This window comes from Streptosporangium sandarakinum (assembly GCF_050942225.1).
Lineage (GTDB): Bacteria > Actinomycetota > Actinomycetes > Streptosporangiales > Streptosporangiaceae > Streptosporangium > Streptosporangium nondiastaticum.
Genome location: NZ_CP192034.1, coordinates 5,201,434 through 6,124,179 on the forward strand (window position 1 = coordinate 5,201,434; position 922,746 = coordinate 6,124,179).

At 72.9% G+C, this 922,746-nt stretch carries 763 protein-coding genes, 11 tRNA genes, 1 other RNA gene, 10 pseudogenes and 2 riboswitches (2 of these 787 cut by a window edge); of the genes and pseudogenes, 364 read left to right on the top strand and 421 right to left on the bottom strand.

Features of this window, described 5'->3' with window-relative positions; genetic code table 11:
• The 13 genes from ACQP10_RS24330 to ACQP10_RS24390 form a co-directional block, all read right to left on the bottom strand.
• Positions 1-167: the beginning of a TrmH family RNA methyltransferase gene (locus tag ACQP10_RS24330; RefSeq protein ID WP_433539759.1), read on the bottom strand. It extends 664 nt beyond the left edge of the window; only the first 167 of its 831 coding nucleotides appear in the window; the start codon lies at positions 165-167; the stop codon falls past the left edge of the window.
• A gap of 117 nt (positions 168-284) precedes the next feature.
• Complete coding sequence (gene rplT / locus ACQP10_RS24335) at positions 285-668, bottom strand: 50S ribosomal protein L20 (protein WP_179827839.1); 384 nt, start codon at positions 666-668, stop codon at positions 285-287.
• A gap of 24 nt (positions 669-692) precedes the next feature.
• Complete coding sequence (gene rpmI, locus ACQP10_RS24340) at positions 693-887, bottom strand: 50S ribosomal protein L35 (RefSeq protein ID WP_179827838.1); 195 nt, start codon at positions 885-887, stop codon at positions 693-695.
• Positions 888-1,017: 130 nt separating this feature from the next.
• Positions 1,018-1,659: a translation initiation factor IF-3 gene (infC, locus tag ACQP10_RS24345; protein ID WP_428837529.1), complete on the bottom strand. Its 642-nt coding sequence runs from the start codon at positions 1,657-1,659 to the stop codon at positions 1,018-1,020.
• A 307-nt stretch (positions 1,660-1,966) separates the two neighbouring features.
• Positions 1,967-2,791, bottom strand: a complete 825-nt coding sequence (locus ACQP10_RS24350; protein WP_179827836.1) for a shikimate dehydrogenase — start codon at positions 2,789-2,791, stop codon at positions 1,967-1,969.
• A complete protein-coding gene (mltG, locus tag ACQP10_RS24355) occupies positions 2,788-3,933 on the bottom strand; it encodes an endolytic transglycosylase MltG (RefSeq protein ID WP_399499158.1) in 1,146 nt (381 codons plus the stop codon). Before mltG (ACQP10_RS24355) ends, ACQP10_RS24350 begins: the two co-directional genes overlap by 4 nt.
• Positions 3,934-4,096: 163 nt before the next feature.
• Positions 4,097-5,131 carry an endolytic transglycosylase MltG gene (gene mltG / locus ACQP10_RS24360; RefSeq protein WP_312873622.1) on the bottom strand — a complete coding sequence of 345 codons (1,035 nt, stop codon included), beginning with the start codon at positions 5,129-5,131 and terminating at the stop codon, positions 4,097-4,099.
• A complete protein-coding gene (ruvX, locus tag ACQP10_RS24365) occupies positions 5,128-5,625 on the bottom strand; it encodes a Holliday junction resolvase RuvX (protein WP_179827833.1) in 498 nt (165 codons plus the stop codon). The genes mltG (ACQP10_RS24360) and ruvX overlap by 4 nt, the downstream gene beginning before the upstream one ends.
• Before the next feature lie 51 nt (positions 5,626-5,676).
• Positions 5,677-8,349 carry an alanine--tRNA ligase gene (gene alaS / locus ACQP10_RS24370; RefSeq protein ID WP_346022598.1) on the bottom strand — a complete coding sequence of 891 codons (2,673 nt, stop codon included), beginning with the start codon at positions 8,347-8,349 and terminating at the stop codon, positions 5,677-5,679.
• 1 nt (position 8,350) lies between these two features.
• Positions 8,351-8,605 (bottom strand): hypothetical protein, encoded by a 255-nt coding sequence (locus ACQP10_RS24375; RefSeq protein ID WP_179827830.1) that lies wholly within the window; start codon positions 8,603-8,605, stop codon positions 8,351-8,353.
• Positions 8,602-8,997, bottom strand: coding sequence for a DUF948 domain-containing protein (locus ACQP10_RS24380; RefSeq protein ID WP_179827828.1), 396 nt, complete (start codon positions 8,995-8,997; stop codon positions 8,602-8,604). The genes ACQP10_RS24375 and ACQP10_RS24380 overlap by 4 nt, the downstream gene beginning before the upstream one ends.
• Positions 8,998-9,121: 124 nt before the next feature.
• Positions 9,122-10,432 (bottom strand): replication-associated recombination protein A, encoded by a 1,311-nt coding sequence (locus tag ACQP10_RS24385; protein WP_346022599.1) that lies wholly within the window; start codon positions 10,430-10,432, stop codon positions 9,122-9,124.
• A gap of 91 nt (positions 10,433-10,523) precedes the next feature.
• Entirely contained in the window at positions 10,524-11,021 is a 498-nt protein-coding gene (locus ACQP10_RS24390) for a DUF2231 domain-containing protein (RefSeq protein WP_389995982.1), read from the bottom strand.
• Positions 11,022-11,268: 247 nt separating this feature from the next.
• Here ACQP10_RS24390 and ACQP10_RS24395 point away from each other — a divergent pair, with 247 nt between their 5' ends.
• On the top strand, positions 11,269-12,138 hold the full coding sequence (locus ACQP10_RS24395; protein ID WP_433539760.1) for a peptidylprolyl isomerase: 870 nt from the start codon (positions 11,269-11,271) through the stop codon (positions 12,136-12,138).
• 379 nt (positions 12,139-12,517) lie between these two features.
• On the opposite strand, the gene aspS is transcribed toward ACQP10_RS24395, so the two are convergent.
• From aspS to ACQP10_RS24410, 3 genes are read right to left on the bottom strand one after another with little or no spacing between them, the layout of a single operon-like run.
• Entirely contained in the window at positions 12,518-14,254 is a 1,737-nt protein-coding gene (aspS, locus tag ACQP10_RS24400; protein WP_179827820.1) for an aspartate--tRNA ligase, read from the bottom strand.
• On the bottom strand, positions 14,251-15,516 hold the full coding sequence (gene hisS, locus ACQP10_RS24405; protein WP_346022602.1) for a histidine--tRNA ligase: 1,266 nt from the start codon (positions 15,514-15,516) through the stop codon (positions 14,251-14,253). The genes aspS and hisS overlap by 4 nt, the downstream gene beginning before the upstream one ends.
• 3 nt (positions 15,517-15,519) lie before the next feature.
• A complete protein-coding gene (locus ACQP10_RS24410) occupies positions 15,520-16,233 on the bottom strand; it encodes an MBL fold metallo-hydrolase (RefSeq protein WP_179827816.1) in 714 nt (237 codons plus the stop codon).
• Positions 16,234-16,381: 148 nt separating this feature from the next.
• Between ACQP10_RS24410 and ACQP10_RS24415 the strand changes: the two genes are divergently transcribed.
• A complete protein-coding gene (locus ACQP10_RS24415; RefSeq protein WP_346022603.1) occupies positions 16,382-17,239 on the top strand; it encodes a peptidylprolyl isomerase in 858 nt (285 codons plus the stop codon).
• A 38-nt stretch (positions 17,240-17,277) separates the two neighbouring features.
• Positions 17,278-18,528, top strand: a complete 1,251-nt coding sequence (locus ACQP10_RS24420) for a DUF349 domain-containing protein (protein WP_179827812.1) — start codon at positions 17,278-17,280, stop codon at positions 18,526-18,528.
• Positions 18,529-18,745: 217 nt separating this feature from the next.
• On the opposite strand, the gene ACQP10_RS24425 is transcribed toward ACQP10_RS24420, so the two are convergent.
• The 21 genes from ACQP10_RS24425 to pgsA form a co-directional block, all read right to left on the bottom strand.
• Entirely contained in the window at positions 18,746-20,944 is a 2,199-nt protein-coding gene (locus tag ACQP10_RS24425; protein WP_179827810.1) for a RelA/SpoT family protein, read from the bottom strand.
• Between the two features lie 238 nt (positions 20,945-21,182).
• Positions 21,183-21,701, bottom strand: coding sequence for an adenine phosphoribosyltransferase (locus ACQP10_RS24430; protein ID WP_346022604.1), 519 nt, complete (start codon positions 21,699-21,701; stop codon positions 21,183-21,185).
• 66 nt (positions 21,702-21,767) lie between these two features.
• Positions 21,768-22,820, bottom strand: coding sequence for a protein translocase subunit SecF (gene secF / locus ACQP10_RS24435; protein WP_346022605.1), 1,053 nt, complete (start codon positions 22,818-22,820; stop codon positions 21,768-21,770).
• A complete protein-coding gene (gene secD / locus ACQP10_RS24440; protein ID WP_346022606.1) occupies positions 22,820-24,685 on the bottom strand; it encodes a protein translocase subunit SecD in 1,866 nt (621 codons plus the stop codon). Before secD ends, secF begins: the two co-directional genes overlap by 1 nt.
• A gap of 45 nt (positions 24,686-24,730) precedes the next feature.
• Positions 24,731-25,105, bottom strand: a complete 375-nt coding sequence (gene yajC, locus ACQP10_RS24445) for a preprotein translocase subunit YajC (protein WP_346022607.1) — start codon at positions 25,103-25,105, stop codon at positions 24,731-24,733.
• 229 nt (positions 25,106-25,334) lie between these two features.
• The gene (gene ruvB / locus ACQP10_RS24450; RefSeq protein WP_346022608.1) at positions 25,335-26,399 is read right to left on the bottom strand and encodes a Holliday junction branch migration DNA helicase RuvB; all 1,065 of its coding nucleotides are present in this window, start codon (positions 26,397-26,399) and stop codon (positions 25,335-25,337) included.
• A gap of 14 nt (positions 26,400-26,413) precedes the next feature.
• Positions 26,414-27,034 carry a Holliday junction branch migration protein RuvA gene (ruvA, locus tag ACQP10_RS24455; RefSeq protein ID WP_433539761.1) on the bottom strand — a complete coding sequence of 207 codons (621 nt, stop codon included), beginning with the start codon at positions 27,032-27,034 and terminating at the stop codon, positions 26,414-26,416.
• Entirely contained in the window at positions 27,031-27,624 is a 594-nt protein-coding gene (ruvC, locus tag ACQP10_RS24460; protein ID WP_179828845.1) for a crossover junction endodeoxyribonuclease RuvC, read from the bottom strand. The genes ruvA and ruvC overlap by 4 nt, the downstream gene beginning before the upstream one ends.
• 158 nt (positions 27,625-27,782) lie before the next feature.
• Complete coding sequence (locus ACQP10_RS24465) at positions 27,783-28,940, bottom strand: GNAT family N-acetyltransferase (protein WP_433539762.1); 1,158 nt, start codon at positions 28,938-28,940, stop codon at positions 27,783-27,785.
• A 70-nt stretch (positions 28,941-29,010) separates the two neighbouring features.
• The gene (locus ACQP10_RS24470) at positions 29,011-30,390 is read right to left on the bottom strand and encodes a cation:proton antiporter (protein WP_346022611.1); all 1,380 of its coding nucleotides are present in this window, start codon (positions 30,388-30,390) and stop codon (positions 29,011-29,013) included.
• Between the two features lie 356 nt (positions 30,391-30,746).
• A complete protein-coding gene (locus ACQP10_RS24475; protein WP_179827797.1) occupies positions 30,747-31,499 on the bottom strand; it encodes a YebC/PmpR family DNA-binding transcriptional regulator in 753 nt (250 codons plus the stop codon).
• 3 nt (positions 31,500-31,502) lie between these two features.
• Positions 31,503-32,093, bottom strand: a complete 591-nt coding sequence (gene pdxT / locus ACQP10_RS24480) for a pyridoxal 5'-phosphate synthase glutaminase subunit PdxT (protein ID WP_179827796.1) — start codon at positions 32,091-32,093, stop codon at positions 31,503-31,505.
• A gap of 146 nt (positions 32,094-32,239) precedes the next feature.
• Positions 32,240-33,457: an MFS transporter gene (locus ACQP10_RS24485; protein ID WP_433539763.1), complete on the bottom strand. Its 1,218-nt coding sequence runs from the start codon at positions 33,455-33,457 to the stop codon at positions 32,240-32,242.
• A gap of 113 nt (positions 33,458-33,570) precedes the next feature.
• A complete protein-coding gene (locus tag ACQP10_RS24490) occupies positions 33,571-33,987 on the bottom strand; it encodes a MarR family winged helix-turn-helix transcriptional regulator (protein WP_346022612.1) in 417 nt (138 codons plus the stop codon).
• A 114-nt stretch (positions 33,988-34,101) separates the two neighbouring features.
• Positions 34,102-35,802 (bottom strand): alkaline phosphatase D family protein, encoded by a 1,701-nt coding sequence (locus ACQP10_RS24495; protein WP_346022613.1) that lies wholly within the window; start codon positions 35,800-35,802, stop codon positions 34,102-34,104.
• Positions 35,803-35,930: 128 nt separating this feature from the next.
• Positions 35,931-36,845 (bottom strand): pyridoxal 5'-phosphate synthase lyase subunit PdxS, encoded by a 915-nt coding sequence (gene pdxS / locus ACQP10_RS24500; protein WP_179827788.1) that lies wholly within the window; start codon positions 36,843-36,845, stop codon positions 35,931-35,933.
• A 172-nt stretch (positions 36,846-37,017) separates the two neighbouring features.
• On the bottom strand, positions 37,018-38,034 hold the full coding sequence (locus tag ACQP10_RS24505; protein WP_346022614.1) for a DUF3048 domain-containing protein: 1,017 nt from the start codon (positions 38,032-38,034) through the stop codon (positions 37,018-37,020).
• A 173-nt stretch (positions 38,035-38,207) separates the two neighbouring features.
• The gene (locus ACQP10_RS24510) at positions 38,208-38,747 is read right to left on the bottom strand and encodes a hypothetical protein (RefSeq protein WP_346022615.1); all 540 of its coding nucleotides are present in this window, start codon (positions 38,745-38,747) and stop codon (positions 38,208-38,210) included.
• Complete coding sequence (locus tag ACQP10_RS24515) at positions 38,744-39,871, bottom strand: glycosyltransferase family 4 protein (protein ID WP_346022616.1); 1,128 nt, start codon at positions 39,869-39,871, stop codon at positions 38,744-38,746. Before ACQP10_RS24515 ends, ACQP10_RS24510 begins: the two co-directional genes overlap by 4 nt.
• Before the next feature lie 103 nt (positions 39,872-39,974).
• Complete coding sequence (locus ACQP10_RS24520) at positions 39,975-40,889, bottom strand: phosphatidylinositol mannoside acyltransferase (RefSeq protein ID WP_389996027.1); 915 nt, start codon at positions 40,887-40,889, stop codon at positions 39,975-39,977.
• Between the two features lie 10 nt (positions 40,890-40,899).
• Complete coding sequence (pgsA, locus tag ACQP10_RS24525; protein WP_179827782.1) at positions 40,900-41,517, bottom strand: phosphatidylinositol phosphate synthase; 618 nt, start codon at positions 41,515-41,517, stop codon at positions 40,900-40,902.
• A 196-nt stretch (positions 41,518-41,713) separates the two neighbouring features.
• Between pgsA and ACQP10_RS24530 the strand changes: the two genes are divergently transcribed.
• The 4 genes from ACQP10_RS24530 to ACQP10_RS24545 all read left to right on the top strand — a co-directional run bounded on the left by ACQP10_RS24530 (position 41,714) and on the right by ACQP10_RS24545 (position 47,900).
• A complete protein-coding gene (locus ACQP10_RS24530) occupies positions 41,714-43,846 on the top strand; it encodes an elongation factor G-like protein EF-G2 (protein WP_346022618.1) in 2,133 nt (710 codons plus the stop codon).
• 203 nt (positions 43,847-44,049) lie between these two features.
• On the top strand, positions 44,050-45,681 hold the full coding sequence (locus ACQP10_RS24535) for a glycoside hydrolase family 10 protein (protein WP_433539764.1): 1,632 nt from the start codon (positions 44,050-44,052) through the stop codon (positions 45,679-45,681).
• A 96-nt stretch (positions 45,682-45,777) separates the two neighbouring features.
• Positions 45,778-46,323, top strand: a complete 546-nt coding sequence (locus ACQP10_RS24540; protein ID WP_433539765.1) for a hypothetical protein — start codon at positions 45,778-45,780, stop codon at positions 46,321-46,323.
• Positions 46,314-47,900, top strand: coding sequence for a hypothetical protein (locus tag ACQP10_RS24545; RefSeq protein ID WP_433539766.1), 1,587 nt, complete (start codon positions 46,314-46,316; stop codon positions 47,898-47,900). The genes ACQP10_RS24540 and ACQP10_RS24545 overlap by 10 nt, the downstream gene beginning before the upstream one ends.
• Here ACQP10_RS24545 and ACQP10_RS24550 read toward each other — a convergent pair.
• Together ACQP10_RS24550 and thrS are read right to left on the bottom strand one after the other, a co-directional pair.
• The gene (locus ACQP10_RS24550; protein ID WP_229811480.1) at positions 47,843-48,394 is read right to left on the bottom strand and encodes an HIT family protein; all 552 of its coding nucleotides are present in this window, start codon (positions 48,392-48,394) and stop codon (positions 47,843-47,845) included. The two genes, ACQP10_RS24545 and ACQP10_RS24550, sit on opposite strands and share 58 nt — an antisense overlap.
• Before the next feature lie 175 nt (positions 48,395-48,569).
• The gene (gene thrS / locus ACQP10_RS24555) at positions 48,570-50,543 is read right to left on the bottom strand and encodes a threonine--tRNA ligase (protein WP_433539767.1); all 1,974 of its coding nucleotides are present in this window, start codon (positions 50,541-50,543) and stop codon (positions 48,570-48,572) included.
• 261 nt (positions 50,544-50,804) lie between these two features.
• On the opposite strand from thrS, the gene dapD reads away from it, so the two are divergent.
• Both dapD and ACQP10_RS24565 read left to right on the top strand, forming a co-directional pair.
• Positions 50,805-51,782 carry a 2,3,4,5-tetrahydropyridine-2,6-dicarboxylate N-succinyltransferase gene (dapD, locus tag ACQP10_RS24560; protein WP_346022622.1) on the top strand — a complete coding sequence of 326 codons (978 nt, stop codon included), beginning with the start codon at positions 50,805-50,807 and terminating at the stop codon, positions 51,780-51,782.
• Positions 51,783-51,787: 5 nt separating this feature from the next.
• On the top strand, positions 51,788-52,381 hold the full coding sequence (locus tag ACQP10_RS24565) for a hypothetical protein (protein ID WP_433539768.1): 594 nt from the start codon (positions 51,788-51,790) through the stop codon (positions 52,379-52,381).
• A gap of 98 nt (positions 52,382-52,479) precedes the next feature.
• On the opposite strand, the gene ACQP10_RS24570 is transcribed toward ACQP10_RS24565, so the two are convergent.
• Both ACQP10_RS24570 and ACQP10_RS24575 read right to left on the bottom strand, forming a co-directional pair.
• On the bottom strand, positions 52,480-53,109 hold the full coding sequence (locus ACQP10_RS24570) for a response regulator (RefSeq protein WP_389996048.1): 630 nt from the start codon (positions 53,107-53,109) through the stop codon (positions 52,480-52,482).
• A 172-nt stretch (positions 53,110-53,281) separates the two neighbouring features.
• The gene (locus ACQP10_RS24575; protein WP_433539769.1) at positions 53,282-54,289 is read right to left on the bottom strand and encodes a histidine kinase; all 1,008 of its coding nucleotides are present in this window, start codon (positions 54,287-54,289) and stop codon (positions 53,282-53,284) included.
• Positions 54,290-54,793: 504 nt separating this feature from the next.
• Between ACQP10_RS24575 and ACQP10_RS24580 the strand changes: the two genes are divergently transcribed.
• Genes ACQP10_RS24580 through ACQP10_RS24590 form a run of 3 tightly spaced genes read left to right on the top strand, consistent with a single transcriptional unit; the run spans position 54,794 to position 58,123 of the window.
• On the top strand, positions 54,794-55,618 hold the full coding sequence (locus tag ACQP10_RS24580) for an ABC transporter ATP-binding protein (RefSeq protein ID WP_346022626.1): 825 nt from the start codon (positions 54,794-54,796) through the stop codon (positions 55,616-55,618).
• Positions 55,612-57,561: an ABC transporter permease gene (locus ACQP10_RS24585; RefSeq protein ID WP_433539770.1), complete on the top strand. Its 1,950-nt coding sequence runs from the start codon at positions 55,612-55,614 to the stop codon at positions 57,559-57,561. The genes ACQP10_RS24580 and ACQP10_RS24585 overlap by 7 nt, the downstream gene beginning before the upstream one ends.
• Positions 57,446-58,123, top strand: a complete 678-nt coding sequence (locus ACQP10_RS24590; protein WP_433539771.1) for an ABC transporter permease — start codon at positions 57,446-57,448, stop codon at positions 58,121-58,123. Before ACQP10_RS24585 ends, ACQP10_RS24590 begins: the two co-directional genes overlap by 116 nt.
• Before the next feature lie 130 nt (positions 58,124-58,253).
• Here ACQP10_RS24590 and ACQP10_RS24595 read toward each other — a convergent pair whose 3' ends face one another.
• The 3 genes from ACQP10_RS24595 to ACQP10_RS24605 form a co-directional block, all read right to left on the bottom strand.
• A complete protein-coding gene (locus ACQP10_RS24595) occupies positions 58,254-59,153 on the bottom strand; it encodes a TIGR03564 family F420-dependent LLM class oxidoreductase (protein ID WP_346022628.1) in 900 nt (299 codons plus the stop codon).
• 114 nt (positions 59,154-59,267) lie between these two features.
• Positions 59,268-59,909 carry a ThuA domain-containing protein gene (locus ACQP10_RS24600; RefSeq protein WP_218912690.1) on the bottom strand — a complete coding sequence of 214 codons (642 nt, stop codon included), beginning with the start codon at positions 59,907-59,909 and terminating at the stop codon, positions 59,268-59,270.
• Between the two features lie 32 nt (positions 59,910-59,941).
• Complete coding sequence (locus tag ACQP10_RS24605; RefSeq protein WP_346022629.1) at positions 59,942-61,186, bottom strand: serine hydrolase domain-containing protein; 1,245 nt, start codon at positions 61,184-61,186, stop codon at positions 59,942-59,944.
• A gap of 326 nt (positions 61,187-61,512) precedes the next feature.
• On the opposite strand from ACQP10_RS24605, the gene ACQP10_RS24610 reads away from it, so the two are divergent.
• The 3 genes from ACQP10_RS24610 (at position 61,513) to ACQP10_RS24620 (ending at position 66,791) form a co-directional block, all read left to right on the top strand.
• On the top strand, positions 61,513-62,823 hold the full coding sequence (locus ACQP10_RS24610; protein WP_433539772.1) for an AfsR/SARP family transcriptional regulator: 1,311 nt from the start codon (positions 61,513-61,515) through the stop codon (positions 62,821-62,823).
• Positions 62,824-64,671: 1,848 nt separating this feature from the next.
• Positions 64,672-66,222 carry an FAD-dependent oxidoreductase gene (locus ACQP10_RS24615; RefSeq protein WP_433539773.1) on the top strand — a complete coding sequence of 517 codons (1,551 nt, stop codon included), beginning with the start codon at positions 64,672-64,674 and terminating at the stop codon, positions 66,220-66,222.
• Between the two features lie 233 nt (positions 66,223-66,455).
• Positions 66,456-66,791, top strand: coding sequence for a hypothetical protein (locus tag ACQP10_RS24620; RefSeq protein WP_346022632.1), 336 nt, complete (start codon positions 66,456-66,458; stop codon positions 66,789-66,791).
• A 129-nt stretch (positions 66,792-66,920) separates the two neighbouring features.
• Here ACQP10_RS24620 and ACQP10_RS24625 read toward each other — a convergent pair whose 3' ends face one another.
• Positions 66,921-69,182, bottom strand: a complete 2,262-nt coding sequence (locus ACQP10_RS24625) for a catalase (RefSeq protein WP_346022633.1) — start codon at positions 69,180-69,182, stop codon at positions 66,921-66,923.
• A gap of 289 nt (positions 69,183-69,471) precedes the next feature.
• Here ACQP10_RS24625 and ACQP10_RS24630 point away from each other — a divergent pair, with 289 nt between their 5' ends.
• Entirely contained in the window at positions 69,472-70,434 is a 963-nt protein-coding gene (locus tag ACQP10_RS24630) for a helix-turn-helix domain-containing protein (RefSeq protein WP_346023223.1), read from the top strand.
• Positions 70,435-70,438: 4 nt separating this feature from the next.
• Here ACQP10_RS24630 and ACQP10_RS24635 read toward each other — a convergent pair whose 3' ends face one another.
• Both ACQP10_RS24635 and ACQP10_RS24640 read right to left on the bottom strand, forming a co-directional pair.
• On the bottom strand, positions 70,439-73,972 hold the full coding sequence (locus ACQP10_RS24635; RefSeq protein WP_433539774.1) for a S8 family peptidase: 3,534 nt from the start codon (positions 73,970-73,972) through the stop codon (positions 70,439-70,441).
• A gap of 374 nt (positions 73,973-74,346) precedes the next feature.
• A tRNA-Val gene (locus ACQP10_RS24640) sits at positions 74,347-74,418 on the bottom strand.
• Between the two features lie 459 nt (positions 74,419-74,877).
• Between ACQP10_RS24640 and ACQP10_RS24645 the strand changes: the two genes are divergently transcribed.
• Entirely contained in the window at positions 74,878-75,294 is a 417-nt protein-coding gene (locus tag ACQP10_RS24645) for an SsgA family sporulation/cell division regulator (RefSeq protein WP_179827758.1), read from the top strand.
• A gap of 155 nt (positions 75,295-75,449) precedes the next feature.
• On the top strand, positions 75,450-76,856 hold the full coding sequence (locus ACQP10_RS24650; protein ID WP_433539775.1) for an LVIVD repeat-containing protein: 1,407 nt from the start codon (positions 75,450-75,452) through the stop codon (positions 76,854-76,856).
• 140 nt (positions 76,857-76,996) lie between these two features.
• On the opposite strand, the gene ACQP10_RS24655 is transcribed toward ACQP10_RS24650, so the two are convergent.
• From ACQP10_RS24655 to ACQP10_RS24665, 3 genes are read right to left on the bottom strand one after another with little or no spacing between them, the layout of a single operon-like run.
• Positions 76,997-77,827: an aminotransferase class IV gene (locus ACQP10_RS24655; protein WP_346022636.1), complete on the bottom strand. Its 831-nt coding sequence runs from the start codon at positions 77,825-77,827 to the stop codon at positions 76,997-76,999.
• Positions 77,827-78,846 (bottom strand): chorismate-binding protein, encoded by a 1,020-nt coding sequence (locus ACQP10_RS24660; protein ID WP_346022637.1) that lies wholly within the window; start codon positions 78,844-78,846, stop codon positions 77,827-77,829. Before ACQP10_RS24660 ends, ACQP10_RS24655 begins: the two co-directional genes overlap by 1 nt.
• Before the next feature lie 4 nt (positions 78,847-78,850).
• Positions 78,851-79,756 carry a LysR family transcriptional regulator gene (locus tag ACQP10_RS24665; protein ID WP_433539776.1) on the bottom strand — a complete coding sequence of 302 codons (906 nt, stop codon included), beginning with the start codon at positions 79,754-79,756 and terminating at the stop codon, positions 78,851-78,853.
• Between the two features lie 73 nt (positions 79,757-79,829).
• Here ACQP10_RS24665 and ACQP10_RS24670 point away from each other — a divergent pair, with 73 nt between their 5' ends.
• Entirely contained in the window at positions 79,830-80,606 is a 777-nt protein-coding gene (locus ACQP10_RS24670) for an NAD(P)-dependent oxidoreductase (protein ID WP_433539777.1), read from the top strand.
• 167 nt (positions 80,607-80,773) lie between these two features.
• Positions 80,774-81,163, top strand: coding sequence for a RidA family protein (locus ACQP10_RS24675; protein WP_433539778.1), 390 nt, complete (start codon positions 80,774-80,776; stop codon positions 81,161-81,163).
• Between the two features lie 111 nt (positions 81,164-81,274).
• Here ACQP10_RS24675 and hutH read toward each other — a convergent pair whose 3' ends face one another.
• Positions 81,275-82,822: a histidine ammonia-lyase gene (hutH, locus tag ACQP10_RS24680; RefSeq protein WP_433539779.1), complete on the bottom strand. Its 1,548-nt coding sequence runs from the start codon at positions 82,820-82,822 to the stop codon at positions 81,275-81,277.
• 235 nt (positions 82,823-83,057) lie between these two features.
• On the opposite strand from hutH, the gene ACQP10_RS24685 reads away from it, so the two are divergent.
• The 3 genes from ACQP10_RS24685 to ACQP10_RS24695 all read left to right on the top strand — a co-directional run bounded on the left by ACQP10_RS24685 (position 83,058) and on the right by ACQP10_RS24695 (position 83,311).
• Positions 83,058-83,129: transfer RNA gene (locus ACQP10_RS24685), tRNA-Gly, on the top strand.
• Between the two features lie 26 nt (positions 83,130-83,155).
• Positions 83,156-83,226: transfer RNA gene (locus tag ACQP10_RS24690), tRNA-Cys, on the top strand.
• Between the two features lie 13 nt (positions 83,227-83,239).
• Positions 83,240-83,311 (top strand) — tRNA-Val (locus ACQP10_RS24695).
• 59 nt (positions 83,312-83,370) lie between these two features.
• Here the strand turns inward: ACQP10_RS24695 and ACQP10_RS24700 are convergent.
• Positions 83,371-84,009 carry a CGNR zinc finger domain-containing protein gene (locus ACQP10_RS24700; RefSeq protein WP_346022641.1) on the bottom strand — a complete coding sequence of 213 codons (639 nt, stop codon included), beginning with the start codon at positions 84,007-84,009 and terminating at the stop codon, positions 83,371-83,373.
• 23 nt (positions 84,010-84,032) lie between these two features.
• Between ACQP10_RS24700 and ACQP10_RS24705 the strand changes: the two genes are divergently transcribed.
• Entirely contained in the window at positions 84,033-85,328 is a 1,296-nt protein-coding gene (locus tag ACQP10_RS24705) for an MFS transporter (protein WP_346022642.1), read from the top strand.
• On the opposite strand, the gene ACQP10_RS24710 is transcribed toward ACQP10_RS24705, so the two are convergent.
• On the bottom strand, positions 85,248-85,841 hold the full coding sequence (locus tag ACQP10_RS24710; protein ID WP_433539780.1) for a TetR/AcrR family transcriptional regulator: 594 nt from the start codon (positions 85,839-85,841) through the stop codon (positions 85,248-85,250). The genes ACQP10_RS24705 and ACQP10_RS24710 overlap by 81 nt on opposite strands.
• 64 nt (positions 85,842-85,905) lie before the next feature.
• On the opposite strand from ACQP10_RS24710, the gene ureA reads away from it, so the two are divergent.
• The 5 genes and pseudogenes from ureA (at position 85,906) to ACQP10_RS24735 (ending at position 91,640) form a co-directional block, all read left to right on the top strand.
• Positions 85,906-86,670 (top strand): urease subunit gamma, encoded by a 765-nt coding sequence (ureA, locus tag ACQP10_RS24715; RefSeq protein WP_433539781.1) that lies wholly within the window; start codon positions 85,906-85,908, stop codon positions 86,668-86,670.
• Positions 86,667-88,316: an urease subunit alpha gene (locus ACQP10_RS24720; RefSeq protein ID WP_433539782.1), complete on the top strand. Its 1,650-nt coding sequence runs from the start codon at positions 86,667-86,669 to the stop codon at positions 88,314-88,316. The genes ureA and ACQP10_RS24720 overlap by 4 nt, the downstream gene beginning before the upstream one ends.
• A 174-nt stretch (positions 88,317-88,490) precedes the next feature.
• Positions 88,491-89,480, top strand: a complete 990-nt coding sequence (locus ACQP10_RS24725) for an agmatine deiminase family protein (protein ID WP_362750126.1) — start codon at positions 88,491-88,493, stop codon at positions 89,478-89,480.
• 1,166 nt (positions 89,481-90,646) lie between these two features.
• Positions 90,647-91,258: pseudogene (locus ACQP10_RS24730) on the top strand (tetratricopeptide repeat protein); the annotation flags it as partial.
• A 274-nt stretch (positions 91,259-91,532) separates the two neighbouring features.
• Entirely contained in the window at positions 91,533-91,640 is a 108-nt protein-coding gene (locus ACQP10_RS24735) for a tetratricopeptide repeat protein (RefSeq protein WP_433541940.1), read from the top strand.
• A gap of 94 nt (positions 91,641-91,734) precedes the next feature.
• On the opposite strand, the gene ACQP10_RS24740 is transcribed toward ACQP10_RS24735, so the two are convergent.
• The gene (locus ACQP10_RS24740) at positions 91,735-92,889 is read right to left on the bottom strand and encodes a phosphotransferase enzyme family protein (protein WP_346022647.1); all 1,155 of its coding nucleotides are present in this window, start codon (positions 92,887-92,889) and stop codon (positions 91,735-91,737) included.
• Positions 92,890-93,021: 132 nt separating this feature from the next.
• On the opposite strand from ACQP10_RS24740, the gene ACQP10_RS24745 reads away from it, so the two are divergent.
• From ACQP10_RS24745 to ACQP10_RS24755, 3 genes are all read left to right on the top strand, one after another.
• The gene (locus ACQP10_RS24745; protein ID WP_346022648.1) at positions 93,022-93,447 is read left to right on the top strand and encodes a GlcG/HbpS family heme-binding protein; all 426 of its coding nucleotides are present in this window, start codon (positions 93,022-93,024) and stop codon (positions 93,445-93,447) included.
• Positions 93,448-93,751: 304 nt separating this feature from the next.
• On the top strand, positions 93,752-94,795 hold the full coding sequence (locus ACQP10_RS24750; protein ID WP_433539783.1) for a glycohydrolase toxin TNT-related protein: 1,044 nt from the start codon (positions 93,752-93,754) through the stop codon (positions 94,793-94,795).
• Between the two features lie 317 nt (positions 94,796-95,112).
• Entirely contained in the window at positions 95,113-96,906 is a 1,794-nt protein-coding gene (locus tag ACQP10_RS24755) for a hypothetical protein (RefSeq protein WP_433539784.1), read from the top strand.
• Between the two features lie 39 nt (positions 96,907-96,945).
• On the opposite strand, the gene ACQP10_RS24760 is transcribed toward ACQP10_RS24755, so the two are convergent.
• A complete protein-coding gene (locus ACQP10_RS24760; protein ID WP_189248193.1) occupies positions 96,946-97,593 on the bottom strand; it encodes a response regulator in 648 nt (215 codons plus the stop codon).
• Entirely contained in the window at positions 97,584-98,831 is a 1,248-nt protein-coding gene (locus ACQP10_RS24765; protein ID WP_346022651.1) for a sensor histidine kinase, read from the bottom strand. Before ACQP10_RS24765 ends, ACQP10_RS24760 begins: the two co-directional genes overlap by 10 nt.
• Positions 98,832-99,028: 197 nt before the next feature.
• On the opposite strand from ACQP10_RS24765, the gene ACQP10_RS24770 reads away from it, so the two are divergent.
• From ACQP10_RS24770 to ACQP10_RS24780, 3 genes are all read left to right on the top strand, one after another.
• On the top strand, positions 99,029-100,402 hold the full coding sequence (locus ACQP10_RS24770; protein ID WP_346023225.1) for an acyltransferase family protein: 1,374 nt from the start codon (positions 99,029-99,031) through the stop codon (positions 100,400-100,402).
• A 98-nt stretch (positions 100,403-100,500) separates the two neighbouring features.
• Positions 100,501-102,996 (top strand): DEAD/DEAH box helicase, encoded by a 2,496-nt coding sequence (locus tag ACQP10_RS24775; RefSeq protein ID WP_346022652.1) that lies wholly within the window; start codon positions 100,501-100,503, stop codon positions 102,994-102,996.
• A 186-nt stretch (positions 102,997-103,182) separates the two neighbouring features.
• Complete coding sequence (locus tag ACQP10_RS24780; protein WP_346022653.1) at positions 103,183-103,698, top strand: DUF2087 domain-containing protein; 516 nt, start codon at positions 103,183-103,185, stop codon at positions 103,696-103,698.
• Here the strand turns inward: ACQP10_RS24780 and ACQP10_RS24785 are convergent.
• Positions 103,665-104,645, bottom strand: coding sequence for a helix-turn-helix transcriptional regulator (locus ACQP10_RS24785; protein ID WP_179827721.1), 981 nt, complete (start codon positions 104,643-104,645; stop codon positions 103,665-103,667). The genes ACQP10_RS24780 and ACQP10_RS24785 overlap by 34 nt on opposite strands.
• Before the next feature lie 62 nt (positions 104,646-104,707).
• Here ACQP10_RS24785 and ACQP10_RS24790 point away from each other — a divergent pair, with 62 nt between their 5' ends.
• Positions 104,708-106,963: an excinuclease ABC subunit UvrA gene (locus ACQP10_RS24790; protein ID WP_433539785.1), complete on the top strand. Its 2,256-nt coding sequence runs from the start codon at positions 104,708-104,710 to the stop codon at positions 106,961-106,963.
• A 48-nt stretch (positions 106,964-107,011) separates the two neighbouring features.
• Here the strand turns inward: ACQP10_RS24790 and ACQP10_RS24795 are convergent, their stop codons facing one another.
• From ACQP10_RS24795 to dusB, 3 genes are all read right to left on the bottom strand, one after another.
• Positions 107,012-107,989 carry a TAXI family TRAP transporter solute-binding subunit gene (locus ACQP10_RS24795; protein WP_433539786.1) on the bottom strand — a complete coding sequence of 326 codons (978 nt, stop codon included), beginning with the start codon at positions 107,987-107,989 and terminating at the stop codon, positions 107,012-107,014.
• Positions 107,986-109,923 (bottom strand): TRAP transporter permease, encoded by a 1,938-nt coding sequence (locus ACQP10_RS24800; RefSeq protein ID WP_433539787.1) that lies wholly within the window; start codon positions 109,921-109,923, stop codon positions 107,986-107,988. Before ACQP10_RS24800 ends, ACQP10_RS24795 begins: the two co-directional genes overlap by 4 nt.
• 323 nt (positions 109,924-110,246) lie before the next feature.
• Positions 110,247-111,368 (bottom strand): tRNA dihydrouridine synthase DusB, encoded by a 1,122-nt coding sequence (gene dusB / locus ACQP10_RS24805; RefSeq protein ID WP_179827717.1) that lies wholly within the window; start codon positions 111,366-111,368, stop codon positions 110,247-110,249.
• A 350-nt stretch (positions 111,369-111,718) separates the two neighbouring features.
• Between dusB and ACQP10_RS24810 the strand changes: the two genes are divergently transcribed.
• Both ACQP10_RS24810 and ACQP10_RS24815 read left to right on the top strand, forming a co-directional pair.
• Positions 111,719-111,790 (top strand) — tRNA-Gly (locus ACQP10_RS24810).
• 69 nt (positions 111,791-111,859) lie between these two features.
• Positions 111,860-111,934: transfer RNA gene (locus ACQP10_RS24815), tRNA-Val, on the top strand.
• Positions 111,935-112,066: 132 nt separating this feature from the next.
• On the opposite strand, the gene ACQP10_RS24820 is transcribed toward ACQP10_RS24815, so the two are convergent.
• The 3 genes from ACQP10_RS24820 to ACQP10_RS24830 form a co-directional block, all read right to left on the bottom strand.
• Positions 112,067-116,338 (bottom strand): caspase, EACC1-associated type, encoded by a 4,272-nt coding sequence (locus ACQP10_RS24820; protein WP_433539788.1) that lies wholly within the window; start codon positions 116,336-116,338, stop codon positions 112,067-112,069.
• Complete coding sequence (locus ACQP10_RS24825; RefSeq protein WP_433539789.1) at positions 116,328-116,702, bottom strand: effector-associated constant component EACC1; 375 nt, start codon at positions 116,700-116,702, stop codon at positions 116,328-116,330. Before ACQP10_RS24825 ends, ACQP10_RS24820 begins: the two co-directional genes overlap by 11 nt.
• Before the next feature lie 80 nt (positions 116,703-116,782).
• Entirely contained in the window at positions 116,783-117,622 is an 840-nt protein-coding gene (locus tag ACQP10_RS24830) for a TolB family protein (protein ID WP_433539790.1), read from the bottom strand.
• 1,371 nt (positions 117,623-118,993) lie between these two features.
• Here ACQP10_RS24830 and ACQP10_RS24835 point away from each other — a divergent pair.
• On the top strand, positions 118,994-119,740 hold the full coding sequence (locus ACQP10_RS24835; RefSeq protein WP_346022658.1) for a serine/threonine-protein kinase: 747 nt from the start codon (positions 118,994-118,996) through the stop codon (positions 119,738-119,740).
• Positions 119,741-119,762: 22 nt separating this feature from the next.
• On the opposite strand, the gene ACQP10_RS24840 is transcribed toward ACQP10_RS24835, so the two are convergent.
• The 3 genes from ACQP10_RS24840 to ACQP10_RS24850 form a co-directional block, all read right to left on the bottom strand.
• Positions 119,763-119,900, bottom strand: a complete 138-nt coding sequence (locus tag ACQP10_RS24840; protein WP_433539791.1) for a hypothetical protein — start codon at positions 119,898-119,900, stop codon at positions 119,763-119,765.
• Positions 119,901-120,076: 176 nt separating this feature from the next.
• Complete coding sequence (locus tag ACQP10_RS24845; RefSeq protein WP_433539792.1) at positions 120,077-121,162, bottom strand: ATP-binding protein; 1,086 nt, start codon at positions 121,160-121,162, stop codon at positions 120,077-120,079.
• Positions 121,159-121,812, bottom strand: a complete 654-nt coding sequence (locus tag ACQP10_RS24850) for a response regulator transcription factor (protein WP_346023226.1) — start codon at positions 121,810-121,812, stop codon at positions 121,159-121,161. Before ACQP10_RS24850 ends, ACQP10_RS24845 begins: the two co-directional genes overlap by 4 nt.
• Positions 121,813-121,923: 111 nt before the next feature.
• On the opposite strand from ACQP10_RS24850, the gene ACQP10_RS24855 reads away from it, so the two are divergent.
• Positions 121,924-122,283 (top strand): hypothetical protein, encoded by a 360-nt coding sequence (locus ACQP10_RS24855; RefSeq protein WP_389996138.1) that lies wholly within the window; start codon positions 121,924-121,926, stop codon positions 122,281-122,283.
• Between the two features lie 128 nt (positions 122,284-122,411).
• The gene (locus ACQP10_RS24860) at positions 122,412-122,996 is read left to right on the top strand and encodes a GNAT family N-acetyltransferase (protein WP_179827699.1); all 585 of its coding nucleotides are present in this window, start codon (positions 122,412-122,414) and stop codon (positions 122,994-122,996) included.
• A 173-nt stretch (positions 122,997-123,169) separates the two neighbouring features.
• Here the strand turns inward: ACQP10_RS24860 and ACQP10_RS24865 are convergent, their stop codons facing one another.
• The 3 genes from ACQP10_RS24865 to ACQP10_RS24875 all read right to left on the bottom strand — a co-directional run bounded on the left by ACQP10_RS24865 (position 123,170) and on the right by ACQP10_RS24875 (position 125,646).
• A complete protein-coding gene (locus tag ACQP10_RS24865) occupies positions 123,170-124,579 on the bottom strand; it encodes a WGR domain-containing protein (protein WP_346022669.1) in 1,410 nt (469 codons plus the stop codon).
• 138 nt (positions 124,580-124,717) lie between these two features.
• Positions 124,718-125,059, bottom strand: a complete 342-nt coding sequence (locus tag ACQP10_RS24870; RefSeq protein WP_433539793.1) for a VOC family protein — start codon at positions 125,057-125,059, stop codon at positions 124,718-124,720.
• 116 nt (positions 125,060-125,175) lie between these two features.
• A complete protein-coding gene (locus ACQP10_RS24875; RefSeq protein ID WP_433539794.1) occupies positions 125,176-125,646 on the bottom strand; it encodes a VOC family protein in 471 nt (156 codons plus the stop codon).
• A gap of 184 nt (positions 125,647-125,830) precedes the next feature.
• Here ACQP10_RS24875 and ACQP10_RS24880 point away from each other — a divergent pair, with 184 nt between their 5' ends.
• Positions 125,831-126,346, top strand: coding sequence for a DinB family protein (locus tag ACQP10_RS24880; RefSeq protein ID WP_433539795.1), 516 nt, complete (start codon positions 125,831-125,833; stop codon positions 126,344-126,346).
• Here ACQP10_RS24880 and ACQP10_RS24885 read toward each other — a convergent pair.
• The 6 genes from ACQP10_RS24885 to ACQP10_RS24910 all read right to left on the bottom strand — a co-directional run bounded on the left by ACQP10_RS24885 (position 126,340) and on the right by ACQP10_RS24910 (position 135,864).
• Positions 126,340-127,227, bottom strand: coding sequence for an isocitrate lyase/PEP mutase family protein (locus ACQP10_RS24885; protein WP_433539796.1), 888 nt, complete (start codon positions 127,225-127,227; stop codon positions 126,340-126,342). The two genes, ACQP10_RS24880 and ACQP10_RS24885, sit on opposite strands and share 7 nt — an antisense overlap.
• Before the next feature lie 241 nt (positions 127,228-127,468).
• Entirely contained in the window at positions 127,469-129,052 is a 1,584-nt protein-coding gene (locus ACQP10_RS24890) for a protein kinase domain-containing protein (protein ID WP_433539797.1), read from the bottom strand.
• A gap of 202 nt (positions 129,053-129,254) precedes the next feature.
• Complete coding sequence (locus tag ACQP10_RS24895; RefSeq protein ID WP_433539798.1) at positions 129,255-132,521, bottom strand: type I restriction endonuclease subunit R; 3,267 nt, start codon at positions 132,519-132,521, stop codon at positions 129,255-129,257.
• 229 nt (positions 132,522-132,750) lie between these two features.
• Positions 132,751-133,257 (bottom strand): hypothetical protein, encoded by a 507-nt coding sequence (locus ACQP10_RS24900; RefSeq protein ID WP_433539799.1) that lies wholly within the window; start codon positions 133,255-133,257, stop codon positions 132,751-132,753.
• Positions 133,258-135,282 carry an alpha/beta hydrolase gene (locus ACQP10_RS24905; RefSeq protein WP_433539800.1) on the bottom strand — a complete coding sequence of 675 codons (2,025 nt, stop codon included), beginning with the start codon at positions 135,280-135,282 and terminating at the stop codon, positions 133,258-133,260.
• A 210-nt stretch (positions 135,283-135,492) separates the two neighbouring features.
• On the bottom strand, positions 135,493-135,864 hold the full coding sequence (locus tag ACQP10_RS24910) for a hypothetical protein (protein WP_433539801.1): 372 nt from the start codon (positions 135,862-135,864) through the stop codon (positions 135,493-135,495).
• Positions 135,865-136,154: 290 nt separating this feature from the next.
• On the opposite strand from ACQP10_RS24910, the gene ACQP10_RS24915 reads away from it, so the two are divergent.
• Positions 136,155-136,643, top strand: coding sequence for an ATP-binding protein (locus tag ACQP10_RS24915; RefSeq protein WP_433539802.1), 489 nt, complete (start codon positions 136,155-136,157; stop codon positions 136,641-136,643).
• A 77-nt stretch (positions 136,644-136,720) separates the two neighbouring features.
• Here ACQP10_RS24915 and ACQP10_RS24920 read toward each other — a convergent pair whose 3' ends face one another.
• The 8 genes from ACQP10_RS24920 to ACQP10_RS24955 all read right to left on the bottom strand — a co-directional run bounded on the left by ACQP10_RS24920 (position 136,721) and on the right by ACQP10_RS24955 (position 146,978).
• Positions 136,721-137,554, bottom strand: coding sequence for a hypothetical protein (locus ACQP10_RS24920; protein WP_433539803.1), 834 nt, complete (start codon positions 137,552-137,554; stop codon positions 136,721-136,723).
• 109 nt (positions 137,555-137,663) lie between these two features.
• Positions 137,664-138,776: an AAA family ATPase gene (locus ACQP10_RS24925; protein WP_433539804.1), complete on the bottom strand. Its 1,113-nt coding sequence runs from the start codon at positions 138,774-138,776 to the stop codon at positions 137,664-137,666.
• On the bottom strand, positions 138,769-139,857 hold the full coding sequence (locus tag ACQP10_RS24930) for a DUF262 domain-containing protein (RefSeq protein ID WP_433539805.1): 1,089 nt from the start codon (positions 139,855-139,857) through the stop codon (positions 138,769-138,771). Before ACQP10_RS24930 ends, ACQP10_RS24925 begins: the two co-directional genes overlap by 8 nt.
• A 310-nt stretch (positions 139,858-140,167) precedes the next feature.
• Complete coding sequence (locus tag ACQP10_RS24935) at positions 140,168-140,485, bottom strand: DUF397 domain-containing protein (RefSeq protein ID WP_433539806.1); 318 nt, start codon at positions 140,483-140,485, stop codon at positions 140,168-140,170.
• The gene (locus ACQP10_RS24940) at positions 140,398-141,177 is read right to left on the bottom strand and encodes a helix-turn-helix domain-containing protein (protein ID WP_433539807.1); all 780 of its coding nucleotides are present in this window, start codon (positions 141,175-141,177) and stop codon (positions 140,398-140,400) included. The genes ACQP10_RS24935 and ACQP10_RS24940 overlap by 88 nt, the downstream gene beginning before the upstream one ends.
• A gap of 318 nt (positions 141,178-141,495) precedes the next feature.
• Positions 141,496-142,815, bottom strand: coding sequence for a restriction endonuclease subunit S (locus tag ACQP10_RS24945; protein ID WP_433539808.1), 1,320 nt, complete (start codon positions 142,813-142,815; stop codon positions 141,496-141,498).
• Positions 142,812-144,830 carry a type I restriction-modification system subunit M gene (locus tag ACQP10_RS24950; protein ID WP_433539809.1) on the bottom strand — a complete coding sequence of 673 codons (2,019 nt, stop codon included), beginning with the start codon at positions 144,828-144,830 and terminating at the stop codon, positions 142,812-142,814. Before ACQP10_RS24950 ends, ACQP10_RS24945 begins: the two co-directional genes overlap by 4 nt.
• Before the next feature lie 12 nt (positions 144,831-144,842).
• Positions 144,843-146,978, bottom strand: a complete 2,136-nt coding sequence (locus tag ACQP10_RS24955) for an N-6 DNA methylase (protein ID WP_433539810.1) — start codon at positions 146,976-146,978, stop codon at positions 144,843-144,845.
• A gap of 195 nt (positions 146,979-147,173) precedes the next feature.
• On the opposite strand from ACQP10_RS24955, the gene ACQP10_RS24960 reads away from it, so the two are divergent.
• From ACQP10_RS24960 to ACQP10_RS24985, 6 genes are all read left to right on the top strand, one after another.
• A complete protein-coding gene (locus ACQP10_RS24960) occupies positions 147,174-147,785 on the top strand; it encodes a hypothetical protein (RefSeq protein WP_433539811.1) in 612 nt (203 codons plus the stop codon).
• 270 nt (positions 147,786-148,055) lie between these two features.
• Complete coding sequence (locus tag ACQP10_RS24965; RefSeq protein WP_433539812.1) at positions 148,056-149,291, top strand: metallophosphoesterase family protein; 1,236 nt, start codon at positions 148,056-148,058, stop codon at positions 149,289-149,291.
• Positions 149,288-152,755, top strand: a complete 3,468-nt coding sequence (locus ACQP10_RS24970) for an AAA family ATPase (RefSeq protein WP_433539813.1) — start codon at positions 149,288-149,290, stop codon at positions 152,753-152,755. Before ACQP10_RS24965 ends, ACQP10_RS24970 begins: the two co-directional genes overlap by 4 nt.
• A 264-nt stretch (positions 152,756-153,019) precedes the next feature.
• Positions 153,020-153,787 (top strand): hypothetical protein, encoded by a 768-nt coding sequence (locus ACQP10_RS24975; RefSeq protein WP_433539814.1) that lies wholly within the window; start codon positions 153,020-153,022, stop codon positions 153,785-153,787.
• Positions 153,788-153,791: 4 nt separating this feature from the next.
• The gene (locus ACQP10_RS24980; protein ID WP_433539815.1) at positions 153,792-154,616 is read left to right on the top strand and encodes a hypothetical protein; all 825 of its coding nucleotides are present in this window, start codon (positions 153,792-153,794) and stop codon (positions 154,614-154,616) included.
• 3 nt (positions 154,617-154,619) lie between these two features.
• The gene (locus ACQP10_RS24985) at positions 154,620-156,746 is read left to right on the top strand and encodes a hypothetical protein (protein ID WP_433539816.1); all 2,127 of its coding nucleotides are present in this window, start codon (positions 154,620-154,622) and stop codon (positions 156,744-156,746) included.
• A gap of 193 nt (positions 156,747-156,939) precedes the next feature.
• Here ACQP10_RS24985 and ACQP10_RS24990 read toward each other — a convergent pair whose 3' ends face one another.
• Positions 156,940-157,323 (bottom strand): nuclear transport factor 2 family protein, encoded by a 384-nt coding sequence (locus ACQP10_RS24990; protein WP_433539817.1) that lies wholly within the window; start codon positions 157,321-157,323, stop codon positions 156,940-156,942.
• A 145-nt stretch (positions 157,324-157,468) separates the two neighbouring features.
• On the opposite strand from ACQP10_RS24990, the gene ACQP10_RS24995 reads away from it, so the two are divergent.
• Positions 157,469-158,080: a GNAT family N-acetyltransferase gene (locus ACQP10_RS24995; RefSeq protein ID WP_433539818.1), complete on the top strand. Its 612-nt coding sequence runs from the start codon at positions 157,469-157,471 to the stop codon at positions 158,078-158,080.
• A gap of 111 nt (positions 158,081-158,191) precedes the next feature.
• Here ACQP10_RS24995 and ACQP10_RS25000 read toward each other — a convergent pair whose 3' ends face one another.
• Together ACQP10_RS25000 and ACQP10_RS25005 are read right to left on the bottom strand one after the other, a co-directional pair.
• Complete coding sequence (locus ACQP10_RS25000) at positions 158,192-158,764, bottom strand: hypothetical protein (RefSeq protein ID WP_433539819.1); 573 nt, start codon at positions 158,762-158,764, stop codon at positions 158,192-158,194.
• Between the two features lie 191 nt (positions 158,765-158,955).
• On the bottom strand, positions 158,956-159,681 hold the full coding sequence (locus ACQP10_RS25005) for a LuxR C-terminal-related transcriptional regulator (RefSeq protein ID WP_433539820.1): 726 nt from the start codon (positions 159,679-159,681) through the stop codon (positions 158,956-158,958).
• Positions 159,682-159,976: 295 nt separating this feature from the next.
• Here ACQP10_RS25005 and ACQP10_RS25010 point away from each other — a divergent pair, with 295 nt between their 5' ends.
• From ACQP10_RS25010 to ACQP10_RS25035, 6 genes are all read left to right on the top strand, one after another.
• Entirely contained in the window at positions 159,977-161,575 is a 1,599-nt protein-coding gene (locus ACQP10_RS25010; protein ID WP_433539821.1) for an AAA family ATPase, read from the top strand.
• The gene (locus ACQP10_RS25015) at positions 161,572-162,900 is read left to right on the top strand and encodes a tetratricopeptide repeat protein (protein ID WP_433539822.1); all 1,329 of its coding nucleotides are present in this window, start codon (positions 161,572-161,574) and stop codon (positions 162,898-162,900) included. Before ACQP10_RS25010 ends, ACQP10_RS25015 begins: the two co-directional genes overlap by 4 nt.
• Positions 162,901-163,070: 170 nt before the next feature.
• On the top strand, positions 163,071-164,147 hold the full coding sequence (locus tag ACQP10_RS25020) for a DUF2332 domain-containing protein (protein ID WP_346022687.1): 1,077 nt from the start codon (positions 163,071-163,073) through the stop codon (positions 164,145-164,147).
• Between the two features lie 237 nt (positions 164,148-164,384).
• Positions 164,385-164,735, top strand: a complete 351-nt coding sequence (locus ACQP10_RS25025; protein ID WP_433539823.1) for a DUF2809 domain-containing protein — start codon at positions 164,385-164,387, stop codon at positions 164,733-164,735.
• A 237-nt stretch (positions 164,736-164,972) separates the two neighbouring features.
• A complete protein-coding gene (locus ACQP10_RS25030) occupies positions 164,973-165,155 on the top strand; it encodes a hypothetical protein (RefSeq protein ID WP_399499178.1) in 183 nt (60 codons plus the stop codon).
• Between the two features lie 236 nt (positions 165,156-165,391).
• Positions 165,392-166,201 carry an Fpg/Nei family DNA glycosylase gene (locus ACQP10_RS25035; protein WP_389996187.1) on the top strand — a complete coding sequence of 270 codons (810 nt, stop codon included), beginning with the start codon at positions 165,392-165,394 and terminating at the stop codon, positions 166,199-166,201.
• Between the two features lie 107 nt (positions 166,202-166,308).
• Here ACQP10_RS25035 and ACQP10_RS25040 read toward each other — a convergent pair whose 3' ends face one another.
• Positions 166,309-167,175, bottom strand: a complete 867-nt coding sequence (locus tag ACQP10_RS25040) for a 4-hydroxy-tetrahydrodipicolinate synthase family protein (protein WP_346022691.1) — start codon at positions 167,173-167,175, stop codon at positions 166,309-166,311.
• Between the two features lie 71 nt (positions 167,176-167,246).
• Here ACQP10_RS25040 and ACQP10_RS25045 point away from each other — a divergent pair, with 71 nt between their 5' ends.
• A complete protein-coding gene (locus tag ACQP10_RS25045) occupies positions 167,247-168,164 on the top strand; it encodes a LysR family transcriptional regulator (RefSeq protein WP_433539824.1) in 918 nt (305 codons plus the stop codon).
• Here ACQP10_RS25045 and ACQP10_RS25050 read toward each other — a convergent pair.
• Positions 168,130-169,863 (bottom strand): 2-isopropylmalate synthase, encoded by a 1,734-nt coding sequence (locus ACQP10_RS25050; protein ID WP_433539825.1) that lies wholly within the window; start codon positions 169,861-169,863, stop codon positions 168,130-168,132. The two genes, ACQP10_RS25045 and ACQP10_RS25050, sit on opposite strands and share 35 nt — an antisense overlap.
• Before the next feature lie 178 nt (positions 169,864-170,041).
• Between ACQP10_RS25050 and ACQP10_RS25055 the strand changes: the two genes are divergently transcribed.
• The gene (locus ACQP10_RS25055; protein WP_433539826.1) at positions 170,042-170,710 is read left to right on the top strand and encodes a FadR/GntR family transcriptional regulator; all 669 of its coding nucleotides are present in this window, start codon (positions 170,042-170,044) and stop codon (positions 170,708-170,710) included.
• Positions 170,711-170,845: 135 nt separating this feature from the next.
• On the opposite strand, the gene ACQP10_RS25060 is transcribed toward ACQP10_RS25055, so the two are convergent.
• The gene (locus tag ACQP10_RS25060) at positions 170,846-171,700 is read right to left on the bottom strand and encodes a tryptophan 2,3-dioxygenase (protein WP_346022694.1); all 855 of its coding nucleotides are present in this window, start codon (positions 171,698-171,700) and stop codon (positions 170,846-170,848) included.
• Positions 171,701-171,857: 157 nt separating this feature from the next.
• Here ACQP10_RS25060 and ACQP10_RS25065 point away from each other — a divergent pair, with 157 nt between their 5' ends.
• Positions 171,858-172,280 (top strand): Lrp/AsnC family transcriptional regulator, encoded by a 423-nt coding sequence (locus ACQP10_RS25065; RefSeq protein ID WP_346023228.1) that lies wholly within the window; start codon positions 171,858-171,860, stop codon positions 172,278-172,280.
• 109 nt (positions 172,281-172,389) lie between these two features.
• Here ACQP10_RS25065 and ACQP10_RS25070 read toward each other — a convergent pair whose 3' ends face one another.
• Together ACQP10_RS25070 and ACQP10_RS25075 are read right to left on the bottom strand one after the other, a co-directional pair.
• The gene (locus ACQP10_RS25070; RefSeq protein ID WP_433539827.1) at positions 172,390-173,220 is read right to left on the bottom strand and encodes a MerR family transcriptional regulator; all 831 of its coding nucleotides are present in this window, start codon (positions 173,218-173,220) and stop codon (positions 172,390-172,392) included.
• A gap of 46 nt (positions 173,221-173,266) precedes the next feature.
• On the bottom strand, positions 173,267-174,373 hold the full coding sequence (locus ACQP10_RS25075; RefSeq protein ID WP_346022696.1) for an alpha/beta hydrolase: 1,107 nt from the start codon (positions 174,371-174,373) through the stop codon (positions 173,267-173,269).
• A gap of 333 nt (positions 174,374-174,706) precedes the next feature.
• Between ACQP10_RS25075 and ACQP10_RS25080 the strand changes: the two genes are divergently transcribed.
• Together ACQP10_RS25080 and ACQP10_RS25085 are read left to right on the top strand one after the other, a co-directional pair.
• A complete protein-coding gene (locus tag ACQP10_RS25080) occupies positions 174,707-175,264 on the top strand; it encodes a GNAT family N-acetyltransferase (protein WP_346022697.1) in 558 nt (185 codons plus the stop codon).
• Positions 175,265-175,445: 181 nt separating this feature from the next.
• The gene (locus tag ACQP10_RS25085) at positions 175,446-176,264 is read left to right on the top strand and encodes a hypothetical protein (protein ID WP_346022698.1); all 819 of its coding nucleotides are present in this window, start codon (positions 175,446-175,448) and stop codon (positions 176,262-176,264) included.
• A 137-nt stretch (positions 176,265-176,401) separates the two neighbouring features.
• Here the strand turns inward: ACQP10_RS25085 and ACQP10_RS25090 are convergent, their stop codons facing one another.
• Positions 176,402-176,764, bottom strand: a complete 363-nt coding sequence (locus tag ACQP10_RS25090; RefSeq protein ID WP_179827629.1) for a hypothetical protein — start codon at positions 176,762-176,764, stop codon at positions 176,402-176,404.
• Between the two features lie 104 nt (positions 176,765-176,868).
• On the opposite strand from ACQP10_RS25090, the gene sigJ reads away from it, so the two are divergent.
• Complete coding sequence (gene sigJ, locus ACQP10_RS25095) at positions 176,869-177,795, top strand: RNA polymerase sigma factor SigJ (protein WP_433539828.1); 927 nt, start codon at positions 176,869-176,871, stop codon at positions 177,793-177,795.
• Between the two features lie 101 nt (positions 177,796-177,896).
• Positions 177,897-178,853: an IS481 family transposase gene (locus tag ACQP10_RS25100; protein WP_433539829.1), complete on the top strand. Its 957-nt coding sequence runs from the start codon at positions 177,897-177,899 to the stop codon at positions 178,851-178,853.
• 3 nt (positions 178,854-178,856) lie between these two features.
• Here the strand turns inward: ACQP10_RS25100 and pgeF are convergent, their stop codons facing one another.
• Positions 178,857-179,546: a peptidoglycan editing factor PgeF gene (gene pgeF / locus ACQP10_RS25105; protein WP_346023229.1), complete on the bottom strand. Its 690-nt coding sequence runs from the start codon at positions 179,544-179,546 to the stop codon at positions 178,857-178,859.
• A gap of 116 nt (positions 179,547-179,662) precedes the next feature.
• Here pgeF and ACQP10_RS25110 point away from each other — a divergent pair, with 116 nt between their 5' ends.
• Positions 179,663-180,028, top strand: coding sequence for a PH domain-containing protein (locus tag ACQP10_RS25110; protein WP_179827625.1), 366 nt, complete (start codon positions 179,663-179,665; stop codon positions 180,026-180,028).
• 36 nt (positions 180,029-180,064) lie between these two features.
• Here the strand turns inward: ACQP10_RS25110 and glgA are convergent, their stop codons facing one another.
• Positions 180,065-181,243 (bottom strand): glycogen synthase, encoded by a 1,179-nt coding sequence (glgA, locus tag ACQP10_RS25115; RefSeq protein ID WP_433539830.1) that lies wholly within the window; start codon positions 181,241-181,243, stop codon positions 180,065-180,067.
• Between the two features lie 49 nt (positions 181,244-181,292).
• Between glgA and glgC the strand changes: the two genes are divergently transcribed.
• On the top strand, positions 181,293-182,519 hold the full coding sequence (glgC, locus tag ACQP10_RS25120; RefSeq protein ID WP_346022701.1) for a glucose-1-phosphate adenylyltransferase: 1,227 nt from the start codon (positions 181,293-181,295) through the stop codon (positions 182,517-182,519).
• Between the two features lie 142 nt (positions 182,520-182,661).
• Here the strand turns inward: glgC and ACQP10_RS25125 are convergent, their stop codons facing one another.
• Entirely contained in the window at positions 182,662-183,336 is a 675-nt protein-coding gene (locus tag ACQP10_RS25125; RefSeq protein ID WP_433539831.1) for a hypothetical protein, read from the bottom strand.
• A 507-nt stretch (positions 183,337-183,843) separates the two neighbouring features.
• Here ACQP10_RS25125 and ACQP10_RS25130 point away from each other — a divergent pair.
• The 3 genes from ACQP10_RS25130 to ACQP10_RS25140 all read left to right on the top strand — a co-directional run bounded on the left by ACQP10_RS25130 (position 183,844) and on the right by ACQP10_RS25140 (position 186,662).
• Positions 183,844-184,536: a TetR/AcrR family transcriptional regulator gene (locus ACQP10_RS25130; protein ID WP_433539832.1), complete on the top strand. Its 693-nt coding sequence runs from the start codon at positions 183,844-183,846 to the stop codon at positions 184,534-184,536.
• Entirely contained in the window at positions 184,533-184,907 is a 375-nt protein-coding gene (locus ACQP10_RS25135) for a VOC family protein (RefSeq protein WP_355641811.1), read from the top strand. The genes ACQP10_RS25130 and ACQP10_RS25135 overlap by 4 nt, the downstream gene beginning before the upstream one ends.
• Before the next feature lie 183 nt (positions 184,908-185,090).
• Positions 185,091-186,662, top strand: coding sequence for a pentapeptide repeat-containing protein (locus ACQP10_RS25140; RefSeq protein ID WP_433539833.1), 1,572 nt, complete (start codon positions 185,091-185,093; stop codon positions 186,660-186,662).
• Between the two features lie 67 nt (positions 186,663-186,729).
• Here the strand turns inward: ACQP10_RS25140 and ACQP10_RS25145 are convergent, their stop codons facing one another.
• From ACQP10_RS25145 to ACQP10_RS25170, 6 genes are all read right to left on the bottom strand, one after another.
• A complete protein-coding gene (locus ACQP10_RS25145) occupies positions 186,730-187,755 on the bottom strand; it encodes a mechanosensitive ion channel family protein (RefSeq protein ID WP_346022706.1) in 1,026 nt (341 codons plus the stop codon).
• Positions 187,756-187,816: 61 nt separating this feature from the next.
• The gene (locus ACQP10_RS25150) at positions 187,817-188,812 is read right to left on the bottom strand and encodes a ribonucleotide-diphosphate reductase subunit beta (RefSeq protein ID WP_179827617.1); all 996 of its coding nucleotides are present in this window, start codon (positions 188,810-188,812) and stop codon (positions 187,817-187,819) included.
• A gap of 199 nt (positions 188,813-189,011) precedes the next feature.
• On the bottom strand, positions 189,012-191,216 hold the full coding sequence (locus ACQP10_RS25155; protein WP_312873611.1) for a ribonucleoside-diphosphate reductase subunit alpha: 2,205 nt from the start codon (positions 191,214-191,216) through the stop codon (positions 189,012-189,014).
• A gap of 198 nt (positions 191,217-191,414) precedes the next feature.
• Positions 191,415-191,614: riboswitch (cobalamin riboswitch) on the bottom strand.
• The gene (locus ACQP10_RS25160; protein ID WP_433539834.1) at positions 191,613-192,524 is read right to left on the bottom strand and encodes a Bug family tripartite tricarboxylate transporter substrate binding protein; all 912 of its coding nucleotides are present in this window, start codon (positions 192,522-192,524) and stop codon (positions 191,613-191,615) included. (Overlaps the previous riboswitch by 2 nt.)
• A gap of 247 nt (positions 192,525-192,771) precedes the next feature.
• Positions 192,772-194,592, bottom strand: coding sequence for a glutamine--fructose-6-phosphate transaminase (isomerizing) (glmS, locus tag ACQP10_RS25165; protein WP_179827615.1), 1,821 nt, complete (start codon positions 194,590-194,592; stop codon positions 192,772-192,774).
• Between the two features lie 11 nt (positions 194,593-194,603).
• Positions 194,604-194,879: a hypothetical protein gene (locus ACQP10_RS25170; RefSeq protein WP_179827613.1), complete on the bottom strand. Its 276-nt coding sequence runs from the start codon at positions 194,877-194,879 to the stop codon at positions 194,604-194,606.
• 151 nt (positions 194,880-195,030) lie between these two features.
• Here ACQP10_RS25170 and ACQP10_RS25175 point away from each other — a divergent pair, with 151 nt between their 5' ends.
• The 9 genes from ACQP10_RS25175 (at position 195,031) to pcp (ending at position 200,651) form a co-directional block, all read left to right on the top strand.
• On the top strand, positions 195,031-196,986 hold the full coding sequence (locus ACQP10_RS25175) for an N-acetylmuramoyl-L-alanine amidase (RefSeq protein WP_433539835.1): 1,956 nt from the start codon (positions 195,031-195,033) through the stop codon (positions 196,984-196,986).
• Between the two features lie 163 nt (positions 196,987-197,149).
• Positions 197,150-197,221, top strand: a tRNA-Gly gene (locus ACQP10_RS25180).
• Positions 197,222-197,245: 24 nt separating this feature from the next.
• Positions 197,246-197,316 (top strand) — tRNA-Cys (locus ACQP10_RS25185).
• A 74-nt stretch (positions 197,317-197,390) separates the two neighbouring features.
• A tRNA-Gly gene (locus ACQP10_RS25190) sits at positions 197,391-197,462 on the top strand.
• A 12-nt stretch (positions 197,463-197,474) separates the two neighbouring features.
• Positions 197,475-197,546 (top strand) — tRNA-Val (locus ACQP10_RS25195).
• 231 nt (positions 197,547-197,777) lie between these two features.
• Positions 197,778-198,650 carry a hypothetical protein gene (locus ACQP10_RS25200; protein ID WP_389996237.1) on the top strand — a complete coding sequence of 291 codons (873 nt, stop codon included), beginning with the start codon at positions 197,778-197,780 and terminating at the stop codon, positions 198,648-198,650.
• A 60-nt stretch (positions 198,651-198,710) separates the two neighbouring features.
• Positions 198,711-199,634, top strand: a complete 924-nt coding sequence (locus tag ACQP10_RS25205; RefSeq protein WP_312873610.1) for a hypothetical protein — start codon at positions 198,711-198,713, stop codon at positions 199,632-199,634.
• A gap of 22 nt (positions 199,635-199,656) precedes the next feature.
• The gene (locus tag ACQP10_RS25210; RefSeq protein ID WP_346022709.1) at positions 199,657-200,034 is read left to right on the top strand and encodes a thiol-disulfide oxidoreductase DCC family protein; all 378 of its coding nucleotides are present in this window, start codon (positions 199,657-199,659) and stop codon (positions 200,032-200,034) included.
• A complete protein-coding gene (gene pcp / locus ACQP10_RS25215) occupies positions 200,031-200,651 on the top strand; it encodes a pyroglutamyl-peptidase I (RefSeq protein ID WP_179827607.1) in 621 nt (206 codons plus the stop codon). The genes ACQP10_RS25210 and pcp overlap by 4 nt, the downstream gene beginning before the upstream one ends.
• A gap of 17 nt (positions 200,652-200,668) precedes the next feature.
• Here the strand turns inward: pcp and ACQP10_RS25220 are convergent, their stop codons facing one another.
• Positions 200,669-201,712 carry a hypothetical protein gene (locus ACQP10_RS25220; RefSeq protein ID WP_346022710.1) on the bottom strand — a complete coding sequence of 348 codons (1,044 nt, stop codon included), beginning with the start codon at positions 201,710-201,712 and terminating at the stop codon, positions 200,669-200,671.
• A gap of 193 nt (positions 201,713-201,905) precedes the next feature.
• The gene (locus ACQP10_RS25225) at positions 201,906-203,339 is read right to left on the bottom strand and encodes a glutamate--cysteine ligase (protein ID WP_433539836.1); all 1,434 of its coding nucleotides are present in this window, start codon (positions 203,337-203,339) and stop codon (positions 201,906-201,908) included.
• A gap of 279 nt (positions 203,340-203,618) precedes the next feature.
• On the opposite strand from ACQP10_RS25225, the gene ACQP10_RS25230 reads away from it, so the two are divergent.
• Positions 203,619-205,514 (top strand): S9 family peptidase, encoded by a 1,896-nt coding sequence (locus ACQP10_RS25230; protein ID WP_433539837.1) that lies wholly within the window; start codon positions 203,619-203,621, stop codon positions 205,512-205,514.
• Between the two features lie 205 nt (positions 205,515-205,719).
• On the opposite strand, the gene ACQP10_RS25235 is transcribed toward ACQP10_RS25230, so the two are convergent.
• Complete coding sequence (locus ACQP10_RS25235) at positions 205,720-206,298, bottom strand: TetR/AcrR family transcriptional regulator (RefSeq protein ID WP_389996250.1); 579 nt, start codon at positions 206,296-206,298, stop codon at positions 205,720-205,722.
• A 93-nt stretch (positions 206,299-206,391) separates the two neighbouring features.
• On the opposite strand from ACQP10_RS25235, the gene ACQP10_RS25240 reads away from it, so the two are divergent.
• Complete coding sequence (locus tag ACQP10_RS25240) at positions 206,392-207,780, top strand: MFS transporter (protein WP_389996253.1); 1,389 nt, start codon at positions 206,392-206,394, stop codon at positions 207,778-207,780.
• Between the two features lie 163 nt (positions 207,781-207,943).
• Here the strand turns inward: ACQP10_RS25240 and ACQP10_RS25245 are convergent, their stop codons facing one another.
• From ACQP10_RS25245 to ACQP10_RS25255, 3 genes are all read right to left on the bottom strand, one after another.
• Positions 207,944-208,882: an MBL fold metallo-hydrolase gene (locus tag ACQP10_RS25245; protein WP_346022715.1), complete on the bottom strand. Its 939-nt coding sequence runs from the start codon at positions 208,880-208,882 to the stop codon at positions 207,944-207,946.
• On the bottom strand, positions 208,879-210,096 hold the full coding sequence (locus ACQP10_RS25250; protein ID WP_389996256.1) for a Cmx/CmrA family chloramphenicol efflux MFS transporter: 1,218 nt from the start codon (positions 210,094-210,096) through the stop codon (positions 208,879-208,881). The genes ACQP10_RS25245 and ACQP10_RS25250 overlap by 4 nt, the downstream gene beginning before the upstream one ends.
• 608 nt (positions 210,097-210,704) lie before the next feature.
• Positions 210,705-213,872, bottom strand: a complete 3,168-nt coding sequence (locus tag ACQP10_RS25255; protein WP_433539838.1) for a chondroitinase family polysaccharide lyase — start codon at positions 213,870-213,872, stop codon at positions 210,705-210,707.
• A 317-nt stretch (positions 213,873-214,189) separates the two neighbouring features.
• On the opposite strand from ACQP10_RS25255, the gene ACQP10_RS25260 reads away from it, so the two are divergent.
• Both ACQP10_RS25260 and ACQP10_RS25265 read left to right on the top strand, forming a co-directional pair.
• A complete protein-coding gene (locus tag ACQP10_RS25260) occupies positions 214,190-215,284 on the top strand; it encodes a GntR family transcriptional regulator (RefSeq protein ID WP_399499192.1) in 1,095 nt (364 codons plus the stop codon).
• Entirely contained in the window at positions 215,277-216,311 is a 1,035-nt protein-coding gene (locus ACQP10_RS25265; protein WP_433539839.1) for a Gfo/Idh/MocA family protein, read from the top strand. The genes ACQP10_RS25260 and ACQP10_RS25265 overlap by 8 nt, the downstream gene beginning before the upstream one ends.
• Positions 216,312-216,591: 280 nt before the next feature.
• On the opposite strand, the gene ACQP10_RS25270 is transcribed toward ACQP10_RS25265, so the two are convergent.
• Positions 216,592-217,464: an arginase family protein gene (locus ACQP10_RS25270; RefSeq protein ID WP_433539840.1), complete on the bottom strand. Its 873-nt coding sequence runs from the start codon at positions 217,462-217,464 to the stop codon at positions 216,592-216,594.
• Between the two features lie 74 nt (positions 217,465-217,538).
• Between ACQP10_RS25270 and ACQP10_RS25275 the strand changes: the two genes are divergently transcribed.
• On the top strand, positions 217,539-218,069 hold the full coding sequence (locus tag ACQP10_RS25275) for a CGNR zinc finger domain-containing protein (RefSeq protein WP_433539841.1): 531 nt from the start codon (positions 217,539-217,541) through the stop codon (positions 218,067-218,069).
• Positions 218,070-218,072: 3 nt separating this feature from the next.
• On the opposite strand, the gene dmpG is transcribed toward ACQP10_RS25275, so the two are convergent.
• The 9 genes from dmpG to ACQP10_RS25320 form a co-directional block, all read right to left on the bottom strand.
• A complete protein-coding gene (gene dmpG / locus ACQP10_RS25280) occupies positions 218,073-219,083 on the bottom strand; it encodes a 4-hydroxy-2-oxovalerate aldolase (RefSeq protein WP_179827582.1) in 1,011 nt (336 codons plus the stop codon).
• Positions 219,080-219,988: an acetaldehyde dehydrogenase (acetylating) gene (locus ACQP10_RS25285; RefSeq protein ID WP_433539842.1), complete on the bottom strand. Its 909-nt coding sequence runs from the start codon at positions 219,986-219,988 to the stop codon at positions 219,080-219,082. Before ACQP10_RS25285 ends, dmpG begins: the two co-directional genes overlap by 4 nt.
• Complete coding sequence (locus ACQP10_RS25290; RefSeq protein ID WP_433539843.1) at positions 219,985-221,268, bottom strand: carboxylesterase family protein; 1,284 nt, start codon at positions 221,266-221,268, stop codon at positions 219,985-219,987. Before ACQP10_RS25290 ends, ACQP10_RS25285 begins: the two co-directional genes overlap by 4 nt.
• Positions 221,265-222,248: an amidohydrolase family protein gene (locus ACQP10_RS25295; RefSeq protein ID WP_179827579.1), complete on the bottom strand. Its 984-nt coding sequence runs from the start codon at positions 222,246-222,248 to the stop codon at positions 221,265-221,267. The genes ACQP10_RS25290 and ACQP10_RS25295 overlap by 4 nt, the downstream gene beginning before the upstream one ends.
• 94 nt (positions 222,249-222,342) lie before the next feature.
• On the bottom strand, positions 222,343-222,885 hold the full coding sequence (locus ACQP10_RS25300) for a 3-hydroxyanthranilate 3,4-dioxygenase (RefSeq protein WP_179827578.1): 543 nt from the start codon (positions 222,883-222,885) through the stop codon (positions 222,343-222,345).
• The gene (locus ACQP10_RS25305; protein WP_346022724.1) at positions 222,882-223,322 is read right to left on the bottom strand and encodes a RidA family protein; all 441 of its coding nucleotides are present in this window, start codon (positions 223,320-223,322) and stop codon (positions 222,882-222,884) included. Before ACQP10_RS25305 ends, ACQP10_RS25300 begins: the two co-directional genes overlap by 4 nt.
• Positions 223,323-223,357: 35 nt before the next feature.
• On the bottom strand, positions 223,358-224,095 hold the full coding sequence (locus tag ACQP10_RS25310; protein WP_179827577.1) for a 2-keto-4-pentenoate hydratase: 738 nt from the start codon (positions 224,093-224,095) through the stop codon (positions 223,358-223,360).
• Entirely contained in the window at positions 224,092-224,901 is an 810-nt protein-coding gene (locus ACQP10_RS25315; protein WP_312873608.1) for a 2-keto-4-pentenoate hydratase, read from the bottom strand. The genes ACQP10_RS25310 and ACQP10_RS25315 overlap by 4 nt, the downstream gene beginning before the upstream one ends.
• Before the next feature lie 26 nt (positions 224,902-224,927).
• Positions 224,928-226,361, bottom strand: a complete 1,434-nt coding sequence (locus tag ACQP10_RS25320) for a 2-hydroxymuconic semialdehyde dehydrogenase (protein WP_399499197.1) — start codon at positions 226,359-226,361, stop codon at positions 224,928-224,930.
• Between the two features lie 175 nt (positions 226,362-226,536).
• Between ACQP10_RS25320 and ACQP10_RS25325 the strand changes: the two genes are divergently transcribed.
• Both ACQP10_RS25325 and ACQP10_RS25330 read left to right on the top strand, forming a co-directional pair.
• Positions 226,537-227,868, top strand: coding sequence for an MFS transporter (locus ACQP10_RS25325; protein WP_433539844.1), 1,332 nt, complete (start codon positions 226,537-226,539; stop codon positions 227,866-227,868).
• A gap of 30 nt (positions 227,869-227,898) precedes the next feature.
• On the top strand, positions 227,899-228,864 hold the full coding sequence (locus ACQP10_RS25330) for a LysR substrate-binding domain-containing protein (protein WP_346022726.1): 966 nt from the start codon (positions 227,899-227,901) through the stop codon (positions 228,862-228,864).
• Here ACQP10_RS25330 and ACQP10_RS25335 read toward each other — a convergent pair.
• Positions 228,779-229,594 (bottom strand): ferritin-like domain-containing protein, encoded by an 816-nt coding sequence (locus tag ACQP10_RS25335; RefSeq protein WP_399499198.1) that lies wholly within the window; start codon positions 229,592-229,594, stop codon positions 228,779-228,781. The genes ACQP10_RS25330 and ACQP10_RS25335 overlap by 86 nt on opposite strands.
• 197 nt (positions 229,595-229,791) lie before the next feature.
• Between ACQP10_RS25335 and ACQP10_RS25340 the strand changes: the two genes are divergently transcribed.
• Positions 229,792-233,547: a S8 family serine peptidase gene (locus tag ACQP10_RS25340; protein WP_433539845.1), complete on the top strand. Its 3,756-nt coding sequence runs from the start codon at positions 229,792-229,794 to the stop codon at positions 233,545-233,547.
• Positions 233,548-233,612: 65 nt separating this feature from the next.
• Here ACQP10_RS25340 and ACQP10_RS25345 read toward each other — a convergent pair whose 3' ends face one another.
• Positions 233,613-234,569 (bottom strand): helix-turn-helix domain-containing protein, encoded by a 957-nt coding sequence (locus ACQP10_RS25345; protein ID WP_346022729.1) that lies wholly within the window; start codon positions 234,567-234,569, stop codon positions 233,613-233,615.
• Positions 234,570-234,923: 354 nt separating this feature from the next.
• Between ACQP10_RS25345 and ACQP10_RS25350 the strand changes: the two genes are divergently transcribed.
• Positions 234,924-235,472: a GNAT family N-acetyltransferase gene (locus ACQP10_RS25350; protein WP_346022730.1), complete on the top strand. Its 549-nt coding sequence runs from the start codon at positions 234,924-234,926 to the stop codon at positions 235,470-235,472.
• Positions 235,473-235,591: 119 nt separating this feature from the next.
• Positions 235,592-235,882 carry a YiaA/YiaB family inner membrane protein gene (locus ACQP10_RS25355; RefSeq protein ID WP_346022731.1) on the top strand — a complete coding sequence of 97 codons (291 nt, stop codon included), beginning with the start codon at positions 235,592-235,594 and terminating at the stop codon, positions 235,880-235,882.
• A gap of 144 nt (positions 235,883-236,026) precedes the next feature.
• Here ACQP10_RS25355 and ACQP10_RS25360 read toward each other — a convergent pair whose 3' ends face one another.
• Positions 236,027-236,677 carry a response regulator transcription factor gene (locus ACQP10_RS25360; RefSeq protein ID WP_346022732.1) on the bottom strand — a complete coding sequence of 217 codons (651 nt, stop codon included), beginning with the start codon at positions 236,675-236,677 and terminating at the stop codon, positions 236,027-236,029.
• 130 nt (positions 236,678-236,807) lie between these two features.
• Complete coding sequence (gene macS, locus ACQP10_RS25365; protein ID WP_346022733.1) at positions 236,808-237,935, bottom strand: MacS family sensor histidine kinase; 1,128 nt, start codon at positions 237,933-237,935, stop codon at positions 236,808-236,810.
• A 331-nt stretch (positions 237,936-238,266) separates the two neighbouring features.
• On the opposite strand from macS, the gene ACQP10_RS25370 reads away from it, so the two are divergent.
• Both ACQP10_RS25370 and helR read left to right on the top strand, forming a co-directional pair.
• Entirely contained in the window at positions 238,267-239,502 is a 1,236-nt protein-coding gene (locus ACQP10_RS25370; RefSeq protein WP_433539846.1) for a glycosyltransferase, read from the top strand.
• 90 nt (positions 239,503-239,592) lie between these two features.
• Positions 239,593-241,740 carry an RNA polymerase recycling motor ATPase HelR gene (helR, locus tag ACQP10_RS25375; protein WP_433539847.1) on the top strand — a complete coding sequence of 716 codons (2,148 nt, stop codon included), beginning with the start codon at positions 239,593-239,595 and terminating at the stop codon, positions 241,738-241,740.
• Between the two features lie 96 nt (positions 241,741-241,836).
• Here the strand turns inward: helR and ACQP10_RS25380 are convergent, their stop codons facing one another.
• Positions 241,837-242,496, bottom strand: a complete 660-nt coding sequence (locus ACQP10_RS25380; protein WP_179827542.1) for a DsbA family oxidoreductase — start codon at positions 242,494-242,496, stop codon at positions 241,837-241,839.
• 417 nt (positions 242,497-242,913) lie between these two features.
• On the opposite strand from ACQP10_RS25380, the gene cpt reads away from it, so the two are divergent.
• On the top strand, positions 242,914-243,444 hold the full coding sequence (gene cpt, locus ACQP10_RS25385) for a chloramphenicol phosphotransferase CPT (RefSeq protein ID WP_179828801.1): 531 nt from the start codon (positions 242,914-242,916) through the stop codon (positions 243,442-243,444).
• A gap of 183 nt (positions 243,445-243,627) precedes the next feature.
• On the opposite strand, the gene ACQP10_RS25390 is transcribed toward cpt, so the two are convergent.
• Positions 243,628-245,082, bottom strand: coding sequence for an OmpA family protein (locus ACQP10_RS25390; RefSeq protein WP_433539848.1), 1,455 nt, complete (start codon positions 245,080-245,082; stop codon positions 243,628-243,630).
• On the opposite strand from ACQP10_RS25390, the gene ACQP10_RS25395 reads away from it, so the two are divergent.
• Entirely contained in the window at positions 245,069-245,212 is a 144-nt protein-coding gene (locus ACQP10_RS25395; RefSeq protein WP_179827538.1) for a hypothetical protein, read from the top strand. The genes ACQP10_RS25390 and ACQP10_RS25395 overlap by 14 nt on opposite strands.
• A 157-nt stretch (positions 245,213-245,369) precedes the next feature.
• Here ACQP10_RS25395 and cutA (ACQP10_RS25400) read toward each other — a convergent pair whose 3' ends face one another.
• Together cutA (ACQP10_RS25400) and ACQP10_RS25405 are read right to left on the bottom strand one after the other, a co-directional pair.
• The gene (gene cutA, locus ACQP10_RS25400; RefSeq protein WP_312873606.1) at positions 245,370-245,711 is read right to left on the bottom strand and encodes a divalent-cation tolerance protein CutA; all 342 of its coding nucleotides are present in this window, start codon (positions 245,709-245,711) and stop codon (positions 245,370-245,372) included.
• 99 nt (positions 245,712-245,810) lie between these two features.
• A complete protein-coding gene (locus tag ACQP10_RS25405) occupies positions 245,811-246,305 on the bottom strand; it encodes a hemerythrin domain-containing protein (RefSeq protein ID WP_433539849.1) in 495 nt (164 codons plus the stop codon).
• A 537-nt stretch (positions 246,306-246,842) separates the two neighbouring features.
• On the opposite strand from ACQP10_RS25405, the gene ACQP10_RS25410 reads away from it, so the two are divergent.
• From ACQP10_RS25410 to ACQP10_RS25430, 5 genes are all read left to right on the top strand, one after another.
• Complete coding sequence (locus ACQP10_RS25410) at positions 246,843-247,193, top strand: trypco2 family protein (RefSeq protein ID WP_376770530.1); 351 nt, start codon at positions 246,843-246,845, stop codon at positions 247,191-247,193.
• A gap of 168 nt (positions 247,194-247,361) precedes the next feature.
• Entirely contained in the window at positions 247,362-247,670 is a 309-nt protein-coding gene (locus tag ACQP10_RS25415) for a hypothetical protein (RefSeq protein WP_179827534.1), read from the top strand.
• 25 nt (positions 247,671-247,695) lie between these two features.
• Positions 247,696-249,012, top strand: coding sequence for an HlyD family efflux transporter periplasmic adaptor subunit (locus ACQP10_RS25420; protein ID WP_179827533.1), 1,317 nt, complete (start codon positions 247,696-247,698; stop codon positions 249,010-249,012).
• Between the two features lie 64 nt (positions 249,013-249,076).
• Complete coding sequence (locus ACQP10_RS25425) at positions 249,077-250,735, top strand: hypothetical protein (RefSeq protein WP_433539850.1); 1,659 nt, start codon at positions 249,077-249,079, stop codon at positions 250,733-250,735.
• Positions 250,736-250,840: 105 nt separating this feature from the next.
• Positions 250,841-251,161, top strand: coding sequence for a hypothetical protein (locus ACQP10_RS25430; protein WP_346022740.1), 321 nt, complete (start codon positions 250,841-250,843; stop codon positions 251,159-251,161).
• Between the two features lie 843 nt (positions 251,162-252,004).
• Here ACQP10_RS25430 and ACQP10_RS25435 read toward each other — a convergent pair.
• From ACQP10_RS25435 to ACQP10_RS25445, 3 genes are all read right to left on the bottom strand, one after another.
• A complete protein-coding gene (locus tag ACQP10_RS25435; protein ID WP_433539851.1) occupies positions 252,005-252,733 on the bottom strand; it encodes a hypothetical protein in 729 nt (242 codons plus the stop codon).
• Positions 252,734-252,859: 126 nt separating this feature from the next.
• Entirely contained in the window at positions 252,860-254,191 is a 1,332-nt protein-coding gene (locus ACQP10_RS25440) for a helix-turn-helix transcriptional regulator (protein ID WP_433539852.1), read from the bottom strand.
• Between the two features lie 151 nt (positions 254,192-254,342).
• Entirely contained in the window at positions 254,343-255,665 is a 1,323-nt protein-coding gene (locus tag ACQP10_RS25445) for a sensor histidine kinase (protein WP_346022743.1), read from the bottom strand.
• Positions 255,666-256,143: 478 nt separating this feature from the next.
• Between ACQP10_RS25445 and ACQP10_RS25450 the strand changes: the two are divergent.
• Positions 256,144-256,248 (top strand): annotated as a pseudogene (locus ACQP10_RS25450) (IS5/IS1182 family transposase); the annotation flags it as partial.
• A 133-nt stretch (positions 256,249-256,381) separates the two neighbouring features.
• Here the strand turns inward: ACQP10_RS25450 and ACQP10_RS25455 are convergent.
• Together ACQP10_RS25455 and ACQP10_RS25460 are read right to left on the bottom strand one after the other, a co-directional pair.
• On the bottom strand, positions 256,382-257,215 hold the full coding sequence (locus ACQP10_RS25455; RefSeq protein WP_433539853.1) for a class I SAM-dependent methyltransferase: 834 nt from the start codon (positions 257,213-257,215) through the stop codon (positions 256,382-256,384).
• Between the two features lie 290 nt (positions 257,216-257,505).
• Entirely contained in the window at positions 257,506-257,976 is a 471-nt protein-coding gene (locus tag ACQP10_RS25460) for an NUDIX hydrolase (RefSeq protein WP_179827520.1), read from the bottom strand.
• Positions 257,977-258,677: 701 nt separating this feature from the next.
• Here ACQP10_RS25460 and ACQP10_RS25465 point away from each other — a divergent pair.
• Positions 258,678-260,456 (top strand): AIPR family protein, encoded by a 1,779-nt coding sequence (locus ACQP10_RS25465; RefSeq protein WP_433539854.1) that lies wholly within the window; start codon positions 258,678-258,680, stop codon positions 260,454-260,456.
• A 1,327-nt stretch (positions 260,457-261,783) separates the two neighbouring features.
• Here the strand turns inward: ACQP10_RS25465 and ACQP10_RS25470 are convergent.
• The 3 genes from ACQP10_RS25470 to ACQP10_RS25480 are packed head-to-tail and all read right to left on the bottom strand — an operon-like array spanning position 261,784 to position 262,435.
• Positions 261,784-261,978, bottom strand: coding sequence for a hypothetical protein (locus tag ACQP10_RS25470; protein WP_433539855.1), 195 nt, complete (start codon positions 261,976-261,978; stop codon positions 261,784-261,786).
• On the bottom strand, positions 261,948-262,244 hold the full coding sequence (locus tag ACQP10_RS25475) for a hypothetical protein (protein WP_433539856.1): 297 nt from the start codon (positions 262,242-262,244) through the stop codon (positions 261,948-261,950). Before ACQP10_RS25475 ends, ACQP10_RS25470 begins: the two co-directional genes overlap by 31 nt.
• Positions 262,241-262,435 carry a hypothetical protein gene (locus ACQP10_RS25480; protein WP_433539857.1) on the bottom strand — a complete coding sequence of 65 codons (195 nt, stop codon included), beginning with the start codon at positions 262,433-262,435 and terminating at the stop codon, positions 262,241-262,243. The genes ACQP10_RS25475 and ACQP10_RS25480 overlap by 4 nt, the downstream gene beginning before the upstream one ends.
• Positions 262,436-262,969: 534 nt before the next feature.
• Between ACQP10_RS25480 and ACQP10_RS25485 the strand changes: the two genes are divergently transcribed.
• Complete coding sequence (locus ACQP10_RS25485) at positions 262,970-264,028, top strand: helix-turn-helix domain-containing protein (protein ID WP_433539858.1); 1,059 nt, start codon at positions 262,970-262,972, stop codon at positions 264,026-264,028.
• 11 nt (positions 264,029-264,039) lie between these two features.
• Positions 264,040-264,624: an HD domain-containing protein gene (locus ACQP10_RS25490; RefSeq protein WP_433539859.1), complete on the top strand. Its 585-nt coding sequence runs from the start codon at positions 264,040-264,042 to the stop codon at positions 264,622-264,624.
• 106 nt (positions 264,625-264,730) lie between these two features.
• Here the strand turns inward: ACQP10_RS25490 and ACQP10_RS25495 are convergent, their stop codons facing one another.
• Positions 264,731-266,137 carry a replication initiator gene (locus tag ACQP10_RS25495; RefSeq protein WP_433539860.1) on the bottom strand — a complete coding sequence of 469 codons (1,407 nt, stop codon included), beginning with the start codon at positions 266,135-266,137 and terminating at the stop codon, positions 264,731-264,733.
• 787 nt (positions 266,138-266,924) lie between these two features.
• Here ACQP10_RS25495 and ACQP10_RS25500 point away from each other — a divergent pair.
• Complete coding sequence (locus tag ACQP10_RS25500) at positions 266,925-267,545, top strand: hypothetical protein (protein ID WP_433539861.1); 621 nt, start codon at positions 266,925-266,927, stop codon at positions 267,543-267,545.
• Between the two features lie 43 nt (positions 267,546-267,588).
• Here ACQP10_RS25500 and ACQP10_RS25505 read toward each other — a convergent pair whose 3' ends face one another.
• Entirely contained in the window at positions 267,589-269,109 is a 1,521-nt protein-coding gene (locus ACQP10_RS25505; protein ID WP_433539862.1) for a recombinase family protein, read from the bottom strand.
• Between the two features lie 56 nt (positions 269,110-269,165).
• On the opposite strand from ACQP10_RS25505, the pseudogene ACQP10_RS25510 reads away from it, so the two are divergent.
• Positions 269,166-269,567, top strand: a pseudogene (locus ACQP10_RS25510) (aldo/keto reductase); the annotation flags it as partial.
• A 60-nt stretch (positions 269,568-269,627) separates the two neighbouring features.
• On the opposite strand, the gene ACQP10_RS25515 reads toward ACQP10_RS25510, so the two are convergent.
• Together ACQP10_RS25515 and ACQP10_RS25520 are read right to left on the bottom strand one after the other, a co-directional pair.
• Positions 269,628-270,164: a hypothetical protein gene (locus tag ACQP10_RS25515; RefSeq protein ID WP_346022746.1), complete on the bottom strand. Its 537-nt coding sequence runs from the start codon at positions 270,162-270,164 to the stop codon at positions 269,628-269,630.
• A gap of 286 nt (positions 270,165-270,450) precedes the next feature.
• Positions 270,451-271,593: an ROK family protein gene (locus ACQP10_RS25520; RefSeq protein WP_346022747.1), complete on the bottom strand. Its 1,143-nt coding sequence runs from the start codon at positions 271,591-271,593 to the stop codon at positions 270,451-270,453.
• A 104-nt stretch (positions 271,594-271,697) separates the two neighbouring features.
• Between ACQP10_RS25520 and ACQP10_RS25525 the strand changes: the two genes are divergently transcribed.
• The 6 genes and pseudogenes from ACQP10_RS25525 (at position 271,698) to ACQP10_RS25550 (ending at position 276,584) form a co-directional block, all read left to right on the top strand.
• Entirely contained in the window at positions 271,698-272,426 is a 729-nt protein-coding gene (locus ACQP10_RS25525) for an amino acid ABC transporter ATP-binding protein (protein WP_179827506.1), read from the top strand.
• A 21-nt stretch (positions 272,427-272,447) separates the two neighbouring features.
• Positions 272,448-273,365, top strand: coding sequence for a glutamate ABC transporter substrate-binding protein (locus ACQP10_RS25530; protein ID WP_346022748.1), 918 nt, complete (start codon positions 272,448-272,450; stop codon positions 273,363-273,365).
• Positions 273,365-274,009, top strand: a complete 645-nt coding sequence (locus tag ACQP10_RS25535) for an amino acid ABC transporter permease (RefSeq protein ID WP_433539863.1) — start codon at positions 273,365-273,367, stop codon at positions 274,007-274,009. Before ACQP10_RS25530 ends, ACQP10_RS25535 begins: the two co-directional genes overlap by 1 nt.
• Positions 274,006-274,830 (top strand): amino acid ABC transporter permease, encoded by an 825-nt coding sequence (locus tag ACQP10_RS25540; protein WP_346022749.1) that lies wholly within the window; start codon positions 274,006-274,008, stop codon positions 274,828-274,830. The genes ACQP10_RS25535 and ACQP10_RS25540 overlap by 4 nt, the downstream gene beginning before the upstream one ends.
• Positions 274,831-274,849: 19 nt before the next feature.
• Positions 274,850-275,841, top strand: a pseudogene (locus tag ACQP10_RS25545) (asparaginase).
• Positions 275,838-276,584 (top strand): copper homeostasis protein CutC, encoded by a 747-nt coding sequence (locus ACQP10_RS25550; RefSeq protein ID WP_399499215.1) that lies wholly within the window; start codon positions 275,838-275,840, stop codon positions 276,582-276,584. The pseudogene ACQP10_RS25545 and the gene ACQP10_RS25550 overlap by 4 nt, the downstream one beginning before the upstream one ends.
• 71 nt (positions 276,585-276,655) lie before the next feature.
• Here ACQP10_RS25550 and ACQP10_RS25555 read toward each other — a convergent pair whose 3' ends face one another.
• On the bottom strand, positions 276,656-277,927 hold the full coding sequence (locus ACQP10_RS25555) for an erythromycin esterase family protein (protein WP_399499216.1): 1,272 nt from the start codon (positions 277,925-277,927) through the stop codon (positions 276,656-276,658).
• Positions 277,928-278,406: 479 nt separating this feature from the next.
• Between ACQP10_RS25555 and ACQP10_RS25560 the strand changes: the two genes are divergently transcribed.
• The gene (locus ACQP10_RS25560; protein ID WP_346022751.1) at positions 278,407-279,063 is read left to right on the top strand and encodes a carboxymuconolactone decarboxylase family protein; all 657 of its coding nucleotides are present in this window, start codon (positions 278,407-278,409) and stop codon (positions 279,061-279,063) included.
• A gap of 440 nt (positions 279,064-279,503) precedes the next feature.
• Here the strand turns inward: ACQP10_RS25560 and ACQP10_RS25565 are convergent, their stop codons facing one another.
• Complete coding sequence (locus ACQP10_RS25565; protein WP_433539864.1) at positions 279,504-279,899, bottom strand: nuclear transport factor 2 family protein; 396 nt, start codon at positions 279,897-279,899, stop codon at positions 279,504-279,506.
• A 342-nt stretch (positions 279,900-280,241) separates the two neighbouring features.
• On the opposite strand from ACQP10_RS25565, the gene ACQP10_RS25570 reads away from it, so the two are divergent.
• Positions 280,242-280,811 (top strand): carboxymuconolactone decarboxylase family protein, encoded by a 570-nt coding sequence (locus ACQP10_RS25570; protein ID WP_389996395.1) that lies wholly within the window; start codon positions 280,242-280,244, stop codon positions 280,809-280,811.
• A complete protein-coding gene (locus tag ACQP10_RS25575; RefSeq protein WP_433539865.1) occupies positions 280,808-282,355 on the top strand; it encodes an NAD(P)-binding domain-containing protein in 1,548 nt (515 codons plus the stop codon). The genes ACQP10_RS25570 and ACQP10_RS25575 overlap by 4 nt, the downstream gene beginning before the upstream one ends.
• A gap of 114 nt (positions 282,356-282,469) precedes the next feature.
• Here the strand turns inward: ACQP10_RS25575 and ACQP10_RS25580 are convergent, their stop codons facing one another.
• From ACQP10_RS25580 to ACQP10_RS25620, 9 genes are all read right to left on the bottom strand, one after another.
• A complete protein-coding gene (locus ACQP10_RS25580) occupies positions 282,470-283,606 on the bottom strand; it encodes a carboxylate-amine ligase (protein ID WP_433539866.1) in 1,137 nt (378 codons plus the stop codon).
• Positions 283,607-283,730: 124 nt separating this feature from the next.
• Positions 283,731-284,150: a DUF6176 family protein gene (locus ACQP10_RS25585; protein WP_399499218.1), complete on the bottom strand. Its 420-nt coding sequence runs from the start codon at positions 284,148-284,150 to the stop codon at positions 283,731-283,733.
• 102 nt (positions 284,151-284,252) lie between these two features.
• A complete protein-coding gene (locus ACQP10_RS25590) occupies positions 284,253-285,770 on the bottom strand; it encodes an alpha/beta hydrolase family protein (protein ID WP_433539867.1) in 1,518 nt (505 codons plus the stop codon).
• Positions 285,771-285,836: 66 nt separating this feature from the next.
• Complete coding sequence (locus ACQP10_RS25595) at positions 285,837-286,544, bottom strand: SRPBCC domain-containing protein (RefSeq protein WP_346022758.1); 708 nt, start codon at positions 286,542-286,544, stop codon at positions 285,837-285,839.
• A 52-nt stretch (positions 286,545-286,596) separates the two neighbouring features.
• Positions 286,597-287,886: an MFS transporter gene (locus ACQP10_RS25600; RefSeq protein WP_433539868.1), complete on the bottom strand. Its 1,290-nt coding sequence runs from the start codon at positions 287,884-287,886 to the stop codon at positions 286,597-286,599.
• On the bottom strand, positions 287,883-289,346 hold the full coding sequence (locus ACQP10_RS25605; protein ID WP_433539869.1) for a JmjC domain-containing protein: 1,464 nt from the start codon (positions 289,344-289,346) through the stop codon (positions 287,883-287,885). Before ACQP10_RS25605 ends, ACQP10_RS25600 begins: the two co-directional genes overlap by 4 nt.
• Positions 289,343-290,578: a hypothetical protein gene (locus ACQP10_RS25610; RefSeq protein ID WP_433539870.1), complete on the bottom strand. Its 1,236-nt coding sequence runs from the start codon at positions 290,576-290,578 to the stop codon at positions 289,343-289,345. Before ACQP10_RS25610 ends, ACQP10_RS25605 begins: the two co-directional genes overlap by 4 nt.
• 8 nt (positions 290,579-290,586) lie before the next feature.
• Positions 290,587-291,558 (bottom strand): YcaO-like family protein, encoded by a 972-nt coding sequence (locus ACQP10_RS25615; RefSeq protein WP_433539871.1) that lies wholly within the window; start codon positions 291,556-291,558, stop codon positions 290,587-290,589.
• Positions 291,555-291,719 carry a hypothetical protein gene (locus tag ACQP10_RS25620; RefSeq protein WP_433539872.1) on the bottom strand — a complete coding sequence of 55 codons (165 nt, stop codon included), beginning with the start codon at positions 291,717-291,719 and terminating at the stop codon, positions 291,555-291,557. The genes ACQP10_RS25615 and ACQP10_RS25620 overlap by 4 nt, the downstream gene beginning before the upstream one ends.
• 356 nt (positions 291,720-292,075) lie before the next feature.
• Between ACQP10_RS25620 and polX the strand changes: the two genes are divergently transcribed.
• The 3 genes from polX to ACQP10_RS25635 all read left to right on the top strand — a co-directional run bounded on the left by polX (position 292,076) and on the right by ACQP10_RS25635 (position 297,063).
• Positions 292,076-293,758, top strand: a complete 1,683-nt coding sequence (polX, locus tag ACQP10_RS25625; protein ID WP_433539873.1) for a DNA polymerase/3'-5' exonuclease PolX — start codon at positions 292,076-292,078, stop codon at positions 293,756-293,758.
• A 224-nt stretch (positions 293,759-293,982) separates the two neighbouring features.
• On the top strand, positions 293,983-295,122 hold the full coding sequence (locus ACQP10_RS25630) for a sulfite oxidase (RefSeq protein ID WP_433539874.1): 1,140 nt from the start codon (positions 293,983-293,985) through the stop codon (positions 295,120-295,122).
• A gap of 321 nt (positions 295,123-295,443) precedes the next feature.
• A complete protein-coding gene (locus ACQP10_RS25635; protein WP_433539875.1) occupies positions 295,444-297,063 on the top strand; it encodes a wax ester/triacylglycerol synthase family O-acyltransferase in 1,620 nt (539 codons plus the stop codon).
• 8 nt (positions 297,064-297,071) lie between these two features.
• Here ACQP10_RS25635 and ACQP10_RS25640 read toward each other — a convergent pair whose 3' ends face one another.
• Positions 297,072-297,704 carry a TetR/AcrR family transcriptional regulator gene (locus ACQP10_RS25640; protein WP_433539876.1) on the bottom strand — a complete coding sequence of 211 codons (633 nt, stop codon included), beginning with the start codon at positions 297,702-297,704 and terminating at the stop codon, positions 297,072-297,074.
• A 235-nt stretch (positions 297,705-297,939) separates the two neighbouring features.
• Here ACQP10_RS25640 and ACQP10_RS25645 point away from each other — a divergent pair, with 235 nt between their 5' ends.
• The gene (locus ACQP10_RS25645) at positions 297,940-298,863 is read left to right on the top strand and encodes an aldo/keto reductase (RefSeq protein WP_399499227.1); all 924 of its coding nucleotides are present in this window, start codon (positions 297,940-297,942) and stop codon (positions 298,861-298,863) included.
• Positions 298,864-298,946: 83 nt separating this feature from the next.
• On the opposite strand, the gene ACQP10_RS25650 is transcribed toward ACQP10_RS25645, so the two are convergent.
• The 9 genes from ACQP10_RS25650 to ACQP10_RS25690 all read right to left on the bottom strand — a co-directional run bounded on the left by ACQP10_RS25650 (position 298,947) and on the right by ACQP10_RS25690 (position 308,151).
• Complete coding sequence (locus tag ACQP10_RS25650) at positions 298,947-300,557, bottom strand: solute symporter family protein (RefSeq protein WP_433539877.1); 1,611 nt, start codon at positions 300,555-300,557, stop codon at positions 298,947-298,949.
• Complete coding sequence (locus ACQP10_RS25655; protein WP_346022769.1) at positions 300,554-300,901, bottom strand: DUF485 domain-containing protein; 348 nt, start codon at positions 300,899-300,901, stop codon at positions 300,554-300,556. Before ACQP10_RS25655 ends, ACQP10_RS25650 begins: the two co-directional genes overlap by 4 nt.
• 207 nt (positions 300,902-301,108) lie before the next feature.
• Positions 301,109-302,311, bottom strand: coding sequence for an MFS transporter (locus tag ACQP10_RS25660; protein ID WP_346023232.1), 1,203 nt, complete (start codon positions 302,309-302,311; stop codon positions 301,109-301,111).
• Positions 302,311-303,756 carry a YcaO-like family protein gene (locus tag ACQP10_RS25665; protein WP_433539878.1) on the bottom strand — a complete coding sequence of 482 codons (1,446 nt, stop codon included), beginning with the start codon at positions 303,754-303,756 and terminating at the stop codon, positions 302,311-302,313. The genes ACQP10_RS25660 and ACQP10_RS25665 overlap by 1 nt, the downstream gene beginning before the upstream one ends.
• A gap of 6 nt (positions 303,757-303,762) precedes the next feature.
• On the bottom strand, positions 303,763-303,915 hold the full coding sequence (locus ACQP10_RS25670) for a hypothetical protein (RefSeq protein WP_179827456.1): 153 nt from the start codon (positions 303,913-303,915) through the stop codon (positions 303,763-303,765).
• Between the two features lie 100 nt (positions 303,916-304,015).
• Positions 304,016-305,515: a cation acetate symporter gene (locus ACQP10_RS25675; protein WP_179827454.1), complete on the bottom strand. Its 1,500-nt coding sequence runs from the start codon at positions 305,513-305,515 to the stop codon at positions 304,016-304,018.
• A complete protein-coding gene (locus ACQP10_RS25680) occupies positions 305,512-306,078 on the bottom strand; it encodes a hypothetical protein (protein WP_399499230.1) in 567 nt (188 codons plus the stop codon). The genes ACQP10_RS25675 and ACQP10_RS25680 overlap by 4 nt, the downstream gene beginning before the upstream one ends.
• Positions 306,075-306,836, bottom strand: coding sequence for a LytR/AlgR family response regulator transcription factor (locus ACQP10_RS25685; RefSeq protein ID WP_179827452.1), 762 nt, complete (start codon positions 306,834-306,836; stop codon positions 306,075-306,077). The genes ACQP10_RS25680 and ACQP10_RS25685 overlap by 4 nt, the downstream gene beginning before the upstream one ends.
• 118 nt (positions 306,837-306,954) lie before the next feature.
• Positions 306,955-308,151 carry a sensor histidine kinase gene (locus ACQP10_RS25690; RefSeq protein WP_179827450.1) on the bottom strand — a complete coding sequence of 399 codons (1,197 nt, stop codon included), beginning with the start codon at positions 308,149-308,151 and terminating at the stop codon, positions 306,955-306,957.
• 172 nt (positions 308,152-308,323) lie between these two features.
• Here ACQP10_RS25690 and ACQP10_RS25695 point away from each other — a divergent pair, with 172 nt between their 5' ends.
• Positions 308,324-310,189 carry a family 43 glycosylhydrolase gene (locus ACQP10_RS25695; protein ID WP_433539879.1) on the top strand — a complete coding sequence of 622 codons (1,866 nt, stop codon included), beginning with the start codon at positions 308,324-308,326 and terminating at the stop codon, positions 310,187-310,189.
• 114 nt (positions 310,190-310,303) lie between these two features.
• Here the strand turns inward: ACQP10_RS25695 and ACQP10_RS25700 are convergent, their stop codons facing one another.
• The 6 genes from ACQP10_RS25700 to ACQP10_RS25725 all read right to left on the bottom strand — a co-directional run bounded on the left by ACQP10_RS25700 (position 310,304) and on the right by ACQP10_RS25725 (position 313,782).
• Positions 310,304-310,765, bottom strand: a complete 462-nt coding sequence (locus tag ACQP10_RS25700; protein ID WP_399499232.1) for an HIT family protein — start codon at positions 310,763-310,765, stop codon at positions 310,304-310,306.
• 35 nt (positions 310,766-310,800) lie between these two features.
• Positions 310,801-311,373, bottom strand: a complete 573-nt coding sequence (locus ACQP10_RS25705) for a hypothetical protein (protein WP_433539880.1) — start codon at positions 311,371-311,373, stop codon at positions 310,801-310,803.
• A gap of 340 nt (positions 311,374-311,713) precedes the next feature.
• Complete coding sequence (locus tag ACQP10_RS25710) at positions 311,714-312,115, bottom strand: DUF3618 domain-containing protein (RefSeq protein WP_433539881.1); 402 nt, start codon at positions 312,113-312,115, stop codon at positions 311,714-311,716.
• Entirely contained in the window at positions 312,112-312,432 is a 321-nt protein-coding gene (locus tag ACQP10_RS25715; RefSeq protein WP_433539882.1) for a hypothetical protein, read from the bottom strand. Before ACQP10_RS25715 ends, ACQP10_RS25710 begins: the two co-directional genes overlap by 4 nt.
• Positions 312,429-312,830 (bottom strand): phage holin family protein, encoded by a 402-nt coding sequence (locus ACQP10_RS25720; RefSeq protein WP_346022776.1) that lies wholly within the window; start codon positions 312,828-312,830, stop codon positions 312,429-312,431. The genes ACQP10_RS25715 and ACQP10_RS25720 overlap by 4 nt, the downstream gene beginning before the upstream one ends.
• A gap of 430 nt (positions 312,831-313,260) precedes the next feature.
• Positions 313,261-313,782, bottom strand: a complete 522-nt coding sequence (locus ACQP10_RS25725) for a winged helix-turn-helix transcriptional regulator (protein ID WP_346022777.1) — start codon at positions 313,780-313,782, stop codon at positions 313,261-313,263.
• A 120-nt stretch (positions 313,783-313,902) separates the two neighbouring features.
• Between ACQP10_RS25725 and ACQP10_RS25730 the strand changes: the two genes are divergently transcribed.
• Together ACQP10_RS25730 and ACQP10_RS25735 are read left to right on the top strand one after the other, a co-directional pair.
• Positions 313,903-315,030 carry an MFS transporter gene (locus tag ACQP10_RS25730; protein WP_433539883.1) on the top strand — a complete coding sequence of 376 codons (1,128 nt, stop codon included), beginning with the start codon at positions 313,903-313,905 and terminating at the stop codon, positions 315,028-315,030.
• A 106-nt stretch (positions 315,031-315,136) separates the two neighbouring features.
• Complete coding sequence (locus tag ACQP10_RS25735; RefSeq protein ID WP_433539884.1) at positions 315,137-315,313, top strand: hypothetical protein; 177 nt, start codon at positions 315,137-315,139, stop codon at positions 315,311-315,313.
• Here ACQP10_RS25735 and ACQP10_RS25740 read toward each other — a convergent pair whose 3' ends face one another.
• Positions 315,314-316,585: an RNA-guided endonuclease InsQ/TnpB family protein gene (locus ACQP10_RS25740; RefSeq protein WP_433541941.1), complete on the bottom strand. Its 1,272-nt coding sequence runs from the start codon at positions 316,583-316,585 to the stop codon at positions 315,314-315,316.
• A gap of 222 nt (positions 316,586-316,807) precedes the next feature.
• Positions 316,808-317,035 (bottom strand): hypothetical protein, encoded by a 228-nt coding sequence (locus tag ACQP10_RS25745; protein WP_386148427.1) that lies wholly within the window; start codon positions 317,033-317,035, stop codon positions 316,808-316,810.
• A gap of 694 nt (positions 317,036-317,729) precedes the next feature.
• Between ACQP10_RS25745 and mads6 the strand changes: the two genes are divergently transcribed.
• Positions 317,730-319,163: a methylation-associated defense system protein kinase MAD6 gene (mads6, locus tag ACQP10_RS25750; protein WP_346022781.1), complete on the top strand. Its 1,434-nt coding sequence runs from the start codon at positions 317,730-317,732 to the stop codon at positions 319,161-319,163.
• 60 nt (positions 319,164-319,223) lie between these two features.
• Here mads6 and ACQP10_RS25755 read toward each other — a convergent pair whose 3' ends face one another.
• The 4 genes from ACQP10_RS25755 to ctaD form a co-directional block, all read right to left on the bottom strand.
• Positions 319,224-319,379: a hypothetical protein gene (locus tag ACQP10_RS25755; protein WP_179827431.1), complete on the bottom strand. Its 156-nt coding sequence runs from the start codon at positions 319,377-319,379 to the stop codon at positions 319,224-319,226.
• 209 nt (positions 319,380-319,588) lie between these two features.
• Positions 319,589-320,527, bottom strand: coding sequence for a diacylglycerol/lipid kinase family protein (locus ACQP10_RS25760; RefSeq protein WP_179827429.1), 939 nt, complete (start codon positions 320,525-320,527; stop codon positions 319,589-319,591).
• 160 nt (positions 320,528-320,687) lie between these two features.
• Positions 320,688-323,459, bottom strand: a complete 2,772-nt coding sequence (locus tag ACQP10_RS25765) for an immune inhibitor A domain-containing protein (RefSeq protein WP_346022782.1) — start codon at positions 323,457-323,459, stop codon at positions 320,688-320,690.
• 441 nt (positions 323,460-323,900) lie between these two features.
• Positions 323,901-325,574, bottom strand: coding sequence for an aa3-type cytochrome oxidase subunit I (ctaD, locus tag ACQP10_RS25770; RefSeq protein ID WP_346022783.1), 1,674 nt, complete (start codon positions 325,572-325,574; stop codon positions 323,901-323,903).
• Between the two features lie 384 nt (positions 325,575-325,958).
• Here ctaD and ACQP10_RS25775 point away from each other — a divergent pair, with 384 nt between their 5' ends.
• From ACQP10_RS25775 to ACQP10_RS25820, 10 genes are all read left to right on the top strand, one after another.
• Positions 325,959-327,320, top strand: coding sequence for an FAD-binding oxidoreductase (locus ACQP10_RS25775; protein ID WP_392573006.1), 1,362 nt, complete (start codon positions 325,959-325,961; stop codon positions 327,318-327,320).
• A 205-nt stretch (positions 327,321-327,525) separates the two neighbouring features.
• Positions 327,526-328,950, top strand: a complete 1,425-nt coding sequence (locus ACQP10_RS25780; protein WP_433539885.1) for a serine/threonine-protein kinase — start codon at positions 327,526-327,528, stop codon at positions 328,948-328,950.
• A 55-nt stretch (positions 328,951-329,005) separates the two neighbouring features.
• Positions 329,006-329,473 carry a spore-associated protein A gene (locus tag ACQP10_RS25785; RefSeq protein WP_433539886.1) on the top strand — a complete coding sequence of 156 codons (468 nt, stop codon included), beginning with the start codon at positions 329,006-329,008 and terminating at the stop codon, positions 329,471-329,473.
• 312 nt (positions 329,474-329,785) lie between these two features.
• On the top strand, positions 329,786-331,318 hold the full coding sequence (locus ACQP10_RS25790; RefSeq protein ID WP_179828784.1) for an acyl-CoA carboxylase subunit beta: 1,533 nt from the start codon (positions 329,786-329,788) through the stop codon (positions 331,316-331,318).
• A gap of 22 nt (positions 331,319-331,340) precedes the next feature.
• Positions 331,341-333,359, top strand: coding sequence for an acetyl/propionyl/methylcrotonyl-CoA carboxylase subunit alpha (locus ACQP10_RS25795; RefSeq protein WP_433541942.1), 2,019 nt, complete (start codon positions 331,341-331,343; stop codon positions 333,357-333,359).
• Entirely contained in the window at positions 333,356-334,162 is an 807-nt protein-coding gene (locus tag ACQP10_RS25800; protein ID WP_433539887.1) for an enoyl-CoA hydratase family protein, read from the top strand. The genes ACQP10_RS25795 and ACQP10_RS25800 overlap by 4 nt, the downstream gene beginning before the upstream one ends.
• A gap of 77 nt (positions 334,163-334,239) precedes the next feature.
• Positions 334,240-336,012 carry an acyclic terpene utilization AtuA family protein gene (locus ACQP10_RS25805; protein WP_433539888.1) on the top strand — a complete coding sequence of 591 codons (1,773 nt, stop codon included), beginning with the start codon at positions 334,240-334,242 and terminating at the stop codon, positions 336,010-336,012.
• A 176-nt stretch (positions 336,013-336,188) separates the two neighbouring features.
• Positions 336,189-336,401 carry a hypothetical protein gene (locus ACQP10_RS25810; RefSeq protein ID WP_179827411.1) on the top strand — a complete coding sequence of 71 codons (213 nt, stop codon included), beginning with the start codon at positions 336,189-336,191 and terminating at the stop codon, positions 336,399-336,401.
• A gap of 144 nt (positions 336,402-336,545) precedes the next feature.
• Positions 336,546-337,397 carry a Scr1 family TA system antitoxin-like transcriptional regulator gene (locus ACQP10_RS25815; protein ID WP_179827409.1) on the top strand — a complete coding sequence of 284 codons (852 nt, stop codon included), beginning with the start codon at positions 336,546-336,548 and terminating at the stop codon, positions 337,395-337,397.
• Positions 337,398-337,466: 69 nt separating this feature from the next.
• On the top strand, positions 337,467-337,727 hold the full coding sequence (locus ACQP10_RS25820) for a hypothetical protein (protein ID WP_179827407.1): 261 nt from the start codon (positions 337,467-337,469) through the stop codon (positions 337,725-337,727).
• 133 nt (positions 337,728-337,860) lie between these two features.
• Here ACQP10_RS25820 and ACQP10_RS25825 read toward each other — a convergent pair whose 3' ends face one another.
• The 6 genes from ACQP10_RS25825 to ACQP10_RS25850 form a co-directional block, all read right to left on the bottom strand.
• Complete coding sequence (locus ACQP10_RS25825) at positions 337,861-338,553, bottom strand: TetR/AcrR family transcriptional regulator (protein ID WP_179827404.1); 693 nt, start codon at positions 338,551-338,553, stop codon at positions 337,861-337,863.
• A 111-nt stretch (positions 338,554-338,664) separates the two neighbouring features.
• On the bottom strand, positions 338,665-340,836 hold the full coding sequence (locus ACQP10_RS25830) for a glycosyltransferase family 39 protein (RefSeq protein ID WP_433539889.1): 2,172 nt from the start codon (positions 340,834-340,836) through the stop codon (positions 338,665-338,667).
• Positions 340,833-342,065, bottom strand: coding sequence for a glycosyltransferase (locus ACQP10_RS25835; protein ID WP_433539890.1), 1,233 nt, complete (start codon positions 342,063-342,065; stop codon positions 340,833-340,835). The genes ACQP10_RS25830 and ACQP10_RS25835 overlap by 4 nt, the downstream gene beginning before the upstream one ends.
• Before the next feature lie 253 nt (positions 342,066-342,318).
• A complete protein-coding gene (locus tag ACQP10_RS25840; RefSeq protein ID WP_433539891.1) occupies positions 342,319-343,728 on the bottom strand; it encodes an ATP-binding protein in 1,410 nt (469 codons plus the stop codon).
• Positions 343,725-344,474: a response regulator transcription factor gene (locus tag ACQP10_RS25845; RefSeq protein WP_433539892.1), complete on the bottom strand. Its 750-nt coding sequence runs from the start codon at positions 344,472-344,474 to the stop codon at positions 343,725-343,727. Before ACQP10_RS25845 ends, ACQP10_RS25840 begins: the two co-directional genes overlap by 4 nt.
• 184 nt (positions 344,475-344,658) lie before the next feature.
• Positions 344,659-346,176 carry a phytoene desaturase family protein gene (locus tag ACQP10_RS25850; protein WP_433539893.1) on the bottom strand — a complete coding sequence of 506 codons (1,518 nt, stop codon included), beginning with the start codon at positions 346,174-346,176 and terminating at the stop codon, positions 344,659-344,661.
• Positions 346,177-346,538: 362 nt separating this feature from the next.
• Here ACQP10_RS25850 and ACQP10_RS25855 point away from each other — a divergent pair, with 362 nt between their 5' ends.
• The 3 genes from ACQP10_RS25855 to ACQP10_RS25865 all read left to right on the top strand — a co-directional run bounded on the left by ACQP10_RS25855 (position 346,539) and on the right by ACQP10_RS25865 (position 350,254).
• A complete protein-coding gene (locus tag ACQP10_RS25855; RefSeq protein ID WP_355641420.1) occupies positions 346,539-347,477 on the top strand; it encodes a pseudouridine-5'-phosphate glycosidase in 939 nt (312 codons plus the stop codon).
• 7 nt (positions 347,478-347,484) lie between these two features.
• On the top strand, positions 347,485-348,435 hold the full coding sequence (locus tag ACQP10_RS25860) for a carbohydrate kinase family protein (protein WP_399499243.1): 951 nt from the start codon (positions 347,485-347,487) through the stop codon (positions 348,433-348,435).
• Positions 348,436-348,499: 64 nt separating this feature from the next.
• Positions 348,500-350,254, top strand: coding sequence for a hypothetical protein (locus ACQP10_RS25865; protein ID WP_433539894.1), 1,755 nt, complete (start codon positions 348,500-348,502; stop codon positions 350,252-350,254).
• Positions 350,255-350,517: 263 nt separating this feature from the next.
• Here the strand turns inward: ACQP10_RS25865 and ACQP10_RS25870 are convergent, their stop codons facing one another.
• A complete protein-coding gene (locus tag ACQP10_RS25870; RefSeq protein WP_346022797.1) occupies positions 350,518-350,946 on the bottom strand; it encodes a DoxX family protein in 429 nt (142 codons plus the stop codon).
• A 77-nt stretch (positions 350,947-351,023) separates the two neighbouring features.
• Between ACQP10_RS25870 and ACQP10_RS25875 the strand changes: the two genes are divergently transcribed.
• The gene (locus ACQP10_RS25875; RefSeq protein WP_433539895.1) at positions 351,024-351,566 is read left to right on the top strand and encodes a MarR family winged helix-turn-helix transcriptional regulator; all 543 of its coding nucleotides are present in this window, start codon (positions 351,024-351,026) and stop codon (positions 351,564-351,566) included.
• A 157-nt stretch (positions 351,567-351,723) separates the two neighbouring features.
• Here ACQP10_RS25875 and ACQP10_RS25880 read toward each other — a convergent pair whose 3' ends face one another.
• Entirely contained in the window at positions 351,724-353,103 is a 1,380-nt protein-coding gene (locus tag ACQP10_RS25880) for a glycoside hydrolase family 6 protein (protein WP_399499246.1), read from the bottom strand.
• 297 nt (positions 353,104-353,400) lie between these two features.
• Between ACQP10_RS25880 and ACQP10_RS25885 the strand changes: the two genes are divergently transcribed.
• Positions 353,401-354,540 (top strand): DUF5685 family protein, encoded by a 1,140-nt coding sequence (locus ACQP10_RS25885; RefSeq protein ID WP_433539896.1) that lies wholly within the window; start codon positions 353,401-353,403, stop codon positions 354,538-354,540.
• A gap of 111 nt (positions 354,541-354,651) precedes the next feature.
• On the opposite strand, the gene ACQP10_RS25890 is transcribed toward ACQP10_RS25885, so the two are convergent.
• The 4 genes from ACQP10_RS25890 to ACQP10_RS25905 form a co-directional block, all read right to left on the bottom strand.
• Positions 354,652-355,809 carry an acyl-CoA dehydrogenase family protein gene (locus ACQP10_RS25890; RefSeq protein ID WP_399499248.1) on the bottom strand — a complete coding sequence of 386 codons (1,158 nt, stop codon included), beginning with the start codon at positions 355,807-355,809 and terminating at the stop codon, positions 354,652-354,654.
• A 5-nt stretch (positions 355,810-355,814) separates the two neighbouring features.
• A complete protein-coding gene (locus tag ACQP10_RS25895) occupies positions 355,815-356,768 on the bottom strand; it encodes a hydroxymethylglutaryl-CoA lyase (RefSeq protein WP_179827362.1) in 954 nt (317 codons plus the stop codon).
• Positions 356,769-356,850: 82 nt separating this feature from the next.
• Positions 356,851-358,959: an acetyl/propionyl/methylcrotonyl-CoA carboxylase subunit alpha gene (locus ACQP10_RS25900; RefSeq protein WP_389996545.1), complete on the bottom strand. Its 2,109-nt coding sequence runs from the start codon at positions 358,957-358,959 to the stop codon at positions 356,851-356,853.
• Between the two features lie 7 nt (positions 358,960-358,966).
• Positions 358,967-360,535, bottom strand: a complete 1,569-nt coding sequence (locus ACQP10_RS25905; RefSeq protein ID WP_399499249.1) for a carboxyl transferase domain-containing protein — start codon at positions 360,533-360,535, stop codon at positions 358,967-358,969.
• A 101-nt stretch (positions 360,536-360,636) separates the two neighbouring features.
• On the opposite strand from ACQP10_RS25905, the gene ACQP10_RS25910 reads away from it, so the two are divergent.
• Positions 360,637-361,275 carry an SACE_7040 family transcriptional regulator gene (locus ACQP10_RS25910; protein WP_433539897.1) on the top strand — a complete coding sequence of 213 codons (639 nt, stop codon included), beginning with the start codon at positions 360,637-360,639 and terminating at the stop codon, positions 361,273-361,275.
• Positions 361,276-361,342: 67 nt separating this feature from the next.
• Here ACQP10_RS25910 and ACQP10_RS25915 read toward each other — a convergent pair whose 3' ends face one another.
• Positions 361,343-361,855 carry a hypothetical protein gene (locus ACQP10_RS25915; protein WP_346022803.1) on the bottom strand — a complete coding sequence of 171 codons (513 nt, stop codon included), beginning with the start codon at positions 361,853-361,855 and terminating at the stop codon, positions 361,343-361,345.
• A gap of 445 nt (positions 361,856-362,300) precedes the next feature.
• Positions 362,301-363,383 carry a hypothetical protein gene (locus ACQP10_RS25920; RefSeq protein WP_346022804.1) on the bottom strand — a complete coding sequence of 361 codons (1,083 nt, stop codon included), beginning with the start codon at positions 363,381-363,383 and terminating at the stop codon, positions 362,301-362,303.
• A gap of 197 nt (positions 363,384-363,580) precedes the next feature.
• Between ACQP10_RS25920 and ACQP10_RS25925 the strand changes: the two genes are divergently transcribed.
• A complete protein-coding gene (locus ACQP10_RS25925; RefSeq protein ID WP_433539898.1) occupies positions 363,581-365,800 on the top strand; it encodes a thiamine pyrophosphate-dependent enzyme in 2,220 nt (739 codons plus the stop codon).
• Positions 365,801-365,968: 168 nt separating this feature from the next.
• Entirely contained in the window at positions 365,969-366,592 is a 624-nt protein-coding gene (locus tag ACQP10_RS25930; protein ID WP_433539899.1) for a hypothetical protein, read from the top strand.
• Positions 366,593-366,643: 51 nt separating this feature from the next.
• Here the strand turns inward: ACQP10_RS25930 and ACQP10_RS25935 are convergent, their stop codons facing one another.
• Positions 366,644-367,786 carry a magnesium and cobalt transport protein CorA gene (locus tag ACQP10_RS25935; protein ID WP_386148431.1) on the bottom strand — a complete coding sequence of 381 codons (1,143 nt, stop codon included), beginning with the start codon at positions 367,784-367,786 and terminating at the stop codon, positions 366,644-366,646.
• Positions 367,787-368,010: 224 nt separating this feature from the next.
• Here ACQP10_RS25935 and ACQP10_RS25940 point away from each other — a divergent pair, with 224 nt between their 5' ends.
• The 8 genes and pseudogenes from ACQP10_RS25940 (at position 368,011) to ACQP10_RS25975 (ending at position 378,004) form a co-directional block, all read left to right on the top strand.
• Entirely contained in the window at positions 368,011-368,721 is a 711-nt protein-coding gene (locus ACQP10_RS25940) for a M50 family metallopeptidase (RefSeq protein ID WP_179827350.1), read from the top strand.
• Positions 368,722-369,096: 375 nt separating this feature from the next.
• The gene (gene lanKC, locus ACQP10_RS25945; protein WP_346022808.1) at positions 369,097-371,760 is read left to right on the top strand and encodes a class III lanthionine synthetase LanKC; all 2,664 of its coding nucleotides are present in this window, start codon (positions 369,097-369,099) and stop codon (positions 371,758-371,760) included.
• Positions 371,761-371,767: 7 nt separating this feature from the next.
• A complete protein-coding gene (locus ACQP10_RS25950; protein ID WP_179827346.1) occupies positions 371,768-371,899 on the top strand; it encodes a SapB/AmfS family lanthipeptide in 132 nt (43 codons plus the stop codon).
• Positions 371,900-371,933: 34 nt separating this feature from the next.
• Complete coding sequence (locus ACQP10_RS25955; protein ID WP_179827342.1) at positions 371,934-372,065, top strand: SapB/AmfS family lanthipeptide; 132 nt, start codon at positions 371,934-371,936, stop codon at positions 372,063-372,065.
• Between the two features lie 32 nt (positions 372,066-372,097).
• Complete coding sequence (locus ACQP10_RS25960; protein WP_179827333.1) at positions 372,098-372,229, top strand: SapB/AmfS family lanthipeptide; 132 nt, start codon at positions 372,098-372,100, stop codon at positions 372,227-372,229.
• Between the two features lie 119 nt (positions 372,230-372,348).
• Positions 372,349-373,890: an ABC transporter transmembrane domain-containing protein gene (locus tag ACQP10_RS25965; RefSeq protein ID WP_433539900.1), complete on the top strand. Its 1,542-nt coding sequence runs from the start codon at positions 372,349-372,351 to the stop codon at positions 373,888-373,890.
• 231 nt (positions 373,891-374,121) lie between these two features.
• Complete coding sequence (locus ACQP10_RS25970; protein ID WP_433539901.1) at positions 374,122-375,945, top strand: ATP-binding cassette domain-containing protein; 1,824 nt, start codon at positions 374,122-374,124, stop codon at positions 375,943-375,945.
• A pseudogene (locus tag ACQP10_RS25975) lies at positions 375,942-378,004 on the top strand (prolyl oligopeptidase family serine peptidase). The gene ACQP10_RS25970 and the pseudogene ACQP10_RS25975 overlap by 4 nt, the downstream one beginning before the upstream one ends.
• Here ACQP10_RS25975 and ACQP10_RS25980 read toward each other — a convergent pair.
• From ACQP10_RS25980 to ACQP10_RS26010, 7 genes are all read right to left on the bottom strand, one after another.
• Positions 377,992-378,675: a response regulator gene (locus tag ACQP10_RS25980; RefSeq protein WP_386148423.1), complete on the bottom strand. Its 684-nt coding sequence runs from the start codon at positions 378,673-378,675 to the stop codon at positions 377,992-377,994. The pseudogene ACQP10_RS25975 and the gene ACQP10_RS25980 overlap by 13 nt on opposite strands.
• Entirely contained in the window at positions 378,672-378,845 is a 174-nt protein-coding gene (locus tag ACQP10_RS25985) for a hypothetical protein (protein ID WP_346022812.1), read from the bottom strand. The genes ACQP10_RS25980 and ACQP10_RS25985 overlap by 4 nt, the downstream gene beginning before the upstream one ends.
• A 148-nt stretch (positions 378,846-378,993) precedes the next feature.
• Entirely contained in the window at positions 378,994-380,709 is a 1,716-nt protein-coding gene (locus ACQP10_RS25990; protein ID WP_433539902.1) for an ABC transporter ATP-binding protein, read from the bottom strand.
• Positions 380,706-382,541, bottom strand: coding sequence for an ABC transporter ATP-binding protein (locus tag ACQP10_RS25995; protein WP_433539903.1), 1,836 nt, complete (start codon positions 382,539-382,541; stop codon positions 380,706-380,708). The genes ACQP10_RS25990 and ACQP10_RS25995 overlap by 4 nt, the downstream gene beginning before the upstream one ends.
• Positions 382,538-383,521 carry an alpha/beta hydrolase gene (locus tag ACQP10_RS26000; RefSeq protein WP_399499258.1) on the bottom strand — a complete coding sequence of 328 codons (984 nt, stop codon included), beginning with the start codon at positions 383,519-383,521 and terminating at the stop codon, positions 382,538-382,540. Before ACQP10_RS26000 ends, ACQP10_RS25995 begins: the two co-directional genes overlap by 4 nt.
• A gap of 23 nt (positions 383,522-383,544) precedes the next feature.
• Entirely contained in the window at positions 383,545-384,033 is a 489-nt protein-coding gene (locus ACQP10_RS26005) for a cupin (protein ID WP_346022816.1), read from the bottom strand.
• Positions 384,030-385,487 carry an MFS transporter gene (locus tag ACQP10_RS26010; protein ID WP_346022817.1) on the bottom strand — a complete coding sequence of 486 codons (1,458 nt, stop codon included), beginning with the start codon at positions 385,485-385,487 and terminating at the stop codon, positions 384,030-384,032. The genes ACQP10_RS26005 and ACQP10_RS26010 overlap by 4 nt, the downstream gene beginning before the upstream one ends.
• A 293-nt stretch (positions 385,488-385,780) precedes the next feature.
• On the opposite strand from ACQP10_RS26010, the gene ACQP10_RS26015 reads away from it, so the two are divergent.
• From ACQP10_RS26015 to ACQP10_RS26040, 6 genes are all read left to right on the top strand, one after another.
• A complete protein-coding gene (locus ACQP10_RS26015) occupies positions 385,781-386,989 on the top strand; it encodes a sensor histidine kinase (RefSeq protein WP_433539904.1) in 1,209 nt (402 codons plus the stop codon).
• A gap of 199 nt (positions 386,990-387,188) precedes the next feature.
• A complete protein-coding gene (locus ACQP10_RS26020) occupies positions 387,189-388,016 on the top strand; it encodes an SDR family oxidoreductase (protein ID WP_346022819.1) in 828 nt (275 codons plus the stop codon).
• Between the two features lie 101 nt (positions 388,017-388,117).
• On the top strand, positions 388,118-389,455 hold the full coding sequence (locus ACQP10_RS26025; protein ID WP_346022820.1) for a hypothetical protein: 1,338 nt from the start codon (positions 388,118-388,120) through the stop codon (positions 389,453-389,455).
• The gene (locus ACQP10_RS26030) at positions 389,445-390,728 is read left to right on the top strand and encodes a helix-turn-helix domain-containing protein (RefSeq protein ID WP_346022821.1); all 1,284 of its coding nucleotides are present in this window, start codon (positions 389,445-389,447) and stop codon (positions 390,726-390,728) included. The genes ACQP10_RS26025 and ACQP10_RS26030 overlap by 11 nt, the downstream gene beginning before the upstream one ends.
• Positions 390,725-392,977, top strand: a complete 2,253-nt coding sequence (locus tag ACQP10_RS26035; protein ID WP_433539905.1) for a hypothetical protein — start codon at positions 390,725-390,727, stop codon at positions 392,975-392,977. The genes ACQP10_RS26030 and ACQP10_RS26035 overlap by 4 nt, the downstream gene beginning before the upstream one ends.
• Before the next feature lie 924 nt (positions 392,978-393,901).
• Entirely contained in the window at positions 393,902-395,251 is a 1,350-nt protein-coding gene (locus tag ACQP10_RS26040; RefSeq protein ID WP_179827318.1) for a threonine/serine ThrE exporter family protein, read from the top strand.
• Positions 395,252-395,371: 120 nt separating this feature from the next.
• Here ACQP10_RS26040 and ACQP10_RS26045 read toward each other — a convergent pair whose 3' ends face one another.
• A complete protein-coding gene (locus ACQP10_RS26045) occupies positions 395,372-396,001 on the bottom strand; it encodes a response regulator transcription factor (protein WP_346022823.1) in 630 nt (209 codons plus the stop codon).
• Positions 395,941-397,035 carry a sensor histidine kinase gene (locus ACQP10_RS26050; RefSeq protein ID WP_433541943.1) on the bottom strand — a complete coding sequence of 365 codons (1,095 nt, stop codon included), beginning with the start codon at positions 397,033-397,035 and terminating at the stop codon, positions 395,941-395,943. The genes ACQP10_RS26045 and ACQP10_RS26050 overlap by 61 nt, the downstream gene beginning before the upstream one ends.
• Positions 397,036-397,165: 130 nt before the next feature.
• On the opposite strand from ACQP10_RS26050, the gene ACQP10_RS26055 reads away from it, so the two are divergent.
• A complete protein-coding gene (locus tag ACQP10_RS26055; RefSeq protein ID WP_433539906.1) occupies positions 397,166-398,164 on the top strand; it encodes a hypothetical protein in 999 nt (332 codons plus the stop codon).
• A gap of 10 nt (positions 398,165-398,174) precedes the next feature.
• On the opposite strand, the gene ACQP10_RS26060 is transcribed toward ACQP10_RS26055, so the two are convergent.
• Both ACQP10_RS26060 and ACQP10_RS26065 read right to left on the bottom strand, forming a co-directional pair.
• Positions 398,175-402,251 (bottom strand): AAA family ATPase, encoded by a 4,077-nt coding sequence (locus tag ACQP10_RS26060; protein WP_433539907.1) that lies wholly within the window; start codon positions 402,249-402,251, stop codon positions 398,175-398,177.
• Positions 402,252-403,379 carry an exonuclease SbcCD subunit D gene (locus tag ACQP10_RS26065; protein ID WP_433539908.1) on the bottom strand — a complete coding sequence of 376 codons (1,128 nt, stop codon included), beginning with the start codon at positions 403,377-403,379 and terminating at the stop codon, positions 402,252-402,254.
• Positions 403,380-403,532: 153 nt separating this feature from the next.
• Here ACQP10_RS26065 and ACQP10_RS26070 point away from each other — a divergent pair, with 153 nt between their 5' ends.
• Positions 403,533-405,047 carry an alpha/beta hydrolase family protein gene (locus ACQP10_RS26070; RefSeq protein ID WP_346022827.1) on the top strand — a complete coding sequence of 505 codons (1,515 nt, stop codon included), beginning with the start codon at positions 403,533-403,535 and terminating at the stop codon, positions 405,045-405,047.
• 94 nt (positions 405,048-405,141) lie between these two features.
• Here ACQP10_RS26070 and ACQP10_RS26075 read toward each other — a convergent pair whose 3' ends face one another.
• The 9 genes from ACQP10_RS26075 to ACQP10_RS26115 form a co-directional block, all read right to left on the bottom strand.
• On the bottom strand, positions 405,142-406,224 hold the full coding sequence (locus ACQP10_RS26075) for an alpha/beta hydrolase (protein WP_346022828.1): 1,083 nt from the start codon (positions 406,222-406,224) through the stop codon (positions 405,142-405,144).
• A gap of 169 nt (positions 406,225-406,393) precedes the next feature.
• Entirely contained in the window at positions 406,394-407,407 is a 1,014-nt protein-coding gene (locus ACQP10_RS26080) for an enolase C-terminal domain-like protein (protein ID WP_346022829.1), read from the bottom strand.
• 107 nt (positions 407,408-407,514) lie between these two features.
• Positions 407,515-408,867: an MFS transporter gene (locus ACQP10_RS26085; RefSeq protein ID WP_346022830.1), complete on the bottom strand. Its 1,353-nt coding sequence runs from the start codon at positions 408,865-408,867 to the stop codon at positions 407,515-407,517.
• 132 nt (positions 408,868-408,999) lie between these two features.
• Positions 409,000-410,187 carry a VWA domain-containing protein gene (locus ACQP10_RS26090; RefSeq protein WP_346022831.1) on the bottom strand — a complete coding sequence of 396 codons (1,188 nt, stop codon included), beginning with the start codon at positions 410,185-410,187 and terminating at the stop codon, positions 409,000-409,002.
• A complete protein-coding gene (locus ACQP10_RS26095) occupies positions 410,184-412,484 on the bottom strand; it encodes a DUF5682 family protein (protein ID WP_433539909.1) in 2,301 nt (766 codons plus the stop codon). The genes ACQP10_RS26090 and ACQP10_RS26095 overlap by 4 nt, the downstream gene beginning before the upstream one ends.
• A 33-nt stretch (positions 412,485-412,517) precedes the next feature.
• Positions 412,518-413,585 (bottom strand): ATP-binding protein, encoded by a 1,068-nt coding sequence (locus ACQP10_RS26100; RefSeq protein ID WP_346022833.1) that lies wholly within the window; start codon positions 413,583-413,585, stop codon positions 412,518-412,520.
• Positions 413,582-415,021: a DUF5691 domain-containing protein gene (locus ACQP10_RS26105; RefSeq protein WP_433539910.1), complete on the bottom strand. Its 1,440-nt coding sequence runs from the start codon at positions 415,019-415,021 to the stop codon at positions 413,582-413,584. Before ACQP10_RS26105 ends, ACQP10_RS26100 begins: the two co-directional genes overlap by 4 nt.
• 82 nt (positions 415,022-415,103) lie before the next feature.
• A complete protein-coding gene (locus ACQP10_RS26110; protein ID WP_433539911.1) occupies positions 415,104-415,316 on the bottom strand; it encodes a hypothetical protein in 213 nt (70 codons plus the stop codon).
• Entirely contained in the window at positions 415,268-416,602 is a 1,335-nt protein-coding gene (locus tag ACQP10_RS26115; RefSeq protein ID WP_433539912.1) for an SWIM zinc finger family protein, read from the bottom strand. The genes ACQP10_RS26110 and ACQP10_RS26115 overlap by 49 nt, the downstream gene beginning before the upstream one ends.
• Positions 416,603-416,798: 196 nt before the next feature.
• On the opposite strand from ACQP10_RS26115, the gene ACQP10_RS26120 reads away from it, so the two are divergent.
• From ACQP10_RS26120 to ACQP10_RS26130, 3 genes are all read left to right on the top strand, one after another.
• Positions 416,799-417,230 carry a cupin domain-containing protein gene (locus ACQP10_RS26120; RefSeq protein ID WP_346022836.1) on the top strand — a complete coding sequence of 144 codons (432 nt, stop codon included), beginning with the start codon at positions 416,799-416,801 and terminating at the stop codon, positions 417,228-417,230.
• Between the two features lie 111 nt (positions 417,231-417,341).
• Positions 417,342-418,877 carry an aldehyde dehydrogenase family protein gene (locus ACQP10_RS26125; protein ID WP_346022837.1) on the top strand — a complete coding sequence of 512 codons (1,536 nt, stop codon included), beginning with the start codon at positions 417,342-417,344 and terminating at the stop codon, positions 418,875-418,877.
• Between the two features lie 313 nt (positions 418,878-419,190).
• Positions 419,191-420,000, top strand: a complete 810-nt coding sequence (locus tag ACQP10_RS26130; RefSeq protein WP_218912673.1) for a class I SAM-dependent methyltransferase — start codon at positions 419,191-419,193, stop codon at positions 419,998-420,000.
• A gap of 42 nt (positions 420,001-420,042) precedes the next feature.
• On the opposite strand, the gene ACQP10_RS26135 is transcribed toward ACQP10_RS26130, so the two are convergent.
• The gene (locus ACQP10_RS26135; protein WP_312873592.1) at positions 420,043-421,029 is read right to left on the bottom strand and encodes a M14 family metallopeptidase; all 987 of its coding nucleotides are present in this window, start codon (positions 421,027-421,029) and stop codon (positions 420,043-420,045) included.
• Positions 421,030-421,537: 508 nt separating this feature from the next.
• The gene (locus tag ACQP10_RS26140; RefSeq protein ID WP_346022840.1) at positions 421,538-421,945 is read right to left on the bottom strand and encodes an ATP-binding protein; all 408 of its coding nucleotides are present in this window, start codon (positions 421,943-421,945) and stop codon (positions 421,538-421,540) included.
• Positions 421,946-422,135: 190 nt separating this feature from the next.
• On the opposite strand from ACQP10_RS26140, the gene ACQP10_RS26145 reads away from it, so the two are divergent.
• From ACQP10_RS26145 to ACQP10_RS26155, 3 genes are all read left to right on the top strand, one after another.
• A complete protein-coding gene (locus tag ACQP10_RS26145) occupies positions 422,136-422,963 on the top strand; it encodes a helix-turn-helix domain-containing protein (protein WP_229810954.1) in 828 nt (275 codons plus the stop codon).
• Between the two features lie 24 nt (positions 422,964-422,987).
• Positions 422,988-423,215 carry a DUF397 domain-containing protein gene (locus tag ACQP10_RS26150; protein WP_179828771.1) on the top strand — a complete coding sequence of 76 codons (228 nt, stop codon included), beginning with the start codon at positions 422,988-422,990 and terminating at the stop codon, positions 423,213-423,215.
• Between the two features lie 304 nt (positions 423,216-423,519).
• Entirely contained in the window at positions 423,520-423,936 is a 417-nt protein-coding gene (locus ACQP10_RS26155; protein ID WP_346022841.1) for a carboxymuconolactone decarboxylase family protein, read from the top strand.
• A 154-nt stretch (positions 423,937-424,090) separates the two neighbouring features.
• Here ACQP10_RS26155 and ACQP10_RS26160 read toward each other — a convergent pair whose 3' ends face one another.
• Entirely contained in the window at positions 424,091-425,350 is a 1,260-nt protein-coding gene (locus ACQP10_RS26160; RefSeq protein ID WP_346022842.1) for a nucleotide sugar dehydrogenase, read from the bottom strand.
• Between the two features lie 708 nt (positions 425,351-426,058).
• Between ACQP10_RS26160 and ACQP10_RS26165 the strand changes: the two genes are divergently transcribed.
• From ACQP10_RS26165 to ACQP10_RS26190, 6 genes are all read left to right on the top strand, one after another.
• Positions 426,059-427,999 (top strand): DUF4082 domain-containing protein, encoded by a 1,941-nt coding sequence (locus ACQP10_RS26165; protein WP_433539913.1) that lies wholly within the window; start codon positions 426,059-426,061, stop codon positions 427,997-427,999.
• Positions 428,000-428,254: 255 nt separating this feature from the next.
• Positions 428,255-429,391 (top strand): dTDP-4-amino-4,6-dideoxygalactose transaminase, encoded by a 1,137-nt coding sequence (rffA, locus tag ACQP10_RS26170; RefSeq protein ID WP_433539914.1) that lies wholly within the window; start codon positions 428,255-428,257, stop codon positions 429,389-429,391.
• 43 nt (positions 429,392-429,434) lie between these two features.
• Positions 429,435-430,034 carry a GtrA family protein gene (locus ACQP10_RS26175; RefSeq protein ID WP_346022845.1) on the top strand — a complete coding sequence of 200 codons (600 nt, stop codon included), beginning with the start codon at positions 429,435-429,437 and terminating at the stop codon, positions 430,032-430,034.
• Positions 430,031-431,098, top strand: a complete 1,068-nt coding sequence (locus ACQP10_RS26180) for a glucose-1-phosphate thymidylyltransferase (RefSeq protein ID WP_179827282.1) — start codon at positions 430,031-430,033, stop codon at positions 431,096-431,098. The genes ACQP10_RS26175 and ACQP10_RS26180 overlap by 4 nt, the downstream gene beginning before the upstream one ends.
• Positions 431,095-432,069, top strand: a complete 975-nt coding sequence (gene rfbB / locus ACQP10_RS26185; protein WP_346022846.1) for a dTDP-glucose 4,6-dehydratase — start codon at positions 431,095-431,097, stop codon at positions 432,067-432,069. The genes ACQP10_RS26180 and rfbB overlap by 4 nt, the downstream gene beginning before the upstream one ends.
• A gap of 151 nt (positions 432,070-432,220) precedes the next feature.
• Entirely contained in the window at positions 432,221-432,952 is a 732-nt protein-coding gene (locus ACQP10_RS26190) for a class I SAM-dependent methyltransferase (RefSeq protein WP_399499280.1), read from the top strand.
• A gap of 72 nt (positions 432,953-433,024) precedes the next feature.
• On the opposite strand, the gene ACQP10_RS26195 is transcribed toward ACQP10_RS26190, so the two are convergent.
• From ACQP10_RS26195 to ACQP10_RS26205, 3 genes are read right to left on the bottom strand one after another with little or no spacing between them, the layout of a single operon-like run.
• A complete protein-coding gene (locus ACQP10_RS26195; protein WP_346022848.1) occupies positions 433,025-433,537 on the bottom strand; it encodes a GNAT family N-acetyltransferase in 513 nt (170 codons plus the stop codon).
• Between the two features lie 10 nt (positions 433,538-433,547).
• Positions 433,548-434,270 carry a WbqC family protein gene (locus ACQP10_RS26200; RefSeq protein ID WP_433539915.1) on the bottom strand — a complete coding sequence of 241 codons (723 nt, stop codon included), beginning with the start codon at positions 434,268-434,270 and terminating at the stop codon, positions 433,548-433,550.
• A 50-nt stretch (positions 434,271-434,320) separates the two neighbouring features.
• A complete protein-coding gene (locus ACQP10_RS26205) occupies positions 434,321-435,337 on the bottom strand; it encodes a glycosyltransferase family 2 protein (RefSeq protein ID WP_346022850.1) in 1,017 nt (338 codons plus the stop codon).
• A gap of 300 nt (positions 435,338-435,637) precedes the next feature.
• On the opposite strand from ACQP10_RS26205, the gene ACQP10_RS26210 reads away from it, so the two are divergent.
• Entirely contained in the window at positions 435,638-438,802 is a 3,165-nt protein-coding gene (locus tag ACQP10_RS26210; protein WP_399499282.1) for a DUF4082 domain-containing protein, read from the top strand.
• An 18-nt stretch (positions 438,803-438,820) separates the two neighbouring features.
• Positions 438,821-439,933 (top strand): glycosyltransferase family 4 protein, encoded by a 1,113-nt coding sequence (locus ACQP10_RS26215; protein ID WP_433539916.1) that lies wholly within the window; start codon positions 438,821-438,823, stop codon positions 439,931-439,933.
• Positions 439,934-439,946: 13 nt separating this feature from the next.
• Here ACQP10_RS26215 and ACQP10_RS26220 read toward each other — a convergent pair whose 3' ends face one another.
• The 5 genes from ACQP10_RS26220 to ACQP10_RS26240 form a co-directional block, all read right to left on the bottom strand.
• Complete coding sequence (locus ACQP10_RS26220; RefSeq protein WP_346022853.1) at positions 439,947-441,251, bottom strand: lipopolysaccharide biosynthesis protein; 1,305 nt, start codon at positions 441,249-441,251, stop codon at positions 439,947-439,949.
• Positions 441,252-441,294: 43 nt separating this feature from the next.
• Positions 441,295-442,434 carry a glycosyltransferase gene (locus tag ACQP10_RS26225; protein WP_433539917.1) on the bottom strand — a complete coding sequence of 380 codons (1,140 nt, stop codon included), beginning with the start codon at positions 442,432-442,434 and terminating at the stop codon, positions 441,295-441,297.
• 86 nt (positions 442,435-442,520) lie between these two features.
• Positions 442,521-443,774 carry a hypothetical protein gene (locus ACQP10_RS26230; RefSeq protein ID WP_346022855.1) on the bottom strand — a complete coding sequence of 418 codons (1,254 nt, stop codon included), beginning with the start codon at positions 443,772-443,774 and terminating at the stop codon, positions 442,521-442,523.
• Between the two features lie 149 nt (positions 443,775-443,923).
• Positions 443,924-445,054: a glycosyltransferase gene (locus tag ACQP10_RS26235; RefSeq protein WP_346022856.1), complete on the bottom strand. Its 1,131-nt coding sequence runs from the start codon at positions 445,052-445,054 to the stop codon at positions 443,924-443,926.
• A 148-nt stretch (positions 445,055-445,202) separates the two neighbouring features.
• Complete coding sequence (locus ACQP10_RS26240) at positions 445,203-447,380, bottom strand: hypothetical protein (protein WP_346022857.1); 2,178 nt, start codon at positions 447,378-447,380, stop codon at positions 445,203-445,205.
• 625 nt (positions 447,381-448,005) lie between these two features.
• Here ACQP10_RS26240 and ACQP10_RS26245 point away from each other — a divergent pair.
• The 5 genes from ACQP10_RS26245 to ACQP10_RS26265 all read left to right on the top strand — a co-directional run bounded on the left by ACQP10_RS26245 (position 448,006) and on the right by ACQP10_RS26265 (position 453,591).
• On the top strand, positions 448,006-449,160 hold the full coding sequence (locus ACQP10_RS26245) for a glycosyltransferase family 4 protein (protein WP_346022858.1): 1,155 nt from the start codon (positions 448,006-448,008) through the stop codon (positions 449,158-449,160).
• Complete coding sequence (locus ACQP10_RS26250; protein ID WP_346022859.1) at positions 449,157-450,104, top strand: NAD-dependent epimerase/dehydratase family protein; 948 nt, start codon at positions 449,157-449,159, stop codon at positions 450,102-450,104. The genes ACQP10_RS26245 and ACQP10_RS26250 overlap by 4 nt, the downstream gene beginning before the upstream one ends.
• 73 nt (positions 450,105-450,177) lie before the next feature.
• Positions 450,178-451,167, top strand: a complete 990-nt coding sequence (locus ACQP10_RS26255) for an NAD-dependent epimerase/dehydratase family protein (RefSeq protein WP_433539918.1) — start codon at positions 450,178-450,180, stop codon at positions 451,165-451,167.
• Positions 451,164-452,204 carry a glycosyltransferase family 4 protein gene (locus ACQP10_RS26260; RefSeq protein ID WP_346022861.1) on the top strand — a complete coding sequence of 347 codons (1,041 nt, stop codon included), beginning with the start codon at positions 451,164-451,166 and terminating at the stop codon, positions 452,202-452,204. Before ACQP10_RS26255 ends, ACQP10_RS26260 begins: the two co-directional genes overlap by 4 nt.
• A gap of 4 nt (positions 452,205-452,208) precedes the next feature.
• Positions 452,209-453,591, top strand: a complete 1,383-nt coding sequence (locus ACQP10_RS26265) for a polysaccharide biosynthesis tyrosine autokinase (RefSeq protein ID WP_433539919.1) — start codon at positions 452,209-452,211, stop codon at positions 453,589-453,591.
• On the opposite strand, the gene ACQP10_RS26270 is transcribed toward ACQP10_RS26265, so the two are convergent.
• From ACQP10_RS26270 to ACQP10_RS26280, 3 genes are read right to left on the bottom strand one after another with little or no spacing between them, the layout of a single operon-like run.
• Positions 453,569-454,150 (bottom strand): hypothetical protein, encoded by a 582-nt coding sequence (locus ACQP10_RS26270; protein WP_433541944.1) that lies wholly within the window; start codon positions 454,148-454,150, stop codon positions 453,569-453,571. The genes ACQP10_RS26265 and ACQP10_RS26270 overlap by 23 nt on opposite strands.
• 27 nt (positions 454,151-454,177) lie before the next feature.
• Positions 454,178-455,911, bottom strand: a complete 1,734-nt coding sequence (locus ACQP10_RS26275; RefSeq protein ID WP_399499289.1) for a DUF4012 domain-containing protein — start codon at positions 455,909-455,911, stop codon at positions 454,178-454,180.
• A gap of 22 nt (positions 455,912-455,933) precedes the next feature.
• Positions 455,934-456,497, bottom strand: coding sequence for a hypothetical protein (locus ACQP10_RS26280; RefSeq protein ID WP_399499290.1), 564 nt, complete (start codon positions 456,495-456,497; stop codon positions 455,934-455,936).
• Positions 456,498-456,758: 261 nt separating this feature from the next.
• Here ACQP10_RS26280 and ACQP10_RS26285 point away from each other — a divergent pair, with 261 nt between their 5' ends.
• Positions 456,759-457,511 carry an SDR family NAD(P)-dependent oxidoreductase gene (locus tag ACQP10_RS26285; protein ID WP_346022865.1) on the top strand — a complete coding sequence of 251 codons (753 nt, stop codon included), beginning with the start codon at positions 456,759-456,761 and terminating at the stop codon, positions 457,509-457,511.
• Between the two features lie 184 nt (positions 457,512-457,695).
• On the opposite strand, the gene ACQP10_RS26290 is transcribed toward ACQP10_RS26285, so the two are convergent.
• Positions 457,696-458,916, bottom strand: coding sequence for an ABC transporter ATP-binding protein (locus ACQP10_RS26290; protein WP_346022866.1), 1,221 nt, complete (start codon positions 458,914-458,916; stop codon positions 457,696-457,698).
• Between the two features lie 177 nt (positions 458,917-459,093).
• On the opposite strand from ACQP10_RS26290, the gene ACQP10_RS26295 reads away from it, so the two are divergent.
• On the top strand, positions 459,094-460,092 hold the full coding sequence (locus ACQP10_RS26295; RefSeq protein ID WP_399499291.1) for a LacI family DNA-binding transcriptional regulator: 999 nt from the start codon (positions 459,094-459,096) through the stop codon (positions 460,090-460,092).
• Here the strand turns inward: ACQP10_RS26295 and ACQP10_RS26300 are convergent.
• A complete protein-coding gene (locus ACQP10_RS26300; protein ID WP_399499292.1) occupies positions 460,064-460,549 on the bottom strand; it encodes a glutathione peroxidase in 486 nt (161 codons plus the stop codon). The two genes, ACQP10_RS26295 and ACQP10_RS26300, sit on opposite strands and share 29 nt — an antisense overlap.
• A gap of 230 nt (positions 460,550-460,779) precedes the next feature.
• On the opposite strand from ACQP10_RS26300, the gene ACQP10_RS26305 reads away from it, so the two are divergent.
• Positions 460,780-461,193 carry a transglycosylase SLT domain-containing protein gene (locus tag ACQP10_RS26305; RefSeq protein WP_386148420.1) on the top strand — a complete coding sequence of 138 codons (414 nt, stop codon included), beginning with the start codon at positions 460,780-460,782 and terminating at the stop codon, positions 461,191-461,193.
• Positions 461,194-461,515: 322 nt separating this feature from the next.
• Complete coding sequence (locus tag ACQP10_RS26310) at positions 461,516-462,010, top strand: lytic transglycosylase domain-containing protein (protein WP_346022869.1); 495 nt, start codon at positions 461,516-461,518, stop codon at positions 462,008-462,010.
• Positions 462,011-462,234: 224 nt separating this feature from the next.
• Here ACQP10_RS26310 and ACQP10_RS26315 read toward each other — a convergent pair whose 3' ends face one another.
• Positions 462,235-462,873: a TetR/AcrR family transcriptional regulator C-terminal domain-containing protein gene (locus ACQP10_RS26315; protein ID WP_389996718.1), complete on the bottom strand. Its 639-nt coding sequence runs from the start codon at positions 462,871-462,873 to the stop codon at positions 462,235-462,237.
• Positions 462,874-462,996: 123 nt separating this feature from the next.
• Between ACQP10_RS26315 and ACQP10_RS26320 the strand changes: the two genes are divergently transcribed.
• The 7 genes from ACQP10_RS26320 to cydC all read left to right on the top strand — a co-directional run bounded on the left by ACQP10_RS26320 (position 462,997) and on the right by cydC (position 471,012).
• Positions 462,997-464,109: a ferritin-like domain-containing protein gene (locus ACQP10_RS26320; RefSeq protein ID WP_179827220.1), complete on the top strand. Its 1,113-nt coding sequence runs from the start codon at positions 462,997-462,999 to the stop codon at positions 464,107-464,109.
• A 229-nt stretch (positions 464,110-464,338) separates the two neighbouring features.
• A complete protein-coding gene (locus ACQP10_RS26325) occupies positions 464,339-464,515 on the top strand; it encodes a hypothetical protein (protein ID WP_399499293.1) in 177 nt (58 codons plus the stop codon).
• Between the two features lie 159 nt (positions 464,516-464,674).
• A complete protein-coding gene (locus ACQP10_RS26330; RefSeq protein ID WP_433539920.1) occupies positions 464,675-465,694 on the top strand; it encodes an ABC transporter substrate-binding protein in 1,020 nt (339 codons plus the stop codon).
• Entirely contained in the window at positions 465,691-466,800 is a 1,110-nt protein-coding gene (locus ACQP10_RS26335; protein ID WP_399499294.1) for a FecCD family ABC transporter permease, read from the top strand. The genes ACQP10_RS26330 and ACQP10_RS26335 overlap by 4 nt, the downstream gene beginning before the upstream one ends.
• Positions 466,797-467,540 carry an ABC transporter ATP-binding protein gene (locus ACQP10_RS26340; protein ID WP_346022874.1) on the top strand — a complete coding sequence of 248 codons (744 nt, stop codon included), beginning with the start codon at positions 466,797-466,799 and terminating at the stop codon, positions 467,538-467,540. Before ACQP10_RS26335 ends, ACQP10_RS26340 begins: the two co-directional genes overlap by 4 nt.
• Positions 467,537-469,255, top strand: a complete 1,719-nt coding sequence (locus ACQP10_RS26345; RefSeq protein ID WP_433539921.1) for an ABC transporter ATP-binding protein — start codon at positions 467,537-467,539, stop codon at positions 469,253-469,255. The genes ACQP10_RS26340 and ACQP10_RS26345 overlap by 4 nt, the downstream gene beginning before the upstream one ends.
• Positions 469,252-471,012 (top strand): thiol reductant ABC exporter subunit CydC, encoded by a 1,761-nt coding sequence (gene cydC, locus ACQP10_RS26350; RefSeq protein WP_433539922.1) that lies wholly within the window; start codon positions 469,252-469,254, stop codon positions 471,010-471,012. The genes ACQP10_RS26345 and cydC overlap by 4 nt, the downstream gene beginning before the upstream one ends.
• Before the next feature lie 107 nt (positions 471,013-471,119).
• On the opposite strand, the gene ACQP10_RS26355 is transcribed toward cydC, so the two are convergent.
• From ACQP10_RS26355 to ACQP10_RS26365, 3 genes are all read right to left on the bottom strand, one after another.
• Entirely contained in the window at positions 471,120-471,443 is a 324-nt protein-coding gene (locus ACQP10_RS26355) for a DUF202 domain-containing protein (protein WP_389996737.1), read from the bottom strand.
• A gap of 47 nt (positions 471,444-471,490) precedes the next feature.
• Positions 471,491-471,832: a YidH family protein gene (locus ACQP10_RS26360; RefSeq protein WP_346022878.1), complete on the bottom strand. Its 342-nt coding sequence runs from the start codon at positions 471,830-471,832 to the stop codon at positions 471,491-471,493.
• 227 nt (positions 471,833-472,059) lie between these two features.
• Entirely contained in the window at positions 472,060-472,461 is a 402-nt protein-coding gene (locus ACQP10_RS26365) for a hypothetical protein (RefSeq protein WP_346022879.1), read from the bottom strand.
• 212 nt (positions 472,462-472,673) lie between these two features.
• On the opposite strand from ACQP10_RS26365, the gene ACQP10_RS26370 reads away from it, so the two are divergent.
• The gene (locus ACQP10_RS26370; RefSeq protein ID WP_179827206.1) at positions 472,674-472,931 is read left to right on the top strand and encodes a ubiquitin carboxyl-terminal hydrolase 14; all 258 of its coding nucleotides are present in this window, start codon (positions 472,674-472,676) and stop codon (positions 472,929-472,931) included.
• A gap of 109 nt (positions 472,932-473,040) precedes the next feature.
• Here the strand turns inward: ACQP10_RS26370 and ACQP10_RS26375 are convergent, their stop codons facing one another.
• The 3 genes from ACQP10_RS26375 to ACQP10_RS26385 all read right to left on the bottom strand — a co-directional run bounded on the left by ACQP10_RS26375 (position 473,041) and on the right by ACQP10_RS26385 (position 477,903).
• Complete coding sequence (locus ACQP10_RS26375) at positions 473,041-474,678, bottom strand: ABC-F family ATP-binding cassette domain-containing protein (RefSeq protein ID WP_179827205.1); 1,638 nt, start codon at positions 474,676-474,678, stop codon at positions 473,041-473,043.
• A 243-nt stretch (positions 474,679-474,921) separates the two neighbouring features.
• Positions 474,922-476,505, bottom strand: a complete 1,584-nt coding sequence (locus tag ACQP10_RS26380) for a Na+/H+ antiporter (RefSeq protein WP_389996754.1) — start codon at positions 476,503-476,505, stop codon at positions 474,922-474,924.
• Positions 476,506-476,547: 42 nt separating this feature from the next.
• Positions 476,548-477,903: a hypothetical protein gene (locus tag ACQP10_RS26385; protein WP_433539923.1), complete on the bottom strand. Its 1,356-nt coding sequence runs from the start codon at positions 477,901-477,903 to the stop codon at positions 476,548-476,550.
• Positions 477,904-478,167: 264 nt separating this feature from the next.
• Between ACQP10_RS26385 and ACQP10_RS26390 the strand changes: the two genes are divergently transcribed.
• Entirely contained in the window at positions 478,168-480,279 is a 2,112-nt protein-coding gene (locus tag ACQP10_RS26390) for an ATP-dependent DNA helicase (protein WP_433539924.1), read from the top strand.
• Between the two features lie 128 nt (positions 480,280-480,407).
• Here ACQP10_RS26390 and ACQP10_RS26395 read toward each other — a convergent pair whose 3' ends face one another.
• From ACQP10_RS26395 to ACQP10_RS26430, 8 genes are all read right to left on the bottom strand, one after another.
• Positions 480,408-481,166, bottom strand: a complete 759-nt coding sequence (locus tag ACQP10_RS26395) for an SGNH/GDSL hydrolase family protein (protein ID WP_346022884.1) — start codon at positions 481,164-481,166, stop codon at positions 480,408-480,410.
• Positions 481,166-481,597 carry a type II 3-dehydroquinate dehydratase gene (aroQ, locus tag ACQP10_RS26400; protein WP_179827199.1) on the bottom strand — a complete coding sequence of 144 codons (432 nt, stop codon included), beginning with the start codon at positions 481,595-481,597 and terminating at the stop codon, positions 481,166-481,168. Before aroQ ends, ACQP10_RS26395 begins: the two co-directional genes overlap by 1 nt.
• Positions 481,598-481,688: 91 nt before the next feature.
• Complete coding sequence (gene aroB / locus ACQP10_RS26405) at positions 481,689-482,765, bottom strand: 3-dehydroquinate synthase (protein WP_433539925.1); 1,077 nt, start codon at positions 482,763-482,765, stop codon at positions 481,689-481,691.
• Positions 482,762-483,265 (bottom strand): shikimate kinase, encoded by a 504-nt coding sequence (locus ACQP10_RS26410; protein WP_179827195.1) that lies wholly within the window; start codon positions 483,263-483,265, stop codon positions 482,762-482,764. The genes aroB and ACQP10_RS26410 overlap by 4 nt, the downstream gene beginning before the upstream one ends.
• Before the next feature lie 79 nt (positions 483,266-483,344).
• Positions 483,345-484,523: a chorismate synthase gene (aroC, locus tag ACQP10_RS26415; RefSeq protein WP_179827193.1), complete on the bottom strand. Its 1,179-nt coding sequence runs from the start codon at positions 484,521-484,523 to the stop codon at positions 483,345-483,347.
• 91 nt (positions 484,524-484,614) lie between these two features.
• Positions 484,615-485,310, bottom strand: coding sequence for a prepilin peptidase (locus tag ACQP10_RS26420; RefSeq protein WP_392570960.1), 696 nt, complete (start codon positions 485,308-485,310; stop codon positions 484,615-484,617).
• 129 nt (positions 485,311-485,439) lie between these two features.
• Positions 485,440-486,039 carry an SseB family protein gene (locus tag ACQP10_RS26425; protein ID WP_346022887.1) on the bottom strand — a complete coding sequence of 200 codons (600 nt, stop codon included), beginning with the start codon at positions 486,037-486,039 and terminating at the stop codon, positions 485,440-485,442.
• A 69-nt stretch (positions 486,040-486,108) separates the two neighbouring features.
• Positions 486,109-486,405 carry a hypothetical protein gene (locus tag ACQP10_RS26430; RefSeq protein WP_392570961.1) on the bottom strand — a complete coding sequence of 99 codons (297 nt, stop codon included), beginning with the start codon at positions 486,403-486,405 and terminating at the stop codon, positions 486,109-486,111.
• Positions 486,406-486,764: 359 nt separating this feature from the next.
• On the opposite strand from ACQP10_RS26430, the gene ACQP10_RS26435 reads away from it, so the two are divergent.
• On the top strand, positions 486,765-487,643 hold the full coding sequence (locus ACQP10_RS26435; protein ID WP_433539926.1) for a helix-turn-helix transcriptional regulator: 879 nt from the start codon (positions 486,765-486,767) through the stop codon (positions 487,641-487,643).
• Between the two features lie 48 nt (positions 487,644-487,691).
• On the opposite strand, the gene ACQP10_RS26440 is transcribed toward ACQP10_RS26435, so the two are convergent.
• Entirely contained in the window at positions 487,692-488,783 is a 1,092-nt protein-coding gene (locus ACQP10_RS26440) for a ring-opening amidohydrolase (RefSeq protein WP_433539927.1), read from the bottom strand.
• Positions 488,784-489,221: 438 nt separating this feature from the next.
• Here ACQP10_RS26440 and ACQP10_RS26445 point away from each other — a divergent pair, with 438 nt between their 5' ends.
• A complete protein-coding gene (locus ACQP10_RS26445) occupies positions 489,222-490,205 on the top strand; it encodes a glucosyl-3-phosphoglycerate synthase (protein ID WP_433539928.1) in 984 nt (327 codons plus the stop codon).
• A gap of 90 nt (positions 490,206-490,295) precedes the next feature.
• On the opposite strand, the gene ACQP10_RS26450 is transcribed toward ACQP10_RS26445, so the two are convergent.
• On the bottom strand, positions 490,296-490,856 hold the full coding sequence (locus ACQP10_RS26450; protein WP_346022892.1) for a TetR/AcrR family transcriptional regulator: 561 nt from the start codon (positions 490,854-490,856) through the stop codon (positions 490,296-490,298).
• A gap of 80 nt (positions 490,857-490,936) precedes the next feature.
• On the opposite strand from ACQP10_RS26450, the gene ACQP10_RS26455 reads away from it, so the two are divergent.
• A complete protein-coding gene (locus ACQP10_RS26455; RefSeq protein WP_346022893.1) occupies positions 490,937-492,517 on the top strand; it encodes an MDR family MFS transporter in 1,581 nt (526 codons plus the stop codon).
• A 123-nt stretch (positions 492,518-492,640) separates the two neighbouring features.
• Here the strand turns inward: ACQP10_RS26455 and ACQP10_RS26460 are convergent, their stop codons facing one another.
• Positions 492,641-493,177 carry a carboxymuconolactone decarboxylase family protein gene (locus tag ACQP10_RS26460; protein ID WP_346022894.1) on the bottom strand — a complete coding sequence of 179 codons (537 nt, stop codon included), beginning with the start codon at positions 493,175-493,177 and terminating at the stop codon, positions 492,641-492,643.
• Positions 493,177-493,731 (bottom strand): peroxiredoxin, encoded by a 555-nt coding sequence (locus tag ACQP10_RS26465; protein ID WP_179827174.1) that lies wholly within the window; start codon positions 493,729-493,731, stop codon positions 493,177-493,179. The genes ACQP10_RS26460 and ACQP10_RS26465 overlap by 1 nt, the downstream gene beginning before the upstream one ends.
• 154 nt (positions 493,732-493,885) lie before the next feature.
• On the opposite strand from ACQP10_RS26465, the gene ACQP10_RS26470 reads away from it, so the two are divergent.
• Entirely contained in the window at positions 493,886-494,773 is an 888-nt protein-coding gene (locus ACQP10_RS26470; protein ID WP_433541945.1) for a hydrogen peroxide-inducible genes activator, read from the top strand.
• Between the two features lie 49 nt (positions 494,774-494,822).
• Here ACQP10_RS26470 and ACQP10_RS26475 read toward each other — a convergent pair whose 3' ends face one another.
• Positions 494,823-496,007, bottom strand: a complete 1,185-nt coding sequence (locus ACQP10_RS26475; protein WP_399499302.1) for a pyridoxal phosphate-dependent aminotransferase — start codon at positions 496,005-496,007, stop codon at positions 494,823-494,825.
• A 72-nt stretch (positions 496,008-496,079) separates the two neighbouring features.
• Between ACQP10_RS26475 and ACQP10_RS26480 the strand changes: the two genes are divergently transcribed.
• A complete protein-coding gene (locus ACQP10_RS26480; protein WP_399499303.1) occupies positions 496,080-496,601 on the top strand; it encodes an AAA family ATPase in 522 nt (173 codons plus the stop codon).
• A gap of 126 nt (positions 496,602-496,727) precedes the next feature.
• Here ACQP10_RS26480 and ACQP10_RS26485 read toward each other — a convergent pair whose 3' ends face one another.
• Positions 496,728-498,104: a GH1 family beta-glucosidase gene (locus ACQP10_RS26485; RefSeq protein WP_433539929.1), complete on the bottom strand. Its 1,377-nt coding sequence runs from the start codon at positions 498,102-498,104 to the stop codon at positions 496,728-496,730.
• Positions 498,105-498,471: 367 nt separating this feature from the next.
• On the opposite strand from ACQP10_RS26485, the gene ACQP10_RS26490 reads away from it, so the two are divergent.
• The 5 genes from ACQP10_RS26490 (at position 498,472) to ACQP10_RS26510 (ending at position 502,473) form a co-directional block, all read left to right on the top strand.
• Positions 498,472-499,491: a LacI family DNA-binding transcriptional regulator gene (locus ACQP10_RS26490; RefSeq protein ID WP_433539930.1), complete on the top strand. Its 1,020-nt coding sequence runs from the start codon at positions 498,472-498,474 to the stop codon at positions 499,489-499,491.
• A gap of 192 nt (positions 499,492-499,683) precedes the next feature.
• Positions 499,684-500,688, top strand: a complete 1,005-nt coding sequence (locus ACQP10_RS26495; RefSeq protein ID WP_433539931.1) for a DUF418 domain-containing protein — start codon at positions 499,684-499,686, stop codon at positions 500,686-500,688.
• 70 nt (positions 500,689-500,758) lie between these two features.
• Positions 500,759-501,574: a carbon-nitrogen hydrolase family protein gene (locus ACQP10_RS26500; RefSeq protein ID WP_399499307.1), complete on the top strand. Its 816-nt coding sequence runs from the start codon at positions 500,759-500,761 to the stop codon at positions 501,572-501,574.
• A gap of 9 nt (positions 501,575-501,583) precedes the next feature.
• Positions 501,584-502,045, top strand: coding sequence for a hypothetical protein (locus ACQP10_RS26505; RefSeq protein WP_433539932.1), 462 nt, complete (start codon positions 501,584-501,586; stop codon positions 502,043-502,045).
• A complete protein-coding gene (locus ACQP10_RS26510) occupies positions 502,042-502,473 on the top strand; it encodes a hypothetical protein (RefSeq protein WP_189245257.1) in 432 nt (143 codons plus the stop codon). The genes ACQP10_RS26505 and ACQP10_RS26510 overlap by 4 nt, the downstream gene beginning before the upstream one ends.
• Positions 502,474-502,565: 92 nt before the next feature.
• Here ACQP10_RS26510 and ACQP10_RS26515 read toward each other — a convergent pair whose 3' ends face one another.
• Both ACQP10_RS26515 and ACQP10_RS26520 read right to left on the bottom strand, forming a co-directional pair.
• Positions 502,566-504,062: a carboxyl transferase domain-containing protein gene (locus tag ACQP10_RS26515; protein WP_399499309.1), complete on the bottom strand. Its 1,497-nt coding sequence runs from the start codon at positions 504,060-504,062 to the stop codon at positions 502,566-502,568.
• 33 nt (positions 504,063-504,095) lie between these two features.
• Complete coding sequence (locus ACQP10_RS26520; RefSeq protein ID WP_389996813.1) at positions 504,096-505,250, bottom strand: CaiB/BaiF CoA transferase family protein; 1,155 nt, start codon at positions 505,248-505,250, stop codon at positions 504,096-504,098.
• A gap of 204 nt (positions 505,251-505,454) precedes the next feature.
• On the opposite strand from ACQP10_RS26520, the gene ACQP10_RS26525 reads away from it, so the two are divergent.
• Positions 505,455-506,051 carry a uridine kinase family protein gene (locus ACQP10_RS26525; RefSeq protein ID WP_433539933.1) on the top strand — a complete coding sequence of 199 codons (597 nt, stop codon included), beginning with the start codon at positions 505,455-505,457 and terminating at the stop codon, positions 506,049-506,051.
• Positions 506,052-506,059: 8 nt separating this feature from the next.
• Here ACQP10_RS26525 and ACQP10_RS26530 read toward each other — a convergent pair whose 3' ends face one another.
• A complete protein-coding gene (locus ACQP10_RS26530; RefSeq protein ID WP_433539934.1) occupies positions 506,060-508,282 on the bottom strand; it encodes a hypothetical protein in 2,223 nt (740 codons plus the stop codon).
• A gap of 220 nt (positions 508,283-508,502) precedes the next feature.
• On the opposite strand from ACQP10_RS26530, the gene ACQP10_RS26535 reads away from it, so the two are divergent.
• The 3 genes from ACQP10_RS26535 to ACQP10_RS26545 all read left to right on the top strand — a co-directional run bounded on the left by ACQP10_RS26535 (position 508,503) and on the right by ACQP10_RS26545 (position 510,870).
• The gene (locus ACQP10_RS26535; RefSeq protein ID WP_346022907.1) at positions 508,503-508,895 is read left to right on the top strand and encodes a GntR family transcriptional regulator; all 393 of its coding nucleotides are present in this window, start codon (positions 508,503-508,505) and stop codon (positions 508,893-508,895) included.
• 37 nt (positions 508,896-508,932) lie between these two features.
• Positions 508,933-509,814, top strand: a complete 882-nt coding sequence (locus ACQP10_RS26540; RefSeq protein WP_346022908.1) for an ABC transporter ATP-binding protein — start codon at positions 508,933-508,935, stop codon at positions 509,812-509,814.
• A gap of 87 nt (positions 509,815-509,901) precedes the next feature.
• Positions 509,902-510,870 carry a hypothetical protein gene (locus tag ACQP10_RS26545; RefSeq protein ID WP_346022909.1) on the top strand — a complete coding sequence of 323 codons (969 nt, stop codon included), beginning with the start codon at positions 509,902-509,904 and terminating at the stop codon, positions 510,868-510,870.
• Between the two features lie 36 nt (positions 510,871-510,906).
• Here ACQP10_RS26545 and ACQP10_RS26550 read toward each other — a convergent pair whose 3' ends face one another.
• Positions 510,907-512,823 carry a hydantoinase B/oxoprolinase family protein gene (locus ACQP10_RS26550; protein ID WP_433539935.1) on the bottom strand — a complete coding sequence of 639 codons (1,917 nt, stop codon included), beginning with the start codon at positions 512,821-512,823 and terminating at the stop codon, positions 510,907-510,909.
• Positions 512,813-514,888 (bottom strand): hydantoinase/oxoprolinase family protein, encoded by a 2,076-nt coding sequence (locus ACQP10_RS26555; protein ID WP_433539936.1) that lies wholly within the window; start codon positions 514,886-514,888, stop codon positions 512,813-512,815. The genes ACQP10_RS26550 and ACQP10_RS26555 overlap by 11 nt, the downstream gene beginning before the upstream one ends.
• 273 nt (positions 514,889-515,161) lie before the next feature.
• On the opposite strand from ACQP10_RS26555, the gene ACQP10_RS26560 reads away from it, so the two are divergent.
• A complete protein-coding gene (locus tag ACQP10_RS26560; protein ID WP_399499314.1) occupies positions 515,162-515,971 on the top strand; it encodes a class I SAM-dependent methyltransferase in 810 nt (269 codons plus the stop codon).
• 202 nt (positions 515,972-516,173) lie between these two features.
• Here ACQP10_RS26560 and ACQP10_RS26565 read toward each other — a convergent pair whose 3' ends face one another.
• Positions 516,174-516,782, bottom strand: a complete 609-nt coding sequence (locus tag ACQP10_RS26565; protein ID WP_399499315.1) for a hypothetical protein — start codon at positions 516,780-516,782, stop codon at positions 516,174-516,176.
• 145 nt (positions 516,783-516,927) lie between these two features.
• Between ACQP10_RS26565 and ACQP10_RS26570 the strand changes: the two genes are divergently transcribed.
• A complete protein-coding gene (locus tag ACQP10_RS26570; protein WP_346022913.1) occupies positions 516,928-517,593 on the top strand; it encodes an AIM24 family protein in 666 nt (221 codons plus the stop codon).
• A 198-nt stretch (positions 517,594-517,791) separates the two neighbouring features.
• On the opposite strand, the gene ACQP10_RS26575 is transcribed toward ACQP10_RS26570, so the two are convergent.
• A complete protein-coding gene (locus ACQP10_RS26575; protein WP_179827142.1) occupies positions 517,792-518,280 on the bottom strand; it encodes a hypothetical protein in 489 nt (162 codons plus the stop codon).
• A 159-nt stretch (positions 518,281-518,439) separates the two neighbouring features.
• Here ACQP10_RS26575 and ACQP10_RS26580 point away from each other — a divergent pair, with 159 nt between their 5' ends.
• Positions 518,440-519,069, top strand: a complete 630-nt coding sequence (locus tag ACQP10_RS26580) for a thymidine kinase (RefSeq protein ID WP_312873585.1) — start codon at positions 518,440-518,442, stop codon at positions 519,067-519,069.
• 163 nt (positions 519,070-519,232) lie between these two features.
• Here the strand turns inward: ACQP10_RS26580 and ACQP10_RS26585 are convergent, their stop codons facing one another.
• The 10 genes from ACQP10_RS26585 to ACQP10_RS26630 form a co-directional block, all read right to left on the bottom strand.
• Positions 519,233-520,135 (bottom strand): hypothetical protein, encoded by a 903-nt coding sequence (locus tag ACQP10_RS26585; protein WP_346022914.1) that lies wholly within the window; start codon positions 520,133-520,135, stop codon positions 519,233-519,235.
• A gap of 26 nt (positions 520,136-520,161) precedes the next feature.
• Entirely contained in the window at positions 520,162-520,488 is a 327-nt protein-coding gene (gene mnhG, locus ACQP10_RS26590) for a monovalent cation/H(+) antiporter subunit G (RefSeq protein WP_346022915.1), read from the bottom strand.
• Positions 520,485-520,748, bottom strand: coding sequence for a monovalent cation/H+ antiporter complex subunit F (locus ACQP10_RS26595; protein ID WP_346022916.1), 264 nt, complete (start codon positions 520,746-520,748; stop codon positions 520,485-520,487). Before ACQP10_RS26595 ends, mnhG begins: the two co-directional genes overlap by 4 nt.
• Positions 520,745-521,293, bottom strand: coding sequence for a Na+/H+ antiporter subunit E (locus tag ACQP10_RS26600; protein WP_346022917.1), 549 nt, complete (start codon positions 521,291-521,293; stop codon positions 520,745-520,747). The genes ACQP10_RS26595 and ACQP10_RS26600 overlap by 4 nt, the downstream gene beginning before the upstream one ends.
• Entirely contained in the window at positions 521,290-523,050 is a 1,761-nt protein-coding gene (locus ACQP10_RS26605; protein WP_433539937.1) for a Na+/H+ antiporter subunit D, read from the bottom strand. The genes ACQP10_RS26600 and ACQP10_RS26605 overlap by 4 nt, the downstream gene beginning before the upstream one ends.
• A gap of 103 nt (positions 523,051-523,153) precedes the next feature.
• Positions 523,154-523,864, bottom strand: coding sequence for a Na(+)/H(+) antiporter subunit C (locus tag ACQP10_RS26610; RefSeq protein ID WP_433539938.1), 711 nt, complete (start codon positions 523,862-523,864; stop codon positions 523,154-523,156).
• A complete protein-coding gene (locus ACQP10_RS26615) occupies positions 523,861-526,653 on the bottom strand; it encodes a Na+/H+ antiporter subunit A (RefSeq protein WP_433539939.1) in 2,793 nt (930 codons plus the stop codon). The genes ACQP10_RS26610 and ACQP10_RS26615 overlap by 4 nt, the downstream gene beginning before the upstream one ends.
• A gap of 134 nt (positions 526,654-526,787) precedes the next feature.
• Entirely contained in the window at positions 526,788-527,525 is a 738-nt protein-coding gene (locus ACQP10_RS26620; protein ID WP_433539940.1) for an SRPBCC family protein, read from the bottom strand.
• 233 nt (positions 527,526-527,758) lie between these two features.
• A complete protein-coding gene (locus ACQP10_RS26625; protein ID WP_346022922.1) occupies positions 527,759-528,928 on the bottom strand; it encodes a zinc-dependent alcohol dehydrogenase in 1,170 nt (389 codons plus the stop codon).
• A gap of 9 nt (positions 528,929-528,937) precedes the next feature.
• Positions 528,938-530,212 (bottom strand): SRPBCC family protein, encoded by a 1,275-nt coding sequence (locus ACQP10_RS26630; RefSeq protein WP_433539941.1) that lies wholly within the window; start codon positions 530,210-530,212, stop codon positions 528,938-528,940.
• Between the two features lie 367 nt (positions 530,213-530,579).
• Here ACQP10_RS26630 and ACQP10_RS26635 point away from each other — a divergent pair, with 367 nt between their 5' ends.
• From ACQP10_RS26635 to ACQP10_RS26655, 5 genes and pseudogenes are all read left to right on the top strand, one after another.
• A complete protein-coding gene (locus ACQP10_RS26635) occupies positions 530,580-531,437 on the top strand; it encodes a polysaccharide deacetylase family protein (protein WP_389996865.1) in 858 nt (285 codons plus the stop codon).
• Positions 531,438-531,807: 370 nt separating this feature from the next.
• On the top strand, positions 531,808-533,244 hold the full coding sequence (locus tag ACQP10_RS26640) for a cytochrome ubiquinol oxidase subunit I (protein ID WP_346022925.1): 1,437 nt from the start codon (positions 531,808-531,810) through the stop codon (positions 533,242-533,244).
• A 13-nt stretch (positions 533,245-533,257) separates the two neighbouring features.
• Positions 533,258-533,776, top strand: a pseudogene (gene cydB / locus ACQP10_RS26645) (cytochrome d ubiquinol oxidase subunit II); the annotation flags it as partial.
• A 142-nt stretch (positions 533,777-533,918) separates the two neighbouring features.
• Positions 533,919-534,212, top strand: coding sequence for a cytochrome d ubiquinol oxidase subunit II (locus ACQP10_RS26650; protein ID WP_433541946.1), 294 nt, complete (start codon positions 533,919-533,921; stop codon positions 534,210-534,212).
• 253 nt (positions 534,213-534,465) lie between these two features.
• The gene (locus ACQP10_RS26655; RefSeq protein ID WP_433539942.1) at positions 534,466-535,845 is read left to right on the top strand and encodes an MFS transporter; all 1,380 of its coding nucleotides are present in this window, start codon (positions 534,466-534,468) and stop codon (positions 535,843-535,845) included.
• 127 nt (positions 535,846-535,972) lie between these two features.
• Here ACQP10_RS26655 and cutA (ACQP10_RS26660) read toward each other — a convergent pair whose 3' ends face one another.
• The 6 genes from cutA (ACQP10_RS26660) to ACQP10_RS26685 form a co-directional block, all read right to left on the bottom strand.
• The gene (gene cutA, locus ACQP10_RS26660; protein ID WP_433539943.1) at positions 535,973-538,360 is read right to left on the bottom strand and encodes an aerobic carbon-monoxide dehydrogenase large subunit; all 2,388 of its coding nucleotides are present in this window, start codon (positions 538,358-538,360) and stop codon (positions 535,973-535,975) included.
• Positions 538,357-538,845, bottom strand: coding sequence for a (2Fe-2S)-binding protein (locus tag ACQP10_RS26665; protein ID WP_433539944.1), 489 nt, complete (start codon positions 538,843-538,845; stop codon positions 538,357-538,359). Before ACQP10_RS26665 ends, cutA (ACQP10_RS26660) begins: the two co-directional genes overlap by 4 nt.
• Before the next feature lie 122 nt (positions 538,846-538,967).
• A complete protein-coding gene (locus ACQP10_RS26670) occupies positions 538,968-539,837 on the bottom strand; it encodes an FAD binding domain-containing protein (RefSeq protein ID WP_346022930.1) in 870 nt (289 codons plus the stop codon).
• A 196-nt stretch (positions 539,838-540,033) separates the two neighbouring features.
• A complete protein-coding gene (locus ACQP10_RS26675) occupies positions 540,034-541,419 on the bottom strand; it encodes a uracil-xanthine permease family protein (RefSeq protein WP_179827119.1) in 1,386 nt (461 codons plus the stop codon).
• A 205-nt stretch (positions 541,420-541,624) separates the two neighbouring features.
• Positions 541,625-541,843 carry an RNA-binding S4 domain-containing protein gene (locus tag ACQP10_RS26680; RefSeq protein ID WP_189245287.1) on the bottom strand — a complete coding sequence of 73 codons (219 nt, stop codon included), beginning with the start codon at positions 541,841-541,843 and terminating at the stop codon, positions 541,625-541,627.
• A 10-nt stretch (positions 541,844-541,853) separates the two neighbouring features.
• Positions 541,854-543,419 carry a PucR family transcriptional regulator gene (locus ACQP10_RS26685; RefSeq protein WP_179827115.1) on the bottom strand — a complete coding sequence of 522 codons (1,566 nt, stop codon included), beginning with the start codon at positions 543,417-543,419 and terminating at the stop codon, positions 541,854-541,856.
• A 137-nt stretch (positions 543,420-543,556) separates the two neighbouring features.
• Between ACQP10_RS26685 and ACQP10_RS26690 the strand changes: the two genes are divergently transcribed.
• From ACQP10_RS26690 to ACQP10_RS26725, 8 genes are all read left to right on the top strand, one after another.
• Positions 543,557-544,477 (top strand): DUF2877 domain-containing protein, encoded by a 921-nt coding sequence (locus ACQP10_RS26690; protein WP_433539945.1) that lies wholly within the window; start codon positions 543,557-543,559, stop codon positions 544,475-544,477.
• Positions 544,474-545,430, top strand: coding sequence for a hypothetical protein (locus ACQP10_RS26695; RefSeq protein ID WP_433539946.1), 957 nt, complete (start codon positions 544,474-544,476; stop codon positions 545,428-545,430). Before ACQP10_RS26690 ends, ACQP10_RS26695 begins: the two co-directional genes overlap by 4 nt.
• Positions 545,358-546,068, top strand: a complete 711-nt coding sequence (locus tag ACQP10_RS26700) for a hypothetical protein (RefSeq protein ID WP_433539947.1) — start codon at positions 545,358-545,360, stop codon at positions 546,066-546,068. The genes ACQP10_RS26695 and ACQP10_RS26700 overlap by 73 nt, the downstream gene beginning before the upstream one ends.
• 94 nt (positions 546,069-546,162) lie before the next feature.
• On the top strand, positions 546,163-547,566 hold the full coding sequence (locus ACQP10_RS26705) for a DUF1116 domain-containing protein (RefSeq protein WP_433541947.1): 1,404 nt from the start codon (positions 546,163-546,165) through the stop codon (positions 547,564-547,566).
• A gap of 223 nt (positions 547,567-547,789) precedes the next feature.
• A complete protein-coding gene (locus ACQP10_RS26710; protein WP_433539948.1) occupies positions 547,790-549,349 on the top strand; it encodes a serine/threonine-protein kinase in 1,560 nt (519 codons plus the stop codon).
• Between the two features lie 8 nt (positions 549,350-549,357).
• Positions 549,358-549,960 (top strand): hypothetical protein, encoded by a 603-nt coding sequence (locus ACQP10_RS26715; protein ID WP_433539949.1) that lies wholly within the window; start codon positions 549,358-549,360, stop codon positions 549,958-549,960.
• A gap of 195 nt (positions 549,961-550,155) precedes the next feature.
• Entirely contained in the window at positions 550,156-550,956 is an 801-nt protein-coding gene (locus ACQP10_RS26720) for a hypothetical protein (protein ID WP_433539950.1), read from the top strand.
• On the top strand, positions 550,875-551,441 hold the full coding sequence (locus ACQP10_RS26725) for an MFS transporter (RefSeq protein WP_433541948.1): 567 nt from the start codon (positions 550,875-550,877) through the stop codon (positions 551,439-551,441). Before ACQP10_RS26720 ends, ACQP10_RS26725 begins: the two co-directional genes overlap by 82 nt.
• 161 nt (positions 551,442-551,602) lie before the next feature.
• Here ACQP10_RS26725 and ACQP10_RS26730 read toward each other — a convergent pair whose 3' ends face one another.
• Both ACQP10_RS26730 and ACQP10_RS26735 read right to left on the bottom strand, forming a co-directional pair.
• Positions 551,603-553,051 carry a bifunctional 3'-5' exonuclease/DNA polymerase gene (locus ACQP10_RS26730; protein WP_433541949.1) on the bottom strand — a complete coding sequence of 483 codons (1,449 nt, stop codon included), beginning with the start codon at positions 553,049-553,051 and terminating at the stop codon, positions 551,603-551,605.
• Positions 553,052-553,343: 292 nt separating this feature from the next.
• Positions 553,344-554,852 carry a metallophosphoesterase family protein gene (locus ACQP10_RS26735; RefSeq protein WP_433539951.1) on the bottom strand — a complete coding sequence of 503 codons (1,509 nt, stop codon included), beginning with the start codon at positions 554,850-554,852 and terminating at the stop codon, positions 553,344-553,346.
• A 59-nt stretch (positions 554,853-554,911) separates the two neighbouring features.
• Between ACQP10_RS26735 and ACQP10_RS26740 the strand changes: the two genes are divergently transcribed.
• Positions 554,912-555,403, top strand: a complete 492-nt coding sequence (locus tag ACQP10_RS26740) for an MSMEG_6728 family protein (protein ID WP_346022937.1) — start codon at positions 554,912-554,914, stop codon at positions 555,401-555,403.
• Between the two features lie 86 nt (positions 555,404-555,489).
• On the opposite strand, the gene ACQP10_RS26745 is transcribed toward ACQP10_RS26740, so the two are convergent.
• Both ACQP10_RS26745 and ACQP10_RS26750 read right to left on the bottom strand, forming a co-directional pair.
• Positions 555,490-557,142, bottom strand: coding sequence for a serine/threonine-protein kinase (locus ACQP10_RS26745; RefSeq protein WP_399499322.1), 1,653 nt, complete (start codon positions 557,140-557,142; stop codon positions 555,490-555,492).
• 91 nt (positions 557,143-557,233) lie between these two features.
• Positions 557,234-558,805 (bottom strand): FAD-binding oxidoreductase, encoded by a 1,572-nt coding sequence (locus ACQP10_RS26750; RefSeq protein WP_399499532.1) that lies wholly within the window; start codon positions 558,803-558,805, stop codon positions 557,234-557,236.
• A gap of 49 nt (positions 558,806-558,854) precedes the next feature.
• Here ACQP10_RS26750 and ACQP10_RS26755 point away from each other — a divergent pair, with 49 nt between their 5' ends.
• The 4 genes from ACQP10_RS26755 (at position 558,855) to ACQP10_RS26770 (ending at position 562,753) form a co-directional block, all read left to right on the top strand.
• Complete coding sequence (locus tag ACQP10_RS26755) at positions 558,855-559,439, top strand: TetR/AcrR family transcriptional regulator (protein ID WP_346022939.1); 585 nt, start codon at positions 558,855-558,857, stop codon at positions 559,437-559,439.
• Complete coding sequence (locus ACQP10_RS26760; RefSeq protein WP_433539952.1) at positions 559,436-561,016, top strand: glycerol-3-phosphate dehydrogenase/oxidase; 1,581 nt, start codon at positions 559,436-559,438, stop codon at positions 561,014-561,016. Before ACQP10_RS26755 ends, ACQP10_RS26760 begins: the two co-directional genes overlap by 4 nt.
• Positions 561,017-561,382: 366 nt before the next feature.
• Positions 561,383-562,333 (top strand): sucrase ferredoxin, encoded by a 951-nt coding sequence (locus tag ACQP10_RS26765; RefSeq protein ID WP_346022941.1) that lies wholly within the window; start codon positions 561,383-561,385, stop codon positions 562,331-562,333.
• Between the two features lie 105 nt (positions 562,334-562,438).
• Positions 562,439-562,753, top strand: coding sequence for a WhiB family transcriptional regulator (locus tag ACQP10_RS26770; RefSeq protein ID WP_012893126.1), 315 nt, complete (start codon positions 562,439-562,441; stop codon positions 562,751-562,753).
• A gap of 378 nt (positions 562,754-563,131) precedes the next feature.
• Here ACQP10_RS26770 and rsgA read toward each other — a convergent pair whose 3' ends face one another.
• The 4 genes from rsgA to ACQP10_RS26790 form a co-directional block, all read right to left on the bottom strand.
• Positions 563,132-564,253: a ribosome small subunit-dependent GTPase A gene (rsgA, locus tag ACQP10_RS26775; RefSeq protein WP_389996915.1), complete on the bottom strand. Its 1,122-nt coding sequence runs from the start codon at positions 564,251-564,253 to the stop codon at positions 563,132-563,134.
• A 283-nt stretch (positions 564,254-564,536) separates the two neighbouring features.
• On the bottom strand, positions 564,537-565,793 hold the full coding sequence (gene glyA, locus ACQP10_RS26780) for a serine hydroxymethyltransferase (protein WP_346022944.1): 1,257 nt from the start codon (positions 565,791-565,793) through the stop codon (positions 564,537-564,539).
• A gap of 33 nt (positions 565,794-565,826) precedes the next feature.
• Positions 565,827-565,908: riboswitch (ZMP/ZTP riboswitch) on the bottom strand.
• A complete protein-coding gene (locus ACQP10_RS26785; protein WP_246424744.1) occupies positions 565,902-566,882 on the bottom strand; it encodes a YihY/virulence factor BrkB family protein in 981 nt (326 codons plus the stop codon). Its footprint overlaps the riboswitch before it by 7 nt.
• Positions 566,883-567,050: 168 nt before the next feature.
• On the bottom strand, positions 567,051-567,449 hold the full coding sequence (locus ACQP10_RS26790) for a YccF domain-containing protein (RefSeq protein WP_346022946.1): 399 nt from the start codon (positions 567,447-567,449) through the stop codon (positions 567,051-567,053).
• 118 nt (positions 567,450-567,567) lie between these two features.
• Between ACQP10_RS26790 and ACQP10_RS26795 the strand changes: the two genes are divergently transcribed.
• The 5 genes from ACQP10_RS26795 (at position 567,568) to ACQP10_RS26815 (ending at position 571,516) form a co-directional block, all read left to right on the top strand.
• Positions 567,568-567,702: a hypothetical protein gene (locus ACQP10_RS26795; RefSeq protein WP_281395607.1), complete on the top strand. Its 135-nt coding sequence runs from the start codon at positions 567,568-567,570 to the stop codon at positions 567,700-567,702.
• A gap of 333 nt (positions 567,703-568,035) precedes the next feature.
• Positions 568,036-569,718, top strand: a complete 1,683-nt coding sequence (locus ACQP10_RS26800; protein WP_179827086.1) for a nitrite/sulfite reductase — start codon at positions 568,036-568,038, stop codon at positions 569,716-569,718.
• A gap of 40 nt (positions 569,719-569,758) precedes the next feature.
• The gene (locus tag ACQP10_RS26805; RefSeq protein ID WP_179827084.1) at positions 569,759-569,902 is read left to right on the top strand and encodes an Insertion element protein; all 144 of its coding nucleotides are present in this window, start codon (positions 569,759-569,761) and stop codon (positions 569,900-569,902) included.
• Positions 569,903-570,023: 121 nt separating this feature from the next.
• Positions 570,024-570,758 (top strand): phosphoadenylyl-sulfate reductase, encoded by a 735-nt coding sequence (locus ACQP10_RS26810; RefSeq protein WP_218912666.1) that lies wholly within the window; start codon positions 570,024-570,026, stop codon positions 570,756-570,758.
• The gene (locus tag ACQP10_RS26815; RefSeq protein WP_346022947.1) at positions 570,740-571,516 is read left to right on the top strand and encodes a sirohydrochlorin chelatase; all 777 of its coding nucleotides are present in this window, start codon (positions 570,740-570,742) and stop codon (positions 571,514-571,516) included. Before ACQP10_RS26810 ends, ACQP10_RS26815 begins: the two co-directional genes overlap by 19 nt.
• A 78-nt stretch (positions 571,517-571,594) precedes the next feature.
• Here the strand turns inward: ACQP10_RS26815 and ACQP10_RS26820 are convergent, their stop codons facing one another.
• From ACQP10_RS26820 to ACQP10_RS26830, 3 genes are all read right to left on the bottom strand, one after another.
• Positions 571,595-572,425, bottom strand: a complete 831-nt coding sequence (locus tag ACQP10_RS26820) for a hypothetical protein (RefSeq protein ID WP_433539953.1) — start codon at positions 572,423-572,425, stop codon at positions 571,595-571,597.
• Positions 572,422-572,925 (bottom strand): SigE family RNA polymerase sigma factor, encoded by a 504-nt coding sequence (locus ACQP10_RS26825; protein WP_346022949.1) that lies wholly within the window; start codon positions 572,923-572,925, stop codon positions 572,422-572,424. Before ACQP10_RS26825 ends, ACQP10_RS26820 begins: the two co-directional genes overlap by 4 nt.
• Positions 572,926-573,045: 120 nt before the next feature.
• Positions 573,046-573,810, bottom strand: coding sequence for a DUF1707 SHOCT-like domain-containing protein (locus ACQP10_RS26830; protein ID WP_346022950.1), 765 nt, complete (start codon positions 573,808-573,810; stop codon positions 573,046-573,048).
• An 81-nt stretch (positions 573,811-573,891) separates the two neighbouring features.
• Here ACQP10_RS26830 and ACQP10_RS26835 point away from each other — a divergent pair, with 81 nt between their 5' ends.
• From ACQP10_RS26835 to msrB, 7 genes are all read left to right on the top strand, one after another.
• Positions 573,892-575,196, top strand: a complete 1,305-nt coding sequence (locus ACQP10_RS26835) for an ankyrin repeat domain-containing protein (protein WP_433539954.1) — start codon at positions 573,892-573,894, stop codon at positions 575,194-575,196.
• 103 nt (positions 575,197-575,299) lie between these two features.
• Entirely contained in the window at positions 575,300-576,970 is a 1,671-nt protein-coding gene (locus ACQP10_RS26840) for an isovaleryl-CoA dehydrogenase (RefSeq protein ID WP_346022952.1), read from the top strand.
• Between the two features lie 152 nt (positions 576,971-577,122).
• A complete protein-coding gene (locus ACQP10_RS26845) occupies positions 577,123-577,551 on the top strand; it encodes an OsmC family protein (protein WP_179827070.1) in 429 nt (142 codons plus the stop codon).
• 360 nt (positions 577,552-577,911) lie between these two features.
• Positions 577,912-580,026, top strand: a complete 2,115-nt coding sequence (gene glgX, locus ACQP10_RS26850; RefSeq protein ID WP_399499330.1) for a glycogen debranching protein GlgX — start codon at positions 577,912-577,914, stop codon at positions 580,024-580,026.
• Positions 580,027-580,139: 113 nt separating this feature from the next.
• Positions 580,140-580,877: a pyrimidine reductase family protein gene (locus ACQP10_RS26855; RefSeq protein WP_433539955.1), complete on the top strand. Its 738-nt coding sequence runs from the start codon at positions 580,140-580,142 to the stop codon at positions 580,875-580,877.
• 146 nt (positions 580,878-581,023) lie between these two features.
• Positions 581,024-581,386, top strand: coding sequence for a hypothetical protein (locus ACQP10_RS26860; protein WP_346022955.1), 363 nt, complete (start codon positions 581,024-581,026; stop codon positions 581,384-581,386).
• Between the two features lie 391 nt (positions 581,387-581,777).
• On the top strand, positions 581,778-582,182 hold the full coding sequence (gene msrB, locus ACQP10_RS26865) for a peptide-methionine (R)-S-oxide reductase MsrB (RefSeq protein ID WP_346022956.1): 405 nt from the start codon (positions 581,778-581,780) through the stop codon (positions 582,180-582,182).
• Positions 582,183-582,284: 102 nt separating this feature from the next.
• Here msrB and ACQP10_RS26870 read toward each other — a convergent pair whose 3' ends face one another.
• The 3 genes from ACQP10_RS26870 to hemG all read right to left on the bottom strand — a co-directional run bounded on the left by ACQP10_RS26870 (position 582,285) and on the right by hemG (position 585,307).
• A complete protein-coding gene (locus ACQP10_RS26870; RefSeq protein WP_346022957.1) occupies positions 582,285-582,893 on the bottom strand; it encodes a hypothetical protein in 609 nt (202 codons plus the stop codon).
• Positions 582,894-583,079: 186 nt separating this feature from the next.
• Positions 583,080-583,790 carry a hydrogen peroxide-dependent heme synthase gene (gene hemQ / locus ACQP10_RS26875; protein WP_312873582.1) on the bottom strand — a complete coding sequence of 237 codons (711 nt, stop codon included), beginning with the start codon at positions 583,788-583,790 and terminating at the stop codon, positions 583,080-583,082.
• 80 nt (positions 583,791-583,870) lie between these two features.
• Positions 583,871-585,307: a protoporphyrinogen oxidase gene (gene hemG, locus ACQP10_RS26880; RefSeq protein WP_389996941.1), complete on the bottom strand. Its 1,437-nt coding sequence runs from the start codon at positions 585,305-585,307 to the stop codon at positions 583,871-583,873.
• A 132-nt stretch (positions 585,308-585,439) separates the two neighbouring features.
• Here hemG and ACQP10_RS26885 point away from each other — a divergent pair, with 132 nt between their 5' ends.
• Complete coding sequence (locus tag ACQP10_RS26885) at positions 585,440-586,438, top strand: DUF4349 domain-containing protein (protein WP_433539956.1); 999 nt, start codon at positions 585,440-585,442, stop codon at positions 586,436-586,438.
• Positions 586,439-586,445: 7 nt separating this feature from the next.
• Here the strand turns inward: ACQP10_RS26885 and hemE are convergent, their stop codons facing one another.
• Both hemE and ACQP10_RS26895 read right to left on the bottom strand, forming a co-directional pair.
• A complete protein-coding gene (hemE, locus tag ACQP10_RS26890) occupies positions 586,446-587,483 on the bottom strand; it encodes a uroporphyrinogen decarboxylase (RefSeq protein WP_346022960.1) in 1,038 nt (345 codons plus the stop codon).
• Between the two features lie 440 nt (positions 587,484-587,923).
• On the bottom strand, positions 587,924-588,049 hold the full coding sequence (locus ACQP10_RS26895) for a hypothetical protein (RefSeq protein ID WP_346022961.1): 126 nt from the start codon (positions 588,047-588,049) through the stop codon (positions 587,924-587,926).
• Positions 588,050-588,223: 174 nt separating this feature from the next.
• Here ACQP10_RS26895 and ACQP10_RS26900 point away from each other — a divergent pair, with 174 nt between their 5' ends.
• The 5 genes from ACQP10_RS26900 (at position 588,224) to ACQP10_RS26920 (ending at position 593,486) form a co-directional block, all read left to right on the top strand.
• Positions 588,224-588,820: a DUF3000 domain-containing protein gene (locus ACQP10_RS26900; RefSeq protein WP_179827053.1), complete on the top strand. Its 597-nt coding sequence runs from the start codon at positions 588,224-588,226 to the stop codon at positions 588,818-588,820.
• A complete protein-coding gene (locus ACQP10_RS26905; protein WP_346022962.1) occupies positions 588,817-590,043 on the top strand; it encodes a ribonuclease D in 1,227 nt (408 codons plus the stop codon). The genes ACQP10_RS26900 and ACQP10_RS26905 overlap by 4 nt, the downstream gene beginning before the upstream one ends.
• A 275-nt stretch (positions 590,044-590,318) precedes the next feature.
• Positions 590,319-591,461 (top strand): Gfo/Idh/MocA family protein, encoded by a 1,143-nt coding sequence (locus tag ACQP10_RS26910; RefSeq protein WP_433539957.1) that lies wholly within the window; start codon positions 590,319-590,321, stop codon positions 591,459-591,461.
• Positions 591,461-592,591: a dihydrodipicolinate synthase family protein gene (locus tag ACQP10_RS26915; protein WP_433539958.1), complete on the top strand. Its 1,131-nt coding sequence runs from the start codon at positions 591,461-591,463 to the stop codon at positions 592,589-592,591. The genes ACQP10_RS26910 and ACQP10_RS26915 overlap by 1 nt, the downstream gene beginning before the upstream one ends.
• A gap of 61 nt (positions 592,592-592,652) precedes the next feature.
• The gene (locus tag ACQP10_RS26920; protein ID WP_433539959.1) at positions 592,653-593,486 is read left to right on the top strand and encodes a sugar phosphate isomerase/epimerase family protein; all 834 of its coding nucleotides are present in this window, start codon (positions 592,653-592,655) and stop codon (positions 593,484-593,486) included.
• A gap of 129 nt (positions 593,487-593,615) precedes the next feature.
• Here ACQP10_RS26920 and ACQP10_RS26925 read toward each other — a convergent pair whose 3' ends face one another.
• Positions 593,616-594,623 (bottom strand): LacI family DNA-binding transcriptional regulator, encoded by a 1,008-nt coding sequence (locus ACQP10_RS26925; RefSeq protein WP_346022966.1) that lies wholly within the window; start codon positions 594,621-594,623, stop codon positions 593,616-593,618.
• Positions 594,624-594,881: 258 nt separating this feature from the next.
• On the opposite strand from ACQP10_RS26925, the gene ACQP10_RS26930 reads away from it, so the two are divergent.
• The 3 genes from ACQP10_RS26930 to ACQP10_RS26940 all read left to right on the top strand — a co-directional run bounded on the left by ACQP10_RS26930 (position 594,882) and on the right by ACQP10_RS26940 (position 598,811).
• Positions 594,882-596,081, top strand: coding sequence for a thiolase family protein (locus ACQP10_RS26930; RefSeq protein ID WP_346022967.1), 1,200 nt, complete (start codon positions 594,882-594,884; stop codon positions 596,079-596,081).
• A complete protein-coding gene (locus ACQP10_RS26935; protein ID WP_346022968.1) occupies positions 596,078-598,150 on the top strand; it encodes a 3-hydroxyacyl-CoA dehydrogenase NAD-binding domain-containing protein in 2,073 nt (690 codons plus the stop codon). The genes ACQP10_RS26930 and ACQP10_RS26935 overlap by 4 nt, the downstream gene beginning before the upstream one ends.
• A 190-nt stretch (positions 598,151-598,340) precedes the next feature.
• Entirely contained in the window at positions 598,341-598,811 is a 471-nt protein-coding gene (locus ACQP10_RS26940) for an SSI family serine proteinase inhibitor (RefSeq protein ID WP_346022969.1), read from the top strand.
• A 46-nt stretch (positions 598,812-598,857) separates the two neighbouring features.
• Here ACQP10_RS26940 and ACQP10_RS26945 read toward each other — a convergent pair whose 3' ends face one another.
• Complete coding sequence (locus ACQP10_RS26945; RefSeq protein WP_346022970.1) at positions 598,858-600,339, bottom strand: amino acid permease; 1,482 nt, start codon at positions 600,337-600,339, stop codon at positions 598,858-598,860.
• A 230-nt stretch (positions 600,340-600,569) separates the two neighbouring features.
• A complete protein-coding gene (gene dxs / locus ACQP10_RS26950; RefSeq protein ID WP_433539960.1) occupies positions 600,570-602,552 on the bottom strand; it encodes a 1-deoxy-D-xylulose-5-phosphate synthase in 1,983 nt (660 codons plus the stop codon).
• Between the two features lie 142 nt (positions 602,553-602,694).
• Between dxs and ACQP10_RS26955 the strand changes: the two genes are divergently transcribed.
• From ACQP10_RS26955 to ACQP10_RS26965, 3 genes are all read left to right on the top strand, one after another.
• Positions 602,695-603,561, top strand: a complete 867-nt coding sequence (locus tag ACQP10_RS26955; RefSeq protein ID WP_433539961.1) for a neutral zinc metallopeptidase — start codon at positions 602,695-602,697, stop codon at positions 603,559-603,561.
• Between the two features lie 309 nt (positions 603,562-603,870).
• Positions 603,871-604,653, top strand: coding sequence for a neutral zinc metallopeptidase (locus ACQP10_RS26960; protein ID WP_346022973.1), 783 nt, complete (start codon positions 603,871-603,873; stop codon positions 604,651-604,653).
• A gap of 206 nt (positions 604,654-604,859) precedes the next feature.
• Entirely contained in the window at positions 604,860-605,348 is a 489-nt protein-coding gene (locus tag ACQP10_RS26965; protein ID WP_433539962.1) for a hypothetical protein, read from the top strand.
• Positions 605,349-605,528: 180 nt separating this feature from the next.
• Here ACQP10_RS26965 and ACQP10_RS26970 read toward each other — a convergent pair whose 3' ends face one another.
• The gene (locus ACQP10_RS26970) at positions 605,529-605,840 is read right to left on the bottom strand and encodes a hypothetical protein (RefSeq protein ID WP_433539963.1); all 312 of its coding nucleotides are present in this window, start codon (positions 605,838-605,840) and stop codon (positions 605,529-605,531) included.
• A 91-nt stretch (positions 605,841-605,931) separates the two neighbouring features.
• A complete protein-coding gene (locus ACQP10_RS26975; protein ID WP_433539964.1) occupies positions 605,932-606,648 on the bottom strand; it encodes an ATP-binding protein in 717 nt (238 codons plus the stop codon).
• Positions 606,649-606,887: 239 nt separating this feature from the next.
• Here ACQP10_RS26975 and ACQP10_RS26980 point away from each other — a divergent pair, with 239 nt between their 5' ends.
• The gene (locus ACQP10_RS26980; protein ID WP_433539965.1) at positions 606,888-608,351 is read left to right on the top strand and encodes a hypothetical protein; all 1,464 of its coding nucleotides are present in this window, start codon (positions 606,888-606,890) and stop codon (positions 608,349-608,351) included.
• Between the two features lie 6 nt (positions 608,352-608,357).
• Here ACQP10_RS26980 and ACQP10_RS26985 read toward each other — a convergent pair whose 3' ends face one another.
• The 10 genes from ACQP10_RS26985 to ACQP10_RS27030 form a co-directional block, all read right to left on the bottom strand.
• Positions 608,358-608,609 (bottom strand): hypothetical protein, encoded by a 252-nt coding sequence (locus ACQP10_RS26985; RefSeq protein ID WP_433539966.1) that lies wholly within the window; start codon positions 608,607-608,609, stop codon positions 608,358-608,360.
• Between the two features lie 289 nt (positions 608,610-608,898).
• The gene (locus ACQP10_RS26990) at positions 608,899-609,252 is read right to left on the bottom strand and encodes an Imm8 family immunity protein (RefSeq protein ID WP_433539967.1); all 354 of its coding nucleotides are present in this window, start codon (positions 609,250-609,252) and stop codon (positions 608,899-608,901) included.
• Positions 609,253-609,254: 2 nt separating this feature from the next.
• Positions 609,255-618,995, bottom strand: coding sequence for an RHS repeat-associated core domain-containing protein (locus tag ACQP10_RS26995; protein WP_433539968.1), 9,741 nt, complete (start codon positions 618,993-618,995; stop codon positions 609,255-609,257).
• 465 nt (positions 618,996-619,460) lie between these two features.
• Entirely contained in the window at positions 619,461-620,861 is a 1,401-nt protein-coding gene (locus ACQP10_RS27000) for an ROK family transcriptional regulator (protein WP_433539969.1), read from the bottom strand.
• A 35-nt stretch (positions 620,862-620,896) separates the two neighbouring features.
• Positions 620,897-622,144, bottom strand: a complete 1,248-nt coding sequence (locus ACQP10_RS27005; RefSeq protein ID WP_433539970.1) for a sugar ABC transporter permease — start codon at positions 622,142-622,144, stop codon at positions 620,897-620,899.
• On the bottom strand, positions 622,141-622,905 hold the full coding sequence (locus ACQP10_RS27010; RefSeq protein ID WP_399499345.1) for an ATP-binding cassette domain-containing protein: 765 nt from the start codon (positions 622,903-622,905) through the stop codon (positions 622,141-622,143). Before ACQP10_RS27010 ends, ACQP10_RS27005 begins: the two co-directional genes overlap by 4 nt.
• A 213-nt stretch (positions 622,906-623,118) precedes the next feature.
• Entirely contained in the window at positions 623,119-624,240 is a 1,122-nt protein-coding gene (locus ACQP10_RS27015; RefSeq protein WP_346022981.1) for a sugar ABC transporter substrate-binding protein, read from the bottom strand.
• Positions 624,241-624,431: 191 nt separating this feature from the next.
• Positions 624,432-625,157: a sulfite exporter TauE/SafE family protein gene (locus ACQP10_RS27020; RefSeq protein ID WP_346022982.1), complete on the bottom strand. Its 726-nt coding sequence runs from the start codon at positions 625,155-625,157 to the stop codon at positions 624,432-624,434.
• Between the two features lie 260 nt (positions 625,158-625,417).
• The gene (acnA, locus tag ACQP10_RS27025) at positions 625,418-628,213 is read right to left on the bottom strand and encodes an aconitate hydratase AcnA (protein ID WP_346022983.1); all 2,796 of its coding nucleotides are present in this window, start codon (positions 628,211-628,213) and stop codon (positions 625,418-625,420) included.
• A 530-nt stretch (positions 628,214-628,743) separates the two neighbouring features.
• Positions 628,744-629,472: a metal-dependent hydrolase gene (locus tag ACQP10_RS27030; RefSeq protein ID WP_179827012.1), complete on the bottom strand. Its 729-nt coding sequence runs from the start codon at positions 629,470-629,472 to the stop codon at positions 628,744-628,746.
• A gap of 662 nt (positions 629,473-630,134) precedes the next feature.
• Between ACQP10_RS27030 and ACQP10_RS27035 the strand changes: the two genes are divergently transcribed.
• Both ACQP10_RS27035 and ACQP10_RS27040 read left to right on the top strand, forming a co-directional pair.
• Positions 630,135-630,923 carry a PadR family transcriptional regulator gene (locus ACQP10_RS27035; protein ID WP_346022984.1) on the top strand — a complete coding sequence of 263 codons (789 nt, stop codon included), beginning with the start codon at positions 630,135-630,137 and terminating at the stop codon, positions 630,921-630,923.
• A gap of 7 nt (positions 630,924-630,930) precedes the next feature.
• On the top strand, positions 630,931-631,569 hold the full coding sequence (locus ACQP10_RS27040; RefSeq protein WP_346022985.1) for a DUF1707 SHOCT-like domain-containing protein: 639 nt from the start codon (positions 630,931-630,933) through the stop codon (positions 631,567-631,569).
• Between the two features lie 102 nt (positions 631,570-631,671).
• On the opposite strand, the gene mug is transcribed toward ACQP10_RS27040, so the two are convergent.
• From mug to ACQP10_RS27070, 6 genes are all read right to left on the bottom strand, one after another.
• Positions 631,672-632,271, bottom strand: a complete 600-nt coding sequence (gene mug, locus ACQP10_RS27045) for a G/U mismatch-specific DNA glycosylase (protein ID WP_428837531.1) — start codon at positions 632,269-632,271, stop codon at positions 631,672-631,674.
• Positions 632,272-632,314: 43 nt separating this feature from the next.
• The gene (locus ACQP10_RS27050; RefSeq protein WP_346022987.1) at positions 632,315-633,733 is read right to left on the bottom strand and encodes a sugar porter family MFS transporter; all 1,419 of its coding nucleotides are present in this window, start codon (positions 633,731-633,733) and stop codon (positions 632,315-632,317) included.
• 296 nt (positions 633,734-634,029) lie between these two features.
• The gene (locus ACQP10_RS27055) at positions 634,030-635,187 is read right to left on the bottom strand and encodes a VLRF1 family aeRF1-type release factor (RefSeq protein ID WP_346022988.1); all 1,158 of its coding nucleotides are present in this window, start codon (positions 635,185-635,187) and stop codon (positions 634,030-634,032) included.
• Between the two features lie 202 nt (positions 635,188-635,389).
• Positions 635,390-637,927: a polynucleotide kinase-phosphatase gene (locus ACQP10_RS27060; RefSeq protein ID WP_433539971.1), complete on the bottom strand. Its 2,538-nt coding sequence runs from the start codon at positions 637,925-637,927 to the stop codon at positions 635,390-635,392.
• A 5-nt stretch (positions 637,928-637,932) separates the two neighbouring features.
• Positions 637,933-639,420: a 3' terminal RNA ribose 2'-O-methyltransferase Hen1 gene (locus tag ACQP10_RS27065; RefSeq protein WP_399499351.1), complete on the bottom strand. Its 1,488-nt coding sequence runs from the start codon at positions 639,418-639,420 to the stop codon at positions 637,933-637,935.
• A gap of 175 nt (positions 639,421-639,595) precedes the next feature.
• Positions 639,596-640,519, bottom strand: coding sequence for an LLM class F420-dependent oxidoreductase (locus ACQP10_RS27070; RefSeq protein WP_346022991.1), 924 nt, complete (start codon positions 640,517-640,519; stop codon positions 639,596-639,598).
• A gap of 149 nt (positions 640,520-640,668) precedes the next feature.
• Between ACQP10_RS27070 and ACQP10_RS27075 the strand changes: the two genes are divergently transcribed.
• Positions 640,669-641,817, top strand: a complete 1,149-nt coding sequence (locus ACQP10_RS27075) for a hypothetical protein (RefSeq protein ID WP_433539972.1) — start codon at positions 640,669-640,671, stop codon at positions 641,815-641,817.
• 41 nt (positions 641,818-641,858) lie between these two features.
• Here the strand turns inward: ACQP10_RS27075 and ACQP10_RS27080 are convergent, their stop codons facing one another.
• From ACQP10_RS27080 to ACQP10_RS27090, 3 genes are all read right to left on the bottom strand, one after another.
• Positions 641,859-643,325, bottom strand: a complete 1,467-nt coding sequence (locus ACQP10_RS27080; RefSeq protein ID WP_399499353.1) for an ATP-binding protein — start codon at positions 643,323-643,325, stop codon at positions 641,859-641,861.
• A gap of 123 nt (positions 643,326-643,448) precedes the next feature.
• Entirely contained in the window at positions 643,449-644,702 is a 1,254-nt protein-coding gene (locus tag ACQP10_RS27085; protein ID WP_346022994.1) for a class I SAM-dependent RNA methyltransferase, read from the bottom strand.
• Positions 644,703-644,772: 70 nt separating this feature from the next.
• The gene (locus ACQP10_RS27090; RefSeq protein ID WP_346022995.1) at positions 644,773-646,833 is read right to left on the bottom strand and encodes an APC family permease; all 2,061 of its coding nucleotides are present in this window, start codon (positions 646,831-646,833) and stop codon (positions 644,773-644,775) included.
• 112 nt (positions 646,834-646,945) lie between these two features.
• On the opposite strand from ACQP10_RS27090, the gene ACQP10_RS27095 reads away from it, so the two are divergent.
• On the top strand, positions 646,946-647,611 hold the full coding sequence (locus ACQP10_RS27095) for a potassium channel family protein (RefSeq protein ID WP_346022996.1): 666 nt from the start codon (positions 646,946-646,948) through the stop codon (positions 647,609-647,611).
• Positions 647,611-648,279 carry a potassium channel family protein gene (locus ACQP10_RS27100; RefSeq protein ID WP_346022997.1) on the top strand — a complete coding sequence of 223 codons (669 nt, stop codon included), beginning with the start codon at positions 647,611-647,613 and terminating at the stop codon, positions 648,277-648,279. Before ACQP10_RS27095 ends, ACQP10_RS27100 begins: the two co-directional genes overlap by 1 nt.
• 192 nt (positions 648,280-648,471) lie before the next feature.
• Here the strand turns inward: ACQP10_RS27100 and ACQP10_RS27105 are convergent, their stop codons facing one another.
• From ACQP10_RS27105 to valS, 7 genes are all read right to left on the bottom strand, one after another.
• On the bottom strand, positions 648,472-649,179 hold the full coding sequence (locus ACQP10_RS27105) for a DUF3159 domain-containing protein (protein ID WP_346023240.1): 708 nt from the start codon (positions 649,177-649,179) through the stop codon (positions 648,472-648,474).
• 33 nt (positions 649,180-649,212) lie between these two features.
• Positions 649,213-649,605 carry an OB-fold nucleic acid binding domain-containing protein gene (locus tag ACQP10_RS27110; RefSeq protein WP_179826993.1) on the bottom strand — a complete coding sequence of 131 codons (393 nt, stop codon included), beginning with the start codon at positions 649,603-649,605 and terminating at the stop codon, positions 649,213-649,215.
• A gap of 48 nt (positions 649,606-649,653) precedes the next feature.
• The gene (locus ACQP10_RS27115) at positions 649,654-650,355 is read right to left on the bottom strand and encodes a DUF3710 domain-containing protein (protein WP_389997031.1); all 702 of its coding nucleotides are present in this window, start codon (positions 650,353-650,355) and stop codon (positions 649,654-649,656) included.
• Between the two features lie 51 nt (positions 650,356-650,406).
• Positions 650,407-650,850 carry a dUTP diphosphatase gene (gene dut / locus ACQP10_RS27120; protein ID WP_179826991.1) on the bottom strand — a complete coding sequence of 148 codons (444 nt, stop codon included), beginning with the start codon at positions 650,848-650,850 and terminating at the stop codon, positions 650,407-650,409.
• The gene (locus ACQP10_RS27125) at positions 650,847-651,401 is read right to left on the bottom strand and encodes a PaaI family thioesterase (RefSeq protein WP_179826990.1); all 555 of its coding nucleotides are present in this window, start codon (positions 651,399-651,401) and stop codon (positions 650,847-650,849) included. The genes dut and ACQP10_RS27125 overlap by 4 nt, the downstream gene beginning before the upstream one ends.
• Before the next feature lie 11 nt (positions 651,402-651,412).
• The gene (locus ACQP10_RS27130) at positions 651,413-652,702 is read right to left on the bottom strand and encodes an AI-2E family transporter (RefSeq protein WP_389997036.1); all 1,290 of its coding nucleotides are present in this window, start codon (positions 652,700-652,702) and stop codon (positions 651,413-651,415) included.
• A 290-nt stretch (positions 652,703-652,992) separates the two neighbouring features.
• Positions 652,993-655,560 (bottom strand): valine--tRNA ligase, encoded by a 2,568-nt coding sequence (gene valS, locus ACQP10_RS27135; RefSeq protein ID WP_346023000.1) that lies wholly within the window; start codon positions 655,558-655,560, stop codon positions 652,993-652,995.
• An 84-nt stretch (positions 655,561-655,644) separates the two neighbouring features.
• Between valS and ACQP10_RS27140 the strand changes: the two genes are divergently transcribed.
• Positions 655,645-655,947, top strand: a complete 303-nt coding sequence (locus tag ACQP10_RS27140) for a DUF4235 domain-containing protein (RefSeq protein WP_179826987.1) — start codon at positions 655,645-655,647, stop codon at positions 655,945-655,947.
• Between the two features lie 135 nt (positions 655,948-656,082).
• On the opposite strand, the gene ACQP10_RS27145 is transcribed toward ACQP10_RS27140, so the two are convergent.
• The 5 genes from ACQP10_RS27145 to ACQP10_RS27165 all read right to left on the bottom strand — a co-directional run bounded on the left by ACQP10_RS27145 (position 656,083) and on the right by ACQP10_RS27165 (position 661,042).
• Entirely contained in the window at positions 656,083-657,459 is a 1,377-nt protein-coding gene (locus tag ACQP10_RS27145) for an alpha,alpha-trehalose-phosphate synthase (UDP-forming) (protein ID WP_346023241.1), read from the bottom strand.
• A gap of 52 nt (positions 657,460-657,511) precedes the next feature.
• Entirely contained in the window at positions 657,512-658,318 is an 807-nt protein-coding gene (locus ACQP10_RS27150; RefSeq protein WP_179826984.1) for a hypothetical protein, read from the bottom strand.
• Between the two features lie 85 nt (positions 658,319-658,403).
• A complete protein-coding gene (locus ACQP10_RS27155; RefSeq protein ID WP_179826982.1) occupies positions 658,404-658,703 on the bottom strand; it encodes a DUF4193 domain-containing protein in 300 nt (99 codons plus the stop codon).
• A 267-nt stretch (positions 658,704-658,970) separates the two neighbouring features.
• Positions 658,971-660,308: a sensor histidine kinase gene (locus ACQP10_RS27160; protein ID WP_346023001.1), complete on the bottom strand. Its 1,338-nt coding sequence runs from the start codon at positions 660,306-660,308 to the stop codon at positions 658,971-658,973.
• A gap of 80 nt (positions 660,309-660,388) precedes the next feature.
• Positions 660,389-661,042, bottom strand: a complete 654-nt coding sequence (locus tag ACQP10_RS27165) for a response regulator transcription factor (protein ID WP_179826978.1) — start codon at positions 661,040-661,042, stop codon at positions 660,389-660,391.
• Positions 661,043-661,261: 219 nt separating this feature from the next.
• Between ACQP10_RS27165 and ACQP10_RS27170 the strand changes: the two genes are divergently transcribed.
• Positions 661,262-661,426 (top strand): hypothetical protein, encoded by a 165-nt coding sequence (locus tag ACQP10_RS27170; RefSeq protein ID WP_179826976.1) that lies wholly within the window; start codon positions 661,262-661,264, stop codon positions 661,424-661,426.
• A 128-nt stretch (positions 661,427-661,554) separates the two neighbouring features.
• Here ACQP10_RS27170 and ACQP10_RS27175 read toward each other — a convergent pair whose 3' ends face one another.
• Together ACQP10_RS27175 and ACQP10_RS27180 are read right to left on the bottom strand one after the other, a co-directional pair.
• Entirely contained in the window at positions 661,555-662,349 is a 795-nt protein-coding gene (locus ACQP10_RS27175; RefSeq protein WP_346023002.1) for an inositol monophosphatase family protein, read from the bottom strand.
• 71 nt (positions 662,350-662,420) lie between these two features.
• Complete coding sequence (locus ACQP10_RS27180; RefSeq protein WP_346023003.1) at positions 662,421-664,382, bottom strand: S9 family peptidase; 1,962 nt, start codon at positions 664,380-664,382, stop codon at positions 662,421-662,423.
• Between the two features lie 229 nt (positions 664,383-664,611).
• Here ACQP10_RS27180 and ACQP10_RS27185 point away from each other — a divergent pair, with 229 nt between their 5' ends.
• Positions 664,612-665,592, top strand: coding sequence for a ferrochelatase (locus ACQP10_RS27185; protein WP_433539973.1), 981 nt, complete (start codon positions 664,612-664,614; stop codon positions 665,590-665,592).
• A gap of 90 nt (positions 665,593-665,682) precedes the next feature.
• Here ACQP10_RS27185 and ACQP10_RS27190 read toward each other — a convergent pair whose 3' ends face one another.
• The gene (locus ACQP10_RS27190) at positions 665,683-667,005 is read right to left on the bottom strand and encodes a lytic transglycosylase domain-containing protein (RefSeq protein ID WP_433539974.1); all 1,323 of its coding nucleotides are present in this window, start codon (positions 667,003-667,005) and stop codon (positions 665,683-665,685) included.
• A gap of 146 nt (positions 667,006-667,151) precedes the next feature.
• Between ACQP10_RS27190 and ACQP10_RS27195 the strand changes: the two genes are divergently transcribed.
• Together ACQP10_RS27195 and ACQP10_RS27200 are read left to right on the top strand one after the other, a co-directional pair.
• Positions 667,152-668,318, top strand: coding sequence for an MFS transporter (locus tag ACQP10_RS27195; RefSeq protein WP_389997047.1), 1,167 nt, complete (start codon positions 667,152-667,154; stop codon positions 668,316-668,318).
• A gap of 86 nt (positions 668,319-668,404) precedes the next feature.
• On the top strand, positions 668,405-669,721 hold the full coding sequence (locus ACQP10_RS27200) for a D-arabinono-1,4-lactone oxidase (RefSeq protein WP_346023007.1): 1,317 nt from the start codon (positions 668,405-668,407) through the stop codon (positions 669,719-669,721).
• Between the two features lie 79 nt (positions 669,722-669,800).
• Here ACQP10_RS27200 and ACQP10_RS27205 read toward each other — a convergent pair whose 3' ends face one another.
• A complete protein-coding gene (locus ACQP10_RS27205; RefSeq protein WP_433539975.1) occupies positions 669,801-671,027 on the bottom strand; it encodes a hypothetical protein in 1,227 nt (408 codons plus the stop codon).
• Positions 671,028-671,601: 574 nt separating this feature from the next.
• Here ACQP10_RS27205 and sepH point away from each other — a divergent pair.
• Entirely contained in the window at positions 671,602-673,260 is a 1,659-nt protein-coding gene (gene sepH, locus ACQP10_RS27210; RefSeq protein ID WP_433539976.1) for a septation protein SepH, read from the top strand.
• A 67-nt stretch (positions 673,261-673,327) separates the two neighbouring features.
• On the opposite strand, the gene ACQP10_RS27215 is transcribed toward sepH, so the two are convergent.
• From ACQP10_RS27215 to ACQP10_RS27225, 3 genes are all read right to left on the bottom strand, one after another.
• Positions 673,328-674,362: a PH domain-containing protein gene (locus ACQP10_RS27215; RefSeq protein ID WP_433539977.1), complete on the bottom strand. Its 1,035-nt coding sequence runs from the start codon at positions 674,360-674,362 to the stop codon at positions 673,328-673,330.
• Entirely contained in the window at positions 674,263-674,910 is a 648-nt protein-coding gene (locus ACQP10_RS27220) for a PH domain-containing protein (RefSeq protein ID WP_433539978.1), read from the bottom strand. Before ACQP10_RS27220 ends, ACQP10_RS27215 begins: the two co-directional genes overlap by 100 nt.
• Before the next feature lie 254 nt (positions 674,911-675,164).
• A complete protein-coding gene (locus ACQP10_RS27225; RefSeq protein ID WP_312873578.1) occupies positions 675,165-675,734 on the bottom strand; it encodes a PH domain-containing protein in 570 nt (189 codons plus the stop codon).
• A 258-nt stretch (positions 675,735-675,992) separates the two neighbouring features.
• On the opposite strand from ACQP10_RS27225, the gene ACQP10_RS27230 reads away from it, so the two are divergent.
• The 4 genes from ACQP10_RS27230 (at position 675,993) to ACQP10_RS27245 (ending at position 681,484) form a co-directional block, all read left to right on the top strand.
• Positions 675,993-676,985, top strand: a complete 993-nt coding sequence (locus tag ACQP10_RS27230; RefSeq protein ID WP_346023011.1) for an ATP-binding cassette domain-containing protein — start codon at positions 675,993-675,995, stop codon at positions 676,983-676,985.
• Positions 676,982-677,791: an ABC transporter permease gene (locus ACQP10_RS27235; RefSeq protein ID WP_433539979.1), complete on the top strand. Its 810-nt coding sequence runs from the start codon at positions 676,982-676,984 to the stop codon at positions 677,789-677,791. Before ACQP10_RS27230 ends, ACQP10_RS27235 begins: the two co-directional genes overlap by 4 nt.
• A 146-nt stretch (positions 677,792-677,937) precedes the next feature.
• Positions 677,938-681,255 (top strand): DEAD/DEAH box helicase, encoded by a 3,318-nt coding sequence (locus ACQP10_RS27240; RefSeq protein ID WP_433539980.1) that lies wholly within the window; start codon positions 677,938-677,940, stop codon positions 681,253-681,255.
• A gap of 1 nt (position 681,256) precedes the next feature.
• Positions 681,257-681,484, top strand: a complete 228-nt coding sequence (locus ACQP10_RS27245) for a hypothetical protein (RefSeq protein WP_346023014.1) — start codon at positions 681,257-681,259, stop codon at positions 681,482-681,484.
• On the opposite strand, the gene ACQP10_RS27250 is transcribed toward ACQP10_RS27245, so the two are convergent.
• Positions 681,444-684,962, bottom strand: coding sequence for an AfsR/SARP family transcriptional regulator (locus ACQP10_RS27250; RefSeq protein ID WP_433539981.1), 3,519 nt, complete (start codon positions 684,960-684,962; stop codon positions 681,444-681,446). The genes ACQP10_RS27245 and ACQP10_RS27250 overlap by 41 nt on opposite strands.
• A 120-nt stretch (positions 684,963-685,082) precedes the next feature.
• On the opposite strand from ACQP10_RS27250, the gene ACQP10_RS27255 reads away from it, so the two are divergent.
• The 8 genes from ACQP10_RS27255 to ACQP10_RS27290 all read left to right on the top strand — a co-directional run bounded on the left by ACQP10_RS27255 (position 685,083) and on the right by ACQP10_RS27290 (position 695,527).
• Positions 685,083-685,649 (top strand): YbhB/YbcL family Raf kinase inhibitor-like protein, encoded by a 567-nt coding sequence (locus tag ACQP10_RS27255; RefSeq protein ID WP_346023016.1) that lies wholly within the window; start codon positions 685,083-685,085, stop codon positions 685,647-685,649.
• Positions 685,650-685,832: 183 nt separating this feature from the next.
• Positions 685,833-687,386 carry a hypothetical protein gene (locus tag ACQP10_RS27260; RefSeq protein WP_346023017.1) on the top strand — a complete coding sequence of 518 codons (1,554 nt, stop codon included), beginning with the start codon at positions 685,833-685,835 and terminating at the stop codon, positions 687,384-687,386.
• Positions 687,387-687,458: 72 nt separating this feature from the next.
• A complete protein-coding gene (locus ACQP10_RS27265) occupies positions 687,459-689,792 on the top strand; it encodes a SulP family inorganic anion transporter (protein WP_433539982.1) in 2,334 nt (777 codons plus the stop codon).
• Positions 689,793-689,981: 189 nt separating this feature from the next.
• The gene (locus tag ACQP10_RS27270) at positions 689,982-690,974 is read left to right on the top strand and encodes an NAD-dependent epimerase/dehydratase family protein (protein WP_433539983.1); all 993 of its coding nucleotides are present in this window, start codon (positions 689,982-689,984) and stop codon (positions 690,972-690,974) included.
• A gap of 55 nt (positions 690,975-691,029) precedes the next feature.
• On the top strand, positions 691,030-692,310 hold the full coding sequence (gene fxlM / locus ACQP10_RS27275; RefSeq protein WP_346023020.1) for a methyltransferase, FxLD system: 1,281 nt from the start codon (positions 691,030-691,032) through the stop codon (positions 692,308-692,310).
• A 270-nt stretch (positions 692,311-692,580) separates the two neighbouring features.
• Positions 692,581-693,162: a TetR/AcrR family transcriptional regulator gene (locus ACQP10_RS27280; RefSeq protein WP_346023021.1), complete on the top strand. Its 582-nt coding sequence runs from the start codon at positions 692,581-692,583 to the stop codon at positions 693,160-693,162.
• 351 nt (positions 693,163-693,513) lie between these two features.
• Complete coding sequence (locus ACQP10_RS27285) at positions 693,514-693,972, top strand: hypothetical protein (RefSeq protein ID WP_346023022.1); 459 nt, start codon at positions 693,514-693,516, stop codon at positions 693,970-693,972.
• 289 nt (positions 693,973-694,261) lie between these two features.
• Positions 694,262-695,527 (top strand): cytochrome P450 family protein, encoded by a 1,266-nt coding sequence (locus ACQP10_RS27290; protein WP_346023023.1) that lies wholly within the window; start codon positions 694,262-694,264, stop codon positions 695,525-695,527.
• Between the two features lie 67 nt (positions 695,528-695,594).
• On the opposite strand, the gene ACQP10_RS27295 is transcribed toward ACQP10_RS27290, so the two are convergent.
• The gene (locus ACQP10_RS27295; RefSeq protein ID WP_433539984.1) at positions 695,595-696,125 is read right to left on the bottom strand and encodes an RICIN domain-containing protein; all 531 of its coding nucleotides are present in this window, start codon (positions 696,123-696,125) and stop codon (positions 695,595-695,597) included.
• A 206-nt stretch (positions 696,126-696,331) separates the two neighbouring features.
• Between ACQP10_RS27295 and ACQP10_RS27300 the strand changes: the two genes are divergently transcribed.
• From ACQP10_RS27300 to ACQP10_RS27310, 3 genes are read left to right on the top strand one after another with little or no spacing between them, the layout of a single operon-like run.
• Positions 696,332-696,784 (top strand): ASCH domain-containing protein, encoded by a 453-nt coding sequence (locus tag ACQP10_RS27300; protein ID WP_346023025.1) that lies wholly within the window; start codon positions 696,332-696,334, stop codon positions 696,782-696,784.
• Complete coding sequence (locus tag ACQP10_RS27305; protein ID WP_346023026.1) at positions 696,784-697,464, top strand: nucleotidyltransferase domain-containing protein; 681 nt, start codon at positions 696,784-696,786, stop codon at positions 697,462-697,464. Before ACQP10_RS27300 ends, ACQP10_RS27305 begins: the two co-directional genes overlap by 1 nt.
• The gene (locus ACQP10_RS27310; RefSeq protein WP_399499366.1) at positions 697,461-698,261 is read left to right on the top strand and encodes a nucleotidyltransferase domain-containing protein; all 801 of its coding nucleotides are present in this window, start codon (positions 697,461-697,463) and stop codon (positions 698,259-698,261) included. The genes ACQP10_RS27305 and ACQP10_RS27310 overlap by 4 nt, the downstream gene beginning before the upstream one ends.
• Here ACQP10_RS27310 and ACQP10_RS27315 read toward each other — a convergent pair.
• Positions 698,232-698,606, bottom strand: a complete 375-nt coding sequence (locus ACQP10_RS27315) for a hypothetical protein (RefSeq protein WP_346023028.1) — start codon at positions 698,604-698,606, stop codon at positions 698,232-698,234. The genes ACQP10_RS27310 and ACQP10_RS27315 overlap by 30 nt on opposite strands.
• Before the next feature lie 266 nt (positions 698,607-698,872).
• Here ACQP10_RS27315 and ACQP10_RS27320 point away from each other — a divergent pair, with 266 nt between their 5' ends.
• Positions 698,873-699,523: an HAD family hydrolase gene (locus ACQP10_RS27320; protein WP_346023029.1), complete on the top strand. Its 651-nt coding sequence runs from the start codon at positions 698,873-698,875 to the stop codon at positions 699,521-699,523.
• Between the two features lie 245 nt (positions 699,524-699,768).
• On the top strand, positions 699,769-700,599 hold the full coding sequence (locus ACQP10_RS27325; protein ID WP_433539985.1) for an inositol monophosphatase family protein: 831 nt from the start codon (positions 699,769-699,771) through the stop codon (positions 700,597-700,599).
• A gap of 204 nt (positions 700,600-700,803) precedes the next feature.
• On the opposite strand, the gene ACQP10_RS27330 is transcribed toward ACQP10_RS27325, so the two are convergent.
• Complete coding sequence (locus ACQP10_RS27330) at positions 700,804-701,274, bottom strand: MarR family winged helix-turn-helix transcriptional regulator (protein WP_346023031.1); 471 nt, start codon at positions 701,272-701,274, stop codon at positions 700,804-700,806.
• Between the two features lie 75 nt (positions 701,275-701,349).
• On the opposite strand from ACQP10_RS27330, the gene ACQP10_RS27335 reads away from it, so the two are divergent.
• From ACQP10_RS27335 to ACQP10_RS27380, 10 genes and pseudogenes are all read left to right on the top strand, one after another.
• Positions 701,350-703,437, top strand: a complete 2,088-nt coding sequence (locus tag ACQP10_RS27335) for an MMPL family transporter (RefSeq protein ID WP_433539986.1) — start codon at positions 701,350-701,352, stop codon at positions 703,435-703,437.
• Positions 703,434-703,541: pseudogene (locus tag ACQP10_RS27340) on the top strand (alpha/beta hydrolase); the annotation flags it as partial. The gene ACQP10_RS27335 and the pseudogene ACQP10_RS27340, both read left to right, overlap by 4 nt.
• Positions 703,542-703,582: 41 nt before the next feature.
• Positions 703,583-703,999 (top strand): annotated as a pseudogene (locus ACQP10_RS27345) (RNA-guided endonuclease InsQ/TnpB family protein); the annotation flags it as partial.
• Between the two features lie 313 nt (positions 704,000-704,312).
• A complete protein-coding gene (locus ACQP10_RS27350) occupies positions 704,313-704,672 on the top strand; it encodes a DoxX family protein (protein ID WP_399499371.1) in 360 nt (119 codons plus the stop codon).
• A gap of 58 nt (positions 704,673-704,730) precedes the next feature.
• Positions 704,731-705,309 (top strand): TetR family transcriptional regulator, encoded by a 579-nt coding sequence (locus ACQP10_RS27355; protein WP_433539987.1) that lies wholly within the window; start codon positions 704,731-704,733, stop codon positions 705,307-705,309.
• Between the two features lie 187 nt (positions 705,310-705,496).
• Positions 705,497-705,829, top strand: a complete 333-nt coding sequence (locus ACQP10_RS27360) for a hypothetical protein (RefSeq protein WP_433539988.1) — start codon at positions 705,497-705,499, stop codon at positions 705,827-705,829.
• Between the two features lie 652 nt (positions 705,830-706,481).
• The gene (locus tag ACQP10_RS27365) at positions 706,482-707,309 is read left to right on the top strand and encodes a hypothetical protein (RefSeq protein ID WP_433539989.1); all 828 of its coding nucleotides are present in this window, start codon (positions 706,482-706,484) and stop codon (positions 707,307-707,309) included.
• Positions 707,306-707,686 (top strand): hypothetical protein, encoded by a 381-nt coding sequence (locus ACQP10_RS27370; protein WP_433539990.1) that lies wholly within the window; start codon positions 707,306-707,308, stop codon positions 707,684-707,686. The genes ACQP10_RS27365 and ACQP10_RS27370 overlap by 4 nt, the downstream gene beginning before the upstream one ends.
• 345 nt (positions 707,687-708,031) lie before the next feature.
• Positions 708,032-710,668, top strand: a complete 2,637-nt coding sequence (locus ACQP10_RS27375; protein WP_433539991.1) for a DUF6493 family protein — start codon at positions 708,032-708,034, stop codon at positions 710,666-710,668.
• A 2-nt stretch (positions 710,669-710,670) separates the two neighbouring features.
• Positions 710,671-711,597 (top strand): hypothetical protein, encoded by a 927-nt coding sequence (locus ACQP10_RS27380; RefSeq protein WP_433539992.1) that lies wholly within the window; start codon positions 710,671-710,673, stop codon positions 711,595-711,597.
• A gap of 44 nt (positions 711,598-711,641) precedes the next feature.
• Here ACQP10_RS27380 and ACQP10_RS27385 read toward each other — a convergent pair whose 3' ends face one another.
• A complete protein-coding gene (locus tag ACQP10_RS27385; RefSeq protein WP_433539993.1) occupies positions 711,642-712,163 on the bottom strand; it encodes a hypothetical protein in 522 nt (173 codons plus the stop codon).
• A 263-nt stretch (positions 712,164-712,426) separates the two neighbouring features.
• Here ACQP10_RS27385 and ACQP10_RS27390 point away from each other — a divergent pair, with 263 nt between their 5' ends.
• Positions 712,427-712,981, top strand: coding sequence for a LuxR C-terminal-related transcriptional regulator (locus ACQP10_RS27390; RefSeq protein ID WP_433541950.1), 555 nt, complete (start codon positions 712,427-712,429; stop codon positions 712,979-712,981).
• Between the two features lie 63 nt (positions 712,982-713,044).
• On the opposite strand, the gene ACQP10_RS27395 is transcribed toward ACQP10_RS27390, so the two are convergent.
• The gene (locus ACQP10_RS27395) at positions 713,045-713,518 is read right to left on the bottom strand and encodes a hypothetical protein (protein ID WP_389997151.1); all 474 of its coding nucleotides are present in this window, start codon (positions 713,516-713,518) and stop codon (positions 713,045-713,047) included.
• A gap of 325 nt (positions 713,519-713,843) precedes the next feature.
• Between ACQP10_RS27395 and ACQP10_RS27400 the strand changes: the two genes are divergently transcribed.
• Both ACQP10_RS27400 and ACQP10_RS27405 read left to right on the top strand, forming a co-directional pair.
• Entirely contained in the window at positions 713,844-714,320 is a 477-nt protein-coding gene (locus ACQP10_RS27400) for a lamin tail domain-containing protein (RefSeq protein ID WP_346023039.1), read from the top strand.
• A gap of 336 nt (positions 714,321-714,656) precedes the next feature.
• Positions 714,657-715,403: a phosphotransferase family protein gene (locus ACQP10_RS27405; protein WP_346023040.1), complete on the top strand. Its 747-nt coding sequence runs from the start codon at positions 714,657-714,659 to the stop codon at positions 715,401-715,403.
• Between the two features lie 117 nt (positions 715,404-715,520).
• On the opposite strand, the pseudogene ACQP10_RS27410 reads toward ACQP10_RS27405, so the two are convergent.
• The 5 genes and pseudogenes from ACQP10_RS27410 to ACQP10_RS27430 all read right to left on the bottom strand — a co-directional run.
• Positions 715,521-715,643 (bottom strand): annotated as a pseudogene (locus tag ACQP10_RS27410) (IS5/IS1182 family transposase); the annotation flags it as partial.
• 295 nt (positions 715,644-715,938) lie between these two features.
• Positions 715,939-716,334: RNase P RNA component class A (rnpB, locus tag ACQP10_RS27415), an RNA gene on the bottom strand.
• 250 nt (positions 716,335-716,584) lie between these two features.
• The gene (locus tag ACQP10_RS27420; protein ID WP_346023041.1) at positions 716,585-717,955 is read right to left on the bottom strand and encodes a bifunctional RNase H/acid phosphatase; all 1,371 of its coding nucleotides are present in this window, start codon (positions 717,953-717,955) and stop codon (positions 716,585-716,587) included.
• A complete protein-coding gene (locus ACQP10_RS27425; protein ID WP_346023042.1) occupies positions 717,952-718,692 on the bottom strand; it encodes a zinc ribbon domain-containing protein in 741 nt (246 codons plus the stop codon). Before ACQP10_RS27425 ends, ACQP10_RS27420 begins: the two co-directional genes overlap by 4 nt.
• Entirely contained in the window at positions 718,689-719,525 is an 837-nt protein-coding gene (locus ACQP10_RS27430; RefSeq protein ID WP_433539994.1) for a Nif3-like dinuclear metal center hexameric protein, read from the bottom strand. The genes ACQP10_RS27425 and ACQP10_RS27430 overlap by 4 nt, the downstream gene beginning before the upstream one ends.
• Positions 719,526-719,728: 203 nt before the next feature.
• On the opposite strand from ACQP10_RS27430, the gene ACQP10_RS27435 reads away from it, so the two are divergent.
• On the top strand, positions 719,729-721,168 hold the full coding sequence (locus ACQP10_RS27435; RefSeq protein ID WP_433539995.1) for a flavin-containing monooxygenase: 1,440 nt from the start codon (positions 719,729-719,731) through the stop codon (positions 721,166-721,168).
• 174 nt (positions 721,169-721,342) lie between these two features.
• Entirely contained in the window at positions 721,343-722,380 is a 1,038-nt protein-coding gene (locus tag ACQP10_RS27440) for a dipeptidase (RefSeq protein ID WP_346023044.1), read from the top strand.
• A 113-nt stretch (positions 722,381-722,493) separates the two neighbouring features.
• Here the strand turns inward: ACQP10_RS27440 and ACQP10_RS27445 are convergent, their stop codons facing one another.
• Positions 722,494-724,002, bottom strand: coding sequence for an AMP-binding protein (locus tag ACQP10_RS27445; RefSeq protein WP_433539996.1), 1,509 nt, complete (start codon positions 724,000-724,002; stop codon positions 722,494-722,496).
• A gap of 148 nt (positions 724,003-724,150) precedes the next feature.
• Between ACQP10_RS27445 and ACQP10_RS27450 the strand changes: the two genes are divergently transcribed.
• Positions 724,151-724,753, top strand: a complete 603-nt coding sequence (locus tag ACQP10_RS27450) for a TetR/AcrR family transcriptional regulator (protein WP_346023046.1) — start codon at positions 724,151-724,153, stop codon at positions 724,751-724,753.
• A gap of 172 nt (positions 724,754-724,925) precedes the next feature.
• Here the strand turns inward: ACQP10_RS27450 and ACQP10_RS27455 are convergent.
• Positions 724,926-725,777, bottom strand: a pseudogene (locus ACQP10_RS27455) (DMT family transporter); the annotation flags it as partial.
• Between the two features lie 201 nt (positions 725,778-725,978).
• Here ACQP10_RS27455 and ACQP10_RS27460 point away from each other — a divergent pair.
• Entirely contained in the window at positions 725,979-726,776 is a 798-nt protein-coding gene (locus tag ACQP10_RS27460; RefSeq protein ID WP_346023047.1) for an SDR family NAD(P)-dependent oxidoreductase, read from the top strand.
• A gap of 130 nt (positions 726,777-726,906) precedes the next feature.
• Here the strand turns inward: ACQP10_RS27460 and ACQP10_RS27465 are convergent, their stop codons facing one another.
• A complete protein-coding gene (locus ACQP10_RS27465; protein ID WP_433539997.1) occupies positions 726,907-728,544 on the bottom strand; it encodes a glycoside hydrolase family 43 protein in 1,638 nt (545 codons plus the stop codon).
• Positions 728,541-729,914, bottom strand: a complete 1,374-nt coding sequence (locus ACQP10_RS27470) for a glycoside hydrolase family 5 protein (protein WP_179826884.1) — start codon at positions 729,912-729,914, stop codon at positions 728,541-728,543. Before ACQP10_RS27470 ends, ACQP10_RS27465 begins: the two co-directional genes overlap by 4 nt.
• Positions 729,915-730,116: 202 nt before the next feature.
• On the opposite strand from ACQP10_RS27470, the gene ACQP10_RS27475 reads away from it, so the two are divergent.
• Positions 730,117-731,139, top strand: coding sequence for a LacI family DNA-binding transcriptional regulator (locus ACQP10_RS27475; protein ID WP_389997176.1), 1,023 nt, complete (start codon positions 730,117-730,119; stop codon positions 731,137-731,139).
• Positions 731,140-731,256: 117 nt separating this feature from the next.
• On the opposite strand, the gene ACQP10_RS27480 is transcribed toward ACQP10_RS27475, so the two are convergent.
• From ACQP10_RS27480 to ACQP10_RS27490, 3 genes are read right to left on the bottom strand one after another with little or no spacing between them, the layout of a single operon-like run.
• A complete protein-coding gene (locus ACQP10_RS27480) occupies positions 731,257-732,108 on the bottom strand; it encodes a carbohydrate ABC transporter permease (RefSeq protein ID WP_433539998.1) in 852 nt (283 codons plus the stop codon).
• Positions 732,105-733,115, bottom strand: a complete 1,011-nt coding sequence (locus tag ACQP10_RS27485; protein ID WP_346023051.1) for a carbohydrate ABC transporter permease — start codon at positions 733,113-733,115, stop codon at positions 732,105-732,107. Before ACQP10_RS27485 ends, ACQP10_RS27480 begins: the two co-directional genes overlap by 4 nt.
• Complete coding sequence (locus ACQP10_RS27490) at positions 733,116-734,396, bottom strand: extracellular solute-binding protein (protein WP_386148413.1); 1,281 nt, start codon at positions 734,394-734,396, stop codon at positions 733,116-733,118. It lies immediately after the preceding gene.
• A 536-nt stretch (positions 734,397-734,932) separates the two neighbouring features.
• On the opposite strand from ACQP10_RS27490, the gene ACQP10_RS27495 reads away from it, so the two are divergent.
• Complete coding sequence (locus tag ACQP10_RS27495) at positions 734,933-735,391, top strand: iron chaperone (protein WP_433539999.1); 459 nt, start codon at positions 734,933-734,935, stop codon at positions 735,389-735,391.
• Between the two features lie 134 nt (positions 735,392-735,525).
• Here ACQP10_RS27495 and ACQP10_RS27500 read toward each other — a convergent pair whose 3' ends face one another.
• Both ACQP10_RS27500 and ACQP10_RS27505 read right to left on the bottom strand, forming a co-directional pair.
• Positions 735,526-738,453 (bottom strand): ATP-binding protein, encoded by a 2,928-nt coding sequence (locus tag ACQP10_RS27500; protein ID WP_433540000.1) that lies wholly within the window; start codon positions 738,451-738,453, stop codon positions 735,526-735,528.
• A gap of 25 nt (positions 738,454-738,478) precedes the next feature.
• Positions 738,479-739,720, bottom strand: a complete 1,242-nt coding sequence (locus ACQP10_RS27505; protein ID WP_433540001.1) for an RNA-guided endonuclease InsQ/TnpB family protein — start codon at positions 739,718-739,720, stop codon at positions 738,479-738,481.
• 391 nt (positions 739,721-740,111) lie between these two features.
• Between ACQP10_RS27505 and ACQP10_RS27510 the strand changes: the two genes are divergently transcribed.
• Positions 740,112-740,663, top strand: a complete 552-nt coding sequence (locus ACQP10_RS27510; protein ID WP_433540002.1) for a pyridoxamine 5'-phosphate oxidase family protein — start codon at positions 740,112-740,114, stop codon at positions 740,661-740,663.
• A gap of 142 nt (positions 740,664-740,805) precedes the next feature.
• On the opposite strand, the gene ACQP10_RS27515 is transcribed toward ACQP10_RS27510, so the two are convergent.
• From ACQP10_RS27515 to ACQP10_RS27570, 12 genes are all read right to left on the bottom strand, one after another.
• A complete protein-coding gene (locus ACQP10_RS27515) occupies positions 740,806-742,077 on the bottom strand; it encodes an MFS transporter (RefSeq protein WP_346023057.1) in 1,272 nt (423 codons plus the stop codon).
• Between the two features lie 101 nt (positions 742,078-742,178).
• Positions 742,179-743,834, bottom strand: coding sequence for a right-handed parallel beta-helix repeat-containing protein (locus ACQP10_RS27520; protein WP_399499411.1), 1,656 nt, complete (start codon positions 743,832-743,834; stop codon positions 742,179-742,181).
• Between the two features lie 257 nt (positions 743,835-744,091).
• A complete protein-coding gene (locus ACQP10_RS27525) occupies positions 744,092-744,730 on the bottom strand; it encodes a phosphopantetheine-binding protein (protein WP_433540003.1) in 639 nt (212 codons plus the stop codon).
• Positions 744,642-747,398: an AMP-binding protein gene (locus ACQP10_RS27530; protein ID WP_433540004.1), complete on the bottom strand. Its 2,757-nt coding sequence runs from the start codon at positions 747,396-747,398 to the stop codon at positions 744,642-744,644. The genes ACQP10_RS27525 and ACQP10_RS27530 overlap by 89 nt, the downstream gene beginning before the upstream one ends.
• Positions 747,395-749,368 carry an amino acid adenylation domain-containing protein gene (locus ACQP10_RS27535; RefSeq protein ID WP_399499413.1) on the bottom strand — a complete coding sequence of 658 codons (1,974 nt, stop codon included), beginning with the start codon at positions 749,366-749,368 and terminating at the stop codon, positions 747,395-747,397. The genes ACQP10_RS27530 and ACQP10_RS27535 overlap by 4 nt, the downstream gene beginning before the upstream one ends.
• A 98-nt stretch (positions 749,369-749,466) precedes the next feature.
• Positions 749,467-750,945 (bottom strand): condensation domain-containing protein, encoded by a 1,479-nt coding sequence (locus ACQP10_RS27540; protein ID WP_399499414.1) that lies wholly within the window; start codon positions 750,943-750,945, stop codon positions 749,467-749,469.
• A complete protein-coding gene (locus tag ACQP10_RS27545; protein WP_433540005.1) occupies positions 750,942-752,501 on the bottom strand; it encodes a condensation domain-containing protein in 1,560 nt (519 codons plus the stop codon). Before ACQP10_RS27545 ends, ACQP10_RS27540 begins: the two co-directional genes overlap by 4 nt.
• On the bottom strand, positions 752,498-754,279 hold the full coding sequence (locus ACQP10_RS27550) for a condensation domain-containing protein (protein ID WP_433540006.1): 1,782 nt from the start codon (positions 754,277-754,279) through the stop codon (positions 752,498-752,500). Before ACQP10_RS27550 ends, ACQP10_RS27545 begins: the two co-directional genes overlap by 4 nt.
• On the bottom strand, positions 754,276-755,748 hold the full coding sequence (locus tag ACQP10_RS27555; protein WP_399499417.1) for a class I adenylate-forming enzyme family protein: 1,473 nt from the start codon (positions 755,746-755,748) through the stop codon (positions 754,276-754,278). Before ACQP10_RS27555 ends, ACQP10_RS27550 begins: the two co-directional genes overlap by 4 nt.
• A gap of 47 nt (positions 755,749-755,795) precedes the next feature.
• On the bottom strand, positions 755,796-756,098 hold the full coding sequence (locus tag ACQP10_RS27560) for an acyl carrier protein (RefSeq protein ID WP_346023065.1): 303 nt from the start codon (positions 756,096-756,098) through the stop codon (positions 755,796-755,798).
• Positions 756,095-756,274, bottom strand: coding sequence for an MbtH family protein (locus ACQP10_RS27565; protein WP_179826860.1), 180 nt, complete (start codon positions 756,272-756,274; stop codon positions 756,095-756,097). Before ACQP10_RS27565 ends, ACQP10_RS27560 begins: the two co-directional genes overlap by 4 nt.
• Positions 756,271-762,090 carry a non-ribosomal peptide synthetase/MFS transporter gene (locus ACQP10_RS27570; RefSeq protein ID WP_433540007.1) on the bottom strand — a complete coding sequence of 1,940 codons (5,820 nt, stop codon included), beginning with the start codon at positions 762,088-762,090 and terminating at the stop codon, positions 756,271-756,273. The genes ACQP10_RS27565 and ACQP10_RS27570 overlap by 4 nt, the downstream gene beginning before the upstream one ends.
• Positions 762,091-762,600: 510 nt before the next feature.
• On the opposite strand from ACQP10_RS27570, the gene ACQP10_RS27575 reads away from it, so the two are divergent.
• The 6 genes from ACQP10_RS27575 to ACQP10_RS27600 all read left to right on the top strand — a co-directional run bounded on the left by ACQP10_RS27575 (position 762,601) and on the right by ACQP10_RS27600 (position 770,740).
• Complete coding sequence (locus tag ACQP10_RS27575; protein ID WP_346023067.1) at positions 762,601-763,545, top strand: thiamine pyrophosphate-dependent dehydrogenase E1 component subunit alpha; 945 nt, start codon at positions 762,601-762,603, stop codon at positions 763,543-763,545.
• Positions 763,542-764,528: an alpha-ketoacid dehydrogenase subunit beta gene (locus ACQP10_RS27580; protein ID WP_346023068.1), complete on the top strand. Its 987-nt coding sequence runs from the start codon at positions 763,542-763,544 to the stop codon at positions 764,526-764,528. Before ACQP10_RS27575 ends, ACQP10_RS27580 begins: the two co-directional genes overlap by 4 nt.
• Positions 764,525-765,826, top strand: a complete 1,302-nt coding sequence (locus tag ACQP10_RS27585; RefSeq protein ID WP_433540008.1) for a 2-oxo acid dehydrogenase subunit E2 — start codon at positions 764,525-764,527, stop codon at positions 765,824-765,826. The genes ACQP10_RS27580 and ACQP10_RS27585 overlap by 4 nt, the downstream gene beginning before the upstream one ends.
• Before the next feature lie 219 nt (positions 765,827-766,045).
• A complete protein-coding gene (locus tag ACQP10_RS27590) occupies positions 766,046-768,613 on the top strand; it encodes a chitinase C-terminal domain-containing protein (RefSeq protein ID WP_433540009.1) in 2,568 nt (855 codons plus the stop codon).
• A 359-nt stretch (positions 768,614-768,972) separates the two neighbouring features.
• Positions 768,973-769,596, top strand: coding sequence for a copper resistance CopC family protein (locus ACQP10_RS27595; protein WP_346023071.1), 624 nt, complete (start codon positions 768,973-768,975; stop codon positions 769,594-769,596).
• A 190-nt stretch (positions 769,597-769,786) separates the two neighbouring features.
• Entirely contained in the window at positions 769,787-770,740 is a 954-nt protein-coding gene (locus ACQP10_RS27600; protein ID WP_433540010.1) for a copper resistance D family protein, read from the top strand.
• Here ACQP10_RS27600 and ACQP10_RS27605 read toward each other — a convergent pair.
• From ACQP10_RS27605 to ACQP10_RS27615, 3 genes are all read right to left on the bottom strand, one after another.
• Positions 770,698-771,855, bottom strand: coding sequence for a hypothetical protein (locus tag ACQP10_RS27605; protein WP_179826837.1), 1,158 nt, complete (start codon positions 771,853-771,855; stop codon positions 770,698-770,700). The two genes, ACQP10_RS27600 and ACQP10_RS27605, sit on opposite strands and share 43 nt — an antisense overlap.
• A 199-nt stretch (positions 771,856-772,054) precedes the next feature.
• Entirely contained in the window at positions 772,055-772,372 is a 318-nt protein-coding gene (locus ACQP10_RS27610) for a hypothetical protein (RefSeq protein WP_433540011.1), read from the bottom strand.
• Positions 772,373-772,603: 231 nt separating this feature from the next.
• The gene (locus tag ACQP10_RS27615) at positions 772,604-773,077 is read right to left on the bottom strand and encodes an RrF2 family transcriptional regulator (protein ID WP_346023074.1); all 474 of its coding nucleotides are present in this window, start codon (positions 773,075-773,077) and stop codon (positions 772,604-772,606) included.
• An 85-nt stretch (positions 773,078-773,162) separates the two neighbouring features.
• Here ACQP10_RS27615 and ACQP10_RS27620 point away from each other — a divergent pair, with 85 nt between their 5' ends.
• The 13 genes from ACQP10_RS27620 (at position 773,163) to ACQP10_RS27680 (ending at position 784,272) form a co-directional block, all read left to right on the top strand.
• The gene (locus tag ACQP10_RS27620; protein WP_399499422.1) at positions 773,163-773,915 is read left to right on the top strand and encodes an SDR family oxidoreductase; all 753 of its coding nucleotides are present in this window, start codon (positions 773,163-773,165) and stop codon (positions 773,913-773,915) included.
• A 133-nt stretch (positions 773,916-774,048) separates the two neighbouring features.
• A complete protein-coding gene (locus tag ACQP10_RS27625; protein ID WP_433540012.1) occupies positions 774,049-776,754 on the top strand; it encodes a CocE/NonD family hydrolase in 2,706 nt (901 codons plus the stop codon).
• 14 nt (positions 776,755-776,768) lie between these two features.
• Entirely contained in the window at positions 776,769-777,689 is a 921-nt protein-coding gene (locus ACQP10_RS27630; RefSeq protein ID WP_433540013.1) for an ABC transporter permease, read from the top strand.
• A gap of 350 nt (positions 777,690-778,039) precedes the next feature.
• Positions 778,040-778,747, top strand: a complete 708-nt coding sequence (locus ACQP10_RS27635; protein WP_355642452.1) for a hypothetical protein — start codon at positions 778,040-778,042, stop codon at positions 778,745-778,747.
• A 6-nt stretch (positions 778,748-778,753) separates the two neighbouring features.
• Entirely contained in the window at positions 778,754-779,899 is a 1,146-nt protein-coding gene (locus tag ACQP10_RS27640) for an SRPBCC family protein (protein ID WP_433540014.1), read from the top strand.
• Positions 779,900-780,053: 154 nt separating this feature from the next.
• Positions 780,054-780,470 carry a gas vesicle protein GvpJ gene (gene gvpJ / locus ACQP10_RS27645; protein ID WP_346023080.1) on the top strand — a complete coding sequence of 139 codons (417 nt, stop codon included), beginning with the start codon at positions 780,054-780,056 and terminating at the stop codon, positions 780,468-780,470.
• A 1-nt stretch (position 780,471) separates the two neighbouring features.
• Positions 780,472-781,446, top strand: coding sequence for a GvpL/GvpF family gas vesicle protein (locus tag ACQP10_RS27650; RefSeq protein ID WP_433540015.1), 975 nt, complete (start codon positions 780,472-780,474; stop codon positions 781,444-781,446).
• 4 nt (positions 781,447-781,450) lie between these two features.
• Positions 781,451-781,726, top strand: coding sequence for a gas vesicle protein GvpG (locus ACQP10_RS27655; protein ID WP_189245461.1), 276 nt, complete (start codon positions 781,451-781,453; stop codon positions 781,724-781,726).
• A gap of 5 nt (positions 781,727-781,731) precedes the next feature.
• Positions 781,732-782,178 carry a gas vesicle protein GvpO gene (gvpO, locus tag ACQP10_RS27660; RefSeq protein ID WP_346023082.1) on the top strand — a complete coding sequence of 149 codons (447 nt, stop codon included), beginning with the start codon at positions 781,732-781,734 and terminating at the stop codon, positions 782,176-782,178.
• Positions 782,179-782,191: 13 nt separating this feature from the next.
• Complete coding sequence (locus tag ACQP10_RS27665) at positions 782,192-782,683, top strand: gas vesicle protein (RefSeq protein ID WP_179826818.1); 492 nt, start codon at positions 782,192-782,194, stop codon at positions 782,681-782,683.
• Positions 782,684-782,709: 26 nt separating this feature from the next.
• The gene (locus tag ACQP10_RS27670) at positions 782,710-783,504 is read left to right on the top strand and encodes a GvpL/GvpF family gas vesicle protein (RefSeq protein WP_346023083.1); all 795 of its coding nucleotides are present in this window, start codon (positions 782,710-782,712) and stop codon (positions 783,502-783,504) included.
• The gene (locus ACQP10_RS27675) at positions 783,501-783,755 is read left to right on the top strand and encodes a gas vesicle protein (RefSeq protein ID WP_399499426.1); all 255 of its coding nucleotides are present in this window, start codon (positions 783,501-783,503) and stop codon (positions 783,753-783,755) included. Before ACQP10_RS27670 ends, ACQP10_RS27675 begins: the two co-directional genes overlap by 4 nt.
• A gap of 181 nt (positions 783,756-783,936) precedes the next feature.
• The gene (locus tag ACQP10_RS27680) at positions 783,937-784,272 is read left to right on the top strand and encodes a gas vesicle protein K (RefSeq protein WP_346023085.1); all 336 of its coding nucleotides are present in this window, start codon (positions 783,937-783,939) and stop codon (positions 784,270-784,272) included.
• 155 nt (positions 784,273-784,427) lie between these two features.
• On the opposite strand, the gene ACQP10_RS27685 is transcribed toward ACQP10_RS27680, so the two are convergent.
• The gene (locus tag ACQP10_RS27685) at positions 784,428-784,595 is read right to left on the bottom strand and encodes a hypothetical protein (protein WP_179826812.1); all 168 of its coding nucleotides are present in this window, start codon (positions 784,593-784,595) and stop codon (positions 784,428-784,430) included.
• Positions 784,596-784,789: 194 nt separating this feature from the next.
• Between ACQP10_RS27685 and ACQP10_RS27690 the strand changes: the two genes are divergently transcribed.
• Both ACQP10_RS27690 and ACQP10_RS27695 read left to right on the top strand, forming a co-directional pair.
• A complete protein-coding gene (locus ACQP10_RS27690) occupies positions 784,790-785,605 on the top strand; it encodes an alpha/beta fold hydrolase (protein WP_433540016.1) in 816 nt (271 codons plus the stop codon).
• A gap of 164 nt (positions 785,606-785,769) precedes the next feature.
• A complete protein-coding gene (locus ACQP10_RS27695; RefSeq protein WP_355642463.1) occupies positions 785,770-787,887 on the top strand; it encodes an ATP-binding protein in 2,118 nt (705 codons plus the stop codon).
• A gap of 97 nt (positions 787,888-787,984) precedes the next feature.
• Here ACQP10_RS27695 and ACQP10_RS27700 read toward each other — a convergent pair whose 3' ends face one another.
• Complete coding sequence (locus tag ACQP10_RS27700) at positions 787,985-788,974, bottom strand: 4-epi-cubebol synthase (RefSeq protein WP_179826808.1); 990 nt, start codon at positions 788,972-788,974, stop codon at positions 787,985-787,987.
• Between the two features lie 55 nt (positions 788,975-789,029).
• On the bottom strand, positions 789,030-789,434 hold the full coding sequence (locus ACQP10_RS27705; protein ID WP_179826806.1) for an ankyrin repeat domain-containing protein: 405 nt from the start codon (positions 789,432-789,434) through the stop codon (positions 789,030-789,032).
• A 102-nt stretch (positions 789,435-789,536) separates the two neighbouring features.
• Here ACQP10_RS27705 and ACQP10_RS27710 point away from each other — a divergent pair, with 102 nt between their 5' ends.
• A complete protein-coding gene (locus ACQP10_RS27710) occupies positions 789,537-790,445 on the top strand; it encodes a proteasome assembly chaperone family protein (RefSeq protein ID WP_179826804.1) in 909 nt (302 codons plus the stop codon).
• Positions 790,446-790,485: 40 nt separating this feature from the next.
• Positions 790,486-791,568, top strand: coding sequence for a Gfo/Idh/MocA family oxidoreductase (locus ACQP10_RS27715; RefSeq protein WP_386148429.1), 1,083 nt, complete (start codon positions 790,486-790,488; stop codon positions 791,566-791,568).
• Between the two features lie 125 nt (positions 791,569-791,693).
• Here the strand turns inward: ACQP10_RS27715 and ACQP10_RS27720 are convergent, their stop codons facing one another.
• On the bottom strand, positions 791,694-792,491 hold the full coding sequence (locus ACQP10_RS27720; RefSeq protein ID WP_179826801.1) for a tyrosine-protein phosphatase: 798 nt from the start codon (positions 792,489-792,491) through the stop codon (positions 791,694-791,696).
• A 119-nt stretch (positions 792,492-792,610) separates the two neighbouring features.
• On the opposite strand from ACQP10_RS27720, the gene ACQP10_RS27725 reads away from it, so the two are divergent.
• Positions 792,611-793,006 carry a hypothetical protein gene (locus tag ACQP10_RS27725; protein WP_179826799.1) on the top strand — a complete coding sequence of 132 codons (396 nt, stop codon included), beginning with the start codon at positions 792,611-792,613 and terminating at the stop codon, positions 793,004-793,006.
• 60 nt (positions 793,007-793,066) lie between these two features.
• Here the strand turns inward: ACQP10_RS27725 and ACQP10_RS27730 are convergent, their stop codons facing one another.
• Entirely contained in the window at positions 793,067-795,199 is a 2,133-nt protein-coding gene (locus ACQP10_RS27730; protein ID WP_433540017.1) for a M6 family metalloprotease domain-containing protein, read from the bottom strand.
• Between the two features lie 216 nt (positions 795,200-795,415).
• Positions 795,416-795,670 carry a hypothetical protein gene (locus ACQP10_RS27735; protein WP_179826797.1) on the bottom strand — a complete coding sequence of 85 codons (255 nt, stop codon included), beginning with the start codon at positions 795,668-795,670 and terminating at the stop codon, positions 795,416-795,418.
• 179 nt (positions 795,671-795,849) lie between these two features.
• Between ACQP10_RS27735 and ACQP10_RS27740 the strand changes: the two genes are divergently transcribed.
• The gene (locus ACQP10_RS27740; protein WP_433540018.1) at positions 795,850-796,389 is read left to right on the top strand and encodes a DUF4282 domain-containing protein; all 540 of its coding nucleotides are present in this window, start codon (positions 795,850-795,852) and stop codon (positions 796,387-796,389) included.
• Between the two features lie 101 nt (positions 796,390-796,490).
• Here ACQP10_RS27740 and ACQP10_RS27745 read toward each other — a convergent pair whose 3' ends face one another.
• A complete protein-coding gene (locus ACQP10_RS27745) occupies positions 796,491-798,278 on the bottom strand; it encodes a PP2C family protein-serine/threonine phosphatase (protein ID WP_346023090.1) in 1,788 nt (595 codons plus the stop codon).
• Positions 798,279-798,631: 353 nt separating this feature from the next.
• Here ACQP10_RS27745 and ACQP10_RS27750 point away from each other — a divergent pair, with 353 nt between their 5' ends.
• Positions 798,632-801,445: an ATP-binding protein gene (locus tag ACQP10_RS27750; RefSeq protein ID WP_433540019.1), complete on the top strand. Its 2,814-nt coding sequence runs from the start codon at positions 798,632-798,634 to the stop codon at positions 801,443-801,445.
• 148 nt (positions 801,446-801,593) lie between these two features.
• On the opposite strand, the gene ACQP10_RS27755 is transcribed toward ACQP10_RS27750, so the two are convergent.
• The gene (locus ACQP10_RS27755) at positions 801,594-805,004 is read right to left on the bottom strand and encodes a M28 family peptidase (protein ID WP_433540020.1); all 3,411 of its coding nucleotides are present in this window, start codon (positions 805,002-805,004) and stop codon (positions 801,594-801,596) included.
• A gap of 374 nt (positions 805,005-805,378) precedes the next feature.
• On the opposite strand from ACQP10_RS27755, the gene ACQP10_RS27760 reads away from it, so the two are divergent.
• A complete protein-coding gene (locus tag ACQP10_RS27760; RefSeq protein ID WP_433540021.1) occupies positions 805,379-806,917 on the top strand; it encodes a gamma-glutamyltransferase family protein in 1,539 nt (512 codons plus the stop codon).
• A gap of 29 nt (positions 806,918-806,946) precedes the next feature.
• Here ACQP10_RS27760 and ACQP10_RS27765 read toward each other — a convergent pair whose 3' ends face one another.
• Complete coding sequence (locus tag ACQP10_RS27765; protein WP_179826791.1) at positions 806,947-807,594, bottom strand: HAD family hydrolase; 648 nt, start codon at positions 807,592-807,594, stop codon at positions 806,947-806,949.
• 163 nt (positions 807,595-807,757) lie between these two features.
• On the opposite strand from ACQP10_RS27765, the gene ACQP10_RS27770 reads away from it, so the two are divergent.
• Complete coding sequence (locus ACQP10_RS27770; RefSeq protein ID WP_433540022.1) at positions 807,758-808,351, top strand: dihydrofolate reductase family protein; 594 nt, start codon at positions 807,758-807,760, stop codon at positions 808,349-808,351.
• A gap of 40 nt (positions 808,352-808,391) precedes the next feature.
• Positions 808,392-808,883: an NUDIX domain-containing protein gene (locus tag ACQP10_RS27775; RefSeq protein WP_179826790.1), complete on the top strand. Its 492-nt coding sequence runs from the start codon at positions 808,392-808,394 to the stop codon at positions 808,881-808,883.
• A 121-nt stretch (positions 808,884-809,004) separates the two neighbouring features.
• On the opposite strand, the gene hrpA is transcribed toward ACQP10_RS27775, so the two are convergent.
• The 3 genes from hrpA to ppgK form a co-directional block, all read right to left on the bottom strand.
• A complete protein-coding gene (hrpA, locus tag ACQP10_RS27780; protein ID WP_346023092.1) occupies positions 809,005-812,874 on the bottom strand; it encodes an ATP-dependent RNA helicase HrpA in 3,870 nt (1,289 codons plus the stop codon).
• Between the two features lie 161 nt (positions 812,875-813,035).
• Positions 813,036-815,339: a glycoside hydrolase family 6 protein gene (locus ACQP10_RS27785; RefSeq protein ID WP_346023093.1), complete on the bottom strand. Its 2,304-nt coding sequence runs from the start codon at positions 815,337-815,339 to the stop codon at positions 813,036-813,038.
• Positions 815,340-815,597: 258 nt separating this feature from the next.
• Positions 815,598-816,332, bottom strand: coding sequence for a polyphosphate--glucose phosphotransferase (gene ppgK, locus ACQP10_RS27790; protein WP_346023094.1), 735 nt, complete (start codon positions 816,330-816,332; stop codon positions 815,598-815,600).
• A gap of 221 nt (positions 816,333-816,553) precedes the next feature.
• Here ppgK and ACQP10_RS27795 point away from each other — a divergent pair, with 221 nt between their 5' ends.
• On the top strand, positions 816,554-817,084 hold the full coding sequence (locus ACQP10_RS27795) for a hypothetical protein (RefSeq protein ID WP_346023095.1): 531 nt from the start codon (positions 816,554-816,556) through the stop codon (positions 817,082-817,084).
• A 74-nt stretch (positions 817,085-817,158) separates the two neighbouring features.
• Here the strand turns inward: ACQP10_RS27795 and ACQP10_RS27800 are convergent, their stop codons facing one another.
• Positions 817,159-818,814, bottom strand: a complete 1,656-nt coding sequence (locus ACQP10_RS27800; protein WP_346023096.1) for an ABC-F family ATP-binding cassette domain-containing protein — start codon at positions 818,812-818,814, stop codon at positions 817,159-817,161.
• A gap of 230 nt (positions 818,815-819,044) precedes the next feature.
• Here ACQP10_RS27800 and ACQP10_RS27805 point away from each other — a divergent pair, with 230 nt between their 5' ends.
• On the top strand, positions 819,045-819,851 hold the full coding sequence (locus ACQP10_RS27805) for an SAM-dependent methyltransferase (RefSeq protein ID WP_179826776.1): 807 nt from the start codon (positions 819,045-819,047) through the stop codon (positions 819,849-819,851).
• A complete protein-coding gene (locus tag ACQP10_RS27810) occupies positions 819,851-820,747 on the top strand; it encodes a TIGR03619 family F420-dependent LLM class oxidoreductase (RefSeq protein WP_346023097.1) in 897 nt (298 codons plus the stop codon). The genes ACQP10_RS27805 and ACQP10_RS27810 overlap by 1 nt, the downstream gene beginning before the upstream one ends.
• Positions 820,748-820,776: 29 nt before the next feature.
• On the opposite strand, the gene ACQP10_RS27815 is transcribed toward ACQP10_RS27810, so the two are convergent.
• Positions 820,777-821,814, bottom strand: coding sequence for a family 2 encapsulin nanocompartment cargo protein polyprenyl transferase (locus ACQP10_RS27815; RefSeq protein WP_346023098.1), 1,038 nt, complete (start codon positions 821,812-821,814; stop codon positions 820,777-820,779).
• Between the two features lie 70 nt (positions 821,815-821,884).
• On the bottom strand, positions 821,885-823,270 hold the full coding sequence (locus ACQP10_RS27820) for a family 2B encapsulin nanocompartment shell protein (protein ID WP_346023099.1): 1,386 nt from the start codon (positions 823,268-823,270) through the stop codon (positions 821,885-821,887).
• 948 nt (positions 823,271-824,218) lie between these two features.
• On the opposite strand from ACQP10_RS27820, the gene ACQP10_RS27825 reads away from it, so the two are divergent.
• Both ACQP10_RS27825 and ACQP10_RS27830 read left to right on the top strand, forming a co-directional pair.
• The gene (locus tag ACQP10_RS27825) at positions 824,219-824,677 is read left to right on the top strand and encodes a hypothetical protein (protein WP_346023100.1); all 459 of its coding nucleotides are present in this window, start codon (positions 824,219-824,221) and stop codon (positions 824,675-824,677) included.
• Positions 824,678-824,828: 151 nt separating this feature from the next.
• Entirely contained in the window at positions 824,829-825,695 is an 867-nt protein-coding gene (locus tag ACQP10_RS27830; protein ID WP_179826772.1) for an NAD(+)/NADH kinase, read from the top strand.
• A 17-nt stretch (positions 825,696-825,712) separates the two neighbouring features.
• Here the strand turns inward: ACQP10_RS27830 and ACQP10_RS27835 are convergent, their stop codons facing one another.
• Both ACQP10_RS27835 and recQ read right to left on the bottom strand, forming a co-directional pair.
• Positions 825,713-827,008 carry a hypothetical protein gene (locus ACQP10_RS27835; RefSeq protein WP_433540023.1) on the bottom strand — a complete coding sequence of 432 codons (1,296 nt, stop codon included), beginning with the start codon at positions 827,006-827,008 and terminating at the stop codon, positions 825,713-825,715.
• A gap of 320 nt (positions 827,009-827,328) precedes the next feature.
• A complete protein-coding gene (gene recQ / locus ACQP10_RS27840) occupies positions 827,329-829,146 on the bottom strand; it encodes a DNA helicase RecQ (RefSeq protein ID WP_433540024.1) in 1,818 nt (605 codons plus the stop codon).
• Positions 829,147-829,659: 513 nt separating this feature from the next.
• Between recQ and ACQP10_RS27845 the strand changes: the two genes are divergently transcribed.
• Together ACQP10_RS27845 and ACQP10_RS27850 are read left to right on the top strand one after the other, a co-directional pair.
• Positions 829,660-830,574, top strand: a complete 915-nt coding sequence (locus ACQP10_RS27845; protein ID WP_346023103.1) for a hypothetical protein — start codon at positions 829,660-829,662, stop codon at positions 830,572-830,574.
• A gap of 144 nt (positions 830,575-830,718) precedes the next feature.
• Complete coding sequence (locus ACQP10_RS27850) at positions 830,719-831,183, top strand: VOC family protein (RefSeq protein ID WP_346023104.1); 465 nt, start codon at positions 830,719-830,721, stop codon at positions 831,181-831,183.
• A 115-nt stretch (positions 831,184-831,298) separates the two neighbouring features.
• On the opposite strand, the gene ACQP10_RS27855 is transcribed toward ACQP10_RS27850, so the two are convergent.
• The 3 genes from ACQP10_RS27855 to ACQP10_RS27865 form a co-directional block, all read right to left on the bottom strand.
• The gene (locus ACQP10_RS27855; RefSeq protein ID WP_399499442.1) at positions 831,299-832,399 is read right to left on the bottom strand and encodes a serine hydrolase domain-containing protein; all 1,101 of its coding nucleotides are present in this window, start codon (positions 832,397-832,399) and stop codon (positions 831,299-831,301) included.
• A 252-nt stretch (positions 832,400-832,651) separates the two neighbouring features.
• Positions 832,652-833,602 carry an RNA polymerase subunit sigma-70 gene (locus tag ACQP10_RS27860; RefSeq protein ID WP_346023106.1) on the bottom strand — a complete coding sequence of 317 codons (951 nt, stop codon included), beginning with the start codon at positions 833,600-833,602 and terminating at the stop codon, positions 832,652-832,654.
• Positions 833,603-833,877: 275 nt separating this feature from the next.
• Entirely contained in the window at positions 833,878-834,237 is a 360-nt protein-coding gene (locus ACQP10_RS27865) for a MerR family transcriptional regulator (RefSeq protein ID WP_399499443.1), read from the bottom strand.
• Positions 834,238-834,301: 64 nt separating this feature from the next.
• Here ACQP10_RS27865 and ACQP10_RS27870 point away from each other — a divergent pair, with 64 nt between their 5' ends.
• Positions 834,302-834,631, top strand: a complete 330-nt coding sequence (locus ACQP10_RS27870; RefSeq protein WP_346023108.1) for a putative quinol monooxygenase — start codon at positions 834,302-834,304, stop codon at positions 834,629-834,631.
• Positions 834,632-834,735: 104 nt separating this feature from the next.
• Positions 834,736-834,969 (top strand): Clp protease N-terminal domain-containing protein, encoded by a 234-nt coding sequence (locus ACQP10_RS27875; protein ID WP_399499444.1) that lies wholly within the window; start codon positions 834,736-834,738, stop codon positions 834,967-834,969.
• A gap of 218 nt (positions 834,970-835,187) precedes the next feature.
• Here the strand turns inward: ACQP10_RS27875 and ACQP10_RS27880 are convergent, their stop codons facing one another.
• Entirely contained in the window at positions 835,188-835,574 is a 387-nt protein-coding gene (locus ACQP10_RS27880; protein WP_346023109.1) for an MmcQ/YjbR family DNA-binding protein, read from the bottom strand.
• A 115-nt stretch (positions 835,575-835,689) separates the two neighbouring features.
• Here ACQP10_RS27880 and ACQP10_RS27885 point away from each other — a divergent pair, with 115 nt between their 5' ends.
• Together ACQP10_RS27885 and ACQP10_RS27890 are read left to right on the top strand one after the other, a co-directional pair.
• A complete protein-coding gene (locus ACQP10_RS27885) occupies positions 835,690-836,175 on the top strand; it encodes a hypothetical protein (RefSeq protein WP_399499445.1) in 486 nt (161 codons plus the stop codon).
• A 276-nt stretch (positions 836,176-836,451) separates the two neighbouring features.
• Entirely contained in the window at positions 836,452-836,598 is a 147-nt protein-coding gene (locus ACQP10_RS27890; RefSeq protein ID WP_189245498.1) for a hypothetical protein, read from the top strand.
• A 303-nt stretch (positions 836,599-836,901) separates the two neighbouring features.
• Here the strand turns inward: ACQP10_RS27890 and ACQP10_RS27895 are convergent, their stop codons facing one another.
• The 15 genes from ACQP10_RS27895 to ACQP10_RS27965 form a co-directional block, all read right to left on the bottom strand.
• Positions 836,902-837,153: a hypothetical protein gene (locus ACQP10_RS27895; protein WP_386148408.1), complete on the bottom strand. Its 252-nt coding sequence runs from the start codon at positions 837,151-837,153 to the stop codon at positions 836,902-836,904.
• 329 nt (positions 837,154-837,482) lie between these two features.
• Entirely contained in the window at positions 837,483-839,720 is a 2,238-nt protein-coding gene (locus ACQP10_RS27900) for a S8 family serine peptidase (protein WP_433540025.1), read from the bottom strand.
• Positions 839,617-840,321 carry a hypothetical protein gene (locus ACQP10_RS27905; protein WP_433540026.1) on the bottom strand — a complete coding sequence of 235 codons (705 nt, stop codon included), beginning with the start codon at positions 840,319-840,321 and terminating at the stop codon, positions 839,617-839,619. The genes ACQP10_RS27900 and ACQP10_RS27905 overlap by 104 nt, the downstream gene beginning before the upstream one ends.
• Entirely contained in the window at positions 840,318-840,734 is a 417-nt protein-coding gene (locus tag ACQP10_RS27910) for an RNA polymerase sigma factor (protein WP_433540027.1), read from the bottom strand. The genes ACQP10_RS27905 and ACQP10_RS27910 overlap by 4 nt, the downstream gene beginning before the upstream one ends.
• Positions 840,735-840,947: 213 nt before the next feature.
• Positions 840,948-842,204 carry an MFS transporter gene (locus ACQP10_RS27915; RefSeq protein WP_346023115.1) on the bottom strand — a complete coding sequence of 419 codons (1,257 nt, stop codon included), beginning with the start codon at positions 842,202-842,204 and terminating at the stop codon, positions 840,948-840,950.
• Positions 842,201-843,493 (bottom strand): ATP-grasp domain-containing protein, encoded by a 1,293-nt coding sequence (locus ACQP10_RS27920; protein ID WP_346023116.1) that lies wholly within the window; start codon positions 843,491-843,493, stop codon positions 842,201-842,203. The genes ACQP10_RS27915 and ACQP10_RS27920 overlap by 4 nt, the downstream gene beginning before the upstream one ends.
• Entirely contained in the window at positions 843,483-844,991 is a 1,509-nt protein-coding gene (locus tag ACQP10_RS27925; RefSeq protein WP_346023117.1) for an amino acid adenylation domain-containing protein, read from the bottom strand. The genes ACQP10_RS27920 and ACQP10_RS27925 overlap by 11 nt, the downstream gene beginning before the upstream one ends.
• Positions 844,988-845,176, bottom strand: a complete 189-nt coding sequence (locus tag ACQP10_RS27930; RefSeq protein ID WP_346023118.1) for an MbtH family protein — start codon at positions 845,174-845,176, stop codon at positions 844,988-844,990. The genes ACQP10_RS27925 and ACQP10_RS27930 overlap by 4 nt, the downstream gene beginning before the upstream one ends.
• Entirely contained in the window at positions 845,166-849,026 is a 3,861-nt protein-coding gene (locus ACQP10_RS27935; RefSeq protein WP_433540028.1) for a non-ribosomal peptide synthetase, read from the bottom strand. Before ACQP10_RS27935 ends, ACQP10_RS27930 begins: the two co-directional genes overlap by 11 nt.
• A 6-nt stretch (positions 849,027-849,032) precedes the next feature.
• Complete coding sequence (locus ACQP10_RS27940) at positions 849,033-849,317, bottom strand: phosphopantetheine-binding protein (RefSeq protein WP_399499453.1); 285 nt, start codon at positions 849,315-849,317, stop codon at positions 849,033-849,035.
• Positions 849,314-850,825 carry an NAD(P)/FAD-dependent oxidoreductase gene (locus ACQP10_RS27945; protein WP_433540029.1) on the bottom strand — a complete coding sequence of 504 codons (1,512 nt, stop codon included), beginning with the start codon at positions 850,823-850,825 and terminating at the stop codon, positions 849,314-849,316. Before ACQP10_RS27945 ends, ACQP10_RS27940 begins: the two co-directional genes overlap by 4 nt.
• A 432-nt stretch (positions 850,826-851,257) precedes the next feature.
• Positions 851,258-852,916: a DUF885 domain-containing protein gene (locus ACQP10_RS27950; protein WP_433540030.1), complete on the bottom strand. Its 1,659-nt coding sequence runs from the start codon at positions 852,914-852,916 to the stop codon at positions 851,258-851,260.
• Between the two features lie 96 nt (positions 852,917-853,012).
• Positions 853,013-853,606 carry a hypothetical protein gene (locus ACQP10_RS27955; RefSeq protein ID WP_433540031.1) on the bottom strand — a complete coding sequence of 198 codons (594 nt, stop codon included), beginning with the start codon at positions 853,604-853,606 and terminating at the stop codon, positions 853,013-853,015.
• On the bottom strand, positions 853,597-854,082 hold the full coding sequence (locus tag ACQP10_RS27960; RefSeq protein ID WP_433540032.1) for a hypothetical protein: 486 nt from the start codon (positions 854,080-854,082) through the stop codon (positions 853,597-853,599). Before ACQP10_RS27960 ends, ACQP10_RS27955 begins: the two co-directional genes overlap by 10 nt.
• A gap of 139 nt (positions 854,083-854,221) precedes the next feature.
• Entirely contained in the window at positions 854,222-855,943 is a 1,722-nt protein-coding gene (locus ACQP10_RS27965) for a tetratricopeptide repeat protein (protein WP_399499457.1), read from the bottom strand.
• A gap of 551 nt (positions 855,944-856,494) precedes the next feature.
• Between ACQP10_RS27965 and ACQP10_RS27970 the strand changes: the two genes are divergently transcribed.
• Positions 856,495-857,106: a DUF6461 domain-containing protein gene (locus tag ACQP10_RS27970; RefSeq protein WP_346023126.1), complete on the top strand. Its 612-nt coding sequence runs from the start codon at positions 856,495-856,497 to the stop codon at positions 857,104-857,106.
• A gap of 79 nt (positions 857,107-857,185) precedes the next feature.
• On the opposite strand, the gene ACQP10_RS27975 is transcribed toward ACQP10_RS27970, so the two are convergent.
• The 8 genes from ACQP10_RS27975 to ACQP10_RS28010 all read right to left on the bottom strand — a co-directional run bounded on the left by ACQP10_RS27975 (position 857,186) and on the right by ACQP10_RS28010 (position 863,232).
• Positions 857,186-858,838, bottom strand: a complete 1,653-nt coding sequence (locus ACQP10_RS27975) for a hypothetical protein (protein ID WP_433540033.1) — start codon at positions 858,836-858,838, stop codon at positions 857,186-857,188.
• A 688-nt stretch (positions 858,839-859,526) separates the two neighbouring features.
• Positions 859,527-859,769, bottom strand: coding sequence for a hypothetical protein (locus tag ACQP10_RS27980; RefSeq protein ID WP_346023128.1), 243 nt, complete (start codon positions 859,767-859,769; stop codon positions 859,527-859,529).
• 247 nt (positions 859,770-860,016) lie between these two features.
• Positions 860,017-860,091: transfer RNA gene (locus ACQP10_RS27985), tRNA-Val, on the bottom strand.
• A gap of 33 nt (positions 860,092-860,124) precedes the next feature.
• Positions 860,125-861,141 carry an ROK family protein gene (locus ACQP10_RS27990; RefSeq protein ID WP_346023129.1) on the bottom strand — a complete coding sequence of 339 codons (1,017 nt, stop codon included), beginning with the start codon at positions 861,139-861,141 and terminating at the stop codon, positions 860,125-860,127.
• 196 nt (positions 861,142-861,337) lie between these two features.
• On the bottom strand, positions 861,338-861,667 hold the full coding sequence (locus tag ACQP10_RS27995; protein WP_346023130.1) for a hypothetical protein: 330 nt from the start codon (positions 861,665-861,667) through the stop codon (positions 861,338-861,340).
• Between the two features lie 66 nt (positions 861,668-861,733).
• Complete coding sequence (locus ACQP10_RS28000) at positions 861,734-862,189, bottom strand: peroxiredoxin (RefSeq protein ID WP_179826731.1); 456 nt, start codon at positions 862,187-862,189, stop codon at positions 861,734-861,736.
• Between the two features lie 83 nt (positions 862,190-862,272).
• Positions 862,273-862,701, bottom strand: a complete 429-nt coding sequence (locus ACQP10_RS28005) for a DUF3052 domain-containing protein (protein WP_179826728.1) — start codon at positions 862,699-862,701, stop codon at positions 862,273-862,275.
• 123 nt (positions 862,702-862,824) lie between these two features.
• On the bottom strand, positions 862,825-863,232 hold the full coding sequence (locus ACQP10_RS28010; RefSeq protein WP_179826726.1) for a secondary thiamine-phosphate synthase enzyme YjbQ: 408 nt from the start codon (positions 863,230-863,232) through the stop codon (positions 862,825-862,827).
• A gap of 540 nt (positions 863,233-863,772) precedes the next feature.
• Here ACQP10_RS28010 and aceE point away from each other — a divergent pair.
• Positions 863,773-866,520: a pyruvate dehydrogenase (acetyl-transferring), homodimeric type gene (gene aceE / locus ACQP10_RS28015; RefSeq protein WP_346023131.1), complete on the top strand. Its 2,748-nt coding sequence runs from the start codon at positions 863,773-863,775 to the stop codon at positions 866,518-866,520.
• 89 nt (positions 866,521-866,609) lie between these two features.
• A complete protein-coding gene (locus ACQP10_RS28020) occupies positions 866,610-868,193 on the top strand; it encodes an alpha/beta hydrolase (protein ID WP_346023132.1) in 1,584 nt (527 codons plus the stop codon).
• A gap of 171 nt (positions 868,194-868,364) precedes the next feature.
• On the opposite strand, the gene ACQP10_RS28025 is transcribed toward ACQP10_RS28020, so the two are convergent.
• Positions 868,365-870,221 (bottom strand): serine/threonine-protein kinase, encoded by a 1,857-nt coding sequence (locus ACQP10_RS28025; protein WP_433540034.1) that lies wholly within the window; start codon positions 870,219-870,221, stop codon positions 868,365-868,367.
• 363 nt (positions 870,222-870,584) lie between these two features.
• Between ACQP10_RS28025 and ACQP10_RS28030 the strand changes: the two genes are divergently transcribed.
• Positions 870,585-871,106: a GNAT family N-acetyltransferase gene (locus ACQP10_RS28030; RefSeq protein ID WP_346023134.1), complete on the top strand. Its 522-nt coding sequence runs from the start codon at positions 870,585-870,587 to the stop codon at positions 871,104-871,106.
• 97 nt (positions 871,107-871,203) lie between these two features.
• Here ACQP10_RS28030 and ACQP10_RS28035 read toward each other — a convergent pair whose 3' ends face one another.
• Positions 871,204-872,004, bottom strand: a complete 801-nt coding sequence (locus ACQP10_RS28035) for a helix-turn-helix transcriptional regulator (protein WP_390002239.1) — start codon at positions 872,002-872,004, stop codon at positions 871,204-871,206.
• 143 nt (positions 872,005-872,147) lie between these two features.
• On the opposite strand from ACQP10_RS28035, the gene ACQP10_RS28040 reads away from it, so the two are divergent.
• The 9 genes from ACQP10_RS28040 to ACQP10_RS28080 all read left to right on the top strand — a co-directional run bounded on the left by ACQP10_RS28040 (position 872,148) and on the right by ACQP10_RS28080 (position 880,692).
• A complete protein-coding gene (locus tag ACQP10_RS28040) occupies positions 872,148-872,594 on the top strand; it encodes a hypothetical protein (RefSeq protein ID WP_346023136.1) in 447 nt (148 codons plus the stop codon).
• A 10-nt stretch (positions 872,595-872,604) separates the two neighbouring features.
• Positions 872,605-873,765 (top strand): glutathionylspermidine synthase family protein, encoded by a 1,161-nt coding sequence (locus tag ACQP10_RS28045; RefSeq protein ID WP_346023137.1) that lies wholly within the window; start codon positions 872,605-872,607, stop codon positions 873,763-873,765.
• Positions 873,766-873,832: 67 nt separating this feature from the next.
• Positions 873,833-874,318, top strand: coding sequence for a DUF350 domain-containing protein (locus ACQP10_RS28050; RefSeq protein ID WP_346023138.1), 486 nt, complete (start codon positions 873,833-873,835; stop codon positions 874,316-874,318).
• Between the two features lie 268 nt (positions 874,319-874,586).
• Entirely contained in the window at positions 874,587-875,696 is a 1,110-nt protein-coding gene (locus ACQP10_RS28055; RefSeq protein ID WP_179828713.1) for a PucR family transcriptional regulator, read from the top strand.
• Between the two features lie 117 nt (positions 875,697-875,813).
• Positions 875,814-876,707, top strand: a complete 894-nt coding sequence (locus tag ACQP10_RS28060) for an ACP S-malonyltransferase (RefSeq protein ID WP_346023139.1) — start codon at positions 875,814-875,816, stop codon at positions 876,705-876,707.
• Positions 876,708-877,664, top strand: a complete 957-nt coding sequence (locus tag ACQP10_RS28065; RefSeq protein WP_346023140.1) for a beta-ketoacyl-ACP synthase III — start codon at positions 876,708-876,710, stop codon at positions 877,662-877,664.
• A 67-nt stretch (positions 877,665-877,731) separates the two neighbouring features.
• Positions 877,732-877,974 (top strand): acyl carrier protein, encoded by a 243-nt coding sequence (locus tag ACQP10_RS28070; protein ID WP_179826710.1) that lies wholly within the window; start codon positions 877,732-877,734, stop codon positions 877,972-877,974.
• A gap of 50 nt (positions 877,975-878,024) precedes the next feature.
• A complete protein-coding gene (gene fabF, locus ACQP10_RS28075; RefSeq protein ID WP_346023141.1) occupies positions 878,025-879,257 on the top strand; it encodes a beta-ketoacyl-ACP synthase II in 1,233 nt (410 codons plus the stop codon).
• Between the two features lie 13 nt (positions 879,258-879,270).
• Positions 879,271-880,692 carry a carboxyl transferase domain-containing protein gene (locus ACQP10_RS28080; RefSeq protein WP_346023142.1) on the top strand — a complete coding sequence of 474 codons (1,422 nt, stop codon included), beginning with the start codon at positions 879,271-879,273 and terminating at the stop codon, positions 880,690-880,692.
• Between the two features lie 242 nt (positions 880,693-880,934).
• Here ACQP10_RS28080 and ACQP10_RS28085 read toward each other — a convergent pair whose 3' ends face one another.
• A complete protein-coding gene (locus ACQP10_RS28085; protein WP_179826707.1) occupies positions 880,935-881,429 on the bottom strand; it encodes a DUF3145 domain-containing protein in 495 nt (164 codons plus the stop codon).
• Between the two features lie 631 nt (positions 881,430-882,060).
• On the opposite strand from ACQP10_RS28085, the gene ACQP10_RS28090 reads away from it, so the two are divergent.
• From ACQP10_RS28090 to ACQP10_RS28110, 5 genes are all read left to right on the top strand, one after another.
• Positions 882,061-882,498: a S8/S53 family peptidase gene (locus ACQP10_RS28090; protein WP_433540035.1), complete on the top strand. Its 438-nt coding sequence runs from the start codon at positions 882,061-882,063 to the stop codon at positions 882,496-882,498.
• Positions 882,435-882,794: a S8 family serine peptidase gene (locus ACQP10_RS28095; RefSeq protein WP_433540036.1), complete on the top strand. Its 360-nt coding sequence runs from the start codon at positions 882,435-882,437 to the stop codon at positions 882,792-882,794. The genes ACQP10_RS28090 and ACQP10_RS28095 overlap by 64 nt, the downstream gene beginning before the upstream one ends.
• A 61-nt stretch (positions 882,795-882,855) precedes the next feature.
• Positions 882,856-883,425, top strand: coding sequence for an RNA polymerase sigma factor (locus ACQP10_RS28100; protein WP_346023144.1), 570 nt, complete (start codon positions 882,856-882,858; stop codon positions 883,423-883,425).
• Positions 883,422-883,886 carry a hypothetical protein gene (locus tag ACQP10_RS28105; protein ID WP_179826705.1) on the top strand — a complete coding sequence of 155 codons (465 nt, stop codon included), beginning with the start codon at positions 883,422-883,424 and terminating at the stop codon, positions 883,884-883,886. Before ACQP10_RS28100 ends, ACQP10_RS28105 begins: the two co-directional genes overlap by 4 nt.
• Complete coding sequence (locus ACQP10_RS28110) at positions 883,887-886,376, top strand: CHAT domain-containing protein (RefSeq protein WP_433540037.1); 2,490 nt, start codon at positions 883,887-883,889, stop codon at positions 886,374-886,376.
• Between the two features lie 136 nt (positions 886,377-886,512).
• Here ACQP10_RS28110 and ACQP10_RS28115 read toward each other — a convergent pair whose 3' ends face one another.
• The 3 genes from ACQP10_RS28115 to ACQP10_RS28125 all read right to left on the bottom strand — a co-directional run bounded on the left by ACQP10_RS28115 (position 886,513) and on the right by ACQP10_RS28125 (position 890,683).
• The gene (locus ACQP10_RS28115; RefSeq protein WP_346023146.1) at positions 886,513-887,325 is read right to left on the bottom strand and encodes a sulfurtransferase; all 813 of its coding nucleotides are present in this window, start codon (positions 887,323-887,325) and stop codon (positions 886,513-886,515) included.
• Positions 887,326-887,424: 99 nt separating this feature from the next.
• Complete coding sequence (locus ACQP10_RS28120) at positions 887,425-888,015, bottom strand: DUF5998 family protein (protein ID WP_179826700.1); 591 nt, start codon at positions 888,013-888,015, stop codon at positions 887,425-887,427.
• Positions 888,016-888,052: 37 nt separating this feature from the next.
• On the bottom strand, positions 888,053-890,683 hold the full coding sequence (locus ACQP10_RS28125) for a bifunctional GNAT family N-acetyltransferase/acetate--CoA ligase family protein (protein ID WP_346023147.1): 2,631 nt from the start codon (positions 890,681-890,683) through the stop codon (positions 888,053-888,055).
• A 175-nt stretch (positions 890,684-890,858) separates the two neighbouring features.
• Here ACQP10_RS28125 and ACQP10_RS28130 point away from each other — a divergent pair, with 175 nt between their 5' ends.
• Entirely contained in the window at positions 890,859-891,752 is an 894-nt protein-coding gene (locus ACQP10_RS28130; RefSeq protein ID WP_346023148.1) for a carbohydrate kinase family protein, read from the top strand.
• A 115-nt stretch (positions 891,753-891,867) separates the two neighbouring features.
• Here the strand turns inward: ACQP10_RS28130 and ACQP10_RS28135 are convergent, their stop codons facing one another.
• A complete protein-coding gene (locus tag ACQP10_RS28135; protein WP_346023244.1) occupies positions 891,868-893,937 on the bottom strand; it encodes a RecQ family ATP-dependent DNA helicase in 2,070 nt (689 codons plus the stop codon).
• Between the two features lie 123 nt (positions 893,938-894,060).
• Between ACQP10_RS28135 and ACQP10_RS28140 the strand changes: the two genes are divergently transcribed.
• Together ACQP10_RS28140 and ACQP10_RS28145 are read left to right on the top strand one after the other, a co-directional pair.
• Positions 894,061-894,666 (top strand): GNAT family N-acetyltransferase, encoded by a 606-nt coding sequence (locus ACQP10_RS28140; RefSeq protein WP_390002221.1) that lies wholly within the window; start codon positions 894,061-894,063, stop codon positions 894,664-894,666.
• A gap of 337 nt (positions 894,667-895,003) precedes the next feature.
• Positions 895,004-897,529, top strand: coding sequence for a DNA gyrase/topoisomerase IV subunit A (locus ACQP10_RS28145; protein ID WP_433540038.1), 2,526 nt, complete (start codon positions 895,004-895,006; stop codon positions 897,527-897,529).
• A gap of 219 nt (positions 897,530-897,748) precedes the next feature.
• On the opposite strand, the gene ACQP10_RS28150 is transcribed toward ACQP10_RS28145, so the two are convergent.
• Complete coding sequence (locus tag ACQP10_RS28150) at positions 897,749-898,120, bottom strand: VOC family protein (RefSeq protein WP_346023151.1); 372 nt, start codon at positions 898,118-898,120, stop codon at positions 897,749-897,751.
• 129 nt (positions 898,121-898,249) lie between these two features.
• Complete coding sequence (locus ACQP10_RS28155; protein WP_346023152.1) at positions 898,250-898,567, bottom strand: hypothetical protein; 318 nt, start codon at positions 898,565-898,567, stop codon at positions 898,250-898,252.
• A gap of 163 nt (positions 898,568-898,730) precedes the next feature.
• Between ACQP10_RS28155 and ACQP10_RS28160 the strand changes: the two genes are divergently transcribed.
• Positions 898,731-899,255 (top strand): beta-class carbonic anhydrase, encoded by a 525-nt coding sequence (locus ACQP10_RS28160; RefSeq protein ID WP_346023153.1) that lies wholly within the window; start codon positions 898,731-898,733, stop codon positions 899,253-899,255.
• Between the two features lie 234 nt (positions 899,256-899,489).
• Here ACQP10_RS28160 and ACQP10_RS28165 read toward each other — a convergent pair whose 3' ends face one another.
• Positions 899,490-901,562 (bottom strand): DNA gyrase/topoisomerase IV subunit B, encoded by a 2,073-nt coding sequence (locus ACQP10_RS28165; protein WP_179826687.1) that lies wholly within the window; start codon positions 901,560-901,562, stop codon positions 899,490-899,492.
• Between the two features lie 239 nt (positions 901,563-901,801).
• Between ACQP10_RS28165 and ACQP10_RS28170 the strand changes: the two genes are divergently transcribed.
• Positions 901,802-902,032, top strand: coding sequence for a DUF7455 domain-containing protein (locus tag ACQP10_RS28170; protein ID WP_179826685.1), 231 nt, complete (start codon positions 901,802-901,804; stop codon positions 902,030-902,032).
• A 249-nt stretch (positions 902,033-902,281) separates the two neighbouring features.
• Positions 902,282-903,034 carry a YaaA family protein gene (locus ACQP10_RS28175; protein ID WP_179826683.1) on the top strand — a complete coding sequence of 251 codons (753 nt, stop codon included), beginning with the start codon at positions 902,282-902,284 and terminating at the stop codon, positions 903,032-903,034.
• Positions 903,035-903,267: 233 nt separating this feature from the next.
• Here the strand turns inward: ACQP10_RS28175 and ACQP10_RS28180 are convergent, their stop codons facing one another.
• Entirely contained in the window at positions 903,268-904,902 is a 1,635-nt protein-coding gene (locus ACQP10_RS28180; RefSeq protein WP_346023155.1) for an RNA polymerase sigma factor, read from the bottom strand.
• 241 nt (positions 904,903-905,143) lie between these two features.
• The gene (locus ACQP10_RS28185; protein WP_346023156.1) at positions 905,144-907,237 is read right to left on the bottom strand and encodes a SpoIIE family protein phosphatase; all 2,094 of its coding nucleotides are present in this window, start codon (positions 907,235-907,237) and stop codon (positions 905,144-905,146) included.
• 579 nt (positions 907,238-907,816) lie between these two features.
• Between ACQP10_RS28185 and ACQP10_RS28190 the strand changes: the two genes are divergently transcribed.
• The 7 genes from ACQP10_RS28190 to ACQP10_RS28220 all read left to right on the top strand — a co-directional run bounded on the left by ACQP10_RS28190 (position 907,817) and on the right by ACQP10_RS28220 (position 914,016).
• On the top strand, positions 907,817-908,059 hold the full coding sequence (locus ACQP10_RS28190) for a hypothetical protein (RefSeq protein ID WP_179826678.1): 243 nt from the start codon (positions 907,817-907,819) through the stop codon (positions 908,057-908,059).
• A 185-nt stretch (positions 908,060-908,244) separates the two neighbouring features.
• Positions 908,245-909,771, top strand: coding sequence for a hypothetical protein (locus tag ACQP10_RS28195; RefSeq protein WP_179828708.1), 1,527 nt, complete (start codon positions 908,245-908,247; stop codon positions 909,769-909,771).
• Positions 909,768-910,544 carry a LamB/YcsF family protein gene (locus ACQP10_RS28200; RefSeq protein ID WP_179826676.1) on the top strand — a complete coding sequence of 259 codons (777 nt, stop codon included), beginning with the start codon at positions 909,768-909,770 and terminating at the stop codon, positions 910,542-910,544. The genes ACQP10_RS28195 and ACQP10_RS28200 overlap by 4 nt, the downstream gene beginning before the upstream one ends.
• Positions 910,545-910,623: 79 nt before the next feature.
• Entirely contained in the window at positions 910,624-911,277 is a 654-nt protein-coding gene (locus tag ACQP10_RS28205; protein ID WP_179826674.1) for a 5-oxoprolinase subunit B family protein, read from the top strand.
• Entirely contained in the window at positions 911,274-912,218 is a 945-nt protein-coding gene (locus ACQP10_RS28210) for a biotin-dependent carboxyltransferase family protein (protein WP_179826672.1), read from the top strand. The genes ACQP10_RS28205 and ACQP10_RS28210 overlap by 4 nt, the downstream gene beginning before the upstream one ends.
• Positions 912,219-912,235: 17 nt before the next feature.
• Positions 912,236-912,877, top strand: coding sequence for a nicotinamide riboside transporter PnuC (pnuC, locus tag ACQP10_RS28215; protein WP_179826670.1), 642 nt, complete (start codon positions 912,236-912,238; stop codon positions 912,875-912,877).
• The gene (locus tag ACQP10_RS28220) at positions 912,874-914,016 is read left to right on the top strand and encodes an AAA family ATPase (RefSeq protein WP_312873561.1); all 1,143 of its coding nucleotides are present in this window, start codon (positions 912,874-912,876) and stop codon (positions 914,014-914,016) included. The genes pnuC and ACQP10_RS28220 overlap by 4 nt, the downstream gene beginning before the upstream one ends.
• Positions 914,017-914,063: 47 nt before the next feature.
• Here ACQP10_RS28220 and ACQP10_RS28225 read toward each other — a convergent pair whose 3' ends face one another.
• The 6 genes from ACQP10_RS28225 to ACQP10_RS28250 form a co-directional block, all read right to left on the bottom strand.
• Complete coding sequence (locus ACQP10_RS28225; RefSeq protein WP_433540039.1) at positions 914,064-915,170, bottom strand: winged helix DNA-binding domain-containing protein; 1,107 nt, start codon at positions 915,168-915,170, stop codon at positions 914,064-914,066.
• A 145-nt stretch (positions 915,171-915,315) separates the two neighbouring features.
• A complete protein-coding gene (locus ACQP10_RS28230) occupies positions 915,316-917,025 on the bottom strand; it encodes an ABC transporter family substrate-binding protein (protein WP_179826666.1) in 1,710 nt (569 codons plus the stop codon).
• Between the two features lie 19 nt (positions 917,026-917,044).
• Entirely contained in the window at positions 917,045-919,258 is a 2,214-nt protein-coding gene (locus ACQP10_RS28235; protein WP_433540040.1) for a dipeptide ABC transporter ATP-binding protein, read from the bottom strand.
• Positions 919,255-920,166: an ABC transporter permease gene (locus ACQP10_RS28240; RefSeq protein ID WP_433540041.1), complete on the bottom strand. Its 912-nt coding sequence runs from the start codon at positions 920,164-920,166 to the stop codon at positions 919,255-919,257. Before ACQP10_RS28240 ends, ACQP10_RS28235 begins: the two co-directional genes overlap by 4 nt.
• A complete protein-coding gene (locus ACQP10_RS28245; RefSeq protein WP_346023160.1) occupies positions 920,163-921,155 on the bottom strand; it encodes an ABC transporter permease in 993 nt (330 codons plus the stop codon). The genes ACQP10_RS28240 and ACQP10_RS28245 overlap by 4 nt, the downstream gene beginning before the upstream one ends.
• Before the next feature lie 255 nt (positions 921,156-921,410).
• On the bottom strand, positions 921,411-922,746 hold the 3' portion of the coding sequence (locus tag ACQP10_RS28250; RefSeq protein WP_433540042.1) for an AAA family ATPase. Its footprint extends 368 nt past the window's final position; only the last 1,336 of its 1,704 coding nucleotides appear in the window; the start codon falls outside the window, past its right edge — the gene reads right to left on this strand; its stop codon occupies positions 921,411-921,413.

A 922,746-nucleotide genomic window follows, 5' to 3' on the forward strand; every position in this document is an offset into this window, starting at 1 on the left:
GTGGCGAACAGCTGCGTCACGACGCCGTCCAGCGCCAGGGCCTCGCGTACGGCCTGCGGCCCCTCGGCGATGAAGGACCGGTCACGGTCCCGGAAGGCGCGCTTGGTCAGCCGCCGCACGGCCTTGACCCGCGGCGACTTGATGTTGGTCAGCTCAGATCCCGCCATGTTCGAAGGTCCCGCCATGTTCGAATCCCCCAAGAATGCGAACGCGGCCCACAGCGTGATCGCTGTGGGCCGCACCCTCGCCGGCACCGGGCCGCGGCCCGGTGGCAGGCGTGTTGCTCAGCCGGCGACCGGCGCGTTCACGTCGGCCGGGAGCGCCTTCTTGGCGGCCTCGACCAGCGTCGCGAACGTGGCGGCGTCGTTGACCGCGAGGTCGGCGAGGATCTTGCGGTCGACCTCGATGGAGGCCAGGCGCAGACCCTGGATGAGCCGGTTGTAGGTGATGCCGTTCTGGCGGGCAGCGGCGTTGATGCGCTGGATCCAGAGACGGCGGAAGGCGCCCTTGCGGTCCTTGCGGTCGCGGTAGGCGTAGGTCATCGAGTGGAGCATCTGCTCCTTGGCCTTGCGGTACAGACGCGACCGCTGGCCCCGGTAGCCGCTCGCCCGCTCGAGAACGACCCTGCGCTTCTTCTTGGCGTTGATCGCCCGCTTCACGCGTGCCATGTCTATCTATCTCCCCGGGGGTCGTTACTTGGCGAGCAGCTTCTTGATCTTCTTGGCGTCGGCGTCGGACAGCACGACCTCGGGCTTGAGACGACGCGTCATGGTGGAGGGCTTCCACTCGTTGTAGTGCGCGCGGTTGGCACGGCGCCGCTTGATCTTGCCGGTGCCGGTGAGCCGGAACCTCTTCTTCGCACCGCTGTGCGTCTTCATCTTCGGCATCTCAGCCGTCTCTCCCTCGATCGTGCCGATGTCCCGGGCCGGTAACCCGAGTCAAGGGCATGCCTGACTGCGAGACCGGACCCGGTCTCGGCTTAATCCCGCGACTGCCCGGCGGTCCGGGCCGTGCGAGTCACTCCTGCGGGACGGCCGCGCCGTCTTCGACGGGCGCCGGAGCCTCTTCGGAGGTCTCGTCACGTCGCGCCTTGGCCGCCGCCTTCTCGGCCTTGGCCTCGGCCTTCTTCTTGTGCGGACCGATCACCATGATCATGTTTCGGCCGTCCTGCTTGGGCTGGGACTCCACGAAGCCGAGCTCCGAGACGTCCTCCGCCAGCCGCTGCAGGAGCCGGAAACCCAGCTCGGGCCGGGACTGCTCCCGCCCACGGAACATGATCGTGACCTTGACCTTGTCCCCGGCCTTGAGGAACCGCACCACGTGACCCTTCTTGGTCTCGTAGTCGTGCGGGTCGATCTTCGGACGGAGCTTGATCTCCTTGATGATCGTGTACGCCTGGTTGCGCCGCGCCTCGCGTGCCTTCATCGCGGACTCGTACTTGAACTTGCCGTAGTCCATGAGCTTGCACACGGGCGGGCGAGCCGTAGCCGCGACCTCCACGAGGTCGAGGTCGGACTCCTGAGCCAGCTTCAGAGCATCGCCGATGGAGACGATGCCGACCTGCTCGCCGTTCGGGCCGACGAGGCGGACCTCGGGGACACGAATACGGTCGTTGATGCGGGGCTCGGCGCTGATGGGGCCTCCTAGGTCGCGATCCACCGCCGGCTTGTCCGGCGACGTCTGCCACATACTCGATCGTGCCGGGAAGTCACCTTCCGCGGCCGAGGGCCCGGAACGCGAAATGCCCCGCACGTCGCGCATGCGGGGCCACATGAGCTCATCGACTTCGCCGCCGTGGGCTCTCCGGAGTCAACCGGTGTGATCCTTGACCTGCCGGCCTTTCGGCCGACCAGGTGGGAGGTGAACCTCCGCTTGCGCGTCCAGCAGGCATGCCGGACCGATCGAGTAGTCACTCTATCACAACACCGGGGACCGCCCGAACCTTCCCGGGAGCGGCCGGGGCCGGTCAGCCCGCGGCGGCCCGCCGGGCGATCTCGGCCTCGCCCGCCGCGCGCATCGCCTCCACCGGCACGTCGGACCGGCCGGTCATCAGCTCGACCTGCCGGACCGCCTGGTGCAGCAGCATGGGGAAGCCGCCGACCACCGTGCCGCCCCGGGCGGCCACGGCCGCGGCCAGGCGGGTGGGCCACGGGGCGTAGACGACGTCGAAGAGCGCGGGCACCCCGGCCACCAGGTCCGCCAGACCGTCGGCGGCGCCCGCGGGCAGCGTCGAGACCACCAGGTCCGCCTCCAGGGCCGTGCCGATCTTGTCGAAGGTCAGCACCTGCAGGGCCGTCTCCAGCCGCTCGGCGGTCTCGGCGGTCGGCCGGGCCCGCTCCGGGTCGCGCACCACCAGGGCCGCCTCGGCCAGGCCCAGCTCGCGCAGCGCGGCCAGCGCCGAGGCCGCCGTGGCCCCGCCGCCGAGGATCGTCGCCGACCGGGGCGGCGCCACCCCGGCCTCGGCGAGCGCCCGGACGATGCCGTGGACGTCGGTGTTGTGGCCGTGGCGGGCGCCGCCGGCGAAGACCACGGTGTTGGCCCCGCCCACCTGTACGGCGAGCTCGGAGACCGTGTCCAGCAGCGGCAGCACCGCGCGCTTGAGCGGCATGGTCAGCGACAGGCCGGCCCACTCGGGGCCGAGCCCGGCGACGAGGCCGGGCAGGGCGGCCTCGTCGCACTCGATCGCCTCGTAGCGCCACCCGTCCAGGCCCATCGCCGCGTAGGCCGCGCGGTGCAGGACCGGCGACAGCGAGTGGGCGATGGGCGACCCGAGGACGGCGGCCCTGGTCATCCGCCCGCCTTGTTCCGCTCGTACTCCGCCTTGAGCTTGAAGAAGTCGGTCTCGTTGGTGGCGAACTTGGTGATGCGGCGCTTGGGATCGACGGTGACGAAGAACTTCCAGTCGCCCTTGGCCGGGTTGAGCGCCGCCTGGATGGCGTCGTCGCCCGGATTGGAGATCGGCCCGGGCGGCAGGCCGGGATGCTTGTAGGTGTTGTAGGGCGAGGCGGTCTCCGTCTCGGCGTGGCTGGCCTCGATGCCGTACTTGTTGAGCGCGTACATGACCGTGCTGTCCATCCCGAGGTTCATCGGCGGGCTGGAGTGGAGCCGGTTGTAGATGACGCGGGACATCTTGGCCATGTCGTCGAGGTTGCCGGCCTCGGCCTGGACGATGCTGGCGATCGTCACGATCTGGTGCGGGGTGTAGCCCAGGGCCTTGGCCTCCCTGACCAGGTTCTCCTTCTCGGCGGTCTCCTTGAAGCGGTCGGCCATCGCGGTCAGGATGTCGGAGGCCGTCATCTTGGGGGTGACCTCGTAGGTCGCCGGGAAGATGTAGCCCTCCGGCTTGCCCTTGGCGTAGGAGGGCAGGTCCAGCGCCTTGACGTTCTTGGCGGCCTGCTGGAACTCCTTCAGCGGCTTGCCGGTCTGCTTGGCGAGTTCCTCCAGCACGGCCGTCAGGCGCAGGCCCTCCTTGATGATCACCCGCTCGTGCAGCCGCTTGGTCGGGTCGAGCAGCTTCACGGCCTCGGCGGCGGCCATCCGCTTGCGCATCCGGTACTCGCCGGGCTGCAGGGAGGAGCTCTTGCCGGCGTCGGTGATGGCGTCGGTGAACGCCTCGGAGCTCTTGACGACGTCCTTCTCCCGGAGGGTCTGGGCGATCTGGGAGGCGCTCTCGCCCTCCTTGATCTCCACGACGACCTCGCCGCTGCCCGGGCCCTTGTAGTCCTCGACGGTCATCGCGTCGCGCACCCACAGGTAGCCGTAGTAGCCGCCGGCGCCGAGACCGCCGACCAGGATGATGACCGCGAGCATCGGGGCGAGGAACCCGCCGCGGTTGCGGCGCCGCCGTCTGCGGCGCCCGCGGCCGGTCCGGCGGGGACGGCGCGAGGGATCGTCGTCGGCGCCGACCAGGAAGTCCATATCGAGATCGTTCATAGGTGCGCTGGCCAATCTCCCGGGTGGGACGGCCTGGCGTCAAGCGGGCATGCCAAACCGAGGGGGGACACGGGGTCGAGCGGCCCGGTGTCCCGGGATCCGCGCCTCGGCCGCGCAGTGGGCATCGCCGCTTGCGGCGGAACCGGGGGTGTTCCGCCGGACATCAATGCGTCCCGAGGTATCTGTTCAGCTCTTCCCGGTATCTCACAAACTCACTCTCTTTGTCAGTGAATTTCGTGATTCTACGCTTTGGATCGATCGTGACAAACCAGAACCAATCACCTTGATCCGGGCGCAGGGTGGCGATCATCGCCTTCTCCCCCGGATTCGCGATGGGTCCCGGAGGCAGGCCGGGATGAGCGTAGGTGTTGTAGGGCGACTTCACCTTCGTGTCCTTCTCCGTCACCCTGAGTGTCCGGCGGTTCTGCGCGTAGAGCACCGTGCTGTCGATCTGCAGCGGCACGCCCGCCTTGATCCGGTTGTAGATCACTCTAGCGATCTTCGGGTAGTCGGAGTCGCGCCCGCCCTCCGCCTGGACGAGGCTGGCCACCGTGACCGCCTCCAGCGGCGTCAGGCCGCGCTCGGCCGCGCGGTTCTCCAGCTCCAGCTTGGCCGCGGCGCTCTTGTACCGTTCCACCATGAGTCCGAGCACGTCGGCGGGGGTCATGTCCGGCTCGACCTCGTAGGTGGCCGGGAACATGAAGCCCTCGGGTCCCTTGGCGTAGGACGGCAGCTCCAGCTCCTCACGGTCCTGGGAGGCCCGGACGAAGGCGTCCCTGGGCATTCCGGTCTTGGCCGCCAGCCTGTCGAACAGCTCCGTCAGGCGCAACCCCTCGGGGATCGTGACCCTGCGCACCACCCGCGACCCCGGGGCGAGCAGCAGGTCGAGGGCCGAGGCGGCGGCCATGCCCTTGCGCAGGCGATAGTGGCCGGGCCGCAGGCTGCCGGTCTTGGCCCGCGCCTCGGCCGCCTTGACGAACGCCCCGGCGCTCGCGACGACCCCCGCGTCGGCCAGCGTCTCGGCGACCTCCCCGGCGCTCGCGCCCGAGGGGATCCGCACGACGACCGAGCCCGAGCCGGGCCCGGCGAAGTCGTCGGGCATCAGCCGCGGTCCGACCACCACGTAACTCCCGGCGGCCGCCGCGAGGACGACCGCGGCCGCCCCGCCCGCCAGCAGCCACGCGGGCCGGGGGATCACCGCGGTGTCCCGTCACCCGATCCCGCGACGGGCGGCCCGCCCGGCGGCGCCAGCGCGCTGCCCGGCGGCCTCCCGGTGGCGCGCTCGGCGTCCAGGGCGGCCTGCAGCAGCACGATGGCCGCCGCCTGGTCCACCACGCCGCGCTGGTTTCTGGCCTTCACCCCGCTGGCCCGCAGGCCCTGCTGGGCGGTGACCGTGGTCAGCCGCTCGTCGAACAGCCGTACCGGTACGGGCGCCAGCCGGTGGGCGATCCGGGCCGCGAAGTCGCGGGCGAGCACCGCCGCCTGCCCCTCCCGGCCCGACAGCGAGGTCGGCAGCCCGACCACGATCTCGACGACGTCGTACTCGGCCGCGATCTCCGCGAGCCGTTCCAGGTCTCCTCTGCCGCGCCGTACGGTCTCCACCGGCGTGGCCAGCAGACCCGAGGGGTCGCTGCGGGCCACGCCGATGCGGACCGAGCCGACGTCGACGCCCAGGCGAATGCCGTTTCTCATGTCGTCATCGTCCCCGCCTCCGGGCCTCGTCAGACCCTCGGGCGCCCGGCGTCAGGAGGACGCCTGCGCGATCGCCTGCTGCACGGCGCCGAGCGCGTCGCCGATCGCCTCGGGACGGGCCCCGCCGCCCTGCGCGACGTCGTCCTTGCCGCCACCGCCGCCGCCGAGCGCCTTGGCCGCGACGCCGACGAGCCGGCCGGCCTTCAGGCCCCGGGCGCGTCCGGCCTCGTTGACGGCCGCGACGACGACGGGCCGGTCACCGGGCACGCCGGCGACGACGACCACGGCGGCGCGGTCGGCGGGGAACCGGCCGCGTACGTCGAGCGCCAGCTTGCGCAGGTCGTCCGGGGAGGTGCCGTCGGGTGCCCGGTGCGTCACGACCGAGACCCCGTCCAGGTCGCGGGCGGCGGCGGCCAGCTCACCGGCCACCGCGAGCACCTGGGCCGAGCGGAGCCGCTCCAGCTCCTTCTCGGCGGTGCGCAGCCGGGTGACGATGCCCTCGATCCGCTCGGGAAGCTCCTCGCGACGGGCCTTGAGCTGCTCGGACAGCTGGGCCACCAGCACGCTCTCGCGGGCCAGGAACCGGAAGGCGTCCAGGCCGACCAGGGCCTCCACGCGGCGCACACCGGCGCCGATCGAGGACTCGCCCAGCACCTTGACCAGGCCGAGCTGGCCGGAGCTGGCGACGTGGGTGCCGCCGCACAGCTCCCGGGAGTAGTCGCCGACCTCGACGATGCGGACGGTCTCGCCGTACTTCTCGCCGAACAGGGCCAGCGCGCCCATCGCCCGGGCCTCGGCCTGGGAGGTATGGAAGGCGTTGACCGTGAGGTCGTTGATCAGGACGGCGTTGACCTCGTCCTCGACGTCGCGCAGCACGCTGGGCGGCACGGCGCCGGCGGCGGTGAAGTCGAAGCGGAAGCGGCCGGGCGAGTTCTCCGAGCCGGCCTGCGCCGCCGTCTCGCCCAGCGCGTTGCGGAAGCCGCGGTGCACCAGGTGGGTGGCGGTGTGGCTGCGGGAGATGGCGCGGCGCCGCTCGACGTCGATCTCGGCCTGGGCCTGGTCGCCCACCCGGATCTCCCCGCCGCGGACCTTGCCGCGGTGCACGATGACGCCCGCGACCGGGGACTGCACGTCCACGATCTCGACCTCGGCGCCGTCGGTGCGGATGACGCCCTGGTCGGCGAGCTGGCCGCCGCCCTCGGCGTAGAAGGGGGTACGGCTCAGCACGACCTCCACCGTGGTGCCGGCTCCGGCCGCGGGGACCGGGGCGCCGTCCACCAGCAGGCCGATGACCTGCGCCTCGGCCGTCACCTGGTCGTAGCCGAGGAAGTCGACCTTGCCGGTCTTCTCCAGGATCCGGCCGAACACCGAGATGTCGGCGTTTCCGGTCTTCTTGGCTGCGGCGTCGGCCTTGGCGCGGTCGCGCTGCTCCTTCATCAGCCGGCGGAAGCCCTCCTCGTCGACCTTGAGACCCTGCTCGGAGGCCATCTCCAGGGTCAGGTCGATCGGGAAGCCGTAGGTGTCGTGGAGCTGGAAGGCCTGGTCCCCGCCGAGGGTGCCCCGCCCCTTGCGCTTGGTCTCCTCCACCGCCGCGTCGAAGATCGCGGTGCCGGTGCGGAGGGTGCCCAGGAAGGACGCCTCCTCGGCGTCGATCACGGCGTGGATCTGCGGGGCGTCGGCCTTGAGCTCGGGGTACAGCTCGCCCATCACGGCGATGGTCACCGCGGTGAGCTCGTGCATGTAGCGCTCCTCGCCCGCGCCCAGCAGGCGCAGGTTGCGGACGGCGCGGCGCAGGATGCGCCGCAGCACGTAGCCGCGGCCCTCGTTGGAGGGCAGCACGCCGTCGGCCACCAGCATCACGCTGGTGCGGACGTGGTCGGCGACGACCCGCAGCGAGACGTCGGCGCGCTCGTCGCGGCCGTAGCGCGTCCTGGTGAGCTCGGCGGCCCGGTCGAGGATCTTGTAGGTGGTGTCGATCTCGTAGATGTTGTCGACGCCCTGCAGGATCGCCGCCATGCGCTCCAGGCCCATGCCGGTGTCGACGCTCCGGGCGGGCAGCTCACCGAGGATGTCGAAGTCGGTCTTGCTGCGGACCGCGCTGAGCTGGAACTGCATGAAGACGTTGTTCCAGACCTCGAGGTAGCGGTTCTCGTCGGCGACGGGGCCGCCGTCCCTGCCGTACTCGGGGCCGCGGTCGTAGTAGATCTCGGTGCAGGGGCCGCCCGGACCGGGCACGCCCATGTGCCAGTAGTTGTCCTCCAGGCCGCGGCGCTGGATGCGCTCGGCCGGGACGCCGACCTTCTCGTGCCAGATGCCGTAGGCCTCGTCGTCGTCCTGGTAGACGGTGACCCACAGGCGGTCGGCGGGGAAGCCGAAACCGCCCTCGGACTCGGGCTTGGTCAGCAGCTCCCAGGCGAGCGGGATCGCCTGCTCCTTGAAGTAGTCGCCGAAGGAGAAGTTGCCGAGCATCTGGAAGAACGTGGCGTGCCTGGTGGTCCTGCCGACCTCGTCGATGTCAGGGGTGCGCACGCACTTCTGGACGCTGGTGGCCCGCTTGAACGGGGGCTTCTGCTGCCCGAGGAAGTAGGGCTTGAAGGGCACCATGCCCGCGGGCACCAGCAGCAGCGTCGGGTCCTCGGCGATCAGGCTGGCCGAGGGCACGACGGTGTGCCCACGCTCCTCGAAGAAGCGCAGGAAGCGGCGCGCGATCTCTGCCGACTCCATTTCAGCGGCCGTCCTTTACGTCGTAGTGGTTGGTGTCGTCAACACTGTCCAGCCCGAACCGGGAGCGCAACTCGGTTTCCCGCCGGGCGGCGCCGTCCAGGGCGTCGCCCGCGAACTCCCGCGCCTGCTCCAGCATCCCGGCGGCGCCGTGGAGGGTGCGCCGGGCCACGTGGTTCGGATGCAATGCCTGCAGCTTACGCATTGTCCACACCGCGCAGAACGCGCCGAGGGACATGTAGAACAGCCGGCGGATCATGACCTGCGTCCCTCCAGCACCCGGGGGACGGACCGGCCGCGGGAGCGGCGGGCGCCCAGGGCCTGCCGGACGCCGTGGCCCAGTGCCGCCACCTTGATCAGCGGCCCGGTGACGAGGGTCTGCGTGACGTCGCTGACCTTGGCGACGTGCCCGCTGACCTGCTTGACGTCCTTGGCGATGGCCTCGACGGCGACGAGCTGGCGGTTGGCCTCGCTGACGGTGGCCGTCACGTCCTCCAGCAGCGGCACCACGCGGTCGCCCAGCTCGGAGACCATCTTGGACGTCTGGGTCAGCAGGCGTGCCAGCCTGACCAGGACCACGGCAAGAAAGCAGACCAGGATCGCCCAGAACATGGCGACTATCAGGCCCGCGACCTCTCCGGCGGTGAGCATTCGCCGATCTCCCTACTTCACCCGGCTGGAACGGCAAGACCCTATCGCGTCTCGCCGCCCCTTCCCGGCACACGTCCCGCGAACGACGAGGAGAGACCGGGGGAAACGGCCCGGGCGGTGGTGGTCAGCGGCCGCGCAGGAAGGCGCGGATCCGCGCCCAGCGGTCGGCGAAGCCGGCCTCGGCGCCGTGCCGGGTGGGCCGGTAGTAGCGGCGGTCGCGGATCTCGGCCGGGGCGTAGTCCTGGCGGACCAGGCCGTGCTCGAAGTCGTGGGGGTACTTGTAGCCCTCGCCGTGGCCGAGCTTGCCGGCCCCGGAGTAGTGGGAGTCGCGCAGGTGGGCCGGGACCTGGCCGATGTCGCCGCGCCGCACGTCCGCGGCGGCGGCGTCGACGGCGGTGATCACGGCGTTGGACTTGGGGGCCAGCGCGCAGTGGATCACCGCCTGGGCGAGGTTGAGCCGCCCCTCGGGCAGGCCGACGAACTCCACCGCCTGGGCCGCGGCCACCGCGACCTGCAGGCAGGTGGGATCGGCCATGCCGACGTCCTCGGAGGCGAAGATGACGATCCTGCGGGCGATGAACCGGGGGTCCTCGCCCGCCTCGACCATGCGGGCGAGGTAGTGCAGCGCCGCGTCGGCGTCGGAGCCCCGCATGCTCTTGATGAAGCCGCTGATCACGTCGTAGTGCTGGTCGCCCTGGCGGTCGTAGCGCACGGCCGCCTTGTCCACCGCGCGCTCGACCGTCTCGACGGTGATCTCGCCGTCGGCGATCAGCGCGGCGGCCTCCAGGTAGGTCAGGGAGCGGCGGGCGTCGCCGCCGGCCAGCCGTACGAGGTGGTCGGCGGCCTCCGGCGCCAGCGTCACCTTCCCGTCCAGGCCGCGCGGGTCGGTGACGGCGCGCTCCAGCACCTTCCTGACGTCGTCGTCGGACAGGGGTTCCAGCGTCAGCAGCAGCGAGCGTGACAGCAGCGGCGAGATGACGGAGAAGAACGGGTTCTCGGTGGTCGCGCCGATGAAGGTGACCCAGCGGTTCTCCACCGCGGGCAGCAGGGCGTCCTGCTGGGCCTTGTTGAAGCGGTGCACCTCGTCCACGAACAGGACCGTCTGCCGGCCGGACATGCCCAGCTCCCGCCGGGCCGACTCGATGGCCGCGCGGACCTCCTTGACGCCCGCCGACACCGCGGAGACCTCGACGAACCGGCGCTCGGTGGCGCCGGCGACGACGTAGGCGAGGGTGGTCTTGCCCGTGCCGGGCGGACCCCACAGGAACAGCGACATCGGGGCCTCGGACTCGACGAGCCGGCGCAGCGGCGTGCCGGGGCCCAGCAGGTGGCGCTGGCCGATCACCTCGTCCAGGCCGCGCGGGCGCATCCGCACCGCCAGGGGCTCGTGGCCCCGATGGGTTTCCTCCGCCACCGCGTCGAACAGGCTGTCCACGCCTCGACAGTACCGCCAGGGCGCGCGGGCGGCGGCCGGGGACCGCGGAGGCCGGGGCCGTCCGGGATCGCGGGACCGGGGCCGTCCGGGGTCAGCCTCCCCAGACGGCGACGGCACCGCTGTGGCCGGCCCGCACCGCGTAGTAGCCCGCCACGACGGCCACGACCGCGGTGAGCACCGCGGCGGACGTCGTCACCGCGCGGCCGCCGCCACCGCCCTCCCGGCCACCGCCCTCACCGCCGCCCCGGCCGCGGCGCACGAGGTGGAGCAGGACGAGAGAGAGCACGCCCAGCGCGAGGGCGGCGATCAGCAGGGGGTCGGCGAACTCCTCGTGCTCGGCGATGCGCCGGGCCAGCGTCCCGGTCGCCGAGGCGAAGTTCCGGTGCTCCAGCGACTCGCCGCTCTCCTTGGCGGCGAAGGCGGCGATCGGGGCGACCACCGCCAGCCCCGCCACCGCCCAGCCGAGCGCGGGGCGCGTGCGGGGCGCCAGTCCGTAGACGGCGGCCAGGACCGCGAGGGCCGGGACCGCGATCACGGCGGCGTGGACGATCAGGGGGTGGGCGGGGAGGCCGAGGATCTCGTCGAACATGTGGGCTCCGGTCATGGGGGGCGCCGCTCTCGCCGGCACCGGGCGCCGTTGCCGGCCGCCGGCGCCGGAGATCGGAATCTACCGCGTGGAAGCCGCACAACACAGCAGGACAAAGCACGTGAATGCCCACGTACCTCCTCCGTTGACCCTCGTCACTTACGTTCAGCACATCCGGGGGCCGGTACGCTTTCGGCCAGTCGAAAGTAATGAGACGGCAAACCCGACGGCTAACCTGGAGGACATAGCGGTGAGCGGCGAGGACCGCCAGAGCCAGCTGGCGCGAGAGCACAAGGAGCGGCAGGCTCAGCGTGCCGAGCAGGCGGGCAAGGCGAAGCGGAACACCTTCATCGGTGCCGGTGTCGCCGTGGCCGTCGTCGCCGTGGGCGCGGTCGCCGTCACGGCCTTCACGGGAGGAGACGACCCCAAGCCCGCGGCCGCATCCTCCCCGGCCCCCTCGACCGCGGCGCCCCAGGCGACCCCGACCATCCCGGCCGCCCCCGGCAAGGTGACCTGCTCCTACCGCAAGGACACCAGCGGCGCGCCCGCCAAGAAGGTCGGCATGCCGCCGAGCAAGCCCGACCTCAAGCTCAAGACCATGACGGTCACCACCAACCAGGGTGACATCGTGATCGACCTGATGACGCAGCAGGCCCCCTGCGCCGTGAACTCCCTGGCGTTCCTGGCCAAAAAGAACTTCTACGACGACACCAAGTGCCACCGCCTGGCCACCCCGGAGAACTCCGGCGTGTCCCTGCTGCAGTGCGGCGACCCGCAGGCCAAGGCCGACGGCAAGAACCCCACCGACGGCCAGGGCAGCTCGGGTTACGTCTTCAACGACGAGAACCTCGGCATGCCGTACGCCAAGGGCGTGGTCGCGCTGGCCCAGCCGGCGGACGCCTCGAACCAGAACGGCAGCCAGTTCTGGTTCTCGCTGGGTGAGGAGAGCGCCCAGCTGGACACCGCCTACACGCCGTTCGGCACGGTCTCCAAGGGCATGGACATCCTGGAGAAGATCTCCAAGGGCGGGTGGATCACCAACCCCGACGACATCACCGGTGACGGCGGCTCCACCGCGCCCAAGATCCCGGTGATCATCAAGGACGTGAAGGTCTCCTAGGGGACTCCCGGAAGGCCGGTGTTCCGGCGGCCCGCGCGGGCCGCCGGAACACCGGCCTTCCGCATGTCCGGGCTCGTCCGCGCCGAATCCTCCCGGCGGTCGTCCTCCCGCGTCCGGCCCACCCCGGGTACGGCCCTCCCCCGCGGCCGGCGGCGGGCCGTACCCGGCCACGAACGCGGCCACGGGGCCCCGTCCCGCCTCGCGGGCGGACGCGGGCGGATCGGACGGGAAGGGCCGCGGAGGCCGCCGGAGCCGCCCGTGAGGGCCCGGCCGGGCCCACGGAGCCGGATCCCGCGGGAGGAGCCCGTACGGCCCCGCACACGGGCCGGGCCCCGGACGGGAGGATCCGTCCGGGGCCCGGCCGCGCGCCGCGCGGGGTCTACGCCTCGCTCTTGGGCTTGGCGTCCACCCCGGCCTCCTTGCGCTGCTCACCCGTGATCGGGGTGGGCGCGCCGGTCAGCGGGTCGAACCCGGAGGCCGTCTTCGGGAAGGCGATGACGTCGCGGATGGAGTCTCCGCCCGCCAGCAGCATGCAGATGCGGTCCCAGCCGTAGGCGATGCCGCCGTGCGGCGGCGGGCCGTACTTGAACGCCTCCAGCAGGAAGCCGAACTTGCTCTCGGCCTCCTCCTTGGAGATGCCGAGCACGTCGAAGACGCGCTGCTGCATCTCGGCGCGGTGGATTCGGATGGAGCCGCCGCCGATCTCCATGCCGTTGCAGACCATGTCGTAGGCGTAGGCCAGCGCCTCGGCCGGGTGGTCCTGGAAGTTGTCGGCCCACTCGGGCTTGGGACCGGTGAACGGGTGGTGCACCGCGGTCCAGCCGCCCTCGCCGTCCTCCTCGAACATCGGGGCGTCGACGACCCACAGGAAGCTCCACCGCGACTCGTCGATCAGCCCGCAGCGGCGGCCGATCTCCAGCCGAGCCGCGCCGAGCAGGTCGCGGGCCGCGGCCGGCTTCCCGGCCGCGAAGAAGACGGCGTCGCCGGGGGCGGCGCCGACCTTCTCGGCCAGGCCGGCGCTCTCGCTCTCCGAGAGGTTCTTGGCGACCGGGCCGCCGAGCGTGCCGTCCTCGCCGACGAGGACGTAGGCGAGGCCCTTGGCGCCGCGCGACCGGGCCCACTCCTGCCAGGCGTCGAGCTCCCGGCGGGTCTGGGAGCCGCCGCCCGGCATGACCACGGCGCCGACGTACGGGGCCTGGAAGACCCGGAAGGAGGTGTCGGAGAAGTACTCCGTCATCTCGACGAGCTCCTGGCCGAAGCGCAGGTCCGGCTTGTCGGAGCCGTAGCGCGCCATGGCCTCGGCGTAGGTCATCCGGGGCAGCGGCGACGGCAGCTCGTAGCCGACGATCTCCTTCCAGACGCGGCCGATCAGCGCCTCGCCCAGCGCGATGACGTCGTCCTGGTCCACGAAGGACATCTCAACGTCGATCTGGGTGAACTCCGGCTGGCGGTCGGCGCGCAGGTCCTCGTCGCGGAAGCAGCGGGCGAGCTGGTAGTAGCGCTCCATGCCGGCGACCATGAGGAGCTGCTTGAACAGCTGCGGCGACTGCGGCAGGGCGTACCAGCTGCCCGGCTGCAGGCGGACCGGGACCAGGAAGTCGCGGGCGCCCTCGGGCGTGGAGCGGGTGAGCGTCGGGGTCTCGATGTAGTTGAACCCGTGCTCGTGCATCACCTCGTGGGCGAGGTAGGTGGCCCGGGAGCGGATCCGCAGGGCCTGCGCGACCTGCGGGCGGCGGATGTCGAGGTAGCGGTGCTTGAGCCGGGCCTCCTCCGAGACGCCCGCGGCGCCCTCGACCGGGAACGGCAGCGGCGCGGCCTCGCTGAGCACCTCGACCTGGGAGGCGACGACCTCGATCTCGCCGGTCGGCAGGTCGGGGTTCTCGTTGCCCTCGGGACGGACCCGCACCTCGCCGACGACCTTGACGCAGTACTCGGCGCGCAGGCCGTGCGCGTCGTCCTCCTCGCGGAAGACCACCTGGGAGGAGCCGGAGGCGTCGCGCAGGTCGATGAAGACCACGCCTCCGTGGTCGCGGCGGCGCGCCACCCACCCGGCCAGCGTCACCTGCTCGCCCGCGTGCTCCTTGCGCAGTGATCCCGCTTCGTGCGTGCGGATCATTTCCTCAGTCTCTCCTTCAGAGTCTCGACGATCTCAGCGAGCGGCACGGCGGTCTGGTCACCGCTGGCCAGATCCTTGACCTGGGCGGACTCGGCGGCGAGGTCACGCTCGCCGAGGATCACGGCGTAGCCCGCGCCCGACCGGTCGGCGCCCTTCATCGCGCCCTTGAGACCCTTGCCGCCGAACGACATGTCGGCGTCGAGGCCCGCGCGGCGCAGCTCGGTGATGAGCAGGAACATCCGGCGGCGCGCCTCCTCACCCAGCGGCACACCGTACACCTGCACGCGGGAGGCGGCCTCCTCGCGGTCGAGCAGCCCCTCGGCCTCCATGGCCAGGACGGTGCGGTCGACGCCCAGCGCCCAGCCGACGCCGGGCAGGACCGGGCCGCCGAGCATCTCGCTCAGGCCGTCGTAGCGGCCGCCGCCGCCCACCGCCGACTGCGAGCCCAGCCCGCCGTGGACGAACTCGAACGTGGTGCGCGTGTAGTAGTCGAGCCCGCGGACCAGCCTCGGGTCGTCGGTGTAGATCACGCCGGAGGCGGTCAGCAGCGCGCGGACCTCCTCGTGGTAGGTCTTGCACGCCTCGCACAGGTGGTCGACGACCAGGGGCGCGCCGGCGAGCTGCGCCTGCACCTCGGGCCGCTTGTCGTCGAGCACGCGCAGCGGGTTGATCTCGACGCGCTGCCGGGTGGCCTCGTCGAGGTCGAGCGCGCGCAGGAAGTCCTGCAGCGCCGCGCGGTAGGCGGGGCGGCACTCCCGGCAGCCGAGCGTGTTCAGCAGCAACCGCACGCCCGTCAGCCCCAGGCCGGCGTAGCCGTCGGCGGCCATCACGATCAGCTCCGCGTCGAGGGCCGGGTCCTCGGCGCCCAGCGCCTCCGCGCCGACCTGCCAGAAGTGGCGGTAACGGCCTTTCTGGGCCCGCTCGTAGCGGAACTGGCTGCCGGAGTACCAGAGCTTCACGGGCAGCTGGCCGTTGTGCAGACCGTGCTGGAGGACCGCCCGCACGACCGAGGCGGTGCCCTCCGGCCGCAGTGTGAGGGAGCGGCCGCCCTTGTCGGTGAAGGTGTACATCTCCTTGGAGACGATGTCGGTGGACTCGCCCACCCCGCGGACGAACAGCGCGGTGTCCTCGAAGACGGGGGTCTCGACGTAGCCGTAGCCGGCGCGGCGGACCGGAGCGGTCAGCGCCTCACGTACGGCGAGCGCCACCTCCGAACGGGGTGGAAGCCAGTCAAAGGTGCCCTTGGGCGCCTGCAGAGTCATCTCTTATAGTCCCCTGGTGGGTCCCGCTCCCGGCGCCGACTCCGCTCGCCCGGCGAGTTCGGCGAGGTACGGGTTGGTGGCGCGTTCGCGGCCGATCGTGGTCTGTGGTCCGTGGCCGGGCAGGACCACCGTCTCGTCCGGCAGCGGCAGGCACTTGGCCGCCAGGCTGCGCAGGATGGTCGGGTGGTCGCCGCCCGGGAGGTCGGTGCGGCCGATGGAGCCGGCGAACAGCAGGTCGCCCGAGAACATCACGTCCGGGATCTCCTCGGAGGCGGGCAGCCTGAAGGTCACCGACCCCCTGGTATGGCCGGGGGCGTGGTCGACGGTGATCTCCATGCCCGCCAGCTCCAGCACCTGGCCGTCGGCCAGCTCGCGGACGTCGTCGGGCTCGGTGAAGGTCATCCCGCCGAAGAACTGCTGCCTGGCCGCGAGCGGCAGCCCCTTGCCGGGGTCGGACAGCAGATCGCGGTCCTCGGGATGGATCCACGCGGGGACGTCGCGGGCGCCGCAGACGGGGGCGACCGACCACATGTGGTCGACGTGCCCGTGGGTGACCAGCACCGCGACCGGCCGCAGCCGGTGCTCGCGCAGCACGTCGTCGAGGTCGGCGACCGCGTTCTGCCCGGGGTCGACGACGACGCACTCCTCGCCGGCGGCGGGAGCGACGACGTAGCAGTTGGTCTGGAACGACCCGGCGGGAAAGCCGGCGATGAGCATCTGCCTCAGCCGATCTCGTCAAGAATACGGATGGGAATGTAACCGAAGGGTACCGGTGCGGGTCGCCGGGCTGCGAACCATCACCCTTTGGCCGATACGATTCGCCCACCTCAATAAGTAACACTCCGGCACTCGGGAGGGCGAAGCGGTGAGCGGCAAGGACCGCCAGAAGCAGCTGGCGCGCGAGCACTACGAGCGGCAGACGAAGCGGCGCGTCGAGCGTGAGGCCAGGGCGAAGCGCACCGCGGTCATCGGCACCACCGCCGGGGTCGTGCTGGTGGTGGGCGGTGTGGTCGCCGCGACCGCCCTGCTCGGCGGCGGTGACTCCGACGCCACCTCCACCGCGTCGGCGTCGGGGAGCCCCAGCCCGGCCGCGAGCGCGAGCGAGGGGCCCAAGCCCGCCGCGTTCGACCCGGCGACCGGCACCTGCGGCTACGTCCCCGACACCGAGGGGGCGGCGAAGAACGTCGGCATGCCACCGGCCAAGGTGGACACCTCGCCGGCGACGATGACGCTGAAGACGAACCGTGGCGACATCGTGATCAAGGTGTCGGCCGACAAGACCCCGTGCACGGTCAACTCCTTCGCCTTCCTGGCGAAGAAGAACTACTTCGACGGCTCCAAGTGCCACCGGCTGGGCTCCGACCAGTTCCCGGTGCTGCAGTGCGGCGACCCGCTCGCCAAGGCCGACGGCAAGAGCGAGACCGACGGCCAGGGCGGGCCGGGGTACCGTTTCGTCAACGAGAACCTCGACGGCGCCAAGTACACCCGCGGCGTCGTGGCCATGGCCAACAGCGGTCCCGACACCAACGGCAGCCAGTTCTTCATCGTGTACGGCGACACCCAGCTCCCCCCGAACTACACCCCGTTCGGTACGGTCACGAAGGGGATGGAGATCATCGACAAGGTGAACAAGGGAGGCGTCATCACGCCGGGACCCGACGGCACCGGGGCTCCGAAGGAAACCGTCGAAATCAAAAACGTGACAATGTCCGGCAAGAGCTGACGTAATACAACCAAGAGGCGGTTAGCCTCGAAAGGCTGATGAAAGTGCGGGAGGACACGGTGAGCACCGACCCGTGGGGCCGGGTAGACGACGACGGCACCGTCTACGTGCGTACGGCTGAGGGAGAACGGGCCGTCGGGTCCTGGCAGGCCGGAGAGCCGGAAGAGGCACTCGCCTACTTCCATCGCAAGTTCGACGAGCTGGCCGGGCAGGTCACGCTGCTGGAGCAGCGGGTCCGCGGCACCGACCTGCCGCCGGCCCAGGCGGAGGCGACGATCGTCAAGCTGCGTGAGGCGATCACCGGCGCGCACGCCGTCGGCGACCTCGACGCGCTGCTGGGCCGCCTGAACGCCCTCACGGAGACGGTCGCCCAGCGCCGCGAGGAGGTCAAGGCGGCGCGCGACGTGGCCCGGGCCGAGGCCAGGGCCGTCAAGGAGCGCATCGTCGGCGAGGCCGAGCGGATCGCCGAGGACACCACCCACTGGAAGAGCGGGGGCGAGCGGCTGCGCCAGCTCATCGAGGAGTGGAAGGCCGCCGAACGCATCGACCGCGTGACCGAGGCCGCGCTCTGGAAGCGGCTGTCGGCCGCCCGTACGGCCTTCGCCAAGCGGCGCAAGGCGTACTTCGCCGGGCTGGACGAGCAGCGGGAGAGCGTGCGCGCCACCAAGGAGCGCATCGTCGCCGAGGCGGAGGAGATGGCCTCCTCCACCGACTGGGGCGCCACGGCCGCCGCCTACCGCGAGCTGATGCGGCAGTGGAAGGCCGCGGGCCGGGCCTCCCGTGAGGTGGAGGACGAGCTGTGGGGCCGGTTCAAGGCCGCCCAGGACCAGTTCTTCCAGGCCCGCTCGGCGGTCTTCGCCGAGCGCGACGCCTCGCTCGCGGCCAACGCCGAGGTCAAGGAGCAGCTCCTGGCCGAGGCGGAGAAGATCCTGCCGGTCTCCGACGCCCGGTCCGCCAGGGCGGCCCTGCGGGGCGTCCTGGAGCGCTGGGAGGCCGCCGGCCCGGTCCCGCGGGAGCAGCGCGACCGCCTGGAGGGTGGCCTGCGCCGGATCGACGAGGCGGTCCGCAAGGCCGAGGAGGCGGAGTGGAAGCGCTCCAACCCCGAGGCCCGCGCCCGCGCCCAGAACACGGTCGACCAGCTCCACCGGTCGATCGAGCAGCTTGAGGCCCGCCTGGCCAAGGCCAGGGCGGCCGGCCGGGACAAGGACGTCAAGGACGCCGAGGAGTCGCTGGAAGCCCGCCGTTCCTGGCTGGAGGAGGCCGAGCGCACGCTCGCCGAGTTCTCCTGAGACGGGTCCTCCCGAGGACACACGGCCGGGCGTCCCCTCGCGGGCGCCCGGTTCGGCGTACGGCCCCACCCGCGTGACAGAGTCCCGTGACAGAGCCCCGTGAGAGCCCGAGGCGGGCTCGTCCCCACACCGGCGTCTCATGCCCGGGCGACGGTCCCGGTGCCGGAGTCTTCTCCGCAGGGCCCGGGGCGGGCACGGCCGGCCCCCGGGGCGGCGGTCAGGAGCCGGCGCCGCTCACCCGGTAGACGTCGTAGACACCCGGTATGTTGCGCACGGCCTTCAGGACGTGCCCGAGGTGCTTGGGGTCGGCCATCTCGAAGGTGAACTTGCTGATCGCCACCCGGTCGCGGGACGTCGTGACCGACGCCGACAGGATGTTCACGTGCTGGTCCGACAGGGTGCGGGTGACGTCCGACAGCAGCCGCGGCCGGTCGAGCGCCTCGACCTGGAGCGCCACCAGGAAGACCGAGTCGGTCCCCGACGCCCAGGACACCTCCACCAGCCGGTCCGGCTGGGTCTTCAGCTGCTCCCCGTTGGGGCAGTTGGTGCGGTGCACCGACACGCCGTGCCCGCGGGTCACGAAGCCGAGGATCTCGTCGCCGGGCACCGGGGTGCAGCAGCGCGACAGGCGCACCCACACGTCGGAGTCGCCCGCGACCACCACGCCGGCTCCGCCGCTGCCACCGCGGGGACGGCCCCGCAGCTTCGTCGGCACCGAGACCTCGGCGATGTCCTCCTCGGCGCCGTCCACTCCCCCGACGGAGTGCACCAGCTTCTGCACGACCGCCTGGGCGGCGATGTGGCCCTCGCCGACGGCCGCGTACAGGGCGGAGACGTCGGGGTAGCGCAGGTCCCTGGCGAGGGTCAGCAGCGACTCCCCCGACATCAGGCGCTGCAGCGGCAGCCCCTGCTTGCGCATGGCCCGGCCGATGGCCTCCTTGCCCGCCTCGATCGCGGTCTCGCGGCGCTCCTTGGAGAACCACTGCCGGATCTTGTTACGGGCCCGGCCCGACTTGACGAACTTCAGCCAGTCACGCGAGGGGCCGGCGTCCGGCGACTTGGAGGTGAAGATCTCCACCGTGTCGCCGTTGCCCAGCCGCGACTCCAGCGGCACCAGGCGGCCGTTGACCCGGGCGCCGATGCAGCGGTGACCGACCTCGGTGTGCACGGCGTAGGCGAAGTCCACCGGCGTCGCGCCCTCGGGCAGGGCGATCACCTGGCCCCGCGGGGTGAAGACGTACACCTCCGAGACCGACAGGTCGAACCTGAGCGACTCCAGGAACTCGCCGGGGTCGGCGGTCTCCTTCTGCCAGTCGAGGAGCTGACGCAGCCAGGCCATGTCGCTGGCGGGCTTCAGCTTCGTCCCCGGGGCGCCGGAGGCCGTCATGTCCTCCTTGTACTTCCAGTGCGCGGCCACGCCGTACTCGGCCCGGTGGTGCATGGAGTGGGTGCGGATCTGCAGCTCCACGGGCTTGCCCGCGGGGCCGATGACCGTGGTGTGCAGCGACTGGTACATGTTGAACTTGGGCATCGCGATGTAGTCCTTGAACCGGCCGGGCACCGGGTTCCATCGCGCGTGGATCGTTCCGAGGGCGGCGTAGCAGTCGCGGACCGTGTCGACCAGCACCCGGATGCCCACCAGGTCGTAGATGTCGTCGAAGGCGACGTCGCGCGCGATCATCTTCTGGTAGACCGAGTAGTAGTGCTTGGGCCGGCCCTTGACCACCGCGCGGATCTTGGCCTCGCGCAGGTCCTTGGAGACGCTCTCGATGACCTCCTGCAGGAACAGGTCGCGGCGCGGGGCCCGCTCCGACACCATGCGGGCGATCTCGTCGTAACGCTTGGGGTAGAGCATGGCGAACGCGAGGTCCTCCAGCTCCCACTTGATCGTGTTCATGCCCAGCCGGTGCGCCAGCGGGGCGAAGATCTCCAGGGTCTCGCGGGACTTCTGCTGCCGCTTGTGCTCGGGCAGGTAACGCATGGTGCGCATGTTGTGCAGCCGGTCGGCGAGCTTGATCACCAGGACCCTGATGTCGCGCGACATCGCCACGACCATCTTGCGGACGGTCTCGGCCTGTGCGGCGTCACCGAACTTGACCTTGTCGAGCTTGGTGACGCCGTCGACCAGCAGCGCGATGTTGTCGCCGAAGTCGGCCCGCAGCTCGTCCAGGCCGTAGGCGGTGTCCTCGACGGTGTCGTGCAGCAGCGCGGCGCACAGGGTCTCGTCGTCGGTGCCCAGCTCGGCCAGGATCGTCGCCACCGCCAGGGGGTGGGTGATGTAGGGGTCCCCGCTCTTGCGCTTCTGATCACGGTGGTGGTAGGCCGCCACGTCGTAGGCACGCTCGATGAGCCGCAGGTCCGCCTTCGGATGCGTCGCGCGGACCGTGCGGAACAACGGCTCCAGCACCGGATTCATGGCGCCACTCCATTGCCCCCCAAAGCGTGCGATCCTGCGCCGTACGGCAGGCTTCTCCTCGGTGACTCCGGACATGGGGGAACCGGCGCCGCCTGGCGGGGCGGCCTCCTCGGGCCCGCCTCCATCGGCGGTCACGTCGGGAACGACCACATCACGGGGCACTCAGACTCCTCACGTTCGAGTCCAGATCCTCCAGTGTATCCAGACATGTCAGGAACCCTGCCCCATCGGGGTGAGATCAGACGATCACCAGGGAACGAACTTCGACGTCGTCCAGTCGTTCCCGCCCGTTGAGGAAGGCCAGCTCCATGAGCACGGCGATGGCGACGACCTCGGCGCCCGCCCTGCGGACCAGCTCCACCGCCGCGCGCGCCGTGCCGCCGGTGGCGAGCACGTCGTCGACGATCAGGACCCGCTCTCCGGGGGCGAAGGCGTCCCTGTGCACCTCGATGACGGCGGAGCCGTACTCCAGATCGTAGGACTCCTCAAGCGTCTCGGCAGGCAGTTTGCCTTTCTTCCGTACCGGGACGAACCCCGCGGCGGCCTTGTGCGCCACCGGGGCGGCCAGGATGAACCCGCGGGCCTCGATACCGACGATCTTGTCCACCCGGTACGCGCCGGCCAGCTCGTCCACCACGGCGGCGAACGCCTTGGGGTCGGCGAGCAGGGGGGTGATGTCCTTGAAGACCACGCCCGGCTGCGGGTAGTCGGGCACGTCGCGGATCCGGTCGAGGATGAGGGTGCGCAGGTCGTTCATGTCACTTCCTTGACGAAAACGCCTCCGCCCCCGGGGGACGGGAGCGGAGGCGCCATCTTGGTGGGGTTACTTCTTCTTGCGCTTGTCGCCGTCGGCCACGGAGCCGGCCGGCGCGGAGCCGTTGGCCGCCGCCGCCGTGACCGGCTGCCTGGCGCCCTTTTCGGGGGCGGACCCGGCACGGCTCGCGACCCGGCGGGCGAGCGCCTGGTAGCGCGGCTCCCGCTCCTTCAGCGTCACCAGCATCGGCGTCGCCACGCACAGCGAGGAGTAGGTGCCGACGATCATACCGACGAACAGGGCCAGCGACAGGTCCTTCAGCGTGCCCGCGCCGAACAGCGTGGTGCCGATGAACAGGATCGCCGCGACCGGCAGGATCGCCACCAGCGTGGTGTTCAGCGACCGGATCAGCGTGTGGTTCAGCGCGTTGTTGGCCGCCTCGGTGTAGGTCATCTTGGAGGTCGTGCCGAGCTTGGCGGTGACCTCCTTGATCATGTCGAAGACGACGACCGCGTCGTACAGCGAGTATCCGAGGATGGTCAGGAAGCCCAGCAGGGTCGCCGGGGTGACCTCGAAGCCGGACCAGGCGTACACGCCGGCGGTGATGATCAGGTCGTGGAAGAGCGCCACGATGGCCGACAGCGCCATCTTCCACTCGAAGGCCACCGTCAGGTACAGGATGATCGCCAGCATGAAGACGATCAGGCCGATGATGGCCTTGTTGGCCACCTGGCCGCCCCACGAGCCGCCGATCACCTGGAGGGTGACCTGGTCCTGCGTGAGGCCGTAGTCCTGGGCGGCCTCCTTCTGGACCTTGGTGACCTCCTCGGGCGGCAGGCTCTCGGTGGTGACCCGCCAGCCGTTGTTGGTCTCCTGCACGATGACCTGGTGCGCCCCGGCCTCCTCGAAGGTGCCGCGCACCTGCTCGATGCTCGCCGAGGGGGCCTTGAAGGAGAAGACCGAGCCGCCCTTGAACTCCACGCCGAGGTTCAGGCCGTGGAGGAGCAGGCCGAGGATGGAGATCGCCAGCAGGAAGGCCGACAGGCCGTACCAGAGCTTTCTGCGGCCGACGAAGTCGACGTTGACCTCGCCGCGGTACAGCCGACGCGCGATGCCGGACATCAGGCCTCCTGCGGAAGGGTCGGGGCGGCGGAGCTCTGGCTCATGCGCTCGGCGTCGAGACCGGAGAGCTTGTGGCCCTTGGCGAAGAACTTCCTCCTGGCGAGGAGCGCGACGAACGGCTTGGTGAACATGAACACCACCACGATGTCGATGAGCGTGGTCAGGCCCATCGCGAACGCGAAGCCGGCCACACCGCCGACGGCCAGGAAGTACAGCACCACGGCGGCGATGAACATGACCGCGTCGGCGATCAGGATCGTGCGCCGGGCGCGGGTCCAGGCGACCTCGACGGCCGTCCGCAGCGAGCGGCGGCCCTCCTTCATCTCGTCACGGATGCGTTCGAAGTAGACGATGAACGAGTCCGCGGTGATGCCGATCGAGACGATGAGGCCGATGATGTGCGGCAGCGACAGGCGGAAGCCCGCGGTGGCGCCGAGGATGACCACCGACTCGTAGGTCAGGACCGTGGCGACCACGAGGCTCAGCACCGAGACGATGCCCAGGCCGCGGTAGTAGAGCAGCGAGTAGATCAGCACGAGCCCGAGGCCGATCGCGCCGGCGATCAGGCCGCCGCGCAGCTGGTCGGCGCCCAGGGTGGAGGAGACCTCCTCGATGGAGCTCTTCTGGAACTTCAGCGGCAGCGCGCCGTACTTGAGCTGGTTGGCCAGGTCGTCGGCGGTCACCTGCGTGAAGTTGCCGGAGATCTGGGCCCGGCCGCCGGTGATGGGCTCCTGGATGACCGGCGCGGAGATCACCACGCCGTCCAGCACCATGGCGACCTGGTTGCGCGGCGGCTGGGAGTTGAAGGCGGTGGTGGTGACCTTCGACCACTGCTGCGGGCCCTGGCCCTTGAAGGAGAGCTGGACGAGCCACTCGCCGGTGGTCTGGTCGACGCCGGAGGTGGCCTTGTCGATCGAGGTGCCGGTGACGGCGGCCTTGTCGAGGATGTACTTGGCCGAGCCGTCCTGGCTGCAGCCGACGTACTGCTGGTCCGGCGCGTCCTGGGCGCCCTGGCCCTTGTCCTTGGCGCAGTCGAGCGTCTTGAACCGCTCAAGGGCCTTGGGGTCGATGCCGGTGGTGTCGACGCCGGCCAGCGGGTCGTTCGCCGGAGCGGACGGGGTCGCGCTGGGGGTCGGGGTGGCGGACGGGGCCGCGGCGTTCCTGGCCGCCCGGCGCGCGCGCCGGTCCGCTGGGGCTTCCTCACCGTCCTTGGCCTCGGACTTGGGCTCACGTGCGGCCCGCCGGTCCGTCACGGTCTTCTTCGCCCCCGTCTCCGCCTCGGTGGAAGGGGCGGTCGACGGGTTCGGGGCGGTCAGCGCCGAGGACAGCGCCCGGCCGGTGGGCGAGGCGCTCGGGCTGGACTGGGCGGTGCTCCTCGGGGCCGGCGTCGTCGTGGCCTCGCCGCCGTCGGTGGCCTTGCCGTCCGACGGGGCGACGGACGGCGTCGGCGCCTGGGTGGGCATCTGCCCGGGGGGCGCGGGCGAGCCCTCCCCCACAGCCAGCACCTGGCGGAAACGCAGCTCCGCGGTGGTGCCGACCAGCTTTACGACTTCCTCCTGGCCGGCTCCGGGGACGGAGATGACGATGTTGTCACCGGACTTGGCGACCTCGGCGTCGGAGATGCCGCTGCCGTTCACCCGGTCACGGATGATGTTCACGGCCAGGTCGAGGCTCTCCTGGGAGGGAGCTCCGCCGTTGGGCGTGACGGGCGACAGCGTCACCGTGGTGCCGCCTGCGAGGTCGAGGCCATATTCGGGGGTGAACGCCTTGTTGAGGGCCATCACCCCGCCCATGGCGAGAATGAGCGCCAGGAGCGCCAGGAGCATGCGCCCCGGCTTGCTCTGGCCGCTGGTCGGTCGGGCCACTGGTCGTCAGTTCTTTCGGCTATAGGGGATGGTTGGCGAGCCTGCTCACTTCTGCTGCGAGTCCTGGCTGTCGCCCTTCGGCTGAACGGTCTCCACCTCATTGTCCTCCACGACACCCGCGGACTCGACGTCATCGGAGGCGGTGTCGTCGACCGGAGTCAGAACGCGGCCGATCGCGGCCTTGACCCAGCGGGTCTCGACGCCGGGGGCGAGCTCCAGGATCACGTCGTCGCCGTCGATGGCCGTGACGGTCGCGAACAGGCCGGTCGTCGTCATGATGCGGGCTCCCGGAGCCAGGGAGTTCTGCATCTGGGCCTGCTCCTGCTGCCGCTTGCGCTGCGGCCGGATGAGCAGGAAGTAGAACACCACGACCATCAGAACGATCATGATGAGGCTTGAGTAACCGCTGTTGCCGCCCATGGGGCCGCTCCTTACGCTTCAGAATTGACCGGCGTGGCGCCGGACGTCGTATACGGGCACGCCGCTCAGCACGTCAGCCTACACAGCCAGCCAAGCCACGGAGTTTAGGCGAGCTGTTAGGAGCGCGGCAACGAACCCACGAACGGACTCGGGGGGAAGTTCCCATTTCGATATCGTTGTCATCGATCTGTGATTGACCCCGCGGGTCTTCCCCTTTTGAAATCCAACGTCACGCGGGGCCGGAGTCATCCCCGAGATCGACGGGCACCTGGGCGCCGAAGGCGTCCGGCGGCGGGGTCAACCCCAGGTGGATCCACGCGGCGGCGGTCGCCACCCGGCCCCGGGGGGTGCGGGCCAGCAGCCCCTGGCGCACCAGGAACGGCTCGGCCACCACCTCCACCGTCTCGGGCTCCTCGCCGACCGCGACCGCGAGGGTGGACAGGCCGACCGGGCCGCCGCCGAACTTGCCCAGCAGCGCCGACAGGACCGCCCGGTCGAGCCGGTCGAGCCCCTCGGCGTCGACCTCGTAGAGGTTCAGCGCCGCCGCGGCGACGTCACGGGTGACGACGCCGTCGGACCGCACCTCGGCGAAGTCGCGGACCCGGCGCAGCAGGCGGTTGGCGATGCGGGGCGTGCCGCGCGAACGGCCGGCGATCTCGCGGGCGGCGTCGCCGGGCAGCTCCAGGCCGAGCAGCGTCGCCGAGCGGTGCAGCACCCGCTCCAGCTCGCCGGCGTCGTAGAAGTCCATGTGGGCGACGAACCCGAACCGGTCGCGCAGCGGCGCGGGCAGCAGGCCGGCCCTGGTGGTGGCGCCGACCAGGGTGAACGGGGCGACCTCCAGCGGGATCGCGGTGGCGCCGGGCCCCTTGCCCACCACGATGTCGACCCGGAAGTCCTCCATCGCGAGGTAGAGCATCTCCTCGGCGGGGCGGGCCATCCGGTGGATCTCGTCGATGAACAGCACCTCGCCCTCCGACAGCGTGGAGAGGATGGCCGCGAGGTCGCCGGCCCGCTCCAGCGCCGGTCCGGAGGTGATCCGGATGGGCGCCGACAGCTCGGTGGCGATGATCAGGGCGAGGGTGGTCTTGCCGAGGCCGGGGCCGCCGCTCATCAGCACGTGGTCGGGCGGCCGGTTGCGCCGCAGCGCGCTCTGCAGCACCAGCGACAGCTGCTCGCGCACCCGCGCCTGGCCGATGAACTCCTCCAGCCGCTTGGGCCGCAGCGCGGCCTCGACCAGCCGCTCGTCACCCTCGGCGTCGGCGTCGGCCGAGACCAGATCCCGCTCGAAGCTCACGGCGTCTCCCCCCCTCACCGCACGCTCAGCACGCGCAGCGCGGCCTTGAGCAGCGCCGCGACCTGGGGCGAGCGGCCCTGGGCCGTCTCGGCGTCGGCCTGGGGGGCGACGGCCGCGACGGCCTCGTCGGCGTCCTTGGCCGAGTATCCCAGGCCGACCAGGCCGGAGTGGACCTGCTCGCGCCAGACGGGGGCGGCCGAGCCGCCGTTGAGGGCGGCGCTGACGGCCTCCTCGGGGGTGCCGAGCTTGTCCTTGAGATCGACGATGATCCGCTGGGCGCCCTTGGGGCCCACCCCGGGGACCCGGGTCAGCGCCTTGACGTCGGCGGCGGCCACGGCCACCCGCAGCGCGTTGGGCGTGTGCACGGCGAGCATCGCCAGGGCGACCTTGGGGCCGACCCCGCTGGCGGTCTGGAGCAGCTCGAAGATCCTGCGCTCGTCGTCGTCGGCGAAGCCGTACAGCGTGAGGGACTCCTCGCGCACCACCAGCGAGGTGGCCAGCCGGGTCTCCTCCCCCACGCGCAGCGCCGCCAGCGTGCCGGGCGTGCAGTGCACCAGCACGCCGACGCCGCCGACCTCGACCACCGCTCCGTCGGGGGCGATCGCGGCCACCCGTCCTCGCACCGAGGCGATCACTTCGTCGTTCCTCTCGAGTATCCGGCGGGCCTGTTCCGCCCGCGGAAGTACGCGGCGGCCGTCACTCCGCCGCCGGCGCCGGTGGCCCGGGCGGCCGCCTCGGCCAGCCTGTTCTGGGCGCCGCCCCGCCAGATGTGGCAGATGGCCAGGGCGAGCGCGTCGGCGGCGTCGGCGGGCTTGGGCATGGCGTCGAGCCGCAGCAGCCTGGTCACCATGGTGCCGACCTGTCGTTTGTCGGCCGTGCCGCTGCCGGTGATCGCGGCCTTGACCTCCGACGGCGTGTGCAGCGCCACCGGCAGCCCCCGGCGGGAGGCGCACAGGATCGCCACCGCCGAGGCCTGGGCGGTGCCCATGACGGTGCGCAGGTTGTGCTGGGCGAAGACGCGCTCCACGGCCACCGCGTCGGGCCGGATCTCGTCGAGCCATTGCTCGATGCCGGCCTCGATCGCCACCAGCCGGGCCCCGATCTCGTCGTCGGCGGGGGTGCGCACCACCCCGACCTTGACCAGGCGGAGCGGCGCCCCGGGGCGCCCCTCGACCGCTCCGAGGCCGCACCGGGTCAGGCCCGGATCGACCCCCATCACCCGCAGTTCGGGCAACCGCACCGGCACGCCTTCCGCTCGCCGAACACCTGTTCGGTGCCCGACTCTACCGCCTGCGGGCACGGCGCGCACGGCCATCGCGCCGCCCGCGGGGCGGGCCCCGGAGCCTTCGCCGCCCCGGCCGTTCCGCCCGATGACCGGCGCGGTCAGAACGCGTCGGTCATGTACGGCCGGGCGTGGAAGGCGGCGTCGAGGGCGTCGTCGGCGTCCGCGGGTCCGGTGAGGATGCCCGCGCGGCGCAGGGTGGTGGTCGGCACGCCCGCGAACAGCGCGGAGAGGCCTCCGGCGGTGAGGGCGGGCGCCGACTTCGGGATGGCCCCGGCGGGCTGGGCCGTACCGGAGCCGCCGGAGACCGACAGGTGCCAGGGGCCGGAGGAGGCGGGCCGCTCGGGGTCGTCGACGTGGACCACGGCGTCGAGGGTGACGCCCGCCGGGAACCCGCGCCCGGCGACGGCCGCCGCCGGGTCCACCACGCGGAACATCCAGCGGGTCTGCGCGACCTCGTCGTTCACCCGTTCGCCGAGCAGCCAGAACACCGGGTCGTCGGGGGCGACGGCCGCGCGGACCTTCTTCGCGATGGAGGACGAGGAGCCGACCAGCGCCCACAGCGCCCGGGCCGTGGCCTCCGAGCCGGCGAGCAGATGGCTGACCGAGATGTCGTGGCCGTCCCAGCCGTAGGCCACGAAGCCGTCCTCGGCCAGGTAGACGAAGTCGCGGGTGCCCTCCAGCCACCGGCGCACGGCCGCCTCGCTCCGGCGGACCGGCCCGGAGGCGCGGGTGGCGGCGTGGACGCGGCCGATGACCTCGCCCAGCGCGCGGGCGTCGCCGGGGCCGGTACGGCGGAGCGGGACGTCGCCGGCGACGCGGATCGTGCGCAGCGCCTCGGTGGACAGCACGGCCCGGTGCAGGGCCCCGGCGTGCTCCCAGCCGAGCGAGCGGTAAAGGCGGGTGGTGGCGGGGTACAGCGCCGAGATCGGCAGCCCCAGGGCGGCGCAGCGGTCCAGGGCGGTCCGCATGATCTTCCGTCCGACGCCGCGGCCCCGGTCCTCGGGGGCGACGGTGACCGAGGCGATGCCGCCCATGGGCAGCGGCCTGCCGTGCCACCACTGGGTGAAGTCCTCGATGCGGGTCGTGGCGACGAGGCGGGCGCCGTCGAACGCCCCGAGGTATCTGCCGCCCTCGACGGCGGGCAGGGCGTTGCGCCGCCAGGTCTCCGCCTCGTCATCCGGGACGGGCCCGAAGGCGCGGACGCGGTTGTCCAGCGCCGCGTCGAGGTCACCGGCCGTCAGCTCACGTATTTCCACGGTCCCCCAACCTAGGGCGTACCCCCCGATGGGTGTGAACCGGCCCCGGACCGCCGCCCGCCGGGCGGGGTCAGGGGTGGCGGACCGGCTCGGCGTTCCCCGGGTCGCCGAGGCCTCCGCCGTCCCCGGCGGCTCCGTTCTCCCGGGTATCCCCGGCCTTCCCGGCATCCGGGGCGTCCCCGGTGTCCCCGTCGGCGGGGCGGTCCGCGTCGGCCCGGCCGCGCAGGCGGTCCAGGCGCGCCATCACCGGGGTCGCCGTGACGCCGTGCAGCACCAGGGAGGCCAGCACGGTGAAGGCCACCACCGCCCACAGCTCCTCCGCGGGTACGCCGAAGTCGGCCTGGCCGAGGGCGTAGGCGAGGTAGAACAGCGAGCCGATGCCCCGGATGCCGAAGAAGGCCAGCACGCCGCGCTCACGCGGTCCCGGCCGGCCGCCGAGCGTGGCGAGCCAACCGGTCAGCGGGCGGATCACCAGCAGCAGGAGCAGGCCGACCGCCGCCCCCCGCCAGGTGAGCGCGGCCAGGCCGCCGGTGATCACGAACCCGCCGAGCAGCAGGATCAGCCAGGCGGTGAACAGCCGCTCGATCTGCTCGATGAAACCGTGCAGGACGGCGTTGTAGCCGTGCGTGCGCTCGGCGGCCCTGATCGTGCACGCGGTCACGAACACCGCGATGAAGCCGTAGCCGTGCACCAGCTCGGTGAGGCCGTAGGCGAGGAAGGTCGCGGCCAGCGCCACGAAGCCGTCGCGGTGCTCGGCCAGCCGCAGGTCGGAGACCTGGGCGCGGAAGAACAGCCGGCCCAGCGCCTTGCCGGCCAGCAGGCCGGCCACGACGCCCGCCCCGCACCTGTAGAGCAGGTCCACCAGCGCCCAGTGCCCGGCCCATTCCAGGCCGCCGCCCGCCGACGCCAGCGCGATCGCGGCGAACACCAGGGGGAAGGCCAGGCCGTCGTTGAGCCCGGCCTCGGAGGTGAGGGTGAAGCGGACCTCGTCGTCGTCGGTCTCGGAGTCGACGGGCTGGCCGACCTGCACGTCGGAGGCGAGCACCGGGTCGGTCGGCGCGAGCACCGCGCCCAGCAGCAGCGCCGCGGCCCACGGCCAGCCCAGCAGGCCGTGGACGGCCAGGGTGACGGCGCCGACGGTCAGCGGGAGAGTCCAGCCCAGCAGCCGCCAGGTGGAGGTCCAGCGGCGCGGCTCGAAGGGCCGGTTGATCGCCAGCCCGGCGCCCATCAGCGAGATGAGGACGCAGATCTCGGTGGCGTGCTCCAGCAGCGCCCGGTGGGCCACCGGGTCGGGGTCGGGCAGGTCCAGGGGCAGGAGGTAGAGCAGCGCGCCGCCGATCAGGCAGGCCAGCGGCAGCGAGAAGGCACGCCGGTTGAGCAGGCGGGGCAGGATCGCCGCGAGCAGGGCGGCGACGCCGGCCACGGCGAAGATCAGATCAGGGTTCGGCATCGTACGGCGGCATATGCCCTCATTTATTTAGGCAAATCGCCGCTCATATTTTCCGGCGAACGTCACAAAAACCCCATGACTCCGTCTCTGGACGGCCGCCGGAAAGGTCTCCCGGGCGGGCGCCCGGAGGGTTCCGGGCAGGCGTCACCCGGGGTCGTCCCCGGGGCGCGGGCCGTACACAGGGTCCGTCCTCAGGGCGCGGGACCTCACCCGGGGTCGTCCCCGGGGCGCGGGGCCGGGCCGTACACGGGGTCCGTCTCCAGGGTGCGGGCCGTACACGGAAGGTCCCCGGGCAGCCGTACGCCCGCCTCCGCGGCACGGCGGGGCGGGCGTACGGCGAGACGGCGGGCGGCCGGTCAGGCCTCCAGCTTCTCCATGACCTCGTCGGAGACGTCGAAGTTGGCCCAGACGTTCTGCACGTCGTCGCTGTCCTCCAGGGCGTCGATCAGCCGGAAGACCTTGCGCGCGCCCTCCTCGTCGAGCGGGACGTTCATCGTCGGCAGGAAGCTCGACTCGGCCGAGTCGTAGTCGATCCCGGCGTCCTGCAGGGCCTTGCGGACCGGGACGAGGTCACCGGCCTCGGAGACGACCTCGAACTGGTCGCCCAGGTCGTTGACCTCCTCGGCGCCCGCGTCGAGGACCGCGACCAGCACGTCGTCCTCGGTGAGCGAGCCCTTGGGGACGAGCACGACACCCTTGCGGTTGAACATGTAGGACACCGAGCCGGGGTCGGCCAGGGAGCCGCCGTTGCGGGTCAGCGCCACGCGGACCTCGGAGGCGGCGCGGTTGCGGTTGTCGGTCAGACACTCGATCAGCACGGCGACACCACCGGGGGCGTAGCCCTCGTACATGATGGTCTGCCAGTCGGCGCCGCCTGCCTCCAGGCCGCCGCCGCGCTTGCGGGCGCGCTCGATGTTGTCCAGCGGGACCGAGCTCTTACGCGCCTTGGTGATGGCGTCGTACAGCGTCGGGTTGCCGTCCGGGTCGGGGCCGCCGGTCCGGGCCGCGACCTCGATGTTCTTGATGAGCTTGGCGAACAGCTTGCCGCGCTTGGAGTCGAGCGCGGCCTTCTTGTGCTTGGTCGTCGCCCATTTGGAGTGGCCGGACATCGACTAGAGCTCCCTCACCATCTCAACGAAGTATGAATGCACGTCGCAGCCCCCGGTGAGCTCCGGATGGAAGGACGTGGCCAGCAGAGGCCCCTGACGGACCGCGACGATCCTATCCCCAGCTTCGGCTCGGGCCAGCACGTCGACGTCGGAACCGACCGATTCCACCCAGGGGGCGCGGATGAAGATCGCCCGCAGCGGGCCCATGCCCGCGAAGTCGATGTCGGACTCGAAGGAGTCGACCTGGCGGCCGAAGGCGTTGCGCCGGACCACCATGTCGATGCCGCCGATGGTCTGCTGGCCCTCGACGCCGCCCTCGATCCGGTCGGCCAGCATGATCATGCCGGCGCAGGAGCCGTAGGCGGGCATGCCGTCCTTGATCCTCGCCCGGAGCGGCTCCAGCAGCTCGAAGGCGTCGGCGAGCTTCCACATCGTGGTGGACTCCCCTCCCGGGACGACCAGCGCGTCGACCGCCTCCAGCTCCTCGGGGCGCCGTACGGCCACGGCCTTGGCTCCCGCCTGCTCCAGGCAGCGCGCGTGCTCGCGGACGTCTCCCTGCAGGGCGAAGACACCGATCGTCGGGGCGATGGTCACCGGTGGTCCTTTCAAGGGGCTCGTGATGCGGTTCAAGCGTATGGCCACCCCGCGGACCGCCCCAAACCAGCCGGTCCCGCGGGGCGGGGACCGGCCGGGGTCAGGCGGCCGGGCGCGCGGCCCGCCGTACGGCCGGGCGGCCGGGGTCAGGCGGCCGACAGGTCGTGGGCGGCGTGGTCGGCGTCCACCCGCGCGAGGCTCGCCAGGTGGTGGCGCCTGCCGTACAGGAAGGCCACGCCGACCAGGCAGCAGACCGCGCCCAGGCAGTACGGCACGGGCGCGCCGATCTCCTCGCCCAGCTTGGTCACGACGTAGGGCGCGACGGCCCCGCCCATCCAGCGGACGAAGTTGTAGCCGGCCGAGGCGACGGGCCGGGGCGCGTCGGAGACCTCCATGGCGGCCTCGGTGAACACGGTGTTGTTCAGGCCGGCCGGGATGCCGCACAGCACGACGCAGACGACGACGCCGGGGCGCATGTCGACCGCGCTGAACAGGGCGATGCCCGCCTGCAGGACGGCCAGCGTCCCCAGGGACAGGTACAGCACCCGCACCGAGCCGATCCTGCGGCTCATGGCCGGGGCGGCGAAGACCGAGGCGAGCGCCACGAGGACGCCCCAGCCGAAGAACACCGCGCCGATGCCGTAGGCCGACATGCCGAGGATGAACGGGGTGAAGGCCAGGATGGTGAAGAAGGCGAAGTTGTAGAAGAACGCGGTGAAGGCGGTGGTGGACAGGCCGCCGTGGGCCAGGGCGCGCAGCGGGTCGCTGAGGCGGGTCTTCACCGCGGGCCGGGGTGTGCTCCTCAGCAGGACCGCGATGGAGACGAACCCGACGGTCATCAGGGTCGCGGTGCCGAAGAACGGGCCGCGCCAGTTCCAGTCGCCGAGGATGGCGCCGACCAGCGGGCCCATCGAGATGCCTAGGCCCAGGGCGGCCTCGTACAGGATGATGGCGGCCTCGGCGCCGCCGCTGGCCGCGCCGACGATGACCGCCAGGGCGGTGGCGACGAACAGGGCGTTGCCCAGGCCCCAGCCGGCGCGGAAGCCGATGAGCGCGCCGACGCTGTCCGAGGTGCCGGACAGGCCGGCGAAGACGACGACCAGGAACAGGCCGAGCAGCAGGGTGCGCTTACCTCCGATCCGGCTGGAGACCCAGCCGGTGACGAGCATCGCCACCGCGGTGACCAGGAAGTAGCTGGTGAACAGCAGGGAGACCTGGCTGGGTCCGGCGTTCAGGTTCTTGGCGATGGAGGGCAGGATCGGGTCGACCAGGCCGATGCCCATGAAGGCGACCACCGCGGCGAAGGCGGTGGCCCACACCGACATCGGCTGGCGGAGGATTCCGCCCGAACTCTGCGAGGACATGGGAGTGGCTCCTTGCGGGAAAAGCGGACCGGCCGGGGTGACGGCCGGTCGGGGATTCGGGATCGCTTTCAGGACGGCGGGGGGACGGCGGGACCGCGCTGGGCCCCGCGGTCTCACGCGTGGCCCAGCTTGGCCAGCGCGGGCAGGGCGGCGGCGACGGCGTCGCGTTCCTCCGGGGTGAGCAGGCCGAGCTGGGAGACGAGGTAGGAGACGCGGGCCCGGCGCACGGCCGCCAGGCGGGCGCGGCCCTCCTCGGTCAGCCCGACCGTGCGGACCCGGGCGTCGGAGGGGTCGGCGGAGCGGGTCACCAGGCCGGGTTCCTCCAGCCGGTTGATCTGCACCGTCATGGTGGGGAGCTGGACCCCGTGTTCCTCGGCCAGCTCCGTCATCCGGCGCGGGCCGCTCTCCAGCGACCCCAGCACGGCGTACTGCTGGCTGGTGATCGGCTGTCCCGCCGCCACGCGACGCAGGAGCAGCACCAGGTGGCGCAGCTCTTTGGAGAGGTTCTCCGCGAGTTCGTCCGTCGTCATGGTCAGCCAGTCTAACTTAGCCAGGCTAAGTATTATTCCGAAGGGAGGGCGGCACCCCGCCGGGACGCCGCCCTCCCCCGTTACCCCCACGCGGCCCCGCCGGGCCGCGGCCGGTCAGGGACGCCTGGTCTCGGCGTCCACGACCTCCTGGATCCGCTCGGCGTCCGACGGCTCGGCCCGCCTGGCCAGGGACGGGTCCAGCGGGCGCAGGTAGGTCTGCTGGACGCCCGGAACCCGGTCCTCCACGACGAAGGTCGCCCTGGTGTACGCCTCGGCCCCGGCCTCGGTCACCTTGGGCACCACCCTGAAGTCGGCGGTGAGCGCGCCCGGCTCGATCCGGGTGAGCACGTAGCCCCGCTGATTGTTGTAGAACTTCAGGTGCGGGTTGATCTTCAGGTACGGGTGGGTCGCGGGGTCGGAGTCCTTGCCGTCTCCGGTGGTGGAGATCGAGGTGGCGACCAGCTCGGAGCCGACCGTGCGGCCGGTGGGGTCGTCGTAGTCGAGCTTGAGGTCGCTGGCCCAGTGGGCGTGCACGTCGCCGGTGAGCACCACCGGATTGCGCACCCCGGCGTCCACCCAGCCCTGGGTGATCCGCCGGCGGGAGGCGACGTAGCCGTCCCAGGCGTCCTGGCTGGTGACCTTGAGCGGGCCGGCGTTGTTGTCGCGCTGGGCGAAGAAGACCTGCTGGCCGATGACGTCCCAGCGCGCCCGCGACCGGCGGAAGCCGTCGATCAGCCAGCGCTCCTGCTGCTCGCCGGTGATGGAGCGCGCCGGGTCGCTCGCCTCGGGGCAGGCGCTGTAGCCGTCGCCGCAGCCCTGGTCGTCACGGTACTGGCGGGTGTCGAGCATGTGGAAGGTGGCCAGCGCGCCCCAGCGGATCCGCCGGTAGAGCTGCATGTCGACGCCGCGCGGGACGGAGGTGCGGCGCAGCGGCATGTTCTCGTAGTAGGCGCGGAAGGCCGCCTCGCGCCGGGCGAGGAAGTTCGGCTGCGGGACCTCCGGCTTCTCCGGGATCTCGTCGGCCCAGTTGTTGTCCAGTTCGTGGTCGTCCCAGACCACCAGCCAGGGGGCGGCGGCGTGCGCGGCCTGCAGATCGGGATCGGTCTTGTACTGGGCGTGCCGCTGCCGGTAGTTCGCGAGCGTCTCGGTCTCGGGGCCCTCGTGGTCGCGGATGTTGCCGCCGGGGATGGTGTAGGTGTCGCGCGTGTACTCGTACTGGTAGTCGCCGAGGTGCAGGACCAGGTCGGGGTGGTCCTCGGCCAGGCGGCGGTAGGCGGTGAAGTAGCCGTGCTCGTACTGGGCGCAGGAGACGAAGGCCATGGCCAGCGGCGAGCCGAACGACAGCGGGTGCGGGGCGGTGCGGGCCCGGCCGATGGGCGACAGGTACGGGCCGACCCTGAAGCGGTACCAGTAGTCGCGGTCGGCGGACAGGCCGCCCACCTCCACGTGGACACTGTGGCCCCAGTCGGGCCGGGCCAGGGCCGTGCCGCGCCGCACCACCCGGCGGCCGCCCTCGTCGGCGTAGATCTGCCACTGGACCGGGAACGGCAGGGCGGGCATGCCTCCCATGCCGTCCTCGGCGAGCGGCCGCTGCGCCAGCCGGGTCCAGATCACGAAGCCCTCGGCGTCCGGGTCGCCCGAGGCCACGCCGAGCGTGAAGGGGTCGGTCCGCAGGCCCCGGGAGGCGAGGGAGGCGGCGCTCTCCGCGCCGGCGCCCTCCGCACCGGGGTCGGCGTGCGCCGCGCCGGGGACGGCGGCCACGGCTCCGGCCGCGATCCCGGTGACGAGGAAGGAGCGGCGGGTGAATTCGGACAAGGCGGTCCTCCGGGGGGTGTCGGGCACGAACGCCCGTCAGCCTCCCGGAGGATCATGACGGCAGGGTGAACGGCTCAGGAAAGCGAAAAGGCGGCATCCTTCACAGATGCCGCCTTTCCTGAAATTTCCTACCAGCCGCGCTCGGCGAGGCGGTGCGGGACCGGGATGTCGTCGACGTTGATGCCGACCATGGCCTCGCCCAGGCCGCGGGAGACCTTGGCGATGACGTCCGGGTCGTCGTAGAAGGTGGTGGCCTTGACGATCGCGGCGGCGCGCTGCGCCGGGTTGCCGGACTTGAAGATGCCCGAGCCGACGAACACGCCCTCGGCGCCGAGCTGCATCATCATCGCGGCGTCGGCCGGGGTGGCGATGCCGCCGGCGGTGAAGAGCACCACGGGCAGCTTGCCGGTCCTGGCGACCTCGGCGACCAGCTCGTAAGGCGCCTGCAGCTCCTTGGCCGCGACGTACAGCTCGTCCTCCGGCAGCGAGGTGAGGCGCTTGATCTCGGCGCGGATCGTGCGCATGTGGGTGACGGCGTTGGAGACGTCGCCGGTGCCGGCCTCGCCCTTGGAGCGGATCATCGCCGCGCCCTCGGTGATGCGGCGCAGCGCCTCGCCGAGGTTGGTGGCGCCGCAGACGAAGGGGACGGTGAAGCGCCACTTGTCGATGTGGTTGGCGTAGTCGGCGGGGGTCAGCACCTCGGACTCGTCGATGTAGTCGACGCCGAGCGACTGCAGGACCTGGGCCTCGACGAAGTGGCCGATGCGGGCCTTGGCCATGACGGGGATCGAGACGGCGGAGATGATGCCCTCGACCATGTCGGGGTCGCTCATCCGGGATACGCCGCCCTGGGCGCGGATGTCGGCGGGGACCCGTTCAAGGGCCATGACGGCGACCGCGCCGGCGTCCTCGGCGATCTTGGCCTGCTCGGGGGTGACGACGTCCATGATGACGCCACCCTTGAGCATCTCTGCCATGCCGCGCTTGACCCGGGCGGTTCCGGTGACGGCGGTCTCGGTGACTTCGGGCGTGCTGCTGGACACGGGGCTCTACCTCACGACGGCTGGTTGCGGATCACGGGCGTCCCTCGCCGGGACGGCCGCCACTTCTTCATGGTAGGCGTTGATCGGCGTATGCCCTCACACGCCGATCTGTCGCCTTCGGGGGATCTTCTTGGCCATCCTGTACGGCCGGCCGCCCCCGGAGGGAGCCCGCCTAGGGGATCACGGGCTTGGGCGCGGCCAGGACGACCCACACCTGTCCGGGGGCGAAGTTCATCGGCTCCCCGTTCTCGGTGGTGAAGACGGTGCCGTCCCGCTCCGACTCGCGCGACCACCTGGCCTTGAACGCCTGCCCGTCCCGGAGCACGACGGCCCTGCCCGTGCCGGTGGAGTGCACCAGAGGGGTATAACTCTGGTTGAGGTCGTGAAATTCCGAGCGCTCGGTCTTGGCGTACTGCACGACGATGGTCGGGGCGCCGAGCTGGCCGCCCTCGGCGGCCATGTCCTTCTTGCCGTCCTGCCAGACCAGCCACTTCTTGGCCGAGTCCGACCAGGTGAAGGTGAAGCGGGCCGCCGGGTACCGCACGCTGAACGACTTCCTCGGCGTCCCGTCCTCGGGGGCGTCGCCGAAGGTGAAGCCGATGTCCTTGGCCTTGCTCACCCCGGGCGCCTGGGCCAGGAGCTTCCTGGGCTCGGCGAACAGGTTGTAGGGCGCGTAGCGGCCGGGCTGGCGGAAGTAGGCGCCCGGAGCCCTGCTGTCGGAGACGTCGATGAGGGACGCCTGCTGGACCTTGGGGATCATCTTGGTCTGCACGCCCGAGTAGGCCAGGGCGGGCTTGCCGAACTGCGGCAGGATGTGCAGGTCGGAGATGCGGGCGCTGCGCACCGGGCCGATCTTGGGCGGGAGCTTCGAGGAGAAGATCGCCATGAGACGGGTCAGGCCCGCCTCGACCTGCTCGACGTAGACGATGTCAGCGCTTCTCAGGCCGAGCTGCGGCTTGCCTGCCGAGGTGTTCTCGATCTTCGCCGCGAGCACCGGTCTGCGCGCGGCGCCGGGCAGGCCGGTGAAGGGGTGGGTGGGCTCCGGGGACGGGGTCTCGGCGGGCGTCGTGGCCTCCGCCGCCGCCTGCGGCTGCTTGCCCGCCGCGGGCTCGTCGGAGGAACAGGCCGCGGCCTGGGCGAGGACGGCGGCCCCCGCCAGCGTGACGGCGATCTTCCGGGACACCCGCACGGCTCATCTCCTCCAAGTCGGGCCTGAAAACCAGCACGAGCTTACCGGTGTCCCAGTTGCCGGTTATCCCGCTTTCGTGAGTCTTATTCGGCATCGGGGCGTTCGGGAGCCGCCGGCGTATCCGGTGGGCGGTCCCCGGCGCACCGCCGGTGAGCGCGCGGAGGCGGCCCGGGTCACCCGGCGGCGAGGACCTTCGGGGGGTCGTCGTCGATCTCGAAGAAGCCGGGGTACTCGGTGTGCCCGGCCAGGCGGAGCGTGCGGGCCAGCCAGCGGCGCTGGGCGACCCGGGTCACGCCGACCGCGTTGTTGTAGAAGCGCCGGGAGTAGACCACCTTCGCCACCGCGGTGTCGAGCTCGGCCAGCAGCTCGCGACCGGCCGGGTCGGCGGACAGCCGGTCACGGAAGCGGTCCTGGTCGACCACCGCGCGCAGCGTGCGCGACAGGTCGCTCTCGGCGTGTTCCCGCTCCTCGGCGCCGGCCGTACGGGCCTCGTGGGCCGCGGCGGCCAGCACCAGGCTCGTCGCCGGGTCCAGCACGCGCGAGGCCGCGAGCTCCAGGCAGACGGCGGTCCGCCGTACCAGCGCGGCGTCCAGGGACTCGCGGGCCAGCTCCAGGCGGATGTGCAGCCGGTCCAGCCGGCCGGCCCGCCAGGAGACGTAGACGGCGACCAGCACGACGACCGCGCCGACCACGGCGATCAGCGTGGTGCTCACGACTCCTCGTCCTCCTCCACCCCGGCGGGGGTCGCCACGGTCTCGTAGACGCGCAGCACGTCGCGGGCGACCGTGGACCAGTCGTACTTGCGGACGGCCCGGCGTGCCTCCTCCGACAGGTCGGCCCGGCGGCCGGGGTCGTCGAGCAGGGCGGCGGCCTCTCGGGCGAGGGAGGCGGCGTCGCCGGTGGCGAACAGCGCGCCGGCCTCGCCGTCGCCGAGCACCTTGCGGAAGGCCGGGATGTCGCTGGCGAGGATCGCCGCCCCGGCCGACATCGCCTCGGTGAGCACGATGCCGAAGCTCTCCCCGCCGAGGTTGGGGGCGCAGAAGACGTCCACCGAGTGGTAGGCGCGGACCTTGTCCTCCTCGCTGACCATGCCGAGCAGGCCGATCCGGTCGTGGAAGCGGGCCGGGACCCGGCCGAGCACCTCGTCGGCGTCGCCGGGCCCGGCGATGAGCAGGCGCAGCCGCGGCCGCTCGGCGGCCAGCAGGGAGAACGCCTCCAGCAGCACCGGCAGGCCCTTGCGGGGCTCGTCCATCCGGCCGAGGAAGCCGATCACCTCGCCGTCGTCCCAGCCGGGCAGCGGCTCGGCGTGGCTGTAGCGGCCGACGGTCACCCCGTTGGGGATGAGCACCGCGTCGCCGCCGATGAACTCGACCAGGGTCTTGCGCGCCGCGTCGGACACCGCGATCCGCGCGGTGATCTTCTCCAGCACACTCGTGATCACCGGCGAGGCCACCGAGAAGGCCCGCGAACGACCGTAGGAGGCGTGGAAGGTGGCCACGATCGGTCCCCTGGCCACCCAGCAGGCCAGCAGGCCCACCGAGGGGATGAACGGCTCGTGCACGTGCAGCACGTCGAAGCGGCCCTCGCGCAGCCAGCGGCGCACCCGCCCCGCCGACAGGAACCCGAACGACAGCCGGGCGACCGAGCCGTTGAAGGGGACCGGGACCGCCCGGCCCACCGAGGTCACGTACGGCGGCAGCGCCGCGTCGTCGCCCGCCGGGGCGATCACCTGGACCTGGTGCCCGTCGTCCATGAGCGCCTCGGCGAGGTCGCGGATGTGCACCTGGACCCCGCCCGGCACGTCCCACATGTAGGGGCAGACGATGCCGATCCTCATCGTCCCACCGTCTCCCGCGTCCGCCGCGTCTCCCGGGTGCGGGCCGTGCCCGCCGTACCCGCCGTCTCCTCTGTCCGCCGCGCGCCCCGCGCGGAGCCCGCGGTCATCCGCGGGGCTCCAGGTCCTCGAGCCACAGCCGCTGCAGCATGTGCCAGTCCTCGGGGTGCTCGGCGATGCCCTTCTCGAAGGCGGTGGCGAGGTCCTGGGTGAGGGCCGCGACCTTCTCCTGGCGGGTGCCCTCGGCGGGCTTGGGGAGCTCGTCGCAGAACCGCACCGTCCAGTCGCGGCCCCGGAAGGACAGGATCGTCGGGATCAGCGGGACCCCGGTGTGCAGGGCGAGCATGGCGGGCCCGGCGGGCATGCGGGTGGCCGCGCCGAAGAACTTCACCTCCACCCCCCGCGCGGTCAGGTCGCGCTCGGCGGGCAGCGCGACCGGCCGGCCGGCCCGCAGCCGCTGCGCCAGTACGGCGAAGGCCTGGTTGTCCCCGCCGGTGAGCGGCAGCACCTCCATGCCCAGGCTCTCGCGGAAGGCGGTGTAGCGGTGGAACAGCGACTCGGGCCGCAGCCGCTCGGCGACGGTGGTGAACGGGTGGCCCTTCTGCACGAACCAGGCGCCGGCCTGGTCCCAGTTGCCCATGTGCGGCAGGGCGAACACCGCGCCCCGGCCGCCGCCGAGGATCTCGTAGACCCGTTCGGCGTTGTGGACGTGGGTGCGCGCCAGGATCTCCTCGGGGCGCATCGAGGGCAGCCGGAACACCTCGTGGAAGTAGCGGAAGTAGGAGCGCATGCCCGCGCGGCTCAGCTCACGGATCGCCGGGTCGTCCGGGGAGGTGCCCTTGACCCGTGCGAGGTTGGCCTCCAGCCGGAGCACCTGCTTGCCGCGGCGCTTCCACAGCCGGTCGGCGGCCGTCCTGAAGGCCCAGGCGGTCAGGGGCTCGGGCAGGCGGGGCACGACCGCCCAGCCGGCGCCGAAGCCGGCCGCCACGAGACGATCCTGAGGTGACGGCTTGTCGTTCATCGTTCTTTCCTCAGCGGAGGGGGCGTGGAGAGGTGGAGGCGGCCTGGCGGCGGACGTGGAGCAGGCGCTGGACGACGGTGAACGCGCTGGCGGCGGCGAGCAGCCACAGGCCCGCCGCCAGGATGTACGGCACGCCGAGGCCGCCGAGCCCGGCCGAGACCAGGACCATGACCAGGCGCTCGGGCCGTTCGGCGAGCCCGACGTCGCACGACAGGCCCAGGCCCTCGGCCCGGGCCTTGACGTAGGAGACGACGGCCCCGGCGACGAGGCAGAACAGGGCGACCCCGGCCAGCGTCCGCTGGCCGCTCACCACGAACCACATCACCAGCCCGGAGAAGATCCCGGCGTCGCCCACGCGGTCGAGGGTGGAGTCGAGGAAGGCCCCCCAGACGCTCCCCGGGCCCGTCATCCGGGCCATGACCCCGTCGAGAAGATCTGCCAGGACGAAAAACGTGATCACGAGCGAGCCGGGGAACAACTCTCCCCGGGGATAGAAGAAGAGTGCTGCGGCGACCGTGCCGAGCGTTCCGGCGGCAGTGACCATGTCGGGGCTGATCCCACGGCGGATGAGGGCTCTGCCCAGGGGGGTCAGCACGCGGGTCACGGCGGGGCGCAGAAGTTTCAGCATCGCGGTCCGATCGTAGGCCACACCGTCATGGAGCGCGCATCCAACGCTCCGCAAGCGGATCGGCGCGGAGCTCTTGTGATATTCGCCACATGGGTATTTGGTGAACACACCGCGTCCTTGCGGTGTACGGACGCGGCGGCGGATGGGGTGTGGCCGCGCCTGGCCGCGCCCCTTCGGCAACGACGCGGGAGGCGACGTGGCAGATAAGGCTGGAGGCGGAGCAGCGGGAGCCGCGGGCAGGGCACCCGAGGCCGACCGCCCCGACATGGTGCGCAATGTGGCGCTGGTCGGCCATTCCGGATCGGGCAAGACGACCCTGGTGGAGGCGCTGCTCACGGCGACCGGCACCGTACAGCGGGCCGGCCGGGTCGAGGACGGCACCACGGTCAGCGACTTCGACGAGGTCGAGGTCCGCCAGCAGCGCTCGGTGAACCTCTCCGTGGCGCCGCTGGTGCACAACGGCATCAAGATCAACCTGCTGGACACTCCCGGCTACGCCGACTTCGTCGGCGACCTGCGCGCCGGGCTGCGCGCCGCCGACGCGGCGCTGTTCGTGGTCTCGGCGGCGGAGAGCATGGACGGCCTGACCCGGATGATCTGGGACGAGTGCGCCGCGGTCGGCATGCCCAGGGCCGTGGTGATCACGAAGAACGACCATCAGCGGGCCGACTTCGAGGAGGTCCTGGCCACCTGCCAGGAGGCGTTCGGCGAGGGCGTGGCGCCGCTGTACCTGCCGGTGGTCACCAACGGCCGCCTGAACGGCCTGATCGGCCTGATCACCCAGAGGTTCTGCAACTACGCCACCGGCTCCCGGACCGAGAACGCCCCCGGCCCCGACTACCAGGAGCGGATCGAGCAGCACCGCGGCCCGCTGATCGAGGGGATCATCCAGGAGAGCGAGGACGAGTCCCTGATGGACCGCTACCTCTCCGGCGAGGAGATCGACCCCAAGGTCCTCATCGAGGACCTGGAGAAGGCGGTCGCGCGCGGCGGCTTCTACCCGGTGCTGGCCACCGGCGGCGGCGTGGGCGCCAAGGAGGTGCTCGACCTCATCGTGCAGGGCTTCCCCTCCCCGCTGGAGCACCCGCTGCCGGAGGTCACCTCGGTGGACGGCAGGCCGGTCCCCGGCGTCTCCTGCGACCCCGAGGGTCCGCTGGTGGCCGAGGTCGTCAAGACCACCAGCGACCCCTACGTGGGCCGGATCAGCCTGGTGCGGGTGTTCTCCGGGACGCTGCGGCCCGACATGGCCGTGCACGTCTCCGGGCACGGCCTGGGCGACCGGGGCCACGAGGACCACGACGTGGACGAGCGGATCGGCGCGCTGTCGTCGCCGCTGGGCAAGCAGCAGCGCACGGTGGGCAGGTGCGTGGCCGGCGACATCGTCGCGGTGGCCAAGCTGTCGCGGGCCGAGACCGGCGACACCCTCTCCGACAAGGAGCGGCCGCTGCTGATGCGGGCCTGGACGATGCCCGACCCGCTGCTGCCGGTGGCGATCCAGCCGAGGTCGAAGGCCGACGACGACAAGCTCGGCCAGGCGCTGCAGCGGCTGGTCGCCGAGGACCCGACGCTCCGGCTGGAGAACAACGCCGAGACCCGCCAGCTCGTGCTGTGGTGCATGGGCGAGGCCCACGCCGACGTGCTGCTGGACCGGCTGAGCCGGCGGCACGGCGTCGAGGTGGAGAAGGTGGACCTGCGGGTGCCGCTGCGGGAGACCTTCGGCGGCAGGTGCCAGGCGATGGGCCGCAACGTCAAGCAGACCGGCGGCCACGGGCAGTTCGCCATCTGCCACCTGGAGATCGAGCCGCTGCCCTCCGGCGGCGGGTTCGAGTTCGTCGACAAGATCGTCGGCGGTGTGGTGCCGCGCCAGTTCATCCCGTCGGTGGAGAAGGGCGTACGCACGCAGATGCAGCGCGGCGTGGTGGCCGGCTACCCCATGGTGGACGTGCGGGTGACGCTCTACGACGGCAAGGCGCACCCGGTCGACTCCTCCGACATGGCGTTCCAGATTGCCGGGGCGCTGGCGCTGAAGGAGGCGGCGGCCAAAGTGCCGACCCTGCTGCTGGAGCCGGTCGACGAGGTGTCGGTGCTGGTCGCCGACGACTACGTCGGCGCGGTGATGTCCGACCTGTCGTCGCGCCGGGGCCGGGTGCTGGGCACCGAGCCGGTCGGCGTCGGGCGCACGCTGGTCCGCGCCGAGATCCCCGAGCTGGAGATCACCCGTTACGCCATCGACCTGCGGTCGATGTCCCATGGCACCGGGACGTTCCAGCGGTCGTTCCTGCGTTACGAGCCGCTTCCGCCGCACCTGGTGGAGAAGGTCGCCGGCTGACCATGGACCGGAGACGGCCCGGAGACGGACCGGAGGCCGCCGGTCGGCCTCCGGTCCGGGAACGCCGGCCGCCGATCAGAGGGGAGGCGCCGGCCGTACGTCCACGCCTCCCCAAAGAATCGGGCAAGCGTCACACCGGCATCACGAAACGATTTCTTTTATCGGGCCAAAGCAGATCGTTCGCGGTGCCAGACTGAGGAACCATGCGAACCGGACGTCCTTTGCTCGCCGCAGTCGCCCTCGCCGTCGCCGCCAACGGCGCTGCCTACGCGTTCGGCCCCGACGCGCCGGCCGCCAAGCCCCCCGCGCTGAAGCGGGCCGCCGGCGGCGGGAAGACCACGTCCCGAACCGGCTCCGAGACCGGCTCCGAGACCGCCGGGAGCAGCGGCGCCGGAGGCTCCACGGCGGCCTGCACCCCCGACCCGGAGCACCCCAAGCGGGAGCTGCGCGGCGTGTGGATCGCCACGGTGGACAACCTCGACTGGCCGTCACGGGCCGGCCTGTCCGTGGCCCGGCAGCAGGCGGAGTACACCAGGATCCTCGACGAGGCCGTCAAGCGCCGGTTCAACGCGGTGTTCGTCCAGATCCGGCCCGCCTCCGACGCCCTCTACAGGTCCAGCCTGGAGCCCTGGTCGAAATACCTCACCGGCAAGGCCGGCAAGGACCCCGGCTGGGACCCGCTGACCTTCCTGACCGCCGAGGCCCACCGGCGAGGGCTGGAGTTCCACGCCTGGCTCAACCCCTACCGCGCCTCCTTCGAGGGCGGGGCGAACCGGCTGCCGGCGAACCATCCGGCCCGGCTGCACCCCGACTGGACCATCCCCTACGAGGGCCGCCTGTACTACGACCCGGGGCTCCCCCAGGTGCGCGACCACGTCACCGCCGTCGTCAAGGACGTGGTGTCGCGCTACGACGTGGACGGGGTCCACTTCGACGACTACTTCTACCCCTACCCCGGCGCGGGCGGGCGCTTCGGCGACCAGGCGTCCCACCGGAAGTACGGCAAGGGCCAGAACCTGGCCGAGTGGCGCCGCGCCAACGTCAACAAGCTGATCGCGCAGGTCGACAAGACCGTCCACGAGACGAAGAGCTACGTGAAGTTCGGCGTCAGCCCGTTCGGGATCTGGCGCAACAAGGCCCAGGACCGCACCGGGTCGGCCACCTCCGGCATGTCCGCCTACGACTCGATCTACGCCGACGCCCGCCACTGGATCCGCAAGGGCACGGTCGACTACGTCATCCCGCAGCTGTACTGGCCGCGCGGCTTCCAGGCCGCCGACTACAACGTGCTGGCGCCGTGGTGGGCGAACGAGGTCAAGGGCACCGGGGTGCATCTGTACATCGGCATGGCGCTCTACCAGGTCGGCACCGGCGGCGCCTGGCGGAGCCCCGGCGAGCTGGCCGCGCAGCTGGCCGTCAACCGCAGGTACGACCAGATCCGCGGCGAGGTGTACTTCAGCGCCAAGCAGCTTCTCGGCAACCCGCTGGGCGCGCTGAACCGGATCTCGAAGAGCTACTACGACCGCCCGGCGCTGCTCCCCCTGATGAAGGACCTCGGTGGCCGGGCCCCCGCCCAGCCCACCGGCCTGGGAGTCCAGGGAAGGTCGCTGAGCTGGAACTCCTCGGCCGGGGCCCGCACCTACGCCGTCTACCGGATCCCGTCCGGCAAGGTCGGCGAGTGCGCCACCGCCGACGCCCGCCACCTGGTCGCGGTCGTGCCGGCCGGCGGCGGTCCGCGCCAGGCGTTCACCGCGCCCGGCGGCGGCGCCTACCTCGTCACCGCCGTGGACCGCCTCGGCCACGAGAGCGACCCCGCCCGGGTCACCGCGCCCTGATCCAGAGGCCGCGACCCGCCGTCACGCCGGTGGGTGGACCGGCACCATGATCTTCCCCTACGGTTCCAGCGTTGCCCGCCGTATGGGAGGTCGTCGGTGAAGCGGACGCTCGTCGCGTTTGCGATGTTGGTGAGCGCGCTGTGGCCGGGAACGGCGCAGGCGGCCCAGCCCGCCGGGCGGGTGGCGCTGATCGGCGTCCCCGGCCTGCAGTGGAGCGACCTCGGGCCGGACGCCACCCCGAACCTGTGGCGGCTGGCCGGCCAGAGCGCGGTCGGCTCGCTGTCGGTCCGCACCGTCGGCAAGGTGACCTGCCCCTACGACGGGTGGCTGACCGTGTCGGCCGGGGTCCGGTCGTCGGTCGGCTACGGATGCGGGCTGCCGCCCACGCCCGAGCCCTCCGGCGCCGGCGCGGTCGTCCCCGGCTACGACTACCTGTTCCGGGTCGCCCGCCAGCGGAACTCCGGCGCGCTCGGCGAGGCCGTCCACGCCGCCGGCGCGTGCACGCTCGCCGTCGGGCCGGGCGCGGCGCTGGCCCTGGCCGACCGGCGGGGCGCGGTCGACGTCTACGCCCCCTCCCCGCGAACCTGCCGGACCTGCCCGCGGACGCCTTCACCCGATGCCCGGTGGCCGCCGTGGACGTGAACGACCTGATCCGCCCCTACCTGGCCGGCGGCCGGCTGTCCGGTGCCGAGGACGCGCTCGGCCCGGACCGGCGGGCGCGGGCGCTGCGGGACGCCGACGCCGCGGTCGGCGCGGTGCTGGCCGCGCTGCCGCCGGACACCCGGGTGCTGCTGGCCGGCCTGTCCGACCACGGGGACACCCCGCACCTGCGGGTGGCCATGATGCGCGGCGCGGACGTCGCGGGCCGCTTCCTCGGGGCGGCCTCCACCCACCGCGAGGACGTCACGATCCTCCCCGACGTCACCGCGACGGTCCTCACCGCGGCGGGCGTCCCCGTCCCGGACACGGTGATCGGCGTGCCCTGGCGGGCCGGCGGCCGTACCGGCGGGGTCGGGGCGGCGCGGGACGAGCTGGCCGGCGCCGACCGGGCCGGCCAGACGATCAGGAATCTGAGCGGGGTGTTCTTCACCTCCGTCGCCGTGCTGCAGGTGGCCTTCTACCTGGTGGCGTTCCTGCTGATGCGCCGCAGGCGCGGGACGGGGGCGATCCGGGTGGCCGCCCTGGCGCTGGCCGCGCTGCCGGTGTCGACGTACCTGGTCAACCTGCTGCCCTGGCGGCACGCCGGGGCGCCGGCGCTCGCGCTGACCGGCGGGATCGCCGCGATCGCGGCGGCGCTGGCCGCGGTGGCGCTGGCCGGTCCGTGGCGGCGCGACCCGCTCGGGCCGCTGGCCGTCGTCGCCGGGGTCACCGCCGCGGTGCTCGCCGGCGACCTGCTCACCGGCACCCCGCTGCAGCTGAACAGCGTGATGGGCTACACCGCGGTGGTCGGCGCCCGCTACTACGGCCTGGGCAACATCCCGTTCGCGCTCTTCGCCACCTCGGTGCTGCTGCTGGCCACCGCACTCGCCCACCGGCTCACCGCGCGCGACCGGCGGACGGCCGCGGTCGCCGCCGTGGCGGTCCCGGGCTGCGCGGCGATGATCCTGGGCGGCTGGCCGGGGGTGGGCAGCGACTTCGGCGGGGTGATCGCCTTCGTGCCGGGCATCGCGGTGGCCTCCCTGCTGCTGGCCGGCCGGAGGGTGTCGATCGTCAAGCTGGGCTCGTTCTGCGTGGCCGGCGGCGTCACCGTGATGGCCATCGCCTTCCTCGACCACCTGCGCCCGCCCGGGTCGCAGACGCACCTGGGGAGGTTCGTCGGCCAGGTGATCACCGGCGAGGCGCTGGAGGTGATCGCCCGCAAGCTCGGCGCGATGCTGAACACCCTGCTCAGCCCCAACCTGATGCCGATCGTGCTGGCCGCGGCGGCGTTCCTGGTCTACGGGCTGCTGCGGCCGGGGACGGCGAGCGCCGGGGTGCTGCCGGCGGCGTTCGCCCACTCCCCCGCGTTGAAGGCCGGACTGATCGGCACCCTCGTCAGCGGGGTGGTGGGCATGCTGGTCAACGACTCCGGCGCGGCCGTGCTGTCCATGGCGCTCGCCCTGGGGCTGCCGCTGGTGCTGTCGGCGGGCGTCCAGGCGCTGCGGGGCGGCGCGGCCCCCGCCTACGCGGAGGCGGGCCAGCAGCCCGCGAGGAGCTCGCGGGTGTCGCGCAGGAGCTGAGGCAGCACCCTGGTGTGGCCGACCACCGGCATGAAGTTGGTGTCGCCGCCCCAGCGGGGCACCACGTGCTGGTGCAGGTGCGCGGCGATGCCCGCGCCGGCCACCGCGCCGAGGTTCATGCCGACGTTGAAGCCCTGCGCGCCGCTGGCCTTGCGCAGCGCGGTCAGCGCTCGCTTGGTGAAGTCGGCGAGCTCGGCGGTCTCCCCGGCGTCGAGGTCGGCGTAGTCGGACACGTGCCGGTAGGGGCAGACCATCATGTGCCCGGAATTGTACGGGTAGAGGTTGAGCACCGCGAAGACCGACGTGCCGCGGGCGACGACCAGGCCGTCCTCGTCGCTCATCCGGGGGATGTCGCAGAACGGGCAGCCGTCGTCGGGCCCCGCGCCGGTCGGCTTGTTGGCGCCCTTGATGTAGGCCATCCGGTGCGGAGTCCACAGCCTCTCGAACGCGTCCGGCGTGCCTGCCCCGTGCTGCGCCTGCGGCTCTTCGCTCATGGCGTTCAGCATATTGCCCCGCGACCTTCGGGGGACCGGCGCCTCCCGGCCGCGGCGGGCCTCCGCCGCGGCGGGCGCGCGTCTCCCGGCCGCGCCGGCCGTGCCGTACGCCTGCCGGGACGCGCGCCGGCCGCGGCGGATGCCCGCCGCGGCCGGAAACGGGTCGGACGGGGCGTCAGACCTGGACGCGGCGCTCGATCGCGTCGACGATCTCGTCGATGGCCTGGTCGACCGGGACGCCGTTCTTCTGCTCGCCGTTGCGGAACCGGAAGGAGACCGCGCCGGCCGCGATGTCGTCGTCGCCGGCCAGCAGCATGAACGGCACCTTCGACTTCTGGGCGTTGCGGATCTTCTTCTGCATCCGGTCGTCGGAGGCGTCCACCTCGATGCGGACGCCCCGCTCGCGGGCCTTCTCGGCGACGTCCTGCAGGTAGGGCGCGTGGGCCTCGGCGATCGGGATGCCGACGACCTGCACCGGGGCGAGCCAGGCGGGGAAGGCGCCGGCGTAGTGCTCGACCAGCACGCCGAAGAACCGCTCGATCGAGCCGAACAGCGCCCGGTGGATCATGACGGGCCGCTTGCGGGTGCCGTCGGCCGCCTGGTACTCCAGTCCGAACCGCTCGGGCAGGTTGAAGTCGAGCTGGATGGTCGACATCTGCCAGGAGCGGCCGATCGCGTCACGCGCCTGCACGGAGATCTTGGGACCGTAGAAGGCGGCGCCGCCCGGGTCGAGGACCAGCTCCAGCTTCTCCGCCTCGGCGACCTCGCGCAGCGTCGCGGTCGCCTCCTCCCACACCTCGTCGGAGCCGACGAACTTCTCCGGGTCCTTGGTGGACAGCTCCAGGTAGAAGTCCTCCAGGCCGTAGTCGCGCAGCAGGTCGAGCACGAAGCGCAGCAGCGAGGTCAGCTCGTCGCGCATCTGCTCGCGGGTGCAGTAGATGTGCGCGTCGTCCTGCGTCATGCCGCGCACCCGGGTCAGGCCGTGGATGACGCCGGACTTCTCGTAGCGGTAGACGGTGCCGAACTCGAACAGCCGCAGCGGCAGCTCGCGGTAGGACCGCCCGCGCGCCCCGAAGATCAGGTTGTGCATCGGGCAGTTCATCGGCTTGAGGTAGTACTCCGCGCCCTCCAGCTCCATGGGCGGGAACATGCCGTCGCGGTACCAGTCGAGGTGGCCGGAGACCTCGTACAGGTGGCCCTTGGTGATGTGCGGGGTGTTGACGAAGGAGTAACCCGCCTCCTCGTGCCGCTTGCGGGAGTAGTCCTCCATGACGCGGCGGATCACGCCGCCCTTGGGGTGGAAGACCGGCAGGCCCGAGCCCAGCTCGTCGGGGAAGGAGAACAGGTCGAGCTCGGCGCCCAGCTTGCGGTGGTCGCGCTTCTCGGCCTCCTCCAGCAGGTGGAGGTACTCGTCCTGCTTCTCGCGCGACTCCCAGGCGGTGCCGTAGATCCGCTGGAGCTGCGGGTTCTTCTCGCTGCCCCGCCAGTAGGCGCCGCCGGAGCGCATGAGCTTGAACGCCGGGATGGACCGGGTGGTCGGCACGTGCGGGCCGCGGCACAGGTCCTTCCAGCACAGCTTCCCGGTCTTGGAGTCGTGGTTGTCGTAGATCGTCAGCTCGCCGGCGCCCACCTCGACGTTCGCGCCGTCCTCGGCGGAGGCGCCGCCCTTCAGGCCGATCAGCTCCAGCTTGTACGGCTCGGCGGCCAGCTCCTCGCGGGCCTCGTCGTCGGAGACGGGACGGCGGGAGAAGGTCTGCCCCTGCTTGACGATCTCGCGCATGCGCTTCTCGATGCGCTTGAGGTCGTCGGGGGTGAACGGGTCCTTGACGTCGAAGTCGTAGTAGAAGCCGTTCTCGACGGGCGGGCCGATGCCGAGCTTCGCCTCGGGGAAGATCTCCTGGACGGCCTGGGCCATGACGTGGGCGGTGGAGTGGCGCACGATCGCCCGGCCGTCGGGGCTGTCGACCGCCACCGGCTCGATCACGTCGCCGTCGGCGACGCGGGCGGCGAGGTCCTTCAGCTCGCCGCCGGCGCGGGCGGCGACCACCGAGCGGCCGTCGGCCTCGAGCACGTCGCCGTACGTCGTGCCCTCCGCCACCACGCGCTCGGCTCCGGCGAGGGTGACACGAAGTTCTGGCACGGCGGACACGGTTGCTCCCTGGGAGACGACGACATCGGTCTGTCCCACCGATGCTACCGGTGCCGGGCGGGCGATATCCCGGGCGTCTCGGCCTCGGGGACATCGCGACCGCGCCGTGACCGTGCCGCCGCCGTGTCCGTGCCGCCGCCGTGTCCGGCCTCGGCGCCGCGGTGGCGTCCGGTGGCGTCCCGATGACGTCCCGGTGGCGCACCGGCGCGCCAAGATCGGCCCGGGCACGTCGCGGCGGCGGGTTTGACTACCCTTGGGAGGGTGAACGCAGCAGCCCAGACCTCCGGCGCGTACGGCGCCGGCATCGCGACCATCACCGCGGGCGGGACCGTCCTCGACACCTGGTTCCCCGCCCCCGAGCTGGGAGAGCCGCCCATCTCCGGCACCGAGCGGCTGTCGGCGGAGGAGGCCGCCGAGGCGCTCGGCCCGGACGTCGCCGCGCTGCTCGGCCCGGACGAGGCCCGCGGCGTGGAGGTGGTCGCGGTGCGGACCGGCATCGCCAAGCTGTCGGAGGCCCCGGCCGACACCCACGACGTATACCTTCGCCTGCACCTGCTGTCGTCCCGCCTCGTCGCGCCGCACGGGCTGAACCTCGACGGCGTGTTCGGCCTGCTGGGCAACGTGGTGTGGACGAGCCAGGGCCCGTGCGCGGTGGAGGGCTTCGAGCGGACGCGGCTGCGGCTGCGCGCCCGCGGCCCGGTGACCGTGTACGGCGTCGACAAGTTCCCGCGGATGGTCGACTACGTCGTCCCGGCGGGGGTCCGGATCGCCGACGCCGACCGTGTCCGCCTCGGCGCGCACCTGGCGTCCGGCACGACCGTGATGCACGAGGGCTTCGTCAACTACAACGCCGGCACGCTCGGCGCCTCCATGGTCGAGGGCCGCATCTCGGCGGGCGTGGTCGTGGGCGACGGCTCCGACGTCGGCGGCGGCGCCTCGATCATGGGCACCCTCTCCGGCGGCGGCAAGGAGGTCATCTCCGTCGGGCGGCGCTGCCTGCTCGGCGCCAACGCCGGCATCGGCGTCTCCCTCGGCGACGACTGCGTCGTGGAGGCGGGCCTGTACGTCACCGCGGGGACCAAGGTCACCCTCCCGGACGGCCGGGTGGTCAAGGCCGCCGAGCTGTCGGGTGAGCCGGGACTGCTGTTCCGCCGCAACTCCACCTCCGGCGCCGTCGAGGTCGTCCCCCGGCGGGGCACCGGCATCGAGCTCAACAGCGCGCTGCACGCCAACGACTGACGGCGGTGACGCCGGACAGGGCCACCGCGGCGGCGCGGTGGATCACCGGGCTGTTCGCGCCCCAGGTGCTGGTCATCGCGCTCCCGCCGGTCGTCGGGTTGCTCGCCGGTGGCCCGCCCGCCGCCGCCTGGGGGCTGGTCGCCTCGGCGCTGTGCGGGGGCGTCCCGGCGGGGGTGATCTACGCGGGGGTCCGGTCGGGGCGGCTGGACTCCCACCACCTGGTCGATCGGGCCCGCCGTACGGGGCCGCTGCTGGTGGCGGTCGCCGCGGTGCTGGCGGCGCTGGTGCTGCTGGCGGGCCTGGGGGCGCCCCGGCTGCTGGTGGCCACGGTGACCGCGATGCTGGCCGCGCTGGCGGTGACGGTCCCGGTCACGCTGCGGTGGAAGATCTCCTTCCACGCGGCCGTGTCGGCGGGCACCGTGGTGGTGCTGGCCCACGTGCTGCCCGCCGTACCGACGCTCGTGACCGGCGCGGCGGTCACCGCGGTGGTCTGCTGGGCGCGGGTACGGCTGGCCCACCACACCCCGGCCCAGGTCGCCGCCGGGGTCCTGGCGGGGGTGGGCTCGGCCTGGCCGACGCTGAGCGCCTTCGGAGTCTGACGGGCCCGGTCCCGGTTCCGGTTCCGGTCCGGCGAAGCGGAACCGGACCGGGATCGGCCGTCCGCCGGTTCCGGCGCCGGGGGCGCCCCGGCCGCCCCTCAGCCCCGGAGGTAGGCGAGGACGGCGAGGACCCGGCGGTGGTCGTCCCCCGCCAGGGGGAGGTCGAGCTTGGCGAAGATGTTCGCGATGTGCTTGGCCACCGCCGCTTCGGTGACCACCAGGGACCGGGCGACGGCGGCGTTGGAGCGGCCCTCCGCGACCAGGGCCAGCACCTCGCGCTCGCGCGGGGTGAGCCGGCGCAGCGGGTCGCGGCGGTGCGCCAGCAGCTGCCTGACCACCTCGGGGTCGACGACGGTGCCGCCCGCGGCGACCCGCTCCACGGCGTCGGCGAACTCCCGTACGTGCCCGATCCGGTCCTTGAGCAGGTAGCCGATCCCGGAACCCATGATCTCGGCGACGTACGCCTGCTGGACGTACTGGCTGAGGATCAGCACCGGCAGGCCGGGCCGTACGGCGCGCAGGGCGAAGGCGGCGCGCAGGCCCTCGTCGGTGAAGCCGGGCGGCATCCGCACGTCGGTCACCACGATGTCGGGTTCGTGCTCGGCGACGGCGGCGGTGAGCGCCGGGGCGTCCCCGACGGCCGCGGCCACGGTGTGGCCGAACCGCTCCAGCAGCCCGGCCAGCCCCTCGCGGAGCAGGACCGAGTCCTCGGCCAGGACTACGCGCACGACGCCTCCTTCCCGGATCGGCGGGCCCGCGGGCGGGCGGCCGGCGGCACGGGGTCTCCGCTCGCGGCGGACCGGCGGGTCCGCGGATGGTCTTCCCGGCGGACGGTCAGGGGCACGGGATCTCCACCGGCGGCGGTTCGGCGGGTGCACGGGCGGTCTTCCCGGCGGACGGTCAGGGGCACGGGATCTCCACTCGCAGCAGGGTAGGGCCTCCGGCCGGGCTGGACAGCGACATCACGCCGCCGACCACGGCGAGCCGGTCGACCAGCCCCGCCAGCCCGGTGCCGGCGGCCGGGTCGGCCCCGCCGTCGCCGTCGTCGTGCACCTCCAGCACGAGTATCCCGCCGGACCGCGGGTCCTCGCTGACGAGGCGGCCCCGGACCAGGCAGCGGCTCGCCCCGCTGTGCCGGGCGACGTTGGTCAGCGCCTCGCCGATCGTGAAGTACGCGGTGATCTCGACCGCCGGTGGTGGCCGCCGGGGCAGCACGACGTCCGTCTCGACCGGGACGGGCGAGCGCCCGGCGAGGTCGAGCACCGCGTCGGGCAGGCCGAGGTCGGTGAGGACGCGCGGGTGGATGCCGCGGATCAGCTCGCGCAGCTCGGCCAGGGCCAGCAGGGCGTGCTCGTGCGCCTCGGCGACCCGGTCCGCGGCGGGCGATCCGGCCGGGAGGTCGAGCCGGGCCATGCCGAGTGCAAGCGTCAGCGCGACCAGCCGCTGCTGGGCGCCGTCGTGCAGGTCCCGCTCGATCCGGCGCCGCTCGGCCTCGAAGGCGTCGGCCAGGCGGGCCCGGGAGCGGGTGATCTCGGCCAGCTCGGCGCCGGGGTCGGACAGGAGCGTCCTGACCAGGGTGGCGCGGGCGCCGGCCCAGATGGTCACCGGGTAGGCGGCCAGCGGCAGCAGCGCGATCCCGCCCAGGGACACGAGCAGGTTGAGGGCGGGGCCGAGGGGGGAGCTGGGCTGGAGCGGCGCCGACAGCAGCAGGCCCGGTATCCAGACGCCGACGCCGACGAAGCCCAGGTCGATCCACCACAGCGCGGTGACCGCCAGCAGCGTGTGGCCGGCCTCGCGCCAGGTGGCCTGCTCCCCCAGCCGGGTGCGGAGCCAGGCGCGCGGGCCCGGGGCGGGGGCGCGGCATGCGGGTCGGCGATGGGCGCGGTCTCCACCAGCCGCAGCAGCCACCGCTCGTAGCGGCCGGCCAGCAGCGCGCCCGGCACGGCGGCGACCGCCACCACCGCCACCGCCGCCGCGGGCCCGGCGGCGACCGCGAGCCAGACCACCAGGGCGGGGACCGCACCGAACACCGTGCCCGACAGCAGGTACGCCAGGGACCGCCACGGCCAGGCCGTCCGCAGGAAGCCCAGGGGGTGGCCGGTGAGGGCCCGCAGCGCGGTCCGGGGCGCCCGCGGCCCGTCCCCCGGCAGAAGGAGGGGGACCTCAAGGGGGTCCGGGACGCGGCCGGGAACGCCGGACGTGCCAGAGGGACCGGGGACACCGGGCGTGCCGGGAACGCCGGACGCACCAGAGACACCGGGCGCGCCGGGAACGCCGGGGGGACGGCCGGAGGGGCGATGCACGGGGTCGACGCTACAGATTCCGGCGCGCGGTGACGGTAGTGCCAGGTGGAGTATCGCCTGTCCTGTCTCCACCAGTGCGCCGGCGGCTCCGCCGTCCTTGGGTTGAACCATGACGATCGAGATGACGACGGACGCGACGAAGGCGCCGGAACCCGCGGCCGAGGTGGTCCTGCTGCGGTCGGTGAGCAAGGTGTACGGCGCCGCCCCCCACGCGGTGACCGCGCTGGACGACATGACGATCGGCTTCCGGGCCGGGACGTTCACGGCGGTGATGGGCCCCTCGGGCTCGGGGAAGTCCACCCTGCTGCACTGCGCCGCCGGGCTGGACCGGCCCACCCGGGGGCAGGTGATCGTCGACGGGACCGACCTCGGCCCGCTGGACGAGACCGGGCTGACGTTGCTGCGCCGTGGGCGGGTGGGCTTCGTGTTCCAGTCGTTCAACCTGGTCCCGGCGCTCACCGCCGAGCAGAACGTGGCGCTGCCGCTGCGGCTGGCCGGGGTGCGGCCTCCGGGTGCGGAGATCCGCGCGGCGCTGGCCGAGGTGGGCCTGAGCGGGCGTGCCGGTCACCGGCCGGACGAGCTGTCCGGCGGTGAGCGGCAGCGCGTCGCCGTCGCCAGGGCGCTGGTCACCCGGCCCGCGGTGCTCTTCGCCGACGAGCCCACCGGGGCGCTCGACACCCGTACCTCGCGGGAGGTGCTGGCGCTGCTCCGCGACGTGGTGGACCGGCGGGGGCAGACCGTGGTCATGGTGACCCACGACCCCGTCGCCGCCGCGCACGCCGACCGGGTGGTCCTGATGGCCGACGGCCGGATCGCCGACGAGATGACCGTTCCGGATGACCGGGGAGACGTGGGCGGGGCCGGCCCGGCCGGGTTGCGCCTGCGGGCCGAGGCGATCGCCGTCCGCATGGCCGCCCTGGAGGGATCATGCTGAGTCTGGACATGGTCCGGGGCGGCCGGTCCGGTTTCGCCGGCGCGTTCGTCGCCCTCTTCCTGGGCGTGGCGCTGGTGTCGATGACGGCGCTGGTGTTCGCCTCGGCGGGGCCGCGCGTCCCCGCCCGGTACGCCGGAACGGCCGTGCTCGTGCGCGCTCCCGCGGCCGTCCAGGCCGACGGCTCATTCCTGGCGGACCGGCCCTGGCCGCCGGAGACGGTCCGCCTGCTGACGGACCGGCTGAAGGCCGTCCCCGGGGTGGTCGCGGCCGTCCCGGACCGCTCCTTCTACGCCCAGCCCGTCATCGGCGGCCGCCCCGATCCCGGCCGATTGGAGGGGCGTCCCTGGTCGAGCGCCGCTCTCGCGCCCCACCGGCTGGTGTCCGGGTCGCCACCCTCCGGGGATCGCGAGGTCGTGGTGGAGCACGCCCTCGGCCTGGCGCCGGGGTCGGCGGTCACGCTGCTGACCGCCGCCGGGCCCGTGCCGTACGCCGTCTCCGGCACCGCGGACGGGCCGGGCCTCTACCTCGGCGACGCCGCGGCGGCCCGGCTGTCCGGCGGGGTGCGGGTGATCGGGCTGCGCACGGCGCCGGGCGCGGACCTCGCCGCGGTCGAGGCGGCGGCCCGGACGGCCACCGGGAACCTCGGCGAGGTGCTCTCGGGCGGCGCGCGGACGGCGCTGGAGACGAAGGCCGACGCGCGGACCCGGTGGATCGGCACGCAGGTGCTGACGGCCATGGCGAGCCTGTCCGGGTTCGCGGTGGTCTTCGTGGTGGCGTCGACGTTCGCGTTCGGCGTCATGCGGCGGCGGCGCGACCTCGGTCTGCTGCGCGCCGTCGGGGCCACGCCCCGGCAGGTCCGCAGGATGGTGCGCGGCGAGGCCCTGGCGGTCGGCGTCGCGGCCGCCCTGGCGGGCGTGGCGGCAGGGATCGTCCTGGCGCCGGTGTTCGGCGACCTGCTGGTGACGGCCGGGTTCGAGCCATCGGGCTTCTCGGTGCGGATCACGGCGTGGCCGCCGGCCGCGGCGTTCGGCGGCGGGCTGGTCGTGGCCCTGCTGGGGACCTGGACGGCGGCGCGGCGCGCGGCCCGGACGTCGCCGCTGGAGGCGCTGCGCGAGGCCGGGGCCGACCGGCGGCCGATGACCCGCGCGCGCCTGCTCCTGGGCTCGGCGTTCACCGCCGCCGGGATCGCCGTCGCGGTCGCGGTGGCCGGCACCCGCCCGGAGGAGACCGTGACCCTCGCACTCCTCGCCGCGATGGCGCTGACCGTGGGGATCGCCCTGCTCGCGCCCGCCGTGCTGCCGCCGGTCGTGCGGGCGCTGCTGTGGCCGCCGTCCCGGGCCCGGGGGCCACCTGGACGCTGGTGCGGGAGGGCTCGCTGGCCGCGATCCGCCGCACCGCGTCGACGACCGCGCCGGTCCTGCTCACCGTGGGCTTCGCCGTACTGGTCACCGGCATGGTGCAGACGACGGCGGGCGCGTTCGCGCTGGGCCGCACCGCGGTCGTGCGGGCGGAGGCGGTGGTGGTGCCCGCCGACGGCGTCCCGGGCCTGTCGGACGCCGTGGTCGCCGCGGCCGGAGGCACGGCGGGCCGCGTCACCGGAGACACGGCGGACGGTGGCGCGGGGAGTACGGCGGGCGGCGTCCCGCTGCCCACCACGGTCCATCCCGACGGCATGCCGCCCCAGGCGGCCCTGGGGACCGCCGCGTGGGAGGCGGGCGGCTCCGGCGGTGCCCCGCGTGCCGGAACGGACTCCCCGGGCGAGGCGGGCCGGGCGCGGAAGGCGGGGATCTCCCGGAGGGCCGCGAGGGCTCCGGCGGCCCCGGGACCGTGGTCGTCGCCCGGTGGGTCGCGGCGGAGCGCGGCTGGCGGGCGGGCGACACGATCCGGCTGACCTTCGAGGACGGCCGCGCCGAGTCGCTGCGGGTGGCGGCCGTGGCCGGTGACGCGCCGGCGGCGTTCCTGCTGCCGCGCGACGTGGTGCGGGCTCACGATCCCTCGGCGCTGACCCCGGAGATCCTGCTCCCCGGGCCGGCCCCCGGCGCGGACCGCCTCGGGCCGCTCGGGGCCGGGGCGCTCGGCCCGGCCGCCTACGCGGCGAGCTCCCGGGACGAGGACGACCGCCTGGTGTGGCTCTTCACGCTGGTCCTGGTCGGCACGGCGGTCGGGTACACCGGCGTCGCGGTCGCCAACACACTGTTCATGGCCGCGTCCGGTCGCGTCCGCGAGTTCCGGGTGCTGCGCGCTTCGGGGGCCACGCCCCGGCAGGTGCTGGGCGTGGTGGCCGCCGAGTCGGCGCTCGTGACGGTGATGGGGAGCCTGCTGGGCGCGGCGGTCGCGCTGCCCGCGCTGCTCGGGATCCGTTCCGGGCTGAGCCGGCAGGTCGGCGCGTCCGTCCCACTGATCGTTCCCTGGCCGGCCGTGCTGGGTGTGGTGGGCGCCTGCCTGGTGCTGGCCGTGGTCGCCGGGGTGCTCTCCGTCCTGGGAGCCGCCCGGCGGGCCCGCTGATCCGCCCGCCGCCCGGCGGAGGGGCCGGGTGGCGGGGCGGGCTCTCAGGGACCGGGCGGGGCTCCCAAGGATCGGGCGGGCGCTCAGAGGCGGGCGCCGCTCAGAGACGCCGCTCAGGGACGGGCGCCGCTCAGAGGAGCGTCTTGAGGAAGCGGCGGGTGCGGTCGTCGTCCCGGACGTACTCGGCGGCGACGAAGTCGGTGACCCCGGCCTCGGCGAGCGCGGCGAGCTGCGCCGCGACCTCGTCCTCGTTTCCGACGATCGCCACGTCGGCCGGGCCCGCGGCCCCCTCGCGGTCGAGCATCGCCCGGTAGGAGGGCAGATCGCCGTAGCCGGCGAACACCTCCCCCGCGCGGGTCCTGGCGGCCTCGGCGTCGTCGGTGACGCAGACCGGCAGGGCGCACACGATCCTCGGCGCGGGCCGCCCGGCGGCCCGCGCCGCCTCGGTCACGGCGGGCGCCACGTGCCCGGCGACGGTCTTGGGGCCGGTCATCCACAGTACGGTGCCGTCGGCCTTCTCCCCCGCGAGCTTGAGCATGCGGGGCGCCAGCGCGGCGATGAGGACGGGCATGTCCCCCGCGCCCGGGGTGGACAGCTGCACGTGCGCCCTGAGCGTCTCGCCGTCGAAGTCCGCCCGCTCACCCCGGACCAGGGGAAGCAGGACCGACAGGTACTCGCGCATGTGGCGGGCGGGCCTGTCGAAGCCGTAGCCGTACATGTCCTCGATCACGATCCGGTGCGACAGTCCGATACCGAGGGCCAGACGCCCGTCCAGGGCGGCGTTGACGGTGAGCGCCTGCTGGGCGAGCGCCGCGGGGTGGCGGGGGTAGCTGGGCACGACCGCGGTGCCGAGCTCGATGCCGGGCACCGCGCCCCCGGCGACGGCCAGGGCGGTCAGCGCGTCGAGGCCGAAGATGTTGGAGATCCATGCCGAGGAGAAGCCGTCGTCGGCGCCGCGGGCGATCCGGTCTCTCAGCTTGCCCAGCGCGTCCGGCCCCTTGGGCTCGGTGATGAACAGTCCGACTCGCATCGTTACCGAACTCCGTTCTGGTGGGTCCGGCCAGTCTAGAACGATGTTCGTCCGCCGGTCCCGTCGCTCGATATCGTCACCGGCCGCGCGCCGGGATCGCCGGTCGGCCGCCTCCTATCCATCGGCCCGGGTCACCCATTCCAGCGCCCGGGCCAGGTGTTCGCGGAAGGCCGGCTCGGCGTACGACTCGATCGTGTGGCCGAGAGCGGTGTAGAAGGACCGGCCGCCGAGCCGCTCGTGGCACCAGGCGACGGGGTGGTCGGCGCCCATGGCTCCGCCCTCGTAGGTCGGCTCATCCACCCGCAACAGCACGCGCGCGTCGGGGCGGGAGCGGAAGTCGTACCACTCGTCGACGCGCGTCCAGGCGGCCGGCAGGTGGGCCGTGGCCGGGTGGTCCCGGTCGCAGACCGTTATCGTGGCGGGCTGCACCTCCGGGTGCCGGTCGAACCACGCGCCGACCAGGTCGCCGTAGAACGGCCACCCGTACTCGGTCGCCGCCGCGGAGTGCACGCCGAGGAAGCCGCCGCCGCCCCGCACGTACGCCTCGAGGGCGGCCCGGCCGGCGTCGGTGAGCACCTCGCCGTTGGTGTTCATGAACACGACCGCGGCGAAGCCAGCGAGACCGTCCGGGGTGAAGACGCCGGGGTCCTCGGTGGCCTCCGTCCCGGCGTTGAGCCGCCGGATCGCCTCCACCCCGGCGGGGATGGAGTCGTGCCGGAACCCGGTCGTGCGGGAGAAGACCAGAACCCGGCTCACGCGACGCCCTCCCTCTTCCCCCGGCCGCATCGTCAGAAGTACCTCGGTGCGAGGTCCGTCGTCGGCCACGTCTTCACGCCGGAGGCGGCCTTGCCCAGGATCGGGTCGATCGAGTCGAAGTCCGGGGTGCCCTCCTCCTCCCGGCGGTTGAAGATCGCGCAGTAGCTGACGCCGTTCTGGATCCTCGCCAGGAAGGCGAACGTGCCGGGCATGGAACCGTTGTGCCAGGTGTTGAGCCCGCCCTCGTTGTTGTTGCGGACGTACCAGCCGAAGCCGTACCACGAGCCGCCTGAGTTCACGCCCGTCTCGGGCTTGGCGAACACCCGGGAGATCGACGTCGAGTTCAGCACCGGCCCGGCGGCGTCGAAGGCGAACCCCCACTTGACCATGTCGACGGCCGAGGCGAGCCAGCCGCCGTTGGCGTCCTGGTTCGGCATGTTGAAGCCGCCGTAGGGGTACGGCACGACCGTGCCCGAGTCGTTGAGGACGGTCTTGTTGGTGTACTTCGAGGTGTAGGGCACCTCGATGGAGGCGGCCTCCGACGCGAGGCTGCCGCCCAGCATCGGCCGGGTGACCCCGAGGGGCGTCAGGAGCTTCTGCCTGACGTACGACTCGTAGCTCATGCCGGAGACCTTCTCGATGATCCGGCCGAGCAGCATGTACCCGTAGTTGCTGTAGACGTGCTTGGAGCCGGGGTCGAAGTCGAGCTTCCTGGCGGTCGTCCACTTCATGATGTCGGCGTGGTCGATCGGCAGCGGCACGTCGAGCGACGCGGAGATCGCGTGGTCCGCCCAGAGCGGGTCCGGCGACGCGCCACGGTCCCAGCCGCCGGTGTGCTGCAGCAGCCGCCAGACGGTGACCTTCGCCAGGCGCGGGTCGGCCGTGGTGGACAGTCCCAGCAGGGACGCCACCGACGCCCCGAGGTTCAGCTTGCCGTCCTGGGCCAGCCGGGCGATCGCGGCCCCCGTGATGTTCTTGCTCAGGCTGGCGACCCGGAAGAGGGAGGTGGGCTGCACCTTCCGCAGGGTCCCCGACCGTCCGTAGACGCCGTAGCCGCGGGCGAGGAGGATCTTCCCCTTGCGGGCGACCGCGAGCTGGGCGCACCCGATGTCGCGTTCCGCGATGTAAGTCTTCATCGCGCTGTCGAACCCGGCGAGCGCGCTCGGCACGACGCCCGTGGTGATGGTCGCGGCCTCGGCGGGCCGGGCGCCGAGCGCGAGCGCGGGCACGACCCCCGCGCCCGCCTGGAGAAGCCGTCGCCGGCTGATCGTCGTCACTTTGCCCCCCGTGTACGGAAAACTTCGAGGGTCTTTACTATCACGGCCCGGACCTGCGGTGATCTCCGCCGGCGTGTGGAACGTTCCGCGCGGACGGGGTCGTGGAAGGAGCCGGATCCCCCGCGGGGCACGGAATTCTCTCCGGAAGGCGGCACCGGGACCGCTGCGCCCGGCCGGAAACGGGAGCATCATTGCCGCATGGCCGAACCGGTGCCGTCAGGAGCCCGCTCTCCCGTCCCCCGCTCCGTCCCCTCCGTCTCCCGCGCCGCGCGGGGACCCGGACGGCCGGACCTCCGTACGGCCGGCGGATCACGGGAGGGCCGCCGGTGAGCCTGGCCGAGGACGTGCGGTTCGGGGTGCTCGGGCCCATCCGGGCCGAGGTGGGCGGCCGGCCGGCGCCGCTGGGCGGGTCCCGCCAGCGGGCCGTGCTGGCGCTGCTGCTGATCGCGCGGGGCAGGAGCGTCCCGGCGGAGCGGATCCTGTCCGAGGCGTGGGACGGCTCCCCGCCGCCCTCCGTCACGACGCTCCACGGATACGTCGCCGGCCTGCGCAGGACGCTGGAACCGGAGCGGGCTCCCGGCGCCCCGGCCCGGCTGCTGGTGCGCGAGGGGCCTGGATACGCCCTGCGCGCCGCCCCGGACGCGGTCGACGCCGAGCGCTTCACGGAGCTGGCCGCCCGCGGCCGGCACGCGCTGGAGGACGGCGACCCGGAAGAGGCCGCCGACCTCCTGGGACAGGCGCTCGCACTCTGGCGGGGCCCGGCCTACGCCGACTTCGACGGGGCGGCGTTCGCGACGCCGGACGCCACCCGGCTGGAGGAGCTGCGGGCCGCGGTGCGCGAGGACCGGCTCGCCGCCGTCATCGCGGCGGGGCGGCACGCCGCCGCCGTGGGCGAGCTGGAGACCCTGGTCGCCGAGCAGCCGCTGCGGGAGCGCGGCTGGGAGCTGCTGGCCCTCGCCCTGTACCGGTCGGGGCGGCAGGCCGACGCCCTCGCCGCGCTGCGCAGGGTGCGCAGGCGGCTGGCGGACGAGCTGGGCATCGACCCCGGCCCCGGCCTGCGCGACCTGGAGGCGGCGGTGCTCGCCCAGGACCCGCGGCTGGCCCCGGCGCCCGAACGGCGGAACCCGCGGCCGGTCCCCGCGCCCGAGCCGCCCGGCCGCGTCCCCTCCCCGGACCGCGGTCCCGGCGCCGCCGGGCAACCTGCCGTTCTCGCTGTCCAGCTTCGTCGGCCGCGGCGGCGACCTCGCGGCCGTCGCCGGCCTGCTGGGCGGGCACCGGCTCGTCACGCTCACCGGCCCGGGCGGTGTCGGCAAGACCCGGCTGGCCCTGGAGGTCGCCCGCGCCCGCGCCGACGCCGACGGGCCCTGGCTCGTGGAGCTGGGCGGGCTGCACGTGCCCGAGCCGCTGACCGCGACCGAGCTGCTGACCGCGACCGTCTCCGCCGCCCTGGGCCTGCCCACCGTCTCCTCCCCCGACCGGCTCGCCGCGACGCTCGTCGAGCGCGACACGCTGCTCGTCCTGGACAACTGCGAGCATCTGCTGTCCCCCGCCGCCGAGCTGGTCCACACCCTGCTGACCCGCTGCGGCGCCGTACGGATCCTGTGCACCGGCCGCGAGCCGCTGGGCATCACCGGTGAGGCGATCTACGAGGTGCCGCCCCTGCCCGCCGCCACGGAGGCCGTGGAGCTGTTCCTGCACCGCGCGACCGCCGCCCAGCCCGGCTGGACGCCCGAACCGGGCGACCGGGAGCGGATCGCCGCCCTGTGCGAGGGACTCGACGGCATCCCGCTGGCCGTCGAGCTCGCCGCCGCGCAGTGCCGGATGCTGTCCGTCGGCCAGATCGCCGACGCCCTGGAGGACCGCTTCACCCTGCTGGTGGGAGGCTCGGCCGACCGCCCGGACCGCCACCGGACGCTGCTGGACACGGTCGCCTGGAGCGACCAGCTGCTGGAGCCGGGCGAACGCCGGTTGTTCTACCGGCTCGGCGTGTTCGCCTCCGGCTTCGACCTCGACGCGGCCGCCGCCGTCGGGGAGGTCGCCCCCGTCCTGGGGCCGCTGTCGGCGCTGGTCCGCAAGTCGCTGGTCACCGCCGTGCCCGGAACGGCGCCGCGCCGTTACCGGATGCTGGAGACGCTGCGCCGGTACGCCATGGGCGCGCTCTCGCCCGCCGAGCTGGGCGACGCCGAGAAGCGCCACCGCGCCTGGGTCCTGGCCAGGGCCGAGAACGCCGAACGCCACCTCCGCGGTCCGCAGGGGGCGGAGCTGCTCGACGCGCTGAGCCGCGACCAGCCGGAGTTCCGGGCCGCGTTCACGTCGGCGCTGGCGGACGGCGAGGGCGAATACGTGCTGCGGCTGGGCAGCGCGCTCTTCTGGTTCTGGTTCCGCCGGGGCCATGTCACGGAGGGGCTGGCCTGGCTGACGGAGGGGTTCATCCGGGCCCCCCGGGCGGGCGCGGGCCTCCGGGCGCCGGCCCGGTTCGCCGAGGCGGCGCTGAACTACCTGGCCGGGTATCCGGGGGCGGGGCACCTGTCGGCGAGCATGGCCGTGGAGGAGGCCCGCGAGGCCGGTGACCCGGTGACGGAGGCGGGCGCCGCCTCCTACGCCGCCTACCTGGGCCTGCTGACCGGGGTTCCGCTCGACGCCGCGTCGTCGGCCCGCGCGGCCGTCGAGATGGCCCGGGGCACCGCCCAGGTCTGGCTGGAGGCCGAGACGCTCATGGTCCAGGGCATGGTGCTGCGGGTCCTGGGGGACCTGCCGGGCGCCGACGCGGCCTTCCGGGAGGCCATCGCCGCCGCCCGCGCCAGCGGCCACGACTGGGCTGCGGACGGAGCCGCCTGGTGCGACATGAAGACCGCCTGCGACCGCGGGGACGGCCTCCGGGCCCTGACCGTCGCGGGGGACGTGCTGGCCGCGATGGACCGCTACGGGGACATCTCCTTCTGGCTGGTGACCGTGCACAGTACGGCCCGCGCGCTGGCGCTGGCCGGGCGGGCCGAGCAGGCGGCCCTGCTGATGGGCGCGGTGCAGGCCATCGGAGCCCGGGCCGGTGTCTCCCCGGAGCTGATGGACCCGCTGGACGGGCCGCGTGAGGCCGCCGCGGTCCGCGAGGCGCTGCCGCCGGAGGAGTACGAACGTCACGCGGCCCGCGGCCGCGCGCTGTCCCGGCAGGAGGCGAGCGCCCTGCTCACCGCCCTGATCGCCGACCTGACCGGCCGCCGCCGCCCGTGACGGCGGCCGGCCGTACGGCTTCGTCCGTACGGTCCCGCGCGGGCGGCCGGGGACGTCCGTACGGCCGGGCCGGGTCCTCTCCGGGGCCGCGGTCGCCGACCGGGATCCTCTTCGAAGGCGTGACCGCGGGCCGGGGTCCTCCTATCGGAGCCGCCGGCGCTGGGAAACCGCTGGGAGGTCGCTGGGCGGCCGCTGGGTGATCGCCGGGGAAGCCGTCTCCCGGTGGCCTCCCAGCGGCCGTGCGCATCCTCGTTGTCATGAGCACGGCGCCGCCCGCGAGGCGGCCGGACGACGAGGGGTGGGACACCATGGAGGACACCGGTCACCGGCCGTCCGAGCGCGCCGGGGACAACGGACACGCCGGACGCGCGGAGCCTCCCGGACACGGCGCGCGCGGCGGGCGCTCTGAGCGCTCCGATTTCCCTGAGCTCTTCGGGCGCCCCGGACGCTCCGGCCACGCCGTCGTCGCCGGAGCGGGGATGGGCGGGCTGCTGGCGGCCCGGGTGCTGAGCGAGACGTTCGGCCGGGTCACGGTGGTCGACCGGGACGCGTTGCCCGGCGAGGGCGTCCCGCGGCGGGGCGTGCCCCAGGGCCATCACGCGCACGGGATGCTGTCCCGGGGCTGCGAGGTGCTGGAGGAGCTGTTCCCCGGGCTGACCGCGGACCTGGTCGCGGCGGGCGCCGTCGCCTGCGACCTCCAGGGCGACGTCCGCTGGTACAACGACGGCCGGCTGCTGCGTCCCGCGCCCTCGCGGCTGCGCGGGCTGTCGGTGAGCCGGCCGCGGCTCGAGCGGTCCCTGCGGTCCCGGGTCGAGGCCCTTGCGAACGTGACGATCCTCGACGGCTGCGAGGTGGTCGAGCCGATCACCGGCGCCGGCGGCGCGGTCACCGGGGTACGGCTGCTGCGCCCCGGCCACCGGCCGCAGGACATGCCGGCGGACCTCGTGGTGAACGCCACGGGCCGGGGCAACCGGGGCGCCGAGTGGCTGCGCCGGCTGGGGTACGGGCCGGTGCCGGAGGAGCGCGTCGACTCCCGGCTGGTGTACGTCTCGCGCGAGTACCGCCGCCGGCCGGGCGACTCCGACGCCGTCGCCCTCATCGTGGGGCACGGCGCGGCCGTCCCCAGGGGCGGGGTCGCGCTCAGCGCGGAGGGCGACCGCTGGCTGGTCACCCTGTACGGCATGGGTGACGACGTCCCGCTCGTCGACCCGGAGGGATACCACCGGTTCGCCGCCCGGCTCCCGGTCCCCGACCTGCACGACCTGCTGCGGCGGCTGGAACCGCTCGGGGCGCCGCGGCCGATGCGCGTCCCGGTGAGCGTCCGCCGCCGGTATGAGCGGCTGGACCGCTTCCCCGAGGGCTACGTGGTGTTCGGCGACGCCCTGTGCCAGTTCAACCCCACCTACGGGCAGGGCATGACCGTGGCGGCCTGCGAGGCCGTGGCGCTGCGCGAATGCCTGGCGGACGGCGGGCTCGACGGCCTGGCCCGCCGCTTCTTCCGGCACGCCGCGCGGATCATCGACGTGCCGTGGGACATGTCGGCCGGCGGCGACCTGCGGTTCCCGTCCGTCGAGGGGCGCCGCACCGCGCGCCTGCGGCTGCTGAACGGCTACCTCGCCCGCCTCCACGTGGCCGCCGAGGCGGACCCGGTGGTCGGGAACGCCTTCCTGAGCGTCGCCAACCTGCAGGAACCGCCGCGGCTGCTGCTGTCACCGGGCGTCCTGGCCCGGGTGCTCCGGCCGCGGCCCGGCGGCGTCCCGGCCGGGCACCGGCCCGCCGCCAGGGAGGAGATCCCGACCGGCCGCTGACGGCCCGGCGCGGCGAGATCCCGCCGACCGGCCCGGCCCGGCCCGGCGAATCCCGGCGGGCCGCCCACCACCGGCCCGCCCGGGCCGGGCGCCGCGCCTCCCCCGGTTCATCGGGGCGGGAGCGGCATCTCCCCGGCCCGTCAGGGCCGGGCACCGTACCTCGCCTCCCCGGAGAGGCGGTCCCGGAAGGGACCGGAAACCCCCAGTGAGACCTCACGCGAAAGGACACCACCATGATCAAGAACATCGTGACCGGAGCCGTGCTGGCGGCCGCCGTCGTGGCGGGCGGGACGGCCGTCGCGGCCCCGGCCTCCGCGCAGACGGGCTCCGCGGCCAACGCGGTCTGGGTCGAACCCGGCGCCACCAGGTCGTTCCTCGTCATGTGCCCCTCGTACGCGCCCACGATGCTGACCGGCACGATCAGCGTCACCGCCGGCACCGGGGTGTCGGTCACCACCAGCCTGGACACCGACTCCGACGCCTTCAGCCGCGACAGGCTCACGGTGACGGCCACCAACGGGAACGCCGTCCGCGCGTACGTCTCGGCCAAGGCGTCCTGCACGAGCTGACCCGCTCCACGGGGCCGCGGCCCGCCGCCGGACGCGTCTGGCGGCGGGCCGCGGCCCTGACGGGGCGTTCCCGGTGACGTCCGGCGGACGGCCGGGGGCCGTCACGCCCTCGTCGCCGGATGCGGGACGTCAGGAGACCGAGGCGGGGAACCGCTCCCAGACCCGGTGGGCGGCCATCAGCCCGCGCACGCCGTTGAGGACCTCCATGGCGGAGTCGCCGCGGACGACGCCCGGCGCGCCGGTGATCCCGGCGCGCTCCAGCACGGCCACGCCGGCGCCCCAGGCGCCGATCGCCTTGGCGTGCCGCCAGCACTCGTCGATCAGGAGCGTCACGCGCGGGTCCACCGCGGCGGAGCCGCCCGCGCCCGCCTTGGCGTCACGCGCGGGTACGGCGTCGGGCGCCGGCACCGGCGCGGCGGCCAGCAGCAGCGCGTCGAACTCGATCGACCGGGCGGTGGCGAAGGTCCGTTGCACGGGCATGTCCCCCACCATGCCGCCGTGCGGGGCGATCAGCAGCGGCACCATGCCGGCGGCGAACACGGCCGCGCGCAGCTCGCGCACGCCGTCGAGGTCGGCGTCGTCGTCGACGACGACGCCGACGATGCGGCCGTCGGCCGGCCACTCCCCGCCCACCTGCGAGAGCGCGGGGCTGGGCGCCGGGTCGGTGACCGGCAGCGTCGGCTTCGGCTCGGGCAGGCCCAGCCCGGTGGCGACCTCCCGGCAGAGAACCGGGTCGATGTTCGCCAGGCACTGGAGCTGGCGCTCCTTGATCGCCTGCTCGTAGCACTTGCCCAGCTCGAAGGTGTAGGCGCGGATGATGTGCTCCTTCTCCACCGGCGACATGCTCAGCCAGAACAGGCGGACCTGGCTGAAGTGGTCGTCGAAGGACACGGGGTTGGCGCGGACCTTGCGCGCCTGGGCGACCCGGACCGGTGTGTCGACGAACGCGTGCTCACCGTCGCCCGCGACGAACGGGTTGCCGCCGTCGAGGGAGTTCGGCCGGTACGGCGCGACCCCGGCGTGGACGGCGTGCTGGTGGAAGCCGTCCCGGAGCATGTCGTTGACCGGGCAGCGCGGCCGGTTGACCGGGATCTGCGCGAAGTTCGGGCCGCCCAGCCGGGTGATCTGCGTGTCGACGTAGGAGAACAGCCGCACCTGCAGCAGCGGGTCGTTGGTGACGTCGATGCCCGGCGGCAGGTGGCCGACGTGGAAGGCGACCTGCTCGACCTCGGCGAAGAAGTTCGTGGGCGTCCGGTTGAGCGTCATCCTCCCGATCGGCTGCACCGGCGCGAGCTCCTCCGGCACGATCTTGGTCGGGTCGAGCAGGTCGATGCCCTCGAAGGTCTCGTCCGGGGTGTCGGGGAACACCTGGATGCCGAGCTCCCACTCGGGGTACGCGCCCGCCTCGATCGCGTCGTAGAGGTCGCGGCGATGGAAGTCGGGATCCATGCCGCCGAGCATCTGCGCCTCCTCCCAGGTCAGGGAGTGCACGCCGAGCTTGGGCTTCCAGTGGAACTTGACCAGCACCGTCTCCCCGGCGTCGTTGACCAGCCGGAAGGTGTGGACGCCGAAGCCCTCCATCATCCGGAAGGAGCGCGGGATCCCGCGGTCGGACATGTTCCACATGGTGTGGTGCTGCGCCTCGGTGTGCAGGGAGACGAAGTCCCAGAACGTGTCGTGCGCGCTCTGCGCCTGCGGGATCTCCCGGTCCGGATGCGGCTTGCCGGCGTGGATGACGTCGGGGAACTTGATGCCGTCCTGGATGAAGAAGACCGGGATGTTGTTGGCGACGAGGTCGAAGGTGCCCTCGTCGGTGTAGAACTTCGTCGCGAAGCCGCGGGTGTCGCGGACGGTGTCGGCCGATCCGCGCGAGCCGAGGACGGTGGAGAACCGTACGAAGACGTCGGTCTTCCGCCCCTTCTTGAGGAAGCCGGCCCTGGTCACCGCCTCGGCGGTGCCGTAGGCCTCGAACACGCCGTGGGCGCCGGCGCCCCGGGCGTGGACGACGCGCTCGGGGATGCGCTCGTGGTCGAAGTGGGTGATCTTCTCGCGCAGGTGGTGGTCCTGCAGCAGGGTCGGGCCGCGCTCGCCGGCCTTCAGCGAGTGGTCGGTGTCGCGCAGCCTCGCCCCCTGCGCGGTGGTGAGGTAGGCGCCCTGCTGACCCTTCGACGTGGTGGGCGCGCCGGTCTCCGCTCCGGTCGGCGTGACGGTCGCGGGAGCGCCCTGCTCCCTCTTCGGCGGCAACGGGTCGCGCGGCGTCGTCGGCTCCTCGATGGTCGGCGGGGCGCTGCCCGGTGAGCCGGGGACATCCGGCGTCAGAGCGTCGGCCACCTTCTCGGCGGCGTTCTTCACGGCATCCTTGACCGCCTTGGCGGGCTTGCTGGCATCCATGTGGCGAATTCCTCCCCGAACCGATAAGACCAGGCCCCGAACCGATAAGACCAGGTCAGCGCGCCGTACCCGCGGGTAAGGGAGTGAAACGTCCGGGCGGGTCCGCGAGGCGCGTGTCCGCGCCGCCGGACGTCCGGATGAAAGCCGCTGGACGACCGGACGAAGGTCGAAACGTCCGGGTGAAGGTCGAAACGTCCGGGCAGGGCCGCCGCCGTCACCGGCCCGATCATCACCTGGCGGCTCCTCCCTACAATGGCCGGGTGAATCTGGATCGGGTCGTGTGCGGCGCATGCTGAGCGCGGCGGGGCTGGGCGCGGAGGAGGAAGCCGCCTACCGGCTGCTGGTCAGGACCACCGAGGTCGAGCCCGACGCCCTGGCCGAGGAACTGGGCGTGGCGGCCGAGGTCGCGCGGCGGGCGCTCGGCTCGCTGCTGGCCAAGGGGCTGGCGCGAACCGTGCCGGGAGATCCCGGCCGGTTCACGGCGGTCGCTCCCGACGTCGCGCTCGCGGCCCGGCTGCACCGGCGGCAGGCCGAGGTCGACCGGGCGCGGCAGGCCATGGAGCAGCTCACGGGAGAGTACCTCGCACACGCGCGGCGCCGCGAGGCGGCGCAGCTCATCGAGGTGATCACCAGCCGCACGGCGCTGCGCGAGCAGCTCCGGCTGCTGCAGGACGGCGCCCGGCACGAGGTGCTCAGCCTCTGCCGGGCCGGGCACGTGGCGATGACCTCGCAGGAGAACAGCGAGGAGCTCGCGGCGCTGCGGCGCGGCGTCGGCTACCGCGTCATCTACGAAGGGGCGTTGCTGGAGGAACCCGGCATGCTGGTCAACCTCGCCGAAGGCATCACGCTGGGGGAGCAGGCGCGCGCGTTGCCCGTCCTGCCGGTACGGATGATCATCGCGGACGGCGAGCTCGGGGTGCTCCCGCTCATCCAGCACACCGACGGCCTGACCCAGCTCACCGCCGCGCTGATCAGGCCCAGCAGCCTGCTCGACGCCCTCAAGGCGCTGTTCGAGAGCCTGTGGGAGCGGGCCACCCCGGTCAGCCTCACCAACCCGGGCAGCCCGCTCGACGCCGACCATCTCTACCTGCTGTCGCTCCTGGTCGCGGGCGTTCCGGACAAGTCGATCGCCACCCAGCTCAAGATCTCGCACCGTACGGTGCAGCGCAGGATCGCCTACCTGATGGAGCGGGCGGGTGCGCAGACCCGGATGCAACTGGCCTGGCACGCCGCCCGCGAGAACTGGCTCTGACCGATCAGTAGGCCCTGATCACCGTCTGCTTGACCGTGTTGCCGGCCGAGTCGGTGGCGGTGACCCGCAGCGACGGGTGCGGGCGCAGGACGATCGCGTTGTAGCGTCCGCCGCCGAGTGCGATCACCGGCTGCTCGCGCCACGTCGCGCCGTCGTCGTACGACAGCTCCAGCTTCAGGTCCTTCGCGCGCGCCCCGCTCACGCCCTCCTGATGCCGTACGGCGAAGCCCACCAGACCGGGGCGCTCCGGGCGCACGTCATAGTCGACCTGCAGCAGCGGCAGTACGCGGTCGCCCGGCTTGGAGCGGAACGTCCAGGCCGTCTCGGTCGCGGTCGCCGTGGTCCACTCGTCCGAGGTGCGCTTGGTGGACAGTTCCAGCCGGTAGGCGGCCTCCTGCGGCGCCGCGGGGAACGCGCCCCAGGCGGCGTCGCGCTCGGCCACCAGCGTGCCGTCGCGGAAGAGCCGGGCCGAGGCGGTGTCGTTGTCGACGCCCGCGCGGGAGACGTGCCCGGAGGAGTCCACGAACTCGGGGATCCGGATCTCCATCGTGTCGCCCTCCCGGGTGGAGGGCTTGAGCCAGGCGGGGATCGCCGGGCGGACGACCGGGGCGTGCCAGCTCTCGCTGATCCTCGCGCCGGGCCGGTAGGTGCGCGGCTGCTCGGTCATGCCGTCGAGCAGCCGGCCCATGTCGCTCCAGACGTACTGGTGGTTGACGAGGTGCTGCCAGAAGGAGCCGTTGGCGCTGACGTATTCGGTGCGCTGCAGCGGGGTCTTCACGATCCGCTGGGTCTCCATCTGCTGGCCCAGCGAGTACGACTGCCAGGGACGCCAGCCGAAGCGCTGCTCCTTGGCCCAGCCGAAGCCTCCGTTGTCGGCATATGTCGTGTCAACACGCGCGGTGTTGCTGTCGTTCACCTCATGCACGATCTTGTCCGGCACGCGGCCGTCGGAGACCTGCATGACGTCGTAGAGGTAGGGCGAGTTCATCAGCCCCGTGACCTCCAGCTTGGCGTTGCCCTTCTTCGTCCGCGCCAGCATCCGCTGACCGTCGTCGTTGGCGACCACCAGCGCCGGGATCGGCAGGTCGGCGCCGACCGGCTTCCAGTCACGCCCGAACGGGTCGTCGGGGGCCATCACCAGGATCACGGCGACTGCTCCCGCCTTGATCGCGGCCGCGGACGGGTCGCCCCAGTCGACGTCCTCGCTGCGGATGACCGCGGCCTTGCCCTTGGACCCGGCCGCCCCGTCGGCGAGCCGCCACATGTGCCGCCCCTCCACGCCCGGCGACCCGCCCAGGAACCCCATCGGGTACGGCTCCCCCGAGCCGGGCACGCGGGCGGTGAGCTTCGGCGCGACGAGCTGCCAGCGCGACGCGAACTCGAACGAGCCGTCACGCACCGGCTGGGTCGGTGAGACGTTGAGCCCCTCGATGACGTCGAAGTTCATGACGCCCTGGGAGATCTTGCGCGAGCCGAACGCGCGATAGGTGAAATAGGTGTAGATGCCCACCTGCTCGGCGGGTTCCCTGGTCCTGATGGTCACCGGGGTGGTCTTGCGGAAGTCGAGCACCACGTCCAGGTCGCGGTCGACCTTGAGCTCGGGGATGACGACCATGCCGTCACGCGGGTGCATCCGGCCCCAGCCGCCGCCCAGGTTGAGCGACTGCGTCATGTAGGTGCCCTCGGACACCTCCACGGTCAGCCCTTCCTGGGGCAGCCAGGTGAACAGGTCGTCCTGCTGCGACGCGCCGAACATCGACAGCGTGTCGGCGCCGGTCGGCTTGCCCGCGGCGTCGATGGCGGTGAAGCGGACCTTGTGCTGCGGTCCCTTCCAGGTCAGCGCCAGCGTGGTGTGCACCTGCTCCGCGCCCGCCGTGGCGGTGACCAGCCCGCCGTACCGGCCGAAGGAGAGCCCGGCCAGGTCCACCGTGACCTTGACGTCGGCGGTGCCGCCCGCCGGGACCGTCACGGTCCTGGCGCTGAGCTCGGCCTTGTCGAGGGTGGCGGCCAGCTCCAGCGTGACCGGGGCGGCCGTGCCGTTGGCGTAGGTGATGGTGCCCTCGGCCGTGGCCGCGCCCTCGTCCTGCTGGTGTTTGCCGAGGTCGACCACGCCGGTCGCGGTCACGCCCTGGCGCACCGCGCGGGCCACGTCCAGGCGGCCGGCGCCGGCGTCGTCGATCTGCTGGCCGGCGATGGGCTTGGCGGAGCCGACCAGCGCGTCCTTGATCTGCCTGGCCGTCCAGTCGGGGTGACGCTGCTTGACGATCGCGGCGGCCCCGGCCACGTGCGGCGTGGCCATCGAGGTGCCGGACGCGGCGGTGTATCGCTCGTCCACCGGCTCGCCCATGCTGGTGCCCGTCGCGCGGGCCGCGACGATGGCCACGCCGGGGGCGGTGAGGTCGGGCTTGGGCGCGTCGTCCAGGCGCGGGCCCCGGCTGGAGAACTCCGCGAGCACGTCCTTGCCGTCGACCGCGCCGACGGTCAGCGCCGAGGTCGCCGCGCCGGGAGTGCCGATGGAGTAGGCCGAGCCGTCGTTGCCCGCCGCGACCACGAACAGGGCGCCGGTGCGCTCGGTGAGGGTGTCGACGGCGACGCTGAGCGGGTCGGTGCCGTCCGTGGCGCCGCCGCCGAAGCTCATGTTGATCACCGATGCGCCTTCGGCGACGGCCCACTCCATGCCCTCGATGGCGCTGGACAGGGTGCCCGAGCCGTCGTCGCCGAGCACCTTGCCGACCATCAGCTCGGCGCCGGGGGCGACGCCCTTCCTGCCGTCGCCGCCCGCGATGGTGGCGGCCACGTGGGTGCCGTGCCCGTTGCCGTCCTGGACGCTCGGCTCGTCGGTGAACACCTTGGTCTTCTTGACGCGGCCGGCCAGGTCGGGATGGGTGGCGTCGACGCCGCTGTCCAGCACGGCGACCTTGACACCCTTGCCGTCGAACCCGGCCTGCCACGCCTCCGGCGCGCCCACCTGCGGCACGCTGTGGTCGAGCGTGGCCTTGACCTTGGCGTCCAGCCAGATCTGCGTCACGCCCTGCGACAGCGTGGCCCGCTGCTCGTCGAGCGACTTCTTCCACAGCTGACCGATCGTGCGCTTGTCGGCGGTGACGACCCGGCCGTTCACGCTCTCCAGTTCGGGCGCGGTCGCGCTCTTCGGCGCGGAGCCGTCGTAGAGGAACAGCAGCGGCAGCTTGTCCGTCTTCGCGTCGTCGTACCCCTGGGCGATCAGCCGGGTGACCGAGAACAGGCTCGGGTCCAGCCGCTTGGCCGCCAGGAAGGGGATGATGTCCTTGGGCAGGACCCGCAGCTCGCCGTTCTCCTCGGTGGTGTGGAACGCCATCCGCTCACGGCCCGGCCCCGGCTTCACCTCGACCGTGTGCCTGCCCTGTTCGGCCTGCCTGACGGTCACCACGTCCCCGGTGATCAGCGTGACCCGGTGGACGCTTCCGCCGGCGGGCTCGGCCGCGGCCGCGGGTAACGGGGGGCTCAGCAGGGCGGCGGTGGTGACTCCTGCCACCGTCACATGGGCGGACCAGTGCATGGGGGTGAAACCTCTCGTAGCAACAACTAGTGAGCACGAGAGTGGGTGATGGGATGCCTGGTGCGCCAGGTGTCGCACGTGCCGTTTGTCCGCCATGTCGCGATTGCGACACCGGGCGGATCCGCTCGCGCGTCAGCGAACCGTCGCCGGCCCTGACACCGGGCCGGTACGGCGACGCCCTCGGCACCGGCCGGAGGCCGTCCGCGTCCCCCGGCGGGGGCCAGGACGCCCGCGCCTCCGGCCGGTGCCGCCGAAGGGCGCCGAGGCGATGGATCGCATCTTCCCGAGGGGTGACGGCGGGACGTGGTCACCCAGCCGGTCACACAGAAAATCAAAGAGGCCGCTTCCCGTCTGGGAAGCGGCCTCTGAGCCGGTGGGCGATACTGGGATCGAACCAGTGACCTCTTCGGTGTGAACGAAGCGCTCTCCCGCTGAGCTAATCGCCCGCCCTGTCCGGCGCCTTGCGGTGCCGACGTGGAAAACCATACAGCACTCCCGGCGTTCTCGCGAAGCGAGCCCCGGGGGCGCCGGGCGACCGCGAAGGCGACACGATGACCGCCCAAAGATCGGAGGATGCGTCCACCGGGGGGCTACGGTGTCATAGCATCGTCCTAGTCCGAAGAAGCACTGAACCAGCCCAGGCTGACCCCCTATGCCCGAGACGCCCCGCCGGGGAGTCGACGGTGACCAAAACGATACGCAAAACCCTTGTAAATATGGCCCTGTTGGAGATGTTTAGCCAGGTAGAGGCCCAAATGTCGCGCTGTGATGTGTGTTACAGAAGGGCCTGGAGGCGGAATCTTTCCTACAGGTTTCTTTGTTCCGTGTCATAGCTCGGGACACAGTCCGCCAGAGCAGTGAAAGCCCCGCAGAGGGGACCTACGACGAAAAAGGTTTGGCTGACGATGAACAGCTCCACCGTCTCCGCCGAGCTTGGCCTTCGGCTTGTGGTCCCCGACCGTACCACCGTCCCCCTGCTCGCCGGTCTCAGCTACACGGCCGATGACCCGTACGCGATCAGAATGGCATTCCATGTGGGAAACGACGAACCGGTCGAGTGGATCTTCGCCCGCGAGTTGCTGACCGTGGGCATCGTGCGGCGCGTCGGCGACGGCGACGTCCAGGTGTGGCCCGCGCGCGCAGACGGCGAGCGCACCCTGCACATCAGCCTCACGTCCCCGTTCGGGCAGGCCCTGTTCGAGGTGCCGCTGGCTCCGCTGACGGAGTTCCTGCACCGCACCTACGAACTCGTGCCGGCCGGCCGGGAGGCCGACTTCATGGATCTCGACGCCGAGCTCAGCAACATGCTCTGGAGCTCCTGAACCTCTTCACCCGACGCCATCCGACGCCCGCCGCGACGACGGCGGGCGCGTCGAGCCCCGCGTACGGCATGTGACGCGCGGCTTCCGTTCGGATCTCCACGCACGGCATCCGGCTCCCATAATGGGGCAAAGGCCGCCGATCTGATGGAGATCCCGTGCGATCGACCGTGGTGCTGGGACTGACAGCCCTCCTGCTCGCGGCGGGATGCGCCGCCGGCCCCGAACCCGCGGAGCACGCGGAGTCAGCGGGTCCCGGGAGGTCGCCGGCCGCCTCGCCGGCGCGGACTTCGGGCGGCCCGGCGGCCGGGGACGTGGCGCACAGTCCCAACGTCGCCCACGTGGCCAACGTCCCGCCCGCGGCGCCGTTCGACGGCCCCGATTCCTGGGGCACCGACCTGGCCTTCCAGGGTGACTACGCGTTCGCCGGCAACTACGAAGGCTTCACCGTCTACGACATCGCGAACCCGGAAAGGCCCGCGGTGGTCAGCCGGGTGCTGTGCCCCGGCGCGCAGAACGACGTGTCGGTGCACGGGAACCTGCTGTTCCTGTCGATCGACTCCCCCCGCCGCGGACCGCGGTGCGACACCGACCCGGGCGCGACCCGGGTCGGCGAGGGGTGGGAGGGCATCCGGATCTTCGACATCACCGACAAGGCCCGTCCCGTCTTCGTCTCGGCGGTCCGCACCGAGTGCGGCTCCCACACCCACACCCTCGTGCCCGGGGACGACCCGGGGACCGTGTACCTCTACGTCTCCTCCCCCGGCCCCGAGCCGGACTCCCGGACCTGCCCGGCGCCGCACGACAGGTTCTCGGTGGTGGAGGTGCCGGTCGGGAGGCCGGCGGCGGCCAAGGTGGTCGCGCGGCCCCGGATCTCCGGCGTCGAAGACGTGGATCACCCCGCGGGCTGCCACGACATCACGGTCTACCCGGAGAAGGACCTGGCGGCGGCGGCCTGCTTCGGCGACGGGTTCCTGCTGGACATCTCCGACCGCGTCCGCCCGAAGGTGCTCCAGCGGGTGCGCGACGAGAAGAACTTCGCGCTGTGGCACTCGGCCACCTTCGACAACGCCGCCGGCAAGGTGGTCTTCGGCGACGAGCTGGGCGGCGGCGCCGTCGCCACCTGCGACGCCGGCACCCCGGCGACCCGCGGCGCCGCCGCCGTGTACGACGTCGTCGGCGGCCGGAGCCTCCGGCTCCGCTCCTACTTCAAGATCCCCCGCGAGCAGCGGCCCGGGGAGAACTGCGTCGTACACAACGGATCGCTGCTGCCGGTCCCCGGCCGGGACGTCATGGTCCAGTCGTGGTACCAGGGCGGGGTGTCGATCTGGGACTTCACCGACGCGGCGCGGCCGAGGGAGATCGGTTTCTTCGAGCGCGGCCCCCTCGGCGACGGCCGGGAGGGCGGCTCGTGGTCGGCCTATTACTACAACGGCCACATCTACTCCAGCGACATGACCCGGGGCCTGGACGTGCTCCGCGTCGACGACCCGCTGACCGACCCGGCAAGGAAGGTCAGGCTGGCGGAGCTGAACGCCCAGACCCAGGTGTCATACGCGGAGTGACCGCGACCGGTCCCGGGGCGCCGCCGTACGACCGGCGGCGTCTCCGGGACGGCGTCTTTGGGGCGGAGCCTCCGGCCCGCGGGCGCGTCACGGCCGGGCCGCCGGGAGCGGCCCGGCGGCGGAAGCGGCCCGGCGGCGGATCACGGGTCGAGGTCGGCGGCGCCCCGCTCGGCGAAGACCCGCATCGCCTTGGCGGTGATCGGGCCCGGCGCGACCGGGAGCACGGTCTGGTCGACCGCGCGGATGGGCTGGATGTCGCGGGTGGTGGAGGTCAGGAACGCCTCCTCGGCCTCGTAGAGGGCCGACAGCGGGACGTCCTCCTCGGTGCCGCCGCACCACTCCAGGGTGAGCGCCCGGGTGACCCCGGCCAGGCAGCCGGAGGCCAGGGTGGGGGTGATCAGCCGCCCGTCGCGCACGATGAAGACGTTACTCCCGGTGCCCTCGCAGAGGTTCCCGGCGAGGTTGGCGAAGATCGCCTCGCCGCCGCCCCGCGCCTTGGCGTAGGAGAGGGCCTTGGCGTTGTCGCCGTAGGAGGTGCTCTTCACCCCGGCGAGCGCGCCGCGCTCGTTGCGCGGCCAGGGCACGACGGTGACGTCGGCGGTGGCCGGGAAGGGCTTCTGCTCACCGACGATCACCACGGTGGTGCAGCCCTGGTCGCCGCGGTCGGAGCCGAGCGGCCCGGGGCCGCTGGTATAGGTGACGCGGATCCGGCCGAGCGGCCAGGCCGGGGCCTCGGCGAGGCACGCCCGCACGCCCTCGGCGATCGCGTCGGTGTCGGGCTCGGGCAGGTCCATGCGCCGCGCGGAGAGCCGGAGCCGGTCGAGGTGGCGGGTGAGCGCGAAGGAGACGCCGTTCACGCATTTGATCGTCTCGAACACGCCGTCGCCGACCATCAGGCCGTGGTCGAAGACCGACACCGTGGCGCCGTCCGCCGGAACGAGTTTCCCGTTGAGCCATATGGGGGTGTTCATCAGTTTCCTCCTGAACCTGCCGAACCGGATGTGGAGGCGAGCGCGACCAGCCGCGCGGCCTTCAGCTCGGTCTCGTGCCATTCGCGTCGTGGATCGCTGCCCCAGGTGATACCCGCGCCGGTGCCGAAGCGGATCTCACCGGAGGAGATCCAGAAAGTGCGGATGCCCACGGCCAGCGACGCCCGGTCCCGGTCGGCGTCGACCCAGCCCACGGCACCACAGTATGGCCCGCGCGGCTCGGGTTCGAGTTCATCGATGACACCGAGCGCGGTGGATTTCGGCGCGCCGGTCACCGAACCGGGCGGAAACGTCGCCGCCAGCAGCTCCGGCCAGCCGTACCCGGGGGCGAGCCGGGCCCGGACCGTGGAGACCAGGTGCACCAGGCCGGGGTGCTCCTCGACCTCGCACAGGGCCGGCACGGTGACCGAGCCGACCTCGGCGACCCGGCCCAGGTCGTTGCGGACCAGGTCGACGATCATCACGTTCTCGGCGCGGTCCTTCTCCAGCAGGTCGTCCGCGGTGGCCCCGGTCCCCTTGATCGGCCTGGACTCGACCACGTCGCCGTCCCGCGACAGGTAGAGCTCCGGGGAGGCCGACACCACGTCGCGGCCGGGCAGGCACACCGTGGCGGCGTACGGGGCGGGGTTGCCCTCGGCCAGCCGTACGGCCAGCGCCAGCGGGTCCGCGTCCCCGGGCAGCGGCGCGGTCAGCACCCGGCACAGGTTGGCCTGGTAGACGTCGCCGCGCTCGATGCGGGCGCGGATGCGGCGCACCCCCTCCTCGTAGGCGGCCTGGTCGAGGGAGCTGCGCCAGGCCGAGGGGTCTGGGCCGCGCCAGGGGCGGCGGGGCGCGGGCAGCGGCGCGCGGCGGACGTCGTCGAACCGCGCGCAGGTGACCTTGCCCTCGTAGTCGAGCACGACGGCCCACCAGCCCTCGCCGTCGAGCGCGGACACGTCGGTGGTGACGTCGCGGAGCCGGGTGGCCAGGAACCCTCCGGCGTGGGCGAACGAGTCGTGCATACGGCTATTGTCCCGCCGCCTCGGCGAGCAGGCGCACCAGTGCGCGGGCCGCGGGCAGGGGCGTGCGGGGCAGGGCGGTGGAGACCGTCCGGCGCGGGGCCGACCCGCCGAGGGAGCGCAGCACCAGGCCCGCCGGTACGGCGGGCGCGGCCAGGGCGGGCACCAGGGTGATGCCGAGCCCCGCCGCGACGTACCCGAACTTGCCGGTCCACTCGGCGATCCTGACCGTGGCGCGGGGGGCGAACCCGGCGCGGGCGCACGCCTGGGCGAGCATGGTCGTCCCGCCGGGCGACGGGGCCTCGATCCAGGTCTCCTCGCGCAGCTCGCGCAGGTCGACGACCTCTCCCCCGGCTCCCCCGGCTCCCTCGGCCAGCCGGTGCCCGCGGGGCAGCGCGACCAGCAGCTCCTCCTCCATCAGCTCGGCGAGCTCCACGTCCTCGTCGTACGGCAGGCCGGCCGGGTAGTCGCTGACCACCGCGACGTCCAGCTCGCCCTCGCGCATCCGGCGCAGCAGGCCGCCGCTGGGGCCCTCGACGGGGGTGAGGGCCACGTCGGGGAAGCGGTCGGCGAAGGCGCGCAGCGCGCCGGGGACCAGCGCGACGTTGGCGGTGGCGAACGCGCCGACGCGCAGCGTGCCCCGGTGCCCGCCGTGGATGCCGGCCAGCTCCTCCTCGGCGCGGGCCAGCCGGTTCAGCACCACCCGGGCGTGGTGGTGCAGCGCCTGCCCGGCCGGGGTCAGCCGTACCCCCCGGGCCAGGCGGTCGAACAGCGGGCCGCCCGCCCGCGCCTCCAGGGCGGCGATCCGCCGGGAGACCGCCGACTGGGTGTAGTTGAGCCGGGCCGCGGCCGCGGTGAACGAGCCGGTGGCCGCCACGGCGTCCAGCAGGCGCAGCGCATCGGTGTCGTACACATTCCTCCTACGCATGGATGACATGAAATGTAGTCGCTGGTGGAATGGCATGGGTCTCCGTACGGTGGCCCGCATGATTGCTTTCCTCGGTCTGGGGCGTATGGGCGCCCCGATGGCCGGCCGCCTCGTCGCGGCCGGATACAGGGTCACCGTGTGGAACCGCACCCCTCGCGCGCCGGAGGGCGCGACCGTCGCCGGCTCCCCCGCCGCGGCGGCGGCGGAGGCGGAACTGGTGATCACCATGCTCAGCGATCCCGAGGCGGTCCGGCGGGTGCTCACCGAGGCGCTCCCCGGCCTGCGCCCGGGGACGCTGGTGGTGGAGATGTCCACGATCGGGCCGGAGGCGGTGGCCGGGCTCCGCGAACTGCTCCCCGCGAAGGTGGGCCTGGTGGACGCGCCGGTGCTGGGCAGCGTGGAGCCCGCGCGGGACGGCACGCTGACCGTGCTGGCCGGTGGCGCGCCGGAGGACCTGGCGCGCTGCCGCGAGGTGCTGGAGGTGTTCGGCCGGGTCCGGGAGGCGGGCGGGCCGGGCGCCGGGGCCGCGCTCAAGGTGGCGGTGATGAGCGCCCTGGTCCCGGCCCAGGTGCTGCTGGCCGAGACCCTGGCCCGCGCGGAGGCCGGCGGCGTGGACGCCGGCGCGTTGCTGGACGTGCTGGGCGGCACCCCGCTGGGCGGACTCGTCGAGCGGGTGCGGCCGGCGGTCGAGAACGGCCCGCCCGGGACGCGCTACGCCCTCGGGCTGGCCGCCAAGGACCTGACGCTGGCCTCCCCGGGGCGGGGACGATCGCGGCGGCGGCCCGGGACAGGCTGCTGGAGGCGGCCGCGGCCGGGCTGGGCGGCGCGGACCTGACGGCGGTCTTCGGCCACCTGCGGGCGGCCGGCCGTACGGAGGACGGCGCGGCGGGCCGGGCGGATGCCGCCGGTCACGCGGAGAACCGTACGGCGGGCGGCGCGGACGCCGCCGGCCGTACGGAGGAGCGGGCCGGGACCGCCGGGGAGCCGGCGCGGAGCCGGGGCGTGGCCAAGGTGAACCCGGCGTCGGTCCCGGCCACCAACGGCCGCTACTCGCACGCGACGAAGGCGGCGGGGCTGCTGTTCGTCTCCGGGCAGGTGGCGCTGGACGGGGAGGGACGGGTGGTCGGCGAGGACGACATGACCCGCCAGTCGGAGCACGTGATGGAGCTGCTGGCGCGGATCCTCGCCGACCAGGGCTGCACGTTCGACGACGTCACCCACATCCGGACCCACCTGACCGACATGTCGCGGCTGCTGGAGTACGCGGCCGTCCGTGGCCGGTACATCACCGGCGAGCCCCCGGCCAGCACCACCGTGGAGGTGTCGCGGCTGTTCCAGCCGGGGCTGCTGATCGAGGTGGAGGTGATCGCCGCCCTGCCCGCGGGGCGGTGACCGGCCCGCGGGACCACACGGGGTACGGCGGTCCGGGCGGACGCCTCCGGCCGCGCGCGGAGGCGGCGGCCCGGGACGCCCGGCCGCCGGGCGGCTCCGGGGCGGCGGAGCTCAGGACAGGGGGCCGATGACCGCCTCGGCCGCCGCGACGACCGAGTTGTCGGCCACGAGCCGGACCGTCGACTCGATCTCCGGCGCGAGGAAGCGGTCGGGCCCGGGGCCGGAGACCGCCTGGCGCAGGCAGGCCACCACGGCGGCCGTGGCGGGGGCGGGCCGCAGGGGCGCCCGCAGGTCCAGCGCGCGGGCGGCGGTGAGGATCTCCACCGCCAGCACCCGGGTGAGGCCGTCCACCGACCGGCGCAGCTTGCGGGCGGCCGACCAGCCCATGGAGACGTGGTCCTCCTGCATCGCGGAGCTGGGGATGGAGTCCACGCTCGCGGGCACGGCCAGGCGCTTGAGCTCGGAGACGATCGCCGCCTGGGTGTACTGGGCGATCATGTGGCCGGAGTCCACGCCGGGGTCGTCGGCCAGGAAGGCCGGCAGGCCGTGGCTGCGGGCGACGTCCAGCATGCGGTCGGTGCGGCGCTCGGAGATGCTCGCCATGTCCGCGGCGGCGATGGCCAGGAAGTCCAGCACGTAGCCGACGGGGGCGCCGTGGAAGTTGCCGTTGGACTCCACCCGGCCGTCGGCCAGGACCGCCGGGTTGTCGATCGCCGAGGCCAGCTCCCGGGCGGCGACCGACGCGGCGTGCGCCAGGGTGTCGCGCGCGGCCCCGGCGACCTGCGGGGCGCAGCGCAGGGAGTAGGCGTCCTGGACGCGGGTGCAGGTGCCGTCCCGGTGGGAGTCCATGATCTGCGAGTCGGCCAGCAGCGCGCGGAGGTTGGCGGCGCTGGCCGCCTGGCCGGGGTGCGGGCGCAGGGCCTGCAGGTCGGCGGCGAAAACGCGGTCGGTGCCGAGCAGCGCCTCGATGCTCATGGCGGCGCCGATGTCGGCGACGCGGAACAGCCGGGTGAGGTCGTCCATGGCCAGGATCAGCATGCCGAGCATGCCGTCGGTGCCGTTGACCAGGGCGAGGCCCTCCTTGGCGGCCAGCTCCACCGGCTCGATGCCCGCCTGCTTCAGCGCCTCGGCGGCGTCCGTCAACTGCCCGGAGGCGTCGCGGACGACGCCCTCGCCCATGATCGTGAGCGCCACGTGGGAGAGCGGGGCCAGGTCGCCGGAGCAGCCGAGGCTGCCGTACTCGTGGACCACGGGGGTGATGCCGGCGTTGAGCAGGCCCTGGAGCGTCTTGGCGGTCTTCGGGCGCACGCCGGTGTGACCGGTGGCCAGGGTGCGCAGGCGCAGCAGCATCAGCGCCCGGGTGACCTCGGTCTCCACCTCGGGGCCCGACCCGGCGGCGTGCGAGCGGATCAGGGAGCGCTGGAGCCGGGCGCGCAGCGAGGGCTCGATGTGCCGGGTGGCGAGGGCGCCGAAGCCGGTGGAGACGCCGTAGGCCGGGACGGGGCTCTCGGCCAGCTCGTCCACCCGGGTACGGGCCGCGGCCACGGCCGCCACGGCGTCGTCGGTCAGGCGCACCGTCGCCCCGTGCCGGGCCACTTTGACGACGTCGTCGAAGCTCAGCGGCTCCGTCCCGACGTTCACGACCTCGTTGTCGCGCATGGTGTCACTCTCTCGCGGTGGATTGTAACTGGTGTATGTGATGTTAGACCCTTACAGGCGGTGTGGCCGCCCCGCCATCGTCGCCCGGTTCACCGCCTTTCACCACTCGCCGGAGTGCCTCATTCAGGGGGCCGGAAGGCCCTCTTCCCGGGCCCCGGCGCGTTCCGGTTTGGGGAGTCGGCCGCCATTCGCTAGAGTTCTACCCGTGAGACCGGGCGTCGCCCCGGAATCGCACGCGGAAGTGGCTCAGTGGTAGAGCATCACCTTGCCAAGGTGAGGGTCGCGGGTTCGAATCCCGTCTTCCGCTCGGAAGGGGGCCGCGCGCCCTCACTCGGTGGAGTGGCCGAGAGGCGAGGCAACGGCCTGCAAAGCCGTGTACACGGGTTCAAATCCCGTCTCCACCTCTGGCTTCGACGCGGACGATTAGCTCAGCGGGAGAGCGCTTCCCTGACACGGAAGAGGTCACTGGTTCAATCCCAGTATCGTCCACTCAAGAGATCCCGGGCCGACGGCCCGGGATCTTCTGTTTTCCGGGGATCTTCTGCTTTTCAGGGCCGCGGCCCGCGGACGTCCACCGGCTCCGGCGGCTCCCCCGGCGGGTGGGCCTCCGTCTCGCGCCGCTCGCCGGGACCGGCCGGCCGTACGGCGCGGCGGGTGCGGTGCCCGGCCACGCGGGCCCGGGTGGCGCAGCGGGGGGAGCAGAAGCGCCGGGGGCTGCCCGGGGAGGAGTCGGCGAAGGGGCGGTCACAGCCGGGCGCGGCGCAGATGCCCCCGGGGACCCGCCGGTGCTCGGCGAGCAGCATGGCCAGCGCCAGGGCGGAGGAGACCAGGAACCACTCGGCCCAGGGGGCGTCGTCCTCGCCGTCGGCGTGCAGGTGCCAGTCGGCGGTGCCGTGGTGGGTGGTCAGCCGGGGCGGCCGGGCGGATTCGGCGAGGATCCGGTTGAGCATCCCGGCGGCCTCGTCGAGGTCGCCGGCGGCGAAGACCTCGCGCAACCGGGCCGCCGCCCCCCGCATGGCGGCGACGTCGCCGTCGGTGAGGCCGAGGGCGAGATCGGTGTCGCCGCCCGGTCCCCGCTCGCCGTACGCGCGGAGCACCTCGCTCACGCTCTCGACGGTCGGGGCGCCCTGCAGCACCGCGACCAGCTCTGCGGCCCGGTCGGCCGTGTTCCTCGTGGATCTGAGCACACTCCTAATGTAACGTCTTATAGATGAAAAGCCGTTACAGACTCGCGGGTTACCTGGCGGGCACGGTCGCGGCCCGGACCGGCGACGACACGTCGGGGCCCGCGCTGCTGCTCCTGGGGCTCTCCGCGACCGGCTCGGTGACCGTCGCGTCGTCGCTGCTCGCCGGGCTGACGATCTCCTCGGCGGTGGGCGGCCCGGTCTTCGGCGCCCTGCTGGACCGCTCCCCGCGGCCGGGCCGCATGCTGGCGGGGGCGCTGGCGGCCTACGCCGCCGGGCTCCTGGTCATCCTGCTGGCCCTGGGACACGTCCCGACACCGGCGCTGGTCGGCGTCGCGGTGCTCGCCGGGGTGCTGGGGCCCGCGCTGACCGGCGGCTGGACGGCCCAGCTGCCGCTGGTCGCCGGGGAGGCGGATCTGCGGCGGGGCAGCGCGCTGGACGGCCTGACGTACAACGTGGCGAGCCTGGGCGGGCCCGCGCTGGCCGGGGCGCTGGCCACGGCCGCCGGGGCACCGGCGGCGGTCGCGGTGTCGATCGGGCTGGTGCTGCTGGCCGTACCGGCGGCCTGGACTCTCCCGGCCCGCCCCTCCGCGCGGAAGGATGCGAAGGGGGCCTCCGAGGCCGGGGACGCGCGGGAGCGGCCGGAGCGGAGCGCGGAGCGCGAGCCGCTGTGGCGCGATCTGACGGCGGGGCTGTCGGCGATCACCCGGCACCCCCGGCTGCGGCGGGCCACCCTCACCACGACGGTGTCCTTCGCCGGGGCGGGCGTGCTGACGGTCTGCGCGCCGCTGCTCGGCACCCGGCTCACCGGGGAGAGCGGCTACGGCACGCTGCTGCTGTCCGCGCTGGCCGCGAGTGCGCTGGTGGCCAACATGGTCCTGGCCCGCCGTCCGCCCGCCGTGCCGGACCGGGTCATCCTGCTGGGCACGCTGCCGATCGCCGCGGGCTCGGCGCTGGCCGCCGCGGCCGGCTCCCCGGCGACGGCGGTGGTCGCCGCGGTGCTGGCCGGTCTCGGCCAGGGGCCGCAGCTCATCGCGGTGCTCGCGGTACGGCACCGCGACGCGCCCGAGCGGCTGCGCGGGCAGGTCTTCACCACGGCGGCGAGCCTGAAGATCAGCGCCTTCGCGGTCGGCTCGGCGGTCGCCGGGCCGCTCGCCGAACACTCGGTGCCGGCGGCCCTGCTGACCGGTGCCGGTGTGCAGCTCCTGGCCGCCCTGGCATACCTGCTGTCGGGCCCGCGCTCAGGGCAGCAGTTCCCGGGAGATCGCCCGCATGGCCTGCTCGTGGGCCCACCCGGCGTCGCGGCCGGGCAGCCCGAGTAACACGTCGCCCGCGAGGCTGTCCATGATCCGGCAGATCCGCCCGGCGAAGTCCTCCGGGTCGTCCAGCGGGCGGAACGCCCCCTCCTCCGCTCCCCGGACCGCGAGGGCGGCCAGCTCGCGGACCCAGGTGCCGGCGAAGGAGGCGATCCTGGTCAGCGTCTCCTCGTCCCGGGGCGGCTGGGCGACGACCTGGGCCCACAGCCGCCAGCGGACGTCGCCCGCGCCGCCGGGGAGATACAGCTCCACCAGCCGCCGGACCGCCTCGCGCGGGTCGGCGACGGCCGCGAGCTCGGCCGTGCAGCGTTCGGCCAGCTCGTCCTCGCTGAGCAGGAGGGTCGAGACGAGCAGCCGGTCGCGCCTGCCGAAGTAGTACATGACGTGGCCGCTGCTCATGCCGGCCCGCTCGGCGATGTCGCGGACCCGCAGCCGCGCCGGCCCCACCTCGTCGATCGCCTGCAGTGCCGCCCGCAGCACGTGGGCTCGCACGTCGGGGCGCACCGGCTTCGCAGTCATGACTCATCACCGTACCTGTTTAGAATGCCGTTCTAAGTTTGAAATCCGTTCTAAAGGAGATCGCGTGCGGCTGACACCGACGGAACGCGACCGGCTCCTGCTGTTCGGCGCGGCGGAGCTGGCGCGGGCGAGGAGGGCCAGGGGCCTGCGGCTCAACGTGCCGGAGGCCACCGCGCTGGTCGCCGACACGGTCTGCGAGGCCGCCCGCGACGGCGCCCGGCTGGCCGAGGCCGTCGCGGCGGGCCGCGCCGTGCTGGGCCCGGACGACGTGCTGCCCGGGGTGGCCGACGTCGTCACCGAGGTGATGGTCGAGGCGGTCTTCGACGACGGCACCCGGCTGGCCGTGGTGACGGACCCGTTCGGCGGCGGCTCCCTCGGGGACGAGGCCCCCGGCGCGGTCGTCGAGGCGCCCCGGGAGCCCGTGGCGGAGGAGGACGCCGTCGAGGTCGAGGTGGTCAACACCGCGACCGTGCCGATCAGCGTCACCTCGCACTTCCACTTCTTCGAGGTCAACCCGCGGCTGCGGTTCGACCGGGCGGCGGCCTACGGGCGGCGCCTGGCCGTGCCCGCGGGCTCGACCGTGCGCTTCGACCCGGGCGAGGGCCGTACGGTCCGGCTGGTGCCCATCGGCGGCGCGCGGGTGGCGATCGGGTTCGCCGGGCTGGTGGACGGGCCGCTGGACGCGCCCGGCGCCTTTGAGCGGGCCATGGACAAGGCGCGGGCCTGCGGGTATCTCGACGGCGATGGGCCGGGCGCGGGCGGCGCCGTACGTCCGGGACCGGCGGGAGCGGCGGGATCTCCGGGAGCGGACGAGGAGGGCGGCAGATGAGCGTGTACGGCCCGCGCAGGGGTGACCGGGTCAGGCTGGGCGACTCCGGCCTGGTGGTGGAGGTCGAGCACGACGCCCACCGGCCCGGGGACGAGTTCATCGCCGGGTTCGCCAAGACGGCGCGCGACGGGCTGCACCTCAAGGCCGCCTCGGTACGCGACACCTGCGACCTGGTGATCAGCAACGTTCTGATCCTGGACCCGTTCCTCGGCGTGCGGACCGCCTCGATCGGCGTCCGGGAGGGGCGGATCCACGCGATCGGCCGGGCGGGCAACCCCGACACCCTCGACGGCGTGGACGTGGTGGTCGGCACCGGCACCGCGATCGTGTCCGGTGAGGGGCTGATCGCCACGGCCGGGGCGATCGACACCCACGTGCACCTGCTCAGCCCGCGCATCATGGAGGCGTCCCTGGCCTCCGGCGTCACCACGATCATCGGCCAGGAGTTCGGGCCGGTCTGGGGCGTCGGGGTGAACTCGCCCTGGGCGCTGCGTCACGCGTTCAACGCCTTCGACGCCTGGCCGGTGAACATCGGGTTCCTGGCGCGCGGCTCGTCCTCCGGCGCGGCCCCGCTGGTGGAGGCCCTCGCCGAGGGCGGCGCGAGCGGCTTCAAGGTGCACGAGGACATGGGGGCGCACACCCGGGCGCTGGACACCGCGCTGCGGGTCGCCGAGGAGTACGACGTGCAGGTGGCCCTGCACACCGACGGCCTGAACGAGTGCCTGTCGGTGGAGGACACCCTGGCCGTGCTCGACGGCCGCACGATCCACGCCTTCCACATCGAGGGCTGCGGCGGCGGCCACGTGCCGAACGTGCTGCGGCTGGCCGGCGTTCCCAACGTCATCGGCTCCTCCACCAACCCGACGCTGCCCTTCGGCCGCGACGCGGTCGCCGAGCACCACGGGATGATCGTCTCGGTGCACGGCCTGCGACCCGAGCTGCCCGGGGACGCCGCGCTGGCCAGGGACCGGATCCGGGCCGGCACGATGGGGGCCGAGGACGTGCTGCACGACCTCGGGGTCATCGGCATCACCTCCTCCGACGCCCAGGGCATGGGCCGGGCGGGTGAGACGGTGCGCCGGACGTTCGCCATGGCGGGGAAGATGAAGGCCGAGCTGGGCGCCCCGGAGCGGCACGACAACGAGCGGGTGCTGCGCTACCTCGCCAAGCTGACGATCAACCCGGCCATCGCGCACGGTCTGGCGCACGAGGTCGGCTCGCTGGAGCCGGGCAAGCTGGCCGACATCGTGCTGTGGCGGCCCGACCACTTCGGCGCCAAGCCGCAGCTCGTGCTGAAGGCCGGTTTCCCCGCCTACGGCGTCACCGGCGACCCGAACGCCTCCACCGACATCTGCGAGCCGCTGGTGCTGGGCCCGCAGTTCGGCGCGCACGGCGCGACCGCCGCCGACCTGTCGGTGGCGTTCGTCAGCCGGGCCGCCGTCGAGGCCGGCGACGACCGCATGACCACCCGCCGCCGCCGGGTCGCCGTGCGCGGCACCCGCGGCATCGGCCCCGCCGACCTGGTGCGCAACGCGCGTCTCGGCGAGGTGCGGGTGGACGCGGCCGGCCTGGTCACCCTCGACGGCGAGCCGGTGCGCTCGAAGCCCGCCGAGTCCGTCTCCCTGAGCCGCCTGTACTTCCTCTGACCGCCCTGTACCTCCCCCGACCGCCCCGTCTCCGGGCCGCCCCGTCCGGGATGGCCCGGACGCCTCATCCCACGACCCCCGGCCCCGGAGGCCGCCGGACGGCCCGCGGCCTCCGATGGCCTGCGGCCTCCGATGGCCCGTCCCCACCCCAGAAGGAGCCCCGCGTTGTTCTTCATGCCGCCGGAGTGGCACCCGCACGAGCGCACCTGGATGTCCTGGCCGGTGCCCGGCTACACCCTCGACGCCGGCGCCGAGGCCGCCCACCGCGCCTGGTCGGCCGTGGCCAACACGATCGTCCGCTACGAGCCCGTCACGATGGTGGTCGATCCCGGCGAGCGGGAGTCCGCCGCCCGGTGGCTTGCCCCGGAGGTCGAGGTGATGGAGCAGCCGCTGGACGACTGCTGGATGCGCGACAACGGCCCGACCTTCCTGGTGGACGGCGCCGGCGGCCTGGCCGGGGTGGACTGGACGTTCAACGGCTGGGGCTGGCACGCTCACGCCAAGGACGACCTGGTGGCGGCGGCCGTGCTGGAGCGCGCGGGCGCGACGCGGTTCCGCTCGGAGATGGTCAACGAGGGCGGCGGCATCCACGTCGACGGGGAGGGCACGGTCATCGTCACCGAGACCGTCCAGCTCGGCGAGAGGCGCAACCCCGGCTGGACCAGGGAGCGGGTCGAGGCCGAGCTGCGCGACCGGATCGGCGCGCGGAAGGTGATCTGGCTGCCGCGCGGCCTGACCGCCGACTACGGCCGGTACGGCACCAGCGGCCACGTGGACCTGCTGGCCTGCTTCGCCCGTCCCGGCCTGGTGCTCTGCCACGTCCAGCCCGACCCGGACCACCCCGACCACGAGGTGACCCGGGAGAACCTGCGGATCCTGCGGTCGGCGACCGACGCCCGGGGCCGGGCGCTGGAGGTCGTCGAGCTGCCCGCCCCGGAGACCCGCGAGGTGGACGGCGAGCTCGTCGACTACTCCTACATCAACCACTACCTGGCCAACGGCCTGGCGCTGCTGTGCTCGTTCGGCGACCCGCGCGACGCCGCGGCGGCGGAGGTGTTCGCCCGCCTCTTCCCCGGGCGCGCCATCGAGACCGTGGACGCCCGGCCCATCTTCGCCCTCGGCGGCGGGATCCACTGCATCACCCAGCAGCAGCCGCGGCCGTGAGCGGTGGAACCTTCCACGGGTCTTTTGTCCAGGGGGTGTCCTGATCCGGCCACCATAAGAAAAAGATCTTGTCAGTCTCGGTGATCAGTGCGAATACTTGCGGTTTGTTCTTGTCCTCGAGGAAGGCCCGCGCAATGAAGCCCATCATTGTTCACAAGCCCGGCACAGTGGCGCTGACGGGGGCCGCCAGCCCCAAGCACGTAGGCTGACGCCAGGAAAATCCGGAAAATGCGGAACCGGTGCTCAGCGATGGGTGCCGGTTCCTGGAGAACGCGCAGAGGAGAACGGTGAGCCGGGGACAGTCACCGCCGGGGAACGCGCCGCTCCCCCCATTGCTCCTTCCGCCCGTCGACGCCGACCGGCGCCTGCGCGGGCCGTACACCGCCGGGGGCGCGATCGTCGCCGCGCTGGTGCCCGCCGCCCGGCCGGAGCTGGTCGCCCGCTACGACATCGAGCTGCGGGCCATGGCGCCCGACATGGGCGGGCTGATCCCGGAGAGGCGCCGGTCGCTCGCCGCCCACCTGCCGCGGGCCGAGCGGATCCTGGTCCACGCGCCCCGGCGCACGCTGCGGCTGGCCAACGGGTTCGCCGAGTTCGTCCGTGAACACCTGGCGGAGACCGGGCCGCGCACGCTCGTCGTGGAGAACGTCCACCTGGCAGACCCCACCGATCGGGAACTGCTGGCGGTGCTGCGGCGGCGGATCGACCCCGGGCTGCTGGCCGTCATGACCGGCGAGCACGCCGGGCCCGCGGAGGCCGGCGAGGCCGGGGACCCCGCGGAGGCCGAGGAGACCCTCACCCCTGCCGAGCACGACGCCCGCGCCGACGAGCTGGAGCGGGAGGGGACCGTCGGCGCCCGGCTCGGCGCGATCCCCTACCACCGCGAGCGCGGCACCGACCCGCGCCGGGCGGTGGAGGCGCTGCGGTTCGCGGTCCAGTGGTGCCTGGACGCCGGCTGCCACGACGCGGTGGCCGAGCTGGGCGCCCGCGCGCTGGCGCTGGCCGACCCGGCCGCCGAGCCGGACGTCTGGTGGCGCTTCCTGCACAGCACCGCGACCGCGCTCGGCGCGCTGAACCGCGAGGAGGAGGCCGAGGCCCTGTTCGACCGGGCCAGGCGCGAGAGCGTCTCCCCCACCGTCCACGCGGCCGCCGCCTACTCCACCGCGATGCTGAAGGTCCGCCACCACGACCCGGCGCGCCGCGACCCGGAGGCCGCGCTGGCCTGGGTAAACCAGGCGATCGCCATCTCCACGCTGCTGCCCGACCCGCGCGAGCGGGCTTTCAAACTCGGCTTCGACCTCAACGGCCGGGCCCTGGTGGAGGTACGGCTCGGCCGCCCGGCCAGGGCCCTGGAGCTGGTCCAGGAGGCCGTCGAGCTGGCCGAGCGCGACCTCGGGCCGGACGGGCACCCGATCCACCGGCTGGTGCTGCTGGCCAACCGGGCCCAGCTCGCCGTTCTGCTGGGCCGCCCGGAGGAGGCGCTCAAGGACCTCGACGCGGTGATCGCGGCCGACCCCGGCTACCCCGACTACTACATCGACCGGGGCAACCTGCTGCACCGGCTGGGCCGGGCGGAGGAGGCGGTCGCCGACTACGAGACGGCGATGCGGGCCGGCCCGCCGTTCCCCGAGCCCTACTACAACCGTGCCGAGATCCGTTTCGCCGCCGGCGACCACCGCGGCGCCCTCGCCGACCTGAACCACGCGCTGGAGCTGGACCCGGGGTTCGTGGACGCGCTGGCCAACCGGGCCGGGCTGCTGGCCGCGCTCGGCGAGTACGGCGGGGCCCGTGCCGACGTCGAGGCCGGGCTCGCGATCGACGCGGGCAATCCGTACCTGCTGTGCGCGCTGGGGCAGATCGAGGCGGCCGGGGGCGGCCGGACCGCGCGCGGGCCGCGTTCGACGGCGCCCTGGAGCGGGCGCCGTCGCTGGCGGCGGCGTGGGCCGGACGGGGGCGCTGGCGTTCGAGATCGGCGACCCCGCGGGCGCGGTCGCCGACTTCACCCGCGCGCTGGAGTCGGGGGACGACCCCGCTCTGCTGTACAACCGGGCGATGGCGCTGCGCGCCGCGGGCCGTGCCGGGGAGGCGTCCGCCGACCTGCGGCGCGCCCTCGAACTGGCTCCGGACGACGAGGACATCCGCCGGGAGCTGGCGGGCTGACGGCCCGGCGGCCCGGCCCCTCGCGGCGGGGCGGACCGTGACCGGCCGCCGGAACCAGCAGTGGTCGGCGGCGGCCGGTGGCGGCCGGGCGCGGTCAGCCGGGCGCGCCGCCGAGGTAGCGCTCGGCCAGCTCGCAGGTCCCCCGGGTGTAGCCCGCGCCCAGCTCGGCGGCGATGTCCACCCCGGAGTGGGTGCCGATCCAGGCGACCAGCAGCAGGCGGCGGAACATGACGAAGGTCCAGATCTCCGCCTCGTCCCCGGCCGGCAGGCGCAGCACGCCCCGGTAGCCGCGCAGCCAGGAGGCGATCATCTCGGGGACCAGCGGGTCGTGCTCGATGAAGCTGAGCGCGGCGGCCAGGTCGTACAGGTACCAGCCGAAACCGCAGTCGTCGAAGTCGATGACGCTGGGCGGCCCGTCGCCGGTCACCAGCAGGTTGGCCAGGCGCAGGTCGGCGTGGATCAGGCCGTAGCGGTCCGGGCCCCGGCCGAACCGGCGCAGCCTGCGGCGCAGTTCCGCGTCGAGCCGCTCCAGCACGGCGCGCTCCTCGGCGTCCACGCCGGGACCGTCCTGCCAGCGGCCCCAGCGCGACTCGGCGCCCAGCGCGGCGGCGTGGTCCCAGTGGAAGCGGGTGAAGCCCGCCGGGCGCCGCCAGGCGCGCGCGTGCCGGTGCATCCGCGCGGTGACCGCGCCGAGCCGCTCGAACCCGGCCACCAGGCGGTCCCGCGGCGGCTCGGCGCCGGGCAGGAACTCGAACCGCACGCAGGCGCGGGGCGGCTCGCCGGGGACGGTCAGCACCCTGGAGCCGTCGAGGGCGGGAAGCACCCGGGGGGTGCGGACCCCCGCCTCCTCGCGGAGCGCCTCCAGCCAGGCCAGCTCGGAGCGGATCGCCGCGACGGAGTGGTAGCCGGAGCGGTGCACCCGCAGGATCGACCGGTCCCCGGTGTCCGGATCGTCCAGCCGGAAGGTGGCGTTCTCCGACACGTTGATCAGCGTGATCCCGGCGCGGGGCATCCCGTGGAGCCGCGCCGCCTCGCGGGCGGCCCGGTGCGCGGCGGCCAGCGCCCCGCCGCCGGCCGACAGGTCGTGGACCCGCGTCGGCCCGTCCGGGTACGGCGGGCCGTCGGCCGCCGGCGAGCCGGGGACCCGCGCCGATCCGCCTGGACGCGACGCGAGGAGACCGGCCGGGGCGTCCGGGACGGCCGGAACGGCCGGTGCGGCGTCCGGGTACGGCGGGCGGCCGTCGCGCATGGGTCCTCCCTGGCGGTGCGCGGGGACCGCGCGGCGAAGACTTCGAATCCCGTATGGGATCTTGCACCGTCGGGCGGTGGCGGATACAAACCGAATTGTCCCGCAAAAGGGTGCCATGGCCGAAGGAGCCCGGTGAACATCGAACTCGCGCTGCGGATGTGTGAGGCGTCGGTTCGGCAGGCCGGGCGCGAGGGCGCCCTCGTCTCGGTGGCCGTGGTGGACGCGGGTGGCCACCTGGTGGCCTTCCAGCGCATGGACGGGGCGGAGATCGCCGGGGTGACGCTGGCCCCGGGCAAGGCGTACACCGCGGTGGCGCACCGGATGACCACCGCCGACCTGGCCCGCCTGGTCCGGCCCGGCGGGGAGCTGTACGGCCTCCCCGGGGACAGGTACGTCTGCTTCGGCGGCGGCGTGCCGCTGCGCCACCCCGGCGAGGAGCGGCGGGTGGCCGGAGCGGTCGGCGTCAGCGGCGGCACCGTCGCCCAGGACGTGGCGTGCGCCGAGGCCGCCGCCGCGCTCTGGGACGGCGTCCAGCTATTCCGAAAAAGGGATATATAGCCATTAATAGCCTCCAGGGCTTTTTTCGGAAACTGATTAGCGATGCGGGCTGAAGCCCTTTTTGTCGCCCCACTTTTGTCATTCGATTAACTCTCGCGCACTGCCCCTGACGAATGGCCGGGTAAGCCCCGGATCGGCCGTCCGTCCGGAACGGACGGCGGCGGGCACCGAGGCCGCCGCCCCCGGACGGCCCGGCCCGGGAAAAGTCATGGGAGAACGGCCGTATTCCGCGCGCCTTCCCCGCTCATCCGCTGATGCGGCGCGAAGCCGCCATTCAGCCATGCGCAATTCCTCGGGAGGAATCGTGCGGTACTCACCACGACGCGCGCTGCTGGCAGCCGCCCTGAGCACCCTGGGCGCCTTCGCCACGGTGTCCGGCGGCGCCGCGGCGGCCCAGACAGGCACCCGCTCCGACGCGGCGCCCGCGCCCGGCGGGGCGTACTGCCCGCCCGCGACCGGCCGGCCGGCACCGGCGGCCGGGACGACCGGCCCGGCCACCGGCGTCCCGTGCGCGGACCCGGTCGCGGCGCCGCGTCCCAGGCCGGCCACGGGCGCCATGTCCCCGGCCGCGATCCCGGCCGTCCCGCCCGCCTCCCCGGCCGAGGCGGCCGCGCCGCGGACGGACCGGGCGCCCGTGACCGTGCCGGCGCCGCGGCCGGAGGCCGTCCGGACACCACCGGCCGGCGCCGCCGACACCGGCGCGAACGCCACCGGGACCGGCGCCGGGAACGCCATCGCCGCCGGCACGAAGCCCGGCCCGCAGCCGCGGCAGCTCTGCGGCCCGCCGTACATCGCCGACAAGCCGGAGCTGGGGCCGGTGTACCTGCCCAGGAGGGGACTGCTCGGCAGCATCCTGCGCGGCTACGTCCCGCTGGGCGGGCTGCCGCCGTGGAAGTTCCTCTTCCGCTACCAGGACGGGACGACCGGCCTGTACCGCTACCCGCCGTACTTCGGCTACGCCACCTCCGGCGGATTCCCCAACGGCAGGCCGCTGTTCACGACCGTGACGCTGCCCGCCGGCCGGAAGCTCGACCGCTTCGGCGGCGAGAGCGGCTCCTTCCTCGCGCCCTTCGGCGGTTCCTACGTCGGGCGCGCCCTGCCCCCGAGCAACCTCAACACCTTCCCGGCGGCGCCGGAGTACCCGTGCGGCTACCACGCCTACCGGGTGCTGAAGCCGTTCCGGGTGGACGCGGGCCCGGCGAGCCCGGCGTTCCAGATGCGGGGCGGGGGCGTCCAGTACCACCTGCTCAGCAAGTACATCCCCGAGGCGCCGCAGGAACCGGCGGAGCTGCCGGTGGGCTGGCTGGTCGACAACAAGTACCTGGAGCGGTTCCACGTGCCGATGTGACCCCGGGCCCGGAGTCCGACGAGGCGGCTCCACGGAAGCATGGAAGATCGACCGGGTGAAGGACCGGCGGGCGGCGGAACCGGGAGAACCGGGCGAGCCGGGCGGGCCGGGCGGGCCGGGACGACCGGGACGCGGCGTTCCCGGCCGCCGGGGTCCGGCCGTGCCGGCGACCATGGCGCGGGCGGGCTCCCGGCGATATATTGCTCGCGTTCCCGGTTCACGGACGCGCGCCGGTGAGCGACGGCGCCCAGGTCCCCGGCTCGCGAGAGCCGGTCCGCCCGGCCCCGCCGGAGCCGTCATGACCGCCGGAAGGCGGAATGACCAGAGACGACCCCCCTTCCCGGCGCGGCGCCCCCGGCCTCGCGGACATGGTGCTCGCCACGCCGATGCTCATCATGATCATCGCGTTCGGCGTCATCGGCTACCGGCTCTACGACCGGGCCAGCCAGGACCCGCCCATCGCCCCGGAGAAGGGCAAAGCCGGCAGGGTGCTCTTCTTCGCCTCGCGGGAGGGGGCGATCTCGGAGGCGACGCTCAACGTGTCCCCGCCCGCCTCAGGGCAGCCCGCCGCCCGCAAGCTGGACATCGAGCTGAAGATCCGCCAGGGCGACTCCCCTGAACGGGGGAGATGGGCGCTGTTCCTCGACGGGAACATCGCCCCGCGGGACGCCGGCGGCCGGCTGAGGGTGCCCGAGCTCAGGGTGACCTGCGACGATCTGGACGACGCCGTGGCCACCGTGTGTGACAAGTACTCCGGCGACCCGATAAAAGCCGACATCGGGATAGGAAAGGGCGGTGAGAAGGACGTCCCTGGCCGCTACGGCGACGGACTGGTGCTCTCCGGGGAGGTCCCCGACATCGGCGGGCAGAACTCGGGTCGCGGAACGCTGCTGATCAACATCCCCGTCGCCAGGGCTCCGGTGGAGAACACCGCCGCCCAGTACCTGATCCGCCCGCCCGTGCTCGGCCAAGAGTCCCTGCCGTACTTCAACCTGATGGCGCTCGACCGCGACGATGACCTGCCGGGGAAGACCGAGTGGCTCTTCGCCGAGGGCGCTCCCGGCGAGGAACCGTCGTACCAGGTCGTCGTCGCCCAGCGGCTCGGGGAACGGCTCACCGACGTGGCCTTCAACCCCCGCACCCCCTCGGACTGGACCTGGACGGGTCGGCAGACCCTGGACGTCGAGGCGCTGGCGGTCCGCCCGCACGTGCAGGCGGCGCAGCAGCGCGACCTGTTCTGGGCCGCGGTCTGGATCTCGCTGTCCTCGGCCTTCCTGGTGTGGTTCCTGGAGATCGTCACCACCGCGGGCCGCGCGGCGCTCGGCGCCCGGCGGCCGGGAGGCGAGGAGACCCCGCGCCCGGAAGACGGGGAGACCCGGCATCAGGCGGGCGGGGAGACCCGGCGCCGGGAAGACGGGAAGGACCGCGGACCCGAGGGCGGCGAGCCCGAGGGTGACGAGCCCGAGGGTGACGGGCCCGAGGGTGACGAGCCCGAGGGTGACGAGCCCGAGGGTGACGAGCCCGAGGGTGACGAGCCCGAGGGTGACGAGCCCCGGGACGAGCCCGACGACGACGTCCTCACGCCGCCCCGGACGCCCCGGAGTCATGGAAGCCCCGGGGCCAGGACCCTGGAGGCCGCCCGGCGGATGCTGGCGGACCACCTCGCGCTCAGGGCAGCGGGGCTGGCCGCGAGGCCCCTGGACGAGGTGCCCGACGGCGACTTCGGCCTGCTGTGGACCTGGTGGCGACTGGACCCGGCCGCCGCCCGCGGATGGCTCCGGGCACAGGTCGACGGGGGACGGTGGCCGCTCCCGGCGGTGATCGTCCGGTTGACCGTCACCGGAGGTCCGCCGGAGCGCCCGCGACCCGGCGGCGCGGGTGGTGCGAGCAGCGCGGACGGCGCAAGTGGCACGGACGGCGCGGGTGGTGCGGACGGCGCATCCCCCGACGGCTCCCTCGGTGCCGCCACCGATGCCGCCACCGGATTCCTCGGCGCCCGTTACCTCCTGACGGCGATCCGGGACGAGCTGACCGGCCGGTCCCCCGCAGGCGCCGGCACCCGTACCGCGCGGCGGGCCGTACGGCCGGAGCCCGGTCAGGAGCGCGGGTAGGTCGGAAGGTGCGAAACGGCCAGGGCCCGGCGACGCCGGTCAGGAGCGCAGGTAGGCCAGGACCGCCAGGACACGGCGGTGCTGGTCGCTGTCCTCGGCGTACAGCCCGAGCTTGGCGAAGATGTTGCGGATGTGCTTCTCCACCGCCCCCTCGCTGATCACGAGTTGCCGTCCGATGGCGGGGTTGGATCTCCCCTCCGCCATCAGGGACAGCACCTCGCGCTCGCGGGGGGTGAGGGAGGCCAGCGGGTCGTCGCGGCGGCGCCGTACCATCAGCTGGGACACGACCTGCGGGTCGAAGACCGTCCCGCCGGACGCCACCGCGCGCAGGCCGCCCATGAAGTCGTCCACGTCCACGACGCGGTCCTTGAGCAGGTATCCCACCGCTCCCCTGGCGTCGGCGAGGAGGTCGTCGGCGTAGGACACCTCGACGTACTGCGACAGGATCAGGACCGGCGCGCCCGGCACCCGGCGGCGCGCCTCGACCGCCGCCCGCAGCCCCTCGTCGGTGAAGCCGGGCGGCATCCGGACGTCCACCACCGAGACGTCCGGCCGGTGCTCGACGACGGCCCGCACGAGGGCGTCGCCGTCCCCCACGGCGGCGACGACCTCGCACCCGAACTCCTCCAGCAGCCGGATCAGGCCCTCTCTGATGAGGACCGCGTCATCGGCCACGACTACCCGCACGGAACCTCCGCCACGATCACCGTCGGCCCGCCCACCGGTGAGTCCACCGTCAGTTCCCCGTCCACCGCCTTCAGGCGGTCGGCGAGGCCGGACAGGCCGTGTCCCTTGGCGACGTGCGCGCCGCCGACCCCATCATCCCCGATCGTGAGCATCAGGACGCCACCGGTCCGCGCCAGCGTGACCGTGCACACGGTGGCGTGGCTGTGCTTGGCGGCGTTGGCCAGGGACTCGGCGACCACGAAGTAGACGGTGTTCTCGATCGCGGCGGCGAAGCGCCCGGCCACCTGGACGTCCAGCTCGACGGGGATCGTGCAGCGGCCGGCCAGCGCCGCCAGCGCCGGGGCGAGGCCCCGGTCGGTGAGGATCGGCGGCGCGATGCCGCGCGACAGGGCGCGCAGCTCGTCGAGGGTCTCGCGGGTGGAGGCGATGGCCTGGCCGAGCATCTCCTCGACCACCCGCGGGTCGCGCTTGAGCTGGCGCTGCGCCCGCGACAGGTCCATGGCCAGGGAGACCAGGCGCTGCTGCGGCCCGTCGTGGATGTCGCGTTCCAGCCGCCGCAGCGCGTTGGCCTCCGCCGACACCGCCGCGGCCCGTCCCTCCGCCAGGTCGTCGATGCGCTCGTGCAGTTCGGCGACGCTGACCAGCATCGCCCGGCCCAGCCCGGCCCTGACCAGCGCGCAGCCGCGCAGGACGATCGGCAGAGTGAGGGCGAACAGCACGCCGATGCCGGTGTTGAACGCGACCTCCACCCAGACGGCGTCGCCCAGCCCGAGCAGCTCGGGCAGCCCCTGGTTGCCCGGGATGGCGGCGAGGACCCACCCGTAGATCGGGTAGGTCAGGCCGATGATGGTTCCGGCCCACCAGGTCACCGCGAAGACGAAGGTCACGATCGCGATGGGGAAGGACACGATGCCGTAGAGCAGGTCCAGCCACGACTGGCCGTTGGTCAGCGGGTTGGCGATCCGGCGGAACCGGCCGGCGCCCTCCGGGGCGGGCCGGTAGCGGGGCCGGGCCAGCGGGCGGCCGAGCACCTCCGGCAGCATCCGCCGCTCGGTGTCGGCCAGCCCGCGCGCCGCCAGCAGCGTCGTCGCGAGGATCGGCACGCCGATCCACACCACCACGGTGCCCACCCCCGCGGCGAAGCCCGTGACCATGAGGCAGAAGAAGAAGACCGAAACGGGGAAGCCGGCGAGCAGGTAGCGGGTGTCGACGCCGACCCGGCGCAGGAGGGTTCTCATGCGGCCAACCGTATGGGCGCGAACTGCGTCGATCGACCCGGTGAACCGGTGTGCGGGGGTGGGGTCTGCCCTACCCCCGGTGCGGAGGCGGCCCGCACCCGAAGACTGCTGCGGGCGTCACTGCGCGGGGCGGGGGCCGCGCGGGAGGGTCGGGACATCCCCCTTCTCCGAGGAATCGAGGCCCTCCCTTGACCGCCGTGATCCCCCGCCCCGCAGGCCGTACGGCGCCGCGGACCACCCCGGTGCCGCTCCCGCGCCCGGTGGCCGGACCGCCCGGTCGTCCCGCGTCCGGCGCGGAGTCCGGCCGCGACCTGTTCATCGACGTGCTGCGCCTGCTCGGCATGGCGCTGGTGGTGCTGCAGCACTGGAGCATGCCGGTGCTGTCCTTCGCCGACGGCCGGATCGCCGCCGGCAACGCGCTGTCGGCCGGGAACATGTGGCTGGTCACCTGGGTCAGTCAGGTGATGCCGTTGATCTTCTTCGCCGGGGGCGCGGCCGGCGCGATCTCCTTCGGACGCGCGGCGCGGCGCGGCCTGCCGGCCCCCGCCTGGGTCGCCGCCCGGCTGCGCCGCCTGGTCCTGCCGGTGGTGCCGCTGGCCGCGGTCTGGCTGCCGCTGCCCCACCTGCTGCTCGCCGCCGGCCTGCCGGAGCAGCCGGTGCTGACGGCCGCGCGGCTGGCCGGGCAGCTGCTGTGGTTCCTGGCGGTGTACGTGGTCGTGGTGGCGCTGACCCCGCTGCTGGTCAGGCTGGACGCGGCGTACGGGCTCCGGGTGCCCGCGGCGCTGGCGGCGGGGGCCGTCGTGGTGGACCTCGTCCGCTTCACCGGCGGCCTGGAGGCCGTCGGGTTCCTCAACGTCGTGTTCGTCTGGCCGGCGATCCACCAGCTCGGCCTGCGGTACGCCGCCGGCCGCCCCCGCCGCCCCTGGCTGATCGCCCTGGCCGGGTACGGCGCGGCCGCGGTGCTGGTGGCCGCCGGCCCCTACCCGGGCAGCATGATCGGGATGCCGGGCGCGGCCGTCTCCAACATGGCGCCGCCCACCCTGGCGCTGCTGGCGGTGGGCGTAGGGCAGGTCGGGCTGGCCCTGGCCCTGCGGCCGTGCGTGATGGCGTTCGCCCGCTGCCCGGCGGTGTCCCGGGTGCTCGCCTGGACCGGCGCGCGGATGATGACCGTCTACCTGTGGCACATGAGCGCGTTGTGCGTCGTCACCGCGGTGGTCGTGGTGGGCCTGGGGATCTCCACCCCGGAGCCGGGCGGCCCGGCCTGGCTGTCGGGCTGGCCCCACTGGCTGCTGCTGCTCGTCCTGGCGCTGTGGCCGCTGCTGCGGGCCTTCGCCCGGTTCGAGGCGCCCCGGCCGGCCGCGCCGTACACCGGGGGGACGGCGCGGATCGCGGCGGCGGCCGGGCTGGCCGCCGCGGGTCTGCTCCTGTTCACCGCGTTCGGCTTCGTCCCGGGGCCGGCGCCGCTGATCGGCGCGGGACTGCTCCTCGCGGCCCTGCCGCTCGGCCGTACGGCCGCGCCCGCCCGCCGGAACGAGGTGCCCGTTCCCCGGAGTCCCACGGTCTCGCGGTGATCCGCGGAGCCCGTACGGCCGCGCCTCCGCTCGAAAAGTGACCCGATCCGCCGCCCCCGCTGGTCCGACCACCACCGGTTCTTCGGCAGTATTGAACCGTGAGCCTTGTAGATCGCCTGCCAGAAGAGATAGACGCCGACCCCGACACCATCTTCGACGCGTTCGTCGCGTGGAACTCCGAGCGGGGGCTCACCCTCTATCCCGCCCAGGAGGAGGCGCTGATCGAGGTCGTCTCCGGCAACAACCTGATCCTGGCCACGCCCACCGGATCGGGAAAGAGCCTGGTGGCGGCCGGTGCCCACTTCACCGCGCTCACCCGGGACGTGCGCACCTTCTATACCGCCCCGATCAAGGCGCTGGTGTCGGAGAAGTTCTTCGACCTGTGCGCGCTGTTCGGCACCGAGAACGTCGGCATGATGACCGGCGACGCCAGCGTCAACCCCGGCGCGCCGATCATCTGCTGCACCGCCGAGATCCTCGCCAACGTCGCGCTGCGCGACGGCGCCCAGGCCGACATCGGCCAGGTCGTGATGGACGAGTTCCACTTCTACGCCGAGCCCGATCGGGGCTGGGCCTGGCAGGTGCCGCTGCTGGAGCTGCCGCACGTGCAGTTCATCCTGATGTCGGCGACGCTGGGCGACGTCAGCATGTTCGAGGAGGACCTCACCCGGCGCACCGGCAGGTCCACCGCGGTGGTCAAGAACGCCGAGCGGCCGGTCCCGCTGGTCTACTCCTACCGCCTCACCCCCCTGCACGAGACGCTGGAGGAGATGCTCGCGACCGGCCAGGCCCCGGTCTACGTCGTCCACTTCACCCAGGCCTCGGCCATGGAGCGGGCTCAGGCGCTGATGAGCATCAACATGTGCAGCAAGGCCGAGAAGGAGGCCATCGCCGCGCTGATCGGCAACTTCCGCTTCACCACCCGCTTCGGCCGCGCCCTGTCCCGCCTGGTACGGCACGGCATCGGCGTCCACCACGCCGGGATGCTGCCGAAGTACCGCCGGCTGGTGGAGCGGCTCGCCCAGGCGGGCCTGCTGAAGGTCATCTGCGGCACCGACACCCTCGGCGTCGGCGTCAACGTGCCGATCAGGACCGTGCTGTTCACCGCGCTGAGCAAGTACGACGGCACCAAGGTGCGCCGGCTGCGCGCCCGGGAGTTCCACCAGATCGCCGGGCGGGCCGGCCGGGCGGGCTTCGACACGATCGGCTACGTCGTCTGCCAGGCCCCCGACCACGTCATCGAGAACGAGAAGGCGCTCGCCAAGATCGGTGACGACCCGAAGAAGCGGCGCGGCTACGCCCGCAAGAAGCCGCCGGAGGGCTTCGTCGGCTGGAGCGAGGAGACGTTCGAGAAGCTGCAGCAGGCCGAGCCTGAGCCGCTCGGCTCCCGCTTCAAGGTCACCAACGCGATGCTGCTCGCGGTGATCAACCGCCCCGGCGACTGCTTCGCGGCGATGAAGCACCTGCTCACCGACAACCACGAGGACCGCAAGTGGCAGCGGCGGCACATCAGCCAGGCCATCGCGATCTACCGGTCGCTGCTGGCCGGCGGCGTGGTCGAGCAGCTCGCCGAGCCCGACGAGCAGGGCCGCAGGGCGCGTCTGACCGTCGATCTGCAGGAGGACTTCGCGCTGAACCAGGCGCTGTCCACCTTCGCGCTGGCCGCCCTGGACCTGCTGGACACCGAGTCGCCGACCTACGCGCTGGAGGCGGTCTCGGTCATCGAGTCCATCCTCGACGACCCCCGTCAGATCCTGTCGGCGCAGCTCAACAAGGTCCGGGGTGAGGCCGTGGCGCAGATGAAGGCCGACGGCATCGAGTACGAGGAGCGGATGGAGCTGCTGGCCGAGGTCACCTATCCGATGCCGCTGGCCGACGAGCTGCTGGGCGCCTACGAGACCTACCGCCGGGGCCACCCCTGGGTCGGCGACTACACGGTCAGCCCGAAGAGCGTCGTGCGCGACATGTACGAGCGGGCGATGACCTTCGCCGAGTACGTCCAGTACTACGACCTGTCCCGCTCCGAGGGCACGGTCCTGCGCTACCTCGCCGACGCCTACCGCACGCTGTCGCGCACCATCCCCGAGCATCTCAAGACCGAGGACCTCGTCGACCTCATCGAGTGGCTCGGCGAGCTGGTCCGCCAGGTCGACTCCAGCCTGATCGACGAGTGGGAGAAGCTGGCCAACCCCGACCCGGAGCGGGAGGCCGAGGAGGAGATCGAGACCAGGCCGCGTCCGGTCACCGCCAACCCGCGCGCCTTCCGGGTGCTGGTCCGCAACGCGATGTTCCGCCTGATCGAGCTGATCGCCCTGGAGAAGGAGGAGGAGCTGGCCGAGCTGGCTCCCGACGTCGACTGGCCGGCCGCCCTCGACGCCTACTACGACGAGCACGAGGAGGTCGGCACCGGCCCCGACGCCCGCGGCCCGGCGCTGCTGCGCATCGAGGAGGAGAAGGAGCTCTGGCGGGTCCGCCAGGTCGTCGCCGACCCGGCGGGCGACGGCGACTGGGGCATCGACGCGCAGGTCGACCTCGCCGCCTCCGACGAGGAGGGCCGCGCCGTCATCCACGTCACCGGCCTGAACCGTCTCTGACCGTCTCTGACCGGCCCCGGCCGGCTCTCGGCCGGCTCCGGCGGCTTCCGGACGGCGGCGTGCTCCCGGTCCCCGGGGCGGGTCCGCCGTCGTCCCCCGCACGGTCCCCCACCCGTCCCCCGCGCGGTCCCGCCGGCCGTTCCGGCGCGGCCCGAGGCACCCGGCGGGGCCGACAGAATAGGGGACATGAACGACGAAGCGATCAGGCAGGTGCTGGGCCTGCTCTATCAGGAGGACACGCTGCGGACGCTGGCGGCGCTGACGCTGAACGGCGAACCCGAGGATTCGGGCCTCGGCAAGGAGGCGTTACGGCGGGCGCTGGACCGGCTGGAACGCGGCGGGCTGGCCGTACGGGACGACGACGGCGGGTGGACGGTGCGCAGGGAGCGGTTCCGCGAGCTGCTGCACACCACGGCCAGGCCCGCCGAGCCGTCCTCGCCCGAGGAGAAGGTGCTGCGGTCGTTCCTGGTGGACGGGCGGCTGCGGGCGATCCCCACCAAGCGCGACAAGCAGCTCATCGTGCTCGACTACATCGCCCAGGTCTTCGAGCCGGGGGTCCGCTACCCGGAGAAGGAGGTGGACGTCGCGCTGCGCGCCTTCCACGACGACTTCGCGGCGCTGCGCCGCTACCTGGTCGACGAGGGGATGCTGAGCAGGGAGAACAACGTCTACTGGCGCTCCGGCGGCTCGGTCGAACCCTGATCGGCGCGCAGCCGGCCGGCCAGCCGCCGCATCCGGTCGGCGAGCTCGGGCGGCTCGTGGACGGTGAAGTCCAGATCCAGCAGGCCGATGGTCAGGGCCAGCCACTCCAGCGAGTCGCCCCCGGTGCGCAGCAGGCAGGTGCGCTCGTCGACCGCCTCCAGCCGCACGTGATCGGAGGGCCATATCCGGTCGGCGGCGACCTCCAGGGGCGCGTGCAGGGTGACCACCGCCCGGTGGCGGCTGATCGGGGCGACGATGGAGCGCTCGATGTGGCCCTCGGGCGGCTCCCGCGGGGCGAAGCGGACGCCGACCGCCCGCGGGGCGGTCATCCGGTCCACCCGGAAGGTCCGCCAGTCCTCCCGCCCGGTGTCCCAGGCGACGAGGTACCAGCGCCGCCCGGCGGACACCAGCCGGTACGGCTCGGCCAGGCGGGCGCTCTCGGCGCCGTCGCGGTCCCGGTAGCCGAAGCGCAGGCGCTCGCGGTCGCGGGCGGCCTGCGCCAGGACCGCCAGCGTCTCGGCGTCGACGGCCGGCCAGGGGCGGGGCAGCGCGCCGGGCAGCGCCACGGTCTGGGTGTGCAGGGTGTTCACCCGGCGGCGCAGCCGGGAGGGCAGGACCTGCTCCAGCTTGGCCAGGGCGCGGGCCGAGGTCTCCTCGATCCCGGCCACCGTGCCGGCCGCCGCGGTCCGCAGGCCCACCGCGATGGCCACCGCCTCCTCGTCGTCGAGCAGCAGCGGCGGCATCGCGGTCCCGGCCTCCAGCCGGTACCCACCGGCCGGGCCGCTGACGGAGTGGACGGGATACCCCAGCTCCCGCAGCCGGTCCACGTCGCGGCGCAGCGTGCGCGGGCTGACCCCCAGCCGTTCGGCGAGCTCGGCCCCGGGCCACTCCCGGTGCGCCTGGAGCAGTGACAGCAGCCGGAGCGTCCGTCCCGTGGTGTCGCTCATGTCTCCACGATCCCACCGATCGCGGCCGGAACCTGACCGCGACTCCTCGTAGCGTCACCCGCATGAGTCACATCGAGATCACCGGCGCCCGGCAGAACAACCTGAGGAACGTCTCCCTGAAGATCCCGAAGCAGCGGATCACGGTCTTCACCGGCGTCTCGGGGTCGGGCAAGTCGTCTCTCGTGTTCGGCACGATCGCCGCGGAGTCGCAGCGGCAGCTCAACGAGACCTTCCCCCCGTTCGTCCGCAACCGCCTGCCGAAGTACGGCAGGCCGGACGCCGACCACATCGAGGGCCTGTCGGCCGCCGTCGTCATCGGCCAGCAGCGCATCGGCGGCAACTCCCGCTCCACCGTCGGGACGGTCACCGACATCCACACCCTGCTGCGCCTGCTGTACTCCCGCGTCGGCACGCCGCCCGCGGGCTACTCCAACGCGTTCTCCTTCAACGACCCGGCCGGGATGTGCCCGGAGTGCGAGGGCGTCGGCCGGAAGGTGGCGCTGGACCTGGACCGGGCGCTGGACCGGACGAGGTCCCTCAACGAGGGCGCGATCCTGCTGCCGGGCTTCGGGGTCGGCACGTGGTACTGGAAGACCTACGCCTCCTCCGGCCTGTTCGACAACGACAGACCGCTGACCGATTACACCCCCGAGGAGTGGGACCTGTTCCTGCACGGCGGCGGGACGACGGTCTCCTTCGAGACGCGGGGCGGCACGGTCCCGCAGAAGTTCGAGGGACTGGTCGTCAAGTTCGACCGCCTCTACGTCAACCGGGACGGCGAGCAGACGTCCCGGCGGGCGGAGGTGATGACGTTCACCTCCACCCGGCCGTGCCCGGCGTGCCGGGGCGCCCGGCTCAACCCGGCGGCGCTGGCCTGCCGGATCGACGGCCGCAACATCGCCGAACTGTCCGCGCTGGAGATCCGCCACCTCGTCGGGATCATCCAGGGGATCGACGGCCCGGTCGCGGCGGCGGTGGTCCCGCCCCTTCTGGACCGGCTGCGGCACATGGTCGGCATCGGCCTGGGCTACCTCACCCTGGACCGGCCCACCGCGACCCTCTCCGGCGGCGAGTCACAACGGATCAAGATGGTCAAGCATCTCGGCAGCAGCCTGACCGACATGACGTACGTCTTCGACGAGCCCACCATCGGGCTGCACCCGCGCGACGTGGCGAACATGAGCGCGCTGCTGCGCGCGCTGCGGGACAAGGGCAACACCGTCCTCGTCGTGGAGCACGACCGCGACGTCATCGAGATCGCCGACCACGTGGTGGACGTCGGCCCGCGCGCCGGGACGCACGGCGGCGAGATCGTCTACGAGGGCGGCGTCGCGGGCCTGCGCGAGGCGGACACCCTCACCGGACGGCACCTGCGCCGCGTCCGGCCGCTCAAGGAGGACTTCCGCGCGCCGTCCGGCGAGCTGACCGTCACCGGCGCGAACGTGAACAACCTGCGGGACGTCACGGTCTCCTTCCCCGCCGGGGTGCTCACCGTCGTCACCGGGGTCGCCGGGTCCGGCAAGAGCAGCCTGGTCAACGAGGCGTTCCTGGCCGCGCACCCGCGGGCGGTGGTCGTCGACCAGTCGGCGGTCGGCACGTCGATCCGCTCCACCCCGGCCACCTACACCGGCCTGATGACCGAGATCCGCAAGCTGTTCGCCGCCGCGAGCGGGGCGAGCCCGGCGCTGTTCAGCTTCAACTCCGAAGGCGCCTGCCCGGCGTGCCAGGGGCTCGGCGTGATCCACGTCGACCTGGCCTTCATGGACGGCGTCACGTCGGTGTGCGAGACCTGCCGCGGGCGGCGCTTCCAGGAGGAGGTGCTGCGGCACACCCTGCGCGGCAGGTCGATCTCGGACGTGCTGGAGATGACGGTGAGCGAGGCCGCGGAGTTCTTCACCGAGCCGAAGCCGCGGCGGGTGCTGCGCTCGATCGAGGAGGTGGGACTGGGCTACCTCAGGCTCGGCCAGCCGCTCAGCACCCTGTCCGGCGGCGAGTGCCAGCGGATCAAGCTCGCCGGGGAGCTCAGCCGGAGCGGTGGCGTCTACGTGATGGACGAGCCCACCACCGGCCTGCACATGGCGGACGTGGAGCGGTTGATCACGATCATCGACGGGCTGGTGGACGCGGGGAACACCGTCATCGTCATCGAGCACGACCTCGACGTGGTCAAGAGCGCCGACTGGGTCGTCGACCTCGGGCCCGGCGGCGGCGACCAGGGCGGCACCGTCGTGTTCGAGGGCACGCCCCGGTCGCTGCTGGAGGCGACCGGCTCCGTCACCGCCGAGGAGCTGCGCCGCGACCTGACCCGGCCGAGCTGACGCGCCGGCGCCGGGCCGGGCCGGGTGGACCGCCGTACCGCGGACCGGTCAGCCGTAGTACTTCTTCGCGCCGTCGTGCAGCGGCACGGGGCCGGTCTTCGGGGCGTTCTCCCGGGTGATGTCCCTGGCCGCCGGGTGGACCCTCTCCAGCTCGGCCTTGTGGTCGAACAGCAGCCCGGCCAGGTCGCCCGCGAGCTCGGCGTCCATCTTCTCGTTCACGACGAGGAGGTTCGGCACGACGATCGTGGGCACGTCGGCCGGGGTGGCGTAGACGTCCTTGGCGATGGTGCCCGCGGCGTAGACCGGGCCGTGCTCGGCCCGCATCGGCTCCAGCACGGAGTCCAGCGGGATGAAGGCGACCTCGTCCTTCATGCTGGTCAGCAGGTCGGTGACGCCGGGGGTGGGCAGCCCGCCGGACCAGACCAGGGCGTCGAGGGTGCCGTCCTTGATGCCCTGCACGCTCTCGGGCAGGCCCAGCGACTGGCGGGTGACGTCCGCCTCGGGGTCGAGGCCCGCCGCCTTGAGCATGCGCAGCGCGATGACCTCGGTGCCGGAGTTGGGCGATCCGGTGGAGACCCGCTTGCCCCTGAGGTCGGCGACGGACCTCACGCCGGAGTCGGTGGTGGCCACGACCTGCGTGTAGTTGTCGTACAGGCGGGCGATCGCGCGGATCGGCTGGGGGGAGGTGAACGCCCCCTTGCCCGCCACCGCGTCGGCCGCCGAGTCGGCGAGGCTGAAGGCGATGTCGGAGTCGCCCTTGACCACCCGCCGGATGTTCTCCACCGAGGCGCCGGTCGCCTCGGCCGTCGCCTGGTAGCCGGGGAGGTTCTTGCCGATCTGGTCGGCCAGGCCGCCGCCCAGGACGTAGTAGACGCCGGTGGTGTTGCCGGTGGCGATCGACAGCCGCCCGCCCCGGGCGGCGGTCCCGCCCGTCCCCCGCTCGGCCGACCGGTCGCCGCCGCAGCCGCCGAGCGTCAGCGCCAGCGCCCCGGCGGCCAGCGCGGCCGCCACGCGTTTGAAGGTCATGATCGTCTCTCCCGGGCTCGTGTGACGAGATGCAGTGCGATGGCGAGGACGAGGACGCCCGCCCCGGCCAGGGCCGGGAGGGGCGACAGGAACAGCAGCAGTACGGCGGCCACCCCGCACAGCGCCCGCTCGGCCGGCCCGGCGGGACCGGCCAGCCAGCCGCCGGTGGCGGCGGCCAGCGCGGCCACGGCGAGCGCCGAGACCGCCGCGGCGGCCAGGATCTCCCCGGCCCCTCCCTGGGCGAGCAGCGCCGAGCCGGCCGGGGTCAGCACGAACGCGAACGGGACCAGGAACGCCGGCAGGGTGTACTTCCAGGTGGCCAGCATGGTCCGGTGCGCGTTGCCGCCGGTGATCGCCGAGGCCGCGAAGGCCGACAGCGCCGTGGGCGGGCTGACCTCCGACAGCACCGCGTAGTAGAAGATGAACATGTACGCCTCGGCCGGGGTGACCCCGAGGCCGGTCAACGCGGGCCCGATGATCACCGCCGCGATGACGAACGACGCGGTCACCGGCACGGCCAGCCCCAGGATCAGCACCGCCAGCGCGCACAGCAGGGCGGTGAGGAGGAGCTGCCCGCCGGAGGCGCCGACGATCAGCGAGCCGGCCTTGAGGCCCAGGCCGGTCAGGGTGACGACGGCGACGATCAGCCCGGCCGCGGCGCAGGTGGCCGCGACCGGCAGCACCCCCGTGGTGCCGGCGGCCAGCGCGTCGGCCGCCCGGCGCGGGGTCAGCCGGTGGTCGCGGTCCAGGAAGGACAGCGCGAAGGCCAGCAGCGTGGCGTAGACGACCGCGCGGAACGGCGACTGGCCCAGCGCCATCAGCACCACGATCACGAACAGCGAGCTGAAGTGGTAGCCGAAGCGGCGCAGCAGCGGCCACAGGCGGGGCGCGTCCACCTCGACCGTCCGCGTGCCGTACCTGCGGGCGTCGATCTCGATGGCCAGGAAGATGCCCAGGTAGTACAGGAGCGTGGGGATCGTCGCGTAGACCAGCACCGTCAGGTAGCTCACCCGGAGGTACTCGGCGATGATGAACGCCGCCGCGCCCAGCGTGGGCGGCGACAGGATCGCGCCGATGCCCGCCGCGGCGAGCACTCCCCCGCCCTGCTCCGGCGGGTAGCCCGCCCGGCGCAGAATCGGCCAGGCGACGCTGCCCACGCTCACCGTCGTCGCGACGCCCGAGCCGCTGACCGTGCCGAGCAGGAACCCGGCGAGGGTGACCGTACGGCCCGGCGCCGAGCGGGAGCGGCGGAAGGCGGCCAGGGAGACGTCCACGAAGAACCTGCCCGCGCCGGAGTGGTCGAGGACCGCCCCGTAGATCGTGAACAGGATGATGTAGGTGGCCGCCACGTCCAGCGGCACGCCGTACACGCCGTCGGTGCCCATCACGGAGGCGACGATGATCCGGTCGATGTCGTAGCCGCGGTGCCCGACGACCCAGTCGATGGGCAGGTAGCCGCCGTAGTAGGCGTAGGCCAGGAAGACCAGGCAGACGGCCGGCAGGATCCAGCCGACGGTGCGCCGGCACGCCTCCAGCACCAGCAGCACGATGACCGCGCCCACCGCCACGTCGAGGGTCGTGGGGTCGGCGGCCCGCCGGATGAAGTCGCCGAACACGATCAGCGGGTACAGGCAGGCCGCGAGGGACAGCGCGGCGAGCGCCCAGTCGGCGACCCCCGGGCGGGCCCCGCCGCGCCGCCCCGGCCGGTAGCAGACGAAGGTCAGCGGCAGCACGACCGCGAGGAAGAGCATCCGGTACGGCAGGACCTGCCCGGGACGGAACACCTGGTACAGCGCGTAGAGCGACAGGCAGAGCGCGACGACCGTGACGGCCGCGGCCAGGCGGCCGGTCAGGCGCCGGGCCGGCCGCTCGGCGTCGAATTCGGCGATCAGGTCGTCCGCCGTACCGGTCCCCGTGGGCGTGGTCTCCGTCAAACGCCGTCTCCAGCCGTGAGCCGCCGGGTCACTGACAGTGGATACCCGGGAAGCCGACGGCGGCCAGTCAAGAGAAGATCACATTACGATCACTTCCTTCGCCCGCCCCGCACGGCGAACGGGCGCCCCGGACGGCGGCGGCCTTCGAACGGCGGCGGCCTCCGGACGGCGGCCTTCGAACGGCAACGGCCTCCGGACGATGGTGGCCTTCGAACGGCGGCGGCCTCCGGACGGCGGGCGGGGAGGAGCGGGGCCGTTCCGGGAAGGCAGGGACGGAGCAGGGCGGATCGGTGACGGCGGGCAACCCCGGAAAAGACGGGCGGTCAGCCGCCCGAGGTGTCGGTCTCGGCGTCGGCGCAGGGAACCGCCATCTCGTAGGGGTCGTCCAGCCAGCCGGCGGGCAGGTGGACCCGGTCGCGCGGGTTGGTCTTGCCGCGCGGGGTGTCGGCCCCGTCGGGCCAGGGCTGGGCGGCGTCGAGCTCGGCCAGCCCCTCGCGCAGCCCGGCGAGGGTGGAGGAGGTGGCCAGACCGCGGCGCAGGTCGGCGCCGACGACGAAGCCCTTGAGGTACCAGCCGACGTGCTTGCGGAAGTCGGCCACGGCGTGCTGCTCGTTGCCGAACGCCTCGGCCAGCAGGGTCGCGTGCCGGTCCATGGTCGCGGCCACCTCGCCCAGCGTGGGCCGGGCGCGGTCGTCCCGGCCCTCGCAGGCCGCCGCCAGGTCCGCGAACAGCCACGGGCGGCCCAGGCAGCCCCGGCCGACGACGACGCCGTCGCATCCGGTCTCGGCGATCATGCGCATCGCGTCGCCGGCGCTCCAGATGTCGCCGTTGCCGAGCACCGGGATCTCCGGCACCGCCTCCTTCAGCCGGGCGATGGCCGACCAGTCGGCGGTCCCGCCGTAGTGCTGGATCGCGGTGCGGCCGTGCAGCGCGATCGCCGAGACGCCCTCCTCCACGGCGATCCGCCCGGCGTCGAGGTAGGTCAGGTGATCGTCGTCGATGCCCTTGCGCATCTTCATGGTCACCGGGAGCGTCCCGGCGTTGCGCACCGCCTCGCGCAGGATGGCCCGCAGCAGGTTGCGCTTGTACGGCAGCGCCGAGCCTCCGCCCCGCCGGGTCACCTTGGGCACCGGGCAGCCGAAGTTGAGGTCGACGTGGTCGGCCAGATCCTCGTCGGCGATCATGCGGACGGCCCGGCCGACGGTCACCGGGTCGACCCCGTACAGCTGGATGCTCCGGGGCTTCTCCTGCGGGGCGAACCGGATCATCTTGAGCGTCTTGGCGTTGCGCTCCACCAGCGCCCGCGTGGTGATCATCTCGCAGACGAACAGCCCGCCGCCCTGCTCGCGGCAGAGCGTGCGGAACGGCGCGTTCGTGATCCCCGCCATGGGCGCGAGCACCACCGGCGGCCAGACCTCGAGCGCTCCCAGCTTCAACGACTCCACCTCGTGTTTCTACCGTACGGCGCGCGTCGGTACGAATCGGCTCCGGCTGGAACGGCTCCCGCGCGGGCCACTCCCCCACCGGCCGGTTCCCGATCGGATGGCTCCCGTGCGGACCGTTCCCCACCGATCCGTTCCCCACCGGACGGCTCCCCACCGGACGGCTCCTGGGCGAGCCGCTCCTCACCGGCCCGTTCCCGACCGGACGGCTCCCGGCGGAGCGGGAGCGGTGCCTGGCCCGGACGCCGGACCGGGTCGCCGGTCGCCCCCCGCGGGGTGACGGTTACGCAACCACTCGGAAAACCCGCTAGAGTTCTCTCGTCGCCGCGGGACGGAAAGCCCGGCGGAAACACGCGGAAGTGGCTCAGTGGTAGAGCATCACCTTGCCAAGGTGAGGGTCGCGGGTTCGAATCCCGTCTTCCGCTCGGAAGTCTCCCCCTCTCCGGGGTGAGGCGGCGGCTCCGGGAGACCGCCTGATGTTCCGATCCCGGCGCGGACGATTAGCTCAGCGGGAGAGCGCTTCCCTGACACGGAAGAGGTCACTGGTTCAATCCCAGTATCGTCCACCACGATATGAAGCAGGTCAGGGCATCGCCCTGACCTGCTTTGCGTTTTCCGCTCATGCCACCTCATGCTTCCCCCCGACCGGCCGGATCAGAGGCCGCCCGGGCGGGGCGGCGGACACCGGCCGCCTCGCCCGTTCAGGAACAGGGCGGAGAGTAGTCGAGTTCGGAGACATACTGATCCCACTCGGCCTCGGTGATCGGAGCCCCGGAGACCTCGCACACCCGGCGCGCGGCGCGCTCGGCGTCGAGTTGCAGGATCCTGGCGGTCCAGTCCTGCGATCCGGTCGCGAGTGACCGGCCGTCGGGGCTGAAGGCGACCGAGCCGACGAAGTTCCTGTGCTGTCTGAGCACCGCCGACGCATGGGGACTCCGCCGGTCCGCGACATCCCACAGGCGTGTCGTGGTGTCGGACGAACCGGTCGCCAGAGACTTTCCGTCCGGGCTGAAGGCGAGCGCCAGGACCCCGTTGAGATGCCCCTTCAGGGTGGCGACGGGTGCCGGTTTCGCGGGGACGCCGACGTCCCACAGGCGGACGGCGGCGTCTCCCGAGCCGGTTGCCAGAGTCCGCCCGTCGGGGCTGAAGGCCAGCGCGTTCACGCTGAACGTGTGTCCCTGCAGAACCGAGAGCATCCGAGGTCGGGCGAGGTCGCTCACATCCCACAGTTTGGCGGTGAAGTCCCCCGACGCCGTGGCCAGAAGGCGCCCGTCCGGGCTGAAGACGACATCGTTCACGAACTCCTCGTGGGCCGGGATGAGCGCCCCGAGCTTCGGCCTCGAGGGTGTGGAGACGTCCCAGAGCCTTACCCGATCACCGTAGGAGAGCGCGATGAACCGGCCGTCCGGGCTGAACGACACGGCGCTCACGTAGTCGTCACCTCTGTTGTGGAGGATGTTGAGCACCACCGGGTTCGCGGGGTCCGTCACATCCCACAGTCGCGATTCGCCGTGCTGCTCGGCCGTCACCAGGATGTGCCCGTCGGGGCTGAAGGCCGCCCCCTGCACAGAGGTGTCATGCCCTTTGAGGGTCGCCACCAGGCGGGGCCGTGGGATGTCCCTCACATCCCACAGTCCCACCGACGCGTCGTACGACGGAGTGGCGACGAGGCTCCCTCGGGGATCGAACGCAACATGGACGATGCCGCCGTGGTTCATCTGGCCCTCACCCGTGAGCGGGAAACGCCACAACCGGACCTTGGCGTCCGAGGACCCGCTGACCACGACGGTGCCACCGGGATCGAAGACCGCGTCACGGGGAATCGCGAAATGGCCGGTCGCGGCGGTGGCGACCGGGTGGGCGGGATCCTGGAGATCCCACATCCTCATCGTGTAGTCGCCCCCGGTCGTCACCAGCGAACGCCCGTCAATGCTGAGGGCGACGCTCTGTACCCCGTCGGTGTGCTCGCTGAGCACGGCGATCTCCTTGATACGTGCGAGGTCGCGGACATCCCACAACCGCACGCTCTTGTCCAGCGATCCGGTGGCGAGCCGCCTCCCTCCGGCACCGAATGAGACGTCGATGACTGCGTCGGTGTGTTTGCCGACCGTGGCGCGCAAGGCAGGCGCCCCCGGATCACTGATGTCCCACAACCGGGTCTTCCCGTCGTAGCCACCGACCGCGACCACATCATCCGCACCCATGGCGATCGCCTTGTCCGAGTAGGCCGGCAGCCGGGTTCTGGAGCGCTCCATGGGATTCTCCCGCCGATCGACCTCCCACAGCCACAGCTCGGAGCGTCTGACGTCCTTGGGCCGCACAAGGGCCGCGAGAGTGGTGCCGTCGGAGCCGAAGACGAGCCCGGTGACAAATCGGTTCCCCACGTCGACGAGGGCGACCTGACGTGGATGGACGCGGTCGGTCACGTCCCACAGACGGATGGTGGCATCGGTGGAACCGGTGGCCACCGTCCGCCCGTCCGGCGCGAAGGCCACACCCAGCACCCTGCCGCCCCCGGCGCTCCTCATGACGCCGAGCGCGGCCGGCCGGAAGGGGTCGGTCACGTCCCACAGCCGCGCCGTACCGTCCCAGGATCCCGTGGCCAGGGTACGGCCGTCCGGGCTGAACCGGACCCGCCAGACGGTCGCCGTGTGTCCGAGAAGCCGCACGCCCGGATTCCTGTGGGCGGCGGTCAGCAGCGCGCCTCGCGCCTCGGCCGTGTCGCCGAGCCGGAAAGCCAGCACGCTCAGCTGTGCTCCCAGGGATTCGTCCGCCACGCTGTTCGCCGCCTCGGCGATGCGCCCCGACAGTGCCGTGTCACGTTGCCGGGCCGTCTCCCGGCTCTGCAGGAATGCCGTGACTCCCGCCACCACGGAGATCAGGAGCAGCGTGACCAACGAGGCGATCACTCCTTTGACCACGTTACGTCGGCGGTTCTCCTGCCGGGCCCCGGCGTCCAGGAAGCTCTGAACTAGCGGCGCGCCCGGGTCCGCCCCGCCCGCGAGGGCGTCGCGGGCCGCGGCGAGCCGGGTGGCGGAGTAGAGATAGGCGGGGTCGCGGGACTGGCGTTCCCAGGCGCGGGCGTCCTCGTGGAGCTGCTGGCGGACCAGGATCCGGGTGCGGTCCTCGGTGATCCACCCTTGCAGCTTCGGCCACGCCTGAATGAGCGCCTCATGGGCGAGTTCCGCCGTCTGGCCGTCCACGTTGACCAGCCGCGCCCGGACGAGCCTCGCGAGGATGTCCCTCCCCTCTCCAGCCGCCAGTTCGGCCACCGGAACCCGCCGGCGGGTGTCAGCGATGTCACCGACCCGGACGAGTTCCACCAGGAGCTTTCTGGCGAACTCCCGGCCCTCCTCGTCCAGATCCTGGAGAGTCTCGTCGGCGCTCTGCGCCAGGGATCGTCTGATCCCGCCGGCCGTCCGGTAGCCGGCGAGCGTCAGCACCCCGTCCACCCGGTGGTGCCAGGTGGCCAGGAGCGCGTGCGACAGCAGCGGCAACGTGCCCGTTCCCAGATCTTCCAGCAGAAGATCGACCAGCCCCGCCTCGAAGGAGAGGCCGGCGAGTTCCGCCGGCCTCTCGATCGCCTCGCGCAGTTGCTCGGCGGTCATCGGGGTGACGAGCACGGGACGGGAGAGCGCCTCCTGCAGTTCGCCGAATCTGGTGGCCGGGCCGAAGAAGTCCGACCGCAGGCCCAGTACGACCAGGGCGGGAGAGTCGTACCCCCGGCAGAGCTCGGTGAGCACACGGATGAACAGGGCCATCTCGGTCTCGTCGATCGGCGCGGTGAAGACCTCCTCGAACTGGTCGACGACGATGACCGTCCGTGGCTCCGTCTCGGACGCGACCAGCTCGCGGAGGAGCCGGGGATCTCCTGTCAGCCGCTCGCGCAGGTCGCCGGTGGGGGCGGGGGCGAGGCTGCGGATCAGTTCGCCCAGCGGATCCGTGCCGGGGGCCATGATCATGCACGGCCGACCGTCGAGCCGCTGGAGCGCGGGGATGAGCCCCGCCCGGAGCAGTGAGGACTTGCCCGAGCCCGATGGACCGGTCACCACGAGGAGCCCGTCGGCGAGTGCGCGCCCGGTCAGCGTCTCGGTGAGCTCGTCCCTGCCGAAGAAGAGATCCGCGTCCTCGGGGCCGAACACCCCGAGACCACGGTAGGGGCTGACGGAGTCGTCCTGGGGCACCGGCGGGGGCGCCGCCAGGATCTTCGGGTGGTAGGCGGGGTTGGGGGCGAACGGTCCCTGATCCCCAAGGTCGGCGACCTCACGGTGAGGCCGGGGAAATCCTCTGGCGGCCATGGCCCGCGACAACGCCACGTATAGATGGTCGAGCGTGAACTGGGCGGGACCGGTGGGATCCCCCTCCCGTAACAGGCGGATGAGTTCACCGCTGAACGCGGTGTAGGTCTCTCCCACGGGAGCGAACGACACCGACTCGTCGCTGCTCGACGCCAGCAGGTAGCCCCCCGGCAGGCGTGTGTTGTCGAACGTACGGCCCGCCGCGCCCCCTCGGGGAGCGCCGGCCCGTCCCGAGAAGCAGCAGTCGAGGATGGTGACGACCCGTTCGGCGGGGCAGCGGGACAGCGCCTCCCTGACCGCCGAGTAGGAGAAGGTCTCCATGAAGGGCACGGCGTCGGTGGGATTCATCGTCGCCCGGGTGGTGAGATGCAACTCGTCGCCGCGCGCGTTCAGGACGCCGTGGCCGACGTAGCAGAACAGGAAGACGTCGGTCGCGTCCCTGGTCGCCTCGGCCAGCGCCGCGGCCAGTGCCATCGGGTCCAAGGGATCGGCGAGCACCGTGAGGCCGCCGGGGTCGAGGCCGGCCGGCCCGGTGAGACAGTCGGCGAGGCCGGCGAGGGTCGCCTCGACCGCGGGCACCGGGGAGAGCAGCGATCCGGTGTCGTAGCGGCCGGATCCGACGAGGAGAGCCCGCGCTCCCGGGGAGCGCAGCAGACCGGGCGACTCACTCGTCATCGGCGGCCTGTTCGTCCAGCGCGGCGGTCACCCGTCCGATGAGCTCGGAGAGTTCCTCGGAGCGCAACGTCCGCATTCCCCTGCCGGAGATCTCCACCTCCCTGTCGCCCCTTGTGAGCCGTACGGTGAACTCCCCCGAGCGGTGACGGAGCCAGGTGATCACGATGCCGACCACGCCACCGGCCGTTCCCCCCGTGCCGAGGAGGATCTGGACGGCCTCCACCACCGGCCCGAGTGTGCCCGGCGCGGGAGGCCCCTCGCCGAGCCGGACACGCCCGCGGAACCTCGCCTCCTCCGTGAGCCGTCGATAAAGATCACGGAGTTCCGCCGAAGATCCCTCCGTCACCGTCACCGTCAGGTCCATGGCCCCTCACATCTGCTCGCTTCGTTTCACGAAATGACGCGGGTCGGCGTCGACCGGGCGGCACCGCGGAGATCACGAATTTATTCCTTCGGCGTGTAGCTCAAATAAATCCTGTTCTGCTCCTTGGCCGTCTTGGACATGTCAGCTAGCACGCGGAGGACGGTCCCCCGGGAATCGATGACCACGACCTGATAGGCGGTCCCTTTCTTCGTCAGGACGATGAGGTTGTTCTCGTCCCACCATCCCTCCGTCCCTTCGACTTTGGCGGGAATGCGACCGAGGGGCCTGCCGGTTACGGCGTCCCACATACAGGCGGGCGCGTCGTCACCGTAGGGGCACCCGGTCAGGAGTTTCCGGCCCGAAGGAGAGAAGACGTCCTCGCCGCCGCCGAGAGGGCCGACGCCGCCGAGCGTGCGGAGAACCCGGCCGTCGGTGCGGTAGGTCCTCACCCCGGACCCATGGTCGGCTACGAGACTCCGGCCGTCGGGCGCCCACCTGAAGGAGGCGTCCCTGTCCACGCCGGGAGTCATGACGACCCGTGCCGTCCGCTGAATCGGGTAGGTGGTTCCGACGGTGGCGAAGCCGACGGTCGTCCCGTCGCGGTGGACGGTGAGCACCAGGACCTTCCCATCCCTCGACCAGTACGGCAGCTTGGCGTCGAGCGGGCGCCTGACGATCAGCACCGGGGTGGGTCCGGCGTAGAACAAGCCGATCAGGTTGACGGAGGTCCGCCCTTTGGACGGCTTGAGAACTCCGGCCGCGTACTTCCCCGCGTGGCTCGCGACCAGGTCCTTGTACGCCGTTTCCCTCCCGAAGCTGCCCCCGGCGAGGGTGCGAAGATATGTTTCCCCTTTTCCGTAGAGGGTGAAGGATGTCACCCACACCGGGTCATCGGCCCTTTCATGCAGGGTGGCCACCACTCCGGGGAGGCTGAAATGGTCCTGCGCCGCGCCGACGGGGGACGGATCCCCGCGTGCGGGCGGCGAGGCGCATGAAAAACCGAGGGCGAACAATACGCAGAGGGCTTTCACGCCACCCCCACCGATCATGACCGCATCGTAGGGCAGACGTCCGGAGCGGAATAGGCCCGAATTCCTTGTCCGGCGTCCCGCACCCTTTTGGAGACGCCGCGCCCGATGGCGTACCGTTGCGGGGCCCGCGTGACGGCACGCGCCCTCTCCCCCGCCGGATTCCGGGCGAGACTGAGCCGGGCTCCGTGCCCGGGGGGGGGGGGCACCCGCCGGCCGTCTGCCCACCCCTGGCCCGGACCGAGCCGGACGGCCAGCGCGCCGAACAGGCCGTGAGCAGGCCCCGGCGGGGGCACGAGCCGTATCATTCACAAGGTGCCCCCAGCCAGCGGTCCCCCCGTTCCCCATCACGGCGGCGCCGGCCGGCCCGCGCCCGGCGCCCCCGGTGGGCCGCCCGTACCCGGTAGGTTCGGCGGACGCGCGCCCGGTGGCCCCGCACCGCGGAGCACGCCGCTGAGCTTCGCCTGGGCGTTCGCTCCGCTGTACACCTGCGGGCTCGCCACCCCCTTCGTCATCGGCCACGCCGCCGCCCGGCTCCGCAGCCGGACGGCGGCCCTCGCCGCGGGCGCGTACGGCCTGCTACTGCTGGTCTACTTCGTCGCCGCGGGCCTCCCCGGCGGCGGAGGCGTCCGGTATGTCGCAGCCACGGTGATATGGGCCTTCGTAGGCTGGCTGGGCGGCACGGCGCACGCGCTGTTCCTGCGACCCGCCGTCTTCGCGCCCGGCGGCCGCCCGCCCACGGCGATCCGGCGACCCCCGCCGGGTCCCCGCCCCCCGGGTCCGGCACGCTTCGAGCCTCCGGGCCGTCCCGGGCACCCCGGACACCCCGACGACTCCGGACATCTCCACCGCCCAGGACACGCGGCGCGTAACCCCTCGCCTCCTGGCCAGGCGTATCCCCCGCCGCCGCCTCAGCCGCCGGCCTCCCGGGCGTCCGCCGTCCCGCATCCGGTGGTTCCCCCGCCCCCGGCGGCTTCCCCGGCTCCGTCCCCGCAGAGCGCGCCTCCGCCTTCGCAGAGCGCACCCTTGCAGAGCGCACCTCCGCCTTCACGAGGCGCTCCCCCGCGAAGCGTGCATCCGCCTTCGCGGAGGACGCCCTCGCCCTCGCGGAGCACGCCGGTTCCGCCGCCGTCGGGAGGCGCGCCCCCTCCCCCGCGGAACGTTCCGGCTCCGCCGCCTCCCCCCGGTACGCCCCCGCCCCCGCGGATCGCGCCCGGCGGTCCGGCGCCCGTCCCGTTCCCGCCGATCGGGCCGTACCTGCCGGTGCGGCAGCTCGGCTCGGGCGGGCAGGGCTCCGTCTACCTGGCGAAGGGCCCGAACGGCGAGTCCGTGGCGGTCAAGGTCCTGCACGGCAGGCTGGTCGGCGGCCCGGGTCAGCGCGAGCGTTTCCTCCGGGAGGCGGAGATGGCCCGGCGGGTGCGTCCCTTCGCGACCGCGCGGATCCTCGACGCCGGGGTCGTGGACGACCTGGTCTACATCGTCACCGAGTACGTGCCGGGGCCCTCTCTCGCCAAGCTGGTCTACGAGCAGGGTCCCCGGAACGGCGACAGCCTGACCCGGCTGGCGATCGGGACGATCGCGGCGCTCAAGGGGATCCACGCCGCGGGTATCGTGCACCGGGACTTCAAGCCGGCCAACGTCCTGCTCGGCCCGGACGGGCCCCGGGTGATCGACTTCGGCGTCGCCGGGGCGCTGGACCGGATGGCGATGGCCTCGGCGGACAACCTCAGGGGCACCCTGCCGTACATGTCGCCGGAGCAGATCTCCGGCGAGCGGGTCGGCCCGGCCTCCGACATCTTCAGCTGGGCCTCGACCATGCTCTACGGCGCCACCGGCCGGGACGCCTTCGAGGGCGGGTCGCTGCCGCAGGTCCACCGGATGCTCGTCGGCCACCATCCGGACCTGTCGGTGCTGCCCCCGGCCTTGCGCGGCGCGGTGGAGCGGTGCCTGGCGAAAGATCCCCGGCACCGGCCGACGGCCGCCGAGGTGATGATGGCGATCACCAGCTGAGCCGGGACGCCTCGGGGGCGGACTATTCCGCGTCGACTTCCTCGGCCCAGTAGGTGGTGGTCCATGCGGCGCCGCACCGGCAGCGTGACAGCCGGACCAGTTCACCGTCCTCGCTCATGGACAGCCCATGGTTGAGGCGGACGTGGACGTGTGTGCTCATGACGGATCGACTTCCGGTTGGTCATCGGACGCTCCGGCCGGACGCCGGGCGCGGGTTCCTCCGCGTCTGTCGGCGGGTGCGGGGTGGCGGCCGTGAGCCGGACGGGGGAGATTGCTCTCCCTGTCTACCCCATGTATCGGTATGAAGCCACATTTACCTGGGCGTTTCCCCTCTGGTCAGGGACCGAGGACGACGCTCACGTCGAGTCCTCCCGCCGGAAGGGGACGGATCTCCAGCGTGCCCCGGTGCGCCTCGACGATGGCGGCCACGATCGACAGGCCCAGCCCCAGGCCCTCACCACCGGCCTTCCGGCCGGCCTCCAGGCGCTGGAAGGGCTGCAGGAGCACGGGCAGCCGGTCGGCCGGGATCACCGGGCCGCTGTTGGAGACCCGGAGGGTGGGACGTCCGGACCGTACGGCGGTCTCCACCCTCACCCACCCACCGGGCACGTTGTGCCGCAGAGCGTTGTCCAGCAGATTGCCGACCAGGCGCTCGACCAGGGCGCGATCGCCGTGGCCGGGAGCCTGCCGCAGGACGGACTCGACGCGAGGCCCCTGATCGTCGCGGTGACCGATGGCCTGACCGGCGATCTCGGCCAGGTCGAAGGACCGCCGGTGCTGCAGGCCCTGCTGGCTGCGGGCCAGCGTGAGCAGGGCCTCGATGAGCCTCTCCTGGTTCCTGCCCGCGACCAGCACACGTTCCAGGACCTTCCGCAGGGACTCCGTGTCGGCCGCCGGGTCGGCTAGTGCCACCTCGGCCATGGCCCGCTGCAGTGTCAGCGGGGTGCGTAGTTCGTGGGAGGCGTTGGCGACGAACCGCCGCTGCGCGGTGAACGCGGCCTCCAACCGGTCCAGCAGCTCATCGAAGGTGTCGGCCAGCTCCTTGAGCTCGTCGTCCGGTCCGGACGCGGCCAGCCGCCGGTCGAGCCGGTCGGCCGTGATGCGCCGGACCGTGGCGGTCATCTCCCCCAGCGGCCGCAGCACACGGCCGGCCATGTGCCAGCCCAGCAGCATCGCCGCGAACGCCATGACCACCAGTGCGATCAGGGAGTTGACCAGCAGCCGGCGCAGGTGGCCGGTCTGCTCCAGCCCGGGCGCCCGTACGGACGGCACGGGCCCGCCGGGCGACGCGGGAGCGGCCGGCGGACCGGGAAAGGGGGAGAACTCCACCAGGACGTAGATGAGCGCGACCAGCAGCGCTCCCGCCACCAGGAACAGGCCGCTGTAGAGCAGGGTCAGGCGCAGCCGTACCGTCCACCTCATATCCGGTATCCGGCCTGCGGGACCGTCTCGATCAGCGGCGGGTCGCCGAGTTTACGGCGCAGCCTGCTGATCGTCACCTTCACGGTCTGCGTGAACGGGTCGGCGAACTCGTCCCAGCACCGCTCCAGCAGCTGCTCGGCGGAGACCACCGCGCCTCCGGCCGCCAGGAGCAGCTCCAGCACGGCGAACTCCTTGGGGCTCAATGGCAGCCGGCGCCCGTCACGGGTGGCGATCCGGGTGGCCGGATCCAGCCGCAGGCCACCACGGGCGAGCACCGGCGGGAGCACCGGGCCGGCCCGTCTGACCAGCGCCCTGATCCGGGCGACCAGCTCGGCGAAGGCGAACGGTTTGGGAAGGTAGTCGTCGGCGCCGATGCCCAGCCCGGTCACCCTGTCGTCGATCGTCCCGGCGGCGGTGAGCATCAGCACCCGCGCCGGGTGACCGGCGCCGACCAGCGACCTGCACACCTCGTCGCCGTGCAGGCCGGGCAGGTCCCGATCGAGGACGACCACGTCGTAGTGGTTGGCCGAGGCGCGGTCGAGCGCGGCGTGGCCGTCCAGTGCGACGTCGACGGCCATGCCCTCACGGCGCAGCCCCGTGGCCACCGTCAGGGCCAGTTCCTCGTGGTCTTCGACGATCAGCACCCTCATGATCTCCAGCATCCTCGTCACCCGGTTACAGCGGGGTGACCGTCGCCGTTGCGGTCCGGTAACCGGCCCTCGGCTTGTCTGGACGCACCGACGGAACCGAAAGGAGCGATCATGTTCGACTCGACGGTCAAAAGGAGGGTTCTCACCGCCGCGGTGCTCGCCGCGGCGGCGCTCGCGGTGATGCTCGCGGTGCTCGCGGCGGGAAGGGGCGGGGTGGCGGCCGCCTCGCCCGGGAACCCCGCCGGCGCCGGGAGGTTCACCGCGTGCATGCGCTCGCACGGGCTGCCCGGCTTCCCCGAGGTCTCGTTCTCCTCCGACGGGCTGGTCAACCTCGACATCAGGGGAGAACGCGTCGACGTCATGTCCCGGAAGTACGGGGCGGCGGTGAAGGCCTGCGAGCCGCTGCTGCCGGCGGGTTCCCGGCCGCCGGGCGCGCCCGCGGCGCCGCCCGCCCCGGCGCCTCCCTTCTGAGGTCCTGGGAGGAGGACCGGTCCGGCACGATGGTGGCACCGGGACGGCGGGCGTCATAACCGGTGTCCTCCAGGGTCATGATCCGTTAGCGTTCGTACCCGACGCCCGTCATGACCCCAGGAGGCCGGATGTTCGCCCTGCCGCTCACCGAGCACGCCGAGCTGCGGCCGCTCGATCCCTGGAGGGCCGAGGAGTTCCTCGCCCACCTGGACCGGGCGCGCGAGCACATCACGCCGTGGGTGTCGCCGCTGTTCGCGGCCTCCGACGTCGCCGGGGCCCGCGCCCTGCTGCAGCGCTACGCCGACAGATGGTCGCGGGACTCGGGCGGCATCTGGGGGATCTGGCTGGAGGGCACGCTCGTCGGCGGCGTGCTGTTCGTGTCGTTCGACCCCGCACTGGGCGTCTGCGAGGCGGGCTGCTGGCTGGAGCCCGCCGCCGAGGGGCGCGGGCTGGTCACCCGCGCCATCGAACAGATCATCGGCTGGGCCGTGAAGGAACGCGGCATCCAGCGCGTGGAGTGGCGGACCAACGCGCGCAACACCCGCAGCATCAACGCGGCGAAGCGGCTGGGCATGTCTCTCGACGGCACCCTGCGCCAGGCGTATCCGGGCGACGGCGGTCGCATCGACATCCAGGTCTGGTCGGTGCTGGCCGAGGAATGGCGGGCGCGCGAAGCACAGGTGACCGCGGAACGGGCCGGGTCGGCGAGCTGAGGACGGTTCCTCGACCCCGGAGCATCTCGCCTCCGGGGTCACGGCTCGCTTTCGTGGGGCGCGAGGCCGAGGTCCCGATGGGAACCTCGTCGCCGTCTCACCGGGCGTGATCCCGCCGCCCGGCCACACGCCCGCCCGTCCGGGCCGTGAGGATCCCGGCTCCGGACGAGGGCTCAGACCAGTCGCCTGATCTCGCCGTAGGCGCGGTAGAAGCCGCCCCGGCCGGAGGGGCGCACGTCCTCGACCAGGTAGCGGGCGCCCGCCTCGCGGACGGCCTTGGGGAACTGCACGTTCCACGACTCGTAACCGGGGCTGACCACGTGGACGCGCAGGCGCTCGCCCTCGCGCACGCACTCCACGACCACGCCGTCCCCGGGATGGGTGACCGTCTCCAGCACGACGGACGGCTCCACCGCCGCGAGCGAGGCGGCCGCCTTCACGTCGACGCGCTCGGGCACACTGCCCTCGCAGGCGGCGGCGATCGCCGCCTCGCTCGCGTCGATGCACGCCAGGGAGCCGTCGGTGGTGACGATGTACAGGCGTTCGTCGAAGAACTGCATGGAGAAGGCCGACCCGCAGCCGGTGCCGAGCTTCCACAGCCGCTCCCCCGACGCGGCGAAGCAGTACACCGACGAGTGGCTGTCCCCGGCGAAGACGTAGCGGCCCCCGGGCGAGGTCGCGCAGGAGTAGACGGGCCCGTCGCACCGGTAGACGGCCTCGACGCGGCCGTCGCTCTTGGCGAGCCGGTGGACGGTACGGCGGGCGGTGCCGGCGTAGACCGCGTCCCGCTCCTGCCAGCCGAACAGCACGTCCCGTACCTCCGGCGTCTGCCACACGAGGGTGCCGTCGGCGTCGTAGCGCGCCACGCCGTCCGAGTGGCCGTGGTAGACCGCGTCCTCGTCGCACCGGACCATCCATGCGGAGTCGCCCCGGCCCTTGCGCGCCCACTGGAGCTCGTCCTCGTAGTCGATCGTGGTGATCCGTCCGGCCCGGTCGGAGACGCCGAGGACGCCGTCGTGGATGTCGAGCCAGTAGATGTCGACGTCGGCGGCGATCTCGTAGGCCGCCCTCGGCACCTTGCCGCTCAGGTCGTACACCGTGCCGTCGTCGCAGCCCGCGTAGATCCAGAAGTCGTCGGCCACGATGCACTTGACGCCCTCCGGCAACCGGAAACGGCTGGTCACGGTGCCGGAGTGGGTGACGGTGTAGACGTCGCCACGCTGGTTTCCGACCCAGCAGCGCTCCTCGTCCACGAAGATGCCGAACGCGGCGGAACCACTGTCGAAGCGCCACAGGACCGGCGCCTGCCGGGCGGTGGAACGGGTGCTGACGATGGTCCTGCGGGTGACGGGCCTGCGCTGCCGCATCCCGCGTACGGCGGGCGCGTAGCCCTTGCGCACCTTCTCGCCGATCTTCTTGGCCGCCGCGGCCTGGGCCTTCTCCGCGGTCGGGAAGTCCGTGACCCTGGTCTGCCCCGCCTCGCCGATGCGCCCGTACGTGATCGTCACCTGCGTCCCGGACACGGCCGCCTCGTAGAACTTGTGCGCTCCGCCGCCGTCCTCGGACAGCTCAAGGTACGTCATAGCCGTTTTCTCCCGGTAAGCCCAGCTCGATCAACTGGTCGGGAGGCTAGAGCACCGCGACGACAGTTTCGCGGCCTCGGGCTCGCGGAAAGGACGCCTTCGATCTCCAGCGTTCCGCGATCAGGCCCGAGGGGGGCGTCATCCCGGAACGCCGCCGAAGCTGATCTCGTTGCCTTCCGCGTCCCGGTAGGTCACCTTGGTCACACCGCCGTCGTACGTCTCGCGCCTGGCGGGCTCGACGCCTCGCCGCGCGATCTCGGCGACCCGGTCGTCCAGGTCGTCGACGAACGACAGCACCAGGGCGTTCCCCGCCCGTTCCGGGTCCTGCACGATGTAGACGTACCGGTTCTCGGCCACCTCCCACACCGCCTCGACGTCGTTCGGCAGGAACGAGGGCTGCCGGCCGAAGAGTCGCTCGTACCACGGCAACGCCGCGGCGTAGTCGGTGACGGGGATGCCGACGAAGAGGTCCTGTGCCATGCCGCCCTCCGTACGCGACTGAGGTGCCGTCGGCACCGATTCTGACAGCGCCCGAAACCCCTCGGACGCCGTTATGCGGCTGCGGGGCAGGGAGCCCCGGGGGCCGATGCTCAACCTCACCCGCCGAGTTGCCGGCGGGCCTCCTCCTCCATCATCGCGTTGAAGCGCGCGTCGCGGTCGCCCTCCGCGCGCCGGGCCGTGTAGACGACGGTGTATCCGTCCGGGTCGGTGACGCGCAGGTCTCTGGTGTTCCACGGGGTGTCGGCGGGGCCGTCGACCGTACCGCCGCCGTGGGCGCGGGCCCGCTCGGCGAGCGCGTCGAGCTGCTCCAGCTCGGCCATCACCCCGATCGTCCATCCCTCCCCCGGATCGGCCTTGCCGGGGCGTACCAGGATGTCCTGGTACCGCCAGCGGCGCAGATGCGCCAGCGCGGGCTCACCGCCGGGTCCGGGCACGGTGAACAGCGATATGAAGTCCAGCCCGTTCACGTACCAGTCGACCGCGCGGTCGAGGTCGGCGACGGTCAGTGAGACGAAGGCGGGCATGCCGTAGATGTCGCGGCTGATCTCCGCGGGGATCGAGTCCATGCGGCACATCGTCGAGTCTCCAGCCGCTGGAAGGTCAAACAGCCGTCCGTCTCCCCCCTCGCCGCGCGCCCAGGCACCCTGAAGGCTCCGAACACGCGCCTCGTCCGGTACGGCGGGCGCGGGAACCGACCCCCGGCCAAAACGTGGTGCGTCGTCGTGGGAGACCGAAGTATGGTCGGCGACCATGACACTTCCTCGCGTTCGTCCTCCCTTCGTCGCCGATGAGCGGACCCAGCTCGTCGGCTGGCTCGACATGCAGCGCGCGCTCGTCCGGTGGAAATGCGAGGGGCTGCCGGAGGAGGACGCGTACCGGTCGGTGCTGCCCGCCTCGCCGCTGATGTCGGTGGCCGGGCTGGTCTCCCACATGCGCTGGACCGAGCACTGCTGGTTCGAGGTCCTCTTCCTGGGCCGCCCGTCCGACGGCAATCCGCAGTTCGACGAGGACGTGGAGGACGCCGACATGCGGGTCGAGGGTGTCCCGCTCGCCCGGCTGCTCGACGAGTTCGAACAGCAGTGCCGGATCTCCAACGAGATCATCGCCGCTCATTCGCTGGACGACGTGGGCAAGCACCCCGACTACCGGTCGGCCGGCGCGACCCTGCGCTGGATGCTGATCCACATGGTCGAGGAGACCGCCAGGCACGTGGGCCACCTCGACACCGTCAGGGAACTGCTCGACGGCACCAAGGGCTACTACTGAGCCCCCACTCCCTCTTTCGCAACGAGAAGCGGCCGGTCATCGGTCTCTCCTGGGTGATCCACGAGGGCGTTGACCTCCCCGTAGTCCATCGCCTCGGTGAAGGCCGTGTAAGTACCGGCGGTGAGCAGCTCTCGGACGCCGCGCCGGACGAGAGCGTGGGTGGCGAGTGCGATCGCCGGGCCAAGGCTGACGCGACCGACCCCGAGCTCAGCCAGTTCACCGATCGCTGGTGCTCCCGGACCGGCCATGATGTTGAGCGGCACCGGAACCTCCCGGACGAGAACCGACACCGTCTCCGGATCGGTGACCCCCGGCACGAAGATCCCGTCGGCACCCGCGCCGACGTAGGCCACCGCACGGTCCACGGTGTCCCGCAGGCGGGTGGCCGGATCACCGACGGCCAGCAGGTAGGTGTCGACGCGCGCGTTGAGGAACATCGGCACATGGGCGGCGTCAGCGGCCCGCCGGGCGGCGATGATCCGCTCACACTGTTCCTCGACCGGCCGCAGTCGCGGGACCGGGGCATGGCCGTCTTCGATATTGATTCCTACGGCACCCGCGGCGAGCACACCCCGAACGGTTTCGGCCACCCCGTCCGGGTCGCTCGCGTAGCCGCTTTCGATGTCGGCGGTGACGGGGACATCGACCGCGGAGACGATGCGGGCGACGAGGTCCAGGGCACGGTCGCGGCCGAGCCGGTTCCCGTCGGCGGCGCCAAGGCTCCAGGCGACGCCCGCGCTGGTGGTGGCGATCGCGTCAGCCCCGGCGTCCTCGATGAGGCACGCGCTGGCGACGTCCCAGGCGTTGGGCAGAACCAGCACCCGGCCGCCGGTGTGCAACTCGCGGAAACGCAGGGCCCTGTCACGGTGTGAGAACTTCATGCGGGACAGCCAACCAACTCGGCTCGGGTGCGGGCTGGCGGCTTTCGGACCTCATCAGAAGGACCGGCGCCGCGCGCTGCGTTCACCGCCCTCGGGCCGGAGGAGTCCTTCTCCGCCTCCGGGAGGCCGTCACGCGGCCGCGCAGCAAGTGCGGAGCGAGGGAGCGATCGATGCCGCCCCGGAAATCCATCTTCCAGCTCTCGCTTCGGCGCATATCAGGGTGGCTCGTGGGCCTCGATCCTTACGCCCACCCGCCTTCCACATCCGTCACCGGCCGGGCCGGCGAAACACGTTCGAGGGACCGCAGCAGGTCTCGGACGTCGCGGGTGTCGAGGTGGCCGACGCCGCTTTCGGCTTCCAGGTCGGCGAGCAGGGGCCGCAGGACCGCGCGCGCACGGTCGTAGTCGCCCAGCCGGGTGAGGAGCGTGCCGAGTTCCCTGCGCAGCTCCAGGATGAACTCGTCGCGATCTCCCAGCGCCGGCCGCGCGTCGCGGAGCAGGCCGTCCATCTGCGAGAGCGCGACCCGGTGCCGCCCGAGCGCCGCCGCGCAGAGCGCCCGGTTGAGGCGGCAGCCCAGCACCGCCGGGTGGACGGCTCCCAGCAGCTCCGACAGCCGGGGCAGCAGGTCGTCGTAGTCCTCGGCCGCCCGCCGGTAGTCCCTGACGGCGAAGCGCGAGCCGGCCAGCCGCATGCGCAGCGCGAAGACCACCGGGTCCTCCGGGAGGAGGACGCCTTCGGCCCCGGCGAGCGCGCCTTCGAGCAGCTCGACCGCCTGGCTGAACCGTCCTTCGAGGGCAAGCTCCTCGGCGCGCTCGTTCACCGCCCGCAGCTCCGCCTCAGAGAGCCTCCGCCCGGGTCCGGCGTCTCGCACCGGGACACTGGGGCCGGTCAGCGCGGTCTCGGCGACACGCTCGGCGACGACGGCGTACATCCGCAGCGGGTCGGGCGACAGCGGCGCGGCCGTCACGCCGGGCAGGGGCGGCGGGGCCGTCACGAACGGCAGCAGCCTCCCGTACACCTCCGCCGCGTCCGCGGGCCGGTCGGCGGCACTCTTGGCCAGCAGCTCCAGGACCAGCCGTTCGATTTCGGCGGGCACGTCTGAGCGGAGCGATCGCAAGGGAGCGGGCGCCTCGGTGTAGTGGCGGCCGACCTCGGCGGCTGTGTACGCCGACTCGAAGACCCGCGACCCGGTCAGCAGCTCGTGCAGCACGCAGCCCAGTGCGTACAGATCGCTTCGCGGGCTGGCCAGGCCCGTGACAGCCAGCTCGGGCGACATGTAGTGCGGTGTGCCGACGTTCTGCCCGTCCTGAGTGATCTGCGTGATGTCCGCCGAGCCCAGCATCGCGACGACGCCGAAGTCGAGGACCTTGACCGTGCCGTCGGCACACAGGATCAGGTTCGTCGGCTTGAGGTCCCGGTGGATGAGCGAACGGGCGTGCGCGACCGTCAGGACTGCACAGATCTGAGCGGCGATCGCCGCCGCCCAGGCGACCGGGAGCGGGTGGTGGCAGGCGATCAGGTCGTCGACGCGGAAACCCTCGACGAGCTCCATCACCAGGTAGAGGTCACCGTCATGGGTGCCGAGGTCATGGATGACCGGCACCCCGGGATGCCCGATCCGCGCAGTGACCCGGGCCTCACGACGGAATCGCCGCTCGGCCTCCTCACGCAGTTCCGGGGTGGGGAACCGCTCCGTGCGGATGAACTTGACCGCGACATGCCGGTCCAGCGACCGGTCGAAGCCCTTCCAGACCTCGCCATAACCGCCGCGGCCGAGGTAGTCGGCCAGCTCGTACCGGTCACCGACGACGTCTCCCCGGTTCACGCGGTCCCCTTCGGGAAGAGAGCCGTCTCCTGCGGGAAGAACCCGATCCCTTCTCGAAGAAAACCTCTCCCTTCCAGGAGAAGAGCCACCTCCTCCGGGAGGAATTCCGCCCCCTGAGGGAAGAGACCCGTCCCCTTTGGGAGGAAATCCGACTCCTCCGGGAAGAGAGTCGCCCCTTTCCGGGGAAGGCGCGCAGCGGCCGTCACAGTCCCTCGCTGTCGCGGATCATCCGGTAGACCTGCCGCCGCCCGATCTCGGTGATCCGCGACCGGAACAGCGAGTCGTCGTAGAAGCGCTGCATCAGACCGGTGTTGCCGGTGTGCCGGTCGATGACGACCTTCTCCAGGTGGTCGGCGAACACCTCGCCGAAGTTGGCCTCGTCGTTGACGAGGGCGGCCTGCCGGAGCGCGTCGGCGCCCGCCGCCTCGCGGAACTGCTGCTCCACCCAGACCTGATCCGCCTCCGACAGGCCCAGGCCGTACCTGTCGTTGAACGCGGCGATCAGGTCGCGCAACGAGGCCGTCTCCGGCTCGGGGGCCGCGCCTCCCCCGCCGTCCGGGCCGGGGATCGTCACCTCCTCCGCCTCGGGGAGGCTGATGTCGTGCTCACCGGTCAGGCTGATCCTCAGGTGGGTGAGGTCGATCTCGCCGATGTCCACCGCCGGGTCCTCCCGGCGCGGCAGCCGGTTCAGCAGGAAGCGGCCGAACAGGTACAGCCGCTCCAGGTCCGGGTCGACGTACGGCACGACCTGCGACAGGAAACCGTACAGGCGGACGTATCCGCGCAGGTCGCCACGGAACTCCTCGGCCGCGTCCCCGCCGTTCTCGGCGTCCTCGCGCTGCCGTTCGACGAAGCGCCGCACCGCGGGCCCGGTCAGCCGGTACAGCTCGGCGTGCGCCTTCTCCAGCTCCCGCCGGGTCGCCGAGGTCCGCTCGGCCCGCAGGTAGCCCTCGGCCAGGGCCTGCATCTCCGACTCCACCAGCAGAGCGTGCCCGAGCACGGCGGCCTCGCGGGTGTACAGCAGGTTGGGATCGATCCGCTCGGTGGCGCTGCCCTCGTAGTACGGCTGGAACGCCTCCTGGATCTCCTCGGCCTCGTTGGCGAAGTCGAGCACGAACACATCGCCCTGCGACTTGAGCCGGTGCGTGCGGTTCAACCGCGACAGCGTCTGCACCACCGCCACCCCGGCGAGCTTCTTGTCGACGTACATCGTGGTCAGCAGCGGCTGGTCGAACCCGGTCTGGTACTTGTCGGCGACGACCAGGATCCGGTACTCCGCCTTCTCGGACGCGCCCGGCGAGGGGTCGTCGGCTCGGCAGTAGCCGAACCGCTCCGGCAGCTCCCGCTCACTGAAGCCGTTGAGGCGCGCCTCGGTGTACTCCACCCCGTCGACCTTCAGCGTCTGGGAGAAGGCGATGAGTGTGCCGCAGTCGGGGTAGCCGTTCGCGGCGACGTGGTCGCGGATCGCCTGGCCGAGCCGTACGGCGTGCTCGCGCGAGCGAGTGACCACCATGGCCTTGGCCCGGCCGCCCATCCGCCCGGCGGTGTGCCTGCGGAAGTGCTCGACGATGATCTGCGCCCGCTGCTGCATGCTCGTCGGGTGCAGCTCGGCGAACCGGGTGAGCAGCGCCTGCCCCTTGCGCCGGTCGACCTCGCGGTCGCCGGGCTCGGTGCTGGCCAGCCGCCAGAACGTCGCGTAGGTGACGTAGTTCTTCAGCACGTCGAGGATGAAGCCCTCCTCGATCGCCTGCCGCATGGAGTAGGTGTGGAAGGCGCGCGGCTTGCCGTCCTCACCGGGCTCGCCGAAAAGGGTCAGCGTCTTGCCCTTCGGCGTCGCGGTGAACGCGAAGTACGACAGGTTGTCGTGCCTGCCCCGGGCGAGGGCGCTCGCGGTCAGCAGGTCGCCGTCCTCGTCGATGTCGTCGGTGCTCGCGGTGCCGACCGCGCCACCAGGCGCGGCGCCGGGCGTGTCACCGGACGCCGGACCGGGCGCCGTGCCGCCGCCGAGCTTGAGCAGCACCCGCTTGAGCGCCGCCGCCCCCTCGCCGGACTGTGACGAGTGCGCCTCGTCCACGATGACCGCGAACCGCCTGCCGCGCAGCCCTTCGATCTTCTGCAAGACGTGGGGGAACTTCTGCAGGGTGGTGATGACGACCTTGGCGGTCTCCCCCTGCAGCGCCTCGGCGAGCTGGTCGGAGTGCTGGTCGATTCGCCGGACGACGCCCGGCGTGTGCTCGAACTGGTAGATCGTCTCCTGGAGCTGGCGGTCCAGCACCACCCGGTCGGTGATCACGATGACCTTGTCGAAGACCGGCTGGTTCGGCTGGTACCCCTTGGCCAGGGCGGTCTCGTCGATCCCGGCGAGGGCGGCCGGGGTGTGCAGGCTGGACAACGCGTGCGCGAGCCAGGCGATCGTGTTGGACTTGCCCGACCCCGCCGAGTGCTGGACGAGGTAGTTATGGCCGGCGCCGTACCGCCTGGCGTGCCCGGTCAGGGTCTGTACGGCGTGCCACTGGTGGAACCGGGGGAAGATCAGCGGCAGCCGGTGGGCCTTGCCCGGGGACGGCTTGCGCCCCTTGCCCTTCCTGACGTCCTCGTCGTCGACGTGCAGGAATCGCCTGAGCAGGTCGAGCCAGGTGTCAGGGTGCCAGATCCGCTTCCAGAGGTAAGCGGTCCGGTAGGTGCTCCCGTCATCCGTGCCGTCCAGATCGTTCGGGGTGCCCGTGCCGTACGGATCACCCAGGTCGGCCGCGCCGAGGACGCCGGGGGCATCGGGGTTGCCCGCGCCACCCGGCTTGCCGGGGCCGGCCGTACCCATGTTGAACGGCAGGAAGCGCGTCCGCTCCCCCGCCAGCCGGGTGGTGACGAACACCAGGTCCGGGTCCACGGCGAAGTGGACGAGCGCCCGCCGGGCGAACAGCAACTCCCGGGGGTCGCGGTCCTCGCGGTACTGCCGCTTGGCGTCCTCGACGGTCTGACCGGTGAGCGGATTCTTCAGCTCGGCCGTGGCGACCGGGATCCCGTTGACGAACAGGGCAAGGTCGAGGGCGTCGGTCGTCTTCGCCGAGTAGCGGAACTGGCGGACCACGCTGAGGATGTTCTTGCCGTACGGTTCCAGTGCGTCGGCGGCGACGGTGTGCGCGGGCCGGAAGTAGGCCAGCCGGAACAGGACACCTCGGTCCTTGACGCCGTGCCGCAGCACCTCCAGCGCGCCCTCGTCGTCGATCGCCTTGGCCACCCGCTCGGCCAGCCGCCGCGCGGCTCCCGCCTCGTCCCCGGCATGCGCGGTGACCAGCCGCCGCCACTCCTTAGGCTGCGTCGCCCGTACGAAGTCGAGCAGCTCCTGCGTGTTCAGCCCGAGGGCGTGGTCGTAGAAGTCGTTCGAGCCCTTCAGCCAGCCCGCGTCGATCAGCGCCGACTCGATGGCGTCCTCGAAGACCTTCTCGTGGTGCACGGGGGGCACGGTCACCGGTCCTTTGGGTTCTGAGGTTCTCGGGGGTCTCGGGTTCCTCGGACGGGAAACTTCAGAGCCCACAATTGAAACAGAAGACGCGGGGCGATGGGGGATATCGGTGGAACGTTCCGAACATTCCTCCCCAAGCGGACCTGCGGGGTGCGGCCGCCCGGAGAGGGCGACCGGAAGATACCTCGAAGGGTTGAGGCTGTTCGGGGGATGGCGGGGGCGGGACGGCAGGGGGTCAGCCGGTGGAAGAGGGCTCGGGAGTGCCGTTGCGCCACACGCAAGGCGACGTAGCGCCTATGCCAAGGACGACTCCATTATCGCTGTCAGTGGCGTCAAGAGAGAGCAGAAATCCATCGGGCCTGGAACGCCCGGAAATGTTCAGACCGTTCGCTGAAGCGCCTTCAATATAGTGACCTTGCCGTTCCCAATAGTGCTTGACTTGCATGGCCGCTTCCGCCAATCGCTCTTGAGGGATACCTCGCAGGTAATAGGAACGACTCACCATCATGCGATTCCCCGAATCCCCTCCAGCAGAGTCGGGGCAGCCATTTGAGTTAAGACTGGGGCGATAGAGGTCGAGCTTGGGCTCAGGTTTGATCGCAGCAGCTGCCCCCTTGATGAGATGCTCAACACGGGCGAGCGCCTCGACTTCGGTTATCGTAGGCTTGTCCAAGACTTCCCCCTCGGAGCAGCCGGCGATGATACTGGCGGCAATAATAAGTATTGCAATGAAGCGTGGCATTTACTCTCCGCCCGGTGAAGGTGAAGGAAGCGGATGAGGTGACGGCCTACCAAGAGGCATGGCATTCAGTGGACGTGGCAACGGATCAGGGGCGGCAGGGGAAGGAAGCGGCGTTGCCGTCGGTGCATCAGACGATTTGGGGAACGGAATGAGAGCGTCATACTGACCATTGACAAGATGAGCGATGTTCTTGAGCGACGCGGTGTTGGCCGCCATGGAGTCATCATCCCAATATCGCGAGTGAGCCTTTGCGGTGACGGCCGGGTCTCCACTGTCGGGAACATAGAATCTATTGGCACCGAACTCGGGATCCCCAGGGTCAACCCCAAGGGGAGCTGTCTCCTTCGGGAAGAACTTCACCCCATCAGGCCCTTCCTGGATCAACAGCGTGGGAATGGAACCTATATAGCTCACCGGGTCATTCGGTGCTTCCCCTACCCACACCGAGTCGACTGCGAGGTATTTCGCTTTAGGTACACCCACACCTGGGCTCCCCACGAATATCAGCTGCTCCGCGAATGCTTTCGGACGCAACCGAGCCGCTGTACCGACCGTCGTCGATCCGTAGCTATGCCCCAGCACAGTAAGCCGCACGTCAGAACCCAGTTTACGCGTGGCATGAAGCCCATCGACGAAGCCGACCAGCAGCGGAGCTCCCTTTTCTGCCGCCCCTATGAAGGCGGGAGAGCCGTCCAGGGTCGCGGCAGTCCCCCACTGGGGAGCGTCATAGCCAAGCCAGGCGATGGAAGCGACCTTCTTGTTCGGCTTGAAGAAATCGGCTTGGTCCCAGGTGGAAGCGACACGCCTGGAGTCATCGCCTCCGAACCCTTCAAGCTTGGTGTCCGTTCCCGGGACATAGACGGCCACGTTATCCGCCTTGTCCGGATCTCCGAACGAAACGATGGCCTTGCCGAGCCCTCCTAACTCGAGCTGCAGCAAGAAGGCCGGAGCACGGCCGTTCTGTCCTCCCCGCGCCATCCCCTTCTCCACCGCGGCGAGCTGCCGCATCTTCAGCTCCTGCTCCCCGATCGACTCCTTCAGCCGCTCCGAGGAGTCGCGCAGTTGCTCCAGTCTCTGGCTGAGACCGTACTTCTGGTAGGAGTCGCGGATGCCCGCCATCTGGTCGTTGAGCTTCTTCATCTCCGCCCCCAGCGCGGCCGAGGAGGCGCGGAGACGCTGCAACTCCGGCGGGATCGCGGACTTCTGGGCGGCGAGATACGCCCGGTTGGCCTTGTCCCGGTCCACGGCGGGGAGCCCGTTCAGGCTGCCGACCAAGCCCGGGGAGACGTTCATCAACTGCCCCTGAGCCAGTGGACCGAGCTGCCGCCACCACACACTGAGCCGTCCGGCGAGCGTCTTGTCCTTGCCGGTCTTCTGCAGGTCCGCCAGCGCCTTCAGCGCCATGGCGTCCCCGCGGGCCGCGGCGGCGGTCAGCTTGTTCACCCCGTTGGCGTCCGGCGCGTGCCCGCCGAACAGGCCGAAGGCGGCCGTCGCCTGGGAGGCGGTGCCGATGTCGTGGGTCTGCTGGATCACCGCCAGCCGCTGCCGTAGGTCGCGAACCTGCTCCTCGGCCCAGACGCCGGCGTCACCGACCTGCCGCGTGGAGGGCGAGGTGACGCACAGCGCCGACAGTTCGGCGGTGAGCCGCTGCCCGGCCCCGATCAGCTCCGACCCGGCCCGCTGGAGGTCGGCCACCAGGCGGCCCATCGCGGCGACGTCCATCCCGGAGAAGGAGGACGGCCGGGCCGCCGCCATGCCGACCGACGTGGAGAACGAGGGAACCTGCGCCTGGCCGCCGAGCTGTCTGATCCGCCGCGCCATCTCCTCGGCCGCGTCCTGGAAGGCCGACTGCAGCGCCGTACGGCGGGCCGCGAGCGCCTGGGCGAACGCCGGCGCTCCCCCGCCGACCCAGGCGTTGGCCGCCATGTACTGCACGGACGAGTCCAATGCCGCCGCATGGCTCCGGCCGAGCTGGGTGATCCGCGACAACGCCGCTTCCAACTCCGCAGTCGCATTCGCCGCCACAATGCGTCAGAGTCTCACGCAAGGTCATCCAGGATCAAGGTCTGGCGTTGAAGTTTCCCGAAACAGACATTCCCGCTATACGGTCACTACAAAAGCGATTTAATGTCGGAGACGACGAGATTCCCGGCACTCAGCCAACCCCATCAGACAGGCCATGAAAAGGCGGCGGCCCGGCCCGTTGGTGACGGGCCGGGCCGATCCTGGCGTCTCCTACCGCTCGAACCAACCGGTTCTCTTGCTACGAAACAGGATGAAAAGGATGGTAAGAGCAAGCGCTACGCCCGCCACGACGATGTTGAACACTCCGAACAGCGTGAACGCGGTGCCGCCGTACTCCAGAGCCGCGAGCCCCTCGATCACGACGGCCGCCACCCGGGCCCCCCGTCGCCGCATGGCGATGAGGACCGACAACGGACCCGGCACCAGCAGGGGAACCAGGAACAGGTAGATGTACCAGGGCAGGACGTCGAGACTGGGCAGCCCCATCATCACGAGGAAGACGAACGCGATGAAGGTCATCACTGCCCCGAGGCCCGTCTGAAGCCACATGAGCATTATCAAGGCCGTTATCTCCACCGGCATGCGCTTCCTTCCCGGCGCACTCTCCGGCGGGGACAACGGTTCTACGGGAATGTGCGGATCGGGCACCGGACCTCCGGATGTCGAAGCGGACATGGAACGGCCTGCGGACGCCCTTCCACGGAAAAGGAGCCACAGAGGCAAGCCGCCGGAGGAAAGTATCAGCGGGAACCCGAACAGACAGCCGCCATGCCCTTCTTGCCGGATTTCAAGGACGGCGGCGTGAACCTCAACGCTCGCCGCTCGCAACCGTTCGGGTGCCCGCCACGACCGCGTCCGGGCACGCTGAACGCATGCATTCCGAGTTAAAGAAAGAGAGCGCGGAAGAGGCTCTCCAAGCGTGCGCGACGCTGAGCAGATACCACTACACGCCCAACCCGGACCTTTTCCTGCTCGGCGAGCGGTGGATCACCCGCGCGGAGCGGAGCGTGGCGTCCGTCCGCCGCTTCGTGCGCGACACGGCCGACGACTGGGACGCGGCCGGGGAGGCCCCGGAGATCGCCGAACTGCTCGTCTCGGAGCTGGCCACCAACGCCATGGCGTACGGCACAGCCGACGCCCCCGCCCGCAACGTCATCCGGGTCACGGTCGGCAAGCTGGGCGCGCTGCTGGTCGTGGACGTCTACGACTCCTGCGTCGAGATCCCCCGGATGCGCAGGCCGTCCGACCTGGAGACCTCCGGCCGCGGCCTGTCCATCGTCGAGGACCTCTCCCACAACTGGGGCTGGACCCTCAACCCGTACGGCAAGTCCGTCTGGTTCCAACTCCTCGCCTGGCCGTGAGCGTCCGTCCCCCTCGCCCCCGGCTTCAGGGCGCCGTCACGCGATCGTGGGGCTAACAGCACTGAGGGGGACGATGCTCAGCCCTTGAGCTTGGGGCCGATGTAGGCGATCACCGCGGTGCCATCTTCTCTGCGGATCCGGAAATGCAGTCGGCCCGCGCCCGGGGTCATCCGAGCGTGGAGGTCGAAGACCCTCGTCGTGCCGTCCAGGTCGACGAACCGGCAGAGGCGTTTCCGCGTCTCGGATTCGGGCGTGATCTTGGTGCGCCAGGCGGGTTCAGGATCTTTCCCGACGTCCCACCTGCTTACCGCGACCTCCAGCTCCAGCAGCAGATCCCTGACCGGGGTCAACCAGTGATGACGGAGTGTTCTGAGGTCATCCTCCACCCTGGCGAGGAAACTCAGGTGGGGGAAGAAGTCGGCACGGGACTTCCAGAGCTCTCCCGCGGTCCGGACGCCCGTGAGCCCGGTCGCGGCCACCCATTCCTCGTGAGCCGTGAGGTGCTCGGCGGTGGAGGCGTGCCTGACCGCCACCTCTTCGGTGCGGAGTTGGAGGTCTCCCTCATCAGTCTCCTCCAAGGCGGCCCTCATCGGACGAACCCACTCGCTGTCCCAGCGTTTCTCCAGCGGAAGGCTGACGGCCAAGGCGTCGAGGAGATGGGCTGTTCCGATGCCGTCCGCGCGGTCACCGTCGAGCTGATACTCGACGTGGCCGTCACCGTCGGGAAGCACCGAGGCGAAGGGGGCTCTGTTCTGCAGCGCTCGCAGGAAAAGCCGGAGATCCCGGTGACGCGGCTTCCCCATCCACTGCGACATCGAGTACTCGGTCGTGAGGTTCAGCGCGGTAAGGGGTACGGCGGAGACCAGCGAGACCTCCGGACGCCGATCCCGGCACTGCCGCAGCAGCTTCACGAAAGTGATCATGGCATCGTCGGCGTCACGTTCGTGTGCGGCAGAGGCACAAGAAAGCTCATTGAAGCATAACAGAATAGGCACGGGGGGATTTTCTCCTCAGAACTGGTCACCCTAGGAGCTGGTCGAGCGAGTTCTCCCATTCATCAAAGAATCCAGGCGGCCACTCCGATATCATCCCGTCCGACCCTATGACCGGATTGATGATATTCACTCCATCGTGCTCCCGCTGGAAATAGAGAAGTCTGACGGCCGCGCCGTCGAGCTTCCCGTGTTTCACGGCCAGCCTGAGACCGTTGAGGACATGGTCGCTGTGGCTTTCCACGATGAGCTGGGCACCGGCGGCCACTGCTGCGGCCGCGAGCGTCGCCATCACGGTCTGACCGCGAGGGTGCAGGTGGGCCTCAGGATTCTCCAGGAGGATCACGCTTCCCGGTGTGGCCGACAGGCAGGCCACCACGATCGGCAGGACGTAGGAGAGGCCGAAGCCGACGTTGGTGGGTCGATGGGAAAGCGCCGTGGGCAGACCGGCGACATCGATGCGGTAGCCGAGCCGGACCAGGTCCGTGCCCTCGATGGTGGCGGCCTGAAGATTGACACCCGGGCAGATCTCCCGCATCCAGGCGTCGGTCTGGTCGAGGAGCGACATGGAGAGCGCGTCGGGATGCTGAAGGCAGGAGGAGGTCAGACGATCGTCCTGCCTGTGGCGGAGGAAGTTGACCGTGTGTTCGCCTCGGCAACCGAGAAATCCGCGCCGCACTGCGATTTCGTGTGATCTGGGATAGGTGACGGAGGGAGCCAGCCGATCCGCCTTGAGATATTGGAAACCAGGTCTGAACAGGCTGAGAGAGTCGTCCGTCGCTTTTTCCCGAAGATGCAGGATGTCACTTTCCTGCCCGTACAGGGCGGTCCATGAGGACACGGTCCCCTTCTCGGTTACGGACAGGGTGATCTGCGGACCTTCTCCCCCGGTGTCCACATGGTTCTCGTGCAGAACGTCGCGCCCGGCGCCCAGCTCGACCAGCTCTCCGTTGAGCAGGAGCCCCGACCCCGATCCGCCGTCGAGCAGGCCGGCCGCGTGGGATTGGCGGAGTAGGGCCAGGGCTTGCAGGACCGTGCTCTTGCCGGCCGAGTTCAGCCCGGAGAGCAGGGTGAATCGACCCAGCGGAACACTGGCACGCGCGAACGCCTTGAAATTGACGACGTCGAGCCGCTCAATCATTGATCACCCTATCGAAGAGATCCCTCACCGCGTCGAACCGCAGACGCACCTTGCTGTGATCTCCCGTGCTCTGTGAGATCGCCCGTTCGAAATCGGGGTAATCGGTGAGCAGGTCGACGAGGCCGACCTGGACCAGGTCACGCCGGGACATCAGCAGAGCCAGATCTTCGTCGGTCCGCTTCGCGAGGTTCACCGCAACGGTTTCGAAGAGGGCTTTGTTGATCGGGAACCTCCGCTCGACGTCACGATAGCGCTTGCGGAAGGCGTGAGGGCCGAAAATATGGTGGGCAGCGTCCATGGCGCGAATGAATTGCAGCGCGATATGCCGGATGTCCTGTTCCGTCATCTTGTTGATGGTCCGCATGGACTCGCGAAGGAAATGGTCGAAATCGGTGTACGCGTAGGAGGCCAGAGAAGTCAGCCGGAACGCGATGAACCGCAGGACCATCTCCCGATCGGCCATGCGTTCCGGGTTGACGCTCCTGTCGGTCGCCCGGAGGAACGACTCCAATTCAGCGAGTTCCCCAAGAAGCTCGCGGGCGCGGCCCGGGATGAGAGCGTGCCTCAACTCCTGGCGGGACAGTGGCAGGCCACCCGTGTTGATCCTGGCGAAGATGTTGAACTTCACCGCCTCCGGGGTGCCACGGCGGATCAGGTGGACGACCAGTTCGGTCTCCCGCAACCGCAGCTGGAGGCGGCCGGGAAGGTCTTCGAAGGCGCACCCGTCGTAGTCCTGGAGATACTCCAGACCTTGGAGAAACAGCCGCTCCCTGCCGACGCCCGAGGGGTCGACGAATCGCCGTATCGCGGTGAGGCGCTGGATGCCGTCCACGATCGTCCACACATCGTCCTCGTCCTCGGAGGCGTAGAGCGTGGGGAGCGGGATCCTGAGCAGCAGAGACTCGATCAGGCGGCTCTGGTGTTTCTCATTCCAGATCCCGGCCTTGCGCTGGAAGTCGGGCGCCAGATCGATCATGCCCGTTTTAATGCGTGACAGGAGGAGATCCACGGTGGGGTTTCTGGTCACCACATCGATCAGCTCCGGATCGAACGGCTCATCGATCGCCTCGATGACCTCCAATTCGACACCCGTGCTCGCTCCTGCCGAGTCGTACTCGAACAGAACGTCGTCCTGTGCGGATCTCATCTAAGGGCTTCCCGAGGTTCGTGGTCCAACGCTCCGGTCGATGCGCGGATCCAGCGTAGCCACCCGATCTCGGGCAGACGATCTATCTCAGCCCATAGGCCGATCACCCGTTCGGGGAACTCCGCGATCCAGGAGGTTGACGAGCGTAGCGGTACGGAGATCCCGTTCGGCGGCGAAGCCGTGAGACTCACCGGCAGCCGAGGGGACACCTCGGCGGCCGGTGAGTCGGTAGGGGCAGAGCGGGTCAGTGGCGGTCGAACTCGCCGGCCTTGGCGCCGTTGAGGAAGGCGTCCCACTCGGCGGGGGTGAAGAACAGCTTAGGGCCGTCGGGGTCCTTGGAGTCGCGTACGGCGATCAGATCGGGGTGCCCGTCCTTGTGACCGGGGCCATCGCCGACCCTCGTCAACTCCGCCACTTCAACGCAGTCCCCGCCATTGCTACCGGAGAAGCTTGACTTGATCCACTTCGCATTACTCAGGTCCATTTTTCCTCTACCGCTCTCTTGATCAGATCGATGGACATACCAAGCGGAAGCGCCTCGGTCCTCATGACCTCGAAACATTCGGCCGCCGCTGCGACATCCACCGGATCGCTCGTGGTGATGCCTCGTATGGCGGTCTCCGCATACAGTACGTCGCTTCCTCCTGCCAGCTTCGCGATTACGAAGCCGCCCATCAAGCCCGAGTGCATTCCGTGAGGAACCACCTGGATGGAAAGGCGAGAAGAGATCATCGCGACCAAGTGCTCCAGCTGTTCCCTCATGACCCCGGGGTTTCCGATCGGGCGGTAGAGGACTCCTTCATCGATCACGCATCGGAAGCTCGGAGGCTTCGGGTCCTTACGGACGAGGACCGCTTGGCGGTTCAGGCGAGTCTCTACGTTCGTCTCATCTCCAAAGAGCATCACTCGTGCGTACGCCTCAGTCTGGAGGAGGCCAGGGATCACCAGAGGTTGGTAGGTCCGGAGGGTGATCGCTTCCTGTTCCTTCTCGCGCCAGAGGCCGAACCAGGAGGGGAAGGTCTGGCCTTTCCGCCAGTCGAGGAGGCGGTGCAAGGCGCCGCCCGTGTTGAGGACCTTGTCGCAGGTTTCGGCGAACTCCGGACTGGCGGGGAGTTGGCCGGTCTCCACGCCGCTTATCAACGACTCGCTGAAGTGGATCCTCTGAGCGAGCTGCCCCTGAGTGAGGCCCGCCTCCTTGCGGTAATGACGAAGCTCCCGGCCCCAGATCGCCTGAGGGGTATAGATGTTGGCCATTTCGCCCTCCTTGCCGGACTTCAAGGACAGCGCCGACAACCCAGCGCTCGCCGGTCGTAACCGATCAAACACCAAAGGTAACTGAGATTCGGCGTGCCGAACATATTCATTCCGAGAAAGGCGGAGCGTTCAGAGCGAACCATCAGGACATGCGGCAATTGCCGGACTTCAGCGCACACCAAACCCTGTATTTTTTCAGATCAGCAAGAGGCGAGGAACACAGGAAATTCGCTGGTCCTGGAGGGTTTCAGTCCCAGCCCATCAAGCGGCCCGACCCTAAGGACCACACGGACGCCTCTTAGATGCCGAAGAACGCGCCTAATCCATGACCCCTTGTGCCGTGGTGACATCGATCTGTCCCGTGACCGCCGCCGTGATCAACGCTTGCTGTCGCTCCCGCAGAAGACGAGACTGCTCATCCAGCACCCGCCGAGCACGGCCGATCGCCGACATCTGCATCTCGACTTGCCTGACAAGGTACCGCTGCTGCTCTATGGCCGGCAGAGGAACAGGGAACCCGAGAATCTTGCTGCTGTTGGTGGAAGCGAGATTGGTGGTCTTGACCCCCGTGCTCTCGAAGTAGCAGCGCCCGTGCAGCGTCTGAGTCATGAGCGCTAGATACTCGGCGTCCAGCTTTTCCGGATCAGGACGTAGAGCGAACACATGGTTCTGGTGCAGGCAATCCTCGATCTCACCGCGCCATACCGTTCCTCGGCCGAGTTTGTCGAGGTCACCGCCCTCGGTCATCAGTACATCACCAGCGCGTAGCATGCTTCGTTCAGCGACTTTACGGGGAACCGTTACTTCAGCGAGTGAGCCCAGATCGACATGTCCAGCCTGAACGTTGGCCACCCGGAGGTATGGACGTGTCACGACGTCGCCGTCCACGGCACGTGAACTGTCCATGGTGATGCCTGATTGAAGCCGACACAGGTACCCAAGACGCACTAGGGGTCGGTCTTGCATCTCCGGCAACCAGTTCCAGGGCCACGTGTCACCTGCTACCCCCGGAACAAGAATTTCGGTGATCAGAGAAGCGGCGCGCTCATCTAAAATGAGTCGCTGTTTTGCACGCATTGCTTGAAGGCGCAACGCTTGGTCGACTCGACTATCAAGGAAATCTGCAATGCGGCACTGCTCCTCAGTCGAGGGCAAAGGAACCCTCAGCTGCTCGATGTCCGGCATATAGATCGTCTTATGCGTTGACCCCGCCGCAACCCTGCGAAGGTCGGGCGCCATCGCTCTCAGAGCGTGCAGCAGGTAGCGAGGCTCGATCTTCGGGCCGCAGGTCCAGGTGGCGAAATCTTGGCTGGTCGCCATGTCCTGGCCCATGATCGCTGGGAAGCCGACCGACGCCGTGCGGGAGAGGATGACCGTCCCCGCCGGATGGAGAACCGCCGCCGAGTTGGCGAGGCCGAGACGGCTGATCTTCTCCTTGGTCTCCACGACAGTGTCGCGCGTTCCGTCCCGGAGCTGCCAGACGTCGGCCAGAGTGATCCAGGGGATGGTGCAGTCTTCCCAGTACTCCGGGTGCTGGCGACTTGGAGTGTGGCCCGTGCCCAGCTTGGCGACGTATCTGATCGGGACAGTAGGCCACTTCGACCGGGCGAGCCACGGGGCCAGGTCAGCACCGCTCATCGGGTCACCTCACCCAAGAGCTTCTGAATCTCGGCCTCCAGCGCCCGAAGTTCCGCGTCGATCTCCTCCAGCGGCCGCGGCGGCGTGTACACGTAGAAATGCCGGGTGAACGGGATCTCGAACCCCAGCTTCGTCTTCGTATGGTCCACCCACGCGTCCGGCACGTGCGGCAGCACCTCGCGGCGCAGGTACTCCTCGATCTCCGCCTCCCGTTCCGCCGGGGTGGAGTTCATCGACGTCAGCGGCACGTTCTCGTTGTCCCGCAGATCCGGGTCGGGCAGCGGGTTGTTCTTCCGGTCGGTCTGGAGCTGGCCCTCGGGGTCGCTGACCGCGACCTCGGCCCACACCGCCTTCTCCACCGGGGCGGGGAGCTTGCTCAGGCCGTGCTCGGCGAGGGCGGCGTCCAGTTTGCCGGCGAACTCCAGTTTGGTGCCGCACGCCGTACCGGACAGGGAGCGCAGGGCGGCGAGCAGGGCGTCGCGGTGGTCGAACCTGGCGACGGCCTTGGCCTCGGCGACCGCGTCGGCGGTCGCGTCGGTGACCTCGAAGCGCTGGCGGAGCGGGCGTTCGACGGTGACGCGCTGGTAGCCGAAGGCGTGGCGCGGGAAGATCTTCACCTTGGCGTGGTGCTCGTGGTCGGCGTCGGCCGCGACGGTGAGGGCGTCCTTGTAGATCGCGGTCAGCTCGTCGATCCGCTCGTCGGGGATCATCTTGCGCTTGTCGCCGAGGGACTTGCGCATCTTCGTCCAGCACTCCCGGGCGTCCAGCAGGATCACCTTGTCCTTCAGGGCGGGAGCCTTGCGGTTGGACAGGATCCAGAAGTAGGTGGAGATGCCGGTGTTGTAGAAGAGCTGGTCGGGCAGGGCGACGATGGCCTCCAGCCAGTCGTTCTCCAGGATCCAGCGGCGAATCTCCGACTCCCCCGAGCCGGCCGCGCCGGTGAACAGCGGGGAGCCGTTGAAGACGATCGCGATGCGGGAGCCGCCCTGATCGACCGGCTTCATGTGGGAGATCATGTGCTGGAGGAAGAGGAAGGATCCGTCGTTGATCCGGGGCGTCCCCGCGCCGAACCGGCCGGCCCAGCCGAGGTCTCGGGCCTCGTCCTCGACCTGTCTCTGAACCTTCTTCCACTCCACGCCGAACGGCGGGTTGGCCATGAGGTAGTCGAACCTCTTGTCGGCGTGGCCGCGGTGGGTGAAGGAGTTGCCGAGGATGATCTGTGAGGGGTCCTGGCCCTTGAGCATCATGTCGGAGCGGCAGATGGCCCACGACTCGGGGTTGAGCTCCTGGCCGTGGACCTTCACCGTGGCGTGGGTGTTGTAGCGGGTGATGTGCTCCTCGGCCGCCGACAGGATGCCGCCGGTGCCGCAGGCCGGGTCGTAGATCGTGCGGACGATGCCCGGCGTCATGATGTCCGCGTCGTCGGGGGCCATGAGGAGGTTGACCATCAGCTTGATGACCTCGCGGGGGGTGAAGTGCTCTCCCGCGGTCTCGTTGGAGATCTCGGAGAACCTCCGGATGAGCTCCTCGAAGATGTAGCCCATCTGATGGTTGTCGACGACGTCCGGGTGCAGGTCGATCTCGGCGAACTTCGCGGTCACGAGGTAGAGCAGCCCGGCCTCGTCGAGACGGGTGATCTGCTCGTCGAAGCGGTATCTGTCCAGCACCTCGGCGGCGCCGCCGGAGAACCCGCCGATGTAGGCGCGGAGGTTCCGCGCGACGTTCTCGGCGTCACCGGTGAACCTGCCGAAGTCGAGGGGGCTGCGGTTGTAGAAGCTCGCCCCGGCCACGTCGCGCAGCATCCGGTCCACGGCCTGCTCCGGCAGGCCCCGGTCCTTCAGCTCCCCGGCTCTGGCCAGGACCGCCTGCTTGGTGGGCGCGAGTACGCAGTCGATGCGGCGCAGCAGGGTGAAGGGCAGGATGACCTTGCCGTACTCCGACTGGCGGTAGTCGCCGCGCAGCAGGTCGGCGACCGACCAGATGAAGTCCGCGTACCTCTGGTGGTTACCGCTCACGGCTCTCCTTCTTCACGTCGTGCGGGGGGCGGACGGGTCGTCGCCGGCGGGCGGGCGGAGGCCGCCGTGGGTGAGGCCGTCGGCGGTCAGCCGGATCAGATTCTCTCCCACTTCGGCCGCCTCCCGCAGCGCCGCGGCGAAGGACGCCAGCCGCCGGAACGCCTCGCCGTACGCGCGCTGTTCCTCGATGGGCAGCAGCGGCACCTCGGCGCGGCGGACGTCCACGCGGATGCCGGTGCTGGACGCCGGGCCGTAGTGGCGGAGGTTGGCCGGGCCGCTCAGGAAGCCGGCCAGGAAGCCGGCGTCCAGCGCCTCGGGGTCGGGCCGCAGGAGGTGCAGGTGGGTGCCGAGTACGGCGCCGCCCCGGGTGAGGACCCGGGCGACGGGGACGCGGACGATCTGGGGCACCGCGACGTCGCCCGGCCGGGTCAGGATCTCCCGCCGCACCGCGTGCCCAGGGGTGCGGCCGGAGGGCGGCCGGTCGAGCACCACGTCCTCGGCGGTGAGGACGGCGGAGCCGTCGGCGACCTCGGTCTCCTCTCCGGGGCGGACGGGCGACTGCTGGTGGAGGGTGAGCATGCCGCGCCGCAGGAGTTCCGCCAGCGGCACGAGCGGCAGGTCGTGTGGTTCGGTGCGGGTGACGGGGGCCAGTTCGGCGACGGTGCGCAGCAGGTCGGCGAGACGGTCGCGGGTGCCGGTGACCCGTTCGGGCGGCAGGTTCGCGGCGGCGGTGGACAGGTGACGGGCGGGGGTCAGGTCGATCTCGTCGTCCAGCAGGTCGATGACCGGCACCGTACGGCTCACCCCGGGCTCATCCAACTCCTCCCCGGCGTCGAACCGCCGCCAGGCCGCGACGGCGGCCTCGGCGTAGTCCTCAGGTCGGCCTGAGGTGTCGGCCATCAGGACGTGGCCGGGGGTGCGGGGTTCGGCGGGCCTGCGCAGCACCCACAGGCTCAGGGCGACCGCGACGTTGGGGACGGCTCCGGCGGGCAGCCCGATGACGGCGCGCAGCGCGCCGCGGCGCAGCAGCTGGCCGCGGATGCGGCGGCCGGACCGGCGGTTGCCGACGGCCGGCGGCATCAGCAGTACGGCGACGCCGTCCGGGCGCAGGTGGGCCAGGGCGTGCTGGACCCAGGCGAGCTCGGACTCCATCCGGGGCGGCAGGCCGTACTCCCAGCGCGGGTCGGAGGCCAGCTCCTCATATCCCCAGGCGCGGTCGTTGAACGGCGGGTTGCACACCACCGCGTCGGCGGTCTCGCCGGGGAAGGCGTCGGCGCGCAGGGAGTCACCGGTACGGACGTCGGTGTCATTGCCGCGCAGGGCGAGCCGAACGGCGGTGAGCCTGGCGACGGCCGGGTCGGCCTCCTGGCCCATGACGCGGACGGCGGATGAGCGGTCCAGCGCCGCGAGGAGGTGGTCGCCGGCGCCGCAGACCGGATCGAGGACACTGCGGACCCGCCGGCCCGGCGACTCCAGGCCGGGGACGCCGCGGACCCGCGAACCGGCCGGCTCCGGCCCGGCGTCACCGGGGACCCGGGAACCGGTCGGCACCTCTGCGCCGAGACCGGCCAGTTCCAGGCTCAGCTCGGTGATCTCGCGCGGGGTGGGGTGGAGCCGCCGGGAGTGGGTCTCAAAGTAGCGTTCGCACAGGAACTCGAAGGCGCCGGGTGCGCCGCGCTCCGCGCCGAGTCGGGCGACTGCGCGGATCAGCGGCACCCGGTCCTGGGGCAGGGCGGCGGAGAAGGCCGGCATGACCTCGCGGACCCTTGCGGGGAGGCCGGTGGCGAGCGCGGCGTCGTCGCCGGCCGCGAGTTTCGCCCAGTCGCGGGCGCGGCGGTGCGTGTAGACGAGGAACGCGCCGAGGTCGGCGATCAGGTCGGCGAGGTCGTCGTCATCGGCGACGGCCCGCAGGTCCTGCCAGAGCCACTCGTCGGACGGTAGCTCCCGGTCATGGCCGGAGGAGCCGGGCGAGCCGGGTGAGAGGAGCCAGGCGCGGATCTCCGCCAGGGAGAAGGCCGGGCTGGTGGCCGTACCGCCGACGGGTTGCGGGAAGTCGGCGTGGCGGCGGCGCCAGTTGCTCACCGCCGCCCGGCCCACCCCGGCCAGCCGCGCGATGTCGGCAGCGGTCACCTGGACGTCTCGCCGCATGTGGCTGCCTCCCGGGGTCTCTTCGGACGTGAACCAGACACTAGCGCTGGGCGTCTTCTCCGGGCAATGTCGCGGAAGTTGTTTGTTGATTGTGTCAACACGTGCTCTACTAGGTGGCGTCGGTCACACCATACCTTCGGGTAAGGCTCTGTGAACGGCTGTATCCCGGTGTGCCCATCCCCCTTGAGGAGCCCCATGTTCAAGCGTGTTCTGGCCGCGCTCGTCCTGGCCGCCGCCACCCTCACCACCGGCGCCGTGAGCGCCGGCACCGCCCACGCCGACACCACCTACCGGGGCGAGGGCGACGAGGTCATCCGCGTCCGCCTCACCAAGACCCCTGGCCTGCTGCAGCTCCGGCACGACGGCGAGGCCAACTTCATCGTCTTCACCGTCACCCCGGCCGGGAAGAAGGAGGAGTTGCTGGTCAACGAGATCGGCCCCTACAGCGGCACGGTCCTGTACAACGCCCGCGCCGGCAAGGGAACGGCGGCGCTGGAGATCAAGGCCGACGGCGCGTGGAGCGCGGTGTTCAAGCCGCTGAGCAAGGCCCGCTGCTGGTGCGCGGGGACCGTCCGCGGCACCGGCGACCAGGTGCTCAAGCTCTCCCCCACCCGCGGCCTGCGGACCGTCCGCTCGTCCTTCACCGGCGATGGCAACTTCATCGTCCAGAGCTACACCCGCCCGGGCTCCTACGGCGACCTGCTGTTCAACCAGATCGACTCCTACAAGGGCAAGGCCCTGCTGCCGTCGGGCACCCGCCTGGTCACCGTCCACGCCGACGGCTCGTGGGTCCTCACCCGCAACTGACCCGCGGCCCCGGCGGTCAAAGCAAGCCCGGCCGCCGATAGCGAATCCGGCCGGTGGACGACCATGCCGCGCCGTCGTCATCCGGCGAGTCCGGCCACGGGCGCGCTCCCGTTCCGTCCCTGCTCACGTACCGGTGGAACGAACCAACGATTTCACCATTCGCACCACTTTCCTCCTTCCTGCACGTCATCATCGGTGGTCTGCGCATGTCTCTCCCGTGACGAGCGCCCCACCCTCCAGGGCGTGCGACTTCCCCAGAGAAGGACCAGAGTGAAACTTCTCCATGCCGCTGATCTGCACATCGACAGCCCGCTGCGCGGGTTGTCGGCCTACGAGGGCGCTCCGGCGGAAAAACTGCGGACCGCCTCCAGGCTCGCCCTGGAGAACCTGGTCGACCTGGCCGTGTCCGAGTCGGTGGACGCCGTGCTGCTGGCCGGCGACGTCTACGACGGCACCTGGCCCGACTACCAGACCGGCCTGTTCTTCGCCGGGCAGATGTCCCGCCTCGGCCGCGAGGGCATCCCGGTCTACATGGTCTACGGCAACCACGACGCGCAGAACCGGATGACCAAGCAGCTGCGACTGCCGTCCAACGTCCACCTGCTCGACACCAGCGGGCCGCAGACCATCCTCGACGAGGCGCGCGGCCTGGCCGTGCACGGTCAGGGCTTCGCCCGGTCCGACATCACCGACAACCTCTCCCTGGCCTATCCCGCCCCGCGAGCCGACCTGTTCAACGTGGGGCTGCTGCACACCGCGCTGACCGGGCGGGAGGGGCACGACCGCTACGCGCCCTGCTCGGTGAACGATCTCGCGGCCAAGGGCTACGACTACTGGGCGCTGGGTCACGTGCACCACCGCGAGGTGGTCTCGGAGGACCCGTGGATCGTCTTCCCCGGCAACATCCAGGGCAGGCACGCCCGGGAGACCGGTCCCAAGGGCTGCACGCTGGTCACCGTCGACGACCTGAAGGTCGTCTCCGCCGTGCACCACGACCTGGACGTCGCCCGCTGGGAACACCTGAGGATCGACGTCTCCGGGGCCGCCGACGTCGATTCGGCCGTCGACCTGGTGGTCCGCGGGCTCAGGGAGATCCCCGGTGACCGGCTGCACGCGGTCCGGGTCAGTGTCACCGGCCCCAGCCCCGCGCACCTGTCCCTGTGGCGGGAGCACCCCCGGTTCCTCAACGAGATACGGCTGGCCGCCACCGACCAGGGTGAGCTGTGGCTGGAGAAGGTGCGGATCGAGACCCGGCCGCCGGACGCCCCTGACGAAGGGGCCGCCGGACTCCTCCCCGACCTGCGGCGCACCGCCGACGCGCTGCGCGCCGACGGCGACGCGCTGCGGAAGCTGGTCGAGACGAGCCCGCTGTACCCGGCGCTGCCGGCGGAGGTCCTCGACCGGGACGGCATCCGCCTCGGCGATCCGCAGTGGCTGCTGCGGATCGCCGACGACGCCTTCGAACTGCTGGAGTCCATGGTCACGGAAGGGCGGAGCCACCGATGAGGATCGACCGGCTGGACCTGGTGGCGTTCGGCCCCTTCACCGGGATGTCCCTCGACCTGTCGGCTCCCGGCGTCCACCTGGTGACCGGGCCGAACGAGGCCGGCAAGTCGACCGCCCTGCACGCCCTCGACCAGCTCCTGTACGGCATCGCCATGCACTCGCCGTACGACTTCGTGCACCCGAAGGGGGCGCTGCGGCTCGGCGCGCTGATCAGGAGGAGTGACGGCGGCACCCTGGAGTTCATCAGGTCCAAAACTCGTAAGCCATTGCTCGGTCCGGACGGTTCGACGGTGAGCCAGGCGGAGCTGGACGCCGTCCTCGGTGGCGTCGACCGGACCACCTTCGGCTCGGTGTTCGCCCTGACCAGCGCGGAACTCCGCCGGGGAGGTAAGGAGCTGGCGCACGGCAGCGGGGACTTCCGGCAGGCGCTGACCGCCTCGCGCTCCGGACTCCGGCTCTCCGAGACCCTGAAGGCCATCGACGAGCGCATGGCGGAGCTGTACAAGCAGCGGGGCCAGCGTCCGGTGATCAACACGCGGATCACCGAGCTGCGCCGCGCCCGGGAGCGGCAGCGCGCGGCGCTTCTCCGGCCGGAGGAGTACGCCCGGCGGGAGCGTGAGGTCGCCGAGGCCGAGGAGTCTCTCACCCGGCTGGCCGGTGAACTGAAGGAGGCGAGGAAGGAGGAGTCTCGCCTGGAACGGCTGAGCCAGGCGCTCCCCGCCCTGGACCGGCGCCGCTTCCTGCTCTCCCAGGTCGAGGAGGTGCTGGCGGAGGGTGTTCTCGCGTCGCAGGAGGCCGCCGACCGGCTTCCCGGGCTGTTGGAGCAGCTGGGGAACGCGCGGAACACCCTGGACGACACCCGGCGACGCCTCACCGCGACGGTGGACGAGATGAGCCGGCTGGCCGTCGACGAGGACCTGCTGTCCGTCGCCGGCACGATCGAATCCCTCTTCCAGGACCACCGGGAAGCCCGGAACGCGGCCCGGCGGCTGGCGAAGTCGGCCGGAGCCGCCGCCGAGGCGCGGCACAAGGCGGAGGCACTGCTGCGCCAGGCGCACCCCGACGCCCGCCTTGAAGACGCCGCCCGGTACGACGTGCCCCGGTCGGCGCGGAAGCGGGTCCGGGAGCTGCACGACCGGCACACGGAACTGGAGACCGCGCTGGCGCGGGACCGGCGCGCGGCGGACAGGCTGCGGCGGAAGCTGGAGGAGGCGGAGAAGGAGCTCAGCGGTCTTCCGGCCGCCGAGGAGACCGGTCCGCTGCGCGCCGTACTCGCCGCCATCCCCAATGACCTGCTCAGCCGCATGGTGGCCGACGACGAGGATGAGCGGCGGCTCCGCGGCGCCGCCGAGCAGGGCCTGCACGACCTGAAGCTGGCGACGCTCCCCGTGGAGAAGGCGGGAAGCGTCACCGTGCCCTCCGAGGCGGAGATCGGCGCGCACGCCGAGGCGCTCGACGAGCTCAAGCAGGATCGGCGTGACCTGGCCAAGCGTACGAAGGAGCTGGCCAAGCGGCTCGACGGCGATCGCCTGGAGCTGGCGGGCCTGCTGAACGTCGACCCGCCGCCCACCGGGGACGACCTCGCCGCCGCCCGGTCGGACCGCGACGCCCTCTGGCGGGAGATCCGCGACGGGCGCCGGGAGCGGGTGGACGAGTTCGCGCCGGCCGTCGCCCGGGCCGACCACCTCGCCGACCGGCTGCGCCAGGAGGCGGACCGGGTAGCCAAGCGCTACCGGCTCGAACTCCAGATCGGCGAGGGAGAGCGCGGGCTCACCGAGTTCGTCCGGGAAGAGGCGGAGCTCGATCACCGCGCCGAGAGGCTGGCGGACGAATGGGCCCGCCTGTGGGAGGACTTCGCCGGTCCCCGGCCCGCCACCCCCAAGGCGGCCCCCGCCGTGCTCCGGGCCGCCGAACGGCTCCGGGAGGACGCCGGCAGGCTCGCGGCCGTGCGCGCCGGGCTCGCCTCCCGCCGGGAGCAGGCGTCCCAGCACATCGCGCGGCTTCGCGAGGTGCTGCGGGTCACGGGAGAGGCCTCCTCGCTCGGCGCCGACAACGCCCTCGCGGAGCTTCCTGAGCTGCGAGAGGTCGCCGAGACCAGCCTGAGCCGGCAGGAGGAGGAGGCGCGGGAACGCGCCGCCCTGGCCGACCGGGTCTCCACCGTCCGCGACGAGCTGACGGAAGCCGAGGCGCAGGTCACCCAGGGTGAACACGAGCTGGACGCCTGGCGGGCCGGCTGGGACAAGTTGCTGGCCCGCGCCGGGCTGGCCGCCGGGCTGGAGACCGCGGAGGCCATCGCCCACCTGGAACTGCTCGAACAGGTATCCGCCGAGGTCGACTCGGCCGTCAGAAGCGACAGGGAGGCGGAGCAGGACACCGCCGTGGTCGAGCGGTTCCGTGCCTCCCTGGAGAAAGTCGCCCGCGAGTGCGGCAGGCGGCTCCCCGACGACGAGACCGAGCGGTACGGGTTCGTGGCGGACCTGCATCGCGAGGCGCAGGAGAACCGTTCGGCCGCCGACCGGCGCGCCCACCTCCAGGCCGAGCACGCCGCGCTGGCGGCCGACGTCGATCACCATCTGCGCATCACCGCGGACCTGGACACGGAACTCGCGGCCCTCGTCGGGAGAGCGGGGGTGGACGGCACCGAAGCGCTGGGCGAGGCCGTACGGCGCCGCCGACGGCACACCGAGCTGGCCGCCACTCTCTCCGAGGTGACCGCGACGCTCCCCGTCACGGAGGACGGTATCCACGCCCTGGAGAAGGAGGCGTCGGCCACCGACCCCGACCGTCTCCACGCGAACCTGGAAGATCTCACGGACCGGATCGAGGATCTGGAGAGGCGGCGGACCGAGCAGTCGACGTTTCTCGGCGAGCGGAGGATCCGGCTCGCGCAGCTCGACGGGTCGGCCGAGGCGGCCCAGGCAGCGGCGAACGCCGAGACGGCCGCGGCGGCCCTGATCGAGGAGAGCGAGGAGTATCTCCGGCTACGGGTGGCCAAGGAGATCGTCACCTCGTGCATGGAGAAATACCGGCAGGAGCAACAGGACCCGATCCTGACCAGGGCGAGTGCGCTTTTCCGGCGGCTGACCCTGGACGGCTACACCGGGCTGGAGCTGGACGAGGACAGGGACTCCCCCGTCGTGCTGGCCCGGCGCGGCAACCAGCCTCTCAAGGTCGAGCAGCTCAGCGAGGGCACCCGGGACCAGCTCTACCTGGCGCTGCGGCTGGCGTCGCTGGAGCGGTACGCCGAGGAGGGGCACACCCTCCCCTTCGTCGTGGACGACATCTTCATGACCTTCGACGACCAGCGCACCCGCGCGACCCTGCGCGTACTGGAGGAGATGGCCGACCGCTTCCAGATGATCGTCTTCACCCATCACGACCACCTGGCGGAACTGGCGCGGGCGGAGCTTCCGGAGGGGCGGCTGCACCTCCACCCGCTGCGGCGGTTCACGCCGGTCGTGTAACCGGGTCCGTCCCCGTGCCCGCGGGCACGGGGACGGACCATACCCCTCGAAAAGGGATCGCTTTGATCGCGCATCGGCCGGCTGCGCAATGGGCTCCTATGGACACGGATCGGCTCGGTGCTTAGGATCACAGTTCTTTCCGAGCATCCTCGCAATATCCGCGAAAACTCCGCTCCTACGGAAGGGCGTTACGTGCCATATACGGCTGAAATTAGTCGCTCAAATCCCACATGTCTTATTTTCCTCGTTGACCAATCGGCCTCGATGAGCGACGCCATCGGAGGGGAGGAGTCGAAGAGCAAGGCATCGGTGGTCTCCGACGCCATCAACCGGCTGCTGACCGAGCTCTCGGTGAAGTGCGCCAAGGAGGAAGGCGTCCGGGACTACTTCCACGTCGCCGTCGTGGGATACGGGCACCGGAGTGTGGGCTCCGCGTTCGGCGGCGCTCTCGCCGGGCGCGACCTCGTGCCGCTCAGTCAGATCGCGGAGAACCCCGCCCGCATCGAGGAACGCTCCAAAAAGGTACCCGACGGAGCGGGGGGACTGGTCGAGAGCACCGTTCGCTTCCCCATCTGGATGGACCCGGTGAGCAACGGTGGCACCCCCATGCGGCAGGCCCTCGAATACACTCACGGGCTGGCGGACAAGTGGCTCTCCGAGCACCCCACCTGTTTCCCTCCGATCATGCTCAACCTCACCGACGGCGAGGCCAACGACGGCGATCCGACGATCCCGGCAACAGCCGTACGCTCCCTGGCCAGCGCCGACGGACCAGTGCTGCTTTTCAACCTGCACGTGTCCGACGCCGGTGGCTCCCCTGTGACATTCCCTGACAGCGACGCCGGCCTTCCGGACGACTACGCGCGCACGCTGTTCGGCATGTCCAGCCTTCTGCCCTCCCACATGCGCTCGTACGCTGCGCAGGAAGGCTTCAACGTCAGCGAGGGGACTCGCGGTTTCGTCTACAACGCCGACATCACCTCCGTCATCCAGTTCCTCGACATCGGCACCCGTGCCACTGATCTCCGATAATCCGATGAAGGCCAGCATCGCGTCCTTCTCCCTGCACAAGGAGGGTGGTACAGAGGACGAGTACGAGGACGCTTTCGAGACGTTCCCCGACGAGGCCGGCTCTGACGGCGTGCATGTGTCCGTGGTCAGGATGGCCGTGTCCGACGGCGCATCCGAAAGCGCGCTCGCGGGGCGCTGGGCGCGGTCGCTGACGAGATGGTTCGTACAGGCCCCCTCCGGGACCGCGCGTTCCGCCGACGAGTTCGCCGGTCAGGTGGTGAACGCCGTGAGGTCGTGGGAGGCGACACTTGGCGACTATGTCGCCAAGCGTGAAGCCGAGGGCAGACCGATTCAATGGTACGAACAGCCGAAGCTCGACCGAGGCGCCTATGCGACCCTCCTCACCGTGGACTTCTCCGTACCACCTTGTGAAGAGGCCGTTCCGGAGCCGGCGGAAGAGATCGTCTGGTACGCGGCGGCGATGGGGGACTCCGCTCTTTTCCATGTCCGTGACGGCAAGCTCGTCACCGCGTTCCCGATGACCCACTCCGGGGATTTCAATCTCACGCCCGACCTGGTCAACAGCCGGACCATGGACGCCGACCTCATCGCCGGCCGGGTACGTCTTCACAAGGGAACCCTGCGGCAAGGGGATGACGTGTACATGTGCACCGACGCGGTGGCCGCCTGGTTCCTCACCGAGGCGGAACGCGGCTGCCGCCCCTGGGAATTGCTGAGAGACCTCGGCACCCGGGACGGTCAGGATTTCGCCACCTTGGTCCGGGAGGAGCGGGCAAGCGGGCGCATGCGCAACGACGACGTCACTCTTCTCCACATGGACGTGTGGTGAGGGATGGCCGTCGTCAAACGCTTTCCCAGCGGGGGCGAGTACGTCGAGGCACTCCAGAATCCTCGGTTGTGCTTCAACGACCCCGAACTGAAGACGGCGACCCCACAGCTCGACACGCTCGGACGCCCCAGACCCATCTCCGGCAACTTCGCCAGCGTCTTCTCCCTGACCACGATGTCAGGTGATCGATATGCGATCAAATGCTTCACCCGGGAGGTACCAGATCAAGAGAAGCGCTACCTCGCGGTCAGCAACCACCTGAGGACGCTGCCGTACACCTGGAAGGTGGGGTTCGACTACCAGTCCCGGGGGATCATGGTGGCCGGGCGGTGGTACCCCGTTCTCAAGATGGAATGGGTCGAAGCTGTCGGCCTCATCCACTGGATCGAGAACCATTTCGGTGACCAGACCGCCATGCTCGGCCTGGCCGACCGGTTCGCAGAACTCGTCGCCGACATGGAGAAGGCGGGTGTCGCGCACGGAGACCTTCAACATGGCAACCTGCTCGTCACCGACAGCGGCGCCTTGAAGCTCGTTGACTACGACGGCATGTACGTCCCCTCACTCAGCGGACTGCCGGCCACGGAGAAGGGACACCGCCACTACCAATCCCCGCATCGGATGGGAACCGAGTTCGGCCCGGCACTGGATCGCTTCTCCGTCTGGCTGATCTACCTGTCTCTGGTGGCGATCGCCATGGATCCCTCGCTTTGGCGGAGCTTGCACGATCGGGACGGGGAGTACCTCCTGCTGGCGGAGGAGGACTTGACCGATGTGCAAGGCTCGGCCCGCATGTCGTCCCTGGTCGGACACGGAGCGGTTGACGTTCACCGTCTCGCCGTGCGCGTCAGCGATATGGCCGCCCGGCCACCGCTCCAGCTTCCCGCGCTTGCACCGCTGCGGCAGACCGGTGCCACGGTTGCCGCTCCCCCCGCCAGCGTCACGTCCACTCCGGTCGCCGGTGGTCTGCCCACCTGGATGAGCGGGCATATCTCCCCGCCTGCTCCCCCACCGGCCGTCACCATCGACCAGCATCGGAACGCTCTTCGTGGAACTCGGCTGATCTTCCTGGCGCTCTGGGTCATGCCCGGTGCCGTCTCCTGGTTCCTAGGCCCCCTTGAGGTGGTGGCGGGCCTGATCACAGTGCTCGGCCTGGTGGTCGGACTCCTCGCGGGCTACCTGGTTTACCGCGGCCTTCCCGAAAGCAAGGCCCGGCGCACCTTCGCGTCAAGGCATGAGCAGGCCGTGCAGAAGACCAAGGCAGCCCTCAAACTCTCCGCGAGACTCGAAAAGGAACGTGACAAGGTCCACACGGCGGATGCCAAACGCATCGCAGACCACGACAGGGAGCGGCAGGACCTCCAAAAACGGCACCGCCTGGATCTCGGCAACTTCGATCGTGCGACAGCACAGCAACTGGGGCCTCTCGACACACAGCTTCAGATTCTCGCCGCCAATCATGATCAAGAGATGCGTCAGGCTCTGGAACAGGTCCAGCGGCAGCGGATCAACGAGCGCCTTCGGCACATCACACTACGGGCAGGGGATGTCCCCGGCATCGGGGATGGCACCATCGCCAAGCTCCGTGCCCACGGAATCAGGACGCCGGCGGATTTCGTCGACATCGTGTCAGTCGCCGGCTACCAGTCTCCAGAGGTTCATTTCGTCCTGCCGAACGGGAATTCTGTTCACATCCACGGTGTCGGTGAGGCTCGCGCCTTCGCCCTCGAGGTCTGGCGCATACACCACTATGAGGCCGCTCTGAACCAGCCTGGCATCCCCACTACGCTTCCGCAGGGCATCCGTCAGCAGATCGAACTCCGTCATGCGGCTGAGAAACAACTCCTGCAGCAGCAACGATCCTCGCTCGAAAAGAACAGAAAGACGCAACGCGCAGATCTGCGACGCCATCAGGCCGAAGAGGACCGTCGACTGGCGGAGCGACACAGCCTCGCCGTACAGAAGCAGGCCGCCTCTCATTCCATCGCCTCCGTGAACCAGCAACTCGCCAACGCTCGTACCGAGTACCGCGCGGCAGTGCAAGCCGAGCAGGTCCTCACGCGAGAAGCCCTCATTTACCGGCAGGTTTCCTACCGGCGCTTTCTCCGAGCGGTCCTGACCGGCCACTGACGATCCGACAGGACGAGGCGATGAACAGTAGTCGCTCAGCCTTTTCCGGTGGATCGCCGGGCGATCTCTCAACGCGGATCCCTCAGCTGGAACACGATGACGCCAGTGGTCTCCGGCCTCCTTCCCTGCTCCTCGAAAAATAGGCTCCGGCCGCACCCAAACGCCCACATGGCGCCGCCGGACCACGCACGGTCTACCAGCGTTCCACCAGGTGCTCGCGGCCGGACGGCGGGTCGTACGGTTCCGGCCAGTAGTCGACGATCCGGCTGATCAGCCCCTGCTCGGAGGTCTCGAACCACACGCAGGCGTCCTGGTGCTCGGCTCCGACTCGTGCGTCGATCCACGCCGCGGCGTGCCGGCCGTCGGCGACGACGCGCCGCAGCTCCAGGTGCCAGTCACCGGGGTACTCCATGTTGAACCGGAGGAAGGCATCCTTTCCCCGGATCCGTTCCCGGGTCTGCGGCATCTCGTAGACCACGTCCTCGGCGAGCAGCGCGCCGAGGCCCTCCCAGTCGCGTCGCTCGGTGCGCTCGACGTAGGCGTGCACGGCCTGCCTGGTCCCGGAGCTCTCGTCCATTCGCCGGACCTTACAGTCGATCACCGACACACGGCCCCGCGCGCAGAGGCGGGCCTTCCGATCGGCGGAAGGCGCGCTCCGCTCGGAGCGGGCGTGGGGATACGCTCGCCTGCGGTGTCGAGAGCGACGGGAAAGGTGGTGTGCCGTGCGGGAGGCGCGCAGGGTCGGGCCCGGGGAGGCGGACGAGGCGGCCGGGGTGCTGGCGCGGGCCTTCGACGGGTACGCCTGGACGAGCTGGACGGTCGCCGCCGACCGGCACCGGGAGCGGCTGACCGGGTTGTTCCGGATGACGGTCGAGGAGGTCGGCCTGCCGTACGGGGAGGTGTGGGCCGCGGACGGCGACGACGGGCGGATGGCGGCCGTGGCGGTGTGGCTGCGACCCGACCGGTCGGTGCCCGGCGAGGTCTGGCAGGGGCTCGCCGCCCGGGAGGAGGAGCTGTCCGGAGACCGCCACGCGGCGATGATCGCGGCGGAGTCCGCCTGCGCGGTGCTGCGGACCGGTGATCCGTCGTTCGTGCTCGCCACCGTGGGCGTGCTGCCGGAGCGGCAGGGCGGCGGAACGGGTACGGCGGTGCTGCGCCCCGGTCTGGCCGAGGCCGACCGCGTCGGCCTGCCCGCCACGCTTGAGACCTCGGCCGAGAGCAACGTGCGCTTCTACCGGCGGCTGGGGTTCGAGGTGACGGGCGAGATCCGGGTGCCCGGCGGCGGCCCGCATGTCTGGGCCATGCGCCGCCCGCCCGTCCCGTCATCGCGATGAGGCGCGCACCCGCTTCGTCATCGTGATGAGATACGCGCCGTACCCCGCCCCGCGTGGTTCGGGCGGCAGTCTCCTCCTTCCTCGACGGCGTCGCCGGCGGGGATCACGGGATCACGATGAAGGGCTCAGGGCGTCGCCGGTCCGCCGGGCCGTTTCGGCCGTTTCGGCCGTCATGGCACGCCGGCCGAAGGTCACCGAGCCGCCGAGGAGCACCGCCCCGGACAGCACACCGCTGACGAACGGGACCCAGGCGACCGCGGCCGTCGCCGCCAGCACGAGACCGGCCACGCCGAGCAGGGTGAGGACGACGCCGGGTACGGCGATGCTCCGGTCCTTCCAGACGGGGGCGAGCGCGATGAAGTGCACCCCGACCACGAACGCCACCCAGGCCACGTTGGCCTGTTCGGGGTGTCCCAGGGCGGCCAGCACCCGGAGCCCGCCGAAGAGCAGGACCGCCTCGGCGGCGACGACGGCCAGGTAGGCGGGGCTGAACATGTTCCGCCGTGCCTCCTGCGGGGCGGGCCGCTCTCTCCGGGCGGTGCGGAACCACATGACCATGACGCTCACGGCCGCCACGCAGGCGACCACTCGCAGAAGGGTCGCGGTCACGGTGTCCAGCGGGTCCCCCGCGTTGACTACGACGAAAACCGCGCCGAAGACAGCGCCGATCAACAATCCGGTCATTCGTTGCATGAATCCAGTCAAGCGGCCCACCGGGTCCGCCCGCATGGGAGCTGGGGCGACAACGAGGTGGGGCCGTCACTACCTCCCCATATCGTGCGGGCATACGAGACCTGGCAACGTCGAGGTAGGCGCGCCCTGCCTCACCGCGCCACACGGACAGGTCGGTCTCCACCACGCCAGGCAGGCGAGCGCTACCTCACCGCGCCGCGCAGGTAGGCGAGCACCGCCAGCACCCGCCGGTTGTCGTCCTCGCCCGTGGGCAGCTCCAGCTTGGCGAACACACCGGCCACGTGCTTGCCGACGGCCGCCTCGGTGATCGACAGGGCGCGGGCGATGGCGCCGTTGGAACGTCCTTCGGCGATCAGGGCGAGCACCTCGCGCTCGCGCGGGGACAGCCGGTACACCGGCGCGGTGACCTCCCTGGCCCTGGCCCAGGTCTGCTCGAACAGGTCGATGAGGATGCTGATCAGGCTCTGCTGCCTGATCAGCAGGGCGCCCGGCGAGTGGGCGACGGGGGTGATCCGGACGAACGCCACCGAGCGGTCGAAGACGAGCAGTTGCTGGATCGGCTCGTCGATGACCCGATGCAGGTCACCGGCGGCGTGCAACTCCTTGAGCCGGGCCGCCTTGCGGGGATCGTCCAGCACGCTGGAGTGAACGATCGTGCGCATCGCCAGGCCGCCCTGCAGGGCGTCGAGCACGTCCCTCCGGCTCCGCTGCTCCTGGCGGCCCGTGTCCGGCGAGCCCACCGGGTGCATGGCGCGCAGCTCGCGGGCCGAACCGGCGGCCTGCAAGATCTGCTGCCGGACGAGTTCGCTGTCCTCCAGCCGCTCGACCTCGACGGGGAGGCCGCGCAGCTCCCCCACCACGTCCTCCAGTCGCCGGGCGAGCTGGGCCAACGACACGTTCTCGTCCACACGTCCCCCTCCGGCCGCGCCTCCTGCCTCCGGCGCGGTTCCGACGGCACATTCTGGCCGGTGCTCGCGCGCGTCGTCGAACGGAGGCGGGAACGGCCGCCGAGTCACGCGACCGTCGAGTCAGTGGTACGGGGGACGGCCGCCGAGTCACGCGACCGCCGGGTCAGTGGTACAGGGAACGCCCGCCGAGTCGCGTAACCGCCGGGTTGATGGTGAGATCGTGCCCGGTTCCGGAGATGGGCGAATTCCCGGGACCGGTACGAAGCTCACGTCCGGCTGTGAAAGGACCCGTCACGTGACCGACGAGACCGCACTGAACGCGCTGCGCGAGGCGGCCCGCCTCTCCCCGGAGAACCTCCCGCTGCGACGGCACCTGGCCGGCCTGCTGCTGGCGGCGGGGCGGCTCGCCGAAGCCGCGGGTGAGTACCGGGCGGCGCTCGCGCTCTCCCCCGGCGACGTCGATCTCACGATCGGCCTGGCGGAGACGTACGTCCGGCAGGGCGAGTACAACCTGGCCCTGAGAACGCTCGACCCGCTGGTGGACATGCCCGACCGCCCGATACGCGTGGACATGCTCATGGTCAGGGCGGCGCTTCCGGTCAACAGGCCGGGCGCCGTCTACTGGTATCGCCACGCCATCGGCCGCGACCCGTCGCAGGCCGATCCGGAGCTGGCCGCCCGCCTCGGCCTGGAGGACGCCCCGCCCGCCGCCCCGGCCTCTCCCCCGCCGACGGCGACCGCACCCACCCCGGCGGCCGGATGGCACCCCTCTCCTCCGCATGGCCAGTCGCCCCCGCCGCGGAGTCCGGCGCCGCCCGCTCCGACGCCTCCGGCTCCGGCTCCGCAGGTCCCGGCCGCGGGGCCGCCCTCCCTGATCCCCTCCTCACCCGCGCCCGCCCCGGGCCCCGCCGCGTACGCCCCCACCACCCCCGCCCTGATCCCCGCCTCGCCCGCGCCGCCGTACACGCCGCCGCAGCCCGCGTACGGCGCGCCGTACGGCTCGGCGGCGGAGCCGACCGCGGAGGTGGAGCGCTCGCGGGTGACCTTCGCCGACGTCGCCGGGATGGAGGGGGTCAAGGAGGCGCTGCGGATGAAGCTGCTGCTGCCCGCCCAGCAGCCGGAGCTGTTCGCGGCGTACGGCAAGCGGGCCGGCGGAGGGGTGCTGCTGTACGGGCCGCCCGGCGCGGGCAAGACGCATCTGGCGCGGGCCGCCGCCGGTGAGCTGGGCGCGGCGTTCGTCAACGTCGGGCTGGCCGACATCCTCGACATGTGGACCGGGTCGAGTGAGCGCAACCTGCGCGCGACGTTCGAGATGGCCCGCCGGAACCGCCCGTGCGTCCTTTTCTTCGACGAGGTGGACGCGCTCGCGGCCCGCCGCTCCGACATGCGCCAGGCCCACAGCAGGCAGATCGTCAACCAGTTCCTCGCCGAGCTCGACGGGGTGGACGAGCACGCCAACGAGGGGGTGCTGGTGCTGGCGGCGACCAACGCCCCCTGGTACATCGACGTGGCCTTCCGCCGTCCCGGCAGGTTCGACCAGATGGTGTTCGTGCCGCCGCCGGACACGGTCGCGCGGGCCGCGATGCTCTCGCTGATGTGCCGCGACAAGCCCCTGGGGAAGATGGACTTCGACAAGGTGGCCAAGGCCACCGAGGGGTTCGTCGGCGCCGACCTCAAGGGCCTGGTGGACCGCGCGGTCGAGGTCAAGTTGCAGGAGTCGATCCGGGCGGGCCGGCCGATCCCGCTGTCCACCCCGGACCTCATGGCCGCCGCGAGGACGATGCGGCCCACCGCCGTCCGGGAGTGGCTGGGCACCGCGCGCAACTACGTGCTGCACGCCAACGAGAGCGGCGTGTGGGACGAGCTGCTGCCCTGGCTGCGTGACCTGCGGTGAGCGCGACCGGTTTCCAGGGCTCCGGTTCCCAGGGCTCCGGTTTCCAGGGCTCCGGTGGCCCGGCGGTCTTCCGGGAGGACGATCCGGCCGCGGCCGTCGAGCGGGCGCGGACGCTGCTGGGGCTGGGCCGTACCGAGGCCGCCGAGCGGGAGCTGCGCGGGGTGCTGGCCCGCGACCCCGGGCACGTGGTCGCGCACTGCCTGCTCGCGCTGGCCCTGATCTCCCGGCGGGCGGTGGACGAGGCGGTCGCCGAGGCCGGTGAGGCGGTACGGCTGGCTCCCGACCACTGGTACCCGCACCACACGGCGGGCCAGGTCCTCTACTACGCGGACCGTTCGGAGGAGGCGCTGCGCGCCGCGCGGGCCGCGCTGGCGATCGACCACGGCCAGGCACAGGTCTGGGAGCTGCTGACGCGGGTGCACGCGGACCGCGAGGAGTGGGCGCTGGCGGCGGAGGCCGCCCGGCGCGGCCTGGCCCTCGACCCGCACGGCAGCCGGCTCACCGGTCTCCTCGCGGTGGCCCTCGGCGAGCTGGGCGACCGGGCGGGGGCGCTGGCCGCGGCCTCCGACGCGGTGCGGCTCGACCCGGAGTCGCCGTCCGCGCACCTGGTGTACGGCCGGGTCCACCTGGCCTTCGGCGGCGCCCGGGACGCGGCGCGGGCGTTCCGCGAGGTGCTCCGGCTCAGCCCCGGGGCGGACCAGGCGCGGGAGCTGCTCGTGGTGGCGCTCAAGCGGCGCAACCCGCTGTACCGGGCGGTGTCGCGGCTGCCGGGCACCCTGGGCGGCCGATGGATGCTCGCGCTGCCCCTGATCCCGCCGCTCATCGCCGTCTTCGTGCTGATCGCGGTGGCCCACTGGACGATGTGGGTGGCCGAGTCGCTGGTCACGCTGGGGCTGGCCCGCGGCTCGTACACCCGGCTGCTGTTCCGGCGCGGCGAGGTGCGGTCGGCGGCCCTGTGCTGCGCCGTGCTCCTGGCGGGCGCGGCGCTGCTGGGCACGGGCGTCGCCCTGTCGCAGCCGGCGACGGGTACGGCGGGCGCGGCGCTGCTGGCGCTGGTCACCCCGGTCCAGGAGGCGGCGCACACCGCCGCCCCGCGCGCCCGGAAGATCCTCACTGGGTGGGCCGGGCTGCTGGCGTCGACGGCCGCGGTGTCGCCGGCGCTGCCCGCGCTGTGGCCGGCGCTGCCCGCGCTGTGGCCGGCTCTTCAGCGGCCGGAGAACGTCCCGCTGCTGGCCATGTGGGCCGGGCTGGGAACGATCTGGGTGGCCGCGGCGGTCCGGCGGCTGCTCGGCCGGGTCCCCTCCCACGGCGCGGCCGGGCTCTGACCGCTCCTCTCCCGATGGAGGTCGTCGTGCACCGGCGTGCCGTCGGGCCGAGCCTGACCCACCCCCGCCCGATCGCGCGGATCGGCGGAGGTGCATGCTCGTCGGTATGCGGGCCGGCCGGGGTCCGGTCGGGTGATCGGGGGAGCCGGTGCCCGGTCAGGAGGGGTTCGATGTCCCGTGAGCGCGCCGCCGTCATGGTCGAGTACCAGGCCCGGGCCTGCCGGAGTCTCGGCTCACCGCTGTACGCGTTCCTGCTGGAGCGGGTGGCGCGCGACGTCCGCGAGGGGGGTCCCTGCGCCGCCGCGCTCGCCGGGTACGAGGACGCCCCCGGGCCCGACGCCGTCGCGCTGCGACTGCTGGGCGGCGTGCACGCCCTGGCCCTCACCGGCCGGGCCCCGGACCTGGCCGCCTGCTATCCCAGCACGGGCGGCTCGTTCGACCCGGACGACCCGGAACCCTGCTGGCGGGCCTTCCTCGACGCCGTCGTGAACGGGATGGAGTGGGTCCGCGACTGGATGACCCGCCCGCCGCAGACCAACGAGGTCGGCCGGTCCAACCTCCTGATCGCCGGGCTGCTGGAGGTCGCCGGGGCGGCCCCGCTGCCGATCCGGCTGTTCGAGCTGGGCTCCAGCGCCGGGCTGAACCTGCGCGCCGACCGCTTCCGCTACGTCGCCGGCGATTTCGCCTGGGGGCCCGCCGACTCCCCGGTCGTGCTGGACGACGCCTGGGACGGCGCCCCGCCCGTCTGGCTCCTGGACGCCGCGGCCGAGCGTCCGGAGCTGACCGTCATCGAGCGGCGTGGCTGCGACCTGACGCCCATCGACCCGCTCTCCCCCGGCGGCGCGCTGGCGCTGCGCGCCTACGTCTGGCCCGACCAGACCGCGCGCTTCGCGCGGCTGGAGGGCGCCCTGCGGGTGGCCGCCCGGGTTCCCGCCCAGGTCGAGGCCATCGGCGCCGCCGACTTCCTGGCCCGGGTACGGCCGGAGCCGGGCACGCTCACCGTGGTCTGGCACTCGATCATGCGCCAGTACGTCCCGGGCGAGGAGTGGGCCCGGGTCGAGCGGGAGCTGGACCGGCTGGCGAGGACGAGCACGCCGCGGGCGCCCTTCGCGCACATCTCCTTCGAACCGCGCCGTATCGGGGACCGGCACCGCTTCCTGCTCGCCGTACGGCTCTGCGAGACGGCCGAGACCGTCCTGGCGAAGGCCCGCCCGCACGGCCTGCCCGCCCGGCCCGTCACCGGCTGACGCCCGCCCGGCCCGTCATCGCGCCTGGCGCCCGCCCGGCCCGTCATCGCGCCTGGCGCCCGGCCGGCGCCGGGACGCCGGGTTCGCGTCCGGGGCCGGGACCGGGACCGGCCGATATGGTGTGGCCGTGCCCGCCGCCCCCCGCACCTCCCCGCGCACCCCTCCCCCGCCGGCCGCCCCCGCCGGTTCGAGGCGGTCCGCGCGCGACTGCCCGCCGTCCTCGCGGTCGCCGTCACGGTGGCCGCCGGGCTGGGGATCCGCGCGGTCACCGGCGGCTGGTTCGGCAAGTACGCCGGGGACGCCCTGTACACCGTGCTGGTGCACGCGCTCGTCGTCGCGGCGGTTCCGCGGGTCTCACCGTTCCGGGCGGCGGCCTGCGCGCTGGCGTTCAGCTGGGCGGTGGAGTTCGCCCAGCTCACCCCGGTCCCGGCGGCGCTGTCGGAGGCGAGCGTGCTCGCCCGGCTGGTGCTCGGCAGCACGTTCGGCGCGGCCGACCTGGTCGCCTACGCCGCCGGGGCGCTCCTCTCGGCGGCGGCGCACACGGCCGCGGTCGCCGTCCGCACGCGCCGCGGCCGGCGGGCCGGCTGACGGGCCCCGCCTGAGGAGTACGGCCGGCTTTGACCGGCAATCCTCCTGCAAGAGTCCGTTAAGCGGCCCGGTTCACGATGGGACACGGCTCCGGAAGCCACCCGCCGAACGATCGGGGGCTTCGGGGCCACCGCGAGGTGGGACGGCGAGGAGATCGCATTCACCTGGCGCGTTCTGATCCAACCGGCAGGACGCGGGCGCCGCGTGGCACCGCGGGTGATCTCGATGGGGGAAATCATGCGTTCACGGCGTCTCACGGCGGCGGTTCTCGGCGCGGCCATCCTCGGAATGTCGATCGGCTTCGTCTCCGGCACGTTCACGCCCGGCCCCGACCGCGCGGGCGTCCGCCTGTCCGGGTGGGCCGGCCCCACCGTCGCCGGCTCCGCACAGTCCACCGGTATCGGTCCCGGCCCGAGCTGAACCGGCCTCGCGCGAGCGGGCGCGCACGCGCCGGGACTCCCACCCGGGCCGGGACGGCGGGACGGGTCGGGACGGCGGGACGAGTGCGCCGGAAGGCGTGAGAGGACGTGGGAAGGCGCGAGAGGACGTGAAAACACGTGAGGCCGTGAAAGGGCATGGGAACACGCGGGAAGACGGCGTGCGGGGCGGCGGCCGGAGGTCGGCCACCGCCCCGCACGCCATATCCTGTGCGCATCATGCCTGAGGGACACACCATTCACCGCCTCGCGGCGCAGCACCGCGAACTGCTCGGCGGCCGGGTGATCCACGCCGAGAGCCCGCAGGGCCGGTTCGCCGCCGGAGCGGCCCGGATCGACGGGCGGGTGCTGCGCGAGACCGACGCGCACGGCAAGCACCTGCTGCTCGGCTTCGACGACGACACCTGGCTCCACGTGCACCTGGGCATCTACGGCAAGTACGCCTTCGGCCCGGTGCCCGCGCCCGCCCCTGTCGGCGCGGTGCGGCTGCGCCTGACCGGTCCCGGGCACTACGCCGACCTGCGCGGACCCAACACCTGCGAGCTGCTCGACCCGGGTGAGAAGAAGGCGCTGCACGACAGGCTCGGCCCCGACCCGCTGCGCGCGGACGCCGATCCCGGGCTCGCCTGGCGGCGGATCGGCCGCAGCCGCACCTCCATCGGCGTCCTGCTGATGGACCAGTCGGTGGTGGCGGGCGTGGGCAACATCTACCGCGCCGAGGCGCTGTTCCGCCAGGGGGTGGACCCGGCACGGCCCGGCCGCGACCTCACCCGCGAGCAGTGGGCCGCCATCTGGGACGACCTGGTGTTCCTGATGGCCGAGGGGGTGCGGGTGGGCCGGATCGACACGGTCCGCCCCGAGCACACCCCGGAGGCGATGGGCCGCCCGCCCCGGGTGGACGGCCACGGCGGCGAGGTCTACGTCTACCGGCGTTTCGGCATGCCGTGCCTCCTGTGCGGTACGGAGGTCCGCACCGGGGTCCTCTCCGGCCGCAACCTGTTCTGGTGCCCGTCCTGCCAGACCTCCTGACCCCCTGACCCCTCGACCGCCCTCCCCCGTCCGTCCGGGACGCGTGAGCCGGGCCCCGGCGGAAGCGGAGGGAGGGCAGGGCGGCCGGGGAACCGAAGGCCGCGCGGTCAGAGGAGCCGGAGGACGGCGTCGACCGACGCCTGGGAGGCCGGGATCAGCGGCAGCCGGACGGCCGCGGTCGGGATCCGGCCCTGGGCGTGCAGCACGCCCTTGAGGACCGTGGGGTTGGGTTCGGCGAACAGGCTCGCCGACATGACGGACAGCCGGTGCCCCAGGGCCCGGGCGTGCGTGACGTCGCCCGCGTGCCACGCCGCCGCCAGCTCGGCGAACCGGGCGGTGCGCAAATGGGCGGAGGCGAGGATGCCGCCGGAGGCGCCGAGCGCGAGCAGCGCGGAGAAGAACGGGTCGTCCCCGGCGAGCACCGCGAACCCCTCGGGCGGGTCGGCCAGCAGGGTGACGGTGTCCTGGTCCACACCGCCGACGGCGTGCTTGACCCCGGCCACCATGGGCAGTTCCCCCAGCCGTCGCAGGGTGGCGGCGCCGACGGACTGGCCGGTCCGGTAGGGGATGTTGTAGACGATCAGCGGTACCGGGGTCTCCTGCGCCAGCGCGGCGAAGTGGGCGAGCACCCCGGCCTCGGACGGCCGGACGAAGGACGGCACGGTGACCAGTGCGGCGTCGGCGCGGTCCTTGAGGGCGAGCAGGGCCGCGGCCGATCCGCGGGTGTCGCTCGACCCGGCTCCGACGACGAGCGTCGCGCCCCGCTCCCGGCACACCCGCCCGCAGATCTCGACGACCGCCTGCCGTTCGTCGGGGGCCAGTGTGGCCGCCTCGGCGGTGGTGCCGAGGGCGACCAGCCCGATCGCGCCCTCGTCGAGGGCGGCGTACGCCAGGTCTTCGAGCGCCGCGAGGGCGATCTCGCCATCCTCGGCGAACGGGGTGATGAGCGGGACGAGGACACCGTTCAGGTTCATGCCTCAAGCTTCCCGGCCGCCGACCGTGCAGGTCCAGTTCGCTTTTCTTCCGAGAACGTTAAGCTGAACTGATGCTGGATGTGCGACGCCTCCGCCTGCTGCGCGAGCTGGCCAACCGGGGCACGATCGCCGCGGTCGCCGAGGCCCTGGCCTTCACGCCCTCGGCCGTCTCCCAGCAGCTCGCCGTACTGGAGCGGGAGGCCGGGACGGCGCTGCTGGAACGGACCGGCCGCCGGGTGCGGCTGACCCCCGCCGGGGTCGCGCTGGTCGGTCACGCCGAGGCCGTGCTCGAACGGCTGGAGCAGGCGGCGGCCGAGCTGGCCGCGGCGCGGACCGACCTGACCGGCACCGTCCGGATCGGCGCCTTCCCCACCGCCACCCGCGCCATCCTGCCCGCGGCCCTGGCCGCGCTGAACCGCGACCATCCCGGGCTGGAGCCGATGGTGGACGAGATCGACCCCGCCGAGGTGGCGCCGCGGCTGCGGGCGGGCGACCTGGACGTGGCCCTGGTGCACGAGTACGACTTCGTCCCCGCCGCCCCCGACCTGGCCCTCGACTCCCGCCCGCTGCTGGAGGAGTCGATGTTCCTCGCCTCCCCCGACGAGGCCGGCCCCCCGGCGGAGCGGTGGAACGCGCACGGCGGCGCGGACGGTGATCCGCTGACGCGGTGGCGTGACGCCCCCTGGATCGCCTCCACCCCCGGCACCCTCTGTCACGCGATGACCGTGCGGGCCTGCCAGGCGGCCGGGTTCGCCCCGCGGATCCGGCACCACGTCGACGACTTCGCCACCGTCCTGGCGATGGTCGCGATCGGCCAGGGCGTCGCGCTGGTGCCGGAGCTGGGCGCCGCCGACCCGCCCGGCGGCGTCCGGCTCGTGGAGCTGCCGATGCGCCGCCGTACGCTGATCGCCTTCCGCCGCGGGTCGGGCGACCATCCGGCCATCGCCGCCTTCGTCACGGCGCTGCGCTCCGGCGGGCCGCGGCGTTGAGGACGGCGGTCAGGCTGGCCTCCAGGACCGACCCGCTACGGCCGGCCGACCACCCGCCCCGGTGCTCCAGGAAGGTGATCGCGTCACCGCCGTTCCCCGGTCCGAGTGACTGCTGTGTCAAGCTGAGGATCTCCACCGGGTGGCCCACCTCGGCCAGCACCCGCGTCAGCGCGTCGACCGGTCCGGCGTCGGGGTAGGCGCGCGTCACCGCCTCGTCGCCCACGGCGAGGGTGATGATGGTGGACTCCGGCGTGGACTCCCAGCTTTTCAGCGTCACCGGCGAGTCGCCCGGGGCGAGGTAGGTCCGGTCGAACAGCTCCCACAGCTCGGCCGCGGTGATCTCACCACCGGTCGTGTCGGTGTGCCGCTGCACGTGCCGCGAGAAATCGATCTGGAGCCGTCGCGGCAGCTCGATGCCGTACTCCGACTCCAGCAGGTACGCGACGCCGCCCTTGCCGGACTGGGAGTTCACCCGGATGACCGCGTCGTAGGCGCGGCCCAGGTCAGCGGGATCGATCGGCAGGTACGGCACGCGCCAGGCCAGCTCACGCTCCGGCGTCGCCGTGTCGGCCGCCCGTCGCCGGTGCTCGGCCAGACCCTTCCTGATCGCGTCCTGGTGTGTGCCGGAGAACGCGGTGTGGACCAGATCGCCTACGTAGGGGTGGCGCTCGTGCACCGGCATGCGCGTGCAGTACTCGACCACCCGGCGGATCTCGTCGATGTCCGAAAAGTCGATCATCGGGTCGATGCCCTGGGCGTGGAGGTTGAGGGCCAGCGTGGCGATGTCGACGTTGCCGGTGCGCTCGCCGTTGCCGAACACGCAGCCTTCCACGCGCTCGGCGCCCGCGAGGACGGCCAGCTCGGCGCAGGCGACACCGGTGCCTCGATCGTTGTGCGGGTGCACCGACAGGATGACCGAGTCGCGGCGAGCCAGGTTCTTGTGCATGTACTCGATCTGGTCGGCGTAGACGTTCGGCGTGGCCACCTCGACGGTCGCGGGCAGGTTGAGGATCACCGGCCGGGCCGGTGTGGCCCGCCACAGCTCGGTCATCGCGTCGCACACGTCCAGCGCGTAGCCGGGCTCGGTGAGGTTGAACACCTCGGGCGAGAACTCGAAGCGCACATTGGGCATGTCTCCGGCCAGTTCCAGCACGTCGCGGCCACCGGCCAGGATCAGCTCCCTGAGCTCCCGGCGTGAGGCGCCGAGTACCACCTTGCGCCAGGTGGGCGCGGTGGCCGCGTACATGTGGATCACCACGGGGTTGGCGATGCCGCGCACCGAGGCGACCGTCCGCTCGATCAGGTCGCGGCGGGCGGCCGTGAACACGACGACGGTCACGTCGGCGGGCGCCAGGCCGGTGTCGGCGATGAGGCGGACGAAGTCGAAGTCGGTCTGCGAGGCGGAGGGGTAGCCGACCTCGATCTCCTTGTAGCCCATGGCGACCAGGAGCTCGAAGAAACGCCGCTTGCGGGCGGGATCCATGGGCTCGGCCAGGGCCTGGTTGCCGTCACGCAGGTCGACGGGCACCCACAGCGGCGCCTTGGTCAGGCGGGCGGCCGGCCAGTCCCGCTCGGTGAGCGGGACCTCCACCCGGGAGTGCACGTCGAGGTAACGGTGTGAGGGCATCTGCGAGCGGCGCTGCCTGTTCCACGCGGGCGCGCCCGCCGGTATCTCGCCGCGCGGTGTGTCGATGAACATGTGGGGCTTCTCCTTGCCTGCCTCGTGAAGGGACGACCGGCGGGGACGAAAAGGCTCCACGGCGGGGAGCCGGTCGGATCAGACCCCGCCGTGGCAGCCGAGAAGAAGAAGCCCACGGAACGACATGGCGCTAGACTGTAACAACTCCCAACTCCTCAGACAAGCTGAGAGGTCCTCCATGCTCGACGTGCGGCGGAACCTTCTGTCAGGTCAGATCGCCGAGTTACTGCTCACTCGTGTCCGCGCCGGTGAATGGGCGCTCGGCCAGAAGCTGCCGGGAGAGACGGTGCTCGCCGCACAGCTCGGCGTCGGCCGCTCCACCGTGCGGGAGGCCATCCGCGAGCTGGCCGGCAAGGGGGTGCTGCAGCCCCGGCAGGGAGCCGGCGTCTTCGTCACCGCCCTCGACGTCCAGGAGGACTGGGACTCCGTGGTGCGCCGGGCGGCCATCACCTCGGTCATCGAGGCGCGCGTCGCCATCGAGTCCGAGGCCGCGGCCCTGGCGGCGGCCCGCCGCACCCCCGCCGACCTGCGGGCCGCGCGCCGCGCCCTGCGTGCGCGCGCGGAGCGCTACCACGACGTGGAGGAGCTGGTGGACGCCGACATGGCGTTCCACCGGCGGATCGTCCTCGCCTCGCACAACGAGATCCTGCTGGAGCTCTTCGACGGCTTCGTCCCGCGCCTGCGTCCAGCGATGATCGAAATGCTGCGGATCCGGCCGGTGAGGTCACCGGAGGACGATCACACGGCCCATCTGGCCGTGGTGGAGGCGGTCGCGGCGCGCGACCCCGCCGCCGCGTCCCGGCACAGCCGTACCCACCTGGAGTCCATGAAGACCATCCTGTCCTGACGGGTCCGGGGTCCGGGGCGCGCGACGAGCCTTCCGGGTGGCGTGCCGGGCGCCTCGCCGGAGGTCACCCCGGTGGCCCGGCCGGCCACCGGGGCGCACGGACCGTCCCGGCCCGCCGCGGCGGGCCGGGACGGCTCACATCAGGGTGCGGGCGGTCCAGAGCTCGGGGAAGACCTGGCGCTGCATGCTGCGCTCCAGCCAGGCCAGGCCGTTGGACCCGCCGGATCCCGGCTTGGCGCCCATCGAGCGGCGCACCGCCATCACGTGGCGGTAGCGCCAGTCGGAGAACCGTTCGGCCAGGTCGGTCAGGGCCTCGCCGAGCGGGGCGAGCGGCCCGCCGTACACCTCGACCCAGACGGCCTCGACCTCGGGGCCGGGCTCGTAGTCGGCGGCGTAGTCGCGCTCGATCGCCTTCCGCGGGACCGCGTAGCCACGCCGGGCGAGGAAGGCGAGCACCGAGTCGTACAGGCTCGGCTCGGAGAGGGCCTTGACCAGCTCCCGGTAGGTCTCGGGGTTGCGGCGGTGCGGGCGGGTCAGGGCCTCGGACTTGTTGCCGAGCAGGAACTCCACGTGCCGGTAGGCCGCCGACTGGAAGCCCGACGCCTCGCCGAGCGCGTCGCGGAACCGGTTGAACTGCGCCGGGGTGAGCCAGCTCAGCGACGCCCAGGCGGCGTTGAGCGCCTCGAAGTGCCGGACGGAACGCCTGATCGTCGCGGTCGCGGCGGCGTCGTCGTCCTCGTCGAGCTGACGCTGGGCGAGCTGCCACTCCGAACGCAGCAGGCCGAAGTACAGCTCCATCACCTGCGTGGTCACCAGGAACGCCAGTTCCTCGGGGGCGTCGGTGACGGTGCGCTGGAGCCGGTGCAGGACGGCCGTCCCGACGTAGTCGTCGTACGGCGTGGCGCTGTCGAAGGCGAGCGTGGGCAGGCCCCCGTTGGCGATGGACCGCAGTTCGCGGTCATGCTCGCTGAGCTGCCTGGTGCCGGTCATCTGGGTACTCCTCGAATGTGTCCGATCACCTCCATGGTGCTCTGGAGTCGCGTACTGCGAAATAATCAACCAAAGGCGATAGGCGTCTTCCACCTTCGGAACGGAAGGCATCGGACCGGTTCGGTTTGCGACATGACGGAGTGTGACCGTGGATGCCATGGATTGGGCACTGCTGGGCGAGTTGCAGCGGGACGCGAGGCTCTCCTACAGCGAGCTGGCCCGGCGGGTGCACATGTCCGCCCCGGCGGTGGCCGAGCGGGTGCGGCGGCTGGAGGAGACCGGGGTGATCGTCGGCTACCACGCGCGCGTGGACCCGGCGCTGGCCGGGCGCGGGGTGGCGGCGCTGATCAGGATGTCGTGCTACGGGCCGCGCTGCGTGCTGCGCGACGAGCAGGCGCTGGCCTGGCCGGAGATCCTGGAGGTGCACCGGGTGACGGGCGACACCTGCTGCCTGCTGCGGGTGGCCGCCTCGTCGATGACGGCGTTCGAGGAGCTGATCGACCGGCTCGCGCCGTACGGGCACCCGTCGAGCATGATGGTGCTCTCCAGCCCGGTCCCCTGGCGGCCCCTGACGCCGTGACGGTCCGGAACGACCGCGATCAGCGCGTCCCCGCCCCCCTGACGCCGTGACGGCCGGAACGACCGCGATCCCGCGCGTCTCCGCCCCCTGACGCCGTAGGTCCCCGCCCTCACGCCCTCGGTGGGAGAGCGGAGGGGTCCTGTGCCTGGCCGGAGTCGAGGAGGGCGAGGTAGTCGTCGAGCTCCCGGCCCGCGGCGAGCATCGCCCGGCTCCGGCGTCCGAGCCGGGTCCGCCATTCGCGCAGCAGGTCCGCCAGGTCCACCGTGCTCCCCGCGGCGCGCAGCTGCTCGATGAAGAACCCGATCCGGGCGAGCGGGTAGCCGCCCCGGCGGAGCTGGCGGGCCATCCGCGCGTCGCGGACCGCGCCGGGCGGGTAGACGCGGTAGCCGGTGGCGCGGTCGCGGTGCGGCTGGAGGATGCCGACCCTCTCCCACTTCCGCAGCGACGCCGGGTGCATCCCGAGCTGGTGGGCCAGCGCCCCGATGGTCAGCCCGCCGGACGGGCTTCCTGACGGGTCACCACCGGACGCGGGTTCCGTGGCCGGACGCCCGGACGCGGGTTCCATGGCCGGCCGCCCGGACGGGTTCCCGCCGGGTCCGGGCTCCGCGGTCAGGGCGCCGAGCGCGGCGGCGACCTCGCCGAGGGTGTCGCGCTCGCGCAGCAGCTCGGCGTGCGCCCGGTCGATGAGGCGGAACAGCGTCTCGTCGTCGCGGCGGTGCGCGGCGCGCATGATCTCCACGGCCGTCCGGTGCCCGTACCCGGGCCGCAGGGCGAGGAAGGCGCGCAGGGCCTGGGCGTGGACGGCGGAGTAGCGCCGGTACCCGGTGTCGCCGCGCTCGGCGGGCGGGAGGATCCCCTCGTCCTCGTAGTTGCGGACCGCCTGGGTGGACAGGCCGTGCTCCCGGGCGAGATCGACCGGCCGCAGCGCTCGTCGTGCCATGTTCCCCTCATCCCCGCTTCAGGGGTTCAAAGGTACGGGCCTTGCCTCAGGAGGAGCGGCCGGAAGGGAAGACGCGCCCGGTGATCGCGCCGGCGGTGGCCCGCCAGATGGGGGAGGCGGCGTCGATGACGTCGAAGTGGCCGCCGGACATCTCCAGGTACGTCACGTCGTCCCCGGCGTCCTGGGCGGCGCGGGCGTAGCGGCGGCCCAGGTCGAGGAGGTCGAGGTTGTCGCCCCCGCCCTGCACGACGAGCTGGGGGACGCCCAGGGGCAGCCGCTCCATCGGGCTGGAGTCGCGGTAGGTCCCGGGCGCCTCGTCGGCCGTCCCGCCGAGGGCGGCCTCCACCGCGCCGTCCCCCAGGTGCCTGCGCTCGCCCTCCACGAGATCCACGACGCCGGCCAGGGAGACGGCCAGGGTGACCCGGCGGTCGTCGGCGGCGGCGCGCAGGGCGAGCTGGCCGCCCGCCGAGTGGCCGATGAGCACGACCGGCCCCGGGGCGTCCCCGGCGGCCAGCGCGACGCCGCGTGCCACGTCCTCGGTGGTCGCGGCCCAGCCGTGCAGGTCGGGGCGGCGATACTCCAGGTTCCAGGCGGCGAAGCCGCGTCCGGCCAGGTCGACGCAGAGCGCGTCCATCAGGTCGGCGCCCCAGACGGAGCGCCAGTAGCCGCCGTGCAGCAGCACCGCCACGGGCGCCCGGCCGGTGTCGCCTCCCTCCGGGAGGCGCACCTCGGCCCACTGGTCGGAGTGCTCGCCGTAGGGGACGCGCCTGGCCGGCCACCGCATCCGGTGCACGGCGTGCCTGATCGCCCAGGTCAGCCCGCCGACCCCGCGCCCGTACAGGTAGGTCGCGCCGGGTCCCGAGGCGGGCGGGGGAAACCGGTCGCCCGGGGCGGCCGGTTTGGTGAGGTCCACCCAGACGGCCCGGGGGTGCCCGGCGAACAGCGCGCGCGCCTCGGGGTCGGAGCCGGGGACGGCGACCACCGGGCCGGGCGACTCCAGTGCATCGCGGAAGGCGGGCAGGTCGGCGGCCGGCGACACCCTGCCCTGGACGCCGAGGGCGGCGAACTCGCGGTCGGCCACCTCGGTGAGCAGCCGGAGATCGGCGACCAGGGCGGGACCGGTGACCACGAGCACCTCGGATGCGAAGATCATCCGCTTATTGTCCACTATCCCCTGAATGGTCGCGCTGAGATGCGTTCAAGGCGCCGGGCGGCGGCAGGAGCCCGGCGGAACAGGCCGGCGACAGGAGCCAGGTGGAAGCGGATACCCGCGGCAGGAGCCCAGTGGGAGTGGATGCCGGCGGTGCCCGCGTCCCGCCGACGCTCTCGGCGCCGGCCTGGCCCGCCCCGGCGATGGGGTGACAGCAAGGGGATAACAACCTTTTTTCACCATGAACCCGGGTCACGGCATATTTCGTGGTTTTTGGGATGATATCGGGGTGTCAGTCCCTAGCTTCTGGTACTGCTGAGGCATTAGCGTCTGCCCATGCGCCACGTTGAGATCTCCGGCAAGAGGCTCCGGCTGAGGGAAGTGACCGCCGCGGACGTGGACGCGATGCACGCCGTGTACGGCGACCCCACCGCCACCGAGCATCTGCCGTTCGACCCGCGCACCCGCGAGGAGGTCGAGGAGATCGTCGCCGAGGCGATGGACGCCGCCCGCGCCGAGCCCCGCCGCCTGTACGTGCTCGCCGTGACCGAGACCGACCGCGACGACGCCATCGGCGTGGCCCGCCTGCGCATCGACGCCGACCATCCGCACAGCGCGGAGCTCGGCCTCGGCCTGCGGCCCGACCATTGGGGCCGCGGCATCGGCACCGACCTGATCCGGCTGGTGCTCGCGTTCGGCTTCCGGGACCTGCGCCTGCACCGCGTCTGGGGCGCGCGCTCCCCCGCCAACACCGCGGCCCAGCTCGCGATGCTGGTGGCCGGAATGGTCGAGGAGGGCCGGATCAGGCACCACGTGCGAGCCCGGGGCACCTGGCGCGACTCCGTGATCCACTCGGCCCTGGAGGACGAGTGGGAGGGGTACCGCGACGTCTGACCCGGCCCGCGCGGGCCGGTGGGCGCGCGCCCGCCGGCCCACGGTCCGTGACCGCCCGATCCCGCTCCCGGGAGAGAGCCCGATCCGGGGACGTCCGTACGGCCCGCACGGGGCAGGTCGTGACGGAATTGCTGCCTTTTTCAGTTACAAAGGTGGGGAAATACCCCTAGAGTCCGCCCCTGTGAGTGAGAGTTCCAGCCTCCCCGTACGCGGGCGCGCCGTACGGCCCTCCGGCCGGCACCGCAGACCCGTGCCCTCCCAGCTCCCACCCGAGGCACCCGCGCTGGTGCTCGCCACGCTCGGCGACGCGTCAGGCGTCGCCGCCGAGCTGGCGTCCATGATCCGGGTGGACAACCCACAGATCGAAGTACGCCTCGCCGGTCTCGGCGAGGACGGCAAGGAGCTGACCTCCGAGCTGGAGGCGGCGGCCCGTGAGCGTCCCGCGGACGGCGAGGCCGCCATCGTGGTGCCCCTGCTGACCGGCCCGCACCCGGTCGCCGACGGCGTGATCGCCGCGGCGGTCGCGGCGAGCGGGGCGGCGGCGCGGGTCACCGAGTCGCTCGGGCCGCACCCGCTGCTCGCCGAGGCGCTGCACATCCGCCTGGCCGAGAAGAACCTGGCCCGCGCGGACCGGATGCGGCTGCTCAACATCGGAAGCCCCATCGACGCGGTCGTCCTCGCCACGGTCGGCGGCGCGTACGGGGCGGCCGAGGCCCAGCCGACGGCCGTCCTGCTGGCCTCGCGCCTGACCCTCCCCGTGCTGGTCGCCTCCCTGGACGGCGGCCCGGACGCCGCCGCCGCGGCCGAGCGGCTGCGCGGCGTCGGCGCCGAGCGCATCGCCCTCTCCCCCTGCCTCATCGGCCCCGAGGTCGACCCCGGCCTGGCAGGCGAGGCGGCGACGCTGATCGGCGCCGAGTCCGCCGACCTGCTCGGCGCGCACGACCTCATCGCCGACCTCGCCGCCCGCGCCTACGGAAGCGTCCTGGCCGAGGACGCCTGACGGTCGAGGACGGCCGACGGTCGAGAGCCGTCGGCGGCCGGCGGCTTCACGCGAGCGTCCCCTTCCGGTGCGGCCACACCGGAAGGGGACGCGCGGGACGGGCCCCGGCCGGTCCCGGTGCGCCTCCGTACCGGACCTCAGCGCCGCGCCAGCGCCAGCACGCTCAGCCCGAACATCAGGACGCCCAGGGGGAGATGGACCGCCGGTACGTGCGCGATGCCCAGCGCGACCTGGACGGAGGCGAGGACGAGGAAGCCGGACGCGTGCCAGATGGGCCGGGGCGAGCCGCCGCCCGGCTTCCACGCCAGCACCGCCGCGAGCACGTACAGCAGCGCCGCCCCGTACATCACGCGGGCCCCGACGCTGTGCAGCGTCTCTCCGTACGACGAGGTCAGCAGCAGTCCGGCGGAAACCGCCTGAAGGAAGATGGTCAGGGTCTGCAGAGCGATCGCGATCCGCAGGAACGAGAAACTGCGCTGTGCCGTCGCCTGGGTGGTCATGTCACGGTCCCCCTGTTCCGCCCCCGGGGGCAGTAGGTCGATAAGGTCTCACCAGCCCGACGACGCGGGCCCGCGAAAGGTAAGGCGAGAAGGCGATCGGAAGCATGGGGACAGCCGGGACGAGCATCGATGAGACAGCCGGTGAGCGGCGCCAACTGATCAATGTCGCCTACCGGTTGCTCGGTTCGCTGGCCGAGGCCGAGGACGCCGTACAGGAGGCCTACGCGCGCTGGTACGCGCTGCCACGAAGCCGGCAGGAGGAGATCGTGTCCCCCGGCGCCTGGCTGACGACGGTGACCGGCCGCATCTGCCTGGACGTGCTCGGCTCGGCGCGGGCCCGGCGTGAACGCTATGTCGGCGCGTGGCTGCCCGAGCCGCTGCCCGGCCGCGCCGGGTGGGACCACGGCCATGGCACCGACCCCGCCGACCAGATGGTCCTGGACGAATCGGTGACCATGGCCTTCCTCGTCGTCCTGGAGTCGATGACGCCCGCCGAGCGGGTGGCGTTCGTCCTGCACGACGTCTTCCGCTACCCCTTCGCCGAGATCGCCGGCGTCCTCGGCCGGACCCCCGCGGCCTGCAAGCAGCTGGCGGCCTCCGCCCGGCGGCGGGTGGGCGCCGCGCGCCCTCCGGTGACGGCGGCCCGGCAGGCCGACGTGGTGCGGCATGTCAAGGAGGCATGGGAGACGAAGGACATCGCGGCCCTCGTCGACCTCCTCGACCCGGCCGCCGTGATGACCGCCGACGGCGGCGGCATCATCAATGCCGCCCTGCGCCCGATCGAGGGCGCCGCGCCCATCGCCCGGTACATGGCCGCCATCACCGGCAGGGCTCCGGGGCTCGAACTCCTGGAGTGGCCGGTCAACGGCGTGCCGGGCCTGGTGGTCCGGCGGGCCGGCGCCGTCGCGGCCGTGGCCTCGTTCGATGTCGCCGACGGCCGCGTCACCCGGATCTGGGTGGTCCGCAATCCGGAGAAGCTGCGGCCGTGGGCGCGGGTCGGAGAGGCGCATGAGCAGCCGGACAGGGCCTAGGTGTATTGACCACAAGCGTTGTTAACGCTGATTGGGCTTGATCATGGCGAAGACCTCCGGTGTGGTGGAGCTGTCTAGGAACGCACCACACGGAGGTCTTCGTGTCCCACCGTAACGCCCGGCTGACCGTTCACGGCAGGCGTCTGCTCATCGAGCGTGTCCGTTCGGGCCGCCCCGTCGCCCATGTAGCCGCCGAGATGGGCATCTCCCGCACCACGGCACACAAGTGGGTGCGCCGGTGGAAGCAGGAAGGAGACGCCGGGCTGGCCGACCGTTCCAGCCGCCCTCACAAAACACCGCACCGGACCGCGGCGGACGTCGAGGCGCGTGTCTGCCGGCTGCGACAGGACCGCAAGCTGGGCCCGGCACGCATCGGCCCGATCCTGGGCCTGCCCTCATCCACGGTGCACCGCATCCTGACCCGGCACCGGCTGAACCGTCTTGCGTTCCTGGACCGGCCCACCGGAGAAGTGATCCGCCGCTACGAACGGGCCCGGCCCGGCGAGCTGGTCCACGTGGATGTGAAGAAACTCGGCCGCATCCCCGCCGGCGGCGGCCACAAGGTCCTCGGCCGCCAAGCCGGCCGGGCCAACCGCAGCAGCGTGGGGTTCGACTACATCCACTCCGCCGTCGACGACCACACCCGGCTGGCCTACAGCGAGATCCACAGCGACGAGAAGGCCGCCACCTGCGCCGCCTTCCTGCGCAGGGCCGCCGCCTTCTTCGCCGCCTGCGGGATCGACCGCGTCGAACGGGTCCTGACCGACAACGCCTGGCCCTACCGCAAGAGCTTCGCCTGGCGGCAGGCACTAGCCGACATCGGCGCGACAGGCAAGCTCACCCGCATCTACCGGCCACAGACCAACGGCAAGGTCGAACGCTTCAACCGCACCCTGCTCGACGAGTGGGCCTACATCCGCACCTACACCAGCAACGACGAACGGACCCAGGCCCTGGCAGACTTCATCCACACCTACAACCACCACCGCTGCCACACCGCACTCGGCGGACAGCCACCAATCACCCGCGTCAACAACCCTGCGGGTCAATACACCTAGGGCCTAGTCCCGTTCCAGCCAGACGTAGCCGGCGAAGCGGCCGGTCACGCCGTCGCGGCGGTGGGAGAACAGCTCGGGGCTCTCGATGGTGCAGCGCGTGTCGTGGGTGATCTCGCCGACACCGGCCCTGGCGAGCTGCGAGTTGATCGCGGCCCGCAGATCGAGGGCGGGGGTGTCGTGGCGGGTGATCGACCACGCCTCGGGGACGACGGCCGTGACCTCGGCGCGCATCTCCTCCGGCACCTCGTAGCAGCTCCCGCAGGCCATCGGGCCGATCAGGGCGGTCATCCGGCCCGGCTCCGCGCCGCGCGCCGCCATCTCCGCCACCAGCGCCGGGACCACTCCCGAGACGGTGCCGGCCCGCCCGGAGTGCGCCGCGCCCACCAGGCCCGCCGCGGGGTCGGCCAGCAGGACGGGCGCGCAGTCGGCGCACAGCGCCGCCAGGCCGAGGCCGGGGACGTCGGTGCAGACGCCGTCCAGCGGCGGCGGGTCGTCGCCGAACGGCTCGGTGACGTAGCGGACGTCGGCGCTGTGGACCTGCCGCATGAACACGACCCGCTCCAGCCCGAACTCCGCCGCGGTGCCGGCCCGGTTGGCCGCGACCGCCGCGGGGTCGTCCCCGCACGCGCCACCGAGGTTGCGGGTGTCGTACGGCGCAGCGCTCACGCCTCCGTGACGGTCCGTGATCCTCATCTGAACGTTCACGGCCCCGACCTTACCGACCCGGCGGAACCCCTCCCCAACCGTGTTCGTTGCACGGTCAGCGCGGATCCTCCGTTCCGCCGGTTCCCCCGAGAGGTTGCGAGCGCATGACGCAGATCGCGTACGACCGCAAGGAGCAGCTCCGTCAGATCGAGAGCGGCCTGATGCCCGGCGAGCAGATCATCGCCGTCTACGACGCCATCGGCACGGGCACCGGGTTCCTCGGCCTCACCGACAGGCGGGTGATCGTCCAGGACAAGTCGTTCGTGGGCAAGAAGATCGCCATCACGAGCATCCCCTACAGCAAGATCTCGGCCGTCAGCGTGGTGAGCAACAAGTCCCTCGCCGGCGGGTTCTTCTCCTCCGGCGCCATCGCCGTCCACGTGGGCACCCACACCTACGAGGTGGAGTTCCGCGGCGACGAGAAGGCCCACCACGCCCACAACGTCATCCTGAGTTTCATCAGCCGCTGACCCCGCCGTACGGCGGGGCCGGCCCGGTGGCCCCCGTCAGGAGGCGGTGACCGACCGGTACAGGTCCATCGTCCGCTCGGCGATCCTTGCCCAGGAGAAGTGCTCCACGGCCCGCGCCCGCCCGGCCGCGCCCAGCTCGGCGGCCAGCTTCGGGTCGTCCAGCAGCCGGTTGATCCGCTCGGCGAGGTCGGCGGCGAACCGCTCGGGGTCGTCGGGGGAGCCGTCGGCGGCTGACTGCTCGATCGGCACCAGCAGACCCGTCGACCCGTCGGCCACGACCTCGGGGATGCCGCCGGTGGCGGTGGCCACCACGGCGGTCTCGCAGGCCATGGCCTCCAGGTTCACGATGCCCATCGGCTCGTAGACCGAAGGGCAGACGAACACCGTGGCGTGGGTCAGGATCTGGATCACCTCGGGGCGCGGCAGCATCTCCGAGATCCACACCACGCCCTCGCGGTCCAGCCCCCGGACCAGGGCGGTCACCTCCTCGGCGATCTCCGGGGTGTCCGGCGCGCCCGCGCAGAGCACGAGCTGGGCGTCGCGCCGCAGGTCCCGTGCCGCGTGCAGCAGGTGGACCAGCCCCTTCTGCCGGGTGATCCGGCCCACGAACACCACGTACGGCCGGGCCGGGTCGATGCCGTGCTCAATCAGGAAGCCGGTGTCGGGATCGGGGGCGTACTGGGCGGTGTCGATCCCGTTGTGGATCACCGTGACCTTCTCCGGCGCCACCTCCGGGTAGGCGGCCAGCACGTCGCGGCGCATGCCCTCCGAGACCGCGACGACCGCGTCGGCGCTCGCCAGCGCGCCGCGCTCGGCCCAGGACGACAGGGTGTAGCCGCCGCCGAGCTGCTCGGCCTTCCACGGCCGCAGCGGCTCCAGGCTGTGGGTGGTCATCACGTGCGGGACGCCGTACAGCATCTTGGCGACGTGGCCGGCGAAGTTGGCGTACCAGGTGTGGCTGTGCACCAGGTCCGCGCCCTGGCACGCCGCCGCCATCTCCAGGTCGACGCCGAGGACCTGGAGGGCGGCGTTGGCCCCCTCCAGCCCGGCCGGCGCCCGGTACGCCGCCACCCCCTCCTCCGCCCGGGGCGCCCCGAAGCAGCGCACCCGGACCTCGGCCAGCCTCCGAAGCTCGCGGGCGAGGTACTCGACATGGACACCGGCTCCGCCGTACACCTCTGGGGGATACTCGCGGCTCAGCAGATCAACGCGCATATGATCAGCGTAGTGTTTCATCCCTGTTCATCGGGTTAGGGTCGGGTGTATGAGAGTCCTCGCGATCGTCCTCGCCGGCGGCGAAGGCAAGCGGCTGATGCCGCTCACGGCCGACCGGGCCAAGCCGGCCGTGCCGTTCGGGGGGATCTACCGGCTCGTCGACTTCGTGCTGTCGAACCTCGCCAACGGCCAGTACCTGAAGATCGTGGTGCTGACGCAGTACAAGAGCCACAGCCTCGACCGGCACGTCTCCCGCACCTGGCGGCTGTCGACGATGCTGGGCAACTACGTCACTCCGGTGCCCGCGCAGCAGCGGCTGGGCCCGCACTGGTTCTCCGGGTCGGCCGACGCGCTGTTCCAGAACCTGAACCTCATCTACGACGAGATGCCCGAGCACGTCATCGTGTTCGGCGCCGACCACATCTACCGGATGGACCCCCGGCAGATGGTGGAGCAGCACGTCGACTCCGGCGCCGACGTGACGGTGGCGGCCATCCGGCAGCCGCTGTCGCTCGCCGACCAGTTCGGGGTGATCGAGACCGACCCGGCCGGGCGGCGGATCGTGGCGTTCCGCGAGAAGCCCAAGGACGCGGTGGGCCTGCCCGACGCCCCCGACCAGGTGTACGCGTCGATGGGCAACTACGTCTTCAAGACCCAGGCGTTGCTCGACGCGCTCCGCGAGGACGCGCTCGACCCCACCAGCAAGCACGACCTCGGCGGGGACATCATCCCGATGCTGGTGAAGTCCGGCGGCGCCCAGGTGTACGACTTCGCCGACAACGTGGTGCCCGGCTCCACCGAGCGCGACCGGGGCTACTGGCGCGACGTCGGAACGCTCGACGCCTTCTACGAGGCCCACATGGACCTCATCTCACCGCACCCGGTCTTCAACCTGTACAACCAGCAGTGGCCGATCTACACCTGGCACGACCCGCTCCCGCCGGCCAAGTTCGTCCACAACGAGGGCGACCGGGTCGGCCGGGCGGTCGACTCCCTGGTGTCCGCCGGTGTGATCGTCTCCGGCGGGCTGGCGGACCACTCGATCCTCTCCCCCGGCGTGGTGCTGCACTCGCACTCGCGGGTGGAGGACTCGGTGCTGATGGACAACGTGAAGATCGGCCGGGGCGCCGTCGTCCGCAAGGCGATCATCGACAAGAACGTGGTCATCCCCGACGGGGCGCGGATCGGCTTCGACCTCGAGTACGACCGCAGCCGGTTCGCGGTCACCAGGAACGGGATCGTGGTCATCGGCAAGAACGAGATCATCGACCGCTGACGGGCTTCCCTGGAGGCAAGGCCGCGGCCGGTATACCGGCACCGGGCCGCTGACCGGCGCCTGGACGCCCGTCCGCGTCGGCCGACCGGTGCCTCGGACGCCGGGCCGCGCGCGGAGCGGCCCGGTGTCCCGGAGGGGTGGATCAGTTGACCGAGGGCTTCTCCGGGAGCCGGTCGAGGATCGCCTGGAACATCGTCGCGTTGAACGCGGCCATCTCGTCCATCCGCGTCTCCAGCTTGTCCATGCGGGAATCCAGCTTGTCCATCCGCGTCTCCAGCTTGTCCATGCGGGAATCCAGCTTGTCCATGCGGGAATCCAGCCCGTCCATGCGGGAATCCAGCTTGTCCATCCGCGTCTCCAGCTTGTCCATGCGGGAATCCAGCCCGTCCATGCGGGAATCCAGCCCGTCCATGCGCTCGTCGACGCCGGCGAACCTGGCGCGCATCTCATCGCGGAGTTGCTCGACCTTGACGTCCACCTCGGACACCTTGACGTCCAGTGCGAGGACCCTGGCGCCCAGGTTCGACACGCTTACGCCAAGGCCCGTGACCTTGGTGTCCAGCTCCGACACCTTCGTGTCGAGCTTCTCAGCTTCGATCCGCAGGTTCAGGACCTTTTCGTCCAGACGGGTCATGCCGAAGCCGAGGCCGATGACCCGGCGCTCCACCCCTTCTAGGCATTTGCCCATCACATCGAGCTTGGTGTAGACGGGGGTAAGCGCGTCGTAGGCCCGACCCGAGGCCGTTTTTCCACATTCGCTGCTGAGCAGCATGAATTCCTCCTCCAGTCGGCTCACTCGTGCCTTCAGCGTCGCCATGTGTTCTCTCCTCGGGGGTGTGGTGAACAGCGTAGGCGCGTCGCGCCGTCGAGGATCGGAGGCAGGGGACGAGTCCTCGCGGGGAACATCATGGGGCGTGATCGGCCGTCACGTGGCGTGTTCGGGAAACCGTTTCCGCAGGAAATCGGGGCGGGATGAGGAATCTCCCCCGGGGAGGGCGACATGCCGGGCCGGGGATGCGAAAAGTTCTCCGAAATGCCGACGTCGCGGAACATCCTCCGGACCGTCCGGCATCATCGCGCCCCCCGGATCGCCGAGCATCATGGGTCGCCCGCAGAAGCGCCCGACGTCACGGGCCCCGGATCGCCGAGCACCGTGGCGCGTCCGCTGAAGCGTCCGACGTCACGGGCCCTCCGGCCGCCGGGTGCCGCGGCGCGACGCCTCCCACACGGAGGACTCGTTCACGATTTCCCATTGACGGAGTGAATACTCACTCCGTACGGTGAAGACATGGAGACCACATCCCCCCGGCGTAGAGCGCCGGGAATGAGCCCCGAGCGGCGGCGGGAGATGATCGTGCTCGCCGCCCTCCCCCTGGTCGCCGAGTACGGCACCGCCGTCACCACCAGCCAGGTCGCCAGGGCCGCCGGGATCGGCGAGGCCACGATCTTCCGGGTGTTCGCCGACAAGGACGAGCTGCTGGACGCCTGCGTGGCCGAGGCCCTCCAGCCCGGCCACGTGCTGGAGCAGCTCGCCGCCGTCCCGCTCGACCAGCCGCTCGCCGCCCGCCTGACCGAGGCCGCCGAGGCCATGCGGGCCCACATGACGCGGATCGGCACGGTCCTCGGCGCCCTGCACGCCTCGGGCCACCGCTCGTCCCGCGACCGGCGCCCCTCCCCCGGGGACCGTACGGACGCGCCGACCGGCACCGCGGGCGAGGAACCCACCGGCGGGACGGCCGGCGAGGCGGCCGCCGGCCGGCCGGGCGGGTCGCATCCGCCGGGCGGCCGGGAGGCGTCCCTCCGGCGGACCCGCGAGGCGCTGGCCGAGCTGTTCGAGCCGGACCGCGAGGCGCTGCGCCTTCCCCCGGAACGGCTGGCCGCGCTGTTCATGGACCTGATGTCCGCCGGGAGCAGGCGATCGGCCGGCGACACCGCGCCGGACGTCGCCGAAGTCGTGGACGTGTTCGTGCACGGCGCGCTGGCCCGTCCCGGCTCCGCCGAGGAGGGCGCGAGGTGACCGTCACGCTGAACCACACCATCGTCCCCGCCCGTGACAACGGGCGCGCGGCCCGGTTCTTCGCAGACGTCATGGGCCTGGAGTGCCTGCCTCCGGCCGGGGCGCGCGGCCACTTCGCGCCCGTCCGGGTCAACGGCTCCCTCACCCTCGACTACATGACCGTCGAGGACCCCGAGGGGCACCACCTGGCCTTCGACGTGGACCCGGCCACGTTCGACGCGATCCTGGCCCGGCTCCGGGAGCGCGGCGTGCCGTACGGCAGCCACCCCGCCGACCGCGCCAACGGCCGCGTCGACCACCCGCTGTGCCCGCGCGGCCTGTTCTTCTCCGACGACTCCGGCAACCTCTACGAGGTCATGTCCCCCGAGTAGGCGCCGGGGACGAGGCCGATCCGGAGGGTGGCGACGGGGTCGCCGGTGGCCGATCGGAAACCACCGGATACCTGTACGTTGTAGATTCTTCCGGGACGTTCCCCGATCATGACGGCGAACCGTCCCGGAACCGGCGGGGCACCGGCCGCCGGGGAGGGGCGCGGACCCGCGAGGAGGGCCTCGATGAGACCGGTACGGTCGTTCCCCAGGCTGAGCCCGGCCGAGCGCCGGGTCTGGAACGCCTATCCCACGGGCGCCTGGGTGGACCTGCGCACCGGCGACCCGGAGGAGGACGACCCGGCGAGGGGCGCCGGGTGGGGGCCGGAGCGGACGGTCCGCGCGGAGGTCCTGGCGGCGCTGCTGCGCGGCGCGCGGCAGGCCGCGCAGGGCGGGACCGCCGGGCTGCGGCTGGCGGGCGCGCGGGTCACGGGTCCGCTCGACCTGTCGGACGCCACCCTCACCGGCAAGCTGCACCTGCTCAACTGCCACCTGGCCGGGGCCGTCTCCCTCAACGACGCCACCGCCGTCGGCGTCCGGTTTCGGGGGTGCGACCTGGAACGCGTCCGGGCCACCCGGTGCACGGTCAAGGGCCTGCTCGACTTCGACGGCTCGACCGTCCACGCCGGGATCCGGCTGGACAACGCCGAGGTGAACGGCCAGCTCAGGCTCTCCCGGATGCGTCTTTCCGCCCCCGGCGAGCGGCTCAAACCGGGTGCCAACTGGATGGTGGACACCCGCCGGACGATCTCCCCCGAGGAGGCGCGTGAACGCCGCCTCGACCAGGTCCGCCACGCGCTGTGGGCCGGCGGTCTCACCGTCACCGGCGCGACGTTCATGCGGGACACGCACGTCACCGGCGGCCTGCGGCTCATCGGGGCGAAGCTCCGGAGCGGCATCTACCTGCAGGGGTCGGTCGTCACCGCGACCGGGCCGCACGCGGTGACGGCCGACATGCTGGAATGCGGGTCGGCGGAGTTCAGCGCCGGGTTCACCGCGACCGGCACGATCCGGATGCGCGGCGCGCGCGTCGGCGGGACGCTCTCCTTCTCCGACGCGACGCTGAAGGCCCCCGGCCGGGTGCTGCACCTCAGCCACGCCCAGGTGGACGAGGTGATCCTGACCCCGGAGTCGATCGAGGGGGAGGTCAACCTGGGCTACTCGCGGATCGGCGTCCTGCTCGACCGGCCGGACGCCTACCCCGGCGGGGTCCACCTCAACGGGCTGGTCTACGAGGCGCTGCGCGGCCCGTGGAGTGTGGCCGAGCGGTTGTCGTGGGCGAGCCGGGACCCGGACGGCTACCGGCCCCAGCCGTACGAGCAGCTCGCGGCGTGGTACCGGCGGATCGGCCACGAGCCGGACGCGCGCCGGGTGCTGCTGGCCAAGCAGCGCGACCGGCGCGGCACGCTCCGGCCGGCCGGGCGGGCGTGGGGCGGGCTGCTCGACCTCGTCGTCGGGTACGGCTACCGCCCCTGGCTGGCGGCCCTGTGGGCGGTGGTGCTGCTGACCGCCGGGACGGTGGCCTTCGGCGCCGTACCGCCGGTGAAGATCGACCCGGAGGAGGTCCGGGTCTTCCAGCCGTTCACCTACACCCTCGACCTGCTGGTTCCGGTGAGCGTCTTCGAGCAGCGGGGCGCGTGGGATCCGGTGGGCTGGACCCGGTGGCTGGCCTGGACCCTGATCGTGTCGGGGTGGATCCTGGCCACCGCGCTGATCTCCGGGGCCGCGCGGGTGCTGCGGCCCGGCCCGGCCGCGTAGGGGCTCCGCCGTACGGCCCTGCCCCGGCGTTGCGGGCCCCCGCGCGGGGAACCCGCCGTACGGCCGGCTACGCGGCGCGGTCGTCCACCCGGAAGCGGGGCAGCGAGTCGGGGTACTTCTCCTGGATGAACCTGACCATGTGCTCGCGGATGTCGCACTTGAGGTCCCAGGCGCTGGGCGAGTCGGCGGCGCTCATCAGCGCGCGCAGTTCCACCAGGCCGTTGGGCAGGGTGTCGACGACCTGGAGGACCCAGTCCTTCTGGTCCCACAGCGGGTGCTCGCGCAGGGCGCGGTACAGCTCGGTGCGCAGCTCGTCCACCGGGACAGACCAGTCGACGCGGAGCATCACCGCGCCGATCACCCGGCTGCTGTGGCGGGTCCAGTTCTCGAAGGGGTTGGTGGTGAAGTAGGAGACCGGCAGCACCAGCCTGCGCTCGTCCCACAGGTGCAGCACCACGTAGGTGAGGCTGAGCTCCTCGATGCGGCCCCATTCGTCCTCGACCACCACGACGTCGTCGAGCCGGAGCGCGTCGCTGAAGGCGAGTTGCAGCCCGGCGAGCAGGTTGCCCAGGGTCGACTGGGCGGCGACACCGACGATCACGCCGGCGATTCCGGCGGAGGCCAGCAGTCCGGCGCCGAGCGCGCGCACCTGGGGAAAGGTGAAGAGCATCGCGCCCAGCGCCACCACAATGATCACCGCTGAGGCCACCCGGCGGACCAGGGTGATCTGGGTGCGGATGCGGCGGGCCCGCCGGTTGCGCTCGCCCTCGACGGTCACCAGCCGTTCCAGCACCACGTCGGTGACCGCGTAGGCGGCCTCGATGACCAGCCAGGAGACGACGCCGATCATGGCCAGGCCGAGCACCTGCTCGATGCCGTCGGCGAACGGTCCCTCGGCCATGTTCGGCTGGTAGACCGTCTTGACGGCCGCGACGACCGCCGTGGCCAGGGCCGGCCAGGCGCAGCGGCACACGAGCGGACCGGCGAGGACCCATTTCTCGCCGACCAGCCGCGACCGCAGTACCCGGCGCACCACCTCCACCGCGGCGGCGGCGGCGATCACCGTGATGAGCATGATGATCCATCTGGACAAGATCGGCTTTCCTCCCGTCGTCGGTCCCCTCACGGGGGTTGCCCACGGGCCCGCCGCGTATTCAGAAGGATTCGTCGAATGTGACGTTCCCCTCAACGGCTATCTGGTAGGCCGAAACGCGCCGCTCGAAGAAGTTGGCGAGTTCCTGGACGTCCTGCAGCTCCATGAAGGCGAAGGGGTTGGCGGTGCCGTACCTGACGGGCAACCCGAGCCGGACCAGGCGCTGGTCGGCCACGTACTCAAGGTACTGCCGCATCCGGTCCACCTCCATCCCGGGCAGCCCGTCGCCGCACAGGTCGGCGGCGAAGGCCAGCTCGGCGGCCACCGCCTCCTCCAGCATCCGGGTGACCTGCCCGCCCAGCTCGTCGTCGAACAGTTCGGGCTCCTCCGCCCGTACGGTGTCCACCACGGAGAAGGCGAACTCCATGTGCATGGACTCGTCGCGGAACACCCAGTTGGTCCCCGTGGCCAGGCCGCCCAGCAGGCCCCGGGAGCGGAACCAGTAGACGTAGGCGAAGGCGCCGTAGAAGAACAGTCCCTCGATGCACGCGGCGAAGCAGATCAGGTTGAGCAGGAACGCCCGCCGGTCCTCGCGGGTCTCCAGGCGGTCCAGCCCGCCGAGCGAGTCGATCCACCGGAAGCAGAACTCGGCCTTGTCCCGGATCGAGGGGATGTGCTCGACCGCGGCGAAGGCCCGGACCCGCTCGTCGTGGTCGGGCAGGTAGGTGTCCAGCAGGGTCAGGTAGAACTGGACGTGCACCGCCTCCTCGAACAGCTGCCTGCTGAGGTACAGCCGCGCCTCGGGGGCGTTGACGTGCCGGTAGAGGTTGAGGACGAGGTTGTTGGCCACGATCGAGTCGCCGGTGGCGAAGAAGGCGACGAGCCGGTTGATCAGGTGGCGTTCCTCGGCCGTCATCCTGGCGAGGTCGGGCAGGTCGGAGGAGAGGTCCACCTCCTCCACGGTCCAGGTGTTGCGGATCGCGGCGCGGTAGCGCTCGTAGAAGTCCGGGTAGCGCATGGGGCGCAGCGTGAGGTCCATTCCGGGGTCGAGCAGCATCGGCGGAGCCCTCCGTGGGGTTCGGGTGAAGCGGGACGAGAAGACGCGCGACGGACGCGCGGCGACCCGGACGCGGTGCCGGATCGTTGAAGCGGGACGAGAAGACGCGCGACGGACGCGCGGCGACCCGGGCGCGGTGCCGGATCGGGAGGCGGGACGCGGCGCGGGCGCCCGCGAGGGGACGCCCGCGCGGCGGGCGCTACTGGCAGGCCTCGCAGTACTCGGGGTTCTCCAGCGAGCAGGCGACGGCCTCCGGCTCGGGGACGGCCCTGGCCACGGTGGTCTGCGCGATCCGGGTGGCCGGGCGGGACCGCAGGTAGTAGGTCGTCTTCAGGCCGGACTTCCAGGCGTAGGCGTACATCGAGGAGAGCTTGCCGATGGTCGGCGTGGCCATGAAGAGGTTCAGCGACTGCGACTGGTCGATGTACGGCATGCGCGCGGCGGCCAGGTCGATCAGCGCCTTCTGCGGCAGCTCCCAGGCGGTGCGGTAGAGCGCCCTGAGGTCGTCGGGCACGCCGGGGACGTCCTGGACGGAGCCGTCGGCCCGCTTGATCGCGTCGCGGATCTGCGGGGTCCACAGGCCGCGCTCGGCGAGGTCGCGGACCAGGTAACGGTTGACCTGGAGGAACTCTCCCGAGAGGGTCTCGCGCTTGAAGACGTTGGAGACCTGGGGCTCGATGCACTCGTAGCAGCCGGCGATGGAGGCGATGGTCGCGGTGGGCGCGATCGCGATCATGAGCGAGTTGCGCAGGCCCGTCCCGGCGATCCTGGCCCGCAGCGCCGCCCACTCGGCCGACCGCCCGGCGCCGTAGTGGTCGGGGTGCAGCACGCCGCGGGCGGCGCGGGTCTCGTCGTAGGAGGGGTGGCGGCCCCGCTCGACGGCCAGGTCGGCGGAGGTGGCGTAGGCGGCGAGCGCGATCTCCTCGGAGATCCGGGTGGACAGCTCCAGCGCCTCCGGGGAGTCGAACGGCAGCCGCAGCGTGAAGAACACGTCGGCCAGGCCCATCAGGCCCAGCCCGATCGGCCGCCACCTGCGGTTGGCGGCCTCGGCCTCGGGGGTCGGGTAGAAGCCCAGGTCGATCGTGCGGTCCAGGAACCGTACGGCGGTGCGGACGGTGGCGCGCAGCCGCGCCCAGTCCATCCGCCCGCCGTCGAGGTGGGCGGCGAGGTTGATCGAGCCGAGGTTGCACACGGCCGTCTCGGCGTCGCTGGTGACCTCCAGGATCTCGGTGCAGAGGTTCGACAGGTGGATGACGTTCCCGGGGCGGGCCGTCTGGTTGGAGGTGCGGTTGGCGGCGTCCTTGAAGGTCATCCAGCCGTTGCCGGTCTGGGCGAGGGTGCGCATCATCCGGCCGTACAGGGCGCGGGCGGGGACCTGGCGGACGTAGCGGCCCTCGGCCTCGGCGGCGCGGTAGGCCGTGTCGAACGCCTCGCCGTACAGGTCGGTGAGGTGCGGGACCTCCCTGGGGTCGAACAGCGACCAGGTGCCGTCGGCCTCGACGCGGCGCATGAACTCGTCGGGGATCCAGTTGGCGAGGTTCAGGTTGTGCGTGCGGCGGGATTCCTCGCCGGTGTTGTCGCGCAGCTCCAGGAAGTCCTCGATGTCGGCGTGCCAGGTCTCCAGGTAGACGCAGGCCGCGCCCTTGCGGCGGCCGCCCTGGTTGACCGCGGCGACGCTCGCGTCCAGGGTGCGCAGCCACGGCACGACGCCGTTGGAGTGGCCGTTGGTGCCGCGGATCAGCGAGCCGCGCGAGCGGATCCGGGTCCAGGAGACGCCGATGCCCCCGGCGTACTTCGACAGCCGCGCGACCTGCCCGTACCGCTCGTAGATCGCCTCCAGCTCGTCGCGGGGCGAGTCGAGCAGGAAGCAGGAGGACAGCTGGGGCCGGCGCGCCCCGGAGTTGAACAGGGTGGGCGAGCTGGGCAGGTAGGCCAGGGTGGACATGAGCCGGTACAGCTCGGCGGCCTCCTCGACCGTCTCCGACAGGCCGCACGCCACCCGCAGGAAGAAGTGCTGCGGACGCTCCAGCACGCCGCGGGTCTCGGGGTGGCGCAGCAGGTAACGGTCGTAGACCGTGCGCAGGCCGAAGTACTCGAACCGGGCGTCGGCGGCGTCGTCGACGAGGGCGTCCAGTTCGGCGGCGTGCGCCGCCACGAAGGCGGCCAGGCCGTCCTGCAGCAGCCCGGCGGCGTGGGCGGCGGCGACGGACCCGGCGAAGGTCCGCACGCCGTGGGCGGCGGCCTCGTCGGCGATCAGCCCGGCCAGCAGGCCGGCGGCGACCTTGGAGTTCTCCGGATCGGTGACCACCCGGGCGGCGGCCTCCTCGATGGCCAGCCGGCGGCCGGCCAGATCCTCGCGTGCCTGCCCGGTCTCCTCGGCGGCGTCGGCCACGATCGGTGCCACGTGCTTCTCCCTGGCGTGCTCGGTGCTTCCCTGTACGGCTCCCGCCGGGTGAGGGCACGCGTCGGAGAACGGTCCGCGGACATGCCGGGCCGCCTCGTCCGCGGGCCCGCCCTCGAGGCCCTGGACATCTGTGCGGGGAGAGACGGCCGCGCCGCGCGCCCCGGGGCCGCCTCACGCGGCCCCCGGCACCCGGTCCGGTCCCCTCCCCCGTCGCCGGCAGGTCTTCGGACTCACGGGCGCCTGGCACATGCCTACTGGCCGTCGCTTCCCGGGCATTGCCCAGTGCTCGCCTGACGGCGGTCGTTCCCGTTCACCGCTGCGGGGCAGCCCCGGATTCCCACCGGGTTCCCTCTTGCCTCGCCTTCACGGGAAGGCGAGCCGGCAACGACGAGGATCCTACATGTAGTGGCGGCGGACGCAACTACCCCAACAAGTTGTGGCGAAGGCTTTCAGCAAACCGAGATCACGGAGCACGTCCCGGGCCCGGCCGGTCTCGCCGGTCAGCCACTGGCGGAAGTCGTCGCCGCTGAGGTAGACCCGGCTCCAGCCCCTGGCCTCGCACATGGCCCGCCAGCGCGGCGAGGCGTCGAGGGCGTCGCACAGGGCCACGGCCCGGTCCCGGTCGTCCGGGCCCATGTCCCGCGGGCCGAACACCCCGCACCAGTCGGTGTACTCCAGCCGGACGTCCATCTCCATCAGCGTCGGCGCGTCGATCCCGGGGAGCCGGTCCGCGGAGGAGACCACCAGGGGCCGCAGGCGGCCCGCGGCGATCTCGCGCGTGAAGGAGCGCGCCGAGCCCAGGATCGCGGCCACCCGGCCGTCACGGAGCGCCTCGACGGCGTCGGCGGTGCCGGGATACCCGGCGTACTGCAGCAGCCGGGCGTCCGCCCCGAGGCATTTGGCGATCATGCCGTAGAGCACGTGGTCGGAGCCGCCCTCCAGGCGCCCGCCCATCACCAGCCCGCCCGGGTCGCGGCGCAGCAGCGCGGCGAGGTCCTCGAAGGAGCGCAGGCGGGAGCCGGGCAGGACGACCAGGGCCGCCCAGTCACCGGCCAGCCGGGCCAGCGGGGTGGTGGAGTCGGCCACGGCGGCGGTGTCGGCGATCTCCGCCCCGGCCACCGCGGGCATCCCGGCGAGGAGCAGCCTCCCGGCGCGGGAGAACGGCTCGCGGGGGAACGGCCCGCGGGCGGACCGCTCCCGGGACGGCGGCCCGGCGAGCGCCGCCAGGGCGTCACCCGCCGGGCCGCCCGGGTGGTCCTCCACCGCGGTCGCCCGCGCCAGCCCCTCCTCGTCCACGACCGCGGCCATGCCGCGGGCGAGGGTCCCAGTCGTGCCCGCGGCCCGCGGGCACGATGAGGGTCAGCCCGCCGGTGAACGGCCGGTCGGGGCCGCCGCAGCCGCCGCAGCCGCCGAGGACGGCGAGCCCGACGGCGAACGAGAAGAACCGCCTCCGGTGCACGACGCGCCCTCCCCCCGAGACCCCCGATACCTCAGGTTACACCTATGTCACTTTCTGTGACATATGGTGGGGTTGCCGGGAGGAGGAACGACGGGGTCACTCCACGGTGACGCTCTTGGCGAGGTTGCGGGGCTTGTCGACGTCGCGGCCCAGCGCCACGGCGGCGTGGTAGGCCAGCAGCTGGAGCGGGATCGTCAGCAGGATCGGGTCCAGCTCGATCTCGTTCCTGGGCACCACCACGCAGTCGTCGGCCAGCTTCGGGTCGGCCGTACGGTGCCCGACCATGAGCACCCGGCCGCCGCGCGCCCGGATCTCGCCCAGCGTGGTGAGGTTCTTGTCCAGCAGCTCGTCGTCGGGGACGATCGCCACGGTCGGCGTCTCCGGGCCGATCAGCGCCAGCGGCCCGTGCTTGAGCTCGCTGGCCGGGTAGGCCTCGGCGTGCACGTAGGAGATCTCCTTGAGCTTCTGCGCGCCCTCGCGGGCCACCGGGTAGCCGCGGACCCGGCCCACGAACATCATGCTCGCCGCGTCGGCGTACTTGTCCGCCAGCTCCTTGATCTGCGGCTCCAGCGCGAGGATCTCCTCGATCTGGCGGGGCAGCCGGCGCAGGCCCTCGCAGATGCGGCGGCCGTCGGCCGGGGACAGGTCGCGCACCCGGCCCAGGTGCAGCGCGAGCAGCGCGAACGCCACGGCGGTCGAGGTGAACGCCTTGGTGCTGGCCACCGACACCTCGGGACCCGCGTGCAGGTACACGCCGCCGTCGCACTCGCGGGCGATCGCGCTGCCCACGGTGTTGACGATGCCGAGCACCCGCCCGCCCTTGCGCTTGAGCTCCTGGACGGCGGCGAGGGTGTCGTAGGTCTCCCCCGACTGGCTGATCGCCACGTACAGGGTGTCGGGCTCCACCACGGGGCTGCGGTAGCGGAACTCGCTGGCCGGCTCGGCGTCGGCCGGGATGCGCGCCAGCTCCTCGATGAGCTGGGCGCCGATCTGGCCGGAGTAGTAGGCGGACCCGCAGCCGATGATCTTCACGCGGCGGAACGACCGGCTCTCCCGCGCGTCCATGTTGAGGCCGCCCAGGTGGGCGATGTGGAAGCGGTCGTCGAGGCGGCCGCGCAGCGTGCGGGCCACCGTCTCGGGCTGCTCGGAGATCTCCTTGAGCAGGTAGTGCTCGTAGCCGCCGGTGTCGTAGTGGCCGGCCTCCCAGTCGACGGTCAGCGGCTCCTTGGCGGTCTCCCGCGCGTCGCCGCCGAACGTGGTGAAGCCGTCGGCCCGCAGCACCGCGAGCTCGCCGTCCTCCAGGTGGACCACCTGGCGGGTGTAGCGGACCAGGGCCGCGACGTCGGAGGCGGCGAACATCTCCTTCTCGCCGATGCCCAGCACGATCGGGCTGCCGTTGCGCGCCACGACCACCTCGCCGGGCCGCCGGGCGTCGATCACCGCGATGCCGTAGGTGCCGACGATCCGCTTGAGCGCGGTGCGGACCGCCTCCTCCAGTGAGTCGGACTCCTCGACGGTGCGGGCGATCAGGTGCGCCAGCACCTCGGTGTCGGTCTCGGAGACGAAGACCGCGCCGTCCGCCTCCAGTTTGGCGCGCAGCTCGTCGGCGTTCTCGATGACGCCGTTGTGCACGACCGCGACGCGCTCGTCGGTGGACAGGTGGGGGTGGGCGTTGGCGTCGCTGGGCGCGCCGTGGGTGGCCCAGCGGGTGTGCCCGATGCCCAGGGTCCCCTTGAAGCGCGCGGGCACGACGGCGGCCAGGTCGCCCACCCGGCCCTTGACCTTGCGCATCTTCAGGCCCTTGTTGGAGACCACCAGGCCGGCCGAGTCGTAGCCGCGGTGCTCCAGCCGCGCGAGACCCTCCAGCAGAATCGGTGCCGCGTCCTTAGGCCCCACGTAGGCCACGATCCCGCACATGTGTCCGCTCCTTACCCGTAGACGATCCGGCGCAGCTGGCGCAGGGTGAGTTGGGGTGCCGCGACGCGCCGGGCGGGCAGCTCGGCGGCGATCCGGGGGAAGATCTGGTCGTTGACCAGCCCCTTGGCCTTGAGCTCGGCGTGACGGCGCCGGACGAACTCCTCGACGGGCTCGGAGAAGTAGGCCAGCACGTCCGCCACGACCCGCGCCGCCTCGCCCGGGCCGAGGGAGCTCGTCCGGACCAGGTGGGTAATCAGCTCCTCATGGGACTGCCATGCCGCGGCCACAGGGCAGGACCATACGCATAATCAACGTCAATTACCAATTTTCCTGCCCGGTTTCGGGCAGAGATCCCGCCCTCAGCCGTACGGCGCCCGCACCCTGGGACGGTGAGTAGTCTCTCATAACCCTGGGTAGCCAACTGGCCGGAGGAACACCATGCGCCGTCTGACGGGCCCCGCCGTCCTTGCCGCCCTGACCCTGCTGGTCCCGCCGCCCCCGGCGGGAGCGTCGTCCCCGGCCGGCCGGCAGGCGGCCTTCGCCCGGGCCGCGCTGAGGTACGGCGTGCCGGAGAGCGTGCTGCTGGCGGTCTCCTACCTGGAATCCCGGTGGGACGCCCACGACGGCCTGCCCAGCGTGTCGGCGGGTTACGGCCCGATGCACCTGGTCGACCCCTCCGCGGGCGCCATGGCGGCCGCGGCCGCCACGCGACCGGCCGGGGACGCCGGGGACACGGCGCACCCGTCCGGAGACGCGGCCCGGGAGTCCGTCGGGGACGAGCGGGCCGCCGCGCCGCGGGCCGTACCGCCCGCCGACACCCTGCACCGGGCCGCGGAGTTGACCGGCCTCGCCCCCGCCGAGCTCCGCCGGGACCCCTCGGCCAACATCCTGGGCGGCGCCGCGCTGCTGGCCGACCACCAGCGGCGCGCCGGCGGGCGGCCCGGGGCGGACCCGGCGGGCTGGTACGGCGCGGTGGCCCGCTACTCCGGCGCCACGGACGCCGGGACCGCCGCGGCGTTCGCCGACGAGGTGTACGCGACGATCCGTTCCGGCGCCGCGCGGGTGACCGACGACGGCGAGCGGGTGGTCCTGCCCGCCGACCCCGCCGCGACGCCGGAACGGGGGCCCGGGGAGACCGGACTGCCCGCCGCCCCGGCGTCCACCGCCCCCGACTGCCCGCCCGCCCTGGCCTGCGAGTGGCTCCCGGCCGCCTACCGGCGGCTGAGGAAGGGCGGCCACGGCAACCACGACCGCTACCCGGGGACCCGCCCGATCGACTACATCGTCATCCACGACGGGGAGTCGCCCTACGACGTCATGACCCGGCTGGTCAAGGACCCCACCTACGTGAGCTGGCACTTCACCCTGCGCTCCAGCGACGGCCACATCGCCCAGCACCTGCGGGCCGACGACGTCGGCTGGCACGCGGGCAACTGGTACTTCAACTCCCGCTCCATCGGCCTGGAGCACGAGGGCTACCTCGCCAGGGGGGGCGCCTGGTACACCGAGGCGATGTACCGGGCCTCGGCCCGCCTGGTCCGCTACCTCGCCCGCAAGTACGACGTCCCCTTAGACCGGGCGCACATCCTCGGCCACGACAACGTGCCCGGCGCCACCCCGGCGACGGTGCAGGGCATGCACGAGGACCCCGGCCCCTACTGGGACTGGGACCACTACTTCACGCTGCTCGGCAGCCCGCTGACCGGTGTCCGCGGCCGGGAGGTCTCCCTCGTCTCGGCGGCGGCCGGGGCGCGCCCGGCGAACTCGGCGCGCTCCGTGATGATCAAGCCCGACTACGCCGCCAACACGTCCTTCTTCAGCGGCTGCGCCAAGTCGGGCCGGTGCCGCCGCGGGTCCGGAACGGTCTGGCTGCACGTCCGCCCCTCCCCCGCCTCGCCGCTGGTCCGCGACATCGGCAAGCACCCCACCGGCGCGTCCACCTACAGCGTGTACGACCACGCGGGACGGGCCTCCACCGGCCAGCGTTACGCCTTCGCCGGCCGCCGCGGCGACTGGACCGCGATCTGGTACCTCGGGCAGCGGGCCTGGTTCTACGACCCGGCGGGGGCCCGCAGGTCCGTGCCCGCCTCCGGCCCCCTGGTGACGCCCCGCCCCGGCCTCGCCTCCGTCAAGGTGTACGGCAGGGCCTACCCGGAGGCGTCGGCCTACCCGCCGGGCATACCGGTGCAGCAGCCGGCCCCCCTGCAGTACACCCTCCCGGCCGGGCAGTTCTACAGCCTCGGCCTGACCCGCCGCGCCTCCTACCTCCACACGGGCGGCTTCTCCCCGGCGTCCCACCGCGTCATCGCGGGCCGGACGCGCTACCACCAGATCCAGTTCGGCCACCGGGTCATGTTCGTCCGGGCGGAGGACGTCACGGTGGTGCCCGGCTGAGGACCGCGCGACAGGGCCCGGGGCGCCCCGGGTCCGGCCGGGAGCCACCCGGAAATCCGCGCTCCGCCCCCCGATCATCGCCTGGTTGTCCCCCGGTTGCGCGCAAGCACGCTCCGGAGGCGCTAGAGTTTTCTCGTGCCCCGGACGACAGGCCGGGGAGCACGCGGAAGTGGCTCAGTGGTAGAGCATCACCTTGCCAAGGTGAGGGTCGCGGGTTCGAATCCCGTCTTCCGCTCGACAGACCCTCAGGGGTCTGACTGGTGGAGTGGCCGAGAGGCGAGGCAACGGCCTGCAAAGCCGTGTACACGGGTTCAAATCCCGTCTCCACCTCGGCGCGCGGACGCCGGACCCGCGAGGATCCGGTAAAGTAGCGCATGTGTCCCGGCCCGCAAGCCGGGGAGCACGCGGAAGTGGCTCAGTGGTAGAGCATCACCTTGCCAAGGTGAGGGTCGCGGGTTCGAATCCCGTCTTCCGCTCTGGTTTTCCGAGGACGATTAGCTCAGCGGGAGAGCGCTTCCCTGACACGGAAGAGGTCACTGGTTCAATCCCAGTATCGTCCACCGACAGAGATCCCCGGGTCCCCGACCCGGGGATCTCTTCGTTCTCCCGGCCGTTCCCGCCGCCGATCACCCGCTTCGGACCTGCCGTTCCTGCCGTCCCGCCGCGGTTCTCCTTCCGGGTTCCCCGCGTTTCCGGTACGCGCCGGAGATCGGCAGGAGGCAGCATCGGTACATAACCCAGAATCCACTCATCGCTTATGCTCTTTTGACCATCGCGAAAGGGGCGAGCCTGTGCTGCGTGTGGTGGTCGATCCGGAGGTACCCGCGGACGTCGCCGACCTCATGCGGCGGAACGGCCCGCTGCTCTCCCGCTACCGGACCGGCTGGAACCCCGAGCCGAGCGGTCCGCGCGTCCCCGTCGCCGCCCTGATCCCCCTCGGGGCGCTGACGGTCCTGACGGTCCTCGTCACGCTGCTCACCGGCGCGACCGGGCTGTTCCTGGCCACCCTCTGCACCGTCTACCTGATGGTCCTCGCCTGCGTCCACCTCGCCAGGAAGCCCCTGCCGGCCGACTCGGTGGAGCGCGTGCTGTACCGGCACTCGCGGCTGTACCAGGGCCGATTCCTGGTCCTGGAGGACTTCGACGTCCCCTCGCGGGCCCTGCTCGGCCGGGTTCAGCAGGCGATCGACCGCATCATGGGCTCGCGGGTCAACGCCATGGGCATGCTCGACAGCGTGCGCAACTCGGTGATGCTGCCCGCCGAGGAATGGGAGATCGCCCGGCTGCTGACCAAACTGTCGGCCCTGCGGGCCAGGCACCGCCACCTGGCCCGCGGCGGCCGGACGCCGGAGGTGGCCGCCGCCATGGCGCCGCTGGAGCGGGCGCTGTCCGCCAGCGAGGCCGCCGTCGTCGCCCGCGTCGAGGCCCTGGAGCGCTACGCCCGCCACGTGGCGCGGGCCGACCGCGCGCTGGCGTCGCGGGGGCAGATCGAGGCCCTGCTCGCCCACCTGCCGGAGTACGAGCAGCTCGTCGCGGAGACGGGCGCCGCCCGCTTCTCCGCGCCGGAGATCGGCACCCTGAGCGAGGACGCCGCCCGGCTGCAGCAGGCGCTGCGCGACAGCGTCCGCTCCGCCCACGAGGCGTTCCGGTATCTCGAAGGCTGACCGGCGCCCCGGCGGCCGAGGCGGACGAGACGATCCCCACCGTGCGAAGGGAGTGAGCCCGTGCAGCGGGTGACGGTCGACCCGGAGGTGCCGGCGGAGGTGGCCGAGCTGTTCCGCCGGAACGCCCGGCTGCTGTCCCGGGTCAGGGCCGGCTGGCAGCCCGCCCCCGTACCGGCCCGCGAGGAACGCAAGGCCCGCGCGCCCAAGGTCCGCGTCGTCGTCCTGTCGGGCGTCCTGCTGGGCCTGCTCGCCATGAACATCGGGCGGCTCCCCTTCTTCCTGATCGGGATGCTCGCCTTCGTGGCGCTGATCGGCACGCTCGCCTCCCAGCAGTTCCCCGAGGGCGGCGAGGAGGATGACGACGCCGACGACCACGAGATCGCCCGGCACGCCCACTGGTACGAGGGCCGCTACCTCCTGCCCGAGGACTTCGACGACGCCGCCGGGCCGCTGCTGGAGCGGACCGGGCAGGCCGTCGACACCGTCATGCGCTCGCGGGTCAACGCCCTGGGCATGCTCGACGACGTGCGCAACTCGGTGATGCTGCCCGCCGAGGAGTGGCAGATCGCCCGGCTGCTGGCCAAGCTGTCGGCGCTGCGCGGCGAGCACCGCGACCTGCTGTACGGCGGCGGCACCCCGGAGGTGGCCGCCGCCATGGCGCCGCTGGAGCGGGCGCTGTCCGCCAGCGAGGCCGCCGTCGTCGCCCGCGTCGAGGCCCTGGAACGTTACGCCCGCCATGTGACCGAGGCCGAGCGGGCGCTGCGCGCCCACGAGCAGATCGAGCTGCTGCGGGAGCGCCTCCCCCGCTACGAGGAGCTCCTGGCCGAGACCGGCGCCGACTCGGCGGCCGTACCGGAGATCGACCGGCTGGCCGGGGACGCCGGGCGGCTGGAGCGGGCGCTGCGCGACAGCGTCCGCTCCGCGCACGAGGCGTTCCGCCACCTCGACGGGCCGCCCGGGGACGGGCCGCCCGTTCTCGGATGATTCGTCTGGGTATGGTCACCGCATGACGGAACAACCGGTGCTGGTCTACGACGGCGACTGCGGCTTCTGCACGTCCTGCGTCCGGTTCGCCGAGCGCCGGATCGGGCTCCGGGCCCGTGCCGTACCCCTGCAGACGGCCGACCTGGCCGCGCTCGGCGCCACCCGGGAGCGCGCCGAGCACGAGGTGCTGTGGGCCGAGGACGGCAGGCTGTACGGTGGGGCGCAGGCCGTCGCCAGGCTGCTGATCTCCGCGGGCCCGCCGTGGAGCGCCGCGGGGTCCCTGATGCGCCTCCCCCTGCTGCGGCAGGTGGCGGGGTGGGGCTACCGGCTCGTCTCCGCCAACCGCGGCCGCCTGCCCGGCGGCACCCCCGCCTGCTCCGTACCGGAGGTACACCGATGACCGTCCTGCTCACCGGTTTCGAGCCGTTCGACGGCGACACCGTCAACCCCTCGTGGGAGGCGGTCGGCCTCGTCCCCGGGGTGCGGGCCGTACAGGTGCCGTGCGTGTTCGGCGCGGCGGTGGAGCGGCTGCGGGAGGCCGTCGCCGAGCACGACCCCCGGGTGGTCGTCTGCGTCGGGCAGGCCGGCGGCCGGGCCGACGTGACGGTCGAGCGGGTGGCCGTCAACCTCGACGACGCCCGCATCCCCGACAACGCCGGGCGGCAGCCGATCGACGAGCCGGTGGTGCGCGGCGGGCCCGCCGCCTACTTCGCCACGTTGCCGGTGAAGGCGTGCGTGGCCGCGGCCCGGGCCGTCGGGGTGCCGGCGAGCGTGTCGCAGAGCGCCGGGACGTTCGTCTGCAACCACCTCTTCTACGGCCTGATGCACCTGATCGCCACCGAGCGGCCCGACATCCGCGGCGGGTTCGTGCACGTGCCGTTCGCCCCCGGGCAGGTCGCCGACCGGGCCGCGCCGTCCATGCCGCCGGCCCTGGTCGCCGAGGCGCTGACCGCGATCGTGACCGCCGCCTCGTCCATGGACGGCGACCTGCGCCTCGTCGGCGGCTCCCTGCACTGACGGCGCAGGCCCCGGAGTCAGAGCGGCACGCCGTACACCGCGCGGCGGCGCGCGAACTCGGTCACGCTCCACAGCGTCCCGCGCTCGCGGACGCAGGTGAGGTCCTCCGGGCCCACCGGGTAGGACCGCCTGGTGACCGTGTCGCCGGCCACGATCAGGACGCCGTTGCGCGTCGAGCCGGCCGCCTGGCTGAGATACCAGGTGCCGCCGTGGGAGAGCGCGCCCTGGATCCTGGGCTCGGGCAGCAGGTAGGCGTCCTGGGCCGCGGCGACGCCGCCCGCGTCGGCGCGCAGCCCGCCGCCGGGCGCGAGCGGCCAGCGGGCCACCCTGCCGGGCGTGCCGGGGGCGTCGACGTACTCGCCGCCGACCAGGGTGTGCACCGGGCCCGTCCGGTCGACGGAGGCGAAGGAGAACCGGGCGTCGCCCGTCGCGGTCCAGGCGCCGGTCTGCGGCATCACATAGCGGTAGCCGAAGGCGTTGTAGGTCGCGCCCTTCCTGCCGATGGTGGTCTTGGAGTCGCCGTTCACCTCGTAGATGTGCCGGGTGTCGAAGACGCGCAGGCCGCGGCCGGTGTCGGCGACGTACAGCAGGTCGCCGTACCAGGCGACGCCGCCGGCGTGGATGTCGATGGGGGCGATCCCGCCGTCTGGCCGGGCCGTCACGAGCAGGACGTGCCGGTAGCGCAGCGCCGCGGCGTCGAGGAAGGACAGCCGGACGCCGCGCTCGGGCTCGTTCGTCGGCTTGAAGTACCAGCTCACCACGAACACGTCACCGCCGGTCCCGGCGTCGGAGGAGCTGGTCAGGCCCTGCGGGTACCAGTCGGTGACGGCGTTGTCGGCGTCGTCGAAGCAGTACCAGTCCACCGGCCGGGGCCGCATGCCGGTGAACGCCCCGGCGCCGGACGCCCCCTTCCTGACGGCGACCCGGTTGGCCTTGGCCAGGACGGTGGCGAGGGGCACGCGGTCGAGCCGTTCGCCCAGCGCGCGGGCGCCGGACGGCAGGTCGCCGTCGTTCCGCCTCAGCTCGAACGGCTTCACGGCCGTGGTCTTCATCGCACTCATGGGGGGCGTTCCTCCTCCGGTCGCCGCCGGGCCCGGCGGGTCGAGACGTGGAGTTCACGAGTATGCCGAGATCCGGATCATTCGGAAGCCCCCCTGTCCCGAAGCCCCCTGCCCCGGGGCCCTGACGGCCGGATCCGCGCGCCGCGGGTGGTCGGCCGACGGCCGCGGAGACCGGGGACGGCGGCGGAAGGCGTCACAGCGGCCAGGTGTGCACCGGCTCCCCGGTCAGCGCCAGCTCCTGGTAGCGGGTCACCATGCGCGCCCGCGCCGCCGGGTCGGTGCCCAGCTCGGCAAGCTTCTCGCGCTGCCAGACCGCGCCGGTACGGCGTCGCCCGGCGCGTTCCCGGATGACGTCGAGCGCCCGCTCCGCCTCCCGCGTCTCGACGCCGGCCCGTGCCAGGCCATCCGCGGCCACGGGCAGCAGGTCCTCGACGAGCCGGTGCGCAGGGACCTCCCCGTTCCGGCCCGGCCAGGACATCGGGGCGTCCAGGCCGCTGATCGCGGCGTGGTAGAAGTTGCGGTAGGCGCAGGCGAAGGGCGACTCGTGCACCGGCTCGTCGGCCATCGCCAGGGTGAGGCCGAGCATGAAGGCGGCGTTGGCCACCATGTCGGCGGGGGTCGGCCCGGCGGGCAGCGCCCGCATCTCCACCCGCAGGTGGCCGCCGTCGGCCGGGTCGTAGACGGGCCGGTTCCACAGCCACACCATGCCCTGGTGCAGCCGGAGCTCGGCCAGCTCCGGGGCCCCGCCCGCGGTGTCCGGGGCGTCGGTGAGCACCGGCACCACCGGCTCGTACTCGCGGACGCACATCTCGAACAGCTCCTCGGCACCGCCGACCCACCCGGAGCCGAAGGCCACCCGCCGGTCCCTGCGGTCGAGCCGCTCGACGTCGCGGTCGTCGGCCGCCTCCTCGAACAGGGCGATCCTGGTCTCCTCCCACAGCCGCCTGCCCAGGAAGCCGGGCGAGTTGCCGCTGACCGCGAGGACCGGGCCGACGGCGAGCTGGGCGGCGTTGTAGACGCGGGCGAAGTCGGCCGGGGCCGTACGCAGGTGGACCTGCCAGGAGGTGTTGGCGCTCTCCAGGATGACGCCCTCGACCTCCAGTTCCAGCTCCTCGGCGCCGCTGATGCGCACCCGGAACGGCTCGGCGCGCAGCCGGCGCATGCCCCGGGTCATCGCCCGGTAGCGGGCCTCGTCGCTGAGCGCCTCGTGGGTGAAGTCGAACTCGCTGAGGGAGGGCAGGATCCCGATCGCCACGGACCGGCCGCCCTGCGCCGCCGCGGCCTTGTCCACCAGGTCCATGGTCTCGCGCAGCTCGGCGGCCATCGCGGTGAAGGGCCGCCCGGCGAGCGGCAGCGGGGTCAGGTTGACCTCCAGGTTGAACCTGCCCAGCTCCGACACCAGCCGGGCGTCGGCCGCGGCCTCGCGCACCTCACGGTTGCGGTGGAGCGGCCGCCCGTCGGGGGTGGTGAGGAACAGCTCCAGCTCGGCACCGATGGTCAGCGGGCCCTCGCCGAAGCCGGGCCGGGCCAACGTCTCACGCAGCGTGGCCACCTGTTCCGCCAGCCGCTCGCCGAAGCGGACGAACTCCGCCTCGGAGAATCGGTCCTTGTCGAGTTGCCGGCCCATCGCACCATCCGATCAGTTGGTCCTCGTGACCCCCTCCTACTCTCCCAGGTGAGGGCTTCTAATCAGCCGAGCGGGTGGGGGATGGATCACAATCCGCGACGGGGGCGGACGGCTCCCCGCGGCCCGGCGGCGTCCGCACCGATCACCCGCCGGTCACCCGGTGATCGCACCGGACGGGGACGGGGTCGCGCCGGGTTTCCCCGTCCGCTCCCCGACGACACCGACAAACCACCTCAACGTTCTCCAAATGCTGAGATCGCGGTGATAACGTCCCAGGTCATGCGTCTTGACGACCTCGCCCTGCTGCACGTCCCCGGCAGCATCGCCCTGCACGACGACCTCCTCCTGGTCGACGTCGCCCGCCCCGACCTGGAGGCGGACGCCTACCGCGGAAACCTGTGGCGGGTGCCGCAGGACGGTCCGCCCGTCCCCTTCACCCACGGCGACCTCGACACCGCCCCCCGCGTCTCCCCCGACGGCGCCTGGGTGGCCTTCCTGCGGGCGAAGGAGGGCGGCCGGCCGCAGCTGCACGTGATGCCCGCCCACGGCGGCGAGCCGCGTCCGATCACCGACCTGCCGCTCGGCGCCGGCGCACCGGTCTGGGCCCCCGACTCCCGCCGGATCGCGTTCGTCGCGCGGGCCCCGGAGGAGGGCCGCTACGGAACCGAAGAGGGCGTGGACGCCGCCGCCGAGGCGCCGCGCCGCATCACCGGCCTGAGCTACCGGCGCGACGGCGTGGGCTTCACCTTCGACCGGCGGTCGGCGCTGTTCGTGGTCAACGCCCTCGCCGACATCCCCCAGCCGGTGCGCCTGACCGACGGCCCCTACGACGTCGACACCCCCGCCTGGACCCCCGACGGCGAGCACCTGCTGGTCTCGGCCCCCCGCGACCTCGACGGCGACAGCCTGCACACCGACCTGTACGCGGTCCCCGCGGCGGGCGGCGCGCCGGTCCTCGTGGTGCGCGGCGAGGGGCGCGCGAGCCACCCCGTGGCGCTTCCCGGCGGGGAGGTGCTCTACCTCGGCACGGCCTTCTCCGGCATCCACTCCGTCGCCCGCAACACCGGCCTCTACCGCGCCCCGCTGCGGACCGGCGGCGAACCCGCGGCCGGGACGCGCATGACCGAGGAGGAGTCCGTCGACTGCGAGGCGCTGGAACCCGTACCGGTCGAGGACGGCGTCCTGGTGGCGGTGCGCACGCGCGGCGCCACCGAGCTGCTGCTCGTCCCGGCGACCGCCGAGGACATGCCGCTGGAGAAGCTCGGCCGGGTGCTCGGCGAGCGGGCGGCCGTCAGCGCCTTCACCGCGCACGGCGGGCGGATCGTCGCGGTGGTCTCCACGCCCGAGTGCCCCGGCGAGGTGGTCACCCCCGAGGGCAGGCTCGCCGATTTCTCCGGGCCGCTGGCCGGGGTCCGCCCGCTCCAGGAGATCACCGCGGTGGCGCCCGACGGCTACCCGGTCCACGGCTGGCTCGTCCTGCCCGAGGGCGAGGGGCCGCACCCGGTCCTGCTGAACGTGCACGGCGGCCCCTTCTACCACCACGGCTGGGGTTTCTTCGACGAGACCCAGGTCTACGCCGGCGCGGGGTACGCGGTGGTCCTGCCCAACCCGCGCGGCTCGGGCGGGTACGGCCAGGCCCACGGCCAGGCGGTCGTCGGCGCCTTCGGCACCGTGGACGTCGATGACGTCCTCGCCCTGCTGGACGCGGCGCTGGAGCGGCCGGAGTGCGACGCCGGGCGGGTGGGCGTGATGGGCGGCTCCTACGGCGGGTTCATGACGAGCTGGCTGGCCGCCCACCACGGGGAGCGGTTCAGGGCCGCCTGGAGCGAGCGGGCGGTCAACGCCTGGGACTCCTTCGCCGGCTCCTCCGACATCGGCTGGTTCTTCGCCGACGCCTACTGCGGCCCCGACCTCGAGGTCCAGCGCGCGATGAGCCCGCTCTACCACGCCGACAAGATCGACATCCCGTTCGCCGTGGTCCACTCCGAGGAGGACTGGCGCTGCCCCGTCGAGCAGGCGCAGCGGATGTACGTCGCCCTGCGCCGCAACGGCGTCCCGGCGGAGTTCCTGCTGTTCCCCGGTGAGGGCCACGAGCTCACCCGCAGCGGCCGCCCCCGGCACCGCCTGCAGCGGTTCGAGGCCGTCCTCGAATGGTGGTCGCGCCACCTGTCGTAGGCCGTTCCCGGCGGTTCGTCCCGGCGGTGCCGACGCGGGCCCGCCGGCCGTGGACGCGAGAACGTGTCCACGGCCGGCGGGCCCGCCGTGTCTCGTCACGGCGATGTCCGCCCGCGGTCTCGACCGGTTCGCCCCGCTACCGCCACTGGTCCGCCCCGCTGCCGCCGTCACCGCCGCCGCGACCGCGCGAGGGTGGCCGGCGTGTCTAGCCCGTGAGGACCGACAGGACGGATTTCGTGACCGTGTCCGCGGCCTCCTCCGAGGCGAGGCGGCCCGCGCGCACCTCCTCCGCGGCCCCGTGCAGGATGTACTGCACGACGCTGACCAGCCAGCCGACCGGCAGATCCGCGCGGAAGACGCCCTGGTCCCGGCCGCTGCTGATGAGTTCGGTCATCCGGCGGACGGGCTCGGCGTGAAGCTCGTGCACCCGCCCCGCGGGAAGGACCTCCGCGGCCGCGGTCAGCAGGGCCGCCGACTCCGCCACGACCTCCCAGCTCGACGCCAGCAGGCGGGTGACGGCCCCGCGGGCGTCTCCGGCCAGGTCCACGGCCGCGAGGGTCTCGTCGCCGGCTCGTATCGCGTCCCTCAGGGCGGCCTCGACCAGGTCGGCTCGCGTACGGAAGTGCCCGTACACCGTCATCCGCCCCACCCCCGCGGCACGCGCGATGTCGTCCGTGGTCGCGCTCGGGTCCGCGCTCAGCAGGGTGCGCGCCGCGGAAACGATTCGGGCGATGCTGCGCTCGGCGTCGGCTCGGCGCCTGGGGCGCGCGGATGGTGCGGTCATGCCTCCAGCTTAACCCGTATGCATACATACGAGTTACGGTCTACAGTGCAAGCTCGTACGCGGAAGTACGAGTTACATGTATGGAGGGCTCCAATGACCCGACCGACGGCGGCGGAGACGTCGCCCCAACCCGTCCACCCGGCGAGGTGGCGCATCCTCGGTTTTCTCGGCGTGGCACAGCTCATGCTGATCCTCGACGTCACGGTGGTGGCCATCGCGCTGCCCCACATGGAGACGGACCTGGGGCTCAGCCGCGAGGCGGTGGCCTGGACGGTCAGCGCCTACACCCTCACCTTCGGCGGGCTGATGCTGCTCGGAGGGCGGATCACCGACCTGCTCGGCGCCAAGCGCGTGATGCTCGCCGGCCTGCTGGTCTTCACCGCGGCGTCGCTGGTCACCGGCCTGGCCGGCTCCGCGGGCATGCTCGTGGGCGGTCGCGTCGCACAGGGCGTCGGAGCCGCGCTCCTCTCCCCCGCCGCCCTGTCCCTGGTGGTGTCCCTGTTCGACGGGGAGGAGCGGAACAGGGCCCTGGGCATCTGGTCGGCGCTCGGCGGCGGTGGCGCCGCGCTCGGCGTCCTCCTGGGCGGCCTGCTCACCGCCGGCCTCGGATGGCCCTGGGTCTTCCGCATCAACGTCCCCATCGGCCTGGTGATCGCCGCGGCACTGGCCGCCATGCTGCCGGCCCGGCACACCTCTCCCTCCCGGCCCCGGCTCGACGTCCTCGGCGCGATCCTCGTGACCGCCTCCTCCGCCTCCCTGATCTACGCCCTCATCGCGGCCGGCGAACGGGGGTGGCTGACCGCGCTCACCGGAGGGCTCGTCCTGGCGGCCGCGGTCGGCTACCTGCTGTTCACGATCTGGCAGCGGCGGGCACGCTCACCCCTGATGGACGTCCGGCTGCTGGCCCGGCGGCCCGTGACGACCGGCGCGTTCCTCATCATGATGGCCACCGCCCTGATGATCGCCGTGTTCTTCCTCGGCACCTTCTACTTCCAGCACGCCCTGGGGTACGGGGCGCTGCACACCGGGCTGCTGTTCCTCCCGGTCGCCGTGGCGACGATGATCGGCGCCAACCTGACCGGGCGCCTGATCGGCCGGTGGGGCGGACGCCTGCCGGCCGTCGTGGGACTGGCGCTCGCGGCCGCCGGCATGGCCGTCCCGGCGGTTTCCCTGGACACCGTCACCGTCGTCGCCGGTGTGGCCGTGGCCGCCGCCGGGACCGGCGCGATGTTCGTCGTCGCCTCGGCCACCGCGCTCGGCCAGGTGGCGCCTCACGAGGCGGGCGTCGCCTCGGGAATCGTCAGCACCTTCCACGAGTTCGGCGCCTCCATCGGCGCCGCCGTCATGTCCAGCGCCGCGGCCGCGAGCCTGGCCGGGACCACATTGAGCGGCTTCACGAGGGGGTTCACCGTGGCGGCGGCCGCCGCGGCGGTCGGCCTCGTCATCGCCGCGGTGCTCACCCCCGGCCGCCCGGGGCGGTAGGCCGAGGAGTCCGAGGGGTGCACGGCGCCGCCGGTCCCCGCCTTTCCCGCGCTCCGCGGCGCGGCGGGGTCCGGCACGGGAAGCGGGACGGCGGGCGCCGTGCCCGGCGGGCCCGCGGCGGTCCGCGTCCCGGGGCGTCCGACCGCCCCGGGACGCGGACCGGTCAGGCCAGGCAGGTCAGCGGCCTGCCGCCGTTGTAGGCGATCATGTCCGACAGCGCCGCGGCGAAGTCGATGGGCTCGCCCCGGGGCAGGCCGTCCAGCTCGGCGTAGGCCCGGTGCAGGTTGCCGACGATCCGCTCGGGGTCGAGCAGCCCGCCGTACTCGCCGAGGCCGGTCTCGCGCGCCGCCTCCAGCGGCGTCAGGCCCGCCGACCGGCCCAGCTCGGCGGTGGCCATCACGAACCGCAGGTAGCCCCGCACCCGGTCGATCACCTCCGGCCCGCACACGTCGCCGTGCCCCGGCACGATCGTCCGCGCGCCCAGTGTCTCCAGCTCGTCCAGCGCCTCGATGGACCCCGTCACCGACCCCATCATCACGAACGGCGTGCCCCCGTTGAACACCAGGTCCCCGGCGAACAGCAGCGACCGCTCGGGGATCCACACGATCGAGTCGTTGGTGGTGTGCGCGGGACGGCCGACGTGGCGGACCTCGCAGCGCAGCTCGTCGGAGTACAGGGTGACTCCGTCGGCGTAGGTCAGGAAGGGCGGGCTGACCTCCGACCGGCCCCAGTCGACCGCGGTCCAGGCCGTCGTCCGGTACGCGGGGACGCCCTCGGCGAGGATCGTCTCCCGGGTCCGCTCGTGCCCGACGATCGTCGCCTCGGGGAAGGCGAAGTTGCCGAAGGTGTGGTCGCCGTGGTGGTGGGTGTTGACCAGCGTCGTCACCGGCAGGCCGGTGACCGACCTGATCGCCTCGCGGTAGGCCAGGGTGCGCCGCTCGGTGGCGCAGGAGTCCACGCAGATCACCCCGTGCCGCCCGACGAGGAAACCGGTGTTGTTGATCCACCAGCTCCCGTCGGGCTGGACGTAGGCGTAGACGCCGTCGGAGACCTCCTCGACGCGGGCGGAGGGCAGCGGATGGTCGTGACGCGATGAGCTCATGACGGGGATTCTCCGCCCTGACGCGCCCGGAGATCATGAAGATCCCCGGAATCGTCCCGGGCGGGCGACCGGCGGCGCCGTACGGCCAGGGCCGCGCCGGCCGTGACGAACGCCAGCGCCACCAGCAGCGCGCTCACCCACAGCGGGGAGCGGTAGCCGAGCCCCGCGCCGATGGCGGCGCCACCAAGCACGGGGCCCACGGCCGCGCCCACGTTGAGGGCGGCGGTCGCGAACGAGCCGCCCAGGGAGGGCGCCTCGACGGCCTCGTAGAGCGCCCGGGTGATCAGTGTGGAGCCGACGGCGAAGGACAGCGCGCCCTGGACGAACACGAGCACGAACATCCAGGCCGGCGCGTCCGCGGTCGCCATGAGAAGCAGCCAGCCCACGGCCAGGGCCAGGCCGCCGGGCACCAGCAGCCGCATCGGCCGCTCGTCCGACACGCGGCCGCCGACGGTCACACCGGCGAACGACCCCAGGCCGAACAGCGCCAGGAAGACCGGGACCCATCCCGGGCCGAACCCGCCGACGTCGGTGACCAGCGGCGCCAGGTAGGTGAAGGCGCAGAAGGTCGCGCCGTTCACGAGCGCGCCCAGTGACAGGGTCACCAGCAGCCGGGGACGGCGCAGCGCCCGCAGCTCCCGCCGCGCGCCGGGCACGGCCGCGTCCGGCGATGCCGCCGGGACCGAGCGCAGGATCGCGAGGACGGCCGGCGCCGAGACGGCGGCCACCGCCCAGAACGCCGAGCGCCAGCCCCACACCTGGCCGAGCACGGCGCCGGCGGGCACGCCCGCGACGCACGCGAGGGTGACGCCGCCCAGCAGGACGGCGGTGGCCCGGCCCTTGGCGGCGGGCCCGGCCAGGCCGGACGCCGTCGCGAGGCCCACGGCCAGGAACCCGGCGTTGGCCAGCGCCGCGACGACCCGGGTCACCAGCAGGACGCCGAAGTCGGCGGTGACCGCTCCGGCGACGTGCACGAGCGTGAAGGCGACCAGGAAGACCAGCAGCGCCCGCCGTCTCGGCCACCGCAGGCTGAGGACGGCCATCAGCGGCGCGCCGACGATCATTCCTACGGCGAAGGCCGAGGTCAGCGTTCCGGCGGCCGGGACGGAGACCCCCAGGTCACCGGCGATCTCGGGGATGAGCCCGGACAGCATGAACTCGGACGTCCCCTGGGCGAAGACCGCCAGCCCGAGCATGTAGATGACGATTGGCATACGAGAACTCACAACCGTGTCGTGGTCGGAATGGTGCGAAGTGGCTCCGGAGCCCTTCGGGAGCCCCTCCGGAGCGGCTCCGGAAGGACTCCGAAGCGGCCTGAAGCGGCTTCGAATCGATGAGGGCACGGTGAGCCGCCGCGGCGGCCACGGCCGGGCGCCGCTCGGAGCGGCAGGACCGGCCGGGCGCGCGGGATCACCGCGTGGAAGGACCTGGAAGCACCCGGGCAGGAGGCGTCACCGCGCGTGACCGCGACGGCGGGCACGGCGATGCGGAACCCGGGAGGAGGAAGCCCGTACGACGGAGGTTCAGCGGCGGATACGGCGAAGGAGCGCGGCGTCTCGGACGCGACGGCGCTTCAGCACGGGATCACGGTCGGCCACCGAACAACCGGTGGCTAGCGTCTTGACGCCTCGGGGCTGGACATGGACCGCATCCTAGCCCCGCCGCGGACACCCCGTCCATCGCGCCGATCATCCACCGGGGGACCGCCACCGGTCCGGGCGGACGCGGGGTGCGGAGCCCGGCCCGCCGCGCCGCGGCCGGCCCGCTTCATGCCCGCGGCGCCGGAGAGTCCCCCGGGGACGCCGGATCAGCGGACACCCGGTCACGCCCGCCGCAGGCGCACCTGCACCGGCCGGCCGTCCACGGTCTCGAACCGCACCGCGGTCGCCTCGCCCCGCACCCGCGCCTCGCACGGCTGGTCGCCGTCGGCGCGCCAGCGTCCCCGCAGCGTCACCCGCATCAGGTGCGGGTGGCTCGGGCTGGTCAGCCACGGCCGCGACCAGGGGCTGTAGTGGCCGACGTAGCGGCCTTGCTCGTACTGGTCGGGGTCGATCCCGCCGTAGAGCCGCAGGTCGGGGTCGCACACCGCCAGCGCCAGCCCGTCGTCCCCGTCGGCCCTGACGAGCACCATGGAGGGCGTGTCCACCTCGCGCACGGGTCCCTCGGCGTCCTTCAGAGGCGCGAAGACCGCGTAGCCGGTGATCCCGGTGGCCCGGTCGCGCACCACGTGCGCGACCGTGTCGGCGCGCAGCACGGTGTACGGCGCGGCCGCCGGGTCGTCCATCGCGGCGGCGAAGGCGGCCATCCCCTCGGGGGTGGCGCCGACCACCATCGCGTACTCGTATCCGCCGTCGCGGGGTGAGACGCCGTGCCTGATCCAGGCGGTGGCGAAGTCGCCGGTGGTCGGCGCCTCGGTCGCGTTGTCGCGGGAGGTCTGGGCCGACCGGGTCAGGCCGATCCGCTGCCCGGGTGCCAGGTAGTAGCCGACGCCCTTGTCGTCCAGCAGCCAGCGCGGCGCGATGTCCGGCGCCGCCGTGTAGGGGAAGGCCGTGACGGGTTCGGCGGCGCCGACGTGGGTGGGGTCCGTACGGGCGGCCAGGTGGGTCTGGAAGAGCGTGGTCTCGGTCTCGTGCCGGGAGTCGTTGCCGATGCCGGTGCCGACGGCCACGATCCGGTCGTCGAACAGGAAGACCGACTTCAGCGCACGGTGCGAGCCCTCGTACTTGGGGTGCTCGCGGAGTTCCATGGCGAACATGCCGTTTCGGCCGTCGATGGTGTGCGCCCCGCCGAACCGCGAGTCGGTGAGCAGCATCTCCTCGATGGCCCCGGTCAGGTCGCCCTTCAGCTCGTCGAGCGGCAGGTGCACGGTCGTGGCGCCGGGCCGGCGGTTCCAGTCCCAGCCCTGCTGGACGTAGCCGCTGGCGGCGTTGCCGATCGGGTTGCCCCGGTGCAGCACCTGGATCTGCCCGTAGGTGTTGTACCGGCCGTACCAGTTGGCGCCCTCGTAGATCTCGGTGCTCCACAGGTACCGGTTGTGCCCGCGCACCGTGACCTGCCACTCGTCGCGCCGGTGGACGGCCAGGGCGGCGTAGTTGACGGCCCAGTTGCCGGTGGGGGCGGCCTCGGCGGTGACGCCGCGGGCCGCCAGCCGTTCGGCGACCTTCCGCTGCGCCGCGGTCGGCGCGGCGGGCAGCAGCCGCAGGAAGGCGGCGGCGAGTTCGGGGTCCACGTCGCCGCTCCCGCCGGGGGTGCCGGAGATCGCCATCCACTGGTACGGCACCGGTGACAGGGCGGTCAGCCCGCTGGGGTTGCGCCCGCTGATCGAGATGGGCCAGTGGTTCCTGTTCGCGTAGACGCGCATGGCCAGCAGCGCCCGCTTCAGCCAGGAGTGCGGTTCGTCGGCGAGGCGGAAGGCCCCGCCGCTGAGCACGTAGACCAGCGGGGCCAGCCCGGTGAAGCCGTCGCGGACGTAGTCGGGGAAGAAGCCGACGTGGTGGAAGACGGCCCCGTCCACCTTGAGGCCGTCCTGGATTCCCGCGGTGGGGAGCAGCGCCCAGTTCAGCCAGTCGAGCAGCGCCCGCAGCCAGGCGATCCGCTCGGCGTCGGTGTCGCGCAGCAGCGCGGCGGCGAGCATGCCGCGCAGGGTGGTGTTGAGGATGTCCATGACGCTGCAGTGGGCCTGCCGGTGCGTCCGGTCGCGGAAGACGCGGCCGAACCCGCACAGCCACGTCAGGTCCGCGCGGACCCCCTCGAACAGCCCGGCCTCCCGCAGGACGTCCCTCATCAGGTACACGGAGTCGTAGTAGCCCCGCACGTTGTAGCCCAGGTGGTGGATGGTGCCCTGGCAGCTCCCCCAGGTCCAGCCCTGGTCCCTCAGGTGGGCGGTCATCCGGACGTAGAGGGCGGCGAGCGCGGGCCGGTGCGCCGGTCCGGCCGAGGCGTGGGCCAGCGCCAGGCTCCGCATCAGGTCGGTGTAGGCGCCCAGCGCGACCGGGTCGGCGAACGCCTTCAGCTCGGCGGCGATCGCGGCGGGGTGGATCTGCGTCTGGTAGGAGAAGACCGGGCGGCCCGTCCCCGTGGAGGCCGCCCCGGGCACGCCGTACGCGGTGACCTGGGCGGTGAGCGCGGCGACCGAGGCGTCGTCCACCTTCACCGGCGTCAGGAGGTACTCGTCCCGGTAGCGGGCGGTGAGGGCGCGCAGGGAGGTGGTCTCCTCCGCCGACGGCGGGGAGGTGTCCATCCGGGCGTGGGAAAGCAGCCGGTCGAACAGGTGGAGCGCCTGCCAGTGCTGGGCGTCGTAGTCGTCGCCCTCGGCGGCGATGTCCGGCACCTGGGCGTCGCGGCAGGGGGCGTCGGGCCGCAGCGGCGCGTTCAGGATGAGCTGGTCGAGGTGGAGGACCCCGGTACGGCGGGGCGCGATGATCCGCAGGGTGTCCATGCCGGGGTGCGGCCGGCCGCGCATGTCGTAGTCGTAGCGGACCCAGGCCGTCCGCCAGCCGGTGAAGCCGAGCCGGAACTCGAACCAGGCGTCGGTCCGGTCGCCGCGGCCGAACTCGAAGCGGACCACGTCGTCCACCGGCGTCTCGTTGAAGATCCAGACGGAGAAGGTGTCCACGGTGCCCTGCCACGCCTGGTCGTCCAGCGGCCGGTAGGGGTCGGGGGCGAACCTCAGGGGAGCCCTGACGGTGATCACGGAGCGGTCGCCGTGCTCCCAGCGGAGCGAGTGGTGCCCGCAGATCGCGGCGCGGTCGCTGATCGTGAGGGCCGAGCCGGGCCCGGCGGTGAACTGCGGCGGGACGGCGGTCTCCAGCAGGAAGACCGGCGGGTCCATGGCCAGCGCGCGCCGTTCCAGGTCCCCGGGGTCCCCGGGCGCGGCGTCGCGGGCGGCCGTCCGGCCGGCGGCGGGCGCCGCGCCGGGGAGCGGGAGCACGGCTCCGGCCACGCCCGCCGCGCCGGCCCGGAGCGCGGTCCTGCGAGTGATCTCCACCACGGGTGCCTCCCTGGGATCGGACTGGCCGTATCCAACGGGAGGAAAAACATATGAATAAAGAACTAATCACCGATTTTTCCGGATCTGTCGTCTGCCGACGCTCGGCGACCCGGGATTTACCGGATTCCTCTTTGAATCATCCGTTGACGACGGGATGAATCCATGATCAGGATGCCGTCATCCCCTTCTCCTCAGACAAGGGGCCCGGATCCCGCAGGAGTGCCCGTTGAACCGCCCCCTCCCCCGCCGCCGGACGCCCGGCCCCCCGTTCCGAGGACCGTCCGGCCCCGGCGCCGTACCGGGCGGCGGGTGACGCCGTGCCCGACTCACGGGAGCTGAAGTTCCGCAAGCTCGCCACCGACCTGCGCACCGCGATCCGCTCGGGCGTCTGGGCGGGCGGCGCGAAGCTGCCCACCGAGCAGGAGCTCGCCAGGGCGCACCGGGTCAGCCTCACCACCGTCCGCCGCGCGGTGGACGAGCTCGTCGCCGAGGGGCTCGTGATCCGGCGGCAGGGGGCGGGCACCTTCGCGGTCCCGCGGACCATGACCGTCCACGGCGGGGCCGCGATGGTCGGCGTGGTCGTGCCGGACACCGCCCTGTACTACCCCAAGGTGCTGGAGGGCGTCGAGGAGGTGCTGACCGCCGCCGGGGCGCGGCTGCTGCTGACCTGCTCCCGCTACCGGCCCGAGGAGGAGGACGCCGCGCTGCGGCGCATGCTCGACTCCGGGGTGGACGGCCTGCTCGTCGTCCCCACCCTGCTGGGCAGCGCCGACCCCGTCGCGCTCGTCCGCCGCCTCGCCGCCCTGCCGGTGCCCACCGTGCTGATCGAGCGCGGCCTGGACGACGGCGACGACCCCAGCGAGCACGTCCGCACCGACCACGTGGCCGGGGCGTACGCGGCCGTGCGCCACCTGGCCTCGCTCGGCCACACCCGCCTCGCCCTGCTGTCCCGCTCGGGCAACCCCACCAGCGCCCCGGTCGGCAGGGGCTTCGCCGCCGCCGTCGCGGACCTGCGCCTGCGGGCCGCCGAGCCGTTCTCCATCCCGTACGGCGAGTGGGACTCCGAGGTCGCCGACGCGCAGGTGCGCCGGGTCGTGGCCGAGGGCGCCACGGCCGTCGTCTGCTTCGGAGACCGCGAGGCCATCATGGTGGTCTCCGCCGCCCGGCGGGCGGGCCTGGCCGTACCGGGCGACCTGGCCGTCGTCTCCTACGACGACGAGATCGCCGAGCTGGCGGAGGTGCCGCTCACCGCCGTCTCCCCGCCCAAGCGGCATCTCGGCCGCCAGGCGGCCGAGCTCCTGCTCCGCCGCCTGGGTGAGCCCGACCTGCCCCGCCATCAGATACGGCTGCGCCCCGGCGTCGTCGTGCGCCGGTCGTGCGGCGCCTACCCGAGGGAGGCCGCCGATGGCTGAGCTGCGTCTGGGACTGGTCGGCGCGGGCGCCGTCGGCGTGCTGCACGCCGAGGCGGCTCCGCGGGTGCCCGGCGTGCGGGTGGGCGCGGTGTGCGACGTGGACCCGGAGGCCGCGCGCCGGGTCGCCGCGCCCCACGGCGCGCCGGTGTACCCGGACCACCGCGCGCTGCTGTCCTCGGGAGAGGTGGACGCGGTGGTGGTCGCCACCCCGCACGCGCTGCACACCGCGATCGTGTGCGACGCCGCCGCCGCCGGACTGCACGTCCTGGTCGAGAAGCCCATGGCCACCTCGCTCGCCGACTGCGACCTGATGATCGCCGCCTGCGCCGCCGCCGGGGTACGGCTGGCCGTCGGGCACGTCCAGCGCTTCCTGCCCGACAAGGCCGCGGCGATGGCGGCCCTGGAGGCCGGAAGGATCGGTGAGCCGCTGATGATGTCCGACCGGCGCGGCTCCGACTACCGGCGCGGCTCGCGGCCCGGCTGGTTCCTCGACCCCGGGCTGTCCGGCGGAGGGGTGTTCATCAACATCGGCGCGCACAGCGTGGACCGGCTGGTGTGGCTGTCGGGCCGGCGGGTCGAACGGGTGGACGCCTCGACGACCAGCTCCCTGCCCACCGCCGGCCCGGCCGGCTCCTCCCCCGTGGAGACCGACGCGCTGGTCAGGCTGGCGCTGGCGGGCGGCCTGGCCGCGCAGGTCACGGTGACCTCCACCGGCCCGCCCGCCCCGCACGACGAGGTCGTCGTCGTCGGCGAGCGCGGCACGCTGTCGATCTCCCCCCACACCGGTACGGCGCTGCACCGGGACGGCGTGACGGCCTGGCTGCACCGGCCGGGCGGCGACGACGTCCCCGCGGCCTTCGCCGCCCAGCTCGCCGACTTCGCCGGGGCGGTGCGGACCGGCCGGGAACCGGCGGTGACCGGGTCGCACGGGCGGCATGTTCTGGAGGTCGTGCTGGCGGCCTACGCCTCGGCGGCCCGCCGTGCCCCGGTGCCGATCCCGGACGTATCACTCCGTGCTCCAATATGATCTTCGAACTCCGCGGGCCGCCCGGTGGGCACCTCGGGCGGTCCGGGCCGCGAGCGTGAGAGAGGCACGGAATGGTCGCTTCGAACGGCTACGGGTACCGGCACGGCACCATGGCACGCGCCGCCGTGGACCTGGACTCCATCGACGAGCAACTGAACGACATCCGGCGGATCCTGGAGACGGAGTGCGCCCTGCCCTCGGGCGCGTTCGGGTGGGGGGCCGAGATGGGCCGCAGGTCGTACGAGAAGTACCGCAACGCCTGGCACGACGAGGGGGGACATCACGTGAGCGCCGCCACCAGGATGTCCGCCAGAAGGGCGGCCTGGGCGCCGTCGGGGTCGAGGTCGGGGTCGAAGATCGTCACCTGGAGCCCGGCGGCCCCCGGCATGGCGAGCAGTCCGCGCAGGATCCCGACGAGCTCGTCCGGCGTCATCCCGCCCGGCGCCGGCGAGTCGACCGCCGGGAGGATCTCCGGGTCCAGCACGTCGGGATCGAGGTGGATCCAGAAGCCGTCGTGCCCCAGCGTCCCGCGCGCCGCCTCCAGCGCCCCCTCGGCGCCGCTCACGCAGGCCAGCCCGCTGCCTTCGATGTCGGCGAGGTCCTCGTCCTCCCGCACGCCGATCAGCAGCACGTCCTCGTCGCGCACGTACGGCTGCAGCCCGTCGATGTCCACCAGGTGCGGCTCGCCGCGCCCGGTCACCAGCGCGACGCTCTCCCCGCCGGCCGCCCCGACGTGCGGGGAGTTGCCCAGGTGCCGGAAGTCGGCGTGCGCGTCCAGGTAGGCCAGTCCGTACCGGCCGGTGCGGCGCAGCGCGAGGGCGGGCCCGAGCAGGATCGAGCAGTCCCCGCCCAGCACCACGGGGAAGCCGCCCGACTCCCTGATCGCGGCGATCCGGCCGGCCAGCCGCCGGGTGTACGCCGCGATGGCCTGTCCGTTGCGCACGCCGTCGCCCGGCTGCCAGGTGGCCACGTACCGGGGCGGCACCGCGGCTCCCGCGTCGTCCGCGCCGAGCCGCCGGAGCAGCCCGTGGTCGCGCAGCGCCCAGGGTGCCTTGTAAACGCCCGGCACCGTGTCCGGGGCGGGTGGCCGCAGCCCGAGGTTGGAGGGCGCGTCGAGGAGCGTGAGCCGCCTGTCAGTGGTTACCCGCTTCATACACCTGACGCTAGCAGTCGACTCCGGCGTTGTCATGGGTTAAATTGAGTTAAGTCGTTATCGGAGGCGCTCGGATGCGGGAATACGCGGAAACCGGCCTGGTGGCGCTGGACCTGGCCAACACCTGGGACGAATACCTCGACGTCCCCGAGCGCCTTCCGTCCGTGGAGGCGCTCGCCCTGTTCTGCCGGGCGCTGTCGATCCCCGCGCCCGCGCCCCCGACCCCCGCGGACCTCGCCGAGGCCCGCGAGACCCGCGCCCGGCTGCGCGAGATCCTCGCCACGGCGCCCGCCGGCCGCGCCGCCGCCCTCGCCGCCTGGGCCGACACCCTGCCCCTGCGCCCGGCGATCACCGTGGCCGACGGCCTGCCCCTGCTCCGCCCGGCGCCCGCGGAGGACCGCCTGTCCGTCCTGCTGGCCGCCCGCGCCATCGACGACCTGCTGTCCCTGGCGTCCTCGGGCGAGTGGGAACGCCTGCGCCTGTGCGCCGCCGCCCCCTGCCGCGACGCCTTCCTCGACCGGAGCCGCCCGGGGCGCCGCCTGTTCTGCTCCACCCGCTGCGCCAACCGCGCCCACGCCGCCGTCTCACGCGCCCGCCGCCGCTGACCCTCAGCCGTCCCGGGAGGTCCGCAGGTCGAGGGCGATGTCGACGATCATGTCCTCCTGCCCGCCGACCATCCCGCGGCGGCCCGCCTCGACGAGGATGCTCCGGGTGTCCAGCCCGTAGCGGGCCGCGGCGTCCTCCGCGTGGCGCAGGAAGCTGGAGTAGACCCCCGCGTAGCCCAGCGTGAGCGTCTCCCGGTCGACCTGGACGGGACGGCTCTGCAGCGGCCGGACCAGGTCGTCGGCGGCGTCCATCAGCGCGAAGAGGTCGCAGCCGTGGTCCCAGCCCATCAGGTCGGCCACCGCGACGAACGCCTCCAGCGGGCAGTTGCCCGCGCCGGCGCCCATCCCGGCGAGGGAGGCGTCCACGCGGGTCACGCCGTTCTCCACCGCGACCACCGAGTTGGCGACGCCGAGCCCCAGGTTGTGGTGCGCGTGCACGCCGATCTCGGTGCCGGGGTCGAGGACGTCGCGGTAGGCGCGGGCCCGCTCGCGTACGCCGTCCATGGTGAGACGGCCGCCGGAGTCGGTGACGTAGACGCAGTGCGCGCCGTAGGACTCCATCAGCTTCGCCTGCCGCGCCAGCTCGGCGGGCGGCGCCATGTGCGACATCATGAGGAACCCCGCGACGTCCATGCCGAGCTCGCGGGCGACGCCGATGTGCTGGGCGGCGATGTCGGCCTCCGTGCAGTGGGTCGCCACCCGCACCGACCGCACGCCCAGCGCGTGGGCGCGGCGCAGGTCGGCAACGGTGCCGATGCCGGGCAGCAGCAGCGTGGTCAGCACGGCGCGGGACATGGCCGAGGCGGCGGCCTCGATCCACTCCTCGTCGAGGCACGCCCCGGGGCCGTAGTTGACGCTGCCGCCGGCGAGCCCGTCGCCGTGCGCGATCTCGACCGCGGCGACGCCGGCCCGGTCGAGGGCCCCGGCGATCGCGGCGACCTGCTCGGCGGTGTAGCGGTGGCGGATGGCGTGCATGCCGTCCCGCAGGGTCACGTCCTGCACGTAGAGCTTCATCGGGCGGCCGTCCTCTCCGCGACGCGCAGCGCCGCCGACGTCATGATGTCCAGGTTGCCGGCGTACGCGGGCAGGTAGTGGGCGGCGCCCTCGACCTCCAGGAACACCGAGACGAGCACCCCCTCGCCCCCGAGGCCGGCGAGGGGGTCGCCGGCGCCGACGGCGCGGAACTGCACCTCCTGCTTGAGCCGGTAGCCGGGCACGTAGGCGGCGACCTCGGCGACCATCTCCTTCACCGACGCGGTGACCGCGGCCGGGTCGCACTCGGGGACCAGGCAGTACACGGTGTCGCGCATGATGACGGGCGGCTCGGCCGGGTTGAGCACGATGATGGCCTTGCCGCGCCGGGCGCCGCCGACGACCTCCAGGGCGCGCGACGTGGTCTCGGTGAACTCGTCGATGTTGGCGCGGGTCCCGGGGCCGGCCGACCGGGAGGCGATCGAGGCGACGATCTCGGCGTAGGCGACGGGGGCCACGCGCGACACCGCGGCGACGATCGGCACGGTGGCCTGCCCGCCGCAGGTGACCATGTTCACGTTGTCCTCGTCCAGGTGGCGGTCGAGGTTGACGGCCGGGACGACGTAGGGGCCGATCGCGGCGGGCGTCAGGTCGATCAGCCGCCTGCCGTACGGGCGCAGCGCCGCCTCGTTGCGCCGGTGCGCCCCGGCCGAGGTGGCGTCCAGCACCACCGAGACGTCGTCGAAGCAGGGCAGCCCGATCAGGCCCTCGACGCCCTCGTGCGTGGTCGCCACGCCCATGCGTCGGGCCCTGGCGAGGCCGTCGGAGGCGGGGTCGATCCCGGCCATCGCCGCGACCTCCAGCGTCTTCGACGTCCTGATCACCTTGATCATCAGGTCGGTGCCGATGTTGCCCGAGCCGATGATCGCGACCTTGGCTCTGCTCATTCCGTTTCCTCCTCGCCGCGGCAGAACCGGGCGAACTCCTTGGTCATCGAGTCGGCGAGTTCCTCCACCCCGGGCCCCTCGCCGGTCAGGGGGGTGCCGTGGTTGCCGAGGTAGAGGGGCACGTCCACGAGGTGGCAGGCGCCGAGCGCGACGCCGCCGTGGCTCATGGGCGAACGGTGGGCGCACACCAGCAGCCGGGCGGGGCCCCGGTGCGCCCGGACGAGTTCCTCCGCGGGCCGCTGGAAGATCTCCTGGTTCTCCGGGTCGTCGCCGCCGATCGCGGCGAACAGCCGCATCTCCTCGGTCGTGCTCGTCACCAGGAGCGGCACCGGGGCGGCGGCGCCCGACCGGATCGCCTCCATCGGGTGGACGGCCAGCAGGTCGCCGTCCACCACGGGCGCGACCGGCAGCAGCCCGCCCACCGGCGGAACGGCCCGTACGGCGGCGCCCTCGGCGGCCAGCAGGTCGTCCACGGCCGCGCCGACGGGGTCCGCGCCGAGCGCGCGGCCGGCCGCCGAGGTCCAGGCGGCGGCCTCGGCCGGGGTGGCGAAGCCGTACGGCACCGGGCTCATCGCCACGGCCCGGGTGAACAGGCCGGGAGCGCAGGTCATCAGGGCCAGGACGCTGGTGCCGCCCGCCGAGTGGCCGGCGAGGGTCACCCGGTCCGGGTCGCCGCCGAACGCGGAGATGTTGCCGCGCACCCACTCCAGTGCGGCGATCTGGTCGCGCAGGGCGAGGTTGGCCGGGACGGCGTCGTCGTACCGGAACCCGGCGTAGCCGAGCCGGTAGTTCACGGTCACCACGACGAGGCCGTGGTCGCGGGCGAGCGCGGCGCCGTCGTACATGCGCTGCGCGCCGGAGCCGAACACGAACGCGCCGCCGTGCAGGAGCACCAGCACCGGCCGCCGTCCCGCGCACGAGGAGGTCCAGACGTTCAGGTACAGGCAGTCCTCGCGGCCGGTGGACGGGTCGATCTCCAGGCCGGGCACCCAGGCCATCCGGCCGGGCCGCTGCGGCGCGGGCGGGCCGGGGGTGAGGGCGTCGGCGACGCCCCGCCACGGCCGGGCGGGGACGGGGGCGGCGAAGCGGCGGGCCGGGGCCGCGTACCGCACGCCCCTGAACGCGAGGACGCCTCCGGCGTCGAGGCCCCGCAGCGTCCCCAGGGGGGTGTGCGCGAGGGGCGCCGCGCCTCCCCCGGCGGGAGGCCCGCCGGGGACGCCGGGGACACCGGGGACACCGGGGACACCGAGCGTGCCGAGCCCGCCGCTCCGCCCGGTCATGAGTCCAGCCCCAGGAACCTCTTCGCGTTGCCGCCGAGGATCGCGGCCCGCTCCGCGTCGTCGAGGCCGGGGCACTCCCGGACGGTCGAGCCCGGCTCCTGCTCGCCCAGCGGGAAGGGGAAGTCGGTGCCGAGCATGACCCGGTCGGCGCCCATCACGTCGATGAGCAGGCGCAGCGCCCGCGGGTCGAACACCGCCGAGTCGACGTAGAAACGGTCGGTGTACGCCGAGGGCGGCCTGGGCGAGTCCTTCCGGACGATGTCGCGGTTGCGCCAGGCGTTGTCGGCGCGGCCGAGGAGGAAGGCGAAGCTGCCTCCGCCGTGGCAGAAGCAGAGCCGCAGCGACGAGGGCAGCCGCTCGAACGCGCCGGACAGCATCAGCGACAGGATGCCGAGCTGGGTCTCGGCGCCCATCCCGACCAGCCACGGCAGCATGTAGCGTCCCATGCGGTCCGCGGCGAGCATGTCCCACGGGTGCACGAGCACCGGCATGTCCTCGTCGGCGCAGTGGGCGAGGAACGCGACGATGTCGGGATCGTCGAGGTTGCGGGGGCCCACGTGGTTGCCGATGTGCACCCCGCGGTGCCCGGCGGCCTTGGCCTTGGTGACCGCCGTGCTCGCCAGCTCCAGGTCCTGCAGCGGGACCTGGCACAGCGGCAGCAGCCGGGCGGGGTCCTGGGCGCAGTAGGCGAGGATGCGGTCGTTGACCATCTCGCACCAGTCGGCGGCGCGGTCGGCGGCGGCGGCGTACCCGAACAGCAGCGGCGTCGAGGAGACCGCCTGCACCCGCACGCCGGAGCGGTCCATCGCCGCAAGGCGCGCCGCGGCGTCCCACAGCTCGGGGGTGACGGGGCGGTAGTCGTCCTCGCCGCTCATCATCATGCCGTCGCGCAGCCAGGGCTCGCCGGCGCCCGCGAGGACCCGGCTCTCCTCCCGGGAGATGCGCGGGAAGACGTGGGCGTGGACGTCGATGACCGTCATGCGGACGCTTCCCCCGATCCCGTGCCCACCGCGCCGGGCCTCGTGTCCGCCGGGAACGGTGCCGTGCCCGCGGGCGGGCGCCCGCTCCGCCCGGTCACCGGACCACCGGCCGCATGTGCTCGGGCCAGTCCCGGCCGGGGTGCGTCGTCCCGCAGTGCGGGCAGGTGCGGTCGCCGTCGTAGAACGCCTGGAAGACGGGGGGCAGGTCCTCGACGATCGACTCCAGCTGCAGCTCGGCGCGGTGGACGCGCCGGTGGCAGTTCACGCAGTACCACTCGAAGGCGTCCAGCTCGCCGCTGGGCCGGGCGTACTCCACGACCAGGCCGATCGAGCCGGGCACCGGGCGCTGCGGGGAGTGCCGCACGTGCGGCGGCAGCAGGAATACGTCGCCCTCGCGGATCTGCACGTCCACCGGGGGCCTGCCCTCCTCCTCCATCACGCGCAGCACCATGTCGCCCTTGAGCTGGTAGAAGAACTCCTCGATCGGGTCGTCGTGGAAGTCGGTGCGCTGGTTGGGCCCGCCCACGATGGTGACCATCAGGTCGGCGTCCTTCCAGATCTGCACGTTGCCGACGGGCGGCCGGAGCAGGTCCTGGTGCTCGTCGATCCACTTCTGGAGGTTGAAGGGCGGCATCATGGTGCGCTCCTTTGCGGGATGTGGGCGATGCAGGAGATCTCGATGAGCAGGTGCGGGTGCGGGAGCTGGTGGACCGCGACGGTGGTGCGGGCCGGGCCGTTCTCGTCGAAGTACTCCCCGTAGACCTCGTTGTAGCCGCCGAAGTCGTTCATGTTGACCAGGTAGGCCGTCACGCTGACCACGTCCCGCAGGTCCCCGCCCGCCGCGGCGAGCAGGTCGCGGATGTTGTCGATGACCGCCCTGGTCTGCAGGCGGATGTCCAGGTCGGTGGTGCCCATCGCGTCGGCCTTCGCCCCGGCGAAGGTGCCGTCGGGGCGGCGGGAGCTGGTGCCCGAGACGAACACGAGGTCACCGGCCCGCCTGACGTGCGGGAACCTGCCGCGCGGCGCGGCCTTGCCCGGGACCAGCAGCGCGTCGCCGGCCGTACTCTCGTTCACCGTATCCTCGTCCTTCTCGTCCGTTCTGTCGGGGCTCACCGGGTGGTCACCTCCACGTGGCCGAGGCCGGCGCCGCTGACCCGGACGTGGGCGCCGGCCGGGAGGGGCACGGCCGCGGTGGCCGCGCCGGCGAGGACGACCCAGCCCGGCTGCAGCTCGATCCCGGCGGCGTGGGCCAGCCGCGCGGCGGCGGTCAGCGACCGCACCGGGTCGCCGAGGATCGCCGCCGACGACCCGCTCGCCACGGGGCGGCCGTCCACCTCCAGCAGCAGGCCGATGTTGCCGACGTCGCGCGGGGAGTGCCAGGGACCGAGGCCGAAGCCGCAGGCCGAGGCGTTGTCCGCGATGACGTCCTCCAGGGTGAAGCTGAAGTTCTCGTAGCGGGAGTCGAGCACCTCGTAGCCCACGGCGACGGCGCCGACGGCGGCGGCCGCGTCGGCGGGGTTGCGCACCGGCCGGTCGAGCAGGAACGCGATCTCCGGTTCGACGCGCGGGTGGATCAGGCCGGAGGTGTCGAGGTGCGACTCGACGAGCATGGCGTCGGTGAGCAGGCCCCAGATGACGTCGTCCACGCCCATCTGGACCATCTTGGCGCGGCTGGTGAAGCCCATCTTGACCCCGATGAGGGTTTCGCCGCGCTCGCGGCGCCGTTCGATCACCGCCCGCTGCACCTCGTAGGCGGCGGGCACGTCCAGCGCGGCCCGGTCGGTGAGCCGGGGCACCGCCCGGCCGGTCAGCGCGGCCTCGTCCAGGATCTCCGCGAGCCGGTTCATGCCCTCTCCTCCGTCTCCTCGGGGGCGAACGCGGCCCGCACGTCGCCGAGCCCGTCGATGCGGGCCTCCAGCACGTCGCCCGGCGCGACCGGGACGACGGGCCCGAGTGCCCCGGTCAGCACGGTGTCCCCGGCGCGGAGCGGGCTGCCGAGCCGGGCCAGCGTGTCGGCCAGCCACACCGCCGCGTGCAGCGGGTGGCCCAGGCAGGCCGCGCCGACGCCGGTCGAGACCTGCTCGCCCCGCCGTTCGACGACCATCCCCGCCAGCCGCAGGTCGACGTCGCCGAGCGCCACCGGGCGGGTGCCGAGGACGTACACGCCCGCGGAGGCGTTGTCGGCGACGGTGTCGGCCAGGGTGATGTCCCAGTCGCGGACGCGGCTGCCGACCACCTCGATCGCGGGCAGCGCGAAGGCCGTCGCGCGGATCACGTCGGCGACCGTGTGCCGCTCGTGCGTCAGGTCACGCTCCAGGACGAGCGCGACCTCCGCCTCGGCGCGGGGCTGCAGGACGGCCCCGGCCGGGATCTCCTCGCCGTCGGGCACGGCCATGTCGGCGAACAGCACCCCGAAGTCCGGGGAGTCCACGCCGAGCTGGCGCTGCACCGCCCTGCTGGTCAGCCCGATCTTGCGGCCGACCGGGCGCCGGCCCTCGGCCAGCCACCGCTCGGTGAGCAGGCTCTGCACGGCGTAGGCGGACTCCACGTCGCCGACCAGGTCGCGCACCGGCTCGCACGGGCGGCCGGAGGCGTGGGCCTCCAGCAGCCGGGCCGCGGCGGCCCGCCGTGCCGTCTCCCGCTCCTCTGTCACGGACGAACTCACAGTCACGGACGACCTCATATCTTCACGCACACGTTGACGGGCTCGGAGAAGAAGTCGAGTGAGTACTCGCCTCCCTCGCGCCCGATGCCGGACGCCTTCACCCCGCCGAAGGGGGTGCGCAGGTCCCGCAGGTTCCAGCAGTTGACCCAGACGATGCCGGCCTCGACGCGCGGCGCCACCCGGTGGGCGCGCGACAGGTCGGTGGTCCACACCGTGGCGGCCAGGCCGTACGGGCTGTCGTTGGCCAGCCGGACCGCCTCGTCCTCGTCGTCGAACGGCGCGACGTGGCAGACGGGCCCGAAGATCTCCTCGCGGACCACGCGGGAGCTCTCCGGCAGGCCGGTCAGGACGGTCGGCTCGACGTGGAAGCCGCCGTCGCGCTCGTCGCCGAAGCGGGGCACGCCGCCGCCGGCGACGATCGTGGCGCCCTCCCCGGCGGCGAGGCGGTAGTAGGAGAGCACCTTGTCGCGGTGCTCCGCCGAGATCATGGGGCCGTAGCCGGTCAGCGCCCGCGTCCGCTCGCCCAGGGCGCGCACGAACTCCTCGAAGACGGGTCGCTGCACGTAGACGCGCTCGGTGCACAGGCAGATCTGGCCGGAGTGGGTGAAGGCGGAGCGTACGGTCCCCTCGACCGCCTCCGTCAGGTCGGCGTCGGCGAAGACCAGCGCCGGGTTCTTGCCGCCGAGTTCGAAGGAGACCGGCGTGACGTGGTCGGCGGCGGCGCGCATGATGGCGGCCCCGGTGGCCGACGCGCCGGTGAAGGCGATCGCGTCGATGCCGGCGTGCGAGGTGAGGTACTCCCCCGCCGCGCCCGCGCCGTGGCCGTGGACCAGGTTGAAGGCGCCGGGCGGGAGTCCCGCCGCGTCGATCACCTCGGCGAGCAGGGTGGCGGTGGACGGGGTCTCCTCCGACGGCTTGGCGACGACCGCGTTGCCGGCGGCGAGCGCGGGCGCGACCTTCCAGGTGAGCAGCAGCAGCGGCAGGTTCCACGGCGAGACGACGGCGACCACGCCGAGCGGGCGGCGGACCGTGTAGTTCAGTGCCTGACCGCTGCCGCTCCACCCCGGGACGCGGGTCTGGTAGGCCCGTTCCGGGCGGCCGTAGGCCAGGTCGGCGTAGGCGCGGAAGTTGCCGACCGCGCGCGGGATGTCCACCGTCGCGGCGAGTTCGCGCGGCTTTCCGGTGTCCGCGGTCTCGGCGTCGACGAACTCGTCGAACCGGGCCTCGATGCCGTCGGCGATCCGGCGCAGGAACGCACACCGCTCCTCGACGCTCGTCCGCCCCCAGTCGCCGTCGAGGGCCGACCGGGCGGCGTTCACCGCCGCGTCGACGGTCTCACGCGACGCTTCGGGGACGGCTCCCACCTGGCGTCCGTCGACGGGCGAGACGAGCGGGAAGGCCGCCCCCTCCGTCGAGAAGGCGCCGTTGACGTAGTGCGCGGGCTTCATGGCGGCCATTGTGCTGCCGGTCAGACATAACAGTCCAATACCTCTATCCGGCCTTGATATACCATCTCGGTCATATGACGAGACGCATATACCTGGCGCGCATACCGGTATTCGCCCCGGCATAGCACCTGGATGCATCCTCATCGGTACTCCCCGACCGGAAGGCACAGGTGTGATGGACACAGACCGCCGCCAGGCCGCACGCCGCGTCTCGTGGGCGGCCTTCATCGGCACGACCATCGAGTGGTACGACTTCTTCCTCTACGGCACGGCCGCCGCGCTCATCTTCAGCAAACAGTTCTTCCCGGCGATGGACCCGGTCGCCGGGTCCATCGCGGCGTTCGGCACCATGACCGTCGGGTTCCTCGCCCGGCCGCTCGGCGGCGTCATCTTCGGCCACTTCGGCGACCGGATCGGGCGGCGCAACACCCTCGTCGTCTCGTTGATGATCATGGGTCTGGGGACCACGCTGATCGGCCTGCTGCCGACGTACTCCAGCATCGGCATCTGGGCCGCCGTCCTGCTGGTGGTGATGCGCATCGCCCAGGGCGTCGGGCTCGGCGGCGAGCTGGGCGGGGCCGTGGTGCTGACCATGGAGCACGCCCCGAAGGGCCGCCGCGGCCTCTTCGGCGCCTTCCCCATGATGGGCACGCCCGCGGGCATGCTCTGCGCCAACCTCGTCTTCCTCGGCACCTCCTCGCTCCTCGGCGAGGAGAGCTTCACCGCCTGGGGCTGGCGGGTGCCGTTCCTGCTCAGCGTCGTGCTGGTGGGGATCGGCCTCTACCTGCGGCTGCGCATCGAGGAGAGCCCCGACTACGCGAACCTCGTCGAGCGCCGCAAGCCGGTGCGCCTGCCGGTCGCGATCGTGCTGCGCGACCACTGGCGCCAGGTGCTCCACACGATCGGCGTGATCGTCGGCAACAGCTCGGTGGCCTACATCTTCATGGTCTACATCCTCAACTACGGCGAGGCCGAGGTCGGACTGTCCCGCACCTTCCTGCTGACCTGCGTGATCGGCGGCGCCGCCGTGTGGCTGGCCACCGCGCCGCTGTGGGCGCACCTCGGCGACCGGCACGGCCTGCGAGCGCTCTTCAGCTGGGGCTCGGTGGTCCTGCTGGCCGGCACCGTGGCGTTCCTGCCGATCGTCAACACGGGGAACACCACCCTCATCGCGGTGTTCATGGTGGCGATGGGCGCCGTGCTGGCGGTGACCCACGCGCCCCAGGGCACGCTCACCGCCGGGTTCTTCCCGGTGGCCATCCGCTACTCCGGCACCTCCGTCGCCTACCAGCTCGCCTCGCTGCTGGGCGGTGGCATCACGCCGCTGATCGCCGCCTCGCTCTTCGCCGCCACGGGGACCTCGCTGTCCATCACCGGCTATCTGACCGCCGTGACCGTCATCAGCCTGGTCTCCGCCCTGGTGATCCCCCGCAACGACGCCGAGCGCCTGGACGGTCCCCTTCCGGCGGGCGACGACCGCCCCGCCGCGGCCGGTATAACGAAATGAGCCGGTTCCGCGGAAGCATATGATGTGGCGGTGATATCGCGCCCGCTGGACCTGCTGAGCGGCCGGCTCAAGCTCAGGCACCTGGTGCTCGTGACGACCATCGCCGAGCAGGGCAGCGTCCTGCGCGCCGCCGAGCGCCTCCACCTGGCGCAGCCCGCCGTGACGCGCGGACTGCGGGAGGTGGAGCACATCCTCGGGGTGGAGCTGTTCACCCGCGGGCCCCGCGGTGTCACCCCCACCCTCTTCGGCGAGGCGTTCATCGACCACGCGCGCGCCGTACAGGCCGAGCTACGCCGGGCGGGGGACCGGATCGCCGGTCTCGCCGACGGCGAGACCGGCACCGTCACCGTCGGCACCCTGCTGGCCGCCACCAACGTGCTGCTGCCGCGCTCCATCGCCTCTCTCAAGGCCGAGCGGCCGGGCGTCACCGTGGTCATCCGGGAGGGCACCTTCGACTCGCTCGTCCCCCGCCTGATCGACGGGGAGACCGACCTCATCCTCGGCCGGCTCAACCCCATCGACGACCGGCCGAGCCTGCAGCAGATCCCCCTGTACAACGAGCCCACCCTGCTGGTCGCCCGCGCCGGGCACCCCGCCGAGAGGGCGACCACCCTGCCGGAGCTGCTCGACTACCCCTGGATCCTCCCGCTGGAGCAGACCGCGCTGAAACACGAGCTGGAGCAGGTGTTCCACCGTCAGGGGCTGCCGCTGCCGCGCAACCGGGTCGAATGCACCTCCATGCCGACGATCCGCTCACTGCTCCTGCAGGCCGACATGATCGCCGCGCTTCCCGCGCTGGTCGTCAGGACCGACGACCGGCTCATGGAGCTGCCGGTGCCGCTGACGTCCGTACGGCGCTCGGTCGGCGTGACGCTCCCCGAGGCCCGCGCCCTCACCCCCGCGGCCAAGATCATGCTCGACCACCTGCGCCACCAGGCGGAGGCCCTCCGCCGTGAACTGCCCGCCGACCCCCCGGAGCTCCCGGCGGGGGCGTGAGAGTCCCGGCCTCCCCAGCCCCGAAGACCTCCCCGGTCACGGCCGCGAACAGGCCGGCGACGTCGGCGGCGAAGACCGCCCTCGGCACCCCGAGGCGGCGCAGGGCCGAGCCGTGGTCCCAGACGACGACGGCGCACGCGCCGAGCATCAGCGTCCACCAGGCCGGGCGCACGCCCGCCCGGACCACCGCGGGCAGCGGCCGGAACGACTCCCGCAGCCGGTCGCGGTGGAACGGCACGTGGCGGCGCTCGTCGGCCAGGATCCGCCCGGCCACCTCCGAGGCCAGCCGGTCCCCGCTCCCGTCCCGCACCGCCCGGTAGTAACGGAGGGCGATCACCTCCGCGACCATCAGCACCATCAGCTCCAGCCGGAGCCCCAGCACGCGGCGCAGCCGTACGAAGACGGCGTCGCTCCAGTGGCCGGCGATGGTCGGGGCACCCGCGGCGGCGAGCAACGCCGCCAGCATCCGCGCGTGGTTCCGCTCCTCGGCGACGAACAGGCGCACCGCCTCGGCGTACACCTCGTCGCCCGCCTCGGCCGCCTTGGCCATCAGGTTCGAGCCGTCGCCGTCCTCGCCGACCTGGAAGCGCTGCAGGCTGCGCAGCACCCGCCGGTCCAGGCGCGCGCCCCGGGCCCAGCCGGGGTCGCCGTCACACTCGCGGCGTACGGCCTCGGCCCGGAAATCCCGCAGCCACTCCTCGAACCCCGGCCTGTCTCCGGCATCTCGCATGCACCGCAATCTAGGCCGGACATGTGCAGAAACGACGCCCCTCAGGTGAAGAGTCCGACAAGGGCCCCTGCCGGAAAGTGGCGACGACCTGACATGTCAGCTGTCCGCCAGGCGCGGTCGTAGCGCCGCCGCCTCCCCCTTGTGAAGCTTTGTTCTGCCGGCGCCGACCCACCTGCCGGCAGAAGGAGAACCCCCCGATGCAAGTCAGACGTAGAACGGCACTCCTCAGCGTCCTTGTCGCGACCACGCTCGCCGCCGCCGGCACCGGCGGCGCGTACGGCGACTCACCGGCCCCCGTCCCGGGGGTCACCGGCATACCGGCGTCGTCGACCACCACCGCGCGGGTCACCCTCATCACCGGTGACCAGGTCACCGTGACCGGCCAGGCGGGCAAGCCCGTCTCGGTCAACGTGACCCCGTACAACCGCTCGGCCGCCGACATCCTCACCTTCACGGTCGGCACCGACGTGTACGTGATGCCGAGGGAGGCCGAGGCGCTCATCGGCTCCGGCCAGGTCGACAAACGGCTGTTCAACGTCACCCAGCTGATCGCCCAGGGCTACGACGACGCGCGCAGCGCGTCGATCCCGCTGATCGTGCGGTACTCGGAGCAGGCCGCCAAGAGGTCCGCCGCGCCGAGCGCACCCGACGGCGGCCGGATCACGCGGAACCTGCCCGGCGTCCGCGGAGCGGCCATCACCGCGGACAAGAAGCAGGGCGGCAGGTTCTGGGAGGCCGTCGACGACGACACCGCCGAGGCGGGCACTCCCAAGGCCCGGCTCACCGGCGGCATCCAGCACCTCTGGCTGGACGGCAAGGCGAAGCTGCTGCTCGACAAGAGCGTGCCGCAGATCGGCGCGCCCGGCGCCTGGGCCGCCGGGTACGACGGCACCGGGGTCAAGGTCGCGGTGCTGGACACCGGTGTGGACCCCGGCCACCCCGACCTCGCCGGCAAGATCGCCGAAAGCCGCAGCTTCGTCCCCGGTGAGGAGGTGAAGGACGACCACGGCCACGGTACCCACGTCGCCTCCACGATCGCCGGCTCCGGCGCGGCGTCCGGTGGCAAGTACAAGGGCGTGGCGCCCGGCGCCACGCTTCTCGTGGGCAAGGTGCTCACCGGCGACGGCGGCATGGAGTCGTGGATCCTGGAGGGGATGACCTGGGCCGCCCACTCGGGCGCGAAGGTCGTCTCGATGAGCCTCGGCGGCCAGGAAGGCGCCGACGGCACCGACCCGCTGGCGATGGCGGTCAACCAGCTGACCGCCGAGACCGGCGCGCTGTTCACCATCGCCGCGGGGAACAGCGGACCGAGGGCGACCACGGTGGGCTCGCCCGGCGTCGCCGACGCGGCCCTGACCGTCGGCGCGGTCGACTCCGCCGACGAGGTCACCTCCTTCTCCAGCCGCGGCCCCCGCGGGGGCGACGGCGCCCTCAAGCCGGAGATCACCGCCCCCGGCTTCCAGATCGTCGCGGCTCGCGCGACCGGAACCTCCATGGGCACGCCGGTGGGCGAGAGCTACACCGCCGCGAGCGGCACCTCCATGGCCACGCCGCACGTGGCCGGAGCCGCCGCGCTCCTCGCCCAGGCGCACCCGGACTGGACCGCCCCGCGGCTGAAGAGCCAGCTCGTCAGCACGGCGAAGACCACGGCCGGCACGCCGGTGCACTCCCAGGGCGCCGGTCGCGTCGACGTGGACCGCGCCGTCCGGCAGTCGGTCTCCGGACCGGGCACGGTCGACTTCCGCCTCGCGGACTGGGACTCCGACCGCCCGGCCACCAAGCAGATCGGCTACGTCAACGACGGCGACCAGCCGGTCACCCTCACGCTGTCGGCCAAGGGGGCGGGCGAGGACCTGCCGGCCAAGGCGCTGAGCCTCGGCGCCGAAACGGTGACCGTGCCGGCTCACGGCACCGCCTCGGTGGACGTCACCGTCAACACCGCCGCCGCGGCCGCGGGGGCGCACGGCGCGCACGTCACCGCCGCCTCGGCCGACGGTCAGACGGTCGTGACGACGGCGGTCGGCTTCGTCAGGGACGTGGAGCGCTTCAACGTCACCCTCAAGGTGCTCGACCGGGACGGCAAGCCGTCGACCGGCGTCGTGAACGTACGTGACTTCAACCTCGGAACGCTGCAGCTGCCGGACGAGTACGCCGTCGGGGAGGACGGCACCCTCGCGTTGCGGCTGCCTCGCGGCGAGCACGCCTTCCAGGCGGAGATCCTCCACTACAGCGCCGAGTGGAACCGCGTCTGGGAGTACACCTACGCCGTGGAGCCGGGCACCCTCATCGACTCCGACCGGACCATCGTCTTCGACGGCGGCAAGGCCGGCCCGGTCACCATCGACACCCCGAAGCCGAACCAGACGGACCGGATCCGGCTGGGCCTGACGGTCCGGGACTCGACCGACACGAACTCGTACGGCCTCGAGCAGTGGCTGAACGGCGAGACGAAGGTGTACTCCGTCCCGTCGCGGAACAACAGCCACTTCGAGTCGCGCGTCGCCTGGTCCCTCAGCGCGCCGGAGCTCCAGGCGCGGGCCATCGGCTCCGGTGGAGGGCAGATCGATGCGGCGTACATCCGGGGCTGGGTCGGCTCGGCCCGCATCGACGGCACGCGGGTACTGCCGGTGGTGAACGCCGGCACCGGCCTGCCCCAGGACTACGCCGGACGGACCGCGCGGGGTGGCCTGGCACTGGTGAAGCGCAGCGCCGCCCTCACTCCGCAGCAGCAGATCGGCAATGCCGCGGCGGCCGGCGCCGGCGCGATCATCATCTACAACGACAAGCCCGGCGACTGGGGTCTCGACTTCTGGGCCGCGCAGTCGGCGACCGCGATCCCGGCGATGACCCTCTCGGGCGCGCAGGGCGCCCGGCTGGCGGAGTCGGCGGCCCGTGGCGGGGCCAAGGTCCAGCTCAAGGGGACGGCGACGAGCCCGTACTCCTACGAGCTGCTCAAGTACCGGCGAGGCGGCCTCCCCGCGGACCAGCGGTACCGGGTGCGCGCCGACGAGCTCGCCACGGTCGAGTCGTCCTTCCACGCCTCGGCGCCCGGCACCGAGGGCGGGTACTTCCGGTTGCTGGCCTCGCCGATGCAGATCTCGGCGCCCAGCGTCTTCAACCGGGTCGTCATGCCGCGGTCCGTCACCGAGTTCGTCACGGCCGACGTGAGCACATGGGAGTCGATGCAGGTCGGCCCGGTTTGGCGGGCCGGTGAGGCCTCGCAGCTCACCACGCCGGTGGTGCTCAGGGCCGGCCAGCGGGTCTCCCGCGACTGGAACGGGGCGGTGGTCCGTACGGCGCTGCCGAGTGAGTTGGACCAGGCGGCCGTCCGGGTCGGCGACACCGGCGTGATCTTCGCGAGCGGGTTGCTCGACACGGCGCCCGGCCAGGGGATCACCCGTCGCGCCTTCTCCGACAAGGAGCTGGCCACGGTGTACCGGAACGGCGAGCTGCTCGGGTCCGCGCCTTCGGCGGCCGTCGCCTTCCCGATGACGCCGGAGCGCGCCGAGTACCGGGTGGTGACCGACGCGCAGCGGGACCAGCCGTGGTGGACCACCTCCACCAAGGTGAACACCGACTGGAGGTTCCGCTCCGAGAAGACCGGCGACTCGGCGCTGCTGCCGGTCCTGTCGATCGACTACGACCTCGACGTCGACCTGGCCAACAGCGTCCCGGCGAACTCCGCGACCCGGGTGGGGCTCGGCCTGCGGTACCCGAAGGGCAAGGACGGCCTGCGGATCACCGAGGCGAAGCTGTGGGCCTCCTACGACGACGGCGCCACCTGGCAGGAGATGAGGCTCGCCGCCAAGGGTGACGCCGCCTTCACCGGCACGATCAATAAGCCCGCGTCCGTGAAGGCGGGCGAGTTCGTCTCGCTGCGGGCGCAGGCCACCGACGCCGACGGCAACACCGTCCTGCAGACCGTGACCCGCGCGTACCGGCTGCGGCACTGACCCGACGGGCCGGGGCGCCTCCGTCCGCACGGCGGACGGGGCGCCCCGGCACCGTCCGGCTCACCTCACGAGGGGATCACGCCGGACCGGGCGGCGTACCAGGCGAGCTGCATGCGGCTGTCGGCTCCGGCCAGCTCCATCAGCCGGCGGATCCTGCGTTGCACGGTGCGTTCGCTGGTGCCGAGCCGGCTGGCCACCGTCTTGTCCGGCATGCCGGACAGCAGATACGTCAGCAGCGTCACGTCGACGTCGTCCCAGGCGGAGACCCCCTCGGTCACACTCGTCGCGGTGAGCCGCAACGGCGTCGCGACCTGCCAGACCCGCTCGAAGAGCGCCACCAGCAGGTGAACCAGGGCCTGACCCCGCACCAGGAGGAAGCCCGGCCGGACGCTCGTCTGGTCGGGCAGCATCGGCAGCAGCACCGACTCCCGGTCCACGATGATCATCTTGCTGGGCAGCTCGGTGGCGACCCTGATCTCGTACCCGCCCTTGAGGAACCTGGCTATCTCGACGGGCGCCCGCGGATCGTCGAGGGCGGCGCGCTCGTACACGTACCGGTAGGTGGCCAGCGCGTTGGTGGAGTCGTCGAGGTTGACGCCGAGCACGTACGGGGGCCGGAAGAAGGCCAGCACCTCCTGCCTGGCGCCGCGCTCCATGTTGTGCAGCCAGGTGGAGAGCTGTTCCGGCGTGGTGAGCGCCTCTATCTCACCCGCGGACGAGACGGCCCCTTTCCGGTAGACCTCCACCAGCTCCGTCAGCCTGCCCTGAACCCGTTGCAGCGCGGCCTGCCGCTGCGCGATCAGCGTGCCGAGCCCGACGTCGGGCGGCACGACCACGTGCGACTCGCCGTCGTCGCGGGTGGCCAGACCGAGCTCGACGAGCCGGGCCACGGCGGCCGTCACGGCCGCCACCGGCACCTCCAGCGCCTCGGCCAGGTCGGAGACGGTCATCCGGCGGCGACGCAGGAGCTCGACGTAGACGGCCTCCTCCTGCTCGCTGATCCCCAGCCCGTTCAGCATCATTAATCACTTTCTGGCCCAACTGCAACATATGTCCCGGAGTTACTATGCCTCGCGACCGGCCCCGGGAACCATCCAGGTGATCAAGCAGCCGACGGGAGTGCGGCCGGGATCCGGCGCCCCATCCCCGACGGCCCGTTCCATCACTCGCGTGCGGGTACGCGGTGACGACGACCACCGCCACCGGCCGGCCGTACGGCTTCCACCGGGAAGGGCCCCACGTTCCTTCCGACCGGCGGCAACGGCTCCGGCACCGTCCGCTGAGCGGCGGCCGACCACCACGACCCACCCGGAGGTCATCCCGGCGGTGGATCGCTCGTGTGATCCACCGCTGCCGACCGGTCCTAACCTTGGCCCATGCCTGAGATGCCGTCACGGGTTGAGCTGCACCCGCTCACCCTCTCCGACCAGGACGAATTCTGCTCCCTCGTGCGGGCCAGCGCCGAGCTGCACCTGCCGTGGATGCAGCTGCCCGCGACCACGGATGACTTCCAAGCCTGGATGCGTCGCTTCGACGACGGCACCAACCTCGGTTTTCTGATCCGCGTCCGGGAGACCGGCGCCGCCGCCGGCATGGTGAACATCAACTCGATCATCCGGGGCCGCTACCAGGGCGCCTCACTCGGCTATGCGGCCTTCGCCCCGTCAGCGGGGCGGGGATACATGACCGAGGGACTCACCGCCGTCCTGCGGCACGCGTTCGACGACCTACGGCTCCACCGGCTGGAAGCCGGCATTCAGCCGGCCAACGAAGCCTCCCTCGCCCTGGCCCGGCGACTGGGCTTCCGTTACGAGGGGCTGTCGGCCGCCTACCTCTACATCGACGGGGCCTGGCGCGACCATGAGCGCTGGGCGATCACCGCACCGGCTCCCTGGACACCCGATCCGTCCCTTCCCAAGAGGTGAGAGCGCCCAACACCTCTTGCGCAACACGCCCCGGTGGTCGTTCCTCTGGGTTCGGGTACTCAGGCGGGATGGGTAGCCGTACTCAGGCGCGCGACCGGCCGGTGCCGGACCCTGGTGGCATGACCAAGCCAATCCAGCCCGCCATGACCGCCGCCTACTTCGCGCAGTGCGTCATCTCCTTCGGTGTGGCGCTCGGCAGCACGACGCTCGGCATCTTCTACCTGCCGGTCGGCGCCTGGGTCCGCGCCTTCCTCGCGGTCTCCGTGCTCTACACGGTGACGTCGGCCTTCGTCCTGGCCAGGTGCGTGCGCGACCGGCAGGAATTCGACAGCATGTCGAGCCGCGTCGACCAGGCCCGCCTGGACAAGCTGCTCTCCGAGCACGACCCCTACAAGGTCGACGCCATCTGAGCCGTCCCGCCGACTCCGGACCATCCGCCGACTCTGAGCAGCCCCGCCGGCTCTGAACCGTCCCGCCCTGAGCAGCCCCGCCGGACACCCCCACGTCTCGCCGGGCCCCTGCACTTCGGCGCCCCACGTCTCGCCGAGCCCGCCCTACGTCTCGTCGAGTCCCCGCTCGATCGCGTAACGGACGAGATCGACCCGGTTGTGGAGCTGGAGCTTGTTGAGGGTGTTCTGCACGTGGTTCTGCACGGTGCGGTGGCTGATCACCAGCCGTTCGGCGATCTGCCGGTAGGACAGGCCCTTGGCGACGAGGCGCAGCACCTCGGTCTCCCGGTCGGTGAGGCGCGGCTCGTCGCCCGCGGACCTGCGCGTCGCCAGGCGGCGGTACTCGCCGAGCACCAGCCCGGCCAGGCCGGGGGTGAAGACCGGCTCGCCCTCGGCCGTGCGCCGGACGGCGTCGAGGAACTCCTCGCGGCTCGCCGACTTGACCAGGTAGCCGGAGGCACCGGCCTTGACCGCCTCCAGCACGTCCTCGTGCTCGCCGCTCGCCGACAGCACCAGCACGCGGGGCGGGTGGTCGGACGCGGCCAGCCCCCTGGCCACCTCCACCCCGGGCAGGTCGGGCAGGCGCAGGTCGAGGACGACCACGTCGGGGCGTACGGCGGCGGCGACGCGGAGCGCCTGGCGGCCCTCGCCCGTGGTCGCCACCACCTCGTACCGGGCGTCCTCCAGGTCACGGGCGACCGCGTCCCGCCACATCGGATGATCGTCCACCACCATTACCCGCGGAACGCCGGCCATGCCGTAACTGTAAACCGGTCCGCGGCGCCGGTGCGCGCGCCCGTCCGGGCGCCGGGCGGCATGGCAGGCCCGGCCGTCCCGCCCGGCGCGAGCGCATACCCGGAGCATGCGCGCCTGTCAGGGCGCGCGCCTACCCGGAGGCGGGAACGGGGGCGGGGACGACCATCTCGACCTCGGTTCCCTGGCCGGGCACGGACGTGATGCCGACGGTGCCGCCGATGCCGGTGATCCGGCCCCGGATGGACTGCGCGACGCCGAGCCGGCCCTCCGCCTCGGCCTCGGAGAGGCGGCCCGGAAGGATGCCGGGGCCCTCGTCGCGCACCGTGACGGTCACCGAGACGCCGTCGTCCTCGGCGAGGACCCAGGCCCGCGCGTCGTCGCCGCAGTGCCTCCGGACGTTGTCGAGCGCCGCGCCCACGGCCGCGACGACCTCGCGGGCCTGGCCGGCGGGAAGGAGCAGCGGGGTCGCGGGCGCCGACACGGTGACCGTCCTCGTGGTGTACCGGCGCAGACCCGCCCCCACGTCCACGAGGCCCGAACCGTCCCGCCCGGTCGTGTCCGGGCCGCCGCGGACCATCTCGCGCAGTGCCGCCTCCTGCTCCCCGGCCAGCCGTCCCAGCTCGGCCGCCTCCCCGCCGATCTCCAGCCCGCGGCGTTGCACCAGCGCCAGGACCTGGAGGACGGAGTCGTGGATGCCGCGGGCGAGCCGCTCGCGCTCCCGGCCCGCGGCCTCCATCTCGACGGCCCGTTGCAGCCGCTCCTCCGCCTGCCGAGTGAGCCGGGTCACATGACCGAGGACGGTCCCGGCGAGTACCAGCAGCACGGCTCCGTTGACGGGGACGGAGACGTCGGCCGCGCCCAGGCCGCGCAGCCACAGGTCGCCCAGCGCCAGCACGACCGCCGCGAGTGCGCCGGCCCGCCGCCCGCCGTACACGGCCCAGGCGAGTACGGGCCCGGCGACCCAGGTCGCCGTGATCGGCAGCACGCCCGCCGGTCCGGCGCCGGTCTCCTGCACGTACGGCGAGGCCAGCATGCAGCCGAGGGTGACGACGACGTCCGCCACCAGCAGGGGACGGCTCCTCGCGGTCGAGTACGCGACGGTGGTGACGGCGGTCCAGACGGCCATCAGGCCGATGACCGACCAGCCCGCGACGGGATGCCGGTAGCCTCCGGCGCTCGCCAGCACAAGCGCGGCGTAGCCCAGGGACGCGACGCGGTAGACCGCGATGGCGCGCCAGAACGATCCCTCGATCCCCATACGGCCCCATGAGAGGTGATAGGCGCTGTTCCCGATGATCTGCTCATGATGCCCCACCGCCGCGGACGAGGGGCCGTCCACCGGAATCGCCGGTCCGGGCCGGGGCGTCGCCGTACGCGGCCGGTTCACGAGCCATGGGGAGGTCGTCCGTCCAGCGCGGAGGATGAGGGGACGACGAGGGGAAAAGGGGAGAACCTGCTCCCCGCCACTCCTAACGTATAGCGCACCTGGGGGCTTGCCACAAGACCCGGGTCATGGCGCAGAATCGTCCGCCGAGGCCGGGGCCTGGCCGCCGGCCAAGGCCGGGAACTGCGAAAACGGGGGGCACGGAATGCGTGTGTTGCTGTCGACGTACGGGTCGCGCGGGGACGTCGAACCGCTGGTGGGACTCGCGGTGCGGTTGCGGGAGCTCGGCGCGGAGGTGCGGATGTGCGCGCCGCCGGACGAGGAGTTCGCGACGCTGCTGGACGGCGCCGGTGTGCCGCTGGTGCCGTTCGGCCCGTCGGTGCGCGCGCTGGTGACCAGGGAGAGGCCGTCGGCGGCGGACCCGTTCAGGCTCGCGCCCGAGCTGGTCGCCGCGCGGTTCGGCACGCTCGCCGCGGCGGCCGAGGGGTGTGACGCGCTGGTGGCGACCGGCCTGATGCCGTCCGGCGCGCGGTCGGTGGCCGAGAACCTGGGCATCCACTACGTGTACGCGTGCTTCCAGCCGATCGAGCTGCCGTCGCCGCATCTCCCCCCGCCGCCGCGGCCGGGCCGGCCGTTCCCGCCGGACGTGACCGACAACCGGGTGCTGTGGGAGCTGGACGCCCAGAAGGTGAACGCGCTGTACGGCGAGGCGGAGAACACCCATCGGGCGGCGATCGGCCTGCCCCCGCTGGACAACGTCCGCGACCACGCCCTCACCGACCGTCCGTGGCTGGCGGCGGACCCGGTCCTGTGCCCGTTGCCGGAGACGCCGGATCTCGACGTGGTGCAGACCGGGGCGTGGATCCTGCCCGACGAACGTCCGCTCCCGGAGGAGCTGGAGGCGTTCCTGGACGCCGGCGCGCCGCCGGTGTACGTGGGCTTCGGCAGCATGCCCATGCGCGGCGTCTCGGTGGACGTCACCCGGGTGGCCGTCGAGGCGGTCCGCGCGCGGGGCCGCCGCGTACTGGTCGGGCGCGGCTGGGCCGGCCTGGCCCTGATCGACGACCTGGACGACTGCTTCGCCGTCGGCGAGGTCAACCACCAGGCGTTGTTCGGACGGGTGGCCGCCGTCGTGCACCACGGCGGCGCGGGCACGACGACGACGGCCGCCCGGGCCGGCGCTCCCCAGGTGGTGGTGCCCCAGATGGCGGACCAGCCGTACTGGGCCGCCCGGGTGGCCGAGCTGGGCGTCGGCGCGGCGCACGACGGCCCGGTTCCGACCTTCGAGTCCCTGTCGGCCGCGCTCAGGACCGTTCTGGCCCCCGAGACCGGCGAGCGGGCGAGGGCCGTGGCCGCCCAGGTCCGCGCCGACGGGGCGGAGGTGGCCGCGAGGCTGCTGCTCGACGCGGCCGGCCGGGAAAGGCGGCCCGTGCCCGCGTGAACCACGCCCGGATCACCGGGCCGGAACCCAGTACCCGGACACCCCGCCGCGCGTGACGGCCGCATACGACCACCAGATCGGAGCAGATACATGAAACCGCTGGCCACCAGCGCGTTCGACCTTCCCGGCCACCTCTCCCCCAAGGCCGACCCGGCGCTGATCGACGCCGACGAGAAGCACTTCGCGGCCATCGCCGAAAGCCTGGAGCAGACGATCGCCGATCTTTCCGACCGTCTCGACGCCGCGCGCAGGTCGCCCGGCGGCGGGGGCCGGCAGGCGCTGGAACGGGACCTGGAGATCCACCGGCTGTCCGCCCGCCTGCGCATGCTGCGCCGCTTCGGGCTGGACCTGTGCCTCGGGCGCATGGTCGGCGCGGACGACCCCGAGCCCGTGTACGTCGGACGGCTCGGCCTCACCGACCACGCGGGCCGGCGGCTGCTGCTCGACTGGCGCTCCCCCGCGGCCGAGCCGTTCTTCGGAGCCACCCACGCCAACCCGATGGGCCTGGCGAGCCGCCGCAGGTACCGCTGGACCCGCGGCCGGGTCAGCGACTACTGGGAGGAGGTGTTCACCCCGGACGGGCTCGAAGGGCACGCCGCGCTCGACGACCAGTCCGCCTTCATCGCCAGCCTGGGCGGCAACCGGTCGGCCCGGATGCGGGACGTGCTCGGCACCATCCAGGCCGACCAGGACGCCATCATCCGCGCGGGATCGCGTGGCGCCCTCGTCGTCGACGGCGGACCGGGCACGGGCAAGACCGTCGTCGCGCTGCACCGCTCCGCCTACCTCCTCTACTCCGATCCCCGCCTCGGTCACGATCGGGGCGGCGTGCTGTTCGTCGGCCCGCACCAGCCGTACCTGGCCTACGTCGCCGACGTGCTGCCCAGCCTCGGAGAGGAGGGCGTGCAGACCTGCACGCTGCGGGACCTCGTCGCCGAGGGAGCGTCGGCGGCGGCCGAGACCGACCCGGAGGTGGCGCGCCTGAAGTCGTCCGCGGACCTGGTGAAGGCGATCGAGCCGGCCGTACGGTTCTACGAGAACCCGCCCGCCAAGGGGATGACGGTCACGACCCCCTGGGCCGACGTCCGGCTGAGCGCCGAGGACTGGGCCGAGGCGTTCGACGCGCCGGACCCCGGCACCCCGCACAACGAGGCGCGCGATGTGATCTGGGAGGAGCTGCTCACGATCCTGGTGGACAGGCACGACGACGACGTCTCGGCCGACCTCGTCCGCAGGGCGCTGACGCGGGACAGGGAGCTGCTCACGGTCTTCAACCGCGCGTGGCCGCTGATCGACGCGGCCGACCTCGTCGGGGACCTGTGGACGGTGCCCGCCTACCTGCGGCTGTGCGCCCCCTGGCTCAGCCCCGAGGACGTCCGCAGGTTGCAGCGCGGGGACGCCCAGGCGTGGACGGTGTCCGACCTGCCGCTCCTGGACGCGGCACGGCAGCGGCTCGGCGACCCGGAGACGTCACGGCGTAAGCGCCGGCGCGACGCCGCCGTCGCCGCCCAGCGGGAACGCATGGACCGGGTCGTCGACGACCTGATCGAGGCCGACGACTCCGAGATGCTGATGATGTCGATGCTGCGCGGGCAGGACCTGCAGGACGCCCTGGTCGACGAGGCCGCGCTGCCCGGAGCCGACCCGGACCTGCTCGCCGGCCCGTTCGCGCACATCGTCGTGGACGAGGCCCAGGAGCTCACCGACGCGGAGTGGCAGATGCTGCTGCTGCGCTGCCCGTCCCGGAGCTTCACCATCGTCGGGGACCGCGCCCAGGCCAGGCACGGGTTCACCGAGTCGTGGCGGGAACGGCTGGAACGGATCGGGCTCGACCGGATCAGCCTGGCGTCCCTGACCGTCAACTACCGGACGCCGGAGGAGGTCATGGCGGAGGCCGAGCCGGTCATCCGGGCCGCGCTCCCGGACGCCAATGTGCCGACCTCCATCCGCAGCGGCGGCGTCCCCGTCGCCCACGGACCCGCCTCGGAGCTGAACGCGATCCTCGACGCCTGGCTCGCCGAGCACGCCGACGGCATCGCCTGCGTCATCGGCGACCCCACGTTCCAGGCGACGTCCCGCGTCCGGTCGCTGACCCCGGAGCTGGCGAAGGGACTGGAGTTCGACCTGGTCGTCCTCGTCGATCCGGAGAGGTTCGGCGAGGGCATCGAGGGAGCGGTCGACCGCTATGTCGCGATGACCCGCGCGACCCAGCGCCTCGTCATCCTCACGAGCCCCTGACGTTCCGTTCCGGACGGCCGGCCGGTACGGAACGCGGGAAGACCCGCCGGCGGGTTCGCCGTCCGTCCGGGCGCGTTCAACGCGATGCGGCCCCTGTCAGGTGGGTCGGTCGGACCTGGCCGGGACGCCGTGTGAGCCGGTCGGACCGTGCTCCAGCAGCCGCTGCAGATCGGCGACGGGTTGGACCCCGGAGACCGGCGGGCGGCCGTCGATCACCAGGCTGGGCACGCCGGTGACGCCGTGCTCGACCGCGCGGCGCCGGTCGTCACGCATCTGTTCGGCGTAGTCGTCGCCGGCCAGGACGGCACGCACCTCGTCGCCGTCCAGCCCGGCCTCGATGCCCAGGCGCTGCAGGACCTGCGCGTCGGCCACGTTCAGCCCCTCGGTGTGGTAGCCGTGCAACAGCAGTTCCATCATCTGGTCGGCCCGGCCGCGGTCGGCGGCCAGCTTGACCAGCCGGTGCGCGTCGAAGGTGTTCACCGGGCGAGTCAGATGCAGGTTCAGCTCCAGGCCTTCCGCCGCGCCCAGCGACCGGATCCGGGCGATGCGGGCGGGCGCCTGCTCGCCCCACCAGCCGGCCATGGCCTCCGCCGCGGTCGGGCCGGGGATCCGGCCTTCGTCCGGGGCGAGTTCGTAGCCGCGCCAGATGATCTCGACGCGGTCGCGGTCGGCGTGCCGGGCCAATGCGGCCGTCAGCCGTCTTTTGCCGATGTAGCACCAGGGGCACAGCACATCGGCATATATCTCAAGCTTCATGAACGTCCTACCTAATGATCATGGCTGGTGGAGCGGGGTTCGCCTTACGCCGCGTGTCGAAGCCGTCGACGGTGTGGTCGAGGATCGAGCAAAAACCGGGATCCGTGTTCACGGACACATTCCTCAAGGTCGGATACGGGGGCAGGGCCCCGGCTGCCATCGTGCGACCTCGACCGCGGTTGAGGTCAAATTTTCCCCGGGCGGAGGCGCAGCCGGCCCCGCCCTGCTTCCGGAATGACGGCCGGGCGACGACCACCCTTGTCGCCCTCTGCCCCGGCGGTCTCCCGCGTGCCCGACCTCACGGGTCAGTACGACCGGTGCCCCGGCCGGGAAGGTTCGCCGGGTTGTGGCAGGGGGCGCCGGGCTCGCGGAAATCCGTTTCGAGCGTTGCCCCGGTGCCTCTACTGTGGCGCGGTGATGACTCAGGTGATCGTTGTCAACGGCGGCTCCAGCTCGGGAAAGTCCGGGATCATTCGGTGTCTGCAGGCGGTCCTGCCCGATCCGTGGCTGGCCGTCGGGACGGACACGCTGGTCGAGGCGATGCCGGCGTCCATGCAGGCGTCGGATGGCGGGATCGAGTTCGCTCCGGACGGAGAGGTGATCGTCGGCCCGGAGTTCCGGACGCTGGAAGCGGCCTGGATCGCGGGGGTCGCCGCGATGGCCCGTGCGGGCGCCCGGGTCATCGTCGACGAGGTCTTCCTCGGCGGGGCGTACTCACAGCAGCGATGGCGGAAAGCCCTGGGTGAGCTGCGGGTGCTGTGGGTCGGCGTCCGGTGTGACGCCGCGGTGGCCGCGGGCCGTGAGGTCGCACGAGGCGATCGGACCATCGGGATGGCCGCGTCCCAGGCGGAAGTGGTCCACCAGGGCGTGACCTACGACCTGGAGGTGGACACCACGCACGCGGAGGCGATGGAGTGCGCACGGACCATCGCCGCGCATGTCGAATGATCGACGGCCCGGCGGTGTGCTGCTGTGACCGCAGCACCGGGACGAGCCAGGCGGCGCCGGTAAGTCGACCGGGTCGTACGGATGCATGGCGACCAGGTGCTCTCCGACACGGGCCGCCCTCGTCGAGGAGCCGGGGCCCGGCGCCGCCGGCGGTGCACCGGCCTGCGGGGAGCCGCCGACCGGTCAGCGTTCGATGGGGATCCTCGGGTAGACGCCTCCGTTGGCCACCTCCATGGTGATGCTCGTACGGTCGTCAGGCGGGGCGGGATAGTAGACGTAGGCCCTGCTGGTCTCACCCGCGTCCAGGGCGGGCACGTAGTTCTCGACGAACTCCGTGTACATCTTGAGCGGGTGGTAGCGCGCCTTGGTGGCCGGATCGACGAGGATGAACGCGCCGAAATCAGAGCCGGCGGAGAACTGGTCGTCCCACCCGGAGAAGGGGATCGGGAACGGGACGAACAGACCGTCGTTGGCCTTGGTGATGTCGAAGGAGGCCACCACGTAGGCGCCGTCACGATAGAGCGGCAGCACGTCCACCTTGAGCTGGTCCACCTGGTTGTGGATCGACCAGGTGAAACCGGCCACCCGCGCTCCTGGATCGGCACGGAAGGGGGCCGGTGCCACGGTGGAGCCGCGTACCTGGTCGGCGGAGGGGCTCGTGGTGGTGGTCACGTCCGGGCCCTGCTGCTTGATGGAGTAGGAGATCTCCACGCGGCGGTTTCTGGCCCGCCCCGCGGGATTGTCGCTGCCGTCCTGCTTCTCGTTCCTGGCGATCGGCTCGCTCTCGCCCTTGCCTTCCGGTCTGTACTGGTAGCCGGTGCCGAGTCTGGCGGCCAGATACTCCTGCACCGCCTTGGCCCGCTTGACCGACAGCGTCTGGTTGTAACCGTCGTCGCCCTTGTCGTCGGTGTGACCGGTGATCGTGATGGGCGGTTTGGCGGGGTCGGCCCGTCGTCTGGTCTCCTCGACCACGTCATCGAGCACGGCTGCCGCCTTCGCGCTCAGACGCGCTTTGTCGAAGGCGAACAGCACGTCGGTGCGCAGGCCGATCGTCTCCTTGTCGCCCGCCTGCGTGGTGCTCCTCACCGGTGTCTCCACCAGTTCGTTCACGTCGGCGACGCCTGACCAGATCTCCCCGTTCGGCACGACGACAGGCCACTGGAACGTGTCGCCGGCCTTCGGCATGTCCGAGGAACCCCGCTCACGGGCGGTCGGCTCAGCGGCGCCGTCGGTGACCGGGATGCCGGTCATCGGGCCCATCGGCAGATCGGGCGCGATCGACATCGACTCGGCGGTGGCGGGAAGCGGCGGGAAGTAGACCTCGACCGGGTAGCGCACGCCCGGCACGAAGTCATCGGGATAGTCGGCACCGACCTGGTGGTTCCTGGTACCGAAGGCGTGGCCGTCGCTGTTGTTCTCGCGCAGGGTGAAGTACACCTTCCTGCCGACCGGGTCGAACAGCCTGAACCTGTCGAAGGAGGTCGTCAGATTGCCATAGCCGAAGTCGCCGGAGGTGTTGACGGTCGCCGTGGTCATGATCTCCATGCGTAGCACGGTCAGCTTGGCGTGCCGCTCGATGGCCTTCACCTCGATTCTGAACGGGTTGGCGCTGTAGAAACCGACCATGCCCTCGCTCACATGGCTTCCCGCTGCCGCGACCGGGGTGGAGGACGGCGCCGAAGGTGTGGCGCTGGAAGCGGCGGTGGAGGGCGGCGCCGAGGGGGTAGCGCTGGAAGCGGCGACCGGCGGGGTGCCGCGCACCGGCTGATCCTTCGGTCCGCATGCGCAGGCCAGGGTCGCCGTGACTACAAGAGCGGTCGCTTTCAACAGGCGCATGGCCATGAAGACCTCCCTACCTGACAGGTCAGCACTCCAGGTTATAGATCACCTGTGTGGCGCACCTGCAGATCGGCCGAATTCGCCCGTCAACTCGCTGGGCGGAAGGGTTGCTCCGCCGTCTCCGCTGCGATCCAGTTCAGGTAGTCCGGCAGTCCACCTTCGATGGGGACCGCGACGATCTCCGGTGTCTCGTAGGAATGCGTGTCCTTCACCAGGGAGACGAGTTCGTCCAGACGATGCTCGCCGGTCTTCAGCAGAACCAGGAACTCTTCGCTCTTCTCTACTTTTCCTTCCCACCGGTAGAGGGAACTGATCGGCCCGATGATCTGTGCGCACGCCGCGACGCGGTCGTTCACCGCGGCGGTGCAGATCCTCTCCGCCTCTTCACGCGTGCCGGCCGTCACATGCACCTCGAAGGAAGCACCCACGCGGCCAAGCTTACGCGCGCGACGCTTCCACGCTTGTCGAGCGGGTTCCGCCGTTCGACCCTCCGCCGCGGCGAACCGCTCGCGGAGCCGGTGACGATCTCAGGCGCGGGCCGGGGTCGGCTGACCGTCGGCGGTCTGCAGCAGCGTGCCGACCCGGGCCCGGACCGCCTCGATGGCCTCCCAGTCCTCGGTGCTCAGGCCGGCCAGCGCCGCCGGGAAGACCCCGTCCTGCTCCTTGAGGATGTGGGCGCGCAGCAGGTTCAGGGCGTCGAGCAGCCTGAGCGGCCAGCCGGGGTCGGCCGGCGTGCCGTCCACGGCCTCGCCGAGGACGGCTTCGATGCGCCGATGCTCCGTTTCCAGCGCGGCGATCTGCTCGGGAAACTCCTCCGCCATGGCGGGGAACAGGCCGTGCTCCTCGACCGCGGTGTGCGGGCCGAGCACCTCGGCGATCCTTCTGGCGATCACGGTCATGGCGTCGGTGTCGCCTGCGGTGTGCGCGCTGCGCACATCTCCGATCAGGTCGACCACCAGATCGTGCTCGCGGGTCAGTTCGCCGATCGTGGTCACGGCCTGGCAGCCGCAGTACTCGCACATGCGCTTGCGATCCTCTGCAGTCCTCGAATGTGTTCCGGGCGGGGATCCGAGGCGACACCCCGGACGCATCCCACATTGCCCGGCCGCCGGATCAGCCGGGCAGGGACCTTGGACCTCTTTTCACGGGTCCCGTGTCATCCATCACTCGGCGTTCCTCAGCCGGGCCGGACGGCCGCGGAAACGGTCTGGTGTGGAAGGAAGCCGACCACCCCGCCCGGGGCGGCAGCGAGGAGGTCGCCGGCCGCCTGCTGTCGAACATCGGATGACCGAGGAACGGCGACCAGGTTGACGTACACGCGAGGCCGGGCATGCGCCTCCATCTCCGGCCCGCTGCCGCTCCGCGGTGGGACGGTGGCACACGGGACGACCAGGAAAGGAATTGACCCCTATGTTCGATGGACAGGAAGGGTTATTTCATATTAGCTGGACTGGCGGGTTCCCCCTCGGTTGGAGTATGAGTGCGCATCTCATGTTGCGCTCACCGGCTCGTCATCCGGCGCTTCGGCGGCTAGCGGCTAAGGAAATCGGAGGACCGTAATGTCTGGATGGCCTGATGGGCGGATCCGCCTGGCAGAGTATTTAGCGGGATTACGCACCGAGCTGAGCAGCGTCGGCACTGAAGCCGACGGGGACGATCTCAAGTTTGACATGGATGCGGCCACACTCGAGGTCGATATTGTTTATTCGCTCGCGCGATCCGAGGAGCCGGAGTTTTGGGTGCTTGCGCCGGCGCAGCAGGAGGCGAAGGAAGAACCGGGATCCACCAACCGGGACAGGCAGCGCCTCACCGTGCGACTAACGCCGCGGCAGGACGCAGTGTGGGGTAGCGAAACGTCTGAACTCGTCTCGGCGACCTTGCCGTGCCCACCTTCGCCGAAAGGTCAATAAGATGGAACAGCAGCGAAACAGCCCGGATCCGACCGGGTTCCGCCGAAGAGCGGACCGTGGTCCTCTAAGCAGATATGCAGTGGGTCGACGGCATTCACCGGCATCCGTATGCTCCACCATCCCCCTCGATCCCGTCTTCGCCTGTCGGAGTGCTTTGCGATGGATGCGATGAAACTCGAAGAGCCCGGAGGCTTTTGGGATTCACCGGCCTACTCGGTCAAAGTGCGTGGACTCAGATACCTCTGGGGCTCAGCCGGGATCACCCAAAATCTAACATTCGAAAAGCCGTTAATCCTCCACGTCGCGAACGATCGCGCGGGAGAGCCGATCACGATCGGAACGCAGGTCGCGGCCGGAGCCAAGACGGTCCTGGGAACGCTTCAGCCAGGTGAATACCTGTCGCTTTCGGTGAACGACATTTCGGGTGTCTACGCCGACTGCGCCCTTGATTCAATCGTGCACTGTTTGGTTCACTGAGAATTCGCGCGAGAGGAACGTCTCAATGGGCATTGCAAACATTATTTCCATGATCGCGCGGCCGGTGCACGGGTCTTACCTATGCTTCGAAATCGGCGGCATTCTGAACACTTGCGACGTCTATTTGGGTGACACCGTTAAAGCTGTTCCGTACGACAGGCTTACCGACTTGGTGAAGGCTTCGGGAACGACCATCGGGGACCCTTCTCGCCTCGCAGGCGATACAAACGGCGTTCTAAGTATCGTTCAGCCGTTCTCGGTGGCATCGCTTCGGAACGAAGACAGGAAGGCTTCCCTGGATAGTGCCGTCAATTCTCGACAAAATATCTACTTCTCGAAGCATGCGAATGCCGACTCCGTGATTTCAACAATCAGGGGGTCTTACGACAAAGGGTCGCCGGCATCGAATCCCAATCTGCTCGATCGGTTAAGCGACCTCGCGAACCAACAACTGGTGGAACTGGACGAGGCTTATAGGACGGACGATCGAACAGGCGTTGTGAAATCGACGACCAGCAGCGCCGAGTCGGCAACCAAAGGTAGAGGCGGCTCGAACCGCGCCAGCAAATTTCACCAGGAAAGCGTGGGCGTAAGGGTCGGCCGTGGAACAAGGCTTCCCCACGTCCTCCCACTCCCGTGGGAGGGACACCCGGACCACATATGGAACGGATATAAGTCAACTCGCTTCACCGCGCCCAGCACGACCGACACCGCGGTGACAACGGGGGTCAACTACGAAGAATCAAATAACTACAGCAATACATCTGGAATGCAGTCAACGACACATGTCGACTACGAATACCGAACCCCTTACATAGAAGCGCACGCGCGCGCTCTCCGTGCGCAAATCAGCCTGACAAATCAGCAATTCGAAGCATATATGTTCTCGCAGAACATACCCTATTTGGAAAAAATCTTTGCAAACGAACTCGAATCGGTAGACAATGATGTCTACCAACTTCAAATCGCGCTGTTGCGGTCGTTTCTCATCTCGCCCATCGAGGGCGTTGTAACCGGTGTCTACAAGGGTCCGGGCGAGGCGGTGAACGCCGGTGAACCCGTGATCCGAGTCGAAGACAACAGCCTCGTCCATCTGTTGGCGAACCTTGTACACGTCGGTCCTATCCCGATTGGAGCGACCGCGACCTTGACAACGATGTTGGCGGGCGCTGGGAATCCGACAACATCCCTGGACGGGACCGTCGTTTCTGTGCGGGGACAGGACAGCGGCACGCGGTGGGAAGTCATCATTAGGGTTGATAACGTTGACGCTGGCGGACTGCACGTTCTTCCGCTTGGCTACGTGTTCGACCCGGAATACACGGACATTTCCATAGCGTAATGTGGTATGACCCGGGGTTTCCTGGCACCGCCCGTAGAGAAGCTTTCGACACGAGGAAGGTCTTATGCCTGGTGAGAGCGATGGCAGCGGGGGCGGCGGTGACGGTGGTACCGGAACAGGAGACCTTGGCGGGGGCGACATCGGCGCCATTCTCGCCTATCTGAACCATCAGAGTTTCGGTGCAGACGGAGACTATACCGGAAACGCAGGCTTCGGCGGCGATAACACCGGCCCCGTTGGCTCCAAGGTGCCAGAAAATGACCAGGATCTCTCGGCAACGCCGATCGATGCCCTGACGACGCCACCGTGGGAAACACGTGGAAGGCCGCAGATGCGGGGCGGCCAGAGCGACCGGTCCTGGGGAATCGAGCCGTACGGCGGCATGGGTGGACGGGTTCTTCTCGCTTTCGTCGGCGAAGAGGTCGACGCCTTTTCCGGCCTGCCCCTTGGCATAGACGATCTCGATCCCTTCACGGGTTTCCCAGCCTCTGATCCTTTCGTCGATGAATGGCCGGCTCGTGCGAGAAACGTGACGACGCCATTCGCGGCTCTTCGGCAGACCAACCTGCTGTCGTCCCCTGATCTGCTGGCCGACAACGATGTGGCGGCTTGCGATTCCAGCCGGACGTCATGCCTGCCGGAGGTGAAGAGCGATGCCAATCAATCCAGCCTTGCAACCTCGATCCAGGCCGACATGGACGAAAGCTATGTCGCGATCCAGGCCTTCATGGAGGGCAGGGCGAAGATCATCGGCGATACCGAAGTCGACATGCAGAAGGTGGCCTCGACCGCCGCGCAGGCGGCGCGCAGCGACGAATACAAGCTCGGATTCATCGTCAGCCAGCTGCGCGACCATCCGCTCGAAATTCGGCACTCCGCTGTTCTCACCGGCCTGGGGCACGTGGTCTGGGGCGGCGTCACGATGACGGCCTCGGGCTTCATCATCTACGGCTCCGGCGGCCTCGCCTTCCCGCTGATTGGCGCGACAGGATTCGCCGCGGGCGCTGGCGAGGCTTCCTCGGGTTTGGCACTGGCCATAAGTGGCGCGGACAGTACCGAAACGGTCCGTATGAGCGGTCAGATCGGCTATGTCCTTGCGCTGACATCGTCGCCCGCCTCGCTGGTATTCGGAACCACCGGACTCGTCCTGAGCGGCGGGGACGTCGACGTATCCCATCGGTTTGCCCTCGCCGGCGGCATCGCGGAAGGAATGACAGCCTTCCGCGGCGATCCTTCCAAGCTCTACTCGACCCTGCTGCCGGGTGTGGGAACGAAGGCCGAAAAAGCCGCCTCCACCCTTCTGGTCAAGGACGTGGCCGCGCTCGGATACACGGCGCGGGGCGAAAGCGTCGGCGTGGTCGCCTCGAAGCTGAACAGAGAGTTCACGAGCGGGGATCTCCTGGCGATCGAAGCCTTCCGAGAGCAAATGGCGAGCACGGGCCGACTCGATCTCGCAGGTAAGGCGGGTCATGCGGCGGCCGGAGCGGCGGAGCGCGGAGTGGATTTCTCCAAATACAGAGGCGCTTTCCAGCAGGAGCTGAAACTTCACGGCCCCTACACACCCATCAATAGCCTCCCACTCGATAAGGCCTGGAACCAGAGCCTCACCTACAGCATCAAGTACCAATTGGAGACCCGCGCCCTTGGAGAGCAGTTGGTTCCTCTTCGATCAGTCAAACATATCTGGATCAGCCCGACCGAGGCCGTCAGATACATACGGTAGCCGAGCACCGGCCGCAACAAACTAGAAGCGCCGCACTTCGACGATTCCGATCGATCCGAATGCTGGCATCGTCCAATGAGATGAGCAGGGAAAAAGGAGCATGCCGTGTCGCGATCGATTCGAATCATATACCGCAACCAGCAGGGTAGGTTACGAAAGAATTGGAACTGGGATGCAATTACAAAGCGGTCGGCAGTTATTATCACCGCGGCGGAGTGGTCCGCCGGACGGGATCCTTTCGATGAGACAGGCCGGCCAAATCTTGGCGCGGCGAACGTCTATGTGACCAATATTGGCCCTCATGATCCGGAAGGTGGTACCGGCGGCGTCGAGTTTTATCTGCACGTCGATTGGGACAGCCCTTTGCACGTACAGGTGACGATCACCGTTCTCGACCCGATCGAGGATTTTAGGGTTGCAGAATAGGCTGCTTCGGCCCGGCGTGAGCGGTTTCCTGCTCAAGGTCTCGCTGCCCGAGCAGTTCGTAGCGGCGGGCGACGGTCTGCTCGACCCCGCGGACACGCTGAGCAGGAAATATGGAACGCACTGACCGATGTCGACGTCGGCTCGTAGGTGGTGGTCGCGAGACGTCGCTTGGGCAGGGCATGCCGCATGCGTTGCTCCTTGAACGGTGAGACCGCGGCACCCATCGCCGCGGCCTGGCCGGCCCCGATTCCGAAAGTCCGAAATCGTCACGAATACGGCCTTTCAGTTGATTGGCGACGGCAACAGCTCGATCATTAATTGTTCAAGAGTCCACCAAAGCGGAAGCACGATCGGACCAACCTGCTGGTAGGCGACCAAGCGCAGGACGAGGAGCGGCCGACGAGGCACCCACCCTTCCCTACGGATCAGGTGCTCAGGCATCATAAGAGCCGTCCCATGGTTCGTAGAGGCCAAGTCTGTTCGGGTGGAGCTCGGCGTGTTGTCGGCCCTCGAAGGTCTCGATGACGAGGCCGAACACCACGTCGCCGAACTCATGGCGGAAGGGACGGATGACGATGCCGCCATAGCCGACAGTTCGACCCTGCCCCTGACCACATTCCTTGAATGGTCCGAACGCCCCGAGCCGATTACGGCTGGGGCGTTATCGGCTGCCGGCCCGCTCTCGGCCTCGCCATGGGTGACGATCAGGTCGCCCGTAGGCGTAGGCGCCCGCTGCCCAGGCGGCCCTCGTAGCCGCAACCGCCACGGCCGACGGTGTCGGCACCCGCAGGCATGACCGGGGCAGGGTCTGCGATCCGGCCCTCCCCACCGGTCCCTACCCCGTCAATGCCTTCCGAGTCCGGCGCGAAGCCCGAACCAGCCGATCGCGGCGATGAGCGCGACCTGGAGCAGGTACCCGGCGGCGACGACCACGGCGCCGAGCGACTCGGTCGGCAGCCCGACGAACACGACGACGTATGCGATGCCCGTGATCGACAGTCGGCGCGGCATCGTCTTCGAGATCAGCGTCCCGATGAGCGCGAACAGCACACCGAGCGCGATGGCGACCTGGGCGCCGATGATCGACGGCAGGAGTCGGTCGAGATGTGCGTTCAGGACGTCGAAGAGCCGCCGGCCCTCCGCCTCCGGCAGTAACGCGGGGTCGGCCGCGTACGCGAACGGCAGCGCCTCGGCGGTGATCGTGAGGGCGAAGAGGATCCCGCCGATCCCGGCCAGCAGGGCGCCGACCAGGTTGAGCACGCCGGCTCTGCCCCGGGCGAGCAGCACGATGAAACCCGCGCAGGCGACCCAGGAGACCGCATACCCGGGACCGCCGAGGTACAGGTTCATCGGCCAGTACGCGTCGCCCAGCGCGCGTACGTCGTCGTACCGGATCGTGCCGTCGAACGGCGGCTCCCAGAACGCGAACCCGGTCCGTCCGGCCAGCGAAACCAGCAGCAGGACGAAGAGCCCGACGAGGGCGACGCGCCGCTGGGCCGAGCGGGCGGGGACCGGCTCGGCGGCTGCGGCGGCCGGGGGGAACACGGTGCCGGGGGGTTCGGATGCGGTCACGGTCGTATGCCTCCTTCGATCGGTGTCAGCGCGGCCCGCGCTGTTCCCCACCGTCACCGCGGGGGCGTCACGCGGGCATCGGCCTCAGCACCTATCTTCGGGAAAGACCAGATCAGCCGACCTTGCTCAGCCTCTGTGGTCCCGGTTCGCGGCGGCGTGATCCAGCCAGATCCTCGTGGCCCGCACGCGACGATTCGTCTCGGCGTCGGGCGTGAGACCGAGCTTGACGAAGATCGCGCGAAGGTGGGCGTCGACCGTACGCTCGGACACCACGAGCTGGGCCGCGATCCCGGCGTTGCTCGCGCCCTCGGCGAGGACGGCGAGCACCTCGGCCTCGCGTGGGGTCAGGCCGGTGACCGGTACCCCTCCGGTCGGCGCCGCGAGGCCCTTGTCGTTCGGGGCCTGCGGGACCTGCGAAGCCTGCGGGACCTGCGGAGTCAGGATCCGGGTGAGCCGTCCGGTTCCGGTCCAGGCGCCGCCGCCGACGACGGCCGTCACGGCCGCGACGAGGAACGCGACCGAGGTCGCGCCGAGCCGGAGACCGGGGGCCGCGATGATGGTTCCGGTCCCGATCACGGCCAGGGCCGCGCCGGCGAGCCCGGTGCCGCGCACGACGATCGCCACCTGGCGACGCTCGACGCCGCCGCGCGCGGCGATCAGCGCGCAGGCGGTGCTGAACGCCGAGGCTCCGGCGAGAGCGACGAGGAACGCGACCGAGCCCAGCGACGGCTCGACGGCGCCGGGGTCGCGGGCGATGGCAAGCAGGAGGCAGAAGCAGACGGTGAGCGGTGCGGCGGTGGCCCCGGCCGCGGCGATCCCGATCCGCGCGCGGGCGGATCCCTCCGATCCGAGCGCGGCACGCCACAGCGTCACCGGGACGAGCAGGAGGGCCAGGACACCGAGCAGCGTGGCGAAGGCGCCGACCGGCTCGATCACCGTCCGCCAGGACTCCGGCGCGATGGTCGGCAGGCCGGTGAACGGTTCGCTCGCCGTCGTCAGCAGCGCGTTGGCGAGCGTGACCGTGCCGATCACCGTGGCCAGGACCGGGTGCGTCCAGGGCGCCCTCGCGCCGGTCCGGATGGCCGCGGACGCGGTGAGCTGCATGAGGGCGAGCGGCGGGATCCACGCCGAATTCCAGGCGGCGACCGCGAGTGCGGCGGTCGGGTGCCCGGCCGTGACCGCCCACACCGCCCAGGCCGCCAGGACGAGATAGGCGAGCAGGGCGGCGCAGAGCCAGGTCGCGAGCGTGCCGGCCCGCCGGTTGCCCACCCTGGCGAGCCGAGTGGCGGCAACGGCCGCGCCGGTCGCTCCCGCCGCCAGCGCGAGTACGCCGACCGGGTCGGTGACGAACTCGTCGTGGCCGGCCAGCCGGAACCCGAGCAGGGCGGCCACCGCGACGCCTCCGGCGACCCCGGCCAGGGCCCGGCCCGCGGACGGCAACCGGGCGATGGCGGTCATGCTGGTCTTACCCGCGGCCGGTCACGAGCCGAAGCGGCGTCATGCGCCATACTCTAACGTCCGGCGGATCGGGCGTCGCGGCCTCTCATCAGGTCTTGCCACCGGGACGCCAGGGTTGAGGTGACGGCGGCCGCCGGCCCGACGGGTGCCGTCACTGTGCTTCGTCACCGGACGGTTCGCGGTACAGGGGCAGGCGCAGTACGAACCGGGCACCTTTGCGGCTGTCCTGGATCGTCAGTGAACCGCCGTAGATCTCGGCGATCTCCCGGGCGATGGGCAAGCCCAGCCCGGTGCCCTGCGGATCCCTCTTCTTCGACTCCGCAAGCCTGGAGAAGCGCTCAAAGACCCGTTCCCGGGCATCCAAGGGGATCCCCGAACCATCGTCCAGCACCTCCAGCCTCGCCTGTCCGTCCTCCCTCGCCACGAGGACATCGATACGTGTGCCGGCGTGGCGCTCCGCGTTGTTCAGCAGGTTGTTCAGCACGCGACTCAGCCGGACGGGGTTGGCCTGGACGATCACACCCGATTCCAGCCTGGGCACGATGGCCACGCCCGGCATGCGACGGGCGATCTCCCGCCGGGCCAGTTCCGCGAGGTCGATCTGCTTCATGGGCATCGGTGCCCGTGAATCCAGCCGGGACAACTCCAGCAGGTCGTGCACGATGGCGCTGAGCCTCTGAAGATCGTTCAATGCCTCCCGCAGCATCGGCCGCCACTGGTAGTCCTCGGGCTCCTCCAGCGCGACCTCCAGCCGCGCCTGTATCCCGGCGATCGGGTTCCGCAGGTCGTGCGAAGCGTCAGAGACGAACCTGCGCTCCCGGGTGTTGGCCTCCTCCCGCTGCGCGAGCGTTTCGTTGACCGCCTCGGCCAACCGCTGAATGTGCCCTCCGGTCGGCGGAACCGGAACCCGCCGGCTCAGGTCGCCCTTCCCGATCTCCACCACCTCCTTCCGGATACGGTCGACCGGTTCCAACGCCAGCCCGATGGTCCGCCAGGTCCACCAGCCGATCAGCGTCAGCACCGCCGCCCACAGGCCCGCCAGGATCAGCGACAGAACCCATCCCGTGGTCAGCAGCGGCAGAGGAGAAGCCGCCAGGACCATCGCATCCTGCCCGTACACCGAATCCCTGATGCGTACCCCGTACACCCACATGCACCGAACGCCAGGGTTGGAGCACACCTTCCGGTTGATCAACGTGTTCCCGCCGGGAACCACCAGCGCCGGTCTGGCCTGGAGTTCCTCGCTCGCTGCCAGAACCCGTCCGTCCAGCCCCACGACCTGGATCATCGACGCCTCGTCTGTGCCGACAGGGATCGGATTCCGCCGCTCGCCCCGGTCGATGGCATGGACCGTCGCCTCGACCGTCCGCTCGGTCAGGTCCTCGTTCTGATCACTGAACCAGCCCCGGAGCACGACGCCGGCCCCGAAGAGCGCGAGCGCAAGGATCACCGCCGAGACCACGACCGTCAGCACGGTCGCGCGCCCCCGCACCGAGGAACGGATGTCCCGGCGGAAAGCACTGACCCAGGGCTCTCGATTCTTCACCGACCCCCCAGCCGAAGGCGACACTCTGATCATTGGGAACGGTTGCGCGGGTTCGGTGAAATGACCGCGCCTCTGTACTGTCTGGCAAGCCGCCGTGTACACGGCGGAAAAGTCGAGCGTTCCGCCGAATGCCGCCCGCCCCGTCCAGCGACCGGACCGCATCGACCGCCACGTTCAGCACCGGCGTACCGCTCTTGGACGGCACCAGCCGATCGGCTTCCACCGTCATTCGCCGTGACCGTGATCGCGTCGAAACTCCGCGGACTGCCGAAGGTCACCTATAGCTGGCCGCGAACACCCTGGTCCCCGTGCACCAGCCCCGAACCAAACTCGGACAAATACACCCTAACCCCCCGGAAAGTCGCAGGTGAAACCTGGTGTCCGCTCAACATCCCAGGCGATCGGCTCGCCGTGGCGGCGTCTCAACCCCGGCCGGCAGGCCACACTCGTGCTCGTCCGCCTGCGCAAAGGCGAGACACTCACCGAAGTCGCCACCGGCTTCGGCGTCGGTGGGGGGTGTCAATGCCGGGAGCCTTCCCGATCTCGGCGCCCGTTCAGATCATGGTCACGGCCTGTCTCGCGCTGTTCCTCATCGCAGGGTAGCGGTGGCGTGGCCGCGCGATCTCCGTTCGAGTGGTTCGCGGTCACCGGTGCCCCTGGACGCCCTCACCTTCCGGGGACGTGCCGCCGGGCCGGTACCGCCAGACGAATTCCAGCCACGGCGGGGCCACCCCCGTGAAGTGCGGCCAACTGCCCGGTTCCGCACCCGGGTCGTCGCTTCGGACCTCGGACAGGTGCGTCGGCATGAAGCCTTCCTGGATCAGGCCGTTGACGATCCGGCTCAGTGTCTGCGTGTACTCCCTGGGTTGGCGGATGCGGTCACCGGCCGGCTTCCCGCCGTAGACCCAGTCCTGGTCGGGATAGCTGGTCTCGGCCTCGTCGATGTAGGGCTGCCTCAGCGTGTAGCCCTCCCCGTTCCAGGAGTCGTGGGTGAGCCCGGCGAAGAACGGGTTGGCGCACATCAGGTAGTAGTGGCCGCCTTTTCCGACGACCCTCGCGACCTGGCGGAAAACGATCCGGCAGTCCGGGACGAAGGTCAGCGAGTACGGATGCCAGACCAGATCGAATGTGGAGTCGTAGAGGGCGGACAGGTCCCGCATGTCTCCCTGGATCGTGCGGATGCCGACGCCGTAGTGCTCAGCGGCCAAGCGGTCCCGCTCCAACTGCCCGGAGGAGATGTCGAGAACCGTCACGTCAGCTCCGAGCAGGGCGAAGGCCGCGGACTGCTGCCCGCCTCCTCCTGCCAGGCAGAGCACCTTTCGGCCCGCCAGGTCGCGGGGGATGCCCAGCCTGCCCAGGCCGAGATAAGCCTGAGCCTCCTCCGCGTCCAGGTCGAGCCTGGGACGGGTGAACAAAGCGTCCGCCTCCGCAAGGGCTTCCCAGCGTTCCTCGTTGTAGCGGTAGACCTCGTCCCTCACAGCGGACACGCTATCCATCGCCCGGCGGCCGAGGCGAACGATTTGATCGGGCCTTGTTCGTCCGCCGTCCCTCCTTCGTCCACCCCGCTATGAGCTGTCACTTCAGGACGAAAAAGACTGCCTCGACCGCGTTGGAGTTCAGCATGCCCATCCGCCACGTTGCGCCTGTGCCCAGAAGATCAGCCACCCTGACCCGCCTGCTCTGCTGTCCTCGCCACGCGACGGGGATGGCCCAGGCGGTCGCCGTCCTGCAAGCCGTCGAAGATGATCACCGCCCTGGACGAAAACGTTCAGTGCTGGATCAAACCACCGACCGGGACGGGGTCGACATGGCCGGTTGCCGGAAGGGCCTGTGCCAGGGCGAGGCCGACATCGACCAGTGATGACCGGCGAAGGCGCGTAACGTCGGAAATCGGGGTCCAGACCGACTCGACGGTCTCGCCGTTCGGCTCAGGCCGGAGTCGGCCACCGGTGATGCCGACCCGGTAGAAAATGCCGACGTTCTGGTGCTCGGGCAGGCCGGGCAAGCGGTCGGCCGCGGGGATCACTCTCGAATCCACACCCAGCAGGCGTTCGACCACTCCGTCACAACCGGTCTCCTCAGCGACCTCCCGGATGACCGCGTCGAATGGGTCCTCCCCGTGCTCGACCTTCCCACCCGGAAGCGTCCAGTGCCGCTCGCGTTTCGGACCTGCCCAATGGGCGAGCAGCACCCGTCCGTCCTCGATGCACACGGCGTACGCCGCCAGTCGGAAGCTCACCGCCGCACGCTATCCCAACGCCCGAGATCCGCGCATTCATTATTGATCTTGATTGACCGCTCGGCGGAGAACGGGGCAGGTGGCGCCCAGCGGTGGTCCTGCGGTGAACGACCTCGTCATGGTCACGTCCCGGACGGGATGGTGAGCGCCGGCTGAGGAGCGGACGGCCGACCGATGCCCCGGCGGTGGTGCGGTGGGTCCTCCTCCCTTCGACACCGCCGAGATCAATGGCTGGACGAAGTTCGCATCCATGCAGAATCACTACAACAAGCGATTCACTTCATGCGGGAAGTTCTCCCTGGCCGCCTGACCCCGCTCCCCCGCCGACCTCTACGGCGACGAAGCCCCCGTTGAGCTGCCGATTCGCTCCAGGGCACATCGCCTCACCCACTCGCCGAAGGTCTGACGGCCGTCATGCAAGAGCCGATCCGGCGAGGACTTTCACTACACGATCAAGCCGCCGCCCGATGGGCGCCGGCGGGCACGTAACCTCTCCGGCCCCGTCTCGGTATGACTGACCCATGGCATATCGAGCACAGCCCCAGTGATCCACAGAATCCTGGTCACAGGCATCACTGAAGTGGTGGAGACCACCTCGACCAGCGCACCAGGAGCGCAACCCCGAAGCGCGACGCGGTGGCATAGAAAACTAGGCCCCGCCTGTTTAGTCGAAGTCCGGGACAAGCACGTTTCGTAGCGATATGATCAGCTACAAATACGCACTCTCAATAAAATATCTCCGCATTGGAATTTTAATGAATCCACTGATCAAAGGTCTTTTTAAAAAGTTTCGAGAAACCGAAGAGCTTTCGTCACTGGAAGAGTCTGACGCTTTTGAATTATTTAGCGCTACATTAATTCTCCCTGACGAACTGATCTCACAGTCGGAGAAGACTGACTTCTTATTGGATGCAGGCAGTATAGGAATCGACATAATAGCGCTGGAAATCAATGGCCAACTAGCACGTGACACTGACGATGTTAGGGAGATATGCAGCCAGGCTTCGCAAATTGACGTTTCACTGTATCTCATTCAGGCAAAGCAGTCCACTTCCATATCGAGCGTCGATATTCTCGGCTTTGGCGACACAGCAAAGAAGTTCCTCAGCAATGAGGGCGGATTCTCGAATTACCCTCGCCTGGAAGAGCTTGCAAGCGCGTTTGCGCTTGTGTTTGAGGATTTCGCTACCAGTCTTCGGCATCCTCCCGCTGTATATCTAACATTTGTTACAACTGCTTCAAAGAGCTCCATAGAAGATCCCGTGGTACAGGATCGAGCCGCCTCCGTCCAAAGCCAGATAGCAAACCTTGGATTCCTCGGAAGAGTATTCGTTAACGTTTACGGGGCAGATGAACTTCATGAGGCTTGGTCAAAGAAGAATCATGCGAACGAGGTAGAGATCCAGTTCAAGAAGCAAGTTAATCTCCCCGAGATGCCTGGCGTAGACCAAGCCATACTGGGAGTTGTCTCGGTAGCCGAACTCCTAAAATTGGTGCAGGGCACGGATGGAACCTTAGACGAGCGTGTTTTCTATGATAACGTTCGAGGATTTAAGGGGGAGGACAACCCGGTCAATCGGCAGATTCTTAGCACTCTTTCCACCCACGAACGCGATCTGTTGCCGGTACTGAATAACGGCATCACGGTTGTTGCATCGTCATACTCGCCGAAGCCTGGTGATGCTGTGGCAATATCCGGGTTTCAGATAGTCAACGGGTGCCAAACTAGTCATTGCCTATACTTGTCCAGGGATATGCTGGAAGATCGAATTGCTTCAGTATATGTACCTATTCGCCTAGTTATTACTAGCGACGAAGATGTCGCTACGCGCATCATTAGAGCAACCAACTCTCAGACTGAAGTTCATGAAAACGACTTGGTGGCACTTACCAAGTTCCAAAAAAAGCTAGAAGATTTCTACACCCTCGATACACCAGAGGTAAATCTGACTTATGAACGTCGCAGTGGGCAGTTCTATAGTGCGGCGGTGACGAAGAGGCGAGTAGTAACGATCAGTGATCAAATGCGGGCAATATCAGCTGTATTCCTCGATAGCCCGCATGCAGCCGCTCGCTACCCTGCTCGCTTGTATGCTGAGGTAGGCAAATCCATCTTTCAAGAAGAGCATAAGCTCCTCCCGTACGTCGCAAGTGCCTATGCGGCATATCGCATAGAGAATGCCTTTAGGGCAGGGCTGGACCCCGTCTACAAGCCAGCTCGTTATCACATTCTCATGGCCTATAAGTATCAGGTACTCAATGGACCATCGGCTGCCCTGAACGCACGAAAATGTGAAACTCAAAGCGAAATGCTCATCAACGCCTTGAAGCAACCCGATCAAGTCGATTTGTTTCGCAGTGCCGCGGAAAGTGTCATGGCCGCTGCGGAAGGGAAATTTCCGACACGAGACCGGCTCAAGCGAGAGCGATTCACTCAGGAACTAATCGCACACCTCATGCAAAAGATCGAAAATTCCTAAGATTCACGACGAGCTCAAGACTAGTTAAGATAGAATGCGAGGGTCGATCCGGCGTGGCGAGCACGGAAGCCCTACGTTGCAATTAAATTAAATCCATGGCGATCCTGGATTTCTTGAGGTCGACTCGCCACATCGCTCTAACGAACGACAGGAAAGCCTCTTAGCGTTAATTACCCACGATCCAGGATAACTGCCATTGTCGCCGCTAAAGCAGATCCCGTCGCACCCAAGCAAGACAGTGTTGCCATTGCATCCTTAGGTGTGGCCCAGAGCCCTCGATTTAGCCGACGCCAACGATCCCTTCCCAGTCGACGAGCAAGATTCTGCCGCTTGTGTTCACGGACCTGATTGCAGCCAAACAGAAGGCCCTGAGCATTGTTCCTGCATGGGCCTTGACGGCCTGCGGCCCCACAAGTCCGGGGAACTCTAAAAAGGAAATAAATGATCGCGAGTATGGAGCCCGCAATTAAGAGAGGGGCCACCTTCCCCTTGTCGTCTACGATCCACCAAGCGGCAGCAAGAGCCGCAAGTAGAACATAGCCCCAATATTTTTCTATAAAACTCTTTTTCCTTCGCGCCACACCAATAACGTAGTGACCGCTCCTGCAGCCAGCTAGGGAGATTTCTTTCCCCTCCGAGCACGCAAACCTGTATTGACGGGTCATGCCGTTTTAGCTAGGCCGGAAAAGGTCCTGTAGCTATCGCCATATCGGTCAAGCAGAAAGCCTGAACTGTCCCGGGGCTACGCTCCTCGGAGCGGCTGGCTCTACGGCACGGATCTTTTGGTCACAGCACTATGGTAGCTATTCTACCGGCTCATAACCGGCCCCCCTTTGCAAGCAGGATGCCAGGGAGCCGAGTACGGCAGCGCTTCGCGCCGTGGCACGGCGGGGCGTGCCCGCTCCCGCCGCGCGGACATCGGGACCGGGCATGCGGCCTTGGGGGCCGGTCCCGGCCCGCGCCCGCCCGGCGGGAGCGGGCAGACCCCGCCGCCCGCCGTACCGAGCGCCCGCCGTATCGAACCGCACCCGCCGCCCCTGGTACGCGCTGCCGCCGCTGCGACCGCCGGCCCAACCGCTACGCGGCCCTTCGGGGTGCCTTCGGCATTGCGCCGGCCGTCTCCGCTCTGCACGTCCACCAGGCACACGATGTTCCCGAGGAAAGGGCAAGCCTGCCGCCCCGCTTCCGCTCCTCGGGCCTGGGAGGCCCTGCGGTACGGATCGGGTTGCCACCGAATGACAGGGCCACGTGATCACGGTCATTGCCGGTCGGGTGCGGCGGCACGACTACGGGGGAAGGCCGCACCGCTGCACCAGCTCTCAGGGGGTCAGCGGTAAGTGAGCTGCACCCAGACCGCACGGCCTATCTCCGGGTCGTAGTCGGTGCCCCATCCGCTGGACAGGAAGTCCACCCACGCCAGGCCCCGCCCGCCGAGACTGTCGTTGTCGGCGGGACGCATCGCGGGGACGTTGACGGGTGAGCCCTTGTCGATCACCTCGATGTGGACCAGGCCGTCCCCCAAGCCGATGCCGACCGTGATGATTTCGTCAGGGTGACCGGAGTCGCTGTGCAGATCGAGTTCGTGACGACCTCGCTCACCAGCAGCTCTACCGTCTCCAGAACCTCCGCCGAGGCCGTGATGTGCGCGCTCAGCACGTTCAGGACCCAGTGGCGCGCGTCCGACGCGGACTGCGGCACGCCATAGAAGTCGCGGTGGTCGAGGAACCGCAGCCCGTTCCAGCGCTGGAGCATCGCCTCGAACGCCTCATAGACGGCTTCCCGGCTCACCGCGCCGCCGCCTTGCGAATGGTCTGGGCCGCCTTGTGGTCAAGGGCGTCGATCCACTGGTTACGGCCCCGGCCCCACTGGTAGACCCAGTCATCACCGAGCCTGCGGGCGGTCACTCGAAGCGACCGCTTCACCCCCTGCGCTGTCAGATGCGGCTCCTCGGTCAGCGGAAGCTCAAGCCGCGTCGCCACCCCCAGCCCGCGCAGGTCCCATGCCAGCCGGACGAGATGGATGTAGCGGTCTTCCTACACCGTCCCCAAGACGGGCCGTCTTGTGAGGGGGACCGGTTGCGCCTGGTCAGCCAGTGTCGCCTCACCCGGCGGCAGGGCTTTAGAGTGCTCCATGGATCGCACCTCCAGAGTGCGGTCAAGGGCCTGCCGGGCGAGTGGTGTCGTTCCGGCAGGTCCGCCATTCCCGCCGCCAGCGAAGATGATCCGAAATGGGCGATACGCCCAGCTACCGGCAACATCTCTGATGATCTTGGGTCTGGGTGGAGATCCATTGTTCTCACCTGGATCAGCGGTCGCCCCAGACCCTCGCGGGATAGGCTGAATGGGCTTGTCCGTGCTGCTGCAACGCTAAGGACAGCTCGGACTCCGTAGAACTGACCGGAAGTACGAGTACGACGGCGGTGACCACGCGTGACGACTTCCCGTAGGACGGCAGCCCTGACCGCCAGTCGGGGTAACGGCGGACACGCTAAAGAAGGTCGCATCTCCGGCTATGTGCTCAAGGTCATCCGGGAATGTCTGGGGTTCACTCAGGAGCAGTTCGCCGAGCATCTGGCCATCGACACCACGACGCTTCAAGGGTGGGAATCCGGACGCCGCCCGCTGATGGCGATCTCTACCGGCGCATACCTGTCTTTACGGCATTCCCTGCTTCGATTCGGCGCACAACCCCGGCTGCTGGCGCAGTTGGACATGGCCCTTGAGGCGGATCGGTTCGTCGGCTACGTACTGAGCGCCAAGGCGGAACAACCCGCGGCCGTAGATCACCCACTCGCATCATGGGTGATCACACGCCCCTTCACCGACCTTGTCGCCTGGCCGTTCACCACCACGGCCCCTTCCGGCTTGGCCGGAGCCATCAGAACAACCGGACGTCGCGGGCCGGTCGCGACAGCGCCGGCCCTGTTGCCGGATGAGCGCGCGCATTTCTTCAAACACCTGAAGAGCGTGGCCGAAGGCGCTGACGTCGATCGCGTGGACGGCATGCTGTTGCGCCGCCAAGCCCACTATGTGGCCAGCTTCGACGACAGCGACGACACCGCAGACTGGCTTACGGCCATGCAACGCACCGAAGAACGCCGGATGAGCCGAGGCCATGAGTGGACCCCGTCATGGGCGGTCGTACGGTCCGGCGCCCACTCCTTGGCTCGGCTCGGTGACCGTGAGGGCCTACAACACTTCATCAGGACCAACCTGGCCGATGAAGTCTGCGAGATCGCCAACCTCAACTACTGGGCTTACTGGCTCGGCGAGATCAACGAGCCGCAGCTGAACGACACGTTCATGATCGAGCTGAAGCCGGATACCTGGCATGGGACCGAACTTCTACGACACCTGATCGGCAAGCTGTACTCCACCAACCCCTACGCCGACGTAGTCGCTCACACCCTGTGGGCACTGGTCATGCTGCGCCCTTCGACGCTGGATCCGCGCACCGCCGACGACCTCAAAGAGGCGACCACTCGCGTCTTGGAGGAGGCGACCGTATCGCCGCAGTCCCAGCGAGAACTTGAAGCGATCATCTACGCTCTGCGCATGATCCACCGAGGATGAAAGGAGACGGCATGGCAGAGGAACTGGCCAAGGTGACCGATCTGCTGTACGAGATCGGCCTACTCAAGAGGTACAAGCGCACGGGGTGGCTGATCGCAGGGGTACGGGATCCGGAGAGCATCGCCGACCACTCCTTCCGCACCGCGATCATCGCCAGCGTGATCACCGCGATGGAAGGCGGCAACCCGGAACGCGCGGCATTCATGAGCCTGTTCCACGACACCCAGGAGACCCGCGTCACCGACATCCCCTACATCGGCAAGCGCTACCTGAAGGCCGCGCCGAACGAGGAGGTCACCGCTGACCAGGTACACGGCACCCCTGAAACCGTCGCACAGATGATCAATGGCGCTGTCGGCGAGTACGAAGAGAAGACGAGCCTGGAGGCCGTCTGTGCCCGGGACGCCGACAAGCTGGAGTGTCTGATCCAGGCCGTTGAGTACCGCGAACAGGGACACCAGAACGTCCAACCGTGGATCGACAGCTCCCTTGCCGCTCTCAAGACAGCGTCCGCCAAGCGCCTCGCGGACGAAGCGCTCAGCACCGGCTCCCTGGAGTGGATGACCCGTCTCTTGAACGGAGACCAGGGCACCTGACAGGCGCGACGAGTGGCAGGCCCCGACGCCGCTTCCAGTCCCCGCCCTTACATGTGAACAGTCGATGCCGGTTCGACGTGATGTAGAGCCCCTGTCCATCGGTGTCTCAGTCAGGAACAGGAGCGCTCCGTTCACGGGCGATCCGGCGGGCGGTGGCGATGCGCTGCCGGGCGAGTTCGGCCCACAGGGCTTCCCCGTGTCGCAGGCCGTTTCCGGCGTAGCGCCACTGGGACAGGGTGACCGTCTCCTGCCCCTCCGGGGTCGGGAGACCGAGGATCGAGCGGGCTTGTTCGGCCCGGTAGTCGGCGCGTGCCTGCCGTAGGTCGCCCAGGGTGATGGAGTAGCGGCGGCTCTTGGTCGAAAAGTGGCCCCGGTAGCCGAGCATGTGCGCCCACTGCCGCAGGGGAAGGTCCCGGTACTCCGGCAGGCGGCCCAGCGCGAAGCAGGTGAGGATCATGCGCCGGGCGTGCTCGGTCACGGCCAGTCCGGCGATGTCCTCGGCCCGGCGGATCGGGCGGTCCACCGTCCCCGCGGACTCCGCCCCCTTGGTCGCGTACTTGGCGACGTAGGCCGCCACCCGCTGATCGGTGACCCCGTCCACATCGGCGGAGACGTACACCGGCCGGACGTCGAGCTGATCGCCCCACCGCAGCAGGACCGGGGCCGGGCCGTCCGACGCCGGGACGACGACCTGTCCAGCCGCCTCACGGATCGCCCGATCGAGGAGTGCGACGGTCGCCCAGTCCGGTGGCCGGTCAGCCGGCCCCTCGGGTCCGTCGAGACGGATCACGGCGTGGAAGTGGACCAGGCCGCGCGCCTGGTACTCGGCGACCTTGGCATACGACAGGCGCAGCGTACGGCGCAGCGCGGCCCGGCTCACGCCGAGCAGCCGAGCGAGAACGGACGGAAGCGCCTGGGTGAAGCGCCGCCACAGCTCCCCCGCGTGGGCGTTCCACAGCACCGCGCCCCGGTAGTCGTAGCAGCTCGGGCAGAGCGGTTGCCCGGCTTGCGGGTCGTCGCGCTCGTGACGCCTGCCGCACCCTTCCGGCTCCCCGTGCTCGCACACGGGACGGTTCCGCCGAGGGCGACACGGCAGGGTCACCCCGTTCCGCTCCCGATGGGCGTGGATCGCGCCGAAGGACGGAGCGGTGAAGGTGGCGAACACGCGGGGATGTCCGCTGACGTCCTCGGGAACGCCCTTGCCGCCCCGCAGGCCAGAGATGATCAGATGATAGGTGTCGTCCCGATAGGTCTCCGAGCAGGCCGCACACCGGGAGGCCCGCCGGTTGCCGCAGGCGGTGAGCAGGAAGCCCGTGGGTTCGTCGGCGGTCCGGTAGACGTCCAGAACCTCCCCTGTCCGGGCGTCCACGGTCAGCCGTTCGCCGTGGAGCCGGACGGGTTGGGCACACCCGCCCGTGGCGTAGGCCATGCGCTGCCACCGGGCGAAGTCGGGCATGGCCGCACGGTGCAGCGCGGCCAGCATGTCAGGGGCGAGGGAAGGCGCGTGGTTCACGCGGCGTCCCTCCCGCGCACCTCATCGGGCCGGGAACCGGCGTCCTGCGTCTCGGCGACGCTGACGCCGAACACGGTGGCGACACGTCGCCACTTCTCATCGGTCCAGCGGGGGGACCGTGCGGCTTGTCGTCTGCCCCACTCCCGGGCAGACAGGGGTTCAGGGTTCAGGTGGACTCCTCACCTCGTGGGTGGAGCCACCGCCGCGCCTGACGGGCAGGACGTCGCACACCGCCGCCGGGGCAGCCCGAAGACAGCCGTCGGCGCGTGGTGCGCAGCAGCGAGAGATCAAAAAAATGGAGTGCGGCGAGGAAGTGGATGGCGCGCTCTGTGTGGACACCTACCGCCGGGCCGGGGCCCTCCGACGATCATCGGTGATCATGAGATGTGTCGTGCCCGGATGAAAAATGCGCCTGAGGTGATTCGCCGAGATGTTCGCTGTGTCGTGTCGTGGGGAGGTCGGTGGCTTCTTACGCGATCAGTTCTACACCGGGGTAGACGAGTTCGACCATCTTCGAGTTCCTTCGTGAGCGTTGTGGGTGGACGTCCGTTGGCGTCCGTGGGTGTTCGTCAGCGTCCGTAGACGTCCGTCCGTCACCAGGTATTCGGCGGCAAAAGAAAGAGGGCTGTCGCCTTTCGGTAAGGCCGACAGCCCTTGGAAGAGGTCGAAGACGTCCGGGACGTCCTGAACCGCAAGGCACCGGCACACTGACCGGCCCCTGGTGGAGGCCGATCCGTTCCGCCGCCTACCCGTCCCCGGTGGCCGTCCAGGGCGCTACGGTGCCAAGGTGATCAACGAAGAGGGCGCCCGGCTGGGTGTGATGGCCGCCCGCCGCCTGGCGGAACTTGACTGCTGCGAGATCGCCCCCGGGCTGACGGACGCGGAATTCGACCGCATCGAGGGCCTGTACGGCTTCGAGTTCGCTGACGACCATCGGGCCTTTCTCGCCACCGGTCTGCCGGTGAGCCAGCCGTACGAAGAAGGCCAGACCTGGGAGAAACCCTGGCCGGACTGGCGCAACGGTGACCCTGACGAGCTTCGTGAACATCTCGATTGGCCCGTCAGAGAACTGCTGAGGGATGTTGGGAGTGGTCACTGGAATCAGAGCTGGGGAGAACGGCCCGGCGCAACTGAAGCAGCCGTGGCGGCGGCACGATCACAACTGTCCGAGGCCCCCAGGATGGTACCGATCTACGCGCATCGCTTCCTGCCTGCGGGACACGGCACCTCCGGGCACCCGGTCCTGTCGATGTGGGGCTCCGACATCATCTACTACGGGACCGATCTGCTCGACTACATCAACCAGGAGTTCGAGGACCCCCGACCCGAGCCGGAGGAATGGAATCCGCAGGCCACCGTGCCCTTCTGGCGCGACTATCTGCGACCGGTGCCCCAGAACCCGGCGTAGCCGCATGGACAGCCTGGACAGGAGCACCGCAGGCTGAAGGCCGTCAGTCCTCGCGCCAGATCGGCTCCAGGAGATCCGGGTTGAAGATCTTTTGGCCCCGGCCGATGGGATGGATGATCACGGTGTGCAGCGCCTCCCGGATGTAGGCGCGCTTGGTGGAGATGGGCAGCCCGCCGTCCCTCTCCGGCAGGTACCACCGCCGCCGGATCTCCGCCACGTCCGTGTTGGCTCGTGCCTGCCGCAGTTCGGCAGACGCGGCGAGGTTCGCACGCTCGGTACGGAGCCGGGCGATCTCCTTTTCCAGGCCGGGCGCGAGTTTGAAGAACAGGTCATTGCTGATCTTTCCGGTGTTCCACTGCCGGGTCAGTTCCTCAAGCCGCTCCTTGGCGCTCTCCAGCTTCGCTTCGCCGTCCCAGGTGGAACCTTCTGCCGACGCGGCGAAGGACCTCTCTTCGAGCTTGGCCAGCACCGCTTCGGAGACGTACTCGTCCACCAGGTCACCGCGCCGGGAGAGACCTCCGCAGCCGCCCTCCGCCTTGCTCCTACACGTGTAGTCGTGGTGCGTCGCGTTCTTCCGCACGTTGACGCGCATGGGCGTGTTGCAGAGGGTTCCGTCCGGACGTGGCCGGCCGCAGCGGACGATGGCCGACAGTAGGTAGGTGGGGTCCCGGTAGTCCGGTGGGTGCGCCTTGCCGATCTCCATGTCCCGGGTGACGAAGTGCCCCTTGCGCGCGTTGAAGACGGCCCGGATCGCGGCCCACTCCTCTTCGGTGATGATCGCGGCCCACTTGCCCCGGATCGGTTCCCCGCCCGCGTCTCGCACGAGTTCCCCGCCGAGTTCCCGCAGTCCGCAGATGCGGGGGTTCTTCAGGGCCGCCTTGAGCGTGGCCACGGCCCAGTCGTTGCCGAGCGAGGTCTTCACGCCGAGAGCCTGCCACCCTCGGATGATCGAATGGAGTGAACGACCGGCAAGGAAGTCCTTCGCGGCCTGCCGAAGGAGATCGGCCTCCCTCTCGTTGAGCGTCAGCCGGTCCTCGTTCCATCCGAAGGGACGCGGCCCTCCTGACGGCCTCCCCTCCTCCGCCCGGGAACGGTGCGAGCGGCGCATACGGCGCTGCATCTTGCGGACTTCCATCTTGGAGATCACGGCCCCAAAGAGCCCCATGCTCTCCACGTCCTCGCTGTAAAGATCCTTGCTGCCCCGCGCGTCGGCGAACACCCGCCCGTCCTGGAAGGTGATCGCCTCCACGAAGCGCTCGTAGTCACCGGGACGGCGTGCCAGCCGGTCCTCCGCGACGATCACCACGCCCTGAACAGGTGTGCCGTTCGGCAGTTTTCCGGCGCGCAGCGCGCGTAGCATCGCCTCGAAGTCATCGCGGACGACTCCCTCTTTGGCCGCCGACTTGTCGTTGTCGGTGAACTCGTGGACGACGGTCCAGCCGTACCGTTCGGCGGTCTGCCGGTTGACCCTGTGCTGGTCCTGCACGCCGTGTTCGTCGCGCCTCAGGTCGGCGGAGATACGGGCGTAGGAGACGACGGGGACGGGGGGATTCGACGGGCTCATGTGCACCTCCGGCCAATATCATGCCTGAGATGTAGAGCTAGAACCTTCTCTACAGGGAGGAAGAGCGCGAAATGGTGCCGTTCTGCCTCGACCAGGGTGTGGGGATGATCCCGTGGAGCCCGCTGGCCCGGGGTCTGCTCGCCCGCGCGGGCAGGCAGGAGGAGCGGGGCACCGCGCGCGCCGGGAGCGACGCGCGCATCGGCGCCCTCTACGGCGACGCGGAGAACGACTCCCAGATCCTCGACCGGGTCGCCGAGGTGGCCCGGGAGCGCGGTGTCGCCCCGGCGAGCGTGGCGTTGTCGTGGCTGCTGCGGCAGCCCGGCGTGGCCGCCCCGATCATCGGCGCGACCAGGGCCGGGCACGTGGACGACGCCGTGGCGGCGGTGGAGGTCGATCTGACGGACAAGGAGGTCGGCTTCCTGGCTGAGCCGTACCGTCCGCGCGCCGTCGCCCTCTGAAGGTGAGCGCCTCCCGCTGAACCTGAGCCGCCGTCCGGCCGCCCCGTGGGCTCCGCGGGTTCAGGCGGCGGCCTGCCGTTCCGCCAGGGCCTGGAAGGTCAGGAGCTGTTTGCGCATCATGAGCAGGTCCCCCCAGGCCAGGGCGCGGCGGCGTGCCTCGTTGAGCGTTCCCCGCTCGGCGCCGAGCAGGGCCTTGACCGTCAGGCGGGTCGCGCCGGAGTCGTCCGTACGGACGTCGTAGGTGAGGGCGAGGTCGCCGAAGAGCCGGCGGCCCGGCCCGGGGAGCATCCGCAGAGTCATGTCCCGGCCGGGGGTGAAGGAGACCAGCTCGAAGATGGTCATGACCCGCTGGCCGGCCGCCAGGTCCTCCGCGCCCGGGGTGAGGGCGCGGGGGCTTCTGCGGCCGAGGTTGTCCAGGAGGTCGTAGCTGTAGGGGGCGACGCGCATCTGGCAGAGCCAGCGGTAGACGACCTCCGGCGGGGCCTGGACCGAGACCGCGCGGAACCACGTGCCGCCGGGGGCCGGGATGCAGTCGTCGCAGGGGTAGGGGCGCGCGGTCTCCTCGGGGCGGACACCCCAGTGGGTGGGCAGGGCCATCAGCCGAAAACCTCCTTGGGCGACGGCGGAGCCGGGTTCCCCGGGTGTCCCGTTCCCCCGCGAAAGAGGCCATGTCCGCCGCGGGCAGCGTAACAACGGAAGATCGGCCGCGCTCACCGGGGTGGCTCATGTCACCGTCGCGGGCCCCGGCGGGGGCGTCGGGCCGCGACTCCGCGGGTCCGCGGGTCCGCACGAGGAACGGCACGCCGGGCACGCGGGGAACGCACACCGGACGCGCGGGAAACGGCGCACCGGACACGCACGCCGGACACGCGGGGAACGGTGGTCAGGCGAGGACGGCGTCCAGGAGCAGTGAGCCCGCGCCGAGCAGCGCGGCGTCGGGGCCGGTGCGGGTGACGGCGATCTCCAGGTCGCGGGTGGCCAGCGGCAGGCACCGTTCGTAGACGGCGGCGCGGACCGCCGAGATGAGCGGCTCGGCGCCGGACAGGCTGCCGCCGACCACGATGGCGTCGGGGTTGATGAAGTTGACCAGGACGGTCAGCACCTCGCCGATGAGGCGGCCGGCGTTCCTGACCAGGGCGGTGGCCTCGGGCACGGCGTCGGCGACGAGCGCCGCGACGTCGGCGGGCCGGTGCACGGCGAAGCCCCGGTCGGTGAGCGCGCCCATCAGCGCGGCGCCACTGGCGTAGGCCTCCAGGCAGTCGGGGTGGCCGCAGGAGCACACGGCCGAGGAGTCGGCGCGGACCCGGACGTGGCTGATGTCGCCGGCCGCCCCCCTGCCCCGGTGCAGGCGGCCCTCGACGATCAGGCCGCACCCTATGCCGCTGCCGGCCTTGAGCACCATGAGGTTGTCGCAGCCGGGCCAGGCGCGGGCCTCGCCGACGGCCATGAGGTTGGCGTCGTTCTCGACGAGGACGGGCAGGTCGTAGTGGGCGCCGAGGTGCTCGGCGACGGGGAAGGCGTTCCAGCCCGGCATGCGGGAGGGGGAGACCACCCGGCCGGTGGCCGGGTCGACGGGGCCGGGAACGCTGGTGCCGACGCCGCGCAGCGGGACCCCGGGCGGAGCGTGGGAGCGCAGCAGGTCGTCGAAGGCGGCGGCCATCCAGTCGAGGGTGGTCTCCGGGCCCAGGGCGATGTCGCAGGGGCGTTCCTCGACGACGAGCGGGACGCCGCTGAGGTCGAGCAGGGCCAGGCGGGCGTGGTGGGCGCCGAGGTCCGCGACGGCGAGCAGTCCCGCGGTGGGGCTGACGCGCAGCCGCCGGGGCCGCCGCCCGCCGCGCGAGGTGCCCGCGCCCTCCTCGACGAGGAGCGCGGCGTCGAGCAGTTCCTCGACGCGCAGGGAGACGCTGGAGGGCGCCAGCCCGGAGAGGCGGGCCAGTTCGGCGCGTGACTCGGCCTGGCCGGTGGCGACAAGACGCAGGAGGTCGCCCTGGGCGCCCCGCACGGGCAACCTCTCTTTGCCTGTCATGGCAGAAGGAATACCACGGCCCGACTTACTACGGCAATGTGTTGACTTCCGCCAGAATCATCCATTACGTTCCGGTTTGTCTTCGATTTCGAAGGAAGTTGGCGATGATCCAGGTCAAAGGGCTGAACAAATGGTTCGGCGATCACCATGTGCTGCACGACGTCGACCTTGAGGTGGCTCGGGGCGAGGTCGTCGTGGTGATCGGCCCCTCGGGGTCCGGTAAGTCCACGCTGTGCCGCTGCCTCAACCGGCTGGAGAGCGCGGGCTCGGGCGAGATCCTCATCGACGGGGTGCCCGCCCCGGTCGAGGGCCGCGAGCTGGCCCGGCTCCGGGCCGACGTGGGCATGGTCTTCCAGTCCTTCAACCTCTTCCAGCACAAGACCGTGCTGGAGAACGTGATGCTCGCGCCGATGAAGGTGCGCGGCGTCACGCGCGCCGAGGCCGAGCGGACCGGCCGGGAGCTGCTGGCGCGCGTCGGCATCGCCGAGCAGGCCGGCAAGCTGCCCGCGCAGCTGTCGGGCGGTCAGCAGCAGCGCGCGGCGATCGCCCGGGCGCTGGCTATGCGGCCCAAGGTGATGCTCTTCGACGAGCCCACCTCGGCGCTCGACCCGGAGATGGTCGGCGAGGTCCTGGACGTGATGGTCGGGCTCGCCGCCGACGGCATGACCATGGTCGTCGTCACCCACGAGATGGGCTTCGCCCGCCGGGCCGCCGACCGGGTGGTGTTCATGGACGGCGGCCGGATCGTCGAGACCGGCGAGCCGAACGCCTTCTTCGAAGCCCCCAAGACGGACCGGGCCAGGGACTTCCTGGCCAAGGTACTCACGCACTGATCGCAAAGGATGGTGGGCCCGATGGTCTCCCTGAAGCGGGTGGCCGCTGTCGCCGCCGTGTCGATGATCGGTCTGTCGGCCTGTTCGGGCACCGACTCGGCCGCCCCGGCGGTGCCGGGCGAGCCCAAGGCCGGTGATCTGCTCGCCGACGCGCCGGTCGCGGCGGCGGCCGACATCCTCCCCGGCTCCACGATGGAGAAGATCAAGAAGCGGGGTGAGCTGATCGTCGGCGGTTCGCTGGACGCTCCGCTGCTGTCGCAGCAGAACCCGGTGAGCGGCGAGGTCGAGGGCTTCGACGCCGACATGGGCAAGGCGCTGGCCAAGTACATCATCGGCGAGCCCAAGGTGAAGATCGTCAACTCGGCGTCGGAGACCCGGGAGGCGCTGCTGGCCAACGGCACCGTCGACGTGGTCTTCCAGACCTACACGATCACCCCGGAGCGGGCCGAGCAGGTGTCCTTCGCCGGGCCGTACTACTCCTCGGGCCTGAGCATCGCGGTGAAGAAGGACACGACCGGCATCACCAAGCCGGAGGACCTCAACGGCAAGACCGTCATCGCGGGCGCCAACACCCCGGCCATCCCCGCGATCAAGAAGGCCGCGCCGCAGGCGAAGATCGTGACGTTCGGCAGCGACCCCGAGTGCGTGCAGGCGCTCAAGCAGGACCGCGGCGTCGCCTACGTCCAGGACGAGACGCTGCTGGTGGCCGACGCGCAGAAGGACCCGTCCATCCAGGTCGTCGGCAAGCCGTTCACCAGCGACCCGTACGGCATCGGCCTCAAGCACGGCGACGACCAGTTCAAGAAGTTCGTCAACGACTGGCTGACCAAGACCCAGAGCTCCGGGCTGTGGCAGCGGATCTGGAAGAACTCCCTCGGCACGGTCGTGCAGGGTGAGGCCCCGGCGCCGCCGCAGATCGGCTCGGTGCCGGGCTCCTGATGTCGGCCGTCCTCGACCACCTGCCCGAGTTCTGGGAGGGGTTGCTGGTCACCCTCCAGCTCACCGCGGCGTCGTTCGCCGGCGCCGCGGCGGTCGGGCTCATGATCACCGCGATGCGGGTCAGCCCGGTCGGGGTGCTGCGCGCGATCGGCACGGCGTATGTGGAGACCTTCCAGAACCTGCCCCTGCTGGTCCTGCTGGTGCTGGCCGTCTTCGGGCTCCCGGAGATCGGGATCAAGGCCGGCCTGCTGACGACGGCCGTCGTGGTGATCGCCCTGTACGAGGCCGCCTACATCGCCGAGGCGCTGCGATCGGGGGTCAACGCGGTCTCCGCCGGGCAGGGTGAGGCGGCCCGCGCGCTGGGGCTGAGTTTCGGCCAGTCGCTGCGCCACGTGGTGTTGCCGCAGGCGCTGCGCACCGTGATCCAGCCGCTCGGCAACATCTTCATCGCGCTGACGATGAACACCTCGCTCGCCGCGGCGGTCGGCGTGGTGGACCTGACCGCCGCCGCCAACCGGGTGAACCTCGCGGAGGCCCAGCCCATCCCGATCTTCGTCGGGGCGGGTCTGGCCTACGCGCTGATCGCCGCCTGCGCCGGGTTCGTCACCGGACGGCTCGAACGGCGGCTGGGGATGGTCCGATGAGCAACCTGCTGTTCGACGAGCCCGGCCCCCGTGCCCGCCGCCGGATCCGGATCGCGACCGTGGCGGGGACCGTCGCGGTGCTCGCCCTGCTGGCGCTGGCCGTACGGCAGTTCGCGGCCAACGGGCAGCTCGACGCGGCGCGCTGGCAGCCGTACGCGACCTGGCCGATGTGGCGCTACCTGCTGTCGGGGCTGTGGTCCACGGCGCTGGCGGCGGTCGTCTCGGCCGCGCTGGCGATGGCCGCCGGGCTGGCGCTGGCGCTGGGCCGGCTGTCGCGGCGCCGCTGGGTCCGCCTGCCCGCCGCCGCGTACGTGGAGGCGGTACGGACGATCCCGGCGCTGTTGCTGGTCTACGTCGTGCTGTTCGCGCTGCCCCGCTACGGACTGGACCTGCCGCTGTTCTGGAAGCTCGTGGTGCCGCTGGCGGTGTCGAACGCGGCGGCGTTCGCCGAGATCTTCCGGGCCGGGATCCTGTCGGTCGAGCGCGGCCAGGGCGAGGCGGGCCTGGCGGTCGGGCTGACCCAGGGCCAGACCATGCGGATGATCGTGCTGCCGCAGGCGGCCCGGCGCGTGCTGCCGTCGATCGTCAGCCAGTCGGTCGGCCTGCTGAAGGACACCTCGCTCGGCTTCGTCGTCAGCTACGCCGAGCTGCTCTACAGCGGCAAGGTCCTGGCGACCTACAACGGCCTGCTGATCCAGACCTACATCGTCGTCGCGCTGATCTACCTGGTGGTCAACGCGTCGCTGTCCAAACTCGCCCGCGTCCTGGAGGCCCGCCGACCGGGCGTCCGCCCGCCCCGAAGGAGATTCGCCCGTGTGTGAAGCCGCCGCAGACCCGCCCCTGACCGGGTCCGCGTCCGCCGGGGGCCCGTCCCCGGTCGAGCGGTCCGGTTTCGTCGCGCTCGCCGAGGTGGTGCGCTCGGGGTTCGTCGAGAGCGTCCACTACGGCAGCGCCGTGGCCCTGGGGCCCGGCGGCGAGGTCGCCGTCTCCCTGGGCCGGCCGGACGTGCCGGTGCTGCCGCGCTCGTCGGCCAAGCCGTTCCAGGCGCTGGCCTGCCTGCTGTCGGGCGCCATGCTGCGCGGCCCGAGCCTGGCCATCGCCGCCGGCAGCCACACCGGTCAGGACGCGCACGTACGGCTGGTCGCCGAGATGCTCGGCGAGGCCGGGCTCGGGTTCGACGCCCTGGGCTGTCCCGCCGACTGGCCGGAGGACGAGGCCGCCCGGCACGCGATGGTCAGGGCCGGGCAGGGGCCCTCCCGTGAGCGGATGAACTGCTCGGGCAAGCACGCCGCGATGCTCATGGCGGCGGTGGCCTCCGGCTGGGACACCGCCTCCTACCTCGACGCGGGTCATCCGCTGCAGCGGCGGGTCCGCGAGGCGGTCGAGGAGCTGTCGGGCGAGGAGAGCGCCCACGTCGCCGTGGACGGGTGCGGCGCCCCGCTGTTCGGGCTGTCTCTGACCGGGCTGGCCCGGGCGGCGCGGGCCCTGGTGACCGCGCCGGAGGGGCGGCGCCGCGCGCGGTCGCCGACGCGATGCGCGAGCACTCCGAGTACGTCGGCGGCGCCGGGCACGTCAACACGACGCTGATGCAGGCGCTGCCGGGCGCGGTGGTCAAGGGCGGGGCCGAGGGCGTGCTGGTGGCGGCGCTCGGCAGCGGGCACGCGGCGGCGGTCAAGGTCATCGACGGCAGCCCGCGGGCCACCACGGCGATCGCGCTGGCCGCGCTGCGGGCCGCGGGCGCCGACGTGGCGCCGGCGGCCGGGTTCGAGAACGTTCCGGTGCTCGGCGGCGGCGTCCCCGTCGGCGAGATCCGTACTTTGGGGGAAAAATGAGTCTTAAGTATGAAATCTGCATTGACAGTACGGCGGGCGCGCTGGCGGCCGAGCAGGCCGGGGCGGACCGGGTGGAGCTGTGCTCGGCCCTGTTCGACGGCGGCCTGACCCCCACCCTCGGCACCGTCGAGGCGACCCTGGCCGCGGTCTCCTCGATCCGCGTCCATGTGATCATCCGCCCCCGGGGCGGCGACTTCATCTACGACGAGCACGAGATCGCCGCCATGGAGCGCGACGTGGCCACCGTCCGCGACGCGGGCGCGCAGGGCGTGGTGATCGGCGCGCTGACGCCGTCGGGCGAGGTGGACACCGAGGTCGCCAGGCGGCTCATCGGCGCGGCCGGGGACCTGTCGGTCACCTTCCACCGCGCCTTCGACATGACGGCCGACCCGTTCGCCGCCCTGGAGACGCTGGCCGGTCTGGGCGTGGACCGGGTGCTCACCTCCGGCCAGGACACCACGGCGCTGGAGGGCGCGCCGCTGATCGCCTCGCTGGTCGAGCGGGCCGGCGACCGCCTGGTCGTGATGCCGGGCGGCGGCATCACCCCGCGCAACGTCGGCCGCGTGGTCGAGGCGACGGGGGCGCGGGAGATCCACTTCGCTGCGCTGGTGGACGCGCCCAGCCCGGCGACGCACCGCAACCCCCACCCGTTCATGGGCGGCGAGCTGCGCCGGCCCGAGTACGCCCGCCAGGTCACCTCGCCGGGCCTGGTCTCGGAAGTGATCACCGCGGCCGGCGCCTGACGCCGCCGCGTCCCGCCGGAAGCGCCCGGTGAGCCCCGCGGGGCTCACCGGGCGCTTCCGGACGCCGGATGTCAGACGCCCGTGGGCATGGTCTCCAGCTCGCCCCGGCGTTCCCTCTCCATGTGCAGCGCCTGCAGGGCCGAGGTGCGGGTGATCCACAGCAGCGCGTCGTAGCGGTCGCCCATCATGCTGGGTACGTAGTTGCGCCGCTCCCGGATCGGGTCGTAGACCACCCCGACGGCGCGGTGGCCGTGCCAGGTGGTCAGCCAGTGCGCGTCCGGCTGGTCGGAGAAGATGAACAGGGCGCGGTGGTCGAGGTCGGTCGCCGTGTCGCAGAGCAGTCCCTCCAGGCTGTCGCGGGGCGGCGGGGGCAGCGTCATGATCTCCATGGGCGCCCCCCAGGAGGGGGCCGCGACCACCTCGCCGTAGGCGGTGGCGAAGCCGACCAGCACGACGTTCTCCCGGCCGTGGCGCTCCCGGGCGAGCCGGCCGAGGTTGATGATCCCGCCGTGCGCCATGTCGGTGGCCCTGGCGTCGCCGATGTGGGTGTTGTGGGCCCACACGACCGCCTTCGCGCCGTCGCCGTGGACGTCCAGCAGGCGGTCGAGGGTGTCGGCCATGTGGGTGTCGCGGATGTTCCACGACTCCGCGCCGCCGTTGATCATCGACCGGTAGTACTCCTCGGCGGTGGCCACCACCTCGGCGTTCTGCCGGGCGTTCAGGGACTCGGCGGGATCCGCGGCCTCGGTGTGGACGGCCCGCCGGGCCTCGCTCAGCAGGGCGATCACCTCGTCCTCGCACCCCTCGGGCACCAGTCGCGTGCCGTGGGCGTACGCGTGCGGGTCCTCGTTGTACGGCTCGAAGCAGCGGTAGGCCTCCACGGCGTGGTGCGTGTACTCGGGGTGGTGCTCGTGCAGGTAGAGCATGATGGCCCGCAGGGACTCCCACATGCTGTAGACGTCAAGGCCGTAGAAGCCCGCCCGCTCCCCGGCGGGCAGGGCCGCGTTGCGGGCCCGCAGCCAGCGGCAGAAGCGTGAGGTCTCGGCGTTGGCCCACATCCAGGTGGGCCAGCGGCGGTAGGCGTCCAGGACCATCTGCGGGTCCTCCGGCGCACCCCGGGCGAGGGTGACCGAGCGGTGGACGTCCCAGCAGTCCGGCCAGTCGCCCTCCACCGCCACGAAGGAGAAGCCGCGCTCCTCGATGAGGCGGCGGGTCAGCGCGGCCCGCCAGGCGTAGAACTCGTGCGTTCCGTGGGTGGCCTCGCCGAGCAGCACGCATCGGGCGTCGCCGATGCGGTCGAGAAGAGGGTCGAGGTCGGCCGCTTCCGCCAGCGGAAGGGCCATCCCCCGAACCTCATCCGTTTCGTCCATTTTCCAGATCCGTTTCGCTGGGGACCGCCCGGCCTCCGGACGATCCGGGTCTCGTCCTCCCCCTCCGCGCCGGAACGCGGCGGGCGGCGCGCACACCGCCCGGCGTGGTCCCCCTCGTGCGCCCGGGGTCGCGAAGATCGAAGGGCGCCTTCCCCTTCAACCGTTCCCCTTTTGCACGTTTCAACCCACTTTCTGGAGATTTGACGGATTCCAGAAGGATCGGCGAGCCGGTGGATCATCCGGTGCCGGTCGCGGGCGGGGCCGTACGGACTGTCAAGCGCCGTTCCGTGACAGGAAACGGCGGGGAACGAGCAGCTTGCTGCCCCGCGGAAGCCTGGAAAGGGGCCTTCCGGAAGCGCAGAGTTGTAAATGCGAGAACGCACCGGAAAACCGGAGACAGGGATGAGGGGATGACAGTCCAGACCACTTCCGCGGAAATCGTGGAAATTCCCATGAAGAAGACGGTGGCGTCCGCGAGAAAAGGCGCCGGAACCGTCGGCGATCCGTTACGGCTGATCCGGTTCACCCGGCCGGGAAAGAAGAGATCCCGCGCCTACATCACGCTCAACTCCGACGAGCCGGGGGTGCGGGGGCTGTTCCGGTTCCGCCCGGAGACGGCCCTGCCGCTGAACGCGCTGGTGGACGTGCTGCTGCGCGGGGAGAGCACCCTCACCCAGGGGGAGAGGGAGCTGATCGCGACGTACGTGTCGGCGCGCAACGAGTGCCGGTTCTGCTGCTACACCCACGCCGCCCTCGCGGCCGTCCGGCTGCCCGAGGGGATGCCGCTGGTGCAGGCGGTCTGCGCCGACCCGGAGTCGGCGCCCGTCTCGGCCAAGCTCAAGGCGCTGCTGCGCCTCGCCGGCGCGGTGCAGGAGGGCGGCAGGCACGTCACCGAGGAGCACGTCACGGCCGCCCGTGCCGAGGGCGCGACGGACCTGGAGATCCACGACACGGTGCTGATCGCCGCGGCGTTCTGCATGTTCAACCGCTACGTCGACGGGCTCGGCACCCACGCCCCCGACGACCCGGACGCCTACGCGGCACGGGCCCGGATGAAGGGGGGTTACGTGACGGTCCTGGCCGAGGCGCTGCGCCAGGCCCAGGCCTGACCGGGCACGGCGCGGCCGGTCCCCCACGGGCCGTACGGCCGGGCCGCCCGGAACCGCGGGAAAGAAGGAACGCCCCGGCGGAAGGAGGAGAAAAGGGGAGAGACGCGAAGGGGATGACGACTGGAGAAGAAAGGAGAGGCACGCCGACCGAAGAAGAGGAGGAGGACGAGCGGAAAAGAAAGGAACGGACGGAGAAAGAAAGGAGAGGAGATGCCGGAAGGAAAGGAGGACGCCGCGGAGGCTCCGAGGGAACGGAGAGGTCCACGCGGATCGGACGGTTCGAGGGGATGACGCCTTCCCCGTCGCCCCCGCCGTCCGCCCGCCCGCGAGACACCGGGAAGGAGACCGCACGGTGCGGGGGACGTCCGCCACACGTCCCCCGCGCCGCACGCCCCGGGGAGGACCCCCGGGCGAGAGAACCGGAAAGGAGAGGCGGCGCCTCAGGCGAGGAACTCGTCGACCGCGTAGGAGTCCTGCGGGAAACTCCAGCGTTCGGTGATCCTGCCGTCGGCGACGCGGAAGACGTGCACGCCGCGCTCGTCCAGGACCCTGCCCCCGCGCTCGCCGACGACGCGCAGGACCGCGGCCACCCGGTCGTCGTCGGCCAGGAACGTCTCCGGCTCGAACCGCAGCGCCCCCTGGGTGACCTCGCCGAGCCGCCGGAGGTAGTCGATCACCGCCTCCTTGCCGCGGTGGTCGCCGGCGAGCGCGCCCCGGCCGGGAACGTGGAAGACCACGTCGTCGGCGAGCAGGTTGTCACGGACTTGGTCGAGGTCGTTCTTGGCGAGAGCGTCGTAGGCGCTGCGCACGACGCCGGCGTTGGGGTGTTCGGACATGGCGCTCCTCTTTCGGCAGGGTCGAATTCCTCGAGGTGACGAGGATGAAAAGGGGGGCGCCGGTGACGGTACGTCACTCGGGCAAAAGCGGCAAGAGTCATCAGAAGCACCGCAGGACACCGGCGTCGCCCCGGAAAAGATCCACACCAAAAACCAGTTTTAATAACGACCGTAAATGGGTCCGGAAAAACGATGGGAAAGGTGGATAAGACGGGATGGGCCGTTGACATCGCGGCGGGCACGTGCCGATCATGAGGGCGTCCGCCGGACGGAGCGTTCCGCCGGCGGCGCGTGATGCGCCCCGCCCACGATGCCCCGACCATGCCGGCACGAGGAGTGTCCATGCCCCACATCGCCCTCCCCACCGACGATCCGGGGATCAGGGGCCTGTTCCGGTTCCGCCCGGAGACCGCGGCCCCGCTGAACGGGCTCGCCGAGATCCTGTTGCGCGGGGACAGCACCCTGTCGCGCGGGGAGCGCGAACTGATCGCGGCGTACGTGTCATCGCTCAACCGCTGCCGCTTCTGCCACTCCTCGCACGCGGCGTTCGCCGCCGCCCAGCTCCCCGAGGGGATGGAGCTGGTGAGGCAGACCTGCGAGAACCCGGCCACCGCGCCGGTCTCGCCGAAGCTGCGGGCGCTGCTGGACATCGCCGCGGCCGTGCAGCGCGGCGGGCAGGAGGTCTCCGCCGGGCATGTCACGGCCGCCCGTGCCGAGGGCGCGACGGACCTGGAGATCCACGACACGGTGCTGATCGCCGCGGCGTTCTGCATGTTCAACCGCTACGTCGACGGGCTCGGCACCCACGCCCCCGACGACCCGGCGGCGTACGCGGCGGTGGCCGAGCAGATCGTCACCCACGGTTACGGGAGCACCACCCCCGCCGCCGAGCACTCGGGCCCGCGGCCGTGACGGCGTCCGGCGGGCACTCCCACCGCTACCTGATCGTCGGCGCCGGACCCGGGGGTCTGCAGCTCAGCTACTTCCTGGAGCGCGCCGGCGCCGACTACCTCACGCTGGAGCGCGAGGACGCGCCGGGCGGCTTCTTCCGCCGCTACCCGCGCCACCGCAGGCTGATCTCGCTGAACAAGGTCCACACCGGCCAGGACGACCCGGAGATCGCCCTGCGCTGGGACTGGAACTCCCTGCTCAACGACTCCCCCGACCTGCTGTTCCCCCGCTACTCGCGCGAGTACTTCCCCGGCGCCGGCGACCTGGTGCGCTATCTCGGCGACTTCCAGCGCGAACACAAGCTCAACGTCGCCTTCGGCGTCTCCGTCGAGCGGATCGTCCGGGAGGAGGACGGGCGCTTCGCCGTACACGCCGGGGGCGAGGTGTTCCGGGCCGAGTGCCTGATCATGGCGACCGGCTGGGGCGGGCCGTACGTGCCGGACATCCCCGGGATCGAGCTGGCCGTCGGCTACGAGGAGATGCCGGTCCGCGGTGAGGACTTCGCCGACCAGCGGGTGCTGATCATCGGCAAGGGCAACTCGGCGTTCGAGACCGCGCAGTCGATGCTCGGCCACGCCGCCGTCATCCACCTGGCCAGCCCCAGCCCGGTACGGCTGGCCTGGACGAGCAAGCACCCGGGCCACGTGCGCGGCCAGTACGGCGCGCTGCTCGACAGCTACTGGTTCAAGACGCTGCACGGCGTGCTGGAGTGCGAGGTCGACCGGATCCGGCGCGTGGGCGACCGGTTCGAGGTGGAGATCACCTACACCCTCGCCGAGGGCGAGCGGGCGACGCTGGAGTACGACCGGGTGCTGCGCTGCACCGGGTTCACCATGGACACCTCGGTCTTCGACGACTCCTGCCGCCCGGACCTCACCCCGAACGGCCGCATGCCGGCGATCCGCCCCGACTTCCGGTCGGCCAACGTCGACGGCCTGTACTTCGCCGGGACCCTGATGCAGGCCCGCGACTTCAAGCGCGCCTCCTCGGCGTTCATCGACGGCTTCCGCTACAACCTGCGGACCCTGGCCGCCCTGCTGGCCGAGCGCTACGAGGGGGTGCCGCTGGAGGAGCGATGGCTGCCGGCCGACGCCGAGACGCTGGCCGGCGACATCCTGGACCGGGTCAACCACAGCTCGGCGCTGTGGACCCAGTTCGAGTACCTCTGCGACGTCTACGTGCTCGACGAGCGGACCGGGCGGGTCCGGCGCCACACCGACCTGCCGGAGGACTACGCGGTCGGCAGGTTCGGCGACGAGGGGCTGTGCCTCACGGTCACCCTGCGGTGGGGGCGGCAGGAGCAGCCCGACGTCTTCGCCATCCGGCGGCACCCGACGCCGGAGCGGGCGCACGAGAGCGCGTTCCTGCACCCGGTCGTGCGGGTGTGGCGGGACGGAGAGCAGGTCGCCGAGCGGCACCTGCTGGAGGACCTGCAGGCCACCTGGCGCGACCCGGTGCGGCACGTGGCGCCGCTGCGTGCCTTCCTCACCGAGCAGCTGCCCTGAGACCGGTGTCCGGCGCGCCCGGCCGTCCGGAGACCGCCGTCCGGCGCGTCCGGGGCCGCCGGTCCGGTCGGCGTCCCGCCTCCGGCCGGCCGGCCCGCGACGCTGTGGGGCCGGTCAGGCGGTGAAGTGCCCGACGAGGTGGTCCACCACGTCGGACGGCAGGCCGCGGCGGGCGTGGACGGCCCGCTGGCGGGCCGCCCCGGTGCCCTCCCGGGTCAGCCGGGCCAGCCGCTCGGTCACCATGTCCAGGTCACCGGTCAGCTCCAGCGCGGGCCGGATGTGGCGCAGCAGCGCGCCGACCCGGTCGGCGGCGGGGTGCCGCCCGCCGGTGAGCGGGTCGATGCCGTGGCCGTCCATGCCGTCGCGGGCCGCCTGCCAGTAGGCGGCGCGCAGCAGCGCCTCCGGCGGGCGCGGCCCGGGGTCCCCGTCGCCGACCCGCTCCAGCGCCGTCACCACCAGGCCCCTGACCACGGCGGCGAGCAGCGCCGACTCCCCGGCGGTGGCGGGCACGTCGGCCACCCGCACCTCCAGGGTGGGCAGCCGCGCCGAGGGCCGGACGTCCCAGAAGACCGTGCCGGGGTCCACCAGCACCCCGGCGTCCGTCAGGGTGGCGACGAGCCGGTCGAACTCCTCCGGTTCGGCGAAGTACGGCGGCGGCCCGGCGACCGGCCACTTGTTCCAGCACAGCACCCGCCAGGCGGCGTAGCCGGTGTCACGGCCGGCCCACAGCGGGGAGTTGGCCGTCATCGCGATCAGCACCGGCAGCCACGGCCGCAGGTGGTTGCCCGCCAGCACCGCCCGCGCCCGGTCGGGCAGGTGGACGTGGACGTGCCCGGCGCAGATGCTCTGCTCGTCGTGCAGCGCCCGGTAGGCGGCGATGCCGAGGTCGTAACGCGGGTCGTCGACGATCGGCGGCGGGACGACGTCGCCCAGCACGGGCGTTCCCGAGGCGACCACCGCCAGCCCCTCGCGGGCCGCCGCCGAGGCCATGGCCGCCCGCATCTCGCGCAACCGCTCCGCCAGATCGGCGGAGTCGGCGCAGGGCGGCGTCTTGGCCTCCACCTGGAACCGGATGATCTCGGTGCTCGCGCGCTCCCCCAGGACGGCGGTGGCGCGCTTGGCCACCTCCGCGGCCCGGGGCGTCACGGCCCGCGTGACCGGATCGACGACGAAGTACTCCTCCTCCACCCCCATCAGGGGACGGATCGGGTCGAAGGGCACGGGGGTCGGGGTCTGCGCGGTCGCCGTCATCTCTCGCTCCAGGCCGGGGGTGTGCGGGCGGCGGTGCCACGGTATCGGCCCGGTCCCGGACGCGGCGGCACAATCGGGCGGCACGTCCCCGGACCCGGCGGGTTCTGGGGTTCCCCGGGGGTTTTCAGGGGGTCCCGGGGGCCGCGCCGCCCGCCGGCGGCCGGGAGCCGGGCTGGGCGGCGGGCGGCTCCGCGGACGGGCCGGTGGACAGGTCGGCGGGCGGCTCCGCGGGCACGTCGAGGAGCACCTCGTATTCGGCCACCCCCATGAACGCCGCCGACAGCACCGCCCGGTGGTCCGCGTCGACGGGGTGGGCCGAGTCCCGGAAGGCGGCGATCGACCGCTCCGGGTCCTCCTCCTCCATGACGTAGACCATGAGCGGCCCGTCGGAGGTGGGGACCAGCAGGACGGTCTCGTGCCGCACGCCCTCGTCGACGAAGGTCGCCAGGAGTTCGCCCCTGCGAGGGCCGGACAGCTCGGTGAACCACGCGCGCAGCCGGTCCACCTGCTCCGGCCGCACCTTGCTGACGCTCACCCGCAGCATCGTCCATCACCTCTTCCGTCGTGTCCGGTTCATTCCGTCCCCGTCCCCTGCCCCCGTCCCCCGTCTCCCTGTCCTTCTCCGGCCGCCGGATGGCCGCGGCGCTCAGCCGAGCCCGTCCAGCCAGGCGAAGAACCGGGGGAAGACCTTCCTGGCCGCGTGGTCGGTGAGCATCCCGTGGCCCTCGCCCTCGATGCCGACCCATTCCGACCCGGCCGGCAGCTCGCCCAGGTGGGCGCGGACCGCGCCGGCGGGAATGCGCGGATCCTCCTCCCCGTGCGCGACGAAGTGCGGCACGGCGGCGGGCGCCGCGTCCGGCGCGAGGCGATCACCGGCCGTGCGCAGGAAGGCCCGCACCCCGTCGTGGCCGGAGTCACCGAGGTCGGTGAACCGCAGGAACCCGCCGAGCAGGAAGACCCCGCTCACCCGGGGGGACAGGTGCGCGACCCGGGCCGCGAGGTAACCCCCGTAGCTCATCCCGCCGGCCACGACCGGCCCGGTCGCGACCTGGCGCAGTACGGCTAGCACGTCGTCGGCGTCGTCCACTCCGTAGCGGCCGGGCGGCGGCGGGCGCAGCGCCGGGTCCAGCACGTTGCTCCCCCGCACGTTCGGCTGGACGACGCGCCAGCCGGCCAGCGCCAGCGACTCGGCGAAGGGCGACCAGGTCCCCAGGTTCACCCCGTTCGGGCCGCCGTGCAGCAGCAGCACCGTGCCGCGCGCCGTACCGGGTGGGTCACGCAGCAGGCACGGCAGCGGGCAGCACGGCCCCTGCAGCACGGTGTGGCGCGCGGGCGGGGGCGCCTGGCCGCGGGGCGGGTCGGGCCGCAGCCGCAGCCCTCCCGCGGCGAGCTCGGCGCTCTCCCCCGTCCACAGCCGCCGGGGCTGCCCGGCCGACGTCCAGCTCAGGCCGGCGATCCCGTCGCCGGCCAGCACGTCGCCCACCACGGCCGCGCCGGGCCCGGTCAGGCGGCGCCGCGCCCCGGTGCGGGTGTGCCAGGCATAGGCCGCCCGGCCCGGCCACGTCTCCGCGACCACGACGACCTCCTCCGGTGACAGCCACGGCCCGACGGAGGTCACCGGGCCGTCCCAGTGGGAGACGCCGCCGCCGTCCACGCACACCACGCGCCTGGCCGGTCCCCGGCGCAGCAGCACGGCGATCCTGTCGCGGCGCGGCGAGTCCGGCACGACCGCCTCGACCACGGCGCGCGGCGGCAGCAGCACCTCGCCGAGGACCGGGTGGACCACCTTCCCGCCGCGGCCCGCCGGGCCGGGAACCGGGGACGGCTCCCGGCCAGCGGCCGGAATCGGGACCGGGACCGGGAGCGGGACCGTCTCCTCGCCGAACCGTTCGGCGGCCAGGTCGAGTGACACGTCGGCCGTCAGCCGCTCCCCGTCCCACCGGGGGCGGCGATGCCACCGCGGCCCAGCGGTGAGCGGCGTCCACCGCCCGCCGGTGAGCAGCGCCAGATGGCGGCCGGACCAGGCGTCGGCGCTCACCACCGGCCCGGCCGGGGTGAGCGCGAACGCCGGGCCGTCGCCGTCGAGCTGGGACCGGCGGAACGGGTCCGGCAGCGACGCGGTGATCCGCTCCGTCCGCTCCGGCAGCGGGATGACGTCCGGCATCGTGCCTCCTGTCCATGGCCGTCGGGGGGCCGTCGGGGCCGTCGGGGCTGTCGGGAGCGCGCTCCGTCAGGACGGCGCGTACCGCTTGGCCCGCAGGACGGCGGGGACGACGCGTTCGCCGATCACCAGGTTCACCCGGTCGCCGGGCCGGTGGTTCTCGACCCACACGTCCAAGTCGTCGAGGCTGTCGAAGAGGAAGTCGTCGGCGGCGCGGATGACGTCGCCGGGGCGCACCCCGGCGACGTCGGCGGGCGCGCCGAGCGCCACGTCCTGCACCAGCATGCCCTCACCGGCGACGGCTCCGACGGGGATGACCCCCAGCTCGGTGCGGTGCATGGTGTGGTAGTTGTGCGGAGTCTCGTCGAGGTAGTCGCCGAGCAGGTCCAGGAAGTGGTCCCAGTGGTGCAGGAACCCGTCGCGCTCGAACCTGCCGTTGCCCTCCTCGGGGAAGCCGTCCTGCCGGAGCGTCAGACGTGTACGGCCGGCGTCGTCGTCGGCCAGCTCGAAGACCATGGTCACCTCGGCGTCGCAGGCGATCAGGCCGACGGTCAGCTCCAGCCGGCGGTACGTCTCCAGGGCGCCGATCCGCCCGATGTAGGCGGTCGGCCTGCGGGCGCCCGCGTCGTAGAGCCAGCAGAAGGCGGCGCCCGGCCGTTCGGGCATGACGCTGGCGACCACGCCGAGCCAGTGCTCGGCCGCGGCGGGGTCGAAGATGGCCCGCCAGACCTTCTCGCGGGAGTGGTTCAGGACGCGTTCGAAGCTGTTGCCCACCATTGACTGCTCCTTGTCGGTTGCGCGGCGGTTGCGTGGGTCGGTGCGGCGGTGCTCATCCCCGGCCGGCGGCCGGTTCTCCGACCAGCTCGGCGACACGGGATCGGGTGATCGTGGCGGCGGCGAACACGGCGAGCGCCAGCATGATCGCTCCCGCGACGACGAACGACGCGCGCAGGCCGGCGGCCGAGGCGAGGAGGCCCCCCAGCAGCGCGCCGAAGGGCATCCCCCCGTAGGTGACCAGCCGGTGGGCGCCGGTGACCCGGCCCAGGAGGTGGTCGGGCGTGCCGGACTGCCGCAGCGACATCTGGTTGACGTTCCAGATCGCGGCGGCGAGCCCGGCCAGGACCTCCGCGGCGCCCGCGGTCCACGCGTCCGGGGCGACCGCGGTGACCAGGCACGCGGCGCCCGCCGCGACCAGGGCGAGGCGGAGGCTGACCGCCGTGCCGAACCACGCGTTGAGCCGGCCGGCCTGCGCGGCGCCGAAGAGGCTGCCGAACGACCCCACGGCCAGCAGCAGGCTGAACCCGAAGGCTCCCAGGCCGAGCTCCTGCTGGGCGAACAGCACGAAGATCGCGGTCTGCGCCAGGCAGGCGACGTTGAACAGGCCCGCCACGGCGGTGATCGACCGCAGCACCGGTTGCCGCCACAGCCAGGAGCAGCCCTCGGCGACGGCCCGCCACAGCCCCGTCTCGCCGTAGACGTTGCGGGAGACGTGGTAGTCGCCGCGCATCCTGCGCAGCAGCGCGGCGCTCAGCAGGAACGACAGCGCGTCGCCGACGAACGGCAGCGCCCGGGAGAAGCCGAACAGCAGCCCGCCGAGGGGAGGCCCGGCGAACGACTCGACGGTGGTCCTGGTCCCCACCAGCCAGGAGTTGGCCCGCCGGATGCGGTCGGGGTCGCCGGAGACGACCTTGGGCAGCACGGCGGTGTTGCTGCTGTCGAAGACGGTGTCGGCGACCGCGATGAGGAAGCCGACGGCCATCAGCAGCCCGATGCTCGCGAAGCCCGCCGCGACGGCCACCGCCAGCACGCCGGTGAGGGCGGCCCGCACCAGGTCCGCCAGCCACATGGCGCGCTTGCGGTCCCACCTGTCGGCCATCGCCCCGGCCGGCAGGGCGAACAGCAGCCAGGGCAGCCTCCCGACGACCACCACGGAGGCGACCACCATCGGGTCGGTGGAGAGCGTGGCGGCCAGCAGCGGCAGCGCCGCCGAGGAGATGCCGTTGCCCAGCAGCGACACCGCCGAGGCGCCCCACAGCATGGGGAAGTCCGGCGCCAGGGACAGCGCGCCGGGCCGCCGGGGGGGTCGCGGCGTCCCGGTTCCGGGGATCGTGTCCGTCATCGTCGTCCCTCCTCAGGCCGCCGGTCGTACCGCTCTCCGGGTGCCCCGGCGGGCGGCCCGCCGGGTGGTCCGGGTGGCGCGACGGGACCGGTGTCGAACCGCAGCAGGCCGTGCCCGAGGAGCTCGGCCACCAGCCGCCGGCACTCCCCGGCGTCCGGGCCGCCCTCGGCGGCCGCCTCCCGGGCGAGGTCGCCCACCCGCCAGGGGCGGCGGCCGAGCAGGCGGCGCAGCAGCGGCTCGCAGCGGGCGTCGAAGTCGTAGCGCAGGCCGCCCGCCAGCAGGGTCCGCCGGCTCCCGTCCCCGCCGTGCGCCACCGGCCGGGGAGCGGCCAGGACGACGACGGCGTCCGGCGGGCAGCCGCCGGACAGGTCGGTCACCGCGTGCGGCAGCAGGTGGCGGGGACGAGCCGCGGCCCGCCCGTCCCGCTCGGCGACGTACCGGCCGAACCCCTCGGCGCCGAGCAGCTCGCCGATCCCGCCGAGCAGCCGGGACAGCCGGTCGGCGAGCTCGTCGTCCCACCCGCCGAGCGGCAGGTCGAGCCGGGCGTCGGGGTGGTTCAGCTGCCGGTCGACCGCCCAGCGCAGCAGGTCGCGGACCACCGGCCGCCGGATGCCGAACGTCAGGTGCACGGTGGTGCCGCCCACCGGCCGGACCGCGTGCCAGTGGCCCCGCGGCACGTACAGCGCCTGCCCCTCGGTCAGCTCGAACTGCCGCAGGGGCCGGGGCGGGCACTCGTTGAGGGGGCCGTCGCCCGGCAGCGGCGCGGGACGGCCGACGCCGTACAGCCGCCATTCCTTGCGCCCGTAGACCTGCAGGATGATGCCGTCGTGGTCGTCCCAGTGCGGGTCGAACGCCCCGATCTGCCCCCAGGAGGCGTAGAGGTTGACGAACACCTCGGCGCGCAGGTCGTGTTCGAGCCGCTCGGCCAGCTCCCGCACCGCGGGCACCGCCTCGTCCACCGACCCGAACACCAGCGTCGCGCCCTCGCGCAGCCGGGCGTGCAGCTTGGCGCTGGACACCCGCATCGCCGGTTCGCGGCCGACACCCCTGCCAGGGATCGTCTCCAGGTAGGAGGACGGCGGCAGCGAGGCGTTGCCCCGCGCCACCTGCATCCGCAGCGGCCACGCCCGGTGCCCGTCGAGCAGCCGGTCGAGCTCCGGCCAGGGCAGCAGGTGGTGGAACCGTCCCGGGTCGCCGGGATCGCCGGGGTCGAGGTGGCAGTCGCGTCCCCAGTGCCGGTCGAGGAACTCCGCGACGGGCAGGGCGGTGACGATCTCCTCCAGGGCGTGCCGGCCGCCCGGCTCGGGGTCGCCGGGGCGCAGGCCCTCCAGGTCGGGCAGGGCCTCCAGCGGCCGGACGGTGAGCAGCCCGCCGGTTCCGGGCCGCTCCGGGCCGCGGTCGGCGAGATGCTCACCGGTTCCGGTCTCCTCCGGGGCGGGGGGTCGGCGCGTGCCGGTCATCTTCCCTCCCCGGCCGGGCTCGGGCGGGCGGCCAGGCGGGCGGCCGGGTCGAGGTCGAGGCAGAGCAGGCGGTCCTCCTCGGCGTCGCCGGGGCGTCCCAGCCGTTCGGAGCAGTCGGCCGCGGCGGCGGCGGCCATCGCCCCGCGCAGCGTGCCCGACCCCGCGGCCCGCCGGAACGCCTCGCGGGCGCCCTCCCAGTCGCCGCGTCCGGCGAGGTAGGCGCCGACGGCGTACAGCGGTTCGGGATCGACCGGGTCCAGGGCGCGGAGCTGCGCCACGGCGTCGGCGGGGGCGCTCGCCTCGCCGGTGAGGGTGTCGAGCTTCAGGTGGGCCTCCAGGACCAGCCCCCGGTTCTCCGCCCGGTAGTGGGCCCGCACCGGGTCCGGCGCGCACCGTGCCATGTCCTCGTCGTGGCTCAGCGCCAGGCGCATGTGCTCGACCACCGGCTCGCGGTCGCCGCCGGACAGCTCGTGCAGCGCGGCGGCGCGGTGGTAGCGGCTCGTCACCAGGTGCGCCAGCCAGTCGGGTTCGGCGTCCAGGCCGTCGGCCGCCCGGCGCGCCGCGGCCAGCCACCGGGCCGCCTCCGCGCGGTCGCCGCCGCCGCGGGAGCGGGTGGAGACCAGTTGCAGGGCGGCGAGCGTGCGCAGTGCCGGCCGGGCGGCGTTCTCGGCCAGCCAGCCGAAGACCCGGCCCGGGACGGGCGAGGTGCGGTTGAGCTGGTAGGCGGCCCGGGACGCCTCGTAGGCCAGCTGCTGCGACAGCGGGTCGGCGGCGGCGGTGAGGGTGCCGACGAGGCTGACGACGTGGCGGTGGAAGCCGAGCTGGGTGAGCAGCGCGACCACCACGACCCTGCGGGCCGGCGGCAGCGCCGGCCAGCGCTCCAGCGCGGTCACCAGGGCCTGCCAGCGGGGGGTGCGCAGCCGCCCGGCCAGGCCGGCGGGCCGTTCGCACCGGTGCTCGACGGCCCTGGCCTGCGCCACGACCTGGTAGCGGGAGCTGGTCACCGACACGGTGGCGAACCAGTTGGGCGCCGCTTCCTCGGCCTCCCCGGTGAGCATCCGCGCCAGGTGTACGGCGTGCCGCGACCGCAGCGGGGCCGGGTCGGCGTCGCCCAGGTCGATCCACGCCCGCCAGCGCCGGGCGAGCTCGGCCGTGTCGAGCACCCGCGGCCCGGTGAAGCGGAGCTCCCCGAAGGAGACGGAGTCGTCGCGGTGGTAGGCGAACTTGGGCACGTGACCTCCTAGGCGAGCGGGCACGCCAGGCCGGCGGGCGGGGTGAGCGGTTGGAAGACCTCCGAGCCGTGGCACACCACGCGGTGCACCGCGTACGGCCCGACCGAGGGCAGCCGCACTTCGGCGGGCTGGCTGCCGAACAGGGCCTCGGCGGTCTCCAGCAGGCCGGCCGGGGTGACGGGGACGGTCCGGGGCTCGCCTGCGCCCACGGTCCGCCGCCGCACGAAGTCCAGGTGCCGCGGGCCGGCGGCGGCCGCGGCGAGCCCTCTGTCGCGGTCCCGGTCGCCCAGTCGCGCGGAGCCTCCGTCCCGGGCGCCCGGGTACGCGGAGCCTCCGTCCAGGGCGCCCGGCCGCGCGGGGTCCCCGTCCCGGTCATGGCCGCCCGGCCGCGTGGAGCCGCGCGGGGCGGAGAGGGCGAGACGGTTGCCCACCGCCTCGTAGACCGCGTGCCGTACGGCGGCGGCGGTGTCCCCCCGGGCGGCGGCGCCGCAGGTCAGCGCGGTGCCGTCGGAGCGGTGCAGGAAGGCCGTCACGACGTCGGGCGACAGCCCCGCCACGCGGAGCGTGCGGAGGGTGACGCCGCCGTCCCGCAGCGCGCCGGTCAGGCCCGGCGGCAGCACGGCGTCGTGCAGGTGGTCCAGCTCCTCGAACCGGATGTCCCCGGTCCGCCAGCCGCGCTCCAGCACGTGCCGCTCGATCACCTCCAGCAGCGCGGCCGTGCGCGCCCGCTCCGGGTCGGCGCCGGCGGCGGTGCCGGCCGACGTCTGCACGCACCAGCGGATCTCCGGCGGCGGAGGGTCCCAGCCGAGGAAGACGGCCTGGGCGGGCACCGCGACCTCCGTACCGTCGCGCATGCCGTGGCCGACCACCCAGGACGTCGGCGGGGAGCCGGCGGCGGCGTGCGCGGCCGGCTCGATCCGGGGCCGGTCGCCGGGGCAGGCCAGGACCGGCAGCGCGCCGGCGGCCGACAGGTGGCTCACGTGCTGGGCGTACTCCCCGCCGCGCGGCGGGCGGCCCGGCCGGGGTCGGCGTCGCAGGCGCCGCCGCTGACGCCGGCGTCGTCGGCCGTCCAGGCCACGTGCAGGATCCCGCCGACCAGCGGGCGCACGGTGGGCCGCGGCGCGGCGTCGCCCTGGTCCATGGTCTCCCTCTCCCTCAAGCCGGCACACCCGGGGGTCCGGGCGCGGGGGCGTCAACATGGCGACCCGCCCCGCAGCGCCCTCGGATCACGCGCCGCCCGGTCGCGGGGCGGCTACGCTCTCGTCGCGCGGCACGTCAGTACGACTTGTTGCCGAGCACGTCGAACTCCTGCGCCTCTTCGTCGACCTGACCGAGGTCCCAGCTGATCTCCATACCGTTCACCTCCTTTCTCATCTCTCACTCCTTGTCGATCGTGATTCACGGGGTCGGCCGGATGCACCTTCCGGTGTGCTGGAGCCCGCCAGGGCCGGGCGCGGACGACCGGGGAATGTCGGGGCGATCTTCTAAGCTGGGCCCATGGCACGAGCAAACGACGCCGTCGCGGCAGCCCTGGAGGAGTACGCCGAGCTGTTCGCGATGACCGGCGGCGACGCCTTCCGGGTGCGCAGCTACCAGAAGGCGGCCAAGGCGATCGCCGGTTTCCCCGAGGACATCGCGGCCACGGCCGTGCGCTCGGTGCCGGGGGTGGGCGAGGCGATCGCCAAGAAGGTCGAGGAGTTCCTCACCAGGGGCAGCTTCCGCCAGCTCGACGACCTGCGCGGGAAGGTCCCGGAGGGCGTCAGGCGGCTCACCCGTGTCCCCTCGCTGGGGCCGAAGAAGGCGGTCTTCCTCTTCCAGGAGCTGGGCATCGACTCCCCCGAGGCCCTCGCCGAGGCGATCGGGCAGGGGCGGCTGCGGGGCGTCAAGGGCTTCGGCCCCAAGACGGAGGCCAACCTGCTGCACGGCCTGGAGCAGCTGGAGCAGGCCGGCGCCCGGGTGGACATCGGCACCGCCATGGACCTCGCCGAGCAGATCATCGCCTCGCTCGACGCCGAGCGGATCGCCTACGCCGGGTCGCTGCGCCGGATGAAGGAGACCATCGGCGACATCGACATCCTGGCGGTCGGCCCGGAGAGCCTGATGGACGACTTCCGGGGCATGCCGTACGTCGCGGAGGTCATCGCCTCCGGCGAGAAGAAGACCTCGGTCCGCACGACGCAGGGTGTGCAGGTGGACCTGCGGCTGGTCCCGGCCGCCTCGTGGGGCGCGGCCATGCAGTACTTCACCGGCTCCAAGGAGCACAACGTGCACCTGCGGGAGCTGGTGGTGAAGCGGGGCTGGAAGCTGTCGGAGTACGGCCTGTTCGACGGCGACCGGGTGATCGCCGCCGAGCGCGAGGAGGACGTCTACGAGGCGCTCGGCATGCCGTGGATCCCGCCGACGCTGCGCGAGGACGGCGGGGAGATCGACGCGGCGCTCGCCGGGGAGCTGCCGGACCTGGTCACCGTCGCCGACCTGCGGGGCGACCTGCACACCCACACCGACCTGACCGACGGCATCGCCTCCCTCGAGGAGATGGTGGCGGCCGCCGCCGCGCGCGGATACTCCTACTACGCCGTCACCGACCACGCCCCGGACCTGGCGATGCAGCGGATGACCCTGGAGCGGGCGCTGGAGCAGCGCGAGCGGCTGCGCCGCCTGCAGGCGGACTATCCGGACATGCGGCTGCTGCACGGCACCGAGCTGAACATCGGCCCCGACGGGTCGGTGGACTGGCCGGAGGAGGTGCTGGCCGGCTTCGACGTGTGCGTGGCCAGCGTGCACTCCCACTTCACCCAGTCACGCGAGGAGATGACGCGGCGGTTCGTCGCGGCCTGCGAGAACCCGCAGGTCCACATCATCGGCCACCCCACCACCCGCCGGATCGGCCGGCGCCCGCCGGTGGACGCCGACTGGGACGAGGTGTTCCGCGCCGCCGCGCGCACCGGCACCGCGCTGGAGATCGACTCCGCCGCCGAACGCTCCGACCTGCCCTCCGACCTCGTACGGCGGGCGCGGCATCATGGGGTGAGGTTCTCCATCGACAGCGACGCCCACTCCGTGCCGGGGCTCGCGGGCCAGCGGTTCGGGGTCGGCGTGGCACAGCGGGGCTGGCTGACCGCCGACGACGTGATCAACACCTGGCCGCTGGAGCGGCTGCTGGACTTCCTGGGCCGCTGACGGCCGCCCGCCGAGGATGGCATGGCTCCCGGGACGACGCGGTTCCCGGGGATGGCACGGTTCCCGGAGGGCATGGTTCCCGGGGAGGACCCGGCCGCCGGGAGCCACGCCGGGAGTGACGCCGGGAGCGATACGGTGGCGGGAGGTGACACGCCCGTCACGCCCCCTGCACAATTACACGGTTATCTGGTAGGGAATAACTGTAACAGGGGAAGGGGAGCAGCATGCCGTACACGGCCGAGAGCGGGACGGGACAGCGCCACGGAACCCATGGGGACGGCGTACCCGGGATCGTCAAGCCGCTGCCGCCGGAACTGTTCGTCGCGCACGACACCAACGCCGAGACGCGCTGGGAGGCGATGGGCGGCGTCGGCTACCACGTGCCCGCCGAACGCTTCTTCGTGCGCAACCACACCTCCACCCCGATCATCGACGCCGCCACCTGGCGGCTGCGGCTGCACGGCTCCGGCCTGCGCGCGCCCCGCGACTTCGGCTACGCCGAGCTGCTGTCGCTGCCGGCGGTGACGCGGGACGTGATGATCGAGTGCGCGGGCAACGGCCGCAGCCTGTTCGCCTCCCAGCAGGGCCAGGAGGTCATCGGCACCCCCTGGCGGCTCGGCGCCGCCGGCGTGGCCCGCTGGCGCGGGGTGCCGCTGTCCACGGTGCTCCGGCTGGCCGGCGTCACCCCCGACGCGGTCGACGTCATGCCGCGCGGCCTCGATCCGCACTACTTCGAGGGAGGCGTCGACTTCGGCAGGGTGCGCAGGCCGATCCCGGTGGCCAAGGCGCTCGACGACGTGATCCTCGCCTACGAGATGAACGGCCGCCCGCTGCCGCCCGACCACGGCTACCCGGTGCGGCTGGTCGTGCCGTCCTGGATCGGCCTGGCGTCGATCAAGTGGGTGGGCGACATCGAGGTCTCCGCCTCACCCCTGAGCTCGCCGTGGACCACCGAGTTCTACCGGATGTTCGGCGCCGCCTACCCGCTGCGGGGCGGCGAGCCGCTGAGCACGCAGAACATCAGGAGCGCCTTCGAGCTGGCGTGGGGGGCCAGGCTCGCCGCCGGGCACCCGCACGTGCTGCGCGGCCGCTCGTGGTCGGGCGGCGGCCGGATCACCGGGGTGCGGGTGAGCCTGGACGGCGGCGCCACCTGGCGCCCGGCCCAGCTACACGGCTCGCACCTCGCCCCCGCCTGGGTCCGCTGGCACGTCACCTGGTGTCCCCGCGCCACGGGACCGTACGAGCTGATGGCCAGGGCTACCGACGAGACGGGGGCCGTCCAGCCGGACCGCACCCCGCACAACCGTTTCGGATACCTGTTCGACGCGGTCGTCCGCCATCCGGTGACCGTGGTGAACGCCTGAGCGATGAAAGTCCTGAGCCGTGAACGGCCGGACCGCGAACATCTGAGCGAGAAACGCCGGTGATTTCCGCTCCGCAGCGATCACATGGAATTCCCGTACGCAGTTCTTACTCCTTCAAAAGGTCACGGGACATTTCCCTTGGAGCGCGGAGGTATTAGCTGATCAGGCAAGACAAGCCGCCGGAATCCATGGTCGGTCCGCCGGATCCCATCCGGAAAGGACGCCTGGCGTCGCACAGGGGAAACGAGGGGGAAACGAACCGGGGCGATGATGGCCGCACCTGTTCTTTCACCAGCCGTTTTCCGCCGGGAGGGCCGACCGATGCGACAGCTTTCCGCGCTGGACGCGCAGTTCCTGCACGCCGAGTCGGCGACCACCGCGGCCCACCTCGCCGGGGTCGCGATCCTGGACGCCGCCCGCTCCCCCGGCGGCGCCGTGACCCGCGACGACGTCGTCAGGCTGCTGCGCGAGCGGCTGCACCTGGTCCCGGCGTTGCGGCTGCGGCTGGCCGAGGTGCCGTTCGGCCTCGACCGGCCGTACTGGACGGAGGCCGCCGGCCTCGACGTCGCCGACCACGTCCACGAGGTCGTGCTGCCGCTGCCCGGCGACGAGTCCCAGCTCGCCGACGAGATCACCCGCATCCACGAGCGCCGCCTCGACCGGTCGCGCCCGCTGTGGGAGATGCACCTCATCCAGGGGCTGAGCGGCGGCCGGGCCGCCCTGTACACCAAGGTCCACCACTGCGCGGTCGACGGGATGTCGGGCGTGGAGATCCTGGCCTGCCTGCTGGACCTCACGTCCGAGATCCGCCCGGTCCCCGCGCCCGAGCCCCCGGGCCCTCCGCCACCCGCCCCCGACCCGGGGGAGATGCTGGCCGTGGCCGTGGCCAGATCGGTCTCCCACCCCGCCAGGGCGCTGCGTTCCCTGGGCCGGCTGGCGGCCGACCTCGACGCGATCCCGCTGCTCGGGGCGCTGCCCGCGGCCCGGGCGGTGGCCGCCGCGGCCCGCTTGATCATCGGCGGCGAGGCCGAGCTGCCGGAGATGCCGCCCCTGGTCGCCCCGCCCACCCCGTTCAACGGCCCGATCAGCGCCCGGCGGCGCTTCTCCTACGGCGCGCTGCCCCTCTCCGAGGTCAAGCGGGTCGCCCGGACCTTCGGGCTCAGCGTCAACGACGTGGTCATGACGCTGTGCGCCTCGGCGCTGCGCTCCTGGCTGCGCGAGCGCGACGTGCTGCCCGCCGAACCGCTGGTCGCCGCGGTCCCGGTCGCGGTCCGTACGGCGGGCGCCCGCGGCGGAGCGGGGGCCGGGGTCGGCAACCGGCTCTCGGCCATGATCGCCCCGCTGGCGACCGACGTCGCCTGCCCCCTGGAGCGGCTGCGGGTCACCGGGGAGGCGATGCGCCGGGCCAAGCGGCGCTTCGCGGCCGCGCCCGCCACCTGGCTGGACGAGCTGTCGGCGGTGCTGCCCGCCCCGGTCACGGCCGTGGCGACCCCGGCGGTCTTCCGGCTGGCCTCGATCGTGCTGCCGCCGATCAACCTGATCGTCTCCAACGTGCCGGGGCCGCAGTTCCCGCTGTACCTGTGCGGTGCCCGGGTCCTGGGCTACTACCCGATGTCGGTGCTGACCGACATGACCGGCGGGGTCAACATCACCTGCTTCTCCTACGACGGCTCGCTCGGCTTCGGCGTGCTGGCCTGCCCGGACCGGGTGGCGGACGTCTGGCGGCTCATGGGCCACCTGCAGGAGGCGATGGACGAGCTGGTCGAGCTGGCCGGAACGGCGGACACCCACCCGGCCCCGCCCGCCGAGCCGGCTGCGGTGGCGGTCGCTGATCCGGTGACGGTCCCGGCTGCGCCGGCCCCGGACACGGTGGCGGTCCCGGACACGGCCACGGCCACGGCACCGATCCCGGTCACGGTGGCGGTGCCGACGTCGGCCTGAAGCGGGGTTCAGCCCAGGGCGTGGGCGATCAGCTCGGCGACCGCGTCGGGGTCGATGGCGTGCCCGGTGAGCTGGCAGAGGTTCTCCTGGTAGAGGAGCACCGCGGCGAAGGTGACGGCGGCGACCTCCAGCCGGGCGGCGTCGCCCCGCGGGGTCGGCAGCGCCAGCCCCAGGGCGAACCGGGCCCGCCGGATGATCTCTCCGTTCAGGCGGCCCAGCCGCTCGCGGACCGACCCGTGCGTGTCGGCCTCGCGGAACAGGATGCGGCGCATCGCCGGGGAGGCGCGCAGCGGCAGCCGCCGGGCCAGCTTCGACAGCGTCCCGGCCGCGTCACCGGGGACGGCCTCCACCTCGGGGGCCTCCTCCACGAGCGTGCGTTCGTCGACCAGCGTGACCAGCACGTCGATCTTCCTGGGGAAGTAGTGGAAGACCAGGCCCTTGGGCACGTCGGCGACCCGGGCGATCTCCGCCGTCGAGGTCGCCTCGTAGCCGCCCCCGGCGAACAGCGTCTCGGCGGCGTCGAGAATGCGGGTGCGCGCACCGGGATCGGCGCCGTCACGCTCACGCCCGGACCGCGCACCGGGATCGACGCCGCCACCCTCACGCCCGGACCCGCCCCGCCGCTGCCTGAAGCCGTTCACACGCCGACCATAACCGCGGGTCCGGCCGGATTTCCATGCCGCCGGAGGGAGATCACCGTACGGCGTGCCGCCCGGCTCCGCCGTACGCGGGAACGCACCGGCCGGCGCGCGGGGGCCGCGGTGCGGCGGGCGCCGCCGTACGGCCGGCCGCGCGGCACACCGGCCCGGGCCCGGCGGGGCCCCCGAGGCGCGGGGGCGGGAGGGAAATCGGGCGGGAGGCAAATACAGTTGCCACATGAGCTTTTCCGAACTCAACCTCTTCCCGCTCTGCCTGGGCGGCAACGTCTTCGGCTGGACCGCCGGCCGCGAGGACTCCTTCGCCGTTCTGGACGCCTACGCCGAGGCGGGCGGTAACTTCGTCGACACCGCCGACGTGTACTCCGCGTGGGTCCCCGGGCATTCCGGCGGGGAGTCGGAGACCATCATCGGCGAGTGGCTCGACGCCCGCGGCAACCGCGACCGGATCGTGCTGGCCACCAAGGTCGGCATGCTGGGCAGCCGTCCCGGCCTGTCGGCGAAGAACGTCCGCCTGGCCGTCGAGGACTCCCTGCGCAGGCTGCGGACCGATTACATCGACCTGTACTGGGCGCACATCGACGACGCCGACACCCCGCTGGAGGAGACGCTCGGCGTGTTCGGCGAGCTGGTCGGCGAGGGCAAGATCCGCAACATCGGCGCCTCCAACTACGGCCCCGAGCGGCTGGCCGAGGCCCTGGACGTCTCCGAGCGCGAGGGCCTGCCCCGCTACGGGGTGCTGCAGCAGCACTACAACCTGGTGGAGCGCGACTACGAAGGGGCGCTGCGCGACGTGGTGGCGGCCCGGGGGCTGACCAGCACGCCGTACCTCGGCCTGGCCCGCGGCTTCCTGACCGGCAAGTACCGGCCCGGGGTCGAGGTGGACAGCCCCCGCGCCGACGCCGCCGCCCGCTACCTGGAGGAGGAGCGGGGCCGCCGGGTGCTCGCCGCGCTGGACGAGGTGGCCGCCGCCCACGACGCCGTCCCGGCCACCGTCGCGCTCGCCTGGCTGGCCGCCCAGCCCACGGTGGCCGCGCCCATCGCCAGCGCCCGCAACGTCGAGCAGCTCAGGCCGCTGCTGGCCGTCGCCGAGCTGGAGCTGACCGACGACGACCTGAAGCTGCTGGACGAGGCGTCCCGCTGACGTGCGAAGGGTCCCGAGGCATCCTCTCCGGACGCCTCGGGACCCCGCCGGTGCCGCGGGGCCCGCCGGGCCCCGCGGCGCGGTCAGTGCTGGGCGGCCTTCTCCGCGCCGACGCCGGTGAGCGAACGGACCTCGATCTCGGCGTACTTGGTGGCGTTGTGCTCCTTGCTGAGCACGGTCCCGAGGTAGCCGAACAGGAAGCCCAGCGGGATCGAGACCAGGCCGGGATTGCTGAGCGGGAACCAGGAGAAGTCCGCGCCCGGGATCAGCGAGGTCTCCGCGCCCGACACGACCGGCGAGAAGATCACCAGCAGCAGCGCCGAGGCCAGGCCGCCGTAGATGGCCCAGACGGCGCCGGCGGTGTTGAACCGGCGCCAGAACAGGCTGTAGAGGATCGCCGGCAGGTTGCCCGAGGCGGCGACCGCGAAGGCCAGCGCCACCAGGAACGCCACGTTCTGCTTCTGGGCGAGGATGCCCAGGCCGATGGCGACGGCGCCGATGACGAAGGCGGCGATCCGGGCGACCGCGATCTCCTCCCGGTCGGTGGTCTGACCGCGCTTGAAGACGTGGGCGTACAGGTCGTGGGCGAAGCTGGAGGAGGAGGCCAGGGTCAGCCCGGCGACGACCGCCAGGATCGTGGCGAAGGCGACCGCGGCGATCACCGCCAGCAGGATCGTGCCGCCCACCTCGCCGAAGACGGCCCGGCCGATCGCCTCGGCGAGCATCGGCGCGGCGGTGTTCCCCGCCTTGTCCTGCGCGGCGATGGCCTTGCCGCCGACCAGCGCCGCCGCGCCGAAGCCCAGCACGAGGGTCAGCAGGTAGAACACGCCGATGATGCCGATGCCCCACAGCACCGACTTGCGGGCCTCCTTGGCGGTGGGGACGGTGTAGAAGCGGATCAGGATGTGCGGCAGGCCCGCGGTGCCCAGCACCAGCGCCAGGCCCAGGCTGATCAGGTCGAGCTTGCCGGCCAGGCCCTGCGCCTCGGTGCCGTACTTGCCGCCCGGGTTGAGGAAGGCCTCGCCCTTGCCGCTCTGCGCGGCGGCGTCGCCGAGCAGGCCGGAGAGGTTGAACCCGTACTTGCCGAGCACCAGCAGGGTGATCAGGGTCGCGCCGCCCATGAGCAGCACGGCCTTGACGATCTGCACCCAGGTGGTGCCCTTCATGCCGCCGACGACCACGTAGACGATCATCAGCAGGCCCACGGCGACGATGGTGAGCGCCTTGCCCGCCGGGGAGGTGACGCCCAGCAGCAGGCCGACCAGCGCGCCCGCGCCGACCATCTGGGCCAGCAGGTAGAAGATCGACACCACGATGGTGGAGACGCCCGCCGCGGTGCGCACCGGGCGCGGGCTCATCCGGAAGGCCAGCACGTCGGCCATGGTGAACTTGCCGGAGTTGCGCATCAGCTCGGCGACCAGCAGCAGCGCGACCAGCCAGGCGACCAGGAAGCCGATCGAGTACAGGAAGCCGTCGTAGCCCGACAGCGCGATGGTCCCGGCGATGCCCAGGAAGCTCGCGGCCGACATGTAGTCGCCGCCGATCGCCAGGCCGTTCTGCGCGCCGCTGAAGGACCGGCCGCCGGCGTAGAAGCCCGCGGCGTCCTTGGTGCTGCGGCTGGCCCGGAAGGTGATGCCCAGGGTGATCGCGACGAAGAGCAGGAACAGGATCGTGGACAGCGTCTGGTGGCTCATTCGATCCCGTCCTTCACGTCGGTCCTGCCCTCCGCCTCGTGGCGGATCTCGTCGGCCAGCGGGTCGAGCTTCCGGGCGGCGTGCCGGGAGTAGGCCCAGGCGATGAGGAACGTCGAGACGAACTGCAGCAGGCCGAAGATCAGTGCCACGTTGATGTTGCCGAAGACCTTCGTGCCCATGAAACCGCGAGCCCAGGCCGACAACACGACGTACAGCAGGTACCACACCAGGAACACCGCGGTCATCGGGAACACCCACGCGCGGAAGCGCCGCTTCAGCTCCTGGAACCGCTCGTCACTCTGGATCTGTTCATATAGGGATGAATCATGTTGTCTGGTGGTCACCGGACCTCCCACGCATGTGATCTGGGTCACCGACAACGTAGGAGGAGGGGTTCTCCGGCGAGGAGACCCGGCGGCGGACTCGTCGCCCAGCCGCCGCCGGACGGCGTTCAACCGGCCACGGCCCGCGGTGAACGGCCCGATCCCTGCGCCGAACGGTCCGCCGCGCCCCGCCCGGCCCGGCCATCGGCCCCGGACGGCGGGACCCGGTCAGGCGGCGGTCGGGTGCCCGGCCGGGGACCTCGTGGACCGGGCCCGCAGGGCGTGCGCCCCGGCCAGGCACACCGTCACCCCCACCACGCCCAGCAGGACGCGGTGGTCGAAGAGCGACACCAGCATCGCCCCCGCCGCCAGGGACGCCAACTGGACGACGCCGGCGACCGCGTCGAAGGCGGCCGAGACCCTCCCGACCAGGTGACCGGGGCTGCGCCGCTGCGTCAGCGTCGCCTCGGCCACCCCAGCCAGCGTCAGCCCGGCGCCCCCCGTCGCCATCGCGGCGAGCACGACCGCCCCGGCGGGCACCGCCCACAGCAGCACGGCCACGCCGTACAGGGCGATGCCGGCGCCGATCGCGAACAGCTCGCCGCAGCGGGCGATCACCGTCGCCGCGCCCAGACCGCCGATGATCGCGCCGATGCCCATGGCGGTGGAGGTGACCGCGGTGAACTCCGGCGGCCGGCCCAGGCCGTGCTCGATGACCGCGAAGATCAGCGACTCGGTGGCGCCCGCGACCGCGAACATCATGCAGAACGCCGTCACGGTACGGCGCAGCAGCGGATCACCGGCCAGGTGCCGGGCGCCGGCCAGGAACTCGTCCCGTGGCCGGCCCCGCGGCGCGGCCGGCGCCGGCGGCGGCGCGGGCAGCAGCGCGAAGGCCGCGGCAGCCACCATGAAGGTGGCCACGTCGAACAGCACCACCGCGCCGATGCCCCAGGTCGCGTAGACGGCCATGCCGAACAGCGGCCCGACCAGGCGCAATCCCTGCCGGGCGGTCTGCAACGCGCCGTTGGCCCCGGCGAGCGACTCCGCCGGCAGGATGGCCTTCAGCAGCCCGCCGAGCGCCCCGGACGTCGCGGCGTACGACAGCCCCATGGCGGCCGCGACCGGGTAGACCAGCCAGAAGGTGTCGCGCCCGGTCACCGCGGCGAGCGGGGTGATCGCCACGGCCGCCAGCAGGCAGGTCGCGACCAGGAACCTCCGGCGGTCCACCCGGTCGATCACATAGCCGATCAGCGGCGACAGGCACAGCGGAACGGTGAAGAAGAACAGGGTCAGCCCGGCGGCGCCGTCGGAGCCGGTGAGCTTCTTCGCCAGGACCGCCGGGATCAGCAGCAGCGACGCGTCCCCCAGCAGGCTGGTGACCATCGCGAGGTAGACGATCCGGAACCGCCGGTCGCGCAGGGCCGCGCGCATCACCGCTGACCGGCGAGCCGCCGCGCGGCCCGTCCCGTCGGCAGCACCGGAACGGCGCTGTGCACCATCGCGAACGTGTCCAGACCGGGAACGATCACGGTGAGCACCGGGCAACGGACCCGCCCGGGATTCCAGCGGAAGGCGTAGGCGGCGAACCCCGCGGCCTCCATCCGCCCGAGGACCGCGGCGACCCGGCCTGCCACGCTCCGCCGTCGTTCGAACCGCTCGTCCATACGCTCCCGCTCCATCAGCCGGTCATCCGTCGTCCGGTCCGCCCGGTCCCCCCTGCCCGCCCGCCGTTCCCCTCCGCCCGGCCAGGGGCCGGCCACCAGGCGCGGGCCCAGCGGCTCGGGATCGAGCCGCGCGCACCGCTCCAGCAGCGGCCAGCGCCGCAGGCTCTCCAGCCTGCGCGCCAGGGTCAGGTCCACCCCGAGCGACATGTTGAACGACGACTGGACCACCTCGCTCAGCGCGCGCTCCACCGCGTACTCCGGGTCGAGCGAGGCTCCCGAGCCGATCACCCCGGGGTACGGCCCGGCCCGGGAGGGGATCGCGCAGTAGGCGGGGATGCCAAGGTCGGAAGTCATGTCGATGACCAGCGGCGGCGCCCCGAGGCGCGTCCGCGCCTCGGCGTGCAGGCGGCGCAGGTCACCCGGCAGCCCGTCCGGGTCGATGACCCGGATCGGCGCGGCCTCGTCGAGGTACCAGTCCAGCAGGGCGTGGGACAGGGCGTCCCGCTCGACGACCTCCAGCAGCCCGTGCAGGACGGCCTCGGCCTCGGTCACCCCGGCGGCCGTGCCGCTGTCGTAGGCGTACCGCAGGTAGGACTCGTAACGCAGGTCGTCACCGGGGACGGGATGGCTGCGGCAGGACGGCGACCGGGCGAAGGCCGGATACCAGATCGCCCGGCGCCCCGGGGAAGGACGCTCCGGAGAAGAACCCCCCGGGGAGGAACCCCGCGCGGGAGACGACGCGGCCCCGGTCGGCCCGGGGCCGGCGACCGGTCCGGACGCCCGCGGAGACTCCCTCGAAGGCTCCCCCAGCGGCTCGGCCCGCAGGCAGGCCACGGCGACACCGGGATGGTCGCGGGCGAGGCGGTGGAGCATCTCCTCGCCGCGCAGCTCCGGCTGGGCCACCACGGCCTCCACCGGCAGCACCCGCACCCGGCCGGTGTCCCGGGCGAGCGCGGCCTGTCCCCGATCGTGTTCGAGGTGCTGCCATGCCTCGAACAACGCGCTCACCCTGCTCTGCTCGCCGGCCCCCTTGCCCAGGGACGCCGTCACGACCTTCCCCGACCGGTCACGGACGGTGCAGCGGTGGACGGGGAACTCCGGCGATCCGGCGGAGACGAACTCCGTCGCCAGGCCGGAGCCGGCGAACATCTCCTCGATGACGGACGACGCCTCCGTCAGACCGGTCTCACGCTCCCGCTGGGCGCGTGCCACCGGCCGTCAGCGGGCGCCGGTGAGCACGCCGGGCGCGAACCGCACGGAGAAGAACTCATCGAGAAGGAGCGTCTCGGCGGGGCTGAAGGAGAAGGATGCCTCAAGCTGGAAGCCGTCCTCCCCGGTGAGGCACCGGCCGTTGGAGTTGCTGTTGCCCATCGCACGCTCCCCACCTCGGAACGGACCCTTTTCCGATCATTCCTTCACACGTCATGATCCACGTCAAGGGCGGCCGGGACGCCGGCCACCCCTGTCCGGATCAGGGGGAACGGGGCCGCCAGTCGCCACGGTCCAGGTTGAGGGTCTCGGGGGTGTGCAGGCGCACCATCGTGCGCGCCACCCCCGGCGGGATGCGGCCCGGCGTCAGCAGCGAGACCACGATCATCACCCCGAAGGCCACCGGCACCGTCCACGCCGCGGGCTGCGCCAGCAACGCCCCGGCCAGCCCGGTGTGCGGGCCGCCGCCGATCGTCAGCAGCACCGCCCCGCCGGCCAGGCCGCCGCCCGCCAGCAACCCGGCCATCGCCCCGGCCGAGGTGAGCCGCCGCCACCAGATGCCCAGCACCAGCAGCGGGCAGAAGGAGGAGGCCGCCACCGCGAAGGCCAGTCCCACCACGTCGGCCACCGGCAGCGTGCGCGCCCACGTCGCCAGGCCCAGCGGCACCGCCACCGCCACCACCGCCGCCGCGCGGAACGAACGGACCCCGCCCCTGAGGATGTCCTGGCCGATCACCCCCGCCACCGACACCGTCAGCCCCGAGGAGGTCGACAGGAACGCCGCGAACGCCCCCGCCGTGACCAGCGCCCCCAGCAGGTCGCCCGCCACTCCCCCGATCACCCGGCCGGGCAGCGCCAGCACCACCGTGTCACCGCCCGCCAGCTCCGGGACGTAGACCCGGCCCAGCGCGCCGTAGACCGCCGGCAGCAGGTAGAACACCCCCAGCAGGGTCAGCACCACCAGCGTCGTACGGCGCGCCGCCCGCCCGTCGGGGTTGGTGTAGAACCGCACCAGCACGTGCGGCAGCCCCATCGTGCCCAGGAACGTCGCCAGGATCAGCGAGTACGTCGAGTACAGGCCGTACTCCTTGCCGCTGGCCAGCGGCAGCGCCCAGGTCGCCGCGTCACCCGCGCTCAGGCCCGGGGCGCCGTCCGCCCGCCAGGCCACCAGCAGGAACACCACCGGAACGGCCAGCGCGGTCAGCTTCAGCCAGTACTGGAACGCCTGCACGAAAGTGATCGACCGCATGCCGCCCGACACCACGTTGACCGCCACCACCACCGCCACCAGCGACCCGCCGATCCACTCCGGCGCGCCGGTGATGGCCCGCAGCACCAGGCCCGCGCTCTGGAACTGCGGCATCAGGTACAGCCACCCGATCAGCACCACCAGCACCCCGGCCAGCCGGCGCACCGCCATCGACTCCAGCCGCGCCTCGGCGAAGTCCGGCAGCGTGTAGGCCCCGGAACGGCGCAGCGGCGCTGAGACCAGCACCAGCAGCACCAGGTACCCGCCCGTCCACCCCACCGGCAGCCACAGCATGTCCGCGCCGTAGGTGAGGATCAGCCCGGCGACCCCCAGGAAGCTCGCCGCCGACAGGTACTCCCCGCCGATGGCCGAGGCGTTCCACAGCGGCGAGACCGTCCGGGAGGCGACGTAGAAGTCCGAGGTGGTCCGCGACAGCCGCACGCCGAACGTCCCGATCAGCACCGCCGCCAGCATCACCAGGACCACGGCGGTCACCCCGTACGCCGCGTTCACCGGCCACCCGCCCGGCCCGACCCGGGTTCCCCGACCGGGCCCGCGGCCGGACCCGCCCCCGCATCCGGATCACGCCCGCCCGGCCGGTCCACCAGCTCGGCGAAGTGCCGCTCGTTGCGTTCGGCCTGCCGTACGTACAGCCACGCCCCGGCCACGAACCCCGGGTAGACCAGCCCCGCCAGCAGCGCCCACGGCACCGGAACCCCGAGAAGATGCGCCGACCCCAGCTCCGGCACCAGCATGAACAGCAGCGGCAACCCGCCGGCCACGCACCCCAGGACCGTGCAGACGAACAAGGCCAGCCGGAACTGCGTCCGCACCAGCGACCTCATGTAGACCTCGCCCAGCCGCGTCTGCTCGTCGATCTCCCGCGTCGCCGGATACCGCGGGTGCCTGGCCGCGGTGGTCCGCGGGCTGGTCACCACCTCGCGCCGCGGCCGCGGCCGCTCCCCCTCCCGGCCCTCCCGGCCCACCGCCCGGGTGAACCGCTCGGCCATCCGCCGCCGCGGCTCCGGCTCCTCCTGCGGCTCGGCCTCCCTGCCCTCCCTGCCGTCCCTGCTCATTCGCCCCTGCCCCGGCGGGCCCGGCGCACCAGCAGGTCACGAAGCTCGCGGGTGTGCCGGCGGCTGACCGGGATCTCGCTGCCGCCGACCCGCACCACGCACCGGCCCGACTCGATGTGCAGCTCGTCGATGTGCTTGACCGCCACCAGATGACTGCGGTGCACCCGTACGAACCCCGCCGCCGACCAGCGCTCCTCCAGCGTGGCCAGCGAGATGCGCACCAGATGGCTGCCGGCGGCCGTGTGCAGCCGCGCGTAGTCGCCCTGCGCCTCCACGTAGCGCACCTCGGCGCTGGAGACGAACCGGGTGACGCCCCCCAGCTCCACCGGGATCGTCTCCGGCCCGGCCCGGCCCGCGCCGTCCCCGTCCGGCAGCTCCGCCGCCACGCACACCCGCCGGATCGCCTCCGCCAGCCGCTCCGGCCGGACCGGCTTCAGCAGGTAGTCCTCGGCCTTGATCTCGAAGGCGTCGACCGCGTGCTCCTCGTACGCCGTCACGAACACCACCCGCGGCGGGTTGGCGAACTGCGACAGCAGCCTGCCCAGCACCACCCCGTCCAGCCCCCGCATCCGGATGTCCAGGAACACCGCGTCCACCGGCCGCCCCTCGGCGATCGCCCGGTCCAGCACCCGCAACGCGGCCGCGCCGTCCCTGGCCAGGAAGACCTCGCCGATCCGCGGATCGTCCCGCAGCAGGTAGGCCAGATCCTCCAGGGCGGGAAGCTCGTCGTCCACCGCCAGCACACGCAGGCCGGTCACGGTCACCCCTCGACGTCGTTCACATGCGAATCCCTAGAGGGTGATGAACCAGACATCAAGTGTCAACAGTCTCCACCCGGCGGCGCCCTCCGAGGCGCCGTCCGCCGCGGGCCCGGCCTCAGTTGGCCGACACCCCCGGGTGATACTTGGGAACCCGCACGCTGACCTTGGTCCCGGCGCCCCTGCCGGTCTCCACGACCAGCCCGAACTCGTCACCGTAGACCTGACGCAGCCGCTCGTCCACGTTCGCCAGCCCCACCCCGCCGGCCCCGGAACGCTCGTCGGTGTCCCCCGCCAGGATGCGGCGCAGCCGCTCCGGGTCCATCCCGACCCCGTCGTCCTCCACGCTGATCCGGCACTCGGCGCCCGCGTCCTCCGCGATGATCGCGATGCACCCGGTCCCCGGCTTGCTCTCCAGGCCGTGCCGTACCGCGTTCTCCACCAGCGGCTGCAGGCACAGGAACGGCACCGCCACCGCCAGCACCTCCGGGGCGATCCGCAGGGTCACCTGGAGCTGGTCGCCGAACCGGGCCCGCTCCAGGGTGAGGTACCGGTCGATGGAGTGCAGCTCCTCGGCCAGCGTGGTGAACTCCCCGTGCCGCCGGAAGGAGTACCGGGTGAAGTCCGCGAAGTCCAGCAGCAGGTCCCGCGAGCGATCCGGATCGGACCGCACGAAGCTCGCGATGGTCGTCAGCGAGTTGTAGATGAAGTGCGGGGAGATCTGCGCCCGCAGCGCCCGCACCTCCGCCTCCATCAGCCGCGTCCTGGACCGGTCGAGCTCGGCCAGCTCCAGCTGGGAGTCCACCCAGCTCGCCACCTCGTGGGCCGCCCGGACCAGCCCCGCCGAGGCGTGCCCGCCGTAGGCCGCCAGCGACCCGACCACCCGGCCGTCGGTGGTGAGCGGCACCACCACGGCGAACCTGATCGGGCACTCGGGGATCTCGCACGAGATGACCTCCGGCCCCAGCACCCGGGTGCGGCCGCCCGCCAGGGTCCTGGCCGCGTGCCCGAACGCCTCCGGGGCGTGGTGGTCGCCCTCGCCGTCGTAGACCAGCAGCCGTTCCCCGTCGGTGATCGCCAGCGCCGGGGAGCCGAGCAGCTCGCGCAGGTGCCGGGACGCCTTCTGCGCCCCGGCCTCGGTCAGCCCGGCCCGCAGCGGCGGCGCGGCGAGCGAGGCGGTGTGCAGGGTCTCGAAGGTGGCCCGCTCGGCCGGGCTGCTGCCCAGCTCCCGCCGGCCGCGCAGCACCCGCCACAGCACCAGCGCCGGGACGCCGACCACGACCGCCACCACCAGCACCGCGACGAGGGGTTCCACCTGCCGGACCTTACCGCCGGGACCGTTGTACGGCCAGCGCTTCTTTACAACGTAGATCAATACCTTGCCAAGGACGGCCGGCGGGTGCCCGGCGGCTCTTTACATCGTTGAATACAACGTTGTAGAAACGGCTGGACACGATCATCGGGGGCGAGGAACCGAGGAGAGACCCGTGCGCACCAGAACCGTCCGCCGCGCCCTCGCGGTCGCGGCCGGAGCCGCCTGCCTCCTGGCGGCGTCCCCCGCCACCCCGGCGCAGAGCACCGCCCAGCCGCGGGGCGTCGCCCCGGCGCAGAGCGCCGCCCGGCAGCAGGGCGCCGTCCGGACGCCGGACGCCGCCCGGGACCGGGACGCCGCCGCCCCGGTCAGGACGCCGCGGGGCACGTACACCAACCCCGTCAGCCGGGACTTCGCCGACACCTTCGCCGACCCCTCGGTCATCCGGGGCGACGACGGCTGGTGGTACGCCTACGGCACCAGCGACCCGCTGCGGGAGGGCGAGGGCACCCGCCACCTGCTGCCCGTCTCCCGCTCCCGCGACCTGGTCCACTGGACCCACGTCGGTGACGCCTTCACCGAGGAGACCATGCCCTCCTGGGCCGACACCGCGGGCGGCGCGAGCCTGTGGGCGCCCGACATCCGCAAGGTGGGCCGCGAGTACCGGCTCTACTACGTGGTCACCCAGACCACCGTCACCGGCGAGCCGAACGACAACGCGATCGGCATGGCCACCGCGCCCACCCCGGCCGGCCCCTGGACCGACTCCGGCGCGCCGGTGGTCGGACCCCGCAGGGGCCCCGGCGGCGCGGGCGACTTCAAGTGGACCTTCGACCCGGCCCTGGCCGTCGACACCGACGGCGCCCAGTACCTCGTCTACGGCTCCTACTACGGCGGCGTCCTCGTCACCAGGCTCGACGCCACCGGCAGGCGCGCGGTGGGCGAGCCGACCATGATCGCCATCGACAACCGCTTCGAGGGCGGCTACCTGGTCCGCCGCGACGGCTACTGGTACCTGTTCGCCTCCTCCGCCGACTGCTGCGCGGGCCCGACGACCGGCTACAGCGTCTACGCCGGCCGCTCCCGCGACATCACCGGCCCCTACCTCGACCGCCAGGGCGTGCCGCTGAACACCTCCAGGGCCGGCGGCACGATCGTCATCGCCCCCAACGGCAACCGCTGGGTCGGCACCGGGCACAACGCCGTCCTGACCGACGACACGGGCCAGGACTGGCTGCTCTACCACGCCATCGACCGCTCCGACCCCTACCTCGACGAACCGTACGGCGTCAACGAGCGCCCCATGCTGATGGACCGGCTCGACTGGATCGACGGCTGGCCGACCGTGCGGGGCGGCCGCTGGGCCTCCGAGGACCCCCAGCCCGCGCCCGGCCGCCGGGACCCGCACCGCGGGCCCGCGCCGGACCCGGTCCCCGGCCCGGTGGACCGCGCCCGCAGCGACGACTTCGACGGTACGGCCCTGCGCCCCGGCTGGTCGTGGGTCCGCTCCCCGCAGGGCGAGCTCCGCGACGGGGCGCTGCGCTGGCCCACGCAGGCCGCCGAGCTCAACCGGGACGACAACACCGCCTCGGTGCTGCTGCGCGACGTGCCCGAGGGCGACTGGACGGCCGAGACCAAACTGACCATCGACCTGGGGACCGACACCGTCCGCAACTACCAGCAGGCCGGCCTGATCGCCTACGCCGGGGACGACCTCTACACCAAGCTCGTCCACGCCGCGATCTGGAACACCCGCCAGACCGAGTTCGGCAAGGAGACGCCCTACGCCGGCCGGATCGCCTACGGCGGCACGATCGTCGGCCCGCCCGCCGAGACCACCTGGCTGCGTCTCGTCCACCGGGTGGACCCGCGCGACGGCGAGCACGAGCTGCGCGCGGCCACCAGCCGCGACGGGCGCGAGTGGGTCCACGGCGGCGTGTGGACGCTGCCGGCCGGGGCCGACGTGCGCGTCGGGCTCATCTCGATGGGGGGCGCGGGGGCCACGGCGCAGTTCGACTACTTCCGTCTCTACCGCCGCTGACCGCCCGCGGCGGGCGGGATGGGCGGGATCGCCGCCCCGCCCGCCGCGGATCCGGCCTCCGGGCCGTGCGGCCTCGTCCCCCGCGGGTCCGTTCCCGGGACCGCCCGCCGGGCTTCAGGCGGACGGCCCCAGGGCCCGGCGGATGCGCTCGGCGTAGGACTCGGCCTCGTCGTCGCCGTCGTAGCGGACGCGGGGCCAGAAGAAGCCGCGCAGGCCGTCCCCGCGGTTGCGGGGGACGACGTGGACGTGCAGGTGCGGCACGCTCTGGCTGATCCGGTTGTTCATCGCCACGAACGTGCCGCCCGCCGCGAGGCCGCGCTCGACGGCGGCGGAGACGGCCCGGACCCGCTCGAAGAACGGGCCGACCAGCGGCGCCGGCAGCTCCGGGAGCGTCTCGACGTGGCGGGCGGGCACCACGAGGACGTGCCCCTTGAAGACCGGCCGCCGGTCCAGGAAGGCCGTGGCCACGCCGTCGGAGAGCACCACCGACGCCGGCCGCTCCCCCGCCGCGACGGCGCAGAACGCGCACGCCGCCTCCGCCGCGCCGGAAGCGGCCGTCCCGGAAGTCTCCGCCATCGCCCCAGCATAGAAGGCGGCCCGGGAGACCCCCGTCAGGAGACGACCTTCGTGGTGACCGTACGGCTGAAGCGGTAGTTGCAGAACTTCGCCCGCGCCTGGGCGCGGGTGTGCCGCCGCGCGTGGTCCTGCGCGTTGAGCCCGTCGAAGCTGTCGAAGCCGAGGGTCGCCCTGGCCTTCCCGTGGGCCTTGGCCGGGAGGCGGGCGGAGAGCACGATCCTGCCCTGGTTGGGGATCCCGCCGCGGGTCTCGCACCAGACGCCGTCGGCGTGCCGTCGGCAGGGGAAGGTCGCCAGCCGTTTGCCCGCGGTGTCGAACAGCACCGCCCGGGAGGGCCCGCGGGCTCCCTTGGGGAAGGAGCCGCCCACCCAGTAGGAGCCCCAGTAGGGGGCGAAGGACGGCGTCCAGGTCGTGGAGTAGTCCAGGACGTAGGTGACCTCCCGCCCGGGGGCGGCGCGGGAGGCGCCCCGGACGGTCAGGTCGAAGACGATGAGTGCCTCCCGTTCGCACTTCCTGGCGCTGAGGCAGCCGGCGTCGGCGGGCGACGCCGGGGACAGCGCGGTCGCGACGAGGGTGAGTCCCGCGACGAGTCCGAGAGCACGGCGCATGTGACCTCCTGGGGGTCCGGCCGGGAGGGCGGGGCCGTACGGTCCCGCCCTCCCGGCGGATATGCCTGCATCGGCACTGAGGACAACGGATGCGGCCCCGGAACGGTTCAGCCGGCCCCGGATCCCGGAGGCGACGGACGCGGGCCCGGGGCGGTCCGGCCGGCTTCCGGGTCCTCCGCGCGCCCCGCGACCCCGTGACGGCGGGCCGCGCCCCGGGTGTCCGGGCGGACGGAAGGGAGAGGGGGTCCGCCGTCCACCCGGAAGCGGCCAGACTACTCCCCGCCGATCAAGGCCGGTCGCGCCCGGGTCCCCGGCGGGACAGGGGGCGCGACCGGTCTCCTCACCACCTGCGCCGTCGCGCGACCATCCGCCGTACGGTCACCCTCCGGGTCCTGCCCCGGTTCTGGCGCAGCGACCGGAACGCGAGCAGGGCCAGGGCCGCCGCCGCCGCGGCGGCCGGCGTCCGGCCCGCGGTGTTCTTGAGCCGGACGGGCGCCCTCTCCTTCACGCGGCCGACCATCTCCGGCGCCGCGCCCCGCGCCCGGCTCACCATCCGGCCGGCGCCCTGCCTGACGCGGGCCTTGACGTCGGTCTTCTGCACCAGGGCCTCCACGGTGTCGCCCAGCTGACGGCGGGAGTTCTCGATGTCGCGGCGCACGGACTCCTTGGTGTCCTTGACCGTGCCCCTGCCGCCCCGCGCCGGGGCCCTGCCGCCGGTCATGGTCCCGCCGGGCGCGGTCATGCCGGCCGGTCCCGCGCCCGCCGTGCCCACGCCGCTCGCCGCCGTGCCGGTCCCGACCGCGCCGGACCGGCCGCCGGCGGCGTTCCCCCGGTGACGCCCTCCGTGGTGGCGGACGGCCCGGCGGCGCCGCCGGGCGCCGTCCCGGTGCGCTCGCCCGTCGGGGCGCCGGGAATCGGGAGGTACGGCGTTTTCGGCGGGATGTCCAGCGACTGCCTCTCGTCCGGCGGCACCGGCATGCCGACCGGTTCCCGGCGGGAGCCGGTGGTGCCGGCCTCCGGACGCTCCCGGCCGCCCCTGCCCGGATCGGTTTCGGTCATCGGTGCGCCCTCTCCCTCACCGTGTCGATGTCGTTCCTGACGCTCTCGATGGTGTGCCGCGGGGCCGGTGGACCGGCCGCGGACACCTGATGCTTGCCCAGCAGGCCGAAGATCGCGGCCATCACCAGCAGCACCACACCGATGATCAGCGCGGACAGCCAGCCCGGCAGGACCAGCGTGAGGGCCAGGATCGCCGCGGCGACCAGGGCTCCGCCCCCGTACAGCGCCATGACGCCCGCTCCACCGAACAACCCGGCACCGAGCCCGGCGTGTTTGCCCTTCTCCGCCAGTTCGAGCTTGGCCAGGCGTAACTCGTCCCGGACCAGGCGTGAGACGTCCTGTGAGAGCCGACGGACCAGCTCCGCCGTGGACAGGGTCTCCTTCTGAGTGTCGGTCATGGCATGCCTCTCCTCCCTGCAGGAGAAGCGCCTACCCCCTCCTGCCATGGCAAACATCCCCGGCGGCGGCCGGTCGCGAGCCGCCGCGCGGCCTCGCGCCCGGCGCTCGCGGCGGTCGCGCCGTCACCGCGGGGAGGAGCGCGCCTGCGCCGGTGACGGTTCGTGCGCCGCCGGGAAGGGAACGGCGGACCGCCCCTCCCCCACCCGTCCACGCGTCCCGTGGACCGGGACCACGCGGATTCGTGATCGATGTGACCGGCGTGAATACCGGTCGATTCTGGCCATACCCACCTGCCGTTCGACGGCAACCGGTTACCCGCCGTCATTCGGCGGAGCGGCCCGGGGCACGCCCGGCCCGGGGCGCGGCCGGTCCGGGCCCGCTCGACGGCCACGCCCGCCGGCGGCGGGAATGGCGAGGCGGCGGGGCCGGTCAGCCCGGCAGCGGGCCGAGCATCCGGTGGGGGCGGCGCAGGGCCACGCTGACCGGGTCGTCGCGGAAGGGGTCGGCGCCGGGGCCGGGCCGTACCTCGGTCTCCTCCAGAGGGGGACGCCCGCCGCACGAGGGGCAGAGCCCGTGGGGGTCGATGCGGGCGCCGCAGGTGACGTGGTGAAAGACCCGGCGGGGGCCGGCCTTCGAGAGGTTCCGCTCGCCCCACTGGGCGAGCAGGTACACCGGGCCCCACAGCTCGCGGCCCATCGCGGTCAGGACGTACTCGTCGCGCGGGGGTGACTGCGAGTAGCGGACCCGCTCCAGCACCCCGGCGTCCACCAGCGTCTGGAGCCGCTGCGACAGGACGGCCCGCGGGATGTCGAGGTGGGCGAGGAAGTCGCCGTAGCGGCGCACGCCGTACAGCGCGTCGCGGACCACCAGCAGCGTCCAGCGCTCCCCGACGAGCTCCAGGGCACGGGCGAGGGAGCAGTCCTGCCCTTCGTAGTTCTTGCCGAGCGCCATGACCCCATGCTAGTTCGCTCACCGAACCCACGCGCCGCGCGACCGATGCAGGTTCATTCACCGAACTGACGCGTGCTACGGTCTCCATCAGTTCATTGAATGAACCTTGGAGGCTTCCCCATGACGATCGCCGCGCCCGGGCGCGCCCCGGACACCGCCCCGGCCCCCGGCCCGACCCTCGCGCTCGCCTGCGCCGCGCCACTGCTGGCGCTGGTCAACTACACCGTCCCGGCGGCGACGCTGCCCCAGATGGTCCGGGACCTCGGCTCGGGTCCCACGGGGCCGGCCTGGCTGCTGAACGGCATCTCGCTGGGCCTGGCGGCGGCGCTGCTGGTCACCGGGGACGCGGCCGACGCCTACGGACGGCGGCGCGTCTACCTCGCCGGGCTGTGGACGCTGGCCGCCACCGCCGTGGCGGCGGCCCTGGCGACCGGGACCGGGATGTTCGTCGCCGCCCGGGTGGCGCAGGGAGCCGCCAGCGCGGCGGTGCTCACCGCCGGCCTGGGCGTCCTCGGGCACGCCTTCCCCGGCGGTCCCGGGCGCCTGCGCGCCACCGGCCGCTACGGGGCCATGATCGGCCTGGGCATCGCCGTCGGGCCGCTGCTCTCCGGCGTGCTGGCCACCGCGGTGAGCTGGCGGGCGGCCCACTGGGTGGTCGCCGCGGCCTCGGCGGCTCTGGCGCTGACGGCGGCCGGCCGGCTGCCGGAGTCGCGGGCCGCGACGCGCCGGCCGCCGGACGTGCCGGGTGCGCTCCTGCTGGCCTCGGGCCTCGCCGCGCTGGTCACCGCCGTCACCGAGGGACGCGCCGGCTGGGACCGGCCGGTCGTGGCCGTCGCCTTCGCCGCCGCGGCGCTGCTGCTGGGCTTCTTCGTCGCGGTCGAACGGCGCCGCCGGCTCCCCCTGCTCGACCTGGGGCTGTTCCGGCATCCCCTGTTCGTCGTCTCCACCGGCGGGGCGCTCGTCGTCGGGACGGTCGTGGTCGGGCTGATGAGCTTCCTGCCGGCGGCGCTGCAGCTCTCCCGGGGCCTGACCCCGCTGGGCGGCGCCGTGCTGCTGGCCGGCTGGTCGGGGGTCTCGTTCCTGACCGCCCTGCAGGCCCGCCGCCTGCCGCTGACCGGCGGCGGCGGCCTGGCGCTGGGGCTGCTGCTGTCGGCCGCGGGCACGCTCGCGATGCTGGGCGCCGCCGCCCACGCCCCTGGGCCCGGGTGGCGGCCGGGCTGGTCGTCGCCGGGACGGGCAGCGGCCTGATCAACGCGGCGCTCACCCGGCTGGCGATCGAGAGCGTGCCCGCCCACCGGGCCGGGATGGGGTCGGGGCGGGCAACACCGCCCGCTACGTCGGCTCGACGCTGGGCGTGGCGCTGGTGGCCGCGGTGGTCGGCGCGGCGGGCCCGCGGACGGGCACCGACATCGCCCTGCTGGCCTGCGCCCTGGTGGCGGCCGCGGCCGGCGCCGGGATCGCGGCCGCCGCGCGGCTCACCGGTCTCGGCGGAACACGACCACCAGCACCCGCAGCGCGAGGATCGCGCTGATCACCAGCAGGTTTTGACGTCCTCCCCGCCTTGAAGGGCGGGGATTCTCCCCTGCCAGGCCGCCGAGAACGCGGGCAGCTTGGAGTGGGTTCCTGCTTCGCCGGGTCGTGCCACCGCAAGCGGTGGTCCAACCGCCCCTCCACAGGCGTTTGGCCTGTCCGCCCGTCCGGCGGCCAGGATGTTGATCGCCGCGTTGACGTCCCGGTCGTGAGCCGCGCCACAGGCACAAGTCCATGACCGGACGTTCAACGGCATCTTGTCAGCAAGCGCTCCGCACGCCGAGCACAGCTTCGACGACGGGAACCAGCGGTCGATCTTCGCGAAGGTCCGCCCGTACCGGGCGGCCTTGTACTCCAGCATGGCCGTGAACTGCGACCAGCCCGCGTCATGGACGCTCTTGGCCAGCCTCGTGCGCGCCAGGCCCCTCACCGACAGGTTCTCCACGTAGATCGCTTGGTTGTCGCGGATCAACGCGGCAGAGAGCTTGTGGGCGAAGTCCCGGCGCGCGTCGGCCACCCGGGCGTGCGCCCGCGCGACCTTGACGACGGCCTTGGCGCGGTTGTTCGACCCCTTCACCGTGCGGCCAAGGGCCTGCTGGGCCTTGCGCAGGCGGCGCTCCGCCCGGCGCAGGAAGCGCGGGTTGTCCACCTTCGAGCCGTCCGAGGTGACCGCGAAGTGCGTCAGCCCCAGGTCGATGCCCACCTCGGCCACCGTTTCCGGTAGCGGCTCGTCGGTCGTCTCGACCACGAACGACGCGAAGTACCGGCCCGCCGCGTCCTTGACCACGGTCACCGACGACGGCTCCGACGGCAGGCTGCGTGACCAGCGCACCGGCACGTCCCCGATCCTCGGCAGGCGCAGCCTCCCGCCCGCCGTGATCGAGAACCGGGCGTTCTTGGTGAAGCGAACCGCCTGCCGGTTGTCCTTCTTCGACCGGAACCGGGGCGGCGCGACCTTCGGACCCTTCCGCTTCCCGGCGACCGAGGCGAAGAAGTTCCGGTAGGCGGTGTTCAGATCGGCGAGCGCCTGCTGAAGCAGGACGGCCGACACCTCACCCAGCCATGCCCGTTCGGGCGTCTTCTTCGCCTCGGTGATGACCCTCTTCGACAACTCCCCATCCGAGACGTACGGCAGGCCCGCCTCGCGGGCCGTCTGGCGTGCGCGCAGCCCGTCGTTGAACACCACGCGGGCGCACCCGAAGGCCCGCGCCAGCGCCTGGCGCTGGGCGGCGTCCGGGTAGAGCCGGTACCGGGAACGAAGCCGCACGGCCATCATCGTGCCACTCGACCATGACCGGGCGTAGGGGAATCCGGGCGATCCGTGAACACATCGGCGCCCGCGCCCACGCCGCCCACCACCCCGGCGAGCACACCATCGTCGAACGCGGATGGCCGGCCCTTCGCCGTCCCGGTGCCCTACGCCTGGTGGGCCGAACGGCAAGAGCGGGAAGGTCAGGACACGCTCGCGCCCTGGCGGGCACTCCCGCGCGGGCCTTCACCCCCCGGCCTGAAGACCGGAGCACTGACCCGCATTTCGGTAGCCGATGAGCTGGTGGAGACCGACGTCGGCGGTGACCGGCGGACCCGGGTCGGCGCCGAGCAGCAGCGCGTCGCTCACCCCGAGCGGGTCACCCCGGTCCAGCGCGCCGAGCACCCGCCGCCCCGACAGCGCCGGGTACGGCACGGGCACCCGTACCGGCTCCCCGGCGGAGGCGGCGGCCACCGCGGCCATGTTCGCCGTCTCGATGCGGAAGTCCAGCTCCTCCCGGACCGCCTCGGCGAACCCCTGGGGCAGGTCGCCGACGCTGAAGGCGCGGCCCCACCGGGTGCGCCGCTCCAGCGTCCGGGCCAGGCGGTAGCGGTGTGACGCCCTGGTCGTTCACGTCAACCGCACCGGAGAACGCCTTCATCAGCGGCCCGAGGACCAGGGCCACCAGTCCCCCGGCCAGGAGCGTGCGGACGACCCCGAACCGCAGGTCGAGCAGCCGCCGGGTGACCACGGCGAACCCGCCCACCAGCAGTAGGGCGGTGACCGCGAAGGCCGCCGCCGTCAGAACACCCATGACCGCCCGCCGTTCCGATCACCGTGAGAGCAACGGCCGACAGACTAGGTCATTCCGGGGCGAGGGTATGAAAGTGAAGCTCGACGCCGCTCTCCGCGGCTCTCCGCGTCAGCCCGCTCCCACCCCGGCGGCGGAACCGGCGGCGGACCGATGGCGGAACCGGCGGCGGACCGATGGCGGAACCGGCGGCCGGTCCTCTGGACACAGTCCTCGGTCCTCGGTCCTCGGACACGGGACACGGGACACGGGACACGGGACACGGGGCGTGTCGGGTCGCGTGGAAAGTCTGTTACGCCAGATCATGAGACCCTTGCTCTACTTGCCTAACGCGATGGGAAGGGCGGCACGCTAGAAATGGCACAGATCGTCGGCGGCGGACGCCCGGTCAACGACGCCGAGCGACGGGTGATCGCCCATCTGCGGGACAACGCCCCCGACGACTGGCTGCTACTGCACAACATCGAGGTGCCGCGCGACGGCGACGTCTTCGAGGTGGACCTGGTGGTCCTGACCGGCCACTCCCTGTGCGTGATCGACGTCAAGGGGACGCGCGGGCGGATCGAGGTCGCCGGCTCGCGGTGGTTCCCGGCGCGGCGGGAGGCGTTCGGCTCCCCCGTGACCAAGCTGCGCGGCACCGGGCGGGCGCTGAAGGGCCTGCTGGTCCGGCAGCGCCGGGAGCTGGAGCGGGTGTACGTCGACAGCCTCGTCGTGCTGACCGGGCCCGACGCCGAACTGGTCGACCCGGCCGGCCGTGACCTGCGGCACGTCACCGACCTCGACGGGCTGATCCCCACGCTGCGCGACGTCTCCCGGATCAGGCGGGGCTGCACCCCCGACGCCGTGCCGTACCGGACCGCGATCCTGGAGGCGCTGAACGGCTCCGTGCGGCGGTCCACCGCGCCGCCGCGGTTCGGCAACTGGGAGGTGGAGGAGGAGCTCGGCGGGGACGCCCGGGTCACCGAGTACCGCGCGTTCAACGCCACGGTCCCGGGCAGCGAGACGGTGCTGCTGCGGGTGTACCGGGCCGACCCGCTGGCCGAGGAGGAGCCGCGCGCGGCCGAGCGGCGGCTGATCACCAACGCCTACCAGGCCCTCACCAGGATCCCGCCTCACCCGTGCGTCGTCCGCGCGCGGGACTTCTTCGCCGTCGACGACGAGAGCCGGTTCGTGCTGGTCCTCGACGACGTGCACGGCCAGGCCCTGCAGCTGCGCCTGAGCGCGTCCCGGCGGGCGCTGCCCACCGCCGCCCGGCTCGACGTGCTGGAGGACACGCTGGCGGGCCTGGCCCACGTCCACGCCAACAACGTCATCCACCGGGCGCTCAGCCCCGCGTGGGTGCTGGTGACCGAGGAGGGCCGGGCGATGCTGACCGGGTTCGACTACGCCAAGCCCGGCCCCCGGCCGTACACGGTGGCCAGCGAACTGCCCAACGTCCTCGACACCCCCTACGTCGCCCCCGAGTGCCACGCCGGGCCCGAGCGGATGACGGCCGCCTCCGACGTGTACGCGGCGGGGGTCATCGGCTTCCACCTGCTCGCCGGGCGGCTGCCGTCGGGGAGCCCGGGCGCCGAGGCCCCGCTGGACGACGTCCCGCCACAGGTGACGGACCTGCTGCGGCGGATGCGCGACCACTCCCCGGACAAGCGGCCGGGCGCCGCCGAGGCCCTTGAGGACCTGCGGCGGGCACGGGCGGGGCTGCCGCCCGGGGAGCGGGCGACGGAACGCGACACCGTGCTGCTCGACCGGATCCGCGGCAGGTTCCGCCGCCTGTCCGGCCGCCGCACGTAACGGCGGCCGGGTTCCGCTCGGTGGACCGCCTCGCTACGGCGGCGACCCCCGAAACGGAACCTAACGCCGGGGCCCTGCGGCCCGGTTCCCCCGGATGCGGGCCATCAGCTCGCGTGCCCGCTGCTGGTTGCGCGGGTCCCGGGCCATCACCTTGACCCGCTCGACGGTCCTGCGGCCCTGCGGGCTGGCCAGGTATCGCCGGATACGGTCGATCATGGTCGCCATCGTGTCCTCCCATCGCTTTCCGAAGAGAGCTTCCCCGGCGATCCCCGTCCAATCCGGAGTGCCCGTCCCGGGAGCCCGGAACGGGGCGCGGAAGCGGCACGGAAAGGGTACGGAGAACGGCGCGGGGAACGGCGGAGCGGGCGGCTCGGCGCTCCCGGGCCGCCTGGAGCCGGGCCACCGGGCGGCCCGGGAGCGGACGCTCAGGAGTCGACGAACTCCTCGGGGACCATCACCCGCAGGCCGTTCGGGATGGTCCGGATGGTGATCGGCGTCATCAGGCGGACCTCGCCGTCGACGTCGGCGGCCATCGGCGGGTCGGTCTCCAGGAGCATCTCCCGGCCGACGACGAAGGGGCCGCCCGCGAGGCTGCGCCAGCGGCCGGTGGCGGCGCGGATCAGGGTCTCCACGACCAGCCGGAGGCGCTTGCCCGAGCCTAGCTGGTAGGCGACGAGCAGGCCGTTGTCGATGCTGATGTCCCTGGCCACCTGCCAGCCGCCGTGGAAGCGGCCGTTGGCGATGTTGAGCTGGTGGGTGAGCAGCTCGTGGCGGTGGCCGTCCACCGTGATGGCGGCGCGGAAGGGCCGGTGCCCGGGGAGGATCGTCAGGGCGGTCAGGGGGTAGGCCGGGCGCCCGAGGACGCGCTTGAGCCAGGGCCGCACCTTGCCGGCCACCTCGACGGAGACGCCGAAGCTGGCGAGGTTGGCGAACTCCCGGTCACCCGCGACGCCCAGGTCGATGTCGGCGACCTTGCCGGTGCGGAACACCCGGACCGCCCCGGGCAGGTCCAGCGGGAGGCCGAGGCTGCGGGCGAAGTTGTTGGTGGTGCCCAGCGGCAGCAGGCCGAGGGCGACGTCGCGGTGGGCGACGTGCTTGACCGCGGCGCTGAGCGTGCCGTCGCCGCCGCCGACGGCCAGCAGGTCGGGGCGCTCGTCCAGCGCCGCGTCCAGCGTGGCCCGCAGGGCGCGGGGGTCGTCGACGGTGAAGGTGCGGACCGGTTTGAAACCCTCCGCGTGCAGCGCGCGGACGACCTCGGGGAAGAGGCGGCGGCCGCGGCGCGAACGCGTGTTGACGACCAGGCAGACCCTGCCCTTCGTCCGGATGGCCTCGGTGTGCTCGGCCTTGCTTCGGAGCTCTGCCACGTGTCCCTCTCCGCCTCGGCGTTCCTGCCGCTCAAATGGTATGGCCCCGCCGTCGGTGACGGCGGGGCCATACACGGTTCTCCGGCCGGTGATCCGGGCCGTCCGGGTGGTCCGGACGGCCCGGGACCGGGCGGTCAGGCGGTCAGGCGGACCTTCCGGGTCACTTGGACGGCGGGGTCACCTGGATGATCGCCCCGAGGTTGCCGGGCAGCGGGGTGACCAGCTTGAGCTTCACACCCAGCGCCTTGCCCTCGTCGCCGGGGTTGCCGGAGCCGAGGACCTGGCCGTCGCCCAGGTCGGTGCCGTACAGGTCGGTGGCCGGGGTGCCGTCGGGGTTGACGACCCGGGTGCTGTAGCGCTGGTCGCCCTTGGACGGGACGACCACCGAGGCGTCGAAGTCGCGGTAGTAGAGGCCACCGTCACGGAACTCGAAGCCCGGGTACCAGGTCTTGGCGTCGGTGAACTCGCTCACCCCGTTCTGGGCCGGCAGCTTGCTGCAGTAGGTGCTGAACGGCTCGTTCGCACCCTCGATGCACTCGGTGAAGGGGTAGGTCTTACCGAAGGAGAACGCCGCGTTCGAGGTCTGCATACGGCCGGGCAGGTTCTTCAGCACGGTCGGGTCCTTCTGCGCCCCCTCGCCGTTCCGGCGGAGCGGATCGAAGTGGGAGTCGACCAGGAGGAGGCTGCCCTTGGAGCCGATGCTCGGCGCCAGGTCCAGGTTGTTGACGATGGAGTTGTTGGTGTAGGTCGAGTCGCGGTACCACACCAGCATGCCGGGCGCGTTGTACTTGACCTTCTCCACCTTCCACGCGCCGTCACGGGAGTAGTTGGTGGTGTAGGTGTACTGCAGGCCCTTGTCGAAGCCGTCGAAGTTGCGCCACTCCGCGAGGTAGAAGCGGGAGATCTCGCGGTAGCCGTCGTTGACGATCCAGCCCTGGCCGTGGGTGTTGGTGAAGGTGCCGCCGCTGGTGGTCCAGCCGTTGTTGCCGCCCTCGACGTCGTCGCTCCAGACGGTCTGGCCGCCGTTGGTGAGCGCGAAGTCGTCCACGTGCCAGCTGCGCGGGGTGAAGGCCGCGTCGGTGTTGTAGACCAGGCGCAGCTTGATGTTCTTGCCCGCGAACGGGGCCAGGTCGACGTAGTCGTGCCGCCAGCCGTCGGTGTTGCCGGTGAGGCCGTACTTGCGGTTGTTGAACTTGGCGAGGTTCTTGTTCGGGTCGGGGTAGTCGTCGCCGGTCGAGACCAGGGCGCCGCCCTCGGTGTAGACCTTCAGCTGGCTCCAGGTGGAGCCGCCGTCGGTGGACGCCTCGACGAAGCCGAAGTCCCAGTCCTGCTCGATCTCGTAGTTGTTCCAGAGCCAGAACTTCACGTCGGAGCCGGCCGGGACCTGGACGTCGCGGGCGAGCTTGACGTCGCCCCACTCCTGGTCGAGGTTGGACCACCACATCTTGGTGCCGCTGTGCGGCTCGATCATCTTCAGCGGCGCGCTGGGCACGTTCACCCGGACGCCGTCCTGGGTGAGCTTGGGCGTGCGCGACGCCTGGCCGATCGTCACGAGACGGGAGGAGTCACCGGCGTTGAAAACCTTGGGGTTGGCCCAGCCGAGGACCCACTTGTCCCAGATGCCCATGTGGGTGGGCATGGACTGGAAGATCGGGCCGCTGTGCGAGCCGCTGGACATCAGGTCCCAGAAGTCGACCGCGGAGGATCCCTGGCCGGTGGTGTCGTACAGGTCCGGCAGGCCCAGGTCGTGGCCGTACTCGTGGGCGAAGACGCCGACTCCGGAGTCCTCCGGCTGGACGATGTAGTTGGAGATCTTCACGTCCTTGCCGGGCACCTTGTAGCCGCCGGCCACCGCGCTGGAGTGCGCCCAGATCGCGTAGGGACCCTCGGCGCCGCCGTCGGAGGACTTGTCCTTGCCGGCGTGGACCAGCACCAGGTGGTCCACCACGCCGTCGGGCTCGGCGAAGTTGCCGTCACCGTCGGCGTCGGCGACGTCCTCGACGTCGTAGTCGGCCCAGGGGAAGTTCGGGTCGGCGGCGGCGAGGGAGTTGACCGCGTCGATGGCGAGCTGGCCCGGGCCGAGCGGGTTGCTCGGGTGACCGCTCATGTCCTGGGGCTCCTGGCCGCAGGCGCGGGCGCCGTAGTAGGCCTCCGAGTGCGGAACCTTGATCCACGGGCTCGCCTGACCGCTGACGGTGTAGGCGCCCTTGGACATCTCCTCGTACATGTTCTTCATGGTGTAGCCGGAGATGTCGATGCCCTTGCGACCGTCCCGGGGGTCGGTCAGGTCGGGGCGGACCCGCTCGGTGATGCCCTTGGAGCTGTAAAGCATCTTGTTGAAGTGCTCGGGGCTGAAGTCCGGCACCCAGAAGCTGTTGTTGTCCTTGTTCGCCAGCTTCGCCGGGTCGGGGATCTTGTTGTGCAGCGGGCCGTTGAGCAGGGTGCCCGGCGGCTCGGTCACGCACGTGTCGTCGGTCACGCTCTTGGGACGGCTGAAGCCCGAGAAGTCGTCGTTGGCCTTGTCGTCGAACTCCACCAGAAGGGTGAGGAGCTTGGCCTGCTTGACGACCTTCGACTTCTTGAACAGGAACTCGGCCGGGTTGAGCCCGGTCTTGATCGCCTGGGCCTCACGGGCGGCCAGCACCCGGGCCGCGGCGGGGTTGCCCTCGGAATACTTGCGGTTGACCTTCTTCGCCGCGGTGGCCTGACGCGCCTTGGCGCGCGAGCCGGGGACGGCCGGGTCGGCCACCTCCGGCTCTTCCCTGGGCGGCGCGTAGTTGATGTAGTAATCGGCCGCGGTCGGCTGGTACCGGGCGACCGAAGTGTCGGCCTGCGCCGACTGGCCGCCGACGGCCAGTCCCGCGGCGGCCAGGCCGACGACAGGCACCAGCGCGAGAACGCGCCTGCGGATGCCTCTGCCTCTGCTGGACAACGCATACCCTCCCTGCCCGGGTTCGCCGGGCGCGGACATCCCTGCGTGCCGTGTGCACGCGCCGACGGGGACGTTAGACGAGAAGGTAAAGCAGGAGTAAAGACGTCGGCTTTATGTTGCGAAACTGTAATTGAGAGCCTTTTGTCGCGTAAATACGTTATGTCGGTCCTTGATCTTTTATCGAAGGCTAATCGGCAGGTCGAAGACGGTGAACCGTACGGCGGGCGGACCGTACGGCGGGCGGGACACGGGGGACGGGCCGGGACCCCGGACACGGCGACGCCCCGGCACCGGAGTGCCGGGGCGTCAGGACGGCGTCAGCGCGACGTCAGGCCGGGAGGGGCGGAAGAGACGGAAGGGACGGGAGGGGCCGGGCGGTCCCGGGTCTCCCCGTCCGGGACGGCCGGGACCGGCCCGCCGGGCACCCGGCCGCGCGAGCGGTCAGATCTCCTCCTGCGGGGCGGTCGGATCGAGCTGGCGCGGCTGGGGCTTCACCCTGGGGTGGTGCAGGTCGAAGGCCGGCCGCTCGGACCGGATGCGCGGCAGCGAGGTGAAGTTGTGCCGCGGCGGCGGGCAGGAGGTCGCCCACTCCAGGGAGTTGCCGAACCCCCAGGGGTCGTCCATGGTGACCCGGTCCGCGTGGCGGTAGGACCACCAGACGTTGTAGAAGAACGGCAGCGTGGAGGCGCCGAGGATGAACGCCCCGATCGAGGAGATCATGTTCAGGCCGGTGAAGCCGTCGGTCGGGCTGTAGTCGGCGTAGCGGCGCGGGAAACCGGCCGCGCCCAGCCAGTGCTGGACCAGGAAGGTGGTGTGGAAGCCGATGAACAGCAGCCAGAAGTGGATCTTTCCGAGCTTCTCGTTCATCATCCGCCCGGTCAGCTTGGGCCACCAGAAGTAGAAGCCCGCGAACATCGCGAACACCACGGTGCCGAAGACGACGTAGTGGAAGTGCGCCACCACGAAGTAGGAGTCGGTCACGTGGAAGTCCAGCGGCGGCGAGCCCAGGATGACGCCGGTCAGGCCGCCGAACAGGAACGTGACCAGGAAGCCGACGGCGAACAGCATGGGTGTGGCGAAGACCAGGTGGCCGCGCCACATGGTGCCGGTCCAGTTGAAGAACTTCACGCCGGTCGGGACCGCGATGAGGAACGTCATGAACGAGAAGAACGGCAGCAGCACCTGGCCGGTCGGGAACATGTGGTGCGCCCACACGGTCATCGACAGCCCCGCGATGGCCATGGTCGCGCCGACCAGGCCGATGTAGCCGAAGATGGGCTTGCGGCTGAAGACCGGGAGGACCTCGGTGATGATGCCGAAGAACGGCAGCGCGATGATGTAGACCTCGGGGTGGCCGAAGAACCAGAACAGGTGCTGCCACAGGATCGGCCCGCCGGTGGCCGGGGCGTAGATCTGGGCGTCGAACTTCCGGTCGATCAGCAGGGCCAGCAGGGCGGCGGCGAGCACCGGGAAGGCCATCAGCACCATCATCGAGGTGAGCAGCGTGTTCCAGGTGAAGATGGGCATCCGGAACATGGTCATGCCGGGAGCGCGCATGCAGATGATCGTGGTGATGAAGTTGACCGAGCCGAGGATCGTGCCCAGGCCGCTGATGACCAGGCCGACGATCCACAGGTCGCCGCCGACACCGGGCGAGCTGACCGTGCTCGACAGCGGGGTGTAGGCGAACCAGCCGAAGCTGGCCGCGCCGCCCGGGGTGAGGAACCCCGAGACGGCGATGATCCCGCCGAAGGCGAACAGCCAGTAGCTCACCATGTTCAGCCGGGGGAAGGCCACGTCCGGCGCGCCGATCTGCAGCGGCATGATCGCGTTGGCGAAGCCGGCGAACAGCGGCGTGGCGAACAGCAGCAGCATCACCGCGCCGTGCATGGTGAACATCTGGTTGTACTGCTCCTGGGTGACGAACTGCATGCCGGGCTGGAGCAGCTCCGCGCGGATGACCATCGCCATGAGCCCGGCGAGCACGAAGAACACGAACGACGTGATCAGGTAGAGGTTCCCGATGATCTTGTGGTCGGTCGTGGTCAGCCACGACACGATCAGCGACCCCCTGGCGGTGGGCGCGAGCGCGGGCCGCTGCTGCACAGATGTCACAGCCGGCTCCTTCCGGTTGGCGACAGCCGGATACGGCGGAACTCCCCGTTCGTTCACCAGCCATCTGCCCGGTCCGGACAATCAGAACACACGGCACGAGGAGCTACATAGTCAACTAATCCTCTTAGTAAGGCAATCAATTCCGAAAATGGCATTTATAGGGATAATTCGCCCTTGTTTCTGGAATTCTCGCACCGGGCCGGACCGCATCCGCACCCGGGTCGCCCGCTCCCGCTCCCCGCCCTCTCCGCGCCCTCTCCGGGTCTCCCCCCGCCTCCGCGCCCGGCGCCTCTCCCCGTCCCCGCTCCCGCTCCGCGCCCCTCCCCCGCCGCCGCGTCCGGCACCCGGTCCGGGCGGCCCGGTCCGAGGGCTTAAAGTCCCCTTGTGACTGCTATCACCGAACTCACCGCCGCGCTCGCACCCGGAAAGATCCTGACCGACCCCGACGTGACCGACTCCTACGCCCGGGACCGGACCTTCCTGGAGCCGGGCAAGCCCCTGGCCGTCGTGCTCGCCGAGACCCGCGACGACGTGGTGGCCGTCATGCGCTGGGCGACCCGGCACCGGGTGCCGGTGGTGCCGAGGGGCGCCGGGACCGGCCTGGCGGGCGGGGCCACCTCGGTGGACGGCGGCGTGGTGCTGGCGCTGCACAAGATGACCGCGATCCGGGAGCTGTCCCCGGCCGACGAGATCGCCGTGGTGGAGCCCGGCGTCATCACCGCCGACCTGGACAGGGCGGCCCGCGAGCACGGGCTGATGTACGCGCCCGACCCCTCCTCCTACGAGATCTCCACGATCGGCGGCAACCTCGCCACCAACGCGGGCGGGCTGCGGTGCGTGAAGTACGGCGTGACCCGCGACTCGGCGCTGGGCCTGGAGGTCGTCCTGGCCGACGGGCGGGTCATCGACACCGGCAGGCGCACGGTCAAGGGCGTGACGGGCTACGACTTGACCGGCCTGTTCATCGGCTCAGAGGGGACGCTCGGGGTCATCACGGCGGCCACCGTACGGCTGCGCCGCGCCCCGGCCTCCTACCCGGCGACGATCGCCGCCGAGTTCACCTCCCTGCGGGACGCCGCCGCCGCGGTCTCGGCGATCATCGCGGCCGGGTGCCAGCCGTCGCTGCTGGAGATGCTCGACCGGACCACACTGGAGGCCGTCGAGGCCTGGCGGAGCATCGGACTGGAGCCCGCCACCAAGGCGATGCTGATCGGGCAGGCGGACTCCGCCGACGCCGACGCCGTCTCCGCGCGCATGGCGGAGCTGTGTGAGGCCAACGGGGCGTCCTTCGTGGCGGCCTCCTCCAGCCCCGAGGAGGCCCAGGAGCTGATCTGGGTCCGCCGGATGGCCTACCAGGCCAAGGAGAAGCTGGGGAAGTGCCTGGTGGAGGACGTGTGCGTGCCGCGCTCGGCGCTGCCGTTCATGATCGAGAAGATCGAGGCCATCGCGACGCGGCATGACGCCCTGATCGCCACGGTCGCCCACGCCGGTGACGGCAACCTGCACCCGGTCTTCATCTTCGACCACGCCCTGTCCGAGCCGCCGCCGAACGTGTGGGCCGCGGCCGACGAGGTCTTCCGGGAGGCGCTGGCCATGGGCGGCACGCTCACCGGCGAGCACGGTGTCGGGCTGCTGAAGCGGCGCTGGCTGGCGCTGGAGACCGGGCCGGTCACCGAGGAGCTGCACCACGGGATCAAGGGGCTCTTCGACCCGCTCGGCATCCTCAACCCCGGCAAGGCCATCTGAGCCGCGCTCCCGGCGGCCCTCCCGCTGGTCCGGGCGGGTCGCCGGGAGGGTCCCGGTACGGCGGAGCGCCCGTTCACCGAGGTCGCGGAATTTCCGGCGGTCCGCCCGAACCGGCGGTGTCCGGCGGAAAACATCCGCCCCGGCGCTCACGCTGGTAGCGTGCTGCCCCACATAAACCTGTTTTTCGTTTTTGTCGGGGGTCGTCGTGGTAGAGCCGCTCTCAGCGGGGGATCCCCCGCGGCTGGGCCAGTACGAGCTGACCGGCCGCCTGGGGGAGGGCGGTCAGGGGGTCGTCTTCCTCGGGCGCGGGCCGGCGGGCGAGCAGGTCGCCGTCAAGCTCCTGCACCACGGCCTGGCGTCCGACCCCGAGGCCCGGTCGCGGTTCCTGCGGGAGGTCTCGGTCGCCCAGCGGGTCGCCCGGTTCTGCACCGCCTCGGTGCTCCACGCCGACCTGGCGGGCAGCCAGCCGTACGTCGTCAGCGAGTACGTGCCGGGGCCGTCGCTGCGGCAGCTGGTCCTCACCGAGGGCCCGCGCCGGGGCGCCGCGCTCGACCGCCTCGCGATGAGCACGGCCACCGCGCTGTCGGCGATCCACCGGGCCGGGATCCTGCACCGGGACTTCAAGCCCGCCAACGTGCTGATGGGGCCGGAGGGCCCCGTCGTGATCGACTTCGGCATCGCCAGGGCGCTGGACTCCCCCGGCCTGACCTCCACCGGGACGGCCGTGGGCACGCCGTCCTACCTCGCCCCCGAGCAGCTCGGTGACGGCGAGGTGACGGCCGCGGCCGACGTGTTCGCCTGGGGCGTCACGATGGTCTTCGCCGCGACCGGCAAGCCCGCGTTCGGCGCGGACTCCATCCCGGTGGTGATGAACCGGATCCTCACCGCCGCACCCGACCTCGGCGCGCTGGAGGGGCAGCTGCGTTCCCTGGTGACCGCGTGCCTGTCCAAGGACCCGGCGGCCCGGCCCACCGCCGAGGAGCTGGTGGGCCACCTGATGGGCGCGACGATCCCCTCCCCCGCCCACCTGGGGGACCAGCCCTCGCGGGCACGGCCCGCATCGCCGCCTCCGGCCGGTCCCGCCTCCGCCCCGCCGCCTCCGGCCGGTCCCGCCTCCGCCCCGCCGCCTCCGACGGGTCCCGCCCCGGCCGCCGCCGGCCCCCGCACCCCGGTGCCGTTCCCGGCCCCCGTACTCCGGGGGCGGCCCCGGCCCGGTCACCCCCGGCGGCCCGCACCCCGGCGGCGCTCCCGCCCCGGCCGTCCCCGGCGATCCGGCCCGGCCGGGCAGGCCCGCGCCGAAACCACGCCGGCCGAGCGGCCTCCTGCTCGCGAGCGTGGCGGGCGTGGCCGCGCTGGCGGTCGCCACGGGCACCGTGGTGATCCTCAACGGCGACGAGCGGACCTCGGCCGCCGAGGCCGCCAGGACCGCGGAGCCGCCGAACCCCACGCGGCAGACCGGAGAGCCCGAGGCGGAGCTCACCCCCGACGAGCCGCCCGCGCCGTGGGAGTCGCCCCTGCCGAAGGCGAGCCCCTCACCCACCGCCCAGGCCGGCCGGGGGCGGACGGTCACGCCCCAGCCGCCCAGGCCGGCCGAGCCGACGGCCACCAGGGCGGGCGGCGGCTCCGGTGACCGCGAGCGTCCGCGGAAGACCGCGGCCCCGGACACGGAGGCGGACACGGACACGGTGGAGCCGGGCGACCCGCCGTCCGATTCCATCGAGAAGCCGGCCACCGCGCCGCCGCGGGCCACCGCCAAGCCGACGACCGGCTCCCCCCCGAAGCCGGCGCCCACGACCGCGAAACCGACGGCCAAGCCCCCGCCGAAGCCGAACCCCTACACCGCGACCGGCGTCTGCGGCTCCGGCTACAAGGTGATCGACTCCCACGCCCTGTCGTCCTCGGCGACCGTCTACCTGCTCTACAGCTCCGGCGCGGGCCGCAACTGCGTGGTGACCATGTCGAAGTACGTGATCCCGGGGAAGATCTCCATGAACGCGATCCTCCAGGTGAAGGGCGGCTCCTCCGGCAGCAATCCGGGCAGTTTCACCGCCTACGCCGGGCCGGTGCGGCTCCCCGGCGCCGGCAAGTGCGTCATCTGGGGCGGCACGTACGGCTCGGCGACGTGGAAGAGCGGCTGGAGCCACTGCGGCTGAGCCCCGGAGAAACCGGGCCGGGTCCGCGGCGGCATGCCGCGGGCCGGGCCGGCGGGAGGTCCGGTCGATCCCTTCCGCCGTCCCACGTGCGCCTTCTCCGCTTTCGCGTCGACACGCGTCATCGCCCCTGTCGGAGCGCGTGAGCGTCGGCTACCTTGCTGGGGTGATCGTCAACTCTGGGACGGCGGCCGGGCGGGACCACCCGGCGCGCGGCGGGCGGGGCAGGCGGGGCGGGCGGACGGACGCCGGGCGGGACACCCGGTGAGCCGGCTGGACACCTCCGGGGACGACTACCGGGCGCGGCGCGCGGCGATGCTCGCCAAACTGGCCGAACTCGACGCCGAGCACGCCAGGGCGGTCGCCGGGGGCGGCCCGAAGTACGTCGAACGGCACCGCGCGCGGGGCGGGCTGCTCGCCCGGGAGCGGATCGAGCTGCTCGTCGACCCCGACTCGGCCTTCCTGGAGCTCTCGCCGCTGGCGGGCTGGGGCACCGAGTTCCCCGTCGGGGCGAGCGTGGTCACCGGGATCGGCGTGGTCGAGGGCGTCGAGTGCGTGATCGTCGCCAACGACCCCACCGTGCGGGGCGGCTCCACCAACCCCTGGACGCTGCGCAAGACGCTGCGCGCCGCCGACATCGCCCTGGCCAACCGGCTTCCGCTGATCAACCTGGTGGAGTCGGGCGGGGCCGACCTGCCCACCCAGAAGGAGATCTTCATCCCCGGTGGGCGGGTCTTCCGGAACCTGACCCGGCTGTCGGCCGCCGGGATCCCGACCGTCGCCCTGGTGTTCGGCAGCTCGACCGCCGGCGGCGCCTACGTCCCCGGGCTGAGCGACCACGTGGTGATGGTCCGCGAGCGGGCGAAGGTCTTCCTGGGCGGGCCGCCGCTGGTGAAGATGGCCACCGGTGAGGAGGCCGAGGAGGAGGCGCTGGGCGGCGCCGAGATGCACGCCCGGGTCAGCGGCCTCGCCGACCACCTCGCCGCCGACGAGCACGACGCGCTGCGCATCGGGCGGCGGATCGTGCGCAACCTCAACCACCGCAGGGCGGGCCCGGCTCCCGGGCCGGTGCGCGAGCCCCGCCACGACGCCGACGAGCTGCTCGGCATCGTTCCCGAAGACCTGCGGGTCCCCTTCGACCCGCGCGAGGTGATCGTGCGGATCGTGGACGGCGGCGAGTTCGACGAGTTCAAGCCGCTGTACGGCACGAGCCTGGTGACCGGCTGGGCGCGGCTGCACGGCCACCCGATCGGGATCCTGGCCAACGCCCGGGGCGTGCTGTTCAGCGAGGAGTCCCAGAAGGCCGCCCAGTTCATCCAGCTCGCGAACCAGGCCCGCACGCCGCTGGTCTTCCTGCAGAACACCACGGGCTACATGGTCGGCACGGACTACGAGCAGGGCGGGATCATCAAGCACGGCTCCATGATGATCAACGCGGTGGCCAACTCGACGGTCCCGCACCTCACGGTCGTCATGGGCGCCTCCTACGGCGCCGGCAACTACGGCATGTGCGGCCGGGCCTACGACCCCCGGTTCCTGTTCACCTGGCCGAGCGCGAAGTCGGCCGTCATGGGACCGGCGCAGCTCGCCGGGGTGCTGTCCATCGTGGGCCGCGCCGCGGCGCGGGCCCGGGGACAGGACTACGACGAGGCGGGCGACGCGGCCATGCGCGAGATGGTCGAGCGGCAGATCGAGGCCGAGTCGCTGCCGTTCTTCCTGTCCGGCCGCCTGTACGACGACGGGGTCATCGACCCCCGCGACACCCGCACCGTCCTCGGCCTGTGCCTGTCGGCCGTCGGCAACGCCCCCGTCCCGGAGCCCGCGGGCTTCGGCGTCTTCCGGATGTGAGCCCGTGGCCCTGACCCCTCCGGTGATCGGACGCCTCCTCGTCGCCAACCGCGGTGAGATCGCCCGCCGTGTCCTCCGTACCTGCCGTGACCTCGGCATCGAGACCGTCGCGGTGTTCTCCGACGCCGACGCCGACGCCCTCCACGCCGCCGAGGCCGACCACGCCGTACGGCTGCCGGGCGCCGAGCCCGCCGCCACGTACCTGTCCGCGGAGAAGATCGTCGAGGCGGCTCTGCGGGCCGGGGCCGACGCGGTCCACCCCGGCTACGGCTTCCTGTCGGAGAACGCCGCGTTCGCGCGGGCCGTGCTGGACGCCGGCCTGACGTGGGTCGGCCCGCCCCCGGAGGCCGTGGCCGCCATGGGCTCCAAGATCCGGGCCAAGGCGCTGATGGCCGCGGCCGGGGTCCCCGTGCTCCCCGGCTTCGCCGCCGGGCCGGACCGCTCCGCCGACGACCTCGAACGCGACGTGCGGGCCCTCATCGAGCGCGGACCGGCCCCCGCCGGCCGAAGGACGCTGCTGGTGAAGGCGTCGGCCGGGGGCGGCGGGCGCGGAATGCGGGTCGTGGAGCCGGGCGGCGACCTCGCCGCCGCGATCGAGTCGGCCCGGAGGGAGGCCGAGGCGGCGTTCGGGGACGGGACGGTCTTCGTCGAGCCCCTCCTGGAGCGGGCCCGGCACGTCGAGGTCCAGATCATGGCCGACCGCCACGGGACGGTGTGGGCGCTGGGCGAGCGGGAGTGCTCGATCCAGCGGCGGCACCAGAAGGTGATCGAGGAGGCCCCGTCCCCGGCGATCTCCCCCGCGGCGCGGGTGCGGCTGTGCCACGCGGCGGTCACCGCGGCCAGGGCCGTCGGGTACGTCGGGGCGGGCACGGTGGAGTTCCTCGTCGCGGACGACACCGTCGCGTTCCTGGAGATGAACACCCGCCTGCAGGTCGAGCACCCCGTCACCGAGTGCGTGCACGGCGTCGACCTGGTGGAGCTGCAGATCCGGGTGGCCGAGGGCGCACGGCTGCCCGAGACGCCCCCGCGGGCGACGGGCCACGCCGTCGAGGCGCGGCTGTACGCCGAGGACCCCGGGCGCGACTGGCTGCCGCAGGCCGGCGTCCTGCATCTCCTGGACGTCCCCGGGGCGGACGTCCGCTTCGCCCCGCCGCCGCCCGGCGCGTCCCGCTGCCTGCGCCTGGACTCCGGCGTCGGGAACGGCTGCGAGATCGGCGTCCACTACGACCCGATGCTCGCCAAGGTCGTCTCCTACGCCCCCGACCGGGACGAGGCCGTACGCCGGCTCGCCGCGGCCCTGGCGGGCGCGCGGATCCACGGCCTCGTCACCAACCGCGACCTGCTGGTGCGGGTCCTGCGGCACGAGGCGTTCCGCGCCGGGAACACCCACACCGGCTTCCTCACCGAGCACGACCTGGCCGCCGCACCCGCCGGGACCGCCGGGACCACCGGGTCCGCCGTTCCCCTGTCGGCCCTGGCCGCGGCCCTGGCGCAGGCGGCGGCCAACCGTGCCGCCGCCCCCGTGCAGGCCGGGCTGCCCGCCGGGTGGCGCAACGTGGTCTCCCAGCCCCGCCGTACGGACTTCGCCGAGGCGCGGGTCTCCTACCTGCTCACCCGGGACGGGCTGCGGGCCGAGGGCCTGCCGGACACGAACCTGGTCTCCGCCGCCCCGGACCTGGTGGTCCTGGAGACCTCCGGCGTACGGCACCGCTTCGCCGTCGCCCGCTACGACGGCGTGACGCACGTGGACTCCCCCCTCGGCCCGGTACGGCTCACACCGCTGCCCCGGCTCCCCGAGCCGGCCGGGCACACGGCCCCGGGCTCCCTGCTCGCGCCCATGCCCGGTACGGTGCTGCGCGTCGAGGTCAAGCCCGCCGGCCTCGTCGCCGCGGGGCAGACGGTCCTGGTGCTGGAGGCGATGAAGATGGAGCACCGGATCGCCGCCCCGGCGGCCGGTACGGTCTCCGCGGTGAACGTCGCCCCGGGTGACCGGGTCGAGGCGGGCGCCGTGCTGGCAGTGATCGAGGAGAGTGACGGATGAACGCCGTTGACGAGCGGCCGGTGGAGCGCCTGGTGCGCGGGGAGGTGTCCGGCGGGATCGCGACGATCACGCTCGACTCGCCGCGCAACCGCAACGCGCTGTCGGTGCGGCTGCTGGGCGAGCTGCGGGACCACCTCGACCGGGCGCTCGCCGACGACGGCGTGCGGGTGATCGTGCTGACCGGGACCGGCCCGGTGTTCTGCGCGGGCGCGGACCTCAAGGAGCAGCGGCTCGGGCCGGGGGCGGCCAAGGACGCCCCGGTGACCGCGTCCTTCCCGGAGATCATGCGGGTGGTCTGGGAGAGCCCCAAGCCGGTGATCTGCCGGCTGAACGGCACCGCCCGCGCCGGCGGGCTGGGCCTGGTGGCCGCCTGCGACTTCGCGGTCGCGCCGGACACGGCGTCGTTCGCGTTCACCGAGGTGCGGCTCGGCGTGGTCCCGGCGATGATCTCGGTGACCGTGCTGCGGCGGCTGGACCCGCGGGCCGCGGCCGAGTACCTCATGACCGGGGAGACCTTCGACGCCGCCCGCGCCCAGGAGATCGGCCTGCTCACCCGCGCCGTGCCCGAGGCCGATCTGGACCGCACGGTCGCCCACTACGCCGGCATGCTGCTGCGCGGCGGCCCCGAGGCTCTCGCGCTGACCAAGTGGCTGGTGCGGACCGTGCCGGCGATGCCGCTGGAGGAGGGCATGCGCCGCATGGCCGAGCTGTCGGCTGAGCGGTTCACCTCCGCCGAGGGCCAGGAGGGCATCGCCGCGTTCATGGAGAAGCGCCCGGCGTCCTGGGTGCCGCGGGAGGCCTGACGGCCTTCCGCCGGCCGTACGGTGCCCCGCCCGCGTTCCGTCCCGTCCCGTCCGCCGCGGTCTTCGCAGGAGGTCCGATGCTGCGCGTCGCGAACTGCTCCGGTTTCTACGGCGACCGCCTGTCGGCCGCCCGGGAGATGGTTGAGGGCGGCCCGATCGACGTCCTCACCGGCGACTGGCTCGCCGAGCTGACCATGCTGATCCTGGCCGGGAACCGCGCGAAGGGCCGCCCCGGGTACGCGACCACCTTCCTGCGGCAGCTGGAGGAGGTCCTCGGCACGTGCGTGGAGCGGGGCGTCAGGATCGTCTCCAATGCGGGCGGCCTCGACCCGGCCGGGTGCGCCGGGGCGGTGGCCGGGCTGGCGGACCGGCTCGGGCTGCGGGTGCGGGTCGCCCATGTCACCGGGGACGACCTGTCCGGCCGTGACCTGCGCGACGCGCGCGACCCGGACACCGGGGAGCGGCCGGCCGCGACCCCGCTGACCGCCAACGCCTACCTGGGCGGCCGGCCGATCGCCGCCGCCCTGTCGGCCGGCGCGGACGTGGTGGTGACCGGCCGCGTCACCGACGCCGCGCTGGTCACCGGTCCGGGGATCTGGCGGTACGGCTGGCGCCCCGACGACCACGACGCGCTCGCCGGGTCGGTGGTCGCCGGGCACGTCATCGAGTGCGGCTGCCAGGCGACCGGCGGGAACTACGCCTTCTTCCGGGAGGTGCCCGACCCGGCGCGCTGCGGGTTCCCGCTGGTGGAGCTCGCGGCCGACGGCTCCTGCGTGGTCACCAAGCACCCCGGGACCGGGGGCCTGGTGTCGGTCGGGACCGTCACGGCGCAGCTGCTGTACGAGATCGGCTCCCCCCGCTACCTCGGCCCCGACGCGGTGGCGCGGTTCGACACGATCGAGCTGGAGCAGCAGGGGCCGGACCGGGTCCGGATCTCCGGGGTGCGCGGCGAGGCCCCGCCGCCGGACCTGAAGGTGGCGCTCACCTACCCGGCCGGATACCGCAACACCATGACCCTGGTCCTGACCGGCCTGGACATCGAGGCCAAGGCCCGGCTCGCCGAGGAGGCCGTCTGGGCCCGCGTGCCGAAGGAGACCTTCGACGAGGTCCACGTCGAACTCGTCCCGCTCGGCGCCGGCCTCTCCCCCGCCGGGGGAACGGCCCTGCTCCGTATCACGGTGCTGGACGCCGACCCCGGGAAGGCCGGGCGCGTCTTCTCCTCGGCCGTCGTGGAGACGGCCCTGGCGAGCTACCCGGGCTGCTACGCCCTGACCCCGCCGGGGAACGCCACGCCGTACGGCGTCTACCGGCCCGCCCTGATCCCGGCGGAGACCGTACGGCCCCGGGTCTGGCTCGACGGCGAGGAGGTGGGCGGGGATGACGCCGGGCCGTACGGACCCGGCGCACCGGGACGGCCGGACGGCCCGGAGGCGCCCGGGCGGCCCGAACCGGCCCCTCCGGGCGTGGGAGACGACCTCGTGACGGAACCGGTCCCTCCGGGCGTGGGAGACGGCCTGGAGACGGTGCGGACACCTCTGGGGACGATCGTGGGCGCCCGGTCGGGTGACAAGGGCGGTGACGCCAACCTGGGGGTGTGGGTGAGCACGCCCGAGCGGTTCGGGTGGCTGACCGGCCACCTGACGGCGGAGCGCCTGGCCCGGCTCCTCCCGGCCGTCGCGGGACTGCGGATCGAACGATTCGAGCTGCCGAGCCTCCTGGCGCTCAACTTCGTCGTCCACGGCCTGCTGGGCCGGGGCGTCTCGGCCGGCACCCGCCTGGACGCCCAGGCCAAGGCGCTCGGCGAGGAGTTGCGCGCCGCGCTCACGGACGTCCCCCGAGCCCTGCTGTGAGGTCCCCGCGGAGCCGTGCCACGCGCGGACCCGCCCCTGTCCGGTCCCGGTCCGTCACCGGATACGGACCGACAACAATTCGGCTTTTCAGTGTTCAGAACCCCGAAAGGCGCGCTCGCAACCCTAGGATTGCTCGCAATTGCGACATGGTCGTTGCCTAGGGGAAGGATCGAGTCATGCGTTTGCGGTTCCTCGGCTCCACGTCGGAGGCGGGCGCCTGCCCCTCCCTCTACGAGACCGACCGCGGCACCATCGTCGTCCAGGGCCTCCATGTCACCGACCCCGTGACGCTGGCCGACCTTCGGCACGTCCTCGACGGCGAGACCGCAGTCGAGGTGCCGAGGGAGCTGCTCGTGGACATCGCCCGCCGGGTGCTCCCCTCGGATTGATCACGATTGCGGCACGCGCTATGGCATGATCGGTTCTTTCGGGTCTAACCTCGTGCGGTCATGTGACGGCCGTGCCCGAAACGAGGGACCGGCCCGGTGCGAGCGGTGGTGTCCGGCCCGTACGGCCGACGGAGGAGACGACGGGTGAACGGGTTCCAGGAGGGCCGGACCGAGCTCGGCATGCAGCTGCGGCGGCTTCGCGAGTCGGCCGGACTGTCCGGCAAGGATCTCGCCGAGCGGCTCAGGTGGCAGGCGTCGAAGGTCTCCCGCCTGGAGAACGCCCGCCAGACCCCCACCGAGGAGGACGTCACCCAGTGGGGGTGCGCCCTCCAGGTCGCCCCCGGCACGGTCGAGGAGCTGGTCGAGCAGGTCAAGGCGCTGCTGGAGCGGCAGGACTCCTGGCGGCAGCGGCACCGCAGCGGCCTGGCCACGTTCCAGGAGGACATCCGCGACCGGGAGATGCGGACCTCGCTGTTCCGGGTGTTCGAGCCGGGCATCGTCATCGGCCTGCTGCAGACCACCGAGTACGCCCGGGGCGTCTTCACCCGGCTCAAGCGCATCTACCGGGCGCCGGACGAGATCGACGCCGCCATCCGGGTGCGGATGAAGCGTCAGGAGATCCTCTACGACCAGAGCAAGACGTTCCGTTTCGTCATGCCCGAGGCCGCCCTGCGCTACCGGCTGGCGTCGCCGGAGGTGATGCGGGGCCAGATCGACCGGCTGCTGGCCGTGACCACACTGCCCAACGTGGAGTTCGGCGTCATCCCCTTCGAGGCGCCCCTGCCCTCGGCGCTGCTCAACGGCTTCTGGATCTACGACAGGGAGCTGGCCGCGGTGCCGACGAGGACCCGCGAGCTCCTTCTGCGCGACCCCGAGGACGTCGAGTTCTACGAGACGACGTTCGACGAACTCCACGAGGTCGCGGCCTTCGGGGAGCAGGCCAGGGCGGTGATGGCCCGGGTGCTGGATGATTTGTCCGGGCAATCCGCGGATTAATCCCCGCAATTGCTTGATCAGGGTGCCAAGATCGTGCAATTCTCTGTTCGACGACGGAGGTGACGCACGATGCTCGACACGCTGTCCTGCCTGGAGCAGTTCGCCACGGCCACCCGGCGACACGCCGACCTGTCGGTACAGAAGATGTCATTCGGAGACCCGGCGTACGTATGCGTGCGCAACCGCTTCAGCGCCACCCTCTCCGAGACCGTGACGTGCTCGTCCGACGGGGGTTTCATCACCTCGTGGGGATACCGGCTCGGCGACACCGGCAACGTCGAGGGCGCCGCCGCCCGCCTGGCCTTCCTGCTCGCGGCCATGCCCGCCTGATCCGCGCGGCCGGGCCGTCCGAACCGTACGGCCCGGTTCCGCCCGGCCGTCCGTACGGTCCCGGGCCGGGTCGGCGTCGCCCGCCCGGCTCACGCACCCGGGCGACCCGGGTGCGGACCCAAGCCGTCCCGGCTCAGAGCGGTACGGGCCCGGCGGTCGCCTCGGGGCCGTCGGGGCCCTCCGGGACGTCGGAGGCGGGGAAGACCGAGGGGTCCAGCCCGACCTCGCGGGCCGCGGCGACCCGGGCGTGGTGCAGGAGCCGGCCGCGCGACATGTTCCCGGTGTGCAGGGTGTAGCGGACCACCAGGCCGTCGAGCATGCCGTCGAGCCGCTCCGCCGCCCCCTGGGGGTCGTCGCAGACGAACTCGCCCCGCTCCACCCCTTCGGCGATCACCTGGGCGAGGGTCTCGATCCAGCCGCTCTCCAGCTCCAGCAGGATGTCGCGGACGTGCGGCTCGCGCACCCCGACGGCCCAGGCGTCGAGCCAGAGGATCCAGCTCTGGTCGGACCGGGAGGCGGGGATGTAGAAGCGCAGGATCCGGTCGAGCTTCTCGACGGAGCCGCCGGGCCCGGCGCCGATCTCCCTCAGCCGCTGGACCTCCGCCTCGCTGGTGCTGCGGAGCATCTCGGTGATGAGGTCGTTCTTGGTGGCGAAGTGATAGTGGATCAGGCCGCCGCTCACGTTCGTCGCCCGGGCGATGTCGGCGACCCGGGTGCTGGCCAGACCCCGTTCGAGCACGACCCGCCGGGCGGCTTCGAGCAGCTCCGCCCTCCGCTGGTCGGCCTGGTCGGCGCGGCTGCCCCGCGCTCCCTCTCCGCTCTGCACTGCGCAAGAGTAACAGGAGCGCGGGACACCGGTCCGAATGCTGTTGACTGAGTGTTCAGTCAATGATATCCGGACCGGTTCCGCGCGGAATTCCGGTTCGTCCCCGGCGGTTCAGCCGCAGCGGTAGAGGGGCCGGCCGTCTTTGGTCCCGCCGTACTCGGCCGCGGGGACGACGGCGCAGTTCGCCTGGACCCAGGCGAGCGCCTCGGAGTTCCCCCGTCCCCCGGGCCCGCCGGGTCCGCCTGACGAGCCCGCCGCGTCCGGAGCGCCGGAACCCTCGGCCATCCCCTCGGAGCGGCCGGACTCACCGGATGTGCCGGACTCACCCGGCCCGTCCGGGCCGCCCGGTCCGCCGGGACCGCCGCCGGGCAGCACGTACCGGAGCCGCCCCGTGGAGACGAGTTCCTTGATCCTGCTCACGCTCATGGCCGGGTCCGAGCCGCTGAAGCCGCCCATCGCGATGACGGGCCGGCCGGTGGACAGGATGGCCGACGCGGCGCTCTGCGCGCTGTCCACGGCCACCAGCCAGGTCGCGCTTCCCTGGTTCCGCTCCAGGTAGTCGAGCAGCTTCCGGTCGATCTCTCCGCCGGGGCCGCCCATGATCAGGCGCGGCCGGGGCTCGCCGGAGCCGTCGCCGGTCCCCTCGCCGGAGGAGTGCTCCCCCGTCTCGCCGGGCGGGGCGTTCCCGGAGCCGTCCGCGCCGGTCCCCTCAAGGAAGCGGCCGGGCATGCCCCGTCCGCCGCCCCCCGGCATGCCGGGCATGCCGCTTCCGGCCGGGCCGGCCGTGGGGTTGGTGCCCATGACGGGTGAGCCCAGCGGGGTCAGCGCGTACGCGGCGGGACCGGCGAGGCCGGCGAACAGGCCGGTGACCAGTACGGTCGCCGCGGCCAGCCGCCGGGCGCGCGCGCCGAGGCGGGCCAGGAGCAGCGCCGCCGCCGCGACCGCCGCCGCCGCGATGACCGCCCACGCCAGCCACGGCGCGAAGTCCGGGCTGCGGCGCAGCACCGCGAAGGACCACGCCCCGGTGACCGCGAGGCCGCCCGCGAGCACCACGGTCCAGACCCGCGAGTGCCGGGCCGCCCGCCACATCAGCACCCCGCCGATGCCGGTCAGCGCGGCGACCGCCGGGGCCATCGCGGTGGTGTAGTACGGGTGGAAGATGCCCTCGGCGAAGCTGAAGACCACGTAGTGGACGGCCAGCCAGCCGCCCCACAGCAGCAGGGCCGCGCGGGCGTCGCGCAGGGAGCCGCGGAAGGCCAGGACGAGCCCGGCGACCAGGGCGAGCGCGGCGAACGGCAGGAGCCAGGAGATCTGCCCGGCCAGGATGTCGTTGAACAGGCGCCCGGCGCCCGGCGCGCCGCCGAACCCGCCGCCCCCGCCCAGCACATACCGGGGAAGGTCCTCCGGCAGGTCCGCGGGCACGCCTGTGGGCGGGTTCCCCGCCGCGCCGCGTCCCGGGGGCCCTCCCTCGCCGCCGAAGATCCGGCCCAGGCCGTTGTAGCCGACGACCAGGTCCCAGACGGAGTTGTCGGAGCTGCCGCCGACGTAGGGGCGGCTTCCGGCCGGCCACAGGTCCACGATCGCCATCCACCACGCGCTGGAGGCGACCAGCGCCGCCCCGGCGACCAGCAGCCGGCCCAGGCGGCGGGCCACCGTACCGGGGGCCAGGAACAGATGGACCGCGGCGAAGGCCGGGACCACCAGGTACGCCTGGAGCATCTTGGTGTTGAAGGCCAGGCCGACGGCGACGGCGGACAGCACGAGGGTGCGCGTCCGGCCGGTGCGGACCGACTCCTGGCAGAGCCACGCGGCGGCCACCAGCAGCAGGACGAGGACGGTGTCGGGGTTGTTGTCCCGGTTGATCGCCACCGTGATCGGGGTCAGCGTCATCACCAGGGCGGCGAGCAGGGCGGCCGCGTGGCCCGCCGTGCCGGGCAGCGCGCGCCGCACCGCGGAGTGCAGGATCCCCACGGCCGCGACGCCGGCCAGCGCCTGGGGCAGGAGCATGCTCCACGTCCCGAACCCGAAGATCCTCGCCGGCAGCCCCATCACCCACAGCGCGAGGGGCGGCTTGTCCACGGTGATGAACGACCCGGCGTCCAGCGCGCCGAAGAAGAACGCCTTCCAGCTCCGGGTGCCCGACAGGATCGCGGCGGCGTAGTAGTCGTTGGCGTACCCGTTGCGGCCGAGCGCCCAGGTGTACAGGACGGCGGCCAGCGCGAGCACCGCCCACAGGCCGGGCCGCGCCCAGCGGGGGTCGCCGGAGGTGACGCGGGCGCTCATCGGACGGCCTCCTCGGCGGAACCGGTCGTCCCGGCGGAACCGGAGGTGTCCGCCCGGCGCGGGTTGAAGACCCAGACGCGCAGCAGCAGGAAACGGACCAGCGTGGCCAGCGCGTTGGCCACGACGAGCGCGACGACCTCGGCCGTGGCGGAGGCGCCGGGCAGCAGGCGGCCGAGCAGCGCCAGGCCGCCGGTGCTCAGCAACAGCCCGACGACGAACGCCAGGCCGCCCTCGAGCTGGTGGCGCAGCGCGCCGGCGCGGCCGGTGACGCCGAAGGTGAAACGCCGGTTGGCGGCGGTGTTGGCGACGGCGGTGACGAGCAGCGCCACCGCGTTGGCCGTCACGGCGGGCGTCACCTGGCGCAGGGCGACGAACAGGCCCAGGTGCGCCAGGGTGCTGACGGCGCCGATGACGGCGAAGCTGGGGAGCTGGCGTGCCATGCCCCGGGGGAGGCGGGCCGCGCGGACCCGCGGCGGCACCGGCAGGCGGGCCGCGCCCCACAGGGTCCTCCTCGCCACCCTGGCCATCCCCCGCAGGTCGTCCAGGGCGGTGCGCGGGATGTCCACCCGGCTGTCGGGGTCGTCCACCCAGTCGACCGGCACCTCGTGGATGCGCAGGCCGTGCCCCTCGGCCAGGAGCAGCAGCTCGGTGTCGAAGAACCACTCCTCGTCCTCGACCGCCGGCAGCAGCGCCTGGACGACCTCGGTGCGGCCCGCCTTGAACCCGCACTGGGCGTCGGAGAAGCCGGCCCCCATCGCCGAGCGCAGCAGCAGGTTGTAGGCGCGGGAGATCAGCTCCCGCTTCGGGCCGCGGACCACGTTGGCGTTCCTGGCCAGCCGGGTGCCGATGGCCAGGTCGCTGTGGCCCGACAGCAGCGGGGCGACCAGCGGCAGGAAGGCGTCCAGGTCGGTGGACAGGTCGACGTCCATGTAGGCGACGACGTCGGCGTCGCTGGCCGACCACACCCGCCGCAGCGCCCGGCCGCGACCCTTGGCGTCCAGGTGGACGGCCCGCACGTGGGGCAGCTCGCGCTCCAGGCGCGTGGCGATCTCCCAGGTGGCGTCGGTGCTGGCGTTGTCGGCGATCGTCACGCGGAAGCCGTAGGGGAAGGTGCCGGTCAGGTAGGCGTGCAGGCGGCGGACGCTGTCGTCGAGCACGCGCTGTTCGTTGTGGACGGGAACCACGACCTCGACCAGCCGGGTCCGCGCCGGTGCCGTCACCCCCGTCACACCGCCCTCCGCGAGTCGGGACTCGGATCTCTTCTCATGGCCCCAAAGCTCGCCCGGCGATCTTTGACGGACCTGAGGCGGTCATTAACGGCCGGTGAGAAAATCCGGGAAGGTGTCCGAGGATGCCGGGCCGGTCTTGCGAACGACTGGGATCCGCGCCCGGCCTTCCGTGACCCGGCCCGGCGGGAACGGGGGCCGGTCGGCGGCCCGGCGCCGCCTCGTCAGCCAGGAGAGGGAAGGGCCGGGGGCGGCGTCACGCCTCGCGGGCCGCGCCGGGCAGGCGCATCCGGGCCAGGATCCCGCCGCCCGGGGCGTTCTCCAGGGCGACCCGCCCCCCGGCCTCCCGTACGGTCTGCGCCACGATGGCCAGTCCCAGCCCGGAGCCGGGCATGCTCCGCGCCGACGACGACCGCCAGAACCGGTCGAACACGTAGGGCAGCTCCTCGGGCGGGATGCCCGGCCCCGCGTCCCGCACGGTCAGCTCGCCGTCGCGCAGCCGTACGGTGACCGGGCCCCCGGAGAACTTCACCGCGTTGTCCAGCAGGTTCACCACCGCCCGCTCCATGGCTGCCTGGTCGCCGTGGACGTACCAGGGCGCGAGGCCGGTCTCGATGGACGTTTCGGGGGCGCGGAGCCGGGCGCGGCGGACGGCGGACTCCACCACCTCGTGGAAGGCGAACTCCACATGCGGCTCGTGGTCGCCGTCCCCGCGGGCGAGCTGGAGCAGGTCCCCCACCAGCGTGGACAGCTCCTCGAACTGCGCCTTCAGCCCGGCCAGCAGCCTGCGCTTGGGCTCGGCGTCCAGCGGGCGGCCGGTGTTCTCGCTGCGCAGCAGCAGGTCGACGTTGGTGCGCAGGCTGGTTAGGGGGGTGCGCAGCTCGTGCCCGGCGTCGGCGATCAGCCGCCGCTGCCGCTCGCGGGAGCCGGCCAGCGCCGCGGTCATCGCGTTGAACGAGGCGCCGAGACGGGCGATCTCGTCGGTGCCCTCCACGGGGATGCGGGTGCCGAGGTCCTCGGTCCTGGCGACGTGCTCGACGGCCTCGGCCAGCCGGCCGACCGGGCGCAGCGCCGTACGGGAGACCAGCAGCCCGGCCCAGGCGGCGCCGACCACGCCGAGGGCGGCCACCCCGGCGAGGACCCAGGCGAGCGTGGTCAGCGTGGACTGGAACTCGGCCAGCGACCGCGACTCCATCACCGCCAGGCCCGATCCGGCGCTCGTGGTGAGCACCCGCACCGGGGTGCCGTCCTCGGCGGCGCCGTCCCGCAGCGCCCACGTTCCCACGGGGGCTGCGGCCAGGGTGCGGTCGGCCGGGGTCGCCGTGACGGCGAGCCCGCCGACGACGCACCTGCCTCCCTGCGCGTCGATCACCTGCACCGGGAGGACCCGCGGCGGCCTGGGCCGGTCCGGGAACGTGCCCTGGGGGGACCCGGGCGGATCGGGCAGCGGGGGGAGGGCGGGCAGGTGGCCCGCGCAGTAGTCCTGCATCCACTGGGCGCCGGCCGACGTTCCCTTGGGCTTCTCCAGCAGGGAACGGTCCACCTGGTTCAGCAGCGCGCCGCGGACGATGAACCAGCAGGCGCCCGCGCACACCGCGATCGCCAGCGCGACGGCCGCCGCGACCAGCAGGGTCAGTCGCGAGCGCAGGGAGCGGCGGCGTCTCACGGCGCGGCCCGCAGGACGTAGCCGACGCCGCGGACGGTGTGGATCAGGCGGGGACGGCCGCCCGCCTCGGTCTTGCGGCGCAGGTACATGATGTAGACGTCGAGGGAGTTGGACGACGGCTCGAAGTCGAAGCCCCACACCTCGCTGAGGATCTGCTCGCGGGTGAGCACCTGGCGCGGGTGCAGCATGAACAGCTCCAGCAGCAGATACTCGGTGCGGGTCAGCTCCAGCCGTCCGCCCGCCCGGGTGACCTCCCGGCCCGCGGTGTCCATCCGCAGGTCGCCGCAGGCCAGCACCGCGTCGCCGGAACCACCGGGGCCGCCCGGACCGCCGGGACCGCCGCCGCCGGGCGCGGCGGAGGCGGCGAGGGCGCCGCGGCGCAGCAGCGCCCTGACCCGGGCCAGCAGCTCGTCCAGCTCGAACGGTTTCACCAGGTAGTCGTCGGCCCCGGCGTCCAGCCCGGACACCCGGTCGCCGACCGCGTCGCGGGCGGTGAGCATGAGCACCGGCACGTGGTTGCCGGCCGCCCGGAGCCGCCGGCACGCGGTCAGGCCGTCCATGCGGGGCATCATCACGTCCAGCAGCACCAGCTCGTACGGTTCGCGGGCGAGGACGGCCAGGGCCTCCTGCCCGTCGGGGGCGACGCCGACCCGGTAGCCCTCGAACTCCAGGCTGCTCTGCAGCGCCTCCCTGAGCGCGGGCTCGTCGTCCACGACCAGCACCCGCGCCGCACCACCGTCACCCATGGCCCCCACGCTAGACGCCCGATATGAGAGCCCGATGAACGCCCGCTCCCCCTCCCCGTTCCACCCCCGCCGGCCCGGACCGCCGGTCATCGGGGCAGGCGGGGCTGTACGGCCGCGCTCAGGACGGGACGGCGCTCGGGGGCAGCGCTCAGGACAGAGCTCAGGACAGAGCTCAGGACAGAGCTCAGGACAGGGCGGCCATGGCGGCGTTGTGGCCGGGGATGCCGCTGACGCCGCCGCCGCGCCGGGCGCCCGCGCCGCAGAGCAGGACGCGCTCGAAGGCGGTCTCCACCCCCCACTTGCCCGGCTCGCCGTACGGCCACGACAGGTCCCGGTGGAAGATGTGCCCGCCGGGCAGTCCCGCCTCGTCCTCCAGGTCCACCGGGGTCTTGACCTCCAGGCACGGGCTCCCGTCGGGGGCGCGCAGCAGGCAGTCCCCGATCGGTTCGGCGAGCACGGAGTCGACGGAGGCGAGGGTGGCCCGCAGCGCCGCCTCGCGCGCCCCGGCCGGGTCCTCGCGGAACAGCCGGGCCGGCATGTGCAGGCCGAACAGGGTCATCGTCTGCGCCCCGGCGGCGCGCAGGTCCGCGCCGAGGATGGACGGGTCGGTCAGCGAGTGGCAGTAGACCTCGGCCGGGGGCAGGGTGGGGATCCGCCCGGCGGACGCCTCGGCGTACGCGCGGGCGAGCTGCTCGCGGCCCTCGTTGATGTGGAAGGTGCCGCTGAAGGCCGCCACCGGGTCGACCTCGGCGTCCCTGAGCCGCGGCAGCCGGGAGAGCACCATGTTGACCTTCAGCTGCGACCCCTCAGGCGCGGACCCGTCACCGCCGAGCAGCCGGGCGAGCACGGCGGGCGGCACGTTCGCCAGGACCCGCGCGCCGCGCACCGCGTGCTCGCCGCCGGCGTCGCGGAAGGTCACCTCGCCCGAGGAGGGGTCGACGGCGAGCGCCTCGGCGCCGGTCAGGATCTCGGCGCCGGCCGAGCGCGCGGCGTCGGCGAGACCTCCGGAGACCGCGCCCATGCCGCCGACCGGGACGTTCCAGTTGCCGGTGCCGTCGCCGATCACGTGGTAGAGCAGGCAGCGGTTGGCCAGCAGGCCGTCGTCGCCGGGGTCGGCGAAGGTGCCGATCAGGGCGTCGGTGAGCACCACCCCCCGTACGGTGTCGTCGGCGAAGCGCTCGTCCACGACCTCGCCGATCGGCCGCTCGAACAGCTCCCGCCACGCCTCCTCGCCGACGAGGTCGCGCATGGCCCGGCGGTCCATGAGGGGGTGCAGCAGGGTCGGCGCGACGCGTCCGGCGACGTGCCCGGTCAGCGCGTAGAAGCGCCGCCAGGCCGCGAGGTCGGCCTCTCCCCCGGTCACCCGGGCGAACGAGGCCGCGGTGCGGGTCTCGTCGCCGTGGTCGACCAGCAGGCCGGTGTCCCCGGCGGGGGTGTAGGAGGCGTAGCGGCGGCGGCGCAGCTCCAGCCGGAGCCCGAGGTCGGAGACGATCTTCGAGGGCAGCAGGCTGACGAGGTAGGAGTAGCGCGACAGGCGGGCGTCCACGCCGGGGAAGGCCCGCGCCGAGACCGCGAGGCCGCCCACGTGGTCCAGGCGCTCCAGCACCAGGACCCGGCGGCCCGCGCGGGCGAGGTAGGCGGCGGCGACCAGGCCGTTGTGGCCACCTCCCACGATCACTGCGTCGTAGCGGGAACGGAACACGCATCACCTCTTGGGAGGCTCTGGGAGGCGGTGGGGCGATGCCCGGCACCATATAGCGAAGGCGACAAAACGGTCTATAGGTCATTCCTCTTTACCGCTCAGGCGGTAAGGCGGGTACTCCTCCGGAGAGAGGGAGGTGTCACCGGCCGCCGCGCTCCCGTCGCCGGTGGGAGGCGTCAACCCCGGGAAGGGGACGGGACCCCGCCGCGCGACCGGCGCGCGGGCGCGGCGTTTCCGGCGGCTCTACGGGTGGACGTCCCCCCGGGACGGCCGTAACGTGATCACCCCGGAAGCAGCAATCCCGGTTACACCGTTCCAAAAGGGCGACCAGCCGGCCCGCACAGGGAGACAAGAGACCGCTCATGCGTACCACCCACCAGCCCATCGAAAGCGTGCTCCGACCGTCCGACGAGGTGGCCGAGGCACTGGAGCGGGGCGCCCCGGTCGTGGCCCTGGAGTCCACGATCATCTCCCACGGCCTGCCCCAGCCCCGCAACCTCGAGGTCGCGGCCGAGCTGGAGCGGATCGTCCGGGACGCCGGGGCGGTGCCCGCGACGATCGCGGTGCTGGACGGGGTGGCGCGCGTCGGCCTGGACGAGGGAGAGCTGGAGCGGATCGCCACCGAGCCGGGGCTGCGCAAGCTCGGCTTCCGCGACCTGCCCGCCGCCGCCGCGCTGCGGGCCAGCGGCGCGACGACGGTGTCGGCGACCTCGTTCCTGGCCGCCCGCGCGGGCATCCGGGTCTTCGCCACCGGCGGCCTGGGCGGCGTGCACCGCGGCTGGGTCGAGACCCAGGACGAGTCGGCCGACATCGACATGCTGAGCCGTACCCGCATCACCGTCGTCTGCGCGGGGGTGAAGTCGATCCTGGACGTCCCGGCGACCCTGCAGCGGCTGGAGACGCGCGGGGTCACCGTCGCCGGTTTCGGCACCGACGAGTTCCCCGGCTTCTACCTGCACACCTCCGGCGAGCGCGTGGACTGGCGGATCGAGACCCCGGAGGAGGCGGCGGGCGCCATGCGGGCCCAGGACGCGCTCGGCGGGCCGGAGACCGCGCTGATCGTCGCCAACCCGGTGCCGCGCGACCGGCAGCTCGACCCGGCCCTGCACGACCGGGTGCTCGCCGAGGCGCTGGAGGCGGCCGAACGGCAGGGCGTCAGCGGCCAGGCCATCACCCCGTTCCTGCTGGCCTACCTGGTCAAGGGCACCGACGGCGCCTCCCTGGAGGCCAACCTGGCGGCCGTGCGGGGCAACGCCCGCGTCGCCGGGCTGATCGCGGCGGCGTGGAGCAGGGGAAACTGAGGAAGCCGTGAGCACAGCCGGTCTGCTGGTCATCGGTGACGTGGTCACCGACGTCGTCGCGCTCCACGGCGGCACCGCCCTGGCCCACCTGGCCGTCGGCACCGACACGGCCGCCGACATCGTGCTGCGCCCGGGCGGCTCGGGGGCCAACACGGCCTCCTGGGCCGCCCACCTGGGCGCCGACGCGCGGATCCTGACCCGGGTCGGCTTCGACACGGGCGAGTGGCACGCCGCCGAGCTGCGGCGCCGGGGGGTGCGCCCGCACCTGCGGGTGGACCCCGAGCGACCGACCGCGGTGGTGATCGCCATGGTCGACGTGACCGGCGAGCGCTCCATGCTCACCAACCGGGGCGCGGGCGGGCACATCGGCATCGACGACTGGGACGAGAGCCTGCTCGACGGGGTCGGCCACCTGCACCTCTCGGGCTACACCCTGTTCGCCGAGCCGGGGCTCCAGCTCTCCCGGGTGGCCCTGGCGGAGGCCGCCCGGCGCGGCGTCACGGCCAGCGTCGATCCGGCCTCGACGGGGTTCCTGCGGTCCTTCGGCGCCGGGCGGTTCGTCGAGGAGACCCTGTCGGCCCGGCTGATCGTCCCGAACCTCGACGAGGCGTGCCTGCTCACCGGTGAGTCCTCCCCCGAGCGCGCCGCCGAGCGGCTGAGCCTGCGGTACGGCGCGGCCGCCGTGAAGCTCGGCTCCCGGGGGGCGCTGATGGCCCGCGGCGGAAAGTTGACCGCCCGGGTTCCCGGACTGCCCGCGGAAGTGGTTGACTCGACCGGGGCCGGTGACGCGTTCGCCGCGGGCCTGTTGACCGCCCTGCTGAGAGGGGCGGACGACGAGGCCGCGCTGGACGCGGGGCGCCGGGCCGGGGCCGAGGCGGTGACCGCCGTCGGCGGTCGGCCGTGCCTCGCCGGGTCCGAAGTGGGTACCAACCAGCTTTATCCTCTTATCACCAATTGATAGCTTGCGGCGTAAGCTGCACCATCAGCCACATGCGTCACTTTGGGGAGGTTGCGGTCCACCGATGGATGCCGATTCATCGATCTGCCTGAGTGATCTGGTACCGGCCCTGCGCTGGAGCAGGCCCCAGCAGGTCGCCGAAGCCCTCTCCGATCCCCGCCTGCCCGCCGGGTGGTGGTCCTCGGTCACCCTCACCAAGGCCCTCGGCACCGCCGGGCTCGACTGGATCTGCGACCGGCTCGCCCGGCTCTCCGTGTCGCGCTGGGATCACCTGCCGCTGAGCGACGTGCTGCCCGCCCTGCACGTCCACACCGTCGACCCCACCCTGCCCGGGTGGCCGGAGCCGGCCCGCGCGGCCATCTCCGCACTGGGCGGCTGGGCCCGGCTGCGTCGGCTGACCTCCGCCGACCTGGGCGGCGCGCCCGGTCAGGCCGCCCCCGAGGTCGTGGTGACGGCCGTGTTCCAGGAGGTGCTGGGCCGAGTTCCCGGGATCTCCGGGGTCGCCGAGCAGGCCGGGACGGCCGCCGGAACGGCCGTGGAGAACCGCCCGGCCGCCGGGCAGGCGCCCGCCCCGGCGACGGCTCCGGCGGCTCCGGAGCGGCAGGCCCCGGCCGCGCCGTCCGCGCCGCCCGCGGTCTCGGTGCCCGCGCAGTCCCCCGCGCCCGCCGCGCCGCAGCCCGCCACGCAGGCCGCGCCCGCCGCGGCGCAGGCGCCGGCGCGGCCGCAGGTGGATCTCGGCGACTACCCGCTGGTCCGCCTGGTGGACAACATGTTCCGCGGCTGGAACCGGCTGGAGCTCGCGGTCGCCGTGGAGCGGCTGTTCGCCGTCGATCCGATCAGCCTGCGCGCGCTCGCCCACAGGCTCGACGCCGGCCGCGACGCCCTGTCGGCGGCCCAGCGCACCGCCGAGGAGCGCATCCTGCTGTGGCTGCGCTCACCGGAGTCGGCCCCGCTCACCGGCCACATGTTCGGGCTCACCGAGTGGCTGGGCGCGGCGGCGACCGAGGAGCAGCTCATCGCGGCCGACCCGGCGCACCCGGTCGAGGTCCCCACGCTCCGCACGCCGCTGTGGCGGGTGCTGGTCACGCTCATGCCCGACCGGCGGCTCCAGGACGGCTGGCTGGTCGTCGGCGACCTCGGCGGCCTGCGCGACCGGACCCGCAAGTTGCTGGCCGGGCAGCCGTCCGACGCCGACGTGGTCGCGCTCATGGAGCGCCAGCTCGGCATCCGCGCCCACTCCGCCCCGGCGTGGCTGGTCGCCCTCAACAACTCCCCTGCCGGGAGCGAGGGCGCCCCGCAGGGCGGCGCCGGCTCCCCCGGCCAGGGCGGGCAGCTCCCGCGCCGCACCCCGGGCGCCAACGCCCACCACCACCATCGCGGCGGCCAGCCGATCCCGCAGGTCAACCCCGACTCCATCGACCCGCGCGCCGCGCTGGCGACCCTGTCGGCCCTGTCCGGCAACGGCCGCCCGCATCTGGTCTCCAGCCGGCGGGCCCCGCTGCACCCGCCGGCCGGTCCGCCGAGCTCCTCCGGTCCGGTCACCGATCCGAGCCGCTGGCAGCGGATCGAGGTGACCAGCGAGCACCTGCGGGGCGGCCCGGTGGCGGTGCCCGAGGGATACGCCACCAGGCTCGGCATGCGCCCGGGCACCCTCCTGTCGGTGACCGGCCCCGGCGACAACGCGGTGGTGCTGGTCTGGCGCGACCAGCCGGTCTTCGACTCGCTCCAGCCGGTGCTCATGCGCCTGAACGCCCGGCCGGGCGACCAGGTGTACGTCACCGTGGACGGCTACCGCCTGGAGGCCCAGCTTCCCGGCTGAGCCGCCCGGCCGTCCCCTGCGGCCCCGCCCGGAGGGCGGGGCCGTTCTCTTCGTCCCGTGGGCACCGCCGCGGTGCGGCATCGCACCGCGGCGGTCCCGTGCGGCGTCCGCCCCCGTGGCACGGGCTCTCCCGTGCCGGGCGTTCTCCGTCCGCGCCCCGTGCCGGGCGCTCCCCGCCCGCGTTCCCGCTCCGGGAGTTCCCCGCCCGCGCCTCACGCGTCCGGTGTCCGGCCGCCCACGCTCCCGTGCCGGGCGGGTCCGTCTCAGACGGTCACGGCCTCGGTCCGGCGGCCACGCCGCCACAGGCCGTCCGCGGCCAGCGCCCCGCCACCGCTGAAGCCGATGACCAGGGCCGCCGCGGCGAGGGCCAGGACGAACTCGTAGCCCCCCTTGTCGACCGCGAACCCGTTGGCCCCGTGGACGAAGACGATCGCGCCGATCATGTCCAGGGCGAGCAGGACGCCGAACACCGGCAGTGCCGCGCCGACGATGAACGCGATCCCGCCGACGACCTCCAGCACGGCCACCGCCGGGGCCGCCAGGCCCGGCAGCGGAATCCCGATCTGCTCGAAGAACGCCGTCGTCCCGGAGATCCCCATGGTGGTGAACTTCTGCCACCCGTGGACGAGGAAGATCACTCCGATGCCGATCCGCCCCAGCAGCAGGGCGAAGGGCCGAATCCGATCGAGCATTGCCGCTCCTTTGTTAGTTCGAATTTGAACCAAACCTAGCCGGTAGTTCAAATTCGAACAACCCATACACTGGATCCGTGACGGACACCCCATGGCTGAGCGAGGCCGAGATGAGCGCCTGGATGGCCTATCTCACCGCCTCCCACCTGCTTGAACGGCGCATCGAGGAGCAGCTGAAGGCCGACTCGGGGCTGACCCACGCCCAGTACGAGATCCTCGCCAAGCTCTCGGCCGCCCCCGGGCGCCGCATGCGCATGACCGAGCTCGCACGCAGCGCCGTGGTCTCCAAGAGCGGGCTCACCTACCAGATCGGCCGGCTGGAGAAACGCGGTCTCGTCGCGCGGGCGGCCTGCCCCTCCGACGAGCGGGGCGTCCTCGCCGTGCTGACCGACCGGGGCATGAGCTGCCTGGAGAAGACCGCCCCCGGCCACGTGGCCGTCGTCCGGGCGTTCCTGATCGACCAGCTCACCCCCGAGGAGCTGGCCGGCATGACGCGGATCATGTCCAAGGCCGCGGCGGTGATGGCGTCCCCCTACGGGGACGACCCCATGGGCATGACGGGCAGGACGAGCACGACCGGCGTGACGAGTACGGCGGGCACCGGCGTGGCCGGCGTCTGAACGCCGCCGGCGTCCGGGCGGCGGGGACGAGGCGGGCACGCACGAGACCGCCCCGCGGCGCCGTGAGGGCCGCGGGGCGGGACGAGAGCCGGTACGGCCCGCGCGCGGGGGCGCTCGGTCCGCGCGAGCCGTACCGTGCCGGGACCGCGCCGCCGGGTCAGGCGGCGGCGCAGCCGACCGAGGCCGGCACGCCGGATGCTCCGGGCGCGTTGCCGGTGAAGCCGAAGGACGTGGTGGTCCCGGACGAGAGGGCGCCGTTGTAGTCGGTGTTCCGCACCGTGACGGCGGCCCCGCTCTGGGTGTACTTCCCGTTCCAGAGCTGGGTGACGGTCTGGCCGCCGGAGAAGGTCCAGCTCACCGTCCAGCCGCTGATGCCCTGGGCGCCGGTGTTCCGTACCGTCACCTCGGCCTGGAAGCCGCCCTGCCAGGAGTTGACGATCTTGTAGTCGGCCGCGCAGGACCGGTCGCCGGGCGGGGGCGTGGAGGTGTGGGTCGGGGTGGAGCTGGGCGACACCGTGGGGGTCGCCGTCGGCGTGACGGTCGGGGTCGGCGATGAGGTGGGCTGCGGCGCCGCCATGGCCAGGTCGTAGGCCCGCTGCGGCACGAACTGCCCGGCCGGGCCGATGCAGCCGTCCGACTCGCCGGGAAGCTTGATCCAGAGGAACGCGTCGATCATCGAGTCGCCGGTGCCGGTCGTGCTCGGCGTGCCGATCGCCCGGCCCGCCGGGTCACACCACTCGCTGCCCTGCGGTCCGTTGCCGTTGCGGCTGGTGTCGATCACGGCGCGCAGCCGGGAGACTCCGGTGGCGGAGATGATGTTCTTCGCATACGCGACCTCGGTGGAGGTCCAGCGGTAGTTGGAAACGTTGAGGGAGAAGCCGTCACCGCTGTCGGCGATGCCGGCCGCCTTCAGCCGGGCCGCGGCGTCGGAGGCGGACAGCCAGGCCGAGTGGCCGATGTCGAAGTAGACCTTCGCCGCCGACGAGGCGGCCTTGAGCTTCTTCCCGGCGTACGCCATGGAGGCGTTGGTCTCCTGCTGCTGGGCCGAGCTCATGCAGTTCGTCATGATCGGCAGGACGTCGGGCTCCAGGATGATCGACGCCGGACGTCCCTGCAGGCCCGCCGCGAGCTCGTCGATCCACTGCCGGTAGGCCGTGTGGTTCGGCGCGCCGCCGGTGCTGGCGCCGCTGCAGTCGCGGTTGGGGATGTTGTAGACCACCAGGATGGGCGTCTTGCCGGCGCTCGCGGCGGCGCCGACGAACTCCGACACCTGGCCTCGCACGGTGGAGGTGTTGGTCGTGGTGAACCACCGGGCCTGCGGGACGGCGGCGATCCGGTCGCGGATGACCGGCGCGCGGTAGTCGCCGGGGTTGGCCGCGACCCACTTGGCCGCGCCGGTGGCCGGGTCGACGTAGAAGGAGGAGTCGGCCGCGGCGGCGCCGGAGGCCACTGAGGCCATGGAGGCCACGGACGCCGCGACGCCGGTCGCCACGGCGAGGGCCGCGCCGAGCGCGGCCAGGATCGGCCTTCTTCGCATGGGGGGACTCCTTGGGCGGGGGAAGTGGGAGCGCTCCCAAGCTAACGAGTCCACCTCCCCCGCCTCCAGCGAGGGCCGTCCGTCCCCGCCGCTCCACATCCGCGACCTGCGACTACGCCTACCGGAACCGGTGAAAGTTTCACCTCGCGCAGAGGACGGAGATCATGGGTCGACGGCCGGCGGCCGAGGCCGGGCACGATCCGGTGCCCGGGGAGGAGATCCGGGCCGAGCGCGATCTTTGCGGGCGGTGCGACCGATAGATGGCACCATTTATCCCACTCGCACCAAGGAGCTCATGTGTTTGGGATCGTTCGGCCGTGCCGGCACGGGATGTGCGGCGGGCTGTTCAAGGAGTGGATGGCCCACCTGTGCGGGCTCTGCCTGGCCCTGCGGGACGAGCACGGCCAGGCCGCCCGGTTGGTGACCAACTACGACGGCCTGCTCGTCTCGGTCCTCACGGAGGCGCAGACGACCACCCCCGCCGCGCGCCGCCGGGCCGGGGCGTGCGCCCTGCGCGGCTTCAAGGGCGCCGACGTCGCCGAGGCCGAAGGGGTACGGCTGGCCGCGGCGGTCTCGCTGATCCTGGCGGCCGGCAAGGTCGCCGACCACGTCGCCGACGGCGACGGCGCCTACGCCCGCCGCCCCGTGGCCCTCGTCGCCGGGAAGGTCGCCGCCCGCTGGTCCGCCGCGGGCACCCGTACGGCCGGCGACCTGGGATTCGCCCCCGAGCCGCTGCTGCGCGCGGCCGAGGCGCAGGCACGGCTGGAGGGCACCCCGGGCCTGGGGCTGCCGGCGCTCACCGCGCCCACCGAGGAGGCGGTCGCCGCCGCCTTCGGGCACACGGCGCTGCTCGCCGGCAAACCGCACAACCGCGAGACGCTCATGGAGGCGGGACGCCACTTCGGCCGCCTGGCCCACCTGCTCGACGCGGTGGAGGACCTGGCCGCCGACCGGGCGACGGGCGCCTACAACCCGCTGACGGCCTCCGGCACCGACCTCGCCGCCGCCCGGCGGCACGCCGACGACGCGCTGCTCGGCCTGGAGCTGGCCGTGGCCGACCTCGACCTGGAGCGGCGCACGCTGGTGCGGGCGCTGCTGGTGAAGGAGACCCGGCGCTCGGCCGACCGCGTCTTCACCCTGGCGGGCCGGGAACGGCGGGAGGTCCCCGGGGTGCCGGGACCACCCGAGGCGCCGCCGCGCGACCCGCGCCTCAAGCCCGACCCGGGGGGCCTGCTGTCGATGGCGTGCGCCGCGATGGCCTGCTGCACCTGCGGGCTGTACCGGCCGCCGTGGGACGAGGAGCGCTACAGGTCGTGCTGGGACCGCTGCGACTGCAGCGGCTGCGACGCGTGCTCGAACTGCGGGGACTGCTGTAACTGCTGTAGCTGCTGCGGCGAGGACGGGTGCGGCTGCGACGGCTGCGGCTGCGACTGCTAGCCGTACGGAAAGCCCGCCGTCGCCTCAAGCGCCCGGCCGCGTCCGTCAAGGGCCGGGCCGAGGTCCTCACCGCGGTGGCCGGGCCGGCGCTCCGGCCACCGTACCGGCGGGTCAGAGGTCGGCGAGGCCCAGTTCGCGGGCGATGAGCATGCGCTGGACCTCGCTCGTGCCCTCGCCGATCTCCAGGATCTTGGCGTCGCGGTAGAAGCGGCCGACCGGGTACTCGTTCATGAAGCCGTACCCGCCGAAGATCTGCGTGGCGTCGCGGGCGTTGTCCATCGCGGCGTTGCTGGAGACGAGCTTGGCGATGGCCGCCTCCTTCTTGAAGGGCTCCCCGGCCAGCATCCGCTCGGCGGCGTGGTAGTAGGCCAGGCGGGCGGTGTGGGTCCGGGTCTCCATGTCGGCGATCTTGAACTGGATGGCCTGGTAGTGGCCGATCGGGTGGCCGAACGCCTGGCGCTCGCGGACGTAGCGCAGGCACTCGTCCACGCAGCCCTGGGCCAGGCCGACCGAGAGGGCGGCGATGGCGACGCGGCCCTCGTCGAGGGTCTGCAGGAACTGGGCGTAGCCCCTGCCCCGCTCGCCGAGCAGGTTGGCCGACGGGACCCGGCAGTCGGAGAAGGACAGCTCGCGGGTGTCGGAGGCGTTCCAGCCGACCTTGGAGTACTTCTTGGAGACGGTGAAGCCGGGCATGCCCGACGGCACCAGGATCGTGGAGATCTCCGGCCTGCCGTCCGCGCGGCTGCCGGTGATGGCGGCCACCCCGACGACGCCGGTGATGTCGGTGCCGGAGTTGGTGATGAACGCCTTGGAACCGTTGATCACCCACTCGTCGCCGTCCAGCACGGCGGTGGTGCGCATGCCGCCGGGCACGTCGGAGCCACCGCCCGGCTCGGTGAGGCCGAAGGCGCCGAGCGCCTCGCCCGCCGCCAGCCGGGGCAGCCACTCGGCGCGCTGGGCGTCGGTGCCGAACCGGTAGATCGGCATCGCGCCCAGCGACACCGCGGCCTCCAGGGTGATGGCCACGCTGGAGTCGACCCGGGCCAGCTCCTCCAGGGCGAGGCACAGGGCGAAGTAGTCGCCGCCCATGCCGCCGTGCTCCTCGGGGATCGGCAGGCCGAACAGGCCCATCGCGCCCATCTGCCGCACGATGTCGTAGGGGAACTCCTCGCGCTCGTAGAATTCCCCGATCACCGGGGCGACCACGTCGCGGGCGAACGCCTCGACGGTCTTGCGCAGGTCCTCGTACTCGTCACCGAGCTTGGGCATCGTCACTACTCCTTGACGTCGTGGTCGGCCGTACCGCCGGTGGGGGTCTCCCCCAGCGCCTGGACGACCCGGGAGGGGCTGGGACGGCCGAGCCTCGCGGCCAGCCAGGTACTGGTCTCCACCAGCGAGGCGAGGTCGAGACCCGTCTCGACGCCGAGGCCGTGCAGCATCCACACCAGATCCTCGGTGGCGAGGTTGCCGGTGGCGCTGTCGGCATAGGGGCAGCCGCCGATGCCGCCGGTGGAGGCGTCGACCACGGTCACGCCCGCCCGCAGCGCGGCCAGGGTGTTGGCCAGGGCCTGACCGTAGGTGTCGTGGAAGTGCACCGCCAGCCGCGAGGGCCCGCCGAACGCGCCGATCAGCGCGGTGACGTGCCCGGGGGTGCCGACGCCGATCGTGTCGCCGAGCGACAGCTCGAAGCAGCCCATGTCGAGCAGCCTGCGGCCGACCTCGACCACCTGGCCGACCGGGGTGGGGCCCTCCCAGGGGTCGCCGAAGCACATCGACACGTACGCCCTGACCCGCAGGCCGTTCTCCAGCGCCCGCGCCACGACCGGCTCGAACATCTCGAACTGCGAGGCGAGCGTGCGGTTGAGGTTGCGGCGGGCGAAGGTCTCGGTGGCGCTGGCGAAGACCGCGATCTCCTCGACGCCGTGCTCCAGCGCCCGGTCCAGGCCGCGCTCGTTGGGGACGAGCACCGGGTAGCGCACGCCGGGGACCTTCTCGACGAGGCCCAGCAGCTCGGCGGCGTCGGCGAGCTGGGGCACCCACTTGGGGTGCACGAAGCTGGTCGTCTCGATCACGCGGTGCCCGGCCGCGGCCAGCCGGGCGACGAACTCGGCCTTGACCTCGACGGGAACGACCGCCTTCTCGTTCTGCAGCCCGTCGCGCGGCCCGACCTCGTAGACCGTGACCCGGTCGGGCAGCCCGGCCTCCCGGACCGCGTACGGCTCGCGCATCACGCCTCCCGTCCCGGCGCGGCGGCGATGTGCCGTCCGCGCGCCGTGTCCCGTCCCGCCGCGACCGTGTACGGCTCGCGCGTCACCGCTCCTCCTCGTCGTGCGGCCGGACGACCGCCAGGACGGCGTCCATGTCGACCGCCTGGCCGGCCCGCGCCGGCAGCTCGGTGACGACTCCGGCGATCGGTGCGGTCACGGTGTGCTCCATCTTCATCGCCTCGACGATGACCAGCGGCTGGCCCTCCGCGACGCCCTCCCCGACCCCGGCCTTGACCACCAGGACCGTGCCGGGCATGGGGCTGCGGACCACGCCGTCGGCGGCACCGGCCGCGCCCGCGCGATCCCCGGGGTCGCCCAGGTGGTGGCGGGTCAGGGCCCAGGCGGCGCCGTCGCGGCCCAGCCAGACGGTGTCGCCGTCGCGGGCGACGGCGTAGCGCCTGCGGACGCCGTCCAGGGTGACGAGCAGGTCGTCGCCGTCCAGGGCCAGCGTCGCCCGTACGGCGCCGGCGTCCTCCTGAGGCCCGGCGGCGCGGGCCGTCCCCGCGGCCTCTGCGTCCTCGGCATCCCCGGCGCCCCGGTCCTCACCGGCCCCGCCGGCGGCCGGACGCACCTCGGCTCCGGCGGGAGACCCGGGGAGCCCGCGCACCCGCACCTCGGACACGCCGTCGCGGCTCTCCAGCCGCCACGCGGTCCACGCCGCGTCCCCGAGCCGCCAGCCGTCGGGCACGTCCCACGGGTCGGCCGGCGCGGCGGGCACCCGCTCGTGGTGCAGGAGCAGGGCGGCGGCGACCGGCACGTCGGCGGGGACGGCCCCGCCCGCGGCGAGCTCGCCGAGGTGGCGCTCGACCAGGCCGGTATCGAGGGCTCCGGAGACCACCTCGGGGTGGGTGAGCAGGGCGCGCAGGAAGGAGACGTTGGTCGGCACGCCGAGCACGACCGTCCCGGCGAGCGCCCCGTCCAGCCGCCGTAGCGCGCTCACCCGGTCGGGGCCCCAGGCGATCACCTTGGACAGCATCGGGTCGTAGTCGCTGCCGACGGTCCCGCCGGTCATCAGGCCGGAGTCGACCCGGACGCCCTCGGGCTCGCGCAGCGCCAGGACCCGGCCGCCGGTCGGCAGGAAGCCCCGGGAGGGGTCCTCGGCGTAGACGCGGGCCTCCACGGCGTGACCGCGCAGCCGTACCTCCTCCTGGGTGAGCGGCAGCGGCTCGCCGGCGGCGGCCCGCAGCTGCAGCTCGACCAGGTCCAGGCCGGTGACCAGCTCGGTGACCGGGTGCTCGACCTGCAGGCGGGTGTTCATCTCCATGAAGTAGTAGTCGCCGGTGGCGCCCTGGACGATGAACTCGACCGTGCCGGCGCCGACGTAGCCGACGGCCCTGGCCGCCTCGACCGCCGCCGCGCCCATGCGGGCCCGGGCGGCGTCGTCGAGCAGCGGGGACGGCGCCTCCTCGATGATCTTCTGGTGGCGGCGCTGGAGGCTGCACTCGCGCTCGCCGAGGTGGACGACGTTGCCGTGCGCGTCGGCCATCACCTGGATCTCGATGTGGCGGGGGTTGTCCACGAACCGCTCGATCAGCAGGGTCGCGTCGCCGAACGCGGCGGCGGCCGTACGGCGGGCCGACGCCAGCGCCTCGGGCAGCTCCCCGGCGGAGCGCACCAGCACCATGCCCTTGCCGCCGCCGCCCGCGGACGGCTTGATCAGCGCGGGGAAGCCGACCCGCTCGGCCGCCGCGACGAGGTCGTCGCCGGGTTCGGCGCCGCCGGGCACGACGGGGACCCCGGCGGCGGCCACGGTCTCCTTGGCCCGGATCTTGTCGCCCATGGCCTCGATGGCCTCGGGCGGCGGGCCGACGAACACCAGGCCGGCCTCGGCGCAGCGCCGGGCGAAGGCGGCGTTCTCCGCCAGGAAGCCGTATCCGGGGTGCACGGCCTGGGCGCCGGTCGCCGCGGCGGCGGCCAGGATCCGGTCGATGTCGAGGTAGCCGCCGCCGAGCCGGACCGCGACGTCGGCCTCGCGGACGTGCCGGGCGCCGGCGTCGGCGTCGCTGTACACGGCGACGGAGCGGATTCCGAGCCTCCGGAGCGTCCGGATGACGCGCAGGGCGATCTCGCCGCGGTTGGCGATCAGGACGGTGTCGAACATCCCGGACCGGGCGGGGACCGGGGCCGGGTCGTTCGCTGTGGGGTTCGTCATGGGGCACTCACATCCGGAAGACGCCGTAGCCGACGGGGTCGAGGGGGGCGTTGGCCGCGGCGGACAGGGCCAGGCCCAGGACGGTGCGGGTGTCGAGGGGGTCGATGACGCCGTCGTCCCAGAGGCGGGCGGTGGAGTAGTAGGGGTTGCCCTGGTCCTCGTACTGCCTGCGGATGGCGTCGGGGTCGGCGTCGCCGACCGTGGACAGCACGTTGGCGGCCTGCTCGCCGCCCATCACGGAGATGCGGGCGTTCGGCCACATCCACAGGAACCGGGGCGAGTAGGCCCGCCCGGCCATGGCGTAGTTGCCCGCGCCGAACGAGCCGCCGACGACCACGGTGAGCTTGGGCACCCGGGCACAGGCGACCGCGGTGACCATCTTGGCGCCGTGCTTGGCGATGCCGCCGGCCTCGTAGGCCCGGCCGACCATGAACCCGCTGATGTTCTGCAGGAAGACCAGGGGGATGGCGCGGCGGTCGCACAGCTCGATGAAGTGCGCGCCCTTGAGGGCGGACTCGGCGAACAGGATGCCGTTGTTGGCGATGATCCCCACCGGGTGGCCGTGGATGCGGGCGAAGCCGGTGACGAGGGTGGCGCCGTACTCGGCCTTGAACTCGCCGAACCGGCTGCCGTCCACGATCCGGGCGATGACCTCGCGCACGTCGTAGGGGACGCGGGTGTCGGCCGGGACGATCCCGTACAGGTCGCGGGGGTCGTGCGCGGGCTCCTCCGAGGCGGCGCGCTCCCACGGCGCGGGGGTGCGCGGGGCGAGGGTGGAGACGATGTCGCGGACGATCCGCAGCGCGTGGGAGTCGTCGTCGGCCAGGTGGTCGGTGACGCCGCTGACCCGCGAGTGCAGGTCGCCGCCGCCGAGCTCCTCGGCGGTGACCTCCTCGCCGGTGGCGGCCTTCACCAGCGGCGGCCCGCCCAGGAAGATCGTGCCCTGGTCGCGCACGATGACCGCCTCGTCGCTCATCGCCGGGACGTAGGCGCCGCCGGCCGTGCAGGAGCCGAGGACGGCGGCGATCTGCGGGATGCCGCGCGCCGACATGGTGGCCTGGTTGTAGAAGATCCGGCCGAAGTGCTCGCGGTCGGGGAAGACCTCGTCCTGGCGGGGCAGGAACGCGCCGCCGGAGTCGACGAGGTAGACGCACGGCAGGTGGTTGTGGAGGGCGACCTCCTGTGCCCGCAGGTGCTTCTTGACCGTCATCGGGTAGTAGGTGCCGCCCTTGACGGTGGCGTCGTTGGCGACGACCACGCACTCGCGGCCGGAGACGCGGCCGACGCCGGTGATGATCCCGGCCGCCGGGGCGTCGTCGCCGTACATCCCGTTCGCGGCGAGCTGGGACAGCTCCAGGAAGCGCGAGCCCGGGTCCAGGAGGGTGTCGACCCGGTCGCGGGGCAGCAGCTTGCCGCGCGAGACGTGCCTGGCCCGCGACCGCTCCGGGCCGCCCAGCGCGGCGACGGCGACGCGTTCGCGCAGCTCGGCCACCAGCCGCTCGTTGACCTCGGCGTTGGCCTTGAAGGCGTCGCCGCCCGGATCGCAGGTGCTTCGCAGCACCGGCCAGCCACTCATGCGCTCTCCTCTTCGGCGCGGCGGCCCGGCCGTCACGACCGCGACCGCCGCCCGGCCGCGTCGCCGCGGACCGGTGGGTGACAACGTCGTCTTCACCGCAGATGTTAGTCATCGTTAACGTCAGCGTCTACCATGCGGGGGTGACGACCGCTCCGGCCTCCGCTCGCGCCCGCGGCTCGCGACGCGTGGAGATACTCGACGCCGCCGCCGCGCTGTTCGCCGCGCGCGGCTTCCACGGCGTGTCCATCGAGGACATCGGCGGCGCGGTCGGCGTCTCGGGCCCCGCCCTCTACCGGCACTTCAGCGGCAAGGAGGCCCTGCTGGCCGAGATGCTGCTGGACGTCAGCGAGCGCCTGCACGCCTCGGCGGGAAGGTGCGTCACCGAGGCCCCGGACGCCGAGCACGCCCTGGACGCCCTGCTCAACGGGCAGATCGAATTCGCGCTCAGCCATCCGGCGCTGATCACCGTGCACGACCGCGAGCTCGGCAACGTCCCCGAGCCCGCCCGGCGCCGGATCAGGCGCCTGCAGCGGCTGTACGTGGAGGAGTGGGTGACCGTGCTGAGCGAGATCTACCCCTCGTGCCCCGCGGCGCGGCTGCGCGCCGCCACCCACGCCGTCTTCGGGCTGCTCAACTCCACGCCGCACAGCGCGGGCGACCTCGCGCCCGAGCTGATGGCCGGCCTGCTGCGCGGGATGGCCCGCGCGGCGCTCGCCACGGTCGTGGTTAAGGAACACTAACGGCGGCGGACCCATTGGGTCCGCCGCCGTCAACGACTCAGGCGGGGCCGCCGAGCCGGAGGAGGTGTCAGGCGCCCGGAGCCTCCATCGGACGCGGCAGCGGGTGCGGGGGCGGGTACGGAGGCGGGTACGAGGGCGGGTACGGCGGCCGCGGGTACGGAGGACGCACCACCGGCGGGTACGGCGGCCTCGGGTAGGGCGGGTAGTACACCGGCGGCCGTGGATACGGGTACGGCGGGTAGTACACCGGCGGCCTCGGGTACGGGTACGGCGGGTAGTAGACCGGCGGCCTCGGGTAGCTCGCGGGCACGCAGTCGTACTGCGGGCACGGCATCGTAAAGCACTGCCTGGGATGGGGCACGCAGACCTGGCCGGGACCGCAGTTGGCGTACGCGCACGGCGACCCCGGCTGGCAGGCGGCCTCCTTGGCCGCCCCCCGCGCCGCGGCCGCCCCCTCGGCCCCGGCGACCGCCGCGTGATCGGCGGGCGCCGACGCGGCCTCGGCCGCCACCGCCGAGGTGGCCGCCATCGATCCGGCCATGGTGATCGCGGCCAGAAGCGGAATAAGTTTTCGGAGCATTCCTCCCCCTTGTCATGATCGGTGCTGCTCTGAATAGATGCTCGCACCGGCCGCGTTTGCTGACGGCAAAACAACCTTCAGAAAGGCGGATGGCTTCCCCGACAAACGTGCCCGATCATCTCGATCCGCGCATGAGCGACGGGGGAGGAATATCTCATTATTCAGCTATAAGACCAGGCCATCGCGGCCGTAGGGGTGAGTTCTGATATATGGAGATTTAGATCGCGAAAGTACCGGGCCGACGGCCGGGGGCGCCCCCGAAAACCTGCCATCGCATGGGATTCACCCGGGATCATGAAAAACGGCCCGGGCACGTCCTCCCGGACCGCGGCCCGTACCGGATACGCATGGAACCGGGCACGAGGACGGCCCGGGCGCCGAAACGCCCGGGCCGCTTCCCTGTCGGCCGGCGCCGCCCCTCCGGGGGACGGCGCCGGAGCGGGCGTCAGCGCCTGATCACCTTGACGTAGTCGCTGCCGCTGGAGTCGGGGCGGAAGTCGTCGTCACCGGCGAAGACGAACTTCCAGTGACCCGACCGGTACGCCTTGGCCTTGGTGTAGAGGTGGCCGGCCCCGTTGGACCACGCGTTCTTGACGCGCTGCCACTTGCTCGACCCCGCGGGCTTGAAGTACAGGCCCACCTTGGCGCGGTAGCCCTCCCAGCCGGAGTCGTCGACCTGGAGCCTGCCGGTGAAGGTCAGGTACCGGCCGTGGCGGACGGGCTCCGGCGAGGCGTTGAACCGGATGACACGGCTGGCGCCGCGCTCCGGCTCCGGCTGCGGCTCCAGGACCCGCACGTGGTCGGTGCCGCTGAAGGCCCTGTCGGCGCCGCGACCGCCGCCGAACACCGCCCGCCAGGTCCCGGACCGCTCGGCGGTCACCTTCTCGGAGAACCCGCCGAACCGGTCGGTCCGGTCGGAGCCGACCTGCTCCCACCGAGAGGAGCCGTCGGCGCGGAACAGGATGTCGACCGTACGGCCTCCGTAGCCCTGCCAGCCGTGCCGGCCCTCGACGAGCAGGCGCCCGTGGACGCCGAACGTGGCGCCTTCGCGCACCGGCTCGGGCCGGGCGTCGAAGCCGGCGATCCTGGTGTCGAGGTTCCGGTGCCGCCTGACGTCGACGGTGAACCGGCCGCTCTCGGTGTCCTCCTTGCCGTCCTCACCGTGGGCGACGGCGATGTAGCTCCACCGTCCCTCCCTGTCCTTGGTGTCGAAGGTCTTGGTCGCCGTCCACTTCGACTCCAGGCCGTGCGGAGCGGGCTTGACCTCCAGGGGCGTCCAGTCCCCCCCGGGCGCCTTGATCTTGAAGTCGACCTTGCCGGCGCCGGAGGTGGTGAAGGTGAACTCCGCCCCGACCGGCGATCCGGTGACCACGATCGGTTCGGGGTCGATCTTCACGCTGGAGACGACGGGGTCCGCCGCGGTCGCCGCTACCGCCGAGACCGTTGTGGCCGCCATGGCGGAAGGGGCCAGGGCTAGCGCCCCGACGCCCACGGTCAGCGCGACGGCGGCTCTGGTGCGTTGCAACATTCGGGTGTCCTCCCGTTGGTTGAACGCGGCATGAGGGTGCCACGTCGTACTTCAAGTAGACGTACTAGACAGGTCATGCGTTGTTAAACATGACAAACTGTTAAGAATCGCCGTCAGTTACACCGTTCCACCGCTGCCCGGCAGGTCAAAGAGGCCAAGCACGGGACGGCGACCGGCGCGAAGGACATAATCGAACTGTGGCGCGCGACACTGTTGAGACACACTTCGCCGAGGCCGTGACCGCTCTCACCGCGGGGACGCCGCGGGATCCCCTGCTCCCCGTGCGGGAGGGCACCACCCTGACCGGGGCCCGCTGCCGGGAGCTGTTCGAGTTCCAGCTCGGCAGCAGGCTCCTCGACGTCACCGCACGCCGGCTCCGCGAGCAGGGCGAGGGCTTCTACACCATCGGCTCCGCCGGACACGAGGGCAACGCCGCGGTCGCCGCGGCGCTGCGCCCCACCGACCCCGCGCTGCTGCACTACCGCTCCGGGGCCTTCTACCTCGCCAGGTCGGCGATGGCCGGGCGCCTGCCCGAGGAAGGGCTGCGCGACGTGCTGCTCGGCCTGACCGCCGCCGCCGAGGAGCCGATCGCGGGGGGTCGCCACAAGGTCTTCGGCCACCCCGAGCTGGCCGTGATCCCGCAGACCTCCACGATCGCCAGCCATCTGCCGCGCGCGGTCGGCGTGGCGTTCGCCATCGAGCGTGCCCGGACGCTCGGCGTGCCGGGCGCCTGGCCGCAGGACGCCGTCGCGGTGTGCAGCCTCGGCGACGCCTCGGTCAACCACGCCAGCGCCCTGTCCGGCCTGAACACCGCCGCCTACGCCGCCTACCAGCGGCTGGGACTGCCCCTGCTGTTCGTCTGCGAGGACAACGGCCTGGGCATCAGCGTGCGCACCCCCGCGGGGTGGGTGGAGGCCGCCCACCACCCGCTGCTGCCGTACTTCGCGGCCGACGGCTGCGACCTGGCCGACGTCCACGACGTCGCGGCCGCGGCCGCCGAGCACGTCCGGACCCGCCGCTCCCCGGCCCTGCTGCACCTGCGCACCGTGCGGCTGATGGGCCACGCCGGGTCCGACGTGGAGATGTCCTACCGGACCAAGCGCGAGATCGACGCCGATCTGGGGCGCGACCCGCTCGTCGCCACGGCCCGGCTGCTGGTCGAGGCGGGCCTGACCACGCCCGACGAGATCCTGGCGCACTACGAGACGATGCGCGAGCACCTGCTCAAGATGGCCCTGGAGAGCTCGCGGCGGCCCAGGCTCGCCTCCGCCGCCGAGGTCGTCGAACCGCTGGCCCCCCGCTCGCCCGAGCGGGTCGCCGCGGCCGTCTCGGCCGCCTCGGCGGCCGCGTCCTCCCGGGAGAAGACGTTCGGCGGCAGGCTCCCGGAGCGGGAGGGGGGGCTGACCCTCTCCCAGGCGATCAACCGGACCCTGGCCGACGCCCTGGCCGCCGACCCCGGCATGCTGGTGTTCGGCGAGGACGTCGCCCGCAAGGGCGGCGTCTACGGCGTCACCCGGGGGCTTCAGCGGCGCTTCGGCGCCGGCCAGGTGTTCGACACCCTCCTCGACGAGCAGACCGTCCTCGGCCTCGCGCTCGGCGCGGGCGTCTCCGGGCTGCTGCCGGTGCCCGAGATCCAGTATCTCGCCTACCTGCACAACGCCCTCGACCAGATCAGGGGCGAGGCGGCGACGCTGTCGTTCTTCTCCCGCGGCGCCTTCCGCAACCCGATGGTGGTCCGCGTCGCCTCCTACGCCTACCAGAAGGGCTTCGGCGGCCACTTCCACAACGACAACTCCGTCGCCGCGCTGCGCGACATCCCCGGCCTGGTCGTGGCCTCCCCCGCCCGGCCCGACGACGCGGCCGCGATGCTGCGCGCCTGCCTGGCCGCCGCCCGCGCCGACGGCGGCGTCTGCGTCTTCCTGGAGCCGATCGCCCTGTACAACACCCGCGACCTGTTCGACGACGGCGACAACGGCTGGCTCTCGCCGTACGCCCCGCCGTCGCGCTGGGCCGAGACGCACGTCCCGATCGGGCGGGCCCGCAGCTACGGCGAGGGCCGCGACCTGACCATCGTGACGTTCGGCAACGGCGTGCGGATGAGCCTGCGCGCCGCGGTACGGCTCACCGCCGAGGGCTACGGCTGCCGGGTCGTGGACCTGCGCTGGCTGTCCCCGCTCCCGGTGGACGACCTGATGCGCGCGGCCGAGCTGACCGGCAACGTGCTGATCGCCGACGAGACCCGCCGCACCGGCGGGGTCTCCGAGGGCGTCGTCACCGAACTGCTCGACGCGGGCTTCACCGGCAGGATCGCCCGGGTGACCTCCTCCGACAGCTTCGTCCCGCTGGGGGACGCCTCGCGGCACGTGCTGCTGTCGGAGGACGACATCGAGGCCGCCGCCCGCAAACTGCTCGGCTGATCCTCCGCCGCGACCCGCACGAGAATCGGTCACCCGGCCGCACTCCGAAAATCACCGAACGCACCCGCAGGTCACTCCGGAACGTGTTCAATTGGTTCCACACCGTTTCGGATTTTCGGCCCGCCCCCCGGTCAGGCGGCCCTCCGCTGAGGAAAACCAGGAGGTACCATGCCCGACGTGGCACTGAAGAGCACCCGCAGGCGCGTCTCGGACCTCGAGGCCTGGGCGTTCAGGACGAGCTCGGATCTGGCCGACATCAAGGAGACGCTGAACGATCTCCCCAAGGTCATCCGGGAGGAGGTCATGACGTACACCGTCCCGATGTTCGAGGAAGTCCTCAACAGGATGGCCACCAAGGAGGACCTCTCCGCGCTCTCGACGAAGGTCGATGGCCTGGAGAAGAGGTTCGATGGCCTGGAGCAGAAGGTCGATGGCCTGGAGAAGAGGTTCGATGGCCTGGAGCAGAAGGTCGACGGCCTGGAGAAGAGGTTCGACGGCCTGGAGCAGAAGGTCGACGGCCTGGAGAAGAGGTTCGACGGCCTGGAGCAGAAGGTCGACGGCCTGGAGAAGAGGTTCGACGGCCTGGAGCAGAAGGTCGACGGCCTGGAGAAGAGGTTCGACGGGCTCGAGCAGAAGACCGACGAGTTGGCCGACCGGGTGGGTTCCATGGAGAACCGCATGGACTCCCTCGAAAACCAGATGACCGCCCTCAACGGCCGCATGGGTGCCATGGAGAACCGCATGGACTCCATGGACGGCAAGCTGGAGTTGATCCTCGCCAAGCTGAACTGATGTCTCGTGGCGGGGGTACGGGACCACGGTCCGGGCCCCCGCCGAGCGGTTCTACAGCCAGTCGCGGCGTTTGAAGACAAGGTAGAGCGTGACGCAGACGGCCGCCATCAGCAGCACGGCGAACGGGTAGCCGAAGGCCCAGTGCAGTTCCGGTATGTGGTCGAAGTTCATGCCGTAGATGGTGCCGACGAGGGTGGGGGCGAACAGGATCGCGGCCCAGGCGGAGATCTTCTTGACCTCCTCGTTCTGCGCGTTGCTGGCCTCGGTGAGCCGGGTCATGTGCTCGTTCTGGGCCTGGGCGACCATGGTGGAGTTGACCACGAGGATGTCGTGGAGCATCTGGCGGAAGCCGCTGACCCGCTCCGACACGGTGATGGCGTGGTCGGCGACGTCGCGCAGGTAGCGCTGCAGCTCCTGGTCCATCCCGTACTTGTCGGCGCCCGCGATGAACCCCTCGATCATGCCGAGCAGCGGGCGGGTGGCCCGCTGGAACTCGATGACCTCCCGCGACAGCTCGTAGATGCGGCGGGAGACGCCGGGTTCGTTGCCGAAGACCTGCACCTCTATCTCGTCGATGTCGTTCTGCAGGCCGGCCACCACCGGCGCGTAGCCGTCCACGACCGCGTCCACGACGGCGTAGAGCACCGCCTGGGGTCCCTGGCGGAGCAGGTCGGGGTCGGCCTCCATGCGCCGGCGGACCTGGGACAGGTCGGGGGCCTCGCTGTGCCGTACGGTGATCACGAAGTTGCGGCCGACGAACAGGTGCAGCTCGCCGAAGTCGACCTCCTCGGTCTCGTCGACGTAACGGGCCGGACGCAGCACCACGAAGAGGGTCTCCCCGTAGCGGTCGGCCTTGGGACGCTGGTGGGCGACGATGGCGTCCTCGACGGCCAGCTCGTGCAGGTCGAACTCCTCGGCGACGTTGTAGATCACCCCGTCCTCGGGGCGGTAGAAGCCGATCCAGGCCATGCTGTCGGGGGTGTTCTTCAGGCACTCGAACGCCTCGGGCAGCGATCCCGGTGTGGCGACCCGTCGCCCGTCGACGTAGATCGCGTTGTCGATGACGTGCGACCGGGTCGAGACCGGCTCGGCCTCGGCGGAGCGGGGGTCCATCGACCGTTCGGGGGAGTCGCGCTCGACGCCGGGGCGGCCGCGCATCCGGCTCCGCATGCCCAGTATCCGCCGGTCAGCCACCTGCTCCTCCTCGTCCGCCCCGCCGGGCATCCCGATCCTGTGCGTGCCCGCGCCGTCTACCCGGGCGGTCACCGGGAAACCCACCGGGGCGCGGTCCGCCCCGTCGGCCGGATTCCGTCTCCCCGCGGCGCCCCGGACTCCGCTTCGTCTCCTTTCGACCTTATCGCCGGTAGACCAAGCGCCATGGGACGCTTTGCTCCGGTGACGTTGAGGAGAGGCGAACGTTGAACGAGGTCTGGGAGTCCTTGACCGCGGCCCAGGCGGGGCCGCCCCCGTGGGCCGTGCTGCTGTCGGCGGCGGTCGCGCTGGCGACGGTGGCGTGGTCCGGGTCGTGGCACCTGTCCAGAGGACTGATCACCATCGCGCACGAGGGCGGCCACGCGCTGGCGGCGCTGCTCACCCGGCGCAAGCTGCAGGGCATCCGGCTGCATTCGGACACTTCGGGGGTCACTCTGACCCGGGGCAGGCCGCGTGGGCCGGGGATGATCCTGACCGCCGCCGCCGGCTACGTCACCCCATCGCTGCTGGGCGTGGGCGGGGCGTGGCTGACCGCCACCGGCCACGTGGCGATCCTGATCGCGGTGGTGATCGGGCTGCTCGCCGCCATGCTGCTGCTGATCCGCAACCTGTTCGGCGCGGTGAGCCTGCTGGCGACCGGCGGGGCGGTCTTCGCCGTCACGTGGTACTCCCCGCCCGACGTGGACGCGGTCCTCGCCTGCCTGGCCGTGTGGTTCCTGCTGTTCGGCGGCGTCCGGCCGATCCTGGAGCTGCGGCGCAAGCGGAGCCGCGGCCACGCCCCCGACTCCGACGCCGACCAGCTCGCCCGGCTGACCTTCCTGCCCGGCGGGTTCTGGGTGCTGCTGTTCCTGCTGGTGGCCTGCGCCTGCCTGGCGGGCGGGGCCTGGCTGCTGAACCCGCTGCCCTGGCCCGCCTAGGTTCTGCCGGCCGTCCCGCCCGCCGCGCCGCCGCCCCCGTCGCCCCGCCGCGCCGGGGGCGGCCGGACCGGTTCCGTGGCCCGTCACGCTCGGTGACGACCTGAGAAGGCAAACCAACTCTGTTACCCGATATATACCCTCATACTCGCATCGAACGTGGTAATTTCGGTCGATAAGAGAAACATCTTCGGCCTCCGACAGGATGGCGCGAAGAATTTCTCCGAACAACTTTCATATATCTCACATAAGTGCAGGTCAGACCAAATGTCATGACTTGACTTGTGAGTTTTACACGTGTTGGTCGTGCAACTTGTAACTGGTGATTTCTCGGGTTATCCGGAATTCTCTCCCCTGGAAGACAGCAGGGAGATTGCCGTGAATGACCACTATGAGCTTTATTGCCTAGCGGACCCGACCTTCTACGACACTCTCGACAGTGACCGGAGCGAGCACCCGGACTTCCCGCTCGCCGGCCGGGAGGTGCCGGGCGGTTGGGCGCACCAGGCGACGGACACGTGGATGCACTACGCGCCCCTCGACGCCAGGACGCCGAGGCAGGGCTGGAAGATCCACGTGTCGGCGTGCCTGGACGACGCCGAGCGGGCGATGGAGCTGGTCTGGGACTACTGCGTGCCCCGCGGGATCGCCTTCAAGTTCCTGCGCAGCCGGCCGGTCGTGACGATGCTGAACTCCAAGGCGGCCCCCCGCGGGTCCAGCGGCAAGCTGGTGACGATCTACCCCGTGGACGAGGCGCAGCTGGAGCTCACGCTGAAGGAGCTGCACGAGCTGCTCCGCGGCGTCCACGGCCCCTACATCCTCAGTGACCTGCGCTACGGCGAGGGCCCGCTCTTCGTGCGCTACGGCGGTTTCGCCTCCCGGCACTGCCTGGACGCCAAGGGCGAGGCGGTGCTCGCGATCGAGGACGCCGACGGCCGGCTGGTGCCCGACGTGCGCGGGCCGTCCTTCTCCGTGCCGTCCTGGGTGACGCTGCCGGAGTTCCTGGAGCCGCACCTCGCGGCCCGCAACGCGGTCACCACCGGCGGTCTGCCGTACGAGGTCGAGAGCGTCATGCACTTCTCCAACGGCGGAGGGGTCTACCTCGGGCGGGAGCGACGCGGCGGCAGGCGCGTGGTGCTGAAGGAGGCCCGCCCGCACGCCGGCCTCGACGCCGCGGGCCGCGACGCGGTGGCGCGTCTGGGGCACGAGCGCGACATGCTGGAGCGCCTGTCCGGGCTGGACTGCGTGCCCGAGCTGATCGACTACTTCGTCCTCGGCGAGCACCACTTCCTGGTGCAGGAGTTCGTCGACGGCAACCCCCTGCAGCGGCAGCTGGTGCAGCGCTACCCCCTCACCCGGGCCGGCTGCGACGCCGGGACCCTCGCCGAGTACACCGCGTGGGTCATGGAGACGCTCCCGGCGGTCCGGCGGGCCGTCGAGGCGCTGCACGAGCGCGGCGTGGTCTTCGGCGACCTGCATCCCAACAACATCCTCATCACCGCCGAGGGCCGCCTGGTCATGATCGACTACGAGGTGGCGACCCTCGCCGAGGACCGCGGCCGCGCCGCCCTGGGCCATCCCGCCTTCAACGCGCCGCCCGGCCGCCAGGGCGTCGAGATCGACGACTACGCGCTCGCCTGCCTGTGCTTCGGCCTGTTCGCGCCGCAACTCACCGTCACCCAGTCGCTCGACCGGGCCAAGGTGTTCCAGCTCGCCGAGCTCGTCACCGAGACCTTCCCGGTGCCGCCGGAGGTGGTTCAGGAGGCGGTCCGCACCATCGTCGGCGACGACCCGGTGACGGCGCGGCCCCTCCCCCGGCTCGCCCCGGACGACTGGCCCGCGCTGCGGGACGCCATGTGCCGGGCGATCCTGGCGAGCGCCACCCCCGGGCGCGACGACCGTCTCTTCCCCGGTGACGTGGCCCAGTTCAGGCCCGGCGGCGGCCTGAACCTCGCGTACGGCGCGGCCGGCGTGCTCTACGCGCTGGACGCCGCCGGCACCGAGGTCCGCCCCGAGCACGTGGAGTGGCTGCGCCGCCGCGCGGCGTCCCCCGCCCCCGGGACCGGCGTCGGGTTCTACGACGGGCTGCACGGTGTCGCCTACGTCCTCGACCGGCTCGGGCACCGCCAGGACGCGCTCGACGCGGTCGAGGTGGCCATGCGGGAGAAGTGGGAGGGGCTGGAACCCGGCCTGTTCGGGGGCCTCGCGGGTGTCGGGCTGAACCTCCTGCACCTGGCCGGCACGACCGGTGAGCAGACGCTCGCCGACCTGGCGCTGCGCGCCGTCGGCGTCTGCGCCGACCGGCTCGGCGGGGTGGAGGACGTGCCGGAGACCAGCGGCGGCGGCAACCCGCGGGCCGGGCTGATGTACGGCTCGTCCGGGCCCGCCCTCCTCTTCCTGCACGCCTACGAGCGGACCGGCGACGCCGGGCTGCTCGACCTGGCGGCCGTGGCGCTCCGGCAGGACCTGCGGCGCTGCGTCACCGTCCAGGACGACTCGCTGCAGGTCACGCAGGGGTGGCGCACGCTGCCCTACCTGGACGAGGGATCGGCCGGCATCGGCCTGGTCCTCGCCCGCTACCTGGCCCACCGCGACGACGACGGCTTCCGGACCGCGCTGCGGGGCTGCATGCGCGCCGCCCGGAGCCGCTACTACGTCCAGCCGGGGCTGTTCACCGGCCGGGCGGGCATGATCGCGGCCCTGGCCGCGGTCCCGGAGCCCGCGCCGGGCGACCCCGCCCGCACCGGCGCCGGCTCCGGGACCGCCACCGACCTCGCCGAGCAGATCCGGGGACTGGGCTGGCACGCGCTGTCATACGGCGACGGCCTGGCCTTCCCCGGCGACCAGCTGCTCAGGCTTTCGATGGACTTCGCGACCGGCACGGCCGGAGTCCTGTTCGCGATGAGCTCCGCGCTGGGCGACCGGCGGGTGCTCCTCCCCTTTGTCGAGCCGCCCGGCGGCGCGGGTGCCCTGTCCACGGCACTACCCGCGCATGGATCCGCCGAGCGGCTTTCCCCCTGCGAACCTTCGAAGGAGGTGTGACAACAGCATGGTACTTCTCGACCTCCAGAGCCTGGAAGCCCCCAACGGGGGTGGCGGTGGCGGCGGCGGCAGCTCGCTGACCGTTCTCGGTTGCGAGTCCTGCACGCCGAGCAACCTGAGCCTGCTCCTGTGCCACTGATCCTCTTCCCGATCGCCAGAAACGGAGTAACACCATGGTTCTTCTCGACCTCCAGGCTCTTGAGGCTCCCGGCGGCGGCCACGGCGGTGGCGGCGGCAGCACGCTGACCGTCCTGGGCTGCGAGTCCCAGACGCCGAGCAACCTGAGCGCCCTGCTCTGCCACTAGTCGTCTCCGATCACAAGGAAGAGGTAAGGAAAATGGTTCTTCTCGACCTCCAGGCTCTTGAGGCTCCCGGCGGCGGCCACGGCGGTGGCGGCGGCAGCTCGCTGACCGTCCTGGGCTGTGAGTCCTACACGCCGAGCAACCTGAGCCTGCTGCTCTGCCACTAGTGACACCCCGTGCCCGGGGCGGCCGATGACGGCGGCCGTCCCGGGCACGGCCCGTTCCGGGGACTTCTTCCGAGCCCCGTCGAGCGGGCCCCAGAACCTTTCGAGCGAAGGAGGGACCGGTGCGGACGGCGGACCGGCTGCTCGCCCAGACCGTACGGCGCGGCGGCCCCTGGCTGGGCGTCCTCGCCGTCTCCTCCGTCGCCGGGGCACTGGCCGAGCTGGCGCTCCCCTACGCGCTGGGCCGGGCCGTCGACGCCCTGGTCGCGGCCGGCCCGGCGGGCGGGGCCTGGACCTGGGCGGGCGTCTGCGCGGCCCTCGTGGCCGGGGCGGTCGCCTGCGACGCCCTGGGCGTCTGGGGCGCCGGGGTGAGCGGCGCCCAAGCCACGGCGTGGCTCCGCCTGCGGGCCCTCCGGCACGTCCTCGGCGCCGGGCCCGCGCTGACCCGCCGCCTCCCCGAAGGGGACCTCGTCACCCGGATGGGGGTGAACGCCGAGGAGGCCGGGCGGGCGCCGGAGGCGCTCGTCACCGCGGCGGCGCTGGTGATCCCCTCGGCGGGCGGCATCGTGGCGCTCACCCTCATCGACGTACGGCTGGCCCTGACCCTGGTCTGCGGCCTCGTCCTGATCACCTTCGTGCTGCGGGCGTTCCTGCGGGCCGGCACCTCGATCGCCGGCGGCTACCAGGAGGCCCAGGGCGACATCGCCGCCCGCCTGGTCGACGCCCTCGCCGGGGCCCGGACGATCGCCGCCGCGGGCACCGAGGCGGCGGAGAAGGCCCGGGTGCTGGCCGCGCTGCCCCGGCTGCGCGGGCACGCCATGGACATGTGGCGGGCCAACGCGAGCGCCGGCGTGCGGGCGGGCGCCGTGGTGCCGCTGCTGGAGGTGGCCGTGCTCGCGGTGGGCGGGCTGCGGCTGGCGGACGGCGGGCTGACCGCGGGCGAGCTGTACTCCGCCGCCCGCTACGTCGTGCTCGGCGCGGGCATCGGCTCGGCGCTCGGCCAGGTCGCCCGGCTGGCCCGGGCGCGCGCCGCGGCCGGCCGGATCACCGAGCTGACCGCCGGGACTCCGCGGGCCTACGGCGAGAGCCCGCTGCCGGCCGGCCCCGGAACGCTGGAGCTGCGCGGCGTGCGCGCCGAAGGGCTCGGCGAGATCGACCTGGTCGTCCCGGGCGGCTGCTCGGTGGCGGTGGTCGGGCGCTCCGGCAGCGGCAAGTCGGCCCTGGCCGCGCTCGCCGGGCGGCTGGCCGACCCCGCCGCCGGGACGGTCCTGCTGGACGGGGTGCCGCTGCCCCGGCTGTCGCCCGGGGCGCTGCGCCGGGCGGTGGGCTACGCCTTCGAACGCCCGGTGCTGGTCGGCGACACCGTCGAGGAGGCCGTCGGCCTGGGCCTGGACGAGCCGGACCCGCGGGCCGTGCGCCGGGCCGCCCGGGAGGCGTGCGCCGACGCGTTCGTCCGGCGGCTCCCCTGGGGTACGGCACGCGTCTGGACGACGCCCCGATGTCGGGCGGGGAGCGGCAGCGCCTGGGGCTGGCGCGGGCGTTCGCGCACGGGCGGCGGCTGCTCGTCCTGGACGACGCCACCTCCAGCCTCGACACCGTCACCGAGCGGCAGGTCGCCGCGGCGCTGGCCGGACGGCTGGGCGGCCGTACCCGGCTGGTCGTGACGCACCGCGCCGCGACCGCGGCGGCGGCGGACCGGGTGATCTGGCTGGACGGCGGGCGGATGCGCGGCTACGGCACGCACCGGGCGCTGTGGGGGACCCGGCGTACCGCGCCGTCTTCCAGGCGGACGGCCCGCCTCCCGGGCCTCCGGGGCCTCCCGGATCCGCCTCCGGCCCGCCCGGCCCGCCCGGTCCCGTCGTGGCCGCCCCGTCGCCGTCCGCGCAGGGGGCGCCGTGAACCGCCCGGTCCGCCGGGCGCTCCGCCGCGACCCGCGCCTGCTGGTCAGGCTCGCCGCGTGGTCGGTGGCGGAGACGGCGCCCGCCCTCGTCGTGGGCCTGGCCGTGGCGCGGGCGATCGACGACGGTTTCGCCGCGGGCCGGCCCGGCACCGGTTTCGCCTGGCTGGCGGTCCTCGCCGCCGCCTGGCTGGTGGGCGCGGCGGGCGCGCGGCAGGTCGTGCTGGCCGTCGCCGCGATCGTGGAGCCGTTCCGGGAGGACCTGCTCGGCCACGTCGTGGAGAGCGCGCTGGACCGCGCGTCCGCCGCCGGGCACGGGCCGGGCTCCGCGGCCGTGGCCCGGTCCAACCTCCAGGTGGAGCTGGCCCGTGACGCTTTCGCCTCGGTCATCACGGTGGTCAGGTCGTTCGCCTTCACCGTGGTGAGCGTGGTGCTGGGGCTGGGCGCGCTGGTCCCCGAGGTGCTGGTGCTGGTGCTGCCGCCGTTCGCGGCCGGCGTCGGGCTGTTCCTGCTGTCGCTGCCGGCCATGGCCCGGCGGCAGCGGGAGTTCCTGCTGGCCGACGAACGCACCGCCGGGTCGCTGGCCGCCGCGGTGGGCGCCCTGCGGGACGTCACCGCCTGCGCGGCGGAGGACAGGGTGGCCGCCTCCGTCGGCGCGCGGGTGGCGGAGCAGGCCGCCGCGGGGCGGTCACTGGCCCGGGTGACCGCCCTGCGCACGCTGTCGCTGGCGGTGGGCGGCCGGCTGCCGGTCCTGCTGATCCTGGCCGGCACCCCCTGGCTGCTGTCGCGGGGGGCCGGGGCCGGGGTGGTCCTCGGCGCCCTGGCGTACGTGACGCAGTCGCTGGCTCCGGCACTGGGCAACCTCGTGCAGGGGCTGGGGATCAGCGGTGTGCGGCTGCGGGTGTCGCTGGACCGCATCCTGCGGCCGGACGTCCCGCCCGGTCCCGCCTCCCCCGCCCTCCCGACCACCGCCGCCGAGCGCCCTACGCTCTCCCCCTCCCCCTCCCCCTGTCCCCTCACCTCCGCCTCCGGGTCCCCGGCCCCCTCCCCCGGTCCCGCGGCTCCGCCGTACGGTCCGGCCGCCGGGCGGGTCACCGCCCGGAACGTGCGCGCCGAGCTGCGCGGGGTCGCCTTCGCGTACGGCCCGCACGCCGAGCCGGTGATCTCCGGCCTGGACCTGTCGATCCCCGAGGGCGACCACCTCGCCGTGGTGGGACCCAGCGGCATCGGCAAATCGACGCTGGGCGCGCTGCTGGCCGGGGTGCTGCGGCCCGGCGCGGGCCGCGTCGAGGTCGGCGGCGTCCCCGCCGACCGGCTCGATCCGGCCTGCCGGGTGCTGATCCCCCAGGAGGCGTACGTCTTCCGGGGCACGCTGTGGGACAACCTCACCTACCTGGCGCCAGCGTCGCGCGAGGAGGTGGACGCCGCCGCCCGCGAGGTGGGCCTGACCGCGCTGGCGGAGCGGCTGGGCGGCTACGGCGCCGAGGTGTCCTCCGGCGCGCTGTCCCCGGCCGAGCGGCAGCTCGTCGCCCTGACCCGCGCCCATCTCTCCCCGGCCCGCCTGGTGATCCTCGACGAGGCGACGTGCCACCTGGACCCGGCGGCCGAGGCCCGCGCGGAGGAGGCGTTCGCCCGCCGCGGCGGCACCCTCGTCGTCATCGCGCACCGGCTGACGTCGGCGACGCGGGCGCGGCGGATCCTCGTCATGGACGGCACCAGCGTCCGGATCGGCGGGCACTCGGAGCTGCTCGCCGCCTCCCCCCTCTACGCCGACCTGGTCGGCCACTGGAACCCCGCGACCCCACAGGAGCCGGTGCTGTGATCCATCCCCCCGCCGAACGGCAGCCGATCGTCGACCACCTGCACGGGCACGCGGTGGCCGACCCCTACCGGTGGCTGGAGGACGCCGGTGATCCCCGGACGCGGGAGTGGCTGGCCGCGCAGGAGAGGCTGTGGAACGGCCACGCGGACGCGCTCGCCGGGCGCGCGGCGTGGCACGGGCGGGTGGCCCGGCTCATGTCCGCCGGGATGGCGGGGCCGCCGCTGTGGCGGGGCGGTCGCCGGTTCTTCCTGCGCCGCGAGGCCGGCCAGGAGCACGCCGTGCTGTACACCGCCGGACCGGACGGGGCCGAGCGGGCGCTGGTCGACCCGGTGGAGCTCGACCCGTCGGGACTGACGACCCTCGACTCCTGGCAGCCCGACCTGGACGGCCGGCTGCTGGCCTACCAGGTCTCCAGGAACGGCGACGAGCGTTCGGAGCTGCGGGTCCTCGACGTCTCCACCGGGCGGCAGGTGGACGGCCCGATCGACCGCTGCCGCTACGCGCCCGTGGTCTGGCTGCCCGGCGGGAAGGCGTTCTTCTACGTGCGCGCGCGGCGGGTGTGCCTGCACCGGCTGGGCGTCCCCGCCGACGACGACGTGGTGATCTGCGGCGACGAGCGGTCCTACGGCCTGGGGATGAGCGCCGACGGCCGCTGGCTGACGGTCTCGGCGGCCTCCGGCGGCGGCAACGACCTGTGGCTGGCCGACCTGTCGTCCGGGCCGCCGGAACGCCCCGGGCTGCGGGTGGTCCAGGAGGGGACGGCCGCGGCGACGGTGCCCGCGGTGGGCCCGGACGGGCGGCTTTACCTGCTGACCACCCTGGACGCCCCCGGGGGCGGCTGTGCGTCGCCGATCCGGCTCGGCCCGGCGTGGCGGGCTGGCGGGAGCTGGTCGGCCCCGACCCGGAGGCGGTGACCGGCGACTTCGCGTTCGCCGGGGAGCCCGGCGCGCCGGTGCTGCTCGTCGGCCGTACCCGGCACGCGATCAGCGAGATCGCCGTGCACGACCCGGCCACCGGCGAAAGGCTGGGCGAGGTGCCGCTGCCCGGCCTCGGCGCGGCCGGGCGGATGTTCACCCGTCCCGAGGGCGGCCCCGAGGTGTGGTTCACCTACACCGACGGCGTCACGCCGACGAGCGTGCACCGCTACGACACCCGCACCGGGCGGACCACGCCGTGGGCCGCCGCGCCCGGCGCCGTCGAGGTGCCCGGGATCGTCTCCCGCCGGCTCGTCTGCGCCTCCCGGGACGGCACGCCCGTGCGGATGGTGGTGCTCGCCCGGCCCGGCTCCGGTCCGCGACCGGCGGTCCTGTACGGCTACGGCGGGTTCGGCCGGCCGATGACGCCTTCGTACTCGGCCTACATCCTGCCCTGGGTCGAGGCCGGGGGCGTGTTCGTCCTGGCCCAGCTGCGCGGCGGCGGCGAGGAGGGCGCGGGGTGGCACCGCGACGGGGCGCTCGACCGCAAGCAGAACGCCGTCGACGACCTGGTGGCGGTGGCCGGGTACCTCGTCGCCGAGGGCTGGACCGCCCCGGACCGGCTGGGCCTGTGCGGCGAGTCCAACGGCGGGCTGGTGGCCGCGGCGGCGCTGACGCAGCGTCCCGACCTGTTCGCCGCCGCGGTCTGCTCGGCCCCGCTGACGGACATGGTCCGCTACGAGCGGTCCGGCCTGGGCCCGGCCTGGCGGGCGGAGTACGGCTCGGCCGACGACCCCGAGCAGCTCGGATGGCTGCTGGGCTACTCCCCCTACCACCGGGTGCGCGAGGGCGTGGACTACCCGGCGACGCTGCTGGCCGCCTTCGGCGGCGACTCCCGCGTGGACCCCATGCACGCGCGCAAGCTGTGCGCGGCGCTGCAGTGGGCGACCTCGGGGACACGACCGGTCCTGCTGCGCCACGAGGAGGGCGTCGGGCACGCGGCGCGGTCGGCGAGCCGGTCGGTGGGGCTGGCGGGCGACCTGCTGGCCTTCCTCGCCGAGCACACCGGCCTGCGACTCGCCCAGGCCCCCGGTCCGCCGCCGTACGCGCCGCCGGTCGTGGACGGGGCCGATCAGGCTCCCTGACCGGGGAGCGTGCCCGGCAGCCCCGGCGTGACCAGGCCGCACTGGTAGGCGAGGACGACGAGCTGGGCGCGGTCGCGGGCCCCCAGCTTGGTCATCGCCCGGCTGACGTGGGTCTTGGCGGTGGCCGGGCTGATCACCATGTGCGCGGCGATCTCGTCGTTGGACAGGCCGTGCGCCACCAGCGCCATCACCTCGCGTTCCCGGTTGGTCAGGACGTCCAGCCCGGTGGCGGAGAGCAGCGGGCGGCGGGCGACGAACTCGCCGATCAGGCGGCGGGTGACGGCCGGGGCGAGCAGCGCGTCGCCCCGCGCCGCGACGCGGACGCCGTGCAGCAGGTCGGCCGGCTCGGTGTCCTTGACCAGGAACCCGGTGGCGCCGGCGCGCAGCGCGTCGAAGACGTACTCGTCGAGGCCGTAGTTGGTGAGGATCACCACGTGCACCCCGGCCAGGGCGGGGTCGGCGGCGATCCGCCGGGTCGCCTCGATGCCGTCCATCACCGGCATCTGCACGTCGACGAGCGCGACGTCGGGCAGGTGCTCGCGGACCAGGGCGAGGCCCTTCGCCCCGTCCCCCGCCTCGCCGACCACCTGGAGGTCGTCCTCGGCCTCCAGCAGGGCGCGGAACCCCGCGCGGATGAGCGGCTGGTCGTCGACCAGGAGCACCCGGATCACGACGCGCCTCCAGCGGTGGCGGCGTCCCCGCCGTCCATCCGTACGGCAGGCCCGCCGGGCCGGCGGGCGACGCGCGTCCCCGCCTGCCCACCGGGACGGCGGGTGACGCTCATCCTCGCCGCGGGAGCCGCGTCCGTCACCGCCGGGCGCCGCTCGGGCATGATCCTCATACCGGAACAGTAGAGCCCGGCCGGACGTCTTTCGTCCGCTCCCGGTCGCGGTCCCGCCGTACTCCCGGGGTGGTATCCGCGCCGTGCCCGCGGCGTCCGCCGATGGGGCGGGGCGTCCGCGCGGCGGAGGACGGGACGGCCTGCCGGCTCATTCGCCCGCCGCCGGTGCCATGGAGATGTTCCAGAAGCCGGCGTAGTGGCCGCCGCGGCGCAGCAGCTCGTCGTGGCCGCCTTCCTCCACGATCCGGCCGCCGTCCAGGAAGACGACGCGGTCGGCGCGCCGGACGGTCCGCATCCGGTGCGCGACCATCACCACCGTCCGGCCGGCCATCAGGCGCTCGACGCCGTCGTGGACGGCCGCCTCGTTCACCGGGTCCAGCGCGGAGGTCACCTCGTCCAGCAGCACGATGGGCGCGTCCTTCAGCAGCGCCCGCGCGATGGAGACGCGCTGGCGTTCACCGCCCGACAGCAGCGCGCCGCCCTCGCCGACGTTCGCCGTCCAGCCGCCGGGCAGGCGCTCGACCACCTCGTCCAGCCGCGCCGCCGCCGCCGCGGCCCGCACCTCGGCCTCGGTGGCGTCGGGGCGGCCGAGCCGGACGTTCTCCTCGATCGTGCCGTCGAAGAGGTAGACGTCCTGGAAGACGATGGCCATCCGCGCCATCAGCTCCTCCGTGCCGATCGCGCGCACGTCCACACCCCCCACGCGCACCGCGCCCGCGTCCACGTCGTGGAACCGCGCGAGCAGCTGCAGCAACGTGCTCTTGCCCGCGCCCGACGGGCCGACGACGGCGAGCCGCTGCCCCTCCGGCACGGTCAGCGACACCCCGTCGAACACTCTGCGACCGCCATGGCCGAAGGTGACGGACTCCAGCTCCAGGTCATGGCGTACCGGCCGGATCGGTTCGGGGGCCTCCGGCAGCGGTTCGACGCGCAGCACCGCGTCGAGCCTGGCCAGCACGGAACGCGCGCTGCGGAGCCTGCCGCCGATCTCCGACAGCGACAGCAACGGATCGGCGCAGCGGGCGGCGAGCACCAGGATCGTCAGGATCTCCGCCGCGCCGGTGTCCCCGCCGAGCGCGAGGTAGGCGCCCAGGGCCAGCAGCGCGGTGAAGACCGCCTGCACCGTGAGCGTCAGGGCCACCACGCCGGGCAGCGTCGCCAGCACGGTACGGCGGGACGCGCGCCGGATGTCCCGCAGCGAGTCGTCGAGCGACGTGAAGCGTTCACCGGTCCGGCCTCCGGCCCGCAGCACCGGCTGCGCCTGGAGGAACTCGATGACCCGGTCGGCGGCCTCGTTGTCGCGTTCGTGGCGCTCGGTGTCGGCGGCGGCCGTCGAGCGTGCCGTCCAGATCTGGATCGCCGCCACGACGGGTACGGCGGCCAGCGCGGCCAGCCCCGCCCGCCAGTCGAAGACGAGCATCACGGCGACGATCGTCAGGGGGGTGACCAGGGCGGAGACGAACGGTGCCAGCAGATGCGCCACCACGCCCATCGCCTCCAGGAGGCCGCGGCCGGCCAGGACCGACACCTCGCCGACCCGGCCCGCGCCGTACCAGCCGATGGGCAGCCGGGCCAGGTGCTCGCCGAGCCGGTGGTACATGCCGCGCAGCATCGTGGTCCCGACCCGCATGCCGGACAGGTCGCTGATGTAGCGCAGCACGGCGTAGAGCGCGACCGCGGCCCCGAACGCGACCAGCCAGGGCACGGCGTCCGCGGGTGTGCTTCCGAGCAGTGCCCGCAGCACCGGGACCAGCAGCGCGTAGGACAGGCCCTCGGCCGTCGCGGTCGTCGTCATGAGGGCCACGGTGCACCGCGTCGCCCGGGCGTACTCGTGTCCCAGCACGCGCAGCAGCATTCGGATCATCGGGATTCGTCTCCTTGCGGCACGCCGGCGGGGGTCTCGGTCTCGTCGGTGGCCGCCGACCGGTGGGATCGCCAGAGCGCGGCGAACCTTCCGTTTCGCGCCAGCAGCTCGGCGGGCCCGCCGCGCTCGACGATCTCTCCGTTCTCCAGCACCACGACGGTGTCGGCGTCGGCGATCGTCTCCAGGCGGTGGGCGATGACCAGGGTCGTCCGATCGCCCGCCGACGTCGCCAGGGCCCGGCGCACCGCCTGTTCGGTCCGCGGGTCGGCGAAGGCGGTCGCCTCGTCGAGCACCAGGACGGGCGCGTCGGCCAGCAGCGCGCGGGCGATCGAGATCCGCTGCGCCTCGCCCCCCGACAGCCGGGCCTCCTCGCCGAGGACCGTGTCGTATCCGCGCGGCAGCTCCAGAATCCGGTCGTGGATGTTCGCCAGCCGGGCGGCGCGGATCACGTCGTCGCGGTCGGCGTGCGGTACGGCCAGCGCGATGTTGTCCGTGACCGACGCGCGCAGCAGGCGAACGTCCTGGAAGACGAAGGAGACCAGCCGGTGCAGCTCCCGGCCGTCTATCTCGCGCAGATCGGCGCCGCCCAGGGTGACCGAGCCGCGGACCGGGTCGAAGAACCGCGGCAGCAGCCGGACCAGCGTGGACTTCCCGCTTCCCGACGGCCCGACGACCGCGGTGACCGTCCCCGGCTCCAGCACCAGGTCGACGCCGCGCAGCACCTCGCGATCGTCTTCGTAGCCGAACCGGACCCCGCGCAGCTCCACCCGGTGCCCCCGGGGTGCGACCGGGTGCGCGGGCTCGGGCAGCGGCGGCACCGCGAGCACGTCCCTGATGCGGCCGACCGCGCGCCGGGCGGCCTGCATGTCGTCGAAGCCGTGGCCGAGGGCCGCCACCGGGGCGGTCAGGCCCAGTCCGAGCAGCGGGAAGGGCAGCAGGTCGGCCGGGGCCAGGCCACCGTTCATGATCAGAGCTGTGCCGCCGGCCAGCACGACCAGCAGCACGAACGGCGGCGACAGCGCCAGCTGCATCCCCGCGGCGATCAGGGACATGCCGCGCACCCACCGGGAGAAGACGCCGACGAACTCGTCCGCCGCCGTAAGGAACCCGCGGTGGGCGCGCCCGGCCCCGCCGAACGCCTTGACCACCGCGATCCCCTGGACGAACTCGACGACGGAGCTCGTGATCCGTCCCATGGCCGCGTCGAACTCCTCCTGCTCGCGCAGCCGGGTCGGGGTCATCATCAGCGGGACCAGCGCCACCGCCAGCGCCACCGGAATCAGGGTGATCAGTGTGAGCCGCCAGTCGACGGTGAACAGGTAGACCAGCGACACCAGCGGCACCGCGAACGTGACGGCGAGTTCGCCGGGGGTGTGGGCGATGAACGGGTGCACGGCGCTCACGTCCTCCCCCACCACCTTGGCCAGCTCACCGGTCCGGCGCCGGGAGAGCCAGCCGATCGGCACGCGCCCCAGGTGCGCCGCCAGCCGCCGCCGGAGCGCCAGCTGCACCTGGCCGTCGAGGAGATGCCCCACCCCGGACGACGCGGCCGTGAACAGAAGCCGCACCAGCAGGCCGGCCGCGCCCGCGATCACGACCAGCCGGACATGGCCGTGGTCGACCGGGCCGGGCGACAGCAGGGCGCGGCCCAGCTCGACGACCGCCAGCAGCGGCGCCAGACCCGCGACGGCGCCGATCACCTGCAGGATCACCACGGCGGCGAAACCCCACCCGTAGGGGCGCAGCAGCCCTGCCGTACTCCGTCCCGCCGCGGGGACGGCGGGCGGCGGTGCGGGGCGCGTCTCCTCCCGGGCGGGGGCGCCGACGGTCATCGTCCCTCCGCCTTCACCGGTCTCGCCGCGGGGTGCAGGTGGCCGCGCAGGAAGGCGAGGATCTCGCGGCGCGCGGGCCGGGCGGCCGGGACCAGCCCGGGCATGCTGAGGAAGCCGTGGATGGCCTTCCGGTGGCGGGTCAGCCGGGCGTCGGTGCCGTGGGCGCGGAGCCGTTCGACATATCGGCGTCCCTGGTCGTCCGCGGGGTCCAGCGTGCCGGTGACGACCAGCGCCGGCGGCAGGCCGGCGAGGTTCTCGAACCTCACCGGCGACACGCTGCGTGAGTCGAGGTCCGGCGGCACGCTCAGCCTGCGGGCCGTGCGCCACTCCGACAGCGAGAACCCGGGGTGGCCGGCGTTCGCGGCGAGCGAGGGGTAGTCGGCCATGGTGTCCGACCAGTCCGTGCCCGGGTAGGCCAGCACCTGGGCGTGCAGCGGTGGGCCCTCCTCGCGGGCGCGCAACGCGACGAGCGCGGCGAGCGTTCCGCCGGCGCTCTCTCCGAAGACCGCGACGGCCGCCGGGTCGACGCCCCAGCCGGCGGGGTCCTCAAGGATCCGGACGAGCGTGTCGTAGCCGTCCTCGATCGGCTCCGGCAGCGGGTGCTCGGGGGCGAGGCGGTAGTCCACCGACACGACCACCGCCGGGCAGTGGACCGCGAGGTGGCTGTTGAGCCAGTCGTTCTGCGCGGGGACTCCCACGATGAAGCCACCGCCGTGGAACGAGAGGATCAACGGCAGCCTCGGACCGGCGTTCTTCGGACGATGCACCCGCAGCTTCAGACGACGGCCCGGAAGGGCGATCGTGCGCTCCTCGATGCGGGCACGGCGGTCGGGCAGGCCGGTGATGATCCGTACCACCCGGGACGACCGGAGGCGGTTGACCTTCCGCCTCGCGGCGATCACCTGGTCGTCGGTGAGCGAATCCCAGTCCAGGGTGTCCCTGAGCATGATGCGGGCGCCCAGTGGGGCCTTTTCTTTCAAGGTCGTCCTTCCGGATGAAGACGTCAGGGGGTGGGGACGGGGGTCTGATTCGGGCTTCGGACCACTTCCGCGGCCGGGGAGCCGGTCCGGGCTTCGGGCCGTTCCTCCGGCCGGGGTCCGGCCTGGGGTTCGGTCCGTTTCTCCAGCCGGCTGCCGTGGGGCAGGGTGACGGTCATGATGTTGCTGGGGATGTCCAGCTCGATGCGGTGCCACCGCCCGCGCGGGACGATGGCGGCGGTTCCGGCCAGGAGCCTGATCTCTTCCTCCTCCTGGTCCGGCCGCTCCGGGCGGAGGTAGAGACGCATCTTCCCGATGAGGCAGGACACGATCTCCTCGGCCTCGGGGTGGACCTCCCAGTGGTCGGCGTGGACGTCGGCGCCGGTCTTCGCGTGGAAGGCCGTCAGCCGCCAGCCGTCCCGGCCGGGGTCCGCCGCTCTCCTCCCGGCGTGGATCTCACCGCCCTGGTGAAGGTGGACGACGGATGCGAAGAGATCGATCGGGGCGGCGGTCATACGAGGATTTCCTTCCGGTGGGTGTCGGCCTGTCCGGTCCGTGACGGTGGGCTGATCCGGGGCAGGACGACGAGGGCGATGAGGGCGGCGGCGGCCAGGAGCACGGCGCTGAGCGTCAGGCCGAGCGCGTACCCGGCGTTGAGGGCCTCGGGCGTGGTGATCGGGCCGGTGCGGTCGTGCGCGACGGTGCCGAGGACGGCCAGCCCGAGCGAGGCGCCGATCTGGCGTGAGCTGTTGAGCAGGCCCGAGGCGGTGCCGGTCTCGTGGGGCGCGACGCCGGCGGTGGCGGTGGAGACGACCGGTGCGAGGCAGAGCCCGAAGCCGACGCCGGCGGCGATCGAGGGTCCCAGGACGTCGGTGACGAAGGCGCCGTCCGGGCTGATCAGGCCGAACCAGGCGAAGCCTGTGGCGGTCAGCAGCCCGCCGACGGCCATGAGGGTCCGCGGCGCGAGACGGTAGCCGAGCTTGACGGCGAGCACGGAGCCGGCGGCCACGGCGAGGGAGAACGGCAGGAACTCGACCCCGGTCAGGGCCGGCCCGGCCCCGAGGACTCGTTGCAGGTAGAGGGACACGAAGTAGAAGGACGAGGCCATGGCCGCCCCGACCAGGAGGTTGTAGGCGTTCGCGCCGGCGACCGAGCGGTTGGCGAACAGGCCGAACCGGAGCAGCGGTTCGCGGGTGGTGGTCCGCTCGACGCGGACGAACGCGGCCAGCAGCGCGACGGCGACCGCCAGGGTCGCCAGGGTGACCGGCGAGGCCCACGGGTACCGGTCGGTGCGGACGACGCCGAACACCAGCAGGGTCATGCCCGCGGTGGCCAGGACGGCGCCGAGGACGTCCGGGCGGCCGCCGCGGACCGGAGGCGGGCCGGCGGTGACGCCGCGCCGGACCAGGACCAGGGCGCACGCGGCCATCGGCACGTTCACGAACATCACCCAGCGCCAGCCGGCGTACTCGGTGAGCAGGCCGCCGATCAGGACGCCGAGGGCGCCCCCGGCGGCGTTCGTCGCGCTCCACACCCCGAAGGCCCGGACGCGGGCCCTGCCCGCGGGGAACGTCGCGGTCAGCAGCGCCAGTGCGGCCGGGGCCAGCGCGGCGGCCCCGATGCCCTGCGCGGCGCGGGCGGCGACCAGATGGCCGGGTTCCTGGGCGAAGCCGCCGGCGAGCGAGGCGAGGCCGAACAGGCCGAGCCCGAACAGCAGGACGCCCCTGCGGCCGTACCGGTCGGCGGCCTTGCCGCCCAGGAGGAGCAGCCCGCCGAAGGTGAGCGCGTAGGCGTGGATCACCCAGGTCAGGCCCGCCGCGCTGAAGCCGAGGCCGGCGGCGATCCGCGGAAGTCCGACGTTCACCACCGACAGGTCCAGTGACACCATGAACTGCACGACGGCCACTGCGGCGAGGGTGACCCCCGGCCGGGCGGCCCGTCCCGCCGCCGCTTCCCCGCCTCTCAGCACGGCTCGGTCCTCCGCGCCGTTCCCGTGGCCGCGGACCCGCCCGTACGGGGGCCGGGTGCGCGGGGTGACGGCCGGCGGCTCCCCGGGCTCACGTGGCGGAGCCCGCTCTTTGCTCGGATCGTGTGCATGCCGGACATCGTGCTGTCCGGGCCGGTCGGTGGTCGTCATGCCCGGGAAGGCTCCTCCTCCTGACACCGGGGAAGCAGGACCGGCCCCGCTACATCCCGGGGAGTAGGCATTCGTTACGACGTACCGGTGACGACCTCCGGGGGGAGAGATCGTAATCTGCACGGATGAGGTCTGTGGAGGGGTGGCGGCCGCTCGCCCAGGACGGCCTGCTCGCCGCGGTGATGGCCGCCCTGTTGTCGGCCGTCGTGCTGGGCACGCCGGGCACGGGCGCGGTGGATCTCGCGGCCGCCCTCGCCGGCTCGCTCGCGCTCGTCGCCTGGCGGCGGGCGCCCCTGGTGTCGCTGCTCGTCGGCACGGCCTGCATGCTCGTCGTCACGGCGCGTTTCCAGGCGGGCCCACCGGCCTCCTTCCCCGTGCTGGTGTCGGTGTTCGCCACGGTACGGGCCGGCCATCGGCTGGCTCCGGCGCTGGCGAGCGTGGTCTTCCTGGGCGTGGACCTCGCGGCGAACCTCCCCGGGTCCGACGGGCCCGTGCAGGTTCTCCAGGACGCCTCGCTGCTGGTCGGCTGGTTCGTGGCGGCCGGTGTGGCGGCGACGGTGACCCGGCACCGGCAGGCGTACCTGGAGGAGGCCGAGCGGCGGGCCGCCGAGGCCGAGCGCACCCGCGAGGAGGCGGCCCTGCGCCGTGCGGGTGAGGAGCGGCTGCGCATCGCCAGGGAACTGCACGACTCGCTCACCCACAGCATCTCGATCATCAAGGTCCAGGCCGGGGTGGCCGTCCACCTGGCGCGCAAGCGCGGCGAGGACGTGCCGCCCGCGCTGCTGGCCATCCAGGAGGCCAGCGGTGACGCCATGCGCGAGCTGCGCGCCACCCTGGAGGTGCTGCGCGACCCCGGCCACTCCGACGACCCCGACCACCCCGGCGGCTCCGGCGGCTCCGGCGGCGAGGCCGCGGCCAGCGGTCTCGACCGGCTCGGCGGCCTGGTGGAGCGGGCCCGCTCGGCCGGGCTGCCGGTCACGGTGACGATCTCCGGCACGCGGCGGGAACTGCCGCCCGAGGTGGACCGGGCCGCGTACCGGATCGTCCAGGAGGCGCTCACCAACGTCTCCAGGCACGCCGGCGGGGCGGCCGCGGCGGTGCGCGTCGGCTACGCCGACGAGGAGCTGGTCGTGCAGATCGACGACGACGGCGGGGCCGACCCGGCCGCGCCGCCCGTGCCCGGCACGGGCCTGCTCGGCATGCGCGAGCGCGTCACGGCGCTCGGCGGCCGGCTGCGGGCCGCGCCCCGCCCCGGGGGCGGCTTCACCGTACGCGCCGAGCTTCCCCTCGGGGAGCCCGTACGCGCCGGGCTTCCCCTGGGAGGGGCATCGTGATCCACGAGCGGCCCCGGCCTCCGGGGCGCACCGGTTCGCCCCGGACGGCCGGGTCCGGCGGGTCGATTCGCTCACCCGGATGATTCCGCGGGGGTGGAGACGTCACCGGCCGGTGTCCCGCCGTCAACGGATGGACGTTTTCGTGATCTTGGTGTGATGATGGGCCGCCATGCCGTTCGCAGCGAAAGACGGGAGAACGATGACCTCCGTTCCGATGAGGACCGCGATCGTCACGGGGGTGAGCCGGCGCGTCGGCATCGGTTACGCCGTCGCCCGCGAGCTGGCCTCCGTGCCGATGAACGTCCTCGCCTGCTCGTGGTCGCCGCACGACGCCGAACAGCCCTGGGGCGCCGATCCGCTGGGCGCGGAGGGGGTCGTCGCGGCGCTGCGGGAGGAACTGCCCGAGGGCGCCGGGACGGTTGCGCACCTGGCGATCGACCTGGCCGACCCGGCGGCGCCCGGTGAGATCGTCGCCGCCGCCCGCGAGCGGTTCGGCCGGGTGGACGTCCTGGTCGCCAACCACGCCCGCAGCTCCGAGGCCGGGATCGGCGAGCTGACCGCCGAGGAACTCGACCTGTGCTGGGCGGTCAACGTCCGGGCGACCCTGCTGCTGGTGCAGGAGTTCGCCGCCCAGCCCGACCTGGACGGCGGGCGGATCATCACATTCACCTCCGGACAGCACCTGGAGCCGATGCCCACCGAGCTGCCCTACATCGCCACCAAGGGCGCGGTGCAGCAGCTGACGATGAGCCTCGCCGCCCCGCTGAGCGCCCGCGGCGTCACCGTCAACTGCGTCAACCCGGGGCCCGTCGACACGGGATACGCCTCGCCCGAGGACCGCGAGTGGCTGTCCGGCCGGCATCCGCGGGGCCGGTGGGGCACGGCGGAGGAGACCGCCGGGCTGGTGCGGTGGCTGGCCGGCGACGAGGGTTCCTGGATCACCGGCCAGACGATCGTCAGCGACGGCGGCTGGTCGCTCCGCAACGGGGTGCCGCCCCGCGCCGCCGCACCGTCCGGGGACCGGTGAGCGGGCGACCGCCGGAGCGCTGACCGGGAGGACGCCCGTCCCTGGGTGACCGCGCCCCGCCCGGGACGGGGATGTCGGGGGAAGGCCCTACGGTATTGGGCGTGCCAGAGACCGACCAGGAGATCACTCTCGACGCGGCCCTCACCGAGGAGGCCGTGCTGTCGACCTACCGGCGGATGTTCGCCGCGCTCGCCCGCGACAGCGGCGCGGTGGTGGACGACCCCGTGCTGGTCGACATCGCCGAGACGCTGTTCGCGGCGTTCGCCGAGGCCGGCGAGGAGTGGCTCACCCACGAGCAGATGCGCCACGTCTGCCGGGCCTACCCGCTGGAGATGTTCGAGAACCGCCTGCGGGTGCTCAGGGGCCTCGGCGCGATCCGCGAGGTGTTCCCCAAGCCCAACCAGCTCCGCTACCGGGCGTCGTTCACCAGCGTGGTGGGGCTGATGTTCGTCCGGCGGATGATGGCCGACGGCGGCCAGTCGGAGATGCACCGGCTGCTGGCGCTGGAGGACCTCAACGTCGCCGACCCCCGTACGACCATGGAGGAGGCGCGCCTCAGCGCGCGGAACCTGTCACGGGCCTTCCGGCTGTGGGCGCTGGAGCTGATCACGCTGGTCGGCGGCACCATCGAGGAGTTGCGCGAGCAGGCGCCCAAGCTGTGGGGCACCGAGGAGATCGCCCGCCGGGCGCAGAGCCTGCACGCGACCATCCTGACCCGCTGGCCCGAGCTCGACCGCACCTGCACCGAGCTGCGCGCGGCGATCTACGCCTACAGCGACGCCTCCCGCCGCGCCGCCGGCCGCCTGGCCGACTCGGCCGGCACGACGCGGAACCTCACGCTGCTGCCCGCCGAGACCTGGCGGACGTTCGCGCAGACCGCCGACAAGGAGCGGCTCGCGGCCGTGCTGGACGGCTTCGCCTTCGACGCCCCGGCGCCCTGGCACGACCCGGCGGCGATCGTCCGGGCGGTGGACGAGAGCCCCCGCCCGGCTCCGGCGCAGCCCACTCCCCCGCGTTCGATCGTGCCCGACCCCGGCCCGGCCGGCTCCCACGACGCCGAGGCCGGCGACGGCGTCCTCGGCCGCCTGGCCGCCGTCGCCGAGTCGGTCCTCGCCGGGCGGCCGTCCGCCCCGCTGGAGGAGGTGCTCGCCGCGGGCGGCGAGTGGGTCTCGGCGCGCCGCCTGCTGGCCGACCTCGTCTCGGCCGACCTGCGCCCGGAGTCGCCCTACCGGCTGCGCTGGTCCGACGGCCTGACGGCGGTCCCGGGCGCGGAGCCCGCGTGGCTGTCGCACGGCCACCTGGAGCGGACGGACGCGGGGACGGAGAGGGCGCCCGAGCCGGTGCGCGGCCGTCCGGGGAGAACGGCCGGGGCGTCCGAGCCGGCGCGCCGCCGTCCGGAGGGTTCGGAAGGTCCGGGAAGGACGGATGATGACGCCTGAGCTGATGCACGCGCGTGCCCGGTCCGCCGGGCCGCTGCCGCTGGGCCCCGGCGAGCCCGCCCCGGCCGGCATGCTCCGGGCGGGCCTCGGCGACGGCACGGGTACGGCGCTGCCGGCCTGGCCCGACGGCGCGACGCCGTCGCTGCTGGAGGAGTACCAGGTCGCGCCGGTGGCGGTGGAACGCTCCGGGGAGACCCGGCGGGTGCTGGCGGCGGCGCTGAAGTGCTGCTGGGCCGACCTCGCCGCCGACCCGTGGCCGGGCTCGCCCGCGCCGGTGGACGAGGTGCTGGCGGCCTACCGCGCCCTCATCGGGCGCGGCGACGACCTGATGCGCAACTGGGCCGTCGGCGCGCTGCGCCGCCTGCACGACTCGGCCTGGCTGACGGTGGAGGCCGGCGTGGTACGGCTCGGCCCGCGCTGCGCGTCCTGGCCCGCCGAGTCGCACGCGCAGCTCCGGGAGCTGCTGCGCCGCCTGCCCTCCGGCGCGGAGGGCGCCGCCCGGCCCGCCGTGCTCCCGGTCCTCGTCGAGGACGGCGAGGGGGCCAGGGAGGCGACGGCCGGCCCGGACGGGGACGCCGGGGAGCCCGGGGAGGTCACGGCGGGTGCGGCGGCCGGGGAGGTCGCGGCGGCCTCGGAGGTCACCGCCGCCGCGGATCTGGACGCCGACCTGCTGGAGGCGTTCGACGAGCGGCGCCGGGCCGAGATCGTCGCGGCGTTCATGGCGGTCGAGCACGCCGCCGAGCCGGTCCACGAGGCCCGCTTCCCGGCGCTGCGCGACCCGGCGCCGCGCCGTACGGTCGCCGAGATGCTGCGGCGGCGCGGCCGGGTGCTCGTCCAGGGCCGCGAGACGTGGATCTCGGGATACGCCGACGAGGTGGGCGCCGCGGTGAGCGGGACGGTCGGCGAGGCCGAGCGGGCGGTGCTGACGCTGGTGCTGGTCCACTCGGTGGCGATCCCCCGGGCCGAGGGCGTGCTGCCCGCCGACAGCTGGCTGTCGCCGTTCCCCGCCCCGGTGGAGGAGCTGCGGCGGCACACCCGGCTGCCGGTCGGCGCGCTGGACGCGGCGCTGCGGACGCTGCGCCACGCGGGCCTGGTGACGCAGGTCAAGGCCGGGGAGGAGGCGGGCGGCTATGTTCCCGGCCCGCAGTTCCACCGGCTGACCCCGGCGGCCAGGCGCCGCCTGCAGGAGGAGCTCATCCTGGCCGCGGGGCCGCACACCCCGCTGGCCACCGCCATTCGGGCGAACCGTCGAGGAAGGGAAACACAGGGGTGACCACCGGACAGCCGGAGCGGGCCGCGCGGGCGGGACGGGGCGCGAGGGGCCGCCGCGCGGCCGGCGCCGCCGAGGACACCGCGGGAAGCACCGCCGGAAGCACGGCCGCGGAACCGTCCAGAACGGCGGAGACGGCGGAGGCCGCGGCGGCGCGGGCGCGCGGCAGCCAGATCGGCCTGGTGCCGGTGGAGGTCAGGCCCGCCGCGCCCGACCACGACGTGGTCGGCGACCGCGTGCTGATCGCCGTGCAGGCGGTCAACATCTCGCGGCTGTCGACCCACCCGGTGCCGATCGTGCCCGGCACGCTGATCGTGGTGGCCGGGGCCGGCCCGAAGGACTCCAACGGCGCGGGCAAGTCGTCGTTCATCGCGATGATCACCGCGTTGCTCGGCGACGAGCAGTGGCGCTTCGCCTCCGGCGCCAAGGCGGTGGCGGAGCTGCTGTTCAACGCCGAACTGGCGGCGGGCGGCGGCGCCGGGACGTGGGCCAGCGCCGACCACGGCTACATCGTGGGCGTCTTCGCCCCGCCCGGCTCGGTGGACGACGCGGTCACGGTGTGGCTGCGGGTCAACCAGGAGGCCCCGCACCTGGAGATCCGGGTGGTCCCGGGCATCAGGCCGGCCTCGGCGCCCTCGGAGGCGGAGCGGGTGGCGCTGGCCGACGAGGTGTGGGCGTCGCTGCCGCGCTCGGCGGGCCGCCGCGACGTGGTGGCGCGCGACCTGACGAGGTTCCTGTACGGCGACCGCGTCAGGTGCGTGTCGTTCCTGTCCACCTCGGTGCGCAGCAAGGTCGCCACGAACCTGCTGTCCCAGCCGTTGAACGAGATCTCCCCGGAGCGGGTGTTCGAGGCGATCGCCGCGCTGACCGGCCTGGACGCCGAGCTGGACCAGGAGCGGGAGGCCCGGCGCGACGAGCACGCCAGACGGGTGCGGGCGACGCGGGCCGCGGAGCTGCTGACGGACTTCGAGGAGGAGTCCCGGGAGCTGCTTTCGACCTTCGACCGGCGCGACCGGGCCCGGGTGCGGCTGGCCGGGGCGATGCGTTCCTGGCGGGGGCGGCTGGCGCGCAGGCTCGCCGACGCGGCCCGCCGGGACGAGGCGCTCGCCGCCGAGCTGGAGCGGCTGCGCGAGACGGGCGGCCGCGCGGCCGAGGCGATCGAGACGGTGAAGGCGGAGATCGCCACGCTCCGGGACGACTCGCTGGAGCGCTCCCTGGCCGGGGCCCGCCGGGAGCTGGCCGCGTTGCAGGCCCGCGCGGCCAAGCTGGACGCCGACCGGGCGGTGGCGGAGAACGCGGCCGACGAGCTGCGCGCCCGCATCCCCGGGCTGGAGGAGCAGCGGCGGCTGGCCGACGGCCGCGACGTGGCGACGGCCGAGGCCGAGCTGGAGCGGGCCAGGGTCGTTCTCAACGAGGCGCTGAAGGCGCTGGGCGTGGCCGACCGTGAGGTGGACGAGGCGAAGGCCGCACTGGACGACGCCGAGGGCGGCCCGGCGGCGGCGCAACTCGACGCGCTCGCCGCGGCCGGGGTCCGGGCGACCGGCCTGCTCGACGCGATCGACGTCGCCGAGCAGGCCCGCGACGACGAGGCCGCGGCGGACCACGCGGGACGGGCGCTCCTGGCCGCCCGGGGCTGGCCGCAGGAGCACGCGGTGATCGTGGACGCCGCCGACCTTCCCGAGGCGGCGCGGACGCTGACCGCGCTGCCCGGCTCGGTGCTGGTCAGCGCGGCGGGCATCACGGTCGTGGGGTCGTTCGAGGCGGTCGCCACCGGCCGCGAGGCCCGGATCAAGGCCGCCGAGCAGCGGCTGCACCGGGCACGGGACGTGCAGGAGGCCGCCGCCGAGGCCGTACGGACCGCCGAGGACGGCATGGCGGAGGCGGCCCGGCGGCTGGAGGGGCGCGCGCCGCGGTGCGGCTGGCCGACGTCGAACGGCGGCTCGCCGAGCGGCGCGAGGTCCTCACCGGCCTCGTCGCGGCCCTGGCCGAGGCCGCGCCGCGGGTGGCCGAGGCCGAGCGGGAGGTCGCCGCGCTCGACTTCCGCGCCCGCACCAGGAGCATGGAGATCGAGCGCCTGGAGGGCCGCCGGGCGCGGCACGAGTCCGAACGCGACCAGGCCGCCGAGCAGGCGGCGAAGGTGCAGTCCGACCGTGACGCGCTCGCGCTGGACGCGATGGCCGCCGACTGGGGCGGCACGGTCGCCGGGGCCGGCGAGTGGCTGGAGGCGCTGGGCGAGGACGAGCGCCCGCTGACGGCCGAGGAGTGGTGGCGGGCGGCCGAGCGCCACCTCGACGAGGCGCTGCGCGACACCTTCCCCGGCGAGGACGAGGAGATGCCCGAGGAGCTGCGGTTCCTGATCAGGGAGCGGACCGAGCCGGGGGCCGGGCGCACCGCGCGCGAGCAGGCCACGTTCCCCGGCGTCTGCGCGGCGCTGGCGTCCTACCTGCGCGGCCAGGAGGAGTACGAGCGCCACCAGCGCCGCCAGATCGAGACCCAGCTGGAGACCCGCCGCCGCGACCTGTCCGCCGCCGCCAAGGGGGCGGAGGAGGCGGCGCAGTCCACCGCCGTGCACCGGGCCGCGCTGACCGCGGCGGTCAAGGCGCGGCTGGCGCGGGTCGCCGAGGAGTTCGAACGGCTCGACCTGGCCTATGGCGGCTACGGCGCGACGCTGGACTTCCCGGTGCCGCCCGCGCCCGCCGACCCCGAGCAGCGCTGGGCGTGGCGGGTGACGCCCCGCTGGCGGCGCGGCGAGGGGCAGGGCTACGTGCCGTACAACCGGCGGGCCAACACCGCGCTGATGGACGAGAAGGCGGTGAAGCTGGTCTGCGCGGCGGCGATCGCCTCCTCCGGCGGCGGCCACCTGTGCCTGGTCCTGGACGAGCTGGGCCGCAACCTCGGCAAGGAGCATCGCAGGGAGGCCGTGGCGCTGTTCCGCCGGATCGGCGAGACGTACGGGATCACGGTGATCGGCGCGCTGCAGGACGACATGGAGCCCTACGCGGTCGACGCCTGCGGCCAGTACGTCAAGCTGCGCCGGTCCTCCGACGCGATGCCGTACAACGAGCCGCCGGTGATCATCGGTCATGATCGCCACGCCGAGCGGGTGCGTGCTCTGGCGGCTGCGGTGAGCAGATAACCTCTGCGCAGGTTCTATTTCGGAAGTATCGGGGGAAACGGTGTCGGCGACACCGCTGGAGCAGGCACCTCCGCGGCGTGACCTGTATCTGACCATGGCGCTGGCGCTGCGCGTGGGCGAGTTGCTGCTCGGCAGCGGCGAGTCCAACGAGACGGTCTCCGGCGCCATGCGCCGCATCACCGACGCGTACGGCGTGCCGCACAGCGAGGCCGACGTCAACCTGTCGGCCATCACTCTGTCGCACGTCCCGGCGGACGGCGGCGTGCCGGTCACCGTCGAGCGGCGGGTCCGCCGCCGGCTGCCCGACTACGACCGGCTGATCGCGGTGCACGCCCTGGTCGCCGAGGCCGCCGCGGGGGCGCTGCCGCTGGAGGAGGCGCAGGCGCGACTGCGGCGGATCACCCGGCGGGTGCGGGTGTACCCCGCCTGGTTCCTGGTGACGGCGGTCGCGACGGTGGCCGCCTCGGCGAGCATCCTGGTCGGCGGCGGCCTGCGGGTCGCGCTCGCCGCGTTCGCCGCGACCGTGCTGGGCGACCGGGCCAGCGCGTGGCTGGCGGGCCGGGGCGTGGCCGAGTTCTTCCAGATCGCGGTGGCGGCCATGCTGGGCTCGCTGGCGGCGGTGCTGCTGATCGCGCTCGGCGTGCAGGTGCGGGCCGAGGCGGTGGTGGTCGGCGCGGTCGTCGCGCTGCTGCCGGGACGGCTGATGGTGGCCTGCGTGCAGGACGGCATCGCCGGCGAGTACGTCACGGCGACGGGCCGGCTGTTCGAGGTCTTCTTCGTCCTCGCCGCGGTCGTCTCCGGGATCGGCGTCACCCTCTACACCGCGGTCCGCCTGGGCGTGCCCTTGAGCGTGGAGAACGTGCCGGCCGCGCCGCTGCTGCTGGAGCCGGCGCAGCTTCTGGGGTCGGCCGGGGTGACGCTGTCGTTCGCGGTGGCGCTGCTCGTGCCGCCCCGGCACCTGGTGGCCGCGGTGATCGGCGGCACGCTGGCGTGGGTGGTCTTCGTGCTGCTGTGCGGCGGGGACGTGCCGGTCGTGCTGGCCACGGCCGTCGCCGCGGCGGCCGTGGGCCTGTTCGGCTCGGCGTACGCCAGGGCGGCCAAGGTTCCGTCGCTGGTGATCACGATCCCGGCGATCGGCACACTGCTGCCGGGAACGGCCCTGTACCGCGGCATGCTGGAGACCAACCTCGGCCACCCCGACGCGGGCATGTCCAGCCTGCTGCAGGCCCTGTCGACCGCCCTCGCCCTGGGCGCAGGGGTCATGCTCGGCGCGGAGATCATGCGGGCGGTCACCGGGTCCGACCTGGCCCGGCGGGTACGGCCGGCCGCCCGCCGGGCGCGCAGGCCGTTCATCCCGCGCCCGGCGGCCCGCCGCACCCGCGGCTCCTGACCGCCCTGCCGCACGGTGAGCCTGGTCCACCCGCCGTCGCGCGGGTCGAGCGCGTAGGGGAACCGGCGGCGGGGGCGGCGATGGTCCACAGGCCGCCCGCCGGCTCCACGCGCGCCGCGGTCAGGGTTCGGCCCGGCCGGTCGCCCACGCCCACGCGGCGATCGCGACGCGGTTCCTGGCGCCGGTCTTGCGCTGGATGGCGGCGATGTGGTTCTTCACGGTGCCCGGGGACAGGAAGATCTCGGCGGCGATCTCGGCGTTGGTCCTGCCCCGCGCGACCAGGGTCACGATCTCGTCCTCCCTCTCGGTGAGGACCACGCCGGAGGTCTCGCGCGGCCGTTCGTGCCGGCGCAGCAGCCGGACGGTGAGCTGCGGGCTGATGAGCACGTCGCCGCTCATCGCGGCCCGGACGGCCTCGATGAGCAACGTCGGGCCGGAGCGTTTGAGGATGAATCCGGCGGCGCCGTACCGCAGCGCGGCGTGGACGTACTCGTCCAGCCCGAAGGTGGTGAGGACCACGACGTGGATGCCGGTGCCCGCCAGGGCGCGGGTCACCTCGATCCCGTCGGCCCCGGGCATGCGGATGTCGGTGAGCACCACGTCAGGCTTGATCGTCTTGGCGGTGTCGATCGCGGTGCGCCCGTCGGCGGCCTCGGCCACCACGGTCATGTCGGGCTGGGCGTCGAGGATCAGGCGGAAGGCGCCGCGGATGCCTTCCTGGTCGTCGGCGATGAGGATGCGGGTGACCACTCCGGCGATTGTTCCAGCGGCAGGCGGGCGGTCAGCGACCACCCCTCGGGTACGGCTCCGGCGACCAGCTCGCCGCCGTGGGTCCGGACGAGCGAGGCCAGGGCGGGCAGGCCGGTTCCGCCGCGCCGGGTGGCCGGGGCGCGCGTCACGCCGTCGTTGGTCATCGTGACCGTCAGGACGCCGGACGACGCGTCGACGCTCAGCTCCACCCGTCCGGCCCGCGGGGCGTGCCGCCGGATGTTGGTCATCCCTTCGGCCACGACCCGGTAGGCCAGCGCGGCGGTCTCCGGCGGAGCCGTCACCGCCGGATCCATGCGCAGGTCGACCCGCGCCGGTCCGGCGGCGGAGAACCGTTCGGCCGCCTCCCGGATGCCGCCCAGGTCGCCGCCGGGGGTGTGGGGCCGGTCGTGACGCAGCGTGTCCAGCGTCCGGTCCAGCATGGACAGCGCCCGCTGCCCCGCGGCCTCGACGCGTTCGAGCGCCTGCCGGGGATCGCCCGTCACGAGGCCCGCCTGGGCGTGCGCCACCATCTCGCTGATGTCGTGCGCCAGGTAGTCGTGCAGGTCCCCGGCGAGCCGCAGCCGCAGGGCCAGGCGGGTGCCGGCCACCGCGCGCTCCTGCCGTGCGTCGAGAGAGCGCAGGTAGCCGCCGACGGCGGCGGCCAGCAGCGCGCCCAGCCCCCAGAACGCGCACACGCCCACCCCTTCCAGCGGCGAGGCGGGCGTGAACACGCGCAGCGGCCAGACGGCCGCCGCCAGACCCGCCGCCGAGGCGGCCACCGCCGCCCGCCGGGACGGCGCGTACCGGACGGCCAGGCCGGCCGACACCATCAGCGCCGCGCTCTCGGCCATGCCGAGCGCGTCGGCGCCGGGCGCCGGCCGTACCACGCCGGCCAGGTGGGCCAGCGTGGCGGCCACCGACACACCCGCCGCCGACAGAGCCGACGCGGACGGACCCGGCCGGGAACGAGGCCGGAACCCGCTCACGGCCACCCCGGCGGCGACCACCGCCGGCACCACGGCGACAACCCACATCACGATCACCCGTGTGACGATACGCGCGTCCCGCGCCGCCCGGAGGAGTGCCGAACGGCACCGGTTCCGGCGGCGAAGGGTGCCGAACGGCATCTGGCCCGCCCTCCCGCCGTGCCGGAAGGCTGATCACATGACGATCTTCACTTCTCACCGGCCGGGGTACGCGGCGGCGCTGTGGGCGCTCGCCTACGGCGCGCTCGGGGCCGGGTGGGCGCTGGGCGCGCCCGGTTACCCGTGGGGGGCCACCGATCCCGACCCGGACCGGGCCCTGTCGATCCTGGCCGGGTCGACGCCGGGCTTCGGCTGGGTGATCGCCGCCTGCTGCCTGCCGGTCGCGGCCACGGCGTGGGCGCTGACCCGCCCGGGCGGCCGCCGCGCACCGTTGTTCCTGGCCTGGCCGATCGCCGCGCTCCTGATCCTGGTGATCCCCGACTCGCGGCTCATGATGGGCGTCGCCTACACGCCGCTGCTGCTGGCCGCCCCCCTCTTCGGCTGGGACCTGGGCGGCGCCACCTTCGCCGACGCCTGGCCCTGGCCGGTGCTCAACCAGCTCGTGTGCGTGCTGGGCGGCCTGCTGCTGGCCGCCGCGGCACTGGCCTGCACGCGCGGCCGGAAGAACCGGCGCCGCTGGTTCACCCCGGAGCGGGGGCGCGTCGCGGTGTACGTGGCGGTCGGGGTGCCGCTGGTGTACTGCGCCACCCGGTGGGCGTGGGCGCTGGGCATCCCGCTCGGCGTGAGCGCGGAGTTCCTGGCCGAGGGCGAGGACGGACTGTGGCTGCTGGGCGCCTACCTGGCGACCTTCGGCGCGCTCGGCGGCATGCTCACCCTCGGCCTGACCCAGCGGTGGGGCGAGGTCTTCCCGCGCTGGATCCCGTGGCTGCGCGGCAGGAGGGTGCCGCCGCTGCTCGCCGTCGTCCCCGCCGGGTTCGTCTCGATCATCATCACCGTGGCCGGGCTGACCTACATCCGCTGGACCGCCGCCGGCAGGTTCACCCTGACCGAGTGGGGGGCCTGGCTGCCGGAGTGCTTCTGGCCCGTCTGGGGCGCCGCGCTGGCCACCGCCACCGTCTGCTACCACCTGCGCCGCGGTCGTGACGCGCACCGCGAGGCGGCCGGCCGTACCCCCTGACCGGCGGGGATCAGACGCCGGTCACGGAGAGGGTGGAGCCGCGGCGTTCCTTGCGGACCCGCAGCTGCGCCGGGACGCGGGTGCGCAGCTCGGCGACGTGGCTGACGATGCCCACGGCCCGGCCGCCGTCGCGCAGGCCGTCGAGGATGTCGAGGACACCGTCGAGGGTGTCCTCGTCGAGCGTGCCGAAGCCCTCGTCGACGAAGAGCGTGCCGATCTCCACTCCGCCGGCCTCGGCGGTCACCACGTCGGCCAGGCCCAGCGCGAGCGCCAGCGAGGTGATGAAGCTCTCCCCGCCGGACAGCGTCGCCGGGTCGCGGTCCACGCCGGTCCAGCCGTCCAGGATCCGCAGGCCCAGCCCGCCGCCGGACCTGCTGCGGTCCCCGGCGGAGCGGCCGAGGTTGTGCTCCAGCAGGTAACGCCCGCCGGACATGTGGTCGAGCCGTTCGTTGGCCGCCGCGACCACCTGGCGCAGCCGCTCGCCGAGGACGTAGGACGACAGCCGCATGTTCCACCGGTTGTCGGTGGAGTTGCCGCCGGTGAGGGCGGCCATCCGCTCGGTCAGGCGGTGCCGTTCGGCGGCGGGCAGCCAGCGGTCCAGGCACCCCTCCAGCTCGGCGCGGAGCACGGCCAGCCGCTCCCGGCGGGCCTCGGCGCCGTGCAGGGCGGACCGCAGGCCGGCGTGGGCCTCGTCGGCGGCGTCGTGGTCCCGCCGCAGCCCGTCGAGGTCGGGCTCGGGCTCCGCGGCGGCGGCGACCAGCTCCGGGTCGGCCAGCATCGCGGTGACGGCGGCGCGCTCCTCGTCGAGCTCGCGCAGCCGCGCGGCCTTCTCCTCCTGCTCGGCGGGCGGGCGGACCGCCGAACGGGCGTCGTCGGCGGATCGGAAGCCCGCCTCGGCGACGGCGGCCAGGGCACGGGTCCGCGCCGCCTCCAGCTCGGCGGCGGTGACCCGCTCCTCCCTGGCGGCCTCGGCCGCCTCCCTGAGCAGCTCCGCCTCGTCGGCCAGCCGGTCCAGCCGGTGGGACAGGCTCGGGTCGTCGCCGCGGGCCTCGTCGAGGCGCGCGGCCAGCCGCTCCGCCTCGGCGGCGAGCTTGTCGGCGTGCGTACGGCGGGCGGCCAGGGTGACCGCCAGCTCGCGCGAACGCTCCCGCGCCGCCTCCAGCTCGGCCGCGGCCCGGCCGGCCTCCCCGGCCACCGCCGGTTCGGCCGCCGCGGACTCCCGCAGCCGGGCCAGGGCCCGCTCGGCCTCCTCCAGCCCGGCCACGGCGTCCGCCACGGTCAGGTCGGCGGCGGCGCACGCGTCGCGGTGGGCGGCCTCGACGTCGGCGGCGCGGACGGCGGCGGCGAGCGCGGCGGCCAGCAGCGCGGCCTCCCCGGCGAGCCGGTCGCGGCGGTCCTGGACCGTGGGGTCGGCGCCGCGGGCGTCGTCCAGCCGGGCGGTCAGCCGGTCGTGCTCGGCCCGCCAGCCGGACCGGCGGGCGCCGCCCTCGGCCAGCGCGCGGGCGGCCTCGGCGGCCCGCCGCCGCGTGTCGTCCAGCTCCGCCGCGAGGCGGCCGGCCTCCGCGGCGAGCGCGGCCTCGGTCCCGGCCGCGGCGGACAGGTCCGCCAGCTCGCGGCGGGCCTCGCCGAGGGCCTCCTCGGCGGCGGCCACCGTGAGGTCCCCGGCGACCGTGAGGGCCTCGCCGAGCCGGGAGTCCAGGGCGGTGACGGCGACCTCGGCGGCCCGCCGCCGTTCGGCCGCGGCGTCGTAGGCGCCCTGGGCGGCGCGTTCGTCCTCGGCGGTGGGGGCCTCGGCGGCGGGCGCGGCCGGGGCGGGGTGGTCGGGCGAGCCGCAGACGGCGCAGGGCTCGCCGGGCAGGAGCTTGGCCGCCAGCTCGGCCGCCATGCCGTCGATCCGGGCCTGGCGGAGGTCGAGGTGGCGGTCGCGGAGCCGCTGCGCGTGGTCGGTGGCCCCGGCCAGGGCCGTACGGGCCTCGGCCAGCTCCGCGCGGAGCCCGTCGCGGCGGCGGGCGGCGTCGAGCCGGGCGGTGGCGGCGTCCACGACGGCCCGCGCGGCGGGCACCCGGGCCGCCCGCGATCTGACCTCGGTCAGCCGGGCGGTCACGTCGTCCAGCGCGGCGGGGAGGTCCCGCTGGGCCTCCTGGAGCGCGGCCTCCCGCGCCCCGGCGTCGGCCAGCTCGGCGTCCAGGGCGGCCAGCAGGCCCTCCAGCTCGGCGAGGCGCTCCTCGTCGGCCCGCAGGCCCTCCAGGGCGGCCAGTTCCTCGCCGCGCTCGCGCTCGCGGGCGGCGAGCGCCTCGCGCGGCCCGGCGGGGTCCGCGGCCGGGCGGAGGGCGTCCGGGAGGGCGGCGAGCCGGGCGGCGACGTCCCGGCGGGCCTCCGCCAGCTCGGCGGCGAGGCGGTCGCGGTGCTCGGCCGCCGCCAGGCGGGCGGCGGCGGTCTGCCGGACGGCCTCGGCGGCCGGGACGCGCGCCGCGTCGAGGCGGACCGCGGCCAGGCGGGCCTCGGCGTCCTCGCGCAGGCCGGGCAGGACCGCGAGGCGGGCGTCGGTCTCGGCCTGGGCCGCGCCCAGGGCGGTGATCTCGGCGTCGGCGCGCTCGCGCTCCTCGCGGATCCGCGCCAGGCGCGCCTCCTCGGCGCGCAGCTCCGCCAGCCGGCTGATCTCGGCGCGGCGGTCGCCTTCCAGGCCGGCCAGGCGGTCGGGGGTGACGTCCGCGGCGATCGCGACGTCCACGGCGTCCGCACCGTCGGCGGCGTCCGCACCGTCGGCGGCGATCGCACCGGCCGCGGTGATCGCAGCGTTCACGGCGTTCGCGGCGGCCGTGGTGTTCGCGGCGTCGCCGGGGACGCCGAGCAGGGGCAGGGCGCGGGCGAGGGCGTCGGCGGCCATGTCATGGGCCTTGCCGGCGGCCTCGGCGCGCTGCTCGACGGCCTGCAGGAGGGGCAGCACCCGGTCGGCGCGGGCCGCCTCCGCGAGGATGATCTCCAGGTCGGCCCGCTCCTCGGCGGTCTCCTCCAGGGCGTGGCCGCGCGCCAGCGCGTCGGCGTGGCGCCGCCGCCGGTCGGCCAGGGCCATGCCCCGCTCCAGCTCCGCGCGGGCCCGCCGTACCGCCGCCTCGCTGTCTGCGCGGGCCAGGCCCGCCCGGGCGGCCTCCCGCGCGGCGAGCGTCTCCAGGGCCGCGGCCCAGCCCCGCGGGTCGTCCTCGGGGTCCGGCGCCGGGGCGGGGACGGCGGCGGTGCGCCCGGCGTCCCCGGCGTCCCGTGCGCCGGCGGTGGCGTCTCCGTTCGCCGTATCCCCGGTGTCCCCGGTGTCCCCGGTGTCCCGTGCGCGCTCGGCGATGGCGTCTCCGTTCGCCGCGTCCCCGGCGCCGGGCGTCCCGGACGCCTCGGGGCCGGCGGCCAGGGCGGCGAGGAGGGCCGGGCCCGCGGCCTCCTCCAGGCGCTGGACGGCGAAGTCGACCTCCCTGCGCATCGTCTGCTGCTCGCGGTGGGCCTCGGTCCGCCGTTCGGCCAGCCAGGTCTCGGCGGCGGCGTAGAGCCGTACGGAGAACAGGCGCTCCAGGACCCGGCGGCGGTCCTCCCCGTCGGCGCGCAGGAACCGGGCGAAGTCGCCCTGGGGCAGCATCGCCACCTGGAAGAACTGGTCGGCGTTCATGCCCAGAAGGTTGCCGATCAGCTCCCCGGCCTCGTCGACCCGGGTGGTCAGCCCGAGCCACTCCCCCGAGGGGAGGAGCTCCTGCAGCACGGCCTTCTCGTTCTCGCGCGTGGTGCCGGTCCCCCTGAGCTTGGGGCGCTGCCAGGCGGGCGAGCGGGTGATCCGCAGCCGCCGCCCCCGGACGGTGACCTCCAGGGCGACGCTCGGCCCCCGGCCGGGCGGGGCGTGGTCGCAGCGCAGGCTCTTGGCGCTGTCGCGCCTGCCCGGCACCCTGCCGTACAGGGCGTAGCAGAGCGCGTCCAGCACCGTGGTCTTGCCCGCGCCGGTGGGGCCCTGGATCAGGAACAGCCCGGCCTCGGTGAGGGCGTCGAAGTCGATCTCCTCGTCACCCGGGAAGGAGCCGAAGGCGCTGATCCACAGACGGTGCGGGCGCATCTACGCCATCGCCTCCTTGACTCGGCAGGCCTCGACGGCCTCCTGGAGCAACCGGGTCTCGTCGTCGTCGGCGGCCTCGCCGCGCACCTCGCGGACGAAGTCGAGCGCCACCTCGATCTCGGGGCGGCCGGCCAGCCGCGGCCGCGCCACGGTCTCGCGGACGCCGCCCTCCGGTTCGAAGGAGAGCGCCAGGGTGTGCTCGAATCGGGCCCGGAGCCGTTCCATGGCGCCCTTCGGCCGGATCGGGTCGGTGAGCGTCACGTGGAGCCAGTGGTCCTCGTGGCGGGCGTGCTCGGCCGCGGTGAGCAGGTCGTCGAGGCGGCCCCTGAGCGTGGCGACCGGGCGGGGCACCGGCGCCTCGGCGAACTCGGCGCTCACCTCGCCGCCGGGCGCCAGGTCCACCAGCCAGAAGCCCTTGACCTGGCCCTCCTCGGAGAAGGAGTAGGCGATCGGGGAGCCGGAGTAGCGCACGGTCTCACTCATCCGCTGGCGGCCGTGCAGGTGGCCCAGCGCGACGTAGTCGACGCCGTCGAAGGCCGAGACCGGGACGTGGGCGACACCGCCGACGCTGATGTCGCGCTCGCTGTCGCTGGCCCGGCCGCCGGTCACGAAGGCGTGGGCCAGGACGACCGACCGGCCGCCCCGGCGCGCCAGGTCGGCGCGGACCAGGGACATGGCGTGCCCGAGCGCCGCGGTGTGGGTGCGCTCGGGCAGCTCCCACGGGCCGCGCACCAGCTCCGGCTCCAGGTACGGGATGCCGTAGAACGCCACGTCGTCGATCACCACGGGCTCGCCGGCCCGGTCGGGGTCGGTGCGCAGGTGGACCCCGGCGGCGTCCATCAGGCCGGCGCCGAACCCGAGGCGGCGCGCGGAGTCGTGGTTGCCGCTGATCAGCACCGTGCGGACGCCCTCGGCGGCCAGCCGCCGCAGCGCCTCGTCGCACAGCCGCACCGCGTCGACCGAGGGCAGCGCGCGGTCGTAGACGTCACCGGAGACCACGACCACGTCTACCTTTTCGGACCGGACCGTCTCGACCAGGTGGTCGACGAAGACCCCCTGGGCGGCCAGGAGGCTCTCGCGGTGGAACGAACGACCCAGGTGCCAGTCCGAGGTGTGCAGCAGGCGCATGTCACCTCAAGCTAACAGGCCACGGCGGCAAATGTGGCTACTTGCGTCACATGGGAAACGCCCCATGTCCTGTGGGCACCGGGCTGGGTACTCTGGATGATCAGGGGGACCGTACCGGTCGCGTACCGGTGGTGGGGTCCCACCGCGAGGCGGGTGACGATCGGGAAGCGGGTCGGCATGCGGGTTGGCCGGGGCGCGGTGGGCGCCGCCGCGGGCGTATCCATGATCATTCTCGCGCTGGTGGGCCACGTCCTGCCACCGCCGTTCGACCCCGCGCCGCTGAGTGCCGGGCCCGTCTTCCGGTCGCTGCCCGCCCAGCCCACGGCCGAGCTGCGGCCGGTGTCCGCGACCGCCCCGATCACCACGCGGGACATCGCCGTGGACGTCGGGGACGTGACCCTGGAGGCCACCGTACGGGCGCCCCTGACACCCGGCCGGCACCCGGCCATGGTGTTCGTCCAGGGGGCCGGTCCCGGCCTGCGCGAGGAGTTCGCCACCCAGGCCGAGTGGCTGGCCAGGGCGGGGATCGTCACGCTGACCTACGACAAGCGCACGGCCGGCTACGACTTCCGCGACCGCGACTTCGGCCTGCTCGCCGACGACGCGCTGCGCATGCTGTCCCGGCTGCGCGGGCGCCCCGACGTCGATCCGGCCCGGACGGGCCTGTGGGGGGTGAGCGAGGGCAGCTGGGTGGTCCCGATCGCGGCGGCCAGGAGCGACGACGTCTCCTTCGCCGTGCTGGTGTCGGCGCCCAACGTCTCGCCGCTGCGGCAGGTCACGTGGGCGATGGGCGAGCAGCTCGACCGGCTGCACGCGCCCGGCGGGGTACGCGACCTCATCATCAGGGCGATGAGCGCGGTCCACATGAACTTCCTGCGCTACGACGGGACGCCCGTGCTGCGCCGGGTCCGTCAGCCGGTCCTCGCCCTGTACGGCACGCGCGACCCGTCGATACCGTTCGTGGAGAGCAGCCGGGCGCTCACCGACGCGCTCACCGCGGGCGGCAACGCCGACTACACGATCCGCTACCTGGACGGCGCCGACCACGGGATGCGGATCCACGGCGGCCCGTTCGTCCGGGCCTACCTGCCGACCCTGGCGAACTGGGTCAACGGCCTGCCCGGCACCGCGCGGCCGGGCGTGCGCGTCGCCGGGGCCACCCCCGTCCAGCGGTTCGAGGCCAGCGACCCGCCCAGCGCCCCCTGGTACGCCGGAGGCGCGGTCCTGACGTTCGCGCTCTGCCTGACCCTCGCCGGATACGTCGCCGGGCCGGTGGCGGAGATGGTGGTGCGGCGGCGCGGCCGGCGGCCGCACGCCGAGACCTGCGCGCTGGTGTGGCCGCCGATCCGCCGCCGGCTGCGCCGGATGGCGTGGACCGGCGCGGGGCTGCTGGCCGCGGTGGCGGCGTTCCTCACGCTGCTGGTGCTGTTCTCGGTCAACCAGGCGGGGGCGTGGCCGGCGGTGCTCTCCGGCTGGCTCGTCATCCGGATCCTCGCGGTGCTCATGCTGGTGCAGGAGATCACCGCCGTCGCGGCGGTCGCCTCCGGGATCGGGCAGGGCTGGCGGCCGAGCCGCGCACAGCGTGTGGCGATGGCGGGGGTGCTGGGCGGCACCGGCGTGCTGCTGGTGGCCGGCGCCTACTACAGCCTTTACGCCTTCCCCTGGTAGCGGCCGGCCGGGGCGGCGCGCCGTACGGCCGGGCGCGCCGTACGCGCCGGGCGGGTCAGGCGGGCTCGTGAGAGCCGCCGGCCGTACGGCTCGGTCAGATGTAGCAGGTGAGCCAGCGGTCCATCTCGGTGAACACCTGCTTGCGGACCGGCTCGGCCGACAGCGCGAGGTCGTGCACGCCGCCGGCCACCCGCACGCACGTCACGTGGCGCCCGATCCTGGTCGCCCAGTGGGCGATCTGCTCCGGGTCGAGCACGACGTCGGCGGCCTGGGCCTCCGGCGCGAAGTCGCGCAGCCGCAGTCCCCTGGCGGCGCAGAGCACCAGGACCGGGACGTCCACCCGCAGGCCGGCGTGCAGGCGCCGCTGGGCCCGGCGGATCGCGGCCAGCCAGGCCGCGTGCACCGGGAAGCCGCCGATCGGCTTCCACCCCAGGTCGAAGTCCCACTCGCCGTGGTGGTCGCGGTGCAGGCTGGCGCCGTAGGCGGTGGCGGTGCCGAGGGGCAGTACGGCGCGCCGCGGCATCCTCGCCATCGGCCCCTTCAGCAGGTCGGCCGCGATCCGCAGCGGGGCGGGGACGTTGAGGTCGAGGAAGGGGCTGTTCAGCATCAGCCCCTGGACGAGGCCGCGGCCGCGGACCCGGTCGGCCCACAGCGCGGTCACCAGGCCGCCGGTGGAGTGGGCGTTGAGGACGACCGTGCGGTGGCCGTCCCGCTCGCGGACGATCCGGACCGCCTCGTCGATCTCCGGGAAGTACTCGGTGACGCTGCGCACGAACCCGCGGGTCTGGTGCGGCAGCAGCGAGCGGCCGTACTTGCGCAGGTCGAGGGCGTAGAAGTCGAGTCCTCTGGCGGCGAAGTGCTCGGCCAGGTGGGTCTGGAAGAAGTAGTCGGTGAACCCGTGGACGTACAGCACGGCGCCGCGCGCCGGTGCGGCGGCGCGGCGACGCACCAGCGTGGCGACGACCTTCCCCTCCTCGTCGTCGGCCATGGGCAGGACGGTGAGCTCGTATCCGGGGCCGAGGACGTCGTGCGCCGGGTCGGCGCCCCCACGGGTGTGGTCCCCGGCGGGCGGCGCGGGGGCTCCGGGAGCGGCGGCGCCGTGCCCGGGATCGGGGGAGGACGTCCCGGGGAGGTCAGGGGAAGAGATCTCGGGGGAGGGCGTCTCGGGGGAAGACATGACGCGCATCCTATTTCACGCCGTTTCATGGCGTTTGGCGGATTGATCTCCCGCCGATCACGCGCGGCCCGGTGACCACCGGTCCCGCTACGGCGCGTCAGGCCGGGCGCGAATGCCCGGCGGATGACCTCCCCGGCCCCGCGTACGTCCCCGGATACGGCAGGCGCCGTCAGGCCGCGTACGACTCCTTGGCCAGGCGGCGGACGCGGGCCTCGTCGACGTTGTGGCCGAGACCGGGCTGGGTGAGCGGCACCGCCACCACCCCTCCGGAGGCGCCGACCGGCGGCGTCACGATCTGGGCGCTACGCGGCGGCTCGGCCACGTCGCACGGCAGGCCGCAGCCCGGCAGGCTGGCCGCGGCGACCGTGGCGGCCCGCGCGAGCCCGCCGCCCTGCCCGCCGGCGCAGGAGATCTCCCAGCCCGCGGCGACGGCGTGATCGTGGGCCTGGCGCACCTCACGCAGCGACCCCACCGCCGCGGGGCGCAGCAGCAGCGCCCGCCCGGCCCCGGCGGCGATCGCCTCGCACAGCCCCGCCACCGAGGAGACCTCCAGCAGGACCGGCGCGGCGACGCGCTCCTGCAGGTCGGCGTGGTCGGCGAAGCCGGCGGGCCCGGTGAAGGGGCGCTCGATGGCGGAGAGCGTGTAGCCGTCCAGCGCCTCCAGCGCGCCGACGTCGGTGTAGGCGCCGTGGGCGTCCACGCCGATGCCCAGCGCCGGGTACGTCCGGCGGACGGCGCGCAGCGGCTCGATGTCCCAGCCGGGGCGAACGTCCAGGGTGACGTGGGTGTACCCCGCGCAGACGTGGCGGTTCACCCGGGCGACCAGGCTGTCCAGGTCGCGCTCGGGGGCGATCCGGACGGTCGCGGTCAGGTAGGTGCGGTTGCCGCCCAGCGCGTGGGACAGCGGCACGCCGCGCATCCGGGCCCACAGGTCCCAGCAGGCCATGTCGGAGGCGGAGCCCCCGGGGACCACGCCCAGCTCGTCGGGGTGCTCCCAGTCGACGCCGATCAGCGCCCTGCTGAGCCCCTCCTCCATCGCCGCCCACGTCTTGGCGTCGGGATCGACGACCTCGCCCCACCCGGTCATGCCCCCGTAGTCGGTGAGCCGGACCATGAGGCTCTCGGGCCGCCTGCCGTACGGCAGGACCACCCGGAACACTTCGAGCTCACGTACCCGCGGCATGCACTCCCCCTGATCTCCCCGAAGCGCTGAGACACGAATCCCGCCCGAAGGCGGGACTCCGTCTCAACACGGAGGAGAGCGGCGTTCTTCCCACGCTTCAACGGTAGTCACGTTCTGACCCTGCCCGCGACGAGTGCGCCGGCCGCCGCCATCAGGGCCACGAGGGCGAAGCAGAGCACGTAGGTGAGGGCCGCGGCGCCGAAGACGGCCTGCACCGCGCCGGCGACCGCGATCGAGACGACGGTGTAGACCGACTCCGCCACGCCCATCGACGCGCTGTTCTCCCCCTCCTCCCCCGGCCGCGACAGCTCCAGGACCAGCACCGACAGCGTCGGGTACACGATCCCGATGCCGAGGCCCGCGATGATCTCGGCGAGGAACGCGAGGGCGACCGGGACCGCCGTGAAGACGGTGACGGCCATCAGCGCGAGGCCCACGGCGATGAGCACCATGCCGGACCGCAGGACGAGCACCCGGTCCATCCGCTTGCGTCCCACCAGCCACGAGCCGAACGACCAGCTCAGCGCGCCGCCGGTCAGCGTGAGACCGGCCATGGTGAGCGTCAGGCCGCGCTGCTGGTTGAGCATCAGCGGCAGGAACGCCTCGCCGCCCATGACCGCGCCCGCCGCGATCCCGCGCAGCCCGACCACCGCGGGCAGGCCGCGGGCGGCGCGCACCGCGCCGGCGGGCAGCAGCCGGGGCAGCGATCCGGCCAGCAGCGCCAGGCCGGCGAGGAGCAGGAGCAGGCCGGCGCCGCGGGCCGCGCCGCCGTACTGCATGAGCGCCGCACCGGTCGCCGCCAGCATCGCCCAGCCCAGCCGCCGCCCGATCGGGGTCCGCTCCCCCTGCGGCGGCTGCTCTGACATCGACGTGGTGGTCAGGCCCCGCAGGAGCAACAGCGCGGCCGGGAGGACGAGCACGGCCACGCCGGCGAAGATCCAGCGCCAGCCGACGCTCTCCACGACGAATCCGGCGACTGCCGGGCCGACCATGGACGGCACCACCCAGGCGGTGGCGAAGACGGAGAACACCCGGGGATGCAGCTCCGCCGGGTAGACCCGGGAGACCAGCACGTACATCGAGACCTGGAAGACGCCGCCGCCGAACCCCTGGACGAACCGGCCGGCGATGAACACGTCCATCGTCGGTGCGGCCCCGGCCACCACCAGCCCCACGACGAAGGTCGCCACGCCGGTCCACAGCGGCGCGACCGGCCCGGAGACGTCGCTCCACCGCCCGCCCAGCACCGTGGCGACCACCCCGGCCGCCAGCGCCCCGCTGAACGCCAGCGCGTACAGCCCCTGCCCGTGCAGTTCGTCCGCCACGACCGGCATGGCGGTCGCCACCGCCAGGTACTCGAACGCGACAAGGGTGATGATCGCCACCATGCCCACGGTCAGGGCTCGGTGGCGTCTGGCGAAGATCCCCTCCGCCGGAACGGTGGTCGTTACAGAAGTCACAAAAGGGAGATTACGGCGGGCATTCCCGCGCGGCATCGGCCGTACGACCGGACCTTGGTCCTAGGCCCGGTCGTGTTCGCGGTGCGAGGCGCCCGGCGGGGACGGGGCCGCCGTGCCCGTCCCCGCCGGTGGTCAGGTGGCCGCGCGGCCCAGCTCGCGCTCGGCCCACCCGCCGATGTCGCGCCGCTCGATCGCGGCGGCCATCAGGCCGGGGAAGGCGTCGGGGGTGCAGGCGAACGCGGGAACGCCCAGCGCGGCCAGCGCGGCGGCGTTGTCGCGGTCGTAGAAGGGCGCGCCCTCGTCCGACAGCGCGAGCAGCACGATCACCTGGACCCCGGCCGCCGTCATCTGCGCGACCCGGCGCAGCATCTCCTCCCGGACGCCGCCCTCGTACAGGTCGCTGATCAGGATGAAGATGGAGTCGGTGGGCCGGGTGATGAGGCCCTGGCCGTACGCGATGGCGCGGTTGATGTCGGTGCCGCCGCCGAGCTGGGTGCCGAACAGCAGCTCCACCGGGTCGTGGAGCTGGTCGGTGAGGTCGACGACCGAGGTGTCGAAGACCACCAGCGACGTCCTCAGCGAGCGCATCGAGGCGAGGACCGCGCCGAAGACGCTGGAATAGACGACGGAGGCCGCCATCGACCCGCTCTGGTCGATGCACAGCACGACCTCGCGCTGGACGGCGCGCTGCCGCCTGCCGTACCCGACCAGCCTGGAGGGCACCACGGTGCCGCGCTCGGGCAGGTAGTTCTTGAGGTTCGCCCGGATCGTACGGTCCCAGTCGATGTCGGCGACCCGCCTGGGGCGGTGGGTCCGCGCCGAGCGGTCCAGCGCTCCGGTGACGGCCGCCCTGGTCTTCTGGGTGAGCCGCCGTTCCAGCTCCGCGACGACCTTGCGGACCACCGCCCGGGCCGACTCGCGCGCCCGCTCCGGCATCACCCGGTTCAGCAACAGGAGGGTGCCGACCAGGTGCACGTCCGGCTCGACGGCCTCCAGCATCTCCGGCTCCAGCAGCAGCCGGGTGAGGTTCAGCCGCTCGACGGCGTCCTTCTGCATGACCTGGACGACGGTCGAGGGGAAGTAGGAGCGGATGTCGCCCAGCCAGCGCGCCACCTTGGGCGCCGAGGCGCCCAGGCCTCCGCTCCGCTCCCCCTGGCCCTCGCCGCCGTCGCGGTTGTAAAGAGCGGCCAGGGCGCCGTCCATCCGGGCGTCGGCGCCGGACAGCGCGCACCCGGTGCCGTCGGCGTCCCCGCCGAGCACGAGCCGCCAGCGGCGCAGCCTCTCGTCGGCCGCCGGATCGACGTCTCCGCGGGCGGTCATGGGGTCTCCGTCCTTCCCAGCAGCGCCAGCACGGTCCGCACCGCGGCGGCCGCGCGTGCCTCGTCGATCTCCTCGGCCGCCGCGGCGGCGGTCTCCCGGGTGCCGAGCGCTCGGACGCGTGAGCCGATCGAGCGCCGCTCCGGCGCGGCGAAAGCGCCGAACGTCCTGCGCAGCAGCGGCAGCACGTCCACGAACGTCTCCGGGGCGAGGCCGGCCAGCCACCCGTCGACCAGCCCGAGCAACCGGGCGTCGTGGACGAGCAGCAGGCCGCCGCCGGACAGGAAGCCCTCGATCCAGGCCGCCGCGCGGGCCGGCGGGTGCCCCGCCGACATGGACAGCGCCATCCGCCGGCCCGCCTCCGCGTCGTCGAGGTCGCCGGCGTCCAGCAGGATCCTGGTGAGCCGTCCCTCGATCAGCCCGTGCAGGCCGGAACGGCCGGACAGGCCGCGCAGCGCGGCCGTCCACCGGCCGCGCGGCGTCTCGTCACCGGAGACGCCGCCGGCGGGGCCGTCGTCGAGGAGGGCGACGGCCGCGTGCACCTCGTCGATGTGGCGCAGCAGGTCACGGGCGGCGTCGTCGTCCAGGCCGGTGACCGCCGCGCCCAGCCCGACGCAGATCCGGGTGAGCAGGGCGTCGACGATCGCGGTCAGGCCCTCGGCGGGCGTGCCGCGCACGTCGCCGTAGCGCCGGGCGCGCACCATCGCCGGGAGCGCGGCCATCAGGTGCGTGGCGTCGTTGTCGAGCGCCGCCCGCGCCGCCAGCGCGTCGAGGACGTACGGCAGCGCGTCCGGCAGGTCGGCCAGCAGGCACCGCTCGACGAGCCCGGTGAGGTCGGCCAGCGACCCCCGGCCGGACCCCGGCCCGCCGTCCGCCAGGTCGCGGGCCCGCGCGGAGGCCGCGGCCGGGACGGTGGTGCCCCAGGCGCCCGCCTCGATCAGGTCGACGTCGAACTCCGGCCGCCAGGCGAGCGTCCACGACTCGCGGAAGGTGCCCTTGCCGCGGCTGCGCGCCGGGACGCCCCAGTCGACGCCGAGCAGCCGCAGCCGGTGCAGCAGCCCGCTGCGGTCGAGGTCGAGGGGTTTGCGCAGGTCGAGGTCCAGCTCGCGGTCCAGGGCCTCCGGCTTGAGCCGGAGCCGCCGCTGCTCCTCGCGCAGGTGGCGCTGGAGCGGCACCATCGGCGTCGAGTCGGGGACGTGGCCGAGCCGCTCCCCCACGACCATGCGCCGCCGGATCAGCTCCACCGGCAGGTCGTCGCCCTCGCACAGCACGGCCCGGGCCGCCTCGGTGACCTCCGCGAGCCCGGCCAGGGGCCGGCCGCGCAGCACGGCCAGGCTCCCGGCCAGCCGTACCGCCTCGATGACGTGCGCCGAGGAGACCGGCAGGCCCTCGTCGCGCAGCACGCCCGCGGCGGCGGCCAGCCACCGCTCCACCGGGCGGTCGGCGGAGGCGAACAGGTGGTGGTACCAGCCCGGTGACGTCACCCCGGCGCCGTAGCCGCTCCAGGAGGCCAGCCTGCCGTACGTCCATGGCACCCAGGTGATCTCGGCCTTGACCTTGGGCAGCCCCCGCAGCAGCGCGTCGTCGGCCTTGACCGGGGGCAGCCCGGCGCTCCAGGCGCCGCCCCCGCCGGGGACGCCGGTCAGGGCGGGGACGTGCCAGGCGCCGCAGACGACGGCGATCCGCTCGAACCCCTCCTTGACGGCCCTGCGGATCGTGCGCCGCATGTACGCCTCGCGGCGGGCCTCACGGGCATCGGGGACGTGCCCGTCGCGGACCGCCGCCATCGCCTCGGCGATCACCTCGAACGGCGTGTCGCCCCGGTGCTCGACCGCGTCCTCCCACCAGCGTTCCGGATCGTCGTATCCGGCGGCGCGGGCGAGGGCCGCGATCGGGTCGACCGGTACGGCCGGCGCGACCGCTCCGGGCCCGCCCTCGCCGGGGTCTCCGTCGGCGGGGCCGTCCGGTGAGCCGCCCCGGTCGAGGGCGAGGCCGTGGGCGGCGGGCAGGTCGCAGAAGCGGACCGGGACGCCCGTCCGCACGGCGTGCCGGATCGCCTGCCACTCGGGGGAGAACTCCGCGAACGGCCAGAACGCCGCCCTGGCCGGCTCTCCGGGCACGTGGGCCAGCAGCGCGACCGGGGGCCGGAGGTCCGGGTCGGCGGCCAGCCCGGCCAGCGCGTCCGCCTCGGGCGGCCCCTCGATGAGCACGATGTCCGGCTTGAGGCGTTCGAGCTCGTCTCTCAGGGATCGTGCGGACCCCGGCCCGTGATGCCGGATCCCCAGCACCGAAACGCTCATCGGCCGCCCCCGGCCCCGGCGGGGGGCGCCGTCTCAGTCCGCATCGCGGCAGGCCCGGTAGAAGTCGCGCCAGTCCTCGCGCTCGCGGACGACGGTCTCGAGGTATTCGCGCCAGACGACGCGGTCGGAGACCGGGTCCTGGACGACGGCGCCGACGATCCCGGCGGCGACGTCGGAGGGGCGCAGCACCCCGTCGCCGAAGTGCGCGGCCAGGGCGATGCCGTTGGTGAGGACGGAGATCGCCTCGGCGGTGCTGAGCGTGCCGCTGGGCGACTTGACCTTGGTGCGGCCGTCCTCGGTGACGCCGGCGCGCAGCTCGCGGAAGACCGTGACGACGCGCCGGATCTCGGCGAGGCCGGTCAGGGTCTCGGGCAGCTCCAGGGAGCGGCCGAGCTGCTCGACGCGGCGCGAGACGATGTCCACCTCCTCCTCGGCGGTGGCCGGGACCGGCAGCACGACGGTGTTGAACCTGCGGCGCAGCGCGCTGGACAGCTCGTTGACGCCCCGGTCGCGGTCGTTGGCGGTGGCGATGACGTTGAAACCGCGTGCGGCCTGCACCTCCTCGTTGAGCTCGGGGATCGGCAGCGTCTTCTCCGACAGCACGGTGATCAGCGCGTCCTGGACGTCGGAGGGCATGCGGGTCAGCTCCTCCACCCGGGCGATCCGGCCCTCGGCCATCGCGCGCATCACCGGGCTCGGGGTGATCGCCTCGCGGGACGGCCCCTCGGCGAGCAGCCGGGCGTAGTTCCAGCCGTAGCGGACGGCCTCCTCGGCGGTGCCGGCCGTGCCCTGCACCAGGAGCGTCGAGTCGCCGCTGATCGCGGCGGCCAGGTGCTCCGACAGCCAGGTCTTGGCGGTGCCGGGCACGCCGAGCAGCAGCAGCGCGCGGTCGGTGGCGAGGGTGGCCACGGCGACCTCCACGATGCGCCGGGGGCCGATGTACTTGGGGGTGATCGCCTCGCCGTCGCCCATGACGTACGTCGTCACCGCCCACGGCGACAGCTTCCAGCCCGGCGGCCGGGGCCGGTCGTCGTCCTTCGCGAGGATCTCCAGCTCGTCCGCGAACTGGTCTTCGGCGTGGGCCCGCAGAACCGTTGTCAAGAAAGCTCCTTCACCATGTCGTAGCGGAAACGCAGGAGGGCGGCGACCTCCTGGACGGGCGGTTCGGGCGAGAGCCGCTCGGCCTCGCCGTACAGGGCTGGGTCGACGCGCTCGCCGGCGAGCCTGGTCAGCTCGCCGAGGTTCCAGGGCTGCGTGCCGGAGACCTCGATGATCTTCTCCAGCACGGCGGACGCCAGCTCGGGCCCCCAGGGCGCGGCGGCGCCCCCGAGGACCATGATCAGCTGACCGTCGAGGCCGTGCCGCCGGACGAAGCCGGCGGCGACGCGCTCCCGCTCGGCGGCGGGCAGTACGGCCAGCAGGTCGGCGAGCGGGTCGTGGGCGAACAGCTCCCGCGCCCACTCGGGGTCGCCCTGCAGGACGGCGGCCCGCACCCATCCCGCCATGACCTCGCGCCCCCAGTCGGTGATCCTCATGCGGACGAGCTCGCCGGGCGGGCGGCCGAGCAGCCGCGGCCACACCCCGAGCGGGGTGCGCGCCACCGCCTGCTGGAGCCACCAGCTCCGCTCGCCGGTGCCGTGCGGCGGCCTGGCGCGGATGCCGTCGCGTTCCATCGCGGCGTCGCAGGCGGTGGGCGGGGTGACGCGGATCCGGCCGTCCTCGACGGCGAACCACCCCGTGACCCGCTCGGCCATCCGCGCGGCCAGCCGCGAGCCGGGCAGCCGGGTGAGCAGGTCGGCGGCCAGCTGGCGGACCTCCCGGCGTCGGTCGTCGAGGGCGGCCTCCAGGAAAGGCTCGTCGTCCGGCGAGAGCCGGTCGGCGAGGATCTCCAGGAACGCCGCGCGGTCGTCGGGGGTCTCCTTCGCCCACCCCCGGGCGAGCAGGCTCCTGGCCGCCGCCGGGTCGGCCGCCCGCAGCGCGGCCAGGAAGGCGCGGCGGTCGCCGGGGGCGCCCAGCTCCCAGACGTCCGGCGCGCCGCCGGAGTCGCCGGGGACGGCGCCGGCCCCGGCCGGGGCGGTGGGGACGGGGGCGGTGGGCTCATTCAGCAGGAAGCCCCAGGCGGGGTTGAGACCGGCCAGCCACCGGCCCCGGTTTCCGGCGAGGACGCCGAGATGGGGCCGGATCGACCGGTCGCGGGCGGCCTGGTCGAGGAGTTCGGGCAGCAGGTGCGGCGGGACGCGGCGGCCGTGCCCGGCCGCGACGCGCAGCCACTCGGGAAGCAGCCTCGGCTGCTCGCCGCCGAGGATCCGGGCGAGCCGGTCGGCCGCCGGGCGGGAGACCACCGGCCGGTCCTCGGGCGGGGCGGCGGCCACCGGCTCGGCGGCCAGGGGGCGGCGGCCCGCCCGCATCCGCACGGTCTGCACGGCGGCGCGTTCGAGCAGTTCGGCCTCCGGGGCCGCCGTACCGGCCAGGGGACGGCGGTCGGTGCCGACCAGCGCGGTGGAGACCAGCTCCTCCCATTCGGGCGGGGCGTTCACCAGGACCTCCCGGGGATCGTCCCGGCCCGCGAGCCGGGACGGGCGGAACGGACATAACAGACAAAACGAACAGGACGGGCGGTCACAGGACGATCACCCGTCCTTCCTCGTCCCAGGCGGTGAGGGGGCGCAGTCCCTCCGGGGTCCATTCGGCGGCGACGGTCAGCGGGTGGCCGCCGGAGGCGGCGATCAGCCGCCAGGGCGTGCCGCAGGCGGGGTGCAACGCCAGCGCGCCGTCCGGGCCGGTCAGCGCCCGCAGGCCGCTCCCGGCGGGGACCACCGCGTCGAGCACCACGGGCCAGGAGTCGGTCCAGGGGTCCGCGGCGAGGGCGCGGGCCACCTCGTCCAGCGCCCCGTCCACCGTGGAGCCCGGCGGGGGGCCGGCGGAGACACCGGGGGCATGGTCGTGGCGGGCGGCGACCAGGGCGCGCAGCGGGCACGAGCCGGGGTAGAACGCCAGGTCGGCGTCCAGGGTCGTGCCGGTGACGAGGGAGGCGTCGAGGGCCTGGCCGGCCGGGGCGAACGACAGGACGAGCGCGGCCCGGCCGGTGGACCGGCCGCGCAGCCAGACCCGGCGGGCGGTGATCCGGTCGTGCTCGGTGTCGCGGCGCCCGAGGACGTCCCATCGGTCGCGGACCGGCTCGCCGGCCAGGACCTCCTCCTTGGCGACGGGGAAGCCGACCCGCTCGCGGACCGTCCGCAGCAGCGCGGCGTCGAGCCCGCCCCCGCGTCCGCCGAACCGACGGCCGTGCCCGCCGGGCCGACGGCCGGGTCCACCGAACCGACGGTCGCGTCCGCCGAACCGATAGCCGGGTCCGCCGGACCGGCGGCCGGGGTGAGGCGCCGGTGGGCCACGGCCAGCAGGTGCAGCAGGGCGTACTCGCCGAGGAGGCGGGCGGGCCAGTCGTCGCCGGTCAGCACCGCGCCCAGGCGGGAGACGGCTCCGGCGACGGCCGGGGCCTGGGCGTCGACGAGGCGTTTGGCGAGGTCGTCCCACTGGTCGTGCCGCCGGGAGGTGGCGAGACCCTGCCTGACCTGGTCGGCGAGCCAGCGTTCCAGCTCCGCCAGGCCCGCCGTCACGCGCCGCTCGCGCTGCGCGGCCCGCCGGGCGTCGGCGGGGCCCGGCCCGGCCGCCACGGCCGTGCCTCCCGCCCGGCCCGCGCCGGCCTCGCCGCCCGCCGCACCGCCGCCCGTCACCGCCTCGCCGCCGCCCGCCGGGGCGGACGCCCGGACCGCCGTCCTGGCCGCGCGGTCGCGCCGCCGGTCGAGCCACTCCGCGGCCCAGTCGGCGGGCTCGGCGGCGTCCGGGACGCCGCCGGCCGACCACAGCAGGAGCAGGCCGAGGGCGTGCTTGCAGGGGAACTTCCGGCTCGGGCAGCTACAGCGGTAGGCGGGCTCGGACAGGTCCACGCACGCCAGGTAGGGCTTGGAACCGCTGCCCCTGCACTCTCCCCACAGCGCGTCCGCCGTGGCCCCGGCGCCCGACCACTTGCCGGGTGAGGAGACCCCCTGGGCCGCCTTCTGGGACGACGCGTCGGGCGCGAGGGCCAGCACCTGGTCTCGGTTCCACCGTTCGGTCACGTCCCGAACGCTAGCCAGCCCCACCGACAAATCCCCACTCCGGAACGGCGTCCCTTCACCCGCGCGTCCCTTCCCACGGGATGTCCCCCTCGCCGCTTTCCCCGCCCCGTCCCGCGCCGCGCGCCGCCGGGATGGCAGACTGTCCGGCGCCCGCGCCGCGAAGCGGCCGGGACCCGCCCCGCGCCGGAGGTGCCTGATGACCGTTCCCGCCCGCCCGCCGCTCGCCGAGACGCTCGGGCTGCTGCCGCACCCGGAGGGCGGGTGGTACCGGGAGACCTGGCGGGCCTCCCTCGACGTCACCCCGCCCGGGTACGGCGGGCCCCGGGCCACGGCCACCGGGATCTACTTCCTGCTGGAGCCGGGTGAGGAGTCGCGCCCGCACGTGGTCCGCTCCGACGAGGTGTGGCTGTGGCACCGGGGCGGTCCTCTGCTCCTCGTCCTCGGCGGCCACGAGGGGCAGCCGGCCCGGACCGTCGTCCTCGGGCCGCGGGTGGAGGAGGGGGAGGTCCCCCAGGCGGTGGTCCCCGGCGGCACCTGGCAGGCGGCCCGGCCCGCCGGGGAGGAGGGGGCCCTGGTGAGCTGCGTGGTCTCCCCCGGCTTCGACTTCGCCGACTTCCGGATGGCCTGACCGGCGGCCCCCGCTCCGCCCACCCCCCGGCACCGCGTGCCCGCCGGGGTGTGACGGCGCGGCCCGCTGCGGGGACAATGCCGTCAGAGAACCCACACGAGGAGGTCGACGGTGACCGGCGAGATCAGCTCCGTGATCGGTGGCAAGCAGGCGGCGGGCGGCACGGACTACGACTCGATCAACCCCTCCCGCGTCGACGAGGTGGTCGCGCGGGTCCGGCTGGCCGACGCGGAGACGTTCTCCTCCGCCTGCCGTACGGCGGCCGCGGCGCAGCGGGAGTGGGCGCGCGTCCCCGCGCCCGTCCGGGGGCGGGTGATCGCGTCGATCGGGCGGCTGGTGGAGGCCAACGCCGAGTCCCTGGCCCGGCTGGTGACGCGCGAGATCGGCAAGCCGTACGCCGAGGCGCTGGGCGAGGTCCGCGAGATCGTCGACACCTGCGACTTCTTCCTCGGCGAGGGGCGGCGCCTCTACGGGCAGACGGTGCCCTCGGAGATGCCGGACAAGAACCTGTTCACCTTCCGGGTCCCGGTCGGGGTGGCCGCGGTGATCACGGCGGGCAACTTCCCGGTCGCGGTGCCGTCGTGGTATCTGGTGCCCGCGCTGCTGGCCGGGAACGCGGTCGTGTGGAAGCCGGCCGAGTACGCCGCGGCGTCCGCCGAGGCGCTGTACCGGCTGTTCGCCGCCTCGGGGCTGCCCGACGGCGTGCTGAACCTGGTGTTCGCCGACGGCGCCGCGACGTTCGAGGGCCTTGAGGCGGCGCTGGACGAGGGCACGGTGCACAAGGTCGGGTTCACCGGCTCCACCGAGGTGGGCCGGAGGATCGGCGAGCTGTGCGGACGCCACCTGCAGTCGCCCTGCCTCGAACTCGGCGGCAAGAACCCGATGGTGGTGGCGGCCGACGCCGACCTCGACCTGGCGGTGGAGGGGGCGCTGTTCTCCGGGTTCGGCACGGCCGGGCAGCGCTGCACCTCCCTGGGCACGGCCATCGTGCACGAGAGCGTCCACGACGAGTTCCTCGGCCGCCTCACGCGCGCGCTGGCCGCCGCCGGGATCGGCGACCCGGCGGGCGACGTGCTGTGCGGGCCGCTCCTCGACCACAGGTTCGCCTCCCGCTACGAGGAGTATCTCGGCTGGATCCAGCCGCACCACAGGGTCGTCTCCGGCCCGACCGGGCGGATCACCGCCGGCAACCCGCGCGGGGACTTCACCGGTGAGGGCGGCCTGTACTACCACCCGGTGATCGTGGACGGCGTGCGCCCCGGCGATCGGCTGTTCCTGGAGGAGACCTTCGGCCCGATCATCGGCGTGACCTCCTTCTCGACCCTGGAGGAGGCGCTGGAGCTGGCCAACCGTCCCGGGTACGGGCTCTCCTCCTCCGTCTACACCACCGACCCCGCGACGGCCTTCCGGTTCCGCGAGGGCATCGGGGCGGGCATGGTCAGCGTGAACAACTCCACCTCCGGGGCCGAGGCGCACCTGCCCTTCGGCGGGAACGGCAGGTCCGGCAACGGCAGCCGCCAGTCGGGGATGTGGGTGCTGGACCAGTTCACCCGCTGGCAGGCGATGAACTGGGACCACTCCGGCAGGTTGCAGAAGGCCCAGATGGACGTGGTGGAGATCGTGCCGGACGTGAACTTCCGCCTTTGAATTTGCCGTTCCGGGGGGTTCTCCCCATCGGAAGCGCGGCATCCCCTTTGCGAGGGGCACGACGGCCCGCGCCGCACTCCGGGAGCTCCGGGGAACGGCCGGGCCGTCGCGCGCCCGGCGGCCGTCAGGCGTGCCGGGGCACGTGGGAGGCCGTGAGCTGCGGCGCGGCCTCTCACGGTCCGCACGGCGCGGCCCGCGGGCCCGCGCGGACCGGTCATGGGTTTCACCATTCGAGACGTTTTCTCTTGGTATATGAGATTGCTGTTACGGTCGATCCGTCCGGCACCCGGCCGACCGAGGAAGTGATCTCCCCATGACAGCTGAGCACGCGGTGTATACCCACGGCCATCACGAGTCCGTGCTGCGGTCCCACAGGTGGCGGACCGCGGAGAACTCCGCCGCCCATCTCCTGCCGCACCTGAGGCCGGGGATGTCCCTGCTGGACGTCGGCTGCGGCCCCGGGACCATCACCGTGGACCTGGCCGGGCGGGTCGCGCCGGGGACGACCACCGCGGTGGAGGTCACCGCGGAGGCGCTGGCGCTGGGCCGCGCGGAGGCCGGGCGGCGGGGCGCCTCCGGTGTCGAGTTCGCCGTCTCCGACGTGCACGCGCTGGACTTCCCCGACGACACCTTCGACGTCGTCCACGCCCATCAGGTCCTGCAGCACGTCGGCGACCCCGTACGGGCGCTGCGGGAGATGCGCAGGGTGTGCCGGCCGGGCGGGATCGTGGCGGTGCGCGACAGTGACTACGCCGCGTTCGCCTGGTTCCCCCGGCTGCCTGAGCTGGACGAGTGGATGGACCTCTACCGGCGGGTGGCCAGGGCGTGCGGCGGCGAGCCGGACGCGGGGCGGCGGCTGCTGTCGTGGGCGCGCGCGGCCGGTTTCACCGACATCACCGCCACCTCCTCGACCTGGTGCTTCGCCACGCCCGAGGACCGCGCCTGGTGGGGCGGGATGTGGGCCGAGCGGGTGCTGCGTTCGGACATGGCCCGTCATGCCCTGTCCTCGGGAGCCGCCACCGAGGACGACCTGCGCCGCCTGTCCGAGGGCTGGCTGAGGTGGGCGGGCGACGAGGACGGCTGGCTGTCGCTGCTCCACGGCGAGCTGGTCTGCCGCGCCTGAGCGCCGGGGCGCCGCCGGCCGGCGGGAGGCCGGCCGGGGACGTCAGGCGGGAGCGGGGCGCCGGCCCGGGGCGGCGGCCGGGCCCTCCCCCGCGCCGCAGTACCGCGCCGCCCGGCCGATGATCCGGTAGACGCAGCCGGAGTACTCCAGGAAGCGGAGCACGGCCTCCCGGTTGCGGGCGGTCTGCGCGGCGATCCGCCGGCCGGGCGGGTAGAAGCCGGGGGCGCCGCGGGCCGGGTACATCTCGAAGGTGTAGCTGAAGATCTTGAAGGTGCCCCACATCCAGTCGCCGAGCGTGCCGTCCATGACGTAGCGGTCCCCGGCCTGGCGGGGGGTGTAGCCGTTGACGGCGGCCATGCTCCGGCCGAGCGCGGCGTACGCCGCGCGGTCGTCCCGGGTCAGGCCCGGAGCGGTGTCGGCGCGGGTGTGGCCGTACGGCCACATGATCATCTCGCCGTAGGAGTGCCAGTCGATGTGCGCCCTGATCTGCTGGACGCCGTCCACCACGCGGCCGCGCACCCAGTCGGCGACCGCCCTGACCTCGGGGGCCGACTCGCTCGCCGGGCCCCGGTAGGTCTGGGCGGCGGGCGAGCCCGAGGAGCCGCCACAGCAGCCCCACCGGTAGGGCCAGTTGCGGTTCAGGTCGGTGCCCACGGCGGAGGAGCCCGGTGCGGGCTGGCGGTTCTTGCGCCAGCCGCGGCGGGAGCCGCCCGCGAGGTCGTACTCGCCGCCGTCGGGGTTGAGGTCCGGCATGATCCAGATCTCGTGCCCGTCGACCAGTCCGGTGATCCGCTCGTCCCGGCCGTAACCCTCGGTGAGCAGGTGGAGGAGGTGGAGCGCCATCTCGACGGTGAGGTGCTCCCGGGCGTGCTGGTGGTGGGTGAACAGGACCTCGGGCTCGTCCTCGTCCACGGCGACGTTGTCACTGATCTTGACGACGATCAGGTCGCGGCCCTCGTAGGAGGTGCCGTAGACGGCGCTGCGGGCGATGCCGGGGTGCGCCGCGACGATCCGGCCCGCCTCCGCCACCGTCTCGGCGTAGGAGTGGTATCCGGAGCCGCCCGCCGGGGAGCCGGGGAGCGAGGCGCGGGAGACCGGGGCCCGGGGAGCCGGGGCGCGGGATGCCAGGGCCCGGGGAGCCGGGGCGCGGGATGCCGGGGCGTGAAGGACCGGGACACGGAGCGCCGGGCCGGGGAGGGCCGGGACATGAAGGACCGGGGCATGAAGGGCAGGGTCACGGAGCGCCGGGCCGGGGAGGGCCAGGGCATGGAGGGCCGGGGCGCGAAGGGCGGCCCCGCCCAGGCACGTCAGGGCCAGGAGTGTGCGCGCCACGGTCGGCCGGCGTCTCATCGGTGTCCTCCGGGCACCGATCCAAGCGGCCGCCGCGCGTCCGCGCCGGGAGACGGGCGGAGCCGTTGACCGGTGATGACCCGCATTTCGGCTCCGGCGTACCCGGCCCGGGGGGGAGCGGTCCAGATCCGCCCGGCGCCGGCCGGGAGGGCCGGGGCACGAGCCGGTCGCGGAACCGTGGCCGTCGTCAGAAGTCGACCTCGAACCAGAGGGTACGGGGGTCGCCGTGGCAGCCGTCGTCGACGCCCCAGCGGCCGGCGAGCAGGTCGACCAGGAACATCCCGCGGCCGCTCTCCGCGTCGGGGTCGTTGCGCACGTGCGGCGCCGAGGCGCCCGAGCCGGCGTCGGAGACCTCGACGCGGACGACCCCGGCCCCGAGCTCCGTGGTCATCGTGACCGCGCCGCCGCCGCCCGACCCGGAGTGCACGACCGAGTTGGTGACCACCTCGCTGACGAGGAGGACGACGTCCTCGTACGCGGGGTGGCACTCCCCCAGGAGCTCCCGGACCCGGCGCCGGGCCACCGACACCGATTCCGGGACGCCCCGCAGGGTGAGTGTTAATCGAGGTTGAACCGTCTGCTGCCGCGTTGTCATGATCGGCCTCGCTCCCCGGACCCGCACATTCCCATGCGCGTCGCGCTCTGAGATGGCACACTCACTCACGGTGAACTGTTCTACCAGGGACTTCAATAGCTCATATTGAAATTCCACAGTTTTCTTGTCCAAGGACGGAGATACGTGCATGGCTACCCGGCGCAGTCCGACAGCTCGGCATCGCCGTCTCATGGCCGAGTTGACGCGGTTGAGGGAGGACAGCGGGCTGTCACGGGCGGAGGTGGCGGAGCGGATCGGCTCCACCGACACCACCGTCTGGAGATACGAGACGGGTCTCACCCGTCCCAAACCCTCCGACGTGGCGGCCCTCACCGATGTGTACGGCGTGACGGGCGCGGCCCGGGAGACCCTGGTGCAGATGGCCAGGGAGGCCCGGCAGCGTGGCTGGTGGCATCGCCACCGGCAGACTCTGAAACCCGGCTTCGACTCGTACATCGGGCTGGAGGCGGAGGCGTCGGTGGTGCGCTCCTACGAGCCACTGGTCGTCCCCGGCCTGATGCAGACCGAGGCCTACGCGCGTGCCGTCATCGAGGTGACCACCGTGACCCACGCCCCTCCTGAAGTCGATGAGAAGGTCACCGTACGCATCTCACGCCAGCAGTTGCTGCACGGCCCCGGCGAGCCGATCCAGCTCGTCTCCGTGCTCGACGAGGCGGTGCTCCGCCGCCAGGTCGGCGGGCCGAAGGTGATGCGCGAGCAACTGGAGCACCTCGTCGATCTCGGCAAGCTGCCCAACGTGGAGATCCGGGTCATCCCGTTCTCCGCGGGGGCGCACGCCGCGATGGACGGCCCGTTCTGCCTGCTGGGCTTTCCCGAGCCCGGCGATCTCGACCTGGTCTATCTGGAGCAGGCGGCGAGCGGGCTCGTCCTGGAGGATCCGGACGAGGTGCGCCGGTACACGCTCATGTTCGGGAGCCTCACCGCGATGGCTCTCAGGGCGGACGCCTCGGCCGCCTTCATCGCGGAGCTGGCGAAGAAATGTTCCAACCAGCGATAGGAAGAAAGAGTGCAGAGGTCCACCATGGATCTGTCCAGCGTCGCGTGGCGCAAGAGCAGCCGCAGTACCGGAGGGAACTGCGTCGAAGTGGCGATCGTGCCCGGTGACCCGGCTGTGGCGGCCCACAAGGCCCAGGCGGACGAGCTCTACCTCGTCCGTGACTCCAAGGATCCGGACGGCCCGGCCCTGGCCTTCACCCAGGGCGAGTGGGACGCCTTCGTCGGCGGGGTCAAGGACGGCGAGTTCGGCTGACAGATCTCCCACCGGGGAGCCGGTCCGCCGGCTCCCCGGTCCGGCCGGAGGCTCCCGCCTCCGGCACCGACAACAGGGCCGGGAGTCCCCTCGGGGGCTCCCGGCCCTTCCCGTTCCTCCCCCGCCGGCACCCGACCGTCGTGTAACGTCCGCCGCCTATTCACACGACATAGTGATAAATATCCGGGCCGAAGGTCGGCTGTGGCTTTTCCCGGAGCGGGAAATGACCAACGATGGACGGGGTGAGACGCCACCCATCGTGCTCGTCCCCGGCCGACCGGCCGGCGACGGACCTGGAGTTCCCATGAACCAGCGTTCGGACGACAGCACCCGCGACCGCCAGGCGCGCGGATTGGAGATCATGAGACGGGTCCACGGCGGGGACGACGCCGGAGACGGTTCCGCGGCGGCCGGCGTGGGGCGGGGCGAGGGCGCCGGCGACTTCTTCGGCATGACCGTGGAGCACCTGTTCGGCGAGGTGTGGTCCCGGGAGGGGCTGAGCATGCGCGACCGCAGGCTCCTCCTGCTCGGCCTCCTCGTCGGCCAGGGCATGGACGACCTGGTGGAGATCCAGCTCGACGCGGCGCTGCGGACCGGCGAGCTCACCCCGGACGAGCTCCGCGAGATCGTCATCTTCCTCACCCACTACGCCGGGTGGCCCCGCGGCTCCCGGCTCAACACCCAGGTCGAGGAGCTGATCGCCCGCGTCATGCGCGCGTAGCGGACCGCACGACCGGCCGCGCGAGACTCTGATCGTCCGCGTCATGCGCGCGTGGCGGACCGCGCGGCGGCCCGCCGTACGGCCGGCCGCGCGAGACGGCGGAGCCGGGCCGCCCGCGCCCGCGCCGGCCGTACGGGGGGACGGCCGGGACGGCTCAGAGGTGCTCGACGTTCGGTCCCCGGCAGCGGCGGCGCGTGTCGAAGACGAACGGGCTCACCCGCTGGACCTGCTCGTAGTCGAAGCGGTCGTGGTCGGTGAGGACGACCACCGCGTCCGCCTCCGACAGCTCCCGTTCGGTCGCCTCGACCAGTTCGATCCCGGGTGGCGCGAGGTGGGCGTCCACGTGGGGGTCGGCGGCCCGCACGTCCGCGCCCAGCTTGACCAGGGACCTGGCCACCTCGATCGCGGGCGACTCGCGGCAGTCCCCGGCGTTGGCCTTGTAGGCCAGGCCGAGCAGGAGCACCCGGCTGTCCCGCAGCGGCCGGCCCTGCCGGTTCAGCGCGAGGATGAGCCGGTGCACGACATGGTCGGGCATGTGGTCGTTGATGTCGTTGGCCAGCTCCACGAAACGGAAGTTGTGCCCCAGGGCGCGCTTGACCTTCCACGACAGATAGGAGGGGTCGATCGGCAGGCAGTGCCCGCCGACGCCGGGACCGGGGGTGAAGCGCAGGTAGCCGAACGGCTTGGTGGAGGCGGCGTCGATGGCTTCCCAGACGTCGATCCCGAGTTGCTGCGCGAAGATGGAGAGCTCGTTCACCAGGGCGATGTTGACGTGCCTGAAGGTGTTCTCCAGGAGCTTGCACAGCTCGGCCACCTGGAGCGAGGAGACGCAGACGACGTCCCGCACGATGCGCCCGTAGAACTCGGCGACCTTCCGCAGGGACGCCTGGTCGATTCCGGACACGACCTTCGGGGTGTTCTCCAGGTGCCAGTGCGGGTTGCCGGGATCGATGCGCTCGGGGCTGTAGCCGAGGAAGAAGTCCTCCGGCGTGCACAGTCCCGACCCCTCCTCCAGCAGCGGCCTCAGGTACTCCTCCGTGGTCCCGGGGTAGGTGGTGGACTCCAGGATCACCGTGGCGCCGGGCCGCAGGAGCGGGGCGATCGACTCACCGGCCGAACCGATGTGCCTGAGGTCGGGGACGCCCTCGCGCAGAGGCGTCGGCACGGTGATCACACAGACGTCGAAGCCCTCGGCGTCGGCGTAGTCCGTGCTGGCGAGGTAGCGGCCTGAGCGATGGGCCGCCGACAGCGTCTCCTCACTGACGTCCTCGACGTACGACTCGGCGGCGTTCAGTCGCTTGACCCGCCATTCGTCGACGTCGACGCCCACCACGTCGAACCCCGCTTCGACGGCCCGCATCGCCAGCGGCAGCCCTACGTATCCCTGGCCGACAACGACCAGCTTCTCCCCCATATCCGCACCCCCGTCACTTAGAGCGATATACCCCCGACTGTAAGAGTCCGGTGCGCTTGCGATGCTGTTTCGGCCGCGGACCGGGCGTGTCGTTCCCAGGCGGGGTCGTCACGGCGCCGGAGACGCGACGGAAAGACCACCACTCATAACGCATAAGTCAAATAATGGGCGAAATGGCGAGTGAGTAAATTATATTTCATCGACGCGCTAAAAGACGTCTTTTGTGCTTTTCCGAAGAGCCGGACGCACCCGCACCGAGGCACAGTCGTCAGCGTACGGCGCGGCGCCCTCCGCCGGCACGGCGTATCCGCGCGTTCTCCCGCACCGCCTGCCGTGGGCGCACCGGACCGCGGACACGGCGAGCGACACACGAGCCGGGCGGGCGCCGCGAGATCTCACAACCGGTCTCAGGCCACGGGGCACACCGGACGCCTGACCCGGCACGAAGCCAGCGAGGAGTTGTGTCGTATGTCCGATCCCTATCGCGATGCCGTCGGCCCGCGGACCGAGATGACCCCTGTGTCACAGGAGCCGAGGCGCGGGAGGACCCGCCGATGGTTTCCGGCGCGCCCAGGCCGGACGGCCGGCCGCGCCGCGCGGCCCGCGCGGCGGGTCGCCACCGCGCCCGGGGGGAGAGCCGGCCGGTCGAGGGTCCTGCCGCGGAACGGTCCCCGTGCCTGGCTGAGGACGTCCGTCACCGCCGCTCTCGTGCTGGGCGCGGTCGCCGGGACGCAGTGCGACGCGGCGGCGACACCGCCCCTGAGCATCGGCAGCGCCATGCCCTTCGCGGCGCTGGCCGGAACCGCGGTCGTCAACACCAACCTCACCTCGATCACCGGGGACCTCGGGGTGAGCCCGGGTTCGTCGGTGGTCGGCTTCCCCCCGGGCACCGTGTCAGGCACCGTCCACGGCGCCGACGCCGTCGCGGCGCAGGCCAAGGCCGATCTGATCGCCGCCTACAACAACGCGGCCGCGCGGACGCCCGACGCCACCCTGGCCCCGCAGCTGGGCGGGACGACCGTGAACCCGGGCGTCTACAACTCCACCGACGGGACCTTCGCGATCAACGGCACGCTCACCCTCGACGCGCAGGGTGACCCGGACGCCGTCTTCATCTTCCAGGCGTCCAGTCTCACCACGGCGAACGTCAGCAACGTCAGCCTCCTTCGCGGCGCACAGGCGAACAACCTCTTCTGGCAGGTCAGCGGCAACACGACCCTGGGCACGTACTCCACCTTCCGGGGGAACCTCCTGGACCGGAACTCGGTCACGGTGAGCGGCGGCGCGGCCGTCTTCGGCCGCGTGTTCGCCCTCAACGGCACGATCAGCACCCAGGGCACCACCAGCCTGCCGGCCACCCGCATCACCGTGCCGAACGACCCGCCGACCACCACGACCGTGTCCTCGTCCCCCAACCCCGTCTGGGTGGACCGGCCGGTCACCTTCACCGCCACGGTGGCGGCGACCAGCGGCACGGTCGTTCCCGCCGGCGAGGTGGTCTTCAAGGACGGCCCGACCATCATCGGCTCGGCCTACCACAGCGGTCTGGCGCCGGCCACGTTCACGACCTCGGGCCTCTCGGCGGGAGACCATCACATCACCGCCGTCTACCTGGGCGGGGACACCTTCGACCACGAGGCCGTGATCCACTTCGCCCCGAGCACGTCACCCGAGCTGATCCAGTCCGTGTCGGACAGCCTGTGGGACAAGAAGGCCACACCGGCGGTCCCGGCCCAGCCCGACTCCCAGGACGTCACGATCGGGGTGAAGTTCAAGCCCGCCACGGACGGCGTCATCACCGGCGTGCGCTTCTACAAGGCTCCGCAGAACATCGGAACCCACTTCGGAAGCCTGTGGACCAGCGGCGGCACCCTGCTCGCGAACGCGACCTTCACCAACGAGACCGCCTCCGGCTGGCAGCAGGTGAACTTCGCCGCACCGGTCCCGGTCACCGCGGGCACCACCTACGTCGCCTCCTACTACACCGGCGGCCGTTACTCGGTGACCAGGCCCTACTTCACCGCGCCGTACGTCAACGGCCTGCTCACCGCGCTGGCGGACGGCACCGAGGGCGGCAACGGGGTGTACACCTACGGCCCGACGAACGCCTTCCCGACGAGCACCTTCCAGGCATCCAACTACTGGGTCGACGTGGTGTTCAGACCGTCGAACAGCCTGTGGGACGCCACGGCCACACCGGCGACCCCGGCCCAGCCCGACTCCCAGGACGTCTCGGTCGGGGTGAAGTTCAAGCCCGCCACCAACGGCGTCATCACCGGCATCCGCTTCTACAAGGCGCCGCAGAACAACGGAACCCACATCGGGGGCCTGTGGACCAGCGGCGGCACCCTGCTCTCCAGCGCGACCTTCACCAACGAGACCCCCTCCGGCTGGCAGCAGGTGAACCTCCCGGCACCGGTCCCGGTCACCGCCGGCACCACCTACGTCGCCTCCTACCACACCGGCGGCCGCTACTCGCTGAACAGGCCCTACTTCACCGCGCCGTACACCAACGGCCCGCTCACCGCGCTGGCGGACGGCACCGAGGGCGGCAACGGCGTGTACACCTACAGCCCGGCCAACGCCTTCCCGACGAGCACCATCCAGGCCTCCAACTACTGGGTCGACGTGGTGTTCGAAAGCACCTGACGCCGTACCCGCCGCGGCCGGCCGCGGCGCGGGAGGCTCCTTCCGGCGCCCCCGCGACGCGGCCCCGGGCCTTCCGGCTCCTCACGAAAGCGGAATCCCAAAAGCCATGGAATATCGCTGATACCGGTATAGGCGGCTTGGAGAGCACCGAGCGGCAAAAGTAAAAACTGTGTGATCCTTCCCCAGGAAATGGGGTGTGATGTGTGGCGACAGCCCGGTTTGTTGTTCACTGCGGCAGTGAGCCCAACCCAAGTGATGACAGTCCCCTTCAACCGGACGCATATCTCAGAAAACGAGTTCGGCTATCTCGCGGAGGCCGTACGCGGGGGATCGACCTCCGGAGACGGGCCGTTCACCCGCCGGGCCGCCGACCTCCTGGAGAAGCTGACCGGGTCGGGCCGTGCGCTGCTGACCACCTCCTGCACGCACGCGCTGGAGCTGTCGGCGATCCTGCTGGACCTGCGGCCCGGTGACGAGGTGATCATGCCGTCGTTCACCTTCGTGTCGACGGCCAACGCCTACGCCCTGCGCGGGGCCGTACCGGTGTTCGTCGACTGCAGGCCCGACACCCTGAACCTCGACGAACGCCTGGTCGAGGCCGCGATCACCGATCGCACGCGGGCCGTGGTGGCCGTCCACTACGCGGGTGTCGGCTGCGCGATGGACGTCATCTGCGGACTCGCGGAACGCCACGGCCTGACTCTCATCGAGGACAACGCCCACGGGCTGGGCGGGTCCTACCGGGGCCGGCCCCTCGGGTCGTTCGGAAGCATGTCGGCGCAGAGCTTCCACGAGACGAAGAACGTCCAGTGCGGGGAGGGCGGCGCGCTGCTCCTGAACGACGCCGGCCTCGTCGCGCGGGCCGAGATCGTCCGGGAGAAGGGGACGGATCGCAGCCGGTTCTTCCGCGGCCAGGTGGACAGGTACCGGTGGGTCGACATCGGTTCGAGCTATCTGTCGTCCGACGTCCTCGCCGCGCTGCTGACCTCCCAGCTGGAGTCCTTCGAGGAGATCCAGGCCCGGCGGCACGCCGTGTGGCGGAGGTACCACGAGGAGCTGGCGGACTGGGCGGCGGAGAACGGGGTCTCCCAGCCGATGGTCCCGGACGGCTGCGCGCATCCCGCGCACCTCTACTACCTGCTGCTGCCCGGCCTGGACGACCGTCAGGCGTTCATCGCCCACCTTTCGGGCAGGGGGGTGCAGGCGGCGTTCCACTACCAGCCGCTGCACACCGCCCCCGCGGGCGTGCGGTACGGGCGGGTGGCGCCGGGCGGCTGCCCGGTCACCGAGGACGTCGCGGACCGCCTGGTACGGCTGCCGCTGTTCGCCGACCTGGACGAGGCCGGCGTGACCCACGTGATCGACGCCGTCCGGGCCCACCGGGTGGGCTGATCCCCGCTCCCGTCTCCCGACCACCGTTCGGAGTGACCGCCGTATGGTCGAAACCGCAAGTCAGCAAGCCCGCGACGGGACCGCGCGTCCCGGACGGCGGGTTCCGGTCCCCGTGCTCGGGGGACGTCGCGCCGGATACCTGGCGGCCGGCGCGATGACGGCCGTGATCTATCACGTCCTCCTCGGCCTGGGGCTGCTCGCCACCGACGGCGCGGTTCCCTACGTGGTCCTGCTCGTGGCCGGTCACCTGGCCACCTCGTTGATCGTCTATCCCTGGTACAGGCTGGTGGTCTTCCGGGCCTCCGGAAGCTCGTGGGTCATCGGTTACCTGCGGTTCTACACGGTGGGGCTGGGTTTCCTGGCGACATCCGTCGTCGGCGTCCCGCTCCTGGTCGAGCTCACCGGCGCCCCGGTCCTGGTGGCGCAGGGCCTGATCGTGGTCGTGAGCCCGCCGCTGGGCTACGTCGTCCACCGGACCTGGACCTTCTCCGGCGGCGGGGAAACCCGGCTCTGGAAACGCATCCCGTGCTCTTCGACGGAACGCAGGGCGTCGTCGAGCCGTCTGCCGGAACCGCACGGACATCCGGACGGGCGGACCGTCCTGCGCCCAGGAATCCCTCACGGAAGGACCCAAGGATCATGAAGGCGCTCGTTCTGGCGGGCGGCAAGGGATCGAGGCTGCGTCCGCTGACCTACACCTCGGCGAAGCAGCTGGTCCCCGTCGCCAACAAACCGGTGCTCTACTACGGGCTCGAAGCGATACGGGACGCGGGCATCCACAGCGTCGGCATCGTCGTCGGCGACACTGCTCACGAGATCCGGGAGGCGGTCGGGGACGGCTCGCGGTTCGGCCTCGACGTGACCTACATTCCCCAGGAGGCCCCCCTGGGTCTCGCCCACTGCGTCCTGATCGCCCGGGAGTTCCTCGGCGACGAGCCGTTCGTGATGTATCTGGGGGACAACTTCCTGGTGGACGGCATCGCCGGTCTGGTGGAGGCCTTCCGCGGGTCCGGCAACGACGCCCAGATCCTGCTCACCAGGGTCGCCGAACCGCAGTTCTACGGGGTCGCGGAGCTCGGGCCGGACGGTGAGATCATCGGGCTGGAGGAGAAGCCGGAGCACCCGCGCAGCGACCTCGCGATCGTGGGGGTCTACACCTTCTCCCCCGCCGTCCACGAGGCGGTCCGGGCGATCACGCCCTCCGCCCGCGGCGAGCTGGAGATCACGGACGCGATCAAGTGGCTCATGGACAACGGCGGCCGCGTCCGCTCGCACTTCGTCAGCGGATACTGGAAGGACATCGGGCGCCTGCAGGACATGCTGGAGTGCAACCGCATCGTCCTGGAGGCGATCGAGCCGAACGTCCGGGGAACCGTGGACGGGTTCTCGGAGATATCAGGACGCGTCCTCATCGAGCCGGGGGCGCTGGTGGAGAACTCGGTGATCCGGGGGCCCGCGGTCGTCGGGGCCGACAGCAAGATCAGCAGCTCGTACATCGGCCCCTACACCTCGATCGGCGCGAGGTGCGTGCTGGAGAACGCCGACGTGCAGTACAGCATAGTTCTGGAGGACTCCGCCATCAGAGGCGTCCCGGGGCTCACCTACTCCCTGATCGGCCGGAACGTCGAGGTCAGCCGGGCCAGGGGGGTTCCCAACACACATCAGCTCATGGTCGGCGACCACAGCAGAATCCAGGTGCGGGCATGAAGATCCTCGTTGCGGGCGGCGCCGGGTTCATCGGCTCCCACTACGTGCGCTCGCTGCTGTCCGGTGAATACCCCGGCTACGAGAACGTCCAGGTGACGGTGCTGGACAAGCTCACGTACGCGGGCAACCCGGCGAACCTGCGCCCGGTCGCCGAACATCCGCGCTTCACGTTCGTCAGGGGGGACATCACCGACGTCGGGCTGCTCGCCGACGTGGTGCCCGGCCACCACGTGATCGTCAACTTCGCGGCCGAGACGCACGTCGACCGCTCGATAACCGGCCCCGAGGACTTCGTGGTCACCAACGTCCACGGCACGCAGCGGCTCCTGCAGGCGGCGCTCGACACCGGCGTGCGCACGGTCGTCCAGGTCTCCACCGACGAGGTGTACGGGTCCATCGCCGAGGGGTCCTGGACCGAGTCCGAGCCCGTGCTGCCCAACTCCCCCTACGCGGCCTCGAAGGCGGGAGCCGACCTGCTGTGCCGCGCCTACCACCGGACCTACGGGCTCGACGTACGGGTGACCCGCTGTTGCAACAACTACGGCCCCCACCAGTACCCGGAGAAGCTCATCCCGCTCTTCGTCACCAACCTGATCGACGGACGGCGGGTGCCCCTGTACGGCGACGGCCGGAACGTCCGTGAATGGCTGCACGTCGACGACCACTGCCGGGGCATCCAGCTCGTGCTGGACAAGGGTTCGGGCGGCGAGGTCTACAACATCGGCGGCGGCGTCGAGCTGACCAACCGCGAGCTCACGGAACGCCTGCTGGCCGCCTTCGGCGTGGGCTGGGAGATGGTCGAGCCGGTGCCGGACAGGCTCGGGCACGACCGGCGCTACGCCCTGGACAGCGGCAAGATCGAGCAGATCGGCTACGCGCCCCTCGTCGGCTTCGACGAGGGACTCGCCCGGACCGTGCGGTGGTACCGCGACCACCAGGAGTGGTGGCGCCCGCTGAAGAGGGCCGGCTGACGGCCGCCGGGCGCCGTGGCCCGCCGGGCACCCCCGGCGGCCCCGGCGCCCCGGCCACGCCTCCCGGGTCCGCCGCGCCCCGGGTACCCAGGCTCGCCTGACAAGGCCGCGGCTACCTGTCGTGTGTACGGTTCCCGGAAAGGTGTGGGCCATGGAGGCCACTCAGATTCGCCGCACGGTCGAGGTGGAGGACCGGCACTGGTGGTATCGCGAGCGACGCGCCATCCTCGCGCGCGAGCTCCGTGAACTCCGCCGGTTCGGCGTGCCCGGCAGGGCGCTCGACATCGGCGCGGCCGGGGGCGGCAACACCCGCGTGCTCGTCGGGCACGGGTGGGACGCGCTGGCCGCGGACTACTCGGAGACCGCGGTGGAGCTGGCCCGCGCGCGCGGCCTGCAGGCGGTCCACGCCGACGCCCGGGACCTGCCGCTGCCCGACATGCGGTTCGATCTCGTCCTGGCGTTCGACGTGCTGGAGCACATCAGGGAGGACCGTGAGGCCGTCCGCGAGATCGTGCGCGTGCTCCGGCCGGGAGGGACCGCGCTGGTCACGGTTCCGTGCGACATGGCCCTGTGGTCGGCGCACGACGTCGCCTCCTCCCACGTCCGCCGGTACACCCGGGAGGGCCTGAACGCCCTGCTGACCGGGGAGGGCCTGGTCATCGACCGCCTGTGGAGCTGGAACGTCCTGCTGAGACCGGTCGTCGCCTGGCGCAGGAAGCGCCTCACCGGATCCGACGTCACGGAGATGCCGCACCTGGTCAACATGGGTCTCGGCGCCGTCGTCATGGCCGAGAGATACCTGCCGGTCAAGTCGCTTCCCGGGGTCTCCCTCATCGCGAGGGCGCACCGTCCCGGGCCGGCCGCGGGGCACCCGTCCCGCTGACGTCTCCCCGGCCGGGCCCGCGTCGCCGGGTGCCGCCGCGCGGCGGCACCCGGCGACGCGGAACCCCCGGGTTCACCGGGCCGGGCGCAGCACCGAGTAGAGGGCCTGGTCGTGCCAGCGGCCGTCCCGCCACTGGGCGCGGCGCAGGATTCCCTCGCACTCGAAGCCCGCCTTCTCCAGAGCGCGCCGCTCGCCGTGGTTGGCGACGTCGGTGAACGCCTGGACGCGCTCGGCCCGGGTGTGGGCGAACAGGTAGTCCACGAGCTGGCCCTGGGCCCGGGTGCCGACCCCCTTGCCGCGGAAGCCGGCGAAGACGCAGATGCCCAGCGCCCAGCACCAGCAGGTGGCGTCGGGTCCCCAGCTCGTCATCCACCACACCACCCAGCCGGCCGGGTCGCCGTTGACGTCGATGGTGAGGCGCCCGGAGCCGGGGGCGAGGAATCCGTTCTCGGCGAACTCCCGGCGCAACGCGTGCGGGGAACGGTGCCCGTACCACTGGAACTCGCCCCTGAGCTCCGGGGTGGCCCGTTCCGTTTCGAAGGCGTCCAGGTCCTCCTCGCGGACCGGCCGCAACATGATCTCCATGACCTTCCTCTCAGGGATGAGCCGGTGCCCGCCGTGGCGCGCCCGACGGAGTGGTCTTCAGGTGCTCGGCGGCCTTCGGCCCGGTGCTGAGGATGAGGTCGAGGACGCTCACCCGGTGGTCGAACGGCGGATGGAGCTGCGGGTACTCGGGATAGCCCGAGTAGTCGAACCACCGGACGCCGATTCCCTCTCTCCGGAAGAGGTCCTCGTCGAGGTAGGCCCGCGCGGCCGGGCCGGTGACGTACTCGGTGGCGCCCGCCTTGCGGCACAGGTCGACGAGGCGTTCCGTCTTCGTCCCCGCCGCGCGGTAGTCGGCGGAGGGGCGCAGTTCGGTCCCGATGCCGAGGATCGAGCAGATCCCCTCGAGGAAGTGCCGGTTCACCTCGGACAGCCGGTCGCTTCCGCATTCGAGGTAGAGCCTCTCCAGGGCCGGTGCGGACTCGTCGAAGCAGGGGGCCCTCCGGTAGGTCTGCGTGAGGATCCGCCAGTGCGCGACGTTCCAGCCCGGGTCGGCGACCGTCATCTCGCTGATCAGCCGGCTGCGAGGGCCGCTCCTGAGCGGGATCGAGAGCCACCTGGGACCCGTCGCCGTCTTTATGCGGTTACGGTTGCGCCAGTCCCTGTCGGTGTACTGCACATCGTCGAGAAGGATGAACTCGTCGACGCCGGCGATCAGATCGAAGTACCCCTTCCACGGGATGTAGTTCGACTGCACTATCGCGACACGTTTCACGCGTTCCACTCCTCCGGCCGGTTCGGGCACCGCGTTCGTCCCCGCCGGGGTCACCGGGCGGGTCCCAGCGTCCGTGAATGCCGGCCCCCGGGCGGGCTGAGGTGCCCCCCGTCGGCGTCGGAGGTCATCGACAGGCCGGGGCCGTGACTTTCGGACCGTTCGCGGATGATGTACGTCGGGCGTCCCATCCGCTCCGCGTGGATCCGGCCAAGGTACTCCCCGATCACGCCGAGGGCGACCATCTGGGCGGAGGCGAACAGCGAGATCATGGTCGCCGTCGAGGTGAACCCCTTGACCGTGGTGTCCCCGCACCAGTAGCTCCAGAGGAAGACCGCGAGGAGGACGGTGCCGAGCGCCCCCGTCAGCAGCCCGCAGTAGGTGACCAGGCGGAGCGGGATGCTGCTGTAGGCGACCAGGACGCCGATCGCGTGCCGGACGAGCATCGGGACGGTGTAGTTGGAGTGCCCGACGGACCGGTGCTCCATGTTCACCCGGACGGTCCCGATCCGGGTGGTCGCCCACGAGAACGCGATGTCGATCTGGGTGTACGGTCCCGTGACCCCGTCCAGCGCCTCCCGGAGAAAGCTGCGGAAGGCGCGGAACGAGCAGATGTCCCCGCTGTTCTCCCCGCCGAACCGCCCGGAGAGCCCGATCTTGAGGGACCTGGAGGCGAGGTCGCGCAGGAGTCCGTGGGTCCCGGAGCGCGGGACCGCGTAGACGAGGTCGAGGTCGGGCCGGAGGGCCGCCAGGAGCCGGGGAACCTCCTCCGGCGGATGCTGGAGATCGTCGTCCATGGTCACCACGACGTCGTAACGGACGCAGCGGATACCGGCGACGAGGGCGTTGTGCTGCCCGTAATTCCGGGCCAGCAGCAGCGCACGGACCGTTTCGTGCCGGTCAGCGAGCTCTTGGGCCGTTTCCCATGTGTTGTCCGGCGAGCCGTCGACGACGAGCACCACCTCGAACGCGGAGGCCACGTCCGGCAGAACGGCGAGGAGGCGGCCGACCAGTGCCGGAAGCGTCTGCGCCGATCGATAACACGGGATCACGACGGATACGCGGGTCATGGCAGCAGTCTCACCAATGCCGGACCCATTCACCGGGAGCGCAGGTTCGGATTTACCCTATATTGGCGAAGCCCGGGATGAATCCGAGTTGTTTCACATCGCCGGAAAGACGATCCGGGGGCCGCGACGAACCGGGTTCTTCTGCTGATCGCCGCTCCAGAGGAATTTCACGTCAGATGTCCGTCGAATATGGGAATCGCCGCTTCTACCAGTAATACCGGCCAGAGGGTGATCTCGTTATTTTTCGCTTAGCGGCCTCACCGGTGAAGGCCCGTCCAGGTACGCGAGCGGGGGTTGCACATGCGGGACGACGAGAAGAGACGCGGCGCGGGACGGCGACGGGCGGTTCCGATCGCCGTGCTGGTCCTCGGCGTCTGCGTCGCGGTCGCCATCGGCCTGCCCCAGGCCGTCTGGGCGCAGTCCCGCACCCCGGGCGCCGACCGGAGCGCCGACCGATTCGCGGCGCAGGCCGACTGCCCCCCGACCTCCGAGATCTGCCTGGAGAACAGCCTCCCCGGCAACCCCTACAGCGAGTGGAACGTGCCCGGGGCCGGCAGCACCCACATCCAGGGCTACCCGGTCCAGATGAGCGTCAACAAGGGAGAGACCGCGCAGTTCAAGGTGAGCACCCCCGCGACCGCCTACCGCATGGACATCTACCGCGTCGGATACTACGGCGGCATGGGGGCGCGGAAGATCACCACGATCAGGCCGTCCGTGCCGCTGCCCCAGACGCAGCCGGCCTGCCTGAGCGACGCGGCGACCGGGCTGATCGACTGCGGCAACTGGAGCGTGTCCGCCTCCTGGGCGGTGCCGGGTGACGCCGTCTCCGGGGTCTACCTCGCCAACATGGTCAGGGAGGACGGGGTGAGCGGCGTCAGCCAGCTCATATTCGTCGTCCGGGACGACTCGGGCGGCTCGGACCTGCTGGTCCAGACCGCCGACGCGACCTGGCAGGCGTACAACACCTACGGCGGAAACAGCCTGTACGTGGGCAGTCCCGCCGGACGCGCCTTCAAGGTCAGCTACAACCGCCCGGTCATCACCCGCGCGAAGTGGCCGGAGACCTACTTCTTCGACTCCGAGTACCCGATGGTCCGGTGGCTTGAGGCCAACGGCTACGACGTGAGCTACACCTCCAGCATCGACACCGCCTCACGGGGCGCGGAGCTGCTGGAGCACAAGGTGTTCTTCGCCATGGGCCACGCCGAGTACTGGTCCAACGACATGCGGGACAACGTGCAGAACGCCCGGGACGCGGGCATCAACCTCGCCTTCTTCACCGGAAACGACGTCTTCTGGAAGACGAGGTGGGAGAACGGAATCGACAGCAGCGGCGCCCCGTTCCGCACGCTCGTCTGCTACAAGGAGACCCTGGCCAACGCCAAGATCGACCCGAGCCCCCAGTGGACCGGCACGTGGCGGGACCCCCGCTTCTCGCCGCCCTCGAACGGCGGCAGACCGGAGAACGCCGTCACCGGCACCCTGTACCGGGTCAACGGCAACGTCAACGACTCGATAGTCGTCCCCGCGGAGTACGGCCCCATGCGCCTCTGGCGCAACACGTCGATCGCGACCCTCCAGCCCGGCGAGCAGGCGGTGTTCCCCGCCGGAACGCTGGGATACGAGTGGAACGAGACACCGGAGGACGCGTTCACCCCGCAGGGGCCGGTGAAGCTCTCCGAGACGACGCTGGCCAACCCCACCAAGATCCTGCTCGACTTCGGCGGCACGTACGGCCCCGGGGTGGCCACGCACCACCTGACGCTCTACAAGGTCACGAGCGGCGCGCTCGTCTTCGGCGCGGGGACCATCCAGTGGTCGTGGGGCCTGGACGCCAACCACGACCGCGGGGCCGGAACCCCCACGGACATCCGGATGCAGCAGGCGACGGTCAACCTCCTCGCCGACATGCGGGTCCAGCCGGCGTCCCTCCAGGCGGGCCTGGTCCCGGCGACCCCGTCGACGGACGTCACCCCCCCGACGTCGGCCATCACCTCCCCGTCGAGCGGCGCCTCGGTGGCGGGGCAGACACCCGTCTCGATCCAGGGGACGGCGGTCGACGCCGGAGGCGGCGTCGTGGCGGGCGTCGAGGTCTCGGTCGACGGCGGCGGCACGTGGCAGCAGGCGACAGGCCGCGCGAACTGGAGGTTCGACTGGACGACCGGCGCCTCCGGCCCGGTGACGATCCTGTCCCGGGCGGTCGACGACATCGGCAACGTGCAGAAGACCCCGACCGCCCTGAACGTCACCGTCAACGCGGGATGCCCCTGCACGATCTGGCCGCCGGACGCCACGCCCGCCGAAGCCTCGAAGAACGACCCCGTGGGAATCGAGGTCGGGGTCAGGTTCCGCTCGGCGAGCGAGGGCTTCATCACGGGGATCAGGTTCTACAAGGGCCCGACCAACACCGGAACGCACATCGGCAACCTCTGGACCAATACGGGGACGCTCCTGGCGACCGCGACGTTCACCAACGAGACGGCGGGCGGCTGGCAGCAGGTGAACTTCTCGACGCCCGTCCCGGTGCGCGCCGGCACCACCTACGTCGCCTCCTACTTCGCGCCCGTGGGGAACTACGCGGTGACGAGGGACTACTTCAACAAGGCCTACTCGAACGGCCTGCTCACCGCGCTCGCGAACGGCACGGACGGCGGCAACGGCCTGTACACCTACAGCAAGGTGAGCACCTTCCCGACCAGCACCTACAGGGCGACCAACGCGTGGGTCGACGTGGTGTTCACGGCGTCGAGCAGCCTCTGGGACGACACGGCGGTGCCGGCCGTCCCGACCCAGCCCGACTCCAAGGCGGTCGCCCTCGGCCTGAAGTTCCAGGCGTCGGTACCGGGCTTCATCAGGGGGATCAGGTTCTACAAGGGCCCGCAGAACACCGGGGCCCACACCGGAAGCCTGTGGACCCTCGACGGCCAGCTGCTCGGGAGCGTCACCTTCACCGGTGAGACCGCGTCCGGGTGGCAGCAGGCGATCTTCCCCACGCCCATCCCGATCGACGCGAGCACCACCTACGTGATCTCCTACCACACGACGTCGGGGTACTACTCGGTCACGAGACCGTACTTCACCACGCAGTACTCGCGCGGCCGGCTCACCGCCCTCGCCGACGGCGCGGCCGGAGGAAACGGCGTGTACACCTACAGCGGGACGAACGTCTTCCCGACCAGCACCTACAAGGCCGCCAACTACTGGGTCGACGTGCTCTTCGACGGCACCCAGACCCCGGCCGCCGCCGCTGCGGCGGCAGCGGCCCCGCGCCGGGGTTCCGCCCCGGACCCCGCGGGGCGTTCCGCTCCGGACGCCGCGGAGCCGCCCGTAGCGGGCACCGGCGACTCCCGTGACGCCGCGGGGCCGTCCGCGGCGGGCGCCGGCGGCTCCCGCGACGCCGCGCCGGAGAGAAGCCGGCCCTCGCCGCGGGGGGCCGGCGGACCGGCCACCCGCCTCGCGTGACCGGATCGGGGTGCGCGCATGAGAATCGTCCGCGTGAGCTACCGGGTGCCGCCCGAGCGGGGCGGCAAGGAGCGGCACGTCGACTGCCTCACCCGGGAGCAGCTGGACCGCGGCCACGAGGTGGCGCTCGCCTTCCGGCGCGGGAGCACCGTGCCGGAGGGGGCGGCCGTGCTGCCGCTCCGGCCGACCGTGCCGTCCCGGATACTCGCGGCGAGGTCCGACGTCCTCGCGTTCGCGGCGGAGGTGGCGCACGCGCTGCGGCACGCGGGCCGGGCCGATCTGGTGCATCTGCACGGGGACCACGTCGAGGCGGCCGTCCTGGGACCGTTCTGCCGGCGACGCGGCGTGCCGCTGGTGCTCACCGTGCACGGCGCCCTCTCCCGGCGCCATCACCGGGTGGCGCGCAGGGCGCTGGGCGCGGTCGACGCGTTCATCGCCCTGGGGTCCCGGCCGGCACGCGATCTGGTGGAGCTCGGCGCCGACCCGCGCCGCGTCCTGACCATGTCGAGCGGGCTGGACCTCGCGGGCATGCCGTGTCCCGGGCCCCCGGCGGACCGGGAGCCGGGCCTGGTCGTCAGCGTCGGTTCCCTGGACCCGGTGAAGAACCACGATCTCGTGATCGAGGCGGTGCGCCTCGTCCGCCGTACCAGGCCGGAGGTCCGCCTGGTCATCGCCGGTGACGGCCCGGAGCGGAGCCGGCTGTCGCGGCTCCCGGAGGCGGGCGGCCCGATCGAGCTGGCCGGCCCGCTCTCCCGGGACGAGGTGTACGGACTGCTCCGGCGGGCGCAGGTCTTCGTCCTCGCCTCGCGCCGCCTTCCCGGCAAGGGAGAGGGGGTGCCGACCGCGGCGCTGGAGGCGCTGGCCCTCGGCACCCCCGTGGTCCTCTCGTCCGAGGCCTCCCTCGACCCGGTCGTCCGGGACGGCGGGGCCTACCGCACGTTCGAATCCGGCTCGCTGGACGGGCTGGTCTCGGTCCTCGGCGCGGTGCTCGACGACGAGGAGGAACGCGACCGGATGAGCGCGCGCGGGCCGCGGGCGGTGGCGGACCTGGGCTGGCCGGCGGTCGCGGGCCGGGTCGAGGAGTGGTACCGCGTCGCCCTGGACGCGGCACGGCCCGGCGGCGGGCGGTGAGACCCGCCTCCGGTCACGGCCGCCGTGCGAGCACCGTCCGGGCGCCGCGCCCGGCGCAGGAGAGCAACGAGACCACGGAACGCAGGTCGGAGGGCCGGGGCAGCAGGTCCCGCGCACCGGCTCCGGCCGTCCGGGCGAACCACAGCACCTCGACCACCGCCATGGCGGTGTAGCTCACGCTGGAGGCCAGCGCGGCCCCGGCGGCGCCGTACCGCGGTATCAGCACGGCGTTCATCCCGAGGTTCGCCGTGAGGGCGCCCACGGCGACGGAGGCCATCGTCATGGGGCGGCGCAGCCGTACCAGGTACTGCTCGACCGGCCGGAGAAGCGACCACGCGACCATCCCGGTGGCGAGGAAGAGCAGCGGCGTCACGCTCCCCGCGAAGGGGGCGCCGTACAGCAGGGGGATCAGTGTAGGCGAGGCGACCGCCAGCGCGCCGACGCTGATCGAGGAGAGCAGCAGGTTGAGGCGGATCGTGCGCAGGGTGGCCCCCTGGGCGGACGACTCGTCCTCGACCGCCTGGTGGGGCAGCGTGACCTGTGCCATCGCGTCCGTCGGGATCCTCGCGAGGGACAGGAACGCCATCGCGGTGGTGTACAGGCCCACCTCGGCCGGTGACACGAAGGCGTTCAGCAGCAGGACGTCGACGGTCAGCAGCAGGTGGAAGGCGACCGGCCCTATGTGGTAGCGGCCGGACAGCGAGAGCTGCTCGCGGGCGAGCGCCGCCTCCCCGCGTACGGCGGAGCGGCCGAGCGACCGGACGAACAGCGCGAAGGGCACGACCGTGGAGATCGACCAGCAGACGACCACGATCGGAAGGGTGAGCCGCCCGAGGACCGCGAGCGTCAGGATCGGGAGGTACAGGACGAGCGCCGCCGTGACCACCGATCGGTTGACCAGCCCGTTCTGGGACCGGAGGAGCAGGATCCCCTTGAGGTTGACCGCCGCGACCCCGAACGGCACCGCGGCGAGGGCCATGATCATGAGATGCGGCGCCGGGAGGGGGATGAGGGCGAGCACGGCCCCGAGGGCGACCAGGCCGGCCGCGAGGCCGAGGGCCAGCCCGAGGATCAGGGCGTTGCCCGCGAGGAACCGGCGGCGTTCACGGGCCGGCCAGAACACCATCTGCGACCTTCCCACCGAGAGGTGGCCCAGGGCGATCGCGATCCCGGCGGTGGTCGTGATCGTCGCGTAGACGCCCCGGCCCTCGGGCTGCAGGGCACGTGCCAGGAAGACCCCCGCCATCGCCGCCAGGGCGAGCGGCAGCGCCTGGCTGACCATGGTCTGGACGACCCTCGCGAGGTGGTCCTCGCTCATGGCCGGGGCGGGGAGGACGGGCCGCCCGGGGTCGCGTGTCCGGCTACCGCGCACGGCGGGCCCTCAGGAGCCTGCGGTACAGGACGATGTGCTCCTCGGCGACGACGTCCATGTCGAGGTTCTTCCGCACCCAGGCGCGTGCCGCGTTCCCCAGCGACAGGGCGAGGCCGGGGTCGTCGAGCAGCCGGACGACGCCCTCGGCCAGGGCCGCCGGGTCCGCGGGGGGCACGAGGACGCCGCGGCCCTCCAGCAGTTCGGGGGTGCCGCCCACCGCGGTGGCGACGATCGGCCGGCCCGCGGCCATCGCCTCCATGACCGCGTTGCTCAGCCCCTCGGAGACCGACGGGAGGACCACCACGTCGGCGCGGGCCAGGAGTCCCCCGGTGTCCACGCGGAATCCCAGGAACCGGACGTCCACCCCGAGCGCGCTCGCCTGCTCCTCAAGACTTCGGCGCTCGGCGCCGTCCCCGACGAGCACGAACGTGCACGGACGGCCGCTCCGGGAGAGCAGCGCGGCGGCGTCGATGAGGAACCGGTGGCCCTTGTTCTCGCTGAGACGCGCCACGCACACGATCAGGGGCAGCGCCGTGTCGACGTGTTCCGGCTCGACCGGGTCGAATGCCGGGGCCGGAAGCCCGTTGTAGATCACGCTCACCTTGCGGGCCGGTACGCCCTCGACCTCCCGGGTGCCCTTCGCGATGGCCACCGCGTTGGCGACGACCTGGTCGGTGATGGCCGTCACGGCTCTTTCGAGGGCGACGTACCCCGGGCGCCGCGGCTTGAGGTAGCCCTGCGTGCGTCGTCCCGTGACCACGACCGGAACCCGCGCCAGCCGCGCGGCGACGGCCCCCAGGACGTAACCCTCGTAGAGGAACCCGTGCAGGACGTCGGGCCGGAGCCGTCTCAGCAGCCTGACGAGACGGAGGAACGCCGCCAGGTTCCGGACGAGGCCCACCGGGCCGGGCGACCGGCGGGAGAAGCCGAGACGGTGCACCGCGATCCCCTCGGCGAGGAGGGCCGCCTCACGCGGCCCGCCCTTCGACAGGACGAACACGTGCGTCTCGACGCCCCTGCGGTGCAGCTCCCCCGCGAGCAGGACCAGCTGCTTCTCCGCGCCTCCCAGCCCCAGGTGCCCTGTGACGAGTACGACACGCTGGACATCGGCTTCGTCTTCCACCGCCATGACAGGCCCTTCGCTCGGAACGACATCGATCTTCACTTCTTTCACGGGAGGCGCCGTCGCACCCCGCGACGGGCCCGGGGAGGAGCTCATGTCCGTGAGCCCGGGACGGCGGACGCCGCCGCGTCCGCGGCCGGGACGGGGGGATCGTCCTCCCGGCGCGGCGTCCTGGTCCACGCGATCGCGGACAGCAGGCTCGTGACCATCACGATGGGCATGCGCTGGCGGAAGATGAGACCTATGTTCGACATGGTGGTCGCGTACGCGACCGTGCCCGGGACGACGAAGAGCATGATGATCAGCAGCATTCTCCGGTCGTAGCGCCACAGCCGGCGGAACCCCTCGGCCGCGCAGTAGAGGAGGTAGTACCAGAGCACGGTGTCCACCTTCCCGAGCTGCAGCGCCAGGCTGCCGGACATCCAGGGGAACGGGGCCAGGACCGTGTAGACGATCTTCGGGCCGAGCGCGTTCCAGGCGTTGCCGTCGTCTTCGAAGACCACCCCCGAGCCGCCCTCCGCGTTGGCGAACCGGACCTGTGCCGACTGGCCGCGCTCCAGTTGCTCCTGCAGGATCCCGGCGGGGGCGAACTCGTCGGCGCCCTGGATGACGACCAGGGCGGGCATGGCGAGCGCGGCCACGACGAGAAGGGTCCGCGGGGAGACGGCGCGCCTGATCCGGGTGACGCCGAAGAGCAGCGGCAGGACGCACATGAACACCATGTACGGGCGCACATGCCAGAGCGCCCACAGCAGCGGGGCGAGCAGCAGCAGCTTGCGCATGCCGAAACGCTGCATGTTCGAGGCGGCGAGGGCGAGGCAGGCCATGACGAGGAACGCGTTGAGACCGTCCTTGAACGTGTCGGACGTGTGCAGCAGGAATCCCGGGACGAAGGCCATGATGACGAGCAGCCGGAACGCCGCGCGCTCGTCGGCGCCGACGAGCCGCGCGAACCTGTACATGACGACGCACAGCCCGCAGGCGATGAGAGCGACGACGGCCGTGCACGCCAGCGGTGCCCGCCCGCCGCACAGGTACACGACGATCGCGAAGAGGTGGCAGGGCACCGAGATGGAATAGATGGGGCCGACCTGCTCGGAACTGACGAACTGCACCCCGTGGTGTCTCCAGTACTCGGCGATCTCCACGGCCTTGGCCTCGTAGTAGAGGTTGTCCCCGCCGTAGTCGATGAAGCCGGACCGCGTCACCAGAATGTTGACGGCCAGCCGGACGACGAAGGCGGCCATCAGCACGGAGAGGATCCTCCCTGCCAGCCGCGCCTCGAAGCTCGCGTGGACCATGAGAATGAGCGTCACCGCGACGACGGCGACGACGATGTACTCCATGACGGATCACCTGGTATTCGTCGGCTCGCTGCGCTCGGTCCCGGCCGGGGACGTCCGGCTCCGGGACCCGAAGCGATTCGGGTGGCGGACCGGGAGGGTCGCGGAAGGCTCACGACGGGCGCCGCGGCGTCCCGGCGCGTGGCCGGCGGTCACGAGCAGACCTCGTCGTACAGCCTGTCGAACCATTCCGCCGCCCGGCCGATGTCCATGAGCCCGGCGCTGTCGCGGGCGCCCTCGCGAAGACGCGCGTGGACTTCGGGGCGCATCGCCCGCAGGATGCCCGCGGCGAGGGCGTCCGGGTCCCCGGGCCGGGTGAGCAGGCCGTTCCGCTCGTGCTCCACCAGGTCGGGCACTCCGCCGACGGCGGTGGACACCACGGGCACCCCCGCGGCGAGGGCCTCCATGACGACGACCGGGAGGCCCTCGTAGTCGGAGCTGAGCACGAGGAGGTCGGCGGCGGCGATCAGGTGGCCGGCCTCCGCCACGTGTCCCACGAGTCGCACGCCGTCCAGTCCGAGTTCGGCGACGCGCCGGGTCACCGGCGCGTGCAGCGGGCCGGACCCGGCGAGCAGGAACATCGCGCGCGGCTCCCGGGCGGTCACCTTCGCCGCGGCCTCGACGAGCAGCGCGTGGTTCTTCTGCGGGCGAAGGTTGGCCGCGTGCACGATGAGGAAGGCTCCCTCGGGAACGTCCCACTCCCTCCTGGTCCGTTCCGCCTGCAGCGCCCGGCGGCGCTGTTCCTCGACCCGGACGCCGTGCACGCGGACGGACAGGTTCCGCGCGCGGGCGCTGGTGCGCGCCGCGGCGACCTGCGGGGAGACCGCCACGGTCCGGCTGTCCAGCCAGGCGGTCGCCTGGTCGAGCGCCATCGTCAGGGGCCGGTACCGGACGTTGTGGACGGTCGAGATCAGAACCGGGCGGGTCCTCCACAGCCGGGACGCCGGCCGGAGCAGCGACGCCGGAAGGGGGGAGTGGATGTTGAGCACGTCGGGCTCCAGCCGTCTGATCTCCCGTATGAGGTGAACGGGGCGGAGCGGGCGGGGACGGGAGGTGAGGTCGACGACGCGGATGCCCGCCGCCCGCAGCCGCCCGGTCAGCTCCGCGGTGGCCGCCGTCATGCACACGACGGTGTAGCGCCTGCCCGAGGGAGGCGTGGCGAGCAGCCGTTCCACGAGCAGGACCTCGGCGCCGCCCACATCGAGGGTTTTGATCACCTCGCAGACGTGTGCGCCGCTCACCGCGCCGCCCCGGGCGGGCGGGTCCTCTCTCTGCTCTTTCATGTCTCGAAAAACCTCTCCGTGTGGCCGCGGTCTCGGACCGAAGGTCTCCTGGTCAGGTTCCACGCCGTCCCGCGGCCGCGGAGGAGTGGCGCACCGCCCCGGGCGCCGTCCATGTCCCCCGCCGAGTCCCCCGCGGACGCCGGGACGGTCACGCGCCGGAGCCGTCCGGCAGCGAGTAGACGGCGTAGCCGCCGGAACGGAACCGGAGCCGCGCGAAGTCCCCGATCCGGGACCCCGGGTCCAGGCGGCTCTCGTCCGCGAAGAGCCAGCGCACTCCGTAACGGTCGCGCAGTGACCGGATCGCGGCCTCCGACGGGGTCCGGAAGGCCGCGTCGTTCGACCGGATCCGGTCGGCGTCCCAGAACGGGAGGTTCTGGAAGCGCTGCCCCGGGTGCCAGCGGCTCAGGTTGGTCGTCGTGTACGCCCATCCCTCGACCAGCACGCGCCGTTCGGTCAGTGCGCTCACCCAGAAGTGGCGGCTGTCGCACGGGCTCTCGTACCCCCAGCGGCAGTGCGCGTTGGTGGCGACCAGGTCGTCCGGGTCCGAGTGGTCGCGCAGCCACCGCCCCGCGGTCAGGGCGCCCGGCGGGACCGCGCTGACCGGCACCCAGCGGCCCGCCTGCCGGTCGACGCCCTCCGCGCCGCCGGCGGTGGAGAGCGCGCGGGTGCCCCAGGCGGCGGGCATGCCCGCGGCGGAGACCGCGAAGATCACGAAAGCCCAGATGTGGACTCCGCGCCGTCCCATGGCGAACAGGACCGCCACCGCGAGGGCGGCGGCGACCAGCAGCGCGAGGTAGGGCCGGTACAGGGCGGTGTCCGGCTGGCCGGAGGCCAGGGGAACCCGGACGCCGCAGAGGACACGGATCAGCCAGGCGGCCGACAGCCCGGCGGCGACCGCGGCGGCCACCCGCCAGGGGGACGTCCGCGCCCGTCTCCCGATCACGACGAGACCGTAGGCGGCGACGGCCGTCAGGTAGGGGTAGGCCCCGCCGAGGAAGTAGACCTGGCTCATGGAGCAGTGCCCGAACACGAACAGCACGCCGAGCCCGGCGGCGCCCATGCCGAGCATGAGGACCACTCCCGGCTCGGCGAGCGTGCGCCGCCTGCCCAGCAGCCCCAGGACCCCGCACCAGATGACGGCCCAGCACAGGAGGTACAGGAGCGCGACGCCCAGCACCGAGGTCCACGCCGGCTCGGCGGTCTCCTCCATGCCGGTCAGCTCGCGCCAGGTGACGCGCATCAGGGCGAAGGGGTCGACCACCATTCCCTGCCGTGCCTGGCCGAACAGCACGAAGCCGGCGTAGAGGGAGCACACCGCGGTCATCCCCAGCGCGGCGAGCGTGGGCCAGGGCGGCCGGCGCCGCCTGATCGCCTCGACCGTGCCCGCCGCCACCAGTCCCGCGGCGAGCAGGGGAAGGTATATGGCCTTGGCCCCCATGACGGCCACGAGGAAGAGGCCCAGCAGCAGCCACCTGCCGGCGCCCCGCCGCCGGCGCCCCAGGAGGTCGAGCAGGAGAAGGACGACCGGGGCGAACAGCAGTGCCCCGAACGTCTGGGACGGGCTCGTCCACGACTGGACCTTCCAGGTGAACACCCCGACGCTCGGGCCGAGGTAGAGGTCGGGGGCCGTCACGAAGAACGTTCCCGTGACGGTCAGCAGGGCCCCGGCCCACGAACCCGTGACACGCCTGCCGATCATCCCCAGGATGACCGCGAGCGCGGCCAGCATGGGCAGCATGGCCAGCCGGAACAGCAGCACCAGCGGCTCCGTCCCGGTCACCCAGCTCGCCGCCGCGAGGTGGGCGTAGACGAACCAGTGGTAGAGGAGGGGTTCCCCGGCGACCATCGGCGCCGTGGGCGGCATGTGGTGCTTCGCCTCGCCGATGAGGGCCAGGTGGAACGGCAGGTCGGTGTTGGACCCGCCGATCCGCGGCCAGGTGAGGCCGTACTTGAAGAAGGTGAGGGCGCTCCAGGCGAGCAGGGACGCGAGGATCAGCGAGAGGGACCACGACCACCAGAGCGGCGTACGGATCCGGGGCGCGCCGGTCCAGTGTCTCCGCAGCCGGGGGACCGCGAGGAAGACCGCGTAGGTGACGACCGGCCACGCCAGGACGAGCAGCGGCGCGCCCAGGGAGCGGGCGGCGATGTAGGCGGGCACCTCCACGGCGTAGCCGAGCGTCACGCCCAGGGCGATCTCCTCCGCCGCCGTACGGCGGCCTCTGTACAGCGCCCGGAGCAGCAGTACCCCGGGAAGCGCGAGACACAGCGCGATATAGACCCCGAAGAACACGATGTCCCGTACGGAGACTCCGTAAATCCACAGCACGGCCACCGTGCAGGCGGTCAGCAGTACGGCCGGCAGAAACGCCGGAACCCGCCCCGGCGTCCGGCGCCATGGAGAACGCCGCTTTTCCGGAGGAGTCCCGCTCGTTCGGGCTTCTTCCAGCGGTTCGCGCGGCGCGGACGTGAAACCCTGAGGCGGCGAAGCGTTGACCATGGGGGCAATCCTCGCGGTCCGCCCTTGTCCGGAGCGTCGGGAACACTCGCGCACGGAATGTCCTTGCCACTCCTTTATGCGGAGCCGCCGGTCCGGCCCTCGCCGGGGGCGGGGCCGTCGAACCGGCCGGCCACCTGCCGGAAAGACCGGGGTGCGGCCTCCGCGGCGGGCCCGTGCCCGATCGGCCGGGACGGACAGGGCAATACACATGAAGCGCAAGAAAGACCTGGAAAGAATCAATAAATAGCTATGCCCCTTTTTTCGCCCTTCGCATGCTTTGCAGGGAAAGGCTAAGAGCTAACCGTCCTGATCATGCACAGGTAGGGAATGTGGAAACTTTTCGTCGCCAGCGCGACACGAGCGGCGAACGGATCAAACATCGAGCTAGCTTCTTCGGGTGACCCAGGTCCATCACCGAGGAGCCCGCATGAAGCCGGACGCTCGAATTCGTGTCATGGAAATCATCGCGCGCATGAATGTCGGCGGCCCGGCCACCCAGGTCGTGGGACTTTGCGAGCGGCTGAACTCCGAGGAGTTCGACCACCGCCTCTACACCGGCCACACCGACGGCGGCGAGAGCGACCATCTCCGGCTGCGGGACGTGGCGGTGCCGGTGCACCAGGTTCCGGGCCTGGGCCGGTCCATCAGGCCGTCCGACGACTACCACGCGCTGGTCCACCTGGTCAGGGCCATGCGGGAGTTCCGCCCGCACATCGTGCACACCCGGACGGCCAAGGCCGGCGCCCTCGGGCGCGCCGCCGCCGGCCTGGCACGCGTGGGCTCGGCCCGGGTGCACGTGTTCCACGGCCACCTCCTGCACGGCTACTTCTCCCCCGCCCGGCGCCGCCTCTACGTGCAGGCGGAACGGTTCCTGGCGCCCATGTCCGACCGGCTGGTGACCGTCGGGGACCGGGTCCGCGACGACCTGCTCGCCGCCGGGATCGGCCGGCCGGAGCAGTACACCGTGATCCCGCCGGGAGTACGGCTGGGGCCGGTCCCCGCCCGTGAGGCCGCCCGCGACGCCCTGGGGCTCCCGCCGGACGCGCCCGTCGTCGCGTACGTGGGCCGGCTCACCCGGGTGAAACGGCCCGACCGCTTCCTCGCCGTGGCCGGCGAGGTGCTCCGGAGCCTCCCCGACTGCCGGTTCGTCGTCTGCGGGGGCGGCGAGCTCAGAAAGGACGTCGAACAGGACATCGGGCCCATGCGGGACTCCGTCCGCCTCCTGGGATGGAGGAGGGACGTGGAGACGGTCTACGCCGCGGCCGACGTGGTCCTGCTGACCTCCGACAACGAGGGCACGCCGCTGAGCCTCATCGAGGCGGGGATGGCGGCGACCCCCGTCGTCTCCACCCGCGTGGGGAGCGTCGACGAGGTCGTCCGGGACGGGCACACCGGCCTGCTGGCCACGACCGACGCCGGCGAACTGGCCGCGCACACCGTCCGGCTGCTCTCCGACCGGGCGCTCGCGCACCGGATGGGCGAGTCGGCCCGCCGGTGGACGACGGCCTCGTTCGGGGTGGAGCGCCTGGTCGCGGACACCGAAGCCCTTTACCGGTCGCTGCGCGGCGCGTCCCGGTACCGCCATACCTCGAAGGGGACGAACAGATGAGAATCCTGGTCACGGGCGGCGCCGGCTTCATCGGCGCGAACACATGCCGGGCGTTCACCGCCCGGCCGGAGGTCGAACGCGTCACGGTGCTGGACGACCTGAGCAGCGGAGACCTCGCCAACCTGGACGGCGTCGGGGTGGAGTTCGTGAAGGGCAGCATCCTGGACCGGGACCTCCTGGCCGACCTCGCCGCCGACGCCACCACGGTGATCCATCTGGCCGCGCGGCCCTCGGTGCCCCGGTCCCTGACCGATCCCGTGGCCTCGCACACCGTCAACGCCACGGGCACCCTCAACGTCCTGGAGGCGTGCCGGGAGACGGCACCACAGGTGATCCTCGCCTCGTCGTCCTCGGTGTACGGGAACCGGCCGGAGCCGTACAAGCACGAGGACCTCCCCACCCGGCCGCTCAGCCCGTACGGCGCGAGCAAGCTCGCCGCCGAGGCCTACGCCCTGGCGTACGCGGAAAGCTACGGCCTGCCGGTCCTGCCGTTCCGGTTCTTCAACGTCTACGGCCCCATGCAGGCCGCGGACCACGCCTACGCGGCCGTCATCCCGGCGTTCGTCTCCGCGGCCCTGCGCGGCCGTCCGGTGCCGATCCACGGTGACGGGAACCAGGCGCGGGACTTCACCTACGTGGGGTCGGTGACCGACGTCCTCGTCGACGCGGCCGTCCGCCGGGTCACGAGCCGGAGGCCGGTGAACCTCGCCTTCGGGACCCGGGTCTCCCTGCTGTACCTGAGGCGGCTCCTCTCCGAGGTCCTGGACAGGCCGATCGAGGCGGACTTCCTGCCGCCCAGGACGGGCGACATCCGGGAGTCCCAGGCCTCCCCCGACCTGCTGCGCGACCTGTTCCCCGATGTGCGGCCGTTGCCGCTCGAAGACGGGCTCCGCATGACGGCGGCCTGGTTCGATCCGGCGGCGGTCCCGCCCACCGGGGCATGACCCGGCGCACGCACCCGATCCACCCTTCTCCCCCCGGCCATAGAAACATCTCCAGCGCGTAATAGGGGAAGCCGTGAGCAAGCTAACAGGGAGCACCTATCTGATAACGGGCGGCAGCGGGTTCGTGGGATCGCATCTCACCGACGCGCTGCTCGCCCGCGGTGACTCCGTCATGATCCTGGACAACCTGTCGACCGGACGGCTGGACAACCTCCGGGCGCATCCCCGCCTGCACTTCGTGCAGGGGTCGGTGCTGGACGAACTCGTGGTCGACGAGCTGGTCCACCGCTGCGACGTCGTGGTCCACCTGGCGGCCGCGGTCGGCGTCAAGCTGATCGTCGAGCAGCCGCTGAGATGCCTGACGACGAACATCCGCGGCTCGGAGAACGTCATCGAGGCCGCGCACCGGTACCGGAAAAAGATCATGATCACCAGCACGAGCGAGATCTACGGCAAGAACTCCGGCGGGCCGCTCCACGAGCTCTCCGACCGCATCCTGGGCAGCCCGGCGGTGGTCAGATGGGCCTACAGCACGGCCAAGGCCGTCGACGAGATCCTGGCCAACGCCTACCACAGGGAGCGCGACCTCCCGACGGTCGTCGTCAGGCTGTTCAACACGGTGGGGCCGCGGCAGAGCCCGGCCTACGGCATGGTCATCCCCCGCCTCGTCAGGCAGGCGCTCAGCGGGGCGCCGCTCACGGTCTTCGGCGACGGCACCCAGACCAGGTGCTTCGCCCACGTCAAGGACGTGGTCGACGCGCTGCTCCGGCTCCTCGACCACGAGGACGCGATCGGCCAGACCTTCAACGTCGGCACCAGCGACGAGGTGAGCATCCTGGAACTCGCCAAGATGATCATCGAGCTCACCGGGACCACGTCCGGGATCGACCTCATCCCGTACGCCGAGGCGTACGAGGCGGGCTTCGAGGACATGGCACGCCGGGTCCCCGACACCACGAAGCTCCGCGCGCTCACCGGGTGGGTGCCCCGGCTGTCGCTGGACGACATCCTCGCGGACACCGTCGCCGAGGCCCGCGCCGATCTGGCGGCGTCGCCGCGGTGAACGGCGTCACCGTCCTCGGCGCCGGGATTGCGGCCTTCCTGCTGACCGCCGTGTCCACCCGGCCGCTGGGGCGTCTCGCACTGCGCTGGGGCATCACCGACCACCCGGGGGGCTACAAGACGCACGAGCGGCCGATCCCCTACCTGGGCGGCGTGGCGATCATGCTGGGCACGATCGTCCCGTTCGCCGCCGTGGTGGGCCTGGACGACGTCCGGGTCATCGCGATCGTGCTCGCGGCCGCCGCCGTGGCGTTCCTGGGCCTGGTCGACGACTTCTCGCCGCTCTCCCTGCTCATCCGGCTGGCCGTCGAGGTGGTGGCCGCCACCGGGGTCGTGGTGGGCGGGGTTCAGGCGTCGCTGACCGAGTCGTGGGCGGACGGGCCGCTCACCGTGCTGTGGATCGTCGTGATCACCAACTCGTTCAACCTGCTCGACAACATGGACGGCGCCCTCGGCGCCATCTCGGCGGCCGGTGCGGCCTGCCTGGCGGGGACGGCCTTCGTGTGCGCCCAACCGGCGGCCGGGGTGCTGCTGGTGACCCTGGCCCTGGCCAGCCTGGGATTCCTGCCGCACAACTGGGCGCCGGCGAAGGTGTTCATGGGGGACTCCGGATCGTTGTTCATCGGATTCGTCTTCGCCTGCTCATCCGCCCTGCTGGTCACCGGGAAGGGGACGGGCGCGGTGATAGCGGGCCTGCTGCTGTCGACCTTCGTCGCGACCGTCGACACCGGGGTCGTGCTCCTGTCACGCCAGCTGGCCGGCCGCCCGCTGCTTCAGGGCGGCAACGACCACATGTCCCACCGCCTGCGCCGGATCGGCCTCGGCACGAGGGCGACGGCCGCCGTCCTCGCCCTCATGGCGGCTCTCACCGGCGTGCTCGGCCTGGCGACGGCCCTGAACTGGATCTCGCCGCTCACCGTGGCCGTCGCCGCCGTCGGGGCCGTCCTCATCCTCATCGGCCTGCCGCAACGAGTGCGGGTCTACTCCTCCGACCGGGCGCGCAGCCGCCCGGCGACCATCCTGGAAAGGCGGCGATAGACCGGTGGAACTGCTCTACTACGTACGGCTCGCACGCAGGAACTGGCTGCCCATCCTGCTGGCACTGGTCATCGCGGTCCCCGCGGCGCTCGCCGTGACCGCGAACACCCCGCCCAAGTACACGGCGACGATCTCCATGATGGTCTACAGCGAGGACCGGGAGGGCAGTCTCTCCACCGCCTACCAGGCGGGGATGCTGTCCCAGCAGCGGGTGCAGTCGTACGCCCGGCTGCTGACCAGCCGCCGCATGCTCGGCAGGATCGCCGAAGGCGGTGACGTCCGGCGCCTCCAGGAGAACATCACCGCGGAGTCCATCCCCGCCACGGTGCTCATCCGGGCCACGGTCGCCGACACCGATCCCGCGCGCGCCGCGCGGCTGGCCAACGCCCTGGGAACCGGCTTCCCCAAGCTGATCAGCGAGATCGAGCGGCCGATCTCCCCCGGGCGTCCCGTCGTCAGGGTGACCATGGTGGACCCGGCGGACGTCCCCACGGAGCCGGTCAGCCCCAGGCCGCTGGTCAATCTGGCGCTCGCCCTGGTGGCCGCGCTGTTCCTCTCCGTCGGCTCGATCATCCTGCGTGACCGCCTGGACACGACCGTCAAGACACACGAGGTGCTGCGGCTGGCGTCGAAGAGCTCGATCCTCGGGACCATCGGCTACGAGCGGACCGCGCGGCGCCAGCCTCTCATCGTCCGCGAACGAGGCCGCTCGTCCAGGGCCGAGGCGTTCCGCTCGTTGCGCACCAACCTGCAGTTCATCGGCGTCGACCGGCAGCCCCGGTCACTGGTGGTCACCAGCTGCCTGCCGGGCGAGGGGAAGTCCTCGATCGCCACCAACCTGTCGATCACACTCGCGCAGGCCGGCTGGCGGGTGATCCTGGTGGACGGCGACCTGCGCCGCCCGCGCATCCCGCACTACCTCGGCATCGAGGGCGCGGTCGGCCTCACGGACGTGCTGATCGGGAAGATGGCGCTGCGGGACGTCGTCCAGACCTGGGGGGAGCCGGGCCTGTCGGTCCTGCCGAGCGGTCAGATCCCGCCCAACCCGAGCGAGCTGCTCGCCTCGCAGGCGATGCGCACGCTGCTCGGCCAGCTCATGGAGAGCCACGACATGGTGATCATCGACGCGCCGCCGCTGCTGCCCGTGACCGACGCCGCGGCGCTCGCGGCGATCTGTGACGGCGCGCTGCTCATCGCGCGGTACGGCAGGACCCGGCGGGAGCACCTCGTCCGCGCCGTGGAACTGCTGTCGTCGATCAACGCCCGCCTGGTGGGGGCCGTCCTGAACTTCGTCCCGGTCAGGAGGAGCAACTACCACGGCTACGGCTACGGTTACGGCTACGAACCCGGGGCGAACACCGAGGTCAAGACTCCCGTGGGTGTGTGAGCAACCGGAGCGGGACGGCGAGCGCCTCGGCGATCCTCCGGCTCGCCGTCCTGTGGGCCCGCCGGGAGCCGCCGTGGGGGTCGGGGATGTCGGGCCGCTCCACCGGGACCAGGCCGCGCAGGGCCCGCGCCTCGGCGACCAGTGTGTGCGCCCGCCGTACGAGGTCCCGGTGGCGGAGGACCGTCTCGGGCGGCACGGCCCGGGACAGGGCGCCGAACTCGGCGATGGTGAAGGCCCGCGTGGTGGCCGCGGGCAGCAGCTGCACCGCGCGGGCGCGGTGCTCGGAGGCGGCCGTCAGCACGAGATCGGCGGCGGCCACCAGCTCGGGGGTGAGCGGCCGGGAGGCGAAGCCGCCGGGATCACCTCCGAGCCGGACCAGCGACTCCCGCGCGCGTTCGGCCATCCGGCCCCCCGGCACGGCGTGGGTTCCCGCGCTGCTCACCCGGACCGGTGAGGCGGGCCCCAGGACCGACCTGGCCAGCCGTTCCGCCACCGGGGAGCGGCAGATGTTGCCCGTGCACACGAACAGGATGTGAAACCCGGCGTCGCCCCGCGACATCGTCACCGCTCGTACGTCCTTCCGCCGTCATGAGGCGCAGCCTCGCCGGTCCTCGGTGATCCGGGTGCGCTGCGGATGGACCAGCGGCTGCACCGGGACCACGGGAGGCTCGGCGGAGACGGGTTCGGCCAGCTCGAACTCCAGCGTCCTCGTCTGCCGGGGGGCGAACTCCACCAGGGTGGAGTAGACCGGGTGGGACCGCTCCTCGTTCCGGGTGACCGGTACGCGCTCGCCGTCGAGCCACACCGCCCTGACCTTCGTGCCGACCGCCGCGTAGAGCGACACCCATGACAGGTTGGCCCCGGGGGCGTGCCGGTCCCGCGTGGAGTCCAGGCGGTTGGTGACGTAGGAGGGCAGCTCTCCCCTCGGCACGTCGTTGGTGAGCCGGATCCGCACCTCGCTGAGGCGCAGCCCGATCCCGCCCAGACACCGTCCCAGCTCGTAGCCGACGGAGCGCTTCAGGTAGTAGTCGAGCTTGCCGCCGGCCGAGTTGTTGACCACCAGCCCGGCGAAGGGCCCCGGCCGCCGCGGCAGCACGCCGCCGACCGGCGTCGCGGCCAGGAGCCGCTGCTCGTCGTCCCGGCGGCTCCACACCTGGACCCTCCGCTCCCGCACCATCCGGGTCATGACCGGCAGCAGTCTCACCGGGTCGGTGAACGCGGTGGGCAGTCTCCGGCTGACGGCGGCGGCGATCCCGATGAGGAACCGCTTGCGCTCCGCGGGGTCGGGGTAGCGGGCGTAGGCCTGCCGCTCGGTGAGGTCGACGACGTTGGCGGCGGTCACCGCCTCGCCGCCGGGCAGGGTGACCGGGCCGATGAGTTCCAGCAGGTAGGACAGGCCGACCGGGTCGGTCGCGATGGCGCCGTCCAGCCGCAGGTGATGCCGCCGTTCCCACAGGCCGGTCCAGGCGGCCGCGGCGTAGGGGAAGTGGGGGGAGAGGTTGGAGACGGACAGCAGCCTCGTCGCGTACGGCCCGTAGTGCTCCCGGAACCGCGCTCCGTGGTCGACGACGGGGACGGGGCTCGCGATGGTTCCCGTCTGGGCGGAGAACCGGCCGACGCGGATCTCGCCCGCGTCGGCCGTCAGGATCCCGAACGCGCCGACCATGCCTCCGGTGCCCCGCGCCTCGGCGTTGGTCTGAAATGCCAGGAAGTAACGCCGCGGGCCGTGGCCGCCCAGCAGCGGGGGCAGCAGGGCGGCCGCCGTCGCCGCGTCGCCGAGGCCGTCACGCAGCCGGTCGATCTCCCGCAGGGCGGTGCTCCGCGCCCGGTCCAGTTCGTCGACTCCGGTGCCGGCCGGGGTCGCCGCCAGGCGGGCGCCCGCCCGCCCGAGCCGGGTGGCCGAGTCGTCCAGGACCGGCGCCGCCCCGTCGAGCGCCGTCAGCAGGCGTCCCGTGTCACCCGTGCGGGTCCGGGCCGTGAGGACCGCGGCGCCCGCCTGCCGCACGTCCGCCAGGACGTCGGTCAGTTCCACCGCGCTCTCGGCCAGTCCCCGCACGGTCGTCGCGATCCCCCCCACCATCGGGGCGTGCGCGATCAGCGACCAGTCCGGGCCGCCGGTGAGCCTGCCCGCCTCGGCGGCGTGCCATCGGGCCTCCCGCAGCGGCCCGGCCGTCAGCTCCAGGTCGCCCGAGGCCGCCACCGTGCGCAACCGGAGAAGCGCGTTCCTCGTCGCCTCCAGATGGTCCCGGGCGCCCAGGCCGAGATGAGCAGCCCAGCCCCCGGCGGGCACGGTGACGGCGGTGAGAGCCAGCAGGCTCATCACTGCTGTCCGGCGATGTCTCCTATCCGGCATCGGAGGATCGGCGACGCCTCACGGAGAGCAGGATGCCCGTCGCTCCCACGGCCAGCAGGCCGCCGCCCGCGGCGGCGATGAGCCCCACGGGCGCCCCGGTGAACGGCAGTTCCGCGGCCTGGTTGCTCACCTGTTTCCGCGCCTCGCATCCCGGGCCGCACCCGCCGCCCCCGCAGCCCCCGCCGCAGTCGTCGTCATCGTCATCGTCGTCGCCGTCGCCGTCGCCGCCGCCGAGTCCGCGGGTGGGATCGAATTCGTCTCCCGGCGGGACGTCGTCCGCGGCCTCCGTCGGCCTGACCAGCAGGTTCAACGGGTTCTCGTCCTCGTCCTCGTCCGCGTCCTCCGCGTCCGGGTCCCTTTCGTTGGCGTTCGCCAGCGCTTCCAGCAGCGCCGCGTCCGCCAGGTCGTCGAAGAAGTCCCCCGGCCCGAAAGGACGCGGCGGGTAAGGCTGCATCTCATGGCTGGGCGGCTGCGCCGCCGAGGCGGCGGCCACCGCGCCGGCGGTCCCTAAGACGGGCGCGCCCGCGAGGGCGGCCGCCAGCAGAATTGGCACGGCGTGTCTTCTGGTCATTCCGAATTCCCCCGTATCGTCGATCCAGGCCCCGGTTCCACCGTCGGAACACGAGCGACATGTCCCCGCAACCCGTTATATTCGCCCAGACATCACACGAACGGCGCGGCCCGCGGCGCTTGCCGAACGATCGGCGGTTGTTCTCCGTTATTTGACGGTCGGCGGGACCACCCGCCGGCTCCGGGGAGACGGCGCGCTCCGGCGGGACGGGACGCGCGGCGGCGTGATCTCTAGACTGCGTGCATGCCCACCGCACTGATCACTGGCGCGACGGCCGGCATCGGCGCCGCGTTCGCCCGCCGCCTGGCCGCCGACGGCTTCTCACTCGTCCTGGTCGCCCGCGACGAGGAGCGTCTGCGCTCCTCCGCCGAGACCCTCCACCGCCGCTACGGCGTCAAGACCGAGGCGCTGCCCGCCGACCTCGCCCTCGACGAGGGCATCGCGAAGGTCGAGGAACGGCTGCGCGAGGGGGTGGACCTGCTCGTCAACAACGCCGGCTTCGGCCACCCCGGCTCCTTCCTCGACGTGCCGGTGGCCGACGAGGTGCGGATGCTGAAGGTGCACTGCGAGGCGGTGCTGCGGCTGACACTGGCGGCGCTGCCGGGGATGCGCGAGCGCGACCGCGGCGCGGTGGTCAACGTGGCGTCGGTGGCGGCGTTCTTCACCCGCGGCACCTACAGCGCCTCCAAGGCGTGGGTGGTGAACTTCAGCGAGTCCACCGCCGCCGAGCTGACCGGAACCCGGGTGCGGGTGATGGCGCTGTGCCCGGGGTTCGTGCGCACCGAGTTCCACGACCGCGCCTCGATGGACACCTCCGGCATCCCCGGCTTCCTGTGGCTGTCGGCGGACAAGGTGGTGGCCGCGGCCATGCGCGACCTGGCCCTGGGGGCGCGGGTGAGCGTGCCCGACATCCGTTACAAGGTGATCGTCGGGGTCGGCAGGCTGATCCCCCGTGGCCTGACCGGCCAGGTCTCCCGCCGCCTCGGGCGCCGCTAGGTCCTGTTCCCCGGGGTCACGGGGCCGCCGCAGACCGGCTCCGTGACCCCGGCTTCGGCTCGTTACCCCGGCTCCGGCCCGGAGCCGGCCGGCGGACACGGAAGGGCCCGTGCCACGGGAGGGGGTCGTGGCACGGGCCCTTTCGGTTCACCGGGGATGGACGGGAGTGACCCGCCGGGGGCGGTCAGACGCGGGCGTTGGCCGGGTGCCCGATCGCCAGGCCGGAGGACGGGTCGAAGAAGTGCAGGTTGTGGGTGTCGACGACCAGCTCGATGTTCTGGCCGGGGCGGACGTGGCTGCGGGAGTTGACCCGGGCGGTCCACAGCGACTTGTCGCCCACCAGCGGCAGCGCCGCCTCCTCGTCCTCGCCCGCGTCGGCGGCGGCGACGGTGTCCTGGTGCTGGACCGGCGGGGCGTCGATGAGGAACAGCACGTTGATCTCCGAGCCCAGTTCCTCGGTGACCTCGGCGCGGACCGGCAGCCGGGCCCAGCCGCCGGCATGGCCGTTGGCGATGACGGCGTCGTCGAAGTCGGAGGGGCGGATGCCCAGGATGAGCGTCTTGCCGATGTACTGGTCCAGACCCGGCTTCTCGGTGAAGGTCTCCTGCGGCACCGGGAGGTTGAAGCCGGCGAAGGCGACCGAGGCTCCGCCGTCGCCGCGCACCAGCTCGGCGTTGACGAAGTTCATCGACGGGGAGCCCATGAAGCCCGCGACGAACAGGTTGACCGGGTTGTCGAAGAGGTTCTGCGGGGTGTCGACCTGCTGGAGCAGGCCGTCGCGCAGGACGCAGACGCGGTCGCCGAGGGTCATGGCCTCGACCTGGTCGTGGGTGACGTAGACGGTGGTCACGCCGAGCCGCTCGTGCAGGGTGTTGAGGGAGGCGCGCATGGAGACGCGGAGCTTGGCGTCCAGGTTGGACAGCGGCTCGTCCATGAGGAAGGCCTGCGGCTCGCGCACGATGGCGCGGCCCATCGCGACACGCTGGCGCTGACCGCCGGACAGGGCGGCCGGCTTGCGCTTGAGGTACTGCTCCAGGCCGAGCATCTTGGCGGCCTCGTTGACCCGCTTGGAGATCTCCGCCTTGGGCATCTTGCGGAGCTTCAGACCGAAGGCGAGGTTCTCCTCGACGGTCATGTGCGGGTAGAGCGCGTAGTTCTGGAAGACCATGGCGATGTCGCGGTCCTTCGGCGGCAGGTGGTTGACCACCCGGTCGCCGATGATGATCTCGCCGCCGCTGATGTCCTCGAGTCCGGCGATCATGCGAAGCGCGGTGGACTTGCCGCAGCCGGAGGGGCCGACCAGCACCATGAACTCGCCGTCCTTGATCTCAAGGTTGAGGCTGTTCACGGCCTTCACGCCACCCGCGTAGATCTTGTCGACGTTCCTGAGAACGATGGATGCCATCACAGTCCTTCGCGCCTCGGGCCAACCCCGCGTTCACCCGATGTGGATACGTTTTCATGCATCTCATCGGAACCGGGAATCCCTGTCAAGGGTTTGTCCCGATTTCAGCTTGTCCGGCACCCCGAAGACGCCGCTCCGCACTGGATCGAATACGGAAAACATGATGGAATCGTTTCCATGAGCATGCGTCGTACGACCATCAAGGACGTCGCCGAGGCGGCGGGGGTCGGGGTGGCCACCGTGTCGCGGGTCCTGTCCGGCGGCTCGGCCAGCCCGGAGACCAGGGAGCGGGTGCTGACGGTCGCGACCCAGCTCGACTACCGGCCCAGCGCGCTCGGCCGCAACCTGCGCCAGCGGCGCTCCGGCGGGATCGGCCTGCTGGTGCCCGACGTCACCGACAGCTTCTACGGCCGCCTGGCCGACGGCGTGCTGGCCTGCGCCCGCTCGGCCGGCGAGCCGGTGATCCTGGGCACCACCGGCGACGACCCCGAGCGCGAGGCCGAGATGGTCGGCATGCTGCTGGAGCAGGGCGTGGACCGGATGATCGCCATCCCCTCCGGGAGCGGGGAGATCTGGGAACCCACCCTGCGCACCGGGCTGACGGCGGTGTTCGCGCACCGGGTGCCGGCCGGGCGCGGCGACGTGCCCGCCGTCCTGGCCGACGACCGGGCGGGCGTGCGGACCGCGGTGGACTACCTGACGGGGCTGGGCCACCGCCGCATCGCCTACCTGGGCGGGCCGGGGCAGGAGCAGCGCGTGGCGGCCTTCCGCGAGGCGCTCGGCCCCCTGGTGGACGAGGAGCTCCTCGTCTTCGCCCGCGGCAGCCGCGACTCCGCCTACGCCGCCGCGGCCGGGCTTCTCCAGCACCGCCCCGACCTCACCGCCGTGCTCGCCGGGGGCAACCTGCTGGGCGAGGCGGCCGTGCTCGCCGCCCGGGAGCTGGACCTGCGGGTGCCCAGGGACCTGTCGTTGATCATGTTCGACGACGTCCCCTGGGCCGAGCTGTGCGCTCCCCCGCTGACCGTGATCGCCCAGCCGGCCCAGGACATCGGGTACCGGGCGGCCGAGCTGGTGCTGCGCGGGGGCGCCCGGCGCCCCCGCGGCGTGCTGCTGCCGACCGAGCTGGTCGTGCGGGGCAGCTGCGCCCCTAGAGGGACTTCTCGATCGCCGCGATGACGGCGGGGTCGCCGGGCTCGACGCGGGGCCGGAACCTCGCCAGCACCTCCCCCTCCCTGGAGACCAGGAACTTCTCGAAGTTCCACTGCACGTCCCCGGCCTCGCCGTCGGCGTCGACGGCCGTGGTCAGCGCGGCGTAGAGCGGGTGCCGATCCTCGCCGTTGACGTCGGTCTTGGCCAGCAGCGGGAAGTCCACGCCGTAGGTGGCCGAGCAGAACTCCCGGATCTCCTCCGGCCCGCCGGGCTCCTGGCCCATGAACTGGTTGCACGGCACCCCGACGACGGTCAGGCCCCGCTCGCGGTAGGCGCGCTGGAGCTCGACGAGGCCGGCGTACTGGGGGGTGAGCCCGCACCGGGAGGCCACGTTCACGACGAGCACGGGCCCGTCACCGGTCAGCTCACCGAGCGTGGTGGGGGCGTCATCGAGCGTGCGTACGGAAATATCACGAATTCTCATGATCTGCAGCTTATTCCCGCTGTCACATTCAAGAGTTATGACGCCCGCCTTGGGAAATGTGACACAGCTCATAGGCGGTGCGCTCAGCCCCTCGCCGATATCTTGATCGAACTCTAACGGATCTTTGACATGGATCTTGACTTTCCCTGTCGGCTTGGCCAGTCACGGGGGCGCTGCGGCATCGTGTCGACGTCCCCCAGCCAGACGAACCAGACGAAAGGGATATGCCTATGCCGACGCTCCGCCGTACCGGTGTCCTGCTGGCCTCCTCGGCGCTGGCCCTCAGCGCCGGGGTCGCCACCCAGTCCTCCCCCGCCCTCGCCTCGGCCACCCGCGCCTCGGCGCAGGCCAACAAGGCCATCGGCGCGTCCATGGTCGCGGCACGGGGATGGAGCAGGGCGCAGTTCGGCTGCCTGAGCCTGCTCTGGGCGAGGGAGAGCGGCTGGAACCACCGGGCCAGCAACCGCTACTCCGGCGCCTACGGAATCCCCCAGGCCCTACCCGGAGGGAAGATGGCCAGCGCCGGGCGCGACTGGCGAACCAACCCCAGGACCCAGATCAAATGGGGTCTTTCGTACATCAAGCAGCGCTATGGCACGCCGTGCGGAGCATGGACGCACTTCCGCTCCCACGGTTGGTATTGATCCAAACCCCATCCCGGGCTGATCTTCATCTCTTCCCCCCGCATAGCGGAACGGCGGCCGGCAAGAAAGCCGTCGCCGAACCGCCCGGGTACCGACAAGAACCCGCAAACATCCTTCCTCCGCGCGCCGCAGTCGGCGACCGGCGCTCTCCGCGCGTACTAGAAAGCGCCGTAGAGAGATCGCCGCGGGCCTCATGCCGGAATCGGGCCGGCGAGACCGCGCGGGCCTCCGCATCCGAGCCACGGGTGCCGGAACGTCGAGCGGCGGGGGAGCACCGTCTCCCCCGCCGCCTCCCGCACGCGGCCGGCGAAGAAGGACTGATGTGGACAGTTATCGCGTTCTGCGTAACGCAGTTGTGACCATGCTCGCCACCTCCACCATGGTGGGCCCGGCGGCTATCGGGTGGGCCGAGGAGCTCGCGGAACCCGTCCTGCGGAAGCAGGCCGGGGCGATGATGCACCGCGGCACCTGGTTCACCCGGGCCAAGCCCGTCAGGGTCGCCGCGAGGACCGCCAGCAGCAGGAACAGGGCGATCGCCTTCCGCCTGCTGGCCCGGCGCGCGTGGTCCTACGACCAGTTCCGATGTCTCGACAGCCTGTGGACCCGGGAGAGCGGCTGGAACCACCAGGCCCACAACCCCTCCTCGGGCGCCTACGGCATTCCCCAGGCCCTGCCGGGCTCGAAGATGAGCGGCAGCGGCGGGGACTGGCGGTCGAACCCCGCCACCCAGATCCACTGGGGGCTGCACTACATCAAGAGCCGTTACGGGACACCGTGCGGCGCGTGGGGTCACTTCCAGGCGAGCAACTGGTACTGACGCGCGGCGCGGAGTGCCCAGGGGAAGGGAGCACTCCCGCCGGCGGCGGACCGGAAGACCGCAGAAAGGACCGTCCGGCCCGGCGGACCCACCCGAACCGCCGGAGCCGTCCGGACCACCGGGACCGTACGGACCGCCGGAACCACCCGGACCGGCGGGATCGTACGGACACCGGAGCCGGGCCACCGGCGCCCGGGGCTCACGAGGCCCCGGGCGTCACCCCGTCAGCCGTACGGCTTCAGCTGCACGGCGATGGCCTGGATGAGCATCTCCAGGCCGAACTCGAACTCCGCCTCGTGGTCGCAGTCGGCCAGCGGCCCGGCCAATCCGCTGACCTGTGGGAACAGCAGCGGATCGGCGTCGGCCACCGCGATGTCGGGGCGGTGGACCGGGGCGAACGTCGGGGTCACGCCGACCTCGCGCAGCAGCGAGCCCACGATGTAGGCGATGAACACCCGCAGGACGCGCACGGCCTCCCGCCCGCCGAACCCGGCGTCGCGCAGCGTGGACAGAGCCCGCTCCACCGGCAGCAGCCCGGCGGTCGAGCTCAGCTGGCGGCTGACCACCACCATGGTGCAGCGCGGGTAGTGGTGGGCGATCTGCCGGAACGCCCGCGCCTGCATCCGCACCCGGTCGGTCCACTCGGCGTCGGGGTCGTCGGTGAACTCGATCTGCGAGAGCACGGCCTCGGCCACCCCGTCCAGCAGGGCCGACTTGCTGGGCACGTGGTTGTAGAGCGACATGACGCCCACGCCCAGGTCCGCGGCGATCCTGCGCATGGACACGGCGTCGGCGCCCTCGCGCTCGATCAGGTCGATGGCGGCGGCGACGATGCGCGGGCGGGACAGCGGCTCGGCGGGCATGGCGTCATTGTCTCCTCTCCTGGCGCGCGTCCGTCTCCTGGCACGCGCGTCCGTCTCTTGACGCGCGCGCGGCACGGGTGCCAGTCTCGCAGTGTACGTACGGTGTACGTCCCTGGAGGCCAGATGTCGACGCACGACCTGTACGCGATCCCCGCCGAGCTTTCCACGTGGGACGTCGAGGCGGCCGGAGCCGCCCGCTTCACGTGGGAGTACGACGAGGGCCGGGACCGCATGCTCGCCCTCTACCAGAAGGGCAAGGACAAGCAGTGGGACTCCGTCAAGCGCATCGACTGGGACCTTGAGGTCGATCCGTACGACGTACTCGGCGTCCCCGACAACACCATCGCCATCTACGGCACACCGCTGTGGGACAGGATGGACGAGAAGCAGCGCAAGGACGTCCGCCTGCACAACGCCTCCTGGCAGTTCTCCCAGTTCCTGCACGGCGAGCAGGGCGCGATGATCTGCTCGGCGCGGATCGTGGAGTCGGTCCCCGACCTCGACTCCAAGTTCTACGCCGCCACCCAGACCATGGACGAGGCCCGGCACGCCGAGACCTACGCCCGCTTCCTGCAGGAGAAGGTCGGGCACGCCTACCCCATCAACCCCCACCTGAAGGCGCTGCTGGACAGCACGCTGAGCGACTCGCGCTGGGACATGCCCTACCTCGGCATGCAGGTGCTCATCGAGGGCCTGGCGCTGGCGGCCTTCGGGGTGATGCGCGACATCACCACCAAGCCGCTGCCCAAGCAGATCCTCGCCTACGTGATGCAGGACGAGGCCCGGCACGTGGCCTTCGGCCGGATGGCGCTGCGCGACTACTACCGCCAGCTCAGCGAGACCGAGCTGCGCGAGCGCGAGGACTTCGTCATCGAGGGCTGCTACCTCATGCGCGACCGGCTGCGCGGCCGGGAGACGTGGGAGACCATCGGCCTGAACAAGGCCGAGGTCGCCCAGGCCATGGAGGCCGTCGACCAGTCGGAGTACATGAGGCTGTTCCGCTCCCTGCTGTTCAGCCGCATCGTCCCCTGCGTCAAGGACATCGGCCTGTGGAGCCCGCGCCTGCAGCAGGCCTACGCCGACATGGGGGTCCTGGACATGGCGGGCCAGAACCTGGACGCGCTCATGAGGCAGGACGAGGACATCGCCGAGCGGCTCGACGCCGAACGGTTCGCCGCCGAGGAGACCGAGCGCCGCGACGAGGTGGCCGAGACGGTGGCCCTCGGCGGCTCCTGACCGCCGCTCCCCGCCGGCCGGCGCCCTCCCGCCCGGCCGGCCTCCTCCCCGCCCGGCGGCGCCGTACGGCGGGCGGGACCCGGACGGCGCCGCACGGTGGGCGGCTCCCGGGTTCTGTTCCGTGGATCATTGAACGCTGAGCGCGGCCCGCGCACGGGCCTTCGATCCCCGCGCCGCGCGCGGACCGACCACTGAGATCCTCCTGGCCATCGACGGGCGCGGCCCGCCGATGGCCTTTGTGCTCGGCGGCGGAGACATCAACGACCGCGCCCGGTTCACCGCCGTGCTGGAGGCCGTCCCGGCGCCGCGAGCCGGCCAGGATCTGCGGACCGGCATCGAGAATCCCAAGGAGCGCCCCGCCCGCGCCGAGTGGGCCGAGGCTCGTCTCCAGCCGTCGCCGCCCTAATGCCACTTGCTGGCAATTGCAACTTATGTGCAGAATGTGGTGCTTTCACGCATGTTGATCGTTCGACCCTGAACCTCCGGAGACTCACCACATGAGCCGCCCGCCCCGCATCACCCCGACCGTTGGCGACGACACGCCGCTGAAGGCGGTACCCCGATCATGAGAAGGCTGCTCGTCCTGGTGGCGGCTCTGACGCTGACCGCCTGCTCATCGGCTCCCGCCGCTCGGGAGACCGGCCGGGAGGCCGGGCAGGCGGCGGCTCCGCAGGCCGGTTTCCCGGTCACGGTGGAGAACTGCGGGCGCAAGCTCACGTTCGACAAGCCACCCGCCAAGGTGGTCACCGGCTACCACCCCGCCCTGGAGACCCTGCTCGCCCTCGGCCTGGGCGACCGAATCGCCGGGCGCACGAACTTCTCCGAGAGCCCGTTCCTGCCGGGGCAAAAGGAGCAGTACGTCAAGATCCCGGAGATCTCCGACACGATCATGCTGCCGCAGAAGGAGGTCATGCTCGCCCAGGGCGCGGACTTCGTCCTGGACAACGCGATGGCCGGCTTCGACGCCGCCGGCGGCTACGCCACCGTAGAGGAACTCGACGCGGCCGGCTCCCCGGTGTACATCCTGGGCGGCTGGTGCAGCCCCGAGGAGGTGCTCGAGTTCACCATCGACGACACCTACGCCGACCTGCGCAACCTCGGCTCGATCTTCGGTGTCCCCGACCGTGCCGACGCGCTGATCAGCGAACTTCGGGGCAGGCTCGCCGACGTCACGAAGCGCGTCGCCGGCCGTACCCCGGTCAAGGTGCTGGCCGCCGACGGCGGCAGGGGCCCGGTCAACGCCTACGGCGGCGCGGGCATCACCGACCAGATGATCACCGCCGCCGGCGGGACGAACGTGCTGGCCGACGTCAAAGGCGACTACACCGAGGTCAGCGCCGAGAAAGTCAGCGCGGCCCAACCCGAGGCCGTCCTGATCAGCGACTACGCCACCCTGCGCGGCGAGGACATGCCGAGCTCGCCGGCCAAGGCCGCCGAGGTCTTCGCCATCGCCAGGAACAGCCCGGCCGCCAAGGACCAGCGCTACCTCGCGCTTCCGGTGGCGGCCCAGCACCCCGGCTACCGCAACATCCTGGCCATCGCCGACATCGCCCGCTTCCTGCACCCCGACGCGTTCACCCGGTGACCAGCGCAACCCGGCAGAGCCCGGCACAGACCGGGCTCGTACCGAAGAACCGCCGCGCGAACGGGTTCCTCCTGCTCATCGCCGCGCTCGCCGTCGCCGTCGTCGCCTCGACCTGGCTGGCGGTGAGCATCGGCGCGGTGCACGTCGCTCTGCCCCAAGCCTGGGGCATCGTCGCCGACCGCCTCCTCCCCGGCGTCCTGACCGACGGGGCGCCGCGCACCTGGACCCCGGCGCAGGAGCAGATCGTGTGGGAGTTCCGGCTGCCACGCGCGCTACTGGCGCTCCTGGTCGGGGCCGGGCTGGCGGTGGTCGGGGCGGTGCTGCAGGCCCTGGTACGCAACCCGCTGGCAGACCCGTTCCTGCTCGGCATCTCCTCCGGCGCCTCGTTCGGCGCGGTGCTCGTGCTGATCCTGGGCGCCTCGGTGCTGGGCGGGCTCTCACTGTCGGCCGCGGCCTTCGCCGGATCCCTGCTGTCGCTCGCCCTGGTGTACGTGCTGGCGCAGCGGTCCGGCCGCCTGTCCCCGTCCCGGCTCGTGCTGGCCGGGGTGGCGCTGGCGTACCTGTTCCAGGCCGCCTACAGCTTCGTCCTGCAGCTGGCGCAGAGCGGCCGGGCCGCCCAGCAGGTGCTGTTCTGGCTGATGGGCAGCCTCGGCGGCGCCCGCTGGCACATGCTGCCGCTGCCCGCCGTCGTCCTCGCCGCCGGGGTGACGTACCTGCTGCTGCAGCACCGCCCACTGAACGCGCTCGCCGCCGGAGAGGAGACGGCCGTCTCGCTCGGCGTGAACGTGCACCGCTTCCGCCTGACCCTGTTCGTGCTGACCTCGCTGCTGGTCGGCGTGCTGGTGGCCACCAGCGGCGCGATCGCGTTCGTCGGCCTGATCGTGCCGCACGCCGCCCGGCTGCTCGTGGGCGCCGACCACCGCCGCGTGCTGCCCGTCGCCGCTCTGCTCGGAGCCGTGTTCCTGCAGCTCGTGGACATCGCCGCGCGCACCGTCAACGCGCCGCAGGAACTGGCGCTCAGCATCGTCACCGCCCTGTTCGGCGTGCCGTTCTTCCTGTGGCTGCTGCGCCGCCGCTCCGTGGACCGGGCGGTGAGCGTCACGTGAAGCTCGACCTGCGCGGCGTGTCCGTCGCGCTCGACGGCCACCCGATCGTGCACGAGGCCGACCTGCTGGTGGACGACGGCGAGTTCGTCGGCCTGGTCGGGCCGAACGGCTGCGGCAAGTCCACCCTGCTCCGTTCGATCTACCGGGCGCTGCGCCCCGCCGCCGGGCTCATCGCCGTGGACGGTGACGACGTGCACCGGCTGCCCGCCCGCCAGGCCGCCCGGCGCACCGCCGTGGTCGCCCAGGAGACCCCGGCCGACCTCGACTTCACGGTGGCCGAGATCGTCTTCATGGGCCGCACCCCGTACAAGGCCGACGCCGCCGCCGACGAGGAGCTGTGCGCGCGGGCTCTGGAACGCGTCGGCCTGGCCGGCGCCGCCGAACGGATCTTCGCCACCCTGTCCGGCGGGGAGAAACAACGCGTCCTCCTCGCCCGCGCCCTGGCCCAGCAGACCCGTCTGCTCCTGCTGGACGAGCCCACCTCCCACCTCGACATCCGCCACCAGCTGGAGATCCTGCATTTGGTGCGCGAGCTGGGCATCGCCACCCTGGCCGTGCTGCACGACCTCAACCAGGCCGCCGCCTTCTGCGACCGCCTCTATGTGATGAACGCCGGCCGCATCGTGGCCGGCGGACCACCCGACCGGGTCCTCACCCCGGACCTGATCTGTCAGGTGTACGGCGTGCGCGCCGTACACCGCACCCAGCTCGTCTTCGAGCGGATCAAGGAGGAGCGGTGATCCCCCGGCTGCTGGCCCTGTCGCCGTCCGTCCGGTGGCGCCTGGCGGGGCTCGTGCTGTTACTGCTGTCCATCACGGCCACCTACGTCGGCCAGGGCGTGCTCGTCGCCCAGGCCCTGTCCCGCGTCTTCGCCGGGCACGGCGCAGGCTCGATCGCCTGGCTCGTCGCCGTGGTCGTCGCCCTGCAGCTCGTCCGCAGCGCAGCGCTGGCCGTGCGCGAGCCTGTCGCGCTGCGCGCCTCGGGCGCCGTCAAGGCCGAGCTGCGCCACCGCCTGACCGCCAAGCTGCTGCGGCTCGGCCCCGCCCACGCCCAGCGCGGACGCACCGGCTCCGCGCAGACCGCTCTTGTGGACGGCATCGAGACCGCCGACGCCTACATCAGCAGATTCCTGCCCCAGGTGATCGCCGCCGTCCTCGGCGCGGTCGCGGTGACCGCGTATCTGTTCGTCCTGGACCCGCTGGTCGGCGCCGTCGTCCTGGCCTGCGCGCTGCTCATGACGGTGCTGCCACTGGTGTCGGACCGCGTGCTGCGGGACCGCAACGCGGCCTGGTTCCGCGGCTACAAGGGCCTGTACGCCGAGAACCTGGACGCGCTGCAGGGCATGGCCACTCTCAAGGCGTTCAACGCCAGTGGCCGCCGCGGCACCGAGCTGGCCCGCCTGGCCGAGCGGTTCTGCCGCGACTCGATCCGGCTCATGGCCATCGTCGTCGGCTACGTCGGCGGTGTGGCGTTCATCATCGGCCTGGGCACCGCCGTGGCGCTCGGCACCGGGGCGCTGCGGCTGGCCGCCGGCGAGCTGATCGTCACCGAACTGCTGCTCATTCTGCTGCTCACCGCCGAGAGCTTCCGGCCGCTGAAGGAGCTGGAGGCGGCCTACCACTCCAGCCACAGCGCCGTCCCCTCGCTCAAGGCCGTCTTCGAGATCCTCGACACCCCCGAACCCGCGCAGGGCACCACCCCTCTCGACCTGACGGGACCACCCTCGCTGACCTTCGACGACGTCCTGTTCAGCTACCCCGGCCGCGACCGCCCCGCCCTCGACCGTTTCACCCTCGACATCGCCCCGGGCGAACGCGTCGCCCTCGTCGGCCGCTCGGGAGCAGGCAAGACCACCGTCGCCTCCCTGCTGCTGCGCTTCTTCGACCCCGACGCGGGGCGTGTGAGCGTCAACGGCGTCGACCTCCGCGACCTGCCCCTCGACCGGCTGCGCGCCCTGGTCGCCGTGGTGTCCCAGGACACCTACCTCTTCCACGGCACCGTCCGCCGCAACCTCGCCCTCACCCGCCCCGACGCCACCGCCGACCAGCTCGAAGCCGCCGCCCGCGCCGCCCAGGCGCACGACTTCATCGCCGCCCTGCCCGACGGCTACGACACCGTCGTGGGAGAGCGCGGCCTGAAGCTGTCCGGCGGCGAACGTCAGCGCATCGCCATCGCCCGCGCCCTGCTCAAGAACGCCCCCATCCTCGTCCTCGACGAAGCCACCTCCGCCGTGGACGCCGCCAACGAGGCCGCCATCCAGCACGCGCTGGACACCCTGTCCGGCGGCCGGACCACGCTGATGATCGCCCACCGGCTGTCCACCGTCCAAGGCGCCGACCGGGTCGTCGTCATGGCCGACGGCCGCATCCAAGAGGCCGGGCCACCTGGTGAGCTCCTGGCCGGTCAGGGCGCCTACGCCCGCCTGGTCGCCGCGCAGAACGGAGCCACCCGATGACAGCCGCCACCGCCGTCGCGCCCGGCAGTCCCGGCGGGTCCCGGTTTCGGCCCATCCTGGCCCTGCTCGGTCCGCACCGGCCCCTGCTGCTGACCGCGATCGTCAGCGGCGTCGCCCACCATCTGGTCGTCCTCGCCTCCGCCGGTGTCGGCGCGTGGGTCGTCAGCCGCGCCATCACCGGAGCCGCACCCGACGACCTGCGTGGCGGCCTGATCGTTCTCGGCCTCCTCCTGCCCTTCCTGGCCCTCACCCCGTGGCTGGAGTCCTACCTCGCGCACATGGCCGCCTTCCGCGTGCTGGCCGACGTCCGCGGCCGCGTCTACGCCGCCTTCGAACGCCTCGCCCCCGGCTACCTCCTCCAACGCCGCTCCGGCGACCTCGGCGCCGCCGCCATCTCCGACGTCGAGCAGCTGGAGCTCTGGTTCGCCCACACCCTCAGCCCGCTGATCAGCGCCGTCACCGTCCCCGTCACCGCGCTGAGTGCCCTGGCCGTCTTCCATCCCGCCCTCGCCGCAGCCCTCGCGCCCGCTCTGATCCTGCTCGCCCTCCTACCCGCCTGGCTGCGCAAACGGGCCGCCGCCCAAGGCGCGAAACTGCGCGCCGAACTCGGCGAGCTCAACGCCGAAGCCGTCGACACCCTTCAGGGCCTGCGGGAGCTGCTCACCTCCGGCGCCGGAGCCCGCCAGCTCGACCGCCTCGGCGAACAGAACCGGCGGCTCCTGGAGGCCAGGCTCGCCCACGGCCGCCGCTCCGGCCTCGAACACGCCGCCACCAACGCCGCCACCACGCTCGGCATGCTCGCCGTGCTCGTCACCGCCGCCCTGCTGACCTCGGCGGGCGGCCTGCAACCGGCGTTGTTCCCCGTCGCCGTCGTCCTGGCCGCCACCACCTTCGCCCCGGTCATCGCCGTCACCGACGTGGCCCGCGACCTCAACCTCGTCATCGCCGCCGGGGACCGCATCATGACCATCCTGAACACCCCCGCCCCGGTCACCGACCGCGTCACCACCCCACCCTCCGGCCCCATCGAGCCGCACGTCCGCTTCGAGGCGGTCCGTTTCCGCTACGCCCCCGACCTGCCCGAAGCGCTCGCCGGCGGCACCTTCGACATCGCCCCCGGCGAGACCGTCGCCCTGGTCGGCCACTCCGGAGCGGGCAAATCCACCTGCGCCAGCCTCCTCATGCGCATGTGGGACGTCACCGCCGGCACGATCACCATCGGCGGCCACGACATCCGTGACTTCCCCCAGGACGATCTACGCCGCCTGATCACCCTCGTCCCCCAGGACGTCTACCTGTTCAACATCCCGCTGCGTGACAACATCCGCCTCGGCCGCCCCGAGGCCACCGACGAAGAGGTGGAGACCGCCGCCCGCGCCGCCCACGCCCACACGTTCATCACCGGCCTGCCCGACGGCTACGACACCCTGCCCGGCGAACTCGGCGCACGCCTGTCCGGCGGCCAGCGCCAGCGCATCGCCATCGCCCGCGCCCTCCTCAAGGACGCCCCCATCCTGATCATGGATGAGGCCGTCTCCAACCTCGACGCCGAGAGCGAGCAAGAGGTCGCCGCCATGACCGCGGCCCGCCGCGACCGCACCACCCTGGTCATCGCCCACCGCCTGTCCACCATCCGCACCGCCGACCGCATCGTCGTCCTGGACGACGGCCGGGTCGCCGAGATCGGCACGCACGCCGAACTCCTCGTCACCCGTGGCGCCTATACGCGACTCCTCGCCACCCAACTCGCCGGCTGATCACATCAGGCGTCACCACCCGCCACGACAAGTTCGCCTGCCATCACCACTTGGCCGTGACCATCGCCTGCCTGCCGCCATGGCTCAGATGACCCGCGAAACGGGTCCTAGCGGGTGAGGACGAAACCGATCGCGCCGGCGGCGACGGCCATCGTGCCGAGCCAGGCGATGACGGCATCGGCGCGGTCGTCGAGGGGCAGGCCCTCGTGCAGGGCCCGCTGAACGCGCCGGTAGCGGACGCCGATGCGGGACAGCAGCAGCGCCCCGCAGAGGGCGGCCAGGACGAAGGGGACCGCGACGGCCGGCTGGACGCCGGTGCGCAGGACGATCCCCCCGGCGCCCAGGCCGCCGACGGCGAGCGTGGCGGCGGTGCGCATCCAGGCCAGCCGGGTGCGCTCGTTCTGCAGTCCCTCGTCCCACAGGTTGTCCATCGGGTCACCTCCGGCGCGGGCTCCGGCCTCCGGCGCGGCGGGCACCGTCAGCGGCCCAGCAGGATGAGGATCAGGGCGAGCACCGCCACGACGGCCACGCCGTACCCCAGGATGGAGGCGAGGGCCGGAGGCGGGAGCGGGGCGGCGTTGCGCAGCGCGTGCTGCACGCGGCGCCAGCGCGGGTAGGCCATCGCGGCCGACACCGCCGACAGGAACACCAGGACGACGGCGAGGGTCGTCCGCATCCAGGGCACGAAGACGTCCTCGGGGACCGCCGCCATGGCGACGCCGCCCGCGCTCAGCGCCAGCGAGGTGCTGAGCCAGGTCAGGAAGGTGCGTTCGTTCGCGAGCGTGAACCGGGGATCCGGTTCGTGACCAGGGGACTTCATAGAATCGACGGTATTTCCCCGATATTTCCCATAGAGAACTCGGGATCCCGTTGCGGCCCCGCCGGGAGGTCTCCGCCGCGGGAACGGCGGGTTCCCGGGCGACCCGCAGGCCCCCGGGAGGCGGCCCCGCAGGCCCTCGGGAGAGTGGCCCGGCTGGTTCCCAGGCGGTCCGGCGGGCCCTCGGGAGGCGGCCCGGCGGGTCCCCCGCGGTGGGCGGGGCGGACGGGTCAGGAGCAGGCGGAGCTCAGCTGCTCGACCCAGCGCGCCGAGTCGGCCGCGGTCTTCTGCGCCGCGTCGACGGCGCTGTTGACGTCGGTGACGTTCACCTTCCGCAGGTCGGCGGCCACCCCGTCGGCGGCCTCCTTCAGCGTGGTGTTGGCGGCCTGGTCAGCGAGATCGCCCAGCTTGGCGGCGCCGTCGTTCAGCGCCTTCTCCAGCGCGGCGGGGTCGTCGGTCAGGCCGGAGACCTTGCGCACCGTGTCGGTGACGATGCCGGTGGCCTGCAGGCACTGCTGCGCCTTGTCGACGCCCTGGCTCACCTCCTGCAGTTCGGAACATCCCGTGGTGACCAGAACGGCGGCCAGCGCGGCGGTGGCGAGAGCGGGGACGCGTCGCGTAGGGGGTCGCATGCCCAGACCCTACCCGGCGGATCCGTACGGCGAGCGGCACCGCGCGGACACATGCCCCACCGGACCGGCGGGGACGGCCGACCTGTGCAGACCGCCGACCTGCGGGGACCGTACGATCGTCCCTCGGCGGGGCCGCCCGGTCGCCGCCGGACGCCCCGGGCGGGGGTCGTACGATCTCCGTGAGGCGTCCTGAACTGGACCAAGGGGGGAAAATGACCGACTGCGAACACCTGACCGGGGCCGGGGACCCGTCCCCTCGCACCACCGAGGGGTGCGAGGAGTGCCTGAGGACCGGCATGCGCTGGGTCCACCTGCGCAGGTGCCTGGACTGCGGGCACATCGGCTGCTGCGACTCCTCGCCCGGCCGGCACTCCACCGCCCACTTCCGGGAGACGGGCCACCCGGTCATCGCCTCGTTCGAACCGGGCGAGACCTGGCGGTGGTGCTTCGTCGACGAGATGCTCGGCTAGATTCCGTTCCGTGGATCGTCCCGTCCGCCGCGGCCGCGCGGGCGGAGGTCCACGGAACGGAACCCGGAGCGCGCCCCGGTCCCGGGTTCCCGGGGCCGGGGCGCACCCGTCAGGCGTCCTCCGGGGCCCCCGCCTCCAGCAGACGGCCCTCGGAGAGCCGCAGCCGGCGGTTCACCCCGATCTCGGCGAGGAACCGCTCGTCGTGGCTGACCACCACGAACGCCCCCCGGTACGCCTGAAGCGCGCTCTCCAGCCGGCCGACGCTCACCAGGTCGAGGTTGTTGGTGGGCTCGTCCAGCAGCAGGAGCTGGGGCGCCGGCTCGGCGTACAGGACGCAGGCCAGCGTGGCGCGCAGCCGCTCGCCGCCGGAGAGCGCCCCGACCGGGAGGTGGGCGCGGGAACCGCGGAACAGGAAGCGGGCCAGCAGGTTCATCCGGTCGGCCTGGGGCATCCCGGGCGCGAACGCGGCGAGGTTCTCCGCCACGGTGCGGTCCAGGTCGAGCAGGTCCAGCCGCTGGGACAGGTAGGCGACGCGGCCGGCGGCCCTCCTGACCGGGCCGCCCTCCGGCTCCACGTCACCACCGAGCACGCGGAGCAGGGTGGTCTTGCCGGCGCCGTTGGGCCCGGTCAGCGAGATGCGTTCGGGACCCCGGACGGTCAGGTCGATCCCCTGCCCGGCGAAGAGCGGCCGGTCGCCGCGGCGGACCTGGATGCCCTCGCCGTGGAAGACCGTGCGCCCGGCCGGGACCTCGGTCCCCGGCAGGTCCAGCGCGATCCTCTGGTCGTCGCGCAGGGCCCGGCTCGCCTCGTCGAGACGCGCCCTGGCGTCCTCGACCCGCGCGGAGTGCGCCTGGCCCGCCCGGCCCGCCGACTCCTGGGCGCCGCGCTTCATGTTCCCGGCGAAGATGCGCGGCAGGCCGGCGTTCTTCAGGTTGCGGGCGGCGTTGCCCGCCCGGCGCTCGGCCCGCTCGCGGGCCTGCTGCATCTCCCGCTTCTCCCGCTTCAGCTCCTGCTCGGCGCTGCGGACGGTCCGCTCGGCGGCCTCCTGCTCCGCGCGCACCGCCTCCTCGTAGGCGGTGAAGTTCCCCCCGTAGGAGCGCAGCTCTCCCCGGTCGAGCTCGGCGATGCGGTCCATCCGGTCGAGCAGCGCCCGGTCGTGGCTGACCAGCAGCAGGCAGCCGGTCCAGTCGTCGAGCACGTCGTGCAGTCCGCGGCGGGCGTCGAGGTCGAGGTTGTTGGTCGGCTCGTCGAGCAGCAGCACGTCGGGCCGCTTCAGCAGCTGCGCGGCGAGCCCGAGGGAGACGGCCTGGCCGCCGCTGAGCGTGCGCAGGCGGCGGTCGAAGTCGAGGTCCGCGAGGCCGAGCCGGTCGAGCTGGGCGCGGGTGCGCTCCTCGACGTCCCAGTCGTCGCCGATCACGGTGAAGTGCTCCTCGGCGGCGTCCCCGGACTCGATGGCGTCCAGGGCCGCGATCACCGGGGCGATCCCGAGGACCTCGGCCACGGTCAGGTCACCGGACAGGGGCAGGCTCTGCGGCAGGTAGCCGAGCACGCCCCCGACGGTGACACCGCCGCCGGTCGGCCGGTACTCACCGGCGATCAGTTTGAGCAGGGTGGTCTTACCCGCGCCGTTGGGGGCGACCAGGCCGGTGCGGCCGGGGCCCACGGTGAAGGACAACTCCTGGAAGACGGGGGTGCCGTCGGGCCAGGAGAAGGACAGGTTGGAACAGACGACGAAGGCGTCGGACATGAAAGAAAGACCTCGTACGGAAGCGGGCGCGTCAGGGACGCCCGGCGGACGGCAGGGATCGATGAAACGTCGACATGGCCCCGACGGCGGCGATCACGCGCCTGCCGTGGGCCGGCCACTTCCGGTGTCACCCGGAGATGTCGAGGTCCCCTGCCATTCCCTGTCTCCCATCGCTCACGGTCATAGGTCCCGTCCACGATAGCACCGGCGTCCGGACCACCGGTCCCGCGGCCGGGAACGGGCCTACTCCCGCTCCAGGTTGGCCTCCTCGAAGTCGAGTTCCCGGATGACCCGGCGCAGCACCTCGTCGTCGATGCGGCCCTCGTCGCGGAGCCGTACGAGCACGTCGCGCTCGACCGCCAGCATCTCCCGGCGCAGCCGCCGGTAGAGGCCGCTGGGCGTCTCCTCGCCCTCGGGGCCGGTCCCGCCGCCGAGCCGCTCCCAGGCGGCGAGCGGCTGGTGCTCGGTCCGCTTCCTGAGCAGCCGCACCACGTGCTCGCCGGACTCGGGGATCCCCTCGGCGGCCAGTTCCTCCAGCCGGGCGAGCGAGGCGGTGGCGGCCTGCTGCTTGGCGCCGGCCTCGGCGAGGTTGTCGGCGAAGATCTCCTGCTCGTTGGACACCCGCAGCCGGCTGATGAGCGCCGGGAACGACAGGCCCTGGATCAGCAGCGTGCCGATCACCACCGCGAACGTGAGGAAGAGGATCGTGGGCCGGCCCGGGAAGTCCTTGGGCAGGGCGAAGGCCGCGGCGAGCGAGACCACCCCGCGCATGCCGGCCCAGCTCACGATGAGCGTCCCCGGCCAGGACGGCGGTTTCGGCTCGTTCCGCCGGACCCGGGCCGACAGCCTCCTCGGCAGGTGGATGCTGGGCACGACCCACACGGCCCTGGCCAGCACCGTGGCCGCGAAGACGGCCAGCGCCATCCCGGCGAGCCTCCACGGGTCCTCCCCGCCCAGCGCGCTCATGATCGGCCACAGCTGCAGGCCGATCAGCATGAACACGATCGTCTCCAGGAAGAACCCCATGACCCGCCACACGGCGCCGGACAGCAGCCTGGTGCCGAAGCCCGCCGAGGGCATCCTGTGCCCGACGGACAGTCCGACGATCACCACGGCGACCACCCCGGAGGTGTGGGCGATCTCGGCCGTCAGGTAGGCCCCGAACGGGATGAGCAGCATGACGGTGTTCTCGGTGAGCGGGTCGCGCAGCAGCTGCAGCAGCCGGGTCAGCAGCCAGGAGAGCGCGACGCCGATCGCGACGCCGCCCGCCGCGGCGTACAGGAACCTGCCCGCCGCCTCCGGCCAGGTGATCCCGGCGCCCAGCGCGGCGGAGACGGCCACCCGGTAGACGGTGAGCGCGGTGGCGTCGTTGAACAGGCTCTCCCCCACCAGGATGGAGACCACCCGGCGGGGCAGCCCGAGCCGCCGGGCCACCGCGACCGCGGCGACCGCGTCGGGCGGCGCCACGATGGCGCCCAGCGCGAAGGCCGCGGCCACCGGCAGATCCGGCAGCAGCAGGTGGGTCACCCAGCCGACGACCAGGGTGGTGAACAGCACCAGCCCGATCGACAGCAGCGCGACCGGTCTGCGGACGGCCTTGAGCCTGGTGTAGGAGCTGTCGATCGCGGCGGAGTAGAGCAGTGGGGGCAGGAACACCAGCAGGATCAGCTCGGGGTCAAGCTGGTAGCCGGGCACCAGCGGCGAGAGCACCAGCCCGGCCAGCACCAGCAGCAGCGGCGCCGACCACTCGCGCCGTCTGGCGACGGCGGCCACCGCGATGGCGATGACCGGAACGAGCAGCAGCTGGAGTACGGACTCCTGGCTCATCGGCTCCCCCGAGCGCGGTGATCCCGGGCGTCTGCCCCGGGATCACCAGTCGTGACGGTCGTCCCGCTCGTCGCGGCGGCGCTCCTCGTAACCCTGGTCGGGGCGGAGCCGCTCACCGGTGGAGTGCGGCGGGTCCGGGACGTACGGGCGCGACATCCGTGGATCCTGCCGGCCGTGCAGCCCCAGCGGGTCGGGGTCGGGCTGCCTGCCGCGCAGGCCGAGCGGGTCGGACGGGTCGACCCCCTGCTGGTAGCCGGCGGGCGGCGAGCCGTACAGGTCGCGCAGGTCCGCGGGGTGGCCGGCCGTACCCGGCTGCGGGGCGCCCGGGGCGCCGCCGAGGTACGGGTCGGCCTGGGGGGCGGGGTAGCCGTAGGGGTCGGACCGCTCGGACGGGCCGGCGTCGTAGGCCGACTGGCGCTGCTGCGCCGCGAAGCCGAACGGGTCGGTGGAGTGCTGCTGCCCCTGGGGCGCCGCGCCCGGGGAGGCGTAGTGGTCGGGGTGCGCGGAGTGGGACGGGTACCGCTCGGCGGGCGGGGCGAAGGGGTCGGGCTGCCGGTGGGCGGCCGGGGAGTCGTACGGGCCGGGCTGGGTGGGCGGCCCGCCGTAGGGGTCGGACGGGTCGGGCGCCGCGCCGTAGGCGTCGGGACCGGAGGGCGGGGCGGCGAAGGGGTCCGGCTGCCGGGACCCGTAGCGGTCGCCGCCGGGCATCTGGTAGGCGGGCTCGCCGGAGGCCGGGCCCAGCGGCTCGGCGGGGTACGGCCGGCCGTACGACAGCGAGTCGCCCACGATCATGTTCTCCCGGGGCACCGCGTCGCCGGAGCCGTAGTCGGCGGCGCGGCCCGGGGAACGGTCCGGGGGCGGCGGCACGGCCCCCCGGGCCACCAGCACGTCGTTGGGGCCGTGGGCGGGCACCGGGCGGTCGTCCGGCGGCTCGGACTGGGCGGCGGCGTCGGGATACTGCCGGTCCGGATCGGGATACTGCCGGTCATCGGGATACGGCTGCGGCTGGGCGTACTCCTCGGGGGGGGGGCGGGCGTACTGCCCGGTGCCGGGCAGCTCGCCGGCCGCCGGGAACTCCCCGGAGACGGGGAAGCCCGTGGGACCGCCGGGCCCGGCGGGCGCGGCCTGGGCCGCCTGTCCCCCCGGCGGCACGGCCTGCGGCTGGTCGTCCACCTCGTCGGGGTACTGGCCCCCGGCCTGGATGAACCCCTCGTCGAGGGCGTCCACCAGGCGGCCGACGTCGTTCAGCGGCATGCGGAAACTGGCGGTGCACATCTCCCCGCGCCACAGGCTCAGGACCAGCGTGCCTTCGTGCCAGGTGACCCGTAGAACCCGCTCCTGGCCACGCTCGTCAAAGAACACCTCGCCGAACGACGGCAACGGGACAACTTCCGACATGGAGGACATCGTGCTTCAACCAGCCTTTATTCGTCCACTCGACCCCGGGAAACTCTACCGAACCGGTCCTTTCGTCCCCATCTTTCACCCCGGTGACACCGAAACGGACGATCTCCTTTCGACCGAGGGCGTTCCGGCGGCCGGGTGCCGGAGCCAGTCTGCCACGCGACATGGGACATGGCTTCCGGAATGCCGGGACGCGTCCGCGCACTCACCGGCCGGAGCGGCGGCGATCGTCGTGGGGACCGAGTACGGTTGGCTGTCGTGCCGACCGACTCCATCACCCACGCCGAAGCCGACGACGCCTCCTCGCAGGAGCTCCTGCCCCCCGTCGAGGAGTTGCTGAGCACCGCCGTCAAGGCGGTCGGAGGGGTCGAGCGGCCCGGCCAGCTCACGATGGCGCGGGCCGTCCAGCGGGCCATCGACAAGGGCGAGCACCTGGCCGTCCAGGCCGGCACCGGCACCGGCAAGTCCCTCGCCTACCTGATCCCCTCTGTCCGGCACGCGATGACCTCCGACGGCGCCGTGGTGGTCTCCACCGCCACCATCGCGCTCCAGCGCCAGCTCGTCGACCGCGACCTGCCCCGGCTGGCCGACGCGCTCGCCCCGCACCTGCCGCACGAACCCACGTTCGCGATCCTCAAGGGCCGCCGCAACTACCTGTGCCGCTACAAGGCCACCGCGGGGTGGCCCGAGGACGAGCAGGACCAGCTCTTCGACCCGCGCGAGGTGAGCGCGACCGGGCGGATGGTCCAGCGTATCCAGGAGTGGGCCGAGGAGACCGAGACCGGCGACCGCGACGAGCTGGTGCCCGGCGTCAACGAGCAGGCCTGGCGGCAGTTCTCGGTGAGCGCCAGGGAGTGCCTGGGCGCCACCCGCTGCCCCAGCGGGGCCGAGTGCTTCGCCGAGCTGGCCCGCGCCCGCGCCGGGGAGTCCGACATCGTCGTCACCAACCACGCGCTGCTGGCGATCGACGCGATGGAGGACTTCCCGCTGCTGCCCGAGCACGAGGTGGTCGTGGTGGACGAGGCCCACGAGCTGGTCGACCGGGTCACCTCCGTGGTCAGCGGCGAGCTGTCGGAGACCATGGTCATGGCGGCCGTGCGGCGGGTGGGGCGGCTGATCGACCAGCCGACCTCCGACCGCCTCATGGAGGCGGGCGAGGACCTCAAGGCCCTGCTGGCCGCCGCGCCGCCCGGCCGGCTCGACGAGCTGCCCCAGGTGCTCGGCCTGACCCTCGCCCTGATCCGCGACGCGGCGTGGGCGTGCATCACCTCCCTGGGCCCGCGCCAGGGAGGCGACAAGGACGACCCCGAGGGCGCCGGGCTGCGCAAGGCGGCCTTCACCGCCCTGGACGAGGTCCACGACACCGCCCAGCGGATCCTCGACGCCTTCGGCCACGCCGAGGAGATCGACCGGGCCGAGGTCGTCTGGCTGGACGCCGGCACCGACCGGCGCCCGCCCGTGCTGCGGATCGCCCCGCTGACCGTGGCGGGGATGCTGCGCGACAAGCTCTTCGGCGACCGTACGGTGGTCCTGACCTCCGCGACGCTCGCCCTGGGCGGCGCCTTCGACGGCCTGGCCCGCCAGTGGGGCCTCGGCACCGGCGACCGTTCCAGGGACGCCGCCGAGGGCGACTCCGGGGAGGGCGCCGGCGGCGCGGACAAGACCACTGGAAAGTCGGACAAAAAAAGCGGAAAGCGCGCGAAGAACTGGACCGGCCTCGACGTCGGCTCGCCGTTCGACCACCCGCGCAGCGGCATCCTCTACGTCGCCAGGCACCTGCCCCAGCCGGGCCGCGACGGCCTGCCCGAGGCGTACCTGGAGGAGATCACCGAGCTGATCGAGGCGGCCGGCGGCCGGACCCTCGGCCTGTTCTCCTCGATGCGCGCCGCCAAGGCCGCCACCGAGGCCCTGCGCGACCGGCTGAGCGTGCCGCTGCTGTGCCAGGGCGACGACTCCACCATGCTGCTGGTCAAGCAGTTCGCCGAGGACGAGCCGACCTGCCTGTTCGGCACCCTGTCGCTGTGGCAGGGGGTGGACGTGCCGGGGCCGTCGCTGCGGCTGGTCATCATCGACCGCATCCCGTTCCCCCGGCCCGACGACCCGCTGACCTCCGCCCGCCAGCGGCATGTGGCGGCCAAGGGCGGCAACGGCTTCATGGCGGTCGCCGCCACCCACGCCGCGCTGCTGCTCGCGCAGGGGGCGGGCCGCCTGCTGCGCAGCCAGCACGACAAGGGCGTGGTCGCGGTCCTCGACCCCCGGCTGGCCACCGCCCGCTACGCCGGCTTCCTGCGCGACTCCCTGCCGCCGTTCTGGCCCACCAACGACCCGGAGAAGGTCCGCCAGGCGCTGCGGCGGCTCGCGGAGTCCTGACGGCCCCGCGCGCGGCCCCGGTACGGCGCGGCCCCGGTACGGCGCGGCGCCGGGCTCCGGTCCGGTACGGCGCGCCGGGGCCGGGCCGTACGGGGCCGCTCCGGCGACTCTCCCTCCCCCGCGGGGGATCAGCGGAACAGCTCCAGGTCGGGGCGCTTGGGGTCGAGGCCGTCGCCGGAGGAGCGCCTGCGGATCCGGCGGACCACCCACGGGCCGAAGTGCTCGCGCAGCCACTGGATGTCCTCGCGGCGCTTGGCCGCCGGATCGACGTGGTCGAGCGGCGGCCAGGTCTTCCGCCAGTCGTCGTCGACGTCGATCCCGAGCACCTCGCACACCTTGGCGGCCACCATCCGGTGGCCCTCCTCGTTCATGTGCAGGCGGTCCTCGCTCCAGGCCCGCCAGTCGCGCAGTCCCTGCATCGACCACTGGTCCACCAGGTGGCAGCCGTGCAGGTCGGCGATGGAGCGGAGGTGCATGAAGAAGATCGCGAAGGTGCCGCGGGCGCGGCGCATGATCGGGGTGTCGCGCGGGTCCACGCCGGTGAACAGCAGCACCTCGGCGCCGGTGGCCCGCAGCTCGCGCACGGCCGTCGCGATCTTCTTGGCCATCCGGTCGGGGTCGCTGCCGGGCCGCAGCAGGTCGTTGCCGCCGGCGCAGAAGCTGACCAGGTCGGGGCGCATCTCGATCGCCCGCGGCAGCTGCTCGGCGATGATCTGGTCGATGAGCTTGCCGCGCACGGCCAGGTTGGCGTAGCGGAACTCCGGGTCGAGCGCGGCCAGCCGCTCGGCCACCCGGTCGGCCCAGCCGCGGAAGGCCCCGCCGGTCCCGGGGTCGTTCATGCCCTCGGTGAAGCTGTCGCCGACGGCGACGAAGGAACGGTAACCCATCACGCCTCCTCCGCGATGGCGCGCAGCGCGAGCGCGTAGGACCGGAGGCCGAAGCCCGCGACGGTGCCGGTGGCCACCCCCGCGACGACCGAGTTGTGGCGGAACTCCTCCCGCGCGGCCGGGTTGGAGATGTGCACCTCGACGAGGGGCGCGGTGCGCTGGGCGATGGCGTCGCGCAGCGCGTAGGAGTAGTGGGTGAACGCCGCCGGGTTCAGCACCACCGGGGTCCGCGAGTCGGCCGCCTCGTGCAGCCAGCCCACCAGCTCGGCCTCGTCGTCGGTCTGCCGGACGTCCACCGACAGGCCCAGCTCCCTGCCGGCCTCCCGGCAGAGCTCCACCAGGTCCTCGAAGGTCTCCGCGCCGTAGACGTCGGGCTCTCTCGTGCCGAGCCGCGACAGGTTGGGGCCGTTGAACACGTAGACGGGTCTCATTCCACCGATCTTCCTCGTCACCGCGCGGCCCGCCGGGGCCGTGCCTTCCGTGCTGCGGTCCGCCGGGCCGCGGGGACGGGCCGGCCGGGGGCTACCGGGCGATCTCGTGGTAGGCGGCCTCGAGCAGCTCCTCGGGCGGATCCTCCAGCGGAGACACCTTAGCCAGGTCGTCCAGGACGACGAAACGCAGCCTGGCCCCGCGGCTCTTCTTGTCCAGGCGCATGTGGTCGCGCAGCTCCGGCCAGGCCTCGCGGCGGTAGGCCGTGGGCAGCCCGACCGACGTCAGGATCGAGCGGGTCCGCTCCACGATCGCCGTGCCGATCCGGCCGTCCAGCCGGGACAGCTCGGCGGCGTAGACCATGCCGATGGCCACGGCCTCGCCGTGGCGCATCCGGTAGTCCTCGGCCCGCTCGATGGCGTGGGCGAGGGTGTGGCCGTAGTTGAGGATCTCCCGCAGGCCGCTCTCGCGCAGGTCGGCGCCGACGACGTCGGCCTTGACCCGCACCTTGCGCTCGATCAGCTCGCGGGTGTGCCGTCCCTCGGGGTGCCGGGCGCCCTCGGGGTCGTCCTCGATGAGCGCCAGGATCTCCGGGTCGGCGATGAAGCCGCCCTTGATGACCTCGGCCAGGCCCGCGACGTAGTCGTCGCGGGGCACCGAGACCAGCGTGGCGAGATCGCACAGGACGCCGGCCGGCGGGTGGAAGGAGCCGACGAGGTTCTTGCCCTCCGGAGTGTTGATCCCGGTCTTGCCGCCGACCGCCGCGTCGACCATGCCGAGCAGGGTGGTCGGCACCTGCACGACCTTGACGCCGCGCAGCCAGGTCGCGGCGGCGAACCCGGCGAGGTCGGTGGTCGCTCCCCCGCCGACGCCGACCACGGCGTCGGAGCGGGTCATGCCGTGCCGGCCGAACTCCGACCACAGGCTGGCGGCCACCTCTGCCGTCTTGGCCCGCTCGCCGTCGGGCACCGGCAGCGCGACGACCTCGTACCCGGCCGACTCCAGGGCGCCGTGGACCGGGCGCGCGATCTCCGGCAGGCTCACGGGGTGGACCACCGCGACGGTGCGGACCCCCTCGCCGAGCAGGCCGCCCAGCTCGCCGAGCACGCCGGCGCCGACGACGACGTCGTAGGGGGTCGCCCCGCCGACCCTGATCCTGGAGACGGTCACGGCCGCAGCCCCTTCGCGATCTCGTCGGCGACCTCGCCCGGCTCGCGGTCGTCGGTGGCCACGACGACGGTGGCCAGGCCCTCGTAGACCGGGCGGCGCTCGTCCATGAGCTTCTTCAGCCGGCTGCGCGGGTTCAGCACGAGCAGCGGCCGCGCCGAGGCCAGGCCCACCCGCTGGACCGCCTGCGACAGGCCGACCTCCAGGTAGACCACCGGGTGGCCGGCCAGCAGCTCCCGCGTCTCCTCGGAGAGGACCGCGCCGCCGCCGAGGGCCAGCACGCCGTCGTGCTCGGTCAGCGCCCGCCGTACGGCCTCGGCCTCCAGCTCGCGGAAGCGCTCCTCGCCGTCCTCGACGAAGATGTCGCTGACGGGCTTGCCCGCCACGGCCTCGACGTCGGCGTCGGTGTCGCGGAAGGCGGTGCCGAGTCGTCCGGCGAGCAGCCTGCCGACGGTCGACTTGCCCGCTCCGGGGGGGCCGATCAGAACTGCGCGGGGACTCACCGTGTCTCCTTCTCCGTGGCCTTCTCGGTGGCTTTCTCGGTGGCTTTCTCCATGGTCCTCCGCCCGGCGGCGCGCCCGGTCACTTGATCACCATCGAGGACAGGTAGCCGGCGAGGTTGCGGGCGACCTCCTCGACCGAGTCGCCGCCGAACTTCTCCAGCGCGGCGTCGGCCAGGACGAGCGCGACCATCGCCTCGGCGACGATCGCGGCGGCCGGTACGGCGCACACGTCGGAACGCTCGTGGTGGGCCTTGGCCGCCTCACCGGTCAGCACGTCGATCGTGGCCAGCGCCCGGGGGACGGTGGAGATCGGCTTCATCGCCGCGCTCACCCGCAGCGGCTCGCCGTTGGTCATGCCGCCCTCCACGCCGCCGGCGCGGTTGGTGATCCGGCGGACCCCCTCGGAGGTGTTCTCGATCTCGTCGTGGGCCCGGGAGCCGGGGCGGCGGGCGGTCTCGAAGCCGTCGCCGAGGGCGACGCCCTTGATCGCCTGGATGCCCATCAGGGCCGCGGCGAGGCGGGCGTCGAGGCGGCGGTCCCAGTGGGTGTAGCTGCCCAGGCCCGGCGGCAGGCCGTAGGCGACGACCTCGACGACCCCGCCGAGGGTGTCGCCGTCCTTGTGCGCCCGGTCGATCTCGGCGACCATGGCGGCGCTGCCGGCCGGGTCGGCGCAGCGCACCGGGTCGGCGTCGATCCTCGCCAGGTCGTCAGGTCCGGGCAGCGTCTCGGAGGTCGTGCCGGCCCCGCCGATCGACAGGACGTGGCTGACGATGTCGACGCCGAGGGCCTGCTTGAGGAACTTCTTCGCGACCTGGCCGAGGGCGACCCGGGCGGCGGTCTCGCGGGCGCTGGCGCGGTCCAGGACCGGGCGGGCGTCGTCGAAGCCGTACTTCTGCATGCCCGCCAGGTCGGCGTGGCCGGGGCGCGGGCGCGAGCGCGGCGCGTTGCGGGCCTGGCCCTCCAGCAGCGCCGGGTCCACCGGGTCGGCCGCCATGACCGTCTCCCACTTGGGCCACTCGGTGTTGCCCACGCGGACGGCGACGGGGCTGCCGAGCGTGCGGCCGTGCCGTACGCCGCCGGCGATGGTCACCACGTCCTGCTCGAACTTCATCCGGGCGCCGCGGCCGTAGCCGAGGCGGCGCCTGGCCAGCGCCTCGTCGATGTCGGCCGTGGTCACCTCCACCCCGGCGGGCAGGCCTTCGAGGATCGCGACGAGCTCGGGGCCGTGGGACTCTCCTGCGGTCAACCAGCGCAACATGATGACAAGTCTTCCACGTGCCGCCCACTGGAATGGCCGCAGCTCACCTGGTGAGACACCGGCCCGTACGGCGGGCCGCGCCGGGCGGGGATCAGAGGAGCGGGGCGGCGAGGACCGCCGCGAACGCGCCGAAGACCATGAACGGGCCGAACGGGATCTCGCTGCGGCGGCCCGCGCGGCGCGTGGCCAGCAGGGCGACGCCGTAGACGCCTCCCGCCAGGAAGCCCAGGAACGCGCCGGCGACGAGGACGCCCCAGCCGAGCCAGCCGAGCGCGGTGCCGAGGCTCGCGGCGAGCTTGACGTCGCCCAGCCCCATCCCCGCCGGGTTGACCAGGAAGAGCAGCAGGTAGAAGGCCGCCAGCGCGAGCCCGCCGAGCCCGGCCCGCGGCAGGTCGCCCCACCGTCCCCCGGCCGCGGCGGACACCGTCAGCAGGACGCCGGTGCCGAGGTAGGCGGCGAGCGTGAGCCGGTCGGGCAGCCGGCGGACGGCCGCGTCGACGAAGGCCAGCACGACGCAGACCCCGGCCAGCCAGCAGAGGGCGAGGAGGCCGGCGGCCCGCGCGGCGACGGCCCGCGCGGCGCCGTCCCAGAGGCCGCCCGGCCAGGCCGGGTCGAGGCCGGGGGTGACGGCCCGCCAGGTGAGCGCGGCGAGGACCAGCCCGGTGACGGCCTCCACGGTGAACGGCGGTGGTTCCCCCCCGGGCGGGGAGTGCCGCACGACCAGGACGCGCGACCACAGCCCGATCAGCACTCCGGCGAGGGCCGCCGCGGCGGGGAGGAGGACCACCGCTCGACCATAGTCCGGGCGGGCCGGTCGTGCCCGCCGTACGGCCGCGGCCGGGTGGCCCGCCGCGGCCACCGGACGGTCACGGCCCGCCCTACGCCGCGGCCGGGGGCCCGGTGTGCGGCCGGAGGGTCAGGCTCGCCTGCGCCAGGGCAGGCCGAACCGCCTGCGCCCGGACGTCCCGGCGGCCCCCGTGGGCTCGTGGGCCCCGGCCGCCTCGGGGGCGGAGGGGACGTCCGCCATCCGGGCCACGGTGACCTCCGGGCCCAGTCCGCCGACGTCGCCCGACGCGACCGCGGCGAGGGCCCGCAGGACGGCCCCCTCGATCACGAACGGCACGGGTCCCGCCACGTCGAGCACCACCGCGGCGGCCTCCTCGTGGACCGCGGCCTGGCAGACCAGCGGCACGGTGGTCTGGATGGGCCGGGCGTCCGGGCGCCAGAGGCGGAGCGACTCGGCCCCGGTGAAGGCCGGCACGGCCTCCCGCCCGTCCTTGCCGACGAGCTTCGGCAGGGCCATCTCGCTCTCCTTCTCCTGGCGCAGCCCGTGCTCGCCGACCTCGGAGGAGGTCAGCAGGGCCACCACCGGGACGAGCAGCCGCGCACCGGACAGCGCCGCCACCACGGCTCCGGCGTCGGCCGCACCGGACGAGAACGCGGCGAGCGCGGACGCCAGGGCGGCGTCGGCGGAACCGTCGTCGTCGGGGACCAGGGGCTGCGGAATGCTCGGCACGAATCCGGAGCCTACCGGCGCCCCCGGCCGGTCCGGACGGGGGACGGGGATTCGTTCCACCCGCGGCGGTCACAGGCCGCTGTCGCCGTTGATCCCCCCGTGGCTGCTGCCGCCGCCGTTGGCCGCCCCGTCGGCGCTCCCGGCGAGGACCTGCACGACGGCGACGCCGTCGGACAGAGTCCTCCCCACGCGACGAGGCCCGACACCGTTGGCCGCCCCGTCGGCGCTGCCGGCGAGGACGGGCGCGACGGCGACGGCTCCGGACGCGATGGCCGCCACCGCGGACTGGATCGGCACCGCGGTGGGGGCGGCGATGATGGAAAGCACCGTCGTCCCGGCCGCGAAGGTGTTCCTGAATCCGATCATTCCAGCTCACCTCCGATCGGATCGGCCGCGTTCCCGGGCGACGCCCGTGAGAGCGGGATCGGCGTCGCCCGGACGGCGACTCCGCTCCCGGCCCCGGGGGCCGGGGCCCGGTCACGCGGTTCCCGGTCGCGGCGCGGAGCCCTCGGGACGGCCGCGCCGGGCGGAGTTGACCCCTCATGAGTAAAGCTAGGCGGGATGCCGCCGGGGAGGGTAGGAACATCTCCCCCAGGCCGGAGCGTGGGGGCGTCGCTCCCAGGATCGTCGCTCCCACCTGCGGGAACAGGTCGTCCGGCCGGTTGGTTGACGTGAGAGAACCAGTAGGGAGCGCCGGCAGGCGAAGAACCGGATCTGGTGAGGAGATGGGCAGGAAAAACATCCTCGGCGAGTTCCTGCGTGCTCGCCGCGAGGCTTTGAACCCCGTAGAGGTGGGACTTCTGCACTCCGGTCCCCGCCGCACCCCGGGACTGCGCCGCGAAGAGGTGGCGATGTTCGCCGGGATGAGCACCGACTACTACATCCGCCTGGAACAGGGACGCGAACGCCACCCGTCGGAGCAGGTGATCGGCGCCCTGGTGCGGGCGCTGCGCCTCGACCCCGACGCCGCCGCCTACCTGCACGAGCTGGCGCACCCCGGACCGAGGCGGGGTGACGGGGACGGTCAGGTACGGCAGGTCAGCCCCGAGGTGCTGCGGCTGATCGACAGCTGGCCGTACACCCCGGCGCTGGTGATCGACCGCTGCATGGACGTGCTGGCGGCGAACCGGCTGGCCGTCGCTCTCTTCGCGGGTCAGGAGCACGCCGGCAACCTCATGCGCATGGTCTTCCTGGACTCCGCCACACGGAGCCTGTACCGGGAGTTCGGCCTGGACTGGGAGGCCGTCGCCCACGCCAAGGTGGCCCGCCTGCGCACCGCCGCGGGGGCGGACCTCGACGACCCCAGGCTCGTCGAGCTGGTCGGCGAGCTGTCCCGGAGGAGCCCGGAGTTCCGCCGGCTGTGGGCGCGCCAGGACGTCTCCCACGTTCCCCCCGCGGTCACCCCGCTGCGCCACCGCGTCGTCGGGGACATGCTGCTGAGCTGCGAGGTGTTCGACATCACCAGCTCCCCGGGTCAGCAGCTCGTCATCGTCCACGCCGAGCCGTCCAGCCCTTCGGAGCAGGCCCTGATCATGCTCGGCTGCGAGGTCATGGCGTCCGGCCGCGACGCGGCCGGCGCCCTGCTGCCGATGGTCCGCTGCTGAGCCCCGGGGGCGGGGCCGCGGGCTCGGCCGGGCCCCTGGGGCCGGGAGTCATCCCAGGTCGGCGATGGCGGCCACCGGACCGCCCCCGCTCGGGCCCTGGTGGACCGCGGCGACCGAGACGAAGACGGCGGGATCGCCGGTGACGGAGGCCGCGACGCCGCCGACCGCCGCCTTGATCTGGCGGTGCCAGTGGACGTCGGAGTCGTCCAGCATGATGTTGCGGCGTCCCCGTACCCTGCCCGACGGGTCGGCCTCGCACTTCATGAACACGTTGACCAGCCTGCCGCCCAGGTCGGACGGGTGCGGGCGCTCGGGCAGCTCGATGCCGCTGGAACGGATGGCCGCCCAGATGCCGTCGGCGTCCAGGGCGTCCCGCATGACGGAGTGTCCGACGCGGTAGCGGCCGCCGATGCCGCGCACGTTGCCGACGACCACGATCTGCGCGCGGTCCAGCTCGACGCCCGAGGAGCAGGACGCGACGGAGGAGTACAGCGACAGGTCGCGGTGGATCCGGTCGGCGGAGGGCGTCTTGATCTCGCCGAGCGCGACCGCCACGCCGAGCGCGGTGGTGGAGTTGGAGACGTCCATCGACGCGCCGGTGTCGTCGGTGACCACCTCCTTGCCGCGCGACCGGGCGTCCTCGATGGTGGCCAGGGTCAGCAGGGGGGTCTTGGTCTGCACGTAGTGGACGTCGGCCGGGTCGTCGATCCCGGCGGTCTTCATCGCCTCCCGCACACCGGCGGCGACCTTCTCGATCATGGCCGGGCGGCCGATGTCCTCGGGGAGGATGACGTCGCTCATCGCGATGCCGACGCTGAGGCGCGGCTCGTCGCTCGGCTCGGCGTTCGCCGTGGTGGCGAAGACGGTGGCGTGCGGGCTGAGCACGCCGTCGGTGCCGCCGGACCACACCAGCGGCACGCTCTCGGGTGAGGGGTGGCCCTTGGCGGCCAGGACCTCGCGGAAGGCGCGGTCGGCCAGGATGCGGGTGTAGTCGTTCACCCCTCCGTTGCCCTCGGTCTTGCCGATCACCGCGAGCACCCGGTGCGCCTCGATCACCCCGTCGTCGATGAGCCGGGCCAGCCCGGAGGCGTCGGTGACGCTCTCGATGGCGACCTTCCGCACTTCGATGGGTTCCGGCATCCCTGCCGCCTTTCCGTCGGGTCGTGTCCACGTCCGTGCTCGGTGGCGAGGGTTCCATGGTGCCCCCGGCGGCCCGGCCGCGGTGCGCGCCACGCGCGGCCGGGCGCGGCGGGGATCGCCCGGCCGGGACCCGCGAGGGTTCGCCCCGGCCGGACCGGCCGCCCCACACCGCGACGCTAACGGCCGGTACGGCCCGGCTCATGGGCACTCCTTGCCCAAGGCGGGACCGCTCTTCGACAGAACTCGCCGACACCCACCGGCGCTCACCGGAGCCGTCCGGGGTCCGGCCGGGTTCTCCGCCCCGGCCGCCCCCATCTCCGCAAAAGCCCATATATCGGATTAAACGCCTCATACAAGGGCAAACCCGAGGAAGACAGTCACACAGCGGAGGGGAGCCAGGAGCGATGACGACACCGGGGCCCACCCCCGCGACGGGTGATGTTCACTGAGGTCGGCCGCTGGCTGGAGGCTCGTACGAGCCTGTCGGGCGACTGGCCCCCCGAGGCGGTGACGGCGGCCAAGGGAGACCACCGGGTGAGCGTCGTGCTGCCCGCCCGGAACGAGGAGAGCACCGTCGGGAAGATCGTCGGGCGGATCCGGCGTGACCTGCAGGAGCGCCTTCCGCTGGTCGACGAGCTCGTGGTGGTGGACTCCCACTCGCACGACGCGACCGCCCGGAGGGCCGCGGACGCGGGCGCCCGCGTGGTCTTCCAGAACGCCCCGCTGCCCGGGTACGGCGCCATGACCGGCAAGGGCGACGCCCTCTGGAAGGCGCTCGCCGTCACGACCGGCGACGTGGTCGTCTTCGTGGACGCCGACCTGCGCGACTTCTCCTCGCGCTTCGTCACCGGGCTGCTCGGCCCACTCCTGTCGGACCCCTCGGTGGCCTACGTCAAGGGCTGCTACGACCGGCCGCTCACCGAGGGCGCGGTCTCCCGGCCGCACGCGGGCGGGAGGGTGACCGAGCTGGTCGCCCGGCCGCTGATCAACCTGCACTGGCCCGAGCTGGCCGGTTTCCGCCAGCCGCTGGCGGGCGAGTACGCGGGCCGCCGCGCCACGCTGGAGCGGATCCCCTTCGTCACCGGGTACGGCGTCGAACTGGGCCTGCTCATCGACCTGCTCGGCCTGGTGGGGCTGGACGCCCTCGCGCAGGTCGATCTCGGCGTGCGGGTCCACTCCCACCAGACGCTCGACGCGCTCGGGCAGATGGCCGCGCACATCATGCTCACCGCCTGGACGCGGCTGGAACGCCAGGGGCGCGTGCCCGCCTCCGCCCTGCCGTGCCACGAGATCCTGCAGTTCCCCACGGCGGGCGACGACCGGCGGCCGCGGGTGAGCGACGTGAGCGTGCACGAACGTCCGCCGCTGATCACCGTGCCCGAGTACGTCGAGGGCCTCCGCCCGGGCCCGGAGCCGAGGTGAGGGCGGCGCACGGCGCCGGGGCGGGAGGCGCGTCCGTGGCGGGGGTCGCACCGGAAGCGGGGCGGACCGTAGCGGACCGTCGGACCGGGGTCAGGGCGCCAGGCACGCCTGGAAGACGGCGGTGAGCCGCCCGACCACGGCCTCCCGGTCCGGCGCCTCCAGCTCGCCCTTGCCGTAGAGCTGGCTCAGCATGCTCACCCCGGTGATCACCGCGGTGGCGGCGGTCGCCCGGAAGGCCGCGTCGCCGCCGGGCAGGCGCGCGGCCAGCGGCTCCAGGATCGCCGACCTGACCCGGTCACGGATGATCTCGTGGGTCTCGGCGCAGCCCGACGACCTGACGAGCGCCGACATGATCAGGCTGCCCTGGTCCGACCTGAGCCGGTCGGCGACGTACTCCGCCAGGCGGCGGGGCAGCTCCTCGGACGGGACCTCCAGCAGGCCGGGAAAGCGCCCCTGTACGGCCAGCACCTCGGCGAACAGCTCCCGCTTGCTGCCGAAGTAGCGGTTGATCAGCGCGATGTTGGCATCGGCCTCGGCGGCGATCAGCCGCATCGTCACCTGGTCGTAGCCGAGTTCGGTGAACAGCCGGCGGGCGGCGTCGAGGATGCGCCGCCGGGTGCCCTCCCGGTCTCGCTGCCGTGTCTCGTCCACCTCAGGGTCCTTCCGGATTTGACCAGTAAACAAGCGTCTACTAGCTTCATGTGTATCGTACATACATTGGGGGCCGCTTCATGCTGACTGGACAACGGGTCCAGGCCGAGACCGCGCCGCACTTCACGCACAAACAGGTGCTGGAGATCCTGGTCGGGCTGATGCTCGCCATGCTGACGTCGATGATCTCGACCTCCGTGGTGGGAACCGCGCTGCCGACCATCGTCGGCAAGCTCGGCGGTCAGGAGCAGCTCTCCTGGGTCGCCAGCGCGACCCTGCTGACCATGACGGCCTCCACCCCGCTGTGGGGCAAGCTGTCCGACCTGTACGGGCGCAAGTTCATGTTCCAGGCCGCCCTGCTGGTCTTCCTGTTCTCCTCGGTGGCCGCGGGCTTCTCCCAGAACATGGGACAGCTCATCGCGGCCCGCGCCGTACAGGGTATCGGCGCCGGCGGCCTGGCCGCACTGCCGCAGATCATCCTCGGCGACGTGGTGGAGCCCCGCGAGCGGGGCCGCTACTCCGGCTACATCGGCGCCGTCTTCGGCGTCTCCACCGTGGCCGGGCCGCTGCTCGGCGGCTTCATCGTCGACAACATGTCCTGGCGCTGGACGTTCTGGATCTGCGTGCCGCTGGCCGTGGTGGCGTTCGTCGTCATCCAGAAGGTGCTCAAGCTGCCGTTCGTCCGCCGCGACACCAAGGTCGACTGGTGGGGCGCCACCTTCATCACCGGCGGCACCACCGCGCTGATGCTGCTGCTGTCCCTCGGCGGCAAGGAGTTCGCCTGGAACTCCGGCTGGACCTACGCCCTGGGCGGGCTCAGCCTGGTCATGTTCGTGGCCGCCGTCTTCGCCGAGCGCCGGGCCGCCGACCCGATCCTGCCGCCGCACCTCTTCCGCAACCACACCTTCGTGCTCACCAGCGTCACCTCCCTGCTGGTCGGCGCCGCCATGTTCGGCGCGCTGATGTTCCTGCCGCAGTACCTGCAGATCGTCAAGGGCATGAGCCCCACCGGCTCGGGCCTGATGACCCTGCCCATGGTGCTCGGCCTGCTGACCGCCTCGATCTCGACCGGCCGGATCGTCAGCCGGACCGGCAAATGGAAGATCTTCCCGGTCCTCGGCATGCTGCTGGTCGCGGCCGGCCTGTTCCTGCTCTCCCGCCTGCACGTGGACAGCTCGCTGGTGGTCGTCGGCGTCGACGTGGCGGTGCTCGGCGTCGGCCTGGGCGCCACGATGCAGATCCTGATCCTGGCCGCGCAGAACTCCGTCACCCGCCGCGACATGGCCTCCACCACCTCGGGCGTGACGTTCTTCCGCTCCCTCGGCGGCGCGGTCGGCGTGGCGGCCTTCGGCGCCATCCTGACGAACCGGCTCAGCGCCGAGATCGTCTCCCTCGCGCGGGAGGCACACCTGCGCCTCACCGGCGGCGGCACGCCCAGCCTCGGCGCGCCCGACGACATCCGCAAGCTGCCCGCCCCCGTGCTGGACATCGTCCTGGAGGCCTTCACCCGGGCCATGCAGATGGTCTTCCTGGTCGGCGTGCCGATCGCCCTGGTCGCCGTGGTGACCGCCCTGATGCTGAAGGAGGTGCCGCTGCGCTCGGCCCGGGGCCCCCGCCCCGAGACCGCCGACCCCTCGGCTCCCCCGGTCACGGTCGACTGACCTACCACCCGGCATCCCCGGCCTCTCCGGAGCCTTCCGGAACCTTCCCGGAATCTTCCGGAACGCGAACGGGCGGGCGTCCTTTCAAGGACGCCCGCCCGTTCTCCGTGCGGGAGGAGAACCTCAGACGGCGGCCAGGGCCGCCTCGGCCTCCAGCGTCGCGGCGACGGCGTTGACCACCGCGGCGATCCGGACGGCCTCCTGAACCTGCTCGCGCGGCATGCCCGCCTGGCGCAGCACCTGCTCGTGCGACTCCAGGCACCGGCCACAACCGCCGATCGCGGAGACCGCGAGCGACCACAGCTCGAAGTCGACCTTCTCGACGCCGGGGTTGCCGATGATCGTCATCCGGAGCTTGGCCGGCATGGTGGCGTACGTCTCGTCACCGATCAGGTGCATCGACCGGTAGTAGACGTTGTTCATCGCCATGATCGCGGCGGCGCCCTTGGCAGCGGTGAACGCCTCGGCCGACAGGGTGTCGGCCGCCTCGGAGGCGATCTCGGCGATCACCCGCTGGGACCTGGTGGCCACCGCGCAGGCGAGCAGCGTCCCCCAGAGCTGCTGCTCGGTCAGCGAGGAGGTCGTGACCAGCGACCCGAGGTTGAGCTTGACGTCCTTGGCGTAGGCCGGCAGGGCGTCCTTCAGGCTGTCGACCGACATCAGGCGCCGGCCATCAGCTTCTGGGCGTCCAGACCGGCCTCGCCCTTGTTCCAGTTGCAGGGGCACAGCTCGTCCGACTGCAGCGCGTCGAGGACCCGCAGGACCTCCTTGACGTTGCGGCCGACCGAACCGGCGGTCACCATGACGAACTGGATCTCGTTGTTCGGGTCCACGATGAAGGTGGCGCGCTGGGCGACACCGTCCTCGCCCAGGATGCCCAGGGCCTCGGACAGCTCCCGCTTGATGTCGGACATCATCGGGAAGGGCAGCTCACGCAGGTCCGGGTGGTCCTTGCGCCACGCGTGGTGGACGTACTCGGAGTCGACGGAGAAGCCCAGGACCTGGGCGTCCCGGTCGGCGAACTCACCCTCGAGGCGGCCGAACTCGGCGATCTCGGTCGGGCAGACGAAGGTGAAGTCCTTCGGCCACGCGAAGTAGACCTTCCACTTGCCCTCGTAGGACTTGTGGGTGATGTCGGCGAAGGCGTTGTCGGCGTCCAGCGAGACGCACGCGGTCAGCTCGAACTCAGGGAAGTGGTCACCGATGGTGAGCAAGTCCGGATCTCCTTTGAAGAGGACTTCGTTGTCGGTGCCCTACCCTGCCGCATCTAGCATTGATCTGTGAAATCGAACGACCGGACCAATCCGAGAGGTGTTTCCTATCAGTGATCCAGTCCCCACCCTGGCCCAGCTGCGCGCCTTCCTCGCCGTGGCCGATCATCTGCACTTCAGGGAGGCGGCCGCGTCTCTCCGGATGAGTCAGCCCGCTTTGTCGGGGGCCGTATCGGCCCTGGAGGAGACTTTGCAGGCCCGGCTGCTGGAGCGCACCACCAGGAAGGTGCTGCTGACCCCGGCCGGCGAGCGGGTGGCCGAGCACGCCGCGCGGGTCATGGCCGCGGTGGAGGACCTGGTGGAGGAGGTGGCGCAGACCCGGGAGCCGTTCCGCGGCCCGGCGCACCTCGGGGTGATCCCCACCGTCGCGCCGTACGTGCTGCCCGTGCTGCTGCCGATGTTCGCCCGCGAGTTCCCCCGGCTCAAGCTGACCGTGCACGAGGCCAAGACCGAGACCATCCTGGAGGAGGTGCGCGAGGGCCGCCTCGACATGGTGCTGCTCGCGCTGCCGACCGACGCCGCGGGGCTGGTCGAGGAGCCCCTCTACGAGGAGGACTTCCTGCTCGCCGTACCCGCGGACCATCCCCTGGCCGCCGGGTCGGGGCCGGTGGACCGCGAGACGCTCAAGGGGCTGGACATCGTGCTGCTCAACCAGGGCCACTGCCTGCGCGAGCAGGCCATCGACGTCTGCCGCGAGGTCGGCGCCCGCGCCACCGCCACGACGTACGCGACCAGCCTGCCGACGCTGGTGCAGCTCGTGACGGGCGGGCTCGGGGTGACCCTGCTGCCGGAGTCGGCGGTCGCGGTGGAGACGGGCAGGCGCTCGCGGCCGGCGCTGCGCCGCTTCCGTGACCCGGTCCCGGGCCGCACCATCGGCCTGGCCTACCGCGCCAGCTCCGCCCGCACCGCCGAGTACGCCCAGATCGCCACCGCCATCCGCGCGGCCCTGCGCGCCAGACGCCTGCCGATCCGGATCGTCTCCTGACGGGGCGGACCCCCGTGCCTGGGGTCTGCGACGGATAGGATGCGACTCGTCACCGATGGTCACGATCGGTTTCGCCGAGGCGGGTCAGGCGGTGGACGGCCTCGTCGATGACCTCGTCCTTCTTGCAGAAGGCGAAGCGGACGAAGTGGGCGCCCCGTTCCGGGCGGGCGTAGAAGACCTGGGTGGGGATGGCCACCACGCCCGCCAGCGACGGCAGGTCGCGGGTGAGGGCCAGACCGTCGGCGAGGCCGAGCGGGCGGATGTCGGCCTGGACGAAGTAGGTCCCGGCCGGGCGGTAGACGTCGAACCCGGCCGCGGCTAGCCCGGCGCCCAGCCGGTCGCGCTTGGCCTGAAGGCCGTCGCGCAGCGCGGCGACCCACTCCATCTCGTGGCGCAGGCCGTGGGCCACGGCGAGCTGCCAGGGGGCGGCGGCGGTGAAGGTGAGGAACTGCTTGACGGTCTGCACGGCCCGGACCAGCTCCGGCGGCGCGCACACCCAGCCGGTCTTCCAGCCGGTCACCGAGAAGGTCTTGCCCGCGGAGGAGATCGTCACGGTGCGCTCGCGCATGCCGGGGAGGGTGGCGAGGGGGACGTGCTCGACGCCGTCGAAGGTGAGGTGCTCGTAGACCTCGTCGGTGACGGCGACCAGGTCACGCTCCCGGCACAGGTCGGCGATCTCCGAAAGTTCCGCCCGGTCGAGGACCGTGCCGGTCGGGTTGTGCGGGGAGTTGACCAGGATCGCCCGGGTGCGCGGACCCGCCGCGGCGCGCAGCTCGGCCGGATCGAAGGTGAAGCGGCCGCCGTCCGGACGCAGGGTGACCGGCCTGAGCACGGCTCCGGCCAGGGCGATCGCGGCGGCGTAGGAGTCGTAGTAGGGCTCGAAGGCGATCACCTCGTCGCCGGGCTCGCACAGAGCCAGGACCGACGCGGCGACCGCCTCGGTGGCCCCGACGGTCACCAGGATCTCCCCGTCGGGGTCGTAGGCGAGGCCGTAGTGCTCCTTGCGGTGCTCGGAGACGGCCTGGCGCAGCTCGGGGACGCCCGGCCCCGGCGGGTACTGGTTGTGCCCCTCCCGGACCGCCGACGCCGCCCGTTCCAGCATCGCCGCCGGACCGTCGGTGTCGGGGAAGCCCTGCCCGAGATTGATCGAACCGGTCCGTACGGCCAGCGCCGACATCTCCGCGAAGATCGTCGTGCCGAACCCGCGCATCCGCGCCACCAGGGGATCGTTCACCCGCCCAGGGTAACCGGCCCCGTATCCGCCGATCGAGCGCGAACCGGCCCCCGTCTCCGGTACTTTCACCGCATGATCATCTGGCTGAACGGCACCTTCGGCGCGGGCAAGACGACCACCGCGGGAGAGCTCGTCAAGCTCGTCCCGGACGCGCGGCTCTTCGACCCCGAAGTGGTCGGCCTCATGCTCCGGTACCTCAAGGTCCTGCCCAAGGTGCCGGACTTCCAGCAGTGGCCCGCCTGGCGCGACCTGGTCGTGGAGACCGCCGTCCGGGTGCTCGACCACGTCGGCGGGGTGCTCGTCGCCCCGCAGACGGTCCTGGTCAAGGGGTACTGGGCGGAGATCCGCGACGGCCTGGGGAAGGCCGGCGTCCCCGTCCGCCACTTCCTGCTCCACACCGACGAGGACACGCTCATCCACCGGATCGAGACCGACACCGTGGAGACCGGGGCCCGGCAGTGGCGCCTGGACCACCTCCCCCGCTACCGCGACGCCCTGCCCTGGCTGCGGCGGGCGGCGGAGGTCGTCGACACGACCGGGGTCGCGCCGGAGCGGGTGGCCCGCCTGGTCGCCTCCGCCGCGGGGTACAGGTGACCGGCGCCGGCAGTACCCGGGCGCGCGGCTTCCGCCCCGGTACGGGCCCCGCGGGCGCCCCCGCCCTGACGCGGACCCCGCCCGGACCCGGGAGGTCCGGACCCGGCCGGTTCAGACCCGGCCGGTTCAGATCCGGCCGGCGATGACGTCGCGGTACCAGCGGTAGCTGGCCTTGGGCGTGCGGGCCTGGGTGGCGTAGTCGACGTGCACCAGGCCGAACCGGGCGGCGTATCCCCGGGCCCACTCGAAGTTGTCCAGCAGCGACCAGCAGAAGTAGCCGCGCACGTCCACCCCGTCGTCGAGGGCGGCGCGGGTGGCGGCCAGGTGCGCGGCGAGGTAGGCGACGCGACCGGTGTCGTCGAGGTCGCCGTCGTCGCCGTAGCCGTTCTCGGTGACGAAGACCGGCGGCAGGCGGGGGAAGCGGGCGGCGAGGCCGGTGAGGGTGTCGCGCAGGCCGTCCGGCTCGATCCGCCAGCCCAGCCCGGTGACCGGCGGACCGTCCGGTGCGACCGTGCGGACGCCGATGTCGAAGGCCGAGCGCAGCGCCGGGTCGGGCTGGGCGTACGGCGCGGCGGCGGCGTGGATCGGGTAGTAGTAGTTGACCCCGAGGAAGTCCAGCGGCTCCGAGATCACCGCGAGGTCGCCGTCGCGGCGGAAGGAGAAGTCGCTGATCTCCCCGTAGACCTCGGCCATGTCCCCGGGATAGGCGCCGCCGAGCAGCGGCTCGGTGAACTGCCGGTTGACCATCAGGTCCATCCGGCGGGCGGCGGCCGCGTCCTCGGCCGACGGGCTCGCCGGCACGGCGGGCGACATGTTGAGCGTGACGCCGATCCGCTCCCCCGGGCGGGCCCGCTCCCGCAGCCGGGCGACCGCCAGGCCGTGCCCGACCAGCAGGTGGTGCGCCGCCGCCAGGGCGCCGTGCCCCTCACGGGCGCCGGGCGCGTGGCGGCCCTCGGCGTATCCGGTGACGGCGGAGCAGTAGGGCTCGTTCAGCGTGGTCCAGTACGGCACGCCCTCCAGGGCCTCGTGCACGACGGCGGCGTAGTCGGCGAACCGCTCGGCGGTGTCGCGGACCCGCCAGCCGCCCCGCTCCTCCAGCGCCTGGGGCAGGTCCCAGTGGTAGAGGGTGACGAACGGCGTGATGCCGCGCTCGCGGAGCGCGCCGACGAGGCGACGGTAGAAGTCGAGACCGCGCCGCTCGGGACGGCCGCCGCCCTCGGGGAGGATCCTCGGCCAGGCCACCGACAGCCGGTAGGCGCCGACGCCGAGACCGGCGAGGAGCTCCACGTCCTCGGGCCAGCGGCGGTAGTGGTCGCAGGCGGGGTCGCCCGACTCCCCCGCCGCCGTCGCGCCGGGCACCCGGCAGAAGGCGTCCCAGATCGACGGGCCCCGGCCGTCGGCGTCGACGGCCCCCTCGATCTGGTAGGCCGAGGTGGCCGCGCCCCAGACGAACCCGGCCGGGAAGCCCCCGGCCACCGGGGCGCGCTCTTCGGTCGCCGTCATCGGAGAACCCCCTGGAAGGCCGGTCGCGGAAAGGGCCGGAAGAGGAGGGGGCCGGCGGCCCTGACCGCCCCCGGCTCCCCCCGGCTCATCCCGGCTCGCCCGGCGACGGGGCCCGCGGTCCCTCGGGAAGAGGACGCGGCCGTCCCCGGCGGACGGGGCGTTCCGGGGAACGCGGGCCCGCCCGCCGGGAAAACGAGCGACTCGTCGAATTTCATATGGGAAACGCCTCCGTGTCAACCCGTTGAATATTCAGGACCGGTCTCCCGCACCCGCGATGAGCAGCGAACCCGCCTCCGTAACCCATAGAGGTGATTTATCTGTAACCGGTTACATGAAACCGGTTACAGATATGCGGTAGCGTGCGGCCGTGGCAACGATCCGAGACCTGGCCCGCCGGTGCGGCGTGTCGGTGGCGACCGTCTCCCGCGTCTTCAACAACCCCGACGCGGTGACCCGCGAGACGCGCGAGGCCGTCCTGCGCGCCGCCGCGCTCCTGGGCTACACCCCGAGCGCGCCGGCGCGGACCCTCGCCACCAAGCGGTCGCGCATGGTCGGCCTCGCGTGGGACACCGGCCGTCGCGGCCCCGGATGGCGCCACCCCTTCCTCCAGGAGCTCCTCGTCGGCCTGAAGACCGCGCTGAGCGAGCGGGGGTACCACCTGCTGATGCTCGCCACCGGCGAGGACGCCGACGGCCACCTGCGGGCCGTGCGGCGGCACAGCCTCGACGGCGTGGTGTTCATCGACGACGGCACCGCCGATCCCGCCCTCACCCGGCTGGCCGAGTCCGGCGTGCCCTGCGTCTCGCTGGACCGCCCGGTCACCGGCCGCCGGGCGACGTACGTCACCTCCGACAACGCGGGGGGCGCCGGCGCCGCCGTACGGCACCTGTACGAGCGGGGCCGGCGGCGGATCGCCACGATCGCCGGGCCCGGCCGCACGCACCCGGGGGCCGAGCGGCTGGCCGGCTACCGCGCCGCGCTCGCCGCCCTCGGCCTGCCGGTGCGCGACGAGTACGTCGTGGAGGGCGACTTCTACCTCGACGGCGGGCACGCCGCCATGCGGCGCCTGCTGGCGCTGGACGAGCGCCCCGACGCCGTCTTCGCCGCGGGCGACGAGATGGCGGTCGGCGCCGTCCGGGCCGCCCTGGAGGCGGGGCCGGACGTCCCCGGCGACGTCGCGGTGGCGGGGTTCGACGACATCGAGCCGGCCTCGCTGGTCCGGCCCGCCCTGACGACCGTCGCCCAGGACAGGGCGGGGTTCGGCGCGGCCGTCGCCGCCGCGCTCATCTCCATGATCGACGACCCGGACGCCGCGGCGCCGCCGCCCACGGTGCTGCCCGTCCGGCTGGTCGTCCGCGAGACGAGCGGGCCGCCCCGCGCCGGTTGACCACGCGGCCCGCCGGATCCGGCCGCACGGCGGGCCGGGCGTACGGCGGGACCGGGCATACGGCGGGTCCGGCCGTACGGCGGATTCGGGCGACCACGCGACGGGTCCGGCCGCACGGCGGGCCCGGCGGCCGGGACGCGCATCACCCGGGTGGCCTCCCCGTCCGGCGGCCGGTCTGGTTGTCTGGACTGCGTGAGCGAGACCCGACCCGCCGGGACGCCCCCGGCCACCGCGGCGCGCAGGCTGCACGAGCTGGACGTCCTGCGCGGCTTCGCGGTGTGCGGGATCATGGTGGTCAACGCCTGGCAGCACACCCGCGCGCACCTGCCGTCCCCGGACCGCGACGCGGTCGACTGGGGCGTCGAGAACCTCCTGCAGGGCAGGTTCTACCCGATCTTCTCGTTCCTGTTCGGGCTGAGCTTCGTGCTGTTCCTGCGGTCGGCGGCCGGGCGGTCGCGGCGCCCGCGGGCGGTGCTGCTGCGCAGGCTGGCGGTGCTGGCCTGCTTCGGCGCGCTCCACCGGCTGGTCAACCCGGACGAGGTGCTGCTGCCGTACGCGGCCTTCGGGGCGGCCGTCCTGCTGCCCGCCTCCTTCCTCCCCCGGGCGGCCGTGGCGGTGCTGGGCACGGCGGCCACCGCCTGGGCGGTGAACGAGGGCGGCGGGCTGATCCTGGTGCCGGGGCTGTTCCTGCTGGGCACGGCGCTGATGCGGTACGCCCCGCCGGAGCGGCTGCTGCCGCCCGCCTTCGCCGTCTCCGCGGTCCTGGCGATGGCGCTCACCGTCCTGTGGTTCCGCACCGCCGCCGACCCGGCCCTGTTCCACCGGGGCACCTACCCGGCGGCCGGGCTGGCCACGGCGGCGGCCTGCTGCACCGGGCTGCCGCTGCTCCTGCGGACCCGGGCCCGCCGCCCCCTGCTGGCGGCCCTGGCGCCGCTCGGCCGGATGGCGCTGACGAACTACCTGCTCAGCACCGTGGCGATCCTCGCGGCGCTGCCGCTGCTGCTGGCCGTCCCCACCAGGGCCGGCGTGCTCGCACTGTCGGCGGCCGTGCTGGCGGCGCAGATCGTCCTCAGCCGCCTGTGGCTGCGGCGGTTCCGCTACGGCCCCGCCGAGTGGCTGTGGCGCTGCCTGACATGGCTGGAGCGGGTGCCGAACCGCCGGGTAATGTCACAGACATCGACGGCCCCCTCCGCCTAGGGCCCGTCAGGCGGATCTCCGCCGCGGCGGGTCCCGGTGGGCGGGGGCCACACCGCTCAGGAGGCAACCGGTGACGCGCATCGCCCTGTGCCAGATCCCCGTCGATGAGGAGCCCGCCGTCAACCTGCGCCGCGCGCGCGAGGCGATGGAGCGGGCCGCCGCCGACGGCGCCGAGCTGGCGATCTTCCCCGAGGCCACCCTCACCCGGTACGGCAAGCGGATCACCGACCTGGCCGAGCCGCTGGACGGCCCCTTCGTCACCGGGCTGGCCGAGGCGGCCCGCGCGCACCGCATGGCGGTGATCGCGGGCGTGTTCGAACCCGGCGAGCAGCCGGGCGGGCCGGGGGGCGGCCGGGTGCGCAACACCGCGGTGGCGCTCGGCCCGTCCGGCGAGATCGCCGCGGCCTACCGGAAGATCCACCTGTTCGACTCCTTCGGGGCCCGCGAGTCGGAGCTGGTCGCACCGGGCGACACGCCGGCGGTGGTGGAGCTGGCCGGCCTGCGGGTCGGCCTCGTCACCTGCTACGACGTCCGCTTCCCCGAGCTGGGCCGAGCCCTGGTGGACCAGGGGGCCGAGGTGCTGGCGGTGATCGCGGCGTGGGGGTCCGGCCCGATGAAGGAGGAGCACTGGGCGACCCTGGTGCGGGCCCGGGCGATCGAGAACACGGTCTGGGTGGCGGCCGTGGGCCAGGCCCCCAACCCCGCGTCCCGCGACGGCTTCGGCGTCGGCCGCAGCATGCTGGTCGACCCGATGGGCGTCGTCCGCGCCGACCTGGGCCCGGCCCCCGGGGTGCTGACGTCCGTACTCGACCCTCAGATCACGATTGACACCCGGAATGCCCTGCCGTGCCTGGAACACCGGCGGCTCGGAGCCGGCGGATCGTAAAATGCGACCGTGAGTGATCCACCTGGGCGCAGAACGCAGATGCAGAAGGTCGTCCCGCCTCGGCTGCTCGTGCCCTACCTGTCAGGCAGGCGGACCGTCATCTCGGGATACGTCTACCGGGTGCAGGACTGCGCCCGCCTGACCACCCCCGCCCAGCTCTTCATGGGCCTCGACCTGGGTTTCGAGGGCTCGGAGCTGACCGTCACGACCCCGGAGATCTACCTCATGCGCTGGTTCGCCCGCGACATCGACAGCTACGTCGTGCCGTACGGCCCGCACATGGGTGGCGACTGGAACGATGCACCGCCGTTCACCGGGAACGGCTTCACGACCTCGCGCGAGCACGTCGTACCGCAGTTCCACACCATGCCCGTGCCGATCCCGGCCGGGGCGGAGATCGTCCACGTGACCGCGGACGGCGAGAGCCCGTTCGGCGTCTACGACGGCCTGACCTGGCGGCCGGCGGCATGAGCGACGAGATCGAGCCGGTGGCGTCGGGTTTCGTCGCCCACTACGGCGGGCGGACCCACGTCGCGGCCCTCGGCCCGGGCGCCTCGGAGGTCACCCTGTTCGACGAGGAGGCCCGGGAGGGCTTCGAGCCCGCCTCCGGGTACTGGCGGGCCGTGGTGGAGCGCGAGGACCTCGACCGGCTGGTGCTGGTCCGCACGACGGGCTCGTTCGGCGGCGAGCCGTGCCTCGTCCTCGACGTCTCCGAGGAGAACGGCGAGGAGAGCCTGCACATCGCCTACACCGGCCACAGCGGCCTCAAGGCCGAGGCGCTGGGCTACTGGATGGTCGACCACGGCGCCTACGAGGTCGTCGTGCCACGCGAGGAGGTCTTCTCCGTCCGCGTCGAGCGCGTCCCCGTCCCCCTCACCCTTCCCGCCGCCGAGGAGTGACCCCGGGGGCCGGTGCCGCCCCCGAGGGCACGCCCACATCGTGACCGCGGGGGCGGCCCGTGCTCGGGCACGGGCCTGCCGGCCGCCCCGACTCAGGACGTGCCGAGCCGCCGGTAGCGGGCCAGGCGGGCGGTGAGGCGGTCGGCGGGCGGGACGGCCAGCAGGCCGGCGATCTCGTGTTCGAGGGCGGCGGACACCCGGCGGCAGAACGCCTCCGGCTCGTAGGCGGCGTCGGGGAGCTCGGGGATGACCCGGTCCACGATGCCGTCGCGCCGCAGGTCGGTGGACTTCACGCCCTGGGCGGCGGCGATCTCGGGGGCGAAGTCCACGCTGCGGTACAGCAGCGCCGAGGCGCCCTCGGGGGGCAGCGGGGACAGCCAGGCGTGCTGGGCGCACAGCACCCGGTCTGCCGGGAGCAGGGAGAGCGCGGCGCCCCCGGCCCCTTCGCCGAGCAGCAGGCAGACGGTCGGGGCGTCGAGCGTCACCAGGTCGGCCAGCGACCGGGCGATCTCGGCGGCGAGGCCGCCCTCCTCGGCGGCCTTCGACAGCGCCGCCCCGGAGGTGTCGACCACGGTGACCAGCGGCAGGCCCAGCTCCGAGGCCAGGCGCATGCCGCGCCGGGCGACCCGCAGCCCGGCCGGGCCGAGCGGGGCCCCGGACCGCCGCCGCCCGCGGTCCTGGCCGAGCACGACGGCGGGGGCCTCACCGAAACGGGCCAGGGCGATGAGCAGGCCGGGGTCGTTCTCCCCCTCGCCGGTGCCGTTGAGCGGGGTGACGTCGGAGGCGCCGTGGCGCAGCAGGGCCCGCACCCCGGGGCGGTCGTCGCGGCGGGAGCGGATGACCGCCTCCCACGCATCGACCGGCTGGGCCGGCTCGTCCACCTCGGGCTCCTTGACCCGCACCTCGCGCGGCGCGCACAGCACGGCCAGCACGCCGGCGGCGATCCGCCGGACGTCCTCGGCGGAGACGACCGCGTCGATCAGGCCGTGGGCGAAGAGGTTCTCGGCGACCTGGACGCCCTCGGGGAACGGGTAGCCGTGCAGCGACTCGAACACCCGGGGCCCGAGGAACCCGATGAGCGCGCCCGGCTCGGCCGCGGTGACGTGCCCGAGCGAGCCCCAGGAGGCGAAGACCCCGCCGGTGGTGGGGTGGCGCAGGTAGACGATGTACGGCAGGCCCGCGGCGCGGTGCGCGGCGACCGCGGCGGTGATCTTCACCATCTGGGTGAAGGCCAGCGCGCCCTCCTGCATGCGGGTGCCGCCGGAGGCGGGCGCGGCCAGCAGCGGGAGCCGCTCGGCGGTGGCCCGCTCGACGGCCGCGGTGAGCCGTTCGGCCGCGGCCACCCCGATCGATCCGGCGAGGAAGGAGAACTCGCAGGCGACGACCGCGACCCGGCGGCCGTCCAGCAGTCCCTCGCCGGTGACGACCGACTCGTCGTATCCGCTCCGGGCGCGGGCCGCGGCCAGCTCCTCGGCGTAGTCGGACCCGTTCGGGGCCGGTTCGGCGGGCGGGGCGTCCCAGGACCGCCACGTCCCCGGGTCGAGGACGATGTCGATCATGGTGCGGGCGTCGGGACGGGTCGGGCTCATCGAGATCCTCCGGTTCCGGCCGGGAGGAGGGCGTCAGCCTTCACGCTCCTCCAGCCATGCGAGGACCTCGTCGTTGTGCTGGCCCAGGACCGGTGGGGCGGTGTGCCGGGCGGGCGGCTCGCCGTCGAAGCGCAGCGGCGGGCCGGGCAGTTCGATGGCGCCGAGCACGGGGTGGTCCACCTCGATGAGGAGGCCCTGCGAGCGGGTCTGCTCCCAGGCGTAGACCTCGTCGATGGACCTGACCGTCCCGGCGGACACGCCGGCCGCCTCCAGCGCGGCCAGCCAGTGGGCGCGGCCGTGCCCGGCCAGCGTCCGCTCGATGTCGGCGACGAGCTCGTCGCGGTGCTCGCACCTGTCGCGGTTCGTCGCGTATCCGGGGACGGCGGGGTCGAGGCCCAGCAGCGCGGCCACCTTCCGCCACTGCGCGTCGTTGCCCGCGGCGATCTGGATCATGCCGTCGGCGCAGCGGAACGCGCCGTAGGGGGCGATGGAGGGGTGGTGGTTGCCGACGCCCACGGGGACCTGGCCCGCGACGGTCCAGGCCGTGCCGTGGTAGGCGTGCACGGCGGCCACCGAGGCCAGCAGGGAGGTGCGCACGACCTTGCCGCGCCCGGTCCGTTCCCGTTCGTAGAGGGCGGCGGCCACGCCGTAGGCGCCGTGGATGCCGGCCAGCAGGTCGGCGATGGGAGAGCCGACCCGGTACGGCTCGCCGGGCGGGCCGGTGACGCTCATCAGCCCCGCCTCGCCCTGGGCGATCTGGTCGTACCCGGGACGGCCGCCCTCGGGGCCGTCGTGGCCGAACCCGGTGATCGACAGGATGACCAGGCGGGGGTTGAGCTCGTGCAGCCGCTCGACGGAGAAGCCCAGGCGGTCCAGGACGCCGGTGCGGAAGTTCTCGACCAGCACGTCGCTCCGCCGTACCAGGCGCTCGACGAGAGCTCTGCCCCCGGGTGTCTTGAGGTCGGCGGTGACCGAGCGTTTGTTGCGGTTGGCGGCGAGGAAATAGGTGGAGACGTCGGCGCCGGGACCGACGAAGGGCGGGCCCCAGCCTCTCGACTCGTCGCCGCCGTCGGGGTGCTCGACCTTGATCACCAGGGCGCCCAGGTCGCCGAGCATCTGCGCGGCGTGCGGCCCCGCGAGCGCACGCGACAGGTCGAGGACGACGATGTCTCCGAGGGCTCCATGCAAGATCAACCTCCGTCGGTGGTGGTCGAGCCTAGTCGAACCTGGGCGGGGAAATCATTCTCCGCCATCGGCGGGGCCGTTCCGTACCCCGGACCGCCGCGGCTTCCCACTAAACCATGACAGAAGTGAAAAATATTGTCAGAAACCACGGTCTCCCTGGGTATCCGCGGGTTTTTCCCCGGCTTTCCCATGGTTTCTAATGGAAAGGTGGATGTCATCTCCTTCGAGAATCTCGCCCGGACGGTTCTGGAACTGCCGCCGTCATGCGGCCCGGTCCGCGTCGTCGCGGTGGACGGGCCCGGCGGGTCCGGCAAGACGACCTTCGCCGGGCGGCTGGCGCGGACCCTGAACGCCCAGGTGGTCCACAGCGACGACTTCCCGGTGCCGTGGAACGAGCCGCCGGTGGCCTGGTTCCGGCACGTGGAGGAGGGGGTGCTCACCCCCCTGGCGGCCGGCCGGCCCGGTGGGTACCGCCGCTACGACTGGGTCCGGGAGACCCACACCGACTGGGTGGAGGTGCCGGTCGCGCCGGTGCTGCTGCTGGAGGGGGTGAGCACGGCCCGGCGCGACACCCCGACCGCCCTCACCGTCTGGGTGGAGGCGCCCGGCGACCTGCGGCTGGCGCGCGCCCTGGCCCGGGACGGCGCCGAGTTCGCGCCGCAGTGGAGCCGGTGGACGCGGTCCGAACAGGAGTGGTTCGCCACCGACGGCACCCGCGAGCGGGCCGACCTCCTCGTCGACGGCGCCGCCGTACCGGGCGAGTTCGTCCTGCTGGACCGGGCCGGCGAGGACGTCCCCGGCTGACCCCCGGCTCAGTCCTGCGCCGGCACGGTCGCGCAGGGGGCGTCGCCGCAGACGTCGACCACCAGGCCGTCCCGCAGGAAGTGTGCCTTCTGCACCCGCGCCCGGACGTCGTTGCGCGGGTCCTCGTGCGGGTCGTGCCCGTACTGCGGGCCGAGCGGGGGGACGTTCCCCGTCGGCGGGGCGGGCGTGCCGCTGTCCCAGACGACCAGCGCCGACCCCTCGTACGGCGCGCGGGGCAGCGCCCGCAGCCCCCAGAACGGCGTCACGTCCGGGCTGCGGCCCTCGGCGAGCGCGGGCCGGTGGACCCGGGCCCCGATCGTGCGGGCCTCCACCTCGGCGGTCACCGTGGCGACCTGGTGGTCGCCGAAGGCGGCGTGCAGCAGCACGCGGTGGCGGGGCGAGCCGGGCAGCGGGTCGTCGGTCAGGTGCTGGGCGTAGCCGTTCGTCTCGGCCCGGTCCCACAGCATCTGCATCAGCGCGAAGCAGACCTGCTGGGTGAGCCTGTCCGGGTAGGCGGCGTCCATGAGCCGCTGGAACGGCTGAAAGTCGACGCTGCGGTTGAGCAGCGTGCTGTAGTTCATCCCCGGCACGCCCAGCACGGCGTTGCGCACGTCGGGCGAGACGGCGACCAGCGCGCCGCCCGCGATGGCCCCCTGGCTGTTGCCGTCGTAGGCGAGACCGGCCCGCCGGTCGATCAGCGCCCTGCCGTGCCCGTCCTGGAAGGCTTCGTGGCCCGCGAAGCCGTCCTTGGCGGTCATCGCCCGGCCGAGGAGGACGAAGTTCAGCAGGCTCTGCTGGAGGCGGTCGGTGACCGTGCCGAACCGGGAGAGGTCCGCGAACACGCCCGCCACGTGCTGGACGTCCTCCTCCGCCATGCCGATCCACTTGGTCGCGCAGAAGACGAAGCCGTGCTCGGCGGCCATCGCCCGCACGTTGGCCGCGCGCACCTCGGTGGCCCGGCCCAGCAGGCCGTGGCCGTACAGGGCGGCGCGGGCGGGCCGCCGGAACGCCGAGCGCGGGATCTCGCACTGGTACTGCGCCTTCAGCGTGTCGCCGAGCGGGCGGGGCAGCCCGTCGGGGCCCCGGTTGAGGCTCGACCCGGGCGGGCCGCCGGGCTTGTCGAGGTAGTTGGGGACGGAGATCTCGCCGCTGACCTCGCGGGCGATGCCCGGGTCCTGCTCCGGCGTGAGATCGGTGACGGAGCCGACCGTGAACTCCGGCGAGCGGCCGCGCAGCGAGCGCAGCGTCCGGTCGCGCATGGCGAGCACCGGCCCGGCGATGCCCTGATCGCTGGTGACGGTGAAGTCCCAGGCCAGGTAGAGGCCCTCGGCGTCCACCCCGGCCCGGCCGAGGTCCTCGACCGTACGGCGCAGCGCCCGCTGCCGGGTGGCGAGCGGGTCCCGCGCGGGCAGGTCGTCGCCGAGGAGCCGGGCGAAGGTCTCCGGCGCCGGGATGTCGCGCCCGGTGGCGTCCTTGAGCCCGCGCAGGGCGACGGCGTAGCGGTGGCCCTCCCGGAAGTTGCGCGCCGGCCGGACGATCAGCGTCCGGCGGGCGGGGTCGGCGGCGTTCGCGTCCAGCTCCGCCCAGTACGGCCAGCGCTCCCCGGTACGGGTGTCCACGATCACGACGGGGGCGTCGCGGCGCAGCGACCACCCGATGTCGGTGACCGGCGCGGCACCCGTCCTGCCCAGGTCGATCCCGGGGACGTGGGCCAGCAGCATGGACCCGGGTGAGAAGCCGTCGGCGGCGTTCCACTGCGCCGGGTCGACGGGAACGCCCGCCGCGTTGCGCGGCATCGCCTCGGCCGCGAGGTTCACCCGCAGCCCGGTGCGGGTGCGCGCCCGGGTGGTGAACCAGTCGTTGGGGAACGGCAGCAGGCACTCGGCGCCGGCGACGGGATCGCATCCGGCGGTGCCCGGGGCGGGCGGCACGGGCTGGACGGGCTCGGCGTGCGCGGCGGTCTTCGAGAGCGTCGTCGCGACGGCCTCGGAGAGGGACTTCGCGGCGGCCCTGGAGAGGGTCTGCGCGGCGGCCCCGGAAAGGGACTCCGCGGCGGTCTTCGCGGGAGCCTTCGCGGCGGTCCCGGAGAGGGACTTCGCGGTGGTCCGCGCGGCGATCTCCACCGCGGTCCCCGCGGGAAGGGGACCGGTCTCCGCGGGGGCGGGCGCGGCCGTGATCGATAAGGAAGCCGCGGCCAGCGCGAGGCTGGCCACCACCGATCGAAGGCGCATGCGCGTCCCATCCCGTCTCCCGGATCGCCCCGGGTACGGCGACGATCACGAATGCCCAACCGAAGCAGAACCCAGGACGATCCACTCGTCAATGGGAGATCACAGGATGACGTCAAAGTGTGTCGAACCCGTTGTAAGAGCCCGTACGGCGGAGGCGCGGCTTGACACGCGCCGGGGAGATCTCCACTATTTCCCTAATCTAATAGTGAAAGGTGGCGGCATGATCGAATTCCGCCTCGACCGGGGGTCGGGGGTGGCGACCTACCTCCAGCTCGTCCAGCAGGTACGCCACGCCCTCCGCCTCGGCGTGCTGCAACCCGGCGACCGGCTGCCCACCGCCAAGGAGGTCGTGGCCCAGCTCGCGATCAACCCCAACACCGTGCTCAAGGCCTACCGCGAGCTGGAACGGGAGGGCCTGGTCACCGGGCGGCCCGGCCTCGGCACGTTCGTGCAGCGGTCGCTGGGCCAGACCTCCATGGACGACCGCGCCCGGCTGCGCGCCGAGCTGGTCCGCTGGGTGCGCGACGGCCGCCAGACCGGCCTGACCCTGGAGGACCTGGAGGCGCTCATCGCCTCGGTCCTGACCGACTCCTTCCGGCAGGAGATCGCATGAACGTGCTGAAGACCCCCTCTTTCCGGCGGGGGATCGCATGAACGCGCTGGAGACCACCGGCCTGGGCATGCGCCACCGGCGCACCTGGGCGCTGCGCGACTGCTCGGTGGCGGTCCCGGCCGGCCGGGTCGCCGCCCTGGTCGGGCCGAACGGCGCGGGCAAGACCACCCTGCTCCGGCTCGCCGTGGGCCTGCTCACCCCGACCACGGGACAGGTGCGGGTCTTCGGCCGCCCGGCCCGCGAGAGCGGGGAGCGGACGGCGTTCGTGGCCCAGAACAAACCGCTCTACACCGGCTTCCGGGTGTCGGAGATGCTCCGGTTCGGACGCGGACTCAACCCCCGCTGGGACGACGCGGCGGCCCGGCGGCGGCTGACCGAGCTGGGCATCCCGCTCGACCGCAGGGTCGGCCGGCTCTCCGGCGGCCAGCGGACGCAGGTGGCGCTGACCGTCGCGCTGGCCAAGCGCCCCGACCTGCTGATGCTGGACGAGCCGCTGGCCGACCTGGACCCGCTGGCCCGCGACGACGTGGCGCGCGGCCTGATGGGCGAGGTGGCCGAGACCGGGCTGACGGTGCTGCTGTCCTCGCACGTCGTCTCCGAACTGGAGGGCGTCTGCGACTGGCTGGTCGTGGTCAACGGGGGCCGGGTCCAGGTCAGCGGCGACATCGACGATCTGATGGCCCGGCACAGCCTGCTGACCGGACCGGCCGAGACCGCCGACGCGCTCGCCGCCCGGCTGCCGGTGGTCTCCCGGAGCGGCGCCGGGCGGCAGGTCACCCTGCTCGTCCGCGACGGCGCTCCGCCGCCCGACCCGCGCTGGAGCGCCCGCCCCGTGACGCTGGAGGAGATGGTGCTGGCCTACCTCCGCGCCCCCGACGCCGCGGCGCTCCCCCGCCCCGCCCTGTCCCCCGCGCACTGACCTCCGCACCCGGGCCCGCCGCTCCGGCCGGGCCTCTTGTGGCTCCTTCGACGAGCCCTCCGCGAGTCCCTTCGAGAGGAACCCTCCTTGTTCTGGCTGACCTGGCGGCAGCACCGCGTGCAGATCCTGGTGACCGGCGGGCTGCTGCTCGCCCTGGGAGCCCTGCTGCTCGTCTCCGGCCTGCGCGCCTCCGCCTACATCGCCCAGCACGCGCCGTCCGGCTGCCCCGGTCCCGGCGTCGCGTGCCGGGACATCAACTCGGTCCTCTACGAGGACTACTACAACCCCGTCTACCTGGTCTTCGGACTGCTTCCCTTCCTCGGCGCCGGGCTGGTCGGGGCGTTCTGGGGCGCGCCGGTGCTCGCCGCGGAGTTCGAACGCGGCACCAACGCCCTCGCCTGGACCCAGTCGACGCCGGTCCGGCGGTGGCTGGCCGTCAAGCTGACGACGCTCGGCGGGATCGTCGTGGCCGCCGCGCTCGCCGTGTCGGTGATGATCGGCCTGTGGCTGACGGTGTTCGAGGGCGCCGTCGGCGAGCGGAGGCTGCAGGCCGGGACGTTCACCATGATCGGGGTCGTCCCGGCCGCGTGGTGGCTGTTCGCCTTCACGCTGGGCACCGCCGCCGGGGCGCTCCTCCGCCGCACCCTCGCGGCGATGGCCGTGACCGTGGCGGTGATCGCCCTCGTGATCCCGGCCGTCTTCTTCTCCCGGGACGCCTACGCCGAGCCGGTGCGGACCGTCACCGCCGAGCGGACGGCGCTGTACGAACGGGGCGACGTGCTGGTCAGGGAGTCCTGGGTGGCCCCCTCGGGCCGGGAGATCGCGGCCCCGCCCCCCGCCGCCTGCCCGCCCCCGGCCGGGATGGACGTCCGCTCCGAACGTGCCCAGCTCCTCAGGGAGGAGTGCCTGGTCGCCGCGGGCTACCGCAGGGCGATCTACCACCACCCCGTGGACCGGTTCTGGCGCTTCCAGTGGACCGAGACGGCCATCCTGCTCACCGGCGCCCTCGCCTTCGGCGCCCTCGCCGTCGTCCGCACCCTCCGCCACCGCGGCTGAACCGCACCGCCCCGGCACCCGGGTCGCCCGGAGCCGTCACCTGAGGTCCACCTCGGCGTACGGCAGGCCGCCGGACAGCGACGGGAAGCCGGGGCCGCGGTCGAAGAAGGGCACGGTGCCGGGGAGCGCGGCGCGAAGCCTCGCGCGGTGCAGGGCGGTGGCCTCGGCGTCGACCAGCGGCCCGTCCGCGGACTCCGCGAGACCCACGGGCTCCGCGCGGCCGGAGCCGCCTGGGGCGTCCGGCCCTCCGGACTCGCCGGAAAGGCGCAGGACCACCCCGTAGTCGTCGCGGGCGCTCTCCGGCGAGACCTTGCCGTCGCGGACGTCGGCGGCCACCGCCTCAGGGTCGCGGTCCAGCGGGCAGCCCCAGCCGCCGCCCCCGGTGGTGCGCACCCGGATGACCTCCCCGGCGCGGACCGGGGCGTCGTCCACCAGGCCCTCCATCACCCGGCCCTCGATCTCCACGGAGAACGGCCGCCCGGCCCGCCCGCCGTTCACCCCCCAGCACGACAGGATCGACCGGTCGGCGATGGACATGAACGAGGCGTCGCGCAGCATCCGCACGTGCTTGTCATATCCGAGGCCGCCCCGGTGCAGGCCGGGGCCGCCGGAGTCGCGCGCCAGGCCCAGCCGCTCGACCCGCAGCGGCCAGCGGGACTCGGCGAACTCCACCGGGATGTTGCGCGAGTCGGGCACGACGTGGATGGTGTCCTCGCCGTCGGCGTACCACCGGCCGCCCGAGCCGCCGCCGAGGACCTCCCGCATCAGGTACGGCGCGCCGTCCGCACCGGTCCCGTGGACGCCGGTGTAGCGGATGGTCTCCTGGTCGGCCGGCATCCGCCCGCCGGTGGCCTTGGCCAGCACCCCGGCCAGCACGCCGAGCAGCCGCAGGATCACGAACGTGCGGGCGTTGGTGGGGGCCGGGAAGATCGGGGTGAGCAGCGTGCCCTTCTCCGGGAAACGCATCCCGATCAGCGGGACGACGCCCTCGTTGACGTCCAGCTCGGCCATCCGATCGGGGGTGTCGGCGAGGTTGCGCAGGACCGGCGCGAGCCACTTCTTCAGGAACACCCCGTCGGCGTAGTCGCCCGCGTGGTTGATCGGCCCCCTGGCCTGCGGCGAGGTGCCGGTGAAGTCGATGACCAGCGGCGGGGCGGCGGAGTGGTCGACGGTGAGGGTGATCCGCTGGGCGTGCAGCCGGGGCGGGTCGACGCCGTCGTGCTCGGCGTAGTCCTCCCAGACGTGGACCCCTTCGGGGATCTTCGCCAGCAGCTCCCTGCGGAACGTCTCGGCGGTGTTCACGATGATCGCGTCGAAGCACGCCTCGACCGCCTCACGCCCGTAGCGGGCGAACAGCTCCGCCAGCCGCCGGGCGCCCATCAGGCAGGCCGAGCACTCGGCGTCCAGGTCGCCGGCCAGCGAGTCGGGCATGCGCGAGTTGCGGGTCATGATGGTGAGCGCCGCCCGGTTGGGCACACCCCGGTCCCACAGTCTGATCGGCGGGACCATGAGGCCCTCCTCGAACACGCTGCGCGCGTGCGAGGGCATCGACCCCGGAACCGCCCCGCCGATGTCGTCGTGGTGCCCGAACGCCTGCACGAAGGCCACCACGGCGCCGTCGTGGAAGACCGGGACCGTCACGCACAGGTCGGGCAGGTGGCCGATGCCGCCCTCGGACAGGTAGACGTCGTTGTGGAAGAACACGTCGCCGGGGTTCATCTCCGCGATCGGGAAGTCGCGGACCACGGGCTGGACCAGCGCCGAGTACGACCTGCCGGTGAGCTTGCGCAGCCGCGCGTCGTGGATGCCGGCACGGAAGTCGTGGGCGTCGCGGATCATCGGCGAGCGGGCGGTGCGCGCGATGGCGGTCTCGACCTCCCGTTCCACCGAGGCGAGCGTGCCCTCGACGATCTCCACCAGCACCGGATCGGCCGGCGGTCGCTCAGGGTCCACGGCGCACCTCCAGGTTCCCGTACTCGTCCATCCGCGCCGTGAAGCCCGGGTGCAGCGGCAGCGTGGAGCCGTACTCCTCGATGACCGCCGGACCGCGGACGGTCATCCCGGGGGCCAGCGCGGCGCGGCGGTGGATCGGCACCCGCGCCCACCCGTCGTGGAAGACCTCCCGGACCGCCGCCGGCGGCGGGGGTTCCGCCGCGCCGTACGGCCTGCGCCGGACGGCCGGGCGGGTGATCGGGCCGATGCCGGAGACGCGGAGGTTGACCCATTCGACGCCGTGGCGGGGGTCGTCGCGGTAGCCGTACCCGTACAGCCGCCGGTGGGCCTCGTGGAAGCGGTCGAGCACCTCGGCCCGCCACGCCTCGTCCGGCGGCCCGGCCGGGACGGGTACCCGCACCTCGTACGCCTGCCCGTAGTAGCGCAGGTCGGCGCTGCGGGTGTAGACGTGCCGGTCGGCGGGGAAGCCCTCGCGGGTCAGGGCCTCGGCGGCCCGTCCCTCCAGCTCGCCGAAGACGTCGGCGGCGTCGGCGAGGGAGAGGTCCCGGGTGACGAAGGTGCGCACGTGGTCGTCCTTGACGTCCACGGTGAGCAGGCCGAACGCCGACACGTTGCCCGGGTCGGGCGGCACCAGCACCGACGGCAGGCCGAGGATGTCGATCAGGCGGCACGCCAGCAGCGGTCCCGAGCCGCCGAACGCCACCATGGGGAAGTCGCGCACGTCCAGGCCCCTGCCGACGGTGATCCGGCGGATCGCGTTGGCCTGGTTGAAGGCGCTGATCTCCAGGATGCCGACGGCGGTCCGCTCGGCGCTCAGCCCGAGCTTGCCCGCCAGTTCCTCGACGCCCCGCCTCGCGGCGTCGGCGTCGAGCGGGATCTCCCCGCCCAGCAGGTACGGCGGGACCCGACCGAGGAAGACGTGCGCGTCGGTGACGGTGACGTCGGTGCCGCCGCGGCCGTAGCAGAGCGGCCCGGGGTCGGCCCCGGCAGACCGGGGGCCGGCCTTGAGCGTGCCCTCGGGCGAGATCCACGCGACGGAGCCCCCGCCCGCGCCGACGGTCACGATGTCGATCATCGGGATCTTGCACGGGTAGCGGCCGACGGAGCCCTCCGTGGTCAGCGACGGCTCGCCGTCGACCACCACCGCGACGTCGGTGGAGGTGCCGCCGCCGTCCAGGGTGATCACCGAAGCGTGACCGGCGGTGGAGGCGATCAGCGCGGCGCCGAGCGCGCCCGCCGCCAGGCCGGAGAGCACCGTGGTGACGGGCCGGTGCACGACCTCGGCCGCCGACAGCACGCCGCCGTTGCTCTTCATGACCGAGAACGGCATGCCGAGCCGGTCGGCGAGCCCGGCGATGTAGCGGCGCACGGTCGGCTTGACGGCGGCGTCCACCAGGGTCGTGACGGACCTCTCGTACTCGCGGTACTCGCGCAGCACGTCGCTGGAGATCGAGACGACCGCCTCGGGATGCTCCCGCGCCAGGACCTCGCGCATGCGCAGCTCGTGCGCGGGGTCGGCGTAGGAGTGCAGGAAGCACACGCCGATCGCGGTGATCCCCCGCTCCCGGAACCACCTGGCCGCCGCCACGGCCTGCTCGACGTCGAACGGCCGGACCTCGGCGCCGGTGTGGTCCAGGCGCCCGCCGACGGTTCTGACCCGATGTACCGGGACGATCCGCGGCGGCTTGACCCAGAAGTAGGAGTTGCCGTAGCCGTCCGGGACGCTCTGCCGGGCGATCTCCAGGATGAACTCGAACCCCTCGGTGGTGACGAACCCGAGGCCGGAGACGCGGTCCTCCAGGAGCTGGTTGGTGGCGACGGTCGTACCGTGGACGACCGCGGTCACGCTCTCCAGGCCCCCGGCCCCGGCTGCGGCCTCGGTTCCGGCTCCGGCTCCGGCTCCGGCCGCGGCGAGGACCTTGCGCACCCCCTCCATGAACCCGTCCGCCGGGTCGGCGGGCGTGGAGGGGGTCTTGACGGTGGTGATCTCCCCGGTCCGCTCGTCCACCGCGACCACGTCGGTGAACGTGCCGCCGGTGTCGACCCCGATACGGACGCTGCGCATGCTCCCGTGTCTACCCAGTACGGCGGGACCGGCGAATCGGCGGACCCTGCCGAAGCCGCGCGGGGCCGTTGGGCAGTCTTCGGCGAACCGGCGGGGAACTCCCGGGCGGCCTTCAATGACGACGAGTACGGCCTTCGGCACCGGCCGACCGTCGGCCGCTGGGGGTTTCCCCTGCCTTGGGACAGGGGTTTCCTGTTGAGAACAGCGATCAACGGTCCTGGAGGACATCCGATGGATCGCCGCGGCACGCGACACTCCGTCAGCGTGGCAGGCGTGATCACCGACGATCAGGGCCGCGGCGAGGACTACACCGGGACCGGGACACCGCTCACCGTCTCAGGTGAAACTCAATGGCGACCCACCTGTGTCCACCGCCATCATGTCCCGATGCACAAGGCGACCGCTTACCATGACGCACTCGGCGACTTCTTCGCCAAGCATGCCGATACGAGCCCGTACAACGCCTACACCGATAGACCCGCGATGCTTCAACTCGCAGGCGATGTCTCCGGGGCCAGAATCCTGGATGTCGGCTGTGGGGCAGGCCACTACGCGGCCGAACTTTCGGCCCGCAGCGCCCAAGTGGTCGGAATCGAGGGCAGCGCCACGCTGCTGCGCCACGCCCGAGCACGCGTGAACGGTCGCGCGGAACTACTCCTCCACAATCTGGAGGAGCCACTCGACTTCGCCGCTGACGCATCGTTCGACGGCGCGGTCTGTGCCCTCGTATACGAGCACATCAGGAACCGGGTGCAACTACTGGGCGAACTGCGCCGCATCCTGCGACCGGGTGGATGGCTCCTGGTATCGACCACTCACCCCACAGCCGACTGGCGTCACTTCGGAGGCTCATACTTCAGCCACGACTGGAGGGACCTGCCTCTCGGAGATGGTGAGCTCTCCATCCACTACCAGCGCATGCCGTTGGAGACCTTCCTGGGCGAGCTGTTGGCCGCAGGATTCGTGCTGGAGCAACTGGTCGAACCCCGCCCAGCGGCCAGCCTGCGGGAGATCGATGAAACCGCCTACGACAAGCTTCACCGAGCGCCGTCCTTCCTCGCCGTGAAACTGCGGCGTCCCTGATCACAGTCAGTGGAACTTCACCCCCGCCGTACAGGAAACACCGCCTCCGGCCGGGGCGCTGGAAATCAGGCCCATGGCCGCTGAGGACCGGCCTTCCGCTCAGCTCGGCGCCTCGGTCGGACTGCAGTCGATGCGGAAATGTCAGGTGCGGTTCAGCATGTCCCAGGAGCGGGAGGCGGCCGCCTTCTTCTGATTCGCAGGTTCAGATTTCGAGTTCGACGGAGAAGCGCGTAAGGCGATCCCGAACCAGTCGTCGGCGTTCCACGGGAAGGCGGTGAGCGTCCATCGCCGTCCGCAGAAGGCCGGAATCGAATCCGTGGGCGCCCATGTGATCGAGGAGAGGCTCATAGCGATCAGGCCGATCCCGTAGAAGCTCCGTGGCCAACCGGAGCTCCAGGCGGACCACAGGGACACGATGAGAGCCGCACGTGACCATGACATAGTGCCGCCATGGGCCGGGGCCGGCGCATTCCAGCCCGTCCGAGTCGACCTGCCGTTCGACGGTGCTGATCTCCATCTTCACTCCGTCGATCTCGTACCTGGCGAAGTACTGCGAAGCCGCTGGGAGCCAGGCCGCCGGGTGAAGGCACGGGAACGACGAGAGGGCCGTGGCGAACGTGTCCACATCCTCTCGCCGGGCCACCAGGAGGTCGATGTCCCCGGCCGGGAGACGGACACCCTGCAGGAGAGCGGCACCGGTGCCGCCCACCCGGTAGTCGAAGTCGGCGTCCACGGCGCTCAGGGCCGTGAGCGCCGTGTCCAACGTGGTCACGACGTCCGTCAGCCGCAGAGATGGTTCGCCGTCGCCCATGGGGGCCAGAGTATTGGTCATGGCGCGAGACCAGAAGGCCCGCGGGGACTTCCGGGCGTCGGCCTCCGGAGGCCGGCGGGAACTCCCGGGCCCCTACGATCGCTGAACACATGACCGTCATCCCCGACGCGGAAAGGCATCGCCCGTGCGCAGTTCGTTCTTCGGCAACCTGGACCAGGGTCAGGTCCCCGGTCATTTCGTCCTGCAGAACTCCAAGATGCTGCGGGTGCAGCTCAACGGTGAGGTGCTGGCGCGGCAGGGGTCGATGGTCGCCTTCCAGGGGAAGATGGACTTCGACTACGAGGGCGGCGGGGTCGGCAAGCTGCTGAAGAAGATGGTCACCGGCGAGGGCGCGCCGCTGATGCGGGTCCGCGGACAGGGCATGCTCTTCCTCGCCGACAACGCCCAGGACGTGCACCTGTTCTACCTGGAGAACGAGGCGATCACCGTCAACGGGACGAACCTGCTGGCCTTCGACCCGCAGCTCACCTGGGACATCCGCCGGGTGCAGGGCGCGGGCGTCGCGGCCGGGGGCCTGTTCAACACGACGCTCACCGGCACCGGCTGGGTCGCGGTCACCGCGCACGGCACGCCGGCGCTGCTCGACACCTCCTGGGGCCCGACCTTCGCCGACAGCCAGTCGGCGGTGTGCTGGAGCGCGGGGCTGGGCGTGGGGATCAACCGCACCTTCAAGGCGGGGGCGCTCATCGGGCGCGGAAGCGGCGAGGCCGTGCAGCTCGCCTTCCAGGGGCAGGGGTTCGTCCTGGTCCAGGCCAGTGAGGGCCCGATCGTGCCGCAGCCGCGCGGCTGACCCGCCGGAAAGCGGGAGATGCCGGCAAGCGGGAGATGCCGGAAGGTCGCGGGAAGCGCCGGGAGACGACAGAAGGCACCGGGGAACGCCGGAGAGCGGCGGGAAACGGGCCGCCCGGCGGGAGGGTTCTCCCGCCGGGCGGCCCGGCGTGCGAGGGCCCGTACGGGGCGGGTCACGACCCGCCCCGTACGGGGACGGTCAGCGGCGGCGCGGCCCCATGATGGAGCTGATCACCGCGTCCGCGTCGTGCGCGTGGACCTTCGCGGCCAGCCGGATGGCCATCTCGTTGGTACGGCGCAGCTCGGCCTCGGCCCGGTCCTTGCCGGACTGGCCGACCTGGACGCCGAAGTAGGCGCCGATGATCGCGCCCGACACCCCGACCAGGCCGGCGAACGGCGCGGCGCTCTCGCCGGCGCGCATGCTGATCACGACGAACGCGACGAGGATGACCAGCAGTCCGGTGAGGACGACGTAGAACCCGTAGCGCCAGCGAGCCGCCTCGGCCTTGGCCGCGACGACCTCGTCCTCGGTCATCATCGCGGTGAGCGCGGGGATCTCCGCGGTCTCGGCTGAGCCGGCCGGGCCGGCGCCCGAGGGCTGCGCCGGTGCGGTCGCGGCGGGTTTCCGGCCCACGGAGTTCCGCTCGACACCGTCGACGGGGGGCATGGAGGGTTTGGTGGTGGTCACGGGCGCTCCCACTCTCTCAAGGTCAAAAGGGGATCTCCCTCTCTGTTCACATGGTGCCGGATCCGGCCGAACTCGGCGGTACCGGCAAAGGACCTGTTAATTCCTACCAGCGCACCGTCCGCCCAAACACCCCGCCCTGACCCACTAGGCTGGCGGCCCGTGACCGAATCGTCCGCGCTTTCGACTGTTCCCCCCAGGACCCGGGACGGGGTGCTGCGCTTCTACTTCGGCCCGATGGACTGCGGCAAGTCCACGCTGGCCCTGCAGATGAACTACAACCACGGCCGCCAGGGCAGGCGCGGTCTCGTGCTGACCAAGCACGACCGCTCGGGCGGGCCGAAGGTCACCAGCCGGATCGGGCTGGACAGCGAGGCCATCGAGGTGGTGGACGACCTCGACCTGGTGGACCTGGTCCGGCGGCACGAGCCCGTCGACTACGTCATCTGCGACGAGGCGTGCTTCTACACCGTGGACCAGATCGAGCAGCTCGCCGACCTCGCCGACCACCACGGCGTCGACGTCTACGCCTTCGGGCTGGCCTCCGACTTCCGTTCGCAGATGTTCCCCGCCGCCCAGCGCCTGTTCGAGCTGGCCGACGAGATCAGCCGCCTGCAGGTCGAGGTCCTGTGCTGGTGCGGGCGTCCCGGTCTGCTGAACGCCCGCGTGGTCGGCGACAGGATGGTCCGCACCGGCGAGCAGGTCGTCATCGGCGACACCGACGCCGCCCTGATCCGCTACCGGGTGCTGTGCCGGCGGCACCACCGCGCGGGCGACCTCGGCGAGGGCTGAGCGCGCCGGGCCGGAACCGCCGGAGCCGCCGGATCGGACACGGCCACGGACCGGCCGCACTCCGTGTGGCCCCGGACCGCCGGAGCCGCCGGATCGGACACGGCCACGGACCGGCCGTACCCCGTGTGACCCCGGGCCGCCGGACGGACGGGAGCGGCGAACGCTACCCGGAGTCGTCGGCGATGTCCTCCAGGCGGGCGGCGAGCCGGTCGGCGTCGCCGTCGACCAGCGCGGACACCGCGCGCCACCAGGCGAACCACTCGCCGCTGCGCCACATCCAGTCGACCCGGTCGACCGCGGCCACCACGTCGCCCCTGGTCCGCCACGGCTCGCCGACCTGCCCGGCGGAGGCGCCGTTGTCCAGGGCCCAGGCGCGCAGGGTCCGGGCGGCGGCGTCGTCGACGGGCTCGGCGTAGGGGTCGGGGTCCTCCTCCAGCCGGTGCGGGCCGAGGCCGGCCGCCACGCCCCAGCTCCACTGGGCCTCGGCGGGGCGGGAGTAGCGCAGGGAGGCGAAGTCGAGGTTGGAGCCCAGCTCGCCGTCGGGGCGCCTGACCACCAGCGCGTCGAGCCGGCCGCCCGCGTCGAAGGCGACGACGAGGCGCCTGCCGGGCTCGGCGTCCGGCGGCAGGCCGACGCGGTCCTCGGCCTGCCAGGAGTTCAGGTCGGCCGACGCCGCGGGCGGGCCCCACACCTCGTCGGCGGCGTCGTCGGCGATCCAGGCGGCGAGCATCTCCAGCACGGTCAGGTCGGTCCATGGGTCGATGGCGGTCGCGGCCGCCAGCGCCTCGTCGGGCGCGGGCAGCTTGTCGCCGCGGGGCCGCCGCCACCACTCCTCCCCCAGGTCGCGGGTGCCGACCAGCAGGGCGGCCACCGCCGACAGCTCGGTGGAGCGGCGGGTGAGCGGCGCTCCACGCGCCAGCTCCACGCAGTGTTCGACACGACCGGCCCCCAGCGCCGTCTCCGCCTCGCGGAGCAGGGCGCCGGCCTGGGGTCGCTCCGTGCCCAGCAGGCTCGTGACGAGCCTTCTGGCCTCGGTCCGGGCATCCTCCGCACGTGCCTCCCGCATACCCGCCACGTTACGCCCGGGGATCCTCAGGCGCGAGGCTCACCGGCCGGGATGGCCGTGCCGTCCTCGGGTTCGCCGCCGCGGTAGGCGGCGCGGCCGACCATGTAGGCGGCCACCGCGGCGGTGATGACCTGGAAGATCGCGGCCAGCAGCAGCGGCCCGGCGGTCGCCCAGGTGGGGCGGCGCAGCCACATGGCCAGCAGCACCAGGTGCAGGCTGAGCACCTGGGGTTTGGTCGCGGCGTGCATGCGGGCGAGGGTGGCCGGGAAGCGGACCATCCCCACCCCGGCGACGAACGCCAGCGCGGCGCCCAGCAGCAGGCACGCCGCGGCGGCGATGTCCAGGGCGGTCACCGGGCCCGCCCGGTGAAGAACCTGGCCAGCGAGACCGATCCGACGAACCCCAGCAGGGTCAGCACCGGCAGCAGCGGCAGCGCCGAGTACTGGCCGCGCGCGACCGCCGCCGCGCCGATCACGCACATCACCACGGCGGTCAGCACGTCCAGGGCGATCGCGCGGTCCAGCATGGACGGGCCGCGCACCAGCCGGTACAGCGTCAGCGCCGCCGCGCCGCCGAGCAGCGCCAGCACCGCCGGGTACACCATCGCCGTCATCGCAGCTCCTCCCTGTCGGCGGTGGTGCCGAAGGCCGCCACGATGCGCGCCTCCAGCTTCGCCACGTCCGCCCGCGTCGTCCCCTGCACGTCACCGGTGAGCCCGAGGACGTGCAGGACCAGTTCCCCGTCCGCCAGGCGGGCCTCCAGCACGAGGCTGCCGGGCAGCGCCGACAGCGCCACCACGGCCAGCACCGCCATCACCTCCGAGGAGGTGCGCAGCCGTACCTCGACGATCTCCATCGGCGGCACCGTGCCGAAGCGCAGCGCCCAGAACGCGACCCTGGCGCTGGAGATCACCAGGTCGGTGGCGAAGACGGCCAGGAAGACCAGCAGCCGGGCCGGGTGGATGCGCAGCGCGGGTTTACGGGCCGGCAGCGGCAGCAGCCAGACGACGGCCAGCGCGGCGAGCAGCCCGCCCAGGACGTTGGCGACGCTCAGCTCGCCCCACAGCAGCAGCCAGACCACCGTCAGCCAGGCCACCGTGCGGGGCGGGACGGGCCTGCCGAACAGCCGGGGCGCGCGGTCGCCGTCCGGCCTGCTCACCGGCCGCTCCCCAGGACGGCCGAGATGTACGGCCGGCGGGCCAGCAGTTCCGCGGCGGTCCGTACGGTGAACGCGCTCAGCGGCCCGGCCAGCACGGTGTAGGAGAGGCCCAGCGCCACCAGCGCGGCCGTGGCGCCGATCATCGGGGGCGGCATCCGCACGCTGGTGACGATCTCCCGGCCGGTGATCCCCTCGGTGCCCCGCGCCCGGCCCGCGCCGGGCTCACCGGGACCGCGAATCTCACCGGGGCCACGGGCCTCATCGGGGCCACCCGGGCCGCCGGGTCCGCCGCGCTCCCCGGAGCCCTCCGCGCCCTCGGATCCCCCCGCGCCTTCCGGGGACTCCGCGCCCTCGGGCCCCTCCGCACCCTCGGAGCCCTCCTCGTCTTCGGTGGACTCCTCCCCCTCCAGTACGGTGCCCGCCCCGGCCACGTCCGGCGGCGGCGTCCGCCAGAACGCCCTGTTCCACGTCATGGCCACCGCGTACAGGGTCAGCAGGCTGGTCACCAGCCCCCCTGCGACCAGGGTCAGCGCCATCGGGCTCCCGTCGGCCACTCCCGCCCGGACCAGCGCCAGCTTGCCCAGGAAGCCCGACATCGGGGGGATTCCGGCGAGGTTCATCGCGGGGATGAAGAAGAGCACCGAGATCAGCGGCGCGAGGCCCAGCAGCCCGCCCAGGCGGTCCACCGAGGTGGTGCCGGTGCGGCGCTCGATCATCCCGGCCACCAGGAAAAGGCTGGTCTGCACGGTGATGTGGTGGACGGTGTAGAGGACCGCGCCGGCCATCCCGCCGACGGAGAAGAGCGCGACGCCGAAGACCATGTAGCCGATGTGGCTGACCAGGGTGAAGGAGAGCATCCGCTTGATGTCGGTCTGGGCGGCCGCCCCGAACACCCCCAGCAGCATGGTGGCCAGCGCCGCCCACATCAGCAGGCCGCCCACCGGGCCGCCGGGGAACAGCAGCGCCTCCAGCCGGATGATCGAGTAGACGCCGACCTTGGTCAGCAGCCCGGCGAACAGCGCCGTCGCCGGTGCGGGTGCGGTCGGGTAGGAGTCGGGCAGCCACCCCGACATCGGGAAGACCGCGGCCTTGACCACGAAGACCAGCAGCAGCGTCAGCTCCACCAGCAGCCTCACCGAGCCCGGCAGCGGCGTGAACCGCTCGGCGAGCTGGGCCATGGAGACGGTGCCGGTCGCGCCGTAGGTCACCGCGATGGCGACCAGGAACAGCATCGACGACACCAGGGCCACCACCGCGTAGGTGGCGCCCGCCCGGACCCGCGACTCCGTCCCGCCGAAGGTGAGCAGCACGTACGATCCGCTGAGCAGCATCTCGAAGGCGACGAAGAGGTTGAACAGGTCCCCGGTCAGGAACGCGTCGGACACGCCGGCGGACATGATCAGGTAGGCCGGGTGGAAGATCGCCAGCGGGGCGGCCTGCTCCTGGTCGGCGTACGCCTGCGCCTGCGAGAAGACCATCACGCACAGCGTCACCGCCGAGGAGACCGTCAGCATGACGGTGGCGAGCCGGTCGGCGACCAGCGAGATGCCGAACGGCGCCGGCCAGCCCCCGGCGTTCGTCACCAGCGGCCCCTGCCGGTCGGCCGCCACCAGCAGGACCAGCGACACCGCCAGCACGACCGCGAGGGTGCCCAGGCTGAGGAACGCCTGGGTCCGGCGCAGCCGGCCGCCGATGGCCAGCTTCAGGGCGGCGGCCAGCAGCGGCAGCACCACGGGCACGGGGATCAGCGACTCCATCAGTCGTCGCCCTCCAGGTCCGGGTCCTCGGCCCTGGCCTGCCGGGCCCGGTCGGCCCGGATGGCGGCCCGCATCCGCTCCCGGGCCTCGCGGCGGCGGGCCTTCAGCCGCTCGCGGACCTCCCGCTCGTGTTCGGCGAGCTCCCGCTCCCTGCGGGCGAAGTCCTCGCGGATCCGGCGGACCCGCTCGTGGCGTTCGCGCCGGGACTCCTCCTCGGCGCGCCGGGCCTCGGCGCGCCGCTCGGCGATCCGCTCGGGGGCAGTGCCTCCCCGTGCTCGCGGACCCAGCGGTCGAGCTCGGCGCCGGCCTCGTCGATCCGCCGCCGCATCTCCCGGGCCTCCCGGAGTTCGCGCTCGTGCCGGGCGGCGTTCAGGCGGGCCAGCTCGGCGCGCTGCCCGGCGACCAGCCTGCGGTAGGCCCTCCGCCGTTCGCGCACCGCCTCGGCGATCTCGTCGTGCTGGGAGCGCAGCCGCACCCGGCGGTCCTCGGTGTCGTCCTGCACCTCGTCGCCGCCGGTGAGCTGCCAGGACCGGTGGACCATGGACAGCAGGAACGCGGTGACGCCCATGGTGATCACGATGGAGGTGAGCACCATCGCCTGCGGCAGCGGGTCGGCCATCCGGCCGGGAGCGGACCTGCCGAGGATCGGCGGATCCCCCGGCGGGCCGGAGACCGTGACGATCAGCAGGTTCACCCCGTTGCCGAGGAGGATGACGCCGGCCAGCAGCCGCACCAGGCTGCGTTCCAGGAGGAGCGACGCCCCGGCCGCGATCAGCGTCGCGGAGGCGGCGATCGGCAGCAGCGGGACGCTCACCGGGCCTCCTCCTCGATCTGCCGGTCCAGTTCGGCGCCCAGGCTGCGCAGGATGTCCTGCACCATGCCGAGCACCGTCAGGTAGATCCCGAGGTCGAACAGCAGCACGGTGGACAGGTGGACCTTCCCGACCAGGGGGACGGCCAGGTCGGCGGAGAACGCGCGCAGCGGCGCGCCGCCGAACGCCAGGCCCAGGGCCGCGGTCGCCACCGACAGCAGCAGGCCCAGTCCCATCAGCACCCCGGCGCCGGTCGGCGCGGCGACGGCCAGCTCGTAACGGCCTCCGGCGAGGTAGCGGACGACCAGGGAGAGCCCGGCCACGATGCCGCCGGCGAATCCGCCGCCCACCGAGCCGTGCCCGGTGAACAGCAGGAAGACCGAGACGAGCAGCAGGGTGTGGAAGATCATCCTCGCCACGACCTCCAGGACGGCGGCCCGTTCGCCGGGCGGCAGGGTCGCCGTCAGCCAATAGGTCCGGCCGGGCGGCCTGCGGTGCCCGGCCGGTGGCCGCTCCAGCGCGTACGTGCGGCGGCGCAGGAAGACCAGGCTGGTCACCCCCAGGGTGAGGACGACGAGGACGGTGCTCTCCCCGAGGGTGTCCCAGGCCCTGATGTCCACCAGCAGCGCGCTGACGATGTTGGCGGCCCCTGACCGTTCCGCCGGACCGGCCAGCAGCGTCCCGATCGGCGTCTCCGACCGCGCGTTGACCGCCAGCACCCCCGCGCCGGCCGCCACGAGGCCGGTGACCAGCCCGAGCACGGCGCGTACGGCCGGCGGCACCCGGGGCCGCTGCTCCTCCTCCGGGACGATCGGGAGCCTGCGCAGCACCAGCACGAACGCCACCAGGCTCAGCGTCTCGACGAGGAGCTGGGTCATCGCCAGGTCGGGTGAGCCGTGGGCGAGGAACAGCAGCGCGGTGCCGTACCCGGTCAGCCCGACCAGCAGCGCGAGCACGACGTGGGAGCGGGCGAGCGGCGCCAGGACGGCCGTGGCGGCGAGGAGGACCCCGACGATGGGCTGCTCGGCGCGCTTCCACAGGACGACGACCGGTCCCGCGGTGGTGACCGGCCCGTGCAGCAGCGCGAAGGCCGCGATGCCCGCCAGGGTGGCGAACGCGATCATGAGGTAGTCGGGGAGGGAGCCGCGCTGGACGACGCCGGTGAGCTGCCCGGCGAAGCGGTTCGTGCCCCGCACGAGCGCCCAGTAGACCCGGCCGGAGTCGATCGTGCGCAGCAGCCGCCCGGCCCGTGCCCCCCTGTCCCCGGCGGCGAAGAGCAGCGCGCCCGCGGCCAGGGCGACGGCGGACAGCAGCAGCGGGACGGGCGCGCCGCTCCACAGCGCGAGGTGGGCGTCGTGGCCGGGGGTGGCGAAGGTGGCGGTGTAGGGGTCCATGGCCCGGCCGTACCAGGAGGCGAAGGGGGCGGCGGCCAGTCCGAGCACGGCGAGCAGGGCGGGCGGCAGGAACGTCGCGGCGCCGTAGGGGGCGAGCGGGGTCGGGTCCCTGCCCGGCGGGCTGCCGAAGGCCCCGGTGAGGAAGCGCAGGCTGTAGGCGGCGGTCAGCGCCGAGCCGAGCACCACCCCGGCCAGCGTCGCCGACCGGCCGAGTCCGCCGCCGAGCAGCGACTCGAAGGCCGCCTCCTTGGCGGAGAATCCGAAGAAGGGCGGCAGGCCCGCCATGGAGGCCGCGGCGGCCGTCGCGACCGCGCACAGCCAGGGCGCCGAGCGCCGCAGGCCGCTCAGCTCGCGTAGGTCGCGGGTGCCGGCCGCGTGGTCGACGACCCCGACGACCAGGAACAGCGACGCCTTGAACAGGGCGTGCGCGCCCAGCATGGCGGCGCCCGCGAGCGCGGCGCCACGGGTGGCGGTGTCGAACAGCACGGTCAGGAAGCCGAGCTGGCTCACCGTGCCGTAGGCGAGCAGCCGTTTGAGGTCGTTCTCGCGCAGGGCCCGCCAGCCGCCCAGCACCATCGTGAGCAGGCCGAGCGACACGGCCGCCGCCCGCCACGGGACCGCCTCGCCGAAGGCCGGGCTGAGCCTGGCCAGCAGGTAGACGCCGGCCTTGACCATCGCCGCGGCGTGCAGGTAGGCCGAGACCGGGGTCGGCGCGGCCATCGCGGCGGGCAGCCACATGCTGAACGGGAAGATCGCCGACTTCGACAGCGCCCCGGTCATGACGAGCGCCAGCGCGGCGGGCACCGTCCCGCCGGCCGGGGGGTGCGCGACGAGCTGCGAGATCCGGTAGGTGCCGGCCGCCTCGCCCAGCATGACGAACCCGGCGAGCATGGCCAGCCCGCCGAAGGTGGTGACGGTGAGCGCCTGCAGCGCGGCCCGGCGCCCGGCCCGGCTCGCCGGGTCCTGGCCGATCAGCAGATAGGAGAAGAGGGTGGTCAGCTCCCAGAACACGTACAGCAGGAGCAGGTCGTCGGCGGCCACCAGGCCGAGCATGGCCCCGGCGAAGGCCACCAGCGCCCCGCCGAACCTGCCGAGCCCGTCCTCGCCGGCGGAGAAGTAGCGGGAGCAGTACAGCAGCACCAGCGCGCCGACCCCGGTGACCAGCGTCATCATCAGCAGGCTCAGCGCGTCGGCGCGGAAGGTCAGGCCGAGTCCCAGCGCGGGCGCCCAGTCGTGGTGCGAGGCGACGGGCGTGCCCGTGGCGACGGCCCACAGGGTGTAGGCGAACCCGCACGCGGGCGGCAGGGCGAGCACGAGGAAGGCGTCGCGGCCGAACCGGCGCGCCATGGCCGGGGCGCACACCGCCGCGACGGCGTGCAGGATCAGCAGCGGCTCCATGGTCTCCCCGGGCCCGTCGTCGGCCGACAGCCCGACGGTGCCACCGGATCCGCCGCGCCGCCGTACGGGCGCGCGGCCCTTGACGGGAAAAGCCCCGGCCCTTCACCGGGACATGAGGCCCCGCCGGGTACGGCTCAGCGGCGGCGGCCGGTGCGGCCCAGCAGCCAGCCGATCACCGCGCTGCCGAGCGCCACTCCGGCGCCCATCCCGAAGGCGGCGAGGATCGGCCAGGCGGGGCCGGCCGCGGCGGATCGCGGGGCGGGCCGGACGGCGGGACGCTCGTAGACCCGCGGTCCGGCCTGAGCCGCCTCTTCGGTGAGGGTCGCCGGGCCGGCCTGGGCGGGGACCGCGACGGTCCCCGGGACGGCCGCCACGGCCCCGGTGGCCCCGGCGGCTCCGGCGGCCCCGGTCGCGGGAGCGGCGGGGACCTCCGCGGCGGCGGAGAGGTGGCCTTCGACGGCGGAGAAGAACTCGCCCGCTGTCTTCTTCGCCACCGAGCCGAGCATGCGCTGGCCGACGCCCCCGATCATGCCGCCGACCACCGCCTCGGCGTCGTAGTCGACCCTGGTGCCGTCCCCGGCGTCGCTGAGGCGGATCTCGACGGTGGCGTCGACCGTGCCGGGGGCGCCCTGCCCCCGGGCCCGGAGCACGAACCGCTTCGGCGCGTCGGGCTCGGTCAGCGTCACCTCCCCCTGGTAGACGCCCTTGATCGAGGCGACCCCGGCGGTGACCGTCATCCGGTAGGCGCCGGGCCCCGTCTCCTCCAGGCGCTCGCAGCCCGGGATCGTGCGCACGAGCACGGCCGGGTCCTGGAGCGCGGACCACACGCGGTCCCTGTCGATGCCGAGCACGGCACTGCCTGCGACCTTCATCGAAACTCCTTGAGCGCGGGGACCCCGGGTCTCAGCCGTGGGGAGGACGTCAACCCAGCACTGTAGGCATCCGCCCGCCGCGCCGGTAGGGCGACATGTGCCGTCGGCGTGGCGGGCGATCGGCGGCGGTCCGCCACGCCCGGCGCGCGCCGGCAGGCGGGGCCCACCGGCCGGGAGCGCCCGGCGTCGTGGCCGGGACCTTCTCGCCGGGCCGGTGGGCCCAGGTCAGAGCGCTAGGTGGTCAGGACGACCTTGTTGCACTCGTTCTCCTTGTTCTTGAACATCTCGTAGGCATGCGGGGCGTCCTCCAGCCGCATGCGGTGGCTGATCACGAAGCTGGGATCGATGTCGCCGTGGCGGATCCGGTCCATCAGCGGCCTCATGTACCGCTGCACGTGGCACTGGCCGGCCCTCAGGGTCAGCGACCGGTTCATGATCGCACCCATCGGGAACTTGTCGACGAAGCCGCCGTAGACGCCGATCACCGAGACGGTTCCGCCGTTGCGGCAGGCCAGGATCGCCTGGCGCAGGGCGTACGGCCGGTCGGTCTCCAGGCGGGTCGCCTGCTTGGTGCGGTCGTAGGCGTACATGGCCGGGTTGCCGTGGTGGGCCTCCATGCCGACGGCGTCGATGCAGGCGTCCGGGCCGCGGCCGGCGGTCATGTCCCGCAGCGCCTCCAGGACGTCGACCTCCTCGTAGTTGAGCGTCTCGGCGCCCGCGCGCTCGGCGTGGTGCAGCCGGTAGGGGAGGCGGTCGATGCAGATGACCCGCTCGGCGCCCATCAGGCGGGCGCTGACGGCCGCGAGCTGGCCGACCGGGCCGGCCCCCCAGATGGCGATGACGTCGCCGGGCTTGATGTCGCACATCTCCGCGCCCATCCAGCCGGTGGGCAGGATGTCGGACAGGAACAGCACCTTCTCGTCCGGCAGGCCGTCCTCGACCTTGATCGGTCCCACATCGGCGAAGGGCACCCGGGCGTACTCCGCCTGGCCCCCGGCGTAGCCGCCGAGCATGTGCGAGTAGCCGAAGATCCCCGCCGGGGAGTGGCCCATGAGCTTCTCCGCCACGCCCGCGTTGGGGTTGGAGTTCTCGCACACCGAGTACATGCCGTTCTGGCAGGACAGGCAGTTGCCGCAGGCGATCGGGAAGGGGACGACCACCCGGTCGCCGACCCTCAGGTTGCGCACCTGCGGGCCCACCTCCACCACCTCGCCCATGAACTCGTGGCCGAGGATGTCGCCTTTCTTCATCGTCGGCACGTACCCGTCGTACAGGTGCAGGTCCGAGCCGCAGATCGCGGTCGAGGTGACGCGGACGACGGCGTCGCGGGCGTTGACGATCCCCGGGTCCGGGACGTTCCGGACCTCGACGGTGTTGCGGCCCATCCAGCATGTGGCTTTCATGTCTCTCCCTCACCCCACCGGCTGGGCGGGACGCTGTACGGCCTGCCGGAGCGCGCGGGTGCCCTCCGGGCTGCCCTCGGACCGCACCACCTCCCCGGTCTCCATGACCTGCTTGAACCGGCGCAGGTCGTCACTGACCTGCTGCTCGGGGTGCTCGCCCAGCAGCCGGGCCAGCGCGAGTCCCGCCTTGCCGCCCGGCGGGTCGTACCGCAGGCTCACCCGCACCTCGGTGCCCCGCCCGCCCGGGGCGTCGGTGAACCGCACCGTCCCGCTGTTGGGGACCGTCGCCCGTCCCGTGGACCGCCACGAGATCAGCTCGCCCGGGCGGTCCTCGGTGATCTCCGCGTCCCACTGCACGCTCTTGCCCACCGGCCCCCGCGCCGTCCAGTGCGACCGCCCGTCCCCGGTCACCTCCACCGACTCCAGATGCGTCATGAACCGAGGAAGGTGACCGAAGTCCCGCCAGTACCGGTACACCGCCTCGCGAGGTTGGTTGATCGTCACCGCCGCCCGCAGGTCCCGGATCCGTTCGCCCAGATCACGGCGCTGCTCCCGGGTGATCGTGCCGCGCCGGCCGATCCGCGCCGCGGCGTACGCGGCGGCGGCGAGCCCGGTGGCCGCCGTGAGGGCCCCGATGCGGCCGCCCGCGCCGCCGCGCCGGCCCCGGCCGGCCCTCATGCGGCCCGACGACATCATCCGCGTCATGCCGCCCATGCCGCGGCCCGGCGCCATCACGCGCCTCATGCCGCCCATGCGGTGGTGGTCCCCCATCCGGTGGGCGTGCCCGCGGCCTCCCGGGTACGGGATCGCGTGCAGGAACTCCCGCCGGCCGGTCGGCGCCAGCATCGTACGGATCCGGCCGGCGATGCCCCGGCCGGTGCCGGGCGGCGTCATGTGGAGCAGGTCCCGCGCCCCGGGCGGCGGGATCACGTGCCGGAACTCCCGCCCGCCGGTCGGCGCCAGCGCCCGCCGCAGCCCGCGGGGAAGCCCCCGGCCGCCCGCCATCGGCAGCCCGTGGAGCCTGCCTCCCGCTCCCGGTGACGGGATCGCGTACAGGAACTCCCGGCCGCCGGTGGGCATGAGCCTCCGCCGCAGGCCGCGGCCGGACGTGCCGCCCATCATCGGCATGGCCTGGATGAACTCCCGCCCACCCGTCGGCGCCAGCCTCCGGTAGACCCGGCCGGCGGTCTTCGGCGCGAGGATGTGCGCCAGGCCGAGGCCGAGGCCGGCCCAGCCCAGCACGCGGGCGAGAGGGTCGGCGGTGTGCTGATCTTCATGGGTCATATGGTCCTCACATGGCTGGTCGCTTCTCCGATCCCGGTCCACCGGCGGCGCGGCCCCGCGGCCGCTTCCGGCGGCCGGACCGCTCCGGCACGGCCACCGTCCGGCGCGGCCCGGCAGGCGGGAACGGCCGGTGGCGAACCTCCCGGTAACCGCAGGTATTACCCCTCCTGACATGGGAAGACGCTGATGCCCCGGCCCGGAATGGGTCAGGAGATCCCAACATCGCCGGACTCTCCGCCGGCTACGGCCGGCCCTTCCGGGAGACGTAGTCCCTCATTTCCGATAAATGCCTCATATGGCTATTTCTGTGACGACCGGTCCCCGGCCCCTGGCAGGATGGTGCGCCATGGCATCGGGGAGATCATGGATGGCCGGGGCGGCGGTCGCGCTCGCGGTCGTGACGGCGAGCACGGGCTGCGGCCAGGAGAACACGGGCGCGGGCGGCGGCGCGGCGGGCGACCGGGAGAGCGCCGCCCGCGCCTCCTCCCCCGCCGGGTCCGCCTCGCCGTCCCCCTCCGGGCCGCCCGGGGCGCTGCCCGGGCCGGGCGAGGTGGACCGGATCCCCACGCCCGCCGACGGGCTGCCGCCGGTGATCAGCTCCATCCCGACCAAGCGGAAGGTCGTCTTCCTCACCATCGACGACGGCTGGGAGCAGGACCCCGGGTTCCTGGCGCAGGTCCGCGAGCAGCGGATCCCGATCGCGGCCTTCGTCACCCGCGACGCCGTCGAGGCCAGGGGCGCGACCGACCCGACCGCCCAGGGAGGCAGATACCTCGGCGCCGGGAAGTGGGACTACGTGCGCGACCTGCGTGAGGCGGGGGCGACGATCGAGGACCACACGCTGACCCATCCCAACATGCCCACGCTCGGCTACGAGCGGCAGAAGGCGGAGATCTGCGACACCGCCAAGCTGGTCCGCCGGCACGTCGGCGAGGCGCCCAGGCTGTTCCGCCCGCCGTTCGGCAGCTTCAACACCCTGACGCGCAGGGCGGCCAAGGCGTGCGGCATGGACGCGCTGCTGCTCTGGACGGCGACCGTGCAGCCGGGCGGGAAGATCGCCTACCAGGTGCCGGACAAGAAGCTCCGCCCCGGCGACGTGCTGCTGCTGCACTTCCGGCCGAACCTGTCCCGCGACTTCCGCGTCCTGGTCAGGAAGATCCAGCGCCGGGGCTTCGAGCTCGGCAACCTCCACGCCTACCTGGAGGCCGCGGGCCGCAGGCCCTGATCCCCCCGGGGTCCACCGACCGGTGTACCCGGAAGTCCCCCGGGCGGCTGACGCGCCGCCCGCCCCCGCGGCGTCAGCATGGACCCGGCGCGTCCTCGGGGCCCTGCGGCCCGGGGCGCGTCCGGCGGAACGGGGCAGCGGTCCCGTCCCGCCGGGCCGCCGGGGAACGGTTCCCCGGCGTCACGCAGGGGACGACCGGCGCCGCGGGCCGGAGGGGGCGATCTCGGCCCGGTCCGGAGTGCGGTCCGGGCCGGGCCATGTGACGAAGATCGCATCAGCTCGCGGCGTCGGCGCCCTTCCTTGCTCTACAGCTTGTAGTACTACTAGGGGTAGCACTACGGCTTGTAGAGCTTTGACCCGTGAGGGGAAGATGGACGCACTGGACCTGGCGCGGTGGCAGTTCGGAATCACCACCGTCTACCACTTTCTTTTCGTACCCCTGACCATCGGCCTGGGTGTCTTCGTGGCCGGTCTGCAGACCGCCTGGCACCGCACCGGTCAGGAGCGCTACCTGACGCTCACCAAGTTCTTCGGGAAGCTCTTCCTGATCAACTTCGCGATGGGCGTGGTGACCGGCATCGTGCAGGAGTTCCAGTTCGGGATGAACTGGAGCGAGTACTCCGTCTTCGTCGGCGACGTCTTCGGCGCCCCGCTGGCGCTGGAGGCGCTGCTGGCGTTCTTCCTGGAGTCGACGTTCCTGGGCCTGTGGATCTTCGGGTGGGACCGGCTTCCCAAGCGCGTCCATCTCGCCACCCTCTGGGCGGCGGTGATCGGCTCCAACCTCTCTGCCTACTTCATCCTCGCCGCCAACGCCTGGATGAAGCACCCGGTCGGTTACGAGGTGGTCGGCGGCCGGGCCCGCATGACGGACCTGTGGGCCGTTCTCACCAACCCCACCGCCCTCGCCCAGGTGCCCCACGTGGTCGGCGCGGCGTTCATCGTCGCCGGCGGGTTCGTGCTGGCCGTCTGCGGCTACCGCATCCTGCGCGAGCGGCGCCTCGACCCCGACCGCACCGTCCCCGTACGGCGCGGCCGGGAGAGCATGTGGCGCACGCCGATGCGCGCCGCGCTGGTCATGACGGCGGTCGCCGGCGTCGTCGTCGCCCTCACCGGCGACACGTCCGCCAAGCTCCTGAACGAGCAGCAGCCGATGAAGCTGGCCGCCGCCGAAGGGCTCCGGCACAGCACCGCGGGCGCGCCGTTCTCCCCCGTGCCCGGAGTCGAGCTGCCCAACGTGCTCAGCTTCCTGGCCACCGGCGACGTCGACGCCGTCATCCGGGGCACCGACGACCTGCAGGCCGCCTACGCCCAGCAGTTCGGCCCGGCCGACTACATCCCCAACCTGCCCGTCGTCTACTGGTCCTTCCGCGTGATGATCGTCTTCGGCATGGCGACCGTGGCCCTGTCGGTCCTCGGCCTGTGGCTGACCCGCCGGCGCCGCCGCGACCCGCGCCCGCGCCCGCTGCCCGCCTGGTTCGCCCGCGCCTGCCTGCTGGCCCTGCCGCTGCCGACCCTCGCGATGATCTCCGGCTGGCTGCTCGGCGAGATCGGCCGCCAGCCCTGGGTCGTCCAGGGCGAACTGCTCACCGCCGCGAGCGTCTCCCCCGGCGTCAGCCTCACCGAGGTCGCCATCTCCCTCGCGGTCTTCACGGCCCTGTACGGCGCGCTCGCCCTGGCCGAGGCCGTACTGCTGGTCCGTCACATCAAGGCGGGACCCGAGCCCGCCACCCCCGGTCCCCTCACGCCTCCCTCGCGCGACGGCGACGAGGACCGCACAGCCCTGCTCCAGCCGACCCTGATGTACTGAGCGGACAACGCACATGGAACTGACGACCTTCTGGTTCATCGTCATCGCCTTCCTGTGGACCGGCTTCTTCGTCCTGGAGGGCTTCGACTTCGGCGTCGGCATGCTGTCCCCGGCGCTGTCGCGGAACGAGGCCGAGCGCAGGCAGGTGCTCGGCACCATCGGCCCGGTCTGGGACGGCAACGAGGTGTGGCTGATCACCGCGGTCGGTGCGATGTTCGCCGCGTTCCCCGCCTGGTACGCCGGCCTGCTCAGCGAGTTCTACCTGCCGCTCATGCTGGTCCTGGTCGGGCTGATCGTGCGCGGCGTCGGCCTGGAGTGGCGGGGCAAGGTGCACCACGCCGCGGACCGCCGCTGGTGCGACCTCGGCATCGTGGCCGGCAGCGCGCTCCCCGCCTTCCTGTGGGGCGCCGTCTTCGCCGACCTGCTGCGGGGCAGCGCGATCGCCGCGCTGGTCGGCGGCGTCCTCTCACTCTCGCTGTTCGCCCTGCACGGCGCGGTCTTCGTCGCCCTGAAGACCACCGGCCCGGTGCGGGCCCGCGCCCGCCGCGCCGCGATGGCCGCCTCGGCGGTGGCGCTGCCCGCCGCCGTGGTGGCACTGCCGGGCATCCCCGGCGGGCGCCGGCTGGACCGCGGCGCCGTGGCCGTGGGCGTGCGCGCTGGCCGCGGTCGCCGTCCTGGCCGCGGGGGTCGCGCTGACCTGGCGGGGCAGGGACGGCTGGGCGTTCACCGCCACCGCCTCCGCCATCGTCCTGACCGGCGCCGCGCTGTTCACCACCCTGTCCGCGGCCCCCATGCCGGGCATGACCGTCGCCGAGGCCGCCTCGGGCCCCTACACGCTGGGCATGCTGACCTGGATCGGCCTGATCGCGCTGCCGTTCGTGCTCGGATACCAGGGGTGGACCTACTGGGTGTTCCGCAAGCGACTGGTCGCCGAGGTCTCCCGTCCCGAGGCCCGGGCCGGGGTCTGAGACCCGGGCCTGAGCCCCCCGGCGGGGCCGCCCGGGCCCGGGCGTCCTGACAGCGGGCGGCGCGCCGTCCTCCCCGCCCGCCGCCCCACCGGCCCCGCGCCGGAACACCGTGACCACGGCCGCCATCGCGGCCGTGGTCGTTTCCGTGCCCGCGACGGCCGCCGTTATCACTGTGAGATCTGACATTCTCCGGCCGGTGGAGTTGGGAAACAGAGGCATTGACTTCCAGTGAAAAGATCGCAAACATGCCTCGGTGACCACCCCCAGCCTGTTCCGGCACCGGAACTTCTCGCTCCTGTTCGGAGCGGACACGATCAGCCAGGTCGGCACGCAGGTCAGCAACCTCGCACTGCCACTGGTCGCGGTGCTCGCGCTGCACGCGAGCGCGTTCGAGACCGGCTTGCTGGCCGCCGCGCAGACGGCGGCCTTCCTGCTGGTCGGGCTGCCGGCCGGGGTGTGGGTGGACCGGATGCCGCGCCGGCGGATCCTGGTCTCCGCCGACCTGGTCCGGGCCGTACTGCTGGCCTCGGTGCCGCTCGCCTGGTGGCTCGGCGCGCTGAGCCTGCCCCAGCTGTACATCGTGGCGCTCGGCTCGGGCCTGGCCACGGTCTTCTTCGACGTCGCCTACCAGAGCTACCTGCCGAGCCTGGTCGGCAGGGACCGCCTGATGGACGGCAACGCCAAGCTGGAGATCGTCCGCAACTCGGCGCAGATCGCCGGCCCGGCCGTCGGCGGCGGGCTGATCCAGCTGCTCACCGCGCCGATCGCGGTGGTGCTGGACGCCGTCAGCTTCCTGGGCTCGGCGCTGATGCTGGGGCGGATCGACGCCACCGAGCAGGTGCCGGACCGCAGCGAGCGGCGGGGGCTGCTGAAGGAGATCGGCGAGGGCCTGCGGTACGTGGCCTCCCACCGCATCCTGCGGCTGATCGCCGCCTCCACCGCCCTGGCGAACTTCGCCAACGGCATGATGGCCGCCGTCGAGATGATCTTCCTGACCCGGGTGATCGGCCTGTCCCCCGGCGCGATCGGCGTGCTGTTCTCGGTGGTGTCCGTCGGCGGCCTGACCGGCGCGGCGCTCGTGGGGCCGATGAGCCGCCGGGTCGGCTCGGCCCGGATCATCTGGCTGTCCATCATGGTGACGACGCCGTTCACCGCCCTGGTGCCGCTGACCGAGCCCGGCTGGCGGATCTCGCTGTTCGCGATCGGCGCGTTCGTCCAGTCGATCGGCGTGGTGCTCTACAACGTCGGCCAGGTCACCTTCCGCCAGAGCGTCACCCCCGAGCGCATGCTCGGCCGGATGAACGCCACCATGCGCTTCCTGGTGTGGGGCACGCTGCCCCTCGGCGGCCTGGCCGGCGGTCTGCTGGGCGAGCAGTTCGGCGCCCGCGCCACGCTGTGGGTGGTCGTGGGGATCACCGTGCTGGCGGTGGCGCCGCCGGTGCTCTCCCCGCTGCGCACCATGCGCGACCTGCCACCGGCCCCGGACCCGGACGGGCCCGGGACGGAGGACCAGGCGGCCGGGGAGGCGGCGGCGGAGGTCCCGCTGATCGGAGAGGCGGCGGCCGGGATCCCGGTGACCGAGCGGCCCGTCCCGGCGGACGACCCCGCCTCCGGCCCCGCGGGCGACTCCTGACACCGCTCCCCCGCTCCCGCACCTCTGTCCGCATCCCTGCCCGCGGACCGTACGGCCCGGACGGCGCGAGGCGGGCGGCTCTGACGGCTCGGGCCGTACGGCGCGAGGCGGAACGGTACGGCGCGGCTCAGCCGGCCGCGCGGCGCAGGTCGAACAGCTCCGACGGGGAGATCGGCATCCGGTCGATCCGGATGCCCTCGGCGTCCTCCACCGCCGAGGCGATCACCGCCGACACCGGGATGACCCCGGCCTCCCCGGCGCCCTTGATGCCCAGGGGGTTCAGCGGGGACGGGGTCTGCAGGTGCGCGGTCTCGATCCGCGGCACCTCGGTGACGTAGGGCATCAGGAAGTCCATGAACGAGGCGTTCAGCAGCTGCCCGTGCTCGTCGTAGACCATGCGCTCGTACAGCGCGCCGCCCACTCCCTGGGCGACGCCGCCGTGGATCTGCCCCTCGACGATCATCGGGTTGACCAGGTTGCCGCAGTCGTGGACGACGGCGTAGCGCAGGACGCGGATCTCGGCGGTCAGCGGGTCGGTCTCGACGATCGCCGCGTGCATGCCGGAGGCGAAGGTCGAGCGGACCGGCGAGTAGTAGTCGCGTCCCTCCAGCCCCGGCTCCTCCCCCTCGGCCACCGGCGGCCGGTCGGGGGAAGGCGTCCCGGCGAACTGGGTGGCGCGGGCCGTCTCGGCGTCGAAGGCGTAGCGCAGCGGGTTGGCCAGCACCGCCACCGTGGCCAGCGGCACGGCCACGCCGGGCGTGCCGGCCACCCGGACCTCGCCGTCGACGATCTCCAGGTCGCCCGGGTCGGCCTCCAGCGCGTCGGCGGCGATCCGCAGCGCCTTCTCCCGCACCCTGCGGCAGGCCAGCGCGATCGCGTTGCCGCTCATCACCGCGGCCCGCGAGGCGAACGTGCCGACCGCGTAGCCGAACCTGCGGGTGTCGCCGGTGACCACCGAGACCCGCTCCAGCGGCACGCCCAGCTCGGTCGCGGCGATCTGGGCGAACGCGGTCTCGTGGCCCTGCCCCTGGGAGGTCAGGCCGGTGGAGACGTGCACCCGGCCGTCGGAGGTGATCTGGACGTGGCCGCCCTCGTAGGGGCCGACGCCGGTGCCCTCCACGTAGCAGCCGAGCCCGATGCCGAGCCGCCGCCCCTCGGCCGCGGCGCGGGCCCTGAGCTCGCCGAAGGAGTCCCAGCCGATGAGCTCCTTGAGCATCCGCAGCGACTCGGGGTAGTCGCCGCTGTCGTAGATCAGCGGGCGGCCGTCCTGGAAGGTCAGGCCCTGGTCGTAGGGGAACTCGTCCGGCTGGATGAAGTTGGCCTCGCGCACCGCCGTACGGTCCAGGCCGAGGTGGGCGGCGATGCGGTCCATGGTCCGCTCCATGCAGAAGGCCGCCTGCGGGCGGCCCGCCCCCCGGTACGGCGTGACCTGCACGGTGTTGGTGTAGACGGAGGAGAACTCGACCCGGTAGGCGCCGATCCGGTACGGGCCGGGAAGCTGGGTGGCGGTGATGATCGGCACGATGATCCCGTACGGCGTGTAGGCCCCGTGGTCGTGCAGGATCGTCACGTCCAGGCCCAGCACCCGGCCCGCGTCGTCGAAGCCGACCCGCACGTGCTGCACCTGGGCCCGCTCGTGGGCGGAGGAGACGAAGTGCTCGCGCCGGTCCTCGGTCCACTTGACCTCGCGGCCCAGCAGCATGGCGACCCAGGGGACGAGGACCTCCTCCGGCCACGGATGGACGATCTTGACGCCGAACCCGCCGCCCACGTCGGGGGCGATGACCTCGACCTTGGTCAGCGGCAGGCCCAGCCGGGCCGCGATCGCCATCCGGACGCTGGTGGAGGTCTGGGTGCTGGAGTAGACCCGCAGGGAGCGGTCGTCGGCGTCCCACCGGGCGTAGACCCCGCGGCCCTCCAGCGGCATGGAGGCGCTGCGCTCGATGTCGAGGCGGAAGGACAGGGTGTGCGGGGCGGCGTCGATCGCCTCCCGGGCGCCGAGCCCGGCCGCCGAGGGCACCTCCTGCACCAGGTGCGCGCCGACGTTGCCCGGCACGTCGTCGTGGACGAGCCGGGCCGAGCGCGTCGCCGTCTCCACGCCGACGACGGCCTCGGCGGGCTCGTAGTCGACCCGGATGAGCGCGCAGGCGTCCTCGGCGAGGTAGCGGTCGCGGGCGACGACCATCACGACCGGCTCGCCGACGTGCCGTACGACGTCGCGGGCCAGCGGGCGGGCGGTGCGGCCGTGGGTCAGCGCCGGATGCGGGATGAGCAGCGGCAGCGGCGCGCCGACCTCCTCCGGCAGGTCCTCCCAGGTGTAGATCGCCACCAGTCCCTCGACCTCGATCGCCGCGGAGACGTCGATGTCGAGGATGCGGGCGCGGGCGTGCGGGGAGCGGACGAAGGCCGCCTCCAGCGCGCCCGCGCCGAGGTCGTCCAGGTAGCGGCCCCGCCCGGTGAGCAGGCGCGGGTCCTCGCGGCGCGGCACCGGCTCGCCGAACAGCCTGGTCGTCATGCCTCCTCCGCCCCGGCGATGAGTTCGGCGGCGCGGCGGACGGACCTGACGATGTTCTGGTAGCCCGTGCAGCGGCAGAGGTTGCCGGAGAGCCCCTCCAGCACCTCCTCCTCGCTCGGCGCCGGGTTGTCGCGCAGCAGGGCGGTGACCGTGCACAGGAAGCCCGGGGTGCAGAAGCCGCACTGCAGGCCGTGGCACTCGGCGAAGGCCCGCTGCACCGGCGACGGCTCCCCGCCCGGCCCGGCCAGCCCCTCCACCGTGGTGATCTCGTGGCCGTCGGCGGTGGCGGCCAGCGTCAGGCAGGAACGCACCGGCTCGCCATCCAGCAGCACGGTGCAGCAGCCGCAGACCCCGTGCTCGCACCCGACGTGGGTGCCGGTCAGCCCGAGGTCGTGGCGCAGGCAGTCGGACAGCAGTCGCCTTCCGGGCACCTCGGCCCGCCGGACCACCCCGTTCACGGTCAGTGTGACCGCGATGTTCGTCATCGGCTCACCGCTCCTCACCGCTCGTCGCCGCGTCCGGGCCCCGGCTCACCGTCTCCCGGCCGCCGCGCCGCCCATCCGGCCCGTCGCACCCGTCGCGCCGTCCGCCGGGCCGTACGGCCCGTTCACCGCCTCGTACCCACGTCGCCCGCCGCGGACGCCGCCGCCTCCCGCAGCGCCCGCTCGGCCAGGACGCCGGTCAGGTGCCGCCGGTAGGCGGCGCTCGCGTGGATGTCGTCCTCCGGCTCGACCCGCTCCGCCACGTCCCGCGCCGCCGCGGCCCAGCCGTCCGCGCAGGCGTGGCCGGTGACGTCCACCACGACCGGGGCCGGGCCCGCGCTCACGCACACCACCCGGGCGGCGGTGACGCGCAGGCCCTCGTCCAGGCGGACCAGCGCCGCGACCCCGGCCAGGGCGTAGTCGCCGTGCCGCCGCGCCACCTCGTGGAAGGCGGTGCCGCAACGCGGGCCGAGAGCGGGGAAGAACGCCGAGAGGGCCAGCTCGCCCGGCTCGGCGGCCGACTCCAGGGGGCCGGTGAAGAAACCGGCGGCCGGGACGTCGCGGACCGCGCCGGGCCGGGCCAGCCGTACCGAACCGCCGAGGAGGGCCAGCACCGCGGGCAGCTCGGCGGCGGGGTCGGCGTGCACCAGGCTGCCGACGACCGTGCCCCGGTTGCGGATCACCGGGTGGGCGACCAGCCGCAGCGCCTGGCGCAGCAGCGGCTGGGCGGCGGCCGCCCCGGCCGACCGCTCCACGCGGGCGTGCCTGGCCAGCGCGCCGACCCGCACGCCCCCCGGTTCGACCTCGACCGTGTCCAGCTCGGTGAGCCGGTTGACGTCGACGAGGTGACCGGGGGCGGCCAGCCGCATGTTCAGCAGGGGGATCAGGCTCTGGCCTCCCGCGAGCACCTTGCCCTCCGGCCCGGCCGCGGCCAGGACCTCCATCGCCTCGGCGACGGAACGGGGGGCGTGGTACTCGAACGGGGGCGGCTTCATCCAGGTATCCCCCGCGTCCGCACGTTCGGCCCGGGGCTTCCCGCACCCGGTCGTCCGGCCCGGGACCGGCGGTGTCCAGCCGTCATCCCGGGGTCACTCCCGCCCGGCCGTCCGGCCCGGGACCGGCCATGCCCGGCCGTCATCCCGGGGCCTCTCCCGCCCGGCCGCCCGGCCTGGGACCCGCGGCGCCCGTCCGTCATCCCGATGCCTCCCGGGTCTGCCCGGCCCCCTCCGCCGGGGCCTCCGCGGCCCCGCTCTGCCGGGAGACGACCCGCAGCAGGTGGTAGCCGCCCACGACGACGATGGTGCCCAGGGCGATGCCCTCCAGCGCGAAGTCGGAGCCGAACATCTGCTTGACCGGGCCGATGGCGAGGATGATGCCCGCCCCGATCGGGACCATGTTGATCGGGTTGGAGAAGTCGACGCGGTTCTCGATCCAGATCTTCGCGCCGAGCAGGCCGATCATGCCGTAGAGGATCACCGTGATGCCGCCGAGCACGCCGTTCGGGGTGGCCGCCACCAGCGCGCCGAACTTCGGGCACAGGCCGAAGAGGATCGCGATGACGGCCGCGATGTAGTAGGCGGCCGTGGAGTAGACCCGGGTGGCGGCCATGACGCCGATGTTCTCGGCGTAGGTGGTGGTCGGGGAGCCGCCGAAGGCGGTGGCGACCACGGTGGTGACGCCGTCGGCGGCGATCGCCCGGCCCAGGTAGGGGTCGACGTCGGTGCCGGTCATCTCGCCGACCGCCTTGACGTGGCCGACGTTCTCGGCGATCAGCGCGATCACCGCGGGCAGCACCAGCAGCGCGGCCGAGACCTTGATGTCGGGCAGGTGCATGTTCGGCAGGCCGATCCAGTCGGCGCTCGCCACCGCGTCGAGGTTCACCCGGGGGTGGGTGTCGATCTTCCCGGTCCCGGCGTTGTAGGCGGTGATGTCGCCGAGGACACGGTCGGCCGCCCAGGACAGCACGAAGCCGATGACCAGCCCGAGGAGGATGCCGATCCGCCCGATGAACCCGCGGAACGCCACGATGATCAGAAACGTGACGACCATGGTGATCAGCGCGATCCACTGGTCACTGGGCCAGTAGACGTCGGCGACGACGTAGGCCAGGCCGAACCCGATCAGCATGACGACGCCGCCGGTGACGACCGGCGGGAACACCCGGTGGATGATCTGCACGCCGACGAAGTGGATGGCCAGGCCCACCAGGGCCAGCACCAGGCCGACCAGCAGGATCGCCCCGGTGACGACCGCGTCGCCGGCCGGGGTGTCGCCGCCGTACAGCGCCCGGATGGCCAGCACGCCGCCCACGAACGAGGCGCTGCTGCCGAGGTAGCTGGGGATCTTCCCGCGCACGATGAGCAGGAACATGATCGTCGCCACGCCCGAGAACATGATGGCGACGTTGGGGTCGAGCCCCATGACGAGAGGGAAGACGAACGTGGCGCCGAACATCGCGACGACGTGCTGGGCCCCGAATCCGATCATCCGTGGCCACGAGAGCCGCTCGTCCGGTCGCACCACCTCGCCGGGTGCCAGGTGCCTGCCGTCACCGTGCTTGGTCCAACCTGCAACCATCAAGCCCTACCTTTCACCGGGCCGTCGGTCGGTGGCCGCCCCGTAGGCATCCCTCCCGAATCCCAAGCTGTTCGCTGCGGGCACCTTAGGCCCGCCCTGTCACTTCTCGCACTGGCACGAACTGCCGAAACCGATCATCCCGGTCGGCAGCCGGATCCCGGCCGCCGCCCCACTCCCCCGGCGGGCCCAACGGGCCGTGGCGGCCTTACCGGGCGGCGACCACCCGGATCTCGAAACCCTCGCCGGTCACGACCTGACCCCCGCGGATCTTGCGGGTCTTGCGGGTCTCGACCTCACCGTCGACCATGACGTTCCCCTCGGCGATGAAGTGCTTGGCCTGGCCCCCGGTGTCGGTGACGGCGCAGTACTTCAGCAGGTCGCAGAGCGGAATGTAGTCGGTTTCCAGCTCGAAGGTCTCGTTCACCCTCCAGAGTCTAGATGCCGCGCATCCGCAGGACGTGCAGGGCCAGCGTGAGGTTCAGCCGCAGATGGGCGTCCTCGGTGAAGCCCCCCAGCATGCGCTCCAGCTTGCCGATCCGGTAACGCAGCGTGTTGTAGTGGAAGTGCAGCCTGCGGGCCGTCTCGGCGACGTTGAGGTTGGTCTCCAGCAGCACCTGGAGGGTCCGGCGCAGGTCGGCGTTCTCGGGGTCGTCGTCGGAGGCGAGCGGGCCGAGGGTCTCGCGGACGAAGGCGTGCAGCTCGCCGGTGTCGCCGACCAGCGACAGCAGGCGGTAGACGCCGAGCTGGTCGAAGTGGGCGACCGCGCCGGGACCGTGGAGCTGCCGGCCCACCCGGGCCGCCTTCAACGCCTGGCCGTACGCGTCCGGCAGCCCCTCGACGGCCGGGGCGGTACGGCTGGCGCCCGTGGAGAAGGTCGCGGGCGCGCACTCGGCGAAGGCCGCGGCGGCGTCCTTGGCCAGGCGCGCGACGTCGGCGGCGGCGTCCACGACGGCGACGACCTCGTGGGAGAACCCCGCCACCGCGCCGCGCGGGTCGTGGCGGCGCACCGCCGCGGCCCAGCAGGCCGGCAGGCGGTCCTGGGCGGCGCGCTCGTCGCCGCCGCCGGGGTCGAGCTCGGCCACCAGCACGGTGACCGGGCGCTCCAGCTCCCAGCCGAAGGTCCGGGCGCGCGCCGCGACGCGGGCGGGATCGCCGTCCCGGCCGGTCAGTACGTCGCGCAGGAAGTCGGCGCGGTACTTGCTCTCCACCGCGTTGACCGCCTCCTGCCGGGTCACGACCAGCGCGGCGACCGTGGCGGCACGTTCCAGAATGCCGACGTCGCTGCCGGCGATCGAGCCGACCGGCCCGCAGGCGACGATGCGGCCGTGGTGGTGGCCGCCCGCGACGACGGGGACGGAGGTGCGGCTGCCCTCCGGGGCGCTGCGCAGCGCGGCCAGGTACTCGGCGGGCCCGGCGGCGGCGAGCGTGCGGTCGCCCCGGTCGAGCACGGCCACCGCCACCCCGAGCAGCCCGGCGACCTCCGCCGTCACCTCCCGCAGGCCGCCGCCGGCCAGCACGACCTGCACCAGCGCCCGGTGGGCCTCCTCGGCGCGGGCCAGCACCGCCGCCTGCCGGTTGAGGATGTCGGTGAGGACCTGGTTGAGGATGTCGTCGAACCCGACGCCGTCGGGGAGCCGGATCAGCGGGAACCCCAGGCGGTCGGCCTGCTCCGCCATCTCCGCGGGCAGCCGGTCGAGGTAGCGGCCCGGCTTGACGGCGAGCGCCGCCAGGCCCCGCTCGTCGAGGTCGGCCACCAGCCGGCCGAGCGACTGCGGGGTGTTGCGCAGCGGGTAGCCGGTGGTGAGCAGCAGCTCGTGCGGCTTGACCCAGGCCAGGATGTCGGGGACCTCCATCACGTTGAGCCGCTGCACGATCCGGCCCAGCCCGCGCTCCCCGGCGATCAGCCGCGCCCCGGCCAGCGCGGAGACGCCCAGCACCTCCCCGACCGCGACACCGTGGATGATCGTTCCGGTGCTCGCCGGCCGCACGGGAGGTTCCATGCGCTGATTCTGACCGATGGGACCCCTGTCAGGAAGAGCCAACTCTCCGGCCGAGCGTTGGCATCTTTACCCGTACGGCCCGCCTCACCTGCCGTTCTACGGTCGGCTCGACGGGGGACGGCCGGCGGGGAGGCGGAATGAGCGTCACGGCGTGCCCGAGGGGACCGCGGTCGTCCCCGGTGCGGGCGGACGCCACCGGCGCGGCGAGCGCGGCCCTGCGGCCGGTGCTCGACCGGCCCCGGCGGCCCGCGCGGGTGCTGGCGGTGTTCCCCTCGGCGATCTATCTGGAGGTCCGCGCGGAGCTTGAGCCGCGCGTGGTGGCGGTGACGACCGGCGGGGCCGTCCGGCTGCCCAACGCGCTGGTGACCGCCGGGACACCGCCGCCGGCCGCAGTGGGCGACGAGGCGTGGGTCGGCGACGGCGCGGTGGAGCTGGAACGGCTGCGCCTGCGGGTGCGGCGCTGGTGGGATCCGGCGCCGCCGCCGGACCGGGCCGGGCCGGCGCGGCTGGCCGCCGCGCTGCCGGTGCTGGCCGGGGTGTGCGACCGGTCGCCGCGGCGACCGGGGCTGGAGGGCTCCGACGCCGCCGGGCTGCTGGCCGCCGGGTGCGCGCGGGCCTCGCCGCACGACTGCGTCACGGCCGCCGAACGCCTCGTCGGGCTGGGTCCCGGGCTGACCCCGAGCGGCGACGACGTGCTCGCCGGGACGCTCGTGGCGCTGCGCCACCTGGGGACGGCGGCCGGGGCGCGCCGCGCCGTACGGCTGGCCGACCGGCTGGGCGCGGCGGTCGCCTTCGACGCGCGCGGCCGGACCACCGCGATCTCGGCCACGCTGCTGCACTGCGCCGCGCGGGGCCAGGCGTGCGCGGAGGTGCTGGCCGTCCTCCGGGGTCTGACCGGCGGGTCGCCCCTTGAGCCCGCGCTGGAGCGGCTGCTCCGGCTCGGCCACACCTCCGGGGCCGACCTCGCGTGGGGCCTGCGCATCGGCCTGACCGCCGTCGTCGCGCTCGCCGGGGACGAGGCGAACGGAGCCGCGTGGGCCGGGGGGCGGGGCGGATGAGCGTCGATCTGGTCCGGGTGCGCGCGGGCGCCTACCACGACTCGGTCACCCTGATGCGGGTCAGCCGGACGGCCGCCGACCTGCCCGGCGTCGAGGTCGCCCTGGTGGCGATGGCCACCGGCCTCAACCGCGGCGTCGCCGCCGACCTGGGTTTCGGCCTGCCCGAGGCCGGTCCGGGCGACCTGCTGGTCGCGCTGCGGGGTGAGGACCCGGCCGCCCTGGAGACCGCCGCCGCCGAGCTGGACCGGCTGCTGGCCGGCCTGGCGAGCCGTACGGCGGGCGGCGGGGGCGGTGGCCCGGCGGGCCTGGACGGCCCCGGCGGCTTCGGTGGCTTCGGGGACCCCGGCGGCTTCGGCGGTGCGGCCGGGTTCGCCCCGCGCACGGTCGGCGCCGCCGCCCGCGCCCTCGCCGCGGACCCCGGCCCGGCGCTGGCCCTGGTCTCGGTGCCGGGGCCGTACGCCTTCACCGAGGCGATGGACGCGATCGAGGCCGGCCTGCCGGTGATGATCTTCAGTGACAACGTGCCCGTCGAGCAGGAGGTGCTGCTCAAGCGGCGGGCCGCCGAGCGGGACGTGCTGGTCATGGGGCCCGACTGCGGCACCGCGGTGATCGGCGGGACCGGCCTGGGCTTCGCCAACGTGCTGCGGCCCGGCCCGGTCGGGATGGTCGCCGCCTCCGGCACCGGCGCGCAGCAGGTCGCCTGCCTGCTGGACCTGGCGGGCGTGGGCGTGCGGCACGTGCTCGGCGTGGGCGGCCGGGACCTGTCGGCGGAGGTGGGCGGGCTGTCCACGCTCCGGGCCCTCGCCGCGCTCGACGCCGACCCGGCGACCGAGCTGATCGTCCTGGTCTCCAAGCCCCCGCCCCGGAGGTGGCCCGGACGGTGCGGGACGCCGCCGCCGGGCTCGCCACGCCGGTGGTGTCCGCCCTGCTCGGCCCCGGGAGCGGCGACCTGACCGCGGCGGCCGAGAGCGCCTTGCGCGCGCTCGGGGCGCCGGTCCCCGCCTGGCCCTCCTGGCCCGCCCCGGGACCGGCCGGCCGGAAGGCCGGGGACGGCGGGGCGCGGGAACCGGGCGACGGGACCGGGGAACCGGGCGGTGCGGCGACGGCCCCGCCCGCAACGGCTGAGGCGGGCGGTCCGACCGGCTCCGGCGGGACGGCCCGCCGGAACGGCGCGGCGCTGCACGGCCTGTACGCCGGGGGCACCCTGTGCGCCGAGGCCCGGCTGGTGGCCGGGACCGGGCGGTTCACCGACTTCGGCGACGACGCCTACACCCGCGGCCGGGCACACCCGATGATCGACCCCACGCTGCGGCTGGAGGCCCTGGCCGGCGTGCCGGGCGGTGACGTCGCGCTCCTGGACGTGGTCCTCGGGCACGGCGCCGACCCCGACCCCGCGCGGCGGCTCGCCCCCGCCGTCGCCGCGGCCGTCGCCCGGGGGACGGCGGCGGTGGTGACGCTGGTCGGCACCGAGGGCGACCCGCAGGGGCTCGGCGGCCAGGCTGAGGCGCTGCGCGCGGCCGGGGCGGCGGTGTTCGCCTCCAACGCCCGGGCGGCCCGGCACGCCGCCGCCCTGGCCGCGGGTGCCCGATGACGGCCCGCGAACCCTCCCGGGGACGGCCGGCGACGACCCACCGGCCCGGCGACCGCCTCGCGGGCCGTTCCGCACGCGGAGGTGCCCCGTGACGATGCCCCTGCTCTCCGGAGAGCTCCGGGTGGTCACGGCCGGCGCCGAGCCGCTCGGCGAGGCGCTGGACGCGCAGGCCGTACCGAGGGTCCGGGTGGACTGGCGCCCGCCGATGCCGGGCACCGGCGACGACCTCGCCCGGGTGCTGGCCGACCCGCGCAGGGCCGAGGCCAACGAGGTCGCCGTCGGCCGCCTGGTGTCCGCCCGGCCCCGCCTGGTCACCGTACGGCCGGCGCGCGAGGCGCTGGACCTGCCGCCGGGCACGTTCCTGCACGCCGGGCCGCCGATCACCTGGGAGCGGGCCTCGGGGCCGATGCGCGGCGCGCTCGTCGGGGCGGCGCTGCTGGAGGGACTGGCCGGCGACCCCGAGGAGGCCGGGAGGCTGCTGGCCGCCGGGCGCGTCCGGCTGGAGCCCTGCCACCGCCACCGGACCGTGGGGCCGATGGCGGGGGTGGTCAGCCCGTCGATGTGGATGCTGGAGGTACACGACGCCGAGCACGGCGGCACCGCCTTCTGCTCGCTCAACGAAGGGCTGGGCAAGGTGCTGCGCTACGGCGCCTACGGCCCGGAGGTGCTGCGGCGGCTCACCTGGATGGGCGAGGTCCTGGGACCGGTGCTGCGGGCCGCGCTGGAGCTGACCGGGTCGCTGGACCTCGGGGCGCTGATCGCCCAGGCCCTGCAGATGGGCGACGAGCTGCACAACCGCAACCGCGCCGCCACGTCGCTGCTGGTGCGCGAGCTGGCCGCGGCGATCGTGGACGCCGCGCCGGGCCGGGCGGCCGAGGTGCTGCGCTTCGTGCACGGCAACGACCACTTCTTCCTCAACGCGGGCATGGCGGCCTGCAAGGTGAGCGCCGACGCCGCCCGGGACGTGCCCGGCTCCACCGTGGTCGTGGCGATGGCCCGCAACGGCACCGACTTCGGGATCCAGGTCTCCGGGCTGGGCGACCGCTGGTTCACCGGCCCGGCGGGCGTGCCGGACGGGCTGTACCTCGGCGCGTACGGCCCGGCCGACGCCAACCCCGACATCGGCGACTCCACCATCACCGAGACGGCCGGCCTGGGCGGCTTCGCGATGGCGGCGGCCCCGGCGATCGTCAGGTTCGTCGGCGGCGACGTGCCGGACGCGATGCGGGCCACCCGGTCCATGTACGAGATCACCCTCGCCGAGCACTCGGCCTACCGGATCCCCGTCCTCGGCTTCCGCGGCACGCCGGTGGGCGTCGACGTCGCGCTGGTCGCCCGGACGGGGCTGCTGCCGGCGGTCAACACCGGCATCGCCGGCCGGGTCGCGGGCACCGGGCAGGTGGGCGCCGGTCTGGTGAGCCCGCCCGCGTCGGCCTTCACAACGGCCCTGACAGCCCTCGCCGAGGCGGCCGGACCCGGCGGCGGCCCGGAGCGCTGACTCCGGGGCCGGGCGGACGGCGGCCGGTCCTCCGGTCCGCCGCGGGCCGCGGCGCGTCGTACGACGTCAGCCCGGATGTCCGGGAGGCGGCGGGCCGTGGCGGACGGGCATCGGCGATGCCGTCTGCGAATGGTTCGCCAAACATCAACTTTCATTACTGAATGTAAGGCTTATATCGTGTCCAGCCTCACAGATCAGGCTGCCTGCGGGGGGACTGGAGACGATGACCGATCGCTTGACCGGTGACGCCCCTGCCGGACCCGGCGGCGAGCCTCTCCCGCCGGGTGCGGTCCCGGGGCCGGACAGGCTGATCGGCAGGCGCTACCGGCTGGTGTCGCCGGTGGGCCGCGGCGGCCTGGGCCGGGTGTGGCACGCCTACGACGTTCTGCTCGACCGCGATGTCGCGATCAAGGAGCTGATCCTGCCCCCCGGGCTCGACCCCGCGGGCACGCGGGCCGCCCACCGGCGCATGATCCACGAGGCCCGTTCGGCGGCCCGGCTCAGCCACCCGGGCATCGCCGCCGTCCACGACGTCGCCGAGGAGGACGGCCGCCCCTGGATCGTGATGGAGCTGGTCCGCGGCTGGTCCCTGGAGCAGGCCGTACGGCAGGGCGGGCCGCTGCCGGTGGCGCAGGCCGCCGAGATCGGCGTCCGGGTCCTCGACGCGCTGCGCCACGCCCACGCCGCCGGGATCCTGCACCGCGACGTCAAGCCCGGCAACGTGCTGCTGACCGCCGACCGGGTGGTGCTCACCGACTTCGGCATCGCCGCGCTGGAGGACGACGGCGCCGCCCCGCTGGCCGGGCTGCTGGTGGGCTCGCCCGCCTACGTCCCGCCGGAGCGCCTGACCGGCCGGGCGGCCACCCCCGCCGCCGACCTGTGGGCGTTCGGCGCCACGCTGTACACCGCGGTCGAGGGCCGCCCCCCGTACGAGGGGCCCGACGCGATGACGGTGCTCAACGAGATCCTCTCCGGCGAGCCCGTCCGGCCGGTACGGGCCGGAACGCTGGCCCCGGTCCTGGAGGGGCTGCTGCGCAGGGACCCCGACGGCCGGATGACCGCCGCCGAGGCGGCCCGCCTGCTGGAACAGGCGCTGCCCGGCCCGTCCGGTCCGCCCGGCTCATCCGCTCCGCCCGGCTCGTCCGACCCGTTCGGCCACGACGCCGGGCCGCCCGGTCACGCCGCCGCGCGGGGACCCCTCTCCGCCCCCACCGCGCGGAACCCCCTCCCGGGCCCTCCCGGGCAGGATCCCTTCCCGGCGTCCGCCGCCCGGGACCCCTTCCTGAGCCCTTCCGGGCAGGATCCCTTCCTCACCTCCTCCGAGCGGTTTCCCGCCTCCGGCGCTCAGGCGTCCTTCCCCGCCGACGCCCCGGCGGCCCGCCCCACGGCCCCGCCGGCCCCTTCACCCGGACCGATGCCGTCGCGGATCATCGAGACCCCCTCCGGCCCGGTGCGGGTGCCCTACGACCCGCAGGCCGCGTCCGGACCCGAGACCGCCCCCTTCCCGGGCCCGCCGTCCGGCGGCTCCCCGTCCGGAATGCGCGGCTACGACGCGCTGCGCAGCTCCTCCGCGGACTTCTCCTCCCCCTTTTTCGGAGACCCCCCGCCCGACTCCCCCGCCGGTACGGCCGGCGCCTCCCCGCGACCGCCCGCGGAGAACGCTCCAGCGGCCCGGCCGCCCGCCGGCGCCCCCTGCGCGGCCGGCGGCACGCGGCGCCGGAGGACCCCGGCGCCCCCGGCGCGCGGCGGCGGCGGGAGGGCCGGTCCGGCGGCGGCCGCCTGACACCGCGGATGCTGGCGGCGGGCGGGGCCGTGGCGCTGGTGCTGGTGATCGCCGCGCTGGTCCTGCTGCCGCCCCGCACCTCGGACGCCCCGGCGCCCCCGGCCGCCACCATGAGCCCCGGCTCCTCCGCCGCCTCGGCACCCGCCGACCCGGCGACCCCGGACCGGCCGCGGACCGAGATCCCCGACGGATACCGGCGGCTCAGCGAGGCCGGTGTCGCGGCGGCGCTGCCCAAGGGCTGGGCCGCCAAGCCGGGCGACGGCGGCGGCGCCGTGTTCACCGGCCCCAGGAACAGCGGGCGGAGCGTCACCGTCACCCCCGTCCCGGTGACCGACCCGATGACCGCGCTGCGCCGCGCCGACCGGAACGGCCTGGACGAGTACACCGAGATCGGCCTCTCCCGGGTGCCCTACCGCGACTGGAAGGCCGCCGACCTGGAGTACACCTACGCGGTGTCCGGCGGCGCCGTGCCCATGCACGGGCTCACCCGGTACGTCACGGTGGACGACGCGACCGCCTACCGGATCACGTTCGCCGTGCAGGATCTCGACTGGGGGAAGAGCGCGGCGTTCCGGCAGGTCTTCCTCGACACCTTCACCCCGAACGCCTGACCGGCCGCCCCGTCCGCGCACCCGGGGGCTGGCATGGCGGACCGGTATGGATCGCGTCGTAGACCGCCCCGTCCGCGCACCCGGCGGGGACCGGAATACCGCTTCAAATGGTGTCATGAGTGATGGCAGACTTCACTGGTGACGCGCACCCCCTCATCCATCCCAGAAAAAGACGATATTTCCCCTGAAAGCCGGATGAACATCGCGGCGGTGCAGCGGCGGACCCTCGCGGTGCTGTCCATCGCGCAGATCACCGGCGGGGTCGGGGTCGCCGTCGGCACGGCCCTCAGCTCGCTGGTGGTCGCCAAGCTGTCCGGCTCGGTGGCGATCAGCGGCCTGGCCGGGACCTCCAGCGTGCTCGGCGCCGCGCTGCTGGCCCTGCCCACCGCCGGCGCCGCGAACCGGGGTGGCCGCCGGGCCGGGCTGACCCTGGCCTACGCCTGCGCGGTGCTCGGCTGCCTGGTGGCGCTGCTCGCCATCGCCACGCGCGTGTGGCCCCTGCTCCTCGCCGGCCTGGTGCTGTTCGGCGGCGGCAGCGCGGGCAACCTCGCCTCCCGCTACTCCGCGACCGACCTGTCGGCCCCCGGCCACTCGGCCCGGCACCTGGCGTGGGTCGTGTGGGCCGCCACCATCGGCTCGGTCACCGGCCCCAACCTGGCCGAACCCGCCGAACACCTCGGCCGCCGGCTCGGCCTGGCCCCCGACGCCGGCCCCTTCGCGCTCTCCCTGCTGGCGTTCGCGCTCGCGCTGGCCGTCGTGCTGGTGGCGCTGCGGCCCGACCCGCTGCTGCTGGCCCGCGCGACCTCCCAGGGCTCCCCGGCTCCGGCCGCTTCCGGCTCCCCGCCGCCCCCGCGCCGGTCCCGGCCGCTGCCCGGAGCCGGAGCCGGGGCGGGCTGCGCGCCGGCTGGCGGGCCCTGCGCGAGAGCCCCGCCGCCTCCCGGGCGCTCGTGGCGATCGCGGTCGCCCACACCGCGATGGTGTCGGTCATGTCCATGACCCCGGTGCACCTCGACCACGCCGGCGCCGGCTACCGGACCATCGGCGTCGTGCTCAGCGTGCACATCGCCGGCATGTTCGTCCTGTCGCCTGCGGTCGGCTGGCTGGCCGACCGGATCGGCCGGACCCGCGTGCTCGTCCTCGGCATGGGCGTCCTCCTGGCCGCCGCCCTCCTCGCGGGCGGGGCCGGGCCGCACGACATCGGCCGGGTGACCGCCGGGCTCGGCCTGCTCGGCGTCGGCTGGTCCTGCGGCCTGATCGCGGGCTCGGCGATGCTCACCGAGGCCGTGCCGCTGGAGCGCCGCCCCGCCGTGCAGGGCCTGTCGGACCTGCTGATGAACGTCTGCGGCGCGGGCGGCACGATCCTCGCCGGGCTGATCGTGAGCGGCCTGTCCTACGGCACGCTCGGCACCGCCACGGCGGTCATGGTGACCGTCACCGCCGCCTGGCTGGCCCTCACCACCCGGCCCGCGCGCACCGCCTGACCCCCTGGCTCCCCGTACGGGCACCGGCCATCGGCGCCCGTACGGCCCCGGCACCGGCGGCAGGGGGATGAGGCGCGCCACGTTCCGGCCGTCGGCGCCCGTACGGCCCCGGCCCCGAACCGGCGAGCCGCCGCACGGCCCACGCGGCGCCGCGCCCGTCGTCACTTCGCGTCGGCGTAGCAGCGCACCGCGACCGCCTGCATCGGGAAGCGCACCGGCGTCGCACCGAACAGCAGGCGCGTCGCCTCCCCGGCCGCCCGGCCCACCGCCGCGACGACCTCCTCGGCCAGCTCGGCCGGGCAGTGCACCATCACCTCGTCGTGCTGGAAGAACACCAGCCGCGCCGGGTCCGGCAGCAGCCCGCGCAGCACCGCCAGCAGCGACAGCGCCCACTCCGCCGCGGTCGCCTGGACCACGAAGTTGCGGGTGAACCGGCCCCGGTCGCGCGCCGCGCGCCTGCCCTCCGGGCCCGAGACCAGCTCCTTCCAGCGCGCCGACGGCGGCGGGCAGGTGCGGCCGAGCCAGGACCTCACCAGCCGCCCCTCCTCGCCGCTGCGCGCCGCCTCCTCGACGAACCGGTACGCCTGCGGGAAGCGCTGCCGCATCACGGCCAGCAGCGTGGGGGCGTCGCCGCTGGTCCCGCCGTACATGGCCGACAGCATGGCGATCTTCGCGTGGGCGCGGTCGCCGCCGAACGCCCCCGCCAGAGCCTGGTACAGGTCGACCTCCCCGGCCGCGCGGGCCAGCCCGCCGTCCCCGGCCATCGCGGCCAGCACCCGCGGCTCCAGCTGCGCCGCGTCGGCCACGACGAGCATCCAGCCCTCGTCGGCCACCACCACCCGGCGCATCACCTTGGGGATCTGCAGCGCCCCGCCGCCGCTGGTGGCCCACCTGCCCGACACGACGCCGCCGACGACGTACTCCGGCCGGAAGCGGTCGTCGCGCACCCACTGGTCGGCCCAGACCCAGCCGTGGAAGCTGTGGATCCGCGCCAGCTCCTTGTAGGCGAGCAGCGGCGCGACCCCGGGGTGGTCGACCTTCCTGATCTCGTGGGCCCGGGTGGAGGCCACCGGCACCCCCGCCGCCTTGAAGGCCCGGATGATCTGCTGCGGGGAGTCGGGGTTGAACGGCGTGCCGAAGGCCGCCGACACCTGATCGGCCAGCGCCTGCAGCTTCGCCGGGCGCATGCCGTGCACCGGGCGCGGGCCGAGCAGCTCGGCCAGCAGCGCGTCGTGCGCGTCGCGCCGCCATGGCATGCCGTCGCGGCTCATCTCCTCGGCGATCAGCGCCCCGGCCGACTCGGCCGCGGCCAGCAACCGGAACCGGTGCGGGTCGGCGGTGGCCTCGATCCGCCGGAGCTGGTCGGCGAGGACCTCGGCCACCGGCCCGGCGTCCGGCGCGGGCGGCTCCTCCTCGAACAGCGCGGCCTGACGCGCCCGCTCCCCGCCGGGCGCCTGGTGGTCGTCGTCGGGCACCGGCAGGCCGTGCAGCCGGGCGTGCGCCGCCGCGGCCGAGCGGGGCTCGCCGTACCGCCCCTCGTATCCCAGCAGCAGGCCCTCGGTCAGCGCCAGGTCGTGGCAGCGGCCCACCCGCACCCCGGCGTCGAGCAGGGCGGGGTAGACCGCGCGGGTGTCGGCCCAGACCCAGCGCGGCCGCCCGCCCGCCGCGCCCGGAGGCGCCCCCGCCCGGCTCCCGGCCCCGGGACGGCCCGCGCCCCTGGCTCCGGCGCGCCCGGAACGGCCCGCGCCCCGGACCCCGTCTCAAGCTCCCGGACGGCCGCCGCCAGGTCGGCGACGGTCCGCGCCTCGCCCCCGGCGGGCAGCAGGACGCCACCGCTCCCCGGACCGGCCGCCACTGCCACGTGCATGAGGTCAGCCTCCCACGCCGCCCCGACACTTTCGCTCAGGCGAGCGGTATCACCACCTCGTCCTCGAGCGGGGGTTCGAGTTCCTGCTCCAGGCAGCCGGTCGCGGCGAAGCACCGGATCGTCAGGGCCTCCGGGGTCACCGAGACGTGCAGGAAGCTCTTGAAGAACGGCGGGGTGTCCCAGTCGGACAGCTCTGACAGGTAGCGGTGGAACGTCCGGCCCACCGGCAGCCGGAACGGCATCGGCAGGCCGCCGAGGACCCGCGCCGCCCACCTCATCCGCGCCGTGACGGGCACGGGCGGGACGTCCCGGACGGGGGCGACGCCGATCCGCCGCGACATCACCGCCGCGCTCTCGGCCGGCGTGAGGTAGAGCCAGCGCATCCGCAGCCGTTCGCTGTAGAGCCTGCTGTAGAACGACAGCGAGTCGCCGCGCAGCGGGTAGCAGCGGTAGTCGTCCTCGCTGACGCCGCCCACCGTGACCCTGGGGATCGTGTGGGTGGCGTGCATGAACGCCCCGGAGCCGCCGGCCACGATGTACTGGATCGTCCGGCCGCCCCTGCTGACCGGGAAACGCTGGTAGTTGTGCACGTCCCCGCCGATCGCGGCGACGTAGTTGTGCGCGGGGTCGGCGACGATGTCGTCGATCGTGCCGCCCCCCTCCAGCGCCGACGGCCTGTACTCGTCGCGGACGTAGACGGGCTTGCCGGTGATCAGCATCTTGGGCCGCGGGTCCCGCGAGACCTCGCGCAGCCACCGCGCCTGCCCGGCGTCCAGCGCGCCGCGGATCCCGGTGTCCACCCCCACGATGAGCAGCGAGGGGGTCTCCAGCGCCCAGTACGGCCCGGGCTGCACGGCCCGCTGGCCGGGCTCGGACCGGCGCTCGCGCGCCCGCTCCAGCGCCGCCTCGTCGATCACGTCCGGCTTGCGCCACAGCAGGCCCCGCAGCCCGGAGGGCGACAGCCGGAAGCCCTGCCGCTCGGCCTTCAGCGCCGGAGCCTCGCAGAAGACGCGCATGAAACCGCCGAGCCCGTCGTACCAGTCATGGTTGCCGGGCACGGCGTAGATCGGCGCGGGGTAGTCCTGGTACGGGCGGAAGAACTTGACGTCGTAGTCGTTGCCCGACCCGGCGGGGTAGATCACGTCGCTGGCGATGACGGCGAAGGAGGTGCCCTGCCCGATCTTCAGCACCCCCGGGACGACCGCGTACTGCGAGGCGTCCCCCTCCCCCGTGTCCCCCAGGACCAGGAAGGAGAACTCCGGGCCGACGTCCACCGGGATCCGCATGGCCGGATCCGCGCCCCGTTCCCGCTGGGCGGCCACCCAGCGGGCGCGCACCTCGCCGGACGGGTCCCCGAACAGGGCCGCCAGGACCTCGTTCCTCGACCGCCACAGGGCGCGCGGGTTCAGCCAGGAGAAGCTCTCCCGGCCGGGGAGCATGTCCCGGAACGTACCCACCCGGGCGCACGACCAGCCCGCGCCCTCCTCCGACACCCGGGAGGAGCCGTCACGTCCGCGTCTCGCGGCCCGACCGATATCGACCATGACCATATTTTGACGTTGATCTCGGACATGCGCAGGGTTAAGCGGGTACGGGAGCCGCGATGCAGACCTTCCTCCCCTACCCCGACTTCGCCGCCACCGCACGGGTCCTCGACCCCCTGCGGCTCGGCAAGCAGCGGGTGGAGACCATCCAGGTGCTGCGCGCGCTGACCGTCCCGGGGTACGGCTGGCGCCACCACCCGGCGGTGCGGATGTGGACCGGGTACGAGGAGGCGCTGGTCAGGTACGGCCTGGAGGTCTGCGAGCGGTGGTGCGCCGGGGGCCGGGCCGACACCTGCGCGGACACGCTGACGCGGGAGCTGTCCGGCCTCCTCGGCGTCGCCGCGCCCCGCTCCCAGGCGGAACTCGCCGCCGCCGGGGAACTGCCGCCCTGGCTGGGCGACCCGGAACTGCATCTCAGTCACCGGTCGGCGCTGCTGCGCAAGTCCCCGGAGTTCTACCGCCCGATCTTCGGCGACGAGCCGGACGGCCTGCCCTACGTCTGGCCGCTCTCCGACCGGCCACGGCGTCCGCCGTCCGGTGGATCGGGGTGACCGGTCCTCGGCGGGGGATCGTTCTCGTCCCGTCCGTGCCCGCTGCCTTTACAATGTAGATTTCTCGTTGGCCGCGGCCGGCGCCGTCAGGGCAGCCGGCCGATGGTGAAGTCGTCGACGTACACCCGCGTCCCGGTGTTCGCCGTGGGCCACTGCCCCGCCGTCACCCCGAACCGGGGCGGGCCGACGGCCCTTTTGACCTCGGTGTCCACGACCCGCGCCACCAGCCGATCACCGGCCCACAGGCCGAGCCGTATCTCGCCGTCGCCCCGCGCGCACTCGGCCCGCAGCGGCACCGCGTCCTTCCGGAAGCCGGGGATCGGCACGTCGGCGGTCAGGTCCCAGCCGGTCCCCTCCGCGGTCTTGTGGATCCTGGCCCGGCCCGACGGGCTGAACTCCAGGGTGTAGAAGAAGTCGTCGACCCTCTGCTCGCCCTTGGTGTACTCGCAGACGATCCCGGTCCAGGTGCCGTAATCGTCCGCCTGGGCGATGCCGATCCTGGCGCCGACCAGCACCCGGTCGGGGATCTCGGCGTTGACCGGGGCCATGCCCCACCGGTCGGGCTCCGAGGTGCTGGTCAGCATGGTGTAGCGGCCGTCCCCGGTGTAGCCCTGGGAGGAGTCGACGGCGGTGGAGTCGTTGTTCCAGCCCGTGGTGTCGGAGGCGAAGTCCTCCCGGTACAGCACGTCCTCGACCTCCGGCGGCCCCGTGGAGAGCGCGCGGAGCCCCAGCACCGCGACCGCTCCCAGGACGAGGGCGCCCGCCGCCCCGGCCACGGCGTACGTCCGCCGCCCACGCCACCCGCGCCGCGGGCCCGTCGCGTCCGCCCGCTCCGCCACCCGGGTGGCCGCCGGGGCCAGGGCGGAGAGGTCGAACCGCAGGGTGCGGGCCACCTTGGCGGTGTCCTCCGCGTCGCTCTGCCCGACCAGTTCCGACAGCAGTTCCTTGGCGGTCGGCCGGGAGGCCGGATCCCTGTCGAGCGCCGCCCCGACCAGGCCGCGCAGCCCGGCGTCGAGCCCGCCGAGGTCCGGGGTGTGGTTCAGGACGCGGTAGGGGATCTCGTGGACGCTTCCGGCGGCGAAGGGCGAGCGGCCCGTCGCGGCGGCGGCCACCACGCATCCCCAGGCGAAGACGTCCGCCGGCGGGCCCGCCGACTGCCCGGAGAACCGCTCCGGGGCCATGTAGGCGGGGGTGCCGATGAGCTGGTTCGTCGCGGTGTGCCCGTCACCCGCGTCCAGGGCGCGGGCGATGCCGAAGTCGATCACTCTTGGCCCCAGCGGGGACAGCAGCACGTTGGCGGGCTTGAGGTCGCGGTGGACGACCCCCGCGCCGTGGATCGCGGTCAGGGCGGTCGCCACCCCGACGGCCAGCGCCTCCAGGTCGGACCCGCGCAGCAGGGCCTCCCGGCGCAGCACCCGTTCGAGGTCGGGCCCGGCGACGTACTCGGTCACCAGCCAGAGCGGGTCCCCGTTCAGCCGCGCGTCCAGGACCGGCGCGGTGCAGAACCGGCTGACCCTCCGGGCCGCGGCCACCTCGTTGCGGAACCGCGCCACGAACTCCGGATCGGCGGCCAGGACCGGGTTGATCACCTTGATCGCCACCGGCCCCGAGGCGCTCTCCCCGAAATAGACGGTCCCCATGCCCCCGCGGCCCAGGCGCCCGGCGACGCGGTAGGGGCCGAGCTCTGTCGGATCGGAGGGTTCGAGACCGAGCACGGGGGGCGGACCGTAAGCCGTCACGGCAGACGATCATAGATCGGCCGCTCCGGCGGGGGCAGACATTTTCCCGGAAAATCCGGGAAGTCCGAACCGGCCGGAGACGGCCGTACGGTCACCCGGCGATCAGCGCCCCCGGGTTCAGGATGCCCTCCGGGTCCAGCCGGTCCTTGATCCCCCGGAGGATCTCCACGCCCAGCTCGCCGATCTCGGCGGCGTAGGCGTCCCGGTGGTCGCGGCCGACGCCGTGGTGGTGGGAGATCGTGCCCCCGGCCGCGACGATCGCCTCGTTCACCGCCTTCTTGGCCGCCTCCCACTGCCCCAGCGGGTCGGCCGTCTGGGCCGTGACGACCGTGAAGTACAGCGAGGCGCCGGTGCCGTACACGTGGGAGACGTGGCACATCACCAGCGGCGAGCCCAGGGAGCCCTGGAGCGACAGCCGTACGGCGTCGTAGAGGCCGGGCAGGGCGGACCAGAACCCGGCCGTCTCCAGCGTCTCCACGGTGGCCCCGGCCCCGAGCAGGGAGTCGCGCAGGTAGGGGGCGGAGTAGCGGCCCCGGGCCCACGACTCGCCCGGGTCCGGGCCCAGGCAGGTGCCGCCGAGCCCGGCCAGCACCTCCGCGGCGGCGTCCCGCCGCGCCCGCGCCTCCCCCGGCTCGCCCTCGTAGCCCGTGACGGCCAGGCAGCCCGCGTCGGCCGCGAGGCCGCCCAGCTCGTCCGGCCTGGCCAGGCCGACCATCGTCTCGGTCTCGTCGGACAGGCGCAGCACGGTGGGCACGGGGCCGTCCTGGGCGAGACGCCGCAGCGCGGCCGTCCCCTGCGCGAACGACGGGAACCGCCAGCCCTCGTAGAGACGCTCGGCGGGGGCCCGGCGCACCCGCAGCCGCAGCGAGGTGATCACCCCGAACGCGCCCTCGGAGCCGAGGATCACCTGGCGCAGGTCGGGCCCGGCGGCCGACTTGGGCGCGCGGCCCAGCTCCAGGGTGCCGCGCGGGGTGGCCACGGTCATGCCGACGACCATGTCGTCGAACCGGCCGTAGCCCGCCGACGCCTGCCCGCTGGAGCGGGCCGCGGCGAAGCCGCCCAGCGTCGCGTACTCGAACGACTGGGGGAAGTGCCCCAGGGTGAACCCGTGCCCGGCCAGCAGCCGCTCGGCCTGCGGCGCGCGCAGCCCCGGCTCCAGCTCGGCGACCATGGACTCGGCGTCCACCGACACCAGCCGGTTCAGCCGTGAGACGTCCAGCGCGACGACCCCGGCGAAGCCGCGCCGGTCGGCCGCCAGGCCGCCGACGACCGAGGTGCCGCCGCCGAACGGCACGACGGCCACCCGGTGCGCGGCGCAGATCCGCAGCACCGCCAGCACCTCGTCGTGGGAGCCGGGCAGCACGACGGCGTCGGGGGCGTCCGAGCCGTCCCCGGCGCGGATGCGCAGCAGGTCGGGGGTGGACTTGCCCCGGGTGTGCCGGACGCGGGTCTCGTGGTCGCGGCGGACGTGCCCGGCGCCGACGGCCTCCTCCAGCTCGGCCACGACCGGCGCGGGGAGCGCCGTGCCGGGCAGCCGCACCTCGTCGAGGGCCGCGGCGGGGGTGTCCGGCGCGCGGACGCCCAGCAGGTCGCCCAGCAGGCGGCGGACCGGTTCGGGCAGCTCGGCGGCCCGCGCGGGGTCGCCCCAGCCCGACCAGAGCATCGGTTCGGTGGCGGCGGTCATCGGAGTCTCCACGTCTACACTGTGACAGATGACGTCCATCCGTCACAATGTGGTCATGGACACCGGCGGCACCGCCCGCGACCCCGATCCCGTCCTCGACGCCGCCCGCGAGATGGTGCTCGCGGTCGGTGTGCGGCGCACCACGCTCACCGACGTGGCGCGGCGGGCCGGGGTCTCCCGGATGACGATCTACCGCCGCTGGCCGGACGTCCGCGCGCTGGTCGCCGACCTGATGACCCGCGAGTGGACGCTCGTCGCCGGCCGGTTCGCCGGGGACGACCCGGTCGCCGCGGCGGTCGGGGTGGTGCGGGCCCTGCGCGACCACCCGCTCTGGCGGAAGATCGTCGAGGTGGATCCCGAGCTGCTCCTGCCGTACCTGCTGCGCCGCCGGGGGGCCAGCCAGGACGCCATGCTGGCGCTCGTGGCGGAGTCCGTCGCGCGCGGGCAGGAGCTGGGCGCCGTACGGCCCGGCGACCCGGCGCGGCTGGCCGGGACCGTGCTGCTGACCGCCCAGTCGTTCCTGCTGTCGGGCCCGGCGGTGCTCGCCCCGGCCTCCCCCGGCGAGCTGGACGACGAACTCGCCACCCTCCTGGAGAGGTATCTGCGACCGTGAGCTCCCCCGCCCCCGGCCTCCCCGGCCCGTCGCTTCCGGGCTCCTCCCTCAACGCCGCCCGCCGGGCGCGCGAGCTGGCCGAGACGCGCGGCCTCGTGGTCGACGTGCTGGTGGTCGGCCTGGGCGCGACCGGCGCGGGGGCGGCGCTCGACGCCGCCTCCCGCGGCCTTTCGGTGGCCGCGATCGACGCCTGCGACCTGGCGTTCGGCACCTCCCGGTGGAGTTCGAAGATGATCCACGGCGGGCTGCGCTACCTGGCCAGGGGGCAGGTCGGGGTGGCCCGGGAGAGCGCGGTGGAGCGCGGTGTGCTGCTCGCCCGCACCGCCCCGCACCTGGTGCGGGCCGCGCCGTACCTGCTGCCGCTGACCCCGCGGGTCTCCCGTTCCCGGGCGGCGACGGTGATGGCCGGCTACCGGCTCGGCGACGGGCTGCGGGCGGCGGCGGGCACGCCCCGCGCGCTGCTGCCCGGCCCCGCCCGGATCCCCGCCCGGCGGGCGCTGGAGCTGGCCCCGCCGCTGGCGCCGGACGGCCTGCGCGGCGCGCTGCTGTCCTGGGACGGCCGGCTGAACGACGACGCGCGCCTGGTGGTGGCGCTGGCCAGGACGGCCGCCGCGCACGGGGCCAGGATCCTGACCCGCTGCCGGGCCCTCGCGCTGGCCGGGGATGGCGCCGAGGTCCGCGACGAGCTGACCGGCGACGTCTTCACGATCCGCGCCCGGGCGACGGTCAACGCCACCGGGGTCTGGGCCGCCGGCCTCGACCCGGGCATCCCGCTGCGGCCCTCGCGCGGCACCCACCTCGTGCTGCGCCCGGAGACCCTCCCCGGCCTGCGGGCCGGGCTGCACGTGCCGATCCCCGGGGAGAGCAACCGGTTCGCGCTGGTCCTGCCCCAGGACGACGGCCGCGTCTACGTCGGCCTGACCGACGAGCCGGTGGACGGGCCGGTCCCCGACGTGCCGGAGGCGCCGGAGGAGGACGTGGCGTTCCTGCTCGGCGTGCTCAACTCGGTGCTGGCCGCGGAGATCCGGCACGAGGACGTCGCCGGGGCCTTCGCCGGACTTCGCCCGCTCCTCGACGGGGGCGGGCGCGACGGGATCGGCGGGCGGGACGGGGACGGCGGGCGCACCGCCGACCTGTCACGGCGGCACGCGCTGCTGGCCTCCCCCGGCGGAGCGGTCACGGTCGTGGGCGGCAAGCTGACCACCTACCGGCGGATGGCCGAGGACGCGGTCGACCTCGCGGTGCGGCTGCGGGGCCTGCCCGCCGGGGCGAGCCGTACGGCGCGGCTGCCCCTCGTCGGGTACCTCCCGCCGGGCGTGGCGGCGCGGGGGCGGCTGGTGGCGCGGTACGGCGCCGAGGCGGCGGCGGTGCGGTCGCTGGCGGCCGGGGACCCGGCGCTGGCCGAGCCGCTGCCGACCGGCGTCACCGGCGCCGAGCTGGTCTGGGCGGTCCGGCACGAGGGGGCGCTGGACGCCGGGGACCTCCTCGACCGCCGGACCCGGATCGGCCTCGTGCCGGAGGACCGGGCGGCGGCCATGCCCGCGGCCCTGGCCGCCCTGGAACGCGGGACCGGCTGACCCCTGGCCGCCCTGGAACGCGGAACCGGCCGACCCCTGGCCGTCCCGGAACGCGGAACCGGTCGGCCCTGGACGCCTTCCGGCCCCGGACGCCTTGGGACGCGGTACCGGAGGCCCCGGAGCACGGGCCGTTCGGCCCTTGACGGCGTGCGGATTCCCGTCCGCCTCTTGACAGGATCTCCTGACCATGCTTTGGGCGGGAGATTTCTCACAGGGATCTCTCAGCCCCGAGGCCTTGACACCGGACCGCCCCCGGCCCTTCTCCGGCCGCGCCGTCCGGGGCGCGGCGGAACAGAGCACATCCACACCTCACGCCACACCCGCCGATCAATTAGGTTAGTCTCACCTAAGTCGAAGGAGGGGTGCGTGAACTCGGGGCGCGTTTCGGGGACGGACAGGCGGGCGTGGGCCGGAAGTTGCTCGCATCCCGCGGGCTGTCACACCGGTGACCTGCCGGTTCTCGCCAGCGCGACGGTGGGGGCCCGCTTCTGGCTGCTCATCGAGCACTCCGGCCCGTGGGCCTCGCACCTGGAGGACTGCCGGCTGCCCGAGGAAGTTCACGCGCTTATCAGACGGGCGCAGAACCTCGGCATCCGGCCCCAGCTCATCCGCCGCCCGGGGCACCGGAAGCCCGTGACGGGCGGGATCCACGTCATGGTCGCCGACGCCACGGCCCCCGAGCCGTGGATCGCCGAGGGCGTCATCGCAGGTCCATCCGATCTTGACATGGACGCGCTGGTGGCCGGAGTGGTCCCGGAGTCCTGCATACTTGTGAGTGAGCCGGTTTTTCTGGTGTGCACGCATGCCAAGCGCAACGCGTGCTGCGCCCGCATTGGACTGCCCCTGGCTCGGTCCTTGGCAGAGGTTTTGCCGGACAGAATATGGGAAACATCACATGTTGGCGGCGATCGCTATGCCGCCAACCTCGTGTGCTTGCCACACGGGCTTTACTACGGCAGCATGTCTCAGGCTGCTGCGATCGCGGCAGTCGATGCGTACCGGTCCGGCGAGGTCATCCTCGACCGTTTCCGGGGACGCGCGGGCATCCCCGAGCCGTCGCAGGCCGCTGAGCATTTCGTCCGCGCCCATACGGGCGAGCTCTCGGTCGGTGGAGTGGCCGTGGAGTCCTCCAGGTCGGACGGCGTCACCACCGAAGTCTTCGTGCGCGGTGGCGACGCTCGTTTCCGGGTGGTGGTCGAGCCCATGACGCTCACAACGCCATGTGGTACGGCTTGCGCCGAGACGGTCACCACCTATCGGCTGGTCACGCTGGACAGGCTCACGCCTGTGCGGTACGCCACGCCCGCTCTCGCCTGACCTGAGGGAACATCACGGGCAATCCCGGCGTTGGAATCAGGGACGCCACAAACGTCCAATGCGGCATCAACCCGAATTACCTCTCACGTAAAAGGTGGTTTTCTCATGTCTCAGGTACGCCGGCAGACCGCCCGTCCTCGGCCCAGCTGGGGCTGGCAGGATGACGCCGCGTGCCGGGGTGAGGACCTCGTGCTCTTCTTCGGTCCCGACGGCGAGCGCCAGCCTGAGCGCGACATCCGCGAGCGGAAGGCCAAGGCCATCTGCGCCCAGTGCCCCGTCCGCGCCGAGTGCCTCGACTACGCGCTGTCGCGTCCGGAGAAGTACGGCACCTGGGGCGGCCTGAACGAGGACGAGCGCGCCTCCGAGCGTCGCCGTCGCATGCGTCGTGCCGCCAGCGCCGGCATCAGCGCCGTCGCCTGAGCAACACCTCCACCCGGCTTCCCCCGCGTGTGATCCCGCCGTTCCGGCGCGGGATCACACGTCGCCGTACGATCAGGGTGTTCCGCCCAGGAGGCGGAACACCCGGCAGGTAAGGTCCTTCCCGGTTCCGCCTCCCGCGGCTCCCTTCCGGCGATCCCGCCGGATACGCCTCCCGCGGCCTTCGGTCCAGCCGGTCGTCCCGGTGGACCCCTCCGCTTCCCGAAGCCCCCGCCCGGCTCTCCGCCGGGCGGGGGCTTCGGCGTCTCACCCCGGGACGGGTCCGGCCGGCCCCGCGCGCAGGGTGTTCCCGGCGGGACCCGCCCGCGGATCCCGCTCGGACCGGGCGGCGCGCCGTGCCCGCCCGGCCGGGCGACACGCCTAGGGCCGGATCCGGCCGGGCTTGCGCATCTCCTTGTGGATGGCCTTCCACCTGTTCTGCAGCTCCTTGCGCAGTCGCGGGTCGCTCCGCGACGCCATCCAGACGGCCTCGCGCCGCAGCTTGTGCCAGCTCTCCAGCCGCCGCTCGGGCAGCGTGCCGTCCTCGATGGCGGCGATCACGGCGCAGCCCGGCTCGGCGCGGTGCGAGCAGTCGGCGAACCGGCACTCCGCGGCGAGGTCCTCGATGTCGGAGAAGGCCATGTCCACCCCCTCGCCCATGTCGTACAGGCCGATGCGCCGGATCCCCGGCGTGTCGATGATCAGCCCGCCGCCGGGCAGCCGGATGAGCTCGCGGTGGACCGTGGTGTGCCGGCCGCGGCCGTCGCCCGCCCGGACCCGCTGGGTCTCCATGATCTCCTCCCCTGCCAGCGCGTTGACCAGCGTCGACTTGCCCGCGCCGGAGGCGCCGAGCACGACGGCGGTGTGCCTGCCGTCCAGGTGGCCGCGCACGATGTCCACGCCCTCCCCGGTGACGGAGCAGACCGCGTGCACGTCCACCCCCGGGGCCGCCTCGGCGACCTCCTCCAGCAGGTGGGGCAGGGCGTCCCCGATGAGGTCGGACTTGGTGACGAGCACCACCGGCCGTCCCCCGCTCTCCCAGGCCAGCGCCAGCAGGCGCTCGATCCGGCCCAGGTCGGCGGTGTCGGTGGCGTGCAGGGCGGGCTCGGCGACGAACACGATGTCGACGTTGGCGGCGAGCACCTGCCCCTGGGAGTCGCCGGACAGGCCGCCCCGCGACGTCCTGCCGACGCCGCCGCGGACGAAGGCGGTACGGCGGGGCAGCAGCGCCGCGAGTTCGAAGCGGCCCTCGGGCAGCCGGCGCAGTCCCGTCCAGTCGCCGACGCAGGGCAGCGCGACGGGGTCGGCGGCGGCGGCCCGCCGTACGGAGGCGCCGTAGTGGGCCTGGAGGGAACCCTCGGCGGTCAGCACCTCGGCGGCGCCGCGGTCGACGCGGGCCACCCGGGCGGGCAGCAGGCCGTCGGGGAGATCGGCGGCGAGGGAGTCGTCCCAGCCGAGGCGGGACAGCGATACGGAAGAAGCGAACAGGTCCGGAGCGGACAACGTGGGTACACCCTTTGCGAAAGGGGCGCCCGCGGCCAGGAGTCGGTCAGGCGGGCACCCGGAGGTCGATTGACGGCAGGCTGCTCAGAAAGGCCCGCATAGTCCTCACCTCCGTTGCTCGTGGCCGCCCGTCCTCGGGCGGCGCCGTGACCGGAATCCCGTGGGTTCCGTCGCGCGGACGATCCGCACGACGGAACCTATCGCGAAACCCACCCCCGGGCGCAAATCCTTTTTTCCGCCCCGTTCCAGCGCCCGGCCCGTTCCCGCGCCCGGCGCGGGCGGCCTACAGGCCGGGGGCCGGGAAGCGGGCGGTGAGCTCCCGGACCTCGCCCTGCACGCGGGTGATGACGCGCTCGGCCTCGTCCTGGTCCTTGGCCAGCGCGGAGACGACCTGGTCCATCCAGGCGCCGATCTGCCGCATCTCGGCGACGCCCATGCCCCGGCTGGTCACACCGGCGGTGCCGATGCGGATGCCGGACGGGTCGAACGGCTTGCGCGGGTCGAACGGCACGGTGTTGTAGTTGGTCTCCAGCCCGGCCCGGTCCAGCGCCTGGGCGGCGGGCTTGCCGCCGATGCCCTTGGGCGTCAGGTCCAGCAGGATGAGGTGGTTGTCGGTGCCGCCGGAGACGAGGTCGAAGCCGCGGCCCAGGAGTTCCTCGGCCAGCGCCTGGGAGTTCGCCACGACCTGGTGGGCGTAGTCCTTGAACTCGTCGGCCGCCGCCTCCTTCAGCGCCACCGCGATCGCCGCGGTGGTGTGGTTGTGCGGGCCGCCCTGCAGGCCGGGGAAGACGGCCTTGTTCAGCGCGGTGGCGTGCTCGTCGGCGGTGGCCATGAGCATGGCGCCGCGCGGGCCGCGCAGCGTCTTGTGGGTGGTGGTGGAGATGACGTCGGCGTGGCCGACCGGCGAGGGGTGGGCGCCGCCGGCCACCAGGCCGGCGATGTGGGCGATGTCGGCGGCGAGCACCGCGCCGACCTCGCGGGCGATCTCGGCGAAGGCCGGGAAGTCGATCGTGCGCGGGATCGCGGTGCCGCCGCAGAAGATCAGCTTGGGCCGCTCGCGCAGGGCGATCTCGCGGACCTCGTCCATGTCGACGCGGCCGGTGTCGCGGCGCACGCCGTAACGGACCGGGTTGAACCACTTGCCGGTGGCCGAGACCGACCAGCCGTGGGTGAGGTGGCCGCCGAACGGCAGGCCCATGCCCATGACGGTGTCGCCCGGCTGGAGGAAGGCGAGGTAGATCGCCAGGTTGGCGGGCGAGCCGGAGTAGGGCTGGACGTTGGCGTGGTTGACGCCGAACAGCGACTTGGCCCGCTCGATGGCGAGGGTCTCGATCTGGTCGATGACCTGCTGGCCCTCGTAGTACCGCTTGCCCGGGTAGCCCTCGGAGTACTTGTTGGTGAGAACGGTGCCGGTGGCCTCGAGAACCGCCTTGGAGACGTAGTTCTCGGAGGCGATCAGCTTGACGGTGTCGGCCTGACGGCGCTCCTCGGCCTTGATCAACTCGGCGATCTGCGGATCGACGCTCGAAAGAGAACTCATGCGCCTTCACTCCCCTGTCGGCATTGACATCGTGCGGAGGACCCAGGCGCGCGGCCCTCCGCTTTCCGCTCCCTGGTGGTCTCTCCCACCCAATGCGCCAGTCGCGCTTCAGACGATAGCGGACTGACCGGTGCGAGTGGCCCGGCCTGCGCCGTCGACGGGCCACAGGCGGTCCACCTCGGCGTTCAGCGTGGCCCCGATGAGGACGGCCAGCGCCGTGATGTACAGCCACAGCAGCACCGCGATGGGGGCGGCGAGCGAGCCGTAGACCGACACCGGGGAGAACCACGCGGCGAGGACCTCCCGCAGCACGGCGGCGCAGGCGATCCAGATGATCAGCGCGAGCACCGCCCCCGGCAGCTCCCGCCACCAGCGCGTCCGCACCGGGACGCTCACGTGGTAGAGCAGGGTCAGGAAGATCACCGATCCGATGACGACGACCGGCCAGTAGAGGCCGTCGACCAGGGCGGCGTACTCGCGGGGCAGGACGCCGTGCAGCACCACCGGCCCCAGGACGAGCACCGGCATGATCAGCAGCCCGATGAGCAGGCCCGCGACGTAGAGGCCGAAGGACATCAGGCGGGTGCGGATGATGCCGCGCTCGTCGCCGAGGCCGTAGGCGACCGAGATCAGGTCCACGTAGACGAACAGGGCGCGTGAGCCGGACCACAGGGCCAGCAGGAAGCCCAGGGAGATCAGCGGGACCTGTTTCTGCGGGTTCAGGACGTCGTCGACGAGCGGGGTGACGACGGTGTTGACGGCGTTGTCGGTGAACAGCAGGTGGGCCTGGGACTGGATCCAGGCCCGGACGGCCTGGACCGCGTCCGGGCCGATCGCCCCGGTGAGCCGGCCGACCAGGCCGATCAGGCCGAGGGTGAACGGCGGCAGCGACAGCAGCGCGAAGAAGGCCGCCTCCCCGGCCAGGCCGGTGACGCGGTAGGCGATGCCCGCGTTGGTGGTGGCGGTGGCGAGGGCCCAGGTGCCCGTGCCCCGCAGCCAGGTCAGCCCGGCCCGCAGCCGGGCCACGCGTCCACGCGATGTGGGCTTCTCCGGCCCCGGCCGGTGCGCCTGGGCATCAGTGGACGTCATGCCACACAACGGTATGCCCAGCGCCTCTTGATCACGAACCCCCGGGTGCCGGTCCCGGCGCGTGTCCGCAGGCCGGCCGCCGGGTCCCGCCCGCGGCTCCCCGGGTCTCGGGCCGGGGAGCGCGCCGCGGGACGCCGCCGGTCCCGGTCCCCCGGGCCGGGGGGCGTGTCAGCGCCGGTAGATCGACTCCGGGTCGTCCACCGGGACGATCCGGGCGCCCAGCGGCAGCAGGGAGACCGGGATCAGCTTGATGTTGGCGATCGCCAGCGGGATGCCGATCACCGACAGGAAGAGCGGTATCGACGTCAGCAGGTGCCCGATGGCCAGCCAGATCCCGGCCACGACGCACCAGATCACGTTTCCGATCGCCGACATCGCGCCCGCCCGGGGATCGCGCACCACGGTCCGGCCGAAGGGCCACAGCGCGAAGGCGGCGATCCGGAACGAGGCGATGCCGAACGGGATCGTGACGATCAGAACGCAGCAGATGATGCCCGCGAGGACGTAGCCGGCGGCCATCCATATCCCGGCGAACACCAGCCAGATCACGTTGAGCAAGGTCCTCATTCTTCGAGGATGGCAGGCCGGATCGGGATGGTTCCATCGGGTACATCCCGGACCTTCCCCCGAGGCCGTCCGGTCTCCTCTCCTGGCCGCCCCGGGGGGCGGACGGCACAATGGAAGAATGATCTGCGACCGGTGCAAGGAGAGCCACCACGACGAGTGCCGGGGCGGCTCGTGGTGCGACTGCCAGCACAAGACCCCCGAGCAGGCCGGGAAGGTCAAGGAGTCGGGGCTGGGCTGGCCGCGCCAGGGGTGAGGGCGGGGTTCCGCGCCGGGCCAAGGTTGGCCCTGGCGGCGGTCCAGAGTGTGGACCACACATTGGACATCTCCCACCATCACGGTATCGTCTTAGACATGCCAGCGGACCCGTTGCTCGTCGTGCGACGCCACGTCGACCTCCTGCGTGTCCGCAGCGCCATCTGTTGTGACGTCCGTTGACCGACGCCCACCGCTGATTCCATCCGGCTGCGGGCGCGCGACAGGCGTCCTTCTTCCCTGAAGTGAAGCGACCCCCGTACTCGACGGCGAGGCGGGAGGTTCGCCACCTGCGCGTGCCCAAGATCATTTAATCGATCGTAAGGACGCGCACATGACGACCCCGGCCAGGCCGATCAACCGGCACCACAAGCGCCCGCGCGGCGAGGGTCAGTGGGCTCTCGGTTACCGCGAACCGTTGAACAAGAACGAGGAGAACAAGAAGAACGACGACGGGCTCAACGTCCGTCAGCGGATCATCGACATCTACTCCAAGTACGGCTTCGACTCCATCGACCCCGCCGACCTGCGGGGCCGGATGCGCTGGTACGGCCTCTACACCCAGCGCCGGCCCGGCATCGACGGCGGCAAGACCGCGATCCTGGAGCCGGAGGAGCTCGACGACCGCTACTTCATGCTCCGGGTCCGCATCGACGGCGGCCGCCTGGACCTGCGGCAGTTGCGCACCATCGCCGACATCTCCAACCTGTACGGCCGCGGCACCGCCGACGTCACCGACCGGCAGAACATCCAGCTCCACTGGATCGAGATCGAGTCCGTCCCCGACATCTGGGAGCGGCTGGAGGCGGTGGGCCTGTCCACCACCGAGGCGTGCGGCGACACCCCCCGCGTCATCCTGGGCTGCCCGCTGGCCGGGATCGACGGCGAGGAGGTGCTCGACGGCACCCCGCACATCCGCGAGATCCACGACGCCTACATCGGCGACCCGGCGTACTCCAACCTGCCGCGCAAGTTCAAGACCGCGGTGAGCGGCTGCCCGGCGCACTGCACGGTGCACGAGATCAACGACGTGGCGTTCGTCGGCGTCGTCAACGAGCGCGGCGAGGCCGGCTACGACCTGTGGGTGGGCGGCGGCCTGTCCACGAACCCGATGCTGGCCAAGCGGCTGGGCGTCTTCGTCACCCCCGAGCAGGTCTCGGCCGTCTACGGCGGCGTGATCGGCATCTTCCGCGACTACGGCTACCGCCGCCTGCGCCACCGGGCGCGGCTGAAGTTCCTGGTCAACGACTGGGGCGTGGAGCGCTTCCGGGAGATCCTCCAGACGGAGTACCTCGGGTACGCCCTGCCCGACGGCCCGGCTCCCGAGCAGCCGCGCGGCGGCCGCCGCGACCACGTGGGCGTCTTCCCGCAGAAGGACGGCAACTTCTACGTCGGCTTCGCGCCCAGGGTCGGCCGGCTCAGCGGCGACGCGCTGCACCTGATCGCCGACATCGCCGAGCGGCACGGCTCGGACCGGGTGCACACCACGGTCGAGCAGAAGATGGTCATCCTGGACGTCGCACCCGACCGGGTGGACAGCCTCGTCGCCGAGCTGGAGGCCAACGACCTGCGGGTCAACCCCTCCACCTTCCGCCGCCAGACCATGGCGTGCACCGGCATCGAGTTCTGCAAGCTGGCGATCGTCGAGACCAAGGCCACCGCGTCCGACCTGATCGACGAGCTGGAGCGGCGGCTGCCGGACTTCACCGAGCCGCTGACCATCAACGTCAACGGCTGCCCCAACTCCTGCGCGCGCATCCAGGTCGCCGACATCGGCCTGAAGGGCCAGCTCGTCGTCAACGACGAGGGCGAGCAGGTCGAGGGCTTCCAGATCCACCTGGGCGGCTCCCTGGGGGTCAACGCCGGCTTCGGCCGCAAGGTCCGGGGGCTGAAGGCCACCGCCGCGGAGCTCCCCGACTACGTCGAGCGCGTGGTGCGCAACTTCGAGAAGCAGCGCGACGAGGGCGAGACGTTCTCCGAGTGGGTGCAGCGGGCCGACGAGGCGGACCTCAAGTGAGGCGCGGCGCCGTACGGCGGGGCCACCGGAGGGGGCGGCGATGAGCGAGCGGGCGGTCCCCTTCCACTGCCCCTACTGCGGCGAGGAGGACCTGGAGCCCTACGAGGGCGACGGCGGCTGGTACTGCCGCTCGTGCGCCCGTGCCTTCCGGCTGAAGTTCCTCGGGATCGGGGTGCGGTCGTGACCGGCCGCGGCACGGCGGACGGGACGGGCCGGCGCGGGCACGGCGCGACGGGCGGGGCGGTGAACGGGGCGGCCGGTGCGGTGCGAACGGCACGGGCGGCCCGTACGGCGGATTGGGAGTGATGAGCGTGAGCATCGTTGACATCGAGATCGGCCTGAACCGGCAGCGGGCCGGGTTCGACCTGCAGGACATCGCCGAGTCCGCGGCGGTGTTCCTGGAGGACGCCCCCGCCCTGGAGATCATCCGGTGGGCGGCGGCCACCTTCGGCGACCGCCTCTGCCTGACCTCCTCGATGAGCGACGCCCTGCTGATCGACCTGGTCAGCCGGGTGAAGCCGGGGATCGACGTGTTGTTCATCGACACGGGTTACCACTTCGCCGAGACGATCGGCACCCGTGACGCGGTGCGGCAGGTCTACGACGTGAACGTGATCGACGTCAAGCCGTCCCGCACGGTCGCCGAGCAGGAGCGCGACCTCGGGCCGCGGCTGTTCGGCCGCAACCCCGACCTGTGCTGCTACCTGCGCAAGGTGGAGCCGCTCAACCGGGCGCTGGAGCCGTACCTCGCCTGGGTGTCCGGCATCCGCCGCGACGAGGCGGTCACCCGCTCGGACGTCAAGGTCGTGGAGTGGGACACCAGGCGCCAGATGGTGAAGATCAACCCGATCGCCCGCTGGACGCAGGACGACGTCGACAACTACATGGCCGACAACGGCGTGCTGATCAACCCGCTGCACTACGACGACTACCCCTCGATCGGCTGCGCCCCCTGCACCCGGCAGGTCGCCCCCGGCGAGGACCCGCGCAGCGGCCGCTGGTCCGGGATGGCCAAGACGGAATGCGGGCTTCATCTGTGACGCCGCCCGTCCCCGGCGCCCCGCCGGTGACGCCGCTGGTCGCGGTGGCGCACGGGTCGCGTGACCCGCGCGCCGCGGCGACGGTGGAGGCGCTGCTCGGCCTCCTGCGGCGCGCGCGGCCGGAGCTCCCGGTGCGCGCCGCCTACCTCGACCACGCCGCCCCGACGCTCGCTGCGGCGCTGTCCGGGCTGGACGAGGCGGTGGTGGTGCCGCTGCTGCTCACCGCGGCCTACCACAGCCGGGTGGACATCCCTGGGGCGCTGGCCGAGATCACCTCCCGCCGCCCGGCGCTGCGCGTCCGGGTCGGCGGCACGCTGGGGCCGCACCCGCTGCTGGTCACCGCCCTGGAGCGCCGGCTGGCCGAGGCCGGGGTCGAGCCTGGTGATCCGGACACCGCGGTGGTGCTGGTGTCGGCGGGCTCCAGCGACCGGCGGGCCAACGCGACGGTCGCCGCCGTCGCCGCGGACTGGGCGCGCCGGCGCGGCTGGTGGTCGGTGGGCGTCGCCTACGCCTCGGCGGCCGAGCCCTCGACGGAGCGGGAGGTCCGCCGCCTGCTCGCGGCGGGGGCCCCGCGGGTGGCGGTGGCGCCGTACCTGCTGGCCCCCGGGCACTTCGCCGACCGGACCCGCGACGCCTCGCTCGCCGCGGGCGCGGCCGTCGTGGCCGAGGTGCTCGGCGCGTCCCCCGAGGTCGCGGCCGTCCTGGCGGAGCGCCACGACGAGGCCGTACGGCACCGCCCGGTGTCCGTGCCGGCCTGACCCCCTTGGACGGCCGGGGTCTGCGGACCCCGGCGGCCCTCGGGTCTCCGAGGCTCAGGGACCCCTGGGGCCCGCGCCTCAGCCGCCGTCCCCGTCGCTCCCCGGGCTCGGCTTCCCGCCGTCCCCGGGGCAGAGCGTCCTGATGATCCGGCCGTTGAGCGGGTCGGTCTCGACGACGGCGCCCGGACAGGGCGTCGCGACCGGGGGGGTCGCGACCCCGGTCTCGTCCGGGAACCGGCAGCCGGGGCCGCCCTCGCAGGGCACGTACCGGCTGAACGTGACGCTGACGCTCATGTCGGCCCGGGTCCTCGGGGCGTCCGCGACGACCTGCCGGGCGTCCCGGTCGCCGGTCACCGGCCGGCCCAGTTTCCGTACCGAGCCGGGCGGGACCACCGCGATCTCCATCCGCCCGACGTCGGACTCCGGGAACAGGCTGGCCACGGTCTTCGAGCGGTCCAGGTCCGCCGGCAGCTCGTTGCAGGACTGGGCGTTGCGGTACCTCCCGTTCTCCCAGTAGACGAGCTCCGCGCCGGGCGGACAGCGGACCACGACCAGCGTCATCGTCCCGGGCGGCCGTATGGGCAGGTCGAAGGACAGGCGCTCGCCCATGGTGGAGAACCGCTTCTCCAGGCCGACCTCGTTGACCAGGCGGGCGCCGTACCGGGGCGTCGGCTGGGCCATGACGCCGGTCCAGACGTCGTCGGGGACGGCGGTGACGCCACCGCCGGGCAGGGTGAGCGCCGCGACGGCGGCGAGGCCCGCCGCGAGCGTCCCGCCCAGCGCCGTGGCGCGGCGGCGCCTGATCCGCCGGACCCGCCGGTCGACGTCGGCGACGGTCACGCCCCCGCGGCGGCCGTCGTCGCCCTCCGTCGCCAGGATCTCGCGCAGTTCCGGCTCTGTGATCGTCAACTCGGCTCCCCTGAGGTGGTCGCGGCGATCGCCGCGGGATCGACGCGCAGCTTCGCCAGGGCCCGGCTGGCCTGGCTGCGGACGGTGGCCACCGAGCAGCCGAGGATCTCGGCGATCCGCGGGTCGGGCAGGTCGGCGAAGTAGCGCAGCACGACCACGGCCCGCTGCCGGTCGGGCAGCGCCGCCAGGGCCTGCCGTACGGCCTCGCGCGTGCCGACCTCGCCGGTGCGGTCCTCCCCCGCCGTGTCGGGCAGCGTCCCGGTGGGCACCTCGCCCCGCCAGCGGCGCCGCCACCAGGAGGCGTGGGTGTTGGTGAGGATGCGGTAGACGTAGGGGTCGGGGTCGTCGCCCACCCGCCGCCAGGCGAGCCACGCCTTGGCCAGCGCCGTCTGCAGCAGATCCTCGGCCGTGCCCCAGTCGCGGCACAGCAGGTAGGCGGCCTGCAGCAGGCGGGCCGAGCGCTGCTCGACGTACCGCTCGAAATCGGCTCTGTCTCGCACGCGCCGTCCTCGGTGTCTCGGTGACCTTCCACCGATCACTACGCTCCGGCCACCCCGGGACGTTGCACGCCTCGAACGGATCCTCCCGGGAACGGCCCGGGACGGGGGCGGCCGGGAGGATCAGTAACCGCGGTCGCGCCGCTCCTCACGCTCCTGGGCGCGGCGCTCCCACCGCTCCTCGCGGTGGGAGTCCCAGCCGTGCGGGGGCAGGGGCGGCCGCGGCCGCTCCGGCAGCTCGCCGTACGCCCGCTGCCAGTGCTCCTTCCAGGCCGCCCACGCCTTCTCGATCGGGCGCGCCCGCGAGTCGCCGACCACCTTGATCTCGCCCATGAGCGCGTAGGCCCGCACCCGGACGAGCGGCGCCCGCATGCCCTCGGGGGCCTCGATGACCTGGACCTTCTTCTCCCCCATGAACACGAAGCCGTCGATCTCGACGTCCACGCCGTCGGGAACGATGATCTTCACCGATCCCATGACCGCGGTGGCGAAGATGTCGACCACGTCGGTGCGGACCTCGGCCTGGCGCAGGTCGATCGTGACCTCGCCCATCACCGCGGCCGCGCCCAGCTCCCGGTCGATCCGCCACTTGCCGCGGCGCTTGGACTCGCTCATGACGGCCACGAGCCAGCGCCGCGCCCGGCCGCCCTCCGGCCGCGCCGGAGCCGGGGCGGGAGCGGGAGCGTGGGCGGGCCCCGGGCCCTGCGCCGAGGGCAGGTCGGAGGTGAGGACGGCGAGGTCGGCGTGGGTGACGGCGGTGTAGGCGGCCTCGGTGCGCTCGGTCAGCTCCCCGAGGGTCAGCCGCCCCTCGACGGAGGCGACGCGCAGCAGCTCGACCGTGGCCTCCCGCTCGGCGTCGGAGACACGCATCCCACCCGGATCACTCATGAGTCACAACATATCGCGATACAGGCGTTCGGTGGATCCCCATCGGGCAGGAGAACACGCCCGCCGCCTATCATCCGGAAGATGTACGCAGAACTTCTGGACGCGGTGACCGGGAACGACGCCGAGAAGGTCGAGCGCCTGCTCCGGGACGGCACGGCCCCCGACCCGGACGGCGCCGGGGAGACGACCGCCCTCTACCGGGCCGCGACCGGCGGCCACGTGACGATCGCGCGGGCGCTGCTGGCCGCCGGGGCCGACCCGAACCGGATCGGCGGCGGCGAGGACGAGGGCCTGCCGCTGTGCGGCGCCGCCGCCTGGGGCCGCACCGAGACCGTGGAGGCGCTGCTGGCCGCGGGGGCCGACCCGAACCTCCGGGAGAGCCACGGCTGGACCGCCCTGCTGTGGGCCGCGGCCAACGGCCACGCCGGGACCGCCCGGGCCCTGCTCGCGGCCGGAGCCTCCGCCGAGGACGCCAACGCCGGCGGGGAGACCGCGCTGACCCTGGCCACCCGGCGCGGCGCGCTGGGCGTGGTGCGCGCCCTGCTGGACGCCGGGGCCGACCCCACCCGGGCCGACGGCGAGGGCGACACGCCCCTGTCCATCGCCTATGACTGGCTCGGCACCCACCTGGAGAGCGCGCTGCTGGAGCAGCTCGCCGAGCAGGCGCCCGAGGACGCGGACCTCACGGTGAGCCGCACCCGCGCCGAGGACGGCACCGACCTGGTGACCGTCACGGCGGCGCGGCCGGACGGCGGGGCCTCCGAGATCGTCTGCCAGCGCGGCCACGCGGCCGTCGCGACCCTGCTGGAGGACGCGACCGGCGAGCGCCTGCCGTTCGGGGACCTGGTCGAGCGGGCGATGCCGTACCGGGACGTCGACGAGGAGGCCGAGACCTGGTGGACGGTGGCCGACTCGCTGAGCCGGCGGGCCGACGAGGAGACCTTCGAGGCGGCGGCGGAGCTGTCCGTGAGCGAGGACCCGCGGCGGCGGGAGTTCGCCGCCGACGTGCTGTCGCAGTTCGGCTTCGACGGGGACGAGCGGCCGTTCCTGGAGCGGACGCTGCCGATCCTGCGGCGGATGGCCGTGGCCGAGGGCGACGAGCGGGTGCTGCGCTCGGTGCTCGGCGCGCTCGGCAACCACGCCGACCCGCGCGCCCTGCCCGAGGTGCTGTCGGTCATCACCGCCGAGGGCTGGACCCGTACCCAGGCAGACCCGGCCGCGCTGGCCGCCGTCCTGCCTCCGGGCCACGCCGAGGGGCTGGCGCTGCTCGTCTCGATGACGGAGGACCCCGACGAGGAGGTGCGCGACTGGGCCGCCACCGCCCTGACCGGCCTGGCGGAGCACCGCGAGGAGGTCCGCGCCGCGCTGGCCGCGCGGGGGCTCTGAGCGCGGCACCGCGAGGAGGTCCGCGCCGCGCTCGCCGCGCGGGACTTTGAGATGATGCCGGAACCCGGCGAAAAGGGCCGGGCCGGCATCCTCGGAGGCACCCGTGACCCCTGATGCGACCCACGAGGTCTTCAACCAGGCACCCCCGTTCACCGGCCACGACGTCTCGGCCGACCCGGCGCTCCTCGAAGGTGTGACGCGCGAGGGCGCCGGCTGGGCCGTCGGCGAGCTGGGCCGGCTCGGCGCGCTCGCCGGCTCCGAGGAGGCCGCCGAGTGGGGGCGGCTGGCCAACGAGCACCCGCCGGTGCTGCGCACCCACGACCGCTACGGCAACCGGATCGACGAGGTGGAGTTCCACCCCGCCTGGCACGAGCTGATGACGGTCGCCGTGGAGAACGGCCTGCACGCCGCCCCGTGGGCCGACACCCGGCCCGGCGCCCACGTGGCCCGCGCCGCCAGGTTCCACGTCTGGAGCCAGGTCGAGGCCGGGCACGGCTGCCCGATCTCCATGACCTACGCCTCGGTCCCGGCGCTGCGCCACTCCCCCGACCTGGCCGCCGAGTGGGAGCCCCTGCTGGCCTCCTGCCACTACGACTTCGGGCTGCGCCCCCCGCTCGGCAAGCGCGGGTTGCTCGCCGGGATGGGCATGACCGAGAAGCAGGGCGGCTCCGACGTCCGCGCCGGCACCACCCGCGCCGAACCCCTGGGCGACGGCACCTACGTCCTGACCGGGCACAAGTGGTTCAACTCCGCCCCGATGTGCGACGTGTTCCTGGTCCTGGCCCAGGCGCCCGGCGGGCTGACGTGCTTCCTGCTGCCCCGCGTGCTGCCCGACGGCACCCGCAACGCCATGCGGCTGATGCGGCTGAAGGACAAGCTGGGCAACAAATCCAACGCCAGCGCCGAGGTGGAGTACCACCGCGCGCTCGCCTGGCCGGTCGGCGAGGAGGGCCGGGGCGTGCGGACCATCCTGGAGATGGTCAACATGACCAGGCTCGACTGCGTGATCGGCTCGGCGGCCGGCATGCGGTACGGCGTGACCCGGGCCGTCCACCACACCGCGCACCGCACCGCGTTCGGCCGGAGGCTGGCCGACCAGCCGCTGATGCGCAACGTCCTGGCCGACCTGGCGCTGGAGTCGGAGGCCGCGACCACGCTGATGACCCGGCTGGCCGGCGCCACCGACCGGGCCGTCGCCGGTGACGCCGCCGAGACGGCGCTGCGCCGTACGGCGCTGGCGGTCGGCAAGTACTGGGTCTGCAAGCGCGGCCCGGCGCACGCGGCCGAGGCGATGGAGTGCCTGGGCGGCAACGGCTACGTCGAGGAGTCGCAGATGCCCCGGCTGTTCCGCGAGTCGCCGCTGAACGGCATCTGGGAGGGCTCGGGGAACGTGGCCGCGCTGGACGTGCTGCGCGCCCTGCGGCGCGAGCCGGAGGCGCTGGACGCCTTCCTCGCCGAGGTGGCGCTCGCCGCCGGGGCCGACCGGCGCCTGGACGAGGCCGCGGAGCGGCTGGGCAAGACCCTCGCCGACCCGGCCGAGGCCGAGCTGCGCGCCCGCGCCGTCGCCGAGGACATGGCGCTGGTGCTGCAGGGATCGCTGCTGGTACGGCACGCGCCCGCGGCCGTCGCCGACGCCTTCTGCGCCTCCCGCCTCGCGGGCGGGGGCGGCCGGGCGTTCGGCACGCTCCCGGCGGGCCTGGACCTGGACGCGATCATCGAGCGGGCCGCCGTACGGCCCGCCGCCTCCTCCGAAGGCTCCGGCGCCGGGTCCTGAGCCGGACGGGCGCCGGCACCGGGTCCTGGGCCGTCCTGGACGCCGGCGCCCGGGGCGGCGGGCGCGAGATCTCCGGGAGCGGCGGGCCCGGCCGCCGCGGCGGCGGCGAGTAGGGTCGGTCGGGTAAGCCCATGATCGAAAGGATTACCGCAATGGCGACGACTCGTACCGCGACGACCCAGTGGAAGGGCGCCCTCCTCGACGGCTCGGGCACCGTCTCGCTCGACACCTCGGGCGTGGGCAGGTTCGACGTGTCCTGGCCCTCCCGGGCCGAGCAGGCGAACGGCAAGACCTCGCCCGAGGAGCTGATCGCGGCGGCGCACTCCGCCTGCTTCTCGATGGCCCTGTCCCACGGCCTGGCGCAGGCGGGCACCCCGCCGCAGACGGTGGAGACCAAGGCCGACGTGACCTTCCAGCCGGGCGAGGGCATCACCGGCATCGTCCTGTCGGTCCGCGCCCAGGTGCCGGGCCTGTCCGCCGAGGAGTTCCGGACCGCCGCCGAGAACGCCAAGGCGAACTGCCCGGTGAGCAAGGCCCTGGCGGGGACGACCATCACCCTGGACGCCGAGCTGGTGGGCTGACCGCCGCCCTGCCGCCCTGCCCGCTCCGCTCCTCCCGGTCCCCCGGCTCCCCCCGCTTCCTCCCGGGCGGGAGGACGCGGGCGAGCACGTAGACTCTGCCGGAAGCTCTCCGGCGGCACGCCGCGCGGGGGATCGGGCGCCCAGCGTCGTGCCCCGGTCCCCGCGGGCCGGCCGGGGCCCGCCGCCCACCGGGGTGAGGAACGGGCGGCCGGGGAGCCCCCGTGAGCGCGGCGTCGCCGCCGAGGACGGGCCACGACGGCGTGGCCGTCCGTCTCCCCTCATGCTCCCCCATGGCGCGAATGGGACACGGGTCCGCGACACCCTGCACACGAAGGTGTGATTGGAGGAGAATAGGGCTACATGCGCGAAACATGGCCGGGCGAGCCGTACCCCCTCGGCGCCACCTGGGACGGTGCGGGGACCAACTTCTCCCTGTTCTCCGAGGTGGCCGAGCGGGTAGAGCTGTGCCTCTTCGACGACGAGGGCCGCGAGGAGCGGATCGACCTCCCCGAGGCCGACGGGTTCGTCTGGCACGGCTACCTCCCGGGCGTCATGCCCGGCCAGCGGTACGGCTACCGCGTCCACGGCCCGTACGAGCCCTCCCAGGGGCACCGCTGCAACCCCGCCAAGCTGCTCATCGATCCCTACGCCAAGGCCGTCGAGGGCGAGGTCGAGTGGAACGAGGCGCTGTTCTCCTACGCCTTCACCGACCCGTCCGTGCGCAACGACGACGACAGCGCCCCGTTCATGCCGAAGAACGTGGTGGTCAACCCGTTCTTCGACTGGGGCGACGACCGGCTGCCCCGCACGCCGTACCACCAGACCGTGATCTACGAGGCGCACGTGCGCGGGCTGACCATGCGCCATCCGGCCGTCCCGCCCGAGCAGCGCGGCACCTACGCGGGGCTCGCCCACCCGGCGGTCATCGAGCACCTGCGGAGCCTGGGCGTCACCGCGGTCGAGCTGATGCCGGTGCACCAGTTCGTGCCCGAGCACGCCATGGTCGCCCGGGGGCTGACGAACTACTGGGGCTACAACACCATCGCCTACCTCGCCCCGCACGCCGCCTACGCCTCCTCGGACCGGCGCGGCGAGCAGGTGATGGAGTTCAAGGCGATGGTGCGGTCGCTGCACGAGGCGGGGATCGAGGTCATCCTCGACGTGGTCTACAACCACACCGCCGAGGGCGACCACATGGGCCCCACGCTGGGCTTCCGGGGCATCGACAACGCCGCCTACTACCGGCTGCACGACGGCGACCGGCGCTACCACCTCGACTACACCGGCTGCGGCAACTCCCTCAACGTCCGCTCCCCGCACGCGCTGCAGCTCATCATGGACTCGCTGCGCTACTGGGTGCTGGAGATGCACGTGGACGGCTTCCGGTTCGACCTGGCCGCCGCCCTGGCCCGGGAGCTGCACGACGTCGACCGGCTGAGCGCGTTCTTCGACCTGATCCAGCAGGACCCGGTGATCTCCCAGGTGAAGCTGATCGCCGAGCCGTGGGACGTCGGCCCCGGCGGCTACCAGGTCGGCAACTTCCCGCCGCTGTGGACGGAGTGGAACGGCAAGTACCGCGACACCGTCCGCGACTTCTGGCGGGGCAACGGCTCGGCGCTGCCGGAGTTCGCCTCCCGGCTGACCGGCTCGGCCGACCTGTACGCCTCCTCCGGGCGCCGCCCGGTGGCCTCCATCAACTTCGTCACCTGCCACGACGGGTTCACGCTGAACGACCTGGTCTCCTACGACCGCAAGCACAACGAGGCCAACGCCGAGAACAACCGCGACGGCACCGACGACAACCGGTCGTGGAACTGCGGCGCCGAGGGTCCGGTGGACGACGAGGAGGTCAACCGCCTGCGCCGCCGTCAGCGCCGCAACTTCCTGACCACCCTGTTCGTCTCGCAGGGCGTGCCGATGCTCACCGCCGGGGACGAGTTCGGCCGCACCCAGGGCGGCAACAACAACGCCTACTGCCAGGACAACGAGGTCTCCTGGGTCGACTGGTCGCTCGCCGGGTGCGAGCGCGACCTGCTGGAGTTCGTCCGGAGCCTGTCGCGGCTGCGGCGCGAGCACCCCGTCTTCCAGCGGCGCCGGTTCTTCCACGGCCGCCGGGCCGACGACGGCACGCGCGACATCGTCTGGTTCACCCCGTCGGGCGAGGAGATGACGGCCTCCGACTGGCACACCGGCTACGCCAAGTCGCTCGCGGTCTTCCTGAACGGCGACGCCATCACCGAGCCGGGCCCGCGCGGCGAGCGGATCACCGACGACTCGTTCCTGCTGCTGGTCAACGCCCACCACGAGGACATGACGTTCACCGTCCCCGGGGAGCGGTACGGCAGGCGGTGGGAGTCCGTGCTGGACACCGCCGAGGAGCGGCCCGGCGAGGCGGCCGGGGAATCCTGGCCGGCCGACGCCAAGGTCACGGTGACCTCGCGCTCGGTGCGGATCCTCCGCGGCCGCCGGGACTGACCCCGCGGCCGGCACGGCCCGTCCGGCACCGCCCGTCCGGCCCGGCCCCGCGGACGGTACGGCGCGGGCCCGCCGCCGGACCCGGGGTCCGGGGAGTGTGTCAAGGTAGGGGAATGCGCCTCATCCATCCCGCCCCCGCCTCCGGACCCGCCGACGACGCCGAGCCCGACCTCGCGGAGCTCTACGCCTACCCCGGCGACCGGTGGCTCCGGGTCAACATGGTGGCCAGCGCCGACGGCGGGACCTGGCTGGACGGAGCGTCCGGCGGGCTGTCCGGCCGGGGCGACCGGAAGGTCTTCGGGGTGCTGCGCGGGCTGGCCGACGTCGTCGTGACCGGGGCGGCGACCGTGCGGGCCGAGGGGTACGGACCGGCCAGGCCCAGGAAGTCGTGGGCGGCGCTCCGCGCGGGCCGTACGGCCGTCCCGCCGATCGCGGTGGTCACCGCGAGCCTGGAGCTGGACCTGTCGGGCCCGCTGTTCACCGAGGCCGACCCGGACGCCCGGACCATCGTCGTCACCTGCGAGGCGGCCCCCCGCGACCGGCGCGCCGAGGCGGCCCGGCACGCCGAGGTGATCGTCGCCGGCCGGGACCGGGTGGATCTCGCCCTGGCGGTCAAGGAGCTGGGCGGGCGCGGCCTGGGGCGGGTGCTGTGCGAGGGCGGGGCGAAGCTCAACGCCCAGCTCGCCGCGGCAGGTCTGATCGACGAGCTGTGCCTGACGGTGAGCCCGCTGCTGGTCGGCGGGGACGCCGCCCGGGTCCTCGACGGCCCGGCCTCGCTGACCCGGCTGCGCCTGGCCCACGTCCTGGAGGACGAGGGGTTCCTGATCACCCGTTACGTCAGGGAGGGCTGAGCGGCGGCGATCCCGGGCGCCGTTTCCCGTGAGCGCCGGGCTCCCCCGGGGCCGGGCTCCCGTGAGCGTCGGACTCCCCGGACGCCGTTTCCCGTGAGCGTCGGCTCTCGTGGACATCGGGCGAAATAAACGATATATCTCGCTCCATGGAGAAGAGATCCCCCACCGGTGACGAGCTGCGCGCCGCCGTCGAGGCCCGCCGGGAGCTGGGACCCGAGTACGAGGACTCCCTCGTCGAAGGATTCCTGGACAAGATGGACCAGGAGATCGACCGGCGGGTGGAGGAGCGGGTCGCCGCCCGTGTCCCGCAGCAGAAGCCGAAGGCCCCCGCGGTCCGGCCGGGCGTGGACGCCGGGCAGCGCCTGGCCCTGGCGATCGTCTCCATCGTCTTCGGCGTCGGCAGCACGGCCGCCTTCGCCATGGCCGACAGGAGCGCCGGCCCGATGATCCTCGTCTGGTTCGGGATCATCGTGGTGAACATCGCCTTCGCCGTCGGCTCCCGCCGCTGACCTTCCGCGCGGAGCCGCGAACCGGGAAGGGGACGCGGGCGGTTCGCAGGACACGCCGGGTCCGGGACCGTACGGAGGGCGAGGGGGTCGGGCGGTCCGCCCCGGAGTCACCGCGGCGGCGGGACCGGGCTCTCGACAGGGCGGACCGCGCGACCACCCGTCCGCTCACCGGTCGAACGCTGGCGCATCGTCCGGCCGACGGCCACTGTGGCCGTCCGGTTGGCCCATGGACGGCCCGACGGATGGTCTGACCCCTCAGCGGGAGGGTGAACCCTCCACATCTGCTAAGACGCAAAAACCGACATAAATGGATGCTTCACCACAAAGATTTTTTTCCTGGCATTTCGGGCGCTCTGTCCCGGCGGGAACACCCTCCGCATAGGCTGAGGGGATGGACAAGGTGGTCAAGAGCGACGCCGAGTGGCGCGCCCAGCTCTCTCCCGAGGAGTATCAGGTACTCCGCCAGGCAGGCACCGAGCGCCCCTTCACCGGGGAGTACGTCGACACCAAGACCGTGGGCGTCTACAGCTGCCGGGCCTGCGGCGCCGAGCTGTTCCGGTCCGACACCAAGTTCGAGAGCCACTGCGGCTGGCCGAGCTTCTACGAGCCGTCGAAGTCGGACGCGGTGACCCTCATCGAGGACCGCTCGCTCGGCATGGTCCGGGTCGAGGTCCGCTGTGCCGCCTGCGACTCGCACCTCGGACACGTCTTCCACGGCGAGGGGTACGACACCCCCACCGACGACCGCTACTGCATCAACTCCGTGTCGCTGCGGCTGGAGCCGGCCGACGGCTGACGGCTGACGGTCCCGCCGGGCCGGGCGCCGTACGAACGGCCCGGTGCCCGGCCGGTCCCGTCCCGGCGGACCCCCGGTACGGCGAAGGCCCGCGGGGCGGGCCTAGCCGCCGGGCCTGGGATAGGTGACGCGGCAGTCGGAGTCGCCGGGGCCGAGGATGTTGGCCAGGACGGGGTTGCCGTTCTCGCCGAACTTCGCCTGGACGAAGACGACGGGGTTCACCGAGCCGAGCTCCCCGACGAGATAGTCGAGGCCGGTCTCGCACAGCTTGATCGCCTGCTTGGAGTTGTCCGCGGAGTCCGGCAGGTCGGTGTAGATCCGCAGGTAGCCGCCGACGACGCGGATGTCCTTGACCCGCTTCGTCGCCTTGTGCGCCGCGAAGTAGGCGAACGCCCTCGGGTCGCTGTGCTTGGACGGACCGTCCGCCTTGGCCCCGTCGCCGGACCCGCGACCGCTGCCCGCCTTGCCGCCCGGCAGCACGCCCACCGCCCTGCCGTCCCCGGCGCCCTGCTGCGGCGCGGCCAGGAGGTGCTTCTGCGCCTCCGGGACGGGCGGCGGGTCCGCGGCGAGCATCGAGCGGCCCAGCGCCAGGACCGCGACCGCCAGCGCGGTCGCGCCGACCGAGATCTCCAGTGCCCGCGGCCGGGACCTTCTCCTGCGGCGCCCGCCTCCGCGCCCCGTGGACCGTGCCAGACCCGCGCCCGTGTTCACCTTTGGCCTCACATCGACAGGTGTTTTCCCCGAGTATGACAACGCCCGGGGAACTAATCGAGCGTTTCACCGGATTCGCCGGGCGTCCCCGCGCCGGGACCGGTCCTGGGCGGGGCCGCCCGGACCGGCCGTCTCCGGCGGGCACGTGCAGGCCGGGCGGGGCCGTACGGAGGGTCCGGCGCGGGACTACGGCAGCGCCGCCACCAGCTCGCCGACGGGCTTGCGGATGCCGGTGTAGAAGGGGATCTCCACCCGGGTGTGCCTGCGGGCCTCGGCGCCGCGCAGGGTGCGCATCAGGTCGACGATGCGGTGCAGGTCGTCGGCCTCGAAGGCGAGCATCCACTCGTAGTCGTTCAGCGAGAAGCAGGCGACGGTGTTGGCCCGCACGTCGGGGTAGTCGCGGGCCATCCGGCCGTGCTCGGCCAGCATGCGGCGCCGGTCGGCGTCGTCCAGGAGGTACCACTCCAGGGAGCGGACGAACGGGTAGACGCTGACGTATCCCCGCGGCTCCTCCTCGGCGAGGAACGCCGGGATGTGGGACTTGTTGAACTCGGCCGGGCGGTGCAGCGCCATGGCCGACCAGACCGGCTCGGTCAGCTCCCCCAGCGCGGTGCGGCGGAAGCGCGAGTAGGTCTCCTGCAGGTCCTCCGGGGTCGGCGCGTGCCACCAGAACATGAAGTCCGCGTCGGCCCGGAAGCCGGCCACGTCGTACAGGCCGCGGGTGACCACGTCCTTCTCCGCCGCCTGCGCCAGGAGGGCCTCGACCTCCTCGGCCATGCCCTCGCGTCCGGTCGCCGGGCAGCGCTCACGCAACCTGAAGACCGACCACATCGTGTAGCGGATCACGTGGTTCAGGTCGCGCGCCTTGGGCCTCGGGTTCCCGTCCGTCGTCCTCACCCCTCCGGGAGCCCCTCGGGGCTCCGTCGTTCTAGTCGTGTTCGTCGCGTTCGTCGTGTCGGCCGTCTCCGGCCGCCCGTTCAGCCGGCCTTCGACTCTTCCTTCCGCCATTCTCCCGCGGGGTCCAGGTGGTCCAGAATCCGGGCCGCCGCCGTACGGGCGGTGGAGATGACGGCCGGGATGCCGACGCCGTCGTAGGCGGCGCCGCACAGCGCCAGGCCGGGCTGGCCCGCGACGGCCGCGCGGATGCGGGCGACCCGGTCGAGGTGGCCCACCTCGTACTGCGGCAGGGAGCCGCCCCAGCGGGTCACCCGGGAGTCGAGCGGCAGCCCGCGCACGCCCATGACCTCGGCCATCTCGGCCGTCGCCAGGGCCACCAGCTCGGTGTCCTCGCGCTGGAGCACCGCCTCCTCGCCCAGGCGGCCGATCGAGCAGCGCAGCAGGACGAGATCGGGGTCGGCCTCGGCCAGGTGCGGCCACTTGACGGAGCTGAACGTGACGGCCTTGACCGGGCGGCGGTCGACCGCCGGGACGAGGTAGCCGCTCCCCTCGGGCATCCGGGGGAACGCCGCGCGCGGGTAGGCCAGGCTGACGATGGCCATGCTCGCGTACTCGATCCGGGCCAGCTCGGCCGCGGCCGCCGGAGCCTCCTCCGCCAGCAGGCGGCCCGTCGGGGTGGCCGGGGTGGCGAGGACCACGGCGTCGGCCTCGACGACCTCCGGATCGGGCACCGGCCCGGTCACCAGCCGCCAGCCGTCCGCGGTGCGCCGCAGCTCCCGCACGGTGACGCCGGTCCGCACCAGCGCGCCGGAGGCGGCGGCCACCGCCCCGGGCAGGCTGCCCATCCCCTCGCGCAGGGAGGTGAAGACGGGCCCGGCGTCCTTGGGCGCCTCGGCGGCGATGTGGCGGGCGGCGTTGAGCAGCGACCGCTCCGAGCGGGCCGCCATGGCGATCTTCGGCATCGTCGCGTCCAGTGAGAGCCGTTCGACCCGGCCCGCGTAGACGCCGCCGAGCAGCGGCTCGACCAGGCGGTCGACCACCTCGGTGCCCATCCGGGCCCGGATGTAGGCGGCCACCGACACGTCGGTGTCGATGAGCGTGGCCGGCAGCACGAGGTCCAGCGGCGTGCGCGCGAGGCCGCCCGGCGACAGGATGCCCGACCTGGCCAGCGCCCCCAGGTCGGAGGGGACGCCCATGACCTGCCCGGCGGGCAGCGGCCGGGGCGTGCCGCGGGTGAGGATCGCGCCCCGGGTGGTGCCGGGCGTCCGCAGTTCGTCGCCCAGGCCGGCCAGCCGGGCCAGCTCCTTGCCCTCGGGCCGCCGGGCGAGCATCGCCTCGGCCCCGACGTCCGTCTGAACCCCGGCGACCTCGGCGGCCAGGAGTTTCCCGCCGACCCTCGGGGCGCTGTCGAGCACGGTCACCCGCACGCGGTCCCCGGCTCGCCCGAGATACCACGCCGCGGCCAGTCCCGCGATCCCCCCGCCGACGACCACCACGTGGTGACGCTTGCGTTCCATGGGTGTTGACCGTACCCCCCTCCGTGGCCGCCCCGGCATCCGCCACCCCCGTGATCGCGCGGTGCGGAGACCGAGACGGCATCGTGACCGCGCGTGCTCAACCCCGCCGGACGAACCTCCGTCAATCAGGACATGAACAGATTCCGGTACGGCTTACGGCCGGCGGTCGCGCTGGCGGCCACGATGCTGGCGCTGACCGCGTGCGGCGGCGGGGCCGCCCAGATGAGCTCGCAGTCGGGTGAGGCCGCGCCCGCCGTGGCCAGAGACGTCGCGCAGGACCAGGGTTACGCCGACTCGGCGGCGTCCGGGGGCGGTGCGGAGAGGAAGAGCTCGGCCGCCACGGGAGCGCCGGCCGAGCAGGTGGACCCGGTCCCGCAGGACCGGCAGATCGTCTACACGGCCGAGCTGACGGTCCGGGTCAAGGACGTCGCCGCCGCGTCGGACCGGGCGCGCGGGCTCGTCGACGCCTCCGGCGGCTACCTCGCCACCGAGCGGTCCGGCTCCTCCAACGGCGACCAGGGCAGCGCGAACCTGGTCTTCAAGATCCCGCCGTCGGCCTACCCCGGCGTGCTGGAGCGCCTGGGCAAGGAACTCGGCGTCCGCGAGGCGGTGCGGCAGAACACCAAGGACGTCACCGAGCAGGTGGCCGACGTCGACAGCCGGGTGCGGTCGGCGAAGGCGTCGCTGGACTCGCTGCGCGCCCTGCTGAAGCGGGCGAACAAGATCGGTGAGGTGCTGGAGATCGAGCGGGAGATCTCCAGCCGCGAGACGGAGCTGGAGGCGCTCCAGGCCCGGCAGCGGTCGCTCGCCGCCAGGACGAGCATGGCGACGCTGACGCTGAACCTGATCGGCCCCGAGGTCGTGGTCCCCGAGCCGGAGGACGAGTCGTCGGGCTTCCTCGGGGGCCTGCGGACGGGCTGGCGGAGCTTCGTCGAGGCCCTGAAGATCGGCCTGACCGTGCTGGGCGTGCTGCTGCCCTGGACGATCGCGGCCGGGCTGGTGTGGCTGGTGGTGGCGTTCGTGCTGCGCCGTACCCGCCGCAACCGTCCGGGCCGTCCGACCCCGCCGCCCGCGGCGCGGGAGGAGGAGCCGGCGGCGCACGAGGAGCCGGCGGCCGCCGGGGAGCCGTAGGGGCGGGTCAGCGGGCGGACGTCTCGTGCACGAAGTCGGTGAGGCGGGCGAGCTGGCCGGGGTCGGCGCCGGGCGGAACGCCGTGTCCGAGGTTGAAGACGTGGCCCTCGGCCTTGGCACCGCGGGCCAGGACGTCGGCCGCTCGCCGCTCGACGACCTCCCAGGGGGCGAACAGGACCGCCGGGTCGAGGTTGCCCTGCAGCGCCCGGCCCGGCCCCACGCGCCGGGCGGCCTCGTCGAGCGGGACCCGCCAGTCGACGCCGACCACGTCGGCGCCGGCCTCGCCGAGCAGGCCGAGCAGCTCGCCGGTGCCGACCCCGAAGTGGATGCGCGGGATGTCCAGGTCGGCCAGGGCGGCGAAGATGCGGCTGGTGTAGGGCAGGACGAACTCGCGGTAGTCCTCGGGGGCGACCGCGCCCACCCAGGAGTCGAACAGCTGGACGGCCGAGGCCCCGGCCTCGGCCTGGACGCGCAGGAAGCCGATGGTGATCCCGGTCAGCCGGTCCATCAGGGCGTGCCACAGCCGCGGCTCGCCGTACATCATCGCCTTGGTGCGGTCGTGGCTCTTGGAGGGGCCGCCCTCGATGAGGTAGGAGGCCAGGGTGAACGGCGCGCCCGCGAAGCCGATGAGCGGGGTGGCGCCCAGCTCGCCGGTCAGCGCCCGGACGGCCTCGGTGACGTAGGTGACGTCGCCGGGTTCGAGGGGGCGCAGCGTCTCGATCGCGGCGGCGTCCCGGATCGGGTCGGCCACCACCGGGCCGATGCCGGGCTTGATGTCGAGGTCGATCCCGATCGCCTTGAGCGGCACCACGATGTCGCTGAAGAAGATGGCCGCGTCCACGCCGTAGCGGCGGACCGGCTGCATCGTGATCTCCACGATGAGGTCCGGGGTGGCGCACGCGGCGAGCATCGGCACCCCCTCGCGCACGGCCCGGTACTCGGGCAGTGAGCGGCCGGCCTGGCGCATGAACCACACGGGGGTGTGGGGGACGGGCCGTCGGCGGCAGGCGCGCAGGAACGGGGAGTCGGCAAGCTCGGGATTCACCCTTCCAGGGTGCCATGCCCAGGTCCCGGTCCGCTCACCCAGGCCACCCACGGGCGATCTAGGACGAAATCACCAGTTATTCAGTGAGATCATCCATAACAACGCCCAGGCACTTTCAAGTCGTGATGACGATAAGGTTCTACCGGTTTGGGTTCTTCGTCCCCCAGTTGAGAGCCGATCCGAAGCGCCAGGCGGCCGGGTCCGCCGTCCGGGGGGGCACGAAGCGATCATGTTTCCGGGTACAGTTCCTCCCATCGACGAACCTGGCCCGGCCCCCGGCTGATCCAAATGTTCGTCAAGTCACCGCGCGGCACCGATTCCGGCACCACTTTCGGGACACGCCGAGCACGTTGCGCGGAAATGTCGGCGCGACGTGCCAACGTCGGACCACGACCCGACGAAAGGCCTGTGCGATGTCCACGATGTCCATAACGTGGCGTTCACTCGAACACCGCGATGAGCACTGTGCTTCCTGCGCCGGCGACCGGGTTTTCGAGCAACCTCCCTGCCGCGACGGCCACGATCCCGGCGAGTGCCCGGAGTGGGCGTGCGTCGAGTGCGGTCACGCGCCGCTCCTCGCGCCCCGGGCGTTCTCCGGACCGTCCGGGCCCACCGGCCCCCGCGACGGTGGGGTCTCCCGCGTCTCCTGCTCGCCGGCGGCGTCGGCTTGATCGCTTCCGATGGCTCCTACACCCACCCCAATGGTCCCCATGCGCTCACTTCCGACCTACGCTTCCGGTATGACCATCGGTGACGCCGCGCCCGTTCCCGCCGCCTTCCGGCGGGCGGCGGCCACGCTGCGCCCCACGGAGGTCAGACCGGAGATCGAGCTGGAGGACATCCCGGCCCCGCAGCGGCTGGCCCCGTACTCGGCCGCCGTCGGCGCGTCGGTCTACCGCGACGACGACGAGCTGGCCGTCGGCCGCCTCATCATGCTCTTCGACCCCGACGGCCAGCGCGGCTGGGACGGCCAGTTCCGGCTCGTCGCCTACGTCCGGGCCGACATGGAGCCGGAGATCACCGAGGATCCGCTGCTGGGCCCGGTCGCGTGGAGCTGGCTCACCGAGTCGCTCGACGCCCACGGCGCCGCCTACGCCGCGGCCGGCGGCACCGTCACCAGGGCGGTGTCGGAGGGCTTCGGCAACAAGGCCGAGGATCCGGTGACCACGGAGCTGGAGCTGCGCGCCTCCTGGTCCCCGCTGGAGGAAGACCTCTCCGGCCACGTCGCCGCCTGGTGCGACCTGATGTGCCTGGCGGCGGGCATGCCACCCCTGCCACCTGGCGTGGCGGCCCTGCCGCAGCGCCGTCGCGAAGATCCGGAGTCCTTTCGAACGTGACCGACGAGACAACCATCGTTCCGCTGCTTGAGCCCAGGGAGGGTATACCTCCCGTCGTCGAGAACCCCGCCGAGCTCGCCCGCGTCGTGCGCGCCTTCGCCGCGGGCACCGGCCCCGTGGCGGTGGACGCCGAGCGGGCCTCCGGCTACCGCTACAGCGGCCGCGCCTACCTGGTGCAGCTGCGCCGGGCGGGTGCGGGCAGCGCGCTGATCGACCCGATCCGCTGCCCCGACCTGTCGGAGCTGGACGCGGCGCTGGCCGACGCCGAGGTGGTGCTGCACGCCGCCTCCCAGGACCTGCCGTGCCTGGCCGAGCTGGGCTTCCGCCCGCGCGCGCTGTTCGACACCGAGCTCGCCGGCCGGCTCCTCGGCTACGAGCGCGTCGGGCTCGGCCTGATGGTGGAGAACGTCCTCGGTCTCAGGCTGGAGAAGGGATACTCCGCGGCCGACTGGTCCACCCGGCCGCTCCCCGAGGACTGGCTGCGCTACGCCGCCCTCGACGTCGAGGTGCTCGTCGAGCTGCGCGACGTGCTGTACGAGGAGCTGAAGGCGACCGGCAAGCTGGCGTGGGCGCAGGAGGAGTTCGCCGCCGTCCTGGCCCACCGGGCCCCGGCCCCGCGCTCGGACCCCTGGCGGCGCACCTCCGGCATCCACAAGGTCCGCTCGCTGCGCGGGCTGGCCGTGGTCCGGGAGCTGTGGACGCTCCGCGACGGATTCGCCCGCGAGGCCGATCTCGCCCCGGGCCGGGTGCTGCCCGATTCGGCGATCGTCACCGCGGCCCTGGAGCTGCCCCGCACCACCAAGGCCCTCACCGAGATCCCCCCGTTCACCGGCCGCAGCGCCCGCAAGCACCTGCGCGAGTGGCTGGCCGCGATCGGCAGGGCCCGCACCCTGCCGGAGTCGCAGCTCCCCCAGCCGAGCACGCCGGGCGACGGGCCGCCGCCCGCCAACCGGTGGATGGACCGCGACCCCGTGGCCGCCCGGCGGCTGGCCGCCGCCCGGACCGTGGTGACCTCCCTGGCCGAGGAGCACCACATGCCGGCGGAGAACCTCGTCCAGCCGGACGCCGTGCGCCGCCTGACGTGGGAGCCGCCCCCGGTCGTCGACGAGGAGACCGTGGCGTCCCGGCTGCGCGAGCTGGGCGCCCGGGAGTGGCAGATCGAGCTGACCGCCGGTCCCGTCGCCAAGGCCCTGACGGAGCTGGAGGCCAAGGAGCCGGGCTGAGCGCCCCGGAACCGCCGGGGCGCCCGTTCCTGAGCCCGCCGGCGGTTCCGCCGCGTCCCCGCCGGGGCCGGGCGCGTTCCGGAGCGCCTTCGCCCGCGCTCCGGAACGCCCTTTCGTGCGTACTCCGGGTGCCCTTCCACGCGGTCCCCGGAGCGCTCTTCCGGGTGGGCTCCCGCCGCGGGTAACCGGGAAAACCCCCCGGGGATTCTTGCCGAGGAGACGGCGGCTGCCGTACGGTGACTCGGAAAGCGCTTTCCATAGGAGGCAGGAGAAGGATGTCCCACCGAAGCATCGGCGTCGTGATGAACGGCGTCACCGGCCGCATGGGCTACCGCCAGCATCTGGTCCGCTCGGTCCTGGCGATCAACGAGCAGGGCGGCGTGACGCTGTCCGACGGCGGCCGGGTGACGCTCAGGCCGGTGCTGGTGGGCCGCAACCCGGACAAGCTGGCCAAGCTGGCCGCCGACCACGGCATCGAGGAGTGGACCACCGAGCTCGACGCCGCCCTCGCCGACGAGTCCAACCTGATCTACTTCGACGCCCAGGTCACCCAGGCCCGGGTGAAGGCCGTCCTCGCGGCGATCGAGGCCGGCAAGCACGTCTACGCCGAGAAGCCGACCGCCGAGAACCACGGCGACGCCGTGGCGCTGGCCGAGGCCGCCGCCGCCCGGGGCGTCAAGAACGGCGTCGTGCAGGACAAGCTGTTCCTGCCGGGCCTGCTCAAGCTCAGGCGGCTGATCGACGGCGGCTTCTTCGGCCGGATCCTGTCCGTGCGCGGCGAGTTCGGCTACTGGGTCTTCGAGGGAGACTGGCAGGCCGCGCAGCGCCCGTCGTGGAACTACCGCGCCGAGGACGGCGGCGGCATCGTGCTGGACATGTTCCCGCACTGGACCTACGTGCTGGAGAACCTCTTCGGCCGGATCGAGTCGGTCTACGCCCACGCCGTCACCCACGTCCCCGAGCGGGTGGACGAGCGGGGTGAGAGCTACCCCGCCACCGCCGACGACGCCGCCTACGGCGTCTTCGAGCTGGAGGGCGGCGTCGTCGCCCAGATCAACTCCTCCTGGACCGTCCGGGTGAACCGGGACGAGCTGGTGGAGTTCCAGGTGGACGGCACGCACGGCAGCGCCGTCGCGGGGCTGCGCAACTGCCGGATCCAGCACCGGGCGGCCACCCCCAGGCCGGTCTGGAACCCCGACCTGCCCGTCACGGCGCGGTTCCGCGACGATTGGCAGGAGGTGCCGGACAACGCCGAGTTCGACAACGGCTTCAAGACCCAGTGGGAGATGTTCGTCCGGCACGTGCTGGAGGACGCGCCGTTCCCGCACGACTTCGCCTCCGGCGCGCGCGGCGTCCGCGTCGCCGAGCTGGCCCTGCGCTCCTCCGCCGAGGGCCGCCGTCTGGCGATGGAGCGGTGATGCGGATCGGCCTCCCCGGCGGGGAGCACACCCTGCGCGAGCCGGTCGCCTGGGAACGGCCCGCCGGCCCGCCCCGTAACCGCGTCGTCTACGCCGCCGCGCACGTGGTGGCCGACCCGCTCGGCGACAACACCCCCGGCGCGCCCGCCGCCGTCGACTGGGACGCCACGCTGCGCTTCCGCCGCCACCTGTGGTCGTACGGCCTGCGCGTGGCCGACGCGATGGACACCGCGCAGCGCAACATGGGCCTGGACTGGCCGGCCACCCGCGAGCTGATCCGGCGCAGCGCCGCCGCGGCCGCGGAGCTCGGCGACCCGGCCGAGCTGGTGGCCTGCGGCGCGGGCACCGACCACGCGCCGGGCGCCGCGACCCTGGAGGAGGTCACGGCCGCCTACACCGAGCAGGCCGAGACCGTCCGCGAGGCCGGGGCCGGCGTGATCCTGATGGCCAGCCGGCAGCTCGCCGCGATCGCGCGGGGCCCGGAGGACTACCACGCGGTCTACGGCAAGCTGCTGTCGCAGGCCGACCGCCCGGTGATCCTGCACTGGCTGGGCGAGATGTTCGACCCGAACCTGGCGGGCTACTGGGGCTCGCGGGACGTCGCCGAGGCCACCGCCTCGTTCCTGGAGCTGATCCGCGAGCACGCGGCGGTGGTCGAGGGCGTCAAGGTCTCGCTGCTGGACGCCGGGCACGAGGTCGCGCTGCGCGCGGCGCTGCCGGAGGGCGTGCGGCTCTACACCGGCGACGACTTCAACTACCCGTCGCTGATCGCCTCGGGCAGCCACGCCCTGCTGGGGATCTTCGACGCGATCGCCCCGGCCGCCGCGGCGGCCCTGGCCGCGCTCGACGCCGGGGACACCGCCCGCTACGACGAGATCATGGGCCCGACGGTCCCGCTCTCCCAGAAGATCTTCGAGACGCCGACCTACCACTACAAGACCGGCATCGTCTTCCTGGCCTGGCTCAACGGCCACCAGGACGCCTTCACCATGGTGAACGGCGCCCAGGCGTCGCGCTCGCTGCCGCACCTGGCCGAGGTGTTCCGCCTGGCCGACCGGGCCGGGCTGCTGGCCGACCCGGAGATGGCCGTGCACCGGATGCGGTCGCTGCTGGCGGTGCACGGATGCTGAGCGGACGGGCACGGACGCGGGCGGACCGGGCGCGGGCCGCGGCGGGAGAGGAGGCGGCGCGATGAGCCGTCTGTCGCTGAACCAGTGGACCACCAGGCGATGGTCGGTGGCCGAGGCCGTCGAGGGCTGCGTACGGCACGGCGTCGGGGCGATCGGCCTGTGGCGGCAGGACGTCGCCGCGCAGGGGCTGGACGAGACCGTGAAACTGGTGGCCGACGCGGGCCTGCGGGTGTCGTCGCTGTGCCGGGGCGGCTTCCTGACCTCCGGGGACCGGGAGGCGCTCGACGACAACCGGCGGGCGATCGACGAGGCCGCCACTCTGGGCGCGGCGTGCCTGGTCATGGTGGTCGGCGGCCTGCCGGGCGTGACGCCCGGCGAGCCCTCCCCCGCGGTGGACCGCGACCTCGCCGGGGCCAGGGAGCGCGTCGCCGGGGCGCTGGCCGCGCTGGTCCCGTACGCCGCCGAACGGGGGGTACGGCTGGCGCTGGAGCCGCTGCACCCGATGTACTGCGCCGACCGGGCGGTGCTGTCCACGCTCGGGCAGGCGCTCGACCTGGCCGAGCCGTACCCGGCGGAGCGGGTCGGCGTGGTCGTCGACACCTTCCACGTGTGGTGGGACCCGCAGGTCCTGGCGCAGATCGCCCGGGCGGGCGACCGGATCGCCTCCTACCAGGTGTGCGACCAGCTGCACCCGCTCCCGGCCGACGTGCTGCTCGGCCGGGGCGTGATGGGCGACGGGGTGATCGACTTCGCGCCGCTGACCCGGGCGGTGGCCGAGGCGGGCTACACCGGGGACATCGAGGTGGAGATCTTCAACGCCGACGTGTGGGCCGCCGACCCCGACGAGGTCCTGGCCCGGGTGAAGGCGAGGTTCGCCGAGCTGATCGAGGACTGAGACCCGGCCCCGGAGGCGGCCGGACGGCCGGGAGGTCGTCCGGCCTGTTCCGCCGTCCGTGCGCGGGAAGGCCCGCGGGAACGGCCGGCGGCCGGGGGCGCGCGGTGCTCCGGGCCGGAGTGGGCCGGCTCAGCCGAGGCGGCGGGTGCTCTCACGGAGGACGACCTCGCCGGCCACGGCCTCGATCCGGGGCTCGGCGTCCGCGCCGTCCCCCGGCGGGGTGAGGGCCAGCTCCATCGCCCGTGCCCCCATGTCCGCCAGCGGCAGCCGTACGGTGGTCAGCTGCGGGACCAGGTCCCGCAGGGTGGAGATGTCGTCGAACCCGGCCACCGACACGTCGCCGGGCACGCCGACCCCCCGGTCCCGGAAGGACGCCAGCGCGCCCACCGCCATCACGTCGTTGACCGCGAACACGCAGGTGGCGTCGGAGACCTCGGCCGCCGCGGTGTGGCCGCCGTCGCGGTCGAAGGAGCCGTGGACGACCTGCGGGGCGGGCAGGCCCAGCTCGGCGAGCGCCCCGGCGAACCCCTCCAGCCGGTCCCGGGCGGTGAGCAGCCGCTCGGGCCCGGCGAGCACGGCGAAGCGGCGGTGCCCCAGATCGGCGAGGGCCCGGGCCAGCCCGGCGGCGCCCTCGCGGTTGCCCGGCACCACGGTGTCGACGCCCAGCGCCTCCTGGCCGACGCAGGCCACCCGGCCGCCGGTCTGCAGGTAGCGGTCGAGCTCCTGACGCATCCTGCGGGTCAGGCCGGCGTCGTCGACCCTGGACCCGGTGAGCAGCACGGCGCGGACCCGCTGGGCGTTCAGGGTGGAGACGTAGGCGATCTCCCGTTCGGGGTCGCGGTGCGTGGTGCCCACCATGACCATGAACTCGTGGCTCTCGGCCACCCGCATGGCGCCGTCGGCGAGCGCGGCGAAGTAGGGGTCGGTGAGGTCGTGGACGACGAGGCCGATCACGTTGCTGGCGCCCCTGGCCAGGGTCTGGGCCGCCACGTTGGTGCGGTATCCGAGCTGGTGGGCGGCCAGTTCGACCTTGGCCCGCAGCGACGCCCCCACCTGGCGGGTGCTGCCGTTGAGCACCCGCGAGGCCGTGGCGAGCGACACGCCGGCCTGCCGGGCGACATCTTCGAGAGTGACCATGGCGACCTCCAGGAAAACGATTTCCCAGTCTGCCGCAGATGCCGCCTCCCCGCACCCCGCCCGCGCGCGTCCGGCCCTCGCCGGTCCCCGCTCGCCCCCGGTTCCCGGTGGCGCGGGAGCACCGCCCGGGGCGCCTCGTACGCCTGGTCCGCCCGCCTTTCCGGCCCTCGCGCGTGGCGGAGGGGGCGGGTCGTGTGAGATGTTGTTACCCGCGAGTAGCATGGGGGGTGAAGCTACCCAGCAACGAGGAGCGAACCCGTGCCTTCGTCTCGTGACGTCGTATTCGTCGACGGTGTGCGCACGCCGTTCGGCAGGTCGGGCCCCAAAGGCCTGTATGCCGAGACGCGCGCCGACGACCTGGTCGTCCGCGTCATCCGTGAGCTGATCCGGCGCAACCCGAACCTGCCGCCCGAGCGGGTCGACGAGGTGGCCATCGCCGCCACCACACAGATCGGCGACCAGGGACTGACCATCGGCCGGTCCGCCGCCGTGCTGGCCGGACTGCCCAAGAGCGTCCCCGGTTACGCGATCGACCGCATGTGCGCCGGCGCGATGACCGCGGTGACCAACGTCGCCGGCGGCATCGCCTTCGGCGCCTACGACGTCGCCATCGCCGGGGGCGTCGAGCACATGGGACGTCACCCGATGGGCGAGGGCGTCGACCCCAACCCGCGGTTCCTGTCCGAGAAGCTCGTGGACGGCTCCGCCCTGGTCATGGGCATGACCGCGGAGAACCTGCACGACCGCTACCCGAACATCTCGAAGGAGCGCGCCGACGCCTTCGCCGTCGCCTCCCAGGAGAAGGTCGCCAAGGCCTACGCCGACGGCAGGATCCAGCCCGACCTCGTGCCGGTCGCCGTCCGGACCGCCGAGAAGGGCTGGGGCCTGGCCACCGCCGACGAGGCGCCCCGCCCCGGCACCACCATGGAGGGCCTGGCGGCGCTGAAGACCCCGTTCCGCCCGCACGGCCGGGTCACCGCGGGCAACGCCTCCGGCATCAACGACGGCGCGACCGGCTGCATCGTGGCCGCCGCCGACACCGCCGCCGAGCTGGGCCTCACTCCCAAGATGCGGCTGGTCTCCTACGCCTTCGCCGGCGTGGACCCCGAGGTCATGGGCGTCGGCCCGATCCCGTCCACCGAGCGGGCGCTGCGCCTGGCCGGGCTGTCGATCTCCGACATCGGGCTCTTCGAGATCAACGAGGCCTTCGCCGTACAGGTGCTGGCGTTCCTGGAGCACTTCGGCATCGCCGACGACGACGCCCGGGTCAACCCCTATGGCGGCGCCATCGCCTTCGGCCACCCGCTGGCCTCCTCGGGCGTGCGGCTGATGACGCAGCTCGCCCGCGAGTTCGGCGAGCGCCCCGACGTCCGGTACGGCGTCACCACGATGTGCGTCGGCATGGGCATGGGCGGAACGGTCATCTGGGAGAACCTCGCCTGGGAAGGTGCGAAGTGACGGACATCAGGGAAATCTTCAGCGACGAGGTCGTCACCCGCGCCATCGTCCGCGACGTGGAGCTGCCCGACGGCGCCGGCACCATGGCGCTGATCACGCTGGACAACGGCTTCGACCACACCAAGCCCTCCACGTTCGGCCCGGCCGGCCTCACCTCCCTGGCCGAGGCCCTCGACGCGATCGAGGCCCGCACCGACCTCGCGGCCGTGGGCGTCACCGGCAAGCCGTTCATCTTCGCCGTCGGCGCCGACCTCAAGGGCGCCGCGCTGGTCGCCGGCCGCGACCAGGCGCTGGAGATCGGCCGGCTCGGGCACCGGGTGTTCCGCCGCCTGGGCGAGCTGAGCGTGCCGTCGTTCGCGTTCGTCAACGGCGCGGCCATGGGCGGCGGCCTGGAGATCGCCCTGCACTGCGCCTACCGGACGATCTCCTCCGGCGTGCCCGCGGTCGCCCTGCCCGAGTGCTTCCTCGGCCTGGTGCCCGGCTGGGGCGGCACCCAGCTCCTGCCCCGCCTGATCGGCCCGGCCGCGGCGCTGAAGCTGATCATCGAGAACCCGCTGTCGCAGAACCGGATGATCAAGGGCCGGGACGCCTTCGCCGCCGGCATCGCCGACGCGATGTTCGAGCCCGCCGACTTCCTGGAGGAGTCGCTGCGCTGGGCGGCCAAGGTGCTGCGCGGCGAGGTGACCGTCGCGCGGACCGACCACACCGCCGAGGACTGGGCCAAGCCGATCGCCGACGCCCGTTTCCTCGTCGACATGAAGCTGCGCGGCGCCTCCCCCGCCCCCTACCGGGCGCTGGAGCTGGTCGAGCTGGCCCGCACCGCCTCCCGCGACGAGGGCTTCACCGCCGAGGACGAGGCCCTGGCCGACCTCCTCATGAGCGACGAGCTGCGCGCCGGCCTGTACTCCTTCGACCTGGTGCAGCGCCGCGCCAAGCGGCCCGCCGGGGCCCCGGACAAGGCGCTGGCCCGCAAGGTCACCAAGGTCGGCGTCGTCGGCGCGGGCCTGATGGCCTCGCAGATGGCGCTGCTGTTCGCCCGCCGTCTGGAGGTCCCGGTCGTGCTGACCGACCTCGACCAGGCGCGCCTCGACAAGGGCGTCGGCTACGTCCACGGCGAGATCGACAAGCTGTTCGGCAAGGGCCGCGTCTCCGCCGACCAGGCCAACCGGCTCAAGGGCCTGGTGACGGGCTCGCTGACCAAGGACGCGTTCGCCGACGCCGACTTCGTCATCGAGGCGGTCTTCGAGGACATGAAGGTCAAGCAGCAGGTGTTCGCCGAGGTGGAGCAGGTCGTCTCCGCCGAGTGCGTGCTGGCCACCAACACCTCCTCGCTGTCGCTGACCGAGATGGCCGCCAAGCTGGAGCACCCCGAGCGGGTGGTGGGCTTCCACTTCTTCAACCCGGTCGCCGTGATGCCGCTGCTGGAGATCATCCGCGGCGAGAGGACCGACGACGCGACGCTGGCCACCGCCTTCGCCGTGGGCAGGACGCTGAAGAAGTCGTCGGTGCTGGTCAAAGACGCGCCCGCGTTCGTCGTCAACCGCATCCTGACCCGCTTCATGGGCGAGGTCATCGGCGCGGTGGACGAGGGCACCCCGCTGGAGACCGCCGACCACGCGCTGGACGGCCTCGGCCTGCCGATGAGCCCGTTCGCGCTGCTCCAGCTCGTCGGCCCGGCCGTCGCGCTGCACGTCGCCGAGACCATGCACCAGGCGTTCCCCGACCGCTTCGGCGTGTCGGAGAACCTCGCCCGGCTGGTGGCGGCGGGCAAGCCGGGCGTCTTCAAGCCCGACTTCACGCTCGACCCCGAGGCGGTCGCCTTCTTCGCGGGCGGCACCTCCCCGTCCACCGCGGAGGAGGTGCGGCTGCGCGCGCTGCGCGCCCTGGAGCAGGAGATCCGCATCATGCTCGACGAGGGCGTGGTGGCCGCGCCGCAGGACATCGACCTGTGCATGATCCTGGGCGCCGGCTGGCCGTTCCACCTGGGCGGCATCACGCCGTACCTGGACCGCACGGGCATCGCCCAGCCGCGGTTCCTGCCGCCGGGCGTGGCGTCGCTCCCGGCCTGACCCGCGTGCGGGCCGCGCGGCGCTCTCCGGAGCGCGGCGCGGCCCGCTTCATGCCGCGCCCTTTTCGGGCCCTCCTGTATGCCTTTCAGGGGAAAGGCCAGGCAGATCTCCCGGCCCGTGAAGGGCGAGTGGGAAGATCCTTGGCCATATCCCGGCAGGGTCCTTACCCGACACGGGGAACATCCCCGCCATGAGAAACGTCAAGATCGCTTCTGCGGTCGTGGTGTTCGCCCTCGCCGTCGTGTCGCACGCCGCCGAGTCATCCGTCCCGGACGGCCCCTCCAGCGTCTCGGACGACCTCGCCGCCGCCCTCGGCGGCTCCTCCCCCGCCTCGGACACCGCCGCGCCCGGAGCCGGCCCGCCCCTCACGCTCACCCTCTCGGTCGCCGGCGGCCCGGCCAAGAGCGTCGTGCTGCGGTGCGGCGACGCCGGGGACGGCGGCAGCCACCCGGACCCGGCCACGGCCTGCGGACTGCTGCGCCAGGTGGACGGCGACCTGCCGAGGCTCGCCTACGACATCGACATGATCTGCCCGCCGGAGTACGACCCGCACACCGTCGGCGCGTTCGGCACCTGGGCGGGCAGGCCCGTCCGGTTCACCCGGACCTACGACAACGGCTGCGAGATGACGGCCCTCACCGGCCCGCTGTTCCGCTTCTGAAGCCCGTCCCGCTTCCGGAGCCCGTCCCGCCGCTGGAGGCCGTCTTTCAGCGGCCCGTCTTCCCGGCGCCCACCTCGCGGCCCGCCACCCGGCTGTGGCGGTAGCCGTACACGGCGTAGACGACGACGCCGAGGATCATCCACACCACGAACCGGATCCAGGTCTCCACCGGCAGGTTCAGCATCAGGTACAGGCAGGCCAGCACCGACAGGATCGGCACGAACGGCACCAGCGGGGTGCGGAAGGAGCGCGGCAGGTCCGGCCGGGTGCGGCGGAGGATGACGACCGCGATCGAGACGATGACGAACGCGAACAGCGTGCCGATGTTGACCAGCTCGGCGATCGCCGACAGCGGCACCAGCCCGGCCAGCAGCGCGACCACGCAACCCATCAGGATCGTGATCCGGTACGGCGTGCCGAACTTCGGGTGGACCCTGGCGAACCACCCGGGCAGCAGGTTGTCGCGGGACATCGCGAACGTCACCCGCGACTGCCCCAGCATGAGGATCATCACGACCGTGGTGAGCCCGGCCAGCGCGCCGATGCTGATGAGCGTGGCCGCCCACGTCTGGCCGACCGCCTTGAACGCGTCGGCCAGCGGCGCCGCCTCACTGAGCCGCGAGTAGGGCTCCATCCCGACGACGACCAGGGAGACCGCGACGTACAGGACGGTGCAGATGACGAGCGAGCCGATGATGCCGATGGGCAGGTCACGCTGCGGGTTGCGGGTCTCCTCGGCGGCGGTGGCGACCACGTCGAAGCCGATGTAGGCGAAGAACACGATCGCGGCGGCGCTGAAGATGCCCATCACGCCGAAGGCGACCGGGCTGATGCCGAACACCACCTGGATCAGCGGCGCCGCCAGCCCCTCCACCGCGGGGGTCTGCTTGGCCGGCGGGATGAACGGGGTGTAGTTGGCCCCCTTGACGAAGAACAACCCGGCCACGATGACCAGCAGCACCACGGTGACCTTGATGGCGACGACGACCAGGTTGAACCGGGACGAGAGCTTGACGCCCGCGACCAGGATCCCGGTCAGGACCAGCACGATCAGCGCCGCGGGCAGGTTGAAGGCCGCGCCCTCCCCGGCTATCGCGGTGGGCAGGGACATCCCGGCCGACTCCAGCAGCGACGTCAGGTAGCCCGACCAGCCGACGGCGACGACCGCGGCGGCGAGCATGAGCTCCAGCGTCAGATCCCAGCCGATGATCCAGGCGGGGAACTCGCCGAGCGTGGCGAAGGCGAAGGTGTAGGCCGATCCGGCGACCGGGACGGTGGAGGCGAACTCGGCGTAGCACAGCGCGGCGAGCGCGCAGACGATGCCGGCTCCCACGAACGACAGGGCCACCGACGGCCCGGCCAGGTCCCTGGCGACCCGGCCGGTGAGCACGAAGATGCCGGTGCCGATGATGACGCCGATGCCGAAGACCGTCAGGTCCAGCGCGGACAGGTCCTTGCGCAACCGGTGCTCCGGCGCCTCGGTGTCCTCGATCGACTGCTCTACCGACTTGACGCGGAAAACGCCCACGGAATCCCCCTTGACCGTCCGGAGCCGCTGCGCCCCATGGGTCAGGTCATGCCCATAGGATCAACTCCTGAACGGTCGCGATACGGGTTCTCCCCGGAAAAGTCTCCGGCCGCCGACGTCCGCACCGAAACGGCGTGCCGGGCCGAGACGGCGTGTCGGGCCGGCCCGCGACGGAGTCCGGCGCGCGGGACCGGCCCGCGACAGAGTCCGTCGTGTGGGGCCCGCCGCGGTCAGCGCGCCGGGTCGCTCTCCAGCGCCGGCGTCCGCCGCGCCACCGCCTCGGTGACCTCCCTGGCGATGTCCTGGGAGGTCAGCCCGATATCGCTGAGGATCTTCGCCCGCTTGGCGTGGTCCAGGAATCGCTGCGGGACGCCGTAGGTGCGGACCGGGACGTCGACGTCGGCGTCGCGCAGCAGGCGGGCGACCGCGTCGCCCACACCGCCGACCCTGCCGTTGTCCTCGACCACGACGACCAGCCGGTGCGCCGCGGCGGCGGCCACCAGCGTCTCGTCCAGCGGCTTGACCCAGCGGGGGTCGACCACGGTGGCGGAGATCCCCTGCGCGTCCAGCAGCGCGGCGGCCTCCAGGCAGGTCTCGGCCATCGGGCCGACCGACACGAACAGCACGTCGAGCCCGCCGGCCGCCGGGCCGCCTTCCGCCGGGGAAGGCGCCGTGTCCTCCACGGGCAGGCCGGGGCCGCCCGCGCGCAGCACGTCCATCGTGCCGAGCCTGCCGATCGCCTCGACCTCGCCGGGCACCGGGCCCTTGGGGTAGCGCACGACGGTGGGGCCGTCGTCGACGGCCACCGCCTCGGCCAGCAGCTCGCGCAGCCGCGGCTCGTCACGCGGCACGGCGATGGACAGGCCCGGGACGACCTGCAGGATCGACAGGTCCCACATGCCGTTGTGGCTGGCGCCGTCGTCGCCGGTGACGCCCGCCCGGTCCAGGACGACCGTGACCGGCAGCCGGTGCAGGGCGACGTCCATCAGCAGCTGGTCGAAGGCCCGGTTGAGGAACGTCGCGTAGACCGCCACCACCGGGTGCAGGCCGCCCAGCGCCAGGCCTGCGGCGCTGGTCAGCGCGTGCTGCTCGGCGATGCCGACGTCGTACAGGCGGTCGGGGAACGCCTCCGCGAACGGGGCCAGCCCGGTCGGGCCGAGCATCGCCGCGGTGATCGCCACGAGGTCCTTGCGTTCGGCGCCCAGCCGTACGATCTCCTGGCTGAAGACGTTGGTCCAGCCGTGCGGCTTGGGCTTCTCCTCGCCGGTCAGCGGGTCGAAGACGCCGGGCGAGTGGAAGCAGTCCTCGCCGTGGTTCTCGGCGAAGGAGTAGCCGAAGCCCTTCTTGGTGAGCACGTGCACGATGACCGGGCGGCGGAAGCCCCGGGCCTTGCGCAGCGCGGCCTCCACCGCCTGCTCGTCGTGGCCGTCGACCAGCCCGATGTACTTCAGGCCGAGGTCCTCGAACATCACCTGCGGGGCCAGGACGTCCTTGAGCCCCTTCTTCACCCCGTGCAGCGCGTCGTAGACCGGCGGGCCGACGAGCGGCACCTTCGTCAGGTTGTCCTTGACGAAGTCGAGCACGTCCTCATAGCGCTGGGTGGCGCGCAGCGAGGCCAGGTGGGAGGCGAGGCCGCCGATCGTCGGCGAGTAGGAGCGGCCGTTGTCGTTGACCACGATGATCAGCGGCAGGTCCCTGCTCGCCGCGATGTTGTTGAGCGCCTCCCAGGCCATGCCGCCGGTGAGCGCCCCGTCGCCGATCACCGCGACGACCGTGCGGTCGGCCTCGCGGCGCAGCTTGAACGCCTTGGCCAGACCGTCGGCGTACGACAGCGCGGTGGAGGCGTGGGAGTTCTCGATGACGTCGTGCTCGGACTCGGCCTGGCTCGGGTAACCCGACAGGCCGCCCTCCTGGCGGAGCGTGTCGAACCGGTCGGCGCGGCCGGTGAGCATCTTGTGGACGTACGCCTGGTGGCCGGTGTCCCACAGGAGGGTGTCACGCGGCGAGTCGAACACCCGGTGCAGGGCGATCGTCAGCTCGACGACCCCCAGGTTGGGGCCCAGGTGGCCGCCGATACGCGCCGTGGAGCTGACCAGCAGGTCGCGGATCTCGGCGGCGAGCCGCGGCAGCTCCTCTGCCCGCAGCAGCTTCAGGTCTCCCGGTCCCTTGACCGTTTCCAGAAGACTGCCAGGCCGCCCGGTCCGCTCACTCACGGAATCATCCCCTCTGTCCAGTCAGCATCTGGGACGAGTCTAGTTCGCGCGACGGCCCGTGCCTCCAAGACAGCGGATTCTGCACGTTCAGCGTGGGGTTTCCGCATGTTTTGTACACAGTTGGACTAGCCTTTGCCTCACCATGAGCACTTTCCCCTTCAGACAACTCTCGTCACTGGTGGTCGCTCCCCTGGCGTTCGGCCTGGTCATGGCCACCGGCACCGCCGAGGCCGCCACCGTCACCGCTCCCGCCGCCGGGGCCGCCGCCACCACGGCGACCACCGCCGCCGCCACGGTGAAGGCTCCCCCGCGCGGCCGTACCGCCGCGACCGCCAACCCCCTCTACCGCACCGGTCTGCTCCCCAACGTCACCTGCGCCGCCGGGGAGATCCGCGCGGGCAGCGCCGCCTCCTACCGGGCCTTCATGACCAGGGTGAACCGCTGCCTGAACCTGGCGTGGAAGACCCAGTTCCGCAAGGCCGGCCTGTCCTTCGCCCAGCCCAGGCTCCGCTTCACCACCACCAAGGTGGGAAGCCCCTGCGGCAGGTGGCCGGGCGGCGCCGGCGGCTACTACTGCTCCAGCAACCGCACCATCTACATCGGCGTGTTCCGGTCGGTGCTGAAGCAGCCGTACGCGCCCAACAACGCGCAGTTCATGGCCCACGAGTACGCTCACCACGTGCAGCAGCTCGCCGGGATCATGGGCTACTACGGCCAGACCGTCTGGCGGGCCGGCACCTCCACCAAGCTCGCCTACTCCCGCCGCCTGGAGCTGCAGGCCGACTGCATGGGCGCGGCGTTCCTCCGCCAGATCTCCGACGACCTGCCGGTCCCGCAGGACCACTGGGACGCGATGATCCGCTGGACCGTCCAGAACGGCCAGAAGGTCTGGCCGACCAACGACCACGGCAAGGGCCGCAGCCAGGCCTACTGGCTGAACCGCGGCTTCAACTCCGGCTCGCCGTCGTCCTGCAACACCTGGACCGCCTCCAGCGCCCGGGTCGCCTGAGCCTTTCCCACCCCTCCTCACCGCGCGGCCGTACCCCTTGGGGAAAGGGGTACGGCCGCGCGCCCTTTCCCGGGCGCGTCTTTCCCGCTTTCCCGCGCGTCTTTCCCGCGTGTCTTTCCCGCGTGTCTTTCCCGGGCGTGGTCTTCCGGGCGACGCGGGACACGCCCCTTCCGGAGTACGGGTCCGCGGTCTCCGGGTACGGCCCGCCGTTCCCCGGGGGCGGAGATCACCATTCCGGGGTGAAGGCCGCCGCGCGGACATTCCCAATCCGCTTTACCCTCGCTTTATGCCTCTATAGGGTTCATGATCATGCGTACCCCCCTCATCACCCTGCTCTCGGGCGTGTTCGCGGGCCTGTTGTTCACCGGCACGGCCGCCGCGGGCGTCGCCGGGCAGGAGGCGGCCCCCGCGCCCACGGGCACCAAGACCCTGACCAGCAACCCGATCTACAAGACCGGCACCCTCGACGTCACCTCCTGCCAGGAGCAGCCCGTCAAGGCGGACGACCTCGACTCCTCCCGGGTCTACCTGGAGTTCGTGGTCGAGTGCCTCAACGACACCTGGGGCAGGCAGTTCGCCAAGGCCAAGCTGCCCTTCTCCAAGCCCGGTTTCCAGACCACTTCCAGGCTCGGCTACCCGACCGGCTGTGGACCGTTCCCGAAGGGCGCCCAGGCGGTCTACTGCGCGAAGACCAAGAAGATCACCTTCCTGCTGAACCCGTCCATCCTGTCGGAGTCGACCGAGCTGTTCCTGCTGGAGGTCGTCGCCCACGAGTACGGCCACCACGTGCAGCGGCTCTCCGGTATGACGGGCGCCCTCGACCACCGGAAGTACCGGACCAAGAAGGCCCTCCTCGCCGACATCCGGAAGATCGAACTCCAGGCCGAGTGCCTCGGCGGCGCCTTCATCGGCAGCATCTGGCGCGACCTCGGCCGCAGCGAGTCCGACCTCCGCTACGTCGTCAGCTACGCCTACGACACCGTCAGCCACGGCAAGGCCCGGAACGTCGCCCACTGGCTGAACCGCGGCTTCACCCAGGAGAGCCCGGGCGCCTGCAACACCTGGACCGCCGCTCCTTCCAAGGTCTCCTGACCCACGCCGACGCCACCCTGGAGGCCATCCGGGGTGGTTCTTTTCCACCCGGAGGAAGCTCCGCCATCCCACGACGACGACCGCGGACGACTCCGGCGGAAACCTCCGGCGACACGCCGCTCACCGTGCGTAAGCTGGTCCCGCCTGGACGCCCTCCACGTCAGGCGATTCCCCCTATCGCGCGTGACAACGAGGAGAAGGACGCGTTGAGCACGAATACGGAAGCACGGATCTCGCTCCTGGAGCGGGATGTCGCCGACCTGCGCACCTGGTCCCTGGAGCAGTCGAAGGTGTCGGTGGCGATCCTCGCGGCCCTCGGCGACCTCCAGAAGGGTCAGGAGGAACTCAGGAAGGGCCAGGAGGAACTCCGGAAGGATCAAGAGGGACTCCGGGCCGAGGTCGGAGGTCTCCGGGAGGAACTTCACGCCGAGGTCAGAGAACTCCGGAAGGATCTCTACACCGAGGCCAGAAGCCTCCGGGGTGAGATCGGAGCAGTCCGGAGCGAAGTGGGAGGGCTCCGAAACGAACTCGGAGGGGTGAAGGAGGAGCTCAAGGAGATTCAAGGGGATCTCGGGGCGGTCAAGCGGTCCGCCGGCAACCTCGAATCCTCCATGAAGCGCGTCGAGGGCGACGTGGCCGAGGTCAAGGCCGGTCACATCGAGCTGCGCAACCTGGTCGCCGGAATGGTCAGGTAACGGCGAGGGCCGCCATCCCGCTGGCCCGGCGGGAGGGCGGCCCGTCTCCTCACATCCCCTCGCCCGAGCCTCTGCCCCCCGCAGCGCACCCCATGCATGAACAAAGCCGTAATTTCTCACAAATGTCGAAAAGGCCGATGCAGCAGGAGAGATCGGGCGCAGCAACGGCCCGCACCCCTCTCACCGCACCGGCACTCCCCCGCTCTCGTAGAGGTCCGCGCAGCGCAGCATGATCCCGCGGACGGTGACGGCCAGGTCGTGCACGCCGTACACCATGTAGAGGCGGCGGCCGGTCTTCGGTGACGTACGGCCGGTCCACCACCGGTAGACCGCGCCGTCCGTCCAGACCACCAGGTCGGCCCAGAGCAGCACCAGCGCCAGGCCGTACCCGCCGTGAACGTCGCCCAGGACGCCCCTGCCCGCCAGCTCGTCGCGAAGCCGCCACGCGGCCCGTACGGCCGGCGTCGTCACCAGCGCACCCTGCGCGTTCACCGTTTCCCGCCCCTCAAGAGATCCACCGGGAACGCGGTGGCGTTCCCTCCCTGACAGTGTCGGGACGCCGCCACTCGGGGCAGTCAATTGATCACCAAGGGACCTGCCGATCTTGGTCCGGATCGGTTGTGGAACCCCGTACGGTTTCGTGGCGCTCACCGCGGGGGCAGTTCGGCCCAGACCGCGTGGCCCACCGCCTGTGTCCCCCGCACACCGACCCGTACGGCCAGGCCGGCGACCAGTGCCAGGCCCCGGCCGTCCTCGGCGAGCGGATCGGCGCCGCGGCGCCGAGTGAACCTCGGGGTCGCTCCCCAGCCGCAGTCGTAGACGGTGACACCCTGATCGCGGAGATCCTGCGGGCCACCTCCACGATGAAGGTGCCGTGCGGCTGCCCGCTGGCGGTGTGCGCGACGGCGTTGGCGGCCAGTTCGGCGACGATCTGCTCGGCGTCGTCGCGGCGGGGAGAGCCCTCCAGCAGGAAGCGGACGAAGCGGCGGGCCGACGGGATCTGGTCGGCGTGGCCGGGGAAGGTCCGCCGGTAGGTCATGCCACCGGGCCACAGCTCCACCATGGCGTCCACCAGCATCGGCGCCACCTCCCCGCAGGCAGATGCCGTCCCCCGGGACGTGACGACCGTACCTCCAGGAACGGAGGCCACCTCACCCTCCCGGAGTGGGGCAACCAGACCGCCGGTGGCGGGGGCCGTCCCGTCGGGAGCGTGGGCCCTCTCCTCGAAAACAGCGGCCGCGCCGAGGGCGGGGGCGTCTTCGTCGGGGGCGGGGCTCGCCTCGTCGGGGGCAGCGGTCATGTCGTCTCCTCTGGTGCGTGTCCTCGGGTGCGTGCGAAGAACCGTCCCGCACACGGTGACGCGAACCGCCCGCCGCGCCGATCCCCATCCGCACCCGCCAGACCACCCCACCCGGGCACCCCGCCGACCTGCGCCGACACCGCGCCGACCGCCCGCGCATCCCCACCTCCTCGCACGCCCGTCACATAAAGTGACGGATCATTTACGATTTCCGTACGGCCCGGTGAAGGAGGCGAACTATGTCAGGCGAGGGCTACCGGATCCTGCTCGACTGCCGACGACGCGGCACCGCGCTGCGCGCCCGCTCCTTCAGCTTCGACCAGATCGCCGATGTCCTGGCCCTAGACCACGACGTCAGCCCCTTGCGGCTGTACCGCTATGCCCATGGCCGCACCGCCGCCGACGTGGCCGCCGCCCACAACGACCTCGACCCCGCCGGTACGGCCTGCCTGCGCGAAGCACGGCTCTACGACTACGAGTCCTGGCCCGCCGCCGGCCGCCGCCCACCGGCCCGCATCCTGGCCATCCTCGCCCGCCTCTACCAGACCACTGCCCGCTGCCTGGTCACCGAGGATGCCTACGCCACCTACCGTGTCCGCGACCGCGACCTGCTCGACCGCGCCGACCACCGCCACCTCGACGCCCATCACCGCCCCTCTCCCGAGGCGCCCGTCCTGTCGGACCTTGGTGGGACGGCTCCCCTGCCAGGCATGGATCGGGCGGCTCCACCGGGCCTCGCTCAGACCCCGTGGGGGCTCGCCCAACCGGCTCACCCGCAGCCGACCACGACCTCCGACGGCCCCGACACCACCACCCACCTATCCCCGTGTAACGAAGCCCTCGCCCCCTGGCCTCTGGCGTCCGGCCCCGGTGAGCGTGCCAGCATGAACCCGCAGCCGCCCACCGCCCCCGGCCTCCTCCCCGGCTCCCCGGGCGTCCCGCCCGCGCGTTTCGCCGGCGGCCCGCTCGCAGGCGCTTCCGGTGGTTCGTTGGCGGGTGCGGCGGACTGCACCGGACTGCTGCGCGCCCTCACCGCCGAGGAGGCCGACATCAAACGCCGCGACCTGCTCTTCGAACTCGCCCTGTTCCTCGGCGGCGCCCCCGCCCTGCCCCTGCTGCGCCACCTGCCCCAGGATGACCGCGACCGCCTCGCCATCCTCGCTCGCCGACAGAATGCCGTCGACAACAGCGCCCTCGACTTGCTGGAACGCCTGACCGCCCGCCTATGGGCGCTGGACGAAGAACTCGGCCCCGCCAAGGTCCTGCCCGTAGCCGAGGCCAAACGCGCCCTCGTCGACGACCTGCTCCGCCACGCCACCCTCACCCCCGCGTTGCGCACCCGCCTGCTGCGCCTGTACTGGAGCCTGTCCCACCTCACCGGCTGGAGCCGCTTCGACCTGCTCGACTACGACGGCGCGACCCGCCGCTACACCGAGGGCCTGGCCGCCGCCCACGAACTCCGTTCCCCCGCCCTCCTGGCGCACCTGCACGGCCTGCTCGCCCACATGGCGCTGTATCAGAAGAAACCCACCGTCGCACTGGATCACGCCTTCGCCGCCGAAGGCTGGGCGAAAGAGAATAGCGACCACCTCCAGCAGTCGGCGACCGCCATCCAGGCCGCTCGGGCGATCACCAGCACCAAGTGTGACCCGCGCGCTCTCCATCTCCTGGACCGCGCCACTGACCTCGCCGACAAGAGCTAGGGCGAATCAGACCTGCGGCACCTGCTCTGGCTCACCCCAAAGCGCGTCGCGTCCTACCGGACGTTTTGCCTCATCGAACTCAAGCGACCCGACCTGGCCATCTCCGAGGCACAGCGCCGCCTGGCCGCGATGGGACCGGACTCGGTCCGGGAACGAGGCATTCTGCAACTGGAGTACGTCCTCGCCCTGATCGACCAACGTGAGATCCCCGAAGCCACCGCAATGATCGGCGAAGTCACTCGGATCGTCGCCAGCCATACCTCTACCCGCCTCACCCATTCCATACGACAGGCCCATTACCATATCCAACCTTAGAAGAACAATGGGAAGATCCGAGGTTTAGACAAAAATTTCATACTCTTCGCATTTTCGGCTAATAATCTATCAGGGTCTGGTAGCTTTTCTATTTAAGCTCGAGCCTCTTAATCATATATAGTTTATTGACAATTCATTTAGCATTGCCAAAAGAGAGTCACCTCGTGGAAAAACCGTCAATTGGGCGAAGTATTTGCAGAAAATAAATTAATTTTACCGAAGAGCAGAAGCATTAATGACTGTAGTCTTCAAACTCCCATTTTCCTAAACGGCTTACTTTGAGAGCAACCTCATTCCAGTCCCGCCCATATATAGATTCGACTCTTCGTCTGATATATGACTCAATCAAATTCCTGTCAAAACAAGAAACGAACAAGTGGTGGCGACCGTCAACAATTCCAATCTCTGACACCTTGCCCTCCATAAAAGACGGCGTACATACCGTTAAATCAAACGATTCGCTAGCGTCTTCCCCAGCTGGCCCTACAAACACCTGCAAAAGAAGGCCAAAGCAAGCCGTGCCATCTGGAACTTCCGTTTGCCAGTCCAGGTCCGGACTATAGAATTCCTTAACTTCAGCTCTCATCGCTAATCCTTAATATGCAGATGACCGTTCCCTTGCCACTCCCCGGAGGTTTTTGTCCGCCACTCAAAGTTGGCTTGATAATTTCCCCATTTTGGTTTGTAGCTAGGAAGTCGATACTGTCGCTGGCCATCAGAACTAATCCAGATTTCTTCGCCGTTTTTCTTCTTTACAACTTTGTATCCTTTGCCGACCCAGGCTGCTCCAGCTTGATTTGCCTCAGCAATAGTTCCAGTGCCTAAGTTGAAGTTTCCCTTTCCCTTTGATGCATCTCTGACAATGCCGCTCACCTTGGCCCAATCGCACCCTCTTCGACAAGAGGCCGCAGCCGCTCCTGCAGCCTTCTCGAACTTGCTGGCCGCTTTACCCAAGTATTTTAGGCCTTTACCTGCGGCTCCACCTGCCAAGTCGGTAGCCATCAGAATGCACGATCCTATGTTACCACTACGACACGCAATGGCATCACCGACAAAGAAATCAAGCACCTTGAATAGAGCCGTATCTTTAAATCCCTCAACTATCTTATCTGACCACTCCTTGGGATCCATCCCTAACATTATCATCATATAATTGCATGAATCTCCATTTTTCTTAATCCCTGCTGGGGTTAAGCAGTTTTTCCTAAACTGATCAGCTACAACTGTCAGATCGGCAGCCTTTCGCCACTGATCGCATTTCTTAGCCGAAAATTGCTGTTTACACTGAGCCCACGGATCTATAATCCCTGGTGCCGGACCAGCCGCCATGGGCGATGACGGAAGGAGCTTTACCCAAGAGGCAAGTATGTAAGCGTCATCCACATCCGTGCTGTACATCTGCTCAATGTTGTATTTCAGCAGGAATTTCTTTTGCACAGACTCGGGTGCACCCCAGAAAGTTCCTTCCATCCCTTCGGGCATGGGCCGGCAGTTGGGAAGAAGCTTTGACTTGCGGGCCTCTGCTTCCGAGCACCACAGAGCGGGATTCGCGTAGTCCCCGAACCGCTCCTCCCACCACATTGAATCTGCCTCGCTACTTCCATTAAAGGTACAGCAGGTAGGCGAAATGTAAGGCTGGCCAATAGTAGTAGGAGCACTCCAGTCTGCTGCGCGTTTCTGGCGAGCTATCATCTCGTCGAAGTAGTCGCTCCAGCTGAAGGTCCACTCCGAGGCCGCCCCTGCGCCTGACCATCCGCTAGGTGCGGTGTTAACCACGCACGAGACGCTGCATGCCGTGCTGTGTCCGGTGGGGTCGATACCGGTGAGTGGGCCGGCGTTGGCGTAGGTGTAGCGGTTGGCCTGGACCGACGGGTTCGGCTCCAAGGTGGCGGTGTCACGGGAAGCGAAGGTGCCGCTTCCCGGGCGGTACCAGCGGGCATGCATGTTCACCTTGCCGGTGTCCGGGTCGGTGTACTCACCCTGGTAACCGAGGGTCCGCTGGGTGCCGGAGCGCTGGATCACCTCGCCGAATGGGTCATAGGCGGTCGAGTCGACCAGGGCGGTGCCGGAGAAGGTGCCCACCAGGTCGCCGTGCAGATCGGTCATCGTGCCGAGCGCCGGGCCACCGCCTTCCTGGAGGCTGAGCAGGCCGCCGGCCAGGTCGCGGCCGTACTTGGCCTGGAGCGCTCCGACCCCGTCGGTGACGGTGGCGATGTCGTTGCTCAGGCCGGAGTAGACGAACCGCTGCTGGGCGGTGCCCTTGGTGCGGGAGGTCATCCGGCCCAGGGCGTCGTAGCCGTAGGTGGCGTCCCCGTCGGAGACCATCTGGTCGAAGGCGTCGAAGACGAGGTTCTTGGTGGCGCCGCCGGTGGTCTCAGTGGCCACTGTACCGCGGGCGGTGTAGGTGTACTCGGTGCCGCCGCCGGACAGCAGCCGGTTGCGCTCGTCATAGACGAAGGTCTTGTCCCCGGCCTTGGTGCGGTTGCCCGCATCGTCCCACTCGTAGGCGGTGGCCTTGCCGTCCGGGGCGGTCCAGGAGGTCAGGCGTCCGGAGTGGTCGTAGCCATAGGTGTTGACCCCGGCACCCGCCGTACCGCTGGTGGTCTTGGTGACGAGATTGTCGTCCTTGTCCCAGTTGTAGGCGATCTTCGACAGTGGGATGCCGCCGCTGTTCTTCAGCGTGTGGGAGGTGAGCCGGTATACGGCGTCGTAGGTGTAGCTCTGCGTGTTGATCGGGTCGGCGGAGGTCTGGCTGGTGAGCCGGTCGGCGTTGTCGTAATCGTAGGTCCAGGTGCGGCCGGTGACCGGGTCGGTGGCGGTCTTCAGCCTGCTGGCGTCGTCGTAGGTGTAGGTGGACGTACCGGCGGTGTCGACGCGCTGGGTGGTGTTGCCCAGGCCGTCGTAGGCGTACGCGGCGACCTGGATGGTGGCTTTGGACACCTTGGTCAGCAGGCTACGGTCGTTGTATTCGAGGGTGTAGTCGCCGATCGCGGTCAGTCGGCCGACCGCGTCATAGGTGAGGTTCCGCTCGGGGGCGTCCACTGTGGCCCCGGCACCGGTCTGCTTGGTGACCTGGCCGAGGTGGTCGAAGACGCGGTCGATGCGCACCCCGCCCGGCTGCAGCGTGGTCACGGCGTTGCCCGCCGCGTCGTAGAGGGTGGTCCAGGTGCGGTCGGCGGCGCTCGGGTGGGCGGCGGTGGCCGGTTCGATGACCGACTCGGCCAGGCCGAGAGCGTTGTAGGTGGTCCAGGTGGTGTTGCCGCGCCCGCCGGTGAGGCGGGTACGGGCGCCGGTGGCGTCGTAGCCGAACGTCGTGGTGATCGACTTGTCCGCGGAGACCGGCTCGACGAGCGAGGTCATCCTGCCCAGCGCGTCGAACGTCCGCCGCGTAATGTGACCCTCGCCCGAGGTGCTGCTGGTCGGGTTGCCGGCCGCGTCGTAGCCGAAGCCCAGCGTACGGACGACCGCGCCGGTGGCGTCGAGGTCCTTGGCTCCGGTCTGCCGCCCGGCCAGGTCGTAGACGGCCTCAGTGGCGTTCTTCAGTGGGTCGGTCACCTTGACCGTACGACCCGCGAGGTCGTAGGCGACGGTGGACTTGTTGAGGTTCGGGTCGGTGGTGGCGGTGACCTCTCCGGCGGCGTTGACCTCGTAGCCGGTCACCTTGTTGCCCGGGGTGACGCTCTTGGTGAGGTTGCCCGCGGTGTCATAGGTGAGGGTCGTGGTGTAGGCGGCGGTGGTCGGCCTGCGCTCGATCCGCGTCTCGGTGATCTTCCGGCCGAGGTCGTCGTAGGTGGCCTCGTCGCGGGCGCCGGTCGGGTCGATCGTGGCCAGCGGCTCGCCCAGCAGGTCGAACTGGGTCACCCACTGCCCGCCCGGTCCCGAGGGGCCGGGGTCGGTGACCCGTACCGGGTTGCCCAGCGCGTCGTACTCGGTGGAGGTGACGTAGCCGCGCTCGTCGGTGACCTTGGTCTTCCGTCCCGCCGCGTCGTACTCGATGCCGACCTTGGGGGTGACCGCTTCGCCGCCCGGCGGGGTGTAGGGCGGGGAGGTCGCCGAGACGAGCCGCCCGGTCTTGTCGAAGGCCGAGGTGAGCTTGCGACCCTCCGCATCCACGGTCTGAGTGGGCAGGCCGGCGGTGTCGTAGCCGTACTTCTCCGTGGGACGGCCGTCGGCGGCCGACCCGGTCTTCTCGACCCTCACCCGCGGGGAGGTCTTCTCCACGAGCTGCCCCGCGATGTCGTAGCGCATCTCGGTGGTGAAGTCGGCGGCGGTGGCTCCGGAGGCGTTGCCGCGCGGGTCGGTGGTGGTGACCAGCAGGCCGCGGTCGTCGTAGGTGCTGGTGGAGACCAGGTCGTCGTCGCCGTTCTCCACGGTCTGCCGCGTCACCTGGTTCAGCGCGTTGTAGGCATAGAGGGTGGACTCCGTCCGGTTGCCGTCCGCGCCGGTGAGAATCTTCTTGGTGATGTTGTTCGCCGCGTCGTACTCGAGGGCGGTCTTGCGCTTGAGCGTCGCGGGGTCGAACGTCGTCGAGGTCAGGCGGCTCGCGGCGTCGTAGACGTACTCGGTGGTGGCCTTGCTGCCGCCCTTGACCTGCTTGGTGAGGTTGCCGGCCGCGTCGTAGACGTTGTCCTCCAGCACCACGTCGGTGGGGGTGGTGGAGCCGTTCAGCTTGACATCGTCGGCGATCACCTGGGAGAGCAGGTTGTCGGCGAAGTAGGTGTAGGAGGTCTTGCGGCCCATCGCGTCGACCTGGGCGGCCAGCCGGCCGCCGGGGTCGTAGGAACGTGACTCCAGCACCACGTCCTTGGCGGGTTGCGGGCTGACCGGACTGCCGGTCCAGTTCTTCAGCGTCGTGGTGGCCGGCTCACCGCGCTTGGTGTAGCCGAAGGTACGGACAACGCCCATCTGATCGGTCGTCGAGACGCGGGCGCCGGTGGTGTCCCAGGCGGTGCGGACGACGCCGCCCTCGGGGTCGGTCACCGTCTCCGTCCGGCCGGAGGCGTCGTAGGTATAGGTGGTGACGCGCTCCGGGTCACCGCCGGTCAGGTCGGACAGGGTCTCAGTCAGCTTGTTGCCGTCGGCGTCGTAGGTGTAGGTGATCTTGGCGGTGTGGGTGACGTTGGTTACCTCGTTCTTCACCCCAGGCCCGGTCTGGGTGAGCATTCGCCCGAGACCGTCGTAGGCGAACGTCGTCGTCGCCCCGGTGGGGTGCGCCTCGGAGACCTCGGTGCGAGTGAGCATCCGGCCCACCGCGTCGTAGGTGAATTTCGTGACCAGGCCGGAAGGACTGGTCTGCTCGGCCAGGTCACCGGCCGAGGTGTAGCGGTAGGTCGTCTCGCTGCCCTTGGCGTCCTTCGCCGACTTCACCAGGCCCGCGGGGGTGTTGCCACCGCCGATGGCGGGCTCGGTGCCGTCGGTGTAGGCGGTGACCGTCGAGCGGCCCTCGGGAAAGTCGTCAGTCGCCGGGGAGGTCTGCTTCGTCTGCTCGCCGTAGGCGTTGAGGTTCCGGGTACTGGCATAGGTGTCATCCGTCGCCGAGGTTGAACGCCCGTCCCGGGAGACGATCACTTGGTCGTTGCGCGGGTCGAATGGGTTGTCGACCTCCAAGTGATAGCCGAAATGCTCGGTCGAGCAGACTTCCACAGCCCGGCAGGTTTTCTTGGCGAGCAGGTTGCCGCGCACGTTGAACGACAGCTCAGTGCCGTTGCCGTTGCGGTCGACGACCGTCGCGGGGAAGCCACCGGTGTCATAGCTGTAGCGATCCGCCTTGCCGAGCTGGTCGGTGCTGCTGACCGGGCGGTTGCCGCGCAAGGCGTCATTGACGTATGTCAACGTCCCGTTCTGGGGGTCGGTCACCGTGGTAGTCGTCAGCACCTGGGTGCTGGACTCCGTGGTGTACGTCGGTGCCGACAGTTTCCAGGTGCCGCCGTGGCGGTCGGTGTGGCTGGTCAGTCGGCCACCGTCTGCGGCGTAAGCGTTGGTCGCCCACACCCGGCCCGACGCCTGGGTGACTGTGGTCAGCTGCGGCTGCGGAGTGCGGGCAGCGTAGTGCGCCCGTACCAGTCCGAGTCCCAGCGACTTGCCGTAGACGGCGACCTCGTCGATGTCACCGTTGAAGGCGAACGACGCGCGCGAACCGGTGGTCGCCGGCCAGGCCGCCGAGCCGACGCCGTAGCCGATGCGGGTCTCCCACTGGTCGACATGCGTGATGGTGCCGGCCAGGGTGCCAACGGCCTGGCCGTCAAGGAACAGCGTTTGGGTGTTCTCGGCTCCCGACAGCACCGCGTGGTGCCAGGTGCCGTCGTTGACCTTCGCGGTGGACGTGATCGGTGCGGACTTGCCGGTGTAGAACTGGCCGCGCAGCTTGCCGTCGGTACCGACGTAGACGACCGGGGTGAAAGCCGAGGGGGTGTCGGAGACCGAGTTCTGGTAGCCGATCACCGTGCCATAGCCGGTCGTCTTGAACCATGCCTCTACCGCCAGTGTGCCGCCCTGACCGCTGATGGTCGCGTCCGGCAGTGCCACGTACGCCGAGTTCGCCGTGCCCCGGAAACGCATGGCCGTATCCGGCGAACCACTCAGTGCGCCGGGCACGGCGGCGGTGGCGTCGGCGGCACCGGCGAGCTTGGCCTCCTCTGTGTCAGGACGCCAGCCCGCCGCGTTCTTGATCACGGTTCCGGTGGCGTTGGCCGTCTCGTTCAGCCGCCAGTAGCCCTCGGGGGCCGCGTCCAGCACCAGGCTGCGGTAACGCGAGGCATCACCGTAGGTATAGGTGGCGCAGGCGCCACCCATCACCGGAGGGCAGACCTTGGTCAGCTTGTCGCCGTCGTATTCGTACTTCCAAGTGATCGGGGCCCCGTTCACCGGGTCGGTGGACACGCTGGTCACGTGGCCGCCGGTCCAGGCGAACGTCAGGGATCTGCCGCCGGTCGCGACCACCTTGGCCAACTTGCCGTCGGTGCTGTAGGTCAGTTCATTGCCACGGCCCCGCCGATCGGTGATCTTGGTCAGCCGGCCCGAGGCGTCGAACCAGTAGGAGGTGGAGGACTTGTCCATCAGCCGCCAGCCGCCCTCCTGCACGGTGGCGAGCGTGGCGTAGGTGCCGGCCGGGGCGGCGTAGGTGCCGTCGCCCTTGGCGGCGAAGCGCAGTTGCTGCCCGTCGGGATAGGTCACCAGCAGCGTCGCGGTCTGCGCTTCATTGTCGATGCGCATGTCCCAGCGCGTGGTCCAGCCCGCGCCGAACGCCCCGTCGGTGCGTGGGTCCAGGCTGTTGTACGTACGGCTCACCGTCAGAGGCGATCCCGCCGTGGGCACAGACAGGTCGCTTTCGGTGTGGGTGTAGTTACCGGCCACGTGGCTGAACTCACGTCCCTCGGTACCCGAGGTCAGCAACGAGTTGATCGTGCCCTGCTCAGGGGTGGGGGTGAACGTCCGCCACGACGAGGTCACCGTGGTGGCGTTGCCGGTGGATGCCTTGGCGAACCACCAGTACGTCTTGCCCCACGCCAGCTTGTCCTTAGGCACCCGCCAGCTTCCGGACTTGTCCCACTCCGGCGAGCTCTCGCACCACGTCCACTTGTCCGGAGTGCCGGAACACACCTGGAACCAGTACAAGACCGAAGCCTCGTTCACCGGCTGAGCATGGGCTGACAGCGTCGGCGTCAAAGTGCCGACCTGGGTGTTGTTCTCCGGAGAGAACGATACGAACGGTAGCGCGCTGACGGTGGCCGTCTGCCAGTCGCTCCACGGACCCTGAATGCCGGTGGTGGTCACACCACGGGCTCGCCAGCGGATCAGCCAGCCGTCCTTGAGCTTGCCCGCTGGAATCTGCATCCAGGCGTTGGCTCCGGAGTCGTACGAGGTGGTCGCGGTCGCCGCGTAGATCTGCCCGGTTCCCTGCTCGGTGGCTGCCGGGTGGTGCTCGACTTCGATGCCCAGATAAGAGGCCCGGTTCTCCGGATCGGTGACCTTCGCGTACAGCCACGGCGTCAACGACCCGACCGTCCATGACACCGGCCCGCGGGTTCCCGGATTCATGCCCAAGCCTTCAACCGACGGCTTCTTCAGGTCGACCCTGGCGGTCTGCCAGTCGGTCCACGGTCCCTTGACACCGCTGGTGGTCACACCTTGGACGCGCCAGCGAATGGCCATACCGTCAGTCAGCTTGGCCGCCGGCACCTGCACCCAGGCATTCGATCCGGACGCGTATGAGGTAGTGCCCCTGCCCGACCAGATCAGCCCGCTGCCTTGCCCGGCCGACGGGTCGTACTCAACCTCGGCAGCCAAGTAGGAGGCGCTACCGTTCGCGCTGGTCACCTTTGTGTAGAACCACGGTGTCAGGGATGAGATCGTCCATAGTCCCGTTCCCTGGGTGCTCGGAAGAACGCCAAGGGCGGTACCGGCGGGCTTGTTCACATCGATCTTCGCTGACTGCCACGTCGACCACGGACCCACAACCCCCGACGACGTCACACCACGAACCCGCCAGCGAACCAGCCACCCATCCTTCAACTTGCCCGCCGTCACATACGAGCTAGGAAACCAACTCCCCGAATCCTCGAAATCCGACCTGTCCGACCAGACCAACCCCGAACCCTGACCAGCAGCCGACGGATCATGCTCAACCTCCGTCTCCAACGCCACCGACCGATCATCCGGATCCGTCACCACCGCGCCAAACCACGGCGTCACCGACGAAAACGTCCACAACCCCGAACCTTGAGTCCCCGGACCAGCATCCAAACCCGACACCGAAGGCTTACTCGCATCGATCTTCGCTGACTGCCACGTCGACCACGGACCCACAACCCCCGACGACGTCACACCACGAACCCGCCAGCGAACCAGCCACCCATCCTTCAACTTGCCCGCCGTCACATACGAGCTAGGAAACCAACTCCCCGAATCCTCGAAATCCGACCTGTCCGACCAGACCAACCCCGAACCCTGACCAGCAGCCGACGGATCATGCTCAACCTCCGTCTCCAACGCCACCGACCGATCATCCGGATCCGTCACCACCGCGCCAAACCACGGCGTCACCGACGAAAACGTCCACAACCCCGAACCTTGAGTCCCCGGACCAGCATCCAAACCCGACACCGAAGGCTTACTCGCATCGATCTTCGCTGACTGCCACGTCGACCACGGACCCACAACCCCCGACGACGTCACACCACGAACCCGCCAGCGAACCAGCCACCCATCCTTCAACTTGCCCGCCGTCACATACGAGCTAGGAAACCAACTCCCCGAATCCTCGAAATCCGACCTGTCCGACCAGACCAACCCCGAACCCTGACCAGCAGCCGACGGATCATGCTCAACCTCCGTCTCCAACGCCACCGACCGATCATCCGGATCCGTCACCACCGCGCCAAACCACGGCGTCACCGACGAAAACGTCCACAACCCCGAACCTTGAGTCCCCGGACCAGCATCCAAACCCGACACCGAAGGCTTACTCGCATCGATCTTCGCTGACTGCCACGTCGACCACGGACCCACAACCCCCGACGACGTCACACCACGAACCCGCCAGCGAACCAGCCACCCATCCTTCAACTTGCCCGCCGTCACATACGAGCTAGGAAACCAACTCCCCGAATCCTCGAAATCCGACCTGTCCGACCAGACCAACCCCGAACCCTGACCAGCAGCCGACGGATCATGCTCAACCTCCGTCTCCAACGCCACCGACCGATCATCCGGATCCGTCACCACCGCGCCAAACCACGGCGTCACCGACGAAAACGTCCACAACCCCGAACCTTGAGTCCCCGGACCAGCATCCAAACCCGACACCGAAGGAACTCCGGCAATGAGAGCCGGCTTTGTCTCCTTCTTAACCGCGCTCGCGGTACGTGCTGCTGTCTGGATACGCCGGCCCGGAACGAGGACATGACCCGTCTTCGACGTAGAGGCCTTCCGTAGCTCAGTAGCCTGCGCTCGTACTTCTCCCCGCGCGTCCTTGTCCGATTGACGGGAGGGCTCATCGCGCTCAATGCCAGGTTCTACCGACGGCAACGGCGGTGGGGTTTTCAACCCGCCTTTCGCCGGCTTCTTCGTGAGTTCATAGCGATTTTCCAGCGGCAGCGCGTCCTTAGGACGCTTTCCTTTGTCGGACTTACCCGACCCGGAGGAAACGGCAGTGGACTGCGTCACCTTGGAGTCGACCAAGTGAGGTAAGTATTTCGCTGATCCGGACATCTGGTCCGGCGTGTCAACTGGGTTCGTCGTCAACACAGTGGATTGCGTGACGGCGGTCACCGGAGGCGCTTGAAGCGCCAACAATCCCGGCGTCAGCACCACGGTCAGCACTGCTGCCATCAGGGACTTTCGGCCTGCCGAACGAGACCATGACAGACTGCGGCGCATACGCCGTCACCCTCCGAACCAACTAATGCGACAGCTGGTAGCCGTCGCATTACCCCGCTCCGCCACCCCTCCAGGAGAGCAGGGAGCAGCGATCCAGAGTGATCAACACAGCAAACGATCAGAAGGTACACATGGAACGATCCGCTCCACAAGATCTTCATAAGGAGAAAATAAGAAAAATAACGAGTCTGAAATCAGGAACGAAGGATTGTCACACGAATGATCACACAGAGTAAGAATTTCTGTGAACAGGGGGTCCGTAGGCCGTATTACGGGATGACACTTCCAACCTCGGGTGTCTTTGGATCGTGCGGTCGCCTCCGGCCGACGGCGGCAGCGTCACACCGGTGCCCGCAACGCCGTACGGCAAGCCCACGCGGCAGGCCCACGCGAACGGGTCACGTGCCGAAACGGGAGTCAGGAGCCCGCGCGGGCGAGGGCTTCCAGGGGGTCGGCGAGGACCTGGGCGAAGGCGAGTTCGGCCGCGCCCATCAGGGTCGCGTCGTCGCCGAGGGCGGAGGTACGCAGGCGCAGGCCCTCACGCGAGGCGGAGAGGGCGTCCACGGCGAGGCGGCTGCGGACCTGGGCGGCGGAGCCGAGGTAGACCTCGCGGAGCATGCCGCCGAAGATGACCATTTCGGGGTTGAAGATGTTGACGAGGTTGGCGACGCCCAGGCCGAGCCAGTCGCCGACCCGGCTGAGGGCCGCCTGGGCGACGATGTCGCCTCGGTCGGCGGCGTCGACCACGGCCCGTACGGCGTCGCGGCCGATCAGGCGCTCACGACGACCTTCGGCCCCCGGGCCGGCCGTCTCGAACCCGTCGACGCCCAGGTCGGCTGTTACGGAGACGGCGCCCGACGGCGTCTCCGGGTTCTCACCCGCGCCCCGGGAGACACCCGGTATCCGATCCGGGCCTTGTGACCCGCCCGAGTCCCTGCCCGTGCCCGTCCGCGACGCGCCCCGGGGAACGCCCGGCACCCGGCCCGCCGCCTCCAGCAGCGTCCGCTCCCCCACCTCCGCCTCCAGGCAGCCCAGGGACCCGCAGCCGCACAGGCGTCCCTTGGGGTTGACGACCATGTGCCCGATCTCGCCGCCGAAGCCGGCGTGGCCGCCGAGGAGCTGGCCGTTGACGATGATGCCGCCGCCGACGCCGACGTCGCCGTGCAGGTAGATCAGGTCGCGGCAGCCGACGCCGACGCCGCGTGAGTGCTCGGCGAGAGCGGCGAGGTTGGCGTCGTTGCCGACCTTGACCGGCATGCCGAACGCGAGCCGGCGGTTCATCTCCTCGGCGAACGGCACGTCCTCGGCCGGGCCCATGTTGGGCCCGAACCGCACGACGCCGTTCCCGCGGTCCACACCGCCGGAGAAGGCCGCGGCGACGCCGACGCACACGGTGTCGGGGCGGGTCTTGCGGCGCATCTGCCGGGCGAACCCGGCGAGCGGCCCGACGATCTCCTCCAGGGAGAAGGGGCCGCGCCGCCGTACGGTCTCGCGGCGGTCGAGGATGGCGCCGCCCAGGCCGACGCGGGCGGCGACCAGCCGGTCGACGCCCACGTCGAAGGCGAACACGTAGACCCGCGCCGACTCCGGCCGCACCACCAGGGAGGGGCGGCCCGCCCGGCCGGTCTCCCTGGGCAGCTCCTCGCGGACCAGGCCGGCGGCGGTCAGGTCGGCGGTGAGGGCCATGATGGTGCTGCGGTTGAGGCCCATCCGGCTGGTGAGTTCCGCACGCGAGGTCGGGCCGCCGAGGTGGACGTGCCGGAGGAGGGCGCCGAGGTTGTGGCGCCGGATCTCCTCCTGGGAGGGGCCAGCCCGCATCGCGTGGGTTTCCTTCGAGGGGTCGGGGTCGCTGCTCACCTTAGACCAGTGGCGGCGGCCCTCTTGCGCGACAGGGCGTCGACCCCGGCGGCCAGCAGCAGGACCGCGCCGGTGACGACGTACTTGACGCCGGAGCTGTAGCCCATGAGGCCCATGCCGTTCTCGATGACGGCCACCACGGTGCCGCCGAGGATGGCGTCCAGCACGCGGCCCTTGCCGCCGAAGAGGCTGGTGCCGCCGATCACGGCCGCGCCGACCGCGTACAGCAGCACGTTGCTGCCGCCGGTATTGGGATCGACGGAGCTGGCGCGGGAGGCGGCGATGATGCCGCCGACGGCGGCCATGCCGGAGCAGATGACGAACGCGCTGATCTTCATCCGGTCGACGTTGATGCCGGCCCGGCGCGCGGCCTCGGCGTTGCCGCCGACCGCGTACAGGTGGCGGCCGTACGCGGTGCGGCGCAGCACGAACGTCCCCAGCACCAGCAGGATCACGATGATCGGCACGACGACCGGCACGCCGGTCAGCGACACGACCGCGGGGTTGCGGCTGCGTTCCAGGTTGAGGATGTAGACGGCGACGCCGCCGAGCACGGCGAGGGCGCCCACCCGGGCGGCGATCAGCGCGATCGGGTCGGAGACCAGTCCGCGGGAGGCCCGCTTGCGCGCGCGGAGGAGCTGGAGCGCGGCGTAGCCGACGACGCCGAGGGCCAGCAGCGCCCAGCCGAGCGCGGGCGGGAGGTACTTGTTGGCGATGGCGACGATCGTCTGGTCGCGGATGGAGATGTTGGTGCCGCCCTTGACCAGCAGCAGGACGAGTCCCTGGAAGCCGAGGAAGGCGGCGAGGGTGACGACGAAGGACGGGATGCCGAGTTTGGCGACGACCGTGCCGAGGGCGGCGCCGATCACCACGCCGGTGATGATGGCCGCGAGGACCGCGACGTACCAGGGCATGCCCTGCTCGGTGAGGAGGATCGCGAGGACCGAGGCGCAGACGCCGCTGGCGAAGCCCGCCGACAGGTCGATCTCGCCGAGCAGCAGGACGAAGACGAGGCCCATGGCGATGACGGTGATCGCGGCGCCCTGGGTGAGGAGGTTGGCGAAGTTGCCGGGGGTGAGGAAGGAGGGCCGCAGGATCGAGAAGACCGTGCACAGCACGACCAGGCCGAACACTGCGGGAAGCGCGCCCATGTCGCCGCCGCGCACCCGCTCGGCGTAGCCGCGGACGCTGCCGCTGATGGTGGGGGCCTCGGGCGCGCGCGGCGAGGCGATCGTGTCGGTCATGCGCTGACTCCGTTGGTGAGGCCGAGGTCGCCGCTCCGGCCGGAGGTGATCAGTTCGACGACCTGCGCGTGGGTGACGTCGGACGTCCTGACCTGCGCGGCCATCCGGCCGAGGTAGAGGGCGGCGATCCGGTCGGACACGGCGAACACGTCGTTCATGTTGTGGGAGATGAGCACGACGGCCAGTCCCTGGTCGGCCAGGCGGCGGACCAGTTCGAGGACCTGCGCGGTCTGGGCGACGCCGAGCGCGGCGGTCGGCTCGTCGAGGATGACGACCTTGCTGTTCCAGAGGACGGCCTTGGCGATGGCCACGGTCTGGCGCTGGCCGCCGGAGAGGCTGGAGACGTGCTGGCGGATGGACTTGACGGTCCTGACCGACAGGCTCTCCAGGGTCCTGGCGGCCATCTCCTCCATGGTGTCCTCGTCGAGGACGATGCCGCGCCGGTGCTCGCGGCCGAGGAACATGTTCTGGACGATGTCGAGGTTGTCGCAGAGCGCGAGGTCCTGGTAGACGATCTCGATGCCGAGCTCGGCGGCGTCGCGGGGGCTGTTGATCTGGACGTTCTTGCCGTCGAAGAGGTACTCGCCGGAGTCGACGGCGTGGATGCCGCCGATGCACTTGACGAGGGTGGACTTACCGGCGCCGTTGTCGCCGACCAGCGCGGTGACCTCTCCGGGGTGGACGGAGAAGTCGACGTCGTGCAGGACCTGGACGGGGCCGAAGCTCTTGTCGATCCCGCGGAGTTCCAGTACGGGGGTCATGGGGTTTTTCTCCCTGTGCTCGTTGCGCGCGGCCCTCTCGCGGCCCGGCCGTTCACCGCCGGACTGTTCGCGGCCCGGCCGTTCACCGCCGGGCCGTTCACCGTCCGGCTTTCACCGCCGGACCGGCGCCCGCCCGGCCGAGGGGTACGGCGGAGCCGCGCCCGGGCGGGGTGCGCCCTCCCGTGAGGCGGGCGGGCGCACCCCGGCGCATCGTTACTGGATTCCGGCCTCGGTGCACTTGTCGGCGAAGTCGCCGGTGCACAGCTCGTCCTTGGTCACGTAGCCGTCCGCCACGACGTCCTTGACGTTGTCGAAGTAGATGGCCTGCGGGTCCAGCAGGACGGCCGGGACGTCCGCGCCGCTCTCGGTGTCCTTGACGCTGCCGGACGCGGCCGGCTTCTCGCCCTTGGCGAGGGCGATGGCGAGCTGGGAGGCGGCGTCGGCCTCCTTCTTGATGGCCTTGTAGACCGTCATGCACTGGTCGCCGGCGAGGATGTTCTGCAGGCCCTGCACGGTGGCGTCCTGACCGGTGACCGGGACCTTGCCGTTGAGGTTGTTCTTCTTCAGCACGGTGATGGCGGCGTTGCCGAGGCCGTCGTTGGCGGCGAGCACGCCGGCGATCTTCGGCTGCTCGGTCAGCATCTGCTCGAAGATCGTTCCGGCCTGGGCGTTGTCCCAGTCGGGCACCGACTGGTCGGGGCCCTTCTTGTAGTCGCCGGAGTCGTACTTCGGCTTGAGCACGCCGTCGTAGCCGTTCTTGAAGAGCGTGGCGTTGTTGTCGGTGGGCGAGCCGTTGAGCTCGGCGATGATCGGCTTGTCGGCCTTCTTGTCGGTGAGGCACTTGACGAGGCCCTCGCCCTGCAGCGTGCCGACCTTGGTGTTGTCGAAGCTGACGTAGTAGGCGGCGCCGCCGCCCAGGGTGAGGCGGTCGTAGTCGATGGTGGCCACGCCCTGGGACTTGGCCTTGTCGAGCACGGCCTTGCCGGTGCCGCTGTCGAGGTTGACGATCATCAGCACGGTCGCGCCGTTGGTGATCATCTGGTCGGCGATGGTCTGGAACTGGGTCTTGTCGCCCTGGGCGTTCTGGATGTCGTAGGCGACGCCCGCGGCCTTGAACGCCTCTTCCAGGTACTTGCGGTCGGCCGTCTCCCAGCGGGCGGAGGACTTGCTGTCGGGCAGGATGACGCCGACCTTGCCGGCGGCCTTGGCCCCGGCGCCCGCGGAGGAGGCGGCGCCGTCCGGGGCGGCGGTGGTGGCGCCGTCGTCTCCGCAGGCGGCGAGGCCGAAGGTCAGGAGCGCGGCGGCGGCGGTCAGGCTGAGGATCCCCTTGCGCATCGCACGGGTCCTTTCGTCATGGGGGGCGGGGGTAGAGGTACGGCATGCCGGATCAGCGGGTACGGCCGGCCGGGGCCGGCCTGCCATCCCGTTGAATGTTGTTTGCCGCAACGTATTCCGCCGTTGGCCAGAGCACCAGACTTTTCGTCGGTAAAGTTTGTTGCCTCCGGTAACAATCCAGAAACACGCACTCAACCCAGCGCGCTGGTGATGATCAGCGAGAGCGCGGAAACGGCGGCCAGCGCGAGGATCGCGATCCTGACCCGCCCGCCGTCCAGGAAGCGCCGCAGCGGCCTGGACACCGCGAACCCCGCGACGAGGAAGGGGATCAGCAGCGCCCCGAAGGAGAGCGCCCGCGCCGGAAGCCTGTCCACGAACGCGAGGACGACCAGCGACTGGCATGCGCTGATCATGAAGAACATCGCGAGCGTGGCCCGGATCTGCGGGCCCTTGGCGCTCTGGTAGACCAGGGCCATCGGCGGGCCGCCGATCCCGGTCGCGGTGCCGGTGATCCCGGAGACGAAGCCCGCCCCGGTGACGGTCCCGCCGGTACGGCGCACCGCAACCGCCCGCCCGGTCAGGCCGACCGCGAGCAGCACCATCGCCCCGACGAGGACGCCCAGGGCCCGCGTGGAGACGTAGAGGACGACCAGGCCGCCCAGGAGGCTGCCGGGCACCCGGCCCAGGAGGGCGAACCCCAGCCCCCGCCAGTCCACCCTGCGCCACTCCGTGGCCAGCGTGAACAGCGGCAGCGTGGCGTTCACGACCTGGGCGGCCCCGGGCATGAGCGTGGGGTCGAGCAGCGTGATCAGCGGGGCGGCCACCAGGCCCAGCCCGAAGCCGATCGACCCCTGCACGACCGCCCCGGCGAAGACCGCCAGGCCCGCGCAGACGACGATGAAGGTCTCATGAGTCACAGGACGACGGTAGAGCCCGGGCTCCCGTCACCGAAAAGGAATTACCCATGGGGCGGCCGGACCACGGGGCGGCCCCGGGGGACCTCCGGTCCCCCGGGCTGCCCGGCCGGTGAGGGTCCTGACGCGTCGAGCCGCCCGGTGGCGAAGTCCTGGGAAACGCCGAGCCGCCCGGCGGGAGGTGTCCCGCCGGGCGGCTCGGTATGGGGTGTCGCCCCGGTGCGGGCGCGGGGGCGACGTCACCGCCCCCGCGCCCCCCTGACTCAGCTCTTGGCGAGCAGGGAGCGCAGCACGTACTGCATGATGCCGCCGTGGCGGTAGTAGTCGGCCTCTCCGGGGGTGTCGATGCGCACGACCGCCTCGAACTCCCTGCCGTCGGCCCGGACCGTCACGGTCCGCGGGACGCCGCCCTCGTTGAGGGCCTCGACACCGGTGATGTCGAAGGTCTCCTCACCGGTCAGGCCGAGGGACTCGGCCGTCTCGCCCTCGGGGAACTGCAGCGGCAGCACGCCCATGCCGATCAGGTTGGAGCGGTGGATGCGCTCGTAGGACTCGGCGATCACGGCGCGGACGCCGAGCAGCGCGGTGCCCTTGGCCGCCCAGTCGCGCGAGGAGCCGGAACCGTACTCCTTGCCCGCCAGGACGACGAGCGGGACGCCCGCGGCCTGGTAGTTGACGGAGGCGTCGTAGATGAAGCTCTGCGGGCCGCCCTCAAGGGTGAAGTCGCGGGTGTAGCCGCCCTCCACGCCGTCGAGCAGCAGGTTCTTCAGCCGGATGTTGGCGAAGGTGCCGCGGATCATCACCTCGTGGTTGCCGCGGCGCGAGCCGTAGGAGTTGAAGTCCCTGACCTCGACGCCGTTCTCGCGCAGGTACTCGGCGGCGGGCGTGCCGACCTTGATGGCGCCGGCCGGGGAGATGTGGTCGGTGGTGACCGAGTCGCCCAGCTTGGCGAGGACCCGGGCGCCGGAGATGTCCGTCACCGGCTGCGGGTCGCGCGGCATGCCGTCGAAGTAGGGGGCCTTGCGGACGTAGGTCGAGGCCGGGTCCCACTCGAAGGTGTCGCCGGTCGGGATCGGCAGCGACTGCCAGGTCTCGTCGCCCTTGAAGACGTCGGCGTAGTCGTGCAGGAACATCTCCTGGTCGATGGAGTCGGCGACGACGGCCGAGACCTCCTCCGGCGACGGCCAGATGTCGGCGAGGAAGACCGGCTTACCGTCGGCGCCCATGCCCAGCGGCTCGTTGTTCAGGTCGATGTCCATGGTGCCGGCGAGGGCGTAGGCGACGACCAGCGGCGGCGAGGCCAGGTAGTTCATCTTGACGTCGGGGTTGATCCGGCCCTCGAAGTTGCGGTTGCCGGACAGCACCGCGGTGACCGCGAGGTCGTTCTCCTGGATGGCGGCGGAGATCTCCTCCTGCAGCGGACCGGAGTTGCCGATGCAGGTGGTGCAGCCGTAGCCGACCAGGTTGAAGCCGATCTTGTCGAGGTACGGCTGGAGGCCGGAGCGCTCGAAGTAGCCGGTGACGACCTGCGAGCCCGGGGCGAGGGAGGTCTTGACCCACGGCTTGCGGGACAGGCCCTTCTCGACCGCGTTCTTGGCCAGCAGCGCCGCGCCCATCATGACGTAGGGGTTGGAGGTGTTGGTGCAGCTGGTGATGGCCGCGATGGTCACCACGCCGTGGTCGATCTCGAAGCTCGTGCCGTCGGACAGCGTGACCTGGACCGGCTTGCGGGGACGGTCGCCGTTGCGCCCGGGGGCGTGCGGGACGTCGTCGTCGCCGCCGTGCGAGATCGCCGGGGAGTCGGACGCGGGGAAGGACTCCTCGGACGCCTCGTCGGCCGGGCCCATGACGCTCGGGGCGTAGTCCTTGACGGCGGCGCGCCAGGCGCTCTTGGCCTCGGACAGCGCGATGCGGTCCTGCGGGCGCTTGGGGCCGGCGATGGACGGCACGACCGTGGACAGGTCGAGCTCGATGTACTCGGAGAAGACCGGCTCCTCGGCGGAGGGGTCGAGCCACATGCCCTGGGCCTTGGCGTAGGCCTCGACGAGGGCGACCTGCTCCTCGGAACGGCCGGTGAGGCGGAGGTAGCTGATCGTCTCGCCGTCGATCGGGAAGATCGCGCAGGTGGAGCCGAACTCGGGGCTCATGTTGCCGATGGTGGCGCGGTTGGCCAGCGGAACGCTGGAGACGCCCTCGCCGTAGAACTCGACGAACTTGCCGACGACGCCGTGCTTGCGCAGCATCTCGGTGATGGTGAGCACCAGGTCGGTGGCGGTGGCGCCGGCCGGGAGCTTGCCGGTCAGCTTGAAGCCGACCACGCGCGGGATCAGCATGGAGATCGGCTGGCCGAGCATCGCGGCCTCGGCCTCGATGCCGCCGACGCCCCAGCCGAGGACGCCGATGCCGTTCTCCATCGTGGTGTGGGAGTCGGTGCCGACGCAGGTGTCCGGGTAAGCGGTGAGGACTGCCTTGCCGTCCTTTCCGACGCTTCGCGTCATGACGACGCGGGCCAGGTGCTCGATGTTGACCTGGTGCACGATGCCGGTGCCCGGCGGGACGACCTTGAACTCGTCGAAGGCGGTCTGGCCCCAGCGCAGGAACTGGTAGCGCTCGCGGTTGCGCTCGTACTCGCGCTCGACGTTGCGCCGGAAGGAGTCGGGGCCGCCGAAGAAGTCGACGATGACGGAGTGGTCGATGACCATCTCGGCCGGGGCGAGCGGGTTGATCCGGGCCGGGTCGCCGCCGAGGTCGCGGACGGCCTCGCGCATGGTGGCGAGGTCCACGACGCAGGGGACGCCGGTGAAGTCCTGCATGATCACGCGGGCCGGGGTGAACTGGATCTCCACGCTCGGCGCGGCCTTCGGATCCCACTGGCCCAGGGCGCGGATGTGGTCGGCGGTGATGTTCGCGCCGTCCTCGGTGCGGAGAAGGTTCTCCAGCAGGATCTTCAGGCTGTACGGGAGGCGCCCCGACCCCTCCACGGCGTTCAGCCGGTAGATCTCGTATTCCGCGTCCCCGACGCGGAGCGTGTCACGGCTGCCGAAGCTGTTCGTGGACACGGTTCGCCTCCCTCAGTCACCCTGTTGGTCTTGAAGCGCCATCTGTGAGGGCGCATTTGAAATCCTGCCGCACCTGCGGAGCGCCCATGTCGGTTAGGTACGCCTAACCCGGGGCCGCCCACGGACCGCGGCGGATGTCTCGACATCAAGATATCGTGCCAGATATCTCGACATCAAGTTAACTGCTAACACGGCGACGCTGCGCGTCGCGGCTCGGGGGCTCTTGCCCGGTGTCTTCCCTCGCTGTGCTCATGGCGACGCTGCGCGTCGCGGCTCGGGGGCTCTTGCCCGGTGTCTTCCCTCGCTGTGCTCATGGCGACGCTGCGCGTCGCGGCTCGGGGGCTCTTGCCCGGTGTCTTCCCTCGCTGTGCTCATGGCGACGCTGCGCGTCGCGGCTCGGGGGCTCAGACCCGGTGTCTTCCCTCGTCGTTCGCTCGCTTCGCTCGCTCTCTCCTCAGTCCAGACACCGGCGCCCCCTCGCGGCGCTCATCAGTCCAGACACCGGCGCCCCCTCGCGGGGTGTGGGCCTCTCAGAACTGGACGAACCGCATGCAGAGCAGGCCCACGACGATCAGGGAGAGCAGGGGGGCGAGGAACTTCTGCTCGAAGGCCCGGCCGGTCTTGATGCCGATCTTCCACGGCAGCACCCAGCGCGCGCGTATCGGCCACAGCACCGGGCAGCCCTTCTCCGTGCAGCAGTCCCCGACGACGTGGATGAGAGAGCCGATCCCGACCGCCAGCCCGAGCCAGGCGTAGCCCACGTGGTAGCTGCGGAACACGATGAACAGCCCGGCCGTCAGGCCGATGTCGACCATCGCGGAGGCGACCTTGTTGCCCGGGACGCCGATGCCGACCGCCCGGATCGCCAGGCCGATGAGCAGCGCGACCAGGATGTCCCGGCCGAGGGGGTAGGTGTTGGCCAGGTAGTGGGCGCCGAACCCGACGGCGACCGCGAACACCAGCGAGTGGGTGGCGTTGCGGTGACCGCCGCTCAGCCACGCCACGGCCTTGCTCAGCACCCAGGTGACCGGCCCGAACGTCTGGGCGATCGTCGCGCTGGGATGGTCCAGGTCGGGCAGCATCGCGGCCCCGGCGCAGACCAGCGTCCCGGCGATGAACTCCGCGGGGGTGAGCGCGTTCACCATGACGCCGGCGTCCACGAACCGGGAGGACTCGGTGAGCAGCGGCAGCGCGGCCAGCGTCGGCGCCACCCCCAGCCAGGCGACCGCCCCGGTGAGCGCGTGCGTATGCCCCATCATCGGCCCAACACCCCTATCAAGATCACTAGAGGGAGAGTACGGCAAAGCCTCTCAAAAGGAGCGGACAGTGCCATCTTCCGCCCTTGGCGTGTCGCCCGGGCGTGATCAGTGTCTTACCGGCGGGGCACCCGCCGGGCCGTACCGGTGAGGTCCGCTCACCCGAGGACGGAACGCCCGGCGCGACGGGAGGCGAGGCGTCGGGGGCGGCGGTGATCGGGCGCCGGGAGCGGCGGAGAAGCGGCCGGGAACGGAGAAGGACCCGCCGGGAAACCCGGCGGGCCCTCACCTTGCCCCTGGAAACAACAGACGGGACCGTTCCGTGCCGAAAGCACCCCCCAGCCCTTCCGACACGGAACGAATCCCGTCTATGTCATTTGTAACGCCCAGGTCTCGGTGGTTGTTCCGAAATCCGCTGAGAATTAGGTGATCTACCTCACTTTTTTGCCCGATGACCTCGATCTCGGCCTCGAACCCCCTCTCCGGCCGCCCCGAACCCCCTCTCCGGTCACGTCCGAATCACCGCGGCAGCGGCGGGCGAACGGGCGGCGGTGCGCGACCCGCCCCGCCGGGCTTGATCGTCTTCGGGGGTTGCCGACGGAATAGTATCGATATATCTTTGAAGCATCGAGAACGTTCGGAAGACGATCGGCACGGAGGTGCACATGAGTTCCGCACACGCCATGGGCGGCCCCTGGGAGGCCGCCGACCCGCGACGGATCCGGCGAGAGATGAAGCGCGCGGCAAGGGAGGCCGTACGGGCGATGGCCACCGGTTGGCACCAGGACGCGCCGCACCACGGCGGTCACGGCCCGCACGGTCCGCACGGGCAGGGCCCCCACGAGGGCGGGCCGCACGAGCACCGCCACCGCGGGCACCGCGGCCCCTTCCCCGGCGGCTCCTTCCCCTGGGACTTCGGCAGGCGCGGCCCCTTCGGCGGGCCGTTCGGCGGCGGTCCGTTCGGCGGTGGCCGCGGCCAGTTCGGCAGGGGGCGCAAGGCCAAGCGCGGCGACGTCCGCGCGGCGATCCTGGCCCTGCTGTCGGAGGAGCCGCGCAACGGCTACCAGATCATCCAGGAGATCGCCCAGCGCAGCCAGGGAGGCTGGAAGCCCAGCCCCGGCGCGGTCTACCCGGCGCTGCAGCAGCTCGCCGACGAGGGCCTGGTCCTGTCGGAGGAGAGCGACGGCCGCAAGTCCTTCCGGCTCACCGACGCCGGCCGGGCCTACGTCGCCGAACACGCCGACGAGCTGCGCGCCCCCTGGGAGGAGATGACCCCCGAGGTCGACGACAGCACCTGGGAGCTGATGGACATCGTCCGGCAGGCGGGGTTCGCCATGACCCAGATCCTGCAGACCGGCAGCGACGCCCAGATCCGCCAGGCCCGGCAGACGCTCGTCGAGACGCGCCGCAAGCTGTACCAGATCCTCGCGGACGGCGACCAGGACGAGGAGTGATCAGGCGATGACGTCCCACGACGATCTCCGCATCGGAGACGCCGAGCGCGACGCGGCGGTGTCGGCCCTGCGCGAGCACTACGCGCGGGGCCGGCTGACCCTGGAGGAGTTCGGCGAGCGCGTCGACCTGGTCCTGGCCGCGCGCACCGGCGGCGAACTGGCCCGGGTCGGCGCCGACCTGCCCGGCGGGTACGGCGGGCGGGGCACGGGCCCCGAGGGCGGGCACGAGGGCCTCACGGAGCATGCGGGACACGAGGGACACGGAGGGCACGGGGACCCCGGCGGGATCCACCCCCCGCGCCCCGCCTGGCGCCGCCACGGCCGGCCGCCGGCGTTCGTGTTCCTCCCGGTGATGCTGGTGGCCGGGGTGGCGGCCGCCGGGTTCGGGGTGCTCCGGATCCTTCTCACCGTCTGGCTGATGATGGCGGTGATGGGGATGGTCCACCGGAGGCGGTCGCGGGCGCGGGGCTGGGAGCACCGACCCCCGGCGGCCCATCCGATGGCGTGGGGGCCGCATTCCGGGGGCCGGGGCGGATGGGGTCCGGGCGAGGGCGGCGCGTGGCCTCCGCGGCCCTGGAGGCACCACGCGTGGGGTCCGCACGCCGGGTACCGGGGACGGCGGCCGGGCCGCAGGCGGCCCTTCTGACGCGCGGCCGGCGGCACACACGGCAACGCCGTACGGCCGGGGCACCGCGGAGAACGCGGCGCCCGTGAGGACACGGGGCGTGAGGCTCCGGACTCCGGGTCCTCACCCGCGCAGCGACTCCCGCAGCCTGCGCAGCTCCCCCACGATCCGGTCGAGGGGCCAGTGGGCGTTCAGTCCGCTGGGGTTGGGCAGCACCCACACGGCCGTGTCGCCGATCGCGGCGTCCTGCGGCCCGACCGCCGCCTTCGGGTCGCCGAACGCGGTGCGGTAGGCGGTCACCCCGGCCACCGCGAGCACGCGGGGCCGGATCTCGTTGACCAGCCGGACCAGCCGCTCGCCGCCCGCCCGGAACTCCTCCGGGGTCAGCTCCGCGGCCTGCGCGGTGGCCCGCGCCACGACGTTGGTGATGCCCAGGCCGTACGAGGGCAGCTCCGCCTGCTCGCTCGGGTCGAGCAGGCGGGGGGTGAACCCCGACAGGTGCAGCGCGGGCCAGAAGCGGTTGCCCGGCCGGGCGAAGTGGCGGCCGGTGGCGGCCGAGTACAGGCCCGGGTTGATGCCGCAGAACAGCACGTCCAGCGACGGGCCGAGCACGTCGTCGACCGTACGGTCCCTGGCGGCCTCGAGCTCGGCCCGGGTCGGCGGCGGGGTCCTTCGCGGTGTCCTACGCGAGGTCCTCGGCGGCGCGTCCCCCCGCGGGGGCAGGGGACGCGCCGGAGCGGGTTCTCCGGGGATCACGGCCACGAACCTAACCCATCTCCTCGAGCTTGCGCCCCTTGGTCTCCCGCACCTTGAACACCACGAAGGCAAAGGACAGGGCGGCGAAGCAGGCGTAGATGACGTAGGTGGCCGACAGGTTCCACTCCGCCAGGGAGGGGAACGAGACGGTGATCAGCCAGTTGGCCAGCCACTGGGCGGTGGCCGCCACCGACAGGGCGACGGCCCGGAGCCGGTTGGGGAACATCTCGCCGAGCAGCACCCAGACCACGACGCCCCACGACAGCGCGAAGAACAGCACGAAGACGTGCGCCGCGACCAGCGCGACGGCGCCCTGCGTGGCCGGCAGGGTGACGTTCTCACCGGACGGCACGCCCGCGCTGAACGCCCACGCGGCGGTGGCCAGCGCGACCGCCATGCCCGTGGAGCCGATCAGCAGCAGTGGTTTGCGGCCGATCCGGTCGACCAGCGCGATGGCGATGAACGTGCCGACGATGTTGATGATCGAGGTGGAGAAGCTGATCAGCAGCGAGTTGCTCTGGTTGATCCCGACCGACTGCCACAGCGACGCCGAGTAGTAGAAGATGACGTTGATGCCGACGAGCTGCTGGAAGGCCGACAGCAGGATGCCGATCCAGACGATCGGCAGCAGTCCCAGCGCCGGGCCGCGCAGGTCGCGCAGCCGGGTCCGCTGCTCGGTGTGCAGCGACTTCTTGATCTCCGCGATCCGGGAGTCCAGGTCGGTGTCGTCGCTCTCCACCTCGGCGAGGACCTTGCGGGCGCGCTGCGTCTTGCCGGCCGCGATGAGATACCGCGGCGACTCGGGGATGACCGACGCGAAGATCAGGTAGAGCGCGGCGGGCAGCACGCAGGCGCCGAGCATCCACTGCCACGCCTGCAGCCCGAACAGGGTGTTGTTGACGTTCCCGCCGGCGAACTGCGCGATCCCGTAGTTGACGAGCTGGGATACGGCGATGCCGAGCACGATCGCCAGCTGCTGGAAGGAGCCCAGGCGGCCACGGTAGGCGGCCGGGGCGACCTCGGCGATGTAGGCGGGGCCGATCACCGACGCCATGCCGATCCCGACGCCGGCGAGGACCCGCCACAGCGCCAGGTCCCACACGGCGAACGGCAGCGCCTGGCCGACGGAGCTCACCGCGAACAGGATCGCGGCCACCTGCATGGTCCTGGTGCGCCCCCACCGGTCGGCCATCCCCCCGGCGATCCACGCGCCGACCGCCGACCCCAGGAGGGCGATCGCGACGACGACCCCGGTCTCGGCCGCGCCGATGCCGAAGTGCTTCTGGATGCCGGTGACCGCTCCGTTGATGACGGCGCTGTCGTACCCGAAGAGGAACCCGCCGATCGCCGCCGCGGCGGTGATGAAGACGACGTGCCCGAGGTTCTCGTTGGATGTGCTTGATGATCCTGATGAGGTAGTACCGACCATGACCGTCCTTTCCCCCGAAAAAGACATGTATCCGCAGATCAGCACAGAGACATTGACCCGCTCTTGTCACGGGGGGTGGTACGGCATCGCGAAGGGCGACGTCCCCGCCGCGGGCCGGCGGAACGCGGCTCGTCGGCGTGCGGCCCGACAGTGCCCGACAGTGCCCGAGAGCACCCGACGGCGCCCGGCGGATCCGGTGACACCGGCCGGGCGTACGGGACCGGGACGGCCCGACGGGCTCCGTGTGAAAGTCTTTCACGGTGACCGGGCGGTGACCGGCCCGGGTCCGCGGCCGGTCACCAGCGCAGGATCGCCCCGACCCCGTCGACGTCGGCCAGGGCCTCGGCGGCCGCGCCGTCCAGGACGATCACCTCGGCGTCGATGTCCAGGGCCCGCTCGATCATGCGCTCGCCCATCCTGGTCTCCTCGGTGATCTCCGGATTACCCGGCGGGGTCGCGTACGGCGGGTAGAGCAGCCCGTCCGCGGCGCACCTGCCGCTCCACTCCCGGGACTCGTCCAGCAGGAGCTGCGCCACCCGGCTGTCGTTCAGCGCGCCGAGCGTGTCCGCCAGGCCGAGCGACCCCCGCCCGCCGGACAGCGCCCCGTCCCTGGCCTGGCCGGCCAGCAGGGCGCCCAGGCGGGTCCTGGCCTGCTCCAGCTGCGGCCGCACCCGCTCGACCAGCTTCGTCGGGGACCCCGGCTCCGCCACCGAGCCGAGCTGGATGACGTCGCCGTTCAGCTCCCCGGCGAGGATCTCGCCCAGCGGAGGGTCGCCGAGCACCACGGTCGCGGTCCAGCCGCGGTTCGCGGCCTCCTCGGCGACGCGCTGACCCGCCTCGCGCGTCAGGCGGGCGACGTTGTCGGCGACCCTCCTCTCGAACCTGTCGCGGTAGGGGGTGCCGTGCGAGGGATAGTCGGTGCGCGAGGGGCCACCGGGGTCACGCCAGTCGTCGGAGGCGATCTCGAAGCGCATTCCGCCGAGGTCCTCGGCCTGGCCGTACCGGTAGTCGACCACGCGCGTCCCGTCCCGGGACACCACGACGATCCCGGCGGGCGGCGCGGTCTCCACGGTGTTGACCAGCGGGCGCACGTACGCCGTCGTCTCCAGCACCATCTGGTCGGCGACCGGCAGCTGGAAGGAGAAGGTCCGCGCCTCGTCCCTGCCGACCGGGGCGAACAACACCCGCCCCACCCCCGGCCGGGACGGGTCGAGCAGTGCGTGGAAGTCGCGCTCCAGCCCGTCCAGCCGCTTCAGGACGGCCGTGCGCCGCGCCCGCTCGGGGTCGGCCTCGGCCCGCCCGCGCAGCTCGCCCAGGTCGTTGGCGAACTTGATCCGCCACGCGGGGCGCGACCCCGGGTCGGCCCGGGGGTCCACGGTCACGTAGAAGGACAGGACCCCCAGCTCATCGCTGATGGAGACGACCTCCCTCAGGGCAGCGCGGTCGAACCTCACGACGTCCCCCTCCGATGGTCCGGGCCACAAGCCTGATCCGGGCTCCAAGCCTATGGACCGGTACGGAAAGGACTCGCCGGGCGGGCGGGGAAATATCCCGCTCCTGTCCCGGTCTTTACCGGGGGATCACCGTCCTCCCCGAGGTTCGCGGACGCGGGCCCGCCCGGCGCGGCCCGGTGCCGCCCGGACGTGCCCCCGGGAGCTACAGGCGCGGGTCCACCGGCTCCGACTCCAGCGCCAGGACCGCGAAGACCGGTTCGTGGACCCGCCACAGCGGCTCGCCCTCGGCCAGCCGGGAGAGCGCCTCCAGGCCCAGGGCGTACTCGCGCAGGGCCAGCGAGCGCTTGCGGCCCAGGAAGCGATGGCGCAGCTCCGGAAGGCTCTCGGTGTAGTCGGGGCCGTAGACGATCCGCAGATACTCCCGGCCGCGCACCTTGATGCCGGGCTGCGCCCGGCTTCCCTCCGGGGCGTCCAGCGGCTTGACCACCATGCCCTCGCCGCCGGCGGCGGTCAGCTCCGACCACCAGGCGGTGGCCGCCTCCCGGGAGGAGTCCGAGGCGAGGTCGGCGAACACGTGCCGGGTGGGCGCGATCAGCGGGTCGGTGAGCCGCGAGAGAGTCTCCAGGTGCCAGGTGTGCGGCTCCAGGGCGGTGACGCGGCCCTCGCAGGCCAGGATCTGGAACGGCGCCAGCCGCAGGCCGTCCAGTCCGTCCACTTCCCAGCAGTATCGCGCATAGGCGTCCCGGAATCGGGCAGCGTTATCCAGGCGGCGACGGGTGCGGTCCAGCAGATCGCCCACATCCAACCCGCGCCCGGCCGCCGCCTCCAGCGCGGCGACCGCCTCGGGCAGAGCGGCGCGGGCCGCCGCCCCCACCGACGCGTACTGGCTGCGGATCAGCCCCTCCGCCTTCGCCGACCAGGGCAGCAGCTCGCCGTCGAGCACCAGCCAGTCGGTGCCCAGCTCGTCCATGAGCGGCTCGCATGCCCGCCGGAGCCGGTCCACCAGCCCGGTGGTGTCGTCGAAGAAGGACCGGCCGGTGCGGGTGTGCACGACCCCCGTGCTCCCGTCGGAGACCCCGAACCGCGCGGCGGCCGTCTCCGCGTTCCTGGCGAGCACGGCGACCGCCCGCGACCCCATGTGCTTCTCCTGGCAGACGACGCGGGTGACCCCGGCCGCGGCGAACTCCGCGAACGCCTCCTCCGGGTGCTCCAGGCAGCCGTCGAGGGCGGAGGTCTCCGGCGGCGCCATCGTCGGCGGCAGGTAGACCAGCCAGCGCGGATCGACCGCGAACCGGCTCATGATCTCCAGTGCCGCGGCCGCGTTCTCCTCCCGGACCTTGATACGGCCGCCGCCGTGGCGCACCTCGACGTGCATGGGGCCCCGGACGTCGCTCGCGGCGAGCGTGCCCGGGTCGCGGCCGCCGGGGGCGGAAACCGGCCGGAGCGGCCGGAGCGGCTCGTACCAGGTCTTCCCGGCCGGCACCGAGACGATCTCCTTCTCGGGGTAGCGCAGCGCGGTGAGCCGGCCGCCGAACACGGCCCCGGTGTCCAGGCAGATCGTGTTGTTGACCCACTCGGGCTCGGGGACGGGGGTGTGGCCGTAGACGACCGTGGCCCGGCCCCGGTACTCCCGCGCCCAGGGGTAGCGCACCGGCAGGCCGTACTCGTCGGTCTCGCCGGTGGCGTCGCCGTACAGCGCGAAGGAGCGCACCCGCCCCGAGGCGCGGCCGTGGTACGCCTCCTTCAGCCCGGCGTGCGCGACGACGAGCCGTCCGCCGTCGAGCCGGTAGTGGCTGATCAGCCCGTTCATGAAGGTCAGCGCGGCGGCGCGGAACTCCTCCGGCTCGGCCGCGAGCTGCTCCAGCGACTCCGCGAGGCCGTGGGCGACCCTGACCTTGCGGCCGGCGAGGGCGCGGGCGAGCTTCTGCTCGTGGTTGCCCGACACGCACAGCGCCGTCCCGGCGGCGACCATGCCCATGACCAGCCGGAGCACGCCCGGCGTGTCGGGCCCGCGGTCGACCAGGTCGCCGAGGAAGACCGCCGTCCGGCCCTCGGGGTGGGTCGCTCCGGCGCCGTCGGGGTGGATCTCCCAGCCGAGGTCGCGCAGCAGCGCCTCCAGCTCGGCGCGGCAGCCGTGCACGTCGCCGATGATGTCGAACGGGCCGGTCAGCTCCCGCCGGTCGGTCCACGCCCGCTCGGTGACGACCGTGGCGGCCTCGATCTCGTCGGTTCCGCGCAGCACGTGGACCCGGCGGAACCCCTCGCGGGAGAGGCCCCGCATCGACCGGCGCAGGTCCTTGGCCTGCCGCCGGATCACGTGGGGCCCGAAGTCCCGGTCGGGCCTGGCCGCGTTGCGCCCGGCCGCGACCGGCTCGGGCACGTCCAGGACGATCGCGTCGGCGAGCACGTCGTGGGCCTTGGCGAGCTCGACGAGCTTCCCGCGCGCCTCCCGCTGGACGTTCGTGGCGTCCACGACCGTCAGCAGGCCGCGCCGCAGGCGGGTGCCGACGATGTGGTGCAGCACGTCGAAGGCGTCGGCGCTGGCGCCCTGGTCGTTCTCGTCGTCGGCCACCAGTCCGCGGCAGAAGTCGGAGGAGATGACCTGGGTGGGCGCGAAGCGGCGGCGGGCGAAGGTCGACTTGCCGCTGCCGGAGATCCCGACGAGCACGATCAGCGACATCTCCGGCACGACGATCTCGGTGCTCCCGGTGGTTCCGGTGCTTCCGGTGGTCTCGGTCATCCCGGTCACTCCCCTTCCCGTACCGTCTCGTCCACCCGGGTGAACACCGCCAGCTGGGTGGGCGGCCCCGCCTCGGAGTCGTCCTCGCCGACCGGCCGGAACTCCGCCCGGTAGCCGTTGCGCTCGCCCGCCCCCAGCGCCCACGCCCGGAACTCGGCGCGGGTCCACTCGAAGCGGTGGTCGGGGTGGCGCATGCCGTCGAGGAACTCGTAGCGGACGTTGTACTCGGCGTTCGGCGTCGTCACGATCACGTGCCGGGGACGGGCCGCGCCGAAGACCACGTGCTCCAGTGCGCCCAGCCGGGACGGGTCCACGTGCTCGACGACCTCCATGAGCACCGCGGCGTCGTATCCGGCGAACCGGTCGTCGGTGTAGGTCAGCGCCCCCTGGAACAGCTCCAGCCGCTCCCTGGTCCGCTCCGGCATCCGGTCGAGCCGGAGCCGCCTGGCGGCGACGGCCAGCGCCTGCGTCGAGACGTCCGTACCGGCGACCCTGGTGAAGGCGGGCCGCTCCAGCAGCGCGCCGACGAGCTGCCCCGACCCGCAGCCCAGGTCGATGACCGTACGCGCGCCCAGCTCCTCCAGCACGCCGATCACCGCCTCCCGGCGCAGGACGTTCAGCGGGCGCCGGGACGGCGCGTCCGGCGCGGTCTCCTCCCCGGCGGCGCCGGGCGTCCCGGGCGCACCGGGCTCATCACGTACGGCGGGGTCGGCGGGGTCCTCCTCGACGGGCGGCTCCAGCGCCTCCGCCACGTCGTCGCCCAGTTCGGCCAGGCGGGCGAAGGCCGCCCGCTCCAGCGCCCGGCGGCGGCCCAGGTAGCGGCGGGTGATCAGGTTCCGGTCGGGGTGGGCCGCCAGCCAGGACTCCCCCGCCCGGATGAGCTTGTCGACCTCGTCGGAGGCGACCCAGTAGTGCTTCGAGTCGTCCAGCACCGGCAGCAGCACGTAGAGCTGGTTGAGGGCGTCGGCCAGGCGCAGCTCGCCGCGCAGCGTCAGCCGGACGTAGCGAGAGTCGCCCCATCGGGGGAACCGCTCGTCCAGCGGCACGGCGTCCGCCTCGACCGTCCAGCCCAGCGGCTCGAAGAACCGGCGGGCCGCCTCCCGTCCGCCCCGGCAGGGCAGGGCGGGCAGCGTGATCTCCAGCGGGATCGGCCGGGCGGCCAGCTCGGGGCGGGCGGCGCAGCGCCCGGCGCGGGCGGTGCGGAACACGTCCCCCAGGGCCACGGCCAGCAGCGACGACGCGGCGTAGGGCCGGTCGTTGACGTACTGGCCCAGGGCGTAGTCGGGGGTGGACCGGCCGCGGGAGCGGACCAGGCGGACCGGGTCGACGTCCAGCATGAGCGCGGCGGTGCAGCGCTCCTCGTCCGCCTCGGGGTAGAAGACGCGGGCCATGCCGTACGACTGGCCGAACTCCTGGACCCGGCCGGGGTGCTTGTGCAGCAGGAACCCGAGGTCGGTCGCGGGGCGCGCGGTCGTGGAGATCGTGATCAGCACCCGCGACAGTCTGCCTCATACCCGGCGAACCGGGCCATGGGTTAACCGGCCCCGGACCGGCCGGCCCCGCGCGGCGGCGCGGCGGCCGTGCGGGGCAGGGCGGGGCAGGGCGGCGGCCGGGCGGGGCGGGAGACGCCGCGGCCGTGCGGGGCTGACCGGACGGGAGGCGCGGTGGTCAGACGTGCGGGAGCACCTCGGCGGCGATGAGCTCCAGATGGTCCAGGTCCGACAGGTCCATGACCTGCAGATAGAGGTGCTCGGCGCCCAGCTCGGCGAACCTGCCGATCTTCTCGGCCACCTCGGCGGGGGTGCCCGCCAGCCCGTTGGCGCGCAGCGCGGCGAGGTCGTGCCCGGCGGCCTGCGCCCGGCGCGCGACCTCGGCCTCGTCGGCCCCGACCGCCACGGTCTGCGCGGCCGACAGCACGATCGCGTCCCGGCCGGCGGCCTCGCACGCCTTCCTGACCCGGTCGAACGCCAGTTCGGTGTCGCCGAGGTCGTGGAACGGCAGGTTGTACTCGTCGGCGAACCGCGCGGCCAGCCGCGGGGTCCGCGTGGCGCCGAACCCGCCGATGATGATCGGCGGCCTCGGGCTCTGCACCGGCTTGGGCAGGGCCGGGGAGTCGGCCAGCCGGTAGTGGGCGCCCTCGAAGGAGAAGGTCTCGCCGGGAGGCGTGGACCACAGCCCGGTGACGATCTCCAGCTGCTCCTCGAACCGGCTGAACCGCTCGCCGACCGGCGGGAACGGGATGCCGTAGGCGGTGTGCTCGGCGTCGAACCAGCCCGTCCCCAGCCCCAGCTCGACCCGGCCGCCGCTCATCTGGTCCACCTGGGCCACGCTGATCGCCAGCGGGCCGGGCAACCGGAAGGTGGCGGGACTGACCAGGGTGCCGAGCCGGATCGTGGAGGTGTCCCTGGCCAGGCCGGCGAGGGTCACCCAGGCGTCGGAGGAGCCCGGTCCGGGGTCGCCCTCGCTGATCCGCAGGTAGTGGTCCGACCGGAAGAACGCGTCGAACCCGAGCCGCTCCGCCGTCCGCGCGACCGTCAGCAGTTCCTCGTAGGTGGAGCCCTGCTGCGGTTCAGTGAAGATCCTCAACTTCATGTCCCCCATTATCCGGGCACACCGGACGGCATCCGCAGAAAGCCCGCCCCGCGCCGCGGGCCCTTGCTAGCGTTCGAACCTTGAGAAGCGCCGGGTGGCGGATCCGGCGCGCAGAGCGACCATCGGACGGCATCGAGGAGGGGGACCCCATGCCGGTCACGACAGACCGCTCCGCGACCCGCCGTTCCGGCGGGCCGGGCACCCTGCCCCGGCCGTTGACCGCGCTGGCGTCGGCCGTGCTCCTGGCCGGGACCGGCGTCGCGGTGTGGCTGCTGCCGTCCGGTCCGGTGAACCGGCCCTGGGCGGGCGGCCCCGGGCCGGAGGGCTCGGCCCGCGGCGGGGCCGCTCCCCGCCCGGTCCCCTCCGGTCCGGGCACCCCCGGTTCCGGCTCCTCCAGGCCCGGACCCTCCCGGCCGGATTCCCTCCCGTCCGCCGGACCCGGACCGGCCCGGCCCGAGCCGCCGACCGGCCGTCCGTCCGGCGTCGTGCCTTTCGCCGACGTCGCCCGCGATCCGTCGTTCACCGGGTACGGCACGGCCGGGCGCTCCCGGTGGGTCGTCCTCGGCCACCTGGTGGCCGTCGGTGACGGCTGCGCCGCCGGATGGGCGGGCCTGCCCGGGCGGGCCGGCGCGATCGTCTCGCGCCTCGGCCCGATGCGCGCGGCCGGCGGCGAGGTGGGTGTCGTCTTCGGAGGTCCCGCGGGCCGCGAGCCGGCCGCCGCCTGCGCCGACCCGGACCGGCTCGCCGCCGCCTACCGCCGGGCGATCGGCGCGCTGGGGGCCTCCTACGCCGCCTTCGAGCCGCAAGAGCCGGACGGCCCGGAGACCGTGCTGCGCCGTGCCCGCGCGATCGCGGCCCTCCAGCGCGAGGCGGCGGCGCGCGGCCGTCCCCTCACGGTGGGCGTCGCGCTGCCGGCCACCTCGGCGGGGCTGACCCCTCGTGGCCGGGCGATGCTCAGGTCCACCCGGCTGGCCGGTGTGGAGATCGGCGCCGTCGAGCTCCTGGTCCCGCTCGACCGCACCCCGGCCGGGCGCGCCCGTCTCGGCGCGGTCGCCGCGGCGGTCCGGGCGGCCCAGCCCCAGGTCGCCCGGTCTCTGGGCCGCCCGGCCGCCTGGGACCGGATCGCCCTGTCGCCGGTCCTGACCGGCCCGCGGGGGCTCACCGACGCCGAGACCCGCACGCTGACCGGCTTCACCGCCCGCAACGGCCTGGCCTGGCTGTCGGTCCGGGAGGCCGCCCCCGCCTCCGGCCCCGGCGGGGCCCGCCTCCTGGCCGGCGCCCCCGGCCGGGAGAGGTGAGGGCCGCCGGCGTCCCGTGGTGAGGCGTTCGCGGTGCCGGTTCACTCCCCTCGGTACATGCGGTGCAGGTCGACGAGTTCGACGTCGCCGCGCCGACCGGCTTCGCGCCGGAGGTCGCCGGTGAAGCCGGAGCGGGCGAAGAGCAGCAGCCTGGGCGGCGCTCCCACCCGGGCGTCGGGCAGCAGCCCGCGCAGATGCTCAAGGCGCTCCAGCTGCGGCAGACCCACGGGTGTGAGGGTCCCCTTGGCCTCGCCCACAGCGGTGATCCGCTCGGGTCCGAACGCCGGAGACTCCGCCACCACCAGATCCAGCTCGTGCCCGCGCCGGTGCTCTCGGCAGGAGATCTCGGTCGGGCGCACCCAGGTCGCCCGGCCTCCCAGGCTCTCCGGTGCGGCGTGTTCGAAGCACCACTGACGGGCCAGCTCCTCGAAGTGCGGACCGTAGATCTTTCCGGCGACGGTGTCGGCGTTGTCCGCCCAGACGCGATCGGCCCGGCCCACGACGAGTTCCGGCTCGTGCCGCTGGATCAACAGCTGGTGCAGCCGTACCACGGGCTCGGCGACCCGGAAGACGCTGCGCTTGTCCCTGACGGCGTCCTCGACCTGCTCCAGCAGACCGATGTCCTGAAGCCCGGAGAGCAGATGCGCCAGCGCGCTACTCGGCCGTCCCAGGGCTCCCGCGATCTCCGACCGCCGGTGGTGTCCGGCGCTCACAGCCGCCAGGACCGCCGCGTACGACGTCGGGTCCGAGATCGACGGCTCCTCCCGTAGGAGCAGCCCGCCTTCGCGGAACATCGCGGAGGCGGGATTCAGCAGCCGGCGGGCCACCCACCGGTCGAAGTCCGCCAGGTTCTCCGGTCCCGCTCCCCCGCACATCTCCTTGTACGCCGGGGTTCCGCCCACCAGGGCGTGCAGCCGGAACGCCAGCTCGGGGTCCTCCTCCACGCCCCAGAACTCGGCCGCCTCCCGGAACCGGAAGGGCCGCACCACCAGCTCCATGACCGCCCGCCCCCGCAGCGGGGCGCCTCCACCCAGCAACTGCGCCATGGTGGTCAGCGCGCTGCCGCACAGGATCAGTCTGGTGCGGGTGTGCTCCTTGGCGTGGCTCAGCGGGCTGAGCGCCTGCTGGAGGTAGGAGGGCAGGGCGGGGGTCGCCGACACCAGGTACGGAAACTCGTCGATCACCACCGGGACCGGGGCGTCCTCGCCGATCCGCAGCAGCTCGTCCAGAGCCTCCCGCCAGTCGCCGAACAGCATCGGCCGCCGCAGTCCCCGGAACGCCGCGTACGCGGCACCCAGATCCGCGAGGTTCTGCGCCTCGCTCTGCTGGGTCGCCCCGAACAGGAACCCCCCCGTCTGGCGTGCCAGCAGCTCCAGCATCAGCGTCTTCCCTTGCCGCCGCCGCCCGTACACCAGCCCGAGTGAGGCTCCGAGCTGCTCCGATGCCGCGAAGTCGTCCAGCTCCCGCCACTCCGCGTCCCGCGCGAACAACCGCTTCGGCTTGGACATCGACGATCACCTCAGAACTATGATAGTTGCAACTATCATAGTTCTCCCAATATCAACGGAGGCGGTCTCCGTCCGTTGAGCCGTCGGAGGCGGAGACGCCCCGCCGGTCATCGGAGGTCCGGGTCAGTCGCCCTTTCCGGCGGGCTTCAGGAGGGCGACGCACTCCACGTGGTGGGTCATCGGGAAGGCGTCGAAGGCGCGCAGGTCGGCGAGGGTGTAGCGGTGGTCGGCGAACCAGGCGAGGTCGCGGGCGAGGGTGGCCGGGTCGCACGAGACGTAGACGACGCGGCTCGCGTCGAGGTCCGTGACGTGTTCGACGACTTCGCGGCCGAGGCCGGCCCGGGGCGGGTCGACGACGACGATGTCGGCGCGCTCGATGTCGAACCGGTCGAGGGCGTCCTCCACGCGGCCCCGGGCGAACCGGGCCTGGGGCAGGTCGCGGAGGTTGCGCTGGGCGTCGCGCACGGCGGCGGCGTCGGACTCGACGCCGAACACGGCGCCCTCCTCGCCGACCGCCTCGGCGAGCGCGGCGGCGAAGAGGCCGACCCCGCAGTAGAGGTCCAGGGCCCACTCCCCCGGCCGCGGGACGGCGAACTCCATGACCGCGTCCCGCAGCGCGGCGGCGGCGCCGGGGTGGATCTGCCAGAAACCGCTGCCGGTGACCTGGAAGTCCCGGTCGCCGACCCGCTCGACGACGTGGCCGCGGCCGTGGACCGCGCGGGTGCGGCCCCTGCCCTCGTCGACGAGGACGGCGACGCTCCGGTCGAGGTCGGGCACGGCCACCGTACGGCGCGGCCGGGGGGTGATCACCACGGCCTGGTCGCCGGTTCCGGAGGCGATGACCTCCACCGCGGAGGCGTTGCGCCAGTTCATCACCTCGACGCCGACGTTCTCCACCTCGGGGTGCGCGATCAGGCAGAGGTCCACCGGCTGGACGTCGTGGGAGCGGTGGCGGCGCAGGCCCGGGACGCCGTCGCGGTCGACGGCGAACTGCACGCGGGTGCGCCAGCCGAGGCCGTCGGGGGCGCCGGGGACCTCCTCGACGACGCCCTTCCACTCGATCCCGGCCAGGCGGCGCAGCTGCTCGGCGACGACCTCGGTCTTGAGCAGGCGCTGGGCGTCGAGGGAGGCGTGCTGCCAGTCGCAGCCGCCGCAGAGGCCGGGGCCGGCGAAGGGGCACGGCGGGGTCACCCGGTCGGGTGAGGGCTGGAGGATCTCGACCGCGTCGGCGCGCAGGAACCGGGTGGTCTCCTCGGTCACCTCGGCCATGACGCGCTCGCCGGGCAGGGCGTGGCGGACGAAGACCACCCGGCCGTCATGGCGGGCGACGCACCAGCCGCCGTGTGCGACGGGCCCCACCGTCAGTTCGATCGCCATGATCTGATGCCCCCAAAGATTTCTGTCGAGCCTCCCCGCGGTCCGGAGCGCATACGACGTATACGAAAGATTAAGCCTTGGTGTCCTGGCCGCGATCCATGCCCTGCGGCACACCCCCGGACCAGGGGCGGCGGACGGCCGTGGCGGCGGCCCGCTGGGCGCGGCGGCTCTTGAGGCGGTCGGCGGAGTGCAGCTGCCAGGGCACGCTGGTCACCATCACGCCGGGCTGGAACAGCAGGCGGCCCTTGAGCCGCAGCGCGCTCTGGTTGTGCAGCAGGTGCTCCCACCAGTGACCGACCACGTACTCGGGGATGTAGACGGTCACCACGTCGCGCGGCGAGCGGCGGCGCAGCGACTTGACGTACTCCAGGATCGGCCTGGTGATCTCGCGGTAGGGCGAGTCGAGGGTCTTCAGCGGTACGGCGATGCCCCGCCGTTCCCACTCCTCCTGCAGCGCCCTGGCCTCCTCGCCCTCCACGCCCACGGTGACGGCCTCCAGGGTGGAGGGGCGGGTGGCGCGGGCGTAGGAGAGGGCCCGCAGCGTCGGCTTGTGGATCTTGGAGACCAGGACGACGGCGTGGTTGCGCGCCGGCAGCATCGACTCGTCCACCTGCGTGTCCTCGGCGATGGCCAGTTCCTGCGAGACGTTGTCGTAGTGGCGGCGGATGGCCTTCATCATCAGGAACAGCACGGGCATGGCCACGCAGACGATCCAGGCGCCGTGGGTGAACTTGGTCAGCAGCACCACCACCAGCACCAGGCCGGTCATGATGCCGCCGAAGAAGTTGATCACCCGGGAGCGGCGCATCCGGGCGCGCGCCGGCGGGTCCTCCTCGGTCTTCAGGTGGCGGGTCCAGTGCCGCACCATGCCGGTCTGGCTGAGGGTGAAGGAGACGAAGACGCCGACGATGTAGAGGTTGAGCAGGCGGCTGACGTCGGCCTGGAACCCCCACAGCAGCAGGCAGGCCCCGGCCGCCAGGATGACGATGCCGTTGGAGAAGGCGAGCCGGTCGCCCCGGTTGTGCAGCTGGCGGGGCAGGAAGCGGTCCTGGGCCAGGATGGCGCCGAGCACCGGGAAGCCGTTGAAGGCGGTGTTGGCCGCCAGGAACAGGATGAGCGCGGTGACGGCGGCGATGACGACGAAGAACACCGACCCGTTGCCGAACACGGCCTCGGCGACCTGGGCGATGATCGGCGGCTGGTTGTAGCCGGGCCCGGCTGGCCGGCCGTCGATGAGCACGCTGGTCGCGGCGGTGGCGGGGTCGGCGAGTTTGACGCCGGAGGCCAGGCCGAGCGTGATGATGCCGACGAACATGGTGATCGCGATCAGGCCCATCATCAGCAGCGTGGTCGCGGCGTTCTTGCTCTTGGGCTTGCGGAAGGCGGGCACGCCGTTGCTGATCGCCTCCACGCCGGTGAGGGCGGCGCAGCCGGAGGAGAACGCCCGCAGGATCAGGAACACCGCCGCCAGGCCCGCGAGGTCCGACTGCTCGCCGACGATCTGGTAGCCGGCGGTGGGCGCGCGCAGCTCGTCGCCGAGGACCAGCAGCCGGAAGCCGCCCCACAGGACCAGGCCGATGACGGCGAACATGAAGGTGTAGGTGGGGATGGCGAAGGCCGCCCCGGACTCGCGGATGCCGCGGAGGTTGACGATCGTCAGCAGCACGACGATGAGGATCGCGATCTGCGGCTTGTGCTCGGCGACGTAGGGGATCGTCGCGCCCACGTAGTCGACGCCGTTGGCCACCGACACCGCGACGGTGAGGATGTAGTCGACCATGAGCGCACTGGCCACGGTGAGGCCGGCGTTCTGCCCGAGGTTGACGGTGGCCACCTCGTAGTCGCCGCCGCCGCTGGGGTAGGCGTGCACGTTCTGCCGGTAGGACGCGACGACCGTGAGCATCACCACGACGACCGCGGCGGCGACCCAGGGGGCGAAGCCGTAGAAGGAGACACCGGCGATCGACAGGATGACGAGGATCTCCTGGGGCGCGTAGGCGACCGAGGAAAGGGCGTCACTGGCGAAAACCGGCAGCGCGATGCGCTTGGGGAGCAATTGCTCATGCAGCTGCGTACTGCGCAGCGCGCGCCCGATGAAAAGGCGCTTGACGAGGTCCGTCACCTTTGACACGTCTGCCGATGCTAGCCGCTGCCAAACCCCGCCGACACGGCACTCCCCCACAGGGCCATACTGGCTAGGTACATTCGAAGCAAGATCCGCCTCAAACGACCGGCGGGGGAGCATGCATATCGTGATCATGGGGTGTGGGCGTGTCGGTTCCACGCTGGCGCACATCCTGGAGGACAGCGGCCACTCGGTCGCCATCATCGACCGGGACCCCCAGGCGTTCCGCCGCCTGCGGGCGGGGTTCCGGGGCCGCCGGGTGACCGGCGTCGGCTTCGACCGCGACGTGCTGGAGGAGGCCGGGATCGAGTCGGCCGGCGCCTACGTGGCGGTGAGCAGCGGCGACAACTCCAACATCATCTCCGCCCGGGTCGCCCGCGAGACGTTCGGCGTGGACAACGTGGTGGCCCGGATCTACGACTCCCGGCGCGCCGAGGTCTACCAGCGGCTGGGCATCCCCACCGTGGCCACGGTCCGCTGGACCGCCGACCAGATCCTGCGCCGGGTGCTGCCCGAGGGGGCCGAGCCGCTGTGGCGCGACCCCACCGGGACCGTCGTGCTCGCCGAGGTGACCTACCACCCGGGCTGGATCGGCACCAGGACCAGGGACCTGGAGGCGGAGGCGGGCACCCGCACCGCCTTCATCAACCGGATGGGCGAGACCTTGCTGCCCAAGAGCGACACCGTGCTGCAGGAGGGCGACATCCTGCACGTCATGGCGACCGGGAACGACATGGACCGCATCAACAAGGTGCTGTCCGCGGCTCCGGAGGAGAGGCACTGATGCGCGTCACCATCGCGGGTGCGGGGGCCGTCGGCCGGTCCATCGCCGCCGAGCTCCTGGAGAACGGCCACGAGGTCCTGCTCATCGACATCGACCCCAAGGCCATCAAGATCGACACGGTGCCGCGGGCGGAGTGGCTGCTCGCCGACGCCTGCGAGATCTCCTCGCTGGACGAGGCGGGCCTGGCCGAGTGCCACGTGGTCGTCGCCGCCAGCGGCGACGACAAGGTCAACCTCGTCGTCTCCCTGCTCGCCAAGACCGAGTACGGCGTGCCCCGCGTGGTCGCCCGGATCAACCACCCCAAGAACGAGTGGCTGTTCAACGAGTCGTGGGGGGTGGACGTCGCCGTCTCGACCCCGCGGCTGCTGAGCGCGCTGGTGGAGGAGGCGGTGAGCGTGGGCGACCTGGTCCGGCTGATGACCTTCCGCCAGGGCCAGGCCAACCTGGTCGAGCTCACGCTCCCCGAGGACGCGCCGGTCGTCGGCCACCGGGCCGGGTCGGTGCCGTGGCCCACCGACACCGCGCTGGTGGCGATCCTGCGCGAGGGCCGGGTGCTGGTGCCCAGCGAGGACGACCCGCTGGAGGCCGGCGACGAGCTGATGTTCGTGGCCAATCAGGAGGTCGAGGAGGAGCTGGCCCGGCTGCTGTCCCCGCGCGCGGCGGGCTGAGCCGCGCGACGCGGGAACGGCCGCGGTACGGCGTCGCCGTACCGCGGCCGTTCCCGCGTTCCGGGGAGCCCGCGAGGGGGCGCCGGTGTCTGGACCGAGGAACGCAGCCGCGGAGCGGCGGAGTGACGAGGGAAGACACCGGGCAAGAGCCCCCGAGCCGCGACACGAAGTGTCGCCATGAGCCCACGCGGGTCAGGAGGAGGCGGTGGGGCGGGCCGGGGTCCGGCCCCTGGTCAGCAGCCACACCATCGCGGCGAGGCCGGCGATCTGCAGCGGCCAGCCCATGACGATCTTGAGGATGCCCAGCTCGGCCACGGCGTCGTTGCCACCGATGAGGTAGACCGGCAGCTGCACGGCCACCCGGACCGCGCACGGGATCAGCAGCAGCCAGGTGAGCCTGGAGCAGAGCCGCACCACGGCCGGGTCGGCGCGCCAGCCGGTCGGGTCGCCGGTGACCGAACCGATCAGGAAGCCCACCACGGGCCACCGGGTGACGATGGACAGCAGCATCGCCACGGCGTATCCCGCGTTGTAGAGGATGCCCGGGAGGTAGACGTCGCGGGCCTCACCGGTGCGGGAGGCGAAGAACGCGCCGATCCCGATGCCGATGAGGCTGTTGACGACGAACTGCGGCGTCGAGCGCTGCGCCAGCCGCACCACGAGCAGCACCACCGCCGCCGCGATGCTGACGGTCAGCGACTGCCGCAGGTCGGAGGTGATGACCCAGGCCAGGGTGAAGACGATCGTGGGCACGGCCGCCTCGACGACGCCCCGCGCCCCGCCGAACGCCTTGGTGAGCTGGACGCGGATCGCCGCCTCGACGGTGTCGTGCGCGGCGGCCTCCGCGGACGCCGTCGAACCCTGCTTCGCGGCCCCGGCGGAGGGGTCAGGGGTGGTCATCTTCTGGTTCACCGCTCCGTGCTCGTCGATGGGTCACGCACCGCCCGCGGGACGCAGCTCGTAGCGCGGGTTGAACATCACCTTGCGGCCGTCCTGCACGCTGACCAGCCCCTCGGCCAGGACCATGCGGCCCGGCTCGATCCCGGCGATCTTCCGGCGGCCGAGCCAGATCAGCTCGACCACGTCGGAGCCGTCGTAGAGCTCCGCCTCCAGCGCCGGGGCGCCCCCACGGGGCCGCAGCGTCACCGTGCGTAGTGTACCGGTCACGCAGAACCTGCGGCGCCCGGCACAGGAGACGATGGGGGTGGCGCCGTGCCGGTCGAGGTCCTGCTGGAGCTCGTCGGCCTCCAGCTCCTCCTGACTCGTGGTCAGCCGCCGGAAGAAGCTCCGAAATCCGCCCTGTTTATGCGGTTCCTGAGAACCCACGACCTCTCCTTCACATACGTGTTGCAACAGCGTACGCGATCCGGTGGGTCAACGGATCTCGGCGATCTCCGGCCCCCGCTCGAACGGCCGGAGGTCCCGGCCGTTCGGGGCCTCGGCCTGCTGCTCCATGGCCTGGCGGGCCTCCGGGGGCAGCCGCAGCTCGATCGGCTCCTTCGGCACCATCGGCTCGTCCCCCCGGACGACGACGATGTCGCGGACCACGTCCTCCAGGGTCTCGGCCACCCCGGCGTCCGTCGCGGCGCGCCCGCTGACGACCGCCCGCAGGAACCAGCGCGGGCCGTCGACGCCGATGTAGCGGACCGGCTGGGCGACCCCGTCGGCGGGGACCCGGGCGTCCAGTTCGACGCCGAACGGCCCCTCCTTCTCATCGGCGGTCCCGCCCGCGGCCTTCACGCCCGCGGCCAGCTCGGCCCGGACCTCGTCCCAGATGCCGCTGCGCTTGGGCGCGGCGAAGGCGTGTATCTGCAGGGCGCTCTCCTCGAACAGGATGACCGCGCCGACGATCTGCTCGCCGGCGAGGTTGAGCTGCACCTCGAACCCCTGGTCGACGGGCAGCCGCAGGCCGCCGAGATCGACCCGCTCCCGCTCGGGGTAGGCGTCGGCGGCGTCCCACGGGCCGGACCCCCTGGCCGGCCCCCCTGTGGTCCCCCTGGGCTCCTCGGTCCGTGCGAACTCCTCGGCCGGGACCGGGGACTCCTCGCGACGACGACGTCCGAACACTTTCCTCACGCTCCTTGAAGTCTCGATGCGGCGGGCCACCGGCCGGTCGCCCGCCGGCTCTCAGCGGCCGGTGGAGCCGAAGCCCCCCGCGCCGCGCGCCGACCCCGGCAGCCGGTCCACCTCGTGGAACACCGCCCTGGCGACCCGCTGGACCACCAGTTGCGCGATGCGGTCTCCCCTGCGCAACCGTACGGCCCGCCCGGTGTCGGTGTTGAGCAGCGTCACCCTGATCTCGCCACGGTAACCCGCGTCGACGGTGCCGGGCGCGTTCACGATCGTCACGCCGTGCTCGGCCGCCAGGCCGGAGCGCGGGTGGACGAAGGCGGCGTAGCCGTCGGGCAGCGCGATCGCCACGCCGGTGCCCACGGTGGCGCGTCCGCCCGGCGGCAGCTCGACGTCCTCGGCCGCGCGCAGGTCGGCGCCGGCGTCGCCCGGGTGGGCGTAGTCCGGCAGCGGCAGCCCGTCGTCGACGCGGCTGATCAGCACCTCGACCTTCTCGCTCACGGGTTCACCTCGTAGTCGTGATGCTCGTCCAGGAGGGTCTGGGCGTCGCCGTGCTCGGCGAAGTGCTCCATGCCGACCTCGACGAAGAGGGCGGCGGCCCGTACGGCGACCGGTCCGTCGGCCGAGCCGATCCGCCCCTCTGCTTCAAGGTACGCCTTCCGGCCCGACACCCCGGTGCACCAGGCCCGGAGGTGCAGGGTGGTGCCGACCGGGACCGGCGCGAGGTAGTCGGTCTCCAGCCGGGCGGTGACGTAGGGGCGGCGGAACAGCCAGATGGACATGCCGATGACCTCGTCCATCGCCGTGGCGAGCACGCCGCCGTGCGCGAGGCCCGGGGCGCCCTGGTGGGCCTCGGCGACGGTGAACTCGGCGACCACCGTCTCCCCGTCGGGCGTGACGGCCTTCAGGTGCAGGCCGGTGGGGTGCCGGTCGCCGCAGCCGAAGCAGCGGCTGTAGTGGGAGCCGAGCGGCTCACCGGGGCCGGGGGCGCCGGAGGCCGGCCGGGGGCCGGCCGCTCCGGGCGGAGGGGTCGTCAGGGCTGAACGGGTCACGAGGCAGAACGTTACCGCCTGGGCTGCGGCGACTCCTCATTCACCGGGTCCTCCCCCTCCGGCCCGGCGTTCCCTCCGGCGCCGGAGGGAACGGTCCTTTCCGGCGATCCGGACTCCCCGGTCGCGCCGGACGATCCGGCGGGCGTGTCCCCGGCCGGGCCGGACGCGGCCGGCGGGGTCCGCGGCCCCTCGGCCCCCTCGGCCTCCCCGGGCGGTTCGGGCGGTGGGGCGGGTGGGAGGGCCGGTTGGTCACCGGTCAGCGCGGGTAGCGCCCGGTAGAGCACCGCGGCGATCGGCACCGCCACCGCGGCCCCGGCGATGCCCGCCACGACGCCGCCCACGGCCAGCACCAGGATGATCGCCAGCGGATGGAAGTCGAGCGCCCGGCCGACGATCAGCGGCTGGAGCACGTGGTTCTCCAGCTGCTGTTCGATCACCAGGATCCCCACGAAGATCAGGGCGTAGAACAGGCCCTTGGCGCCGAGGGTGACCAGGGCCGCGACCGCCCCGGCGAAGAGGATGCCGATGAGGGGGATGAAGCTGGCCATGAAGATCAGCACGGCGAGCGGCGCCCAGAGCGGCACGCCCATCCCGGCGAGCACGATGCCCATGACCACGCCGTGGACGGCGGCCACCGCGACCGTGCCGTGCACGTAGTGCGACAGCGTGGTCCAGGCGGCGCGTCCGGCCCGGTCGACGCGGGGCGCGACGGAGCCGAACGCCTTCAGGAGCCACGACCAGATCCGGGCGCCGTCCTTGAGCAGGAAGAAGGTGACGAAGACCACCAGCACCAGGGAGGCCAGCACCTCCACCGCGACCGTGGCGCCGGTGAGGACCGTCTGGGTGATCTGGTTACGGCTGGCGCTGAGCTGGTCGGTGAGGCTGTCGATCCAGGTGCTGATCTGGTTGCGCTGCAGGTGCAGCGGCCCGCTGTACAGCCAGTTCTCCACGTCCTTGATCGTGGATCTGAGCTGGTCGATCACCCGGGGGAACTCTTCGCTGGCCCGCAGCCCGATGAACCAGCCGACGCCGACCAGCACCGCGAGCGCGATCAGCATGGTCAGCCAGGTGGCGTAGATCGGCCGCATCCCCAACGCCCGGAACCTGCTGGTGAGGGGGTGCAGCAGCGCCGTGAGCAGCAGCGCGACCGCGACCGGCAGCACCACGATGTGCAGCATCACGATGAACTGCCAGAAGTAGAAGACGGCCCAGCCGATGATGATCAGGCACAGGCTCCAGGCCGCCAGCCAGAGCAGCGTGCGTGGCACCAGATGGGTCAGACGTTCCCGGTCGGAGATCACGCATTCCAGACTGTCACGTCACGGCCTGCGGCGCGCATGGTCAACGCCCGGAGTCGGAAGGGGCGGGCCAAGGAACGGCAAAGGGGAGGCCCGGCGGGACACCGGGCCTCCCCTCGCGGGCACCGGATCAGCGTTCTCCCGGCGGCCGGGAGATCACTTTGTCCTCGAGGTAGCAGTTGCAGCTGCCGCACCCTGGCGTCATGCGCCGTCCTCCCCTCGCCTGCCCTGACCTGTCCGTACCTCGACCGTACGGCAGGACCGCCCGACGCGGGGGACAGATTCCCGTGGGCTCAGGTGAGGACGACCTCCACCGTCAGGTCGCCCTCGGCGGCCTCCAGCACGAACTCCTCGACGGCGCCCGCGCCGCACAGGTCGTCCTGGGCCTGCCGCACCAGGTCGGCCTGGGCGCCGGTGACGGTCAGCCGGGAGACCTCGGCGCGCATCGAGAGCCTGGCGTCGGACTTGGCCTTGCGGACGCGGCCGAGGACCGTCGCCACCGCCGGCAGCAGGTCGGGCAGGCCGCCCGTCTCGCGGGCCTCGGGCCAGGCCGCCCGGTGCACCGAGCCCTCGCGCCACCAGGACCAGACCTCCTCGGTGACGAACGGCAGGAAGGGCGCGAACAGCCGCAGCAGGACGTCGAGGGCCTCGCGCAGCGCCGCGCGGGCCGAGCGGGCGGGACCGCCCTCGCCGTAGGCGCGGTTCTTGACCAGCTCCAGGTAGTCGTCGCAGAACTCCCAGAAGAACCGCTCGGTCCGCTCCAGCGCGCGGGTGTAGTCGTAGGACTCGAACGCCTCGGTGGCCTCGCCGACCACCTGCGACAGGCGGGCGAGCATCGACAGGTCCACCGGCTCGGTGACCTCGGCGGCCCCGCCGTCCTCCCGCCCGCCGTCCCGCCCGTCCCCGGCCTCGCCCAGGCCCAGGATGAACTTCGAGGCGTTCAGGATCTTGATCGCCAGGCGGCGGCCGACCTTGATCTGCCCGACGTCGAACGCGGTGTCGGTGCCCGGCCGGCCGCTCGCCGCCCAGTAGCGGACCGCGTCGGAGCCGTACTGCTCCAGCAGGCCCAGCGGGGTGACGACGTTGCCCACCGACTTGGACATCTTCTTGCGGTCGGGGTCGAGGATCCAGCCGGAGATGGCGGCGTTGCGCCAGGGCAGGGCGCCGTGCTCCAGGTGCGCGCGGACCACGGTGGAGAACAGCCAGGTCCGGATGATCTCGTGGGCCTGCGGGCGCAGGTCCATCGGGAAGACCTTGCCGAACAGCTCGTCGTCGATGCCCCAGCCGCCCGCGATCTGCGGGCTCAGCGAGGAGGTGGCCCAGGTGTCCATGACGTCCGGGTCCGCGGTGAAGCCCCCCGCCTTGCCGCGCTGGTCCTCGGTGTAGCCGGGCGGCACGTCGCTCTCGGGGTCGATGGGCAGCGTGGACTCCTCCGGCAGGATCGGCCGGAGGTGGTCGGGCTCGCCCGCGGCGTCGAGGGGGTACCACACCGGGATCGGCACGCCGAAGAACCGCTGCCGGGAGATCAGCCAGTCACCCGCCAGGCCCTCCACCCAGGACTCGTAGCGGACCCTCATCCGCTCCGGATGCCAGGCCAGCTCCCGCCCACGCGCCAGCAGCGCCTCGCGCAGCCCGGCGTCGCGCCCGCCGTTGCGGACGTACCACTGGCGGGTGGTGACGATCTCCAGCGGGCGGTCGCCCTTCTCGTAGAACTTCACCGGGCGCCTCACCGGCCGGGGCTCGCCGTCCATCTCGCCCGACGCCCGCAGCAGCTCCACGACCCGCTCCCGGGCGCCGTGGACGGTCCGGCCAGCCAGCTCGCCGTACGGCCCGGCAGGGACGCCGGCGGGCGGCTCGGGCAGCAGCCTGCCGTCCCGGCCGATGACCGGGCGGGTGGGGAGGTTCAGCTCGCGCCACCAGGTGATGTCGGTGACGTCGCCGAAGGTGCAGACCATCGCGATGCCGGAGCCCTTGCCCGGCTCGGCCAGGTGGTGGGGCAGCACCGGCACCTCGACGCCGAACAGCGGCGTGACGACGGTGGTACCGAACAGCGGGCGGTAGCGCTCGTCGTCGGGGTGGGCGACCAGCGCCACGCAGGCGGGCAGCAGCTCGGGCCGGGTCGTCTCGATCCAGACGCGCTGCCCGGCGGCCGGGCTCCCGGGGGCGGCGGTGAAGGCGATCCGGTGGAAGGCGCCGGGGTGCTCGCGGTCCTCCAGCTCGGCCTGGGCGACGGCCGTGCGGAAGGTGACGTCCCACAGCGTGGGCGCCTCGGCGAGGTAGGCCTCGCCGCGGGCGAGGTTGCGCAGGAAGCCGCGCTGGGAGGCGGCCCGCGCGCCGCCGTCGATGGTGGCGTAGGTCAGCGACCAGTCGACCGACAGGCCCAGGCGCCGCCACAGCTCCTCGAACGCCTTCTCGTCCTCGATGGTGAGCCGCTCGCACAGCTCGATGAAGTTGCGGCGCGAGATCGGCACCTGCCGCTTCGGGTCGGGGTCGGCCGGCGGGCGGAAGGCGGGGTCGTAGGGGACGGAGGGGTCGCAGCGCACGCCGAAGTGGTTCTGCACCCGGCGCTCGGTGGGCAGGCCGTTGTCGTCCCAGCCCATGGGGTAGAAGACCTCGCGGCCGCGCATGCGCTGGAAGCGGGCGATCGCGTCGGTGTGGGTGTAGGAGAAGACATGGCCGACGTGCAGGGATCCGGAGACGGTCGGGGGCGGGGTGTCGATCGAGTAGATCTCCTCCCTGCCGCGTGACCTGTCGAAGCGGTACGTCCCCTCGGCCTCCCAGCGGGCTACCCATACGGATTCCAGCCCGTCGAGAGTCGGCTTCCCGGGCATGGCCGCATGGCGTGATCGCTGGTGTGTCATGCCTCCCCATGGTATGGCTTCACGCGCCCCCGCGATGGAGAGGGTTAGTGTTCTTCTGCAAAGCGATACAAAGGCAGGGAGCACATGCCGGGCAAAAGCGATAAGCAGCAGCAGGACATGGCGTGGCGGGCCATCGGCGGCCTGGTGGGCCTTGCGACGGCCTTCGTCGCGCGCAAGGCCATCGGGTTCGCCTGGGAGAAGGCGACCGGCAGGAAGCCCCCGATGGACACCGAGTCGCTCGACATCGACCTCAGCGAGGCGATCGGCTACGCCATCGTGATGGGCGTGGGCATGCAGGTGGCGCAGATCATCGCGGGCCGCGCCGCCAGGAAGCGCTACGACGCCTGGAAGGCCGTGAAGACCGCCGCGCGGGACGCCGTCTCCTGACCCGCCCTCGCGCGGCCGCCGTACGGGCTCCCCGCGAGGGAATCCGTACGGCGGGTGCGCGGGCGTCCCGGCCCGCCGTACGGCGGGCGCGGGCGGCCGGGTGCGCGAGACGGGGCGGACGGGCCGGGGGCGGGGTCAGGACTCCAGGTCGGCGAGGAAGTCCTTCGCCCAGCGGTCCACGTCGTAGGTCGAGATCCGGCGGCGCATCGAGCGCATCCGCCGCGACAGGTCGTGCGGTGTGGCCCGCATCGCGGCCAGCATGGCCCGCTTGAGGCCGTCGATGTCGTAGGGGTTGGCCAGGAACGCCTGCCGCAGCTCGTCGGCCGCCCCGGCGAACTCGCTGAGCACCAGCGCGCCGCGCAGGTCGTGGCGGCAGGAGATGTACTCCTTGGCGACCAGGTTCATCCCGTCGCGCAGCGGCGTCACCACCATGACGTCGGCGGCGAGGTAGAGCGCGGCCAGCTCGTCGCGGCCGTAGGACTGGTGCATGTACTGCACCGGCTGCATGCCCAGCTCCCCCTGCTCGCCGTTGATCCGGCCGACCTGCAGTTCGATGGAGTCGCGCAGCCGCATGTACTCCTCGACCCGCTCCCGGCTCGGGGTGGCGATCTGCACGAACGCCGCCTCCCCGGGCTTGATGGAGCCCTCGCGGAGCAGCTCGCCGAACGCCTTGAGCCGCTGGCCGATGCCCTTGGTGTAGTCGAGCCGGTCGACGCCGAGCAGCACGCACTCCGGGTCGCCCAGCTCGGAGCGGATCTCTTTGGCGCGCTCCACGATGTGGGGCTGGCGGACCAGGGAGTCGAACTCGCCGAAGTCGACCGAGATGGGGAAGGCCGCGGCGCGCACCACCCGGCCGTCCTCCAGGTGGATCTCGTTCTTCTGGTGTTGCAGGCCCAGCAGGCGGCGGCAGAGCCGGATGAAGTTGGACGCGCCGCCGGGACGCTGGAAGCCGACCAGGTCGGCGCCGAGGAGTCCCTCCAGCAGCTCCCGCCGCCAGGGGAGCTGGTAGAACAGCTCGCCCGGCGGGAAGGGGATGTGCAGGAAGAAGCCGATGCGCAGGTCCGGGCGGAGCTCGCGCAGCATGGCGGGGACCAGCTGGAGCTGGTAGTCCTGGATCCACACGACCGCGTTCTCGGCCGCCTCCTCGGCGGCGGCACGGGCGAAGCGCTCGTTGACCGTGCGGTAGGCGTCCCACAGCACGCGCGAGTAGACCGGGGGGGCGACCACGTCGTGGTAAAGGGGCCACAGCGTGGCGTTGGAGAAGCCCTCGTAGTAGAGCTCGACCTCCGACGCCGACAGCGGCACGGGGATGAGGTGCATGCCGTCGTGGTCGAAGGGGTTGAGACGCTCGTCGGGGGACCCGGGCCAGCCGATCCAGGCGCCCTCCCGGCGCTGGAGGACCGGAGCGATCGCGGTGACCAGTCCGCCAGGGCTGCGCCGCCACGTCCCCTCCCCCACCCGATCGACGGGAAGGCGATTTGCGACGATCAAAAACGAACTGCGGCCCCGCACAAAATCCTCCAGATAGTTGGTTTGCTGTAACAACTACCCAGTTGGGGACTTTTTATGACTTAGCGGGAGGGAGTTCGTGGCGGCTTCTCAGGTCGGCGCGTACGACCTCGGCGAGCTTGCGGGTCGCGGCACGGTTGAGGGCGCCGCCGGCCACGGCGCCGGTCAGGAAGGGTCCGAGGGTGGTCAGATGGCGGCCGAGCGTGCGCATCAGCCGGTTGCGCAGGGCGGTCTTGGCCGCCGCGCCGAGGGCGAGGGTGACCGAGCCGGGGGCCATGGGGTCGACGCCGCGCTGCTTGGACCAGGCGTTGACGAACGCCACGGCCCGCTGGGCGCCGTTGCCGGGGATGTGCACGCCGTACACCTCGTGGAGCTCGGCGAGGAGCTTGACCTCGATGGCCGCCACGACGAGGGTCTCGGCCACGAGCTGGGCGGGGGCGGAGAGCAGAAGGGGCGGTGCGGCGAACTCGGCCGCGGCGAGGGCTCCGCCGATCGCGCCGACCGTCATGGTCGCCTTGCCCGCCGTGCGGACCAGGTCGTCGGCCAGGGCCTCGGCGGTGAGCCCGTGATGGTGCTCGGAGAGGGTGGCGAGGTCGCGGATGGGGATCCGGGGGGCCACGGACACGAACACGTCGGCCAGCCAGCGTCCCCGGCCCTCACCCGACGCCTTGGCGTTCTTCGCTCCCGCGGACAGCGCCGCGGACAGGCGGCCGAGCAGCCGTCGCCGCTCGGCGCCCTCAATGTCACCAGGCTCGGTGAGCCTGCCGACGATCTCCGCCACTTCCCGCTCCGGTGCGCCGGTCTTCCCCGCGATCGCGGGGTCCTCCGGCGACCCACCGGTCTTGCCGCTCTTCGAAGTCATGTCGCGGAACCTCCTCAAGGCCGTCCTGGCGCGCATTTACCCTTCCATGGGAGAACACACCTCGGACAGGCCATCGGAACGATCGTCAGGCCGCGCACTCCCGGCAGATCTGCTGGCCGTTCTTCTCGGTGGCGAGCTGGCTGCGGTGGTGCACGAGGAAGCAGCGCGCGCAGGTGAACTCGTCGGCCTGACGAGGAATCACCCGGAGCGAGAGCTCCTCGTTGGACAGGTCGGCGCCGGGCAGTTCCAGCGACTCGGCGAGATCGGTCTCGTCGATGTCGATGCTGCCCGAGGACTTGTCCGTACGGCGTGCCTGCAGTTCCTGAAGACTGTCCTCGTTGAGGTCGTCGTCGGTCTTGCGTGGGCTGTCGTAATCAGTAGCCATCGGTTTGCTCCATCCCCCTCATCTCTCTTCTGCGCCGTTCGCGCGTGTAACGTCTGAGAGGCACGACTTGTGCCCAATCCGACGAAGAGACTTTGCATCGGTACCCCGTCGGAATGGTCACTGAACCTCCCCACACGTGAGGTACCTACTGCCCATGGCCATGGTTAGCCGAATATGGCGTAAACCACAGCATCGGCGGTATGAGCCACCGTGTTCGACGGCACATCCAACCACATGTACGGCGTGAGCGAGACGCCCCCCGCCGGATCACCCTGGCTGGAGTCTCACGGTCACCACGAGACCTCCTCCGTCCCTGGGGACGGCGGTCACGTCGCCTCCGTGAGCCCGCACGACCGCGCGCACGATCGACAGCCCGAGCCCGGCCCCCTTGGAAGAGTCGACCCGGTCGGCGTTGAGCCGCCGGAACGGCTCGAACAGGCTGTTCACCTCGTACGCGGGCACGTGCGGCCCCGTGTTGGCCACCTGAACAATCAGGACGCCCTCCACAATTCCCGCCCGGACCCACAAATGGCCGGAGTCAGGGAGATTGTGTTTGATGGCGTTCTCCACGAGGTTGGACACGCACCGCTCCAGCAGCACCGGATCGCCCAGCGTTTCGGCCTTCTGAAGCTCGGTGGAGATCGTCACGCCGGCCGCCTCGGCCACCGGGGCGAGCTGCTCGACGGCGGTACGCGCCACGTCCCGCATGTCCACCGGCTTTCGCACGCTGAGCTCGCGCTCGCTGCGGGCCAGCAGCAGCAGACCCTCGATCAGGCGCTCGTTGCGCGCGTTGACCTCCAGCAGCGTGCGGCCCAGCGCCTTGAGGTCCTCCGAAGCCTCCGGGTCGCCCAGCGCGATCTCCAGGACGGTCCGGTTGATCGTCAGCGGGGTCCGCAGCTCGTGGGAGGCGTTGGCCACGAACCTTCGCTGTGTGTCGAACGCCACATTGAGCCTGGTCAGCATCGCGTCGAAGGTGTCCGCCAGCTCCTTGAGCTCGTCGTCGGGGCCCTTGAGCGCGATCCGCTCGTGGGCCAGCGTGCTGCCCGACAGCCTGCGGGCCGTCGCGGTCATCTGCTGGATCGGGCGCAGCGCCCGGTCGGCGACGACGTAGCCGATGACGATCGCCAGGATGCCCACCCCCACCAGGGCGAGAAGCGTACGGCTGAGCAGGGCCTCGCGCGCCTCGTCGATCGCGGCGTGCTTCCACCACAGCCACTCCTGCTGGAAGCGCTGCTCGTAGGCCAGCGGCGCGTCGGGCAGGCTGACGCCGGGCCAGGCCTCGTTGATGGCCCAGCCGACCATCATGTAGATGACGAAGACCAGCAGCATCCCGGCCAGGAAGAACAGCAGGCCGTAGGTGATGGTGAGGCGCCAGCGGATGCTGATCCGGTCGAAGAGCGCCCGCGCCCGCTCCAGCGGGCCGCCGCGCGCCGGGGCGGCGCCGGCCGGCGGCGGCCCGTCCCACACCGGCGGGCCCTGCGGCGGCGGGGCCTGCCCGTTCCGCCCGGGACCGGCCTGCGGCGGCGTCTGCCCGCCCTGTCCGGGACCGGCCTGCGGCGTCTCCTCCTCGCGCCGCGCCCCCCGCGCGGAGTGAGGGCTGATCATCGGGTGGGTGGGAGCGGAAAGACGCGCGTCGTCCCCCGGGACGCCCGAGGGGCGTTCCGCTCCGCCGCCTGCCGGGGCGCTCACAGCCGGTATCCCACCCCGGGCACCGTCTCGATGACCTGAGGCTCGCCCAGCTTCTTCCTCAGGGTCATCATGGTGACGCGCACCACGTTGGTGAACGGGTCGATGTTCTCGTCCCATGCCTTGTCCAGCAGGTCCTCCTGGCTGACCACGGCGCCCTCGGCGCGCATCAGCTCCTCCAGGACCGCGAACTCCTTCTTCGTGAGCGAGATCTCCTCGCCGTTCCTGGTCACCAGCCGCTTGCCCGGGTCCAGGCGGACGCCGGAGCGCTCCAGGACCGGCGGCAGCGCCGGCGCCGAGCGGCGGCCCAGCGCCCGCACCCGGGCGACCAGCTCGATGAACACGAACGGCTTGGCGAGGTAGTCGTCGGCGCCCAGCCCCAGCCCCTCGACCTTGTCGTCGACGTCACCGGAGGCGGTGAGCATCAGGATCCGCGAGGAGGTCCGCTCGGCCACCAGGCGGCGGCAGACCTCGTCCCCGTGGACCTTCGGCAGGTCCCGGTCCAGGACGATGACGTCGTAGTCGATGTAGCCGGTCCGTTCCAGCGCCGCGGCGCCGTCGTAGGCCACGTCCACGGCCATGGCCTCACGCCGCAGCCCCGTCGCGATCGCGTCGGCGAGCACCCGCTCGTCCTCCACCACAAGCACCCGCACGGCTTCTGGTCCCTCCCCGTGACGTCGATGAACAAGCCGCCGGAACGGCCCCCCATTGTGAGCACTCCCCCCGTAAGCCGGCGGTAAGCCCGTTGTCACGATAACCACCGTGCGTGATGTATCCCACATTGAGGTTTAACGCGAGGCGAGGGGTGGGTACGGCTGAAGGCCAGTCCCCTGCAGACCCTGTCCTTCATCCCCGCTGAGAAAGAAGGTGAGATGGGCGAGTTCTCCTCCACGATCGAAAATCGCCTCGACCAGGCGTACAAGAACCTCCACGAAGCCGAGTCCACGGGCGATCAGTACCTCGCCGACACCTTCACCGCCGAGATCGAGGATCTCCACCGCCTGGCGACGGACAACGGAGTCCACATCCGGCACTGACGTGATCCGGCATTGATCCGGCACCGATGTGGAAGGAGCCCCCGGCCGACCGGCCGGGGGCTCCTTCACGTCCGTCCCGGACGCGGGCGATTTCAGGTGTCACGCGCCCGGTCCGGCGGGCGGGACTCTCAGGCGTCGCGCTCCGGGTCCAGCGGCGCCAGCAGGCCGTGCAGCTCCTCGAACAGGCCCGGCGCCGCGCAGATCGTGAGCCCGGGGCCGTGCGGCCGGCCGTTCAGCCCGCCGATCCTGGCCCCGGCCTCGACGGCGACGAGACCCCCGGCCGAGTAGTCCCACGCCTGCGGGCCGCGCTCGTAGTAGCCGTCCACCCGCCCGGCCGCCACCGAGCACAGGTCGGCCGCGGCCGACCCGCCCCGCCGGATGTCGCGTACGGCGGGCAGCACCCCGGCCAGCACCTCGGCCTGCACCCTGCGCCGCCCGGCGTCGTAGCCGAAGCCGGTGGCGATCAGCGCGCGGTCCAGCGGCACGCCGGTGTTGCAGCGCAGCCGCTCCCCCGCCAGCCACGCGCCCTCGCCCCTGGCCGCGGTGAAGACCTCGCCCCGGGGCACGACGTTGACCGCGCCCGCGACGACCTCCCCGTCGACCTCGACGGCGATGCTGACCGCCCACTCGGGCAGGCCGTACAGGAAGTTGACCGTCCCGTCGATGGGGTCGACGATCCAGCGGACCCGGCCGTCGCCGGTCGAGCCGCCCTCCTCGCCGAGGATCGCGTCGTCGGGCCGGACGGCCCTGATCCTGGTGCGGATCAGCTCCTCCGAGGCCCGGTCCAGCGCGGTCACCACGTCGGTCGGGCTGGACTTGGTGGCCAGCACCTCCGGCCGGGCCGGCCGCTTGGCCGTGAGCATCTCCCCGGCCTCCCGGGCGATCTCCTCGGCCAGCTGGGCGAAGGTCACGAAGGTCTCCATGGCCTGCCCTCCTCCTCGTTCACTCGCCGCTCATCCGCTGTGGCCCGCCGTACGGGGGCCGTCGTCCGTCCTCACGCCAGCGACTCCGGCCGCTTCCACTCCTGGCCCAGCACGTGCTGCGACAGGAAGGCGAGGACCGTCTCGTACCAGGCGACCACGTTGCCGGGCTTGAGGATCCAGTGGTTCTCGTCGGGGAAGTACAGGAACTTCGACTCGACATCGGAACGCTGCAGGTCCCACCACAGCCGCAGGCCCTCGGCGATCGGCACCCGGTAGTCCTTGTCGCCGTGGATGACCAGCATCGGCGTGGAGATCCTCTCCAGCGACAGGTGCGGGGAGAGCGCGTCGTACAGCTCGCCGCCCAGGGCGCCGAACTCGCGCTGCCAGTACATCGGCGCGTCGGTCGTGCCGGCGAACTGGTCCAGGTGCCACAGCGAGGCGTGGGTGACGATCGCGGCGAACCGGTCGGTGTGCCCGGCGACCCAGTTGGCCATGTAACCGCCGAACGAGCCGCCCATGGCCGCCGTCCGGGTCTCGTCGACCTCGGGCAGCTCCAGCGCGGCGTCGGTGATCGCCATCAGGTCGGCGTGGGTGCGCGGCCCCCAGTTCGCCCAGCCCCGGCGGATCATCTCGGGGCCGTAGCCGGTGGACAGGCACGGGTCGGGCAACAGCACGGCGTAGCCGCGCTCCGCCATGATCCACGGGTTCCACCGCCAGGACCAGTCGTTCCAGCTCGACAGCGGGCCGCCGTGGATCCACAGCAGGAACGGCGCCGGGTTCTCCGCCGAGGCGCCCCGGGGCAGCACCAGCCAGGCCCGGATCGTCGCGCCGTCGTCGGCGGTCGCGGTGACCTCGGTCAGGGTGCCGGGCAGCTCCGGCACGGGCACCGGCGAGGCCAGCTCCTCGATCTCGCCGCCGGGGGTGATCCGCACCGGGCGGGCGGGCGAGTCCACGGCGCTGCGCAGCGCGTAGACCGAGCCGTCGGGCGCGGCGCCGAGCGACAGGTAGGCGCCGTCGTCGGCGGTGAGCCGGACCGGCTCCGACCCGTCGGCCGGGACCCGGAAGACGGGGCGGCGGCCCTGGTGGTCGGCGGCGACGTACAGCGAGCGGGAGTCGGGCGCCCAGACGACGTCGGACGGCCACAGGCCGCCGCCGGCGGCGTGACCCTCGCCGGTGGCGAGGTCGACGATCCACAGGGTGATCTCGGGGATGGTGTCGCCGTCGGCGCGGCGGGCGCGGGCGCAGGCGACCAGGCGGCCGTCGGGCGAGACCCGGACCGGGCCGTCGAAGTCGTGGTCCTCCTCCTCGGCGAGGACGCGCGGGGCGTCGTCGCCGGACGTCCCGATCACGACGAGCCGGGAGTGGACGTCGCCGCCGGGCCGCGGCACCTCCCAGGTGGTCACCACCGCCGAGCCGTCCGGCGTCACGTCGTAGGAGGCGTTGCCCAGGGCCTTGCCCGGCTGCGGGGTGAGGTCCCTGATCCCGGTCAGCCGGTCGTCGCCGAGCGCGCCGGCGAACAGCCGCGTCTCGCCGGGGCCGAGGTCGTGGTCCCAGTAGCGCACCGGGGCGCTCTCGTGCAGGATCGCGCTGACCCCGGCGTCCTTGCGGCTCTTGCGCCGCTCGTCCTCGGTGGCCTCGTCGCCGGGCAGCACGTCGGCGGTGAAGACCACCGTCCGCCCGCCGGTGGCGAACCCGGCCACGCCGCCGGGCCGGGAGGCGACCTGCCGCGCCTCGCCGCCGCCCGCGGGCAGCAGCCACAGCGCGGGCGCCTCCTCGTCGGGGTCCTTGACGGCCGGGTCGGGACGGCGCGAGCCGAAGAGCAGGTCGCCCCCGGCGGTGAACTCCGCTCCGCTCTCGCCCTTGGCCGACCTGGTCAGCCGGTACGGCGCGCGCCCGTCGAGGGGGATCTCCCACAGGGACGTCCCGTAGGACCTGCCGTCGGGGTTGAGGGCCTGGACCACGCCGGCGAGGCGGGATCCGTCGGGGGAGAGGCGGAGGGACACCAGCCTGGGAGTGCCGACATAGTCACGCATGTCGCTGAAAGGAGTCACGGTCCGAACCTACTCCCGTCTCCCCCCGGACCGGATACCCCCTCGTCCGGCGGGACGCCCGCGGGTCGCCCCGGAAGACGCGGCGAAAAGAGGGAAGGGGGCGGAATGTGACGGAGAAGACTCCCCGGAGGGCGTCCGGGAGGGCGTCCGGACCCGAATCCCCGGTGTGACCATGCGGAAGGACTTCCCGGCATGCGGTTTGATGAATGCCATGGGGACTTACGACGCACTTCTCGTCGTGTCGTTCGGCGGCCCGGAGAAGCCGGACGACGTGATGCCGTTTCTGGAGAACGTCGTGCGGGGCCGGGGGATCCCGCGCGAGCGGCTGCTGGAGGTCGAGGCGCACTACCAGCGCTTCGGCGGGGCCAGCCCGATCAACCAGCAGTGCCGCGACCTGATCGCCGCCATCGAGCCGACGCTCGACATCCCGGTCTACTGGGGCAACCGCAACTGGCATCCCTATCTTGAGGACACGCTCCGGCGGATGGCCGCCGACGGCGTCCGCAAGGCCGCCGCCTTCGTCACCGCGGCCTACAGCTCCTACTCGGCCTGCCGGCAGTACCTCGACGACATCGCGCTCGCCAGGGCCGCGGTCGAGGGCGCACCCGAGGTCGTCAAGCTGCGCCACTACTTCGACCACCCCGGGTTCGTCGCGGCGATGGCCGACCACACCCGCGAGGCCCTGGAGCAGCTCCCCGCCGGTCTGCGCGACTCCGCGCGGCTGGTCTTCACCGCCCACAGCATCCCGCTGTCGATGGCCAGGACCGCCGGGCCGAACGGCGGCGCCTACGAGGCGCAGCTGCGCAGGACGGCCGCCCTGGTCACCGCCGAGCTGGGCGGGGACCGCCCGTGGGACCTGGTGTGGCAGAGCCGCAGCGGCGCCCCGCACATCCCGTGGCTGGAACCCGACGTCTGCGACCACCTGCGGGTGCTCGACGCCCCGGCCGCGGTGCTGGTGCCGATCGGGTTCGTCTCCGACCACATGGAGGTCGTCTACGACCTCGACGTGGAGGCGGCGGAGACGGCGAAGGAGATCGGCCTGCCGCTGGTCAGGGCCGCCACCGCCGGCACCCACCCGCGGTTCGTCTCGATGGTGGGCGAACTGCTGGCCGAGCCGGAGCCCGCCCGCTGCCCGCCCGGCTGCTGCCCGGCGCCGCTCCGCCGCCCCGCCGCGGCGGGCGAGGCGAGGTAAGCGCGGGCCGCCGTACGGGACCGTCGTACGGCGATCCTCGGCCGGGGCCTTCCGCGGGCGTGGACCGGCCCGCCGCGGGCGGGCCGGGGGTCAGGGGTAGGTGCGGGCGTAGGCCTGGGCGATCGACATGACCTTGGAGACGTAGGCCCAGGAGTGGTTGTAGAACCAGACGGCTTTCTCCAGCTTCTTGCCGCCCTGCCCGGCGCCGTTGGCGCACAGGTAGTTGGCCGCGCCCGGGACGGCGTCGTACGGGCTCCAGATGTCGGCGACCCCGTCGCCGTCGCCGTCGACCCCGTAGGTCTTCCAGGTGGCGGGCATGAACTGCATCGGCCCCTGCGCGCCGGCCGAGGAGGGCCCGTTGTTGCGCCCGTGCGAGCTCTCCACCTGGCCGATCGCGGCCAGGACGGTCCAGGACAGGCCGGGGCAGACCGCGGCGGCCCTGCGGTACAGATCCAGGTAGCTGCCGGGCCGCCCGACCTGCACACGCCGGGCGGCGGAGACGTTCTCGGTGGAGGCGGCCCCGGTCCCGGTCCCGGTTCCGCCCTTGCCGCCGTTCTCGCCGGTCGGCGGCTTGGCGGTGGCCGGCCTCGCGGTGCGGGCGCGGCCCAGGGTGATCACCTGCGTGCCCCCTCCGGCCAGCCTGCGCACCAGGGAGCCCAGCTTGGCCGAGGTGTTCTCCGGGCCGTTCACCAGCAGCACCACGCCGGGGAGGAGGCCGAGGCGGCGGCCGGTCTCGGCGCCCACCAGGCCGTCCACGCCGGGCAGGCCGAACCGGGCCGAGGCCGCGACCCGCAGCAGCGGGCCGCCGTCCACCTGGTAGTGCGCGCCGAGGACCAGGCCGAGCCGTTGCGCCGCGGCGCCGTCGGCGACGAGCTCACCCCGGTCCAGCGCCTCCCACACCGCGGGCTGGGCGGCCACGGCCTTCGGCGCCCAGGCGCGGAAGCGGGCGGTGTCGACCGCGACCAGGTTGAGGCTCGCCCCGGAGATCTTGACCGCGCCGCCGTCGAAGGAGTCGATCTTCTGGACGTTCCTGAGGCGGGAGATGTCGGCCTTGGTCCTCTCGGGCAGCGTCGTCTGGGAGACCACGAGCAGCCGGGGCGGGGTGAGGGTGATGCCGGGCCCGCCGGTGGCGGCCGGGGTGGGCCCGGCCTCCGGGGTCCGGTCCCGGTCCTGTGGCCGGCTCCGGTCCTGGCCCTGGGACTGGGACTGGGCCTGTTCCCCGGCGGGCTGGTTCACGGGTTGCGGGACCAGGCTGGTCAGGTCCCTGACCTCGGACTCGGCGGCGGTGACGGTGAGGGGCTCGGCGGGGCGGGTGGCGAGGAACACCGCGGCGCCGGCGACCGCGAGGGCGACCACGGCGGCGAGCACCGCGACGAACGCCCCCATCCGGGGAACATGCGACACCGCGCTCACATTAGTTCCAAGACGCCGGGAGTGGGACACGGTCCGGAAAATGGCTTTCCTCCGGACGGGTCGCCGAGAAATCCTCGGTACGATCGACGCCGGAAAAACGGGGAGGGGTGCCGAGGGTGGCCGGGCTGTATCGAGGGTTGTTCGGCATGCCCGGAGCCAAGGGATTCGTCATCGCGGGCTTCGTCGGGCGGATGCCCATGTCGATGCTCGGCATCGGCGTCGTGCTGCTCATCCAGACGCTCACCGGCTCCTACGCCATGGCGGGGGCGGTCGCCGCCACCGTCAACCTCTCCTACGCCGTCGCCGCTCCCCTGTCGGGACGCCTGGTGGACAGGTTCGGCCAGGCAAGGGTAATCGTGCCGTTCGTGCTGGCGCACGGCGCCGCGCTGACCGGCCTGATGTTCTGCGCGGGGCCCGCGGTCCCCCGGTGGGCCCTGTTCGCCGCCGGCGTCGCGACCGGCGCGACCGCGGTGTCGCTCGGCTCGCTGGTGCGGGCCCGCTGGTCGCACCTGCTGGCCGGGACCGATCTGCTGCACGCCGCGTTCTCGTTCGAGTCCGTCGCCGACGAGGTCGTCTTCGTGGCCGGACCGGCGCTGGTCACCGCCCTGGCCACGATGGTCAACCCGTACGCCGGCCTGGTGGTCGCGCTGACCTGCACGGTCGTGGGCACGCTCGCCTTCGCCGCGCAGCGCGGCACCGAGCCGCCCGTCCGCCCGGCGGGCGGGGGCGCGGGCAGCCCGATCACGATCCCCGGGGTCGCCCTGATGTCGGCCGCGTTCTGCGCGATGGGCGCGGTGTTCGGGTCGGTCGACCTGATCACGGTCGCGTTCGCCGACGAGCGCGGCGTCAAGCCCGCGGCCGGGCTGCTGCTCGCCGCCTTCGCCGCCGGGAGCATGGTCTCCGGGCTCTGGTACGGCGCGCGGCGGTGGAGGATCACGCTGCGCAGCCGGTTCGCCCGCGCCCTGGCGGTGTTCGCGGCCGGGATGGTCCCGCCCGCCCTGATCGGCGACCCGAGGCTCATGGCGGTGGCGCTGTTCGTCGCCGGGACGGCCATCTCCCCGACGGTCATCACCGGCTACTCGCTCGTCGAACGGCTGGTGCCGCCCGCCCTGCTGACCGAGGGCATGGCCTGGATCTCCACCTCCGTCGGGCTCGGCGTGGCGCTCGGGGCCTGGGCGGGCGGGCGGCTCACCGACGCGTTCGGCGCGTCGAACGCCTACGCGTTCTCTCTCGGCTGCGCGCTGCTGGCCGCGGCCATCGGCGCCACCGGTTCCGCCTGGCTGCGAACCCCTGTTGCCCGGCCAAAATCGTGAGTATCGTTCATGTTCACGGTCGGAGAGGTGAGCCGGCGGCCGCGGCGTGACCTCGCCCGCCCGCCGGCGGGCGAGGAGCGAGAAGCATGAGCGAGGCATTCCGTAACTGGGCCGGGAACCAGTCCGCCACGCCCGCGGAGATCCGCACCCCCGCCTCGGCGGAGGAGGTGGCCCGCGCCGTACGGGACGCCGCCGCCGCGGGGCGCCGGGTGCGCATGGTCGGCTCCGGGCACTCCTTCACCGGGGTGGCCCTGACCGACGGGATGCTGCTGCGGCCGGGCGCGCTGACCGGAATCCGCGAGACCGGCGACGGAGAGGTGACGGCCGCGGCCGGGACGACCCTCGCCGCGTTCAACGAGGAGCTGCACCGGAGGGGCCTGGCCCTGGCCAACATGGGCGACATCACCGCCCAGACCCTGGCCGGTGCGGTGCAGACCGGCACCCACGGCACCGGACGGCACAGCGGCGGGCTCGCCGACCAGGTGACCGCCATGGAGCTGGTGCTCGCCGACGGCGAGATCGTCACCGTGCGCGACGGCGGGCAGGGGAAGATCCGTGAAGGGGTGAGCGAGCAGGACCTCTTCGACGCGGCCCGGGTGGGGCTGGGCGCGCTCGGCGTGGTGACCGCGCTCACCTTCCGGGTCGAGCCGTCGTTCCTGCTGCGCGGCGTCCGGCGGCCGATGGCGCTCGGCGCCGTCCTCGACTCGCTCGACGAGCTGGCCTCGGAGAACGACCACCTGGACTTCTACTGGCTGCCGCACACCGACGCCTGCCTGGTCAAGCGCAACAACCGCGCCCCGGGCCCGGCCGACCCGCCGGGCGGGTTCCGGCGCTGGCTGGACGAGAGGTTCCTGGAGAACACCGCCTTCGGCGCGCTGTGCGCGCTCGGCGCGCGGCTCCCCGGCCTGATCCCCCGGCTCAACACGGTCTCCGCCGCGGCGCTGAGCGCCTCCACCCGCACCGACGCCTCCTACCGGATCTTCGCCACCGTGCGGGAGGTGCGGTTCCTGGAGATGGAGTACGCGATCCCGCGCGAGCACCTCGGCCGGGCCCTGCGCGAGACGCGCGACCTCATCGAGCGGCGCGGCTGGGGGATCACCTTCCCGATCGAGGTCCGGGTCACCCCGCCCTCCAGTGCGTGGCTGTCCACCGCGTACGGCAGGCCGTCGGCGTACATCGCCTGCCACGTCTACCGGCCGACGCCCAACCCGGCCTACTTCGAGGAGGTCGAGGAGATCATGACCGGGCTCGGCGGCCGCCCGCACTGGGGCAAGCTGCACACCCGGGACGCGGCCTACCTGTCCTCGGTCTACCCGCGGTTCGCCGACTTCCGGGCACTGCGGGACGCGCTCGACCCGGGCCGGGTGTTCGCCAACGACTACCTGGACACCGTCCTGGGCTGAGAGCCGTCCCGGAACGAGCCGTCGCCCGGCCGGTGCGGGCGGGCGCGGCCGGTCCCGCGTGGGGGCCGGCCGCGCGGCGTCACTCCCCGGCCGGGGCGACCTGCCCGGCCTCGCCGTCCTGGACGTCCTCCTGGGCGGGGGCGTCCGTCTCGGCGGGGGCCTGCGAACCGGTCGGGTTCCCGGTGGGCTCCGGGGACGGCTCGACCTGGGTGGGGCTCGTGGTCGGAGCCTGGCTCGGGGTCACCGGGGCGGTCGGCTCCAGCGTGGCGCCGGTCCCCGGCTGCTCGGTCCGGTCCGGCTCCAGGGTCGCGGTCGGCTCCGGGGTCGTCCGCGGGGCCGTCTCCGAAGCCGAGTCGGACGGCCTGGGCGCCCGCTCCCGCGCCGGGGGGACCTCCTCGCGCCGCACCACGGGCCCGGGGTTGAAGCTCGTGCCCGAGCTCCGCTCGCCCTTGACGGTGCTCGCCACGGGCTGGCCGGTGGCCTTCTCGAAGCCCAGGATCGCGCCCATGCTCACCGCGAACGTGATCACCGCCGTCGCGGCCAGCATCCAGACCCGGGCCCGGCCGGGTCCGCCGTCACCCCCGGGGTGCCCGGAGACGGCGGGCAGGACGGTCATGCTCCCGGGAGGACCGGCCGTACCGGTCGCGGCCGTGGACACGGCGGCGGGCAGCTCGGCGGTGATCCTGGACAGCTCCGCCGTGTCGGGCGCGGCCGCCGGGATCTCGGCCGTGGCGGGATCGACGTCCACCACGACGAGGTCCTCCAGCGCGCCGACGTCCCCGGAGTCGCCGTCCGGGCCTCCGGTCTCCTCCCGGGTCCCGGCCCCGCCCCGGAGGCCGGCCCCCTCGTAGGTCGCGACGGCCGGCATCAGCGAGGTCGGGGCGTCCGGATCCGCTCCGGCGGACCCACCGGAGCGCCACGCGCGGGTCTCACCGCTCGACGCCGCGGAGTACGGCGCCGCGGAGACCCCGCCGGACGGCCGCCCGGGGGCCTCGCCGTGCGTCCGCGCGGGGGCCTCGCGCACGGTGGCCAGCGCCGCCGTCGCCAGCTCCCCGTTGCCCTCGACCTTCTTCGGCGGGTCGTCGCCGGCCTCCTGCCGGGACAGGAACGGCAGGCGGCTGCCGGTCCGCTTCAGGTAATGGGTGTAGACGGCGCCGCCGACCGTGCTGCCCACGCTCATCACGGCGGCGCCGATGACCGTGCCCGCGACCCCGAGGTACGAGGCGGCCACCGCCGCCGTCATCGTGGCCAGGGCTCCCCCGATGATCTGCGGCAGGCTCAGATCGAACCTCTGCTCGCCGCCCATTCCCCGAATCAGTCCCTTCTCACGAGCTTTCGGTAAAGGGGTACGTAAAGGCTCCCCCGAAGAATGACGCATCCGCGTGTCCTGTTGTTCCTGTGACCTGTGCGACAGGCAGATTCGCAGAGCCCCGCGTCGCTCGACCCCGAGGGAGTCCGCCGGAGATGACATTCTCCCGCCAACCAGGCCCGCCATCGCTTCACGCCACACCGGGTGCCATAATCGCCACCGCCGGTGACGGCCGGGCCGGTCCGGCCCGCCCCTCGGGCGCCCCTCGCCGGCGCGCCCGTCCGAGGGCGGGCGGCACGGTCTCCGCCCGTCCTTCCGGCACTTGCCCCAAGTTCCCGGCGGTGCTCTCGTTGATCGGAGAGAATCCATTGGGACACTTCAAACCCGCTGCTCCATCCCGGTGGCCTGTAAGTTGATGAATGGAGCAAATGTGACCGGCGTCACATCGCTGCGACCCCCATCCAGGAAGGCGATGTTCGGACATGCCGGGTACGGTGCTGGCAGGCAACCGGCACACGCGAGAGACTCAAGGGTCCGGGGGAAGATTGAGCACGACGACGAAGGGACTCGCATGCAGGAGCTCCGACTCGTCGCGGTGAGTGAGGACGGAACCTACCTCGTGCTGGCCACGGCCGGCCGGGGCACCCGGTTCACGCTGCCCGTCGACGACCGGCTCCGCGCTGCCGTCCGCGGCAACTTCTCCCGTCTCGGCCAGTACGAGATCGAAGTGGAGAGTCCGTTGCGCCCCAAGGAGATCCAGGCCCGGATCCGCGCCGGCGAGACCGCGGAGGAGATCGCCGCCACGGCGGGCATCCCGGTCGAGCGGGTGCGGTGGTTCGAGGGCCCCGTACTCCAGGAACGCGAGTACATGGCTCAGCAGGCGCAACGCTGCGCCGTGCGATTGCCGGGCGACTCCGCTCCCGGTCCCACCCTCGGCGAGCTGGTCGCCGAGCGGTTGACCCGTCGCGGCGTGCCCGCCGACGAGATCGACTGGGACTCGGCCAAGAGGGACGACAACCTGTGGCGGATCAAGCTCGGTTTCGTATGGAACGGCCACACCCGCAGGGCTGAGTGGATCTTCGATCCGCGCAGGCGGCACATCACCCCGCACGACGACGAGGCCATGCGCCTGTCGTCGGGCGACTACACCGAACCGGTCGAGGACACGACGGTCACCCCGTTCGTGCCGCGCGTGGCCAAGCTCGCGCCGGTGCCGCCGCTGACGTCCGAGCCGCTCAGCCAGCCGCCGGTGTCGTTCCCCTCCGTCGTGCGGAACGACGCGCCGGAGCCGGACGAGGCCGAGCCGCCGGCCGCGCGCGCCGAGCCGGTGCCGTACGAGCAGCCGCCGATGCCGCCGATCCCGGCCGGGTTCGACCCGCCCAGGCCGACGGTGCCGCCGCTGCGCGCCCCGGACTCCTACGAGCCGGTCCGGCTGCCCGAGCCCGGCTCGGTCACGCCCGTGATCCGGGTACGGCCCGCCGATCCGCCGGAGCTCCCCAAGCCCGCGGAGCTCACGGAGCTCACGGGACCCGCGAGGTCCACGGAGCTCACGAAGCCCTCGGAGGCCTCGGAGGCCGCGGAACCCGCGGAGGCCCCGGAGGCTCTGGAGGCGACGGGACCCGGGCGAGCCGGCACCGCCGAGCCCGCCGCGGAGACCGGCGCACCGGAGATCTTCGCCCCCGCCCCCGCCCCCGCCCCCGCACCGCAGTCCCCGCAGATCACGGCCGTCCCCGGATCCGGCACGCCCGGACCCTCCGGGGCCGGCTCCGCCGGAGCCGAGGTCGCGGAGGCCGGCGAGCCCGCGGCCGACGGACCGGCCGCGGCGGAGGAGCCGAAGGCCGCCCCGGCGCCGGAGCCCGCATCGGACGCCGGAACCGGCGGATCCGAGGCCGCTCCCGCGGAGCCCGCCCCGGCCGCCCCGGCGGCGAAGGAGGAAGAACCCCGGCCTGAGCCGGTCGCCGACGCCCCGATAGCGGTGCCCGCGGCGCGCGTCAGCCTCGACAAGGGCTCGCGGGCCGAACCGGCGCAGGAGGAGCCGCGGCCGGCCGCGGCGGTGAAGGAGCCGCCGGCCGAGAAGCCCGCGGACCCGCCCGCTCCGCCGCCCGCTCCACCGGCTCCGCCCGCCTCGCCCAAGCCCGCGCCGGCCCGGCCGGCGAAGAAGGCCAGGGGGCGGCGCGCGTCGGTGCCGACCTGGGACGAGATCATGTTCGGCGCCCGGCGCCAGGACTGACCGCGACGCGGGACGAGGCGGGGGTGACCGGTCCGGTCACCCCCGCCTCGCCGTTCGCCGTACCGGGTCAGGAGGGCGGGGCGTCCTCGGTGAACGGGGCGTCCTCGGTGAACGGGGCGAGCCAGGCCGGCGTGACCTCGGCGGCGAAGGCCACCCCCTGGGCCTCGCCGACGTCGATCGCGGCGTAACCTCCGCTGCCCGCCCCCACCCCGGCGACCACGGTCAGCACGCCGGCGCGCCGCTGGAACCACGTCTGGCGCAGCGTCCAGCCGACCACGGCGCGCTCCTCGATCACCACCTGTGAGCGGCGCAGTGACCCCGAGCGGACCGACAGCCGCCCTCCCTCGTGGGTGTGGCCCAGGGAACGGTAGCGGTCGAGGCCGAGGGGGACGCCCAGGACCGCGAGAACGAGGGCCGCCGCCACCGCCCACCACAGCGGCGGCCAGGACCGGGCGGCGACCGCGGCGCAAGCGGCGGCCACCAGCCAGGGGAAGACCGCCCGGAACAGGCGGCGGCGGCGCGCGACCGGCGGGTGCGGCCGCAACCCGGTCAGGATCGGGCCGACCGCCTCGCGCACCACGTCCAGCGCGGCTCGGCGCGGGATCACGGACAGCAGCTGCCCCCGGGTCCCGGAGTCGCCCAGCCCGGTCACGATCGCCCAGGCGCGGGCGACCCCGGCCCAGCGTTCGGCGAGCCCCTCGACCAGCTCGAACCCGCGCACCCTGCGCCGCTCCAGGGACACGCTCCTGCGGGTCAGCAGGCCGCGCTCGGCGACGAGGTAGCCGTCCCTGGCTCGCAGGGTGAAATCCCAGTTGAAAACGGCGTACATCGCGGCGCCGAGCACCGGCATGGCGAGCACCAGCACCACCAGCGCGCCGCCGAGGAGGAGGGGGTGACCCCACAGCCACTCTCCGGCGCCGACCACGATCCTGCCGTCGATCCTCAGCTCGGAACCCCACTGGAACGCCAGGCCGGCCGCGCCCGCCACGAACGCGAACGGGGTCAGCAGGTAGGAGCCGGAGAGGGGACCGTAGGCCAGCCACCTGCGGGGCACCACGAACAGCACCCGCTCGGGGAGCGTCTCCCCGGTCCGGTGACGCACCGGCGGGACGGCCGTGGCCGGCGACGGCCCGGCGGGCTCCGGGGTGCCCGGGAGCGGCCCGGCGGGGACGGTGACCGCCGCCCCCGGGGGACCGTCACCGTGGGCGGCGACCGTCCCCGGGCTCCGGCGCGGCGCGCCGCCCGCGCGCGGGCGTGCCAGAGCAGGGCGGCCTTGAGGCGCTCGGCCTCCACGAGCGTCACCCCGTCGAGCTCGCCCTCCTGCTTGGACCCGCCGGCGCCGGTGTCGATCCTCAGTACGGCGAGTCCGAGCAGGCGGTGCAGCGGCGGGCTGCTGACGTCGACGCCGCGGATGCGCTCCAGCGGGATGGTCCGTACCGACCTGCCGATCAGGGCGCGGGTGAGCTCCAGCCTGCCCCCGATGACCTGGTAGGTGAAGGTGGCCCAGCGGACGACGGCGTACAGGACCGACCCGACGAGGCCGAAGGCCGCCCAGCCGAACGAACCGGACGAGAACCCGCCGAGGAACAGGACGCCGGTCAGCGGCAGCAGGAGCGAGGGCAGGGTACGGATCGGCTCGGTCAGCAGCACCCGGGGGCTGAGCCTCAGGGACGGACCGGCAAGCGGCGGACCGGCAGGCGGGCCGACGGGTGCCGGACCGGCAGGCGCGCCGACGGGCGGCGGGCCGTACGCGCGGAGTCCCGGCGCGGCGTGCGGGCCGGGGTCTTCCCGGGAGGGGCCGGCGTGCGGACCGGCGGAGGGATCGGCCGGCGGATCAGCGCTCGGACCGGCGTGCGGGTCGGCGGGCGGGTCGGCGGGCCGGTCCGGCGGGTCGGGGAGGCCGGTCACGTGGCGTCGTCCCTCAGTTCCTCGGCCCGCTGGGCGAGCCTCTCGGCCAGCGCGGCCGCGACGCCGTAGTCGAGGCCCTTGATCGTGGACGACCCCGCGTGCGAGGCGGTGCGGATGTCCACCGTCGCCAGGCCGAGCACGCGCTCCAGCGTGCCCTGCTTCTTGTCGACCGTCTGTATACGGCTGACCGGCACGAACGTCCACTGCCGGTCGATCCACCCCGAGCGGGCGTAGACCACGTCACCGCTGAGCTCCCACCGGTGCACGGCGTAGCGCCAGAACGGCTCGGCGAGCGCGGCGGGCACGACGAGCACCGCCGTCAGCGCGGGCAGCCATCCGGCGCCGTCGGCCAGCCACTCCGGCAGCCAGGACCACCGGCCGTCGCCGATCCACCCGGACAGGAGGAAGGCGCCGCCGACCAGCAGCACCGACCAGAAGAGCCCGTCCAGCAGCCACATCACGATGGCCTTGCGGGACACCGGGTTGGCCGGGGGCCGCAGCGGCACCTGTCCGGGGAGGGATCCGGCTCCCGCGGTGTCACCGCGCTGCTCGGTTCGGTCGCTCACACCGCCCAGCCTAAGGGGTCGCTCCGTCCCGGGTGGATCTCGTCCGTGAGAGGGCCGGGAGGGGACCGGAAGAGGGCCGGGAGAGGGCCGGAGAGGAACCGCGGGCGTCCGGCGGCGGTGGCCCGTACGGTGCCGGCGGGCCGGCGGGCCGTGTCAGCGGTATGTCAGCGGCTCCTCTCCCGGCCGGACGCGGGATCAGGGGGGTGTCAGCGGCCCGGTGCATCGTGGTGCCCTCCGGAACGACGAGAAGGGCGGGCCATGCGATATGCCATCCAGGCGAGCGGCCTGGTGAAGCTGTACGGGAAGACACGGGCGCTGGACGGGGTCGACCTGGCCGTGCCCCAGGGGCGGCTGCTCGGCGTGCTGGGGCCGAACGGCGCCGGTAAGACCACCGCCGTACGGATCCTGGCGACGCTGCTCCGCCCCGACGGGGGCAGCGCCTCGGTCGGCGGATTCGACGTGGTGGACCGCGCCCACGAGGTGCGGTCGATGATCGGCCTGACGGGCCAGTACGCCGCGGTCGACGAGATGCTCACCGGCGTGGAGAACCTCATGATGATCGGCCGTCTCCTCGGCCTGCGGAGGACGGAGGCCCGGCTGCGGGCCGGCGAGCTGCTCGACCGGTTCGCCCTCGCGGACGCCGGGGGACGCGCGGCCAAGACGTACTCGGGCGGCATGCGCCGCCGCCTGGACCTGGCGGCCGGCCTGGTCGGGCGGCCCCAGGTGCTGTTCCTCGACGAGCCCACCACCGGCCTCGACCCGCGCAGCCGCACCGAGCTGTGGGACGTCGTGCGGGGCCTGATGGCCGACGGGGTGACGGTGCTGCTCACCACCCAGTACCTCGAGGAGGCCGACCAGCTCGCCGACGACATCGTGGTGTTCGACCACGGCAGGGTGATCGCCTCCGGCACCCCCGACGAGCTGAAGGCCACCACGGGGGCGCGGGTCCTGGAGGTCCGGCCGCTCCGCGACGACCACCTGCCGCTGGTCTCCCAGGTCGTCGCCGACATCATCGGCGAGCCCCCCGCGCTGACCGGCGGCAGGGCCGTGGCCTCCGTGCGCGACCCGGCGGCCGTGCCCGCCGTCGTGCGGCGGCTCGACGACCTCGGCGTCGTCGCGGCCGAGCTGACGCTGCGCCGGTCGAGCCTCGACGAGGTGTTCCTGGCCCTCACCGGTCATCCCGCCGAGGAGACCGCCGGGACCGGGACCGGGACCGGGACCGAGATCGAGAAGAAAGGGGCCCTCGCGTGACGACGGCGACCATGACGGCCACGACGGCCCCCGCGAGGCGGGTCGGCCCGGTGGCCGCGCTGACGCAGACGGCGACCCTGGCCTGGCGCAGCCTGGTCCAGATCAAGCACAACCCGTGGGAACTGATCGACCTGGGCATCCAGCCCATCATGTTCCTGCTGCTGTTCACCTACGTGTTCGGCGGGGCGATCTCGGGATCGACGGGGGACTACCTGCAGTTCGCCCTGCCGGGGCTGCTCGTGCAGAACGCCCTGTTCTACACGCTGTCCACGGCGGTCGGCCTGAACACCGACATCACCAAGGGCGTCTTCGACCGGCTGCGCAGCCTGCCGATCGCCCGTACGGCGCCGCTGTCCGGGCGGGTCGTCGCCGACACCATCAAGCAGGCGTGGGCGTTCGCGTTGCTCGTCGGCTTCGGCATGATCCTGGGGTTCCGGGTGGAGACCAGCGTGCTCGGCGTGCTGGGCGCACTGGCGCTGCTGGTGGTGGTCGTGCTGGCCATGTCGTGGATGTCGGTGCTGATCGGGCTCCGGGCGGCCAACCCGGAGAAGGTGCAGATGTTCGCCTTTTCCATCATGATGCCGTTGACGTTCACCAGCAGCGCGCTGGTCGATCCGCGCACCTTCCCCGGCTGGCTGCGGGCCTGGGCCGACCTGAACCCGGTCACCCATCTGGCCGACGCCATCCGCGGCCTGCTGATCGGCGGTGAGGTGGCCGCGCCCGCGCTCGTCGCGCTGGCCTGGTCGGCCGGGTTCGTCGTGGTGTTCGCCCCGCTGGCGGTCCGCGCCTTCCGGGGCCGGGCCTGACCTCCCCGCGGGGTCCGGCCTCCCCGCGGGGGCGGGACGGGCGGCGGCGCCGGGGCCGAATCCCCGGTGGGTTCACAGCGGGACCCCGGGGGTCCCGGCGGGTTCCCGGGAGAGCATGAGTGACGGACGAGGAACGGAGTGATCGCGTGCTGGTGGTTCACGGTGGCTGGTACGGCGGGCGGCTGGCGCTGTGGGGGGAGGACGTCTCCCGGGGCCACTCCCCCGCTTCCCGGGGGCGCGCCGCGTCCTCCGGGTCCGCGCCCGAACGGCATCCTTTCGCCGCCTCCGCCGCCGCACTGGCCGCCGCGCTCGGCGCCGGGAGCTCCGGGGCGACCGGAGAGATCCCGGGGGGCGAAGGGATCGGGGGCCGCGGAGCGGTGGGCGAACCGGGGACGGAGGGCTCCGGGGGACTCGCCGCGACGGTCGCGGCCGTCGCGGCGCGGGCCGAGGCGGCCGAGGCGACGATCCGGCTGCCGGGGTCGGCCTCCCGGCCGCTGCCCTCCCCCGAGTCCGGCCTGACGGGCTCGGTGCGCGGGCCCCGGATCTCCACCTGGCTCGTGCCGGTGCTGCTGCTCCGCCCGGGCGCCGCGCTCGCCCTGCTCGAAGCGCTCCCCCAGCCGGGCGAAGCGGACTCCGGGACCGCCCCCGGTCCGCGGGAGGCTCCCGGGGACGGGGACGGGGCGCCCGGAGTCGGGCCGGGAGCGTCCGGGGACGCGGAGGAGGCGTCCTGGGAGCCGGGTCTGTCGCTGCGTTACCTCGCCGTGGTCGCCGAGCACGCCCGGAGCCTGGCACGGCGCGGCCGGATCCTGCCGCAACTGGTCGAGGAGGACGGTGATCACGCGGCCCGCTGGCGTCCGGTGCTCATCGGCGCCGACGCCGTCGCGTTCCGTGACCTCGCCGCCGCCATGCCGCCGGTCTGCCGCGCGCTGCCCGGGGAGAGACCGGCGGCGGAGGTGCTGGAGGAGGCGATGGAGGGCCTGGTGGACGGCGCGGCCCGGGCGGCGCTGCCCGAGCGGCTGATCGTCGGCAACCGGCCGGGGCGTAAAACGGCGCTGGCCGACCGCTGGCTGCACGCGCTGACGGCGCCGGACGCCTCGCTGCCCGGCGCGCGGCCCGCCGAGGCGGCGGCGCTCGGCGACGCCCTCCGCGGCTGGTCGGTGGCGGCGCACGAGCTGGACGGGCCGGTCCGGGCCTGGTTCCGGCTGGTCGAGCCGGCCGGCGAGGACGACCCGTGGAAGGTGGAGTTCGGTCTCGCCCCGGCGGTGCACACGGTGCACGCGGGGACCGGCGGCGCGGACGGCGCGGGCCGTACGTACGGTGCGGGCGGCGAGGGCGCGGGCGGTTCGGGCTCCGGTGACGCGGACGAGCCGGACCACCTGACCGCCGCCCGGATCCGGGCGGGAGAGCGGGCGTCCTGGCTGCCCGAGCGGCCCTGGGAGGTCCTGCGGGCCGAGCTGGCCAGGGCGGTGCGTCTCCATCCCGACCTGCACGGCGCGCTGCGCGATCCCGAGCCGGCCGTCATGGAGGTCGACACGGCGCGGGCGTTCTCCTTCCTGCGCGGCGGCGCACCGGCGCTGGCGGCGGCCGGATACGTCGTGCGTCTGCCGGAGTGGGCCGGTCGGCAGGGCCTCGGCCTGAAGCTGACCGTGCGCGCGACGGAGGGCCGGGAGCGGGCCGGGCTGAGCGACCGGGTGGGTTTCCGGCTGGAGGCGGCCGTCGGCGGTCACACGATCGGCGAGGAGGAGTTGTCGCGGCTGGCCGGGCTGAGGGTGCCGCTGGCCCGGGTCGGCGGCCGGTGGGTGGAGCTGGACGACCGGCAGCTCAAGGCGGCGCTGGAGGTCGTCGGGCGGCGGGGCGGCGGGGAGACGACCCTCGGCGAGATGATCCGCGAGATCGCCGCCGGGGGCGAGGGGGAGCTGCCGCTGGTGGCGGTCGACGCCGACGGCCCGCTCGGCGACCTGCTGTCGGGCGAGGCCGACCACCGGCTCACCCCCGTCGCCACCCCGCGCGCGCTGCGCGGGACGCTCCGCCCCTACCAGGAGCGCGGCCTGTCGTGGCTGAGCTTCCTGTCCGGCCTCGGCCTGGGCGGTGTCCTGGCCGACGACATGGGGCTCGGCAAGACGGTGTCGGCCCTGTCCCTGCTGCTGTCCGAGCGCGAACGGGCGGCCGGGGACGCGGAAGAAGCCCCGGGGCCGACGTTGCTCGTCTGCCCGATGTCGCTGATCGGCAACTGGCGGAAGGAGGCGGCCAGGTTCGCCCCGTCGCTGCGGGTGTACGTCCACCACGGCGGCTCCCGCAGGCGGGACGACGAGCTGCCCGCCGCCGTACGGGACGCCGATCTCGTCATCACCACCTACGGCACGGCTCTGCGCGACCTGGGGGCGCTGGTCGCGCAGAGGTGGGAGCGGGTCATCTGCGACGAGGCGCAGGCGATCAAGAACAGCGCGGCGCGGCAGTCGCGGGCGGTGCGGGCCATCCCGGCGCGCACCCGGCTGGCGCTGACCGGCACCCCCGTGGAGAACCGGTTGTCGGAGCTGTGGTCGATCATGGAGTTCTGCAACCCCGGTCTCCTCGGCCCGGCCCGGCGCTTCCGCGAGCGCTACCAGGAGCCGATCGAGACCCGGCGCGACGAGGACGCCGTGGCGGCCCTGCGGCGGGCCACCGGGCCGTTCGTACTGCGGCGGCTCAAGACCGACCGGTCGATCATCACGGACCTGCCGGAGAAGCAGGAGATGAAGGTCTGGTGCACCCTCACCCCGGAGCAGGCGGAACTGTACAAGGCCGTGGTGAACGACATGATGGGCCGGATCGGCGGTTCGGCGGGCATCGAGCGGCGCGGCAACGTGCTGGCCGCGATGACGAAGCTCAAGCAGATCTGCAACCACCCCGCCCACCTGCTGCGGGACGGTTCGCGGCTGGCCGGGCGGTCGGGGAAGCTGGCCCGGTTGGAGGAGCTGGCCGGGGAGATCCTCGCCGAGGGCGACAGCGCCCTCATCTTCACCCAGTACGCCGAGTTCGGCGCCCTGCTGCGCCCCTATCTGGCCGCCCGCCTGGATCGGCCGGTGCTGTGGCTGCACGGCGGGTTGTCCAGGAGCCGGCGGGAGGAGCTGGTGGAGCGGTTCCAGCGCGGTGACGAGCCGACGCTGTTCCTGCTGTCGCTCAAGGCGGCCGGGACGGGCCTCAACCTGACCGCCGCCTCCCATGTGATCCACGTGGACCGGTGGTGGAACCCCGCGGTGGAGGACCAGGCGACCGACCGGGCCTTCCGGATCGGTCAGACGAGAAATGTGCAGGTGCGGAAGTTCATCTGCGTGGACACCCTTGAGGAGCGGATCGACGAGATGATCGAGCGCAAGAGGTCGCTCGCCGAGAGCGTGGTGGGCACCGGCGAGGACTGGATCTCCGAGCTGTCCACCGACCAGCTGCGTGAGCTGTTCCGCCTCGGCCCCGGGGCGGTGAGCTGACATGGCGTCCGCGGAACCCTTCAGCGAGTTCGACGAATCCGGCGAGCCCGCCTCGGCCTTCTACTCCCCCGGCGTCCCGCTGGACCGGCTGCGGCCGCGGCCGGCCGCGGCCGCCCCCTCGGACCTGCTGCTGCGGATGCTGGAGCCCCCGGCGGTGCGGGTACGGCACATCCCCCTGATCGACCTGCTCAGGAAGCCCTACCGGGAGCTCGGGTCGCCAGATCGATGACCTCCCCGCGGGGCAGGGCACGGCCGTGTTCGTGGCGCCGGGAGAACTCCTCGGGGCCGAGCGCGGCCACGGCGCGCTCGGTGACGCGCGCGTGGTCGAAGTCGACCACCGCGTCGGTCCCCCGGGCCGCCGCGGCCCCGCCGAGGAGAACGGCGGCCGCGCCGGGGTCGCCATCGGTCAGTGCGGCCCCGGCGAAACCGACCAGGACCGGGACGAGCAGCGCCGTCTCCCGGCTCTCCACGGCCTTCGCGAGCGCGGTGCCCAGCAGCCGCCGGGTCCGGGGCAGGTCGCCCTCCTGCTCGGCCAGCAGTCCCAGCGCCGTGTCGAGCGCGGCGTACAGCTGTGGCGGCGTCACGGTCTCGCGGTCGAGCAGGCCCGCGGCCTCGGCGTAGTGGCGCCGGGCCCGCTCCAGGTCGCCGTCCCGGCGGGCGAAGTCGCCCCGGGCGACGAGCAGGGGCACCGCGGTCATGCGGTCGTCGCTCTCCAGCGCCCGCAGGAGGCTCTTCTCCAGGGCCTCCTCGGCCGCCGCCCGCTCTCCCTCCAGGTGGAGCCCGATCGCCAGGCGGCCGCGCATGAAGGTGACCTCGTCGACCGCGCCGATCTCCTCCATCCGCCGGATGGAGTCGCGCACCCGCTCCAGGGCCCGCGCGGACTCGCCGTGCAGGAGGTCGAGCTCCGCGAGACCGGCCAGCGCGTTGCCGGCGCCCCAGCGGTCACCGATCCGCTCGAAGCCGTCCAGCGCCGCCCGCAGGTCCGTCCCGGCCTCCTCGACCCGGCCGGCGCTGAGGTGCGCCACCCCGCGCATCAGATGCGCGGAGTGCGTCACCCAGGGATCGGGGTGGGCGAACATCTCGCCGAAGTCGGGCTCACCGACGGGCCCGCCGCCGAACAGCGCGGCGACCGTGCCCGCCAGCGCGACCGACGGGTGCCAGGGGCGGGGCAGCTCCTCGCGGGCCAGCCGTACCACCTCGTCGAGCGTGGCCCGTGCCGCGTCGAGCGTGACGCCGGCGCTCAGCGCGTTGTACCCGTAGGCGGCCTTGGCCAGGGCGAGCAGCCGGGGGTCCTCGCCGCCCGCGGGCAGCCCGACCGCCTCCCGGGCGCGGCGGGCCCCCTCGGCCCGGTGACCGCGCAGCCACCAGTACCACCCGAGCGCGCCGGTCAGGCGCAACGCCAGGGTGGTCCTGGACTCCTCGACGGCCCAGCGCAGCGCCGCCGACAGGTTGTCGTGCTCGGCGGCCAGCCCGGCAAGGGCGGCGACCTGCCCGTGGTCCCGCAGGGCGGGGTCGGACGCCTCGGCCAGCTCGGTGAAGAACACCGCGTGCGCCAGCCGTACGCGGGTCTCCTCGCCCGACTCGGCCAGCCGTTCGGCGGCGTAGGCGCGGACGGTCTCCAGCATCCGGTAGCGGACGGCGGCGCCGTGTTCGTCGGCCACCACCAGTGACTTGTCCACCAGCCGGGCCAGCACGTCGAGCACGTCGGTCTCCGCCGGTCCGTCCCCGGCGCAGACCCGCTCGACGCAGCCGAGGGCGGCACCCCCGGCGAAGACCGAGAGGCGGCGGGCCAGCACCCGTTCCGGGTCGTCCAGCAGGTCCCAGCTCCACTCGACCACCGCGCGGAGCGTCCGGTGCCGCGGCAGCGCCGTACGGCTGCCGCCGGTCAGCAGCCGGAAGCGGTCGTCGAGTCGCCGGGCGATCTGCCCGGCGGACAGCACGCGCAGCCGGGCCGCCGCGAGTTCGATGGCGAGCGGCATGCCGTCGAGCTCGCGGCAGATCCGCACGATCGCGGCGGTCTCCCGCTCGGGGCGGTAATCGGGGCGGACGGTCTCGGCGCGCTCGGCGAACAGGCGGACGGCGGGGTAGGCCAGGGCATCGCGGGGGTCCGCGTCGTCCGGCGGCAGGTCCAGCGGCGGCACCGGCCAGGCCAGCTCGCCGGTGATGCCCAGCGGTTCGCGGCCGGTGGCCAGGATCCGCACCCCGGGGCAGGAGGCGAGCAGCCGTTCGGCGAGCGCCGCGGCCGCCTCGACCACGTGCTCGCAGTTGTCCAGGACGATCAGCAGCCGCCTCCCGGCCAGGGCCGCGACGAGCCGGGGCACGGGGTCGCGGCGGACGGGCGCCGGGAGCCTGCCGGGTTGTGGGATTCCGGCCGCGGGGCCGTCGCGCAGCTCCAGCTCCGCGAGCGCCGAGAGCACGGCCTGCGGGACCTCCGACGGCTCGGCCACCGGGGCGAGCTCGACCAGCCACGCCCCGTCGGGCAGCCGGTCCGCCACCTCGGCCACCACCGTCTCTGCCGCCACCGTCTCTGCCGCCACCGTCTCTGCCGCCACCTCGGCCGTCACCGCCTCGGCCGTCTCGACCGCCAGCCGGGTCTTGCCGGCGCCGCCGGGGCCGGTCAGGGTGACCAGCCGATGGCGGGCGAGGAAGCCGGCGGTGCGCGCCACGTCGCGTTCCCGGCCGACGAAGCTGGTGAGCCTGGTCCGCAGGTTGCCCGGCCGCGCACCGCCGGGGTGATTCACGGCCGGTTCACCGGCGGGCGTGAATTCATCAGCGGGCGTGGGGGCACCGGCGGGCGGGGACGGCGAGGCATCGGTGGTCGCCTCTCCCCCGTGTTCCCCGTGTTCCCCGTGTCCCTCGTGCGGTGGGATCTCCGCGGGCGGCGGCCCGGCCGGCGGGAAGTCCCCGGCGGGTGGGGAAACCCGTGCCGGGCGAGGCCCGGCGTGCCTCTCGGCCCACTCCCCCCGCAGCATGGCCAGGTGCAGCCCGGCCAGGTCGGGTGAGGGATCGGCTCCCAGCTCGCGGGCGAACACCTCCCTGGCCGCCTCGTAGGCGGCCAGGGCCTCCACCCGGCGGCCCGCGCCGTACAGGGCGCGCATGAGCTGGCCGTGGAACCGCTCGCGCAGCGGATGCGCGGCGATCAGACCGGGCAGTTCGGCGACGGCCTCCGCCCGCCGTCCGAGCAGCAGGTCGGCCTCGACGCGGTCCTCGACGGCGGCCAGGCGGAGAGCCTCCAGCCGGGCGGCCGCGGCGGCCGCGACGGTCACGGCGTCGTCGCCCGCCGGGTCCGCCAGGTCCGCCAGGGCGGGGCCGCGCCAGAGCCCGAGCGCGGCGCGCAGGACGGCCGCGGCCTCGGCCGGGGCGTCCGCCGAGAGGGCCGCGCGGCCCTCGGCCGCCAGCCGGGTGAACCGGTGGGCGTCGACCCGGTCGCGTTCGACGGCCAGCCGGTAGCCGGAGGCGACGGCCTCGACGATCCCGCGTTCGGCGGCGAGCGCGGCGCGCAGCCGGGAGACCAGCGCCTGCAGGGCGTTACCCGCCGCGGCCGGTGGGCGGTCGTCCCAGATCCCCGCGATGAGGCGGCCGGCCGGAACCGTACGGCCCGCGTCGAGCAGCAGCAGGACGAGGAGCGCGCGCAGGCGCGAACCGGAGATCCCCACCGGCTCGTCCCCCCGGCGGACCTCCAGGGATCCGAGGATGGCGAAGGTCATTTTCCCGTCCACCCGCACCCCCTCCATGCTCTGATTCTGTCCGATTCCCGGGTGTTTCCGCGCCATGGAACCTCGCGATCCGGTCTGCGCATCTTCCAGATCCGCGTAGCATCATCGGGCATGGGGCAGCCGCACACGTCTACGCGCCGCCCGCGGCGGGCCGTACCGACGGCACTCGCCGCGGCGCTCGTCGTCGTCTCCTCCGGCTGCGGGATGGTGGGCAGCAGCGCGTCCGCCGATCGGCTGCAGCTGGAGCCGATCAGCGTCTCCAGTCCCCGCCTCCGGGACGGCGCGGTCCTGCCGTCCGACTACTCGTGCAAGGGATCGTCCGGCAACCCGCCGCTGCGCTGGTCACGGGTGCCGGACGGGACGAAGTCGGTCGCGATCGTGGCCGACAACAACGCGCGTGCCGGCGGCGAGGTGAACTGGGTGGTGTTCGACATCGATCCGCGCACCAACGAGGTCGCGGAGAAGAGCGTCCCGGTGGGCGCGGTGGAGGGGAGCACGACGAGCGGCAAGGTGGGCTACGCCCCGCCGTGCCGGCGCGGGCAGAGCTATCGTTTCACCGTCTACGCGCTCAACGGGAAGATCCACCTCGGCAAGGGAGCCCCGCTCAGCAGGACGCTGAAGGAGATCGCGGAGAAGACGATCGCCTGGGGCAGGCTGACCGCGGGGCACATCCAGTGATGCGCCGAACACCGGAGGTATTGATGGTTACCGATTCTTCACGTTGGGTGTGACAACGCTCATAGTGGTCCGACACAATCAGAACCAATGTCCGTGCGCAGGTGATGCAAGGGGGCAGGTCGCGTCGATGGCCGCGCGACCTCACCGGCGCCGCTGGAAGGCCATGGCCTTGAGGGTGGTGCAATGACCGCGGTCGTAATAATCCTGGTCGCCGTCGTGCTCCTCGTGCTCGTCGTCGTGGCACTGGGCGTGCGGTCGATGAACCGCAGGGAGAGCGCGCTCCCTGCGGAGCGTCTGCGTGAGATGGCGGAGAAGGAGGCGCAGACTCCGGCCGTGTCCATCGACGACTTCGCCGCACGCGAGCCGAAGATGACGCATTACTCCCCGGACCTCACGCCGTTCGACGAGCCCAAGCCGTCGCGGCCGCGGCCGTCCGGCGCCCGCGGCAAGCGCGGCATGAACGACTTCGGCGGGGCCGACGACTACGACGACGACTACTGGACACGCCTGCAGGCCGATGTCGGCGGCTTCGGCGGTTCGCTGGAGAACCCGGCGGCCGCGGGCCACGCCGCCCCAGGCGGCCAGGCCGCCCCGGGCGTGGACGCCGACGCGATGACCGTCCAGGTGCCGCTGCCGCACCGCAAGTCCCAGCCCCAGCCGCAGTCGCGGCCCCAGGTCCCGGCTCCCGCCCCGGTCCCCGCCGAGCCCGCCGCCGCCTCCCTGCCCTCCGGCCTCGCCGACCTGGTCGGGCCGGTCCAGCCCGAGCCCGCACCGACGTCCGCCGCGCTGGCCGAGCAGAAGACGGTCACCTTCGCCGCCCCCACCGCGGGCGCGCCGTCCGAGGGACGCCGGACCGGTTCCCGGCGCGGCTCCGGCCGCCCCCGTACCCCCGGCAGCGGCGGGCCCAGCCGCCCCGACCAGCTGGGCGACCCGCTGAACGGCCCCGCTCCCCGGCGCGGCTCGCGCGGCGCCGCCGCGACCGGCGGTCCGGCGCCCGCCGCGGGCCAGTCGCCGGCCACCGGGCCGGTGCCCGCCGCGAGCCCGGCCGGAGACCAGCTCGCCGGTCCGCTGCCGCCGATGCGCCCGATGGGGCCGACCACCAGCGGCGGTTTCCCCGCCACGTCCCCGAACCCGCTCGCCGCGCCCGCCGGGCCCGCCCCGGACCCGCTGGCCGAGCCGTACGGTTCGGCCCCCGCGCCCCGGCCCCGGACCGCCCCGGCGCAGGGCTCCTCCGCACCCGCGGCGCCGGGGACGCCCGGGGACATCTCCGACAATCCCTGGGCGCGGGCCACCTCCCCGGTGTCCGGGGGCTGGCCGGCCGCGAACACCGCCGACATCCTCGACGACCCCGCCCCCGGATACTCCTCGTACCAGTCGCCGGTGTACGGCGCGCCGACCGCGGGCTCCTACGAGGTGAGCCCCGGCTGGGCCACCATCGACGACGACGCGCTCACCGGCCCGACCCCCGCGCTGTCGACCCCGACGGCGCCCTCCCGGAGCGTCTCCCCCGGCGACCGCGCCGCCGACCCGCGGCAGGGCTCGGGCCAGGCGACCGGCGGCTACGGCTACGACCCCGTCCGCCCGGCGAGCCCGGAGTCCCCCGCCGCCTGGCCCGAGCCGGCCCCGGGCGCTCCCGGCACCGGCCCCGCCGCGGCCCCCGAGGGGCAGGGGCGGGGCTCCCGGCGGAGCCGCCGAGCCGCGGCCCAGCAGCCGGACCACCCCGACTATTACCGCTGATTTCCTCCCGGCTGCGTAAAGGCCTCCGACAACCGCCCGGTCGGCGGAGGCCCGCGACATAGGGTCTGCCCCATGGGGACGGACACGAAGAGTAACGAAACGATCGCACGGAGTGGTATCACCTCCGTGCTGCGGTACGACCTGCCCGCCTCCCTGGTGGTGTTCCTGGTGGCGGTGCCCCTTTCGCTGGGCATCGCCGTCGCCTCGGGAGCACCGCTGGCGGCCGGGCTCATCGCGGGCGTCGTGGGCGGCGTGGTCGCCGGCCTCCTGGGAGGTTCGGTCGTCCAGGTCAGCGGTCCCGCCGCCGGCCTCTCACTGGTGGTGGCCGAGCTGGTCTCGACGTACGGCTGGCGCGCCACCTGCATGATCACCCTGTTCGCGGGCGCCCTGCAGCTCCTGCTGGGGGTGTTCCGGGTCGCCCGGGCGGCGCTGGCGGTGTCCCCCGCCGTGGTGCACGGCATGCTCGCCGGGGTGGGCGTGGTGATCGCCCTCTCCCAGCTGCACGTCGTGCTCGGCGGCAGCCCGCAGCGCTCCGCGATCGAGAACGTCGCCGAACTGCCCCGGCAGATTCTGGACATACACGACCACGCCGTCTACGCCGGACTGATCACCATCGCGGTCCTGGTCGGCTGGGGCCACCTGCCGCAGCGGCTGCGACTCGTCCCGGCGCCGCTGGCCGCCCTGGTCGTCGCCTCGGCGGTCGCCGCGGCGTCCGGCTGGGACGTCACCCGGGTCGACCTGTCGAAGAGCCTGGAGACGTGGGTCATGCCGGCCTGGCCGCGCGGCGACTGGCACGGGATCGTCGCCGCGGTGCTGCTCGTGGCGCTGCTGGCCGGGGTGGAGTCGCTGCTGTGCTCGGTGGCGACCGACAAGCTGCACGACGGCCGGCGCACCGACCTGGACCGGGAGCTCACCGCGCAGGGCGTGGCCAACATGGTCACCGGCGCGCTGGGCGGCCTGCCGGTGGCCGGGGTCATCGTGCGCAGCAGCACCAACGCCCGCGCCGGCGCCCGCAGCCGCTGGTCCACGGTCATGCACGGCGTGTGGATCCTGGTGTTCGCGCTCTGCCTGGGCTGGACGATCACGCTGATCCCGATGGAGGCGCTGGCGGCCCTGCTGGTGTTCATCGGCGTCCAGATGGTCAACATGGGGCACCTGCGCAACCTGCGGGGGCACGGCGAGATCCCGGTGTACGTGACCACCATGCTGGGGGTCGCGCTCGTCGGGCTGGCCGAGGGCGTGCTGCTCGGGCTCGGGCTCGCCGCGCTGCTGGCGCTGCGGCGGCTGACCCGGGTCACCGTACGGGTCACCCCCGAGCCGGGCGGGCACTGGCACGTGTCGATCGCGGGTTCGCTGACCTTCCTCGGCGTCCCGCGGATCACCTCGGCGCTGCGCGCCATCCCGGCCGGGGTCCCGGTCGACCTGGACCTCAACATCGACTTCATGGACAACGCCGCGTTCGAGGCGGTCCACGCCTGGCGCACCGACCACGAGCGGAGCGGCGGGAGCGTGGACATCGACGAGATCCACGACGAGTGGTACGCGATGGGGGCCAGCGGCGCCCGGGTGCTCCCCGCCAAGCCTCCGCCGCCGGCCCCGGACCGCTGGTGGCTGCCCTGGGCCCACCGGCGGCGCGGCCGGTCGTCCGCGGCGGCGGACCTCGCGGTCGCGTCCGCGCGGGTGGCGGACACCGTGGCCGGTGCGGCCACGGTGGGCGGGGACGGCTCGGGGCAGCCGGACCTGCTGGCCGGGGCGCGGGAGTTCCACCGCCGCACGGCCCCGCTGATCCGCCCGTTCATGATGGGGATGGCGCGCAAGCAGGAGCCGTCGCACCTGTTCATCACCTGCGCCGACTCCCGGATCGTGCCGAACCTCATCACCGCGAGCGGTCCCGGCGACCTGTTCACCGTCCGCAACCTCGGCAACCTGGTGCCCCGCCGGGGCACGGCGCCCCCGGACGACTCGGTGGCCGCGGCGATCGAGTACGCCACGGAGGCGCTCGGCATCCGCACCATCACGGTGTGCGGGCATTCCGGCTGCGGGGCCATGGCGGCGCTGCTCGGCGGCGACGCGCCGGAGGGCATGCCCGCGCTCGGCCGCTGGCTGCGGCACGGCCGCCACAGCCTGACCCGGTTCGCCGCCGGGAGCGGCGCGCCGTCCGAGACGCCCGGCGGCGAGGTTCCCGGTTCCGGGGACGCCGGGTCCCCGGGGGACGGCGACGGCGGCCCGCTGGACCGTCTCTGCCGGGCCAACGTGCTCCAGCAGCTCGACAACCTGCGCTCCTATCCGGCGGTGGACCGGCTCGTCCGGGAGGGCCGCCTGGAGCTGGTGGGTCTCTACTTCGACATCGGCACGGCGCAGGTCCACGTCCTGGAGCGCCCGCCGCTCGCGGCCGGCGCCATGTGAGCCGGGGGCGCGACAGACCCGCCACGCGCGGGCGAGCCCGCCGCACGCGGGTGAGGCCGCCGCACGCGGATCAGCCCGCCACGCGCGGATGAGCCCGCCGCTCGCGGCCGGTCCGCTGTGGGCGTACGGCTTGCGCCGAGGGTGAAAGCCATGGTCACGCCGCGGACGGCGGGCGAACAATGATCGGCCATGAGGACTCTGGTAATCGGCGGCTCGGTCTTCCTGGGCCGGGCGATCGTCGAAGAGGCGCTGCGGCGCGGACATGAGGTCACCACGTTCAACCGGGGCAGGAACGGTGTCGACGTACCCGGCGTCGAAGCGGTCAGGGGTGACCGGGAGGTCACCTCCGACCTGGAGCGGCTCGCCGAGGGCCGGGAATGGGACATCGTCGTCGACGTCTGCGGGTTCGTCCCCCGCGTCGTCGGCGAGTCGGTGCGCGTCCTCAACGGCAGGGCGGCCACCTACGCGTTCATCTCCAGCATCTCGGCCTGTTCCGTCTGGCCGGGGCAGGCGGCCGACGAGAGCTCGCCCCGGTTCGAGTGCGCGCCGGACGCCGGGCGGGACGACGGCGACTACGGCGTCCTCAAGGCGGGCTGCGAGCGCGCGGTCGAGCAGGGCTTCGACGGCAACGCCCTGATCATCGAGCCCGGTCTCATCATCGGCCCGCACGAGAACGTCGGCCGCCTGCCGTGGTGGCTCACCCGGCTCGACCGCGGCGGGCGGGTGCTCGCCCCGGGCGACCCCGAAATGGAGATGCAGCTCATCGACGCCCGTGACATCGCCGCGTTCACCCTCGACCAGGCCGAGGCCGGGACGAACGACCGCTTCTTCGTCAGCGGGGTGCGGGGCAACATCACCTACCGCGGGCTGCTGGAGGAGTGCCGCGCGGTGACGGGTTCGGACGCGGAGCTGGTCTGGGTGGACGACGAGTTCCTGCTCGACCGGGACGTCGCCCCGTGGACCGAGCTGCCGGTCTGGGCGCCGCGCAACGAGGAGTTCGCCGGGGTCTGGCTGCCGTCGTCGGAGAAGGCCCTCGCCGCCGGGCTGCGCTGCCGCCCGGTCGCCGAGACCATCCGCGACACCTGGGCCTGGCTCCGCGGGATCCCGGTGGAGGAGCGCTCCTTCCGCGGTCACGGCATCGACCCGGAGAAGGAGGCCAAGATCCTCGCCGAGTGGGCATAGAGCTCGGGGGCGGTTGTACGGCGAGCGGCGGGACCGGCGGGTCTGGAGGTCGGCGATGGCGGACTGGCACGCGTTGCGCGAGGAGATGGTCGCCCGGGTGCGCGGGCGCGGCGGGATCGGCGAGGAGGTGGCCGGGGCGCTGCGGGCGGTTCCCCGGCACCTCTTCCTGCCGGGGGTGCCCCCGGGGGCGGCGTACCGGGACGAGGCCGTCGTGACCCGGCGCGACGCCGAGGGCCGGCCGGTCAGCTCCTCCTCCCAGCCGACGATCATGGCGTTGATGCTGGAGCAGCTCGGGGTGGAGCCGGGGCACCGGGTGCTGGAGATCGGCGCGGGGACCGGCTACAACGCCGCGCTGCTCGCGCACCTGGCCGGTCCCGGCGGCCGGGTCATCAGCGTCGACATCGACCCCGGCCTGGTCGGGCGCGCCAGGGGCCACCTGGCGGAGGCGGGCTTTCCCGGGGTGGAGGTGGTCTGCGGTGACGGCGCCGAGGGGTTCGCCCCGGGCGCGCCGTACGACCGGGTGATCGCGACCGTGGGCGTGTGGGACCTCTTCCCGGCCTGGCTGGAGCAGCTCGCGCCCGGCGGGCGGATCGTCGCCCCGATGGACCTGAACGGCGTGCAGCGCTCGGTGGCGCTGGAGTGGGCGGACGGGCACTGGACGAGCCGTTCCGCGGTGGCCTGCGGGTTCATGCGGCTGCGCGGGCCCTTCGCCGGCCCGGAGGTGCTCCGGCCGCTGGACCGCGACTCGGAGCTCATGATCTCGCTGCCCTGGGCGAGGGAGGCCGGGGACGTCCTGGCGGTGCTCGGCGGCCCGGTGTCCGAACTTCCCGCCGGGGTGGCCGTGGACCCGGCCGCGCTCGCCGACGGGTTCGGCCTGTGGCTGGCCGCGCACGAGCCGCGCTGGTGCCTGCTGTCGGAGTCCCGGCCCCGGTGGCTCGCGGCGGGCGCGCCGGGCCGGTGGGGGTTCACGACGGCCCTGGGGATCGTCGAGGACGGCGGCCTGTGCCTGCTCCATCCCCGGGAGGCGCCCGCGCCGCCGGTGGTGCGGGCGTTCGGGCCCGGCGGGGCGGGGCTCGCCGCCGACCTCCTCGCCCACCTGCGGGCGTGGGACGCGGCCGGACGCCCGTCGACGTCGGGCCTGCGCGTCGACGTGTACCCGGGGGGCGACCCGCGCCCCGGGGACGGCGTGCGCCCGGGGGACCTCGGCCGTCCGCCGGGGATGGGCGTCCCGCCGGCCGGGGACGGCGACGGCTTCGGGACGGCCGCCGGAGACGAACTGGTGATCCGTAAGCGTCACACCACGTTCGTCCTGTCCTGGCCCGCCGCCCGCGGGTGAACCGCTCCGGCCAGGCCGGGACGGGGTACGGAGTGATCGGGAACGGGATCCGGTCTCGGCGGGTGCGCGACGGGTCGCCCCAACCGGTGCCGCTCCGGTCGCAGCGCACGGTGGGCGATATGAGAACACCTCCCCGCGCCGCTGAGAACGGGGCCGGTCGTACCCACCAGAACTCTAGAGCGGGCCGGGACGTCACGTAGGGCTTGACCTGGTGTGAAGGGAGCATCTCATCATTGTCAAACGGGTCGTCCCGACCCGTAAAATGGCGCCATGAACGCCCGCCGCCGCTCCGACGCCCGCACCGAAACGATCATCAAGACCACGCTCGACCTGGCACGGGAGGTCGGCTACGCCAAGCTCAGCATCGAGGCGGTCGCCGCCCGGGCCGGCGTCGGCAAGGACACCATCTACCGCCGGTGGTCCTCCAAGGCCCTGCTGTTCCTCGACGCGGTCCTCACCTCGAGCAGCCCGAGCCTGGAGCATCGCGACACCGGCGACATCATGGCCGACCTGCGTGAGGTGATGGTCCAGGCCGTCGACCTGCTGGCCCGGCCGCCCTGGGGACCGCTGTACCGGGACCTGATCGGCGAGGCGCAGCACAATCCCGAGGTCGCCGCCGCCCTCAACGAACGCTTCATCCAGCCGCAGACGGCCGACACCCTGGCCCGGCTCAGGACCGCCCAGGAGCAGGGACGGCTCGCACCCGATTTCGACCTGGACCTCGCCTTCGAGATCCTGTCAGGCCCGTTGTACTACAGACTGCTGATCACCCAGCAGCCGATGACGCCCGCCTACCTCGACCGCGTGCTCCACGCGGTCTTCGTCGGCATGGAGCCTCGACCGCGGCCCTGAGAGACGTGGCCCGTGAGTCCTGTGACCTGGTGGCTGACGGCTACGCCCACATGGTGGCGAGCGGGCGGGCGGGGAGAGCACGTCTTTCGCGGACGGACCAGGGAAACGCGGACGGACCGGGGAAACACGGGGGACCGGGAAACGCTGACGGACCGGACGGCGCGAGGACACGGCCCGGCGATAGGGCGGCGCGGCCCGGTGATGAGAGCGGCGCGGCCAGGCGATAGGGGCGGCGCGGCCGGGCGATGGGAGCGGCGCGGCCGGGTGCTTGCAAGGGACGGCAAGCCGTCTGCAAGCCGTCCCGGATATCTCTTGGCCATCAGAAATCCGGTTTTTTCAGGAGATAGACCCATGCATCGCACCGCCCGCCTGCTGCTCGGCCTCACGACGGCCGCCGCCCTCGGGCTCGGCCTGCCCGCCACGGCGGCCTCGGCCTCCGCCGCGACCGCCTCCACGGTGTCGGCCGCGAGGGCCGCCGAGACCTGGGAGTGGGGCCCCACCGCCTCCTCCGACCGCAGGGGCTGGGCCGGCGGCGTCGTCAGGAGCTCCGGCACCGGCCTGCGGATCCACGGTGACCTCTACGACGCCGCGGGCGCGCGCACCTGCTCGTGGCTGAAGATCAAGTGGCTCTCCGACCGGGGCCGGTGGCACACGAAGACGTTCCGGAACTGCTCCCAGTCGCGGATCCTCCCCTTCCGGGTGAACGCCGGCTACATGCTCACCGCCTCCGCCAAGGTCTGCCGCGGCACGTCCACCAGGATCACCGGCCGCTGCTCCGGCTGGGAGGGCGTCTGGTCCCAGGGCGGCTGACCGGCGGGGCGACCGTACCGCTGACCGGCCGGGCGGCCGTACCGATGACCGGCCGGGCGGCCGTACCGCTGACCGGCCGGGCGGCCGTACCGATGGTCGGGTGCCGCGGCGCGCGAGGAGGGGACGCGCGCCGCGGCGCCCCGGGGCCGGACCCGTGTGCCGGGCGAAGAGGAAACGGCCTCCGCGATACCCGGGAAACGGACACGCGCCGCGTACTCCGGGCGCATGCCGTACGCGCCGGACGGGAAACCTGGGATCAGAAGAGCATCCGGGTCCCGAGGAGGACGACATGAGCGCTCCGGCCGATCCCCGCACCGCCGAGACGGTCCATCTCCTCGATCCCGGGCTGCTCGCCGACCCCTTCGGCGGGTACGCGCGGATGCGCGAGGAGGCTCCCCTGGTGCGGGCGCTCTTCCCCGGTGCCGCCTCGCCGGTCTGGCTCGTCACCCGGTACGACGACGTCAAGCGGGTGCTGAGCGACCAGCGGTTCGTCAACGACCCGGCGAACGTGCCGGGCATGGACGTGGGCGACATCCGCCGGCAGATCATCCGGGCCCGCGGCATCCCGCCGGAGTACGCGAAGTACATCCTCGGCAGCGTCCTGGACGCCGACGGCGCCGACCACATGCGACTGCGCAGGCTCGTCTCCCGCGCGTTCACCGCCCGCCGCGTCGCCGGACTGCGGCCGCGCGTGGCGGAGATCACCGAGAGCCTGCTGGACGGCCTGCCCGCGGCGGCCGAGGACGGCGTCGTGGACCTGCTGGAACGGTTCACCTACCCGCTGCCGATCACCGTGATCTGCGAACTGGTGGGCATCCCCGAGGAGGACCGTCCGCGGTGGCGCTCATGGGGGCGGGCCCTGGTGTCGACCGAACCCGGCGCCCTGGCGGAGCCGCTGCGGGAGATGGTCGCGCACATCGGGGAGCTGATCGTCCGGCGCCGCGCCGAACCCGAGGACGACCTGCTCACCGGGCTGATCCGCGCCCACGACGAGGACGGCGACCGGCTGAGCGACGTCGAGATGGTGACGATGGTGCTGACCATCGTCCTCGCCGGTCACGAGACCACCGCACACCTGATCGGCAACGGCGTCGCCGCCCTGCTCACCCATCCCGGCCAGCTCGCCCTGCTCCGGGACGACCCGGAGCTGATGCCGCGCGCCGTACACGAGCTGATGCGCCGGTACGGCCCGGTCCAGATGACGCGGATGCGGTACGCGACCGAGGACATGACGATCGGGGGCATGCCGGTACGGCGGGGCGAGGCGGTGACGGCCGTGCTGGTCTCGGCCGACCACGACCCGCGCGAGTTCCCCGACCCCGACCGGCTGGACATCACCCGCGAGCCGGATGGCCGCCGGGAGAACCACGTCGGGTTCGGGCACGGCCTGCACTACTGCCTGGGCGCGGCCCTGGCCCGGCAGGAGGCCGAGGTGGCGCTGGAGGCGCTGCTGCGCCGCTTCCCCGATCTGGCGCTGGCCGTCGATCCGGCGGATCTGGAGCGCCAGCCACTGCCGGGGGCGTGGCGCCTGGCCCGCCTCCCGGTGCGCCTCTGACCAGCCCGTCTCCGGTACGGCTCCGGACGCCACCGGCTGATCAGGTGCGATCGGGGAGTGATGGGGATCAGGTGGGCCAGAACCACTGCGGCGAGGCCCACACCTGGTTGGCGCCCTCGTAACAGCCGTACTGCACCGCCTCCCCGAAGTCCGCGGTGCTGTAGTTGAGGATCTCCAGGCACTTGCCGCTGTTCTGGTTGCGCAGCATCATCCTGTTGTTCGGCTGTCCGGGGGCGACCGTGACCTGTACGAGCTCCCACTTCTGGTTGGCTCCGCCGTGGCAGGTGTACTGGGTGACGGTCGCGAAGTCGGCGGTGCTCCAGCCGAGCACGTCCAGGCATTTCCCGCTGTTGACGTTGACCAGGGTCTGCCACCCTCCGCCGGCCGGCTGTATGTACCACTTCTGGTTGTTCCCGCTGTGGCACGTGTACTGGCCGACGTCCGCGAGGTCCGCGGTGCCGGAGTACGCCACCTCCAGGCACTTGCCGCTGTGCAGGTTGCCGAAGGTGAAGGTCATGGCGGCCTCGGCGGGCAGGGCGGGGAGGAGCAGCAGGGCCGCGGCGGAGAGCACCGCCGCGGCACGTTTCGACGAACGCATCTTCTGCCTTTCGACGTTGTCGGCATGACGTGTTCAGATGCCCCGGGGGAACGGTGAGACGGGGCGTTCCGCATCGCCGTACGCGTGGATTATCAGCCCGATTTCCACCCGTTTCCATGCCTCCGTCAGCTATAGGACACCCCTCCCCCACGCCCGGCGCGATGGTCCGGAGATCGTCTCCGGCCGCAGCGCTAGGGTGGTGCCCCATGACGTCTGACTCCGGCAGGCCGACCGACCCCGCCGGCCTGCCCGAGGCCGAGTTCGCCTTTCCCGGACCGTTGCGGGACGCGCTCGTCGCGGCGATCCTCGACGGCCGCAAGACCGCCACGACCTCCCTCGCCGTCGAATACGAGCGGGCGGGCGAGCCGCTGCCCGAGGTCGGGGAGCGGTCGGCGGTGGTGGACTCCGCCGGCCGTCCGGTGGCCGTCATCGAGGTGACGAGTGTGCGCGTCGTACCGCTGGCAGAGGTGGACGACGCCCACGCGGTGGACGAGGGAGAGGGCCACACGACGGCCGGGCAGTGGCGTGCGGCCCACGAGGAGTTCTGGCACGGCCGGGAGATGCGCTCGGCGCTGGGTGACGCCGCCTTCACCGTGGACGACGCCACCCCGGTGGTCCTGGAGCGCTTCCGCGTCGTCGCCGACCTCCGTACCGCCTGATGGTTCGTCCGGATCAGGCGGCGTGCCCGGTCAGCGTCCCGGAGCACCTGGTGCTGTCGGTGGTGACCGGTTCCCGCGCCTACGGGCTGGAGACCGAGGACTCCGACGTGGACCGGCGCGGGGTGTTCGCCGCGCCCGCCCCGCTGTTCTGGCGGCTGGACAAGCCGCCGACCCACCTTGAGGGGCCGCTGCCCGAGCAGTTCTCCTGGGAGGTCGAGCGGTTCTGCGTCCTGGCGCTGGAGGCCAACCCGACGGTCCTGGAGTGCCTGTGGTCGCCGATCGTCGAGCGGCTCACCCCGGCGGGCGAGGAACTGCTGGCGATCCGCCGCGCCTTCCTGTCCCGGCGCGCCCACCGGACGTTCGCCGGGTACGCCCAGGCGCAACTCCGCAGGCTCGATCCCGCGCGGCCGAAGTGGAAGCAGGCCATGCACATGATCAGGCTGATGCTCAGCGGCCTGCATCTGGCCCGCGAGGGCGAGCCGCTGGTTCGGGTGGGCGATCACCGTGACCGGCTGCTGGCGCTGCGGCGGGGCGAGATCCCCTGGCCGGAGGTGGAGCGCTGGCGGGCGGAGCTGGCCGCGGACCTCGACCGTCCCGGCGTCTGCGACGCGCTGCCCGAGGCGCCCGACCGCCGGACCGTCGAGGACTACCTGGTGACCGTACGGAGGGCATCGCTGTGACCGTCCACCTCCCGGCCTGGCTGGCCGAGATCCCCGCCGAGCAGCCGCACGCCCTGGCGTTCGCCACGGTCAGCGGCGCGCACCTGTACGGTTTCCCGTCCGCCGACTCCGACGTGGACCTGCGCGGCGTGCACCTGCTGCCGCTGGAGGACGTCGTCGGGCTGCGGGCCGCCGAGGAGACCGTCACCCGTTCGTGGACGCGCCACGGCGTCGAGGTGGACCTCGTCACCCACGACCTGGCCAAGTTCTGCCGTCTGCTGCTCCGCCGCAACGGCTACGTCCTGGAGCAGCTGCTTTCGCCGCTGGTGGTGGCGACGTCCCCGGTGCACGAGGAGCTGGCCGCCGCCGCCCCGGACTGCCTGACCCGTCACCACGCCCACCACTACCTGGGGTTCGCCCGGACCCAGTGGCGCCTGTTCGAGCGGTCGGGGGAGCTCAAGCCGCTGCTGTACACCTTCCGGGTGCTGCTCACCGGCATCCACCTGATGCGCACCGGCGTGCTCGTCGCCGACCTCACCCGGCTGGGCGGCGGCCCGCCGTACCTGGCGGAGCTGGTGGCCGCCAAGCGGCACGCGGAGCACGGGGCGCCACCCGCGGACGGCCCGGACCGCGCGCGGCTGGAACGCGACGTCGCCCGGCTGACCGCCGTCCTGGAGGAGGCGCGGGACGCCTCGCACCTGCCGGATACGCCGGGCGCGGACGGTCTCCTGCACGACCTCGTCGTCCGCGCCCGCCTGACGACGCGGGCCGGGCCCATGGACGAGAGGTCAGCCCCGTCGGCGGCCCCCACGGCGTGAACGCCCCCGCCCGATGTACAGGCGCGACCCGTTCCGGAGCCGGCGGATCGCGGATCCGATCAGCCACATCTGGACCGCCAGGACCGGAACCGTCAGCAGCAGTCCGGTGGTGTACGCCTCCTCCATCGCGGGCGAGCCGCCACAGTCCATGACGCCGCCCCGCTCGTACCGCTCGCACTGGACATTCCGGATGACGACCGTCACCACGAGCCAGTCCGCCAACGCGAGCGCCGGCAGCGACATCACCGCGAAGAAAGCCGCGCGGTCCGCCCGGTCCTCCCCCGTCGTCTCCGTTCTGACCGGAACCGGCGCGAGCCGCCGTCCCATGTCCCGCTCCTGTCTCATGGAAGGCAAGCCAAGCAGGGGCACGTGATGGTCCCGGGGAGAGCAGGTGAAGATTCCGCGCGATCGTCTCGGTGCCGTTCGGCTGAACCGATCGGACGGCACCGACGTCTCAGCGTCATGGGACTCGCCCATTGGATCGGTGCCGCCCTCGCCGCGGTGACCGCCCACTGAACGGCCATGCGGGACGCGTCCGCCGTGTGGCGCCGGGTGGCCCGCGTACGGTGGGCCGGTGCTCCGCCGGATACGGGCAGGAGTAGCCTGTCCCGGTGATCGAACCGGTTGAACTGGTGATTTTCGACTGCGACGGCGTGCTGGTCGACAGCGAGCCCATAGCGGTACGCGTGCACTCCGGCGTGCTCTCGGAGCTGGGCTGGCCGTTGAGCGAGGCCGAGGTGACCGAACGGTTCGTGGGACGGTCCACCAAGTCCATCAACGAGCTGATCGAGGCCCGGCTGGGACCGGCGCTGACGGCCGAGGCCGAGCGGCGCTTCGTGCGCCTGCATCAGGAGGCGGTGGACGCGGGGCTGACCGCCGTCGACGGCATCGTCGAGGCGCTGGACGCGATCGCGCTGCCGACGTGCGTGGCCTCCAGCGGCAGCCACGACAAGATGCGCCACACCCTCGGCCGCACCGGTCTCCACCGGCGTTTCGAGGGCCGGATCTTCAGCGCGACGCAGGTCGCCCACGGCAAGCCGGCGCCCGATCTGTTCCTCTACGCCGCCCGGGAGATGGGCGTCGAGCCCGCCCGGTGCGTGGTGGTGGAGGACAGCCGGTACGGCGTCCAGGCGGCCCGCGCGGCCGGCATGCGCGCCCTCGGTTACGCGGGCGGGCTCACCCCCGCGCAGTGGCTCGAAGGCCCCGGCACGATCGTCTTCGACGACATGCGGAAGCTCCCGGATCTCCTCGACCGGCTCTGACACCCGGCCGGTTCCCATCCCCGGAGCGGGGCGGCGATTTCAGCGACGAAGCGCTGTCAAGCCGTCGTTCCCGGCGGGGACGACGCACGCGGCCAGCGCACGGGGACGGCGCAAGCACACCGGCGGAGGCTCGCAGGCACCGCCCGCCCCGCCGCGGCCACCGGCCACCCGCCTCACTTGGCGCCCGCCTGTGCCGGACGGCGGGCGCCGGCGGGGCGGAAAGGCTCGCGGTCTATTCTGCGCGCATGCCGATCACCGATGAGGAACTGGCCCTGACCGCGGCGCAGGCGGGAGCCGCCGTCGTGCGCGCCATGTACGGCGGGCCGCTGACGCGCTTCGAGAAGTCCGCCGATGACTTCGCCACGGCCGCGGACATCGAGGCGGAGCGGGCCATCCTCGACGTCATCCGTACGGCCCGGCCGGACGACGCCGTGACGGGTGAGGAGAGCGGGCGCACCGGGCGGGACGACGCGGAGCGCGTGTGGCTGGTCGATCCCCTGTGCGGCACGCTGAACTACGCCGCGCGCAGCATGCTGGTCGCGGTGAACGTCGCCCTGCGCACGGGTTCCGGCGTCACGGCTGCGGCGTGCGCCGACCCGTTCTCCGGCGAGGTGTTCTGGACCGGCGGAACCAGCGAAACCGGCGGGACCGGCGGCGCCCGCGCGTACGTCCGCCGCGACGGCGTGGACGAGCCGCTCGCGCCGTCGGCCGGATCCCGGCTGGTGGACGTCAACCTCGATCCGCCGTTCCCGAACGCGCCGGGTTTCCGGGCGGTCCGGCTGCTCGCCGAGCCTGGGTTCGCCGAGCGGTTCCGCCCGCGCGTCGTCTCCACCACCCTGGCCGTGACGTGGGTCGCCGCCGGACGGCGGGCCGCCTACGTCACCGACGGCCACCTGGAGGACAGCGTGCACTTCGCGGCCGGGATGGCGTTGTGCCGGGCCGCCGGGTGCGTGGTGACCGGCATCGACGGCCGGCCGCCGCACACCGGCGCGGGCGGGCTCGTCGTGGCGGCCGACCGCGAGACGCACGCCGCGCTGCTGGAGCTCATCGGCGGACAACTCCCGTCCGGCCGGTAGCCGCGCGTTTCCGAGAACCCGGGGCCGGCACGCGACCGTCCGGGCCGCGCGCCCCGAGAGGCCGGCCGGGGCGGGCGTTGTCTCCGGCGGGGCCGTCCGGCCCGCGTGCCCGAAGACGTCGGCTGACCGCAACCGTTCCGGCTCCCGCGCCCGAAGACGTCAGTGCCGGCGCCGCCGGGGCCGAGGCCGGTTCACCCGAGGACGTCAGGCGGAGCCCGGTGCGGCGCGCAGCGCGTCGAGTTCCTCGTTCATGGCGTCGAGAAAGGCGGCCACGGTGCGCAGTTCCTCCGGGCTGAACCGCCGCAGGGTGTTGTCCGTACTGCGGCCGAGCGGGCGGAAGAAGGCCCCGGCCAGTTCCCTGGCCGCGTCGAGGTAGTGCAGGTGGACCACGCGCCGGTCATGCGCGTCGCGGACCCGGCGGATGTGCCCGGCCCGCTCCAGCCGGTCTAGGCAGGCGGTGACCGCGCCCGAGGTGAGGTTCAGCTCCTCCCGCAGCCTGCCGGGAGTGATCGGCTCCGGGGCGTCGAAGATCTTGATGAGCGCCTGGACGTCGGTGGGATGCAGCCCGTGCTCGCCGGCGAACTCGTGGGCGATGCGATTGAACTCCGCGGTCATCCTGCGCAGCCGTACCGCGAAGGCCAGCCGGTCGATGCCCCCTTCACCAGCGCCGTTCATGTCGCCATGCTACATTAACTCAATTATTGAGTATCTTGATTATTGAGTTACAAGGCGTCACGGAGAGGCGATCCCATGGCACGGAAACAGATCCGCTGGCTCGTCCCGGCGCTGCTGGTGCTGGTCTGGCTGGCCGTCGGCGGAGGGCTGGGGCCGTTCGCCGGCAAGCTCACCGAGGTGTCCACCAACGACCAGGCCGCCTTCCTGCCCCAGAGCGCGGAGTCGACACGCGTGCTGGAGGTCCAGGAGAGGTTCCGCGAAGGTGAGACGCAACCGCTCATCGTGGTGTGGACCGCGGACGGCAAGGCCGTCACCTCCGAGCAGAGCGCCGAGGCGACACGGAAGCTCGCCGCGCTGCGCGGCACGGAGGGCGTCGCCGGAGCGCCCTCGCCCGCCGTCGGATCGGAGGACGGCCAGGCGCTGCAGGGCGTGGTCCAGCTCAGCCCCGCCGTCGAGGACTCACTCGGGGAGGCCCTGGACCGGATCGGTTCGGCGGTGGCGGTCGACGGTCTACAGGCCCGGCTCGCCGGACCGGCGGCCACCCGGGCCGACCTGTCCGACGCCTTCGCCGGGATCGACGGCCTGCTGCTCGGGGTGGCGCTGGTCACCGTACTGGTCATCCTGCTGGCGGTGTACCGGAGCGTGCTGCTGCCGTTCGTCATCATCATCGGCGCGGTGTTCGCCCTGGGACTGGCCTGCGCCGTGGTGTACTTCCTGGCCGACCGTGACATCGTCCGGGTCGACGGCCAGGTGCAGGGCATCCTGTTCATCCTGGTCATCGGCGCGGCCACCGACTACGCGCTGTTGCTGACCGCCCGCTTCCGGGAGGAGCTGGCCGCGACCGGCGACCGCTTCGCCGCGGGCCGCGTCGCGCTGCGCCGCTCGTTCGAGCCGATCGTCGCCAGCGCCGCCACCGTGGCCCTGGGACTGCTCGCGCTGCTGCTCAGCAGCCTGACCAACAACCGCGCGCTCGGCCCGGTGGGCGCCATCGGCATCGCGTGCGCCGCGCTCAGCGCGCTCACCTTCCTGCCCGCCGTCCTCGTCCTGCTGGGCCGCGCCGCGCTGTGGCCGGCCAAGCCGCGCCCGGCCGACGCAGGGAACCGCGGGATCTGGGGCCGGGTGGCCGCGCTGGTCGGCCGTCATCCGCGCCGGCTGTGGATCGCGACCCTGCTGCCCCTCGTCGTCCTGGCCCTCTTCTCGCCGCGGTTCAACGCCCGGGGCGTCCCGCTGGACGAGACCTTCGTGAACGACGCGCCGTCGGTGGCGGCGCAGGCGACGCTGAGCGAGCACTTCCCCGGCGGCTCGGGGCAGCCCGCGGTCATCGTCGCCCCCGCCGGGCGCGCCGCGGCCGTGGCGGAGAAGGCCCGCGGCGTCGAGGGCGTCTCCGGCGCCGAACCGGTGTCCCGGAGCGGCCGGCCGGGCGGCGACCCCAAGATCGTCGACGGGCGCGTCCTGGTCGAGGCGACGCTGCGCGACGCGCCGGACGGCGACGCCGCCCAGGACACGGTGAAGCGGCTGCGCGCCGCGCTCGACGCCGAGGACGGCGTCATGGTCGGCGGGTACAGCGCCCAGCGGTACGACACGATGGAGACCGCGCGGAGCGACACGCTGCTCATCGTCCCGGTCGTCCTGGCGATCATCCTGCTCATCCTGGTCTTCCTGCTGCGCTCGCTGGTGACGCCCGTGCTCCTGGTGGTCACCGTGGCGCTGAACTTCCTCGCCACCCTCGGCGTCTCCACGCTGGTCTTCACGCACATCCTCGGGTTCACCGGCAGCGACGCGTCGGTGCCGCTGTACGGCTTCGTCTTCCTGGTCGCGCTGGGCGTCGACTACAACATCTTCCTCATGTCCAGGGTGCGCGAGGAGACTGCGCGCCACGGGGCCCGGGAGGGCGTGCTGCGCGGGCTGGTCACCACCGGCGGGGTGATCACCTCGGCGGGCGTCGTGCTCGCCGCCACCTTCGCCGCGCTGGTGGTGATCCCGCTGGCGTTCCTGGCGCAGCTGGCCTTCATCGTCGCCTTCGGCGTACTGCTCGACACCCTGGTGGTACGGTCCCTGCTGGTCCCGGCGCTGGTGCGGGACCTGGGCCCGCGGGCCTGGTGGCCCGGCCGCCTGAGCCGCGCCGAGGTACGGCCGGCGTCCCCGGAACCGGCGAGAGCATGAAGCTCAACGGCGCCTCGCACTTCTTCCCGCAGACCCCGAACACCACGATGGCCAAGTACATGATCTCGTGGATGAAGCGCTTCATCGATGACGACACCCGCTACCGAAATGCGGGCCGGTGCTCCGGCCTTCAGGCCGGAGGTGAAGGCCCGCGCGGGCGCATGCCCGGGTGACCGACGCGCGCCGGGACTTCGCCCACAAGCTCTCTGCGAGCATCATCCGTGACAACCAAGCGGTGTACGTGGAGAACCTGTCGGTGAGGGGCCTGGCGCGCACGAGACTGGCCGGGAGCGTCCATGACGCGGGCTGGTCGCAGTTCACGGCCATGCTGGAGTACAAGGCCGCCCGGTACGGCCGGACCTTCGCCAAGATCGACCGCTGGTTCCCGTCGTCGAAGCTGTGCTCGGCGTGCGGAGCACTTGCTGACAAGATGCCGTTGAACGTCCGGTCGTGGACCTGCCCGTGCGGCGTGGTCCACGACCGGGACGTCAACGCGGCGATCAACATCCTGGCCGCCGGACGGGCGGACAGGCCAAACGCCTGTGGAGGGACGGTAAGACCACCGCTTGCGGTGGCACGACCCGGCGAAGCAGGAACCCACTCCAAGCTGCCCGCGATCTCGGCGGCCCAGCAGGGGAGAATCCCCGCCCTTCAGGGCGGGGAGGACGTCAAGAGCAGTTCCTGTGCCCGGCTCCCCGGAGCCTGTCGATCGAGGAGTACCGCGACACCTGCACGCACGCCTGAGCGGCGAACGACCGAGCGACCGCGCCATCCGCGACAGGGCGAGTCGAGCCTCCGGTGATGGGAGGGCGAACATTGATCGCCGGACATACCATACCGTATGGTATGTCCGGCGATCTTTTTCGAGGAGAGACATGTCCGCATTGCCCGACCCCGTCTGGCCGGTCGTCCTTCTGGCGTTCATTCAGGCCGGCGACGCCGTCATGTGCGTCAAGCCCATCCCGTTCATCGCCCGGTGCCTTGAGGGCGTGAACTGGCCGCGACGTCACTGGTGGATACTGCCGCCGCTGAAGTTCGCCGCGGCGGCCGGTCTGATCCTCGGCATCTGGCTGCCGTACCTCGGCGCCGTCACCTGTGCCGCCCTCGTGCTCTACTTCGTCGTCGCCGTCGCGATCCACATCGCGGCCCGGGACTTCGGCCGCAACCTCTTCCTCAACGCCACCGGCATGCTGCTGATCTGCGTCGCCACCGGCGTCCACAGCTTCCTGACATGACGCTCGTGAGCGCCTCGGCGGGCACGGGCCGTTCCATACCCTGTGGTACGTTCGCCGGGTGAGCACGGCACGAGACCGGTGGCTGGACGAGGGCCTGAAAGTCCTTGCGGAAGAGGGCGCGGCAGGGATTCGAATCGACCGGATCGCCGCCCGGCTCAACCTGTCGAAGGGGTCGTTCCACCATCACTTCGACGGCGCCGACGGGTACAAGAAAGAGCTTCTCGCCCACTTCGAGCGCCTTTCGGTTGAAGCGCTGGAAAACGCCATCTCCGAGGTGGGCGAATCGGCCGGTCCCCGTACGGTCCTCGCGCGGCTGACGAAGCTCGTCGGCTCCGACGACACCGGCCTCTACCGGCCCGAGGTCGAGACCGCGCTGCGGGCGTGGGCGACCTGGGACGCGGACGTGCGCGCCGTACAGACCCGCCTCGACGAGGCACGACTGGCCGCGCTCCAGCGGGTGTGGCGCCCGGCCGCCGCCGGTGACGAGGAGGCCCGCACCGCGGCCCTTCTGCCCTACCTGCTCGCGGTCGGCGCGACCGTCGTCTTCCCTCCCGTCGGCCCCGACCGGCTCCGCGACCTCTACGAGCTTCTCCTGCCCCTCGTCCCGGACGACCCCGGCGAAGCGGTCCCCGCGTGATCGTCACCACGATCTCCGTACCGGACGCCTCCGCACCACGGGAAAACTCGGAGCCGGCCGCGGCCCGTGCCCGGCGTCCGGTCAGGTGGCCGCGCCGAGAAGTTGGTGGGCGTAGGAGCCCCGTAGTTCACTCACGAGGCGGCGCCGCCATGCGCGAGCGATGGCGCCGTGGGTCAGGCGTCGGGCCGTGCGGGGCCTGGCCATGAGCCGGGCCGCGAGGTCGAGGGCTCGGGTCAGCAGGTTCTTCCGCGGGCTCGCGCTGCTGCCGGCCGCCCGTGACGCCGACACGGCGCTGGAGATCCGGCACCGGGCGTTGACGGATGCGTGCCGGCGGCTACTCGCCTCAGCCCAGTCCGACGAGCACATACGCGCGGCGATCGATGTCGGCGACGTGTTGAACCTCGCGAACGGCATCGCCGTCGCCGCAGCCGGATCAGCCGACGTGGCCGGCCGGTTGCTCGACGTCCTGACGACAGGTCTTCGAGCCCAGCCCCTCAGGGATCGTACGGTTCCGCTGTAGCTCCTGGCCGTCTGCCCGGCCGCCCACACCGCCGAGCACTATGCCCGGCCGATGGACTCGCAGCCGGAATGTGCCGTCAGTGCGATCGCCGCACCGGTGGCGCTTCCATGCTCTGATAGGTCTCGTACGCCGGCTCGCCAGACGCGCCCATGACCTTCACCTCGTTTTCAAGAGGCCCGCCGCCCTCTTGTCCCACCCTGAAGGGCGATCGAGCAACGACGCCGCAGGTTTCACTCCATGCCATGGACCACATCGCCGCCACCTTGGAAGGGTATTTGACGCCGGGCTTCAACCCCGCTCATTTCCCGGCGAAGTCGCCACCTCGCCACCGGGCTTCCCGACAGCCACTCGGGCGACTTCCACCGGAAAGCGCCGGCAAGCTCACAAACAGTTGGATCCACCTCCGCGCCGCGGCCTCACTCACCGCTCCGCCGCGGGCGCGAAAAAGCTCCGCCATCCGCTATGACCCTGCCTCCCTGCCACTGTTCCGAACCTTTTCCCATCGGCAGTCTCCCCGGATCCGCGGCGACACGAAAGCCCTCGGCGAAGGCCCGGCTCCGCTTCTTCGCGGAGATCCGCTCCTCGTGATCGATCCGTTATCGAACTGGCTTAGTGTGTCGTTCGGCATTGAATGGGAGGAACGGGGATCACAATGAAATCCGTCGGGACGAACAGGCTGGATTCCGGTGGATTCGACTTCTCGCCTCCCACGCCGGAGAGAAAGTCGAAATCCTGGCCCGCGAAGTGGGTCGGCATCCTTGTTCTCGCCTGCGCCCTGGGATTCGGCGTTCTTTACGCCAATGGGAACGACACGCCGCAGCCGACATGGGAGTGGAAGCCGAAATCATATGATCCGCCCGTGCAGTACGCCTTCATTCCCGATGACGCGAAGTGCGGCAGGCTGAATCCCGGACTCACGGAAGAAGACGCCGAACCCCCACTGGTGGTCTGCACAGAATGGCGGTTGCGTGTAAATTACAAACGCGGCGATGGAAGGCAGGACATCGGCATCCCGTATGCTTCGTCCTGCGGCGGGCGCAGAGGCGGAGTCGACATCGGCGATGATGACTGCACCAGTGACATCGAGCTTTACGATGCGGCCAGCCAAGTACGACTGAGCGATGCCAAGCGGCGCAACATCACACTCCGGATCACCCGTGACGGCCACCGCATCGCCTATTTCAGCAAGAAGCACTTGCGGTTCATGGGCTGGGACCTGCCGACGGCTCAGCAGAAGGCCATCTCCCCACGCCTCGACGCTCAGATGCTGAGCGACCTTTACGACTTGGAGATATCGCCAGACGGCGAATTCTTCGCAATGACCTTCGCGGGGGATCAGCCTCGTCTGCTGCTCACAGGGTTCGCCACAGGGCGGACAACCACCCTTGAGGGGTTCTGCACAGTCCTCGGCATGAGCCGGGGCGCATCTGTGATCGCGGCGCAACGAACCTGCCCCGCCTCGACAAAGCAACCAGGGTGACCATCTTGAAACCAGATGGATCGGTCATCGCCGAACAAACGTCCATCGACGTCGCCGGAGACCTCTCCCCCGATGGCCGGTCGATCGTGGAGGTACGGTCTGCGGGCCAGGACGAGTACATCGTCACTCGTGACACCATCACCGGAGAAACCGTCAGGAAATCCAAGCTGCGCCTCATCTCAGAACCGAACGACGCGATAGGCGATTCCTGGCTGAGCGACGATGAATACATCGTCCAGGCCAGCACCCCCGAGTTCGGGGAGCCATTCGGCTACTATCGCGTCAACATCAGATCAGGGGCTTCGCGCAGAATCCCCGATCTCGGCCTGGATCCTGGCGGCAAGGTTTCCCTGGGAGCCGTCTTCATTCGCGACTGAGGCCATGAGACCATCCTCTCGCCGCACTTCTGACCGGTCTTTTCGACGATGGCCGCCCGGCCATCCGGGGGCGAGTCGGATCGGTGCCCCATTGCGGATGTCCTTCTCGGCCGCATGTCCCATCAAGCACGTGCCGTAGGAGGACAGCCGTCTGAGCCGATCGGTTCCCAACACCGCCTCGTCAGCGGCAACACGCCGCACCCCGGTCACGAGGGCACTCACCGCTCAGCCCTCAGACACGGAATCACGTGAAGCCGGCTCGTACACCACCTCCGTAAACGCCGACCGGGGTGGTGAAGCCCGAAGCAACCGAAAGTGTCGGTGCGGCTGGTTAGGTTCCCCGCCATGGATCACTGGGGCGAGATCAGGAAGCTGATCGAGAGACGGCAGGCCGACCGGCTCGCGGAGAAGGTCAGGACACTGGACGGCGAGGGCCGCAAGGAGGTCGCCGCCCGGCTGCCGGAGCTGCTGAAGGAGTTGCGGGGCCGGTTCGACCGCTGGGACGACGGCCTGGTCGACTACGGCCCCGCGCTGCGGGTGACGGGTGCCGCGACCATCGGCGGCGCGGCGGCCGTGGCGTCCTGGCTGTACCGGCGCGACTTCGCGCCGCGGTGGGCCGGCCTCGACAACGACGTGGATCTCGTCCTGGCGGTGCTCGCCGACCGGCCCGCCGCCTGGCGTGCCGACCTGGCCGAGCGGCTCGTGCTGCGCCTGCGCGCCTCCGACGACCGCGGCATGGCACTCGCCCTGGCCCTGCTCCGCCAGACCGGCATCGAGCCGCCGCCGCATGACCCGCTGGTGGCCGGCTGGGCGGACCGCGTCCCCTCGGATCTCGGTGCCGACCCGCTGCTCGACCACCTGCTGCCCCGCCTGTTCGAGGCCGCGGGCGTGGGCCGGGTGCTCCAGTGGGAGAAGGATCCGCGCCAGGGCTGGCTGGGCGCACTGACGACCCTCGCGGACGCGGGCCGGGTGAAGCGCGAGGAGCTGATCGACGGCTGCGTGCGCCGCTTCCTGCTCGGTGGTACGGCGATCGATCTGCGGTTCTTCGTCCGCCTGCACGAGGCGCTCGATCCCTCGCCCGCCGAGACGGCGCCCCGCGCCCGTGACTACCTGTGCCTGCTGCCCGCCTCCCCCGGCCCGGTCGCCGAGCTGGCCACCGGACGGCTGCGCGCCTGCGACGGCCTCACCGCCGACGACCTCGCCGAGGCGTGGGAGTCGCTGCTGTTCCGCCCCGAGCGCAAGCTGGTGCGCGCCGGGCTGTCATGGCTCGATCGCTCCGTACGGCGCGCACCCGCGCTAGCCGATGTGGTCGCCGCGCCACTGGCCCGCGCGTTCGCCACCGACTTCGCCGAGCTCCGGGAGAAGGCCGTCGAGTTGGCCCTCGCCCACGCGAGCGGCATGAGCGAGGAGGGTCGCGCCATCGTGGGCGAGGCCGTCGAGCTGCTCCCGCCCCACCTCGGGCACCGGGCCGCCGCGGTGTTCGCGGGCGGCACGGTCGCCGAGGCCGAACCCGCGTTCACCCCGCCGCCGCTGCCCGCCGCGCCCGAACGCTCCCGGGCCCTCGAACCCCCGGTCGAGTCCGTCGAGGAGCTCGACCTGCTGATGCGGCAGGAGGGGCCGCATTCCTGGCAGGCCTGGGAGCGGTCGCTCGCCGGCCTCGTCGCGCTCACCCACCGCGACCGGGTGGGCACGGCGGCGGCGATGCTCTCCGGACTGCGCGAAACGCTCGCCCAGCCGTGGGCCGACTGGGACTACCGGCGGGAGCCCTGGGAGCATGCCGGCCAGTGGCTCCGAGGCGCCGTCCGCTCCCTGACCGCGACCGCGCCCACCCCGCACGCCTGGCGGCGTTTCATGCCGAAGGGGAACCTCGCCGCCCCGCACCGGCTCCTGCTGCACCGCGCGGCCGAGGTCCTGCGGGCCGTCGAGGAGGACGCCCTCCCGCCGCTGCTGCTGGCCACGCCCACGCACACCACGGGGCACGTGGCGGCGGCCGAGCTGGTCCGGCGGCTGGAGGTCATCGAGGCCGCCGGGGCCAAGCCGCTGGCCGCCGACCTCCAGCAGGCGCTGCTGCGCCTGCCGCGCACCCCGGATCCCGAGGCGGCGGAGCGGGCGGCCCGCCTGACGTCCGCGGCGGGCCGGATCCTCGCCGCGTGGACCTGCCCGCAGGTCGGGATCGAGCTGGAGTGGACCTGCGGGAACGGCGGCGACGGCGACCACGACTGGCACGACCGGAGCCACTCCCACTACATACGTCTGGTGCCCACGGCCACCGCCGTACCCGTCGGCCTGCCGCTGGTCGACATGATGCTCGGCGTCCCCAGGCACTCGGCCGACGCCGAGCACCTCGAATGGTGGCCCTCGACGCTGCCCGCGCACCGCGAGGTAGCCGCCGCCCACCTCATGCCGTATGCGCTCAGACGCTCCTGGAACGACCCCTCCCTCAGGCTGGGGCAGATCCGCCATCTCGCGCGAGCCGAAGGGCCGGCCGGAGCGGCGTTCTCGACGATGCTCGCCTGTGTCCTGGGCGAACCGGGGACACCCGAGTCGGTCGACGTGCTGCTGGAGGTCGCCGCGCGCGACGAGCTGCCCGCGGCCGAGGTCGGCCGCCAGGTGGGGCTCCTGCTGACCAGCGGCGAGGTCAGGATGATCGACATGGTCGCCGCGCTCGACGCCGCGGCCGGGCGGGGCGCCCACGCGCACGTGTGGCGGATCGCCGCCGCGGCGCTGCCCGCGCTGCTGCCCGCGCCGGGCGAGCGCCCGCGCAACGGCCTGGCCCGCTTCGTAACACTCGCCGCCACGGCCGCCGAGTGGTGCGGCGCCCGCGGTGAGATCCCCGAGGTGCGCGACACGGCCGCCCGCAAGGGGAACAGCGAATGGCTCCGCGAGGTCCGCCGGCTGCACGACCGGCTCACCGGCCGCGCACCCGGGACGGCGGACACGAACAGCGTCGGCACCGGTACCGGTACCGGCCAGGAAGGTTGATCATGATGTCCGAGCGGATCAAGAGGAACAAGAACTGGCGCTCCCGGAACGACGAGGCCCACGCCAGGCGGATGGAGATCGGCGATCTCGCCCGCGCCGCCGCCGCACCGGGCTGGTCGCGGCTGGCCGTACGACATGCCCAGGTCGGCTCGCACGCGGTGACCACCGTCACCCGCGACGGCCGCGAGATCACCGTCGAGGGCGCGGCGGAGCCGTTCCAGGGCATGACGGAGCCGTTCCGGCGCCTGCGCGAGCTTTCCTACCAGGACGGCGTCGGCACCTGGTTCACCTGCGAGCTGGAGTTCTCCCCCGGCGGCAGGGGGTACACCGGCCGCGTCGACTCCGCCGCACCGCCGTTCGAGAGCGTGCCGCCGAGGGCGGCGCTGGCGGAGCTGACCGTCTTCCCCCGCGAGAAGCCGCCCGGCTGGCTGCTGGCCGCGCTGCCGACCGCGGCTCCCCTCGGACTGCCCACCGCGTACGGCGACCGCTACGACTGGTGGCGCGGCCGTTTCGATGATCGCCGGCCGCAGGCTCCGCCGCCGATCACCGGGGAGCTGGCCTACCGGCCGGCCACGACCATGACCGCCCGCGCCTTCGGTCATGACCAGGAACACAGCCGATGCCTGATCTACCTGGCGGAACAGGCCGACGACTCCGGCGCCGAGCACCTTCTGGTGACGTCCTACCAGGAGGGTTACTGGGTGGCCCGCCAAGACATGCGCGGCACCAACGAGGGGGTGCGCTCCATCACGCTGGACGACACGACGCTCCGGCTGGAGCTGACGCTTGAGGCGGCCGACCTGCTGGAGACCGAGACCGTCTTCGAGGTCCGTCTCGACCTGCCGCCCGAGACGCTCGGCGAGCTGCGCACCGTCCTGCCCGGCATGCTGCGGTCCGTCGCCCAGGCGCCGGAGCTGATCGGCTTCTGATCCGTGGCGACGCTTCCGGCCTGATCTCCTGGCCTGGCGCTCCGTCACCGCCGGAAGAGGGACGGAGCCGTCGTCCGTGCGGTCCCGTCGGTGGCCGCCGTACCGTCTCGCCGGCGGCCGGACAGGATGAGCAGCCCGGTGACGCAGAACGCGCCGGTCACGATGACGAGTTGCACGTCGTAGGCGATGTCCCTGGTGGGCAGCAGCATGTTGGCGAGGTGCGAGCCGGTGTGCACGCCCACCGCCGCCCACAGCGCCCCGGTACGGGCCCGCGCGGCCGCGCAGGCGAAGCCGAGCGCGGTCGCCTGGACCACGCCCAGCAGCAGGTGCAGCGGGGCCCGCCAGGATCTCGTCAGACCCATGCCCCGCCACGGTTCTCGACCGAGACGGCGGATGAGGCAGACCAGTCCGAGCGAGGCCAGCGTGATGCCGATCATGCCGAGGGGCCGGTAGAGGACGTTGTCGCGGTCGAGGAGCAGCACCACGGGGGCGGTTCCGATGATCACCTGTGTGAGCATGGCGACGACGGTGATCAGGACGGCCCAGACGGGATGGGTGGGTCTCATGGACGGCCACGTTAGGGAGCGGGCCGCCGTCCGGCATCGGTCCGCGGGAGGAGCCTGCCATGACGTTCGTCATGGGTTTGTGGGGGGATCACACCGGCGCCGCGGGAAACTAGGGTCTTATCCGTGCCGCGTCATCGGGTGCCCGGTGTCCCGGGCCGTCTTCCCAGGTCCAGCCGCGTGACGCCGGTCCACCGCCGCTGCTGAGCGTCGTGTTCTGGGTGGTGCTCGCCGCCACCGCGCTCGCCTACGCCGCACGCGTCAGCATGTCCTCTGGCCCCTCGATCGCGCGGATCGTGGTGTTCGGCGTCAACGTGGCGCTGGTGGACGCCCGGATGCCGAGGATGAACGGCGTCGAGCTCATCACCCTGCTGTCGGCCCGGTATCCGGCGGTGGCCTCGGTCGTGCTCAGCACGTTCGACGAGGATGACTACATCTTCGGCGCGTTGCGGGCCGGCGCCGTCGGCTACCTGCTCAAGGACTGCACGCCGGCGGAACTGGTCGACGCCATCCGGCGGGCCGCCCGCGGCGAGACGGTGCTGGCCTCCCCGGTGGCCGCCCGGCTGGTCGCCGAGATCCGCCGCCCCGCCACGCGGGCGCTGACCGATGCGCCGCCTGATCGGGAGGGATTGTCGGTCAGGGAGGCCCAGGTGGCCGGACTGATCTCGACCGGAGCCACGAACAGGCAGATCGCCGACCGGCTGCTCATCACCGAGGGCACGGTGAAGAACCACGTCACGAGCCTGCTCCGCAAATACGGCCTCCGTGACCGCACACAGCTCGCCCTGCACCTCCAGCGGACCCACCGGCCCTCACCGTGACGACCGGTTCCCACCGCCCGCGTGCCGTTGTGTGATGGGTCCGGGAAGAGGACCATCCCGGCGTCAACACCAGCCTCCGCCGTCCAGGGAAGAGGTCACGTCCACGTCGTAGTCGTCGCCGTACTTCTCCCCCATCTCGTCCAGGAACCACACCGAGAGCTCAACCTCCCTCCCGCCGACGGTCTTGGTGAAGCAGCCCACCCCTTCCCCGTCATCCTCCGGAGGGGGCGTCCACCCATCCCTGATCGCGGCGTCTCGGTAAAAGGACAGCACCTCGGCTCGCGGGCCCGAGGGGCGGTAGGTCTGCCCGACGGTCGTGATCCGGTCGTCGTTGTCACAAGAGCTGCCGCGCCCCTTCAGCGGTGTCGCGTTCGCCGGATGAGCGTCGAGGACGCTGAGCGTGGCCAGGGAGGCGGCGAGCCGGTCATCGTCGGCGTTGCACCCATAGAACAACACCAGGAAAGCGATAGGAGCGACCAGAACAGCGCCGCCCCCCACGCAGATGGCCACGAGCACCGCGATCATCGAGCGCTTCATGATCGGCAGCCTAGTGCGGTCGTACATTCACTCGGCAGGTACGCCGGAGCCGGCTCTGGATGCACCACACGGTCGTGACCTCACTCGCGGCCACTTCATCACGAGCCAATGGCAGGTCCCAGCTCGGTGTTCGACGACATGGAGTGTGAGGCCTCGCGAACCGCACGGACCCGTACCGGACCTATGTCGACGCCCTCACTTCTCGATCCGGTGGGGGCGTCGTCATGCCCTGGCGCGCCAAGAGAACCGAATTCACCTGCCAACCCGCACCGCAGGCCAGACGTCTCACATTTGCCGCATATCTCACATCCTGAAGGATCCACCGGTGCGCTCTCTCTCCCTGGCTCTGTCCGCCGCCGCTTCGGCCGTGGCGTTCGTCCCCGTTGTTCCGGCGCAGGCCGCCGCGCTCCCCACGGTCCAGTTCGTGAAGATCTACTACAACTCGCCCGGGTCACCGGACAACGGGGCGAACAGCAGCCTGAACGGCGAGTGGGCGCAACTCAGGAACACCACCCGGAAGGCGATCAACCTCAAGGGGTGGACCCTCCGCGATAAGACGTCCGCGCCGGATCACGTCTACACGTTCGACACGTTCACCCTCGGCGCCGGTAAGACGGTCACGGTGCGAACCGGTAAGGGTACGAACACCTCGACCACCCGCTACTGGGGTCGGTCCGGAGGGACATTCGCTTACATCTGGAACCAGACCGCGGACACCGGATACATCCGCAACCCATCTGGAAAGCTCATCGACTCCTGCTCGTACAACAACTCTCGGGCCGCGTCGGTCAACTGCCTGTAGCCGTACAACGCAAGAGCCCTCACCCGCCTACGGGCGAGGGCTTTCCTCTGTTCGCCCTGGCGCGCATGCCAACCTCTCGCGCCGTTGCGACGTCTCGTTCCGGGGACCGGAATCCGTAGGTGCCGATAATCCATCCGCGCAGGTCGGAGCGGCGACCGTCGACCGCGTGCATCGAATTCAGGGGCTCCAAGGGCTCCTAGCAAAAGTGGTGGACTTGACCTGGTCAGCGGTCAGTGTCGCGCACGAGGCCGCTTGGCAGCGGAACGCGGTCAGCCGCGCGATCGCACGCGATAAACCCGGTGACGTCGACGATCGCCCCCGGGATACTGGTCGCCCATGGATGAGGTCGAAATGGTCGTCGCCCATTCCGAGCGCGCGACCCTTCGCGTCGGCGACGTGTTCCTGAAGGTGGACGCCGATCAGGCGCGCATCGACGTCGAGGTCGAGGCGATGGCCCTGGCGCCGGTCCCGACCCCGAAGGTCCTGTGGCACAAGCCGCCGGTGCTCGCGATCGCCGCGGTCCCGGGGGCGGCGCTCGGCCGCCTCGGCGAGCCGTCGACCGCGTCCCCGGCGGCGTGGGCCGCGGCGGGCGCCGCCATCCGGAGGTTGCACGACGCGCCGTTGCCGCCCAGGCCCGGCCGGGCCGGCCGGGGCCTCGACGAGCTGGCGGCGGATCTCGACGGCGAGTGCGAGTGGCTCGTGACGAACGGCGTTCTGCCCGCCGACCTGGTCACCCGCAACCGCCAGGTCGCCGAGGCCGCGCTCCGGCCGTGGACACCGGTCTTCACCCACGGCGACCTGCAGATCGATCACGTGTTCGTCGACGGCGACGGGATCACGGGCATCATCGACTGGTCCGAGGCAGGCCAGGGTGATGCCCTGTACGACCTCGCCACCTTGACGCTCGGACACGAGGAGCACCTCGGCGACGTCGTCGCCGGCTACGGCACCGACGTCGACCTCGACGTGATCCGCGCGTGGTGGTCGTTGCGAAGCCTGCTGAATGTTCGCTGGCTGGTCGAGCACGGCTTCGACCCGTTCGCGCCGGGCTGTGAGATCGACGTGCTGAGATCTCGGCTGTGAGGCCGCGCGCATACCGGGATCTCAGCCGACCCGAACACGCGGACCGCCTCAACCTCATGGCACCGGCCAGGACGCGGCCCAGGGGAATGCCGTATCCGCCCGTCATGCCCGAGCGTTAATGATCCGGACACTGATCCGCCGACGGTGACAGCCGAGCGGATGGTCCGGGTGATACACCGGCCGCTCAGGCAACAGGGCCGCGAACTGGTGCCCGAGCGGTTCGGTCAGCCATGACGGCAGCGATCCACTGTGGACCGGTTCGTGTCTGTCCGAGTACGAACGACAAGGCTAAAGGGTGGTGCAGAAGAGAGTGGCACGGGCGTTTCTCCTGCATGGGCGGACCGTTACGAGCTGGTCCTTTGTGGGTGGAGAGCCGGTAGAGGGCCAGGGTGTTGCGGACGCGGGCGGGCGCGGACGGCGCTGGACAACGCCTTCGCCTCGGTCCTCGGGTCCGCGTGATGTGCCCCCGATGCGCCCTCTCAAGGGTTCGATCTTCCTGCGTGAGGGTTCCGCCGCAGGTCAGGGGCGGGGAAGGCGGACGAGTCGGCCTGTAGGCCGGGTTTTGTCCTTCACTGACGTGAAGGGGCGACCATCCATCTAGGGCCGTCGTTGCCGGCGGCCTCAAGCGGTCTACCCGCGCGGCTCGGGCGGGCAGCCCTCGAACGTCGCGCGCGGAACGCTCCGGAGAGCGTCCCTTCTTGACCTTGCTCCAGGTGGGGTTTACCAAGCCGCCCACGTCACCGTGGGCGCTGGTGGTCTCTTACACCACCGTTTCACCCTTACCCCTCCCGCGAGGGAGGGGCGGTCTGTTTTCTGTGGCACTGTCCCGCGGGTCACCCCGGGTCGGCGTTACCGACCACCCTGCCCTGTGGAGCCCGGACCTTCCTCGGCGGGCCCCGAAGGGACCCGACGCGGCCGCCCGGCCGGCTCGTCCGCCGTGTTGCAAGCTTATCGGCTCCCAACCGATCTCCAACCGGGCGACAAGTCGTCTCCGGTCGAATGTGAGGCGCGGGCGGCGCCGAGGAGGGAGCCGCCCGCGCTCCGGACGGACGTACGGCACATCACGGCCCCCAGCCTGTACGGACGTCCGGAGCGCAGGCTTCAAGGACGGACGGGCGTCCGGAGCGTGATCTCAGCGCGAACGGGCGCCCGTCCGGTGGACGTCCATGAATCGATGGGCCTCAGCGGAGGTGGGAGGTGTCGTTGAACGCCTTCACCACCGCGGGCCCGTCGGCGTAGTACTCGATCAGGGACAGCGCGGCCAGGTCGAGGTGCATGCGGTACAGCGCGGAGGGGGGAGCCTCCAGTGCGAACCGCAACAGCATCTTGATCGGCGTGACGTGGGAGACGGCGAGGACCGTCCTGCCCTCGTAGCGCTCGACGAGCCGGTCCCCGGTCGTCTGGACCCGCCGCGCCGCCACCTCGAAACTCTCCCCACCCGGCGGCGCGGCGGACGGGTCCGCCAGCCACGCGGCGAGCTCGTCCGGCCAGCGGCGCTGGATCTCGGTGAAGGTGTGGCCCTCCCAGTCGCCGAAGTCGACCTCCCTGAGCCCCTCCTCGACCTCGACCTCCAGCCCGAGCATGGCCGCGACGATCTCGGCGGTGGCGCGGGCGCGCTTGAGCGGCGAGCTGACCACCACCTGGATCCCGTACGGCGGGCGCGACAGCCTGGCGGCGGCGGCCTCGGCCTGGGCGATGCCGGCGGAGGTGAGCTCGGGGTCGCCGACGCCGGAGAAGCGGCGCTCGGCGGAGAACGGGGTCTCGCCGTGCCGGAGCATCAGCAGCGAGGTCGCCACGGTGGTGGGCGGGCGCCAGCCGGTGCCGACGCCGGATCCGGTCGCCGCGGTCGTCTCGGGGTCCGTCCCGTTCGCCGGGCCGTACGGGGCCGGCGCCACGGTCTCTTCCTCACCGATGAGGTCGAGCAGGGAGTCCTGGACGGTGGCCGGGGCCGCGGGAACCGAGCCGGTCCCCCGGGAAGCGGTCTCACGGAACCCCGCGGCGGGCCCACCGGGGGCGGCCGGGCCGGCGGGGGCCGAACCGGCGGCCGGACCTGAGGACACCCCGGATGCGGCCGGACCCGCGGAAGCCGGAGCGGGGGCCGGGGCGGCGGGTGACGCGCCGGCGAGGCGCCACGGGCGGCCCTTGGCCGCCGCGTCCATGGCCTCGTTCGCCAGCCGGTCGGCGTCCTTGTTCTTCTCCCGGGGGATCCACCGCCAGGTGACCCGCAGCCGCCGGGCCAGCCCGGCGGCCTCCGAGGCGAGCGGCCGCAGCCCCTCGTTCTTGATCTTCCAGCGGCCGGCCATCTGCTCGATGACCAGCTTGGAGTCCATCCGGACCTCGACGGCGGCGCCGTCTCCGGCGATGGCCAGGAGCGACCGCAGGCCGGCGATCAGCCCGCGGTACTCGGCGACGTTGTTGGTCTGGGTGCCGATCGCCTCGGCGATCTCGGCCAGCACCTGGCCGTCCGAGGCGTCCTTGACGACGGCGCCGTACCCGGCGGGACCCGGGTTGCCCCGGGAACCGCCGTCGGCCTCGACGACGAAGGAGGTCACAGGCCCGACTCGGGGGTGCGGACCAGGATGCGGCGGCACTCCTCGCAGCGGAGGACCTCGTCGTGGGAGGCGGCCTTGATGCGGTTGATCTCCGCGATGGACAGACTGGTGCGGCAGCCCAGGCAGCGGGTGCCCTGCAGCATGGCGGCGCCCACCCCGAACTGCTCGCGCAGCTTCTCGTAGAGGGCGAGCAGGTCGGCGGGGATCTCGGCGGCGACGGTGCCGCGCTTGCCCTTGACCTCGGTGTTCTCCTTGTCGATCTCGGCGAAGGCGGCGTCCCGGCGGTCCTCGGCGTCGGCGCGCAGCCCGGCGAGCCGGTCGCGCTCGGCGGCGAGCTTGGTGACCTGCTCGTCGGCGGCCTCCCGGCGCTCCATGATCTCCAGGACGACCTCCTCCAGGTCGCTCTGGCGGCGGTTCAGGGAGACGATCTCGGACTGGAGGCTCGCGAGGTCCTTCGGCGAGGTCACCTGGCCGGAGTCGAGGCGCTTCTGGTCGCGCTCGGCGCGGACGCGGACCGAGTCGACGTCGGACTCGGCCTTGGTCTGCTCGCGGGCGAGGTCGCCGGCCTCGGTCTCGGCGGCGATGACCTGCGTGGCGAGCCGGGCCACGCGGGCCGACAGGTCGTCGATCTCGGCCAGCTCGGGCAGGGTGCGGCGGCGATGGGCCAGCCGGTCGATGACGGAGTCGAGTTCGGCCAGGTCGAGCAGGCGCTTCTGCGCCGCCGGGGCTGCTTTCACTTCAGATCCTCGCACTCTGCTGTTGTCGTCCAGGCGTCCGTGACCGTCTCGGATACGCGCGTCTCAACAGTATTCCCCTTCGCGGCCAGTCCGGATGCCAGGCGGCGCGCCGCGTCGGCGAGCCAGGGCCACTCGGTGGCCCAGTGGGCCGCGTCGATCAGCGCCGGTCCCCCGGGCTCCTCGGTGAACTCGCTGGCCGGGTGGTGCCGCAGGTCGGCGGTGAGGAAGACGTCCACCCCGGCGGCGCGGGCCGCGCCGAGGAGGGAGTCGCCGGCGCCGCCGCTCACCGCGACGCGCCGCACCTCGCGGTCGGGGTCTCCGGAGATCCGCAGGCCGCCGGCGGTGGCGGGCAGGCCCCGCGCCGCCTGCCGGGCGAACTCGCGCAGGGTGACGGGGGCGGGCGGCGATCCGATCCGGCCGAGGCCGCGGCGGGGGTCGTCGGCGGCGGGGACCAGCGGGGTGAGCGGGCCGGTGAGGCCGACGGCGCGGGCCAGCGCGTCGGAGACGCCTGGGTCGGCGACGTCGGCGTTGGTGTGCGCGGCGAACAGGGCGATGTCGTTCCTGATCAGCGTGTGGACCAGGCGGCCCTTGAAGGTGGTGGCCGCCACGCTGGTGGTGCCGCGCAGGTAGAGGGGGTGGTGGGTGACGATCAGGTCGGCGCCCCAGGCGAGCGCCTCCTCGACCACGACCGGCACCGGGTCAACGGCGAACAGGATCCGCCGCACCGGCGCGGCGGGGTCTCCGCAGACGAGCCCGACCGCGTCCCAGGACTCGGCCCAGCGGGGGTCGTAGGTCGATTCGAGCTCGTCGACGACGTCAGCAAGGGTAGGCACGTGCGCAGACTACCGGCAGGCCCGGTGGCCGGTACGGACGGCGCTTCCGGCATCCTCGGACCGCCACCGCTCCCCCGTGAGGTCCCGGCCCCGGGACGGTCTTTACTTCGCCGCCCGGTCTGCAGGACGCTGATCTCCAGCGGGGGACGGCCCCGCCGGGGTCCTCCCGGCGGGCGGGCACGGGCATCCGGAAGGGCTGGCGCATGGGGCCGACTGTCGCGATCATCGGGGCCGGGTTCGCCGGCCTGTGCATGGCCATCCGGCTGCGGGAGGCCGGAATCCGCTCGTTCACGGTCTTCGAGCGGGGGCCCGGCGTCGGGGGCACCTGGCGGGACAACACCTACCCGGGGGCCGGGTGCGACGTCCCCTCGCACCTGTACTCCTTCTCCTTCGAGAGGTATTCGAGCTGGACCCGCCGCTACCCCGGTCAGCCGGAGATCCTCGCCTACCTGGAGATGTGCGCCGACAGGTACGGCGTGCGCCCGCACGTCCGGCTGAACACCGAGGTCACGGCCGCCGTCTACGACGAGTCGCTGGGCCGCTGGCGGGTGCGGACCTCCGCCGGGGAGGAGTCGTTCGACGTGGTGGTGTCGGCGGTGGGGCAGCTCAGCCGCCCCCGCCTGCCGGACATCCCGGGCATGGACGACTTCCGGGGCGTCTCCTTCCACTCCGCCCGCTGGGACCACTCGGTGGATCTGACCGGGCGGCGGGTCGCGGTGATCGGGAGCGGGTCGTCGGCGGCGCAGCTCATCCCGCCGGTGGCCGAGGCCGCGGCGCACCTGGACGTCTTCCAGCGCACCCCCAACTGGGTGGTCCCCAAGCCCGACGGCGTCTTCGCCCCGGCCGCCCGGACGGCCCTGCACCGGGTGCCGTTCCTGCAGCGCGGCTACCGGGAGTGGATCTATCGCTATACCGAGGGCGTCCTCCACCCGGCCCTGTCCGGCGGGTGGAGCGCCGGGCTGGTGCGCGAGCGGGCCCTGGCCCACCTGCGCGCGCGGGTCCCGGACCCGGCGCTGCGGGCGAGGCTGACCCCGGACTACCCGGTCGGCTGCCGGCGGATCGTCATCGACAGCGGGTTCTACCCCGCGCTGATGCGGCCGGACGTGGACGTCGTCACCGAACCGATCGTCCGCGTCGCGCCGGGCGGCGTGGAGACGACCGGCGGGCTCCGCGAGGCCGACGTGATCGTTTACGCGACCGGCTTCGACGCCACCGGCTTCCTGTCACCCGTCGAGGTGATCGGCCGCGGCGGGCGCCGCCTGGCCGAGGAGTGGCGGGACGGTGCCGAGGCGTACCTCGGCATCGCGGTGCCGCGCTTCCCGAACCTGTTCCTGCTGTACGGCCCCAACACCAACCTGGGCCACACCTCGATCGTCTTCATGATCGAATGCCAGGTCCGGTACGTCATGGGCTGCCTGCCGTACCTGGTGGAGCGGGGACCGATGGAGGTGGATCCCGCGGCGATGGACGCCTGGCGGCGGCGCCTCGCGGAGACCATGGGCTCGATGGTGTGGCAGGCGGGCTGCACGAGCTGGTACAAGGACGCGGCGGGCCGGATCACCACCAACTGGCCCGGCCCGACCACCCTCTACCGGCGGCTCACCAGGGCGCCCCGGCCGCCGGCGTTCCGCTTCGCCCGCTGACGGCCGTACGGCCCGCGGCGCGGGTGGCGGGCCTTCCGAAGCCGGACCGGGCCCTCCTCCCGCGGTCCCAGGGTGGCCGCCGGACCGTACGCGGTGGGCCGTGCGGCGAGGGAGGCCGGTTGCCGGTAACGTCGCGGGAGCCGAACCGCAACCCCGCGTGAGAAGGGCCCGCCCGTGTCCGTTGACCTCCACCGCGCCGCCGTGGTCGCCGACACCCACAACGACCTGCTGATGGCCGTCACCGCCCGGCCGCCGAAGCAATGGGCGGCGTTCTTCCGTGAGCGCTGGCTGCCCCAGCTCCGCGAGGGCGGGGTGAACGTGCAGGTGCTGCCGGTGTTCGTGGACGACGGGTTCCGGCCCGAGGGCGCGCTCCGGCAGACGCTGCGCATGATCGAGTGCGCGCACGTCCTCGCCGAGGGCAACGCCGACGCGGTACGGCTGTGCGCCGACGGCGCCCAGATCGACGCCGCGCTCGCCGAGGACCGGATCGCCCTGGTGCTGGCGCTGGAGAGCGCCCCCGGTCTGGACGCGAACGTCGAGCTGCTGTCCACCGTGCACCGGCTGGGCGTGCGGGTCGCCTCGATCGCGCACGTGGGCCGTACGGCGCTGGCCGACGGCAGCGGTGAGGACGCCACCGGCAGCCGGCTCACCGCGGCCGGGGTGGAGGCCGTCCGGGAGATGGAGCGGCTGGGCATGATCTTCGACATCTCGCACCTGAGCGCCTCCGGGGTCGCGCACGTGCTGGAGCTGGCCACCCGGCCGGTGATGGCGACCCACTCCGCGGCGCGGGCGCTGCGCGACCACCACCGCAACCTCACCGACGACCAGATCCGCGGCGTGGCCGCGACCGGCGGCGTGGTGTGCGTCAACTTCCTGGCCGCCTTCCTGGCGGAGGACCCTGCCGACCACACGATGGACCGGCTGGTGGACCACATCGAGCATGTGGTGAGCGTCGGCGGGCTCGACCACGTGGGCCTGGGCCCCGACTTCATGCGGGAGGTCATGACCGACCTCACGCCGCCGTGCTGCGAGGGGTTCGGTTACAGCGGCGTGGACGCCTGGGCGGCCGTCCCGGGGCTGGCCGGGCCGAGCGGCCTGCCGCTGGTCACCGACGCGCTGCTCAAGCACGGGTTCTCCGACGAGGAGGTCGTCAAGATCGTCGGCGGTAACGTCCTGCGGCTGTTCCGCGAGGAGCTGGGCCGCCCGGTCTGATCCCGGGATCAGACCGGGCCGGTCCGGAAGGCGGCCCGCCCGGTCCCGCGCTCTCAGGACCCGGCTCGGACAGGCCCCCGCTCGGACAGGACCCCCCTCGGACAGGACCCCGATCAGACGGGACCCGCCGCGGGTCCGGGGGCGCGGTCCGCGAGATAGTCCTCGCGCAGCCGGGAGCGGGAGAGCTTTCCGGTGGGGGTGCGCGGCAGCTCGTCGCGGAACTCGAAGATCCTGGGGTGCTTGAAACGGGCCAGGCGCGGGCCGAGGTGGTCCAGCAGTTCCTCCGGGGAGGGCCGGGCGCCCGGCGCGGGCTGGACGAGCGCGGCGACGCGGTGGCCCCACTCCTCGTCGGGCACGCCGATCACCGCGACGTCGGCGACCGCCGGGTGCTCCAGCAGCGCGGCCTCGACCTCCGCCGGGTAGATGTTCACCCCGCCGGAGACGATCAGGTCGGTACGGCGGTCGCACAGGAACAGGTAGCCGTCCTTGTCCAGGAACCCGATGTCGCCGGGCGCGTACCACTCGCCGCGCATGCCGGCGGCGGTCTTGGCCGGGTCCTTGCGGTAGGCGAAGCGGCCGAGGCCCGACTTGACGTAGATCATGCCGGGTTCCCCCGGCGGCAGCTCCTCGCCGTCGGGGCCGAGGATCCTCGCCTCGAACCCGGGGACGGGGCGGCCGACCGTGCCGGGGCGTTCCAGCCATTCGCGCGGCTTCACGGCGAAGGCGATGGCCGCCTCGGTGGAGCCGTAGTACTCGTAGAGGACCGGGCCCCACCAGTCCATGACGGCCTTCTTGACCGCCACCGGGCAGGCCGCGCCGGTGTGCATCACCTGCCGCAGCGACGACAGGTCGTAGGAGCGGCGGACCTCCTCGGGCAGCCGCAGCATCCGGTGGAACATCGTCGGCACCATCATGGAGTTGGTCACCCGGTGGCGGTCCACCAGATCCAGCACCCCGGCCGGGTCGAAGCCGGGGGCGATCACCAGGGTGTGGCCCAGGTGCAGGGCGAACGTGGTGTGCGCGCACGGCGCGGAGTGGTACATCGGCGAGGTCACCAGGTGGGTCCCGTCGCCCGGCCGCAGGTCGCAGACCTCGCCGAGGAACCAGGTGACGGCCGGGACGGCGGCCTCCGGCTCGGCGCCGGACAGCCGCCGCTGGACGCCCTTGGGGAAGCCGGTGGTGCCGGAGGTGTACCACATGACCGATCCGGCGGTCCGGTCCGCGGGGTCGGTCACCGGCTGCCCGGCCGCCAGTGCGGCGGCGCCGGGCAGCGCTCCCGCCACGGGATGACCCGGTCCGGCGACCACGATCCGGGCGTCGCAGTCGGCGAGGATGTAGGCGATCTCCGTGTCCGTCAGGTGCCAGTTGACCGGCACGTAGTACAGGCCGATCTGGCCGGTGGCCATCAGCATGACCACCTGGTCCAGGCCGTTGGGCAGCACGCCGGCGACCACGTCGCCCCGGGTGAGGCCGCGGGCGCGCAGGCCGTGCGAGACCTGGTTCACCCGGGCGAGCAGCTCGCCGTACGAGGTGGTCGTGCCGTCGGCGTCGATCACCGCGCGGCGTCCCGGGTCGGCGCGCGCGATCCGGTAGAAGCCGGGGAGCGCGGTGATGTCGGGCATGGGTCCTCCCGGTGCCGTCGGCCGGCGGGACGCGGACGGAGCCCCGGCATACGGCGAGCGCCCCTCTTGTCCCGTTTGTAGTAGAGATGCGCACGGTGGTGTCCGGCGAAACCGGAAAGGCCGGACGTGGAGCGGCTAGGGTTCCGATGTGGCACGGGGATTCGGGCGTCTGCGGCGTGACGACCTGCTCCGCGCGGCCTGCGGCGTGATCGCCGCCCGGGGGTTCGGGCACACGCGTACGGCCGACATCGCGCGGGCCGCGGGGGTCAGCCAGGCGCTGCTGTTCTACCACTTCGAGACGAGGGAGAAGATGCTCGCGCAGGCCCTCGCCTACGCTGCCGAGCGCGACCTCGCGGCCCTGGAGCGGATGGAGGCGTCGGGCGGCTCCCCGCCGGAGCGGCTGCGCGCCCTGCTCGCCCTCTACTCCCCCGGCGGCCGGCCCACCTCGTGGACGCTGTGGATCGACGCCCGCGCCGAGTCGGTGCGCGACGCCGGCCTGGAGGCGATCTGCCGGGAGACCGGCCTGCGCTGGCGGCGGGCGCTGCGCTCGGTCGTCGACGAGGGGGTCGGGACCGGCGCCTTCGACTGCGCCGATCCCGACGGCGCGGTCTGGCGGATCATCGCGCTCGTCGACGGCCTGGCCGCCCAGGTGACCGCGCATCGGCGGCTGCTGACCCGGGCCCGGCTGGCAGAGCTCGTCCGCGCGTCCGCCGAGCTGGAGCTGGGTCTGCCGCGTGGCGCGCTGTGCTGAGCCGCCCGCCGGGCCACCACCGCCCGCCCGGTGACCGCCGTCCGCCGGGCCACCACCGTCCTCCGGATGACCGTCTCCCGCCGGGCCACCAACGTCCTCCGGGTGACCGCCTCCCGCCAGGTGACCGCCGTCCGCCGCGTGACCACCGTCCACCGGGCAGCACGACCATGAGCATGGCCAGGGCGATGAGCCCGCCGCCGACCAGGAAGGTGCCGGTGAGCGGCTCGCCGTACGCCGCGACGGCCAGGGCGGTGACCCAGAGCGGCTGGGCCGACAGGATCACCGCGGCGGGCACCGGCGGCACGTGGAGCTGTCCGAAGGAGCGGGCCAGGAAGCCCAGGGCGCAGGCGACGACCGACAGGTGGCCCAGGACCGCCCAGTCGGCCGGGGTGGCGGGCAGGGTGAGGCCGTCCGGCACGGCGAGGATGCCGGTCATGAGCGCGATGGTGCCGAGCTGGATCACCGCGATCGGGTAGGCGTCGCGGCGGGCGTCGGCGTAGCCGCCCAGCACCAGCGTGTGCGCCGCGTACAGCACCGCCGACAGCAGCGTGACGGCCAGTGCGGGCAGTGAGACGTCGCCGCCCTCGGCCTCCTTCAGCAGCGTGAAGGCCGCCATCGCGGCCGTCGCGAGCGCCACCGCGACCCAGGCGCGGCCGGTGATCCGGGCGCCGGTCAGGATCAGCCCGAGGATGGGGGTGATCACCACGTAGGAGCCGACGGCGAAGCCCGAGACCGAGGAGGGCAGGTCGTGCAGGGCGACCGCCTGGGCGGTCTGGCCGACGCCGAACAGCAGGCCGAGCAGGGCTCCGGTCAGCCACGTCCGCTCCGGCAGTCTCCGCAGGCAGCCGGGGCGGATCGCGACGAGGACGAGCGTGGCGATGCCGTACCGCTCGGTGAGCAGGTCGGCCACGGGCACGCGGGTGATGAGGTCCTTCATCAGCGGAAAGGCCGAGCCCCAGGCCGCGCTGACGAACAACAGGAAAACGGTTCCCAGGAGGGGACGGGGAGCGGACACCGCTGTCATACCCGGAAGGATTCCATCACTCTCGGCGACAAGGACGTCACCGGGTGAATCGGAGTGGCCCGAATACTCCTCTGAGGAAGGCCGTTCTACCGGTGTGAGACACCTGGCACCCCAGACTGAGGTTTTTGGAGGGTTACGGGTGTTCCGTCCGCTTGCCGGGTAGGGCCCGGAGGGCGCCGGGAGACGCTGGGAGGCTGGTTCATGAAGACGGCGATCGTGACCGGGGGCGCCTCCGGCATCGGGCTGGCCCTCGCCCGCGAGATGCGCGGGCACGGCGTCCACGTGGTGGTCGCTGACTCGGACGGCGAGGGAGCCGAGCGTGCCGCCGCCGAGCTGGGCTGCGCCGGGGCGGCGCTGGACGTCACCGACGCGGACGCGGTCCGGGACCTGGTGGCGAAGGTCCGGGCCGGCCACGGCCGGCTGGACTTCATGTTCAACAACGCCGGGATCGCGGTCGGCGGCGCCGCCGAGGAGTTCGGCCTCGACCACTGGAACCGCGTGATCGACGTGAACCTGCGCGGGGTGGTCCACGGCGTCCACGCCGCCTACCCGGTCATGATCGAGCAGGGGTTCGGCCGCATCGTCAACACCGCGTCCGTGGCGGGGGTGTTCCCCGCGCCGCTGATGCTGCCCTACACCACGGCCAAGCACGGGGTGGTCGGGCTGTCGCTCGCGCTGCGGGCCGAGGCGGCGGCGCACGGGGTGAAGGTGCACGCGGTCTGCCCGGGTTTCACCGACACCCCGCTGTACGACCGCGTCAACCCGGGCCTGCCGCAGACCGCGGTCAGCGCGAACGCCCGGCGCTCGGCGGAGCTGGTGGCTCCCTTCCTCTACCCGGCGGAGACGCTGGCCCGCGACGTCATGCGGGGCATCGCCCGCGACCGGGCGCTCATCGTGGCCCCGGCGTCGGGCCGTACGGCCTGGCTCCTGACCCGGCTCTCGCCCGCGCTCGCGGTCCGGGCGGCCTCGCTCGGCGTTCGCCGCCTGCTGCGTGGCTGACGGCCGCCCGGTCCGTCGCCATGCGGCGCTCCTGCGATGCGACCGGGAATCGGCCGTTCCCGGTCGCATCGGGTACCGCCTCAGCCGGCTTCGAGGGTTCGGGGGTCACGGGTTCGAGGGCCTCGCGGATTCACGGGGTCAGGGGGAGATACTCGAACCAGTCGAAGTCCGCCGGATTCCGGCCCGCCTCCGGTCCGCCCGCGGCGTACATGCCGATGTAGGCGCCGGTGAAGCCGCCCGCGACGGTCGTGCTGAGCACCCGCCCGTCCACCGCGTCGCCGAGGGGCAGCCACCGCCCGGGGGTCATGGCGTAGCGCATCCGGTACTCCTGGCCCCTCGCCTCCACCCCGAGGAACAGCCTGCCGCCGGGCACCGGGGCGGCGGCGAGCACCTCGTCGGCGCCGGCGTGCCGGCGGACCACCTCCAGGCCGCGCGCCGACAGGACGTAGCGGATGTGGAAGTCGTCGTTCTGCACCAGCACCAGGCCCGCGCACCCGTCCCCGGCCGGGGTGAAGTCGAGGGCGGCGTGCGCGGCGAAGTCGCGGTGACACTGCCTGCGCGCCACCAGGCTCGGCGCGGCCCGCTCGGCGAGGGTCCGCGGGCCCGGCCACAGCCTCAGGTGGCCGGGCCGCTCGGTCAGGCTCCAGTACGGCTCGCGCGGGGTGCGCAGGTGGTTCCAGCACGGCGCGAGCCGTTCCGCGTCGAAGTTGTCGCAGGCGGGTTCGGCGGGCCAGCGGTGCTCGGGCAGGTCCGGCGCGGCCGGCGCGGGTTCGACCTGCTCGGCGAGCGGCCAGCCGTCCTCCCAGCGCACCCGGGTCAGGAAGGTCTCCCGGCCCAGGTTGTAGTGGTATCCGCCGTAGGGGCGCATCGCCAGCAGCACCATCCACCACTCGCCGGCGGCGGTCCGCACGAGGTCGCCGTGGCCGGTCCCGACGATCGGGTGGTCGAGGCCCAGGTGGCGGTGGGTGAGGATCGGGTTGCGGGGGTTGCCGCGGTACGGCCCTGCGACGTCGTCCGAGCGGGCGACGGTCACGGCGTGGTCGTGCGCGGTCCCGCCCTCGGCGATCAACAGGTGGTAGTACCCGTCGATCTTGTACAGGTGCGGGCCCTCGGCCCAGACGGCGTCCTTGAGCGCGCCGTCCCACAGCACGGTCTCCTCGCCGGTGAGGGTCATCGTGCCGAGGTCGAGCCGGCGCAGGAAGATCTCCGTGTGGCCGAGGTCGTTCGTGGGGCGGGTCGCGGTGACCCAGGCGGTCCCGTCGTCGTCGAAGAACAGCGACGGGTCGAAGGCCCTGGGCAGGTCCAGCGGGTACGGCTCGCTCCACGGGCCCGCCGGGTCGGTCGCGGTGACCACGAAGTTCTCCAGGCCGGCCTCCGGCGGCCCGTCGACCAGCGTCGTGATCATGTAGAAGACGCCCTCGTGGTGCCGGAGCGTCGGTGCGTAGATCCCGCCGCTGGGCTTGGTCCCGTCGAGCGGGAGCTGGGAGGGGCGGTCCAGCACGTGGCCCAGCGGCCGCCAGTGCACCAGGTCCCGGCTGTGGAACACCGGCACCCCGGGGAACCACTCGAAGCTCGACGTGACCAGGTAGTAGTCGTCGCCGACCCGGCAGATCGAGGGGTCGGGGTGGCAGCCGGGGAGGATCGGGTTGGCGAACGTCCTCCCCGCGGCCGCCGCGCCGGGGACGCCCGCCGTACCCGGGACGCCCGCCGTGCCCGTCGTGCCCTCCGTACCCGGGACGCCCGCCGTTCCGGGGGCGCCCGCCGTCACCGGGCCGCCAGGTTGGCGGCGAGCAGTTCGAGCAGGGGTTCGCGGCGGGCGCAGGCCGGCAGCGCGAAGGAGTCGGCCAGCGCGATCAGCTCCTCGTCGGACAGGCCGCGGAACAGCGAGGCGTACTCCGGCAGCATGGCCTGGGCGATGAGGATGTGCCGGATGAGGTCGTCGGCCTGGTACCGGGCGCCCCACGGGTAGGGGTCCCAGCCGGGGAACTCGGTCTCCAGGAGCGCGTGCAGCGGCGCCAGGATGTCGGCGGACTCCTCCATGGTGGAGCCCCACCGGTCGGCGCCGAGCCGTGTCTTCTTCGCGATGAACGGCCCGAACCGCTCCATGTAGGGACCCGCGGCGTACACCAGCCCCTGGAGCCCGACGTCCTTGTAGGTCCACAGGGACCAGCCGGCCTCGTGGGCGTCGTAGATGTCGAGCTGGTCGCGCAGGATCTGGTACCGCTGCCCGTCCACGGCGGGGTCGCCGGTGTACACGGGGCCGAACTCCCCCACCCACAGCGGCGTGCCGGTCTGGCGCTGAAAGGCGGTGCGCCGCTCGAAGGTCCGCTCCAGCTGCTCGCGATCCACCCACTCGCCCCGGGTGTGGCCGGGGTACGGCCCGCCGTGCGCGAACCCGGCCAGGGCGTAGTCGTGGCAGACGAAGACGGTGTTCTCGTAGACCTCGCGGAAGACGGAGAAGTCGGTGGAGTAGGTGTTGCCGTCGAGGAACAGCACGTGGCCGGGGTCGACCGCGCGGACGGCCTTGACCAGGCGGTCGTAGAACGGCCCGACGACCGTTCCCGTGGGATCGGCGGGCTCGTTGACCGGGTTGTAGCCGGCCACCCACCGGTGGTCGCGGTAGCGGTCGGCGATCACCTCCCACAGGTGCACCACCCGGTCCTGGAAGTGCCGGTGCCGCCAGAACGACGCGACGTGGGTGGGGTTGTCGGAGTGCCAGTGCTGGTTCTGCGCCCCGGGCAGCGCGTGCAGGTCGATGACGCTGTAGATGCCGTGCTCGCCGAGCAGGTCGACGACGCGGTCGAGGTGGCGGAATCCCCGCTCGGCGACCTCCATCGGGCGGTCGTCGGACTCCAGGTGGCGGTAGTTCACCGGGATGCGCACGCAGTTGACGCCGAGGGAGGCCAGCAGCGCGGCGTCGCCGGGGCCGAAGAAGGAGGTCAGCAGCCGGTCGAAGAACAGCTCGGCCCGGTCCTCCCCCAGCGCCTCGCCCACCGCGCGGCGCATCTCCGACTCGGTGGAGGGGTAGCCGGTGATGAAGTTCTCCATGTTCAGCCAGCCCCCGAGGCCGACGCCGCGCAGCCGTACCGCGGCGCCCTCCGGGTCGACGAGCCGGGATCCGGAGACACGCAGGGTCATGGATTCTCCTTGTGCGACGGTCGCCGTCCGCCGAGCGGGCGCCGAAAGCGGTTCTTTGAAACTTTCATGTGGAAATTGAAGTTTTCAGAGCCGGGCGATACGCGGAACACGCATATCACTCGACTGATCCGTTCGGATGGAACCGCGGGCATGGCGCACCGGGCGGGCGGCGAGCCGAAAGGTTTCGGCTACACTCCTGGGCATGCCAGCGAAGAGGCGGGTGACGATCGCCCTCATCGCCGAGGAGGCGGGGGTTTCCGTTCCCACGGTGTCCAAGGTCATCAACGGCCGGCCGGAGGTCGCCGCCGAGACCCGGCGACGGGTCGAGCGGCTGCTGCACAAGCACGGCTACCGGCGGCGCGTCAGCCAGAGCGACGGGCCGGCCGGGCTGATCGACCTGGTCTTCTCCGAGATCGAGAGCCCGTGGGCGATGGAGATCGTCCGGGGCGCCGAGACGGCCGCCCGCGAGGCCGACGCCGGCATCGTGGTCTCGGTGCTGCACACGCACGCCGGTCCCGGCCGCGACTGGCTGGAGCGCATTGCGGCCCGCCGTACCGACGGCGTGGTCGTCGTCGCCTCCAAGCTGTCCGCCACGCTGCAGGGGCAGCTCAACGCCCGCGCGACGCCGTTCGCCGTCGTCGACCCGGAGGGCGAGCCCGCGCCGGGCGTCACCTCGGTCGGCGCGACCAACTGGAACGGCGGGCTGGCCGCCACCCGGCATCTGCTGGAGCTGGGGCACCGCAGGATCGGGATGATCGGCGGGCCGGCCGACATGCTGTGCAGCCGGGCCAGGATCGACGGCTACCGCGCGGCGCTGGAGACCGCGGGCGTGACCGTCTCGCCGGAGCTGATCCGCCACGGCGACTTCCTGGTCGACTCCGGCCGCGACCACGGGCACGCGCTGCTGTCCCTGGACGATCCGCCCACCGCCATCTTCGCCGGCAGCGACATGCAGGCGTTCGGGGTGTTCGAGGCCGCCCGGCGGCGCGGCCTGCGCGTCCCGGACGACCTCAGCGTGGTCGGCTTCGACGACCTGCCGCTGGCGCGCTCGGCCTGGCCGCCGCTGACCACCGTCCGCCAGCCCCTTCAGGACATGGCGGCCGCGGCCACCCGGATGGTCCTGGCCATGGGGCGGGGCGAGCCGTCGCAGGCCCGGCGCGTGGAGCTGGCCACCGAGCTCGTCGTGCGCGAGAGCACCGCGCCGCCCCGGGCCGGGCGGGGCTGAGGCGCCCGCGGGAACACCGTTTCCCGGGGCCGCGGGGGCCGCGGGGGCCGCGCCGTACTCCGGTTCCGTCCGTCCCGGGGCGCCCGCGAGGGTGCCGTGTCCCAGATCCACCGGCCGTCAGCCCTTCATCGCGCCGGCGGTCAGGCCGCTGACGAGCCGGCGCTCGGCCAGGGCGTAGAACGCCAGCGCCGGCACCATCGCGACGGTGACGTAGGCCAGGACGCGCGCCCACTCGGTGGCGTACTGCCCCTGGAACTGCTGGACGCCGAGCGGGAGGGTCCACCAGGAGGGGTCGTTGAAGACGACCAGCGGCAGCATGAAGTTGTTCCAGCTCCCCACGACCGCGAGCACCGACACGGTCGCCAGCGCCGGGCGGGCCATCGGCAGCAGGATCTTCCAGAAGAAGCCGAACGCGCCGCACCCGTCGAGCGTCGCCGCCTCCTCGATCTCCCCCGGGATGCCCCGGAAGAAGCCGCGCAGGATGATGATCGTCATCGGCAGGCCGAAGGCGGCCTGCGGCAGCACGACCCCCAGCGGGTTGTCCAGCAGGCCGGCGGCCCGCAGCAGGACGAACAGCGGCAGGATCGCCACCGCGAACGGGAACATCAGCCCGACCGTGAAGATCGTGAAGAACAGTTCCCGCCCCCGGAAGGCGAACCGGGCGAAGACGAAGGCGGCCAGCGCCGACACGCCGACGACCACGAGCGTCGTGGCCAGCGCGATGAGGACGCTGTTGCCGAGCTGGCGCCAGAACGACGGGGCGGTCAGGACGTCGGCGTAGTTGGAGAAGACCCACGGCGACGGCAGGCCGACGGGGTCGGTGGACAGCTGGACGGCGTCCTTGAACCCGCCGAGCAGGCCGAAGGCGATCGGCACGATGACGAACGCCCCGACCGTCACGGCGATGACGTGCAGCCCCAGGGACCGTGGCCGGGCTCCGGCGCGGGAGGGGGCGGGTCGCCGGTTCAACGCTGGCTCCGCATGGCGGTGATGGCTCCCTCGGTGTCGCGGCGCATGACGTACCGCTGGTAGACGAGTGCGAAGACGAGGCTGACCGCGAACATCACGACGCTGATCGCGTTGGCGTAGCCGACCTGGTAGCGCTTGAAGCCGAACTGGAACATCGTGACGGCCATGGTCTCGGAGGAGTGGGCCGGTCCCCCGCCGGTGAGGACCCAGACCAGGTCGAACAGCTGGATCGCCCCGATGACGGACAGGAAGACGCTGATCCGGATCGTCGGCCCGAGCAGCGGCAGCGTGACGTACCGGAACACCTGCCAGCTCCCCGCGCCGTCGATCTGCGCCGCCTCGGTCACCTCGTGCGGGATGCCCTGGCGGCCGGTCAGGTAGAGGATCATGTGGAAGCCGAAGTACTTCCAGGTCATCACCAGGAAGAGGGACGGCATGACGGTGGACGGGTCGGAGAGCCAGTCCGACTCCAGCCCCACCGTCCCCAGCACGAGGTTCGCCAGGCCGCCGTCCGGCGACAGGATCATCGAGAACAGCACCCCGGTGATCACCTCGGAGAGGATGTACGGGGCGAAGAAGATCATCCGGTAGACGGCCCGGCCGCGCATGCGCTGGTTGAGCAGCATGGCGACGCCGAGGGCGAACGGGAGCTGGACCACCAGCGACAGGACGATCAGCACCGCGCCGCGCCACAGGTCGCCGAGGAAGACCTCGTCGGCGAACATCCGCTCGAAGTTGGCCGTCCCGATGAAGTCGTCCGGGAGGCCGCGCAGGCCGTTCCACTTGAAGACGCTCGTGTAGACCGCCACGAGGATCGGGGCCAGGACCAGCAGGCCGAACAGCAGCAGGGCCGGGAGCAGGAACGCCGCGATCGTCAGCCGGCCCCGAAGCCGGTGCCCGCGCGGCGGCCGGGGCGCCGCCGCCCCGGCCGCCGGGGCGGCCGGGGACGGCGCCCGCCGCTCCCCTGGCGGGGGCGCGAGCCGGGAGGTGTCTTGCGCCGCCCTCATCTACTCGGACTTCGCCGTCTCGGTGATGGCCTGCGCGACCTGCTCAGGCGTCTTCTTGCCCGCGATCAGCTCGGCGACGCTGTCGTTGACCTCCTGCCCGACGGCCGGCGGGTAGGCCTGGTCGAGGTAGAGCTGGAAGCCGCTCGCCGACGACAGCGCCTTGGCCACCGTCGCCAGGTTCGGGTCCTTGACGGCGTCCTCGGCGCCCTTCAGCACCGGCAGGACCGCCCCGGACGCCACCACGTCGCGGTGGTTCTTCGGCTCGGACATGAACTTCAGGAAGTCGAGCGCCTCGGCGGGCGCGTCCGCGCCGATGGCGTACCCGCCGCCGCCGCCGAAGGCGTCCGTCGCCTTGCCCGCGCCGCCCTCGACGGCCGGGAAGGGGAAGAACCCGAGGTCGTCACCGAGGCCCTTGCCCGCCTCGTTCTCCACCGACGGCGCCCACTGGCCCATCAGCTCCATCGCCGCCTTGCCGTTGCCGACGAGCGCGGCCTGGCCGTCGGGGGTGTTGTACGCGGCACCGAGGAAGCCCTTCTGGAACGGGTCGAGGTCGGCGAGCTCCTTCAGGCGCCGGCCGGCCTCCACGAAGGGGGGCTTGGTGAAGTCGTGGTCGGTCGCCGCCTGCTGCAGGGCGGCCAGGCCGCCGATCCGCATGGCGAGGTAGGCCCAGTAGTAGTGGCCGGGCCACTTCTCCTTGCCGGCCAGGGCGATCGGGGTGATGCCGGCCGCCTTGAGCTTCTTGACGGTGTCGACGTAGGCCGACCACGTGGCGGGCGGCTCGGTGACGCCCGCCTTGGCGAACAGCGCCTTGTTGTACCAGAAGCCGACCATGCCGATGTCCGCCGGGATGGCGTAGGTCTTCCCCTCGACCTGGTACGGCTGCAGCGCGGCCGGGGTGAACGAGCCCATCCAGGACGAGGCGTCGGCGCTCAGGTCCTTGACCAGCCCGGCGTCCACCTGCTGCTTCAGGACGCCACCGCCCCAGGTGGTGAAGAGGTCGGGCGTCTTGCCCGACTGGTTCAGCGTCGTCATCCGGGCCTTGAACGCCTCGTTCTCGATGGGGAGGTTCTTGATGACGACGTTCGGGTGCTGCTTCTGGTACTCGGTGGCCATGCGCGCCAGGAAGGACTTCAGCGGTTCGGTGGTCCCGATGTTCCACCACTCGACCGTGACCTTCCCCCCGCTCCCGGAGGCGGCCTTCGGCTCCCCGTCGCCTCCGCCGCCGCATCCTCCGAGGAGGAGCGTGGCCGCGACCAGGGCTGCCGCGCTTCGCCGTCCCAACGACATCACAGTGGTTCCCTTCCTCGTCTCTCCGGGGGTCGTGCGGGGGCTCCGGACCTGGCCGGCGCCGGGCGGACCCGCCCGGCGCCACCGCCGCACCACTGTTGCTGAAAGTTTCGATGCTTGCCCGATATTTTCTGGGGCGGCGCCGACGTTACATCGGCGTGACGACCGGATCAACGGTCGTTGTCGAGACGTTATGGGCCATCTCCGCACCGCCGCGGGACGGATTCGCGGCGCCGTACGGCCTCCCAGCTCAGGGCCCTTCCCCGCGGCTCTCCGGGAGGACGGCTCCGGCCGCGGGGGCCGAAAACCCCGGGGAGACCATGAAAGTTTCAAAGACGGATCGCCGCGAGCCGGTCCCACTCCCGCCGGGCCGCGGTCGTGTCGCGGCCCGGCGGGTGCGGAGCCGGTACCGACCCGTTATCCGTAGCCACTACGGAGGCGGCCCGCGTCCCGGATACGGGATGCTGTGACCACGGCGATCGGACAGGCGGGACGTTCCATCCGATCGTGCACCTATACCGACAGGAGTGATGGCCGTGGCCGACAACGAGAACAGCACCTATGAGGGCTTCACCGCCGAGGAGCGGGCCGCGATGAAGGACCACGCCCAGGAGCGGAAGAAGGCGGCGCGGCGCGCCTCGCCGGAGGAGAAGGCGGCGGAGGCGGAGCGGGACGTGCTCGCGAAGATCGCCGAGATGGAGGACTCGGACCGGATCATGGCCGAGCGCGTGCACGCCGTCATCCGGGCCACCGCCCCGGCCCTTGAGCCGAGGCTCTGGTACGGCATGCCCGCCTACGCGCTGGACGGCAAGGTCGTCTGCCACTTCCAGAACGCGGGGAAGTTCAAGACGCGCTACGCGACGCTCGGGTTCAGCGACGTGGCGAGCCTGGACGAGGGCACGATGTGGCCGGTCGCCTTCGCCCTGACCGAGGTGACGCCCGAGGTGGAGGAGCGGATCGCCGCGCTGGTGAAGCAGGCGGTGAGCTGAGGCCCGCCCCCGTTGAGCGGCCGGGTGCGCCGGACCGGCGCCCCGGCCCGCGCTTCCCGGTCCGAACGGCCCGCACGGCCCGCGCTTCCCGGTCCGCGCCCGCCGCCGTGGCGGACGCGCCGCGGTGCGGCCTCCTACCGGGCGGCCCCGGGCGCGAGGCCGAGACCGGCCAGCGCGGCTTCCCCGGCGGCGGCGTGCTCGCCCCCGGCGAGCACCAGCGTGCGCGCCGCCTGGTAGCGGCACCCGGCCGCCTCGAACGCCGCGGCGACCGCGAGCCGCCGGGGCAGGTCGCCGTCGAGCAGCGCCTCCGCCCGGTCCACCTGGGCGGAGGCGACCGGGTTCCCGGCGGTCACGATCCGGGCCGAGGCGATCCGGTCCCGGGCGTCCGGGTGCCCGGCGAGCACCGCCGCCTCCGCCCGGAGCGCCGCGTACCAGTGGAGCCAGATCCAGCAGACCCACTTCCACACCTGCTCCGGCTCGGGAGCGACCCGCTCCAGCGCCGCGTCCGCGTCTCCGTGGTGGAGCAGGACCGTGGCGTCGAAGACCGCGCCGTAGCCCCGGCGGTGCTCCGGCCCGGCGCCCGCCTCGTCCACGATCGCGAGCCAGGTCCTCCGGGCGTCGTGGTCGCCGCGCAGGCCGTGGATCATCGCGACCGACGCGGCGGCGGGGCCGAGGGAGAACGACCGCCCGCGGCCGCTCCGCTCCCACGCGTCGAGGAACCGCACGCTGCCGGCGAGCACCTCGCCGGCGTCGCCGGTGAGCGCGTCGGCGACCAGGAGCCAGGACGTGGCGTGGTGGCCCGCCTCGGCCAGCAGCGGGTGACCGGCGAGCCGCCCGCCCCACCGGCGGGCCTCCGGCAGCGCGCCGACGCCGAGAGCGGTCCCGGCGGCCATGGCGAGGGCGTCGACCAGCTCGTGCGTGCGGGCCGGGGCGTCGATCAGCTCCCGCGAACCGGCCGGGAAAGACGTCGGCTCGTGCGAACCGGCGGGGGAAGACGACGGCTCATGCGTGCCGGCCGGGAAAGACGGCGGTTCGTGCGGGCCGGCGGGGGAAGGCGACGCGGAGGTCAGGACGTCGATCCGGCGCCGGGCGGCGGCCGCGGCGGCGAAGGGCTCACCGGCCCAGCTCCGGGCGCCGGAGAGCGCGTCGAGGGCGGCGGACTCCGCCACCGGGTCGCCCGCGCGCCTGGCGAGCTCGACCGCCCGTTCGGCGAACCCGACCGTCTCCCGCGCGGTGTTGTCCGTGTCCCCCTGGACGGCGCCGAACGCGTCCGCGACCACGGCCGCCTCGGCCAGCGCAATGGCCGCCTCGGCGGCCGGGGCGTCACCGGCCGGCTCCCGCGCCTCCGCGAGGAGGGCGGCCGCCTCCTCAGCGGAGGGGACCCGGGTGAACAAGCTGGAGAAGCGGTACGCGACGGTGGCGGCGGTGGCCAGGTCGCGGCCGGCGCCGGCCGCGTCCCCGGCCCGGCGGGCGGCCTCCGCGGCGGCGCGGTGCAGGCGGAACATGTCGTCGCCGAGCCCTCGACACCCGGCCACCGCGGCGGCGTGCCGCAGCGCCACGGCCGCGGCGTCGGCGTCGGCGAGCCGGGCCGCCTGCTCCAGCCGCTGCTGGGCCTCGCCGAGCAGGTTGCGGGTGAAGGCCAGACCGGCCAGGGACAGGGCGAGCCGGTGGGCGTCCGCGCGCCGCTCCGGCTGCTCGGCGGCCCAGGCGAGGGCGGCCCGCATGTCCTCGGCGACGGCATCGAACCGGGCGCGCCGATCCGCGCCGCCGGCTCCCGCGAGGGCGTCCGCACCGGCCAGGCACCAGCCCAGATGCCGGGACCGGACGTCGGTCAGCTCACCGGCGCCGGTGAGCCGTTCCGTCCCGTACTGGCGGATGGTCTCCAGCGCCTGGTACCGGGTGCCGATCGCGGACGGCGTCACGGCGAGGAGGCTGTGCTCGGCGAGCCTGCCGAGCCCGTCGGCGACCCCGTCCGGATCCAGCGGGGCGAACCCGGCGATCCCGGCGGCCGCGTCGGCGGTGAACGGCGCGACGAACACCGCCACCCGGCGCAGCAGTGCCTGGTCCGGCGGCTCCAGCAGGTCGTGGCTCCAGTCCAGCACCGCCCGCACCGACCTGTGCCTGTCGTTCGCGCGGGGCCCTCCGGCGAGGATCCGCAGCTGGTCGGAGAGCCCGGCCACGAGGCCGTCCAGTCCGAGCGTGGAGCACCGCGCCGCCGCCAGCTCGATCGCCAGCGCCATGCCGCCGAGCCGTTCGCAGACGGCCACGACCCCTTCGCCCACCTCCGGGCCCGGCAGCCGCCCGGCGGCCGCCGCCCGGTCCAGGAACAGGGCCACCGCCTCGGAGCTGTCGCCGCCGGCCCGCGACAGCGGCGGGACCGGGAACACCCGCTCGAACGGCACCGTCAGCCGGACCCGGCTCGTCACGAGCACCCGCAGCCGCGGGCAGGCCGTCAGCAGCCGCTCCAGGAACGGCGCCACCCCGTCGCGCACCTGCTCGCAGTTGTCCAGGACCAGCAGCGCCCGGCGGTCCGCCAGCGCGGCCGGCACCGCGTCGTCGATGCCGCGTCCGCGTTGCTCGCCCACGCCCACGGCCGCCGCGACCGCCGCCCCCACCCGGCCCGGCTCGGTGACCGGGACCAGGTCCACGAACCACACCCCGTCGGGGAAGTCGCCGGCCACGTCCGCCGCCACCGCGAGCGCGAGGCGCGTCTTGCCCACCCCTCCCGGCCCGGTCACGGTCACCAACCGGTGCGACGTCACCGCCTCGGCCAGCTCACCGCGTTCCCGGGCCCGGCCGATGAACGCCGTCAGCGGCGTCGGCAAGGCGGGCGCCCGGCGCGGCTCCTCGGTCCGGGCGAGCTCGGCCGCGTGCCGGGCGAGCGCCCGCCGGTCCGGCAGTCCCAGCTTGCGCAGCAGTGAGGAGACGTGCGACTCGGCCGTCCGCACGGAGATGAACAGCCGCGCGGCGATCTCCGCGTTGCTGAGGTGCTCACCGAGCAGCGTGAGCACTTCGGCCTCGCGAGCCGAGACGGCTGGGGCCTGGATGACTGGACCGGGCATCGGACCATTATCCTTGACGTCCTCCCTACCCCTGAAGGGCAGGAATTCTCCCCTGCTGGGCCGCCGAGATCGCGGGCAGCTTGGAGTGGGTTCCTGCTTCGCCGGGTCGTGCCACCGCAAGCGGTGGTCTTACCGTCCCTCCACAGGCGTTTGGCCTGTCCGCCCGTCCGGCGGCCAGGATGTTGATCGCCGCGTTGACGTCCCGGTCGTGAGCCGCGCCACAGGCACAGGTCCATGACCGGACGTTCAACGGCATCTTGTCAGCAAGTGCTCCGCACGCCGAGCACAGCTTCGACGACGGGAACCAGCGGTCGATCTTCGCGAAGGTCCGCCCATATCGGGCGGCCTTGTACTCCAGCATGGCCGCGAACTGCGACCAGCCCACGTCATGGACGCTCTTGGCCAGCTTCGTGCGCGCCAGGCCCCTCACCGACAGGTTCTCCACGTAGATCGCTTGGTTGTCACGGATCAACGCGGCAGAGAGCTTGTGGGCGAAGTCCCGGCGCGCGTCGGCCACCCGGGCGTGCGCCCGCGCGACCTTGGCAACGGCCTTCTCACGGTTGTTCGACCCCCTCACTTTCCGGGAGAGGGCCTGCTGCGCCTTGCGGAGCTTCTTCGCCGCCCGGCGCAGGAAGCGCGGGTTGTCCACCTTCGAGCCATCCGAGGTGACCGCGAAGTGCGTCAGCCCCAGGTCGATGCCCGCCTCGGCCACCGTTTCCGGTAGCGGCTCGTCGGTCGTCTCCACGACGAAACTCGCGAAGTACCTCCCGGCCGCGTCCTTGACCACGGTCACCGATGACGGCTCCGACGGCAGGCTGCGTGACCAGCGCACCGGCACCTCCCCGATCTTCGGCAGGCGCAGTTTCCCGCCCGCCGTGACGGTGAACCGGGCGTTGCGGGTGAACCGGATGGCCTGCCGGTTGTCCTTCTTCGACCGGAACCGGGGCGGCGCGACCTTCGGACCCTTCCGCTTCCCGGCGACCGAGTTGAAGAAGTTCCGGTAGGCGGTGTTCAGATCGGCGAGCGCCTGCTGAAGCAGGACGGCCGACACCTCGCCCAGCCAGGAGCGCTGCGGCGTCTTCTTCGCCTCGGTGATGACCCGCTTGGACAACTCCCCATCCGAGACGTACGGCAGGCCCGCCTCACGCGCCGTCTGGCGTGCGCGCAGCCCGTCGTTGAACACCACGCGGGCGCACCCGAACGCCCGCGCCAGCGCCTGGCGCTGGGCGGCGTCCGGGTAGAGCCGGTACCGGTAACGCAGCCGCACGGCCATCATCGTGCCACCCGACCATGACCGAGCGTAGGGGAATCCGGGCGATCCGTGAACACATCGGCGCCCGCGCCAGCGCCGCCCACCACCCCGGCGAGCACACCATCGCCGAACGCGGGCGGCCGGCCCTTCGCCGTCCCGGCGCCCTACGCCCGATGGGCCGAGTGGCAAGAGCGGGAAGGTCAGGACACGCTCGCGCCCTGGCGGGCACTCCCGCGCGGGCCTTCACCTCCGGCCTGAAGGCCGGAGCACCGGCCCGCATTTCGGTAGCCGGTTCCGTGGTCGGTACGGAGGCGGCCCGCGCCCCGGCCGGGAGAGGCTGTGACCACGGTGATCGGCCCGGTGGAACGCCCCCGGCCGATCGTGACCCGCGACGACAGGAGTGACCATGACCAGCTCTCCCACTCTGGAAACCGGTACGGCGCCGCATCCCGCGCCCGGTCCGGCGGCGGCCGGGGAGCCGCGCGACGCCCTCGACCGCCACCCGGAGAGCGCCGGACCCCGCTCCCGCGCCCTGCGCCGCCGTGACACCGAGCACCGGCTCGACCATGACGTCGACGTCTGGGTGGCCACCGCCTCGGCCGACGGCGTGCCGTACATGGTGCCGCTGTCCTTCGACCGGGACGGGGAGGCGCTGCTGGTGGCCACCCCGGCGGGCAGCCCGACCGGCAGGAACCTGGCGGCCACCCGGGTCGTCCGGCTGGGGCTCGGCCTCACCCGCGACGTGACCATGATCGACGGCGAGGTCGAGGTCCTGGAGATCGACGAGCTGCCGCGGGAGCGGGGCGACCGGTTCGCCGAGCGCACCGGGTTCGACCCGCGCGTGTCGGCCACGCCGTACCGCTGGTTCCGCATCACCCCGCGCCGCGTCCAGGCGTGGCGCGAGGCGGACGAGCTGGCCGGCCGCGAGCTGATGCGCGACGGCCGCTGGCTGGCCTGACCGACGCCCCGGCGGGCGGGCGGACCGGGGAGCGAAGCCGGTCAGGAGTGGAGGCGGGGCGGAACAGGGAACGGAGCGTGCCAGGGCAGGACGGGGTGGGGCGGGACTGGACGGGGTGGGGCGGAGGCGGAGGCGGGGCGGGTCAGGGGACGGAGCGGATCTTCCGGACCAGGACCGCGCCGAGGAGCGTCAGCGCCGCGGAGGCCAGGTAGAGGGCCGGGTAGCCGCCGGCGCCCGCCACGATCGGGCCGGCGATGACCGGCCCGAGGACCTGCGGGCCGGAGTTGGCGATGTTGATGACGCCGAGGTCCCTGGCCCGCCCGTCGGCGGCGGGCAGCACCTCGGTGACCAGGGCGTTGTCGACCGACAGGAAGACGCCGAAGCCCACGCCGAGGATCGCGGCGGCGACCAGGGCCGCCGACCAGGTCGGGCGGAACGCGAGCAGGACCGCCGGGACCGCGCTGATCAGGCCCGAGACCGTGACCAGGAACCGGCGGCGGGCGAGCCGGTCGGAGACGATACCGGCGACGACGGTGGTGGCGACCACGGCCACGGTGTAGATGAGGATCAGCACGAGCAGGCCGTCCTCGGCCTTCTCCCCGGGGAAGATCCGCTCGTAGCCGACCGCGTCGGCGAGGAAGTACAGCAGGTAGAGCGTGGCGATCGCGTTGCCGAGCTGCATCAGGAACCGGGTCAGCCAGGCCCAGAAGAAGTCGGGGTGGGCCCGGGGACTGATCCGGAAGCTCCGCAGAAAGGCCCGCGTGTCGAACCGGGGCGCGGTGGTCAGCGGCGGGTCGGCGGTGGTGAACACGAAGGGCAGCACGCAGAGGGGGATCAGAACGGCGATCATCAGGTAGCCGGACTCGACGGTGGCGGCCACGGCGATGACGAGTCCCACCCCCAGCACCACGCCCAGCGCCTGCGGTATGCCGACCCAGCCCGACACCTCGCCACGCTGGCGCACCGGCACGTGGTCGGGCACCCCGGCGCTGAGCGACGCCTGCATCGCGTTGAGCCCGGCCTGGGCCAGGCACCAGCAGACCGCCACGCCGGCGACGGTGTCCTGCCCGGCCAGCAGCGCCAGCCCCGCGGCCCCGGCCAGCGCGCCGGCCAGCGTCCAGGGGTGCCGGCGGCCGAACCGCCCGGTCGTACGGTCGGACAGCGCCCCGGCGACCGGGTTGAACAGCATCGCCACCGCGGCTCCGACGCCGGTGACCAGCGCCAGCGCCGTCTCCTTGCCGTCCGGCGCGACCTGCGCCATCTGCATGGGCAGCAGCATCTGGAGCGGCCCGGAGTAGCCCATCCAGAGAGCGAGGTTGGCCAGCGAGATGCCGGCGACCCACCACGGCCCGACCCTGCGTACCGGCTCGGCGAGCGCGGCCGGGACCTCGGGGACGGGTTGGACAGCGCTCATACGGCTCGCACCTCGCGATCACGACCGGGCGCCCTCAACATGAGGGGTGCTCGGATGTTACGCCGCCCTCCTCTCCCGCAACAGCCCCCGCCGCGAGGCGGTCAGGCTGACCGGGAGACGTCGCGGTTGCGCGCCCACTCCCCGCCCTCGGGACCGATGTCGAAACGGGTCGCGGCGACGGCGTTGCCCTCCAGGTCGTTGTCCACCACCCGGCCGGACACGCATCCCCCGGAACCGGTGATCCACAGGCCGTGGGTCTGGGTCCCCGGCCGCCCGCCGTCCCAGATCCGGTTGGCGCGGATGGTGTAGTCGCGGGCCTCGGCGTTCAGCGTGATGCCCGCCCGGACCTCCGGTGGCTCCGGCAGCCGGTACGGCGTGCCCGCCCCGGGCGGCTCGTCCCGCCACGCCGAGGTCGCGCCGGGACGCCAGGGGGCCAGCGTCAGCTCGGTGGCGGTGTTGCCCGTCACGATCGCCATGTCGGCGCCGACCGTGAGGATCTTGCCGAGGTGGCCGCCGGGCTCCCAGCGGGCCGAGGTGTCGGTCATGGCCGTGGCGGTGTAGGTGACGGACGGGCCCCCGCCCTCCGCGGCCGGGGCCCGCTGCACGCCGTTGTCGCGAATCCGGTTGCCGAGGACGGTGGCGTCGGCGACGGGGCTGTCGATCCGGATGCCGTCGAGGGCGTTGCACCAGATGTCGTTGCCGTCGAGGACCATCCCGACCGAGGCGGAGTCGGCGGTGGACGCGGAGGCGAAGGCGGAGGTGCCGGGGGTGTTGTACTCGCGGTAGCCGTAGCGGCCGTTGCGGCTGATCCGGTTGCCGGTGACGGTGTAGCGGCCGGGGGTGTTGCCGACGCTGACGCCGTCCCGGACGTTGGCGTCGATGACGCAGCCGGTGACGATCCCGCCCCGGCCGGGGACGCCGGTGGTGCCCAGGCCGGAGACGTCGAACCCGGCCTCGTGGTTGCCGATCATGACGCAGGCGGCGACCACCAGCCCCTCGGCGCCCCAGTCGGAGATGCCGTACCGGTTGTCCTCGGCGTGGCAGTTGGTGATGCGGATGCCGCGCGGCGGGGTCCACGCCGCGTTCTGCAGCTCCAGGAAGATGCCGTTGGTGCCGTTGCCGACGGCGGTGCAGCCGCTGATGGTCAGCCGCTCCACCCCGCCCCAGCCGCCGATTCCGATGCCCAGCCCGGCGCCGCCGATCTGCGTGCCGGTGTCCAGCCGCCCGCAGCGCAGCGCGATGACGCCCTGCACCACCGTGTCCTGAAGGAAGTCGCAGCCCAGCCCGGAGGCGGCGGTGTCGTGGATGTACAGGTCGCGGAACCGGCCGCGGAGCACGTACTGCAGGCCCAGCCCCTTGGCCAGCACGTTGTACGGGTCCGCGCTCACGCCGGAGCCGTCGATCTCGAAGTCGGCGAAGGTGCAGTCGGCGATGTGGTTGCCGGGGCCCGCGCCGTGCTGGAGCGCGGTGAAGAAGGCCAGCGGCACCGCGGTGCCCGGGTTGCCGGGGTTGGACAGCACGAAGCGGGTCGCGCCCGCCCCGGAGCCGACGAGGGACACCCCGCTGCGCCAGACGGTGCCGGCGTCCTGGATCGAGTACACGCCGGGCGGGCAGTGGATGGTGCGCGCCCGCCCGTCGGCCGCGCAGGCCGCCCCGACCCGGTCGACCAGCGCGGCCAGTGCGGGCTGGTCGTTGGTGACGCCGTCGCCCGTCAGCCCGTGCTCGCGGGCGTTGTAGACACCGTCGGGATCGTTCACCGGTGCGCCCCCTCTCGCCGAACCGGACGGCGTGGCGCCTCCGGCGGCGCCCGTCCCGCGACCCGGCCGGACACGCCGGATCATGGGCTCAATTCCCCCTCCCGGAGGGAGTAAGCGCAGGTCAGAGGTCATTTACCTGACCCGTTCCGGCGCCGGGGGCGGCCCGGCGTCCCCTCGGCGGCCCACGCCCGTCGCGGGCCGCCGGTCCCGGCGGTCAGAGCTCCTCGGCCCGGGCGAGCAGGGCTTGGCCCCGGCGGTCAGGGCTCCTCGGCCCCGGCGAGCAGCGCCTCGGCCTCCTCCTCGCTCAGCGCGGCCAGCTCCTCGACCAGCAGCCGCTCCACCTCCTCGGCCAGGGCCGCGACCGTGCTCCCGGCGAAGATCGTCTTGATCGGCACCTCGACGCCGGTGGCCCGCCTGATCCGGGCGGCCACCCGGGTGGCCAGCAGCGAGTGGCCGCCGAGGGCGAAGAAGTCGTCGAAGGCGCCGACCGGGCCCGTGCCGAGCAGCTCCTCCCAGATCGAGGCCACCAGCCGCTCACCGTCGGTCCGCGGGAGGACCCGTCCGGCGTCCGGGACGGCCTGCGGCGCGGGGAGCGCGGCCCGGTCCACCTTGCCGCCCGGGGTGAGCGGCAGGGCGTCGAGCCGCACCCAGGCCGTCGGGACGAACTGGCGCGGGAGCACCCGCTCCAGGCGGGCGCGAAGGTCCGCCGGGTCCGCGGCGCCGGTGACGTAGGCGACGAGCTCCCCGCCCCGCGCGGTGACGAACGCCTGCCCCACGCCGGGGCAGGACAGCAGGCGGCTCTCCACCTCACCCGGCTCGATCCGGAAGCCCCGCACCTTGAGCTGGCCGTCCAGCCGCCCGAGGAACTCCAGCCGCCCGTCCAGGCGGCGGCGCACCCGGTCGCCGGTGCGGTAGCGGCGCGCCCCGGGCCGGCCGCCGGGATCGGGCACGAAGGCGGCGGCGGTGAGGGCGGGCCGGCCGAGGTAGCCGCGCGCCACCCCGCCCCGCCGACCGCCAGCTCCCCGGCCACCCCCGCGGGCAGCGGCTCTCCCCGTCGCCGAGCACGTACGCCGTGGTCGCGCCGATCGGGCGGCCGATCGGCGGGCGGCCCGCCGCCGCGTCCGCCCCGAGGTCGCAGGCGGTGGCGATCACCGTGGCCTCGGTCGGGCCGTAGGTGTTGACGAGCCGTACGGCGTCGCCGAACCGGTCGCGCCAGCGCGCAACGGCCGTCGCCGCGACCTGCTCGCCGCCGAGGATCACCAGCCGCAGCGCGGGCGGCCAGGAGATCTCCGCGAGGTCCTCGGTCAGCGAGTGCCAGTAGGCGGTCGGCAGGTCCAGTACGGTGACCCGGCCGCCCTCGGGGGAGGCCAGCACGTCGGGCAGGGTCGCCGCGCCGTCGGGCAGAAGCAGCAGGGTGGCTCCGGCGGCCAGGGCCGGGAAGACCTCCTCGACGTGCGCGTCGAAGCTGAGCGAGGCGAACTGGACGACGCGGTCGGCGGGGGTGAGCCCGTAGTCCGCGCGCATCCACCGCACCCGCGCGGCGAGCGCGCCGTGCTCGACCAGCACGCCCTTGGGCACGCCGGTGGAGCCGGAGGTGGTGATGACGTAGGCGGCGTCCCCGGGCGCCACCCCGGCGGGGAGCCCTCCGGGAGCCTCACGTCCCGCACCCTCCGGTCGCGTGCCCGCGCCGTCGGCCGTCCCCCGGCCCGTGGGTCCGGCCGCTCCCGGGTCCGCCGATGACGGATCGACGGCGATGAGGCCCGGAGGCGCCGGTGACGGGTCTACGGCGATGAGGCCCGCGGGCGCCGCGCGCCGGGTGACCAGGTGGGTGGCCGAGGCGTCGGCCAGCGCGAAGGCCAGCCGCTCGTCCGGCACGTCGGGGTCGAACGGGAGGTAGGCGGCCCCGGCCCGCCACACGGCGAGCAGCGCGGCGATCGCCTCCGGCGAGCGGGGCAGGCGGACGCCGACGACGTCGCCCGGCCGCACCCCGCCGTCGCGGAGGGCGGCGGCGAGCGCGTCGGCGCGGGCCAGCAGTTCGCCGTAGGTGACCCGCTCCCCGCCGCAGACCACCGCGACGGCGCCGGGCGCCCGCCGGGCGGCCTCGGCGACCATCTCCGGCACCGTCCGCGGGCCGTCCCCGCCGGGGAGTGCCGGTCCGGCGCCGGGCAGGGCCGTTCCCATGTCGGGGAGCGCCGATCCGAGACCGGAGAGGGCCGATGCCGCCTCGGGGAGGGCCGGTCCAACGTCCGGGAGGGCCGGTCCGGCGTCCGGGCGGCGCAGCCCGGCCTCGTCGTCGTCCGTCCAGATCCGCAGCGCGGATACCGGGGTGCCCGGTGAGGCGGCGGCCGACTCCAGCAGCCGCGCGAACCGCCCGGCGAGGCGGCCGATCTCCGCGGCCTCGAACAGCCCGGTGTCGTAGAAGAAGGACACGCTGAGCCCGCCGGAGCCGTCGCCGTCGCCGTCCCGCCACGCCTCGACGAGCAGGTCGTTCTTGACGCGCCGCAGCCCGACGTCGACGTGGGACACCTCCAGGCCGCCGAACGACCGGCGCGGGCCGGCGTCCTGGCTGTGCAGGATGAACATGGTGCGCAGCAGCGTGTCCGCCGGGTGGCTGAGCTTCTCGAACGGCACGGCGGGGTTGCCCAGCGCGCCCAGGACGTCGCCGCGGGCCCGGCCGACGAGGTCGGCGAACGTCGGGTCCCCGCCCAGGTCGCCGCGGAGCAGCACCGTCTGGGCGACATATCCCACCATCGGCTCCAGCTCGACCCGTTCCCGGCCGGCGACGACGCTGCCGACCAGGACGTCCCGCTGCCCGCTGTGCCGGGACAGCAGGACCTGGTAGGCCGCGGCCAGCACGGTGAACAGGGTGGTGCGCCCGGCCCTGGCCAGGTCCTCCAGCGCGCGGACCGTCGCGGGCGCGACCGTGACGCGGTGTGCCTCCCCCAGCCCGGTCGCGCCGCCGTCGCGGCGGAACGGCAGCTCGGTCGCGGGCGGGTCGGCCAGCCTTTCCAGCCAGTACGGCTCGGCCCGTCCCGCCCGGCGGCGCTGCCAGCGCCCGTAGTCGCCGGCCTGGACCGGCAGCGGGCGCAGGGCCGGCTCGGCGCCGCGGGCCCGCGCGGTGTAGCACTCGGCGAGGTCGTCGAGGATGACGTTCAGCGACCACCCGTCGGCGACGATGTGGTGCATCGTGACGCACAGCAGGTGATCGCCCCCGGCGACGCGGATCACCGCGGCCCGCACCGGCGGCCCGGCGGCGAGGCCGAACGGCGTGTCGATCCGCTCCGCCGCCAGGCGGCGGGCCTCCCCGTCGTCCACCGGGCCGATCCACTCGACGGGCGGCGGGGCGGGGTCGAGGACGGCCCACGGCACGCCGTCCTCCTCGGCGAACCGGGTGCGCAGGCTCTCGTGCCTGGTCAGGACGTCGGTGAGCGCCCGGGTGAGGGCGTCCTCGTCGAGCGGGCCGCGCAGGCGGCGCGTCAGGTACATGGTGTAGGCGGCGTTTCCCGGGTCGAGGCGCTGCAGGAGCCACAGCCGTTCCTGCGCCGGGGACAGCGGGGCCCTCATGCGCCCGGGGCCAGTTCGTCGAGGACGGCGGCCAGCTCGTCGGCGTCGAGGCCGTCGAGCTCGTCGCGCAGCGCGGCGATCTCGGACAGGTCGAGGTCGTCGTCGAGGCGTTCCAGCTCCCCGGCGAGCCCGGCGACGGTGGGGTTCTCGAAGAACGCCACGATCGGCACGGCGGCGCCGTAGCGGGCCTGGACACGGGCGATGATCTGGGCCGCGGTCAGCGAGTGCCCGCCGAGCTCGAAGAAGTCGTCGTCCACGCCGACGGGCTCGTCGATACCCAGCACCTCGGCCCACATCCCGGCCAGCTCGTCCTCCACGGCCGTGCCCGGGGCCCGGTAGGCGGCGGTCCTGGCGGGCGCGGCCTCCGGCGGCGGCAGCGCCGCCCGGTCGAGCTTGCCGTTGGGGGTGAGCGGCAGGGCCGTGAGCGTCACGAGGTGGGCGGGGACCATGTACTCCGGCAGGCTCCGGCGGAGCCGCTCACGCAGCCCCGGCCACAGGTCCGCGGGCGCGGGCGGCGCCGGCTCCCCGTGGGCGTGCGGCTCGCCCGCCACCGCGCCGGGCCCGGTGGAAGGCTCGCCCGCCACCGTGCCGGGCCCGGTGGGAGGCTCGTCTCCGGCGGGCCCACCGGGCTCGGCGGGGACCACGTAGGCCACCAGCCGGGGTGAGCCGTCGGGTCCGGTCCACACGCCCGCCGCGGCCTGCCGTACCTCCGGGGCGGCGCGCAGCGCCGTCTCGATCTCGCCGAGCTCGATCCGGAACCCGCGGATCTTGACCTGCTGGTCGGCCCGGCCGAGATACTCCAGGCGCCCGCCGGGGGCGAGGCGGACGAGGTCGCCGGTGCCGTACATGCGCGCCCCGGGCCGGCCGGACCAGGGGTCGGGCCGGAAGCGGTCCGCGGTCCGGGCGGGCATGCCGTGGTAGCCGCGCGCCACGCCCGTCCCGCCGATGTGCAGCTCGCCCACCTCGCCGTCGGGCACCGGCAGGCCGGCGTCGTCCAGGACGTACAGCGACGTCTCGGCGATCGCCTCGCCCAGGTCGACCGGGGCCGGAGCGGGCCGGACTCCTCCGGCGGCGGACCACACGGTGGTCTCCGTGGGCCCGTAGACGTTCCACAGGCGGGCGTCGCCGGCCAGCAGCGCGTCGGCCAGGTCGCGCGGCAAGGCCTCCCCGCCGCACAGCCGGGTCCGTACGGTCCCGGGGACGCCGCCGGCCTCCAGCAGGATCCGCCAGGTCGCGGGGGTGGCCTGCATGACCGTGACCCCCTCGGCGACCGCCAGCTCCCGCAGCGCCCGGCCGTCGGCCGCCTCCCGGGCGGTGGCCAGCACCACCCGGGCCCCGAGGGACAGCGGCAGCAGCAGCTCCAGCACCGAGATGTCGAACGACAGGGTGGTGACGGCCAGCCAGCGGTCGGCCGGGGTGAGGCCGAGCAGGCCAGCGAACGAGGCGAGCAGGTTCGTCACCGCCTCGCGCGGGACCGCCACGCCCTTGGGCCGGCCGGTGGAGCCGGAGGTGTAGATCAGGTACGCCAGGGCGCCCGGCGGCGCGGGGTCGTCCCCGGCGGCCGGGACGGCGCGGCGGGCGTCCGCCGGGGCGGCGCCGTCCCACCCGAGCCGCAGCACGCGGGGCACGCCGCACAGCAGGTCGCGGTCCACCCCGTCCTGGGTCAGCACCAGGTCGATCCCGGCGTCCTCGCGGACCATCCGGAGCCGGTCGGCGGGGAAGGACGGGTCGAGCGGGACGTACGCGCCGCCGGCCGCCCAGACCGCCAGGAGCGCGACCACCATCCCGGGCGTGCGCTCCATGCACAGCCCGACGAGGGACTCCGGGCCGACGCCGTACCCGCGCAGCACCGCCGCCAGGTCGTCCACCCTCCGGCACAGCTCGCGGTAGGTCAGCGCGCCGCCGGTCCCGGTGACCGCCACCGCCTCGGGGGCCGCCGGCCGGTGCGGGACCGGCCCCGGCAGCGTCACCGGCCCCGTCTCCGGCGCCGTTCCCGTCGGTGGTGCCGTCGGTGGTGCCGTCGGTGGTGCCGTCGGTGGTGCGGTCGTCGATGTCATCGCCGTCGTCGTCACGGTCGGATGCCTTTCAGGTCGGACAGCCGGAGTCCCGGGTCGGCCCCGGCGCGCTCCACCAGCTCGGTGAAGGCCCCGGCCAGCCGCCGCGCGGTCCCGGCGGAGAAGACGTCGCTGTTGTAGTCGAGGACGCCGCCCAGGCCCTCGGGCCCGCGCCAGGCGTCCACCGAGACCTCGGCCTTGGTACGGCCCGCCGCCGGAACCGGGTGGACCTCGACGTCGAGGTCGGCCATGGAGGTCCGCAGCAGGTCGTCCTTGGGCAGGTTGTGCAGGTTGAACATCGCCTGGAAGAGCGGCGGCCGGCTCAGGTCGCGGGGCAGGCGCAGCGCGCCGAGGATCCGCTCGAAGGGCACCTCGGCGTGCTGCATGCCGGTGAACACCGCCCTGCGGGTGCGGCCGAGCAGCTCCTCGAAGGTCGGGTCTCCCGACAGGTCGGCGCGCAGCACCAGGGTCGTGGCGAAGTAGCCGATCAGCGGCTCCAGCTCGGTACGGTTCCGCCCGGCGACCGGCACCCCGACGCACAGGTCCTCCTGCCCGGCGGCCGCCCCGAGGGTCGCCTGGTAGGCGGCGAGCAGGGCCATGAACAGGGTGCAGCGCCGCCTCTTCGCGATCTCCTCCAGCCGGGAGACCGCCTCGTCGGGTACGGCCAGCTCCACCCGCCCGCCCCGGCCGGTCCAGCGCGGGGGGCGGGGACGGTCGGCGGGCAGGTCGAGGACGGGCACGCCGGTGAGCGTCCGCGTCCAGTACGCCAGGTGGGCGCCGTCGTCGTCCCCGGCCCGGCGCCGCTCCTCGGCCACGGCCTCGGTGTACCGCACGGGCAGGTCGGCCAGGACCGGCTCGCGTCCCTCACGGTGCGCGGCGTAGCACTCGGCGAGCTCCCGCATGAGGACGTCCAGCGACCAGCCGTCCACCACGATGTGGTGCAGGACGATGCAGAGCAGGGACTCCTGGTCGGCCAGGCGCAGCAGCGCCACCCGCAGCGGCGGGCCGTTCTCCAGGTCGAAGGGCCGGTTGACGAACTCCAGGACGGCGGGCGCGGGGTCGCCGGCGACGTCGGCGCGCTCCACGGTGACGGGCGCGGCGGGCACGACGACCTGCACGGGACGGTCCCCGGCCAGGCGGAAGCGGGTGCGCAGCACGTCGTGCCGCCCGGTCACCCGGGTGAAGGCGGCGGCGAGCCCCTCGGCGTCCACCGGGCCGCGCAGCCGTACGCACCAGGGGGTGTGGTAGGCGGTGTCGGCCGGGTCGAAGCGGCTGAGGAACCACAGCCGCTCCTGCCCGAACGACAGCGGCCACTCCTCCGTCCCGGCGCCACTCCCGGCAGCCGTCCCCGCCTCGCCCGCCTCGCCCGCCGTGCCCGGGACGTCCCCGGCGGCCCGTCCGCGGGCGTGCGCGAGCAGGGCGCGGCGGCGTTCGGGCGGCAGCGCGGCCAGGCGGCCGAGCAGCTCGGCCCGCCGGTCGTCCGCGGCGGTCATCGGACGCCTCCCCCGGCGGTCACGTCCTCGGCGGCCCTCCCGGCGGCCCCGCCCTCCACCGGCGCGCCCTCCACGGGTACGGCCTTCATACGTACGGCCTCCGCGTCCCCGCCGGTCGTTCCGGGTGATCCCGGGCCGCTCCCACCGGGCCGGATGACCGGGGTGATCCCGCACAGCTCCGCGACCGCGTCGAGCGGCACGTCCCCGGCCACGCCGCTCACCAGCAGGGTCTCCATCCCCAGCAGCAGCGCGTGGGCGGTGGACCGGGGCAGGCGGGCGGTGTCGACCAGCAGGTGGAGACCACAGGTGTGGGTGGCGGAGGTGGTGGAGAAGAACACCGTCGCGTCCACCTCGTGCCACGCGCCGACGAGGAAGGTCCGGGTCCGCCCGGTGAGCGCGGCGATCGCCGCGGGATCGCCGGGCGGCTCCACCCGGGGCAGGTTGGGCCAGTGGCCGATGGACCGCGCGTCGTTGAAGTAGGCCGACAGGTCCACGGTCCCGCCGCGCTCCCGGCCGATCTCCTCGCGCAGCGCCATCATCGCGAACGGGTCGTAGTGCGCGTTCCGGTAGGCGGTCAGCGCCCGCCCGTGCCCGGCCCGCGCCGCGTCGGCGAAGGTCCCGCCGGACAGGTCGAGGACGAACAACCCGTCCTGTACGGCGGTGCCCGCCATGACGCCGGTCCTGGGGTCGTGCCGGTTGGCGACGATGAGCTGCATGGCCACCCGGCGGTGCCCGGTCAGCGCCGACAGCAGAACGGCGCTCGCCGTGGTCAGCACGCTGGCGGTGCTGACCGACCAGCGTTCCGCCAGCGTCTCGGCCGCCGCGGCGACGGCGGCCGACTCCATGCCGATCCGGACGAACCGCGGCTCCTCCGGGGTGACGCCGGGGAAGTCGAACAGCGTGAGGGGCACCGTCCCCAGCTCCGCCCGCCAGTGCCGCAGCGCCCTGGCTCCGCGCGCGGCGCCGGCCCCTTCGCGTTCGAACGCGGCCTGGTCGAGCGGCTGCCAGACGGGGGCGGGCAGCTCCCGCCCGGCGAGCAGCGCCTTCCAGTCGGCGGCGAGGATGTCCAGCGTCCAGGCGTCCACCGCGAGGTGGGACAGGGCGAAGGCCATCGCCCGGGGCCGCCCGTCGCCGGTCACGACGACGCAGCGCAGCGGCGGCTCGGCGGCGTAGTCGAACCCGGTGGCGGCCAGCTCCGCGGCGACCTCCGCGGCCACGGCGAGCGGCCTGGCCTGCCCGGCCTCGGCCACCTCGACCGTCAGCCGGCCCCGCCGGGCCACCCGCTGCACGGGCCCGGCGGGGGTCTGCGCGCAGGTCGTGCGGAGCGTCTCGTGCCGCTCGACGAGCCCGCGCAGCGCGGCGAGGACCGCGTCGAGGTCGTGCCGGCCGGGGACGGGCAGCGTCCAGGGCATGTTGAAGTACGGGTCGCCGTCGTCCAGCCACCGGGTCAGCCGCCAGAACGCCTGTTGCCCCCAGGTGAGCGGGGCCTCGCCACCGCGGGCGCCGGCGAACTCGACCGACACGGACGCCCGCCGGGCGGCGGGGGCGTCCGTCATCGGGACCCGGCGATCTCACCGGTCACGCCGGCGACGGTCGGGGTGTCGATGAACAGCTCGAAGGACAGCTCGACGCCGTACCGGTCGCGGACCCGGGAGATGATCTGCGTGATGGTCAGGGAGTGACCGCCCAGGTCGAACAGGTCGTCGTCCGGCTCGATCTCGTCCACGCCCAGCAGTTCGCGCCAGATCGCGGTGACCTCGGCGGTGATCTCCGCGGTGGAGTCCGGGCCGCCCCCGGAGCCGGTGGCGTCCGGGCCGGCCCCGGAGCCGGTGGCGTCCGGGCCGGCCCCGGAGCCGGTGGCGTCGGAGCCCGCCGTGTCGTCGGAGCCCGCGGTGGAGTCCGTGCCCGCCGCCCCGGCCGCCGTCTCCCCGTCGGCCGCCTTCCCGGCGGGGTCGGGGACCGCCGGGGCCGCGACGGCGGGGCCCTGTACCCGGGGCGGCAGCGGCAGCTCGCCGAGCGGGGCGTCGGGCCGGGCCGCGGCGCCGCGCAGCAGGGCGACGAGGTCCGCCGCGACGCTCTCGCATCCGGCCCGGCCGATGGCCCGGGGGTTGAACAGCAGCCGCGCCGAAAGACCCTCGGGGGCGTCCACCACCTGCAGGTGCAGGGTGTTGCGGACCGCGCCGTTGAACATCGCCCAGTCCACCGAGGCGTCCAGGCCGTCGAAGGCGGGGGCGGGGCCGGTGCGGCGGCGGTAGCTGACCGAGACGGGGGTGAGGGCGCTGCGCGGGCTGATCCCGCCCAGGGCACGGGCCAGCGGCACCTCCCGGTGCAGGTAGACGGCCCGCAGCTCCTCGCGCGTCTCCCGGGCGAAGGAGGCGAACGTGCCGTGCGGCGCGGACACCACGGGAAGCTCGTTGACGAACGGCCCCACGTGGTCGCGGGTCCCCTCCGTCCGGGTGGACAGGTCCGCCGCGACCGCGACCCGCTCGTTGCCGTAGGCGTGCAGCAGCACGTGCAGGGCGGTCATCAGCGCCTCGAAGCGGGTGACGCCCAGCCCCTCGGCGACGGCGGCGAGGCCGGAGCCGAGCGCGGCGGCGTCGAGGCCGGCCGTCTCACCGGGGGCGGCGCGCAGCGACGGGGCCACCAGGCCGGGCAGCAGGACCTCCCGGTCGTCGTGCCACCGTTCCCGCCAGAACTCCGCGGCCGCGGCGAGCCCGGCGTCCACCCGGTCCTGCTCGGCGCGGGCGGCCTCGCCGTACGGCACGGCCAGGGGCGCGAGGGCGCGCCCGCCGTAGGCGGCGGCCAGGTCGGCCAGCACGACGTCCTTGGACATGCCGTCGAAGACGGCGTGGTGGGCGACGAGCAGCAGCAGGTGCCGTTCGGGCGCGAGCCGGGCCAGGGTGAACCGGGCCGGCGGGCCGGCCTCCAGGTCGAAGGGCCGGGCGATCTCGGCCTCGACCAGCTCCGCCGCGGCGGCATCGACGACCTCGGCGGCGTCGGCGGTCTCAGTGGTCCTGATGGTCCTGATGGTCCCGGTGGTCTCGGCGGTCCCGGCGCCGCCGGTCAGGTCCGTGAAGCGGGCCGGCGGGGGCGTCCGGCCGGGGAGCAGGCGCAGCAACCCTTCCCGCTCGGTCATGGCCGCGGCCAGCACGGGGTGGCGGGCGGCGACCGCGGCGCAGGCGGCGAGCATCGCGTCCACGTCCAGCGGCCCGTTCAGCCGGACGGCGAGGGGCATGGCGTAGACCCGGCCGCCGGCGCCCGCGCGCTCGGTGACCCACATGCCGTGCTGTGCCAGGGACGCCCGGTCCCATTCGTCGACCAGGGATGCCGTCATGACTTGCCTTCCGTGCGAGCGGTCGCGGCGGTGTCGAACAGCCCCCGCAACTCCCTTTTGATGACTTTTCCTGACTGGTTCCTGGGCAGGGTGTCGACGACGAGCACCCGTTCGGGGATCTCGTGCCCGGCCAGGCGTTCCGTCAGGAAGGCGCGCAGCCCGCTGCCGGTGAGCCCGCCGGAGCGCGGGACGACGGCCGCGGCGATCGCGGTGCCGAGCACCGGGTGCGGCAGGCCGACCACCGCGGCCTCCGCGACGTCCGGGTGCTCGTAGAGCGCGGCCTCCACCTGGAGGGTCGAGACCTTGAACGCGCCCGACTTGACCACGTCGCTCTCCCGGTCCAGGAGGTGGAGGTAGCCGTCGGCGTCGAGGCGGCCGAGGTCGCCCATCCGCACCCAGCCGTCGCGGAACGCCTCGGCGTCGGCCCGCTCGTCGCGGTAGTAGGCGCGGGGCGCGGTGGGCGAGCGCATCCAGACCTCGCCGGCCTCCCCCGGCGGCAGCGGCTCGCCGTCCGGGCCGGCGATCCGCAGCGAGCCGCCGAACGCGGGCCTGCCCAGCGCCCCGGGCCGGGACGGATCGTAGATCATGATGGTCTGGGCGGGCGCGGCCTCGGTGGAGGTGTAGTAGTTCGTGATCGTGGCGTTGGGGAACGCCTCCGCCAGCCGCGCCGCCACCGCCGGGGGCAGGGCCGAGGCGGCCGACCCCAGCAGCACGACGCTCGACAGGTCGCGGCGGGTGTGCAGGCCGGCGTTGAGCAGCTCGATCGCCATCGCCGGGACGACGAACACGGTGCCGACCCGGTGGGTCTCGATCAGCCGGGTGAACCGGCCCGGGGTGAACCGGCCGAGGGTCAGCACCGCCGGGCGGGCGTCGAGGGCGTTGAGCAGCATGGTCTGCCCGGCGTTGGTGCCGATCGGGAATGCGTGCAGCAGGTGGCGCGAGTGCCCGAACCTGCGGCGGTTGGGCCGGGTCTCGCAGCCGTGGGCCAGGTTGGCGTGGCTGGCGGCCACGCCCTTGGGCAGGCCGGTGGTGCCGGAGGTGTAGAGGATCTGGGCGAGATCCCGCGGCCCGACCTTCACGTCCACCGGCCCGGCCGCGTCCCCCTCCAGTTCCGCCGGCCGGAGGACGCGGTGGTCGCCCGGCGGCGGCGTGAGGTCGCGGCCGGTCACGACGGCCGAGGCCGCGCAGTGCCCGAGCATGTGCCGGACCTCGGCGGGCGCGAGGCGTTCCGACAGCGGCACGGCGACCGCCCCGGCCCGCTGGACCGCGCAGTAGGCGACGGCGAAGTCCACCCAGTCCCAGCCGCCGAACAGCAGCCCGACCCGGTCGCCGTGCCGTACCCCCCGGTCGAGGAGGCCGTGCGCGACGGCGTCCGCGCGGCGGTCCCACTCGGCGAACGTCATCGACCCGCCGCCCTCGACGGCCAGCGCCTCCCGGTCCGGGTCCTGGGCCGCGCGCAGGCGCAGCATCTCCGGAACCGTCCCCGGGACCGGTACGGCCGGCGCGCCCGCCGCTCTCACCGCGTCCCCTCGGCCACGTGGCCGACCAGCAGCGGGAAGCTGTCGAGGTGGGCGGCGCCGCCGCCGAGGTCGAGGACGACGTCGAACTCCTCCTCCACCGCGTCGATGAGGCGCAGCAGCGCGAGCGAGGTGACGCCGAGCGCGGACAGCGAGGCGCCGGGGGACGCGCCGGTGGCGAGGACCTCCGCGGGCGTGACCCGGCCGTCGCAGGCGTCGGAGATCATCCGGGCCAGCCGGGCGGCGAGAGCGGCGTCCGCGAGGCCCCCCGCGTCCCCGGCGGCGGTGTCCCGGGCGGTCATGCCCGTGCCCGCCGGAGGCTGAGCGGGCGCATGTCCGTCCACACCTTCTCGATGTGGGCGAGGCAGTCCTCCCTCGGCCCCTCGAACCCCTCGGCCCGCCAGCCGTCGGGCAGCTCCCGGCCGGCGGGCCAGACGGAGTACTGCTCCTCATCGTTCAGCACCACGAGGAAACTCATGCGATGACCTCTTCTTCCTTCTTCTCCGTCTTCTCGGTGTCCGACGCGGCGGCGTCCGCGGTGTTCGCAGTGTCCGCGGTGTCCCTCTCGGCGTCCGGCACGGAACCCGCACCGGTGGCCGTACCGGAGCCCGCGCCGGGGTCCGTCCCGGCGGCGCTTCCGGCGGTGTTTCCGGCGGTGTTTCCGGCGGCGCGGGCACGGCTCCGCACCGCCTCGAACCCGACCAGGTCGTCGGGGAGCGCGTCCGGCACGTCGGTGTCGAACCGCGCCAGCACCCGCACCCGCATCGCGGTCAGCGCGACGGCCGCGATGGCCAGGCCGAAGCAGGCGTACATGAACCCGATGCCGCGGCCCTCGCCGGTGCCGATCAGCGCGCCGACGGTGCCCGCGAGCGGCCCGCCGGGCGCCAGCAGCGGCTCGAACACCTGCCCGGCGTACGGCGCGACGAGGCCGAAACCGATGGGCAGCGTGGACCAGGCGACGAGGGTGTTGAGCGCGATGACCCGGCCGTGGAACCGCTGGGGCACCTTGACCTGGATGATCGTGGCGTAGACGCCGTTGAGCAGGGTCAGGCAGAGCGACATGCCGAACGCGCCGGCCGCGATCAGCGGCAGGCTCGCCCGCAGGCCGGTGAGCACGCAGAACACCGACAGGGCGAGCGTGGCCAGCAGCACGCCGCGCAGCCGCCGACGGCGCGGGCCGCCCCAGGCGGTCATCGCGAACCCGCCGAGGAAGACCCCGAGGCCGCCGAAGAACGAGACCCGGCCGACGTCGTCGAGCCCGGCGAACGACAGCACCAGCGGGGAGATCATCAGGAACAGCGGCGACAGGAAGACGTTGAGCACCGCGAAGAACAGCAGCATGCCGCGGAAACCGGGGTTGCCCCACGAGTGGCGGACGCCGTTCGCCATCTCGGCCATGACGCTCTCGCGGCGGCGCCACGGCATGCCCGCGGGGAACCGGACGAACAGCAGGACGCCCGTGGCGATCACGTAGCTGACCACGTCGATGGCGAGGATGCCGCCGAGGCCGATGACCGCCATCAGGCCGGTCGCGATCAGCGGCACGACGAGCTGGGCGGTGCCGGTGGCCATCTGCACGACGCCGTTGGCGTGGCCGAGGAACCGCTTGGGGACGAGCTGCGGGATCGCCGAGCCGTAGGCGAAGCGCTGGAAGGTCAGCGCGACCGACAGGCAGGCCAGCAGCGGGTAGATGTGCCAGACCTGCAGGTTGCCGGTCCACAGCAGGACGCCCAGGATGAGCTGGGTCCCGCCGGCGGCGATGTCGCCGCCGAGCATGACCTTCCGCCGGTCGTGGCGGTCGACGATGGCCCCGGCGAGCGGCGCCACCAGCATGCCGGGCACCAGTCCCAGCACCGCGAACAGCGCGAACTTCGCCAGCGAGCCGGTGGTGAGGTAGATCCAGATCGGGATGGCGAACTCGGTCAGCGCCGACCCGGTGATCGACACGAGCTGCCCGACCGCGACCAGCAGGAACCGCCGCATGCTGGGCCGCGGCGACCGCTGTGCGGCTCCGGCGGCTCCGGCGGCTCCGGCGCCCTCGCCGTGGACGAGGCGCAGCGCGGGCCCGCGGTCCCCCGGTCCCCGCCCGGGGGCCGCGCCGGGTCCGCCGGCCGCGTCCGTGCCGCCGGGGCCGCCGAGGTCCCTGAGGTCGCCGTCGCCCGCGTACCCGGTCTCCTCCGCCGGGGCGGCCGGCCCGCGGAAGCCCTCCAGCCACCAGGTGGACCCCTCCGTACGGCGCAGCGCCGTCTCCCGCCCCTCGGCCAGGGCCCGGTGGGTGCCGGTGAGGATGTCGGCCAGCTCCGCGGCCCGGTACTTGACGAAGAAGTGCCCGGCCTCGTCGAGCACCACGCAGGCGGCCGTGTCCGACAGCCGCAGCCACTCCAGGTAGCGCTCCTGGTAGAACTCGGCGGCCGGGTCCCGCTCCCCCACGACCGCGATGACGGGCGCCGCCAGCGGCTCGCGCTCCTCCTCGAACAGGCGGGTGAAGTAGCGCTCGGCCGTACGGGTGCCCTTGCGGCGGTTGGCGATGATCAGCTTGAGCTGGTCTCGCTCGAACTCCTCGACGTCCAGGCCGGCCGCGGCGAGCGCGTTGATCCGGCCCTGGTCGGAGGTCAGCCGGTCCATGAGGTCGCCGAACCGGTCCAGGCCACGGCCCGGCCTGGCGAAGGGGAACACCCCGCCGAGGTAGATCGCCTCGACGGGACGGCCGGCCTCCTGGAGGATGCGGGCGATCTCGGCGACGAGCATGACCCCGAGGCCGCAGTGGCCGTAGAGCACCAGCGGTCCTTCGACCCCGGTGAGGATCTCCTCGGCGCACCCGCGTGCCACCTCGTCGAGGGGGCGGGCCTCCTCGCCCAGTTCGTGGCCGGGCACCGCGACGGAGTACAGCGCCCAGTCACCGGGCAGCGCGTCGGCCAGCGGCTGGTAGACGACCGCGCTGCCGCCGCCGAACGGCACGCACACCAGCGTCGCGGTCGTGGCGCGGGCGGGGGTGAGCCGGTGCAGCAGGCCGCGCGGCCCGTCGTCGCCGGCCTCCAGCAGCCGGGCCAGGTCGGTGACCGTCCGGTGCTTGAACAGCTCCAGTACGGTGACCGGCCGCCCGGGGACCTCCCGGCGCAACCGGGCGACGACCCGCATCGCGAGCAGGGAGTGGCCGCCCAGGTCGAAGAAGTCGTCGAGCGCGCCGACCCGTTCCAGCTCCAGGACGTCCGCCCAGATCGCGGCGACCGTCTCCTCCGCCGGGGTGCGGGGCGGGACGAACCCGGCGGCCGGGGCGTCGGCCCCGGGGTCGGGCAGCCGCGACCGGTCCACCTTGCCGTGGGACTTCAGCGGCAGCTCGTCCAGCCACACGTAGCGGGCCGGGATCATGGGGTCGGGGAGCCGGTCGGCCAGCCACGCGCGCAGCTCCGCCGCCCCGGCGGGCACGGTTCCACCCGGATCGGCGGCCCCGGCGGCTCCGGCGGCTTCGCCGGTCCCCGCGCCCCCGGCGACCTCCGCCACCAGGTAGGCGACCAGCCGCCCGCCCCGCAGCTCCACGACCGCGTGCGCCACACCCGGGAAGCCGGTGAGCACCGCCTCCACCTCCGACAGCTCCACCCGGTAGCCGCGGATCTTCACCTGGAGGTCGCGGCGGCCGAGGAACTCCAGGTCGCCGGTGGGCAGCCAGCGGCCGAGGTCGCCGGTCCGGTACATCCGGGCGCCGGGGCCGCCGTCGGGGTCGGGCAGGAACCGGTCGGCGGTCAGGCCGGGCCGTCCCAGGTAGCCGCGGGCCAGCCGGTCGCCGCCGAGGTGGATCTCGCCGGGGACGCCGACCGGGACGGGTCGCAGGTTCGCGTCCAGCACCCGGACGCGTGCCCCGGGCAGCGGCGAGCCGATCGGCAGCGCCGTACCGGCCACCACGTCCGTCCCGGAGCCGGCGTCCGCGGACGGTCCGTGGGCGGCGCCGGGCGCGGCGGCGCGGGCCGGTTCGACCGCGTGGGTGGTGACGCCGACCGTGGCCTCGGTGGGGCCGTAGTGGTTGACCACCCGGCACCGCCCGGCCGCCGCCAGCTCGGCGGCCCAGGCGCGCGGCGCGGCCTCGCCGCCCAGGATCAGCAGCTCGGAGGGGAGCAGCTCGTCCATGGGCGTGTCGGCCAGCAGCGCCGCCAGGTGGGACGGGGTGATCTTCAGGTGGCCGACGCGGTGCTCGCGGAGGTAGGCGGCCAGCTCGGGCCCCGCCGTACGGGACGGGACGAGGTGGAGCGTGCCGCCGGTCATCAGGCACAGGTAGAAGACGGTCACGCCGAAGTCGAAGGCGAGCGACTGCAGCAGCGCGAACACCCCGCCCGGCTCCACCTCCAGCCTTTCCCGCGCCCCGGCGAGGTAGACCGCGACCTGCCGGTGCTGCACGGCCACGCCCTTGGGCCGCCCGGTGGTGCCGGAGGTGTAGATGACGTAGGCCAGGTCGCCGGGGGTGACGCCGCTGTCCACCGGTCCGGGGTCGGGTCCGCCGGGGTCGGCGGGATCGACCGTCGGCAGGTCGCCGGGCAGGCGGTCGCGCAGCTCCGGCACGGTGACGACCGCCCGCGCGCCGGCGTCGGACAGCACGTAGGCGAGCCGTTCCGCGGGGTGCTCGGGGTCCAGCGGGAGGTAGGCGGCCCCGGACTTCAGCACGCCGAGCACCGCGACCGCGAGGTCGGCCGACTGCTCCAGGCAGATCGCGACCCGGTCGTCCGGGCCCACGCCGAGCCGCCGCAGCGCGTGGGCCAGGTGGCCGGCGCGCCGTTCCAGCTCCGCGTAGGTGAGCGAGACGTCCCCGGCGACGACGGCGACGGCGTCCGGGGTGCGTCCGGCCTGCGCGGAGACGGCCTCGTGCAGCAGGCCGTCCCCGGCGGGCCCGGCGGGGGCCGAGCCGCCGAACAGCTCGACCCGGCGGCGCTCGTCCGGTGGGAGCAGCTCCAGCTCGGAGATCCTCGTGTCCGGATCGGCGGCGGCGGACCGCAGCAGGATCTCGAAGCAGGCGGCCATCCGCTCGACGGTGTCGGGACGGAACAGCGCGGTGCTGTAGGTGAGGTTGCCGCGCAGCCCCTCGGGGGTCTCGAACAGGTACAGCGCCAGGTCGAAGCGGCTGGCCGAGGTCTCGACCGGGAAGGCTGACATGGTCAGCCCGGGGGTGCGCAGCGGCGCGGACCGGTAGTTCTGCAGCGCGAACATCACCTGGAAGACCGGTGAGCGGCTGACGTCGCGCTCCACGGCCAGCTCGGTGACCAGCCGGTCGAACGGCAGGTCCTGGTGGGCGTAGGCGTCGAGCGCGGTCTCCCTGACCCGGTCGAGGAGCTCGGCGAACGTGGGGTCGCCCGCCAGGTCGGCGCGCATCGGCAGCGAGTTGACGAACACGCCGACCACGCGCTCCAGCTCCGGCAGGTTCCGCCCGGAGACCGGGGAGCCGACCGCGAAGTCCTCCTGCCCGGCGTAGCGGCCGAGCAGCACCTGGAAGGCGGCCAGCAGCGTCATGTACGGCGTGGCCCCGCGCGCCCGGCCGACCTCGGCGACCGCCTCGCTGAGCTCGGGGTCCAGCGCGAGGCCATGGACGGCGCCCTCCCAGCGCTGCTCGGCGGGCCGGGGCCGGTCGGCGGGCAGTTCCAGCGGTGGCAGGTCGGCCAGCTTCTCCCGCCAGTAGCCGATCTCGCGGTCGTGGTCCCGGCCCGCCAGCCAGCAGGCGTAGTCGCCGTACTGGAGCGGCGCCGGCGCGAGGCCGCTCTCGCCGCCCCGGCGGCGGGCGTCGTGCAGGGCGAGCAGCTCCTCCATGACGATGTCGCAGGACCAGCCGTCGGTGACGGCGTGGTGCATGGTGAGCAGCAGCACGTGGTTGCGCGGGGCGAGCCGGACCAGCAGCGCCCGCAGCAGCGGGCCGCGGGCGAGGTCGAAGGGCCGGGCCGTCTCCCGGTCCACCACGGCGAGGTCGTCGGTGACGGTCAGCTCCACGGCGGGCGTCTCGTCGATCACGACGCCGGGCCCGCCGTCCTCGGTGGTGACCAGCCGGGTGCGCAGGCTCTCGTGCCGGGCGGCCACGTCGGTGAGCGCCCCGGCGAGGGCGTCCTCGTCGATCTCGCCCTCCAGCCGGGCCGCGAACGCCACGGTGTAGGCGGCGGTGCCGGGGGCGTACTGCTCCAGGAACCACAGCCGCTCCTGGGCGGGGGACAGCGGCGGCACGGTGTCCGGCGGGCGCGGCGGGACGGCGGCGGCGACGGCCCGGCCGCCCAGCCGCCGGGCCAGCAGCGCCTGTTTGGCCGGCGAGAGACTGGCGTGCGTCACCTGAGACCTCCGTGCTCAAGGGGGAAGGGGAACGGTGCGGCGTTCCCCGGCGGCGGAGTGGGAGGAGCCGCCCTTCCGGGCGGTTTCCATGACGGGCCGCCGGACCGGACGGCCCGGTCCGGGGACGTGTTCAAAGGACGGGTGCGGCGCGGGTGTCCCCGTCGCCGAGGGGTGCGGGCGCTCGGCGGCACGGGTGCCGGTCCGGGCACTCCGCGGGCCGATCGGGCCGCGATTGGTGGGAGCGTTCCCACGGGGAAGGCTAGGGATCGCCCGGGAATGCCGTCAAGGTTTCAGGATTGTTTTCAAACTGTCAGGAGTGCGGAATGTTAGTTGTTATGGTTTTTTCCGCAGTTAAGGGCGATTTATCCCGCGACACCCTTTCAATGGGATCCCTTTCCTGATTGACACGGACCGGGCCGACTCCTACGCTCCGCTGGGAGCGCTCCCATGCCGATATGCCATTTTCGCGGCCGAGCGTGTCGTCCGGCCGCCGACGCCAGGAGCGCCCACGTGACCGTCACCGTCCCCGCGCCCACGGGCACCACGCCCTCGGGCGCACGGAGAAAACCACCGCCGCCGGAGCCGGAGGACCTGGAACTCCTCCTGCTGATCCGGCACTTCGAGCTCACCCTCCTCAGGCTCTTCGAGGCGGGCGAGCTGAGCGGCACCACCCACACCTGCCTGGGCCAGGAGTACATCCCGGTCGCGCTGTCGCGGCTGCTCGGCGACGACGACTTCGTGCTCAGCAACCACCGGGGGCACGGCCACTTCCTGGCCAGGCACGCCGAGCCGTACGGGCTGCTCGCGGAGATCATGGGCCGCGAGGGCGCGCTCTGCGCGGGCGTCGGCGGCAGCCAGCACGTCTACCACCGGCGCTTCCTCTCCACCGGGGTCCAGGGCGAGAGCCTGCCGGTGGCGACCGGCGTGGCGCTCGCCCTCAAGGGCACCGGCGCGCTGGCCTGCGCCTACATCGGCGACGGCACCTGGGGGGAGGGCGCGGTCTACGAGGCGCTCAACATGGCCCAGCTCTGGCGGGTCCCGCTGCTGGTGGTGGTCGAGCACAACGGGATCGCCCAGTCCACCCCGACGGCCGCGCAGATGTCCGGCCGCGTCGCCGCCCGCGCCGCCGCCTTCGACGTGCTGCACCACCGCGTGACGTCCCTGGAGGTCGGCGAGATCCGCACCGAGCTGGCGCCGCTGGTCGCCATGGTCCGCCAGGACTCGCGGCCGCTGGTGGTGGAGTTCGCCACCCACCGGGTCGGCCCGCACAGCAAGGGCGACGACACCCGCGCCCCCGAGGAGATCGCCCTGGCCGCCGCCCACGACTGGTACGACCGCTACGCCCGGCTGTTCCCCGAGTCCTTCGCGCGGATCGACCGCGAGCGGCGCGAGCTGGTCGAGCGGATCGCGGCCGAGGTCACCGCCCGGCCGCCGTCGGCGTGGGAGCGGCCGTGACCCGCGTCTCCGAGCACCTCAACCACGCCCTGCACGACCTGATGGAGACCGACCCGGACGTGCACCTGCTCGGCGAGGACGTCTCCGACCCCTACGGCGGCGCCTTCAAGGTCACCCGGGGGCTGTCCACCCGGTTCGGCGACCGGGTGCGGTCCACCCCGCTGAGCGAGGGCGCGATCGCCGGGGTCGGGGCCGGGCTCGCCCTGGCCGGGCGCAAGGCGATCGTCGAGATCATGTTCGCCGACTTCGTCGCGCTCGCCTTCGACCAGATCGTGAACTTCGCCGCCAAGTCCACCGCCATGTACGGCCGGCCGGTGCCGATCCCGCTGGTCGTCCGCTGCCCGTCGGGCGGCAACCGCGGCTACGGACCCACCCACAGCCAGAGCCCGCAGAAGCACTTCATCGGCGTCCCCGGGCTGTCGCTGTTCGAGATGACCCCGTTCCACGACGCGGGCGAGCTGTTCGCGCGGATGTTCGCGCTCGGGCGGCCCTGCCTGTTCTTCGAGGACAAGGTCCTCTACACCCGGCGGATGTACGAGGGCGGCGTGGTGGACGACCTGTTCCGCTACGAGGTGACCGGGGACGTCGCCCGGGTCCGCCTGGACGGCGTGGCCGAGCCCGACTGCGCGATCGTCGTCCACGGCGGCATGGTCCACCGGGCGCTCGACGCCATGCGCGTCCTGCTGCTGGAGGACGACATCGCCTGCGAGCTGCTGGTGCCCGCCCGGCTCCACCCGCTGCCGGAGCTGCCCGGCCTGGAGCGCGCCCGGCACGTGTGCGTCGTGGAGGACGGCAGCGAGGGCGGCACCTGGGGAGCCGAGGTCGCCCGGGTGCTGCACCCGCGGCTCTGGTCCTCCCTGCGCCGGCCGATCACCCTGCTCAGCGCGGCCGACAGCGTCATCCCGGCCGCGCCCCACCTGGAGCGCGAAGTCCTCGTCCAGCCCGCCCGCATCCGGGACGCGATCGTGGAGGCCCTGTCTTGATCGAGGTCCGGGTACCGAAGCTGAACAACAACGACGCCGCCTACCTGCTGGTGGAGTGGACCGCCGAGGACGGCCAGGCCGTGCGGGGCGGCGACCCGCTGGTGGTGCTGGAGACGTCCAAGGCGGCCGAGGAGCTGACCGCCGAGGCCGACGGCACGCTGCTGCGCCTCCTGGCCGAGGGCGCCGAGTGCGCGCCCGGCCAGGTGATCGCCCGGCTGCTCGGCGAAGGAGAGGAGCCGGGAGGCCCGGCCGGAGCGGGGTCCTCCGGCCGGGCACTCCCCCCGGCGGATCCCGCCGGGGCCGGACACCCGGAGGGGGTCGTCATCACCGAGCCCGCCCGGCGGTTCATGGCGGAGCACGGCATCCCCACCGGGCGGGTGCTGGCCCTGGGCAGGAAGCTGGTCCGGCGGGCCGACCTGGAGCCCCTCGTCGTGCCGGGCGTCGTGCCCGCCTCCGCCGCATCCGCTCCCGGGCCGGAGGGAACCGGGCAGGCCGGAGCCGGGCATACCGAAGCCAGGCAGGACGAGGCCGGGCAGGCCGGAGCCGGGCCGGACGAGGCCGGGCTGACCGGGCTCTCGCGGAACCAGCGGCGGGTCGCCGAGGTCGTCGAGCGGTCGCACCGGGAGATCCCAGCGGCGTTCACCGCGGTGCGGGTCGACGTGACGGAGGCGCTGGCCCACGCCCGCCGGGAGACCCGGCGGGTGCGCGCCCTCGTCGGGCTGCCCGAGCTGCTCGTCGGGGCGACCGGCCGGCTGCTCGACCGCTTCCCCCTCTTCTTCGCCGCACCCGTCGACGGCCGCCGCGCCCGCCCGGCCTCCTCCGCCCATGTCGGCGTGACCGTGGACGTCGGCGGGGGGATGTTCGTCCCGGTGGTGCGGGACGCGGGGCGGCGCCCGCTCGGTGAGATCGCCCGCGACCTCACCCGGTTCCGCGAGACCGCGCTGAACGGCGTGTTCCGCGAGCGGGACCTCTCCGGCGGCAACATCACGGTCACCCTGCACACCGACGCCGCCGTCGTGGCGGCCACGCCCATCGTGTTCCCCGGCCAGATCTGCGCGCTGTCGCTCACCGCGCCGCGCCCGGAGGTGGTGGCGGAGCGCGGCGGGGGCTTCGCCGTACGAAAGGTGATCACCCTGGGGCTGGCCTACGACCACCGGTTCGTCAACGGCCGCGGTTCGGCCGAGTTCCTCGGCGCCCTCCGGGCCGCCCTGGAGGCCCCGGAGGCCCCGGAGGCCACGGAGGCCACGGAGGCCACGGAGACCGCAGACACCACGGAGGACGGCGGCCCGGCCACGTGACCGGCACACCGGCCTCACGTTCCGCCGCTCCGAACCCCGGCCCCACCTCCGCGGCGGCCCGCGCCACCACGTGACCGGAAGAGCACAATGGGAGAACTATAAGTAAAGTTTCTTAAAAGAGAGCATTGACGGCGCAGGTCGGAAAGCATAACTTCCGGTCAATGACCCGTGGGGGGCGGGATCGCAGCGTACGTCCTCACCCCGGAGGTGACTCTCCCGATGTCCTCACGCCTGCGCACCGGCCTCGCCGCGGCCGGCGCGTCACTCGCCCTGATCGCCTGCGCGCTGGCCGGCACGGCCGGCGCCGCCGCCGACGACGAGGCCTGCCGCCCGGACGGCCTCTACACCACCCCCGGTCTCGCCGTCCCCTTCTGCCAGGTCTACGACGAGGCGGGCCGGGAGAAGATGGGCGCCGACCACCCCCGCCGGGTCATCGGCTACTTCACCGGCTGGCGGACCGGCAAGAACGGCCAGCCCGCCTACCTCGCCAAGAACATCCCCTGGGGCAAGGTCACCCACATCAACTACGCCTTCGCGCACGTCGGCCCGGACAACAAGATCTCGGTCGGCGCCGACGGGCCGGACAACGCGGCCACCGGCATGGAGTGGCCCGGAATCGACACGCCCGACCCCGGCCTGCCGTACAAGGGGCACTTCAACCTGCTGAACAAGTACAAGAAGGCCCACCCCGAGGCCAAGACGCTGATCAGCGTCGGCGGCTGGGCGGAGAGCGGCGGCTACATCGACGACGGCGGCACCCGCCGGGCCTCCGGCGGCTTCTACACCATGACCACCAACGCCGACGGATCCGCCAACACCGCCGGCATCAACGCCTTCGCCGACTCGGCGGTGGCGTTCGTCAGGAAGTACGGCTTCAACGGCGTGGACATCGACTACGAGTACCCCACGTCGATGAAGGACGCGGGCCACCCGCTGGACTGGCAGATCGCCAACGCCCGCCGGCCGACGCTGATGCGGAACTACGCGCAGCTGATGAAGACCCTGCGCGACAGGCTCAACGCCGCCGCGGTCGCCGACGGCAGGTACTACATGCTGACCGTCGCCGCCCCGTCGTCCGGCTACCTGCTGCGCGGCATGGACACCTTCCAGGTCACCCAGTACCTGGACTACGTCAACATCATGTCCTACGACCTGCACGGCGCGTGGAACGAGTTCGTCGGCCCCAACGCCGCCCTCTACGACGACGGCAAGGACGCCGAGCTGGCCAAGTGGGGCGTCTACACCGCCGCCCAGTACGGCGGGATCGGCTACCTCAACACCGACTGGGCCTACCACTACTTCCGCGGCGCCGTGCAGGCCGGCCGGATCAACATCGGCGTGCCGTACTACACCCGCGGCTGGCGCAACGTCACCGGCGGCACCAACGGCCTGTGGGGCATCTCCAAGAGCACCAGCGGGTGCCCGACCGGCCTGACCACCTGCGGCGACGGCGCCCGCGGCATCGACAACCTCTGGCACGACGAGGAGAACGGCGCCGAGGTCGGCGGGGGCGGCAACCCGCTCTGGCACGCCAAGAACCTCGCCGAGGGCCGCGCCGGGTCGTACGGCCCCGCCTACGGCCTCGACCCGGCCGACCCCGAGGACCGGCTGACCGGGACCTACACCCGCCAGTACGACTCCACCATGGTCGCGCCGTGGCTGTGGAACGCCGACAAGAAGGTCTTCCTGTCCACCGAGGACGAGCAGTCCATCGCCGCCAAGGCCGCCTACGTCAGGGACAAGGGCATCGGCGGCGTGATGATCTGGGAGCTGGCCGGCGACTACGCGTGGGACCCGGCGAAGAGCGAGTGGTTCATGGGCGACACGCTCACCACGAAGCTGTACGACACGCTCAAGACCGCCGCGCCGTACGGCGCCGCCCGCGCCAAGGTGAACGTGCCCGCCGAGAAGCTCGACGCGCAGGTGGAGATCGGCGGGTTCCCGGTCGGCGACAGCAACTACCCGATCACCGGCAAGCTGAAGATCACCAACAGGTCGGCGACGACCATCCCCGGCGGCGCCGAGTTCCAGTGGGACTACGCCAGCTCCGCCCCCGGGACCGCCAGGGACCAGTCCGGCTACGGCCTCACCGTGATCAGCAGCGAGCACACCGCGAGCAACAACATCGGCGGCCTGAAGGGCGACTTCAACCGCGTCTCGTTCAAGCTGCGGGCCTCCGAGCCGCTCGCCCCCGGCGCGTCGGTCACCATCGACTACGTCTACTACCTGCCCGCCCCGACCCCGGCGAACTTCACGGTGAGCTTCGGCGGCAGGACCTACGGCCTGACCGCCGACTACGCCCGCGGCGGCGTGGTCGTCAACCCGACGCCGACCCCGACCGGCCCGACCGGCGGCACCGGCGACTGCACCGCTCCCGCGTGGTCGGCCACCCAGGTCTACACCGGCGGAGCCAGGGTGTCCCACCGGGGCAGGCAGTGGGAGGCCAGGTGGTGGACCCAGAACAACGAGCCGGGCACCGGCGACACCTGGAAGGACCTGGGTGCCTGCTCCGGCGCCACCCCCACCGCGACCCCGACGGTGACGCCGACCGTGACGCCCACGGCGACCCCCACGGCGACCCCCACGGTGACACCGACCGCGACGCCGACCGTGACCCCCACGGCGACGCCGACCGGCGCCTACCCGGCGTGGAAGGCCGGAACGGCCTACACGCCCGGCGTCCGGGTCACCCACGCGGGCGTCGGCTACGAGTGCCGTCAGGCGCACACCGCCGTGGCGGGCTGGGAACCGCCGAACGTCCCCGCCCTCTGGCTGCGGCTGCCCTGAGGCCCGTCCGACGGTCCGGGGCGGCGGGGTCGGAACATGACGGACGCCGAGGTGAGGCCGGCGAGGTAGCGGCCGGCGACCTCGTGTGAGGATCGAAAGACCGCCGCCGTGCCGGTGACGCTCACGTCACCGGCACGGCAGCGGTCGTTCGGCGGGTGGTCTCCTCCGTTCGGCGCAGCAGGCCGGCCCGCCCGGCGCCCTGCTCGTACACGCTGAAGCCGTCGTCCTTGGCCGTGGACATCGGCGCGGACTCGAGCAGCGGCCCCTTCCGACGGTCGCGGGCCGCTCGGTTCACCGGGCGGGGGCCGGTGATGGGACCATGTCGGGGTCATGCAGAACCCAACGGAAGGTCACGACCGGTGAGGCGGCTACTCACGGTCCTGCTGCTCGCATGCGCCGCGCTGCTCGGCGTGGTCGCCCCCGCGCAGGCCCACAACATCCTGATCGGCAGCGATCCGAAGGACGGCGCCCGGCTCTCCGCCGGGCCCGAGCGGATCACACTGACGTTCGACCAGCCTGCACGACAGGGCTTCGCGCAGATCAGCGTGACCGGGCCCGACGGGTCCCGCTGGGAGGACGGCGCGACGACCGTGAACGGCCCGAAGGTCGGCGTGGCCCTCAAGCCGCTGGGCCCGGCCGGTGAGTACGCCGTGGGCTATCGCGTCCTGTCCTCCGACGGCCACCCGATATCCGGGAAGATCACCTTCACCCTGACCGCCGCCGGGCCGGACGCCGCAGCCTCACCACAGGCGGTCTCCTCCGCGTCCCCCGGCTCCCCCGGGTCCGCGGATTCCGGCGCCTCCCCCGCGTCCCAGGACTCCGCCACGCTCGGCTCGCCCGAGCTGAGCGCCCAGGCCGCCGAGGCCGCGCAGAACGGCGGCGCCGGGATGGCGGTGCTGTGGATCGCCGCGGCGCTCGTCCTGCTGGGCGGGGCCACCGTGGTGGCGATGCGCCGTGCCGGCGGGCGGGAGGGACAGCGATGACCGCGTCATCGGAGACCGCGGGAACCGCGACTGCCTCCGGCGCCGGGAGGCCCGAAGAGGCCGGCACGGCCCGGAGGCCGGAGAACGCCGGGGAGACCGGGCGGGCCGTGGAGACCCCGGAGACCGGGGGCGCGCCCCGCGGGCGCGCACGGCCCGGCGGCTGGTCACCGGCGGGTTCGCGTCGGGAGCCGTGCTCGCCGTGCTGGCCGCGACGGCGCTGACCGCCGAGGAGGCCGTACCCGGCATCCCGCTGCCCGGACCGCTGGTGGAGTACGGCCTGCCGGTGCTGCGGGTGCTGCTGGACCTGGCGGCCGTGGCGGTGGTCGGGCTGAGCGTGCTGCCCCGGCTGCTCGGCTTCGACGACGAGGAGCGGACCGAGCCGGTGCTGCGCCGCGCCCGGCCGGCCGCGGTGACGTTCGCCTGGGCGTGGGCGGTGCTGGCGCTGGCCGTCATCGTCTTCCAGACCGCCGAGCTCAACCCGGGGACCGTCCCCACCCCGCAGATGATCGCCGAGTACGTCAACGACGTCGGCGCGGGCCAGGGGATGCTGTTCAGCGCCGCCTGCGCGCTCGCCTACGCCGGGATCGGGCTGCTGGCCGTACGGTTCGGCGAGAAGGTCCCCGCCGAACTGCGGATCGTGATCGCCTTCTTCGGATTGCTGCCGATCCCGGTCACCGGCCACGCCGTCGACTCGGTCTGGCACGACCCCATCATGATCTCGATGGAGCTGCACGTGATGGGGTCGGCCGCGTGGACCGGCGGGCTGATCGCCGTCATCGCGCTGGTCGCCGCCGACCGCGAGCTGCTGGCCCGGACCCTGCCGAAGTTCTCCAGGCTGGCCACCCTGGCGCTGGTCCTGGTGACCGTCTCCGGCCTGGTGAACGGCCTGGCCTCGATGGCGCTGACCCGCGGCGTCGAGCTGCCGGACGCGATTCTCACCAGCGACTACGGCCTGCTGGTGGTGGCCAAGACGGTGTGCGTGGCGCTGCTGATCCCGTTCGCCGCCCACATCAGGTTCCGTCTGCTGCCGCGGGTCGCCGCGCGGCAGCGTACGGCGGTCGTCGCCTGGGCGGCGGCCGAGATCACCGTGATGGGCCTGGCCTACGGCGCCGCGGTGGCGCTGACCACGGCCTCCATGTCCTGAGCCTTCGGCCGGCGGCGCCGCGTGAACCACTCGGCGCCCAGCCACAGGGCGGCGAGCAGGACGCCGCCGGCCAGCATGGTCGTCGGCGGCACCAGGGGCGGGGAGGTGAACAGCGCGTTCTGCACCCGCAGCGCCTGGTCGAGCACGACGGTGACGCCGAGCGCGCCGACCACCGCCCGGACCACGGGGATGGGGATGAGGAACGCCAGGTCGACGGCGACCGCCCCGGCGATCAGGAAGACCGGCACCGCCGAGTGGGGGAAGCCGGCGACCGCGAGCAGCGGCCAGATCAGGGTGCGGTAGGCGACGTAGGCGGCGGCCACCGAGGTCGCGGCGAACATCCGGCCGATCATCGCGCGGGCGACGATGAGCACGATCATGGCGGCGCCCGCCGCGTAGAGCGGGTACACCGCGTCGGGCACGGGCAGCGTGAAGTTGGCCATCATCACCCGGTCCACCGGCCGGCCCATCTGGTCGGCGGCGAACTGCAGCAGGATGGGCTCGGCCTCCGGCTTGCCGCGGTCCCAGGCGGCCAGGCCGAACACGCCGTACTCCTGGTGCTGCGCCGGGAACCAGACGTTCTCGAAGAGGAAGACGAACAGCGCGCCGAGGACGGCCGTCCGGGCCCGCCCGGCGGGGGCTCCCATGAACCAGCCGCGGATCACCCCGCAGATCATGAAGAGCGTGCCGATGTAGAGCAGCATGTGCGACGGGCTCCACGAGGTGATGTCGAGCCCGTTGACGCGGTGGTTGATCAGGTCGAGGGGCACCGCGAGCAGGAAGACGCCGGTGCCCCAGCCGATGAGGCGCTGGGCCAGGCGGTCCACGCCGTAACCGGTGTAGAGGTGGACGACCGTCAGCGCGAGGGCGACGGCCGTGCCGACGCTGTTCAGCAGGTGCGGCGGCGCCAGGTCGTCGCGGAGCCACTTGAAGTGCCAGGAGACGTCCCAGGAAGCGCCGAGGACCTTGAAGGCGAACGCCACCAGCCACCCGGTGTACAGGACCCTGAACAGGTCTTCCGGGGTCTCGCGACCCGCCGGCCCCCGGGTCCACAGGGGCAGCGCCCACTCCACGACCGGAGTGGCTCTTCGTTTGAGGCTCTGGACTGACTTCACGCGTCGAAATGATGCCCGTGCCCGGCCTGGCTCCGCAATCGGGGACATCCCTTAGCTTGTCGCTTAACGTCCGGTCTTCGCATTCGCCCTGGCCGGCGTTGACAGTGATCGATCGCGTATAGAGGGCTGTGGCGGTGAGGCCATGCCGATCCGGGAGACGGTCGGCGGCCGCCGACCCATCGTCGACGTGGCCTACCGATCAGCGTGGGCGGCTGAGGGCGGCCTCGGCCAGATCCGTCCACTTCTCGACCGAGGAGTGGGGCACGACCACCCAGTCCTTCACCACCCTGCCCCGCCCCGAGGGGTCGAACAGAGACGCCCCGGGCAGCTTGAGCGCGGCCGCGTGCTCGGGAGTGTCCCTGACCAGCCGGAACACCATCGCGCCATCGCGCTGCAGGCTCGCGAACACCTTCCCCGCCTGATCTTTGAGCGCGGGACTCCCCATCATCCTGGAGGTCCGCACACCCAGGTCGGCCAGCTCGGCGCCGACCTGCTTGAAATCCTCTTCCGCGCTCATCGTCAGTCGGCCCCGAACTCCATGGTGACGTGGTCGAGCGACTCGTCGCGGCCGGGGCTCTTCCCGCGCGACGTGATCGCCTCGGCACCGCCTTCCGGCGGCACGGCGATCAAACTAGCCGTCCCGGCAAGAACGATCAAGACCGGATGCGGGGCGCCGGACGGCCCCTCGATCGGGCCGCGCGGCGGGAACCGGCGGCCGGGCAGGACAGAGAAGGGCTCGGCGGGCGCGCTACGGTGCCCCGGTCAGGCGCAGACGGGTGCGGGACGGAGCCGACGGCGGCAGCGCGGCGACGATGTCGGCGAGCGAGGTCGCGGCGAGGCTGCGCCGCCAGGCCCGGTGGGCTTCGGCCATCTTCTCGGCGAGGATGCAGGGGGTCCGGCATTCTTCGGCGGGCAGTGCCCCCCGTCCCTGCTGACGGATCTCGCGGCACTCGTACGGCGAGGACGCGCCGTCGACCGCCTCGACGAGCTGCAGAAGCGTGATCTCGGAAGTGGGCCGGGCCAGCCGGAACCCACCGCGCGGGCCGGTCGTCGCGGCCAGCACGCCGGCCTTGACCAGCGCCTGCAGTTGCTTGGCGAGATAGGGCGCGGGCAGGTCGAAGTACTGGGCGAGCTGTGCCGCCGACGCGGTGTCCCCTGGCTTGAGCTGCGCCAGCGACGCGGCGCAGTGCAACAGCCATTCCGTGCTCACGGGCAGCTTCATGCCCCCGATCCTATCGGAGACATTGCGGATCTATTTAGTCCGAGATAATATCCGGCGGCAGCGGATAGACAGAGGAGAGATCACCATGCCGATCGTGCGAGTCGCCGTCGCCGGAGCGACCGGGAACATCGGGGCCCTCACCGCCACCGCCCTGGAACGGGCCGGGCACCACGTCATACGCGTCAGCCGTTCACTCGGTGTGGACCTGACCACCGGTGACGGCCTCGACGCCGCACTGACCGGCGTCGAGGCCGTCGTGGACGCCACGAACTGCACGGCGACCGACCGGGACGAGGCGGTGGCGTACTTCGGCGCCACCACCCGGAACCTGCTCGCCGCCGGGGAGCGGGCCGGCGTCCGCCACCACGTGCTGCTCTCGATCGCCGGCGTCGACCGCGTCGAGGGCAACGCGCACTACGCCGGCAAGCGCGAGCAGGAACGCCTCGTGGCCGAGGGCCCGGTGCCGTGGACGATCGTTCCGGCCACCCAGTTCCACGACTTCGCCGCGATGGTGACGAGCTGGACCGAGCGGGACGGCGCCGCCACCGTCGCGCCGCTGCTCATCCAGCCCATCGCGCCCGAGGACGTGGCGGACATCCTCGCCGAGATCGCCGTGGGCGCGCCTCAGGGGCGCCACCCCGAGATCGCCGGCCCCGGGCCGCAGGACCTGGTGGACATGGCCCGGCGCACCAACGACGCGCGCGGCCGCGTGGTCGAACTCGTGCCGACGTGGTCGTCGCTGTTCGGCCCGGAGATGGCCGGTGAGGTACTGCTGCCCCGCGCGGGCGCCCGCATCGCGCCGACCACCTTCGACGAGTGGCTCGCGAAGCAGCGATAGCCACCGGGCGACAGCCGCCCCGCCGCGTCGCCTTTCACCGCGATCGCGGCGGGTGGTACCGCTCCGGGCCTCCCGCGGAACTTCCCGGACGGCGTCTCAGCGGGCTCTCAGCGGGCGTCGGTAAGCTCGCGGGATGCAACGAAGGACGGTCACCTGGATCGCGGCGGCGGTCGTGCTGGTCATCGGTACCGCCGCCTGGCTGCTGTGGCCGTCCGCGCCGCCGGTACGGGCCCAGGACCGGTGGATCACCGTGACCGACGGTCCCCGAGACGACCAGCGGGTCAGGCTCGACACCAGCTTCTTCCCGCCCGCGGGCGGCGGCCGGGCGCCCGCGGTGCTGCTGGCCCACGGTTTCGGCGGCAGCAAGCAGAGCGTCCGGGAGGAGGCGGCGCGGCTGGCCGGGGAGGGCTACGCCGTACTGACGTGGTCGGCCCGCGGCTTCGGCCGCTCCGGCGGGCAGATCGCGCTCAACTCCCCCGACTACGAGGTCAAGGACGTACGGCAGCTCGTCGACTGGCTGGCGCGGCAGCCGCAGGTCCTGCTCGACGCCGCGGGCGACCCGCGCGTCGGCGTCGCGGGCGGGTCCTACGGCGGGGCGATCGCCCTGATGTCCGCCGCCCACGACCCCCGGATCGACGCGATCGTCCCGCAGATCACCTGGTACGACCTGGCCGACGCGCTGTTCCCGGACGCGGGCGGCGGCGGGCCGGAGAACGGCGTGTTCAAGCGGATGTGGGCCGGGCTGTTCTTCAGCCGGAGCGGCCCGGAGCCGCGGTCGGGACCGGGCGGCCCCGGCCTCACGGGCGGCGCGGGCGACCCCGGCGGCCCCGCCGCTTCCGGGGACTCCGGCGACACGGCCGGTTCCGACGGTCCGAACGGTTCCGGCGGTTCCGGTGACCCCTCCGGGACGGCCCCCGCCGTCCCGGCCACCGCGCAGGACGTCCGGTGCGGCCGGTTCCTGCCGGAGATCTGCGACATGTACCAGCGGGTCGCCGAGAGCGGCCGGGCCACGCCGGAGGCGGTCGGCATCCTGCGCCGCTCCAGCCCGGTCTCCGTCCCCGGGAGGATCAAGGTCCCGACGCTGCTGCTCCAGGGGCTGAGCGACTCGCTGTTCCCGCTCGGCCACGCCGACGCCAACGCCAGGGCCATCGCCGCGACGGGCGCGCCGGTCGGCGTCGCCTGGTTCGACGGCGGCCACGACGGCGGCGACGGCGAGGCCGACTGGCTGCACGAGCGGACCCTCGGCTGGTTCGACCGCCACCTGAAGCGGACACCCGGCGCGGGCGATCCCGGCGCCGCGTTCACCGTCACCCGCGACGGCGGCCGCGACCCGGGCACCCGGCGCCCGGTGCAGCTGCACGCCACCGCCGCCCGCTACCCCGGCCTGTCCGGTTCCGAAAGCGCCACGGTGCCGCTGCGCGGCGCGGAGCAGCCGGTGGCCAACCCGCCGGGCGGCTCCCCCGCCTCGATCTCCACCATCCCCGGGTTCGGCGGGCTCGCCGGGCTCGCGGGCGGCGCGGGCGGACTGGGCGGATTAGGCGTGTCGGCCGACATGCCCGGTCAGAGCGCCGTCTTCGACTCCGCTCCGCTCACCGCCCCGCTCCAGGTCACCGGCTCGGCCACCGTGAAGGTGCGGGTCCGCCCGGCACCCGGCGCGGAAGGGGGGAAGATCTCCTCCGCCCCGGCGGCCGGGGACGAGGTGACGCTGTTCGCCAAGCTGTACGACGTCGCGGACGGGCAGGCGCCGGTGCTGCCCGAGGGGCTCGCCGCCCCCGTCCGGATCACCGTCCCGGCGGGCGGCGCCGGAGAGGCCACGGTGCGCCTGCCGGCCGTCGACCACCGCTTCGACGCCGGACACCGGCTGCGCGTCGCGTTCACCACCACCGACCTCGGCTACAGCACCCCGGCCGAGCCGGCCGTGCACGTCGTCGGGCTGGCCTCGCCGTCGGTGACGGTGCCGACCGTCACGGCCCTGCGGACCCCCGCGACGGGCCCCGCCTGGTGGACCTGGGCGCTGCCGCTGGCCTCCCTCGTCGTCGCGGCGGTCCTGGTCCTCACGGGCCGGCGGCGCGGCGCCGCCGACCACGACCCGGCCCTGAGCGACGTCCCGCTGCGGATCAGCGGCCTGACCAAGGCGTACGGCAACGGCGAGCGGGCCGTGGACGACCTGTCCTTCACCGTCGGGCAGGGCCAGGTGCTCGGCCTGCTCGGTCCCAACGGCGCGGGCAAGACCACCACCCTGCGGATGCTGATGGGCCTGATCCGCCCGGACGGCGGCGAGATCCGGATCTTCGGCCACCGGGTGACGCCCGGCGCGCCGGTGCTGTCCCGGCTGGGTTCCTTCGTCGAGGGCCCGGGGTTCCTGCCGCACCTGACCGGCCGGGCCAACCTGGAGCTGTACTGGCGGGCCACCGGGCGTCCCGCCGAGGACGCCCGCTTCGCCGAGGCCCTGGAGATCGCCGGGCTCGGCGGCGCGCTGGACCGGGCGGTGCGCACCTACTCCCAGGGCATGCGCCAGCGCCTGGCCATCGCCCAGGCCATGCTCGGCCTGCCCGACCTGCTGGTCCTGGACGAGCCCACCAACGGCCTCGACCCGCCCCAGATCCGCGAGATGCGAGAGGTCCTGATCGCCTACGCGGCGCGGGGCCGTACGGTCATCGTCTCCAGCCACCTGCTGGCCGAGGTGGAGCAGACCTGCAGCCACGTGGTGGTCATGCGGCGCGGGCGGCTCATCACGGCCGGGACGGTCGGCGACCTGCTGGCCGGGCGCGCCCCGGCCGGCGGCGCGGGCGCCCGCCTGGAGGACGTGTTCCTGGACCTGATCGGGGAGAAGGCATGACCCGGGGAGAGACCGTGAACGGCTCTGCACCCGCCGCGGCGGAACCGCCCGGCGCGGACGGCTCCACCGCCGCACCGCCGCCCGGCGCGGACGGCTCCGCCCGCGGGTACGCGGCCCGGCGCACGCTGCCGCTGGCGGTGGAGGCCGTCCGCCAGCTCAGGCGGCGCCGCACGATGGTCGTGTTCGGCCTGCTGCTGGCGCTGCCGTGGGTCCTGGTGGTGGCGTTCGAGCTCGGCGCCGGGACCGGGCGGCGGGGCGCGGCGACGCGCGTCTCCGACCTGGCGACCGAGGGCGGGCTGAACTTCGCGGCGTTCACACTGTCGGTGTCGGCGAGCTTCCTGCTGGCCGTCGCGGTGGCGCTGTTCTGCGGTGACACCGTGGCCGGGGAGGCGAACTGGTCCTCGCTGCGCTACCTGCTTGCCGCCCCCGTCCCGCGTGACCGGCTGCTGCGCCAGAAGGCGATCGTGGCGATGGGTTACTCGACGGCGGCGGTGGTCTGCCTGCCGGCGATGGCGCTGCTGGCCGGGACCCTCGCCTTCGGCTGGCACGACGTGCGGGTGCCCGGTACCGGCGAGACCGTCGCGGCGGCGGACGTGCTGCCCCGGTTCGCGGTCGTGGTCGGCTACGTGCTGGTCAGCCAGCTCGTGGTGGCGGCGCTGGCCTTCCTGCTGTCGATCTCGACGGACTCGCCGCTCGGCGCGGTCGGCGGGGCCGTCGGCCTGGTGATCGTGAGCACCATCCTGCAGGCGGTGGAGGCGCTCGGGACGCTCCGGGAGTTCCTGCCGACGTTCTGGAGCACGGCGTGGATGGACGCGCTGGCCCCGCAGCCCGACTACGGCGGCATGGTCAAGGGGGTGGCCGTCTCGGTCTCCTACTCGGTGATCCTGGTCGCCGTCGCCTTCCGCAGGTTCCGCCGGAGGGACATCGTCTCCTAGCCGAGCCTGGTCAGGTCGGAGCGGGTGCGGCGTGTCCGGATGAGGCGCGGCGGCTCGTCGAGGCGGTCGACCTGTTCACCGGCATCTACCGCGACGGCCTCGAAGCCCTGCACGACGCGCTGGCGGGCTGAGCCCCCGGGCCCGGACGACGGCCCCGGCCCCGCTTTTCTATTGTCACTTCTGTCCGTTTTCTACCTACATGTGTTCCAGTGCCGTTTTCACGGGTATGCAACCGCTAATTCGGGAGCCGCAGGCTTCCGGCACTTTCAACGCGGCAGGCGACCGCCCCGGCGGCGTCTTCCCTCGCATCCGGCCGGCGGAGCCTTCGGACGGGCGGATCCCATGACGGAGTGATCGACTGGGGAGTGGCGATCATGAAGTGCGGACTGCAGGTGGCCCTCGGTGTCGCCGCGGGTTACTTTCTCGGACGGCATCACAAGTTGCGCGCCGCGCTCGCGCTGGCGGCGGCGGGCGCGACCGGCAAGCTCGGAAAGCTGGGCGGCAAGGAAGGCGCCGGCGGCGACCTGCTCCAGCAGGGCATGAAGCTGCTCACCTCCTCCCCCGAGCTGGAGAAGATCACCAACGCCGTCCGCGGCGAACTGCTCGAGGTGGGCAAGGCCGCGGCCCGGGCGGCGGCCAGCAGGCAGATCGACACCCTGACCTCGAAGCTCCACGACCGCGCGGAGTCACTCAGGACCAAGGCGCAGGGCGCCGAGGAGGAACCCGAGGAAGAAGAGGAAGAGGAGGAGCGCCCCAGGCGCCGCGCCGCCCGAGGCAGGGGCAGGACCGCCCGGGAGGAACCCGAGGCCGAGGAGGAGGAGTACGAGGAGGAAGAGGAACCCGAGGAGGAGGAAGAAGAAGAGCCTCCCCCGCGCCGCGCCGCGGGCAGGGGCAGGCAGGCCGGCAGGACGCGCGCCGCTCGGGAGGAGCCCGAGGAAGAGGAGGAAGAGGAGGAGGAAGAGGAGGAACCGCCGCGAGCCAGGGGAGGCAGGCGCCGCGCCGTACAGCGCGAGACGACGCCGGCCCGTGAGCGGCCGGTCCGCAGGGCGCGGGGGTGACGTCCCATGGCCGAAACCTCCAGGGGCGGCGGACTGGTCCGCGAGGTCGAGCGGGCACTGCCCGTCGACCAGCTCACCGACGAACTCCGCAACCTCGCCGAGGCCCTCGGTGACCGGGTCCTTTCCTCGGTCACCGACAAGGTCGACGACCTGACCGGCCGGCTGACCGACTACCTGCAGAACAGCGACTCCGGTCTGCTCGGGCTCGCAGGCTCCGTCATCGGTTCCAAGCATCCAGTGGCCTCCGGGCTGAAAGGGGTCGTCAAGATGGCGGGAGGCGGTCTGCTCAAGAAGATCACCGGTGGTAAGGGCGGCGGCGGCAAGGGCAAGAAGCTCAAGGTCACCAACATCGTCGAGTCCATCGACGTCGGTGCCCCGCGACGGCTCGTCTACGACCAGTGGACCCAGTTCGGGGGCTTTCCCAGCTTCATGAAGAAGGTGGAGAACGTCGACCAGGAGTCCGACGAGAAGAACCAGTGGCGGGCGCAGATCTTCCTCTCTCACCGCACCTGGAAGTCGACGATCATCGAGCAGGTGCCGGACCAGCGGATCGTCTGGCGGTCCGAGGGCCCGAAGGGCTACCCCAACGGCTCCGTGACCTTCCACGAGGTCACCCCCGACATGACCCGGGTCCTGCTGGTGGTCGAGTACTACCCCAAGGGGCTCTTCGAATACACCGGCAACCTCTGGCGGGCCCAGGGCCGGCGGGTGCGCCTGGAGCTCAAGCACTTCAGGCGGCACGTCATGCTGCAGACCGTCCTCAACCCCGACGACCTGGAGGGCTGGCGCGGCGAGATCCGCGACGGCGAGGTCGTCAAGGACCAGGAGACCGCGCTGCGCGAGGAGGAAGAGGAGCGCGAGCGCGAGGAGGCCGGCGGCGAGGAGGAGCCCGAGGAGCGGGAGGCCGCCGAAGGCGCCGAGGAGGAGGAAGAGGAGCCCGAGGAGGAAGAGGGCGAGGAGGAAGAAGAGGAGCCCGAGGGGGGAGAGGAAGAGGAGGAGGAACCGCGGGCCGCGGGTGGACGGCGCCGCGTCGCGCCGCGCCGCGAACAGGCCGCGCGAGGCCGCCGGGCCGAACCGGAGCCGGAAGAGGAGGAGGAAGAGGAGCCTCCCGCCCGCCGGCCCCGCCGTAGGGCCGCCGCCCGGAACGCCTGACCGGGAAACCCGGGACGCCCGGCCCGGAAACCCGGGACGTCCGACCCGGAAGGCCGGGGCGCCTGATCGGGGAGGACCGGGACGCCTGACCCGGAGGCGCCGGAACGCGTGGCTCGGGGGACACGGAGCGAACACGGAATCGGAGGAGGACCGAATGACCATCGTGCAACCTTCGGCGGGTGGAGGCGGAGGAGGTGGCCGCGGAGGATCCTCGTCGGGCCTGGCAGACGTCATCGACACGATCCTCGACAAGGGCCTCGTGATCGACGCCTTCGTCAGGGTCTCGCTCGTCGGCATCGAGATCCTCACGATCGACGCGCGCATCGTCATCGCCAGCGTCGACACCTACCTCCGCTTCGCGGAGGCCACCAACCGGCTGGACCTGGCGGAGACCGGCGGCAAGGGGCTGCCGGAGGTCCTGGAGGGCACCACGCAGGGCATCAGCAGATCGAAGACCAAGGGGATCGCCCAGGGAGCCATCGAGGCCGCCGGGGAGAAGCTGCGTGACTTCGTCTCCGAGGCCGAGCATGAGCGCAGGCCGGCGTCCCGCCGCCGGAGGGAGGAGTACTGACATGCCGGGCAGCACCGGAAAGACGGCGACCACCGGATCGGGGCAGACGGCGCGGGAGCCCGCGCGGAGGACGACCGGCAGGACGGCCGGCGAGGCCGACGGGAAGACGACCGCGAAGCCGGCCCGCAAGACCAGCGGCAAGACGGCCGGCAAGACCAGCGGCAAGACGGCCGGCGAGACGAGCGGCAAGGCCGCGCCCTCCCGGTCCGGCGGGGCCGCCCGGCGCGGGCGCACCGGCTACGCCTACGTCTACGGCATCGTCCCGGCGGACGTCGAGACCGAGCCGGGCACGCTCGGCGTGGCCGACGGGGAGGTCACGCTGGTACGGCACGGCGAGATCGCGGCGCTGGTCAGCGACATCGTCCTGGACCGCCCGCTCGGCAGGCCCGACGACCTGCTGGCCCACGAGCAACTGCTGGACGCGACCGCCGCCGAGGTGCCCGTGCTGCCGTTCCGCTTCGGGGCGGTGATGACCGGACCCAAGGAGGTGGTGAAGGAACTGCTGGCCCCGCACCACGACGAGTTCCTCGCCGCGCTGGAGGAGCTCGAAGGGCGCGCCGAGTACGTCATCAAGGGCCGCTACGTCGAATCGGTGATCATCAGGGAGGTCCTCGACGAGATCCCCGAGGCCGGACGGCTGCGCGAGGAGGTCCGCGGGCAGCCGGAGGAGGCGACCTGGGACGCGCGGATCCGGCTCGGGCAGATGATCGGCGAGGCGGTGGCGGCCAAGCGCGACGCCGACACCCAGGAGCTCGTCGAAGCCGTCGCGCCGCTGTGCGTCGCGGTCTCGGTGCGGGAGCCGACCCACGAGCAGGACGCCGCGCACGTGGCCGTCCTGGTGGACGAGGAGCGGCAGGACGAGTTCGACGAGGCGCTGGACGACCTGGGCGACCGCTGGGCCGGCCGGATCGACCTGCGGCTGCTCGGCCCGCTGGCGCCGTACGACTTCGTGGCGGCGCCACGACCGGAGGAGTGACACGGTGGACCTGCTGTTCGACCTGACCGTCGGCCTGCCGCTGCTACCGCTCCGCGCGCTCGTCAAGATCGCCGAGGTGATCCAGGACCAGGCCGAGATGGAACTGCACCATCCGGCCGCGGTCCGGCGGCAACTGGAGGATCTGGAGGAGGCCAGACGCTCCGGGGAGATCTCCGAGGAGGAGGAGAGACAGGCCATGACGGAGATCCTTGAGCGGATGGTGACCCAGCCCGACCTGCCCCGCGGCGCGCCCGCGCCGTACGACGGGGAAGAGGAGTGATCGGCGTGCCCACCAGGCGGAGAGCCCGCGCCGGGGACGACAGGGCCGGCGCCTCCGAAGACTACGAGGACGAGCCACTGGAGGAGCGCGGCGGGGGCGGTGCCGCCGAGGACGACCTGGCCGAGGACGAGGAGGAGTTCGAGGAGGAGCGCGACGAGCCGGCGGACGGGTCCCGGCGCGCCCGGCGGCGGTCGCGCGCCCTGACCGCGGCCACCGCCGGCCGTGCCGGGCTGGAGCAGATCGGCGACCTGACCGGGCGGGAGCCGGAGGGCGTCACGTTCGTGCAGCCGGACCAGGACGGCTGGAAGGTCGGGATCGAGGTCGTCGAGGACCGCCGCGTCCCCTCCTCCGGCGACGTCCTGGCGCTCTACGAGATCCAGCTCGACGCGGACGGAGATCTCCTCTCCTACCGCAGGACGCGGCGTTACAAGCGCGGCAGGGGCGACGAGTAGCGGAGGTGGCGAAGTGACCGATCCGACGCGGTACGGCTCCGCCTCCCCCGCCTACGGGGGCAGGCCGCCCGCCCGGCGCGAGTCCACCACCAACCTCGGCGACATCCTGGAGCGGGTGCTCGACCGGGGCGTGGTGATCGTCGGTGACATCCGGGTGAACCTGCTGGACATCGAGCTGCTGACGATCAAGCTGCGGTTGCTGATCGCCTCGGTGGACACCGCCAGGGAGCTGGGCATCGACTGGTGGGAGCACGACCCGTGGCTCAGCAGGCCCGACCACGACCTCTCCGAGGAGAACCGCCGCCTGCGCAGGCGGCTCGCCGAGGCGGAGAACGACCTCGAATACCGGGACTACCCGCGTGACCTCCGCGAGGGCCGCGAGCGGCGGGAGGAGTTCGAGGAGCGCCGGCGCCGCCAGGAGCTGGGCGACGCTCCGGAGGAGCGCCGCTCCCTCCGGGGTTCGGGCCGGACCGGCGGCGGGCGCCCACGCGAGGCCGGGGAGTGAAGGGGAGCAAAACGAAGGAGTGAGATATGCCGGACACCGGCACGTATGTCTATGCGATCACCCGGGACAAGGACGCCCCCGGCTCCGCGGGCCTGACCGGCGTGGCCGGCACGCCCGTGCGGACGGTGGCGGACGCCGGCCTGGTCGCGTACGTGAGCACCGTGCCGCTGGACCGGTTCGGCGAGGAGCCGCTGCGGCGCTCCCTGGAGGACCTCGACTGGGTGAGCGAGATGGCCCGTGCCCACCACCGCGTCGTGGAGGCGGTGGCCGGGACGGCCCCGACGGCGCCGGTCCGGCTCGTGACCGTCTACGGCGGCGACGAGCAGGTCCGCGAGCTGCTGCGGGACCGGCGGAAGGACTTCACCGCGCTGCTGTCGCAGGTCGCCGGGCGCAGCGAGTGGGGGGTGAAGGCGTACGCGCGGCGCGAGACCGCCCCGCCGCCCGGAGAGGAGGCCGCCGGGGCCGCCGGATCCGACAGCCCGGGTATCGCCTACCTGAAGCGCCGCAGGGCGAGCCTGCGCGGCCGGGAGGACGCGTGGCGGGTCGCGGCCGACCAGGCCGAGCACGTCCACACCGCGCTGGCGGCCGTCTCCGTCGCGAACAGGCGGCACCGGGCCCAGGACCCGAGCCTGTCCGGCCGCGAGGAGGCGATGGTGCTCAACGGCGCCTACCTCGTCGACGACGACCGCGGCGGCGAGTTCGCCGCCGTCGTCGACTCGCTGCGGGGGCAGGGGGCCGACATCGAGCTGACCGGCCCCTGGGCGCCCTACTCGTTCACCGCCCTCGACCTCGGCGCGGTGGACGCCGGAGGCGTGCGATGACCCACGAGGGGCCGCGGGGCGCGGCGCTGGCCGCGGAGGGGCGCCTGCCCCCGGAGCGCGTGGCGCTCGTGGACCTGCTGGACCGGCTGCTGGCGGGCGGCGTCACCGTCAACGGCGACGTCGTGCTGTCCATCGCCGACATCGACCTGGTGCAGATCTCCCTGCGCCTGCTGATCATGTCCGTCCGCGAGTCCGAGCCCGCCGGACAGGGGATCCGGCACGGACGGGAGACCTGGCATGGACCGCCGTGAGCCGCCCGGGAGGCGCCCCGGGGACCGCCCGTACGGCACGACGCCACCCGACGGCGAGGCCGCGGAGTCCGCGCGCGGGTTCGTGCGGGATCCGCCGGACGGCGAGGCCGCGGAGCCCACGCGCGGGTTCGTAAGGAAGCCTCCGGACGAGCCGGGGGCCGCGGAGCCCACACGTGGCCTCGTGGGAGATCTGCCGGACGAGCCGGAGGCCGTGGGTCCCGCGCCGGGCGGGGGACGCTCGGCCCCCCGCCGCATCAGGACCGACCCCGAGCACGTCGAGCGTGACCTGAGCTGCCTCGTGCTCACCGTCGTCGAGCTGGTGCGCCAGCTCGTGGAACGGCAGTGCGTGCGGCGGATGGACCACGGCGACCTGGCCGACGAGCAGGTCGAGGCGCTCGGGCTGACGCTGATGCGGCTGGACGAGGCGATGGACGACCTGTGCGACCGCTTCGGCCTGGAGCGGTCGGACCTCAACCTCGACCTCGGGCCGCTGGGCACCCTGCTCCCCCGCGACTGACGGGCCCGCGGGGAGGACGGGGCAGAGCCGGGCAGGGCCGGGAGGCGGGCCCGCGGGGAGAGCCGGGCAGGGCCGGGTGCGACCACGGGGAGTCGGGCCCGCGCCGCCGCGGCCGGGCCGGACCCGCCGTGTCCGCCGTCGGTCCGTGTCCGCCGTCAGCCCCAGTGGGGCGGGCGCTCCTCCAGCAGGCGGGCGTCGTCGTCGGACCGCCGCCAGTCGCCCCAGCCGACGTCGGTGTCGTCGGAGGTCTGGTCGGGCAGGATGGGCGGGCCGTCATCGGACAGGTCGACGGGCCGCAGGTCGTCGGGCTCGTACGTGCTCACCCGTCCATGCTAGTCAGAAACGGCCCCGTTTCGGCGTGAGCCTCCGGGGGAGTGAGGGGGCGAGCCGCCGCCCGGCGGTCTCCTCCCCCACCCGAAGGGCACCGCATGGGACAGCGCGCGCCGTACGACAGGGGCGGGCTCGCGGCCGGCGCCGGCTCCGCTCCCCCGGTCCCGGTCCCGCCGGAGGCGTCCGCGTGAGGCGGCGCGAGTCGTCCGGCTGGGACGGGCGGGAGGTCACCGCCGTCGCGGGGATCCCCATGTACGCCGCGGTGCTCGGCCCCGCGTCCGCGCCCGAGGTGGTGTGCGTCCACGGCCTGGGCTGCTCCCACCGCTACTTCCTTCCGCTGGCCCGCCACCTGGCCCCGGCGTCGCGGGTGGTCGCGGTGGACCTGCCGGGGTTCGGCCGGACCCCGGGGCCGCGCGAGCCGCTGGACATCCGCGGCCTGTCCCTGGCGCTGGCCGGGTGGCTGCGCGCCACCGGGCGCGGCGGTGCGCCGCTGGTGGCCAACTCCGTCGGCTGCCAGGTGGTCGTCGACCTGGCGGCGCACTCCCCCGAGTTGGCCGGGCCGATGGCGCTGATCGGCCCCACCATGGACGCCGGCGCGCGGTCGGCCTGGCGGCAGGGGGTACGGCTGGCCGCGAACACGGTCCTGGAGCGGCCCCTCCTCATGCCGGTGCTGGCGCGCGACTACCTCGTCTGCGGCCCGCGCCGCTACTTCGCCACGCTCGCCGCCGCCCTCGCCGACCCGGTCGAGGACAAGCTGGGTCTCGTGCGCGTCCCGGCGGTGGTGGTGCGCGGGGCACGGGACCTCATCGCGTCCCGGTCCTGGGCGCGGCGGGTCGCCGCCCTGCTGCCCCGCGGCGAGCTGGCCGAGGTCCCGGGGGCCGCGCACACGCTGAACTACAGCGCGCCCGCCGGGGTGGTCCGGGCCCTGCGCTCCTCGGCGCTCGCCGGGGTGATCCCCGCGGCCGGCGCGTCACCGGTCACCGATCCCGGGGTCCGGCGGTAGGCGGAGCCAGGGCCAGGGCCGGCGGGACGGGATCCGGGCCGCCGCGCGGGACCCCCGGCCGGGCGGGGGCGGATGATCCGCGTGCGGGGACAGCCTGAGGTCCCGGCGGGTACGATGCCAGAGCAGGTGTGATCTCCCCCTGGCACTACCCCCGTGAGGCGGCCATGGCAACGCCATCTGGATGGCGGCGAGACGGCAATCTTCCCAACGAGCTGACCAGCTTCGTGGGGCGCACGAGGCTGCTGGCCACGCTCCGGCAGCGCCTCGGCCGGCACCGCCTGGTCACGGTGACGGGCATCGGCGGCGTCGGCAAGTCGCGTACGGCGCTGCGCATCGCGCACCTGATGCGCAGCCAGTTCAAGGACGGCGTGTGGTTCGCCGACCTGGCCCGGCTGCAGGACTCCGGGATGGTCCGGCACACGATCACCGCGGCCCTCGGGATCGCCGACCAGTCGTCCCGCTCGGCCGACGAGACCCTGATCGAGTGGCTCGGCGACCGCGAGATCCTGCTGATCATCGACACCTGCGAGCACCTGGTCGACGCCTGCGCCGAGCTGTTCGAGGAGCTGCTGAGCAACGCCGGGGGCCTGACCATCCTGGCGACCAGCCGCCAGTCGCTGAACGCCCGGGGCGAGCACACGATCGCCATCCCGCCGCTGGCCGTGCCCGGTGACACGCCCGGCGAGGACGTCTTCACCAACGAGGCCGTGCAGCTGTTCGCCGCCCGGGCGAGCGCCGTGGTGCCCAACTTCGTGCTGGACGAGCACAACATCGGCCCGGTCTCCGAGCTGTGCCGCCGCCTCGACGGCATCCCGCTCGCCATCGAGCTGGCCGCGGTCCGGATGCGGGCGCTGTCGGTGGAGCAGATCCTGGGCCTGCTGGCCGACCGGTTCAGCCTGCTCGCCGGGGCCAGCCGTACGGCGCTGCCCCGGCACCAGACGCTGCGCGCCGCGATCGGCTGGAGCCACGAGCTGTGCGAGCCCGCCGAGCGGCTGCTGTGGGCCAGGCTGTCGGTCTTCGCCGGCGACTTCGAGCTCGACGCCGCCCGCTACGTCTGCTCCGGCGACAACCTGCCCGCCGAGGACGTCATGGATCTCATCTCCAGCCTGGTGGAGAAGTCGATCCTGCTGAGCGACGGCACCCCCTCGGGGCACCGCTACCGGCTGATCGACACGCTGCGCCAGTACGGCGAGGAGTGGCTGGAGAAGCTGGGCGAGACCGGCCGCGTCCGCAGGAAGCACCGCGACTACTACCTCCAGCTCGCCAGGCGGAGCGAGGACGCCTGGTCGGGTGCCCGCCAGGTGTACTGGTACGTCCGGATGCGCCACGAGCACGACAACATCAGGGTCGCCCTGGACCACTGCCTGCGCGACCCCGCGGAGGTCCAGGAGGGGCTGAAGCTGCTGTCGTCCCTGTGGTTCATGTGGGTGGCCTGCGGCCTGGCCCGCGAGGGCAGGCTCTACCTGGAGAAGACCCTGGAGCTGGCGCCGCAGCCGAGCGCGGAGCGGTGCAAGGCCCTGTGGGTGCTGTCCTACGTCCACAGCGCGCAGGGCAACATCGCGGGGGCCGTGGACGCGGCCGAGAAGTGCAGCTCCGACGCGGTCCGGGTGGGCGATTCCGGGGCCGTCATCCTCGCCACCAAGATGCTCGGCACGGCGGCCTTCCTCCAGGGCGACCTGCAGAAGGCCAGCGCGCTGCTCGGCGTGGCGATCGAGTTCCACAAGAGCGGCCGGGAGCTCAACCCGGGCCTGCTGCCCTCGATCGTCGAGCTGTCGATGGTGCTGCTCATGCAGAACGACCCGGCGGAGGCCGAGACGCTGCTGCGCGACTGCATCGCGGTCTGCACCCAGCGCGGCGAACTGTGGCTGCGCTCCTACGCCATCTACGCCCTGGCCAGCGTCTGCCAGGGGATGGGCCGCGTCTCCGAGGCCATGGACAACGCCCGCGAGGCGCTGCGGCTCAAGCGCTACTTCCACGACGTGCTGGGCATCGGCCTGGCGATCGAGGTGGTCGCCAGGCAGGCCCTGGACGCCGGGCAGCCGGGGCTGGCGGCGCTGCTGATGGGCGGCGGGCAGGCCAACTGGCGCACCTTCGGCATGCCGCAGATGAACTCGCCGTTCTTCAACTCCGAGCACGACCGGTGCGTCAAGGAGTGCAAGCGGGTCCTCGGCGAGGAGGAGTTCGAGGAGGCCTTCGCCCAGGGCAGGAGGCTCAACCTGGACGAGCTGATCGAGCTGGCCCTCGGCGGCGACCCCGACGACCCCGCCACCCAGCGGCGGTGATCGCGGCGGGTCAGCGGAAGGCATGACCCGGCCGCCCGGGATGGTCCGTGACGGTCGGCGGAAGGCGTGACCGGCCGTCCCGGATGATCCGCGGCGGTCAGCCGGAGGCGAGCCCGGCCGCCCGCTCCCAGGCGCCGGTGTAGCGGGAGCTGGTCAGCGAGTAGTCGATGCTCCCGCTGATCCAGAACTCCAGGCCGCTCAGGTAGGCGAGCACCGCCTCGGAGCCGAGCGCCTCCAGCGACGGGCGGGCGGCCACCATGTCGGCGATGGCCCGGTCGCGCATCCCGGCGATCAGCTCCATCGCCCGCTGCCGGGAGCAGCGGCGGTGCCGGGCGAGCACGGTCACCAGGTTGTTGCGGGCGTTGACGCCCTCGTTCTCCTTGGCGTAGGAGATGAGGTCGTTGTCCCAGACGACGACGTCGTTGGCGTGCCCGGTGACCGCGCGCACGAGAGGGTGGCGCCATTCGCCGGGGGTGAGGCGGTGACCGTTGACGATGTCGATGAGCGCGAAAACGGTGAGCATCGCCCCGGTCCGCCGCCGCATGAAGACGTAGTCGGCGAGGGAGGGCACCACCCGGTCCTCGCGGTTGGCGGCCTCCCACACCTGCGCGGACAGGTAGTCCCTGGTGGCGGCGCACCAGCGTTCGAGCTGGTCGGCGTCGCCCGAGGCGGCGATCCTCCCCCTGATCTCCAGCAGCGCCCTGGCGAACGCGTCGCCGGGCCGGCCCGCGGACTCCGGCTCGTCGAGGACCGCGAGGAAGCGGGGCAGCGCGCGGGCGATCTCCGCGGCCCGCCGGTCCGACTCGCAGAAGACGTCGTCGAAGGCGAACAGCCACACGCACCAGTCGGTCACCAGGCGGAGCGCGTCATGGTCGGCATGGGGGTAGGTCCGGGCGCAGAGCCAGCCGTATCCGGCCCGGCGGTAACGTTCCACCATTTCGTCGTCGAGCATCCCGGAGTCGGCGAGCCACTCCAGGGTCTCCTTGTCCGCCTGGTCGGCGTACGGACTGACCTGGCTGGGGAACGGGCAGGGAAGCGGTGGGATGCGAAGGGGCCGGGATGCCCGTCGGGCGGTCGTGGTCTCCACCCGTCAAGAATGGACGAACACCGAACGTTTTCCTATACACCCGTAAATACCAACTTCAGGTTTTCGGCCGGTTCTGAAACCATTTCAGATATTCGTCGTTTCCGAACATCCGCGCCGTGTCCGCCGCCGACGGGGTGCCCGCGTACGGATCGGCGCCGGCCTCAAGGAGCGCCCGGACCACCTCGGGCTCCTTCTTGAAGACCGCCCCGGCCAGCGGCGTCTGCCCGCGGTCGTTCGGCCTGCCGGGGTCGGCCCCCAGCTCGGCCAGCGCCCGGACGGTCGCCGCGTGACCGTGGTAGGCGGCGAGCATCAGCAGGGTGTCACCTTTGTCGTTGGCCAGATCGACCGGCACCCCGGCCTCGACGTAGGCCCGGAGCAGGTCGGTCTCCCCCGCTCTGGCCAGGCCGAACAGGCGGGTGGCGAACTCCTCCAGCTCCGGGTCAGGCTGCATGTGCTCCATTCTGCCCCGATAGGGTGCCCAGTGATCGCCGTGGACGGCGGAATTCACCGGACGCCCCACGGGTTCACCTGAAGAGACGACTGACGAAAGGCTGGAAGTACGGTGTCAGACCCGACGGATCTCTACCGGCTCGGCGGTGACCTCCCTGAGCTGACCGATCCGGTGCTGCTCTACCACTTCGACGGTTTCGTGGACGCCGGCGCCGCGGGGCGCCTCGCCATCGGCCACCTGCTCGCCGAGCTGGAGCACCGGGTCATCGCGACGTTCGACGTGGACCGCCTGCTCGACTACCGCTCCCGGCGGCCGGTGATGACGTTCGACACCGACCGGTGGTCCGGCGTGGAGAGCTCCGAGCTCGTCCTGCGGCTGGTCCACGACACCACCGGCACGCCGTTCCTGCTGCTGTCCGGTCCCGAGCCCGACTTCCAGTGGGAGCTGTTCGTCGCGGCCGTCGGGACGCTGGTCACCCGGCTGGGCGTGGGCACGCTGGTGACCGCGCACGGCATCCCGATGGCGGTGCCGCACACCCGCCCGCTGGGCGTGACGAGCCACGCCACCCGCCCCGAGCTGGTCGCCGGCCGGACCAGCGTCTTCGGCGAGGTGCGGGTGCCGGGCAGCGTCGCCGCGCTGATCGAGTTCCGGCTGGGCGCCGAGGGGCACGACGCCCTGGGGCACGCGGTGCACGTCCCGCACTACCTCGCCCAGGCGGAGTACCCCGCGGCCGCGGTGACCGCCCTGGAGTCGATCACCGGCAGCACCGGCCTGGTGTTCCCGCTGGAGGGCCTGCGCGAGGCCGCGGCCAAGACCGACGTCGAGATCGCCGAGCAGATCGAGGCGTCCGCGGAGCTGTCCACCGCCATCAGCGGCCTGGAGCAGCAGTACGACGCCTTCGCCGCCGGTTCCGAACGCGGCAACCTGATCGCCGAGCCGTCCGAGATGCCGACCGGCGACGAGCTCGCCGCCCAGTTCGAGGCGTTCCTCGCCGAGCGGGACGAGCGGCACGGTGACTGACGCGGTGACCGACGCGGCGGCCGGCCCGGCGACTGACGCGGTGACCGACGCGGTGACCGGTACGGCGGCCCCCGGGGACGGCGCGGCGGCCGGCCTGCGCGTCGGGCTGGTCGGCTACGGCGTGGCCGGGGCGTTCTTCCACGCCCCCCTGATCGCCGCGACGCCGGGTCTGCGCCTGTCGGCGGTGGTGACCGGCAACCCGGAGCGGGCCGCCGAGGTGCGCCGCAGGTACGGCGCGCGGGCGGTGGGCGACGCCGCGGAGCTGTGGGAGGAGAGCGACCTGGTGGTGGTCGCCTCCCCCAACCGCACCCATGTTCCGCTGGCCCGGGCCGCGCTGGAGGCGGGCCTGCCGGTGGTGGTGGACAAGCCGCTCGCCGCGACCGCGGCGGAGGCGCGCGACCTGGCGCGGCTGGCGCGCGAGCGCGGCCTGATGCTGACGGTCTTCCAGAACCGCCGCTGGGACGGCGACTTCCGGACCGTCGAGCGGCTGGTCTCCTCCGGCGAGCTCGGCGAGGTCACCCGGCTGGAGTCCCGGTTCGAGCGCTGGCGTCCCGTCCCCAAGGGCGGCTGGCGCGAGACGGGCGGCGCCGAGGAGCTCGGCGGCCTGCTGTACGACCTGGGCAGCCACCTGGTGGACCAGGCCCTGCGGCTGCTCGGCCCGGCCATCGAGGTCTACGCCGAGTCCGACGTGCGCCGTCCGGGCGTCGCCGCCGACGACGACACCTTCGTCGCCCTCACCCACGCGGGCGGCGCCCGCTCCCACCTGTGGGTCAGCTCGGTCGCCCCGGTGCTCGGCCCCCGCTTCCGCGTCCTGGGTTCCCGGGCGGGATACGTCAAGCACGGCCTGGACGTGCAGGAGGAGCGCCTGCGCGCGGGCGCCGATCCGGGCTCTCCCGGCTTCGGCGAGGAGCCGGAGGAGCGCTGGGGCGTCCTGGGCACCGACGACGACCATCGCCCGGTCCGCACCGAGCCGGGCGCCTACCTCGACTTCTACCGGGGCGTGGTGGCGTGCCTGCGCGAGGGCGCCCCTCCCCCGGTGGACCCGGAGGAGGCCGCCGGGGTCCTCGCCGTCCTGGAGGCCGCCCGGCGATCCGCTGCCGAGCGCCGCGTCGTCCCGCTCTGAGGGCCCGGCGGCGAGGCTCGGCCCTCCCCGGGCCGAACCCTCGCCGGCGACCGCCGTACGGCCGCGCCGCCCCCGGGTTACCCGGCGGAGTCGTCACCGGTCCGCCGGGTCGCCCGGGGGGCGGGTCAGTCGCGCAGACGTGAGCGCAGGGCCTCGGAGTCGCGGCCGGTCCATCCCTTGGACTCCAGCCACACCAGCGGGCCGCCGAAGCGGTCGTCCAGGACGCGCAGGAACTGCCGGAGATACTCCGGCCGGGGGCGGTGGTCGTCGGCCGGGCGGGAGTCGAGGTCGTCGCGGTAGGTGGCGCTGGAGCGCAGGCGGGCCAGGATGCCCTCCAGACGGTCACCGGTGGCGACGTAGTCGGCGATGATCGCCTCCCGGGTGGCCCCGGCGATCTCCAGGGCCAGGGCGCAGACGACGCCGGTGCGGTCCTTGCCCGCCGCGCAGTGGACGATGGCGGCGCCGTCGTCGTGGGCCATGGCCCGCAGGGCGGCCACCACGGCGTCCGGCCGGTCGCGCAGGTAGCCGTAGTAGAAGCCGGTCACCCGCAGCTCGGCGAGGTCCTCCTCCCCCCGCTCCTTCCAGGGCAGCACCCGCGCGCCGTCGATCGTGTCGGCGTCGACGTCGGTGCTCCCGCCGCTCTCGGCGAACAGCGTGAGGTGGTGGATGTTCACCTCGGGGACGGCCGTGAGCGGCCCCGGCCCTTCCAGCGACACCTCGGCGACCGAGCGCAGGTCCACGACGTGGCGCAGCTTCAGCTCGCCGACCAGCAGCTCGACGTCGCGCTCGGTCAGCCCCTGCAGGTTGTCGGACCGGTAGACCCGGCCGAATCGTGTGGTCCCGCCGTCCACCGTCGCGAGCCCGCCGAGGTCGCGCACGTTGACGGCACCTTCAAGATCGATCCATCGCGTCAGCTCGTTCATCACCGGGAGCCTATACGGCGGAATATGTCCGCGCAGGGAACAACCAGCGCCCGTTGTCGTAAATGTCGGACCGCATCCCCGGAGTCCGGACCAACGGGCACGGCCAATATGTTGATCGGGTGCTTTCCGTATCCCTCGACACCGTCCGTGTCTTCCTTCATGTGCTGGCCGCCACCGTCTGGGTCGGCGGGCAGCTCACCCTCGCCTTCCTCGTCCCCTCGCTCCGTACGGCCGGCGAGGGGGTCACCGGCACCGCGGCCCGCGCGTTCAACAGGGTCGCCTGGCCGGCGTTCGCCGTCCTGGCCGCGACCGGCGTCTGGAACATGCTCGCCGTCGACGGCGGCGACCCGGCCTACAAGACCACCCTGCACGTGAAGATGGCGGTCGTGGTGGTCTCCGGCGTGACGGCGTTCCTGCACGCCCGCGCCCGGAGCCGGGGCGCGATGGCCGCCTTCGGCGCGCTCAGCGGCCTGTCGGCGCTGGCCGCGCTGTTCCTCGGCGTGCTGCTGGGCTGAGTCGCGGCGATCAGACGCTCGGCGCGGGGGACGGACGGTCCGTCCCCCGCGCCGCCGCGTTTACAGGCCGACCACGTGGCAGGTGGCCGTGGCCGTCCGGGTCGGGTCGCTCTCGGAGGTGGCGGTCAGGGTGACCGTGGCCAGGCGGCTGCCACCGTCGGCCCGCACCGCGTTGACGGTCACCGCGGTCCGGTCACCGAAGTCCGCGGTCGCGAGCGCGTTGGGCAGCGACGCCGTCCAGCCGCGGCCCTGGACGACGGCCGACAGCCGGTAGACGTCGCCGCCGAGGTAGGCGCGCACGTCCTCGGGGTGCCCGGCGCCGGTCCCCGCGGCCCGGCCGGTGTTGAACAGCGGGAACCGGCAGCTCGACAGGCCCTTGCCGGCCGGGACGCCGGCGGCCGGGAGCAGCCGCACGCCGCGCCGCTGCGGTCCCGCGCCGTCCAGGGAGCGGACCGCGACCTTGTAGGACAGGACGCCCGCCGCGTCGCGGCGCAGGTCGAGGACGTAGAAGTGGAGCCGGTTGGCCTCGTCCACGTACTCGAACTCCGAGCCGGAATCGGTGCCCGCGTGGAACAGCGCGTCCGACAGCTGGCGGTAGTCGCCGATCGTGATGGGCACGGCGGTGCCGTCGGGCAGGACGTAGTCGGTCATGCCGATGTCCTGCGGGTTGGCGTCGACCACCCACTCGAACGGCGCGCGGTCGGCGTTCTTGGTCTTGGCCAGCAGCACGCCCGAGTCGGGGGTGAAGGAGTCGGCGCCCATCCGGTCGACGACCTCGACGGTGTAGTTGTCGTAGCCGCCGCCGTCGCACATCGGATCCTTCGCGACGTCGCAGGCCGGGGCGCGGTCGCCGTCGCCGAAGGCGATGTTGACCCCGGACAGGCCCTTCGGCCCCGGCTGCGCCACCCGGGCGGTCACCTCGGCGATGACCACGCCCGAGTCGGCGAGCGCCCCGCGCGACAGGCGCAGCACGTTGCGCTCGTCCACCATCTCCAGCTTGATCTTGTTGCGGAGCATGTGCTGGGCGCCCATGGAGCCGCCCCCGGTGGCCGGGATCAGCCAGCGGCTGTGCGGCCCGCCGGGGCCGTTGAAGCTGCCGCGGCTGAGCATCTCCCAGATGCCGGTGTAGGCGCGCCGCGGCGGCACGCCGAAGGGGTTGTTGTAGTTGTCGCCGATGCCGAGGATGTGGCTGAGCTCGTGGGCGTAGACGCCCTGGCCGGAGCTCTCGGCCTGGGTGGACGACCCGCCCCCGGCGTTGGGCCAGATGGAGGCGGCCGAGGCCCAGGAGGTCCAGTCGACGTAGCGGGTGTCGGCCCAGTTGGGCAGGCCCGGGTCGGGCGGGCCGAAGTCGTCGGTCACCGCCTCCTTCGTCGGGAACTTCATCTGGCCGAACTCCTGCCAGGTGGACGACTCGTCCTGGCCGGCGCTCAGGAAGAAGACGAAGTCGAACCCGGCGGGCACCTCGGCGCCCTCGGCGGCGGCCCAGGCCGCCTTCCCGTCGGTCCGGATGTTCCGGTCGCAGGTGTCGCCGGCCGGGCAGGCGCCGCCGCCCTGGAACTCCATGCCGTACTCGTGCGACTTGCCGGGCATCCGGTAGGGGCCGAAGGCCGTCAGGTCGACGCCGTAACGACCGCCGGAGTCCTCCATCCAGTACTCGTGGATGGTGTGGCCGCGGTTGAGCGGGCCGGGGGTGTTGAGGAAGTCCTTGTAGAACCGGGCGACCTTCTCGCGCGGGATGTCGTGCGCCTCCGCGCTGGGGTTGCCGAAGACGGTCGAGCCCTGGGGCCGGGTGACCACGAACGACTGGTCGGGGTAGTCGAGCAGGACCAGCGCGCCGCGGAAGGTCCGCTTGGACCCCTTGACCGCGGGATCGGCCCAGTCGACGCCCGGGGGCTTGGTGTAGTCGGCCCACGTCATGTGGTCCGGGTTCTTCCAGTTCTGCGGGTCGATCGGGGCGGGGAGGCCGGGCTTGGCGCGCAACGCGGTCGTGGAGCCGGCGGGGGCGTCCTGCTGCCAGGGCTGGGTCCGGGGCCACTGGTTCAGGCGCCAGGGGGTCGCGGGGTCGGCGGCGGAGGTGGCGCGGGCGGCGGCCTGGCCGGCGGGGTCGGCCGAGGCCGGGACGGAGGCGAGGCCGACCGGGATCAGCACCGCCGCCGCCACGAGAACTTTGAACAACCGTGGGGGGTGAGTCACGACAGACGACGCTATAGACCGCTCCGCCGTAGATCAACGGTCAGCCGCCCTCGTCTCTCCCGCATGCGAGCGGTCCGCCGCCCTCCGCCCCTCTCACACGCGAGCGGCCCGCCGCCGTCGCCTCTCCCACACGCGAACGGCCCGCCGTCCCGGAGGGAGGACGGCGGGCCGCCGCCGCACCTTCGGTTCCCAGGAGGGTGCGACGTCTCAGCGGGGTCATCCGGACCGGACCGCGTTCACGATCACGGCCAGGAAGACCAGTGTGACCGCCCCGGCCACCACCATGCCGCGGACCGCCGACCACGCCGCCGACTTCGCGTCCGTGATCTTCGCCGCGGCCTCGGCCGCCGCGCTCACCGCCTTGCCCCATCCGAGCCAGGCGTCCACCGTCCGCTGGAACCGCCGGCCGACGAAGAACACGACCGTCGCGACCAGGACGAGGATCAGGACCCGACCGTCCGAACCATCCACGGAGAAACCCCCAACCGGGACAAGCACGGGTAAGTTACTTTGCGTATTCTATCGGCTACACAAATGACAGGGAAGACTCTCTCCACGTCTCCGCCCTCTCCCGCGTCGGGAACCGCCGTGATCCTCCGGGAGGTTTCTGGCAAAGTGACAACGCCCAACCCCTCAGCGAGGACGCGACGATGACCAACCCCTACCAGAGCCAGGACCCGCAGCCCGGTTACGGCCACTACTCCCAGGGCGGTTACACCCACCAGAGCGGTTACGCCCAGGGCGGTTACACCCAGGACCCGTACCAGGCCGGGCAGCCGTACGGCCAGAGCGGCCACACCCAGGACCCGGGGCCCCACTCCCCCGGCCAGACCCCCTACACCCCCGGCCAGTACACCCCGCCCACCTACCAGCATCCGGCCCCTCCGCCCGGCGGCACGCGGAAGGGGTTCTTCGCCCGCCTCTTCGACCTGAGCTTCGACCACTACGTCACGACGAGCATCATCAAGGTGATCTTCGTCATCCTCGTGGTGGTCGAGGTCCTCTGGGCGCTCTCCACGCTGGCCCTCGCCTTCGACACCGGCCCGGAGAGCGGTGTGATCGCCCTGCTCCTCACGCCGATCGGGCTGTTCCTCGCCATCCTGCTGACCCGCGTGTGGATGGAGCTGCTGGTGGTCATCTTCAAGATCAAGGAGGATCTGGGCGCCATCCGCGACCGCGGCGGCCTTTAGAGGGATCCCGTGCCACCAGGAAGGGGGATCCCGGCGGGGCGCCTGCCGCACGGGCCGTCCGGGTGACCCGCGGGGAACCCGCCCCGGGCCGCGCGCCGGGGTCAGAGGACCCGCAGCGCCAGCAGGCAGACGTCGTCGGTCGCGCTCTCCTCTCCGAGTTCCCGCAGGACGCAGACGAGGTTCTTCTCCGGGTCCCCCTCGGCGCAGCGCCCGGCGGCGTCGAGCATCGCGTTCAGGCCGACGTCCAGACTGCGGCCGCGGCGCTCCACGACGCCGTCGGTGTACAGCAGCAGCAGGTCGCCCCGGGCGAGCTGCGTCGTGGTCAGGGTGTAGTCCATGTTCTCGAACGCGCCGAGCATGGTGCCGTTGCTGGTCTCCAGGAAGACGGCCTTGCCGTCGCGGACGAGGACGGGCGGCAGGTGACCGGCCGAGACCCACTCCAGGGTGCGGGTGGCGGGGGTGAAGTGCCCGATGACGGCGGTGCCGGTGACGGTGATGTTCTGGTTGGCGTGGAAGGCGAGCTCGTTGAGCCACCTGGCGAGCCGGTCGGCCGGGGCGCCGGTGTAGGCGAGGCCGGCCAGGCCGCTGCGCATCTGGGCCATCAGGCTGACGGCGCTCAGGCCGTGGCCCATGGCGTCGCCGATGGCCACCAGCACCCGGCCGTCGGGCAGCGGACGCACCTTGAACCAGTCCCCGCCGAGGTGTTCGAGCTCACCGCTGGGCGAGTACCTCACGCCCATGTGCAGGCCGGGCAGGTCGAACACGCCGTGGTGGGTGGGCATGATCGTGTCCTGGAGGGCGAGCGCCACCCGGTGCTCCTCCTCGGCCCGGTGCCTGGCCTGGTGCGTCTGGTCGCGGGCCTCGGCCAGCGCCCGTTCCCGGCGGCGGTCCGCGGTGACGTCCTGGGCCATGGCGCGGACGGCGAACGGGAAGCCGGATCCGTCGAGCACCGGCTCGGCGGCCAGGCGCACGTGCCGGATGCCGTGCCGCTGCTGGACGCGGAACTCGTGCTCGACCGACTCCCGGTGCTCCAGCAGGGTGCGCACCACCTCCTCCACCGCGCCCAGGTCCTCCGCCACGACCGCCTCGGGGAGCTGCTCGAACGGCAGGGGCCCCTCCGCCGTGTCCCGGCCGAACATCTCGTACATCGGGAGGGTCCAGATGGTCCGGCCGCTGGCCAGGTTCCACTCGGCCCAGCCCAGGCCGGCGATCCGCTGGGCGCGTTCCCAGCCGGTGATGAGGCGCTCCTCCTCGTCCAGCTCCTGCCAGGTGAGCAGGATCCCGTCCGCGACCCGGCTCGCCCGGACGCTGATCGAGCGCGGCCACAGCCGGTCGTTCCTGGCCTCGACGTACTCGAACGGTCCCCGCTGGAACGACTCCCCCGTCTCGAAGACCCGGATGCACTCCTCCAGCAGCCCGGCGCGCATCACCCCCGGGGAGAACTCCAGGAGCCGGTGCCCCCGGAAGACCTCCAGGGGGCGGCCGGTGACGTCCTCGCCGCTCTCCGTGGTCGCGACGACGAGGAAGTCCACCAGCCGGCCCGTCTCGTCGGTGACCGGGCTCAGGTACATGGCGCACAGCGACATCGCCTCCATGACGGGGGCCGCCCATTCCGGCGGGTCCACCCGCGGTGCCTCCGGCGGCTCCCCGGCCCGTTCGTCCACGGATCGGGCGACCTCCAGCAGGTCCACCCCGCTCTCGTGCGACAGCCGGGCCAGGTGGGCCGCGGCCTCCTCCGGCCGCACGTTCATCCGTACGGCGAGGCGGCACGTCACCTGGTCGAGGATCGCCGCCCGGCGCATGCGCCGCCTGATCAGCTCGATCCTCTCGCGCACCAGCGCCTGAGCGGCGGCCCGGCGTTCACCGTCCCCCTGGTCGGGAATCGCCATTCCACCTCCCGGGTCCGATTCCCAGCCTGTCGCCAGGATGACCACGAAGAGGTTGGACGAACTTACAGATAGGCCCCTAATAATTCCTCAGCGCCAAATGATGTTTCTTTACTGACAAAAGAACCCTGACACGCCCGGCCGTGATCACCCTCCGGCTCCGTGCCCCCGTCGCGCCGAAATCCGGACGCGCAGGTCACGGGCGGTTCGCACGGCCGCTCCCCCCGTCTCAGAGCAGCCGTGTGCGAATCTTGACACGCACCCGCAACAAGTCCGTTATGTCCAGAGGTTGACCTTGAATGGCGATATGCGGGACCCTCCCTGAGGGTCCCGACCCGTCTCACCCGGAGCCGCCAATGAACAACCTGGCCTCTCCCGTACTCGTTGGACGCACCTCTGAGCTGCGGGTTCTGATCGAGGCGATGGCCCGCCCGCCGGCCGTGGTGCTGGTGGAGGGAGAGGCGGGCATCGGGAAGACCCGGCTCGTCCACGCCGCACTGGACCGTCTCGTGTCCGGCGACCGGCCCGTCCTCCTCGGCTACTGCCACCAGATCCGCGAGCCCTTCCCGTACGGTCCCGTGGTGGAGGCGCTCCGCGAGGTCGCGGGCCGGCTGCCGGCGGCCGAGGTCCTCAACCCGGTCACCGGCGTGCTCCGCGACTACCTGCCCGAACTGTCGCACGCGCTCCCGCCGCCACCGCCGCCGCTGAATGATCCGCGGGCCGAACGGCACCGGCTGTTCCGCGCGATGCGCGCCCTGCTGGCGGCCGTCGGACCGGCCCTGCTCGTGATCGAGGACCTGCACTGGGCCGACGACGGGACGCGGGACCTGCTGCGGTTCCTCGCCGACCAGCCGCCCGAGGGACTGACGGTGGTGGCGACCTACCGGCGGGAGGACCTGAACACGCCGGGCCTGCCGCTCGGCCGCGCCTACCGGCGCCCTCCGGGCACGACGAGCCTGGTGATACCGCTGCGGCCGCTGGACGCCCCGGAGGTGAACAGCCTGGCCTGCGCGCTGCTGGACCGCTCCGCACTGCCGCCCGCCTTCGTCGCGCGGCTGCACGAGCACACGGCGGGCATACCGTTCGTGGTGGAGGAGGTCGTCCGCTCCCTGCCCGACGCGGAGGGGCCCGAAGCGCTGGATCGCGCCGGGGTGCCACTGCTGCTGCGTGAGGCGATGGCCGAGCAGATGGCCGGTCTGCCCGCGGCGGCGGTGAGCGCCGCGCAGGCGGCGGCGGTGCTGCGGCTCCCCGTGGACGAGCGGCTGATCGCCGCGGTCAGTGGGGCCCCCTCCGGGCTGGGCCAGGCGCTGCGCGCCGGCGTGCTCCGTGAGCATCCCGGCGGCCGCTACGGCTTCCGCCACGCCCTCGCCCAACAGGCCGTTTACGACGCGATCCCGGGTCCGGACCGCCGCCTGGCGCATGAGCGCGCGATGGCCGCGCTCGCGGCGGTGACCCCTCCGCCATTGGTCCAGCTGGCCTTCCACTCCCGGCAAGCCGGGGACATCGGCGCGTGGCTGCGCCACGGCAGAGCGGCCGCCGACCGGGCGGCCGCGCTCGGCGACACCGCCCTGGCGGTCGAGGTGCTCGACGGCATGCTCGCCGATCCCGACCTGCCCGCGCCCGAGCGCGGCCCCCTCTCGCTGGCGCTGAGCCGCCTGGCGGCGACCGGGCTGTCGTACCAGCGGGTGGTGCGGCTGCTGCGCCGCCTGCTGCGGGACGACTTCCTCGCCCGCGAGGTGCGCGGCGAGGCACGTCTCAACCTCGGACTGATGCTGTCCAACCAGGCGGGCGACATCCCCGCCGGACGCCCCGAGGTCCTGGCCGCCGTCGCCGAGCTGCACGACCGGCCGACGCTGGCCGCCCGCGGCTGGGCCAGCCTCGCGCTGCCGGAATGGGGGACCGAGTCGCTGGCGACGCACGCGGAGTGGATGGCCCGCGCCGAGGCGCTCGTCGCGATCACCGACGACCCGGAGCTGGCGGCCGCGGTCCTGGCCAACCGCGCCTCGTTCGAGATGTCGATCGGCTCCCGGGACGCGTTCGCCATCGCCGCCACGCTGCCCGTCTCCGACCCGTCCGTGGCGGTCCGGCGACAGGTCGCCCGCGGTTACTGCAACCTTCACGACTCGGCGACCACGCTGGGCCACTACACCGCGGCGGAGGAGTTCGGCAGGCAGGGGCGGCGGCTGGCCGCGGAGACGGGGGTGCTGTTCCCCGCCTACACCGTCGATGTCGCGACGGTCCGCAGGCGTTGGCTGACCGGCCGGTGGGAGGGGCTCCGTGACCAGGCGATCGCCCTGGTGGAGCTGGCCACGGAGGCCCCGCTGATCGCGGTGGACGCCTGGCTGGTGCTGGGGCTGCTCGCCCTGGCCACCGGTGAGTGGGAGGAGGCCCGCAAGTACCTGTACAGCGCCGGCATGGACGCGCCGGACGCACGCTTCCTGCCGATCGCGGTGGCCGCCGCGGGCGGCCTGGTGGAGCTGCACCTCGCCCGCGGCGCGCTGAAGGACGCGGTCACCGAGGCCGTGCAGGCGGCCGCCCGGATGCGCCGCAAGGGGGTGTGGGCCTGGGGCGCCGGCCTGATCCCCTCCGCCGTCACCGCGCTCGCCCAGGCCGGGCGTGTCCAGGAAGGGGCCGAGCTGGTGACCGAGTTCGCCGACGGGATCACCGGCCGTCTCGCCCCCGCCGCGCACGCCGCACTCGACCACGCCCGGGGCGCGCTGGCCGCCGACCGGCGGCCGGACGAGGCCGCGGACTTCTTCGCCCGCGCCCGGGAGGCGTACGCGGCCCTGCCCCAGCCCTACACCGCGGCGCGGGTAGGCGAGAGCGAGGCGCGCGCCAGGCTCGCCCTCGGCGACCGCTCCGCCGCCGCGGCCCTCGCCGAGACGGCGGAGCGGTTCGGCGAGCTCGGCGCCACCCACGACGCCGCGCGCTGCCGGCGCGCGCTGCGCGACCTCGGTGTGGAGTCCCCGCTGCCGCGGGGCCGCAAGGGCAACGCCGGCGCGCTGTCGCAGCGGGAGAAGGAGGTGGCCCGGCTGGTCGCGCTCGGCCGGACCAACCGGGAGATCGCCGACGTTCTGTTCCTGTCGACGCGCACGGTCGAGACCCATGTCGCCACCGTGCTGCGCAAGCTCGGCCTGCGGTCGCGCACCGAGGTCGCCCCGCCCGTCTGAACGCGCCCGGCCCGCGCGTCGCCCCGTCCGCCTCCGGGGACGGCACCCGTCCGTCGTCTCCGGCCCGGAGACGACGGACCGGAGACGACGGGGCCCCCGGGGCCGATCGCTCGGTCCCGGGGGCGTCTTCCGTTCGTGGGCCGGACACTCAGACGGTGATGCTCCACCAGTCGAGTTTGCCGGTGTCTCCCGGATACAGGTCGTCGACCTCCAGGACCCACTGTCCGGCCGCCCGCTGGGTGACCGGGACCGTGTAGGTCCGCGTGCCGTACGGGGTGCAGACGTAGCCGCCGCTGGCCTGGAGCGGATACCACAGCCCGTTCGGGCCGCGGAGCCACAGTTGGAGGTCCTCGGCGCAGGGGTGGTTCATCGTGACGGTCACCTTGACGGGCGACGCCGCCGAGCCGGTCGCGGTGGAGGTGATCGGGCTCAGGACGGTGCCGTAGTCGTAGACGGTGTAGTCGGTGTCGTTGCGGAACGTGCGGCCACCCGAGGTGCCCTGCACGGTCAGCGTGTACGTCGAGGTGCGGGTGGCGGCCTCACCGGTGCCGGTCACCGTCACCTGGTAGGTGCCGGAGGGCGTCGCGGCCGTGGTGGCGATGGTGAGGGTGGACGAGCCGCCCGAGGTCACCGACGCCGGGTTGAAGCCGGCCGTGGCGCCGGTGGGCAGACCCGACGCGGACAGGCTGACCGTCTGCGCGGTGCCCGCCGTGGTGGCGGTGGAGACCGTGGCGGTGGCCGCCTGGCCCGCCTGGACCGTCCCCGAGGACGGGTTCATGGAGATCGAGAAGTCGCGGCTCGTGGTGGTGCCCGTCGCGAGCTTCCAGATCGCGTACGCCGAGGCGTCGGCGGCCCGGTCCAGGACGGTGTCGTTGATGTTGCTCGTGGTGTCGCACGACTGGTGGTAGCAGGGGTCGTACGCCCGGCCCGCCGTGCCGCCCCACTTGGCGGCCTGGGCCGAGGTCTTGGTGGCGCTGGCGCCGGCCGCCACGCCGGAGGTGGCGATCCCCGCGTTGCGGAACGGCGCGTCGTCGGACCGGTTGGCGCCCTCGGTGTTCTCCTCGGGCTGGAGGTTCAGGCCGTCGTAGAAGGCCTTGAGGTGCTGGGCCGCCTCGGTGGTGATGTTGTTGATGAAGTAGCCGCCGTTGGTCGAGGCCACCATGTCGTAGTTGTGGTAGACCTTGATCTTGCTGCGCTCGGTGGAGCTGAGCGAGTTGACGTAGAACTGGGCGCCGTTGAGGCCCTGCTCCTCGTCGGTCCACCAGCCGAACCGCACGTGCTTGGCCATCGTCGGGTTCTTCGCCGCCAGTGTCAGCGCGACCTCCAGCAGCGCCGACGAGCCCGAGCCGTTGTCGTTGATGCCCGGACCGGCCGAGACGCTGTCCAGGTGCGCTCCGGCCATGACGACCTGGTTGGCGTCGCCGCCGGGCCAGTCGGCGATCAGGTTCGGCCCGGCCCCGGAGGTGCAGACGGAGGTGCAGGACTGCCGCACCACGGTGTAGCCGGCGGCGGTGAGCTTCTGCTCGATGTAGGACACCGACGCGGTGTAGCCGGCGCCCGTGGACCTGCGGGTGCCGCCGTTGGCGGTGGCGATGCTCTGGAGCTGCTGCAGGTGGGTCTTGACGTTCGCGAGGCTGATGTCCGGCGGGTCGGTCGGGGTGGGCCCGCTGCCGACCGTCAGGTTGTAGGACGCCGTGTGCGTGCCGGACGTGGCGGAGCCGGTGACCGTGACGGTGTACGTCCCGGCCGGCGTCGACCCGGCGGTGCCGATGGTCATGGTGGAGGAGCCGCCCGAGGTCACCGACGCCGGGTTGAAGCTCGCGGTGGCGCCCGCCGGCAGGCCGGAGGCGGTGAGGGTGACCGTCTGCGCGCTGCCCGAGGTGGTCTGCGTGCCGACGGTCGAGGTGACCTGCTGGCCGGGCTGCGCCGAACCCGCCGCGGGGCTCAGCGTCACGGAGAAGTCGTTGCCCGTCGCGGCGCAGGTCGGCTCACCGGTCTGCACCGGCACGCTGACCGCGTTCCAGGCCGCCTTGGTGGCGGCGCACTCGGGGCTGCCATCGCCGTACAGCTCGACCGCCGCCGACAGCGACGCCAGCCTGGCGTTGGTGTACTTCCAGGTCGAGGTCTTGCGCATCAGCGCGCCCATGAAGATCTTTCCGGCCTTCTGGAGGCCGATGCCGGTGACCGAGGAGGGCCCGCCGGAGCAGATCGGGCTGTTCGGCTTGCCGCCGCCCGGCGCGGAACCCTCGGCCAGCAGGTAGAACCAGTGGTTGAACGGGCCGGCCGCCGCGTGCACCTCGGTGCTCGGGATCGAGGAGGACCAGCAGTTGGGGTCGCCCACCTTGGACGGGTCGTACATGTACCGGATCGGGCCCTCGCCGACGAGGTTCACCTTCTCGCCGACCTCGTAGTCCGGCGGGTCGTTCGGGTTGTTGGCGTAGGCCTCGGTGAGCGCGCCGAAGACGTCGCCGACGGCCTCGTTGATGCCGCCGTTCTCGTTGCCGGAGCCGGTGCCGCCGGGGGTGTTCTGGAAGACGGCGTGGCCGAACTCGTGGGCCACCACGTCGATCGACGTGGCCTGGCGCTGGTTGTCCTGCGTGTGGCCGAAGTTGGTGGTGCTGCCGTCCCAGTAGGCGTTGACGTCACTGAGCCCGACCTTGGTCGGGAAGCCGCCGCCACTGCCGTTGATGCCGTTGCGACCGAGCCAGTCGCGCAGCATGTCCCATTCCTTCTGCACCGAGTAGAGCGCGTCCACACACGCGGTCTCCAGGTTCGTCCCGGAGCCGTTGCCCCAGGCGTCGTCGGTGCCGGTGTAGGCCGAGCCGTTCTGCCCGCCGCAGCGGATGCCGCTGCGGGTCGAGTCGGTCATCGAGTACGAACTGCCGGAGCCGCTCGTGGAGATGGTGACCTGGCCGTAGTAGTAGCCGTTCCCGGTGCCCGCCCGCACCTCGTCGTAGGCGTCGGCGATCTCGCCGGTGCGCGCGTCGACGAACACGTGCTGCTTGCTCGGCTTGCCGCCGGCGATTCCGGAGACCAGGGCCTCCCATGCGAGGCGCGGCTTGGCGCCCCAGGCCAGGACCACCAGGCGCGGGTCGGCGCTGTCGTCGACCCGGGTCAGCCGGCTCTTCGCCTTGGCGCGGGCGTCATCGGCGGTCACCGTCGGCGAGGTCGGCACCTTCGGGGTGGCGCCGGAGGCCGCCGCGGTGTCGCGCACCTTCCCCGCGGAGTCGGTGATCACGACCGCGTCGCCGCCCACCACGGGCAGCCCCTTGTAGGTGCGCTCGTAGACGACGGAGTACATGCCTTCGGAGCCCGGCATCACGGCGGTGCGCCGGTAGGCCTCGTCGGGCCCCTTGCGCAGCTCGTCCAGACCGCTCGCGACGGCCTGGTCGGCGGCGGCCACGGCGAGCTGGGGCGGGTCGGCGAAGGAGCGGACATGGAGGGAGCGGGCATGGTCGGCCGGCTTCGGGGAGGGTTTGGCGGCTGCCGGTGAGGAGGGTGCCACCGCGGCCACCACGGCCAGGCCGAGGGTGGCCGCGAGTACGGCTCTGCGTCTCACGCGTGTTCCTTTCGAACGGTCTCCCGCACCGCGTCCGCCCGCGCGCGGGCAGGGGGGAGGGCGGCGGCTCCGCAGACCGGGATCACCCGGCGGCGGGCACGGCGGGAGACGAGGGGGGTGAGGAGGCGAGGGGGCGGCGGGGTGCGGTGCCCCCGTTTCGTGACGTTAGATCCGCGCTCAGGCGCCGAACATCCGTAGCGACATCCGTATGCCTACCGAAAAAGCGGCCGGGGAACGGCGGCGGGTGGAGGACGGGGACCATCGGGACGGGAGCCATCGGGACGGGGGCCTCCGGGACGGAGGCCATCGGGCCGGGGAGAAACCGTACTGGCCGGCCGGTGCGGTCCCGGCGGCGGAAGCCGTACGCTCTCGTCATGCTGAACACCCGCTACGCGCGTTCCGGAATGGTCTGCACCGTCGATCACCTCGCCTCCGGCGCGGGTGTGGCCATGCTGGAGCGAGGAGGTTCGGCGGCCGACGCGGCGATCGCGGCCAACGCCGTGCTGGCGGTGACCGCGCCGCACATGTGCGGGCTGGGCGGTGACCTGTTCGCGCTCGTCCACGACGGCCCCGGGGCCCCGGCCGCGCTCAACGCCTCCGGCCGGGCCGGTTCCGGAGCGGACCCGGACCGGCTGCGCGCCGAGGGGCACGAGCAGATGCCGCACCGCGGGGACATCCGCTCCGTCCCGGTGCCCGGCTGCGCCGACGGCTGGCTGGCCCTGCACGAGCGGTACGGCAGGCTGACCATGCCCGAGGTGCTGGCGCCCGCGATCGAGCACGCCCTCGCCGGGTTCCCCGCCTCCCCGCTGATGGTGCCGTCCCTGGAGACGGTCGCTCCCCTGCACCACGACTTCGCCGCCGCCCGCCGTACCGGGGACCTGATCAGGCGGCCCGGCGTGGCGCGGGCGCTGGAGGCCCTCGCCGAGGGGCGCGAGGGGTTCTACCTCGGCGAGTTCGGCGAGGGACTGATCGCCCTCGGCGGGGGCGAGTACACCGAGGACGACCTGGCCAGGGAGAACGCCGACTGGGTCGAACCGCTCAGGATCCGCGCGCTGGGCCACGACGTGTGGACCGCGCCGCCGAACTCCCAGGGTTACCTGCTGCTGCTCGCGCTGGCCATCGCCGAGGAGCTCGACCTGCCCGCCGACCCGGCCGACCCCCTCTGGGCGCACCTGCTGGTGGAGGCCGCGCGGATGGCCGGGCACGACCGGCCCGACGTGCTGTTCGAGGACTGCTCCGTCGAGGAGGCGCTCGCCTCGGCCGCCGAGCGCCGGAGGATGATCGACCCGGACAAGAGGGTCACGGTGCGCGACCTCACCTCCTCCGGCGACACCACCTACCTGTGCGCGGTGGACGGCGAGGGCATGGGCGTCTCGCTGATCCAGTCCAACGCCTCCGGCTTCGGCAGCCTCGTCTTCGAGCCGAACACCGGCATCAACCTGCAGAACCGCGGCATCGGCTTCTCCCTGAAGCCCGGGCACCCCGCCGAGTACGGCCCCGGCCGCCGCCCGCCGCACACCCTCGTCCCCGCGCTGGTCACCCGGACCGACGGGTCGCTGCGCTCGGTGGTGGGCACCATGGGCGGCGACGCCCAGCCGCAGATCCTGCTGCAGATCATCACCCGCCTGCTGGTCCACGACCAGGCGCCGGGACAGGCGATCGCCGCCGCCCGCTGGCGGCTGGCCTCAGGCGGCACCGGCTTCGACACCTGGCTCGCCCCCGACCACGCGACGGTCGAGGTGGAGGAGGGCGCCCCGTGGAGCGGGGGCCTGGGCGAGCGCGGCCACCCCGTCCGCACCGCGCCGTACGGCTCGTCGTTCGGCCACGCCCACCTGATCGACGTGCTGCCCTCGGGCATCCTCGCCGGCGCGGCGGACCCGCGCTCGATCATCGGGGCCGCCGCGGGCCTCTGACGCGCGGCCTCCCGCCGCGGGCGGCGCGGTCAGCGCCGGAGGAGGGCGGCCAGGGCGTGCAGGTCGTCGATGACGTGGTCGGCCTCGGCCGCCTCCGGCCGGGCGGCGTGCAGGTGGCCCCACGGGCCGCGGCGGATCAGCGCGGTCCGCATGCCCGCCGCGCGGGCGGGACGGACGTCGTTGTCGAGCCGGTCGCCCACGTAGAGGATCTCCGCCGGCTCGCGGCCCGACACCGCGACGACCTTGGCGAAGAACTCCGGGGCCGGCTTGGCCACGCCCCAGCCGTCGGAGGTGTGGATCGCGTCGACCGGCAGGTCCATCGCGGTCAGCGCGTCGTACGCCTGCGGCGGCTGGTTGCCCGCGATGATCAGCTCGTACCCGAGGTCGCGGAGCGCGGCCAGGCCGGGCCGTACGTCGGGGTAGAGGTCGTCGGCGTCGAAGTTCACCCGGAGCCCGTCGGGGTCGTCGCGCTTCCACGCCTCCTGCTCGGCCTCCAGGTCGAACCCGGGCCGCAGCAGCTCGAAGACGTCGGAGAACGGCCGGTCGAGGGCGGCCATGCCGCCCAGCATGCCGAGCACCGTGAACCGGGTGAAGCCGAGCCGGTCGGCCCAGCGCGACCAGATCCGCGTCTCGTCGATCAACGTCTCCCCGACGTCGAACACCACCGCCCGAACCATGACATATCCCCTTTCAGCAGGCCGGACCGATCCTAGACGAGCGGGCATCGGGTCGTTCGCCCGGAACAATCTCCCGCGGAATGTCAAGAACGCGTCAGCGGCTCCGACCTGCCGGTGGAAGTGCCCACCGGGGCGCTCTCCGCACACGACAGGGGAGCACGACATGCGCAAGATCATCTACTGGGTCCACGCGTCGCTCGACGGCCACATCGAGGGGCCGAACGGCGAGTTCGACTGGCCCGCCATGGGACCGGAGCTGTCCGCCCACTCCAGGGCGCTCAGCGAGCGGGTGGACACCTTCCTCTACGGACGCCCGGTGTGGGAGATGATGTCGGCCTTCTGGCCGCACGCGGAATCGATGTCGGACGATCCGCACGACCTGGCGTTCGCCCCCATCTGGCGGAGGACCCAGAAGATCGTCTTCTCCACGACCCTCGAAGCGGCCGACTGGGACGCCCGGGTCATCGGCGGCGACCTCACCGAGGAGGTCACCGCGCTGAAGCGGCAGCCGGGCCGGGACATGCTGCTCAACGGCGGCGCGAGCCTCGGAGCCGCCCTCGGCCGGCTCGGCCTGATCGACGAGTACCAGGTCATCGTCCACCCGGTCGTCCTCGGCGGTGGCCGGCGGTTGTTCCCCGAGACGAAGGACCGCCTCGGTCTGCGGCTCATCGGGTCGCGGATCCTCGACTCCCGTACCGTGCTGCTCCGCTATGAGCCCGCCGCACCCTCCGCGCGACAGGGACGCGCGGAGGCATGACGGTGCGGGCCGGGACGGGGTGTCCTGTTAGCGTGACGGGGTGAGCAAGGTCTTCCTGGAGCCGTCCGAGTGGTACGCCACACTGCCCAGCGTGTTCACCTCGGCCGCCGTGCTGATCACCGACGCCGACGACCGGGTCCTGCTGGTCAAGCCGAACTACCGGCCGGGCTGGAGCTTTCCCGGCGGGATCGTCGAGAACGGCGAGGCGCCGCACGACTGCGCCGCGCGCGAGGCGATGGAGGAGCTGGGCGTGCCGGTCGAGGTGGGCGGGCTGCTCGTGGTGCACTGGTCGCCCCCGGCCGGGGACCGCCCCCGCTCCATGGTGAACTTCCTGTTCGACGGCGGCGTGCTGGACGACCCGTCGCGCATCCGGCTGCAGGCCGACGAGTTGGACGACGCGGCGTTCCTGGCCTGGGACACCGCCGTCACACTGCTGCCGGAGGTCAGCGCGCCGCGCCTGCCCGCCGCCCGCCTGGCCCGCCGCGAGCGACGCCCCGTCTACCTCCCCGGCGGCGCCCCCGCGGGCGGATGAGCCACCCCACCGGCCCGGCCAGAGCGGCCACCCGAAGATCCGGTTCGGGGCTCCCCGGGCAAGCCCGTCGACTTCGCCCCGGACACCTCGATCTTCCCGCGACCCCCGGGCGGGGCCCCGCTCAGAGGCGTTCCATGGCCTTACGGATGCGCTTGTCGGAGATCGGGTACGGCGTGCCGAGGGTCTGCGCGAAGTAGCTGACCCGCAGCTCCTGGATCATCCACCGGATCTCCCGGACGTCGTCGTCCGCGCGGCGGGCCGGGGGCAGCTTCTCCACCAGGTCGTGGTACTCGTCCTCGATGTCGTGGAGCTTGTACATCCGCTCCTCGTCGCGGAACGGGTCCTCGGCCATCTTCTCCAGCCGCCGCTCCGCCGCCCTGAGGTAGCGCAGCAGGTCGGGCAGGCGACGGTGGCCGGTGTCGGTCACGAACCCCGGGTAGACCAGGTCGCCCACCTGGTCGCGGACGTCCTCGACCGCGGGGGTGGAGCGCGCCTCGGCCAGGCGGGTGGAGACGGCGTGCCAGACGGCCAGGATGTCCCGGACCCGGGAGACCACCTCCTCGGTGGTGTCGAACAGCTCGGCGCGGACCTTGTCGTGCAGGGCTGCGAAGGCCGCCTCGTCCCAGACCGGCCCGCCGTACTCGCTCATGAGCTTGTCGGCGGCGCAGGCGACGCAGTCGTCGAACAGGGCGACGGCGCCGGCGTGCGGGCTGCGGCTGAGGGCGAGCTTGGCCTGGTTGTCCAGGCGGCCGAGCACCCACTTGGCCGGGGAGGGGGTGTTCAGCAGCAGCAGCCTGCGGGTGCCCTCCCACATGGCGCGGCGCTGCTCGGTCTCGGTCTCGAACATCCGCACGGCCACGGTCGCGCCCTCGTCGGCCAGCGCCGGGTACGCCTTCATCCGGCGCTGCTCGAACGTCTTCGGCAGCTCCCCCACGTTCCAGGTGGTCAGGCCCGACCTCTCCAGCCCGTCGGCGGCGCGGGAGAGGGTCTGTCGGAGCCGGGGGGCGAGCCGCCGCTTGAGGTCGGCGAGGTCCTTGCTCTCGTCGATCTTCTTCTTACGGCCGTCGACGACCCGGAAGGTGATCCGCAGGTGGTCGGGGACCTGGTCGAGCCGCCACGCCTCGCGCGGCACCCACACGCCGGTGAGGGCGGCCAGCTCCCGCTCCAGCACCGTCAGCAGCGGCTCCCGGGTGGGCTCGGCCCGCTGGAGCACCTGCTTGGCGTAGTTGGGGGCGGGCACGAAGTTGCGGCGGATCTCCTTGGGCAGGGACCGGATGAGCGCGGTGAGCAGTTCCTCGCGCAGGCCGGGGATCTGCCAGTCGAAGCCGTCGGGGTTGACCTGGTTGAGCAGGGCCAGCGGGATGTGCGCGGTGACGCCGTCGGCGTCGGCGCCGGGCTCGAACTGGTAGGTCAGCGGGAAGCGCAGGCTCCCCTGGCGCCAGACGTCGGGGTAGTCGCGCTGACTGACGTCGCCCGCCGCGTCGCTGATCAGCATCGACTTCTCGAAGCTGAGCAGGTCGGGCTGCTCGTTCCTGGTCTTCTTCCACCAGGAGTCGAAGTGGCGGCCGGAGACCACGTCGGCGGGGATGCGCCGGTCGTAGAAGTCGAACAGGGTCTCGTCGTCCACGAGGATGTCGCGGCGGCGGGCCCGTTCCTCCAGCTCCTCGACCTCCGACAGGAGTTTGCGGTTCTCCTTGAAGAAGGCGTGGTGGGTCTCCCAGTCGCCCTCGACCAGGGCGTGCCGGATGAACAGCTCGCGGCTCAGCTCGGGGTCGATGCGGCCGTAGTTGACCTTGCGCTGCGCCACGATGGGCACGCCGTACAGGGTGACCTTCTCGTACGCCATCACCGCGCCCTGGTTCTTCTCCCAGTGCGGCTCGGAGTAGGTGCGCTTGACCAGGTGCTGGGCCATCGGCTCGACCCACTCGGGCTCGATCTTGGCGTTGACCCGGGCCCACAGGCGGGAGGTCTCCACCAGCTCGGCGGACATCACCCACAGGGGCTGCTTCTTCGCCAGCGCCGAGCCGGGGAAGATCGCGAAGCGGGCGTTCCGCGCGCCGATGTACTCGGTCATCGGGCGGCGGGGGCCGTCCGCGCCCTTCTTGTCGATGTCCTTGACGCCGACGTGCGACAGCAGGCCGGACAGCAGGGAGATGTGGATCTTCTGCTCGTCGCCGGGGACGCCGTTCAGGGTGACGCCGAGGGACCTGGACATCTGGCGGAGCTGACCGTAGACGTCCTGCCACTCACGAACCCGCAGGTAGTTGAGGAAGTCGGCCTTGCACAACCGCCGGAACGCGCTGGAGGACAGCTCCTTCTGCTGCTCCTGCAGGTGGTTCCACAGGTTCAGGTAGGAGATGAAGTCCGACTCCTTGTCGGCGAACCGGCGGTGCTTCTCGTCGGCGGCCTGCTGCTTGTCGGCGGGGCGCTCGCGCGGGTCCTGGATGGACAGCGCGGCGGCGATGACCATGACCTCGCGGACGCAGCCGTTGTGGTCGGCCTCGATGACCATGCGGGCCAGGCGGGGGTCCACCGGCAGACCGGCCAGCTTGCGGCCGAGCGGGGTGATCTGCCTGGCCTTGTCGAACGCGCCCAGCTCCAGCAGCAGGTCGTAGCCGTCCCTGACCTGGCGCTGGTCCGGCGGCTCGACGAAGGGGAAGGCCCCGATGTCGCCCAGGCCGATGGAGGTCATCTGCAGGATGACCGAGGCGAGGTTGGTGCGCAGGATCTCCGGGTCGGTGAACTCCGGCCGGGAGAGGAAGTCCTCCTCGCTGTAGAGGCGGATGCAGACGCCCTCGGAGACGCGGCCGCAGCGGCCCTTGCGCTGGTTGGCCGACGCCTGCGAGATCGCCTCGATGGGCAGCCGCTGGACCTTGGTGCGGTGGCTGTAGCGGGAGATGCGGGCGAAGCCCGGGTCCACGACGTACTTGATGCCGGGGACGGTCAGCGAGGTCTCGGCGACGTTGGTGGCCAGCACGATGCGGCGGCCGGAGTGGCGCTGGAAGACCCGGTGCTGCTCGGCGGCCGACAGCCGGGCGTACAGCGGCAGCACCTCGGCGTCCTTGCGTTTGGACAGGGCGTCGGCGGTGTCGCGGATCTCCCGCTCACCGCTGAGGAAGACGAGGATGTCGCCCGGGCCCTCGGCGCACAGTTCGTCCACGGCGTCGCTGATCGCCTGGATCTGGTCGTCGTCCTCCTCCACCGGCCGGTAGCGGACCTCGACGGGGTACGTACGGCCGGACACCTCCACGATGGGGGCGTCGCCGAAGTGCCGGGAGAACCGCTCCGGGTCGATCGTGGCCGAGGTGATGACGATCTTCAGGTCGGGCCGGCGGGGCAGGAGCTGCTTGAGGTAGCCGAGGATGAAGTCGATGTTGAGGCTGCGCTCGTGCGCCTCGTCGATGATGAGCGTGTCGTACTGGGCGAGGTCGCGGTCGCCCTGCAGCTCGGCCAGCAGGATGCCGTCGGTCATCACCTTGACGAGCGTGCCGTCGCTCACCTGGTCGGTGAAGCGCACCTTGTAGCCCACGGCCTCGCCGAGCGGGGTGTCCAGCTCCTCGGCGACGCGTTCGGCGACGGTCCGGGCGGCGATCCGGCGCGGCTGGGTGTGCCCGATGAGGCCCTTGACGCCCCGGCCCAGCTCCAGGCAGATCTTCGGCAGCTGGGTGGTCTTGCCGGAGCCGGTCTCGCCGGCGACGATCACGACCTGGTGGTCGCGGATCGCCTCCAGGATGTCGTCCCTGCGGCGGCTGACCGGCAGGCTCTCCGGATAGGTGATCGTGGGCACGCCCGCGCGGCGCTCGGCGACCCGGCGCTCGGCCTTCTCGATGTCGGAGGTTATCTCCGCGGCGATCTTCTGCTGCGCGGCCCGGTTTCTGACCTTGCGGGCGCCGTCGAGCCGGCGCCGCAGCCTGCGCTGGTCACGCAGGGTGAGTTCGGGCAGGCGCGCGTGGAGCTGGGCGAGCGGAGGTGTCAAAGGAGGCGTTCCCATACTGCTTCCAGAGTACTTTCAGCCCGAAGTTCCGGAGCCGACCGCCCATCGTGCCCGACCCACCGCCGTGGCCGCATCCCAATATCGCGCCCCCGGGGAAAGGGGCGGGTCCCCGGCCGCCGAGGCGGCCGGGGACCCGGGTGAGAGGGATCAGGCGGAGGTCAGTTGATCGCCGGGTAGGCGTTCCTGAGCAGCTCCTGGAACTGGGCGGAGAACCAGTGGCCGGAGACCGGGGCGTTCGCCAGGGCACCGGTCGGGTTGTTGCCGTTGCGCTCGTTGCCGGTGTAGGTCGGGTCGCACATCCGGTCGAAGCCCTTGCCCTCGTCGTTGGGGATGGCGGAGCTGGAGCCGTCGGACTCGCCCGGAGGCTTGATCCAGACGTAGGCGTCGAGACCGGGGGCGGGGCTGGCCTGCGGGCGCTCACCGAGGCCGGCTCCGCTCTGGTTGCACCAGTTGCCGGCGTGGATGCGCCGGTCGACCCGCGACTGGTTGACGAAGGTGTTGACGTCGGTGGAGGTGCTGGGAGCGGCCGGGCGGGCCGAGCCGCCCCAGCCGTTGCGGGAGGTGTCGATCAGCATGCCGATGGTGGACTTGAAGCCCTTCTGGACGAGCAGGTTACGGAAGGCCTGGGCGTAGCTGAGCTCGTCGACGTAGAAGTTCCAGTCGACCCACCTCGACTGGCGGACGGTCTGGCCGTTCACCGTCGTGTTGATGGTGAAGTGGGGCTCCTTCAGCGCCGAGTAGTTGGCGGTGTTGGTGATGAAGCCGTCCACGCTGTCGAAGCCGGCGGCGGTGCCGGAGACGGTGCTGGCGAACAGGTCGGCCGAGGGGCCGAAGTTGGTGTCCCAGCCCAGCCAGCCGTGGTGGCCGGCGTCGATGTAGGTGTAGACGTTCTTGATCGCGTGCAGCTTGTCCAGCGCGTAGCGGACGCCGTCCACGTAGGCGCCGCTCGACTTGGCCTCGGCGCACTTGGCGAGGTTGAGGTTGGTGATCAGGTTGGGCAGCGAGTCGATCTCGATGATCGTCACGATCCGCAGGGCCGCGTACTTGGGGTCCTTCATGATCGTGGCGATCGGGTCGATGTACTCGGTCTTGTAGCGGACCAGGCCGTTCTCGGCGATGAGCAGCTCACCGTTGGAGGCCAGCGCCGAGCAGTCGCGGTTCGGCAGGTTGTAGATGACGAACTGGACCGTCAGCGGCTTGCTGCCGTTGGCCGCGTCCTGCTTGACCGCCTCGTCGAGGTGGGCGCGCAGGCCCTTGGCCGAGGAGGTCCCCTCGATGGCGGCGATGCGGTCCAGCCACACACCGGTCGAGATCTCGGCCACGGCGGTGCCGCCCGGCTCGGCCTTGGCCTTGGCCGACCAGTCGGGGTTGACGTAGCCGGTGGCGCCGGCGTAGGGGTTGTCGACGTGCTCGCCGGGCTGCGTGGTGATGTCGTCGTCGTCCTCGGTCGCGGTGACGGAGGCGCCGGTGTGGCCGGTGGCCGCGGCGGCGATGGTGGCGGTGCCGTTGACCTGGTCGCCGTCCTGGGCGGCCGAGACCGTCACGTTCTGCGCCGTGTTCCAGTTGCCGGGCGTGAAGGTGAGCGTGGACGGCGTGATGGTGATGTCGGAGTCACCCGTCTTGGTCAGGTTGACCGTGACGTTGGAGGTGGGAGCCGCGCTGAGCTTGAACCCGACCGTCTTGGAACCGCCCTCGGGCACGGTGACCGCGGTCGAGGTGGCGACGATCGACGGGGTGCCGCTCCCGCCGCCCACGGTGAAGGAGACCGCGGAGCTCTCGGTGGACAGCGCCGGGGAGGCGTTGTCGTAGGCCTTGGCCTTGGCGGTGTGGCTGCCGGTCCCCACGTTCGCCGCCGAGAAGCTGTACGGGGCGGTGGTGTCGGTGTTGACCAGGGCGTCGTCGATGTAGAACTCGACCTTGCTCACCCCGCCGTCGTCACCGGCCGTCGCCGCGAGCGGCACGGCCGTGCCCGCCGGAACGGAGGCGCCGTTCGACGGGCTGGTCAGGCTCACCGTGGGCGGCTGGTTGGTCGGGGTGGTCCCGCCGCAGGTGACGCCGTTGACCGTGAAGGAGGTGGGCTTGGGGTTGCTTCCGCTCCACGATCCGTTGAAGCCGATGCTGGTCGTCGCGCCCGTGGCGAGGCCGCCGTTCCAGTCGAGGTTCTTCGCGGTGACCTGGTTGCCGCTCTGGCTCCAGGTGGCCGACCAGCCCTGCTGGAGTTGCTGGCTGCCGGGGAAGGCGAAGCCGAGGGTCCAGCCGTTCAGCGGGTCACCGAGGTTCTTCAGGTTGATGTTGGCGGTGAACCCGCCCTGCCACTCGTTGGTGGTGTAGCTGACGTCGCACGCGACGGCGGCGTGCGCCATGGTGGCCGGCCCGGCGGCCAGGCCCGCGGCGGCCACCAGCAGGGCCGTCGACGTCGCCGCCCGGTGCCGCCAGGCGCGGCGACGCGGATGAGCTCTCATACGTGATCATCTCCAGGACGTGGGTGGGAGCGCTCCCATAGTCCGGAGGTTTCGGGAATGTGTACAGGGTGTTGCGCACCGGAGGCGCTTCCCCGGGGCCGTCCCCGCCGCTGACCTCACCGAACGTCCTTCGAGTCCGATGAAACTTTCAGTCCGGCCGTACGGTTCCGGCCGGCCGTACGGGATCGGCCGGCCGTACGGGATCGGCGTGGGCGGAGCCGGACCACGGGGTGCCGGGGAACGGTCCGCCCGGCCGGTCTACGCCTTCGCCGCCGCCATGGCGGCCCCCACGATGCCCGCCTCGTTCAGCAGGGCCGCCGGGACGACCGGGGTGTGCAGCCGTACCTTGGGCAGGAACTTCTCCGACTTCTTGCTGACCCCGCCGCCGATCACGATCAGCGCCGGTGAGAACAGCATCTCCACGTGCCGCAGGTACTCCTCCACCCGCTCGGCCCACCTGTCCCAGCTCAGGTCGTGCGCCTCGCGCGCGTGGTCGGAGGCCCGCCGCTCGGCCTCCTTGCCGTGAAGCTCCAGGTGCCCCAGCTCGGTGTTGGGCACCAGCCGGCCGTCGGCGAACAGCGCGCTGCCGATCCCGGTGCCGAACGTCAGCATCAGCACCACCCCGGCCGCCTCCCTGGCCGCGCCGTGCGTCACCTCGGCCACCCCGGCCGCGTCGGCGTCGTTGAGCACCGTCACGGGCAGGCCCGTCGCCTTGGCGAACAGCGCCCGCGCGTCCACGCCGATCCACGACCGGTCCACGTTGGCGGCCGACATCGTGACCCCGTCGACCACGACCCCGGGGAAGGTGATCCCGACCGGCCCGGCCCACTCGAAGTGCCCGGCGATCCGCGCGACCACCTCGGCGACCGCCTCCGGCGCGGCGGGCACCGGGGTCGGGACGCGCAGCCGGTCCCTGGTCAGCCTCCCCGTCGCGACGTCCACCGGGGCTCCCTTGATCCCCGAGCCGCCGATGTCGATTCCCAGCGCCTCCATGGCGTCACCTCCCTGGGTGGCCCCCTTCCCCGCGGCGGGCGGGTGATGCCCACGCACCGCGCGTCCCGGTGACCCCGGTGCCGGGCCCCGGTGCGGGAGCGACCTCCGCACCGGCCACCGGCGGCGTCAAGCCCGCCGATACTCGCCTACAGGCGCGGTCAAGCCCGCTGAAAGCAGCTCATAACACACTGCGGGTACCACCGCAGGAAAGGACCGCTCCTATGATCGCCACCCGCCTCCTCACCGGCCTCGCCCTCGCCGCCGCCGCGCTCTCGGCCGTCTCGCTCCCCTCGGCCGCCCAGGCGGCCACCCCCGCCACCCCCGCCGCCACCCCCGCCGCCGCCGGAGACGCGGACTCCGCCGCGGCCCCCGCCGTCATCTGGGGTCCCCGTTACTCCCCGGGGCGGGGGGCCAAGGCCTCCGGCTCCCTGCGCGCCACCGGCGAGGACCACGCCGACATCCCCGCCGCCGAGACCGTCCGGATCTCCGGGCGCGTCCAGGACCTGACCCGCGCGAGCGCGACCTGCGGCCTGGCGGTCTTCCGGATCACCTACCGGACGTCCGACGGGAACCTGCCCTTCACGCACCGCACCGTCCGCGACTGCTCGTACGGCACGCCGAAGCCGTTCACGTTCGACCACCGGAACGTCTACCAGGTGGAGCTGAAGGTCTGCTCCGAGGCCAGGGCGGCCCAGCCGTCGCTCAACTGCCTCTACTCCGGCACCTGGAAGATCCTCTACCTCTCGCGGTGATCCCCGGCCGCCCGCCCGGCGTCCTCGGAGACGCCGGGCGGGCGGTGACGTTCCGGCGTCCCCGGAGGGCGCGTTCAGGAGGCGGAGGCGCCCGGCTGCTCCGTGATCCGGCCCGCCTCGACGTGGATGTGCCGGGTGGTGTGGACCGCCCCCAGCATCCGCCGGTCGTGGGTGACGAGCAGGAGCGTGCCGGGGTAGACGGCGAGCGCCGACTCCAGCTGCTCGATCGCGGGCAGGTCGAGGTGGTTGGTCGGCTCGTCGAGGACCAGGAGGTTGACGCCCCGGCCCTGGAGCAGCGCCAGGGCGGCCCGGGTCCGCTCCCCCGGCGACAGCGTGGCCGCCGGGCGCAGCACGTGCGCCGCGCGCAGCCCGAACTTGGCCAGCAGCGTCCGCACGTCGGCGGGCGTCATCTCCGGCACGGCGGCGCCGAAGGCGTCCAGCAGCGGCTCGCCGCCCAGGAACAGCCCCCGGGCCTGGTCCACCTCCCCGACGACCACGCCGGGGCCGAGCGAGGCGTGGCCCTCCTGGAGGGGGAGCCGCCCGAGGAGCGCGCCGAGCAGGGTGCTCTTGCCCGAGCCGTTCGCGCCGGTGATCGCCACCCGCTCGGCCCAGCCGATCTGCAGGTCCACCGGCCCGAGGGTGAACCCGCCGCGCCGGACCACCGCGTCGCGCAACGTGGCGACGACCGCCCCGGACCGGGGAGCGACGGCGATCTCCATCCGCAGCTCCCACTCCTTGCGGGGCTCCTCGACCTCCTCCAGCCGCTCGATCATCCGCTCGGTCTGCCGGGCCTTGGCGGCCTGCTTCTCGGTCGCCTCCGTACGGAAGTTCCGGCCGACCTTGTCGTTGTCGGAGGCCTTGCGCCGCGCGTTCTTGACGCCCTTCTCCATCCAGGCGCGCTGCGTGAGAGCCCGCTGCCGCAGGGTGGTGAGGGTGCCGGCGTACTCCTCGTAGGCGTCGCGGGCGCGCTGCCGGGCGATCTCCCGCTCGGCGAGGTAGCCGTCGTAGCCGCCGCCGTAGGACCGGACCTGCCGCTGGACGAGGTCGAGCTCGACGACCCGGTCGACCGTCCTGGCGAGGAACTCGCGGTCGTGGCTGACCAGGACCGTCCCGGCGCGCAGGCCGGCGACGAAGCGTTCGAGCCGTTCCAGGCCGTCGAGGTCGAGGTCGTTGGTGGGCTCGTCCAGCAGGAAGACGTCGTAACGGCTGAGCAGCAGGGACGCCATCCCCGCCCGGGCGGCCTGCCCGCCGGACAGCGCCGCCATCGGCAGGCCGAGGTCCACCGCCAGGCCGAGCTCGGCGGCGACCTCCCCGGCCCGGTCCTCCAGGTCGGCCCCGCCCAGGGCCAGCCACCTGTCCAGGGCGGCGGCGTACTCGTCGTCGGCGCCGGGCCGTCCCTCGACGAGGCCCTCGGTCGCGGTGTCGAGGGCGCGCTGCGCGGCGGCCACCCCGGTCCGCCTGGCCAGGAACTCGGCGACCGTCTCGTCCGCCCGGCGCTCACGCTCCTGGGGGAGGTAGCCGACGGACGCGGTGGGCGGGCTGAGCCGTACGGTGCCGTGCTCGGGCGGCAGCAGACCGGCCAGGATCCGCATCAGGGTGGACTTGCCGGCCCCGTTCACCCCGACCAGGCCGACCACGTCGCCCGGGGCGACGACCAGATCGAGGTCGGAGAACAGGGCGCGGTCGCCGTGGCCGGCGGCGAGGTCCTTCGCGACGAGGGTGGCGCTCATGAGGGCAACGCTATCGGCCACGCCGTCCGGATCTCCCCGCGGTTTCCGGCCGCACGGCGGCGCCGCGCCCCCTTCCACGCCCGGCGGAGCCCGCCGCGCGGGGCCTTCCGCCCCTCGGAACACTCCATAGGAGATTTCGTAAATTCCGCTGATTTCGGGAGATGGAGCATTACGCTCTGCCTAAAGATCTTCACACGGGATCTTCCGGAGCTTTCGGGTGGAGGCGGGGCATGGCAGACGAAGAGTGGACACGCCGCGGAATCGACGTCAACACTCCCAGCGTCGCCCGCCTGTACGACTACTACCTGGGCGGCAAGGACAACTTCGCCGCCGACCGCACCGCGGCCGAGGAGATCCTCGCGGTCGCCCCCGAGGTGCGCGCGGCCGCGCGGGAGAACCGCGCCTTCCTCGGCCGGGCGGTCAGGTTCCTCGCCGGCCAGGGGATCCGGCAGTTCCTGGACATCGGCACGGGCCTGCCCACCCAGGGCAACGTCCACGAGGTGGCCCGGGAGACCGCCTCCGACTCCCGCGTCGCCTACATCGACAACGACCCGATCGTCCTCACCCACGCCAGGGCGCTGCTGCAGGAGGACCGGCACCAGGTCATCGTCACCCCCGGCGACCTGCGGACTCCCGAGGGGATCCTCAAGTCTCCGGAAATCCAGGACCATCTCGACTTCTCCCGGCCGATGGCCGTGCTACTCGTGGCGGTCATGCACTTCATCACCGAGGCCGACGATCCCCGGCGCATCGTGGCCACCCTGCGCGACGCCCTGCCCTCCGGCAGCCACCTGGTGCTGTCCCACGGCACCAGCGACTCCCGGGTCGAGGCCGTGGACAAGGGCACCAGCGTCTACAAGCGGGCCAACTCCCCCCTCGTCCTGCGGAACCGCCAGGAGATCACCGAGCTGTTCGACGGGTTCGACCTGGTGGAGCCCGGAGTGGTCTGGCTGCCGGAGTGGCGGCCGGAGGAGCCGGGGCTCCACGAGGACCCCTCCCGGTCGCTGATCCTCTGCGGGGTGGGGAGAAAGCCCTGATGACGATCGGCTTCGGGCTGGCGGTGCCGCAGTACGGCCGGTTCGCCTGCCCCGAGGCGGTGGTCGCCGTCGCCCGGGAGGCCGAGGCCCGGGGCTTCAGCGGGCTGTGGGCGGGCGACCGGCTGCTGACCCCGCTCTCCCCCCGGGACCGCTACCCCGGCGGCGACGGCACCATCCCGCCGGAGCACCGCACGTTCCTGGACCCGCTCGCGGTCCTCACCACCGCCGCGGCCGTCACCTCCCGGATCCGTCTGGGGACCAGCACGCTGAACGCCAACTGGTATCCCCCGGTGCTGCTGGCCCGCTCGCTCACCACGCTCGACGTGCTCAGCGGCGGCCGCCTCGACGCAGGCCTGGGCCTCGGCTGGTCGAGGGACGAGTACGCCGCCACCGGGGTGCCCTGGAAGGGACGCGCCGCGCGGCTCGACGCCGCGATCGACACGCTGGAGGCGGTCTGGTGCGACGACCCGGTGGCCGTCACCGCCCCCGGCTGGAGCGTCCCGCCGAGCCACATCGGCCCGAAACCCGTCCAGCGTCCTCACCCGCCGATCCTGCTGGCGGGCTTCTCCCCCGCGGCTCTGGAGCGCGTCGGCCGCCGCGCCGACGGCTGGCTCGCGGCGGCCATGCCGGTGCCGCTCCTCGCGGACATGCGGGACACGATACGGCGGGCCGCCGAGCGGGCCGGGCGCGACCCGGACGGGGTGCGCGTCATCGTGCGGGCCAACCCGGTCGTCAGCGGTACGGCCGGCGCGACCGTGGAGGAGATCGGCGCACGGCTGCGGGCCGTTGCCGAGACCGGTGTGCACGAGATCTTCGTCGACCTCCAGCTCACCGCGCGCGACCCCGCCCACCTGCTCGACCTCGCCGAGACCCTGCGCGAGGCCGTCCTCCGTTAGCGATCCCGCCTTCCCGGACCGGACGGCGGTCAGCGGTCGCGCCGGGTGGCCAGACGGGCGAGCGTGGCCAGCTCGGCGACGGGCCGCCGCACCGAGCCCGCCGCCTCCAGGTGGCCCAGCGCCCGGCCCAGCAGCTCGTCGGCCCGCTCCCGGCTCCAGGCGCGGGCGCCCGCGGCCTCGACGAGGTCCGCGGCGCGGGCCAGGTCGGCCTCCGTCAGGGGTTCCTCCCTGGTGTAGAGGCCGGCCAGCTCCCGCCCCGCCGCGGTGCCGGAGGCGAGCGCCGCCACCACCGGCAGCGACTTCTTCCGGCTCCGCAGGTCGGAGTGGACGGGTTTGCCGGTCACCGCGGGGTCCCCCCAGATGCCCAGCAGGTCGTCCACGAACTGGAACGCCAGCCCCAGATCCGCGCCGAAGGCCCGCAGGCCCTCGACGCGCTCGGGGTCCGCGCCGCCGAACAGCGCGCCGAGCGCGCACGCGGCGGCCAGCAGCGCTCCGGTCTTGCCCGCCACCATGTCCAGGCACTCGTCCGGCTCGACGTGGCCGCGCCTTTCGAAGGCGACGTCGGCGTGCTGGCCCTCCAGCAGCTCCTGGACCGCGGCGCCGAAGATCCGCGCCGCCTCCGGAGCCGCCGGTCCCCCCGCCACGAGCACGTCGAAGGCCAGGGCCAGCAGGGCGTCGCCGGCCAGGATCGCCGGGCTCACCCCGAAGACGGCCCACGCCGTGGGACGGTGGCGGCGGGTCCGGTCGCCGTCCATCACGTCGTCGTGCAGGAGGGAGAAGTTGTGCGCCAGCTCGACGGCGGCCGCCGCGGGCAGCGCCGCCGCGGCGGCGCCCCCCACCGCCTCGGCCGCCAGCAGCGCCAGCGCGGGCCGGATCGCCTTGCCGCCGTCCGCCTCGACGGGACCGCCGTGCTCGTCCCACCAGCCGAAGTGGTAGCCGGCGATGTGCCGCATCGACGGGGGCAGCCCGCCGGCCGCCGGTCGTATGACGGACTCGACCATCCGGCGGCTCCAGGTCAGCACCTCGGTCGCCGATCGCCCCTCGGCCGTCAGCTCGACAGCGGTCATCTTTCCCTCCAGTGTTTCCCCCGCCCCCGCGGAGGACCTCGCTCTTGCCCGCGGCCACCCCGCGGGACGGTCAGTAGTGGCCGAGCTCGACGTCCTCCAGCACGCCGAGCGCGTCGGGGACCAGGACGGCGGCCGAGTAGTAGGCGCTGACCAGATAGGAGATGATCGCCTTCTCGTCTATACCCATGAAGCGCACCGACAGGCTCGGCTGGTACTCGTCGGGGATGCCGGTCTGGTGCAGGCCGACGACCCCCTGATGCTCCTCCCCCACCCTGAGGGCGAGGATCGACGTCGTCCGGTTGTCCGTGATGGGGATCTTGTTGCAGGAGAAGATCGGAATGCCGCGCCAGGCGGGCACCGTGTTCCCGCCGAGGTCGATGCCCAGGGGGTAGAGCCCCCGCCTGCTGCACTCCCGGCCGAAGGCCGCGATGGCCGCGGGGTGGGCGAGGATGAAGTGGGTGCTCCTGCGGCGGCTGATCAGCTCGTCCAGGTCGTCCGGCGTGGGCGGGCCGCCGCGGGTGTGGATCCGCTGCTTGAGGTCGGCGTTGTGCAGGAGACCGAACTCGGGGTTGTTGACCAGCTCGTGCTCCTGGCGCTCGCGCAGCACCTCGATCGTCAGCCGGAGCTGCTCCTCCACCTGGTTCATCGGGTCGTTGTACAGGTCCGCCACCCTGCTGTGCACGCGCAGCACGGTCTGCGCCACGCTGAGCTCGTACTCGCGGGGCGCGAGCTCGTAGTCGACGAACGTGCCGGGCAGGTCGGGCTCCCCGCTGTGCCCGGAGGCCACCTCGACGGCGGCCTCGCCGTACCTGTTGCGCGGGCCCCCGGGCTCGGCCAGCAGACGCAGGTGCGCCCGCAGCGGCTCGGAGCGCTCGGTCACCTCCTGGAAGGCCGTCAGCGGCAGGATCATCACGGTGCCCGAGGTGACGGCCCTGGCGGTGAACTGCCACTCGTCGTGCGGGTCGGTCAGCGTCTCGTCGCCGAAGTGGTCGCCGCCGGCCAGCACCCCGAGGACGACCTCGTCGCCGTAGGGGCCCGTGCCGATCTTGTTGACCTTGCCGTGGGCGATGATGACGATCTGGTCGGCCGGCTGCCCGGCCTGCACCAGGACGTCTCCGGGCGCGAACTCGCGCTGCTCGAACCGGGCGGCCAGCGCCTCCAGCGTCGCCGAGTCGTCGAAGGTCCGCAGCAGCGGCAGCTCGCACAGTTCCGCCGGGACGACGCTGATCTGCGACCCCGTGGTGACGAAGCTGACCCGCCCGTCTCCCACGGTGTAGGTGAGCCGGCGGTTGACCCGGTACGTGCCGCCCGAGACCTGCACCCACGGAAGCATCTTCAGCAGCCACCGCGAGGAGATCTCCTGCATCTGCGGGACCGTCTTGGTCGTCGTCGCGAGATTGCGCGCCGCCGCCGTGCTCAGGCTGAGGCGCCCCCGGCCCGCGTCGGACTCCGTCACAACACACACCACCTATCCGCACTCGTATCGAAGGGGAGGGATGAAACATGGATCGGAAAATGCGGAATCGACAGATCGCCGGCGGTCGAATCAGCGAGACTTCCAGCGCCCGTAACGGTCGATCATACCGATCGGCCTCAGGGGCGGGCTCAATTTTGGGTTCCCTCTAAATGAACTGTCAAGTTCCGGATATCGCTTGGCAAATTATAAAAGGCGCCATTTTCGCAAACCGGCCACAAGGAAGAAGACGGGATTTATGCCGACACCTCCCATATCCGGAGAGCGTGCGGCCGGGTCCCGTCCGGCGGCCTCACCGGCCTCCCACCGGCCTCGCACCCTTCCCCGAACCGACCCCGAACCGACCCCGGGCCGGCCCCGGATCGGGACCGCGCCGGGGCCGCCCCCCGCCTGCTCGCCGCCCTGTCACCGGCTCCGCGCCGATCTCCCGGGGGCTCGCGGCCAGCCCCCGCATCGATCCCGCCGGCTCCCCATCGACGCCTCGGCGGTCCTCAGCGGTCATCACCGGTTCCCCGCCGGCCCGTCCCCGGCGCGCCCGGAGCCGGAGAAGGGCTCCCCCGACAACCGAATTCTCCTCTTCCGCACCCGGGGCGGCAGCCCGCGAAACCATGGGGAAAAGACTCTTCCATCCCAGCTGGGATCATCATCATGGAAATAATCCGAAAAAAACGGCACCACCCACATAAAACCCACCGGAGGCGCCCGGCCCCGGCCCGGGAGGTTTTCCCGGCGCCGCACCGGCGAACCTTCCTGAAACGGGGTGTCCGGTCCCGCGCGGCGGGTAGGGGGCCCTCCCCGCGGCACGGACGCGCCGGGCGGGACGGCTCTCACCGCCCCGCCGCGGCGTCCTCCCGCGCCGCCCGCCGGCCCCGCCGTACGGCACGGCGCCGCCGCGTCCGGAAGACACCCGACCGACCGTGAGGAGAACAGGTGACCCACGACGAACGGCCCACCGGCCCCGCCGGGAGCCAGGCCCCCTCGGAGCCCTCCGAGGACCGCACCGCCCCGGACATCGACGACGTGACCGCGGAGGCGCTCGGAAAGCTCTCGGAGGCCCTGGAGACGACCGAGCGCGCCCGCGGGCACCTCTACTCCTTCCACCAGCTCACAGGCCACGCCGACTTCCAGCTCGACGAGGCCGTGAAGCTGCTGCGCGCGGCGGGGCACGCCGAGCCGGCCGACACCGTGTCCAGGGAACTGATCGGCCGCGACGTGCTGCCCGGCCACTGGACCTTCCAGATCGTGGAGGGCTACGACGACTCCTACTACCGCCTCTTCACCGACCTGGAGCGGCGGATCAGGGAACGGCTCGCCGGCGGCCGCCGGCACATCCACGAGGCACGGCTGCGGGAGCGGCGCCGCACCCCGGATCCCCGCTCCGGCGAGTGAGGTCCGTACCGGCGGCCGGCCGTCCGGACCACCGGCCCCGACCTGGCGCGACGTCCCGGTCCGGGGCCGTGCCCGCCCGGTGGGGACCCGCCGCGCGAACCGGGGAAGGCGCTCGCCGGGCCCCGGGTCCGTGCGCCGTACAGTGGGCCGCATGAGCGTAGTCGAAACGGTGGGGCTGGTCCTGCACCCGAGGCGCGACTCCAAGGAGGCCATCGACACGATCGTCAAATGGGCGAGCGCGCGGGGTGTCACGGTGTTCGGCCTCACCGACGAGGTCGGGCGGATCCACTGCAGCGCCGTACCGGTCAACACCCAGGAGCTGGTGGAACGCTGTGACCTGCTGGTCAGCCTGGGCGGCGACGGCACCATGCTGCGCACCATGCGGCTCATCGCCGGACGGCCCACCCCGATCCTCGGCGTGAACCTCGGCAAGCTGGGGTTCCTGGCCGAGATCGACGTCGACGAGCTGACCTCGGCGCTGCAGGCGATCGAGGACTACCACTACATGGCCGAGCCCCGCATGGCCATCCGGGCGACCCTGCCCGACGGGGAGACGGTGACGGCGTTCAACGACGTCGCCATGGTCCGCATCCCCGGTTGCGGGCTGGCCGCGGTGGCGGTGTCCGTGGAGGACCACCCGTTCGTCCGCTACGCGGCCGACGCCGTGATCGTGGCGACCTCCACCGGATCGACCGCCTACAGCTTCTCGGCGGGCGGGCCGATCGTCTCCCCGATGGTCGAGGGGTTCCTGGTCGTGCCGTCCGCCGCGCACTCGGCCTTCAACCGTGCGCTGATGCTCTCCGCCGACGAGAAGCTCACCCTTGAGGTGCTGCCGACGAGCGGGCAGCTCGCCCTGGAGGTGGACGGCGCGGTGGGCACCCACCTGACGGCGGGCGACCGGATCACGGTCACCGCGGTGCGCGCCGCCGCCTGGGTCGTACGGCTCGGCGGCTCCAGCTTCTACGAGCGCGCCCGCCGCAAGCTCCGCGTCAACGGCAGCGCCGAGATCGAGCCGTAGCCCGGACGGGCGACGGTTCAGACGGACGGGGACGAGCCGTTCACCGTGAGGATCCGCTCGGACGTCTCGATGGCGGGGAACGTCCCGGTGTCGATGATCCCGTGCTCCCGGTAGGCGGCCTCGATGAGGGCGTGGGCGCGGGGCTCCAGCTTCCACAGGGCGCGGAGCTCCCGGGCGGCGGCCGGTGAGATGCCCGTCTCGTGGGCGATGTCGGCCGCGCGGGGGACGAACTTCCGGTCGATCTGCCGGTCCCAGTACTCCCGAGCCGCCCGGATCAGGGCCGCGCGCTGCGCCGTGTCGACGACCGGGGCGGGATCCGGCGCCGCGCCGTCGGCGGTCTCGATGTCCTCGTCGTCGTCATCGTCCAGCAGCGCCGCCGGGGCCGGCGTGGAGGCGGGCAGCGCCCCCTGGGCGGCCGGTGACCCCTGGGCGGCGGGTGGCGCCTGCGGCTCGGGAGCCCACGGGACGGGCGGCCGCAGGTCGATCAGCGCCGAGGTGTTGAACAGTGCCCCGATCTGGGACAGCAGCGCCTCCTGGCGGGCCGGGTCGGCCGCCAGGCCGGTGTGCTCCACCGCCTGGTCCATCGCGCGGTCCAGCTTGGCGAGCGCGGCGCGCATCTTACGGTCGGACGCCCCGGCCGCGCGGAGCGCGCGGGCGCGCTTGGCCGCCAGGGCGACCCGGGTCAGCCTCCGGTGGGCGTCCACCTCGCTGGCGGTGCGGTCGCTGACCTCGGCCAGCCCGACCCGGACGAGCACGCGCTCGGGGGTGATCCGCCAGTTGATACGGGAGCGGCCGGTGATGCGGTGCCGTTCGATCGCCATGCCGCGCTCCCACAGCCAGGCGGCCACCAGCGGGGCGGAGAGCCGGAAGACGGCCTCGGCGGGGCTGCGGGCGTCCATGCTCGACAGGACGGCGGTCAGGCAGGTGAGCGCCCACACGGCGACGCCGTCGATGCCCGCGGAGAAGTTCTCCCTCATGTTGCGGCGGGCGCGCACGGCGCTGGTGACCACGGCGACTTCGATGAACGCGAACAGCAGCAGCCGCAGCGGCCCGTCGAAGCCCAGGACGTCGCCGGAGAAGCGCCACATGCCCTGGGCGGACACGCCGGTGGCGATGCTGGCCGCGACGATGGTGAGGATGTCCTCGGCGGGGCGGGGCGCCACGTGGGTGCGGAGGAAACGGCCGGTCGCGCGCAGGGCGGCGCGGAGCGCGAAGCAGAGAAGGGCCAGGACGGCCAGGGCGAGCACGCAGATGACGGCCGTCAGGACCGGTTGGTCCGAGGTGAAGGCGGTGATCTGATCGATGGGAGGCATCAGTTGCGGTCCGTCAGTCTCGGGGTCCGACAGGAGATCTCCAGATCATTCCAGAATGTTCGCCGCGTTTCGCGTGAAACGGATACTCATTCCAGTGACTGCGGTGACGTCCCGTGACGTTCCCGGCGGCGCCGTACGGCGGAGCGGCGCGGCCCGTACGGCGGAGCGGCGCGGCCCGGGCGGCGGGACGGCGGGACGGCGCGGCCCGGGCGGCGCCGTACGGCCGGGCGGCGCGGGCCACGCGGTCCGGGCGCGTGGCGGGATGAGCGGCGCGGGAGCACGGCGGCCGGCGCGGGAGCACGGCCGACGCCCGGTCCGTCTCAGTCGGCGAGGACCTCCAGGATCCGCTCGCCGTACTTCGCCAGCTTGTTCTCGCCGACCCCGCTCACCTCGCCGAGCTCGGGCAGCGACGACGGGGAGCGGGTGGCGATCTCGCGCAGCGTGGCGTCGTGGAAGACCACGTAGGCGGGCACGCCCTGCTCCTTGGCGGTGGCCGCGCGCCAGGCGCGCAGCCGCTCGAACATCGGCAGGGCCTCCTCCGGCAGCTCGGCGGGGACGGCGGAGCGCGCCCTGGCGGCCTTGGTGGGCTTGGCGGCCCGCGCCGCCCGCGCGGGGTCGCGCCGCAGCGGGACCTGCCGCCTCCGGCCCAGCACCTCCCCGCTCGCCTCGGTGAGCACGAGCGTGCCGTAGTCGCCCTCGACGGTCAGCAGGCCCTGTGCCAGGAGCTGGCGCACCACGGCGCGCCACTCGCCCTCGCTCAGCTCGGTGCCGATCCCGAAGACCGTCAGGGAGTCGTGGCCGTGCTGGAGGACCTTGGGGGTGTTCCGGCCGAGGAGGATGTCGATGATCTGTCCGGCGCCGAACTTCTGGCGCCGTTCGCGCTGGAGCCGGAACACCGCCGACAGGAGCTTCTGGGCGGCGATCGTGCCGTCCCACGCCTCCGGCGGCGTGAGGCAGGTGTCGCAGTTGCCGCAGGCGTCGCCCCGCTGGCCGAAGTAGGCGAGCAGCCCGGTCCGGCGGCACTCGACCGTCTCGCAGAGCGCGAGCATGGCGTCGAGGTGGGCGGCCAGGCGGCGGCGGTGGGCGTCGTCGCCCTCGGAGGTGTCGATCATCCTGCGCTGCTGCACGACGTCCTGCAGGCCGTAGGCCAGCCAGGCGGTCGAGGGCAGGCCGTCGCGCCCGGCGCGGCCGGTCTCCTGGTAGTAGCCCTCGATGGACTTGGGCAGGTCGAGGTGGGCGACGAACCGCACGTCGGGCTTGTCGATGCCCATGCCGAACGCGATGGTGGCGACCATGACGACACCGTCCTCACGGAGGAAGCGCGCCTGGTTGGCGGCCCGGGTGGGCGCGTCGAGCCCCGCGTGGTAGGGCAGCGCGGTGAAGCCCTGCTGCACCAGGAACTCGGCGGTCTTCTCCACCGAGGCCCGCGACAGGCAGTAGACGATGCCGGAGTCGCCGGGGTGCTCGGTGCGCAGCAGCTCCAGCAGCTGCCTTCTCGGCTCGTTCTTCGGGACGATGCGGTACTGGATGTTCGGGCGGTCGAAGCTCGCCACGAAGTGACGGGCCTCCCCGAGGTTGAGCCGGGCGGCGATCTCGGCGTGGGTGGCCGGGGTCGCGGTCGCGGTGAGCGCGATCCGCGGGACGTCGGGCCAGCGCTCGTGCAGAGTGGACAGGGCGAGGTAGTCGGGCCGGAAGTCGTGGCCCCACTGCGCCACGCAGTGCGCCTCGTCGATGGCGAACAGCGAGATCTTGCCGTTGCCGAGCAGCCGCAGCGTCTGCTCGGACCGCAGCCGCTCCGGCGCGAGGTAGAGCAGGTCGAGCTCCCCGGCGACGAACGCCTCCTCCATCCGGGCGCGCTCGTCGGGCTCCTGGGTGGAGTTGAGGAACCCGGCGCGCACCCCGAGCGCGGTCAGCGCGTCGACCTGGTCCTGCATCAACGCGATGAGCGGCGAGACAACCACGCCGGTGCCCGGGCGGACGAGGGCCGGGATCTGGTAGCACAGGGACTTGCCGCCGCCGGTCGGCATCAGCACCAGCGCGTCGCCGCCCGCGACGACGTGGTCGATGATCTCCTGCTGGCCCTCCCGGAACGAGGGGTAACCGAAGACGCGCTGCAGCACTCGCGCCGCGTCGCTCACCTCGGGATCCGGCTCGGGACCCGGCTCGGGATCCGGCCGACGCGTCCCGGGAGTCACGTCCGGGCGCGACTCGGAGCCTCGCCCCACCTCGAAGCTCGATTCGGGGCTCGATTCGGGGCTCGGCTCGGGACTCGGCTCGGGACCGCTCTCAGGCGAAGACATCGCGTCATTCTACGAGGCCCCGCGCACCTCCCGCGGAACACCGCCCACTCCCGTCCCCATCCGGTCACGCCGCGATCTCATGCCCGGGCGACCCGCGGGAGCGGCTCATCCGTCCGGAGCGGCCCGTGGGCCCGGAGGTGGCACGCGCCACGGCCGCGGAGGCGGCTTCGCCCCGGGCCCGCGTCGTCATCCGACCGGAACTTTATCTTTGCTTTATCCGTCCTCCGGGAAAACGGGTTCTTCTCCGGGAAAGGCGGAACGCCGATCGACACCTCAGGTCCACTTTCCGAACACGAAGGGGAGCTCCGCCCGCGGAGCGATCACACCGGCCGGTCGTCACGTCCGGCCACCGTGCTCACATGGGACGGGGGCACGCTCGTGGCCGCCGACCCGGCCAACGCGCGAACCGTACGGCTCACGCCCGCCGCGTTCCACCATTACCGGTACGAGCAGGCGCTCGCCGACGCGAGCGGCAAGAAGAGGGAGCCCGCGGTCGTCGGCGGGCTCGCGGCGCTGGACGCCGACGGCCTGGTGCTCCTCGACCTTCCAGGTGAGTGGCGGGGATGGGAGGTGGCACGCTTCGCGTCCGCGCGAGGGGTGCCCGTGCACGACGGGCCCACGGGTCGCCCGGAGCCGGTACGGGTGGCGCTCGCCAGGCGTGCGCCCGGGTGGACACGGCTCACCGGACGCTCGCGTCCCCGCCCGTCCAGGCGGCGAAGGATCGCGGTGCTCTGCCTGGGCGTCGGGGGACTGCTGATGATGGCCTATGTCACGGCGACGCTGGGCGGGGTCACGTGGCGCGGCCTGTCCTGGCTGGGCCGGCTGCTGCTGGACGGGGTGGAGGCCAAGTGGCTGCTGATCCTCTTCAGCCCCCTGGCCTTCCTGCTGGCTCCGCTGCGCCGGCGACTGCACCGTGGACGGGCCAGGCGCGGCGCCGTCCTGGGGCCGCCCGGCGGCCCCTTCCTCTCCGTCGGCAGGGATGACGTGCTGTGCGTCCAGCCCGGCCCTCCGATGGCCGCCGACAGGCTGACCATCGGTCTGGGGCCCAGGGACGTGGCGAGTCTGCTGGTCTACCGGTACGAGAGCCTGCGCGGGCTCCTCGTGTTCGACGTGAACGGCCGGCCGTTGCGCCACCTGCCCGGTCCCTGGCCGCCGGAGGACACGCATCGCTTCGCCGTACGGCACGGCCTGGGCTGCGAGATCCGCGCCCTGAGCCGTGAGGAGTACCTCGGCCTCACCGCCCGCGTCGGCGACGCGCTCCCCTGACACCGCGACCGGCCACGCACGGGCCCGGCGCCTTCCGGCCGCCGACCGGCCGAGGTCCAGGTCAGGGCCGGACGCGCCGTACAGCGCCGGGGCGCCGCCGGCGAGAACGCGTCGCCCACCCCGGCGGCGGGCACCATCGTGAACGTGGAAGTGCTGAGCAGCCGGATTCTGATACGTCCCTCCGACCCGGAGGGCAGCCGCCGTTTCTACCGCGACGTACTCGGCCTCGCGGTCTACCGCGAGTTCGGCCCGCCCTCCGACCCCGGCGTGGTGTTCTTCCTCGGTCAGGGGTTCCTGGAGGTCTCCGGGCACTCCGGAGGCACGGGCGGGCGGACGGACGGCGATGCCCACGGACGGGCGGACGGCGGCGCGAGCGGGCAGGCGGGTGACGACCGGCCGGAGAGGACGGCCGGGATCTGGCTCCAGGTCCGTGACGTCCGGGCCGAGCACGAACGGCTGGCCGCCCGCGGGGTCCGCGTGCTGCGGGAACCACGCCAGGAGCCGTGGGGACTCATCGAGATGTGGATCGAGGACCCCGACGGGACGCCCATCGTCCTCGTGGAGATCCCCGCCGACCACCCTCTCCGGCGCGACCAGCGGCCGCTCTGACCGCGTGCCGCCGCGTCCGGTGGGCGCGGCGGCACGGCGGGCAGGGACGCGGAGGGCCCGGGCGGAGGCGTCCGTGCCGCCCGTCTCCTCCGACCGCGCGGCCCCGGGGCGGTGGTCAGTCCTCCCGGAGGGCGATCCGCGCGATCCGCTCGGCGGTGCCGAAGTCACCGGCCGAGACGAGGTTCTTCATCACGCCGACGCTGGTCCCGGTGGCGGTGTCCGCGAAGGCCGCGCTGCCCCCGCTGCCGCCCATCCCGAACACGGTCGGCCCGAGGCCGAACAGGCCGACCGCGTAGCCGAGCCCCATCTTCGCGGGGTTGCCGGCGACCTCGTCGACGCCCTCCACCGCCACCGACGACAGCTCGCGCAGCCGCCGGGGCGACACGAGCGTCCCGTCCAGCAGCGCGTCGTACATCCGCGCCACGGCGCGGGCGGTCATCGTGCCGCCCGCCGGGATGTCCGAGGTCAGCACGTCGGCGCGGTTGCCGAACGCGGCGTCCGGCATCGCCGCCATGGGCGCGGCCGTATACCCGTCGGCCACCCGGAAGAACGGGATCCGCGCCAGCATCTCGGCGGGCATCTCCATCGCGGGCGCGGCGTCCTCCAGCCGGGCGAGCCGGCCGAGGTCGGGCTCCGGGACGCCGAAGAACAGCTCCCCGGCCACGCCGAGCGGCTCGGCGACCTCGTCCCGGAGCACCTGGGAGATGCGCCTGCCGGTCACCCTGCGCACGACCTCGCCGAGGATGTAGCCGTAGGTCTGGGCGTGGTAGCCGAACCGGGTGCCCGGCTCCCACCACGGCGCGGCGGCGGCGATCGCGGCGCACATCCGGTCCCAGTCGCACAGGTCCTCGGGCGTCGTGCCGACCGGCACCCCGGGCACCCCGGTGGAGTGGGTCAGCGCGTGCCGTACGGTCGCCTTCTCCTTGCCGTGCGCGGCGAACTCCGGCCACACGTCGGCGATCGGCATGTCGTAGTCGAGGGCCCCGCGCTCGGCCAGCACGTGGATCACGGCCGCTGTCACGCCCTTGCCCGTCGAGGCGGCGTAGACGGGGGTGCCGGCCGTGAGGGGGCGACCCGTCTCCGGGTCGGCGACGCCCGCCACCACGTCGGCCACGAGCTCGCCCCGCCGGTAGACGGCCACCTGCACGCCGCGCTCCGCTCCGGAGCCGATGAGCTCGTCGACGGCCGCCCGCAGGTCACGCTGAAGATCGGTCATGGTGGTTCCTCTCTCGAAGTCTCCTGTTCGGGGGTCACCCACCCATGAGACGAGAGGAGCGCGGAAAAGGAATCGGCCGCCGCGGCACGGCTCTCCGCGACCGGTCACCCGGCGTCCGCGCGGTCCCGCCGTACGGACGTCGCAAAGCGGGGCGGTCCCGCCGTACGGGGCGGCCCAAGGCCGAGGATCCCGCCGTACGGTCGTCGCGGGGCCGGGCGGTCCCGCCGTACGGACGTCCCGGTGCCGGGCGGCTCACAGCGCGGGCGGCAGGCCGAACCGGCCGAAGACCTCTCCCCCGTACGTGGTCACCTGGGTCACCAGCCCGTCCTCGATCCGCAGCACGCCGAGCCAGGAGGGGCGGAAGTCCGGCTCGCCGGCCCGGCGCAGGTACGCGGCGGCCGCCGGCTGGCGGTTCGCCCGGACGGGCAGGAGCCGCCAGTCCCCCCACGCCTCGGGGCCGACCATGGCCGGGGTCCAGGCCGCGACGAAGGTCTCGCGGCCCAGCAGCCAGATGGGCTGCGGCGGCATCGTCTGCACGACGTCCTCGCGCAGCACCTCCAGCAGGACGGCGGGGTCGGCGTGTTCGACGGCGTCGATGTAGCGCCGCAGGACGGCGCGTTCCCGCGCGGTGGGCTCGGCGGACGGGGTCCACTCCAGCCGCCGCGCGGGCAGGTGCCTGCGGACCGTCGGCCGGGCCCGCTGCAGGGCGCTCTTCACCGCCGCGACGGTCAGGTTCAGCGCCTCGGCGGCCTCCTGCGCCGGCCAGCCGAGCACGTCGCGCAGGATCAGCACCGCGCGCTGCCGGGGCGGCAGGTGCTGGATCGCGACCAGGAAGGCCAGCTCGATCGTCTCGCGCTCGATGACCGTTTCGGCCGCGTCCAGCAGCGTGTCGGGGTACGGCTGCAGCCACGGGACCGCGTCCCAGGACGGCGGGTCGATCCCGGGGTCGGCCGCGGCCGGCGCCGGTCGCGGCTCGGGACGGCGCGGACGGGCCCGCAGATGGTCCAGGCAGGCGTTGGTGGCGATCCGGTACAGCCAGGCCCGCAGGCCGTCGGCGTCGCGAAGCGTGTCGCGGCGGCGCCAGGCCCGCAGGAACGTCTCCTGCACCAGGTCCTCGGCCTCGTCGAAGGAGCCGAGCATCCGGTAGCAGTGCACGTGCAGTTCCCGCCGGTGCTCCGCCAGGCGCTCGTCGAACCCGTCCACGGCTATCGCCCCGCCCGGGGCGGCCGTCCGGCCCGGTGATCGGCCCTTCGGGGACCGGAGGCATCCGGAACGGGTGGCCTCGTCCCGATCTCCACCATGGCGGGAATGCTAGCCGTTTCACCCGCTCCGCCGCCGCCGAAGACGGCCGCCGGCTCCTCACCCGGAGGGCAGCCGTGTCCCGGGGCTTCGGCGGCGCCTGACGGGTGCTGAGCCGGCGATCTCACGATCGCGCACACGCGGGATCGGTCACGGCCTCCCGGTGCGTGACGGCCGGTTCAGGCGTGGGTGAGTGCCCGGGTGGAGACTTCGAGGATGTCGCCCAGAGCGGTGCGGGCCCGGGTGAGGTCGGCTATGCGGGAGTCCAGCTCGGCGTACTGGGTTCTGAGGTGGTCGAGAACGCAGGCCTGGAGTTCGGTGCCGTCGCCGACGAAGCAAGGCATGAGCTCGCGGATGACCTTGGTGGGGAGCCCGGCGGCGAGCAGGGTGCGGATGCGGGCGACGGTGGCGGGGGCCTCGGGATCGTAATGGCGGTGGCCGCCCTCGCTGCGGTGGGAGGTGAGCAGCCCCTGGGCCTCGTAGTAGCGGAGGAGACGCACGGCCACGCCTGTTTCGCGGGACAATTCCCCGATCTTCATGTGACCCACCCCACAGGGAAACGGCTTGAACCTGACATCGGTGTCACATCCTAACGTCGATCACATGACGACGACTTCGACCGCACCGGCGCCCGTTTCGCTCTACGGATTCCTGACCCCCAAGACCGGACACGCCGACGAGCTCAGGAAGCTCCTGATGGACCTCGTCGAGCCGTCCCGAGGACACGAAGGCAGCCTTGAATACCACCTCCACGAGCAGGAGGACGGCCGATTCTTCCTCTATGAGGTCTGGCGTTCGCAGGAGGACCTCGACCGGCACAACACGACCCCGCTGCTGCGCGCCTTCATGGCCGAACTGCCCGATCACCTCGAAGGAACGCCCGAGGCCTACTTCGGCGCGATGAGGAGTCCCTATCCGGCCGGCCTCGCCTGACCGGGCCCGCGGCGGACCCGAAGGGCTCCCGCGCCAAGCACGGCGCGCCGCCGGACGCCGTACGGCGGGCCGCCACCGCGGCGCTGCCCCCGGCGGCCGGTCAGGTGCCCGACCCCGTCCCGTACGGCGCGCGGACCCGCAAGGCCCTGGAGCTGACGTACCGGGAGGCCCTGCGACTGGGCCACAACTACATCGGGACCGAGCACATCCTGCTCGGGCTGCTGGAACTGGAGCACGGCACCGGCCCGCTCTCCGGGCTCGGCGTCGGCAAGACCGCGGTGGAGGCGGACGTCGTCGCCATCCTGGCCGCCATCGTCGCCGCCCGCGACGAGAAATGATCTCCAGGGGATCCGGGGACCCGGCGGGGCCGCCGTCGCCGCCCGCGACGGAGAGCGGCCCCACGCACCGGCCCACTCCGGAGGATCGGCCTTCCGCGAGCCCTGCCAGGTGGTCATGACGCCCGCGTGTCCGCCGTTCCGGAGCGGCCTGCCCCGAACCCCGCCGGACGGTCGCGGCCCTCGCGCACCCACCGCTCCGGGCCGGGCGGGCCGTACCGCTACCGCACTGCCTCCCCCGCGGACAGTTCCGCCTCACCTTCATCCGGGCCCACCCCGTGCGCGGCGATCAGCTGCTTGGGCGCGGTCAGGCACCACGCCTCGGTGACCAGCTCGAACAGCTCGTCGGCGTCGATCCCGGCCAGGTGCACCACGACCCAGCCGAACCGCCCCGCGGTGAACTGGACCTCGAAGACCTCCGGCCGCTCGGCCACCAGCGCGATCTGCTCCTCGATCGTCGCCTTCAGCCCGACGGTCTCGGTCCTCTCCCACAGGTAACCGAACCCGCTACCCCGCACCTTCAGTGAGATCCAGTCACCGCCGGGGGTCTGCTGGACCTCCGGCAGTCTGTCCAGCATCCCCAGGAACTCCTCAACGCTCACACCCATGGCCCAGACACCTACCAGAGCGCCCCGACATTTCCCGGCTCGGTACGCCGATCCGTCACCCGGCGACGGTCCGCCACGGTCCGGGCGCCGCCGGACGGGCACGTAGGGTGCCCGTGTGACGACGACGCCCGCCACGGGCTACGACGGTCTGTCGTCCCGTCTCGTCCCCGAGGCCGAGCTGCGGGAGTTCCTGCTCGACTGCTTCGGGATCGCCGGGCACGAGCTGTTCGTCGGTCACGCCGACCGGCTGGACGAGGACCTGCGGGACGTCCCGCCGGACACGGTGTTCACCGCGTTCTGCGCCTATGAGGAGGTCGGCGGCCACTTCGCGATGCGCTTCGACGTCGGCGTCGATGGACGTCTCGCCGACCGGGTGGGCCGCGGGGAGTTCGCCGGGAGGTTCGCCGCGCGCTTCGGCGCCTACGTGCTGTACGGCGACGCCGAACCGCCGGGCCTGTGGACGGTGGTCCTGCCGGACGGCGGCCTGCTCCGCGCCGCGCTGGAGGAGAACGGCGACCGGTTCATCCTGTACGCGGCCACCGCGCCGATCCCCGGCCTGCCGGGGCTCCGCCTGGACGAGGGTCTGTGGCGGGTCCGTTGACGCACTCCCCGGTCTGAAGGCCGGGGTTCAGCCCGTACCGCGTCACGCGGCACCTGTGGCCGCGGCCCGTTCCGTGGAGTCGCGCCACGGCGAAATCCGCGGGCCGGACCTCGGGAGGGGCACCGCGCGGCTCGGCCGGATTCCGGGGGACCGCGCGCCGTCAAGTCGGGTCGGACCTCGGGAGGGGCACCGCGTCGCCCCGGAACGGGCGGTGCGCATAAGGGCATTGATCATGGGTAGTCGCGGCTGGCCCGAACGAGACGAAAGGAGCCCCCCATGCTCACCCTTCTCCTGCTGATCCTCGCTCTCGCCTGCTTCGTGCTGGCCGCGTTCAACATCGGCGGCCCCCGGGTCAACCTCATCGCCCTCGGCCTGGCCCTGTGGGTGCTGACCGAGCTGATCCCGAAGTTCGGCGACCTTTGACCGCGCGGTGACCGTGCGGCGGGGGCCGTCCCGCGACACATGCCGCACGGTCATGTCCCGCCCGCGTACGTCTTCCGGTCGGCGATGTCTTCCCACAGCCGCCGCACGGGGAGACCGGCGCGGCACCCGGGTGGGCCGGCCGACCGCGCGGCCCACCCGGTGGGCGGGACGGCCCGCCCCGCCCTTCCGCCCGCCGGGCACCGCCTTTCCGCGCCACGGCGGGGAGAGCCTCGTACGGAGATCGCGGCCCGCCGTACGAACACCGTATTTCCACACCACGACGGGGAGAGCCGCGACCCGGGGTCACGGCTCCGCAGGTTCCCCCGCCGGCCTTCGCCCCTTCTCCCTTCGCTCCCGGATGGAGGTAATGGTCTCCCCCACCGCCCCGCTCATCCCGATCACAAAGGGAAACGTGATCGCCCATCCCCAGGACAGAGGCTCGGTGAAGGGCCATATCTTGAAGTAATAGAGCGGCAGTGTGATCAGCAGCCCGCAGACGCCCCTGAGCATCCCGGACAGGAAGATCTTCGGTACGCGCTTCAGAAGGTCCACCACACCGCTTTCCCGATCACAAAACGACGTGAACGGCCCGGCGTTCCCATGCCGCCGGATCCCCCGTACGCGGCTCGCCGGAAGCCGGCCGACCCGTGGACGTCGTCACGATCAACTCAACGATCGACCACCGGGCGGGACACGGCCCGGAGATGATCCGGGCCGGTCACCGCGTACCGTCACCCCGGCCGGGCGCGGCCGTACGTGGTGATCCGCATCCTGGGCGTGGAGGAGGGCCCGGCCGACGGCGGGACCGGGGATGCGGGAGATCTGGACGATCGACTCGGGCGGCCGCCCCTCAGCGGGCGGCCGCCCGAGCCTCCGCCCGGCGGTCAGCCGACGGCGTAGGCGCGGGTGATCGTCTGGGTCAGGCCGGTGCCCGCCGTGTCGGTCACGGCCGCGCGGAGGGAGACGAACCCGGCCGCGGACGGGTTCCGCAGCACGGCGGTCCAGCCGGAGCCGGTGCGGACGAGCGGGACGCGGCGCCAGCTCGTCCCGTCGTCGGTGGACATCTCAAGGCGGATCGACCTCGTCTCCGCCGCGGCGGCGCCGGGGTTGCGCTCGATCCACACGGGCATGCGGGTCACGCCGCCCGGCTTGGCGCGGTTCGACTCGTCCAGGCCGCCGGGGCCGTAGCGGACCGCGGTCAGCGGCAGCGGCTGTGCCTTCTCCGTGGTCGCGGACCGGAACGTCCACACGGACTCCACCCCGGTGGAGAGCGCAGAGTGCGGCACCTGCCTGCGCATCGAGGCGGTGAGCGTGTAGGCGCCGGCCCCGGCGGGAAGATCGGCGCGGAGCTCGCATCCTTCCGGCCGGTAGATCTCACAGCCGGCGAGGTCGGCGCGGGCCAGCGTCCTGCCGTCCCGGGCGAGGGTGGCGGCGCCGGTGGCGGAGGCGTCCGAGCCCGTTCTGCCCGGGCGCCCGTCGGCGAACAGGCCGACTCCCGAGAAGGTCAGCTCGTCGCCGGTACGGTTGCCGCCCGGCAGCAGGAACGACGGGCCGGTGACCGCCGCGTTCCAGACCTCCCCGCTCTCCCCGCGCTTCGCGAGACCGCCGCCGTCGAAGATCAGGGAGGTGCCGACCTGGAGGCCGCTCTCGTAGGTCACCCCGGGGGTCCGGTACCGGACGAGCGTGCCGGGCAGGGGGAGGTCATAGACCAGCGGTGTCAGGGACGAGCCCGGGAAACCCGGGAAGGGCAGTCCGGCCAGCGGCATCCCCGTGGCCGCCACGCCCGAGGCCCGGTAGGTCGTGGAGATCTTCGCCAGCTCCTTCCGCCTGGCGCGGTAGATGGGATCGTCGGGGATGCCGTCGGTGCGACGGTCGACGAGATCATAGACGTACGGGCTGGGAGAGACGTCCCTGCTCAGCCACATGGTCCTCAGCGTGTAGGTCAGGCCTGGCCGGCGGACGGGGACGACGAAGAACTCGGCGTTGGGGTTCAGGCTGGTGATCATGTTGAAGCTCCACGCGCCGTGGGCCAGCCCGAACTCGAAACCGCGCCGGATCTCGGCGCTCGGGTCGTCGAGCGTGACCCCGGTCGCCCTGCCCTGGCGCATGTCCACGGTCAGCCGGCCGCCGTCGCCGTCGACCCTGAGCGGGGAGTCGGCGGCGGTGTCGGCCCACTTTCCGTCGATCTTCTCGATGGTCTCGGTGTAGGCGCCCCAGTCGCCCTTGGGGAGCCGTACCGTGGCCGTGCCGTCGTGGAACACCGGCTCGATGACGGTCCCGGTCGCCGGGTCGTAGATCTGCGCCATCCAGGGGTCGGCCGGCTGCCCCTGCCTGCCGACGACGGTGATGGTGACGTCGTAGGACTCGGGCTCGACGTAGGCGCCGGCCACGGTACGGATCACCGTGTCACCCGCGGTGGCGGTGACCGTACCGGCGTAGTCGCCCGGAGCCCTGCCGGTCGCGTCGATGGTGAGCGTGACCGACGCCTGTCCCCCGGCGGGCACGTCGAGCTTCCGGACGCCGAGTTCGAGCACCTCTCCCTCGCGGGTCAGGTCGAGGCTCACCGGGGTGTCGCCGGAGTTGGTGTAGGTGATGGTCCCGGTCCTGCGGCGCTCCTTCGGACCGCCCCAGGGGAAGGCCGCCCAGGCATCCGTCGTCTGAGCCGTGACCTGCTGCCTCAGGGCGCGGGCCACGTCCACCCGCCCGGTGCCCTGCTGGTACGGCGTGGTCCCGGGCGAGGGAACGGCGCTGCCGGTCAGGGCGGCCTTGAGTCGCTGTCCCGTCCAGTCGGGGTGGCGCTGGGCGAGGATCGCCGCGGCTCCCGCCACGTGCGGCGACGCCATCGAGGTTCCGGACATCTCCACGTGCCCGCCGTCGGTGCCGGCCGCCGCCGCGACGATGCCGACACCCGGCGCGGTGATGTCCGGTTTGACGGCGTGGTCGCCCGCGCGGGGACCGGTGCTGGAGAAGGCCGCCATCCGGTCCCGCCTGTCGACGGCGCCGACCGCGAGGGCGGCGTCAGCGCTGGCGGGACTGCTCACCGGCGATCTTCCGCTGTTGCCCGCGGCGACGACGAACAGTGTGCCCGCCTTCGCCGAGAGCGTGTTCACCGCCTGTTCCACAGGGTCGATCCCGGGTTCGTCGGGGGCCGCCATGCTGAAGTTGACGATCTTTGCCCGGATGGTCGGGGTCGTAGCCGGAGTCGAGGACGGCGACCGTGACGCCCTCGCCGGTCATCCCCTGCTTCCACGCCTCGGTGGCGCCGATCTGCTCGGTGCTCCGGTCGAGGGTGTAGGACAGGCGACCGTCCAGCCAGATCTTCGCCGTGCCCGCGGCCAGCGTGCGGGCGCCGCCCGCCATGTCCTTCCATGCCTGAGCCGCGCCGCTCTTCGGAAGGCTGAGCGTGGTCATGCCGAGGCCGGCGAGCCCCTTGACGTCCTGCGCGCTCCTGAGGGCGGGGGCCTGGCCGGTGCCCGACTGCGTGATCAGCGGGATGTCGCCCCTGTCTGCGTCCCCGTACCGCCACTCCAGCAGCTGGGTGACGTCGAACAGCCGCCGGTCGAGCACCCCCTGGGTGAGCAGGGGCTGGGCGTCGGACGGGACCACGTACAGGTGTCCCTTGAGCATCTGGCTCCTGAAGCCGACGTCCTGCCGGCCGGGGCCGGGCTCCACCCGGTGCCCGCGGCCGGTCATCACGACCCGGTCGCCGGTGATCAGGGTCACCCCGTTCGGCCGGCGAGTGCCCTGGCCAGGTGCGGCTGCATGCGCTGGGCGGCGACGGAGGTCACGACCCGGTTCTCGTGGCCTTCCACGGCGGGTTCCGGCCCCAGCCGGGCCAGCGCCCGGTAGCGGCGGGTCTCCTTGCGCCGGTGCCTGGCGATGAGGTTGGTGGCGAAGCCGAACAGCCAGGGCCGCAGGCTCCCGAGTTCCGGGTCGAACCGGTCGCGCTGGTCGAAGGCCAGCAGGAACGTCTCGGCGGTGATGTCCTCGGCGATCTGCGTGTCCAGCCGGCCGGCCACGTACCGGTAGATGTCGCGGTAGTAGCGGTCGTGCACGTCGGTGAACAGTTCGGGGTCCCGCCGGTACCGGGCGACGAGTTCGGCGTCGATCCCCGGTTCGCTCACTGCCGCGATCAAGTTCTCTTCTCCGACATGAGCCTTCCTTCCGGGTTTCGGGTGCGATCACCCATCCTTCGCCGCAGGCCCGAATCTTCTTCCCGGCCGGCCGCCGCGCCCGGCGCGTCACCGTGGGAACGCGGGGAGAACGCGGGGATCCGGAGACACGACGAACCGGGCCCGCCGCTCAGGCGAACCCGGTGAGTCCCTCTCCAGCGTTCAGATCTTCACCGCTCAGGCGAGCCCGGTGGATCCCTTCCCGGCGCTCAGACCGCGGTCCTCCCGGCCCGGCAGGCAGAGCCAGGCCGAGACCAGGCCACCGGCCGCGCAGACCACCCACAGCGCCCACTCGTTCAGGGCGTACACCGCGCCGCCGATGATCGGGCCGACGCCGGTGCCCGCCGTGATGGCGGCGCCGTACAGGCCCTGGTAGCGCCCGCCCATGGTGGGCGGGGCCAGGTCGCTCAGGTAGGCGCTGGCCATCGAGGCGTACAGCATCTCCCCGAGCGTCCACAGCAGGACGGTGGCCGCCAGCCAGCCCATGCCGCCCGCCAGGCCGGTCAGGGCCAGGCCGACGCCGGTCAGGACGTTGCTCAGGGCGAGGACGTAGCCGGGGACGCGGCGGGAGACCATGCCGGTGATCGGCAGTTCGAGCAGCAGGACCAGCACGCCGTTGAGGCCCATCAGCAGGCCGAAGTCGGCCGCGGACAGGTGGTGCGCGTCGACGTGCAGCGGCAGGCCGACGGTGGACTGGATGTAGACGAATTCGGCGATCAGCGTCATGACCAGGAAGCGCCGCAGGCGGCGGTCGGCGAGCGCCCGGCGGTAGCTCGGCTGCGGCGCCCCGGCGCCGGGGCCGGTCTCCCGGTCGTCCGGTGCGGCGCGGGGCACGTCCCGCAGCAGGACGGCCGCTATGGCGGCGAACAGCAGGCAGGCCACGGCGTTCCCGACGAACAGCGCCAGGTACGACACCGTGGCCAGGAACCCGCCGAGCACGCCGCCGACCGCGGCGCCGACGTTCATCGCGAAACGGTGTACGGCGAAGGCGGCCAGCCGCTGCTGGGTGGTCGTCGTGGCGTCCATGAGCAGCGCGGCCGACGCGGGGCGGTAGACCTGGGAGGCCGTCCCGGCCAGGAAGGCCAGCGTGATCAGCACGGGCAGCGAGTCCGACATCGGGATGGCGGCCGTCGGCCCCGCCGTCGCCAGCATGGACAGCACGATGGTCCAGCGGCGCCCGAGCCGGTCGGCGAGGTAGCCGCCGACCGTGTTGCCGAGGACGTTGCCCAGCCCGGCGCCGCCGAGCACCAGCCCGGCGGCAGCGGGCGGGATGTCCCGGCTGGTGAGGTAGAGGACCATGAAGACCGGCAGGAAGTTGCCGATCCGGACGACCAGCATGCCGAAGCCGAGGATCCACACCGGCGCGGGCAGCCGCCGTACGGTGTCGCGGAATCGGGGACTGCTGTCGTCCGACTGCGGCGCGCGTACGCTCACGAAACCGCCTCGGTGCGGATGGCGACCATCGCCGCCAGCCGCTCGCAGGCGGCGGCGGCCTGCTCGGCCGTCTCGCCCCGTGCCAGGACGTGCCCGACCCGCTCCTCGCTCCAGGTGAGCGGGGGCACCTCGTCCCCGGGCCGGACGGAGATCTCCAGCTCCACCAGCGCGGGGTCGGCGAGGACGTCCTCGACGCCGGTCACCTCGGTCACCCTTCCCGGGGGCGGGGTGAGGAAGCGGATCGCGGCGCCGGCCCGCGGCAGGGGCGACCGGGTCAGCGGCTCGACCAGTCCGAGCCGCGAGCCGAGCGCGTGGCGGTCCATGTCGACGCCGTAGGCGATCTCGGTCAGCTCGTTGATCCGGTCGCCGCCGATGCGGGTGTGCGACTCGACGATCCGCGGACCGCGGCCGGTCAGCTTGACCTCGGTGTGGCCGGGGCCGTTGCGCAGGCCGACCGCGTCGAGGAAGGCCATGACCAGCCGTTCGACCTCGCGCAGCAGCGGCTCGGGGTGCCGGCTGGGGCAGGAGTGGCCGACCTCCACGAAGCCCGGTCCGCCGAGCACCTTGTCGGTCACCCCGACGAGGACGTGGCGCCCGTCGAAGCTCAGCGTCTCCACGCTGATCTCCGGCCCGTCGAGGAACTCCTCCATGAGGAACCGGTCGAGGGGTCCGGCCAGGTCGGACCTGTCGAACCGCGCTTCGAGCTCGCGGAAGCGCGCCGGGACGGCCGCGAGCTCGGCCTCGTCGCGGATGGCGAACACGCCGATGCTGCCCGCCTCGCAGACCGGTTTCACGAAGATCGGCAGCCCGTGCGCCGCGGCGAAGTCCCGCAGGTCCCGCTCGGTCTCCCCCACGGCGGCGGCGACCGGGCTGACGCCCAGCCCGTTGAGCCGCCGCCGCATCCGCCACTTGTCCAGCAGCAGGTCCACCGTCTCCAGCGAGTGCCAGCCCAGCCCGAGCATCCGGTCGATCTCCGCGGCGGGCCGGACGCCGAGCTCGTACAGCGACACCACGCCGTCGAACGGATACGCCCGGTGGAGCGCCCGCACCAGCGGCAGCAGCCGTTCGGTGTCGGTGTAGTCGACGAGCAGCGCCTGGTCGACGTAGGGCCAGTGGGCCCGGTCGTACTGGCCGGGATGCTGGATGTAGACGACGCCCATGCCGAGTTCGTGGGCCTTGCGCACGAGCTTGGGCCGGCCGCCGATCAGGGCTATCGTCGGCCGTCCCGTCCGCCGGGACGAGACCTGGCCGGTCTCGGGTGACGTCGCGTGCCCGGTCTCATGTGACATCGTCGGTCCTCCTCCGGTCGGCCCGCGTCTCGGCGAAGGGCATCTCCGCCAGCGCCGCACGATCGATCTTCCCAGGTCGGTTGAGGGGAAGGCGGTCCAGCCACACGTGGAAACGCGGCACCATGTGCCGCGGCAGGCGGTCGCGAAGGCGGTCGGAGATCTCCTCGTCGGACAGCGGCGTGCCGGCCAGGAAGGCGACGAGGGCCGCGCCGCCCGGGGCGTCCCGGCGCAGCAGAACCGCCGCGTCGGCCACCCCCGGGCAGCCGCGCAGGGCGTGTTCCACCTCCCCGATCTCGACGCGGAACCCGCTGATCTTGACCTGGTCGTCGGCGCGGCCGAGGAAGACGTACTCCCCGTCGGGCTGCCGCCGCACGCGGTCCCCGGTGGCGTACATGCGCCGGCCGGGGACATCGGAGAACGGGTCGGGCAGGAAGGCCGCCGCCGTACGGCCGGGCAGCCCGAGGTATCCCCTGGCCAGGCCGACACCGGCGATGTACAGCTGGCCCGCGGCTCCGTCGGGGACGGGGTTCAGCTCCTCGTCGAGGACGTAGGCCCGGACGCCCCGGATCGGCCTGCCGATCGGCACCCAGCGCGGCGTGGACTTGTCGCACCGGTACCACAGGGGCGCGACCGAGGTCTCGGTGGGCCCGTAGCCGTTGCGGACGACCAGCGGGTCCGCGTCGGCGAGGCCGGGCCCGTCGAGCTGGGAGCCACCGGTGATCACCAGCCGCACCCCGGCCTCGGCCAGCCGCGGCAGCAGCGACCCGCCGTAGGGGCCGAGCACCGCGGCCGGGATCTCCAGCACGGTCGCCCCCAGCGCCCGTACGGCGCGCAGCATCCCGGCCGCGGGCAGTTCGCCGGGGTCGGGGACGGCGACGCAGCCGCCGCAGCACAGCGGCATCAGCACGTCGTGCATCGTGCTGTCCACGGTGACCGCGAGCGTCCACAGCATCACATCGTCCGGCCTGACCAGGTCGAGGTCCTCGATGGAGGCCGTCACCAGGTTGGAGAGGCCCTCGTGCGGCACACCCACGACCTTCGGGCGCCCGGTCGAGCCGGAGGTGGTGATGGCGTAGGCCAGGTCGAGCGGGTCCGGCGCGACCGGCGGGGCCTCCTCCTCGTCCTCCAGCGTGGGGTCGTCGATGAGCTGGGCGCCGGGCAGCCACTCGGCGGGGGCGGCGACGAGCACCTGGCGGCATCCGGTGCCGTCGAGGATCTCCCGGTTGCGCAGCGGCGGGTCGTCGGGGTCCAGCGGCAGGCAGGCGGCGCCGGAGCGCAGGATGGCGACGATGCCGGTCAGCGCCTGCGGTCCGCGGGGCGCGACCAGCCCGACGATCCCGCCGGGCCCGGCGCCGCCGCGCCGCAGCCGGGCGGTGAGCCGGGCCGTGGCCCGGCCGAACTCCGCGTAGGTCCACGACCGGCCGGAGGTCCTGACCGCCGTGGCGTCCGGCCGTTCCCGCACCTGCCGTTCGAACAGGTCGCACACGGTCGGCGTCACATGTCCTCCCGCAGGCTCCGCGGCCGCATGTCGGTCCAGTCCACGTCGATGCGGGCCAGGCACTCCGCCTTCGGCGCCGGGCCCCCCACGGGCCGCCAGCCCGCCGGCAGGTCGTGGCCGGCCGGCCAGATCGAGTACTGCTCCTCGTCGTTGACCACGACGTGGAACTCGCCGTCATCGAACATCTCGCGCCCGGTCCTCTCTCAACGCCCATGAGACGGCCTCCGGAAGCACCGACTCCCAGGCCGCGTAGGTGTGGCCGCCGTCGCCGTACTCGCACCGCACCACGTGTCCGTCGGCGGCCAGTTCCTCCCCGGTGCGCTTGACGGCCTCGACCAGGTCGAGGCCGTCGTCGAGCATGATGTCGGCCTCCTCCCGGCTCGCGTACAGGAACAGCCGGGCCGGGGCGGAGGCCGCCGGGCCGAGCCGGTGCTCGCTCAGCGGGCCGGACAGCGCGATCGCCCCCTCGAAGCCGTCGGGGCGGCGCAGCGCGGCGCGGACCGCCGCGACCGCGCCGAGGCTCGCGCCGACCGCGACCGCCCGGCCCGGCCGCCACCGGTCTCCCAGCCGGTCCCGCAGGACGGGGAGCAGCTCGTCGGCGAGCAGGTCCGGGTAGGCGTCGTCGAGCAGCTCCCCGCGGCGGGACGACCAGTCGGCGGGGCTGAGGAAGACCGCCGCGGCCTCGGGGACGCGGCGGTCGCCGGCGAGCCGGGCCACGATCGCCGGGAGGCGCATGACGTCCACGAAGTCCGAGCCGTCGAGGACGACCAGGGTCCTCGTCACCTCGGCCTCCCCGTCCGGGACGAACAGGTCCACCCGCCGGTCGCCGCCGAGGGTCCGGCTGTGCCAGGTCCGCCGTTCGAGGAGGAGGCCGGCGTCGAGGCCGGGCAGGCTCTCGGTCAGGAGCGCCGCGGCGTAGGCGGCGGGCGTGCGGTGGCGCGTCATGAGGCGGAGCGGCACCTCCCGGCCGAGCAGCCGCCGGACCGCCGCGGTCGCCCGCGGCACCAGCAGCGAGTGGCCGCCGTGGTCGAAGAAGTCCTCGCCGGCCGCCAGGGGCCGGCCCAGCACCCGCGACCAGGCCTCCGCGACGTTCGCCTCCAGGCCGTTGCCCGGCGGCGCGGCCGTACCGGACCCCTCTCCCGGTGGCGTGGCCGCGCCGGGGCGGGGCGGCGTGACCGGCGGCAGGCTCGCGCGGTCCACCTTGTTGTTGCGGGTCAGCGGGACGCGCGGGATCCGGACGAGGTGGTCGGGGATCATGTAGGCGGGCAGTGTCGCGCGCAGCCGGTCGCGCAGCGCCGCGACGTCCCCGGACCCGTCCGTCACGACGTAGGCGACCAGGGCCGGACCGGTGTCCAGCTCGGCGCGGACCACGACGGCCGAGGTGGCCCCGTGGCGCAGCAGGGCGTGCTCGACCTCGCTCGTCTCGATCCGGTAGCCGCGGATCTTCACCTGGCGGTCGGCGCGGCCGAGGAAGTCGACGGCGCCGCCGGGCAGCCGTCGGCCCACGTCCCCGGTGCGGTACATGCGGGATCCCGGCGGGCCGTAGGGGTCGGGGAGGAACGCCTGCGCGGTCAGCCCCGGGCGGCCGTGGTAGCCGCGGGCCAGGCCGTCGCCGGCGAGGTAGATCTCACCGCGCATGCCGTCCTGGACGGGGCGGAGGTCGCGGTCCAGGAGGTACAGGCGGGTGTACGGGATGGGGTGGCCGATCGGCACGCGGCCGTCCCGGAACCCCCCGTCGAAGACGGTGGCCAGCACGGTGCACTCGGTGGGTCCGTAGGAGGCCGTGACCCGGCAGCCGGGCAGCAGCTCGCGGGCGGCCAGGAAGCTCCTGGGGTTGACCACGTCACCGCCGACGACGAGCTGACGCAGGCCGGACAGCTTCCGCAGGTCCCGCTCGGCGAGGAGGTCGAGCTGCGGGGAGACCAGTTTGAGCGTGGTCACGCCGTGGTCGCGGACGACGGCCTCCAGGTCCTCCAGGAGGACGCCGGTGCCGGTCACCACCACGCGTCCGCCGTGCGCGAGCGGGGTCCACTCCAGGACCGACACGTCGAAGGTGAGCGGACCGGCCTGCAGGAACGTCGTGCCGGGGCCGATGTCGAGGTAGCGCGGGGCGCCGGCGACGAGCCTGCTGAGCGCACTGTGCGGGACGGCGACCGACTTGGGGGCGCCGGTCGAGCCGGAGGTGGAGATCAGGTAGGCCAGGTCGCCCGGACGCGCGGCCGGCGGCGGGTTCCCCGTGTCGTAGCCGGCCAGGTCGGGATCGCCGAGCACCAGCAGCGGCGCGGCGTCGGCGGGGACGCGGTGGGCCAGCGACGGGCTGACGATCGTGAGGGCCGCCCCCGCGTCGGAGAGCATGAACCGCAGCCTGCCGGGCGGGAAGCCCGGATCGATCGGGAAGTAGGCGGCGCCGCACTTGGCGATGGCGAGCAGCACGGCGAACCGGTCCGTGGTCTGCTCCAGGCAGACGGCCACGACCCGCCCCCGTCCCACGCCGCGGGCCACGAGGTGCCGGGCCAGCCGGTTCGCCAGCCGGTTCAGCTCGCCGTAGGAGAGATTCTCCCCCGCGAGTTCCCCCGCCGTGCCGGTCACCGCCGTCTCCCGCGGGCGGCGGGCGGCCTGCGCCTCGACCAGCTCTACCACGGTGGCCCGCGGCGCCGGGTCGGCGGCGGCCGGCGCCGCCGCGGGCCTCCCGGCCAGGTCCAGCTCGCGCAGCGGCCGGTCGGGTTCCGCCGCCCCCCGGGCGAGCAGCCGGACGTAGCGCTCCGCCAGCGCGGCGATCGTCGCCTCGTCGAACAGGGCGGGACGGTAGACGAAGGTGGCGCGCAGCCGTCCGCCCACCGTCTGCGTGGTGAGCGACAGGTCGAACCGGGCGGTCACCGGCAGCTCCGGATACCACCACTCCGGCGCGCCGGGAGCCTCCGCCAGCGCGGTACGGTCCCCCGCGTGGTTCACCACGACGTCGAAGATCGGGTTGCGCCGCTCCTCCGACCCGGCCCGCACCGCCCCGACGATCCGCTCGAAAGGCACGTCCTGGTGCGCGTCGGCCGCCAGCCACGCGTCGCGGGTACGGGTCACCAGCTCGCGGAAGGTCGTCCCCCGGCCGGACACGTCCACCCGCAGGACCACGGTGTTGACGAAGAAGCCGATCAGGTCCTGCAGCTCCGGGCGGGGGCGGTCGGAGATGATCGCCCCGATGACGACGTCGTCCTGCCCGGAGAACGCGCTCAGCGCCGCGACCAGCGCGGCCGTCACCACCACGCCGGGACTCGCCCTGGCCCGCCAGGCGACCGCCGTCATCGCCGCGGTGTCCTCCTCCGGCAGCTCCACCACGAGACTCGCGCCCGTCGCGTCGTCCCGCGCGGTGCGCGGCCGGTCGGTGGGCGGCTCCAGCCGCTCGTAGCCGGCCAGCGTCCGCTCCCAGTGCGCGAGCCCCGGCCGGAGCAGGTCGTCCGTCAGCAGGCGCCGCTGCCAGCGGGCGTAGTCGCCGTACTGGACCGGCAGGGCGGGCAGGCTCGGCGCCCGCCCCGCCGACGCCGCGTCGTAGAGCTCGAAGAGGTCGCGGGCCAGCACGTCCATCGACCACCGGTCGGTGACGATGTGGTGCAGCGCCGTGAACAGGCCGTGTCCGTCCTCCAGCTCCGCCACGACCACCCGCAGCAGCGGTGGCCGCGACAGGTCGAACGGCTCGGACGCGGCCCGTTCGACGGCCGCCCGCCACTCACGTCCCGCCCGGACGACGGGCACCTCCACCTCGCCGGCGACCTCCTGCGCGGTCGTCCCGTCGGGCCGCAGGACGAACCCGGTGCGCAGGATGTCGTGGCGGCGTGTCAGGCCGGCGAGCGCGGCGGTGAGCGCCGGGAGATCGAGCCCCGCGGGAAACCGCCAGCCTCCGGTGATGTGGTACTGGTCGTGCGACGAGTCCAGCTGACGCAGCCACCACAGGCGCTCCTGCCCCGCCGACAGCGGGAAGCGGCGTTCCGCGGGGTCGTGGAGCAGGGGGAACGGATTCGTCGGGCGCGGCTCGATCCTCGGCATCTGCGCCTACACCCTCCTCTCGGACTTCTCGTGCGCCGACCTGGCGGCCTCGACGGCCGCCGTGATCGTGCCGACGGTGCGGAAGGTGCCCTCCCGCAGCGCCTCCTCGGGCAGCTCGATCTGGAAGGTGTCCTCGACGGTGAGCATGAGCCCCATGCAGGTCAGCGACGTCATGCCCATGTTCCACAGGTCGTCGTCGGCGTCGAGCTCGTATCCGTGGGCGGACAGGTTGAGCTGCTTGTCGACGATCCGCCGGACGATCTCCACCACCGGTTCCTGGGGGACGATCATCGCCGCGCCTCCCCCGTCCCCGCGCCCACCGGCCGCGAACCGCTCCGGCCGGACAGGCGGCGGAAGTAGCGGGCGACCCGGCGCGCGCCGAGCAGGCTGCCCTGCGCGTACCAGAGGATGTCGGGGCCGAGCGCGTAGTCGATGTCCATCGTGTCGTAGAACTTCATGGCCATGGCCCGGTAGTAGTCGGCGATCTGCGCCGTGGTCATCTGCGGCGCGGCCTCCGCGCCCGTCTCGAACCAGGCGGCGAGGTTGTGCTCGACGTACTCGTTGACGGACCACTCGATCGTCCTGGTCTCGATCGGCGCGCGGGTCGGCCTGAACATCGGGTCGATGGTCCCCGGCTTGCCCTGCAGCTCGTTGGCGACGTGCTCGGCCAGCAGCGGCGCGCAGTGGAACCCGTCGCGGTAGGTCCCGGTGAGCAGGTACAGGCCGGACAGCGGCAGCCACCCGATCAGCGGGAAGCCGTCGAGCGTCACCGGGCGGTTCCCGGCCAGCCACCTGGTGACCTCGTGCGAGGCGACCCGCTCGTCGAGCTGCTGCATCGAGTACTGGGCCAGGAAGCGGACGTCGGCCATCCAGGTCACGCTGGAGACCTGGTCCACCAGGCGGTTGGTGGCGCCGTAGTACTCCAGGTCGCCGGGGCCGGGCACGACGTGCAGCCCGCAGGCGAAGCCGCGGTTCGGCGTGCGGACCACGCTGCGGAACGGCTCGCCCCCGGTACGGCGGGCCAGCATCGCGAAGCCCAGCCCGGGGAAGGTCGGCACCATGTCGAGGTCGTCCAGGGCGGTCCGCACCAGCGCCTCGCTGCGCGCGCCCACCGCGACGACCACGGTGCCCGCCTCGATGACGTGGCCGTCGTCCAGCTCGACGCCGGTCACCGCCCCGTCGTCCCTGACCAGCGTGCGCACCGTCTGGTCGATCATGATCGTGTCGGTCTCGCGCAGCCGGGCTTCCAGCGCGTCCAGCACGCCGCGCGCGTCCACGGCGCCCTCGGTGGGCAGGTGGACCGCGCGCAGGGCGCGGGTGTCCAGCCGGGGCCGGAAGCCGGGGATCTCCCTGGGATCGATCTCCTCCCACGGTTTGCCGTACTCCTCCAGGGCCTGGATCATGGCCGTGAAGTTGACCGTGTCCAGGTCGGCGCCGATGGAGTTCAGCACCACGTGGGAGTCGGGGGCGACCAGCAGCGGCGAGCCGGTCGACGAGTACCCCTCCAGCCGGTCGAGCACGTCGGGCCAGCGGTCGTGGGCGGCGACGCCGAGTTCGAACCTCGTACGCGAGGCGTCGGTGCGCAGCGACTCCGTGGTGGCCTCGCCGAAGCAGCCGAGCATGGCGCCCGCGGCCTGGCTCGCGCCGCCCTCGCGGCCGCTCGGGCCGACCACGACGACGGAGCCGACGCGGCGCTCGACCAGTTCGTCGGCCAGGAACAGGCCGAGGGCGCCGTTGCCGACGATGACGACGTCGGCCCGGGAGGGTCGTTCCGTTCTGCTGACAGCCTCTTTGCGCACAGCAACCCCCTTGAAAGGGAAATGGGAATGACGGCGATGCGAACACCGGGCGAATCACGGGCGGCAAAATGCCGCCTTTGAAACGGATCACCCGGCGAAACGGCGCGGAACGCGCGGGCGCATGACACCCTCCGTACGGCCACCGGCACGACGGAAGGGCCGGTGAACCCCGGAAGAACGGCGACGGGAGGGCTCGCCACGAGCAGGCTGGTGCTAGCTAGGACTCAGTCTTCACTCTCCCGACCAGATGGGTGGCCACTGTTCCCGCTCAGGCGGCCCGGCCTGACGACGTCGGCCACCCTGCAACAGTTGCCCACCATAAACACGCCCCGGAGATCCCGCAAGAGATTCCCGTAATTATTCACACAGTGACATCATTCATTGTGAGAGATGGTATTTACAAATATTCATGACCGAAAAGAAAACAGCCGGTCAGGGGTTAGTCAGGAGCTCCCGCATGATGTCCAGCCCGGCCGGGCCGCTGCGCAGGGCGCGGGTGTGGAAGTCCTTCAGGTCGAACTCCGCGCCGCGCCCGGCCCTGGCCTCCTCACGCAGATCGAGCCAGAGCCGCTCCCCGAGCTTGTACGCGGACGCCTGCCCCGGCCAGCCGAGATAGCGGTCGATCTCGTCGGCCGCGCGAGCCGGGTCCGTCAGCGTCCTGGTGCGCAGGAATTCGGCCCCCAGTTCGGGCGTCCACCGCTCCCCCTCATGAAAGCCGGTGCCCGCCGGGATCTCCAGCCTCAGGTGCATGCCGGCGTCGAGGACCACGCGGGCGGCCCGGAACAGGCTCTTGTTCAGCATGCCGAGCAGGGCGCCGTCGTCGAGGTGGCCGAACTCGCGCATCAGCCGCTCGGCGTAGAGCGCCCAGCCCTCGCCGTGGCCGTCGATGAAGCACAGCAGCCGCTGGAACCGGTTGAGGCCGGGCGTCGCCACCGCCGTACCGATCTGCAGGTGGTGTCCGGGTACGCCCTCGTGGTAGAGGGTGCTGGCCTCACGCCAGGTATGGAACTCCTCCCTGTCCGGCGGCAGCGACCACCAGATCGTGCCCGGCCGGCTGAAGTCCTCGGCCGGGTTGGTGTAGTAGGCGCCCGCCCCGCCGCCCGGCGGCGCGATCCGGCAGTCCAGCCGCATCAGCTCGTCCGGGATGTCGAAGTGCCTGCCGCGCAGGTCGGCCAGCGCCCGGTCGGACAGCTCCCGCATCCACGCCCGGAACCCGTCCTCCCCGCGCACGCGGTGGCGGGGGTCGGCGTCCAGCACCGCCGCGGCCTCGGCGGGACCGGCCCCGGGCCGGATCCGCCCGGCGATCCGGGCCATCTCCGCCTCGACCCGGCGGAACTCCTCCCAGCCCCAGGCGTACGCCTCACGGGGGTCCAGCCTCGCGCCGAGGAACGTCCGCGACCACAGCTCGTACGTCTCCTCACCGACCGCGTCCTCGGCCGCGGACCTCGGCCCGAGCTCGTCCCGCAGGAAGGCGGCCAGTTCGGCGTAGGCGCCGGCCGCCGCGTGCGCCCCCGCCCGCAGATCGGCGCGCAACGCGTCCCCCACGTCGGCCGGCCCGATGAGACCGGTGAAGAAGCCGTCGGGGGCCGACCAGGTCTCGCACTGCGCGATGACCCGCCGCACCTGCCGCGCCGCCGCCACCCGGCCCCTGCCGGCCGCGGCCGACAGCGAAGCCCGGTAGCCGGCGAGCGCGTGCGGCACCGCGGCCAGCCGCCCGGCGATGACCGCCCAGTCCTCCGCGGTCGCCGTGGGCATCAGGTCGAACACCCACCGGATGCTCTGGACGGGGCTGGCGACCACGTTGAGCGCCGCCTGCGGCAACCACGCCTCGTGCGTCTCCACCTCCAGGCCGATCCGTTCGGCGAACACCGCCCGCGCGACGCGTTCGCTCTCGTCGGCCGGACGCGCGGCCGAGACGCGGGCCGACGCGCTCCGGGCGAGTTCCGCCCGGGCGTCGTGCCCGTCCGGGGAGAGGTCGGGAAGCCGGTCGTCGTGACCGCCGATGCCGGCCTCGGTGGCGGCGACGGGGTTCAACCGTGCGTAGTCGTCGACGTAGGTGTCGCAGATGTCGTGCACAGTCAAGGGGCTCATGCCCCGCACGATAATCCCGGGAGTCCGCCCCGGCCCGCGACTGTCCACTCCCGGCCTCCGGGAACGCGACCACCGCCCGGCCGGTCGCCCGCGGGCTCAGAACTCCTCGCTCCACAGGTACCAGGGGCCCTGGAAATGCTCGACGCCCGGCTTGTAGCCCTCCTCCTCCGGCAGCGGCGGTTCGCCCCGCGGACTCCAGATGAGGCCGTGCTCGTGAACGCCGTCTCCCCCGCCGGCCAGGGCGAACCGCACGGTGCTCCCGTGCCGCGCGGCCCAGGAGACGTCGAACGACCCCAGCGTCGCCGGACCCATCTTCCAGTCGGGGCCGCCCTCCATCGCCGAGCGCGCGGCCTTCTCGAAGCTCTCCTCGGACAGGGCGAACCGGGACTGCCACACCTGTCCGGGCAACGCGAGCACCAGGATCGCGATGAGCGGCGGCGCCGCCCAGCGCAGCGGGCTCCGCCTGAGGCCCGGCCTACTGCCCCGCCGGGAGAACGCGATGACGAAGCGGACGAACCAGGCCGCACCAAGCGTGAGGAACACCAGAAGGACGGGCAGCGTCCACGGCGGGCCGGGTCCGGGAGAAGACGCCGCGTACAGGAGCAGCAGACCGGCGACCGCCTGCGCGCCGATCGGCACAGGCCCCGGCGCACCGGCCGGTCCTCGCGTGAGCCGTTCCTTCACCACCATGACGCGCCCTCCACGGAGACTGAGACGATCTTGCCCGATCCCGCCTGAAAGGGAAGCCAGGAGGGCCACCACGGCGGGACACAGTCACCCGGGGCCCCCTCGGTGGCGACATCGTAGAGGATCATCGCCGTCGGACCGGCCGCCGCGGCGAGGACGGCGACGGTCGCCAGGACGGCCTTCGGCCAGCCGTACCTCGCAAGCCACGGCAGACGGGCGATCAGGCCGATCGGTGCGGAAGCCAGGGCCGAGCCGGCCGCGACGACCGGGAACACGACGAGCCGGCCCGTCGCCCAGATGAACCCGGCGAATCTCTCCCCGGTGCCCAGGTCACCGAGACAGTGGTTCTGCGCCCGAGCCACCAGGAAGATGTCGAGAAACGTGCCGAACGTCGCGGAGGCCAGCGCGACGACCACCAGCATTCCGCAACCCGTCACCCAGAGCACATCGTCTGCTCCCGGGGCGCTTTCCTCGGTCACGGTGCGATCAAAACAGACTCCCGTGGCGGCCGGACGCAGAGAATGTGAGGATCCGATGCAGAACCGTCCCCAAGGTCCATGACGGGAGCCGGACCTGTGCGAGCGGGAGACGGCGGCGCGGGGTCGCCCTCAGTCGCCCTCAGTCGCCGTCCGGCCGCCGTCCGGCCATGGCGCGACGGCAGCGGGCCAGTTCCGCGCGCAGATCGCGTCGCAGCCCCCGGTCCAGGCCCGGCTGGGCGAGCGCGTGGGCGAAGTCGCGGGCGGCCTCGTCCCACCGTCCCAGCCGCATCAGCGCCGTACCCCGGTTGTAGTGGGGCACCGGCGCCGCCGACAGCGCCACCGCCCGGTCCAGGTCGGCCACGGCGGCTGCCGCGTCGCCGCGTTCGAACCGGACGGCGGCCCGGTTCGTCCATGCCTCGACCAGCTCCGGATCCCCGGTCAGGGCGCGGGTGAGCAACTCGTCGGCTTCGGCGAGGCCGCCGCGCTCCGAGCGGATCAGCCCGAGGGTGCACAGCAGCGCGGGCTCCTGCGGGGCCAGCGCCAGCCCGGCCCGCGCGCCCGCCTCGGCCTCGTCGAGCGCGCCGTGCTCCACCAGCAGGTTGACCAGGGCGATCCGGGCGTCGAGGTGCCCGGGGTCGATGGCGAGCGCGCACTCCAGGTCGCCGCGCGCCCGTTCGGAGCGGCCCCGCTCCTGCTGGAGCACGGCCCGGTTGTAGTACGCCTCGGGCAGGTGCGGTCCCAGGCGGATCGCGGTGCCGTAGTCCCTGATCGCGGCCTGGGACCGGCCCGCCGCACGATGCAGGGCCGCCCGGTCGACGTAGTACTCGCAGTTGCCGGGATCGTGCGCGATCACGGTGTCGAGGTCGGCCAGGGCCCGCGCCGGATCGCCCAGGGCCAGGTGCACCTGCGCCCGGTTGTGGCGTAACCGGGCCAGGTCCTGCGGGCGCTCGCCGGGGGCGAGCACCGCCGTCAGCCGGGCCAGCCCGTCGTCGATCAGCCGCAGCGCGCGGGCGGGCTCACCGGCCTTGGCGTCCAGCAGCGCCAGGCCCTGCTCGTAGAAGACGGTGGACAACGTCCGCTGCCGCGGGTCGTTCAGTCCGGCGGCGAGGTGGAGAGCCCGTTCCAGCCAGTGCCGCGCCCGCGCCGGATCCTGGTCCGCCGCCGGCAGGTGCCTGGCGTACAGCATGGCGGTGGCGTACGCGGCCGACATGGTGATCTTCGGGTCGTCGGTGGCGGCGCGCGCCTCGTGGTAGAGGTCGAGCGCTTCGGTGGCGCGCTCCAGCGCCGCCAGGGCGGTGGCCAGTCCGGTGGTGAACGCCCACCAGTGCCGCAGATCGCCGTCCGGGGTCACCGTGGCGCGCCCGCGCCGGGCGATTCGGGCCGCGTGGTGGTAGAAGCCGCGGGCCAGGCTGTCGCCCAGGACCGCGCGTGTCGCCTCCGGCGCCGGGTCGGCCGCCACCGGCTCGCGGGCGCCGCCGTCACGCAGGTCCAGGCGCACCGGGGACGACCCGAGCCGCCGGGTCAGCGCGTCCAGCAGCTCGCGGGTGGTCTCGTCGGCATCGCCGACGTGGTCGAACCGCACCGTGACCGGGTGCCGAAGCGTACCCGCCCAGGCCGCCACGAACTCCGCCGCGCCGTAGGCCAGGAAGGCGGTGCGCCGGGCGGGGTGGAACCGGATCGGCTCCTCCTCAGCGGCCGGTCGTGCCGCGCGGTCGAGCCAGGGTGCGATGGCGTGCAGCTCGACCTGGTGGCGGGAGGCCAGGCGGGGACGGTCGGCGGCGATCCGGCCGAGGAAGGCCGCGACGCCCGCGTACGGTCCGTGGTCGCGATGGCAGTCGTAGCCGCCCGGTTCGCCGGTCACGACAGGGCCGATCGCCGCAGGGGCGGGCGCCCGGGAGCGCCCGCCGTCTCGGCAGTTACCAGCACCACTCGATCCAGAGCCGACGGGCCCCGGACAGCAGGCGCACCGCGCTCTTTCGACGGACGGTCATCTTCCTCATGGACACCTCCGTGTGATCCACTTCAGGACGCCCCGAGTGTAATCCGGCCCACCGAAAATATGTAGATCCCTCATGTTTTCATCGACACCATCAATTCCTGTCCGGCGGGGAACCGGGATCATGTCGAGGAACAGAAGCGGGGCGGCGGCCCTGTGCCTCCCCCGTTAAGACACGCCTGACGAACCGCACGGAACACAGCGGCCGGCGCCAGAGATGAGGAAGACCGGTTTTCTTCCGGAGGCCCATTCGGTTCCTCCCCGGGGACCCGTCCGGCCGGTGTGTCCGGACCCCTGGGCGGCGCTCACCCGTACGGCGAGGCGACGCGGTGGCGGCCCCGCGGGGCTCACGCCTTCGAACCCCTTTCTGTCGGCGACAGCTGCGATCATGCCGTTCACGCGATCAAGGAGGGACGATGACAGAGTGCCCCGAGGAGTTCCGGTGGCTCTCCGGCCGCGAGGACCTGGGCGAGATCTACTGCGTGTCCTTCGTCCGGGGACTCTCCCCCGACGAGGTCCTCCGCCGGTTCGGCGTGGACGAGAGCACCATGGAGGAAGGAGTGACGGCCGAGGAGCTGGACGAGCGCTCGGTGGAGAGCATGAGGGACGACGCGGCCGGTTACATCGGCGCCGCGAAGATCGGTGACTGGACCCTCGTCATCGAACCGGGAGGATGGAAGCTCGCCGTCGACCCCGACATATACGGCCCGGTCTCACGGGGAACCGAGGTCGTGTCGGTCTGCCGCCATGATTACGCCTCCGACAGCTTCGCCTACATCGTCGACGGCGAGCCGGTCGTCTGGTTCGACCCGATGCTTCCGGACGCGCGGTCAGGCAACGACCCGGACCGCTTCGTCAAGGAGATGCGCGACGTCGGGCTGGACCCCGAACACGACATCGACGACGACCCGCGCATCGACGTCCCGATCGGGCGTTCGTTCGCCCTGGCGGGAAGGATCACCGGTCTTCCCTTCTCCCCGGAGATGCTGGAACTGCGGTTCCTCGGCGCGGAACCCCTTGAGGACTGATCGGCGAGTCCACGCGGGAGACCGTCCGTAACCGGCTCCCGCGTTCATGGGGCGGCGACCGGCGCAACCGGCCGGCCCGTCACCACGCCGCCCTCCTCACCGGATAGACGAGAACGAGATCCACACCCGGACGCGTGTACAGGCGCAGGCGATAGCGGCCGGGGCCGCCGCGCGCGAGGTCGGGGAAACGCACCCTGCTCGCCGACAGCGTCTGCATCACCAGGTGGCCTGATTCGCTGACGATGTCCGCCTCGACCACCTCGTCCCAGCCCTTGCGGCGCAGGGGCGGCGGGGCCGAGCGCAACGCCTTCACCGTGACGCAGGTCGCCCAGTCCTGGCTGGGTGTGAAGATCAGGGCCAGTGGACCGCTGGTCGCCAGGGTGCCGATCGATTCCCTGTCCCAGATCGCCTCGGAGCTTTCCTCGGTGTCCGCTTCCGCGTCGTAGATGCCGTAGGGCTGGGCGTCCCAGTCGTAATAGGACGCGGTCGCCTGGAACCGGGTGCGCAGCGTGGGCCACGGGTCGCGGCACAGGGCGTCCTCCTTGCGCGCCGCGCGTGCCAGCTTTTCGCGTTCGATGTCCTCCTCCTCCGCCTGTCGCCGGGCGATCTGAGCGGACGACAGCAACAGATCCGGATGTCTCCGACCGATCACCTCCGGGCAGAGCAGCGCGAGCAGCGCGGGCCGGGCCCTGACCGGCTCCCCGGCGGCGAACCTGGCGCACGCGTCCCGGCCCCTGCCGAGCAGTTCCTGGTCCGAGGCAGGCCGGGAGGGCTTGTTCACGCTGCAGATGTAGGCCCGCTCGCGCTCGTGGGCCGGGATGTCCGAGACACGTGGCGGCTCCGACGCCACCCAGCATTCCATGAGGTCGTCGCTCTGCCAGGTGTAGGTGAGATGTGGGCGGCCCTCGGGCCCTACGACCATCAGCGGAAGGACCGCGGCCGCGACCGCGACCGGCGTGGGGACCCGCAGAGGCGCCCTCCGCCTCGGCTCACGGTTCAGCTCACGCGCCGTGCGCGCCAGCCAGACGATGTAGAGCACATCCATCGCCTCGGCGATCGACTCGATCGCGCCGCCGCGCGTCAGGCCGTCCACGAGCTCCACCAGGAACCCGCTCGCGAACGTGCCCAGGCCGATGAGGAGCGTCGCCCGGCTCCAGCGTCCGTCGCGCCGCTGAGCGAGCAGGAGCATCACCGTGACGACGAACGCGGTCATTCCCACGGCCATGACGGTCGCCTTGTAGGCCGGGCTCACGAAGATCTGGAGTGGTGAATCGTCCGTCAGGCAGTCCACGAGCGATGTGACCGGTTCCACCAGCCCGAGCAGGAGCAGCGCCAGCCGGAAGAGCCGTCCTGATCCGGTGAGCACCACCGTGAACAGCACGAGCGCCGGCGCCCAGATCGCCAGCCCGATGACCGTCTCGACCAGCCCGGGGAGGAACGAGGGGATCAGCAGCCACACCACGTCGGCGTACAGCAGCAGCCGTAGCCAGGTGGCCGCCCGGCGCATCGGCACGGCCGCGGGCGCGGGTCCCCGCAGGACCTCCCACAGCATCCACGAGTTCACCAGCCCGAGCAGCAGCAACCCGCCCAGCACCGGCATCAGGGGAGATCTCCCGATGACCTCGTCGGGCGGGTACCACATGGTGACCAGCCACGCGGGTGTCGCGGTGCCGATCACCAGGCTGAGGAGGATCGAACCGAGGGTGATGGCCAGGCAGGCAGAAGCCGCCAAACGGTTTGGGCGCACAATGAGGCATGATCATAATGCGGCCGAATGATGTTCTTGTGGCGGCCTATGGGTTTTCCGCGGCCGGATGACCGATGACCCGGTCCCGTTCCTGACGGGACGCCGGCTCGGACTGAGCGAGGGTGAGCGTGTAGCGCGCGGTGCGGGCCGGCACGATGCGGCGGCTCCCATCGCCGACGGGTGTCAGAGCGGTCAGCGCGCCGTACAGGAATGTGCGCGGCGTGGCACACCGCGCGTCGCCCGCTGACAGGAGGGAACGCAGCGTCGTCCAGGCCGGAAGGGCCGCCCCTCCGGAGTGATCCGCCGGCAGGGCTGGCACCCACCGGGCGACGAGGCCCGGCGTCCCGTTCGAGAACGCAGAAGGCTCTGACCTGTCATGCCAGGTCAGAGCGCGGGACTCCAGATCATGAGGATCAGGCCGTCTTCCTCGGCTCGAATGGCACGCTAACGGCACGGCGCTCGACCCCGGCCATTGGAGCGCCTACCCGCACGCTCATCCCCTGCCTGATCTTCCCGTCCGCCTCGTCCACCCGTAGGGCAAGCGGGCCAAGGGCCAGGGGACAAGGGCTGGAGCTCCCCGCTGGAAGAACGACCCCTGTCCCCTGGCCCTTGGCCCGCTTGGGTCTGCCTGGATGCGGCAGACGGGGAGATCAGGCCCACCTCAGCCACTGATCTATGGATGCGGTGTTCCCCGATGGTGATCATCCCGGAGCGGAGTCCCCGCCGGAGGCTGTTGTTGTCGGCGGGATTCGGTCAGCCCCACAGCAAGGGCAGCAATCATGAAACCGATCCCTGCGAGTGGCAGGCAGAGGACGGTGATGGGGGGGTCGTCCAAATGACGGAGGTCAAAGACGACAGCCACGCTGTACAGCAGCGTGACCGTACCCAGCACGAGGAAGATAGTGCGCCAGATCATGACGGTGATTCTGCCGGGGCGCGCGGCTCCCGCGCGAGACCGGCCCAGAAGGAGTGAGGACGTGAAGGCATCCGGCATCGACTGGGCGCGTCCCGCAACCGACGACGACGTTGACAGCACTCGCGCTGCCATGCCCCATCTGCGGCGTGGGAGCGCACGCATCCTGCCGTCCTGGATGCGGCGAAGCCTAATGGCACGTTGATGGCACACGGCCCCATCCGAAGATCTCGGATGGGGCCGTTGTGACTGGTGGGCACTACTGGGTTCGAACCAGTGACATCTCGCTTGTAAGGCGAGCGCTCTACCGCTGAGCTAAGCGCCCCGGGTCGTCCCGTCCGTGGGACGGGATAACACCTTACGCCACGCCGGGGGATTTGGGCACATCAAGCCGCCAGGTGGCGCCCGCGCCGGGGTCTCCGGCCGCTCGCCAGCCCAGGAGGGCGGCGCCCAGCATGCCGGCGCTGACGCCGAGGGCGGCCGGGCGGATCGGCGGAGCCTCGCGGAAGGTCAGGAGTTCGCGCAGGCGGCCGGACAGCGGGTCCGACAGCAGGGGGCCCGACTCGGCCAGGCCGCCGCCCAGGACGATCACCGAGGGGTCGAGGAGGAGGGTGTAGGTGGCCAGGGAGAGGGCGAGCGCCTCGACGGCCTCGCCCCAGATCTGCGTGGCCACCGGGTCGCCCGCGGCGGTCAGCGCCGCGACCTGCTCGGCCGTGACCGGCGTGCCGGCGCCGTCGACGGCCGCCGGGGCGGCCGGGAGGGGCAGGCCGGAGGGGGCGGGTGCGGCGAGGGAGGCGACGCGGGCCGCGTAGCGGCGGGCGACGGCCGAGGCGGAGGCGTAGGTCTCCAGGCAGCCGACCTGCCCGCAGGCGCACGTCTCACCGTCGGGGAAGACGGGGATGTGGCCGATCTCGCCGCCCCATCCGGAGGCTCCGCCGTACGGCTCGCCGTTCACGATCATCGCGCCCGCGATGCCGGTACCGATGGGCAGGAAGAGGAAGTCGGAGACCGTACGGCCGGCGCCGAGCACGCTCTCGGCGAGCCCGCCGGTGCGCACGTCGTGGCCGAGCATGACCGGGACGTCCAGCGGGACGAAGGCGGCGGCGGGGACGTCGCGCCAGCCGATGTTGGCCGAGTACAGCGCGGTGTCGGCGGTGACCAGGCCGGGCACGGCGAGACCGACCCCGGCGGGGACGCCGTCGCCCCGGGCGGCGAGGTCGCCGATGAAGGACCTGATGGTCTCGACGACGGCCTCGGGGCCCTGCTCGCGCGGGGTGGCCCGGCGGTCGGTGAGGAGGATCTCACCGGCACTCGTGACGAGTCCGCCCTTCATCGAGGTACCGCCGACGTCAAGGGCCACAACGAACGAGCTCATGCACGCATCCACCGGGTCGAAGGGGCGAGGCCGAGGCCGACCCTAGCGCATGGCCGATGACCTGTTACGTCCCGGATGCGGGTGAACGTCCCAGAAGGGACCGCGACGGATGCGGGTGGACGCCCTTTCTGGACGCGCACGGAGGTGAGTGAGCCTCGGGGCCCTCACCGGGGTGGGCGACCGTCCCGAAGAGAGGTCAGCGGGTGCGGCCGAGGACCCGCTCCAGGGCGGCCTGGACCTCGTCGGCCAGGCCGGGAGTGCCGGATCCGCCGGGGACGGCGGCGCTCCCGGCGGCGTTCCCGGCCGAGGCGGGCCGTACGGCTCCGCAGGAGCGGCACTCGACCTCGCCGAGCCGGCAGATGAGGGCGACGGACCCGCACGCGGCGCACGTGTCGAGGTCGAGGTCGTGGACGCGCTGGCAGTCCGGGCAGATGAGCACCTGGGTCTCCCGGCGCACCCCGCGCTTCCACGGGCTGACGCCACGGACCGGGTCGGTCTGCCTGGCCCCGCAGGAGAAGCAGGGCATGATCGCCTCCGGGGGTCGAGAGCGGCGGACGCCCCCCGGACGTCCGCCGTATCACCGCTGGGGAGCTCAGAGCTCGGCGAGGACCTTCTGGTACTCGGCGATGTCGCGCGCCTCCGGAATCGGGTTCACCACGCTCCACCGGACGATGCCGTCACCGTCGATGATGAAGGTGCCCCGGGTGGCGAGGCCCTTCTCCTCGTCGAACACACCGTACGTCTGCGCGACCTGACCGTGCGGCCAGAAGTCGGAGAGCAGGGGGAAGGTGTAGCCCTCCTGGTCGGCCCAGGCGCGGTGGGTGAACACCGAGTCCACCGAGACCGTCAGCACCTGGACGTCCTCGGGCGCGGTGGCGATGAACTCGTCGCGCAGCGCGCAGAGCTCGCCGTGGCAGACGCCGCTGAACGCGAGGGGATAGAAGATCAGCACGACCTTCTTGCCCCGGTGGTCGGAGAGCTTGACCGGGGTCCCGTGCTGGTCCTTCAGTTCGAAGTCCGGAGCGGGGGAACCTACCTCGACCGCCATGTCGAAAGGTCCTTTCGTCGGATGATGGGCGACACCATCATCCTGCCGTACGACTCGCATGAGCCGTACGGCAGGGCGGACCCCTACCGGCGGGTCCGCGGAGGAGCCAGTCGGGTGCCCGACCAGTCGGGAGCGGCGCTGATGCTGCTGGTCTGCGAGAGACCGGCGGTCGTGGCGTCCTCCCCGATGTCGCTGGGCTCGACGTGGCCTTCGCGGCCGGCCTTGGGAGTGAGCAGCCAGATCTGGCCGCCTGCACTCAGGTTGGTCAGCACCCCGCTGAGGGCGTCGAACAGATCGCCGTCACCGTCACGCCACCACAGCAGCACGACGTCGACGACGTCCTCGTAGTCTTCGTCGACCAGCTCGTTGCCGGTCAGCTCCTCGATGGAGTCGCGCAGATCGTCGTCGGCGTCCTCATCCCAGCCGACTTCCTGCACCACCTGACCCGGCTTGAGGCCGAGTCTTTCGGCCAGGCCGCGTTCGCCCCGAGCCTGACCCGCGGTCGCGCTCACGTTTGTCCCTCCTGCTTGAATGTCACCGCAATCGCACGGTGCTCAGAATGCTTCGGCACAGTCCACACGCTGTGACCCTCGGTCGTCAACGGTCGCCACGGCAACGAGTGGGCTACGTATGAATTAGTCCGACAAAAATGACAAACGGACCTGGCGTTCCGGATTGTCGACGTTGAGATCCACCAGGGCGATGGACTGCCAGGTGCCCAGCGCGAGCCGCCCGGACAGAACCGGGACGGTCGCGTAGGGAGGGATGAGAGCCGGCATGACATGCGAGCGCCCATGCCCCCTGGATCCGTGTGCATGCTTCCACCGGCCGTCGGCCGGCAGAAGGTCCTCCAGCGCCGCGAGCAGGTCGTCGTCACTGCCCGAGCCGAGCTCGATCAGCGCGATCCCCGCGGTGGCGTGGGGGACGAAGACGTGCAACAGCCCGTCTCCCCCGCATGAGCGGACGAAGCTCTCGCACTCGGAGGTGATGTCATGGATCCGTTCACGGGAACCGGTCACCACCTCGATCGTCTGAGATCTCACATACTCGATCCTACGATCCGCGCTGAGCTGGGACGACGACCCCGCCCCATTCTTCGGGGCGGCGAGGGGCGGCCGCGGCGGAAAGTTCGCCGCTCAAACCGCCTCACCCCGGCTTCGCGCATCATTATCGTCACGATCCCACAAAGATCTTTCCTATTCTCGTGAACGGCCCGCCACGGAATCCCCGGGGAATGCGGCGATCCCCGGCCCGGACTCACGGCCCGGCCGTCACGGGCCGCCGGACCGGGGGGTTCACCGGACGCGGCCCGGTCCACGCGGCACCGCCCGGACGTCCCACGACCCGGGCCCGGCTAGATTCGTACGGCGGGGGCGGATCCGCCCCGCCCGCGGAAAGGGCCGGGCAGCGTGTACCCTGTGGGGGAAATTCGTCCTACCATCGGTGGTCTAGGCCATTTTCACGCCCCTGCCAGCGGGGACCTCTTGGTTACCGGTCAGTAGAGATGCACTTTCCGGGGTAAGCGACCAGGATGGAAGACGACCTACACCAGACAAAAGTCCATCCTCGGAAGGCGAGACCCAGTGGCTTCCGGACGCCAGCGTTTCTCGATCATCAGTGACGGCCTACCCAGCCAGCTTCCTGATGTCGACCCCAGCGAGACCCAGGAGTGGCTCGAGTCCCTCGACAACGTCGTCAAGACGGAGGGGCGGACCCGGGCCCGTTATTTGATGCTCCGCCTGCTGGAGCGGGCTCGGGAGCACCAGGTCGGCGTCCCCGGCCTGCGCAGCACCGACTACATCAACACGATCCCGCCGGAGCGCGAGCCCTGGTTCCCCGGCGACGAGTACGTCGAGCGGCGGATCCGCGCCTACATCCGGTGGAACGCGGCGGTCATGGTCACCCGGGCCAACGCCCGCACCAACGTCGGCGGCCACATCGCGACCTACGCCTCGGCCGCCTCTCTCTACGAGGTGGGCTTCAACCACTTCTTCCGCGGCAAGGACCACGGCGAGTCGGGTGACCAGGTCTTCATCCAGGGCCACGCCGCGCCCGGCATCTACGCCCGCGCCTTCCTGGAGGGCCGCCTCAACGAGACCCAGCTCGACGCCTTCCGGCAGGAGCTGTCGCACGGCATCCGGGGCCTGCCGTCCTACCCGCACCCGCGGCTGATGCCCGACTTCTGGGAGTTCCCCACGGTCTCCATGGGCCTGGGCCCGATCTCGGCCATCTACCAGGCGCGGTTCAACCGCTACCTGCTGAACCGGAAGCTCAAGGACACCAGCCGCAGCCACGTCTGGTGCTTCCTCGGCGACGGCGAGATGGACGAGCCCGAGTCGCTCGGCGCGATCGGCGTGGCCGCCCGCGAGGAGCTCGACAACCTCACGTTCGTCATCAACTGCAACCTGCAGCGCCTCGACGGCCCGGTCCGCGGCAACGGAAAGATCATCCAGGAGCTGGAGTCCTACTTCCGCGGCGCCGGCTGGAACGTCATCAAGGTCGTCTGGGGCCGCGACTGGGACCCGCTGCTGGCGGCCGACGTCGACGGCGTCCTGGTCAACAAGATGAACACCGTGCCCGACGGCCAGTTCCAGACCTACTCCGTCGAGTCCGGCTCCTACATCCGCGAGAGCTTCTTCGGCGACGACCCCCGGCTGCGCAAGATGGTCGAGCACCTGTCGGACGAGGACATCCGCAAGCTCTCGCGCGGCGGCCACGACTACCGCAAGGTCTACGCGGCCTACAAGGCGGCCCGCGAGCACGTCGGCCAGCCGACGGTCATCCTCGCCCAGACCATCAAGGGCTGGACCCTGGGCAAGGACTTCGAGGCGCGCAACGCGACGCACCAGATGAAGAAGATGTCCAAGGCCGAGCTCAAGGAGTTCCGGGACCGGCTCTACCTGCCGATCCCCGACTCCGCCCTCGAGGCCGACCTGCCGCCCTACTTCCACCCGGGCGAGAACGACCCCGAGATCGAGTACATGAAGGAGCGCCGCGCGGCCCTGGGCGGCGTCCTGCCCAAGCGCGTGGTCCGCGCCAAGCCGGTCAAGCTGCCCGGCGACGCCGCCTACGCGCAGCTGAAGAAGGGCTCCGGCAAGCAGAACGTCGCCACCACCATGGCGTTCGTCCGCCTGCTCAAGGACCTCATGCGCGACAAGGAGATCGGCCACCGGTTCGTGCCGATCATCCCCGACGAGGCCCGCACCTTCGGTCTCGACGCGATCTTCCCGACCGCGAAGATCTACTCGCCGCACGGCCAGACCTACGAGGCCGTCGACCGCGAGCTGCTGCTGTCGTACAAGGAGTCGACCGAGGGTCAGATCCTGCACGAGGGCATCAGCGAGTCCGGCTCCATGGCCTCGGCGATCGCGGTGGGCACGTCGTACGCCACGCACGGCGAGCACATGATCCCGGTCTACATCTTCTACTCGATGTTCGGCTGGCAGCGCACCGCCGACCAGATGTGGCAGCTCGCCGACCAGATGGGCCGGGGCTTCCTGCTCGGCGCCACGGCCGGCCGCACCACGCTGAACGGCGAGGGCCTGCAGCACGAGGACGGCCACACCCCGCTGACCGCCTCCACCAACCCGGCGGCGGTGTCCTACGACCCGTCGTGGGCCTTCGAGGTGGCGCACATCGTCAAGGACGGCCTGCGGAGGATGTACGGGGAGGACCCCGAGAACATCTTCTACTACCTGACCGTCTACAACGAGCCCTACCCCCAGCCGGCCGAGCCCGAGGGCCTCGACGTCGAGGGACTGCTGAAGGGCCTGTACCGGTACGCCGCGGCGCCCGCCGTGTCGGGGCCGAAGGCCAACATCCTGTCCTCTGGCGTGGCCGGCCCCTGGGCCGTGGAGGCCCAGCGCATGCTGGCCGAGGACTGGGGCGTGGCGGCCGAGGTGTGGTCGGCCACCTCCTGGACGGAGCTGCGCCGCGAGGCGCTGGCCGTCGAGGAGCACAACCTGCTCAACCCCGACGCCGAGCGGCGGGTGCCGTACGTGACGCAGGCGCTGTCGCGGGCCGAGGGTCCGTTCGTCGGCGTCAGCGACTACATGCGCGCCGTGCAGGACCAGATCGCCCAGTGGGTCCCGGGTGACTGGACCTCCCTCGGCACCGACGGCTTCGGCCTGTCGGACACCCGGTCGGCGCTGCGCCGCCACTTCCACGTGGACGCCGCCTCCATCACCCTCGCCGTGCTCACCCAGCTGGTCCAGCGGGGCGAGCTGGACGAGGAGGTGCTGCGCGAGGCCATCGTGAAGTACCACCTGAAGAACGGCGTGACCGAGGCCGGCGGTATCGAGAGCAACGACACCCAGTCCATGGGACTGTGACGTGACGCCGGGCGGGTCCTTTTTTTGAAAGGGCCCGCCCGGCTAGTGTTGGATCGCTTCCCCCGGCGTCCGAATCGAGGGAGCATCACGTGCGAAAAGTCCTGGCGGTGGCGACCGCGGCGACCGTCCTGTCCGGCCTGTTGACCGCCTGCAGCGATCCGGCCCGCAACAGCGGACTCGGTCCCGCCGACCCGTCCTCACCGGCCGGGGGGACCGCCGCGCCGTCGGAGACGACCGGGACGGCGGGCGAGACCGGGGCGGCCGGGCGCATCGCGTGGGGGCCCTGCACCGACGTCCGGGGGCCCAACGGGCAGGTCCCGGCCAAGCCCGACGCCACCCTGCGGTGCGGCTCGCTGCGGGTGCCGCTCGACTACGCCAAGCCGGGCGGCGAGACGCTGGACATCGCGATGATCCGCATCCCGGCGACCGACCAGGCCCGGCGGATCGGCTCCCTGGTCTTCAACTTCGGCGGCCCCGGCGCCTCCGGCGTCGACACCATGGCCCAGGCCGCCAAGGCGTTCGCCAGCCTCAACACCCGCTATGACCTGGTCAGCTTCGACCCGCGCGGGGTGGAGCGCAGCTCCGGCGTCAGGTGCGACGGCGAGCACGTCATGGACCGCTACACCTCGATGAACACGATCGCCGTCACCCAGGCGGACTGGGACCGGCAGGAACGCATCATCAAGGACTTCGCCGCCGCCTGCCAGCGGACCTCCGGGAAGGTCCTGCCCTACGTCGGCACGGTGAACGCCGCCCGCGACATGGACCGGATGCGCGAGGCGCTCGGCGAGCCGAAGCTCAACTACTTCGGCATCTCCTACGGCACGCAGCTCGGCGCCGTCTACGCCACCGAGTTCCCCAAGAACGTGGGCCGCTTCGTGCTGGACGCCCCGCTGGACCCGAGCGTCTCGATGAACAGGCGCACCGTGGTGCAGTCGGCCGGGTTCCAGCACGCCTACGACGACTTCCTGAAGGACTGCATCAAGGGACCCGGCCGGTGCGACATCGGCGCCGACCGGACCATCGCGAACAAGAACGTCGAGAAGTTCATGGGCGACGTGGAGGACAAGCCGCTCAAGGTCGGTTCCCGCGAGCTCACCCAGGGACTGGCCAACACCGGCGTCGCCGCCGCGCTGTACTCGAAGCTGACATGGCCGCTGCTGGAGCAGGGGCTGAACATGGCCTTCAGCGACGACGGGCGGCTCCTGCTCAGCCTCGCCGACAACTACAACGGGCGCCTGCCCGACGGGTCCTACACGACCCTCATGAGCAGCTTCCCGGCCATCAGCTGCGCGGACACCGCCGAGCGGCCGGATCTCGCGCAGCTGAAGCGCACCCAGCGGGAGGCGCTGGAGGTCTCCCCGCTGTTCGGCAGCGCGGGCATGGGGCTGATCTGCTCCTCCTGGCCGGTCAAGGGCAGCGACGAGGCCCGGAAGGTGAACGCGGCCGGCTCCGCGCCGATCGTGGTGATCGGCGGCACCGGCGACCCGGCCACGCCGTACGAGTGGGCGCCGAAGCTGACCGAGCAGCTCGGCACGGGGGTGCTGGTCACCTACAAGGGCGAGGGCCACGGGGCCTACATCTCCGGCGACCAGTGCGTCAAGAAGGTGACCGACAAGTATCTGATCGAAGGGGAGGTCCCGGCCAAGGGCACCACCTGCGCGGCCTCCTGACCCTCCCACCTCTCCCTCCACGCGGAGAGCCGTACGGCGCGGCGACGGCTCTCCGCGCCGAGCCGTCCGACGCGGGCGGCGGCTCCCCACGCGGACCGCACGGCTCGCGGCTCGCCGGGCCGGGCCGGGCCGTACGACTCAGCCGCAGCTCTCCACGCGGGACTGTACGACTCAGCCGCAGCCCTCCATGCGGGGCCGCGCGGTCTCGTGGCGGAAGCCGACGCCGGAGAAGTGCTTTTCGAGCAGCGACTCGATCGTCCCGTCGGTGTACAGGGCGCCGATCGCCGCGTTGATCGCCCGGCAGGCGACCGGGTCGCCGCGGCGGAGCGCCACGCCGTACCGCTCGGTGGTGAGGCGGAGCCCGGCGACCTTGAGGCGGGCCCCGCGCAGCCGGGCGCCGAACCCGGCGAGCACCAGGTCGTCGTCGGGCATGGCGTCGGCCGTGCCGCCCGCCACCCGGGCGGCGCACTTGGCGAGGTCGGTGTCCTCAAGGGTGTCGAAGCGGATGCCCCGGTCACGGATCATGGCCGCGGTGGCCGATCCGCCGGACATCACGCACATGGTCCTGCCGCGCAGGTGGGAGAGCTTGGAGATCTTCGCCCCGGTCCGGACGAGCACGTCGCGGTGCGCCACGTAGTACGGCCCGGCGAACGCGGCCCGGGAGTGGTCGGCGGTGCCGATCGACAGGGTGGCGACCACGATGTCCACGTCACCGCGCTGGACCGCGGCCTCGCGCTCGTCGTAGCCCACCCGCACGAACCTCACTCCCTTGGCGGGCACCCCCAGTTCCCCGGCGATGCGGCGGGCCACGTCGATCTCGAACCCCTCGGGCGGCCGCTTCTCCCTGGCCAGCGCGACGCCGGGCAGGCCGCCGCGGTAGCCCACCCTGATCACATGCCTGTCCCGGATCCGGTCGAGCAGGCGCGAGCCGGTGGAGGGCGTCTTGGTGGGCGACGGGGACAGGACGGACGCCGCCGGGGTCGCGGGGGGCGAGGGGATCGCGGCGGTGCCGCCCGGCGTGCCGGCGAGCTGGAGCGCCAGCAGCACCGCGGCGATCGCGGCGAGGACCGCGGCCGCCCCGGCGACGGCTCGGCGCCGCCGCCGGACCGCGGGCGGGTTCAGTGGGTTCAACGGGTTCGGCGGGTTCGTCCGGGCCAGGTCCAGCGTGGCGGCCTGCGCGCCCTCGGCCAGTTCCTCCCGGGACGCCTCGCCGTCGTCCGCCGGGTGGCCGAGCAGGCGTTTGAGCACCTCGTCCATGGACGGCCGCAGCGACTGGTCCTTGTTCAGGCAGTGGGCGACGATCGGGCGCAGGTCCTCCGGCAGCGCGCCGAGGTCGGGGTCGTGGTTGACGACGCGGTTGAGCGTCGCCACGATCGTCTCCGCGGCGAAGGGCGCCCGGCCCGCGGCGGCGAAGACCATGGTCGCCCCCCAGGCGAACACGTCGGCGGGCCGGCCGACGCGTTCCTCGGCGATCTGCTCGGGCGCCATGTAGGCGGGTGTGCCGACGGCGCGGGTGGTGATCGTCCCGCTCTCATCGATGATCTTCGCGATGCCGAAGTCGACGACGCGGGGACCGTCCGGGGCGAGCAGCACGTTGTCCGGCTTGAAGTCGCGGTGGGCGATCCCGGCGTGGTGGATCGCGGTCAGCGCGGTGGCCGTGCCGGTGGCGAGCCGTTCGAGGGCCTCGCCGCCCAGCGGCCCGTCACGTTCGACGATCCGGCGCAGCGAGGGGCCGTCGATCAGCTCGCTGGCGATGTAGGGGGTCTCGCCGTCGAGGTCGGCGGCGAGCACCCGGGCGGTGCAGAAGGCGTCCACCCGCCGGGCCGCGGCGAGTTCCCGGGCGAAGCGGGAACGGGCATGGCTCTCCCCGGTGAAGCGCACGTGCAGCAGCTTGACGGCGGCACGCCGGCCGTCCTCGGCCTCCCCGAGGTAGACGACGCCCTGGCCGCCCTCCCCCAGCCTGCCCCTGAGCGTGAAGTCCCCCAGCCGCGGCGGGTCCCCGGGCCGCAGCGGTTCGATCTCCGGCATCGACGACCCCTCGTGTGCCCCTCGTGTACGCCCCTCGCCACGCTCGCCGGGTTCAGCATGGCACACGGGCCGGTGAAGATCCGCCGCTTTGACGACCGCGACGAACCCGGACGAAACCCACCCTCCCCAGGGCTCTCCCCGACCGCTCCCGATCCCCGCGTCCCCCTCCCGGGCCGCTCCCGATCCCCCGGTCCCTCCCGTGCCTCGCGCGCCCGCCCGGACCTGCCCCAGGCCCCTCCCGTGTGCCCCGCACTTCCTCTCGGACCGGTCCTGACGCCGGCCCCCGCGCCCCCGCGGGCCCCCGGATCCATCAGAATGGCGCACGGCGAGGGAGAACCCACCTCATGGGAACGGGGGCGGCTCATGCCGACGTTGGAGACGATCGTCCGCCCGGCCGCGCCGGCGGACCTGCCGGCCGTGGCCGGCATCTACACCCACTACGTGGTCAGCAGCGTGGCCACGTTCGAGGAGACGCCGCCGCCGGTCGCCGACTGGCTGAACAGGCTCGGCGACCTCGCCGACCGGGGGCTTCCGTTCCTGGTGGCCGAGGTGGCCGGCGAGGTGGCCGGATACGCCTACGCCACGCCCTGGCGGCCGAAACCGGCCTACCGGCACACCGTCGAGGACTCGATCTATCTCGCCCCGGACCACACCGGCCGGGGGCTGGGCGGCGCGCTGCTGGGGGCACTGGTGGAGCGGAGCGAGCGGGCCGGCGCGCGCCAGATGATCGCGGTCATCGCGGACACGGGGAGCGAGGCGTCGGCCGCCCTGCACCGCCGGTTCGGCTTCTCCGCCGTCGGCCTGCTGACGAAGGTGGGGCACAAGCACGGCCGCTGGATCGACACCCTCCTGATGCAGCGGGAACTGGGCGCCGGAGCAGGCTGACCGCCCGGCGCGCCCGGGCCCTGCCGTACGGCGGGAGGCCCGCGCGGCGGCCGGGTCCGGCGGTGGCCGCACCGCCGTACGGCCGGGCCCCGGGGGCTCACTCCGGCTCGGCGGACTCCCGCAGCACGCCGGGGAGGCCGGCGGCGTATCGTTCCGGCGACTGCTCGGGTGCGGCCTCGGCGGTCTCCTCGGCCCAGGCGATGCGGTCGAGCTTGAAAACCCGGACGTCCTGGCGGAGCCGGTCCATGCCCATGAGGTACCACTGGCCGCCGCGCCCGCCCATGAAGACCGCCGGCTCCACCTCGCGGACGGTGGACCGGCCCTTGCGGTCCTCGTAGCCCATCCGCAGCACCCTCCGGCGCAGCAGTGCCCCCTCGATCACCGCCGCCACCCGGGGGTAGGGCTCGGGCTCGGCCGCGGCACGCGCGGGGACGACCGGCCACCCGGCCCCGTCGCCCTCCTCGCCGCCGGCCGGTCGCCCGGCCTCGCCGTCACCGGCGGAGCGTCCCCCGCGCCCGCTCCCGCCGCCACCGGCCGCGTCCTCGTGCCGGACCTCTCCGGGAGAAGGCGTCGCCGCGGCGAGCCGGCGCAGGGCGTCGCGGGCGGGGCCGGCCAGCGGGGTGTCCGCGGCCCGGACGAGCGCCACGGCGACCGCGGCCGCCTCCTCCGCGGTGAAGGCGACCGGGGACGGGGCGGCGGACATGTCGAGGGCGTGGCCGCCCCGTCCGCCGGGTTCGGCGCGCACGGGGACCCCGGACTCCCGGAGCGCGGCGAGGTCGCGCTCGACGGTGCGCTCCCCCACCCCGAGCCGGTCCGCCAGCTCGCGGACCCGCAGGAACCCGGGCGCGGCGGCGCGGAGCTCTTCGACCAGGACGTAAAGCCGATCGGTGCGGTTCACACCTGTGACGTTACGCGCCGGCGCCGACATCCTCCACGCGCCGGCCGGCCCATGGCCGCCGAAACGCGCATCGATCCAGTTACGGCGGTTGAATGGTCAAAAGGGCGCCGATAATCTGTCCCGACACATCTCATTGGAGCTCGATGGCAGCAGGACCGAAACACCCCATGGGCATGGACCCCGACCGCTCGCCCACCCCCTCCTCCTCCGGGAAGGGCTTGAGGGGCTCGAAGGCGTCCAAGGGCATCGTGCTCGGCGGCGTCGCCGTAGTCACGCTCCTGCTCATCGGCTACTGCAGCGCCCAGGAGGACGACTACGACGAGGTCAACGCCGAGTGCGTCGACCTCGACAGCCAGCAGCCCGACGGCTCCTACACCGTCGTCGACGAGGACTACTGCGACGACGACGACGATGGCTCCCACTACCACGGCTCGTACGGCGCCTATCGCTGGTACTACGGGGGCGTACGATCCGGGGCCCGCGTCATGCGCGGCACCACCGTGCGTCCGGCCGACGTCAGGATCGTCAGCCGCCAGGGCACCGTGATCCAGCGCGGCGGCTTCGGCTTCCGCGGCGGGAGCGGAAGCTGAGCGCGGACGGATGAGACGTGAGACCTCCGTCCCCCGGGACGGCTGGGAGGAGATCGTCGAGGGTCAGGGCCTGGCCTTCCACCGCTCGGCCCACCCCGGCGGCCTCGGCCGCCCCTACTGGGACGAGTCCGTGCAGTACGTCTTCTCGATGGACGAGGTCCTCGCCCTGGAGGAGCAGGTCGAGGAGCTGCACCGGATGTGCCTGGCCGTGGTGGACCACGTCGTCCGCCACGACCGCTACGCCGACTTCGCGATCCCCGAGTGGGTGCGGCCGGAGATCGCCCGGTCCTGGGAACGAGGCGACCCCCACCTGTTCGGCCGGTTCGACCTGCGCTACGACGGCGCCGGTCCCGCCAAGCTGCTGGAGTACAACGCCGACACCCCGACCAGCCTCCTGGAGAGCTCGGTCGTGCAGTGGTTCTGGTTGCAGGACCGCCACCCGGACGGCGACCAGTGGAACTCCATCCACGAGCGGCTGATCGAGCGGTGGCGGGGGCTCGCGGAGGTGCTGCCCACGGGGCCCGCGCACTTCGCCTGGACGCAGATGGACGAGACCGGCGAGGAGGCGATGACCCTCGCCTACCTCCAGGAGACCGCCGCCCAGGCGGGCCTGAACACGATCGCGGTGGCCATGGAGGACATCGGCTGGGACGGCCTCAACCTGCGGTTCGTGGACATGGAACGGCGGGTGATCCGCTCCCTGTGCAAGCTGTACCCGTGGGAGTGGGCGGTCGCCGACGCGTTCGGGGCGCGGGCGGTCGCCCAGCAGGTGTCGATGACCTGGATCGAGCCGCTGTGGAAGATGCTGCTGTCCAACAAGGCGCTGCTGGCGCTGCTGTGGGAGCTGTACCCGGGGCACCCGAACCTGCTGCCCGCCTACCTCGACGGACCACGTGACATGACGTCCTACATCGTCAAGCCGCTCCTCGGCCGGGAGGGGGCGGGCATGCGGGTCGTCACGCCCGGCGGCGGTGTCGAGACCGGCGGCGGCTACGGCGCCGAAGGCCACGTCCACCAGGAGTTCCGGGCGCTACCCGACTTCGACGGCTGGCGTCCCGTGCTCGGCGCCTGGGTCGTCCACGACGAGGCGGCCGGGGCCGGCATCCGCGAGACCTCGGGGCTGATCACCGACGACACCTCGTCGTTCGTCCCGCACCGGATCGAGCTGTGACCCGAGCCGCGACCCGCACCCCCCGTCCGATCCCGACAAGCATCCTCCCGACTTCCGGAGAAAACCCATGAGCCCCAGCCCCCTGCCGGTCGCGCTCCAGGCCGCGGCCGACGCCCAGACGCTCTCGCTCGGCGAGACCCTCGGCCGCGGCGCCCTCGCGGTCGTCGCCTACGCCGTCCTCGGCCTGATCCTGATGATCATCGGCTTCTTCGTGATCGACCTGGCCATCCCCGGCAAGCTCAGCCGGCTGATCAAGGTGGACTGCAATCCCAACGCCACCCTGCTCACCGGGTCGGGCCTGACCGCCGTCGGGCTCATCGTCGCGGCCTCCATCTGGTCCTCCGGCGGCGCCCTGCACGAGGGCCTGCTGACGACGCTGGTGTTCGGCCTGGTCGGCATCGCCGTGCAGACCGTGGCGATGATCGTCTTCGACAAGGTCGTCGGGATCTCCGTACGCGACCTGGTCAGGGAGAGCGACCCGCAGCCCGGCGCCCGGCTCCTGGCGATCACCCACCTGGTGATCGGCCTGATCACCGCCGTCGCCGTCATCTGAGCGGAGGGGCCCGGTACGGCCCGCTCCGGCCCCGTTCCCGCGGCGCCGGGAGACGGGCCGGCGGGCGCGTCACAGGGTACGGCGGCTGGCGCATCTCGTCCGACCTGGCACTCTTAGTGACGTGAGGGAGCGGATCGAGGAGGCCGGCGACGACGGCCGGGCCGGTGGGACCACCGTCAGGATCGACGGGGAAGACCTGGACCCGGACCACGGAGGCCCGGACCAGGACCGGATACGGCAGGACACCACCCGCAGACTGGAGCGGGCCATGGGCGCGCTGGGCACGGCCGCCATGGCCCGGATGGACGACCGGCTCATGTGGTTCCGCGCGCTGTCGGCCGAGGACCGCTCGTGGGTCGGGCTGGTCGCCCAGGCCGGCATCGCGGCGTTCGTGGAGTGGTTCCAGCACGCCGGCGAGGACCGGCCCACCCCGAGCATCGAGTTCTTCGGCACCGCCCCCAGGGAGCTGAAGCGGTCGATCTCGTTGCAGCAGACCGTGGACATCGTCCGGACCGTGGTCGAGGTGGTCGAGGCGCAGACCGCGGAGCTGGCCGCGCCGGGCGGGCGGGAGCAGCTGCAGCAGGCGATGCTCCGGTACACCCGCGACGTCGCCTTCGCCGCCGCCCAGGTCTACGCCCGGGAGGCGGAGGCGCGCGGCTCCTGGGACGCGCGGCTGGAGGCGCTGATCGTGGACGCGCTGGTCCGCGGTGAGGTGGACGACGGCCTGCACTCGTGGGCCGCCGCGCTCGGCTGGACCTCCTCCCCCGTCGTCGTGCTGGCCGGGCAGGCGCCCGACGACGACCCGCAGGCGGTGGTCGACGGGCTGCGCGAGCGCGGGCGCAGGTCCGCGCTGGACCTGCTGGCGGGGGTGCAGGGCGACCGGCTGATCGTGATCGTCGGCGGGGCCGACAGCGTCGGGGCGGCGGCCCGGCACGTGGTGCCGCGCTTCGGCCCGGGCCCGATCGTGATCGGCCCGGAGGTCGGCGACCTGCACGCGGCCGCGAGCTCGGCGCGGGCGGCGATGGCCGGTCTGCGCGCCGCGCCCGCCTGGCCGGACGCCCCCCGGCCGGTCCACGCCGAGGACCTGCTGGCCGAGCGCGCCATCGACGGTGACGCCGACGCCCGCGCCCAGCTCATCGAGAACGTCTACCGGCCGTTGACGGGCACGCCGCTGCTCGACACGCTCGCCACCTACCTGGAGCAGGGCACGTCCCTGGAGGCGACGGCCCGGCTGCTGTTCGTCCACCCCAACACGGTCCGCTACCGGCTGCGTAAGATCACCGAGTTGACCGGGTACCAGCCCACGGAGGGGCGGTCGGCCTTCACCCTGCAGGTCGGGCTCATCCTCGGGCGCCTGTCCGAAACATCCGTGACATAGCCGTCTTTACTTAACGTCCGAGAAACTCCCACTGTAGGGTTCCTACAAAATTTTACGGACGAACTTCGTCCGGATCCTTACCCGGATATCGAACCCCTACAGGGCAGGCTGGATTTCGTGCTCGCCATCGTCGCTCCGGGCCAAGGCGCCCAGACCCCAGGTTTCCTGACTCCATGGCTTGAAGTCCCGGGCCTGGCGGACCGGCTGTCCGCCTGGTCCGAACTGGTCGGCCTCGACCTGATCGCCTACGGCACCACCGCCGACGCCGAGGAGATCCGCGACACCGCGGTCGCCCAGCCGCTGCTGGTGGCCGCCTCCCTGGCCGCCGCCGAAGCCCTCGGCGTGACCCCCGACGTCGTGGCCGGGCACAGCGTCGGCGAGCTGGCCGCCGCCGCCCTGGCCGGGGTGCTCACCCCCGAGCAGGCCCTGACGCTGGTCCGCGAGCGCGGGCAGGCCATGGCCAAGGCCGCCGCCGTCACCGCCACCGGCATGACCGCCGTCGTCGGCGGCGACGAGGCCGAGGTCCTGGCCGCCATCGAGCGGCACGGCCTGACCCCGGCCAACATGAACGGCTCCGGCCAGATCGTCGCCGGCGGCACCCTGGAGCAGCTGGAGGCCTTCGCCGCCGACCCGCCCGCGCGGGCGCGGCTGATCCCGCTGAAGGTCGCCGGAGCCTTCCACACCGTCCACATGGCCCCGGCCTCGGAGCACCTGCGCCAGGCCGCGGCCGGCCTCACCCCCGCCGACCCGCGGGTCACCCTGCTGTCCAACGCCGACGGCACGGCCGTCACGGGCGGCGCCGAGTTCCTCGGCCGCCTCGTCGCCCAGGTCGCCGGCCCGGTCCGCTGGGACGCCTGCATGGCCACCATGACCGGCCTCGGCGTCACCAAGATGATCGAGCTGGCCCCCGGCGGCACCCTCACCGGCCTGGCCCGGCGCGGGATGCGCGGGGTCACCACCGTCGCGCTGAAGACCCCCGACGATCTGAACGCCGCTCGAGAGGTTCTCTAGATGAAGACGATCCAGGGCGCTCCGGGCGCGAAGATCCTGGGCTTCGGCCACTACCAGCCGTCCAAGGTGGTCACCAACGCCGACCTGTCGGCGACCATGGACACCAACGACGAGTGGATCCAGAGCCGGGTCGGCATCAAGGAACGGCGGATCGCCACGGCCGGCGAGTCGGAGATCGACCTGGCCGTGCAGGCCGGCGGCAAGGCCCTGGCCGCCAGCGGCCTGTCGGCCGGCGACATCGACCTGGTGATCGTCGCCACCTGCACGCTGGAGGCGCAGATCCCCAACGCCGCCGCCCGGGTCGCCACCCGCCTCGGCATCGAGGCCCCCGGCGCGTTCGACGTCAACACCGCCTGCTCGGGCTTCTGCTACGCCCTCGCCCTGGCCAACGACGCCGTCCGCGCCGGCTCGGCCGTCAACGTGCTGGTCATCGGCACCGAGAAGCTCTCCCAGTGGATCGACTGGACCGACCGCAGCACCGCGGTGATCTTCGCCGACGGCGCGGGCGCCGCGGTCGTCGGCCCGTCCGACACCCCGCGCATCGGCCCGGTGGTGTGGGGCAGCGCCGGCGACAAGGCCGACGCCATCATGATCAAGGACCGCGACTCGTTCCTCCGGCAGGAGGGGCAGACCGTCTTCCGCTGGGCGACCACCGCGCTCCACCCGGTGGCCAAGGAGATCTGCGAGCGCGCCGGGGTGGACCCGGCCGACCTCGCGGCCTTCGTGCCCCACCAGGCGAACCTGCGGATCATCGAGGCCATCGCCCGCCGGCTCGGCGCCGACAAGGCCGTCATCGCCAAGGACATCGTCCTGGCGGGCAACACCTCGGCCGCGTCGATCCCGCTGGCCCTGTCCCGGATGGTCGAACGCGGCGAGGTCCAGTCGGGCGGGCTCGTCCTGCTGCTGGGCTTCGGCGCCGGGCTGACCTACGCCGGCCAGGTCGTCGAGATCCCCTGAAAAGCCTGTACGGCCCCGCCGTACGGAAAACCGCAACAACACCCGATTCCCAAGGAGAACACGCGACATGGCTCAGATGACCGAGCAGGAGATCCTCGCCGGCATCGGCAAGATCGTCAACGAGATCACCGGTGTCCCGGCCTCCGAGGTCACCCCGGAGAAGAACTTCGTGGACGACCTCGACATCGACTCGCTGTCCATGGTCGAGATCGCCGTCGCCGCCCAGGACGAGTTCGGCGTCGAGATCCCCGACGACCAGCTCAAGCACCTCAAGACCGTCAAGGACGTCATCAACTTCATCCAGAGCTGAGACGTCCCGACGCCCCCGGCCCTGACCAGCGATTCGCAAGGAGCAAGAACGTGAGTACAGACCAGGTACGTGTCGTCGTCACCGGGCTCGGCGCGACGACGCCCCTCGGCGGAGACGTCGCCTCGACCTGGTCGGCGCTCCTCGCCGGTCGGAGCGGGGTCCGCGACCTCACCACGGACTGGGTCGACTCCGTCCCGGTGAAGTTCGCCGCCGTCGCCGCCGTGGACCCGACCGAGGTACTGCCCCGGCCGGAGGCACGGCGGCTGGACCGGGCCGAGCAGTTCGCGCTGGTCGCGGCCCGCGAGGCCTGGAAGGACTCCGGGATCGAGAAGGTCGACCCCGAGCGGCTCGGCGTGGTCGTGGGCAGCGGCATCGGTGGCATCACCACCATCCTCGCCGCCTACGACACCTTCAAGGAGCGGGGCTGGCAGCGGCTCTCGCCGTACACCGTGCCGATGCTGATGCCGAACGGCGCCGCCGGGTGGATCGGCATCGAGGTCGGCGCCCGGGCCGGCGTGCACGCCACGGTCAGCGCCTGCGCCACCGGCGCCGAGTCGATCGGCTACGCCATCGAGATGATCCGCTCCGGCCGCGCCGACGTGGTCGTGGCCGGCGGCACCGAGGCGGCCATCCACCCGCTGAACATCGGTTCCTTCTCCGCCATGCGCGCGATGTCGCTGCGCAACGACGAGCCTGAGCGGGCGTCCCGGCCGTGGGACAAGAACCGCGACGGGTTCGTGCTCGGCGAGGGCTCGGGCATCGTCGTCCTGGAGTCCGAGGAGCACGCCCGGGCCCGCGGCGCCCACGTCTACGCGGTGGCCGCAGGTGTCGGCTACTCCGCCGACGCCCACCACATCGCCCAGCCCGAGCCGACCGGCGCGGGGGTGATGCTCGCCATGCGCCGCGCCCTGCAGGACGCGCGCCTGGCCCCCGAGGACATCAGGCACGTGAACGCGCACGCCACCTCCACCCCCGCCGGGGACGTGGTGGAGACCATCGCGATCAAGGAGGTCGTCGGCGGCCACCCGCTGGTCACCTCCACCAAGTCGATGACCGGCCACCTCCTCGGCGGCGCCGGGGGCATCGAGTCGGTCTTCACCGTCCTCGCCCTGCAGGAGCGGGTCGTCCCCGCCACGATCAACGTGGACGACCTCGACGACGGCGTCGAGGTGGACATCGTGCGCCGCGACCCGCGCGAGCTCCCCGGCGGACGGATCGCCGCGATCAACAACTCGTTCGGGTTCGGCGGCCACGACGTCGCCGTGGCCTTCACCAGCATCTGACAGGAGCCCCGAGATGACCGTGCTCGACAACAGGGTGGTGAGCGGCTCCCCCGACGGGGAGGCGGCCGATCCCCGCGACCCCCAGGTGCGGATGGCGGCGCTGCTCGACGAGGGCTCGATCCGGCTGATCACCCCGGTCGACCGCAGCGGCGCCCTGGCGGCCATGGGCCGCGTCGAGGGCGTGCCGGTCGTGGTCTTCGTCAGCGACGCCCGGGTCCAGGGCGGCGCGATGGGCTCGGCGGGATGCGAGCACATCGTGCACGCCTACGACGTGGCGGTCCGCGAGCGGGTCCCGATCATCGGGGTGTGGCACTCCGGCGGCGCGCGACTGGCCGAGGGCGTTGAGTCGCTGCACGCGGTCGGCCGCGTCTTCGCCGCGATGACCAGGGCCTCCGGCGTGGTGCCGCAGCTGTCGGTCGTGGTGGGCCCCGCGGCCGGCGGCGCCGCCTACGGCCCGGCGCTGACCGACATCGTGATCCTCTCCGACGAGGGGCGCATCTTCGTCACCGGCCCCGACGTGGTGCGCAGCGTCACCGGCGAGCAGATCGACATGGCCGCCCTCGGCGGGCCGGAGCCGCACAGCAAGCGCAGCGGCGTGGTGCACGTGGTGACCAAGACCGAGACCGAGGCGTACGTCCAGGCCCGGCGCCTGGCCGTGCTGCTCGGCCACCAGGGCCGCTTCCGCGGCGAGGTGGAGGAGGTCGACTTCTCCGACCTGCTCCCCGAGAACCCCCGCCGCGCTTACGACATCAAGCCGCTGGTCAAGGGACTGCTCGACGAGCCGGGCGTGGAACTGCAGCCCAAGTGGGCGCCGAACATCGTCACCACGCTGGGCCGCCTCGACGGCCGGACCGTCGGGGTCATCGCCAACAACCCGATGCGGCTGGGCGGCTGCCTGGACTCGACCTCCGCCGAGAAGGCGGCGCGGTTCGTCCGCATGTGCGACGCCTTCGGGGTGCCGCTGGTCGTGGTGGTGGACGTCCCCGGCTACCTCCCGGGCGTCGGCCAGGAACACGACGGCGTGGTGCGCCGCGGCGCCAAGCTGCTGCACGCCTTCGCCGAGGCGTCGGTGCCGCGCGTCACGCTGGTCACCCGCAAGGCGTACGGCGGCGCCTACATCGCGATGAACTCCCGCGCCCTGGGCGCGACCAAGGTGTTCGGCTGGCCCACCACGCAGATCGCGGTGATGGGCTCGGTGGCCGCGGTGCGCATCCTCAAGCGGAGGGAGCTCGCGGCCGCCCCCGAGCCGGAGCGGGCGGCGCTGGAGGCCCGGCTCGCCGAGGAGCACGAGGTCGTGGCGGGCGGCCTGGACCGGGCGGTCGAGATCGGCGTGGTGGACGAGGTGATCAAGCCGGAGGAGACCCGCGGCGCCATCGCCAAGGTCCTCGCCCAGGCCACCCCGGCGCGCGGCGCCCACGGCAACATTCCGCTCTGACCCCCTTCCGGAACCCGCGGCCCGCGGGTTCCGGAAGACCCGCGTGACACGCGACGCCCCCGCCGGCCGATGCCGGCGGGGGCGTCCTGCTTGTACGGGGGAGGGGTCGGCGCGCCGCCGGGCGGCTGCGTGAGGAGAGGCCGCGCGTCGTCAGGCGGTGTACGGGAGAGGGATCGGCGCGCCGTCAGACGGCTGTGCCGCGCCGCCGGATGGCTGCGCGGGGCGGCGGGATCCGCGCGCCGTCAGACGGCGGCGTGCAGCCAGCGGACCGGCGCGCCCTCGCCGGCGTACCGGAACGACTCCAGCTCGGCGTCCCACTGCTTGCCGAGCAGCTTGTCGAGCTCCTCCTCCAGCACCACCCGGCCCTGCCGCGCCATGAGCATGACCGAGCGCAGGCGGTCCTCGGGCACCAGGATGTCACCCGAGGCGCCGATCACCGCCGTGAAGGCGCCGAGGGACGGCGTGTAGGCGTGCCGGGACCCGTCGGCACCCGTTGAGGGGTCCTCGGTGATCTCGAACCGGATGCGCTGCCAGCCCATCAGGGACGAGGTGATGGCCGCCGCCGTCCCCGGGCGGCCGACCCATTCGGCCTGCGCGCGCACGTGGCCGGGCGCGGCCGGCTGCGGGGTCCAGTTCAGGTCAACGGGCACGCCAAGGACACCCGCGACCGCCCATTCGATATGCGGGCACAGCGCAGGCTGAGCCGAGTGGACGTAAAGCACGCCACGAGCAGACACCGGACCTCCCGTTTCGTACGAGGTGCGCCTTCCCCAACGGCCTCGCCCAGGATGATCACAAGTGACTGTAGGAGAGACTACCGTCGGTTGTGACGTCGCACCAGAGGGGGGTCATACCGAGATGCCGTGCGACCGTCCTCCGGCTGGGGCATCCTCGAAGGGGGACGATCCCGCGACCCGCCGCCCGACCCTCCGGAGAGCAACATGGACGCCGACATCGAACGGGTGGAGCCCGTCCCGGGAGCACCGGCTCTGATCAGGCGCGACCAGTTGCTCACGGACGCCGCGGGCATGGCGGCCGTCGCCCGGTGGACCGCCGCGGCGGCCGAGGCCGACGGGGTCTTCCGGATACGGCTCCTGCCCGGCGTCGACGTCTGCGATCTGGCCGCCACGGTTCGCGACCGCGGGCACGCGGCCTCGCCCAACCACATCCTGGTGGGCCAGCCCCTCTTCTTCGGCGGCCCGGCCTCCCGCCCCTTCCCCGCGCCGCCTCCTCCGCCGCCCGGCGCCGGGCCGGGGACGGGCCGGGCGGCCCGGGGACGCCGGAGACGGCGGGAACGGCGGGGTGCCCGGCGATGTCCCGGGCGGCGGACCCGGCGGACCGGATGGACCGGGTGGGCCGGGCGGGCCGGTGACCGTCGCGGTCGCCGACACCGGCCTGGCCGCGCACCCCTGGTGGCGGGACCTCCCGTGGTTCCTCGAACGGCGGCGCGATGCCGCCGAGGTGCCCGACGCCGACGGCGACGGGCGGCTGGACGCCCAGGCCGGGCACGGCACGTTCGTCACCGGGCTGATCCTGCGGTCGGCCCCGGAGGCGCGGGTGCGCCCGCTGCGGGTGCTGGACGGCCGCGGCGTCGGGGACGAGGCCGGGCTGCTGCGGGCGCTGGCGCGACTGCGGGACGAGCCGCCCCAGGTGCTCAACCTCTCCATGGGCGGGCACACCTACGACGACCGGCCCTCCCCCTGCTGGAGGCCGCCCTGGCCGGCCTGCCGGGCACCGTCACGGTGGCCTGCGCGGGCAACACCGCCTCCGACCGGCCGTTCTGGCCGGCCGCGCTGCCCGGGGTGATCGCCGTCGGCGCGCTGGACGCGGCCGGACGGGACCGGGCGCCGTTCTCGGCCCACGGCCCCTGGGTCGACGCCTGCGCCCCCGGCGAGTGGCTGACCAGCTCTTTCCTGGAGCACGGGGCGTTCCACGGCTACGCGCGCTGGAGCGGCACCTCCTTCGCCGCCGCCATGGTCAGCGGCGCGATCGCCGCCGCGGCCCGGGGGCGGACGCCCGCCGGGGCCGCCGCGTACGTTCTCGATCCGGAACGGAACCGCAAAATCTCAGATCTCGGCGTCGTCGTGGCCGGGCCAAGGTAAAGTCTCACCCAAAGTCACCACTGAGACACACAGAGTTTCCGGGACGGCTTCGGAGGCGCCGGTGAGCGACCAGCAGACGATCGACGCCGCGCTGGCGGGCGACCAGGCGGCATGGGACACGCTGGTGAACCGGTTCTCCGGCCCCCTGTGGTCGGTGGCCCGCGCCTACGGGCTGAGCGCGGCGGACGCCGCGGACGCGGTGCAGGGCACCTGGCTGCGACTGCTGGAGAGCCTGCACACCATCCGCGACCCCGGCCGGCTCGGCTCGTGGCTGTTCACCACGGTCCGGCGGGAGGCGTCCCTGCTCGGCAGGCGGAGCCGCGGCGAGCGGCCGGTCGCCGATCCGGCCGACGCCGGCGGGTTCCGCCCCGGTTCGTCGCCTGCCGAGGACGCCCCCGACCCGGCCCTGCTCGTGCTCAGCGCCGACGAGGGCCGCCGTCTCTGGCTGGCCGTCGAGGCGATGCAGGAGCCGTGCCGCTCGCTGTTCCGGCTGATGGCGACGGCGCCCGACGCGGGCGTCCACCAGCTCGCCGGACGCCTGGGCATGCCCAGCGGCAGCTACGGCCCCACCCGGGGCCGGTGCCTGAACCGACTACGCACCATGCTCACCGCCCAGGAGGCCGCATCTTGACCCGACGTCCCGCCGCGATCGACGACGAGTCCCTGATCGCCGCGCTCCGCCTGGCGGCCGGCCGGGATCCCGTGCCAGGTCACGTCCCGGCGACCGCGCGCGCTGCCTTCGGCCTGCGGCTGCCCGGCGCCGCCACGGCCCTGCCCGTGGCGGCGCCGGCACCGCGGGGCGTCCGCGACGGCGGGGAGGAGCGGCTGCTTCGCTTCACCACGGCCGGGCTCACCGTCGACCTGGAGGTCACCTCGATGGACGGCCTGGTCGATCTGGCCGGGCAGGTCTCCCCCTGCCCGGAGGAGGGGACGCGGGTCGAGGTCCGCACCCCGCACCTCACCGAGGCGCGGGAGCTGTCGGCGACCGGTCAGTTCGCCGTGACGGGCCTGCCCCCGGGCTGGTTCAGCGTGGTGTGCCACCGGCCGGGGCAGGTCCCCGTCGTCACCAGCTGGACCAGGATCCGCCCGTAGGTGACCACCGACGAAGCGCTCGCCGCCGCCGAGCGGGCACTGGAGCTGTCCGGCAGCGACCCGGCCGCCGCACGGGAGCTGGCCCGCGACGTGCTCCGCTCCGCGGACCCCTGGAGCTCCGCGAACCCCGAGAGCTCCGCGGACCCCTGGAGCTCCGCGGACCCCTGGAGCTCCGCGGACCCCTGGAGCTCCGCGGACCCCTGGAGCTCCGCGGAGGCCGCGGCGGTCGCCCACCGGGCGCTTGCGGTGGCCGCGCGGGAGCTGGGCGACCTGCCGCTGGCCGAGGAGCACCTGCGGCGCGCGGTGCGTGTGGCGCTGCGGGCGGGCCTGCCGTACCGGGCGGCGCAGGCTCGGCTGTCGCTGGTGCACGTCCTCACCGAGCTGGGCCACCCCCGGCGGGCGCTGGCCGTCGCGACGGCGGCCGAGCCGTGCCTGCCGCCCGCCGAGACGGCCAGGCTCGCCGTGCACCGGGCCGGGGCGCTGACCCGCCTGGGCCGCTACGCCGAGGCCCTCGCCCAGTGCGACCGGGCCGTGGGCGCCCTGGACGGCGATGTCCACTATCTCGCCGGGGCCCTGTTGAACCGGGGGCTGAGCAGGGTGTTCCTGGGGTGCTTCGGGGAGGCCGAGGCCGACCTGCGCCGCTGCGCGGAGCTGGCGCGGGGCGCGGGCCTGGACCACGTGCTCGCCCTCGCCGAGGGCAACCTGCCGTTCCTGGCCGCCCGGCGCGGCGACCTGCCCGCCGCGTTCGCCGCCTACCGGCGCGCCGAGAACAACCTGTTCGGCTTTCCGGAGCGGCTCGCGACGATGCGCTGCGATCTGGCGGAGGCGCTGGTCGACGCCCACCTGCCGGGTGAGGCGCGGGCGCTGCTCGACCTGGCGGTGCCGGAGCTCTCGGCGGCGGGGGCGGAGGTGGCGCTGGCCGACGCCCGGCTGCTGCTCGCCCGGGTGGAGTTGCGCACCGGCGACCCGCGCCGCGCCGCCGAGCACGCCGAGCCGGCCGCGGCCGCCCTGGCCGCGCAGGGCAGGACGGCGCTGGTGCCGCTCGCCGCCGAGGTGCTGCTGCGGGCTCGCCTGGCGTCCGGTCCGCCGTCCCGGGAGCTGGCCGCCGAGCTGCTCTCGTGCGCGGCCGACCTCGACGGCGCGGGCCGCCCCGACCTGTCCCGCGAGCTGCGGTTCACCGCGGCCGAGACCGTCCTGCGGCTGGGCGACCGGGCGGGCGCCCGCGAGCAGCTCGCCGTCCTCGCCCGCCGCGCCCCGGGGCTGCTGCGCCACCGGGCCGCCGCGCTGCACCGGGCGCTGTCCGGCGACCGGCGCGGCGCGTTCGCGGCCGTCCGCGCCGGGCTGGTCGAGGCGGGCTCCGCCGCGTCGGCCCTCGGCGATCCCGCGATCCGGGCGTACGCCGTCGGCGCCGGTGAGCCGCTGGCCCGCTTCGGGCTGGCGCTCGCACTGGAGACGGGGCGGGGCCGCGCGGTCCTCGCCTGGGCCGAACGGTGGCGGGCGGTCGCCGGGGGCGCCGGGCGGCCCGCGGCGCCCGATGTCGAGGAGCTGCGGGCCGCTCTGGGGGAGGCGGCGCTGGTGGAGTTCGTCCGCGACGGCGACGGGCTGGTGGCCGTCGCCGTCACCCCCGAGCGCGTCGCGCTGCGCCGGCTCGGCCCCTTCACCGCCGTCGCCGAGGCCACCGTACGGCTCCGGTACGGCCTGCGCCGGGCGCACCTGCGCGACGGCCGGGTCCCGGGGCTGGACGGCGACGCGGCGCTGCTGGAGCGGCTGCTGTTCGGCGCGCTGCGCCGGCCGCTCGGCGACCGGCCGCTGGTCGTCGTGCCGACCGGTTCGCTGCACACCCTGCCCTGGCCGGTGCTGCCGCTGAACGCCGGTCGTCCCGTCACCGTGGCGTCCGCCGCGGCGGCCTGGCTGGCCGGGCACCGGGCGCCCGCCGTACCGGGCGGAAGGACCGTGGCGGTCGCCGGTCCCGCGCTGCGCTGCGCCGGCGCCGAGGCGGCCATGGTCGCCGCCCGCCGCCCCGGCACGGAGCGGGTGGCGGCGCGGCGGACCGAGGTGCTGGCGGCGCTGGAGGGCGCCGAGGTGGCGCACCTGGCCACGCACGGGGTGTTCTCCCCGGGCAGCCCGCTGTTGTCCAGCATCCATCTCGACGACGGGCCGCTGATGGCCTACGACCTGCTGCGATTGCGCCGGCCGCCCACGCTGGCGGTGCTGTCGGCGTGCGACGCGGGCATGGCGCGGGTGCCCGCCGACGGGGCGCCGCTGGGGCTGGCCGGGGCCTTCCTGTCGGTGGGGTCGCGGTGCGTGGTGGCCAGCCTGGTGCCGGTGCGTGACGAGCCGGCGCTGGCGCTGATGGAGGTCTTCCACGAGCTGCTGGCCGCCGGGCATCCGCCGGCCCGGGCGCTGGCCGCGGCGAGCGCGAAGACCGGGGTGGCGGGGTTCGCCTGCTTCGGGTACGGCGACCGGCCGGTCCCGGCCGCCCGGCCGTAGGGCACCGGCCACCTCATCGGACCGGAACCGGCTGCGGCCGGACCTGAACCGGCCGTCCCGGATGATCACCGGGAACCGGCCGGACCAGAACCGTCCGTGACGGACGGCCGGCGGGAGCCGCCCGGCCGGGACCGGGTCAGCCGGTGGCGACCGGCCGGGAGGGGTCGGCCACCCAGTTGGACCAGGAGCCGACGTAGAGGGCGGCGGGGAGGCCCGCCACGTCCAGCGCGAGCACCTGGTGCGCTGCCGTCACGCCTGAGCCGCAGTAGGCGCCGACCGCGACGCCCGGCACGGCGCCCAGGGTGTTGAACCGCTCGCGCAGGAACTCCGGCTGGTGGAAGCGCCCGGCGGGATCGACGTTCTCGAAGGTGGGGGCGCTCACCGCGCCGGGGATGTGCCCGGCGACGGGGTCGATCGGCTCGACCTCGCCCCGGTAGCGCTCGGCGGCGCGGGCGTCCAGCAGCACCCCTTCGGTGGCCAGCTCCAGCGCCTGGCCCGCGTCGAGGACGGGCATCCCGCCCGGCCGCGCGACGAAGTCACCGGGCCGCGCGGACTCCTCCCCCGCCGCGACGGTCCGCCCCTCGGCGGCCCAGGCGCGCAGGCCGCCGTCGAGGACGCGGACGTCGGGGTGGCCGAAGTAGCGCAGCGTCCACCATGCCCGCGCGGCGGCGGTGGCGTCGGCCTCGTCGTAGACGACGACCGGGCGGGAGCCGGACACGCCCAGGCGGCGCATCGACTCCTGGAACGCCCCTGCCGCCGGCAGCGGGTGGCGGCCCTCCGGTCCGGGCGGCGCCGCGAGGTCGGCGTTGAGATCGCAGAAGACCGCGCCGGGAATGTGACCCTCACGGTAGGCGTCGCGCCCGGGCGGGCCCCCGAGCTTCCATCGCACGTCCAGGACGGCCGGGTCGTCCAGGGCCGCCAGCTCGGCCGGAGTGATCAGCGGGCTCATCAGGTGCTCACCTTCGCAAGGAGTTCGGGATCCGGGGCGGACGGCCACGAGGCGGCGCGAGCGGTGGGCGGGCGCGCCGTGGCCGGGCCGTGGAGACGGCTACGAGGCGGCGCGGGCGGTGGCCTCCGACAGCGCCTTGGCGAAGGTCAGCACGTGGGTGACCGCCTCGGGGCCGTCGGCCGCCTCGCTCACGCGCAGCGACAGGTCGTCGGCCGTGACGGCACCGGTGTAGCCGTGGTCGGCCTCGCAGTTCTCGTCGCCGCAGGTGGCGGGCTCCAGGTCGACGTGGGAGATGGCCCCCCAGCCGATGGTGAGCGTCACCTCCGTGGGCGGCACGCCCGGCACGTAGGAGGCGGGGTCGGGGACCACCCGGGTGACGGAGACCGATTGGATCCGGCTGAGACGCACCGCCTCGGTGGTCGTGGAGGCGTGCGACGCCGAGACCCCCTCCACCGCGGGATGCTCGTCGGTGTGGCAGACGAGCAGCCGGGTGGGTGAGAGCACCAGGACGGTGACGTGCCTGCGCACCTCCATCGCCGGGTCGAAGGTGGCCTCGTGGTGCACCACGTACGCCGTCACCGGCTCCTTGCCCAGGGCGGATTCGACCGCGTCGGTGACCAGGTCGGGGTAGTAGCCGCTGCGGTCGATGGCGTCGCGCAGCCCGGATGCCGAGAGTCGGGTATCCCTCATGGGTCCATCCTGCCCTGTCCGGGGCAGCGCTTTCACCTCACGCCGGGAACCCGCCCAGGCGGCGCGGGCCGCCGTCGATCCGTGGACCGGGCGGCTCGCGCAGCACGGCGCGCGCCCCCAGGACGATCGCCTCCGACTCCCCCACCAGCACCGGGTCGAGGTCGAGCCTGACCACCTCGGGCAGGTCGTCGGCCAGCCGCCCGACCCGGACCAGCAGGTCCGTGAGGGCCTCCACCGCGACCGGCGGGTAGCCGTACCCGCCCAGCAGCAGGGGCGCCGTGCGCGGCGCCCGCACCAGGGCCGCGGCGTCCTCCCTGCTGAGCGGGGCGAGCCCGTACGCCTCGTCGCGCAGCAGCCGGGCGGTGACCTCGCCCAGCCCGAACGACACGACCGCGCCGAACGCGGCGTCCTCGACGACTCCGATCACCGTCGGCACCGCGGGCTGCGGGACCATCCGCTGCACCGCGAGGGCGGCGTCCGGGCCGAGCTGCCGGGACAGCCCCTCGAACGCCTCGCGCACCCCGTCGGGGCCGGTCAGGCCGAGCCGTACGGTCCCGGCGCGTTTGGCCGCCTCGGGGTCGGCGGCCTTGAGCGCCACCGGCCAGCCCAGCCGCTCCGCCGCCGCCACGGCGTGCTCCGCGGAGTCCACCCGCTCGGCCGGCCACACCCGTACCCCGTAGCAGGCGAGCAGCCCGGCGGCGTCGGTCTCGGTGGCCTCCTCCCGCAGCCCGGCCCGCACCAGCCGCCGCGCGGCGGCGGTGTCCACGCCGTCCGGCTCCTCCGGGACCCCGGCGGGCCGCTCCCGCCAGCGGGCGTACCGCACGGCGTGGGACAGCGCGCGGACCGCCTCCTCCGGCGCCGGGTACGACGGGATGGACCCCCACCCGGGGACCGGGTCCGTCCGCAGCTCCGGCGGCATGCCGGTCCGGCCCTCGAACGTGGCCAGCACCGGCTTGCCCTGGTCGCGCGAGACCCGGAGCAGCTCGGCGGCGACCTCGGCGGCCGGGCCGGGGATCGGCGGCATGTAGATCACGACGACCGCGTCCACGTCCGGCAGCACCGACGCGAGGGCCCCGCCGAACTCGGCCGCCCCCGCGGCCGCGCCGAGGTTGACCGGCGGCCGGGGCTCCAGCCCGGCCCGCACGCAGGCGTCCGCCGCGAGCAGCGCCATCGCGTCGGAGTTGCTGACCAGGCCCACCCGGGGCCCGGCCGGCAGCGGCTGGTGGGCCAGCAACTGCGCCACGTCGAACTGCTGGACCAGGTCGTCCACCCGGATCACCCCCGCCTGCTCGAACAGCGAGCTGAGCGCGGTGTCGGGCAGGCCGAGCACCGGCGCGGCGTGGCCGGTCGGCACGTTCTGGGTGGCGCCGCCGCTCTTGACCACCACGATCGGCTTGCGCCGGGAGATCCGCCGGGTGAGGCGGGCGAACTTGCGGGGGTTCCCCAGCGACTCCAGGTAGAGCAGGATCACGTCGGTGGCCGGGTCCTCCTCCCAGTACTGCAGCAGGTCGTTGCCCGAGACGTCGGCCCGGTTGCCCGCCGACACGAAGGAGGAGATGCCCATGCCACGCTGGGCCACCCGCTGCAGCAGGGCGGTGCCCAGCGCGCCGGACTGGCTGAAGAAGCCGACCCGTCCCCGGCCGGGGACGGTCGCGGCGAGCGTGGCGTTCAGCCGGACCGCCGGGTCGGTGTTGGCGACGCCGAGGCAGTTGGGGCCGACGACGCGCAGGCCGTACGCGCGGGCGATGCGGACCAGCTCGTCCTGCCTGGCCCGACCCTCGGGGCCGGTCTCGCCGAACCCGGAGGAGACCACGATCAGCCCGCGCACGCCCTTCTCCGCGCACTCCTTGACCACCTCGATCACCCCCTCGGCGGGTACGGCCAGCACGGCGAGGTCCACCTCGCCGTCGATGGCCGTCACGCTGGGGTAGGCCCGCACCCCGGCGACCGCCCGGGCCTCGCGGTGCACCGGGTACACCGGCCCGGTGAAGTCGGCGGCGAGCAGGTTGCGCAGTACGGTCTGCCCGACCCCACCGGGTTCGCGGCCGGCGCCGACGACGGCCACCGATCCCGGGGACAGCAGCCGCTTGATCGAGCGCGCCTCGGCCCGGTGCTCGCGGGCGGCGGTCACCTCCTGGGAGGTCTCGGTGGGGGTGAGGTCGAGGGTCATCCGGACCACGCCGTCGGCGAAGCGGCTCTGCGCGGTGTAGCCGGCCTGTTTGAGGACGGCCATCATCTTCTGGTTGGCCGGCAGCACGTCGGCGACGAACCGGGAGATCCCCCGCTCCCGGGCCGTCGCGGCCAGGTGCTCCAGCAGCACCGAGGCGACCCCGCGGCCCTGGTGGGCGTCCTCGACGAGGAAGGCCACCTCGGCCTCGGCCGGGTCGATCCGGTCGTAGCGGATGACCGCCACCATCTCCGTGCCGATCGTGGCGATCAGCGCCACCCGGTCGGTGTAGTCGACGTTGGTGAACCAGGCGATCTCCCGGTCCGAGAGGCGGGGTCTGGGGCCGAAGAAGCGGAAGTAGATCGACTCCTCCGACAGCCGCGAGTAGAACGCGCGCAGCAGGTCGGCGTCGGCCGGATGAATCGGGCGGACATGGGCGGTCCCGCCGTCCGACAGGACGACGTCCGCCTCCCAGTGGGCGGGGTACTGAGCAGCCTCCACAGTCCCGAGAGTAAACGTGAATCACACAAGCCGGACCTGCCGGGCGGATTCCCACAACGCTTGTGCATCGACTACGCTCCGCTCTTCGCTCCCGACCCCATACGCGGTCCGGAAGCTGTTAAGTTTTTCGCGGCTAGAGGCACTTCAGTATCGAAGGCAGCAAGGTGGTGACATCATGACGCGGGTGGTCGTGGTGGGCGATCTCATGACCGACGCCGTCGCGCGGGCTCGCTACCCGTTGGCCCGCGCCAGCGACACACCGGCGATCGTCACCATGCACGGCGGCGGCTCGGGCGCCAACATCTCCTCCTGGCTCGCCGTCGAGGGCGCCGAGGTCGCCTTCATCGGGCGCCGCGGGGCCGACATCACCGGCCGCAACCGCGACATGGAGCTGATGGGCTACGGCGTCGACGCCCGCCTGGTCATGGATCCCGAGCGGCCGACCGGCACGTGCGTGGTGCTCATCACCCACAAGGGTGAGCGCACCATGCTGTCCGATCCCGGGGCCAACGCCGCCCTGTCGCCCGAGGACCTGCCGCGCGACCTGTTCGTCCAGGGCGGCCACCTGCACCTGTCGGGCTACACCCTGATCAACGAGGGCTCCCGTGAGGCGGGGCTCGCCGCCCTGAAGCTGGCCGGCCGCGCCGGGATGACCGTCTCGGTCGACTGCTCCTCCTCCGCGCCCCTGGAGCGGACCGGCGCCGAGCCGTTCCTGGAGTGGACCGAGGACGCCAAGCTGCTGTTCGCCAACGCCGACCAGGCCAAGGTGCTGACCGGCCGCGACGACCCCGCCGCGGCGGCCAAGGTGCTCACCGCGTGGTTCCCCCAGGTCGTCGTCAAGCTCGGCGACGAGGGCGCCCTGTGGTACGCCAACGGCCGTGGCGAGCCGGTGAGGTGCCCGGCCGAGCCGGTGGACCGCGTGGTGGACGGCACCGGCGCGGGCGACGCCTTCGTCGCCGGGTTCCTGCCCTCCTGGCTGGACAAGAAGCCCCCGGCGGAGGCGCTCGCCGCCGGCTGCCGGCTGGCCGCCAAGGCGATCTCGCACCTCGGCGCCCGCCCCCGCCTCTGACCTTTCCCGCACGTCCCGCCCCGCGAGCGGCTCGTACGGCCGGCCCCCGGCCCGGTGGCCCGGTACGGCGGAGCCAGCCGCGGCCGGCTCCGCCGTACGCCGGCCGCGGGCGGGGTCAGCTCGTCACGGCGAGGGCCAGCGGCAGCACGGCCGGGGCCCCGGCGTGGCGGATCATCGCGGCGCCGAGGGTCATGCTCCAGCCCGTGTCGACGCGGTCGTCGACCAGCAGGACCGGGCCGCCCGCCTGGGCCACGGCCGCGCCGAGCGCCGAGGGCATGGCCAGGGTGGCGCGGATCGCCTGGACCCGCTGGGCGCTGTTGAACTGGCGTCCCGGCGGGCCGGAGCGGTAGCCCAGCTCGCCCAGGAAGGACAGCCTCCCGACCTGGGCCAGCCGCTCGGCCAGGCTGCGGACGAGCAGCGGCCTGCTCGCCGAGGGCATCGCGACCACCGCCGTCGGCCGCTCGGCCCACTCCCACGACGACAGCACCTTCACCACCGCGGCGAAGACGTCGTCGGGCACCGGGCCGTCGGGGGCGTTCTCGGCCAGCATGCCGCGCAGGCGGTTGCCCCAGCCGATGTCGGTCAGCCGGCCCAGCGCCCGGCCGGTCCCGGCGCCCAGCTCCGGCTTGATCCGGCCCTTGAGGTCGGCCAGCCCGGTCGGCCACTGCCTGCGCGGCTCGATCTCCACGCCGGGCCGGTGCAGGGTCGCCGCCGCCCGCTCCACCTCCTCCGCGGCCACCTCGGGCGAGCGGTGCGCGCCGGTGCAGTTGTCACAGCGGCCGCAGGGCACGGCGGTGTCGTCGTCCAGGCAGCGGCGCAGGAACACCTCGCGGCACTCGGTGGTGCCGAGGTATTCGAGCATGGCCTTCTGCTCGGCCTCGCGGGCCGCGGCCACCCGGGCGTAGCGGTCGGCGTCGTAGTGCCACGGCTCGCCGGTGGCCTCCCAGCCGCCCCTGACCCGGCGCACCGCGCCGTCCACGTCGAGGACCTTGAGCATGGTCTCCAGGCGGCTGCGGCTGAGGTCGACGCGGTTCTCCAGCGCGGCCGTGGACAGCACGCCGCCCTCTTCCAGGGCCGCCAGCACGGCCCGCACGACCGGCTCCGGGGGGAACGCCAGGGAGGCGAAGTAGGCCCAGATCTCGCGGTCCTCGGGACCGGGCAGCAGGATCACCTCGGCCCGCTCGACCCCGCGGCCGGCCCGGCCGACCTGCTGGTAGTAGGCGACGGGCGACTGGGGCGCTCCGACGTGGACGACGAAGCCGAGGTCGGGCTTGTCGTATCCCATGCCGAGCGCGGAGGTGGCGACCAGCGCCTTGACCTTGTTGTCCAGCAGGGCCTGCTCGGCGGCCAGCCGCTCGGCCTGCTCGGTCTGCCCGGAGTAGGCGATCACCTCGTGGCCCTGCCCGCGGAGGTAGGCGGCGATCTCCTGGGCCGCGGCCACGGTGAGGGTGTAGACGATGCCCGAGCCCGGCAGCTCGTGCAGCGTCTGCGCGAGCCAGGCCAGGCGCTCCTCGGCGCCGCGCAGCCGTACGACGCTCAGGTGGAGGCTCTCGCGCTCCAGCGGGCCGCGCAGGACGAGGGTGTCCTCGCCGAGCTGCTCGGCGACGTCGCGGGTGACGCGGGCGTTGGCGGTGGCGGTGGTGGCCAGGACCGGCACACCCTCCGGCAGCCCCTCGAACAGCGTGCGCAGCCTGCGGTAGTCGGGGCGGAAGTCGTGGCCCCAGTCGGAGATGCAGTGCGCCTCGTCCACCACGACCAGGCCCGCGCTCTCGGCCAGCTCGGGCAGGACCTGGTCGCGGAACTCAGGGTTGTTGAGCCGCTCGGGGCTGACCAGCAGCACGTCGACCATGCCCTCGGCGACCTGGCCGTAGACCTGCTCCCACTCCTCGGGGTTGGCGGAGTTGACGGTGACGGCGTGGATCCCGGCGCGCTCGGCGGCGGCGATCTGGTTGCGCATCAGGGCCAGCAGCGGCGAGACGATGACGGTCGGCCCCTCGCCCAGCTCGCGCAGCAGGGCGGTGGCGACGAAGTAGACCGCCGACTTGCCCCAGCCGGTGCGCTGCACCACGAGCGCCCGGCCGCGGTCCATCACCAGCGCCTTTATGGCCGACCACTGGTCCTCGCGCAGCCGGGCGTGCTCACCGGCCAGCGCCCGCAACCGTCCCTCGGCCTCTTCGCGCAGCATCTGCTCTTCGCTCACGGCTCATTGCTACCAGTTCCGGCGGACTGTTTTCCGCATCACCGGGATCTCCCGGGTTCCTCCGGCGGCGGACCGGCGACCCCCGCGGCGTGGTTGGATTCAGGCATCATGGACGTGACCACCTGGTACCTCGAACAGACCTCCCCCTCCGACCTGATCCCGGCCCGGCCCCCGGCGATCGGGCTCGACATCGCACTCGCCGAGGTGCCCTCCCCCGAGTTCAGCCGGTTCCTGTACACGGCGGTGGGCGGCGACTGGCACTGGAGCGAGCGGCTCCCGTGGACCTGGCAGCAGTGGGCCGACTGGCTGGCGGGCGGAGTGGAGACCTGGGTGGCCTACCACCGCGGCACCCCGGCGGGCTACGTCGAGCTCCTGCCCTGCGACGACGGGGCGGTGGAGATCACCTCCTTCGGCCTGCTGCCGTGGGCGATCGGCAGGGGCGCCGGCGGGCGCCTGCTGGAGACCGGCACGGCCCGCGCCTGGGACATCGCCGACCGCAGGCCGAGCCTCGCGCCGACCCGGCGGGTGTGGCTGCACACCTGCTCCCTTGACGGCTCCGCCGCGCTGCCCAACTACCGGGCGCGGGGGTTCCGGGTCTACGACACGAAGGTCAACGTCCCGGACGACGCCTACGACGGCCCGCCGGCCGGCGCGTGGCCGGGGGCGGGGGCGCGGCCGTACGGAGGCTCGGAGGGCGCCCCGGAGCACGGATAGGACGCCTGCCCGCTCCCCGGACGCGGGGCGGGCCCACGGGGCGCTCCGGACCGCGGACGGGGCGCCGGGGCCGCTCCCGGATGTTCCCGGCCGCGACCGGCGCGCCCGCCGCGCCCGGCGGCGCGCACGGGCGTCCGGAAGTGTCACCGGGCGTGAGTATGGTAACGAGACGCGGAACGGCCGCCGGCGCCGTCCGCACACGCCCCGCGCACCGCCCGAGCCCTTTCCGGGCGCGCCGGGGCCTGCGGTTGTGACACCACGAAGACGAGGAAGACGACAAGGAGGACGCGCTTCCCTCTCGGCCCCCGGGCCGAGGTGCCCGCGCGAGGAGAATCTGATGGCCCGACGGACGACCACACCCCCGACTGAGGATTTCGAGGAGCGGATCGTCGACATCGACGTGTCCGCCGAGATGCGCACCAGCTTCCTCGAATACGCGTACTCGGTCATCTACCAGCGCGCGCTGCCGGACGCCAGGGACGGCCTCAAGCCCGTCCAGCGGCGCATCCTCTACTCGATGAGCGAGATGGGCCTGCGGCCCGACCGGGGACACGTCAAGTCGTCGCGGGTCGTCGGCGACGTGATGGGCAAGCTGCACCCGCACGGCGACACGGCCATCTACGACGCGCTGGTCCGCATGGCGCAGCCGTTCTCCATGCGGCTGCCGCTGATCGACGGGCACGGCAACTTCGGCTCCCCCGACGACCTGCCCGCCGCGATGCGCTACACCGAGGCCCGCCTGGCCTCCGCGGCCATGGCCATGGTGCAGTCGATCGACGAGGACACCGTCGACTTCAAGCCCAACTACGACGGCCAGGAGACCGAGCCCACGGTCATGCCGTCGGCGTTCCCGAACCTCCTGGTCAACGGCGCCACCGGCATCGCGGTCGGAATGGCGACCAACATGGCGCCGCACAACCTCGTCGAGGTCGTCGCCGCCGCCCGGCACCTGATCAAGAAGCCGGACGCCACGCTCGACGACCTGATGCGGTTCGTCCCGGGCCCCGACCTGCCGACCGGCGGCATCATCATCGGCCTGGACGGCATCCGCGACGCCTACGCCCGCGGGCGCGGCACCTTCCGGATGCGCGCCAAGTGCGTCGTCGAGCAGGTCAGCCCCCGCCGCAAGGGCATCGTCGTCACCGAGCTGCCGTTCAACGTCGGCCCCGAGCGGGTCGTCACCAAGATCCGGGAGCTGGTGACGGCCAAGAAGCTCCAGGGCATCTCCGACCTGAAGGACCTCAGCGACCGCCACAAGGGCCTGAGGCTGATCATTGAGATCAAGAACGGCTTCATCCCCGAGGCCGTGCTGGAGGAGCTCTACCGCCTCACCCCGATGGAGGAGAGCTTCGGCATCAACAACGTGGCGCTGGTCGACGGCCAGCCGCGTACGCTGGGCCTGCGTGAGCTGCTCCAGGTGTACGTCGACCACCGCCTCGACGTGGTCCGCCGCCGCTCGGCCCACCGCCGCCGCAAGCGCGAGGAGCGCCTGCACCTCGTCGACGGCCTCATCGTCGCGCTGCTCAACATCGACGAGGTCATCCAGGTCATCCGTGCCTCCGACGACTCGGCCCAGGCCCGCACCCGGCTGATGGAGGTCTTCGACCTGTCGGAGATCCAGGCCGCCTACATCCTCGACACCCCGCTGCGCCGGCTGACCCGCTACGACAAGCTGGAGCTCGACCGGGAGAAGGAGACGCTGCAGGCGGAGATCGCCGAGCTGACCGAGATCCTGTCCTCCGACACCCGGCTGCGCAAGGTCGTCTCCGACGAGCTGGCCCAGGTCGCCAAGACCTTCGGCACGCCGCGCCGCACGGTCCTGCTGGAGTCCTCCGGCGTCACCAGGAGCGCCGCGGTGACCCTTGAGGTCGCCGACGACCCGTGCCTGGTCCTGTTCTCCTCCACCGGCCTGCTGGCCCGCACGACCGACGCCTCCCCGCTGCCGGCCGGCGGCGAGCGGTCGGCGCACGACGTGCTGGTGTCGGTGGTGCGCAGCACGGTCAGGGGCGAGATCGGAGCGGTCACCAGCGAGGGCCGGATGATCCGCGTCCAGGTCGTCGACCTGCCGACGCTGCCCCCGACGGCCGACCCGCCCTCGCTGTCCGGCGGCCACCCGGTTTCGGAGTACGTCAGCCTCTCCCCCGAGGAGACGGTCGTCGGCATCGGCTCGCTCGACCCCGACGGCCCCGGCCTGGCGCTGGGCACCGTGCAGGGAGTGGTCAAGCGGGTCGTCCCCGACTATCCGGCCAACCGCGACGAGTTCGAGGTGATCGGGCTCAAGGAGGGTGACCGGGTGGTGGGCGCCGCGGAGCTGACCTCCGAGGATCACGACCTGGTGTTCATCACCTCCGACGCGCAGCTGCTGCGCTACCCGGCGACCAGCGTCCGCCCGCAGGGCCGCCCGGCCGGCGGCATGGCGGGCATCCGGCTGGACGGCGGCGCCTCGGTGATCTGGTTCGGCGTGGTCGATCCCACGCGCGAGTCCAGGGTGGTGACGATCGCGGGGTCCTCGACCGCCCTGCCCGGCACCCAGGTCGGCGGCGCCAAGATCTCCGACTACGCCGAATACCCGGCCAAGGGCCGCGCCACCGGAGGCGTCCGGGCGCAGCGCTTCCTGAAGGGCGAGGACGTGCTGCTGCTCGCCTGGGCGGGTCCGGCGCCGGTCCGCGCGGCCTCGGCCGTCGGCAAGCCCGTCCCGCTGCCCGAGGAGCTGGGCCGCCGCGACGGCTCGGGGCTGCGCCTCACCCACACGGTGGCGGCCGTGGGTGGTCCGCTCGGCCCCACGTCCGGCGCGCCGGACGACCCGCCGGGCGAGATCCCCGGCGCCGGGCAGGTCCCCGCGCCGACGCCCGCGCGGGACTGACCGCCCGTCCGGAGGCCACCGTACGGCCGGGCGCGGGACCGAGGCTCCGCGCCCGCGCCGGTCCGGGACGCCGACGCCGTGTGGAGCCCTCCTCCCCGGCCGGGGAGGAGGGCTCCGCCGTAGGTTCCGCCGCGGTCGTCGACGGGGCGTACGGCGGGCGTCACGGCCCGGCCGGGCCTCGCGGCGCGACCGCGCCGGGCGGGAGGGCGGACGGCGGCGTCAGACCAGGCAGAGACAGAAGGGGTGCCCGGCGGGATCGAGGAACACCCGGAAGTCGTCGTCCTCGGCGTCAGGCTGGTGGGAGTGCTTGACCGCGCCCAGCGCGAGCGTCCTGGCCTCGGCCTCGTCCAGGTCGTCCACGGCCAGGTCCAGGTGGAACTGCTGGGGAAGCTCGGAATCGGGCCAGCTGGGCGGCCGGTGGTCGGGGGCCAGCTGGAAGCAGAGGCGCGCGCCCGACTCCCCGTCGGTGAGCGTCACCCAGTCGTCCTCCACGTTGGTGATCTTCCAGTCCAGAAGCGCGCCGTAGAAGTCGGCGAGACCCTTCGGGTCGGGGCAGTCGATGACCACCGATCGCATCCGCGCTACCGCCATGAGCTCTCCTGACAGGGGACGTCGGCCTGGGGCGACGATGCCCGGGGCACGGCCGCCGCTTCCTCCTCCGCTTCCCCGCGGCGACGGCTCAAACCCCGCCGGGCGCGCGGCGGCGGGCCGCGGGGCCGCTCAGACCGGCGCCTCCTGCAGGGCCAGACCGATCCTCGTCAGCAGCTCCTGCGGGTCGCCCGACTCCCAGGAGCGCACGATCCGGGTGACCCGCTCATCGGGCCGGAACTCCTCCCGCCCCGACGGGCCGAAGCAGCCCGCGCCGACGAGGACGGCGATCAGGGGGTCGTCGTCACCGAGCGACCGGGCGTGGATCGCGGCGTCGAGCAGCGCGAGCGCCGAGCGCGCGTTGCGCCCCCCGTCGCGGACCTCCACCCGGTCCAGTTTCCGCCTGCCCTCGGCACGCAGATATTCGGCCAGGGACTCGATCCTGCTCATGACCAGCTCCAGCTATCCGTACGCGACGTCACAGAACCATCACGCACAGTCAACCACGCCTGTGGGATCTCCATGAAGTCGGCACGGACGCCACCCCGGAAACTTCGATGAAAAGGACATGCAGGATCATTGGCTCATCGACCGACGACCAGAGGGGGGTTCAATGCCGCACGGGTTTTCCGGGGGCGTCTTCGACGATCTGCTGACGGCCAACGAGAGGTTCTCGGCCACGTTCACGGACTCCGAGCTGACCGGCCGGGCCGCCCGCGGGCTGGCGGTGGTCACCTGCATGGACTCCCGAATCGACCCGCTGGGGGTCTTCGGGCTCAAGCCCGGTGACGCCAAGATCCTGCGCAACGCCGGGGCCCGGGTCACCGACGACGTCCTGCGCACGCTGGTGCTGGCCGTCTACCTGCTGGGGGTGAACCGGGTGCTCGTCATGCCGCACACCGACTGCGGCATGGCCAAGGCGACCGACGAGGACGTGCACCAGCTCGCCGCCCGGCAGGGCGTCGACACCAGGAGCCTGGAGTTCCACACCGTCCCCGACCAGGACGCCGCCCTGCGCCACGACCTGACCCGGATCAGGACCAGCCCGTTCCTGCCGGCGGACCTGGCCGTCGGGGGCGCCATCTACGACGTGCGCACCGGGAAGCTCGCGCCCGTCGAGGCGGACGTCACCTCCTGAGGAGAGTCGTCCCAGAGGTGACCGCCGCCATCGGCGCGGAACCGCCCGTGCCGCCCCGGTACGGCCCACGAGCCGTACCGGGGCCGGATGACGGCGCGCAGCGGGCACGAGGGGCCCGGTGGCGGCGCGCGGCGGCTCCTCCCGGGTGAGACCCCGCCCGGGTGTCTCCCGGGCGTGTCTCAGGGCGTCCCTGACGTCTCGGGCGCCCGGCGTGCTCGGGGCGTTCGGGGTGTCTCAGGCGTCGATGTGGTCGCGGTCGACCTCGGCGGCGTTGCCCACGATGAACTCCCGGCGCGGGGCCACGTCGCTGCCCATCAGGAGGTTGAAGATGTGCTCGGCCTCCGCGACGTCCTCGATCCGCACCCGGCGCAGGGTGCGGTGGCGGGGCTCCATGGTGGTCTCGGCGAGCTGGTCGGCGTCCATCTCACCGAGGCCCTTGTAGCGCTGCACCGGGTCCTTCCAGCGCTTGCCGCGGCGCTCCAGGTCGCGCAGGACCTTATGCAGCTCGGCGTCGGAGTAGCAGTAGACGTACTTGCTCTGCCCCCGGCCGGGGTTGGTGACCTCGATCCGGTGCAGCGGCGGGACGGCCGCGAAGACCCGGCCGGCCTCGACCATCGGCCGCATGTAGCGGTGGAACAGGGTCAGCAGCAGGCAGCGGATGTGGGCGCCGTCGACGTCGGCGTCGGCCATGAGGATGACCTTGCCGTACCGGGCGGCCTCGATGTCGAACGAGCGGCCCGAGCCCGCGCCGATGACCTGGATGATCGCGGCGCACTCGGCGTTCTTCAGCATGTCGGCGACGGACGCCTTCTGCACGTTCAGGATCTTGCCGCGGATCGGCAGCAGCGCCTGGAACTCCGAGTCGCGGGCGGCGCGGGCGGTGCCCAGCGCCGAGTCGCCCTCGACGATGAACAGCTCGGTGCGGTCGACGTCGTCGCTGCGGCAGTCGACCAGCTTGGCGGGGAGCGCCGAGTTCTCCAGGGCGGTCTTGCGCCGCTGGGTGTCGCGGTGCTCGCGGGCGGCGATGCGGGCCTTGGCCGCCGCGGCGATCTTCTCCAGGACCGCCCGCATCTGCTGCTTGGCGCGGCGCGGCGGGTCGGTGAACAGCTCCCTGAGCTCGCGGGAGACGACGTGGGAGACGATCCGGGAGGCCGCGGCGGTGCCGAGGATCTCCTTGGTCTGCCCCTCGAACTGCGGCTCGGGCACCCGGACGGTCACCACGGCGGTGAGGCCCTCCATGATGTCCTCGCGGGTGACCGGGGCGTCGCCGTTCTTCAGCAGACGGCCCTCGCGGAGCAGTTCGTTGAGCGTGCGGACCAGCGCCCGCTCGAACCCGTTGACGTGGGTGCCGCCCTTGGAGGTGGCGATCACGTTGACGAACGACCGGACGGTGTTGTCGTAGCCCTTGCCCCAGCGCAGCGCCACGTCCACGGTCAGCTCGCGCTGGATCTCGGTGGGGGTCATGTGGCCCAGGTCGTCGAGGACCGGCACGGTCTCGTGGAAGTGGCCGACGCCCTGGATGCGCAGCACCTCGCAGATCGCCTCGTCGCGGGCGAGGAACTCGGTGAACTCCGAGATGCCGCCGTCGAAGCGGAACTCCTCCTCGGCCGGCTCCTCGCCGCGGCTGTCGCGCACGGACAGGGTCAGGCCGGGGACCAGGAAGGCGGTCTGGCGGAGGCGGACGTGGATCTCGTCGAGGGAGACCTCGGCCTCGGGGAGGAAGATCTGGCGGTCGGCCCAGAAGCGGACGCGCGTGCCGGTGACCTTGCGGGCGACCGTGCCGGTCTCGCGCAGGCCGGACTTCTTCTTGAACTTGCCGATGGGTCCGTCGCCGTCGAAGACGCCGGGGACGCCGCGGCGGAAGCTGATCGCGTGGGTCGTGCCGTTGAGGTCGACCTCGACGTCGAGCCGGGAGGACAGGGCGTTGACCACGGAGGCGCCGACGCCGTGCAGACCGCCCGACGCGGCGTAGGCGCCGCCGCCGAACTTACCGCCGGCGTGCAGCTTGGTGTAGACCAGCTCGACTCCGGCGAGGCCGGTCTTGGGCTCGATGTCCACCGGGATGCCACGGCCGTTGTCTCGGACCTCGATCGACCCGTCGGGGTGCAGCTCGACCTCGATGCGGGTGCAGTGCCCCGCCAGGGCCTCGTCCACGCCGTTGTCGACGATCTCCCAGAGACAGTGCATGAGGCCGCGGCTGTCGGTGGACCCGATGTACATGCCCGGGCGCTTGCGGACGGCCTCCAGACCCTCCAGCACCGACAGATGACGAGCGGTATAAGCCGTCTCCGTACTGACCGCGGTCACACCCACTCCACTTCGCTCGAACACGTGTGCGCAGCCTACCGTCCTTCCCGCCGCGCCGGGTACAAGCTTGCCACCGAGGAGGCTCCGGTGTTACCTCCGGTGTGATCTCTCTTACCTCCGGGCGCTTTCCGCTCTGGGCGTAGCGAGGGGCCGGTTGGGAACGTTCGCATCGGGTTAGATGTTCTCTCAAGTGACTGACGCCAGATCCCTCCACTCGGGGATGACCTGAAAGGCGATACGTGACTGGAATTCTCGCCCCCACCAAGCAGCTGACGGCCGCGGACCGTTGCGACCGGTGCGGCGCACAGGCCTACATCCGCGCGACCCTGCCCGCGGGCGGAGAGCTGCTGTTCTGCGCCCACCACGGGCGTCAGCACGTGGCCGTGCTGCGCGACAAGGGCGCCGACATCCAGGACGAGTCGGCGCGCCTCAGCGACACCTCTGCGACCGCGAAAGACAACGAACGCTAGAAGCCGACGGGAGCCGGTAGTGATATCGCCCCACCACGGCGCCTTCCCACCGCCCGTCCGGCGGCCGGGCCAGGCGTCCGGCTCTGGCTTGATCCGATATATCCACCGCGCCGCCCTCCCCCGGGCACACCGGGGTGGGGAACGCGCTCTCACCCGTCCATGGCCGTGGCACCACGCACGTGGTGCCACGGCCATGCGGTGACCCACCCCTCACACCCACAGACGTCCGGCCCACTACGCTCGGCGACTGTGCTGATCCTGCTGCCGCCGTCGGAGGGGAAGGCCGAGCCCGCCGACGGTCCCGCCCTCGACCCGTCCCGGCTGAGCTTCCCGTCGCTGAACCCGTCGCGGGAGGCCGTCCTGTCCGCGCTCATCACCCTGTGCGAGGGTCCCCGGGCGCAGGCGGTACTCGGTCTGTCGCCGGGACTGCTCGGCGAGATCGGCAAGAATCTCATGCTGCGGACCGCGCCCACGCTGCCGGCCGCCGAGCTCTACACCGGCGTGCTCTACGACAATCTCGGCCTCGCCACGCTGTCCCCCGGGGCCGCGGACCGGGCGGCCCGGAACCTGGTGATCTTCTCCGGCCTGTGGGGCCTGCTGCGGCCCGCCGACCGGATCCCGTCCTACCGGCTGTCCATGGGCGTACGGCTGCCGCCGCTCGGCGGCCTCGCGGCCTGGTGGCGCCGCCCGGTGACCCCGCTCCTCGACGCCGAACCCGGCCTGGTCGTCGACCTCCGCTCCGGCACCTACGCGCCGGCCTGGCGTCCGGGTGGCCGGGCGGTCGCGGTGCGTGTGCTCAGGAACGGCAGGGTCATCAGCCACATGGCGAAGGCCACCCGGGGGGCGGTCGCCCGCTCGCTGCTGGAGTCGGGCGACGACCCGGGGACGCCGGAGGAGCTGGTGAAGGTGCTGGACGGCATGGGCCACGACGTCGTGCTCGGCCCCGAACCGGCCGCCGGGCGGCCATGGGTCCTCGACGTCGCCGCACGCGACGGGGCCTGACACGCCCGCGCCGTCCCGCCGTTCGGCCGTCCCACGAGACGACGGCCCGTGACACGGCGAGGAGGCTCGCGGCGCAAGGACGCCTGACGCGCTCACACCCGCGCCGGCCCGCCGTTCGGCCATTACGCGAGACGACGGTTCCGGGAGGTTCCACTAGGTTCCGACAGGTTCCGACACGACGAGGGGCCCACGCCGTACGGCGTGGGCCCCCTCGCGTCGGTCTTCCGGCCGGATCAGTCGAGGTAGTCGCGCAGGACCTGCGACCGGGACGGGTGACGCAGCTTCGACATGGTCTTGGACTCGATCTGCCGGATGCGCTCGCGCGTCACGCCGTAGACCTTGCCGATCTCGTCGAGCGTCTTGGGCTGACCGTCGGTCAGGCCGAACCGCATGGACACCACGCCCGCCTCGCGCTCCGACAGCGTGTCGAGCACCGAGTGCAGCTGCTCCTGCAGGAGCGTGAAGCTGACCGCGTCGGCCGGGACGATCGCCTCGGAGTCCTCGATGAGGTCACCGAACTCGCTGTCGCCCTCCTCACCCAGGGGGGTGTGCAGGGAGATCGGCTCGCGGCCGTACTTCTGGACCTCGACGACCTTCTCGGGGGTCATGTCGAGCTCGCGGGCCAGTTCCTCGGGCGTGGGCTCACGGCCGAGGTCCTGCAGCATCTGCCGCTGCACGCGGGCCAGCTTGTTGATCACCTCGACCATGTGGACCGGGATGCGGATGGTCCGCGCCTGGTCGGCCATGGCCCGGGTGATCGCCTGCCGGATCCACCAGGTGGCGTAGGTGGAGAACTTGTAGCCCTTGGTGTAGTCGAACTTCTCCACCGCGCGGATCAGGCCGAGGTTGCCCTCCTGGATGAGGTCCAGGAACAGCATGCCGCGGCCGGTGTAGCGCTTGGCCAGCGAGACCACCAGGCGGAGGTTGGCCTCCAGCAGGTGGTTCTTGGCCCGGCGGCCGTCCTCGGCGATCCACTCCAGCTCGGCGCGGACGTCCACCGGGAGCACCTCGCCGTCGGTGGCGAGCTGCTCCTCGGCGAACAGGCCGGCCTCGATGCGCTTGGCCAGCTCCACCTCCTGCTCGGCGTTGAGCAGGGGGACCTTGCCGATCTGCTTGAGGTAGTCCTTGACCGGGTCGGCGGTGGCGCCGGCGGCGGCGACCTGCGGCACGGGGGCGTCGTCGTCGTCATCGGAGAGGATGAGGACCTCGTCCTCGTTCTGCCCGAGGGTCTCGCCCTTGGGCTCCTCGGTCTCGACCTCGGCCTCGGGCTCGGCGTCGCCCTCCGCCTCGACCTCGACCTCCTCGACTTCCTCGACCTCCAGGTCGAAGTCCTCGATCTCGACGTCCTCAAGGTCGATGACCTCGTCGTCCTCGGCGCCGGCGGACTTGGGCTTCGGCTCGGGCTTGGGCGTGACCGCCTCGGCGGTGGGCCGCTTGGGCTGCGCGGGCACGGGCTTCTTCGCCGTCGGGGCGGCCTTCTTGGCCGGCGGCGCGGGCTTCTTGGCCGCGGGAGCGGGCTCGGAGCCGCCGACGACCGCGGTGACGGTCTCCGGCTGCTCCTTGGCCGCGGCGGCGGTCTTGGTCTTCTTGACGGGGGCGGGGGCGGCGGGGGTACGGCGCTTGGCCGGAGTCCGGGACTTCTTGGGAGCCTTGGAGTCCTCAGCAGTCAACCGTACGGTGATGCCCTCTTTGCTGAGGTTGCGCAGGATCCCAGCGACCTGCGCCATCGGAATGTCCGCTTCCTCGACGGCCTTGCGGACATCCTCGGACTCGAGGAACCCCTGCGAGCGTCCCCGCTCCATCAGCTGCTGAATGACGGGCTCGTTCAGCTCGGATGGCTTCGAGCGAGTCGAACTTGCAGGCGACACGAACACCTCTCGAAGGAAAGCGTGACGAGAATGGACCCAGATGCCCGCTAGGGGCGAATACCTCTGGTTGTGCTGGACGAGGCCGCGCGAACCGCGACGCACCTGTCAAGCATTGTGACATGACACCGTGATCCATACGGCCGCCTCCTGGCGGTTGTCCTCCACCCTAGGCCGACCAAGAGAGTAGTGCGTACGTAAGCGCGCCACCGATACCCGAAAGCAACCGTTATGACTGTTTCATTCAGTCACTCTTCGTGGCTGGCGGGACGTGGATCGCCAGCACCGTGACGTCGTCATCCTGCTCATATCCCGCCAACATGCGATCAACGAGGAAGTCGAGCAACATGTGAGGACTTCCCACGACCTCAGGAGGCGCTTCGGTCACGACGGAGCACAGATCGGCGAGTCCCGCGTCCAGTCCGCGCTTGCGGTTCTCCACCAGGCCGTCGGAGTACAGGACCGCGGTGTGGCCGGGCGGCACGCAGAACCGGAACTGCCTGCGGCTCGTCGGCCAGCCGAGCGGGGTGCCCGGCTCGCCGTCGCACAGGATCGGCACGCCCTGGGGTGAGACCAGCAGGGGCGGCGGGTGTCCGGCCAGGGCCAGCGTGCCCTCTCCCGTGCCGGGCTCGACGACCATGTAGGCGAGGGTGGTGACCTGCTCCTCCTCCTCGGTCGCCTCGAACACCCGGTCCAGGCCGGTAAGGACGGCCGCGGGCGGCGGGTTGGTCAGCGCCAGGGCCCGCATGGCGTTGCGGATCCGGCCCATGCCGGCCGCGGCCTTGACGCCCTTGCCCATGACGTCACCGACCACCGCCGCGACCCTGCCGTCCTGCAGGACGAAGGCGTCGTACCAGTCGCCGCCGACCTGGACGTGGCGGCTGCCCGAGCGGAACCGCTGGGCCAGCACCAGGCCCCGCACCACCGGCAGGCGGTCGGGCAGCAGGCTGCGCTGGAGCGTCTCGGCGGTGCGGTGCTCGCGCTCGAACAGCGTGGCGCGCTCGACGGCGAGCGCGCACTGGCCGGCCAGCGCCTCCAGGAAGACGCCGTCCTCCTGGGAGATCTTCTGGGGACGGGTGAAGGAGAACCGCAGGGCGCCGAGCGCGCGGCCGGCGGCCAGCAGCGGCAGCCCCACCCAGGCCCGCTCGTCGCTGTGCGCGATGAACCCGGAGATGAGCTCCTCGTCGCCCCCGGCCTCGACGAGCTGGGCGCGCAGGCTCTCGGGAGACTCGGCGAAGACCGGGCGGCGGCTGTTGACGGCCATGGTCATCACGCTGGAGTGCGCCAGCGGGATCTCCTCCCCCGGCGCGCCGGGGACATCGGGGATGCCGCCGTTGTTGACCAGCTTCAGGGCGGCCCGGTCGACGTCGAGCAGGGCCACCGCGGACCGGTCCGCCGCCACCGCCGTACGGCCCACGTCGATGATGACCTGGACCACCTGCTCGACGGTGAGCGCCTCGGCGAGCATCGCGGTGGCGCCCTGGAGACGGGCGGTGCGCAGCGCGGCGGCGCCGAGCTGGTCGGTGAGGCGGCCGCGCATCTCCTCGGCCTCGCGCTGCGGGGTGACGTCGGTGTTGGCGCCGACCCACTCGACCACCCGGCCGTGCCGGATGATGGGGACCGCGCGCACCTCGAAGTGGCGGTAGCCGCTGGCGCGGGTGCGGACGCGGTAGCTCCACTCGAACATGGTCCGGCCGCGCAGCGCCTCGCGCCACGCCTCCTCGGTGTGCGGGCGGTCGTCGGGGTGGACGGCCTCCAGCCAGCCGTGGGCGAGATACTCCTCCAGGCCCTGGCCGGTGATGGCCCGCCACTGCGGCGCGTCCTCCACGACGGCGCCGCTCGGCGAGGTGATCCACACGAGCTGCGACTGGGCCTCCACCAGCGAGCGGTAGCGCTCCTCGCTGCGCCGCAGGTCCTCCTCGACCTGCCGGCTGCCGGTGACGTCCACCCCGACCAGGCAGACCGCGCGCAGCGCGTCCTTGTCGTCGTGGACCGGGGAGAAGGTCAGCGACCAGTGGCGGGTGCCGCCGTCAGCCGCGCGTACCCGGATCCGCTGGTCGGTCTCGACGTCGGCGCCCGCGACGACGTCGCGGACCGCGCTCTCCAGGAGCGCGGTGAGGTCGGCCGGGAGCAGCTCGCCCGGCGTCCGGCCGACCAGCCGCTCGGCGGGAAGACCGACCACGTCGGCGAAGACCTCGTCCACCCGGTGGAAGCGGCCGTCGGGGCCGAAGAACGCGAAGGCGAAGGGCGACTGCGACAACAGGCCATGGAGCAGTCCGGAGTCCGAGATGTCCACACCCGACTCCCGGGGACGGGGCACGGAGGTTTCGGCGCTCATGGTCGGCACCTCCGTCGCGTGCCAGGGTCTCCCACGAGGCACATCTCCAAACTTGCGAATCGGCGTAGCGCAGCTCCGGGGGACCGGATCTGCAGTACATCATCGGCGATGGGTGCGTGCGGACGGAAGCCCCGCCCAAGATGCGGCGAAGCGCGCATCCCGCGGGCCCTCCCCGGTCCGGGACCGGGCCCGCACGCTGACGCGCCGGGTTCCCAGCACGGGCATCGCCCGACCAGCATTCCGCCGAAGCCGAATGGTGGCGCCGTTCCCCTCCGCGTCCACCTCCGTATGCCGCCAGGACCCTAGCAGGATCAAGCCGGACCGTCCCGACAACCGTCCACCTCGACCCCGCGCGCGCCCCGAACAAGATCAGGCTACTGACTCAATCCCGATTTGGCTCCCTCTTCGGGGACATTCGTTTACTCCGCGGTCTCGCAAATCTGTCAGAATCCGTGTCAACCCGAACATGCCGGGCGGCATCTGGGGTTGACACTCACGCGATAAGCTGTGGAATGAGAACGCACGTCCCCGTCGTCCGTCCGGGGGTTTGCCCCGGGAACCCGGAGGAATGCGACATACATGTCCGCTCTGGTCACCCATCTCGCCGACGGCGCAACGAAGCTCCACGATCCGGTGAGCGCCCGCCTGGCCGATGAGTTCCTCACCGTTCCCCTCGGCACCGTCAGCAGGTGCGTGGCCGACGTCCGCGCCTGCGCGGAGCATCTGGGGATCGACGCGACGCCCGAGGTGGTGGAACGCGTCGCCCGCGAGCATCTGCTCGCGCTCGTCAACTCCGCGCCGCCGCCCCGAAGTCCTCGGTAACATCGAGATCACCGGAGCGCGTCCTACGCACCGTTTGGCCCGGGAATGCGAGAGGGTTGGGGCGTGAGCGAGCGAACCGATCAGTGCGGCGGCACCGGGATCCGGCGGATGGGGGAGGTCGCTTGAGCCGGCGACACCGTCGAGACCCCCGCGAGAGCCGGTCTCCTGACGAGGTGTTCTCCGAGATGCTGGTGGCCGCGCGCGAACTGCTGGCCGTACGCAGCCCTCTGGACGCCGAGCTCATGGTCTCCGACATGGTCGGGGCCTGGTGGGGGCGCCGCCTGAAGGGCGGCGACGCCGAGCAGGTCCTCGGCGAGGGACTGGTCGACTACGCCGCCAAGGCCGGCTCCCCCGCCGCGCTGACCCTGCTGATCGCGCTGGCCTATCTCGGCACGGCCCGCCAGGCCGCCAAGGCCGAGGGCGCGGCGCTGGCGCTCATCGAGCGCGACGTGGCCAGGCCCCGCTGGGCCGACCGGCTGGGCGCGGTCAAGCCCACCGGCTGCTACGTCTCCCGCGACGCCTACGGCGACCAGGACACCGTCGTGTGCACCTTCGGCTACCGCGGGGCCGAGGCCGCCGAGGAGCCGCACGCGCTGGTCATGGTCGTCGACTACAACATGCGGGGCATCGCCCGCGACGCCTGGGTCTCCTCGCACGTCGACAAGCTGCTGGAGCAGGCCCGGGCCGAGGCCGAGGCCAACCCGATGCTCCGGTTCGAGGAGATCGAGCCGCAGCAGGCGCGGGCGCTGCTGGAGTCGGCCATGAAGGCCACCGCCGAGTACGGCGACCGCAGGACGACCGCGCCGGTCAGCGACAGCTACAGCGCCTACCACGCCTTCGCCCGTTCCCGGATCAAGGCGTTGCCGCCCGGCCGCAAGCGCCCGGCCCCGCTGCACAGCGAGGCCCCCTACAGCCGCGACCGCCGGGCGATGCTCGCCGCGGAGTTCCTGTCCTCCGACGCGGCCGAGCACCTGTCGGACCCGTCGGCGGCCTCGCGGTGCGCCGACCACATCATCGACTACGGCTGTGACCAGGACTTCGGGCGTCCCCTGCGGGTCAGCCCGGCCAAGTGCGAGGCGTTCCTGCTCGACTGGCTGCCGCGCAAGGTGATGCTCAGCCCGGCCGAGCAGGAGGCGGTGCCGTACGTGCTCAGCGCCTGGGCGCGCTTCGCGGCCCGCCGGACCGGGCTGCCGGATGAGGGCCTGCGCGCCACGCTGGACGGGATCTGGGAGGCGACGGGGAAGTTCGCCGAGGCCTACCGCGACCCGACCACCTTCGGCATCGACCGCGACCTGCTGGAGAGGCTGCTGCCGGACGGCGACCTGTCGGCGCTGGCCCGGCGCGTCTTCGCGTTCCCCTTCCTGCAGGGCACGCACGGCGAGATCAAGCTCGACCGGCTCAACCCGGCCGACGACGCCGACCGGCGGATCCTGCTGGAGATCGACCACGCGGACGAGCGGCGCCGGCCCGACCGCGACGAGCACCTCGCCTGGCACGAGGAGATCGCCGCCCGGCTGTGGGAGGGCGACCCCCCGCAGCTGTGGGAGGCCGCGCAGCGGCTGCTGGACCTGGGCCACGACCGGCACGACGTGCTGCACGTGCTGATGGAGATCGTCGAGCGGATCGGCGACGACCCGGAGGAGCTCGCCGTCGCCCTCGACGACATCGCCGACATCCCCGACGAGCCGCCGGGGACGGGAGGGCCGTGGTGACCCGCGCGGCGACCGGCGCGGTGATCGACCTGAACGCCGACCTCGGCGAGGGGTTCGGCATCTGGTCGCTGGGCGACGACATGGCCCTGCTGGACATCGTGACCAGCGCGAACATCGCCTGCGGCTTCCACGCCGGTGACCCCCGCACGATCCGCCGCACCTGCGCGGCCGCGGTCGACCGGGGGGTGGCCATCGGCGCCCAGGTGTCCTACCGCGACCTGGCCGGCTTCGGGCGGCGTGAGATGGAGGTCGACCCCGAGGATCTGTGCGCCGAGGTGCTGTACCAGCTCGCCGCGGTGGACGGGATCGCCAGGGCGATGGGCGGCCGGGTCACCTACGTCAAGCCGCACGGCGCGCTGTACAACCGGATCTGCCGTGACAGCGAGCAGGCCGAGGCCGTCGTGGCGGCCGTGGCCGACTACGACCCGGGCCTGCCGGTGCTCACGCTGCCCGGCTCGGCCGTCCACGCCGTCGCGGCCCGCGCGGGCCTGGCCACCGTCACCGAGGCGTTCGCCGACCGCGCCTACACCCCGGCCGGAACGCTGGTCCCCCGTCGCTCCCCCGGCGCGGTGCTGCACGACCCCGCCGCGGTCGCGGCCCGCGCCGTGCGGATGGCGACGGCCGGGACGGTCACCGCGGCCGACGGCTCGGAGGTGGCGGTGGACGCCCGGTCCATCTGCGTGCACGGCGACACCCCCGGCGCGGTGGCGCTGGCGCGGGCCGTCCGCGAGGCGCTGGAGGCCGCCGGGGTGACGCTGCGGGCGTTCCGGTGAGGACTCCGCCGGCGACGCGGTCCACCGGTCCGGGCGCGGCGCGGGTACGGCCGGCCGGCCCGGCCCGCCGGATGGCCGGATGACGTCCCGGCCGGGCTCCGGCGACCGGGCGGTGATCCGCCGGGCCGGGGAGTCCGCCCTGCTGGTGGAGACCGGCTCTCTGGAGGTCTCCCACCGGCTGGACGCCCTGCTGCGGGAACGCCGCCCGGCGGGGGTGACCGAGATCGTGCCCGGCCCCGCCACCGTCCTCGTCGTCGCCCCGGGCGCCGACCCGGCCGCGCTGCGGGCCCGGCTGTCCCTGCTGCTGGGCACGGCATGCGACGCCGCCCCGGCCCCCTCCGGCGCGCGCGGGACGGTGACGGTCCCGGTGGTCTACGACGGCCCCGACCTCGCCGACGTGGCCGAGCTGAGCGGGCTGCCGGTCCGGGAGGTGGTCGAGCGGCACACCGGCGTGGAGCTGGTGGTGGGCTGGCTGGGGTTCGCCCCGGGTTTCGCCTACCTCACCGGGCTGGACCCGGCGCTGCACGTGCCGCGCCTCTCCACGCCCCGGACCTCGGTGCCCGCCGGGGCGGTGGCGATCGCCGGCCCGTACTCGGCCGTCTACCCCGCGGCCTCGCCGGGCGGCTGGCGGCTGCTCGGCCGCTCTTCCCTGGTCGTGTGGGACACGGCCGCCGACCCGCCCGCGCTGCTCACCCCCGGCACCCGGGTCCGCTTCCGGGCGGTGCGGGGATGAGTCCGGAGGCGGATCCCGTCCCCCGCGTGGTCGAGGTGGTTGCGCCCGGCCCGTACGCCACCGTGCAGGACCTGGGCCGCCCCGGCCTCGGCCACCTCGGGGTGCCGTGCTCCGGCGCCGCGGACGCGCCGAGCCTGCGGCTGGCCAACCGGCTGGTCGGCAACCCCGAGGACGCCGCCGGGATCGAGCTGACCTTCGGCGGCGCCTGCCTGCGGTTCCCCGCCGGGGCCTGGGTCGCCGTCACCGGGGCGCCCTGCCCTCTCACGCTCCGCCTCCCCGAGGGCGCGGACGGTTCCGAAGGGCCGGGGTCCCCGGAGCGGCCCGGAGCGGCGGGGCCGTACGCGCCGGTGTGGGTGCCGTCCGGCGGCGAGCTGCGGGTGGGCACGCCCACCGCGGGGCTGCGCACCTACGTCGCGGTCCGCGGCGGCCTCGACGTGCCGGCCGTCCTGGGCAGCCGCTCGACCGACGCGCTCTCCGGCCTGGGCCCGGCGCCGCTGGCCCCGGGGCTGCGCCTGCCTCTGGGACCGGCCGCCGGCCTGCCGCCGATCGTCGTCGACGCCGCCCCGCCGCCTCCGGTCCCGCGGGGCGTGCTGCGGGTGCTTCCCGGCCCCCGCGACGACTGGTTCGCCCCGGACGCGCTGGAGGCGCTGTGCGCCGCGCCGTACCAGGTGAGCCGGCACAGCAACCGGGTGGGCGTACGGCTGACGGGGACGGCCCTGCGGCGCGTCCGCGACGATGAGCTGCCCAGCGAGGGAATGGTGGCCGGGGCGGTGCAGGTGCCGCCGAGCGGCCAGCCGATCGTCTTCCTCGCCGACCATCCCCCGACCGGCGGCTATCCGGTCATCGCCGTCGTCGCTTCGGCCGACCTGCCCGTGGCCGCGCAGCTGCGCCCCGGGGACCGGGTCTGGTTCCGTCTTCACCGACCCTTTATCGTCATATAGACGATAAAGGAGATCGCATGTCCCTCGCCGAACTGCTGGACCCCCTCCTCCAGCCCGCCTTCACCCTCGCCGGGACGCCGACCAGCTGGGCCGAGCTGCTGGGCTTCGCCAGCGGCATCCTCACGGTCTGGCTGGTGGCCCGCCAGCACATCGCCAACTGGCCGATCGGGATCGCCAACGTGATCCTGCTGGGACTGGTGTTCCTGGCCGTCGGGCTGTACGCCGACGCGGCCCTGCAGGTCCTCTACGTGGCGCTCGGCGCGTACGGCTGGTGGCAGTGGATGTACGGCGGGGCGGGCCGCACCCGCCCCGCGGTGCGCCGGACCCGCCGGGCCGAGTGGGCCGCGCTGGCCGTCTGCGGCGCCGCCGCCACCGCCGTGCTCACCGTCGCCCTCGCAACCTGGACCGACTCCACCGTGCCCTTCTGGGACGCGCTGACCACCGCGCTGTCGCTGACGGCCACCTACGGGCAGACCCGCAAGCTCGTGGAGTCGTGGTGGCTGTGGATCGCGGCCGACCTGATCTACATCCCGCTCTACGCCTACAAGGGGCTGCACCTCACCGCCGTCCTGTACGTGGTCTTCCTCGCGCTCTGCGTCTCGGGCCTGCGGGCCTGGCGCGGAGAGCTCGCGGCCCGGCCGGTTCCGGTGACGGCGTGAGCGGGGCGAGCGGTCCGGGTGATGTGAGCGGGGCGGGCGACGTGCCCGGGGTCTTCGCCCACGGGCTGGTGATCGGCAAGTTCTACCCCCCGCACATGGGCCACCACCACCTCGTCGACACCGCGGCGGCCCGGTGCGCCCGGGTGAGCGTGGTGGTGGCCGCCTCGTCGGCCGAGAGCGTCCCGCTGGCGTTGCGCGCCGCCTGGCTGCGCGAGGCCCACCCGCAGCCCGGCGTGACGATCGCCCCGGTGGTCGACGACGTCGAGATCGACTACGGCGATCCGGAGATCTGGGCCGCGCACGTGGCGGTGTTCCGTCACGCGCTCGCCCTGGCGCACGGTACCGTCCCGCGGATCGACGCGGTCTTCTCCTCGGAGGAGTACGGCGCGGAGCTGGCCCGCCGGTTCGGCGCCGTCCACGTGAGCGTCGACGCGGCCCGGGAGCGGTTCCCGGTGAGCGGAACGATGGTCAGGAACGACCCGGTGGCGTGCTGGCCATGGCTGTCCCCGGCGGTCCGTGGCCACCTGGCCCGCCGCGTGGTGGTCGTCGGCGCCGAGTCCAGCGGCACCACCACCCTGGCCAGGGACCTGGCCGCTCATTACGCCGCCCGGGGCGGACCCTGGGCGGCGACCCGCTGGGTCCCCGAGTACGGCAGGACGTACTGCGAGGAGAAGCTCGCCCTGGCCCGCCGCCGGGCGAAGGCGGCCGGGCTTCCGGAGCCGTGGCTGGACGACCTGGAGTGGGAGACGGCGGAGTTCGCGGAGATCGCCGACCGCCAGCTCGCGTGGGAGGACGCCGCCGCCCGCGTGGGCTCTCCGCTGCTGGTGTGCGACACCGACGCGTTCGCCACCTCGCTGTGGCACGAGCGCTACCTCGGGACGGCCTGCGCCGTTCACCCGCGCGCCCGGCACGACCTGTGGATCCACACCTCGGTGGAGGACGTGCCGTTCGAGCAGGACGGCTGGCGGGACGGCGAGGCGGTCCGGCACCGGATGGACGCCCGCTTCCGCGAGGAGCTCCGCGCGCGGGGGCTGCCGCACGTGGTGGCGTCCGGCCCGCCGGCCGCGCGGCTGGAGCGGGCCGTCGAGGCGGTCGACGCCCTGCTGGCACGCGGCTGGGCGTTCACCGAACCGCTGTGACCGGCGCCCCGACGGCGGGGCGCCGGGGTGGCCGGGCGTGCCGCGGCTCAGGCGCCGGGCCGGTCCCGCCGCAGCAGGGCTTCGACGCGTTCGACCGCGGCGGCCAGGGGGGCGGCGGGCACGTCCTCGAAGAGGTCGAGGACGATCCCGCCGTCCTTCGCCTCCCAGACCCCGGCCACCCGGCCCTGATGGACCACGACAGGGGAGATCCAGCCGGCCGCCCGGCTGACCTTCGGCCGGGCCGCCGCGGGCAGGAGCGGCGTGAGGTCGCGCGGAGCGCCCAGGATGTACTGGTCGAAACCGGGCAGCAGGTGGACCCCGGCGGTGGGGGCGGTCGCGGCCAGGTCGTCGAGGTGCTCGGCGAGGATCGTCATCGGCCGGCCCTCGACCTCGACCTCGGCCAGCTCGGGGGCGAGTTCGCCGAACCAGCCGCGCAGCGCCGCCTTGCGGGCGCCCCCGCGGTAGAGCCAGGCGTCGAATGCCTCGGGGGTGGCGGGACCGTGCGCGCCGAGGAAGGAGCGGACCAGCCGCACACCGGCCTCCTCGGGCGGGAGCGATCCGGGCCGGTGCCCGGCCAGCCAGTCGCGGGGGCTGACGAAGGTCACCCGGCCCGCGCGCGGCGGGCCGTAGCAGAGCTCACCGAGGAAGCTCAGCGGTTTCAGCAGAGCGCCCCAGCCGGACGTGAGCGCCTCCCGCAGGTGGGCGTCGCCGGTGGCCGCGATGACCGCCTCGACCAGCTCCTCGCGGGTGAGGGCGCGGCCCGCGAGCGCCGCGGGGACCGCCTCCAGGATGGCGGCGACCTCGGCGGCGCCGACACCGTGGCCCCGCTGCCAGGACCCCTTCTCCCAGTGGCGGAAGGAGCCGAGGACCGCGGTGTGGGCGGCCAGCTCGTCGGCGGGGACCAGGTGCAGGGTGCCGCGCGCCGTCCACGTCTTCACCAGGGTGCGGTCGCGCCACAGGGCGTCGTCGATCTCACCGGGGCGGGGGGCGGCGTGCCGTACGGCCACGGCCAGCTCGGCCGAGGAGGCCACCTGCGCCTGCACCCCGGTCAGGCGGCGGACCACCGAGACCGCGTCCGGGCCGGCCACCGGGTCGACGAACTGCCGCCTCAGCCGCCAGGCGAGCGCCTGCGGCCATGTTACGGAAACAGACATGGATCAGGTTCTACACCACCGTCCCGGCGAAAGGGGCGGCGGTGGCCGGACCGTGCGGGCCCGCCGCCGTGACGCACGACGGTCCGGCCCCGGCCCCGGCACCGGGCACGGGAGCGTATGCCGGGACTCCCGCGCGGGCGCGGGATCAGCGGGTGAAGCCGATGTCCTGGTAGCGCAGGTCGTAGAAGCCACGGGCGCCGTAGTTGGCCACGTCGCGGCCGACCGCGACGTTCTGCGGGCGCTGGTAGAGCGTCAGCACGTTGACCTCCTCCCAGATCAGCCGGTCGGCGGCGTTGGTGGCGGCCAGCGCCCGCTCCGGGTCGAGTTCGGCGGTCGCCTTCTGCATGGCGGCGTCGATCCGGGGGGAGCCGATGCGGCCCAGGTTGGCGTTCCACTGGAGGTGCCCCGCGGCGTCCTTGGACGCGTCGGCGTACTGGCCGTAGCCGCTGGAGACGGGGAAGGGGGTGCCCACGTAGGAGAACGCGGTGACGTCGTAGTTGCCGGGGATGATGTATCTCGTGAAGTAGTCGTCGCTGGGCACCGACTGGATGGCGACCCCGACGCCGATCCGGGCGAGCATGCTCTGCACGAGCTCGGCCTCGGACTTGGTGAGCTGCAGGCCGGACGGCACGACGAAGCGCAGGGTCAGGTCGCGGCCGTCCTTGCGGCGGGTCTGGCCGGACAGCCGCCATCCGGCGGCGTCCAGCAGCCGCCCGGCCTCGGCGGGGTCGTAGACGCCGACCCTCCCGGCGTTGTCGCGGTAGCCCTCCTGGGTGTTCATCAGGAAGTGGTTGCCCAGCAGGGTGATGGGCCAGTCGAGGCCCTGCAGGTCGGACCGGGCGATGACCTGCCGGTCGATGCCCATCGCGACGGCCCGGCGCACCCGGACGTCGGAGAGCGCCGCGCTCTCGCCGTTCATCGTGATGTGCCGGAAGTCCGGTCCGGCGGCCTGCCGTACGACCGCGTCCGGGGTGCTCCGGGCCCGCATGTAGTCGGGCGCGGACGGGCCGACGTCGAAGGTGTCCAGCTCGCCGTTGCTGAACGCGCCGACCAGCGCGTCGCTCTCCATGGCCTGGAAGATGATCTGGTCCAGCTTGGCCCGGTCACCCCACCAGCGGTCGTCCCTGAGGAGCGTGACGGTCTTGGCGGTCTGGTCGAACGACCCGAGCCGGAAGGGGCCCGCGGTCACCGGGATGCGGTTCAGCCAGGCGGTGTTGAACGCCTGGGGGGTGGCGTTGGTGGACCTCGGGTACAGCGGCCCGAACAGCGACTGCCAGTCGCCGAAGGGACGGGCGAAGGTGATGACGACCTCGTGGTCGTCCCGGCCCCTGGCGACGTCCTGGATGTCCTGGTAGCCGGTGGTCCCGGCGACGCGGTAGGCGGGGTCGGAGCCGTTCAGCGCCCGCCACTGGGCGCGGTAGTCCTCCCAGGTGACCGGGGTTCCGTCGGACCACCGGGCCCGGGGGTTGAGCCGCAGTGTGACGACCTGCCTGGGGGTGCGCGCGGTGATCCCGCCGGAGAGCACGTAGTCGGTGTTCGCCGAGACGTGGCCCTGCTCGTCGGAGCGGAAGGCGGAGGGCATCAGCCCGTCGATGACCTTCTTGACCATCGCGGAGTTGCCGTCGACGTGGTTGAGGTTCCAGTTGGCCGGATACTCGTTGAGGCCCCAGCGGAGCCGCCCGCCGTTCCTGATCCGCTCGCGCGGGACGGGGTTGATGTCGTAGGCGCGGACCGGGGCGGCCTTGTCGTCCCCGCCCGGCCCGGCTCCCCGCCCGCCGGCGCAGCCGGTCAGGGCGAGCGTCCAGGCCGTGGCCAGCACGGCGGCGGACGCGGTCGCGCGCCGGAATGATGTCACGCTTCTTCCTCCTTCATCCTCATATGGCGCCGGATCTCTCCGCGAAGTGGCACGAGGCGGCGTGGTCGTCGTCGAGCATCCGGAGCGGGGGCCGCTCGCCCACGCACCGTGCCTGCTCCGCCCCGTTGAGCATTCGGAACAGCGGGCAGCGGGTGCGGAACCGGCAGCCGGAGGGCGGGTCGGCCGGGCTGGGCAGGTCGCCCTCCAGCAGGATGTGCCGGCGCGAGCGCTCCGCGCCGGGGTCGGGCACCGGGACGGCCGACAGCAGGGCGCGCGTGTAGGGGTGCAGCGGCGCGGCGTAGACCCGCTCGACCCGCCCGATCTCGGCGATCACCCCGAGGTACATGACCGCGACCCGGTCGGCGAGGTGCCGGACCACGGCCAGGTCGTGCGCGACGAACAGGTAGGACAGGCCCAGCCGCGCCTTCAGGTCCGCGAGGAGGTCGAGCACGCCCGCCCGGATCGACACGTCGAGCGCGGAGACCGGCTCGTCCAGTACGACCAGGCGGGGCTCCAGCGCGAGCGCGCGGGCGATGCCGACGCGCTGGCGCTGCCCCCCGGAGAAGTCCTGCGGGTGGCGCGCGGCGTGACCGGGTTCCAGGCCGACCAGGCGCAGCAGCTCGCGGACCCGCGGTCCCGGCCGCCGGACCCCGTGGGTGCGCAGCGGCTCGGCGACGATGTCGTAGACCGTCATCCTGGGGTCGAGCGAGGCCATCGGGTCCTGGAAGACGACCTGCAGGTCGCGCCGGATCGCCATCCGGTCGCGGGCGCCCAGCGCCGCGGTGTCGCGGCCCAGCACGGTGACCGTGCCGCGCTGCGGCCTGGCCAGCCTCAGGATCTCCATCAGCGTCGTCGTCTTGCCGCAGCCGGACTCCCCGACGAGCGCGAGCGTCTCGCGTTCCCGGACGTCGAAGGAGACGCCGTCCACCGCCTGGACCGTACCGATCCGCCGCCGCAGGAGCGTCCCCTTCGTCAGGGGGTAGTGCCTGACCAGGCCGTCCACCGCGAGGACCACCTCGCGGTCCCGCCGAGGCGGCGGTGCCGCGCGCCCGCCGGGCGCCTCCGGGACGCCCGCCGCCACCGGAGGGACACCCGCCGCCGGAAGGACGCCCGCCGCGACCTCCGCGCCGGTCTCCGCCGGGAGGGCGCCCGGGGGCGGACCGCGAGCGGGGCCCCGCCCGCGGCCTCGATCTCCTCCGCGCGGATGCACGCGGCCAGGTGGCCGGGCGAGCCGACCGGCTCCAGGGCGGGCTCGGCGACGGAGCAGGCGGGGACGGCCAGGGGCAGCGCGGCTCGAACGGGCAGCCGGGGGCAGCGCCGCGGGCGACGGCGGCGCCCCCTCGATCGGCACGGGCCGCTCCGCGGCGTCCAGGCGCGGGACCGCGGCGAGCAGGCCCGCGGTGTACGGCATGCGCGGCCGCAGGTAGACGTCGTCCACCGTCCCGGCCTCGACGGGCCGCCCGGCGTACATGACCATCACCCGGTCGGCGAACCCGGCCACCACCCCCAGGTCGTGGGTGATCAGCACGATCGCCGCGCCGGTCTCGCGCCGCGCCCGCCGCAGCACCTCCAGCACCTGGGCCTGGACGGTGACGTCGAGGGCGGTGGTGGGCTCGTCGCAGAGGAGCACGTCGGGGTCGTTGGCGATCGCCATCGCGATCATGACGCGCTGGCGCATGCCGCCGGAGAACTCGTGCGGGAAGGCCCGGGCGCGCCGCGCGGCGTCGGGGATGCCGACCAGGTCGAGCAGCTCGACGGCCCGCCGGGCGGCGTCCCGCCGGCTCACCCGCCGGTGGATCCTGACCGCCTCGGCGATCTGGTCGCCCACCCGGTAGACAGGGGTGAGCGCGGAGAGCGGGTCCTGGAAGACCATCGAGATCGTCCCGCCCCGGACGGCCGAGAGGGTCTTCTCGTCCGCCCCGAGGATCTCCCGGCCGTGCAGCCGCACCGAGCCGGTGACGCGGGCGTGCGGCGGCAGCAGGCCCATCACGGCCAGCGAGGTGACCGACTTGCCGGACCCCGACTCGCCGACGACGCCGAGCACCTCTCCCGGCCGGACGGCGTAGCTCACCCCCCGTACGGCGCGCACCGCCCCGGCCCCCGCGCCGAAGGTCACGTGGAGGTCGGTCACCTCCAGCACCGGGCCGGGCGGCTCCGCCGGGTCGTCCCGGGCCGCCCGGCCCGTCCGGGGCCGGCCCGCCGACTCCGCCCGCAGCCCGCCGTACCCCTTCATCGGCGTCCCCTCCCGGAGGCGGGGTCGAAGGCGTCCCGCAGGGAGTCGCCGACCATGTTGACCGCGAGCACCGTCACGACCAGCAGCCCGGCGCAGAACCAGAACGTCCACGGGGCGTACAGGGCCGTCCTGGTGCCGTCGGCGATGAGGCTGCCCAGCGAGACGTCGGGCGGCTGGATGCCGAAGCCGAAGTAGGACAGGGAGGTCTCGGTGAGGATCGCGGCGCTGACGTTGAGCGTGGCGTCCACGACCAGCAGCGAGGACATGTTCGGCAGGATGTGCCGGAAGATGACCGTGGTGGGCCGCACCCCCATGAACCGGGCCGCGTGCACGAACTCCCGCTCCCGGAGCGAGATCGTCACGCCCCGCACGATCTTGGAGGTGACCATCCACAGGAACAGCGCCAGCACCAGCACGAACAGCGGCCACTGGCCGCTCGCGAAGAGCGGCGACATGACCGCCAGGATCAGGAAGGCCGGGAGCACCAGCAGCAGGTCGGTGGCCCAGGTCAGCGCCCGGTCGGTCCATCCGGCGAAGTATCCGGCGAACGCGCCCACCACGGCCGCCAGCGTGGTGCCGACGACCGCGGCGAGCAGGCCGACGACCAGTGACCGCCGCATGCCGCGCAGCGTGACGGCGTACACGTCGGCGCCGGTCTGCAGCGTGCCCCACCAGTGGTCGGCCGAAGGCGGCGCGAGGAAGGCGGTGAAGTCCCGGTCGGTGTAGCTCCACCGGCCGAGGAACGGGCCGGCGAAGGCCAGCAGGAACATCAGCGCCAGCAGCGCGAACCCGGCCCGCCCCTGGAACGAGCCGAAGAAGCGGCCCGCGACCACCCGCAGCCGCGACGGCGCCCCGAGCCGGTTCCCGGCCTCGCGCTGCTCGGCGAGTTCCTCGTCGGTGACGCTCATCGGTCCGCCCCCATCCGGACCCGCGGGTCGAGGACGGCCTGCATCAGATCGGAGGCCAGGGCGGCGGCCAGCACCGCGAGGGCGGCGAAGCAGCTGATCGCCGCGACGGTGTTGACGTCGTTGGCGGAGATGGAGTTGACGAGCTGCTCCCCCATGCCGTGCCAGCCGAAGATCTTCTCGGTGAAGGTCGTGCCGACCAGCAGAGCGCCGAAGGTGAAGGCGAAGTAGGTGACCGCCGGGATCAGCGCGGTGCGCAGCGCGTGCCTGACCAGCGCGGTACGGCGGCGCAGCCCCTTGGCCATGGCCGTGCGCACGAAGTCGGCCCCCAGCACGTCGAGCATCATGTTGCGCTGGTAGCGGCTGTAGACCGCGGCCAGGCCCAGCGACAGCGACAGCGTGGGCAGGACCAGGTGCCGCAGGCGGTCGGCCGCCTGCGCGGCGAAGCCGCCGGGCATGCCGGGCGTCGCCTCGCCGCTGACCAGGAGGACGTGGGCGCCCACCAGGTAGTTGAACCAGACCGCGGCGATGATCAGGATGTTGGCGAGCACGACCGTGGGGACGGCCAGCACCGCGAACGACACGCCGGTCGCCAACCGGTCGAACGGGCCGTACTGCCGGACGGCCGCGTAGGCCCCGACGAGCACGCCGGTGACGCTGCCGAGGAGCAGCCCGGCGGTGATCAGCCGCAGGGTGACGCCGATCCGCCGCCCGAGGTCCTGGTTGACCGACCCGCCGGTGACCGTCCGGCCGAAGTCGCCGCGCACGACCCCGCTCGCCCACCTCAGGTAGCGCTCGGGCAGCGGCGTGCGGTCGTCGAGGTTCAGCTCCGCCAGGCGGGCGTCGACGACCGCGGGCGGGATCGGCGGGTTGCGGCCCTCGTAGTTGGCCCGCGGGTTCAGCGCGGTGGCCGCCAGCGCGTACGCCAGGCTCGTGGCGACGGCGATCAGCGCCAGGTAGTTGAGCAGCCTGCGGAAAAGGAATCCCGCCATCGTCCCCCTCCGCGGTCCGCGCCGTCGACAGCCATCCTGCTACATAATGCAGCAACACGAACACGCTGCGTGCTCAATCGGGGGTGCGGTCTCGGTCAAGCGCCCACCCGGGTACGGCGAAGCCCCTGGCCGGAGCTTGAAAGACGGGGTCCCGGCGGCCTGTCCGAGGTCCGGGCGGACTGTCCGGGGTCCGGGCCGGCGGAGCCGTGGCTCCGGGACGACCTCCGGAGCGGGCCCCGGGAGGCGGCGCGCGGGTCAGCGGCCGGCGAGCTCGTCGACGGCGGCCCGCAGGTCCGCGCCGGTGATGGTGGTCAGCTCCTCGGCGCTGGCGGTGCCGTCGAGGGCGGCCAGCCGGACGTCACGGCACATCGTGGCGCGCTCGAACAACGAGCGGGCGAACCGGCCGTTGCCCAGGCCGTCGATCAGGCCGTTGTCGCAGACCCAGGTGAAGACCTCCGCCAGGTCCCGGCGGGCGGCCTCGTCGAAACGGTCGCCGGCCCGGCGGGCGAGCAGCTCGGCGATCTCGGCGAGCTCGCCCGGCGCGTAGGAGGGGAACCGCACCCGCTGGTTGAACCGGCTCGCCAGGCCGGGGTTGGTCGCCAGGAAGCGGTCCATCTCGCCCTCGTATCCGGCCAGGATGACCACCAGCCGGTCACGGTCGTCCTCGGCCCGCTTGAGCAGCGTCTGCACGGCCTCCGTGCCGAAGGCGTCGCCCCCGGCGTAGCCCGCGTTGACCAGGCTGTAGGCCTCGTCGATGAACAGCACCCCGCCGAGCGCCCGGTCGACCAGCTCGTTCGTCTTGATCGCGGTGGCGCCGAGGTGCTGCCCCACCAGGTCGGCTCGCTGGGCCTCCACCACGTCGGGCTGCGCGAGCAGGCCCAGCGCGGCGAAGATGCGGCCGAGGATGCGGGCCACCGTGGTCTTGCCGGTGCCGGGCGGGCCGGTGAAGACGAAGTGCCGCATCTGCGGCGGGGTCGGCAGGCCGCGCTCCTGGCGCATCCTCGCCACCCTGAGCTGCGCGGTGATCGCGTGCACCTGCTGTTTGACCGGCTCCAGGCCGGCCATCCGGTCCAGGTCGGCGAGCGCCTCCTCCAGGCTGGGGGCCGCCTGGTAGCCGTGGTAGCGGGCGGTCAGCTCGTCGAACGCCTTGGTGACGTCGGCGGAGGTGACGGTGACCAGGTCCTCGGTGGTCGGCGCGCCCCCCGCGCCCACCACGCGCACGTCGCGGGCCTGGGCGGCGGCCTCGACGAGACTGCGGGCGAACCGGGCGTTGCCCAGCTCGTCGACCAGCCCGCGCCGGTGGACGTCCTCGAACCGGGCGAGCAGCGCGGGCACGGCGTCCGCGGCCATCCGGTCGCCGCGTCCCCGCTGCAGCAGCTCGGTGATGCTCAGCAGCTCCTCGGGCGCGTAGCCGGGGAAGTGGATCCGGCTCGCGAACCGGCTGGACAGCCCGGGGTTGGAGGACAGGAAGGCGGCCATCTCCTTCTCGTATCCGGCCAGGATGATGATCAGCCGGTCACGGTCGTCCTCGGCCCGCTTGAGCAGCGTCTGCACGGCCTCGGCGCCGAACCGGTCGGGCTGGCCGTCACCG

Bases quoted from the DNA above. Each gene is read 5' to 3' on its own strand.
- ACQP10_RS27970 (WP_346023126.1), top strand. From the start codon at position 856,495: ATGACAGAGTGCCCCGAGGAGTTCCGGTGGCTCTCCGGCCGCGAGGAC.
- ACQP10_RS25920 (WP_346022804.1), bottom strand. From the start codon at position 363,383: ATGTTGCAACGCACCAGAGCCGCCGTCGCGCTGACCGTGGGCGTCGGG.
- ACQP10_RS24940 (WP_433539807.1), bottom strand. From the start codon at position 141,177: ATGGCCAACATCTATACCCCTCAGGCGATCTGGGGCCGGGAGCTTCGT.
- ACQP10_RS26175 (WP_346022845.1), top strand. From the start codon at position 429,435: ATGGTCGAAACCGCAAGTCAGCAAGCCCGCGACGGGACCGCGCGTCCC.
- ACQP10_RS25715 (WP_433539882.1), bottom strand. From the start codon at position 312,432: ATGACCGAAACCGATCCGGGCAGGGGCGGCCGGGAGCGTCCGGAGGCC.
- ACQP10_RS24660 (WP_346022637.1), bottom strand. From the start codon at position 78,846: ATGCACGACTCGTTCGCCCACGCCGGAGGGTTCCTGGCCACCCGGCTC.
- ACQP10_RS28115 (WP_346023146.1), bottom strand. From the start codon at position 887,325: ATGAGCCCGCTGATCACTCCGGCCGAGCTGGCGGCCCTGGACGACCCG.
- ACQP10_RS26365 (WP_346022879.1), bottom strand. From the start codon at position 472,461: ATGCGACCCCCTACGCGACGCGTCCCCGCTCTCGCCACCGCCGCGCTG.
- ACQP10_RS26460 (WP_346022894.1), bottom strand. From the start codon at position 493,177: ATGTCGGTCGACAGCCTGAAGGACGCCCTGCCGGCCTACGCCAAGGAC.
- ACQP10_RS26585 (WP_346022914.1), bottom strand. From the start codon at position 520,135: ATGCGGGAGGCACGTGCGGAGGATGCCCGGACCGAGGCCAGAAGGCTC.
- ACQP10_RS25035 (WP_389996187.1), top strand. From the start codon at position 165,392: ATGCCTGAGGGACACACCATTCACCGCCTCGCGGCGCAGCACCGCGAA.
- ACQP10_RS25060 (WP_346022694.1), bottom strand. From the start codon at position 171,700: ATGACCGGCACCAGGCAGCTCAGCGAGCATGACCGCGAACTGCGGTCC.
- ACQP10_RS26785 (WP_246424744.1), bottom strand. From the start codon at position 566,882: ATGACGTCCACTGATGCCCAGGCGCACCGGCCGGGGCCGGAGAAGCCC.
- ACQP10_RS26355 (WP_389996737.1), bottom strand. From the start codon at position 471,443: ATGGACAACCTGTGGGACGAGGGACTGCAGAACGAGCGCACCCGGCTG.
- ACQP10_RS25705 (WP_433539880.1), bottom strand. From the start codon at position 311,373: ATGCGCCGTGCTCTCGGACTCGTCGCGGGACTCACCCTCGTCGCGACC.
- ACQP10_RS26005 (WP_346022816.1), bottom strand. From the start codon at position 384,033: ATGACCGCCGCCCCGATCGATCTCTTCGCATCCGTCGTCCACCTTCAC.
- ACQP10_RS26740 (WP_346022937.1), top strand. From the start codon at position 554,912: ATGCAGACCTTCCTCCCCTACCCCGACTTCGCCGCCACCGCACGGGTC.
- ACQP10_RS28190 (WP_179826678.1), top strand. From the start codon at position 907,817: ATGTCCGCTCTGGTCACCCATCTCGCCGACGGCGCAACGAAGCTCCAC.
- ACQP10_RS27230 (WP_346023011.1), top strand. From the start codon at position 675,993: ATGCGATATGCCATCCAGGCGAGCGGCCTGGTGAAGCTGTACGGGAAG.
- ACQP10_RS26055 (WP_433539906.1), top strand. From the start codon at position 397,166: ATGACGATCTTCACTTCTCACCGGCCGGGGTACGCGGCGGCGCTGTGG.
- ACQP10_RS24880 (WP_433539795.1), top strand. From the start codon at position 125,831: ATGACACTTCCTCGCGTTCGTCCTCCCTTCGTCGCCGATGAGCGGACC.
- ACQP10_RS25125 (WP_433539831.1), bottom strand. From the start codon at position 183,336: ATGGCGACGCTGAAGGCACGAGTGAGCCGACTGGAGGAGGAATTCATG.
- ACQP10_RS25985 (WP_346022812.1), bottom strand. From the start codon at position 378,845: ATGAGGATCATGCCCGAGCGGCGCCCGGCGGTGACGGACGCGGCTCCC.
- ACQP10_RS26685 (WP_179827115.1), bottom strand. From the start codon at position 543,419: ATGGAACCTCCCGTGCGGCCGGCGAGCACCGGAACGATCATCCACGGT.
- ACQP10_RS26565 (WP_399499315.1), bottom strand. From the start codon at position 516,782: ATGGGCGACGGCGAACCATCTCTGCGGCTGACGGACGTCGTGACCACG.
- ACQP10_RS27950 (WP_433540030.1), bottom strand. From the start codon at position 852,916: ATGAGCCCCTTGACTGTGCACGACATCTGCGACACCTACGTCGACGAC.
- ACQP10_RS25740 (WP_433541941.1), bottom strand. From the start codon at position 316,585: ATGGCCGTGCGGCTTCGTTCCCGGTACCGGCTCTACCCGGACGCCGCC.
- ACQP10_RS25605 (WP_433539869.1), bottom strand. From the start codon at position 289,346: ATGACCGGCACGCGCCGACCCCCCGCCCCGGAGGAGACCGGAACCGGT.
- ACQP10_RS25320 (WP_399499197.1), bottom strand. From the start codon at position 226,361: ATGAAGCCCGCGCACTACGTCAACGGCGCCTTCTCGACGGAGGGGGCG.
- ACQP10_RS26230 (WP_346022855.1), bottom strand. From the start codon at position 443,774: ATGGAGTACATCGTCGTCGCCGTCGTCGCGGTGACGCTCATTCTCATG.
- ACQP10_RS26735 (WP_433539951.1), bottom strand. From the start codon at position 554,852: ATGGTCGATATCGGTCGGGCCGCGAGACGCGGACGTGACGGCTCCTCC.
- ACQP10_RS24635 (WP_433539774.1), bottom strand. From the start codon at position 73,972: ATGCACTGGTCCGCCCATGTGACGGTGGCAGGAGTCACCACCGCCGCC.
- ACQP10_RS25050 (WP_433539825.1), bottom strand. From the start codon at position 169,863: ATGTTCATCGACACACCGCGCGGCGAGATACCGGCGGGCGCGCCCGCG.
- cpt (WP_179828801.1), top strand. From the start codon at position 242,914: ATGACTCAGGTGATCGTTGTCAACGGCGGCTCCAGCTCGGGAAAGTCC.
- ACQP10_RS27185 (WP_433539973.1), top strand. From the start codon at position 664,612: ATGGGGACTTACGACGCACTTCTCGTCGTGTCGTTCGGCGGCCCGGAG.
- ACQP10_RS24955 (WP_433539810.1), bottom strand. From the start codon at position 146,978: ATGCGGCGAGACGTCCAGGTGACCGCTGCCGACATCGCGCGGCTGGCC.
- ACQP10_RS26705 (WP_433541947.1), top strand. From the start codon at position 546,163: ATGCCCCTGCTCTCCGGAGAGCTCCGGGTGGTCACGGCCGGCGCCGAG.
- ACQP10_RS25310 (WP_179827577.1), bottom strand. From the start codon at position 224,095: ATGAACCGGCTCGCGGAGATCCTGGACGAGGCCGCGCTGACCGGCCGG.
- ACQP10_RS26845 (WP_179827070.1), top strand. From the start codon at position 577,123: ATGGCGACGACTCGTACCGCGACGACCCAGTGGAAGGGCGCCCTCCTC.
- ACQP10_RS25990 (WP_433539902.1), bottom strand. From the start codon at position 380,709: ATGATCCGAATGCTGCTGCGCGTGCTGGGACACGAGTACGCCCGGGCG.
- ACQP10_RS25600 (WP_433539868.1), bottom strand. From the start codon at position 287,886: ATGACGGACACGATCCCCGGAACCGGGACGCCGCGACCCCCCCGGCGG.
- ACQP10_RS25635 (WP_433539875.1), top strand. From the start codon at position 295,444: ATGCGACAGCTTTCCGCGCTGGACGCGCAGTTCCTGCACGCCGAGTCG.
- ACQP10_RS24655 (WP_346022636.1), bottom strand. From the start codon at position 77,827: ATGAACACCCCCATATGGCTCAACGGGAAACTCGTTCCGGCGGACGGC.
- ACQP10_RS26095 (WP_433539909.1), bottom strand. From the start codon at position 412,484: ATGAGCGTTTCGGTGCTGGGGATCCGGCATCACGGGCCGGGGTCCGCA.
- ACQP10_RS27510 (WP_433540002.1), top strand. From the start codon at position 740,112: ATGACCAGCTCTCCCACTCTGGAAACCGGTACGGCGCCGCATCCCGCG.
- ACQP10_RS25845 (WP_433539892.1), bottom strand. From the start codon at position 344,474: ATGGGTGACGGTGGTGCGGCGCGGGTGCTGGTCGTGGACGACGAGCCC.
- ACQP10_RS25140 (WP_433539833.1), top strand. From the start codon at position 185,091: ATGAGACCGGTACGGTCGTTCCCCAGGCTGAGCCCGGCCGAGCGCCGG.
- ACQP10_RS25465 (WP_433539854.1), top strand. From the start codon at position 258,678: ATGATCAGCTACAAATACGCACTCTCAATAAAATATCTCCGCATTGGA.
- ACQP10_RS27350 (WP_399499371.1), top strand. From the start codon at position 704,313: ATGTCCGCATTGCCCGACCCCGTCTGGCCGGTCGTCCTTCTGGCGTTC.
- ACQP10_RS24785 (WP_179827721.1), bottom strand. From the start codon at position 104,645: ATGAGCGACACCACGGGACGGACGCTCCGGCTGCTGTCACTGCTCCAG.
- ACQP10_RS27030 (WP_179827012.1), bottom strand. From the start codon at position 629,472: ATGATGGGGCATACGCACGCGCTCACCGGGGCGGTCGCCTGGCTGGGG.
- ACQP10_RS26430 (WP_392570961.1), bottom strand. From the start codon at position 486,405: ATGATCGGATTCAGGAACACCTTCGCGGCCGGGACGACGGTGCTTTCC.
- ACQP10_RS24985 (WP_433539816.1), top strand. From the start codon at position 154,620: ATGGCCGTCGTCAAACGCTTTCCCAGCGGGGGCGAGTACGTCGAGGCA.
- ACQP10_RS26445 (WP_433539928.1), top strand. From the start codon at position 489,222: ATGTTCACTGAGGTCGGCCGCTGGCTGGAGGCTCGTACGAGCCTGTCG.
- ACQP10_RS25950 (WP_179827346.1), top strand. From the start codon at position 371,768: ATGGTACTTCTCGACCTCCAGAGCCTGGAAGCCCCCAACGGGGGTGGC.
- ACQP10_RS25755 (WP_179827431.1), bottom strand. From the start codon at position 319,379: ATGATCGACCGTATCCGGCGATACCTGGCCAGCCCGCAGGGCCGCAGG.
- ACQP10_RS25730 (WP_433539883.1), top strand. From the start codon at position 313,903: ATGACGATCGCCGCGCCCGGGCGCGCCCCGGACACCGCCCCGGCCCCC.
- ACQP10_RS25620 (WP_433539872.1), bottom strand. From the start codon at position 291,719: ATGGACCAGGGCGACGCCGCGCCGCGGCCCACCGTGCGCCCGCTGGTC.
- ACQP10_RS25265 (WP_433539839.1), top strand. From the start codon at position 215,277: ATGGCTGAGCTGCGTCTGGGACTGGTCGGCGCGGGCGCCGTCGGCGTG.
- ACQP10_RS26090 (WP_346022831.1), bottom strand. From the start codon at position 410,187: ATGACCGCCCGCGGAGACGTCGATCCGGCGGCCGACGAGAGGCTGCGC.
- ACQP10_RS25020 (WP_346022687.1), top strand. From the start codon at position 163,071: ATGTCCCGTGAGCGCGCCGCCGTCATGGTCGAGTACCAGGCCCGGGCC.
- ACQP10_RS25535 (WP_433539863.1), top strand. From the start codon at position 273,365: ATGTCGGCCGTCCTCGACCACCTGCCCGAGTTCTGGGAGGGGTTGCTG.
- pnuC (WP_179826670.1), top strand. From the start codon at position 912,236: ATGTCCCTCGCCGAACTGCTGGACCCCCTCCTCCAGCCCGCCTTCACC.
- ACQP10_RS28235 (WP_433540040.1), bottom strand. From the start codon at position 919,258: ATGAAGGGGTACGGCGGGCTGCGGGCGGAGTCGGCGGGCCGGCCCCGG.
- ACQP10_RS26800 (WP_179827086.1), top strand. From the start codon at position 568,036: ATGACGACCCCGGCCAGGCCGATCAACCGGCACCACAAGCGCCCGCGC.
- sigJ (WP_433539828.1), top strand. From the start codon at position 176,869: ATGGGGACAGCCGGGACGAGCATCGATGAGACAGCCGGTGAGCGGCGC.
- ACQP10_RS27540 (WP_399499414.1), bottom strand. From the start codon at position 750,945: ATGACCGCCGCGGACGACCGGCGGGCCGAGCTGCTCGGCCGCCTGGCC.
- ACQP10_RS27565 (WP_179826860.1), bottom strand. From the start codon at position 756,274: ATGAGTTTCCTCGTGGTGCTGAACGATGAGGAGCAGTACTCCGTCTGG.
- ACQP10_RS26195 (WP_346022848.1), bottom strand. From the start codon at position 433,537: ATGGAGATCATGTTGCGGCCGGTCCGCGAGGAGGACCTGGACGCCTTC.
- valS (WP_346023000.1), bottom strand. From the start codon at position 655,560: ATGACACACCAGCGATCACGCCATGCGGCCATGCCCGGGAAGCCGACT.
- glyA (WP_346022944.1), bottom strand. From the start codon at position 565,793: ATGAGTTCTCTTTCGAGCGTCGATCCGCAGATCGCCGAGTTGATCAAG.
- ACQP10_RS25520 (WP_346022747.1), bottom strand. From the start codon at position 271,593: ATGACAGGCAAAGAGAGGTTGCCCGTGCGGGGCGCCCAGGGCGACCTC.
- ACQP10_RS25380 (WP_179827542.1), bottom strand. From the start codon at position 242,496: ATGAAGCTTGAGATATATGCCGATGTGCTGTGCCCCTGGTGCTACATC.
- ACQP10_RS27740 (WP_433540018.1), top strand. From the start codon at position 795,850: ATGACCAACCCCTACCAGAGCCAGGACCCGCAGCCCGGTTACGGCCAC.
- rfbB (WP_346022846.1), top strand. From the start codon at position 431,095: ATGAAGATCCTCGTTGCGGGCGGCGCCGGGTTCATCGGCTCCCACTAC.
- ACQP10_RS26215 (WP_433539916.1), top strand. From the start codon at position 438,821: ATGAGAATCGTCCGCGTGAGCTACCGGGTGCCGCCCGAGCGGGGCGGC.
- ACQP10_RS25065 (WP_346023228.1), top strand. From the start codon at position 171,858: ATGGATTGGGCACTGCTGGGCGAGTTGCAGCGGGACGCGAGGCTCTCC.
- ACQP10_RS24470 (WP_346022611.1), bottom strand. From the start codon at position 30,390: ATGCCGAACCCTGATCTGATCTTCGCCGTGGCCGGCGTCGCCGCCCTG.
- ACQP10_RS27160 (WP_346023001.1), bottom strand. From the start codon at position 660,308: ATGATCAGCCCTCACTCCGCGCGGGGGGCGCGGCGCGAGGAGGAGACG.
- ACQP10_RS24620 (WP_346022632.1), top strand. From the start codon at position 66,456: ATGATCAAGAACATCGTGACCGGAGCCGTGCTGGCGGCCGCCGTCGTG.
- ACQP10_RS26530 (WP_433539934.1), bottom strand. From the start codon at position 508,282: ATGCGCCTTCGATCGGTGGTGGCCAGCCTCGCGCTGGCCGCGGCTTCC.
- ACQP10_RS27495 (WP_433539999.1), top strand. From the start codon at position 734,933: ATGGCCGTGGCCGACAACGAGAACAGCACCTATGAGGGCTTCACCGCC.
- polX (WP_433539873.1), top strand. From the start codon at position 292,076: ATGGCACGAGCAAACGACGCCGTCGCGGCAGCCCTGGAGGAGTACGCC.
- ACQP10_RS27245 (WP_346023014.1), top strand. From the start codon at position 681,257: ATGGCGTCCGCGGAACCCTTCAGCGAGTTCGACGAATCCGGCGAGCCC.
- glmS (WP_179827615.1), bottom strand. From the start codon at position 194,592: ATGTGCGGGATCGTGGCCTACGTGGGGCCTAAGGACGCGGCACCGATT.
- ACQP10_RS25000 (WP_433539819.1), bottom strand. From the start codon at position 158,764: ATGACCGGATTGTTGATCGGCGCTGTCTTCGGCGCGGTTTTCGTCGTA.
- ACQP10_RS25650 (WP_433539877.1), bottom strand. From the start codon at position 300,557: ATGAGCCACCAGACGCTGTCCACGATCCTGTTCCTGCTCTTCGTCGCG.
- ACQP10_RS28065 (WP_346023140.1), top strand. From the start codon at position 876,708: ATGAAGACGATCCAGGGCGCTCCGGGCGCGAAGATCCTGGGCTTCGGC.
- ACQP10_RS26885 (WP_433539956.1), top strand. From the start codon at position 585,440: ATGAACAGATTCCGGTACGGCTTACGGCCGGCGGTCGCGCTGGCGGCC.
- ACQP10_RS25040 (WP_346022691.1), bottom strand. From the start codon at position 167,175: ATGAACCTGAACGGTGTCCTCGTCCCGCTCATCACCCCGTTCGCCGAG.
- ACQP10_RS27995 (WP_346023130.1), bottom strand. From the start codon at position 861,667: ATGCCCTGCTTCTCCTGCGGGGCCAGGCAGACCGACCCGGTCCGTGGC.
- fxlM (WP_346023020.1), top strand. From the start codon at position 691,030: ATGGCGGACTGGCACGCGTTGCGCGAGGAGATGGTCGCCCGGGTGCGC.
- ACQP10_RS27720 (WP_179826801.1), bottom strand. From the start codon at position 792,491: ATGAACGAGCTGACGCGATGGATCGATCTTGAAGGTGCCGTCAACGTG.
- ACQP10_RS25055 (WP_433539826.1), top strand. From the start codon at position 170,042: ATGCTCGACGTGCGGCGGAACCTTCTGTCAGGTCAGATCGCCGAGTTA.
- ACQP10_RS24900 (WP_433539799.1), bottom strand. From the start codon at position 133,257: ATGCCACGCTTCATTGCAATACTTATTATTGCCGCCAGTATCATCGCC.
- ACQP10_RS25955 (WP_179827342.1), top strand. From the start codon at position 371,934: ATGGTTCTTCTCGACCTCCAGGCTCTTGAGGCTCCCGGCGGCGGCCAC.
- ACQP10_RS27760 (WP_433540021.1), top strand. From the start codon at position 805,379: ATGCTGAACACCCGCTACGCGCGTTCCGGAATGGTCTGCACCGTCGAT.
- ACQP10_RS26755 (WP_346022939.1), top strand. From the start codon at position 558,855: ATGACGTCCATCCGTCACAATGTGGTCATGGACACCGGCGGCACCGCC.
- ACQP10_RS28070 (WP_179826710.1), top strand. From the start codon at position 877,732: ATGGCTCAGATGACCGAGCAGGAGATCCTCGCCGGCATCGGCAAGATC.
- ACQP10_RS26695 (WP_433539946.1), top strand. From the start codon at position 544,474: ATGAGCGTCGATCTGGTCCGGGTGCGCGCGGGCGCCTACCACGACTCG.
- aroC (WP_179827193.1), bottom strand. From the start codon at position 484,523: ATGTTGCGCTGGTTGACCGCAGGAGAGTCCCACGGCCCCGAGCTCGTC.
- ACQP10_RS25110 (WP_179827625.1), top strand. From the start codon at position 179,663: ATGACGCAGATCGCGTACGACCGCAAGGAGCAGCTCCGTCAGATCGAG.
- ACQP10_RS27815 (WP_346023098.1), bottom strand. From the start codon at position 821,814: ATGACCGCTGTCGAGCTGACGGCCGAGGGGCGATCGGCGACCGAGGTG.
- ACQP10_RS27085 (WP_346022994.1), bottom strand. From the start codon at position 644,702: ATGGCGATCGAACTGACGGTGGGGCCCGTCGCACACGGCGGCTGGTGC.
- ACQP10_RS27005 (WP_433539970.1), bottom strand. From the start codon at position 622,144: ATGACCGACACGATCGCCTCGCCGCGCGCGCCCGAGGCCCCCACCATC.
- ACQP10_RS26075 (WP_346022828.1), bottom strand. From the start codon at position 406,224: ATGTCTTCCCCCGAGACGCCCTCCCCCGAGATCTCTTCCCCTGACCTC.
- ACQP10_RS24350 (WP_179827836.1), bottom strand. From the start codon at position 2,791: ATGACCAGGGCCGCCGTCCTCGGGTCGCCCATCGCCCACTCGCTGTCG.
- ACQP10_RS26605 (WP_433539937.1), bottom strand. From the start codon at position 523,050: ATGGAGTCGCTGATCCCCGTGCCCGTGGTGCTGCCGCTGCTGGCCGCC.
- ACQP10_RS25075 (WP_346022696.1), bottom strand. From the start codon at position 174,373: ATGATCTTCGCATCCGAGGTGCTCGTGGTCACCGGTCCCGCCCTGGTC.
- ACQP10_RS24430 (WP_346022604.1), bottom strand. From the start codon at position 21,701: ATGAACGACCTGCGCACCCTCATCCTCGACCGGATCCGCGACGTGCCC.
- ACQP10_RS27250 (WP_433539981.1), bottom strand. From the start codon at position 684,962: ATGACCTTCGCCATCCTCGGATCCCTGGAGGTCCGCCGGGGGGACGAG.
- ACQP10_RS25900 (WP_389996545.1), bottom strand. From the start codon at position 358,959: ATGACGAACCCCACAGCGAACGACCCGGCCCCGGTCCCCGCCCGGTCC.
- ACQP10_RS28155 (WP_346023152.1), bottom strand. From the start codon at position 898,567: ATGAGCAGGATCGAGTCCCTGGCCGAATATCTGCGTGCCGAGGGCAGG.
- ACQP10_RS27955 (WP_433540031.1), bottom strand. From the start codon at position 853,606: ATGGTGGTGAAGGAACGGCTCACGCGAGGACCGGCCGGTGCGCCGGGG.
- ACQP10_RS25505 (WP_433539862.1), bottom strand. From the start codon at position 269,109: ATGAGCCCGTCGAATCCCCCCGTCCCCGTCGTCTCCTACGCCCGTATC.
- alaS (WP_346022598.1), bottom strand. From the start codon at position 8,349: ATGGAGTCGGCAGAGATCGCGCGCCGCTTCCTGCGCTTCTTCGAGGAG.
- ACQP10_RS27035 (WP_346022984.1), top strand. From the start codon at position 630,135: ATGAGTTCCGCACACGCCATGGGCGGCCCCTGGGAGGCCGCCGACCCG.
- ACQP10_RS26855 (WP_433539955.1), top strand. From the start codon at position 580,140: ATGCGCCTCATCCATCCCGCCCCCGCCTCCGGACCCGCCGACGACGCC.
- ACQP10_RS25490 (WP_433539859.1), top strand. From the start codon at position 264,040: ATGGCAGAGGAACTGGCCAAGGTGACCGATCTGCTGTACGAGATCGGC.
- ACQP10_RS26975 (WP_433539964.1), bottom strand. From the start codon at position 606,648: ATGACCGCTGCCCCCGACGAGGCGAGCCCCGCCCCCGACGAAGACGCC.
- ACQP10_RS27015 (WP_346022981.1), bottom strand. From the start codon at position 624,240: ATGCGCAAGGGGATCCTCAGCCTGACCGCCGCCGCCGCGCTCCTGACC.
- ACQP10_RS27075 (WP_433539972.1), top strand. From the start codon at position 640,669: ATGCCGGTCACGACAGACCGCTCCGCGACCCGCCGTTCCGGCGGGCCG.
- ACQP10_RS25335 (WP_399499198.1), bottom strand. From the start codon at position 229,594: ATGCGAGATGCCGGAGACAGGCCGGGGTTCGAGGAGTGGCTGCGGGAT.
- ACQP10_RS27095 (WP_346022996.1), top strand. From the start codon at position 646,946: ATGCATATCGTGATCATGGGGTGTGGGCGTGTCGGTTCCACGCTGGCG.
- ACQP10_RS26750 (WP_399499532.1), bottom strand. From the start codon at position 558,805: ATGCTCTGGTCGGGCTGGGGCGACCCCGCGCGGGCCGCCGAGCTGCCC.
- ACQP10_RS27100 (WP_346022997.1), top strand. From the start codon at position 647,611: ATGCGCGTCACCATCGCGGGTGCGGGGGCCGTCGGCCGGTCCATCGCC.
- ACQP10_RS26225 (WP_433539917.1), bottom strand. From the start codon at position 442,434: ATGGCGGTGGAAGACGAAGCCGATGTCCAGCGTGTCGTACTCGTCACA.
- ACQP10_RS27040 (WP_346022985.1), top strand. From the start codon at position 630,931: ATGACGTCCCACGACGATCTCCGCATCGGAGACGCCGAGCGCGACGCG.
- ACQP10_RS27295 (WP_433539984.1), bottom strand. From the start codon at position 696,125: ATGCGTTCGTCGAAACGTGCCGCGGCGGTGCTCTCCGCCGCGGCCCTG.
- ACQP10_RS26080 (WP_346022829.1), bottom strand. From the start codon at position 407,407: ATGCCGCGGGTACGTGAGCTCGAAGTGTTCCGGGTGGTCCTGCCGTAC.
- ACQP10_RS27300 (WP_346023025.1), top strand. From the start codon at position 696,332: ATGACGTCTGACTCCGGCAGGCCGACCGACCCCGCCGGCCTGCCCGAG.
- ACQP10_RS28050 (WP_346023138.1), top strand. From the start codon at position 873,833: ATGAGCCCCAGCCCCCTGCCGGTCGCGCTCCAGGCCGCGGCCGACGCC.
- ACQP10_RS25270 (WP_433539840.1), bottom strand. From the start codon at position 217,464: ATGAAGCGGGTAACCACTGACAGGCGGCTCACGCTCCTCGACGCGCCC.
- ACQP10_RS26385 (WP_433539923.1), bottom strand. From the start codon at position 477,903: ATGTCGGAAGTTGTCCCGTTGCCGTCGTTCGGCGAGGTGTTCTTTGAC.
- ACQP10_RS26210 (WP_399499282.1), top strand. From the start codon at position 435,638: ATGCGGGACGACGAGAAGAGACGCGGCGCGGGACGGCGACGGGCGGTT.
- ACQP10_RS24975 (WP_433539814.1), top strand. From the start codon at position 153,020: ATGAGCGACGCCATCGGAGGGGAGGAGTCGAAGAGCAAGGCATCGGTG.
- ACQP10_RS28210 (WP_179826672.1), top strand. From the start codon at position 911,274: ATGAGTCCGGAGGCGGATCCCGTCCCCCGCGTGGTCGAGGTGGTTGCG.
- ACQP10_RS24625 (WP_346022633.1), bottom strand. From the start codon at position 69,182: ATGGATGCCAGCAAGCCCGCCAAGGCGGTCAAGGATGCCGTGAAGAAC.
- ACQP10_RS27150 (WP_179826984.1), bottom strand. From the start codon at position 658,318: ATGACTTCGAAGAGCGGCAAGACCGGTGGGTCGCCGGAGGACCCCGCG.
- ACQP10_RS26830 (WP_346022950.1), bottom strand. From the start codon at position 573,810: ATGAGTGATCCGGGTGGGATGCGTGTCTCCGACGCCGAGCGGGAGGCC.
- ACQP10_RS27940 (WP_399499453.1), bottom strand. From the start codon at position 849,317: ATGATCGTCCCCCAGGAACCGGTGGTGGAGATCGTCCGGCGGATCGTC.
- ACQP10_RS28045 (WP_346023137.1), top strand. From the start codon at position 872,605: ATGAGACGTGAGACCTCCGTCCCCCGGGACGGCTGGGAGGAGATCGTC.
- ACQP10_RS26480 (WP_399499303.1), top strand. From the start codon at position 496,080: ATGATCATCTGGCTGAACGGCACCTTCGGCGCGGGCAAGACGACCACC.
- ACQP10_RS26325 (WP_399499293.1), top strand. From the start codon at position 464,339: ATGGCCTTTGTGCTCGGCGGCGGAGACATCAACGACCGCGCCCGGTTC.
- ACQP10_RS27195 (WP_389997047.1), top strand. From the start codon at position 667,152: ATGCCCGGAGCCAAGGGATTCGTCATCGCGGGCTTCGTCGGGCGGATG.
- ACQP10_RS26235 (WP_346022856.1), bottom strand. From the start codon at position 445,054: ATGAAAGAGCAGAGAGAGGACCCGCCCGCCCGGGGCGGCGCGGTGAGC.
- ACQP10_RS24515 (WP_346022616.1), bottom strand. From the start codon at position 39,871: ATGAGGATCGGCATCGTCTGCCCCTACATGTGGGACGTGCCGGGCGGG.
- ACQP10_RS27475 (WP_389997176.1), top strand. From the start codon at position 730,117: ATGCCAGCGAAGAGGCGGGTGACGATCGCCCTCATCGCCGAGGAGGCG.
- ACQP10_RS27935 (WP_433540028.1), bottom strand. From the start codon at position 849,026: ATGCCGAGGATCGAGCCGCGCCCGACGAATCCGTTCCCCCTGCTCCAC.
- ruvX (WP_179827833.1), bottom strand. From the start codon at position 5,625: ATGAGAAACGGCATTCGCCTGGGCGTCGACGTCGGCTCGGTCCGCATC.
- ACQP10_RS27305 (WP_346023026.1), top strand. From the start codon at position 696,784: ATGGTTCGTCCGGATCAGGCGGCGTGCCCGGTCAGCGTCCCGGAGCAC.
- ACQP10_RS27175 (WP_346023002.1), bottom strand. From the start codon at position 662,349: ATGGAGACCTTCGTGACCTTCGCCCAGCTGGCCGAGGAGATCGCCCGG.
- ACQP10_RS26435 (WP_433539926.1), top strand. From the start codon at position 486,765: ATGGGCAGGAAAAACATCCTCGGCGAGTTCCTGCGTGCTCGCCGCGAG.
- ACQP10_RS27155 (WP_179826982.1), bottom strand. From the start codon at position 658,703: ATGGCTACTGATTACGACAGCCCACGCAAGACCGACGACGACCTCAAC.
- ACQP10_RS27260 (WP_346023017.1), top strand. From the start codon at position 685,833: ATGACCGCGGTCGTAATAATCCTGGTCGCCGTCGTGCTCCTCGTGCTC.
- ACQP10_RS25530 (WP_346022748.1), top strand. From the start codon at position 272,448: ATGGTCTCCCTGAAGCGGGTGGCCGCTGTCGCCGCCGTGTCGATGATC.
- ACQP10_RS27930 (WP_346023118.1), bottom strand. From the start codon at position 845,176: ATGTTCGATGACGGCGAGTTCCACGTCGTGGTCAACGACGAGGAGCAG.
- ACQP10_RS27395 (WP_389997151.1), bottom strand. From the start codon at position 713,518: ATGAAGCGCTCGATGATCGCGGTGCTCGTGGCCATCTGCGTGGGGGGC.
- ACQP10_RS25410 (WP_376770530.1), top strand. From the start codon at position 246,843: ATGTCTGGATGGCCTGATGGGCGGATCCGCCTGGCAGAGTATTTAGCG.
- ACQP10_RS26915 (WP_433539958.1), top strand. From the start codon at position 591,461: ATGCGGATCGGCCTCCCCGGCGGGGAGCACACCCTGCGCGAGCCGGTC.
- ACQP10_RS27290 (WP_346023023.1), top strand. From the start codon at position 694,262: ATGAGCGCTCCGGCCGATCCCCGCACCGCCGAGACGGTCCATCTCCTC.
- ACQP10_RS25670 (WP_179827456.1), bottom strand. From the start codon at position 303,915: ATGGGCAACAGCAACTCCAACGGCCGGTGCCTCACCGGGGAGGACGGC.
- ACQP10_RS26625 (WP_346022922.1), bottom strand. From the start codon at position 528,928: ATGAAAGCCACATGCTGGATGGGCCGCAACACCGTCGAGGTCCGGAAC.
- ACQP10_RS25565 (WP_433539864.1), bottom strand. From the start codon at position 279,899: ATGTCCGAACACCCCAACGCCGGCGTCGTGCGCAGCGCCTACGACGCT.
- ACQP10_RS26985 (WP_433539966.1), bottom strand. From the start codon at position 608,609: ATGGCTGGCGACGATCCGAGTGACTTCGCCGATCATTGCGGTGGCTTC.
- ACQP10_RS25790 (WP_179828784.1), top strand. From the start codon at position 329,786: ATGCTCGCCAAACTGGCCGAACTCGACGCCGAGCACGCCAGGGCGGTC.
- ACQP10_RS24980 (WP_433539815.1), top strand. From the start codon at position 153,792: ATGAAGGCCAGCATCGCGTCCTTCTCCCTGCACAAGGAGGGTGGTACA.
- ACQP10_RS26375 (WP_179827205.1), bottom strand. From the start codon at position 474,678: ATGTCCGACGCCTTCGTCGTCTGTTCCAACCTGTCCTTCTCCTGGCCC.
- ACQP10_RS25420 (WP_179827533.1), top strand. From the start codon at position 247,696: ATGGGCATTGCAAACATTATTTCCATGATCGCGCGGCCGGTGCACGGG.
- ACQP10_RS26690 (WP_433539945.1), top strand. From the start codon at position 543,557: ATGAGCGTCACGGCGTGCCCGAGGGGACCGCGGTCGTCCCCGGTGCGG.
- ACQP10_RS25585 (WP_399499218.1), bottom strand. From the start codon at position 284,150: ATGCTGCGGGTGAGCGTCAGCAAGGTGCGGCCGGAGCAGGTGGACCGG.
- ACQP10_RS24630 (WP_346023223.1), top strand. From the start codon at position 69,472: ATGCTGAGCGCGGCGGGGCTGGGCGCGGAGGAGGAAGCCGCCTACCGG.
- ACQP10_RS27460 (WP_346023047.1), top strand. From the start codon at position 725,979: ATGAAGACGGCGATCGTGACCGGGGGCGCCTCCGGCATCGGGCTGGCC.
- ACQP10_RS27080 (WP_399499353.1), bottom strand. From the start codon at position 643,325: ATGTCCAAGCCGAAGCGGTTGTTCGCGCGGGACGCGGAGTGGCGGGAG.
- ACQP10_RS26315 (WP_389996718.1), bottom strand. From the start codon at position 462,873: ATGCCCGCCGAGCCGCTGTCCCGCCCGCGCATCGTCGCCGCCGCCATC.
- ACQP10_RS26795 (WP_281395607.1), top strand. From the start codon at position 567,568: ATGATCTGCGACCGGTGCAAGGAGAGCCACCACGACGAGTGCCGGGGC.
- ACQP10_RS27980 (WP_346023128.1), bottom strand. From the start codon at position 859,769: ATGATCTGGCGCACTATCTTCCTCGTGCTGGGTACGGTCACGCTGCTG.
- ACQP10_RS28000 (WP_179826731.1), bottom strand. From the start codon at position 862,189: ATGGCGGTCGAGGTAGGTTCCCCCGCTCCGGACTTCGAACTGAAGGAC.
- ACQP10_RS25560 (WP_346022751.1), top strand. From the start codon at position 278,407: ATGAAGAAGACGGTGGCGTCCGCGAGAAAAGGCGCCGGAACCGTCGGC.
- ACQP10_RS26285 (WP_346022865.1), top strand. From the start codon at position 456,759: ATGCCCACCGCACTGATCACTGGCGCGACGGCCGGCATCGGCGCCGCG.
- ACQP10_RS27705 (WP_179826806.1), bottom strand. From the start codon at position 789,434: ATGGAGCACATGCAGCCTGACCCGGAGCTGGAGGAGTTCGCCACCCGC.
- ACQP10_RS24790 (WP_433539785.1), top strand. From the start codon at position 104,708: ATGAGTCACATCGAGATCACCGGCGCCCGGCAGAACAACCTGAGGAAC.
- ACQP10_RS26620 (WP_433539940.1), bottom strand. From the start codon at position 527,525: ATGAAGGTCGCAGGCAGTGCCGTGCTCGGCATCGACAGGGACCGCGTG.
- ACQP10_RS26320 (WP_179827220.1), top strand. From the start codon at position 462,997: ATGTCGACGCACGACCTGTACGCGATCCCCGCCGAGCTTTCCACGTGG.
- ACQP10_RS24705 (WP_346022642.1), top strand. From the start codon at position 84,033: ATGAAAAGCCGTTACAGACTCGCGGGTTACCTGGCGGGCACGGTCGCG.
- ACQP10_RS27390 (WP_433541950.1), top strand. From the start codon at position 712,427: ATGTCCTCTGGCCCCTCGATCGCGCGGATCGTGGTGTTCGGCGTCAAC.
- ACQP10_RS25090 (WP_179827629.1), bottom strand. From the start codon at position 176,764: ATGACCACCCAGGCGACGGCACAGCGCAGTTTCTCGTTCCTGCGGATC.
- ACQP10_RS24855 (WP_389996138.1), top strand. From the start codon at position 121,924: ATGTTCGACTCGACGGTCAAAAGGAGGGTTCTCACCGCCGCGGTGCTC.
- ACQP10_RS25820 (WP_179827407.1), top strand. From the start codon at position 337,467: ATGCTCGACACGCTGTCCTGCCTGGAGCAGTTCGCCACGGCCACCCGG.
- ACQP10_RS26370 (WP_179827206.1), top strand. From the start codon at position 472,674: ATGACCGACTGCGAACACCTGACCGGGGCCGGGGACCCGTCCCCTCGC.
- ACQP10_RS25345 (WP_346022729.1), bottom strand. From the start codon at position 234,569: ATGATGCTGAACGGGCTGGGGATCAGCGAGCAGGAGGAGGCCGTCTAC.
- ACQP10_RS27805 (WP_179826776.1), top strand. From the start codon at position 819,045: ATGGCAGACGAAGAGTGGACACGCCGCGGAATCGACGTCAACACTCCC.
- ACQP10_RS26835 (WP_433539954.1), top strand. From the start codon at position 573,892: ATGTACGCAGAACTTCTGGACGCGGTGACCGGGAACGACGCCGAGAAG.
- ACQP10_RS25870 (WP_346022797.1), bottom strand. From the start codon at position 350,946: ATGCTCGATCGGATTCGGCCCTTCGCCCTGCTGCTGGGGCGGATCGGC.
- ACQP10_RS27010 (WP_399499345.1), bottom strand. From the start codon at position 622,905: ATGACCCCCGTACTGGAACTCCGCGGGATCGACAAGAGCTTCGGCCCC.
- ACQP10_RS26020 (WP_346022819.1), top strand. From the start codon at position 387,189: ATGACCTCCGTTCCGATGAGGACCGCGATCGTCACGGGGGTGAGCCGG.
- ACQP10_RS24580 (WP_346022626.1), top strand. From the start codon at position 54,794: ATGACGATCGAGATGACGACGGACGCGACGAAGGCGCCGGAACCCGCG.
- aroQ (WP_179827199.1), bottom strand. From the start codon at position 481,597: ATGAGACCCGTCTACGTGTTCAACGGCCCCAACCTGTCGCGGCTCGGC.
- ACQP10_RS25030 (WP_399499178.1), top strand. From the start codon at position 164,973: ATGCGTTCACGGCGTCTCACGGCGGCGGTTCTCGGCGCGGCCATCCTC.
- ACQP10_RS25895 (WP_179827362.1), bottom strand. From the start codon at position 356,768: ATGCGCGAGCCGTACGCGGTCCGGGAGGCCGGGCTGCCCGACCGGGTC.
- ACQP10_RS26960 (WP_346022973.1), top strand. From the start codon at position 603,871: ATGCGTACCCCCCTCATCACCCTGCTCTCGGGCGTGTTCGCGGGCCTG.
- ACQP10_RS25240 (WP_389996253.1), top strand. From the start codon at position 206,392: ATGACCCGACCGACGGCGGCGGAGACGTCGCCCCAACCCGTCCACCCG.
- ACQP10_RS27380 (WP_433539992.1), top strand. From the start codon at position 710,671: ATGATGTCCGAGCGGATCAAGAGGAACAAGAACTGGCGCTCCCGGAAC.
- ACQP10_RS27000 (WP_433539969.1), bottom strand. From the start codon at position 620,861: ATGCGGGCTGGCCCCTCCCAGGAGGAGATCCGGCGCCACAACCTCGGC.
- ACQP10_RS28150 (WP_346023151.1), bottom strand. From the start codon at position 898,120: ATGGCGGTAGCGCGGATGCGATCGGTGGTCATCGACTGCCCCGACCCG.
- ACQP10_RS27880 (WP_346023109.1), bottom strand. From the start codon at position 835,574: ATGGGTGTGAGCGTTGAGGAGTTCCTGGGGATGCTGGACAGACTGCCG.
- ACQP10_RS26030 (WP_346022821.1), top strand. From the start codon at position 389,445: ATGACGCCTGAGCTGATGCACGCGCGTGCCCGGTCCGCCGGGCCGCTG.
- ACQP10_RS27485 (WP_346023051.1), bottom strand. From the start codon at position 733,115: ATGAGGGCGGCGCAAGACACCTCCCGGCTCGCGCCCCCGCCAGGGGAG.
- ACQP10_RS28185 (WP_346023156.1), bottom strand. From the start codon at position 907,237: ATGAGCGCCGAAACCTCCGTGCCCCGTCCCCGGGAGTCGGGTGTGGAC.
- ACQP10_RS27695 (WP_355642463.1), top strand. From the start codon at position 785,770: ATGGCAACGCCATCTGGATGGCGGCGAGACGGCAATCTTCCCAACGAG.
- ACQP10_RS27550 (WP_433540006.1), bottom strand. From the start codon at position 754,279: ATGACGGCATCCCTGGTCGACGAATGGGACCGGGCGTCCCTGGCACAG.
- ACQP10_RS27285 (WP_346023022.1), top strand. From the start codon at position 693,514: ATGCATCGCACCGCCCGCCTGCTGCTCGGCCTCACGACGGCCGCCGCC.
- ACQP10_RS26860 (WP_346022955.1), top strand. From the start codon at position 581,024: ATGGAGAAGAGATCCCCCACCGGTGACGAGCTGCGCGCCGCCGTCGAG.
- ACQP10_RS24670 (WP_433539777.1), top strand. From the start codon at position 79,830: ATGATTGCTTTCCTCGGTCTGGGGCGTATGGGCGCCCCGATGGCCGGC.
- ACQP10_RS26290 (WP_346022866.1), bottom strand. From the start codon at position 458,916: ATGGCATCCATCGTTCTCAGGAACGTCGACAAGATCTACGCGGGTGGC.
- ACQP10_RS24910 (WP_433539801.1), bottom strand. From the start codon at position 135,864: ATGCCGGTGGAGATAACGGCCTTGATAATGCTCATGTGGCTTCAGACG.
- ACQP10_RS25910 (WP_433539897.1), top strand. From the start codon at position 360,637: ATGTTAGTCATCGTTAACGTCAGCGTCTACCATGCGGGGGTGACGACC.
- ACQP10_RS25355 (WP_346022731.1), top strand. From the start codon at position 235,592: ATGACCAAGCCAATCCAGCCCGCCATGACCGCCGCCTACTTCGCGCAG.
- ACQP10_RS25130 (WP_433539832.1), top strand. From the start codon at position 183,844: ATGAGCCCCGAGCGGCGGCGGGAGATGATCGTGCTCGCCGCCCTCCCC.
- ACQP10_RS24645 (WP_179827758.1), top strand. From the start codon at position 74,878: ATGAACAGCTCCACCGTCTCCGCCGAGCTTGGCCTTCGGCTTGTGGTC.
- ACQP10_RS26275 (WP_399499289.1), bottom strand. From the start codon at position 455,911: ATGAGCCTGCTGGCTCTCACCGCCGTCACCGTGCCCGCCGGGGGCTGG.
- glgA (WP_433539830.1), bottom strand. From the start codon at position 181,243: ATGCGCGTTGATCTGCTGAGCCGCGAGTATCCCCCAGAGGTGTACGGC.
- ACQP10_RS28080 (WP_346023142.1), top strand. From the start codon at position 879,271: ATGACCGTGCTCGACAACAGGGTGGTGAGCGGCTCCCCCGACGGGGAG.
- ACQP10_RS24960 (WP_433539811.1), top strand. From the start codon at position 147,174: ATGTTCAAGCGTGTTCTGGCCGCGCTCGTCCTGGCCGCCGCCACCCTC.
- ACQP10_RS28135 (WP_346023244.1), bottom strand. From the start codon at position 893,937: ATGCTGCGCGAAGAGGCCGAGGGACGGTTGCGGGCGCTGGCCGGTGAG.
- ACQP10_RS25440 (WP_433539852.1), bottom strand. From the start codon at position 254,191: ATGACCGCCATCGCCCGGTTGCCGTCCGCGGGCCGGGCCCTGGCCGGG.
- ACQP10_RS27620 (WP_399499422.1), top strand. From the start codon at position 773,163: ATGCCGATCGTGCGAGTCGCCGTCGCCGGAGCGACCGGGAACATCGGG.
- ACQP10_RS25070 (WP_433539827.1), bottom strand. From the start codon at position 173,220: ATGGCACGACGAGCGCTGCGGCCGGTCGATCTCGCCCGGGAGCACGGC.
- ACQP10_RS24845 (WP_433539792.1), bottom strand. From the start codon at position 121,162: ATGAGGTGGACGGTACGGCTGCGCCTGACCCTGCTCTACAGCGGCCTG.
- ACQP10_RS25220 (WP_346022710.1), bottom strand. From the start codon at position 201,712: ATGAGTGCGATGAAGACCACGGCCGTGAAGCCGTTCGAGCTGAGGCGG.
- ACQP10_RS26515 (WP_399499309.1), bottom strand. From the start codon at position 504,062: ATGAGCCCGACCCGTCCCGACGCCCGCACCATGATCGACATCGTCCTC.
- ACQP10_RS25340 (WP_433539845.1), top strand. From the start codon at position 229,792: ATGCAAGTCAGACGTAGAACGGCACTCCTCAGCGTCCTTGTCGCGACC.
- ACQP10_RS27625 (WP_433540012.1), top strand. From the start codon at position 774,049: ATGCAACGAAGGACGGTCACCTGGATCGCGGCGGCGGTCGTGCTGGTC.
- glgC (WP_346022701.1), top strand. From the start codon at position 181,293: ATGAGAGTCCTCGCGATCGTCCTCGCCGGCGGCGAAGGCAAGCGGCTG.
- ACQP10_RS25550 (WP_399499215.1), top strand. From the start codon at position 275,838: ATGAGTCTTAAGTATGAAATCTGCATTGACAGTACGGCGGGCGCGCTG.
- ACQP10_RS25360 (WP_346022732.1), bottom strand. From the start codon at position 236,677: ATGGCCGGCGTTCCGCGGGTAATGGTGGTGGACGATCATCCGATGTGG.
- ACQP10_RS25800 (WP_433539887.1), top strand. From the start codon at position 333,356: ATGAACGCCGTTGACGAGCGGCCGGTGGAGCGCCTGGTGCGCGGGGAG.
- ACQP10_RS24780 (WP_346022653.1), top strand. From the start codon at position 103,183: ATGAACGACGAAGCGATCAGGCAGGTGCTGGGCCTGCTCTATCAGGAG.
- ACQP10_RS26920 (WP_433539959.1), top strand. From the start codon at position 592,653: ATGAGCCGTCTGTCGCTGAACCAGTGGACCACCAGGCGATGGTCGGTG.
- ACQP10_RS26595 (WP_346022916.1), bottom strand. From the start codon at position 520,748: ATGACGGCGATGGTGTACCCGGCGGTGCTGGCGCTGCTCGGCGGCGCG.
- ACQP10_RS27835 (WP_433540023.1), bottom strand. From the start codon at position 827,008: ATGCCTCCCATCGATCAGATCACCGCCTTCACCTCGGACCAACCGGTC.
- ACQP10_RS27180 (WP_346023003.1), bottom strand. From the start codon at position 664,382: ATGCGTGACTATGTCGGCACTCCCAGGCTGGTGTCCCTCCGCCTCTCC.
- ACQP10_RS26245 (WP_346022858.1), top strand. From the start codon at position 448,006: ATGGAAATCATCGCGCGCATGAATGTCGGCGGCCCGGCCACCCAGGTC.
- ACQP10_RS26300 (WP_399499292.1), bottom strand. From the start codon at position 460,549: ATGAGAATTCGTGATATTTCCGTACGCACGCTCGATGACGCCCCCACC.
- ACQP10_RS26615 (WP_433539939.1), bottom strand. From the start codon at position 526,653: ATGGAGCCGCTGCTGATCCTGCACGCCGTCGCGGCGGTGTGCGCCCCG.
- ACQP10_RS24615 (WP_433539773.1), top strand. From the start codon at position 64,672: ATGAGCACGGCGCCGCCCGCGAGGCGGCCGGACGACGAGGGGTGGGAC.
- ACQP10_RS24390 (WP_389995982.1), bottom strand. From the start codon at position 11,021: ATGTTCGACGAGATCCTCGGCCTCCCCGCCCACCCCCTGATCGTCCAC.
- ACQP10_RS27105 (WP_346023240.1), bottom strand. From the start codon at position 649,179: ATGACCACCCCTGACCCCTCCGCCGGGGCCGCGAAGCAGGGTTCGACG.
- ACQP10_RS28195 (WP_179828708.1), top strand. From the start codon at position 908,245: ATGCTGGTGGCCGCGCGCGAACTGCTGGCCGTACGCAGCCCTCTGGAC.
- gvpJ (WP_346023080.1), top strand. From the start codon at position 780,054: ATGACCATCGTGCAACCTTCGGCGGGTGGAGGCGGAGGAGGTGGCCGC.
- ACQP10_RS26955 (WP_433539961.1), top strand. From the start codon at position 602,695: ATGAGCACTTTCCCCTTCAGACAACTCTCGTCACTGGTGGTCGCTCCC.
- ACQP10_RS24755 (WP_433539784.1), top strand. From the start codon at position 95,113: ATGACCAGAGACGACCCCCCTTCCCGGCGCGGCGCCCCCGGCCTCGCG.
- ACQP10_RS26790 (WP_346022946.1), bottom strand. From the start codon at position 567,449: ATGAGGACCTTGCTCAACGTGATCTGGCTGGTGTTCGCCGGGATATGG.
- ACQP10_RS27315 (WP_346023028.1), bottom strand. From the start codon at position 698,606: ATGAGACAGGAGCGGGACATGGGACGGCGGCTCGCGCCGGTTCCGGTC.
- ACQP10_RS27830 (WP_179826772.1), top strand. From the start codon at position 824,829: ATGAGCGTAGTCGAAACGGTGGGGCTGGTCCTGCACCCGAGGCGCGAC.
- ACQP10_RS25230 (WP_433539837.1), top strand. From the start codon at position 203,619: ATGCGTCTTGACGACCTCGCCCTGCTGCACGTCCCCGGCAGCATCGCC.
- ACQP10_RS26900 (WP_179827053.1), top strand. From the start codon at position 588,224: ATGACCATCGGTGACGCCGCGCCCGTTCCCGCCGCCTTCCGGCGGGCG.
- ACQP10_RS26485 (WP_433539929.1), bottom strand. From the start codon at position 498,104: ATGACGGCGACCGAAGAGCGCGCCCCGGTGGCCGGGGGCTTCCCGGCC.
- ACQP10_RS25865 (WP_433539894.1), top strand. From the start codon at position 348,500: ATGGATGCCGATTCATCGATCTGCCTGAGTGATCTGGTACCGGCCCTG.
- ACQP10_RS25415 (WP_179827534.1), top strand. From the start codon at position 247,362: ATGAAACTCGAAGAGCCCGGAGGCTTTTGGGATTCACCGGCCTACTCG.
- ACQP10_RS27560 (WP_346023065.1), bottom strand. From the start codon at position 756,098: ATGACCGCCCGGGACACCGCCGCCGGGGACGCGGGGGGCCTCGCGGAC.
- ACQP10_RS28055 (WP_179828713.1), top strand. From the start codon at position 874,587: ATGGGCGCGCTGGGCACGGCCGCCATGGCCCGGATGGACGACCGGCTC.
- ACQP10_RS24945 (WP_433539808.1), bottom strand. From the start codon at position 142,815: ATGAGCGGTGCTGACCTGGCCCCGTGGCTCGCCCGGTCGAAGTGGCCT.
- ACQP10_RS26295 (WP_399499291.1), top strand. From the start codon at position 459,094: ATGAGCATGCGTCGTACGACCATCAAGGACGTCGCCGAGGCGGCGGGG.
- ACQP10_RS27750 (WP_433540019.1), top strand. From the start codon at position 798,632: ATGAACAACCTGGCCTCTCCCGTACTCGTTGGACGCACCTCTGAGCTG.
- ACQP10_RS27265 (WP_433539982.1), top strand. From the start codon at position 687,459: ATGGGGACGGACACGAAGAGTAACGAAACGATCGCACGGAGTGGTATC.
- ACQP10_RS24915 (WP_433539802.1), top strand. From the start codon at position 136,155: ATGCATTCCGAGTTAAAGAAAGAGAGCGCGGAAGAGGCTCTCCAAGCG.
- ACQP10_RS25915 (WP_346022803.1), bottom strand. From the start codon at position 361,855: ATGCTCCGAAAACTTATTCCGCTTCTGGCCGCGATCACCATGGCCGGA.
- ACQP10_RS27870 (WP_346023108.1), top strand. From the start codon at position 834,302: ATGACGACGACTTCGACCGCACCGGCGCCCGTTTCGCTCTACGGATTC.
- ACQP10_RS24765 (WP_346022651.1), bottom strand. From the start codon at position 98,831: ATGAGAACCCTCCTGCGCCGGGTCGGCGTCGACACCCGCTACCTGCTC.
- ACQP10_RS26155 (WP_346022841.1), top strand. From the start codon at position 423,520: ATGAACCAGCGTTCGGACGACAGCACCCGCGACCGCCAGGCGCGCGGA.
- ACQP10_RS26995 (WP_433539968.1), bottom strand. From the start codon at position 618,995: ATGGCAGCAGTGCTGACCGTGGTGCTGACGCCGGGATTGTTGGCGCTT.
- ACQP10_RS24585 (WP_433539770.1), top strand. From the start codon at position 55,612: ATGCTGAGTCTGGACATGGTCCGGGGCGGCCGGTCCGGTTTCGCCGGC.
- ACQP10_RS24725 (WP_362750126.1), top strand. From the start codon at position 88,491: ATGCCGCCGGAGTGGCACCCGCACGAGCGCACCTGGATGTCCTGGCCG.
- ACQP10_RS24485 (WP_433539763.1), bottom strand. From the start codon at position 33,457: ATGTCCTCGCAGAGTTCGGGCGGAATCCTCCGCCAGCCGATGTCGGTG.
- ACQP10_RS27785 (WP_346023093.1), bottom strand. From the start codon at position 815,339: ATGAGAGCTCATCCGCGTCGCCGCGCCTGGCGGCACCGGGCGGCGACG.
- ACQP10_RS28205 (WP_179826674.1), top strand. From the start codon at position 910,624: ATGACGTCCCGGCCGGGCTCCGGCGACCGGGCGGTGATCCGCCGGGCC.
- ACQP10_RS27920 (WP_346023116.1), bottom strand. From the start codon at position 843,493: ATGTCACATGAGACCGGGCACGCGACGTCACCCGAGACCGGCCAGGTC.
- ACQP10_RS27670 (WP_346023083.1), top strand. From the start codon at position 782,710: ATGCCGGACACCGGCACGTATGTCTATGCGATCACCCGGGACAAGGAC.
- ACQP10_RS25720 (WP_346022776.1), bottom strand. From the start codon at position 312,830: ATGACCGACACTCAGAAGGAGACCCTGTCCACGGCGGAGCTGGTCCGT.
- ACQP10_RS27865 (WP_399499443.1), bottom strand. From the start codon at position 834,237: ATGAAGATCGGGGAATTGTCCCGCGAAACAGGCGTGGCCGTGCGTCTC.
- ACQP10_RS26015 (WP_433539904.1), top strand. From the start codon at position 385,781: ATGAGGTCTGTGGAGGGGTGGCGGCCGCTCGCCCAGGACGGCCTGCTC.
- ACQP10_RS24420 (WP_179827812.1), top strand. From the start codon at position 17,278: ATGAAAGTGCGGGAGGACACGGTGAGCACCGACCCGTGGGGCCGGGTA.
- ACQP10_RS24875 (WP_433539794.1), bottom strand. From the start codon at position 125,646: ATGGACTCGATCCCCGCGGAGATCAGCCGCGACATCTACGGCATGCCC.
- ACQP10_RS26060 (WP_433539907.1), bottom strand. From the start codon at position 402,251: ATGCGCCCGCACCGTCTGTGGATCAGCGCCTTCGGCTCCTTCCCGGGT.
- ACQP10_RS24520 (WP_389996027.1), bottom strand. From the start codon at position 40,889: ATGAACGACAAGCCGTCACCTCAGGATCGTCTCGTGGCGGCCGGCTTC.
- ACQP10_RS27770 (WP_433540022.1), top strand. From the start codon at position 807,758: ATGCGCAAGATCATCTACTGGGTCCACGCGTCGCTCGACGGCCACATC.
- ACQP10_RS26940 (WP_346022969.1), top strand. From the start codon at position 598,341: ATGAGAAACGTCAAGATCGCTTCTGCGGTCGTGGTGTTCGCCCTCGCC.
- ACQP10_RS26720 (WP_433539950.1), top strand. From the start codon at position 550,156: ATGAACATCGCGGCGGTGCAGCGGCGGACCCTCGCGGTGCTGTCCATC.
- ACQP10_RS28140 (WP_390002221.1), top strand. From the start codon at position 894,061: ATGGACGTGACCACCTGGTACCTCGAACAGACCTCCCCCTCCGACCTG.
- dmpG (WP_179827582.1), bottom strand. From the start codon at position 219,083: ATGAAGCTCTACGTGCAGGACGTGACCCTGCGGGACGGCATGCACGCC.
- ACQP10_RS24860 (WP_179827699.1), top strand. From the start codon at position 122,412: ATGTTCGCCCTGCCGCTCACCGAGCACGCCGAGCTGCGGCCGCTCGAT.
- hisS (WP_346022602.1), bottom strand. From the start codon at position 15,516: ATGACTCTGCAGGCGCCCAAGGGCACCTTTGACTGGCTTCCACCCCGT.
- ACQP10_RS24375 (WP_179827830.1), bottom strand. From the start codon at position 8,605: ATGATCCGCCGGCTGTTCTACATGTCCCTCGGCGCGTTCTGCGCGGTG.
- ACQP10_RS27855 (WP_399499442.1), bottom strand. From the start codon at position 832,399: ATGACCGATCTTCAGCGTGACCTGCGGGCGGCCGTCGACGAGCTCATC.
- ACQP10_RS27650 (WP_433540015.1), top strand. From the start codon at position 780,472: ATGCCGGGCAGCACCGGAAAGACGGCGACCACCGGATCGGGGCAGACG.
- pcp (WP_179827607.1), top strand. From the start codon at position 200,031: ATGACCGTCCTGCTCACCGGTTTCGAGCCGTTCGACGGCGACACCGTC.
- ACQP10_RS25930 (WP_433539899.1), top strand. From the start codon at position 365,969: ATGCCCGACGTGGCACTGAAGAGCACCCGCAGGCGCGTCTCGGACCTC.
- ACQP10_RS26925 (WP_346022966.1), bottom strand. From the start codon at position 594,623: ATGGTCACTCTCGAAGATGTCGCCCGGCAGGCCGGCGTGTCGCTCGCC.
- hemG (WP_389996941.1), bottom strand. From the start codon at position 585,307: ATGGAACGCAAGCGTCACCACGTGGTGGTCGTCGGCGGGGGGATCGCG.
- ACQP10_RS25525 (WP_179827506.1), top strand. From the start codon at position 271,698: ATGATCCAGGTCAAAGGGCTGAACAAATGGTTCGGCGATCACCATGTG.
- ACQP10_RS27405 (WP_346023040.1), top strand. From the start codon at position 714,657: ATGGATGAGGTCGAAATGGTCGTCGCCCATTCCGAGCGCGCGACCCTT.
- ACQP10_RS26440 (WP_433539927.1), bottom strand. From the start codon at position 488,783: ATGCCGGAACCCATCGAAGTGCGGAAGGTCGCCATCGAGAGCGTCACC.
- ACQP10_RS25540 (WP_346022749.1), top strand. From the start codon at position 274,006: ATGAGCAACCTGCTGTTCGACGAGCCCGGCCCCCGTGCCCGCCGCCGG.
- ACQP10_RS27205 (WP_433539975.1), bottom strand. From the start codon at position 671,027: ATGGGCGGCGAGCAGAGGTTCGATCTGAGCCTGCCGCAGATCATCGGG.
- ACQP10_RS27640 (WP_433540014.1), top strand. From the start codon at position 778,754: ATGGCCGAAACCTCCAGGGGCGGCGGACTGGTCCGCGAGGTCGAGCGG.
- aspS (WP_179827820.1), bottom strand. From the start codon at position 14,254: ATGATCCGCACGCACGAAGCGGGATCACTGCGCAAGGAGCACGCGGGC.
- ACQP10_RS27060 (WP_433539971.1), bottom strand. From the start codon at position 637,927: ATGACCGAGACCACCGGAAGCACCGGAACCACCGGGAGCACCGAGATC.
- ACQP10_RS26555 (WP_433539936.1), bottom strand. From the start codon at position 514,888: ATGCGCAGCGTCCGTATCGGGGTCGACACCGGCGGCACGTTCACCGAC.
- ACQP10_RS27795 (WP_346023095.1), top strand. From the start codon at position 816,554: ATGATCGCCACCCGCCTCCTCACCGGCCTCGCCCTCGCCGCCGCCGCG.
- ACQP10_RS25700 (WP_399499232.1), bottom strand. From the start codon at position 310,765: ATGGCGGAGACTTCCGGGACGGCCGCTTCCGGCGCGGCGGAGGCGGCG.
- ACQP10_RS27325 (WP_433539985.1), top strand. From the start codon at position 699,769: ATGCCGATCACCGATGAGGAACTGGCCCTGACCGCGGCGCAGGCGGGA.
- ACQP10_RS26130 (WP_218912673.1), top strand. From the start codon at position 419,191: ATGACAGCTGAGCACGCGGTGTATACCCACGGCCATCACGAGTCCGTG.
- ACQP10_RS25295 (WP_179827579.1), bottom strand. From the start codon at position 222,248: ATGACGGTCATCGACGTCCACGCCCACGTCTTCCCGCGCATCTCCCGG.
- ACQP10_RS25275 (WP_433539841.1), top strand. From the start codon at position 217,539: ATGCGGGAATACGCGGAAACCGGCCTGGTGGCGCTGGACCTGGCCAAC.
- ACQP10_RS26360 (WP_346022878.1), bottom strand. From the start codon at position 471,832: ATGAAGTCCCCTGGTCACGAACCGGATCCCCGGTTCACGCTCGCGAAC.
- ACQP10_RS25175 (WP_433539835.1), top strand. From the start codon at position 195,031: ATGCGCCGTCTGACGGGCCCCGCCGTCCTTGCCGCCCTGACCCTGCTG.
- ACQP10_RS26980 (WP_433539965.1), top strand. From the start codon at position 606,888: ATGTCAGGCGAGGGCTACCGGATCCTGCTCGACTGCCGACGACGCGGC.
- ACQP10_RS25880 (WP_399499246.1), bottom strand. From the start codon at position 353,103: ATGCGAAGAAGGCCGATCCTGGCCGCGCTCGGCGCGGCCCTCGCCGTG.
- msrB (WP_346022956.1), top strand. From the start codon at position 581,778: ATGGACAAGGTGGTCAAGAGCGACGCCGAGTGGCGCGCCCAGCTCTCT.
- ACQP10_RS28245 (WP_346023160.1), bottom strand. From the start codon at position 921,155: ATGGCGGGATTCCTTTTCCGCAGGCTGCTCAACTACCTGGCGCTGATC.
- ACQP10_RS26380 (WP_389996754.1), bottom strand. From the start codon at position 476,505: ATGAGCCAGGAGTCCGTACTCCAGCTGCTGCTCGTTCCGGTCATCGCC.
- ACQP10_RS25855 (WP_355641420.1), top strand. From the start codon at position 346,539: ATGCGTACCACCCACCAGCCCATCGAAAGCGTGCTCCGACCGTCCGAC.
- ACQP10_RS26395 (WP_346022884.1), bottom strand. From the start codon at position 481,166: ATGGGTTACCGTTCCTTCGTCGCCGTCGGCGACAGCTTCACCGAGGGC.
- ACQP10_RS27385 (WP_433539993.1), bottom strand. From the start codon at position 712,163: ATGAGACCCACCCATCCCGTCTGGGCCGTCCTGATCACCGTCGTCGCC.
- ACQP10_RS26710 (WP_433539948.1), top strand. From the start codon at position 547,790: ATGACCGATCGCTTGACCGGTGACGCCCCTGCCGGACCCGGCGGCGAG.
- ACQP10_RS24490 (WP_346022612.1), bottom strand. From the start codon at position 33,987: ATGACGACGGACGAACTCGCGGAGAACCTCTCCAAAGAGCTGCGCCAC.
- ACQP10_RS25960 (WP_179827333.1), top strand. From the start codon at position 372,098: ATGGTTCTTCTCGACCTCCAGGCTCTTGAGGCTCCCGGCGGCGGCCAC.
- ACQP10_RS28040 (WP_346023136.1), top strand. From the start codon at position 872,148: ATGGCAGCAGGACCGAAACACCCCATGGGCATGGACCCCGACCGCTCG.
- ACQP10_RS26635 (WP_389996865.1), top strand. From the start codon at position 530,580: ATGGCCGGGGCGGCGGTCGCGCTCGCGGTCGTGACGGCGAGCACGGGC.
- ACQP10_RS25570 (WP_389996395.1), top strand. From the start codon at position 280,242: ATGCCCCACATCGCCCTCCCCACCGACGATCCGGGGATCAGGGGCCTG.
- ACQP10_RS25595 (WP_346022758.1), bottom strand. From the start codon at position 286,544: ATGGTGGGCAACAGCTTCGAACGCGTCCTGAACCACTCCCGCGAGAAG.
- ACQP10_RS26715 (WP_433539949.1), top strand. From the start codon at position 549,358: ATGCTGGCGGCGGGCGGGGCCGTGGCGCTGGTGCTGGTGATCGCCGCG.
- ACQP10_RS24990 (WP_433539817.1), bottom strand. From the start codon at position 157,323: ATGGACGAGAGCTCCGGGACCAGGCAGGCCGTGCACGCCTACGTCGAG.
- ACQP10_RS27445 (WP_433539996.1), bottom strand. From the start codon at position 724,002: ATGCCCGACATCACCGCGCTCCCCGGCTTCTACCGGATCGCGCGCGCC.
- ACQP10_RS25810 (WP_179827411.1), top strand. From the start codon at position 336,189: ATGCGTTTGCGGTTCCTCGGCTCCACGTCGGAGGCGGGCGCCTGCCCC.
- ACQP10_RS25150 (WP_179827617.1), bottom strand. From the start codon at position 188,812: ATGCTGCTCGACCCCGGAATGGACCTCACGCTGCGCCCCATGCGCTAC.
- ACQP10_RS27470 (WP_179826884.1), bottom strand. From the start codon at position 729,914: ATGACCCTGCGTGTCTCCGGATCCCGGCTCGTCGACCCGGAGGGCGCC.
- ACQP10_RS25405 (WP_433539849.1), bottom strand. From the start codon at position 246,305: ATGTGCGAGTACTGCGGCTGCCAGGCCGTGACCACGATCGGCGAACTG.
- ACQP10_RS27675 (WP_399499426.1), top strand. From the start codon at position 783,501: ATGACCCACGAGGGGCCGCGGGGCGCGGCGCTGGCCGCGGAGGGGCGC.
- ACQP10_RS27590 (WP_433540009.1), top strand. From the start codon at position 766,046: ATGTCCTCACGCCTGCGCACCGGCCTCGCCGCGGCCGGCGCGTCACTC.
- ACQP10_RS26630 (WP_433539941.1), bottom strand. From the start codon at position 530,212: ATGACCCATGAAGATCAGCACACCGCCGACCCTCTCGCCCGCGTGCTG.
- ACQP10_RS24885 (WP_433539796.1), bottom strand. From the start codon at position 127,227: ATGAAGTTCTCACACCGTGACAGGGCCCTGCGTTTCCGCGAGTTGCAC.
- ACQP10_RS26770 (WP_012893126.1), top strand. From the start codon at position 562,439: ATGTCTCAGGTACGCCGGCAGACCGCCCGTCCTCGGCCCAGCTGGGGC.
- ACQP10_RS26160 (WP_346022842.1), bottom strand. From the start codon at position 425,350: ATGGGGGAGAAGCTGGTCGTTGTCGGCCAGGGATACGTAGGGCTGCCG.
- ACQP10_RS26810 (WP_218912666.1), top strand. From the start codon at position 570,024: ATGAGCGTGAGCATCGTTGACATCGAGATCGGCCTGAACCGGCAGCGG.
- ACQP10_RS27170 (WP_179826976.1), top strand. From the start codon at position 661,262: ATGGGCGAGTTCTCCTCCACGATCGAAAATCGCCTCGACCAGGCGTAC.
- ACQP10_RS27365 (WP_433539989.1), top strand. From the start codon at position 706,482: ATGAAATCCGTCGGGACGAACAGGCTGGATTCCGGTGGATTCGACTTC.
- ACQP10_RS26140 (WP_346022840.1), bottom strand. From the start codon at position 421,945: ATGACAACGCGGCAGCAGACGGTTCAACCTCGATTAACACTCACCCTG.
- ACQP10_RS27070 (WP_346022991.1), bottom strand. From the start codon at position 640,519: ATGAAGTTGAGGATCTTCACTGAACCGCAGCAGGGCTCCACCTACGAG.
- ACQP10_RS26540 (WP_346022908.1), top strand. From the start codon at position 508,933: ATGAACGCGCTGGAGACCACCGGCCTGGGCATGCGCCACCGGCGCACC.
- ACQP10_RS25995 (WP_433539903.1), bottom strand. From the start codon at position 382,541: ATGACCGTCGGCGCCCCCGCCCGGGAGGAGACGCGCCCCGCACCGCCG.
- cutA (WP_433539943.1), bottom strand. From the start codon at position 538,360: ATGACGACCAGGCTGTTCGGCGAGCCGGTGCCGCGCCGCGAGGACCCG.
- hutH (WP_433539779.1), bottom strand. From the start codon at position 82,822: ATGCGCGACAACGAGGTCGTGAACGTCGGGACGGAGCCGCTGAGCTTC.
- ACQP10_RS24870 (WP_433539793.1), bottom strand. From the start codon at position 125,059: ATGGCACAGGACCTCTTCGTCGGCATCCCCGTCACCGACTACGCCGCG.
- ACQP10_RS24410 (WP_179827816.1), bottom strand. From the start codon at position 16,233: ATGCTCATCGCCGGCTTTCCCGCCGGGTCGTTCCAGACCAACTGCTAC.
- ACQP10_RS26180 (WP_179827282.1), top strand. From the start codon at position 430,031: ATGAAGGCGCTCGTTCTGGCGGGCGGCAAGGGATCGAGGCTGCGTCCG.
- ACQP10_RS26805 (WP_179827084.1), top strand. From the start codon at position 569,759: ATGAGCGAGCGGGCGGTCCCCTTCCACTGCCCCTACTGCGGCGAGGAG.
- ACQP10_RS25300 (WP_179827578.1), bottom strand. From the start codon at position 222,885: ATGATGCCGCCCTTCAACCTCCAGAAGTGGATCGACGAGCACCAGGAC.
- ACQP10_RS25250 (WP_389996256.1), bottom strand. From the start codon at position 210,096: ATGCCAATCGTCATCTACATGCTCGGGCTGGCGGTCTTCGCCCAGGGG.
- ACQP10_RS27615 (WP_346023074.1), bottom strand. From the start codon at position 773,077: ATGAAGCTGCCCGTGAGCACGGAATGGCTGTTGCACTGCGCCGCGTCG.
- ACQP10_RS26455 (WP_346022893.1), top strand. From the start codon at position 490,937: ATGCTGACTGGACAACGGGTCCAGGCCGAGACCGCGCCGCACTTCACG.
- mads6 (WP_346022781.1), top strand. From the start codon at position 317,730: ATGGCACAGATCGTCGGCGGCGGACGCCCGGTCAACGACGCCGAGCGA.
- ppgK (WP_346023094.1), bottom strand. From the start codon at position 816,332: ATGGAGGCGCTGGGAATCGACATCGGCGGCTCGGGGATCAAGGGAGCC.
- ACQP10_RS24795 (WP_433539786.1), bottom strand. From the start codon at position 107,989: ATGACCTTCAAACGCGTGGCGGCCGCGCTGGCCGCCGGGGCGCTGGCG.
- ACQP10_RS24475 (WP_179827797.1), bottom strand. From the start codon at position 31,499: ATGTCCGGCCACTCCAAATGGGCGACGACCAAGCACAAGAAGGCCGCG.
- ACQP10_RS28240 (WP_433540041.1), bottom strand. From the start codon at position 920,166: ATGAGCGTCACCGACGAGGAACTCGCCGAGCAGCGCGAGGCCGGGAAC.
- ACQP10_RS26815 (WP_346022947.1), top strand. From the start codon at position 570,740: ATGCGGGCTTCATCTGTGACGCCGCCCGTCCCCGGCGCCCCGCCGGTG.
- secF (WP_346022605.1), bottom strand. From the start codon at position 22,820: ATGTCCGGCATCGCGCGTCGGCTGTACCGCGGCGAGGTCAACGTCGAC.
- ACQP10_RS27890 (WP_189245498.1), top strand. From the start codon at position 836,452: ATGCTCACCCTTCTCCTGCTGATCCTCGCTCTCGCCTGCTTCGTGCTG.
- ACQP10_RS27270 (WP_433539983.1), top strand. From the start codon at position 689,982: ATGAGGACTCTGGTAATCGGCGGCTCGGTCTTCCTGGGCCGGGCGATC.
- ACQP10_RS27990 (WP_346023129.1), bottom strand. From the start codon at position 861,141: ATGAGCTCGTTCGTTGTGGCCCTTGACGTCGGCGGTACCTCGATGAAG.
- ACQP10_RS27765 (WP_179826791.1), bottom strand. From the start codon at position 807,594: ATGGTTCGGGCGGTGGTGTTCGACGTCGGGGAGACGTTGATCGACGAG.
- ACQP10_RS27330 (WP_346023031.1), bottom strand. From the start codon at position 701,274: ATGAACGGCGCTGGTGAAGGGGGCATCGACCGGCTGGCCTTCGCGGTA.
- ACQP10_RS25350 (WP_346022730.1), top strand. From the start codon at position 234,924: ATGCCTGAGATGCCGTCACGGGTTGAGCTGCACCCGCTCACCCTCTCC.
- ACQP10_RS26065 (WP_433539908.1), bottom strand. From the start codon at position 403,379: ATGCGCCTGCTGCACACCTCGGACTGGCACCTGGGTCGTTCGTTCCAC.
- ACQP10_RS27555 (WP_399499417.1), bottom strand. From the start codon at position 755,748: ATGCTGCGCCTGCGCGCGGCCCAGGACCCGGACCGGGAGGCGCTGGCC.
- sepH (WP_433539976.1), top strand. From the start codon at position 671,602: ATGCAGGAGCTCCGACTCGTCGCGGTGAGTGAGGACGGAACCTACCTC.
- ACQP10_RS27200 (WP_346023007.1), top strand. From the start codon at position 668,405: ATGAGCGAGGCATTCCGTAACTGGGCCGGGAACCAGTCCGCCACGCCC.
- ACQP10_RS27545 (WP_433540005.1), bottom strand. From the start codon at position 752,501: ATGACGGACGCCCCCGCCGCCCGGCGGGCGTCCGTGTCGGTCGAGTTC.
- rpmI (WP_179827838.1), bottom strand. From the start codon at position 887: ATGCCGAAGATGAAGACGCACAGCGGTGCGAAGAAGAGGTTCCGGCTC.
- ACQP10_RS24740 (WP_346022647.1), bottom strand. From the start codon at position 92,889: ATGCGCGACGGCCGCCCGCCGTACCCGGACGCCGCACCGGCCGTTCCG.
- ACQP10_RS24550 (WP_229811480.1), bottom strand. From the start codon at position 48,394: ATGAGCGAAGAGCCGCAGGCGCAGCACGGGGCAGGCACGCCGGACGCG.
- ACQP10_RS27050 (WP_346022987.1), bottom strand. From the start codon at position 633,733: ATGGTCGGTACTACCTCATCAGGATCATCAAGCACATCCAACGAGAAC.
- ACQP10_RS26050 (WP_433541943.1), bottom strand. From the start codon at position 397,035: ATGTGGGTTGTCGCCGTGGTGCCGGCGGTGGTCGCCGCCGGGGTGGCC.
- ACQP10_RS25660 (WP_346023232.1), bottom strand. From the start codon at position 302,311: ATGCGCGCGGCCCTGCGCGACCGGCGGTTCCGGATCGTCTACCTCGCG.
- ACQP10_RS27140 (WP_179826987.1), top strand. From the start codon at position 655,645: ATGCCGGGCAAAAGCGATAAGCAGCAGCAGGACATGGCGTGGCGGGCC.
- helR (WP_433539847.1), top strand. From the start codon at position 239,593: ATGAAACCGCTGGCCACCAGCGCGTTCGACCTTCCCGGCCACCTCTCC.
- ACQP10_RS24970 (WP_433539813.1), top strand. From the start codon at position 149,288: ATGAGGATCGACCGGCTGGACCTGGTGGCGTTCGGCCCCTTCACCGGG.
- ACQP10_RS25580 (WP_433539866.1), bottom strand. From the start codon at position 283,606: ATGACGGCGACCGCGCAGACCCCGACCCCCGTGCCCTTCGACCCGATC.
- ACQP10_RS26990 (WP_433539967.1), bottom strand. From the start codon at position 609,252: ATGAGAGCTGAAGTTAAGGAATTCTATAGTCCGGACCTGGACTGGCAA.
- ACQP10_RS28130 (WP_346023148.1), top strand. From the start codon at position 890,859: ATGACGCGGGTGGTCGTGGTGGGCGATCTCATGACCGACGCCGTCGCG.
- rplT (WP_179827839.1), bottom strand. From the start codon at position 668: ATGGCACGCGTGAAGCGGGCGATCAACGCCAAGAAGAAGCGCAGGGTC.
- ACQP10_RS26205 (WP_346022850.1), bottom strand. From the start codon at position 435,337: ATGACCCGCGTATCCGTCGTGATCCCGTGTTATCGATCGGCGCAGACG.
- ACQP10_RS24380 (WP_179827828.1), bottom strand. From the start codon at position 8,997: ATGCTCACCGCCGGAGAGGTCGCGGGCCTGATAGTCGCCATGTTCTGG.
- ACQP10_RS26670 (WP_346022930.1), bottom strand. From the start codon at position 539,837: ATGAAGCCGCCCCCGTTCGAGTACCACGCCCCCCGTTCCGTCGCCGAG.
- ACQP10_RS26675 (WP_179827119.1), bottom strand. From the start codon at position 541,419: ATGGTTGCAGGTTGGACCAAGCACGGTGACGGCAGGCACCTGGCACCC.
- ACQP10_RS28025 (WP_433540034.1), bottom strand. From the start codon at position 870,221: ATGCCGGAGATCGAACCGCTGCGGCCCGGGGACCCGCCGCGGCTGGGG.
- ACQP10_RS25325 (WP_433539844.1), top strand. From the start codon at position 226,537: ATGGACACAGACCGCCGCCAGGCCGCACGCCGCGTCTCGTGGGCGGCC.
- ACQP10_RS25370 (WP_433539846.1), top strand. From the start codon at position 238,267: ATGCGTGTGTTGCTGTCGACGTACGGGTCGCGCGGGGACGTCGAACCG.
- ACQP10_RS24825 (WP_433539789.1), bottom strand. From the start codon at position 116,702: ATGGACCTGACGGTGACGGTGACGGAGGGATCTTCGGCGGAACTCCGT.
- ACQP10_RS26665 (WP_433539944.1), bottom strand. From the start codon at position 538,845: ATGACGAACATCGCGGTCACACTGACCGTGAACGGGGTGGTCCGGCGG.
- ACQP10_RS27375 (WP_433539991.1), top strand. From the start codon at position 708,032: ATGGATCACTGGGGCGAGATCAGGAAGCTGATCGAGAGACGGCAGGCC.
- ACQP10_RS26510 (WP_189245257.1), top strand. From the start codon at position 502,042: ATGAGCGACGAGATCGAGCCGGTGGCGTCGGGTTTCGTCGCCCACTAC.
- ACQP10_RS27745 (WP_346023090.1), bottom strand. From the start codon at position 798,278: ATGGCGATTCCCGACCAGGGGGACGGTGAACGCCGGGCCGCCGCTCAG.
- ACQP10_RS25905 (WP_399499249.1), bottom strand. From the start codon at position 360,535: ATGAGTGGCTGGCCGGTGCTGCGAAGCACCTGCGATCCGGGCGGCGAC.
- ACQP10_RS25290 (WP_433539843.1), bottom strand. From the start codon at position 221,268: ATGACCGGGCGGAGCGGCGGGCTCGGCACGCTCGGTGTCCCCGGTGTC.
- ACQP10_RS26305 (WP_386148420.1), top strand. From the start codon at position 460,780: ATGCCGACGCTCCGCCGTACCGGTGTCCTGCTGGCCTCCTCGGCGCTG.
- pgsA (WP_179827782.1), bottom strand. From the start codon at position 41,517: ATGCTGAAACTTCTGCGCCCCGCCGTGACCCGCGTGCTGACCCCCCTG.
- ACQP10_RS27530 (WP_433540004.1), bottom strand. From the start codon at position 747,398: ATGAGGGCCCCGCTGTCCCCGGCGCAGGAACGGCTGTGGCTCCTGCAG.
- ACQP10_RS24535 (WP_433539764.1), top strand. From the start codon at position 44,050: ATGCGAACCGGACGTCCTTTGCTCGCCGCAGTCGCCCTCGCCGTCGCC.
- ACQP10_RS25590 (WP_433539867.1), bottom strand. From the start codon at position 285,770: ATGCCGGACGTCATCCCGCTGCCGGAGCGGACGGAGCGGATCACCGCG.
- ACQP10_RS25245 (WP_346022715.1), bottom strand. From the start codon at position 208,882: ATGAGCTCATCGCGTCACGACCATCCGCTGCCCTCCGCCCGCGTCGAG.
- ACQP10_RS26535 (WP_346022907.1), top strand. From the start codon at position 508,503: ATGATCGAATTCCGCCTCGACCGGGGGTCGGGGGTGGCGACCTACCTC.
- ACQP10_RS25285 (WP_433539842.1), bottom strand. From the start codon at position 219,988: ATGAGCAGAGCCAAGGTCGCGATCATCGGCTCGGGCAACATCGGCACC.
- ACQP10_RS28030 (WP_346023134.1), top strand. From the start codon at position 870,585: ATGCCGACGTTGGAGACGATCGTCCGCCCGGCCGCGCCGGCGGACCTG.
- ACQP10_RS27435 (WP_433539995.1), top strand. From the start codon at position 719,729: ATGGGGCCGACTGTCGCGATCATCGGGGCCGGGTTCGCCGGCCTGTGC.
- ACQP10_RS25645 (WP_399499227.1), top strand. From the start codon at position 297,940: ATGAGCTTTTCCGAACTCAACCTCTTCCCGCTCTGCCTGGGCGGCAAC.
- ACQP10_RS28225 (WP_433540039.1), bottom strand. From the start codon at position 915,170: ATGTCTGTTTCCGTAACATGGCCGCAGGCGCTCGCCTGGCGGCTGAGG.
- ACQP10_RS25395 (WP_179827538.1), top strand. From the start codon at position 245,069: ATGCCCTCGCTCACATGGCTTCCCGCTGCCGCGACCGGGGTGGAGGAC.
- ACQP10_RS24425 (WP_179827810.1), bottom strand. From the start codon at position 20,944: ATGAATCCGGTGCTGGAGCCGTTGTTCCGCACGGTCCGCGCGACGCAT.
- ACQP10_RS25555 (WP_399499216.1), bottom strand. From the start codon at position 277,927: ATGGCCCTTCCGCTGGCGGAAGCGGCCGACCTCGACCCTCTTCTCGAC.
- ACQP10_RS24735 (WP_433541940.1), top strand. From the start codon at position 91,533: ATGGCGCTGCGCGCCGCGGGCCGTGCCGGGGAGGCGTCCGCCGACCTG.
- ACQP10_RS25725 (WP_346022777.1), bottom strand. From the start codon at position 313,782: ATGGCGCTCGGCAAGAACTACGAAGGGCAGGACTGCTCCCTCGCCCGT.
- ACQP10_RS26910 (WP_433539957.1), top strand. From the start codon at position 590,319: ATGTCCCACCGAAGCATCGGCGTCGTGATGAACGGCGTCACCGGCCGC.
- ACQP10_RS24720 (WP_433539782.1), top strand. From the start codon at position 86,667: ATGAGCGTGTACGGCCCGCGCAGGGGTGACCGGGTCAGGCTGGGCGAC.
- yajC (WP_346022607.1), bottom strand. From the start codon at position 25,105: ATGGGCGGCAACAGCGGTTACTCAAGCCTCATCATGATCGTTCTGATG.
- ACQP10_RS25210 (WP_346022709.1), top strand. From the start codon at position 199,657: ATGACGGAACAACCGGTGCTGGTCTACGACGGCGACTGCGGCTTCTGC.
- ACQP10_RS26150 (WP_179828771.1), top strand. From the start codon at position 422,988: ATGGATCTGTCCAGCGTCGCGTGGCGCAAGAGCAGCCGCAGTACCGGA.
- ACQP10_RS27515 (WP_346023057.1), bottom strand. From the start codon at position 742,077: ATGAGCGCTGTCCAACCCGTCCCCGAGGTCCCGGCCGCGCTCGCCGAG.
- ACQP10_RS27810 (WP_346023097.1), top strand. From the start codon at position 819,851: ATGACGATCGGCTTCGGGCTGGCGGTGCCGCAGTACGGCCGGTTCGCC.
- ACQP10_RS24865 (WP_346022669.1), bottom strand. From the start codon at position 124,579: ATGACGTACCTTGAGCTGTCCGAGGACGGCGGCGGAGCGCACAAGTTC.
- ACQP10_RS25890 (WP_399499248.1), bottom strand. From the start codon at position 355,809: ATGCCCAAGCTCGGTGACGAGTACGAGGACCTGCGCAAGACCGTCGAG.
- ACQP10_RS25830 (WP_433539889.1), bottom strand. From the start codon at position 340,836: ATGAGCGCCCGCGTCACCTCCGGCGACCCCCGCTGGGCGCGGCCCGGC.
- ACQP10_RS24820 (WP_433539788.1), bottom strand. From the start codon at position 116,338: ATGACGAGTGAGTCGCCCGGTCTGCTGCGCTCCCCGGGAGCGCGGGCT.
- ACQP10_RS26250 (WP_346022859.1), top strand. From the start codon at position 449,157: ATGAGAATCCTGGTCACGGGCGGCGCCGGCTTCATCGGCGCGAACACA.
- ACQP10_RS25515 (WP_346022746.1), bottom strand. From the start codon at position 270,164: ATGGCCCTGCCCACCCACTGGGGTGTCCGCCCCGAGGAGACCGCGCGC.
- ACQP10_RS28145 (WP_433540038.1), top strand. From the start codon at position 895,004: ATGGCCCGACGGACGACCACACCCCCGACTGAGGATTTCGAGGAGCGG.
- ACQP10_RS25235 (WP_389996250.1), bottom strand. From the start codon at position 206,298: ATGACCGCACCATCCGCGCGCCCCAGGCGCCGAGCCGACGCCGAGCGC.
- ACQP10_RS25710 (WP_433539881.1), bottom strand. From the start codon at position 312,115: ATGACCGCGCCCGGCGGGACCATGACCGGCGGCAGGGCCCCGGCGCGG.
- ACQP10_RS27335 (WP_433539986.1), top strand. From the start codon at position 701,350: ATGGCACGGAAACAGATCCGCTGGCTCGTCCCGGCGCTGCTGGTGCTG.
- ACQP10_RS26120 (WP_346022836.1), top strand. From the start codon at position 416,799: ATGACCGTTCCCGCCCGCCCGCCGCTCGCCGAGACGCTCGGGCTGCTG.
- ACQP10_RS26145 (WP_229810954.1), top strand. From the start codon at position 422,136: ATGGCCGAGTTGACGCGGTTGAGGGAGGACAGCGGGCTGTCACGGGCG.
- ACQP10_RS24595 (WP_346022628.1), bottom strand. From the start codon at position 59,153: ATGCGAGTCGGACTGTTCATCACCGAGCCCAAGGGGCCGGACGCGCTG.
- ACQP10_RS27800 (WP_346023096.1), bottom strand. From the start codon at position 818,814: ATGAGCGCCACCCTCGTCGCGAAGGACCTCGCCGCCGGCCACGGCGAC.
- ACQP10_RS25680 (WP_399499230.1), bottom strand. From the start codon at position 306,078: ATGAGCAGGGACGGCAGGGAGGGCAGGGAGGCCGAGCCGCAGGAGGAG.
- ACQP10_RS25425 (WP_433539850.1), top strand. From the start codon at position 249,077: ATGCCTGGTGAGAGCGATGGCAGCGGGGGCGGCGGTGACGGTGGTACC.
- ACQP10_RS26190 (WP_399499280.1), top strand. From the start codon at position 432,221: ATGGAGGCCACTCAGATTCGCCGCACGGTCGAGGTGGAGGACCGGCAC.
- mltG (WP_399499158.1), bottom strand. From the start codon at position 3,933: ATGAACGATCTCGATATGGACTTCCTGGTCGGCGCCGACGACGATCCC.
- ACQP10_RS26330 (WP_433539920.1), top strand. From the start codon at position 464,675: ATGAGAAGGCTGCTCGTCCTGGTGGCGGCTCTGACGCTGACCGCCTGC.
- macS (WP_346022733.1), bottom strand. From the start codon at position 237,935: ATGGGGATCGAGGGATCGTTCTGGCGCGCCATCGCGGTCTACCGCGTC.
- ACQP10_RS25630 (WP_433539874.1), top strand. From the start codon at position 293,983: ATGCCGTACACGGCCGAGAGCGGGACGGGACAGCGCCACGGAACCCAT.
- rffA (WP_433539914.1), top strand. From the start codon at position 428,255: ATGACAGTCCCCTTCAACCGGACGCATATCTCAGAAAACGAGTTCGGC.
- ACQP10_RS27610 (WP_433540011.1), bottom strand. From the start codon at position 772,372: ATGAGCGCGGAAGAGGATTTCAAGCAGGTCGGCGCCGAGCTGGCCGAC.
- pgeF (WP_346023229.1), bottom strand. From the start codon at position 179,546: ATGAGGATCACGGACCGTCACGGAGGCGTGAGCGCTGCGCCGTACGAC.
- hrpA (WP_346023092.1), bottom strand. From the start codon at position 812,874: ATGGGAACGCCTCCTTTGACACCTCCGCTCGCCCAGCTCCACGCGCGC.
- ACQP10_RS27280 (WP_346023021.1), top strand. From the start codon at position 692,581: ATGAACGCCCGCCGCCGCTCCGACGCCCGCACCGAAACGATCATCAAG.
- ACQP10_RS28120 (WP_179826700.1), bottom strand. From the start codon at position 888,015: ATGAGGGATACCCGACTCTCGGCATCCGGGCTGCGCGACGCCATCGAC.
- ACQP10_RS28160 (WP_346023153.1), top strand. From the start codon at position 898,731: ATGCCGCACGGGTTTTCCGGGGGCGTCTTCGACGATCTGCTGACGGCC.
- ACQP10_RS24935 (WP_433539806.1), bottom strand. From the start codon at position 140,485: ATGTTTCGAGGTCATGAGGACCGAGGCGCTTCCGCTTGGTATGTCCAT.
- ACQP10_RS26220 (WP_346022853.1), bottom strand. From the start codon at position 441,251: ATGAGCGAGGACCACCTCGCGAGGGTCGTCCAGACCATGGTCAGCCAG.
- ACQP10_RS25225 (WP_433539836.1), bottom strand. From the start codon at position 203,339: ATGGGCCGGCAACTCGACAAGGACCGATTCTCCGAGGCGGAGTTCGTC.
- ACQP10_RS24840 (WP_433539791.1), bottom strand. From the start codon at position 119,900: ATGAGCACACACGTCCACGTCCGCCTCAACCATGGGCTGTCCATGAGC.
- ACQP10_RS26640 (WP_346022925.1), top strand. From the start codon at position 531,808: ATGGACGCACTGGACCTGGCGCGGTGGCAGTTCGGAATCACCACCGTC.
- ACQP10_RS24925 (WP_433539804.1), bottom strand. From the start codon at position 138,776: ATGATTGAGCGGCTCGACGTCGTCAATTTCAAGGCGTTCGCGCGTGCC.
- cydC (WP_433539922.1), top strand. From the start codon at position 469,252: ATGACAGCCGCCACCGCCGTCGCGCCCGGCAGTCCCGGCGGGTCCCGG.
- ACQP10_RS27255 (WP_346023016.1), top strand. From the start codon at position 685,083: ATGGGGCAGCCGCACACGTCTACGCGCCGCCCGCGGCGGGCCGTACCG.
- ACQP10_RS25080 (WP_346022697.1), top strand. From the start codon at position 174,707: ATGCGCCACGTTGAGATCTCCGGCAAGAGGCTCCGGCTGAGGGAAGTG.
- ACQP10_RS27500 (WP_433540000.1), bottom strand. From the start codon at position 738,453: ATGCCCGGTCCAGTCATCCAGGCCCCAGCCGTCTCGGCTCGCGAGGCC.
- ACQP10_RS26270 (WP_433541944.1), bottom strand. From the start codon at position 454,150: ATGTCGCGGGGCGACGCCGGGTTTCACATCCTGTTCGTGTGCACGGGC.
- ACQP10_RS25805 (WP_433539888.1), top strand. From the start codon at position 334,240: ATGCTGCGCGTCGCGAACTGCTCCGGTTTCTACGGCGACCGCCTGTCG.
- ACQP10_RS25160 (WP_433539834.1), bottom strand. From the start codon at position 192,524: ATGGCCGCGGTCGTGGACGAGGAGGGGCTGGCGCGGGCGACCGCGGTG.
- ACQP10_RS24710 (WP_433539780.1), bottom strand. From the start codon at position 85,841: ATGACTGCGAAGCCGGTGCGCCCCGACGTGCGAGCCCACGTGCTGCGG.
- glgX (WP_399499330.1), top strand. From the start codon at position 577,912: ATGCGCGAAACATGGCCGGGCGAGCCGTACCCCCTCGGCGCCACCTGG.
- ACQP10_RS24850 (WP_346023226.1), bottom strand. From the start codon at position 121,812: ATGAGGGTGCTGATCGTCGAAGACCACGAGGAACTGGCCCTGACGGTG.
- ACQP10_RS25045 (WP_433539824.1), top strand. From the start codon at position 167,247: ATGCTGGATGTGCGACGCCTCCGCCTGCTGCGCGAGCTGGCCAACCGG.